The sequence below is a fragment of the Pseudoroseomonas cervicalis genome, assembly GCF_030818485.1.
Taxonomy (GTDB): domain Bacteria; phylum Pseudomonadota; class Alphaproteobacteria; order Acetobacterales; family Acetobacteraceae; genus Pseudoroseomonas; species Pseudoroseomonas cervicalis_A.
Map to the genome: position 1 here is coordinate 953223 of NZ_JAUTAJ010000004.1, position 895595 is coordinate 1848817.

Annotated in this window: 811 protein-coding genes, 13 tRNA genes, 2 other RNA genes and 9 pseudogenes (1 of these 835 only partly in view); 410 read left to right on the plus strand and 425 right to left on the minus strand. The window is 72.2% G+C overall.

Annotation, left to right across the window (positions count from 1 at the left end; all coding sequences use genetic code 11):
* From QE401_RS08330 to QE401_RS08370, 9 genes are all read left to right on the plus strand, one after another.
* Nucleotides 1-68, plus strand: the 3' end of a protein-coding gene (locus QE401_RS08330; protein ID WP_307137761.1) for a Bug family tripartite tricarboxylate transporter substrate binding protein. Its footprint begins 895 nt before the window's first position; 68 of the gene's 963 nt are visible here — the last part of the coding sequence; its start codon lies beyond the left edge, outside the window; it ends in the stop codon at nucleotides 66-68.
* 273 nt (nucleotides 69-341) lie between these two features.
* On the plus strand, nucleotides 342-2852 hold the full coding sequence (ptsP, locus tag QE401_RS08335) for a phosphoenolpyruvate--protein phosphotransferase (protein WP_307137762.1): 2511 nt from the start codon (nucleotides 342-344) through the stop codon (nucleotides 2850-2852).
* On the plus strand, nucleotides 2842-3786 hold the full coding sequence (gene pfkB, locus QE401_RS08340) for a 1-phosphofructokinase (RefSeq protein ID WP_307137763.1): 945 nt from the start codon (nucleotides 2842-2844) through the stop codon (nucleotides 3784-3786). Before ptsP ends, pfkB begins: the two co-directional genes overlap by 11 nt.
* A 42-nt stretch (nucleotides 3787-3828) precedes the next feature.
* Nucleotides 3829-5604 carry a fructose-specific PTS transporter subunit EIIC gene (locus QE401_RS08345; protein ID WP_307137764.1) on the plus strand — a complete coding sequence of 592 codons (1776 nt, stop codon included), beginning with the start codon at nucleotides 3829-3831 and terminating at the stop codon, nucleotides 5602-5604.
* A gap of 269 nt (nucleotides 5605-5873) precedes the next feature.
* Entirely contained in the window at nucleotides 5874-8606 is a 2733-nt protein-coding gene (gene gyrA / locus QE401_RS08350; protein ID WP_373461471.1) for a DNA gyrase subunit A, read from the plus strand.
* The gene (gene coaD, locus QE401_RS08355; RefSeq protein ID WP_307137766.1) at nucleotides 8599-9150 is read left to right on the plus strand and encodes a pantetheine-phosphate adenylyltransferase; all 552 of its coding nucleotides are present in this window, start codon (nucleotides 8599-8601) and stop codon (nucleotides 9148-9150) included. Before gyrA ends, coaD begins: the two co-directional genes overlap by 8 nt.
* Before the next feature lie 59 nt (nucleotides 9151-9209).
* Entirely contained in the window at nucleotides 9210-9731 is a 522-nt protein-coding gene (locus tag QE401_RS08360; protein ID WP_271138017.1) for a peptidylprolyl isomerase, read from the plus strand.
* Nucleotides 9732-9850: 119 nt separating this feature from the next.
* Nucleotides 9851-9926 (plus strand) — tRNA-Lys (locus QE401_RS08365).
* Between the two features lie 136 nt (nucleotides 9927-10062).
* A complete protein-coding gene (locus QE401_RS08370; protein ID WP_307137767.1) occupies nucleotides 10063-10488 on the plus strand; it encodes a DUF6525 family protein in 426 nt (141 codons plus the stop codon).
* A gap of 38 nt (nucleotides 10489-10526) precedes the next feature.
* On the opposite strand, the gene QE401_RS08375 is transcribed toward QE401_RS08370, so the two are convergent.
* The 5 genes from QE401_RS08375 to QE401_RS08395 all read right to left on the minus strand — a co-directional run bounded on the left by QE401_RS08375 (nucleotide 10527) and on the right by QE401_RS08395 (nucleotide 15247).
* On the minus strand, nucleotides 10527-11198 hold the full coding sequence (locus QE401_RS08375; protein WP_307137768.1) for a GntR family transcriptional regulator: 672 nt from the start codon (nucleotides 11196-11198) through the stop codon (nucleotides 10527-10529).
* A gap of 101 nt (nucleotides 11199-11299) precedes the next feature.
* Complete coding sequence (gene hydA, locus QE401_RS08380) at nucleotides 11300-12781, minus strand: dihydropyrimidinase (RefSeq protein WP_307137769.1); 1482 nt, start codon at nucleotides 12779-12781, stop codon at nucleotides 11300-11302.
* Between the two features lie 12 nt (nucleotides 12782-12793).
* Entirely contained in the window at nucleotides 12794-13483 is a 690-nt protein-coding gene (locus tag QE401_RS08385; protein WP_307137770.1) for an amino acid ABC transporter permease, read from the minus strand.
* 9 nt (nucleotides 13484-13492) lie between these two features.
* Nucleotides 13493-14317, minus strand: coding sequence for an ABC transporter substrate-binding protein (locus tag QE401_RS08390; protein WP_307137771.1), 825 nt, complete (start codon nucleotides 14315-14317; stop codon nucleotides 13493-13495).
* A 39-nt stretch (nucleotides 14318-14356) separates the two neighbouring features.
* Nucleotides 14357-15247: a dihydrodipicolinate synthase family protein gene (locus QE401_RS08395; protein WP_307137772.1), complete on the minus strand. Its 891-nt coding sequence runs from the start codon at nucleotides 15245-15247 to the stop codon at nucleotides 14357-14359.
* A gap of 86 nt (nucleotides 15248-15333) precedes the next feature.
* On the opposite strand from QE401_RS08395, the gene QE401_RS08400 reads away from it, so the two are divergent.
* The 4 genes from QE401_RS08400 (at nucleotide 15334) to msrP (ending at nucleotide 21801) form a co-directional block, all read left to right on the plus strand.
* Entirely contained in the window at nucleotides 15334-18183 is a 2850-nt protein-coding gene (locus tag QE401_RS08400; RefSeq protein WP_307137773.1) for an FAD-dependent oxidoreductase, read from the plus strand.
* A 71-nt stretch (nucleotides 18184-18254) separates the two neighbouring features.
* Nucleotides 18255-19343, plus strand: a complete 1089-nt coding sequence (locus tag QE401_RS08405; protein ID WP_307137774.1) for a glycosyltransferase family 2 protein — start codon at nucleotides 18255-18257, stop codon at nucleotides 19341-19343.
* Nucleotides 19343-20785: a glycosyltransferase family 39 protein gene (locus QE401_RS08410; RefSeq protein WP_307137775.1), complete on the plus strand. Its 1443-nt coding sequence runs from the start codon at nucleotides 19343-19345 to the stop codon at nucleotides 20783-20785. Before QE401_RS08405 ends, QE401_RS08410 begins: the two co-directional genes overlap by 1 nt.
* A 77-nt stretch (nucleotides 20786-20862) precedes the next feature.
* On the plus strand, nucleotides 20863-21801 hold the full coding sequence (gene msrP, locus QE401_RS08415) for a protein-methionine-sulfoxide reductase catalytic subunit MsrP (protein ID WP_307137776.1): 939 nt from the start codon (nucleotides 20863-20865) through the stop codon (nucleotides 21799-21801).
* A gap of 75 nt (nucleotides 21802-21876) precedes the next feature.
* Here msrP and QE401_RS08420 read toward each other — a convergent pair whose 3' ends face one another.
* From QE401_RS08420 to recG, 6 genes are all read right to left on the minus strand, one after another.
* Nucleotides 21877-22323 carry an NUDIX hydrolase gene (locus tag QE401_RS08420; RefSeq protein WP_307137777.1) on the minus strand — a complete coding sequence of 149 codons (447 nt, stop codon included), beginning with the start codon at nucleotides 22321-22323 and terminating at the stop codon, nucleotides 21877-21879.
* A complete protein-coding gene (locus QE401_RS08425; RefSeq protein ID WP_307137778.1) occupies nucleotides 22320-23348 on the minus strand; it encodes a DUF4340 domain-containing protein in 1029 nt (342 codons plus the stop codon). Before QE401_RS08425 ends, QE401_RS08420 begins: the two co-directional genes overlap by 4 nt.
* A 12-nt stretch (nucleotides 23349-23360) precedes the next feature.
* Complete coding sequence (locus QE401_RS08430; RefSeq protein ID WP_307137779.1) at nucleotides 23361-25352, minus strand: GldG family protein; 1992 nt, start codon at nucleotides 25350-25352, stop codon at nucleotides 23361-23363.
* Nucleotides 25353-25355: 3 nt separating this feature from the next.
* Nucleotides 25356-26087 (minus strand): ABC transporter permease, encoded by a 732-nt coding sequence (locus QE401_RS08435; protein WP_307137780.1) that lies wholly within the window; start codon nucleotides 26085-26087, stop codon nucleotides 25356-25358.
* Nucleotides 26087-26815: an ABC transporter ATP-binding protein gene (locus QE401_RS08440; protein ID WP_307137781.1), complete on the minus strand. Its 729-nt coding sequence runs from the start codon at nucleotides 26813-26815 to the stop codon at nucleotides 26087-26089. Before QE401_RS08440 ends, QE401_RS08435 begins: the two co-directional genes overlap by 1 nt.
* Before the next feature lie 118 nt (nucleotides 26816-26933).
* Nucleotides 26934-29015: an ATP-dependent DNA helicase RecG gene (recG, locus tag QE401_RS08445; RefSeq protein ID WP_307137782.1), complete on the minus strand. Its 2082-nt coding sequence runs from the start codon at nucleotides 29013-29015 to the stop codon at nucleotides 26934-26936.
* A 34-nt stretch (nucleotides 29016-29049) separates the two neighbouring features.
* Between recG and QE401_RS08450 the strand changes: the two genes are divergently transcribed.
* Together QE401_RS08450 and mfd are read left to right on the plus strand one after the other, a co-directional pair.
* Complete coding sequence (locus QE401_RS08450; protein ID WP_307137783.1) at nucleotides 29050-29388, plus strand: succinate dehydrogenase assembly factor 2; 339 nt, start codon at nucleotides 29050-29052, stop codon at nucleotides 29386-29388.
* Nucleotides 29385-32852: a transcription-repair coupling factor gene (gene mfd, locus QE401_RS08455; protein ID WP_307137784.1), complete on the plus strand. Its 3468-nt coding sequence runs from the start codon at nucleotides 29385-29387 to the stop codon at nucleotides 32850-32852. Before QE401_RS08450 ends, mfd begins: the two co-directional genes overlap by 4 nt.
* A gap of 31 nt (nucleotides 32853-32883) precedes the next feature.
* Here the strand turns inward: mfd and QE401_RS08460 are convergent, their stop codons facing one another.
* Nucleotides 32884-33570 carry a DsbA family oxidoreductase gene (locus tag QE401_RS08460; protein ID WP_307137785.1) on the minus strand — a complete coding sequence of 229 codons (687 nt, stop codon included), beginning with the start codon at nucleotides 33568-33570 and terminating at the stop codon, nucleotides 32884-32886.
* A 160-nt stretch (nucleotides 33571-33730) separates the two neighbouring features.
* On the opposite strand from QE401_RS08460, the gene QE401_RS08465 reads away from it, so the two are divergent.
* The 12 genes from QE401_RS08465 to mazG all read left to right on the plus strand — a co-directional run bounded on the left by QE401_RS08465 (nucleotide 33731) and on the right by mazG (nucleotide 44674).
* On the plus strand, nucleotides 33731-34390 hold the full coding sequence (locus tag QE401_RS08465) for a metal-dependent hydrolase (RefSeq protein WP_307137786.1): 660 nt from the start codon (nucleotides 33731-33733) through the stop codon (nucleotides 34388-34390).
* A 61-nt stretch (nucleotides 34391-34451) separates the two neighbouring features.
* Nucleotides 34452-34541 (plus strand) — tRNA-Ser (locus QE401_RS08470).
* Between the two features lie 113 nt (nucleotides 34542-34654).
* A complete protein-coding gene (locus QE401_RS08475) occupies nucleotides 34655-35704 on the plus strand; it encodes a lipid A deacylase LpxR family protein (protein WP_307137787.1) in 1050 nt (349 codons plus the stop codon).
* A gap of 50 nt (nucleotides 35705-35754) precedes the next feature.
* Nucleotides 35755-36726 carry a lytic murein transglycosylase gene (locus QE401_RS08480; protein WP_307137788.1) on the plus strand — a complete coding sequence of 324 codons (972 nt, stop codon included), beginning with the start codon at nucleotides 35755-35757 and terminating at the stop codon, nucleotides 36724-36726.
* Between the two features lie 6 nt (nucleotides 36727-36732).
* Nucleotides 36733-37644, plus strand: a complete 912-nt coding sequence (locus tag QE401_RS08485; protein ID WP_307137789.1) for a septal ring lytic transglycosylase RlpA family protein — start codon at nucleotides 36733-36735, stop codon at nucleotides 37642-37644.
* A 38-nt stretch (nucleotides 37645-37682) separates the two neighbouring features.
* A complete protein-coding gene (locus tag QE401_RS08490) occupies nucleotides 37683-38888 on the plus strand; it encodes a D-alanyl-D-alanine carboxypeptidase family protein (protein ID WP_307137790.1) in 1206 nt (401 codons plus the stop codon).
* 1 nt (nucleotide 38889) lies between these two features.
* Nucleotides 38890-39537, plus strand: a complete 648-nt coding sequence (gene tmk, locus QE401_RS08495; protein ID WP_307137791.1) for a dTMP kinase — start codon at nucleotides 38890-38892, stop codon at nucleotides 39535-39537.
* A complete protein-coding gene (locus QE401_RS08500) occupies nucleotides 39534-40550 on the plus strand; it encodes a DNA polymerase III subunit delta' (RefSeq protein WP_307137792.1) in 1017 nt (338 codons plus the stop codon). The genes tmk and QE401_RS08500 overlap by 4 nt, the downstream gene beginning before the upstream one ends.
* A gap of 11 nt (nucleotides 40551-40561) precedes the next feature.
* Nucleotides 40562-42130, plus strand: a complete 1569-nt coding sequence (gene metG / locus QE401_RS08505; RefSeq protein ID WP_307137793.1) for a methionine--tRNA ligase — start codon at nucleotides 40562-40564, stop codon at nucleotides 42128-42130.
* Nucleotides 42130-42903 (plus strand): TatD family hydrolase, encoded by a 774-nt coding sequence (locus QE401_RS08510; RefSeq protein ID WP_307137794.1) that lies wholly within the window; start codon nucleotides 42130-42132, stop codon nucleotides 42901-42903. Before metG ends, QE401_RS08510 begins: the two co-directional genes overlap by 1 nt.
* Before the next feature lie 10 nt (nucleotides 42904-42913).
* Nucleotides 42914-43705, plus strand: coding sequence for an MBL fold metallo-hydrolase (locus QE401_RS08515; protein ID WP_307137795.1), 792 nt, complete (start codon nucleotides 42914-42916; stop codon nucleotides 43703-43705).
* 165 nt (nucleotides 43706-43870) lie between these two features.
* Nucleotides 43871-44674 (plus strand): nucleoside triphosphate pyrophosphohydrolase, encoded by an 804-nt coding sequence (gene mazG / locus QE401_RS08520; protein ID WP_307137796.1) that lies wholly within the window; start codon nucleotides 43871-43873, stop codon nucleotides 44672-44674.
* A 76-nt stretch (nucleotides 44675-44750) separates the two neighbouring features.
* Here mazG and QE401_RS08525 read toward each other — a convergent pair whose 3' ends face one another.
* The 10 genes and pseudogenes from QE401_RS08525 to dusB all read right to left on the minus strand — a co-directional run bounded on the left by QE401_RS08525 (nucleotide 44751) and on the right by dusB (nucleotide 56583).
* Nucleotides 44751-45575, minus strand: coding sequence for an inositol monophosphatase family protein (locus QE401_RS08525; protein ID WP_271135071.1), 825 nt, complete (start codon nucleotides 45573-45575; stop codon nucleotides 44751-44753).
* Between the two features lie 7 nt (nucleotides 45576-45582).
* Complete coding sequence (gene hflX, locus QE401_RS08530) at nucleotides 45583-46938, minus strand: GTPase HflX (RefSeq protein WP_373461472.1); 1356 nt, start codon at nucleotides 46936-46938, stop codon at nucleotides 45583-45585.
* The gene (hfq, locus tag QE401_RS08535; protein ID WP_307137798.1) at nucleotides 46919-47263 is read right to left on the minus strand and encodes an RNA chaperone Hfq; all 345 of its coding nucleotides are present in this window, start codon (nucleotides 47261-47263) and stop codon (nucleotides 46919-46921) included. The genes hflX and hfq overlap by 20 nt, the downstream gene beginning before the upstream one ends.
* A gap of 117 nt (nucleotides 47264-47380) precedes the next feature.
* Entirely contained in the window at nucleotides 47381-48055 is a 675-nt protein-coding gene (locus tag QE401_RS08540) for an HAD family hydrolase (protein WP_307137799.1), read from the minus strand.
* A complete protein-coding gene (locus tag QE401_RS08545; protein ID WP_271135068.1) occupies nucleotides 48052-48924 on the minus strand; it encodes a D-amino-acid transaminase in 873 nt (290 codons plus the stop codon). Before QE401_RS08545 ends, QE401_RS08540 begins: the two co-directional genes overlap by 4 nt.
* Nucleotides 48925-49156: 232 nt before the next feature.
* Nucleotides 49157-50557, minus strand: a complete 1401-nt coding sequence (gene ntrX / locus QE401_RS08550; RefSeq protein WP_307137800.1) for a nitrogen assimilation response regulator NtrX — start codon at nucleotides 50555-50557, stop codon at nucleotides 49157-49159.
* On the minus strand, nucleotides 50547-52790 hold the full coding sequence (locus tag QE401_RS08555) for a sensor histidine kinase NtrY-like (RefSeq protein ID WP_307140205.1): 2244 nt from the start codon (nucleotides 52788-52790) through the stop codon (nucleotides 50547-50549). Before QE401_RS08555 ends, ntrX begins: the two co-directional genes overlap by 11 nt.
* 77 nt (nucleotides 52791-52867) lie before the next feature.
* Nucleotides 52868-54308 (minus strand): annotated as a pseudogene (ntrC, locus tag QE401_RS08560) (nitrogen regulation protein NR(I)).
* On the minus strand, nucleotides 54305-55453 hold the full coding sequence (locus QE401_RS08565) for a two-component system sensor histidine kinase NtrB (protein ID WP_307137801.1): 1149 nt from the start codon (nucleotides 55451-55453) through the stop codon (nucleotides 54305-54307). Before QE401_RS08565 ends, ntrC begins: the two are co-directional and overlap by 4 nt.
* Entirely contained in the window at nucleotides 55450-56583 is a 1134-nt protein-coding gene (gene dusB / locus QE401_RS08570) for a tRNA dihydrouridine synthase DusB (RefSeq protein ID WP_307137802.1), read from the minus strand. Before dusB ends, QE401_RS08565 begins: the two co-directional genes overlap by 4 nt.
* A gap of 269 nt (nucleotides 56584-56852) precedes the next feature.
* On the opposite strand from dusB, the gene QE401_RS08575 reads away from it, so the two are divergent.
* A complete protein-coding gene (locus QE401_RS08575) occupies nucleotides 56853-58127 on the plus strand; it encodes a DUF1835 domain-containing protein (RefSeq protein WP_307137803.1) in 1275 nt (424 codons plus the stop codon).
* Nucleotides 58128-58188: 61 nt separating this feature from the next.
* Nucleotides 58189-59334, plus strand: a complete 1146-nt coding sequence (locus QE401_RS08580; protein WP_307137804.1) for a bifunctional 2-C-methyl-D-erythritol 4-phosphate cytidylyltransferase/2-C-methyl-D-erythritol 2,4-cyclodiphosphate synthase — start codon at nucleotides 58189-58191, stop codon at nucleotides 59332-59334.
* Nucleotides 59335-59411: 77 nt separating this feature from the next.
* On the opposite strand, the gene QE401_RS08585 is transcribed toward QE401_RS08580, so the two are convergent.
* On the minus strand, nucleotides 59412-61148 hold the full coding sequence (locus QE401_RS08585) for a putative bifunctional diguanylate cyclase/phosphodiesterase (protein WP_307137805.1): 1737 nt from the start codon (nucleotides 61146-61148) through the stop codon (nucleotides 59412-59414).
* 230 nt (nucleotides 61149-61378) lie between these two features.
* Complete coding sequence (trpS, locus tag QE401_RS08590) at nucleotides 61379-62380, minus strand: tryptophan--tRNA ligase (RefSeq protein ID WP_307137806.1); 1002 nt, start codon at nucleotides 62378-62380, stop codon at nucleotides 61379-61381.
* 148 nt (nucleotides 62381-62528) lie between these two features.
* On the opposite strand from trpS, the gene panC reads away from it, so the two are divergent.
* The 6 genes from panC (at nucleotide 62529) to QE401_RS08620 (ending at nucleotide 70749) form a co-directional block, all read left to right on the plus strand.
* Nucleotides 62529-63383, plus strand: coding sequence for a pantoate--beta-alanine ligase (gene panC / locus QE401_RS08595; protein ID WP_307137807.1), 855 nt, complete (start codon nucleotides 62529-62531; stop codon nucleotides 63381-63383).
* 142 nt (nucleotides 63384-63525) lie between these two features.
* Complete coding sequence (locus QE401_RS08600; RefSeq protein WP_307137808.1) at nucleotides 63526-65664, plus strand: VTT domain-containing protein; 2139 nt, start codon at nucleotides 63526-63528, stop codon at nucleotides 65662-65664.
* A gap of 11 nt (nucleotides 65665-65675) precedes the next feature.
* A complete protein-coding gene (locus QE401_RS08605; RefSeq protein ID WP_307137809.1) occupies nucleotides 65676-66470 on the plus strand; it encodes an endonuclease/exonuclease/phosphatase family protein in 795 nt (264 codons plus the stop codon).
* A 137-nt stretch (nucleotides 66471-66607) separates the two neighbouring features.
* Nucleotides 66608-69238 carry a tetratricopeptide repeat protein gene (locus tag QE401_RS08610; RefSeq protein ID WP_307137810.1) on the plus strand — a complete coding sequence of 877 codons (2631 nt, stop codon included), beginning with the start codon at nucleotides 66608-66610 and terminating at the stop codon, nucleotides 69236-69238.
* Between the two features lie 27 nt (nucleotides 69239-69265).
* Nucleotides 69266-69952, plus strand: a complete 687-nt coding sequence (locus QE401_RS08615; protein WP_307137811.1) for an ABC transporter permease — start codon at nucleotides 69266-69268, stop codon at nucleotides 69950-69952.
* The gene (locus QE401_RS08620) at nucleotides 69949-70749 is read left to right on the plus strand and encodes a GDSL-type esterase/lipase family protein (RefSeq protein ID WP_307137812.1); all 801 of its coding nucleotides are present in this window, start codon (nucleotides 69949-69951) and stop codon (nucleotides 70747-70749) included. The genes QE401_RS08615 and QE401_RS08620 overlap by 4 nt, the downstream gene beginning before the upstream one ends.
* A 55-nt stretch (nucleotides 70750-70804) precedes the next feature.
* Here the strand turns inward: QE401_RS08620 and QE401_RS08625 are convergent.
* The 15 genes and pseudogenes from QE401_RS08625 to QE401_RS08695 all read right to left on the minus strand — a co-directional run bounded on the left by QE401_RS08625 (nucleotide 70805) and on the right by QE401_RS08695 (nucleotide 82197).
* A tRNA-Arg gene (locus QE401_RS08625) sits at nucleotides 70805-70881 on the minus strand.
* Nucleotides 70882-70896: 15 nt separating this feature from the next.
* Nucleotides 70897-71220 carry an ETC complex I subunit gene (locus QE401_RS08630; protein WP_307137813.1) on the minus strand — a complete coding sequence of 108 codons (324 nt, stop codon included), beginning with the start codon at nucleotides 71218-71220 and terminating at the stop codon, nucleotides 70897-70899.
* A 66-nt stretch (nucleotides 71221-71286) separates the two neighbouring features.
* A tRNA-Pro gene (locus QE401_RS08635) sits at nucleotides 71287-71360 on the minus strand.
* 45 nt (nucleotides 71361-71405) lie between these two features.
* Entirely contained in the window at nucleotides 71406-72686 is a 1281-nt protein-coding gene (gene serS / locus QE401_RS08640) for a serine--tRNA ligase (RefSeq protein WP_307137814.1), read from the minus strand.
* A gap of 8 nt (nucleotides 72687-72694) precedes the next feature.
* Complete coding sequence (gene tatC, locus QE401_RS08645) at nucleotides 72695-73486, minus strand: twin-arginine translocase subunit TatC (protein WP_307137815.1); 792 nt, start codon at nucleotides 73484-73486, stop codon at nucleotides 72695-72697.
* 8 nt (nucleotides 73487-73494) lie between these two features.
* Nucleotides 73495-74028: a Sec-independent protein translocase protein TatB gene (tatB, locus tag QE401_RS08650; protein WP_307137816.1), complete on the minus strand. Its 534-nt coding sequence runs from the start codon at nucleotides 74026-74028 to the stop codon at nucleotides 73495-73497.
* A 97-nt stretch (nucleotides 74029-74125) separates the two neighbouring features.
* Entirely contained in the window at nucleotides 74126-75169 is a 1044-nt protein-coding gene (locus QE401_RS08655) for an ABC transporter ATP-binding protein (protein ID WP_307137817.1), read from the minus strand.
* Nucleotides 75166-75864: an SMC-Scp complex subunit ScpB gene (gene scpB / locus QE401_RS08660; RefSeq protein WP_307137818.1), complete on the minus strand. Its 699-nt coding sequence runs from the start codon at nucleotides 75862-75864 to the stop codon at nucleotides 75166-75168. Before scpB ends, QE401_RS08655 begins: the two co-directional genes overlap by 4 nt.
* Nucleotides 75848-76681 (minus strand): segregation and condensation protein A, encoded by an 834-nt coding sequence (locus QE401_RS08665; protein WP_307137819.1) that lies wholly within the window; start codon nucleotides 76679-76681, stop codon nucleotides 75848-75850. Before QE401_RS08665 ends, scpB begins: the two co-directional genes overlap by 17 nt.
* Nucleotides 76678-77379 carry a site-2 protease family protein gene (locus QE401_RS08670; protein WP_307137820.1) on the minus strand — a complete coding sequence of 234 codons (702 nt, stop codon included), beginning with the start codon at nucleotides 77377-77379 and terminating at the stop codon, nucleotides 76678-76680. The genes QE401_RS08665 and QE401_RS08670 overlap by 4 nt, the downstream gene beginning before the upstream one ends.
* Complete coding sequence (locus tag QE401_RS08675; RefSeq protein WP_307137821.1) at nucleotides 77376-77876, minus strand: glycoside hydrolase family 3 N-terminal domain-containing protein; 501 nt, start codon at nucleotides 77874-77876, stop codon at nucleotides 77376-77378. The genes QE401_RS08670 and QE401_RS08675 overlap by 4 nt, the downstream gene beginning before the upstream one ends.
* A pseudogene (locus QE401_RS08680) lies at nucleotides 77833-78381 on the minus strand (glycoside hydrolase family 3 N-terminal domain-containing protein); the annotation flags it as partial. The pseudogene QE401_RS08680 and the gene QE401_RS08675, both read right to left, overlap by 44 nt.
* Before the next feature lie 10 nt (nucleotides 78382-78391).
* Complete coding sequence (locus tag QE401_RS08685) at nucleotides 78392-79255, minus strand: SPOR domain-containing protein (RefSeq protein WP_307137822.1); 864 nt, start codon at nucleotides 79253-79255, stop codon at nucleotides 78392-78394.
* A complete protein-coding gene (gene argS, locus QE401_RS08690; RefSeq protein ID WP_307137823.1) occupies nucleotides 79252-81036 on the minus strand; it encodes an arginine--tRNA ligase in 1785 nt (594 codons plus the stop codon). The genes QE401_RS08685 and argS overlap by 4 nt, the downstream gene beginning before the upstream one ends.
* Nucleotides 81037-81045: 9 nt before the next feature.
* Nucleotides 81046-82197: a deoxyguanosinetriphosphate triphosphohydrolase gene (locus tag QE401_RS08695; protein WP_307137824.1), complete on the minus strand. Its 1152-nt coding sequence runs from the start codon at nucleotides 82195-82197 to the stop codon at nucleotides 81046-81048.
* A gap of 177 nt (nucleotides 82198-82374) precedes the next feature.
* On the opposite strand from QE401_RS08695, the gene QE401_RS08700 reads away from it, so the two are divergent.
* Together QE401_RS08700 and xth are read left to right on the plus strand one after the other, a co-directional pair.
* Nucleotides 82375-82737, plus strand: coding sequence for a HesB/IscA family protein (locus QE401_RS08700; protein WP_307137825.1), 363 nt, complete (start codon nucleotides 82375-82377; stop codon nucleotides 82735-82737).
* Nucleotides 82738-82752: 15 nt separating this feature from the next.
* Nucleotides 82753-83520, plus strand: a complete 768-nt coding sequence (gene xth, locus QE401_RS08705; RefSeq protein WP_307137826.1) for an exodeoxyribonuclease III — start codon at nucleotides 82753-82755, stop codon at nucleotides 83518-83520.
* Between the two features lie 3 nt (nucleotides 83521-83523).
* Here xth and QE401_RS08710 read toward each other — a convergent pair whose 3' ends face one another.
* The 9 genes from QE401_RS08710 to QE401_RS08750 all read right to left on the minus strand — a co-directional run bounded on the left by QE401_RS08710 (nucleotide 83524) and on the right by QE401_RS08750 (nucleotide 93599).
* A complete protein-coding gene (locus QE401_RS08710; protein WP_307137827.1) occupies nucleotides 83524-83697 on the minus strand; it encodes a hypothetical protein in 174 nt (57 codons plus the stop codon).
* 63 nt (nucleotides 83698-83760) lie between these two features.
* A complete protein-coding gene (locus QE401_RS08715; protein ID WP_307137828.1) occupies nucleotides 83761-83928 on the minus strand; it encodes a hypothetical protein in 168 nt (55 codons plus the stop codon).
* A 4-nt stretch (nucleotides 83929-83932) separates the two neighbouring features.
* Nucleotides 83933-84283, minus strand: a complete 351-nt coding sequence (locus tag QE401_RS08720) for a hypothetical protein (RefSeq protein WP_307137829.1) — start codon at nucleotides 84281-84283, stop codon at nucleotides 83933-83935.
* Nucleotides 84284-84496: 213 nt separating this feature from the next.
* On the minus strand, nucleotides 84497-86221 hold the full coding sequence (gene ilvD / locus QE401_RS08725) for a dihydroxy-acid dehydratase (RefSeq protein ID WP_307137830.1): 1725 nt from the start codon (nucleotides 86219-86221) through the stop codon (nucleotides 84497-84499).
* A 167-nt stretch (nucleotides 86222-86388) separates the two neighbouring features.
* Nucleotides 86389-87744, minus strand: coding sequence for an MFS family transporter (locus QE401_RS08730; RefSeq protein ID WP_307137831.1), 1356 nt, complete (start codon nucleotides 87742-87744; stop codon nucleotides 86389-86391).
* Between the two features lie 237 nt (nucleotides 87745-87981).
* Entirely contained in the window at nucleotides 87982-90678 is a 2697-nt protein-coding gene (locus tag QE401_RS08735; protein ID WP_307137832.1) for a valine--tRNA ligase, read from the minus strand.
* A gap of 115 nt (nucleotides 90679-90793) precedes the next feature.
* Nucleotides 90794-91291, minus strand: coding sequence for a DUF2497 domain-containing protein (locus QE401_RS08740; protein WP_307137833.1), 498 nt, complete (start codon nucleotides 91289-91291; stop codon nucleotides 90794-90796).
* A gap of 48 nt (nucleotides 91292-91339) precedes the next feature.
* The gene (locus QE401_RS08745; RefSeq protein ID WP_307137834.1) at nucleotides 91340-92773 is read right to left on the minus strand and encodes a TolC family outer membrane protein; all 1434 of its coding nucleotides are present in this window, start codon (nucleotides 92771-92773) and stop codon (nucleotides 91340-91342) included.
* 166 nt (nucleotides 92774-92939) lie between these two features.
* Entirely contained in the window at nucleotides 92940-93599 is a 660-nt protein-coding gene (locus tag QE401_RS08750; RefSeq protein ID WP_307137835.1) for a protein-L-isoaspartate O-methyltransferase family protein, read from the minus strand.
* A gap of 175 nt (nucleotides 93600-93774) precedes the next feature.
* On the opposite strand from QE401_RS08750, the gene QE401_RS08755 reads away from it, so the two are divergent.
* Nucleotides 93775-93848 (plus strand) — tRNA-Cys (locus QE401_RS08755).
* 193 nt (nucleotides 93849-94041) lie between these two features.
* Nucleotides 94042-94117, plus strand: a tRNA-Asn gene (locus tag QE401_RS08760).
* A gap of 84 nt (nucleotides 94118-94201) precedes the next feature.
* On the opposite strand, the gene QE401_RS08765 is transcribed toward QE401_RS08760, so the two are convergent.
* Nucleotides 94202-95344 carry an alpha-D-ribose 1-methylphosphonate 5-triphosphate diphosphatase gene (locus QE401_RS08765; protein ID WP_307137836.1) on the minus strand — a complete coding sequence of 381 codons (1143 nt, stop codon included), beginning with the start codon at nucleotides 95342-95344 and terminating at the stop codon, nucleotides 94202-94204.
* The gene (phnF, locus tag QE401_RS08770) at nucleotides 95341-96117 is read right to left on the minus strand and encodes a phosphonate metabolism transcriptional regulator PhnF (RefSeq protein ID WP_307137837.1); all 777 of its coding nucleotides are present in this window, start codon (nucleotides 96115-96117) and stop codon (nucleotides 95341-95343) included. The genes QE401_RS08765 and phnF overlap by 4 nt, the downstream gene beginning before the upstream one ends.
* A gap of 103 nt (nucleotides 96118-96220) precedes the next feature.
* Here phnF and phnG point away from each other — a divergent pair, with 103 nt between their 5' ends.
* The 9 genes from phnG to QE401_RS08815 are packed head-to-tail and all read left to right on the plus strand — an operon-like array spanning nucleotide 96221 to nucleotide 102515.
* A complete protein-coding gene (gene phnG / locus QE401_RS08775; protein WP_307137838.1) occupies nucleotides 96221-96682 on the plus strand; it encodes a phosphonate C-P lyase system protein PhnG in 462 nt (153 codons plus the stop codon).
* The gene (gene phnH, locus QE401_RS08780; RefSeq protein ID WP_307137839.1) at nucleotides 96679-97248 is read left to right on the plus strand and encodes a phosphonate C-P lyase system protein PhnH; all 570 of its coding nucleotides are present in this window, start codon (nucleotides 96679-96681) and stop codon (nucleotides 97246-97248) included. The genes phnG and phnH overlap by 4 nt, the downstream gene beginning before the upstream one ends.
* A gap of 3 nt (nucleotides 97249-97251) precedes the next feature.
* Complete coding sequence (locus tag QE401_RS08785) at nucleotides 97252-98370, plus strand: carbon-phosphorus lyase complex subunit (RefSeq protein WP_307137840.1); 1119 nt, start codon at nucleotides 97252-97254, stop codon at nucleotides 98368-98370.
* Nucleotides 98367-99239 (plus strand): alpha-D-ribose 1-methylphosphonate 5-phosphate C-P-lyase PhnJ, encoded by an 873-nt coding sequence (locus tag QE401_RS08790; RefSeq protein ID WP_307137841.1) that lies wholly within the window; start codon nucleotides 98367-98369, stop codon nucleotides 99237-99239. The genes QE401_RS08785 and QE401_RS08790 overlap by 4 nt, the downstream gene beginning before the upstream one ends.
* Nucleotides 99236-100009 (plus strand): phosphonate C-P lyase system protein PhnK, encoded by a 774-nt coding sequence (gene phnK / locus QE401_RS08795; RefSeq protein WP_307137842.1) that lies wholly within the window; start codon nucleotides 99236-99238, stop codon nucleotides 100007-100009. The genes QE401_RS08790 and phnK overlap by 4 nt, the downstream gene beginning before the upstream one ends.
* Complete coding sequence (gene phnL, locus QE401_RS08800; protein WP_307137843.1) at nucleotides 100006-100704, plus strand: phosphonate C-P lyase system protein PhnL; 699 nt, start codon at nucleotides 100006-100008, stop codon at nucleotides 100702-100704. The genes phnK and phnL overlap by 4 nt, the downstream gene beginning before the upstream one ends.
* On the plus strand, nucleotides 100701-101399 hold the full coding sequence (locus QE401_RS08805; RefSeq protein WP_307137844.1) for an amidohydrolase family protein: 699 nt from the start codon (nucleotides 100701-100703) through the stop codon (nucleotides 101397-101399). Before phnL ends, QE401_RS08805 begins: the two co-directional genes overlap by 4 nt.
* A gap of 19 nt (nucleotides 101400-101418) precedes the next feature.
* Complete coding sequence (locus tag QE401_RS08810; RefSeq protein WP_373461473.1) at nucleotides 101419-101841, plus strand: amidohydrolase family protein; 423 nt, start codon at nucleotides 101419-101421, stop codon at nucleotides 101839-101841.
* On the plus strand, nucleotides 101838-102515 hold the full coding sequence (locus QE401_RS08815; protein ID WP_307137846.1) for a DUF1045 domain-containing protein: 678 nt from the start codon (nucleotides 101838-101840) through the stop codon (nucleotides 102513-102515). Before QE401_RS08810 ends, QE401_RS08815 begins: the two co-directional genes overlap by 4 nt.
* Before the next feature lie 133 nt (nucleotides 102516-102648).
* Here the strand turns inward: QE401_RS08815 and phnN are convergent, their stop codons facing one another.
* Nucleotides 102649-103200: a phosphonate metabolism protein/1,5-bisphosphokinase (PRPP-forming) PhnN gene (phnN, locus tag QE401_RS08820; protein WP_307137847.1), complete on the minus strand. Its 552-nt coding sequence runs from the start codon at nucleotides 103198-103200 to the stop codon at nucleotides 102649-102651.
* Nucleotides 103201-103284: 84 nt separating this feature from the next.
* Between phnN and QE401_RS08825 the strand changes: the two genes are divergently transcribed.
* Nucleotides 103285-105069, plus strand: coding sequence for a gamma-glutamyltransferase family protein (locus QE401_RS08825; RefSeq protein WP_307137848.1), 1785 nt, complete (start codon nucleotides 103285-103287; stop codon nucleotides 105067-105069).
* 67 nt (nucleotides 105070-105136) lie between these two features.
* Here QE401_RS08825 and QE401_RS08830 read toward each other — a convergent pair whose 3' ends face one another.
* Entirely contained in the window at nucleotides 105137-106210 is a 1074-nt protein-coding gene (locus tag QE401_RS08830) for an AI-2E family transporter (protein ID WP_307137849.1), read from the minus strand.
* 196 nt (nucleotides 106211-106406) lie between these two features.
* On the opposite strand from QE401_RS08830, the gene otnI reads away from it, so the two are divergent.
* The 3 genes from otnI to QE401_RS08845 all read left to right on the plus strand — a co-directional run bounded on the left by otnI (nucleotide 106407) and on the right by QE401_RS08845 (nucleotide 109194).
* Nucleotides 106407-107204: a 2-oxo-tetronate isomerase gene (gene otnI, locus QE401_RS08835; protein ID WP_307137850.1), complete on the plus strand. Its 798-nt coding sequence runs from the start codon at nucleotides 106407-106409 to the stop codon at nucleotides 107202-107204.
* Between the two features lie 36 nt (nucleotides 107205-107240).
* Nucleotides 107241-108122, plus strand: a complete 882-nt coding sequence (locus QE401_RS08840; protein ID WP_307137851.1) for a 2-hydroxy-3-oxopropionate reductase — start codon at nucleotides 107241-107243, stop codon at nucleotides 108120-108122.
* A gap of 196 nt (nucleotides 108123-108318) precedes the next feature.
* Nucleotides 108319-109194 carry a helix-turn-helix domain-containing protein gene (locus QE401_RS08845; RefSeq protein ID WP_307137852.1) on the plus strand — a complete coding sequence of 292 codons (876 nt, stop codon included), beginning with the start codon at nucleotides 108319-108321 and terminating at the stop codon, nucleotides 109192-109194.
* A 113-nt stretch (nucleotides 109195-109307) separates the two neighbouring features.
* Here QE401_RS08845 and QE401_RS08850 read toward each other — a convergent pair whose 3' ends face one another.
* Nucleotides 109308-111971, minus strand: a complete 2664-nt coding sequence (locus QE401_RS08850; RefSeq protein WP_307137853.1) for a bifunctional acetate--CoA ligase family protein/GNAT family N-acetyltransferase — start codon at nucleotides 111969-111971, stop codon at nucleotides 109308-109310.
* Between the two features lie 372 nt (nucleotides 111972-112343).
* On the opposite strand from QE401_RS08850, the gene tkt reads away from it, so the two are divergent.
* From tkt to QE401_RS08870, 4 genes are all read left to right on the plus strand, one after another.
* Entirely contained in the window at nucleotides 112344-114308 is a 1965-nt protein-coding gene (gene tkt / locus QE401_RS08855) for a transketolase (protein WP_307137854.1), read from the plus strand.
* 51 nt (nucleotides 114309-114359) lie between these two features.
* The gene (gap, locus tag QE401_RS08860) at nucleotides 114360-115376 is read left to right on the plus strand and encodes a type I glyceraldehyde-3-phosphate dehydrogenase (protein WP_307137855.1); all 1017 of its coding nucleotides are present in this window, start codon (nucleotides 114360-114362) and stop codon (nucleotides 115374-115376) included.
* Nucleotides 115377-115389: 13 nt separating this feature from the next.
* Nucleotides 115390-116586: a phosphoglycerate kinase gene (locus QE401_RS08865; RefSeq protein ID WP_307137856.1), complete on the plus strand. Its 1197-nt coding sequence runs from the start codon at nucleotides 115390-115392 to the stop codon at nucleotides 116584-116586.
* A gap of 202 nt (nucleotides 116587-116788) precedes the next feature.
* Complete coding sequence (locus tag QE401_RS08870; RefSeq protein WP_307137857.1) at nucleotides 116789-118222, plus strand: NAD-dependent succinate-semialdehyde dehydrogenase; 1434 nt, start codon at nucleotides 116789-116791, stop codon at nucleotides 118220-118222.
* A 158-nt stretch (nucleotides 118223-118380) separates the two neighbouring features.
* Here the strand turns inward: QE401_RS08870 and QE401_RS08875 are convergent, their stop codons facing one another.
* A complete protein-coding gene (locus QE401_RS08875) occupies nucleotides 118381-119685 on the minus strand; it encodes a hemolysin family protein (RefSeq protein WP_307137858.1) in 1305 nt (434 codons plus the stop codon).
* 219 nt (nucleotides 119686-119904) lie between these two features.
* Between QE401_RS08875 and QE401_RS08880 the strand changes: the two genes are divergently transcribed.
* Nucleotides 119905-121563 (plus strand): glycosyltransferase family protein, encoded by a 1659-nt coding sequence (locus tag QE401_RS08880; RefSeq protein WP_307137859.1) that lies wholly within the window; start codon nucleotides 119905-119907, stop codon nucleotides 121561-121563.
* Between the two features lie 15 nt (nucleotides 121564-121578).
* Here QE401_RS08880 and QE401_RS08885 read toward each other — a convergent pair whose 3' ends face one another.
* Nucleotides 121579-122868, minus strand: coding sequence for an Hsp70 family protein (locus tag QE401_RS08885; protein ID WP_307137860.1), 1290 nt, complete (start codon nucleotides 122866-122868; stop codon nucleotides 121579-121581).
* A gap of 178 nt (nucleotides 122869-123046) precedes the next feature.
* On the opposite strand from QE401_RS08885, the gene QE401_RS08890 reads away from it, so the two are divergent.
* The 3 genes from QE401_RS08890 (at nucleotide 123047) to QE401_RS08900 (ending at nucleotide 124986) form a co-directional block, all read left to right on the plus strand.
* A complete protein-coding gene (locus QE401_RS08890; protein WP_307137861.1) occupies nucleotides 123047-123325 on the plus strand; it encodes a hypothetical protein in 279 nt (92 codons plus the stop codon).
* A gap of 102 nt (nucleotides 123326-123427) precedes the next feature.
* A complete protein-coding gene (locus QE401_RS08895) occupies nucleotides 123428-124060 on the plus strand; it encodes a bifunctional 4-hydroxy-2-oxoglutarate aldolase/2-dehydro-3-deoxy-phosphogluconate aldolase (RefSeq protein WP_307137862.1) in 633 nt (210 codons plus the stop codon).
* A complete protein-coding gene (locus QE401_RS08900) occupies nucleotides 124057-124986 on the plus strand; it encodes a sugar kinase (protein ID WP_307137863.1) in 930 nt (309 codons plus the stop codon). The genes QE401_RS08895 and QE401_RS08900 overlap by 4 nt, the downstream gene beginning before the upstream one ends.
* A gap of 43 nt (nucleotides 124987-125029) precedes the next feature.
* Here QE401_RS08900 and QE401_RS08905 read toward each other — a convergent pair whose 3' ends face one another.
* The 7 genes from QE401_RS08905 to QE401_RS08935 are packed head-to-tail and all read right to left on the minus strand — an operon-like array spanning nucleotide 125030 to nucleotide 134051.
* Nucleotides 125030-126514, minus strand: a complete 1485-nt coding sequence (locus tag QE401_RS08905) for a M81 family metallopeptidase (RefSeq protein ID WP_307137864.1) — start codon at nucleotides 126512-126514, stop codon at nucleotides 125030-125032.
* A 3-nt stretch (nucleotides 126515-126517) separates the two neighbouring features.
* The gene (locus tag QE401_RS08910; protein WP_307137865.1) at nucleotides 126518-127774 is read right to left on the minus strand and encodes a Zn-dependent hydrolase; all 1257 of its coding nucleotides are present in this window, start codon (nucleotides 127772-127774) and stop codon (nucleotides 126518-126520) included.
* Nucleotides 127771-129060 (minus strand): ArgE/DapE family deacylase, encoded by a 1290-nt coding sequence (locus tag QE401_RS08915; RefSeq protein ID WP_307137866.1) that lies wholly within the window; start codon nucleotides 129058-129060, stop codon nucleotides 127771-127773. The genes QE401_RS08910 and QE401_RS08915 overlap by 4 nt, the downstream gene beginning before the upstream one ends.
* 10 nt (nucleotides 129061-129070) lie before the next feature.
* The gene (locus QE401_RS08920) at nucleotides 129071-130684 is read right to left on the minus strand and encodes an ABC transporter ATP-binding protein (RefSeq protein ID WP_307137867.1); all 1614 of its coding nucleotides are present in this window, start codon (nucleotides 130682-130684) and stop codon (nucleotides 129071-129073) included.
* Nucleotides 130681-131526 (minus strand): ABC transporter permease, encoded by an 846-nt coding sequence (locus QE401_RS08925; protein ID WP_307137868.1) that lies wholly within the window; start codon nucleotides 131524-131526, stop codon nucleotides 130681-130683. Before QE401_RS08925 ends, QE401_RS08920 begins: the two co-directional genes overlap by 4 nt.
* Nucleotides 131523-132509, minus strand: coding sequence for an ABC transporter permease (locus tag QE401_RS08930; RefSeq protein WP_307137869.1), 987 nt, complete (start codon nucleotides 132507-132509; stop codon nucleotides 131523-131525). The genes QE401_RS08925 and QE401_RS08930 overlap by 4 nt, the downstream gene beginning before the upstream one ends.
* Before the next feature lie 9 nt (nucleotides 132510-132518).
* Complete coding sequence (locus QE401_RS08935) at nucleotides 132519-134051, minus strand: ABC transporter substrate-binding protein (RefSeq protein WP_307137870.1); 1533 nt, start codon at nucleotides 134049-134051, stop codon at nucleotides 132519-132521.
* Between the two features lie 144 nt (nucleotides 134052-134195).
* Here QE401_RS08935 and QE401_RS08940 point away from each other — a divergent pair, with 144 nt between their 5' ends.
* Together QE401_RS08940 and QE401_RS08945 are read left to right on the plus strand one after the other, a co-directional pair.
* Entirely contained in the window at nucleotides 134196-135227 is a 1032-nt protein-coding gene (locus tag QE401_RS08940; protein ID WP_307137871.1) for a histone deacetylase family protein, read from the plus strand.
* A 53-nt stretch (nucleotides 135228-135280) separates the two neighbouring features.
* A complete protein-coding gene (locus tag QE401_RS08945) occupies nucleotides 135281-136810 on the plus strand; it encodes a YifB family Mg chelatase-like AAA ATPase (RefSeq protein WP_307137872.1) in 1530 nt (509 codons plus the stop codon).
* Here QE401_RS08945 and QE401_RS08950 read toward each other — a convergent pair.
* Both QE401_RS08950 and QE401_RS08955 read right to left on the minus strand, forming a co-directional pair.
* A complete protein-coding gene (locus tag QE401_RS08950) occupies nucleotides 136797-137198 on the minus strand; it encodes a hypothetical protein (RefSeq protein WP_307137873.1) in 402 nt (133 codons plus the stop codon). The two genes, QE401_RS08945 and QE401_RS08950, sit on opposite strands and share 14 nt — an antisense overlap.
* A complete protein-coding gene (locus QE401_RS08955; RefSeq protein ID WP_307137874.1) occupies nucleotides 137138-137437 on the minus strand; it encodes a hypothetical protein in 300 nt (99 codons plus the stop codon). The genes QE401_RS08950 and QE401_RS08955 overlap by 61 nt, the downstream gene beginning before the upstream one ends.
* A 140-nt stretch (nucleotides 137438-137577) precedes the next feature.
* Between QE401_RS08955 and QE401_RS08960 the strand changes: the two genes are divergently transcribed.
* Nucleotides 137578-137886 carry a hypothetical protein gene (locus tag QE401_RS08960; protein WP_307137875.1) on the plus strand — a complete coding sequence of 103 codons (309 nt, stop codon included), beginning with the start codon at nucleotides 137578-137580 and terminating at the stop codon, nucleotides 137884-137886.
* A 129-nt stretch (nucleotides 137887-138015) separates the two neighbouring features.
* Here QE401_RS08960 and QE401_RS08965 read toward each other — a convergent pair whose 3' ends face one another.
* Nucleotides 138016-138333: a hypothetical protein gene (locus QE401_RS08965; RefSeq protein ID WP_307137876.1), complete on the minus strand. Its 318-nt coding sequence runs from the start codon at nucleotides 138331-138333 to the stop codon at nucleotides 138016-138018.
* Between the two features lie 8 nt (nucleotides 138334-138341).
* On the minus strand, nucleotides 138342-140435 hold the full coding sequence (fusA, locus tag QE401_RS08970) for an elongation factor G (protein WP_373461429.1): 2094 nt from the start codon (nucleotides 140433-140435) through the stop codon (nucleotides 138342-138344).
* Nucleotides 140436-140859: 424 nt separating this feature from the next.
* Here fusA and QE401_RS08975 point away from each other — a divergent pair, with 424 nt between their 5' ends.
* Together QE401_RS08975 and QE401_RS08980 are read left to right on the plus strand one after the other, a co-directional pair.
* Nucleotides 140860-142182 carry a DUF1800 domain-containing protein gene (locus QE401_RS08975; RefSeq protein WP_307137878.1) on the plus strand — a complete coding sequence of 441 codons (1323 nt, stop codon included), beginning with the start codon at nucleotides 140860-140862 and terminating at the stop codon, nucleotides 142180-142182.
* A complete protein-coding gene (locus tag QE401_RS08980; protein WP_307137879.1) occupies nucleotides 142179-143390 on the plus strand; it encodes a DUF1501 domain-containing protein in 1212 nt (403 codons plus the stop codon). Before QE401_RS08975 ends, QE401_RS08980 begins: the two co-directional genes overlap by 4 nt.
* Before the next feature lie 93 nt (nucleotides 143391-143483).
* Here the strand turns inward: QE401_RS08980 and dksA are convergent, their stop codons facing one another.
* The 6 genes from dksA to QE401_RS09010 form a co-directional block, all read right to left on the minus strand.
* Nucleotides 143484-143897: an RNA polymerase-binding protein DksA gene (dksA, locus tag QE401_RS08985; protein WP_307140206.1), complete on the minus strand. Its 414-nt coding sequence runs from the start codon at nucleotides 143895-143897 to the stop codon at nucleotides 143484-143486.
* A gap of 205 nt (nucleotides 143898-144102) precedes the next feature.
* Complete coding sequence (locus QE401_RS08990) at nucleotides 144103-144390, minus strand: hypothetical protein (protein WP_307137880.1); 288 nt, start codon at nucleotides 144388-144390, stop codon at nucleotides 144103-144105.
* 111 nt (nucleotides 144391-144501) lie between these two features.
* The gene (locus QE401_RS08995; protein WP_307137881.1) at nucleotides 144502-145452 is read right to left on the minus strand and encodes a beta-ketoacyl-ACP synthase III; all 951 of its coding nucleotides are present in this window, start codon (nucleotides 145450-145452) and stop codon (nucleotides 144502-144504) included.
* A gap of 35 nt (nucleotides 145453-145487) precedes the next feature.
* Nucleotides 145488-146573, minus strand: coding sequence for a phosphate acyltransferase PlsX (gene plsX / locus QE401_RS09000; protein WP_307140207.1), 1086 nt, complete (start codon nucleotides 146571-146573; stop codon nucleotides 145488-145490).
* Nucleotides 146574-146620: 47 nt separating this feature from the next.
* Complete coding sequence (gene rpmF, locus QE401_RS09005) at nucleotides 146621-146824, minus strand: 50S ribosomal protein L32 (protein ID WP_307137882.1); 204 nt, start codon at nucleotides 146822-146824, stop codon at nucleotides 146621-146623.
* Between the two features lie 175 nt (nucleotides 146825-146999).
* Nucleotides 147000-147740, minus strand: a complete 741-nt coding sequence (locus tag QE401_RS09010) for a GntR family transcriptional regulator (RefSeq protein WP_307137883.1) — start codon at nucleotides 147738-147740, stop codon at nucleotides 147000-147002.
* A gap of 397 nt (nucleotides 147741-148137) precedes the next feature.
* On the opposite strand from QE401_RS09010, the gene chrA reads away from it, so the two are divergent.
* The gene (chrA, locus tag QE401_RS09015; RefSeq protein ID WP_307137884.1) at nucleotides 148138-149496 is read left to right on the plus strand and encodes a chromate efflux transporter; all 1359 of its coding nucleotides are present in this window, start codon (nucleotides 148138-148140) and stop codon (nucleotides 149494-149496) included.
* Nucleotides 149497-149699: 203 nt separating this feature from the next.
* A complete protein-coding gene (locus tag QE401_RS09020) occupies nucleotides 149700-151181 on the plus strand; it encodes a SulP family inorganic anion transporter (RefSeq protein WP_307137885.1) in 1482 nt (493 codons plus the stop codon).
* Nucleotides 151182-151226: 45 nt separating this feature from the next.
* On the opposite strand, the gene msrA is transcribed toward QE401_RS09020, so the two are convergent.
* The gene (gene msrA, locus QE401_RS09025; protein ID WP_307137886.1) at nucleotides 151227-151784 is read right to left on the minus strand and encodes a peptide-methionine (S)-S-oxide reductase MsrA; all 558 of its coding nucleotides are present in this window, start codon (nucleotides 151782-151784) and stop codon (nucleotides 151227-151229) included.
* Between the two features lie 86 nt (nucleotides 151785-151870).
* Between msrA and QE401_RS09030 the strand changes: the two genes are divergently transcribed.
* Both QE401_RS09030 and QE401_RS09035 read left to right on the plus strand, forming a co-directional pair.
* A complete protein-coding gene (locus QE401_RS09030; protein ID WP_307137887.1) occupies nucleotides 151871-152953 on the plus strand; it encodes a serine hydrolase domain-containing protein in 1083 nt (360 codons plus the stop codon).
* A 104-nt stretch (nucleotides 152954-153057) separates the two neighbouring features.
* A complete protein-coding gene (locus QE401_RS09035) occupies nucleotides 153058-154083 on the plus strand; it encodes a dipeptidase (protein ID WP_307137888.1) in 1026 nt (341 codons plus the stop codon).
* 80 nt (nucleotides 154084-154163) lie between these two features.
* Here QE401_RS09035 and QE401_RS09040 read toward each other — a convergent pair whose 3' ends face one another.
* Entirely contained in the window at nucleotides 154164-154985 is an 822-nt protein-coding gene (locus tag QE401_RS09040) for a GNAT family N-acetyltransferase (protein ID WP_307137889.1), read from the minus strand.
* Complete coding sequence (locus QE401_RS09045) at nucleotides 154982-156361, minus strand: formimidoylglutamate deiminase (protein ID WP_307137890.1); 1380 nt, start codon at nucleotides 156359-156361, stop codon at nucleotides 154982-154984. Before QE401_RS09045 ends, QE401_RS09040 begins: the two co-directional genes overlap by 4 nt.
* 78 nt (nucleotides 156362-156439) lie before the next feature.
* Here QE401_RS09045 and hutC point away from each other — a divergent pair, with 78 nt between their 5' ends.
* The 13 genes from hutC to QE401_RS09110 all read left to right on the plus strand — a co-directional run bounded on the left by hutC (nucleotide 156440) and on the right by QE401_RS09110 (nucleotide 170761).
* Nucleotides 156440-157180 (plus strand): histidine utilization repressor, encoded by a 741-nt coding sequence (gene hutC / locus QE401_RS09050; RefSeq protein ID WP_307137891.1) that lies wholly within the window; start codon nucleotides 156440-156442, stop codon nucleotides 157178-157180.
* Between the two features lie 20 nt (nucleotides 157181-157200).
* Nucleotides 157201-158877 (plus strand): urocanate hydratase, encoded by a 1677-nt coding sequence (hutU, locus tag QE401_RS09055; protein ID WP_307137892.1) that lies wholly within the window; start codon nucleotides 157201-157203, stop codon nucleotides 158875-158877.
* Between the two features lie 2 nt (nucleotides 158878-158879).
* The gene (gene hutH / locus QE401_RS09060; RefSeq protein ID WP_475638079.1) at nucleotides 158880-160418 is read left to right on the plus strand and encodes a histidine ammonia-lyase; all 1539 of its coding nucleotides are present in this window, start codon (nucleotides 158880-158882) and stop codon (nucleotides 160416-160418) included.
* The gene (gene hutI / locus QE401_RS09065) at nucleotides 160415-161617 is read left to right on the plus strand and encodes an imidazolonepropionase (RefSeq protein ID WP_307137893.1); all 1203 of its coding nucleotides are present in this window, start codon (nucleotides 160415-160417) and stop codon (nucleotides 161615-161617) included. The genes hutH and hutI overlap by 4 nt, the downstream gene beginning before the upstream one ends.
* 353 nt (nucleotides 161618-161970) lie before the next feature.
* Nucleotides 161971-163008, plus strand: coding sequence for a pyruvate dehydrogenase (acetyl-transferring) E1 component subunit alpha (gene pdhA / locus QE401_RS09070; protein WP_373461430.1), 1038 nt, complete (start codon nucleotides 161971-161973; stop codon nucleotides 163006-163008).
* 3 nt (nucleotides 163009-163011) lie between these two features.
* Nucleotides 163012-164424 (plus strand): pyruvate dehydrogenase complex E1 component subunit beta, encoded by a 1413-nt coding sequence (locus tag QE401_RS09075; protein WP_307137894.1) that lies wholly within the window; start codon nucleotides 163012-163014, stop codon nucleotides 164422-164424.
* A 14-nt stretch (nucleotides 164425-164438) separates the two neighbouring features.
* Entirely contained in the window at nucleotides 164439-165758 is a 1320-nt protein-coding gene (locus QE401_RS09080) for a pyruvate dehydrogenase complex dihydrolipoamide acetyltransferase (RefSeq protein WP_307137895.1), read from the plus strand.
* Nucleotides 165758-166237: a GNAT family N-acetyltransferase gene (locus QE401_RS09085; RefSeq protein WP_307137896.1), complete on the plus strand. Its 480-nt coding sequence runs from the start codon at nucleotides 165758-165760 to the stop codon at nucleotides 166235-166237. The genes QE401_RS09080 and QE401_RS09085 overlap by 1 nt, the downstream gene beginning before the upstream one ends.
* A 73-nt stretch (nucleotides 166238-166310) precedes the next feature.
* Nucleotides 166311-167708, plus strand: coding sequence for a dihydrolipoyl dehydrogenase (gene lpdA, locus QE401_RS09090; protein ID WP_307137897.1), 1398 nt, complete (start codon nucleotides 166311-166313; stop codon nucleotides 167706-167708).
* A gap of 133 nt (nucleotides 167709-167841) precedes the next feature.
* Nucleotides 167842-168906 (plus strand): lipoyl synthase, encoded by a 1065-nt coding sequence (lipA, locus tag QE401_RS09095; protein ID WP_307137898.1) that lies wholly within the window; start codon nucleotides 167842-167844, stop codon nucleotides 168904-168906.
* A complete protein-coding gene (locus tag QE401_RS09100; RefSeq protein WP_307137899.1) occupies nucleotides 168906-169391 on the plus strand; it encodes a type II toxin-antitoxin system RatA family toxin in 486 nt (161 codons plus the stop codon). The genes lipA and QE401_RS09100 overlap by 1 nt, the downstream gene beginning before the upstream one ends.
* Before the next feature lie 81 nt (nucleotides 169392-169472).
* Nucleotides 169473-169658 carry a hypothetical protein gene (locus QE401_RS09105; RefSeq protein ID WP_307137900.1) on the plus strand — a complete coding sequence of 62 codons (186 nt, stop codon included), beginning with the start codon at nucleotides 169473-169475 and terminating at the stop codon, nucleotides 169656-169658.
* Between the two features lie 38 nt (nucleotides 169659-169696).
* Nucleotides 169697-170761 carry a threonine aldolase family protein gene (locus tag QE401_RS09110; RefSeq protein ID WP_307137901.1) on the plus strand — a complete coding sequence of 355 codons (1065 nt, stop codon included), beginning with the start codon at nucleotides 169697-169699 and terminating at the stop codon, nucleotides 170759-170761.
* Nucleotides 170762-170841: 80 nt separating this feature from the next.
* Here QE401_RS09110 and QE401_RS09115 read toward each other — a convergent pair whose 3' ends face one another.
* Together QE401_RS09115 and tpiA are read right to left on the minus strand one after the other, a co-directional pair.
* Complete coding sequence (locus QE401_RS09115) at nucleotides 170842-172245, minus strand: dipeptidase (protein WP_307137902.1); 1404 nt, start codon at nucleotides 172243-172245, stop codon at nucleotides 170842-170844.
* A 242-nt stretch (nucleotides 172246-172487) separates the two neighbouring features.
* The gene (gene tpiA / locus QE401_RS09120; RefSeq protein WP_307140210.1) at nucleotides 172488-173222 is read right to left on the minus strand and encodes a triose-phosphate isomerase; all 735 of its coding nucleotides are present in this window, start codon (nucleotides 173220-173222) and stop codon (nucleotides 172488-172490) included.
* A gap of 129 nt (nucleotides 173223-173351) precedes the next feature.
* Between tpiA and QE401_RS09125 the strand changes: the two genes are divergently transcribed.
* From QE401_RS09125 to lexA, 6 genes are all read left to right on the plus strand, one after another.
* On the plus strand, nucleotides 173352-175247 hold the full coding sequence (locus QE401_RS09125) for a peptidylprolyl isomerase (RefSeq protein WP_307137903.1): 1896 nt from the start codon (nucleotides 173352-173354) through the stop codon (nucleotides 175245-175247).
* Nucleotides 175248-175595: 348 nt separating this feature from the next.
* Nucleotides 175596-176636: an anthranilate phosphoribosyltransferase gene (gene trpD / locus QE401_RS09130; protein WP_307137904.1), complete on the plus strand. Its 1041-nt coding sequence runs from the start codon at nucleotides 175596-175598 to the stop codon at nucleotides 176634-176636.
* Nucleotides 176637-176699: 63 nt separating this feature from the next.
* Nucleotides 176700-177509, plus strand: coding sequence for an indole-3-glycerol phosphate synthase TrpC (gene trpC, locus QE401_RS09135; RefSeq protein WP_307137905.1), 810 nt, complete (start codon nucleotides 176700-176702; stop codon nucleotides 177507-177509).
* Nucleotides 177510-177592: 83 nt separating this feature from the next.
* The gene (gene moaC / locus QE401_RS09140; protein WP_373461474.1) at nucleotides 177593-178024 is read left to right on the plus strand and encodes a cyclic pyranopterin monophosphate synthase MoaC; all 432 of its coding nucleotides are present in this window, start codon (nucleotides 177593-177595) and stop codon (nucleotides 178022-178024) included.
* The gene (locus QE401_RS09145) at nucleotides 178024-179229 is read left to right on the plus strand and encodes a molybdopterin molybdotransferase MoeA (RefSeq protein ID WP_307137907.1); all 1206 of its coding nucleotides are present in this window, start codon (nucleotides 178024-178026) and stop codon (nucleotides 179227-179229) included. Before moaC ends, QE401_RS09145 begins: the two co-directional genes overlap by 1 nt.
* 136 nt (nucleotides 179230-179365) lie before the next feature.
* Nucleotides 179366-180133 carry a transcriptional repressor LexA gene (gene lexA, locus QE401_RS09150; protein ID WP_307137908.1) on the plus strand — a complete coding sequence of 256 codons (768 nt, stop codon included), beginning with the start codon at nucleotides 179366-179368 and terminating at the stop codon, nucleotides 180131-180133.
* On the opposite strand, the gene QE401_RS09155 is transcribed toward lexA, so the two are convergent.
* Nucleotides 180090-182405: a ComEC/Rec2 family competence protein gene (locus tag QE401_RS09155; protein ID WP_307137909.1), complete on the minus strand. Its 2316-nt coding sequence runs from the start codon at nucleotides 182403-182405 to the stop codon at nucleotides 180090-180092. The genes lexA and QE401_RS09155 overlap by 44 nt on opposite strands.
* A 79-nt stretch (nucleotides 182406-182484) precedes the next feature.
* Here QE401_RS09155 and gltX (QE401_RS09160) point away from each other — a divergent pair, with 79 nt between their 5' ends.
* The 4 genes from gltX (QE401_RS09160) to QE401_RS09175 all read left to right on the plus strand — a co-directional run bounded on the left by gltX (QE401_RS09160) (nucleotide 182485) and on the right by QE401_RS09175 (nucleotide 186815).
* Nucleotides 182485-183882 carry a glutamate--tRNA ligase gene (gene gltX / locus QE401_RS09160; protein WP_307137910.1) on the plus strand — a complete coding sequence of 466 codons (1398 nt, stop codon included), beginning with the start codon at nucleotides 182485-182487 and terminating at the stop codon, nucleotides 183880-183882.
* Between the two features lie 348 nt (nucleotides 183883-184230).
* Nucleotides 184231-185421, plus strand: coding sequence for a M20 aminoacylase family protein (locus QE401_RS09165; RefSeq protein ID WP_307137911.1), 1191 nt, complete (start codon nucleotides 184231-184233; stop codon nucleotides 185419-185421).
* A 123-nt stretch (nucleotides 185422-185544) separates the two neighbouring features.
* The gene (locus QE401_RS09170) at nucleotides 185545-185988 is read left to right on the plus strand and encodes a hypothetical protein (protein ID WP_307137912.1); all 444 of its coding nucleotides are present in this window, start codon (nucleotides 185545-185547) and stop codon (nucleotides 185986-185988) included.
* Nucleotides 185989-186062: 74 nt separating this feature from the next.
* A complete protein-coding gene (locus QE401_RS09175; protein WP_307137913.1) occupies nucleotides 186063-186815 on the plus strand; it encodes a DUF6065 family protein in 753 nt (250 codons plus the stop codon).
* Between the two features lie 27 nt (nucleotides 186816-186842).
* Here the strand turns inward: QE401_RS09175 and QE401_RS09180 are convergent, their stop codons facing one another.
* Both QE401_RS09180 and QE401_RS09185 read right to left on the minus strand, forming a co-directional pair.
* Nucleotides 186843-188189, minus strand: a complete 1347-nt coding sequence (locus tag QE401_RS09180) for an ATP-binding protein (protein ID WP_307137914.1) — start codon at nucleotides 188187-188189, stop codon at nucleotides 186843-186845.
* Nucleotides 188186-188968 (minus strand): response regulator, encoded by a 783-nt coding sequence (locus QE401_RS09185; RefSeq protein WP_307137915.1) that lies wholly within the window; start codon nucleotides 188966-188968, stop codon nucleotides 188186-188188. The genes QE401_RS09180 and QE401_RS09185 overlap by 4 nt, the downstream gene beginning before the upstream one ends.
* Nucleotides 188969-189151: 183 nt before the next feature.
* Here QE401_RS09185 and QE401_RS09190 point away from each other — a divergent pair, with 183 nt between their 5' ends.
* From QE401_RS09190 to QE401_RS09230, 9 genes are all read left to right on the plus strand, one after another.
* Nucleotides 189152-189709: a hypothetical protein gene (locus tag QE401_RS09190; RefSeq protein WP_307137916.1), complete on the plus strand. Its 558-nt coding sequence runs from the start codon at nucleotides 189152-189154 to the stop codon at nucleotides 189707-189709.
* Between the two features lie 8 nt (nucleotides 189710-189717).
* Nucleotides 189718-190362 (plus strand): DNA-3-methyladenine glycosylase family protein, encoded by a 645-nt coding sequence (locus QE401_RS09195; RefSeq protein ID WP_307137917.1) that lies wholly within the window; start codon nucleotides 189718-189720, stop codon nucleotides 190360-190362.
* Between the two features lie 80 nt (nucleotides 190363-190442).
* Nucleotides 190443-191126, plus strand: coding sequence for a hypothetical protein (locus QE401_RS09200; RefSeq protein WP_307137918.1), 684 nt, complete (start codon nucleotides 190443-190445; stop codon nucleotides 191124-191126).
* A 58-nt stretch (nucleotides 191127-191184) separates the two neighbouring features.
* Complete coding sequence (locus QE401_RS09205) at nucleotides 191185-192366, plus strand: aminotransferase (protein ID WP_307137919.1); 1182 nt, start codon at nucleotides 191185-191187, stop codon at nucleotides 192364-192366.
* 187 nt (nucleotides 192367-192553) lie between these two features.
* Nucleotides 192554-193789 carry an ABC transporter substrate-binding protein gene (locus QE401_RS09210; protein ID WP_307137920.1) on the plus strand — a complete coding sequence of 412 codons (1236 nt, stop codon included), beginning with the start codon at nucleotides 192554-192556 and terminating at the stop codon, nucleotides 193787-193789.
* A gap of 37 nt (nucleotides 193790-193826) precedes the next feature.
* Nucleotides 193827-195707 carry an ABC transporter permease gene (locus QE401_RS09215; RefSeq protein WP_307137921.1) on the plus strand — a complete coding sequence of 627 codons (1881 nt, stop codon included), beginning with the start codon at nucleotides 193827-193829 and terminating at the stop codon, nucleotides 195705-195707.
* Entirely contained in the window at nucleotides 195704-196450 is a 747-nt protein-coding gene (locus tag QE401_RS09220) for an ABC transporter ATP-binding protein (protein WP_307137922.1), read from the plus strand. Before QE401_RS09215 ends, QE401_RS09220 begins: the two co-directional genes overlap by 4 nt.
* Nucleotides 196450-197151 carry an ABC transporter ATP-binding protein gene (locus QE401_RS09225; protein ID WP_307137923.1) on the plus strand — a complete coding sequence of 234 codons (702 nt, stop codon included), beginning with the start codon at nucleotides 196450-196452 and terminating at the stop codon, nucleotides 197149-197151. Before QE401_RS09220 ends, QE401_RS09225 begins: the two co-directional genes overlap by 1 nt.
* A gap of 90 nt (nucleotides 197152-197241) precedes the next feature.
* Nucleotides 197242-197655 carry a helix-turn-helix domain-containing protein gene (locus QE401_RS09230; RefSeq protein WP_307137924.1) on the plus strand — a complete coding sequence of 138 codons (414 nt, stop codon included), beginning with the start codon at nucleotides 197242-197244 and terminating at the stop codon, nucleotides 197653-197655.
* A gap of 117 nt (nucleotides 197656-197772) precedes the next feature.
* On the opposite strand, the gene QE401_RS09235 is transcribed toward QE401_RS09230, so the two are convergent.
* From QE401_RS09235 to QE401_RS09290, 12 genes are all read right to left on the minus strand, one after another.
* Nucleotides 197773-198051 (minus strand): hypothetical protein, encoded by a 279-nt coding sequence (locus QE401_RS09235; RefSeq protein ID WP_307137925.1) that lies wholly within the window; start codon nucleotides 198049-198051, stop codon nucleotides 197773-197775.
* 364 nt (nucleotides 198052-198415) lie between these two features.
* Nucleotides 198416-199738 (minus strand): aspartate aminotransferase family protein, encoded by a 1323-nt coding sequence (locus QE401_RS09240; RefSeq protein ID WP_307137926.1) that lies wholly within the window; start codon nucleotides 199736-199738, stop codon nucleotides 198416-198418.
* Nucleotides 199735-200781 (minus strand): phosphotransferase, encoded by a 1047-nt coding sequence (locus QE401_RS09245; protein ID WP_307140211.1) that lies wholly within the window; start codon nucleotides 200779-200781, stop codon nucleotides 199735-199737. The genes QE401_RS09240 and QE401_RS09245 overlap by 4 nt, the downstream gene beginning before the upstream one ends.
* A 118-nt stretch (nucleotides 200782-200899) precedes the next feature.
* Entirely contained in the window at nucleotides 200900-202492 is a 1593-nt protein-coding gene (locus QE401_RS09250; RefSeq protein ID WP_307137927.1) for a PhoX family protein, read from the minus strand.
* On the minus strand, nucleotides 202492-204792 hold the full coding sequence (locus QE401_RS09255) for a molybdopterin-dependent oxidoreductase (RefSeq protein WP_307137928.1): 2301 nt from the start codon (nucleotides 204790-204792) through the stop codon (nucleotides 202492-202494). Before QE401_RS09255 ends, QE401_RS09250 begins: the two co-directional genes overlap by 1 nt.
* A 237-nt stretch (nucleotides 204793-205029) precedes the next feature.
* The gene (locus tag QE401_RS09260; RefSeq protein ID WP_307137929.1) at nucleotides 205030-205704 is read right to left on the minus strand and encodes a CHAP domain-containing protein; all 675 of its coding nucleotides are present in this window, start codon (nucleotides 205702-205704) and stop codon (nucleotides 205030-205032) included.
* 388 nt (nucleotides 205705-206092) lie between these two features.
* Entirely contained in the window at nucleotides 206093-206443 is a 351-nt protein-coding gene (locus QE401_RS09265) for a RidA family protein (RefSeq protein WP_271134938.1), read from the minus strand.
* Between the two features lie 157 nt (nucleotides 206444-206600).
* Nucleotides 206601-207581: a Gfo/Idh/MocA family protein gene (locus tag QE401_RS09270; RefSeq protein WP_307137930.1), complete on the minus strand. Its 981-nt coding sequence runs from the start codon at nucleotides 207579-207581 to the stop codon at nucleotides 206601-206603.
* On the minus strand, nucleotides 207578-208909 hold the full coding sequence (locus QE401_RS09275; protein WP_307140212.1) for an MFS transporter: 1332 nt from the start codon (nucleotides 208907-208909) through the stop codon (nucleotides 207578-207580). Before QE401_RS09275 ends, QE401_RS09270 begins: the two co-directional genes overlap by 4 nt.
* Nucleotides 208848-209198, minus strand: coding sequence for a hypothetical protein (locus QE401_RS09280; RefSeq protein ID WP_307137931.1), 351 nt, complete (start codon nucleotides 209196-209198; stop codon nucleotides 208848-208850). Before QE401_RS09280 ends, QE401_RS09275 begins: the two co-directional genes overlap by 62 nt.
* Nucleotides 209199-209264: 66 nt before the next feature.
* Entirely contained in the window at nucleotides 209265-209801 is a 537-nt protein-coding gene (locus tag QE401_RS09285) for a hypothetical protein (RefSeq protein WP_307137932.1), read from the minus strand.
* A 65-nt stretch (nucleotides 209802-209866) separates the two neighbouring features.
* The gene (locus QE401_RS09290) at nucleotides 209867-210715 is read right to left on the minus strand and encodes a LysR family transcriptional regulator (RefSeq protein ID WP_307137933.1); all 849 of its coding nucleotides are present in this window, start codon (nucleotides 210713-210715) and stop codon (nucleotides 209867-209869) included.
* 106 nt (nucleotides 210716-210821) lie between these two features.
* On the opposite strand from QE401_RS09290, the gene QE401_RS09295 reads away from it, so the two are divergent.
* A complete protein-coding gene (locus QE401_RS09295; protein ID WP_307137934.1) occupies nucleotides 210822-211859 on the plus strand; it encodes a bile acid:sodium symporter family protein in 1038 nt (345 codons plus the stop codon).
* Nucleotides 211856-213115, plus strand: coding sequence for an amidase (locus tag QE401_RS09300; RefSeq protein WP_307137935.1), 1260 nt, complete (start codon nucleotides 211856-211858; stop codon nucleotides 213113-213115). Before QE401_RS09295 ends, QE401_RS09300 begins: the two co-directional genes overlap by 4 nt.
* A 24-nt stretch (nucleotides 213116-213139) precedes the next feature.
* Here the strand turns inward: QE401_RS09300 and QE401_RS09305 are convergent, their stop codons facing one another.
* The 8 genes from QE401_RS09305 to QE401_RS09340 form a co-directional block, all read right to left on the minus strand.
* Nucleotides 213140-214009, minus strand: coding sequence for a lysophospholipid acyltransferase family protein (locus QE401_RS09305; protein WP_307137936.1), 870 nt, complete (start codon nucleotides 214007-214009; stop codon nucleotides 213140-213142).
* Nucleotides 214002-215537: a cytochrome P450 gene (locus QE401_RS09310; protein WP_307137937.1), complete on the minus strand. Its 1536-nt coding sequence runs from the start codon at nucleotides 215535-215537 to the stop codon at nucleotides 214002-214004. The genes QE401_RS09305 and QE401_RS09310 overlap by 8 nt, the downstream gene beginning before the upstream one ends.
* A 73-nt stretch (nucleotides 215538-215610) precedes the next feature.
* Nucleotides 215611-216669 carry an alcohol dehydrogenase gene (locus tag QE401_RS09315; RefSeq protein ID WP_307137938.1) on the minus strand — a complete coding sequence of 353 codons (1059 nt, stop codon included), beginning with the start codon at nucleotides 216667-216669 and terminating at the stop codon, nucleotides 215611-215613.
* Between the two features lie 194 nt (nucleotides 216670-216863).
* On the minus strand, nucleotides 216864-217967 hold the full coding sequence (locus QE401_RS09320) for a toxic anion resistance protein (RefSeq protein ID WP_307137939.1): 1104 nt from the start codon (nucleotides 217965-217967) through the stop codon (nucleotides 216864-216866).
* Entirely contained in the window at nucleotides 217964-218695 is a 732-nt protein-coding gene (locus QE401_RS09325; protein ID WP_307137940.1) for a hypothetical protein, read from the minus strand. Before QE401_RS09325 ends, QE401_RS09320 begins: the two co-directional genes overlap by 4 nt.
* Nucleotides 218695-218853: a hypothetical protein gene (locus QE401_RS09330; protein WP_307137941.1), complete on the minus strand. Its 159-nt coding sequence runs from the start codon at nucleotides 218851-218853 to the stop codon at nucleotides 218695-218697. The genes QE401_RS09325 and QE401_RS09330 overlap by 1 nt, the downstream gene beginning before the upstream one ends.
* Before the next feature lie 119 nt (nucleotides 218854-218972).
* Entirely contained in the window at nucleotides 218973-220994 is a 2022-nt protein-coding gene (locus QE401_RS09335) for a PhoX family protein (protein WP_307137942.1), read from the minus strand.
* 125 nt (nucleotides 220995-221119) lie between these two features.
* Complete coding sequence (locus tag QE401_RS09340; protein WP_307137943.1) at nucleotides 221120-221806, minus strand: GntR family transcriptional regulator; 687 nt, start codon at nucleotides 221804-221806, stop codon at nucleotides 221120-221122.
* A 75-nt stretch (nucleotides 221807-221881) separates the two neighbouring features.
* Between QE401_RS09340 and QE401_RS09345 the strand changes: the two genes are divergently transcribed.
* Entirely contained in the window at nucleotides 221882-223063 is a 1182-nt protein-coding gene (locus QE401_RS09345) for a benzoate/H(+) symporter BenE family transporter (protein ID WP_307137944.1), read from the plus strand.
* A 60-nt stretch (nucleotides 223064-223123) separates the two neighbouring features.
* Here QE401_RS09345 and QE401_RS09350 read toward each other — a convergent pair whose 3' ends face one another.
* The 5 genes from QE401_RS09350 to QE401_RS09370 form a co-directional block, all read right to left on the minus strand.
* Nucleotides 223124-223888: an SDR family oxidoreductase gene (locus QE401_RS09350; RefSeq protein ID WP_307137945.1), complete on the minus strand. Its 765-nt coding sequence runs from the start codon at nucleotides 223886-223888 to the stop codon at nucleotides 223124-223126.
* Nucleotides 223889-223922: 34 nt separating this feature from the next.
* Nucleotides 223923-223998, minus strand: a tRNA-His gene (locus tag QE401_RS09355).
* 105 nt (nucleotides 223999-224103) lie between these two features.
* The gene (locus QE401_RS09360; RefSeq protein ID WP_271134922.1) at nucleotides 224104-224277 is read right to left on the minus strand and encodes a DUF1328 domain-containing protein; all 174 of its coding nucleotides are present in this window, start codon (nucleotides 224275-224277) and stop codon (nucleotides 224104-224106) included.
* 89 nt (nucleotides 224278-224366) lie between these two features.
* Nucleotides 224367-225992, minus strand: a complete 1626-nt coding sequence (locus tag QE401_RS09365; RefSeq protein WP_307137946.1) for a cisplatin damage response ATP-dependent DNA ligase — start codon at nucleotides 225990-225992, stop codon at nucleotides 224367-224369.
* Nucleotides 225989-227068, minus strand: a complete 1080-nt coding sequence (locus tag QE401_RS09370) for a ligase-associated DNA damage response exonuclease (RefSeq protein WP_307137947.1) — start codon at nucleotides 227066-227068, stop codon at nucleotides 225989-225991. The genes QE401_RS09365 and QE401_RS09370 overlap by 4 nt, the downstream gene beginning before the upstream one ends.
* 102 nt (nucleotides 227069-227170) lie before the next feature.
* Here QE401_RS09370 and QE401_RS09375 point away from each other — a divergent pair, with 102 nt between their 5' ends.
* Entirely contained in the window at nucleotides 227171-227788 is a 618-nt protein-coding gene (locus tag QE401_RS09375) for a hypothetical protein (protein ID WP_307137948.1), read from the plus strand.
* 37 nt (nucleotides 227789-227825) lie between these two features.
* Here the strand turns inward: QE401_RS09375 and QE401_RS09380 are convergent, their stop codons facing one another.
* From QE401_RS09380 to QE401_RS09390, 3 genes are read right to left on the minus strand one after another with little or no spacing between them, the layout of a single operon-like run.
* Nucleotides 227826-228557 carry a proteasome-type protease gene (locus QE401_RS09380; RefSeq protein WP_307137949.1) on the minus strand — a complete coding sequence of 244 codons (732 nt, stop codon included), beginning with the start codon at nucleotides 228555-228557 and terminating at the stop codon, nucleotides 227826-227828.
* Nucleotides 228554-229504, minus strand: a complete 951-nt coding sequence (locus tag QE401_RS09385; RefSeq protein ID WP_307137950.1) for an alpha-E domain-containing protein — start codon at nucleotides 229502-229504, stop codon at nucleotides 228554-228556. The genes QE401_RS09380 and QE401_RS09385 overlap by 4 nt, the downstream gene beginning before the upstream one ends.
* 4 nt (nucleotides 229505-229508) lie before the next feature.
* On the minus strand, nucleotides 229509-231089 hold the full coding sequence (locus QE401_RS09390; RefSeq protein WP_475638080.1) for a circularly permuted type 2 ATP-grasp protein: 1581 nt from the start codon (nucleotides 231087-231089) through the stop codon (nucleotides 229509-229511).
* 315 nt (nucleotides 231090-231404) lie between these two features.
* Between QE401_RS09390 and QE401_RS09395 the strand changes: the two genes are divergently transcribed.
* Together QE401_RS09395 and QE401_RS09400 are read left to right on the plus strand one after the other, a co-directional pair.
* Nucleotides 231405-232115 carry a DUF1194 domain-containing protein gene (locus QE401_RS09395; RefSeq protein ID WP_307137951.1) on the plus strand — a complete coding sequence of 237 codons (711 nt, stop codon included), beginning with the start codon at nucleotides 231405-231407 and terminating at the stop codon, nucleotides 232113-232115.
* 270 nt (nucleotides 232116-232385) lie between these two features.
* Nucleotides 232386-232955, plus strand: coding sequence for a transglycosylase SLT domain-containing protein (locus tag QE401_RS09400; RefSeq protein WP_307137952.1), 570 nt, complete (start codon nucleotides 232386-232388; stop codon nucleotides 232953-232955).
* Between the two features lie 92 nt (nucleotides 232956-233047).
* Here QE401_RS09400 and QE401_RS09405 read toward each other — a convergent pair whose 3' ends face one another.
* On the minus strand, nucleotides 233048-234337 hold the full coding sequence (locus QE401_RS09405; protein ID WP_307137953.1) for an NCS2 family permease: 1290 nt from the start codon (nucleotides 234335-234337) through the stop codon (nucleotides 233048-233050).
* A 222-nt stretch (nucleotides 234338-234559) separates the two neighbouring features.
* Between QE401_RS09405 and QE401_RS09410 the strand changes: the two genes are divergently transcribed.
* The 4 genes from QE401_RS09410 to QE401_RS09425 all read left to right on the plus strand — a co-directional run bounded on the left by QE401_RS09410 (nucleotide 234560) and on the right by QE401_RS09425 (nucleotide 238048).
* On the plus strand, nucleotides 234560-235399 hold the full coding sequence (locus QE401_RS09410; RefSeq protein ID WP_307137954.1) for a transporter substrate-binding domain-containing protein: 840 nt from the start codon (nucleotides 234560-234562) through the stop codon (nucleotides 235397-235399).
* A gap of 67 nt (nucleotides 235400-235466) precedes the next feature.
* Entirely contained in the window at nucleotides 235467-236129 is a 663-nt protein-coding gene (locus tag QE401_RS09415; protein WP_307137955.1) for an amino acid ABC transporter permease, read from the plus strand.
* Nucleotides 236130-236142: 13 nt separating this feature from the next.
* Entirely contained in the window at nucleotides 236143-236913 is a 771-nt protein-coding gene (locus QE401_RS09420) for an amino acid ABC transporter ATP-binding protein (protein WP_307137956.1), read from the plus strand.
* A 4-nt stretch (nucleotides 236914-236917) separates the two neighbouring features.
* Nucleotides 236918-238048, plus strand: a complete 1131-nt coding sequence (locus QE401_RS09425) for an enolase C-terminal domain-like protein (protein WP_307137957.1) — start codon at nucleotides 236918-236920, stop codon at nucleotides 238046-238048.
* Between the two features lie 130 nt (nucleotides 238049-238178).
* Here the strand turns inward: QE401_RS09425 and QE401_RS09430 are convergent, their stop codons facing one another.
* From QE401_RS09430 to QE401_RS09440, 3 genes are all read right to left on the minus strand, one after another.
* On the minus strand, nucleotides 238179-239090 hold the full coding sequence (locus QE401_RS09430) for a hypothetical protein (protein ID WP_307137958.1): 912 nt from the start codon (nucleotides 239088-239090) through the stop codon (nucleotides 238179-238181).
* A gap of 78 nt (nucleotides 239091-239168) precedes the next feature.
* Complete coding sequence (glnA, locus tag QE401_RS09435; RefSeq protein ID WP_307137959.1) at nucleotides 239169-240605, minus strand: type I glutamate--ammonia ligase; 1437 nt, start codon at nucleotides 240603-240605, stop codon at nucleotides 239169-239171.
* Nucleotides 240606-240761: 156 nt separating this feature from the next.
* Nucleotides 240762-241100 (minus strand): P-II family nitrogen regulator, encoded by a 339-nt coding sequence (locus QE401_RS09440; RefSeq protein WP_007002535.1) that lies wholly within the window; start codon nucleotides 241098-241100, stop codon nucleotides 240762-240764.
* A 366-nt stretch (nucleotides 241101-241466) separates the two neighbouring features.
* Between QE401_RS09440 and QE401_RS09445 the strand changes: the two genes are divergently transcribed.
* Both QE401_RS09445 and QE401_RS09450 read left to right on the plus strand, forming a co-directional pair.
* Entirely contained in the window at nucleotides 241467-242654 is a 1188-nt protein-coding gene (locus QE401_RS09445; protein WP_307137960.1) for an aminotransferase, read from the plus strand.
* A gap of 320 nt (nucleotides 242655-242974) precedes the next feature.
* Entirely contained in the window at nucleotides 242975-243244 is a 270-nt protein-coding gene (locus QE401_RS09450; RefSeq protein WP_307137961.1) for an HU family DNA-binding protein, read from the plus strand.
* Nucleotides 243245-243295: 51 nt separating this feature from the next.
* Here the strand turns inward: QE401_RS09450 and QE401_RS09455 are convergent, their stop codons facing one another.
* From QE401_RS09455 to QE401_RS09465, 3 genes are all read right to left on the minus strand, one after another.
* The gene (locus tag QE401_RS09455) at nucleotides 243296-244270 is read right to left on the minus strand and encodes a Bug family tripartite tricarboxylate transporter substrate binding protein (RefSeq protein ID WP_307137962.1); all 975 of its coding nucleotides are present in this window, start codon (nucleotides 244268-244270) and stop codon (nucleotides 243296-243298) included.
* Between the two features lie 157 nt (nucleotides 244271-244427).
* The gene (locus QE401_RS09460; RefSeq protein WP_307137963.1) at nucleotides 244428-245144 is read right to left on the minus strand and encodes a ribonuclease activity regulator RraA; all 717 of its coding nucleotides are present in this window, start codon (nucleotides 245142-245144) and stop codon (nucleotides 244428-244430) included.
* 11 nt (nucleotides 245145-245155) lie between these two features.
* Complete coding sequence (locus QE401_RS09465; RefSeq protein ID WP_307137964.1) at nucleotides 245156-245941, minus strand: SDR family oxidoreductase; 786 nt, start codon at nucleotides 245939-245941, stop codon at nucleotides 245156-245158.
* 115 nt (nucleotides 245942-246056) lie between these two features.
* Between QE401_RS09465 and QE401_RS09470 the strand changes: the two genes are divergently transcribed.
* On the plus strand, nucleotides 246057-246926 hold the full coding sequence (locus QE401_RS09470; RefSeq protein WP_307137965.1) for a LysR family transcriptional regulator: 870 nt from the start codon (nucleotides 246057-246059) through the stop codon (nucleotides 246924-246926).
* On the opposite strand, the gene QE401_RS09475 is transcribed toward QE401_RS09470, so the two are convergent.
* From QE401_RS09475 to QE401_RS09485, 3 genes are all read right to left on the minus strand, one after another.
* On the minus strand, nucleotides 246913-247215 hold the full coding sequence (locus QE401_RS09475) for an alkylphosphonate utilization protein (RefSeq protein ID WP_307137966.1): 303 nt from the start codon (nucleotides 247213-247215) through the stop codon (nucleotides 246913-246915). The genes QE401_RS09470 and QE401_RS09475 overlap by 14 nt on opposite strands.
* A 105-nt stretch (nucleotides 247216-247320) precedes the next feature.
* The gene (gene ydiJ / locus QE401_RS09480; RefSeq protein WP_307137967.1) at nucleotides 247321-250368 is read right to left on the minus strand and encodes a D-2-hydroxyglutarate dehydrogenase YdiJ; all 3048 of its coding nucleotides are present in this window, start codon (nucleotides 250366-250368) and stop codon (nucleotides 247321-247323) included.
* A 13-nt stretch (nucleotides 250369-250381) separates the two neighbouring features.
* Complete coding sequence (locus QE401_RS09485) at nucleotides 250382-251170, minus strand: enoyl-CoA hydratase/isomerase family protein (protein ID WP_307137968.1); 789 nt, start codon at nucleotides 251168-251170, stop codon at nucleotides 250382-250384.
* A gap of 302 nt (nucleotides 251171-251472) precedes the next feature.
* On the opposite strand from QE401_RS09485, the gene QE401_RS09490 reads away from it, so the two are divergent.
* From QE401_RS09490 to QE401_RS09500, 3 genes are all read left to right on the plus strand, one after another.
* Nucleotides 251473-252507 (plus strand): extracellular solute-binding protein, encoded by a 1035-nt coding sequence (locus tag QE401_RS09490; RefSeq protein WP_307137969.1) that lies wholly within the window; start codon nucleotides 251473-251475, stop codon nucleotides 252505-252507.
* Between the two features lie 7 nt (nucleotides 252508-252514).
* A complete protein-coding gene (locus tag QE401_RS09495; protein ID WP_307137970.1) occupies nucleotides 252515-254203 on the plus strand; it encodes an ABC transporter permease in 1689 nt (562 codons plus the stop codon).
* Nucleotides 254204-254313: 110 nt separating this feature from the next.
* Entirely contained in the window at nucleotides 254314-254700 is a 387-nt protein-coding gene (locus QE401_RS09500) for a DoxX family protein (RefSeq protein ID WP_307137971.1), read from the plus strand.
* Nucleotides 254701-254764: 64 nt separating this feature from the next.
* Here the strand turns inward: QE401_RS09500 and QE401_RS09505 are convergent, their stop codons facing one another.
* From QE401_RS09505 to QE401_RS09535, 7 genes are all read right to left on the minus strand, one after another.
* Nucleotides 254765-257437 carry an ATP-binding protein gene (locus QE401_RS09505; protein ID WP_307137972.1) on the minus strand — a complete coding sequence of 891 codons (2673 nt, stop codon included), beginning with the start codon at nucleotides 257435-257437 and terminating at the stop codon, nucleotides 254765-254767.
* A 4-nt stretch (nucleotides 257438-257441) separates the two neighbouring features.
* Nucleotides 257442-258221, minus strand: a complete 780-nt coding sequence (locus tag QE401_RS09510; protein WP_307137973.1) for a response regulator — start codon at nucleotides 258219-258221, stop codon at nucleotides 257442-257444.
* A gap of 24 nt (nucleotides 258222-258245) precedes the next feature.
* Nucleotides 258246-259352 (minus strand): chemotaxis protein CheB, encoded by a 1107-nt coding sequence (locus QE401_RS09515; protein ID WP_307137974.1) that lies wholly within the window; start codon nucleotides 259350-259352, stop codon nucleotides 258246-258248.
* A complete protein-coding gene (locus tag QE401_RS09520; RefSeq protein ID WP_307137975.1) occupies nucleotides 259349-260584 on the minus strand; it encodes a chemotaxis protein CheW in 1236 nt (411 codons plus the stop codon). Before QE401_RS09520 ends, QE401_RS09515 begins: the two co-directional genes overlap by 4 nt.
* The gene (locus tag QE401_RS09525; RefSeq protein WP_307137976.1) at nucleotides 260581-261474 is read right to left on the minus strand and encodes a CheR family methyltransferase; all 894 of its coding nucleotides are present in this window, start codon (nucleotides 261472-261474) and stop codon (nucleotides 260581-260583) included. The genes QE401_RS09520 and QE401_RS09525 overlap by 4 nt, the downstream gene beginning before the upstream one ends.
* Before the next feature lie 38 nt (nucleotides 261475-261512).
* Nucleotides 261513-261836, minus strand: coding sequence for an STAS domain-containing protein (locus QE401_RS09530; protein WP_307137977.1), 324 nt, complete (start codon nucleotides 261834-261836; stop codon nucleotides 261513-261515).
* A gap of 92 nt (nucleotides 261837-261928) precedes the next feature.
* Entirely contained in the window at nucleotides 261929-262342 is a 414-nt protein-coding gene (locus QE401_RS09535; protein ID WP_307137978.1) for an ATP-binding protein, read from the minus strand.
* Nucleotides 262343-262606: 264 nt separating this feature from the next.
* Between QE401_RS09535 and QE401_RS09540 the strand changes: the two genes are divergently transcribed.
* The 3 genes from QE401_RS09540 (at nucleotide 262607) to QE401_RS09550 (ending at nucleotide 266798) form a co-directional block, all read left to right on the plus strand.
* Nucleotides 262607-263269, plus strand: a complete 663-nt coding sequence (locus tag QE401_RS09540) for a hypothetical protein (RefSeq protein ID WP_307137979.1) — start codon at nucleotides 262607-262609, stop codon at nucleotides 263267-263269.
* 19 nt (nucleotides 263270-263288) lie between these two features.
* The gene (locus QE401_RS09545) at nucleotides 263289-264905 is read left to right on the plus strand and encodes a Na/Pi symporter (protein WP_307137980.1); all 1617 of its coding nucleotides are present in this window, start codon (nucleotides 263289-263291) and stop codon (nucleotides 264903-264905) included.
* A gap of 120 nt (nucleotides 264906-265025) precedes the next feature.
* On the plus strand, nucleotides 265026-266798 hold the full coding sequence (locus QE401_RS09550; RefSeq protein WP_307137981.1) for a solute carrier family 23 protein: 1773 nt from the start codon (nucleotides 265026-265028) through the stop codon (nucleotides 266796-266798).
* 36 nt (nucleotides 266799-266834) lie between these two features.
* On the opposite strand, the gene phoB is transcribed toward QE401_RS09550, so the two are convergent.
* The 6 genes from phoB to pstS form a co-directional block, all read right to left on the minus strand.
* Nucleotides 266835-267551, minus strand: a complete 717-nt coding sequence (phoB, locus tag QE401_RS09555; protein WP_307137982.1) for a phosphate regulon transcriptional regulator PhoB — start codon at nucleotides 267549-267551, stop codon at nucleotides 266835-266837.
* Nucleotides 267552-267573: 22 nt separating this feature from the next.
* Nucleotides 267574-268308, minus strand: a complete 735-nt coding sequence (gene phoU, locus QE401_RS09560) for a phosphate signaling complex protein PhoU (protein ID WP_307137983.1) — start codon at nucleotides 268306-268308, stop codon at nucleotides 267574-267576.
* Between the two features lie 13 nt (nucleotides 268309-268321).
* Nucleotides 268322-269137: a phosphate ABC transporter ATP-binding protein PstB gene (pstB, locus tag QE401_RS09565; protein ID WP_307137984.1), complete on the minus strand. Its 816-nt coding sequence runs from the start codon at nucleotides 269135-269137 to the stop codon at nucleotides 268322-268324.
* A gap of 20 nt (nucleotides 269138-269157) precedes the next feature.
* Nucleotides 269158-270063, minus strand: a complete 906-nt coding sequence (gene pstA / locus QE401_RS09570; protein WP_307137985.1) for a phosphate ABC transporter permease PstA — start codon at nucleotides 270061-270063, stop codon at nucleotides 269158-269160.
* A 4-nt stretch (nucleotides 270064-270067) separates the two neighbouring features.
* Nucleotides 270068-271024: a phosphate ABC transporter permease subunit PstC gene (pstC, locus tag QE401_RS09575; RefSeq protein WP_307140214.1), complete on the minus strand. Its 957-nt coding sequence runs from the start codon at nucleotides 271022-271024 to the stop codon at nucleotides 270068-270070.
* A gap of 189 nt (nucleotides 271025-271213) precedes the next feature.
* On the minus strand, nucleotides 271214-272263 hold the full coding sequence (gene pstS / locus QE401_RS09580) for a phosphate ABC transporter substrate-binding protein PstS (RefSeq protein ID WP_307137986.1): 1050 nt from the start codon (nucleotides 272261-272263) through the stop codon (nucleotides 271214-271216).
* Nucleotides 272264-272647: 384 nt separating this feature from the next.
* On the opposite strand from pstS, the gene QE401_RS09585 reads away from it, so the two are divergent.
* On the plus strand, nucleotides 272648-274042 hold the full coding sequence (locus QE401_RS09585; RefSeq protein WP_307137987.1) for a sensor histidine kinase: 1395 nt from the start codon (nucleotides 272648-272650) through the stop codon (nucleotides 274040-274042).
* 36 nt (nucleotides 274043-274078) lie between these two features.
* Here QE401_RS09585 and QE401_RS09590 read toward each other — a convergent pair whose 3' ends face one another.
* Both QE401_RS09590 and QE401_RS09595 read right to left on the minus strand, forming a co-directional pair.
* The gene (locus QE401_RS09590; RefSeq protein ID WP_307137988.1) at nucleotides 274079-274240 is read right to left on the minus strand and encodes a hypothetical protein; all 162 of its coding nucleotides are present in this window, start codon (nucleotides 274238-274240) and stop codon (nucleotides 274079-274081) included.
* Between the two features lie 112 nt (nucleotides 274241-274352).
* Complete coding sequence (locus tag QE401_RS09595) at nucleotides 274353-275216, minus strand: sigma factor-like helix-turn-helix DNA-binding protein (RefSeq protein ID WP_307137989.1); 864 nt, start codon at nucleotides 275214-275216, stop codon at nucleotides 274353-274355.
* Nucleotides 275217-275346: 130 nt separating this feature from the next.
* On the opposite strand from QE401_RS09595, the gene QE401_RS09600 reads away from it, so the two are divergent.
* The 3 genes and pseudogenes from QE401_RS09600 (at nucleotide 275347) to QE401_RS09610 (ending at nucleotide 276518) form a co-directional block, all read left to right on the plus strand.
* Complete coding sequence (locus QE401_RS09600) at nucleotides 275347-275655, plus strand: NepR family anti-sigma factor (protein ID WP_307137990.1); 309 nt, start codon at nucleotides 275347-275349, stop codon at nucleotides 275653-275655.
* A gap of 355 nt (nucleotides 275656-276010) precedes the next feature.
* Nucleotides 276011-276193: pseudogene (locus QE401_RS09605) on the plus strand (rRNA adenine N-6-methyltransferase family protein); the annotation flags it as partial.
* A gap of 124 nt (nucleotides 276194-276317) precedes the next feature.
* The gene (locus tag QE401_RS09610; protein ID WP_307140290.1) at nucleotides 276318-276518 is read left to right on the plus strand and encodes a hypothetical protein; all 201 of its coding nucleotides are present in this window, start codon (nucleotides 276318-276320) and stop codon (nucleotides 276516-276518) included.
* A gap of 82 nt (nucleotides 276519-276600) precedes the next feature.
* On the opposite strand, the gene QE401_RS09615 is transcribed toward QE401_RS09610, so the two are convergent.
* The 4 genes from QE401_RS09615 to QE401_RS09625 all read right to left on the minus strand — a co-directional run bounded on the left by QE401_RS09615 (nucleotide 276601) and on the right by QE401_RS09625 (nucleotide 279274).
* Complete coding sequence (locus QE401_RS09615; protein ID WP_307140215.1) at nucleotides 276601-277605, minus strand: glycosyltransferase family 4 protein; 1005 nt, start codon at nucleotides 277603-277605, stop codon at nucleotides 276601-276603.
* 46 nt (nucleotides 277606-277651) lie between these two features.
* Nucleotides 277652-278290, minus strand: coding sequence for a metallophosphoesterase (locus QE401_RS09620; RefSeq protein ID WP_475638081.1), 639 nt, complete (start codon nucleotides 278288-278290; stop codon nucleotides 277652-277654).
* Nucleotides 278277-278471 (minus strand): hypothetical protein, encoded by a 195-nt coding sequence (locus QE401_RS23080; RefSeq protein WP_475638082.1) that lies wholly within the window; start codon nucleotides 278469-278471, stop codon nucleotides 278277-278279. The genes QE401_RS09620 and QE401_RS23080 overlap by 14 nt, the downstream gene beginning before the upstream one ends.
* A 251-nt stretch (nucleotides 278472-278722) precedes the next feature.
* A complete protein-coding gene (locus QE401_RS09625) occupies nucleotides 278723-279274 on the minus strand; it encodes a DUF2585 domain-containing protein (RefSeq protein ID WP_307137991.1) in 552 nt (183 codons plus the stop codon).
* A gap of 177 nt (nucleotides 279275-279451) precedes the next feature.
* On the opposite strand from QE401_RS09625, the gene QE401_RS09630 reads away from it, so the two are divergent.
* The 4 genes from QE401_RS09630 to QE401_RS09645 all read left to right on the plus strand — a co-directional run bounded on the left by QE401_RS09630 (nucleotide 279452) and on the right by QE401_RS09645 (nucleotide 284991).
* On the plus strand, nucleotides 279452-280747 hold the full coding sequence (locus tag QE401_RS09630) for an O-antigen ligase family protein (protein WP_307137992.1): 1296 nt from the start codon (nucleotides 279452-279454) through the stop codon (nucleotides 280745-280747).
* Between the two features lie 191 nt (nucleotides 280748-280938).
* Nucleotides 280939-281952, plus strand: a complete 1014-nt coding sequence (locus QE401_RS09635) for a family 8 glycosyl hydrolase (RefSeq protein WP_307137993.1) — start codon at nucleotides 280939-280941, stop codon at nucleotides 281950-281952.
* A gap of 60 nt (nucleotides 281953-282012) precedes the next feature.
* Nucleotides 282013-284175, plus strand: coding sequence for a response regulator (locus QE401_RS09640; RefSeq protein WP_307137994.1), 2163 nt, complete (start codon nucleotides 282013-282015; stop codon nucleotides 284173-284175).
* Between the two features lie 39 nt (nucleotides 284176-284214).
* Nucleotides 284215-284991 carry an HD-GYP domain-containing protein gene (locus QE401_RS09645; RefSeq protein ID WP_307137995.1) on the plus strand — a complete coding sequence of 259 codons (777 nt, stop codon included), beginning with the start codon at nucleotides 284215-284217 and terminating at the stop codon, nucleotides 284989-284991.
* 84 nt (nucleotides 284992-285075) lie between these two features.
* Here the strand turns inward: QE401_RS09645 and QE401_RS09650 are convergent, their stop codons facing one another.
* Nucleotides 285076-285762: a hypothetical protein gene (locus tag QE401_RS09650; RefSeq protein WP_307137996.1), complete on the minus strand. Its 687-nt coding sequence runs from the start codon at nucleotides 285760-285762 to the stop codon at nucleotides 285076-285078.
* Between the two features lie 135 nt (nucleotides 285763-285897).
* On the opposite strand from QE401_RS09650, the gene QE401_RS09655 reads away from it, so the two are divergent.
* Nucleotides 285898-286647 (plus strand): SDR family oxidoreductase, encoded by a 750-nt coding sequence (locus QE401_RS09655; protein WP_307137997.1) that lies wholly within the window; start codon nucleotides 285898-285900, stop codon nucleotides 286645-286647.
* Between the two features lie 51 nt (nucleotides 286648-286698).
* On the opposite strand, the gene QE401_RS09660 is transcribed toward QE401_RS09655, so the two are convergent.
* From QE401_RS09660 to QE401_RS09720, 13 genes are all read right to left on the minus strand, one after another.
* Nucleotides 286699-287712: a Bug family tripartite tricarboxylate transporter substrate binding protein gene (locus tag QE401_RS09660; RefSeq protein WP_307137998.1), complete on the minus strand. Its 1014-nt coding sequence runs from the start codon at nucleotides 287710-287712 to the stop codon at nucleotides 286699-286701.
* An 84-nt stretch (nucleotides 287713-287796) separates the two neighbouring features.
* On the minus strand, nucleotides 287797-288552 hold the full coding sequence (locus tag QE401_RS09665) for a hypothetical protein (RefSeq protein ID WP_307137999.1): 756 nt from the start codon (nucleotides 288550-288552) through the stop codon (nucleotides 287797-287799).
* Between the two features lie 236 nt (nucleotides 288553-288788).
* Nucleotides 288789-289580: a cold-shock protein gene (locus QE401_RS09670; protein ID WP_256021441.1), complete on the minus strand. Its 792-nt coding sequence runs from the start codon at nucleotides 289578-289580 to the stop codon at nucleotides 288789-288791.
* Between the two features lie 268 nt (nucleotides 289581-289848).
* The gene (locus QE401_RS09675) at nucleotides 289849-290640 is read right to left on the minus strand and encodes an FAD binding domain-containing protein (RefSeq protein ID WP_307138000.1); all 792 of its coding nucleotides are present in this window, start codon (nucleotides 290638-290640) and stop codon (nucleotides 289849-289851) included.
* A gap of 11 nt (nucleotides 290641-290651) precedes the next feature.
* A complete protein-coding gene (locus tag QE401_RS09680; protein ID WP_307138001.1) occupies nucleotides 290652-293057 on the minus strand; it encodes a xanthine dehydrogenase family protein molybdopterin-binding subunit in 2406 nt (801 codons plus the stop codon).
* Nucleotides 293058-293133: 76 nt separating this feature from the next.
* On the minus strand, nucleotides 293134-293637 hold the full coding sequence (locus tag QE401_RS09685; RefSeq protein ID WP_007002410.1) for a (2Fe-2S)-binding protein: 504 nt from the start codon (nucleotides 293635-293637) through the stop codon (nucleotides 293134-293136).
* A 323-nt stretch (nucleotides 293638-293960) separates the two neighbouring features.
* A complete protein-coding gene (locus QE401_RS09690) occupies nucleotides 293961-295028 on the minus strand; it encodes an ABC transporter ATP-binding protein (protein ID WP_307138002.1) in 1068 nt (355 codons plus the stop codon).
* Nucleotides 295025-296017: an ABC transporter ATP-binding protein gene (locus tag QE401_RS09695; protein WP_307138003.1), complete on the minus strand. Its 993-nt coding sequence runs from the start codon at nucleotides 296015-296017 to the stop codon at nucleotides 295025-295027. Before QE401_RS09695 ends, QE401_RS09690 begins: the two co-directional genes overlap by 4 nt.
* A 4-nt stretch (nucleotides 296018-296021) precedes the next feature.
* On the minus strand, nucleotides 296022-296948 hold the full coding sequence (locus QE401_RS09700) for an ABC transporter permease (RefSeq protein ID WP_307138004.1): 927 nt from the start codon (nucleotides 296946-296948) through the stop codon (nucleotides 296022-296024).
* Nucleotides 296945-297886: an ABC transporter permease gene (locus QE401_RS09705; RefSeq protein ID WP_307138005.1), complete on the minus strand. Its 942-nt coding sequence runs from the start codon at nucleotides 297884-297886 to the stop codon at nucleotides 296945-296947. Before QE401_RS09705 ends, QE401_RS09700 begins: the two co-directional genes overlap by 4 nt.
* A gap of 9 nt (nucleotides 297887-297895) precedes the next feature.
* Complete coding sequence (locus QE401_RS09710) at nucleotides 297896-299518, minus strand: ABC transporter substrate-binding protein (RefSeq protein ID WP_307138006.1); 1623 nt, start codon at nucleotides 299516-299518, stop codon at nucleotides 297896-297898.
* 447 nt (nucleotides 299519-299965) lie between these two features.
* Nucleotides 299966-301573 carry an ABC transporter substrate-binding protein gene (locus tag QE401_RS09715; protein ID WP_307138007.1) on the minus strand — a complete coding sequence of 536 codons (1608 nt, stop codon included), beginning with the start codon at nucleotides 301571-301573 and terminating at the stop codon, nucleotides 299966-299968.
* A 170-nt stretch (nucleotides 301574-301743) separates the two neighbouring features.
* Nucleotides 301744-303336, minus strand: coding sequence for an ABC transporter substrate-binding protein (locus QE401_RS09720; protein WP_307138008.1), 1593 nt, complete (start codon nucleotides 303334-303336; stop codon nucleotides 301744-301746).
* Nucleotides 303337-303459: 123 nt separating this feature from the next.
* Here QE401_RS09720 and QE401_RS09725 point away from each other — a divergent pair, with 123 nt between their 5' ends.
* The 5 genes from QE401_RS09725 to mepA all read left to right on the plus strand — a co-directional run bounded on the left by QE401_RS09725 (nucleotide 303460) and on the right by mepA (nucleotide 308661).
* Nucleotides 303460-303936 carry a GtrA family protein gene (locus QE401_RS09725; protein WP_307138009.1) on the plus strand — a complete coding sequence of 159 codons (477 nt, stop codon included), beginning with the start codon at nucleotides 303460-303462 and terminating at the stop codon, nucleotides 303934-303936.
* A gap of 264 nt (nucleotides 303937-304200) precedes the next feature.
* The gene (locus tag QE401_RS09730) at nucleotides 304201-306033 is read left to right on the plus strand and encodes a type I secretion system permease/ATPase (RefSeq protein WP_307138010.1); all 1833 of its coding nucleotides are present in this window, start codon (nucleotides 304201-304203) and stop codon (nucleotides 306031-306033) included.
* The gene (locus tag QE401_RS09735) at nucleotides 306030-307412 is read left to right on the plus strand and encodes an HlyD family type I secretion periplasmic adaptor subunit (RefSeq protein ID WP_307138011.1); all 1383 of its coding nucleotides are present in this window, start codon (nucleotides 306030-306032) and stop codon (nucleotides 307410-307412) included. The genes QE401_RS09730 and QE401_RS09735 overlap by 4 nt, the downstream gene beginning before the upstream one ends.
* Nucleotides 307413-307465: 53 nt before the next feature.
* The gene (locus QE401_RS09740; RefSeq protein WP_307138012.1) at nucleotides 307466-307756 is read left to right on the plus strand and encodes a hypothetical protein; all 291 of its coding nucleotides are present in this window, start codon (nucleotides 307466-307468) and stop codon (nucleotides 307754-307756) included.
* A gap of 2 nt (nucleotides 307757-307758) precedes the next feature.
* Complete coding sequence (gene mepA / locus QE401_RS09745) at nucleotides 307759-308661, plus strand: penicillin-insensitive murein endopeptidase (RefSeq protein WP_307138013.1); 903 nt, start codon at nucleotides 307759-307761, stop codon at nucleotides 308659-308661.
* Between the two features lie 90 nt (nucleotides 308662-308751).
* On the opposite strand, the gene QE401_RS09750 is transcribed toward mepA, so the two are convergent.
* Both QE401_RS09750 and QE401_RS09755 read right to left on the minus strand, forming a co-directional pair.
* Entirely contained in the window at nucleotides 308752-309411 is a 660-nt protein-coding gene (locus tag QE401_RS09750) for a histidine phosphatase family protein (RefSeq protein WP_307138014.1), read from the minus strand.
* 5 nt (nucleotides 309412-309416) lie between these two features.
* Nucleotides 309417-310157, minus strand: coding sequence for a glycerophosphodiester phosphodiesterase (locus QE401_RS09755; RefSeq protein WP_307138015.1), 741 nt, complete (start codon nucleotides 310155-310157; stop codon nucleotides 309417-309419).
* A gap of 86 nt (nucleotides 310158-310243) precedes the next feature.
* Between QE401_RS09755 and QE401_RS09760 the strand changes: the two genes are divergently transcribed.
* From QE401_RS09760 to QE401_RS09775, 4 genes are all read left to right on the plus strand, one after another.
* Nucleotides 310244-310516 carry a hypothetical protein gene (locus QE401_RS09760; RefSeq protein ID WP_307138016.1) on the plus strand — a complete coding sequence of 91 codons (273 nt, stop codon included), beginning with the start codon at nucleotides 310244-310246 and terminating at the stop codon, nucleotides 310514-310516.
* Between the two features lie 35 nt (nucleotides 310517-310551).
* Complete coding sequence (locus tag QE401_RS09765) at nucleotides 310552-311772, plus strand: TRAP transporter substrate-binding protein (RefSeq protein WP_307138017.1); 1221 nt, start codon at nucleotides 310552-310554, stop codon at nucleotides 311770-311772.
* Entirely contained in the window at nucleotides 311772-314699 is a 2928-nt protein-coding gene (locus QE401_RS09770; protein ID WP_307138018.1) for a response regulator, read from the plus strand. The genes QE401_RS09765 and QE401_RS09770 overlap by 1 nt, the downstream gene beginning before the upstream one ends.
* A 136-nt stretch (nucleotides 314700-314835) precedes the next feature.
* Nucleotides 314836-315081 carry a hypothetical protein gene (locus QE401_RS09775; RefSeq protein WP_307138019.1) on the plus strand — a complete coding sequence of 82 codons (246 nt, stop codon included), beginning with the start codon at nucleotides 314836-314838 and terminating at the stop codon, nucleotides 315079-315081.
* On the opposite strand, the gene QE401_RS09780 is transcribed toward QE401_RS09775, so the two are convergent.
* Nucleotides 315078-315614, minus strand: coding sequence for an AAA family ATPase (locus QE401_RS09780; RefSeq protein ID WP_307138020.1), 537 nt, complete (start codon nucleotides 315612-315614; stop codon nucleotides 315078-315080). The two genes, QE401_RS09775 and QE401_RS09780, sit on opposite strands and share 4 nt — an antisense overlap.
* Nucleotides 315615-315621: 7 nt before the next feature.
* Nucleotides 315622-316569: a nucleoside hydrolase gene (locus tag QE401_RS09785; protein WP_307138021.1), complete on the minus strand. Its 948-nt coding sequence runs from the start codon at nucleotides 316567-316569 to the stop codon at nucleotides 315622-315624.
* 162 nt (nucleotides 316570-316731) lie between these two features.
* Here QE401_RS09785 and QE401_RS09790 point away from each other — a divergent pair, with 162 nt between their 5' ends.
* Together QE401_RS09790 and QE401_RS09795 are read left to right on the plus strand one after the other, a co-directional pair.
* Entirely contained in the window at nucleotides 316732-318342 is a 1611-nt protein-coding gene (locus QE401_RS09790; RefSeq protein WP_307138022.1) for an ABC transporter substrate-binding protein, read from the plus strand.
* Nucleotides 318343-318473: 131 nt separating this feature from the next.
* A complete protein-coding gene (locus QE401_RS09795) occupies nucleotides 318474-319244 on the plus strand; it encodes a FadR/GntR family transcriptional regulator (RefSeq protein ID WP_307138023.1) in 771 nt (256 codons plus the stop codon).
* A gap of 114 nt (nucleotides 319245-319358) precedes the next feature.
* On the opposite strand, the gene QE401_RS09800 is transcribed toward QE401_RS09795, so the two are convergent.
* Together QE401_RS09800 and QE401_RS09805 are read right to left on the minus strand one after the other, a co-directional pair.
* On the minus strand, nucleotides 319359-320573 hold the full coding sequence (locus QE401_RS09800; protein ID WP_307138024.1) for a zinc-binding metallopeptidase family protein: 1215 nt from the start codon (nucleotides 320571-320573) through the stop codon (nucleotides 319359-319361).
* A 387-nt stretch (nucleotides 320574-320960) separates the two neighbouring features.
* Complete coding sequence (locus QE401_RS09805) at nucleotides 320961-322658, minus strand: DEAD/DEAH box helicase (RefSeq protein ID WP_307138025.1); 1698 nt, start codon at nucleotides 322656-322658, stop codon at nucleotides 320961-320963.
* A gap of 526 nt (nucleotides 322659-323184) precedes the next feature.
* Between QE401_RS09805 and QE401_RS09810 the strand changes: the two genes are divergently transcribed.
* From QE401_RS09810 to QE401_RS09825, 4 genes are read left to right on the plus strand one after another with little or no spacing between them, the layout of a single operon-like run.
* Nucleotides 323185-324297, plus strand: a complete 1113-nt coding sequence (locus tag QE401_RS09810; RefSeq protein WP_307138026.1) for a methionine ABC transporter ATP-binding protein — start codon at nucleotides 323185-323187, stop codon at nucleotides 324295-324297.
* A 1-nt stretch (nucleotide 324298) separates the two neighbouring features.
* Nucleotides 324299-324964 carry a methionine ABC transporter permease gene (locus QE401_RS09815; RefSeq protein WP_307138027.1) on the plus strand — a complete coding sequence of 222 codons (666 nt, stop codon included), beginning with the start codon at nucleotides 324299-324301 and terminating at the stop codon, nucleotides 324962-324964.
* Nucleotides 324965-325002: 38 nt separating this feature from the next.
* Nucleotides 325003-325821, plus strand: a complete 819-nt coding sequence (locus tag QE401_RS09820; RefSeq protein ID WP_307138028.1) for a MetQ/NlpA family ABC transporter substrate-binding protein — start codon at nucleotides 325003-325005, stop codon at nucleotides 325819-325821.
* A gap of 18 nt (nucleotides 325822-325839) precedes the next feature.
* Complete coding sequence (locus QE401_RS09825; protein WP_307138029.1) at nucleotides 325840-326664, plus strand: MetQ/NlpA family ABC transporter substrate-binding protein; 825 nt, start codon at nucleotides 325840-325842, stop codon at nucleotides 326662-326664.
* 79 nt (nucleotides 326665-326743) lie between these two features.
* Here the strand turns inward: QE401_RS09825 and QE401_RS09830 are convergent, their stop codons facing one another.
* Entirely contained in the window at nucleotides 326744-327805 is a 1062-nt protein-coding gene (locus tag QE401_RS09830; protein WP_307138030.1) for a glycosyltransferase family 4 protein, read from the minus strand.
* Between the two features lie 135 nt (nucleotides 327806-327940).
* Between QE401_RS09830 and QE401_RS09835 the strand changes: the two genes are divergently transcribed.
* The 6 genes from QE401_RS09835 (at nucleotide 327941) to parE (ending at nucleotide 336316) form a co-directional block, all read left to right on the plus strand.
* Nucleotides 327941-329740, plus strand: a complete 1800-nt coding sequence (locus QE401_RS09835) for an ABC transporter ATP-binding protein (RefSeq protein ID WP_307138031.1) — start codon at nucleotides 327941-327943, stop codon at nucleotides 329738-329740.
* 13 nt (nucleotides 329741-329753) lie between these two features.
* Complete coding sequence (otsA, locus tag QE401_RS09840; protein ID WP_307138032.1) at nucleotides 329754-331178, plus strand: alpha,alpha-trehalose-phosphate synthase (UDP-forming); 1425 nt, start codon at nucleotides 329754-329756, stop codon at nucleotides 331176-331178.
* Between the two features lie 58 nt (nucleotides 331179-331236).
* Nucleotides 331237-331809 (plus strand): nucleoside 2-deoxyribosyltransferase, encoded by a 573-nt coding sequence (locus QE401_RS09845; RefSeq protein WP_307138033.1) that lies wholly within the window; start codon nucleotides 331237-331239, stop codon nucleotides 331807-331809.
* Nucleotides 331810-331957: 148 nt separating this feature from the next.
* Nucleotides 331958-333562, plus strand: a complete 1605-nt coding sequence (locus QE401_RS09850) for an MFS transporter (protein ID WP_307138034.1) — start codon at nucleotides 331958-331960, stop codon at nucleotides 333560-333562.
* 88 nt (nucleotides 333563-333650) lie between these two features.
* Nucleotides 333651-334133 (plus strand): DNA starvation/stationary phase protection protein Dps, encoded by a 483-nt coding sequence (dps, locus tag QE401_RS09855; protein ID WP_007002436.1) that lies wholly within the window; start codon nucleotides 333651-333653, stop codon nucleotides 334131-334133.
* Between the two features lie 209 nt (nucleotides 334134-334342).
* Complete coding sequence (gene parE, locus QE401_RS09860; RefSeq protein WP_307138035.1) at nucleotides 334343-336316, plus strand: DNA topoisomerase IV subunit B; 1974 nt, start codon at nucleotides 334343-334345, stop codon at nucleotides 336314-336316.
* Between the two features lie 273 nt (nucleotides 336317-336589).
* On the opposite strand, the gene QE401_RS09865 is transcribed toward parE, so the two are convergent.
* Nucleotides 336590-337378 carry an AraC family transcriptional regulator gene (locus tag QE401_RS09865; protein WP_307138036.1) on the minus strand — a complete coding sequence of 263 codons (789 nt, stop codon included), beginning with the start codon at nucleotides 337376-337378 and terminating at the stop codon, nucleotides 336590-336592.
* 95 nt (nucleotides 337379-337473) lie between these two features.
* Between QE401_RS09865 and QE401_RS09870 the strand changes: the two genes are divergently transcribed.
* Both QE401_RS09870 and QE401_RS09875 read left to right on the plus strand, forming a co-directional pair.
* Nucleotides 337474-338667, plus strand: a complete 1194-nt coding sequence (locus QE401_RS09870; protein ID WP_307138037.1) for an MFS transporter — start codon at nucleotides 337474-337476, stop codon at nucleotides 338665-338667.
* Between the two features lie 19 nt (nucleotides 338668-338686).
* Nucleotides 338687-339388 carry an SDR family oxidoreductase gene (locus tag QE401_RS09875; RefSeq protein WP_307138038.1) on the plus strand — a complete coding sequence of 234 codons (702 nt, stop codon included), beginning with the start codon at nucleotides 338687-338689 and terminating at the stop codon, nucleotides 339386-339388.
* A 104-nt stretch (nucleotides 339389-339492) separates the two neighbouring features.
* On the opposite strand, the gene QE401_RS09880 is transcribed toward QE401_RS09875, so the two are convergent.
* Nucleotides 339493-340512, minus strand: a complete 1020-nt coding sequence (locus QE401_RS09880; protein ID WP_307138039.1) for a LysR family transcriptional regulator — start codon at nucleotides 340510-340512, stop codon at nucleotides 339493-339495.
* A gap of 293 nt (nucleotides 340513-340805) precedes the next feature.
* On the opposite strand from QE401_RS09880, the gene QE401_RS09885 reads away from it, so the two are divergent.
* Together QE401_RS09885 and QE401_RS09890 are read left to right on the plus strand one after the other, a co-directional pair.
* A complete protein-coding gene (locus QE401_RS09885) occupies nucleotides 340806-341711 on the plus strand; it encodes an alpha/beta hydrolase (RefSeq protein WP_307138040.1) in 906 nt (301 codons plus the stop codon).
* A 116-nt stretch (nucleotides 341712-341827) separates the two neighbouring features.
* Entirely contained in the window at nucleotides 341828-342181 is a 354-nt protein-coding gene (locus tag QE401_RS09890; protein ID WP_307138041.1) for a cyclophilin-like fold protein, read from the plus strand.
* Nucleotides 342182-342218: 37 nt separating this feature from the next.
* Here the strand turns inward: QE401_RS09890 and QE401_RS09895 are convergent, their stop codons facing one another.
* From QE401_RS09895 to QE401_RS09905, 3 genes are read right to left on the minus strand one after another with little or no spacing between them, the layout of a single operon-like run.
* Complete coding sequence (locus QE401_RS09895; protein WP_307138042.1) at nucleotides 342219-342941, minus strand: IclR family transcriptional regulator; 723 nt, start codon at nucleotides 342939-342941, stop codon at nucleotides 342219-342221.
* Nucleotides 342942-342997: 56 nt separating this feature from the next.
* Nucleotides 342998-343885 carry an SMP-30/gluconolactonase/LRE family protein gene (locus tag QE401_RS09900; RefSeq protein ID WP_307140216.1) on the minus strand — a complete coding sequence of 296 codons (888 nt, stop codon included), beginning with the start codon at nucleotides 343883-343885 and terminating at the stop codon, nucleotides 342998-343000.
* A 47-nt stretch (nucleotides 343886-343932) separates the two neighbouring features.
* The gene (locus tag QE401_RS09905; protein ID WP_307138043.1) at nucleotides 343933-344934 is read right to left on the minus strand and encodes a Bug family tripartite tricarboxylate transporter substrate binding protein; all 1002 of its coding nucleotides are present in this window, start codon (nucleotides 344932-344934) and stop codon (nucleotides 343933-343935) included.
* Nucleotides 344935-345075: 141 nt separating this feature from the next.
* On the opposite strand from QE401_RS09905, the gene QE401_RS09910 reads away from it, so the two are divergent.
* The 4 genes from QE401_RS09910 to QE401_RS09925 all read left to right on the plus strand — a co-directional run bounded on the left by QE401_RS09910 (nucleotide 345076) and on the right by QE401_RS09925 (nucleotide 348369).
* Nucleotides 345076-345756 (plus strand): RraA family protein, encoded by a 681-nt coding sequence (locus QE401_RS09910; protein WP_307138044.1) that lies wholly within the window; start codon nucleotides 345076-345078, stop codon nucleotides 345754-345756.
* A 170-nt stretch (nucleotides 345757-345926) separates the two neighbouring features.
* Nucleotides 345927-346937, plus strand: a complete 1011-nt coding sequence (locus tag QE401_RS09915; protein ID WP_307138045.1) for a hydroxyacid dehydrogenase — start codon at nucleotides 345927-345929, stop codon at nucleotides 346935-346937.
* A 369-nt stretch (nucleotides 346938-347306) separates the two neighbouring features.
* Nucleotides 347307-348035 (plus strand): tripartite tricarboxylate transporter substrate binding protein, encoded by a 729-nt coding sequence (locus QE401_RS09920; RefSeq protein WP_307140217.1) that lies wholly within the window; start codon nucleotides 347307-347309, stop codon nucleotides 348033-348035.
* A 40-nt stretch (nucleotides 348036-348075) separates the two neighbouring features.
* Entirely contained in the window at nucleotides 348076-348369 is a 294-nt protein-coding gene (locus tag QE401_RS09925) for an alpha-hydroxy-acid oxidizing protein (protein WP_373461477.1), read from the plus strand.
* Here QE401_RS09925 and pcaB read toward each other — a convergent pair.
* A complete protein-coding gene (gene pcaB, locus QE401_RS09930) occupies nucleotides 348303-349673 on the minus strand; it encodes a 3-carboxy-cis,cis-muconate cycloisomerase (RefSeq protein WP_307138046.1) in 1371 nt (456 codons plus the stop codon). The two genes, QE401_RS09925 and pcaB, sit on opposite strands and share 67 nt — an antisense overlap.
* Before the next feature lie 53 nt (nucleotides 349674-349726).
* On the minus strand, nucleotides 349727-350716 hold the full coding sequence (locus QE401_RS09935) for a Bug family tripartite tricarboxylate transporter substrate binding protein (RefSeq protein WP_307138047.1): 990 nt from the start codon (nucleotides 350714-350716) through the stop codon (nucleotides 349727-349729).
* A 103-nt stretch (nucleotides 350717-350819) separates the two neighbouring features.
* On the opposite strand from QE401_RS09935, the gene QE401_RS09940 reads away from it, so the two are divergent.
* Entirely contained in the window at nucleotides 350820-351611 is a 792-nt protein-coding gene (locus tag QE401_RS09940; RefSeq protein WP_307138048.1) for a GntR family transcriptional regulator, read from the plus strand.
* 9 nt (nucleotides 351612-351620) lie between these two features.
* Here QE401_RS09940 and QE401_RS09945 read toward each other — a convergent pair whose 3' ends face one another.
* The gene (locus QE401_RS09945; RefSeq protein ID WP_307138049.1) at nucleotides 351621-352796 is read right to left on the minus strand and encodes a M20 aminoacylase family protein; all 1176 of its coding nucleotides are present in this window, start codon (nucleotides 352794-352796) and stop codon (nucleotides 351621-351623) included.
* Nucleotides 352783-353679, minus strand: a complete 897-nt coding sequence (locus QE401_RS09950) for a LysR family transcriptional regulator (RefSeq protein ID WP_307138050.1) — start codon at nucleotides 353677-353679, stop codon at nucleotides 352783-352785. Before QE401_RS09950 ends, QE401_RS09945 begins: the two co-directional genes overlap by 14 nt.
* Nucleotides 353680-353809: 130 nt before the next feature.
* Between QE401_RS09950 and QE401_RS09955 the strand changes: the two genes are divergently transcribed.
* Genes QE401_RS09955 through QE401_RS09975 form a run of 5 tightly spaced genes read left to right on the plus strand, consistent with a single transcriptional unit; the run spans nucleotide 353810 to nucleotide 360017 of the window.
* Complete coding sequence (locus QE401_RS09955; protein WP_307138051.1) at nucleotides 353810-354787, plus strand: Bug family tripartite tricarboxylate transporter substrate binding protein; 978 nt, start codon at nucleotides 353810-353812, stop codon at nucleotides 354785-354787.
* Nucleotides 354787-355758: a D-2-hydroxyacid dehydrogenase family protein gene (locus tag QE401_RS09960; protein ID WP_307138052.1), complete on the plus strand. Its 972-nt coding sequence runs from the start codon at nucleotides 354787-354789 to the stop codon at nucleotides 355756-355758. Before QE401_RS09955 ends, QE401_RS09960 begins: the two co-directional genes overlap by 1 nt.
* 16 nt (nucleotides 355759-355774) lie before the next feature.
* Entirely contained in the window at nucleotides 355775-356608 is an 834-nt protein-coding gene (locus QE401_RS09965; RefSeq protein WP_307138053.1) for an enoyl-CoA hydratase/isomerase family protein, read from the plus strand.
* Entirely contained in the window at nucleotides 356605-358674 is a 2070-nt protein-coding gene (locus tag QE401_RS09970; RefSeq protein WP_307138054.1) for an acetate--CoA ligase family protein, read from the plus strand. Before QE401_RS09965 ends, QE401_RS09970 begins: the two co-directional genes overlap by 4 nt.
* Nucleotides 358671-360017, plus strand: coding sequence for an MmgE/PrpD family protein (locus tag QE401_RS09975; protein WP_307138055.1), 1347 nt, complete (start codon nucleotides 358671-358673; stop codon nucleotides 360015-360017). The genes QE401_RS09970 and QE401_RS09975 overlap by 4 nt, the downstream gene beginning before the upstream one ends.
* A 21-nt stretch (nucleotides 360018-360038) precedes the next feature.
* Here the strand turns inward: QE401_RS09975 and QE401_RS09980 are convergent, their stop codons facing one another.
* Genes QE401_RS09980 through QE401_RS09990 form a run of 3 tightly spaced genes read right to left on the minus strand, consistent with a single transcriptional unit; the run spans nucleotide 360039 to nucleotide 362617 of the window.
* A complete protein-coding gene (locus QE401_RS09980) occupies nucleotides 360039-361022 on the minus strand; it encodes a Bug family tripartite tricarboxylate transporter substrate binding protein (RefSeq protein WP_307138056.1) in 984 nt (327 codons plus the stop codon).
* Nucleotides 361023-361080: 58 nt separating this feature from the next.
* Nucleotides 361081-361986, minus strand: coding sequence for an NAD(P)-dependent oxidoreductase (locus tag QE401_RS09985; protein WP_307138057.1), 906 nt, complete (start codon nucleotides 361984-361986; stop codon nucleotides 361081-361083).
* A gap of 7 nt (nucleotides 361987-361993) precedes the next feature.
* Nucleotides 361994-362617 (minus strand): RraA family protein, encoded by a 624-nt coding sequence (locus tag QE401_RS09990; protein ID WP_307138058.1) that lies wholly within the window; start codon nucleotides 362615-362617, stop codon nucleotides 361994-361996.
* A gap of 125 nt (nucleotides 362618-362742) precedes the next feature.
* On the opposite strand from QE401_RS09990, the gene QE401_RS09995 reads away from it, so the two are divergent.
* The gene (locus tag QE401_RS09995) at nucleotides 362743-363645 is read left to right on the plus strand and encodes a LysR family transcriptional regulator (RefSeq protein ID WP_307138059.1); all 903 of its coding nucleotides are present in this window, start codon (nucleotides 362743-362745) and stop codon (nucleotides 363643-363645) included.
* A gap of 78 nt (nucleotides 363646-363723) precedes the next feature.
* On the opposite strand, the gene QE401_RS10000 is transcribed toward QE401_RS09995, so the two are convergent.
* Both QE401_RS10000 and QE401_RS10005 read right to left on the minus strand, forming a co-directional pair.
* Nucleotides 363724-364446, minus strand: coding sequence for a calcium-binding protein (locus QE401_RS10000; RefSeq protein WP_307138060.1), 723 nt, complete (start codon nucleotides 364444-364446; stop codon nucleotides 363724-363726).
* A 222-nt stretch (nucleotides 364447-364668) separates the two neighbouring features.
* On the minus strand, nucleotides 364669-365832 hold the full coding sequence (locus tag QE401_RS10005; RefSeq protein ID WP_307138061.1) for a mandelate racemase/muconate lactonizing enzyme family protein: 1164 nt from the start codon (nucleotides 365830-365832) through the stop codon (nucleotides 364669-364671).
* 145 nt (nucleotides 365833-365977) lie between these two features.
* Between QE401_RS10005 and QE401_RS10010 the strand changes: the two genes are divergently transcribed.
* The 3 genes from QE401_RS10010 to QE401_RS10020 all read left to right on the plus strand — a co-directional run bounded on the left by QE401_RS10010 (nucleotide 365978) and on the right by QE401_RS10020 (nucleotide 370289).
* Nucleotides 365978-366898, plus strand: coding sequence for a LysR family transcriptional regulator (locus QE401_RS10010; RefSeq protein ID WP_307138062.1), 921 nt, complete (start codon nucleotides 365978-365980; stop codon nucleotides 366896-366898).
* A gap of 123 nt (nucleotides 366899-367021) precedes the next feature.
* The gene (locus QE401_RS10015) at nucleotides 367022-368551 is read left to right on the plus strand and encodes an ATPase domain-containing protein (protein WP_307138063.1); all 1530 of its coding nucleotides are present in this window, start codon (nucleotides 367022-367024) and stop codon (nucleotides 368549-368551) included.
* Nucleotides 368544-370289: an ATP-binding protein gene (locus tag QE401_RS10020; RefSeq protein ID WP_307138064.1), complete on the plus strand. Its 1746-nt coding sequence runs from the start codon at nucleotides 368544-368546 to the stop codon at nucleotides 370287-370289. Before QE401_RS10015 ends, QE401_RS10020 begins: the two co-directional genes overlap by 8 nt.
* Nucleotides 370290-370328: 39 nt before the next feature.
* Here QE401_RS10020 and QE401_RS10025 read toward each other — a convergent pair whose 3' ends face one another.
* From QE401_RS10025 to QE401_RS10040, 4 genes are all read right to left on the minus strand, one after another.
* Nucleotides 370329-371963 (minus strand): calcium-binding protein, encoded by a 1635-nt coding sequence (locus tag QE401_RS10025; protein ID WP_307138065.1) that lies wholly within the window; start codon nucleotides 371961-371963, stop codon nucleotides 370329-370331.
* A 75-nt stretch (nucleotides 371964-372038) separates the two neighbouring features.
* Nucleotides 372039-373895 carry a calcium-binding protein gene (locus tag QE401_RS10030; RefSeq protein ID WP_307138066.1) on the minus strand — a complete coding sequence of 619 codons (1857 nt, stop codon included), beginning with the start codon at nucleotides 373893-373895 and terminating at the stop codon, nucleotides 372039-372041.
* 235 nt (nucleotides 373896-374130) lie between these two features.
* Nucleotides 374131-374568 carry an arsenate reductase (glutaredoxin) gene (arsC, locus tag QE401_RS10035; protein WP_307138067.1) on the minus strand — a complete coding sequence of 146 codons (438 nt, stop codon included), beginning with the start codon at nucleotides 374566-374568 and terminating at the stop codon, nucleotides 374131-374133.
* Nucleotides 374569-374681: 113 nt separating this feature from the next.
* The gene (locus QE401_RS10040; RefSeq protein ID WP_307138068.1) at nucleotides 374682-375197 is read right to left on the minus strand and encodes a DUF4347 domain-containing protein; all 516 of its coding nucleotides are present in this window, start codon (nucleotides 375195-375197) and stop codon (nucleotides 374682-374684) included.
* 155 nt (nucleotides 375198-375352) lie between these two features.
* Between QE401_RS10040 and QE401_RS10045 the strand changes: the two genes are divergently transcribed.
* The 4 genes from QE401_RS10045 (at nucleotide 375353) to QE401_RS10060 (ending at nucleotide 378965) form a co-directional block, all read left to right on the plus strand.
* Entirely contained in the window at nucleotides 375353-376042 is a 690-nt protein-coding gene (locus QE401_RS10045) for an ABC transporter permease (protein ID WP_307138069.1), read from the plus strand.
* 76 nt (nucleotides 376043-376118) lie between these two features.
* Complete coding sequence (locus QE401_RS10050) at nucleotides 376119-377072, plus strand: ABC transporter substrate-binding protein (RefSeq protein WP_307138070.1); 954 nt, start codon at nucleotides 376119-376121, stop codon at nucleotides 377070-377072.
* 304 nt (nucleotides 377073-377376) lie between these two features.
* On the plus strand, nucleotides 377377-378150 hold the full coding sequence (locus tag QE401_RS10055; RefSeq protein WP_307138071.1) for an ABC transporter permease: 774 nt from the start codon (nucleotides 377377-377379) through the stop codon (nucleotides 378148-378150).
* Nucleotides 378150-378965, plus strand: coding sequence for an ABC transporter ATP-binding protein (locus QE401_RS10060; protein ID WP_307138072.1), 816 nt, complete (start codon nucleotides 378150-378152; stop codon nucleotides 378963-378965). Before QE401_RS10055 ends, QE401_RS10060 begins: the two co-directional genes overlap by 1 nt.
* 4 nt (nucleotides 378966-378969) lie before the next feature.
* Here QE401_RS10060 and QE401_RS10065 read toward each other — a convergent pair whose 3' ends face one another.
* On the minus strand, nucleotides 378970-379326 hold the full coding sequence (locus QE401_RS10065) for a hypothetical protein (protein WP_307138073.1): 357 nt from the start codon (nucleotides 379324-379326) through the stop codon (nucleotides 378970-378972).
* 337 nt (nucleotides 379327-379663) lie between these two features.
* Nucleotides 379664-379876, minus strand: a complete 213-nt coding sequence (locus QE401_RS10070) for a DUF1289 domain-containing protein (RefSeq protein WP_307138074.1) — start codon at nucleotides 379874-379876, stop codon at nucleotides 379664-379666.
* Between the two features lie 145 nt (nucleotides 379877-380021).
* Here QE401_RS10070 and QE401_RS10075 point away from each other — a divergent pair, with 145 nt between their 5' ends.
* From QE401_RS10075 to QE401_RS10115, 9 genes are all read left to right on the plus strand, one after another.
* Complete coding sequence (locus tag QE401_RS10075; RefSeq protein ID WP_307138075.1) at nucleotides 380022-380315, plus strand: hypothetical protein; 294 nt, start codon at nucleotides 380022-380024, stop codon at nucleotides 380313-380315.
* A 77-nt stretch (nucleotides 380316-380392) separates the two neighbouring features.
* Nucleotides 380393-381505 (plus strand): family 8 glycosyl hydrolase, encoded by a 1113-nt coding sequence (locus tag QE401_RS10080; protein WP_307138076.1) that lies wholly within the window; start codon nucleotides 380393-380395, stop codon nucleotides 381503-381505.
* A 254-nt stretch (nucleotides 381506-381759) separates the two neighbouring features.
* Nucleotides 381760-382533 carry an SDR family oxidoreductase gene (locus QE401_RS10085; protein WP_307138077.1) on the plus strand — a complete coding sequence of 258 codons (774 nt, stop codon included), beginning with the start codon at nucleotides 381760-381762 and terminating at the stop codon, nucleotides 382531-382533.
* Nucleotides 382530-382937 (plus strand): dihydroneopterin aldolase, encoded by a 408-nt coding sequence (locus QE401_RS10090; RefSeq protein ID WP_307138078.1) that lies wholly within the window; start codon nucleotides 382530-382532, stop codon nucleotides 382935-382937. The genes QE401_RS10085 and QE401_RS10090 overlap by 4 nt, the downstream gene beginning before the upstream one ends.
* Nucleotides 382938-383670: 733 nt before the next feature.
* Nucleotides 383671-385782: an excinuclease ABC subunit UvrC gene (gene uvrC, locus QE401_RS10095; RefSeq protein WP_475638100.1), complete on the plus strand. Its 2112-nt coding sequence runs from the start codon at nucleotides 383671-383673 to the stop codon at nucleotides 385780-385782.
* A 2-nt stretch (nucleotides 385783-385784) separates the two neighbouring features.
* The gene (pgsA, locus tag QE401_RS10100) at nucleotides 385785-386399 is read left to right on the plus strand and encodes a CDP-diacylglycerol--glycerol-3-phosphate 3-phosphatidyltransferase (RefSeq protein WP_307138080.1); all 615 of its coding nucleotides are present in this window, start codon (nucleotides 385785-385787) and stop codon (nucleotides 386397-386399) included.
* 49 nt (nucleotides 386400-386448) lie between these two features.
* Nucleotides 386449-387048: a hypothetical protein gene (locus QE401_RS10105; protein ID WP_307138081.1), complete on the plus strand. Its 600-nt coding sequence runs from the start codon at nucleotides 386449-386451 to the stop codon at nucleotides 387046-387048.
* Nucleotides 387048-387305, plus strand: coding sequence for a molybdopterin converting factor subunit 1 (gene moaD, locus QE401_RS10110; protein WP_307138082.1), 258 nt, complete (start codon nucleotides 387048-387050; stop codon nucleotides 387303-387305). The genes QE401_RS10105 and moaD overlap by 1 nt, the downstream gene beginning before the upstream one ends.
* 1 nt (nucleotide 387306) lies before the next feature.
* A complete protein-coding gene (locus QE401_RS10115) occupies nucleotides 387307-387774 on the plus strand; it encodes a molybdenum cofactor biosynthesis protein MoaE (protein ID WP_307138083.1) in 468 nt (155 codons plus the stop codon).
* Between the two features lie 146 nt (nucleotides 387775-387920).
* On the opposite strand, the gene QE401_RS10120 is transcribed toward QE401_RS10115, so the two are convergent.
* The 5 genes from QE401_RS10120 to QE401_RS10140 are packed head-to-tail and all read right to left on the minus strand — an operon-like array spanning nucleotide 387921 to nucleotide 392671.
* Nucleotides 387921-388781: an SDR family oxidoreductase gene (locus QE401_RS10120; RefSeq protein WP_307138084.1), complete on the minus strand. Its 861-nt coding sequence runs from the start codon at nucleotides 388779-388781 to the stop codon at nucleotides 387921-387923.
* Nucleotides 388781-390115, minus strand: a complete 1335-nt coding sequence (gene gltX, locus QE401_RS10125) for a glutamate--tRNA ligase (RefSeq protein ID WP_307138085.1) — start codon at nucleotides 390113-390115, stop codon at nucleotides 388781-388783. The genes QE401_RS10120 and gltX (QE401_RS10125) overlap by 1 nt, the downstream gene beginning before the upstream one ends.
* The gene (locus QE401_RS10130; protein ID WP_307138086.1) at nucleotides 390112-390504 is read right to left on the minus strand and encodes a hypothetical protein; all 393 of its coding nucleotides are present in this window, start codon (nucleotides 390502-390504) and stop codon (nucleotides 390112-390114) included. The genes gltX (QE401_RS10125) and QE401_RS10130 overlap by 4 nt, the downstream gene beginning before the upstream one ends.
* Nucleotides 390501-391742 carry an NAD(+) synthetase gene (locus QE401_RS10135; protein WP_307138087.1) on the minus strand — a complete coding sequence of 414 codons (1242 nt, stop codon included), beginning with the start codon at nucleotides 391740-391742 and terminating at the stop codon, nucleotides 390501-390503. Before QE401_RS10135 ends, QE401_RS10130 begins: the two co-directional genes overlap by 4 nt.
* Before the next feature lie 2 nt (nucleotides 391743-391744).
* On the minus strand, nucleotides 391745-392671 hold the full coding sequence (locus QE401_RS10140; protein ID WP_307138088.1) for a DMT family transporter: 927 nt from the start codon (nucleotides 392669-392671) through the stop codon (nucleotides 391745-391747).
* Between the two features lie 335 nt (nucleotides 392672-393006).
* Here QE401_RS10140 and QE401_RS10145 point away from each other — a divergent pair, with 335 nt between their 5' ends.
* The 4 genes from QE401_RS10145 (at nucleotide 393007) to QE401_RS10160 (ending at nucleotide 395879) form a co-directional block, all read left to right on the plus strand.
* Nucleotides 393007-393510, plus strand: coding sequence for a type III secretion system chaperone family protein (locus tag QE401_RS10145; RefSeq protein ID WP_307138089.1), 504 nt, complete (start codon nucleotides 393007-393009; stop codon nucleotides 393508-393510).
* 3 nt (nucleotides 393511-393513) lie between these two features.
* Nucleotides 393514-394326, plus strand: coding sequence for a pyrroline-5-carboxylate reductase (gene proC / locus QE401_RS10150; RefSeq protein ID WP_307138090.1), 813 nt, complete (start codon nucleotides 393514-393516; stop codon nucleotides 394324-394326).
* A gap of 336 nt (nucleotides 394327-394662) precedes the next feature.
* Nucleotides 394663-395349: a TetR family transcriptional regulator gene (locus tag QE401_RS10155; protein ID WP_307138091.1), complete on the plus strand. Its 687-nt coding sequence runs from the start codon at nucleotides 394663-394665 to the stop codon at nucleotides 395347-395349.
* Between the two features lie 101 nt (nucleotides 395350-395450).
* Nucleotides 395451-395879, plus strand: a complete 429-nt coding sequence (locus tag QE401_RS10160; protein WP_307138092.1) for a phasin family protein — start codon at nucleotides 395451-395453, stop codon at nucleotides 395877-395879.
* 94 nt (nucleotides 395880-395973) lie between these two features.
* Here the strand turns inward: QE401_RS10160 and QE401_RS10165 are convergent, their stop codons facing one another.
* From QE401_RS10165 to QE401_RS10175, 3 genes are all read right to left on the minus strand, one after another.
* Nucleotides 395974-397359 (minus strand): ATP-binding protein, encoded by a 1386-nt coding sequence (locus QE401_RS10165; protein WP_307138093.1) that lies wholly within the window; start codon nucleotides 397357-397359, stop codon nucleotides 395974-395976.
* A gap of 187 nt (nucleotides 397360-397546) precedes the next feature.
* Nucleotides 397547-398254, minus strand: a complete 708-nt coding sequence (locus QE401_RS10170) for a response regulator (RefSeq protein ID WP_307138094.1) — start codon at nucleotides 398252-398254, stop codon at nucleotides 397547-397549.
* Nucleotides 398251-398823: a MarR family winged helix-turn-helix transcriptional regulator gene (locus QE401_RS10175; RefSeq protein ID WP_307140219.1), complete on the minus strand. Its 573-nt coding sequence runs from the start codon at nucleotides 398821-398823 to the stop codon at nucleotides 398251-398253. The genes QE401_RS10170 and QE401_RS10175 overlap by 4 nt, the downstream gene beginning before the upstream one ends.
* A 115-nt stretch (nucleotides 398824-398938) precedes the next feature.
* On the opposite strand from QE401_RS10175, the gene QE401_RS10180 reads away from it, so the two are divergent.
* Nucleotides 398939-399838 carry a branched-chain amino acid aminotransferase gene (locus QE401_RS10180; protein ID WP_271134893.1) on the plus strand — a complete coding sequence of 300 codons (900 nt, stop codon included), beginning with the start codon at nucleotides 398939-398941 and terminating at the stop codon, nucleotides 399836-399838.
* A 132-nt stretch (nucleotides 399839-399970) separates the two neighbouring features.
* Here QE401_RS10180 and QE401_RS10185 read toward each other — a convergent pair whose 3' ends face one another.
* Nucleotides 399971-400300, minus strand: coding sequence for a hypothetical protein (locus tag QE401_RS10185; RefSeq protein WP_307138095.1), 330 nt, complete (start codon nucleotides 400298-400300; stop codon nucleotides 399971-399973).
* 89 nt (nucleotides 400301-400389) lie between these two features.
* Nucleotides 400390-400719 (minus strand): con-10 family general stress protein, encoded by a 330-nt coding sequence (locus tag QE401_RS10190; RefSeq protein ID WP_307138096.1) that lies wholly within the window; start codon nucleotides 400717-400719, stop codon nucleotides 400390-400392.
* Nucleotides 400720-400915: 196 nt separating this feature from the next.
* On the opposite strand from QE401_RS10190, the gene QE401_RS10195 reads away from it, so the two are divergent.
* The 3 genes from QE401_RS10195 to pyk all read left to right on the plus strand — a co-directional run bounded on the left by QE401_RS10195 (nucleotide 400916) and on the right by pyk (nucleotide 405526).
* Nucleotides 400916-402490: an ABC transporter substrate-binding protein gene (locus tag QE401_RS10195; protein ID WP_307138097.1), complete on the plus strand. Its 1575-nt coding sequence runs from the start codon at nucleotides 400916-400918 to the stop codon at nucleotides 402488-402490.
* Nucleotides 402491-402615: 125 nt separating this feature from the next.
* Entirely contained in the window at nucleotides 402616-403899 is a 1284-nt protein-coding gene (locus QE401_RS10200) for a glycerate kinase type-2 family protein (RefSeq protein ID WP_307138098.1), read from the plus strand.
* A gap of 193 nt (nucleotides 403900-404092) precedes the next feature.
* Nucleotides 404093-405526 (plus strand): pyruvate kinase, encoded by a 1434-nt coding sequence (pyk, locus tag QE401_RS10205; protein ID WP_307138099.1) that lies wholly within the window; start codon nucleotides 404093-404095, stop codon nucleotides 405524-405526.
* A 56-nt stretch (nucleotides 405527-405582) separates the two neighbouring features.
* Here pyk and ada read toward each other — a convergent pair whose 3' ends face one another.
* Both ada and QE401_RS10215 read right to left on the minus strand, forming a co-directional pair.
* On the minus strand, nucleotides 405583-406635 hold the full coding sequence (gene ada / locus QE401_RS10210) for a bifunctional DNA-binding transcriptional regulator/O6-methylguanine-DNA methyltransferase Ada (RefSeq protein WP_307138100.1): 1053 nt from the start codon (nucleotides 406633-406635) through the stop codon (nucleotides 405583-405585).
* 100 nt (nucleotides 406636-406735) lie between these two features.
* A complete protein-coding gene (locus QE401_RS10215) occupies nucleotides 406736-407311 on the minus strand; it encodes a tetratricopeptide repeat protein (protein ID WP_307138101.1) in 576 nt (191 codons plus the stop codon).
* A 179-nt stretch (nucleotides 407312-407490) separates the two neighbouring features.
* Between QE401_RS10215 and QE401_RS10220 the strand changes: the two genes are divergently transcribed.
* From QE401_RS10220 to QE401_RS10245, 6 genes are all read left to right on the plus strand, one after another.
* Nucleotides 407491-408762 (plus strand): NAD(P)/FAD-dependent oxidoreductase, encoded by a 1272-nt coding sequence (locus QE401_RS10220; protein ID WP_307138102.1) that lies wholly within the window; start codon nucleotides 407491-407493, stop codon nucleotides 408760-408762.
* An 11-nt stretch (nucleotides 408763-408773) separates the two neighbouring features.
* Complete coding sequence (gene osmF, locus QE401_RS10225; protein WP_307138103.1) at nucleotides 408774-409727, plus strand: glycine betaine ABC transporter substrate-binding protein OsmF; 954 nt, start codon at nucleotides 408774-408776, stop codon at nucleotides 409725-409727.
* 2 nt (nucleotides 409728-409729) lie between these two features.
* Nucleotides 409730-410926 carry an ABC transporter permease subunit gene (locus QE401_RS10230; RefSeq protein WP_307138104.1) on the plus strand — a complete coding sequence of 399 codons (1197 nt, stop codon included), beginning with the start codon at nucleotides 409730-409732 and terminating at the stop codon, nucleotides 410924-410926.
* A complete protein-coding gene (locus QE401_RS10235; protein ID WP_307138105.1) occupies nucleotides 410923-411864 on the plus strand; it encodes an ABC transporter ATP-binding protein in 942 nt (313 codons plus the stop codon). The genes QE401_RS10230 and QE401_RS10235 overlap by 4 nt, the downstream gene beginning before the upstream one ends.
* A gap of 11 nt (nucleotides 411865-411875) precedes the next feature.
* A complete protein-coding gene (locus tag QE401_RS10240; RefSeq protein WP_307138106.1) occupies nucleotides 411876-412601 on the plus strand; it encodes an ABC transporter permease in 726 nt (241 codons plus the stop codon).
* An 87-nt stretch (nucleotides 412602-412688) separates the two neighbouring features.
* Nucleotides 412689-414182 (plus strand): methyl-accepting chemotaxis protein, encoded by a 1494-nt coding sequence (locus tag QE401_RS10245; RefSeq protein ID WP_307138107.1) that lies wholly within the window; start codon nucleotides 412689-412691, stop codon nucleotides 414180-414182.
* A 73-nt stretch (nucleotides 414183-414255) separates the two neighbouring features.
* Here QE401_RS10245 and QE401_RS10250 read toward each other — a convergent pair whose 3' ends face one another.
* The 6 genes from QE401_RS10250 to QE401_RS10275 form a co-directional block, all read right to left on the minus strand.
* Complete coding sequence (locus tag QE401_RS10250; protein ID WP_307138108.1) at nucleotides 414256-415260, minus strand: branched-chain amino acid ABC transporter permease; 1005 nt, start codon at nucleotides 415258-415260, stop codon at nucleotides 414256-414258.
* 3 nt (nucleotides 415261-415263) lie between these two features.
* Nucleotides 415264-416151 carry a branched-chain amino acid ABC transporter permease gene (locus QE401_RS10255; protein ID WP_307138109.1) on the minus strand — a complete coding sequence of 296 codons (888 nt, stop codon included), beginning with the start codon at nucleotides 416149-416151 and terminating at the stop codon, nucleotides 415264-415266.
* Nucleotides 416152-416270: 119 nt separating this feature from the next.
* Nucleotides 416271-417524 (minus strand): ABC transporter substrate-binding protein, encoded by a 1254-nt coding sequence (locus tag QE401_RS10260; protein ID WP_307138110.1) that lies wholly within the window; start codon nucleotides 417522-417524, stop codon nucleotides 416271-416273.
* A 149-nt stretch (nucleotides 417525-417673) separates the two neighbouring features.
* The gene (locus QE401_RS10265) at nucleotides 417674-418378 is read right to left on the minus strand and encodes an ABC transporter ATP-binding protein (RefSeq protein ID WP_307138111.1); all 705 of its coding nucleotides are present in this window, start codon (nucleotides 418376-418378) and stop codon (nucleotides 417674-417676) included.
* Nucleotides 418371-419147: an ABC transporter ATP-binding protein gene (locus tag QE401_RS10270; protein WP_307138113.1), complete on the minus strand. Its 777-nt coding sequence runs from the start codon at nucleotides 419145-419147 to the stop codon at nucleotides 418371-418373. Before QE401_RS10270 ends, QE401_RS10265 begins: the two co-directional genes overlap by 8 nt.
* A gap of 232 nt (nucleotides 419148-419379) precedes the next feature.
* Nucleotides 419380-419844: an RrF2 family transcriptional regulator gene (locus QE401_RS10275; protein WP_307138114.1), complete on the minus strand. Its 465-nt coding sequence runs from the start codon at nucleotides 419842-419844 to the stop codon at nucleotides 419380-419382.
* A gap of 47 nt (nucleotides 419845-419891) precedes the next feature.
* Between QE401_RS10275 and cysK the strand changes: the two genes are divergently transcribed.
* Nucleotides 419892-420875: a cysteine synthase A gene (cysK, locus tag QE401_RS10280; protein WP_307138115.1), complete on the plus strand. Its 984-nt coding sequence runs from the start codon at nucleotides 419892-419894 to the stop codon at nucleotides 420873-420875.
* Between the two features lie 131 nt (nucleotides 420876-421006).
* Nucleotides 421007-423325, plus strand: a complete 2319-nt coding sequence (locus QE401_RS10285) for a methyl-accepting chemotaxis protein (RefSeq protein ID WP_307138116.1) — start codon at nucleotides 421007-421009, stop codon at nucleotides 423323-423325.
* 716 nt (nucleotides 423326-424041) lie between these two features.
* Here the strand turns inward: QE401_RS10285 and QE401_RS10290 are convergent.
* The 5 genes from QE401_RS10290 to QE401_RS10310 all read right to left on the minus strand — a co-directional run bounded on the left by QE401_RS10290 (nucleotide 424042) and on the right by QE401_RS10310 (nucleotide 428064).
* Entirely contained in the window at nucleotides 424042-424812 is a 771-nt protein-coding gene (locus tag QE401_RS10290) for a DUF1217 domain-containing protein (protein ID WP_307138117.1), read from the minus strand.
* Between the two features lie 13 nt (nucleotides 424813-424825).
* Complete coding sequence (locus QE401_RS10295) at nucleotides 424826-425284, minus strand: flagellar biosynthesis repressor FlbT (protein ID WP_307138118.1); 459 nt, start codon at nucleotides 425282-425284, stop codon at nucleotides 424826-424828.
* Entirely contained in the window at nucleotides 425281-425670 is a 390-nt protein-coding gene (locus QE401_RS10300) for a flagellar biosynthesis regulator FlaF (RefSeq protein WP_307138119.1), read from the minus strand. The genes QE401_RS10295 and QE401_RS10300 overlap by 4 nt, the downstream gene beginning before the upstream one ends.
* Nucleotides 425671-425816: 146 nt before the next feature.
* Nucleotides 425817-426755 (minus strand): flagellin, encoded by a 939-nt coding sequence (locus QE401_RS10305; protein WP_307138120.1) that lies wholly within the window; start codon nucleotides 426753-426755, stop codon nucleotides 425817-425819.
* A 370-nt stretch (nucleotides 426756-427125) separates the two neighbouring features.
* The gene (locus QE401_RS10310) at nucleotides 427126-428064 is read right to left on the minus strand and encodes a flagellin (protein WP_307138121.1); all 939 of its coding nucleotides are present in this window, start codon (nucleotides 428062-428064) and stop codon (nucleotides 427126-427128) included.
* A 346-nt stretch (nucleotides 428065-428410) separates the two neighbouring features.
* On the opposite strand from QE401_RS10310, the gene QE401_RS10315 reads away from it, so the two are divergent.
* The 6 genes from QE401_RS10315 to QE401_RS10340 are packed head-to-tail and all read left to right on the plus strand — an operon-like array spanning nucleotide 428411 to nucleotide 435345.
* Nucleotides 428411-431032, plus strand: coding sequence for a hybrid sensor histidine kinase/response regulator (locus tag QE401_RS10315; protein ID WP_307138122.1), 2622 nt, complete (start codon nucleotides 428411-428413; stop codon nucleotides 431030-431032).
* On the plus strand, nucleotides 431032-431550 hold the full coding sequence (locus QE401_RS10320) for a chemotaxis protein CheW (RefSeq protein ID WP_307138123.1): 519 nt from the start codon (nucleotides 431032-431034) through the stop codon (nucleotides 431548-431550). The genes QE401_RS10315 and QE401_RS10320 overlap by 1 nt, the downstream gene beginning before the upstream one ends.
* Nucleotides 431547-432725: a chemotaxis-specific protein-glutamate methyltransferase CheB gene (cheB, locus tag QE401_RS10325; RefSeq protein WP_307138124.1), complete on the plus strand. Its 1179-nt coding sequence runs from the start codon at nucleotides 431547-431549 to the stop codon at nucleotides 432723-432725. Before QE401_RS10320 ends, cheB begins: the two co-directional genes overlap by 4 nt.
* Before the next feature lie 10 nt (nucleotides 432726-432735).
* Complete coding sequence (locus tag QE401_RS10330) at nucleotides 432736-433578, plus strand: CheR family methyltransferase (RefSeq protein ID WP_307138125.1); 843 nt, start codon at nucleotides 432736-432738, stop codon at nucleotides 433576-433578.
* Entirely contained in the window at nucleotides 433575-434939 is a 1365-nt protein-coding gene (locus QE401_RS10335) for a FliI/YscN family ATPase (RefSeq protein ID WP_373461432.1), read from the plus strand. The genes QE401_RS10330 and QE401_RS10335 overlap by 4 nt, the downstream gene beginning before the upstream one ends.
* 4 nt (nucleotides 434940-434943) lie before the next feature.
* Nucleotides 434944-435345 (plus strand): hypothetical protein, encoded by a 402-nt coding sequence (locus QE401_RS10340; RefSeq protein WP_307138126.1) that lies wholly within the window; start codon nucleotides 434944-434946, stop codon nucleotides 435343-435345.
* Nucleotides 435346-435566: 221 nt separating this feature from the next.
* Here QE401_RS10340 and QE401_RS10345 read toward each other — a convergent pair whose 3' ends face one another.
* From QE401_RS10345 to QE401_RS10405, 13 genes are all read right to left on the minus strand, one after another.
* The gene (locus QE401_RS10345; protein ID WP_307138127.1) at nucleotides 435567-436631 is read right to left on the minus strand and encodes an EscU/YscU/HrcU family type III secretion system export apparatus switch protein; all 1065 of its coding nucleotides are present in this window, start codon (nucleotides 436629-436631) and stop codon (nucleotides 435567-435569) included.
* A 3-nt stretch (nucleotides 436632-436634) separates the two neighbouring features.
* Nucleotides 436635-437411 carry a flagellar biosynthetic protein FliR gene (locus tag QE401_RS10350; RefSeq protein ID WP_307138128.1) on the minus strand — a complete coding sequence of 259 codons (777 nt, stop codon included), beginning with the start codon at nucleotides 437409-437411 and terminating at the stop codon, nucleotides 436635-436637.
* The gene (locus QE401_RS10355; protein ID WP_307138129.1) at nucleotides 437408-437707 is read right to left on the minus strand and encodes a flagellar biosynthetic protein FliQ; all 300 of its coding nucleotides are present in this window, start codon (nucleotides 437705-437707) and stop codon (nucleotides 437408-437410) included. Before QE401_RS10355 ends, QE401_RS10350 begins: the two co-directional genes overlap by 4 nt.
* Nucleotides 437708-437737: 30 nt before the next feature.
* Complete coding sequence (gene fliE / locus QE401_RS10360) at nucleotides 437738-438058, minus strand: flagellar hook-basal body complex protein FliE (RefSeq protein WP_307138130.1); 321 nt, start codon at nucleotides 438056-438058, stop codon at nucleotides 437738-437740.
* On the minus strand, nucleotides 438055-438465 hold the full coding sequence (gene flgC, locus QE401_RS10365) for a flagellar basal body rod protein FlgC (RefSeq protein WP_307138131.1): 411 nt from the start codon (nucleotides 438463-438465) through the stop codon (nucleotides 438055-438057). Before flgC ends, fliE begins: the two co-directional genes overlap by 4 nt.
* 11 nt (nucleotides 438466-438476) lie before the next feature.
* Nucleotides 438477-438866, minus strand: a complete 390-nt coding sequence (locus QE401_RS10370; protein ID WP_307138132.1) for a flagellar basal body rod protein FlgB — start codon at nucleotides 438864-438866, stop codon at nucleotides 438477-438479.
* A gap of 71 nt (nucleotides 438867-438937) precedes the next feature.
* Entirely contained in the window at nucleotides 438938-442420 is a 3483-nt protein-coding gene (locus QE401_RS10375; protein WP_307138133.1) for a hypothetical protein, read from the minus strand.
* 10 nt (nucleotides 442421-442430) lie between these two features.
* The gene (locus tag QE401_RS10380; RefSeq protein ID WP_307138134.1) at nucleotides 442431-443003 is read right to left on the minus strand and encodes a hypothetical protein; all 573 of its coding nucleotides are present in this window, start codon (nucleotides 443001-443003) and stop codon (nucleotides 442431-442433) included.
* Nucleotides 442996-443382 (minus strand): chemotaxis response regulator CheY, encoded by a 387-nt coding sequence (locus tag QE401_RS10385; RefSeq protein ID WP_307138135.1) that lies wholly within the window; start codon nucleotides 443380-443382, stop codon nucleotides 442996-442998. The genes QE401_RS10380 and QE401_RS10385 overlap by 8 nt, the downstream gene beginning before the upstream one ends.
* Nucleotides 443383-443440: 58 nt before the next feature.
* Complete coding sequence (locus QE401_RS10390) at nucleotides 443441-444238, minus strand: MotE family protein (RefSeq protein ID WP_307138136.1); 798 nt, start codon at nucleotides 444236-444238, stop codon at nucleotides 443441-443443.
* Nucleotides 444235-444666 (minus strand): DUF6468 domain-containing protein, encoded by a 432-nt coding sequence (locus QE401_RS10395; protein WP_307138137.1) that lies wholly within the window; start codon nucleotides 444664-444666, stop codon nucleotides 444235-444237. The genes QE401_RS10390 and QE401_RS10395 overlap by 4 nt, the downstream gene beginning before the upstream one ends.
* Nucleotides 444663-446117, minus strand: coding sequence for a flagellar motor switch protein FliM (fliM, locus tag QE401_RS10400; protein WP_475638083.1), 1455 nt, complete (start codon nucleotides 446115-446117; stop codon nucleotides 444663-444665). The genes QE401_RS10395 and fliM overlap by 4 nt, the downstream gene beginning before the upstream one ends.
* Nucleotides 446114-446638 carry a flagellar basal body-associated FliL family protein gene (locus tag QE401_RS10405; RefSeq protein WP_307138138.1) on the minus strand — a complete coding sequence of 175 codons (525 nt, stop codon included), beginning with the start codon at nucleotides 446636-446638 and terminating at the stop codon, nucleotides 446114-446116. The genes fliM and QE401_RS10405 overlap by 4 nt, the downstream gene beginning before the upstream one ends.
* 232 nt (nucleotides 446639-446870) lie before the next feature.
* Between QE401_RS10405 and flgF the strand changes: the two genes are divergently transcribed.
* The 12 genes from flgF to QE401_RS10465 all read left to right on the plus strand — a co-directional run bounded on the left by flgF (nucleotide 446871) and on the right by QE401_RS10465 (nucleotide 458085).
* The gene (flgF, locus tag QE401_RS10410) at nucleotides 446871-447617 is read left to right on the plus strand and encodes a flagellar basal-body rod protein FlgF (RefSeq protein WP_307138139.1); all 747 of its coding nucleotides are present in this window, start codon (nucleotides 446871-446873) and stop codon (nucleotides 447615-447617) included.
* Nucleotides 447618-447657: 40 nt separating this feature from the next.
* Nucleotides 447658-448446, plus strand: coding sequence for a flagellar basal-body rod protein FlgG (gene flgG / locus QE401_RS10415; RefSeq protein ID WP_307138140.1), 789 nt, complete (start codon nucleotides 447658-447660; stop codon nucleotides 448444-448446).
* Nucleotides 448446-449531 (plus strand): flagellar basal body P-ring formation chaperone FlgA, encoded by a 1086-nt coding sequence (gene flgA, locus QE401_RS10420; RefSeq protein ID WP_307138141.1) that lies wholly within the window; start codon nucleotides 448446-448448, stop codon nucleotides 449529-449531. The genes flgG and flgA overlap by 1 nt, the downstream gene beginning before the upstream one ends.
* A gap of 17 nt (nucleotides 449532-449548) precedes the next feature.
* Nucleotides 449549-450289 carry a flagellar basal body L-ring protein FlgH gene (gene flgH / locus QE401_RS10425; protein WP_307138142.1) on the plus strand — a complete coding sequence of 247 codons (741 nt, stop codon included), beginning with the start codon at nucleotides 449549-449551 and terminating at the stop codon, nucleotides 450287-450289.
* A 17-nt stretch (nucleotides 450290-450306) separates the two neighbouring features.
* A complete protein-coding gene (locus QE401_RS10430; RefSeq protein ID WP_307138143.1) occupies nucleotides 450307-451458 on the plus strand; it encodes a flagellar basal body P-ring protein FlgI in 1152 nt (383 codons plus the stop codon).
* Nucleotides 451458-451799, plus strand: a complete 342-nt coding sequence (locus tag QE401_RS10435) for a rod-binding protein (RefSeq protein WP_307138144.1) — start codon at nucleotides 451458-451460, stop codon at nucleotides 451797-451799. Before QE401_RS10430 ends, QE401_RS10435 begins: the two co-directional genes overlap by 1 nt.
* The gene (locus tag QE401_RS10440; RefSeq protein ID WP_307138145.1) at nucleotides 451796-452197 is read left to right on the plus strand and encodes a hypothetical protein; all 402 of its coding nucleotides are present in this window, start codon (nucleotides 451796-451798) and stop codon (nucleotides 452195-452197) included. The genes QE401_RS10435 and QE401_RS10440 overlap by 4 nt, the downstream gene beginning before the upstream one ends.
* 198 nt (nucleotides 452198-452395) lie before the next feature.
* Entirely contained in the window at nucleotides 452396-452695 is a 300-nt protein-coding gene (locus QE401_RS10445) for a flagellar biosynthetic protein FliO (RefSeq protein WP_307138146.1), read from the plus strand.
* A complete protein-coding gene (fliP, locus tag QE401_RS10450; protein ID WP_307138147.1) occupies nucleotides 452692-453495 on the plus strand; it encodes a flagellar type III secretion system pore protein FliP in 804 nt (267 codons plus the stop codon). The genes QE401_RS10445 and fliP overlap by 4 nt, the downstream gene beginning before the upstream one ends.
* Nucleotides 453496-453703: 208 nt before the next feature.
* On the plus strand, nucleotides 453704-455482 hold the full coding sequence (locus QE401_RS10455; protein WP_307138148.1) for an EAL domain-containing protein: 1779 nt from the start codon (nucleotides 453704-453706) through the stop codon (nucleotides 455480-455482).
* A gap of 23 nt (nucleotides 455483-455505) precedes the next feature.
* Entirely contained in the window at nucleotides 455506-457008 is a 1503-nt protein-coding gene (flgK, locus tag QE401_RS10460) for a flagellar hook-associated protein FlgK (RefSeq protein ID WP_307138149.1), read from the plus strand.
* A 12-nt stretch (nucleotides 457009-457020) separates the two neighbouring features.
* On the plus strand, nucleotides 457021-458085 hold the full coding sequence (locus QE401_RS10465; RefSeq protein ID WP_307138150.1) for a flagellin: 1065 nt from the start codon (nucleotides 457021-457023) through the stop codon (nucleotides 458083-458085).
* A gap of 198 nt (nucleotides 458086-458283) precedes the next feature.
* On the opposite strand, the gene QE401_RS10470 is transcribed toward QE401_RS10465, so the two are convergent.
* Nucleotides 458284-459216 (minus strand): lytic transglycosylase domain-containing protein, encoded by a 933-nt coding sequence (locus QE401_RS10470; RefSeq protein WP_307138151.1) that lies wholly within the window; start codon nucleotides 459214-459216, stop codon nucleotides 458284-458286.
* 127 nt (nucleotides 459217-459343) lie between these two features.
* Between QE401_RS10470 and QE401_RS10475 the strand changes: the two genes are divergently transcribed.
* The 4 genes from QE401_RS10475 (at nucleotide 459344) to motA (ending at nucleotide 463030) form a co-directional block, all read left to right on the plus strand.
* Nucleotides 459344-459778, plus strand: a complete 435-nt coding sequence (locus QE401_RS10475; RefSeq protein ID WP_307138152.1) for a flagellar assembly protein FliX — start codon at nucleotides 459344-459346, stop codon at nucleotides 459776-459778.
* Between the two features lie 218 nt (nucleotides 459779-459996).
* Nucleotides 459997-460770 (plus strand): response regulator transcription factor, encoded by a 774-nt coding sequence (locus QE401_RS10480; RefSeq protein WP_307140222.1) that lies wholly within the window; start codon nucleotides 459997-459999, stop codon nucleotides 460768-460770.
* A 56-nt stretch (nucleotides 460771-460826) separates the two neighbouring features.
* Nucleotides 460827-462164, plus strand: a complete 1338-nt coding sequence (locus QE401_RS10485; protein ID WP_307138153.1) for a flagellar motor protein MotB — start codon at nucleotides 460827-460829, stop codon at nucleotides 462162-462164.
* Complete coding sequence (gene motA, locus QE401_RS10490; RefSeq protein WP_307138154.1) at nucleotides 462161-463030, plus strand: flagellar motor stator protein MotA; 870 nt, start codon at nucleotides 462161-462163, stop codon at nucleotides 463028-463030. Before QE401_RS10485 ends, motA begins: the two co-directional genes overlap by 4 nt.
* 666 nt (nucleotides 463031-463696) lie before the next feature.
* Here the strand turns inward: motA and QE401_RS10495 are convergent.
* The gene (locus QE401_RS10495) at nucleotides 463697-464998 is read right to left on the minus strand and encodes a flagellar hook protein FlgE (protein ID WP_307138155.1); all 1302 of its coding nucleotides are present in this window, start codon (nucleotides 464996-464998) and stop codon (nucleotides 463697-463699) included.
* Between the two features lie 1102 nt (nucleotides 464999-466100).
* On the opposite strand from QE401_RS10495, the gene QE401_RS10500 reads away from it, so the two are divergent.
* From QE401_RS10500 to QE401_RS10545, 10 genes are all read left to right on the plus strand, one after another.
* Nucleotides 466101-467324: a flagellar hook-length control protein FliK gene (locus tag QE401_RS10500; RefSeq protein WP_307138156.1), complete on the plus strand. Its 1224-nt coding sequence runs from the start codon at nucleotides 466101-466103 to the stop codon at nucleotides 467322-467324.
* Nucleotides 467325-467345: 21 nt separating this feature from the next.
* Nucleotides 467346-468026 (plus strand): flagellar hook assembly protein FlgD, encoded by a 681-nt coding sequence (locus tag QE401_RS10505; protein WP_307138157.1) that lies wholly within the window; start codon nucleotides 467346-467348, stop codon nucleotides 468024-468026.
* 288 nt (nucleotides 468027-468314) lie between these two features.
* A complete protein-coding gene (gene fliF / locus QE401_RS10510; protein ID WP_307138158.1) occupies nucleotides 468315-470033 on the plus strand; it encodes a flagellar basal-body MS-ring/collar protein FliF in 1719 nt (572 codons plus the stop codon).
* On the plus strand, nucleotides 470030-471061 hold the full coding sequence (gene fliG, locus QE401_RS10515) for a flagellar motor switch protein FliG (RefSeq protein ID WP_307138159.1): 1032 nt from the start codon (nucleotides 470030-470032) through the stop codon (nucleotides 471059-471061). Before fliF ends, fliG begins: the two co-directional genes overlap by 4 nt.
* On the plus strand, nucleotides 471058-471939 hold the full coding sequence (locus QE401_RS10520) for a hypothetical protein (RefSeq protein WP_307138160.1): 882 nt from the start codon (nucleotides 471058-471060) through the stop codon (nucleotides 471937-471939). The genes fliG and QE401_RS10520 overlap by 4 nt, the downstream gene beginning before the upstream one ends.
* 41 nt (nucleotides 471940-471980) lie before the next feature.
* Nucleotides 471981-472286 (plus strand): flagellar motor switch protein FliN, encoded by a 306-nt coding sequence (fliN, locus tag QE401_RS10525; RefSeq protein WP_307140223.1) that lies wholly within the window; start codon nucleotides 471981-471983, stop codon nucleotides 472284-472286.
* Nucleotides 472287-472289: 3 nt separating this feature from the next.
* Complete coding sequence (locus tag QE401_RS10530) at nucleotides 472290-473738, plus strand: sigma-54-dependent transcriptional regulator (RefSeq protein WP_307138161.1); 1449 nt, start codon at nucleotides 472290-472292, stop codon at nucleotides 473736-473738.
* 5 nt (nucleotides 473739-473743) lie between these two features.
* Nucleotides 473744-475837 carry a flagellar biosynthesis protein FlhA gene (gene flhA, locus QE401_RS10535; protein ID WP_307138162.1) on the plus strand — a complete coding sequence of 698 codons (2094 nt, stop codon included), beginning with the start codon at nucleotides 473744-473746 and terminating at the stop codon, nucleotides 475835-475837.
* Between the two features lie 17 nt (nucleotides 475838-475854).
* Complete coding sequence (locus QE401_RS10540) at nucleotides 475855-476826, plus strand: flagellar biosynthesis protein FlhF (protein WP_307138163.1); 972 nt, start codon at nucleotides 475855-475857, stop codon at nucleotides 476824-476826.
* On the plus strand, nucleotides 476823-477632 hold the full coding sequence (locus tag QE401_RS10545) for a nucleotide-binding protein (protein WP_307138164.1): 810 nt from the start codon (nucleotides 476823-476825) through the stop codon (nucleotides 477630-477632). The genes QE401_RS10540 and QE401_RS10545 overlap by 4 nt, the downstream gene beginning before the upstream one ends.
* A gap of 75 nt (nucleotides 477633-477707) precedes the next feature.
* Here QE401_RS10545 and QE401_RS10550 read toward each other — a convergent pair whose 3' ends face one another.
* On the minus strand, nucleotides 477708-479012 hold the full coding sequence (locus QE401_RS10550) for a UDP-glucose dehydrogenase family protein (RefSeq protein ID WP_307138165.1): 1305 nt from the start codon (nucleotides 479010-479012) through the stop codon (nucleotides 477708-477710).
* Nucleotides 479013-480029: 1017 nt separating this feature from the next.
* On the opposite strand from QE401_RS10550, the gene QE401_RS10555 reads away from it, so the two are divergent.
* From QE401_RS10555 to QE401_RS10570, 4 genes are all read left to right on the plus strand, one after another.
* The gene (locus QE401_RS10555; RefSeq protein ID WP_307138166.1) at nucleotides 480030-481463 is read left to right on the plus strand and encodes a mannose-1-phosphate guanylyltransferase/mannose-6-phosphate isomerase; all 1434 of its coding nucleotides are present in this window, start codon (nucleotides 480030-480032) and stop codon (nucleotides 481461-481463) included.
* Nucleotides 481464-481672: 209 nt separating this feature from the next.
* Nucleotides 481673-483367 carry a glycosyltransferase family 2 protein gene (locus QE401_RS10560; RefSeq protein WP_307138167.1) on the plus strand — a complete coding sequence of 565 codons (1695 nt, stop codon included), beginning with the start codon at nucleotides 481673-481675 and terminating at the stop codon, nucleotides 483365-483367.
* Entirely contained in the window at nucleotides 483360-484604 is a 1245-nt protein-coding gene (locus tag QE401_RS10565; protein ID WP_307138168.1) for a glycosyltransferase, read from the plus strand. The genes QE401_RS10560 and QE401_RS10565 overlap by 8 nt, the downstream gene beginning before the upstream one ends.
* 3 nt (nucleotides 484605-484607) lie before the next feature.
* Nucleotides 484608-487691 (plus strand): glycosyltransferase, encoded by a 3084-nt coding sequence (locus tag QE401_RS10570; protein ID WP_307138169.1) that lies wholly within the window; start codon nucleotides 484608-484610, stop codon nucleotides 487689-487691.
* Nucleotides 487692-488014: 323 nt separating this feature from the next.
* Here the strand turns inward: QE401_RS10570 and QE401_RS10575 are convergent, their stop codons facing one another.
* From QE401_RS10575 to QE401_RS10650, 16 genes are all read right to left on the minus strand, one after another.
* On the minus strand, nucleotides 488015-488410 hold the full coding sequence (locus tag QE401_RS10575) for a DUF6165 family protein (RefSeq protein WP_307138170.1): 396 nt from the start codon (nucleotides 488408-488410) through the stop codon (nucleotides 488015-488017).
* A gap of 228 nt (nucleotides 488411-488638) precedes the next feature.
* Nucleotides 488639-489703, minus strand: coding sequence for a tetratricopeptide repeat protein (locus tag QE401_RS10580; protein ID WP_307138171.1), 1065 nt, complete (start codon nucleotides 489701-489703; stop codon nucleotides 488639-488641).
* 14 nt (nucleotides 489704-489717) lie between these two features.
* Nucleotides 489718-492042, minus strand: a complete 2325-nt coding sequence (locus QE401_RS10585; RefSeq protein WP_307138172.1) for a glycosyltransferase family 9 protein — start codon at nucleotides 492040-492042, stop codon at nucleotides 489718-489720.
* 68 nt (nucleotides 492043-492110) lie between these two features.
* Nucleotides 492111-493232 (minus strand): tetratricopeptide repeat protein, encoded by a 1122-nt coding sequence (locus QE401_RS10590; protein ID WP_307140224.1) that lies wholly within the window; start codon nucleotides 493230-493232, stop codon nucleotides 492111-492113.
* A gap of 224 nt (nucleotides 493233-493456) precedes the next feature.
* Nucleotides 493457-494173: a glycosyltransferase family protein gene (locus QE401_RS10595; protein ID WP_307138173.1), complete on the minus strand. Its 717-nt coding sequence runs from the start codon at nucleotides 494171-494173 to the stop codon at nucleotides 493457-493459.
* Between the two features lie 392 nt (nucleotides 494174-494565).
* Nucleotides 494566-497580 carry a glycosyltransferase family 9 protein gene (locus QE401_RS10600; protein ID WP_307138174.1) on the minus strand — a complete coding sequence of 1005 codons (3015 nt, stop codon included), beginning with the start codon at nucleotides 497578-497580 and terminating at the stop codon, nucleotides 494566-494568.
* Nucleotides 497581-497590: 10 nt separating this feature from the next.
* Entirely contained in the window at nucleotides 497591-498472 is an 882-nt protein-coding gene (locus tag QE401_RS10605; RefSeq protein WP_307138175.1) for a glycosyltransferase family 2 protein, read from the minus strand.
* A 10-nt stretch (nucleotides 498473-498482) separates the two neighbouring features.
* The gene (locus QE401_RS10610; protein WP_307138176.1) at nucleotides 498483-501512 is read right to left on the minus strand and encodes a tetratricopeptide repeat protein; all 3030 of its coding nucleotides are present in this window, start codon (nucleotides 501510-501512) and stop codon (nucleotides 498483-498485) included.
* An 822-nt stretch (nucleotides 501513-502334) separates the two neighbouring features.
* Nucleotides 502335-502411 (minus strand) — tRNA-Pro (locus tag QE401_RS10615).
* Between the two features lie 62 nt (nucleotides 502412-502473).
* Complete coding sequence (locus QE401_RS10620) at nucleotides 502474-502902, minus strand: MerR family transcriptional regulator (RefSeq protein WP_307138177.1); 429 nt, start codon at nucleotides 502900-502902, stop codon at nucleotides 502474-502476.
* A gap of 94 nt (nucleotides 502903-502996) precedes the next feature.
* A complete protein-coding gene (locus QE401_RS10625; protein ID WP_271137886.1) occupies nucleotides 502997-503305 on the minus strand; it encodes an integration host factor subunit alpha in 309 nt (102 codons plus the stop codon).
* A gap of 146 nt (nucleotides 503306-503451) precedes the next feature.
* Nucleotides 503452-504033, minus strand: coding sequence for a GNAT family N-acetyltransferase (locus QE401_RS10630; protein WP_307138178.1), 582 nt, complete (start codon nucleotides 504031-504033; stop codon nucleotides 503452-503454).
* Between the two features lie 37 nt (nucleotides 504034-504070).
* Entirely contained in the window at nucleotides 504071-505393 is a 1323-nt protein-coding gene (locus QE401_RS10635; protein ID WP_307138179.1) for an RsmB/NOP family class I SAM-dependent RNA methyltransferase, read from the minus strand.
* Nucleotides 505394-505489: 96 nt separating this feature from the next.
* On the minus strand, nucleotides 505490-507010 hold the full coding sequence (gene guaB / locus QE401_RS10640; RefSeq protein ID WP_307138180.1) for an IMP dehydrogenase: 1521 nt from the start codon (nucleotides 507008-507010) through the stop codon (nucleotides 505490-505492).
* A gap of 273 nt (nucleotides 507011-507283) precedes the next feature.
* On the minus strand, nucleotides 507284-507970 hold the full coding sequence (locus QE401_RS10645) for an RlmE family RNA methyltransferase (protein WP_307138181.1): 687 nt from the start codon (nucleotides 507968-507970) through the stop codon (nucleotides 507284-507286).
* Nucleotides 507971-508011: 41 nt separating this feature from the next.
* A complete protein-coding gene (locus tag QE401_RS10650) occupies nucleotides 508012-509094 on the minus strand; it encodes a Ppx/GppA phosphatase family protein (RefSeq protein WP_307138182.1) in 1083 nt (360 codons plus the stop codon).
* A gap of 170 nt (nucleotides 509095-509264) precedes the next feature.
* Here QE401_RS10650 and QE401_RS10655 point away from each other — a divergent pair.
* The 8 genes from QE401_RS10655 to QE401_RS10690 all read left to right on the plus strand — a co-directional run bounded on the left by QE401_RS10655 (nucleotide 509265) and on the right by QE401_RS10690 (nucleotide 516652).
* Nucleotides 509265-509338, plus strand: a tRNA-Gln gene (locus QE401_RS10655).
* Between the two features lie 304 nt (nucleotides 509339-509642).
* Complete coding sequence (locus tag QE401_RS10660) at nucleotides 509643-510665, plus strand: LLM class flavin-dependent oxidoreductase (protein WP_307138183.1); 1023 nt, start codon at nucleotides 509643-509645, stop codon at nucleotides 510663-510665.
* 341 nt (nucleotides 510666-511006) lie between these two features.
* A complete protein-coding gene (locus tag QE401_RS10665) occupies nucleotides 511007-511180 on the plus strand; it encodes a hypothetical protein (RefSeq protein WP_307138184.1) in 174 nt (57 codons plus the stop codon).
* Nucleotides 511181-511452: 272 nt separating this feature from the next.
* Complete coding sequence (locus tag QE401_RS10670; protein ID WP_307138185.1) at nucleotides 511453-512721, plus strand: ABC transporter substrate-binding protein; 1269 nt, start codon at nucleotides 511453-511455, stop codon at nucleotides 512719-512721.
* Complete coding sequence (locus tag QE401_RS10675) at nucleotides 512718-513653, plus strand: ABC transporter permease subunit (RefSeq protein WP_475638084.1); 936 nt, start codon at nucleotides 512718-512720, stop codon at nucleotides 513651-513653. The genes QE401_RS10670 and QE401_RS10675 overlap by 4 nt, the downstream gene beginning before the upstream one ends.
* Nucleotides 513650-514474 carry a carbohydrate ABC transporter permease gene (locus QE401_RS10680; RefSeq protein WP_307138186.1) on the plus strand — a complete coding sequence of 275 codons (825 nt, stop codon included), beginning with the start codon at nucleotides 513650-513652 and terminating at the stop codon, nucleotides 514472-514474. Before QE401_RS10675 ends, QE401_RS10680 begins: the two co-directional genes overlap by 4 nt.
* Nucleotides 514475-514488: 14 nt before the next feature.
* Nucleotides 514489-515580 carry an ABC transporter ATP-binding protein gene (locus QE401_RS10685; RefSeq protein ID WP_307138187.1) on the plus strand — a complete coding sequence of 364 codons (1092 nt, stop codon included), beginning with the start codon at nucleotides 514489-514491 and terminating at the stop codon, nucleotides 515578-515580.
* Between the two features lie 73 nt (nucleotides 515581-515653).
* Nucleotides 515654-516652: a Bug family tripartite tricarboxylate transporter substrate binding protein gene (locus tag QE401_RS10690; RefSeq protein ID WP_307138188.1), complete on the plus strand. Its 999-nt coding sequence runs from the start codon at nucleotides 515654-515656 to the stop codon at nucleotides 516650-516652.
* A 24-nt stretch (nucleotides 516653-516676) separates the two neighbouring features.
* Here QE401_RS10690 and QE401_RS10695 read toward each other — a convergent pair whose 3' ends face one another.
* The 7 genes from QE401_RS10695 to QE401_RS10725 form a co-directional block, all read right to left on the minus strand.
* Entirely contained in the window at nucleotides 516677-518074 is a 1398-nt protein-coding gene (locus tag QE401_RS10695) for an amidohydrolase family protein (RefSeq protein WP_307138189.1), read from the minus strand.
* Between the two features lie 86 nt (nucleotides 518075-518160).
* A complete protein-coding gene (locus QE401_RS10700) occupies nucleotides 518161-519009 on the minus strand; it encodes a transporter substrate-binding domain-containing protein (protein ID WP_307138190.1) in 849 nt (282 codons plus the stop codon).
* A gap of 47 nt (nucleotides 519010-519056) precedes the next feature.
* Entirely contained in the window at nucleotides 519057-519956 is a 900-nt protein-coding gene (locus QE401_RS10705; protein ID WP_307138191.1) for a polysaccharide deacetylase family protein, read from the minus strand.
* On the minus strand, nucleotides 519943-520767 hold the full coding sequence (locus QE401_RS10710) for an ABC transporter substrate-binding protein (protein ID WP_307138192.1): 825 nt from the start codon (nucleotides 520765-520767) through the stop codon (nucleotides 519943-519945). Before QE401_RS10710 ends, QE401_RS10705 begins: the two co-directional genes overlap by 14 nt.
* A gap of 13 nt (nucleotides 520768-520780) precedes the next feature.
* Complete coding sequence (locus QE401_RS10715; RefSeq protein WP_307138193.1) at nucleotides 520781-521557, minus strand: amino acid ABC transporter ATP-binding protein; 777 nt, start codon at nucleotides 521555-521557, stop codon at nucleotides 520781-520783.
* An 11-nt stretch (nucleotides 521558-521568) separates the two neighbouring features.
* Nucleotides 521569-522432 (minus strand): amino acid ABC transporter permease, encoded by an 864-nt coding sequence (locus QE401_RS10720; RefSeq protein ID WP_307138194.1) that lies wholly within the window; start codon nucleotides 522430-522432, stop codon nucleotides 521569-521571.
* A 22-nt stretch (nucleotides 522433-522454) separates the two neighbouring features.
* Entirely contained in the window at nucleotides 522455-523402 is a 948-nt protein-coding gene (locus QE401_RS10725; protein WP_307138195.1) for an N-carbamoyl-D-amino-acid hydrolase, read from the minus strand.
* A gap of 157 nt (nucleotides 523403-523559) precedes the next feature.
* On the opposite strand from QE401_RS10725, the gene QE401_RS10730 reads away from it, so the two are divergent.
* Both QE401_RS10730 and cysS read left to right on the plus strand, forming a co-directional pair.
* The gene (locus QE401_RS10730; protein WP_271137867.1) at nucleotides 523560-524483 is read left to right on the plus strand and encodes a LysR family transcriptional regulator; all 924 of its coding nucleotides are present in this window, start codon (nucleotides 523560-523562) and stop codon (nucleotides 524481-524483) included.
* Nucleotides 524484-524569: 86 nt separating this feature from the next.
* Nucleotides 524570-526000: a cysteine--tRNA ligase gene (cysS, locus tag QE401_RS10735; protein ID WP_307138196.1), complete on the plus strand. Its 1431-nt coding sequence runs from the start codon at nucleotides 524570-524572 to the stop codon at nucleotides 525998-526000.
* A 127-nt stretch (nucleotides 526001-526127) separates the two neighbouring features.
* Here cysS and QE401_RS10740 read toward each other — a convergent pair whose 3' ends face one another.
* A complete protein-coding gene (locus QE401_RS10740; RefSeq protein WP_307138197.1) occupies nucleotides 526128-526976 on the minus strand; it encodes a protein-methionine-sulfoxide reductase heme-binding subunit MsrQ in 849 nt (282 codons plus the stop codon).
* A gap of 175 nt (nucleotides 526977-527151) precedes the next feature.
* On the opposite strand from QE401_RS10740, the gene copM reads away from it, so the two are divergent.
* Together copM and QE401_RS10750 are read left to right on the plus strand one after the other, a co-directional pair.
* Entirely contained in the window at nucleotides 527152-527517 is a 366-nt protein-coding gene (gene copM / locus QE401_RS10745; RefSeq protein ID WP_307138198.1) for a CopM family metallochaperone, read from the plus strand.
* 115 nt (nucleotides 527518-527632) lie between these two features.
* The gene (locus tag QE401_RS10750; protein ID WP_307138199.1) at nucleotides 527633-528466 is read left to right on the plus strand and encodes an RNA methyltransferase; all 834 of its coding nucleotides are present in this window, start codon (nucleotides 527633-527635) and stop codon (nucleotides 528464-528466) included.
* A 63-nt stretch (nucleotides 528467-528529) separates the two neighbouring features.
* On the opposite strand, the gene QE401_RS10755 is transcribed toward QE401_RS10750, so the two are convergent.
* From QE401_RS10755 to QE401_RS10780, 6 genes and pseudogenes are all read right to left on the minus strand, one after another.
* The gene (locus QE401_RS10755) at nucleotides 528530-530173 is read right to left on the minus strand and encodes a glycosyltransferase family 4 protein (protein WP_307138200.1); all 1644 of its coding nucleotides are present in this window, start codon (nucleotides 530171-530173) and stop codon (nucleotides 528530-528532) included.
* Between the two features lie 25 nt (nucleotides 530174-530198).
* A pseudogene (gorA, locus tag QE401_RS10760) lies at nucleotides 530199-531558 on the minus strand (glutathione-disulfide reductase).
* A 212-nt stretch (nucleotides 531559-531770) separates the two neighbouring features.
* Nucleotides 531771-533249, minus strand: a complete 1479-nt coding sequence (locus tag QE401_RS10765) for an NAD-dependent succinate-semialdehyde dehydrogenase (protein WP_307138201.1) — start codon at nucleotides 533247-533249, stop codon at nucleotides 531771-531773.
* 136 nt (nucleotides 533250-533385) lie between these two features.
* Nucleotides 533386-533814: a hypothetical protein gene (locus tag QE401_RS10770; RefSeq protein ID WP_307138202.1), complete on the minus strand. Its 429-nt coding sequence runs from the start codon at nucleotides 533812-533814 to the stop codon at nucleotides 533386-533388.
* A gap of 129 nt (nucleotides 533815-533943) precedes the next feature.
* Nucleotides 533944-534378: a hypothetical protein gene (locus QE401_RS10775; RefSeq protein WP_307138203.1), complete on the minus strand. Its 435-nt coding sequence runs from the start codon at nucleotides 534376-534378 to the stop codon at nucleotides 533944-533946.
* Between the two features lie 181 nt (nucleotides 534379-534559).
* Nucleotides 534560-535462 carry a LysR family transcriptional regulator gene (locus tag QE401_RS10780; RefSeq protein WP_307138204.1) on the minus strand — a complete coding sequence of 301 codons (903 nt, stop codon included), beginning with the start codon at nucleotides 535460-535462 and terminating at the stop codon, nucleotides 534560-534562.
* A 93-nt stretch (nucleotides 535463-535555) separates the two neighbouring features.
* On the opposite strand from QE401_RS10780, the gene QE401_RS10785 reads away from it, so the two are divergent.
* A complete protein-coding gene (locus QE401_RS10785; RefSeq protein WP_307138205.1) occupies nucleotides 535556-536437 on the plus strand; it encodes an aldo/keto reductase family oxidoreductase in 882 nt (293 codons plus the stop codon).
* A 36-nt stretch (nucleotides 536438-536473) separates the two neighbouring features.
* Here the strand turns inward: QE401_RS10785 and QE401_RS10790 are convergent, their stop codons facing one another.
* Together QE401_RS10790 and QE401_RS10795 are read right to left on the minus strand one after the other, a co-directional pair.
* Complete coding sequence (locus tag QE401_RS10790) at nucleotides 536474-537454, minus strand: tripartite tricarboxylate transporter substrate binding protein (RefSeq protein WP_307138206.1); 981 nt, start codon at nucleotides 537452-537454, stop codon at nucleotides 536474-536476.
* 112 nt (nucleotides 537455-537566) lie between these two features.
* Entirely contained in the window at nucleotides 537567-538457 is an 891-nt protein-coding gene (locus tag QE401_RS10795) for a fumarylacetoacetate hydrolase family protein (protein WP_307138207.1), read from the minus strand.
* Between the two features lie 64 nt (nucleotides 538458-538521).
* Here QE401_RS10795 and QE401_RS10800 point away from each other — a divergent pair, with 64 nt between their 5' ends.
* Nucleotides 538522-539202 (plus strand): FadR/GntR family transcriptional regulator, encoded by a 681-nt coding sequence (locus QE401_RS10800; protein ID WP_307138208.1) that lies wholly within the window; start codon nucleotides 538522-538524, stop codon nucleotides 539200-539202.
* Between the two features lie 78 nt (nucleotides 539203-539280).
* On the opposite strand, the gene glmS is transcribed toward QE401_RS10800, so the two are convergent.
* Together glmS and glmU are read right to left on the minus strand one after the other, a co-directional pair.
* Nucleotides 539281-541104, minus strand: a complete 1824-nt coding sequence (glmS, locus tag QE401_RS10805) for a glutamine--fructose-6-phosphate transaminase (isomerizing) (protein WP_307138209.1) — start codon at nucleotides 541102-541104, stop codon at nucleotides 539281-539283.
* On the minus strand, nucleotides 541104-542426 hold the full coding sequence (gene glmU / locus QE401_RS10810) for a bifunctional UDP-N-acetylglucosamine diphosphorylase/glucosamine-1-phosphate N-acetyltransferase GlmU (RefSeq protein ID WP_307138210.1): 1323 nt from the start codon (nucleotides 542424-542426) through the stop codon (nucleotides 541104-541106). Before glmU ends, glmS begins: the two co-directional genes overlap by 1 nt.
* 90 nt (nucleotides 542427-542516) lie before the next feature.
* Here glmU and gph point away from each other — a divergent pair, with 90 nt between their 5' ends.
* A complete protein-coding gene (gph, locus tag QE401_RS10815) occupies nucleotides 542517-543167 on the plus strand; it encodes a phosphoglycolate phosphatase (protein ID WP_307138211.1) in 651 nt (216 codons plus the stop codon).
* A gap of 123 nt (nucleotides 543168-543290) precedes the next feature.
* Here the strand turns inward: gph and QE401_RS10820 are convergent, their stop codons facing one another.
* Nucleotides 543291-544022, minus strand: coding sequence for a DUF3108 domain-containing protein (locus tag QE401_RS10820; protein WP_475638085.1), 732 nt, complete (start codon nucleotides 544020-544022; stop codon nucleotides 543291-543293).
* A gap of 203 nt (nucleotides 544023-544225) precedes the next feature.
* On the opposite strand from QE401_RS10820, the gene QE401_RS10825 reads away from it, so the two are divergent.
* From QE401_RS10825 to QE401_RS10840, 4 genes are all read left to right on the plus strand, one after another.
* Nucleotides 544226-544300: transfer RNA gene (locus QE401_RS10825), tRNA-Val, on the plus strand.
* A gap of 319 nt (nucleotides 544301-544619) precedes the next feature.
* Nucleotides 544620-545600: a Bug family tripartite tricarboxylate transporter substrate binding protein gene (locus tag QE401_RS10830; protein ID WP_307138212.1), complete on the plus strand. Its 981-nt coding sequence runs from the start codon at nucleotides 544620-544622 to the stop codon at nucleotides 545598-545600.
* Between the two features lie 46 nt (nucleotides 545601-545646).
* Nucleotides 545647-546936 (plus strand): hydroxymethylglutaryl-CoA reductase, degradative, encoded by a 1290-nt coding sequence (locus tag QE401_RS10835; RefSeq protein WP_307138213.1) that lies wholly within the window; start codon nucleotides 545647-545649, stop codon nucleotides 546934-546936.
* Between the two features lie 143 nt (nucleotides 546937-547079).
* Nucleotides 547080-548492 carry an aminotransferase-like domain-containing protein gene (locus QE401_RS10840; RefSeq protein ID WP_307138214.1) on the plus strand — a complete coding sequence of 471 codons (1413 nt, stop codon included), beginning with the start codon at nucleotides 547080-547082 and terminating at the stop codon, nucleotides 548490-548492.
* A gap of 9 nt (nucleotides 548493-548501) precedes the next feature.
* On the opposite strand, the pseudogene QE401_RS22975 reads toward QE401_RS10840, so the two are convergent.
* Nucleotides 548502-549228, minus strand: a pseudogene (locus QE401_RS22975) (SDR family oxidoreductase).
* A 68-nt stretch (nucleotides 549229-549296) separates the two neighbouring features.
* Between QE401_RS22975 and QE401_RS10855 the strand changes: the two are divergent.
* Entirely contained in the window at nucleotides 549297-550238 is a 942-nt protein-coding gene (locus tag QE401_RS10855) for an AraC family transcriptional regulator (protein ID WP_307138215.1), read from the plus strand.
* Between the two features lie 11 nt (nucleotides 550239-550249).
* Here the strand turns inward: QE401_RS10855 and budA are convergent, their stop codons facing one another.
* From budA to QE401_RS10870, 3 genes are all read right to left on the minus strand, one after another.
* Nucleotides 550250-550954, minus strand: coding sequence for an acetolactate decarboxylase (gene budA, locus QE401_RS10860; RefSeq protein ID WP_307138216.1), 705 nt, complete (start codon nucleotides 550952-550954; stop codon nucleotides 550250-550252).
* 122 nt (nucleotides 550955-551076) lie between these two features.
* Complete coding sequence (locus QE401_RS10865) at nucleotides 551077-551694, minus strand: EF-hand domain-containing protein (RefSeq protein WP_307138217.1); 618 nt, start codon at nucleotides 551692-551694, stop codon at nucleotides 551077-551079.
* 150 nt (nucleotides 551695-551844) lie between these two features.
* Entirely contained in the window at nucleotides 551845-553053 is a 1209-nt protein-coding gene (locus tag QE401_RS10870) for a D-alanyl-D-alanine carboxypeptidase family protein (RefSeq protein WP_307138218.1), read from the minus strand.
* 412 nt (nucleotides 553054-553465) lie between these two features.
* Here QE401_RS10870 and QE401_RS10875 point away from each other — a divergent pair, with 412 nt between their 5' ends.
* The 5 genes from QE401_RS10875 (at nucleotide 553466) to QE401_RS10895 (ending at nucleotide 560116) form a co-directional block, all read left to right on the plus strand.
* Nucleotides 553466-554116, plus strand: a complete 651-nt coding sequence (locus tag QE401_RS10875) for a phasin family protein (RefSeq protein WP_307138219.1) — start codon at nucleotides 553466-553468, stop codon at nucleotides 554114-554116.
* 420 nt (nucleotides 554117-554536) lie between these two features.
* Nucleotides 554537-554908 (plus strand): ATP-dependent Clp protease adapter ClpS, encoded by a 372-nt coding sequence (gene clpS, locus QE401_RS10880; protein ID WP_307138220.1) that lies wholly within the window; start codon nucleotides 554537-554539, stop codon nucleotides 554906-554908.
* A 167-nt stretch (nucleotides 554909-555075) separates the two neighbouring features.
* Nucleotides 555076-557448 (plus strand): ATP-dependent Clp protease ATP-binding subunit ClpA, encoded by a 2373-nt coding sequence (gene clpA, locus QE401_RS10885; protein WP_307138221.1) that lies wholly within the window; start codon nucleotides 555076-555078, stop codon nucleotides 557446-557448.
* A gap of 476 nt (nucleotides 557449-557924) precedes the next feature.
* The gene (locus tag QE401_RS10890) at nucleotides 557925-558755 is read left to right on the plus strand and encodes an aspartate dehydrogenase (protein WP_307138222.1); all 831 of its coding nucleotides are present in this window, start codon (nucleotides 557925-557927) and stop codon (nucleotides 558753-558755) included.
* Nucleotides 558756-558841: 86 nt separating this feature from the next.
* On the plus strand, nucleotides 558842-560116 hold the full coding sequence (locus tag QE401_RS10895) for a M20/M25/M40 family metallo-hydrolase (RefSeq protein WP_307138223.1): 1275 nt from the start codon (nucleotides 558842-558844) through the stop codon (nucleotides 560114-560116).
* Nucleotides 560117-560150: 34 nt separating this feature from the next.
* Here QE401_RS10895 and QE401_RS10900 read toward each other — a convergent pair whose 3' ends face one another.
* Nucleotides 560151-561026 (minus strand): DMT family transporter, encoded by an 876-nt coding sequence (locus tag QE401_RS10900; protein ID WP_307138224.1) that lies wholly within the window; start codon nucleotides 561024-561026, stop codon nucleotides 560151-560153.
* Between the two features lie 146 nt (nucleotides 561027-561172).
* Complete coding sequence (gene greB / locus QE401_RS10905; RefSeq protein ID WP_307138225.1) at nucleotides 561173-561697, minus strand: transcription elongation factor GreB; 525 nt, start codon at nucleotides 561695-561697, stop codon at nucleotides 561173-561175.
* Nucleotides 561698-561980: 283 nt separating this feature from the next.
* Here greB and QE401_RS10910 point away from each other — a divergent pair, with 283 nt between their 5' ends.
* Nucleotides 561981-563471, plus strand: coding sequence for a sensor histidine kinase (locus QE401_RS10910; RefSeq protein WP_307138226.1), 1491 nt, complete (start codon nucleotides 561981-561983; stop codon nucleotides 563469-563471).
* A 57-nt stretch (nucleotides 563472-563528) separates the two neighbouring features.
* Here the strand turns inward: QE401_RS10910 and QE401_RS10915 are convergent, their stop codons facing one another.
* Nucleotides 563529-565349, minus strand: coding sequence for an ABC-F family ATP-binding cassette domain-containing protein (locus tag QE401_RS10915; RefSeq protein WP_307138227.1), 1821 nt, complete (start codon nucleotides 565347-565349; stop codon nucleotides 563529-563531).
* A 140-nt stretch (nucleotides 565350-565489) separates the two neighbouring features.
* Here QE401_RS10915 and QE401_RS10920 point away from each other — a divergent pair, with 140 nt between their 5' ends.
* Together QE401_RS10920 and QE401_RS10925 are read left to right on the plus strand one after the other, a co-directional pair.
* Nucleotides 565490-566599, plus strand: a complete 1110-nt coding sequence (locus QE401_RS10920; protein WP_475638101.1) for an FAD-dependent oxidoreductase — start codon at nucleotides 565490-565492, stop codon at nucleotides 566597-566599.
* Between the two features lie 84 nt (nucleotides 566600-566683).
* On the plus strand, nucleotides 566684-568012 hold the full coding sequence (locus QE401_RS10925; protein WP_307138229.1) for a hypothetical protein: 1329 nt from the start codon (nucleotides 566684-566686) through the stop codon (nucleotides 568010-568012).
* A 75-nt stretch (nucleotides 568013-568087) separates the two neighbouring features.
* Here QE401_RS10925 and QE401_RS10930 read toward each other — a convergent pair whose 3' ends face one another.
* The 3 genes from QE401_RS10930 to QE401_RS10940 are packed head-to-tail and all read right to left on the minus strand — an operon-like array spanning nucleotide 568088 to nucleotide 570467.
* Nucleotides 568088-569488 carry a TolC family outer membrane protein gene (locus tag QE401_RS10930; RefSeq protein WP_307138230.1) on the minus strand — a complete coding sequence of 467 codons (1401 nt, stop codon included), beginning with the start codon at nucleotides 569486-569488 and terminating at the stop codon, nucleotides 568088-568090.
* 59 nt (nucleotides 569489-569547) lie between these two features.
* On the minus strand, nucleotides 569548-569778 hold the full coding sequence (locus QE401_RS10935; protein ID WP_307138231.1) for a hypothetical protein: 231 nt from the start codon (nucleotides 569776-569778) through the stop codon (nucleotides 569548-569550).
* A 41-nt stretch (nucleotides 569779-569819) separates the two neighbouring features.
* A complete protein-coding gene (locus QE401_RS10940; RefSeq protein WP_307138232.1) occupies nucleotides 569820-570467 on the minus strand; it encodes a TetR family transcriptional regulator in 648 nt (215 codons plus the stop codon).
* A gap of 101 nt (nucleotides 570468-570568) precedes the next feature.
* Between QE401_RS10940 and QE401_RS10945 the strand changes: the two genes are divergently transcribed.
* The 3 genes from QE401_RS10945 (at nucleotide 570569) to QE401_RS10955 (ending at nucleotide 576474) form a co-directional block, all read left to right on the plus strand.
* Nucleotides 570569-571813 carry an efflux RND transporter periplasmic adaptor subunit gene (locus QE401_RS10945; protein WP_307138233.1) on the plus strand — a complete coding sequence of 415 codons (1245 nt, stop codon included), beginning with the start codon at nucleotides 570569-570571 and terminating at the stop codon, nucleotides 571811-571813.
* Nucleotides 571814-571817: 4 nt separating this feature from the next.
* Nucleotides 571818-575000, plus strand: coding sequence for an efflux RND transporter permease subunit (locus tag QE401_RS10950; protein WP_307138234.1), 3183 nt, complete (start codon nucleotides 571818-571820; stop codon nucleotides 574998-575000).
* A gap of 139 nt (nucleotides 575001-575139) precedes the next feature.
* Nucleotides 575140-576474 carry an NAD(P)/FAD-dependent oxidoreductase gene (locus QE401_RS10955; protein WP_307138235.1) on the plus strand — a complete coding sequence of 445 codons (1335 nt, stop codon included), beginning with the start codon at nucleotides 575140-575142 and terminating at the stop codon, nucleotides 576472-576474.
* Between the two features lie 71 nt (nucleotides 576475-576545).
* Here QE401_RS10955 and QE401_RS10960 read toward each other — a convergent pair whose 3' ends face one another.
* Entirely contained in the window at nucleotides 576546-576947 is a 402-nt protein-coding gene (locus QE401_RS10960) for a rhodanese-like domain-containing protein (RefSeq protein ID WP_307138236.1), read from the minus strand.
* Nucleotides 576948-577031: 84 nt separating this feature from the next.
* Between QE401_RS10960 and ftrA the strand changes: the two genes are divergently transcribed.
* Entirely contained in the window at nucleotides 577032-578042 is a 1011-nt protein-coding gene (gene ftrA / locus QE401_RS10965) for a transcriptional regulator FtrA (RefSeq protein ID WP_373461433.1), read from the plus strand.
* On the opposite strand, the gene purU is transcribed toward ftrA, so the two are convergent.
* On the minus strand, nucleotides 578032-578985 hold the full coding sequence (gene purU / locus QE401_RS10970; protein ID WP_307138237.1) for a formyltetrahydrofolate deformylase: 954 nt from the start codon (nucleotides 578983-578985) through the stop codon (nucleotides 578032-578034). The genes ftrA and purU overlap by 11 nt on opposite strands.
* Before the next feature lie 86 nt (nucleotides 578986-579071).
* Here purU and QE401_RS10975 point away from each other — a divergent pair, with 86 nt between their 5' ends.
* The 3 genes from QE401_RS10975 to QE401_RS10985 are packed head-to-tail and all read left to right on the plus strand — an operon-like array spanning nucleotide 579072 to nucleotide 582310.
* Entirely contained in the window at nucleotides 579072-580328 is a 1257-nt protein-coding gene (locus tag QE401_RS10975; protein WP_307138238.1) for a TIGR03862 family flavoprotein, read from the plus strand.
* Nucleotides 580329-580362: 34 nt separating this feature from the next.
* Entirely contained in the window at nucleotides 580363-580914 is a 552-nt protein-coding gene (locus QE401_RS10980) for a GNAT family N-acetyltransferase (RefSeq protein ID WP_307138239.1), read from the plus strand.
* Between the two features lie 25 nt (nucleotides 580915-580939).
* Nucleotides 580940-582310, plus strand: coding sequence for an ethanolamine ammonia-lyase subunit EutB (locus QE401_RS10985; protein WP_307138240.1), 1371 nt, complete (start codon nucleotides 580940-580942; stop codon nucleotides 582308-582310).
* A 125-nt stretch (nucleotides 582311-582435) separates the two neighbouring features.
* On the opposite strand, the gene QE401_RS10990 is transcribed toward QE401_RS10985, so the two are convergent.
* The 4 genes from QE401_RS10990 to QE401_RS11005 all read right to left on the minus strand — a co-directional run bounded on the left by QE401_RS10990 (nucleotide 582436) and on the right by QE401_RS11005 (nucleotide 586765).
* Nucleotides 582436-583299: a DUF2272 domain-containing protein gene (locus tag QE401_RS10990; protein WP_307138241.1), complete on the minus strand. Its 864-nt coding sequence runs from the start codon at nucleotides 583297-583299 to the stop codon at nucleotides 582436-582438.
* A gap of 95 nt (nucleotides 583300-583394) precedes the next feature.
* The gene (locus tag QE401_RS10995; RefSeq protein WP_307138242.1) at nucleotides 583395-584069 is read right to left on the minus strand and encodes a DedA family protein; all 675 of its coding nucleotides are present in this window, start codon (nucleotides 584067-584069) and stop codon (nucleotides 583395-583397) included.
* Between the two features lie 304 nt (nucleotides 584070-584373).
* The gene (locus tag QE401_RS11000) at nucleotides 584374-586263 is read right to left on the minus strand and encodes a PAS domain S-box protein (RefSeq protein WP_307138243.1); all 1890 of its coding nucleotides are present in this window, start codon (nucleotides 586261-586263) and stop codon (nucleotides 584374-584376) included.
* A gap of 1 nt (nucleotide 586264) precedes the next feature.
* A complete protein-coding gene (locus tag QE401_RS11005) occupies nucleotides 586265-586765 on the minus strand; it encodes a PDC sensor domain-containing protein (RefSeq protein ID WP_307138244.1) in 501 nt (166 codons plus the stop codon).
* Nucleotides 586766-587045: 280 nt separating this feature from the next.
* Here QE401_RS11005 and QE401_RS11010 point away from each other — a divergent pair, with 280 nt between their 5' ends.
* From QE401_RS11010 to QE401_RS11055, 10 genes are all read left to right on the plus strand, one after another.
* Nucleotides 587046-587711 (plus strand): sigma-70 family RNA polymerase sigma factor, encoded by a 666-nt coding sequence (locus QE401_RS11010; RefSeq protein WP_307138245.1) that lies wholly within the window; start codon nucleotides 587046-587048, stop codon nucleotides 587709-587711.
* Entirely contained in the window at nucleotides 587708-588184 is a 477-nt protein-coding gene (locus tag QE401_RS11015; protein WP_307138246.1) for a flagellar biosynthesis protein FlhF, read from the plus strand. The genes QE401_RS11010 and QE401_RS11015 overlap by 4 nt, the downstream gene beginning before the upstream one ends.
* On the plus strand, nucleotides 588181-588654 hold the full coding sequence (locus tag QE401_RS11020; RefSeq protein ID WP_307138247.1) for a periplasmic heavy metal sensor: 474 nt from the start codon (nucleotides 588181-588183) through the stop codon (nucleotides 588652-588654). Before QE401_RS11015 ends, QE401_RS11020 begins: the two co-directional genes overlap by 4 nt.
* Entirely contained in the window at nucleotides 588651-590057 is a 1407-nt protein-coding gene (locus QE401_RS11025; protein ID WP_307138248.1) for an efflux transporter outer membrane subunit, read from the plus strand. Before QE401_RS11020 ends, QE401_RS11025 begins: the two co-directional genes overlap by 4 nt.
* 21 nt (nucleotides 590058-590078) lie before the next feature.
* On the plus strand, nucleotides 590079-591485 hold the full coding sequence (locus QE401_RS11030; RefSeq protein WP_307138249.1) for an efflux RND transporter periplasmic adaptor subunit: 1407 nt from the start codon (nucleotides 590079-590081) through the stop codon (nucleotides 591483-591485).
* A complete protein-coding gene (locus tag QE401_RS11035) occupies nucleotides 591482-594628 on the plus strand; it encodes an efflux RND transporter permease subunit (RefSeq protein ID WP_307138250.1) in 3147 nt (1048 codons plus the stop codon). The genes QE401_RS11030 and QE401_RS11035 overlap by 4 nt, the downstream gene beginning before the upstream one ends.
* A gap of 4 nt (nucleotides 594629-594632) precedes the next feature.
* Nucleotides 594633-597725 carry an efflux RND transporter permease subunit gene (locus tag QE401_RS11040; RefSeq protein WP_307138251.1) on the plus strand — a complete coding sequence of 1031 codons (3093 nt, stop codon included), beginning with the start codon at nucleotides 594633-594635 and terminating at the stop codon, nucleotides 597723-597725.
* A gap of 96 nt (nucleotides 597726-597821) precedes the next feature.
* On the plus strand, nucleotides 597822-598049 hold the full coding sequence (locus QE401_RS11045; RefSeq protein ID WP_307138252.1) for a hypothetical protein: 228 nt from the start codon (nucleotides 597822-597824) through the stop codon (nucleotides 598047-598049).
* A 192-nt stretch (nucleotides 598050-598241) separates the two neighbouring features.
* Nucleotides 598242-599834, plus strand: a complete 1593-nt coding sequence (locus QE401_RS11050) for an ABC transporter substrate-binding protein (RefSeq protein ID WP_408903935.1) — start codon at nucleotides 598242-598244, stop codon at nucleotides 599832-599834.
* Between the two features lie 171 nt (nucleotides 599835-600005).
* Nucleotides 600006-600980 carry a phosphoribosylaminoimidazolesuccinocarboxamide synthase gene (locus QE401_RS11055; protein WP_307138254.1) on the plus strand — a complete coding sequence of 325 codons (975 nt, stop codon included), beginning with the start codon at nucleotides 600006-600008 and terminating at the stop codon, nucleotides 600978-600980.
* Between the two features lie 19 nt (nucleotides 600981-600999).
* Here the strand turns inward: QE401_RS11055 and QE401_RS11060 are convergent, their stop codons facing one another.
* Nucleotides 601000-602133, minus strand: a complete 1134-nt coding sequence (locus QE401_RS11060) for a GGDEF domain-containing protein (RefSeq protein ID WP_307138255.1) — start codon at nucleotides 602131-602133, stop codon at nucleotides 601000-601002.
* A gap of 231 nt (nucleotides 602134-602364) precedes the next feature.
* On the opposite strand from QE401_RS11060, the gene QE401_RS11065 reads away from it, so the two are divergent.
* Both QE401_RS11065 and QE401_RS11070 read left to right on the plus strand, forming a co-directional pair.
* Nucleotides 602365-603903, plus strand: a complete 1539-nt coding sequence (locus tag QE401_RS11065) for a S1C family serine protease (RefSeq protein ID WP_307138256.1) — start codon at nucleotides 602365-602367, stop codon at nucleotides 603901-603903.
* 50 nt (nucleotides 603904-603953) lie between these two features.
* Complete coding sequence (locus tag QE401_RS11070; protein ID WP_307138257.1) at nucleotides 603954-604187, plus strand: hypothetical protein; 234 nt, start codon at nucleotides 603954-603956, stop codon at nucleotides 604185-604187.
* 24 nt (nucleotides 604188-604211) lie between these two features.
* On the opposite strand, the gene QE401_RS11075 is transcribed toward QE401_RS11070, so the two are convergent.
* The 3 genes from QE401_RS11075 to QE401_RS11085 form a co-directional block, all read right to left on the minus strand.
* A complete protein-coding gene (locus QE401_RS11075; protein WP_307138258.1) occupies nucleotides 604212-604619 on the minus strand; it encodes a RidA family protein in 408 nt (135 codons plus the stop codon).
* Nucleotides 604620-604763: 144 nt separating this feature from the next.
* Nucleotides 604764-605414 carry a LysE family translocator gene (locus QE401_RS11080; RefSeq protein WP_307138259.1) on the minus strand — a complete coding sequence of 217 codons (651 nt, stop codon included), beginning with the start codon at nucleotides 605412-605414 and terminating at the stop codon, nucleotides 604764-604766.
* Between the two features lie 70 nt (nucleotides 605415-605484).
* On the minus strand, nucleotides 605485-606108 hold the full coding sequence (locus QE401_RS11085) for an FMN-binding negative transcriptional regulator (protein ID WP_307138260.1): 624 nt from the start codon (nucleotides 606106-606108) through the stop codon (nucleotides 605485-605487).
* Between the two features lie 90 nt (nucleotides 606109-606198).
* On the opposite strand from QE401_RS11085, the gene pdxR reads away from it, so the two are divergent.
* On the plus strand, nucleotides 606199-607659 hold the full coding sequence (gene pdxR / locus QE401_RS11090; protein WP_307138261.1) for a MocR-like pyridoxine biosynthesis transcription factor PdxR: 1461 nt from the start codon (nucleotides 606199-606201) through the stop codon (nucleotides 607657-607659).
* Nucleotides 607660-607668: 9 nt separating this feature from the next.
* Here the strand turns inward: pdxR and QE401_RS11095 are convergent, their stop codons facing one another.
* A complete protein-coding gene (locus QE401_RS11095) occupies nucleotides 607669-608598 on the minus strand; it encodes an alpha/beta fold hydrolase (protein WP_307138262.1) in 930 nt (309 codons plus the stop codon).
* A 79-nt stretch (nucleotides 608599-608677) separates the two neighbouring features.
* On the opposite strand from QE401_RS11095, the gene QE401_RS11100 reads away from it, so the two are divergent.
* Nucleotides 608678-609298 carry a TetR/AcrR family transcriptional regulator gene (locus tag QE401_RS11100; RefSeq protein WP_307138263.1) on the plus strand — a complete coding sequence of 207 codons (621 nt, stop codon included), beginning with the start codon at nucleotides 608678-608680 and terminating at the stop codon, nucleotides 609296-609298.
* Between the two features lie 18 nt (nucleotides 609299-609316).
* On the opposite strand, the gene QE401_RS11105 is transcribed toward QE401_RS11100, so the two are convergent.
* Nucleotides 609317-610489, minus strand: a complete 1173-nt coding sequence (locus QE401_RS11105) for a hypothetical protein (protein WP_307138264.1) — start codon at nucleotides 610487-610489, stop codon at nucleotides 609317-609319.
* A gap of 111 nt (nucleotides 610490-610600) precedes the next feature.
* Here QE401_RS11105 and QE401_RS11110 point away from each other — a divergent pair, with 111 nt between their 5' ends.
* The gene (locus tag QE401_RS11110) at nucleotides 610601-610996 is read left to right on the plus strand and encodes a DUF6525 family protein (protein WP_307138265.1); all 396 of its coding nucleotides are present in this window, start codon (nucleotides 610601-610603) and stop codon (nucleotides 610994-610996) included.
* Between the two features lie 188 nt (nucleotides 610997-611184).
* Here QE401_RS11110 and QE401_RS11115 read toward each other — a convergent pair whose 3' ends face one another.
* A complete protein-coding gene (locus tag QE401_RS11115; RefSeq protein ID WP_307138266.1) occupies nucleotides 611185-612075 on the minus strand; it encodes a LysR family transcriptional regulator in 891 nt (296 codons plus the stop codon).
* Nucleotides 612076-612199: 124 nt separating this feature from the next.
* On the opposite strand from QE401_RS11115, the gene QE401_RS11120 reads away from it, so the two are divergent.
* Nucleotides 612200-613183 carry an MBL fold metallo-hydrolase gene (locus QE401_RS11120; RefSeq protein WP_307138267.1) on the plus strand — a complete coding sequence of 328 codons (984 nt, stop codon included), beginning with the start codon at nucleotides 612200-612202 and terminating at the stop codon, nucleotides 613181-613183.
* 35 nt (nucleotides 613184-613218) lie between these two features.
* Nucleotides 613219-614316, plus strand: coding sequence for an aldo/keto reductase (locus QE401_RS11125; RefSeq protein WP_307138268.1), 1098 nt, complete (start codon nucleotides 613219-613221; stop codon nucleotides 614314-614316).
* 65 nt (nucleotides 614317-614381) lie between these two features.
* On the opposite strand, the gene QE401_RS11130 is transcribed toward QE401_RS11125, so the two are convergent.
* On the minus strand, nucleotides 614382-615197 hold the full coding sequence (locus QE401_RS11130; RefSeq protein ID WP_307138269.1) for an NAD-dependent epimerase/dehydratase family protein: 816 nt from the start codon (nucleotides 615195-615197) through the stop codon (nucleotides 614382-614384).
* The gene (locus QE401_RS11135; protein WP_307138270.1) at nucleotides 615194-615655 is read right to left on the minus strand and encodes a MarR family winged helix-turn-helix transcriptional regulator; all 462 of its coding nucleotides are present in this window, start codon (nucleotides 615653-615655) and stop codon (nucleotides 615194-615196) included. Before QE401_RS11135 ends, QE401_RS11130 begins: the two co-directional genes overlap by 4 nt.
* Before the next feature lie 749 nt (nucleotides 615656-616404).
* On the opposite strand from QE401_RS11135, the gene QE401_RS11140 reads away from it, so the two are divergent.
* Together QE401_RS11140 and QE401_RS11145 are read left to right on the plus strand one after the other, a co-directional pair.
* Nucleotides 616405-616746, plus strand: a complete 342-nt coding sequence (locus QE401_RS11140; RefSeq protein ID WP_307138271.1) for a hypothetical protein — start codon at nucleotides 616405-616407, stop codon at nucleotides 616744-616746.
* Between the two features lie 315 nt (nucleotides 616747-617061).
* Nucleotides 617062-617406, plus strand: coding sequence for a hypothetical protein (locus QE401_RS11145; protein WP_307138272.1), 345 nt, complete (start codon nucleotides 617062-617064; stop codon nucleotides 617404-617406).
* 13 nt (nucleotides 617407-617419) lie between these two features.
* Here the strand turns inward: QE401_RS11145 and QE401_RS11150 are convergent.
* Nucleotides 617420-617773: pseudogene (locus QE401_RS11150) on the minus strand (TIGR02391 family protein); the annotation flags it as partial.
* Between the two features lie 450 nt (nucleotides 617774-618223).
* Nucleotides 618224-619090 (minus strand): hypothetical protein, encoded by an 867-nt coding sequence (locus QE401_RS11155; RefSeq protein WP_307138273.1) that lies wholly within the window; start codon nucleotides 619088-619090, stop codon nucleotides 618224-618226.
* Nucleotides 619091-619408: 318 nt separating this feature from the next.
* Between QE401_RS11155 and QE401_RS11160 the strand changes: the two genes are divergently transcribed.
* Nucleotides 619409-619996, plus strand: a complete 588-nt coding sequence (locus tag QE401_RS11160) for a hypothetical protein (protein ID WP_307138274.1) — start codon at nucleotides 619409-619411, stop codon at nucleotides 619994-619996.
* Between the two features lie 191 nt (nucleotides 619997-620187).
* Here QE401_RS11160 and QE401_RS22980 read toward each other — a convergent pair whose 3' ends face one another.
* Entirely contained in the window at nucleotides 620188-620283 is a 96-nt protein-coding gene (locus tag QE401_RS22980) for a hypothetical protein (protein ID WP_373461480.1), read from the minus strand.
* Between the two features lie 119 nt (nucleotides 620284-620402).
* Here QE401_RS22980 and QE401_RS11165 point away from each other — a divergent pair, with 119 nt between their 5' ends.
* Nucleotides 620403-621275 carry a hypothetical protein gene (locus tag QE401_RS11165; RefSeq protein ID WP_307138275.1) on the plus strand — a complete coding sequence of 291 codons (873 nt, stop codon included), beginning with the start codon at nucleotides 620403-620405 and terminating at the stop codon, nucleotides 621273-621275.
* A gap of 221 nt (nucleotides 621276-621496) precedes the next feature.
* On the opposite strand, the gene QE401_RS11170 is transcribed toward QE401_RS11165, so the two are convergent.
* Entirely contained in the window at nucleotides 621497-621895 is a 399-nt protein-coding gene (locus tag QE401_RS11170; protein WP_307138276.1) for a thermonuclease family protein, read from the minus strand.
* A 34-nt stretch (nucleotides 621896-621929) separates the two neighbouring features.
* Between QE401_RS11170 and QE401_RS11175 the strand changes: the two genes are divergently transcribed.
* Nucleotides 621930-622793, plus strand: a complete 864-nt coding sequence (locus QE401_RS11175) for a hypothetical protein (protein WP_307138277.1) — start codon at nucleotides 621930-621932, stop codon at nucleotides 622791-622793.
* A gap of 214 nt (nucleotides 622794-623007) precedes the next feature.
* On the opposite strand, the gene QE401_RS11180 is transcribed toward QE401_RS11175, so the two are convergent.
* From QE401_RS11180 to QE401_RS11320, 29 genes are all read right to left on the minus strand, one after another.
* Nucleotides 623008-623520: a hypothetical protein gene (locus QE401_RS11180; RefSeq protein WP_307138278.1), complete on the minus strand. Its 513-nt coding sequence runs from the start codon at nucleotides 623518-623520 to the stop codon at nucleotides 623008-623010.
* Nucleotides 623521-623692: 172 nt separating this feature from the next.
* Nucleotides 623693-624061 carry a hypothetical protein gene (locus QE401_RS11185; protein WP_307138279.1) on the minus strand — a complete coding sequence of 123 codons (369 nt, stop codon included), beginning with the start codon at nucleotides 624059-624061 and terminating at the stop codon, nucleotides 623693-623695.
* Between the two features lie 54 nt (nucleotides 624062-624115).
* Complete coding sequence (locus tag QE401_RS11190; RefSeq protein ID WP_307138280.1) at nucleotides 624116-624625, minus strand: hypothetical protein; 510 nt, start codon at nucleotides 624623-624625, stop codon at nucleotides 624116-624118.
* Between the two features lie 42 nt (nucleotides 624626-624667).
* On the minus strand, nucleotides 624668-626791 hold the full coding sequence (locus QE401_RS11195) for a LamG domain-containing protein (protein ID WP_307138281.1): 2124 nt from the start codon (nucleotides 626789-626791) through the stop codon (nucleotides 624668-624670).
* Between the two features lie 381 nt (nucleotides 626792-627172).
* Nucleotides 627173-628879: an FAD-dependent oxidoreductase gene (locus tag QE401_RS11200; protein WP_307138282.1), complete on the minus strand. Its 1707-nt coding sequence runs from the start codon at nucleotides 628877-628879 to the stop codon at nucleotides 627173-627175.
* Complete coding sequence (locus tag QE401_RS11205) at nucleotides 628879-631041, minus strand: cadherin repeat domain-containing protein (RefSeq protein WP_307138283.1); 2163 nt, start codon at nucleotides 631039-631041, stop codon at nucleotides 628879-628881. The genes QE401_RS11200 and QE401_RS11205 overlap by 1 nt, the downstream gene beginning before the upstream one ends.
* A gap of 27 nt (nucleotides 631042-631068) precedes the next feature.
* The gene (locus tag QE401_RS11210; protein ID WP_307138284.1) at nucleotides 631069-633522 is read right to left on the minus strand and encodes a phage tail protein; all 2454 of its coding nucleotides are present in this window, start codon (nucleotides 633520-633522) and stop codon (nucleotides 631069-631071) included.
* A 1-nt stretch (nucleotide 633523) separates the two neighbouring features.
* Nucleotides 633524-633958, minus strand: a complete 435-nt coding sequence (locus QE401_RS11215) for a DUF6950 family protein (protein WP_307138285.1) — start codon at nucleotides 633956-633958, stop codon at nucleotides 633524-633526.
* Nucleotides 633931-634491 carry a hypothetical protein gene (locus tag QE401_RS11220; protein WP_307138286.1) on the minus strand — a complete coding sequence of 187 codons (561 nt, stop codon included), beginning with the start codon at nucleotides 634489-634491 and terminating at the stop codon, nucleotides 633931-633933. The genes QE401_RS11215 and QE401_RS11220 overlap by 28 nt, the downstream gene beginning before the upstream one ends.
* Nucleotides 634492-634916: 425 nt before the next feature.
* Nucleotides 634917-635489 carry a hypothetical protein gene (locus tag QE401_RS11225; RefSeq protein WP_307138287.1) on the minus strand — a complete coding sequence of 191 codons (573 nt, stop codon included), beginning with the start codon at nucleotides 635487-635489 and terminating at the stop codon, nucleotides 634917-634919.
* A 41-nt stretch (nucleotides 635490-635530) separates the two neighbouring features.
* Complete coding sequence (locus QE401_RS11230) at nucleotides 635531-637525, minus strand: hypothetical protein (RefSeq protein ID WP_307138288.1); 1995 nt, start codon at nucleotides 637523-637525, stop codon at nucleotides 635531-635533.
* Nucleotides 637526-637528: 3 nt separating this feature from the next.
* Nucleotides 637529-637675 carry a hypothetical protein gene (locus tag QE401_RS11235; protein WP_307138289.1) on the minus strand — a complete coding sequence of 49 codons (147 nt, stop codon included), beginning with the start codon at nucleotides 637673-637675 and terminating at the stop codon, nucleotides 637529-637531.
* Nucleotides 637676-637752: 77 nt separating this feature from the next.
* Nucleotides 637753-638175, minus strand: a complete 423-nt coding sequence (locus QE401_RS11240; RefSeq protein WP_307138290.1) for a hypothetical protein — start codon at nucleotides 638173-638175, stop codon at nucleotides 637753-637755.
* Nucleotides 638175-639119 (minus strand): phage tail tube protein, encoded by a 945-nt coding sequence (locus QE401_RS11245; protein ID WP_307138291.1) that lies wholly within the window; start codon nucleotides 639117-639119, stop codon nucleotides 638175-638177. Before QE401_RS11245 ends, QE401_RS11240 begins: the two co-directional genes overlap by 1 nt.
* Nucleotides 639120-639123: 4 nt before the next feature.
* Nucleotides 639124-639594 carry a hypothetical protein gene (locus QE401_RS11250; protein WP_307138292.1) on the minus strand — a complete coding sequence of 157 codons (471 nt, stop codon included), beginning with the start codon at nucleotides 639592-639594 and terminating at the stop codon, nucleotides 639124-639126.
* The gene (locus tag QE401_RS11255; protein ID WP_307138293.1) at nucleotides 639591-639950 is read right to left on the minus strand and encodes a head-tail joining protein; all 360 of its coding nucleotides are present in this window, start codon (nucleotides 639948-639950) and stop codon (nucleotides 639591-639593) included. Before QE401_RS11255 ends, QE401_RS11250 begins: the two co-directional genes overlap by 4 nt.
* Nucleotides 639950-640282, minus strand: a complete 333-nt coding sequence (locus QE401_RS11260) for a DUF2190 family protein (protein WP_307138294.1) — start codon at nucleotides 640280-640282, stop codon at nucleotides 639950-639952. Before QE401_RS11260 ends, QE401_RS11255 begins: the two co-directional genes overlap by 1 nt.
* A 55-nt stretch (nucleotides 640283-640337) precedes the next feature.
* Nucleotides 640338-642404, minus strand: coding sequence for a head maturation protease, ClpP-related (locus QE401_RS11265; protein WP_307138295.1), 2067 nt, complete (start codon nucleotides 642402-642404; stop codon nucleotides 640338-640340).
* 27 nt (nucleotides 642405-642431) lie between these two features.
* Nucleotides 642432-643973, minus strand: a complete 1542-nt coding sequence (locus tag QE401_RS11270; RefSeq protein WP_307138296.1) for a phage portal protein — start codon at nucleotides 643971-643973, stop codon at nucleotides 642432-642434.
* A 1-nt stretch (nucleotide 643974) separates the two neighbouring features.
* Nucleotides 643975-644217, minus strand: a complete 243-nt coding sequence (locus tag QE401_RS11275) for a hypothetical protein (protein WP_307138297.1) — start codon at nucleotides 644215-644217, stop codon at nucleotides 643975-643977.
* Nucleotides 644211-646328, minus strand: a complete 2118-nt coding sequence (locus tag QE401_RS11280) for a phage terminase large subunit family protein (RefSeq protein WP_307138298.1) — start codon at nucleotides 646326-646328, stop codon at nucleotides 644211-644213. Before QE401_RS11280 ends, QE401_RS11275 begins: the two co-directional genes overlap by 7 nt.
* Entirely contained in the window at nucleotides 646312-646866 is a 555-nt protein-coding gene (locus tag QE401_RS11285; RefSeq protein WP_307138299.1) for a hypothetical protein, read from the minus strand. Before QE401_RS11285 ends, QE401_RS11280 begins: the two co-directional genes overlap by 17 nt.
* 210 nt (nucleotides 646867-647076) lie before the next feature.
* Nucleotides 647077-647814, minus strand: coding sequence for a hypothetical protein (locus QE401_RS11290; RefSeq protein WP_307138300.1), 738 nt, complete (start codon nucleotides 647812-647814; stop codon nucleotides 647077-647079).
* A 92-nt stretch (nucleotides 647815-647906) separates the two neighbouring features.
* A complete protein-coding gene (locus tag QE401_RS11295) occupies nucleotides 647907-648515 on the minus strand; it encodes a hypothetical protein (protein WP_307138301.1) in 609 nt (202 codons plus the stop codon).
* An 11-nt stretch (nucleotides 648516-648526) separates the two neighbouring features.
* Nucleotides 648527-649402 (minus strand): hypothetical protein, encoded by an 876-nt coding sequence (locus QE401_RS11300; RefSeq protein ID WP_307138302.1) that lies wholly within the window; start codon nucleotides 649400-649402, stop codon nucleotides 648527-648529.
* 3 nt (nucleotides 649403-649405) lie between these two features.
* Nucleotides 649406-650986, minus strand: coding sequence for a replicative DNA helicase (locus tag QE401_RS11305; protein WP_307138303.1), 1581 nt, complete (start codon nucleotides 650984-650986; stop codon nucleotides 649406-649408).
* Nucleotides 650986-651222: a hypothetical protein gene (locus tag QE401_RS11310; protein WP_307138304.1), complete on the minus strand. Its 237-nt coding sequence runs from the start codon at nucleotides 651220-651222 to the stop codon at nucleotides 650986-650988. The genes QE401_RS11305 and QE401_RS11310 overlap by 1 nt, the downstream gene beginning before the upstream one ends.
* Entirely contained in the window at nucleotides 651222-651797 is a 576-nt protein-coding gene (locus QE401_RS11315; protein WP_307138305.1) for a hypothetical protein, read from the minus strand. Before QE401_RS11315 ends, QE401_RS11310 begins: the two co-directional genes overlap by 1 nt.
* 154 nt (nucleotides 651798-651951) lie before the next feature.
* Nucleotides 651952-652329, minus strand: a complete 378-nt coding sequence (locus tag QE401_RS11320; RefSeq protein WP_307138306.1) for a hypothetical protein — start codon at nucleotides 652327-652329, stop codon at nucleotides 651952-651954.
* 251 nt (nucleotides 652330-652580) lie between these two features.
* On the opposite strand from QE401_RS11320, the gene QE401_RS11325 reads away from it, so the two are divergent.
* Nucleotides 652581-653075 (plus strand): WYL domain-containing protein, encoded by a 495-nt coding sequence (locus QE401_RS11325; RefSeq protein WP_307138307.1) that lies wholly within the window; start codon nucleotides 652581-652583, stop codon nucleotides 653073-653075.
* A gap of 14 nt (nucleotides 653076-653089) precedes the next feature.
* Here the strand turns inward: QE401_RS11325 and QE401_RS11330 are convergent, their stop codons facing one another.
* The gene (locus QE401_RS11330) at nucleotides 653090-653275 is read right to left on the minus strand and encodes a hypothetical protein (protein ID WP_307138308.1); all 186 of its coding nucleotides are present in this window, start codon (nucleotides 653273-653275) and stop codon (nucleotides 653090-653092) included.
* A gap of 114 nt (nucleotides 653276-653389) precedes the next feature.
* Between QE401_RS11330 and QE401_RS11335 the strand changes: the two genes are divergently transcribed.
* The 9 genes from QE401_RS11335 to QE401_RS11375 all read left to right on the plus strand — a co-directional run bounded on the left by QE401_RS11335 (nucleotide 653390) and on the right by QE401_RS11375 (nucleotide 658426).
* Nucleotides 653390-653749 carry a helix-turn-helix domain-containing protein gene (locus tag QE401_RS11335; protein ID WP_307138309.1) on the plus strand — a complete coding sequence of 120 codons (360 nt, stop codon included), beginning with the start codon at nucleotides 653390-653392 and terminating at the stop codon, nucleotides 653747-653749.
* Nucleotides 653750-653840: 91 nt separating this feature from the next.
* Complete coding sequence (locus QE401_RS11340) at nucleotides 653841-654257, plus strand: hypothetical protein (RefSeq protein WP_307138310.1); 417 nt, start codon at nucleotides 653841-653843, stop codon at nucleotides 654255-654257.
* A complete protein-coding gene (locus tag QE401_RS11345; protein ID WP_307138311.1) occupies nucleotides 654247-654612 on the plus strand; it encodes a hypothetical protein in 366 nt (121 codons plus the stop codon). The genes QE401_RS11340 and QE401_RS11345 overlap by 11 nt, the downstream gene beginning before the upstream one ends.
* The gene (locus tag QE401_RS11350; protein ID WP_307138312.1) at nucleotides 654609-654896 is read left to right on the plus strand and encodes a hypothetical protein; all 288 of its coding nucleotides are present in this window, start codon (nucleotides 654609-654611) and stop codon (nucleotides 654894-654896) included. The genes QE401_RS11345 and QE401_RS11350 overlap by 4 nt, the downstream gene beginning before the upstream one ends.
* Nucleotides 654897-654928: 32 nt before the next feature.
* The gene (locus tag QE401_RS11355; RefSeq protein WP_307138313.1) at nucleotides 654929-655288 is read left to right on the plus strand and encodes a hypothetical protein; all 360 of its coding nucleotides are present in this window, start codon (nucleotides 654929-654931) and stop codon (nucleotides 655286-655288) included.
* A 139-nt stretch (nucleotides 655289-655427) separates the two neighbouring features.
* Nucleotides 655428-656015 carry a hypothetical protein gene (locus tag QE401_RS11360; RefSeq protein ID WP_307138314.1) on the plus strand — a complete coding sequence of 196 codons (588 nt, stop codon included), beginning with the start codon at nucleotides 655428-655430 and terminating at the stop codon, nucleotides 656013-656015.
* A complete protein-coding gene (locus tag QE401_RS11365) occupies nucleotides 656005-656808 on the plus strand; it encodes a hypothetical protein (RefSeq protein ID WP_307138315.1) in 804 nt (267 codons plus the stop codon). The genes QE401_RS11360 and QE401_RS11365 overlap by 11 nt, the downstream gene beginning before the upstream one ends.
* Nucleotides 656798-657136, plus strand: coding sequence for a DUF4326 domain-containing protein (locus tag QE401_RS11370; protein WP_307138316.1), 339 nt, complete (start codon nucleotides 656798-656800; stop codon nucleotides 657134-657136). Before QE401_RS11365 ends, QE401_RS11370 begins: the two co-directional genes overlap by 11 nt.
* Nucleotides 657137-657388: 252 nt before the next feature.
* A complete protein-coding gene (locus QE401_RS11375; protein WP_307138317.1) occupies nucleotides 657389-658426 on the plus strand; it encodes a tyrosine-type recombinase/integrase in 1038 nt (345 codons plus the stop codon).
* 78 nt (nucleotides 658427-658504) lie between these two features.
* Here the strand turns inward: QE401_RS11375 and QE401_RS11380 are convergent.
* From QE401_RS11380 to QE401_RS11405, 6 genes are all read right to left on the minus strand, one after another.
* Nucleotides 658505-658580: transfer RNA gene (locus QE401_RS11380), tRNA-Glu, on the minus strand.
* A 135-nt stretch (nucleotides 658581-658715) separates the two neighbouring features.
* Complete coding sequence (recJ, locus tag QE401_RS11385; protein WP_307140230.1) at nucleotides 658716-660491, minus strand: single-stranded-DNA-specific exonuclease RecJ; 1776 nt, start codon at nucleotides 660489-660491, stop codon at nucleotides 658716-658718.
* 13 nt (nucleotides 660492-660504) lie between these two features.
* Nucleotides 660505-661488 (minus strand): class II fructose-bisphosphatase, encoded by a 984-nt coding sequence (glpX, locus tag QE401_RS11390; protein WP_307138318.1) that lies wholly within the window; start codon nucleotides 661486-661488, stop codon nucleotides 660505-660507.
* Between the two features lie 74 nt (nucleotides 661489-661562).
* Nucleotides 661563-662855 carry a homoserine dehydrogenase gene (locus QE401_RS11395; protein ID WP_271137714.1) on the minus strand — a complete coding sequence of 431 codons (1293 nt, stop codon included), beginning with the start codon at nucleotides 662853-662855 and terminating at the stop codon, nucleotides 661563-661565.
* Complete coding sequence (locus tag QE401_RS11400; protein WP_271137713.1) at nucleotides 662852-664078, minus strand: LL-diaminopimelate aminotransferase; 1227 nt, start codon at nucleotides 664076-664078, stop codon at nucleotides 662852-662854. Before QE401_RS11400 ends, QE401_RS11395 begins: the two co-directional genes overlap by 4 nt.
* Nucleotides 664079-664185: 107 nt before the next feature.
* Nucleotides 664186-664797: a hypothetical protein gene (locus tag QE401_RS11405; protein ID WP_307138319.1), complete on the minus strand. Its 612-nt coding sequence runs from the start codon at nucleotides 664795-664797 to the stop codon at nucleotides 664186-664188.
* A 121-nt stretch (nucleotides 664798-664918) separates the two neighbouring features.
* Here QE401_RS11405 and QE401_RS11410 point away from each other — a divergent pair, with 121 nt between their 5' ends.
* Entirely contained in the window at nucleotides 664919-666736 is a 1818-nt protein-coding gene (locus QE401_RS11410) for a PHA/PHB synthase family protein (protein ID WP_307138320.1), read from the plus strand.
* Nucleotides 666737-666892: 156 nt separating this feature from the next.
* Here QE401_RS11410 and QE401_RS11415 read toward each other — a convergent pair whose 3' ends face one another.
* Nucleotides 666893-668086 (minus strand): M20 aminoacylase family protein, encoded by a 1194-nt coding sequence (locus QE401_RS11415; RefSeq protein ID WP_307138321.1) that lies wholly within the window; start codon nucleotides 668084-668086, stop codon nucleotides 666893-666895.
* Nucleotides 668087-668244: 158 nt separating this feature from the next.
* Nucleotides 668245-669615, minus strand: a complete 1371-nt coding sequence (locus QE401_RS11420) for a DEAD/DEAH box helicase (protein ID WP_307138322.1) — start codon at nucleotides 669613-669615, stop codon at nucleotides 668245-668247.
* A 299-nt stretch (nucleotides 669616-669914) separates the two neighbouring features.
* Between QE401_RS11420 and QE401_RS11425 the strand changes: the two genes are divergently transcribed.
* Nucleotides 669915-671081, plus strand: coding sequence for a M20 aminoacylase family protein (locus tag QE401_RS11425; RefSeq protein WP_307138323.1), 1167 nt, complete (start codon nucleotides 669915-669917; stop codon nucleotides 671079-671081).
* Between the two features lie 42 nt (nucleotides 671082-671123).
* On the opposite strand, the gene QE401_RS11430 is transcribed toward QE401_RS11425, so the two are convergent.
* From QE401_RS11430 to QE401_RS11480, 11 genes are all read right to left on the minus strand, one after another.
* Nucleotides 671124-672305 (minus strand): MFS transporter, encoded by a 1182-nt coding sequence (locus tag QE401_RS11430; RefSeq protein WP_307138324.1) that lies wholly within the window; start codon nucleotides 672303-672305, stop codon nucleotides 671124-671126.
* A gap of 113 nt (nucleotides 672306-672418) precedes the next feature.
* Nucleotides 672419-673393 carry a tripartite tricarboxylate transporter substrate binding protein gene (locus QE401_RS11435; RefSeq protein WP_307138325.1) on the minus strand — a complete coding sequence of 325 codons (975 nt, stop codon included), beginning with the start codon at nucleotides 673391-673393 and terminating at the stop codon, nucleotides 672419-672421.
* Between the two features lie 88 nt (nucleotides 673394-673481).
* Nucleotides 673482-674813, minus strand: coding sequence for an amidase (locus tag QE401_RS11440; protein ID WP_307138326.1), 1332 nt, complete (start codon nucleotides 674811-674813; stop codon nucleotides 673482-673484).
* An 11-nt stretch (nucleotides 674814-674824) separates the two neighbouring features.
* Nucleotides 674825-675535 carry an ABC transporter ATP-binding protein gene (locus QE401_RS11445; RefSeq protein WP_307138327.1) on the minus strand — a complete coding sequence of 237 codons (711 nt, stop codon included), beginning with the start codon at nucleotides 675533-675535 and terminating at the stop codon, nucleotides 674825-674827.
* On the minus strand, nucleotides 675532-676293 hold the full coding sequence (locus QE401_RS11450; RefSeq protein ID WP_307138328.1) for an ABC transporter ATP-binding protein: 762 nt from the start codon (nucleotides 676291-676293) through the stop codon (nucleotides 675532-675534). The genes QE401_RS11445 and QE401_RS11450 overlap by 4 nt, the downstream gene beginning before the upstream one ends.
* 2 nt (nucleotides 676294-676295) lie before the next feature.
* A complete protein-coding gene (locus QE401_RS11455) occupies nucleotides 676296-677195 on the minus strand; it encodes a branched-chain amino acid ABC transporter permease (RefSeq protein ID WP_307138329.1) in 900 nt (299 codons plus the stop codon).
* Nucleotides 677196-677202: 7 nt separating this feature from the next.
* Nucleotides 677203-678081 carry a branched-chain amino acid ABC transporter permease gene (locus QE401_RS11460; protein WP_307138330.1) on the minus strand — a complete coding sequence of 293 codons (879 nt, stop codon included), beginning with the start codon at nucleotides 678079-678081 and terminating at the stop codon, nucleotides 677203-677205.
* Nucleotides 678082-678093: 12 nt separating this feature from the next.
* Nucleotides 678094-679218 carry an ABC transporter substrate-binding protein gene (locus tag QE401_RS11465; RefSeq protein WP_307138331.1) on the minus strand — a complete coding sequence of 375 codons (1125 nt, stop codon included), beginning with the start codon at nucleotides 679216-679218 and terminating at the stop codon, nucleotides 678094-678096.
* A gap of 218 nt (nucleotides 679219-679436) precedes the next feature.
* Nucleotides 679437-680636, minus strand: a complete 1200-nt coding sequence (locus tag QE401_RS11470) for a CaiB/BaiF CoA transferase family protein (protein ID WP_307138332.1) — start codon at nucleotides 680634-680636, stop codon at nucleotides 679437-679439.
* Nucleotides 680637-680651: 15 nt separating this feature from the next.
* On the minus strand, nucleotides 680652-681425 hold the full coding sequence (locus tag QE401_RS11475; RefSeq protein ID WP_307138333.1) for an enoyl-CoA hydratase/isomerase family protein: 774 nt from the start codon (nucleotides 681423-681425) through the stop codon (nucleotides 680652-680654).
* Nucleotides 681422-682423: an aminopeptidase gene (locus QE401_RS11480; RefSeq protein WP_307138334.1), complete on the minus strand. Its 1002-nt coding sequence runs from the start codon at nucleotides 682421-682423 to the stop codon at nucleotides 681422-681424. Before QE401_RS11480 ends, QE401_RS11475 begins: the two co-directional genes overlap by 4 nt.
* 187 nt (nucleotides 682424-682610) lie before the next feature.
* Here QE401_RS11480 and QE401_RS11485 point away from each other — a divergent pair, with 187 nt between their 5' ends.
* Nucleotides 682611-683297 carry a GntR family transcriptional regulator gene (locus QE401_RS11485; RefSeq protein WP_307138335.1) on the plus strand — a complete coding sequence of 229 codons (687 nt, stop codon included), beginning with the start codon at nucleotides 682611-682613 and terminating at the stop codon, nucleotides 683295-683297.
* Between the two features lie 28 nt (nucleotides 683298-683325).
* On the opposite strand, the gene QE401_RS11490 is transcribed toward QE401_RS11485, so the two are convergent.
* Nucleotides 683326-683649, minus strand: a complete 324-nt coding sequence (locus tag QE401_RS11490) for an NIPSNAP family protein (protein WP_307138336.1) — start codon at nucleotides 683647-683649, stop codon at nucleotides 683326-683328.
* Between the two features lie 74 nt (nucleotides 683650-683723).
* Here QE401_RS11490 and QE401_RS11495 point away from each other — a divergent pair, with 74 nt between their 5' ends.
* From QE401_RS11495 to QE401_RS11520, 6 genes are read left to right on the plus strand one after another with little or no spacing between them, the layout of a single operon-like run.
* The gene (locus tag QE401_RS11495; RefSeq protein ID WP_307138337.1) at nucleotides 683724-684473 is read left to right on the plus strand and encodes a FadR/GntR family transcriptional regulator; all 750 of its coding nucleotides are present in this window, start codon (nucleotides 683724-683726) and stop codon (nucleotides 684471-684473) included.
* A gap of 38 nt (nucleotides 684474-684511) precedes the next feature.
* Nucleotides 684512-685651, plus strand: a complete 1140-nt coding sequence (locus QE401_RS11500; RefSeq protein WP_307138338.1) for a mandelate racemase/muconate lactonizing enzyme family protein — start codon at nucleotides 684512-684514, stop codon at nucleotides 685649-685651.
* Between the two features lie 2 nt (nucleotides 685652-685653).
* Entirely contained in the window at nucleotides 685654-686646 is a 993-nt protein-coding gene (locus QE401_RS11505) for a hydroxyacid dehydrogenase (protein WP_307138339.1), read from the plus strand.
* Complete coding sequence (locus tag QE401_RS11510; RefSeq protein WP_307138340.1) at nucleotides 686643-687818, plus strand: mandelate racemase/muconate lactonizing enzyme family protein; 1176 nt, start codon at nucleotides 686643-686645, stop codon at nucleotides 687816-687818. Before QE401_RS11505 ends, QE401_RS11510 begins: the two co-directional genes overlap by 4 nt.
* Nucleotides 687815-688954 carry a mandelate racemase/muconate lactonizing enzyme family protein gene (locus tag QE401_RS11515; protein WP_307138341.1) on the plus strand — a complete coding sequence of 380 codons (1140 nt, stop codon included), beginning with the start codon at nucleotides 687815-687817 and terminating at the stop codon, nucleotides 688952-688954. Before QE401_RS11510 ends, QE401_RS11515 begins: the two co-directional genes overlap by 4 nt.
* Before the next feature lie 59 nt (nucleotides 688955-689013).
* Nucleotides 689014-690006: a Bug family tripartite tricarboxylate transporter substrate binding protein gene (locus QE401_RS11520; RefSeq protein ID WP_307138342.1), complete on the plus strand. Its 993-nt coding sequence runs from the start codon at nucleotides 689014-689016 to the stop codon at nucleotides 690004-690006.
* A gap of 88 nt (nucleotides 690007-690094) precedes the next feature.
* On the opposite strand, the gene QE401_RS11525 is transcribed toward QE401_RS11520, so the two are convergent.
* Together QE401_RS11525 and rpmE are read right to left on the minus strand one after the other, a co-directional pair.
* A complete protein-coding gene (locus tag QE401_RS11525; RefSeq protein WP_307138343.1) occupies nucleotides 690095-690577 on the minus strand; it encodes an Hsp20 family protein in 483 nt (160 codons plus the stop codon).
* A 209-nt stretch (nucleotides 690578-690786) separates the two neighbouring features.
* Nucleotides 690787-691017 carry a 50S ribosomal protein L31 gene (gene rpmE, locus QE401_RS11530; RefSeq protein WP_307138344.1) on the minus strand — a complete coding sequence of 77 codons (231 nt, stop codon included), beginning with the start codon at nucleotides 691015-691017 and terminating at the stop codon, nucleotides 690787-690789.
* Between the two features lie 246 nt (nucleotides 691018-691263).
* On the opposite strand from rpmE, the gene QE401_RS11535 reads away from it, so the two are divergent.
* Nucleotides 691264-692016: a glucose 1-dehydrogenase gene (locus tag QE401_RS11535; RefSeq protein WP_307138345.1), complete on the plus strand. Its 753-nt coding sequence runs from the start codon at nucleotides 691264-691266 to the stop codon at nucleotides 692014-692016.
* Between the two features lie 114 nt (nucleotides 692017-692130).
* A complete protein-coding gene (gene pdxY / locus QE401_RS11540; protein ID WP_307138346.1) occupies nucleotides 692131-692991 on the plus strand; it encodes a pyridoxal kinase PdxY in 861 nt (286 codons plus the stop codon).
* A 26-nt stretch (nucleotides 692992-693017) separates the two neighbouring features.
* Here the strand turns inward: pdxY and QE401_RS11545 are convergent, their stop codons facing one another.
* The 8 genes from QE401_RS11545 to QE401_RS11580 form a co-directional block, all read right to left on the minus strand.
* Nucleotides 693018-694670, minus strand: coding sequence for an ABC transporter substrate-binding protein (locus tag QE401_RS11545; protein WP_307138347.1), 1653 nt, complete (start codon nucleotides 694668-694670; stop codon nucleotides 693018-693020).
* A 120-nt stretch (nucleotides 694671-694790) separates the two neighbouring features.
* Nucleotides 694791-695381 carry a hypothetical protein gene (locus QE401_RS11550; protein WP_307138348.1) on the minus strand — a complete coding sequence of 197 codons (591 nt, stop codon included), beginning with the start codon at nucleotides 695379-695381 and terminating at the stop codon, nucleotides 694791-694793.
* A gap of 94 nt (nucleotides 695382-695475) precedes the next feature.
* Nucleotides 695476-696123: a hypothetical protein gene (locus QE401_RS11555; protein WP_307138349.1), complete on the minus strand. Its 648-nt coding sequence runs from the start codon at nucleotides 696121-696123 to the stop codon at nucleotides 695476-695478.
* Complete coding sequence (locus QE401_RS11560; protein WP_307138350.1) at nucleotides 696054-696578, minus strand: gamma carbonic anhydrase family protein; 525 nt, start codon at nucleotides 696576-696578, stop codon at nucleotides 696054-696056. The genes QE401_RS11555 and QE401_RS11560 overlap by 70 nt, the downstream gene beginning before the upstream one ends.
* 101 nt (nucleotides 696579-696679) lie before the next feature.
* A complete protein-coding gene (gene argC, locus QE401_RS11565) occupies nucleotides 696680-697630 on the minus strand; it encodes an N-acetyl-gamma-glutamyl-phosphate reductase (RefSeq protein ID WP_307138351.1) in 951 nt (316 codons plus the stop codon).
* A gap of 120 nt (nucleotides 697631-697750) precedes the next feature.
* Entirely contained in the window at nucleotides 697751-698245 is a 495-nt protein-coding gene (gene rpsI, locus QE401_RS11570; protein ID WP_307138352.1) for a 30S ribosomal protein S9, read from the minus strand.
* A 5-nt stretch (nucleotides 698246-698250) separates the two neighbouring features.
* The gene (rplM, locus tag QE401_RS11575) at nucleotides 698251-698721 is read right to left on the minus strand and encodes a 50S ribosomal protein L13 (protein ID WP_307138353.1); all 471 of its coding nucleotides are present in this window, start codon (nucleotides 698719-698721) and stop codon (nucleotides 698251-698253) included.
* A gap of 116 nt (nucleotides 698722-698837) precedes the next feature.
* Nucleotides 698838-699545, minus strand: a complete 708-nt coding sequence (locus tag QE401_RS11580; protein WP_307138354.1) for an extensin family protein — start codon at nucleotides 699543-699545, stop codon at nucleotides 698838-698840.
* 95 nt (nucleotides 699546-699640) lie between these two features.
* Between QE401_RS11580 and QE401_RS11585 the strand changes: the two genes are divergently transcribed.
* Both QE401_RS11585 and QE401_RS11590 read left to right on the plus strand, forming a co-directional pair.
* Nucleotides 699641-700822: a M20 aminoacylase family protein gene (locus QE401_RS11585; RefSeq protein WP_307138355.1), complete on the plus strand. Its 1182-nt coding sequence runs from the start codon at nucleotides 699641-699643 to the stop codon at nucleotides 700820-700822.
* Nucleotides 700823-700988: 166 nt separating this feature from the next.
* Nucleotides 700989-701696, plus strand: coding sequence for an SOS response-associated peptidase (locus QE401_RS11590; RefSeq protein WP_307138356.1), 708 nt, complete (start codon nucleotides 700989-700991; stop codon nucleotides 701694-701696).
* Nucleotides 701697-701704: 8 nt separating this feature from the next.
* On the opposite strand, the gene QE401_RS11595 is transcribed toward QE401_RS11590, so the two are convergent.
* Complete coding sequence (locus tag QE401_RS11595) at nucleotides 701705-702676, minus strand: DMT family transporter (protein WP_307138357.1); 972 nt, start codon at nucleotides 702674-702676, stop codon at nucleotides 701705-701707.
* A 74-nt stretch (nucleotides 702677-702750) separates the two neighbouring features.
* Between QE401_RS11595 and QE401_RS11600 the strand changes: the two genes are divergently transcribed.
* The gene (locus QE401_RS11600; RefSeq protein ID WP_307138358.1) at nucleotides 702751-703671 is read left to right on the plus strand and encodes a LysR family transcriptional regulator; all 921 of its coding nucleotides are present in this window, start codon (nucleotides 702751-702753) and stop codon (nucleotides 703669-703671) included.
* A 15-nt stretch (nucleotides 703672-703686) separates the two neighbouring features.
* Here the strand turns inward: QE401_RS11600 and QE401_RS11605 are convergent, their stop codons facing one another.
* Complete coding sequence (locus tag QE401_RS11605; RefSeq protein ID WP_307138359.1) at nucleotides 703687-704103, minus strand: winged helix-turn-helix transcriptional regulator; 417 nt, start codon at nucleotides 704101-704103, stop codon at nucleotides 703687-703689.
* A gap of 99 nt (nucleotides 704104-704202) precedes the next feature.
* Between QE401_RS11605 and QE401_RS11610 the strand changes: the two genes are divergently transcribed.
* Together QE401_RS11610 and catB are read left to right on the plus strand one after the other, a co-directional pair.
* Nucleotides 704203-705129, plus strand: coding sequence for an NmrA/HSCARG family protein (locus QE401_RS11610; protein WP_307138360.1), 927 nt, complete (start codon nucleotides 704203-704205; stop codon nucleotides 705127-705129).
* 241 nt (nucleotides 705130-705370) lie between these two features.
* Nucleotides 705371-706015: a type B chloramphenicol O-acetyltransferase gene (gene catB / locus QE401_RS11615; RefSeq protein WP_307138361.1), complete on the plus strand. Its 645-nt coding sequence runs from the start codon at nucleotides 705371-705373 to the stop codon at nucleotides 706013-706015.
* Between the two features lie 52 nt (nucleotides 706016-706067).
* Here catB and uraH read toward each other — a convergent pair whose 3' ends face one another.
* The gene (gene uraH / locus QE401_RS11620; protein WP_307138362.1) at nucleotides 706068-706424 is read right to left on the minus strand and encodes a hydroxyisourate hydrolase; all 357 of its coding nucleotides are present in this window, start codon (nucleotides 706422-706424) and stop codon (nucleotides 706068-706070) included.
* Complete coding sequence (locus tag QE401_RS11625) at nucleotides 706421-707848, minus strand: SidA/IucD/PvdA family monooxygenase (RefSeq protein ID WP_307138363.1); 1428 nt, start codon at nucleotides 707846-707848, stop codon at nucleotides 706421-706423. The genes uraH and QE401_RS11625 overlap by 4 nt, the downstream gene beginning before the upstream one ends.
* A gap of 205 nt (nucleotides 707849-708053) precedes the next feature.
* Here QE401_RS11625 and QE401_RS11630 point away from each other — a divergent pair, with 205 nt between their 5' ends.
* Complete coding sequence (locus QE401_RS11630) at nucleotides 708054-709790, plus strand: flagellar biosynthesis protein FlhF (RefSeq protein ID WP_307140231.1); 1737 nt, start codon at nucleotides 708054-708056, stop codon at nucleotides 709788-709790.
* Between the two features lie 164 nt (nucleotides 709791-709954).
* Here the strand turns inward: QE401_RS11630 and QE401_RS11635 are convergent, their stop codons facing one another.
* Nucleotides 709955-711019, minus strand: coding sequence for a Bug family tripartite tricarboxylate transporter substrate binding protein (locus QE401_RS11635; protein ID WP_307138364.1), 1065 nt, complete (start codon nucleotides 711017-711019; stop codon nucleotides 709955-709957).
* Between the two features lie 133 nt (nucleotides 711020-711152).
* Between QE401_RS11635 and QE401_RS11640 the strand changes: the two genes are divergently transcribed.
* From QE401_RS11640 to QE401_RS11655, 4 genes are all read left to right on the plus strand, one after another.
* Nucleotides 711153-711824: a GntR family transcriptional regulator gene (locus QE401_RS11640; RefSeq protein WP_307138365.1), complete on the plus strand. Its 672-nt coding sequence runs from the start codon at nucleotides 711153-711155 to the stop codon at nucleotides 711822-711824.
* Nucleotides 711825-711892: 68 nt separating this feature from the next.
* On the plus strand, nucleotides 711893-713614 hold the full coding sequence (locus tag QE401_RS11645) for a dihydroxy-acid dehydratase (RefSeq protein ID WP_307138366.1): 1722 nt from the start codon (nucleotides 711893-711895) through the stop codon (nucleotides 713612-713614).
* 153 nt (nucleotides 713615-713767) lie between these two features.
* On the plus strand, nucleotides 713768-714082 hold the full coding sequence (gene sugE / locus QE401_RS11650) for a quaternary ammonium compound efflux SMR transporter SugE (protein WP_307138367.1): 315 nt from the start codon (nucleotides 713768-713770) through the stop codon (nucleotides 714080-714082).
* Nucleotides 714083-714178: 96 nt separating this feature from the next.
* Nucleotides 714179-715444 carry a M20 family metallo-hydrolase gene (locus QE401_RS11655; RefSeq protein WP_307138368.1) on the plus strand — a complete coding sequence of 422 codons (1266 nt, stop codon included), beginning with the start codon at nucleotides 714179-714181 and terminating at the stop codon, nucleotides 715442-715444.
* Nucleotides 715445-715574: 130 nt separating this feature from the next.
* Here the strand turns inward: QE401_RS11655 and QE401_RS11660 are convergent, their stop codons facing one another.
* Nucleotides 715575-716111 carry a YcbK family protein gene (locus QE401_RS11660; RefSeq protein WP_307138369.1) on the minus strand — a complete coding sequence of 179 codons (537 nt, stop codon included), beginning with the start codon at nucleotides 716109-716111 and terminating at the stop codon, nucleotides 715575-715577.
* Nucleotides 716112-716164: 53 nt separating this feature from the next.
* A complete protein-coding gene (locus QE401_RS11665) occupies nucleotides 716165-717847 on the minus strand; it encodes a L,D-transpeptidase family protein (protein WP_307138370.1) in 1683 nt (560 codons plus the stop codon).
* Nucleotides 717848-718052: 205 nt separating this feature from the next.
* On the opposite strand from QE401_RS11665, the gene QE401_RS11670 reads away from it, so the two are divergent.
* Nucleotides 718053-719393 (plus strand): aspartate aminotransferase family protein, encoded by a 1341-nt coding sequence (locus QE401_RS11670; RefSeq protein ID WP_307138371.1) that lies wholly within the window; start codon nucleotides 718053-718055, stop codon nucleotides 719391-719393.
* A gap of 19 nt (nucleotides 719394-719412) precedes the next feature.
* Here the strand turns inward: QE401_RS11670 and QE401_RS11675 are convergent, their stop codons facing one another.
* Both QE401_RS11675 and QE401_RS11680 read right to left on the minus strand, forming a co-directional pair.
* Complete coding sequence (locus QE401_RS11675) at nucleotides 719413-719931, minus strand: YceD family protein (protein ID WP_307138372.1); 519 nt, start codon at nucleotides 719929-719931, stop codon at nucleotides 719413-719415.
* Nucleotides 719928-720482 (minus strand): ubiquinol-cytochrome C chaperone family protein, encoded by a 555-nt coding sequence (locus QE401_RS11680; RefSeq protein ID WP_307138373.1) that lies wholly within the window; start codon nucleotides 720480-720482, stop codon nucleotides 719928-719930. The genes QE401_RS11675 and QE401_RS11680 overlap by 4 nt, the downstream gene beginning before the upstream one ends.
* A 144-nt stretch (nucleotides 720483-720626) precedes the next feature.
* Here QE401_RS11680 and QE401_RS11685 point away from each other — a divergent pair, with 144 nt between their 5' ends.
* Nucleotides 720627-721154 carry an outer membrane protein assembly factor BamE gene (locus tag QE401_RS11685; protein ID WP_307138374.1) on the plus strand — a complete coding sequence of 176 codons (528 nt, stop codon included), beginning with the start codon at nucleotides 720627-720629 and terminating at the stop codon, nucleotides 721152-721154.
* Nucleotides 721155-721237: 83 nt separating this feature from the next.
* Here the strand turns inward: QE401_RS11685 and QE401_RS11690 are convergent, their stop codons facing one another.
* The 13 genes and pseudogenes from QE401_RS11690 to QE401_RS11750 all read right to left on the minus strand — a co-directional run bounded on the left by QE401_RS11690 (nucleotide 721238) and on the right by QE401_RS11750 (nucleotide 731318).
* Nucleotides 721238-722443, minus strand: a complete 1206-nt coding sequence (locus QE401_RS11690) for an MFS transporter (RefSeq protein WP_307138375.1) — start codon at nucleotides 722441-722443, stop codon at nucleotides 721238-721240.
* On the minus strand, nucleotides 722443-723408 hold the full coding sequence (thiL, locus tag QE401_RS11695) for a thiamine-phosphate kinase (RefSeq protein WP_307138376.1): 966 nt from the start codon (nucleotides 723406-723408) through the stop codon (nucleotides 722443-722445). Before thiL ends, QE401_RS11690 begins: the two co-directional genes overlap by 1 nt.
* A gap of 155 nt (nucleotides 723409-723563) precedes the next feature.
* Entirely contained in the window at nucleotides 723564-724076 is a 513-nt protein-coding gene (gene nusB, locus QE401_RS11700; protein WP_307138377.1) for a transcription antitermination factor NusB, read from the minus strand.
* Entirely contained in the window at nucleotides 724073-724555 is a 483-nt protein-coding gene (gene ribH / locus QE401_RS11705) for a 6,7-dimethyl-8-ribityllumazine synthase (protein ID WP_307138378.1), read from the minus strand. Before ribH ends, nusB begins: the two co-directional genes overlap by 4 nt.
* Complete coding sequence (gene ribB, locus QE401_RS11710; RefSeq protein ID WP_307138379.1) at nucleotides 724552-725679, minus strand: 3,4-dihydroxy-2-butanone-4-phosphate synthase; 1128 nt, start codon at nucleotides 725677-725679, stop codon at nucleotides 724552-724554. The genes ribH and ribB overlap by 4 nt, the downstream gene beginning before the upstream one ends.
* Nucleotides 725676-726299: a riboflavin synthase gene (locus tag QE401_RS11715; protein WP_307138380.1), complete on the minus strand. Its 624-nt coding sequence runs from the start codon at nucleotides 726297-726299 to the stop codon at nucleotides 725676-725678. The genes ribB and QE401_RS11715 overlap by 4 nt, the downstream gene beginning before the upstream one ends.
* A 1-nt stretch (nucleotide 726300) precedes the next feature.
* Nucleotides 726301-726744, minus strand: a complete 444-nt coding sequence (locus QE401_RS11720; protein WP_307138381.1) for a dihydrofolate reductase family protein — start codon at nucleotides 726742-726744, stop codon at nucleotides 726301-726303.
* 97 nt (nucleotides 726745-726841) lie between these two features.
* A pseudogene (ribD, locus tag QE401_RS11725) lies at nucleotides 726842-727426 on the minus strand (bifunctional diaminohydroxyphosphoribosylaminopyrimidine deaminase/5-amino-6-(5-phosphoribosylamino)uracil reductase RibD); the annotation flags it as partial.
* A gap of 101 nt (nucleotides 727427-727527) precedes the next feature.
* Nucleotides 727528-728121, minus strand: a complete 594-nt coding sequence (locus QE401_RS11730; RefSeq protein WP_307138382.1) for a GNAT family N-acetyltransferase — start codon at nucleotides 728119-728121, stop codon at nucleotides 727528-727530.
* Nucleotides 728122-728128: 7 nt separating this feature from the next.
* Entirely contained in the window at nucleotides 728129-728596 is a 468-nt protein-coding gene (gene nrdR / locus QE401_RS11735) for a transcriptional regulator NrdR (protein WP_307138383.1), read from the minus strand.
* Between the two features lie 21 nt (nucleotides 728597-728617).
* Nucleotides 728618-729919 (minus strand): serine hydroxymethyltransferase, encoded by a 1302-nt coding sequence (gene glyA / locus QE401_RS11740; RefSeq protein ID WP_307138384.1) that lies wholly within the window; start codon nucleotides 729917-729919, stop codon nucleotides 728618-728620.
* Between the two features lie 25 nt (nucleotides 729920-729944).
* The gene (rpiB, locus tag QE401_RS11745) at nucleotides 729945-730424 is read right to left on the minus strand and encodes a ribose 5-phosphate isomerase B (protein ID WP_307138385.1); all 480 of its coding nucleotides are present in this window, start codon (nucleotides 730422-730424) and stop codon (nucleotides 729945-729947) included.
* A 45-nt stretch (nucleotides 730425-730469) separates the two neighbouring features.
* Nucleotides 730470-731318 (minus strand): dienelactone hydrolase family protein, encoded by an 849-nt coding sequence (locus tag QE401_RS11750; protein WP_307138386.1) that lies wholly within the window; start codon nucleotides 731316-731318, stop codon nucleotides 730470-730472.
* A 268-nt stretch (nucleotides 731319-731586) separates the two neighbouring features.
* On the opposite strand from QE401_RS11750, the gene hemB reads away from it, so the two are divergent.
* Entirely contained in the window at nucleotides 731587-732588 is a 1002-nt protein-coding gene (gene hemB / locus QE401_RS11755; RefSeq protein WP_307138387.1) for a porphobilinogen synthase, read from the plus strand.
* Nucleotides 732589-732712: 124 nt separating this feature from the next.
* A complete protein-coding gene (locus tag QE401_RS11760; RefSeq protein WP_307138388.1) occupies nucleotides 732713-733021 on the plus strand; it encodes a hypothetical protein in 309 nt (102 codons plus the stop codon).
* Nucleotides 733022-733257: 236 nt separating this feature from the next.
* Here the strand turns inward: QE401_RS11760 and QE401_RS11765 are convergent, their stop codons facing one another.
* Entirely contained in the window at nucleotides 733258-734376 is a 1119-nt protein-coding gene (locus tag QE401_RS11765) for an alpha/beta hydrolase (RefSeq protein ID WP_307138389.1), read from the minus strand.
* 127 nt (nucleotides 734377-734503) lie between these two features.
* Entirely contained in the window at nucleotides 734504-735382 is an 879-nt protein-coding gene (locus QE401_RS11770; protein ID WP_307138390.1) for an alpha/beta fold hydrolase, read from the minus strand.
* Between the two features lie 158 nt (nucleotides 735383-735540).
* On the opposite strand from QE401_RS11770, the gene QE401_RS11775 reads away from it, so the two are divergent.
* The 5 genes from QE401_RS11775 to QE401_RS11795 all read left to right on the plus strand — a co-directional run bounded on the left by QE401_RS11775 (nucleotide 735541) and on the right by QE401_RS11795 (nucleotide 742371).
* Nucleotides 735541-737058, plus strand: coding sequence for an aldehyde dehydrogenase family protein (locus QE401_RS11775; RefSeq protein ID WP_307138391.1), 1518 nt, complete (start codon nucleotides 735541-735543; stop codon nucleotides 737056-737058).
* Nucleotides 737059-737252: 194 nt separating this feature from the next.
* Nucleotides 737253-739508, plus strand: coding sequence for a sensor histidine kinase (locus QE401_RS11780; RefSeq protein WP_307138392.1), 2256 nt, complete (start codon nucleotides 737253-737255; stop codon nucleotides 739506-739508).
* Nucleotides 739509-739660: 152 nt separating this feature from the next.
* A complete protein-coding gene (locus tag QE401_RS11785) occupies nucleotides 739661-740956 on the plus strand; it encodes an AmpG family muropeptide MFS transporter (protein ID WP_307138393.1) in 1296 nt (431 codons plus the stop codon).
* Between the two features lie 35 nt (nucleotides 740957-740991).
* Complete coding sequence (locus tag QE401_RS11790) at nucleotides 740992-741411, plus strand: hypothetical protein (RefSeq protein ID WP_307138394.1); 420 nt, start codon at nucleotides 740992-740994, stop codon at nucleotides 741409-741411.
* A 54-nt stretch (nucleotides 741412-741465) separates the two neighbouring features.
* Complete coding sequence (locus QE401_RS11795) at nucleotides 741466-742371, plus strand: alpha/beta hydrolase (protein ID WP_307138395.1); 906 nt, start codon at nucleotides 741466-741468, stop codon at nucleotides 742369-742371.
* Nucleotides 742372-742381: 10 nt separating this feature from the next.
* Here QE401_RS11795 and smpB read toward each other — a convergent pair whose 3' ends face one another.
* Both smpB and dapA read right to left on the minus strand, forming a co-directional pair.
* Nucleotides 742382-742867 carry an SsrA-binding protein SmpB gene (gene smpB, locus QE401_RS11800; RefSeq protein ID WP_307138396.1) on the minus strand — a complete coding sequence of 162 codons (486 nt, stop codon included), beginning with the start codon at nucleotides 742865-742867 and terminating at the stop codon, nucleotides 742382-742384.
* A 99-nt stretch (nucleotides 742868-742966) separates the two neighbouring features.
* Nucleotides 742967-743846 (minus strand): annotated as a pseudogene (gene dapA / locus QE401_RS11805) (4-hydroxy-tetrahydrodipicolinate synthase).
* 145 nt (nucleotides 743847-743991) lie between these two features.
* Between dapA and QE401_RS11810 the strand changes: the two are divergent.
* The 9 genes from QE401_RS11810 to QE401_RS11850 all read left to right on the plus strand — a co-directional run bounded on the left by QE401_RS11810 (nucleotide 743992) and on the right by QE401_RS11850 (nucleotide 754738).
* Nucleotides 743992-746076, plus strand: a complete 2085-nt coding sequence (locus QE401_RS11810) for a lytic transglycosylase domain-containing protein (RefSeq protein ID WP_307138397.1) — start codon at nucleotides 743992-743994, stop codon at nucleotides 746074-746076.
* Nucleotides 746076-746657 carry a phosphatidylglycerophosphatase A family protein gene (locus tag QE401_RS11815; RefSeq protein ID WP_307138398.1) on the plus strand — a complete coding sequence of 194 codons (582 nt, stop codon included), beginning with the start codon at nucleotides 746076-746078 and terminating at the stop codon, nucleotides 746655-746657. Before QE401_RS11810 ends, QE401_RS11815 begins: the two co-directional genes overlap by 1 nt.
* The gene (locus QE401_RS11820; RefSeq protein WP_307138399.1) at nucleotides 746654-747151 is read left to right on the plus strand and encodes a CinA family protein; all 498 of its coding nucleotides are present in this window, start codon (nucleotides 746654-746656) and stop codon (nucleotides 747149-747151) included. Before QE401_RS11815 ends, QE401_RS11820 begins: the two co-directional genes overlap by 4 nt.
* A gap of 184 nt (nucleotides 747152-747335) precedes the next feature.
* On the plus strand, nucleotides 747336-748583 hold the full coding sequence (locus tag QE401_RS11825; protein WP_307138400.1) for a sensor histidine kinase: 1248 nt from the start codon (nucleotides 747336-747338) through the stop codon (nucleotides 748581-748583).
* 91 nt (nucleotides 748584-748674) lie between these two features.
* The gene (gene secG / locus QE401_RS11830; RefSeq protein ID WP_307138401.1) at nucleotides 748675-749079 is read left to right on the plus strand and encodes a preprotein translocase subunit SecG; all 405 of its coding nucleotides are present in this window, start codon (nucleotides 748675-748677) and stop codon (nucleotides 749077-749079) included.
* 148 nt (nucleotides 749080-749227) lie between these two features.
* A complete protein-coding gene (locus QE401_RS11835) occupies nucleotides 749228-750856 on the plus strand; it encodes a CTP synthase (protein ID WP_307138402.1) in 1629 nt (542 codons plus the stop codon).
* Between the two features lie 249 nt (nucleotides 750857-751105).
* Nucleotides 751106-752656: a diguanylate cyclase domain-containing protein gene (locus tag QE401_RS11840; RefSeq protein ID WP_307138403.1), complete on the plus strand. Its 1551-nt coding sequence runs from the start codon at nucleotides 751106-751108 to the stop codon at nucleotides 752654-752656.
* Nucleotides 752657-752853: 197 nt separating this feature from the next.
* A complete protein-coding gene (gene eno / locus QE401_RS11845) occupies nucleotides 752854-754131 on the plus strand; it encodes a phosphopyruvate hydratase (protein WP_307138404.1) in 1278 nt (425 codons plus the stop codon).
* Between the two features lie 283 nt (nucleotides 754132-754414).
* Nucleotides 754415-754738, plus strand: coding sequence for an FtsB family cell division protein (locus QE401_RS11850; RefSeq protein ID WP_307138405.1), 324 nt, complete (start codon nucleotides 754415-754417; stop codon nucleotides 754736-754738).
* A 40-nt stretch (nucleotides 754739-754778) separates the two neighbouring features.
* On the opposite strand, the gene QE401_RS11855 is transcribed toward QE401_RS11850, so the two are convergent.
* Nucleotides 754779-755669 (minus strand): LysR family transcriptional regulator, encoded by an 891-nt coding sequence (locus QE401_RS11855; RefSeq protein WP_307138406.1) that lies wholly within the window; start codon nucleotides 755667-755669, stop codon nucleotides 754779-754781.
* A 112-nt stretch (nucleotides 755670-755781) separates the two neighbouring features.
* Here QE401_RS11855 and QE401_RS11860 point away from each other — a divergent pair, with 112 nt between their 5' ends.
* The gene (locus QE401_RS11860; protein ID WP_307138407.1) at nucleotides 755782-756825 is read left to right on the plus strand and encodes a YeiH family protein; all 1044 of its coding nucleotides are present in this window, start codon (nucleotides 755782-755784) and stop codon (nucleotides 756823-756825) included.
* 48 nt (nucleotides 756826-756873) lie between these two features.
* Here the strand turns inward: QE401_RS11860 and QE401_RS11865 are convergent, their stop codons facing one another.
* Entirely contained in the window at nucleotides 756874-757065 is a 192-nt protein-coding gene (locus QE401_RS11865) for a hypothetical protein (protein ID WP_307138408.1), read from the minus strand.
* A gap of 136 nt (nucleotides 757066-757201) precedes the next feature.
* Between QE401_RS11865 and QE401_RS11870 the strand changes: the two genes are divergently transcribed.
* Entirely contained in the window at nucleotides 757202-757534 is a 333-nt protein-coding gene (locus QE401_RS11870; RefSeq protein ID WP_307138409.1) for a DUF1491 family protein, read from the plus strand.
* A complete protein-coding gene (locus QE401_RS11875) occupies nucleotides 757531-758202 on the plus strand; it encodes a glutathione S-transferase family protein (protein WP_307138410.1) in 672 nt (223 codons plus the stop codon). The genes QE401_RS11870 and QE401_RS11875 overlap by 4 nt, the downstream gene beginning before the upstream one ends.
* Before the next feature lie 179 nt (nucleotides 758203-758381).
* Here the strand turns inward: QE401_RS11875 and QE401_RS11880 are convergent, their stop codons facing one another.
* On the minus strand, nucleotides 758382-759818 hold the full coding sequence (locus QE401_RS11880) for a M20 family metallopeptidase (RefSeq protein WP_307138411.1): 1437 nt from the start codon (nucleotides 759816-759818) through the stop codon (nucleotides 758382-758384).
* A gap of 156 nt (nucleotides 759819-759974) precedes the next feature.
* Here QE401_RS11880 and QE401_RS11885 point away from each other — a divergent pair, with 156 nt between their 5' ends.
* Nucleotides 759975-760295 (plus strand): flagellar basal body rod C-terminal domain-containing protein, encoded by a 321-nt coding sequence (locus QE401_RS11885; protein WP_307138412.1) that lies wholly within the window; start codon nucleotides 759975-759977, stop codon nucleotides 760293-760295.
* Between the two features lie 8 nt (nucleotides 760296-760303).
* Here the strand turns inward: QE401_RS11885 and QE401_RS11890 are convergent, their stop codons facing one another.
* The 4 genes from QE401_RS11890 to QE401_RS11905 all read right to left on the minus strand — a co-directional run bounded on the left by QE401_RS11890 (nucleotide 760304) and on the right by QE401_RS11905 (nucleotide 766438).
* The gene (locus QE401_RS11890; RefSeq protein ID WP_307138413.1) at nucleotides 760304-761821 is read right to left on the minus strand and encodes an ATP-binding protein; all 1518 of its coding nucleotides are present in this window, start codon (nucleotides 761819-761821) and stop codon (nucleotides 760304-760306) included.
* 88 nt (nucleotides 761822-761909) lie between these two features.
* Nucleotides 761910-764114 (minus strand): glucans biosynthesis glucosyltransferase MdoH, encoded by a 2205-nt coding sequence (gene mdoH, locus QE401_RS11895; protein ID WP_373461434.1) that lies wholly within the window; start codon nucleotides 764112-764114, stop codon nucleotides 761910-761912.
* 1 nt (nucleotide 764115) lies between these two features.
* Complete coding sequence (locus tag QE401_RS11900) at nucleotides 764116-765627, minus strand: OpgD/OpgG family glucan biosynthesis protein (RefSeq protein WP_373461481.1); 1512 nt, start codon at nucleotides 765625-765627, stop codon at nucleotides 764116-764118.
* Nucleotides 765628-765784: 157 nt separating this feature from the next.
* The gene (locus tag QE401_RS11905) at nucleotides 765785-766438 is read right to left on the minus strand and encodes a carbonic anhydrase (RefSeq protein WP_307138415.1); all 654 of its coding nucleotides are present in this window, start codon (nucleotides 766436-766438) and stop codon (nucleotides 765785-765787) included.
* A gap of 329 nt (nucleotides 766439-766767) precedes the next feature.
* Between QE401_RS11905 and QE401_RS11910 the strand changes: the two genes are divergently transcribed.
* The 3 genes from QE401_RS11910 (at nucleotide 766768) to QE401_RS11920 (ending at nucleotide 767878) form a co-directional block, all read left to right on the plus strand.
* On the plus strand, nucleotides 766768-766971 hold the full coding sequence (locus QE401_RS11910) for a hypothetical protein (protein WP_307138416.1): 204 nt from the start codon (nucleotides 766768-766770) through the stop codon (nucleotides 766969-766971).
* 85 nt (nucleotides 766972-767056) lie between these two features.
* Nucleotides 767057-767506: a DUF2383 domain-containing protein gene (locus QE401_RS11915; protein ID WP_307138417.1), complete on the plus strand. Its 450-nt coding sequence runs from the start codon at nucleotides 767057-767059 to the stop codon at nucleotides 767504-767506.
* A 99-nt stretch (nucleotides 767507-767605) separates the two neighbouring features.
* Nucleotides 767606-767878, plus strand: coding sequence for a hypothetical protein (locus tag QE401_RS11920; protein ID WP_307138418.1), 273 nt, complete (start codon nucleotides 767606-767608; stop codon nucleotides 767876-767878).
* Nucleotides 767879-768010: 132 nt separating this feature from the next.
* Here QE401_RS11920 and QE401_RS11925 read toward each other — a convergent pair.
* From QE401_RS11925 to QE401_RS11950, 6 genes are all read right to left on the minus strand, one after another.
* Nucleotides 768011-768086, minus strand: a tRNA-Lys gene (locus QE401_RS11925).
* A gap of 77 nt (nucleotides 768087-768163) precedes the next feature.
* Nucleotides 768164-769309 carry a rod shape-determining protein RodA gene (gene rodA, locus QE401_RS11930; RefSeq protein ID WP_307140233.1) on the minus strand — a complete coding sequence of 382 codons (1146 nt, stop codon included), beginning with the start codon at nucleotides 769307-769309 and terminating at the stop codon, nucleotides 768164-768166.
* 52 nt (nucleotides 769310-769361) lie between these two features.
* Complete coding sequence (gene mrdA, locus QE401_RS11935) at nucleotides 769362-771320, minus strand: penicillin-binding protein 2 (RefSeq protein WP_307138419.1); 1959 nt, start codon at nucleotides 771318-771320, stop codon at nucleotides 769362-769364.
* Between the two features lie 91 nt (nucleotides 771321-771411).
* Nucleotides 771412-771948 (minus strand): rod shape-determining protein MreD, encoded by a 537-nt coding sequence (gene mreD / locus QE401_RS11940; protein WP_307138420.1) that lies wholly within the window; start codon nucleotides 771946-771948, stop codon nucleotides 771412-771414.
* Between the two features lie 31 nt (nucleotides 771949-771979).
* Entirely contained in the window at nucleotides 771980-772843 is an 864-nt protein-coding gene (mreC, locus tag QE401_RS11945; protein ID WP_307138421.1) for a rod shape-determining protein MreC, read from the minus strand.
* Between the two features lie 39 nt (nucleotides 772844-772882).
* Nucleotides 772883-773926 carry a rod shape-determining protein gene (locus QE401_RS11950; RefSeq protein WP_307138422.1) on the minus strand — a complete coding sequence of 348 codons (1044 nt, stop codon included), beginning with the start codon at nucleotides 773924-773926 and terminating at the stop codon, nucleotides 772883-772885.
* Between the two features lie 205 nt (nucleotides 773927-774131).
* Between QE401_RS11950 and QE401_RS11955 the strand changes: the two genes are divergently transcribed.
* Nucleotides 774132-774371: a YMGG-like glycine zipper-containing protein gene (locus QE401_RS11955; protein ID WP_307138423.1), complete on the plus strand. Its 240-nt coding sequence runs from the start codon at nucleotides 774132-774134 to the stop codon at nucleotides 774369-774371.
* A 299-nt stretch (nucleotides 774372-774670) separates the two neighbouring features.
* Here QE401_RS11955 and QE401_RS11960 read toward each other — a convergent pair whose 3' ends face one another.
* Entirely contained in the window at nucleotides 774671-776257 is a 1587-nt protein-coding gene (locus QE401_RS11960) for an ABC transporter substrate-binding protein (RefSeq protein WP_307138424.1), read from the minus strand.
* A gap of 291 nt (nucleotides 776258-776548) precedes the next feature.
* Between QE401_RS11960 and QE401_RS11965 the strand changes: the two genes are divergently transcribed.
* A complete protein-coding gene (locus tag QE401_RS11965) occupies nucleotides 776549-780031 on the plus strand; it encodes an indolepyruvate ferredoxin oxidoreductase family protein (RefSeq protein ID WP_307138425.1) in 3483 nt (1160 codons plus the stop codon).
* 24 nt (nucleotides 780032-780055) lie between these two features.
* Here the strand turns inward: QE401_RS11965 and QE401_RS11970 are convergent, their stop codons facing one another.
* The 4 genes from QE401_RS11970 to QE401_RS11985 are packed head-to-tail and all read right to left on the minus strand — an operon-like array spanning nucleotide 780056 to nucleotide 785579.
* Nucleotides 780056-781993, minus strand: coding sequence for an ATP-binding protein (locus QE401_RS11970; RefSeq protein ID WP_307138426.1), 1938 nt, complete (start codon nucleotides 781991-781993; stop codon nucleotides 780056-780058).
* Complete coding sequence (locus tag QE401_RS11975) at nucleotides 781990-782784, minus strand: enoyl-CoA hydratase-related protein (protein ID WP_307138427.1); 795 nt, start codon at nucleotides 782782-782784, stop codon at nucleotides 781990-781992. Before QE401_RS11975 ends, QE401_RS11970 begins: the two co-directional genes overlap by 4 nt.
* Nucleotides 782785-782803: 19 nt before the next feature.
* The gene (locus tag QE401_RS11980; protein WP_307138428.1) at nucleotides 782804-784411 is read right to left on the minus strand and encodes a carboxyl transferase domain-containing protein; all 1608 of its coding nucleotides are present in this window, start codon (nucleotides 784409-784411) and stop codon (nucleotides 782804-782806) included.
* Between the two features lie 10 nt (nucleotides 784412-784421).
* On the minus strand, nucleotides 784422-785579 hold the full coding sequence (locus QE401_RS11985) for an isovaleryl-CoA dehydrogenase (RefSeq protein ID WP_307138429.1): 1158 nt from the start codon (nucleotides 785577-785579) through the stop codon (nucleotides 784422-784424).
* A 172-nt stretch (nucleotides 785580-785751) separates the two neighbouring features.
* Here QE401_RS11985 and QE401_RS11990 point away from each other — a divergent pair, with 172 nt between their 5' ends.
* The 4 genes from QE401_RS11990 to rocD all read left to right on the plus strand — a co-directional run bounded on the left by QE401_RS11990 (nucleotide 785752) and on the right by rocD (nucleotide 789116).
* A complete protein-coding gene (locus QE401_RS11990; RefSeq protein ID WP_307138430.1) occupies nucleotides 785752-786345 on the plus strand; it encodes a TetR/AcrR family transcriptional regulator in 594 nt (197 codons plus the stop codon).
* The gene (locus tag QE401_RS11995; protein ID WP_307138431.1) at nucleotides 786342-786773 is read left to right on the plus strand and encodes an Lrp/AsnC family transcriptional regulator; all 432 of its coding nucleotides are present in this window, start codon (nucleotides 786342-786344) and stop codon (nucleotides 786771-786773) included. The genes QE401_RS11990 and QE401_RS11995 overlap by 4 nt, the downstream gene beginning before the upstream one ends.
* Before the next feature lie 136 nt (nucleotides 786774-786909).
* On the plus strand, nucleotides 786910-787836 hold the full coding sequence (locus tag QE401_RS12000) for an arginase (protein WP_307138432.1): 927 nt from the start codon (nucleotides 786910-786912) through the stop codon (nucleotides 787834-787836).
* A gap of 59 nt (nucleotides 787837-787895) precedes the next feature.
* On the plus strand, nucleotides 787896-789116 hold the full coding sequence (rocD, locus tag QE401_RS12005) for an ornithine--oxo-acid transaminase (protein ID WP_307138433.1): 1221 nt from the start codon (nucleotides 787896-787898) through the stop codon (nucleotides 789114-789116).
* A 136-nt stretch (nucleotides 789117-789252) separates the two neighbouring features.
* Here rocD and QE401_RS12010 read toward each other — a convergent pair whose 3' ends face one another.
* Nucleotides 789253-790839 (minus strand): 2-isopropylmalate synthase, encoded by a 1587-nt coding sequence (locus QE401_RS12010; RefSeq protein WP_307138434.1) that lies wholly within the window; start codon nucleotides 790837-790839, stop codon nucleotides 789253-789255.
* 482 nt (nucleotides 790840-791321) lie between these two features.
* Between QE401_RS12010 and QE401_RS12015 the strand changes: the two genes are divergently transcribed.
* The gene (locus QE401_RS12015; RefSeq protein WP_307138435.1) at nucleotides 791322-791822 is read left to right on the plus strand and encodes a GNAT family N-acetyltransferase; all 501 of its coding nucleotides are present in this window, start codon (nucleotides 791322-791324) and stop codon (nucleotides 791820-791822) included.
* A gap of 52 nt (nucleotides 791823-791874) precedes the next feature.
* On the opposite strand, the gene puuE is transcribed toward QE401_RS12015, so the two are convergent.
* From puuE to miaA, 7 genes are all read right to left on the minus strand, one after another.
* Nucleotides 791875-792801, minus strand: a complete 927-nt coding sequence (gene puuE, locus QE401_RS12020; protein WP_307138436.1) for an allantoinase PuuE — start codon at nucleotides 792799-792801, stop codon at nucleotides 791875-791877.
* Nucleotides 792802-792859: 58 nt separating this feature from the next.
* Nucleotides 792860-794029 carry a zinc-binding metallopeptidase family protein gene (locus QE401_RS12025; protein WP_307138437.1) on the minus strand — a complete coding sequence of 390 codons (1170 nt, stop codon included), beginning with the start codon at nucleotides 794027-794029 and terminating at the stop codon, nucleotides 792860-792862.
* Nucleotides 794030-794239: 210 nt separating this feature from the next.
* Nucleotides 794240-795256: a ketol-acid reductoisomerase gene (gene ilvC / locus QE401_RS12030; protein WP_007004063.1), complete on the minus strand. Its 1017-nt coding sequence runs from the start codon at nucleotides 795254-795256 to the stop codon at nucleotides 794240-794242.
* A gap of 16 nt (nucleotides 795257-795272) precedes the next feature.
* On the minus strand, nucleotides 795273-795476 hold the full coding sequence (locus QE401_RS12035; protein WP_307138438.1) for a hypothetical protein: 204 nt from the start codon (nucleotides 795474-795476) through the stop codon (nucleotides 795273-795275).
* Between the two features lie 12 nt (nucleotides 795477-795488).
* Complete coding sequence (ilvN, locus tag QE401_RS12040) at nucleotides 795489-796013, minus strand: acetolactate synthase small subunit (protein WP_307138439.1); 525 nt, start codon at nucleotides 796011-796013, stop codon at nucleotides 795489-795491.
* A 56-nt stretch (nucleotides 796014-796069) separates the two neighbouring features.
* The gene (locus QE401_RS12045; RefSeq protein ID WP_307138440.1) at nucleotides 796070-797866 is read right to left on the minus strand and encodes an acetolactate synthase 3 large subunit; all 1797 of its coding nucleotides are present in this window, start codon (nucleotides 797864-797866) and stop codon (nucleotides 796070-796072) included.
* 68 nt (nucleotides 797867-797934) lie between these two features.
* Nucleotides 797935-798930: a tRNA (adenosine(37)-N6)-dimethylallyltransferase MiaA gene (gene miaA / locus QE401_RS12050; protein WP_307138441.1), complete on the minus strand. Its 996-nt coding sequence runs from the start codon at nucleotides 798928-798930 to the stop codon at nucleotides 797935-797937.
* Between the two features lie 26 nt (nucleotides 798931-798956).
* Here miaA and serB point away from each other — a divergent pair, with 26 nt between their 5' ends.
* Nucleotides 798957-799847: a phosphoserine phosphatase SerB gene (gene serB / locus QE401_RS12055; RefSeq protein ID WP_307138442.1), complete on the plus strand. Its 891-nt coding sequence runs from the start codon at nucleotides 798957-798959 to the stop codon at nucleotides 799845-799847.
* Between the two features lie 244 nt (nucleotides 799848-800091).
* Here the strand turns inward: serB and QE401_RS12060 are convergent, their stop codons facing one another.
* From QE401_RS12060 to hflK, 4 genes are all read right to left on the minus strand, one after another.
* Nucleotides 800092-801651 carry a DegQ family serine endoprotease gene (locus QE401_RS12060; RefSeq protein ID WP_307138443.1) on the minus strand — a complete coding sequence of 520 codons (1560 nt, stop codon included), beginning with the start codon at nucleotides 801649-801651 and terminating at the stop codon, nucleotides 800092-800094.
* Between the two features lie 185 nt (nucleotides 801652-801836).
* The gene (locus QE401_RS12065; RefSeq protein WP_307138444.1) at nucleotides 801837-802028 is read right to left on the minus strand and encodes a DUF2065 family protein; all 192 of its coding nucleotides are present in this window, start codon (nucleotides 802026-802028) and stop codon (nucleotides 801837-801839) included.
* 15 nt (nucleotides 802029-802043) lie between these two features.
* Nucleotides 802044-803027, minus strand: coding sequence for a protease modulator HflC (gene hflC, locus QE401_RS12070; RefSeq protein WP_307138445.1), 984 nt, complete (start codon nucleotides 803025-803027; stop codon nucleotides 802044-802046).
* On the minus strand, nucleotides 803024-804112 hold the full coding sequence (gene hflK / locus QE401_RS12075) for an FtsH protease activity modulator HflK (protein WP_307138446.1): 1089 nt from the start codon (nucleotides 804110-804112) through the stop codon (nucleotides 803024-803026). The genes hflC and hflK overlap by 4 nt, the downstream gene beginning before the upstream one ends.
* A gap of 319 nt (nucleotides 804113-804431) precedes the next feature.
* On the opposite strand from hflK, the gene QE401_RS12080 reads away from it, so the two are divergent.
* Nucleotides 804432-805625 (plus strand): Mrp/NBP35 family ATP-binding protein, encoded by a 1194-nt coding sequence (locus QE401_RS12080; protein ID WP_307138447.1) that lies wholly within the window; start codon nucleotides 804432-804434, stop codon nucleotides 805623-805625.
* 66 nt (nucleotides 805626-805691) lie between these two features.
* Here QE401_RS12080 and QE401_RS12085 read toward each other — a convergent pair whose 3' ends face one another.
* Genes QE401_RS12085 through thyX form a run of 3 tightly spaced genes read right to left on the minus strand, consistent with a single transcriptional unit; the run spans nucleotide 805692 to nucleotide 807241 of the window.
* Nucleotides 805692-805988, minus strand: a complete 297-nt coding sequence (locus QE401_RS12085) for a hypothetical protein (RefSeq protein ID WP_307138448.1) — start codon at nucleotides 805986-805988, stop codon at nucleotides 805692-805694.
* Nucleotides 805972-806292: a hypothetical protein gene (locus tag QE401_RS12090; RefSeq protein WP_307138449.1), complete on the minus strand. Its 321-nt coding sequence runs from the start codon at nucleotides 806290-806292 to the stop codon at nucleotides 805972-805974. Before QE401_RS12090 ends, QE401_RS12085 begins: the two co-directional genes overlap by 17 nt.
* A 7-nt stretch (nucleotides 806293-806299) precedes the next feature.
* On the minus strand, nucleotides 806300-807241 hold the full coding sequence (thyX, locus tag QE401_RS12095) for an FAD-dependent thymidylate synthase (protein ID WP_307138450.1): 942 nt from the start codon (nucleotides 807239-807241) through the stop codon (nucleotides 806300-806302).
* A 277-nt stretch (nucleotides 807242-807518) separates the two neighbouring features.
* Here thyX and QE401_RS12100 point away from each other — a divergent pair, with 277 nt between their 5' ends.
* The 10 genes and pseudogenes from QE401_RS12100 to QE401_RS12140 all read left to right on the plus strand — a co-directional run bounded on the left by QE401_RS12100 (nucleotide 807519) and on the right by QE401_RS12140 (nucleotide 814744).
* The gene (locus QE401_RS12100; RefSeq protein ID WP_307138451.1) at nucleotides 807519-808598 is read left to right on the plus strand and encodes a glycerol dehydrogenase; all 1080 of its coding nucleotides are present in this window, start codon (nucleotides 807519-807521) and stop codon (nucleotides 808596-808598) included.
* 134 nt (nucleotides 808599-808732) lie between these two features.
* Nucleotides 808733-809058: a transfer-messenger RNA gene (gene ssrA, locus QE401_RS12105) on the plus strand.
* 113 nt (nucleotides 809059-809171) lie between these two features.
* Nucleotides 809172-809705 carry an SspB family protein gene (locus QE401_RS12110; protein ID WP_307138452.1) on the plus strand — a complete coding sequence of 178 codons (534 nt, stop codon included), beginning with the start codon at nucleotides 809172-809174 and terminating at the stop codon, nucleotides 809703-809705.
* A 316-nt stretch (nucleotides 809706-810021) separates the two neighbouring features.
* On the plus strand, nucleotides 810022-811665 hold the full coding sequence (locus QE401_RS12115) for a fumarate hydratase (RefSeq protein WP_307140234.1): 1644 nt from the start codon (nucleotides 810022-810024) through the stop codon (nucleotides 811663-811665).
* 6 nt (nucleotides 811666-811671) lie between these two features.
* Complete coding sequence (locus QE401_RS12120) at nucleotides 811672-812091, plus strand: RidA family protein (RefSeq protein WP_307138453.1); 420 nt, start codon at nucleotides 811672-811674, stop codon at nucleotides 812089-812091.
* A gap of 3 nt (nucleotides 812092-812094) precedes the next feature.
* Nucleotides 812095-812499, plus strand: a complete 405-nt coding sequence (locus QE401_RS12125; protein ID WP_307138454.1) for a VOC family protein — start codon at nucleotides 812095-812097, stop codon at nucleotides 812497-812499.
* A 110-nt stretch (nucleotides 812500-812609) separates the two neighbouring features.
* Nucleotides 812610-812969: a hypothetical protein gene (locus QE401_RS12130; protein ID WP_307138455.1), complete on the plus strand. Its 360-nt coding sequence runs from the start codon at nucleotides 812610-812612 to the stop codon at nucleotides 812967-812969.
* A gap of 131 nt (nucleotides 812970-813100) precedes the next feature.
* Nucleotides 813101-814082: pseudogene (locus QE401_RS12135) on the plus strand (lyase family protein); the annotation flags it as partial.
* A 252-nt stretch (nucleotides 814083-814334) separates the two neighbouring features.
* Complete coding sequence (locus QE401_RS23085; RefSeq protein ID WP_475638102.1) at nucleotides 814335-814529, plus strand: hypothetical protein; 195 nt, start codon at nucleotides 814335-814337, stop codon at nucleotides 814527-814529.
* On the plus strand, nucleotides 814526-814744 hold the full coding sequence (locus QE401_RS12140; RefSeq protein ID WP_307138456.1) for a ribbon-helix-helix domain-containing protein: 219 nt from the start codon (nucleotides 814526-814528) through the stop codon (nucleotides 814742-814744). The genes QE401_RS23085 and QE401_RS12140 overlap by 4 nt, the downstream gene beginning before the upstream one ends.
* A gap of 21 nt (nucleotides 814745-814765) precedes the next feature.
* Here QE401_RS12140 and QE401_RS12145 read toward each other — a convergent pair whose 3' ends face one another.
* Together QE401_RS12145 and QE401_RS12150 are read right to left on the minus strand one after the other, a co-directional pair.
* Entirely contained in the window at nucleotides 814766-817837 is a 3072-nt protein-coding gene (locus QE401_RS12145) for an AsmA family protein (RefSeq protein WP_307138457.1), read from the minus strand.
* On the minus strand, nucleotides 817837-821451 hold the full coding sequence (locus QE401_RS12150) for a hydantoinase B/oxoprolinase family protein (RefSeq protein WP_307138458.1): 3615 nt from the start codon (nucleotides 821449-821451) through the stop codon (nucleotides 817837-817839). Before QE401_RS12150 ends, QE401_RS12145 begins: the two co-directional genes overlap by 1 nt.
* Nucleotides 821452-821518: 67 nt before the next feature.
* Here QE401_RS12150 and QE401_RS12155 point away from each other — a divergent pair, with 67 nt between their 5' ends.
* From QE401_RS12155 to recN, 24 genes are all read left to right on the plus strand, one after another.
* Entirely contained in the window at nucleotides 821519-822031 is a 513-nt protein-coding gene (locus QE401_RS12155; RefSeq protein WP_307138459.1) for a winged helix DNA-binding protein, read from the plus strand.
* 135 nt (nucleotides 822032-822166) lie between these two features.
* Nucleotides 822167-822925: a TerB family tellurite resistance protein gene (locus QE401_RS12160; protein WP_307138460.1), complete on the plus strand. Its 759-nt coding sequence runs from the start codon at nucleotides 822167-822169 to the stop codon at nucleotides 822923-822925.
* A 59-nt stretch (nucleotides 822926-822984) separates the two neighbouring features.
* Nucleotides 822985-823710 (plus strand): N-acetylmuramoyl-L-alanine amidase, encoded by a 726-nt coding sequence (locus QE401_RS12165; protein WP_475638103.1) that lies wholly within the window; start codon nucleotides 822985-822987, stop codon nucleotides 823708-823710.
* Between the two features lie 165 nt (nucleotides 823711-823875).
* An RNA gene (gene rnpB / locus QE401_RS12170) (RNase P RNA component class A) lies at nucleotides 823876-824289 on the plus strand.
* A gap of 288 nt (nucleotides 824290-824577) precedes the next feature.
* Nucleotides 824578-825060, plus strand: a complete 483-nt coding sequence (gene mraZ, locus QE401_RS12175; RefSeq protein WP_307138461.1) for a division/cell wall cluster transcriptional repressor MraZ — start codon at nucleotides 824578-824580, stop codon at nucleotides 825058-825060.
* Nucleotides 825057-825992 carry a 16S rRNA (cytosine(1402)-N(4))-methyltransferase RsmH gene (gene rsmH, locus QE401_RS12180; protein ID WP_307138462.1) on the plus strand — a complete coding sequence of 312 codons (936 nt, stop codon included), beginning with the start codon at nucleotides 825057-825059 and terminating at the stop codon, nucleotides 825990-825992. The genes mraZ and rsmH overlap by 4 nt, the downstream gene beginning before the upstream one ends.
* The gene (gene ftsL / locus QE401_RS12185; RefSeq protein ID WP_307138463.1) at nucleotides 825992-826972 is read left to right on the plus strand and encodes a cell division protein FtsL; all 981 of its coding nucleotides are present in this window, start codon (nucleotides 825992-825994) and stop codon (nucleotides 826970-826972) included. Before rsmH ends, ftsL begins: the two co-directional genes overlap by 1 nt.
* A 7-nt stretch (nucleotides 826973-826979) precedes the next feature.
* Nucleotides 826980-829073, plus strand: a complete 2094-nt coding sequence (locus QE401_RS12190) for a peptidoglycan D,D-transpeptidase FtsI family protein (RefSeq protein WP_307138464.1) — start codon at nucleotides 826980-826982, stop codon at nucleotides 829071-829073.
* Nucleotides 829060-830547, plus strand: a complete 1488-nt coding sequence (locus QE401_RS12195) for a UDP-N-acetylmuramoyl-L-alanyl-D-glutamate--2,6-diaminopimelate ligase (RefSeq protein ID WP_307138465.1) — start codon at nucleotides 829060-829062, stop codon at nucleotides 830545-830547. Before QE401_RS12190 ends, QE401_RS12195 begins: the two co-directional genes overlap by 14 nt.
* Nucleotides 830544-831968 carry a UDP-N-acetylmuramoyl-tripeptide--D-alanyl-D-alanine ligase gene (locus QE401_RS12200; protein ID WP_307138466.1) on the plus strand — a complete coding sequence of 475 codons (1425 nt, stop codon included), beginning with the start codon at nucleotides 830544-830546 and terminating at the stop codon, nucleotides 831966-831968. The genes QE401_RS12195 and QE401_RS12200 overlap by 4 nt, the downstream gene beginning before the upstream one ends.
* Entirely contained in the window at nucleotides 831965-833053 is a 1089-nt protein-coding gene (gene mraY / locus QE401_RS12205) for a phospho-N-acetylmuramoyl-pentapeptide-transferase (RefSeq protein WP_307138467.1), read from the plus strand. Before QE401_RS12200 ends, mraY begins: the two co-directional genes overlap by 4 nt.
* 1 nt (nucleotide 833054) lies before the next feature.
* On the plus strand, nucleotides 833055-834443 hold the full coding sequence (gene murD, locus QE401_RS12210; RefSeq protein WP_307138468.1) for a UDP-N-acetylmuramoyl-L-alanine--D-glutamate ligase: 1389 nt from the start codon (nucleotides 833055-833057) through the stop codon (nucleotides 834441-834443).
* Nucleotides 834440-835564, plus strand: a complete 1125-nt coding sequence (locus QE401_RS12215) for an FtsW/RodA/SpoVE family cell cycle protein (RefSeq protein ID WP_475638086.1) — start codon at nucleotides 834440-834442, stop codon at nucleotides 835562-835564. Before murD ends, QE401_RS12215 begins: the two co-directional genes overlap by 4 nt.
* Nucleotides 835561-836676: an undecaprenyldiphospho-muramoylpentapeptide beta-N-acetylglucosaminyltransferase gene (gene murG, locus QE401_RS12220; RefSeq protein ID WP_307138470.1), complete on the plus strand. Its 1116-nt coding sequence runs from the start codon at nucleotides 835561-835563 to the stop codon at nucleotides 836674-836676. Before QE401_RS12215 ends, murG begins: the two co-directional genes overlap by 4 nt.
* The gene (gene murC, locus QE401_RS12225) at nucleotides 836676-838112 is read left to right on the plus strand and encodes a UDP-N-acetylmuramate--L-alanine ligase (RefSeq protein WP_307138471.1); all 1437 of its coding nucleotides are present in this window, start codon (nucleotides 836676-836678) and stop codon (nucleotides 838110-838112) included. Before murG ends, murC begins: the two co-directional genes overlap by 1 nt.
* 8 nt (nucleotides 838113-838120) lie before the next feature.
* Nucleotides 838121-839035: a UDP-N-acetylmuramate dehydrogenase gene (murB, locus tag QE401_RS12230; protein WP_307138472.1), complete on the plus strand. Its 915-nt coding sequence runs from the start codon at nucleotides 838121-838123 to the stop codon at nucleotides 839033-839035.
* The gene (locus QE401_RS12235; RefSeq protein WP_307138473.1) at nucleotides 839032-839943 is read left to right on the plus strand and encodes a D-alanine--D-alanine ligase; all 912 of its coding nucleotides are present in this window, start codon (nucleotides 839032-839034) and stop codon (nucleotides 839941-839943) included. Before murB ends, QE401_RS12235 begins: the two co-directional genes overlap by 4 nt.
* Nucleotides 839933-840844: a cell division protein FtsQ/DivIB gene (locus QE401_RS12240; RefSeq protein ID WP_307138474.1), complete on the plus strand. Its 912-nt coding sequence runs from the start codon at nucleotides 839933-839935 to the stop codon at nucleotides 840842-840844. The genes QE401_RS12235 and QE401_RS12240 overlap by 11 nt, the downstream gene beginning before the upstream one ends.
* On the plus strand, nucleotides 840841-842133 hold the full coding sequence (ftsA, locus tag QE401_RS12245; RefSeq protein WP_307138475.1) for a cell division protein FtsA: 1293 nt from the start codon (nucleotides 840841-840843) through the stop codon (nucleotides 842131-842133). The genes QE401_RS12240 and ftsA overlap by 4 nt, the downstream gene beginning before the upstream one ends.
* Before the next feature lie 61 nt (nucleotides 842134-842194).
* Nucleotides 842195-843808: a cell division protein FtsZ gene (gene ftsZ, locus QE401_RS12250; protein WP_307138476.1), complete on the plus strand. Its 1614-nt coding sequence runs from the start codon at nucleotides 842195-842197 to the stop codon at nucleotides 843806-843808.
* A 266-nt stretch (nucleotides 843809-844074) separates the two neighbouring features.
* Nucleotides 844075-844800 carry a UDP-3-O-acyl-N-acetylglucosamine deacetylase gene (gene lpxC, locus QE401_RS12255; RefSeq protein ID WP_307138477.1) on the plus strand — a complete coding sequence of 242 codons (726 nt, stop codon included), beginning with the start codon at nucleotides 844075-844077 and terminating at the stop codon, nucleotides 844798-844800.
* 4 nt (nucleotides 844801-844804) lie between these two features.
* On the plus strand, nucleotides 844805-845086 hold the full coding sequence (locus QE401_RS12260) for a UDP-3-O-acyl-N-acetylglucosamine deacetylase (protein WP_307138478.1): 282 nt from the start codon (nucleotides 844805-844807) through the stop codon (nucleotides 845084-845086).
* Between the two features lie 145 nt (nucleotides 845087-845231).
* A complete protein-coding gene (locus QE401_RS12265; RefSeq protein WP_307138479.1) occupies nucleotides 845232-846077 on the plus strand; it encodes an outer membrane protein assembly factor BamD in 846 nt (281 codons plus the stop codon).
* Nucleotides 846078-846096: 19 nt separating this feature from the next.
* Entirely contained in the window at nucleotides 846097-847767 is a 1671-nt protein-coding gene (recN, locus tag QE401_RS12270) for a DNA repair protein RecN (protein ID WP_307138480.1), read from the plus strand.
* A gap of 36 nt (nucleotides 847768-847803) precedes the next feature.
* On the opposite strand, the gene QE401_RS12275 is transcribed toward recN, so the two are convergent.
* Nucleotides 847804-848895, minus strand: a complete 1092-nt coding sequence (locus QE401_RS12275) for a TRAP transporter substrate-binding protein (RefSeq protein ID WP_307138481.1) — start codon at nucleotides 848893-848895, stop codon at nucleotides 847804-847806.
* 196 nt (nucleotides 848896-849091) lie between these two features.
* On the opposite strand from QE401_RS12275, the gene ligA reads away from it, so the two are divergent.
* Nucleotides 849092-851317, plus strand: coding sequence for an NAD-dependent DNA ligase LigA (ligA, locus tag QE401_RS12280; RefSeq protein ID WP_307138482.1), 2226 nt, complete (start codon nucleotides 849092-849094; stop codon nucleotides 851315-851317).
* Here ligA and QE401_RS12285 read toward each other — a convergent pair.
* Together QE401_RS12285 and QE401_RS12290 are read right to left on the minus strand one after the other, a co-directional pair.
* Nucleotides 851250-852062 carry a hypothetical protein gene (locus QE401_RS12285; protein ID WP_307138483.1) on the minus strand — a complete coding sequence of 271 codons (813 nt, stop codon included), beginning with the start codon at nucleotides 852060-852062 and terminating at the stop codon, nucleotides 851250-851252. The two genes, ligA and QE401_RS12285, sit on opposite strands and share 68 nt — an antisense overlap.
* A 5-nt stretch (nucleotides 852063-852067) precedes the next feature.
* Nucleotides 852068-853852 (minus strand): aminopeptidase P family protein, encoded by a 1785-nt coding sequence (locus QE401_RS12290; protein WP_307138484.1) that lies wholly within the window; start codon nucleotides 853850-853852, stop codon nucleotides 852068-852070.
* Nucleotides 853853-854043: 191 nt separating this feature from the next.
* On the opposite strand from QE401_RS12290, the gene QE401_RS12295 reads away from it, so the two are divergent.
* Entirely contained in the window at nucleotides 854044-854382 is a 339-nt protein-coding gene (locus tag QE401_RS12295; protein WP_307138485.1) for a DUF1127 domain-containing protein, read from the plus strand.
* A gap of 359 nt (nucleotides 854383-854741) precedes the next feature.
* Here the strand turns inward: QE401_RS12295 and QE401_RS12300 are convergent, their stop codons facing one another.
* Genes QE401_RS12300 through QE401_RS12310 form a run of 3 tightly spaced genes read right to left on the minus strand, consistent with a single transcriptional unit; the run spans nucleotide 854742 to nucleotide 858402 of the window.
* Nucleotides 854742-855656 carry a 50S ribosomal protein L11 methyltransferase gene (locus QE401_RS12300; RefSeq protein WP_007004023.1) on the minus strand — a complete coding sequence of 305 codons (915 nt, stop codon included), beginning with the start codon at nucleotides 855654-855656 and terminating at the stop codon, nucleotides 854742-854744.
* Entirely contained in the window at nucleotides 855656-857881 is a 2226-nt protein-coding gene (locus QE401_RS12305; RefSeq protein WP_307138486.1) for an ATP-dependent helicase, read from the minus strand. Before QE401_RS12305 ends, QE401_RS12300 begins: the two co-directional genes overlap by 1 nt.
* A gap of 8 nt (nucleotides 857882-857889) precedes the next feature.
* Nucleotides 857890-858402: a pentapeptide repeat-containing protein gene (locus QE401_RS12310; RefSeq protein WP_307138487.1), complete on the minus strand. Its 513-nt coding sequence runs from the start codon at nucleotides 858400-858402 to the stop codon at nucleotides 857890-857892.
* A gap of 183 nt (nucleotides 858403-858585) precedes the next feature.
* On the opposite strand from QE401_RS12310, the gene QE401_RS12315 reads away from it, so the two are divergent.
* Nucleotides 858586-859401, plus strand: coding sequence for a hypothetical protein (locus QE401_RS12315; protein WP_307138488.1), 816 nt, complete (start codon nucleotides 858586-858588; stop codon nucleotides 859399-859401).
* 116 nt (nucleotides 859402-859517) lie between these two features.
* Here the strand turns inward: QE401_RS12315 and metF are convergent, their stop codons facing one another.
* A complete protein-coding gene (gene metF / locus QE401_RS12320) occupies nucleotides 859518-860483 on the minus strand; it encodes a methylenetetrahydrofolate reductase (protein ID WP_307138489.1) in 966 nt (321 codons plus the stop codon).
* A gap of 168 nt (nucleotides 860484-860651) precedes the next feature.
* Between metF and QE401_RS12325 the strand changes: the two genes are divergently transcribed.
* Together QE401_RS12325 and QE401_RS12330 are read left to right on the plus strand one after the other, a co-directional pair.
* The gene (locus QE401_RS12325; protein ID WP_271137560.1) at nucleotides 860652-861446 is read left to right on the plus strand and encodes an MlaA family lipoprotein; all 795 of its coding nucleotides are present in this window, start codon (nucleotides 860652-860654) and stop codon (nucleotides 861444-861446) included.
* Nucleotides 861447-861817: 371 nt separating this feature from the next.
* Nucleotides 861818-862165, plus strand: a complete 348-nt coding sequence (locus tag QE401_RS12330; RefSeq protein ID WP_307138490.1) for an MlaC/ttg2D family ABC transporter substrate-binding protein — start codon at nucleotides 861818-861820, stop codon at nucleotides 862163-862165.
* A 105-nt stretch (nucleotides 862166-862270) separates the two neighbouring features.
* Here QE401_RS12330 and QE401_RS12335 read toward each other — a convergent pair whose 3' ends face one another.
* Both QE401_RS12335 and QE401_RS12340 read right to left on the minus strand, forming a co-directional pair.
* Nucleotides 862271-863236, minus strand: a complete 966-nt coding sequence (locus QE401_RS12335; protein WP_307138491.1) for a hypothetical protein — start codon at nucleotides 863234-863236, stop codon at nucleotides 862271-862273.
* Nucleotides 863237-863286: 50 nt separating this feature from the next.
* Complete coding sequence (locus QE401_RS12340) at nucleotides 863287-863454, minus strand: hypothetical protein (protein ID WP_307138492.1); 168 nt, start codon at nucleotides 863452-863454, stop codon at nucleotides 863287-863289.
* A gap of 35 nt (nucleotides 863455-863489) precedes the next feature.
* Between QE401_RS12340 and QE401_RS12345 the strand changes: the two genes are divergently transcribed.
* The 5 genes from QE401_RS12345 to QE401_RS12365 all read left to right on the plus strand — a co-directional run bounded on the left by QE401_RS12345 (nucleotide 863490) and on the right by QE401_RS12365 (nucleotide 867686).
* A complete protein-coding gene (locus QE401_RS12345; protein ID WP_307138493.1) occupies nucleotides 863490-864494 on the plus strand; it encodes an ABC transporter ATP-binding protein in 1005 nt (334 codons plus the stop codon).
* Nucleotides 864495-864539: 45 nt separating this feature from the next.
* Complete coding sequence (locus tag QE401_RS12350) at nucleotides 864540-865814, plus strand: ABC transporter substrate-binding protein (protein ID WP_307138494.1); 1275 nt, start codon at nucleotides 864540-864542, stop codon at nucleotides 865812-865814.
* Nucleotides 865815-866027: 213 nt separating this feature from the next.
* Nucleotides 866028-866372, plus strand: a complete 345-nt coding sequence (locus QE401_RS12355; protein ID WP_307138495.1) for a hypothetical protein — start codon at nucleotides 866028-866030, stop codon at nucleotides 866370-866372.
* Nucleotides 866303-866875, plus strand: a complete 573-nt coding sequence (locus QE401_RS12360) for an ABC transporter permease (protein WP_307138496.1) — start codon at nucleotides 866303-866305, stop codon at nucleotides 866873-866875. Before QE401_RS12355 ends, QE401_RS12360 begins: the two co-directional genes overlap by 70 nt.
* Before the next feature lie 4 nt (nucleotides 866876-866879).
* The gene (locus QE401_RS12365) at nucleotides 866880-867686 is read left to right on the plus strand and encodes an ABC transporter permease (protein ID WP_307138497.1); all 807 of its coding nucleotides are present in this window, start codon (nucleotides 866880-866882) and stop codon (nucleotides 867684-867686) included.
* Nucleotides 867687-867690: 4 nt separating this feature from the next.
* On the opposite strand, the gene QE401_RS12370 is transcribed toward QE401_RS12365, so the two are convergent.
* Nucleotides 867691-868017 carry a DUF1330 domain-containing protein gene (locus QE401_RS12370; protein ID WP_307138498.1) on the minus strand — a complete coding sequence of 109 codons (327 nt, stop codon included), beginning with the start codon at nucleotides 868015-868017 and terminating at the stop codon, nucleotides 867691-867693.
* Nucleotides 868018-868037: 20 nt separating this feature from the next.
* A complete protein-coding gene (locus QE401_RS12375) occupies nucleotides 868038-868433 on the minus strand; it encodes a hypothetical protein (protein WP_307138499.1) in 396 nt (131 codons plus the stop codon).
* A gap of 131 nt (nucleotides 868434-868564) precedes the next feature.
* On the opposite strand from QE401_RS12375, the gene QE401_RS12380 reads away from it, so the two are divergent.
* Complete coding sequence (locus QE401_RS12380) at nucleotides 868565-869371, plus strand: MmyB family transcriptional regulator (RefSeq protein WP_307138500.1); 807 nt, start codon at nucleotides 868565-868567, stop codon at nucleotides 869369-869371.
* 7 nt (nucleotides 869372-869378) lie between these two features.
* On the opposite strand, the gene QE401_RS12385 is transcribed toward QE401_RS12380, so the two are convergent.
* The 6 genes from QE401_RS12385 to QE401_RS12410 form a co-directional block, all read right to left on the minus strand.
* Nucleotides 869379-869786, minus strand: a complete 408-nt coding sequence (locus QE401_RS12385) for a hypothetical protein (RefSeq protein ID WP_307138501.1) — start codon at nucleotides 869784-869786, stop codon at nucleotides 869379-869381.
* Between the two features lie 236 nt (nucleotides 869787-870022).
* Nucleotides 870023-870577 (minus strand): GNAT family N-acetyltransferase, encoded by a 555-nt coding sequence (locus tag QE401_RS12390; RefSeq protein ID WP_373461435.1) that lies wholly within the window; start codon nucleotides 870575-870577, stop codon nucleotides 870023-870025.
* 4 nt (nucleotides 870578-870581) lie between these two features.
* The gene (gene ettA / locus QE401_RS12395) at nucleotides 870582-872261 is read right to left on the minus strand and encodes an energy-dependent translational throttle protein EttA (RefSeq protein ID WP_307138503.1); all 1680 of its coding nucleotides are present in this window, start codon (nucleotides 872259-872261) and stop codon (nucleotides 870582-870584) included.
* Nucleotides 872262-872369: 108 nt separating this feature from the next.
* A complete protein-coding gene (locus tag QE401_RS12400) occupies nucleotides 872370-874016 on the minus strand; it encodes a GGDEF domain-containing protein (protein ID WP_307138504.1) in 1647 nt (548 codons plus the stop codon).
* A 220-nt stretch (nucleotides 874017-874236) separates the two neighbouring features.
* Nucleotides 874237-874309, minus strand: a tRNA-Ile gene (locus QE401_RS12405).
* Between the two features lie 51 nt (nucleotides 874310-874360).
* On the minus strand, nucleotides 874361-875611 hold the full coding sequence (locus tag QE401_RS12410) for an E22 family MetX-like putative esterase (protein WP_307138505.1): 1251 nt from the start codon (nucleotides 875609-875611) through the stop codon (nucleotides 874361-874363).
* Between the two features lie 197 nt (nucleotides 875612-875808).
* On the opposite strand from QE401_RS12410, the gene ppa reads away from it, so the two are divergent.
* Entirely contained in the window at nucleotides 875809-876330 is a 522-nt protein-coding gene (ppa, locus tag QE401_RS12415; protein ID WP_271137546.1) for an inorganic diphosphatase, read from the plus strand.
* 205 nt (nucleotides 876331-876535) lie between these two features.
* Complete coding sequence (locus QE401_RS12420; RefSeq protein ID WP_307138506.1) at nucleotides 876536-877426, plus strand: hypothetical protein; 891 nt, start codon at nucleotides 876536-876538, stop codon at nucleotides 877424-877426.
* A 25-nt stretch (nucleotides 877427-877451) separates the two neighbouring features.
* On the opposite strand, the gene QE401_RS12425 is transcribed toward QE401_RS12420, so the two are convergent.
* The 5 genes from QE401_RS12425 to QE401_RS12445 all read right to left on the minus strand — a co-directional run bounded on the left by QE401_RS12425 (nucleotide 877452) and on the right by QE401_RS12445 (nucleotide 884468).
* Complete coding sequence (locus QE401_RS12425) at nucleotides 877452-879209, minus strand: methyl-accepting chemotaxis protein (RefSeq protein WP_307138507.1); 1758 nt, start codon at nucleotides 879207-879209, stop codon at nucleotides 877452-877454.
* 118 nt (nucleotides 879210-879327) lie between these two features.
* Nucleotides 879328-879900, minus strand: a complete 573-nt coding sequence (locus QE401_RS12430) for a GNAT family N-acetyltransferase (RefSeq protein WP_307138508.1) — start codon at nucleotides 879898-879900, stop codon at nucleotides 879328-879330.
* Nucleotides 879901-879902: 2 nt separating this feature from the next.
* Nucleotides 879903-881822 (minus strand): RNA polymerase sigma factor RpoD, encoded by a 1920-nt coding sequence (rpoD, locus tag QE401_RS12435; RefSeq protein ID WP_307138509.1) that lies wholly within the window; start codon nucleotides 881820-881822, stop codon nucleotides 879903-879905.
* A 200-nt stretch (nucleotides 881823-882022) separates the two neighbouring features.
* Nucleotides 882023-883915 (minus strand): DNA primase, encoded by a 1893-nt coding sequence (gene dnaG / locus QE401_RS12440; RefSeq protein WP_307138510.1) that lies wholly within the window; start codon nucleotides 883913-883915, stop codon nucleotides 882023-882025.
* Nucleotides 883916-884009: 94 nt separating this feature from the next.
* Nucleotides 884010-884468 carry a GatB/YqeY domain-containing protein gene (locus QE401_RS12445; RefSeq protein WP_307138511.1) on the minus strand — a complete coding sequence of 153 codons (459 nt, stop codon included), beginning with the start codon at nucleotides 884466-884468 and terminating at the stop codon, nucleotides 884010-884012.
* A gap of 157 nt (nucleotides 884469-884625) precedes the next feature.
* On the opposite strand from QE401_RS12445, the gene carA reads away from it, so the two are divergent.
* The 6 genes from carA (at nucleotide 884626) to QE401_RS12475 (ending at nucleotide 892667) form a co-directional block, all read left to right on the plus strand.
* Complete coding sequence (gene carA, locus QE401_RS12450) at nucleotides 884626-886014, plus strand: glutamine-hydrolyzing carbamoyl-phosphate synthase small subunit (protein ID WP_307138512.1); 1389 nt, start codon at nucleotides 884626-884628, stop codon at nucleotides 886012-886014.
* 42 nt (nucleotides 886015-886056) lie between these two features.
* The gene (locus QE401_RS12455; protein WP_307138513.1) at nucleotides 886057-886809 is read left to right on the plus strand and encodes an SDR family NAD(P)-dependent oxidoreductase; all 753 of its coding nucleotides are present in this window, start codon (nucleotides 886057-886059) and stop codon (nucleotides 886807-886809) included.
* 8 nt (nucleotides 886810-886817) lie between these two features.
* Complete coding sequence (locus tag QE401_RS12460; RefSeq protein WP_307138514.1) at nucleotides 886818-887471, plus strand: LysE family translocator; 654 nt, start codon at nucleotides 886818-886820, stop codon at nucleotides 887469-887471.
* An 84-nt stretch (nucleotides 887472-887555) separates the two neighbouring features.
* Nucleotides 887556-890801: a carbamoyl-phosphate synthase large subunit gene (carB, locus tag QE401_RS12465; RefSeq protein WP_307138515.1), complete on the plus strand. Its 3246-nt coding sequence runs from the start codon at nucleotides 887556-887558 to the stop codon at nucleotides 890799-890801.
* A 134-nt stretch (nucleotides 890802-890935) separates the two neighbouring features.
* Nucleotides 890936-891409, plus strand: a complete 474-nt coding sequence (gene greA, locus QE401_RS12470; protein WP_307138516.1) for a transcription elongation factor GreA — start codon at nucleotides 890936-890938, stop codon at nucleotides 891407-891409.
* Nucleotide 891410: 1 nt separating this feature from the next.
* Nucleotides 891411-892667: a threonine ammonia-lyase gene (locus QE401_RS12475; RefSeq protein WP_307138517.1), complete on the plus strand. Its 1257-nt coding sequence runs from the start codon at nucleotides 891411-891413 to the stop codon at nucleotides 892665-892667.
* A gap of 79 nt (nucleotides 892668-892746) precedes the next feature.
* On the opposite strand, the gene QE401_RS12480 is transcribed toward QE401_RS12475, so the two are convergent.
* The gene (locus tag QE401_RS12480) at nucleotides 892747-893226 is read right to left on the minus strand and encodes an Lrp/AsnC family transcriptional regulator (RefSeq protein WP_307138518.1); all 480 of its coding nucleotides are present in this window, start codon (nucleotides 893224-893226) and stop codon (nucleotides 892747-892749) included.
* Between the two features lie 139 nt (nucleotides 893227-893365).
* On the opposite strand from QE401_RS12480, the gene trxB reads away from it, so the two are divergent.
* Together trxB and QE401_RS12490 are read left to right on the plus strand one after the other, a co-directional pair.
* Entirely contained in the window at nucleotides 893366-894340 is a 975-nt protein-coding gene (trxB, locus tag QE401_RS12485) for a thioredoxin-disulfide reductase (RefSeq protein WP_307138519.1), read from the plus strand.
* A 4-nt stretch (nucleotides 894341-894344) separates the two neighbouring features.
* Nucleotides 894345-895238 carry a LysR family transcriptional regulator gene (locus QE401_RS12490; protein ID WP_307138520.1) on the plus strand — a complete coding sequence of 298 codons (894 nt, stop codon included), beginning with the start codon at nucleotides 894345-894347 and terminating at the stop codon, nucleotides 895236-895238.
* Nucleotides 895239-895595 lie beyond the last annotated feature (357 nt).

The following is an 895595-nucleotide window of genomic DNA, read 5'->3' on the forward strand; positions in this document are numbered from 1 at the left end:
GGCTGATGGCCTCCGAGACCGAGCGCTGGGCGCGGGTGATCCAGGAGGCAGGCGTCCGGCTGGAGTGAGGCGGGGGACTCGGTCCTGGGTCCGCCGCAGCGGTGACGCCGGGTACCCGCTGACGCGAAGTTGCCGGCCGTGGGGCGGCGGGCGTGAGTGTTCAACTTCGCCGGACACCGCCATATCTGTCCTCCGTATTGATCCTGGCCGTTCCGCTCCCGACCCGACGCCGCCCCGCGGTTGCCGGGATGGCGCGGAACGGCCTAGGTATCGCAGCGCAATCCGGGAACGGCCCGCTCCGGCGGGCCGTCTCGCTACGGACGACAGGACGCCCCGATACCGTGATTCTCTCCGCCGACCGCATCCGTCTCGCCGCAGCCCCCGCCGACAAGGACAGCGCCATCCGCGAGGCGGCGCAGCTCCTGGTCAAGTCCGGCGCCATCGACGCCGCCTATGCCGACAGCATGCTGCGGCGCGAGCAGGAGGCGGACACCTTCCTGGGCAATGGCATCGCCATCCCGCATGGCCAGCGCGGCGATCGCGGGCTGATCCGGCAGACCGGCATCGCCGTGCTGCAGGTGCCGCAGGGGGTGCGCTGGAATGGCGAGGATGTGGCGCATCTGGTGGTCGCCATCGCCGCCCAGGGCGATGAGCATATCGCCGTGCTGCGCCGCCTGACCGATGTGCTGGGCGAGTCCGACCTGGCCGCCCGGCTGGCGCAGACCGGCGACAAGGCCGAGATCCTTCGCGCCCTCGATCCCGATGCGCCGGCCGGCGGCGAGGCGCCGGCGGTGGCGGCCGCCGCCGCCCCGCCCGGTGGCGGGCTGACGGCCGAGGTGCAGGCCCCGGCCGCCGCCGGCATGCATGCGCGCCCGGCGCGGGTGCTGGTGCAGGCGGCGAAGGGCTTCCAGTCCCGCATCACCCTGCATCATGGCGGCCGCAGCGCCGATGCGCGCAGCATGATCGCGCTGCTGCAGCTCGGCGCCGGGCCGGGGGCCGCCATCACGCTGGAGGTCTCCGGCCCCGATGAGGCGGCGGCGCTGGCCGCTCTGCGCCAGGCCTTCGCCGAACAGCTGGGCGACGACGATGCCGCCGCATCCGGCCCCGCCGACACCGCCCCCGCGACGGTGGCGGCCGATGAGCCGTTGGAGCCCGGCGCCATTGCCGGGCTGCCGGCCAGCCCCGGCATCGCCATCGGCGTGCTGCACCGCTTCCGCTCCGAGGCGGCGGGCTATGCGGCCACCGCTTCCGACCCGCTGGGCGAGAAGGCGGCGCTGGAGGCCGCGCTGGAGGCCGCGCGCGCCGAGCTGAAGACCATGGCCAGCGAGATGGCCCAGCGCGTCGGCGACAAGCACGCCGCCATCTTCGCCGCGCATGAGGAGTTCCTCGAGGACCCCGAGCTGCTGGCCGAGGCGCGCGCCGCGATCGACTCCGGCGCCTCCGCCCCCGCCGGCTGGATGCGGGCGGCCGAGGCGCGGGCTGGCGCGCTGGCCGGCATGGGCGACCCGCTGCTGGCGGCCCGCGCCACCGACATGAAGGATGTCGCCCGCCGCGTGCTGCGCCAGCTGGTGGGCGGCGGGGAGGCGGCGACGGCGCCGCTGCCGCAGGATGCCATCATCCTGGCCGAGGATCTGACGCCCTCGGAGACCGCCAATCTCGACCCGGCGCGGGTGGTCGGCCTGGCCACGGCGGCGGGCGGGCCGACGGCGCACACCGCCATCCTGGCGCGCGCCCTGGGCATCCCCGCCATCGTCGCCGCCGGCCCCGGCGTGCTGGCGCTGGCCGATGGCACGCGCGCCGTGCTGGATGGCGAGCGCGGCCGGCTGATCCCCGATCCGGACGAGGCGGTGCTGGAGCGCGCCCGCGCCGCCAAGGAGCAGGGCGCCGCGCGGGCCGAGGCGGCGCGCCAGGCCGCCTTCCGCCCCGCCATCACCCGCGATGGCCACCGGGTCGAGGTCGCGGCCAATGTCCGCCGGCCGGAGGAGGCCATCGAGGCCGTCGCCGCCGGCGCCGAGGGCAGCGGCCTGGTGCGTAGCGAGTTCCTCTTTGACGAACGCGCCGAACCGCCGACCGAGGAGGAGCAGTTCGACCTCTATCGCCGCCTGGCGGAAGGCTTCGGCGGGCTGCCGGTGGTGCTGCGCACCCTGGATGCCGGCGGCGACAAGCCGCTGCGCTTCGTGCGCCACCCGGTGGAGGCCAACCCCTTCCTCGGCCTGCGCGGGCTGCGCCTGTCGCTGGCCGAGCCGGCGCTGTTCCGCGCGCAGATCCGCGCTGCCCTGCGCGCCGCCCGGCATGGCGATCTGCGCATCATGCTGCCGATGGTGGACGGGCTGGCCGATCTCCGCGCCGCGCGCGAGATCATCGAGGCCGAGCGCGCCGCCCTGGCCACGCCGCCGGTGGAGGTCGGCATCATGGTCGAGGTGCCCTCGGCCGCGGTGATGGCGGACCAGCTGGCGCGGGAGGCGGATTTCTTCTCGATCGGCACCAACGACCTGACGCAATACGCGCTCGCGGTGGACCGGCTGCACCCGACGCTCGGCGCGCGCTCCGACGCGCTGGACCCGGCGGTGCTGCGGCTGATCGACATGACGGTGAAGGCGGCGCATGCGCGCGGCCGCTGGGTCGGCGTCTGCGGCAACATGGCGGCCGACCCGATGGCGGCGCCGATCCTGCTGGGCCTTGGTGTCGACGAGCTCTCCGTCTCCATCCCCAATGTGGCGGCGCTGAAGGCGCAGATCCGCGCGCTGTCCATGGCCGAGGCCGAGGCGGCGGCGCGCCTGGCGCTGAACTGCGCCACGGCGGCGGAGGTGCGGGCCCTGCCCAGCCTGCGGAAGCTCGGCCATGCCGGCTGAGCCCGCCATGCCGCGCATTGCCACCGTCACGCTGAACCCGGCGCTGGATTTGACCATCCCGTTGCCGCAGCTGGTGCGGGGCAGCGTCAACCGCGCCGGCGCGGCCGAGCTGCGGCCGGCGGGGAAGGGGGTCAATGTCTCCGTCATGCTCGCCGTCCTTGGCGAGGCCTCGCGCGCCACGGGGCTGCTGGGGGCGGCGGATCTGCCGGTCTTCGAGGCCTTCCTGGCGCCGCTCGGCATCCAGGGCGACTTCCAGCCGGTGCCCGGCCGCTGCCGCATCAATGTGAAGCTGGTGGAGACCGGGGAGGGCGAGGTCACCGATATCAACCCGCCCGGCCCGACCGTCGACGATGCGGCGCTGCAGGCCATGCTGCGGCGGCTGCAGCCGGCGCCGCGCATCGCCGTGCTGTCCGGCAGCCTGCCGCCCGGCCTCGGCCCGGCGGCGCTGGCCAGCGTGCTGGCCCGGCTGAAGGCGGATGGCAGCCTGGTGGTGCTGGACAGCAGCGGCCCCGCCTTCGAGGCTGCCCTGGCCGAGGGGCCGGCCCTGGTGAAGCCCAATCGCGACGAGCTTTCGGCCCTGCTCGGCCGGCCATTGCCCGACCGTGCCGCGCTGCTGCAGGGCGCGCGGGAGCTGCAGGCCCGCGGCATCGGCCATGTCGTCGTCTCGGCCGGCGGGGAGGGCGCGCTCTTCGTGCTGCCCGAAGCCTGCCTCTGGGCCAAGCCGCCGCGCGTGGCACTGACCACCACGGTGGGCGCTGGCGATGCCATGGTGGCGGGGCTCACCGCCGCGCTGGCCCGTGGCCTGGACCCCGAGGCGATGGCGCGGCTGGCCACCGGCTGCGCCGCCGCCGCCGTCTCCCGCCCCTCCGGCGGGCTGCCGGCCCTGGCCGAGATCGAGCGGCTGGCCGGCGCCACCCATGTCGAATTCCTCTGACGTCTTCGCGGCGCTGCCGCCCCATGCCAATGGACGAGTGCCATGACCTCTGATCCCGGCCGAGAAGCGGCCACGCGCCTCCTGGCGGTCATCCGCCACGCGGCCAGCCAGCCCCATGCCAGCATGGCGGCCGAGGCGCTGCGCGACGCGGCCGAGCGCGCCGGCCTGACGCTGACGCTCGACACCGGGGAGGGCGCCACGGCCACGCTGCCCGAGCCCGATGCGGTGCTGCTGGTGGGCGACGCCACGGCCGAGGCCGCCCGCCATGCCGGGCGCCCGCTGATCGCCACCACGGTGGTCGAGGCGATCCGCCGGCCGGAACAGGCGCTGCGCGCCGCTTCCTCCCTGGCCAGCCTGCCGCGCCCGGCCGTGCCGGCGACCGCAGCGGCAAGCCCGGCCGCGCCGGCCGCCGCCGCCGCCGCGGCCGCCCCGGGGGGCAGCCGCAAGCTGGTCGCCATCACCGCCTGCCCGACCGGCATCGCCCATACCTTCATGGCCGCGGCGGCGCTGGAGAAGGCGGCGCAGCAGCTGGGCTATGCCATCAAGGTGGAGACCCAGGGTTCGGTCGGCGCCAAGAACGCACTGACGCCCGAGGAGATCGCCGAGGCCGATGCGGTGGTGATCGCCGCCGATACCGGCGTCGACCGCAGCCGCTTCGGCGGCAAGCGCATGGTGGTCGCCGGCACCGGCGACGCGCTGAAGGATGGCAAGGGGCTGATCAACCGGGCGCTCGCCGCCGAGCCGGAAGGCCAGGCGGCGGCGGCTTCCGGTGCCGCGGCGGCGCCGGGCAAGGCGCAGGCGCCGGGTGTCTACAAGCACCTGATGACCGGCGTGTCCTACATGATCCCGCTGGTGACGGCGGGGGGGCTCTGCGTGGCGCTCTCCTTCGCCTTCGGCATCGAGGCCTTCAAGGAGCCCGGCACCCTGCCGGCGGCGCTGTTCCAGATCGGCGCGCAATCGGCGCTCGCACTGATGGTGCCGGTGCTGGCCGCCTTCATCGCCTTCTCCATCGCCGACCGGCCGGGGCTGGCGCCGGGCTTCGTCGGCGGCGCCCTGGCCGGTTCGGTGCAGGCGGGCTTCCTGGGCGGCATCGTGGCCGGCTTCGTCGCCGGCTACATCGCCCGCTTCCTGCGCGACAGGCTGCCCTTCCCTGAAAGCCTGGAGGGGCTGAAGCCGGTGCTGGTCATCCCGCTGCTGGCCTCGCTGGCGACCGGCCTGCTGATGATCTACGTGCTCGGCGCGCCGATCGCCGCGGCGCTGGCCTGGCTGACCGAGTTCCTGCGCGGCATGGGCTCGACCAATGCGGTCATCCTGGGCGTGCTGCTGGGCGCCATGATGGCGGCCGATATGGGCGGGCCGGTGAACAAGGCGGCCTATGCCTTCGGCGTCGGGCTGCTGGGCTCGGACACCTTCGGGCCGATGGCGGCGATCATGGCAGCCGGCATGACGCCGCCGCTCGGCATCGCGCTGGCCACCTTCCTGGCCCGCTCGCGCTTCAGCCAGGAGGAGCGGGACGCCGGCAAGGCCGCCGCCATCCTGGGCGCCGCCTTCATCACCGAGGGCGCCATCCCCTTCGCCGCCAAGGACCCGCTGCGGGTGATCCCGGCGCTGGTGGCGGGCTCGGCGGTGGCCGGCGGCCTGTCGATGCTGTTCGCCTGCACCCTGCGCGCGCCGCATGGCGGCATCTTCGTGGTGGGCATTCCGGGGGCGGTGGGCAACCCGCTGCTCTACCTGCTGGCGATCATCGCCGGCACGCTGGTGACGGCCTTCGCCGTCGCCGCACTGAAGCGCAGCGCCCCGGCCGGCGTCACCGCCTGAGGCGTCCGGAGGCGGGGGCAGGGAGGCCCGCGGCGGCGCCGGCGGCCGTTTGGCGGAACGCGCCGGAACGGCTATAAGGTTCCGGATATTCCTGGGGGAAGGGCGGGGCGGCGAAAGCCGGCCCGGCCGCTGCCCGGGGGCCCAGCCCCCCGCCGCGCAGACCCCGTTCAGCTGCATGGGATGACCGCGTGAGCGAGAGCGACAACGGCACCGGGCCGGCCGGCCATATTCCGCCCGAGGGCACGCTGCCGATCGCGCTCGAGGAGGAGATGCGCCGCTCCTACCTCGACTATGCGATGAGCGTCATTGTCGCGCGCGCCCTGCCGGATGTGCGCGACGGGCTGAAGCCGGTGCATCGGCGCATCCTGTTCTCCATGCAGGAGAACGGCTTCACCGCCGACAAACCCTACAAGAAATCCGCCCGCGTCGTCGGCGACGTGATGGGTAAGTACCACCCGCATGGCGACAGCGCGATCTACGACGCCATGGTCCGCATGGCGCAGACCTTCTCGCTGCGCGTGCCGCTGATCGACGGCCAGGGCAATTTCGGCTCGATGGACGGCGATCCGCCGGCGGCGATGCGCTACACCGAGGCGCGGCTGGCCAAGTCGGCCGTCGCCCTGCTGGAAGGCATCGACGAGGACACGGTCGATTTCGCGCCGAACTACGATGAGAGCGCGCAGGAGCCGCGCGTCCTGCCGGCCGCCTTCCCGAACCTGCTGGTCAATGGCGCCAACGGCATCGCCGTCGGCATGGCGACGAACATCCCGACCCACAATCCGGGCGAGGTGATCGACGCGACCCTGGCCATGATCGCCGAGCCGGAGACCAGCCTGGAGGATCTGATGAAGATCATGCCGGGCCCGGATTTCCCGACCGGCGCGCTGATCCTGGGCCGCGCCGGCATCCGCTCCGCCTTCGAGACCGGGCGCGGCAGCATCGTGCTGCGGGCGCGGGCCGAGATCGAGGAGATGCGCGGCGGCCGCAGCGCCATCGCCATTTCCGAGATCCCGTATCAGGTGAACAAGGCGGCGCTGATCGAGCGCATCGCCGAGCTGGTGCGCGCCAAGCAGATCGAGGGCATCAGCGACCTGCGCGACGAGAGCGACCGCTCCGGCCTGCGCATCGTCGTCGAGCTGAAGAAGGACGCGACGCCGGAGGTGGTGCTGAACCACCTCTATCGCTACACCAATCTGCAGACCTCCTTCGCGGTGAACTTCCTGGCGCTGCACCAGGGCCGGCCGCAGCAGATGGGGCTGCGCCAGGCGCTGCAGGCCTTCATCGATTTCCGCGAGGAGGTGATCCTCCGCCGCTCGCGCTTCCGCCTGGCCAAGGCGCGCGACCGCGGCCACCTGCTGGTGGGGCTCGCCATCGCGGTGGCCAATATCGACGAGGTGATCCGCCTGATCCGGGAAAGCCCGGATGCGGTGACGGCGCGCACCGCGCTGATGGCGCGCGACTGGCCGGTGGCCGATGTCGGGCCGCTGCTGGCGCTGGTCGATGATGCCGGCAACATCGTCACCGACGAGACGGTGAAGCTGACCGAGGCGCAGGCCCGCGGCATCCTGGAGCTGCGTCTGCAGCGCCTGACCGGGCTCGAGCGCGACAAGATCAATGCCGAGCTGGACGAGGTGGCGGCGCGCATCCGCGAGCTGCTGGAGATCCTCGCCTCGCATCCGCGCCGCATGGAGCTGATGGCCGATGAGCTGCGCGCCGTGCGCGCGCAGATCGCGAGCCCGCGCCTGTCGGAGATCGTCGACGGCCTGGCCGACCAGGATGATGAGAGCCTGGTCGAGCCGGGGCTGATGGTCGTCACCCTGACGCGCGACGGCTATGTGAAGCGCACGCCGCTCGAGACCTTCCGCGCGCAGAACCGTGGCGGGCGCGGGCGCAGCAGCGCCAATATGCGGCAGGACGACGTCGTCATCCGCAGCTTCAACGCGCACACCCATCAATGGGTGCTGTTCTTCACCAGCCGCGGCATGGCCTTCCGCGAGAAGGTCTGGAAGCTGCCGGAGGCGGGGCCGACCGCGCGCGGCCGCTCGCTCCGCCAGCTGCTGCAGCTGCGCGAGGATGAATACGTCACCGCCGTGCTGCCGCTGCCGCAGGATGAGGTGCTGTGGGAGAATCTCCACCTCGTCTTCGCGACCGCCGAGGGCAATGTCCGCCGCAACCGGCTGTCGGACTTCAAGAATGTCCGTGCCTCCGGCCTCATCGCCATGAAGCTGGATGAGGGGGACAGCCTGATCGGCGTCTCCACCTGCCGCGAGGGCGACAATGTGATGCTGGCCACGCGCAGCGGCCGCGCCATCCGCTTCGTCGCCGACCTGGACACGCTGCGCGTCTTCGCCGGGCGCGATTCCACCGGCGTGCGCGGCATCAGGCTGGCGACTGGCGACCAGGTGATCGCGCTCTCGGTGCTGCGCCATGTCGAGGCCAGCGTCGAGGAGCGGGCCGCCTATCTGAAGCAGGCCGCGCAGAAGCGCCGCAATGGCGAGGAGGCGGCCGAGGCCGCCGCCGAATCTGAGGCCGCGCTGGCCGAGGAGAATGCCGAGGCGGCGGGGGCCGAGATCGCCCTTTCGCCCGAGCGTTTCGCCGAGCTGGAGGAGCAGGAGGAAATCCTGCTCACCGTCACCGATGGTGGCTTCGGCAAGCGCAGCTCGGCCTATGAATACCGCGTCACCGGCCGTGGCGGGCAGGGCATCACCAACATCACCCTGTCCTCGCGCACCGGCCGCTCGGTGGTCGCCACCTTCCCGGTGCGGATGGGCGACGACGTCATGCTGGTCACCGACAATGGCCGCCTGATCCGCCTGCCGGCCGACCAGGTCCGCGTCACCGGCCGCCAGGCCATGGGCGTGATGATGCTGCGGCTGAATGAGGCGGAGAAGGTCACCTCCTGCTTCACCGTGGTGGAGCAGCAGGGCGGCGAGGATGGGGCGGCCGAGGATGGCGCGGCCGCCGAGGACCAGCCGGATCTGGAGCCCGGCGCCGATGGCTGAGCCGGGGCAGGCTGCTCCCGGGGCGGGGAGGGCGCCGCGCAGCGGCGTCTATCCCGGCACTTTCGACCCCGTCACCAACGGGCATATCGACATCATCAACCGTGCCGCCCGTATTCTGGACCGGCTGGTGATCGGGGTGGCGATGAATGCCGGGAAGGGGCCGCTCTTCCCGCTCGATGAGCGGGTGGAACTGGTGAAGGCCGAGACCGACGCGATCGCGCGCCGGACCGGCACGATCATCGAGGTGGTGCCCTTCGACAGCCTGCTGGTCGGCTTCGCGCGCGAGGTCGGCGCCCAGGTCATCGTGCGCGGCCTGCGCGCGGTGACCGATTTCGATTATGAGTTCCAGATGGCCGGGCTGAACCGCCGCCTCGATCCGGAGATCGAGCTGCTGTTCCTGATGGCCAGCGAAGGAAACCACTTCATCTCTTCACGTTTCGTGAAGGAGATCGCGCGGCTGGGCGGTGACATCACCAGCTTTGTCCCGCGTCTGACACGCGACCGCACCCTGGAGAGGGTGCGGATGCCAAACCCTGGGGAGTAACCACACGGATGTTCCGCCGGACCCTGCTCGCCAGCACCATCGCCGCTACGGGGATCATGATGACCGAAGCCACCACCAACGAAGCCGCGGCGCAGGATGACCGCGAGAACACGCTCTACTTCGACCTGAAGGACGGGCGCGTCGTCATCAAGCTGCGCCCGGACCTGGCGCCGCAGCATGTCGAGCGGATCAAGACCCTGGTGCGCCAGGGCTTCTATGACGGCACGCCGTTCCACCGCGTGATCGAGGGCTTCATGGCCCAGGGCGGCGACCCGACCGGCACCGGCACGGGCGGCAGCCAGCTGCCCGACCTTCCGGCCGAGTTCAGCGCCCCCTCCAAGGCGCGCTTCCTGCGCGGCGTCTGCGGCATGGCCCGCACCGCCAACCCGAACAGCGCCAACAGCCAGTTCTTCATCATGTTCGCCCCGGCGCCGAGCCTGGACGGCCAGTACACCATCTGGGGCCAGGTGATGTCGGGCATGGAGTTCGTGGACAAGATCAAGCGCGGCGCCGGTGCCAATGGCATGGTGCGCGAGCCGGATCGCCTGGTGAAGGCGCAGATCGCCGCCGACGCCGGCTGAGGCCGACCGGGCCCGGGCGTGGCGACACGCCCGGGCCTTTCCATCGGCGCGGCCGCGTCAGGCCCCGCCTTGCGGCCTTGACTTTGGCCGTCCGAGCGGCTTTTTCCCAGCCGCCCCGTGTGCCCGTAGCTCAGTCGGTAGAGCACGAGACTTTTAATCTTGGGGTCCAGGGTTCGAGTCCCTGCGGGCACACCATTTCCCTCGGCAACACCGCTTCCTGCCCGGCCAGGCCCCTGAGGGGGCCGAGCAAGGCTGCCGCCGCATGGGTGCCGGGCGCCGGACGCTCGGCATGTCGGTTTCGCGCCGGCCCGGCCCTGGCTAGAAGGCGGCCATGGACAACAGCATGGCCGCCAAGCCCTACAGCAGGCTGAAGGGCGATCCCTACCGCGCCTATGAGGAACTGCCCTTCGAGGTGCGCCGGGCCCTGCAGGAGGCCCTGGTGGATTGGTGCCCGCTGCGCGCCCGGGAATGGCACCTGCATCTGCTGCGCCAGCAGCGGCTGCGCCCGGCGCAGGCGGCGGCCTTCATGGTGCAGGCGATCCGCGGGCATGACCAGGCGGAGGTCGCCGCCTTCGCCAGGAGCTGGCCCGCCGGTGCGCAGGCCTATCCGCATCTGGCAGCCGGCGCGACGCTGCAGCGCTATGCCGGGGCGGCAGGCATGCCGGAGAGCAAGCCGCTCCGCCTGGCGCCGCCGGAGAGGAAAGCCGGGAAAAAGCCCCGGCCGGTGCCGAAGCGGCGGAAGGGCCGTCGCCGCTAGTCGCGCAGTCGCTGCGGGCGCCCCGCACGTCGGTGCCGCTAGACCACCATCGACAGGGTGAAGCGCGACAGCGAGCGGATATGCAGCTGCACGGCGCGTCGCGCCGCCTTGGCGTCGCCGGCGATCAGCGCGTCGAGGATGGCGATATGCTCGCTGGAATCCGGCCCGACCCGGTCCGACAGGCGGGCGATCTCGAACAGCCGCGTGGTGGTGCGCAGCCCCTCGATCAGCCTGGCCATCACCTCATTGCCGCAATGCTCGGCATAGATCCGGTGCACCGTGTCGTCCGACACCCAATGCGCATCCGTATGGGTGCTGGCGGCGTGCAGCTCCACCGCCTCGATCCGCGCCGCATGCAGCCGGCCGAGCGGGATGTGCCCGGCCGCCAGCGCTGCCGCCTCGGGCTCCAGGATCTCGCGCACCTTCAGGCTGTGCAGATATTCGGCAAGATCGACATGCCGCACCACGAAGGAGCGGTTGGCCGCCTTCACCACCAGCCCCTCGCCCTCCAGCCGCTGCAGCGCCTCGCGCAGCGGCGTGCGGGAGATGCCGAGCGTCTCGGCCAGGCGCTGCTCCACCACCGTCTCGCCGCCCTTCAGCCGGCGGTCGCGGATCATCTCCGACACGGCGCGATAGGCGAGGCCGGACAGGTTGAGGGAGGCGGGCCGGCTCTCGCGGGCCTCCGCGGGGTCGGTCGGGACATCCGGCATGGTGCCGGGGCTTGTAGCGGCGCGCGGGCGCGAAGGCGAGGCGCCGCCGCGCGCCGCGGGGCGGGGCGCCGCCCCCGGCGGGGGCGGCTTCGCGGCGCGGCTCACGCCAGGGCGGCGTCGAACCCGTCCGGCACGACACCGCGCGGCCGGGCCAACGCATAGGGGCCGCGCGGCAGGAAGCGGCCGGAGCCGGGCTGGGCCAGCACCTCGCCCTCGCGAACAGCGACCTCGCCGCGGCGGATGGTGACGCTGGGCCAGCCCTTCACCGCCAGGCCCTCCCAGGGCGTGTAGTCGATGGCGTGGTGCAGCCCGGCATTGCGGATGACCCGCTCGGCATCCGGGTCCCACAGCACCAGATCGGCATCCGCGCCGGGGGCCAGGCTGCCCTTGCGCCCGGCCAGGCCGAACAGCGCCGCCGCATTGGCCGAGGAGAGGCGGACAAAAGTGGGCAGGTCGATGCGCCCCTTGGAGACACCTTCGGAGAACAGCACCGGCAGCCGCGTCTCGATGCCCGGCACGCCATTGGGGATGGCGTTGAAGGCCGGGGTGCCGTCCGCGCGCTGCACCGCCGCGCCCGTGCCATAGGCGCTGCCGCCGGCGACGCGCTTCTGCGTGGCGAAGGAGAAGCCGCAATGGTCGGAGGTGACGACATCCAGCGTGCCGTCCTGGATGCGGCGCCAGATGCGCGCATTCTCGCCCTTCTCGCGCAGCGCCGGGGAGCAGACCGCCTTGGCGCCGGCGAAATCCGCGCCGGTCAGGTCGTCATGGTCGAGGGTGAAGTATTGCGGGCAGGTCTCGCCCCAGATCTTCAGCCCGCGCGCCTTGGCGCGTGCGATCTCGGCCGCCGCCTCCTCGCAGGAGACATGGAAGACCTGGATCGGCTGGTCGACCAGTTCGGCCAGGGCGATGGCGCGGTGCGTCGCCTCGCGCTCCACCACCGGCGGGCGGGACCAGGCATGCTGCAGCGGGTCGGTCAGCCCGGCCTTCAGCAGCGCCTGGATGCGCCAGCCGATGGCGTCGAAATTCTCGCAATGCACGGTGACGAAGGCGCCGAGCTTCTTCGCGGTGGCCAGCACCTCGAGGAATTGCGCATCGGTCAGGCGCAGCGGGTCATAGGTGAGGAAGACCTTCAGGCTGCGGATGCCGCGCGCGACCAGGGCCGGCACCTCGCGCTCCAGCACCTCGGGCGTCGGGTCGGTGATGATCTGGTGGAAGGAATAGTCGGCGCGCGATTGCGCGGCGCGGGCCTCGTAGCCGGGGGCGGAGGCGGCGAGGCTATGGCCCTTCCATTGCGGCAGGAAGCAGATGAAGGAGGTGGTGCCGCCCGCCAGCGCCGCCGCCGAGCCACTGGCGAAGCTTTCCTCATGCACCGAGCCGTCCTGGCCCATCTCCTCCAGATGGCAGTGGGAATCGAGGCCGCCCGGCGTGACGATCAGGCCCTTGGCGGAGACCTCCTCCCGCCCGCGCGGCAGGTTCAGCCCGAGCGCCGCGATGCGCCCGTCGCGGATGCCGATATCGGCCTCGAACACTTCCGCCGCCGTCGCCAGCGTGCCGCCGCGCACCACAAGATCGAATTCGTTCATCTTCAGTCTCCCCTAGCGCCGATCCGCGGCTTCGCTCGCATGGCCGCGGCCGAAGCGCCGCTCCAGCGCCCGCTGCGCCAGATCCCAGGCCGTGGTCATCAGCAGGTAGTAGAGCGCCGCCACGGCGAACAGCTCCAGCACCAGAAAGCGCTCCTGGATCAGGATCTGCGTGCGCCGCAGCAGCTCGTCCATCGAGATGACACTGGCCACCGAGGTGGTCTTGAGCAAGCCATTCACACTGTTGCCGAGCGGCGGGATGATGATGCGCAGCGCCTGCGGCCAGACCACCAGGCGGAAGGCCTGCACGCCGCGCAGGCCGAGCGCCAGCGCCGCCTCCCGCTGGCCCTTGGGCACCGCCTGGATGCCGGCGCGCACCGTCTCGGACAGATAGGCGGCCTCGTTCAGCGACAGGCCGAGCAGCGCCGCCGCCGGCACCGAGAGCCGCAGCCCGAACAGCGGCAGCGCGGTGTAGATGACCAGCAGCTGCACCAGCAGCGGCGTGCCACGGAACAGCCAGCAATAGGTCGCGGCCCCGCCCGCGAGCCAGCGATTGCCGGAAAGGCGCAGCAGCGCCAGCGCGATGCCGAGGGCCAGGCCGCAGACCAGCGCCCCGGCCGTCAGCCCGATGGAGAGCAGCGCGCCCTCCAGCAGATAGGGGTTCGTCAGATAGTCGAAGAACCCGTCCCAGGACCAGATCCGCATCGCCCGCGCTTACGGGGCGGGGCCGACCACGGCGAAGGGCTCATCCCAGCCGCGCACGCCATACTGCTCCAGCAGCTTCGTGTAGAAGCCGTCGGCGCGCATCTCCTCCATCGCCTTGGCGACCTCGGTGGCCAGCACGCGGGAGCGGAAGCCGAAGGCGATCGGCGTCGCGAACAGCCCGCTGACGGCGCGGGTGAAGTCGCCGCGCGTCTCGTATTCCTTGGCGGTGCTGTCGATCGAGATGCCGGCATCGATCTGCCCGACGCGCAGCGCCTGGAAGGAGACGGCGAAATTGTCGAAGGCGCGCACGGTCGGCGCCCGGCCGCCGGCATTCTGCACCTGCTTCACGATGTCCAGCGCGCGGTTGTATTCGAAGCCGCCCTGCTCGACACCGATCGACAGCCCGGCCAGGTCCTGCACGCCGGCGATGCGGCGCGGATTGCCGCGCGGCACCGAGATCGAGATCGCCTGCTGCTCATAGCGCACCAGCTGCATCAGCTTGGCGCGCTCCTCGGTGAAGAACATGCCGGTGTTGATCATGTCCCAGCGCCGCGCGGCCAGGCCCGGGATCATGGCGGCGAATTCCACCCGCACATGCTCGGCCTTCAGGCAGAGGCGGCGGGCGATCTCCGCGCCCAGCTCCACCCGCATGCCGCGCAGCGCGCCGGTGGAATCGACGAACTGCATCGGCGGCAGGGTGGGGTTGGTGGAGAGGGTGAGGGTGCCCGGCGTCACCAGCTCGGCATCCGGCACGCGCGGTGTGCAGTTCTGCGCCGCGGCGGGCAGGGCGAGGGCAAGCAGCAGGGCGCCGGTCAGGGCGGGAAGGATGCGCATGGGTCCTTGGGCCTCCGGGGGCGGATGCGGATGGTGGGATCAGGCGGCGAGCAGGCCGAGCCCGGCCAGCACATCGCGCAGCGCGGGGATGTCGGCTTCGGGCAGGGGCAGGCGCGGCGGGCGGGGCGTGCCCATCTCCAGCCCGGCGAGCCGCAGCGCCGCCTTGGTGCCGGAGACGTAGCGGGGCCCGCCGACGAAGGGCAGCAGCGGCGCCAGCCGGCGGTAGAGCGGCAGCGCCGTCTCCCGGTCCCCGGCCATGGCGGCGTCGAACATGGCGGAGGAGAGCTTCGGCGCCACGTTGGAGCAGACGGCGACCCAGCCCACCGCGCCGAGGAAGGCGCTCTCATAGCCCAGCACGCCGGCGAAGACCGTCATCCGCTCGCCGCAAAGGGCGATGATGTCGCGCACCCGGGTCGGGTCGAGCGTCGATTCCTTGATGTAGCGGCAATTGTCGATCTGCGAGAGCCGCGCCACGGTCGCGGGCAGCAGGTCCACATTGGCGGTCGCCGGATTGTTGTAGACCATGACGGGAATGCCGATGGCCTCGCCGATGGCGCGGTAATGCGCGAACAGCTCATCCTCGGTCGGCACCGAGTAGAAGGGCGGGATCACCATCACGCCCTGGGCGCCCATCGCCTCCGCCTCGCGCGAGAGCGCCACGGCCTCGCGCGTGTCCTCGGCGCCGGTGCCGACCAGCACCGGCACCCGGCCCGCCGCGGCGCGCAGCACCGTCTCGACGATGGCGCCGCGCTCCTCGCGCGAGACTGAAAGAAATTCGCCGGTGGAGCCGAGCGGGATCAGCCCCCGCACACCATTGTCGATCTGGTACTCGACCAGCCGCGCCAGCGCCGGAAGGTCGACCGCCATGCCATCGGCGGTGAAGGGGGTGACGAGGACGGTGTAGGTGCCGCGAAAGGGTTCAGCAGGCATCGAGTCACGGCTCCGGGGCGTTTTCGTCATACGGACTGTATACGATCTGCGCGCGATGGCCATATCCTGGCCGCGGCTTTTTCCGGATGTCGAACCCCCGCACGATGCGCCTGCACAGCCCTGGCCTCACCCCGCTCGGCCCCGAATTCACCTTCACCTTCGATGGCCGGACCATCCCCGCCCTGCCGGGCGAGACGGTGGCCGCCGCCCTGGCGGCGCAGGGCCTCCTGACCCTGCGCCACACCGCGGAGGGCGCGCCGCGCGGGGTGTTCTGCGGCATGGGGGCGTGCTGGGACTGCCTGGTGACGGTGGATGGCCGCGCCGGCGAGCGCGCCTGCCAGCTGAAGGCCGCGCCGGGGCTCGACATCCGCTCCGCCCCGCCCGACCGGCCGGCGCCGCTGGCCGAGGCCACGCCGGAGGAGGAAGAGCGCGCGCCCGACCTGCTGGTGGTGGGCGCCGGCCCGGCCGGCCTTTCCGCCGCCATCGAGGCGGCGCGGGCCGGGGCGCAGGTGCTGGTGCTGGATGAGCGCGACGCGCCGGGCGGGCAGTATCTGAAGCCGCTGGCCGCGCATCGCGCCGCCCGGCCCGACGCCCAGCACCGCCGCGGCGACGCGCTGCGCGCCGAGGCGGCGGCCGCCGGCGTGGTGGTGGAGCAGGGCGCCCTGGTCTGGGGCGCCTTCGCGCGGGATGAGGTCGCGGCGCTGCTGGGTGGGCGCTCCGTGCTGTTGCGCCCGCGCCAGCTGCTGCTGGCCCCCGGCGCGCATGAGCGCCCCGTGGCGCTGCCGGGCTGGACCCTGCCCGGGGTGATGACCACCGGCGCGCTGCAGACCCTGGCGCGGGCCGGGCGGGTCTCGCCGGCCGGAACCGTGCTGGTCGCCGGCAATGGCCCGCTGAACCTGCAGCTGGCCTGCGAGCTGGTGGCGGGCGGGGTGAAGGTCGCGGCGGTGCTGGAAGCGGCGCCACGCCCGGGCCCCGGCGCCTGGCGCACCGTGCTGCGCATGGGCCTGGCGGCGCCGGACCTGGCCTGGGATGGCACGCGCTATCTGCTGGCGCTGCGCCGCGCCGGGGTGCCCGTCCTCTGGGGCAGCCGCGTGCTGGAATGCGAGGGGGAGGGCACGCTGCAGCGGGTCCGCGCTGCCACGCCGCAGGGCGAGCGGGTCTTCGCCGCCGGGGCGCTGGCGCTGCATCATGGCTTCGTGCCGGAGACCGGGCTGGCCCGGGCCCTGGGCGCGCGGCACCGCATCGGCCCGGCCGGGGTGCTGGAAACGGCAACCGATGCCGAGGGCCGGACCGATATCCCGGGCGTCTTCGCCATCGGTGATGGCGCGGCGGCGGGCGGCGCGCGGGTGGCGCTGGCGCTGGGCCGCATCGCCGGGCGGGCGGCGGCGCGGGCGCTGGGCCTGGTCGCGCCGCCACGGCCCGAGGACGCGGCGGCGCTGCAACGCGCCCGCGCCTTCCAGGCCGCGCTCTGGACCCTGTTCGCCGCGCCACCCCCGGCAGCCCCGGCCGATGACGTGCTGGCCTGCCGCTGCGAAAGCGTCGCGGCGGGCAGCCTGCGCGCCGCCGGGGGCAGCGCCATGGCCGCGCGCCGCGCCACCCGCGCCGGCATGGGGCTGTGCGGCGGGCGGCTCTGCGCCTCCACCCTGCGCGACATCCTGGGCCCCGCCACGGGCGAGGCCGGCTTCGCCGCCCCCCGCGCGCCGCTGCGCCCGGTGCCGGCGGCCGCCATCTGGCGCCCGCGCCCCGATGCGGCGCGGGAGGCCCTCTATGCCGACCCGCCGGCGCCGCGCGCCTGGCTGACCGCCACGCCGGCCCCGGTGCCGCGGGACTGCGCCACGCTGGTCATCGGCGGCGGGGTGGTCGGGCTGTCCACCGCGCTGTTCCTGGCGCGCGAAGGCGAGGATGTGCTGCTGGCCGACCGCAACGAGCCCGGCCTCGGCGCCTCCACCGCCAATGCCGGCAGCCTGCATGTGCAGCTGCTGGCCTATGCCTTCGACGACACCGGCGCGCCCGGCCCGCTGGCCGAGGCCCTGGCGCTGGGGCCGCCGGCGGTCGCGCTGTGGAAGGAACTGGCGGCCGAGACCGGCGAGTCGCTGTCGATCCGCACCGAGGGCGGGCTGATCCTGGCCGATACGCCGGAGCTGCTCGACTGGCTGCGCCGCAAGACGGCGTTCGAGCGCGCGCGCGGCATCGCCGCCGAGGTGATCGGCCCGGCCGAACTGCGCGATCTGGCGCCGACGCTGCGGCCGGGGCTGCTCGGCGCCTCCTGGTGCCCGCAGGAGGGGCAGATGGATCCGCTGCGCGGCACCGCGGCGCTGCTGCGCCTGGCGCGGCGGGCCGGTGTGCGCCTCGCCCCCGGCCTGGCGGTGACCGGGCTGGCGCGGGAGGGCGCGGGCTACCGCGTGCAGCTGCCGGGCGGCAGCTTCCGCGCCGGGCGGGTGGTGAACGCCGCCGGGCCGCATGCCATGCAGGTGGCGGCGCTGCTGGGGGAGGCGCTGCCGATGCGCCTGGTGGTGCAGCAGGTCATCGCCACCAGCGCCGCCGCCCCGACCCTCAGGCCCCTGGTGCAATGGGCGCGGCGGCATCTCTCCCTGAAGCAGAGCGATACCGGGCAGTTCCTGGTGGGCGGCGGCTGGCCGGGGCGGCTGGATGCGGATGGCGCGGCGCGGCTGCTGCGGCCGGCGATCGAGGGCAATCTCTGGGTCGCGGGGCAGGCGCTGCCGATGCTGGCGGGGGTGCGGGTGCTGCGGGCCTGGGCCTCGCCCAACATCCATCTCGATCGCGGCCCGGTGCTGGGGGAGAGCCCGCGCCATCCCGGCCTGTTCCACGCCATCACCTCGAATGGCTGGACGCTGGGGCCGCTGGTCGGGCGCATGCTGGCCGAGGCCTTGCTGGGACGGGGCCGGCCACCCGCGGCTTTCGCCCCGGGCGGCTGAGGCGGCGGAACCGGCCGGCGTTGCGTTCGGTTGCTGGCACGCCAGGGCCAGGGGCGCTAAGCACGCCGGCGATGTCCCCGCCGATTCTGACCGTCGTCATCCCCTGCTACAACGAGGCCCCGAATGTCGCGCCCATGGTGGCGCGGCTGGAGCAGGCGCTTGCCGGCATCGCCTGGGAAGCCATTTTCGTCGACGACAACAGCCCGGATGGCACCACCGGCGTCGCCAGGGAGATCGCGGCGCGGGACGGGCGCATCCGCTGCATCCGCCGGGTCGGGCGGCGCGGCCTGTCCTCCGCCTGTGTCGAGGGCATGCTGGCCTCCTCCGCCCCCTATGTGGCGGTGATCGATGGCGATCTGCAGCATGACGAGACGCTGCTGCCGCGCATGCTGGCGGCGCTGCAGGGCGGCGAGGCGGATGTCGCCATCGGCAGCCGGCATGTCGAGGGCGGCGCCTCCACCGAGGGGTTTTCGGCGGTGCGGCAGCGGATCAGCGATGGCGGCATCGCGCTGGCCCAGCTTTTCCTGCCGGTGCGGGTGGCCGACCCGATGAGCGGCTTCTTCATGCTGCCGCGCGAGCTGGTGGAGCAGGTGGCGCCGCGGCTGACCGGGCGCGGCTTCAAGATCCTGCTCGACATCCTGCTCTCCGCCCGCCGCAAGCTGCGGGTGGTCGAGCTGCCCTACAGCTTCCGCGCCCGGCAGGCGGGGGAATCCAAGCTCGACACCACGGTGCTGCTGGAATTCCTGGCGCTGCTGCTGGACAAGGCGACGGGCGGGCTGCTGCCGCTGCGCTTCCTGTCCTTCGCCGCCATCGGCGGGCTCGGCATCCTGGTGCATATGGCGGTGCTGGCGCTGGCGCTTGGCCCGCTCTCCTTCCATGCGGCGCAATGGCTGGCCAGCTTCGTCGCCATGACGATGAATTTCTGGCTGAACAACCGCGTCACCTACAGCGATGTCCGGCTGCGCGGCCCGCGGCTGTGGCGCGGGCTGGTGCTGTTCTACCTGGTCTGCGGCGTGGGCGTGGCGGCCAATGTCGGCATTGCCGGGCTGCTGCTGCGGGATGAGCTGGTGGATTGGGGCCTGGCCGGCGCCGCCGGCGCGGCGCTGACGGTGGTGTGGAACTACGCCGTCTCGGCCACGCTGGTCTGGCGCGCCCGCTGATGTCCTGGCGCAACCCCTGGCTGCAGGCGCTGCTGGGGCTGACGGCGCTGCGGCTGCTGGCGGCGCTCTGGCTGCCGCCGGCGCCGGACGAGGCCTATTACTGGGTCTGGGGCCGGGCGCTGGCGCCCAGCTATTACGATCACCCACCCATGGTCGCGGCCTGGACGGCGCTGGGCAGCCTGATCGCCGGCGACAATGCCTTCGGGCTGCGGCTGCTGGGCCCGATCGGCGTCGCCATCGCCTCGATCCTGCTGGCGCAGGCGGGGGAGGCGCTGTGGCCCGGCCGGCGGGTGGGCGTCTGGGCCGCGGCGCTGCTGAACGGCACGCTGCTGCTCGGCGCCGGCTCGGTGCTGATGACGCCGGACACGCCGCTGCTGGTGTTCTGGTGCGCCGCCATCTGGGCCCTGGCGCGGCTGCAGGCCAGCCAGGATGGGCGCTGGTGGCTGGGCTTCGGCCTGCTCTCGGGCGGCGCGCTGCTGTCGAAATACACCGCCGTGCTGCTGGGCGCCGCCGTGGTGCTCTGGCTGCTGGCCGAGCCCCGGGCGCGCCACTGGCTGCGCAGCGCCTGGCTGTGGCTGGGCGGCGCGCTGGCGGTGCTGGTGTTCAGCCCCGTCATCTGGTGGAACGCCACGCATCACTGGGCCAGCTTCGCCAAGCAGGGCGGACGGGCGGGGGCGACCGCCACCGGCTCCCCCTGGCGCTATCTCGGCGAATTGCTGGGCGGGCAGATCGGCCTCGTCACCCCGATCATCTTCGTGCTCTGCGTCGCGGGCACGGTGCTGGCCTGCCGGCGCTGGTGGCGCGGCGATGCCGCCGCCGGGCTGCTGGCAGCGCTGACCGTGCCGGCGGCGCTGCTGTTCCTCTGGCAGGCGACCGGCAGCCGGGTGCAGGGCAATTGGCCGGCCATCCTCTATCCCAGCGCCTGCCTGGCCGCCGCCGCCTATCTGGGGCCGGGCTGGGATCGCTGGCGGCGCTGGGGCGTGGCGCTGGGCATCGGGCTGACGCTGCTGGTGCTGGTGCAGGCGGCGCTGGCGCCGCTGCCGCTGCCCCGCCGCAGCGACCCGACCCTGGCCAGGCTGGGCGGCTGGGCCGAATTCGCCGGCGAGGTCGAGGCGGCGCGCCGCCAGGCCGGGGCAAGCTTTGTCGCCGCCGAGGAATATGGGCTGGCCAGCGAGCTGGCGCTGCATCTGCCGCCGGGCGTTGCGGTGGTGGCGCTGGGCGACCGGTGGGACCTGTTCGACCTGCCCCCCCCGGCGGAGGGGCTGCGCGGGCTGCTGGTGCGCAGCGAGCGCCGCTCCGGCCCGCCGCTCTGGCCGGGCGCGGTGGAGCAGGGCGGCATCATCCGCAGCCGCAAGGGGATCGAGGCCGAGCGCTACCGGCTGCATGGGGTGGTGGTGACGGCGGAGACGCCGCCTTTGGCGCTGCTGCCGCCGCGGCGCTGAAGGTATCTTGAAGCCCTGGCGGTGGGCGCCCGCCACCCCACATGCTGGGGCGTTGGCCTGGGCAGGAGGGTGAGACAATGCCGATCCGCATTCCGCGTGGCTGGGAATTGCCGGAGAGCGCCGCGACGCCGGAGCATCTGGTGCTGGGCCGCCGCAAGGCCCTTGGCCTCGGCGCCGGGCTGATCGCCGGCGGGCTGGCCATGCCGTCCCTGGCACAGGAGGCCGGGATGGCGGCGATGCGCAACACGCGCTACGCGGCCGATCGCGCCCTGACCTCGGAGCGCGACGCCACCAGCTACAACAACTATTACGAGTTCGGCAGCGGCAAGAGCGTCGGCGGCCCGGCGCAGCGGCTGCGGCAGAGCCCCTGGACGATCCGGCTGGAGGGCATGGTCGAGAAGCCGCAGGAGATCGGGCTCGAGGATCTGCTGAAGCGGGTCAGCCTGGAGGAGCGGGTGCTGCGGCATCGCTGTGTCGAGGCCTGGGCGATGACGGTGCCCTGGACCGGCTTCGCCATGTCGGAGCTGCTGAAGATCGCCGCGCCGCTGTCGAGCGCCAAATATGTGGTGTTCGAGACGGTGCGCGATCCCTCGGTGATGCCGGGGCTGCGGCAGAGCTGGTATCCCTGGCCCTATACCGAGGGCTGCACCATCGAGGAGGCCGGCAATGAGCTGTGCTTCCTGGCGGTCGGGCTCTATGGCAAGCCGGTGCCGGCGCAGAATGGCGGGCCGATCCGCGTGCTGTTCCCCTGGAAATACGGCTTCAAGAGCGGCAAGTCGCTGGCCGCCATCCGTTTCACCGACACGCGGCCGGTGAGCTTCTGGGAGAAGCTGCAGCCCAGCGAATATGGCTTCTGGGCCAATGTGAACCCGGAGGTGCCGCATCCGCGCTGGAGCCAGGCGAGCGAGCGGCTGCTCGGCAGCAATGAGCGGGTGCCGACCAAGCTGTTCAACGGCTATGGCGCCTTCGTCGCCGACCTCTACCAGGGCCTGCAATCGGAACGGCTGTACCTGTAGCCGGCCGCCAACGGCGGCCGGCCCTGGCAGAAAAAAGAAGGAGGTCTGGGGGAATTCATTCCCCCAGATTCTTTTTCAGTCCGGCAATTCGGCGATGCGCCTGCGCCCTTCGTCGATTGCCCTGAGTGCCTCTGGCCACAGCCCCAGCGTCGCGACCTCATCCGGCGAGAAGAAGCGGGCCTCGCTGACATCGTCCCCCGCCACCGGCTCGCCGGAGAGCCAGCGCCCGGCGAAGTCGATGATGGTGTAGTGGAAGCGGGCGCGGCCTTCCTCGTCATGGCTCAGCGCGTCTACCACGACGGCGAGGGTCAGCGGCCCGACCTCGATGCCCGCTTCCTCGCGCAGCTCGCGGCGGGCGGCGGCCTCCGCGGTCTCGCCCAGCATCTGGGCGCCGCCGGGGATGGACCATTCGCCCTGGCGCGGCGGCCTGGCGCGCCGCACCAGCAGGACATCGTTGCCGCGGAAGGCCACCACGCCGATGCCGACCCAGGGCCGGTCGGGATATTCGCGGCTACCGCTCACGGCGCCGCGGGGCGGGGCGCGGCCTGCTCGGCCTGGCGGAGGTCGTCCAGCCGCGGCAGCAGGCTGCGCTCCTTGTGGGCCGGCACCTGATAGGCCCAGCCGCGCCAGCGGGCGTTGAGCTGCTCGGCCTCCGGGCTGCCCTCGGCCTTCAGCAGCAGCCACAGCGCCTCCTCCTTGCGGCGCAGCACGGCGTCGATCGCCAGGCTGTCGGTGAAGGTGAAGCGGGCGCTGCCCAGCGCCTCGCCGGGCATGTCGGCCTCGCGCTGCACATCGGTCAGCGTCAGGAACTCGAAGGCGCCGGCGATGGAATCCAGGCTGCTCTGCTCCAGCGGCGGCGTCTCGGCCGGGGCGGTGACGGAGAGGCGGCCATCCGGCCCCTCGCCACGGCGCAGTTCCAGCACCGGCGCGCCCTCGCGGCGGATGGTGGCGGCCAGCATCCGCTCGCGCGGGATGTTGGCCATGTCGCGGTCGATCCAGAGCTGGGCGTCGGCATCCAGCGGCAGGCGGCCCTCGGCCAGCCAGGACTGGGTCTCGCCGGGGCGGCGGACATAGACGCTCTCGGGCACATTGCCCTGCACGCGGACGCGGCGGCGGCCCACCACCAGCTCGGCGATGGGCTGGTTGCTGCCATCCAGCACCCGCAGCAGCGCGGCGGTGGAGCCCTCCTGCTCCGGGTCCTGCAGGCCCAGCCGCTCCAGCAGTTCGGGGTTGCTGGTGCGCGGCTCGACCAGGCGCAGCTCGGTCAGGCCGACCAGCAGCTCGCGCACCTTCTCGGGGCGGACGGGGTAGTCGGCGGCCTCGGGCAGCACCCAGACATCACCCTGGCGGCGGGCGATGGCCAGCGACTTGCCCTGCTGCTTCACCTCGATGCGCATGGCACCGGCGAGGCGGGCGGCCAGGTTCTGGAACATCAGCGGTGCGCCGCCAATGTCGCGCGGCTTCGGGCCGCCGGGGCCGAGGGCGACCACGGCGCCGGCGGAGGCGAGGGCGGCGGCGCCCAGGATGAGCAGGGATCGGCGTTCCATCTCGGCCTCTCCTCAGGCGCGGGCCGCAGCGCGGCGGCGGTTGCGCAGCACCGCCAGCACCAGGGCGAACAGGGTGAGCAGCGCCGGGACGAGCGCGATGTTGACGATGCGCAGGGTGCGCTCCAGCCCTTCGATATCCCGCCGCAGCTCCAGCTGCACGGTGCGCAGCTGGCCGCGCGTGGCGGTGATCTCGGCCCGGGCGCGGTCGATCTCGGCGCGCTGCTCAGGCGTGATGACGGTCTGGTTCTGGTTGCGCTCGCCGGGCTGGGCGGTGCCGGCCGCTGTCCCCTGGCGCAGCTGGCGCAGCCGCCGCTCGGTGGCTTCCAGCCGCTGGGTCAGGCTCTGCTCGGTCTGGCGGTACTGCGCCTCGGCGCTGCGGCGCATCTCCTCCACCACGCCGAAGGGGCGCAGCGATTCACCGCGCGAGCGCAGGCCGATCAGCGCATCGCCACCGGCCAGGGTGTCGGTGAGGTTGGCGATCAGCGCGCCATTGTCGCTGAAGGGGGTGGCCACCTGCTGGCCGAAGAAATCCTGCACCTGGACCCAGAAGCGGTCCTCCAGCAGGTCGGTGTCATTGGCGATGACGAGGTTGGCCGGGCCGTCGCTCTGCGCGCGATGGGCGGGGAAGCCGGCCGGGCGCTCCGCACCCTCGGCGGGGGCGGGCGGGCCGCCGGGGAAGGCGCTCTGCAGGATGCCGCGGGCGCGGGCCATCAGCACATAGCGCTGGCCATCCGCCTGGAAGCCGGCCAGCAGCTGGGCCGGGTTGGGGTTGCGGCGGACCTTGTCGGCCTCCACCAGCATGGCGCGGTCGCTGCTGGTGATCAGCGGCGTGAATTCGATGCCGGCGCCCTCGCGGCGGCGCACCTGGCCGGCGGAGGCGAAGGTGACCTGCTGCAGATCGGCCGTCGCCACATCGCCACGGCTCAGCGAATCCTCGGTCGCGTTGAACCAGGCGAGGTAGTCGACCGCCTGCAGCCGGTCGCGCGGATTGGCGCGCACGCGCCAGGCGCCGCGCTGGTCCAGCACCACCTTGTCCGACGGCGTCTCGATGCCCCAGGCGTTCAGCAGGCGGTCGAGATTGGAGGCCGTCTCGGCCGGGGGCTGGCCATTCGGGCCGGGGCGGCTCGCCTGGCTTTCGCTGTGCGGGTCCGTCATGGCGAAGAGCTTGCCGCCGCGCATGACGAACTGGTCGATGGCGTAGAGCGTCGTCTCCGGCAGGTTCTGCGGCTGGGCGACGATCAGCACCTGCATGTCGGCCGGGATGACCGCCGTGTCCGGCCCGACCTCGCGCAGCGTGAAGAACTGGCGCAGCTGGTTGGCGATGACGAAGGGCTGCCCGGCGCCGGGCACCCGCATCATCATCGCCCTGGGGTCGCCATTGACCGGCAGGGCCGAGAGCAGACCGACCACCGGGCGGCGCGGGTTGGACAGCTCATAGACCAGGCGCGTCAGGTCGTATTCCAGGAAGCGCTCGCGGTCCGGCTGGAAGAAGGGCAGCACCCGCTCATCATCCAGCAGGTTGCTGCCGGCCAGGCCGAAATAGACCTGCTCGCCGGACTGGTCGACCGGCACGCCCTGGATGCCGGCGGCCATGGCCCTGTCCTCGGTCTCCGAGAAGGGCTCGGGGTCGAGATATTCCAGGCGGATCTTGCCATCCGACAGGGCGGCGTATTCCTGCAGCATCTCGCGCACCCGGTCGGCATAGGCGCCATAGACCGGGATGCTGCCGCCGAGCCGGCTGGAATAGAACAGCCGCAGGGTGATCGGGTCCTGCAGGCCGCCGAGCACCTGACGGGTGCCGTCCGACAGGGTGTAGAGATGCTGCTGCGTCAGATCGAGCCGTGCCCGGGGCAGCAGCCGGTCGGCCAGCAGATTGGCCGAGACGGCCAGCACCAGAGCGGCGCCGAGGCCGCCGATGGAATAGGCCAGGCGGCGCGAGGCCGGGCGGGGCGCCGGGCGCGGCGTGCCGGAGGCAGGCGAGGGGGCGTGGGTGGCGTCGCTCATGGCTCAATCCGCCTTGCGATGGTCGACGGCCACGGCATTGGCGAACAGCCAGAAGCCGATGAAGCTGGCGAAATAGACGAGGTCCCGCAGCGCCACCACGCCACGGGAGAAGCCGCCGAGCCGGTCGGTGACCGATACGCCGCGCGCGATATCGGCCAGCACCGGCATCCGCACGGAGAGGAATTCCGTCACCACCGGGCTGCCGGCGGCGGCGAAGAGGAAGCAGATGGCGACCGCGAGGACGAAGGCGATGACCTGGTTCTTGGTCAGGGCCGAGATGGCGGCCCCGACCGCAAGATAGGCGCCGGCCACCAGCAGGCAGCCGAGATAGCCGGTCAGGATGACGCCATTGTCCGGATTGCCGAGATAGTTGACCGTCAGCACCAGGGGGAAGGTCAGGGCCAGCGCGATGGCGCAGAAGGCCCAGGCGGCCAGGAACTTGCCCAGCACCGCCTGCCATTGGGTGATCGGCAGGGTCAGCAGCAGCTCGATGGTGCCGAGGCGCCGCTCCTCCGCCCAGAGCCGCATGGTCAGCGCCGGGACCAGGAACAGGAACAGCCAGGGGATGAAGCCGAAGAAGGGCTGCAGGTCGGCGGTGCCGCGGCCGAAGAAATTCCCGAGCGTGAAGGTCAGCGCCCCCGACATCACCAGGAAGATGACGATGAACACATAGGCGACGGGCGTCGCGAAATACCCGGCCAGCTCGCGCCGGGCGACGATCAGGGAGGCGCGCATCAGGCGGCGTCCTTCGGCAGGGTCAGCGCGCGGAACACCGCGTCGAGCGAGGGGCCACGCCGCGCCAGCTCCACCGGCGTGGCATCGGCCAGCAGCTTGCCGCGCGCGATGATGATGGCGCGGGTGCAGATGGCCGAGACCTCCTCCAGGATATGGGTGGAGATGATGATGGCCTTCTGCGGCGCCATCTGCGCGATCAGCCGCCGCACCTCATGCTTCTGGTTGGGGTCGAGGCCGTCGGTCGGCTCGTCGAGCACCAGCACCGGCGGGTCGTGCAGCAGCGACTGGGCCAGGCCCACGCGGCGCTTGAAGCCCTTGGAGAGGGTCTCGATCGGCTGCAGCCGCACCTCCTCCAGCATGGTCAGCTTCATCGCATGGGCGACGCGGTCCGCGACCTCCGAGCCGCGATAGCCGCGGATGCGGGCGGCGAAGCCGAGAAAGGCGGTGACCGTCATCTCGGGATAGGTCGGCGCGCCTTCCGGCAGGTAGCCGAGATGGCGCTTGGCCTGGACGGGGCGGTCCACCACATCCTCGCCGCAGATGCGGGCGGTGCCGGCGGAGGGCGTCACGAAGCCCGCCAGCATCTTCATGGTGGTGGATTTGCCGGCGCCGTTCGGGCCCAGGAAGCCCAGCACCTCGCCCCGGGCCACGGTGAAGGACACGTCGTCGACGGCGGTGAAGCCGCCGAAGCGCTTGGTGAGGCGGTCGATCTCGATCAGCGCGGACAACCGGACATTCCCTGACAGCAGCGGACGGCCACCGGGTTTAATCGGGGCAGGGGGCATTGCAACCCCTCGGCCTGTATCGAAGCGTCGCCCCGGGGGCGGCGAGGGAGGCTCCGGCGGCTCAGCCGGCCGCCAGCGGCGCCAGGGAGAGATCGTGGCCGAACAGCGCCAGCAGCAGCCGCGCGGCGCGCCCACGCGGCGTGGCGGCCAGCTCCGGGTCCTTCTCCAGCAGCAGGGCGGCATCCTGGTGTGCCATGCGGATCAGCCCGCCATGGCGCTGCGGGTCGGCCAGCCGCCGGCCGATCCGCCCGGCCTGCCGCACCCCCAGCGCATCGCCGCCGCCGCGATACTCCAGATCGGCATCCGCGATGACGAAGCCGTCCTGCGTCTCGCGCAGCACGGCCAGCCGCCGCTGCTCCGATTCGTTCAGCTCGGCCGAGGGCAGCAGCAGGCAGAAGCTCTGTGCCTTGCCGCGCCCGACCCGGCCGCGCAGCTGGTGCAGCGCCGCCAGGCCGAAGCGCTCCGCCTGCTCGATGATCATGATGGTGGCCTCGGGCACGTCGACGCCGACCTCGACCACGGTGGTGGCGACCAGCAGCTGGGCGCGGCCGGCGGCGAAATCCTGCAGCGCGGCCTCGCGCACCTCCAGCTTCTGCGCGCCATGGGCCAGGCGCACCTTGTCTCCGAAGAGGGCGGAGAGATCGGCGAAGGTGGTCTCGGCCGCGGCATTGTCGTGCTTCTCGCCCTCCTCGACGGCGCGCACCACCCAATAGGCGCGATGGCCCTCGGCGAAGGCGGCGCGCAGCCGCGCCACCAGCTCCTCCCGCCGCTCGCGGCTGACGATGCGGGTGACGATGGGCTGGCGGCCGGCGGGCAGGCCTTCCAGCCGGCTCACCGCCATCTCGCCCCACTGGGTCAGCAGCAGGGTGCGGGGGATGGGGGTGGCGGTCATCACCAGCACGTCGGTGGTGCCCTTCTCGGTCAGCGCCAGGCGCTGGGCGACGCCGAAGCGGTGCTGCTCATCCACCACCGCGAGGCCGAGGTCGCGGAAGGCCACACCCTCCTCGATCAGCGCATGGGTGCCCACCACCAGGGGGATCGAGCCATCGGCGAGGCCGGCCAGCACGCGCTTGCGCTCCTTGCCCTTCACCGAGCCGGCCAGCAGGGCGCAGGGAACCCCGGCGGCGCCGGCGAGTTTCTCCAGCGTGCGCAGATGCTGGCGGGCGAGCAATTCGGTGGGCGCCATGAGGGCGGCCTGGGCGCCCCCCTCGACCGCGCGGAGCATGGCCATCACCGCGACCAGCGTCTTGCCCGCCCCCACATCCCCCTGCAGCAGCCGCAGCATGCGGCGCGGTGCCGCCAGATCGGCATCGATCTCGGCGATGGCCTTCGCCTGGCCGGCGGTCGGCTGATGGCCGAAGGCATGCAGCGCGGCGGCGCGCAGCCGGCTGTCGCCCGTCAGGGCGCGCCCCGGCCGTTGCAGCACGGTGCGGCGCACCAGCCCGACCGCCAGCTGGCCGGCCAGCAGCTCGTCATAGGCCAGGCGGTCGCGCGGCGTGTCGTCCGGCACCGCCTCCGGCGCCTGGATGGCGTGCAGCGCGGCGCCGAAGCCGGGCCAGCGGCGGCGCGCCAGCAGCGTCGCATCCTGCCATTCCGGCAGTGCCGGCAGCAGCGCCAGGGCATCGGCCATGGCGCGGCCAAGGTCGCGCTGGCCCAGCCCCTTGGCCAGCGGCCAGATCGGCTGCAGCGCCGGGATGACGTCCGGCGGCTCGACGAAATCCGGCGCGTCCATCTGCCAGCGGTCGCGGTAGCGCTTCACCCGGCCGGAGACGCGGCGCGGCGCGCCCTCCGGATAGGTGCGGCCCAGCCAGGCGCCGAGCCAGGAGCGGCGGCCGAAATAGATCAGGTCGATCGGCCCGTCCTCGGAGTCGCAGCGCACCGCCCAGGGCTGCACCGGGCTGCCGGGCGGGGTGACGCCCAGCACCCGCACCGGCAGGGTGGCGATCTCGCCTTCCCGGGGCTGGGTGTTGCGGCGGTCCTGGTAGCGCTCCGGCAGATGGAAGAGCAGGTCCATGACCCGCCCGCCCTCGACCAGCGCGGCCAGGCGCTTCCGCTTCTCCTCGGGCACGGGCAGGCTGTCGAGCGGCGCGAAAAGCGGCGCGGCGCGGTCCAGATCCGTCTCTCGGGCTGACACAATTCCCATCCCCCTCTATATGCCAGCCTCCAGAGGCGCCGACATGTCCCAGACCGATCAAAACAGCCATCCTTCCGCCCCCGATCTGTCCCCGCGCCGCCGGCGCCTGGTGTTCCGCGCCACGCATCGCGGCACCAAGGAGACGGATCTGATGGTGGGCGGCTTCGTCACCCGCAACATCGCCACCTTCTCGGAGGCCGAGCTGGACGAGCTCGAGGGGGTGCTGGAGCTGCTCGATGTCGATCTGGCGGATTGGCTCTCCGGCCGCCGCCCGATCCCGGCCGAGGTGATGACCCCGATGCTGGCCCGCATGGCCGAGGAATGCTCGCGCTCCGGCGCCGGCCTGCCGGATGCGGTGCGGGAGGCCGCGCCGCGCGGATGAGCCAGCTCACCGTCCATGGCGCGCCGGAAGGCTTCGACGCGCTGCTGCTGGCCCGCCGCCGGGCCGAGGCCCCGGGCTTCGTCCTGCATGTCTGCCGCGACGATGCCCGCATGGCGCGCATGCAGGACGGGCTGGCCTTCTTCGCCCCCGCTGTCGAGGTGCTGCGCTTCCCGGCCTGGGACTGCCTGCCCTATGACCGCGTCTCCCCGCATGCCGAGCTGGTGGCCGAACGGGTCGCCACCCTGGCCCGCCTGCTGGAGAAGGAGGCCCGCCCGCGCATCGTGCTGACCACGGTGAACGCGCTGGTGCAGCGCGTGCCGCCGCGCGCGGTGTTCGAGGGCGCCACGCTGCATCTGAAGAAGGGCGGGCGCATCCGCCCCGAGAAGCTGGCCGGCTTCCTGGACGCCAATGGCTACAACCGCGTCGCCACCGTGATGGAGCCGGGCGAGTACGCGGTGCGCGGCGGGCTGTTCGACCTCTACCCGGCCGGCGAGCCGGAGCCGGTGCGCCTCGACCTGTTCGGCGACGAGATCGAGACGCTGCGCCGCTTCGGCACCGAGACCCAGCGCAGCGGCGAGGCGGTGGCCGAGCTGTGGCTGCGCCCGGTGGGCGAGGTGCTGCTGGACGAGGACTCCATCGCCCGCTTCCGCGCCGGCTATCGCGACCTGTTCGGCATGCCGGCGGCGGAGGACCCGCTCTATGTCTCGGTCTCCGCGGGGCGGCGGCATCCGGGCATGGAGCATTACGCGCCGCTCTTCCATGAAAGCATGGCGACGCTGCTGGACTACATGCCCGGCGCCTCGGTCAGCCTGGACCATCAGGTCGAGGATGCGCTGACCACCCGCCTGGAGATGGTCGAGGACCATTACGAGGCGCGCCGCACCCCCCCGCGCGAGGGCGAGGTGCCCTACCGCCCCATCCCGCCGCGCCGCCTCTACCTGAACCGGCGCGACTGGGACGCGATGCTGGCGGGTGGCCCGCTGCTGGGCTTCAGCCCCTTCCCGAAGCCCGAGGGCGCCGAGGGGCTGGACGCGGGCGGCCGCCCGGGGCGGCTCTATGTCGAGGCCCGCGCCGCCGGGCAGAACGCCTTCGCCGTCTATCGCGAGCAGGCCGAGGCGCAGGCCAAGGCGGGGCAGCGCCCGGTGGTCGCCGCCTGGACCCGCGGCTCGCGCGAGCGGCTGGGCAATCTGCTGCGGGAGAACCGCATCCCCGCCCAGGCGGTGGAAGACTGGTCGGCCGCGCGCAAGCTGCCCCCCGGCACGGTCGCGCTGGCGATCTATGGCGTGGAGCGCGGCTTCACCGGCCCCGCCGCGCCGGATACCCGCGACACCGCCGCCATTGCCCTGACCAGCGAGCAGGATCTGCTGGGCGAGCGCATCTCCCGCCCGCCGCGCCGGCGCAAGCGGGCCGACCAGTTCATCGCCGACGCCACCGAGATCGCCGAGGGCGATCTGGTGGTGCATCAGGATCACGGCATCGGCCGCTATGACGGGCTGGAGACGCTCGACGTCTCCGGCGCGCCGCATGACTGCCTGCGGCTGCTCTATGATGGCGGCGACAAGCTGTTCCTGCCGGTCGAGAATATCGAGCTGCTCTCGCGCTTCGGCAGCGACAGCGCCGGCGTCTCGCTCGACAAGCTCGGCGGCACCTCGTGGCAGAACCGCAAGGCCAAGGCCAAGCAGCGCATCGCCGACATGGCGGGCCAGCTGATCCGCATCGCCGCCGAGCGGCGGGTGAAGGACGCGCCGCTGGTCACCCCGCCCGAGGGCGCCTGGGACGAGTTCTGCGCCCGCTTCCCCTTCGCCGAGACCGAGGACCAGCAGCGCGCCATCGCCGATGTGCTGGAGGATCTGGCCGCCGGCCGGCCGATGGACCGGCTGATCTGCGGCGATGTCGGCTTCGGCAAGACCGAGATCGCGCTGCGCGCCGCCTTCGTCGTCGCCATGTCCGGCGCGCAGGTGGCGGTGGTGGTGCCGACGACGCTGCTCTCCCGCCAGCATTTCCGGACGTTTTCGGCGCGCTTCGAGGGGCTGCCGATCAAGGTGGCCCAGCTCTCCCGCATGGTCACCGCCAAGGAGGCGGCGCAGGTCAAGGCGGGGCTCGCCGATGGCTCGATCAACATCGTCGTCGGCACCCATGCGCTGCTGGCCAAGGGGGTGGAGTTCGCCGATCTCGGCCTGGTCATCGTCGATGAGGAGCAGCATTTCGGCGTCGCCCACAAGGAGCGGCTGAAATCGCTGAAGGCCGATGTCCATGTCCTGACGCTGACCGCGACGCCGATCCCGCGCACCCTGCAGCTGGCGCTGACCGGGGTGCGGGAGATGAGCGTGATCGCGACGCCGCCGGTCGACCGGCTGGCGGTGCGCACCTTCATCATGCCCTTCGACGCGGTGGTGATCCGCGAGGCGATCCAGCGCGAGCGCTTCCGCGGCGGGCAGGTCTTCTGCGTGGTGCCGCGGCTCGAGGATCTGCCGAAGATGGTCACGCGCCTGGCCGACATCGTGCCGGAGGCGCGGGTCGTCCAGGCGCATGGCCGCCTGACGCCGACCGAGCTCGAACGCGTGATGACCGAGTTCGGCGACGGCAAGTTCGACATCCTGCTGGCGACGAACATCGTCGAGAGCGGGCTCGACATGCCGGCGGTGAACACGCTGCTGATCTACCGCGCCGACATGTTCGGCCTGGCCCAGCTCTACCAGCTGCGCGGGCGCGTGGGCCGCGGCAAGCAGCGCGGCTATGCCTATCTGACCTGGCCCGCCACGCAGCGCCTGTCGCCGGCGGCCGAGAAGCGGCTCGCCGTGATGCAGACGCTGGACAATCTCGGCGCCGGCTTCACGCTGGCCAGCCACGACCTCGACATCCGCGGCGCCGGCAATCTGCTGGGCGACGAGCAGTCGGGCCATATCCGCGAGGTCGGCATCGAGCTCTACCAGCAGATGCTGGAAGAGGCGGTGGCCGACATCAAGGCCGGGCAGGGAAGGCGGGGCGAGGGCGCCGACCGCGACTGGACGCCGCAGATCAATCTCGGCCTGCCGGTGCTGATCCCGGAGAACTACGTCGCCGATCTGCCGGTGCGCCTCGGCCTCTACCGCCGCATCGGCGCCCTGGCCGGCGATGCCGAGGTGGAGGCGATGGCGGCCGAGCTGGGCGACCGTTTCGGCCCGCTGCCGCCCGAGGTCGAGAATCTGCTGCAGGTGGTCTCCATCAAGCATCTCTGCCGCCAGGCGGGGGTGGAGAAGCTGGATGCGGGGCCGAAGGGCATCGTCGCCGCCTTCCGCCGCAACAATTTCAGCAATCCGGGCGGGCTGGTGAACTGGGTGGCGGCGCAGAAGGGGCTGGTGAAGCTGCGCCCCGACCACAAGCTGGCCATGGTGCGGGAGATGGACCTGAAGACCCGCATGCGTGCGGCCAAGGACATGCTGGCGGCGCTGGCCAAGGTGGCGCGTCAGGCCAAGGCGGCCTGAGTGGGCAGGGCGCGGCCGGGCCGGCCGCGCCTCAGAACTCCGCGGCTTCGGCCAGCGCCACGTCGATCAGCCGCTCCAGCACCTCCGGCTCCTGCGCGCCGGCGATGGCATGGCCGGATTCCTGGCCCGGCCGGCCGCTCATGACGAAGCAGGGCACGCCATTGATGCCGAGGCGGTGGGCACGGAGATTCTCGGCATGCACCGCGTCGCTCTCCAGCCCGCTGGCCAGGAAGCGCAGCGCGGTGCGCCGGTCCAGCCCGTGCTGCGCTGCCAGCAGGGCCAGTGCGTCATGGCTGCCGATATCCACGCCCTCGCAGAAATGCGCCACGAACAGCGCATCCACCATGGCATCCGCCACGCCGTGCTGCGCCGCCAGCCGCACCAGCCGGTGCGCATCCACCGAGGCCGGGATGCGCTGGATGCGGTCGAAGCGGAAGGCGATGCCCTCTGCCACGCCGAGATCCGTCATGGTGGCGTGCAGCCGGCGGGCGCGTTCCTCGCCGCCGAATTTGCGCGCCATGTAGTCCTGCCGCTGCACGCCGGCCGCGCCCAGATCGGGGTTCAGCAGGAAGGGCCGCCAGCGGATCTCGGCCGACAGCTCCGGCCGCCGCGCCAGGGCCCGGCGCAGCCGGCGCGTGCCCAGGAAGCACCAGGGGCAGACCAGGTCGAACACCACCTCGATCTCGAGATGGGGGCGGGGCGGGGAGATCAGGTTCACCCCCCGCTTATAGGCCAGATCGCGCGGCGCTTCATCCCGCCCCGCAACGGCTGTGTGGAGCGATTCGTTTTTGCCAGGATCGTGGTGAATCAGGCTTGTAGGAGAGAGTCCTGACTCCTAGTTTGAATGAACCTCGGATAAGGCATTCAAAGACTTCATGATGGCGGGGTCGCATATCGCGCTGGGGGCCGCCGCTTGGTTCGTCGCGGCCCCGCGGCTGGGGCTTCCCGCCCTCGACCCCGCGCTGCTCGGCCTCGCGGTGTTCGGTGCGCTGCTGCCCGATATCGACCATCCGAAATCCTGGCTGGGCAAGCGGCTGCGCCCGGTCTCCACGGTTTTCGCGACGCTGTTCGGGCATCGCGGCGTCACCCATTCGCTGCTGGCGGTGGTGGGCTGCGCCGTGCTGCTGCTGCGGCAGGAGGTGCCGCTGGCCATCGCCGCGCCCCTTGTGGTGGGCTACCTGTCGCATCTGGCGGCCGATCTGCTGACGCCGGCCGGGCTGCGCCTGGCCTGGCCGCTGCGCGGCACCTATGCGCTGCCGCTCTGCCGCAGCGGCTCCCCCTTCGAGCCGCTGGTGGTGGCGCTGGCGCTCTCCTGGGCCTGGGGCAGCACGCATGAGCAGATCAACTGGCATGCCGGGTTGCGCGCCACCGGCGTGTGCCGGGTGCTGGGGCCGCAGCTGCCGGCGGTGTGCCCGCCCCACGCGCCGCCGGTCGCCGGCGTGGCGCGGCCGGATCTGGAGAGCGCCTGGCAGGGGCTGCGGCAATCGGGGGAGACGCTGCTGGCGCGCAACGGGCTGCGCAGCCCCGCCACCAATTAGCGCCCCTCGACCATGTCGGCGGAAGCGGCTATCCCGCCAGGGCAGGGCGCGGATCGCCCCTGGATGGGTGGCCGAGTGGTTTAAGGCAGCGGTCTTGAAAACCGCCGTAGGTGCAAGCCTACCGTGGGTTCGAATCCCACCCCATCCGCCATGCGGTTCGCGCCCCCGCCAGCGCCATGATCGCGCCATGACATTCCGGCATCCGGGCGCGTAAACCCGGCCGCCATTGCCGCGTTACCGCTTGCGCCGCGAGAAGGAAGAACCATGCGCGCCCTTGCGACGACCCTGTTCCTGTCCTGCGCCGTGCTGGCCAGCCCTGGCTGGACCGGCCCCGCTCTGGCGCAATCCCCCCTGAACCCGCTGCGGCCGGCGCCGGTGCCGGGGGACAGCCCGCCGCCGCCCGATCCGCGCGGGACCTTCACCTTCTCGATCGAGAACGACATGTTCGGCGGCAGCGACCGCTACTACACCAACGGCTTCCAGTTCGCTTGGCGCTCGCCCTCGGCCGACCTGCCGGAGCCGCTGACCTGGCTGAACGACCGGCTGGACTGGATGATGGGCCCGGGCACGCTGCGCTGGGGCGTGGCCTTCGGCCAGAGCCTCTACACCCCGCAGGACACCGAGACGACGCAGCCCAGCCTGCGCGACCGCCCCTATGCCGCCTTCCTCTATGGCGCGCTGACGCTGAACCGCATCACCGAGCGTACCTCCAGCACCTTCGAGCTGCAGCTGGGTGTGGTCGGTCCCTCGGCGCTCGGCGAGTTCGTGCAGAACAACTACCACGACCTGATCAATGTCGATCAGGTCAATGGCTGGCGCACCCAGCTGAAGGACGAGCCCGCGATCAACGCCATCGTCGAGCGCAAGCTGCGCCTGCCGCTGGGCGAGATCGCCGGCATGCAGATGGAGGCCATCCCCGCCGTCACGCTGAGCCTGGGCAATGTCGCGACCTATGCCGGGGCGGGCGGGCTGCTGCGCATCGGCCAGGGGCTGGAGGCGGATTACGGCCCGCCGCGCATCCGCCCGGCGCTGGCCGGCTCGCACTGGATCCAGCCGCGGCAGGATTTCGGCTGGTATGTTTTCGTGGGCGCCGATGGCCGCGCCGTGGCGCGCGACATCTTCCTCGACGGCAACACCTGGCGGGAGAGCCGCAGCGTCGACAAGCGCATCCTGGTGGGCGATTTCCAGGCCGGCGTCGCCGTGCTGTGGCGCGGCATGCGCTTCGCCTACACCCAGGTCTGGCGCTCGGAGGAGTTCTACGGCCAGCAGGGCACGCAGAGCTTCGGCTCGATCAGCGTATCCTTCCGTTTCTGAAGGCCTTAGCCGGTTGCGGGGAGGGTGCCGGCCGTGGCACCTCTCCCTCCATGCCGATGCGCCGCACCCTGCTGACCCTGACCCCGGCGCTGGCCCTCGCGGCCACCGCCCCGGCCCTGGCCGCGCAGGAGAGCTTCGAGGCCTTCCTGGGCGGCGTCTCGCGTGAGGCGGAGGGGCAGGGCGTCGCGCCCGCTCTGCTGCGCCGCGCCTTCGCCGGCCTCGCCCCCAACCAGCGCGTGCTGGAGCTGGACCGGCGCCAGGCCGAGTTCACCCTGAGCTGGGAACGCTATCGCGACGGGCGGCTGGTGCCGCAGCGCATCGGCCAGGGCCGCCGCATGGCGGAACAGCATGCCGAGCTGCTGCAGCGCATCGCCGCGCGCTACGCCGTCTCCCCCCGCATCATCCTGGCGGTCTGGGGACTGGAGACCAATTACGGTGGCTTCACCGGCAATTTCAGCACCATCCAGGCGCTGGCGACACTGGCCTGGGATGGCCGCCGCAGCGCCTTCTTCCGGCGCGAGCTGCTGGCGGCGCTGCAGATCCTGCAGCAGGGCGATGTGACGCCAGAGAAGATGCGCGGCAGCCATGCCGGCGCCATGGGCCATCCGCAATTCATGCCGACCAGCTTCCAGGCGCTCGCCGTGGATTTCGACGGCGACGGGCGGCGCGACATCTGGGACAGCCGGGCCGATGCGCTGGCCTCCATCGCCAACTACCTGGCGCATCATGGCTGGCGCGGCGATGAGCGCTGGGGGCGGGAGGTGACGCTGCCGCCGGGCTTCGACACCGCCCAGGCCGGCCGTGCCACAAGCCGCCCCTTGCGCGACTGGCTGGGCCAGGGCGTCGCCGCCGCCGATGGCAGCGAGCTGCCGCCGCTGGAGATGCAGACCTCGATCCTGCTGCCCGACGGGCCGGGCGGGCAGGCCTTCGCGGTCTATCCGAATTTCCACGTCATCCGTCGCTACAACCCCTCCGATTTCTATGCCCTGGCGATCGGGCTGCTGTCCGACCAGGTGGGCTGAGGCGCCATGGCACGCATCCGGATCCTGCTGCTCTCCCTCGCGCTGCCCCTGGCGCTGGCCGCCGCCTGCACCCGCCAGGCACCGCCGCCGCCGGCCGCGCAGCCGCGCTACATGGTCGGCGAACCCTATGCGATGGGCGGAATCTGGTCCTATCCGCGCGAGGATTTCGCGCTGCAGGAAACCGGGCTGGCGGCGGTGGTCGCCGATGCCCGCGCCGGCCGCCGCACCAGCAATGGCGAGATCTGGGATCCCTCGGCGCTGGTCGCCGCGCATCGCACCCTGCAGCTGCCGGCCATCCTGCAGGTGACCAATCTGGAGAATGGCCGGCAGCTGCGGCTGCGGGTGAATGACCGCGGCCCGGCCCAGCCGGGGCGGGTGCTCGGCCTGTCGCGCCGCGCGGCGGAGCTGCTGGGCGTGCCGGCGGCGGGCGGCACCCAGCTCTCCATCGCGGTGGATGGCGATGCCTCCCGCGCCCTGGCCGGTGGCCTGCCGCAGGCCGAGAGCCGGGCGCTGCCCGTCGCCACCGCGCCGCGCGCCGCGCTGGAGAGCGAATCCCTGGCCCCGCCGCCCGGCGCCCAGGCCGCCGGGCGGGTGCGGGAAGGCCGCGCCGGCCCCGCCATCGCCGCCCTGCCAGAGGCCAGCGCCAGCAGCGTGCCGGAGCGCTTGCCGGAGCAGGTGCTGCAGGGCTATGCGCGGCCCGGGCGGCTCTATGTCCAGGCCAGCAGCTTCACCAACCGCGCCGATGCGCAGCGCCAGGCGGCGCGCATCGGCGGCGCGCGGGTGGAGCCCTTCGGCCCGCCGCGCCGCCCGGAATACCGTGTCCGCCTCGGCCCCTTCACGACGCCTTCGGAAGCCGACAGGGCTCTTGAGATGGTGCACCGCTCGGGCGTATCGGAAGCCCGTATCCTGGTCGACTGAGCAGCGGCCAACTGAGTTTCGAATAGGAGATTTCCGCGATGCCGCTTCGCCGTGACCTGCTGGGCGGTGCCGCCGCGGTGCTTGCCGCCGGCACCCTGCCTCTGAGCGCCCAGGCGCAGCGCCGCCCGGCCGGCCGGGCGGCGGCGCCCGCCGTGCCGACCAGCCCGGCCAGCACACCGCTCGGGCCGCTGGACACGGCGGCGCGCCAGGCGCTGCTGATGGATGCCGATACCGGCGCCGTGCTGCTCGAGAAGAACGCGGATGAGCGGATGCCGCCCTCCTCGATGTCGAAGCTGATGACGATGTATGTCGTCTTCGACCTGCTGAAGCAGGGCCGGCTGCGGCTGGACCAGACCCTGCCGGTGAGCGAGCGGGCCTGGCGCATGGGCGGCTCGAAGATGTTCGTCGAGCTGGGCAGCTCCGTCTCGGTCGAGAATCTGGCGCGCGGCGTCATCATCCAGTCCGGCAATGATGCCTGCATCGTGCTGGCCGAGGGCATCAGCGGCAGCGAGCAGCAATTCGCCGAGCTGCTGAACGAATACGCCCGCAAGCTGGGCATGAATGACAGCACCTTCCGCAACGCCACCGGCTGGCCCGACCCCGAGCACCGCATGACGGCGCGCGACCTGGCGATCCTGGCGCGGCACCTGATCAACGATTTCCCGCAGTATTTCACCTTCTACAGCGAGCGTTCCTTCCAGTGGAACGGCATCAACCAGGAGAACCGCAACCCGCTGCTGGGTCGTGTGCCCGGCGCCGATGGCCTGAAGACCGGCCATACCGAGGATGCGGGCTACGGCCTCACCGGCACGGTGAAGCGCGGCGACCGCCGGCTGATCCTGGTGGTGAACGGCCTGACCTCGATGCGCGCGCGCGGCGAGGAATCCGAGCGGCTGATGGAATGGGGCTTCCGCGAATTCGAGAATGTCGTGCTGTTCCGCGCCGCCGACACGGTGGAGGCGGCGCCGGTCTATCTGGGCGAGCAGCCGACCGTGCCGCTGGTCGGCGGCAAGGACATGGTGCTGACCCTGCCGCGCCAGTGGCGCCGCAACCTGACGGTGAAGCTGCGCTACAACGGCCCGATCCCGGCGCCGATCGCCAAGGGGCAGGAGGTCGGGCAGCTCGACGTCTCCGGCCAGGGCGTGCCGCCCATGGTGCTGCCGCTCTATGCCGGGGCCGATGTGCCGAAGCTCGGGCTGATCCCGCGCATCCCGGCGGTGATCGCCCGCATGGTGTCCGGCTGAGGTGAGCGGCGGGCATACCGGGCGCGGCCGCTTCATCACGCTGGAAGGGGGGGAAGGGGCCGGCAAGACCACGCTGGCCCGCGCCCTGTCGGCGCGCCTGTCGGCCGCCGGCCTGCCGGTGCTGCGCACCCGCGAGCCCGGCGGCGCGCCGGGGGCGGAGGCGCTGCGCGGGTTGCTGCTCTCGGGCGGAGTGGCCTGGGACCCGGTGGCCGAGGCGATGCTGATGTTCGCCGCCCGCCGCGAGCATTGGGTGAAGACCATCCAGCCGGCGCTCGCGGCCGGCATCTGGGTGGTGTGCGACCGCTTCGCCGATTCCACCCTGGCCTATCAATGCCATGGCCATGGGCTGTCGCCCGATGTCTGGCGCCAGCTGAAGCAGGTGGCTTTGGGCGAGGTCGGGCCGGATGCGACACTGGTGCTCGATGTGCCGCCGGAGCGCGGCATGGCGCGGGCCCTGTCGCGCGGCGCGGCGCCGGACCGCATCGAGAGCCTGGGCAGCGCCTTCCACGCCCGGGTGAACGCGGCCTTCCGCGCCATCGCCGAGGCCGAGCCCGCGCGCTGCGCCGTGCTGGATGCCGCCCTGCCGCCCGATGCCGTGCTGGCGCAGGCCGTGGCGGCGCTGAGCCAGCGGCTCGGGGTGGCGCTGTGAGCGCCAGCCTGGCGGTGCCGGAGGCCCGCGCCAATCCGGAGCTGTTCGGCCATGAGCATGCCGCGGCCGCCCTGGCCGAGGCGGCCGGCGCGGGCCGGCTGCACCATGCCTGGCTGCTGGCCGGGCCGCGCGGCGTCGGCAAGGCGACGCTGGCCTACCGCTTCGCCCGCTGGCTGCTGGCCGGGCGGCCGGAATCGCATCCGCCGCTCTATCTGCCGCCGGAGGATCAGGTGTTCCGCCGCGTCGCCGCCGGCGCGCATGCCGATCTGCGCAGCCTGGCGCCGAATGCCGGGGAGCGCGGCGTCAAGCTGATCATCCGCGTCGACGAAGTGCGGCAGGTGCCGCGCTTCCTCGGCCTGACCGCGGCCGAGGGCGGCTGGCGCATCGTCGTGGTCGAGCAGGTCGAGGCGATGAATGCCGAGGCGCAGAACGCCCTGCTGAAGACGCTGGAGGAGCCGCCGGCGCGCGCCCTGCTGCTGCTGACCAGCGCGGCGCCGGACCGGCTGCTGCCCACCATCCGCAGCCGTTGCCGCCGTGTCGACCTCTTCCCGCTGCCGGAGGCGGAGATGGACCGGCTGCTGACCCGCTGGCTGCCGGAGCTGTCGGCCGAGCAGCGCGGCGTGCTCGCCCGCATCGCCGGCGGCGCGCCGGGCCGCGCGCTGCAGCTGGCGGAGGGTGACGGCCTTGCCCTGCAGCAGCAGGTGGAGGCGTTCCTGGCCACCCTGCCGCGCCCCGACCCGCGCGCCCTGCACGCGCTGGGCGACACGCTGGCGGCCAAGCGCGATGGCAGCGCCTTCACCACCTTCATCGAGCTGCTGCGGCAGGAGCTGGGGATCGCCATCCGTGCCGCCGGGCGCGGGCAGCCCGTGCCCGACTACATTCACACCCGCCCGCTTGCCGATTGGGCGGTGCTGTGGGACACCCTGGGCCGCCTGGCCGATGAGACCGAAACCCTGAATCTCGACCGCAAGCAGGCGGTGCTGAGCGGTCTCTCGCAGCTGGCCTCGCGCTGAGGACCAAGAGCATGACGAGCGAGCGGCGCTTCTACCTGACGACGCCCATCTACTACGTGAACGACAAGCCGCATATCGGCCACGCCTACACCTCGCTGGCGGCGGATGTGCTGGCGCGCTGGAAGCGCATGATGGGCCACCAGGTCCATTTCCTGACCGGCACGGACGAGCACGGGCAGAAGGTGGAGAAGGCAGCCGAGGCGCGCGGCATGGCGCCGCAGGATTTCACCGACCAGGTGAGCCAGGCCTTCCGCGACCTCGCGGTTCGCATGAACTACTCGAACGATGATTTCATCCGCACCACCGAGGAGCGCCACAAGCTGGCCTGCGCCGCGCTGTGGAAGCGGCTGGAGGAACGCGGCGAGATCTATCTCGGCCATTACGAGGGCTGGTACGCGGTGCGCGACGAGGCCTTCTACGGCCCGGACGAGATCACCGAGAAGGATGGCCAGAAATTCGCCCCCACCGGCGCGCCAGTGGAGTGGGTGAGGGAGCCTTCCTACTTCTTCCGCCTGTCCAACTGGCAGGAGAAGCTGCTGGCCTTCTACGAGGCCAATCCGGATTTCATCGCGCCGGCCTCCCGCCGCAACGAGGTGATCAGCTTCGTCAAGAGCGGGCTGACCGACCTGTCCATCTCCCGCACCTCCTTCAAATGGGGTGTGAAGGTGCCGGGGGACGAAGCGCATGTGATGTATGTCTGGCTGGATGCGCTGACGAACTACATCACGGCCCTCGGCTATCCCGATGAATCTGCGGCAAACTGGTCCTTCTGGCCGGCCGATGTGCATTTCGTCGGCAAGGATATCCTGCGGTTCCACGCCATCTACTGGCCGGCCTTCCTGATGGCCGCCGGCCTGCCGACGCCGCGGCGCGTCTTCGCGCATGGCTGGTGGACCAATGAGGGGCAGAAGATCTCGAAATCGCTCGGCAATGTCATCGACCCGCTGGCGCTGATCGAGGAGTTCGGGCTGGACCCGGTGCGCTATTTCCTGCTGCGCGAGGTGCCCTTCGGCAGCGATGGCGATTTCCAGCGCAAGGCCCTGGCGGCGCGGCTGAATGGCGAGCTGGCGGATGCGCTGGGCAATCTGGCGAACCGCACCCTCAGCCTGATCCAGCGCAATTGCGAGGGCGTGCTGCCCGAGCCCGCCGGCACCGGGGCCGAGGCCGACCGCGCCTTCCTGGCCGAGACCGGGCTGGAGATCGGCGCCGACGGCACGCTGGCGCTCGCCACCAAGGTCGACGCCCTGCTGAACGAGCAGAAGTTTGACGCGGCGCTGTCGCTGGTCTTCGCCTCGATCCGCGAGGCCAATGGCTACATCACCCGCGAGCAGCCCTGGGCGCTGAAGAAGACCGATCTGGCGCGGATGCGCGTGGTGCTGCGGCGGCTGCATGATGCGCTGCGCGCCTTCGCGACCCTGCTGGAGCCCTTCATGCCGGAGAGCATGGGCAAGCTGCTCGACCAGCTCGGCGTGCCGGCGGAGGCGCGCAGCGTAGCCGCCCTGGCGGCGCCGCTGCCGGGCGGCATCGCCCTGCCGCCGCCGAGCCCGCTGTTCCAGAAGATCCAGGACCTGCCCGCCTGATGCTGGTCGATAGCCACTGCCATCTCGACTATTTCACCGAGGCCGAGATCGAGGACATCCTGGCCCGCGCCGCCGCGGCCGGGGTGGGCCGCATGGTCACCATCGGCGTGCGGATGAGCCAGGCCGCCGCCGTGGTGGCGCTGACCGAGCGTTTCCCGCAGGTCTGGGGCACGGTCGGCGTGCATCCGCAGAATGTCGGCGAGGCGCCCTTGCCGGAGGTGGCCGAGATCGTGGCCGCCACGCAGCATCCGCGCATCATCGGCATCGGCGAGAGCGGGCTGGATTATTTCTATGACAAGGCGCCGCGCGAGGTGCAGCAGGAGGGCTTCCGCCGCCACATCCGCGCCGCGCAGCAGACCCGGCTGCCGCTGGTGATCCATGCGCGCGACGCCGATGCCGATATCGCCGGCATCCTGAAGGAGGAGCGGGCAGGGGGCGGGGACTTCCCCTTCCTGCTGCACTGCTTCAGTTCGGGCCGCAAGCTCGCCGAGGAAGCCCTTGAAATGGGAGGATATGTCTCCTTCTCGGGCATCCTGACCTTCCCGAAATCGCAGGAGATCCGCGACATCGCCCGCGATGTGCCGGCGGATCGGCTGCTGGTGGAGACGGATGCGCCCTATCTGGCGCCGGCGCCCTTGCGCGGCAAGCGCAACGAACCCTCCTATGTGCCGCACACGGCGCGCGTGCTGGCCGAGGTGAAGGGCATGAGCCCGGAGGAGCTGGCCGAAACGACGACGCAGAACTTCCTGCGCCTGTTCAGCAAGGCCGCGTAAGGCTTTGGATTTGAAGGTTACCATCCTGGGCTGCGGTGGCTCGGCCGGGGTGCCGATGCTGGGCGGCGTGGATGCCGCCGGCGATTGGGGTGCCTGCGACCCGGCGGAGCCGCGCAATGCGCGGAGCCGGTCGTCGATCCTGATCGAGGATGGGGATGGCCGGCGGCTGCTGGTCGATGCCGGGCCGGATCTACGGCGCCAGCTGCTGGCCAACCGGATCGGCCGGGTGGACGCCTTGCTGGTCACCCATGGCCATGCCGACCACATCATGGGTCTGGACGAGTTCCGGCCGCTGAACCGCGCGCTCGGCGCCGCCATTCCGGTCTATGCCACGGAAGAGACGCTGACGGAGCTGAAGCGCCGCTTCGACTACATCTTCCGCGAGCCGACGCCGCCGGTCTTCTACCGGCCGGCGCTGACGCCGATCGCGGTGGGGATGCAGGACCGCATCGAGCCCGCCGGGCTGCCGGTGCAGCTGTTCCGCCAGGACCACAAGGTGATGGAGACGCTGGGCCTGCGCATCGGCCGCTTCGCGTATTCGACCGATGTGGTGAAGCTGCCGGAGGAAAGCCTGGCGGCGCTGGAGGGTGTGGAGACCTGGGTGGTGGGCTGCTTCCAGCGCCAGCCGCATTCGGTGCATGCCCATGTGGAGCGCGTGCTGGAATGGCGCGAGAGGCTGCGGCCCAGGCGGGTGGTGCTGACCCATATGGGCCATGACCTCGATTGGGGATGGATGCAGCGGAACCTGCCGCCGGGGGTGGAGGCCGCTTATGACGGCCTGATCCTGCATCAGCCCGTCTAGATATTTTACATAATCTTCCTTATGCGCCTTTTGGATGGGCCCTGACGGCGCCCTCTCCGGTTCCGCCGCCGCGCCGCGGATCAGGCTCCGGTTTTCTGCCGGTCGCCTGGCCCCGGCTTTTCGGCGATACCCCTGCCAGCGACCACGCCTTCGAGGAGTTCGGCCATGGACCAGCCCGCCCAGGATCCCAAGCAGGAGCTGGCCCGCCTGCTTTCCATCATGGCCCGGCTGCGGGCGCCGGATGGCTGCCCCTGGGATCAGGTGCAGGATTTCGCCTCCATCGCGCCCTACACGATCGAGGAAGCCTATGAGGTGGCGGATGCCATCCAGCGGGCCGACATGGCGGCGCTGGAGGATGAGCTGGGCGATCTGCTGTTCCAGGTGGTCTATCACGCGCAGATGGCCAGCGAGGCCGGCGCCTTCGACTTCGCCCGGGTCGCGCGCGGCATCTCGGACAAGATGGTCCGCCGGCATCCGCATGTCTTCGGCGAGGCCGCGGCGCGTGACGCGGCGACACAGACCGAGGCCTGGGAGGTGCAGAAGCAGGCCGAGCGCGCGGCGCGGGCGGAGACCGGCACGCTGGCCGGGCTGCCGACCGCCCTGCCCGCCCTGACCCGCGCCCTGAAGCTGACGCGCCGCGCCGCGCGGGTCGGCTTCGACTGGCCGGATGCCGCGCTGGTGCTGGACAAGCTGGCCGAGGAGACGGAGGAGCTGCGCGCCGAGCTGGCGAGCGGCGACCGCGCGGCGATGGCCGAGGAGCTGGGCGACATGCTGTTCGTCATGGCCAATCTGGCACGCAAGCTGGAGCTGGACCCGGAGGATTGCCTGCGGGCCGCCAATGCCAAGTTCGAGCGCCGCTTCAACGCCGTGGAAGGCCGCCTGGCGGCGGACGGTGTGTCGCTGTCCGACGCCGGCCTGGACCGCATGGAAGCCGAGTGGCAGCAGGTGAAGCAAACCGAAAAGAAATGAGCCGGACGCAGCGCGTCCGGCCCTGACAGAAAAAAGATGGGGGTCCGGGGGAATTCCTTCCCCCGGCCTTTTTTTGTCAGTCGAGCAGCGCCGCCCGGGCGACTTCCCAGCTCTCCCGATCCGGTGCCGCCAGCAGCCCGCCGCCGGTGTGCTCGGGGCGGTATTCGCTGCCGTCGAAGCGGGCGCTGTAGCCGCCGGCCTCGCGGTGCAGCAGCCAGCCCGGCAGGTGGTCCCAGGGCATCAGCTTGTTGTAGATGACGACATGGGCGCCGCCCGAGGCGACCAGGCGGTATTCATGCGCCGCGCAGCGGAACTGCACGCCGCTGGCCAGCCGCGACAGGCGGGCGGTGACGCGGGAGCGCAGCGGCTCCGCCATCCAGGTCCAGGAGACGGCGGCGACCATGCGCTCCAGCGGCGCCGGGGCGGCGACGCGCAGATCGGTGCGGGTGCCGTCCGGAGCTTCGATCCAGGCGCCCTCCCCGCGCAGCGCGATGGCGGTGTCGTCGCCCAGCGGATCATGGATCCAGCCGGCGACCACCTCGCCCTTCACCACCGCGGCCGCCATGCAGCCGAAGAGCGGCACGCCGGCGGCGAAATTGGCGGTGCCGTCCACCGGGTCGACGACGAAGGCCAGATCCGCCCCCGCCAGCCGGCCCAGCAGAGTCTCGTCCGCCGCGCAGGCTTCCTCGCCCACCACCACGCAGCCGGGGAAGCGGGCCTGCAGGGCGGCGGTGATCTGCCGCTCCGCCGCCTCATCGGCATCGGTCACCAGATCCATCGGGTTGGATTTGGCGCGGATGGCGCCGGCCGCCAGGCGGCGGAAGCGCGGCAGGATCTCGGCGCGCGAGGCGTCGCGGAGCAGGCCGGCGATCTCGCCGGCCTGGGTTGCGGAGAAGCGCATCGTGTCGTCAGCCTTGCTCGAAGCGGGCGCGGTCGGCGGGCGAGAGGCGGACGGTGAGGCGCACCATTTCCTCCCCATCCTCGCGGGTGAGAACCTCGCCATGCTGGTACAGCCAGGCGATGCGGGCGCCATCGCTGGGCGGCAGGGCGTAATCCGCGATCTCCATGCCGGCGGCCAGCCGGGCGTCGAGGGCGGAGCGCAGCGCATCCAGCCCCTCCCCGGTCAGCGCCGAGACGGCGACCGAGGCGGCGTCGTCCAGCCCCGGCACCTCGGCGATGCCGCCGAGCAGATCGGCCTTGTTCAGCACCTCGATGGTGCGGGCGGGCCAGTTCTCGTCCAGCGTCGGGTGCTCGCCCCTGGCCATCTCGCTCAGCACGCCGACGACGTCGTTGCGCTGGGCGGTGGTGTCCGGATGCGCGACATCCCGCACATGCAGGATGATGTCGGCCGCCGCCACCTCCTCCAGCGTGGCGCGGAAAGCCTCGATCAGCTGGGTCGGCAGGTCACTGATGAAGCCCACGGTATCCGACAGGATGACCGTGCGGCCGCTGGGCAGCCGGATCGCCCGCATGGTCGGGTCGAGCGTCGCGAAGAGCTGGTCCTGCGCATAGACGCCGGCGCCGGTCAGGGCGTTGAACAGCGTCGACTTGCCGGCATTGGTGTAGCCCACCAGCGCCACCACCGGGAAGGGCACGCGGGTGCGCGCCGCGCGGTGCAGGCCGCGGGTGCGGCGCACCTGCTCCAGCTCGCGCTTCAGCTTGACGATGCGCTCGCCGATCAGCCGGCGGTCGATCTCGATCTGCGATTCACCGGGGCCACCGAGGAAGCCGAAGCCGCCGCGCTGCCGCTCCAGATGGGTCCAGCTGCGGACGAGGCGGGTGCGCTGGTATTCCAGATGCGCCAGCTCGACCTGCAGCGTGCCTTCCTTGGTGCGGGCGCGCTCGCCGAAGATCTCCAGGATCAGCCCGGTGCGGTCGATCACCTTGCAGCGCCACTGGCGCTCCAGATTGCGCTGCTGCACCGGCGTCAGCGCGGCGTCGACGACGACCACGCCGATCTGGTTCTCCTCGATGGCCTCGGCCGCCAGCTCCACCTGGCCCTCGCCCAGCAGGGTCGAGGGGCGGCGGTTGCGCAGCGGGAAGACCGCGCTGTGCACGATGGTCAGGCCGATCGAGGCGGCGAGCCCCACCGCCTCGGCCAGGCGGGCCTCGGCGGCGCGGCCGGCATTGCGGGGGTCGGGAAAAGGCAGAACGCCCTCGCCGCCCACCGGGCGCTGCGCGGAGCGTTCATAGGGCAGGATGACGGCGGCCAGGGTGGGCTTGCCGCCCTGGCCATTGCCGTTGTCAGTCGGAGGAGCCGACAGGATTGACCTCGCGTTGCAGTGTCATGGTGCCCTCGCGCGTCACGGACACGGTGCCGGCCGGGCTGGCGCCCTGGGCAGCGCCGGCCCCGGCGGAGGCGGCATCGAACAGCATGATCGGCGCGCCCGGCATGACGGTGCTGATGGCGTGCTTGTAGACCAGCTGGGTGTGACCATCCCGACGCAGCAGGACGGAAAAATTGTCAAACCAGGTGATGATGCCCTGGAGCTTCACGCCGTTGACGAGGAAGATCGTCACGGGCGTCTTGCTCTTGCGGACATGGTTCAGGAAGACATCCTGAACATTCTGGGACTTCTCGGCGGCCATCGGCTCGGTCCTTCTTGTTTTTGGCGAGCCACCTTATCGATGGCCGCACCTTTCCGGCAGCGGCTCACGCGGGGCTACGCCCCGGCGTGCGGGATGCCCGCCGGTTCGCCCGCAAGATCACGCAGGCAGGGGGGTCTTGGCAAGGCCGTGCAAGCACGCGGCCAGCGCATGGCCATCCGCGAAGACCGCATCGGGCGAGAGCGCGGCGATGCCGCCATCATGCGCCGCATCGCCCAGCAGCACGGCACTGCAGCCGGCGGCACGCGCCGCCTGCATGTCGACGCCGGTGTCGCCCACGAACCAGACCCCTGCCCCCGGCGCCACGCCAAGCCGTTCCAGCGCCAGCAGCACCGGCGCCGCCGCCGGCTTGTCGGCGCTGGCATCGCCCGCGCCCACCAGCGCGCCGAAATGCGGCGCCCAGCCCAGATGCTCCGCCTCCCGCCGCAGGATCGGGCCCTGCTTGTTGGAGACAACGGCCAGCTTCCAGGGCGCCGCCGCCGCCAGCGCCTCCGCGATGCCGGGCAGCGGGGTGATCAGCTCCAGATGCCGGGCGCGCACCTCGGCATAGAACAGATCGCGCGCCCGCTCCCACTCCGCGCCGAACAGCGCGGGGAAGGATTCCCGCAGCGAGAGGCGCGCGCGGGCGCGCACCTCCTCCAGGCTCCATTCCGGCAGGCCGAAGCCGCGCAGCGCGGCGTTCATGCCTGCCTGCACGCCGGCCCAGGCATCGACCAGCGTGTTGTCCCAGTCCCACAGGATGGCGCTGGGCGGCGGCAGGGGGGCGCCGCTCATGCCGCGTTCTTCACCGCGCCCTTCACATGCCGGGCGAAAAGCTCGAAGAGCTGGCGCGTCACCGGGCCGGGCTTGCCGTCGCCCACATCCCGGCCGTCGATCTTCAGGATCGGCTTCACGAAGGACGTCGCCGAGGTGATGAAGGCCTCGCGCGCATTCTTCATCTCGTCCAGCGTGAATTCGCGCTCGTCCAGCGTCAGCCCGGCCTGCTGCATCTCGGCGATCAGCGCGCCGCGGGTGCAGCCGGGCAGGATGGCGTGCGACAGGCCGCGGGTGCGGATGGCGCCCTTCTCATCGACGATCCAGAAGCTGGTGGCCGCGCCCTCGGTGACGATGCCGGTGGCTTCCTCGAACAGGATGGCCTCGATCGCGCCCTGCTCGCGCGCCGCCTGGCGGGCCAGGACATTGGGCAGCAGGTTCACGCTCTTGATGTCGCGCCGCGCCCAGCGCAGATCCGGCAGGGTGATGGCGGTGCCGCCCCAATTGTCGATGCTGGCCGGATAGGGCGCGATGCGCTTGACGGTGATGACCAGCGCCGGCGGCACGGGCTTGGCCGGGAACGGATGGTCGCGCCGCGCCACGCCGCGCGTCACCTGCATGTAGAGCAGCCCCTCGGTCACCCGGTTGCGGCGCGCCACCTCCTGCAGCACATGCGACAGCGCCTGGCGCGTCAGCGGCATGGGCAGGCGGATCTCGCGCAGCGAACGCTCCAGCCGGTCCAGATGCCGGTCCTCGTCGATGAAGCGGCCATTGTAGAGATGCACCACTTCATAGATGCCATCGCCGAACTGATAGCCGCGATCCTCGACATTCACGCTGGCCTCGCGCTGCGGGACGTAGCGGCCATTCACATAGGCGATGCGGGACATGCCCTGGTCTCTTTTGCTGTTGGTCCAATCAGGGCGCGCAGCTTCGCGCCGATGCGGAAGGACAGCAATGGGGGGCGGGATGCGTTTTGTGCAGAGAAGGCATCAAGCTAAGCAAAGCTAATCTTCTTTTTCTGAAGAAAAAGAAGCAAAAAGACTTTGTCAGTTGGCGTCCCGCCTCAGGCCTGAAGCGGGACGCCAAACTGAAAAAAGTTCTTTTTTCAAAAAAGAACGCTTATCCCGAACCTGCCCGGTCTTCCGCCTGCACGCCCAGGAATTTCAGCTTCCGGTGCAGCGCGCTGCGCTCCATACCGACGAAATTCGCCGTGCGGCTGATATTGCCGCCGAAGCGCAGCAGCTGCGCCTCCAGATACTGCCGCTCGAACAGCTCGCGCGCCTCGCGCAGCGGCAGCGTCATGATCTCGCTGGAACGGTCGAGCTTCAGGGCCGCCGGTGCGGCGGAGCCCACCTCGGGCGGCAGCATCTCGGGGCGGATCGGCTCCCCCGCCCCGCCCGGCGCCATGATCAGCAGCCAGTCCACCAGATTGCGCAGCTGGCGCACATTGCCCGGCCAGTCATAGGCCTGCATGGCGGCCAGCACATCCTCGGACAGCTCCCGCGCCGGCACGCCGGACGTGTCGGCCGAGCGCGCCATGAAATGCCGGGCGAGGACGGGGACGTCCTCGCGGCGCTCGCGCAGCGCGGGGACCCGCAGCGGCACGACGGCCAGCCGGTAGAACAGATCCTCGCGGAAACGGCCGGCCGCGATCTCGGCGGCCAGGTCGCGATTGGTGGTGGCGATGACGCGGACATCGACCTTGACGCGGGTGGCGCCGCCGACCCGCTCGAAGCCCTGCTCCTGCAGCGCGCGGACGATCTTGCCCTGGGTCTCCAGCGGCATGTCCGCCACCTCGTCCAGCAGCAGCGTGCCGCCATGGGCGCGCTCCAGCACGCCGGCGCGGCGCGGGGCGGCCTGTGCGTCGGTGCCGGCCTCGACGCCGAACAGCTCCTCCTCGAAGCGGCCCGGGTTCAGCGTGGCGCAGTTCAGCGCGACGAAGGGCTCGCCGGCGCGGCGGGAGCGGGCATGGATCATGCGCGCCGCCACCTCCTTGCCGGCACCGGCCGGGCCCGAGATCAGCACGCGGCTGCCGGTGGGCGCCACGCGCTCGATCGCCGCGCGCAGCTGCGCCACCAGCGAGGAGGTGCCGAGCAGCTCGGTCTCCGCCCCGGCGCGCAGCTTCAGCTCGCTGACCTCGCGCTTGAGGCGGGCGGCCTCCAGCGCGCGCTCGACGATCAGCAGCAGCCGGTCGGATTTGAACGGCTTCTCGATGAAGTCATAGGCGCCCTGCTGGATCGCCTGCACCGCGGTCTCGATCGTGCCATGGCCGGAGATCATCACCACCGGCACGGAAGGATCGTCGCGCTGCATCGCTTCCAGAATGCCGAGCCCGTCGAGCCGGGAATTCTGCAGCCAGATGTCGAGCACCACCAGATTCGGCCGGCGCGCGCGGAAGGCGGCGAGCGCGGTGTCGGAATTCTGCGCGACGCGCGTGTCGTACCCCTCATCCGAGAGGATGCCCTCGATCAGCGCGCGGATGTCCGGCTCGTCGTCGACGATCAGGATATCATGCGCCATGCTGCTGCATCTCCGTATTCTTCGCCGCCAGTTCCGGACCGGCGTCCTCCGCCGTGCCGCGGCGCGGCAGGATCAGTGCCGCGCGCGTGCCCGGCAAGGGGCCGCCTTCCGCCGCCTCCCTTTCGGTCAGCAGCAGCCTGCCACCATGGTCCTCCATGATCTTCTTCACGATGGCAAGACCGAGGCCGGTCCCTTTCGGCTTGTGCGTCACATACGGTTCTGTGAGCCGCTCCCGCTCCTCGCCCTGCGGCAGGCCGATGCCATTGTCCTCGACCGCCACGGTGATCCACTCCTCGCCCGGCTCGACCGAGAGCAGGATGCGGCCCTGCTCCGGCTCGATGCCCTGCTCCGTCTCCGCCTGGATCCGCATGGCCACCGCATCGGCGGCATTGGCCAGCAGGTTGGTCAGCGCCTGGCCGATCAGCCGCCGGTCGCAGCGCAGCCGCGGCAGGCCCTCGGGGATGCGGGTCTCGAAGGCGATGGCGTGGTGCGCGTTCTGCTGCAGCACCAGCGCCTCCCGCACCACCTGGTCGATCGGCTCGGGCCGCATCACCGGCTGCGGCATGCGGGCGAAGGCCGAGAACTCGTCCACCATGCGGCCGATATCGCCGACCTGGCGGACGATGGTGTCGGTGCAGGCGACGAAGGTCTCGGGGTCGTTGGTGATCTGCTTCAGGTAGCGCCGCTTCAGCCGCTCGGCCGAGAGCTGGATCGGCGTCAGCGGATTCTTGATCTCATGCGCGATGCGGCGCGCCACATCGGCCCAGGCCGCCTTGCGCTGGGCCGAGAGCAGTTCGGTGATGTCGTCGAAGGTGACGACGAAGCCGCTGACGCGGCCCTGCTGCGCCTCGGCGCCGATCTGCGCCAGCAGGGTGCGGCGCTCGCTGGCCGGGCCGATGCGGATCTCGCCGGTGCGGGTGCGCTCCGGCTGGGCCAGCGCCTGGGCCAGCAGCGGCGCGAATTCGGGCGCCACCTCGTCCAGCCGCTGCCCCAGCACCTCGTCGAGGTCGAGGCCCAGCAGCTCGCTGGCGCGGCGGTTGGGCAGGTTGATCCGCCCCTCGGAATCGAGGCCGAGCACCCCGGCGGAGACGCCGGACAGCACCGTCTCGGTGAAGCGGCGGCGCTCATCGATCTGGCGATAGGCCTCCATCAGCTCGCTGCGCTGGGCGGCGAGCTGGTTGGTCATGCGGTTGAAGGCGCGGCTGAGCGTGCCGACCTCGTCATCCGACCCGCCCTCGGAGACGCGCACGGTCAGGTCGCCGCTGCGCACCCGCTCGGCCGCCACGATCAGCCGCGACAAGGGCCGCGCGATCTGGTTGGCGATGACCAGGCCGATCAGCACGGCGGCCATCAGCACCAGCAGCGCGGCGATGGCGAAGATCAGCGCGAAGGTGATCTGCAGGCCGGAGCGGTTGCGGTCCAGCTGGTCATATTGCTGGAAGGACAGCTCGGTGCGCCGCATATGCTCCAGCACGCCGGGGTCGAGCGGCCGTCCGATCAGCAGCATCAGCCCCTGGCCGATATCCAGCTCGACCAGGGCGCGCACGCGGCCCTCCTCGCTCTCGCCCGGCAGCACCGCGACCTCGCCATTGCGGGCGAGCTCGGTGGCCCAGGCCGGCAGCGGTTCCAGCACGGTGGTGGTGGTCAGCCCGGCATGGCTGACGACGCGGTTCAGCACCGGCTCGAAGACAATGGATTCGGTCAGGCCGCGCAGCGCCGTGTGCGTCGCCAGGATGCGGGCGAAGGCGTACTGGTTCTCGTCCAGCAGCCGGCCGGCGCGGTTCAGGTCGGCGGCCATGGCCAGCGCATCGGCGCGGATGGTGTTGCGGTGCTCCTCCAGATAGGCGCGGGAGGCGACGAGGCTGGCCTCCAGCGTGTCGCGCACCCGGTCGCTGAACCAGGCCTGGATGCCCAGGTTGAAGAACACCGCGGCGAAGACCGCCACCAGCAGCGCCGGCACCACGGCGACGACGCTGAACAGCATCACCAGCCGCACATGCAGCCGCGATCCGGCCGAGCCGCGCCGCCGCTCCGCCCACATGCGCACCAGCCTCGCCGTGAGCGAGACCAGCAGCAGCAGCAGGAAGGCGGCGTTGACCAGCACGATGGCCACCACCTGCCCCGGCCTGGTGGGGCCGAAGGGGCTGCCGCCGGAGAGCAGGGTGAAGGTGCCGATGCCCATCAGCAGGGCGCCGACCGCCAGCGCCAGGGTGACGAAGCGGCCGAGCAGCATGTCGAGCAGCCGCCGCGCCAGCGAGGGCCGGCCCTCGCCGCCGCCGCCGGACCCGCCGAATCGGGGCACCGGGAGCTTCACGACAGCCCGCGCACCACCGGCAGGTCGAGCTCGCGGATCTTCTTGCGCAGCGTGTTGCGGTTCAGCCCGAGCATGGCGGCGGCCTTGATCTGGTTGCCACGGGTGGCGGCCAGCGCCAGGCGCAGCAGCGGCCGCTCCACCTCGGCCAGCACCCGCTCATACAGGTCGCGCACCGGCAGCCCGTCCTTCTGCGCGGCGACGAAGCTGGACAGATGCCGCTCCACCGCCTGCTCCAGCGTCTCGGAGACGCGGGTCTCCGGGTCGGCCAGCGGCTCGGCCTCGGCCAGCTCATTGGCCACCGCGTCGCCGCCGATCACCTCCTGCGGGTAGAGGGCGGCCAGGCGCCGCATCAGATTCTCGAGCTCGCGCGCATTGCCCGGCCAGGGGTGCTGGCGCAGCCGCTCCACCGCGCTCTGGTCCAGCTGCTTGGCCGGCAGGCCGGCGGCCTTGGCGCGGTCGAGGAAGTGGCGGGCCAGCAGCGCGATATCCTCGGCCCGCTCGCGCAGCGGCGGCAGGCGGATCGGCACCACGTTCAGCCGGTAGAACAGATCCTCGCGGAACATGCCGCCGCGGATCGCCTGGCGCAGGTCGCGATGCGTGGCCGCGACGATGCGCACATTGGCCTTGATCGGGTTGCGGCCGCCCACCGTGGTGAACTCGCCCTCCTGCAGCACGCGCAGCAGGCGGGTCTGCGCCTCGGGCGGCATGTCGCCGATCTCGTCGAGGAACAGCGTGCCACCGGCGGCCTGCTCGAAGCGGCCGACGCCGCGCGCCAGCGCGCCCGTGAAGGCGCCGCGCTCATGCCCGAACAGCTCGCTCTCGATCAGCTCGCGCGGGATGGCGGCCATGTTGATGGCGACGAAGGGGCCGGTGCGGCGGCGGCCGTAATCGTGAAGGGCGCGCGCCACCAGCTCCCTTGCCGGTGCCGCTCTCGCCGGTGATCATCACGGTGAGGTCGGTCGTCGTCAGCCGCGCGACGGTGCGGTAGATCTCCTGCATCGCCGCGCTGCGGCCGACCAGCGGCAGGCGCTCGCCCTCATGCTCGTCCTCCTCCGGCGCGGCGGCGGCGGGCGCGGTCAGGGCGCGGGCGACGACGGCCAGCAGCTCCTTCAGGTCGAAGGGCTTGGGCAGGTATTCGAAGGCGCCACGCTGCGCCGCCTTCACCGCCGTCATGAAGGTGGATTGCGCCGACATCACCACGACGCGCAGCTCCGGGCGCACCCGCTTGATGCGCGGCACCAAATCCAGCCCGTTCTCATCCGGCATCACCACATCGGTGATCACCAGATCGCCCGCGCCCTCCTCGACCCAGCGCCACAGCGTGGCGGCGGAGGAGGTGGCGCGCACCGTGTAGCCGGCCCGCCCCAGGGCCTGGGACAGCACGGTGCGGATGGCCCGATCGTCATCGGCCACGAGGATGGTGCGGGTATCGGTCATTCGGCTCGGGTCTTGCGCGGGACGGGAAGCTCGGCGGGCGGCATCGGCAGGGAGAGGCGGAACACCGTCCGCCCCGGGCGCGTGTCGCATTCGATCAGCGCGCCCATATCGGCGACCAGCTTGGCCACCAGGGCCAGGCCCAGCCCCTGCCCGCCCCGCTTGGTGGTGACGAAGGGCTCCCAGATGGTGGAGGCCACCTCCTCCGGGATGCCGGGGCCGTTGTCGCGCACGCTGACCTGCAGCGGCAGGTGCACCCGCTCCTGCGAGCCTGGAATGGCGATGCGCACCCCGTGGTGATAGGCGGTGGAGAGATGGATCTCCCCGGTCAGCGGGTCCACCGCCTCGGCCGCGTTCTTCACCAGGTTCAGCAGCACCTGCACCAGCAGGTCGCGATTGCCGAAGACCGGCGGCAGCGAGGGGTCGTAATCCTCGATGATGCGCAGATGGCTGGCGAAGCCGCGCCCGGCGATGCGCCGGACATGGTCCAGCACCTCATGGATGTTGACCGCGGCGCGCTCCACCGGGCGCTCGGAGAACATCTCGAAGCGCTCGACCAGGTTGCGGATGCGGTCGGCCTCGTCCTGGATCAGGGTGCAGAGCTCGCGATCGGCCTCGCTGGCCGATTGCTCCAGCAGCTGCGCCGCGCCGCGGATGCCGGAGAGCGGGTTCTTCACCTCATGCGCCAGCATCGCCGCCATGGCCGAGGCGCCGCGCGCCGCGCCGCGGAAATTCAGCTGCCGGTCCAGCTTCTGCGCCTTGCTGCCATCCTGCAGCGACAGCACCACGGCGCCCGGCATCTCCGGCAGCGGCGCGCCATGGGCGGCGACGCCGCTGCGGTGCAGCCGCGGGCTTTCCAGGGTCAGGTCGTGGTCGGAGACCGGGGCGTCCAGCCCGCGCACCTGGGCGACCAGCGCGAAGAGCCTGGTATCGGCCGGGATCAGATCGGCCAGGCCCATCTGCGCCAGGGTGCCGGCGGAAAGCTGGAAGAACTGCTCGGCCGCCGGGTTGGCGAAGCGGAAACGGTTCTCCTCGTCCAGCACCACGACGGGCACCGGCAGCGCGGCCAGCAGGGCCAGGCTGTCCGGCACCGGCACCGTGGCGCTGGCGGCGCGCAAAGCCCGGCGCGAGGCGACGGGGCTGTTCATGCGGCGAGCGGATCCGCCTCGGCGTCACGGCCATCCTCGCGCCCGGCCGCCTCGCGCCCCTCTTCACGATAGACGTCGCGCACCGCCTCCACCCCCTGCTCGATCAGCGGGGCGTAGAATTCGTGCAGCAGGGCCAGCGCCGCCTCCGGCGTCTCGGCGCGGTTCACCGCGACACGGAACTCGGCCGAGCCGGGCAGGCCCTTGGAGTACCAGGCGAGGTGCTTGCGGGCCAGGCGCACGCCGGGATGCGGGCCGTGATGCTCCAGCATGGCGTGGTAGTGCCGGCGCAGGATGTCGTATTGCGTGGCGAGATCCGGCTCCGGCAAATCCTCGCCGGTGGTCAGGTAGGTGGCGATGCGCGCCAGCAGCCAGGGGCGGCCATAGCAGCCGCGGCCGATCATCACGCCATCGGCGCCGGATTGGCGCAGCGCCTCGGCCGCGTGCAGCGGCGTCAGGATGTCGCCATTGACAATCACCGGCAGGCCGACCGCCTGCTTCACCTTGGCCACGAAGGCCCAGTCAGCGGTGCCGGTGTAGAACATCTGCCGGGTGCGGCCATGCACCGTCACCAGCCTGATGCCGCTCTCCTCGGCGATCTTGGCCAGCCGCGGCGCGTTCAGGCTGTTGTGGTCCCAGCCCATGCGCATCTTCAGCGTCACCGGGGTCGGGACCGCGCGGACCACCGCCTCCAGGATGCGGGCGGCGCCGATCTCGTCGCGCATCAGCGCGCTGCCGGCCTGCTGGCCCAGCGCCACCTTCTTCACCGGGCAGCCGAAATTGATGTCGACGATGGCGGCGCCATGGTCCACCGCCAGCTTCGCCGCCTCGGCCATCACCGCCGGGTCACAGCCGGCCAGCTGCACGCTGGTCGGGCCGCCGAAGCCGTCCACCTCGGCCATCTTCAGCGTCTGCCGGTTCTCCCGCACCATGGCCTGGCTGGCGATCATCTCGCTGACCACCATGGGGGCCTGCAGCTCGCGGCAGAGGCGGCGGAAGGGCAGATCGGTGACGCCGGACATCGGCGCCAGGATCACCGGCGCATCGATGCGGATCGGCCCGACCATGATCGGCCGCAGCCGCGGCACGTCAGCCGCCGTGGGGGCCGGGGGGGTGGTGGGGGCGATGCTCATGATTTGGGCAATCTAGTCGCTGTCTGGCCATCCGTCCATGCGCAACCGCCCAGGCTTGCGGCAGACCGCCATGCACAGGCCGCATCCGGCCGCGCCACGGGCGGCTTGACCACCCCCCGCCGCGCTGGATAAGCCTCCTGCATGGGCTCGGTCGGAGCCTCCCTGTCCGCGGGAAGGGCTGCGCCCACGCACCTCTCAGACCTGGTTCGGTTGCCCTTCGCACCCTTTCCGGCCTGACCGGCGGACACAGGCAGGAGGAAGGGGTCCTCATGTCCGATCGCCCGGCGCCCGCCGCCTCGCCGTTCCGCATCCATCTCGACCAGCAGCGCAAGCGCGCCAAGGAATTGCTGCGCGCGCTGCGCGCCAGGGAGGCGGAGGCGCTGGCCCGCTTCCGCCGCCACCATCCGCGCGCCGCGACCCTGCGGCCCGACGCCCTGGCCCGGCTGGCCGAGGCGCAGCTGGTGATCGCCCGCGAGCTCGGCCTGCCCAGCTGGCCGCGCCTGGTCGCGCATGTGGCCGAGAGCGAGCGCAGCGCCGCGCGCATCCGCCAGGGCGGCCCGGCGCCGGATGGCGAGATGCCGACCTGGCATCTGCGCTGCGGCTCGGACATCGCCCCCGCCCTGCGCGAAGCCGGCTTCACGGGCGACTTCCTGGAATATGCCGACCCGCTCTGCCAGGGCCCGGTGCTCGACACGCCGGACTGGCTGGAGCGGCGCGCCGCCTTCCTGGCCGAATCCTATGGCGCGGCGCTGGGCTTCGACGCGGCGGCCGCGCTGCAGCGGCTGCGGCGGGAGGAGGCGGGGCTGCAGGCCGATCGCGGCCCGGGCGCGCGAATCGTGCTGTGGTTCGAGCATGACAGCTACGACCAGCTGATCCTGGCCCGCTGCCTGGCGCATTTCGCCGCGGCGCCGCCCGCCCGGCTGGAGCTGGTCTCGGCCGGCGCCTATCCGGGCGCGGCGCGCTTCATCGGCCTGGGCCAGCTGCCGCCCGAGGCGCTGCGCCTGCTCTGGGAGCAGCGGCTTGCCGTGCCGGCGGACGCGCTGCTTCAGGGCGCCGCCGCCTGGCAGGCGCTGCGCGCCCCGGAGCCGGGCGCCCTTGCCGCCCTGGCGGCGGAGCGGCTTCCCGCCCTGCCCGCTTTGGCCCCGGCGCTGCGCCGCCATCTGCAGGAGCTGCCCTGGCTGCAGGACGGTCTCGGCCTGACCGAGCGGCTGGTGCTGCAGCTGCTGGCGGAGGCGCCGCGCGACGCCGGCGCGCTGTTCCAGGCCCTGATGCGGGAGCGCGAGCCGCTGCCCTGGATGACCGACCTGATGCTGCTGGACCTGCTGCGCCGGCTGCGCCACGCCGCCGAGCCCGCCATCGCCGGCGATGGCGCGGCGCCGGAGCGCTTCCATCTGACCGAGGCCGGGCGGGCCGTGCTGGGCGGGGCGCGGGACGCGCTGTCGCTGCGCCCGGCGCCGCGCTTCGTCGGCGGCGTCGCCATCCCCGGCGGGCCGGACCCCTGCTGGCGCTGGGACGAGGCGGCGGGGCGCCCAGTCCGCGCCTGACCCCGGCCGGCGAAGGCGCGGGCCCTCCCGCTCGGCGGCGTTTGCCCCTAGGTTCCGCGCCATGCGCGTGATTGCCCTCCTGCTGGCCGCCGGCCGCGGCACCCGCTTCGGGGCCGACCGGCCGAAGCAGTATCTCTCCCTGCTCGGCCAGCCGGTGCTGCTGCACGCCGCCCATGCCCTGCTGGCCGATGGCCAGGTCGACGCCCTGCTGCCCGTGGTGCCGGCGGGCGAGGCCGGGCTGGTGGCGGAGATGCTGCGCGGCCTGCCCTGCCTGCCGCCGGTGACCGGCGGCGCCACCCGCCAGGCCAGCGTGCGGGCCGGGCTGGAGGCGCTGGCGGCCGACCCGCCGGAGCTGGTGCTGGTGCATGACGGCGCGCGGCCCCTGGTCGGACGCGGCACCATCGCCGCGCTGCTGGCGGCCCTGGAGGAAAGCCCGGGCGCCATTCCCGCCCAGCCGGTCAGCGACACGCTGAAGGCCGGCGAGGCCGGGCGCATCCTGCGCACCGTGCCGCGCGCCGGGCTGTACCGGGCGCAGACGCCGCAGGCCTTCCGCTACGCCACGCTGCTGGACGCGCACCGCGCCCTGCGCGAAGAGGTCACCGACGATGCCGCGGTGCTGGAGGCGATGGGCCTGCCGGTGGCGCTGCTGCCCGGATCGGAGAGCAATCTGAAAGTGACCTATCCCGAGGATCTGGCCCGCGCCGAGGCCGCCCTGCTGCCGCGCTTCCTGCCCGCCATGGGCACCGGCTTCGACGTGCACCGCCTGGTCGAGGGCCGGCCGCTGATCCTGTGCGGCATCACCATCCCGCACCCGCTGGGGCTGGACGGGCATTCGGATGCCGATGTCGGGCTGCACGCGCTGTGCGACGCCATCTATGGCGCGCTGGCCGAGGGCGATATCGGCCGGCATTTCCCGCCCAGCGAGGCCGAGTGGAAGGATGCCGACAGCGCCCGCTTCCTGCGCCACGCCGCCGGCCGCGTCGCGGCGCGCGGCGGCATCATCACCCATGCCGATGTGACGCTGATCTGCGAGCGGCCGAAGATCGGCCCGCATGCCGATGCCATGCGGGCCAGGCTGGCCGAGCTGATGGAGATTCCGGTGGCCAGGGTCTCGGTGAAGGCGACGACGACCGAGAAGCTCGGCTTCACCGGCCGGGGCGAGGGCATCGCCGCCCAGGCCGCGGCGACCCTGCTGCTGCCCGCCTGATTTCTTTCCGGTGGCGGCCGGCGCTGCCGGCCGGATGGTCGCATGGCGGCCGATGCCAATGGCCGCCTGGGCGCGCCTCAGGCGGCGCTGGCCGGCGCCGCCTCGCGCGCGGCCAGCCAGGCGCGCAGCGCCGCCTCCGGCATCGGCCGGGCGATCAGATAGCCCTGCGCCTCCTCGCAGCCACGCGCCGCCAGGAAATCCAGCGCCGCCTGGTCCTCCACCCCCTCCGCCACCACGCGGTGGCCGAGGTCGTGCGCCAGCTGGATCATCGCCGAGACCAGGCGCTGGTCGCGCGCCTCGGTGGCCAGGCGGCGGATGAAGGACTGGTCCAGCTTGACGATGTTGGCCGGCAGCGTCTGCAGATAGGACAGGCTGCTGTAGCCGGTGCCGAAATCATCGATGGCGACATCCATGCCGAGTTCGCGCAGCGCGCGCAGCTGGGCGAAGGCGGCCTCGCCATTGCGCAGCAGCGCGCTCTCGGTGAATTCCAGCTCCACCGCCTGCGGCGCCAGCCCGTGGCGCGACAGGCTCTCCACCATGCGCTCGGCGAAATCCGGCTCGGCCAGGTTCAGCGCCGAGACATTGACCGAGACGCGCAGCCCGATCCCGTCCCGCCGAAGCGCCGCCAGCTGCGCGGCGGCGCGGTCGATCACCCAGCGCGTCACCGGCCGGGTCAGCGCCGTCTGCTCGACCAGCGGGATGAACTCGCCGGGCGAGACCGCCTGCAGCACCGGGTGGCGCCAGCGCAGCAGCGCCTCGGCCCCCAGGCAGCGCCCATCGGCGATGGCGATGCGCGGCTGGAACACCAGGCCGAGCTGGTCCTCCGCCTCCAGCGCCGGCAGCATGTCGGTCAGCAGCCGCAGCCGGCGATGGCTGCGCGCCTCGCTCTCGGCGCTGTACAGGCCATGGCCCTGGCCGCTGCCGCGCGCCTCCTCCGCCGCGCTGGCGGCGGCGCGCAGCACCCGCTCGGCATCGCGCTCGGCGGCGTCGAAGGTGGCGATGCCAAAGACCGGGGTGGCGGTCACCGGCACCTCGCCGAAGGGCACCGGCGCCTGGAAGGCGCGCTGCAGCGCGTCCAGCGCCGCCGGCCAGTCGGGGCCGCCCGCCTCCAGCAGGGCCAGGAAGGCGCTGCTGCCGGTCTGGTACAGCCCGCCCCGGCCCGGCAGGGCGGCGCGCAGCAGCGCCGCGCCGTGCCGCGCCAGCGCCTCCACATAGGCGGGGCCCAGCGTCGAGACCGCCTGGCCGAGCTGGCTGGAATGCGACAGGTCGACCAGCAGCGCCGCGCCGCCGCGCGCCGGCGCGCGGGCGGTGAACTCGTCGATGAATTGCAGCCGGTTGGGCAGGCCGCTGACCGGATCGATGCGGCCGAAGGCGTGCTCCAGCTCGATCTGCGACATCACCATGGCGGCCAGGTCGCGCAGCGGCTGCACCTCGGCCTCGCTGACCTGGCGCGGCTCCAGGCCCAGCACGCACATGGCGCCCAGGCCATGGCCGTCCCGCGTCACCAGCGGCGCGCCGGCATAGAAGCGCACCCCGGCCAGGGCCAGCGGGCTGCCGATGAAGCGGGGGTCGGCGGCGAGGTCGGGCACCACCAGCATCTGCCGCGTGGCGCTGACCACGGCGCAGGGCGCCTGGTGGCGCGGGATCTCCCGGTGGTCGACGCCGAAGGCCGATTTGAACCATTGCCGGCTGGCATCCGTCAGCGAGACGGCGGCGACCGGCGCATCCAGCAGCCGCCCGGCCAGGCGGGTGATGCGGTCATAGCTTTCGCTGGGCGGGGTGTCGATCAGGTTGAGGGCGAGCAGCGCCTCCATCCGGCGCCGCTCTTCCGCGGGCGGGGGCACAAAGATCGACATCGGGGGCAGGTCCTCGGTGGCAGGTGTTCAGCTGGCTCTCGGCGCCATCCTGGACGCTGCCCGGCCCTTCCGGGGGCGGGGCCGGCCTGACCGGCCCCGTCCGCACTATGCCCGCCGGAAGATGAACAAACCGCTTCCGCGGCCGGTCCCTGCCCTTCCGCCTGCCCCTCCCCCTGCCCGGGGAAGCCTCAGCGGCGGGGCAGGAAGCCCACCAGCTCCTCCGCCCGGTTGACGATCGGCTCGGCGATGGCCGAGGCCTTGTCGGAGCCCTTGCGCAGCTCGGCATCCACCGCCGCCGGATCGTCCAGCAGGCGCTGCATCTCGGCCTGGATCGGGCCCAGATGCGCCACCAGCGCATCGGTCAGCACGGTCTTGAAGCTGCCGAAGCCCTGGCCCTCGTGCTGGCGCAGCACCTCGGCCGGCGTCACGCCGGTGATGGCGGCCAGGATGCCCACCAGGTTGCGCGCCTCCGGCCGGCCTTCCAGCCCCGCCGCCTCGCCCGGCAGCGGCTCGGGGTCGGTCTTGGCGCGGCGGATCTTCAGCGCGATGGCATCCGCGTCATCGGTCAGGTTGATGCGCGACTGGTCGGAGGGGTCCGACTTGCTCATCTTCTTCGTGCCGTCACGCAGCGACATCACCCGGGCGGCGACGCCCTGGATCATCGGCTCGATATTGGGGAAGAAATCCACGCCGTAATCATGGTTGAACTTCTGGGCGATGTCGTTGGCCAGCTCCAGATGCTGCTTCTGGTCCTCGCCCACCGGCACGCGCGTCGCGTGGTAGGCATGGATGTCGGCCGCCATCAGGTTCGGATAGACATAGAGCCCGGCCCCCGCATTCTCGCGGTCCTTGCCGGCCTTGTCCTTGAACTGGGTCATCCGGTTCAGCCAGCCGATGCGCGCCACGCAGTTGAAGATCCAGGCCAGGCGGGTATGGGCGGGGACATGGCTCTGCACGAACAGCGTGCACTTGTCCGGCGTCACCCCGCAGGCGATCAGGGCGGCCGCCATTTCCCGCGTCTGGCGCGCCAGCTCCTTCGGGTCCTGCCAGACCGTGATGGCGTGCTGGTCGACCACGCAATAGATGCACTCATGATCGGCCATCATGGGCACCCAGTTGCGGATGGCGCCCAGGTAGTTGCCGAGGGTCGGAATGCCGGAGGGCTGGATCCCGGAGAAGACACGCTGCATCGAAAACACCTTTCGGGCCTGGCAGCCGCGTGATCCCGCGCGGGGCGCGCCCCGTCAAGCCATGATGCCGCGCCCGCCGCCTCCCCCGGCTTGCGCCGGCGCCGGCCAGGCGGCAGGAGGGGGCTGCGACAGCGAGGGAGAGCGGCGCATGCGGATCGAGCGGGACCTGGCCGGGCTGAGCGGGGCGGTCGGCGACTGGCGCCGGGATGGCCAGCGCATCGCGCTGGTCCCCACCATGGGCGCGCTGCATGACGGGCATCTGGCGCTGGTGGCCGAGGCGCGGCGGCACGCCGACCGGGTCACCGTCTCGATCTTCGTCAACCCGCTGCAATTCGGCCCTGCCGAGGATCTCGACCGCTATCCGCGCGACGAGGCGGGCGACCTCGAGAAGCTGCGCCGCGCCGGCTGCGACCTGGCCTTCCTGCCGACGCCGCCGGTGCTCTACCCGCAAGGCGAGGCCACCCGCATCGAGCCCTCGGGCCCCGCCGAGGGCTGGGAGGGCGCCGCCCGCCCCGGCCATTTCCGCGGCGTGGCGACCGTCTGCACCAAGCTGTTCCTGATGTGCCGCGCCGATGTCGCGGTGTTCGGCGAGAAGGACTGGCAGCAGCTGCAGGTGATCCGCCGGACGGTGGCCGATCTGCACCTGCCGGTGGAGATCATCGGCCTGCCCACGGTGCGCGACGCCGACGGGCTGGCCATGTCCTCCCGCAACCAGCGGCTGAGCACAGCGGAGCGCGCCGCGGCCGCCCTGCTGCCGGCGGTGCTCGGGCGGCTGGCCGGGGCCCTGGCCACCGGCGCGGCCCCTGCCCCGGCGCTGGCCGCGGCGGGGGAGGAACTCCGCCGGGGCGGCTTCGCGCCGGATTATCTGGCGCTGGTCGAGCCGCACAGCCTGCGGCCCTGGCCGGAGGGTGGCCAGGGCGAGGCCCGGCTGGTGGTGGCGGCCCGGCTGGGCGATGTGCGGCTGCTGGACAATTTTCCCGTGAGCCTGCCCCGCCAGGGCTGACACCAACCCCGCCCTGCCGCGTTGCAGCAGGGTGATGCCCCAGACCGTCGACACCCCCACGGCCCTTCCCGCCGGACAGGATGCCCCTCGGCCGCCGACGCCGCACCCCGACCCGGAGACCCCGGCGGGCGGGGCGGCGCCCGTGCTGCAGCCCGGACGCAATGTCTGGCGCCTGGCCCAGGCCCGCCGCGCCGCCGTGCTGGTGGACGCCGCCAACTACTATGGCGCCCTGCGCGAGGCGATGAAGCGGGCGCGGGAGACCATCCTGATCGCCGGCTGGGACATCGACAGCCGCACGCCGCTGGTGGGCCCCGAGGGCGAGCCGCGCGACGGGCTGCCCGCCACGCTCGGCCCCTTCCTGGCCGCGCTGGTGGAGCGCCGGCCGCAGCTGAAGATCAAGCTGCTGCTGTGGGACTACTCCATGCTCTACGCCATGGAGCGGGAGCTGCTGCCGGCCCTGCGCCTGCAATGGAACACGCCGCAGCAGATCGAGCTGTGCCTGGATGACGATGTGGCCTTCGGCGCCTCGCACCACCAGAAGATCGCCGTGGTGGATGACGCGCTGGGCTTCTCCGGCGGGCTGGACCTGACCATCCGCCGCTGGGACACGCCGGAGCACAAGCCGGACAACCCGCATCGCGTCGACCCGCGCGACGAGGGCTACCCGCCCTTCCATGACATCCAGATGATGGTGGATGGCGAGGCCGCGGCTTCCCTGGGCGAGATCTTCCGCGGCCGCTGGGCGCGCGCCGCCTGCGAGGATCTGCCGCCGCTCGGGCCGCGTCCGGAGAACGCGCCGGATCTCTGGCCCCGCCATGTCACCCCCGATTTCCAGCAGGTCGAGATCGGCATCGCCCGCACCGAGGGCAGTTTCGAGGGCCAGCCCGAGATCCGCGAGGTCGAGCGGCTGTTCGAGGACATGATCGGCAGCGCCGAGCGCAGCCTCTATATCGAGAACCAGTTCCTCACCCATCTCGGCCTGGCCCAGCGCCTGGCCGAGCGGCTGCGGGAGAAGCCGGGGCTGGAGGTGGTGATCCTCGGCCCCCGCACCCACCACACCTGGCTGGAGCACCGCACCATGCTGGCGGGGCGCATCCGCTTCATGGAGGTGCTGCGCGAGGCCGGGCTGGAGGAGCGGGTGCGGCTGCTCTACCCGCAATCGGGCAAGGGCCGTGGCCACCAGGCCGATGTCATGGTGCATGCCAAGCTGATGATCGTGGATGACCGGCTGCTGCGGGTCGGCTCGGCCAATCTGTGCAACCGCTCCATGGGCACGGACAGCGAATGCGATCTGGTGGTGGAGGCGCGCGACGCCGCCACCCGCACCGCCATCCGCGCCGTGCAGAACCGCCTGCTGGCCGAGCATCTGGGCGCCACGCCGCAGCGCGTGGAGGAGGTGCGGCGCGGCGGGTCGCTCTTCGCCGCGCTGGACGCGCTGCGCGGCGGCAGCCACCAGCTGCTGCCGATCCAGGATGGCAGGCTGGAGGAGGGCGAGGCGCTGCCGCCGATCGAGGCGGTGGCGGACCCGGCCCGTGCCCTGGGCTCCGCCATCCTGCTGGCCGATTTCACCGCCGAGGATGGCACGCCGCATGGCATGCCGCTCTGGCTGCGCATCCTGCTGGTGGCAGCGCCGATCGCGCTGCTGGGCCTGGCCTGGCACTACACGCCGCTGTCCAATCTGCTGAACCCGGAGACCTTCAGCGCCTCCATGCAGAACGCCAATGGCGCCTGGGGGCCGGTGCTGGCGCTGACCCTGTTCATGGTGCTGGGGCTGATCGCCTTCCCGGTGAACGTCCTGATCATCGCGACGGCCGCCGCCTTCGGCCTCTGGCCCGGGCTGCTTTATGCCGCGGTCGGCGCCATGGTCAGCGCCTTCCTGACCTATCTGGTCGGCCGCAAGGTCGGCACCGGCATGCTGCGCAAGCTGGTGGGGCCGCGCATCAACCGCATCAGCCGGGCCATCTCGCGCAACGGCATCATGGCGGTCACCATGGTGCGGCTGATGCCGGTCGCGCCCTTCACCCTGGTCAATCTGGTGGCGGGGGCCATCCGCATCCCGCTGCTCGACTACATGGTGGGCACGGCTTTGGGGCTGGCGCCGGGGCTGGTGCTGATGACGGCGCTGGGCGACCGGCTGCTGCGCATCATGACCGACCCCTCGGCCACCGACATCCTGGGCTTCGTGGTCATGCTGCTGGCCTGGGGCGGGCTGTCCTGGGGGCTGCAGAGCCTGGTCGCCTGGTTCCGCCGCCGCCAGGCCCAGCCGGAGGCCGCCGCGTGATCCTGCGGGCGATGACTTGGAACATCCATGCCGGGATCGGCGGCGATGGCCGCTATGATTTCGGCCGGGTGCTGGGGCTGATCCGCCGGCACCGCCCCGATCTGCTGGCGGTGCAGGAGATCGATTCCCGCCCCTGCGGCCGCGGCGCCTGCTCCTTCGACACGCTGCGCGAGCAGTTCGGCGGCCACGCCGTGGCGGCCGAGACCCTGCAGGGCGAGGCCGGCGCCTATGGCCATATGCTGCTCAGCCGCTGGCCGCTGATCGAGGCCGGCACGCATGACCTCTCGGTCGAGGGGCGCGAGCCGCGCCAGGCCATCGCCGCCCGGCTGCAGATGCCGGGCGGCGCCACGCTCGGCGTCGTGGCCGCGCATCTCGGCCTGCGCTGGCGCGAGCGCGGGCGGCAGGCGCAGCGCCTGGCCGCGCTGGTGCGCAGCATGCCGGGGCCGGTGGTGGTGATGGGAGATTTCAACGATTGGAGCTGGGGTGGCCCGGTCTGGCGGGCGCTGGCGCCGCTGCTGCCGGCGCGCACCCGGCACCGCACCTTCCCCGCCCGGCTGCCGCTGCTGCGGCTGGACGAGGTGTTCTGCCGCCCGGCCCAGCTGCTGGGGCGGAGCTGGGTGGATCGCGCCGGCGCCGCCGCCTCCGACCACCTGCCGGTGGTGGCGGAGCTGCATGTCGGTGCCGCCCAGGCGAGCCCGCACCGGCCGGCGGCGCCGGCGGCCCAGCCCGAGCCCGCCGGCAGCGCCGCGGCGCCGAGCCCCGCCCCGGCCCTGACGCTGGGGCGCCTGCCGGCCGGCCCCGGCTGATGCGGCGCGGCGATGTCCAGAATTCGGGCATCGTCTTGAAAAAGACGCGGCAAAACTGGTTGGCTGCCCGCAATGGGTGTGGCAGGTTCCGCTTAACCTCCGGTTTTTCATGGCGGAGGTGCGCTGTGGAGAGGCAAGTGCGGCATCGTATCACGACAGGGGCGCCCGTCCGCCCTGCCCTGCCTGCCCTCGGCGCCGGCCTCTGCCTGATGCTCGCCTGGCCGGTGGCGGCGCAGCCTGCGCCCCAGGCCGTGCCCCAGACCATGCCCCAGGCCGCCCCCCAGCCGGCGCAGCCATCCCAGGGCAACGCCGCCCCGGCCAATGGCGCGCCGGCGGGCGGCGCCGCGAGCACCGACAATGCGGTGACCCTGCTGCTCGACCAGGCCAGCTACTGGCAGGCGCAGAACCGCCCCGACGCGGCGCTGCAATCGCTGGAGCGCCTGCTGCGCATCCGCCCGAACGACCCGCGCGCCCTGTCCATGGCGGCCCAGGTGGCCGCCGCCGCCGGCGAGGCCGACCAGGCGCAATCCTATCTGAACCGCCTCGCCGCCATCGCGCCGCAAAGCCAGGATCTGGCCCGGGCGCAGAGCGCGCTGCGCGCCACGGCGGTGGACCAGCAGGGGCTGGCCGAGGCGCGCCAGCTCTCGCAATCCGGCCGCGGGCGGGAGGCGCTGCTGCGCTACCGCGCCGCCTTCGGCGGCAGCGAGGTGCCGGATGCCTTCGCCGTCGAATACTACCTGACCCAGGCCGGGCTTTCGGCCGATGATTTCCGCGAGGCGCGGCGCGGGCTGGAGGCGGCGCTGCAGCGCCAGCCGGACAATGCGCGGATGAAGCTGGCCCTGGCCCAGATGCTGACCTTCCGCGAGACGACGCGCTTCCAGGGCATCGACACGCTGCGCGAGATGGCGCGCCAGCCGGAGACGGCCAGCGCCGCCCGGGCCGCCTGGCGGCAGGCGCTGCTCTGGATGGGGCCGGGCGGCGAGGCGCAGGCGGCCTTCGAGACCTATCGCGCCGAGAACCCGGCCGATCCCGAGATCGAGGCGCGCTACCAGGAGATCCGCACCTTCGGCCAGGATCCGAATTACGAGACGCGCCAGGGTGCCTTCGACGCGCTGACCCAGCAGCGGCTGAACGATGCCGAGACCGGCTTCAACACCGCGCTGCAGGCCAATCCGGACGATGTCGATTCGCTGATGGGCCTGGCCATCCTGCGCCGCCGCCAGAACCGGGAGGCCGATTGGCGCGCCTTGTATGAGCGCGCCATGGCGCTGGCGCCGGAGCGCCAAGCGGAGTTCCAGCGGGCGCTCGGCCTCGGCCCCGATGGCCGGCCGCCCACCCCGCCGCCGCCGCCCCGCACCCCGGCCAACCTGGCCCGCCAGGCGCTGCAGCGCGGCGCCCTGGCCGAGGCCGAGCGGCAGGCGCAGCGCGCCATGGGCCGCGGCTCGGCCACTGAGCAGGCGGAGGCGGCCACCATCCTGGCCCAGGTGGCGCTGCAGCGCGGCGAGCTGGCCGTGGCCGAGGCCGGCTTCCGCGACGCGCTGCGCCGCCGCCCCGGCTCGCGCGAGGCGCAGGCCGGGCTCTACACCACCCTCGACCGCCAGGGCCGCTGGGACGAGGCGGATGCCATGGCGCGCGCCTCCGGCTTCGTGCCGCCGCCCGGCTTCGCCGCCGGCCGCGCCGCCGGGCTGCGCGACGCGGCATCGCGCGAGGCCGATTCGGAACGCGCCCTGGCCATGCTGCGCCAGGGCCTGACCGTCGATCCCGGCAATGCCTGGGTGGCGCATGACATGGTGCGGCTGCTGCGCCGCATGGGCCGCCTGGCCGAGGCCGACGAGGCCGAGCGCAACCTGGCCGCGCAGAGCAGGCCGGAGGCGCTCTACGCCGCCGCCCTGCTGGCCGCCTCGGAGGAGCGCGACCGCGACGTGGTCGACCGCCTCTCCCGCATCCCCGCCAATGCCCGCACCGCCGAGATGCGCCGTCTGCTGGCGGGCGCCGAGCTGCGCGCCGAGGCCTCGCGCTGGGAGGTGCAGCTGGCCAATGCCGCGACCCGCCCCGCCGCGACGCAGGCGCTGCTGGCCATGGCGGCGCGGCGCGACCCGTCGGGGCAGACCGGCGCCGCCGTCATCCGCGCCTTCGGCCGCGCCCGCATGCCGGCCCAGGCCCGCACCGCGCTGCGCCTGGCGACCAATGTGCCGAGCGTCGATGTCGATGCCCGGCTGCAGATCGCCGGCGCGCTGATGGAGGCCAAGCTGCGCGAGGAGGCGGCGGCGCTGCTGGCCGCCCTCGACAGCGCGCCGCTGACCCAGGCCCAGGCCGAGCAGCTGCAGGGCATGCGCACCGGGCTGATCGTCAGCGCCGCGGATGAATACAGCGCCGATGGCAATATCGCCGCCGCCTCCGCCCTGCTGGGCCCGGCGCTGCAGGCCGATCCGGGCAACCCGTCGCTGCTGCTGTCGCTGGCGCGGCTGAACCTGCAGGCCAGCCGGCCTGAGGAGGCGCAGCGCATCGCCGAGGCGGTGCTGCAGAGCCGCCCCGACAGCGTGGAGGCGATGATGACCGCGGGCGAGGCCGCCATGGCGCTGCGGCAATGGCGCCGCGCCGACCAGCTGGTGCTGGCGGCGCAGCGCGCCACTGGCGGGAATGTGCAGCTCTACATGATGGAGGCGCGCCTGGCGCGCGGCCAGAATGACAGCCAGCGGGCCGAGCGGGCGCTGATCATGGCGCGGCGCCTGCGCATGGCCCAGCTGCAGACCAGCGCCCTGCCCTGAGGCAGGCGCCAATCCGGGACGGTGATGATGCGAGCTTCGACTTCCTGGCTGGGTCTCTGCATGGCGGGCGCCCTCGCCTGCTTCCAGCCCGGCGCCGCGACGGCGCAGCCCATGCTGTATGAGCAGCGCCTGCCGGACGGCTTCGCCTTCGTCCGCTTCGCCAACACCCTGGCCGGCCCGGTCTCGGTGAAGCCGGATTTCGACGACGCGCTGAACCTGCGCGACGAGGGCGCCGCCCGCGTCACCGATTACCGCGTGGCCGAGGATGTGGCGAACCGCCCGGTGCGGCTGACCGTGACCGAGGGCGGCCGCAGCACCGAGCTGCGCGTCACCATCGAGGGCGGCGGCTACAACACCATCCTGCTGCAGCGCCAGGGCGATGCGGTGCAGGCGGTCGTGGTCAAGGACCAGACCGACTACAACCAGGTGCGCGCCCGGCTCTCCTTCTACAACGCCGTGCCGGGCTGCGCCGAGGGCAGCCTGGCGCTGGCGCCCTCCGGCCAGTCGGTCTTCTCCAAGGTCGAGCCCTCCAGCATGACGGCGCGCAGCATCAACCCGGTGAGCGCAACGGTCACCGCCGGCTGCGGCGGGCGGCAGGCGGCCGCGCTTGAGCTCGGCCGGCTGGAGGCGGGCGGGCAGTACAGCGTCTGGCTGGTGGCGCCGGCGGGCGAGCTGACCAGCTTCCTGGTGCGCGACCGGATCGCCGCCCGATGAGACGGCGCCGCGCCGGCCGCGCCCTGCTGGCCGCGCTCGGCCTCGGGCTCGGCCTGGCGCTGGGGGGCGGCGTGGCCCCGGCCCGGGCCCAGGCGCCGGGACAGGCCGCGCTGTCCGCCTGCCCCAGCCTGCCGCCGCGCAGCCCGATGCCGCGCGACGCCACGCCCGACTACCTGGCCGAACCCACATGGCGCAGCCGGGTGGCCGAGCTGGACCGGCAGATCGCCGCCAACGACATGTCCCGGGCGCAGATGGTGTTCCTGGGCGATTCGCTGGTGCAGGGCTGGTTCCCCTCGATCTACCAGCAATTCTACGCGCATCGCGCCGCCGCCAATCTCGGCGTCGGCGGCGACTTCACCCAGGGGCTGCTGGCGCGGCTGGCGCAGGGGCACTGGCCGGCCAGCCTGAAGCCGCGCCTGGCGGTGCTGCTGATCGGCACCAACAACATCCAGTATGGCGGCCAGCCGGCCGATGTGGCGCTCGGCATCGCCGAGGTGGTGCGCTTCATCCGCGCCCGCTCGCCGCAGACCCGCATCCTGATCATCGGCCTGCTGCCGCGCGGCGACACTGCGGCCGAGCCGATGCGCCGCAACATCGCCCAGGTGAATGCGCTGATCGCCCGCTGCGCCGACCAGCAGCATGTCTTCTACACCGAGCCCGGCCCGCTGCTGCTGGATGGCCAGGGCCGGCTGTCGCGCGACATCGCCTTCGACAGCCTGCATCTGACCATGGTGGGCTATGCGCTGCTCTCGGCCGGGATCGAGCCGCAGATTCGCCAGATCCTGGCGATGCCCTGAGCGCCCCGCGCGTATGGAAAAGCCCCGGGCCGGACCGGCCTGGGGCTGTCGAAAATGGCGCACCCTGAGGGACTTGAACCCCCAACCAACCGGGTAGAAGCCGGTTGCTCTATCCAGTTGAGCTAAGGGTGCGAAGCCGGATCCCGCTCAGTGGGTCCAGTTCTCGGCGCGGCCGTAGCGGAAATTCTCGGCATAGGATTTCGGCTTCAGCCCGGCCTCGGGGCGCGGCGGCTCGACCTCATAGGGGATGTTGTTGGCGCGGGCATAGGCCTCGGCCGCTTCCTGGCTGGCGAAGCTGATGCGCAGCTGGGCGCGGGTGTCGCCCGAGCCGTACCAGCCGGTCAGCGGATCCTTCCGGCGCGCCTCGGCGGGGGCGAAGGTCAGCATCCACTGGCCGTTGCGCGCCTTGCCGGACTGCATGGCCGAGCGCGGCTGGCGATAGATGCGGGCAATGGCAAGGTCGCGGCTCATGATCTCGCAGCTTCCGCAGGGTCCGGGGCGGCTGGGGCACGCCACGCGGCAATTGGGGAAAAGGTATCGGGGCGAGAGGATTCGAACCTCCGGCCCTCTGCTCCCAAAGCAGATGCGCTACCAGGCTGCGCCACGCCCCGACCTGGCGGCAAACTATGGGCAGAGCCCGGTCGCCGCAAGCGCCTTCAGCCGATGCGCGTGGCCCCGCCCATCCAGGGCGCCAGCACCTGCGGCACGCGGATGCTGCCATCTTCCTGCTGATGCGTCTCCATCACCGCGATCAGCGCGCGGCCGACGGCGATGCCGGAGCCGTTCAGCGTGTGCAGATAGGCGGGCGCCGCCTTGGTGCCCGGCGCGGCCTCGGGCCGGTAGCGGGCATTCATGCGGCGCGCCTGGAAGTCGCGGCAATTGGAGCAGGAAGAAATCTCCCGCCACGCCCCCTGCCCCGGCAGCCAGACCTCGAGGTCATAGGTGCGGGCCGCCGAGAAGCCGGTGTCGCCGGCGCAGAGCAGCACGCGGCGCCAGACCAGGCCGAGCTCGGTCAGCACCCGCTCGGCGCAGCGCGTCATGCGCTCATGCTCGGCGGCCGAATCCTCCGGCCGGGTGATGGAGACCATCTCCACCTTGGTGAACTGGTGCTGGCGCAGCATGCCGCGGGTGTCGCGCCCGGCGCTGCCGGCCTCGGAGCGGAAGCAGGGCGACAGCGCGGTGTAGCGCAGCGGCAGCGCCGCTTCCGCCAGCAGCTCGCCGGCGACGAGGTTGGTCAGCGGCACCTCGGCGGTCGGGATCAGCCAGCGGCCATCCGTGGTGCGGAACAGATCCTCCTCGAATTTCGGCAGCTGGCCGGTGCCATACATGGTCGCGTCATTGACCAGCAGCGGCACCGAGGTCTCGGTATAGCCATGCTCCTCCACATGGAGGGAGATCATGTACTGGCCGAGCGCGCGCTCCAGCCGCGCCAGCTGGCCGCGCAGCACGGTGAAGCGGGCGCCGGCGAGCTTGGCGGCGGCGCCGAAATCCATCAGCCCCAGCGCCTCGCCCAGCTCGAAATGCTGCTTCGGCGCGAAATCCAGCGCGGGCGGCTCGCCCTCCTGGTGCAGCACGACATTGTCGCTCTCGTCGCGGCCCTCGGGGACCTCGGCGTCGAGCAGGTTGGGCAGCGCCTCCAGCAGCGCGGTCTGCGCGGCGTCGGCCTGCTTCGCCTCGGCCTCCAGCGCCTCCATGCGGGCGCGCAGGCTGGCGCCCTCGGCCTCCAGGGCGGCGGTGTCGCCGCCCTGGCGCTTCGCCATGCCGATCTCCTTGGAGATCTGGTTGCGCCGCGCCTGCACCTCCTGCGCCGCGGTCTGGGCGGCGCGGCGGGTGGCGTCCTGGGCCAGGACCGCCTCGGCCACCGGGGCCAGGCCGCGGCGGGCCAGGGCGGCGTCGAAGGCGGCCGGATCGGCGCGGACGATGCGGATATCGTGCATGGAAAGGCTCAGCTCTTGTCTTCGTCGTCGCGCTTCGGCGCCACCCAGCCGGCGGCCAGGATGGAGATCTCGTAGAGGAGGATCAGCGGCACGGCGAGGCCGACCTGGCTGATGATGTCGGGCGGCGTGATCACGGCGGCGACGACGAACATGCCGACGATGGCGTAGCGCCGTCCCTTCTTCAGCCCGGCCACCGAGACGATGCCGACCTTGGCCATCAGCGTCAGCGCGACCGGCAGCTGGAAGGCGATGCCGAAGGCCAGGATCATGTGCATGACCAGCGACAGGTATTCGCTGACCTTGGCCTCCAGCTGCACCGGCAGGGCGCCGGCGCCGGGCGGCGTCTCGAAGGAGATGAAGAACTTCCAGGCCAGCGGGAAGATGAAGTAGTAGGCCAGCGCCGCGCCCAGGATGAACAGCACCGGCGAGGCCAGCAGGAAGGGCAGCAGCGCCTTCTTCTCCGACCGGTACAGGCCGGGGGCGATGAACAGCCAGAGCTGCGTCGCCCACATCGGGAAGCTCAGGAACACCGCGCCGAACAGCGCCACCTTCAGATAGGTGAAGAAGGCTTCATAGAGGGCGGTGAAGATCATCCGCCGCTCGCCGCCCGATTGCTGGTGCAGGATGTCCGCCAGCGGCCGGGCGAGGAAGCCGTAGATCTGCGCCGAGAAGTAGTAGCACAGCGCGAAGCAGAGGATGAAGGCGCCGAGCGACCACAGCAGGCGGGTGCGCAGCTCGAGCAGATGCTCGATCAGCGGCATCGGCTTGTCGTCGATGGAATCGTCCTGGTCAGTGGCCACTTGCACGCTCAGACGCTGGGGGTTGCGGGCGGGGTCGCGGGCGTGGCGGAGGCGCTGGCCTCCGCCGGCCTGACGGCAGGGGCGGCGCCGGCCGAGGCCATGCCGGGCGGCACGAAGGCCGGCGGCCCCTCGGGCCGGGCCGGTGCCGGGCCGGCGGCGGGCGCGGGCGGCCCGGCCTCCGCCGTGGCGGCGTCGGTGCCGGACGGGGTCGCGGCGCCGGTGCCGTTCTCCGGCTTCCAGACATTGTCGCGCAGCGGGTCGTCATTGAAGGTGCGGCGGATCTCGCCACCCTCGTCAAGGTGGCGCTCGATCGTGCCCTTCACGTCGAAATTGCGGATGTCGCGGATCTGGTCCCGCACATCCTCGAGCTTCGCCTCGCGCACCAGCTCGTCGGCGTGGCTCTGGAAGTCGGAGGCCATGCGGCGCAGCTTCTGCACGCCCTTGGCCACCGTGCGGATCGCGTCCGGCAGATCCTTCGGCCCGATGACGACAACGGCCACCACGGCGATCAGCGCAATTTCGGACCAGGCCAAATCAAACATGTGCTTCCCATCTCCCCGAGGCGGGGGCCGCTTCCGTTAGCAGGAACCGGAGGCAGCGCCAATCTGGCGCGGCCATGCGGGACCCGCGGCTGCTTATCTAGGGGCTCTCCCCGGAAAACACGAAGGCACGTTCCGGATCCATGGCCAAACCGACATGCGCGCCGCGCGCCAGCCGGGGCCCGGGCGGCAGCCGGGCATGCAGGTGCAGCGCCGTGCCGTCCGGCAGCGGGGCGGAGAGATGCACCAGGAAATGGGCGCCGAGCAGCCGGCAGGCCTGCACCTCGGCCCCGAGTCCCTCGCCCGGGGGCAGCAGGCGCAGCCCCTCGGGCCGCAGCAGCAGCTCGGCCGGGCCGTCCGGCAGGCCGGCCGGGGCATGGCCCAGCGCGGTCTCGGCCACGCCGCCGGCGATGCGGGCCGGCAGGACATTCACCTCGCCCAGGAAGGTGGCGACGAAGCGGCTGGCCGGGCGCAGATAGAGCGCCTCCGGCGTGTCCAGCTGCTCGACCCGGCCGCCGCGCATCAGCGCGATGCGGTCGGCCATGAACATCGCCTCCTCGGCGTCATGGGTGACGATCAGGGTGGCGATGCCGGCCGATTGCAGGACATGCAGCGTGTCGTCGCGCACCCGCTCGCGCAGCCGGGCGTCCAGGCTGGCGAAGGCCTCGTCCAGCAGCAGCACGGCAGGGCGCGGGGCCAGGGCGCGGGCCAGCGCGACGCGCTGCTGCTGCCCGCCCGAGAGCATGTGCGGATAGGCCCCGGCATGGCCGGACAGGCCGACCCGGCCCAGCGCCTCGGCCACCAGCGCGTCGCGCTCGGCACGGCCCAGCCGGCGCAGGCCGAAGGCGATGTTCTGCGCCACGGTCAGATGCGGGAACAGCGCGTAATCCTGGAAGACGAAACCGGCGCGGCGGCCCTCGGGCGGCACCTCCCGCCCCTTCTCGGCCATCAGCTGGCCGCCGATCAGGATGCGGCCCTGCTGCAGCGCCTCCAGCCCGGCGGCCAGGCGCAGCAGCGTCGTCTTGCCATCGCCCGAGGGGCCGAGGATGCAGAGGATCTCGCCCGGCTCCACCGCCAGATCCACCCCCCGCAGCACGGCGCGGCTGCCATAGGCGTGGTGGACATCCTCCAGCCGCAGGCTCATGCGCCGGGGCCGGCGGCCGGCGGGGCGCCCAGCGGCAGCTCGGGCGCGGCGCCATGCGGGCCGGGCGCGGCCTCGCCGGCCAGCAGCTCCTCGCGCCGCGGCAGGTCGGACAGTTCGCGCAGGCCGAACTGCTCCAGGAAGCGCGGCGTGGTGCCCCACAGCATCGGCCGGCCCGGCACCTCCCGCCGGCCGCGCGGGGCGATCAGCCCATGCTCCAGCAGCGCCTCCAGCGTCGCCTGGGACAGGCTGGTGCCGCGGATCTCCTCGATCTCCGGCCGGGTCACCGGCTGGTGGTAGGCGATGATGGCCAGCGCCTCCATCGCCACGCGCGGCAGGCGGCGCGGCGTCTCCACCACGCGGGTCAGCAGCGGCGCCAGGTCGGGGGCGGTGCGGAAGGCATAGCCGCCGGCCACCTCGGTCAGCTCCACGCCGCGCCCGGCATAGCGGGCGGCGAGCAGCGTCATCACCGCATCGGCGCGCAGCCCCTCGGGCAGCAGCGTCTGCAGCCGGGCCAGCGGCACCGGGCGGTCGGCGGCGAAGACCAGCGCCTCGGCCAGGCGCAGCGCATGCTCCAGGGGCGCGATGCCGGCCGGGTCGCGGCGTTCCGGCTGCGCCGCCTCGCCCGCCCCGGCGGCCTCCTGCGGCGTCAGGGCCTCCTCCGGGGCGGGCGGCTGCGGCTCAGGCTGCGACGTCATGCTTCATCTCCTCCGCCGCCCCGGCCGCCTCGGCCTCCGGCGCGGCGTCCCTGCCCGCCCCGGCGGCGCGGCGCAGCAGGATCGGCCCGAAGGCGGCCTCCTGCCGCAGCTCGATGCCGCCGCCGCGCGCCATTTCCAGACCCGCGATCAGCGTGGCGGCCAGGGCGGCGCGGCGCTCCACCGGGTCCTGCAGTGTCTCGGGCAGGAAACGCTGCAGCTCGCCCCAATCGGGCAGGCTGCCGACCAGGCGCTGCAGCCGGTCCAGCGCCTCCTGCACCGTCCAGAGCCGGCGCGGCTTGGGCCGGTAGGGGCGCTTCGCGTGGGAACGCCGCAGCGCCTCGACATAGGCGCGCAGCAGCCCGGGCAGGTCGGCGGTGAGCCCGCCCTGCTCCTGCCGCACCAGGCTTTCCGGGGCGCCGCGGGCCAGCACCTCCTGCCCCAGCTGCGGCCTGGTGCCGAGCCAGCGGGCGGCCTCGCGCATGCGCTCCAGCTCGGCCAGGCGCTCGGCCAGCTGGCCGGCCAGCTCCTCGGCGTCCTGCTCCTCCTCGGGGTCCTCGGGCAGCAGCAGGCGGGATTTCAGCCAGGCCAGCCAGGCGGCCATCACCAGCCAATCGGCGGCCAGCTCCAGCCGCACGCGGCGGGCGCCCTCGATCACCGCCAGATACTGGTCGACCAGCGCCAGGATGGAGATGCGGGCGATGTCCACCTTCTGCGCCCGGGCCAGCTCCAGCAGCAGGTCGAGCGGGCCCTCATAGACCTCGAGCCGGACATGCAGCGTCTCGGGCGCTTCCGGCTTCGCGGGGGCGGCGGCGCTCATCCGCCATGCCCCGAGAGCAGCAGGATCAGCCGGAAGCCCGGGCCGGTGGCCAGCCCGACCAGCCAGCCGATCGGGTCCAGCGTGTCCGACAGCCGCGGCAGCACGAAGATCAGCAGCATGACGATGACGAGGCCCGCCGGCTCCAGCCGCGCCAGCGGCATGGCCAGGCGGTAGGGCAGCAGCCCGACCATGATGCGCCCGCCATCCAGGGGCGGGATCGGCAGCAGGTTGAACAGGCCGAGCAGCAGATTGGCCAGCATCGACAGGATGATGAAGCGCATCATCCAGCCGGTGACGTCGGGCGGCAGCAGATGCCCCCATTCCTGCACCGGATGCGCCAGCATGGCGGCGCACCAGGCCAGGAAGACATTCATCGCCGGCCCGGCGGCGGCCACCAGCACCATGCCGTAGCGCGGATTGCGCAGCCGGCGCAGATCGACCGGCACCGGCTTGGCCCAGCCGAACATCGCCTCCACCCGGCCGATCGCCAGCAGCTGCACCGCCAGCAGCAGGCCCGGCAGCAGCAGCGTGCCGACCGGGTCGACATGGCGCAGCGGGTTCAGGCTCAGCCGCCCCGCGCGCTGCGCCGTGTCATCGCCCAGCGCCAGCGCCGCATAGCCATGCGCGGCCTCGTGCAGGGTGATGGCGAAGACCGTGGCGAGGATCGCGGCGGCCAGCTCCGGCAGCCAGTCGATCACGCGGCGTCCCGCATCAGCGCATCCCGCCTTGCCGCCAGCGCCAGCGGGTCGGGCAGGCTCAGCGCCGCCAGGCGGCGCATGGCGGCGGAGGCGGCGGCGATGCGCTGCTGCGCCGGCTCCGACAGCGCCGGCACCGCCTCCAGCACCGCGGCGCTGTCACCGAGCACGCCGCTGCAATGCAGCGCGATGTCGCAGCCGGCGGCGAGGCAGGCGGCGGCGCGCTCGGCCGGCGTGCCGGAGAGCGCTTGCATCGCCAGATCGTCGGAGAGCAGCAGCCCGCCAAAGCCGATCTCGCCGCGGATGATGTCCGCGATGATGCGGGGCGACAGGGTGGCGGGGCGGGCGGGGTCCAGCGCCTCGAACAGGATATGCGCCGTCATGCCCCAGGCGCCGCTGCCCGACAGGGGCCCGGAACGGCGCCCAATCGGCCTGCAGCGCCTCGCGCCCGGCGGTGACGCGGGGCAGCTCCAGATGGCTGTCGACCATGGCGCGGCCATGCCCGGGCAGATGCTTGACGACGGGGATGGTGCCGGCGCGTTGCAGCCCGGCGACCCAGGCGGCGCCGAGCCGCGCGACCTCGGCGGGCTCCGCCGAGAAGCCGCGATCGCCCACCACCGAATGCGCCCCCGGCAGCCGCAGGTCGAGCACCGGGGCGCAGACCACATCGAGCCCGACGGAGGCGCATTCCAGGCCGAGCAGCGTGGCATTGGCCTCCGCCGCCTCGCCCGGCAGGCGCTCGAAGCGCGCGGCGGGCTCGAAGCGCGGCCAGTGCGGCGGGCGCAGCCGGGCGACGCGGCCGCCCTCCTGGTCCACCAGCACCGGGGCGTGCTCGCCCAGCGCCTCGCGGATGGCGGCGGTCAGCCGGCGCAGCTGCGCCGGGTTCTGCACATTGCGGCCGAACAGGATGGCGCCGAAGGGCCGGAAGCGGCGCAGCAGCGCCGCCTCCTCGGCCAGCAGCTCGGGGCCGGAGAGGCCGATGATGGCGGCGCGCGGCGTGACCATGCGCGGCCCCTCAGCCCCCCAGCACGGCGCAGGCGCCGCCGCGGGTCTTCACCGCCTCGCACAGCGCGCCGGCGCCGGCGGAATCCTCGACGCCCAGGCGCAGCCGCCACATGGTCGGCCGCCCTTCCCGCTCGAAGCGGGTGATCTGCGGCGAGCGGCCCTGCAGCTCCGGCACGCGGCGGGTCAGCCGCTCCCACTCGGCGCGGGCGCCGGCTTCCGAATCGAGGGCGCCGAGCTGCACCAGCACCGCGCCGCTGCGCACCGGGGCGCTGGGCGCGGGGGCGCCGGCCACCGGCGCCGGGCCGGCGGGGGCGGTGGGCGGCGTCGCCACGGGCGGGGTGGCGCTGCGCGGCGCGGCCTGCGGCGCGGCCGGCGCATGCGGCTGGGCCGGGGCGGCGTGCGGCGCGGCGGGCGACACGGCGGGCGCCTGGGCCGCATGCGGCTGCGCCGTGCCGGGCGCCGGCACCGCGCCATTCGGCACCGAACCATTTGTCGCAGGCTGAGCGACGGGCGCGGGGGCGGCCGGCGGCGGCGCCGTGGCGGCGCGCAGCGCGTCCAGATTCGGCGCCTCGGCGGCCGGGCCGAGCCGGCCGGTGGCCTCGAAATGCCCGGCGGCGTTGCGGCGCTCGAAGATGATCTCGTCCTGGTTGGCGACGCGCAGCCCGCCGCGATCCTCGGGCCGGATCTTCATCGGGCGGGAATCGGCCTCGACAACCGGGATGGCGCCATTGCCGCCGCGGCTGATGGCCCAGCCGACCAGGCCGCCGACCGCCAGCAGCGCCGCGACGCCGCCCGCCATGATGGCGAGGCGGCGGGAGCTGCCGTCATCCTCCGCCTCCCGGACACGATAGGACGGGACCTGAACTTCCCTCACCGCATCTCCTCAACCGGTTGCACGCCCATGACCGCGAGGCCCGAGCGGATGACGATGGCCGTCGCCGCCACCAGGGCAAGGCGCGCCCGGGTGGCCGCCGCGTCGTCGGCCTGGATGAAGCGCAGTGTCGCATCATCCCGGCCGCGGTTCCACAAAATATGAAAGTCGGCGGCCAAGTCACCGAGATAAAAGGCAATTCGATGCGGCTCCCGCGCCGCAGCAGCGGCCTCGATAAGGCGCGGCCAGGCGGCGATGCGGCGGATCAGGGCGAGCTCCGCCGCGTCCTTCAGGCTGGAGAGCGGCGCATCGGTCAGCGCCTCGCGCTGCGGGTCGCCGGCCTGGCGCAGCACCGAGCGGCAACGCGCATGCGCATACTGCACGTAGAACACCGGATTGTCGCGCGACTGCTCGACCACGCGGTCGAGATCGAACTCCATCTGCGCATCCGATTTGCGCGTCAGCATGGTGAAGCGCACCGCGTCGCGGCCGACCTCGTCGATCAGGTCACGCAGCGTGATGTAGGTGCCGGCGCGCTTCGACATGCGCACCGGCTCGCCGCCCTTCATCACCTTGACGATCTGGCAGAGCAGCACGTCGAGCGGCACGGCACCGTCGGACAGCGCCTTGGTCGCCGCCTGCATGCGCTTGACATAGCCGCCATGATCGGCGCCCCAGACCTGCACCAGCTGCTGCATGCCGCGGGCGATCTTGTCGGCATGGTTGCCGATGTCATTGGCGAAATAGGTGTTGCTGCCATCGGATTTGCGCAGCGGGCGGTCGACATCATCGCCGAACTTCGTCGAGGCGAAGAGCGTCTGCGGCCGCGGCTCCCAATCCTCGGGCGTCTTGCCCTTGGGCGGCTCCAGCACGCCCTCATAGACCAGGCCCTTGGCGGAGAGCGCGGCGATGGCGGCATCCGCCACGCCGTCGCGCACCAGCTGCGCCTCGCTGATGAAGACGTCATGCGCGACGCCGAGCGCGGCGAGATCCTCGCGGATCGCGTCCATCATGGCGTGAACGGCGAAGTTGCGCACGGTGTCGAGCCAGAGCGACGCCTCGGCCGGCTTGGCACCCGGCGCCAGGCTGTCGCCGAATTTTTCCTTCAGGGCCTCGCCGACCGGCACCAGATAGTCGCCGCGATATTGCAGCCCGCCGGGGACCGCTTCCGCGTACTCTTCCTCGGTCAGCGTGGTGCCGAGGGCCTGCAGGTAGCGCCAATAGGCGGCATAGCCCAGCGCCTGCACCTGCGCGCCGGCATCGTTGATGTAGTATTCCTTGGTGACGGCGGCGCCCGCCTTGGCCAGCAGATTGGCCAGCGCATCGCCCACCACGGCGCCGCGGCAATGGCCGACATGCATCGGCCCCGTCGGGTTGGCCGAGACATATTCAACATTCACCCGCACCCCGCCGCCGGCCTGGCTGTCGCCATAGGCCTCGCCGGCGCGCAGCACGGTCGCCACCTGGCCCAGCAGGAAGTCTTCCGTCAGGCGCAGATTGACGAAGCCCGGGCCGGCCGGCGCGGCCTCGGCAACACTCGGCAGCGCGGCCAGCGCGGCGGCGAGCTCGGCGGCCAGCTTCGGCGGCGGCAGCCTGGCGATCTTGGCCACCACCATGGCGGCGTTGGTCGACATGTCGCCATGCGACGCATCGCGCGGCGGCTCCACCGTGACGCGCGCCAGCGCCTCCTCCGGCAGATCGGGCAGCAGGCGTCGCAGGCAGGCCAGCACCTCGGCGCGCAGCGCGGCGAACATGTCCTGCGGGGCGGGGGTGGTCTGTTCCATGATGTCCGTTCAGCCGGGAATGTGAGGGTCGGTGAGGCGCCGGTGCTCGTCCAGCGCGAAGCGGTCGGTCATGCCGGCGATGTAGTCGCAGACCACGGCGGCGCAGTCGGCGCTGCCGGCGGGTCCGGCACGGTCGCGCCATTCGGGCGGCAGCATGTCCGGCCCGCCATGCAGCAGGCTGAACAGCACCTGCACCACGCGGCGCGATTTCTGCGTGGTGCGGTTGACGCGCCAATGGCGGTACATGCGGTCGCGCAGGAAGGCGCGCACCGCCTGGTTGGCCTCCTGCATGCCGGCGCTGAACACCACCATGGGCCGGCCGGCGGCGCGCACATCGGCCACGCTTGCGGGCGCCAGCGCGGCCAGGCGGCGGCCGGTCTCGGCCAGCACGTCCTGGATCATGGCGTTGATGACGCGGCGGATCGCCTCGCTGGCCTGGCGGGCGGGCGGCGCCTCCGGGTAGCGGCTGCGCACCTCGCGCACCGCATCGCCCACCAGCGGCAGGGCGGCGGCCTCCTCCAGCGTGAACAGCCCGGCGCGCAGGCCATCGTCGAGGTCGTGATTGTTGTAGGCGATGTCATCGGCGAGCGCGGCCAGCTGCGCCTCCACCGAGGCATGGCTGCCGAGTTCCAGCGGATGCCGCGAATCGTAGTCCGCCATGAAGCGGGAGGGGCTGCGGATCGGGCCATTGTGCTTGGCCAGCCCCTCCAGCGTCTCCCAGGTCAGGTTCAGCCCGTCGAATTCGGCATAGCGCTTCTCCAGCACCGTCACCGCCTTCAGGCTCTGCGCATTGTGGTCGAAGCCGCCATAGGGGCGCATCAGCCCGTTCAGCGCCTCCTCCCCGGCATGACCGAAGGGCGGATGGCCGAGGTCATGGGCCAGCGCCAGCGCCTCGGCCAGATCCTCGTCCACCGCCAGGCGCCGTGCCATGGAGCGGGCGATCTGCGCCACCTCGACGCTGTGGGTCAGCCGGGTGCGGAAAGCGTCGCCCTCATGGTAGATGAAGACCTGGGTCTTGTATTGCAGGCGGCGGAAGGCAGCGCTGTGGATGATCCGGTCCCGGTCCCGCTGGAAGGGCGAGCGGCCCCCATCGGCCGGCTCCGCATGGAGGCGGCCCCGTGACGTCTCGGCGCGCACGGCGAAGGGGGCGAGGTCGGGCATGACCGGCGGGCCTTACCAGCCGCCCCGCCGCGCCGCAACGCCGCAGGCCGGCGGCCGGGCCCGGAAAGCCCGGGCCGGCGCCGCCCTCCCCCCACGCCCGGCACGGCAGGGCCGCGGCAGCGGCGTTGGAAAAACCAACCTTCGCGGCCTATGTTGGGGTCCGAGGAGTTCCGCACCATGCCCGACGGCACCACCCTGCCCGCTTCCGAGCCCGCCTTCCGCGTCACCCCGCGCGCCTTCGCCCAGGTGGCGGAGATCGCCGCGCGCCAGGGCCGCCCGCAGGCCGGGCTGCGCCTGGCGGTGCTGGCCGGCGGCTGCTCCGGCTTCCAGTATTCCTTCGAGCTGGAGGATGCGCCCGCCGGGGATGATCTGGTGATCGAGCAGGAGGGCGTGCGGGTGATGATCGACCCGGTCAGCCTGGAGCTGCTGGCGGGCTCCGAGCTCGACTGGGCGGATGAGCTGATCGGCGCCCATTTCAGCGTGAAGAACCCGCAGGCGGCCTCGGGCTGCGGCTGCGGCGCCTCCTTCTCGGTCGGCTGAGCGAACCGGCCGCCCGTGCGCCTCGCCAGCTTCAACGTCAATTCGGTGCGCAAGCGCGTGCCGCATCTGCGCCGCTTCCTGGAGACCGCCCAGCCCGACCTGCTCTTCCTGCAGGAGCTGAAATGCAAGACCGAGGAATTCCCGGCCGGAGAGTTCACCGATCTCGGCTATAGCAGCCACGCGGTGGGCCAGCATGGCGGGCGCAACGGCGTCGCCGTGCTGGGGCGCATCCCGTATGAGGTCGTGGTCGAGGAATTGCCGGGCGGGGATGACGACACCCATGCCCGCTATATCGAGGTGACGGCGGAGGGCGCGCATTTCGCCGGCATCTACCTGCCGAACGGCAATTCCGGCGGGGCGGAGGGCTATGCCTACAAGCTCGGCTGGATGCGCCGGCTGCGGGCGCTGGCGGCGGCGCGGCTGGATGCCTTCACCCCCTACGCCATCCTCGGTGATTTCAATGTCTGCCCGACCGAGCTCGACCTGGCGCCGGGCGCCCTGCCGCCCACCGACGCGCTGGTGCGGCCCGAGACGCGGGCGGAATTTCGCGCCCTGGCGAATCTCGGCCTGACGGACGCGCTGCGCGCCCTGCATCCGGGCGAGCGGCTCTATACCTACTGGGATTACGGCCCGTCCTTCGAGGGCAACCGGGGCCTGCGCATCGACCATGCCATGCTCTCGCCCGAGCTGGCGGAGCGGCTGACCCGCGCCTGGGTCGACACCGCGCCGCGCAGCCAGGAACAGCCCTCCGACCACACGCCGCTGCTGGTCGAGCTGGGCTGAGGCTCAGCCGGCCTCGGGCAGCGGCAGGGCCCGCAGCGGCGGCAGGGCGGCCGGCGCCAGCAGCGGGCTGCCTGCCAGCCCCTCGCCCGCGAGCGTCGGCGCCTGGCCCGCAGGCGCGCAGCCGGCCAGGCCGATCAGGGCGATGACGACCACGCCCAGCAGCAGAAGATGACGCATCCTGTCCTCGGTGGGTGACACGCTGGGAGGCCGGCCCCGCGATGGGGCCGGCCTGCTTCCTGGCTACCAGCCGCGATACCAGTAGCGCGGCGGCGGGGGCGGCGGAGGGGGCGGCGGCGCGTAGTAATAGCCGCGCGGCGGGCCGTAATAGGCCGGCGCCGGGGCGACCACGCAGCCGGCCAGGCCCAGCGCGGCCGCGCCCAGCAGCAAGGCGGGGGTCAGGCGGCGCATGGCATCACCTCCAGCCCGGCTCGACCCAGACCCAGCCGCCGCGCCGCTCGACCCAGCGCCCCTCGCGCCAGCGGCCACGGCGGCGATCCACCCAGCGGCCCGGCACCCAGACATACTGGCCGCCCCGCCAGCCCCAATGGCCGGGCTGCCAGGCGGCGCCGCCGCGCGGCGGCGGGCCGGGGCGGCGCTCATAGCGGGGCGGCGGCGGCGGCGGCGGGCGCCAGCCCGGGGGCGGGCCAGGGGGGCGACCCGGCGGCGGGCCATAGGGCTGCGCCAGGGCGCCGGCCCCGACCGGCAGGGCCACCAGGCCCAGCCCGGCTGCCAGGCGCCCCAGCAGGGCGCGACGATTCAGCATCGGCGTTCTCCTTTCCGCTCCCGGCGGCGCCCGGAGGGCCTGGGGCCATCCTGGCGCCCGGGGCGGTTCTGCAGGATCAGGAAAGCCGGCGCTGATGGCGATGCTGGGGCAAAAGCATGACGAAGCGGGGCAGGATGTGACGGAATCTTAAAGCGAAAAGGGGCGGCACCCGCGGTGCCGCCCCCGTCCCGTCTGGCTTTTCCGACGCCGGCGTCAGATGTCGGCGTAGCAATGCGTTTCCTCGGCGCCGCCCGGATGCGTCACCGCACCCAGATGCGCCGGGCCCACCAGCTGGGCGTATTTCCACAGCGCGCCGGAATTGTAGTCGGTGCGGCGCGGCTGCCATTCGGCGCGGCGCTTCGCCAGCTCCTCCTCCGACAGCAGCACGTCGATCGTGCCCTTCTCGGCGTCGATGACGATCCTGTCGCCATTCTTCAGCAGGCCGATCGGCCCGCCCACCGCGGCTTCCGGCCCGACATGGCCGACGCAGAAGCCGCGGGTCGCGCCGGAGAAGCGGCCATCGGTGATCAGCGCCACCTTCTCGCCCATGCCCTGGCCATAGATGGCGGCGGTGGTGGAGAGCATCTCGCGCATGCCGGGGCCGCCCTTCGGGCCCTCATAGCGGATGACGATGACATCGCCTTCCTTGTAGGCGCGCTGCTCCACCGCCTTGAAGCCGTCCTCCTCGCAATCGAAGCACAGCGCCGTGCCCTCGAAGCGCAGCTTCTTCATGCCGGCCACCTTCACGATGGCGCCGTCCGGGGCCAGGTTGCCCTTCAGCCCGACCACGCCGCCGGTCGGCGTCAGCGCCTTCGACACGGGGTAGATGACGTCCTGGTCGGTCGGGAACACCACATCGGCATGGTTCTCGGCGAGCGTCTTGCCGGTGACCGTCAGGCAGTCGCCATGCAGCAGCCCGGCATCGAGCAGCGCCTTGATGATGATGGGGATGCCGCCGACCTTGTGCACGTCGAGCGCCACATACTTCCCGCCCGGCTTCAGGTCGGCGATGTAGGGGGTGCGGCGCATGATGGCGGCGACATCGTCGAGCGTGAAGCGGATGCCCGCCTCATGCGCGATGGCCGGCAGGTGCAGGCCCGCATTGGTCGAGCCGCCGGTGGCGCCGACCACGACCGCCGCATTCTCCAGCGCCTTCAGCGTGACGATGTCGCGCGGGCGGATGTTCTTCTTCAGCAGGTTCATCACGGCGCGGCCGGATTCGACGGCCCAGCGGTCGCGATCCTCATAGGGCGCGGGCGCGCCGGCGGAGCCGGGCAGCGCCAGGCCGATCGCCTCGGACACCGTCGCCATGGTGTTGGCGGTGAACTGGCCGCCGCAGGCGCCGGCCGAGGGGCAGGCCACGCATTCCAGGGCGTGCAGATCCTCATCCGACATGTTGCCGGCGGCGTGCTGGCCGACCGCCTCGAACACGTCGACCACCGTCACATCCTTGCCCTTGAACTTGCCGGGCAGGATGGAGCCGCCATACATGAACACGCTCGGCACGTTCAGCCGCAGCATGGCCATCATCATCCCGGGCAGCGACTTGTCGCAGCCCGCCAGGGTGACCATGGCGTCGTAGCTGTGGCCGCGCATGGTGAGTTCCACCGTGTCGGCGATGGCGTCGCGCGAGGCGAGCGACGACTTCATGCCCTGGTGGCCCATGGCGATGCCGTCGGTCACCGTGATGGTGGTGAATTCGCGCGGCGTGCCGAAGGCTTCCTTGACGCCCTGCTTCACGCTCTGCGCCTGGCGGTTCAGCGCGATGTTGCAGGGGGCGGCCTCGTTCCAGCAGGTGGCGACGCCCACCAGCGGCTGGGCGATCTCCTCCTCGGTCATGCCCATCGCGTAGTAGTAGGAGCGGTGCGGCGCGCGCTCCGGGCCGACGCTCACATGGCGGCTCGGCAGGCGCGACTTATCCCATTTGTGCTCAGCCATGCGGGCGTGACCTTCATTCTGTTGCGTCCCGATGGGTGTATCGCGCAACAAGCTTCCGCCGGCAACAGGGTCACGCGGAGCGGCCGGCGCAGGGCTGGGCTACGCGGCGCGCAGCCCAGGCCAGGCTGGGCCGGGCGGGCGCGGCGTTCGGCCGCGCCCTGCCCCGTTCAGTCGTCGTCCGTCGCGCTCAGATAGCCATGCTGGCGCGGCTCCCTCATCGTCAGCGTGGCGACCAGCGAGACGATGGCGAAGATCGCGACATACCAGAAGAAGGCGCTCTCCATCCCCTGGTTCTTCAGGTAGAGGGCGACATACTCCGCCGTGCCGCCGAACAGCGAATTGGCGATGGCGTAGCCGAGGCCGACGCCGAGCGCGCGGATCTCGGCCGGGAACATCTCGGCTTTCACCACGCCGCTGATCGAGGTGTAGAAGCTGATGATGAACAGCGCCGCCAGGATGCCGCAGAAGGCCGCGACCGGCGTCTGCACCCCGGCCAGCCAGGTCATCAGCGGCACGGTGATCACCGCCATGCCGGCGGCGAAGACCAGCAGCGAGTTGCGCCGGCCGATGCGGTCCGACAGCGCGCCCAGCGGCGGCTGCAGCAGCATGTAGCAGAACAGCACCGCCGCCATGGTCTGGCTGGCGGAGGCCGCCGTGAAGCCCGCCGTGTTGACCAGGAATTTCTGCATATAGGTGGTGAAGGCGTAGAAGCTGAGGCTGCCGCCCGCGGTCAGCCCGATCACCTGCAGCAGCGGCCGCGGATGCTTCAGCAGCAGGGCGATGCTGCCCGCCCCGTCCCGCCCGCGCTCGGAGGCCTTGCTGGTCTCGTGCAGGGCGCGGCGCAGGAACAGCGCGATCACCGCCGTGCCGGCGCCGATGAAGAAGGGGATGCGCCAGGCCCAGGCGCGGATCTCGGCGGTGTCGTAGACCGCCTGCAGCACCACGACCACCAGCAGCGCCAGCAGCTGGCCGCCGATCAGCGTCACATACTGGAAGGAGGCGAAGAAGCCGCGATGCCGGGCCAGCGCCACCTCGCTCATATAGGTGGCCGAGGTGCCGTATTCGCCGCCGACCGAGAGGCCCTGCAGCAGCCGCGCCACCAGCAGCAGCACCGGCGCCGCGATGCCGATGCTCTGATAGGTCGGCAGCACCGCGATCATCAGCGAGCCGAAGCACATCAGCAGGACCGAGATGAGCATGGAGGCGCGCCGCCCATGCCGGTCGGCGATGCGGCCGAACAGCCAGCCGCCGATCGGGCGCATCAGGAAGCCGACGGCGAAGATGGCGGCGGTGTTGAGAAGCTGGACGGTCGGGTTGTCGCCGGGGAAGAAGGAGGGCGCGAAATACAGCGCCGTCGCGGCGTAGACGTAGAAATCATACCATTCGACGAGATTGCCGGAGGACCCGCCGAGGATGGCGAGGACACGCCGGCGGGTGTCGTGCGGGTCGCGCGCCGGGCGCTCCGCCGCGGTCCCGGCGGGGGCAGCGGCGGAGGTGGTGCCGCTGGTGCTGCTGCTGCTCATGCTCACTCCTGTCCACCCGCGTCGCGCCAGGGGGCTGGCGGCGGGGCGCGGGCTCAGGGAGCGGATAACGCAGGCGCGAGTTGAAGGATATTATACAAGACCCGCAGCCGTTGCAGTCCTTCCATGAATCCGGCCTCAGCCGTTCAAATCAGCGGACAATAAATCCGTGAATTATTCTTCATGGAAAGGACATGTAACCGGCAGCGGGGCCGGCCGCAGGGCCGGCCCCCTGCCCGTTCAGCCGGCGATGCGCGCCATCGCCGCCTCGAGCCGCGCCGCCTCGGCCTGGTAGCCGGCCAGGCGCTCGCGATTCTCCTCGACCACCTCGGGCTTGGCGCGGGCGACGAAATCGGCATTGGCCAGCTTCTGCTCGACCTTCGCCGCCTCGGCCAGCGCCTTGTCGCGCTCCTTGGCCAGACGCGCCCGCTCGGCGCCGAGGTCGATCACCTCGGCCAGCGGCAGCAGGATGGTGGCCTCGCCCACCACCACCTGCGCGCCCTTCGGCGCCTCGCCCTCGGCCAGCGCGCGGAACTCGGTGGCGCGGCCCAGGCGGCGGATGGCGTCGATCCAGCGGGCGCCGCGCGCCAGCGTCTCAGGCGAGGCGCCCTGCAGCAGCAGCGGCACGGTGATGGAGGGCGGCACGTTCATCTCCGCCCGCACGCCGCGCACCGCCGAGATCAGCGAGACCAGCCAGTCCAGCTCCGCCCGCGCCTCGGCCGCGCCGGGGATTGCGACCGGGGCGGGCCAGCTCTCGCCGATCAGGCTGCATTCCGGGCCATAGCCCAGCCGGTCCCACAGCTCCTCGGTGAGGTACGGCATGACCGGGTGCAGCAGCTTCAGGATGGTGCCCAGCACATGCTGGGCGGCGCCCTTCACCTCGGCCTTTTCCGGCCCATCCTCGCCGGCCAGCGCCGGCTTGGCGAATTCCAGGAACCAGTCGCAGAAGCTGTTCCAGGTGAAGCGGTAGCAGGCGCTCGCATAGTCATCCATGCGATAGGCCTCGAGCGCCGCATTCGCCTCGGCGATGGCGGTATTGGCCGCGTCCAGGATCCAGCGCGCCAGCGGCGTCTCGACCTTGGACGGGTCGAAACCGGCATCCGGCGCGATGCCGTTCATCTCGCAGAAGCGGGCGGCGTTCCAGATCTTGGTGCCGAAGGAACGGAAATCCTCCACCCGCTTGCGGCCGAGCTTCACGTCGCGGCCCGGCGTCGCCAGCGAGGCGATGGCGAAGCGCAGCGCGTCCGCCCCGAAGCTGTCCACCAGCTCCAGCGGGTCGATGACGTTGCCCTTCGACTTCGACATCTTCTGGCCCTTCTCGTCGCGGACCAGGCCATGGATGTAGACGGTCTTGAAGGGCACATCGCCCATGAAGTGGATGCCCATCATCATCATCCGGGCGACCCAGAAGAAGATGATATCCCAGCCCGTCACCAGCACGTCGCCGGGGTAATATTTCTCCAGCTCGGCCGTCTTGTTGGGCCAGCCGAGGGTGCTGAACGGCCACAGGGCGGAGCTGAACCAGGTGTCCAGCACGTCCTCGTCCCGCGTCAGGGTGACGTCCGCGCCCAGCTTCCGGCGCGCCTGGGCCAGCGCTTCCTCTTCCGTGCGCGCGACGAAACAGCTGCCATCCGGCGCATACCAGGCCGGGATCTGGTGACCCCACCAGAGCTGGCGCGAGATGCACCAGGGCTGGATGTCGCGCATCCAACTGAAGAAAATATTCTCGAAGTGCTTGGGGACGAACTCGGTCCTGCCGGTCTCCACCGCCTCGATGGCAGGCTTGGCCAGCGTCGCGGCGTCGCAATACCATTGCAGGGTCAGCCGCGGCTCGATCGGCACGCCGGAGCGGTCGCCATGCGGCACGGCATGGGTATGGGGCTCGATCTGCTCGACCAGCTCCAGCCGCTCCAGCTCGGCCACGATGGCCTTGCGCGCCGCGAAGCGGTCCTGGCCCAGCAGGCCGCGCACGAAGGCGGGGTCGGCGACGCCCTCGATGGCGGTGAGGTCGCCCTCGATCTCGGCCAGCATCACCGCGCCATCGGCGTCCAGCACCGACGGCATGGCGAGGCCGTGGCGCTTGCCGACGGCAAAGTCGTTGAAGTCGTGCGCCGGCGTGATCTTCACCGCGCCCGAGCCCTTCTCCGGGTCGGAATACTCATCCGCCACGATGGGGATGCGGCGGCCGACCAGCGGCAGGATGGCGAATTTCCCGATCAGGTCGCGGAAGCGCGCATCCTCCGGGTGCACGGCGATCGCCGTGTCGCCCAGCATGGTCTCGGGGCGGGTGGTGGCGACCACGATGAAGCGGCCGGCCTCGCCCTCCACCGGGTAGCGCAGATGCCACAGGCTGCCCTTCACCTCGCGGCTCTCCACCTCGAGGTCGGAGATCGCAGTCTGGAATTTCGGGTCCCAGTTCACCAGGCGGCGGTCGCGATAGATCAGCCCCTGCTCATGCAGGGTGACGAAGACCTCGCGCACCGCCTGCGACAGGCCCTCATCCATGGTGAAGCGCTCGCGCGGCCAGTCCAGGCTGGCGCCGAGGCGGCGGAGCTGGCGGGTGATGCTGCCGCCCGACTGCGCCTTCCACTCCCAGACATGCTCGAGGAATTTCTCGCGCCCGATCTCGCGCCGCTGCACGCCCTGGCCGGCCAGCAGCCGCTCCACCACCATCTGCGTCGCGATGCCGGCATGGTCGGTGCCGGGCTGCCACAGCGCGTCCCGGCCCTGCATGCGCCGCCAGCGGATCAGCGTGTCCTGGATCGTGAAGGTCAGCGCGTGGCCGATATGCAGGCTGCCCGTGACATTGGGCGGCGGGATCATGATGGTGAACGGCGCCGCTGTGCTGTCGGGATGGGCGCCGAACCTGCCGGCGGCCTCCCACCCTTCATAGAGGCGCTGTTCGAAACTGGCGGGCGAGAGGGTCTTGTCGAGCATGGCGCACGCTTGTGCGTCCGCCGCCCCGCCGTCAAGAGCCCACAGGCCAGGCCCGCGCCAGCCGCGCGGGCAAAGGCGGGCGGGGCGCCCTGCCCCGCCCCCCGGCGGCCGCGCCTCAGCCGGCGTTGCGGCTCAGCAGCTTCTCGATCTCGGACTTCACCAGCCGCTCCACCAGCGGCGGCAGGTGCTGGTCGAGCCAGGATTTCAGCATCGGGCGCAGCTCCTCGCGCACCAGATCCTCGATGGTGACACCGCTGCCGCGCTGCACGCTGGCCTTGCGGTCATCGGCCACCGCCCGGGCCAGCTGGCCGATCGCGGCGGCCGCGGCGGCGGCGGCCAGCGGGCTGACCAGCCCGCTCTCCTCGGCCGGGGCAGCGGCCGGCGCCTGCGGGTGCGCCTCGGGGCGGGGGGCCTCGGCGCGCGGCGCCTGCGGCGCCGGGCGCGGCTCGGGGGCCGGCGGCGGCGCGGCCTGCGCCTGGCTCTCCGGCATGGCGGCGGGGGTCTTCGGGGTCGGGACCAGCATATCCTCGGTCAACTCCAGCGGCGCGGGCGCGGCATCCAGCTGCTCATCCTCGTTCAGGATGTTGCGGATGGAGGACAGGATGTCGTCCATCGAAGGCTCCATCGGGGGAGCCGGTCGTGCAGGAGGCTGGGCCATGTCTCAACGCGGGTTCTGGGCGGCATTGCCCGTGGAAGGGGAAGTGGAGGTGGAACCGTCATACAGGTCCCCGGTGCCGAACCAGCGGTTCCGCACGGTGCGGTAATAGGCCTCCATGTCGTACTGGGCGACGGGGAGGGCCAGGTCGCGCGCGGTGAGGCGGCCGACCGCGCCGGCCAGATTGTAGCTGGCGGTCACCACGTTGGAGAGCGCCTGCACCAGGCTGACGCGGGCGTTCAGCAGCTCCTGCTCGGCATTCAGCACGTCGAGCGTGGTGCGGCTGCCCACCACCGCCTCGCGCTGCACGCCATCGAGGGCGATCTCGGCGGCGCGGATCTGCGAGCGCACGCTCTCCACCTGGGCGCGCGCCGATTGCAGCGTCTCCCAGGCCTGGGTCGCCTGCTGCATCGATTGCCGCCGCTGGTCGTCGACGATCTGCCGGTAGCGCTGCGCATCCTGCCGCGCCTGGCGCACCGCCGCATGCTCCGACCCGCCCTGGTAGATCGGCACCGACAGGTTCGCGGTGATCTGCTCGCCGGTCGAGCGGACATGCGGCTGCTGGCTGTTGTCGGAGCGGAAGGCCTGCGCCTGCACACTCACCTGCGGCAGCAGCGCCGACATCTGCACATCCACCGCGTCGCGCGCCGCCGCCTCGTCGAACAGCGCCGCCACCACCTGCGGGTTGTTGCGGATGGCCAGCTCCGCCGCCTCGCGCCCATTGGCCACCGCCGCGCTCAGCGGCTGCGGCGCCGAGAGCCGCTCGGGGGCGAGGCCCACCACGCGCTGGAAGGTGGCGCGGCTGGTCTGCAGATTGCCCTCGGCGCTGGCGCGCGAGGCGCGCGCCCCGGCCAGCCGGCTCTCCGCCTGCGCCACATCGGTGCGGGTGATCTCGCCCACCCGGAAGCGCTCATTGGTCGCATCCAGCTGGCGCTGCAGCACCTGCACATTGTTCACGTTCAGCCGCAGCGTCTCCTGGTCGCGGATCACCGCGACATAGGCGGCGACCGTGTCGGAGAGCACCTGCTGCTCCGCCGCCAGCAGCCGGGCGCGCTGCGCCAGCACCTGGTTCTCGGCCCGCTGCGTCGCCGCCACGGTGCGGCCGCCGCTGTAGATCGGCTGGGTCAGCGTCGCCTGGGCGCCGGCGGTGGCGCGGTCGGCATCGCTGTAGATGCCGCGATTGCGCGTCGTGCCCTGCACATAGCCGGCATTGCCGGCCACCGTCACGCTCGGCCGCCAGCCGGCCAGCGCCTGCGGCACATTCTCATCCACCACCCGCAGCTGGGCGCGCGCCGTCTGCAGCGTCGGGTTGTTGGCATAGGCCTGCGACAGCGCCTCCTGCAGCGTCTGCGCCAGGCCCTGGCCGGGGGCAAGCATCGTCGGCGCCAGCATCGTCGCCGCCAGCAGCGTCAGGCGAAGGGAGGAAGGAAGGCGGGGCACCGGCACACTCCTTGGCAGTCCGGGCCCATGCCCCGGCGGCCAGCACCCTAGCGAAGCCGGCCGGGCACGGCCAGCCATGTTGCATCGCGGCGGTCACGCCGCCGCGCGAGGGTGGCACGGGCGCCACGCCTCTCCGCCCGCGGCGCGGCCGCGGGCGGCGGCCGCGTCAGAGGGCGAAGCCCGGCTGCTTCTGGAATTCCGGCAGCGGCGCGGTGCGGCAGTCGAAAGCCTCGGTGACGCTGAGCGTACCGCCCAGGCGGCGGCCCAGCACGGCGCTGCCGGAGCGCCCCTCGGGCTGGCGCACGGCGACCAGCCGGCCGCCCTCGGCCAGCTGCTCGGTCAGCGCGGCGGGGATGGCGGGCACCTGCCCCTCGATGACGATGACATCATAGGGCGCGCCGGCGGGGTGGCCGGCGGCGGCGGAGGCCTCGACCAGCTGCACGCTGCCCGGCGCCAGCGACAGGCCGGCCAGCACCTGGCGCGCCTGGGCGGCGAGCAGCGCGTCGCTCTCCACCGCCGTCACCTTGGCGCCGAGCCGCGCCAGCACCGCCGCGCCATAGCCGCTGCCGGCGCCGAGCAGCAGCACCGCCTCGCCCGAGCGGATCTGCGCCAGCTGCAGCAGGCGGGCCAGCATCATCGGCTGCAGCATCACCCGGTCGCGGCCGAGCGGCACATCGGCATCCGCATGCGCCCGCGCCGCCTGGCCGGGCCCGACGAACAGGTGCCGCGGCAGGTCCAGCATGGCGTTGATGATGCGGGAATCGGTGACCTTGTTCGGGCGCAGCTGCCCGTCCACCATCCATTTGCGCGCGGCCGCGTAATCCATCGCCTGCTGTCCTCGACTGCCGGGGCATGGAGCGGGGGTCCATGCCGTGGCGGCGGTTATAGGCGCCGCCTCCGTCGCGGCCAAGCGCGAGGCACCCCGCATTGCGCTTTCGCCATGCCGGGGCGCGCCGGCGCTCTGGACACCATCCTGTCGCTCGGCTAAAGCGCCCCTCCATGGTCGGTTGGCCGAGTGGTTAGGCTCAGGACTGCAAATCCTGCCACGCCGGTTCGATTCCGGCACCGACCTCCAGATTTCCCCGGCACAATTCCTGAGGCTGCCACAGCAGCCGAGCGCAGCGAAGCCGCCCCGACAGGGCGGCTTTTTTGTTGCCCGCGTCGCAGCGAGCGCGGCTTTTCCAGAAAAAAGCACGCGATGGCGGAATGATGACGAAGCCCTCTTGCAGCCCCCCGCCCGCCCGGCTATTAGCCCGGCCACACGCTGATCCCCGATAGCTCAGCTGGTAGAGCACGCGACTGTTAATCGCTAGGTCGTTGGTTCGAGTCCAACTCGGGGAGCCAATCGGAAAGGGCGCCGGAAACGGCGCCCTTTTTCGTTGTCGGCGCTTGGCGAAAAAGGGCGCCGCCGGGGCGACGCCCCTGCCCTCAGCCGATCCGCGCCGCCGCCCCCGGGGCGATCCAGGCCAGCTGCCCCCCGGCAAACACCGCCAGCGGCGCCGGCCGCGCCGGATCGACCAGCACCACATCGCCGCGCAGCCCCGTCTCCAGCGCGCCGCGATCGGTGAGCCCCGTGGCGCGGGCGGGGTTGGCGCTGATCAGCGCCCAGGCCGCCGGCAGGTCCAGCACACCCCGCCGCGCCAGCACGAAGGCGGCCTCCAGCAGGCAGGGCCAGACATAGTCGGAGGCCAGGATGGTCACCACGCCGCGCTCGGCCAGCGGCGCGGCGCTGGCCCAGCCGAGATGGCTGCCGCCCCGCACCACATTCGGCGCGCCCATCACCACATCCTCCCCCGCCGCACGGGCGGCCAGCGCGACGTCCTCGGCCATCGGGAATTCGCAGATGGCGGCGCCGAGGGCGCGGAACAGCGCCCGCTCCTCGATGGTCGCATCATCATGGCTGGCGATGGCGATGCCGGCGGCGCGGGCGGCCTCGGCCAGGCGCTCGCGCGCCGCCGGCATTTCGGCGCGGCGCGCCATAGCGGCGGCGGCCAGTTCGCGCAGCCGCTCGGCCGGCACGCCGGCGCGCTCGGCATATTTGGCGGCCTGCGCCTCGCCCTGCAGCTTGCGGGCGATGCCGGGGGTGTGGTCGTTGAAGGCCAGCAGGTCGACCTCGCCGGCCGCGATCGCCGCCCGCGCCTCCTCGAGCGCGGCGAAATTGTCCACCTCGAAGCGCAGATGCAGCCGCAGATCGGCGCCGAGCTGCGGCCGCGCCGCCGCCAGCGCCGCGCGCAGCCGCCGCCAGGCCTCGATGGAGCGCAGCCCCGGCTCCCAGGAGAGCGTCACGCCCAGGAAGGCGGTGGTGATGCCGGCGGCCAGGATCTGCGCGGCGGAATCGCGCAGCGCCTGGGCGGCCGGGATGTCGATGCCGGGGCGCGGCTGGAATTGCCGCTCATGCGCATCGCCATGGATGTCGATGATGCCCGGCAGCACCAGCAGCCCCGTCGCGTCGAGGCGCCGCGCGCCCGCCTCCGGCGTCTCCGCCACGCAGCCCCCGGCGAGCGCCAGGGCGCCCGGCACCATCCGGCCGCCGCGCAGCACCTCGCCGCCTTCAATGATCCAGCCCGTCACGCGCCTCTCTCCTGTGCCGCGTCCTCGATGACGATCTGCACGCGCCCGGCGGCGTAGCGCGACAGGGTGTAGTCGATGGGCCGGCCCTCAGGGTCGGCGTTCAGCGCCTCGGCCAGCATCACCGGGCGGGTGCGCGCCTGCTGCAGCAGATCGGCCAGCTCGGCGCTCGGCATGTCGGCGGTCAGCCGGGTCCAGACGCGCCGGTAATCCGGCACGCCGCAGGCGGCCAGCGCCGCGGTGATCGAGGCGGTGTCGCGCACCGCCTGCTCCAGCGCGGCGAAGCGCGGCAGCACGAAATGGTGCAGCCCGGCCACCACCGGCCTGCCATCGGCGAGGCCCAGGCGCTCCACCGCCAGCACCGGGCGGCCGGGGCGCAGCCGCAGCGCCTCGGCCACCGCCGGCTCGGCCGGGATCTGCCGCACCGAGAGGATGCGCCCCTCCGGCTCGCGGTTCTGCGCCCGGATCACCTCGGAGAAGCGGGTGCGGGGCCCGAGCGGGTAGTCCACCACATCCTCGGTGACGAAGGAGCCGCGCCCCTGCTCGATGCGGATCAGCCCGCGCAGCGCCAGGGATTCGAGCGCGCGGCGCACCGTGTGCCGGTTCACCCCGTGCTGGGCGGAGAGCGCCGATTCGGTGGGCAGCCGGCTGCCCGGCGGGTGCTCGCCCCGGGCGATGGCCTGTTCCAGCGCCTGGGCGATCTGGCGCCAGAGCGAGACACCCTCACCCCGCGCCAGCGCGGCGGAGTTCAGGTCGGTTCGGGGCGGCAGCGTCATGGAAACTTCAAACCCGCTCTCCAGGGTCCATGGCAATTTCGCGTTGACGCTAGCCTGACGGATATCTAGTTGTCTAGACGTCTCAACAACGCCGAAGGCTGCCGTGTCCGATCACCCGCACGAAGAACGCCGCCGCTGGATGGGCATCCTCGCCCGCGCCAGCGCCGCGGCGATCCGCGCCCGGCTGGATGCCCATCTGGCCGATGCCCCACCGCTTCCCGCCCATACCCGCCTGCGCGGCCCGGAGACGGGCCTGGTCATGCTGCGCGGCCGCGCCGGCGGCGACGGGGCGCCCTTCAACCTCTCCGAGATGACGGTGACGCGCTGCGCCGTCAGCCTGGGCGACGGCACCATCGGCCATGCCTATGTCGCCGGGCGCGATTCGCAGCAGGCCGAGCTGGCCGCGCTGCTCGACGCCGCCTTGCAGGATACGGCCCGCCGCCCGGCCCTGCTGGCGGAGGTGATCGAGCCCCTGGCGGCGGCGGAGGCCGAGGCCCGCGCCGCCGCCGCCCGCAAGGCGGCCGCCACCCGCGTGCAATTCTTCACCATGGCGACGATGCGATGATGCAGCCCGGCTTCACCGACCCCGTGCTGGACGCGCAGTCCTGCTTCCGCGCCGTGCTGGAGGCGATGAGCCGCCCCGGCCTGGTGCAGCAGGCGGGCGCCGGCCTCACGCCGCCCGCCCCCCTCGCCCCCGCCACCGCCGCCGTGCTGCTGACGCTGGCCGATGCCGAGACGCCCATCTGGCAGGATGCCGGCGAGGCCGCCGCCGAATGGCTGCGCTTCCATGCCGGCTGCCCGCTGGTCGCGGCGCCGGCGCAGGCCGCCTTCCTGCTCGCCACCGGGGCGCCGCCTTCCCTCGATGGCCTGGCCCTCGGCAGCGATGAGGAGCCGCAGGCCAGCGCCACGCTCATCCTGCAGGTGGTGGCGCTGGAGCAGGCGCCGGGGCTGACTCTCACTGGCCCCGGCATCGAACACAAGCATGCGCTGCGGGTCGATGGCCTGCCGCCCGGCTTCTGGGCGGCCCGGGAAAAACTGCGGCCGCTGTTTCCGCGCGGCATCGACCTGATCCTCTGCGCCGGCACGCGGCTCGCCGCCCTGCCCCGCACCACACGCGTCACGGAGGGCTGAGCCATGGCCTATGTCGCCGTCAAAGGGGGCGAGGCCGCGATCGCCAACGCCCATGCCTGGCTGGCCGAGGCGCGCCGGGGTGACGCCACGCTGGCGGAGCTCGAGGTGGCGCAGATCGAGCAGCAGCTGGGCCTGGCCGTCGACCGCGTGATGGCCGAGGGCGCCTGCCATGACCGGGGCCTCGCCGCGCTGGCCATCAAGCAGGCCCAGGGCGATCTGATCGAGGCTGCTTTTCTGTTGCGCGCCTACCGGACCACCCTGCCGCGCTTCGGCCATGCGGCGCCGCTGGACACGGGGGCGATGCGCATCCGCCGCCGCGTCTCGGCCACCTACAAGGATTTACCCGGCGGGCAGGTGCTGGGGCCGACCTATGACTACACCCATCGCCTGCTGGATTTCGCCCTCGCCGCGGAGGGCGGGGCCGTGCCCCCCGCCCCCCAGGCGGCCGAGCCGCAGGAGCCCGCCCCGCGCGTGACCGAGCTGCTGGCCCGCGAAGGGCTGATGGCGCGCGACGCCGATGCGGGCGAGGAGCCGGCCGACCTGACGCGCCAGCCGCTCTCCTTCCCCGCCGCCCGCCCGGCGCGGCTGCAGAATCTGGCGCGGGGTGATGAGGGTTTCCTGCTCGGCCTCGGCTACTCGACCCAGCGGGGCTATGGCAACGCCCATCCCTTCGTCGGCGAGATCCGCCAGGGCCATGTCACGGTGGGCTTCACGCCCCCCGAGCTCGGCTTCGAGATCGAGCTGGGAGAGATCCTGGTCACCGAATGCCAGATGGTGAACCAGTTCCACGGCTCGAAATCCGAGCCGCCGCAATTCACCCGTGGCTACGGGCTGGTGCTGGGCGGCGGCGAGCGCAAGGCGATGGCCATGGCGCTCGTCGACCGCGCGCTGATGGCGGGCGAGCTGGGCGAGGACCGCGTCGCCCCCGCGCAGGATGAGGAATTCGTCCTGATGCATTCCGACAATGTCGAGGCGACCGGCTTCGTCGAGCATCTGAAGCTGCCGCACTACGTCGATTTCCAGAGCGAGCTGGAAGTGGTGCGCCGCATGCGCGCCACCGCCGCCGCCCATGCCGCCGCCGCTGACGAGGCGCGCGCGGCCGAGCAGGAGCTGGCCGAATGAGCCACGATCCCGGCTACAATTTCGCCTATCTGGACGAGAACACGAAGCGGATGATCCGCCGCACCCTGCTGAAGGCGGTGGCCATCCCCGGCCACCAGGTGCCCTTCGGCGCGCGCGAGATGCCGCTGCCCTATGGCTGGGGCACGGGCGGCATCCAGGTGACCGCCGCGCTGCTCGGCCCGCGCGACGTGCTGAAGGTGATCGATCAGGGGGCGGACGACACCACCAACGCCGTCTCCATCCGCCGCTTCTTCCAGCGCGTGGCGGGGGTGCCGACCACCACCCGCACGGCGGAGGCGAGCATCATCCAGACCCGCCACCGCATCCCGGAGCACACGCTCACCGAGCGGCAGATCCTGGTCTACCAGGTGCCGATGCCCGAGCCGCTGTTCCGGCTGGAGCCGCGCCTGGCCGAGACGAAGCGCATGCATGCCCTGGCCGATTACGGGCTGATGCATGTCAGCCTGTATGAGAGCATCGCCCGGCACGGCCATGTCGCCACCGCCTACAGCTATCCGGTGATGGTGGAGGAGCGCTACCTGATGTCGCCCTCCCCGATCCCGGCCTTCGACAATCCGAAGATGCACCGCATGGCGGCCCTGCAGCTCTTCGGCGCCGGGCGCGAGAAGAAGATCTACGCCGTGCCGCCCTACACCGCGGTGCGCAGCCTGGATTTCGAGGACCATCCCTTCCGCCCGCACCGCGCCGATGCCTGCTGCGCGCTTTGCGGCTCCGCCACCTCCTATCTCGACGAGGTGGTGACCGACGACCAGGGTGGCCGCATGTTCGTCTGCTCCGACACCGATTATTGCGAGGAGCGTCAGGCGGCCGCGCCGGCGGATGCCCAGGCCACGGAGGAAGTGGCATGAGCGCGCCGCTGCTCGAGGCATCGGGCCTCCGCCTCGCCTTCGGCGCCGTGCGCGCGCTGGATGATGTGGCGATCGACATCCATCCGGGCGAGGTCGTCGCCATCGTGGGCGAATCGGGCTCCGGCAAATCGACCCTGCTGCGGGTGCTGTCGGGCCAGATGCGCCCCGATGCCGGGCGCGTCGCCTACACCGCCCCCGATGGCACCGCCCATTCGGTGCATGAGATGGGCGAGGCCGCCCTGCGCCGGCTGATGCGCACCGATTGGGGCTTTGTCCACCAGCATGCCCGCGACGGCTTGCGCATGGGCGTCTCCGCCGGCGGCAATGTCGGCGAGCGGCTGATGGCCATCGGCGCCCGCCATTATGGCAATATCCGCGACGAGGCGACCGAATGGCTGCGGCGGGTGGAGATCGACCCGGGCCGCATCGACCATTTGCCGCGCACCTTCTCGGGCGGCATGCAGCAGCGGCTGCAGATCGCCCGCACCTTGGTCACCCGCCCGCGCCTGGTCTTCATGGACGAGCCGACCGGCGGGCTCGACGTCTCGGTGCAGGCGCGGCTGCTGGATCTGATCCGCGCCCTGGTGGCCGATCTCGGCATCGCCGTGCTGCTGGTCACCCATGACATCGCCGCCGCCCGGCTGCTGGCCCACCGCATCCTGGTGATGCGCCACGGAAAGGTGGTCGAGCACGGGCTGACCGACCGGGTGCTGGACGACCCGCAGCACCCCTATACGCAACTCCTCGTCGCCTCGGTGCTGGCCGCATGACCCCCCTTCTCTGGACCGAAGACCTCGGCAAGGACTTCACCCTGCATCTGCAGGGCGGCACCCGCATCCCGGTGCTGCGCCATGTCGACCTCACCGTGCAGCCGGGGGAATGCGTGGCGCTCTCCGGCCCCTCGGGCGCCGGCAAGTCCACCCTGATGCGCTGCCTCTACGGCAATTACGGCGCTGGTTCCGGCCGCGTCATGCTGCGCCATGGCGGGGAGGCCGTGGACCTCACCACCGCCGATGCCAGGCAGGTCCGCGCCATAAGGCGCGACAGCCTGGGCTATGTCTCGCAATTCCTGCGGGTCATCCCGCGCGTGCCCTGCCTCGACATCGTGGCCGAGCCGCTGGTCACCCGCGGCGTGCCGCAGGCCGAGGCGCGCGACCGGGCCCGCGCCCTGCTGCTGCGGCTGAACCTGCCGGAGCGGCTGCATGGCCTGCCGCCCGCCACCTTCTCCGGCGGCGAGCAGCAGCGGGTCAACCTCGCGCGCGGCTTCGCCCCGTTCTACCCTGTCCTCCTGCTCGATGAGCCCACCGCCAGCCTCGACGCCGCCAACCGCGAGGTGGTGATCGGGCTCATCGCCGAGGCCAAGCAGGCCGGCGCCGCGATCATCGGCATCTTCCACGATGTGGAGGTGCGCGACCGCGTCGCCGACCGTCTCTTCGAAGTACTGCCCATCCAGGACGCCGCATGACCGCCGAGACCATCCTGACCAATGCCCAGCTGGTGCTGCCCGATCGCGTGGAGCCCGGCACGCTGCTGCTGCGGGAGGGCCGCATCGCCGAGATCCAGCCCGGCCTCAGCCACGCCCCCGGCGCCATCGACCTGGAGGGCGACTACCTGATCCCCGGCGTCATCGACGTCCATACCGACAATCTGGAACGCCAGGTGCAGCCGCGCGCCCAGGCGCGCTGGCCCTCGCGTTCCGCCTTCATCTCGCATGACGCGCAGACGGCGGCGGCCGGTGTCACCACCGTGCTGGACGCGCTCTGCCTCGGCGATCTCGGCTTCGATGCCGAGCGCAACCAGACCTTCCTGGACGGGGTCGAGGATCTCGACGCGCTGGTGCCGACCGGGCTGCTGAAGAGCGAGCACTACCTGCATCTGCGCTGCGAGCTGCCGGCCGAGGACATGCTGCCGCTGCTGGAGCCGGTGGCGCACCACCCGGCGGTGCGCATGGTCAGCCTGATGGACCACACCCCGGGCGGCGGGCAATACGCCGATATCGAGCGCTACCGGCAGATGCGCATGCGCGGCGGCAAGGCGGTGGAGGGAGGTCGACCGCCGCATCCAGGAGCTGACCGAGCAGCGCGACAGGCTGCGCGCCCCGCAGCGGCGCCGGCTGCTGGACCTGTTCGGCGGCCGCGGCATCGCGCTGGCCAGCCATGACGACTGGGACGAGGCGGAGATCGCCGAGAACGCCGCCGATGGCGTGCTGATCTCGGAATTCCCGGTCTCCATGATGGCGGCCCAGGCGGCGCGGCGGCATGGCATGCGGATCATCGCCGGCGCGCCCAACATCGTCCGCGGCGGCAGCCACTCGGGCAATGTCGCGGCGGCCGATCTGGTGCGGGAAGGCTTGGTCGATGTCTTCGCCAGCGACTACGTGCCGCCCGCCATGATCGAGGCGGTGTGGCGCAGCATCGACGAGAACGGGCTCTCCATCCCGGAGGCCGTCGCCACCATCACCGCCGCACCCGCCGACATGCTGGGCATGGCCGATCGTGGCCGCATCGCCCCCGGGCTGCGCGGCGATCTGGTGCGCATCCGCAGCCTGGGCAGCATCCCGGTCGTCCGCGCCGTCTGGCGCGCCGGCGAGCGCGTGGCGTGAGCGCCCGCCTCGCCCTGTACTGGGCGCCGGAGGTCTCGGACCCGCTGCACCGGGCGGCCTCCGCCTGGCTGGGGCGGGACGCCGAGACCGGCGCCACCCTGCCCCAGGCGCCGCTGCGGGGGGTGGACATCGCCGAGATCACCGCCGATGCGCGCAGTTACGGCTTCCACGCCACGCTGAAGCCCCCCTTCCGCCTCGCCACCTCCTATGCCGAGGCGCGCGCCGCCGCCGCCGCCCTTGCGGCGCGCACCCGGCCCTTCGCCCTGCCGCCGCTGCGGGTCGCCGATCTGGACGGCTTCCTGGCGCTGCGCGAGGCCGAGCCCTGCCCGGCCCTGCACGCCTTCGCCGATGACTGCGTGCGCAGCCTGGACGCCCACCGCGCCCCGCCGACCGAGGCCGAGATCGCCCGCCGCCGCCCTGAGCGCCTGGCGGAGCGCGAGCGCGCCTATCTGGCCGAATGGGGCTACCCGCATGTCTTCGAGGCCTGGCGCTTCCACCTGACCCTGTCGCGCCGCCTCTCGGCGGAGGAGATGGCGGTGGTGCGGCCGGCGGCGGAGGCGGCGCTGGCCGGGATCGCCGGCGTGCCGCGCGCGGTGCGCGAGCTGTGCCTGTTCACCCAGGCGGGGCCGGGGGCGCCGTTCCTGGTGGCGGAGCGGCTGCGGCTTTTAGGTTAAAAAGGAAGACGTTCTTTTTTAGAAAAAAAGAACCAAAAAACTTTTGTCAGCTGGCGTCCCGCTGATGGCCTGAGGCGGGACGCCAGACTGACAGAAAGTCTTTTTGCTTCTTTTTCGTCAGAAAAAGAAGATCTTAAGCTTCCTTCAGCGCCGCCAGCAGCCGCTGCGCGCCCTCCTCCGGCGTGGTGTCGTTCGCCACCTCCACCACATCCAGCCCTTCCGGCAACGGCGCCTCGCGGCTGAGGCGCAGCGCGATCTCGGCCATGCTCTCCCGCCCGCGCGCCGCCAGCCGGGCCGCCAGCACCTCGCGCGGCGCCGTCACCAGCAGCACGCGGAGATTGTAGCGCCGCGCCGCCTCCGCCAGCACGGCGCGGGAGAGGTTGGCGACGACGATGCGCCCGGCATCCAGCTCCGCCTCGATGCTGCGCGGAATGCCGTAATGCAGCCCATGCGCCGGCCAGTGCAGGGCGAAGGCACCCGACTCGCGGGCTTCGGCGAAGGCCGCCTCGCTCATCGGGATATGCTGCTCGATCCCCGGATGCGGGTTGGTCTCGGCCGGGCGGGTGATGACGCGCTGGGCGAAGAGGAAGCGCGCATCGCCGGCCAGCGCCTCGCGCGCGGCGCCCAGCAGCGTGTCCTTGCCCGCGCCCGAGGCGCCCACCACCGTCACCAGCCTGCCCGCCATGCCAGGTTCTCCGCTTGCGGTTGACCATCGCCTTTTCGGCGCGCAGAGACCAGCCGACAAGCCGCCGCGTCCAGGAGCCATGCAATGTTCACAACCCGCCCGGAGATCGCCGCCACCTTCGGCGCCGTCGGCAGCACCCATTGGATCGCCAGCCAGGTGGCGATGGCGGTGCTGGAGCGCGGCGGCAATGCCTTCGACGCCGCCGCCGCCGCCGGCTTCACCCTGCAGGTGGCCGAGCCGCATCTGAACGGCCCGCTCGGCGACTGCCCGATCATCGTGCACGACGCCCGCGCCGGCACGCAGCATGTCATCTGCGGCCAGGGCCCGGCCCCCGCCGGGCTGACGGTCGATCATGTGAAGAACGGGCTGGGCCTCGACCTGATCCCCGGCACCGGATTGCTGCCCGCCATGGTGCCCGGCGCCTTCGACGCCTGGGCCACCATGCTGCGCGACTGGGGCAGCTGGAAGCTGGGCGAGGTGCTGGAATTCGCCATCGGCTATGCCGAGCGCGGCATCCACTACGTGCCGCGCATCGCGGCCACGGTGGAGAGCGTGCGCCCGCTCTTCGAGCAGGAATGGAAGACTTCCGCCGCGCTCTGGCTGCGCGATGGCGGGCCGCGTGCGGGGAAGCTCTGGGCCAACCCGACGCTGGCCGCCACCTATGCCCGCGTGGTGCGGGAGGCCGAGGCGGCCGGCGGGGACCGCGTGGCGCAGATCGATGCCGCCCGCCGCGCCTGGTATGAAGGCTTCGTGGCCGAGGCGATCGACCGCTTCTGCCGCGGCACCGAGGCGCTGGATGCCTCCGGCCGCCGCCACCGCGGCGTGCTGACCGGCGACGACATGGCCCGCTGGCGCGCGCCCGTGGAGGCACCGCTGGCCTATGAGTATCGCGGCACCACCCTGCTGAAATGCGGCCCCTGGAGCCAGGGCCCCGCCATGCTGCAGACCTTCGCGCTGCTCTCGGGCTTCGACATCGGCGCCATGGACACGCTGGGCGCGGAGTTCGTGCACCATGTGGTGGAGGCGATGAAGCTCGCCTTCGCCGACCGGGAGGCCTTCTATGGCGATCCCGACTTCACCGACGTGCCGATGCAGATTCTGCTCTCCGAGGCCTACAACGCGGAGCGCCGCAAGCTGATCGGCGATCGGGCCTCGCTGGCGCTGCGCCCGGGCAGCATCCCCGGCCATGCCGGCTGGGTCGACCATGCGGCGGAATCCCGCGTGGCGATGCTGGGCGCCGCGGCCGGCGCGGGCGAGCCCACCGTCTCCCGCCTCGGCGTCTCCGGCGCCGACACCTGCCATGTCGATGTCATCGACCGCTGGGGCAACATGGTCTCGGCCACACCCTCGGGCGGCTGGCTGCAATCCTCGCCGGCCATTCCGGAACTGGGCTTCTGCCTGGGCACGCGCGGCCAGATGTTCTGGCTGGATGAGAGCCTGCCGAACGGGCTGAAGCCCGGCAAGCGGCCGCGCACCACCCTCTCCCCCGGCATGGCGCTGCGCGACGGCAAGCCCTGGATGGCCTTCGGCACCCCGGGTGGCGAGCAGCAGGACCAGTGGCAGCCCATCATGCTGGCGCGCATGCTGGACCATGGGCTGAACATCCAGCAGGCGATCGACGCGCCCTCCTTCCACACCGAGCACTGGCCCTCCTCCTTCTGGCCGCGCGTGGCGCGCCCGGGCAAGGTGGTGCTGGAGGGCCGCTTCGCGCCCGAGGTGCTGGCGGCGCTGCAGGCGCGCGGCCACCAGGCGGAGATGGGCGGCGACTGGTCGGAGGGCCGCCTCTCCGCCGTGCGGCAGGAGCCGGATGGGCAGATCTTCGCGGGTGCCAATCCGCGCGGCATGCAGGGCTACGCAGTCGGGCGCTGAAACGCGCAAAACAGGAAAGGCGGGGGAGCGACCTCCCCCGCCTTTGCCATTTCCGGATGCCCCTGGGTCAGCGCAGGGTCGAGGGCTCTTCCTCGGCCCAGTCGCGCAGCAGGGTGAAGCCCACCGCCAGCAGCACCGGCCCCAGGAACAGACCGAGGAAGCCGAAGGCGAACACCCCGCCCAGCGCGCCGAGGATGGTCAGCAGCAGCGGCAGATCGGCGCCGCGGCTGATCAGCCAGGGGCGGATCACATTGTCCACGCTGCTGATGCCGCCGGCGCCATAGACCAGCAGGAACAGCCCCCAGCCGGTGGAGCCCTGGCTGAACAGCCACAGCGCGGCAGGCAGCCAGACCAGCGGCGCCCCCACCGGCAGCACCGAGATGATGCCGGCGATGACCGCCAGCAGCGCCGGCTGCGGCACGCCGGAGATCCACAGCCCGAAGCCGGTCATCAGCCCCTGCGCCACCGCCGTGCCGAGCAGGCCATAGACCACGCCGGTGGTGACATTGGCGGTCAGCTGCACCAGCCGCCGCGCCTGGGAGCCGGCGATGCGCACCACCAGCCCTTCCAGCCCCGCCGCCATGCGCGGCCCGTCGCGGTAGAAGAAGAAGGAGAGCAGGATCGCCAGGATCAGCTCGGCCAGCCCCGACAGCACCGCCAGCAGCACGCCCAGCGCCTGCTGCGCGATCGCCCCGGCATAGGGGCGCAGCATGTCGGCCAGCGGCGTGAAGTCGAGCTGCAGCGCGTCCCAGCGCTCGCGCAGGAATTCGCCCACCCAGGGGATGCGCCCCAGCCAGTCGCTGAGCCCGGGCAGGCCGGAGGCCACCAGGGTCTCGACGCTGTTGCGCAGCCCCTCGACATCCTCGGCGCGGATCGGCGTCGCGAAGAGCAGAGGCAGCCCGACCAGCAGCATCTCCAGCGTCACCATCACCAGCGCCGCCAGGCCGGGCGACAGCCGCAGCCGGTCGCGCAGCGTGCGGTAGGCGGGCCAGGTGCAGAAGGCCAGGATGGCCGCCCAGAGCAGCGCCGAGAGGAAGGGGCGCAGCACCAGGAAGCAGCCGATCAGCAGCGCCGCCAGCGCCGCCAGCCCGAGCAGCCGCGCCGGCTGCAGCCCCCGCTCGGGGGAGGAAGAGGATTGCATGGCGTGACATTGCCCGAGCGCCCGCGCTTCCGCCAGCGCCGCCCCCGCCCTGTCACGCGGGCTTGCCCGGCGCGGGCCGGGCCGGCCGCACTTGTCTGACAACCCCTTGCGCTTCCCGCTCAGCCCTCTAGCGTGCCGGGCGCGCCGCCGGGCCAGCCCGGCCAGCCCCGCAGAGGGCCGATCCAGGAGGAAGAGCATGCCGCGCTTCGCCGCGAATCTGTCGATGATGTTCCAGGAGCTGCCCTTCCTGGACCGCTTTGCCGCGGCCCGCGCGGCGGGCTTCGAGGCGGTGGAGTTCCTCTTCCCCTATGACTTCCCCGCCAGCGAGATCGCCGCGCGGCTGGCCGATCACGGGCTGCAGCAGGTGCTGTTCAACGCGCCCCCCGGCGACTGGGCCAATGGCGAGCGCGGCACCGCCGCCCTGCCCGGACGGCGCCAGGAATTCCGCGACAGCATCCGCCGCGCGCTGGACTACGCCACCGCCCTGTCCTGCCCGCGGCTGCATGTGATGCCCGGCATCGCGCCGCAGGGTGTGGCGCATGACACGCTGACCGCGACCTATGGCGCCAATCTGGACTGGGCGGCGGAGGAATGCGCCAAGGCCGGGGTGAAGCCGGTGATCGAGCCGATCAACCAGCGCGACATCCCCGGCCTGTTCCTGAAGAGCCTGGACCAGGCCGCCGCCATCATCGACGCCATCGGGCCGGAGCGGCTCGGCCTGCAATTCGACCTCTACCACTGCCAGGTGAGCGAGGGCGACTTGGTCAAGCGGGTCGAGAAGCACCTGCCGGTCATCGCCCATATGCAGGTGGCCGACGTCCCCGGCCGCAACGAGCCCGGCACCGGCGAGGTGGCCTGGGATTACGTGTTCCGGCGCATCGACGCGCTCGGCTTCCGCGGCTGGATCGGCTGCGAATACCGCCCCCAGGGCGAGACCCTGGCCGGGCTCGGCTGGTTCGCCCCCTATCGCGCCGCCCCCTCCCGCGCGGGCTGAGCCGCGCACCGACACGACACAGGAAGGAACCCGCCAATGAAGATCGGATTCATCGGGCTTGGCATCATGGGCCGGCCGATGGCGCTGCACCTGAAGCAGGCCGGGCATGAACTGTTCATCCCCGAGCGTGCCAGCGTGACCCCCGAGCTGCGCGAGGCCGCCAGCGTGCTGCCGGATGCCGCCGCGGTCGCCGGCGCGGCCGAGGTGGTGATCCTGATGCTGCCCGACACGCCGGATGTCGAGGCGGTGCTGTTCGGCGCGAAGGGCGTGGCCGAGGGGCTGAAGCCCGGCACGCTGGTGATCGACATGAGCTCGATCAGCCCGACCGCCACCAAGGATTTTGCCGAACGCATCCGCGCGCGGGGCGGCGCCTATCTCGACGCGCCGGTCTCCGGCGGCGAGGTCGGCGCGAAGAACGCCTCGCTGACCATCATGGTGGGCGGCCCGCAGGCCGAGTTCGACCGCGCCCTGCCGCTGTTCCAGGCGATGGGCAAGAACATCACCCTGGTGGGCGAGGAGAATGGCGCCGGCCAGACCTGCAAGGTCGCCAACCAGATCGTCGTCGCGCTGACCATCGAGGCGGTGGGCGAGGCGCTGGTCTTCGCCTCCAAGGCCGGCGCCGACCCGGCCAAGGTGCGGCAGGCGCTGATGGGCGGGCTCGCCACCTCGCGCATCCTCGAGCTGCATGGCGAGCGGATGATCAAGCGGACCTTCGACCCCGGCTTCCGCATCGTGCTGCACCAGAAGGACCTGAACCTGGCGCTGCAATCGGCCAAGGAGCTGGGCGTCGCGCTGCCCAACACCGCCTCGACGCAGCAGCTCTTCTCCGCGGTGGTCGCCAATGGCGGCGGCGGGCTGGACCATTCCGGCCTGGTCCAGGCGCTGGAACTGCTGGCGGCGCACAAGGTGGCCGGCTGAGGCGGCGCGCGGGCCTGGCCCCGCCGGGCCGCGCCCGCGCCCGAGCGGCTTTGCGGCGGAGTGCGGCTTTGCCGCGGCTGCGACCGATTCCCGATTGCTATTGCGGCGCAGTGATCGCATTTTGAGAACCAGCCACGCCGCGCGAGACATTGTCGCGCGGCGCTGCCCCATCCGGTCGCGATCGCCAAGAGGTATCATGCGTTTCGCCGATATCGGCCAGCAGCTGCGGGCCTACCGTCTCGAATCCGGGCTGCGCGCCGAAGAGATCGCGGCCCGGCTCGGCGTGTCGCGCGCGGCGCTGTACCGGTACGAGAAGGGCGAGGTGATCAAGCTCGACACCATCCGCCGGCTGGCCGAGCTGCTGAAGATCTCTCCCCTCTCGCTGCTGGGCATCGGCGTCGAGTATTTCTCCCGCCCCATCGCCTTCCAGGAGCGGCTGCGCCAGGTCGAGGAGCAGTCGGACCAGATCCTGCAGGTGGGCGGCGCGGTCTGCTACCAGACCACCACCGAGGCCTTCGATGGCGCGCTCGCCGAAGCCTGGGCCGAGGCCGCCGACGCGGCGCCGGAGCGCATCGCGGCGCGCGCCGCGGCCGACCAGGCGATGGGCCTGCTGACCGCGCGCAAGAAGCTGCACCAGGCGCGGCGCGCCACCATCATCGCCATGCTGTCGGAAGCGGCTCTGCGCCGCTTCCTGATGGATGGCGTCGCCCCCGGCCTGGCGCTGTCCGAGCGCACCCGCACCCGCTCCCGCCTGGCCGCGCGGGCCGAGGCGGAGAGCATCGCCGGGCTGATGGAAAGCGTGCCGATCGGGCTGCAGCTCGGCCTGCTGGCCGGCGAGACGGCGGGCAATTTCCTGGTGCTGCGCGGACGCGAGCGGGCGCATGTCTGCACCTCCCCCTTCGCCCCGGACCTGACCGCCAGCCCCGCCATCGGCGTCGGCACCATCACCGCGGCGGATGAGGCGGTGACGGTGCATCAGCGCGTGGCCGAGGCCGCCTGGCGCCAGGCGCTGAAGGGCGCCGCCGCCGCCGCCCGGGTGCGCGACCTGATCCGCGAGGTCGGGCCGCGCTGAGCGGCCCGGGCCGATGGCCAGCCCGCTGCTGGCCATCCTGTCGGGCCTTGCCCTGCTGCTGCTCTGGATCGGGCTGCTGCTTCTGATCCGGCGCCGGCTGCGCCGCCGGCGGGCTAGAGATCCAGCCGCGCCTCCATGATGTCGTCATCCTCGGTGGAGCGGCTAAGCCGGAAGCCGAGGGCGCGGACGAAGCCCAGCATCGGCTGGTTGTCGGCCAGCACCTGGCCCACCACCCGCTCCAGCCCCTGGGCGCGGCCCCAGTCGAACAGGCGCTGCATCAGGTGGCGCGCCAGCCCCTGGCCCTTCCAGCCGGGCAGCGTCACCACGGCGAACTCGCCCTGGGCGCCGCCGGGCTCGCGGATCAGCCGGGCGACGCCGACGGTGCGCGGCGGCCCCTCCGCCGGCTCCTCCACCGCGACGAAGGCCATCTCGCGGTCGTAGTCGATCTGCGTCATGCGGGCGATCTGCGCCGGCGGCAGCTCCTTCAGCTGGCTGAAGAAGCGCCAGCGCACATCCTCCGGCGCCAGCTGGCGGAAGGCCTCGGCATGGGCGGCGGCATCCTCGGGGCGGATCGGCCGCACCACCAGGCGCCGCCCGTCCCGCGCCTGCCAGGGCTGCGCCAGCTCCGCCGGATAGGGCGGGATGGCCAGCGGCGAGGCTGTTCCCGGCGGCCGCAGCCCGCCCGAGGCGTCGAGCGCCACCACACCCCGCTCATCGGCCAGCAGCGGGTTGATGATCAGCCCCTCGATCTCGGGGAAGTCGACGGCGATCTGCGACAGCCGCACCAGGGAATCGGCGACCAGGGTGAGGTCGACCGGCGCGTGGTCGCGGAAGCCCTCCAGCAGCCGGATGCTGCGGGTGCGGCGCAACATGGCGAAGGCCAGGGTGCGGTTCAGCGGCGGCAGGTCGAAGGCGACATCCGGCTCGAAATCCGAGGCGGTGCCGCCACGGCCATAGCCGATCCAGGGGCCGAACATCGGGTCGGTGCCCAGGCGCAGCCGCAGCTCATGGCTGCGCAGCGCCCCGGCGCTGGCCTGGCGCTGCACCAGGAAGCCCATGATGCGCGCCTCCGGCCGCAGCTTCCGCACCTGGGCCAGCATCGCCTGCGCCGCCATGCGCAGCGAGGCGACATCCTTCAGCCCCAGCGCCACCCCGCCCACCTCGGTCTTGCGCGGCAGGTCCGGGCTCAGGATCTTCAGCACCACCGGGAAGCCGAGCCGCATGGCGGCGGCGATGGCGCCATCCGCATCGGCCACCGCATGGCCGGGGATCACACGCTGGCCATAGGCCTCCAGCACCTCCAGCGCCTCGGCCTCGGTGAAGCCGGTGCGGCCCTCCGCGCGCATGGCGTCGATCAGGCTGCGCACCCGGGCGCGGTCGGGGGCCAGCGCCAGCACCTCGCGCGGCGGCAGCTCGGCGGCGGCGGCGCGGTTGCGGCGGTCCATCGCCAGATGCAGCGCGCCGCGCACCGCGGCCTCGGGCGTGGCGAACACCGCAAGGCCGGCGGCCGCCAGCTCGCGCCGCGCCGGGGCGTCGGCGCGGCCGAGCCAGCCCAGCAGCAGCGGCGCGCCGCGCGTCGCCTTGGCCGCGGCGGCCAGGGCGGTGGCGGCGACGGCGCCATCGCTGCCGGCGGTCGGCGCATGCAGCGCCACCACCGAATCCACCTGCGGCAGGGCGGCCAGCAGGCTGGCGGCCTCGGCCAGGCGGTGGCCCTGCTCGGGCGGCAGCAGCAGCGGATTGGCCGGGCCCTCCGGCCCCTGGCCCGGCGAGGGCGGCAGGGCCAGGCGCAGCGTCTCCGCCGCCGCGCCATCCCATTGCGCCAGCCGCGCCCCGCCCTGCAGCACCGCATCCACCGCCAGCAGCGCCGGGCCCTGGCCATTGGCGACGATGGCGACGCGGTCGCCGGCCAGCGCGTCGCTGCCGGCACGCGAGGCCGGGCGCAGCCGCGCCAGCGTCTCGGCCGCCGCCAGCAGATCCTCGAGCCCGTTGACCCGCAGCACGCCGGCGCGGCGCAGCGCGGCCTCCATCACCGCATCGGCGATGCCGGAGGCGTCGATCTGTCGCCCCCCCGGGCGCAGCGCCACCACGGGGCGGGTGCGCGCCGTGGCGCGGGCGGCGGAGATGAACATGCGCCGGTTCTTGATGCGCCGCAGGTCCAGCAGCACGGCCCCCGCCGCCGGATCGCGCGCCAGCCAGTCCAGCGACAAGGCGAAGCCGAGGCCGTGATTGGTGCCGATGCCGACGATATGGCTGAAGCCCAGCTCCTCCCCGGCCGCCCAGTCGATGATGGCGCGCGCCATGGCGCCGGACTGGCAGAGCAGCGCCAGCCGCCCGGGCCTGGGCGTCAGATGCGACAGGCTGGCATTCAGCCCGAGCGCCGGCAGGCAGAGGCCGAAGCTGTGCGCCCCCAGCGCCCGGATGCCGGTGCGCTCGCACATTCCGGCGAGGTCGGTGGCGGCCACCGGCAGGATGGCGGCGAAGCAGCCGCGCGCCGCCAGCGCGGTCATCGCCGCCTCCTGCTCCGGCGGCGCCAGGCAGAGCACGGCGAGGTCCGGCGCCTCGGGCAGGGCGGCGATGTCGGCCGCCTCGACCAGGCCGGGCGCGGCCATGCCGATGACGAACAGCCCGCCCCGGAAGCCGCCCGCGGCCAGGTTGCGCGCCAGCACCGCCGATTCCGGCAGGGCGGGATCGGCCAGCAGCACCACGGAGCGCGGGCGGAACAGCGCGGTCTCATGGAAGCCGGGGGCGCGGCGTGGCAGGGCTAGGGGAAGCTTCATGGCCGGGCAGCTTTGCCGCGCCGCGCATCGCACCGCAACAAAAGCCTGCGCCATGCCGGGGCCCGCGGCGGCGGCGGAAACCGGCCTGGCCGGGGGCCGCCGCCGCCGGGAGGCTGGCAAGTCCGGCCCAGCCGAGGTAAGGGCTGCGGCGGCCCGACAGGCCGATGCTCCGCGCGGCCCGCCCGCCACCGGCAGGGCCCCGCCGGACGCGACGCCCGGGCTCCGGCCCCGCCGGGTTGCCGCGTCTTCATGTCGCCTTTATAGCCGTCCCGACGCCCGAGAGGTTCTTCGCCTTGGCCAGTATCGCCCCCCCTCCCCGACGCTTCCGCCAACCCCGCCATCGCGGCCCAGGCCGAGATCCTGGCGCGGCCGATGACCGAGAACCGGCGGATGGCCGACGCCATCCGGGCGCTGGCCATCGACGCGGTGGAGAAGGCCAAATCCGGCCATCCCGGCATGCCGATGGGCATGGCCGATGCGGCGACGGTGCTGTTCACCAAATTCCTCAAGCATGACGCGGCCGATCCGCGCTGGGCCGATCGCGACCGCTTCGTGCTCTCGGCCGGCCATGGCTCGATGCTGCTCTATGCCTGGCTGCATCTCTCCGGCCATGCCGGCATGGGCATCGAGGACATCAAGCAGTTCCGCCAGCTGCATTCGGTGGCCGCCGGCCATCCGGAATTCGGCGAGCACCCGGCGATCGAGACCACCACCGGCCCGCTCGGCCAGGGGCTGGCCAACGCCGTCGGCATGGCGCTGGCCGAGCGCCATCTGGCGGCGCGCTTCGGCAAGAGCCTGGTCGACCACCGCACCTGGGTGATCGCCGGCGATGGCTGCCTGATGGAGGGCATCAGCCACGAGGCCGCCTCCATCGCCGGCCACTTCAAGCTGTCGAAGCTGACCGTGCTGTGGGATGACAACGGCATCTGCATCGATGGCGATGTCGGGCTGACCAGCTCGGATGACGTGCTGAAGCGTTTTCTTTCGTATGGCTGGGCGGTGAAGCGGGTCGACGGGCACAACCCGGCCGAGGTGGAGAAGGCGCTGGAGGCGGCGACGCGCTCGAAGAAGCCGACCATCATCGCCTGCCGCACCATCATCGGCTTCTCCGCCCCCAGCAAGGCGGGCACCGCCGGCAGCCATGGCAGCCCGCTGGGCGGGCCGGAGGCCAGCGCCGCCAAGGAGGCGCTGGGCTGGACCGCCGGCCCCTTCGAGGTTCCGGCCGAGATCAAGGCCGCCTGGGAGGCCGCCGGCCGCCGCAGCGCCGGCACCCGCCGCTCCTGGCTGAAGCGCCTGGCCAACCACCCGCAGAAGGCCGAGTTCGAGCGCGCCATGGCCGGCAAGCTGCCGGAGGGCTGGCACGAGGCCGCCGCCGCCTATCGCGCCAAGCTGGCCGAGGACAAGCCGAAGATCGCCAGCCGCGTGGCCAGCCAGCGGGCGCTGGAGGTGCTGGTGCCGGCCATCCCGGAGATGATCGGCGGCTCGGCCGACCTCACCGGCTCGAACAACACCAACGTCAAGGGCATCCCCGTGCTGACGCCGGCCAATTACGCCGGCCGCTATGTGCATTGGGGCATCCGCGAGCATGGCATGGCAGCCGCGATGAACGGCATGGCGCTGCATGGCGGCACCATTCCCTATTCGGGCACCTTCCTGGTCTTCGCAGATTATCTGCGCCCGTCGCTGCGCCTCGCGGCCCTGATGCGCCAGCGCGTCATCCATGTGCTGACGCATGACAGCATCGGCCTCGGCGAGGATGGCCCGACCCACCAGCCGGTGGAGACCCTGGCCAGCCTGCGCGCCATCCCCAACCTCTATGTCTTCCGCCCGGCGGATGCGATGGAGACGGCGGAGTGCTGGGAGATCGCGGTGGCCCGCGCCGATGGCCCGGCCGTGCTGGCGCTGTCGCGGCAGAACCTGCCGGCGCTGCGCGCCGAGGCGGGCGAGAACAAATCGGCCCGCGGCGGCTATGTGCTGGCCGAGGCCTCCGGCCCGCGCCGCGCGACGCTGATCGCCACCGGCTCCGAGGTGCAGCTGGCGATGGCCGCGCGCGAGACGCTGGAGGCCGAGGGCATCCCGACCGCCGTGGTCTCGCTGCCCTGCTGGGAGCTGTTCGCGCTGCAGGATGAGAGCTACCGCGCGGCCGTGCTGGGCGATGCGCCCCGCATCGGCATCGAGGCGGCGCTGCCCTTCGGCTGGGACCGCTGGCTCGGCAGTGATGCAACCTTCATCGGCATGACGGGGTTCGGTGCCTCGGCACCGGCCGAGGATCTCTATCGCCACTTCGGCATCACGGCGGATGCCGCGGTGGCCGCTGTCAAGCGCAAGCTGGGCTGAGCGGGGCGCCTGCCCCCTTCGCCTGTTACGGGAAAGACGAGGAAAGACACCATGGCTGTGAAGGTCGCGATCAACGGGTTCGGGCGTATCGGTCGCCTCGTGCTGCGCGCCGCCTGCGAGAGCGGGCGCGACGATGTCGAGTTCGTTGCCATCAACGACCTGGGCTCCGTCGAGGCGAACGCGCATCTGTTCCGCTATGACAGCGTGCATGGCCGCTTCCCCGGCGAGGTGATCGTCGAGGGCGACAGCATCACCATCAAGGCCCATGGCAAGACCTGGGGCCCGATCAAGGTGACGGCCGAGCGCGACCCGACCAAGCTGAAGTGGGACGGCGTCGACATCGCCGCCGAGTGCACCGGCATCTTCACCGCGCGCGAGAAGGCGCAGGTGCTGCTCGGCACCGGCGCGCGCAAGGTGCTGATCTCGGCCCCCGGCGAGGGCGCCGACAAGACCATCGTCTATGGCGTCAACCACAAGACGCTGACGGCCGAGGACAAGATCGTCTCCAACGCCTCCTGCACCACCAACTGCCTGGCGCCGGTCGCCAAGGTGCTGCACGAGAAGTTCGGCATCGAGCGCGGCTACATGGTCACCATCCACGCCTATACGGGTGACCAGAACACCGTCGACACGCTGCACAAGGACCTCCACCGCGCCCGCGCCGCGGCGGTCTCGGCCATCCCGACCTCGACCGGTGCCGCCAAGGCCGTGGGCCTGGTGCTGCCGGAGCTGAAGGGCAAGCTGGACGGCACCGCCATCCGCATCCCGACGCCGAATGTCTCGCTGGTCTCCCTCGACTTCGTGCCCTCCAAGACCGGGCTGACGAAGGAGGAGATCAACACGGCGATCAAGGCGGCGGCCGAGGGCGAGCTGAAGGGCATCCTGGGCTACAGCACCGAGAAGCTGGTCAGCATCGACTTCAACCACAACCCGGCTTCCTCGACCTTCGACGCCACACAGACCCAGGTGGTCGATGGCGCCCTGGTGCGCGTGATGTCCTGGTACGACAATGAGTGGGGCTTCTCCAACCGCATGTCGGACACCGCCGCCTATCTCGGCAAGCTCTGAGCGGGGCGCGGCCATGGCCCGGTTCCGGACGCTCGACCAGCTCGACCCCGCCGGCAAGCGGGTCCTGCTGCGCGCCGACCTGAACGTGCCGGTGCGCGACGGTCAGATCAGCGACCGCACGCGCATCGAGCGCCTCGCCCCCACCATCCGCGAGCTGGCGGAGAAGGGCGGGCGCGTCATCGTGCTCAGCCATTTCGACCGGCCGAAGGGCAAGCGGGTGCCGGAGATGTCGCTGAAGCCGATGGCCGAGGCGCTCTCCGCCACGCTGGGCCGGCCCGTCGCCTTCGCCGATGACTGCATCGGCGCGGTGGCGGAAGCCGCCGTCGCGGCGCTCAAGGATGGCGACATCCTGGTGCTGGAGAACACGCGCTACCACGCCGGGGAGGAGAAGAACGACCCGGCGCTGGTCGACGCGCTGGCCAAACTGGGAGACGTGTTCGTCAACGACGCCTTCTCCGCCGCGCATCGCGCGCATGCCTCGACCGAGGGCGTGGCGCACAAGCTGCCTTCCTATGCCGGGCGGCTGATGCAGGCGGAGCTGGAGGCGCTGGATGCGGCGCTGGGCAATCCGGCGCGGCCGCTGGTGGCCATCGTCGGCGGCGCCAAGGTCAGCACCAAGCTCGACCTGCTGGGCAACCTGTCGAAGAAGGTGAATGTGCTGGTCATCGGCGGTGCCATGGCCAACACCTTCCTCGCCGCCCAGGGCAAGTTCATGGGCAAGTCGCTGCAGGAAGCGGAGATGCACGGCACGGCGCTGCGCATCCTCGACGAGGCCAAGGCGGCGGGCTGCGAGGTGCTGCTGCCGGAAGACCTGGTGGTGGCCGAGGCGTTTGCCGCCAATGCCCCCAACCGCACCGTCTCGGTCGACAATGTGCCCGAGGGCATGATGGCGCTCGATGTCGGGCCGCAGACCGTGGCCGCCGTCGAGTCGCGGCTGAAGCGGGCCTCCACCCTGGTGTGGAACGGTCCCTTCGGCGCCTTCGAGATACCGCCCTTCGATACCGCGACCGTGCAGGTGGCGCAGACCGCGGCGGGGCTCACCACCTCGGCCGGGCTGAAGACCATCGGCGGCGGCGGCGACACCGTCTCGGCCCTGCGCCATGCGGGCGTTGCCGACCGCATGACCTATGTCTCCTCGGCCGGCGGCGCCTTCCTCGAATGGCTCGAGGGCAAGACGCTGCCGGGTGTGGCGGTGCTGCAGGAAGGCTGAGGCGCGGCGCGCCACTGGCCGGATGATCCGAGGCCGGGGCCCACGCCCCGGCCTTTTTTCATGGGCGCCCTCCGACTCGCGCCCCCTGCCCTCGCCTCATCGGATGACCCGAGGCCCCGCCGGGAAATCCCGGGTCAAGGGGTGGCGCTGCGCCGGACATGGCTCCACATTCCGCCGGACTCTCAAACGAGGAGACGCTGCGATGTATCAGGACGTCCTGCTCCATATCGACGGCCAGTGGCGCGCCGCGACCGGCGGCCGCACCATTCCCGTGCTGAACCCGGCGACCGAGGAGGTGATCGGCACCGTCCCGCATGCCAGCCAGGCCGATATGGACGAGGCGCTGGCCGCGGCCGAGCGCGGCTTCGCCACCTGGCGCAAGGTCTCGGCCTATGAGCGCTCCAAGCTGATGCGCAAGGCGGCCGATCTGCTGCGCTCGCGCGCCGACAGCATCGCGAAGCTGATGACGCTGGAGCAGGGCAAGCCGCTGCCGGAAGCGAAGATGGAGGTGCTGGCCGGCGCCGACATCATCGACTGGTTCGCCGAGGAAGCCCGCCGCGCCTATGGCCGCGTCATCCCGGCCCGTGGCGAGGGCATCTACCAGCTGGTGGTGAAGGAGCCGGTCGGCCCCGTCGCCGCCTTCACCCCCTGGAACTTCCCGATCAACCAGGTGGTGCGCAAGCTCTCCGCGGCGCTGGCCACCGGCTGCTCGATCATCGTCAAGGCGCCGGAGGAGACCCCGGCCTCCCCGGCCGAGCTGATCCGCTGCTTCATCGATGTCGGCCTGCCGCAGGGCGTGGTCGGGCTGCTCTATGGCGTGCCCGCCGAGATCTCCTCCTACCTGATCCCGCACCCGACCATCCGGAAGGTGACCTTCACCGGCTCGACCCCGGTGGGCAAGCATCTGGCGGAGCTGGCCGGCAAGCACATGAAGCGCGCCACGATGGAGCTGGGCGGCCATGCCCCGGCCATCGTGTTCGACGACGCCGATGTCGAGGTGGCGAGCAAGACGCTGGCCACCAGCAAGTTCCGCAATGCCGGCCAGGTCTGCGTCTCCCCCACCCGCTTCCTGGTGCAGGAGAAGGTGTTCGACCAGTTCGTCGAGAAGTTCACCGCCTATGCCAAATCGGTGAAGGTCGGCAACGGCTTGGAAGAGGGCACCCAGATGGGCCCGCTGGCCAATGACCGGCGCATCCCGGCCATGGAGGCGCTGATCGGCGACGCCACCCAGAAGGGCGCCGAGCTGCGCGCCGGCGGCAGTCGCATCGGCAACAAGGGCTATTTCTTCGAGCCCACCGTGCTGACCGGCCTGACCCGTGAGATGCGCGCCATGAACGAGGAGCCCTTCGGCCCGCTCGCCCTGATGGTGCCGTTCCGCGATTTCGACGAGGTGGTGGAGGAGGCGAACCGCCTGCCCTTCGGCCTCGCGGCCTACGCCTTCACCCGCTCGGCCAAGACGGCGAACGCCATCGCCAGCCAGGTCGAGAGCGGCATGATGACGATCAACCATCTGGGCCTGGCCCTGCCGGAAGTGCCCTTTGGCGGCATCAAGGACAGCGGCTATGGCTCGGAAGGCGGTTCGGAGGCGATCGAGGCCTATCTGAACACCAAATTCGTGACCCAGGCCGGGCTGTAAGCCCGGCCCCGGGGAGGCATTGGGGGGAGGCTCCGGCCTCCCCCGCCGTCACGCCGCGGCGGCGCTGCCGCCGCGGGACCGGCCAGGGCGCCCGGCGCGCCCGGCCGCAGGACCGGAGAGGACGAGCGCCAGGCCCGCCGCCACCCCGTTGCCGCCGCCTAGCCGCCCGTCGCCTGCTCGCGGCTGGCCAGCACCTTGTCGACGCGGCGGCCATCCATGTCGATGATCTCGAAGCGCCAGCCGGACCAGACGATGCGGTCGCCCTCGCGCGGCACGCGGTGCAGCAGCGCCAGCATCAGCCCGGCCACGGTGTGGTAGCTGCCCTCGGCCGGCAGCTCCGGCAGGTCCAGCCGCGCCTTCAGCTCGTCGCTGGGCAGCATGCCGTCCAGCAGCAGGCTGCCATCATGGCGCTCCACCACATCGCCGCCCGCGGCCGGCACCGCCACCGGCCCCAGCTCGCCGACGATCGCCTCCAGCAGGTCGGAGGCGGTGACCACCCCCTCGAAGCTGCCATACTCGTCCATCACCAGCGCGATGCCGATCGGGTCGGCGCGCAGCCGCTCCAGCGCGGAGAGCGCCGAGAGGCTGTCCGGCAGGATCATCGGCTGGCGCATGGCGGCGGCCATGTCGAGCGGCCCGCCGGCCAGCAGCTGGTCCAGCAGATCCTTGGCCGCCACCACGCCGACGACATGGTCGATGCGCCGCTCGGCCACCACGAAGCGGGTCACCGGGCTGCTGCGCACGCGGCTGGCCACATCCTCCTGCGCCGCGCCGCGCTCCAGCCACTCCACCTCGGTGCGCGGCGTCATCAGCGCGCGCACCGGCTTGTCGGCCAGGCGCAGCACGCGCTCGATCATGTGCCGCTCCTCGGTCTCCAGCGCGCCGGCCTCGGCGCCCTCGGCGACCGCGGCCTTGACCTCCTCCTCGGTGATGGTCGCCGAGATCGGGCGGGAGGCGCCGAGCAGCCCCAGCACCAGGGCGGAGGAGCGCGACAGCAGCCAGACCATCGGCGCGGCGACGCGCGACAGCAGCGACATGGGCGGCGCCACCAGCACCGCGACCGCCTCCGGATTGCGCAGCGCCAGCTGCTTCGGCACCAGCTCGCCCAGGATCAGCGAGGCATAGGTGATGCCGATGACCACGATGCCGAGCGCGATCTGCCCGGCATAGGCCTCCAGCCCCGGCACCCCGGCCAGCACGCCCCCCAGCCGCTGCGCCAGTCCCTGGCCGGCGAAGGCGCCGGCCAGCACGCCGACCAGGGTGATGCCGACCTGCACGGTGGGCAGGAAGCGCTGCGGGTCCTCGGTCAGCGCCAGCGCCGCGCCGGCGCCGGCCCGCCCGGCCCGCTGCATGCCCAGCAGCCGCACCCGGCGCGAGGAGACGAGGGCCAGTTCGCTCATGGCGAAGACACCGTTGAGCAGCACCAGAAGCAGGATCACGGCGAGCTCGAGCGCGACACCCATCTGTGGAAAATCTCCTTGTGGCGTAGCCCGTTCGGGCGGGGCGGAGCAGCGTTGCCTGGCCGGGTTCTAGGGCAGCTCTGCCACAGGGTCACGCCCCATGGCCCCATTCCTGCCATCAAGCGGTCGATCCCCTGCCGCATCGAGCGGGCAGAACAGCCGCATCCGACAGGCCCGTAACCCGGACTCGGCACGATGAATGCACAGGCTCCCCATCCGGTTGTGACCGAAAGCCCGCTCGCCGCGCCCATGGCGCGGCGGGGTGCGGCGCGTGCCGCCGCGCCGGGGCCCGCCTGGCGGCTGGCCACGCTGCTGCTGCCCGCCCTGGCGCAGCCGCTGCTGTGGTGGCCGGCCGCGCTGGCGGAAGGCTGGCCGGCCCTCTGGCCCTGGGCGCTGGCCGGCGCCTCGCTGGGCGGCCTGCTGACGGCGCTGGCGCTGCGCGACGGCGCGGCGCTGCGCGGCGAGGCGCGGCTGGCGCTCGGCCTGCTGGCGCAGCTGCTGGGCGCCGCCTGGCTGGCCTCGGCGGGGGCGGAGCAGGCGCTGCTCTGGCTGCTGCTGCAGGCCGCCGGCAGCCTAGTGCTGCTCTACCAGGCGCGGCTGCTGGCCGATGCGCGGGGGCTGCGCTGCCACCGCCGGCGCTGGCCGGCCCTCGATGGCTCGCTGGCGCGGCCGCTGCCCAAGGTGTCGCTGCACCTGATCAGTCATGACGCGCCGCCGGCGGTGATGCGCGACACGCTGGACCGGCTGGCCGAGCTCGACTACCCGGCCTTCGAGGTGCTGGTGGTCGACAGCAGCGAGGCCCCGGCGCGCTGGGAGAAGGTGGCGGAGCATGTCGCCCGCCTCGGCCCGCGCTTCCGCTTCTTCCAGATCGGCGCCTGCCCGCAGGCGGCGCGCGGCTTCGCGCTGCGCGAGACGGCGCCGGACGCGCTGGCCATCGGCCTGGTCGAGCCCGGCTGCCGGGTGCGGCCGGACTGGCTGCGCCGCGGCATGCCCTTCCTGCAGGCGCGGCTCGGCCTCGGCTATGTGCAGGCGGCGCAGGCGGTGCCGGGCGCAGAGGCCGGGCTGGCGCAGCGCCTGGCGCATGCCGCCGATGAAGGCGCCTGGACCCTGCCCCGCCAGGCCGCCAATGAGCATTGCGCGGCGCGGCTGCGCCCCTCCCTCGCGCTGATCCGCGCCGAGGCGCTGCGCCTGGCCGGCGGCTGGGACGCGGCGGCGCCGGAGCCGGTGGCCGAGCTCGGCCTGCGGCTGCTGCGCCAGGGCTGGGACAGCGCCGCGCTGGCCGAGCCGATGGGCGAGGCCCCTGCCCAGGCGGTGCCGCCCGCCGGCCTCGGCCATGCGCTGCGGCGCCATGCCGATGTGCTGTTCCGCCCCTGGCATCGCGGCCTGGCGGTGGGCCAGCGCCGGCATCTGCTGGCGCCCGCCCTGCAGGTGGCGGCCGAGGCGCTGTGGGCCGGCGCCGCCCTGGCGGCGCTGGCGGTCACGCTGGGGCTGCTGGCGGCGCGCGATGGCAGCGCCGCGCCGCTGCTGCCCTTCGCCCTGCTGGCGCTGGCCCTGCCGGCGGCGATGGCCGGCCGGGCGCTGCTGCTGGCGCCGCGCGGGCTGCGCGGCCTGGCGGCGGTGGCGGCGCTGGCCGGGCTGGCGCAGCGCGGGCCGGATGCGGCGGCGGCGCTGCTGGGCCTGTCCAGCCCGCGCGGCCGCTGGCGCGGCCTGGGCAGCCAGGCCGGCACCTTCCTGGCGCTCGCCCTGCTGGCCCTGCCCTTCTCGGCCGGCTGGGCCGGGCTGCTGGCGGGCTTCGCCCTGCCGGCGCTGGCCGCGCTGGCGCTGTGGGCCCGGGCGCGCCGCGCCACCGGCCTCGCTTCCTGGCGCCACCGCGCCGGCTGAGCCGGCGGGCGGGCCTCAGGCGGCCAGCGCCCGCTCGGCGCCGATCAGCGCCAGCCCCTCGGCCACCGAGACGAATTCGCCGCCATGCGCCACATTGCCGGCGCCGAAGCGCCGCTCGAACACGCCGCGCACCGCCGGGACCAGGGAGGTGCCGCCGGTGAGGAAGACCTTGTCCACCGCCTCCGGCGCCAGGCCGGCATCGGCCAGCGCCTGGTCGACGGCGGCGCCGATGCGGGTCAGCTCGGGCGTGATCCACTGCTCGAAATCGGCGCGGGCGATCTGCTCCTCCAGCACGAAATCGCCATGGCGGAAGCGCAGCTCGGCGCTGTCGGCGCGCGACAGCGCCGCCTTCACGCCGGAGACGGCCTGGTAGAGCGCATAGCCGGTCTCATCCTCCACCAGCCGCATCAGGTGCTGCAGCTTCTCCGGATGGTCGGCGGCGCGCGCCACCTCGGCGATCTCGCGCATGGTGCGCGGCGCGCGCATCAGCGACAGCCGGTGCCAACGGGCGAAGCTGGTGTAGAAGCTGGGCGGCACCGGCAGGGCCGTGCCCATCACCCGGTAGCTGTCGCCCTTGCCCAGACGCGGCGACACCACATGGTCGATGATGCGGTAGTCGAAGGCATCGCCGGCGATGCCGAGCCCGGCATGGCCCAGCGCCGTGACGCGGCGGCCCGGCGCCGCGCCGGGGTCGAAGCGCATCAGCGAGAAATCGCTGGTGCCGCCGCCGAAATCCCCCACCAGCACGGTGGCCGGCCCGTCCAGCGTGGCGGCGAAGCGGTGGCCGGCGGCCTCGGGCTCCAGCGCCAGGGTGACATCCGACCAGCCGGCGCCGCGGAAGGCGGCGCTCAGGCGCTGGGTCGCCAGCGCGTCATCCGCCTGCTCGCCGACGAAGCGCACCGGGCGGCCGGCCACCACCCGGGCCTGCGCCAGGGCGCTGCCGGTGGGGGCGCTGGCCAGCAGGGCGCGCAGGAAGAGGGAGATCAGCTCCTCCAGCCCGAAGCTGCGGCCGAAGATGCGGGTCTCCTGGAAACTGCGGCTGGCCAGGTAGCTTTTCATCGACATGATCAGCCGGCAGCCCAGCGGATCGTCGAGATAGGCCTCGATGGCCATCGGGCCGGCGGCGTGCTGCAGCCGGCCGCGGCTGGGCCCGGTTTCCTCGGCCCAGAAGCAGAGCAGGGAGCGGAAGGTGTCGATCTCGGCCCCGCCCACCGCGTAGCGGACGGTGCCGACGGCGCCATCCTCCCCATGCAGCGCGATGACGCTGTTGGTGGTGCCGAAATCGAGTCCGATGGTTTCGGCCATGATAGCCTCTCCGCGCTGAGGGGCGCGCGTTAGAGCAGATCGGGCCCGGCAGGAAAACCCGCCCAGGCCATTCCACGGGGCCATCCCGAATTTTTTATGAGTGTCTCGTTTTTTGAGATGGCTTTATGCGTCCGTCGTCTGTTAACAGGGTATCAACAGATCGAGCAGAGGCCCCGCCATGGACCAGTCCGCCTCCATCCTTTGCTTCCCGCAGCAGCCGCAGGATCGGTTGCGCCTGGCGCTGCGGAAGCTGGAAACCGCGCTGGCGGAGCAGGCCGAGGCGGTGGCGCTGTTCCGCAGCAATCTGCAGGAGCTGAAGAGCGCCACCAGCGGCCTGGCGACGCAGGTGCACCGCTATCACGACACGCTGGGCGAGACGGCGGTGAAGGTGCGCCACGCGCACGAGTCCGCCCGCGCGCTGGAGCGCACCGCCGAGAAGATGTCCGCGCTGGGCTGAGGCCCGGATCCGGCAGCAGGCGGCGACCGCCCGCCTGCCCCGCTTCCCGCCAGAAGGCGGGAGGGCTAGCCTTCCCGCAACATCGCCGGGAGGCCCGAGCCCATGACCCCGCATCCGCTGATCGAACAGTTCCGTGCCGCGCGCATCGTGCCCGTGGTGCGCACCAGCAGCGCCGAGCACGCCGCCACCGCCTGCGCCTGGCTGCGCGACGCGGGCATCACCATTTTCGAGATCACCCTCACCATTCCGGACGCGCTGTCGGTGATCCGTGACCTGGCCAGCGACCCGAAGCTGCTGGTCGGCGCCGGCACGGTGCCCTCGGCCGCCGATGCCGAGGCCTGCCTCTCGGCGGGCGCGCGCTTCATCGTCTCGCCCTGGGTGGATGCCGCGCTGGCGGCGCCCTGCCGCGATTCCGGCGCCTGCCTGATGATGGGCGCGCTGACGCCGACCGAGGTGCGCGCGGCGCGCCAGGCCGGGGCGGATGTGGTGAAGATCTTCCCGGCCAGCTCGGTGGGCGGCCCGGCCCATATCAGGTCGCTCCGCGCGGTCTTCCCGACCACCGCCTTCTGTCCCACCGGCGGGGTGGATGCGCGCAATGCCGGCGACTACATCGCCGCCGGCGCGGCCTTTGTCGGCATCGGCGGCAAGCTGGTGGACGAGGCGGCGATCGCCGCCGGCAAGCGCGAGCTGGTGCAGGCGGCGGCGCGCGAGGCGCTGGGGATCGCCCAGGCATGAGCCGGCTGGATGTGCTGTGCCTCGGCGAGCCGATGCTGGAATTCAACCAGCTGCCGCCGGATGAACAAGGCCGCGCTCTGTATCTGGAGGGGCATGGCGGCGACACCTCCAACGCCGCCATCGCCGCGGCGCGGGCCGGGGCGCGGGCGGGCTATGTCTCCGCCATCGGGCGGGACGCGCCGGGGCGCAGCTTCCTGGCGCTGTGGGCGGCCGAGGGGGTGGATGCCAGCACGGTGGCCCAGCGCGAGGATGCGCCAACGGGTATCTATTTCGTGACGCATGGCCCGCAGGGGCATGAATTCACCTTCTACCGCGCCGGCAGTGCCGCCAGCCGCATGGCGCCGGCCGACATGCCGGAGGCGGCGCTGAAGGCGACGCGCATCCTGCACCTGTCCGGCATCAGCCAGGCGATCTCGGCCAGCGCCTGCGATGCCTGTTTCCATGCCATGGAGCTGGCGCGGGCGGGCGGCGCGATGGTCAGCTACGACACCAATCTGCGCCGCGCGCTCTGGCCGCTGCCGCGGGCGCGGGCGGTGATCCATGCCTCGCTGCGCATGGCCGACATCGCCTTCCCCAGCCATGACGACGCCATGGCGCTGACCGGGCTCGAGGATCCCGATGCCATCGCGGATGTCTATCTGGAGATGGTGCCGCAGGTGATCCTGAAGCTCGGCCGCCAGGGGGTGATGGTGGCGACGCGGGAGGGCCGCACCACCCTGCCCGGCCACAGCGTGAAGGCGGTGGACGCCACCGGCGCCGGCGACACCTTCGCCGGCAATTTCCTGGCCCGGCTGTCCCAGGGCGACAGCCTGGAGCAGGCCGCGCGCTACGCCAATGCGGCCGCCGCGCTGGCGACGACGGGCTATGGCGCCGTCGCCCCCATGCCCCGCCCCGAAGCGGTGCGCGCCCTGATGGGCGCCCACTGAAGGCGGGGTCCGGGGGGACCCTGTCCCCCCGGCCTTTTCTTGCTTATGCGGCGCGCGGCCGCGTGCGCAGCCCTGGGCGCAGATGCTGGAAGGGCAGCGAGGAGGGGTCGGCCAGCACCGGCCCTGGCGCCGCGACGACCAGCACCTGCTCCGCGATCGGCTGGAAATCGGCGCGGAAATGCACGCTGCTCTTCAGCGCCAGGATGTTTTCCCGGGCCGGCTCGATGCCGATATGGCGGAACAGCGCCTGGTCATGCGCCTGCATCTTGCGGCTGACGATGATGATTTTGACCGGCCCGATGGCGATGAGCGCCGAGGGCCCGAGATCGGCCGGGTTGCCCGCGCTCATCGGCCCGGTGCAGGTGAAGCGGCCATCGGTCAGGCGCAGCACCTTCACCCGTGCCTCGAAGGGCACGCCATCCGACTTGCCGCCCAGCTTCAGCTCCAGCTCGGCGCCCTCGCCCGCCGCGTGGCAGGCGGCGGCGCTTTCGGCGTCGTTGATCAGGCCGAGGGTGGCGTCGGCCTGCTGGCGGACCAGCTCGGCGAGCAGGCCGGTGGTGTCGCCATGGCCGCCGCCACCGGGATTGTCCTGGGTGTCGGCCAGCACGATAGGTTTCGTGGCGGATGCGGCGATCTGCTTCGCCTTCGCCACGCCCTCCGCCGCCGGCAGGGCGCTGCCGGCGAAGAGCGGCTCCCGCTCCGCCAGCACCGCCAGCAGGGCGTCGGCGGCCTGGTCGGCGGCAGCCTGATCCTGGGCGTAGCAGGCCAGCGCCACGCCGCAATCGGCGAAATCGGCATAGGGGAAGCCGAAGCAGAAGCCGAGCTCGGCGACGCCCGGGCGCCGCGCCAGCTCGGCGCGGGTGGCCATGACGCCCTGCATCGGCTCGACCATGGTGCATTGCGTGGTCAGCGGCATCCAGTACTCGGCCTGGCGGAAGGCGCGGGCGAAGGGGGTGCCGCGGGCGATGCGGTCGGCCAGAAGCTGCATGGCCTGGGCGCCGGCGGCCTTCATGTCGACATGCGGATAGGTGCGGAAGGGCACCAGCGCGTCCGCCATCTCCACCATCCGCAGGGTCAGGTTGCAATGCGGGTCGAGGCTGGCGGTGACGGGGATGTCGGGCCCCACCACCGCGCGCACGCGGCGCAGCAGCTCGCCCTCGGCGTCCGGGAAGCCCTCCGCCACCATGGCGCCGTGCAGGTCGAGATAGACGCCATCCAGCTTGCCCGCATCCAGCGCGTCGGCGAGGTCGGCGATGATGCAGGCGCTGATGCGCTCGAAGGCCTGTTCGGTGACAGGGCCGGCCGGGTTGGCGAAGCTCCAGGCCAGCGGCACCAGGGTGGCGCCGAGCTCGGCGGCGCGCTCGATGGCGCCGGCCGAGGGGACGGAGGTCGGGCGCAGCGTGTCGAGCAGCCCGGCGCCGCGCTGGAAGCCGGGGAAGCCGCCGGGGCTGCGGAATTCCTCCCACCCCGTCGAACGCGGGGCGAAGGAATGGCTCTCATGCAGGAAGCCGCCCAGGGCGATGCGCATCTCTCACTCTCCTCCCGTGGCGCGGCCGGCGGTGGCCAGCACCGCATCGGCCAGCACCACCAGCCCGGCCTCGGCCCATTCGGGCGTGATGGCCTCGGCCTCGTTGTGGCTGATGCCCCCTTCGCAGGGGACGAAGATCATCGCCGTCGGCAGGCGGCGGGCGACATAGACAGCGTCGTGGCCGATGCCGGTCGGCATCTCCTGGAACTCCAGGCCACGGCCGCGCGCGGCCTGGCGCAGCGCCTCGACCAGGGTCGGGTCGAAGGGGGTCAGCGGGAATTCCCAGAAGGGCTCGACGCGGATGGAAAGTCCCCGCTTCGCCGCCAGCGCCGCCGCGCGCTGTTCCAGGGCGCGGCCCATGGCGGCCAGGGCGTCAGGGTCGCCATGGCGGAAATCGACGCTGAACCAGACCCGGCTGGGCACGACGTTGCGACTGTCGGGCGTGACCAGCAGCCGGCCCACCGTGCCGCGGCCATCGCCGCCGGCGGAGAGCGCGATCTCCTCCACCGCCTGCACCAGCATGGCGGCGCCGACCATGGCGTCGCGCCGCGGGCCCATGGCGCCGCCGGCGTGGAAATCCTCGCCCTCGACGGTGACGTCGAGCCAGAGCTGGCCGAGGGCGCGGTCCACCACGCCCACCGGGATGCCGGCCTGCTCCAGCAGCGGCCCCTGCTCGATATGCAGCTCGAAATAGGCGCCGAGGGATTGCAGGGCGGCGGGGTCGGCCTCGCCCTGCCAGCCGATGCGGCGCAGCTCCTCGCCGAAGACGGCGCCGGCGGGGTCGGTCTTGGCCAGCACCTCTTCCTCGGTGAAGAGGCCCATGGCAACGCCGCTGCCCATCATGGGCGGCGAGAAGCGGGCGCCTTCCTCATTGGTCCAGTTGATCAGGACCACCGGCGCCTCGGTCTCGATGCCGGATTCATGCAAAGCGCGCAGCACCTCGAGCCCGGCCAGCACACCCAGCACGCCGTCGAATTTTCCGCCCGTCGGCTGGGTGTCGAGATGGCTGCCCATGGCGATGGCGGGTCTGGAAGGATCCCTGCCCTCGCGCCTGATCACCATGTTGCCGACGCGGTCGGTGGTGACGCGGCAGCCGATCGCCTCGGCCCAGGATTGCAGCAGGGCGCGGCCCTCGCCATCGAGCTCGGTCAGGGTCTGGCGGTTGCAGCCGCCCTTCGCCGTGCCGCCGATGCGCGCCATCCGCATCAGGCTGTCCCACAGCCTGGCGCCGGAGACCGGAAGATTGCTGGGGACGCTCATGCCTTCTCCACCCCGCACCATTCGGCCATGGTCAGCGCGATGGTGCGCGTGGTGGCGTGGAAGCTCTCCAGCCCGACGCTCTCGTCGATGCCATGGATGGAATCGGCGTCCGGGCCGAAGCAGGCGACGCGCGTGCTCTGGTACAGCTCGAAGAAACGCCCATCGGTGAGGCCGGAGGCCGGGTAGTCGCGCAGCTCGCGGCCATTCGCCTCGGCGAAATGGCGCTGCACCATGCGCACAATCTCCGATTCCTTGTCGAAGAGGCAGGGATCGGCCATGAAGCCGGCGAATTCCAGCGCGACCTTGGTGCCGCGCAGCCGCTCATCGGCGGCGGCCTCGGCCACCAGGCGCTCGATATCGGCCTTCACCGCCTTGGCCGTGTTGCCGACCATGATGCCGACGCGCAGCCCGATCTTGGCGCGGGTCGGCACCGAGCTGTTCCACTCGCCGCCCTGCACCGTGCCGAAATTGACATTCACCGGGTGGTTCACGCCGAAGAAGGCGGAGTGGATGTTCTCCGCCCGGTTCATCTCCGCCTCATAGGCCTTGAAGCGCTGGGAGATGACATAGGCCGCCTCGATGGCGTTCACGCCCGCCTGCATGTCGCGCACATGCACCGGCCGGCCGGTCACCGTCACCCAGGCCCAGATCACGCCGACCTCGGCGGTGTAGAGCCCCTCCACGCCCGGGCCGGGCTCGGGGATGATGACGGCGTCGCATTTCGGCAGGGCCAGCATGCAGGCCAGCGCGCCATTGCCGGTGCATTCCTCCTCGATCACCGACTGGAACTGCACCTCGGCCGCCGGCTGCAGCCCGGCCAGCTGCAGCGCGCGGAAGGCCATGACATTGGAGATGTCGCCCGCCTTCATGTCGCCGGCGCCACGGCCATACATGCGGCCATCGCGGATCGAGGGCTCATAGGGCGGCGTCGCCCAGATCTCGGCCGCGCCCTCGGGCACCACATCGACATGGCCCTGCAGCACCAGGCTGCGGCCCTTCCGCTCGCGCGGGCTGTGGACGGCGACGACATTGTCGCGCCCCTCATAGGAGATCAGCGGCGGCGAGAAGCCGGGATGCGAGGCCAGCTGCTCCGGCACCGTCGGCACGCGGCGCGGGGCGAGGCCGAGCGCGGCATAGTTCTGCGCCATCTCCTCCAGCGCCGAGGCCTCGTTGCCGAGCGTCGAGGGGCAGCGCACCAGGCGCTCCAGCGCCGCCACGGACTCGCCCTCCAGCGCCGTCACGGCGTCGAGGATGGCGCGGCGCACACCGGGATCGAGAGCGGGCATGGAGCTTCCTTCAGGCGGATTCGGACAGAGCGGGAGGAGTCCACTCCCGTCCGGGGATGCTGTCCAGCAGGGCCCGGGTGTATTCGTGCTTCGGCGCGCCAAACACCTGCGAAGTCGGGCCCTGCTCGACGATGGCGCCGCGCCGCATAACCGCTATGCGATCACAGATCTGCGCCGCCACCCGCAGATCATGGGTGATGAACAGCATGGTCAGGCCGAGGCGCTGGCGGATCTCGGCCAGCAGTTCCAGAACCTGCGCCTGCACCGAGACGTCGAGCGCCGAGACCGGCTCATCGGCGATCAGCAGCTCCGGCTGCATGGCGAGCGCGCGGGCCAGGCCGATGCGCTGGCGCTGGCCGCCGCTGAATTCATGCGGGTAGCGCTCCATCGCCGAGGGGTCGAGCCGCACCAGGCGCAGCAGTTCGCGCGCCCGCTCGCGCGCCTCGGCCAGCGGCACGCCATGGGTGACCGGGCCTTCGGTGATCGCATCCCCCACCTTGCGGCGCGGGTTCAGCGAGGCGTAGGGGTCCTGGAACACCATCTGGATGCGCCGGCGATAGGGCAGCCAGCCCTGGCGCGAGAGCGGTCGCAGATCCTTGCCGTGGAACAGGATCTCTCCCTGTTCCGGTTCGACGAGACGCACCACGCAGCGGGCGAGCGTGGATTTGCCGGAGCCGCTTTCGCCGACCAGCCCCAGCGTCTCGCCCTTGTTCAGGGTGAAATCGGCGTCGTGCACCGCCTTGACGGTCGCGCGCGCGCCGAACCAGCCGCCGCGCTGATAGGTCTTGGTGACACCCTGCAGCGACAGCACCGGCGCCGGTCGGATCGCCGCGCGTTCGGGCGGCGCGCCATGCGGCACGGCGGCGATCAGCGCCCGGGTATAGGGGTGCTGCGGCCGGTTCAGGATCTCGGCCGCCGGCCCCTGCTCGACGATGCGGCCGCGCTGCATCACGGCCACGCGGTCGGCGATCTCCGCCACCACGCCGAAATCATGGGTGATGAACATCACCCCCATGCCCTTGCGCGACTGGATCTCGCGGATCAGCCGCAGGATCTGCATCTGCGTGGTGACGTCGAGCGCGGTGGTCGGCTCATCGGCGATCAGCAGCGCGGGTTCAAGGGCCAGCGCCATGGCGATCATCACGCGCTGGCGCTGGCCGCCGGAGAGGCGGAAGGGATGCATGCGCGCGATCGCCGCCGGGTCGGGCAGATTCACCGCGGCCAGCAGCTCCGGCACACGCGCCTTCGCCTCGCTGCCCTTGCCATGCACCTGGAGCGCCTCGGCGATCTGGTCGCCCACCTTCATCAGCGGGTTCAGCGCCGTCATCGGCTCCTGGAACACCATGGCCATGCGGCGGCCGCGGCGGGAGCGCAGCGCCTCGGCCGAGAGGCCGAGAATGTCCTCGCCCTCGAAACTGATGCGTCCCTGCTTCACCGGCAGGCCCTTGGGCAGCAGCCCCATCACCGTGTTGGCGGTGATCGACTTGCCGGAGCCGCTTTCGCCGACGACGCACAGAATCTCGCCCGCATCGAGATGCAGCGAGAGATCCTCGACGGCATGCGGCCGGTCGGCGCCCGGCGGCAGCGCCACCGTGAGGGAATCGACGGTCAGCAGACGGGTCATGGCTTGCCCCCGCGGTTGCGCGCCAGGCGCGGGTTCAGCGCATCCGACAGCCCCTCGCCCACCAGGTTCAGCGACAGCACGGTGAGGAAGATGGCGATGCCCGGAAACACGCTCATCCACCAGGCGATGCGGATGACGCTGCGGCCGGAGCCGATCAGGAAGCCCCAGGACATGGTGTTAGGATCGCCAAGGCCGAGGAAGGAGAGCGCGCTTTCCAGCAGGATGGCCGAGGCCACCATCAGCGAGGAGAGCACGACGATCGGCGACAGGGCGTTGGGCAGAATGTCGCCGATGACGATCGACAGCCGCGACTTGCCCAGCACCTCGGAGGCCTGGACGAATTCGCGCGAGCGCAGCGACAGGAACTCCGCCCGCACCACCCGCGCCACCGGCGGCCAGGAGACGATGGCGATGGCGAAGACGATGGAGGCCAGCGTCGGGGTGAAGATGGCCACGATCAGGATCGCCAGCACGAAGCTCGGGATGGTCTGGAAGAATTCGGTGAAGCGCATCACCAGATCATCGGCCAGGCCGCCGAGATAGCCGGCGATGGCGCCGAGGCTGACGCCGATGGCCAGCGCCGCGACCGTCGAGACAGCGCCCACCAGAAGAGAAACCCGCGCGCCATGCGCGATGCCGGCGGCGAGGTCGCGGCCCAGGCTGTCGGTGCCGAGCAGCATGCCCATCTCGCCCGGCGGGGCGAAGGGCATGCCCGCCATGTCCCAAGGATTGCCGGGGAAGAGCAGCGGGGCGGTGGCGGCGAGGGCCAGCACCAGCGCCAGGATGACGAGCCCCAGCACGGCGCCGCGGTTGCGCCGGTAGTTGCGCCAGAATTCCCTCATCGGGCGACCTCCACGCGCGGATCGACGATGGCGTAAAGGAGATCCGTGATCAGGTTGAACAGCACCACCATGACGCTGGTGCAGAAGAACACCCCCATCAGCACCTGGTAGTCGCGCGCCAGCAGCGCCTCGAAGGCCAGCCTGCCGATGCCCGGCCAGGCGAAGACCGTCTCCACCAGGATCGAGCCGCCGATCAGCTGCCCAGCCTGGATGCCGGCGAAGGTGATCACCGGCAGCAGCGCGTTGCGCAGGATGTGGCGGCGCAGGATGCGCCCTTCCGGCACGCCCTTGGCGCGTGCCGTCTTGACGAAATCCTGGTCGGCCACCTCCAGCATGGTGGCGCGCGACAGCCGCGCATAGACCGCGACATAGAACAGGCCGAGCGTCAGCCCCGGCAGCACCAGATGCTTCGCCACATCCAGCACCGCGGCGACGCCATGCAGCTCGACGCCCACGGACGCCATGCCGAAGGAGGGCAGCCATTCCAGCGCCACGCTGAACAGCAGCACCAGCATCAGCCCCACCCAGAACAGCGGCGTGGCGTAGAAGGTGAGCGCCAGGATGGTGATGATGGTGTCGCCCCAGCCGCCGACGCGCCGCGCCGCCAGCGCCCCCATGGCGACGCCGGCGGTGATGGCGAGGAGGAAGGCCGCACCGGTCAGCAGCAGCGTCGCCGGCAGCCGGTCCCAGAGCAGCGTCGCGACCGCGACCTGCTGGCGGTGGCTGAAGCCGAGATCGAGCGTCAGCACGCCTTTCAGATAGAGCCAGAGCTGCACATAAAGCGGCTGGTCCAGCCCGAACTGCGCCCGCAGCTGCTCCAGGAAGCGGGCATCGGCCGCGCCCGACTGCCCGGCGATGATGCTCGCCGGGTCGCCGGGGGCGGCGTGGATCAGGAAGAAGTTGCAGACGACGATCGCCAGGATGACGATCGCCGCCTTCACCAAACGGCCCAGCAGGAAGCCGGGCAGCCGCGACAGCTCCATGCCCCTGGATCAGGCCAGGAACACGTCGTCGAAGCTGGCATGCACCCCGGCGCCGGAGGTGATGACGTTGTGCAGCTTCTTGTCATGGATGGTGGGGAAGGACATCTCCATCAGCCAGACCAGCGGCACCTCCTGCACCAGCAGCTTCTGCACGGCGCTGAACGCCTCCTGCCGCTGCTTCGGGTCGGCGGCGTCGCGCCCCTGGGTGAACAGCTCGTCCACCCGCGGATTGGCGTAGCCGGAGACGTTGGAGAACAGGATCTTCTTGATGTTGGTCGAGACATAGCTGCGCTCGACGCCGAGCGTCGGGTCGCCATACTGGTAGAGATAGTTGATGGTGGTGTCGAATTCCCAGTTGGCGGTGCGCTGCGCCCAGCTGCCGACATCGACGCTTTCCAGCTGCAGGTCGACGCCCACCTGCCGCAGCGACTGCTTCAGGAATTCGCCGAGGCGGGTGAAGACCTCGCCATAGGGCAGGCTGAGATGCTTGATCGAGAAGCGCACGCCCTGCGCGTTCGGCCGCAGCCCGGCCTCGTCCAGCAGCTTCCTGGCGGCGTCCAGATTGTAGGCCGGCATGCGCGCGCTGGCATCGTAGAAGCGCGTGGCGCTGGAGATCGGCCCGGTCGCCGGCTTGCCGATGCCGAACCACAGGCGCTGGGCGATGAAGTCGCGATTGATCGCATGCGCCAGCGCCTGGCGCACGCGCACATCGTCGAGCGGCTTCACCCGGTGGTTGAGCTCCACCCACATCAGCGGGCCGAAATATTCCCAGCCCGTGGTCTGCACCTCGAGATTCGGGCGGGCGCGCATCTGCGGGATGTCGAAGGGCTCGATGTCGTTCGACTGGGTCAGCTGCACCTGGCCCGATTCCAGCGCCAGGCGGCGGCTCTGGCTGTCGGGCACGACGCGGTAGATGATGGCGTCCAGATAGGGCTGGCCCGGCTTCCAGTAATCCTCGAAGCGCTCCAGCCGGATGAAATTGCCGCGCTGCCATTCGACGAATTTGAACGGCCCGGTGCCGACGGGGCGCGAGACCGCCGGCGCCTGCCGGTAATCCTGCCCGTCGAACAGGTGCTTCGGCACGATGGCCGAGACGGTGACGTCGAACATCAGCAGGAAGGGCTCGAAGGGCGCGGAGAGCACGAACTTCGCCGTGTGCGGGTCCACCGCCACGCCCTCCTTGATGCGGGCGAAGACACCGCGCGCGCGGGGCGAGACCTCCATGTGGAACTTCATGATGGAGAAGACGACGTCCTCGGCCGTCATCGGCCGCCCGTCATGGAACTTCACGTTCTCCTGCAGGCGGAAGGTGTATTCCAGCCCGTCGGGGCTGATCTCCCAGCTCTTCGCCAGCTCGGGCATCGGGTTCAGCTTCGCGTCGTAGCGCAGCAGGCCCTGGAAGATCTTGCCGCCGACGATCAGTGTCGGCGCCTGGTTGTTGACGCCGACATGCAGCACCGGCGGCTCGGGATTGACGATGGTGGTCAGCGTGCCGCCGCGCTTCGGCTGGATGCCCTGCGCCAGCGCGTCGTCCACGCGCATGAGCAAGGGGGTAGCGGCCGCTGCAGCCAGCAGGCTGCGACGTGAAACACCCATTTTCGTCTCCGATGAAACTTCCCTGGAACGAACGCTAGACCTGCCCCGGCCGGATCGACAAGAGCGCCCGTCGCGCCTAGCCTTTTTCCCATGCGAGCCTTTGCCCATCCCGACCAGTCGCGGCACGCGCCGCAATTCTTCCTCCAGCGCGGCCAGGTGCGCCCGCATTTCGAGGTGCCGGCGCGCGCCGAGGCGCTGCTCGGCGCGCTGCGGGCGATGCGCCTGAGCGTCGAGGCGCCGGCGACCGTGGCGCCCGAGGCGCTGCACGCCGTGCATGATGCCGGCTATGTCCGCTTCCTGTCCGAGGCGGCGGCCGAATGGGCGAAGCTGCCGGAGAAGGGGCCGGAGGTGGTGGCCAACATGCACCCCTCGCCCGAGATGCTGGCCCAGGGCGCGACGCTGCCCAGCGCCATGGTCGGCCGCACCGGCTGGTACACCGCCGACACCGCCTGCCCGATCGGGCCGGGCAGCTGGGAATCGATCCTGGGCGCGGCGAGCTGCGCGCTGGCGGCGGCGGATGCCGCGGCCGAGGGCGGCTCGGCCTATGCGCTGGCGCGCCCGCCCGGCCACCACGCCTATGCCGCCCGCGCCGGCGGGCATTGCTATGTCAACAACAGCGCCCTGGCCGTCGAGCGGCTGCGCCAGAAGGGCGCGTCGCGAATCGCCGTCATCGACATCGACGCGCATCACGGCAACGGCACCCAGGGCATCTTCTGGGAGCGCGGCGATGTGCTCACCATCTCCGTGCATGGCGACCCGGCGGGCTACTACCCCTGGTATGTCGGCTATGCCGGCGAGACCGGGGCGGGCGCCGGCGAAGGCGCCAATCTGAACCTGCCGCTGCCGCAGGGCACCGCGGATTCCGCCTGGCTGGAGGCGGTGTCGCAGGCCGCCGCCCGCGCCCGGGCCTTCGGCGCCGAGGCGCTGGTGGTGCCGCTCGGCTTCGATGCCTCGGACCAGGAGCCGCTGAGCTTCCTGAAGGTCACCGCCGACGGCTTCGCCCGCGCCGCCGGGCATCTCTCGGCGCTCGGCCTGCCCACGGTGATCGTGCAGGAGGGCGGCTACAACACCGAGGTGATCGGCACGCTGCTGCAGCGCTTCATCGAAGCCTGGGGCCGCTGAGCGTCTCGCCTTCCGGTTGAAGGGAGGGTCGTGGAACGATACGGTTTCGTTCCATGACCATTGCCCGCCTCGCCAGCTTCGCCTTTGCCGGGGTCGATGCCCTGGCGGTCGAGATCCAGGTGCAGATCGCCAGCGGCCTGCCGGCCTTCACCCTGGTCGGCCTGCCCGACAAGGCGGTGGCCGAGAGCCGGGAGCGGGTGCGGGCGGCGCTGAACGGGCTCGGCCTGTCGCTGCCGCCGAAGCGCATTCTGGTCAATCTGGCGCCGGCCGGGCTGCAGAAGGAAGGGCCGCATTTCGACCTGCCCATCGCCCTCGCCCTGCTGGCCGCCATGGACATCGTGCCGCGCGACGAGCTGGCGCAGCTGGCGGCGCTGGGCGAGCTGGCGCTGGACGGCGCCATCGGGCCCGTGGCCGGCATCCTGCCGGCGGCGCTGGCGGCGGCGAATCGCGGCCTCGGCCTGATCTGCCCGGCCGCCCAGGGGGCGGAGGCGCTCTGGGCCGGGCGGCTGGAGGTGGTGGCGGCGGAGAGCCTGCAGCAGCTGATCGCGCATCTGACGGGGCGGCAGATCCTCTCCGCTCCGGCGCCGGCGGCGCCGGAGCGGGCGGCGATGGACAGCCAGGGCCCCTGCCTGTCCGACATCCGCGGCCAGGAAAGCGCCAAGCGGGCGCTGGAGATCGCCGCGGCCGGGCAGCACAATTTGCTGCTGGTGGGGCCGCCGGGCGCCGGCAAGTCGATGCTGGCGCAGCGCCTGCCCTCCCTGCTGCCGGAGCTGACGCCGCAGGAGGCGCTGGAGCTGAGCCTGGTGCGCAGCGTCGCCGGGCTGATCGAGGGCGGGCGCATCTCCGCCCGTCCGCCCTTCCGGGAGCCGCATCATTCGGCCAGCCAGGCGGCGCTGGTGGGTGGCGGCAGCCGCGCCCGGCCGGGCGAGATCAGCCTGGCGCATCACGGCGTGCTGTTCCTGGACGAGCTGCCGGAATTCGCCCGCCCGGCGCTGGAGGCGCTGCGCCAGCCGCTGGAATCCGGGCAATGCGTGGTCAGCCGCGCCGCGGCGCATGTCACCTATCCGGCGCGCATCCAGCTGGTGGCGGCGATGAATCCCTGCCGCTGCGGCCATCTCGGCGACAACAGCCGCGAATGCGGCCAGGCGCCGCGCTGCGGCGAGGCCTATCAGGCGCGGCTTTCCGGCCCGCTGCTGGACCGTATCGACATGACCATCGGCATGGCCCCGGTGCGCCCGGCGGAGCTGGCCCGGGCGCCGCGCGGCGAGGCCTCGGCGGAGGTGGCGGCGCGCATCCGCGCGGTGCGGGATTTCCAGAGCCGCCGCGCCGGCGGGGCAAGGCGGCGCAATGCCGATCTGCCGCTGGAAGCGCTGCTGGCCGACACGGCGCCGGAGGCGCTGTCGCTGGCCGAGCGCGCCGCCGGGCAGCTCGGCCTGTCCAACCGCGCCTTCACCCGTTGCCTGCGCGTGGCGCGCAGCATCGCCGATCTGGCGGCATCGGAGGGGATCGGCCGCCCTCATGTGGCGGAGGCGCTGACCTATCGCCAGCGCGGCCTGCAGGAGCGGGCGGTCAGCCCCGGCTGAAACTGTCCGGCCGGCGGAGATGGACACGGTGGCGCAGGCGCTGGCTGCGCCATTGCAGCCAGGGGGCGACCGCCAGCAGCGGCAGGGTGAGCAGCACGAACAGGCCAAGCCCCGCCCCCACCACCCGCCCGCCAAAGGCGTAGCCGAGGGCGGCGGCCGACATGCTCAGCCCATTGCTGCCGGTGCCCAGCAGCCACCACAGCCGCGCCTGCTGGCGCAGCCGGTCCTGCCGCCCATCCTCCAGGCTTTCCGCCGTGTAGGCACGGCCATCCTCCCCGACCTCGTAGAGCCGCCGGGGGTCGAGGGGGAAGAGAGGCGCTGGCCGCGTCAGCGCCGCATCGTGGTGGCGAAGCCGCGCAGCCCGGTGCCGCTGCGGCGGGCGCGCCACCACAGGCTGCCAAAGGCCACCAGACCGGCCACCAGCGCCACCGGCAGGGCCAGGGCGAAGAAGGCGACCGCAATGCCGGCCACGACGATGCCGGCGGCGACGATGGCCACCAGCGCGGCGACCCCGCCCAGCCGCATCAGCACGCGGTCCAGCCAGCTGGCCTTGCGCGGCGCGGGGTCGCGGAATTCGCCTTCCGGCGTCATGTCCAGAACAGGGCGGTCATAAGATCGCGGGTCCATGCAGGGCAATGTTGTCCCGTTCGCCGCGCGATTCAAGGGTGAACATCCTGTCATCTTTTGCGCCCTCGCTCCGGCCGGCGTGAAGCGGCGCCGCGCGATTCCGCCGCGCGGCGCCGGGCGCGGCATGGTAAAGCCGGCGCATGGCGCGCCCTGCCCTTCCCCTGCTGCTGCTCGGCCTGACGCTGGCCGGGATGGCGGCCCCTGCCCTGGCCGAGCCGCCGCGCCGGCCCAGCGCCGCGCAGCTGGAGGCGATCCGCCGCTGGCTCTGCCCGAATGGCGGCTCGCCGGTGAAGGGCGCGCCGGGCCGCTGCGACCGCGGCATCGACCGCACCCCCTGGGATCGCGACCTGGCGCCGGCGGCGCGCAACGCGACCACCGCCTGCCCCGAGGGCACGCGGCCGGTGCTGGCGCGCGGGCATCGCGACATCATCCGCTGCCTGCCGGTCTGAACCGCGCCGTCTCGGGGCTGGGCTTTTTCCGGGTGCCTGGCGGCCCCTGCGCCGCGCCGGCCCCGGGCCGGCCCCCTTGGGGCTGAATGGCCGCGGCGCCGCACCGAGGCCGGGCCGGCGGAGCCAGCCCTAGCGGGCCAGCAGCGCCGCCTCGGCCCGGCGCACCGCCTGCAGCGGCAGGGCGGCGCGGCCCACCACCTGGTCGCGCACCACCACCAGCCAGCGATTCTCCGCGACACTCGGGCGCAGCTCGACCACCCGCGCCTCCTCGTCCAGCGCGACGGCGTGGCGTAGATGCCAGCGGAACCAGACCGGCCCCCGAACGCGAACGACGCGGGCGATGGGATCGCCCGCGTCGTCACAACCCACCCATTCCAGCGCCCGCTGCGGATCCGCCGCACCGGGGCCGGGGTCTTCGATGCGGCCGCGCTGCCAGCGGAGCCGCATCGTCTGCCTCAGGCGCTCTTCGCCATGATCTCGTCCGCGACGTTGCGCGGCACCGGATCATAGTGGTGGAACTGCATGGAGAAGGACGCACGGCCCTTCGTCATGCCACGCAGGTTGGAGATGTAGCCGAACATCTCCTTCAGCGGCACATGGGCGCGGACGATGACCGAGGTGCCGGCCATGTCCTGGCTCTGGATGATGCCGCGGCGGCGGTTCAGGTCGCCCACGACGTCACCGACATGGTCCTGCGGCGTGGTCACCTCGACATCCATGATCGGCTCGAGGATCACCGGGCCGGCCTTCTTCATGCCCTCGCGGAAGCAGGCCTTGGCGGCGATCTCGAAGGCGAGGGCCGAGGAGTCGACGTCGTGGTACTTGCCGTCCGTCAGGGTGTACTTGAAGTCCACCGTCGGGAAGCCGGCCAGCACGCCGGTGTCGGCCTGGACCTTGATGCCCTTCTCGACCGCCGGGATGTATTCCTTCGGCACCGTGCCGCCGACCACGGCGTTGACGAACTCGATGCCCTCGTTCCGCTCCTTCGGCTCGAAGGTGATCTTCACCTCGGCGAACTGGCCCGAGCCACCCGACTGCTTCTTGTGGGTGTAGGTCTCGGTGTGCGGCTTGGTGATCGTCTCGCGATAGGCCACCTGCGGCGCGCCGATATTGGCGTCGACGCCGTATTCGCGCTTCAGGCGGTCGATGATGATCTCGAGATGCAGCTCGCCCATGCCGGACAGGATGGTCTGGCCGGTCTCCTGGTCGGTCTTCAGGCGCAGCGAGGGATCCTCGCCGGCCAGCTTCTGCAGGCCGAGCGTCATCTTCTCGACGCCGTCCTTGGTCTTCGGCTCGACCGAGATGTCGATGACCGGCACCGGGAAGGCCATGCGCTCCAGCACCACCGGGTCGGCGGGGTCGGCCAGGGTGTCACCCGTCAGGGTGTCCTTCAGGCCCACGATCGCCACGATGTCGCCGGCGTAGACTTCCTTCACTTCCTCACGCTTGTCGGCATGCATCTGGAACATGCGGCCGATGCGTTCCTTGTTGCCCTTGGCGGTGTTCAGGACGGTGTCGCCCTGGCGCACCACGCCGGCGTAGACGCGGATGAAGGTCAGGTTGCCGTACTTGTCGTTGATCATCTTGAAGGCGAGCGCCGAGAAGGGCGCGGTCTCGCTCACCTCGATGATGCGGCGCGGGGTGTCCTCGTCCTGGCCTTCCTCGGGGGCGACCATGATGCCCTCGACCTCGACCGGGCTCGGCAGATAGTCGCACACCGCGTCCAGCAGGGGCTGCACGCCCTTGTTCTTGAAGGAGGAGCCGCAGACCACCGGGCGGAAGGCGCCGGAGATCGTGCCCTTCTTGATGCACTTCTTCAGGGTCTCGACCGAGACGTCGCCCTTGTCGAAATACTCTTCCATCGCCGCGTCATCCACCGACAGCGCGGTGTCGAGCAGCAGCTGGCGGTACTCGGCGGCCTTGTCCTTCAGGTCGTCGGGGATCGGCGCCTCATGGTACTTGGCGCCCAGCTCGTCGCCTTCCCAGATCAGCGACTTCATCTCGACCAGGTCGACGATGCCCTTCAGGCTGTCCTCGATGCCGATCGGCAGCTGCAGGGCGACCCAGGTGATGCCGAGCTTCTCGGTCAGCGTGGCCGCGGCGCGATAGAAATCGGCGCCGGTGCGGTCCAGCTTGTTGATGTAGATGATGCGCGGCACGTTGTAGCGGTCGGCCAGGCGCCAGTTGGTCTCGGACTGCGGCTGCACGCCGGCCACGCCCTCGATCACGAACACCGCGCCGTCGAGCACGCGCAGCGAGCGGTTCACCTCGATGTTGAAATCGATGTGGCCCGGGGTGTCGATGACGTTGATCCGGTGGCCCTTCCACTCGGCGGTCACGGCGGCGGAGGTGATCGTGATGCCACGCTCACGCTCCTGCTCCATGTAGTCCGTCGTGGTGTTGCCCTCGTGGACCTCACCGATCTTGTGGGACTTGCCGGTGTAATACAGGATCCGCTCGGTCGTCGTCGTCTTGCCGGCGTCGATATGCGCCGTGATGCCGATATTGCGGATCTTCTCGAGCGGGGTGCGCGCCACGGGGGCCTCCATACGCGTCGCGGCAGAGGCCGCGCGAACAAATGTTGTGCGGCAGCCGCCGCCCTGACCAATATCACGCGGACGAGCCGCGCGGGAACCAGAACCGGGGGCCAGGCGCGGCTAGGCGTCGGCACCCTCGGCAGAAGCCGGTTCCGTCCCCCGCCCCTTGCTGCGCTCGGGCGGCGGCGTCCAGGGGAAGCCCCTGTTCCGCCGCTGCCGACAGGCCGAACGGTGTCCCGGAACCGACGGGGCGGCCAATGCCCGGAGCAGCCCGCGGGCCCTCAGGGGCGATTCACCGCACCCACCGTCGGGCCGGCAGATGCACCGGATCGGCCGCCATTGCAAGCGGTAAGAACGCAACGAGCCCGCTTCACACCCGCTCAAGGTCACCCTTTGTTGCAGAGCAGCGGGCGCCGCGGTGCTAGATATGGGGGCCATGGACACGCGCAGCATCCACGCCGCGATCCGCTTCGGCCTCGGCGCCCGCCCGGACCAGCCCCTGCCGTCCGACCCGCGCGCCGCCCTGCTGGCGGAGCTGCGGCAGCCCGACACACCGCCGCCGCCCCCGGAAGGCTGGGACCATCCGCCGACCCTGTCGGAGGTCATGGCCGTCTGGGAGGAGGAGGACCGCATGGGCCGCGAGGCGGTGCTGGCGGCCGGCCAGAACGCGCCGCGCGCCAAGCTCTACCGGGCCGAGAACCAGGCGCAGGCCGAGCACGCCCTGACCACCTCCGCCAGCTTCCGCGAGAGGCTGGTGCTCTTCTGGGCCAACCACTTCACGGTCAGCCGCCGCACCGCGGGGGTTTTCGCCCTGACCGGGGAGTATCTGCGCAGCGCCATCCGTCCGCATGTCAATGGCAGGCTCGAGGACATGGTGCTGGCGGCGGAGCGGCACCCGGCCATGCTGCTGTACCTGAACCAGAACAGCTCGATCGGCCCGAACAGCCCGAGCGGCCAGCGCAGCCGGCGCGGCCTGAACGAGAACCTGGCGCGCGAGATCCTGGAGCTGCACACCGTGTCGCCGGCCGCCGGCTACAGCCAGCGCGACGTCACCCAGTTCGCCCTGCTGCTGACCGGCCTCTCCCTGCTGCGGCGGGGCGAGCGGGCCGGCACCGTCTTTGCGGCCAGCCGGCACGAGCCGGGCGAGAAGCGCATCCTCGGCCAGCGCTTTGGCGAGGGCGAGGCGGAAATCGAGCGCGCGCTGCGTTTCCTGGCCGGCCATGAGGCGACACACCGGCATGTGGCCGAGAAGCTGGTGCGGCATTTCGTCGCGGATGATCCGCCGCCCGCCGCGGTGCGTCGTGTCTTCTCCGCGCTGCGGGACAGCCGCGGCGATCTCGGCGTGGCGACCGCCGCCCTCATCGAGGCGCCGGAGGCCTGGGACAGGCCGCTGACCAAGATCCGCTCGCCGCAGGACTTCACCTATGCCGCCCTGCGCGGCCTGGGCGCCGAGGCGCGGCACGCCAACCTCGCCATCTCGGTCTGCGGCGCGCTGGGCCAGCCCTACTGGACCGCGCCGGCGCCGAAGGGCTGGCCGGACCGCGCCGAGGACTGGGTCTCGCCCGAGATGCTGCTGCAGCGCATGGAGCGGGCGCATGACATGGCCGGCCGCTTCAGCCGCCAGGACCCGGCGCAGCTGGCCGAGGTGGCGCTCGGCCCGCTGGCCCGGCCGCAGACGCTGGACGCGGTGCGCCGCGCCGGCTCGCTGCGCGACGGCCTCACCCTTCTCCTGGCCAGCCCGGAGTTCCAGCGCCGATGACCCTGCTCCGCCCCCATCAGCCGAGGATCGGCCGGCGCGGCCTGCTGCTCGGTCTCACCGCCATGGCCGCCCTCGGCCAGGCCCGCCTCGCCATGGCCAGCCCCGCCGGCACGGCCGGGCGCGGCGAGGCGCGGCTCGTCGTCGTGCTGCTGCGCGGCGCGCTCGACGGCCTCGCCGTGGTGCAGCCCTATGGCGATGCCGAGCTGCGCGAGCTGCGCGGCCCGCTGCTGCTGCCGGAACCCGGCCAGGAGGGCGGGCTGCTCGACCTTGGCGGCTTCTTCGGCCTGCACCCCTCGATGGACAAGGTGCATGCCATGTACCGGGCCAATGAGGCGATGGTGCTGCATGCCGTGGCGGGTCCGTACCGCACCCGCAGCCATTTCGACGCGCAGGACATGCTGGAGAGCGGCGCCGAATCCCGCCTCTCCTCCGGCTGGCTGAACCGCGCCCTGCAGGCCATGCCGGCCGATCCGGCCGAGGGCGCGCGGGCCGGGCTGGCGCTGGGCTTCGACCTGCCGCTGCTGATGCGCGGGCCGCGCCCGGTCAGCATCTACACACCGCAGCGCGGCGAATCCCCGCCCGCCGAGCTCTATGCGCGGCTGGCCGACCTGGCGCATGAGGACCCGCTGCTGGGACCGGCGGTGCAGGAGGGGCTGCGCGCCCGCGGCTATGCCAGCGGCGTGCTGGACCAGGATCGCGGCCGCAGCGCCTTCCCTGTGCTGGCCGCCGCGGCCGGCCGCCTGCTGGCGGAGCCCGACGGGCCGCGGGTCGCCGCCCTCGAGCTGGGCGGGTGGGACACGCATTCCTCCCAGCCTGGCCGGCTGAAGAACCAGCTCGGCCAGCTGGATGACGGGCTGGAGGCGCTGCGCAGCGCCTCGGGTCCGGCCTGGCGCCACACCGCGGTGCTGGTGATGACCGAGTTCGGCCGCACGGTGCGGGTCAATGGCAATAGCGGCACCGATCACGGCACGGGCGGCGCGGCGCTGCTGCTGGGCGGCGCCGTCGCCGGCGGGAAGGTGGTGGCCGACTGGCCCGGGCTCGGCCGTGGCAAGCTGTTCGAGGATCGCGACCTGCAGCCCAGCATGGATCTGCGCGAACTGGCCAAGGGGCTGCTGCGCGACCATCTGCGCCTGCCCGAGGCGGCGCTGGCCGCCGCCTTCCCGGACAGCGCCGGCGTGGCGCCGAAGCGCGGCCTGCTGCGCGGCTGAGGGCCGCGCCGGCCACCGGCCACGAAAAAGCCCGGCGCCGCATCCGCGGGCCGGGCTGTTCCAGGGCCGGGCGCGGCGCCGCCGCGTCACCGCTCAATCGTCGCGGTGCACCCGCTCCATGCGCTCATGCCGCTCCTGCGCCTCGATCGACAGGGTGGCGATGGGCCGTGCCTCGAGCCGGCGCAGCCCGATCGGCTCGCCCGTCTCCTCGCAATAGCCATAGGTGCCGTTCTCGATCCGGTCCAGCGCCTGGTCGATCTTGGAGATCAGCTTGCGGGCGCGGTCGCGGGTGCGCAGCTCCAGCGCCCGGTCGGTCTCGACGCTGGCGCGGTCGGTCATGTCCGCCTCGGCGATGCCGCCCTCGCTCAGGCTGGCCAGGGTGTCGCCGGCCTCGCGCAACAGGTCCTGTCGCCAGCGCAGCAATTTCTGGCGGAAATACTCCTGCTGCAGGGGGTTCATGAACTCTTCGGAGTCAGAAGGCCGGTAGTCTGGCGGCACCGTGATCAGCATTGTGGTTCGATCCCCCGACCGAAGGGAGGCCGGTTCCGGTTCCGGTCCCCCAGGGCGGCCGGACCATACAGGCGGCAGGGGTGCCAAGCCAAGAGGCAGCTCGGACGCGCTTCGCATGAAATTTCCATGCCGGTCCGGTTTCTGCCCGGCGGATGCGCAGCCTGCCCGCGCCGCGGGCGCCGGAACGGCCGCGGCGACGGTCTCAGCGCGTCAGCAGCCAGGCGATGACGGCGATGGGCAGCAGGATCAGCAGCGCCGCCTTGGCCAGGCTGGCCCAGTCGGAGCGGTCGCCCTCCCCCTCCTCCGGCTTGAAGGCCGGACGCTGCGGCTTGCGCCACTCCGCCTCGGCCGCCGGGGCGGTGTCCTCGCGCGGGCGGGGCTCACCGGCGGCGCCCGCCTCCGGCGCAATGCCGGCGGCCTGCGGCGCCAGGCCGGGTGCGGGCCCGGTCGCGGCCGGATCGGGGGCGGTGCGGTCGCGCGGTTCGGCCATCATCCTCTCCTGAAGCCAGCCCGGTGCGGGCGCGGCGGCGTCCGGAGAGAAGATGGCATGCGGCGCGCCGCCTGCAAGCAGCGGCAGCGCGGCCGTGTCAGCAGCGGGCGGTCAGAAACGCGCCAGGGCGGCGCCCCAGGTCAGCCCGCCGCCGATGCCCTCCATCAGCACCAGATCGCCGCGGGCGATGCGGCCATCCCGCGTCGCCTCGGCCAGCGCCAGCGGGATCGAGGCGGCGGAGGTGTTGGCATGGCGGTCCACTGCCACCACCACCCGCTCCGGCGGCAGGCCGAGCTTGCGGCCCATGGCGTCGATGATGCGCTGATTGGCCTGGTGCGGCACCAGCCAGGCGACGTCGGATTTGGCCAGGCCATTGGCCGCCAGCGCCTCATCCACCACCGAAGCCAGCTTGGACACGGCGTGGCGGAACACCTCGCGCCCGGCCATGCGCAGCAGCCCGCCCTCGACCTGCAGGATGTCGCCATGCCGGCCATCGGCATGCAGGTGGCAGGACAGCACGCCGCGCCCGGCCTCATCCTCCTGCGCCGCGCGCAGCACCACGGCGCCGGCCCCGTCGCCGAACAGCACGCAGGTGCCGCGATCGGTCCAGTCCAGGATGCTCGAGAACAGCTCGGCGCCGATCACCAGCATGCAGCGCGCCTGGCCGGCGCGGATCATCGCATCGGCGACGGACAGGGCATAGACGAAGCCGGTGCAGGCGGCGGCGAGGTCGAAGGCGAAGCCCTGGCTGATGCCGAGCAGCGCCTGCACCCGCACGGCGGTGGAGGGAAACACCGAATCCGGCGTGGCGGTGGCGACGATGATGCCGTCCACGGCGCTCGCCTCGATGCCCGCCTGCTCCAGCGCGGCGCGCGCGGCGGCGGCGCCCATGTCGCTGGCCTTCTCGCCCGGCGCCGCCAGGTGGCGCTGGCGGATGCCGGTGCGCTCGCGGATCCAGGCATCGGAGGTGTCGAGGCCGTGGCGCGCGGCCAGGCTGTCATTGTCGAGCACCAGCTCGGGCAGGTAGCCGCCGGTGCCGGCGATCAGGGCGCGAGGAATCATGCGGCGTGCTTCCCAATCCCGGGCCGGACCGCCGCTCAGCGGGCGGCGGCGCCCGGTTCGGCCACCACCGTCCGATTGCGCGGCGGCAGGGCGGCCAGTCCTTCACGGATACGCTCGTTGAAGCGGTGGGTGACCATGTCCATGGCGACATCCACCGCATGGGCGAAGCCCAGCGCGTCGGTGCCGCCATGGCTCTTCACCACCACGCCGTTCAGCCCGATCAGCACCGCGCCATTGTAGCGGCGCGGATCCATCCATTCGCGCAGCCGGTCGAGCGCCGGGCGCGCCAGCAGATAGCCGAGCTTGGCCGCCAGCGAGGAGGTGAAGACCTGCTTCAGCAGGCTGCCCACCAGCTTGAAGGCGCCCTCGCCGGTCTTCAGCGCGACATTGCCGGTGAAGCCGTCGGTCACCACCACGTCGACGGTGCCGGCGGTGATGTCGTGCCCCTCGACGAAGCCGTGGAACTGCCCGGCCAGCGGCGATTCGCGCAGCATCTCGGCCGCCTGGCGGACGCGGTCGTCGCCCTTCAGCTCCTCGCTGCCGACATTCAGCAGGCCGATGCTGGGATTGGTCAGGCCCAGCACGGCGCGGGCGAAGGCATCGCCCATCACCGCGAATTCGACCAGGTTGCGCGGGTCGCAGACGATGTTGGCGCCGAGATCGAGCAGCACGACATCGCCGCGGGCCGAGGGGCCGATGGCGGCGAGCGCCGGCCGGTCGATCTCCGGCAGCGACTTCACCACGATCTTGCCCAGCGCCATCAGCGCGCCGGTATTGCCGGCCGAGACCACGCCGGCGGCCTCGCCCCCCGCCACGGCATCGATGGCGATGCGCATGGAGGAGTTGCGGACGCGCAGCGCGGCGGTCGGCTTCATGTCGCCGGGGATCGCCTCGGCGGCATGGCGGATGGTGCAGGCCTTCGCGGCACGCGGCCGCTTGGCCAGCAGCGCGGTCAGCCGCGCCTCATCCCCCACCAGCAGGAAGCGGGCCTTGGGATGCCGCTCCGCGGCGATCTCCAGCCCGTCGAGCACCGAATCCGGCGCATGGTCCCCGCCCATGGCGTCGATGGCCAGGGCGAAGCCTCCCGCAGCCTGGGGCTGTGTCGCCCCGCTCTGCGGCACTGGGACCTGCGACAAGGTGTCGATTTCCTGCAGGCGTTCGGCAGGTATCAGGTGCGGACCGCGGCCTTCAGGGCCTTGCCGGCCTGGACGATCTCACGGCCGTCATAATGGCCGCAGGACGCGCAGACATGGTGCGGGCGCTTCAGCTCACCGCAATTCGGGCACTCATGGTGCGCCTGGGTGGACAGGGCCTCGTGGCTGCGGCGCATCCCGCGGCGGGAGGGCGAAACCTTCTTCTTCGGAACGGCCATGGCGCCGGGCCTCTCTTCTCAAACGTGCTGTGTAGAGTCAGCGGAAATCAAGGAAGGCGGCGCCATTACCACTGCACCCCCCAAGGTGCAAGCACTACGGCCTGGCGCCGGTGCGAAGCGGGGCATGCGATGGGTGCGGGAGACGCCCCTCGCCCGCCCCTGTCCGCCGCCCGGATCAGTCCAGGCGGACGGCGTAGCGGTGGCGTTCGGTGTCGATCATCGACAGCCGGACCTCCACCGCCCGGTCGGCAACATCATAGGCGATACGCTGCACCATCAGAAGCGGCGTGCCCTCGGGCTTGCCCAGCGCGGCCGCCGTCTCGGCATCCGCCGGCGCCGCCGCCAGCTCCTCCTCGGCGCGGGCGATGGTCACGCCATGGGTGCGCTGGAACAGCACATAGAGCTCGGTCGGCAATTCGCCGGGCGGCAGCGAGAATCCGGGGAAGACGGCCGCCGAGAGGGTGCAGCGCTCGAAGATTCGCGGCGAGCCGTCGAGCAGGCGAATCCGCCGCAGCCGGATCACCGGCGCGCCTTCCGGCAGGCCGAGCAGCGCGGCCTCGGCGGATTCGGCGGTGCCGGGGATGCAGGAGACCACCTGGATGCGCGAGACCACGGCGCGGCCGCTGAGGTCGCGCACCCGGAAGAAGGTGTAGCGCGCCGTCTCGCTGGTGTGGCGGGAGACGGTGGTGCCGCGGCCCTGGCGCCGCTCGATCAGGTGGCGCTGCTCCAGCGCCGCCAGTGCCTTGCGCACCGTGCCCTGGGAGACGCCGAGCTCGGCGGCGAGGTCCGGCTCGGAGGGCAGCAGATGGCCGGGCGGCCAGTCGCCGCCGACGATCCGCCCGATGAGAATTTCCTCCACCTGACGGTAGAGCGGGCGGGCGTCCAGTCGCGGCGACGGGGCGGCGGGCATCGGCATGGCGGGCGGGGAACCTCATGGAAAGACAGGCGTGACGCGCGGCGCGCGGTTCGGAAAGGCTGTGTTCACGATCCGCGTGGCCGGATCAAGGCATCGGTAAAAGACAGACTTGTGTCTTATACAAGACCTGCTAAGGTCGGGTCTCTCGGGATTGCGCTGCAGGCCGAGTTTGGGGAGGAAGTCCCGCAAAGGGACCGAGAAAAGCGTGATGACGGCGCCCGGCCATGCCAGGGCGCCGTCCGCGATTCTGGCCCCCTGACCTGGCCTGCCCCTGCTGCCAGGGCGTCACGGCGCGGTCATGTTTCGCGAAAGCTTCGCGCAAGACCCCTGCCCCGCCACCCCGCCGCCGGTTAAGCCTAGCAGGAAGCGCCGCGAGGGCGCGCAGGCGGAGAGGGCGATGCGGCCAGAGGAGCAGCCACAGGGCAGCGGGGCGGCGGCGGTGCCGGGGGATGAGCCCTCGCTGGGCGAGGCGCTGCGCCTGTGGTGGCGCATCGGCTGCCTCTCCTTCGGCGGGCCGGCGGCGCAGATCGCGCTGATGCACCGCGCCGTGGTCGAGGAGAAGCGCTGGGTCGGCGAGGCCCGGTTCCTGCACGCGCTGAATTTCTGCATGCTGCTGCCGGGGCCGGAGGCGCAGCAGCTGGCCACCTATCTCGGCTGGCTGATGCATGGGGTGCGCGGCGGGCTGCTGGCCGGGCTGCTGTTCATCCTGCCCGGCGTCGCGGTGATGCTGGCGCTCTCCCTGCTCTATGCCGGCTTCGGCCAGGTGCCGCTGATCGCCGCGCTGTTCTTCGGCCTGCAATGCGCCGTGCTGGCGCTGGTGGTGGAGGCGCTGGTCAAGGTCGCCCGCCGTGCCTTGCACGGGGCGCTGGCCTGGGCGCTGGCCCTGGCCGCCTTCCTGGCGCTGTTCGCGCTGCAGCTGCCCTTCCCGCTGGTGGTGCTGGCCGCGGCGCTGGCCGGATTCGCCGCCCCCGCCGCGTTGCAGCGCCCGCCCGCCGCCGGCGCGGCGGCCGAGGCGCCGGCGCTGATCGACCGGCTGCTGGCGGCCGAGCCCGGCCGGCCGCAGCGCCTGGCCGCCGGCGCCCGCCGCGCCGGGCTGGCGGCGCTGGCGCTGTGGCTGTGGCCGGTGGCGCTGCTCTCCGGCAGCGGGCTGTTCGGCGACATTGCCTGGTTCTTCGCCCGCATGGCCGTCGTCACCTTCGGCGGCGCCTATGCGGTGCTGGCCTATGTGGCGCAGGAGGCGGTGGAGCATTACGGCTGGCTCTCGGCGCCCGCCATGCTGGCCGGGCTGGGCCTGGCCGAGACCACGCCGGGGCCGCTGATCCTGGTGCTGCAATTCGTGGGCTTCATGGCCGCCTGGCCGCAGGGCGCCTGGGCGGCGGTGGCGGCGGCGCTGCTGACCGTCTGGGTCACCTTCGCCCCCTGCTTCGCCTGGATCTTCCTCGGCGCCCCCTTCATCGAGCGGCTGCAGGCGCAGCCGCGGCTGCGCGGCGCGCTGGCCGGGGTGACGGCGGCGGTGGTCGGCGTCATCGCCAATCTGGCGCTGTGGTTCGCCATCCGCCTGCTGTTCCACGAACGCGCCACCTTGCTGCTCGGGCCGCTGCGGCTGGAATGGCCGGTGCCCTCCAGCCTGGATGGGGCGGCGGCGGCGCTGGCGGTGCTGGCGGCGATCGGGCTGTTCAGCCGGCGCATCGGGCTGGTGCCGCTGCTCGGGCTCAGCGCCCTGGCCGGGCTGGCGCTGCGCGGCATCGGGCTGTGAGGCGGCGGGGCGCTTGCCTCGCGGCGCCGGATCGGCCTAGAGAGGCTTTGTTGCGCTGCAAAAGGCGCCCGAGCGGAAGAGCGACCCTGCCGATGTAGGCCCCTGCCAGCCCCGAACTTCGCCCTGCAAGCCGCGCCCCCGGGCGCGTGTTCCCTGCTGCGCGTGGCTGGCATCTTCTTCCTGTTGTTCCGGAAAATTCGCTCATGTTCTCACCCGCCCGGCTGCGCGCCGAGTGGTTCGGCAATGTCCGTGCCGATCTCCTCTCCGGCCTCGTTGTCGCCCTCGCCTTAATCCCGGAGGCCATCGCCTTCTCGATCATCGCCGGGGTGGACCCGAAGGTCGGCCTCTACGCCTCCTTCTCGATCGCCGTCATCACCGCCATCGCCGGCGGACGGCCGGCCATGATCTCGGCAGCCACCGGCGCCATGGCCGTGGTGATGGTCAGCCTGGTGAAGGAGCACGGGCTGCCATACCTCTTCGCCGCCACCATCCTGACCGGGGTGCTGCAGATGCTGGCGGGCGCCGCGCGGCTGGGGCGCGTCATGCGTTTCGTCTCGCGCTCGGTGCTGACCGGCTTCGTCAACGCGCTGGCCATCCTGATCTTCATGGCGCAGCTGCCGGAGCTGATCGGCGTGCCCTGGCTGACCTACCCGATGGTCGCGGCGGGGCTCGCCATCATCTACCTGCTGCCGCGTCTGACCACCGCTGTGCCCTCCCCGCTGGTCTGCATCCTGGTGCTGACGGCGCTGTCCTGGGCGCTGGGGCTGGAACTGCGCACGGTGGGCGACATGGGCGCGCTGCCGGATTCCCTGCCCGCCTTCCTGCTGCCCGACGTGCCGCTGACGCTGGAGACGCTGCAGATCATCCTGCCCTATTCCGCCACGCTGGCGGCGGTCGGGCTGCTGGAGTCGCTGATGACGGCGGCGGTGGTCGACCAGATGACCGACACCACCAGCCAGCGGAACCGCGAATGCGTGGGCCAGGGGGTGGCGAATTTCGCCACCGGCTTCCTGGGCGGCATGGCCGGCTGCGCCATGATCGGCCAGTCAGTGATCAATGTGCGCTCCGGCGGGCGGACCCGGCTGTCGACGATGGTCGCCGGCGTGGTGCTGCTGTTCCTGATCCTGGTGCTGGGCGATTTGGTGCGGCGCATCCCGATGGCGGCGCTGGTCGCGGTGATGATCATGGTCTCGATCGGCACCTTCGACTGGGCCTCGCTGCGCACGCTGCTGACGCATCCGCGCAGCTCCTCGGTGGTGATGCTGGCCACCGTCGCGGTGGTGCTGGCGACGCATGACCTGGCCAAGGGAGTGCTGGTGGGCGTGCTGCTCTCCGGCATCTTCTTCGCCGGCAAGGTGCGGCGGATGTTCGCGGTGGAGAGCCACCTCTCCGCCGATGGGCGAGAGCGGCGCTACACCGTGCGCGGCCAGGTCTTCTTCGCCTCAGCCGAGGATTTTTGCGCCGCTTTCGACACGCGGGAGGCGGTGGAACGTGTGGTGATCGATGTCAGTCAGGCGCATCTCTGGGACCTGACCGGCATCCATGCGCTGGACCGGGTGGTGCTGGCGCTGCGCGGGCGCGGCGTGGCGGTCGCGGTCACCGGGCTGAACGAGGCCAGTGCCGCGATGGTCGAGCGGCTGGGCCGGCACGACAAGCCGGGCGCGACGCTGGCCGCTGGGCATTGATCACGATGCGGGCCGGGGGGTCGCGCCCCGGCCCGCGCGGCGCGCTCAGGCCGCCTGGCTCTTCAGCCGCGGCGCGAAGCGCTGGCGGAACTTGGCCAGCTTCGGCGCCACGACGACGCGGCAATAGCCGGCCCAGGGGTTGCGGGCGAAATAGTCCTGGTGCTCCGGCTCGGCGACCCAGAAGCGGGCCGGGCCGGTCAGCTCGGTGACCAGCGGCGCCGGCCAGAGCTTTTCCGCCTCCACCTCCGCCATCACCTGCCGCGCCGTCTCAGCCTGCGAGTCGTCGAGCGCGATGATGATGCTGCGGTATTGCGGGCCGATATCGGCGCCCTGGCGGTCCTTGGTGGTCGGGTCGTGCAGGGTGAAGAAGACCCGCAGCAGGTCGGCATAGGACAGCACCGCCGGGTCGAAGCGGATCTGCACCACCTCGGCATGGCCGGTGCGCTTGCCGCAGACGGCTTCGTAGCTGGGGTTCTCGACATGGCCGCCGGCATAGCCGGACTGCACCTCCTCGACGCCCTGCAGCTGGCGATAGGCGGCATCGAGGCACCAGAAGCAGCCACCCCCCAGGATGGCGGTCTCCAGCGTCTTGGTCTGGGACATGATCGGGGGCTCCTTGTCTGTCGGGGCCAGAGATGGGGTGCCGGGGGCCGCTTGCGCAGGGGGCGGGGCAGCGCCACCGTGGCGGGATGAGCGACGATTTCCCGCCCCGCGACCCGGCCGAGGCCGGCTTCGAACCCGCCGCGCTGCGCGACGCCATCGGCTTCGCCGAGGCGCATGACAGCCCCTTCCCGCGCGACATCCAGGCGCATCTGGAGGCCGGCTATTTCGAGCCGCCGCCGGACAACGCGGTGCTGGGCAACACCGCCCCGCGCGGCGCGCCGAACGGGCTGATCCTGCGGCAGGGCCACCGCGTCGCCGCCTGGGGCGATACGCGCCACGTCGACATGACCTTCAGCGTCGCCAAGAGCTATCTGGCGCTGCTGGCGGGCCTCGCCCTGGGCGACGGGCTGATCGACAGCCTGGACAGCCCGGTCTCGGCCAGCGTGTCCGACCCCGCCTTCGCCGGCCCCCACAATGGCGCCATCACCTGGCGGATGCTGCTGCAGCAGACCAGCGAGTGGGAAGGCACGCTGTTCGGCAAGGCCGACCGCATCGACCGCGGCCGCGACCTTAAGCGGGAGGGCGCCGGGCCCAAGGGCATCGACCGCCCGCTGCAGACCCCGGGGAGCTACTGGGAATACAATGACGTCCGGGTGAATGCCCTGTCGCTCGGCCTGCTGCACCGTTTCCGCCGGCCGCTGCCGGAGGTGTTCGCCGAGCGGATCATGGCGCCGATCGGCGGCAGCGGCGAGATGCGCTGGGAGGGCTACCGCACCAGCTTCGTCGAGATCGACGGGCAGCGCATCCAGTCGGTCTCGGGCGGCGGGCATTGGGGTGGCGGCGTCTTCACCCATGCCGAGGACCAGGCGCGCATCGGCCAGCTGATGCTGCAGGACGGGGTATGGGGCGGGAAGCGCGTGCTGCCGGAAGGCTGGGTCGCGGCCTGCACCGCGCCCTGCGCGCTGAACGGGGATTACGGGCTGCTCTGGTGGCTGAACGGAAAGGGCCGCTATCCGGGCGCCAGCCGCGCCAGCTTCCTGGCCCAGGGGGCGGGCGGCAACATCATCTGGATCGACCCCGACCATGCGCTGGTGGCGGTGTTCCGCTGGCTGGACCCGGCGGCCCTGCCGGAGATGCTGGCGCGCGTCACCGCGTCGCTGCGGGGCTGAGGAATGGGCGGGAGGGGCATGGCCCCTCCCCCTTTCGCCCCCGGTTGACGGGGCCGCCGGCCGGGCGGAGTCTGGCGGCCTTACTCCGCTGCCGGACGCGCCCGATGAACGACCAGATCTCCCCCCGCTCCGTCCACGCCGCGACGCTGACGCTGGACACGCATGTCGACATTCCCTGGCCGGAGACGCCCGATCCGCGCGGGGTGACGCAGCGCTGCGTCGACTACCCCAAGATGGCGGCGGGCGGGCTGCGGGCGGTGATCTTCGCCGCCTACCTGCCGCAGGGCCCGCTGACGCCGGAGGGCCACGCGGCCGCCGCGGCGCGCTGCGAGGCGATGCTGCGCGCCATCCGCGCCACCGCCGCCGGCGAGGATCGCCGCATCGTCACCCGCGCGGCCGAGCTGGAGGCCTTGCGCGGCCGCGGCGGCACCGGCGTGCTGCTGGCCGTCGAGAATGGCTATGCGATGGGCGAGGATCTCTCCCGGCTCGCGCTGTGGCGTGGGCTGGGCGCCTGCTACGTCACGCTCACCCATAACGGCCACAACCTGCTGGCGGATTCCGCCATTCCGCGCCCCGATCTGGGCGATGGGCCGGTGCGGCATGGCGGGCTGTCGGCGCTGGGGCGGCAGGCGGTGGCGGAGATGAACGCGCTCGGCCTGCTGGTGGACATCTCGCATGTCGGCAAGGCGGCGATGCTGCAGGCCGTCGAGGTGTCGCGCGCGCCGGTGGTGGCGACGCATACCTGCGTGCGGGCGCTGCGCGACCATGCGCGCAACCTGGATGACGAGCAGATGGATGCGCTGCGCGCCAGTGGCGGGCTGATGCAGATCACCGCCGTGCCGGGTTTCCTGCGCGGGCCGGATGCGGATGGCAAGGTGCGGGCGACCGTGGCCGACATTGCCGACCATGTCGATTACGCGGTGAAGCGCATCGGCATCGGGCATGTCGGGCTGTCCTCGGATTTCGATGGCGGCGGCGGGGTGCAGGGCTGGATGAGCGCCGCCGACAGCGCCAACCTGACCGCCGAGCTGCTCAGCCGCGGCTATGATGCCGAGGCGGTGGATCTGCTGTGGTCCGGCAATTTCCTGCGGCTGATGCGCGCCGCCGAGGCCGTGTCCGCCGCCGGCTGACCGCCGGGCGCCAGCGGCGCCCGGCCCTGACAGAAGAAAGATGGGGGTCCGGGGGAATTCCTTCCCCCGGATTTTTTATTTCAGCCCAGTTCGAAGCTGCAGACCCCGTAGAGCGCCGTGAGGTCGAGCTTCGGGGCTGGTCCGGCATACATGCGCGCCGTCTCGAAGACCGGGGCCATGCCGGCTTCCTCGGCCAGTGCGACGGCCTCCCTGTTGGGCTCGGCGAGGTCGAGGAAGATCGGGCCTTCGGCGTTCGCGATCAGCGCGTTGAAGACCGCGCGGGCGGCGGCGGGGTCGCGGGCGGTGAGCGGGCCGAGCTTGGCGCCCTCGCGGCAGGGGCGCAGCACGCCGAAGGCGCGGCCGGGCAGCATCAGGGCGCGGTGGCCGGGGGCGTGCATCCAGCGATCGAGGAAGGCGCAGCGGTCCTCGGGGAAGACCAGGGCGTCGAGGGAGGCGGCCTCGGCGAGGGTTGCCTGTTGGACCGCGTCGGGCGCGGCGCCGGAGACGGGGCGCGGCGTGGCGGCGGCGTAGCGGATGTTGCGCCAGGCCAGGGCGAAGCCGGAGCGGGCGTAGTTCGCCTGCTGCGCCACCACCCCATCCAGCCCGATGGTCCGGCCCGAGAGGCGATGCATGGCCTCCCGCCACAAAGCGATGCCATGGCCCCGGCCGCGCCGGTCGGGGCGCATGATGTAGAAGCCGATGAAGCCGTGGCCCTCGCCCTGGCGGATGGCGGAGATGCAGCCGATCGGCGCGCCGTCCTCCAGGCCGAGCAGGAAGCCCTCCGGGTCGGCGGCGTGGAAGGTGGCGGCGTCGTGCAGGCCGGGGTTCCAGCCCTCCGCCGCCGCCCAGTCCAGCAGCAGGGGCATTTCTTCGCGCGTGGCGGGGCGGATGGTCAGGGTCATGCGGCCAGTCTTCTCATCGCGGCGCGGAACTCTGCCGCAAGGGCGGGCGCGTGGATATGGCGGCCGTCGCGGACCACGATGCGGCCGCCGGCCACCACCTGGGTCACCGGGTTGCCCTGGCCGCTGAACACCCAGGCATCCAGCAATTCATCCTCCTGTCGGCCGAACAGAGCGGGGTGGTCGGGGTCCAGCACCACGAGGTCGGCGCGCTGGCCGGGGGCGATGCCGGCGATGGGGCGGCCGCTGGCCTGGGCGCCGCCCTGCAGCGCGGCCTCGACCAAATTGCGGCCGGGCCACGGGTGTTCCGGGCTGGTGGCGACGGAGCGTTCCTGCAGGGCGAGGCGCTGGCTGGTCTCGAGCTGGCGCATCTCGTCGCGCGGCGAGGTGCCGACATGGCTGTCGGTGCCGAAGCCGAGGCGCCCGCCGGCGGCGCGATAGGCCGGCAGGCCGAAGATGCCGTCGCCGAGCGAGGCCTCGGTGCTGGGGCAGAGGCCGGCGACGGCGCCGCTGCGGGCCAGGCCCGTCGCCTCGTCCTCGGTCATGTGGGTGCAGTGGATCAGGCACCAGCGGGGGTCGAGGGGGAGGTTGTCGAGCAGCCACTGCACCGGGCGGGCGCCGGTGGCGTCGAGGCATTCGGCCACCTCGCGACGCTGCTCGGCGGCGTGGATGTGGATCGGGCCGGCGAAGGAGGAAAGCTCGCGCAGCATCTCCGGCGTGACGGCGCGCAGCGAATGCGGGGCGAGGCCGAGGCCCGCCTGCGGGTCGCCCGCGATGGCGCCCCGCACGCCGTCCACGATGCGCCAGAAGCCGTCGAGATCGTTGAGGAAGCGGCGCTGCCCCGGCACCGGATCCTTCCCGAAAATGCCGCCATGCCGGTAGAGGCTGGGCAGCAGGGTGATGCCGATGCCGGTGCGGCGCGCCGCCGCCAGATGCCGCAGCGCCATCTCCGCCGGGTCGGCATAGGGCGTGCCATCCGGCTGGTGATGCAGATAGTGGAACTCGGCGATGCTGGTGAATCCCCATTCGAGGCATTCGGCGTAGAGCTGGGCGGCGACGGCCTCGGCATCCTCGGGCGAGAAGCGGCCGACGAAGCGGTACATGGTCTGCCGCCAGGTCCAGAAGGAATCGGCGCCGCCCTCGGCGGTGCGCGCCTCGGGCGGGGAGCGGCGCTCGGCATGGCCGGCCATGGCGCGCTGGAAGGCATGGGAATGCAGGTTGGGCAGGCCGGGGATGGTGACGCCGGGCAGGCGCTCCGCCCCGTCCGCTGACGCCTCCGGGGTGACGCTGGCGATCGACCCCGTGGCGTCGGTGGCGATGCGCACATCCCGCGCCCAGCCCTGCGGCAGCAGCGCGACGGGGGCGAAGTAGTCGGTCATGGCGGGGCCTCCTGCGGGGTCGGTGGTGGCATGGCATCGCGGTTGACGAAACTTGTCAAGACAACCAAACTCAACCTCATGCCCAGCGATGACGCCCCTGCCCTGCTGCCCACGCCGAGTCCGGCGACCCCGCGCTACCAGCAGATCAAGGCCTTCATCCTCAGCCGCGTCTCCAGCGGCGAATGGGGCGCGGAGGACCGGGTCCCCTCCGAGAACGAACTTGTAAAAATGACCGGTGTCTCCCGCGTCACCGTCAACCGGGCGTTGCGGGAGCTGGCGGATGCCGGGCTGCTGGTGCGGGTGCAGGGGGTGGGCACCTTCGTCGCCGGCGCCAAGCCGCAATCCAGCATCCTGGAGCTGCGCGACATCGCCGAGGAAATGGCCGAGCGCGGCAGCCGCCACGCCGCCCAGGTGCTGGCGCAGCATGCGATGCGCGCCGATGCGGCGCTGGCCGCCGGCTTCGGCCTGCCGGAGGGGGCGGAGCTGTTCCGCTGCCGGCTGGTGCATCGCGAGGATGGCGTGCCCGTCCAGTTCGAGGAACGCTACGTCAACCCGGTGATCGCGCCGCGTTTCCTGGAGCAGGATTTCACGCGCATCACCCCCTATCGCTACCTGACCTCCTGCGCGCCGCCGGAGCGGGTGGAGCATGTGGTGGAAGCCACGCGCCCCGAGCCCGACATCGCCGCCGCGCTGGACATCCCGCAAGACGAACCCTGCCTGCTGATCCACCGCCGGACCTGGTCCTGGCGTGTCGTGGCGACGCGGGCCTTTCTCACCCATCCCGGCACGCGCTACCGCCTCGGCGGCGCGCTCGATTGACCATCCAAGGAGTGGCCTGCATGAGCAACACCCGCCTGCGCAATGCCCCCGCCATCCGCGCTCCGCGCGGCGCCACGCTGACCGCCAAGCAGTGGACCACCGAGGCGGCGATGCGGATGCTGATGAACAACCTCGACGATGAGGTGGCCGAGCGCCCCGGCGAGCTGGTGGTCTATGGCGGCATCGGCCGCGCCGCGCGCGACTGGCAGAGCTATGAGCGGATCATCGACGTGCTGAAGCGGCTGGAAGAGAACCAGACGCTGCTGGTGCAGTCGGGCAAGCCGGTCGGCGTGTTCGAGACGCACAAGGACGCGCCGCGCGTGCTGATCGCCAATTCCAACCTGGTTCCCGCCTGGGCGAACTGGGAGCACTTCAACGAGTTGGATCGCGCCGGGCTGATGATGTACGGCCAGATGACGGCCGGCTCCTGGATCTATATCGGCAGCCAGGGCATCGTGCAGGGCACCTACGAGACCTTCGTCGAGGCCGGGCGGCAGCATTTCGGAGGCGACCTCTCCGGGCGCTGGATCCTGACGGCAGGGCTCGGCGGCATGGGCGGCGCGCAGCCCCTGGCCGGCGTGTTCGCCGGCGCCGCGGTGCTGGCGGTGGAATGCCAGCCCAGCCGCATCGAGAAGCGGCTGGAGACGGGTTATCTCGACGCCCGCGCCGACAGCCTGGACGAGGCGCTGGCGATGATCCAGCAGGCCTGCACCGAGAAAAAGGCCATCAGCATCGGCCTGCTGGGCAATGCGGCGGAGATTTTTCCGGAGCTGGTGCGGCGCGGCGTGAAGCCCGACATCGCCACCGACCAAACCAGCGCGCATGACCCGTCGAACGGCTACCTGCCCGCCGGCTGGACGCTGGAGGAATGGGAGGCGAAGCGCCAGAGCGACCCGCGCGGCGTCGCCGCCGCCGCCAAGCGCTCGATGGTGGCGCATGTGCAGGCGATGCTCGACTTCCAGAAGCTGGGCAGCGCCGTGCTCGACTACGGCAACAACATCCGGCAGATGGCCAAGGATGAAGGCCTGGCCAATGCCTTCGACTTCCCGGGCTTCGTGCCGGCCTATATCCGCCCGCTCTTCTGCCGTGGCATCGGGCCCTTCCGCTGGGCGGCGCTGTCCGGTGACCCGGAGGACATCCGCAAGACCGACGCCAAGGTGAAGGAGCTGATCCCCGACGACCAGCACCTGCATCGCTGGCTCGACATGGCGCAGGAAAGAATCCAGTTCCAGGGCCTGCCGGCGCGCATCTGCTGGGTGGGGCTGGGGCAGCGGCACCGGCTCGGCCTCGCCTTCAACGAGATGGTGGCGAAGGGCGAACTCTCGGCGCCCATCGTCATCGGCCGCGACCATCTCGATTCCGGCTCCGTCGCCTCCCCCAATCGCGAGACGGAGGCGATGCAGGACGGCTCGGACGCCGTCTCCGACTGGCCGCTGCTGAACGCGCTGCTCAACACCGCCTCGGGCGCCACCTGGGTGTCGCTGCATCATGGCGGCGGCGTCGGCATGGGCTATTCGCAGCATGCCGGCATGGTGATCGTCGCCGACGGCACGGAGGATGCGGCGCGCCGGCTGAAGCGCGTGCTGTGGAACGACCCCGCGACCGGCGTGATGCGCCATGCCGATGCCGGCTACGACATCGCCATCGACTGCGCCCGCGAACAGGGCCTCGACCTGCCGATGATCGGGAAGCGCTGACCATGCCGAAGCATCTGACCATCGCCCCGGGCCAGGCGGATCTGGCCCAGCTGCGCGCCATCGCCGAGGGCGCTGCGCTCGGACTGCCGGAGGGCTGGCAGGCGCCGCTGGAGCGCGCCGTGGCGGCGCTGGCCGCGCGCATCGACAGCGGCGAGGCGCTGTATGGCGTCAACACCGGCTTCGGCAAGCTGGCCAGCCAGCGCATCGGGCGCGAGGACCTGGCGAAGCTGCAGCGCAACCTGCTGCGCAGCCATGCCGCCGGCATCGGCCCCTTCCTGCCGGCGCCGGTAGTGCGGCTGATCCTGGCGCTGAAGGCGCTGTCCCTGGCGCGCGGCGCCTCCGCCGTGCGGCCCGTGGTGGTGGAAGGGCTGCTGGCGCTGCTCAATGCCGGCGTGCTGCCGGCCATCCCGGCCAAGGGCTCGGTCGGCGCCTCGGGCGACCTGGCGCCGCTGGCGCATCTCTCCCTGGTGCTGATCGGCGAAGGCGAGGCCATCCTCGGCGAGGAGGTGCTGCCCGGCGCCGAAGCGCTGCAGCGCGCCGGCCTCACGCCGCTGGAGCTGGGGCCGAAGGAAGGGCTGGCGCTGCTGAACGGCACGCAGGTCTCCACCGCGCTGGCGCTGACCGGGTTGTTCGCCGCCGCGCGGCTGTGGCGCAGCGGCATCACCGCCGGCGCGCTCAGCACCGATGCGGCGCGCGGCTCCGACACGCCCTTCGACCCGCGCATCCATGCGCTGCGCAACCAGCCGGGGCAGATCGCCGCCGCCGCCGCGCTGCGCGCGCTGCTCGCCGGCAGCGCCATCCGCGACAGCCATCGCGAGGGCGACAGCCGCGTGCAGGACCCCTATTGCCTGCGCTGCCAGCCGCAGGTGATGGGCGCCTGCCTCGACTTGCTGCACAACGCCGCGGCGACGCTGGCGCGGGAGGCCAATGCGGTGACCGACAACCCGCTGGTGACCGAGGAGGGCGAGGTGCTGTCGGGCGGCAATTTCCACGCCGAACCCGTGGCCTTCGCCGCCGACACCATCGCCCTGGCGCTCGCCGAGATCGGCGCCCTGTCGGAGCGCCGCATCGCCCTGCTGACCGACCCGGTGCTCTCCACCCTGCCCGCCTTCCTGGTGCGCGAGGGCGGGCTGAATTCCGGCTTCATGATCGCGCAGGTGACGGCGGCGGCGCTGGCCAGCGAGAACAAGTCGCTGGCCCATCCGCGCAGCGTCGACAGCCTGCCCACCAGCGCCAACCAGGAGGACCATGTCAGCATGGCCACCGGCGCCGCGCTGCGCCTGGCGGAGATGGCCGACAATGTCGCCGCCATCCTGGCGATCGAGCTGCTGGAAGGCGCGCAGGGGGTGGAGTTCCACCGCCCCCTCGCCTCCTCCGCCCCGCTGGAGGAGGCGGTGCGGGCGGTCCGCGCCGTCGCCGCGCCCTGGGAGGAGGATCGCCACATGGCGCCCGACATCGCGGCCGTGAAGCGGCTGGTCGAGCATGGCGCCTTCGCCGGCATCGCGCTGCCCAGCGAGCTGTCGGGGAGCCTGCCGGCATGAGCGGCTTCGACCATGTCTGGGAGGAGGCGAATCTCGCCACCATGCAGGGCGAGGGCCTCGGCCTGGTGGAGGATGGCGCGCTGGCGGTGAAGGATGGCCGCATCGCCTGGGTCGGCCCGCGCGCCAATCTGCCGCGCCACGACGCGCCGGTGACGCGCTGCGGCGGCGCCTGGATCCTGCCCGGGCTGATCGATTGCCACACCCATCTGGTGTTCGGGGCCAACCGCGCCGCCGAGTTCGAGCAGCGCCTGGCGGGTGCGACCTATGAGGAGATCGCCCGCGCGGGGGGCGGCATCTTTTCCAGTGTGCGCGCCACGCGGGCGGCCAGCGAGGCCGAGTTGCTGGAACAGGCCACGCCGCGCCTGCAGGGGCTGATGGCGGAAGGCGTCACCACGGTCGAGATCAAATCCGGCTACGGGCTCGACCTCGATTCCGAGCTGAAGATGCTGCGCGTGGCGCGCCGCCTGGGGGCCGCCCATCCGGTGGAGGTGGTGACCAGCCTGCTCGCCGCCCATGCCGTGCCGCCGGACTTCCCGGGCGGCGCCGAGGCCTATACCGATTTCGTGGTGCGGGACGCCATTCCGCTGGCGGCGCAGACAGGCCTCGCCGATGCGGTGGATGCCTTCTGCGAGCGCATCGCCTTCTCGCCCGAGCAGACGGCGCGGGTGTTCGACGCGGCGAAGGCGGCCGGCCTGCCGGTGAAGCTGCATGCCGACCAGCTTTCCGATCTCGGCGGCGCGGCGCTGGCGGCGCGCTATGGCGCGCTCTCGGCCGACCATCTGGAATATGCCAGCGCCGCGGGGCTGGCGGCGATGGCGGCTGCCGGCACCGTCGCCGTGCTGCTGCCGGGGGCGACCTATTTCATCCGCGAGGCGAAGCACCCCGACATCGCCGCCATGCGCGCGGCCGGGGTGCGGATCGCGCTGTCGACCGACATGAATCCCGGCTCCTCCCCGGCGCGGTCGCTGCTGCTGATGCTCAATCTGGGCTGCACCCTGTTCCGCCTGACGGTGGAGGAGGCGCTGCGCGGCGTCACCCTGCACGCCGCCGCGGCGCTGGGCCTGGCCGATCGCGGCGTGCTGGCGGTGGGCAAGCGGGCCGATTTCGCCCTCTACGGCATCAACCGCCCGGCGGAGCTCTGCTACTGGCTCGGCGGGAATCCCTGCCTCTCCCGCGTGCTGGCGGGCCGCGCCGGCTGAGCCGGACGCATGACAGATCCATGGCGGCGGGCGCCGATCGCCCGCCGCCCGCGCCCGGCGCGGCAGCCCCGCGCCGGGCGCAAGCGATGCGAAACCGGCACGAACATTCCATTCTGTTCGCCAGCCCCGCCCATGACGCAAGCATGCGTCGGGGAGACCGGTTCGCACAGCGTGGCTGTTGCGCCACCCCTTTTGCCACAAGGCATTTAACCGGATTCCGGTTAATCGCTATATTGCGGTGCAGCATCAGAGGCTTAGCCACGCCGCGAAGCTTGCAGTGCGCGCATCGGCCACGTATCTGGGCGAAGCGCCGCCGCCAATTTCGCGCGGGGCGGGCAGAATGGAGCAGCCGGATGGTCCAAGGCGCCGAAGCGGGCACCACCAAGCGTCGCGGCAAGGCAAAGGCCCCGCCCAGCAATTCGGGCGGCCTGTCGCAGGAACAGATGCTGCAGGCCTATCGCGACATGCTGCTGATCCGGCGCTTCGAGGAGAAGGCGGGCCAGCTCTACGGCATGGGTCTGATCGGCGGCTTCTGCCACCTCTATATCGGCCAGGAAGCGGTCGTGGTCGGCATGCAGATGTGCCTGATGCCGGGCGACCAGGTCATCACCTCCTACCGCGACCATGGCCACATGCTGGCCACCGGCATGGAGGCCCGCGGCGTGATGGCGGAGCTGACCGGCCGGTCGGGCGGCTATTCCAAGGGCAAGGGCGGGAGCATGCACATGTTCTCGCGCGAGAAGGGCTTCTTCGGCGGCCATGGCATCGTGGGCGCGCAGGTCAGCCTCGGCGCCGGCCTGGCCTTCGCCAACATGTACAACCAGAACGGCAATGTCTGCCTGACCTATTATGGCGACGGCGCCGCCAATCAGGGCCAGGTGTTCGAGAGCTACAACCTCGCCGCCCTGTTCAAGCTGCCGGTCGTGTTCATCATCGAGAACAACAAATACGGCATGGGCACCAGCGCCGACCGCGCCTCCGCCTCCAAGGACCGCTCCAAGGACGGCACGCCCTGGGGCATCCCGGGCGAGCAGGTGGACGGCATGGATGTCGAGGCGGTGAAGGCCGCCGGCGAGCGCGCCGTCGCCCATTGCCGCGAGGGCAAGGGTCCGTACATCCTCGAGATGAAGACCTACCGCTATCGCGGCCACTCCATGTCCGACCCGGCGAAGTACCGCACGCGGGAGGAGGTGCAGAAGATGCGCGAGCAGCATGACTGCATCGAGACCGCCCGCAAGCGCCTGCTGGAAGGCGGCCTGCCGGAGGATGCGCTGAAGAATGTCGATGACGAGGTGAAGCGCATCGTCGCCGATTCCGCCGAATTCGCCCAGACCTCGCCCGAGCCTGACGAGAGCGAGCTGTGGACCGACGTGCTGCTGGAGGCCCGCTGAACCATGGGTGCCACGATCCTGATGCCCGCCCTCTCCCCCACCATGACCGAGGGGAAGCTGGCGCGCTGGCTGAAGAAGGAAGGCGACGCGGTCAAGGCCGGCGATGTGCTGGCCGAGATCGAGACCGACAAGGCGACCATGGAAGTGGAAGCCGTCGATGAGGGCACGCTGACCAAGATCCTAGTGTCCGAGGGCACCGAGGGCGTCGCGGTCAACTCCGCCATCGCCGAGCTGGATGGCGGCGACGGCGCCGCCGCCTCCGGCCCGCAGCAGCCCGTCTCCAACGCGACGCGCGCCGGCGGCGAGACCGCCGAGGTGGCGAAGGAGGCCGAGGACACGGCCGCCATCGCCGCCAAGGGCACCGAGCAGCGGCCGGAGACGGACGCCCAGCCCAAGGCCCCGGCGCAGGAGGCCGAGAAGGATTGGGGCGAGACCAGGAGCATCACCGTGCGCGAGGCGCTGCGCGATGCCATGGCCGCCGAGATGCGCCGCGACGACAAGGTCTTCCTGATCGGCGAGGAGGTCGCGCAGTACCAGGGCGCCTACAAGGTGTCGCAGGGGCTGCTCGACGAGTTCGGGCCGAAGCGCGTGGTGGACATGCCGATCACCGAGCATGGCTTCACCGGCATGGCGGTGGGCGCGGCCTTCACCGGGCTGAAGCCGATCGTCGAGTTCATGACCTTCAACTTCTCCATGCAGGCGATCGACCAGATCGTGAACAGCGCCGCCAAGACGCTGTACATGTCCGGCGGCCAGCTGGGCTGCCCGATCGTCTTCCGCGGCCCGAACGGCGCCGCGGCGCGCGTCGCGGCGCAGCACAGCCAGTGCTACGCCTCCTGGTACGCGCATGTGCCGGGGCTGAAGGTGGTCGCACCCTGGTCCTCGGCCGACGCCAAGGGCCTGCTGCGCGCCGCCATCCGCGACCCCAACCCGGTGGTCTTCCTGGAAAACGAGATCCTCTACGGGCAGAGCTTCGAATGCCCGACCGATGAGGATTTCATCCTGCCGATCGGCAAGGCCAAGGTCGAGCGCCAGGGCAAGGACGTCACCATCGTCGCCTTCTCGATCGAGGTCGGGCTGGCGCTGAAGGCGGCGGACAAGCTGGCCGAGCAGGGCATCGATGCGGAGGTCATCAACCTCCGCACCATCCGCCCGCTCGACACCGAGACCATCGTCGCCTCGGTGAAGAAGACCAACCGGCTGGTCACCGTCGAGGAAGGCTGGGCCTTCTCCGGCATCGGCGCCGAGGTGGCGATGCAGGTGATCGAGCACGCCTTTGACCATCTGGACGCGCCGCCGGTGCGGGTCGCCGGCCTCGACGTGCCGATGCCCTACGCCGCCAATCTCGAGAAGCTCGCGCTGCCGACCGTCGAGCATGTGGTCGAGGCTGCCAAAACCGTCACCTACAAGAAGTAAGAGGACGCGGGACCATGGCGACCAACATCCTGATGCCCGCCCTCTCGCCCACCATGACCGAGGGCAACCTCGCCCGGTGGCTGAAGAAGGAAGGCGAGGCGGTCAAGGCCGGCGATGTCATCGCCGAGATCGAGACCGACAAGGCGACGATGGAGTTCGAGGCCGTGGATGAGGGCATCCTCGGCAAGATCCTGGTCGCCGAGGGGACCGAGGGGGTGGCGGTGAACACCCCGATCGGCATCCTGGTCGAGGAAGGCGAGGCCGTGCCCGACGCGGCCGAGGCCAAGCCGGCGCCGAAGGCCGAGGCCCCGAAGGCGGAAGCGCCGAAGGCCGAGGCCCCGGAGCCGGAGGCCAAGGCCGAGGCGACGCCGCAGGCCAGGCCGCAGACCAAGGCCGAAGGCGGTCGCGTCTTCGCCTCGCCGCTCGCCCGCCGCATGGCGGAGCAGGCGGGTATCGACCTGTCGGGCATCCAGGGCTCCGGCCCGAATGGCCGCATCGTCAAGGCGGATGTCGAGGCCGCCGCCGGCAAGCCGAAGCAGGCCCCCGCCGCCGCGAAGCAGGACGCCGCCCCGGCCGCCGCTGCCGCCTCCCCCGCCCCTTCCGCCGCGCCGAAGGCCGCGGCGCCCGCCATCACCGCCCCGCACACGGCGGTGCCCAACTCCTCCATGCGCAAGGTCATCGCCAAGCGCCTGTCGGAGAGCAAGGCGACGGTGCCGCATTTCTATGTCTCGATGGATATCGAGCTGGATGCGCTGCTGAAGCTGCGGGCCGATCTGAACGCCCGCGCGCCGAAGGACGGCCCCGGCGCCTTCAAGCTCTCGGTCAACGATTTGATCATCAAGGCCGCCGCGCGGGTGCTGCGCCAGTATCCGAACGTCAACGCCTCCTGGACCGATGACGCGATCATCCAGTACCACGACGTGGACATCTCGGTGGCCGTGTCGATCCCGGACGGGCTGATCACGCCGATCGTCAAGAAGGCCGACCAGAAGGGCCTGGCCGCCATCAGCAACGAGATGAAGGACCTGGCCGCCCGCGCCAAATCCGGCAAGCTCAAGCTGGAGGAGTTCCAGGGCGGCAGCTTCAGCATCTCCAACATGGGGATGTTCGGCGTCACCAGCTTCTCGGCCATCATCAATCCGCCGCAGGGCGGCATCCTGGCGGTCGGCGCCGGGCAGCAGCGCGCGGTGGTGAAGGATGGGGCGCTGGCCGTGGCCACCGTCATGACCTGCACCCTCTCGGTCGATCACCGCGTCGTCGATGGTGCGCTGGCCGCCGAATGGATGGCCGCCTTCAAGAAGGTGGTCGAGGATCCGCTGAGCCTGATGCTCTGATGGCCGCGCCCGGCTTCTTCCTGCGCGAGGCCAGGCCGCGGGACGCCGAAGACGTCCTGCGGCTGGTCCGCGGCCTGGGTGAGTATGAGAAGCTGGGCCATGAGGTCGTGGCCAGCGCGCAGGACTATTACGGCGCGCTGGCGACGAAGCGCATCAGGGGCATCCTGGCGGAGGTCGAGGGCGAGATCGTCGGCCTCGCCCTCTATTACGAGACTTTCTCGACCTTTGCCGGCAAGGCGGGGCTCTGGGTGGAGGATGTCTTCGTCCAGCCCGAGCAGCGCCGCCTCGGCATCGGCCGCGCGCTGTTCCAGGCGCTGGCGCGCAAGGCGCTCGATGAGGGCCATGCCTGGATGGAATGGAACGTGCTCGACTGGAACGAGCCCGCCATCGCCTTCTACCGGCGGATCGGCGCGGTCGGGCGCGAGGAATGGACCGACCAGCGCCTTTCCGGCGACGCGCTGCGCGCGCTGGCCGGCTGAGCCTGCCTCCCCCGCCGGACGGGGAAGACCGAGATCATCTCACCGCGCCAGGCGCGGACAGGAGAGCAAGACGATGGCCGAGCAGTTCGACCTGGTGGTGGTGGGCGGTGGCCCGGGCGGCTATGTCGCCGCCATCCGCGCCTCGCAGCTGAAGATGAAGGTCGCGCTGGTGGAGCGCGAGCATCTGGGCGGCATCTGCCTCAACTGGGGCTGCATCCCGACCAAGGCGCTGCTGCGCGCCTCCGAGATCAACCACCTGCTGCACAGCCTGGACCAGTATGGCTTCGCCGCCGACAATGTCCGCTACGATTTCGCCAAGGTGGTCAAGCGCTCCCGCCAGGTGGCCGGCCAGCTCTCCTCCGGCGTGAAGGGGCTGCTGAAGAAGAACAAGGTCACCGTCTTCGACGGCAGCGGCAAGCTGGCCGGCCCCGGCAAGCTCAGCGTGACGGGCAAGGATGGCAAGCCCGTCGCCGACATTGCCGCCAGGCACATCATCCTGGCCACCGGCGCCCGCGCCCGCGTGATCCCGGGCATCGAGCCGGATGGCAAGCTGATCTGGTCCTATCGCGAGGCCCTGCAGCCCGACATCATGCCGAAGAAGCTGGTGGTGATCGGCTCCGGCGCCATCGGCAGCGAATTCGCCTCCTTCTACCTCAACATGGGCGCCGAGGTGACGCTGATCGAGGTGATGGACCGCATCCTGCCGGTCGAGGATGCCGAGGTCTCGGCCTTCGTGCAGAAATCCTTCACCAAGCAGGGCATGAAGGTGATCACCGGCGCCCGGGTGCAGGGCGTGCGCAAGACCGCCGACGGCATCGTCGCCGTGGTCGAGGCCGGCAACAAGGTGCAGGAGATTGCCGCGGACCGGCTGATCTCGGCCGTCGGCATCGTCGGCAATGTCGAGAATCTCGGCCTCGAAGGCACCAAGGTGAAGGTCGAGCGCACCCATATCGTCACCGACGAATATGGCCGCACCGGCGAGGACGGCGTCTACGCCATCGGCGACCTGACCGGCGCCCCCTGGCTTGCCCACAAGGCCAGCCATGAGGGCATCATCACGGTCGAGGCCATTGCCGGGCTGCACCCGCATGCCATGGATGTCTCCAACATCCCGGGCTGCACCTATTGCCGCCCGCAGGTCGCCTCGGTCGGGCTGACGGAAGCCAAGGCCAAGGAAGCCGGGCACGAGGTCCGCGTCGGCCGCTTCCCCTTCATCGGCAATGGCAAGGCGATCGCGCTGGGCGAGCCGGAGGGCTTCGTCAAGACGGTGTTCGACGCCAAGACCGGCGCGCTGCTGGGCGCCCATATGGTCGGGCCCGAGGTGACCGAGATGATCCAGGGCTACACCATCGCCCGCACCCTGGAGACCACCGAGGCGGAGCTGATGCACACCGTCTTCCCGCACCCGACCGTGTCGGAGGCGATGCATGAAAGCGTGCTCGACGCCTATGGGCGGGTGATCCACATCTGACCGGCCGCGCCGGGGGCGGCGGAGGCCCCCGGCGCCCCCGGCAGCGGCAGCGCGGCCCCGTCCCCCCTCGCCAGGCGGGGGCGCTTCACCATATAGAGGCGATGATGTCGGCGCGTTTGCCGGAGGAGCAGCCATGGCCACCCGTATTCTGATCGACCACCGGGCAGGCGGCGCCGTCTCGAACGCTCCCCCGGCCGAGGGCGCGGCCGGCCTCCCGGCCGAGACGCCGGCGGCCGAGCCGCTGGCCCGCCCGGCGCTGCGCCACCCGGAAAAGGCGCACCGGCCGGACAACCCGATCAAGCGCAAGCCGGACTGGATCCGCGTCAAGGCGCCCACCCACCCGATCTACCACGAGACGCGCAACCTGATGCGCGACAACAAGCTGGTGACGGTGTGCGAGGAGGCGGCCTGCCCCAATATCGGCGAATGCTGGTCGCAGCGCCACGCGACCATGATGATCATGGGCGAGATCTGCACCCGCGCCTGCTCCTTCTGCAACATCACCACCGGCATGCCCAAGGCGCTGGACGCCGATGAGCCGCGCCGGGTGGGCGATGCGGTGGCACAGCTCGGGCTGCGGCATGTGGTGATCACCAGCGTCGACCGCGACGATTTGGCCGATGGGGGTGCGGCGCATTTCGCCGCCACCATCGCCGCCATCCGCGCCGCCGCGCCGGAGACCACGGTCGAGATCCTGACGCCCGATTTCCTGCGCAAGGAGGGCGCGCTGGAGGTGGTGGTGGCCGCCCGCCCCGACGTCTTCAACCACAATCTGGAGACGGTGCCGCGGCTCTACCCCACCATCCGTCCCGGCGCCCGCTACTATCATTCGCTGCGGCTGCTGGACCGGGTGAAGCAGCTCGACCCCTCCATCTTCACCAAGTCCGGCGTCATGGTCGGGCTCGGCGAGACGCGGATGGAGGTGCTGCAGGTGATGGACGACATGCGCAGCGCCGAGATCGATTTCCTGACCATCGGCCAGTATCTGCAGCCCACGGTGAAGCACGCGGCGGTGGACCGCTTCGTCGAGCCGGCGGAGTTCGAGGACTACGCCAAGATGGCCCGCAGCAAGGGTTTCCTGCTGGTCTCCGCGACTCCGCTGACGCGCTCCTCCTACCACGCCGATCGCGACTTCGCGCAGCTGCGCGATGCGCGCAACGCCAGGCTGCAGGCCAGCCAGCAGGTCAACGCCGCCTGATGCCGACGCATGCCGAAAAGCGCATCCTGCGCTACACGCCCGAGCAGCTGTTCAACCTGGTCGCCGATGTGCGGCGCTACCCCGAATTCCTGCCCTGGTGCGTCGGCGCGCGCGTCATCTCGCAGACCGAGACGGAGCTGGTGGCCGACCTGACCATCGGCTTCAAGATGTTCCGCGAGACCTTCCGCTCCCGCGTCCTGCTGGACCGGCCGCATGAGGTCCGCGTCAGCTATGAGAACGGCCCGTTCCGCTACCTGAACAACACCTGGAAATTCATCCCGCACGAGGCCGGCACCGAGGTCGATTTCTTCGTCGATTTCGAGTTCCGCTCGGCCCTGCTGCAGGCGGTGATCGGCATGGTGTTCAACGAGGCGGTGCGCATGATGGTGCGTGCCTTCGAGCGCCGCGCCATGGTGCTGTATGGCCGCGACGGCCGTGCCGCCGCCGCTGCGGCGACCCCGGGCCCGAAGCCGGCCGAGGGCTGAGGCCCGCGTCACAAAGGCGTTGACGCGCCGCGGCCGCCGCCCTGCTGACGCGGGCGGCGCCGCCTGCCATGCTGCGCGGCGATGATCCTGCGATTCCTCCTGCTGCTTCTCCTCGGCGCCGCGCTGGTCGCGCGCCCCTCCGGCCCCGCCTGGCTGCAATCCGTGCCGGCCGCGCTGCTCTGGGGTCTCCTGGTGCTGGTCGCCCTCTGGACGCTGTGGCGGCTCTACCGCAGCCTGCGGGCCGGCATCCGCGACATGAACGAGTGAGTCGCACCCCGCCCGCACAGCCGTGAAAGGCCCGCCGCATGGTGCACGCCCCTGCCCGCCCCCCCGCCGGCGCCCCGCCGGTCCGCATCAACCTCTATTCCGACACCCAGACCCGGCCGACGCCCGCCATGAAGCAGGCGATGATGGTGGCCGAGCTGGGCGATGAGCAGCATGGCGACGACCCGACCGTGCATGCGCTGTGCGATCGCATGGCATCGCTGCTGGGCAAGCAGGCGGCGATGTTCCTGCCCTCGGGCACCATGTGCAACGTCATCGCCATCCTGACGCATTGCCGCCCCGGCGATGAGGTGCTGGCGCATGAAAGCGCCCATATCCTGCACAGCGAGGGCGGCACACATGCGGCGCTGGCGGGGGTGCAGATCAACCCGCTGCGCGGGCCGCGCGGCATGTTCGACGCGGCGACGCTGCGCGCCGCCATCCGCGAGAAGCACCGCTACGCGCCCCCACAGCGCCTGCTGGAGGTCGAGCAGACCGCCAATATCGGCGGCGGCGCGGTCTGGCCGCAGGCGCAGCTCGACGAAGTGGTGGCGATCGCCCGCGAACAGGGCTGGTCCACCCATATGGATGGCGCGCGGCTGATGAACGCCGTGGTCGCCAGCGGCATCCCGGCGGCCGAGATGGTGGCCGGCTTCGACAGCGTCTGGCTGGATTTCACCAAGGGGCTGGGCGCGCCGCTGGGCGCCGTGCTGGCGGGGTCGGAGGCGTTCATCGGCCAGGCCTGGCGCTGGAAGCAGCGCCTTGGCGGCTCGATGCGCCAGGCCGGCATCTGCGCCGCCGCCTGCATCCACGCGCTCGACCACCATGTCGACCGCCTGGCCGAGGACCACGCCAATGCCCGCACCCTGGCGCGCGGGCTGCGCCAGATCGAGGGCGTGGCGGTCGAGGAGCCCGACACCAATCTGGTGTTCTTCGATGTCTCCGGCGCCGGCCGCAGCGCGGCGGAGCTGGTCGATGCGCTGCGCCTGCAGGGCATCCAGCTTTCGATGCTGGGCGGCCGCATCCGCGCCTGCACGCATCTCGACGTCTCGGCGCCGATGATCGAGGAGACGCTCGCGGCCATCCGCGCCACGCTCGGCCGCTGAACAGAAGGCGGGGTCTGGGGAGGATGTTACCTCCCCAGGGCCTCCCCAGCGGGGTCCCGGGGCAGCGCCCCGGGCCTTTTCTACTGTGACTGAGCCAGCCGCCCCAGCAGCCGGGCATGGCTGCGGCTGCCGCTATGCAGGCAGGCCAGTTCGAACTTCTCGTTCGGGCTGTGCACCTGGTCGTCATCCAGGCCGAAGCCCATCAGCAGGCTGTCGAGGCCGAGGATGCTCTTCAGGCTGGACACCACCGGGATCGAGCCGCCGCCGCCCGACAGCACCGCCTTGCGGCCGAACTCTTCTTCCAGCGCGGCGCGCGCCGCCGTCACCGCCGGCGAATCGGTGGGGATGGCGACACCCGGCGCCAGCCCGAACACCTGCAGGCTGAACTGCGCATCCGCCGGCAGGCGGGATTGCACGAAGCTGCGGATGCCCTCGACGATCTTCGCCGGATCCTGCCCCGGCACCAGGCGGCAGGAGAGCTTGGCATGGCCCTCGCACGCGATGACGGTCTTGGACCCCTCGCCCATATAGCCGCCCCAGATGCCGTTGATGTCGGCGGTCGGGCGGGCCCAGAGGCGTTCCGGCGCGCTGCGCCCGGCCTCGCCGCCCGGCACCGACAGCCCCTGCGCGCCGAGGAAGGCGGCCTCGTCGAAGCCGAGCGCATCCCAGGCGGCGCGCTGCTCGGCGCTGGGTTCGGCGACGCCGTCATAGAAGCCGGGGATCTGGATGCGGCCCTGATCGTCCTTCAGCTCGCCCAGGATGCGGGTCAGCAGGTTCAGCACATTGCCGGCCGAGCCGCCGAACAGGCCGGAATGCAGGTCGCGGTCGCCCTGGCGCAGATCGATCTGCACATAGGCCAGGCCGCGCAGGCTGACGGTCAGCCCCGGCACGCCGGGCGCCCACATGTTGGTGTCGCTGATCAGCGCGAAACCGGCCGCCAGCGCTGGCTTCTCCTCCTCCAGCACGGCGTCGAGATGGATGCTGCCGATCTCCTCCTCGCCCTCCACCAGCACGGTGACCGGCAGCGGCGGGCCGCCCGCCACCTTGTGCCAGGCGCGCAAAGCGGCCAGCCAGGTCATCACCTGGCCCTTGTCGTCCACCGCGCCGCGGGCGACCAGCCGCGGGCCGCGCGGACCCTCGGAGACCACCGGCTCGAAGGGCGGGCTGGACCAGAGCTCCAGCGGCTCCGGCGGCTGCACGTCGTAATGGCCGTAGATCAGCACCGGCTTCGCCCCCGGCGCGGCGCCGGTGCCAGGATGGTGGGCGATCACCACCGGATGGCCCGGCGTCTCCCGCAGCCGGCCGCTGAAGCCGATCGCCTCCAGCTCCCGCAGCAGCCATTCGGCGGCACGGCGGCAATCCGGGGCATGGGCGGGCTGGGCGCTGACACTCGGAATGCGCAGCCATTCGATCAGGCTGGCCTCGGTCTCGGCCCGGGCGGAATCGAGCGCGGCGAGAACCCGCGCGGTCTGGTCGGTGCTCATGGCGGGGAGTGTCGCGCTGAGAAAAGAGAAGGAAAAGGTCGGGGGAATGAATTCCCCCGAACCCCCTTCTTTTTTCTGTCAGCGGCCCTGACGGGGCCGGCGCTGAACACGACAACGCAGAGCGGTATCGAGGCGGGACGAAAAGGCGCGCTTCGGCGGAGTGCAGCGTCCCGCCCCGTCACAAGGCGGCGGCAGCCTGAAAAAAGGGGAATTCAGCCCCCTGGCCTGTCCTTCCTCGACGCTCAGTACGCCGTCGCGATCGCCAGGAAATCCGACGACTTCAGGCTCGCCCCGCCGATCAGCCCGCCATCGACATGCGGCAGGGCCAGGATCGCCTTGGCATTGCCCGGCTTCAGCGAGCCGCCATAGAGGATGCGCAGCTTGCTGCCCGCCTCGCCGAAGGCGCGCTGCAGCTCGGCGCGGATGCGGGCATGCATGGCGGCGATGTCGGCTTCGGTCGGCGTGCGGCCGGTGCCGATGGCCCAGACCGGCTCATAGGCCACCACGCCGCCGGCGGCGGCGAAACCGTCCGGCAGGCTGCCGGCCAGCTGGGTGGCGACCACCGCCTCGGCCTCGCCGGCTAGGCGCTGGGCCTCGCTCTCACCGACGCAGACCACCGGCACCAGCTTGGCGGCCAGCGCCGCCTCGGCCTTGGCGCGCACGATGGCGTCGCTCTCGCCATGGTCGGCGCGGCGCTCGGAATGCCCCAGGATGACGTAGCGGGCGCCGAGATCGGCCAGCATCGGCGCGGCCACATCGCCGGTATGGGCGCCGGAGGCGGCGGCGTGGCAATCCTGGGCGCCGAGCGCCACCTCGCTCTTCAGCAGGGTGCCGGCCACGGGGACAAGGTGGGGAAAGGGCGGGCAGACCAGCAGGTCCACACCGGGCGCCTCGCCGGCGGCGACGGCGCGGGCCAGGTCGATGGCCTCGGCCAGGGTCCCGTTCATCTTCCAGTTGCCGGCGATCAGCGGGCGCACACCAGGGGTCATGCTCGGCTCCTCTTGGGTCTCTCGTCCTGGGGCAAACGCGCTACAGGCGGCCGGGATGTTTGGCAACGGGGCGGGTTTTCCCTATGGTCCCGCCCGCCTTCACTGTCGCGGAATACCATGCTCACTGCGCTCCGCCGGCTCGCCGGCACCTGGTTCGCCAAAATCCTCTTCGTGCTGCTGGTGCTCTCCTTCGCCGTCTGGGGCATCGAGGACATCGTCCGCCAGTTCGGCAGCGACAACGCCGTCGCCCGGGTGGGCCGCGACGCCATCGAAGTGCCGGAGGCCCAGGCGGCCGCCCGGCGCGAGACGGCGCGCGTGCAGCGCCAGCTCGGCGGCAGCTTCGACATCACACCCGCGATGAGCGAGGCGCTGACCCGCCAGGCCGTCGAGGGGTTGGTGATGGAGCGCGTTCAGCGGCAGGAGGCGCGGCATCTCGGCCTCGCCGTGCCGGAGAATGCGGTGCGCGAGTATGTCTGGGGCATTCCGGCCTTCCAGGGACCGGATGGGCGGTTCAACCGCATCGCCTTCGATTCCTTCCTGCGCAACAACCAGCTCAGCGAGGGCGAGTTCCTCAACCTGCTGCGCGCCGATCTGGAGCGGCAGCAGATGGTGGGCGCGGTGCGCTCCGGCGCCGCCGGGCCGGATGCGCTGACCCGCCCGCTGCTGGCCTGGGAGCGCGAGCAGCGCGTGGCCGAGCTGGTGCGCCTGCCCTTCTCGGCGGCCCCCGAGCCGGCGGCGCCGGAGGAGGCGCAGCTGCGCCGCTTCCACGAGAACAATGCCGACCGCTTCTCCGCCCCCGAATACCGCCGCATCACCCTGGCGGTGCTGTCGCCGGAGACGGTGATGGGCGACGTGCAGGCCACCGAGGAGGAGCTGCGCGCGGCCTACGAGGCGCATCGCGACCATTATGAGCGGCCCGAGCGCCGCAGCCTGCAGCAGGCCCTGCTGCCGGACCGGGAGAAGGCCGAGGCGCTGGCCCGCCAGTGGCGCGAGGGCGCCGATTTCGCCGCCATCACCCAGGCGGCCGAGGCCGCCGGCGGCCAGGCGACCGAGCTCGGCGAGAGCGACCGCGCCGGCCTGCCGCTGCCGGAGCTGGCCGAGGCCGCCTTCGCCCTGCCGCAGGGCGGGGTGAGCGAGCCGGTGCAGAGCCCCTTCGGCTGGCATGTGGCGCATGTCACCGCCATCGCCGCCGGCGAGGATCGCGGCTTCGAGGCGGTGCGCGCCGAGGTGGAGGCGCAGGTGAAGCGCGAGCGCGCCGCCGACCTGGCCTATGAGCGCGCCAACCAGGTGGAGGATGCGCTGGCCGCCGGCGGCAGCCTGGCCGAGGTGGCGCCGCGCTTCGGCCTCAGCCTGACCCAGGCGGTGGTGGATGCCGCCGGCCGCAGCCAGGAGGGCGGCCAGGCCACGCTGCCGCTCTCCGGCCAGGCGCGCGACATCGCGCTGCGCGCCGTCTTCGCCGCCGAGCAGGGGCAGATGCCGCGCCTGGCCGAGGCCGGGCAGACCGCGCTCTTCGCCTTCGAGCTGCAGGAGGTGATCCCGGCCGCGCTCCGCCCCTTCGAGAGCGTGGAGCCGCAGGTCCGCGCCGCCTATCTGGCCGATGCGCGCCGCCGCGCGCAGGAGGAGCGGGCGGCCGCGCTGCTTGCCGCCGCCCGCGGCGGCAAGAGCCTGGCCGAGGCGGCGCAGGAGGCGGGGCTCTCCGCCCAGCGCGTCGGCCCGCTGGCGCGCGACGCGCAGCTTCCGGGCCTGCCGGGCGAGGTGGTGCAGGCGATCTTCGCCGCCGCCCCGAACGAGGCGACCATGGCCGAGACGCGCGACGCCTTCGTCGTGGCCCAGGTGATGCAGGTGGTGCCCTTCGACCCGGCCTCCGACCCGCTGGCGCTGGGCCGCGTGCGCGGCACGGTGGAGCAGGCGATGCTGGCCGATCTGGAGGCGCAGTATCTGGACGCGCTGCGGCGCGGCGCCGAGGTCCGCTACAATGAGGAGGCCCTGCGCCAGCTTCGCCCGGCGAACTGAGCGCCCGCCCTTCCGGGGCCAGGACCAGGGCCGCGCGGCAGGGCCGCGCGGCCTTTTTCATGCCCGGCCGCCACGCGGCGCGGCCGCGCCGGTGCCGATTTGGTCCTGCGGTCCCGAGCCCGTGCTTGACCGCGCGGACGGCGCGGGCGAAGGATCGCGCCAGCATGATCCCGAGCCTCCCACCCCCTGCCCCGCCCCTGCCCTGCCGCCCCGCCCGCGCGACGAGCTGGCGCTGGTGGCGTGGCGGCTTCCAGGGGCGGGGCGGAGCGGCGCCGCACCCCGCCGGACCTCTGCCTTCCTGCGCCCCCTTTCCTGCGCCGTGTGCGACCCTGCCCGGATGATGCCCTGATGTCCCTGAAACCCGTGCTGGCCCGACTGGCGGCCGGCGAGCGCCTGGCGGAGAGCGAGGCGGAGCACGCCTTCGGCGTGATCATGAGCGGCGAGGCGACACCCGCCCAGATCGCCGGCATGCTGATGGCGATGCGCGTGCGCGGCGAGACGGTGCCGGAGATGACCGGCGCGGTGCGCGCCATGCGCGCCCGCATGACCGCGATCGAGGCGCCGGAGAACGCCATCGACCTGGTCGGCACCGGCGGCGACGGCGCCGGCACGCTGAACATCTCCACCGCCGCGGCCTTCGTGGTCGCCGGCTGCGGCGTGCCGGTGGCCAAGCATGGCAACCGCGCGCTGTCGTCGAAATCCGGCGCCTCGGACGCGCTGACCGCGCTCGGCATCAATATCGAGCTGCCCTTCGCCGAGCTGGAGCGGGTGCTGCGCGAGGCCGGCATGGTGTTCCTGGCCGCCCCCCGCCACCACGCTGCGCTGCGCCACGCCGCCGGGCCGCGCGTCGAGCTCGGCACCCGCACCATCTTCAACCTGCTGGGGCCGCTGACCAGCCCGGCGCGGGTGAAGCGGCAGATGACCGGCGCCTTCGCCCCGCAATGGCTGCGCCCGATGGCCGAGACCCTGGCCCGCACCGGCAGCGAGCATGCCTGGCTGGTGCATGGCGACGGGCTGGACGAGCTGACACTCTCCGGCCCCAGCCAGGTGGTCGAGCTGAAGGGCGGGGTGATCCGCGAATTCACCGTGACGCCGGCCGATGCCGGCCTGGCCGAGGCGCCGCTGGAGGCGCTGCGCGGCGGCGACCCGGCCGAGAATGCGGCGGCGCTGGAGGCGCTGCTGCAGGGCGCGCATGGCGCCTATCGCGACTGCGTGGTGCTGAACGCGGCGGCGGCCCTTGTCGTCGCCGGCGAAACGACCGATCTGCGCGAGGCCGCCGCACGCGCCACACGCTCGATCGACGAGGGCGCGGCCTTCGGCGTGCTGCAGAAGCTCCGCCGTGCCACCGCCCCCGCCACCCCGCCTCCTGCCGGGGCCGCGCCGGGCTGATGGCCCGGCCCGCCTCCCGCCTCGCCCCGCTCCGCCTGCCGCGCCCCCGCGCCGAGAAGACCGATGAACGCTGACACCCTGCCGGACACCCTGCTGCGCATCCTGGCCGAGAAGGAGGTGGAGGTGCGCGAGCGCGCCGCCCTCACTCCGCTGGCCGAGATGGAGAAGCGCGCCCGCGACCTCGACAAGCCGCGCGACTTCACCGGCGCGCTCTGCTCGGCGGTGGCCGAGGGGCGGATCGGGCTGATCGCCGAGATCAAGAAGGCCTCGCCCTCGGGCGGGCTGATCCGCGACCCGTTCGAGCCGGCGGAGCTGGCCCGCGCCTATGAGGCCGCCGGCGCCGCCTGCCTCTCGGTGCTGACGGACGCGCCCTATTTCCAGGGCAGCCCGGCCGATCTGGTGACCGCCCGCAGCGCCTGCGCCCTGCCGGTGCTGCGCAAGGATTTCATGATCGACCCCTTCCAGGTGTTCGAGGCGCGCGCCATGGGCGCCGACTGCATCCTGCTGATCCTGGCGGCGCTGTCCGACGCCCAGGCGCGGGAGCTGGAGGAGATCGCCCGCAGCCTCGACATGTCGGTGCTGGCCGAGGTGCATGACCGGCGCGAGCTGGACCGCGCGCTCGGCCTGCACACGCGGCTGATCGGGGTGAACAACCGCAATCTGCGCAGCCTGAAGACCGACCTGGCGACCGCCGAGGAGCTGGTGCCGCTGATCCCGGCCGACCGCATCCCGGTGGCCGAGAGCGGGCTGCGCAACCCGGCGGATGTGCGCCGCATGGCCGATGCCGGCGCCCGCTGCATCCTGGTGGGCGAGCATCTGCTGCGCCAGCCCGACGTCACCGGCGCCGCCCGTGCCATGGTGCAGGCCGGGTGAGCGGCGACAGCGGCGAGCAGCCCGCCGGGCAGCCCCTGGGCCCCGGCGGGCTGACGCATTTCGATGCCGAGGGCCGTGCCGTGATGGTCGATGTCTCGGCCAAGCCGGCCACCGCCCGGCTCGCCATCGCGCGCGGCCGGGTGGAGATGGCGCCGGCGACGCTGGCCGCGATCCGTACGGGCGGCATCGGCAAGGGCGATGTGCTGGGCGTGGCGCGGCTGGCCGGCATCATGGCCGCCAAGAAAACGTCCGACCTGATCCCGCTCTGCCACCCGCTGGCGCTCTCCTCCGTGCAGCTCGACCTGGTGCCGGAGGGCGAGAATGCCATCGCCATCGAGGCGCGGGTGAAGACCACCGGCCCCACCGGGGTGGAGATGGAGGCGCTGACCGCCGTCTCGGTCGCGGCGCTCACCGTCTATGACATGTGCAAGGCGATCGACCGGGGCATGCGCATCGAGGGGATCGGGCTGGCCCATAAATCGGGTGGCAAATCCGGCGTCTGGGACGCCGCCTGATGCTGCCGGTCGAGGAAGCCAGGGCGCGCATCCTCGCCGCCCTCTCCGCCACCGGCGCCGAGACGGTGTCGCTGCCCGAGGCCTGGAACCGCGTGCTGGCCGCCCCGGTGGCGGCGCGGCTGACCCAGCCCCCCGCCGCCGTCTCCGCCATGGATGGCTATGCGCTGCGCGCCGGCGATGGGGTGGAGGGCGCGACACTCCGGGTGACCGGCAGCGCCCCGGCCGGGCATCCCTTCGCTGGCCGGGTCGGCCCTGGCGAGGCGGTGCGCATCTTCACCGGCGCCGTGCTGCCCGAGGGGGCGGATGCCATCCTGCTGCAGGAGGATGCGACCGCCGGCGAGGGCGTGGTGACGGTGCGGGAAACCGTGCGCGCCGGGCGCTGGATCCGCCCCGAGGGGCTGGATTTCCGCGCCGGCGATATTCTTCTCGCTCCCGGGCGCCGGCTGACGGCGCGCGATATCGGGCTGGCGGCGGCGGCCAACCATCCCTGGCTCGCGGTGCACCGCGCCCCGCGCATCGCCATCCTGGCCACCGGCGACGAGATCGTGCTGCCGGGCGAGCCGCTGCCGCAGGGCGGCATCGTCTCCTCCAACGCGCATGCGCTGGCGGCGCTGGTGCGCGCCTTTGGCGGCCAGCCCGTGGTGCTGCCGATCGCCGAGGACCGCGTGGAGAGCATCGCCGGCGCCGCCCGCGCCGCACGCGGCTGCGACCTGCTGGTCACCACCGGCGGCGCCAGCGTGGGCGAGCATGATCTGGTGCAGAAGGCCCTGGCCCCGCAGGGGCTCGAGGTGGATTTCTGGAAAATCGCCATGCGCCCGGGCAAGCCGCTGATCTGGGGCCGCCTGGGCGAGACCCCGCTGCTCGGCCTGCCGGGCAATCCGGTCTCGGCGCTGACCTGCGCCGTGCTGTTCCTGTGGCCGGCCATCGCCCGGCTGAGCGGGCTGCCGGACACGGCGCCGCCCTTCCGCCGCGCCGTCACCGCCGCCGACCTGCCGCAGAATGACGGGCGAGAGGACTACATGCGCGCCTTCGTCAGCCGCAGCGAAGAAGGCCAGCTGCTGGTCACCGCGGCGCAGCGCCAGGACAGTTCGATGATGCGGGTGCTGGCCGGGGCCGAGGCGCTGCTGCGCCGCGCCCCGCACGCCCCCGCCTTGCCGGCGGGCGAAACGGTCGAGATCATCCTGCTGTCGGAGCTGGGCATCTGAAGCGTCGCAGGCATCAGGGACAAGTCGCGGAAAATACGGCATTCCGCAGTTGACCGGCGCGAAAGAACTTTCGTAGAACATCTCTCTGGTTGCCGCTTTGTTCGCGGCTGCCCCATGCCGCCAGGGAGCGCCCCCCATGCTGACCCGCAAGCAACATGAGTTGCTGACGTTCATCGACCGGCACCTGCGGGACACCGGCTTCTCGCCCTCCTTCGAGGAGATGAAGGACGCGCTGAAGCTGCGCTCGAAATCCGGCATCCACCGGCTGATCACCGCGCTGGAGGAGCGGGGCTTCCTGCGCCGCCGCGCCCATCGCGCCCGCGCGCTGGAGGTGATCCGCCTGCCCGAGAGCCTGGCCCAGTCCGCCGCCCCCACCCCCCTCGCCGAGACGGCCGCCCCCGCCGAGGCGCCGCGCCCCGAGGCCGCGCCGGGCTTCGCGCCGCCCGGCTTCGCCCCGAATGTCATCCGCGGCAATTTCGCGCCGAACCTGCCCGGCGTCGCGCATGCGGCGGCGGAGGCCGGGGCGGTGCAGCTGCCGCTCTATGGCCGCATCGCCGCCGGCCTGCCGATCGAGGCGCTGCGCGACCAGGGCGCCAGTGTCGAGGTGCCGATGGCCCTCCTCGGCCAGGGCGATCATTACGCGCTGGAGGTCGCCGGCGATTCGATGATCGGCATGGGCATCCTGGATGGCGACACCGTCATCATCCGCCGCGACGACACGGCCGAGAACGGCTCGGTCGTGGTGGCCCTGGTGGATGAGAACGAGGTCACGCTGAAGCGGCTGCGCCGCAAGGGCAATTCCATCGCGCTGGAGGCCGCCAACCCGCAATACGAGACGCGCATCTTCGGCCCCGACCGGGTCAGGGTGCAGGGTCGTCTGGTGGGTCTGCTGCGCCGATACTGAGCGCTGGCTCCGCCGCCGCGCTGGCCTGGGCAGCGCGGTTGCGCGGCAGCGGGCGCGGCGGCACCCAGGGCCGCGCGCCGCGCCAGGCGCGGTCGGACAGGATCTCCACCCCGCCCGGGCGCAGCCAGACCGCATGGGCGCCGTCGCGCCAGACGCTGAAGCGGTCCAGCACCAGGCTTTCCGCACAGCGGCCACGGATCGGCTCGGCCGAGAGCAGCAGCGCCGCCCGGCCGCAGACCGGCTCGGCGCGCAGCTCGGGCGGGGCCGCCTCGGGCCCCCTGCCCCGGCCGCGCGACGCCGGGCGCGGCGCGCGCAGCAGCAGCACCGCCGGCCCCGCCGGATCGGGCTGGAAGCGGCAGGCGCTGGCGTCGCAGGACAGGCCCGGCAGGCCGGGCTGGTCGATCGGCAGGCTGCTGCCCGTCTCCTCGCCCCAGCCGCGCAGCCAGGAATCGCGCAGGAAGGCGGTGCCGCCCGGCTGGCGCTGCAGCGCCACCCCGGCCCCGGTGCGGATGGCGATCAGCCGCGCATCGGAGGAGACCAGGATGTCCGGCGGCCGCACCGCCAGGCCGCTGAGCAGGCCGAGCGCGATCAGCGGCACCCCCCAGAGCCGCCAGCGCTGCCGCCACAGGCAGAGCCAGACCAGGCCGAGGCTCAGCAGGCCCAGCCCCCAGCCCGGCATCGGCCGCGCCGGCAGCGCCGCCCCCGGCCAGGCGGCGACGCCGCGCGCCACGGACAGCACCCCCTCCACCCCCCAGCCCATGATCCACAGCGGCCAATCCTCCAGCCCCAGCGGCCAGGCCAGCATGGCGGCGAGCCCGGCCGGCATCACCAGGAAGGAGGTCAGCGGCACCGCCACCATATTGGCCGCCAGCCCATAGAGCTGCAGCCGGCCGAAATGGTGCAGCCCGTAGGGCAGTGTCGCCAGCCCGGCCAGCAGCGAGGTCAGCAGCAGGCCCAGCGGCCAGAGCAGGCAGGGCAGCAGCGCATGGCGCGCCGCCGCGGCGCGGCGCCAGGCGGCCAGGCGCGGCGCCACCGCCTCGGCGCCTGCGATCAGCACCAGCACGGCGGCGAAGCTCATCTGGAAGGAGGGGCCGAGCAGCGCCTGCGGCGCCATCAGCATGACGATGGCCGCCGCCAGGGCCAGCGCCCGCAGCGACAGCGCCCGCCGCCCCAGCAGCACGCCCAGCACCACCAGCGCCGCCATGCCGAAGCTGCGCAGCATCGGCACCTGCAGCCCGGTCAGCAGCACATAGAGCAAGCCCAGCAGCAGCCCGACCGGCGCCGCCACCCGCTTGCTGTCGAGGCGAAGCGCGAGCGCCGGCCACAGCGCCAGCAGGAAGCGCGTCACCGCGAAGCCCAGCCCCATGACGATGGAGACATGCAGGCCGGAGACGGAGAGCAGATGCGCCAGGCCGGAATCGCGCATGGCCTGCATCGCCTCGGCCGGGATGGCGGCCTGGCTGCCGGTGAACATGGCGGCGCTGATCGCCCCGTTGGCCCCCGGGAAACCGGCGGCCGAGAGGCTGTCCATCACCCGCCGCTCCAGCCGCGCGCGCAGCCCCGCCGCCAGCCCGTCGCCGCCCTTCGCCCGGGCCGAGACCCGCTCGGCCGGACCGATGGCGAAGCCGGAGCCGCCCAGGCCCGAGAAATAGGCGTCGCGCTGGAAATCCCAGGCGCCGGGCGCGGCCGGCGCCGGCGGCGGGCGCAGCAGGGCGCGCACCCGCAGCACCTCGCCCGGCCAGGGGCGCAGCGGATCCCCGGCGCGCAGCCGCAGGCGGATCAGCCGCGGCGCCGGCGCCGCGCCCTCCGCCCAGACGGCGCCGCGCAGCGTCACCCGCAGCGCACCGGGCAGCTGCTCCACCGAGGCGACCTCGCCCCGCACCAGCACGGCGCGCGCGGGCAGGTCGAGCGGCGGCGGCTGCAGCGCGGCCTGCCACGCCCCCCAACCGAAGCCCATGGCGGCGCAGCCCAGCAGCCCCAGCCACCACCCCGGCAGCGGCCGGCCGCGCCGGCCGAGCCAGAGGGCGGCGCCCAGCAGCGGCGGCGCCAGCCCCAGCCAGGCGGCGGATGGCTCCACAGGCAGCGCGAAATACAGCAGCAGCCCGAGTCCGAGCGCCACCGGCCACCACAGCGGCAGCCGGGCCCATTCCGCCTCCAGCCGCGCCGCCACACCCGCCGCAACGCCCCGCCCCGCCAGGGCCAGGCCGCGCCGCGGCCGCGCCCGCGGGGCGGCGGTGGCATGCGGCGCGGCGATGGCGTGATCTGAGGGCATGGCTTCTCAACCGACACGCGCACTCTACAGCGAGGGTGTGTGGTGGTAGAAGCACCGGCTCGAAGGAATTGGCCGAGCAATGACCGTACGCACCCGTTTCGCCCCCTCCCCGACCGGGTATCTGCATATCGGGGGGGCGCGCACCGCCCTCTTCAACTTCCTCTTCGCCCGCCACCATGGCGGCCAGTATCTGCTGCGCATCGAGGACACCGACCGCCAGCGCTCGACGCCCGAGGCGGTGCAGCAGATCCTCGACAGCCTGGAATGGCTGGGGCTGACGCCGGACGAGCCGCCGGTGATGCAGACCGCGCAGGAGCCGCGCCACGCCGCCGTGGCGCATGAGCTGCTGGCCGCCGGCAAGGCCTATCGCTGCTACTGCACGCCGGAAGAGCTCGCCGAGATGCGCGAGACGGCGATGAAGGAAGGCCGCCCGCCGCGCTATGACGGCCGCTGGCGCGACCGCGACCCGTCCGAGGCGCCGGAGGGCGTCAAGCCGGTGATCCGCATCAAGGCCCCGCGCGAGGGCGAGACGGTGATCCACGACCTCGTCCAGGGCGAGGTGCGCGTGCAGAACACCGAGCTGGACGACATGATCATCCTGCGCAGCGACGGCACGCCGACCTATCTGCACGCCGTGGTGGTGGATGACCATGACATGGCCATCACCCATGTCATCCGCGGCGATGACCACCTGACCAACACCTTCCGCCAGGTGATGGTCTATGACGCGATGGGCTGGCGGCGGCCGCATTTCGCGCATATCCCGCTGATCCATGGCGCCGACGGCGCCAAGCTGTCGAAGCGCCACGGCGCCGTCGGCGCGCTGGAATTCCGCGACCAGGGTTTTCTTCCCGAAGCCGTCTGCAACTACCTGCTGCGGCTGGGCTGGGGCCATGGCGACGAGGAATTCGTCCCGCGCGAGCGCGCCATCGAGCTCTTCGACCTCAAGGATGTCGGCCGCGCCGCCAGCCGCATGGACTACGCCAAGCTCACCCATCTGAACGCCCAGTATCTGCGCCAGATGGACCCGGATGTGCTGGCCCGCCGCGTGCTGGAGATCATGGCCAAACGCCCCTCCATCAGCTTCGGCACCGAGGAGGCGGAGCGTGTCCGCCTGCTGATGCCCGACATCATGCCGCGCGCCCGCACCCTGAACGAGGCCGCCGACATGGCCGGCTTCGCCGTCGCCACCCTGCCCCTGGCCTTCGAGCCCAAGGCCGCGGCGCAGCTGACGCCCGAGGCCAAGGAACGCCTGAAGGACCTGGCCATCTTCCTGACCGACGCGCCCTGGGAGCGCGCCGATCTTGACAAATGGCTGCGCGACTATGCCGAGGTGAAGGAGATCAAGCTCGGCGCCGTCGCCCAGCCGCTGCGCGCGGCCCTCACCGGCTCGACCCAGTCGCCGCCGATCGACGCCGTGCTCTTCGCCCTCGGCCGCGCCGAGGCCGTCTCCCGCATCCTCGCCGCCTCCGAATAATTCTTTCGGCTGCCGGTCAGGGCCGGGACGGGAGGGACGCCACATTGGCGTTTCGCCTGGGCCCGGCCGAGGCGGGGCGAGTTCGCGCCGCCTCCGAATACTTCTTTCGGCTGCCGGCCAGGGCCGGGACGGGAGGGACGCCACGTTGGCGTTTCGCCTGGGCCCGGCCTGGGCGGGGCGAGGGAGCGCCACGGCGGCGTTCCGCCTGGGCCCGGCCCTTCGTGCAGGCGGGGGCTGGTTTGCGGTGTGGAGGCCTTTCCTTCACCGAGGCCGCGCATCATGGTGCGCGGCGCAAGGCGCGGACGGGTCCCCTGCCCGCCGCGCGCCGGGCAACCGGGAGAATACAGAGTGAACGAGTCTCTACTGACCCAGCTCCGCGGCCTGCAGCCGGAGCTGGCGACGATCCGCCAGGACATCCACGCCCATCCCGAGATCGGCATGGAGGAGGAGCGGACCGCGGCGCTGGTCGCCGCCCAGCTGCGCGGCTGGGGCATCGAGGTGACCGAGGGCGTCGGCCGCCACGGCGTTGTCGGCACGCTGAAGGGCAGCCTGCCCGGCCAGCGCGCCATCGGGCTGCGCGCCGACATGGACGCGCTGATGATCACCGAGGCCACCGGCAAGCCCTATGCCTCGACCCATGCCGGGCTGATGCATGCCTGCGGGCATGATGGCCACACCACCATGCTGCTGGGCGCCGCGAAGTATCTCGCGCAGCACCGCGATTTCGCCGGCACCGTGCAGTTCATCTTCCAGCCGGCCGAGGAAGGCCGCGGCGGCGCCAAGGCGATGCTGGCCGACGGGCTGTTCGAGCGCTTCCCGGTCGACGCCGTCTACGGCCTGCACAACATGCCGGAGCTGCCGCTCGGCCATTTCGCCATCCGCCCCGGCCCCTTCATGGCGGCCCCGGATCGCTGGGTGGTGACCTTCCGCGGCACCGGCGGGCATGGCGGCGCGGCGGCGCATCTCTCCACCGACGTCACCGTGCTGCAGGCGCAGTTCATCCTGGCGCTGCAGACCGTGGTCAGCCGCAACATCGCGGCGATCGACGCCGCCGTGATCAGCGTCGGCGCCATCGAGGGCGGCTCCTTCGGCTCGACCAATGTCATGCCGGCGGAGATTCGGCTCGGCGGCACCGCCCGCTCCTTCACCCCCGCCGTGCGCGACACGATGGAGCGCCGCATGACCGAGCTGGCCGAGGGGCTGGCCGCCAGCTTCGGCTGCACCGCCGAGGTGGCGTATCGCCGCAACGGCACGCCGCTGGTCAACCATGCCGAGCAGACGGTGGTCGCTGCCCGCGCCGCCACCGCGCTGGCCGGCGCGGACCGGGTGAACGACCAGGCCCCCGCCTTCACCGGCGGCGAGGATTTCGCCTACATGCTGGAAGCGCGGCCCGGCGCCTTCATCTTCATGGGCCAGGGCGCCGGCGGCGCCACCTCGGAAGGCCTGCACACGCCGACTTATGATTTCAACGATGATGCCATTCCGCACGGCGTCGGCTACTGGGTCAGCCTGGTGCGGGAGGAGCTGAAGCTCGCCTGAGGCGCGGCCGCGCCGCGCAACCCGCCCGGCCCTGCCCCGTTCGCCCCGAACGCGGGCCGGGCCGGCGTGACCATGAGAGACATGCCCTGGCTTGGGGCGATGCGAAGAGAAGGACGAGGGCCGATGCGGATTGCGGCAGCGATTCTGGGGGCGGGTCTGGTGCTGGGCCTCGGCCTGACGCCGAGCGAGGCGCAAAGCCCCGAGCCGCCCCATGCCTGGGCCTTCGGCAGCTGGACCGGCGGCTATTTCCCCGCCGCCGACGCCCAGGGGCCGCGCTGCACCGGCCAGCCCAGCGTCATCATCACCCGCGACGTGGTGATGCGCTCGAGCCCGCTGGAGGTGCCCTACCGCCAGCGCATGATCGAGACGGCGACCGCCCAGCCCAACGGCCTGGTCATCCGCCTGACGCCGGTGACGCCGCCCGGCGCCCGCAACGTGCCCCCCGGCATCGGCTTCGGCTGCGATGGCGATCCGAACCTGCTGCGCATCGAGCGCCGCGGCGATGGCGAGATCGTCTTCCCCAACTGCGCCGAATTCCCGGCGCCGCTGAAGCGCTGCTCCAACTGAGGCCGGCCCGGCCGCCCTCAAGCGGCTGGAAAGGCTTCCTGCGCTAACGCTGTGCGCTCCCCCGGGAGGAGCGCATGGCGGAGCGGGACGAGACTGAGCGGCTGATCGCCTACCGGCTGGACCAGCCCCTGCCGCCGATCCGCCCCGGCGCGGTGCGGCGGGACTGGATGGAGGCGAGCCCGAACGGCTTCGCCTATCGCTGCCTGCCGCTGACCATGGCCAATGGCCATGGCTGGGAGATCCTGGGCCAGACCGGCTTCGAGGCCAGCTGGAACGGTGGCGCGGCGCCGGAGGATGTCACCATCCGGGTGACGCAGCCCGGCGCCATGGCCCCCTGCGCGCATTTCGGCAGCGGCATCCTGACCTTCCCCATCCCCGCGCTGCTGCGCACCCCGCCGGGCATCGGCCTCTGGGTCAGCGGCCCGCCCAATGCGCCGAAGGACGGCATCGCCGCGCTCTCCGGCCTGGTCGAGACCGATTGGGCGCCGATGACCTTCACCATGAACTGGCGCTTCACCCGCCCCGACCAGGTGGTGCGCTTCCGCCCCAATGAGCCGATCTGCTTCTTCTTTCCGGTGCCGCTCGGCCTGGCCGAGGCGATGCGGCCGGAGAGCCGCGCGCTGGACGACAGGCCGGAGGAAGCGGCGGGCTACCGCGCCTGGCAGCAGGGCCGCGACGCCTTCAACGCCGCGCTGAGGGAGGCCGGGTCGGAGGCGCAGCGCCAGGGCTGGCAGCGCCACTATCATCGCGGCGAGGCGCCGGGCGGCGGCAGCGCGCCCTCCCACCGCACCCGGCTGCGGCTGCGGCCCTTCCCGGCGCCGCCCTGAGCCCGGCCGGGGCAGGCCGCCCGGCCATCAGGCCGGCAGCGTCACCAGCGCCGTCAGCCCGCCACCGGGGCGGTTCTGCAGCACCACATCGCCGCCATGCGCGCGCAGGATGTTGCGGGCGATGGGCAGGCCGAGGCCGGTGCCGCCGGTCTCCCGGTTGCGGCTGGTCTCCAGCCGGCGGAAGGGCTGGAACACGGCCTCCAGCGAATCCTCCGGAATGCCCGGCCCGTCATCCTCGATGCGCAGCCTCACCAGGGAGTCGCGGCCCGTCGGCGCCTCCAGCCGCAGCCGCGCATTGCCGGCATAGTTCAGCGCGTTGCCGACCAGATTGGCCAGCGCCCGCTTCAGCGCGATCGGGCGGGCGCGGATGCGCAGCCGCTCCGGCCCCTGGTAGAACAGCGCCTCGGTTTCCAGATCCGGCCGCGCATCGGCGGCCTCGTCCAGCACGGTGCGGCAGAGGGCGGCGAGGTCGAGCGGCACGGAAGGCTCGGTGGCTGAATCGTCGCGGGCAAAGGCCAGCGTCGCATTCACCATCGCCTCCATCTCGTCGAGATCGGCCAGCATCTTCCGCCGCTGCTCGTCATCATCGAGGAATTCGGCGCGCAGCCGGAGCCGCGTGATCGGCGTGCGCAGGTCGTGGCCGATGGCCGCCAGCATCTGGGTGCGGTCGCCGACGAAGCGGCGGATGCGCTCGGCCATGGTGTTGAAGGCGCGCGCGGCCGTCGCGACCTCGAGCGGCCCGTTCTCCGGCAAGGGCGGCGTGTTGACGTCGCGGCCCAGCCGCTCCGCCGCGCGGGCCAGCGCCGAGACGGGCCGCGTCAGCCGCCGTGTCGCCCACAGGATCAGCGCCCAGGCGGCCCCCGTCATCAGCACGAAGGCGAAGAGGAAGGTCTCGGAATGCCAGGGGCGCGGCGGCGGCACGGAGAGCCGCATGTTCAGCCAGGGCCCGTCCGGCAGCTGCATGGCCACCACCAGGATGCCCGGATGCGGCCCGCCGGCCACCAGCGCCTCCCGCGGGCGGAAGCGCGACAGCCCGCCGCCGATCAGATCCAGCCGGAACAGCCGGACCAGGGCCAGCGGCGCGCGCGGCATGCCCGGCCGCACCGCCGGCAGGTCGGAGAGGTCGACCACCAGCCCCGGCGGCAGGTCGATATCGTAGATCATCGCCTCGCGCCGGTCGGGCGGCGCCAGCAGCACGGTGCGCCAGACGCCGAAGGCGCGGGCGCTGATCTCGCGCGAGATCGCCAGGCGCTGCAGGTCGACGCGGTCCAGCGCGTGGATGGTCAGCCCCGCCGCCTGCACCAGCATCAGCGCCAGCGTCAGGAACAGCGCCGTCCGCCCGGCGAGGCTGCGCGGCAGGAGCCGGCGGATCACCCGGCCGCCTGGCCCGCCTGCGGCGCGGCGCCACCGGCGGGAAGGCTGGCGCCGCGATCGGTGATCTTCTCCACCGTCGCCGCCAGCACATAGCCGCCGCCGCGCACCGTCTTGATCAGGGTCGGGTTGCGCCCGTCATCCTCGAGCTTGCGCCGCAGCCGGCTGACGGCCACGTCGATCGCCCGGTCGAAGGGCCCGGCCTGCCGGCCGCGCAGCAGGTCCATCAGCATGTCGCGGGTCAGCACGCGGTTGGGCCGCTCGACCAGGACCATCAGCAGCTCATACTCGCCGCCGGTCAGCGGCACCTCGACCCCGTCCTGGTTCATCAGGCGGCGGCGCGCCGGCTCCAGCACCCAGCCGGCGAAGCGGATGGATTTCGCCGGCGGCTCCTGGCTGGTGGTGCCCTCGCCATGGGCGCGGCGCAGCACGGCGCGGATGCGGGCCAGCAGCTCGCGCGGGTTGAAGGGCTTGGCGACGTAATCGTCGGCGCCCAGCTCCAGGCCGACGATGCGGTCGGTCTCCTCGCTCATCGCCGTCAGCATGACGATGGGCACATCGGACTGGCCGCGCAGCCAGCGCGCGAAATCCAGCCCCGATTCGCCCGGCAGCATCAGGTCGAGCACCACCAGGTGGTAGCGCCCGAGCGGCCAGAGCCGCCGCGCCTCGCGCGCATCGCGCGCGGCGGTGACGCGGCAGGATTGCCGCTCCAGGAATTTCGACAGCAGGTCGCGGATTTCCCGGTCGTCATCCACGACAAGAATATGCGGAGGCGGTTCCATGAGCTCGACCATAGTCGGGATATGGCGATGATGCCTGCCCGGCATGTTACAGGCTTTTTCCGCCGCGCGCGCCGTTGCGCTTCGTATCATTGCGACGGTGTTTTTTGGCCGCCCCGCCCGCCCCGCGCCCGTTGCGGGCCGCCAACGCTTCCGCCGGCCGGGTGCCAGGGCTAGGATCGGCGCGTGTCGAGCACCGTCAAGCCCCTGCAGACCCGTGCCCAGGCCCGCCCTCCGCGCGACCGCCGGCCGCGGGCGCGCGACTGGGGGCGGCTCGGCCTCGCCCTGCTGGCCTGCCTGGGCGCCACGCTCCTGATCGCCCTGCTCTCCGAGCACGAGCGCGAGCCGCCGCTGCTGGTGGCGCACCGGCAATTCCTGGTGGCGTCCTGGGGCGGCGCGGCCGCCGCCCCTGCAACCGCCCCGGCCGCCGCCCTGCCCGACCTGTCCCGCTTCGGCCTGTCGCTGCGCCGGGCCGAGCCGGTCGCCGGCGGGGTCTATGGCGGCTATGAGGGCGCGGGGGGCTGCCGCCTCGGCCTCTGGGCCGGGCCGGCGGGCGCCGCGCCGCGCCGGGCCCCGTCGGGCTGGTCGATGGCCCTGGTGCCGCGCGGCGCCGAGACCTGGTGGCTGGTCGCCGGAGAGGCGGTGGGGCCGCGCCGGCTCGGCCTGCTCGCCACCGCTCTGGGGCGGGAAGCCTCCGGTCTGCCGCCCGCCGGCGCCCCCGCCGAGCCGGCCTGCGGCGCATGAGCCACCGCATGGCCGACGCGCCGCGCCCCGCCTGGGCGGCGGCGGGGCTGGCCGCGCTGGCCGAATCCGACCCCGATTTCGCCGGCATCGAGGCCGCGGCCGGCCCGCTGCCCTGGCGCAGCCGGCCGCGCGGCTTTGGCGGGCTGGCGCGCACCGTGCTCGGCCAGCAGATCAGCAACCAGGCGGCCGGCGCCATCTGGCTGCGATTCGCTGCCCTGCCCGGGGCGCTGGAGCCCGCCGGCCTGCTGCGGCTGAGCGACGAGGCCCTGCGCGGCGCCGGCCTGTCGCGCCCGAAGGTCGCGCATCTGCGCGGCCTGGCCGAGGCCTGCCTGGAGGGGCGGCTGCGCCTGGAGGAGCTGCCCGCCATGGGCGATGCGGAGGCGGTGGCGCATCTCTCGGCGCAGCGCGGCCTCGGCCCCTGGACGGCGCAGGTGCATCTGCTCTTCGCCGAGGACCGGCCGGACATCTTCCCCGAGGGCGATGTGGCGCTGGCCGCCTCGGCCGCGCATCTGAAGCGCATGGAAGCCCGCCCCTCGCCGCGCGCGCTGACGGCGCTCAGCCTGTCCTGGCGGCCCTGGCGCTCGCTGGCGGCGCGGCTGCTCTGGCACCATTGGCGGCATGTCACCGGCCGCCCGGCGGGCGAGGAACCCTAGGGTCTCGCGATGATGTGCCAGGCGGGGCCGGCGGCGGCGCCTATCCTGGCGCCCGACATGCAGCCCGGAGGCATCCTGCCGTGAAGCCCTTCCTCCGCAGCCTCCTCGCGGCCCTGCTCTGGGCCGCCGCGCCCGCCGCCCAGGCGACGCCGCCCGATACGCTCAGCCTGCGCGACGAGCTGTTCGGCGTCGCGCCCTGCTGCGTGCTGGTGATGCGGGTGACCAGCGACAATCTCGGCCTGTATGACGGCACCCACCGGGATGCCGTGCTGGTGGTGATCGACCGGCGCAGCGGGGAGGAGCGGCAGCACCCGGTCTATCGCATCACGGGCCGCGCCGGGCAGGAGCAGGCGGTGCCGCTGCCCGGCGCGGCCGCCCCCTACGCCCTGCTGGGCGGCATGCGCGGCCTGCCGCTGTCCCAGGCGGATGGGCTGGTCTCGGCATTCCGCGCCGTCACCCGCGAGGCAGACACCCTGGTGGTGACGGGCGAGGATGGCCCGCCGATCCGCGCCGGCATCCCGGCCCTGCTGCGGCGGCTGGAGGCCTCGGTGGCCGGGCTGGCACAGGTGCTGGGCGATTACCCGCGCCCCGCCCCGGTCAGCACCGCCGACCTGCTGGAGGGGCGCGCCGGCCAGGGATCGGCCTGCCGCTTCACCGGCGCCTGGCGCGTCGGCGATCCGGCCAGCGGCCCGCCGGCCGAGCTGGTCCGCGTCGAATGCCAGGCCGAGGGGGAGACCACCTCGGTCCTGCTGCCGCTGCGCTAGGGCCGGCCGGGGGCCCGGCCCTGGCCGGGCCGCGCGCCGCGTGACACTCTGCCGCATCATGCCGAGCCTCCGCCTGTCGCCCCGCGCGCACGCCACCGCCGCCCCGCCCATCCCCGCCGCCCGCGCCTGGGCCGCCCGCTATGATGGCGCGGCCGGGCCGATGCTGGATTTGACCCAGGCGGTGCCCGGCTACCCGCCGCATCCCCTGATGCTGGAGAAACTGGCCGAGGCCGCCGGCAGCCGCGCCGCCGCCGCCTATGGCGCCATCGAGGGCGATGCGGCGCTGCGCGAGGCGCTGGCGGCGGAGATGGCGCGCTTCTATGGCGCTCCCATCCGCCCCGACCAGCTGGCCATCACCGCCGGCTGCAACCTGGCCTTCACCATGGCGATGACGGTGCTGGCCGGCAGCGGCGATGCCGTGCTGCTGCCCACCCCCTGGTATTTCAACCACCGCATGACGCTGGAGCTGCTGGGCATCGATGCCCGGCCGCTCGAGACCCGCGCCGAGGACGGCTTCATCCCCGACCCGGAGCGGCTGGAGGCGGCGATCACGCCCGAGACCCGCGCTTTGGTGCTGGTAACCCCGAACAACCCGACCGGCGCCATCTACCCGGCCGAGATCCTGCACCGCATCGCCGCGATCTGCCGCCGGCGCGGCCTCTGGCTGGTGCTGGACGAGACCTATCGCGACTTCCTGCCCGGGGAAGGCACCCCGCCGCACCGGCTGCTGGATGATCCGGACTGGGAGCAGGGTGTGGTGCAGCTCTATTCCTTCGCCAAATCCTATTGCATCCCGGGCCATCGCATCGGCGCCGTGCTGGGCGGCGGCGCCTTCCGGCAGGAGCTGCTGAAGGTGCTGGATTCCTTCCAGATCTGCCCGGCCCGCCCGGCGCAGCAGGCGCTGGCCTGGGCGATCCCGGCCCTGGCCGAATGGCGCGCCGGCAACCGCGCGGTGATGCAGGGCCGCGCCGAGGCGTTCCGCGCCGCCCTGGCGGAAACGCCGGAATGGCGCATCGACGCGCTCGGCACCTATTTCGCCTATCTGCGCCTGCCGGAGGACATGCCGGACTCGCCGCGGGCGGCCGAGGCGCTGGCGGCGCAGAGCGGGCTGCTCACCCTGCCCGGCAGCTTCTTCGGCCCCGGCCAGGCGCGGCATCTGCGCCTGGCCTTCGCCAATGCCGAGGCCGCCACCCTGGTCGCGCTGCCGCGCCGCCTGCGGCTGAGCCGAATCCCCGCCTGAGACAAGGCACCCCGCAGCGCGGGGCGCCGCCTTGCGCGGATAAAATCATCAAATTGAGCATAACCCCCCGTTTGGCGTCTTCCCGTGGCGGCGCGAGCGACTATTGTCAGGCGCAGCCGCGCCCCGCAGGGCGCATCGGGCCTTGCCGACGGCAGGGCCCCCAGGAACGCCCAGGAAGGACCATGGCATGACCGAGCATCGCCCCCTCCCCGTCCCGCGCCGCCTGCTGCTGGGTGCGGGCGCTGCCGCCCTGCTGGCGCGCCCGGGCCTGCTGCGCGCGCAAGGGACGGCGCCGATCCGCATCGGCGAGATCAATTCCTACACCGCGCAGCCCGCCTTCCTCGGCCCCTACCGCAATGGCTGGCTGCTGGCGCAGGAGCAGGTGAACGCCGCCGGCGGCATCGATGGCCGCAGGCTGGAGACGGTGTTCCGCGACGATGCCGGCAAGCCCGAGGATGCGGTGCGCCTGGCCGGCGAGCTGGTGAATGCCGAGGGCGTGGCGCTGCTGGCCGGCGGCTATCTCTCCAATGTCGGGCTGGCGCTGGCCGATTTCGCGAAGCAGAACCGCCGCCTCTACGCGGCGAGCGAGCCGCTGACCGATGCGCTGGTCTGGTCGAAGGGCAATCGCTACACCTTCCGCCTGCGCCCGAGCACCTACATGCAGGCCGCCATGCTGGTGGAGGAGGCGGCGAAGCTGCCGGCGAAGCGCTGGGCCACCGTCGCGCCCAATTACGAATACGGGCAATCCGCCGTGCGCTGGTTCCGCGAGTTGCTGAAGGCCAGGCGCCCGGATGTCGAGTTCATCGGAGAACAGTTCCCGGCGCTCGGCCGCATCGATGCCGGCGCCACGGCGCAGGCGCTGGAGCGGCTGAAGCCCGAGGGCATCTTCAACGTCACCTTCGCCACCGATCTGCTGAACCTGGTGCGCCAGGGCAATCAGCGCGGGCTGTTCGAGGGCCGCGCCGTGGCCTCCATGCTGAGCGGCGAGCCGGAATATCTGGAGCCGCTGGGCGAGGAATGCCCGGATGGCTGGATCGTCACCGGCTATCCGCGCGACGAGCTGGACAATCCGGGCCATGTCGCGCTGCGCGACGCCTATCGCGCCCGCTTCAACGAGCTGCCGCGCTGCGGCTCGATCGTCGGCTATGACACGGTGCTGGCCATCGCCGCCATGCTGCGCAAGGCCCGCAGCACCGAGACCGAGGCGATGGTCGAGGCCTTCAAGGGCACCCGCTACCAGACCGGCTATGGCACGGGCGAGGTGGAGTTCCGCGCGCTCGACCACCAGGCGACGCTCGGCGCCTTCGTCGGCCGCACGAAGCTGGACGGAAAGCGCGGCCGCATGGTCGATTGGCGCTATGCCGATGGCGCCCACTACCTGCCGCCGGAGGAGCTTGTGCGCCAGTGGCGCCCGCAGGATTGAAGCGGGCCCGCCCCCCGCAAGGCTGAGGAACCACCCCTTGCAAGACCTGGCTGTCCAGGCGCTGAACGGCCTGGCCAGCGCCGCCTCCCTGTTCCTGGTCGCTTCCGGCCTGACGCTGATCTTCGGCGTCAGCCGCATCGTCAATTTCGCCCATGGCAGCCTCTACATGCTGGGCGCCTATCTGGGCTGGACGCTGCTGCGGCTGACGCCGCTGGGCGAGTGGGGGCTGGGCGGCTTCGCCGGCGCGGTGCTGCTGGCGGCGCTGGCCGCGGGCGGCATCGGCGCGCTGCTGGAGATGAGCGTGCTGCGCCGGATCTACCGCGCGCCGGAGCTGTTCCAGCTGCTCGCCACCTTCGCGCTGGTCCTGGTGGTGCAGGATCTGGTGCTGCTGCTCTGGGGCGCAGAGGACAAGTTCGGCCCGCGCGCGCCGCTGCCCTTGCGCGGCGCCGCCGAGTTCCTCGGCCTGCGCTTCCCGCGCTACGAGCTGTTCCTGATCGCGCTCGGCCCGGTCATGCTCGGCCTGCTCTGGCTGCTGCTGAACCGCACCCGCTTCGGCATCCTGCTGCGCGCCGCGACGCAGGATCGCGAGATGGTGGCGGCGCTGGGTGTCGACCAGCGGCTGCTCTTCACCGGCGTGTTCTTCCTGGGCGCGGCCCTGGCCGGGCTCGGCGGCGCGCTGCAGCTGCCGCGCGAGGCGGTGACGCCGCATATGGACATGGCGATCATCGTCGAGGCCTTCGTCGTTGTTGTCCTCGGCGGGCTCGGCAGCATTCCCGGCGCCTTCCTGGCGGCGCTGCTGATCGGCGAGCTGCACGCCTTCGGCATCCTGGTCTTCCCGCGCATCACTTTGGTGCTGGTCTTCCTGGTGATGGCGGTGGTGCTGGTGCTGCGGCCGAACGGTCTGCTCGGCCGGCCGGCCGGCCCGCCCCCCGCCAGCGAGGCCGCGCCCCCCCTGCCCGCCCCGGGCAGCTTTCTCCCGGCTGCCCTGCGCTGGCCGCTGCTGGCCCTGGCCGCCGCCGCCCTGCTGCCGGGGCCGCTGCTGCTGGGCGAATATCCGCTGATCCTGCTGGCCGATTTCGCCGTTTTCGTGCTGTTCGCCGCCAGCCTGCAGCTGATCATGGGCCCGGGCGGCATGGCGAGCTTCGGCCACGCCGCCTTCTTCGGCGCCGGCGCCTATGCCGCGGCGCTGGCGGTGAAATACGGGGCGGCGCCGATGCTGCTCGGCCTGTCGCTGGCGCCCTTCGCCGCCGGGCTGGCCGGGCTCGGCTTCGGCTGGTTCTGCGCCCGGCTCTCCGGCGTCTATGCGGCGATGCTGACGCTCGCCTTCGCGCAGATCCTCTGGTCCATCGCCTTCCAATGGGTCGAGGTGACGGGCGGCGACAATGGCATCCTCGGCATCTGGCCGGCCGATTGGGCGCGCGGCAAGCTGGCCTTCTGGTATCTGGCCCTGGCGCTCTGCGGCGGCGGCGTCTGGCTGCTGCGCCGCGCGGTGCACGCGCCCTTCGGCCTGGCGCTGCGCGGCCAACGCGATTCGGCGCTGCGGGCCGAGGCGATCGGGCTCGACGCCTTCCGCCTGCGCTGGGCCGCCTTCACCCTGGCCGCCTTCTGGGCCGGGCTGGCGGGGGCGGTCTTCGCCTATGGCAAGGGCAGTGTGTTTCCCTCCTTCCTCGGCATCGGGCGCAGCGTGGACGGGCTGCTGATGGTGCTGCTGGGCGGGGTGCACAGCCTGGCCGGGCCGCTGCTCGGCGCCGTCGCCTTCGCCGGGCTGCAGGAGCAGCTGGCGCGGGTCACCGATCTCTGGCGGCTGCTGCTGGGGCTCATCATCCTGGCCCTCGTCATCTTCTTCCCGCGGGGGCTGGGCGGCGCGCTGTCCGCCGGCCTGTCCCGGCTGCGCCGCCCTCCGGAGGGCGCGGCATGAATACCGTGCTGGAGGCGGAAGGGCTGGTGCGCGGCTGGGGCGGGGTGCACGCCGTCGATGGCGTCTCCTTCCGCCTGGAGCGGGGAGAAATGCTGGCGCTGATCGGCCCGAACGGCGCCGGCAAGAGCACCTGCTTCAACCTGCTGAACGGCCAGCTGCGCCCCGATGCCGGACGGGTGCGCTTCCAGGGCCGCGACATCACCGGCTGGGCGCCGCGGCGCATCTGGCGGCTCGGCGTCGGCCGCACCTTCCAGATCACCGCCACCTTCGGCTCCATGTCGCTGCGCGACAATGTGCGGCTGGCGCTGTTGTCGCATCACCGCCGCATCTTCGACCTCTGGCGCCCGGCGCGGCGGCAGATGACGGCGGAGGCCGAGGCGCTGCTGGCGCGCATCGGCCTGGCCGACCAGGCCGACCGGCCGGCGGCCTTCCTCGCCTATGGCGACCTCAAGCGGCTGGAGCTGGCCATGGCGCTGGCGCACAGCCCGCGCCTGCTGCTGATGGACGAGCCCACCGCCGGCATGGCGCCCGAGGCGCGCCAGGCGCTGATGGCCGAGACCGCCGCCATCGCCCGGCGCCAGGGCATCGCCGTGCTGTTCACCGAGCACGACATGGATGTCGTCTTCGGCCATGCCGACCGCGTGCTGGTGCTGGAACGCGGCCGGCTGATCGCCGAGGGGGCGCCGGCGGCGGTGCGCGCCGATGCGCGGGTGCGGCAGGTCTATCTGGGGAGCGCCGGCTGATGCTGGAAGTGGAAGGACTGGTCGCCCAGTATGGCCGCGCGCGCATCCTGCATGGCGTGTCGCTGCATGTCGCGGCCGGCGAGGTGGTCTGCCTGCTCGGCCGCAACGGCGCCGGCAAGAGCACCACGATGAAATCGCTGATCGGGTTGCTGCCGCCCGTGGCGGGACGCATCCGCTTCCTCGGCCAGGAGGTGGCGGGGCTGGCCGCGCACCGCATCGCGCGCCTCGGCCTCGGTTACGTGCCGGAGGAGCGGCGCATCTTCCCCGAGCTGACCGTGCTGGAAAATCTCGAGGTGGGCCGCCGCGCCGCATCCCGCGGACAGCCCGCCTGGGATTTGCCGCGCGTGTTCTCGCTGTTCCCCGCCCTGAAGGACATGCGCCACCGTCCGGGCGGGCGGATGAGCGGCGGCGAGCAGCAGATGCTGACCATCGCGCGCAGCCTGATGGGCCAGCCGCGCCTGCTGCTGCTCGACGAGCCCTCCGAGGGGCTGGCGCCGGTGGTGGTGGAGCGCATGGCGGCGGCGATCCGCGCGCTGAAGGCCGAGGGGATGTCGATCCTGTTGTCGGAGCAGAATCCGTCCTTCGCCGCCGCCATCGCCGACCGCGCCTATCTGCTGGAAACCGGGCAGATCCGGCATGAGGGCCCGATGGCGGCGGTGATGGCGGATGCGGCGCTGCGCGCGCGCTACCTGTCGGTCTGAATGCCGCTCCCCGGATGCCGGCGTTTGCAGCGGCGCCCGTTTGGACGCAGGATCGGTTTCTGATCTCCCCCATCTGCCAGCGAGGCCCGGATGCCGCATCGCCTGACCGCCAAGGCGGACAGCTTCATCAAATCCAACAGCACCACCCATTCGCGGCAATTGGCCGACTCCGACAAGCGCGCGGTGCATGCCGGGGACGTGCTGGAGGCCGAGACGCTGCGGCAGGAGGGGACGCATCTGGCCATGACCGCGGCGCGGCTGAACGGGGAGGCCCTGCCCAGCCATCTGAGCTACATCCATTCCGCCCATTGGGTGGCGGAAGAACCGGCCAGATCCGCCAAGCATCCCGAGGAACCGGCCCCCGCCGCCGCCGGCAAGGCGTCCGAGGAGGAGCTGCGGACGAAGGTGCTGGCGCTGCTGGCCGAGGGCCGCTCGGTCAATTCCATCGCCAAGGAATTCCGCATCGGCCGCGCCCGCATCAAGCGCTGGCGCGACGGCGGCTGAACCGGCCGGCGCCGCCCTGCCGCGGCGCTGGCCTGCCCAGCCAGGGCCGCGCAGACCCGCCGGCACCTGCCCCGCCGACGTGGCGAAACCCGCCCCGGCGGGCGCGATCCGTGCCGGCTAGAGGCCGAGCGCGATGGCCAGACGGGCGGCGGCCCAGCCGCCGCCGATGCCGATCACGCCCCCCAGCATCACCTCCCGCGCCAGGCGGTGCAGCCGCGCCCAGGGCAGCGCCCGCAGCGCGGGGCGGAAAGGCGCGGACAGGATGCGTCGCCCTGCCCGCGCCCCGCCGAGCCGTCTCCGCCCGGCCCGCGCGATCCGCCAGGAGGGGGGTGCCATCGGGGGCGATGGCGGGGTCCAGGGGCTCGGCGCGTAGCGGGGAATGGACAGGTTCGGCATGCCGCTGATGCGAACATAAACAGAACATCAAGGCAAGAGCGTTCCGCCCGGTTGCGCCCCGGAATGGGAACATAAGGGGAAAATTTCCGTGAAGGAAGCGCAATGACCACAGGGATGGCGACGCCGCCCTGAGCGCGATCCTGGCCGGTTTTCAGGGTATGGAAGAGATGCGGCTCTGGACCGGGCCGTTGCCATGGGCGGCAGCCGACCGGCCTGGGGCCAGCGCGCGAGCGCCCTGCGCGGGGATCCATCTGCCGGCACCAGTTCGTCCAGCTCCCGGGCCGGCATCCGCCGGCCCGGAGCACGCCGCCCGGAGCACGCCGCCCGGGGCATGCCGCCCCGGGCGCACCGTCCTGAGGCTCTCTCAGGCCGGCGAGATCTCCTGCAGCACCGCCTCCATCGCCTCCAGGAAGCGCTCGGCATGCTCCTGGCGGAACACCAGGGGCGGGCGGATCTTCAGCACATTGGCATCCGGCCCGGCCGCGCTGATCAGCACGCGCCGGTCGCGCAAGCCATTCACCAGACGGGCGGTCTCGGCACTCGCGGGCGTCTTGCGGGCGCGGTCGGTCACCAGCTCGACACCCACGAACAGCCCGGCGCCGCGCACATCGCCGATCAGTTCGTGGCGCTGCGCCAGCTGGCGCAGCCCGTCGCGCAGGAAGGCGCCGGTGTCGTGGGCGTTCTGGACCAGCCCCTCGCCCTCGATCACCTCCAGCACCGCCTGGCCGACGGCGCAGGAGACGGGGTTGCCCCCGAAGGTGTTGAAGTAGCGCGTCGCCTCGCCGAAGCGCTGCAGGATCTGCGGCTGCGACACCATGGCGGCGATCGGGTGGCCATTGCCCATCGGCTTGCCCATGGTGACGATGTCCGGCACCAGGCCGTGGCGCTGGAAGCCCCACATCGCCTCGCCGGTGCGGCCGAAGCCGGGCTGCACCTCATCGGCGATGAACAGCCCGCCCGCCTCGCGGATGGCGGCGACGGCGGGCGCCAGGAAGCCCGCCGGGTCGGCGAAGACGCCGTCACTGGAAAAGATGGTGTCGACCAGCAGCGCCGCGGGACGGATACCCGAGGCCTCGAGGTCGGCGATGGCCGCGCGCACATCGGCGGCGAAGCGCTCCGCCACCCCCTCCCCGCCGCGATAGAGATCCGGCGCCGGCACGGTGCGGACATTCTTGCCCAGCGTGATGTGCTGGCCGAGCGAGGGCGACATCTCGGAGATCGCGACCGTCACCCCGTGATAGGCCAGCCGGGTGACGATGAAGCCCTCGCCGCCCGTGTAGCTGCGCGCCACGCGGTAGGCGAGGTCATTGGCCTCGCTGCCGGTGCAGGTGAACATCACATGCGACAATTCCTCGGGGAAATGGCCGAGCAGCTTCTCAGCGTAGTCGAGGATCACCGGGTTCAGGTAGCGGGTATGGGTGTTCAGCACCGAGGCCTGGCGGGCCAGCGCCGCCACCACATGCGGGTGGCAATGCCCGACGCTGGCGACATTGTTGTAGACGTCGAGATAGGCGTTGCCGTCCGGGTCGTAGAGCCACACCCCCTCGCCGCGCACCAGATGCACCGGGTTGGCGTAGAACAGCCGGTAGGCGGGGCCGAGCAGCTTCTGCCGCCGGGCGATCATCGCCTGCTCGCGCGCGCCGACGCCATTCGTGGCCTTCGGGTCGAAGGCGTTGATCATGCTCATGCGTTCAGGGCCTTCCGCAGATAGGACTGGGCCTCGGCGCGGCTGAGCGCGCCCAGGCGGCGCAGCCCGGAGAGGCTGCGAGGGTAGTTGCGCAGGATGTAGGGCGCGTTCTCCGGCTGCTTCGCCGCGCGCCAGCCGCTGATCGTCACCGCCACCGCCAGCCGCGTGGCGATCAGATCGGCCAGGATCTCCACCTCCTCCGGCCAGAGCGGGCAGAGGGCGTGGTAGGCACGCGCGAGCTGCGCCGGGCCTTCCAGCGGATGCCCCTCGGCGGCGACCTGATAGGCGGCGGCGGTGGCCAGGTCCTGCACCATCGGCGCCCGCACCATGTCGCCGAAATCGATGATGCCGGTGATGCGCCGGTCATCCTCCGGGTCGGTCAGGATGTTGTGCGGGTTGAAATCATTGTGGATCACCTGCGGCCGCAGCCCGGGCAGCAATGGCAAGGCGTGGCGCTCGAAACGCTCCAGCACACTCTCCGCCAGGGCGCGGTCGTCGGGCCCGGGCAGATGCGCCACCAGCGGGCGCAGCTTCAGCGCGCGCTGGATGTCCCACATCAGCTCATGCCCCTCGGCCGCATGGCGGTAGCCGGCGAAGGCGAGGTCGAGCCGCGCCAGCATCGCGCCCAAAGCGGCGCGCTGCGCCGGGCTCGGCGCCGCCAGGTGCAGCGGGCGGCCGGGCAGGTAGTCCAGCAGCCGCACGCGGCAGGGGGCGCCGCCACCGGCGGGGGTCCACAGCGCCTCCGGTGCGTCGCCGGAGAGCGGGGCGTGCAGCCGCGGCACCGGCAGATCCGGCGCCGCTTCGGCCAGATGCAGCAGGGCGCGGCTCTGGAAATCGGAGACCTCGGCCGGCTCGGCCGGGTTGATCACCCGCAGCGCGTATTCCCGCCCATCCGCCGCGCGCAGATGGATGTTGCGGTCGCGCTCGCCGGCCAGCGGCGTCGCCTCGGCCGCGAGGCCGAAGGCGTCGCGCGCCAGGGCGGCGGCCTCATCCAGGCTGACCACGGGCGCGGGCGTGTCCAGCACCGCGCCCAGTTCCTCCATCGCCTCCACGCATCCTCCTGCGGCACTCCAGCGCGCGCATCATGCGCCGCGCCGCGCCGCAGGGCCAGGAGGGGGCCGGCCGAAAGCCGAAGCTCAGCCGATATGGCGCGGGCGCGGCCTAGCCGCCGACACGCCCGCCCGCCTGCCGGCTGAACACCACCAGCGTGCTGCGCGGCGGCACGCCCGGGTCGAATTGCGGCCAGCGCGTGCCGGGGCGGTCCCAGGAGGCGCCGGGCTCGGCCCCCGGCGTGCGCACCAGGGCGAAGAGCGCGACGCCATCCGGGCTCATCGCCGTGCCGCCGATCGCCGCGCCGCGCGGCGCCCCATAGAGCGGCAGGGCGATGCCGCGCCCGGGCCCGGTGGTGTCGCAGCCGAACAGCGCATCCGGCGCGGCGCCGACGCGGCCATCATGGTCGGTGCCGATCCACAGCCGCCCGGCCGGGTCCAGCTCCAGCACCGCCGGGCTTTCCGGCCAGGCGCGGACGAAACCGGCAAAGCGCGGCCCCGGCGCGCCGCCCAGCAGCAGCAGCGAGGCTTGCGCGCGCTCCGCCGCATGATCACCGCCCTCGGGCAGGATCTCCACCACATGGCCGGCATTGCTGCCGGCGCGCGGGTTCAGCGCGTCAATCTGCTCCGGCCGGCGCGCCGCATTGCCCTTGCAGGCCAGGTAGAGCCGCCCGCCATCCAGCGCCAGGCCGGCGGGCAGGTCGAAGGCGGTGGCGCCGGCGCTGGCGGCGGCGGCGATCGGGTTCAGCGCCGTCTCGGCGCCGCCGGGCAACGCCACCCAAGTGATGTTCCCCTGCCCCTCCAGCCGGGCGACGGAGAGCGTGCCCTCATCCAGCGCATCTGGCCCCGCCGGCCCCGCCGAGACGAACCGGAACAGATAACCGAAGGCGCGGTGGTCGGTCAGGTACACCACCGCCCGCCCGTCGCGGCTGAGGGCGGCGGCCGCATCGCCACGCGGGAAACGGGCGAGCGCGGTGCGCTTGGCCGGCACGGCGGCGGGGTCCAGCGGGTCCAGCTCCGCCACCCAGCCGAAGCGCGTGCCATCGGTGAAGCGGGCATCGAGATTGGCCAGCCGCGTCAGCCAGGGCGCCGGGTCGTTCTCGGCCAGCAGCAGCGTGCCCCAGGGGGTGGCGCAGCCGCCCGAGGGGCCGAGCAGCCCCTGCACTGCGCCGCCCACCTGATCCGCCGCCGGGCCGGTCAGGCGGCACAGCGTCCCGGCGGTCAGCCGGCGCGACTGGTAGCCGCCATCGACGACGATCCAGCGCCCGCCTTGCTGCTCGATATTCAGCAGCGAGGCGCCCTGCATCATGGCGGCCACCGCCGGCCGATCGCGCCCGCCGGGGAAGGCCATGGCGGGGTCGACATTCGGGTGCGCCACGGCCAGCACGCCGCGCGCCACGCCATCGGCGCCGGCCGGTGGCACCACCATGCCGCAGATGCGGCCATCCCAACCGAATTGCGTGGCCGCCGCCTCGGCGCTGGGCTGGCGCGGCTCCCAGGGGCGGGCATCGAAGGTGACACGGTCGCCCCAGCGCACCAGCACGTCGCGCCGGTAGCCGGGGGCGGTGCTGTCATCCGGCTTCACCGGCAGGGCGGCGGGCGGCATGTCCAGCGAGACGATCTGCGCCCGCGCCGGGGTGGCGGCCAGGCCGGCGGCGGGAAGCAAAGCGGCGCCGGCCAGCAGCGCGCGGCGGGTGGTGGGCATCAGGCGGCCTCCTGCCCGGTGGCGGGCGGGGTGTGCACGGTGACGGGGGGCAGCGCCTCCCGCCAGGCCTCGACCTGCACCAGGCAGGATTGCGCGGCGCTGCCCTGGCCGAGCGGCGAGGTGCCCTCGTCATGCGTCAGCGCATTCGGGTTGCCGTGGCGGTCCAGGCCGCTCTCCGGGTCCGGATCCCACCAGGCGCCGGTCGCCATGGCGACGACGCCGGGGCGGATCTCCTCCGTGATGCGCAGCCCGGCGAGGCAGGCGCCCCGGTCGTTGAAGACGCGGACGATGTCGCCATCGCGCAAGCCGCGCGAGGCGGCCTCCTGGGGATGCATCAGCATCGCCTCCCGCCCCGCGATCTTGCTGGCCGCCGCCACCGGGCCGGGGTCGAGCTGGCCATGCAGCCGCGTCGCCGGCTGGTAGGAAAGCAGATGCAGCGGGAAACGCGCCGCCAGCTCGGCACCCAGATATTCGCGCGGCGGCATCCAGCGCGGATGGCCGGCGACACCCGGATAGCCGAAGCCGGCGATGGTCTCGGAGAACAGCTCCACCTTGCCCGAGGGGGTGGCCAGCGGGTTCGCCACCGGGTCGCGATGGAACTCGGAGAACAGGACAAAATCCTCCTCCGGCGGCGGCACCTCGACATGGCCCTCGGCCCAGAAGGCGTCGAAGCCCGGCGCCTCGAAGCCCATGCGGCCGCAGGCGGCGCGCCAGCGCTCATAGAGGTGGCGCAGCCAGGCGCCCTCGTCGCGCTGCTCGGTGAAGCGGTCGCGGAAGCCCAGATGCTCGGCCATGTCGGCCAGCATGTCGTGGTCGTTGCGCGCCTGGCCCTGGGGCGGGATGGCCTGGTGCATGGCGCGGATGAAGCGGTCGCGCGAGGAGGAGGCGATGTCGTTGCGCTCCAGCGTCGTCGTCGCCGGCAGGACGATATCGGCATGGCGGGCGGCCGCCGTCCACCAGGGCTCCTGCACCACGATGGTCTCCGCCCGGCACCAGCCGCGCAGCAGGCGGTTCAGGTCCTGGTGGTGGTGGAAGGGGTTGCCGCCCGCCCACCAGATCATGCGGATATCCGGCAGGGTGATCTGCCGGCCATTGTAGTGCAGCACCTCGCCCGGGCGCTCCAGCAGCTCGGTCACCCGCGCCACGGGGATGGCGGTGCCGCCCGGGTTGCGGGTGGCCGGCAGCGAGACCGAGGGCAGCTCCCGCCGCGGCGTGCCCATGCCGTTCAGCGAGCCATAGCCGAAGGTGACACCCTCGCCCGGCCGGCCGATGCCGCCCAGCGCGGCGGCCAGCGCCACCAGCGCCCACCAGGGCTGCTCGCCATGCTCGGCGCGCTGGATCGACCAGGTGGCGGTCAGCATGGTGGGCAGCCGCGCCGCCTCATAGGCGAGCGCGCGGATGGTCTCGGCCGGCACCTCGGTGATGGGGGCGGCCCATTCGGCGTTCTTGGGCTGGCCGTCGCTCTCGCCGAGGATGTAGGGGCGCAGCCGCTCCCAGCCGGTGCAATGGGTGGCCAGGAAGCCGCGATCCTCCAGCCCCGCCGCCACCAGCGTGTGCAGCATGGCCAGGATCAGCGCCGTGTCGGTGTTGGGGCGGATCGGCACCCATTCGGCGCCGAGGAAGTCCGGCGCATCGCCGCGGAAGGGCGAGATATTGACGAAGCGCACCCCGGCCGCCGCCACCCGCTTCAGCCAGGGCACATATTCATGCGCCCCCGCACCCCCGGCGGTGACCAGCGTATTTTTCAGGGGCAGCCCGCCGAGGCATAGCATCAGCTTCGTGTGCTTCGCGATGCTCGACCAGTCGGTGACCGGCCCCTGGATGACGTCATTGGTGCCGAGGATATGCGGCATCAGCGTCATGCCGGCGCCGTAGGAATAGTTCGTCACCTGGGTGGTGAAGCCGCCGCCCAGGCCGAGGAAGCGCTGCAGCTGGCTGCGCGCATGGTGGAAGCGCCCGGCCGAGGCCCAGCCATAGGAGCCGCCCATGATCGAGCTGTGGCCGTGCTCGGCGCGGATGCGCGCGCTTTCCTCCGCCACCAGGCGGATCGCCCGGTCCCAGGAAACCGGAACAAAGTCGCGGTCGCCGCGCAGGGCGCCGCGCCGCTCGCCGCGCAGCCAGCCGGCGCGGATATAGGGCTGATCGATGCGGCTGGCGGCATGCACCACGGCGGGCACCGATTCGAGCAGCGCGCCGGGCTGCGGGTCGCGCGCGAAGGGAAGCGCGGCGGTGACGCGCCCCTGCTCCACCACGGCGTCGAAATAGCCCCAATGGGCGGCGTGCGGCCTGGTCTCGGCCATGGTCGGGAACTCCTCGGCACCTCGCGCGCCAGGGCTGGGCGCAAGCGGCGGCAGCGTGGCGGCGGCGGAGAATGCGCCGCGGCGCGGGGCGGTGCAAATGCCGCGCGGGGCCCCTGGGGCGATGCGGCGCGGGCACAAAAAAACCCCGCCGGGGCGGGGTTCTCGCAAGGCGGCGGGCGCCGGGGGTCGGCGCCCTTGGTGCGTGCCGCCGGGGCCCGGGGTGGCCCCTGCCCCGCCTCAGCGGGTGGCGTTCAGGTTCAGATCCTGCAGGGCGCCGGCCAGGTGGTCGGCATGGGCGCGGTTCGGCGCCGGCGCCTCGGCCACTTCCTCGAAGCCCGAGCCGGCGGTGCGGATGGCGCCGACCGCGCGGTTGTGGATGAAGCCGTTGGTCGGATAGGCGCGGCCGAAATTGGCGTCGCTATGGCCGACCTGCACGCGGACCAGGGTCCAGTCATTGCGGTCGGACACGTCCATCACGGTGACGCCGCGCATGACCGTGCCCTTGCGGATGCCCGGGCCTTCCCAATTGGCGTGGTCGATCTCGATCTCGCGCGGGCCGACCACGCGGGAGACGACCGCGACATGGCCGGAGCGCATGCCGCCCGAGGCGCGGAAGCTCAGCACCGAGCCGCGCTCGGGGCGCTGGCTGCGGGCATAGACGCCGGCGGCATTGGCCCACCAGAGATGGGCGTTGCCGGAGATCTCCATGCCGGTGACGGAGCGCACATAGGGCACGCAGGAGATGCCGCCGCTGCTGGCGGCGCGGGCCGGGGCGGCCGGGCGGCTCACCACGTTCTGGCGCGCCGCGTTCAGCGGCTTGGCACTACGCGCGGCCGCGCTCTGCTGCTGGGTGGTGACGCGAGGCTGCTTGACGGCTTCCCGTGCCGACCGTGTCGTGGAGGCTTCTGCCACTGGAACAGCGCAGACAGCCCCGAACAGGACGGCAAATGCCACCGCTGTGCTCATACCCCGCATGCGACCCCCAAAACCCAGTTCCCCCGTGCCCCGACTTGCGTCGTGACACCCTGGCGGTAGCAAGCGTTCGTGAGCGGCGGCAACTGTCGCGAGTATTACAGAGCGAAATGCGGCGTGATTCGCAGTTTCACGGCGCATGGCAGCGCCGCTAATGAGAGATTAATCCTACGGCACCGTGAGCCAACATCAGATGCCACAGTGTTGCGGCAGAAATGCCACAGCGAATGGCCAAGCCCCTGAACAGGAACAGAAAAGGCGCCGAAAGGTTCCCCTCCCGGCGCCGAATCCGTGCGATTCCGTCACAGGGACGGTCGCGAAGCCCTGCTCAGCGGCAGGCAGTGATCATGATCTCAACCAGGTGGCGAGGATCGGCCATGTTGGCCTCGACGCAGGCGCGCACCGGGGCGCCGCCCTCCGGCAGCCACTCGGCCCAGAGCTTGTTCATGGCGTCGCGGTCGCGGATGTCCTTCAGCCAGACCTGGGCCTGCAGCAGGCGGGTCTTGTCGGTGCCATGGCCCTCCAGCGCCTCGTCGATCTTGGCCAGGACCTGCTTGGTCTGGCCGACCACGTCCTGGGTCAGGTCGTCGGCGGTCATGCCGGCCAGGAACACGAAGCCATGATACTCGATGGCGCCGGAGAGGATCGGGCCGGAGTTGTGACGGGTGATCTTGCTCATCGGGTGGTCGTGCTCCCTGGATGGTCCGCGGCGCCGGGAGGGTTCCCCCGGCCGCGACATGAGGTCTGCCGCTTCTAGGATGCGCCCGGAATCGAGGCAAGGCGGGGTCCCCCGCCCTGCTGATCCTGCCCTTGGCCCACCCGCCGGGCGGGCGCCGTCAGGCCACCGCCATCGGGCCGCCGGAGGCGGCGGCGGTGATCATGGTCTCGAACACCGACACGCCATGCACCGCCTGCTCCAGCGGCAGCGGATAGGCCGGCCCGCCCGCCACGGCGGCGGCGAAGGCCTCCAGCTCGGCGCGCTCGATATCGACCTTCGGGAAGTCGCGCACCACCGTCTCGCCCTCGCGCGGGCGGTAGACCAGGTGCTCATGGTCGGTCAGCTCCGCCCAGCCCTCGCTGCCATAGAGCGCCACGCGCCAGCAGCGCGGCGCATAGGCCAGGGTGGCGAAGGTGCCGGTGGCGCCGGAGGCGAAGCGGCAGAGCATGGCGGTGGTGTCGTCGAGCCCGTTGGTCAGCACCCGCGCGGTGCTGGCGACCGAGACCTCGGCGATCGGGCCGGCCAGGTTCACCATCATGTCGATCATGTGGATGCCCATGCCGCCCATGCCGCCGAGCGGGCTCTCATGCCGGTCGGCGCGCCACATACCGGGTTTGTAGGCCGCCGCCCCCGGGCCGCTGAAATGCCCCTCGACATGCAGCAGCGTGCCGATGCGGCCATCCCCGAGCATCGTTTTCAGCTCCGCCACCGCCGGCAGGAAGCGGCGGTTATGGCCGAGCGCCAGCACCACCCCGGCTTTGCTGCAGGCGGCGACCGCCGCCTCGGCGCTGGCCTTGGACAGGGTGAAGGGCTTCTCCACGAAGACGTGCTTGCCGGCGCGGGCGGCGGCGATCACCTGCTCCGCATGCTGCTGGTGCGGGGTGGCCAGCACCACCGCCTGCACCGCCGGGTCGGCCAGCACCGCCGCGTAGCTGTCGAGCAGCCGGATGCCCTGGGACGCGGCCCAGTCGCGCGCCTTGTCCGGCGTGCCGGTGCTGCCGGCCACGAAGCGGATCGGCGCGTCATTGGCGCCCTGCACACTCTCCACCAGGGTGCGCCCCCAGCGGCCCATGCCGATGATCGCGGCGTTCAGGCTCATCGTCTCTCTCCATCCTCTGACGGCGCGTGTTCCAGCACCGCCTCGATCCGACCCTGGCGCGAGCGCGCCCAGAGATAAGCCAGCAGCGCCAGCCCCACCGCCACCAGGGTGGGCCAGCGCAGGCCGAAGGCCTCGCCGGCAGCGCCCAGCAGCAGGGCGCCGAGCGCCGGGCAGGCGCGGGTGATCATGCCCCACAGCGCCAGCACCCGGCCGCGCATGGCCGGGTCCGCCGCCGTCTGGGCCAGCTGCTGCACCGAGATGCCGTGCAGCGAGGCAGTGGCGCCGATCAGCGCGGCGCAGAGCAGGCCGAGCGGGAACCAGCCGGTGGCGACGAACCCCGCCGTCGCCGCCGCCTGCAGGGCGGTGGCGCGGATGGCGATGGCGGTCGCCCCCTGCACCCTTCCGCGCGCCGCCAGCCAGAAGCCGGCCACCAGCGCGCCGGCGCCGAAGCAGGCGGTCAGCAGCGCCAGCGATTCGGCGCCGCGGCCGAAATTGCGCTCGACGAAAGGCGGCAGCAGTTCCTGCACGCAGCGCAGCAGCACACCGATGCTGGCGGCGTGCAGCAGCAGCGGCCCCAGCCCCGCATGGCGGGCAATGTAATGAAAACCCTCGCGCACCTCGCCCAGCAGGCTGCCGGTGGCCGGGTGGCCGCGCCGATGCGCCGGGTCCACCTTCAGCATCGGCATGGTGATGACGGCGCTGGCATAGGCCACCGCGTTGCAGGCGATGGCCGGCGCCACGCCGAAGCCGGCGATGACCGGCCCGGCCAGGGCCGGGCCGACGAAGCGCGCCACGTTGAACACCAGCGAATTGCAGGCGACCGCGGCGGGCAGGTCGGATTTCGGCACGATGCCGGACATCAGCGTCTGCCGCGCCGGCTGGGCGAAGCTCGCCGCCGTGCCGCTGAGCAGCTCCAGCGCCACCAGGTATTCCACCGTGATCAGGTCGGTGGCAACCAGGGAGGCGACGGCCGCCGCCTCCATGCCGATGACGAATTGCGAGATGGTGGCGAGCCGCAGCCGGTCCAGCCGGTCGGCGATGGCGCCGGCGATCGGGCTGATCACCGCGGCCGGGGCCAGGTCGCTGAAGGCGACCAGCCCGACCCAGAGGGCGCTGCCCGTCATCTCCCAGGCGAGCCAGGAGACGGCGATGCGGTGCATCCAGAGCCCGGTCCAGGAGGCCAGGCTGGCGCCGAAGAAGATGCGGGCGTTCCGGGTCGCCAGGGCGCGCGTCAGCGCGCCGAAAGGCGACCGGAAGACCGGCAGCTCAGGAGCCCCGCCCGCCCCCCGCCGGCGGCGCCGTCTGCGGCGTGAGCGACGGGCCCTGATTGGCGCTGCGCAGGCAGTCCTGGATCATCTGGTCCATCTCGAAGCGGGCGCCGAGCTGGCTGCGCTCCATCGGATTGCCCATGAAGGCGGCGGAGCCGAGGCGCGACTCGGCCTCGTCCACCCGCATGGTCTGGCCGCGCTCGCGATAGCGCATCTGCCGCTCGGCATCGGCGCGGCAGGCGGCGCGGGCGGCGTCGTTCTGCCGGTCCTCGGCGGTGCGCGGCGCCATCTCGGCACAGGCCGCCAGCAGCGGGGGCAGCAGCAGCAGGGACAGGGCAAGGCGTTTCATGGCGGGCTCCGGCACAGGGCGAGAAGGCGGGAAGACGGCAGGCCCGGCGCCGGAGCGGCACCCGCCTCAGCCGGGCGCGCCGCGCCCCGGTCCGATCCGGCCCCCCTCCGCGCCGGACGTGCCGGCAAGACGATGCGACAATAGACGCTTCATGGCGGTTTCGTCGAACCGGGCCCCGCCATCCAGCGGCTGGCTGGCGGCGGCGCCGAGCAGCGCCGGGTGCAGCTCGATGCCCTCCGCCCCGATGGCGAACAGGCCGCGCATCCAGGGCGCCCGCCCCAGCAGCTCGACCAGCGCCAGCAGCCGCAGGCAGAGCGCCAGCCCTTGCAGGTTCTCCAGGCCCACGGCGCGGTCCACCGCCTCGGCCCAGCAGGCGGCATCGGCATCGGCCAGCGCCAGCACCGGGCCGCCCTCGAACATCAGGGTGCGGTGCGGGCCCCAGGCCTCGGCCGCGGCGGCGGCGCGCGCCGCGTCCCAGGCCAGGCTGAGCGCCTGCGGGGTGACGCCGGGCAGGGCTTCGGGGCGTCCGGGAATGGCGTAGTGCAGCGCCCCATCGGCCGCGACGGCGACCCGGATGGCACCCTGCCGGGAGGAGGAAGACATGCCTCTAGGATGGGGGTTCGGACGTCGCGGCGCCAGAAGCGGCGGTGCCGCAGGGCCGTCACGCCTCAGGGCAGCCCCTCGCCGGAGGAGAGCAGCGCCTCGATCAGCGCGGCGGCGACCGGGTGCCGCGGGCCGGGGCCGATCACCACGAACTCGATCTCCCCCAGCGGCGGCAGGTGGCGCGAGGGCGGCAGCGGCAGCAGCCCCGGCGGCAGCAGCCGCGCCGAATGCGGCGCGACGCCGAGCCCGGCCTGGGCGGCGGCGCGCAGCCCGCTGAGGCTGGCGCTGGTGCAGGCCACCCGCCAGGCCCGGCCCGCCTGGTCCAGCGCCGCCAGCGCCAGGGCGCGGGTGATCGAGGGCGGCGGATAGAGCACCAGCGGCAGCGGCTGCGCCGGGTCCGGCCGCCAGCCGGGACGGCCGACCCAGGCCAGCGCCTCGCGCCAGGCGAGCTGGCCGCGCGGGTCGCCGCGCCGGCGCTTCACCACGATGACGTCGAGCTCCCCGGCATCGAAACGCTCATAGAGCAGGCCGCTCAGCCCGACCGTCAGCTCCAGGTCGACGGCGCTGTGGGTGCGGGTGAAGCCGGCCAGCACCTCGGCCAGGCGGGCGGAGACGTAATCCTCCGAGGCGCCGAGCCGGATCCGGCCGCGCAGCTGCGTGCCCTCCAGGAAGCGCTGCATGCGCGCCTGGGCGTCCAGCACCTGGCGGGCGAAGGGCAGCAGCGCGTCGCCCTCCGGCGTCAGCCCCACCGCATGGGTGTCGCGGGCGAAGAGGCTGCGGCGCAGCTGCTCCTCCAGCTTGCGGATATGCTGGCTGACGGTGGATTGCCGCAGGCCCAGCCGCCCGGCGGCGCGGGTGAAGCTGCCGGTCTCGGCGACGGCGAGGAAGGAGCGCAGCAGCAGCGGCGGGATCATGCCGTGCGTTTATCACGGATCGCACTGACTGATATCGGAATCATTCGCTCGCGGAATACCCGCCCCGCGCCTAGCTTCCGGGCGGACGCCACCGAGGAGCCCCGCCATGCCGACGCTGCTGAAACGCCTGGATCCCTTCCTGCTGCAGCTGGTCGGCGTGGTGGCGCTGGCGGCGCTGTTGCCGGCGCAGGGCCGCGCGGCGGAGCTCGTCGGCCACGCCACCGGGCTCGGCGTCGCGCTGCTGTTCTTCCTGCATGGCGCCAAGCTGGCGCCGCGCGCCGTCCTTGGCGGGCTGCTGCACTGGCGGCTGCAGGGGCTGGTGCTGGCCAGCACCTTCCTGCTGTTCCCGCTCGCCGGGCTGGTGCTGACGCATCTGCTCTCGCCCTGGCTGCCGGCCCCGCTGGCGCTGGGCGTCATGTTCATCTGCATGCTGCCCTCGACGGTGCAATCCTCCATCGCCTTCACCTCGGTCGCCGGCGGCAATGTGCCGGCCGCGCTCTGCGCCGCCACCCTCTCCAATCTCGGCGGCATGCTGCTGACGCCGCTGCTGGTCGCCTGGCTGATGCAGAAGAGCGGCGCCGGCGGCTTCAGCGCCCAGGCCATGGCCGATATCGGCCTGCATCTGCTGCTGCCCTTCCTGCTGGGCCAGGCGGCGCGGCCGCTGATCGGCGGCTTCCTGACGCGCCACAAGAGGGTGGTGTCGCTGGCCGATCGCGGCTCCATCCTGCTCGCCGTCTATGCCGCCTTCAGCGAGGGCATGGTGGCCGGCATCTGGGGGCAGATGAGCCTGGCGACGCTCGGCCTGCTGCTGGCGCTGAGCTCGGCGCTGCTGGCGCTGGTGCTGCTGGCGACCTGGGGCGCCAGCCGGGCGCTGGGCTTCGCCCGCGCCGATGAGGTGGTGGCGGTGTTCTGCGGCTCGAAGAAGAGCCTGGCCAGCGGCATCCCGATGGCCAACATCCTGTTCCCGGCCAGCATCGTGGGGCCGGTGGTGCTGCCGCTGATGCTGTTCCACCAGATCCAGCTCTTCGCCTGCGCCGCCCTGGCCCGCCGCTACGCCGCCCGCGCGGCGGCGGAGGCGGCGCCTCGTTCCGACGCCGCAACCCCCTGGACCCCGGCCGGGGATCGCCTAGCATCGCGGGCATGACCGAGCTCGCCGATCTTCCCGCCTCCGAAGCCGCGCGGCGCATCGCCGCCGGCCGCCTCTCCGCCGCCGAACTGGCCGAGGCCTGCCTGGACCGCATCGCGGCGCGGGAGGGCGAGGTCCATGCCTTCGCCGCCCATGCCCCCGATGCGGTGCGCGCGGCCGCCGCCCGGCCCCTGCCGGGTGCGCTCTCCGGCCTGCCGATCGGTGTGAAGGACGTTCTGGATACGTCTGATTTTATAACAGAATATGGCTCCCCCATCTGGGCCGGGCACCGGCCGCGCGCGGATGCCGCCGCGGTGGCCCTGGCCCGCCGCGCCGGCGCGCTGGTGATGGGCAAGACCGTCACCACCGAATTCGCCACCCGCCATCCGGGCCCGACTCGCAACCCGCATCGCCTCACCCACACCCCTGGCGGCTCCAGCCAGGGTTCGGCGGCCGGCGTCGCCGCCGGCTTCTTCCCGCTGGCCTTCGGCACGCAGACCGCGGGCTCGGTGCTGCGCCCGGCCGCCTATTGCGGCGTCACCGGCTTCAAGCCGAGCTTCGGCCTGATCCACCGCGCCGGCATGAAGGTGATGAGCGAGAGCCTGGACACGATCGGCGTGTTCGGCCGCCGCGCCGGCGATTGCGCGCTCTTCGCCGGGGCGCTGACCGGGCTGGACCTGTCGCGCCCGGCGGAGCGCGCGCCGCGCATCGCCTTCTGCCCCGGCCCGGCCGAGGCGAAGCTCAGCCCCGAGACCACCGCCCTGCTGCAGCGGGTGGCCGATTCCTGCGCCGCCGCCGGCGCGGTGGTGGTCGAATGGAGCCTGCCCGCCGCGCTGCGCGAGGCCGATGCGGTGCATGGGCTGGTGATGAATGGCGAGACGGCGCAGTCGCTCGCCTGGGAGCGCGACGCCGCCCGCGGAAAGATCTCGGCCGTGCTGAACGAGCGGCTGGACTGGGCCGAGACGCATGATGCCGCGGCGCTGGTCGAGGGCCGCGCCACCTTCGCCCGCGCCCGGGCTGCCTTCGCCGCCGCCATGGAAGGTTATGACCTGCTGCTGACCGCCGCCGCGCCGGGCGAGGCGCCGGAAGGCATCGAATCCACCGGCGAGCCCGCCTGCAACGCGCTGTGGACGGCGCTGCACGGCCCCTGCATCAGCCTGCCCGCCGGCACCGGGCCGACCGGCCTGCCGCTCGGCATCCAGCTCGCCGCGCCCTTCGGCCAGGATGCCGCGCTGCTGGGCTGGGCCGGCTGGGTGGAGCGCCGCCTCGGCTGAGGCGGCCGCCGCATGTCTTCCGCTTCAGCGGTCGAAGCGGAAGACGTGCAGCATGAACCACTGCTCCAGATGGGCGTGGATGGTGCGCTCGGCGAAATCCTCCAGCGCCGCGACATCCTGGGCCAGCTCGCCGCTCATGCGCAGCGGGGGCAGGAAATGCGTGGTGAAGCGCGCCCCCTCCCCGCGCAGCGTGTAGGCCGGCACCACCGGCAGCCCGGCCCGCGCCGCCAGCCGCGCCGCCAGCGCCAGATTGCCGCCCGGCCCCGGCGGCCGGCCGAAGCGCGGCGCGTTCACCCGCCCGCCCTTGTACTCGTCGAGAAAGATGCCGACGATCTCGCCCTGCTCCAGCACCCGCATCGCCTGGCGCGGCGCCATCACCGAGGCCAGGATGGCGTCATTGCCGCTCTGCTGCCGCGCCCGCCGGGCGATGCGGTGCTGCACCGGGCTGGAGGGCGGCTGGTAGATGCTGCGGCCGCGCAGGCCCAGGGCGGGGATGACGGCGTTCATCGCCTCCCAATTGCCCAGATGCAGCAGGGCCAGCACGAAATTCCCGCCGGGGATGTTCTCCCGGCCCTGCACGGCGATGCGCCCTTCCCGCCAGAGCCGGCCCATGCAGGCGAATTCCGCCATGGCGCGGCCGACGCCGATGAAGTTGCGCAGCGCCATGGCGCGCCGCTCCGCCTCCGGCAGATCCGGGCGCAGCCGCGCCAGCGCCGCCTCGGCCCGCTCCAGCTTGGCGCGGTGGCGGCCGGCGGCGCCGCGCCGCGCCAGCGCCGCGCCGATATCGGACACCATCGGCGTGGGCAGGTGGCGCATCGCCTCGTGCAGGGCCAGGTCGCGCGCCCCGTCCAGCCAGCGCCGCAGCCGCTGGCCCAGCGGCGCGGCCTCAGCCATGCCGCCTCTCCAGCAGCATGGGCAGCGTCTCGCCCGGCCGCAGCGTCAGCCGGCACACCGGATAGACCACCGCCCCCGGCGCCAGGCGCGGCGTGACGGCGCGCGCCAGCGTCGCCAGGCAAAGCACCGCCTCGGTCAGGCCGAAGGCGGCGCCGGTGCAGACGCGCGGGCCGATGGCGAAGGGGATCCAGGTGTAGCGCGGCTTGCTGGCCGCCTCGCCGCCCGGCAGGAAGCGTTCCGGCCAGAAGGCATCCGGCTCCTGCCAGAGCAGCCTGTGCCGGTGCAGCAGCCAGGGCACCGCCAGCACCAGGGAGCCCTTGCGGACATGGCGGCCGCCGATCTCGCCCTCCGTCACCGCCTCCCGCGCCAGCAGCGGCACGGGCGGGTAGAGGCGCAGCGTCTCCTCCACCACGGCGCGGGTATAGGGCAGCCGCGCCATGTCGGCGAAGCGGGCGGGGCCGTCCAGCGCATCGGCCTCCGCCTGCAGCCGCGCCAGCACCGCCGGCGACTGGCTGAGCAGGTACCAGGCCCAGGCCAGGGTGTTGGCCGTGGTTTCATGCCCGGCCATGAACAGCACCGCCGCCTCGTTGCGGAAGGCAGCCTTGTCCATGCGCCGGCCGGTGCGCGGGTGCACGCCCTCGGCCATGGTGCGGATCAGGCTGGCCTCGCCACCGGCCGCGCCATCCAGGATGTCCCCGATCAGCCGGTCCAGCACGCGCTGGATGCGCCGGCCGGCGCGGCGCGCCCGCAAGGGCTGCCAGCGCGGCACCCAGTCCGGCAGGCCGAGCAGCGAGAGCAGGTCGGTCTGCCCGACCACCCGCTGATACTCGGCGAAGGCGCCGACCACGGTGGCGGCGGCGCTGCCGCCGAGCTGCCGGCCGAAGATGGTGCGGCAGATGATCTCGGCGGTCAGGTGGCCCATCTCGGCCAGCATGTCGATCGGCTGGCCCGCCGGATGGGACAGCCAGGCGCTGGCGCGCTCGGCGGCGGCCTCGGTGATCGGCGGCGTCAGCGCCGCCAGGCGCGAGACATGGGTGACCGGCGCCACCACCCGCCGCCGCTCCTTCCACAGCGCTCCGTCGCTGATGAACAGCCCATCCCCCAGCAGCGGCCGCAGCGCGTGGCGCATCTGCGGCGATTTCCGCTCGAAGGCGGCGGGCTGGTCGACAAAGGCCTGCTGCACCGTCTCCGGGCTGTTGCAGATGTAGATGTCGCGCATCAGCACGCGGCGATGGATGAAGCTGCGCTCGAAGCTGGGCTGCGGCCAGATGTCGAGGAAGGAGCGGCGCAGCGTGCGCAGCAATTGTGGCAACGGCGCCAGGCGGGGCGGGCGCGGTGGATGCGGCGGCACGAAGGCCGGGCCGGCCGGCAGCAGCGCCGGCGGGGGCGGGTTCCGCAGCGCCGCGGCCGCGGCCGCGTCGGCGGCGGCCGCGAGCGCGGCGAGCACCGCCTCGGCACCGTCCTGCGCCGCGCCGGCGCCGGGCGGGTCCGACCGCTGCAGCGCCGGGTCGAGCTTGGCCTCGCGCATGCTGCCCCGCTTCATTGCAAAGGTGATCTATACACCCCTGCAACGTCGCGGTCATCTTCGCGCGAGAGCGCCCTTACGCGGCGGTCAGCACCACCCGGCCATTCACCTTGCCGTCCTTCAGCCGGTTCAGCACGTTGTTCACCTCCGACGCCGGCACGGTGCTGACCGGCAGCGGCGAGAGCTTGCCCTGCTGGGCCAGCGCCACCACCTCGCGCAACTCCTGCGGATTGCCGACATAGGAGCCGCGCACGGTCAGCGCCTTGGTGGCCATCACCGGCAGCGGCACCGTCAGCTCGCCGCCGAACAGCCCGACCTGGATCAGCTTGCCGCCCTTGATCAGCGCGTCGAAGGCGAAGCGCGCCGTGGCGGTGCCGTTCACCAGGTCGATCACCGCCTCGACCGGGCCGCCGCAGGTCTCGACCAGCCGCGCCGTGGTGTCCTCGCCGCCGGCCTGCACCACATCGCTGGCGCCGGCGCGCTTCGCCGCCTCCAGCTTCTCGGCCGAGATGTCGACCACGACGATGCGCCTGTGGCCGAGCGCCTTCAGCACCTCGATCGCGTTCAGGCCGAGGCCGCCCGCGCCCACGACGACCACCGGCGCCTCGGGCGGCAGCGGCATCACCTTGCGGATGGCGGAATAGACGGTGATGCCCGAGCAGGCATAGGTGGCGGCGACCGCCGGGTCGAGCCCGTCAAAAGCCACCAGATGCTTCGGGCTGCGCGCCATCACATGGGTGGCGTAGCCGCCATTCTGGAACACGCCCAGGCTGCGCGCGGCGACCGCGCACATATTGTCCTCGCCCGCCTGGCAGCGCGCGCATTTGCCGCAGCCGAGCCAGGGGAAGACGATGCGGGTGTCGCCCACCGCGACGCCCTTGGCCTCGGGGCCGAGCTTCACCACGCGGCCGACGATCTCATGCCCCATGGCCAGCGGCAGCACCACGCCGCGATCCTTCAGCGACATCTTGCCGCGGCTGCCGAGATCGTAGCTGCCTTCCCAGATATGCAGGTCGGAATGGCAGACGCCGCAATGCGTCACCTCCAGCAGCACCTCCTCGCCGGTCGGCTCGCCCATCGGCAGCTCGATATTCTCCAGCGGCGCGCCGCATTCGACCACAGCCCAACCACGCATCGGGTTTCTCCCCTTTCTTGGACGCGGAAATGGGAGACCCGAAGGGCGGCGGGGTCAAGGGGGATAGGAAGGGAGGGAAAGACGTTCTTTTTTGCAAAAAAGAACCAAAAAACTTCTGTCACTTGGCGTCCCACCTCGGGCCTGAGGCGGGACGCCAGACTGGAAGAAGACTTCTTTTTCTGCAGAAAAAAAACTTAAGTCTTTGCTGACGGCTTGGAGGCCGACAGCGCCCGGCGGATCTCCGCCTCCGCCCTGGCCAGCTCCTCGGTCGCCTGGCGCCGCGTGGCGCGGCCCTCCTCGGCGATGCGCAGACTGTCCTCCAGCGTCGCCACCAGCGCCGCATTGGCCTGCTTCACCGCCGCCAGATCGAACACGCCGCGCTCCAGCTCCACCCGCGCCTCGGCATTGCCCTGGCGCAGCGTCTCGGCATTCGCGGTCAGCAGCTGGTTGGTCAGGTCGGTGGCGGCACGCACGGCGGCGCCGGCCTCGCGCATGTTCTGGATGGCCAGCGCCTGGGCCAGCTGGGTGCGCCACAGCGGCACGGTGTTGGCCAGCACCGAATGGATCTTCGCCGCCAGCGCCTTGTCATTCTCCTGGATCAGCCGCAGCCCGGGCAGCGACTGCATCGCCACCTGCCGCGTCAGCCGCAGATCATGCACCCGCCGGTCCAGCTCGTCCCGCGCCGCGCGCAGATCGCGCAGGCGCTGCGGCGCCAGCGGGTCGGCGGCATCCGCCGCGGCGCGCTCGGCGGCCGGGATCGCCTCGGCATCGGTGCGGGCCAGCACCGCCTCGCCGGCGGCGATGTGCTCGGCCAGCGCATGGAACCAGTCCAGCGTCGCGCCATAGAGCCGCTCCAGCCGCTCCACATCCTCGAGCAGCCGGGTGCGATGGCCGTCCAGCCGGTCGCCGATCGCCTCGATCTGGCCGCGCACCGTCTCGTAGCGCTGCATGATGGCGACCGCCTCGGCCTTGCCGCGCTGGAACAGGCGCCCGAGCCAGGAGGGTTTCTCGCCGAGCTGCGTCACGTCGAAGCCGCGCAGCGTCGAGAGCAGGCCGGAGAGCGCATCCCCCGCCTCCCCCGTCGCCTGGTTGCGCGCGGCGCCGAGCATGGCATCCGCCGCGGCGGCGGCGCGGTTCTGCGCCTCCGCCCCGAAGCGCAGGATGGTGCCGGGGTCGGCCAGGTCGATGGCGGCGGCCAGCGCCTCCACCCGCTCCGGCGCGATCGGGGTGCTGGGCGCGGCAGCCTGCGGGCTGCCCGGAACCGGACGCTGGGTGTCGCGGGTCATCTCGCCGCTCATGCTGCATAGCCCTCCTGGCGCAGCCGCTCGGCCAGCACCTTCACCTGGATCTCCAGCGCCTCGGTCTCCGCGGCGCGAAGGCGGTCGCGCATCTGGTAGCTGCCGCGCGCCATCTCCTCGACCAGATCGGCCAGGCTCGCCGGCGGCTCGGCGCCGGCGCGCAGCCGCCCGTCGATCCGCTCCAGCCCGTCCAGCTGCAGGTTGAGGAAGCGCCGCGCCTCGGCCAGGGCGCCCGGGCGCTGCGACAGCTCGGCCAGCAGCGCGCCGAGCGCGGTGACCGCCGGGCGCAGCCGCAGATCGGCGCCCTGCAGCGCGGACAGCCGGGCGCGCGGGGCCTCCAGCAGGTCGGGCGCCGGCGGCGGCGGGTCGGCGGGCGGGACGATCTCCGGCTCCACCACCGCCGGCTCGGCATCCTCGTAGAGCAGGCGGGTGCCGAACCAGGCCATGGCGCCGAAGACGATGGCGGCGAGCGGCGCGACCCCGGTGGACAGGCCGGCGATCAGCCCGGTGGCGACGCCGACCAGCACGGCAGCGGGGCGCAGCTTGCCGCGCCGCAGCCGGCGCACCCCGAGGCCGAGCAGCAGCAGGCCGAGCAGGATGCCGAGCAGCGCGCGCTGCTCGCCGCCGATCAGGTTGATCAGCAGCGCCGGCAGCAGCGGCAGCGCCACCAGCACCAGCATGGTGCCGCGCAGCCGGCGCAGCTCCCGCAGCAGGGGCTCGACCGGCATCAGTCGAACAGCTCCACCAGGGCGCGGAACAGGGCCAGCAGCGAGACCAGCCAGAGCGAGACGCCCAGCAGCGCGAAGCCGCCGAAGCGCCGCAGCGCGCCCTGCCCCGGAGGCAGCGTCACCAGCGGGCGGCGCGGAGGGGGGAAGCGAGGTTCCATGCCGCAGAGATTGCCCTGAGCGGGGCGAAAAAAAAGCCGCCCCCGCAAAAACCAGGGCGCAAAAAAAGCGCCGGGGGCAAGGCCGCCCCCGGCGCCGGGTCGGTTCCGCCGCGCGCCCGTCAGGAGCCGATGGCGCCGCCGCCGCGCCGCACAATGGCGATGACGCTCGGCCGCGGCGGCATCGCCGCGTCGAAATCCGGCCAGCGGGTGGAGGGGTTGGCGAAATTGCTGCCCTTGTCGTCGCCCGGGTGCTGGATCGCCAGGAAGACGGTCTCGTCATCCGGGGTGAAGCAGGGGCCGCAGACCTCGGCCCCGGTCGGCGCCTGGTAGAACAGCCGCGTCAGCCCGCGCCCGGGGCCCGCAGTGTCGGCGGCATACAGCCCATCCGCCACCTTGGAGGTGCCGGGCGCGCCATCGGTCGAGATCCAGATGCGGCCCTTGCTGTCGAAGGTGCAATTGTCCGGGCAGGACAGCCAGCCCTCGGCGCTGGTGCCCTGGTGGTACTGCGCGCCCGCATCGACGCCGGGCCGGCCGGCCACCAGGAAGATCTCCCAGCGCCCCTCGGTCGCGGCGTGGTCGACGCGGTCGGTGCCGGCGCCGGGCGGGATCATCTCGATGACATGGCCATGCGCATTGGCGGCGCGCGGATTGGCCTTGTCCACCTGCTCCGGCCGGCGGCGGGTGTTGTTGGTCAGCATCACATAGACGCGGCCATTGGCCGGGTTGGGCTGGACATCCTCCGGCCGGTCCATCGGCGTCGCCTTCACCAGATCGGCGGCGCGGCGCGTCTCGATCAGCACATCGGCCTGGCTGGCGAAGCCATTCGCCGCGGTCAGCGGGCCCTGGCCATGCACCAGCGGCAGCCATTCCAGCCGCCCATCCTCGTGGAAGCGCGCGACATAGAGCGTGCCCTCGTCCAGCAGGTCGCGATTGGCGGCGCGGTCCTGCGGGTTCCAGGCGCGGGCGGTGACGAATTTGTAGACATAGTCGAAGCGCTCATCATCGCCCGAATAGAACACCACACGCCCATCGGCCGAGACCGCATGGGTGCAGCCCTCATGCTTGAAGCGGCCGAGGGCGGTGCGCTTCACCGGCGCCGCTTGCGGGTCGTAGGGATCGATCTCGACGATCCAGCCGAAGCGGTTCGGCTCGTTCGGCTCGGCATCGAGGTTGAAGCGCTGGACATGCTTGTTCCAGCCATAGCCGGCCTTCTCGACGATGCCGTAGCGCTTGTAGGCGGCGGATTGCGCGCCGGTGCCGGCCGCGGCGCCGCCGAAATACTGGTTGAAATTCTCCTCCGCCGTCAGGACCGTGCCCCAGGGCGTGCTGCCGCCGGCGCAATTGTTCAGCATGCCCAGCACCTGGCGGCCCGAGGGATCGGCGCTGGTCTGCAGCCGCGCATGGCCGGCGGCGGGGCCGCTGATGCGGATCGGCGTCTCGGCGGTGATGCGGCGGTTCAGCCGGCCGGCGGCGACCGGCGCCCAGCGCCCGTCCTGGCGCCGGATCTCGACCACCGACATTCCATGCGCCGCCATCTCGACCAGCGCCTGCTCCCGCGTCGGGTTCTGCCGCGCCGCCTCGTCATCGGGGAGGCCGGGGAACATCAGATGCGGGTCGGTGTATTCGTGGTTGACCGTCAGCAGCCCATGATCGGCGCTACGGCTGCCCTGCGGCAGCGGGAAGAACTCGATGAAGTCGTTGTTGTAGCCGAACTGCATCGCCTGGGCGCTGGCGCTCTGCCGCTGCGGGTCGAAGGCGGGCGCGTCCGGCAGCACCGCGTCGCCCCAGCGGATCACCGTCTGGATCTCATAACCCTCGGGCACCGCGTCGCGCTCGGTCATCTGGTGCGCGATCTCGCGGAAGGACAGGCTGGAGCCGCCCTGCCCCGCCGCGGCAGCGGCCGACGGCGACACCGCCGCCGCGGCAGGCTGCGCCACGGCGGGGCTGGCCGAGGCCAGCAGCTCGCCGGCGAAGCTCAGCGCCGCGCCGGCGCCCAGCATGCCGCGCAGCGCGGCGCGGCGCGACAGGCGGCGCTCCACCAGCTCGCCGATCGTCTCGCGCGGGGCGGGGTTGCTGCCGATATCCTCGAGCTCGATGCGCTCGCGCGGCGTCTCGGCGCCGTGATGGGTGCGGTCGGTCATGATGTCGTCCCGGTGCAGGCGGCGCCGCGGGGACGGCGCCCGAAGCCCGCAGGAACACCGCGCAGCGGGACAGCACGATGAAGGAACGGTGAAGCTTCGGTGACGCCGTGCGGGTTTCCGCGCCCTCAGCCCCGGCGCGCGAAAAACGCCGCGATGGTCGCCGCCGCCTGGTCCAGATGCCCCTCCAGCACCGCCACCGCCGAGGCCGCGTCGCCCGCGGCGGCCGCCTCCAGCATGGCGCGGTGGTCGTGCTGGGCCATGTGCTCCCGCCCCTGCGCCGCCAGGTGGAAGCGCAGATAGCGGTCGAAGCCGGCCAGCTCCTGCTCGACCATGGCCAGCATCCGCGCATGGCCGGCGGCGCGGTACAGCGCCATATGGAAGCGCCGGTTCAGCTGGCCGAGCAGCGCGGCATCGGCCTCACTGTCCATGGCGGCGATCAGCTGCGCCGCCTCGGCCAGGTCGGCCGCGGTCAGGTGCGGGATGGACAGGCGCAACGCCGCCGGCTCCAGCGCCCGGCGGATCGCATATCCATCCGCCGCGTCGCGCGCCGAGATCTCGGTCACCACCGCGCCGCGATGCGGCAGCACATCGACCAGCGCCTGCGCCTCCAGCTGGCGCAGCGCCTCGCGCACCGGCATGCGGCTGACGCCGAATCGCGCCGCCAGCTCCTCCTGCCGCAGCGCCGTGCCGCCGGGCAGGCGCCCCTCCAGGATCGCCGCCTTCAGCACCGCCTCGACATGCGCGGCCGCGGTGCGCCAGCCCGCCATCGGGGCGGGGCCGAGCGCGTCCAGCGGGTGGGCAGCATCCGTCATCCGAAATCCAGCCGTTGATTGGATCCAAGATTACGATATCGTCGCGCCCATCACCAGCCCCATGAAGGCCCCGCCATGACCGACACCGCCACCGCCCAACCCGGCCTGCTGCAGCCGATCCTGGCCGGGGTGCTGGCGGCCGTGGTCGGCTTCGCCTCCTCCTTCACCATCGTGCTGGCCGGCTTCCACGCCATGGGGGCCAGCCAGTCCCAGGCCGCCTCCGGCCTGCTGGCGCTCTGCGTCATGCAGGGGGTGGTGGCGCCGCTGCTCAGCTGGCGGCTGCGCATGCCCATCATCACCGCCTGGTCCACCCCGGGCGCCGCGCTGCTGGTGGCCACCGGCCTGCCCGAGGGCGGCTTCGCCGTGGCCGTCGGCGCCTTCCTGCTGGCGGCGCTGCTGATCATCCTGGCCGGGCTGTGGAAACCCTTCGGCCGCGCCGTCTCCTCCATCCCGCCCAGCCTGGCCAATGCCATGCTGGCCGGCATCCTGCTGGAGATCTGCCTGGCGCCGATGCGCGCCGTCGGCGCCATGCCGCTGCTGGCCCTGCCGGTCATCCTGAGCTGGGCCCTGGCCTGGCGCTTCGCCCGGCTCTGGGCGGTGCCCGCCGCCGTGCTGGTGGCCGCGGTGCTGATCCTGCTGGCGACGCCGCTGCCGCAGGGCGCGCTGGCCGATATCGCGCCGCGGCTGGAATGGGTGACGCCCGCCTTCACCCTGAGCGCCGCCATCAGCATCGCCCTGCCGCTCTTCCTGGTCACCATGGCCTCGCAGAACGTGCCGGGCCTGGCGGTGCTGCAGGCCAATGGCTATCGCCCCGCGCCGGGGCCGATCTTCACCGCCACCGGCATCGCCAGCCTGCTGATCGCCCCCTTCGGCGCGCATTCGCTGAACCTGGCCGCCATCACCGCCGCCCTCTGCGCCGGGCGCGATTCGCATCCCGATCCGGCGCGCCGCTGGGTCGCGGCCGTCTCGGGCGGCGCCTGCTACGTGCTGCTCGGCCTCTGCGCCAGCTTCGCCGTCGCCTTCATCGCCGCCTCCCCGCCGCTGCTGATCCAGACCGTCGCCGGCCTGGCCCTGCTCGCCAGCCTGGGCGGCGCGCTGACCGCGGCGCTGGCCGATGAGCGGCAGCGCCTGCCGGCCGTCATCACCTTCGCCACCACGGCCTCGGGGCTGGCGCTGTTCGGCATCGGCGCGGCCTTCTGGGGGCTGCTCGGCGGCGGGGCGCTGATGCTGCTGGAGCGGGCGAGAATCAAAATCTGAAAAGACAAAAAAGGCCGGGGAAGGAATTCCCCGGACCCCATCTTTTTTCTGTCAGTGGGATCAGACGACCGGGCTGCGGCCGCCATCGACGTTCAGCGCGGTGCCGGTGATGTAGCCGCCGGCCTCGCTGGCCAGGAACAAGGCCGTCGCCGCGAACTCCTCCGGCCGGCCCAGGCGGCCCAGCGGCACCGGCGCGGCCATCTCCTGCTTCCATTCCTCGAAGCTCAGGCCGCGCGGATCCGCCGCATGCCGGCGCACCCATTGGTCGCTCTCGATGATGCCGACCAGCAGGGCGTTGACCAGGATGCCATGCGGCGCGCCCTCATGCGCCATCACCTTGGTCAGCGCCATGCCGGCGGCGCGGGAGACGGCGGTCGGCGCGCCCTGCGCCGGCGGCGCCTTGGCGCCGATGTTCAGCACATTGATGATGCGGCCCCAGCGCCGCTCCGCCATGCCGGCCCAGGCGCGGCGCGACAGCCTTATGGCGGCGAACAGCTTCAGGTCGAGATCCTGCTGCCACAGCGCATCGCTCACCTCGGGGAAGGCGCCGCGCTGGCTGGTGCCGGCATTGTTGACCAGGATGTCCACCCGGCCCAGCGCCGCCACCGCGCCGTCAAAGGCGGCCTCGCAGCCCTCGGCCGTGGCGATATCGGCCTGCAGCGGATGCGCGCCGGTCTCGGCCGCGGCCTGGGCCAGCGCCGCCTCGCCCCGCGCCACGATGGCGACCTTCGCCCCGGCCTCGCCGAAGGCGCGCGCCATGGCCAGGCCCAGGCCCTTGGACCCGCCGGTGATCAGGGCCGTGCGACCCTCGAGCGACAATTTCATGCTGGAAACACCCGTCCGGGAAAGATGGTGGTGGTGGGGCGACCTACGGGACTCGAACCCGTGACATCCAAGACCACAACCTGGCGCTCTACCAACTGAGCTAAGGCCGCCACAACCATCTTTCCCCTGCGCCGGACGGCGCCGGGGTGGCGCGGGAGATAATCCGGCGGCGCCCTGCCGTCAACAGGGCAGCGCCGCCGGAGCGTCACAAAGCGTCAGAAGATCAGCTCGCCCGCCATCAGCGCCATCACCAGCAGCAGGATGAACAGCAGCAGGAAGACGCCGAAGATGATCTTGGCGATGCGCCCGGTCACCGCCGAGACACCGGTGAAGCCCAGCGCGCCCGCGACGATCGAGATCACCAGGAAGATCAGGGCCCATTTCAGCATCGCGCTCTCCTCTCTCAGAGCCCGCCTTCCGGGCCTGGGGCTGCAACGCGGCAGCAGCGTCGCGGTTCCGGGGCAATCGCGAACGCGGCCTAGCCGGCATCCGCCTCCGCAGCCTCGGGGCGGTTCTCCACCATGGCCATCAGCGTCGCCAGCGCATCGGCCTCCTCCGCCGGCTTGTCGGCGCGCAGACGGGAAATGCGCGGGAAACGCATGGCCACGCCCGATTTGTGGCGGGAGGAAAGCTGCGCGGCGTCGAACACCACCTCCAGCACCAGCGCCTTCTCCACCTCCCGCACCGGGCCGAAACGGGCGGTGGTGTGGTTGCGGATCCAGCGATCGAGCCAGACCAGCTCCTGGTCGGTATAGCCGGAATAGGCTTTCCCGACCGGCACCAGCTCCCGACCCCCGGCCCCGTCCTCGCGCCACAGGCCGAAAGTGTAGTCGGAGTAGGTGCTGCTGCGCTTGCCATGGCCGCGCTGCGCATACATCAGCACCGCATCGACCGAGAGCGGCGCGCGCTTCCATTTCCACCACAGCCCCTTGGGCCGCCCGGCCAGATAGGGCGCGTCGCCGCGCTTCAGCATCAGCCCCTCGATGCCCGCGGCGCGGGCGCCATCGCGCAGCCCCCGCAGCTGGTCGAGCGAGGCGAAGGCCACCTGCGGCGAGAGATCCATCCGCGCCGGCTTCGCGGCCGCGAACCAGGCCTCCAGCCGGTCGCGCCGGGCGTCGAAAGGCAGCGGGCGAAGATCCTCCCCGGCCTCGAACAGCAGATCGTAGAGCCTGAGCCCCACCGGATAGTCGCGCAGCATCTTCGCCCCGACCACCTTGCGGTTCAGCCGCTGCTGCAGATCGGCGAAGGGGGCCACCTCGCCATCGCGGATCACCAGCAGCTCGCCATCCAGCACGGCGTGGAACTCCATCGCCTCCAGGATCTCGGGGAAGGACTGGGAGATGTCCTCGCCGGTGCGCGACCAGAGCCGCCGCCCGCCGGGCCCGGACGAGGCCTGCACCCGGATGCCGTCCCATTTCCATTCGGCGCGGAAGGCGCTGTGGTCGAGGGCCGCGATATCTGGCTCCTCCAGCGGCTGCGCCAGCATGGGCGAGCGGAAGACCGGCGCGTCGCGCGGATCGGGCCGTTCGGCGCGGCCCTCCAGCCAGGCGAAGAGCGGCAGATAGGGCGGCGCGATGCCATGCCAGACTTCCTCCACCTCCTCGACCGGCTGGCCCGACCATTCCGCCAGCGCCTGGCGCGCCAGCCGCCCTGAAGCGCCGACACGCAGGCCCCCGGTCACCAGCTTGATCAGCGCCAGCCGCCCGCCCGGGTCCAGCACATCCAGCCAGCCCTCCAGCAGCGCCGGGATCTCGGATTTCGGCGCCAGCTCCAGCGCCTCCACCACCTCGGACAGATCGGGCGGCGGGCGGTTCGGGCGCTGCGGCGGCTCCGGCCAGATCAGCGCCACCGTCTCGGCGAAATCGCCGACATAGTCATGGCTCCAGGCCAGCAGCACCGGGTCGACCCGCGTCTTCACCAGCTCCCGCACCAGGGAGGGCTTCGCCGCACTGAAGGAGAGCTCACCGGCGATGGCGGCGAGGCCGACGCCGCGATCCGGGTCGGGCTGGGTCGCGAACCAGCGCTTCAGCAGGGCCAGCTTGGCGTTACGCCCGGGGGTGAAGAGCAGCCGCTCCAGCAGCTCGGCAAAGGCGGGCAGGCTCATGCCGCGCCCTCCGTGGCGGCGGCGTCCTCGGCGGCGGGCGCCTCCTCGGACGCATCCTCATCCTCCTCGCGCCCCACCAGGTGCAAGGCGCGGCCGCGCACACCGCGCGCGGCCAGCGCATGGATCAGCGCCTCCTCCCGCCCATGCGTCACCCAGACCTCCGGCGCACCCACCTCCTCGATGCTGGCCAGCAAATCATCCCAGTCGACATGGTCGCTGACGATCAGCGGCAGCTCGACGCCGCGCGCCTTGGCGCGCTGGCGCACCCGCATCCAGCCCGAGGCCAGCGCCGTCACCGGATCGGCCAGCCGCCGCGCCCAGGGATTGGCCTCGGCCGAGGGGGGCGCGAGCACGATCTCGCCCGGCAGCACGCTCTCCCCGCGCTTCGCCGGGCGCGGCACCGGCCGCAATTCTCCGAGCGGCACCCCGAAGCGCTCATACAGCGCGCACATCGAGGCCTGGGCGCCGTGCAGATAGACCGGCCGCTCCCACCCCGCCTGGCGCAGCAGGGCGATCAGCCGCTGGCATTTGCCCAGCGCGTAGCAGCCGACCAGATGCGCCCGCTCCGGGAACAGGGCAACGCTGTCCAGCAGGCGGCGGATCTCCTGCGCCACCGGCGGGTGGCGGAACACCGGCAGGGCGAAGGTCGCCTCGGTGACGAAGACGTCGCAGGGCACCGGCTCGAAGGGCGCGCAGGTCGGGTCCTCCTGCCGCTTGTAGTCGCCGGAGACGACGATGCGGCTGCCCTGCCATTCCAGCACCACCTGCGCCGAGCCCAACACGTGTCCTGCCGGCACCAAAGTGATGCGCACCCCGTTCTGCAGGATCGGCTGGTGGTAGCCGAGCGGCATCTGCTGCCGTCCCGCCCTGCCCTCGCCCAGCCGCGCCTGCATGATGGCCAGGGTCTCGGGCGTCGCCAGCACGGCATCATGGTCGGGCCGGGCATGGTCGGAATGGCCATGGCTGACGATGGCGCGCGCCACCGGCAGAGCCGGGTCGATATGGAAATCCCCGGGCTCGCAATAGAGGCCCTGCGGGGTGGGACGGATCCAGCTCTCGGGGTGCGGCGCGGCCATGGCAGGGTAACAGCTGGGCGGCGGCAAAGGCTGCGCAAGCCCTTGTCATTCGCCTCATCCCGGCGCTGCCCCCAGATCGGAAGCGAACAGAGGGAGCAGGCGATGGTGGTGGATTGGGAGGTGCGGCCGGGCCAGGGCATCGGGCCCCTGCGCTTCGGCATGGATCGCGAGGCGGTGGCCTCGCTCGGGGCGGCGCTGGGCCCGGTCACCGATGAGCGCGAGCTGGGCGAGGGCGCGGAGGATGTCGAGGCGATGCTGCAGCCCTTCGGGCAGTGGGTCACCGCCGAGGATATCGCCCAGCTCAAGGCCGCCATGGCCGAGGTGGCCGGGCAGCAGCAGGGCCTGATGCAGCAATCCCGCCGCAACGGAATGCTGCTGACCTTCCAGGATGGCGCGCTGGCCGAGATCATCGCCCCCTGCGACGGGCCGGAGATCACCATCGCGGGCTTGCGCGTCTTCACCGATGAAAGGCTGGCGGTGGTCGCCGCCCTGTCGCGCGCCGCCGGCGACGCGCCGCTGACCGATGGCGAGAGCATCGCCTATCGCCGCGCCCCGCTCTGGCTGCATCTCTTCGCCCTGGGCGCGCCGGGCTTCGCACCGCATCCCGACCGCCAATCGGCGCGCGAGGTGTCGCTGCAGCTGCGCGCCGGCCCGTTGCGCGGCACGGCCGAGATCGATTGGGCGCGCTTCCGCCCCCTGCCCCTGCCCGGGGCGGCGTGACCGCGGCGGGCGCCCGGGCCGGCCGCGGCCGGCACGGCTACAGCCAGTCGGGTGCCGGCATGCGGCGATAGGCGTCGCGCAGCGCGGTGGACCAATCCTCCCGCAGGGCGCGGAAATAGGGATCCTCCTCGGTGATGCGGCGCTGCAGCCGGATCTGCTGCGTGCCCGCCTCATAGACCAGCAGGTCCAGCGGCAGGCCGACGGTGAGGTTGGAGCGCAGCGTGCTGTCCATGCTGACCAGGGTCAGCTTCACCCCATCCTCCAGGCTGGTCTGGTGGGTCAGCGCGCGGTCGAGGATCGGCTTGCCGTATTTGTGCTCGCCGATCTGCAGGAAGGGCGTGTCGGGCGTCGCCTCGATGAAATTGCCGGCGGCATAGACCAGATAGAGACGCTGCGGCCCGCCGGCGATCTCGCCCCCCAGCATGATGGAGACGTCGAAGCCCACCCCTTGCGCCTTCAGCATCGCGCCATCCATCTCATAGACGGCGCGGATGGCGGCGCCCACCAGCTGGGCGGCGCGGAACATGCTGGGCACGGTCAGCAGCGTGTGCCGCTCGCCATCCAGCATCAGCCCCTCGCCCAGCCGGTTCCACACCGCCTGGGTGATGGCCAGGTTGCCGGCGGCCAGCATGCAGAGCATGCGCTCCCCCGGCGCGATCGCCGTGTACATCTTCGAGAAGACCGAGATGTTGTCGACGCCCGCATTGGTGCGGGTGTCGGAGAGCATGACCAGCCCCTGCTCCAGCCAGAGCCCGACGCAATAGGTCATGTCTGCCGGCCATTCAGGTAGAGCCGGCCGATCTCCTGCCCCAGCAGCACATTCTGGTCGATGATGCCGGTGAGGAAGCCGTGCAGCCCGCCCTCCAGGATGGCGTCGATGCGGCCATAGCGCAGCCGGGCATGCAGCCCGCCGGCCAGGCGGTGGCATTCGCCGCGCGCCCCGTCATTGGCGATGGCGATCTGCTCCAGCGTCTGCTCCACCCGGCGGTAGCAGGCGAGCAGCGAGCGCGGCAGCTCCGGCCGCAGGATCAGCAGCTCCGCCACATGCGCCGGGCTGAGCCGCGCGTGATAGACATGCTGATAGGCGCGCAGCGCCGAGACCGAGCGCAGCACCGCCTGCCATTGCGCGTAATTCGCCGCATCCTCCGTCGCATCGCTGGCGAAGGCGGCGTGGCGCACATCGAGCAGCCGCGCGGTGTTGTCGGCGCGCTCCAGCATGGTGCCGAGATGGCAGAAGCGCCAGGCATCGTCGCGCAGCATGGTGTCGGCGGCGGCGCCGTTGAACAGCAGGGTGCGGCTGCGCACCCAGTCGAGGAAGCCGGGCAGCCGGTCGCCCTTGATGGCGCTGGAATCGAGGCGGCGGAACTCGATCCAGGTGTCGTTGATCGCCTCCCACATATCGACGGTCAGCGCGGTGCGCACGGTGCGGGCATTGCGCCGCGCCGCCTCGACACAGGCGGCGATGCCGGCCGGGTTCTCCGGGTCCAGCGCCAGCCAGGCCACGGCGGCATCCTGCGAATGCACGGGGTGGCGCTGGCGGAAGGTCGGCTCACAGCCGGTCGCGATCATCAGGGCGCGCCATTCCTCATCGGCGGCGCTGAGCGGATTGGCCAGCAGCGCCATGCGCAGCGTGGCGGCCAGGCCGCGCGCGACATTGCCGGCGCGCTCGGAATAGCGGCCGAGCCAGAACAGGCAGTCGGCGGTCCGGGACAGCATTCTCTCAGATCTCCCCGGCGGTGGCGTCGTTGGCGGCCATCGGCGGCGGGACGCTGCCCTGGCTCTGGCCCTGCGCCGGGCCCTCGGCCCGGCCTTCGCCACCACCCTGCGCCTGGCTCTGCGTCTGGCCCTGTGCCTGATCCTGGGGCCGGTTGGCGGGCGCGTCGTCCAGCACCCAGGTGTCCTTGGTGCCGCCGCCCTGGCTGGAATTGACCACCAGCGAGCCCTCGCGCAGCGCGACGCGGGTCAGCCCGCCCGGCACCATGCGCACGCTGCGGCCGAACAGCACGAAGGGGCGCAGGTCGACATGGCGCGGCGCGATGCCACCATCGCCCAGCGTCGGCACAGTGGAAAGTGCGAGCGTCGGCTGCGCGATGTAGTCGCCCGGCCGCGCGGTGATGCGGGCGGCGAAATCGGCGCGCTGCTCCTCCGTCGCATGCGGGCCCACCAGCATGCCATAGCCGCCGGAGCCGCGCGCCAGCTTCACCACCAGCTTGTCGAGATTGGCCAGCACATAGTCGCGGTCGGCCTCACGCTCGCACATGAAGGTGGGCACGTTGGAGAGGATCGGCTCCTCGCCCAGATAGAAGCGCACCATCTCGGGCACGAAGGGGTAGATCGCCTTGTCATCGGCGATGCCGGCGCCCGGCGCATTGGCCAGCGCCACATTGCCGGCCTTGTAGGCCGCCATCAGCCCGGGCACGCCGAGCGCGCTGTCGGGGCGGAAGGCCTCGGGGTCGAGGAAATCATCGTCGATGCGGCGATAGATGACATCGACGCGCTGGGCGCCCGCCGTGGTGCGCATATAGACCACGCGGTCGCGCACGAAGAGGTCGGCGCCCTCCACCAGCTCGACGCCCATCTCATCGGCCAGGAAGGAATGCTCGTAATAGGCGCTGTTGTAGGGGCCCGGGGTCAGCACCACCACCTTGGGCTCCGGCCCGCTGCCGGCGGGGGCGATGCTCTTCAGCGTCTCCAGCAGCTCCTCCGGATAGTGGCTGACCGGCGCGATGCGATGGCGGGTGAACAGCTCGGGGAAGAGGCGCAGCATCGCCTCCCGATTCTCCAGCATGTAGGAGACGCCGGAGGGCGTGCGGCAATTGTCCTCCAGCACGTAGAACTCGTCCGGCCCGGTGCGCACCAGGTCGATGCCGGAGATCACCGTGTAGACCCCACCCGGCGGGGTGAAGCCCTCCATCTGCTTCAGATAGCCCTCATTCTCCAGCACCAGCTCGGCCGGCACGCGCCCGGCCTTGATGATCTCCTTCGGGCCATAGACATCGGCCAGGAAGGCGTTCAGTGCCCGCACCCGCTGCTCCAGCCCGCGCGAGAGCCGCTCCCATTCCTCGCGCGAGAGGATGCGGGGGATGACGTCGAAGGGGATCAGCCGCTCGGGGTCGCCGCCCTCGGTGTAGACGGCGAAGGTGACGCCGATGCGGCGGAACAGCACCTCGGCCTCGCGGCGTTTCTGGTCCAGGGCCTCCAGGCCCGTGGCATCCAGGAAGCGGGCCATTTCGGCATAGGGCGGGCGGATGTCGCCATCGGCGTTCATCTCGTCGAAGGCGGAGGCTGGGCGTTCGGCCACGTTGTTCCGGCGTCCTCAAGAATTGCGCTTCGTGCCGGTCGGCGCGGTGGGTCCTGGTCCCGCAAGCGCCGGGCCGGACCGGCACGGATCGAGTTGAGCAAGCGGAACGGCGCAGGTGCAAGCCGCGTTTCCAGACTTCGTCACGCTTGCGGCGCCTGGCCAGCATGGTTGTGCCCAAGCCGGCGGCAATGCTGCCCGTCCGCCGGGCGATCCGGGCCGCGACCGCGCCGGAGGGACTCGGGCCGGGCCCGATCGCGCTTGACCCAGGCGCGCGCGGCGGCCGAGGCTCGGCCCACCCAGCCAGGGAGCGACCGGATGCGACGCCGCCCTCTCCTCGCCTTGCCCGCCCTGCTGCTGCCAGCCGCCCCGCCGTTGCGCGCACCACCGCTGCCCGCCCGGGCGCAGCCGGCCTCGGCCGGGGCCGCGCCGGTCGATGTGGCGCTGGTGCTGGCCGTCGACGCCTCGGGCAGCATCGGCGAGGCGGAATTCCGCCTGCAGCGCGAGGGCTGCGCCGAGGCGGTGGCCCACCCGGCCGTGCTGGCCGCCATCCGCGGCGGGCCGCTCGGGCGGGTCGCCATCGCCATGGTCGAATGGGGCGCGCCGGGCGGGGCAGAGACGGTGCTGGGCTGGCACGCCGTGTCGGACGCGGCCTCGGCCGCGATCCTGGCGGAGGCGCTGCTGGCGGCGCCGCGCTCACGCCAGAGCTGGAACGCCATCGGCGATGCCATTGACCATGCGGCGGCGCTGCTCGAGGCCTGCCCGCATGAGGCGACGCGGCGGGTCATCGACCTGTCCGGCGACGGGCCGGATCTGCGTGGGCTGCGCCCGGCGGCGGCGGCGCGCGACGCGGCCCTGGCGGCGGGCATCACCATCAACGCCCTGGCCATCCTGACCGGCCGCGCGGGCCTGGTGGAGCATTACCGGGACCAGGTCATCACCGGCCCCGGCGCCTTCGTGCAACCCGCGGAGGGGCGCGAGGATTTCGCCCGGGCGCTGCGCGCGAAGCTGGTGCGGGAGATCGCCTGAGCAAAGGTTTCATCAACTCATCTTTATATGAGTATGAACCAGAAGGTTGTGGCTCGCGGCGAGTTTTGCTTTGCACCCCCGGTTCCCTGTGATAGCGGGATTGTCATGACGTCCGCGATCCGCCGGCTGGTGCCCCCGCACCGGCCCCGCTCCGCGGCGTTCCCGGGCCTTTCCTTGGCCCGGAGCGCCTTCTCGCCTCGGCACAGAGGCATCACGCAGCGCCCCCGCAAGGTGCCACCAAGAGGGTGGAGGGGGTTCATCCTGGGGGCCGTGCTGCTTGCGGTCCCCGTCCTGTCCACCAGCCCGGCCGAGGCCGCCGGGCCACGCAATGCCTGCCTGGAAGCAGTTCGCGCCGCCGAACTGCGTCACGACCTGCCCGATGGGCTGCTGGTGGCGATCGCCCTGGCCGAGTCCGGCCTGCACGCGCACGCCCTCAACATCGGCGGCCGGTCCTACTACCCGGAGAGCCGGGCCGAGGCGCGCCGCCTCCTGGTGAACGCCCCTGCCCGGTCTTCGGTCATGGCCGGCTGTGTTCAAGTGAATGCGCGCGTGCATGCCCGCAACGGCGCCGACTGGCCGCTGGATGCCGATCGCGCGGCCGACTGGGCCGCCCGCTATCTGCGCCAGCACTACAACACCACCGGCAACTGGGCCGCGGCGCTGCGCCGCTGGAATGGCGGCGGCCATGCGCAGCAGCTGGTCTGCCGGGTGGATGCCAAGCTGCAGGTGGTCAATCCGGGCAGCGGCGCGCTGGGCAACCCGTCCTGCGGCCGCGGCCAGATCGCCCGCGTCCGCCGCGACGGCGCGGCGCTGCTGGAGCTGGCCGAAGCCGGCAACTGAGCGTGGGCGGCACCCGGGCGGGTGCCGCCGGCAAGGGACGGACGTCGCCTCCCGGCCGCAGGGCCGGGAGGTTTTTCGTGGTCCTGCCGCCCTCAGGCGGCCAGGTAGAACTTCACCACCGAGGCGGCGGCCAGCACCCAGACGGCGCCGCTGACCGCCCGCGCCTTGCCCGCCATCAGCTGGATCGCCGCATAGCTGATGAAGCCGAGCCCGATGCCGGTCGAGATCGAGAAGGTCAGCGGCATGGCCAGCGCGGTGATGATCGCCGGCAGGTAGTCGGCCGGCTCCTCCCAATGCAGCTCGCGCAGGCTCTGCGCCATCAGGCAGGCCACCAGCACCAGGGCCGGCGCCGTGGCGAAGGCCGGGATCGAGGTCGCCAGCGGCGCCAGGAACAGCGCCAGCAGGAACAGCACCGCGACGGTGATGGCGGTCAGCCCCGTGCGGCCGCCCGCCTGCACCCCGGCGGCGCTCTCGATATAGGAGACGGTGGTCGAGGTGCCGAGCACGGCGCCGATCATCGAGCCGCCCGAATCCGCCATCAGCGCCCGGCCCAGATGCGGCACGGTGCCGTCCTTGCGCATCAGCCCGGCGCGGTGGGTGGTGGCGATCAGCGTGCCGGTGTTGTCCAGCAGGTCGACCAGGAAGAAGGTGAAGACGATCACCAGCAGGCCGAGGCCGAGCGCGCCGGCCAGATCCATCTGCAGGAAGGTCGGCGCCAGCGAGGGCGGCAGCGAGACGATGCCGTGGAACTGCGTCAGGCCGAAGGGCACGCCGAGCGCGGCGGTGGCCAGGATGCCGATGACGATGGCGCCCGTCACGCCGCGCGCCAGCAGCCCCGCCGTCAGCAGGAAGCCGAAGCAGGAGAGCAGCGTCGCCGGATTGCGGAAGGAGCCGAGGGTGACCAGCGTCACCGGATGGTCGACCACCAGCCCCATGCCCTGCAGCCCGATCAGCAGCAGGAAGAAGCCGATGCCGGCGGCGATGCCGAGCTTCAGCGACAGCGGGATGGCGTTGATCAGCCATTCGCGCAGCCCGCTCAGCGACACCACCAGGAAGAGCAGGCCGGAGAGGAACACCGCGCCCAGCGCCACCTGCCAGGACACCCCCATGCCGGCGACGACCACGAAGGCGAAGCGGGCGTTCAGCCCCATGCCCGGGGCGAGGGCCACCGGATAGTTGGCGAGCAGCCCCATCAGGGCCGAGCCGATGGCCGCCGCCAGGCAGGTGGCGACGAAGGCGGCGCCCTGGTCCATGCCGGCCTGCGCCATGATGCCCGGATTGACCACGATGATGTAGGCCATGGTGAGGAAGGTGGTGAGGCCGGCCAGGACCTCCTGCCGCGGCGTGGTGCCGCGCTCGGCCAGCTTGAAGAAACGATCCAAGGCGGCGTGCTCCGCGAATGCTGTGTTGCAGCAGGATACGGGGGCGCCGGGGGGCTTCACAATTCTCTCCCTGCGCAAGGCGTCTCCCCGTGCGGCGCGGACGGGTCTATGAAGACAGCCAAGCCGCGACGTGACGGCACACGCCAGATCCGACAGGGACGCATCACCACCCGGCCTGGCGCCGGCCCCCGGGCCGCGCCGCGCCGCCGCAGGAGACAGTTCATGGTTTCACGCCGCATGATCGGCACCGCCGCCGGGCTCGCCTTGGCGATGGGCGCCAGCCTCTCGACCCCGGCGCTGGCGCAGGGGGCCAACGAGACGACCTTCGACCGCATCCGCCGCACCAAGAAGCTGCGCAGCGCGGCGGTGGTGGGCGGCGCGCCCTACTACCACAAGGATCTCGCCTCCGGTCAGTGGCGCGGCTTCTACATCGACCTGCTGAAGATGCTGGCCGAGGAGCTGGAAGCCGAGCTGGAGCTGACCGAGACCACCTGGGGCAATGCCGTCCTCGACCTGCAGTCGAACAAGATCGACATCTTCTTCGGCCTGAACCCGACGCCGCGCCGCGCCCTGGTGGTGGATTTCTCCGTCCCCTGCTTCAGCAACGCCTTCAGCTTCATCGCCAAGCGCGGCTATTCGCCCAGGAGCTGGGACGAGCTGAACGCGCCCGAGGTGAAGATCGCCGTCGACAGCGGCTCCTCGCAGGACCAGGTGGTGACGCGGCTTTGCCCCAAGGCGCACATCAGCCGCTTCAAGAGCGCCGACGAGGCGACGATGGCGGTGCAGTCCGGCCGCGCCGACGCGCAATGCCTGGTGCTGCTGCTGGCGCTGACGGCGGTGAAGCGCAACGCCAATATCGGCCATGTCGTGGTGCCGGCGCCGGTCTTCGCCACCACCTCCAATGCCGGCTTCCGGCGCGAGCCCGACAAGACCTGGCGCGACTTCGTCAACACCTGGATCGACTTCAACAAGGGCCTCGGCGCCGTGCGCAGCGCCATCCTGCGCAACATGGAGCTGGTCGGCATCTCCGAGTCCGATTTCCCGCCGGGCGTGACGCTCTGACGCCGCCGCCGGGGCACGCCTGTGGCGCGCCCCGGCCCTGGCCCCCGCCCTCCGACGGGAAGATTGCATGTACAATTGGGATTTCGCCGTCGTCTGGAGCTATCGCTGGCTCTTCGTCAACGGCCTCTGGGTGACGCTGGCCTTCACCGCCGCCATCGTGCTGCTCGGCCTCGCCATCGGCCTGTTCTCCGGCCTGCTGCGGCTGTCGCGCCTGGCGCCGCTGCGCTGGGTCTCCCAGGCCTATGTCGAGCTGTTCCGCTGCACGCCGATCCTGGTGCAGCTGGTCTGGTTCTACTACGCCCTGCCGATGCTGACCGGCATCCAGATGAGCGCGACGACCGCCGGCGTGCTGGCGCTCTCCCTCTATGGTGGCGCCTTCTATTCCGAGATCGTGCGCGGCGGCATCGCCTCCATCGAGGGCGGCCAGACCGAGGCGGCGCTGGCGCTCGGCATGACGCCGGCGCAGTCGATGCGCCGCATCGTGCTGCCCCAGGCGCTGAAGCGCATGGTGCCGCCGCTGATGAACCAGTCGATCATCCAGCTGAAGAACACCTCGCTGGTCTCGGTGCTCGCCGTGCCCGACCTGCTCTACCAGGGCCAGGCGGCGGCGCATGACAGCTACCGGCCGCTCGAGATCTACACCGTGGTGGCCATCATCTATTTCGTCGTGCTGTTCCCGCTGACCCTGCTGGTCGGCCGGCTGGAGCGCCGCCTGGCGCGGTCCGACTGAGGAGGCGGAGACGATGGACCAGACCATGATCGAGGTCGCCGCGCTGCAGAAGCGCTTCGGCGCCAACACCGTGCTGCGCGACGTCAACCTGCAGGTGCGCAAGGGCGAGGTGGTGGCCCTCATCGGCCCCTCCGGCTCCGGCAAGTCGACGCTGCTGCGCTGCCTGAACCTGCTGGTGGTGCCGGATGGCGGCCGCGTGCGGGTGGGCGAGCAGAGCTTCGCCTTCGGCGGCGCCGTGTCGCTGCCCGGCACCCAGGCCATGGCGCGCTTCCGCGCCGCCACCGGCATGGTGTTCCAGCAATTCAACCTGTTTCCGCACATGACCGTGCTGGCCAATGTGATGGAAGGCCCGCTGACCGTCCGCCGCATGCCGCGCGCCGAGGCCGAGGCGCTGGCGCGCGGGCTGCTCGGCAAGGTCGGGCTGGCGGAAAAGGCGGAGCAATATCCCTCCCGCCTCTCCGGCGGGCAGAAGCAGCGTGTCGCCATCGCCCGCGCGCTGGCCATGCAGCCCGCGGTGATGCTGTTCGACGAGGCGACCAGCGCCCTCGACCCCGAGCTGGTGGGCGAGGTGCTGGCGGTGATGCAGTCGCTCGCCGCCGAGGGCATGACGATGGTCATCGTCACCCATGAGATCGCCTTCGCCCGCGACGTCGCCGACCGCGTGGTGTTCCTGCGCGACGGCGTCATCGTCGAGGACGGACCGGCCCGCCAGGTCATCGACACCCCGCGGGAGGAGGCGACGCGCGCCTTCCTCTCGCATTTCCACCGCCAGCGGGAAGGCTGAGACCATGAGCATCGGCCCTGTCGTCGAACGCATGCGGGTCTTCCTGGTGGAAAGCCCGATCAGGATGGCCCGCGCCCAGGGCGTGGGCTCGGTGCAGGGCAGCGTGCGCCGCGTGCTGCTGGAGCTGACCGCCAGCGACGGCGCCATCGGCTGGGGCGAGGCCGCGCCCTGGGAGGTCTTCACCGGCACGCCGGAGGGCGCCTTCCTGGCGCTCGACGTCTATCTGCGGCCGCTGGTGATCGGCGCGCCGGTGTTCAGGCTGCGCAGCCTGATGGCGCAGATGGACCGCGCGCTGACCGGACACCCGGAAAGCAAGGTGGCGGTGGAGATGGCACTGCTGGACCTGATGGGCCAGCAGACCGGGCTGCCGATGTCGGAGCTGCTGGGCGGGCGGGTGCGCGACACCATCCCCCTCTCCTTCTCCATCGCCGATCCGGATTTCGCCGCCGACCTGGCGCGCATGCAGGAGATGGTCGGCCAGGGCCACCGCCTGTTCAAGGTGAAGACCGGCGTGAAGCCGCATGCCGAGGACATGGCGCATCTGGAGGCGATGCGCGACGCCTTCGGCGACCGCATCGATCTGCGCCTGGACTACAACCAGGCGCTGGAGCCGTTCCGCGCCATGAATGTGCTGCGCGATGTCGACCGCTTCCGCCCCACCTTCATCGAGCAGCCGGTGCCGCGCCGGCATCTGGACGCCATGGCCGGTTTCTGCGCCGCCCTCGACACGCCGGTGCTGGCGGATGAAAGCTGCTTCGACGCCACCGACCTGCTGGAGATCGTCCGCCGCCAGGCCGCCGACGCCATCAGCGTGAAGCTGATGAAATGCGGCGGGCTGCTGAAGGCGCAGGCGCTGATGGCGATCGCCGACACCGCCGGCATCCCCGGCTATGGCGGCACGCTGTGGGAGGGCGGCATCGCGCTCGCCGCCGGCACGCAACTGATCGCGGCAACGCCCGGCATCTCGCTCGGCTGCGAATTCTACATGCCGCACCATGTGCTGACCGAGGATGTGCTGGAAGAGCGCATCCCGCAGCGCCGCGGCGAAGTGGTGGTGCCGGAAACGCCGGGGCTTGGCATCCGCATCAGCGAGCATTCGCTGAAGCATGGGGCGAGGCTGCTGGCGGAAGCATGACAAAGGCCAGGGGAATGAATTCCCCTGGACCCCTTCTTTTTTCTGTCAGACTGCCGTGGCCGGGTTGAGAGATGGGCCGCTATCACCAGTGCGCTTCATCTCCGGAACGCGAGTCCTGTGAGAGCTCGGCCTACCGCAGGGCGCGGTCTGCCATTCTCTCCCAAACACTCATCAGCCGTCGGAAAGCACGTAGGCTAAGGTAGCGGTCACTGGGCCGCTCTTCAGCATCGGTCACCGCCAGCTTGATCTTAGGAGGAAGGCCGAGCCTCACCTCCTCTCGCAATGCCCACCAAGTTTTTGGCTGCGCGCCCACATAGCGGATTGGCATCACAGAATCATCGACATAGTCGAGGATGGTCTGTGCCAGCAGATAATCTACCCCATGTCCGGAATTGGGCGAGCGAATTGCCAAGAGCTCATCGTAGGAGCGCAGAGCGTAATCCAGGACTTCTACCCAGTAACCGGCCTCAGAAACCTCTCTGTATCCTCCGACGATACAGTCCCATGTTAGGATTTCGAAATCCGTCCGAGTGCCGCAAGGGAAGAGAATCGCCCGCGCTTTGTCCGTCAGAAGAGCGATTTGCAGGATCTCGCAATCGCCCAGAATGCGCTTGAGCGGTTCGACGACACAGTTCTTTTGTCTTTCGATCTGGCCGGTGATCCCGTCCTTAGTGGCATTGCTGAACAGCTTTGCCTCGATCACGAGCAACAGGGGACGAGGACCCTCGATCAGGATTACCAGATCCGGCGTGTCGCCCGAATAATCTGACTTCTCCTCCTCACACAGATGCTGCCAGCCAGCGGATCGATTGCCTCGTATGGCATCGCGCAGATCGTACTCGGTGAAGAACAGTACATTGGACCCGTCGGGCGAGACTTCGATGCCCTGATAACCCGGCCCCAACATGGCTAGGAAACGCTGCAGCCTGTCGGACCAGATGATCCCGGGCAGCACCGTCCCCGTGTAGAAGCGCTCCTTGCGGTTCATGGGCAGTCTCGGCTTTCGCGCGAAGAGCTGCGGTGCCCCCTTCGTCGTTGTCATATCGTTATCCTCCCCGGCCCATAAAAAAACGCTCCGGGGTTTCCCCCGAAGCGCTTCCGTCCGTCGATCCGTGCAGGATCAGACCGAGTAGTACATCTCGAACTCGACCGGGTGCGGGGTGTGCTCGAAGCGGTACACCTCCTGCCACTTCAGCTCGATATAGGACTCGATCTGGTCCTTCGAGAACACGTCGCCGGCCAGCAGATACTCGTGGTCGGCGGCCAGCGACTCCAGCGCCTCGCGCAGCGAGCCGCAGACCGTCGGGATGCCCTTCAGCTCCTCCGGCGGCAGGTCGTACAGATCCTTGTCCATGGCTTCGCCCGGATGGATCTTGTTCTTGATGCCGTCGAGGCCGGCCATCAGCATCGCCGAGAAGGCCAGGTAGGGGTTGGCGGTCGGATCCGGGAAGCGGACCTCGACGCGCTTGGCCTTCGGGTTGGTCGCATACGGGATGCGGCAGGAGGCCGAGCGGTTGCGGGCCGAATAGGCCAGCAGCACGGGGGCCTCGAAGCCCGGGATCAGGCGCTTGTAGGAGTTCGTGCTGGGGTTGGTGAAGGCGTTCAGCGACTTGGCATGCTTGATGATGCCGCCGATGTACCACAGCGCGTAGTCGGACAGGTCGGCATAGCCATTGCCCGCGAAGAGCGGCTTGCCGGCCTTCCAGATCGACTGGTGCACATGCATGCCCGAGCCGTTGTCGCCATAGATCGGCTTCGGCATGAAGGTCGCCGTCTTGCCGTAGCTGTGCGCGACGTTGTGGATCACATACTTGTAGATCTGCATGTGATCGGCCTGCATCACCAGCGGGCCGAACTTGGTGCCCAGCTCGTGCTGCGACTGCGCCACCTCATGGTGGTGCTTCTCGCCGACGACGCCCATCTCGATCATGGTGGACAGCATCTCGGCGCGCAGGTCGACCTCGCTGTCGACCGGGTTCACCGGGAAGTAGCCGCCCTTCACGCCCGGGCGGTGGCCCATATTGCCTTCCGGATAATCCTTCAGGCTGGCGCCGGGGCCCTCGATGCTGTCGAGCTGGTAGATGCCGTAATTGCCGCCCGTGCCGAACTTCACGTTGTCGAAGATGAAGAACTCGGCCTCGGGGCCGAAGAAGGCGGTGTCACCGATGCCGGTGGAGGCGAGATACGCCTCGGCCTTCTTGGCGGTCGAGCGCGGGTCGCGCGAATAGGCCTGGCCGGTGGACGGCTCGATGATGTCGCAGAACAGGATCAGCTGCGGCTTGGCGGCGAACGGATCCATGCAGGCCGACGTCGCGTCCGGCATCAGGATCATGTCGGACTCGTTGATCGCCTTCCAGCCGGCGATGGAGGAGCCGTCGAACATGATGCCGTCCGTGAACATCTCCTCCTCGATGGTGGAGACGTGCTGGGCGGTGTGCTGCCACTTGCCGCGCGGGTCCGTGAACCGGAAGTCCACGTACTCGACGCTGTTCTCCTTGATCATCTCCATGACCTTGGAGACAGCGCTGGGCGTTGCTGCTGCGGGCTTCTTCGCCATCGTGTGTGGTCCTGTTCCCCTAACGACAATCGGTAGTCACGCAGGCGGGGTCCGAACCCTCGCCGCGTGGAGCGGGGCGGCCCCTCGGGGCGCGCCTCCGCCGCATGGCATTGGCGGCGCCGCACGCCCCCGCGCGCGGCAGCCGCAAAGCGTCTGTCAGACCGCGTCCTCGCCCCGTTCGCCGGTGCGGATGCGGATCACTTCCTGCACGTCGGAGACGAAGATCTTGCCGTCGCCGATGCGGCCCGTGCGCGCCGCGGCCTGGATCGCCTCGATGGCGCGCTCGGCCAGGTCGTCGGAGCAGACCACCTCGATCTTCACCTTCGGCAGGAAGTCGACGACATATTCCGCGCCGCGATACAGTTCGGTGTGCCCCTTCTGGCGACCGAACCCCTTCGCCTCCACCACGGTCAGGCCCTGCAGCCCGATCTCGTGCAGCGCGTCCTTCACCTCGTCGAGCTTGAAGGGCTTGATGATCGCCTCGATCTTCTTCATCGGCTCCGTCCACGGCACGGGCCCTGATGCAGGGTTCGTGCCGGCCTTCCTTCCTCCCGGGTTTCCGCGGCCTTCGCCGCCTTCGCGGCAGGCCGGTTCGTGCTGCTGTGTCGCATGCCATGCGGCGGGCGGGCAATGGCGCGCAGCGCGATTTTACACGCCGCCGGACAAGCCTCCGCCTGCTTCCGAGGCAGGCTGCCTGATTCAGTGGCAGGCATGCACAGAGCACGGTTGCATGGCCGGGTCCGGGCTTCCATTATCCTGCCGCGCCCGGGGCCGGGGCGGGGGGCGATCGCCCCCGGAGCAGCGGGCCGCCCCCTCCCCCGCCGCCGTAAGGCGGGGCCGTGCTTTGGACAGACAGCGCCCATGAAGCCGCAGAACGACCTGCTCTCCGCGACCGGCACCACCATCTTCACCGTCATGTCGGCGCTGGCCGTGCAGCATGGCTCGATCAATCTCGGCCAGGGCTTCCCGGATTACGAGGGGCCGGAGGATGTGGTGCGGGCCGCGGCCGATGCGCTGCTCGACAATCGCAACCAGTACCCGCCGCTGACCGGCCTGCCGGAGCTGCGCCAGGCCGTGGCGGCGGCGAATCGCCGCTTCTACGGGCTGGAGATCGACCCGAATGCCGAGGTGGTGGTCACCTCCGGCGCCACCGAGGCGCTGGCCGCCTCGCTGATGGCGGTGATCAATCCGGGCGACGAGGTGGTGCTGCTCGAGCCGCTCTACGACACCTACCTGCCGGTGGTGCGGCTGCTGGGCGCGGTGCCGAAGCTGGTGCGCCTCAGCCCGCCGAAATGGGAGCTGCCGCGCGCCGAGCTCGCCGCGGCCTTCGGTCCGAAGACCAAGGCGATCCTGCTCAACAGCCCGATGAACCCGGCCGGCAAGGTCTTCACCGCCGCCGAGCTGGCCTATATCGCCGAGCTCTGCCAGCGCCACGACACCTACGCGGTCTGCGACGAGGTGTATGAGCACCTGACCTTCGATGGCTGGAAGCACATCCCGCTGATGACGCTGCCGGGCATGCGGGAGCGCTGCATGCGCATCGGCTCGGCCGGCAAGACCTTCAGCCTGACCGGCTGGAAGGTCGGCTACATCACCGCCGATCGCAGCCTGGCCGCCAATGTGGCCAAGGCGCACCAGATGCTGACCTTCACCACCGCGCCCAACCTGCAGCGCGCGGTGGCCGTCGGCCTGGCCAAGGACGATGCCTATTTCGCCAGCCTCTCGGCCGAGCTGCAGGCCAGGCGCGACCTGCTGGCCCAGGGCCTCGCCGAGCTCGGCTTCGGCGTACTGCCGACGCAGGGCAGCTATTTCATCACCTGCGACTTCACGCCGCTCGGCTTCGCCGGCGACGACATCGCCTTCTGCCGCCACATCACCGAGGTGGCGAAGGTGACGGCCATTCCCGTCTCCGCCTTCTATGCGGGGGCGGATGCGCCGAAGAATTTCGTCCGCTTCGCCTTCTGCAAGCGCGAGGCGGTGCTGGAGGAAGCGCTGCAGCGGCTGCGCGCCTGGAAGCAGGCCCAGGGCGATCTGGCCGCCGCCATCTGACACCGAGCCCCGCCGCGCCCCGCAAGGGACGTGGCGGGAAGCCGGCGGGCTGCGTCCCGCCTGGCCATCAAGCGCTTCGGCGCGGCCTTTTCCCGGCTTCGTATCGCACAGCGCCCGCCTCGCCCGGTTGCGGAGATCGCTGTCAGGCACAGCGGCCATGCCGCCGCCGGGTGGGCGCGGCATCGCGGCCACAGCGCGGCACGGATCGCCGCCGCCGGCCGGCCGGTCGCTGGCGAAGCCCTGCGCCGCTTGCTAAGCGAAGCCTGCCGGAATTTCCGACACTCCCAAGAAAATCGTAGAAGCAAGCGAGTCACACAGGCATGTCGAAGGCTTTCATCGCGCAGGTGCTGCAGGATTCCCTGGGCTGCACCGGCGTCGCCGCCAATCGCGCGGCCGGCGAACTGATCGCCGCCATCGTCAAGGACATGAAGAAGCAAGGCGGCTTCACCCTGCCGAGCTTCGGCACCTTCACCGTGCGCAAGACCAAGGCGCGCAAGGGCATGAACCCGCGCACCGGCGAGCCGGTGAAGATCAAGGCCGGCAAGACGGTGCGCTTCAAGGCCTCGCCCAATCTGCGCAAGGCGGTCTGACGCGGGCGGCAGCAGGGGGCTGCGCGCCCCCTGCCCCGCGGCCGCGCGCGGCTACTGATCGCGCCAGGGCTTGCGCGACCACATCTCCTGCAGCCGCGCATCCAGGCCGAGCACGGCGTCGCGATACTCCGCCCCCACCATCGCCTTCACCGGCAGCACCATGCGCTCGGCATCGGCCAGGAATTGCGGGTCGGCCAGGGCGGCGCGAAAGGCGGCCTCCAGCTTCTGCGCGATCTCGGGCGGCAGGTTCGGCGGCGCCACGATGCCGCGCTGCGCGCCGGCCACCACCTTCACCCCCTGCTCGGTCAGCGTCGGCACCTCCGGCAGCGCCGGGTCGCGCTGCGCGCCGGCCTGGGCCAGGCAGCGGAAGCGGCCATCGCGATAGCCGGGCCCGCCCTCGCTGACATTGAAGCAGCCGACATCGAGATGCCCGCCCAGCACCGCCGTCTGCAGCGGCGCCGCGCCGTTGAAGGGCACATGGGTAAAGCGCACGCCCTGCACCGCATCCTCGACCTCCAGCATCACCAGATGGTCGTCGGAGCCGATCCCGGTGGTGCCGAAGCTCAGCGTGCCGGGCTCCTTCTTGGCGCGGTCCAGCAAGTCCTGCAGCGTGCGGATCGGCGAATCCGCCTTCACCCACAGCCCGCCCGGATCGTCCACCACATTGGCGATGTAGGTGAAGTCGCGCACGCGGTAGCGCACCTGCCGCTCATAGGGGATGGTCATCATGGCGGGCGAGGTGACGGCGCCCAGCACATAGCCATCGGCACGGGCGTTGAAGGCGGCCTCCATGCCGATCTGGCTGCCGGCGCCGGGGCGGTTCTCCACCACGAAGGTGGCGCCGGGCAGGTGGCGCTGCACATGCGGCAGCACGACACGCGCCATCTGGTCCACGCCGCCGCCCGGCGGGAAGGGCACATAGACGATGATGGGGCGCTCGGCCGGCCAGGCGGCGGCGCGGGCCAGGCGCGGCGCGAACAGGCTCGCGGCGCCCAGCGCAGCCAGGCTGCGGCGGGTGGTCTGCATGGACATGTTCCTTTTCCCCAGCCGGTCCGCCGCCACGCCCCTCTTGCAACGGGGGCACGTGCCACGTCCGGCTTTTTTTCGGTTTTTGACGCAGCGGGCGGCGCCCCCTGCGTCCATTGCCTGCGCCGCCGGACAGCGTCCGGCGGCGCCGAAAAAACTACTTCTTGCGGGAGGCTTCGTAGCGGGCCTTGTTCTCGGCATTGGGCGGGTAGAGGCCGGGCAGCGAGGCGCCGTTCTCGACCTCGCCCATGATCCAGCTTTCCTGCGCCTCCTGCTCGGCGGCGAGCTCGGTGACCTCGTCGACCAGGGCGGCGGGGATCAGCACGGCGCCGTCATCATCGACCACCACGACATCGTTCGGGAAGACGGCGACGCCGCCGCAGCCCACCGGCTCCTGCCAGTTGATGAAGGTGAGGCCGGCGACGGAGGGCGGCGCGGCATTGCCCTGGCACCACACCGGCAGGCCGGTGCCGATGACGCCGGCGCCATCGCGCACCACGCCATCGGTGATCAGCGCGGCGACCTTCTTCTTCGCCATGCGGGCGCAGAGGATGTCGCCGAAGATGCCGGCATCGGTGCAGCCCATGGCGTCGGCGACGACGATGACGCCTTCCGGCATCGCCTCGATGGCGCTGCGGGTGGAGATCGGGTTGGACCAGCTGGCGGGCGTCGCCAGATCCTCGCGGGCGGGCACGAAGCGCAGGGTGAAGGCGCGGCCGACCAGGCGCGGCTGGCCCGGCTTCAGCGGGCGGGTGCCGCGCATCCACACATTGCGCAGGCCCTTCTTCAGCAGCACCGTGGTCAGCGTCGCGGTGGAGATGCCGGAGAGGGTGTCGATGATCTTCTGGTCGAGCGAGGCGACGTCGACGGACATGGCAGGAGCCCTCAGATGCTGGGGATCAGCCCGCCATCCACGCGGATGACGGAGCCGTTGATGTAGGAGGCGCGCTCGGAGGCCAGGAAGGCGACGGTGTCGCCATATTCCTCCGGCTTGCCATAGCGGCCCGCCGGGATCGAGCCGGTGCTCTCGGCCGAGACCTCGTCCACGCTGCGGTTCTCGCGCTTGGCCTTCTGCTCGTCGAGGAACTTGATGCGGTCGGTGGCGACGCGGCCGGGCAGCACGATATTGGCGGTGATGCCGTCGCGCCCGACCTCACGCGCCAGCGTCTTCGACCAGCCGACCAGCGTCGAGCGCAGCGCGTTGGAGATGCCGAGATTGGGGATCGGCGCCACCACGCCCGAGGAGGTGCTGGTGATGATGCGGCCCCATTTGGCGGCGCGCATGCCGGGCAGCACGCGGTCGGTCAGCGCGATGACCGACAGCACCATGGCGTTGAAATGCTTCGCCCACAGCGCGGGGTCCTGGCCGGAGGCCGGCGTCGGCGGCGGGCCGCCGGTGTTGTTGACCAGCACGGCGACGGGGCCGAGCTCGGCCTCGATGCGCGCGACATTGGTCTCGATTGCGGCGAGGTCGGCCAGGTCCCAGACCAGGCTGATCGCCTGCCCGCCCTTGGCCTTCACCACCGCCTCGGTGCGCGCCAGGCCCTCGGCGCTGACATCGGCCAGCGCCAGCTTGGCACCTTCCGCCGCCAGCGAGGCGGCGATGGCGCCACCCAGGCCCCCGCCGGCGCCCAGCACCAGCGCGACCTTGCCCTGCAAACCCAGATCCATGTTTTTTCCAGTCTCTACCAGAGCGGCCGGAGGCCGCGACCGGGCGAGTGTGGAGGCTGGGTCCCCGTCAGAAAACCCTTTCTTTCCTGCTTTCGGAAGATAGATTTCTTTTCCGATGGACACGCGCTTCCTGGACAGTTTCGTCACCGTGGTGGAGGAGGGCTCGATCGCCGCGGCAGCGCGCCGGCTGAATCTGACGCCGGCGGCGCTGGCCCAGCGCATCCGCGCGCTGGAGGAGGAGCTGGGGGTGCGGCTGCTGCTGCGCGCCGGCCGCGCCGTGGCGCCATCCGAAGCGGGGCTGGCCATACTGGAGCGCGCCCGCGCCCTGCTGCGGGAGCTGCGCGACCTGCACGACACCGCGACGGGGGAGACGCTGGCTGGCGAGCTGCGGCTGGGCGCCATCGCCACCGGGCTGACCGGGCTGCTGCCGCCGCTGCTGGCGCGCATGGCGGCGCGCTACCCGGCGCTGGAGGTGCATATCTCGCCCGGCATCTCGGCCGATCTGTATCGCCGCGTGGTGGTGGGGGAGCTGGATGCGGCGCTGATCGTGCAGCCGGATTTCTCGCCACCCAAGAGCTGCGCCTGGCATCTGCTGCGGGAGGAGCCCCTGGTGCTGCTGGCGCCCGAGGCGCTGGCCGATGCGGAGCCGCATGGGCTGCTCGCGACCCAGCCTTTCATTCGCTACGACCGCGACCAGTGGGGCGGGCGGCTGGCCGACCGTTATCTCCGCGAGGCGCGGATCCGCCCGCGCGAGCGCTATGAGCTGGATGCGCTGGACGCCATCGCGGTGATGGTGGATCGGGGGCTGGGGGTGGCGCTGGTGCCGGATTGGGCGCCGCCCTGGCCGGCGGGGCTGAGGCTGGCGCGCATCGCCCTGCCCCGGCCCTGCCCGCCGCGCCGCATCGGTGTGCTGTGGCTGCGCAACAGCGCCCGCGCCCGGCTGGTGCGCGCCTTCCTGGAGGAGGATGCGCTCAGCGCTTCCTGACGAATTCCGTGCGCAGCACCAGGCCCTTGATGCTGTCATGCCTGCAGTCGATCAGCTCCGGATCGTCGGTCAGGCGGATGGAGCGGATCAGCGTGCCCTGCTTCAGCGTGGTGCTGGTGCCCTTGACCTTCAGGTCCTTGATGAGGGTGACCGCATCGCCATCCGCCAGCGCATGCCCCGAGGCATCGCGCGCGACGGGCTTCGCCGCCTCGGCCGCCGCGGCCACTTCGCTGGCCGGCCGCCATTCGCCGCTGGCCTCGTCATAGACGTAGTCGTCGCTGCCGCTCATCGCTGCGGACCTTTCGTGCAGGATGCGCGCGGCAGCCTGATGGAAGAAGATGATGGAGGGTCCGGGAGGAAGAATTCCTTCTTCCTCCCGGTCCTTTCTTTCGGTTTATGCCGCTTTCGACAAATCCGAAGCCGGCCGCGCCTCCTTCAGCCGCGCCAGCAGCGCCTGCACCGGATGCCGCAGCTGCGCGCCATCGAAGCGCTTCACCTGGCTGCGGCAGGAATAGCCGGTGGCCAGCAGGCGGGCGCCCTGCTTCGCCACATGGCCGCGCCAGGAGAGGTCGTAGAGCGCCTCGGAGGTGGCGCGGTGCTCCGCCTCATGGCCGTAGGTGCCGGCCATGCCGCAGCAGCCCGAGGCAAGGATGGTGAGCGGCGTGCCCAGGCGCATGAACACCGCCTGCCAATCCTGCAGCGAGGCGGTGGCGTTGGTGCGTTCCGTGCAATGCGGCAGCAGGGCGAAGCCTTCGCCGGGCGGGAGTTGCGGCAGCAGCGGCAGGCGGCGGGCGAGGAATTCCTGCGGCAGCAGCACGGGGGGCGGCGCGAATTCCTTGTACTCGCTGCGGTAGGTCAGGGTCATGGAGGGGTCGATGCCGACCAGCGCCACGCCGCTGGCGGCGAGCCCCTGCAGCATCGCCGTGTTGGACGCCGCCTGCCGCCCGAAGGCGCCGAGGAAGCCATGCACATGCAGCGGCTTGCCATTCGGCCGGTAGGGCGCCAGCCAGGGGGTGAAGCCCATGCGCGACAGGGCCTCGGCCAGGTCGAGCACCAGGCCGGTCTCGAAATGGCTGGTGAAGGCGTCCTGCACCAGCACGACATGGCGCTCGCGCTCGGCGGCCGGGATGGCGGCCAGCGCCTCGGGCGAGGCCAGGGTGATGCCGCGCGCGGCGGCCTGGTCGAGCAGATCGATGCCGCTCAGCAGCGGGGAATCGACGAGGCCGATCCAGCGCCCCATGGCGCGGCCGGGCGCGCTGCCGAGCAGCGCATTGGCCAGTTTCGGCATCCGCGCGGCGCTGGGCAGCGCCGCCTCCAGCCCGCCCAGGATGTAGTCGCGCAGCGGGCGCAGATAGCGGGTGTGGTAGAGTTCGAGGAATTTGGCGCGGAAGGTGGGCACGTCCACCTTGATCGGGCATTGGCCGGAGCAGGATTTGCAGGCGAGGCAGCCATCCATGGCCTCCTTCACCTGGTGGGAGAAATCCGCCTCCCCCCGCCGCCGGCCCAGGCTGTTGCCGATGCGCGCCGGCAGCCCGGCGAGGAAGCCCAAGCCGCGCTGGCGGCGCGCCTCCGCCACCGGGTCGACCCCGGCGGCGGAGAGCAGGCGCAGCCATTCGCGGAACAGGCTGGCGCGCCCCTTCGGCGAGTGGCGGCGGTCGCCCGTCACCTTGAAGGAGGGGCACATGGCGTCCTGCGTGTCGTAGTTGAAGCAGGCGCCATTGCCGTTGCAGTGCAGCGCCTCCTCATAGCCAGCGCGCACATCGGCCGGGATGGTGCGGTCGAGCTGGCCGCGCATGGGCACGCGGTCGATGGCCAGCAGCGCCTCGCCATCCGGGGCGGCGATCTTGCCCGGGTTGAGCTGGTTGCGCGGGTCGAAGGCGGCCTTCACCGCCTGCAGCGCCGGGTAGAGCGGCCCGAACACCTCCGGCACGTATTCCGAGCGCACGCCCTTGCCATGCTCGCCCCAGAGCAGGCCGCCATATTTCCGGGTCAGCGCGAAGACCTCGTCGGAGACCTCGCGGATCAGCTGCTCGGCGCCTTCGGCCTTCATGTCGATGGCGGGGCGGACATGCAGCACGCCGGCATCGACATGGCCGAACATGCCGTATTCCAGGCCGCGCCGGTCGAGCGCGGCGCGGAACTCGGCAATGAAATCGGCCAGGTTCTCGGGCGGGACGGCGGTGTCCTCGACGAAGGGGATCGGCCGCTTCTCGCCCTTCATGTTGCCGAGCAGGCCGACGCCGCGCTTGCGCATGCCCTGGATGCGTGTGCCGGCGGCGTCCCAGGCGATGGTGTGGCCGCGGCGGCCGAAGGCGCGGCCCTCGGCGGCCAGGCGCGCCTCGACCGGCGCCAGCTTTTCCCGGACCTCTTCCTCGGTGTCGCCGACGAATTCGATCAGGTTGATGCCGGCGGCCGGGCCTTCCGGGTCGTCCGGAAAGAATTCGGCGATGCCGGACCAGACGATGTCGCCGCGCGCCAGGCCGAGCACCTTGGAATCGACGGTCTCGACCGAGGCAGCACCGAGCGCCATCAGCACCCGCGCATCGCGCAGCGCGGCGTCGAAACTGTCATAGCGCAGATTGATCAGCGCGCTGCGCTTCGGGATCGGCAGCACCTGGATGCGCGCCTCGGCGATCATCGCCAGCGTGCCTTCCGAGCCGCACAGCAAAGAATTCAGGTCGAACCGCCCCTGCTCGTCGCGCAGATGGGCGAGGTCATAGCCGGTCAGGCAGCGGTTCAGCGGCGGGAAGCGCTCGGCGATCAGCTGCGCCTGCTCGCGGGCGATGCCGTCGGCGACGCGGTGGATGGCGCCCACCATGTCCTGCCGGCGGGCCACCGTGGCCAGCTCCTCGTCGGAGAGCTTGCGGCTTTCCCACAGCGTGCCGTCCATCAGCACGACGGAGAGCGACAGCACATGATCCCGCGTCTTGCCATACAGGCAGGAACCCTGGCCGCAGGCATCGGTCGAGATCATGCCGCCGAGCGTGGCGCGGTTGCTGGTCGAGCATTCGGGGGCGAAGAACAGGCCGAGCGGCTTGATCGCCGCGTTCAGCGCGTCCTTCACCAGGCCGGGCTCGACCCGCACCCAGCCTTCCTCGGCATTCACCTCCAGCAGCCGGTTCATGTGGCGGGAGACATCGACGACGATGCCCTCCGTCAGCGACTGGCCATTGGTGCCGGTGCCGCCGCCGCGCGGCCCGATGGCGAGGCTGTGGAAGCGCGGATCCCCCGCCACCTTCGCGATGCGCTGCAGATCCTCCACACCCCGCGGAAAGACGACCGCCTGCGGCTGGCGCTGATAGATGGAATTGTCGGTCGCCATCATCAGCCGGTCGTCATAGCCGGCGCTGATATCGCCCGCGAAGCCGCGCAGCCGCAGCTCGTCGAGGAATTCCAGCGCCGGGGCGGAAGGAGCCGGCAGGGCCGCAAGGCGGGGGATCATCGGTGGCGTGGTCTCACTCGCCCTTCCAGACGGGGGGGCGCTTGTTGAGGAAGGCATCCATGCCTTCGCGGAAATCCTGGCTCATATAGCACATCAGGATCAGGTCCTTGCCCTCCTCCGAGGAGATCGCCGGGCGCAGCCGGCTGATCGCCTCCTTGGTGGCGCGCAGCGTCAGGGGGGCGTTGGCGGCCACCGTGCGCGCCACCTCCAGCGCGCGGGCCTGGAGGTCGGCGCCCTCCGGCAGCACCTCATGCAGCAGGCCGATCGCCTTGCCCTCCTCGGCATCGACCAGCCGCGCGGTGAAGATCATCTCCTTGGCGCGCGACGGGCCGATGAGCGCGACCAGGCGGGAGAAGGCGCCCATGGACAGGATATTGCCCAGCGTCTTGGCGATGGGGAAGCCGAAGCGGGCATTGGCGGCGCCGATGCGGATGTCGCAGGCGGCCGCCAGCGCGCCGCCGCCGCCGGTGCAGGCGCCGGCGATGGCGGCGATGGTCGGCTTCGGGCAGGCCTCCAGCGTGGCGATGACGCGGCCGACCCGCTCCTCATAGGCGATGGCGTCTTCCGGGGTCTGGAAGGCGCGGAACTGGTTGATGTCGGTGCCGGCGGCGAAGGCCTTGTCGCCGGCGCCGGTCAGGATGATGGCGCGGACCGATTTGTCCTCGGCGACCTCCTGGCAGAAGGCGGCGAGGCGCTCATACATGGCGAAGGTGAAGGCGTTGCGCGCCTGCGGCCGGTTGAAGGTGACGCGCTTCAGCCCGCCTTCCAGCGTCTCGAACAGGATGTCGTCATCCGCACTCATGGCCTGGCCCTCCCGGCTGTCCGGCGGCGCGTGGCGGCACCCCGTTCGACGGGGCATCCTGCCGGCGCGCCGCAGCGGCCGGCGGCGCCGGCCTTCGCTTCCTCATTAGGAGGCGCCCCGGAGGCTGTAAACCTGCCCCCGGGACAGCGCCGGCCCGGCTTGTCGGATGGCTTGCCCAATGGCCGGGCGGGCCCAGGTCATGGAAACTTCACAAGACCCCCCTGCCGCCGCGCCGCCGCCGGGGTTAGGTGAGGCGCCGCCCTGCCCCCGAACCGTGGGCCACCCTTCGTGCGAGGACGATCATGACCCGGCTGCCGATCCCGCTGCCCCGCCGTGCCCTGCTGCGCAGCCTGCCGGCCCTGCCGCTCGCCGCCGGCCTGTCGCCGCTGGCGGCGCCGCGCCTGGCGCGGGCGCAGGGCGGTGTCTCGGGCAGGCTGGTGCTCTACACCAGCCAGCTGGAGCCCGACGCGGCGCGCACGGTGGAGATGTTCCGCCAGCGCCACCCGGCGGTGCAGGTGGAGTGGATCCGCGGCGGCACCAACCAGATCCTGCCGCGGCTGCGCGCCGAGCTGGCCGCCGGCGCGCCGCGCGCCGACCTGCTGCTGCTGGCCGACAGCCTGACCTTCGAGGGGCTGAAGAAGGAAGGGCTGCTGCGGCCGAGCCCGGAGATCGACCTCGCCGGCACGCCGGCCGGGCGGCACGATCCGGAGCGCTGCTATTTCGGCACCAAGCTGCTGACCACCGGCATCGTCATGAACAGCCGCGCCCCCTTCACGCCGAAGAGCTGGGCCGATCTGCTGCGCCCCGAGGCGCGCGGGCTGACCGCCATGCCCTCCCCCTCCGTCTCCGGCGCCGCCGCCATCCATGTGCAGGCGGTGGCGCAGACGCCGAGCCTCGGCTGGGGCTACTGGGAGAAGCTGGCGGCGGCCGGGCTGCAGCCGAGGGGCGGCAATGGCGCGGTGATGCAGGCGGTCGCCGGCGGCGAGCGCGGCTATGGCATGATCGTCGACTACATGCCGATCCGCGAGGCGGCGAAGGGCGCGCCGGTGCGCTTCATCGTGCCGGAGGAAGGCGTCAGCGCCATCACCGAGCCGGCGGCGATCCTGAAGAGCAGCCGCAACCCGGAAGCGGCGGCGGCCTTCATCGCCTTCCTGCTGTCGCGCGAGGGGCAGGCGCTGGCGGCCAGCCAGGGCTTCCTGCCGGCCGATCCCGGCGTGCCGCCGCCGGCCGGCTTCCCCGATCCGAAAAGCCTGACCCTGCTGCCCTTCGACGCCGCCCGCGCCGCCGCCGGGGCGGAGGCCGACCTGGCCCGCTTCAACCGCATCATGGGGCTGTAAGCCCCCCGTGCGGGCGCGGCTGAACGGCCTGCCGGCACGGTGGGGCGGCCTGCCGGCAGGGTGGGGCGGCCTGCCGGCTTTGGGCTGGCTGGCGCTGCTATGGCTGGCGCTGGTCGGCCTGGCCCCGGCGCTGCGCCTGCTGGCCGAGGCGGCGGGGCCGGCGCTGGCCGCCCTGCCCGGCGATGCCGGCGTCTGGCGCGCCGCCGGCCGCAGCCTGTTCGTGGCGGGCTGCGCCGCCGCTCTGGCCGGGGTGATCGGCACCGCCCAGGCGGCGCTGCTGCTGCTGCGGCAGACAGCGGGGCGCGGCCTGCTGCTGTTCCTCTGCATCCTGCCGCTGCTGGTGCCGCCGCAGATCCTGGCGCTGGGCTTCAGCCAGATGGGCGGGCCTTCCTCGCCGCTGCTGCTGGCGCTCGGCCTGGCGCCGAGCCTCGGCGCGCCCAACCCGTTCCACGGGCCGGGCGGCATGGTGCTGCTGCTGGGCATCCAGGGGGCGCCGCTGGTGCTGCTGGCCATCGCCGCGCTGCAGCGCCGCCTGCCGGGGGAGCTGCTGCCGGCCGCCCGCGGCCTCGGCGCCGCGCCCGGAGTGGCGCTGCGGCGCGTGGTCTGGCCGCTGCTCTGGCCCGGGGTGCTGGCCGGGCTCGGCCTCGCCTATGTCGCGGCGCTGGGCAATTTCGGCATCGCCGCGCTGCTCGGCATTCCCGGCCGCTACCCGCTGCTGACGGTGCTGATCTGGCAGCGCCTCTCCGCCACCGGGCCGGCGGCGCTGTCGCAGGTGGCGGCGCTCTCGCTGCTGCTGGCGGCGCTCGCCCTGCCGGGGCTGCTGCTGCAGTTCCGCGCCGCGCGCGGCATCGCCTGGCGCGCCGGCCGGCCCTTCGCGCCGCTGCCGGCAAGCCTGGGCAGCCGACTCGCCCTGCTGCCGCTGGCGCTCTACCTGCTGGCGGTGCTGGCCCTGCCGCTGGCCGCCCTGCTGTGCAGCGCGCTGGTGCCGGCGATGGGTGTGCCGCTCTCGGCGCAGAGCGTCACGCTGCGGCATTTCGCCGCCACCCTGGCGCCCGGGGCGCACACCCTGGCGGCGCTGGGCAATTCGCTGCTGCTGGCCGGCGGCGCCGCGCTGCTGCTGGCGCTGGCGGCGCTGCCGGTGGCGCTGTCGCTGCGGCACCGCCCGGTGCGCTGGGCCAGCGCCGGCATCGACCTGCCCTATGCCCTGCCCGGCGCCTGCACGGCGGTGGCCGCCATCCTGCTGGTGCTGACCCTGCCGGGGGGCGGCGCCGTCTATGGCACGATGGGGCTGATCCTGTTCGCCTATCTCTCGCGCTTCCAGGCGCTGGCGCTGCGCCCGGTCGCCGCCGCCGCGGCGCGGCTGGACCCGGCGCTGGAGATGGCGGCGCGCGGCCTCGGCGCCGGGCTGTGGCTGCGGCTGTCGGCCGTGCAGCTGCCGCTGCTGGCCCCGGCGCTGGCGGCCGGCGCCATCCTGGTGGTGCTGCTGGCGGTGAATGAGGTGACGATCAGTTCCCTGCTGCACGGGCCCGGCACCCAGACGCTGGGGCTGCTGGTGTTCAACCTGCAGGATGGCGGCCAGGGGCCGCAGGCGGCGGCGGTGTCCTGCCTGTCGCTGCTGCTGGTGGCCGGGCTGATGGGGCTGGCCACCCTGCTCGGCCGCCGCCTGCCGCCCGGCACCCTGCCCTGGCGGCTGTGAGGTCCGGCCCGCTGTGACCTTGCGTCACACGCAGAACCGTTTGCGAATCCTTCGCAGCACTCTATCTGGAGCCTGAGCGGGGGCGGCCCCGCCCCGATCGGGAGATAACAGTGACCGCTTCCCTCAACCGCTTCGCGCCTTTGGCGCTGGCCGCGCTGCGCATCATGTCGGCGCTGCTGTTCATGGCGCATGGCACGCAGAAGCTGCTGGGCTTCCCGGCCCCGCCGCCCGGCGGCAACCTGCCCGCCGCCTTCACCCTGCCCTGGACCGCCGGCGTGCTGGAGCTGGTCGGCGGCGCGCTGCTGGTGCTCGGGCTGTTCACCCGCCCGGTGGCCTTCGTGCTCTCCGGCCTGATGGCCTTCGCCTATTTCCTCGCCCATGCGCCGCGCAATTTCTACCCGGTGCTGAATGGCGGCGACGCGGCGATCCTGTTCTGCTTCGTCTTCCTCTACCTGGTCTTCGCCGGCCCCGGCGCGCTGGCGCTCGACAAGCGCTGAGGCGCCCCCGGCCGCGCCGGACCCGGCCCGGGCAGCCAGGCTGCCCGGGCCTTTCTTGTCGGTGCTACAGCCCGTCCGGCTCCAGCAGCACCACCGGCTCGCCATTGCCCAGCACGCCGACGCCGCCCACCCCGGGCAGCGCCGCCAGCGCCGGGTGCAGCGGCCGCAGCAGCAGGTCGGAGCGCCGCTGCACCCGGTCCACCGCCAGCCCCAGCAGCCGCCCGGCGCTGCGCAGCATCACCACCCCGCCCTCGCCCGCCGCCGGCGCGGCCGGCAGGTTCAGCAGCTCCGCCAGGCGGCGCAGCTCGGCCCCCGGCGGCAGGGGCGCGCCCGGCTCCAGCACCGCCTCCACCCGCCCGGCCGGCAGGGCATAGGGATGCCCGCCCACCTCCACCAGCAGCACATTCTGCACCGCCGCCGTCAGCGGCAGGCGCAGGGTGAAGCTGGTGCCTTGCCCGGCCTCGCTCGCCACCTCCAGCGTGCCGCCGGCGCGGCGCACCGCCTCCTGCACCACGTCGAGCCCGACGCCACGGCCGGAGGTCTCGGTCACCGTCTCGGCGGTGGAGAAGCCGGGGCGGAACAGCAAAGCGTGGATATCGGCCAGCGGCAGCAGCGCCGCCTCGCCCGGCTCCAGCAACCCGCGCGCCACGGCGCGGTCCAGCACGCGCTGCGTGTCGATGCCGGCGCCGTCATCACTGACGCGGACCCGGATCTGCCCGGTGCGGCGGGCCGCCGAGATGCGCAGCGTGCCGCGCGCGGTCTTGCCGGCGGCCAGCCGCGCCGCCGGCGCCTCCAGCCCATGGTCGACGGCGTTGCGCACCAGATGCAGCAGCGGATCGGCCAGCAGCTCCACCAGGGAGCGGTCGATGGCGACCTCCTGCCCCTCCAGCAGCAGCTCCACCTCCTTGCCGCTGGCCCGCGCCACGGCGCGCGCCACCCGCGGCAGCCGGGCGAAAAGCGTGCCGACGGGGACCACGCGCAGCTCCAGCACCGCCTCGTCCAGCCGGCGCAGCGACAGGGTCAGGCGGCTTTCGGCGGCGTCCAGCGTGTCCTGGTGGCGGCGCAGCCGGTCGAGCGACTGCGCCATCTGCGGCGCGATGCCGCCGGGCAGCCACTGCTCCAGCGCCGCCAGCCGGCTGATCGCGGTGCGGGCGCCGCCCTCCTGCAAGGCCTCCGACAGAGCCAGCGCGGCGGCGCGCAGCTCGGCCTGCAGGTTGATGATGCCGTCGATCGTCTCCTGCCGCACCCGCATGGTGACGGGGCCGGCCTCGGCGGTCTCCGGCGCCGCCTCGGGCGCGGCCAGGGGCGCCACCTCGGGCAGCAGCGACAGCTCGTGCAGCACCTGCCCGGCCGGGTCGCGCGTCGCCGCATGCGCGGCCAGCGCCGGCAGCGCCAGCCCGCTGGCAAACAGCAGCTCGATCGAGGGCGGCGTGCTGTCCGGCAAATTGCGGCTGGCCAGCACCTCGGCCTCCTCATGCAGCCAGGCGCCGACGGCATTCTCCAGCACCGCCTCCTGCCCCAGCGCCAGCCGCGCCACGAAGAGGCGCTGCCCGGCCCCCAGCGCGGCGAGTGCCCGGGCGCGGGCGCCTGGCCCCATATTGGCGCGGAAGGCGGGCGGCAGGCGCGGGTCCAGCGCCTCGGCCGGCTCGGCGAGCGGCAGCGGGCGGGCCGGATGCAGCGCGCCCTCGGCGGCCGCCTGCAGCCGCTCGGCCAGCAGCGGGCCCTGGATCGCCAGCACCGCGGCGGCGTCCGGGTCGCCGGCGCGGTCGGCCAGATCCTCCAGCGTCAGCAGCAGCGCCTCCAGCCCCTCCTGGCCGAGGGCGCAGGCGGCGGCGGCCGTGGCGCGCGCCGCGGCGGCGAGCGCGGCGGCGTCGCCCCCGCCCTCGGTCAGCGCGGTGACGCGCATGGCCAGCCCGGCCAGGCGCGGCGCCAGCTCGCCTTGGGCCGCGGCGGGCAGCGCCTCGGCCCCCGCGCTCTCCCCGGCGCGGGCGCCGAGCAGCTCCAGCTGCCGCCGCAACAGGCCGAGCGCCGGCAGCGCCGCGGTGCTGCCCGCCGCCTCGGCCAGGCCGGCGAAGCCGCGCGCCAGGCGGTGCAGGCCGAGCAGCGATGCGGCGCCGGCCAGATCCTCGGCCTCGCGCAGCGCCTCGGCCTCGCGCGCCGCCGGGATCTCGCCGCCAAGCCGCGCCAGCAGCGGCACCGCCCCGGCGATGCGCGAGGCCAGCACGCCGAGCAGCGGGTCGCCGCCCTCCCCGGTCCCGGCCGGCGGCGCGGCCGGCGGCGCGACCGGCGGCACGGACAGCGGCACAGACAGCGCGGGCCCCGGCGCGGAGAGCGGGGGCGCGGGCGGCGACGCGCCGCCGCCATGGGCGATGCGCTGCAGCTGCGCCAGCAGCGCCGGCTCGGCGGCCAGGTCGCGCTTGGTCGCCAGCACCGCCTCGCGCTGGCGGCGCAGCCCGTCGACGGCGGCCAGCAGCGCCTCGGCCACCCCGGCATCCACCAGCAGCCTGCCGCTGCGCGCCTGGCCGAGGATGTCCTCCGCCGCATGCGCCACATGCTTCATGCCGGAGGCGCCGAGCGCGTCGCTCATGCCCTTCAGGCTGTGGAAGGCGCGGAACAGCGTGTTGACCTGCTCGGCGCCAGGCTCGCTGCCGCTGGCCAGCAGCGCCTCGATGGTGTCGAGATGCTCCTCGCTCTCGGCGGCGAATTCGCCCCAGAGGGCGTCATCCTCCTCCAGCATCGCCTCAGCCCTCCGTGCCGGCCAGCGCCGGCAGGCCGGTGGCGCGGCGGGCGGCGCGCAGGATGGCCTCGCCCTGGCGGTCCCGCAGATCCGGGCTGAAGGCGCCGGAAGGCTTGCCGACCACGGCGCTGGCGCCCAGCCGCCGGGCCAGCGCCGCCAGCTCCGAGCCCGGCCGCGCGGCGGAGGAGACGATGACCACCGCGCCATGCCCGGACAGCGCCCATTCGCGCAGCGTGCCGATGCCGTCCAGCACCGGCATCTCGATATCCAGCATGGTCAGGTCCGGCCGCAGCGCCTCCATCAGGGCGAGCGCGGCGCGGCCATCGCCGGCCTCCCCCACCACGGTGAAGGCGGGGTCGCCGGAGAGGGTCTCCCGGACGAGGCGGCGCATCATGGCGCTGTCATCGACGACCAGGGCGCGCAGCCGGGGGGCCTCCGTGGCGGCGGGTGGCGCCGGCTCCTCCGCCTCGATGGCGGGTTGCTGCCCGGGCGCCGTCTCGGGCGGCGGCAGGTCGGTGCCGGCGCGGCCGATCGCCTCGGCCTGCGCCGCCAGCGCGGCGGCGAGCGCCCCGAGCCCGGCGGGATCACCCTCCTCCAGCAGCGGCCGCCCCGCCTCCAGCATGCCGCCGAGCGAGGCGATGCCGAAGGCGGCGGCCATGGCGGAGAGCCGGTCCATGGCGCGGCCGGCCGCCTCCGGCGCGGCGGCCTCGGCCAGCGTCGCGCAGCCCTCCAGCCATTCCGGCAGGAAGGCCTCCAGCAATTCGGGGTCGAGCGGCTCGGCCATGCGACTCTCCTTCCCTCGGCTCGGCTACAGCCGCAACGCCGCCGGGGCCAGCAGGGTGGCGGCGCGGCGGCCCAGCGCCTCGGGCTCGCCCTCCTCCGCCGTGCCGCCGGCGGCGCGCAGCGCCTCGCCCGCCGCCACCGGCATGCCGGCCACCACGCAGCTGGCGGCCGATTGCAGCAGCAGCACCGCGCCGCGCGCGGCCAGCGCCGCGACACCCGCCGCCCCGTCCCGACCCATGCCGGTCAGCACCACGGCCAGCGCCCGGCGCGCCACCAGGGCGGCGGACTGGAACAGCAGGTCGACCGAAGGATGCACCGGCCCCGGGCCGGCGGCCAGACGCAACAGGAAGCCGCCATCGGCGGCGCGCGCCAGATGGCCATCGGTGCCGCCGGGCAGCACCACCACCTCGCCCGGCACCGGATGCAGGCCGCGCTCGCCGAGGCGCACCACCTGGCCGGTGCGGGCGGCCAGATGCCGCACCAGCTCCGGCCCCAGCTCGGCCGGCATGTGCTGCGCCACCAGGCAGGGCACCGGCAGAGGCCCGGCCGCCTTCAGGAACGCCGCCACCGCATCCGGCCCGCCGGTGGAGGCGCCGAGCAGCACCACATCGCAGCGCCCCTGGCCCGGCCGCGCGGGTGGCGGTGGCGCGGCGGCGGCGGCCGGCTGCAGCAGGGATTGCGGCAGGCGCAGCGGCGCGCCGGCGCGCGTTTCGCCCTCCGGCAGGGCGCGCGCCCGCTGCGCCGCCCAGTGGCGCAGCCGGCCGCGCAGCTCGCGGTCGATGCGGCCGAGATCGAGGCCGGACAGCGCCGAGCCCTTCCACAGGTAATCCACCGCGCCGCGCGCCAGGGCGGCCAGCGCCACCTCCGACCCGTCGCGGGTGTGGTGGCTGACCATCACCACGGCGGGGGGGCTCGGCAGCGCCATCAGCCGCTCGGTCACCGCCAGCCCGTCCAGCTCCGGCATCTCGACATCCAGCGCCACCACATCCGGGCGCAGCCTGGCCGCCAGCTCCAGCGCGGCGATGCCATTGGCGGCCTCGCCCACGACCTTGAGGTCGCCATCCGCCTCGATGATGCGCTTCAGCGCCATGCGCATGAAGCCGCTATCGTCCACCACCAGGACGCGGATCACGCGGGGGCGGCCAGCGACGGGGAGAGCAGCGCCGAACGCGCCAGGGCGGCGGCGCGGCAGAGCGGCAGGGTGCGGCCCTGATAGGGCAGCAGCGCGGCGACCGGGCCATCGCCCGGCAGCTCGGCCAGGCCGGCGCTGGGCAGGTGCCGCAGCCCGGGCACGGCGCTGACGGCGAGGGCCAGCGGCGCGCTGCCGGCCAGGCGCAGCAGCGGCGGCGCCGCATCGGTGGCCAGCACCGCCCCGGCCCCCAGCGCCAGCCCGGCATCCAGCACCGGCAGCACATCGCCGCGATGCGAAACCACTCCGAAGGCGCCCGCCTGCGGCAGCGGCGAGGGGCGCTGCGGCGGCACCACCGCCGCGACCTCCTCGGCCGGCAGGGCGAAGAGCAGCGCGCCGGCGCGGGCCAGCAGCAGCGGCAGGCGCGGCTCGGGCGGCGGCGGCGGCCGCTCGCGCAGCGGCGGCGCCAGGGCGCGCAGCGCCGCGGCGGCCGGGCCGGCCAGCAGCGTCTCCAGCTCCGCGCCCGCCGGTGGCCCGGCCTGCGGCGCGGCGCGGTCGCAGGGCAGCGCGTAGAGCCTTCCCTCCACCGCCAGCACCGCCATCAGCGGCGGCGCCGGCCAGGGGGGCAGGGTCGGGTCGAGCCAGAGCGGGTCCAGCACCAGCACCGGCACCCCGGCCGCGCCCTCGCCGGCACGCCGCTCGGCGCGGCCGCCGGCCAGCCCCTCGGCCAGGCCGAGGCCGAGCGCGCCGCGCGGCCGGCCCGGGGCCGGCACCAGCTCGGGAAAGGCCACGATCCGGCGCAGCGCAGCCAGCGGCACCACCAGCCGGCCCTCGCCCAGGCCCAGCGCCAGGAAGGCGGCGGCGGCGCGGGCCGGATGGCGGGCGCGGCCGGAAAGTGGCGGCAGCGGCCCCGGCGGCAGCGGCGGCGCGCTGGGCGCGGTGCCCGCCGGTGCCTCCAGCGCCAGGGGCAGCGGCAGGGCGCCGTCGGGGGTGGTGTCGAGCAGCGCCTCGCCGGTCACCAGCAGCCGGCCGGAGGGGCCCTGGCAGGCCAGCCAGACCGGGCCGGGCGCGCCGCCCGGCGCCAGCACCGGCACCGCCTGCCCGTCCAGCAGCGCCAGCGCCGGCAGGGTGGCGGGGGCGCCGGGCAGCGGCCGGATCCGCGGCGGCTCCACCGGGGCGGCGCCGGGCGGCAGGCGCCAGGCGCGGCCGCCGGCCAGCAGCGCGGCGCCGCTCATGCCCGCCGCCACAGCGAGGGCTGCGCCGCATCCCACAGCGCGAGGCCGAGCCCGGAGGGCGGCAGGTCGGTGGCGCCGAGCAGCAGCGCCCCGCCCGGGGCGAGCCGGGCGCAGAGGCCGCGCAGCACCGCCTCCCGCGCCGCCTGGGTCAGATAGATCAGCACGTTGCGGCAGAGAATGATGTCCTGCTCCGAAGTCTCGGGCGGTGCGCCGGGGGATGGGTCGACGGGCGCCAGGGCGCAGAGATTGGCCCGCGCGAAGCCGACCGCAACCGCATCGCCGGGCCGGGCGCGGGGCGCGCCATCGGGCCCGGTCGGGAAGTGGCCGCGATAGGCCTCGGGCACCTCGCGCAGCGGGTCGGGCGGGCCGGGCTCGAACCAGCCGCTGGCGGCGCGCGCCAGGGCCGGGCGGCAGAGGTCGAGGCCGAGGATGCGCGCCGGCAGCCCGGCCTCGGCGGCCAGCGCGGCGAGGCTCCAGGCCTCCTCCCCGGTGGCGCAGCCGGCGGAGAGGATGCGCAAGGGGCGGCCCGGCACGGCCAGCGCCGGGAAGGCCAGCGCCGCCAGCGCCAGCAGCTGCGGCGCGGTGCGGAACAGCCGCGTCTCCTGCACCGTCACGGCGTCGATCAGCGCGGCCCAGAAGGGATCGTCGAGGCCGGGGGCGGCCAGGCTGGCGGCGGGCGCGGCGGCGATCAGCGGCGCGGCGCGGCGCAGCCGGCCGCACAGCACCTCGCTCGCCGCCAGGCCGACCAGGGCGGCCAGCCCGTCCCGCGCCGCGTCGAAACGGGCGGGATCCGGGGCGGCGGCCGGCCCCGAGTCGGTGGCGGCCGCGCCGCCGCGGGGCGGATCGCCGCCCCCCGGCCGTGCGGCGAGACCCGCTCCGGCGCAGGGCACCGGCGGCCGGCGACCGCCCGGTCCTGCGCCGGGCGGGGTCAGGCGGCCAGCGCCTCGGCGCGGGTGGCGTAGGCGGGGATGATCTTGTCGAAGCCGGAGATCTCGAACACCTCGCGCACCGCCGGCTGCAGCCCGCAGACGCTGAAGCTCTTGCCGGCGGTCTTGGCCTGCTTGGCGGCCTTCAGCAGCACGCGCAGCCCAGCGGAGGAGACGTAGCGCACCCCCTCCAGATCGGCGACCACGCCGCCTTCCTCCAGCAGCGCGAGCAGCTTGGCCTCCGCCGCCGCGGCGGTGGCGGTGTCGAGCCGCCCTTCGAAGGCAGCGACCGTCACGGCCCCGGACTTGATCTCGGCGATCTGCATACTCGTCACGCTCCTTTGTGCGTCCAGTCCCGCGCCGCGGGTTCCGCCCGGCGGCGCGTCATTCCTCAATCGTGCCTAAGGTGCCGCCGCGATCACGCGGCGTCCAGCACCGCCAGCAGATGGTTGCGGCCATCCGCGCGGCGATAATCGAGCGAGCGCACCATGCGCCGCACGAAATGGATGCCGAGCCCGCCGATCTCGCGCTCCTCGAGGCCGGCCTCGGTGTCCGGCGCGGCTTCGGCCAGCGGGTCGAATTCCGGGCCGTCATCGGTGATGCCCAGATGCAGCGCGCCATCCTGCAGGCGCAGCGCCACCTCGACGAAGCTCGCCCCCGCGCCATGCATGGCGACATTGGCCACCAGCTCCTCCGCCACCAGGGCGACGCGATGGGCGGCGCCGGGCGCCAGCTCGGCCTCCTCGGCGAAGGCCTCCAGCCGGTCGAGCAGCGCGGGAACCGCCTCGGCCTCGGGCCGCAGGCGAAGCGCCAGTTCCGTGCTCTGCGCCATGCGCGGCGGTATCCTTCTTCCGACTCGCCGCAGCCTAACGAAGCGCGGTGCGCTTGTCAGGCGGTCGCCTGAGGCCGGGCCGGGGCTGCCCTGGTACCCGCCCTGGCACCTCCCCTGGCACCTCCCCTGGCGCTTGACGGAAAACCTCCCGCCTGCGATCCATGCGCGCCCCGGAGACGAGCGGTTTTTTGCCGGAAAATCAGGCGCTTCGTGGCAGTTTCGTGACAGTGTTCGAACGGCGCCGCAGCGGCGCGGAGGCGGGCGATGCAACGCAGGCTGCTGCTCGGCGGCGTGGTGATGCTGGTGCTCCTGGCGATGGCCGGGCTCGGCCTGTTCGCGCTGCACCGCAACCAGGCCGAGGCGCGCGACGCCCTGGCGCGGCTGGACACGCTGCATGGCGCGCTGGATCTCGGCCGCCAGGCGGAGACGGCGTTCAAGCTGCAGGTGCAGGAATGGAAGAACATCCTGCTGCGCAGCCATGAGCCAGGGGCCGCGCCGCGGCTGCGCCAGGCCTATGACGCGGCGGCGGCGGAATCCGCCGGGCTGCTCGGCCAGCTGGAGGGCGCGGCGCCGGCGCTGCGCGACACCACCGCCGCGCCGCTGGCCGGCGAGCTGCCGGCGCTGCGCCGCGCGCTGGCCGGGCTGGACGAGCGCTACAAGGCCGCGCTGGCCGCGCATGACCCGGCCACGCCCGAAGGCGCCCGCGCCGCCGATGCGGCGCTGCGCGGCGCCGACCGGGCGCTGCAGCAGCAGCTCGATTCGGTCGGCGACCGGCTGGGCGAGGCCTGGTCGGCCACGGCGCGCGAGCTCGCCGCCCGGTCCGAGGCCCGCTACGAGGAGACGCGGCAGCTGCTCCTCTGGGGCAGCCTGATCGGGCTGGCGCTGGTGCTGGCGCTGCTCTTCGGCCTGGCGCGGCCGCGCGGCTGAGCCCGGAGAGCGCGAGGCGATGGAGATCCTGGCCAGCATCTTCGGCGGGCTCGGCCTGTTCTTCCTCGGCGTGAAGGGCGTCGGCGCGGGGCTGCAGGCGATGGGCGGGCGGCGCATGCGCCGGCTGATGGCCGAGGCCACGCGCGGCCCGCTGCGCAGCGCCGCGATGGGGCTGCTGATGGGGGCGCTGACGCAATCCTCCAACGCCGTCACCTTCATCGCCACCAGCCTCTACACCGCCGGGCTGCTGCCGCTGCGCCGCGCCCTGCCGGCGCTGGCCTGGTGCAATGCCGGCACGGCGGGGCTGGTGCTGCTGGCCACCATCGATCTGCGGCTGGCGGTGCTGTGGCTGTTCGGCGCGGTCGGCTTCGCCACCTATTTCGGGCTGGATGGCGGCGGCCGGCTGAAGCCGCTGCTGGGCGCGCTGGCCGGGCTCGGCCTGCTCTTCCTGGGGCTGGCCACCATCAAGGCCGGCGCGGCACCCTTGCGCGACCTGCCGCTGGTGCGCGAGATCCTGGCCTTCTCCGGCACCGCGCTGACGCCGCCCTTCCTGATCGGCGTGGTGATCACGCTGATCGCGCAATCCTCCTCCACCGTCTCGATCCTGGCCATCACCCTGACCTCGCTCGGCCTGCTCGGCTTCGAGCAGACGGTGATGGTGGTCTATGGCGCCTCGCTCGGCTCGGGCCTGTCGGTGCTGCTGCTCTCGGGCAATCTGTCCGGCTCGGCGCGGCAGCTGGCGCTTTACCAGACGCTGTTCAAGGCGGCCGGCACCGCGCTGTTCCTGCTGCTCTTCTGGCTGGAGCAGCGGGGCGTGCCGCTGGTGCTCGCCGCCACCGCCTGGCTGTCGCACGACCTGCCGGAGCGCGTCGGCTGGCTGTTCCTGCTGTTCCAGCTGATCACCGCCCTGGCGCTGGCGCCGCTGAACGGGGCGTTCATGGCGGTGCTGAAGCGCCTGTCGCCGCCGGGCGCGGCGGAGGCGCTGGGCCGGCCGCGCTACCTCTACGACCAGGCGCTGGAGCATGCGCCGACCGCGCTGGAGCTGGTGGAGCGCGAGCAGGCCGGCCTGACCGCCCGCCTGCCCGGGCTGCTCGGCCCGCTGCTGGAGCCGGGGGAGGAAGCGCCGGGCCAGCCGCCGCGCCCGGCCCGGCTGCAGGCCGCCGCCAGCGTCGAGCAGGCGGTGCGGCATTTCCTGGCCGAGCTGCTGACCCGCGACCCCGCCCCGGCCTCGCTGGAGCGGGTGGTGGCGCTGGAGAGCCGGCAGGAGATGCTGGTGGCGCTGCGCGAGACGGTGGGCGAGTTCGCCGAGGCGCTGGAACAGGCCGGCGCCCGCGGCGAGGCCGACCCCGTCGCCGCGCCGCTGCGCGCGCTGGCCGAGGCGCTGCACCTGCTGCTGCTGCAGCTGGAGGAGGCGGCGAAAGGGCTGGAGGCGGAGGATCTGGCGCTGCTGCGCACCCTCTCCGCCGACCGCTCCGACATGATGGACCAGCTGCGCCGCCGCGTCGCCCGCGCCGAGCCGGGGCTGGCGCCGGGCGGGCATGACCTGCTGTTCCGCGCCACCGCCCTGTTCGAGCGCGCCGTCTGGCTGATCCGTCGCCAGGCGCTGCTGCTGGAGCCCGCCCCCGCCGAGGGCTGAGCGGCGCATCCGCGCTCGTCCCCGCCCCCTTCCCAGCGGCCGCGGCGCAAGGCTAGCCTGACCCCCAAGAAAACGGCTTCCGGGACAGACGAACATCGTGGCTGAGGGAATGGCGCCGCCATGCGCAATGCGCTGAGCGGCTGGCAGGAGCTTTTCGACCGCCGGCGGGACAAGAAGCTGGAACGGCCGCCCGATGTGGTGCACGCGCTGGAGGATCTTCCGCCCGCCGCCGACACCGCCGCCCTGGCGCTGCAGCAGCTGGCCATCCAGTCGATCTATTTCCTGCTGCCCGGGCTGGTGGCGCTGGCCTATGGCGCCGATGCGCGGGAGGCGACGCGCTTCCTCTGCCTCTCCATCCTGGCGCTGGGCCTGGCGGGGCTGCTGCAGGCGGCACGGCGCGGGCCGCTCGGCTCCGGCTACGCCCTGCCCTTCATCCCCTCCCCGGTCTTCGTCGCCGTCTATCTGCTGGCGGCGCAGCAGGCGAGCCTGGCCCAGGCCTCGGCGCTGGTGGCGGTGGCCGGCCTCGCCGGCATGCTGCTGGTGCTGGCCCTGCCACGGCTGAGCCGGCTGGTGCCGACCGAGGTCGCCGGCGTGGTGGTGTTCCTGATCGGCGTCAGCCTGCTGCCGCGCGCCCTCTCCGCCGCCTTCGCCGGCGGCGCGGCCGAGGCGGGGGCCGCCGGCCCGGCGCTGCCCGGCCTGGCGGGGGCGGTGGCGCTCGGCGCGCTGGCGCTGATGATGCTGGTGGCGCTGAGCCGCACCCGGCTGGCGCGGTTCGGCGCGCTGCTGGGCGCGCTGGCCGGGCTGGTGGTGTCACTCGCCCTGGGGCTGGTGCCGCAGGGGGCGGCGGCGACGCTGGCGGCGCTGCCCTGGTTCGCCCTGCCCGCGCCCGGCCTGCCCGATGCGCGGGATTTCGACTGGGCGCTGATGCCGGCCTTCCTGGCCGCCGCCTGCGCCTCCATCGCCTCCTGGCTCGGCGATCTGGTGGCCTTTCAGCGCGCCGCCGATGGCGACTGGAAACGCCCGGACGAGCCGCCGCTGCGGCGCGGCGTGCTGGCCGGCTTCGGCGCCATCACGCTCGCCGGCCTGTTCGGCGGCATGGCGCCTGGCACCTCCTCGGCCTGTGTCGGGCTCGCCATCGCCTCGCGCAGCCTGGCGCGCATCGTGGCGGTGGCGGGGGCGGTCGCGCTGCTGCTGCTGTCCTGCTCGCCGAAGCTGGTCGGTCTGTTCGTGCTGGTGCCGGACCCGGTGAAGGCGGCGCTGCTGCTCTATGTGTGCTGCTTCATGATGGCGGCGGGCTGCCAGCTGGTGACCGCCCGCATGCTGGATGCGCGGCGCACCTTCGTCGCCGGGCTCGGCCTCTGCGCCGGGCTCGGCGTGGTGATCGCGCCGGAATTCGCCGCGCATCTGCCGCGCGCGCTGCAGAGCCCGGTGACCGCCGGCGCGCTGGTCGGCTTCGCGCTGAACCTGCTGACCCTGCCCTTCGTGGTGCGCCAGGCGCGGTTCGAGCTGGCCCTGGATGCGCGGCTGGCGCAGCAGGTGGAGGACCGCGCCGCGGCGCTGGGCGGCGCCTGGGGCGCGCGGCGCAGCACCATGGACCGCATGGCCCACGCGCTGCTGGAACTGGCCGAGCTGCTGGCCGCGCGCGGCGAGACGCGGCTGGCCGTCGAGGCGGTGTTCCGCGAGGACCGTGTCGGCCTGCTGCTGCGGCATGGCGGGAGGGCGCTGCCGCCGCCCAGCCTGCGGCCGGAGGCCGCCGATCTGGACGGGCCGCCGGAGGCGCAGGAGGCTTTCGCGCTCTGGCTGGCGACGAGGCAGGCCAGCGCCTTCCAGCAGCGCAGCCTGCCCGCCGGGCCGGGCCCGCGGCAGGAGCTGCGGCTGGAATTCCAGGACTGAACGGCAGGGGCGCGCCGCGCCCCTGCCCTGCCGCGCTCAGAGCTGCTCGAGATCCAGCGCGTAGCCGGCGCTGCGCACGGTGCGGATGATGTCCACCTCGCCCTCGCCATTCACCGCCTTGCGCAGCCGGCGGATATGCACATCGACGGTGCGCGGCTCGACATGGATGTCGCGGCCCCAGACGGCATCCAGCAGCTGCTCGCGCGAGAAGACGCGCCCCGGATGCTGCAGGAAGAATTCCAGCAGCCGGTACTCCGTCGGGCCCAGATGCAGGGCGCGGCCGGCGCGGCTGACGCGGTGCGCATCCTGGTCCATGGTCACGTCGTGCCAGGCCAGCGTGCCCTTGGTGGCGACGCCGCCGGAGCGGCGCAGCAGCGCCCGGATGCGCGCCATCAGCGCGTCCATCACGAAGGGCTTGGCGATGTAGTCGTCGGCCCCGGTGTCCAGCGCCCGGACCGCATCCTGGTCCTCGGTGCGCGCGGTCACCATGATGATCGGCAGGTCGCGCGTGTCGGGGCGGCGGCGCAGCTGGCGGCAGACCTCGAGCCCCGAGAGCGCCGGCAGCATCCAGTCCAGCAGCACCAGATCGGGCGGCGCCTCGGCCACCCGCATCAGGGCTTCCTGGCCATCGGCGGCCTCGTCCACCCGGAAGCCCTGCTTCTCGAGGTTGTAGCGCAGCAGGGTCAGCAGCGGCGCCTCGTCCTCGACCACCAGGATGGTCGGGCGGGCCATGCCGGAATGCGGCTCGGCCATCGAAGGGTTCCTCTTGCCGCGATCAGGCAGGCGGGCGGACGACGGTGTATGCGGAAGCATCGGATTTCGGCCTGTCCTCGGGGAGCATGTGACCCAGCACGGCGTAGTGCACGGTCTCGGCGATGTTGGTCGCGTGGTCGCCGATGCGCTCGAAATTCTTGGCGATGAACAGCAGATGGGTGGCCGCGGTGATGTTGCGCGGATCCTCCATCATATGCGTCAGCATCTCGCGGAAGATGCCGTTGTAGATGTCGTCGACCGGCGCGTCGGCACCCCAGACGCGCTCGGCGGCGGCGGCATCCTCCTTGACCAGCGCGTCGATCGCGTCCTTCAAATTCTCCTGCACCAGCTTGGCCATCCACTGGAAGCCGTTCAGGCTGCCGAGCTGCGGCTGCTGCGAGACGACGATCGCGCGCTTGGCGGCGTTGCGGGCGTAGTCGCCGATGCGCTCGATATCGGTGGACACCTTCATGGCGGCGACGATCAGCCGCAGATCGGCGGCCATCGGCTGGCGCAGCGCCAGCAGGCGGACGCAGAAATTCTCGATCTCGGTCTCCAGCGCGTCGATCTCGCCATCGCGGCCGACGACGGCGCTGGCCAGCTCGGTGTCGCGGCGGATCAGGGCGGTGGCAGAATCGGCCACCTGGCGCTCGGCCAGGCCGCCCATGCGGGCGACCATCTCGCGCAGGCGCTTCAGCTGTTCTTCATAGGACCGCACGATGTGCTCGCTCTGCTGCTCGGGGGCTTCGGTCTGCATGGGAGGCTCCTGCTCAGCCGAAGCGGCCGGTGATGTATTCCTGGGTCTTCTTCTGCTTGGGCGCGGTGAACATCTCCTCCGCCGGCGCCACCTCGACCAGCTCGCCGAGATAGAAGAAGGCCACCTGGTCGGCGCAGCGCGCCGCCTGCTGCATGTTGTGGGTGACGATCGCGATGGTGAAGTCCTGCTTCAGCTCGTCGATCAGCTCCTCGATCTTCAGGGTCGAGATCGGGTCGAGCGCCGAGGTCGGCTCGTCCAGCAGGATCACCTCCGGCCGCACCGCGATGGTGCGGGCAATGCAGAGGCGCTGCTGCTGGCCGCCCGAGAGGCCCATGGCCGAGCTGTTCAGCCGGTCCTTCACCTCACCCCAGATCGCGGCGCGGGTCAGCGCCCATTCGATGCGCTCATCCATCTGGCTCTTGGAGAGCTTCTCATGCAGGCGGATGCCGAAGGCGATGTTCTCGTAGATCGTCATCGGGAAGGGGGTGGGCTTCTGGAACACCATGCCGATGCGCGCGCGCAGCGCGTTCATGTCGACATCGCCATCCAGGATGTTCTTGCCGTCCAGCAGCACCTGGCCGCTGGCGCGCTGGCCGGGATAGAGGCTGTACATCCGGTTCAGGATGCGCAGCAGCGTCGACTTGCCGCAGCCCGAGGGGCCGATCATGCCGGTCACCTGGCGGTCGGGCAGGTCGAGATTGATCCCCTTCAGCGCCTTGTTGGCGCCGTAGAAGAATTCCAGGTCGCGGATCGAGATCCGCGCCGGGTTCAGCGCGGCGCCGGAGCGGGCCTGGATGCCGCCCAGGGCCTCGGTGTTCGCGGTGGTCATGGAAGCGCTCATCTGTGTCCTCACTTCCGGCGCAGCAGGCTGCGCGCCGCGATGTTGAGCCCGAGCACGCCGAGCGTGATGATCAGGGCGCCGGCCCAGGCCAGGGCGATCCAGTCCTCATAGGGCGAGCCGGCATAGGAGAAGATGGTGACCGGCAGGCTGGACATCGGCGCCGAGAGGCTGAGCGACCAGTTCAGATTGCCGAGCGAGGTGAACAGCAGCGGCGCCGTCTCGCCGGCGACGCGGGCGACGGCCAGCAGCACGCCGGTGACGATGCCCGAGGCGGCGGCGCGCCAGCAGACCAGCGTCACCATCTTCCATTTCGGCGCGCCGAGGCCGATCACCGCCTCGCGCAGCGTGTCGGGCAGCAGGCGCAGCATGTCCTCGGTGGTGCGCACCACGATCGGGATGACGATGACGGCGAGCGCCGCCGCGCCGGCCCAGCCGGAGAAGCCGCCGAAGGGCACCACCAGGATCTGGTAGACGAACAGCCCGATCAGGATGGAGGGCGCCGAGAGCAGGATGTCGGAGACGAAGCGCACCGCATTCGCCAGCGGCGAGGCCTTGGCGTATTCGGCGAGATAGGTGCCGACCAGCAGCCCGATCGGCGTGCCGACGGCGGTGCCGATGGCGGTCTGGATCAGGCTGCCGATGATCGGGTTCAGCAGGCCGCCGCCGGAACCCGGCGGGCGCGTCACCTCGGTGAACACCTTCAGCTCCAGCGCGGCGAAGCCGTTCCAGAACAGCGTGCCGAGGATCGAGAAGAGCAGCGCCAGGCCGATGCCGGTGGCGCCGTAGCAGGCCAGCTTCACCGCCAGCGCCACGGCGCGGCGGCGGCGGCCGAGCGCGGCCGCGACCTTCATGTCCTTGGCCGGGCCGCTCTGCAGCCGGTCCGGGGTGCCTTGCGGCAGGGTGGAGGCGCTCATGGGATCAGGCCTTCAGCCGCTGGCGCAGCAGGAAGCGCGACGCCGCGAGCACGATGAAGGAGATGACGAAGAGGATGAAGCCGAGCCCCAGCAGGGCCGAGAGCTTCAGGCTGCCGAGCTCGCTCTCGCCGAATTCCAGCGCGACCAGCGAGGCGATGGTGTTGCCCGGGCCGAACAGGCTGGTGGAGATGCGGTTGGCATTGCCGATGACGAAGGTGACCGCCATGGTCTCGCCCAGCGCCCGGCCGAGGCCCAGCATGATGCCGCCCACCACCGAGATCCGCGTGTAGGGCAGCACGACGCTGCGCACCACCTCCCACTGCGTGCAGCCGAGGCCGTAGGCGCTCTCCTTGTAGACCGGGGGCACCGTCTCGAACACGTCGCGCATGGTCGCCGCGATGAAGGGCAGCACCATGATCGCCAGGATCAGCGCGGCGGTGAAGATGCCGGTGCCGAAGGGGGGGCCGGCGAAGAGGAAGCCGATGAAGGGCAGCTCGCCCAGCGTGTCGATGACGAAGGGCTGCACCGTCTGCGCCATGAAGGGCACGATCAGGAAGAAGCCCCACATGCCGTAGATGATCGAGGGCACCGCGGCGAGCAGCTCGACCGCCGTGCCGACGGGGCGCTTCAGCCAGGCGGGGGCCAGCTCGGTCAGGTAGAAGGCGACGCCGAAGGCCAGCGGCACGGCCAGCACCAGCGCCAGCACGGCGGTGATGACGGTGCCGTAGATCGACACGCCGGCGCCGAACACCTCCTGCACCGGGTCCCATTCCGTCGAGCTGACGAAGGACAGGCCGAAGGTGCGGAAGGCCTGCAGCCCGCCCAGGAACAGCTCCAGAATGATGGCGCCGAGCAGCAGCAGGACAAACACCCCCGCGCTGCGGCAGGCGGCGGCGAAGATGGCGTCGCCCAGCGCGCCCGAGCTCTTGCCGCGGCTGAGCGCCCGTCCGGGCGGCGCCATCTCGGCGGTGGGGGTTGCGGCCTGCTGCAAGGTCAAGCTCCGGGGGTCCGGTGGGAGGGGTGGGTCGGGGCATAACCGCCCCGGCCGATCCGCGAAAGCGGGCGGAACCTGCCGGCCCCGCCCGTTCTCCGGCTGCGGCGCCAGGCCGCAGCGGGCGGGGCCAAGGCCGGCCCCGCCCGGTGGTTCAGCTTACTGCGCCGGCCAGAGGGCGCGGCCATCGACCCGGATCTCGGCCCAGGCGGCGCGGATGGCGTTCTCGACGCTCTCCGGCAGCGGGATGTAGTCCAGCTCGGTGGCCGTCTGGTCGCCCGAGCGGAAGGCCCAGTCGAAGAAGCGCATCACGTTCTGGGCGCGGGTCGCATCCTGCGGGTTCTTCGGCAGCAGGATGAAGGTCGGCGAGACGATCGGCCAGGACCTCTCGCCCTGGGTGTCGATCAGGCTGGCGGCGAAGTTCGGCGCGGTCCAGTCGGCATTGGCGGCGGCGGCCTGGAAGGCCTCCGGCGTCGGCGTCACATAGTTGCCGGCGCGGTTGCGCAGCTGCGTCGTGGTCAGGTGGTTCTGCTCGGCATAGGCCTGCTCGACATAGCCGATGGCGCCGCGCACGTTGCGGACGGTGCCGGCGACACCCTCATTGCCGCGGGCGCCGGTGCCGGCGGGCCAGCGCACCGAGGTGCCGACGCCGACGCGGCCCTTGAACTCGTTGGAGACGGCCGAGAGGTAGGACACCCACACGAAGGTCGTGCCCGAGCCATCGGCGCGATAGACCGGGGCGATCGCCAGGTTCGGCAGGGTCACGCCCGGGTTCATCTCGACCAGCTTCGGGTCGTTCCACTTGGTGATCTTGCCCAGATAGATGTCGGCCAGGATCTCGCCGGTCAGGCGCATCTGGTTCATCTCGACGCCCGGGATGTTCACGATGGCGACCAGGCTGCCCATCGTGGCCGGGAATTGCAGCAGGTTGTGCTCCTGCAGCTGCTCGGCCGTCATCGGCGCGTCGGAGGCGCCGAAATCCACCGTGCGGTTGCGGATCTGCGCCTGGCCGGCGCCCGAGCCGACCGACTGGTAGTTCAGCTGCACATTGATGGCGGAGCGAGCGGCCTCGCCCCACTTCTGGTACAGCGGGTTCGGGAAGCTCGCACCCGCCCCGGTGATCGTGGCCTGCTGCGCGGCGGCCCCCATCGAGAGGCCGATCGTCGCCACGAGGCCGGCCGCCAGGGCCAGAAGCCGATTGCTCACCATATCTCTCCGTCTTTGGGCCCCTGCCCCCGGGCCTTGTCGCCAGGGGCTCCCGCAGGGCCGGTTCGGTCGAGGCGCCTTCTAGGACACCGCCACGACGCTTCGATTTCACTTTTATGAAGCTTCGATGACACCACCGGCCCTGGGCAGCCATCCGGACAAGCGGGGCCGCCTGTCGGTCCCCGCCCGGCGCGGCGGACGGGTATCCTGCAACCGCCCCCCTCAGGGCGGGTTGTTGGGGGCAAGTGAGACCCTGACGCACCGCAGCAGGCCCTTGCCCGCCATGTTCCGTGACGCCGCGCCCATGCCCCGCCCGGCCGCCCTGACCGCCCCCCGCCCGCAACGCCATGCCGGGCGAGTCGGCGCCCCCGCCCCGGACCCCGCCCCATGCCGCGGCCGGTGAGCGAGGCGCCGCCGGGCGGGATGCTGCTCTCCTGGCTGCCCCCGGCCTCCTCCCGCGCCGCCGCCTGGGCCGCGGCGCCGGTGGGTGCCGGGCTGGCGCTGCTGCTGCTGCATGGCGTGCCGCTGCCCGCCGCGCTGGGCCCCGGCTTCGCCCCGGCCCTGGCGATCCTGCCGCTGGCCGCCGCCGGCCTGGCCGGCGGGGTGTCGGGCGGCGCCGGCGCCGTGCTGCTGATGCTGCTGGGCGAGGCGCTGCTGCTGCTGCTGAGCCCGGGCATGGCGCGGCTGCCGCTGCTGGCCGGGCTGCTGCCGGCCGGCCTGCTGGTGGCCGGGCTGGCCGGGCTGCTGCGCCAGCGGCTGGAGGCCGAGCGGCGGCTGCATGCGCGGCAGCGCCGGCTGGAGGCGCTGGCCGGCGCCGGCAGCTGGCAATCCTTCTCCGGCGGCGGCGCGCTGCGCCTCTCCCCCTCCGCCTGGGCGCTGCTGCAGCGCCCGGCCGAGGCGGCGCCGATCAGCACCGGCCGCTTCCACACCCTGCTCTGCCCGGAGGATGTCGAGCCGCTGCGCGAGGCGCTGCGCCGCGCCCATGGCGGCCGCACCCCGCTGCGGGCGGAGTTCCGCGCCCTGCTGCCCGGCGGCGGCACGCGCTGGCTGGAGCTGGTGGGCGAGCCGCAGCCGGATGGCGGCCAGCGCGGCGTGCTGCTCGACATCGACGCCCGCAAGCAGGCCCGGCAGGATTGCGACACCGCCCTGGCCCGGCAGGAGACGCTGAACCGCGAGCTGGTGCACCGAGTGCGCAACACCTTCCAGCTGATGATCAGCCTGCTGCGCCTGCAGCAGCGCCAGGCCGTCCCGGCGGCGGTGCCGGCGCTGGAGGCGGCGCTGCACCGGGTGCAATCCATGGCCCTGGTGCATGCCGATCTCTACCCCGCCGCGGTCGATGGCGCGGTGCGGCTGGAGGCCTATCTGCCCGGCCTGGCGCAGGCGGTGCTGGCGGGCTCGCCGCGCCGCCCGGCGCCGGCGCTGCGGCTGGAGGTGGCGCCGCTGCTGCTGGCCACCGACCATGCCCTGCTGCTCGGCCTGGCGCTGTGCGAGGGGCTGGACAATGCGCTGCGCCATGCCTGGCCGGAGGGCGAGGCCGGCACCCTGTCGCTGCGCCTGACGCTCGGCGAGTCGGAGGCCGAGCTGCTGCTGGAGGATGACGGGCGCGGCCTGCCCGCCCGCTTCACCTTCGGCGAGGGCGGGCTCGGCCTGCTGCTGCTGCAATCCTCCGCCCAGCAGCTGGCCGGCAGCCTGGCGCTGGAGGCCGGGCCGCCTTCGCGCATCCGCATCCGCTTCCCGCGCGCCGGCAATGAGAAAACCCCGCCCGGATACGGGCGGGGCTGATCCCGGCGGGGTGGCCGGGCCGCGCGGCGGCGCGGCTCAGCGCTTCTTGCTGTCCTCCGCCGGCTCCCAGCCGGTGGCGCTGCCGGGCTTGGCGGTGGAGGGCGGGTCGCTCGCGGGGAAGGTGTCCTTCAGCTCCTTGTCGAGCTGCCGTTCCGTCTCGCTCGCCTGCGGTTTCTGCTTGGAGTCTTGCTCGGCCATGCTGGCTCTCCTTGTCCGGGGGACGGTGTGCCGCCCCTGGGGGAAGCAACCCCGCCGGGGCCACCCGGGTTGCAGGCGCCCCGGCGGCGGGCCTGCGGGACGCGGCGCCGCCTCAGCCGGCCGGGCGCTGCCGCGCCGCCGCCGCCAGCACGTCATACACCGCCATGCTCAGCCGGCTGACGCTGAAGGGCTTGGCCACCACCAGCACCGGCGCGCCGGCCTCGGTGTGGCGCAGCGGCCCCTCGCCGCGCAGCGGCCGCGGCGCCGCCTCGGGCCGCGCCGTGACATAGACGATCGGCACCCGCGGCGGCGGCGTCAGCCAGATGCCGCGCGGCTGCAGGTCGGACAGGATCAGGTCCGGCGGCGGCCCGGCCAGCAGCAGCTCGGCCTCGCGCGGGGTGCTGGCGATGCCGCGCACCTGGTGGCCGAGCTCGCGCATCAGCAAGGCGAGGTCGAGCGCGGTCACCGCCTCATCCTCCAGGATCACCACCTCGGCCCCGGCGGCGACGCGCAGCCCGGTCCAGCTGGCCGAGAGCGCCCGGCCGACCCAGCCGGCGCCGCGCCGCAGCACCCAGCCCACCTCCTCGGTGCCGAAGCCTTCCAGATGGTGCAGCAGCAGGGCCTGCCGCCGCTGCGCCGGCAGGCCCTGCAGCCGGCGGCGCAGCCATTGCCGGGCCAGCGCCTCGGGCAGCGCCTCCTCGGTCAGCGCGGCCTGGGCGCGCTGCGCCAGCGGGCCCAGCGCAGCCTCCAGCGCCGGCGCCGACGCCTCGGCCACGCGCAGCTGGTCGTGGAAGGCGCGGAACAGCAGCAGCCGCGGCGGCGTATCGGCGGGCGGGCCGCGCTCCATCTCGTCCAGCAGCTGGTGCAGCGCCGCCTCCATGGCGCGCTCGGCCAGCATCTGCGTCTCCACCGCCGCGCGGGCATAGCGGCGCAGCCGCAGCAGCAAGGCGCTGGCCTCCTCGAAGGTCAGCCTCATCCCCTCCTCCCCGGCCATGCGGCGCGATTCCGCATGTCCCGCGGGCACGATCCCGCGTGGAACCGGTTTTTCCAGTCGAGCCGGCCGCGAAAAATCGCTAAGCTCCCACAAGAATGCGTGAGGCTTCCTCGTGACCACCAAGAACGGCGCCGCCGCGCCCCCCTCGCAGGACGAGGCCAGCCCGGAGGGCGTGGCCGCTCCGGCGCCGCGCCAGACGCCGCCGCAGGCCGGGCAGCCGGGCGCCGGCGCGCCCGCGGCCCAGGCCGGGGCGCCCCCCGCCGGGCCGCCGGACGCGCCGCCCGAAGGCGCCGAAACGCCGGACGCCGCCCGCAAATGGATCGATGACCGGGTGCGCGAGGCCTATCACCAGGCCGAGCAGGAGCCGCTGCCCGCCCATCTCGTCGCCCTGCTGCGCCGGTTCCGCTCGCCATCCCACTGAGCCTTTCACCGCCGCACCCATGACCCGGGCGCCGCGTCGCGGCCGCCGGGCAGGGTCCATCGCCCGGGCCTGCCTGCCCGCGCTCCTGCCCTGCAACGCATCAGGCGGCGGCGGGATGCCGCCGCCCGCCCGCCCTGGGGGCGGCCCCGTCGCGCCGCCGCCGCCGCAGCTTCGCCGGAGTGTCACCCTTCCGCCACGCGCCTGACGCCATCGTGGGTCCAAAGCCTGCGACGCTTCATCGCGGAGTCACGGAATGCCCGACGCGTTGCCGTCCAACCCCCTGCCGCCCTCTCCCGCCCGCCACACCGCGAATGCGGCGCTGTTCCTGCGCCGCTGGATGGCCAACCCGCTGCAGATGGGCTCGATCGTCCCCTCCTCCCCCAGCCTCTGCCGCCGCATCGCCGAACGGGTGCAGCGCGGGCCGCAGGATTACGTGCTGGAGCTGGGCGCCGGCACCGGCGTGCTGTCCCGCGCCCTGCTGGAACAGGGCGTGCCGCCCGAACGGCTGGTGGTGGTGGAGATCGTGCCCGACATGGCCGCGCATCTGCGCCGCACCCTGCCCGGCGTGCGCGTGGTCTGCGGCGACGCCTTCGCCCTGGCCGATTGCATCCCGGCCGAGGCCCAGGGGGCGCATCGGCACCGCCATCTGCGGCATCCCGCTGGTGCTGCTGCCGCTGGAACGCCAGCGCGCCTTCCTCGACAGCGTCGAGAGCGTGGCACCGGGGCGCGGCTTCCTGCTCTACAGCTACTGCATCACCTCGCCCCTTCCCTGGCGGAAGCTCGGGCTGGCGGCGCGGCGCGAAGCCTGGACACCGCGCAATTTCCCGCCGGCCAGCGTCTGGCGCTACACGCCGGTGGCGTAGACACAAAAAAAGGCAGGGGGAAAAGTGTTCCCCCTGCACCCCCTTCCTTTCTGTCAGGGCCGGCCGCCGCTGGCGGCCGGCATCAGCCCTGCAACGGCACCAGCTGGGCACGGAACTGCGCGGCGCAGGCCTGCCAGGAGAAGCCCTCGGCGCGCGCCCGGCACGCGGCGCGGTCCATCGCCAGGGCGCGCAGACAGGCGGCGCGCAGATCCTCATCCAGCGCGCCCACCGGGGCATCGCCCAGCACGGTCAGCGGGCCGGCCTCCGGATAGGCCGCCACCGGCGTGCCGGCGGCCAGCGCCTCCAGCAGCACCAGCCCGAAGGTGTCGGTGCGCGAGGGGAAGACAAAGGCATCGGCCGAGGCATAGCAGGCGGCCAGCGCCTCGCCATGCCGGAAGCCGGTGAAATGCGCCGCCGGGAAGCGGCGCTGCAGGCTGGCGCGCAGCGGCCCGTCGCCCACCACCACCTTGCTGCCCGGCAGGTCGAGCGAGAGAAACGCCTCGATGTTCTTCTCCGCCGCCAGCCGCCCGGCATGCAGGAAGATCGGGCGCGGCAGGCCGGGGAAGGCCTGCGGCAGGTCGGGGCGGAACAGCGCCGTGTCGACGCCGCGCGACCAGTGGCGCAACCCGCCGAAACCCTGCGCCGACAGTTCCTGCCGCAGCGCCTCGGTCGCGACGAAGGTGCCGGCGCCGGCGGCGTGGAAGCGCCGCAGCACCGGCCAGGACAGGCGTGGCGACAGGCCGAACCGCGCCGCCAGGTAATCCGGGAAGCGGGTGTGGAAGGCGGTGGTGAAGCGCCAGCCCCGCGCCCGGCACAGCCCGCGCATCGCCCAGCCCAGCGGGCCCTCGGTCGCGATATGCACCGCCTCCGGCGCCGCCCGCTCGACCAGCGCGGCCAGCTTCCGGCGCGGGAACAGCGCCAGCCGCAGCCCGGGCTCGCCCGGCACCGGCAAGGCGGGGAAGCGGTCGGGGCCGATCACCTCGACCGTGTCGCCGCCCTCGCGCAGCGTCTCGGCCACCATGCCGAGGGTGCGCACCACGCCATTCACCTGCGGCGTCCAGGCATCGCTGACGATCAGCAGCCGCATCGCCCGCTGCCCCGCCCCCTGCCGCACCGGGATGTAGCCGCTGCCGTCAGGCATTGGCGGCGGCCACCGGCGCCGGCAGGGCGCGCGGCGCGCCATGGCGGCGGCGCTGCTCCGCCGCCCAGTCGATCAGCTCGAAGCGGCCATCATCATGCTCGACCAGGGCGGTGCAGCTCTCCACCCAGTCGCCATCATTCATGTAGAGGATGCCGTTCACCTGCCGCATCTCGGCATGGTGGATATGGCCGCAGATGACGCCATCGACGCCGCGGCGGCGGGCCTCCTCGGCCAGCGCCACCTCGAAGCGGTCGATCGCCTTCACCGCCTCCTTCACCTGGCGCTTCAGCCACTGGCTGAGCGACCAGTAAGGATAGCCCAGCCGCCGCCGCACCGCGTTGAACCAGCGGTTCAGCGCCAGCGCCGCGTCATAGGCCCAGTCGCCCAGATGCGCGAGCAGCGTGGCATAGCGCACCACGCTGTCGAACTCGTCGCCATGGATCAGCAGGAAGCGCCGCCCATCCGCCGCGACATGGATCGCCTCCCGCACCAGCGAGACCCCGGCGATCTCGAATTCCGGCCCGGCCCAGTCGCGGAACACCTCGTCATGATTGCCGGGGATGTAGGTGACGCGGGTGCCGGCGCGCGCCATGGCCAGGATGCGGCGGATCACCTGGTCATGCCCCGGCATCCCAGTACCAGGAGCGGCGCAGCCGCCAGCCATCGATGATGTCACCCACCAGATAGAGCTGGTCGCATTCGACGCGGGACAGGAAGTCGAGCAGCAGGTCGACGCGGCAGCCGCGCTGCCCGAGATGGGTGTCCGAGATGAACAGGGCGCGGTAGCGGCGCGGGGCGGGGCTCGGGGTCATGCCGGCTTCCCTCGGCTGGTCCCCGGCCCCGGCGAGTCCGCCGGGCAGCCGGGGCGTTGCGTGCGGGCAAGCCCATATCCGAGCCATGCGACGATGCCGTGACACCGGCGTGACGTTTTGCCAGCGATCAGGGCGCGAGCGCCGATCGTGGCCGCGCAACCACGGCGTGCAGCCGGCTCAAGCCCCGCCGGCCGAAGCCCCGACTGCCGGAAACCCGACTGGCAGAGACCCGACTGCCAGAGACCCGCCTGCTAGAGGCCCGCCTGCCAGTCGCGGATCGCCGGCACCGGCCAGAGCAGCATCAGCACGTTCAGCGTCAGATTGTCGCGGATGACGATCAGCGCCACCAGCTCCATCGCCAGGCCGAGCAGCAGCGACACCCGCCAGGGCAGCTTCGCCGCCAGCCAGAAGCCGAAGAGCATCCAGCCATAATCGGCCACCGAGTTCAGGATGCTGTCGCCGGTATAGCCCGCCGCCGCGGTGGCGCTGCGGTAGCGCTCGATCACCGCCGGGCTGTTCTCGGCGATCTCCCAGGCGGCCTCGACCAGCGCCGCCAGCACCAGCCGCAGCCCGACGGGGCGGCGCGGCAGCAGCCAGGCCAGCAGCGCGTAGAAGATCAGCCCGTGCAGGATGTGCGACGGCGTGTACCAATCGGCGATGTGCTGCGAGGTGCCGGCATCATTCGCCGCGCCGTGCCAGAGCGAGACATGGCCGCATTCGCAGATCGGGTTGCGGCCCATGGCATAGAGCACCAGTGCCATGACCAGCGCGATGCCCAGCACCGCGAGCAGGGAGCGCCTCATGCGCGGCGATTTGGGGCAGAGGCGCGGCGCGCATAGACTGCGCCCCCGCAGCGCCGCAGCAGGACCATCGACAATGCGCCTCTCCCCTCTCCAGCGGACCGCCGCGCCGGCGGCCATGGCCCAGCATAGCCGGGGCGCGGCGTCCTGCACCTCACCCTGCCGCGCGCGGATCAGCGCGTGAGCGGCCTGCCCTCCCGCTCCGCCTGGCGCGGGCCGGCGGCGCCGCTGCTGCTCGCCGCGCTGCTCGCTCCGCTGGTGGCGGTGCTGCAATCCAAGGCCATGGCGCCGCTCGGCCTGGTGGCGCTGGCCGCCTGCCTGGCGCTGGCGCGCTGGCGGCAGGGGCGCTGGCCGCGGCCCGGCGGCGCCGCCCTGGCGGCCGGGCTGGCGCTGGCCCTCTGGGCGGCGCTCACCGGCCTCTGGGCGCCGGAGCCCGCGCGCTCGGTGCGGGAGGCGGCCTCGCTGGCGGGGATCCTGCTGCTGGCCGCCGCCGTCGGCACGGCGCTGCGGCGGGAACCCGGCGCGGCGACCGCCCTGGCGCGCGCCCTGCTGGCGGGCCTGGCCCTCGGCCTGGCCGCCGCGCTGTTCGACCATCTCAGCGGCTCCGCCCTGCGCGCCGCCGTGCGCGGCCTGAAGGAGATCCCGCCGCAGCTGGCCTTCGGGCTGAAGCCGGCGGTGTCGGTGATGGCGCTGCTGTTGCCGCTGCTGGCCAGCGCCCCCTGGGCGCGGCGCTGGCGCGCCTTGCTGCTGCTGGCCGGCACCCTCCTGCTGCTGGTGCTGCCGGGCGACACCGCCAAACTGGCGGCGCTGGCCGGGCTGGCGGTCGCGCTGCTGGCGCTGGCCTGGCCGCGCGGCGGGCGCGGCCTCGGCCTGGCGCTGGGCGCCGCCATGGCGGCGGTGCTGCTGGCGGTGCCGCTGGCGCTGGGGCCGGCGCTGCAGCGTGTGGCGCCGGTGGTGGAGCGGCTGCCGCCCTCGGCCATCCACCGGCTGGTGATCTGGCAATTCGGGCTGGAGCGCGCGGCGGAGAAGCCGCTGCTGGGCTGGGGCATGGAATCGGCCCGCGCCATCCCGGGCGGCGACGCGGCCCCCGACCCCGCGCATCTGGCGGCGCTCGGCGTGCGCAGCCCGGCGCTGCTGCAATGGTTCGCCGCGCCGCATCTGACGGTGATGCCGCTGCATCCGCACAATGGCCCGCTGCAGATCCGGCTGGAGCTGGGCTGGGTCGGCACCGTGCTGGCGGCCCTGGCCCTGCTGCTGCTGGGCCTGGCCGCGGGGCGGCTGGCCCTGCCGGCCGGGGCGCTGGGCGCGCTGGCCTCGGGCTTCGTCACCTTCCTGGCCAGCTTCGGCGCCTGGCAGCCCTGGTGGCTGTGCAGCCTGGGCCTGGCGCTCGCCATCGGCCTGGCGCTGGCGGGCCGCACCCCGGCACCGGGTGACGCCGCGGCGGCCGGCAACCGAGGGTTGTCGCGACCGTCCTGAAGCCCCGCGCAGCCCCTGTCCGGCCTGCACGCATAAAAGGTGCCTCTCGGACTTGTGCTCGCATAAGGTGCAAAGGTAAACGTTGTTCTATCGAAAGCGCGCGGATTCCCCGCGCGCCCGGACAGGACCGCTCAGGCAGCACCATGTCGCCGCTCGGAAGGCGCAGCCTCTTCGCTCTCTGCACCGCAGTGATGACGGCCGTGCCCCGCCTGCCCGGCCATGCCGAGTTCCGCGGCACGCCGACCCTGGGCGGGCAGGAGGAATGGGCCGAGTTCAAGCGCCGCTATCTCGAGCCCTCCGGCCGCATCATCGACACCGGCAACCGCAATGTCTCGCATTCCGAAGGCCAGGGCTGGGCGCTGGTGCTGGCCACCGCCTATGACGACCAGCCGGCCTTCGACCTGATCTATCGCTGGACCCGGCGCGAGCTGCGCCGCCCCTATGATTCGCTGACCGCCTGGAGCTGGAAGCCCGACCGGCCGCGCGCCGTCGAGGACACCAACAACGCCACCGATGGCGACATCTTCATCGCCTGGGCGCTGAGCCGCGCGGCGCATCGCTGGAAGCGGCCCGAGCTGCGCGAGGAGGCGCGGGCGATCGCGCAGGATCTGCACCGGCTCTGCGTGCGCGATGTCGATGGCCGCGCCGTGCTGCTGCCCGCCGCCTTCGGCTTCCAGCATCCCGGCTATGTGGTGGTGAACCCCTCCTACTACATCTTCCCCGCCTTCCCGGTGCTGGCCCAGCTGCACCCCGAGGGGCGCTGGGACGAGCTGCACCGCAACGGGCTGGAGCTGCTGCGCGATGCCCGCTTCGGCCGCTGGGGCCTGCCGGCGGACTGGGTGCGGCTGGCCGATGGCCAGCGGCCGCGCCCGGCCTGGGGCTGGCCGCCGCGCTTCTCCTACGACGCGATCCGCGTGCCGCTCTATCTGAGCTGGGCCGGGCGGCAGGATGAGCCGGCGGCGCAGGCCGCGCTCTCCTTCTGGACCGCCTTCCCCGGCGGCATGCCGGCCTGGACCGAGTTCACCGCCAACAGCATCGCCCCCTATGCCGCCGACACCGGCATGCGCTCCATCGCGCTGCTGGTGGCCGATCCGGCGGCAAGGGCGCGCGATCTTCCCCCCGTCAACGCGGCGAGCGACTATTATCCGGCCGCGCTGACGCTGCTGTCGCGCCTGGCCGCCTTCGAGCGCCCGCCCATGGCGTGAGCCGCGGGGCCGGCCCGGACCGGCCCCGGTGGCGGCGCTTTCGCGGCGGAATGGATGTCGATGTCCCTGGCCCCTCCCACGGCGAATGATGCGGGCCCGCTCGGCCCCTGGCGGCGGCTCGGCCTGCTGCTGGGCGGCCTGGCGGCGGCGGTGGTGCTGGGCGTGCTCGCCCTGCAGTTGGCCGCCGACCGGCGCGATGTGCTGCAGCGGGCGCAGCTGGCGCTGACCGCCTGGTCCGCCGTGCTGGCCGATCGCAGTGCCAGCCAGCTGCGCGGGCTGGAGCAGGCGCTGGCCAGCCTGGCCGAGCTGCCCTCGGCCGAGATCCCCACCGCCCTGGCGCTGCGCGAGTCGCTGCTGCCCCCCGGCGTCGCGCTGCTGGTGCTGCCGCCGGGCGCCGCGCCGCTGGCCACGCCGCGCGCCGCCGCCTATCTCGCCGGCTTCGAGCGCGGCGCGCTGGAGGCGCTGCGGCGCCAGGCGGCGGGAGCGCCGCCCGGCCTCGGCCAGCCGCTGCGCGCCACCATCGGGCCGCTGCTGCCGCTGTGGCGCGGCCTGCCCCAGGGCGCGCTGGCCATCGCCCTGCTGCCGTTGCGCAGCATCGAGGGCGGCTATGCGGCGCTGGATCTGCCGGAGCGCATCCAGGTGGCGCTGCTGGATGCCGAGGGGCGGCTGCTGGCGGCGCATCCGGCCCGCCCGGCCGGGCTCGGCCAGGCCTGGCCCGGGCTCGACGCCGCCGCCGTGCTGCAGGCCAGCCCGCTCTCCTGGTCCGGCCGCCTGGCCGCCCTGCCCGGCGAGGGCGCGGCCGGCGGCGCGCCGCTGAAGGCGGTGGCGACCGCCCTGCCCGGCCTGCCGGCGCTGCTGCTGACGGCGCGCAGCGAGGCCGCCATCCTGGCCCCCTGGCGGCACCAGGCGCGCTGGAGCCTGGCGCTGGCCGCGCTGGCGCTGCTGACCGCGGCGGTGGCCGGGCTGCTGCTGCTGCGCCAGGCGGAGCGGCAGCTGGCGGCGCGGCGCGACGCGACGCGCCGGCTGGACGCGGTGGCGGCCGGCGCCGCCGGGCTGACCACGCTGGACCTGCAGGCGCTGCTGGGGCGGCTGGCGCCGCTGGCGCGCCAGGCGGCCGATGCGCGCATGGCCATCCTGCTGCTGCGCGGCGCGCCGCCGGCGGTCAGCCTGGCCGAGCGGCATGGCCTTTCCCCCGACCAGCAATCCCGCCTGCTGGCGCTGGCCGCCGAGCCGGCGCTGCAGGGGGCGGAGGCGCCGGTCGCCCTGCCGGCCCTGCCCGGCAGCGCCCTGCCCGATGCGCTCTGCCTGCCGCTGCGCGGCGTCGGCGGCACGCCGCTCGGGCTGATGCTGCTGGTGGCCGGCGCGACCCCCTTCGGGCCGCAGGACCGCGAGGCGCTGGTGCCGCTGGCCCGCATGGCCGAGGGCGCGCTGCACCACCGCGCCCGCTTCGAGGCGATGCTGGCCGCGCTGCGCCGCGAGGAGGCCGGCCATGCCCGCGCCACCACCGCGCTGGACGCGCTGGAGGAGCCGGTGCTGCTGGCCGACCTCACCTGGCAGGTGGTGCTGGCCAACCGCGCCGGCCGTGCCCTGCTGCCTGCCAGCGCCCCCGGCGGCGCGCCGCCCGGCCTGTGGCAGGCCTGCCCCTGCCTGGCGGCGCCGGAGCCCTTCGCCGCGCTGCAGCGCGTCGCCGCCAGCGGCGCGCCGGCGCGGCTCCGCCTGGCCCTGCCGCAGGGCGGCGAGGCGCTGCTGCGCGCCTGGCCGGCCGGCGAGGGCGTGGCGCTGAGCCTGCAGCCTCTGCCGCAGCCGGCCCTGCCCGCCCCTGCCGCCCCGGAGGCGCCGCCGCCCCCCGCGGCGCGGCCGGCGCATCTGCTGCTGGTCGAGGATGAGGATCCGCTGCGCGACCAGCTGGCGGCCACGCTGCGCGGCCTGGGCTATGCGGTGACCGCCGTGCCGGACGCGCCGGCGGCGCTCGGCGCCCTGGCCGAGGGCGCGGCGCCGGACCTGCTGCTGGCCGATGTGGTGCTGCCCGGCGGCATGAGCGGCGTCGGCCTGGCGCGGGCGATGCGCAGCACCCGGCCGCAGCTGCCGGTGCTGCTGATCTCGGGCTTCGCCGCCGGCCTGGCCGAGGCGCCGGACGCGCTGCCGCTGCTGCCCAAGCCCTGCCCGCTGCCGCAGCTGCAGCGCCGGCTGCAGGAGCTGCTGGTCCCGCGCACAACGATATGATGCCCCCCGCCCGGGCCATGGCCGCATGATGCCGATGCCGTGAGCCACAGCATGACCCTCGACGCGGCCGGCGCGGCCGCCCCGCCCCTCGACCCGCCGCCCGGCCCCTCCGCGGGCCAGCCCTCCGCCCCGCCCTGGCAGGATGGGCTGACGCGGCAGAGCCTGCGCCTGCTGGCGGCGCTGCGCCGGCACCACCCGCCGACCGCCGACCATTCGGTGCGGGTCGCGACCGTGCTGCTGGCGATCCGCGCCCGCCGGCCCGAGGCGCTGGGGGAGCCCGCCCGGGTCGCCGCCGCCGGGCTGCTGCATGATCTGGGCAAGCTGTTCCTGCCGGTCGGGCTGCTCGAATCCGACCGCCGCCTGACCGAGGCGCAGATGCGCCGCATGCGCGCGCATCCCGAGACGGGGGCGGAGACGCTGGCGGCGCTGGGCTTCCCGGCCGATGTCGTCGCCGTGGCGCGGCATCACCATGAACGCTGGGACGGCGCCGGCTATCCGCAGGGCCTGGCCGGCACCGCCCTGCCGCCGCTGGTGCGCGCCGCCTGCGTCGCCGATTCGCTGGTGGCGATGATCGAGCCCGGCCGCGCCTATCGCCGGCATCTCGACCTGCCGGCGGCGCTGCGCGAGATCCGCGCCTGCGCCGGGCGGCAATTCGACCCGGCCTATGCGGCGCTGATGACCGATGATCTGGCGCCGGCGCTGGAGGCGGGGCTGGGGCTGGAGGAGGCGCCGCCGCGCTGGCGCGCGGCGATGGCGGGGCAGCTGCCCTCGCCCCTGCTGGAGCACGCGCTGGGCCTGCCGCCCGGGCCGCGCTGAGGCCCGGCTTCGGGGCTCGGCGCCTGCCGCTCAGCGTCCGACGATCAGGGCCCGGCGATCAGGGCCCGGCGAACAGGGGGGCGATCAGCGCCCGCCAAGGCCGGGGATCAGCCCCGGCGGCAGGCCCTGCGGCAGCGACACCGGCTGGTAGCCCGGCGGCACCTGGAAGCGCGCCGGGTCCTGCGGGCCGTAAGTCACCTGCAGCGCCTCCAGGCTGCCGCTCTTGCCGTCATGCGTGCCGCTGGCGCGCAGCGCCACGCCATCCGGCGTCAGGCAGATCTCGCCCTGGCCCTCGCGCGCGGTGACGCGCCAATTGTCGCAGCGCAGCCCGGCCACGGTGGCGCTGCCGGCGCGCTCCATGCGGGCGCCGGGCGGCAGCTGGTCCAGCATCGGGATCGGCCCCTGGCCGGGCATGCGCACCACCATGCGGGTGGCGTCGATCACCATCTGCGCCCGCCCCGCGGGCACATCGGCCAGGATCCAGCCCGGCAGGCCCGGCGGCTCCACCCGCAGCCGCTGCTGCGCGGCCAGCCAGGCGGCCGGCACCTGCTGCGGCCCCTGATTGCCGCCCTGCACCCGGTAGAGCACGGCGACGTCGCGCGCCGGGCGCAGCCGCGCGGGGGCGGTGTCGGCCACCGCCGGCGGCCCGGCGAGCAGCAGGCCAGGCAGCAGCGCGGCGGCGATGACCCCGGCCTGGCGGGAAAAGGCCTGGCAGGAAAAGGCGGGGCGCGAAAAGCCGGGGCGGGAGGAAGCGGGGCGGCGATGCGGCATCGGGGTTCCTCCGGCGGCCATCTCGGCCAGGGATGGGCAACTGGAGCGGGGCCGGTGGCTTGCGCGGCCGCGCCGCCGGCCGCAGGCTGGCCGCCAAGGCTGTTCAAGGCCCATGACATGATGGAAGGACACTCCATGAGCAAGATCGCCGTGGTCACAGGCGCGGGAAGCGGAATCGGGCGCGCCGCCGCGCTGGCGCTGCTGGGCGCCGGCTGGCAGGTGGCGCTGGCCGGCCGCCGGGCGGAGGCGCTGCAGGAGACCATCGACGCCGCCGGCGAGGCCGCCCCGCGCTGCCTGGCGGTGCCCACCGATGTCGGCGACGCGGCCTCGGTGAAGGCGCTGTTCGCCGCCGTCGAGGCGAAATGGGGCCGGCTGGACCTGCTGTTCAACAATGCCGGGCGCGGCAGCCCCTCGGTCGATTTCGACGAGATCAGCGACGAGGATTGGTTCGGCGTGGTGGCGGCGAATCTGCACGGCGCCTTCCTCTGCGCGCGCGAGGCCTATGCGCTGATGAAGCGGCAATCGCCGCGCGGCGGGCGCATCATCAACAATGGCTCGATCAGCGCGCATGCGCCGCGCCCGGGCTCGGCGCCCTACACCGCCACCAAGCACGCCATCACCGGGCTGACCAAGTCGCTCAGCCTGGATGGGCGGAAATGGGACATCGCCTGCGGCCAGATCGATGTCGGCAATGCCGCGACGCCGATGACCGAGCGCATGATTCGCGGCGTGCCGCAGCCCAATGGCAGCATGCTGGCCGAGCCGCGCATGGATGTGGCGCATGTCGGCGAGACGCTGCTGCACATGGCGTCGCTGCCGCTGGATGCGAATATCCAGTTCGTCACCGTCATGGCGACGAAGATGCCCTTCATCGGCCGCGGCTGAGCCGGGGGCTTCGGCGGCAGGGGGCGGGAGGGATCCCGCCCCCTTTTCGCGTCAGTCCACCTGGGCGCCGGAGCGGCGCACCACCTCCGCCCAGCGGGCGATGTCGCGCTCCTGCACGGCGCGGAACTGGGCCGGCGTGGTCAGGGTGGAGGGGGTGATGCCCTGGGTGTCGACCAGCCACTGCCGGAATTCCGGCGCGGTGATGATCTTCTGGATCTCGGCATTCATCCGCGCCTGGATCGGCTCCGGCAGGCCGGGGGGCGCGAAGATGCCGTACCAGGTGCTGCTGTCGAAGCCGGGCAGGCCGCAGGCCTCGGCCACCGTCGGGACGTTGGGCAGGGCCGGCAGGCGCTGCGCCGTGGTCACCGCCAGGCCGCGCACCTGGCCCTGCTGGATATAGCCGATGGCCGGGCCGGACTGGTTGAAGAACAGGTCGACATCGCCGGCCAGCAGCGCGGTCTGCGCCCCCGGCTGGCCGCGGAAGGGCACATGCACCAGGTCGAGCCCGGCCACCTGGGCGAATTGCGCGCCGGCCAGATGGGTGGAGGCGCCATTGCCGGTGGAGGCGTAGTTCAGCGCCCCCGGCCGCGCCCGCGCCGCCTGCACCAGATCCTGGCAGCTGGCGAATTGCGGCCGCTTCTCCGGGCTGACGGTCAGCACATTCGGCACATCGCCCAGATGCGCGATCGGCGTGCTGTCCTTCACCGGGTCGAAGGACAGGTTGCGGTAGAGGCTGGCATTGATGGCGTGGGTGCCGGCCGTGCCGAAGAGGAAGAGATAGCCATCCGGCCGCGCCTTGGCGACCAGGTCGCTGGCGATGTTGCCGCCGGCGCCGGTGCGGTTGTCCACCACCACCGGCACGCCCAGGGCGCGGGTCAGCGGCTCGGCCAGCTTGCGGGCATAGATGTCGACGCCCGAGCCATTCGGGAAGCCGCCCATGATGGTGATGGGGCGGTTCGGCCAGGGGGCCTCCTGCGCCTGGAGCGGCTGCGGGGCGAGAGCAGCCAGGAGCGGGGCCAGCAGCATGCCTGCCAGGCCGCCGAGAAGCGCGCGACGTGTCGTCAAGGGAACCTCCACCGATGCGGGCGAAGGCTAGCCTCGCCCGGCACCGGCGGAAAACCCGCTGCCGCCCCGGAATGTTGCGCCGGGCTACGCGCCGCGCAAATCCTGTAGGCAGCGCGGCACCAGCGCGCCCAAACCAATGGCATGGCCGGCCAGCTGCTGGCGGATCTGCAGCGCCTGCAGCCGCGAGGCCTCCTTGGTCAGATCCGTATCCTCAAGTGCGCCCATCGCCTCATTCTCATGGTCGAGCCGTTCGAGATTCATCGCCAGCTGCGCCTCGACCTGGCGGCGCTCCAGCGTGAAGCTGTCGCGCGCCTCGTCGACCGCCATGCGCACCCGCTCGAAATGCGGCAGGTTCTGCATCGCCTCACGCCGGTCGGTCGGCGCGCGCGGCAGCAGCCCGGCGATGCCGTCCATGCGCTGCAGCGAAAGCGCCAGGCCGCTTTCCGGATCCGGCTGGCCCTGCAGCAGCATGGCGCCGACATTGCGGGAGGCGGCCAGCAGCGCCAGGATCTCATGGAAGGCGTGGCGGTAGCGCAGCACCGCCGGCTCCCAGGAGCTTTCGGGCAGGCTGGTCTCGCAGAGCAGGTTCAGCACCCGCCCGGCCTCATCCGTCAGCAGGGCGACATCGTCCATCACCTGGCCGATGACATCGAGCAGCGCCTTGGCGCTGCTGAGCTGCCGCCCGGTGTTGAGCAGCTGGTCGAGCTCCGCCAGATGACCCGGCGCCGGGCCGATCGGCGCCGGCCCCGCGCTGGCCAGGGCCGCGCCGAGGCCCGCCAGCCCCGCCGGCATCATCCCGGCCGGGCCGCCCGGCCGCGAGGAGGATGTGTCCATTGCCATGGTCGTCTTTCCCTTCAGCCGTTGCCGGCCGGCCCATCCTGGTCGGTTGCTCCGCGGCGCCCCGGCCCGCCCTGCGGCGTGCCCGGCCCCTGCCCGGCCATTGCGCCACTCTGCCGGGAAAAGGCTGAAGGAAGGATGAAGGCCACGCAGCATGCCGCGTGGAGGGGGCCGGAGAACGGAAAACCCCCGGCGCCTCGCGGCGCCGGGGGTTCCCGAAACCCAGCCGGAAGGGCGGATCAGCCCTTCAGGATGACGGCCTGGCGGCCGCGCTGGCCCTGGCGGACCTCCAGGGAGAGCTTCTCGCCCTGCTGGACATCCTGCTTGCCGGCGCGCTGCAGCACGGAGGAGTGCAGGAACACATCGGCCCCGCCATCATCCGGGGTGACGAAGCCGAAGCCGCGCACCTGGTCGAACCACTTGACGGTGCCGGAGACCGACTCGGTCGGGCCACCCTCGTCACGGCCGCCGAAATCGCGGCGCGGCGGACGGTCGCCGAAGCTGCGCGGGGCGCCGAAGCCGCCGCGATCGCCACCGCCGAAGCCGCCACGGTCGCCGAAATCGCGACGCGGCGGACGGTCGCCGAAGCCACCGCCGAAGCCGCCCGGGGCGCCGAAATCACGGCGCGGCGGACGGTCGCCGAAGCCACCGCCGAAGCCGCCGCGGTCGCCGAAGTCACGGCGCGGCGGACGGTCGCCGAAATCGCGGCGCGGCGGACGATCGCCGAAGCCGCCACGGTCGCCGCCGAAGTCGCGGCGCGGGCGGTCACCGGCCGGCGCGCCCGGGCCCAGCTTCCGCTCGAAAATCTTGGTGACCAGCCGGCGGCCCTGGCGGTCCGTGCCGATCTCGCAGACCAGCTTGTCGCCGGTCTCGGGCGGCTCAATTCCCGCCTCGGTCAGGGCCGAGGCGTGGAAGAACACGTCCTGGCCGTCCGGGCCCAGCACGAAGCCGAACCCCTTGCGGCCGTTGTACCACTTGACCTCGGCCTCGATGGCCCCGGCGCTGCCCTGCGAATCGTTATCCGGAAGCACTGCGTCTTATATCCGTAAAAGTGTGCGACCCCGCGGGATGCAGGACCGGCGCACATATCCTCGCACCCCCGGGCTGCGAATGCTAGTCGAATCGATGCGGTTCGGCAGGGAGAGCACGCAATATCTGCGCGCGATCCGCATGAGGGGGCCCCTGCCCCGTCTCAGGGCCGGCCCGGAGCCTCCTCCTACCCCGCCGGGCGGCGCGGAGGCCAACAAAAAGCGCGGCGGGGTCGCCCCCGCCGCGCCGTGTCGGTCGCCGCCGCGGGGCTCAGGCCTCGGCCAGGGCCCGGCGCGCCATGACATTGACCAGATGCGCGCGATACTCGGCGCTGCCATGGATGTCGCTGTTCAGGTCGTCGGGCGATTGCTTCACCCCGGCAATGGCATCGGCCGACCAGTTGGCGGCGAGCGCCGCCTCCATCTCGGTCTGGCGGAAGACGCAGGCGGCGGCGCCATTGACCGCGACGCGCACGCCCTGCGGCCCCTTGGCCACGAAGACGCCGGTCATGGCATAGCGGCTGGCCGGGTTGCGCAGCTTGGCATAGCCCGCCTTCTCCGGAATCGGGAAGGAGACGGCGACCAGCAGCTCGCCCGGCTCCAGCGCCGTGGTGAACATGCCCAGGAAGAAATCATCGGCCGGGATGCTGCGCCGGTCGGTGATGAAGGTCGCACCCAGCGCCAGCGCGGCCGAGGGGTAGTCGGCAGCCGGGTCGTTATTGGCCAGGCTGCCGCCCAGCGTGCCGCGGTTGCGCACCTGGGTGTCGCCGATGCTGGCGGCCATCTTGGCGAGCGCCGGGATCGAGGCCATCACCAGCGGGTTGGTCGCCACCTCGAAATGCTTGGTCATGGCGCCGATCACCAGCGCATTGCCCTCCTGCTTCACGCCGCGCAGCTCGGCGATGGCGGAGAGGTCGATCAGCGCGGTCGGGCGGTTCAGCCGGTGCTTCAGCGCCGGCAGCAGCGTCATGCCGCCGGAGATCGGCTTGGCGTCCGGATCCTCGCTCAGCAGCTTCACCGCATCCGCGATGCTGGACGGCTTGTGGTAGGCGAAATCATACATCGCGCGCTTCCCTACTCGGCGGCCTGGGGCTGGCGCTGGGCCGCCCCCTTGCCATGGATGATGGACCAGATCTTCAGCGGTGTCGCGGGCATCTCGACATGGGTCACGCCATGGTCACGCAGTGCATCCACCACGGCGTTGATCACCGCGGGCGGCGAGCCGATGGCGCCGACCTCGCCGCAGCCCTTCACCCCGAGCGGGTTGTGGGTGCAGAGGGTGGTGGCGGTGGAGACGGCGAAGCCCGGCAGATCGGCCGCGCGCGGCATGGCGTAGTCGTTGAAGCTCGCCGTCAGCAGCTGGCCGTCGGCATCATAGGCGGTGTGCTCGATCAGCGCCTGGCCGATGCCCTGGGCCAGCCCGCCCTGGATCTGCCCCTCGACGATCATCGGGTTGATCACACGCCCGACATCGTCGCAGGCGGTGAAATTGACCACCGCGACCTCCCCCGTATCCGGGTCGATCTCCACCTCGCAGATATGGCAGCCGCCCGGATAGGTGAAGTTCTTCGGGTCGTAGAAGGCGGTCTCCTCCAGCCCGGGCTCGATCTCGTCGATCGGGTAGTTGTGCGGCACATAGGCCGCCATGCTGATATCGGTCAGCGTCTTGGCGCGGTCGGTGCCGGCGACGCGGAAGGTGCCACGGTCGAACTCGATATCCTCGACCGAGGCCTCCAGCAGATGGGCGGCGATCTTCTTCCCCTTGGCGATGATCTTGTCCATCGCCTTGACCATGGCCGCCCCGCCCACCGCCAGCGAGCGCGAGCCATAGGTGCCCATGCCGAAGGGGATCCTGCTGGTGTCGCCATGCACGATCTCGACCTGCGACAGCGGCACGCCGAGCTGCTCGGACACCAGCTGGGCGAAGGTTGTCTCATGCCCCTGGCCATGGCTGTGCGTGCCGGTGAAGACCGAGATGCTGCCCGTGGGATGGACGCGGATATTGGCGACCTCATAGAGCCCCGCCCGGGCGCCGAGCGAGCCCACCAGCTTCGACGGCGCGATGCCGCAGGCCTCCAGATAGGTAGAGATGCCGATGCCGCGCAGCTTGCCGCGCGCGCGGGCCTCGGCGCGCCGCGCCTCGAAGCCGGCATAATCGGCGGCCTCCATGGCGCCCTTCAGCGTCGCCTCGTAATCGCCGCTGTCATATTGCAGCGCGACCGGCGTCTGGTAGGGGAACTGGTCGGGGCGGATGAAATTGCGCCGGCGGATCTCCAGCCGGTCCATCCCCATCTCCCTGGCCGCGACATCGACCAGCCGCTCCAGCAGATAGGTGGTCTCCGGCCGCCCCGCGCCGCGATAGGCATCGACCGGCACGGTGGAGGTGAAGACCGCCTTCACCTGGCCATGGATCGCCGGCGTCCGGTAGACGCCGGCCAGCAGCGTGGCGCTCAGATAGGTCGGCACGGCGGGCGCGAAGGTCGAGAGATAGGCGCCCATATTGGCCAGCGTCGAAACCCGCAGGCCGAGGAAGGTGCCATCCTGGTCCAGCGCCAGCTCGGCGGTGGTGACATGGTCGCGGCCATGCGCGTCGGACAGAAAACTCTCGGTGCGCTCGGCGGTCCATTTCACCGGGCGCTTCAGCTGCGCCGCCGCCCAGGTGACGATCGCCTCCTCGGCATAATGGTAGATCTTGCTGCCGAAGCCGCCGCCGACATCGGGCGCCACCACGCGCAGCTTGTGCTCCGGCACCTTCAGCACGAAGGCGCCCATCAGCAGCCGGATGACATGCGGGTTCTGGCTGGTGGTGATGAGCGTGTGCTCGCCGCTATTGGGGTCGTAATCCCCCAGCGCCGCGCGCGGCTCCATGGCGTTCGGCACCAGCCGGTTGTTGGTGGTCTCGAAGCGCACCACCTTGTGCGCGCGGGCGAAGGCCGCATCGGTCGCCGCCGCGTCGCCGATCTCCCAGTCGAAGCAGATATTGTCCGCGGCGTCGTCATGCAGCGCGGCCGCGCCCGGCGCCAGCGCCGCCGCCATGGTGGAGAGCGCCGGCAGCGTGGTGTAGCGGACCTCGATCGCCTCCGCCGCGTCGCGCGCCTGCGCCTTGCTCTCGGCGATGACGACGGCGACCGGGTCGCCCACATGGCGCACCTTGCCGCTGGCGAGCACCGGGTGCATCGGCTCGGCCATCACCTTGCCGCCCTTGCCGGTCACCTGCCAGCCGCAGGGGATGCCGCCCAGCCCCGCCGCCTCGATGTCGCGCGCCGTGTAGATGGCGGCGACACCCGGCATGGCGGCGGCGGCCGCCGTGTCGATGCCGTCGATCCGCGCATGGGCATGGGGGCTGCGCAGGATCCAGGCATGCAGCTGGCCGGGACGGTTCATGTCGTCCGTGTACTGGCCGCGGCCGGAGAGGAAGCGCAGATCCTCCTTGCGCCTCACACTGGCCCCGATCCCCTCGAAGGGCAGGGTGACATTCATGGACTTCGCCTCCCAAGGCGTGTGTTCGGTGTCACGCCGGCCTTATGGCGGCCGGTCGCAGACGGGTCGCGGCGGCTTACTCGGCGGCGCGCGCCACCTCCGCCGCGCGGCCCTGCATCACCTCGGCGGCCGCGGCGATGGCCTTCACGATGTTATGGTAGCCGGTGCAGCGGCAGATATTGCCTTCGAGCCCCTCGCGGATCTCGGCCTCGGACAGGCCCTGCGGGTGCTTGTTCACCAGGTCGATGGCGCTCATCACCATGCCCGGGGTGCAGAAGCCGCACTGCAGCGCGTGATACTCGCGGAAGGCTTCCTGCATCGGGTGCAGCGTGCCATCGGCCGCCGCCAGCCCCTCGATGGTGGTCACCGACCCGCCATCCGCCTGCACCGCCAGGATGGTGCAGGACTTCACGCTCTCGCCATCCAGATGCACCACGCAGGCGCCGCACTGGCTGGTGTCGCAGCCGACATGCGTGCCGGTCAGGCGCAGCGTCTCGCGCAGTGCCTCGACCAGCAGCGTGCGTGCCTCGACCTCGATGCTGTGGCTCTTGCCGTTCACGGTCAGCGTGACTTGCGGCATGCCGCGTCTCCCCCATGCAGACGGCGCCGCGCGACGCGGCGTCCCTGGCGGGAAGGGTCATCCAAGCGGCAGCGGCCCGTCAAGCGGGGGCATGGTGAAGAACGGGTGCGATTCGATCGCGATTGAGATTTAGTCGCAAATGAAGTGCGACGCAAGCGGGCCGGAGAGGTTCCCCTCCCCGGCCCGCAGGATTCAGAAGCTCATGTTCTTTTTGAAAAAAGAACCAAAAACCTTCTTTCAGTTGGCGTCCCGCTTCGGGCCTGAGGCGGGACGCCAAACTGAAAGAAGTTCTTTTTCTTCAGAAAAAGAAGACTTTCAGCTCTTTAAACCATCTCCGGCAGGCTGCGCGCCAGCGGGTTCTCCGCCGCAGGGCGGTCGTGCAAATGGCAGGCCGCCCACTGCCCCGGCTCCGTCTGTTGCAGCTGCGGCTCGTCGACGCGGCAGCGGTCGAAGGCATAGGGGCAGCGGGTGTGGAAACGGCAGCCCTTGGGCGGGTTGATCGGGCTCGGCACATCGCCCTTCAGCACGATGCGCTGCCGCCCCGCCCCCGGCTCCGGCACCGGCACGGCGGAGAGCAGCGCCTCGGTATAGGGGTGCTTCGGCGCGCCGAAGAGCTGCCGGCGCGGCGCGATCTCGACGATCTTGCCGAGATACATCACCGCGACGCGATGCGTCATGTGCTCCACGATGGCCAGGTCGTGGCTGATGAACAGCAGCGCCAGGCCCAGCTCCTTCTGCAGATCCTGCAGCAGGTTGACGATCTGCGCCTTCACCGAGACGTCGAGGGCGGAGACCGCCTCGTCGCAGATGATCAGCTCCGGCTCGCCGGCCAGCGCGCGGGCGATGCAGATGCGCTGGCGCTGGCCGCCCGAGAATTCATGCGGCCAGCGATTCACCGCATCGCGCGGCAGCCGCACCGTGTCCATCAGCTTGGCCACGCGCTCGTCGAGGTCGGCGCTGTCCTTCGCCAGGCCGAAATTGCGGATCGGCTCGGCCAGCAGATCCTTCACCCGCATGCGAGGGTTCAGGCTGGAGAACGGGTCCTGGAACACCACCCCCATGCGCCGGCGCAGCGGCCGCAGCTTGCCCTGCGAGAGATCGTCGATGCGCTGCCCGTCCAGCACCACCTGGCCGGCGGTGGGCGGGAAGAGCCGCAGCAGCGCCTTGCCGACGGTCGACTTGCCGCAGCCGGATTCGCCCACCAGCGACAGCGTCTCGCCCTTCTCGATATGGAAGGAGACGCCGTCGACGGCATAGACATGGCCGGTGGTGCCGCCGAAGAAGCCCGCCTTGATCGGGAAGTGCTTCTTCAGGTCGTTCACCTCCAGCAGCGGGCGGCTGGAGCGGGAAGGCGCGCGATGCGCCGGATGGGTGCCCATGGTCATGCTCATGCGGCCACGGCCTCCTTCACCGCGTAGTGGCAGGCCGCGATATGGCCCGGCGCCTTCTCCTCGAGCCCCGGCGCGACCTCGCGGCAGAGCTCGGTGACATGCGGGCAGCGTCCGGCGAAGACGCAGCCCTGGATCTTCTGCTTCAGGCTGGGCACCAGGCCGGGGATCTCGGCCAGCCGCTCGGTCTCGCCGGTCAGCGAGGAGCCGAGCTTCGGCACCGCACCCAGCAGGCCCTGGGTGTAAGGGTGCTTCGGCGCGCGGAACAGCTCCGCCACCTTCGCCTCCTCCACCTTGCGGCCGGCATACATGACGATCACCCGCTCCGCGACCTCGGCGACCACGCCGAGATCATGGGTGATCAGCACGATGGCGGCGCCGACGGTGCGCTTCAGGTCGCGCATCAGGTCGAGGATCTGCGCCTGGATCGTCACGTCGAGCGCGGTGGTCGGCTCGTCGGCGATCAGCAGCTTCGGATTGCAGGCGAGCGCGATCGCGATCATCACGCGCTGGCGCATGCCGCCCGAGAGCTGGTGCGGATATTCCTTCACCCGCTTGGCCGGCGCGGGAATGCCGACCAGCGTCAGCATCTCCACCGCCTTGGCCTCGGCCTGGCCGCGGGAGAGGCCCTGATGTAGGCGCAGCGCCTCGCCGATCTGCTGGCCGATGGTCAGCACCGGATTCAGCGAGGTCATCGGCTCCTGGAAGATCATGCTGATCTCATTGCCGCGGATGGCGCGCATCTCGCGGTCCGAGACCTTCAGCAGGTCCTTGCCATTGAAGCGGATGGAGCCGGCGATCTTGCCCGGGGGTTCCGGGATCAGCCGCAGGATCGACATGGAGGTGACGGATTTGCCGCAGCCGGACTCGCCCACGATGGCGACGGTCTCGCCCGCCTCCACCGAGAAGGTGAGCCCGTCGACGGCGCGGTTCACGCCGCCATCGGGGGTGCGGAAATGCGTCTGCAGGTTTTCGACTTCGAGCAGGGCCATGGTCTTACACCCGCTTCGCCGCGCGCGGATCGAGCGAATCCCGCAGGCCGTCGCCCAGCAGGTTCACCGCCAGCACGGTGATGGAAAGGAACACCGCCGGGAAGAAGACGATGTAGGGCTTGACCTGCCAGAGCGCCCGGCCCTCGGCCATGATGTTGCCCCAGGACGGGATGATCGGCGGCGTGCCCGCGCCGATGAAGGACAGGATCGCCTCGGCGATCATGGCGCTGGCGCAGATATAGGTCGCCTGCACCGTCATGGGCGCCAGGGTGTTGGGCAGGATGTGGCGCCAGATGATCACCGGCGTGCGGGTGCCGGAGGCGATGGCGGCATCGACATAGGGCTGCTCACGCAGCGACAGCACCACGCCGCGCACCAGGCGGGAGACGCGCGGGATCTCGGCGATGGTGATGGCCAGGATGACATTGCCGACCGAGCCGCGGGTCAGCGCCATCAGCGCGATGGCCAGCAGGATGGAGGGGATCGACATGATGCCGTCCATCACCCGCATGATGATGCTGTCGGCCCAGCGGACGAAGCCCGAGACCAGGCCGATGGCCAGCCCGATGATGGAGGCGAAGAAGGCGACGCCGAAGCCCACCTGCAGCGAGACGCGGGTGCCGTAGAGCACGCGGCTGTAGACGTCGCGCCCCAGCATGTCGGTGCCGAACCAGAAGCGCGCCGAGGGGTCGCGGGTGCGCATGGCGGGCGCCAGCGCCGTCGGGTCCTTGGTCCACAGGAAGGGCGCGAAGACCGCGACCGCCAGCATCAGCAGCAGCAGGAAGCCGCCGATGGCGATGGTCGGATGGCGCAGCAGATAGCCCAGCACACCCTTGCGGGTCTTCTTCTGCGCCATGATGTCCGGCATGGACGGCGCCACGGCGACGTCCTGCGGCGAGACGCCCCCCGGGGGCAGGATGGAGGTGCTCAATACCGGATCCTCGGGTCGAACAGGGTGTAGCTGAGGTCGATCAGAAGATTGACCAGCACGTAGACGAAGCTGAACAGCAGGATCACGCCCTGGATGACCGGGTAGTCGCGGCGCAGGATGGCATCCACCGTCAGCCGGCCGAGGCCGGGGATGGCGAAGACGCTTTCCGTCACCACCGCGCCGCCGATCAGCAGCGCGACGCCGATGCCGATGACGGTGACGATCGGCACCGCCGCGTTCTTCAGCGCATGCACGAAGAGCAGCGTGGTCTGCCCGGCGCCCTTGGCGCGCGCCGTGCGGATGTAGTCCTGCTGCAGCACCTCGAGCATGGTCGCGCGCGTGATGCGGGCGATCAGCGCGATATAGACGCCGCCCAGCGCGATGGCCGGCAGCACCAGGTTGGACAGCCAGGGCCGCACCCCCTGGGAGAAGGGCGTGTAGCCCTGCACCGGGAACCAGTCGAGCTCGAGCGCGAAGTAATAGGCCAGCAGATAGCCCACCACGAAGACCGGCACCGAGAAGCCGAGCACGGCGAAGGCCATGACGCAGCGGTCTATCCAGGAGCCGGCCTTCCAGGCGGCGACCACGCCCATCGGCACGGCGATGGTGACGGCCAGGATCAGGGTGACGATCATCAGCGACAGCGTGGGCTCGATGCGCTGGGCGATCATCCGCGTCACCGGGAGATTGGTGAAGATGGAGACGCCGAGGTCGCCCTGCAGGATGCGGAAGACCCATTCGCCGAAGCGCACCAGGAAGGGCCGGTCAAGGCCCAGGCTGGCGCGGATCCGCTCCACATCGGCCGGCGTGGCCTGGTCACCCGCGATGACCGCCGCCGGATCGCCGGGGGCGATGTAGAGCAGGCTGAAGACAAACAGGGCGACGATCGCCATCACGGGGATGGTCGCCAGGACACGTCGGACGATGTAGGCGAACATGCTCTTCGATCAGCTCTTGGAGACGCCCCAGAAGAACGGGATCGGCGCCTTGACGACACCGCTCACATTCCTCCGCCAGGCCTGGTAGGAGAGGAAGAAGCCGGTCGGCCCGTACAGGCCGAAATTCATCGCTTCCCGGTTCATCTTGGCGATCGCCGCTTTCTCGGCCTCCATGTTGGGTGCGGCAAACCACTCGTCGCGATAGGCTTCGAGCTGGTCGTTCTTCGGCCAGCCGAACCAGGCGCCATCGCCATTGGCGCGGATCGCGGTGTAGGCGGCGGGGTTGAGGCAATCCGCCCCCGCATGCCAGGTGTGGAAGATGTGCCAGCCGCCCTGGCCGGGCGGGTTCTTCATGGCGCGGCGGCTGCCGACCGTGCCCCAATCGGTGGCCACGAAATCGACATTCATGCCGATGCGCTTCAGCAGATCGGCCGTGACATCGCCGAAGGCCTTGGTGATGGGCTGGTCCTGCGCCACCAGCAGGGTGATCGGCTCGCCCTTGTAGCCGGCCTCGGCCAGCAGCTTCCGGGCCGCGTCATAGTCGCGCGCGCCCTTCATGATCTCGCCGCCCTCCTCGGTGTAGAGCGGCGTGCCATGGGTGAAGAAGGAGGGGTTGGCCTTCCACAGCGCGTTGTCGTCGCCGACCAGCGCGCGCATGTAATCCTCCTGGCTCAGCGCCATCAGCACGGCGCGGCGGGCGCGCGGGTCGTTGAAGGGCGCGTGCAGGTGGTTCATGCGCAGGCTGCCGATATTGCCGAGCGGGTCGGCGATGTCGACATTGACGTTGCGGTTGCGCCGCAGCAGCGGCACCAGGTCGCTGATCGGGTTCTCCCACCAATCGACCTCGCCATTCTGCAGCGCAGAGGAGGCCGTGGCCGGGTCGGGCATGATCACCCATTCGACGCGGTCGACCAGGACCCGCTTGCCGCCGGCCATCCAGTCCGCCGGCTCCTCGCGCGGCACATAGCCATCGAATTTCTGGAACACGGCGCGGGCGCCGGGCACCCATTCCTCGCGCACGAAGCGGAAGGGGCCGGAGCCGACATATTCGCTGATCTGCTGGAACGGGTCGGTCTTGGCGATGCGCTCCGGCATGACGAAGCTGCAGGGCGCGTTGTTCTTGGCCAGCGCCAGCAGCATCTTCGGATAGGGCTGCTTCAGCGACCAGCGGAAGGTGCTGTCATCCACCGCCACCAGCTCGTTCTGGATGGCGCGGATCATCTGGCCCATCGGGTCGCGCACCGCCCAGCGCGCCAGGCTGGCCACCGCATCCTTGGCCAGGACGGGCGTGTTGTCGTGGAACCTCAGGCCGGAGCGCAGCTTGAAGGTCCAGGTCAGCCCATCGGCGGAGACCTCCTCGCTCTCCACCATCTGGCGCTTCGGCTCGAGCTTCGAATCGAGGCCGTAGAGCGTGTCCCAGACCAGCATGGCGGCGTTGCGCACGACATACTGGGTGCCCCAGACGGGGTCGAAATTGGCCAGGTTGGCCTGCGGCACGAAGCGCAGCGTGCGCGCGGCGGCGCCCTGCGCCAGGGCGGGCGCGGACAGCCCACCCACCAGGCCGCCGCCGAAGGCGCCCAGGGCGCCACCGCCTGCGGCCAGCTTCAGCAAGGACCTGCGTTCGATCGTCATACCCTTCTCTCCCGTCCAGCGGCCGTGCCGCCTGCTCCCGTTTGCCGCGGCCCTGTCCCGCGGCGTTCCCTGTATCCCCGGCACATTGCGTGCCACTCGCCGGCCTTTGCGGCCGTGCCTGATTGAGGGAGCCGGTTTCGACGAACCGGTCCCGGCGCGGCCGGGGTGAACCCCGATGGGCCGCGCGGGGGCCCGCCCCCGGTCATTGGCGCCAGCATCGGGCGGATCGCGCTTCTGTTCAAGGAAGCGTGGCGCGGCGCCGCCGCTTTCCCGCCGCCGATCGCCCGGCACGACGCCCTGTCCCTGCCATGTCCCGCCGGCCGGCGCCTCCGGCATCGCTGCGCGATACCGCGCCCCGCGCCGGCTTTGTTGCGTCCACGAACCATGTTGCCGGCAAAGCTTCCAGCCGGGCGCTGCGGAGTTTCGCGCGGCACCCGGCCCGCCCCCTCAGGCGCGCCGCAGATTCCAGAACAGCGCGAAGCCTGGCACACGGTCCACCAGCGCCCGCTTATGCGCGGTGTTGGTGTAGTAGGCACCGATCGGCACGAAGGGCAGCTCCTGCATGGCGACGACCTGCATCTCGGCGGCGATCCGCTTCTGCTCGCCGAGATCGGCGGCCTCGAACCAGGAATCGCGCAGCGTCTCCAGCCGCTCGCTGGTGGGCCAGCCGGGCCAGCCGCCCAGCCCATTGCCGCGCAGCGGGAAATGCCCGGCCGGATCGGCGAATTCGAAGGAGGAGAAGGTGGTCAGCACGGTCGACCAGCCGCCCTTCTCCACCGGCTCGCGCGAGGTGCGCCGCTGCACCGTGCTGCCCCAGTCGGTCAGCACCACATCGAGGTTGAAGCCCAGCCGCCGGTAGAGATCGGCGCAGACCTGGGTGATGGCGGTGGGCGCCAGGATGTCGGTCGGGCCGATCAGCCGCACCGGCTGGTTGGCGTAGCCGGCCTCCTTCAGCGCGGCCTTCGCGCGCTCGAGGCTGCGCGGCCCCTGCAGCGGCTCCAGCCCGGCGGCGGTCGCGAGCGGCGTGCCGGGGGTGAAGACACCGACATTCTCCACCCAGTCGCCGGGCTCGGGGCCGACGATGCTGGTCATGAAATCCGCCTGGCTGATCGCCGGCAGCAAGGCGCGGCGGATCGCCGGGTCGTTGAAGGGCGGGTGCAGATGGTTGAAGCGCAGCACACCGACATTCGGCAGCGGATCGATCTTGTCCACCACCAGGTTGCGGTTGCGCCGCAGCAGCGGCTGCAGCTCCGGCGGCGGCTGCTCCACCCAATCCATCTCGCCGCTCTGCAGCGCCGCGGCGGCGGTGGAGGGGTCGGTGATGATGTGCCATTCGACGCGGTCGAAATGCACCCGCTTCGGCCCCGCCGTCAGGCTCGGCGCCCCGACCGGCGTCGGGCTGTAATCCGGGTTGCGCTCCCAGGCCATGAAGCTGCCGCTGTTGTACTCGTCGGCCTTGAAGCGGAAGGGGCCGGAGCCGATCGCCTCCTTCACCTGCTGGAACGGGTCGGTGCGCGCCAGCCGCTCCGGCATGATCACCGGCGCCGGCGAGGCGGCGGAGCCCAGCGCGTGCAGCAGCCGCGGGAAGCGCCGCTTCAGCCGGAACACCAGGCGGCGGTCATCGGCGGCGGAGAGCTCGTCGACCACCGTCTCCAGCTTCTGGCCGACCGGGCTGCGCTTCATCCAGCGCGCGAGGCTCGCCACCACATCGGCGGCCCGCACCGGCTCGCCATCATGGAAGCGCAGGCCCGGGCGCAGCGTGATGGTGACGCGCCGCCCCTCCTCCTCGAACACCGCGCCCTCGGCCATCTGCGGCTGCGGCTCGAAACCCGCATCGGTGCCGTAGAGGCAGTCATAGACCATGTAGCCATGGTTGCGGGTGACGGTCGCGGTGGTCCAGATCGGGTCCAGGCTGGTGAGGTTGGCCTGGGGCACGAATTTCAGCACCCGGCTCGCGGGGGTCTGGGCGATCGCGAAGCGTGGCAGAGCGCCAAGGCCGGCGCCGGCGAGGCCAAGCCCCGCGCCGGCGCCCGCCAGCAGGCTGCGTCGTTTCATCCTTCGTCTCCCGATGCGGGGCCGGCGGATCTTTGCCTGCACGGACCCGTGAAGTCTCCGGGGGCGATGGAACCGCAGCGCGGGTGGTCCCTGCAAGCAGCTTCACGGCACAAAAAAGCGGCCGGGAGGGGCTCCCGGCCGCGCGCATGCCTTATTGCGGTGCAGAACGCTCAGCTGCGTTGCACGTTCCAGAACATCGGCAGGCCCTTCAGCACGCCGGTCAGGTTGCGGCGATAGGCCCAGGCCTGGAAATACTGGCCGAGCGGCAGGTAGGGCACGTCCTGGAAGGCCTGAAGCTGGATCTGCCTGGCCAGCTCCTGCTGCGCCGGCAAATCGGGCGCCTCGAACCAGGCATTGCGCAGCTCCTCCAGCTTCGGCGCGGTGGGCCAGCCGAACCAGGCGGCCTGGCCATGGCCGCGCAGCGCCTGCTGCACGCCGGGATTGGCCATGTCGAGCCCCGCCCAGAAGGTGAAGAACATGCTCCACCCGCCCTTGTCCGGCGCCTCCTTGCTGGCGCGGCGCTGCACCACGGTGCCCCAGTCGGTGGAGACGAATTCGACATTGACGCCGCATTTCTGCAGCATGTCATTGCCGACCTGCGCCAGCGCGTTCAGCGAGGGGAAGTCGGAAGCCGCGATCAGCACCACCTTCTCGCCCTTGTAGCCGGCGGCGGCCAGCTCGCGCTTGACCTTGTCGTAGTCGCGCTCGCTGGTCAGCACCTCCATGCCGGCATCGCTGGCCAGCGGGGTGTCGGGGGTGAAGATGCCGACCTTGTCGCGCCACAGGCTGGTGTCGGTGCCGATCACCGCCGTCATGAAATCGGCCTGGGTGACGGCGCCGAGCAGCGCGCGGCGGATCGCCGGGTTGTTGAAGGGCGGGTGCAGGTGGTTGAAGCGGGCGATGCCCATCAGCCCCGTCGGGTCCTGGATCTCCAGGTTGACGTTGCGGTTGCGGCGCAGCAGCGCCTGCAGGTCGCCCGGCGGCTGCTCCCACCAATCCGCCTCGCCGCTCTGCAGCGCGTTCGCGGCGGTCGCCGCATCCGGCATCACATGCCATTCGATGCGGTCGAAATTCGCCCGCTTCGGGCCGGAGGTCCAGCTGACCGGCCCGTCCTCGCGCGGGACATAGTCGGCGAAGCGCTCATAGACGATGCGCGCGCCCGGCACCCGCTCATCCTGCTTGAAGCGGAACGGGCCGGAGCCGATCATCTCGCGCACCGCGACCGCGGCGTCGGTGCGGGCGATGCGCTCGGGCATGATGAAGCAGACCGGCGAGGCCGGCTTGCCCAGCGCCTCGAACAGCAGCGGGAAGGGCTTCTTGAAGCGGAAGCGCAGGGTCTTGTCGTCCGGCGCCGAGAGCTCGTCCAGCACCGAGACCATCACCTGGCCGAGCGCGTCGCGCTTGGCCCAGCGCTGGATGGAGGCGACGCAGTCGCGCGCCCGCACCGGCTCCCCGTCATGGAACTTCATGCCGTCGCGCAGCGTCATGGTGACGAGCTTGCCGCCATCCTCGACGACATGGCCCTGCACCATCTGCGGCTGCGGCTTGTAGTCCTGGTCGAAGCCGTAGAGCGTGTCCCACACCAGATAGCCGTGGTTGCGCGACACATAGGCGGTGGTGATGATCGGGTCGGCCACGGCCAGATCGGCCTGCGGGATGAATTTCAGCACGCGCTGCGCATTGCCCTGGGCGATGGCGAAACGCGGCAGCGCGCCGGCGGCGGCCAGCCCGGCCGCGGCGCCCAGCATTTGGCGTCGGAACATGATCTTGGTCTCCCCGGGAGCTTCGCCCTGTCTCAGCCGCAGAGGGAAGCCGAGGCCCCGGTGCCGCGCAAGGGGGGAAAACGGCCGCTTGGCAGGCTGCCGGCCCGCGCCTATGCCGCCGGCATGGACCCGACCGCCCCGCCCCGCCCCGGCCATCGCCGCCTGCCCGCCCGGCGCGCCGCCCTGGCCTGGCTGGCGGGCTCCGGCGTGGCGGGGCAGGCGCTGCGCTTCGGCATCGTCGGCGCCAGCGGCGTGGTGGTGGACACCGCCATGCTCTACCTGGCGCTGGGGCTCGGCGCCGGGCTGTATGGCGGGCGGGTGCTGTCCTATCTGGTGGCGGCCAGCTGGAACTGGGCGCTGAACCGGGCCTGGACCTTCCGCCAGGCGCGCAGCGCCCCGGCCGGTCGGCAATGGGCGCTGTTCCTGCTGGTCAATCTGGGCGGCTTCGCCCTGAACTATGGCTGCTACGCGCTGCTGGTGGGCTTCTGGACGCTGGCCGCGGCGCATCCGGCCATCGCCGTGGCGGCCGGGGCGCTGGCCGGCATGGCCGGAAACTTCCTGGCCAGCCGGCATTTCGTCTTCCGCGCCCCGCGCGGGTAAGCAACTCGTCAGCAAAGCGGAAGAAACTCCACCCTCGGGGCTTGGTTACAAGCCGATGAAGCTGGAGCGGAGCACGGTTGCCGCCCCGTGACCGCTTGGCCCGGTCGCCTTATCCTGGCCAAACTTCCGTAGGAGTTCTTCGCCGGCCATGTCCGCGCCCCTGACCCATCGGCCAACGCCGGCCCGAGCGCCCGCCAGGCGGAACCCCGCCGCGGCGCCGGGCGCCCTGCCCCGCCCTTGCCCTGCCGGGACGGGAGCGCCCTGATGGCCATGGCCCCGCGCGGCGCCCCCGCCAACCTGCTCTCCCAGGCGATCGCCGCCTGCCGGCGCGAATTCGTGGCGGTCGGCCTGTTCAGCGGCGTGGTGAACCTGCTGCAGCTCACCGTCTCGCTCTACATGATGCAGGTCTTCGACCGGGTGCTGGCCACCCGCAGCCTGGACACGCTGAGCTTCCTGACGCTGATCGCCATCGCCGCGCTGCTGCTGCTGGCGGTGCTGGAGGCGGTGCGCAGCCGGCTGATGCAGCGCTGCGCCAGCTGGATCGAGGCCCGCGTCGCGCCGGAGGGCTTCGAGCGCGCCATGGAGGCGCAGCTGCGCGGCCGCCCCTACCGCATGGAGGCGCTGCGCGATCTCGGCTTCTGCCGCTCCTGGCTGGCCTCGCCCGGGGCGCTGGCGGTCTATGACGTGCCCTGGGTGCCGGTCTATCTCGGCGCCATCTTCCTGCTGCATCCGGTGATGGGCTTCATCGCGCTCGGCGGCGCGGTGCTGCTCTTCCTGCTGACGCTGCTGAACGAATTCGCCACCTCCAACCTGCTGAAGCGCGCCTCCAACGCCGCTCTGGTCGGCCAGCGGCGGGCCGATTCGCTGGCCCGCAATGCCGAGGTCATCGACAGCATGGGCATGATGCCGGCGGTGAAGCGCCGCTGGCATGACAGCCTGCAGGAGGGGCTGGCGCCGCAGATGCAGGCGGCCGACCGCGCCGCGCTGCTGCTCTCGGCCACCAAATTCTTCCGCCTCGCCGTGCAGCTCGCCATCCTCGGGGTCGGCGCCTATCTGGTGCTGCGGCAGGAGCTGACCTCCGGCGCCTCGATCGCCGGCTCGATCATCATGGGCCGGGCGCTGGCGCCGGTGGAGCAGCTGATCGGCGGCTGGAAAGGCCTGGTGCAGGCGCGCCAGGCGCTGAAGCGCCTCTCCGGCTTCCTGGCGCAGCCGCGCATCCGCCCGCCCGGGCTGGCGCTGCCCGAGCCCACCGGCAGGCTCGCCGCCGAACGTGTCACCTACGGCCTGCCCGGCCAGGCGGTGGCGATCATCAAGGGCGTCAGCTTTAACCTCGACCCGGGCGAGAGCCTGGCGGTGATCGGCCCCTCGGCCGCCGGCAAGACCACGCTGGTGCGGCTGCTGATCGGCACGCTGGCGCCCAATGCCGGCACGGTGCGGCTGGACGGCGCCGATGTCTTCACCTGGAAGCGCGAGGATTTCGGCCGCCATGTCGGCTACCTGCCGCAGGATGTCGAGCTGTTCGACGGCAGCGTGCTGACCAACATCGCCCGCATGGGCGAGGCCGATCCGGAGCAGGTCTTCGAGGCCGCCAAGCTCGCCGGCTGCCATGAGATGATCCTGCGCCTGCCGGCCGGCTACGACACCGAGATCGGCGAGGGCGGCGCGCATCTCTCCGGCGGCCAGCGGCAGATGATCGGCTTGGCCCGCGCCATGTTCGGCAACCCCAAGCTGGTGGTGCTGGACGAGCCCAATTCCAACCTGGATGGCGATGCCGAGGCGGCGCTGCAGCGCGGCGTCGAGCGGCTGAAGGCGCGCGGCTGCACCGTGGTGCTGGTCTCGCACCGCCCGGCCCTGGTGCAGGCGGTGGACAAGGTGCTGCTGCTGAAGGATGGCGCGGTGGAGATGTTCGGGCCGCGCGCCGAGGTGCTGAAGCGCGTGATGGGCCCGCGCCCGGCCGAGATCGGCAACCAGCCGGTGCCGCGCCTGGCCGCCCAGGGCGGCGGTGGCGCGGCCCCCGGCGGCGGCGCCCCTGGCGGCCCGACCCCGCCCGCCCCGCCGCCCGGACCGCGACCCGCCCAGCCCGGAGGTGCGGCATGAGCGTCACCACCCTTCCCCCCTCCGGCGCGCCGCAGCCTGCCGAGCCGCGCCGCCCCAGCCTGCCGCCCCTGGCGCCGGAGCTGCCGGCCATCCCCGCCCGGCCGCGCACCCGCGGCACGCTGGTCTTCGGCCTGGCGGCGACGCTGCTCTTCGTCGGCGGCTTCGGCGCCTGGTCGGCCTTCGCGCCGCTGGCCGAGGCCGCCATCGCCCCGGGCCAGATCCGCTCCGAGGGCAGCCGCCGCACCATCCAGCATCTGGAGGGCGGCATCGTGCGCGAGATCCTGGCGCGCGACGGCGACCGGGTGCGCGCCGGCCAGGTGCTGATGCGCCTCGACGATGTGCAATCGGCCACCGGGCTCGAGACGCTGCGCGCCCAGTACTGGGCCTTCCTGGCGCAGGAGGCGCGGCTGGATGCCGAGGCGCGCGGCGCCAGCGAGATCGCCTTCCCGGCCGAGCTGCGCGACAGCAACGACCACCGCGCGCTGGAGATCATGACCGGCCAGCGCACCCTGTTCGCGGCGCGGCAGACCTCGCTGCAGAGCCAGCTGCAGGTGCTGGAGGCGCGCATCGCCCAGCATGACGCCACCGCCGCCTCCGCCCAGGGGCAGATCGCCAGCCAGCGCCGCCAGCTGGAGCTGATCCGGCGCGAGGAGGCCAGCGTGGTCGAGCTGGTGCGCCAGGGGCTGGAGCGCATGCCGCGCCTGCTGGCGCTGCAGCGCAATGTCGCCTCGCTGGAAGGCAACATGGTCGATCTGAACGGCCAGGTGGAGCGCGCCCAGGCCTCGGCCGAGGAGGCGCGCAACCAGATGCAGCAGCTGCGCGACCAGCGCCTGGCCGAGGTCACCGGCGAGGCGCGGGAGAACCGCACCCGGCTGCACGAGGCGACCGAGAAGCTGCGCGCGGCGCAGGATGTGGCGATGCGGCGCGAGATCACCGCGCCGGAGGACGGCACCATCCTGGGCAGCCGCTTCTTCAACCTCGGCGCCGTGGTGCGCGCCGGCGAGCCGGTGATGGAGCTAGTGCCCGCCGAGGACCGGCTGGTCGCCGATGTGCAGCTCTCGCCCACCGATATCGACGTGGTCTATCCCGGCCTGCAGGCCGAGGTGCGGCTGCCCGCCTTCAAGCAGCGGCTGGTGCCCTTCCTGCACGGCCATGTCACCTATGTCGCCAGCGACGTCACCACCGATGAGCGGACGCGCGCCAGCCATTACCGGGTGCAGATCGTCATCGACCAGGAGCAGCTGGCGCGGCTGGAGAATGTCTCGCTGCGCGCCGGCATGCCGGTGGAGGCGCAGATCCAGACCGGCAGCCGCAGCTTCTTCCGCTACATGATGCAGCCGGTGCTGGACAGCTTCCACCGCGCCTTCCGCGAGCAGTGAGGGGGCGCCGCCTTCCGCCGCACCGCATCGGACCCTGAGGAGAACCCGACCCGATGACCGACAAGACCACGCTGTTCGCCGACGGCATCCTGGAGGCCAGCGTGCATTACGGCGTCACCCGCATCACCCTCGCCCAGTCGGGGGCGGAGGGAAAACCGGTGCCCTGCGGCCAGCTGATGATCCCGGTGGTGCAGTTGCCGGCCTTCGCCAACAGCCTGCTGGCGCTGCTGAAGCAGATCGACAGCAAGGTGAAGCAGGCGCAGCAGGCGCAAGGGACCGCCCCGGCCGCCACCCCGGCCGAGGCCGGCGACAGCGTGCCCGGCGCCTTCCGCTTCTCCGGCTGAGCATGCGGCCGCGCCAGGTCGCGCTGGCGGCGCTGGGGGCGGGCCTGCTGGCCCTCGCCCCGCCCGCCGCCGCGGCGCCGCCCCCGGCCGAGGCCGCGCCGGTGCCGATGCTCCAGGCGATCCCGGCCGCCAGCCCGGCCCAGGCCTGGGCCACGGTGCCCGGCCCTGCGCCGGGGCCGGCGCGCAGCATCGGCGGCCATGGCCTGGGCTGCATCGCCGGCGCCGAGGCCATGCCGGCCGAGGGGCCGGGCTGGCAGATGGTCCGCCTCTCGCGCAACCGCTTCTGGGGGCATCCGGCGCTGCTGGCCAGCCTGCGCGGCCTGGCGGCGCGGGCGCAGCGCGCCGGGCTGCCGGCGCTGTGGATCGGCGATCTCGGCCAGCCGCGCGGCGGGCCGCTGCCCTGGGGCCATGCCAGCCACCAGCTGGGGCTGGATGCCGATATCTGGTTCGAGCTGAACCCGAAGCCGCCCACCACCCCGGCGCAGCGCGAGCAGATCGAGGTGCCCTCCCTGGTCCGCCCGGATGGCATGGATATCGATCCGCGCCGGTACACGCCCTCGCATGCGCTGCTGCTGCGGCTGGCGGCCGAGGATCCGGCGGTGGACCGCATCTTCGTCAACCCGGCGATCAAGCAGGCGATCTGCCGCGACCATGCGGGCGAGCCCTGGCTGCGCCGGCTGCGCCCCTGGCGCGGGCATGATTCGCATTTCCACATCCGGCTGCGCTGCCTGGCCGGCCAGGCGCAATGCCAGGACCAGGCCCCGGTGCCGGCCGGCGATGGCTGCGATGCCAGCCTGGCCTGGTGGTTCTCGCCCGAGGCGCGGCAGCCGCCCCCGCCCCGCCCGCCGGGCCCGCCGCCGCGCCTGCCGGCGGCCTGCGCGGGGGTGCTGGCGGCGCCGGGCTGAGCCGGCGGCGGCGCCCGCCGCCAAGGCCGGATCCGGTATGGCCGCTGCCCGCCGGCGGGATGCCGGCCCCGGCCCAACCCGGGCCCAACCCTAGCCCTGGGCGTCGATCAGCGTCTCCGCCGCGACCACGCCGAGGAAGCGCCAGGCGGCGCCCTGCGGCTGGAACAGCGCCATGGCGCCTTCCGGGAATTCCGCCTGCGACAGGCCGCGCCCCAGCACCAGCCCCAGCGGCACGATATGCCCGACCAGCACCCGGTTGCCGCCCACCACCGGCCGCGCCAGCAGCGCCGAGACCTCGGCCGCGTCCTGCCGCGGGTCGCGCCGCGTATAGTCGTCGGCCACCAGCGCCGGGTGGAGCTGCGCCGCGCCGAAGGCCAGCTCCGCCGTGTCGCGGGCGCGGAAGACCGGGCTGGTCAGCACCTCGGCCACCGGCACCCGCAGGCGGCGCAGCGCGACGCCCAGGGCGCGCGCCTGCGCCTCGCCGGCCTGGCTGAGATTGCGCTGCGCCGCGCGCTGCTCCAGCACGCCGGTATCGGCCTGGGCGCGGTCGGTGATGCCGTGGCGCAGATACAGGTTCAGCCCGCCGCGCCGCAGCAGCCGCAGCGCCTCAGCCGCGCCGAGCAGCCCGCCCGGCGCCTCGCCCGGGCCGCCGCGCGGCGCGGCGCGGCCATTCGGCGCCGGCTGCGCCACGCCGCCGCGCGGCACCGGCGCGGCCGCCAGCGGCAGCAGCCAGAGATGGCGGCGGCGCATCCGCCTCAGCCGCGCAGCGCCAGGGCCAGCACCGGATCGTCGGTGGCCATCATGTCGACGCCGAGCGACAGCGCGCGGCCGATGCCGGGCGCGTGGTTGGCGCCCCAGACGCCGATGCGCAGCCCGGCCTGGCGCAGCCGCTGCGCCAGCGCCTCGTCCAGCGCGGCGATATGCGTCTCGACCGTGTCGAAGCCATGCGCGCGGGCGACGCCCACCACCCCCTCGGCGCCGATGCTGGCCAGCAGCCCGGGCTCGAACAGCCAGATCACCCCGGCCAGCCCGCCGGCGCGCTGCGCCGCGGCGGCGAGGTCGGCCTCGAAGGAGATGATGCGGCACTGGGCGCGGATGCCGGCCTCGTCCAGCACCGAGAGCGTGCGGCGCAGCAGCGCCGGGTCGGGCGCCTGGCCGGGGGGTGTCTTCAGCTCGACCTGCAGCTGCATCGCCTGGCCGCGGAACAGCGCGGCGAGCTCGGAGAGCAGCGGGATCTTCAAATGCCCGGCGCCGCGCAGCCGCAGCTGCGCCAGCTCCGCCGCGCCGCGCGACGAGACCGGGCCCTGGCCCTCGGTGGTGCGCTGCAGCGTGGTGTCATGGATCACCACCGGCACGCCATCGGCGCTCAGATGGATGTCGCATTCCGCCTGCTCGATCGGCAGGGCGAGGCTGTTGCGGAACGCCTCCAGGCTGTTCTCGGGCCAGAGGAAGGCGCCGCCGCGATGGCTGACGATCTGCGTGGGCGGGGTCTGCATGATGGCAAGCTCTGCCCTGCCGTGGCTTCTGGCGCAACCCGGCCATGCCCGATACACTCGACGTAAATCTCCCGCGAGGTCGTGACATGCCCCTCCTGCTGGTAGCCCACGATCAGCCGGCCGATGGTGCCGCGGCGCTGGAGGATGCGGTCTGGCAGCTGGCCGAATCGCATCTGACGCTGCCCGGTTCGCTGCTGGTGGAGAGCGCCGTCTCGGCGCCCTACCTGGTCGAGCATCTGCGCGGCGCCATGCGGCGGGCCGGCTTCGGCGGCGCGCTGCTGGTCACGCCGCTCAGCCAGCCGAGCTGGGACGGGCTGTCCGCCGAGGCGGAGGAATGGATCCGCAGCCGGCTGGGCTGATCCCCGGCCCCGCCCCGGCGCCCCAGGATGAGATGATGCTGCCAAGGCTTGCCGCCCGACTGCGCTCCCTTCGCCCGGCCCTGCTGCTGGCCGGCGCGGCGCTCGCCGCCCTGCCGGGGCCCGGGCTACCCGGTGCCGCGCGCCCCGCCGCAGCGCAGCCGGCCCAGCCTCCTGCGCCGACACATGCCCCTGCCCCCGCACCCGCGCCCGGCCGCAACGGCCTGCCGCCGGGGCTGGGCGCGCTGCACGCCGCCCCCGCGCGCCCCGCGGCGCCGGGCGAGCCGGTGCAGCTCAAGGTGGTGGGCGGGCTGGCCAATGTCGCCCAGTACACCCGCTATGAGGAGCCCTTCTGGCGCCGCCGCATCGCCGAGCTGACGCATGGCCGGGTGGTGGCGGAGATCGCGCCCTTCGACCGCGCCGGCTTCCGCGCCGAGGAGATGCTGCCGCTGATGCGGCTCGGCGTCGTGCCCTTCGGCACCGCCCTCGTCGCCGTCGTCTCCAGTGAGGAGCCGGAGTTCAACGCCGTCGACCTGCCCGGGCTGAACCCGGACATCGCCACGCTGCGCCAGACGGTGCGGCTGTACCGGCCGCATCTGCAGCAGCTGCTGCGCGAGCGCTACGGCATCGAGCTGCTGGCGGTCTACACCTATCCCGCCCAGGTCACCTGGTGCTCGCGCCCCTTCTCGGGGCTGGCCGATCTCGCCGGGCGGCGCATCCGCACCTCCTCGGTCGGCCAGGCCGAGCTGTTCGAGGCGCTGGGCGCCACCTCCGTCGTCATCCCCTTCGCCGAGGTGGTGTCGGCACTGCGCGCGGGCGTGGTGGAATGCGCCGTCACCGGCACGCTCTCCGGCAACACCGTCGGGCTGCATGAGGTGACCAGCCATATCCACGCCATGGCGCTGACCTGGGGCGTGTCGATCTTCGCCGCCAACCAGGCCGCCTGGGAGGCGCTGCCGGAGGATGTGCGGCGCAGCCTGCGCGCCGGCCTCGCCGATCTCGAGCGCGACATCTGGGACGCGGCCGAGCGCGAGACCGGCGAGGGGCTGGACTGCGCCACCGGCCGGCCCGGCTGCACCAGCGGCCGGCCGGGGCGGATGACGCTGGTGCCGGTGACGCCGGCCGATATCGAGCGCCGCCGCGCGCTGCTGACCAGCACCGTGCTGCCGCGCTGGGTCGATCGCTGCGGCGCCGACTGCACCCGGGCCTGGAACACCTATCTCGGCCCCAGCCTCGGCATCATGGCCCGCGGCGACTGATGCAGCAGTTCCGACGCATCCGTCTGGCGATCCTGCTGGCGGCGGTGGCGCTGCTGGCGGGGCAGTGGTTCGCCACCTCCCTGCTGGTCGGTCGCGCGCGGGAGGCCGCGATCGGCAGCGCCACCGACACGGTCAACCGCATCGCCCGCGCCGTCGAGGCCTCGCTGAACCGCAACCTGGTGCAGGTCGACGCCATGCTGGCCGGGCTGCCGGCGATCCTGGCGCCGCTCTCCAGCGCCGGGCGGCTGGACCAGGGCGCGGTCAGCCGGGTGCTGCGCGAGCTGAACAACCAGAACTTCACCTTCCGCGACGTGCTGCTGATCGGCCCGGACGGCATGCCGGTGGCGACCGGCCTCGCCGTCTCCCGCCGCCGCCCGCTGCCCTTCGCGCTGGAGGGCGCCTTCGTCGAGACCGCGCCGCGCGCCGGCGCCGTGCTGATCGGCGGGCCCTTCCGCAACCCGGCCACCGGCGAATGGTCGCTGTTCATGGCGCGCCGCGTGGTGCTGCCGGAATTCGGCCAGCTGCTGGCGGTGGCCGAGCTGCCGGTGCCGGTGATCGGCTCGCTGCTGGCGGTGGGCGGCGAAGGTGCCGGCCTGCGCATCACGCTGGAGCGCGACGACGGCACGCTGCTGGCCAGCCTGCCGCATGACGAGACGCGCATCGGCACGCGGCTGAGCCCGACGCTCGCCCGCCGCATCGACGAGGTCGGGCCGAACAGCGTGGTCGAGGTGCAGAGCCGCTTCGACAATGACCGCGCCCTCTCGGCGGTGCGGCCGCTGCTCTATCCGGCGCTGTCGCTGTCGGCCAGCATGAAGATGGCGACCGCCCTCGCCGACTGGGAGAAGGAGCGGGTCCGCGCCCTGGCGATCAGCCTGGCCTTCGCCGCGCTGGTGGCGGCGCTGGCGGCGGCGCTGATCCTGGCGCTGCGCCAGCGCGAACGCATCGAGGCCGAGCGCACCCGCTGGCGCGCCATGCTGGAGAATGCGCTGGATTCCATGACGGACGGCTTCGTCATGTGGGACGCCAATGACCGGCTGGTGGCGTGCAATGCGCGCTACAAGGATTTCTACCAGGTCAGCGCGCCCTTCATCGAGCCCGGCGCGCATTTCGACGACATCATGCGGGAGGGCTTCTATCGCGGCCAGTACCCGCAGGCCGGCGAGGATCTGGACGCCTTCCTGGCCGAGATGCGGCGCTGGCACCGCGGCGACAACCCGCCGATGGAGCGGCTGCTGCCGGATGGCCGCTGGGTGCTGATCACCGAGCGGGCGACGCCGGGCGGCGGCACGGTGGGCATCCGCACCGACATCACCGAGCTGAAGCGCGCCATGCAGGAGCTGGCCGGGGCGCGCGACGCCGCCGCCGCCGCCGGCGAGGCGAAGAGCCAGTTCCTGGCGCGGATGAGCCATGAGCTGCGCACCCCGCTGAACGGCATCCTCGGCTTCGCCCAGGTGCTGCTGAACGACCCGCGCCTGGCGCCCGACCAGCGCGAGCAGCTGCGTGTGCTGCACGAGGCCTCGCGCCACCTGCTCGAGCTGGTGAACGGGCTGCTCGACCTGTCCAAGATCGCCGCCGGCAAGCTGGAGCTGCAGCCGCTGCCGACCGCGCTGGCGCCGCTGCTGGAGCGCAGCGCCACGCTGCTGGCGCCCGAGGTGCAGCGCAAATCGCTGCATTTCGTGCTCGACCTGGCGCCGGACCTGCCGCCGGCGGTGCTGGTGGATGCGACGCGGCTGCGCCAGCTGCTGCTGAACCTACTGTCCAATGCGGTGAAGTTCACGCCCGGCGGCGGCCGCGTCACGCTGCGCGCCCGCAGCCTGGGCGATGGCCCGGGCATCCGCCTGGAGGTCGAGGATACCGGCCCCGGCGTGCCGGCCGAGCAGCGCCACCTGCTGTTCCGCGATTTCGTGCAGCTGGCGAGCCCGATCGCCATGCCGCATGAGATCGGCATCGGCACCGGGCTCGGCCTGTCCATCGCGGCGCAGCTGGCCGAGCTGATGGGCGGGCGCATCGGCTATGAGGGTGGGCGGCAGGAGGGCGCGGCGGGCCCGGGCTCGATCTTCTGGGTCGAGCTGCCGCTGCCGCCCGCCGCCCTGCCCGAGGCCGAGCCGGCCGAGCCGCGCGCCGCGCCGGCGCGGCTGCCGCAGCCCGGCGCCCTGCCGCTGCAGGTGCTGGTGGTCGACGACGTGCCGGCCAACCGGCTGGTGGCGCGCGCCATGCTGACCAGTGCCGGCCACCATGTCACCTGCGTCGAGGATGGCGCGGCGGCGCTCGCCGCCGTGCAGCAGGGCAGCTACGACCTGGTGCTGATGGATCTGCAGATGCCGGTGATGGACGGGCTGGAGGCGACGCGCCGCATCCGCGCCCTGCCCGCCCCGCGCGGCAAGGTGCCGGTGCTGGCGGTGACCGCCTCGGCCATGCCGGAGCAGGTGGAGGCCTGCCGCATGGCCGGCATGGATGGCCATCTGGCCAAGCCGATCGACCGCGAGACGCTGCTGCGCATGGTGCGGCAATTCGCCGAGGCGCGCCCCGCCGGCGCCGCCCCGCCGCCGCGCGAGCCCGAGGCCGGCCCCGCCCCGCCGCTGCTGGACGCCGCCGCCGGCCAGGCGCTGATGGCCGATCTCGGCGCCTCCGCCGCCGCGGTGCTGACCGAGTTCGTGGCCGAGCTGGAGCGCGGGCGGGACAGCCTGCAGGCGCTCTCCGCCACGCCGGAGACCGGGCAGCTGCGCGCCACGGTGCACCGGCTGCTGGGGGTCGCGCGCACCATGGGGGCGCGCCGGCTGGCGCGGGCGCTGGAGGAGATCCAGCGCGCCGTGGCGCAGGGCCAGCCCACCGCCGAGCCGCTGCAGCGCGCCCGCCAGGCGCTGGAGGAGACGCTGCCGGCGCTGCGCAACTGGCTGGCGCGGCAGGGCGGCGCCGAGACCGGCTGAGCGCCGGGAAAGCCGAGCCAGGCCGCCAATGATCGAGAGCCAAGTCATCGGGAGCCAAATCATCGAGACGGGCGGCACAGCGCGCCGCGCCGCCGCGTGGCAGAGTGGCGCCTCACCCAATGCGGAGGCGCCTGCCATGTCCAGCGAACTCGACCGCCTGCAACGGGACCTGGCCGCCGATCCGGCGCTGGCCGCCTGGCTGCGCGCCGAATGGGCGGCGGCGCCGAGCCTGGCGGCGTTGTCGGCGCGGCTGCGCGGGCGCGGCTACGACCTGCCGGAGACGCTGCTGGCCGCGCCTGAGGGCCTGTCGCAGGGCGAGCTGGACGGGGTGGCGGGCGGCACGCGCGGGGCCAGCTCGGGCGGGATCCGCCCGCTCTTCTAGGCGGCGCCCAGCGCCCGCAGCAGCGCCTCGGCCCGCGCCGCGACCCCGGTCCTCGGCAGCGCCAGCAGGCGGTAGCCGAGCCGGGCATAGGCCCGCTGCAGCCGCGCATGCTCCTCCATCGCCTCCGCCAGACCGTGCCGGCGCTCGGCATCCTCGGCATAGAGCGCCGGCCAGGGCGGGGTGAGGAAGACGGTGCCGTGGTAGCGATGCGCCCGGCCCAGCCGCTCCAGCGCCGGCTCCCCCGTGGCATGCTCCAGCGCCGCGGCGGCATCGACCAGGCCGCGGTCGAAGAACACCCAGCCCGGCTGGCCCCGCATCGCCGCGCGGTCGGCCAGCGCCAGGTCGATGGCGCGGCGGGCGAAGGCGGCGAGATCGACCCAGGGCAGCGCGGCGCCGCGGCCCTGCAGCTCCGCCTGCACGATGCGCCGGCCCGGCTCCGCCACCACGGCATGGCCGCGCCGCGCCAGCTCCGCCAGCAGGGTGGATTTGCCGCCGCCGGAACAGCCGGACAGCACCACGAAACGCGCGCTCATGCCGGGCTCAGGGCAGCGCCGCCAACCGGTCGCCCAGCAGGGCGAAGAAGCCGTCGGCGTCCAGCCCCTCCAGCAGCCGGGCATTGCGCGGCGCCGTGCCGCGGCCCCAGCGGTCGATGCGGGTGCGGCCGCGGTCGCGCCCGTCCAGCACCACCTCCGCCGCCACCGCGCGATGGGTGAAGAGCTGCGGCGCCACCAGCCAGGCGACGGCGCAGGGATCGTGCAGCGGCGCGCCGCGATGGCCGAAGCGGCGCGAGGGCGGCACCGCCTCCAGGATCGCCAGCGCCGCCGCCAGGCAGCGCCCGCCCCCCTGGCCGCCCCCCTGGCCACGCAGGCGGGCGATGCGCTCCGGCGTCACCAGCGCCTGGGCGGTCAGCTCCAGCGTCGCCAGCGTCACCGGGGGGCCGGCCTGCAGCAGCAGCGCCAGCGCCTCCGGATCCATGGCGGCGTTGAATTCGGCGGCCTCGGTCCAGTTGCCCTCGCCCAGCGCGCCGGTCATCAGCACGATCTCGGCGACGCGGTCGGCCAGCTCCGGCTCGGTCGCCAGGGCCAGCGCCAGGTTGGTGGCGGGCGCGATGCCGAGCAGGGTGAGGCTGCCGGGCGCCGCCTCCCGCAGCGCCGCGCGCAGCGCATCGGCGGCCAGGCCCGGCGCGGCGGGTTTTCCTTCGGGCAGCACCACACCGGCCAGCCCGTCCTGGCCATGCACCCGCGTCTCGGGGCGGAAGCGGCCGATCAGCGGCCGGTCGGCCCCGGCCAGCAGCGGCACGGTGGCGCCGGCCAGGCCGAGCACGGCGCGCGCATTGGGCAGGGTGCGCTCCAGCCCGACATTGCCACCGGCGACGGTGACCAGGCGCAGATCGATCTCGGGCGAGGCCAGGGCCAGCCACAGCGCCAGGGCGTCATCCGTGCCCGGGTCGCAATCCATCAGCACGCGGCGCGGGGCGGTGTCGGTCATGCATCTCTCTTGGATGGAGTGGGAATGGGTGGCGGGGCGGCCCGGCGGGACGGACAGGCGGGACGGACAGGCGGGGGCGCCGCGTTGCGGCGGGGCGGGCAGCATGCCAGTTTGCGCCGCAGCGAACCACCGCCCCTCCCCGGCAGCAAGAGAAGCCCGCCCATGTCCAGCCCGCGTCTCGGCCCGCTCGCCGCCATCCTCCTGGCGGCACCGCTGCTGTTGCTGCAGCCCGGCGCGGCCCTGGCCCAGGCGGTGGCGTCCACGCCGGCACAGGAGACGCTGCGCATCGGCATGGAGGGCGGGCCGACCAGCCTCGACCCGCATTACGCCAGCATCATCACCAACATCGCCTATAGCCGGCATGTCTTCCAGCCGCTGGTGCAGCAGGACCACCGGCAGCAGCTGCGCCCGGCCATCGCCACCGCCTGGCGCGCGGTCAATGAGCTGACCTGGGAATTCCGCCTCGACCCCGCGGCGCGCTTCCACGATGGCAGCCCGGTGACGGCGGAGGATGTCGCCTTCACCCTGCGCCGCGCCGGCGACGTGCCGAACTCGCCCTCCTCCTTCCGCGTCTACACCAGGCCGATCGCGGCGGTGGAGGCGGTGGATCCGACGACGATCCTGATCCGCACCACGGCGCCGACGCCGCTGCTGCCCAACTACCTGTCGCTGGTGATGATCGTCTCCAAGGCGCAGGGCGAGGCGGCGACGACGGCCGATTACAACAGCGGCCGCGCCATGATCGGCACCGGGCCGTACCGGCATGTCTCCTGGCAGCCGGGCAGCCCGCTCGTCTTGCAGCGCAATGAGGAGTTCGCCGGCCCGAAGCCGGATTTCGCCCGCGTCGAGTTCCGCCCCATCGCCAATGCCGGCGCCCGCGTCGCGGCGCTCACCGCCGGCGATGTCGACCTGATCGAGATCGTGCCGCCGGACCAGTTCCGCCGCCTGGGCAGCGATGCCCGCTTCGCCACCGCCGAGAGCCCGTCCAACCGCCTGCTGTTCCTGACGCTGGACAGCGACCGCGTCGACAGCCCGCATGTGCGCGCCCGCGATGGCGGGCCGATCGCCAACCCGCTGCGCGACCCGCGGGTGCGCCGGGCGCTGTCGATTGCCATCAACCGCGACGCGCTGGTGCAGCGCGTGCTGCAGGGCCAGGGCGTGCCGGCCGGCGATCTGGGCCCGGCCGGCTATTTCGGCACCTCCCCCGACCTGACGCCGCCGCCCTACGACCTCGAAGGGGCGAAGCGCCTGCTGGCCGAGGCCGGCTATGCCCAGGGCTTCGCGCTGCAGGTGAACGGGCCGAATGACCGCTTCGTCAATGACGAGCAGGTGGTGCAGGCCATCGCCCAGATGTGGACCCGGCTCGGCCTGGTGGCCAGTGTCGAGACCCGGCCGCGCGGCGTCTGGCTGGCCGAGGCGGCGCAGCTGAAATACTCGGTCAACCTGGCCGGCTTCTCGCCCAACCCCGAGGTGCTGGGCATGCTGGAGACGCAGATCCATAGCTGGAACCCGTCGCTCGGCCTCGGCACCGCCAATCGCGGCCGGTTCAGCAACACCGACCTCGACGGGCTGATCCAGAAGGCGCGCCAGACCATGGACGATGCCGAGCGCGCCGCGCTGACGCAGCAGGCGACCCGCGCCGCGCTGCGCGACCAGACGGCGCTGATCCCGCTCTATTTCCAGGTCAACACCTGGGCGATGCGGCGCGGCCTCGCCTATGAGGCGCGCACCGACGAGATGACGCTGGCGATGAGCGCGCGCCGAGCGCCCTGAGCCGGCCCGCACTGAGCCGGCCCGCCAGGGCCGGGCGGGGCGCGGCGGAGAGCCGCCTCGCCCTCCGTGCTCTCATATGATAACCTGATGAAAGGGGTGGAACGGCGCCCCGACGAGGAGAGGCCACAGCGATGGACGGACGCGACCCGGGTGCGGCGCAGGGGATCGAGCTGGCGCCGCTGTCCCCGCCGGCCAATCTGACGGCGGAGCTGGTGCGCCGGCTGGCGGCCGAGATCCGCGCCGGCAGGCTGAGCCCGGGCGACCGGCTGCCGACCGAGCAGGCGCTGATGCGCCAGGCCGGCGTCTCCCGCACCGTGGTGCGCGAGGCGGTGGCCGCCTTACGCGCCGAGGGGCTGGTGCTGACCCGCCAGGGCGTCGGCGCCTTTGTCGCCGACCCTTCGGCGCGCGGGCAGATCCGCATCGACCCGGCCGAGATGCGCTCGCTGCAGGATGTGCTGCAGGTGATCGAGCTGCGCATCGCCATCGAGAGCGAGGCGGCGGGGCTCGCCGCCGAGCGGCGCGACGCGGCGGCGCTGGAGCGCATCCAGCAGGCGGCGGCCGCCTTCGAGGCGGCGGTGCAGGCGGGCGAGAGCGCCGTGCAGCAGGATCTGGAGTTCCACCGCGCCATCTTCGCGGCGACCGCCAACAGCTTCTTCCCGCGCTTCCTGGAATTCCTTGGGCCGATGCTGATCCCGCGCCAGACGGTGCGGCCGCAGCTGGAGGAGGGCGAGGCGCGCACCGCCTATCTGGAGCGGGTGCAGGAGGAGCATGCGCGCATCGCCGCGGCCATCACCAGCGGCCAGGCGGCGGCGGCGCGCAGCGCCATGCGCCGGCACCTGACCGCCAGCCGCGACCGCTATGCCCGGCTGGCCGGCCGGCTGAGCGCGGCCCAGCCGGCGTGAACCGGCGGGCTGCGCTCCGGCCGGGCTGAGCCGGCGCCGCACAGCCCGGCCGGCCCGCCGCGCGCCGGACGGGCTGGGCCGTGGGCGCCCCGGCGAAGCGCCGGGGCGGGGAGCTCAGGGCGCGGCCTCGGACAGGAAGGCGAGCAGGCTGCGCGACAGCGCCTCCACCTCCTCCACCGTGCTCGATTCATCGGCCGCGCCGGGGCGCTGGCCCGGGCGCAGCAGGCCGCCCTGCATCAGCTCCACCAGCCCGGCGTGGCTGGCATGGCCAAGCGGCGAGGGCTCGGTCCCGGCATAGGCGCGGAAGGGCTGCGGCCCATAGCCATGGCCCCAGCGCAGCGCCTGCTCCCAGCGGGCCAGCTGCGCGCCATCATCCGGCCGGCCGACCGCGGGCTGCAGCGACAGGCGGCGCAGCGCCAGGGCGCAGCCGCCGGGCAGCGCCGGCAGCCCGGCCAGGACCTGGCGCAGCTCGGCCTCCGCCGCCGCCTCGCCCTCCGCCGCGCCGAAGCGGCGCAGCAGGCGCAGCAGGCAGACCGGCGCGCCGCCCTCCGCCTCGGCCGGCACGACCCGCACCGACAGCACCGACAGGCCGGGCACCGGGCTGCGCGGGTCGCCGGCGCGCGCGGCCAGGGCGGCGCGCAGCTCCATCAGCCGCTCCAGCACCGGCAAGGCGGCGGCGCCGGCGGCGGCGGTGCCCTGGGCGGTGATGCGGATCTCGAATTCCAGGCTGCCCGGGGCGCCGGACCAGCGCCGCGGCCCGGCCAGCCCGCCCAGATTCAGCAGCGGCCCCGCCAGCTCCCCCTGCGCCGCCAGGGCGCGCAGGGCGTGGCCGGGGCCGTTGGCGGAATCGGCGGTGAACAGCAGCACCGGGTCGTGGCGCAGCCGCAGCCCGACCGCGTCGGCCACGCACATCGCCGCCCAGCTGGCGGCGATCGCGCCCTTCACCTGGGCGATGCCCAGGCCGTAGAGCCGGTCGCCATGGCGCGTCAGCGCATGCGGCGGGCGGGTCCAGCCCGGGGCGGGGCCGGCGATGCCGAGCGGGAAGAGCAGCGTGCAGGGCGGCCGGCCGGTGCGGCGCGCCGCCACCAGGCTGGGCGGGCCGCCGCCGGCGGCCACCGCGCGCAGGCCGAAGCCGAGCGGGGCGAACATGTCGCGCAGCGCGTCGCGCAGCGCCTCTCCGGCCGGGGCCGGCGCTGCGCCGGCGGCGACCAGCCGGCCGAGCGCGTCGATCCAGCCCGTGGCGCCGAGCAGCGGCGCCGCCAGCGCGAGCCGGTCGAGCCCGTCACCCGCCTCGAGCAGATCGGAGGAGGGCCCCACCTCCCACGGCATCGCGCATGCTCCTGGCCGCCCCGTTTCGGGCCGGCCCTCGCACGGCGCACCATCGCGCCGGCGGGCATGGATTAGCAGTGTGGAGGGCGGCGCTGCAGGGGGCCGGACCGGCTCGCACGCCTTGTTGAAGCGGCTGAGGCGCAACCATTGAGGTTAAGCCTGATCACGACCATATCTGGAACCGGTTCAGGGCGGGCTTCCCGGCGAGCCGGCGCCGCTCCTGATACCGGTCCGCCCGGCGCCGATTCGGGTTGGAAGAGGGGCTATTCCCTCCCCGCCCCCCGTCGCGGGGCAGCGGCGCGGCCCTGGGACCGCGCCGTTCCTGGTCCCGCGCGACACCCGGCCGGCAGCCGGGCGCCGCGCCTCAATGCCGCGCCGCGCCGCGCCTCAATGCCGGGCCGCGCCGCGGCGGGGCCCCGAGCGCTCGCCGCCACGGTCGCGATAGGGCGGGCGCGGGCCGCGCGGCGCCTGGGCCGGCATGCCCTCGGCCATCTGCTCCACCCGGATATGCGGATCGTCCGCATCCGGCCGGCGCGCCGCGGCGGCGAAGCGCGAGGCGGCGGCGGGCGCCACCTCGAACTGCGTCTCGCGGCCCAGGATGCGGATGCGGCCGATCTCGTTGCGCTGCACCCCGCCGCGACGGCAGAGGAAAGGCAGCACCCAGCGCGGATCGGCGCGCCCGTCGCGCCCGACATTCATGCGGAACCAGATGCCTTCCTCGCCCCGCGGCTCGCGCGGCTCCCGCACCGGGCGGCGCAGATACTCATCCGGCGAGGCCAGCTCCTCCGGCGCCGGCAGCGGCGCGCGCAGCACCTTCACCAGCGCGGCGGCCAGCGCCTTCGGGTCGGCGCCGCCGGAGAGCAGCGCCTCCGCCACGGCGACATCCTCGGCCGAGGCCTCCTCGGCCAGCAGCGTGCCGGCCTGGGCGGCCAGCCGCTCGGCATCCTTGGCGCGGATCTCCTCGGCCGCCGGGGCCGGGCCCCATTCGGCCTGGACGCGGGCGGCCATCAGCAGCCGCTCGGCGGTGCGGCGGCGATTCGGCGGCACGATCAGCACCGAGATGCCCTTGCGCCCCGCCCGGCCGGTGCGGCCGGAACGGTGCAGCATGGTCTCCGGCTCCTTCGGCAGCTCGGCATGGATGACCAGGCCGAGATCCGGCAGGTCGATGCCGCGCGCCGCGACGTCGGTGGCGACGCAGACCTGGGCGCGGCCATCGCGCAGCGCCTGCAGCGCGCGCGACCGCTCGGCCTGCGACAGCTCGCCCGACAGCGCCACGGCGGAGAAGCCGCGCTCGGCCAGGTTGGACTGCAGCCGGGTGACGGCGGCGCGGGTCGAGCAGAAGACGATGGCGCGCGGGCTGTCGGACAGGCGCAGCAGGTTGACCACCGCGCGCTCGGTGTCCTGCGGCGCCACCTGCACCGCCTTGTAGGCGATGTCGCGATGCTGCCCGCCCTCGGCCTTGGCCGAGATGCGCAGCGCGTCGCGCTGGAAGCTGCCGGCCAGGCGCTCGATCTCCGGCGGCACGGTGGCGGAGAAGAGCAGCGTGCGCCGCTCCTCCGGCGCCGCGCCGAGGATCATCTCCAGCTCCTCGCGGAAGCCGAGATCGAGCATCTCATCCGCCTCGTCCAGCACCACGGCGCGCAGCGCCTCGGGGCGGAGATTGCCGCGGTCGAGATGGTCGCAGAGCCGGCCCGGCGTGCCGACGACGATATGCGCGCCCTGCGCCAGGGCGCGGCGCTCGGCCAGCGGGTCCATGCCGCCGACGCAGCTGACCACGCGGCCGCCGGCCGCGGCATAGAGCCAGGAAAGCTCGGCGCGCACCTGCAGCGCCAGCTCGCGGGTGGGGGCGACAACGATGGCCAGCGGCGCGCCGGCATGCGGCATGCGCTCGGCCCCGCCCAGCAGCTCGGGCGCGAGGGCCAGGCCGAAGGCGACCGTCTTGCCGGAGCCGGTCTGCGCCGAGACCAGCAGGTCCCGCCCGGCCGTCTCGGCCTCCAGCACCGCCGCCTGGACGGTGGTGGGCTCGGCATAGCCGCGCTCGGTCAGGGCGCGCAGCAGCGCTTCAGGCATCACAGGAAAAGGCATGTGTTCGAAAAATCCGCCGCGTATCGGGTGGGGCGCCCCCTCAGGGGCCGCCGGGGATATGGGCGCGGCACCTCCCCCCTTGCCACCCGTGAGCGGGCGCATCCTCGGGGCCATCGGCCGGCCAGTGCGCGGGTCCTACAAGGTTTCCGCGCGCTTTGCACGCGGCGCGTGGGCCTGGGATAGAGCCATGCAGGACGCGCATGAAGAAATCGCCACGCGCCCGCTTGCACCGCCAGCGTGATTTCCCCATTCTCCGCACCGGAAGGGGACTATACCTTCCCGCGGGGATTTGACGGATGCAGCTTGCGCCGCGACACCAAGTGCTAAAGCGCCAGGAAGCCGGGCTGCGGTATGCGGGGGAGACGCCCCCGCACCGCCGGTCGCTTCGTGGATCATCCGACCGGTTTGTTGGAGAGCCCGAGGTGCCCATGATCTGTCGAATGCCCCGCCGCTAGACCCGGCCACACCGCGCGCCCAGCTGAGCCGGGCCAGGCGCGCCCGCTTCCCCGACGTCACTGGAATTGCCATGTCTTCTGCCGCTGCCGCGACGGGGCCCGCCCCCGCCACGAAGGATGCCGCCATCCGGCTGCATGACCTCAGACGCCGCTTCGCCGGGCGCGGCGGGGCCGAGGTCCGCGCGCTGGACGGCGTCTCCCTGCAGGTGGCGCCGGGCGAGATCTACGGCATCGTCGGCCGCTCGGGTGCCGGCAAATCCACGCTGATCCGCTGCGTGAACCTGCTGGAGCGCCCCGATTCCGGCGAGGTCCGGGTGCTGGGCGAGGATCTGCTGGCGCTCGACGATGGCGCGCTGCGCGACCGCCGCCGGCGCATCGGCATGGTGTTCCAGCATTTCAACCTGCTCGCCTCCCGCACCGTCGCCGACAATGTGGCCTTCCCGCTGGAGGTCGCCGGGGTGCCGCGCGCCGAGCGCGCGTCGCGCGTGGCCGAGGCGCTGGCGCTGGTGGGCCTGGCCGAGAAGGCCGGCGCCTATCCGGCGCAGCTTTCCGGCGGGCAGAAGCAGCGCGTCGGCATCGCCCGCGCTTTGGCCCCGCGCCCGAAGATCCTGCTCTGCGACGAGGCGACCAGCGCGCTCGACCCCGAGACGACGCAGGAGATCCTGGCGCTGATCAAGCGGCTGCGCGACCAGCTCGACCTCACCGTGCTGCTGATCACCCATGAGATGGCGGTGGTGAAGGAGATCTGCGACCGCGTGGCCGTCATGGAGCGCGGCCAGGTGATCGAGGAGGGGCGCGTCTTCGACGTCTTCACGCGTCCTGCCCACCCGACCACGCGGCGCTTCATCGCCGACACCATCGGCCATTCCGTCCCGCCCGGCACGGTGGCCCGCCTGCCCGCCCCGAATGCCGGGGAGGAGCGGCGCCTGCTGCAGGTGCTCTTCGCCGGCCCGCACAGCACGCGCTCGGTCATTTCCGAGGCGTCGCGCCGCTACGGCCTCGACCTCAACATCATCTCCGGCCGCATCGACGAGATCGCCGGCGAACCCTTCGGCCTGATGGCGCTGGCCGCCTATGGCGCGCCGGAGCGCATCGACGCGGCGCTCGCCTGGTTCGCCGAGCTGGGCCTCGCCGTCACCCCCCTCACCGAGGCTGAGATCCACGACCGGGCGGAGGCTGCCTGACATGATCCCCTGGCTTTCCCCGATGATCGAGCAGCTCTTCTACGAGGCTGCGATCGAGACCCTGACCATGGTGGCCGCCGCCGCCGGCATCGCCGTGCTCTTCGGCCTGCCGCTGGCGCTGCTGCTGCACGCCACCGCCCCGGGTGGCCTGGCGCAGAACGGGCTGGTCAACCGCCCGCTCGGCCTGCTGATCAACGCCGTGCGCTCGACCCCCTTCATCATCCTGATGGTGGCGATCGTGCCCTTCACCCGCATCGTCGCCGGGACCTCGATCGGCACGGGCGCGGCCATCGTGCCGCTGGCGCTCGCCGCCACCGCCTTCATCACCCGCCTGTTCGAGACCGCCCTGCGCGAGGTCGATCGCGGCGTGGTCGAGGCCTCGCGCGCCATGGGCGCCACGCGGCTGCAGATCCTCTGGAAGGTGCTGGTGCCCGAGGCGATGCCCGGCCTGGTCGCCGCCATCACCGTCACCCTGGTCAGCCTGGTGGGCTATTCCGCCATGGCCGGCGCGGTGGGCGGCGGGGGCCTGGGCGATCTCGGCATCCGCTTCGGCTATCAGCGCTTCATGCCGGAGGTGATGGCCAGTGTCGTCGCCGTGCTGATCCTTTTCGTCCAGGGGCTGCAATCGCTGGGGGACTGGCTGGTCCGCCGCGTCAGCCACCGCTGAATCATCCGATCACCAACAGCAAGAAACGGGAAATCGCCATGACGCTCCACCGCCGCGCCCTGCTGGGCAGCGCCCTCGCCCTGCCCGCCTTCGCCGCCCTGCCGGCCTTCGCCCAGGCGCCCGAGATCGGCACCGCCGCGCGGCCGCTGCGCATCGGCGCCACCGCCGGCCCGCACAGCCAGGTGCTGGAGAAGGTGCAGGAGATCGCGGCGCGCGACGGCCTCGTGCTGCGCATCGTGCCCTTCACCGACTACATCACGCCCAACGCGGCGCTGGCGGCCAAGGATCTGGACGCCAATTGCTACCAGCACCAGCCCTTCCTCGACCAGGCGGTGCGCGACCGCAACCTGCCGCTGGTCGCGGTCGGCAAGACGCTGGTCTTCCCCATGGGCGTCTATTCCCGCCGCGTGAAGTCGATCGGCGAGCTGGCCAATGGCGCGCGCGTCGCCATCCCGAACGACCCGACCAATGGCGGCCGGGCGCTGGCCCTGCTGGCCGCCAATGGCGCCTTCAAGCTGACGCCGGGCGCCGATTTCCGCGCCACCATCGCCGATGTGCTGGAGAACCCGAAGCGCCTGCGCATCATCGAGCTGGAGGCGGCGCAGATCCCGCGCACCCTGGACGAGGTCGACGCCGCCGCCATCAACACCAATTTCGCCATCCCGGCGGGGCTGAACCCGGTGCGCGACGCCATCGCCATCGAGAGCGCCGACAGCCCCTATGCCAACCTCATCGCCGTGCATCGCGACAACCGCGACGCGCCCTGGGTGAAGCGGCTGGTGGCGGCCTACCAGAATGACGACGTCAAGAAATTCGTCGCCGAGACCTTCCAGGGCTCGGTCGTTCCCGCCTTCTGACCTGAGGACAAGCGAGAGATGCTGAACCGACGCTCCCTGATCCTGGCCGGCGGCGCGCTGCTGCTGCCGGCCCTGCTGCCGCGCCACGCCCGGAGCCAGGGAGCGGCCGAGTTCGGCAGCGCGGCCCGGCCCCTGCGCGTCGGCGTCACCGCCGGCGTGCATGAGCAGGTGCTGGAAGTGGTGCGCGACGTGCTGAAGCGCGACAACTTCGCCATCGACATCCGCACCTTCGCGGATTTCATCCAGCCCAATGTCGCCCTCGCCTCCGGCGACATCGACATCAACACCTATCAGCACCTGCCCTTCCTGGAGGCGCAGAAGCAGCAGCGCGGCTACGACTTCGTCCCCGTCGGCAAGACGGTGCTGACGGTGATGGGCGTGTTCAGCCGCCGCCACCGCGCCATCGCCGACATCCCGAGCGGCGCCCGCGTCGCCATCCCGAACGACCCGACCAATGGCGGCCGCGCCTTGCTGCTGCTGGCCAAGGCCGGGCTCATCGAGCTGCGCTCGGGCGCCGACTACCGCGCGACCATCGCCGACATCACCGGCAACCCGAAGCGCATCCGCATCGTCGAGCTGGAGGCGGCCTCCATCGCCCGCAGCCTGGACGATGTCGACGCCGCCGCCATCACCGGCAACTACGCGGTGCCAGCGGGGCTGAACCCGCTGAAGGAAGGGCTGGCGATCGAGGGGACGGACAGCGTCTACACCGTGCTCGTCGTGGCGCGGCGGGGCGACGAGAACAGGCCCTGGGCGCAGAAGCTGGCCCGCGCCTATGCCGACCCGGCGGTCAAGGAATTCGTTGAGAAGACCTTCGGCGGGGCGGTGATCGTCGGAGCATAAAAAAGGCCGGGGGAAGGAATTCCCCCGGGCCCCCATCTTTTTTCTGCCAGGGCCGGCGGACGCTGTCCGCCGGCTCGTCTCAGTTGCCGGCGACAGCGCGCAGGCGCGGCGACTTCGCCTGCTCGATCAGCTCCTCATACAGCGCCACATAATCCTCGGCCATGCGGCGGGCGGTGAAGCGCTGCTCGAAGCGGGCGCGCACCTTGGCGCGGTCCAGCTCCGGGATGCGGGCGACGGCGGCCACCGCCTCATCCTCATTCTCGACGATGAAGCCGGTCAGCCCATCCTCCATCACCTCAGGCACCGAGCCGCGGCGCATCGCGATCACCGGCGTGCCGCAGGCCATCGCCTCGATCATCACCAGGCCGAACGGCTCCGGCCAGTCGATCGGGAACAGCAGCGCATGCGCGCCGGAGAGGAATTCCGGCTTCTGGTCGTCATTGATCTCGCCGATGTATTCCACATGCTCCTGGCCCATCAGCGGCGCGATCTCGCGCTCGTAATAGGCCCGGTCGGCGGCGTCGATCTTGGCGGCGATCTTCAGCTTCACGCCCGCCCGCTTGGCGATGCGGATGGCGCGGTCCAGCCCCTTCTCCGGCGAGACGCGGCCGAGGAAGGCGAAATACTTCTGCTCCACCGGCTGCGGCGTCAGCCGGTCCTTCGGCATGCCATGCAGGATGGTGCGCGCCCAGTTCAGCTTCGGGATCGGCAGGCGCTGATGGTCGGAGATCGAGACGTAAGGCGTATGGCCATAGGTCTCGTAGATCATCTTGAACTCGGGCAGGTCCAGCCGGCCATGCAGCGTGGTCACGAAGGGCACGCGCTGGCGGTCGAGCAGGCCGAGCGGGAAATAGTCGATATGCGAATGGATCACGTCGAACTCATGCGCCCGCTGGCCGACGATCTCGACCATGCGCATGTAATGCGCGACCCAGTCCTTCACGGTCGGGTCCAGGCGCAGCGCCTCGGGGCGCATCGCGGCCAGCTTCGCATGGGTCACGGAATCGCCGCTGGCGAACAGCGTGACCTCATGGCCCATCGCCACCAGTTCTTCGGTCAGCGAGGAAACCACCCGCTCGGTGCCGCCATACAGCTTGGGCGGCACGGCCTCGAACAGCGGCGAGATTTGCGCGATACGCATGAACGCGATCCCTTTTCTCAGGCAGATCACTATGTCTACTGGAACAGGAGCGCCGCGTGACTTGATCGTTGCCGGGGGCGCCCATATTTCATCGTGAACCTACAAATCCATTATGGCGAAAAGTAGGCTGTCCTGGTGTCTGCCCTGGTGTCTGCCCCGGCTTCTTCCCCACTCCTAACGCCGCCCTCCGGGCTGCGTTTCCTGGCCCGCCACGCGGCCCGCCACGGGCCCGGCCATGCCGTGGTGTTCGGCGCCGTGCTGCTGGCCATGCTCTGCTCGGTCTCGACCCAGTACGGGCTGAAGCAGCTGATCGACCGCATCGCCGCCGGGCCGCAATCCGCCCCCGCCGCCTGGGGCGCCTTCGCCCTGCTCTGCGCGCTGATCGCCGCCGACAATTTGCTCTGGCGCCTGGGCGGCTGGCAGGCGACGCGGGTCTTCACCGCCGTCTCGGGCGATATCCGCAACGGGCTGTTCGCGCATCTGGCCGGGCACAGCCCGGGCTTCTTCGCCGACCGCCTGCCCGGCGCCCTGGCCGCCCGCCTCTCCGCCACCGCCCAGGCCGGATTCGCGGTGGAGAACAGCCTGGCCTGGAGCCTGGTCCCGCCCTGCACCGCGGTGCTGGCCGCCATCTTCTTCGCCGCCACCGTGTCGGTCCCGCTGGCCCTGGCGCTCGCCATGGTGGCGCTGCTGATCGGCCTGCTGATGCACCGGCTGGCGCGGCGCGGCACCGCCCTGCACCGGGCGCATGCCGCCAGCGCCGCCGCGGTGGATGGGGAGCTGGTCGACATCGTCGGCAATATCGGCGTCATGCGCGCCTTCGGCGCCACGCTGCGCGAGAGGCGCCGCATCGCCGAGGCGGTCGGCCACGACGTCGCCCGCCACCGCGCCAGCCTCTGGCATATGGAGAAGCTGCGCACCCTGCACGCGCTGCTGACCATCCTGCTCACCGCCGGCGTGCTGGCCGCTGGCCTCGCCCTGTGGCAGCGCGGCGCCGCGACGGTGGGCGATGTCGCGCTGCTGGCCGGGCTGTCGCTGACCATCCTGCACGGCACCCGCGACATCGCCGTCGCCCTGGTCGATTTCACCCAGCAGATGGCGCGGCTGGAGGAAGCGCTCTCCGCCCTGCTGCTGCCGCATGCGCTGGAGGATGCGCCGGACGCCGCGCCGCTGCGCCCCGGCCCCGGCGCGCTCCGATTCGAGGCGGTCTCCTTCGCCTATCCCGGCCGCGCTCCGGTGCTGGAGGGCTTCACCCTCGACATCCCGGCCGGGCAGAAGGTCGGGCTGGTGGGCGCCTCGGGCGCCGGGAAATCCACCGTGCTGGCGCTGCTGCAGCGCTTCTGGGACCCCGATTCGGGCCGCATCCTGGTCGATGGCCAGGATATCCGCCGGGCGACACAGGACAGCCTGGCCCATGCGCTGGCCGTGGTGCCGCAGGACACCGCGCTCTTCCACCGCTCCGTGCTGGAGAACATCCGCTACGCCCGCCCCGACGCCACCGAGGCCGATGTGATGCAGGCCGCCGAGGCCGCCCAGTGCCGCGGCTTCATTGAGGCCCTGCCGGAGGGCTTCGCCACCCTGGTCGGCAATCGCGGCGTCAAGCTCTCGGGTGGGCAGCGCCAGCGCCTGGCGATTGCCCGCGCGCTGCTCAGCCCCGCGCCCATCCTGCTGCTGGACGAGGCCACCAGTGCGCTGGACAGCGAGAGCGAGCGGGCGATCCAGGCGGCGCTCGCCACGCTGATGCAGGGGCGCACCGTCATCGCCATCGCGCACCGCCTCGCCACCCTCCAAAATTTCGACAGAATTCTTGTCCTGAATCGGGGTCGGATCGTGGAGGATGGCCCGCCCGAGGCGCTGGCCCGCCACCCCGGTCCGTATCGGGATCTGTTGCTGCAGCAGCAGGCCGGCACGCCGCCGGACCTGCCGGATGCGGCCTGAAAGGGCAGCGCGCATGTCGCGTCTCGTCGTGGTTTCCAACCGGGTCGCCCCCATCACCGAGGGCGAGCCCACCGCGGGCGGCCTGGCCGCCGGCGTCATGGACGCGCTGCGCCACAATGGCGGGCTGTGGTTCGGCTGGTCCGGCCAGACCCTGCCCGATGTGGTGCCGCCCGAGAGCCTGCCGCCCGGCCTGCCCCCGGCCGTCGCCCGCAGCGGGCCGGTCACGCTCTACACCACCGACCTGACGCAGCGGGACTACAACGAGTATTACCGCGGCTTCGCCAATGCGACGCTGTGGCCGGTGCTGCACGACCAGACCGCGCTGGCCCGCTTCGACTGGGCGGAATTCGCCGGCTATCGCCGCGTCAACACGCATTTCGCCCGCCATCTGGCCGAGCTGGTGGGGCCCGACGACGTCATCTGGGCGCATGACTACCACCTGCTCTGCCTGGCCGAGCAGCTGCGGGAGGCCGGCCTGCGCAACCGCATCGGCCTGTTCCTGCACACCCCCTGGCCCTCGCCCTCGGTGCTGATGACCGTGCCGGCGCATGCCGAGCTGGTGCGCGCCATGGCGCAATACGACCTGATCGGCTTCCAGACCGAGCGCGACCGCCTGGCCTTCGCCGACTATGTCCGCCGCGAGCTGGGCGGCGAGGAGGCCGCCGGCGGCCTGCTGCACGTCCATGGCAGGCTGATCCGCACCGGCGTCTACCCGATCGGCGTGCAGGTCGACGCGCTGCGGGCCGAGGCCGTGGCGGGTGCCGGCCACGCCCAGATGCAGGCGCTGCACCGGGCGCTGGGCGGGCGCGAGCTGATCATGAGCGTCGAGCGGCTGGACTATTCCAAAGGCCTGCGCCAACGCTTCGCCGCCTATGAGCGCTTCCTGGCCACCCACCCCGCCTGGCACCGCCGCGTCGAATACCTGCAGATCGCGCCCCCCTCGCGCTCCGATGTCGAGGCCTATCAGGCGATCCGGCGCGAGCTGGAGGGCGAGGCCGGCCGCATCAATGGCCGCTTCGCCGAGCTGGACTGGACGCCGCTGCGCTACCTCAACCGCAGCTTCCCGCGCGCCGCGCTGATGCCGCTCTACGCCGCCGCCCGGGTCGGGCTGGTGACGCCGCTGCGCGACGGCATGAACCTGGTCGCCAAGGAATATGTGGCCGCCCAGGATCCGGCCGACCCCGGCGTGCTGGTGCTGTCGCAATTCGCCGGCGCGGCGCGGGAGCTGGACGCCGCCCTGCTGGTCAACCCGCATGACGAGGCCGGGGTCGCCGCCGCCCTCGACCAGGCGCTGTCCATGTCGCTGGCGGAGCGCCAGCAGCGCCACGCCGCCATGCTCTCGGTGATGCGCCGCAACAGCCTGGAGCGCTGGCGCGATCGCTTCGAGGGCGATCTGCGCGCCCTGCCGGCAACCGGCGCGCGCGGCCGCGCCGCCTGAAGCGGAACGAGGCGCCTCGCCCCTGGCGGCGGGGCGCTCGACCCGGCAAATTGGTGCCATGCGCATCTATCTTGCCGGCCCCGATGTCTTCCTGCCTGACGCCGCCACCATCGCGGCGGAGAAGAAGGCGATCTGCGCCCGCCACGGCGCCATCGGCATCTTCCCCACCGACCCCATCGCCGACCCCGCCGCCGAGGCCGCGACCGAGCGCTGGTACGAGATCTATCTGCGCAACGAGGCGCATATCCGCGCCGCCGACGCCATGATCGCCAACCTCACCCCCTTCCGCGGCCCCTCCGCCGACGCCGGCACGGTCTATGAGGTGGGATTCATGCGCGCGCTCGGCCGGCCCGTCGCCGGCTACACCAACAGCGCCGAGGATTTCTCCCGCCGCACCCGCGCCTTCCTGGGGGAGGCGGCGCAGCCCCTGCCCGGGGGCGGCTGGGCGGATGGCGAGGGGCTGCACCTGGAAAGCTTCGGCTGCCACGACAACCTGATGATCGATGGCGGCATCCGCGCCTCCGGCGCCCGCCTGATCGCCCGTGCGGTGCCGGAAGAGCGGCGCTGGCGCGACCTCACCGCCTTCGAGGCATGCCTGGTGTCGCTGCTGCGCGGGAAGATCGCAGCCTAGGAAAACAACCGGAAGAAAGGTTCTTTTTTGGAAAAAAGAACCAAAAAACTTTTGTCAGAAAGAGTGCGCACCGGCTGAGGGCGCGAGCCCTGGCGGACCAGGCGGGATGCGGGCAGTTTGACCCCCTGCCCGCCCTGCAAGGCCGCCAATGTCCCAGACCACCGCATCCGCCTCCGCCTTCACCCCGCTGCGCCACCCCGCCTTCCGCCTGCTCTGGCTCGCCAACCTGGCCAGCAACACCGGCATGTGGGTGCAGAACACCGGCGCCGGCTGGCTGATGACCAGCCTCGACCCCTCCCCCATCATGGTCAGCTTGGTGCAGGCCGCCTCCATGCTGCCGGTCTTCCTCCTGGCCCTGCCGGCCGGCGCCATGGCCGATATCGTCGACCGGCGGCGCTACCTGATCTTCGCCCAGGCCTGGATGTGCGCCATGGGCCTCGCGCTCTGCCTGGTCACCGCCGGCGGCGTCATCGGGCCCTGGAGCCTGCTGGCCTTCACCTTCGCCATCGGCGCCGGCAGCGCCATGAACTTCCCCGCCTGGGCCGCCACCACGCCCGAGCTGGTGCCGCGCACCGACCTGACCCAGGCCATCGTGCTGAACGGCATCGGCTTCAACCTCTCCCGCGCCGTGGGGCCGGCGCTGGGCGGCTTCATCATCGGCCTCGCCGGCACCGAGGCCGCCTTCGCCTTCAACGCGCTGTGCTTCGTCATCCTGATTGTGGCCCTGCTGCTGTGGCGGCGGGAGGCGCCGCGCAGCACCCTGCCCAAGGAGCATTTCCTCTCCGCCATGCGGGCCGGGCTGCGCTTCGTCTCCGCCTCGCCTTCGCTGCGCGTCATCATCCTGCGCGCCGTGGTGTTCTTCTTCTTCGGCGCCGCCATGTGGGGGCTGCTGCCGCTGCTGGTGCGCGGCCGGCTGGGGCTGGGGCCGGAGGCCTTCGGCATGATGCTGGCGGCCATGGGCGTCGGCGCCGTGGGCGCCGGGCTGCTGCTGCCGCGCTTCCGCGCCATTCTCAGCCGCAGCGACCTGGTGGCGGGTGCGGCGCTGCTGGCCGCCGCCGCCCTGCTGCTGCTGGGGCTGGCCACCCATTGGCTGCTGGCCGGCATCGGCATGCTGCTCTACGGCGCCGCCTGGATCGCCGCCGCCTCCACCCTGCAGGCGGCGGCCCAGCTCGCCTCCCCCGCCTGGGTGCGGGCGCGCGCCATCGGCATCTACCAGCTCTCCTTTTTCGGGGCCCTCGCCCTCGGCTCGGCACTCGCCGGCTGGGCGGGCGATGTCTTCGGCGTGCAGGCGGCGCTGCTCGGCTTCGGCGCCGGCGGCGCGGTGGCGGCGCTGGTGATGCGGCGCTGGTCGCTCGACCCGCGCCCCGCGGCCGAGGCCGCCTCCTCCCTCCTGCCGCAGCCGGAGGCGCCGGCGGCCGAGCTGGTGCCGCTGCTGGCGCAAGGCCGCGGCCGGGTGCTGGAGATGGTCCGCTACCGCATCGACCCTGCCGACCGCGTGGCCTTCCTGGCGGTCATGGCAGAGCTGCGCCAGGTGCGGCTGCGCAGCGGCGCCCTCTCCTGGCGGCTCTATGAGGATGTGGCGCATCCCGAGATGTGGGCGGAGTTCTGGGCGATGGAGAGCTGGACCGAGCATCTGCGCGAGCTGGACCGGCTGCAGCCCGCCGACCGCGCGGTGATCGCCCGCGCCGCCGCCCTGCACCGCGGCGGTGAAACCGGACCGGAGGCCGCGCGCTTCATCAGCCAGTCGCCCTGAGGCCGGGGTGGGGCTGCCGGGGCTGACAAACCGCGCCGGAAACCCCACCCTGAGCGAAGCGTTAGCTTAGCCAGACAGGAGGTACCCCATGGCTCTCCGCGCCACGCGCAACGATCTTGGTGAGAATGCCAAGAAGGTCTCCGTCAGCGTCCTGAACGCCACGCTGTCGGACACGATCGACCTGACCAACTGCGTCCGCATGGCCCATTGGACCCTGCGCGGCTCCAACTTCATCGGCCTGCACACCATGCTGGAGGGCTTCTACAACGAGCTCTTCGCCACCGCCGACGACGTGGCCGAGCGCCTGGTGCAGCTGGGCGGCACGCCCGACGGCACCAGCCAGAACGTGGTCGAGAAGTCGCGCCTGCCGGCCTATCCGCAGGGCACCACCGCCTCGCTCGAGCATGTGAAGGAGCTGGCCGACCGCTTCGCCCTGCTGGCCAAGCATGTGCGCGAAGGCATCGACAGCACCGACGAGGCCGGCGATGCCGACACCGCCGACCTGCTGACCGGCCTGTCGCGCGACCTCGACAAGAAGCTGTGGATGCTGGAAGCGCATCTGGAGAAGTGAGAAGAAAGGGTTCTTTTTTAGAAAAAAAAGAACCAAAAAACTTCTTTCTGTTTTGGCGTCCCGCTTCAGGCCTGAGGCGGGACGCCAACTCATAAAAGTCTTTTTGCTTCTTTTTCTTCAGAAAAAGAAGATCCTTCCCCCTCCGCACCCCGGGCTTGCCTCGCACCCCGCCCCTTCGCTACGGTGCCCGGCGAGGGTGTGAACAAGACATGAACGATCTGTTTGGCGGCCGTGGTGCCAAGGCGCAGGCCGGCGCTTCCTATTCGGCCAAGGATATCGAGGTTCTGGAGGGGCTGGAGCCCGTCCGGCGGCGCCCCGGCATGTATATCGGCGGCACCGACGAGAACGCCCTGCACCATCTGGCGGCCGAGGTGCTCGACAACGCCATGGACGAGGCGGTGGCCGGCCATGCCGACCGCATCGAGGTTACGCTGGAAAAGGACAACTGGCTGACCGTCCGCGACAATGGCCGCGGCATCCCGACCGACCCGCACCCGAAATTCCCGAAGCTGTCGGCGCTGGAGGTGATCCTCACCACGCTGCATTCGGGCGGCAAGTTCTCCGGCAAGGCCTATGACACCTCGGGCGGGTTGCACGGCGTCGGCAGCTCGGTGGTGAACGCCCTGGCCGAGCGGCTGGAGGTCGAGGTCGCGCGCGACCGCACCCTGTTCACCCAGGCCTATTCGCGCGGCAAGCCGCTCTCCAAGCTGAAGAATGCGGGTGCCGTGCACAATCGCCGCGGCACTACCATCCGCTTCAAGCCGGACCCGGAGATTTTCGGGGCGCAGCAATTCCTCGCCGCCCGGCTGTTCCGCCTCTGCCGCTCCAAGGCCTATCTGTTCCGCGGCGTCGAGATCCGCTGGTCCTGCGACCCGGCGCTGGTCAAGGACGACACCCCTTCCCAGGCGACGCTGCATTTCCCGGGCGGCCTGTCCGACTTCCTGGCGGCGGCGGTGGAGAACCGCGCCCCCGTCATCCCCGCCCCCTGGGCCGGGGAGAGCACCTTCCCACAGGGTGCCGGCCGCTGCGAATGGGCGGTGACCTGGCTGGAGCAGGGCGAGGGCTTCCTGCACACCTATGCCAACACCATCCCGACACCGCAGGGCGGCACGCATGAGGCCGGGCTGCGCGCCGCGCTGGTCAAGGGCCTGCGCGCCTATGGCGAGCTGAAGAAGGAGAAGCGCGCCGCCGCCATCACCGCCGAGGATGTGTTCGGCGGGCTGGCGGGCATGCTCTCGGTCTTCATCCGCGAGCCGCAATTCCAGGGCCAGACCAAGGACAAGCTGACCAGCCCCGAGGCCGCCAAGCTGGTCGAGCAGGGCCTGCGCGACCATTTCGACCATTGGCTGGCCGGCGACCCGGCCATGGCCGGCAATCTGCTGACCTGGGCGATCGAGCGCGCCGAGGAGCGGCTGCGCCGGCGCGAGCAGAAGGACACGCCGCGCAAATCGGCGACGCGCCGGCTGCGCCTGCCCGGCAAGCTGGCCGATTGCGCGCGCGAGGCGGCCGATGGCACCGAGCTGTTCCTGGTCGAGGGCGATTCCGCCGGCGGCTCCGCCAAGCAGGCGCGCGACCGCGAGACCCAGGCGGTGCTGCCGCTGCGCGGAAAAATCCTGAACGTCGCCTCGGCCAGCGCCGACAAGCTGCGGCAGAACCAGGAGCTGAAGGATCTGATCGAGGCGCTGGGCTGCGGCGCCGGCGACAAGTTCGACCTCTCCCGGCTGCGCTATGGGCGTGTCGTCATCATGACGGATGCCGATGTCGACGGCGCGCATATCGCGGCGCTGCTGATGACCTTCTTCTACAAGGAGCTGCCGGAGCTGGTGCGCCAGGGCCGGGTCTATCTGGCGCAGCCGCCGCTCTACCGCCTGGCGACACCGGGCAAGACGCTCTACGCGATGGATGATGCCGAGCGCGAGCGCCTGCTGAAGAAGGCCTTCAAGCCCGGCCAGAAGGTCGAGGTCAGCCGCTTCAAGGGCCTTGGCGAGATGCCGCCGGCCTCGCTCAAGGAGACGACGATGGATCCGCGCAAGCGGACCCTGCTGCGCGTGGTGCTGCCGCCGGAGGAGCGCGCCCGTACCTCCGAGCTGATCGAGGCGCTGATGGGCCGCAAGCCCGAGCTGCGCTTCCGCTTCATCCAGGAGAATGCCGGCAAGCTGGACCTGGAGGAGGTGGACGCCTGATGGTGTCGGGCGCCTGACAGAGCCGCCGATCGAGACAGAAGCTGCCTTGGCGATGGCCGCCGGCCAGCGCCGCGGCCTGGCCTGTCCCATCTGCTGAAGCGCGTGTCGGGAGCTGCGGATGGACGCGCCCCTGCTGAATGGCCGGCCGGGGTATTTTCGGCCGTCGGCGCCCGGCACCCAGGCCTTCGCCGCGCGATCCTGCTCCGCCCTCCCCTGCCTGAGCCCATGGACGCGCGGCGGCGGCGGCACCAGGGCGCCCGATCCGCCCGGACCCTATCCCTGGCCTGATCGGGCGAAGTAGCGGCTCGGCGTCCGGCCCAGCGCCTTCCGGAACATGGTGATGAAGGCGGTGACGGATTCATAGCCCAGCTCGGCCGCCACCCGCTGCACGGAGGCCCCGGCCGCCAGCTCGCGCATCGCCACGATCAGGTGGAATTGCTGCCGCCAGCGCCCGAAGCTCAGCTTCGTCTCCGCCAGCATCAGCCGTGTCAGGGAACGCTCGCTCATGGCGACGCGGGCGGCCCATTCGCCGAGCGTGCTGCGGTCGCCGGGATTGGCCGCCAGGGCGTCCGCGATCAGGCGGATCTTCGGGTGATCCGACACGGGCAGGTTGAGCTGTTCCTGCGGCATCAGCGCCAGCTCGTCGAGCAGCACGCGCACCAGCCGCCCGGTCTGGTCCTCCGGCGCATAGTCCTGCGGCGCCGCCGCCAGGCGGTGGATCATCTCCCGCACCATGGCCGAGACGGCGATGGTGCAGCACTGCTCCGGCAGGGCGGCCGCATCCGGCTCCACGAACAGATAGGACAGCAGCGCATTGGGCGTGGCGCGGTTGCTGTGCAGTTGCCCCCCCGGGATCCAGACCCCGCAATGGGGCGGGACAACCCACAGCCCATTGGCGGCGGTGCAGGTCACCGCCCCCTGCAGCGCCAGCACCAGCTGCCCCTTGCGGTGCCGGTGCATCGGCACCTCCAGCACGTAGTTCCGGAAATCGATGCGCAGCGCCAGCGCCGGACGGTCGGAGCGGTCCGGATCATGCTCGGCGGTGCAGGAGAGCAGGGTCATGGCGATTGGCCGGATTTAGCGATTATTTGGCAGGCTACCGCAATCCGGGCGAACGGCAAGCCGCTATGAGTCGGACGCCACCAGACAACAGGCCCATGAACCACGCCACCACCAGGCCCGCCCCTGCAGCGGCCCGACCCTTCCTGCTGCTGGCCGGCATCCTGCTGATCGCGGCCAATCTGCGCGCGCCGATCACGGGCGTCGCGCCCCTGCTCGGGATGATCCGCGATGCGACCGGCCTCGGCACGGTGGGCGCCGGCACGCTGACCACCCTGCCGCTGCTGGCCTTTGCCATCGCCTCGCCCTTCTGCGTGCTGCTGGGGCGCGAATACGGGCTGGAGCGCAGCCTGTTCATGGCCCTGCTGCTGATCGCGGGTGGCGTCCTGCTGCGCTCGCTCGGCCCCGCCTGGACGCTGTTCCTCGGCACCGGCGTCATCGGTGTCGGCATCGCCATCGGCAATGTGCTGCTGCCGAGCCTGATCAAGCGCGACTACCCCCGCCAGATCGCCCCGCTGACCAGCGCCTATGCCGTCACGGCCGGCGCGGTCGCGGCCCTGGCCTCGGCCGCCGCGGTGCCCATCGCCACGCTGCCGGGCTCCGGCTGGAACTGGGCGCTGGGCGCCTTCCTGCCGGTGCCCCTGCTGGCGCTGGCCCTGTGGTCGCCCCAGCTCGCCGGCCGCAGCGCGCCCGCCTCGGGCACCGCGACGCCGCCGCATGGCGGGCGCATCTGGCGCTCGGCCCTGGCCTGGCAGGTGACGGCGTTCTTCGGCCTGAACTCCCTGGTCTACTATGTGACGGTCACCTGGCTGCCGGCCATCCTGACCGATGCGGGCTATTCGGCGGCCGCGGCAGGCTCGCTGCACGGCATCTCGCAGCTGGCGACGGCCGTGCCCGGCCTGCTGCTGGGGCCGCTGGTCGGCCGCCTGAAGGACCAGAGAGCCCTGGCCATGGGCACGGCGCTGCTGGCGGGCCTGGCCCTGCTCGGCCTCCTGCTGTTGCCCGGCTGGGCCATGCTCTGGGTCGCGCTGTTCGGCTTCGGCTCGGGGGGGACCTTCATCCTGGCCCTGGCCTTCATCAGCCTGCGCGCCGCCAATGTCCGGCAGGCGGCGGCGCTGTCGGGCATGGCGCAGACCATGGGCTACAGCATCGCGGCCGCCGCGCCGCCGCTCGGCGGTGTGCTGCACGACATGACGGGGGGCTGGTTCCTGCCCCTCATCGCCTGCGTGGCGCTGTGCGGCGCCATGGCCGCCTTCGGCCATCGCGCCGGCCGTGCCCATACCATCCTCTGACCAGGCCAGGAGGCCAACCATGAGCGAGAAGATTGCCATCATCACCGCGGCGGGCAGCGGCATGGGGGCGGCGGCGGCGAGGCGCCTCGCGGCCGACGGGTTCAAGGTCGCGCTGCTGTCCTCCTCCGGCAAGGGCGAGGCGCTGGCGCAGGAGCTCGGCGGCCTCGGCGTGACCGGCTCGAACCAATCCCCTGCGGATCTCCAGCGGCTGGTGGATCAGGCGATGCAGCGCTGGGGCCGGGTCGATGTGCTGGTGAACAGCGCCGGGCATGGCCCGCGCGCGCCCATCCTGGAGATCACCGACGAGCAGTGGCACGCGGGCATGGACGTCTATCTGCTGAACGTGGTGCGGCCGGTGCGGCTGGTGGCGCCCATCATGCAGCGCCAGGGCGGCGGCGCCATCGTCAATATCTCCACCGCCTGGGCGTTCGAGCCGAGCGCGATGTTCCCGACCTCGGCCGTGTTCCGGGCGGGGCTGGCCGCCTACACCAAGATCTTCGCCGATGCCCACGCGGCCGACAATGTGCGGATGAACAACGTGCTGCCCGGCTGGATCGACAGCCTGCCCGCCACGGAGGAACGGCGGCAAAGCGTGCCGATGGGCCGCTATGGCCGCGCCGAGGAGATCGCTGCGACCATCAGCTTCCTGGCTTCGGAGGGGGCCGGCTACATCACCGGCCAGAATCTCCGCGTCGATGGCGGGCTGACCCGGTCGGTCTGACCCGGTCGGTCTGACAGGGTCGGTCTGACACCGCTGGTCTGACGCTGGGCCGCGCTGACGGGGCCGCGCGGCGCGCCGGGGTCGCAGCCAGGATCGACCCGCGCCTAGCGCTGGCCCCTGCGGCGCACTCCGCCAGGGGCGGGCACGCCCTGCCCCGGCGCCTCACCCTGCCGGGTCCCGGGCCCGATCCCGGTCATGCCGGGCCGGATCGGGCCGCGATGGCGCAGCGCCTCGACGATCACCCGGAAGGCCGGCAGGTTCTGGCGCCGGGTGGGGAAGTAGAGATAGTAGCCGTCGAAGGGCGGTGACCATTCGTCGAGCAGGCAGACCAGCGCGCCGGAGGCCAGCTCCCGCTCGACGATGTTCTCCGGCACATAGGCGATGCCATAGCCCGCCACCGCCGCGTCGATCATGGCGTAGGAGGTGTTGAAGGTGAGCTGCCCGCGGACCCGCACGCGCAGCTCCTGCCCGTCCTTCTCGAACTCCCAGGCATAGAGGCCGCCGGCGGTCTCCTGCCGCATGTTGATGCAGACATGCTGGAGCAGATCCTGCGGATGCTCGGGCCGGGGATGCGCCGCCAGATAGGCGGGCGAGGCCACCGCCACCAGGCGCCAATCCGGCCCGATCCGGACGGCGACCATGTCCTTCTCGACGCTTTCGCCCAGCCGGACGCCCGCATCGAAGCCTTCCTCGACGATGTTGCGGAAGGTGCTGTCCAGGCGCAGCTCGACCTGGAGCTCGGGATAGCGCGCCAGAACCGGCCGCAGCTTCGGCCAGACCACGCTGTGCAGGGCATGATCGGACAGGGTCAGCCGGATCGAGCCGGAGGGCGTCTCGCGCAGCGACATCAGCGCCGCGATCTCGTCCTCGATCTCGGCCAGGCGCGGCGTGATCGTCCGCAGCAGGCGCTCGCCCGCCTCGGTCGGGGCGACGCTGCGGGTGGTGCGGGTCAGCAGGCGCAGCCCCATCCGCTCCTCGAGCTGCCGGATCGTGTGGCTCAGCGTCGATTGCGCGATGCCGAGCTTGGCCGCCGCGCGGGTGAAGCTCCGCTCCTCGGCGACGACCTGGAACCAGGTCAGCTGGTTGAAATCGGTGCGCGGCAGGGCGGCCTCCCCTTCCCGCATGGAGATTAATCGAACCGGTCGATGGGTCCATGCCAGTTTGGACGCCTAATCCGGCGGGTCTCTCCTCTCTAGCTTCGCTGCGGAACATGGAACGAGGCGGAGCACCGGCATGGCGACGGACATGAATGACAGGACAAGCCCGGGCCTCGGCCGGCGCAGCCTGATGGCTCGGAGCGGCGCCGGGCTCGCCGCCCTCGGCACCCCCTCTTTCCTCACCGCCACGGATGCGAAGGCACAGACCATGACGAGCGACTGGGACAAGGTGTTTCCCCCGCAGCGGGAAGGTCGACCTCATGAAGGTCACCTTCCGGAACCGCTACGGCATCACCCTGGTGGGCGATCTGTATCTGCCGCGCGGCCGGTCCGGCGGCCGCCTGCCGGCGCTCGCCATCGCCGGGCCGTTCGGCGCGGTGAAGGAGCAATCATCCGGCCTCTACGCACAGACCATGGCCGAGCGCGGCTTCGTCGCCCTCGCCTTCGATCCCTCCTTCACCGGCGAGAGCGGCGGCGAGCCGCGCAATGTCGCCTCGCCGGACATCAACACCGAGGATCTCGGCGCCGCCGTGGATTTTCTCGGCCTGCACGAGGCCGTCGACCGCGAGCGCATCGGCGTGATCGGCATCTGCGGCTGGGGCGGCATCGCGCTCAACGCGGTGGCCGCCGACAAGCGCGTCAAGGCGGTGGTGGCCAGCACGATGTACGACATGAGCCGCGTCATGGCGCGCGGCTACAATGACGCCATGACGCCCGAACAGCGCGCGAAGGCGCTGGAGACGATCAGCCGCCAGCGCTGGGAGGATGCCGCGAAGGGCACACCGGCCTATCAGCCGCCCTACAACAGGCTCAGCGGCGGCGAGGCGCAGTTCCTGGTCGACTACCATGACTACTACATGACCCCGCGCGGCTATCACCGGCGGGCGGTGAATTCGGGCAATGCCTGGACGGTCACCACGCCCCTCTCCTTCATGAACATGCCGCTCCTCACCTATATCGCCGAGATCGCGCCCCGCCCGGTGCTGCTGATCCATGGCGAGAAGGCGCATTCGCGCTACTTCAGCGAGACCGCCTTCGCCGCGGCCGCCGAGCCGAAGGAGCTGCTGATCATCGAGGGCGCCAGCCATGTCGATCTCTATGACCGGATGGATGTGATCCCCTTCGACCGGCTGCAGGCCTTCTTCGAGGCGCATCTCTCCGCCTGACGCCCGGCGGGGCCCGGCCCGGCCGGGCCCCGCCCCCCACCACCGACAGAGGAGGCGATGCCATGCTGCGATCCATGCTGGCCGCCGCGTTCATTCTGGGAAGCACAGGAGCCGCCATGGCAGGAGAGCGCATCCGGATCAGCTCCCCCTGGGGCGAGGTCGCCGCCGAGATCGCCGATACCGATGCCGGGGCGGCGCTGCTGGACATGCTGCCGCTGACGATCGCGATGCGCGACCATCTGCGCCAGGAGAAGACCGGCTTCCTGCCGCGCGACCTTCCCGCCGGCGAACGGCAGCCGGATTTCCGCGCCGGCACGCTCGGCCTGTGGAACCGCAACCACTTCGTCATCTACTACCGGGACGGGCGCGTTCCGCAGCCGGGCATCCGCATCCTCGGGCAGGTGCAGGGCGATGCCTCGGTCTTCGATCGCCCGGGCGGCGTGACGGTCACCCTCACCCGGATCGACTGAGCCGCGGGCGGCCCCGCCCGTCGTCACCGGCCCCGGATCATCCCGCCGGCCCGGGCAGGAACACCCCGCCCAGGGCGCGCGTCAGCTCCGCCGCCACCTGCAGCAGCGTGCCGGCCGCCCGCTCCGCCGCCTCCCGGTTGAAGCGGGTGACCGGGCCGGTGATGCTGAGCGCGCCGGCGAAGCTCTCGCCCGGGCCGAAGACCGGCGTCGCCATGCTGGCGATATGCGGGTCGGTCGCGCCGCTGGTGTAGATCGGCAGGGCGAGGCCGGCCGCGCGGGCCGTGGCCGGGTTCTCGAAGGTGTGCAGCACCTGGGCGGTGGCCGATTCATCCATCGGCCGCATGTCGCCCTGGCGGACATGCAGGCGCAGCGCGTGCGGCGAATCGACGCGGAACAGGCAGAGACGCTGCGTGCCGCTGCGCACATAGAGCGAGGCGCTCTCCCCCGTCGCCGCCACCAGCCGCTCCAGCGCCGGCATGACATGCGCCTCGACCCGGAAGGATTGCTGGTAGACCGAGCCGAGCCGGAACAGCTCCGCCCCCAGCCGGTAGGCGCCGTCGGGCAGGCGGATCAGGTAGCCATGCTCCTCCAGCGTGATGGCCAGGCGCATGATGGTGGGCTTCACCAGGCCGGTCCGCGCCGCCAGCTCGGCCAGCGTCACGGCGTCGTCGCCCTTGCGGAAGGCGGAGAGCAGCGTCAGGGCGCGCCCGACCGAGGCGACGCCCTCCATCGGGGCTTTCGGGCGGATCGGAATCGTCATGGCGGCACCGTTACGGCCGGAACGGACCGGCAGCAAGCCGGCGCCTTGCCGCGGCCTCAACCGGCCGCGGCGTAGAGCGGCTGCCCCGGCACCGGCAGCTCCGCCCGCAGGATCGAGCCGGTCTCGGATTCCGTGATGAACAGGCTGCGCCCATCGGCGCCGCCAAAGGCCAGGTTGGTGGTGGACCAGCCGGCGCAGGAGGCGATGCGCGCCAGCGGCTCGGCGCGCGGCGACAGCCGCCAGACCGTGCCGAAGCCGGCATGCGCCACCAGCAGGCAGCCCTCGGCATCCAGCGCCAGCCCGTCCGGCCCGCTCGGGCCGCCATGCAGGTGGCAGAAGATGCTGGCCTTGGTGACGCTGCCATCGGCGTGCAGCGGCAGGCGCCAGATCTGGTTGGCCCGCGTCACCGCCACCAGCAGGAAGCTGGCATCGGGCGCCACGACGATGCCGTTCGGGCTCGGGATGGTGTCGATCAGGCAGTCCAGCCGCCCATCGGGCGCCAGGCGGTACACCCGCCCGGTCGGATCCTGCAGCCCGGTCTGCCCCTGATCGGTGAAATACAGCTCGCCGCCGGGGCCGAAGACCAGGTCGTTAACGCCCTTGAAGCTTTCCGAGCGCACCGTGTCGAGGAAGGGGGTGACGCTGCCGCTCTCGGGGTCCAGCAGCATGATGCCGCGCTTGTAGTCGGTGATGAAGATCCGCCCGTCGCGATGGATCTTCAGCCCGTTCGGCCAGCCATCATACTCGGCCACCTGCTCCCACGCCCCGTCCGGCGAGACGCGGAAGACCCGGCCGAAGGGGATGTCGGTGACGTAGAGCCGGCCCTGCCGGTCGAAGGAGGGCCCCCTCCAGGAAGCTGTCCACCGGGCGGCCGGCCCGGTTGGCGTCGCTCCAGGCGGAGCGGCACGGCTGCCGGAAGCGGTCCGGCAGCCGGGTGAAGAGATGGGTCTCGAGGCGCGGCGGCGGGGCGAAGAAGCTCATCATGGATGCCTTACTGCTTCTCGATCCCGCCGGCGGCGGCGATGTCGCGCCAGCGGGCGGTCTCCTCCCGGATCAGCCGGGCGAAGGCGTCGGGGGCGATGCCGCCGGGCTCCGAGCCCAGCTCGGCGATGAAGGCGCGCATGTCGGGCGCGGCCAGGGCGCGCACCGCCTCCTCCTGCAGGCGCTGGAGGATGGCGTCCGGCGTGCCGCGCGGCGCCGCCAGGCCGGACCAGTTGACGACGCCATAGCCGGGCAGGCCGGCCTCGGCGAAGGTGGGCAGCTCCGGCAGGGCGGTGACGCGGTGGCCGCCGCTGATCGCCAGCGGCCGCAGCTGGCCGCCGCGGATATTGCCGAGCGTCGAGCCGGGCGAGAGAATCACCAGGTCCACATTGCCGGACAGCACGCCGATCACCGCCTCGCCGGCGCCGCGGAAGGGCACGTGGTAGAGCTTGACGCCGGCGGCGCGCTCGAAGGCCAGGGTGGCGAAATGCGGCGCGCTGCCCATGCCGCCGGTGCCGTAGGTCAGCTTCTCCGGCTCCCGCTTCGCCGCGGCGATCAGCGAGGCGAGGTCGCGATAGGGCGATTTCTCGCCCACCGCCAGCAGGACGGGGGAGAAGGCGGTGACCGTGACCGGGCGGAAGGCGGTCTCGTAGTCGAAGGGCAGCCGGCTGAACAGATAGGGCAGCATGGCGTAGGTGTTGTCCATCGCCAGCAGCGTGTGGCCGTCCGGCGCGGCGCGCGCGGCCTCGGCGGCGCCGATGGTGCCGGTGGCGCCGGATTTGTTCTCCACCACGAAGCTCTGCCCGAGCTGCTCCGACAGCTTCTGCGCCAGGCGGCGCGCCAGCGTGTCCACCGCGCCGCCCGGCGCCCAGGGCACGATCACCCGCACCGGGCGCGAGGGGTAGCCGCCCTGCGCCAGCGCCGGGCGCGCCAGGGGGGCCAGCAGCGGCAGGGCCAGGCCGCCACCGATCAGGGCGCGGCGGGAGAGATGGTGGGGTCGGTTGTTTGGCACTTGCGTTTCCTCGGCTGCACCGGATATTTCGGAACGGCGTTACGTTTTTTCTGCCACCTTGTGGCATCCGGCGCAGCGCCCTGTCAACGAGACCTGTCAACGACACGGGCGCAAAGGCGCCCTTCCGGGAGGAGCACGGCCTTGGCCACTGGATTCCGCATTCTCCAGCGCAGCCGCGCGGTCGCGCCCGAGCTGGTCGAGCGCTTCCGCGCCCTGCCCGTGGCGAATGTCAGCGACGTGATGGCGCGCATGACGGCGGGCGGCGCGCGGCTGCGCCCGATGCACGCCCCGGGCGCGGCGCTGGCCGGCCCGGCGCTGACGGTGAAGACGCGCCCCGGCGACAATCTGATGATCCACAAGGCGATCGCCCTGGCCCAGCCCGGCGATGTCATCATCGTCGATGCCGGCGGCGACCTGACCAATGCGCTGATCGGCGAGCTGATGCTGGCGCAGATGGTGCGGCGCCGCCTGGGCGGCATCGTGCTGAACGGCGCGATCCGCGACAGCGCCGCCATCCGCGCGCAGGATTTCCCGGTCTTCGCCGCGGGGGTGACGCATCGCGGCCCCTACAAGGACGGCCCGGGCGAGATCAACGTGCCCATCGCGATCGACGGCATGGTGATCGCGCCGGGCGATCTGGTGCTGGGCGACGAGGACGGGCTGCTCTGCGTGCCCTTCGACGCGGCCGAGGCGATCCTGGCCGCCGCCGGCGAGAAGCAGGCGGCGGAGCAGCGGCAGGTCGCCCGCATCGAGGCCGGCACGCATGACGCCAGCTGGGTCGACGCCACGCTGCGGCGGCTGGGCTGCGAGGGGCTGGACTGAGGCCGGCCGGCCCGGCGCCCGGCGCCTGCCCGCGGCGCCTGCCCGCGGCGCCGGCCCGGCCCCCGCCCTTCCCGCCCACCCGCACCGCTCGCCGAATGGGCGCCGCGCCGCCCGCCCCGGATGAACCGAAGCCCGGCCCGCCCGGCCGGCCCGCCCCGAAGGATTGCCGCATGCCCGCCACACCCCGCCCCAATGTCCTCGTCTCGGCGGCCCGGCTGGCCCCCGAGGCCGTCGCCATGCTGGAGGAGGCCGGCTACGCCGTGCACTGCACCACCGGCTACCCGGCCGAGGAGGAGCTGCTGGAGGCCATCGGCAGGCTCCGCCCGGTCGCGATCCTGCACCGCCAGGGCTTCATCAATGGCACCGTCATGGACGCCGCGGCGCCGGAGCTGCGGGTGGTGGCACGGCATGGCGCCGGCATCGACGGCATCGACATCGCCGCCGCCCGCGCCCGCGGCCTGGCCGTCACCCGCGCCGCCGGGGCCAATTCCCGCTCGGTGGCGGAGCACGCCATGGCGCTGATGCTGTCCATGCTGAAGGACCTGCCCTCGGTCGCCGCCGGCATGCGCGAGGGGCTGTGGGAGAAGACCTCGCGCATGACGCGCGACATCGACGGCATGACGCTCGGCATCGTGGGCTATGGCGCCATCGGCTCCAAGGTGGCGCGCTATGCCGACGCCTTCGGCATGCGGGTCCTGGCGTATGACCCCTATCTGCCCGGCGACGGCCTGCCCGGCCCCGGCACGCGCGTGGCGTCGCTGGCCGAGCTGCTGCCGCAGGCCGAGGTGCTGTCGCTGCACTGCCCGCTGGAGCCGGAGACGCGCGGCCTGATCGGCGCCGCCGAGCTGGCCCTGCTGCCGCGCGGCGCGATCCTGGTGCACACCGCGCGCGGCGGCATCGTCGACCAGGAGGCGCTGCTGGCGGCACTGGAATCCGGGCAGCTCAGCTGGGCCGGGGTGGATGTCTTCGCCAAGGAACCGCTGGACGCCGACAGCCCGCTCCGCAGCCACCCGCGCGTGGTGCCGACGCCGCATCTGGCGGCCAACACGCCGCGCGGCGCGCTCGGCATGGCCTGCGGCGCGGCGGAGAGCATCATCGCCGTGCTGGCCGGCCGGCTGCCGGCGCTGGAAGGCGCCATGGTGGTGCCCGCCGGCCAGGCCTCGTCGCCGGTCCTGAGCTGAGGCGGCGCGCGGCCGGCGCGGCCGGCCAAAGGCCCGGCGTCGCCGCCCCGCGGGGCGGCGCGCGGGGCTCTCAGGAGGAGGAGAAACCAAGAATGACACATTCGCTGAACCTGCCGCTGAACCTGCCGCGCCGGCGCCTGCTGGCGGCCGGCGCCGGCCTGCTGGCCGCGCCGCTGGCGCGCCCGGCGCTGGCCCAGCCGGCCTGGCCGCAGGGCCGCGCCATCGAGATCGTGGTGGGCTTCGCCCCCGGCGGCGGCACCGATGTGATGCTGCGCGCCCTGGCGCAGGCCATCACGGTCGAGCTGCCCGGCGCCAATTTCGTCATCACCAACCGGCCCGGCGCCGGCGGGCGAGACCTCCTATGTCGCGCTGCAGGGCGCGCGGCCGGATGGCTACACCATCGGCAGCATCAACACGCCGGGCTATCTCTCCGTGCCGATCGAGCGGCGGGTCCGCTACGACCGCAGCCGCATCCGCGCCATCGCCCGCCTGGTCGACGACCCCACCGCCTTCGTGGTGCACCGCGACTCCCCGATCCGGTCGCTGGCCGACCTTGTGGCGGAAGCGAAGCGCCGCCCGGGCCAGCTCAGCCTCGGCACCTCCGGCGTGGGCACCGACGACCATCTGGCGCTGACCCTGTTCGAGGCCGCCACCGGCACCGAATTCATCCACACCCCCTATGCCGGGGCGGGCCAGGTGAAGAACGCCCTGCTGGCGCGGCATATCGACGTGGCCGGGCTCAATCTCGGCGAGATCGGCATGCTCGGCCAGGACAAGCCGGCGCTGCGGCCGCTGGCCGGCATGGGCGCGGCGCGCTGGGAGCTGATGCCGGAGGTGCCGACCTTCCGCGAGCTCGGCTACGACGTGCTGATGACCAGCGAGCGCGGCATCGGCGCGCCGCGCGACATTCCGGAGGAGGTGGCGCAGCGGCTGCAGGACGCCGTCGCCCGCACGGTGGCCAAGCCGGACTGGGCGGAGAAGGCGCGGCAGCTGGAACTGCCCATGGCCTATCTGCCCGGCGCCGAATGGGAGGCGCAGATGCCGGCGCAGGAGGCGCGCTACCGCCAGATCTGGGAGAGGACGCCCTGGCAGCGCTGAGGCCGGCCCGGCGGAGGCGGCGCGCGGCCTGCCGGCGCGGCTGGATGGCGGCATCCGGCGCGGCGGCGAGCTGCTGAAGGCGAGGGCGCTGGGCGCCGCCCGCGTCTTCACCGGCCGCCCCGTCCTCCGCGCCGCCGCGCCGGGCGGCGTGGCCGGGGTGCTGCATGCGGCGCGGCGGCTGGGGGGCGAGGCGCCGCGCGATCCCGGGCTGCCCGGCGTCACCTCCCCGGCCGGGATCGGCGCGGGGCGGCTGCCGCGGCCCGGCCCTCACCCCCCCTGGGCGCGGGAGGCGGCGACGGCGCGGTCCACCATCTGCGGCGCCATGCCGAGGTAATTCGCCGGATCGGTCAGCCGGTCGATGGCGGCGCGGTCCAGATGGCGGGTGACCTCCGGATGGCGCGCCAGGGCCTCGGCCAGCGTGCCGCCCCGCTCGTTCACTTCGCGGCAGACCGCGTAGACGATGTCATGCGCGGCATCGCGGCCGGTATGCGGCGCCAGCCCCATCATCACCGCCTCGGCGACGATCAGCCCCTGGCTGAGGCCGAGATTGCGCCGCATCCGCCCCGCATCGACGATCAGCCCGCCCAGCGCGAATTTCGCCTGGTGCAGCGCCCCGGCGGTCAGCACGAAGCTCTGCGGCACCGCCATCCATTCGGCGTGCCAGGGGCCGGTGGCGCGCTCCAGATCCTGCACCATGGCGTCCAGCATCAGCCCGGCCTGCTGCCGCACCCCCTTGGCCGCGGCCAGCATCAGCTCCGACGAGATCGGGTTGCGCTTCTGCGGCATGGTGGAGGAGGCGCCGCGGCCGGTCACGAAGGGCTCGTACAGCTCGCCGAACTCGGTCGCGGCCAGCAGCATGATGTCATAGGCGATCTTGCCGAGCGAGCCGGTGACGAGGGCGAGGAAGTTCACCACCTCGGCGAAGCCGTCGCGCGCCACATGCCAGGTGGTGGCGGGCTGGCCGAGGCCGAGCTCCGCGCAGAAGGCCTGCTGCACCGCCAGCCCCTGTTCGCCCAGCGAGGCCAGCGTGCCGGCGGCGCCGGCGAACTGGCCGACCAGCACCCGCGGCCGCAGCTCGCGCAGCCGCTCGGCATGGCGGTCGAACATGGCCAGCCAGATCGCCGCCTTGTAGCCGAAGGTGATCGGCAGCGCCTGCTGCAGATGGGTGCGCCCGGCCATCGGCGTGTCGCGATGCGCCACCGCCAGATCGGCCAGGATGCCGCGCAGCGCGGCGATCTCCGCCGCCACCACGTCGAGCCCGGCGCGCAGGCGCAGCACATCGGCGGTGTCCATGATGTCCTGGGTGGTGGCGCCCCAATGCAGGTAGCGCCCGGCCTCGCCGCATTGCGCCACCAGCTGGTGCAGCAGCGGCAGGATGGGGTATCCGACATTGTCGGTCTCCCGCCGCAGCCGGTCGACATCCAGCGCCCCGATGTCGCAGGCGGCGGCGATGCGTTCGGCGGCCTCGGCGGGGATGACCCCGCAGCGCGCCTCGGCCCGGGCCAGGGCGATCTCCACCTCGATATAGCGGGCGACCAGGCTGCGGTCGGAGAAGATCTCGCGCATGCGCGGCGTGCCGAAGGCGTCGCGGAACAGGGCGGAATCGAGCGGGCTGGCGGTGTCGGCGAACTGGGTCACGGGTGGGTCTTCTCCTGCTCTGGCGGTGCGGCGGCTGCGGTCGTCGGGGGCTGCTATTCCGGCCGCACCCCGGCCTCGGACAGCACGCCGCGCCAGCGCTCCATCTCGGCCAGCAGGAAGCCGCGCGCCCCGGCCAGGTCGGTCGGCGCCATGGGCACATTGCCCAGCTCCGCCAGCCGGGCGACGAAGGCGGGGTCGGCCAGCGCCCGGCGGCTTTCCGCATGCAGCCGCGCCACGATGGGCTGCGGCGTGCCGGCGGGCGCCAGCAGCATGTTCCAGGTCGACATGCTGAAATTCGCCAGCTCCGGGATGCCGCTTTCGCGCACCGTCGGCAGCTCCGGCAGGAAGGGCACGCGCGCGACCGAGGTCACCGCCAGCGGCCGCACCATGCCGCCGCGGATGCTGCCCAGCGCGGTGGTCGAGGTGTCGTTCACCAGGGCGATGCTGCCGGCCAGCAGATCGGCCATGGCCGGCGCCACGCCGCGATAGACGACGTGGTTCATGCGCGTCTTCGTCAGCGACAGGATCTGCACCGTGGAGACATGCGCGGCCGAGCCATTGCCGGCCGAGCCGTAATCATAATGGTCGGGCCGCGCCCGCACCGCCGCGATCAGGTCCTGCAGGCTGCGGAACGGGGAATCGGCGCCGACCAGCAGGATCACCGGCCCTTCCATCAGCGTCGCCACCGGCACGAAATCCCCCGCCGTGTCGTAGGGCAGGCGCGGATAGAGGAAGGGGTTGATGGAATGAGAGAGGTTGTTGAACAGCAGCGTGTAGCCATCCTTCGGCGCCTTGGCGACGGCATCGGCGCCGATGGTGGAGCCGGCGCCGGTGCGGTTCTCGACCACCACCCGGCCGCCCAGCTGCCGGCCGAGCTGCTCGGCGAAGACGCGGCCCAGCGTGTCGGTCGGCCCCCCGGCGGCGAAGGGCAGCACCAGGCGGACCGGCCGGTCCGGATAGGCCGCAGCCTGGGCGCCGGCGGCGGCCGGCCGCAGGGCCGGCAGGGCCAGGGCGGAGGCGATCAGCGCGCGGCGGCTCGGCATGGCGGTTTCTCCCCTAAATTGGTTCGGACTTATTGATTGGTACGAACCAATAGGAAGGCGCGATCCGGCTTGTCAACGGGTTTATGGTCCGTACCTTGGCGGCATGCCGCTCCCCGCTCCCGCCCCCTCCCCCCGCTATGCCGCCCTGGCCCAGGAGCTGGCGGAGGAGATCGCCCGCGGCGAGCTGCCGCCCGGCGCCCGGCTGCCGACCGAGATCGAGCTCTCCGCGGCGCGCGGCGTCAGCCGCGCCACGGTGCGCGCGGCGCTGCTGCGGCTGGAGGAGCTGGGGCTGGTGTCGCGCCGCCGCCGCTCCGGCACCCATGTCACCAGCGACCTGCCGCGCCGGCCGGGGCGCTATGCGCAATCCCTCGCCGGCATCGACGACCTGCTGCAATACGCGGTGCAGACGGAGCGGCGCGTGCTCGACATCGCCCCCGTGGTGGCCGATGACAGGCTGGCCGCCCGCCTCTCGGTGCGGCCCGGCAGCCGCTGGATCCGCGTCTCCAGCCTGCGCGTGCCGCCGGGCGGCGACGCGCCGCCGCTGTGCTGGACGGACAGCTATGCCGATGCCGCCGCCGCGCCGCGCGACCTGCGGCAGCGCCTGGCCGAGGGCGCGCATCGCGGGCTGATCGCGACGCTGCTGGCCGATGGCAGCGGCCGGCCGATCGAGGAGGTGACGCAGGAGATCCGCGCCGCCGGCATCCCCGAAGGCCCGGTGGCGCAGGCGCTACTGGCGGCGCCGGGCGGCCACGCGCTGGAGATCACCCGCCGCTACATCGACCCCGAGGGCGCGCCGCTGGCGGTGACCATCAGCCTGCACCCGGCGGAGCGCTTCTCCTACACCACCCGGCTGCAGCGCCTGCCCGCGGGCGCGGAAGCCGCGCCCGGGCGCTGAGCGGCGCGCTCAGGAGCCGCGCGGCGGCAGCCGGTCGCGGGCGATCCGCACCAGGAATTCCGTGCCGCCGCGCAGCGCCGAATCGTCGAAATCATATTCCGGATGGTGCAGCGGCTTCGACGCCTCGCCATTGCCGATGAAGGCGAAGCAGCCCGGCGCGTGCTGCAGGAAGCGCGCGAAATCCTCCGAACCCGTGTTCGGCTCGGCCATCTCGCCGACGCGCTCGCTGCCCAGCACCGCGCGCGCCGCCGCCAGCGCCGCCAGGGTGGCGCCCGGGTCGTTGATCGTCGGGATGAATTCGCGGCTATACGCCACCTGGCACTCCACCCCGTAGCTGGCCGCGGTGCCGGCGGCGATGCGGCGCAGCTCGGCCTCGATGGTGGCGCTGATCTCGGGGCGGAAGCTGCGGGCATCGCCCAGGATGCGGGCGGTGCCGGGCAGCGCGTTGCGGGTGCCGTCGGTGAGCAGCTCGGTGACCGAGAGCACCGCCGCCTCGGTCGGCGCCACGCGGCGGGAGATGACGGTCTGCAGATTGACCACCAGGGCGCAGGCGGCCACCAGCACCTCCCGCCCGCGCTGCGGCTGCGAGGCATGGCCGCCGACGCCCCGCAGCACAATCTCGAAATTGTCCTCGGCCGACATCACCGCCCCGGCGCGGGTGCGGAAGCTGCCCACCGGCAGGCCGGGCCAGTTGTGCAGGCCGTAGATCTCGTCGAAGGGGAAACGCTCCGCCAGCCCGTCCGCCAGCATGGCGAGCGCGCCGCGGCCCCATTCCTCGGCCGGCTGGAAGATGAAGCGCACCGTGCCGTCGAAGCCGCCCTCCGCTGCCAGGATGCGCGCCGCGCCCAGCAGCATGGTGGTGTGGCCGTCATGGCCGCAGGCATGCATCACGCCGGGATGGGTCGAGGCATGGGCCGGCCCGGCCTGCTCGGCGATGCGCAGCGCGTCCATATCGGCGCGCAGCGCGATGCAGCGATCGCCGGTGCCGCGCCGCAGGCTGGCCACCACGCCGGTGCCGCCCACGCCCTCGGCGATGTCGGTGATGCCGAAGCGGCGCAGCCGCTCGGCCACCAGGCGGCCGGTGCGGTGCTCCTCGAAGCCGAATTCCGGATGCGCGTGGAAGTCGCGGCGCCAGTCGCGCAGCTCGGCCCAGAAGGCCGCGTCGCGGGTTTCATCGCCTGTCATCGCTGCTCTCTCCCTGCGGCGCCTCGCCGCGCGCCTCGCGCACCAGCCAATCCGCGAAAATGCCGAGCGCCCCGCCCACCTGCCCGGTCGGCAGGAACAGCCAGTAAAGGTCGCCGGTCGGGATGCTGGTCGGCGACAGCGCCGCCAGCCGGCCCTGCTCCACCTCCTCGCGCACGAAGGCGGGCGAGCAGATGACGATGCCGAGCCCCTCCAGCGCCGCCTGGATGGCCAGCGTCGTGCTCTCGAACAGCAGCGGCGGCTGCGCCGCAGCGCGGCCATCCTGCCGCAGCCAGAGCGCCCAATCCCCCGCCCGCACCTTGCTGCCCAGCAGCCGCGCCGCGGCGGGCCAGCCGCCGCCTTGCGGCAGCAGCGCGGGCGCGGCGAAGGGCGAGATCTCCACCGGCTGCAGGCGCCGCCCGCCGAAGGGCGGCGGCGCGCCGGCCGGCACGGTATGCACGGCGGCATCCACCCCCTCGCGCACCAGATCGACCACGGCGGTGGAGGTGGAGACCTCGACATCGATGCCCGGATGCGCGGCGTGGAAACGCGGCAGGCGCGGGATCAGCCAGCGCAGCGCCCAGGTGGTGTAGGCGCGGATGCGCAGGGGCGCCGGCCGGTCCTGCAGCTGGTCCACCGCCGCCTGGATCTGCGCGAAGCCCGGCTGCAGCGCCGCCGCGAAGCGCGCCCCCGCCGCGGTGAGCGCGATGGCGTTGACGCCGCGCCGCACCAGCGCGCAGCCCAGCCGCGCCTCCAGCTCCCGCAGCCGCTTGCTGACGGCCGGCTGGGTGACGCCGAGCGCCGCCGCCGCGGCGGCCAGGCTGCCGGTCTCCGCGATGACGCGGAAGGCCCAGAGGCTCTCATAGGGCAGCGGGGCGCGGCGCATGCCGCACCCTAACACCAGGTTGGGGTACGGCAAGGAAATCTGGGACTTCGCGGCCGCCGGCGGCGGGATGAGAGTGCCGGAAACAAGGCGCCCGGCGGCATCGCCGCACGGGCCACCGGAGGATCGTCCCATGCACCGTCGCACCGCGCTGATGCTGTTGCCCGCTCTGGCCGGGCTGCGCGCCCCGGCCGTCCTGGCCCAGGGGCGATACCCCGAGCGGCCGATCCGGCTGATCATCCCCTTCGCCGCCGGCGGCAGCAACGACATCGTCGGCCGCGTGGTGGCCGAGGGCATGGGCGCGCGGCTCGGCCAGTCCTTCGTGGTGGAAAACCGCGGCGGCGCCGGCGGCGTGCTGGGCAATGAGGCCGTGGCCCAGTCGGCCAGGGATGGCTACACGCTGCTGCTCGGTGGCAGCGGCAGCTTCCTGATCAGCAGCCTGGTGCAGCCGAAGCTGTCCTACGACATCATCCGCGACTTCGCCCCCGTGGGCTTCATCGGCAATGCGCCGAACGTCATCACCGTGAACCCGCAGGTCGAGGCGCGCGACATGGCCGGGCTGCGCGATCTGGCGCGCCGCGCCCGCCCGCCGCTCTCCTATGCCAGCCCCGGCGTCGGCACCACCGGCCATGTGCTGGGGGCGCTGCTCAGCCTCGAATTCGGCGCCGAGATGGAGCACATCCCCTATCGCGGCACCGGCCCGGCCATCACCGATGTGCTGGCCGGCCGGGTGAACATCCTGACCAATGCGGCGGCGCCGCTGCGGCCGCACATCGCCTCGGGGGGGTTGCGGGCGCTGGCGGTCGCGGCGCCGAAGCGGCTGGACTTCCTGCCCGAGCTGCCGACCACGGTGGAGCAGGGTTTTCCGAGGGTGCTGTCCTCCACCTGGTACGGGCTGCTGGGCCCGGCGGGCATGCCGGCCGAGCGGGTCGCGGCGCTGCACGCCGCGCTGAACGCCACCCTGGCCGATCCCGCCGCGAAGCAGCGCCTGGCCGAGGAGGGGGTCGAGATCGAGACCAGCCCGACGCCCGCCGATTATGGCCGCTTCATCGAGGCCGATCGCCAGCGCTGGCAGGAGATCGTCACCCGCGCCAATATCCGGGCCGAGTGATGCGCTCTCCTCTGCGGCGCATCCTGGTGCTGGATGATTTCGGCGATGCCGCGCGCGGCGCCGCCGATTGGGCCGGCCTGCCCGTCACCTTCCTGACCGACAAGCTGGATGAGGACGGGCTCGCCGCGCGGGTCGCGGCGGAACGGGCCGATGCGCTGGTGCTGATCCGCGAGCGCAGCGCCTTCCCCGCCCCGCTGGTGCGGCGCCTGGCCGGGCTGCGGCTGGTGGTGACCACCGGCATGCGCAACCGGTTGCTGGACCTCGAGACCTGCGACGCCGCCGGCATCGCCGTTTGCGGCACGCCCTCCCTCGCCTCGCCCACCGTGGAACTCACCTGGGGGCTGATCCTGTCGCTGGCCCGCGACCTGCCGCGGCAGGAGCAGCGCCTGCGCCAGGGGCTGTGGCAGCAGGGGGCGGGGCTGGGGCTGGAGGGGGCGACGCTGTCCATCGCGGGGCTCGGGCGCATCGGCAGCGGCGTCGCCGCCATCGGCCGCGCCTTCGGCATGCGGCTGCTGGCCTGGAGCCCGAACATGACGGAGGCCACCGCCGAGGAAGCCGGCGCGACCCTGGTCGACAAGGCCACCCTGTTCCGCGAGGCCGATATCCTGACGCTGCATCTGGGCCTCGGCCCCACGACGCGCGGCATCGTTGCTGAAGCGGATTTGGCCCTGATGCGCCCGGGCGCGCTGCTGGTGAACACCGCGCGTGGCCCGCTGGTGGACCAGCCCGCGCTGATCGCGGCGCTCGCCAGCGGCCGGCTCGGCGGCGCCGCCATCGACACGCATGAGCCGGAGCCGATGCGCGCGGAGGACCCGATCCGCCAGGCGCCGAACACCATCCTGACGCCGCATCTCGGCTACGTCACGCAGCAGAATTTCCGCCGGTATTTCGAGGGCGCGGTGGAATGCCTGCGCGCCTGGAATGACGGCGCCCCCCTGCCCCGGCCGCTGAACGCCGCCGCCCAAGCCTGAAGGATTTTTCTCTGTCATGACCGCGACCTCCACCGGAAGCGACGCCATCCTGCTGCAGGCGGATGGGCCGGTCGCCCTGCTCACCCTGAACCGCCCCGCCGCGCGCAACGCCATCGATGACGAGATGCGCGCCGAGCTGATGGCAGCGCTCGACCATGTGGCGCGCACCGACAGCATCAAGGCGCTGGTGATCACCGGCGCCGGAAAGGGCTTCTGCGCCGGCGGCGATGTGAAGTCGATGCAGGCCAGGCTCGCCGTGCCGCAGGGCGAGGTGGCGCTGAATGGCTGGCGCCGCCAGCAGCGCACGCATCACGCGGTGGCCATGCTGCACGCCCTGCCCAAGCCCACCATCGCCGCCGTCAATGGCGCCGCCACCGGGCTTGGCTGCGACATCGCGCTGTGCTGCGACTTCATCATCGCCTCCGACGCCGCGCGCTTCGCCATGACCTACATCCTGCGCGGGCTGATCCCGGATGGCGGCGGCATGTATTTCCTGCCGCGCCGCGTCGGCCTCTCCCGCGCCAAGGAGCTGATCTTCTCCGGCCGCACGGTGGAGCCGGAGGAGGCGCTGCGCCTCGGCATGATCGACCGCATCACCGCGGCGGAGACGCTGCTCGACGACGCAACGGCCTGGGCCGAGGAGCTCGGCCGCGGCGCCCCCGCCGCGCTGGCGCTGAGCAAGAACATCCTCGACCAGAGCTTCGAGCTTTCGGTCGAGCAGGTCTTCGCCATGGGCAGCCAGGCGCAGGCGATCTGCTACAGCTCGCGCGAGCACCAGGACTCGGTCGCGGCCTTCCTCGACGGCGTGGCGCAGCGCCGCGCCGCCAAGGCGAAGGGCGATGCGGCATGAACGCGCTCGGCGCCCTGCTGCGCCCGCGCAGCGTCGCGGTGATCGGCGCCTCGGCCGATGCCGGCAAGATGACCGGCCGCCCGGTCGGCTATCTGCAGAAATACGGCTTCGCCGGCGAGATCTGGCCGGTGAACCCGCGCGCCGAGAGCATCGCCGGCCTGCCCTGCTATGCCGATATCGCCTCGCTCCCCGCCGCGCCGGATGCCGCCATCGTGCTGCTGGGGCCGGAGCGGGCCGAAGCCGCGGTGCGCGACCTCTCGGCGCGCGGCTGCCAGGCGGCCATCGTGCTGGCCAGCGGCTATGGCGAGGCCAATGAGGACGGCGCGCGCCGCCAGCAGGCGCTGAAGCAGGCCGCCGGGCCGATGCGGCTGCTCGGCCCCAACACCATCGGCCTGGTCAACCTGACCGACCGCATGATGCTGTCCGCCACCGGCGCGCTGGAGGTCGGCAATCTCGCGACGGGGCGCATCTCGGTCGTGTCGCAGAGCGGCGGCATCCTGGGCTCGCTGCTGTCACGCGCCGCCGATCGCGGCATCGGCTTCGCCAAGCTGGTCTCCACCGGCAATGAGGCCGATATCGACAGCAGCGAGATGATCGCGCATCTGGTCGAGGATGACGCCACCGACGTCATCGCCGTCTACATGGAAGGGCTGCGGCGGCCGGATCTGTTCCAGCGGGCGGCGCGGCGCGCGGCGGAGCTCGGCAAGCCGGTCGTGGTCTACAAGGTCGGCCGCTCGGAATCCGGGGCCCGGGCCGCGACCTCGCACACCGGCGCGCTGGCCGGCGCCGACCGCGTCTATGACGCGCTGTTCCGGCAGTATGGCGTGATCCGCGCCGAGAGCTTCACCGATTTGCTCGACATCCCCGCCGCGCTGGCCTGCGGCCGCCGCATGCGGGGCGAGCGTGTCGCCATCCTGACCTCGACGGGGGGCGCCGGCACGCTGCTGGCCGACAATTGCGGCCTGGCCGGCATCGCCGTGCCGGCCCCCGATGCGGCGACGACGCAGCGCTTGGCGACATTGCTGAACGAAGACCCCGCCGCCATCGGCCGCAACCCGGTCGATGTGACGCTGGCCGGGCTGCGGCCGGAGCTGTTCCGCGGCGCCATCGACGCGCTGCTGGACAGCCCCTCCTATGACGCAGCGGTGGTGGTGATCGGCTCCTCGGCGCTGGCGACACCCGACATCGTGGCGGGCGCCATCGTCGAATGCCAGGCGCGCAGCGACAAGCCGGTGCTGGCCTATGTCAGCCCGCACGCGCCGCATCTGCTGCGGCTGCTGAACGGCCAGGGCATTCCCGCCTTCGCCACGCCGGAAAGCTGCGCCAGCGTGCTGCGCGCGCTGCGCCCGGCGGCGCTGCCGCCGCTGCCAGCGAAGATGGCCGAGGACCCTTCCCTGCTGGCCGGCCTGCCCGCCGGCAATCTCAACGAGGCCGAGAGCAAGGCGCTCTTCGCCCGCTTCGGCGTGCCGGTGGCGCGCGAGCAGGTGGCCGCCGATGCGCCGGCCGCCGCCGAAGCGGCGCAAAAGCTCGGCGGCGAGGTGGTGCTGAAGCTGCTCTCCCGCGCCATCGCGCATAAGAGCGACATTGGCGGCGTGCGGGTCGGGCTGTCGGCCGAGCAGGTGCCGGAAGCCTGCGCCACCATGCTGCGGCGCGCGGCCGAGGCCGGGGCGCCCGCCCCGGAAGGCTTCCTGGTGCAGGAGCGGGTGCGCGGCGGGGTCGAGATGATCCTGGGCTTCCACCGCGATCCGCAGCTCGGGCCGGTGATCCTGCTCGGCGCCGGGGGCGTCGCGGCGGAGCTGTTCCAGGACAGCACGCTGCGCCTGCTGCCGATCGCCCGCGCCGATGCCGAGGCCATGGTGGAGGAGCTGAAGGCGGCGCGGCTGCTGCGCGGCTATCGCGGCGCGCCGCCGGCCGACATCCCGGCCCTGGTCGATGCCGTGCTGGCCTTCGCCGCCATGGCCGGCGTGGCCGGGGATCGCCTGCTGGAGGCCGAGATCAACCCGCTTTTCGTGCTGCCGCAGGGCCAGGGGGCGCGGGCGGCGGACGGGCTGGCGGTGCTGCGGTGAGGCTGGCGCCGCTGCCGGTCCTGGCCGCGCATGCGGCCGCCTGGCGCGACGCGCCCTGGCCGGAGGGGCTGGAGCGGCATGCGCGGCGCGCCCTGCTGGACTGGTTCGCCGCCACCCTGCCCGGCACCCGCCAGGCACCGGCGACCCTGCTGGCGCCGGCGCTGGCGGCCGAGCGCGGCCAGGGCGCGGCGCTCTGCTATGTCGATGGCCAGCGCGGCGCGCCGCGCCACGCGGCGCTGCTGAACGGCGTCGCCAGCCACACGGTGGAGTTCGACGACATCCACCGCGATTCCGGCCTGCATCCGGGCAGCCCGACCGTGGCCGCCGCATTGGCCCTGGCGCAGGCCCATGGCGCCGGCATGGATGCGCTGCTGCGCGCCATGGTCGCGGGCTATGAGGTGGGCGGGCGCGTGGCCCTCGCGGTGCAGCCCAGCCACTACCGCATGTGGCACACCACCGCGACCATCGGCACCCTCGCCGCCGCCGCGGCCGGCGCGGTGCTGCTGGGCTGCAATGCTGCGCGCACCGGCCATGCCATCGCGCTGGCCGCCACCATGACGGGCGGGCTGCAGCAGGCCTTCCGCGGCAGCGGCATGAGCAAGCCGATGCATGCCGGCCGCGCCGCCGAGGCCGGGCTGCTGGCGGCGCAGGCCGCCGCCGCCGGCGTCACCGGCGCGCCGGATGTGCTGGAGGGCCCGGCCGGCCTCGCCGCCGCCACCAGCGAGTCCACCGGGCGCTGGGAGCTGGCGCTGGACGGGCTCGGCACGCGCCCCATAATCGCGGCGATGACCTTCAAGAACCATGGCTGCTGCGGCCACATCTTCCCGGCGCTGGACGGGCTGCTGGCGCTGCGGGCGCGGCATCCCTTCCGCCCGGAGGAAGTCGCGCGCCTGCATGTGGCCGGCTACCGCGCCACCGCCGAGATGTGCGACAGGCCGCAGGCCGAGGATGCGCAGCAGGCGCGGTTCAGCCTGCAATACTGCGCCGCCGCGCTGCTGCATCACGGCGCGGTGCGGCTGGACGCCTTCGCGCCGGCGCGGCTGCGCGACCCGGTGCTGCGGGCCTTCATGTCGAAGGTCTCGGTCAGCCTGGCGCCGGAGCTGGCCGAGGCCTATCCGCGCCGCCGCGCGGCAAGGCTGCGCCTGGAGCTGCAGGACGGCACGGTGCTGACGCATGAGCAGCCGACCCGCAAGGGCGACCCGGAGGACCCGCTCACCGATGCCGAGCTGGACGCCAAATTCGACGAGCTGGCCGGGCCGGTGCTGGGTGCCGCCGGCGCGGCGGCGCTGCGGGCGCTGATCCGCAGCGGCACGGCGCTGCCGGGCGCGCTGGCGCCCGGCTGAACCGCCGGGCCTCCGCGCGCCTCACTCCAGCCGGATATTGGCGTCGCGCACCACCCGGCCCAGACGCTCGCGCTCCGAGGCGTAGAACTGCCCCATCGCCGCCGGCGTGCCGCCCAGCACATCGGCGCCGCTCTCGACGATGCGCTTGCGGGTCTCCGGCTCCTCGATCATCCGGTTCACCGCGGCATTCACCTGCTCGACGATCTCCTGCGGCGTGCCGGTGGGTGCCATCAGGCCCCAGACGCTGGCCAGCTCGACCCCCTCGATGCCCGCCTCGCGGAAGGTCGGCACCTCCGGCAGGGTGGCGGAGCGCTGGCCGGAGCTGACGGCGAGCGCGCGCACCCGCCCGCCCTCGATATGCCCGCGCAGCGTCGGGATCGAGCCCATATAGCTGTCGATCTGGCCATTGATCAGGTCGGGCAGCGACTGGGCGATGCCGCGATAGGGGATGTGGTTCAGCTGGATGCCGGCGCTGCGCTGCCACAGCTCCAGGATCAGGTGCGACACGGTGCCGATGCCGGGCGAGCCGAAGGTCAGCTGGCCGCGCTTCTCGCGCGCCGCGGCGGTGAATTCGGCCAGGCTCTTCCAGGGCGCATCGGCCCGCACCACCAGCACCGCGGCGCCGCTGGCGATCAGCCCGACCGGCATCAGGTCGCGATCCGGGTCATAGGGCAGGCGCGAATAGGTCAGCGGGTTCAGCACGACATTGTCGGTCTGCGCCATCACCATGGTGTAGCCATCCGGCCGGCTCTTGGCGACGCCGTCCAGCGCGACATTGCCGCCGGCGCCGGGCTTGTTCTCGACCACCACGGACCAGCCGAGCGCAGCACTCAGCCGCTCGGCCACCAGCCGCGTCAGATTGTCGGTGCCGCCGCCGGGCGGGAAGGGCACGACGATGCGCACCGGGCGGTTGGGGAAAGCCTGGGCGCGCGCCGGGGGGGCGAGCGCCGGGGTGGCGAGCGCGCCGAGGCTGGCGGCCAGCAGGCCGCGTCGGGTCAGATGCATTGTTGTTTCCTCCGGCAGTCCTGGGCCCCGCCGGGCCGGCGGGGGTGGTCGGCAATCTCTAGCGGGCGCGGCCCATCTTCCGTTCCATGGCCGCCAGCACCTCTTCCAGCGTCGCGGGCACGACGCCGTCGAAATGCGCCTTCAGCCCGAGGCTCTCCTTCCAGCGCAGCCGCGCCGCGATGGCCTGGGCCATGATCGGCTCGATGCCGGCATCGCGCACCGCCTCGGCCGACATCTCCAGCTCCTCCGCCCGCCGCTTGGCGTGGATGGCGCCGGAGGGCAGCAGGCTGTGCACCGTGTCGTTCCAGGGCCGCGCCAGCGTCTTGGCGGCCGAGGCCAGGACGCGATCGGCCACGCCGTAATGCCGCGCGGCCAGCAGCATCTCGTCATGCAGCGCCTCGATGCCCTTCAGCAGCACCGAGCGCAGGATCTTGATGCCGGAGGCGGTGCCGAGCTCCTCGCCCACGAAATCGATCTTCATGCCCCAGGGGTTCAGCAATTCGCCGATGCGCGCGCCGGCCGGGCCGCTCGCCAGCATCGGCATGGCGTAGCCCTGCAGCGGCGTGCCCTCGATCGAGCCATCGCCCAGCAGCGCGCCGCTGGCGGCCAGCCGCGCCGCCACCTCGCGCTTGATGCCCGGGGTCGCCGAGGCGAAGTCGACGAAGACATGGCGCGGCGTCAGGAAGGGCGCCGAGGCGGCGGCGCTCTCCACCGAGGCGACGCCGGGCGTCGCGCTGACGATGACATCCGCCGCCGCCGCCAGCGCCTCATTCGAGCGCAGCAGCGTCACGCCTGAGGCCTGGGCGCGCTGCTGGATCAGCCCGGCGAAGGGGCCGTCGAAGGCGTATCTGTCATAGGCGGCGACGGAGGCGAGGCCCGCCGCGCGCAGCCCCGCCGCCACCGTGCTGCCGATCTCGCCGAAGCCCACCAGGCCGAGGCGGAATTGTTCGCGCGTCTCGCTCATGGCGGGCTCAGCGGCCATAGGCGCCGACATAGCGCCCCTCGGCGATGCTGCGCAGCATCTCCGCCTCGCGCGCCTCCTGCGCATGCACGGCCTGCAGCAGCGCGGCGGCGTTGTCGGGCGGGAAGGCCACCACGCCATCCTCGTCGCCGACGACGATGTCGCCCGGCCGCACCAGCATGCCGCCGATGCTGACCGGCACGTTCAGCTCGCCCGGCCCGTTCTTGTAGGGGCCGCGATGGATGGCGGCGCGGGCGAAGCAGGGGAAGTCGGATTGCGCGATGGCGCGGGCGTCGCGGATGGCGCCGTCGATCACCATGCCGGCGGCGCCGCGCGACTTCGCGACGGCGGCCATGATCTCGCCCACCAAAGCGCGGGCGGTGTCGCCGCCGCCATCGACCACCAGCACATCGCCGGGTCGGATCAGGTCGAGCGCCTTGTGGATGGTCAGGTTGTCGCCGGCGGCGGTGCGCACCGTCAGCGCGCGGCCGACCATGGTGCCGCCGCGATGGAAGGGGCGCAGCCCGACGGCGCCCGGCAGGCGCTGCAGATTGTCGCTGATCACGGCCGTGCTGGCCGCGCCGAACCCGGCCAGGAGCTCCGGCGCGAGCGTCGCGCCTGCCTCGTTGGACATCCTCGTTTCCTTTTCGCAGCACCGGCGGGGCCGGTCTTTGCCCCAGACCTAGGCCGGGTGGAGGATCGACTCAAACGATAAAAAATGATCCGATCGCATCGCCTTATGGAATATGACGACACCGCATGACGCTCACCCTGAAACAGCTCGAGGCGCTGCACTGGATCGCCGAGCTCGGCTCCTTCGAGCGCGCCGCGGCGCAGCTCGGCACCACCCAATCGACCATCTCGAAGCGCATCCAGCAGCTGGAGGCGGGGTTCGGCCGGCCGCTCTTCGACCGCTCGCAGCGCGGCGCGCGGCTGACGGAGTGGAGCGAGCAGCTGCTGGCCATGGGGCGGGAGATGCTGGCACTGCAGGACCGCATGGTGGCGCTGAAGGATGGCGGCCCGGCGCCGGCGCGGCGGCTGCGGCTCGGCGTGACGGAGCTCTGCGCCATCACCTGGCTGCCGCAGCTGATCGCGGCGCTGGGCCAGGCCTCTCCCGGCCTGACCGTCGAGCCGGAGGTGGAGCTGAGCCGCAACCTGTATGAGCGCCTGGCCGAGGGCCGCATCGACCTGATCATCGCCCCCGAGGGGCTGGCGGATGCCGAGATGGCGGTGCTGCCGCTGGCGCGGGTGCGCAATGCCTGGATGGCGCGGCCCGGGCTGGTGACCCGGCCCGGGCCGCTGACCATGCATGACCTGGCCGCCCATCCGATCCTGATCCAGGGGCGCGGCTCGGGCTCCGGCCTGTTCTTCGAGAAATGGTTCCGCGCCGAGGGCATCTCGCTGCGGCGCACCCTGGCGACCGACAGCCTGATGGCCATGGTCGGGTTGACCATCGCCGGGCTCGGCGTCTCCTACCTGCCGCGCCACTGCTTCGAGCCGCTGGTGCGCGAGGGCAAGCTGGCCATCATCGAGGCCGAGCCCGCCCTGCCCGAAGTGCCCTATGCCGCCATCTACCGGATGGACCGGCCCAGCGCCTTCATCTCCTCGGTCGCCGAGATCGCGCGCGAGGTCTGCGACTATTCGCGCTATCTGCAGGGCTGAGGCGGCGGCCCGCCGCCCCCGGCGCCGCCGGGCGGCTCACCGCCCCCAGGGCTGTCGGGCGGCCCGCCGCCCGGGGCCTCACCGCCTGGCGAAGATCTGCTCGACATTCTGGAAGCGGAGGATCTCGCCGCCGATCTGCAGCGTGCCGGAGAAGCTCTGCGGCTGGCCCTGCTGGTTGACGAAGGTGATCACGCCATCGGCGAGGCGCAGCTCGCCCTGCGGGCCACCGAACCAGCCATTGCCGCCGCCCTCCACCCGCAGCCCCTGCATCGCCGCGGAGGGGTCGACGCCGCGCAGGATCAGCGTGTCCTGGCCCTGGCCGCCATCGAAGCTGTCATGGCCGCTGCCGGGGGACCAGACATAGGTGTCGTTGCCCGCCTCGCCGAAGGCCTGGTCGCTGAAGCGGTCGCCGGTGTTGCTGATGAAGACGTCGTCGCCGGCGCCGCCATGCATGTAGTCGACGCCATTGCCGTCGCGGAAGAGGTCGTTGCCCGCGGTGCCGCGCAGCGAATCATGCCCGGCGGTGCCGGTGATGGCGGGGCCCGTGGTGTTGTCCGGGATCCCGTCCTGCTTGTCCTGGAGGGCGGTGAGCCGGTCCTTCATCTCCTGCGAGTTGACCGGCTGCGGCTGCGGCTGGTTCGCCGCCTCGGCATTCCGGAGCGCCAGCGCGGCCTCGGCCATGGCCTGCTGCTGCGCCTCGCTCGCCTGGGGCCCGCCCGGCATCTGCGTCTGGTTTCCCCCCAGCACCTGTTCGAGGTCTTCCAGCTCCAGCTTGACGAGCCGCTCGGGGGCAACAGGCATGATGGCGATGTCTCCGCGCCGGCGGGAGCGCCGCGCAAGGCTCCAGCCTATAGCAGCGGGGAATTCGTTGCGGTCCGGAAAACCGCGCCTCGGCGCGGATGGAAGCGGCGCGGCCCGACCACGGGTTGAGCGGGGTGCCGGCGCCGCCCGTCCCCGGCCCGGCCGCCGGGCGGTCTGCGCCCGCCGGTTGCCGGACCGGCGGCGACCGCCCTGCCCCGCCCGCTATTCCGCCAGTTCGCGCATGACCCTGATCAGATCCGACTTGCCCTCGAATCCGATGCCCGGCAGCTCGGGCATGGTGATGCGGCCCTGCTCCACCCGCACCCCGTCGGGGAAGCCGCCATAGGGCTGGAACAGGTCCGGATAGCTTTCATTGCCGCCGAGGCCGAGGCCGGCGGCGATGTTCAGCGACATCTGGTGGCCGCCATGCGGGATGCAGCGCGATGGCGACCAGCCGGCCTGCTGCAGCACCTCCAGCGTGCGCAGATATTCGACCAGGCCGTAGGACAGGGCGCAGTCGAATTGCAGCCAGTCGCGGTCCGGGCGCATGCCGCCATAGCGCAGCAGGTTGCGCGCATCCTGGTGCGAGAACAGGTTCTCCCCCGTCGCCATGGCGCCCGGATAGAACTCGGCCAGCGCCGCCTGCAGCGCGTAGTCCAGCGGGTCGCCCGCCTCCTCGTACCAGAACAGCGGATAGTCCCGCAGCGCCTTGGCATAGGCGATGGCGGTCTCCAGGTCGAAGCGGCCATTGGCGTCGACGGCGAGCTGGGCCTGGCCGCCGATCTCGGCCAGCACCGCCTCGATGCGGGCGCGATCCTCGGTGAGCGAGGCGCCGCCGATCTTCATCTTCACGACGTTATAGCCGCGGTCGAGATAGGAGCGCATCTCGGCGCGCAGCGCGTCATTGCCCTTGCCGGGATAGTAGTAGCCGCCGGCGGCATAGACGAAGACGGAGGGGTCGGCCTGCCGCCCATGCCGCTCGGCCAGCAGGCGGAACAGCGGCCTGCCCTCGATCTTCGCCACCGCGTCCCACACCGCCATGTCCAGCGTGCCGATGGCGACCGAGCGTTCGCCATGCCCGCCCGGCTTCTCATTCGCCATCATCGCCGCCCAGACCCTGGCCGGGTCGAGATTGTCGCGCGCCTCGTCGCGCAGGCTGGCGGGGTCGGCCTGCAGCACGCGGCCGCGGAAGCGCTCGCGGATCAGCCCGCCCTGGCCGTAGCGGCCATTCGAGTTGAAGCCATAGCCCACCACGCGGCGGCCATCGCGCACCACATCGGTCACCACGGCGACCAGGCTCGTGGTCATTTTGGAGAAGTCGATATAGGCGTTGCGGATCGGCGAGGCGATCGGCTGGGTGATCTCGCGGATGTCGATGATGCGCATCGGGCATGGCTCCCTGGGCCAGCGGTGCCGGGCCCCTGCCCGCCCACCCCGCCCTTGGCTCTGCAATGCCAAGCCCTGTAGGCTGGCGGGGGCGCGGCGATCCAATGCCGTTTGGGGAATTCATCATGCAGGATCGGCATCGGGCATGGAGCTGAGCTGGCTCGAGGATTTCCTGGCGCTGGCCGAGCAGCGCAATTTCTCCCGCGCCGCGGCGGCGCGCTCGGTCACCCAGCCGGCCTTCAGCCGCCGCATCCAGGCGCTGGAGGCCTGGATCGGCACGAAGCTGGTGCTGCGCTCGCCCCAGCGCGTGGCGCTGACCGCGGCGGGGGAGCATCTGCGCGAGCCGGCGGCGGCGCTGCTGCGCGAGCTGCAGCAGGCCCGGCGCGGCGCGCGCCGCGCCGCCGGGCTGGAGGGCGCGGCGCTGTCCATCGCCGCCACCCATGCGCTGTCCTTCACCTTCTTCCCCGGCTGGATGCGCGGCCTGCCGCCGCTGCAGCCGGCCGGCCGGCTGAACCTGGTCTCCGACACCATGGCAGCGAGCGAGCGGCTGCTGCTCGCCGGCGATGCCGATCTGCTGCTCTGCCACCATCATGAGGGGGCGCCGAACCGGCTCTCCCCGGCCGGCTTCGCCAGCCGGGCGGTCGGCGCCGATCTGCTGCTGCCGGTGGCGGCGCCGGACAGGGCCTCGGGCGCGGCCGGCCGGCCGCGCTGGACGCTGGCGGGGCCCGCGGCGCGGCCGGTGCCGCTGCTGGCCTATAGCGAGGCCTCGGGGCTCGGCCGCATCCTCGACGCGGCGCGGCCCGGCTTCCCGGCCCTGCCCGCGCTCGAGACCGTCTTCACCTCGCCCCTGGCCGCGGCGCTGCAGACCATGGCGCGGCAGGGCCAGGGCCTGGCCTGGCTGCCGCGCACCATGGCGGCCGAGGATCTGGCGGCGGGCCGGCTGGTGGAGGCCGGCGGCGAGGGCCACCATGTCGCGGTGGAGATCCGCCTGTTCCGGCCGCTGCGCCCGCTCTCCGCCATCGCCGAGTCCTTCTGGGCGGCCTCCCGCCCCGCCGGCCCGGGCTGAGCCGCGCCGCCCGCCGGGCGCAAACCGGCGGTTGCCGCAAAATCACCGGTTGTGCCGGCTGCCGGTGGCATGCGGAAATCAATTGCATTATCCAGGGCGGGACACCCTCACCTGGATCCTTCCATGCCTGCCAGCACAGCCACCCCCGCCGCCCCGCCGGAGCGTGCTGACCGCATCAGCACCGGCATCCAGGGGTTGGACGACGTGCTGTCGGGCGGGCTGGCGCCGAACCGCCTCTACCTGGTCGAGGGCATGCCGGGCTCCGGCAAGACGACGCTGGCGCTGCAATTCCTGCTGGCCGGGCGCGATGCCGGGGAGCGCTGCCTCTACGTCACCCTCTCCGAGACGCAGGAGGAGCTGGACGCGGTGGTGGCCTCGCACGGGCTGTCGCTGGAGCGGGTCGACGTGTTCGAGCTGGGCTCGGCCGACACCCCCTTCAGCGCCGATCGCGAGATGACGCTGCTGCACCCCTGGGAGGTCGAGCTCGGCGAGACCGTCAAGGTCATCACCGACCAGATCGAGCGCATCAACCCGACCCGCGTGGTGTTCGACAGCCTGTCCGAGATGCGGCTGCTGGCGCAGGACCCGCTGCGCTACCGCCGGCAGATCCTGGCGCTGAAGCAGTTCTTCGCCGGGCGCCGCGCCACCGTGCTGCTGCTGGACGACCAGACCGGCGGCGGCGGGCAGCAGGACCTGCAGCTGCACAGCATCTGCCATGGCGTGGTGACGCTGGAGCGGCTGACGCTGGATTTCGGCCCCGCAAGGCGCCGGCTGCAGGTGCAGAAGATGCGCGGCAGCGAGTTCCGCGCCGGCTATCACGACCTGGTCATCAACCGCGGCGGGCTGGAGGTCTTCCCCCGCCTGGTCGCGGCCGAGCACCACGCGCCCTTCGCCGGCGAGCCGGTGCCGAGCGGCCTGGCCGAGCTGGACGCGCTGCTGGGCGGCGGGCCGCTGCGCGGCACCTGCACCCTGGTCACCGGCCCGGCCGGCGCCGGCAAGACCACCATCGCGCTGCAATACATCGCCGCCGCCGGGGCGCGCGGCGAGCGCAGCGTGCTCTACCAGTTCGACGAGCGCATCGGCACGCTGATGACCCGCGCCGCCAAGCAGGGCATCGATTTGCAGGCGCTGATCGATGACGGGCTGCTGCTGCTGCGGCAGATCGACCCGGCCGAGGTCTCGCCCGGCCAGTTCTCCGCCATGCTGCGCCACGAGGTGGAGCGCGGGCAGGTCCGGCTGGTGGTGATCGATTCGCTCAGCGGCTACGAGGCGGCGATGCCGCAGGAGAAGCAGCTGATCCTGCAGATGCACGAGATGCTGTCCTACCTGAACCAGCAGGGCGTGGCCACGCTGCTGATCAGCGCCCAGCAGGGGCTGGTGGGCAGCATGCACTCCACCCTCAGCATCAGCTACATCGCCGACGCCGTGCTGCTGCTGCGCTTCTTCGAGGCCGAGGGCCAGGTGCGCAAGGCGCTGGCGGTGCTGAAGAACCGCGGCGGCGCGCATGAGACGACGATCCGCGAGCTGCGCATCGACGGCAGCGGGCTGCGCATCGGCGGGCCGCTGGCCGCCTTCCAGGGCGTGCTGACCGGCACGCCGAGCTATGTCGGCCATACGGCCCCCCTGCTGGCGGACCGCCCCCAGGGTGAGTGAGGCGGCGATGCCGGGCGGCGCGCTGGCCGGCCCGGCCCCGATCGAGGCGCCCGCCCCGCCGGCGGCCGGGCCGGTGCTGATCCTGACGCCGACCGGGCGGGATGCCGAGGGCGCCGCCCGGCTGCTCGGCAGCGAGGGCATCGACAGCGCCATCCACCCCTCGCTGGACAGCCTGCAGCAGGCGGTGGGCGAGAGCACCGGCCTGGTGCTGCTGGCCGATGAGGCGCTGTTCCGCGCCGATCTCGCGGCGCTGGCCGCGCGGGTGGCGCGGCAGCCGCCCTGGTCCGACCTGCCCTTCATCGTGCTGACCCAGTCGGGCATCGCGGCGCGGCGGCAGATGGCGGAGATGAACCTGCCCGGCCGGCTGGGCAATGTGCTGTTCCTGGAGCGGCCGCTGAACGCGCTGGCCCTGGTCAGCGCGGTGAAATCGGCGCTGCGGGCGCGCCAGCGCCAGCGCCAGCTGCGCGCCCATATCGAGGAGCAGGCGGCGCGCGCCGCCCGCGCCAATGCCGAGCTGGAGGCGCGGGTGCGCGAGCGCACCGCCGCGCTGGAGACGGCCGAGGCCGAGCGGCGGCAGATCGCCAGCGCCCTGGCCCAGGCGCAGAAGATGGAGGCGGTGGGCCAGCTCACCGGCGGCCTGGCGCATGATTTCAACAACATGCTGGCCAGCATCTCGGGCAGCCTGGAGCTGATGCAGATCCGCCTCGAGCAGGGGCGGATCGACCAGCTCGGCCGCTATATCGGCATGGCGCAGCAGGGGGCGGAGCGCGCCGCGGCGCTGACCCACCGGCTGCTGGCCTTCTCCCGCCGGCAGACGCTGGATGCCAAGGCGACGCAGGTCAATGCGCTGGTGGAGGGCATGCTGAACCTGGTGCGCACCACCCTCGGGCCGGAGATCGCGGTCGAGGTGCGGCAGGCGCCGGGGCTGTGGCTGACGCTGTGCGACCCGCACCAGCTGGAGAACGCGCTGCTGAACCTCTGCATCAATGCCCGCGACGCCATGGCGGGCGGCGGGCGGCTGGTGATCGAGACCGCCAATCTGCGGCTGGACGCGCGCGAGGCCGGCGCGCTGGGCGAGGCGCGGCCGGGCGAGTATGTCACCCTCTCGGTCACCGACACCGGCAGCGGCATGTCGCCCGAGGTGCTGTCGCGCGCCTTCGATCCCTTCTTCACCACCAAGCCGCTGGGCCAGGGCACCGGGCTCGGCCTGTCGATGATCTATGGCTTCGTGCAGCAATCCGGCGGCCATGTGCAGATCAGCAGCGAGCCGGGGCGCGGCACCACGGTGCGGCTGGCCCTGCCGCGCCACCAGGGGCCGGAGGAGCTGGAGCCGGAGGCCGAGATGGCGCAGGGCGCCGACCCGGCCGACACGCAGAAGGTGATCCTGGTCGTCGATGACGAGCCCTCGGTGCGGCTGCTGGTGACCGAGCTGCTGCAGGATCTCGGCCATGTCACGCTGGAGGCGGCGAGCGGCCGCGAGGGGCTGCAGCGGCTGCGCGCCGCGCCGCGCATCGACCTGCTGGTGACCGATGTCGGCATGCCGGGCGGCATGAATGGCCGGCAGCTGGCCGATGCGGCGCGCGACCACCTGCCGGAGCTGCGGGTGCTGTTCGTCACCGGCTATGCCGAGGCGGCGCTGGCCAGCAACGGCATCCTGCCCGCCGGCATGCAGGTGCTGGTGAAGCCCTTCGCCATGGGCGAGCTGACGCGCCGCATCCAGGAGCTGCTGGCGCCCTGAGGCGCGGGCGGGCGAAACCCCGCCCGGCCTGTCGACCGCTCAGGCGATGATGATGAAATCCTCGAGCAGCGGCAGGTCGTAGGCGCCGGGCCGCGGCGGGTCCAGGATGGCGATCTGCCGCTCGACCCCCTCGGCCGGGCGGAAGCTCAACCGCAGCAAGCCGAATGGCTGCGTCGTGACCAGGAAGCAGGGGCCGGATTCCGGCGCCGCCTCGGCGCGGGCGACGGTGAAGCCGGCCTCGTCCAGATCCATCCCGGTCTGCAGCCCATTCCCGAAGACGCCGGCCGAGAGCAGGATGTAATCCTCGCCCGGGGCGAAATCGCCGATGCGGTAATCGCCCCTGTACAGCATGAAGCGGTCGACCCCGTCGCCGCCGGTCAGGCTGCCCCCCCAGCCGCGGCCGATCAGGACATCGTCGCCCGCGCCGCCATCCAGACGCTCATTGCCGCTGCCGCCGCCATCCAGCACGTCATTGCCGTCGCCGCCGAACAGCATGTCGTTTTCGTCGCCGCCATTCAGCACATCGTCGCCCGCACCGCCGAACAGCGTGTCGGGGCCGGCGAGCCCGTCCAGCCGGTTGTTGCCGTCATTGCCGGTCAGCACATTGGCCAGGCTGTTGCCGGTGCCGTCGATGTTGCCCAGACCGGTCAGCGTCAGATCATCCAGGAACTGGCCGCGCAGGCTGAAGCTGACGCTGGCCTCCACAAGGTCATGGCTCGGGTGATCGCCTTCGAGGACGCGGTCGCCGGCATGGTCGACGATGTAGACGTCGTTGCCGGCGCCGCCCACCATCAGGTCGGCACCGCTGCCGCCATCCAGCCGGCCACCCCCATCGCCGCCATAGAGCTGGTCATTGCCGCCCAGACCGTCCAGGAAGGACAGCCCCTGGCCCAGATGGCGGATGACATTGGCCAGGGAATTGCCGGTGCCGGGGCCATTGCCGGTCAGCGTCAGATCCTCGATGAACCGCCCGGCCAGGGAGAAGCTGATGCTGGAGATGACATGGTCGCGGCCCTGGCTGCCGCCCTCGATCACCCGGTCGCCAAGGCTGTCGACAAAGTAGGTGTCGTTGCCGGCGCCGCCCTGCATGAGGTCGTTGCCGGTGCCGCCATCCAGCACGTCATTGCCCTCGCCGCCCTGGAGGTTGTCCTGGCCGCTGCCGCCATACAGCGTGTCATTGCCCTCATCCCCCAGCAGCGTGTCATGGCCGGCGCCGCCATCGAGGATGTCGTGGCCGCCGAGGCCAAGGAGCAGATTGTCGCCGCGGTTGCCGACCAGCCGGTTGGCCAGGGAATTGCCGGTGCCCTGGATGCCGGCCTCGCCGGTGAGCGACAGGTTCTCGATGAAGCTGCCGCCGATATCGTAGCTGACGCTGCTCTGCACCGTGTCGATGCCTTCGCCGGCGGCCTCCACCACCCGGTCGCCGGCGCTGTCGACCAGGTAGATGTCGTTGCCGGTGCCGCCGATCAGCGTGTCATTGCCGGCGCCGCCGCTGAGATAATCGTCGCCCGACCCGCCCTCCAGCCGGTCATCGCCACCGCGGCCGTACAGACGGTCATTGCCGCCGCCGCCGCGAATGTCGTCATCCCCCTCGGTGCCGAGGAGCTGTTCGCCCGCCTCGGTGCCCTCGATCAGGGCCAGCAGGCGGGGGGTGAAGCGGGTCGGAACCGGCATGACAGATCCTCGCGGGCGGGGCTTTTCGTTTCGGCTTCATCAAGAAACGTATCAATGCCGGGAGCCGCCCGCCGCTCAGGCGATGATGATGAAATCCTCGAGAAGCGGCAGGCTGTCGATGCCGGTCCATGGCAGGCCCATGGTTGCGATGTGCCGTTCGGTGCCATCGGCCGAGCGGAAGCTCAAGGTCCGACTGCCCGACATCGGGTCGGGCGCGACGATGAAGCAGGGGCCGGAATCCGGCGCCGCATCCGGCGTGACGACGGAGAAGCCTGCCGCGTCCAGATCCATGCCCTCCTGCAGCCCGCCCCCGAAGGCCGCGGCGGAGAGCAGGATGTGATCCTCGCCGAGCGTGAAATCGATCCGATAGTTGCCGCCATACAGCATGAAGCGGTCGATGCCGGCGCCACCCATCAGGACGCCGGAGCCCTCACGGCCGATCAGGGTATCCTCACCCTCGCCGCCAAGCAGCTGGTTCTGACCGCTGCCGCCATCCAGCACGTCATTGCCGTCGCCGCCATCCAGCAGGTCGTTGCCCGCGCCACCTTCCAGGACATCATCCCCTGCGCGGCCCTCCAGGACATCCTGGCCACCAAGCCCCTCCAGGCGGTTGTTGCCTTCGTTGCCGGTGATGGAATTGTCGATGCTGTTGCCGATGCCGTCGATATCGTCGCTGCCGGTCAGATGGAGGACGTCGATGAACTGGCCGCGCAGGTTGAAGCTGATGCTGGTCTGGACCGTGTCGTGCAGGCTGAAATAATCGCCTTCGATGACACGGTCGCCGACATTGTCGACGACATAGAAATCGTCGCCGCGCCCGCCCACCATCAGATCGGCGCCGGCGCCGCCATCCAGCACGCCAATGCCGTCACCGCCGCTATAGAGCTGGTCATTGCCGCCCTCACCGGAGAGGGTATAGCGCCACGCCGTGCCCTGGTAGCGGATGACATTGGCCAGGGAGTTGCCGGTGCCCTGGCTGCCGCCGGTCAGCGTCAGATCCTCGATGAACTGCCCCGCCAGGGAGAAGTCGACGCCGGAAATGACATGGTCCCGGCCCTGGTTGCCGGCCTCGATCAGGCGCTCGCTGAGGCGGCTGACATAGTAGGTGTCGTTGCCGGCACCACCCTGCAGGACGTTATTGCCATAGCCGCCTTGCAGAATGTCGTCGCCGGCACCTCCCTGCAGCGTGTCGTTGCCGTCGCCGCCTTGCAGGACATCATTGCCGTCGCCGCCTTGCAGCGTGTCGTTGCCGTCGCCGCCCTGCAGCGTGTCGTCGCCATCCTCCCCCTGCAGGGTGTCGTCGCCTGTACCGCCTTGCAGGTCGTCATGGCCGGTGCCGCCTTGCAGGATGTCACGGCCGGCGCCGCCCAGGAGGATGTCGTTGCCGGCACCACCATACAGGGCGTCGTCGTCGCTGCCGCCATAGAGCCGGTCATTGCCCTCATCGCCATGCAGCGTGTCGTTGCCGGCGCCACCATCGATGACGTCATGGCCGCCGAGGCCGCGCAGCAGATTGGCGCCGCGATTGCCCAGCAGCTGGTTGGCGAGGGAATTGCCGGTGCCCTGGATGCCCGCATTCCCGGTCAGCGTCAGCTTCTCGATGAAGCTGCCGCCGATGCTGTAGCTGACGCTGCTCTGCACCGTGTCGATGCCTTCGCCGGCGGCCTCGACCACCCGGTCGCCGGCACTGTCGACCAGGTAGATGTCGTTGCCGGTGCCGCCGACCAGCGTGTCGTTGCCGGTGCCGCCGCTGAGGTAGTCATCGCCCGCACCGCCCTCCAGCCGGTCATCGCCGCCGCGGCCGAACAGCTGGTCATGGCCGCCCCTGCCGCGGATGTCGTCATCCCCCTCGGTGCCGATGAGCTGCTCGCCCGCCTCGGTGCCCTCGATCAGGGCCAGCAGGCGGGGGGTGAAGCGGGTCGGGGCCGGCATGGCGTTTCCTCGCGGGTGGGCCTTTTCGTTTCGGACCCGTTCATGTTGCTGTCAAGCAGGCGCCGGCCGGCCGGGCCGCCCTGGCGCGGCGCGGCTTTGCTGCGGCATCAGGCGGATGGCCGGCGCGGCCCCCGGATGCCGACGGCCGGGAGCGCGGCGAGTTGATCAGCCGCCCCGGGTCGGCGGCGCAGCCGCGCCAGGCCCGCGCGACCTCAGGCCGCCGGGCCGCCAGAGGTCACTCGGCGCCGCGCTGCGCCACCGGCCGCCCTTCGGCATCGACCACCGCCTCGCCATCCTCCTTGGCGAAGGCGCCGCGCTGCGGCCGGGGCAGGATGTCCAGCACCGTCTCCGAGGGCCGGCACAGCCGGACGCCGAGCGGCGTCACCACGATCGGCCGGTTGATCAGGATCGGGTGGGTGACCATGGCGTCGATCAGCTGCGAATCGCTCAGCGCCGGGTCGTCGAGGCCGAGCTCGGCATAGGGCGTGCCCTTCTGCCGCAGCACCACGCGCACCGGCACGCCCATCTGCCGGATCAGCTCGGCCAGCTGCGCGCGGGAGGGCGGGGTCTTCAGATACTCGACGATCTCCGGCGCCTCGCCGCTGTTGCGGATCAGCGCCAGGGTGTTGCGGGAGGTCCCGCAGGCCGGGTTGTGGTAGATGGTGATGCTCACGCGGGCGGTCCCTCGGCGGCGATGCGGGCGCGGCCGGCGGGCGCGCGGCGGCATCACAGCATCGCCGCGCCGCCAGGGCCAGCCCCGGCCCCAGCCGCCGCGGCGCCCGCCGGCTAGGCCGGCCGCGCGGCGCCGGGCGATGACCAGCGCGAAGGGGCCTCGCCCTCCAGCACGTCGCGGCCGGTGCGATGCGCCAGCGCCGCCATCAGCCGCGCGCCGCCGGCGCCCTCGGCCGCCGCGCCTTCCAGCCGGATCACCGCGCGCGGGTCCAGGCTGCGGCCAAGCGCCGCCAGCACCCAGCCGCGCGCCTCCAGCCCGGCCTCGGTCAGCTCGGCCTGGCCGAGCAGCAGCCGCCCGGCCTCGCCGCCGCCGCAGAGGCGCAGGCCGCGCAGCGGCGCGCGTTCCGCCGCCAGCTCGGCCAGCTGCAGCAGCCCGTCGCGCTGCGGGTCGAGCACCAGCACCGCCTCCTCCTCGCCGCAGGCGGCCAGGCGCAGCGTCCAGCCCGGGGCGCGCGGGTCCAGCACCAGCAGGGCGGGCGCCGCCGCGCTCTCCCGGCCTTCCGCCTGCCAGAGGGCGGAAAGCGGCGCCGGATCCGGCGCGGCGGGGCGGAGCAAGGCGTGTTGCGACATGGCGAATCCCTTCTGGTTCGCGGCGAGAATGGAACGGTTCAGTAAAGATATCCTTGATCCACCGCCGGGGCGAGACCGGTCTCCCCTGGCAGATTCCGGCAAATGCCGGAGGGCCCAGGCTTGCCCGGCGCGGCGCGGCCCGGCATCTCGGCCCGATGCAGGACATGGCGGCCGCCTTCTCGCTGGCGCTGGGGCTGATCGGCGGCGGCGACCGCGAATTCTGGGGCATCGTGGCGCTGTCGCTGCGGGTCTCGGGCAGCGCGGCGCTGGCCGCCTTCCTGCTCGGCGTGCCGCTGGCGGCGCTGCTGGCCATCGCCCGCTTCCGCGGCCGCGGCGGGCTGCTGCTGCTGGCCAATGCGCTGCTCGGCCTGCCGCCGGTGGTGGTGGGGCTGGCCTGCTACCTGCTGCTGTCGCGCAGCGGGCCGCTCGGCGCGCTGGGCTGGCTGTTCCAGCCGCAGGGCATGGTGCTGGCGCAGGCCCTGCTGGCGCTGCCCATCGTCACCGCGCTCGCCCATCGGGTGCTGGCGCCGCTCTGGGAGGAGGTGCGCGACCCCTTGCGCATCGACGGCGCCGGCCGGCTGCGCTGCGGCTATGAGCTGGCGCGGATGGGCCGGTCGGCGCTGGCCACCGTCTTCCTCGCCGCCTTCGGCCGCGCCATCGCCGAGGTCGGCGCCATCCTGATCGTCGGCGGCAATATCCGCGGCGAGACCCGCACCATGACCACCGCCATCGCGCTGGAGACGCAGAAGGGCGACCTGCCGCTGGCGCTGGCGCTCGGCCTGGTGCTGCTGCTGCTCTGCCTGGCGGTCAGCGCGCTGACGCTGCTGCTCGACCGGCGCGGCTGAATCGCTTTTCGCGGCGCGGGCGGCGGACTAGTCTCACGCGATCGGGAGGCCGCCGGGCCTGAGGAGACGAAAATCCATGCAACGCCGCCTGTTCCTGGGGGCCGCCGCGGGCGCGCTCGCCCTTCCCTATGTCGCGCGGGCGCAGAGCCTGCCGAAGATCACCATCGGCATGTCCGGCTGGACCGGCTTCGCGCCGCTGACGCTCGCCGAGCAGGCCGGGCTGTTCCGCGCCAATGGGCTCGATGTCGAGACCAAATTCGTGCCGCAGCGCGAGCGCAACCTGGCGCTGGCCGCCGGCGCGCTGAACTGCGTCGTCACCACGGTCGACACCATGATCCTGTGGGGCAGCACCATGCCGCTGGTGCAGGTGCTGGTGCTGGACAAGTCGAAGGGCGGCGACGGCATCGCCGTGCGCCCCTCGGTCACCAGCTGGGCCGGGCTGCGCGGCAAGACCGTGGCGGTCGACGGCCCCGGCACCACCCCCTATTTCACCCTGGCCTATATGCTGCGGGAGAACGGGATGTCGGTGAAGGACGTGCAGACCGCGACCCTGGCGCCGCAGCCCGCCGCCCAGGCCTTCGTCGCCGGCCAGTTCGACGCCTGCTCGACCTATGAGCCCTATCTCTCCCAGGTGCGCGCCATGGGCGAGGACAAGGGCCGCATCCTGGCCACCACCAGCCAGTATCCCTGTGTCGTCGACACCCTGGCCTTCAGCCCGGATTTCGTCGCGAAGAACGAGGCGGCGGTGCGGCTGATGGTGAAGAGCTGGTACGACGCCCTGGCGATGATCGAGCGCGAGCCGGAGAAATCCTTCGAGATCATGGGCAAGCGCGTCAACCAGTCGGCCGAGGCCTTCCGCGCCAGCGCCGCCTTCATCGACTGGCAGGACGCCGCCGAGAACCGCGCCTATGCCGCCGATGGCCTGCCGCAATTCATGGCCAAGGCGCTGGAGGTGCAGAAGGAGGCCGGCGTGCTGCGCCAGGCGCCGGATCTGGGCAAGCTGCTCGACACCCGCTTCCTGGCCGGTTGACGCCCGGCCGGGCCGCGCCGGCGCCGCGCGCCCCTGGCTGCATGTCCGGGGCTGCGCGCGCCCGGGGTTTCAGGCACGACGGGGCGGCGCCTGGGCCGCACCCGGCGGGTCGTCCCAGCCCTGGGTCGCCCCGGCGCCGGGGCGATCCGGCGCCGGCGTGGCGGCAGCCGAGCGCTGCGGCCGGGCCGCGTCGCGTGGCCGCGCGCCGCTTCCTCCTCCTTCCGGCGATTGATGCAGGCTTGCTGACCTTTCCGGTGCCCGCCAAGCTGCGCCTCCCGCCCCGCACATCCATGAGCGAGCCCCCTTGGAACCGCTGAAACCCATCCCCGCCGCGGCACGGATCGTCCTCGGCATCCTGTTCTTTGTCCTGTTCATCGGGCTGTGGGCGCTGGTCACGGCGACCGGCTTCGTGCAGCCGCTCTTCCTCGCCTCGCCCTGGCAGGCGCTGGCCTCCGGCTGGTCGCTGTTCACCGAGTACAATTTCGCCGGCGATATCGGCATGACGGTGTGGCGCGTGCTCGGCGGCTTCGTGCTGGCCAGCGCGATCGCCGTGCCGCTGGGCCTCGCCATGGGCGCCTACAAGGGCATCGAGGCCTTCTTCGAGCCCTTCATCTCCTTCGCCCGCTATTTGCCGGCCTCGGCCTTCATCCCGCTGCTGATCCTCTGGGCCGGCGTCGGCGAGGCGCAGAAACTGTCGGTCATCTTCCTCGGCAGCGTGTTCCAGATCGTCATCATGGTGGCCGTCATCGCCGGCGCCACGCGCATCGACCTGGTGGAGGCCGCCTACACGCTGGGCGCGCGCCAGGGCGGCATCCTGAAGCGCGTCATCATCCCGGCCGCGGCGCCGCAGGTGATGGAGGCGCTGCGCTTGGTGCTCGGCTGGGCCTGGACCTATGTGATCGTCGCCGAGCTGATCGGGGCGCAGAGCGGCATCGGCCACATGATCATGGACAGCCAGCGGCTGCTCGACACCGGGCAGATGATCTTCGGCATCGTCATCATCGGGCTGATCGGGCTGGTGACGGATTTCCTCTTCAAGGCGCTGAACCGGCGCCTGTTCCGCTGGGCGTCGCTGTGATGGCTGATCCTGTTTCCGGTGTCCGCGGCCTGTCGGTGCGCGGCCTCACCCGCTCCTTCCCCGGCCAGGGCCGCGCGGCGCCGACGCTCGCGCTGCAGCCCACCGATCTCGACGTCGCGCCGGGCGAGTTCGTCTCCATCCTCGGCCCCTCGGGCTGCGGCAAGTCGACGCTGCTGCGCATCGTGGCCGGGCTCGACCGCCCGACCGCCGGCGCGGTGACGCTGCATGGCCGGCCGGTGACGCGCCCGGGGCCGGACCGCGGCATGGTGTTCCAGTCCTACACCCTGTTCCCCTGGCTGACGGTTCGTCAGAACATTCTGTTCGGTTTGCAGGAGCGGCGGGTGCCGGAGCGCGAGGCGCAGGAGATCGCGGCGCGCTTCATCGCCCGCACCGGGCTGCGCGGCTTCGAGGATCATTGGCCACGCCAGCTCTCGGGCGGCATGCAGCAGCGCACCGCGCTGGCGCGCGCGCTGGCCAACGACCCCGACATCCTGCTGCTGGACGAGCCCTTCGGCGCGCTCGACCACCAGACGCGCGAGCTGATGCAGGAGCTGCTGCTGGAGGTCTGGGGCAGCGACACGCCGGAGACGCGCAAGACGGTGCTGTTCGTCACCCATGACATCGACGAGGCGGTGTTCCTGGCCAACCGCGTGCTGGTGATGTCGGCCCGCCCCGGCCGGGTGAAGGCCGAGGTGCCGGTGCCGCTGCCCTATCCGCGCGACTGGACGGTGAAGACCACACCCATCTTCGCCGAGCTGAAGGCCCGGCTGATGGCCGAGATCCGCGAGGAGGTGCGCAAGGCGGCGCTGGGCTGAAGGCTCAGGTGCCGGCCTGGCGCGGCGATCCGGCGCCGCGCCAGGCCAGCCAGAGATGCAGCGTCGGCAGCAGCAGGCCGAGGCCGCTGACCTGCACCGCCAGCAGCCAGGGCCAGCCCTGCAGGCCCAGCAGCCCCGGCATGCCCAGCGGCAGCGTCAGGGCCAGAGGCGGGATGGCCCAGGGCAGCGCGCGCAGCTGGCGGCGCGACAGCCCGGCCGGGCCGTGCCGCAGATAGCCGGTCGCCGCCTGCAGGAAATGCCAGATGGCATAGGCGCCGCAGAGCGGCAGCGCCGCCGCCAGCCCGCCCAGCAGCAGGGCCGAGCAGCCCATCCGCCAGCCCGACCTCGCCGGAGAAGCCATAGGTCGCGATCATCGCGCCCGTCATGGTCAGGACCGCGCCGAAGATGAACAGGATGTAGAGCGAGGGCAGCGCCAGCAGGAGCAGTTCGAACCCGAACAGCACCCGCAAGGCGAGGTCCCGGCGGCGCGGCATGCGCGGCTCCCCTGATGGCCCGGCGAGCTTCGCGGCGCCGGGGCAGCGCGTCAATTCAGGGCCGCGTCACCCTCCCGCCGGCGTGCCGGGCCGGACCGGGCGGCGCGACGGGCCATCCATGCGGGGCCATGCGCGGCCATCGGACCATTCCGGCCGGGCCATGGCGGCGGCTCCGGGCGAGGGATCGCCAACCCACCCGGCGCGTCACTTCTTGCGCCTGGCCTTGGCCGCCTCGCCGACCCGCAGCCCCTCGCCCGCCATGGCCGCGAGCCGCGCCGGCAGATTGGCCAGGATGGCGTCGCGATAGCCCGGCACCTTCTTCCACGCCTTGCGCTCCGGCTTGCTCATGCCGCAGCCGAGGCACCAGCCGCTCTCCTCGTCGAATTCGCACACCTTGATGCAGGGTCTGTCGCTCATGCCGCTCCCATCCGGCGCGAGGGCGCCTCTGCGCGCATATGGCCCCGCCCCCGCGAAGCGCTCCGCAGGGCAGCCATGCAACCGGCTTGTTCTGTTTTTGTTCTTTAACTAGGCTGGCCCTGCCCCTTCGCCCCGGAGACCCGTCATGACGCTCCCCGCCCCCGCCTGGCCGCTGGACCGCGAGGCCGCCCTGCAGACCCGGCTGCAGGAATGGCGCGGCTGGCAGATCCGCGCCCGCTGCGCCGAGGGCCCCTGCCCCGCCAACCGCGCCGTGCCGGTCGAGGAGATGCTGGAAGCGCGCGGCAACCTGCCGCTGCACGAGATGGCGGCCTTCCTGCGCTGCAGCGCCTGTGGCGCCGCCAGCGGGCAGGTGGCGCTGCTGCGCTGTTCCCGCGCCGGGCAGGTGATCCTGCCGCTGCGCGGCCGCGCCATGCCCTGAGGCCGGCCGATCCTTGGTGATTCCTTGGCAATTTCGGTTCATAAAAGAAATGAACTGGCCCGGACCGGATCGCCGGCATGCTGCTGCTGCCCCCATCCCCCGCGCTGCCGCGCGGCGCCCTGCGGCATGGCGTTGCGCGCCGCGGCGCCCTGCCGCGCCGCGGGCTGCTCACCGCCGGGGCCGGGCTGCTGGCACTGGCCGCCCTGCCCGGCGGCGGGCTGGACCTGGCCGAGGAATGGCAGGGCTTCAGGCGCCGCTTCCTGGCGCCGGAGGGCCGCATCCTCGATGACGGCCAGGGCGGCATCAGCCATTCCGAAGGCCAGGGCTACGGGCTGCTGATCGCCCTCGCCGCCGGCGACCGCGCCGCCTTCGAGCGCATCGCCGGCTGGACCGCCACGGCGCTGCGCCGCCCGCAGGATGCGCTGCATGCCTGGCGCCACGCCCCGGGCCAGCCGCCCGATGCCAACAATGCCAGCGATGGCGATCTGCTGATCGCCTGGGCGCTTCTGCAGGGCGCCGAGCGCTGGCGCCTGCCGGAGCTGCGCCGCCGCGCCGCCTCCATCGCCGCCGACCTGCTGCGCCTCTGCACGCTGGAGGTGGAGGGAAGGCTGCTGCTGCTGCCCGGTGCCCAGGGCTTCACCGATCGCGAGCGGGTGGTGATCAACCCCTCCTACTACGTCTTCCCGGCGCTGCAGGCGCTGGCGGGGCTGGGCCCGGCGGCGCCCTGGCGCCGGCTGGCGCAGGATGGCGCGGCGCTGCTGCGCCAGGCGCAGTTCGGCCGCTGGCACCTGCCGGCCGACTGGTTCGAGATCCCGCGCAGCGGCGGCCGCCCCAGCCTCAGCCGCGCCCATCTGCCGCGCTTCTCCTATGACGCACTGCGGGTGCCGCTGCATCTGGCCTGGGGCGGGCTGCGGCAGGAGCCGGCGCTGCGGGCGGCGGCGGATTTCTGGTACGACCCCGCCAATCCCTACCGCCCGGCCTGGGCCGATCTGCGCACCGACAGCATCGCCCCCTATGCGGCGACGCCGGGCATCCAGGCGGTGGCGCGGCTGGCGGCGCGCAGCGCCAGCGGCCAGGCCTCCACCCTGCGCCCGCCGCGCCCCTCGGAGGCCGAGGGCTATTACGGCGCGGTGCTCTGCTTCCTCTGCCATCTGGCGGAGCAGGAGGCGACGGCGCCGCTGCTCGGCTGAGGCGCCTGTCCGGGACGCGGGGATTGGGGGCGAAGAATTTGCGGCGGGCCCGCGCCGACAGGCCGCCCCGCCCGGCGCCGGGCTCGCCGCATCACCCCGCCGGCCGGAAGACGAGCATGGACAGGAGCGACACCTGCCGGCACCCCCGGCAGCGCCGCCGCCGCGCCGGAAGGCCATCCGCCGGACGACGCGCACGGCCCCTGGGCGCGGCAAGGCGCTGGACGAAGCCGCCGGGGGCGGCCAAAGCTGCCGCCATGCTGATCCCTGACACCATCCCCCGCGTCGCCCTGGTGACCGGCGGCGCCAGGCGGCTGGGCCGCGCCAGCGCGCTCGCCCTGGCCGGCGCCGGCTTCGACATCGCCCTGCATTACGGCCGCAGCCGGGAGGAGGCCGAGGCCACCGCCACGGAGATCCGCGGCCTCGGCCGCCGCGCCGCGCTGCTGCCGGCGGCGCTGGAGCGCGAGGCGGAGGTGGCGCGGCTGCTGCCCGAGGCCACCGCCGCGCTGGGCCCGGTCGGGGTGCTGCTGAACAACGCCTCCACCTTCGAGCGCGACGAATGGCACGACGCCACGCGGGAGAGCTGGGACCATCACATCGAGCCCAATCTGCGCGCGCCCTTCGTGCTGGCCCAGGCCTTCGCCCGCGCCCTGCCGGCGGCGGCCGAGGGGGTGGTGATCAACATGCTCGACCAGCGCGTCTGGTCGCTGACGCCGCATTTCGTCAGCTACAGCGTCTCCAAGGCCGGGCTCTGGGCGCTGACCCAGAGCCTGGCGCTGGCGCTGGCCCCGCGCATCCGGGTCAATGGCATCGGCCCCGGCCCGGCCATCCCGAGCCCGCGCCAGAGCCCCGAGCAATTCGCCGCGCAATGCGCCAGCACGCCGCTCGGCCGCGGCACGGGGCCGGAGGAGGTGGCGCGCGCCGTGCTCGCCATCCTGTCGCTGCCGGCGATGACCGGGCAGATGATCGCGCTCGATGGCGGGCAGCATCTGCAATGGTCGCCTTCGCGCGGCCAGGGGCTGCCGGAATGAGCTACGCCCCGGATGCCGCGCGCGGGCTGCGGCGCATCGTGGTGCGCGGCCTGGCGGTGGAGGCGCGCATCGGCATCTACCCGCATGAGGAGGCGGCGCCGCAGCGCGTGCGCATCGATGTCGAGCTGCTGGCCGAGGACGACGCCGCGCCGCATGGCGTGGGCGAGGACCGGCTGGAGCGGGTGGTGGATTACGAGGCGGTGGCCAACACCGCGCGCCGCATCGCCCTCGATGGCCATGTGCGCCTGGCCGAGACGCTGGCCGAGCGCATCGCCTGCGCCGTGCTGGAGGGCGATGCGCGGATCGTGGCCGCCCGGGTGACGGTGGAGAAGCCCGACATCATCGCGGATGTCGCCGCGGTCGGCGTGACGGTGGAGCGGCTGCGGCGGGCCGGGCCGGGGTGAGAGCGGCGCCTCCCGCCCGCGTGATCGCTGGAAACCGCGCGGGATCAAGGGGATGCACGACATGTCCCCAACCCTGTCCACGCCTCTGTCCACGGAAACGGTGGAAAACTCGGCCTGCCGCCGCTTTCGCCCGCCCTGTGCTGCACTGCACAGAGGATGGGCAGAGCCGGCCGCCACCGGCGGCAGAGGGGCGCCGCCGCAGCGCCCCGGCCGGGCTTGTGGGGCATGGCCAGGGCCGCGCCGGGCGCCACCGCGCGATTCGCGGCGGGGCCGGGCGGCCGCCCCCGTCACGCGGTTGTGAGCAAAATTCTCTTGCCCTGCCGGGATTTGTCCACCGCTCGTTCCGCAGCCGGGCGTCCCGTCCTCGCGTCAATCGCATTGTTGCTCTTGACGCCTTGTCACACTGTGGTTTTTCAGCATTTCGTTTAAAATCAGATACTTAGTGAAATGCCCAAACTCTGGGCATCCTCGTGTGACCCGCAGATGACAGCGATTTAGAAGGGTTAACCCCAGCCTCGTCCACAGACTTATCCACAGCTTCGGTGGACAAGTCTGGCGCCCTCTTGAGCGGCGGCCTCCGGCATGGTTCATCCTGGCCATGCAGGATCGCCCCCCCGAGGAGCCGGCCCCCGAACAGCGCGCCCCCGACGACGCCACCCCCGAAGCCGGGGCCGCCGAGGCGCGGCCGGAGGCCGGGCCGCCGCAGCCGGGCAGCGACCCGGACGCGCCGGTGATGGAGGGCGTCGCCGTGATCGAGGCGGCGCTGGCCACCATGCCCTTCGCCCCGGGCGTCTACCGCATGCTCGATGCCAAGGGCGACGCGCTCTATGTCGGCAAGGCGCGCAGCCTGAAGAAGCGTGTGGTGTCCTACACCCAGCTCTCCCGCCTGCCCGAGCGGCTGCGCCGCATGGTGCACGCCACCCGCCGCATGGAGATCATCACCACCGGCAGCGAGGCCGAGGCCCTGCTGCTGGAAGCCAATCTGATCAAGAAGCTGCGGCCGCGCTTCAACATCGTCCTGCGCGACGACAAATCCTATCCCTGGCTGGTGATCACCGAGGACCATGCCTATCCGCAGATCGCCAAGCATCGCGGCGAGAAGCGCAAGGGCGCCAGCTATTGGGGCCCCTTCGCCAGCGCCTGGGCGGTCGACCAGACGCTGACCGCGCTGCAGAAGGTCTTCCTCCTGCGCTCCTGCCGCGACACGGTGTTCGACAGCCGCGACCGGCCCTGCCTGCTGCACCAGATCAAGCGCTGCGCCGCCCCCTGCGTCGGCCGCATCAGCGAGGCCGACTATGCCGGGCTGGTGCGCGACGCGAAGAAATTCCTGTCAGGCGAGACGCCCTCGATCCAGAAGGCGCTGGCGAAGGAGATGGAGCAGGCGGCCGAATCGCTGGAATTCGAGCGCGCCGCGGCCTTGCGCGACCGCATCCGCGGCCTGACCCATGTGCAGGGGCAGAACGCCATCAACCTCGACGGCGTGGGCGATGCCGATGTCGTGGCGCTGCACCAGATCGCCGGCCAGTCCTGCGTGCAGGTCTTCTTCTTCCGGGGCGGGCGGAACAATGGCAACCGCTCCTTCTTCCCCTCGCATCTGAAGGATGATGCCGAGCCGGAGGAGGTGCTCTCCGCCTTCCTGACCCAGCTCTATGACGATCTGCCGCCGCCGCCGCTGGTGCTGCTCTCGCACGCCCTGCCGGATGCCGGGCTGATCGCCGAGGCGCTGACGCTGAAGGCCGGGCGCAAGGTGGAGCTGCACGCGCCGCAGCGTGGCGAGAAGCGCCAGGCCGTCGAGCACGCCGCCACCAATGCGCGGGAGGCGCTGGAGCGGCGCCTGGCCGAGGGCACCGCCCAGGTGGCGCTGCTGGAGGGGGTGGCCAGGCTGTTCGACCTGCCGGAGCCGCCGCGCCGCATCGAGATCTACGACAACAGCCATATCCAGGGCAGCCATGCCTATGGCGTGATGGTGGTGGCGGGGCCCGAGGGCTTCATGAAGAACGCCTACCGCAAATACGCCATCCAGGGCGGCGGCACGGGGCGCGCGGCCGCCACCCAGGGCCCGGGCCCCAGCGCCGCCCTGCCGCAGGCGGCGGCGGAGGCGCCCCCCCGCGATCCGGGCGATGTCGCCCCGGCCCTGCCCGGCGCCACACCGCCGCGCATCCCCGCCGCCCTGGTGGCCGAGGTGGCGGGCGCCCTGAAGGAAACCCGTCCGGCGGGGGGTGGCGACCGCATCGCCAGCGGCGGCGGCGATGATTTCGCCATGATGCGCGAGGTGTTCGAGCGCCGCTTCGGCCGCGCCCTGAAGGAGGACCCCGAGCGCCAGGGCGAGGGCTGGCCCGACCTGGTGCTGATCGATGGCGGCGCCGGCCAGCTCTCCGCGGCGCGCGAGGTGATGGCGGAGCTCGGCCTCGGCGACCTCAACCTGGTGGCGGTGGCCAAGGGGCCGGATCGCGATGCGGGGCGCGAATGGTTCCACCGCGACGGCCACCCGCCGCTGCAGCTGCCGCCGCGCGACCCGGTGCTGTACTATCTGCAAAGGCTGCGCGACGAGGCGCACCGCTTCGCCATCACCACCCATCGCGCCGGCCGCAGCAAGGCGATCACCCGCAGCGAGCTGGACGAGATCCCCGGCGTCGGCAGCGCCATCAAGCGGCGGCTGCTGAACCATTTCGGCTCGGCGCGCGGGGTGCGGCAGGCGGGGCTCGAGGATCTGCAGAACTGTCCCGGCATCGGCCCGTCTATGGCGGTGCGCATCCATGAGCATTTCCACCCTGGCGCGGCCGGGGCTAATTTGGGAAAGGCAGCATCGGGAAAACGCCCGGGCCGCACAGCGGGAAGAGAGTGACCTTGCCCACCGACCTGCCGAATCTCCTCACCCTCTCGCGCATCGCGGCCGTGCCGGTGCTGGTGCTGCTGGCGGCGCTGCGGCTGCCCTGGGCCGATGTCGCGGCCTGCGCGCTGTTCGCCGCCGCCGCCATCACCGATTATTTCGACGGCAAGATCGCCCGCGAGCGGCAGCTGATCTCGGCCTTCGGCCGCATGCTGGACCCGATCGCCGACAAGCTGCTGGTGGCCGCCGCGCTGATGCTGCTGGCGGGGCTGGAACGGCTGTCGCTGCTCGGCCTGCTGCCGGCCATCGTCATCATGCTGCGGGAGATCCTGGTCTCCGGCCTGCGCGAATATCTGGCCGGGCTCGCCGTCGGCCTGCCGGTGACGAAACTCGCCAAGTGGAAGACCGGGGTGCAGATGACCGCGCTGCCGGTGCTGCTGGCCGGCGATACGGGGGCAAGGGCGCTCGGCCTCGGCTTCCTGCCGCTGGGCTGGATCGGCGAGGCGCTGCTCTGGCTGGCCGCGGCGCTGACGCTGGTGACCGGCTGGGACTATCTGCGCGCCGGGCTGCGCCATGCCGAGCAGCAGGACATGGCGAGAACCGCGCCGCCCAAGGAACTCTCCCGCCCTTGAGGCGTAGAGGGGCCAGACCATCTTCACGGTGACAGGACAGGAGGGGCGCATGGCCCGCGACGTGATCGGCACCATTCCCAGCCAGCGGGACCGCGGCGGCCTCGCCCGGCTCGCCGGGCTGGCCCTGCTGGCCGGGCTCACCGGCTGCGGCGCCTCCTCCTTCACCGGGGCGCGCGACACCGTGCCGACCGACAGCCTGACCGCCCAGCGCATCCTGGGCCAGCCGGTCGAGGTGCCGCCGCTGCTGCCGGTCGCCGGCAATGTCTGGCCGGCGGGCGAGGAAACCCGCCGCGCCACCCTGGCCGACCCCGAGGTGCGCCCGGCCGATCCGCTCGCCGTGCCGCAGCCCCTGCCCCGCCAGCAGCGCGGCAGCTCCACCCCGCCGGACCTGCTGGCGCCGGGCACCAATGTCGGCGCCACCCCGCCCAATTTCGCCACGCCGGCCGAGCCGCCGCCGCCCCCGCCGCCGCGCCGCGACGGGCGCGTCATCCCGACGCCGCAGGGCCCGGCGGTGACCACCGGCGGCGGCGCCGGCTACAGCACCTACACCACCCCGGGCGGCGGCTCCGGCATCGCCATCCCGCAGGGCGGCACCACGACGCTGCTGGGCCAGGACGGCACCGTGCGCCAGGTGCCGACGCCGCGCTGATGGCCGTCGACATCCTCTATTTCGCCTGGGTGCGGCAGAAGGTCGGCAAGGGGGCGGAGCGCGTCGCGCTGCCCCCCGGCACGCATGACATCGCCGGGCTGATCGCGCATCTGGCGGCGCTGAGCCCCGGCCATGCCGAGGCCTTCGCCCATGCGAAGCAGATCCGCGCCGCGGTGAACCAGGATTTCGTGACCCCCGCCCATCCGGTGAAGGATGGTGACGAGGTGGCCTTCTTCCCGCCCGTGACCGGTGGCTGAGATGGCGCGCATCCTGGTGCAGGAGGCCGCCTTCGACATGGCGGCGGAGATGGCGGCGCTGTCCGCCGGCCGGGTCGATGTCGGCGGTGTCGCCAGCTTCGTCGGCATCTGCCGCGCCGATGACGGGCTGCGCGCGCTGGTGCTGGAACACTATCCCGGCATGACGGAAAAGGCGCTCTCCCGCATCGCCGCCGAGGCGGAGCGGCGCTGGCCGCTGACCGGCTGCACGGTGATCCATCGCGTCGGGCGGATCCTGCCCGGGGAGCCGATCGTGCTGGTGCTGGCAGCCTCCGCCCACCGCGCCGCGGCGCTGGAGGCCTCTGCCTTCCTGATCGACTGGCTCAAGACCGGCGCGCCCTTCTGGAAGCGCGAGGAACTGGCCGACGGGTCGGAGCGCTGGGTGGAGGCGAAGGAGAGCGACGACGCGGCGGCGGAGAAGTGGAAGGCAGGGGGCTCCGCCCCCCTCTGACGCAGTGCGTCAGAGCCCGCCAGGTTGACAGGGTCCCCCCGGACCCCGCCATCAGTGTGGCGGCCCGCCTGGCCGGGAGACGGCGGCAGCCTGACAGAAAAAGATGATGGGGGTCTGGGGGAAGAATTCTTTCTTCCCCCGATCTTTCATCTAAAGGTCTGCTTGAGGCCTTCTGTTAACTCCCTCGGCTCCACGCCCAGTTCGCTCCGCATCGGCGCGATGTCGAAATCCTTGTCCTCGGTCAGGCGGCGGATCTCGTCCGGGCCGATCTCGGGCAGGAAGGGCAGCAGGCGGGTGAGCGGCGCCAGGGCGCGCAGCGGCGCCGCCGGCATGGGCAGGATGGGCGGCACGCGCACCCCGGCGGCACGCGCCACGGCGGCCAGGAAGTCGCGATAGGCCACGGGCCGCGGCCCGGCGATGACCATCGCCTGCGGCGCGTCCCAGTCGCGCTGCAGGGCGGCGACCAGGCAGGCGGTGACGTCATCCTGGTGGATCGGCTGCACCAGGGCCCGGCCGCCGCCGGGCAGCGGCGCCACCGGCAGGCGCCGCAGCAGGGCGGCCAGGCGCTGGACGTTGTTCTCGCCCTCGGCGCCATAGATCATGGTCGGGTGCAGCATCACGCCCGGGCGGCCGCTGGCGAGCAGCGCCGCCTCCCCCGCCCGCACGCCGTCGCCATGCGCATCCGGCCAGCGGGAGAAGCGGCGGGTGGAGCCCATCAGCACCACCGGCGCGCCCTCCGGCGCGGCGGCCAGGATGGCGCCGGCCCAGCGCGCATGGGCGCCGCTGGCGACGCGCCCGGCGCCGGAGAGCGCGGCGCGCAGGGCGGCGGCATCCTCCAGCCTGGCCAGGCGCGGCGTGCCGGGCAGGCCGGTGGCCGCCCAGCGCGCCGCGTCGCGCACCACGGGGATGAAGGGCAGGCCGCGCGCCGCCAGCGCCCGGCACAGGGCCGAGCCCGAGCGGCCCGAGGCACCGATGATGGCGACCGGGCCGTCCGGCGCCACCGGCATCAGAGGCCGGCGGCCTGGCGCAGCCGCGCCTCGGCGCGGGCGCGGCCGATGACGGGCAGGAAGAGCCGCAGCTCCGGCCCATGCTCCTCGCCGGTCAGCGCCCGGCGCAGCGGCAGGAACAGCGCCTTGCCCTTGCGGCCGGTGGCGTTGCCCAGCGCCTTCACCCAATTGCCCCAGGTGTCGTCACCCCAGGGCTCGGGCGGCAGGCGGTCGAGCGCCTGGCGCAGGAACTCCGCCTCCTCCGGCTGGTGCGGGACGGAGAGCGGGCCGTGCGCGACCTCCCACCAGTCGCGCGCCTCGGCCAGCAGGTCGAGATTGCCGCGGATGGACAGCCAGAAGGCCTCGTCGGCGCCCTCCGGCAGGCGGTCCTTCACCGTGGCGTAGTCCAGCCCGTGCAGGTAGCGGCGGTTGAGGCCGAGCAGCTGGGCCGGGTCGAAGCGCGCCGTGCTCTTCGAGATGCGCGACAGGTCGAAGCCCGCCACCAGCCCGGCCGCCGGCGCCGCCACCGGATCGGCGGAGGAGCCGAGGGCAGCGAGGTAGCCGACCAGCGCCGCCGGCTCGATGCCGTCGCGGCGCAGCTGGCGCAGCCCCATCGAGCCCAGGCGCTTGGAGAGCGGCCCGCCATCGGCATCGGTCAGCAGCGGCAGATGCGCGAAGCGGATGGCGCAGGGCCGGCCCGAAAGGGCTTCCAGGATGTCGATCTGCACGCCGGTGTTGGTGACGTGGTCCTCGCCGCGGATGATGTGGGTGATGCCCGTCTCGAGATCGTCCACCACCGAGGTGAAGGTGTAGAGGAAGGAGCCATCGGCGCGGATCAGAACGGGATCGGAGATTGGCGGCAGCTTCACCTGGCGGCGGCCGAGCACGCCATCCTGCCATTCGACGCTGCGCATGCCGAGCTTGAAGCGCCAATAGGGCGTCTTGCCATTGGCCAGCGCGCGCTCGAGCTGTTCCGGCGTCATCTTCAGCGCGGCGCGGTCATAGACCGGCGGGCGGCCCTGCTTCTGGCGCTGCTCGCGCTTGAAGCGCAGCTCCTCCTCGGATTCGAAGCAGGGATACAGCAGGCCGCTTTTTTTCAGTTTTTCGGCGGCAGCCTCATAGCGCTCCAGCCGGTCGGACTGGCGGAAACTCTCATCCCAGTCGAGGCCGAGCCAGCGCAGATCCTCCTCGATGCCGGAGGCGTATTCGGGCTTGCTGCGCTCGGTGTCGGTGTCGTCGAAGCGCAGGATGAAGCGGCCGCCCTGCTGGCGGGCGACCAGCCAATTGGCCACCGCGACGCGGGCATTGCCGACATGCAGATAGCCGGTCGGGCTCGGGGCGAAGCGCAGCCTCATGCCTCGTCCTCCGCCTCGTCCTCATCCTGGCGGCGGGGGTCGAGCACGCGCCAGTTGCGCTCCTCCCGGTCCTTCACCGGCCTGGCCGCGAAATCCTGGATCTCGGCGCCGGAGGACCAGCCCTGGCCACCGGGGCCGCCGGTCACCTCGGCATCCTCGCCGAAGGCGAACCAGGCGGCCAGCACCTCGTCCGGGGTCAGGCCGGCGGCGCGGCAGCGCTCGACGCTGTCGCGCACATAGCGGCGGGCGAAGGCATTGGCCTGGGCGAGCGTCTGGAAGCCGCGGATGGTCTCCACCGGCTCCGCGCCATTGCCGCCGGAGAGGTCGCGGATGCGCACGCTGTAGCCGCCCGGCGGCGCGAAGATGGAGGTGTCGAAATCGCCGCTCATGGGAAGGGGCTTGTCATTCCGTCGCTGAAGGGGTCGGGCCCGCAGGGGCGCCGGGAGAGGCAGGGCCCCGGCGGGGCCAGGCGGCGCGTGTAGGACGCCGCCGCCACGCGCTGCCACAGCCGCGCGGCCTCCGCCGGGTCGTAGCCGCCCGAAGCGGCCGCGTCCACCGGTGCGGCATGGCGGGTGAGCAGCGCGGCCAGCGACGCCTCCAGCGCCGGGTCGGGCGGCAGGGGCGGCGGCAGGGCGCGATGGGCGGCGAGGGCGGCGAGTTCGGCGCGGAACAGGTCGCGGAAGGGGGCGTGGTCGCCGGGGGGCGCGGCCTCGCCCAGCGCCAGGGCGGTGCGGTCGAGCGGGGTCAGGCGCAAGGCGGGTCCCTCGCCCGCGTTTGTGCCCGCCGCCGCTGCCAGGGCCGCCAGCAAGGGTTGGTCCGGCGCGGCCTCGGCGCGGGGGCGGCGGCTTTCGCGCAGGGCGGCGCGCAGGGCCAGAATCAGGGCCTGCCAGAGTTCTTCCAGCGGCGCGGCGGGGGGTGGCAGGGGAAGGGGCGGGCTGGTCCAGCCTTCCTCGCCCTCCTCCCACGCCATCAGCAGCGGCGCGGCCGCGAAGCGAGGCAGAAGGGCCAGCAGGCGGCGATCGGCGCGGAGGGCGAAGGCGCCGCCAGCCCAGACCCGTGCCCCCCAGGCGCCCAACGGAGAGACGCCCAGCATCGGCAGGCCGGTCTCCACCACACGCGGCACGGCGGCGTCCACCGCGGCATCCCCGGCCTCGCGCATGAAGGGCGCGCCGGCCAGATGCAGCAGCAGCTCGGCCCCGGTCTCGGCCAGGGTCTCGGCGATGGCGGGGTCGGTCGCCTCCGCCCCGCTCATCACGCCGAGGCGGAGGGAGCGGAACACCATCGGCCCCGGCGCCGGGCCAGGGGTGAAGAGGGCGGCGCCGGGCTCGGCCGGGTGGAACAGATGCCGGGCGCGGCGGGTGAGCACCCTGCCCTCGCCCAGCAGGACAACGCCCTGGCGCGGCACGCCGCCCTCCAGCCAGAAGCTGCCCGTCAGGATGCCGGGGCCAGCGCCACCGGTGTGGCCCGCGAGCGCCGCCAGCCAGGCCTCCTCCGCCGCCAGCCCGGCGGGCCAGGCGGCGCGGGCGAAACCGGGCGGGTGCAGCCCGGCGCGCTCGGCCGGCAGCACCAGCAGGTCGGCCGCGGGCAGGGTGTCGGGCAGGCCGGCGGGGCAGAGGGCGATGCGCATGCTCAGCGCCCCCGCAGCACGCCGAGCGCCATGCCCAGCGAGACCAGCGCCACCCCGGCCAGCCCCAGCGGCCCCAGCGCCTCCCCCAGCAGCGGCCAGGCGGCCAGGGCCGAGAGCGCCGGGGTCAGCGCGGTGATGGTGGTGGTCAGCGCGCCGCCCAGCGCCACCACGGCGCGGGAGAACAGGAAGCCCGCCACCACCACGGCGACGAAGCCCTGATAGAGGAACTGGTAGGCGATGGCGCCCGGCGCGGCCTCGGCCAGCTGGGAGGGCAGGAACAGCGCCCAGAGCGGCAGGTAGAGAAAGGGCGGGTAGAGGGCGAGCACGGTGGTGGCGGTGATGGCCGGCACCCGCCAGCGCCGCAGCAGCACGGTGAACACCGCCCAGGACAGGCTGCCGGCCAGGAACAGCAGATCGCCCCGCCAGGCGCCGGGATAGGCGGCGAAGGTGTCGGAGGCCAGCAGCGCGATGCCCATCCCCACCACGCCGAGCGAGAGCAGGCGCTGGCGCGAGAAGCCCTCGCCCAGCCAGAGGGCGGCCAGCAGCGCGGTGGCGAAGGGCAGCGTGCCGGTCAGCAGCACCCCGGCATGGGCGGCCGGCGCAAAGCTGAAGCCCCAATAGGCGGCGAGCGGGAATCCGAACGCCGCCCCCGCCGTCAGCCCGGCGATCTGGTGGAAGGGCAGGCGCGGCCAGCCGAAGCGCCAGGCCAGCGCCAGCCCGGCCAGCAGCGAGCCGGCATAGCGCAGCGCGCCGACATCCCAGGGGGTGAAGGCCTGGCGGGCGGAGAGCCGGCCGGACAGCGCGAAGCCGGCCCAGACCAGCACCACGGCGAAGGCGCAGGCCAGGCCGATGGCGCGCTCCCGCCCCTGGCCGGACTGGGGGGCGGGATGGGGCGGGGCGGCGGGGAGGGCGGCGGACTCGGCGGGCATGGCAGCGACCCTAGCCCCGGCGGCGCGCGGCGCGAACCGGGGTGCGGCGGCCCCGTCCCCGGCGGACCATCCCCCGGTTGCAAGAAGAAGCCGGCAAAACACCGCCGCGCGGCAGGTTACCCACCGAATACTGCGTGATTCTGTTCTGCCGGGGGCAAGGACAGCGCCGCCGGCCGGGGTGGATGCTGCGGCGCGGTGAAAACACGGGCAGACTCGGGTCTTGCCTCTTGCGGCGGGATTTGCCCGCGCGATATGCCCTCCCTTGTGGTGTGGGCATCCGGCTTCACCCAAGATCTGGGTGGCCCTGTCCCCCTCAGAGGGAAGGAGGTGCCGCGATGTCCGGCCTGCAGACCGTCGACCGCGACCGTTCCGCCAATCCGCTGGATGTCCTGGAGCAGATCGTCGCCGCCAATGAGTGGGTGTTCGAGCGACGCTCGGATGGCGAGATGGCGGCCGAGGCCCCCGGCAAATGGTGCGATTACGGGCTGTTCTTCTCCTGGTCGCAGGAGATCAGCGCCATGCACTTCACCTGCGCCTTCGACCTGAAGGTGCCCGCCAATCGCCGCGCGCCGCTCTATGAATTGCTGGCGCTGGCCAATGAGAAGCTGTGGATCGGTCATTTCGGCCTGGACAGCGAGGATGGCGCGCCGGTCTACCGGCACGCCGTGCTGCTGCGCGGCGCCCCGGGCGCCAGCGCCGAAAGCCTGGAGGACATGGTGGATATCGCCATCACCGAATGCGAGCGCTTCTTTCCCGCCTTCCAGTTCGTGCTCTGGGGCGGCAAGCCGCCCTCCGAGGCGCTGGCGGCCGCCATGCTCGATTGCGTGGGCGAGGCCTGAGCCATGGCCGAGACCCTTCCGCCGATCCTGCTGGTCGGCTGCGGCAAGATGGGCGGCGCCATGCTGGAGGGCTGGCTGGAGCGCGGCGTCGAGCAGGTGGTGGTGGTCGAGCCGCACCCGCCCGCCACCGCCGGCTTCGAGGGCCGCGTGACGCTCTGCACCGATGTGACGCAGATCCCGGAGAAGTTCCGCCCCGCCGCCATCGTGCTGGCGACCAAGCCGCAGCAGGCCGAGGCCGCGCTGCCCGGCTTCGCCCGGCATGCCGCCGCGGGGGCGCTGGTGGTGTCGATCATGGCCGGCAAGACGGTGGCGGGCATGACCGCGCTGCTGGGCGGCCAGGCGCATATCGTGCGCGCCATGCCGAACACCCCGGCGGCGGTGCGCCAGGGCTTCACCTGCGCCTATCCCGGCCCCGGCGTGACGAGCGAGCAGGTGGCGCTGTGCGACGCGCTGCTCTCGGCCATTGGCGAGGTGGCCTGGCTCACGGATGAGGCGCTGATCGACCCGGTCACCGCCGTCTCCGGCGGCGGGCCGGCCTATGTCTTCCTGCTGGCCGAGGTGCTGGAGCAGGCGGCGATCGAGCAGGGCCTGCCGCCGGAGCTCGCCCGCCGCATGGCGCGGCGCACCGTGGCCGGCTCCGGCGCGCTGCTGGCGGCGAGCGAGGAGGATGCGGCGCAGCTGCGCCGCAACGTCACCAGCCCGAAGGGCACCACCGAGCGGGCGCTGGCCGTGCTGATGGCAACCGACGCCTGGCCGAAGCTGATGTCCGAGGCGATCGCCGCCGCCACCGCCCGCTCGCGCGAGCTGGCGCAGTAGCGCGGCCGCCGGGGCCGTGCCGGTGGGCGCGGCCCTGGCCTGGCGGGGCCGGGATGCCCCTTTGCCCGCCCGGCCGCGTCGCCATCCGGCCGTCCCGTGATGCCCCCGCGATGGTGTGGCATTCTGCCGCTGCCTGCCTCCTTCCCGGCTCCTCAGCGGCAGCGCCCCGAAGCGCCCAACGGCCGCCGCATCCCGTGGGTGCCCGCGCGAAGGCGTCGCCTTCCGCCACTGCCCACTCCCCGCTCCCCGGCGCCCCACCTCCCCACCAGACCGGGTCCACCCCGCAGCGTCCCGCCGCGACACCCGACGGCGGCAGCCCGAAAGACAGGAAAAAAGATGGTCGAGCTGGGGGAGGCGCACCATTCTTGGGGCATGAGCGACAGCACCACCACCTCCCCTGCCCTCGACGACAATGCCCTGATGGATGCGCTCTGGTCCCTGGTGGCCGAGCGTGGCTGGAACGGCTTCACCCTGCCCGAGCTGGCGGAGCGGGCCGGTATCACCCTGCCGGCGCTGCGCGCCGTGGCGCCGGTCAAATTCGCCCTGCTCTGCCGCCATGCGCGGCTGGTGGACCAGGCGGTGGCGGCCGATGCCGGGCTGAACCCCGGCGGCAGCCCGCGCGACCGCATCTTCGACGTGCTGATGCGCCGCATCGACGCGCTGCAGCCGCATCGCGACGGGCTGATCCGCTTCGGCCGCGAGATGCGCCGCGACCCGCTGCTGAGCCTGGCGCTGGCGCCGGTGCTGGCGGCCTCGATGAGCTGGATGCTGGAAGCCGCGCGCATCTCCGCCTGCGGCCCGGCCGGGCTGCTGCGGGTGAAGGGGCTGTCGGCGGTGTGGATCGCCACGCTGCGCGCCTGGGAGCAGGATGAGAGCATGGATCTCGGCCCCACCATGGCGGCGCTGGACCGCGCGCTGGACAAGGCCGAGCGCGTGGCGCGCCTGTTCCGCCTGGATGGCGGCGAGCCCGCCCCCGCCGCGCCGCCGCCCGCCGCCGGCCCCGCGCCCGAGATCGTGACCTGAGGCGCAACACCATCCTTCCGCCCCGCGCCCGGAACCGCTTCCGGGCGCCGCCGGGCCGGGGCTAGACTGCGGCCGAATCACCAGGAACGGGAGAGAACGTGATGTCGGACGGGCCCAAGCTGACGCCGGAGATGGACATCATGCGGATGCTCTCGGAATTCCGACTGCCGGTCATGCCGGATATGGAAAGCCTGGCCGCGGCGCAGCGCCGCAATTTCGAGGCGCTCTCGGCCGCCAACAGGATCGCGCTGGAAGGCGCCCAGGCCGTGGCCCGCCGGCACATGGAGATCCTGCAGCAATCCATGTCCGAGATGACCAGCGCCATGCAGGGCGTGACCCAGGGCGACAGCCCGCAGGACAAGGCGGCCAAGCAGGCCGAGCTGCTGAAGGCCACCTATGGCCGGGCGGTGACCAACCTGCAGGAGATCGCCGACATGATCCAGAAATCGAACACCGAGGCGCTGTCCCTGCTCAACAAGCGCTTCGCCGAGGCCATGGACGAAGTCCAAAAACTCATGGCCCAGAAATGATTCTTTCGGGCTGCCGCCGCCCCGTGGAAAAGCGGGACGCGGCGGGCCGGAGGGTTTGAGGGTGGCGAGCGGGTCCTTCGGGGCCCGCTCTTTTTTACGCCGGCAGGCGCAGGCGGGCGCGCAGCCCGCCCAGCGGGCTCGCCTCCAGCGCGATGTCGCCGCCATGCGCGCGGGCGATGTCGCGGGCGATCGCCAGGCCGAGGCCGGTGCCGCCGGCGGAGAAGCTGGTGAAGGGGCGGAAGGCCTCCTCGCGCGAGGCCTCGGGGATGCCCGGCCCGTCGTCATCGACGGTGACGAAGACCCAGCGCCCGGCGGCGCGGCCGCCCTCCTGCCGCGGCGCCTCGGCCAGGCCGAGCGCGATGCGCCGCGCATGCCGCCGCGCATTGTCCAGCAGATTGCCCAGGCAGCGCCGCAGCGCATCCACCCGCAGCGGCAGCACCAGCGCCTCCGGCCCCTCGATGCTGACGGCGGCGCCGTCGCGCCGGGCGCGCTCGGCCAGGTCGCGCAGCAGCTCGGCGAGATCCGCGGGCTGGGTCTGCTCCAGCCCCTCGCCGCGGGCGAAGGCCAGATAGGTGGCAATCATCCGCTCCATCTCCGCCACATCCTCGGTCATGGCGGCGGCATCCTCCTCGGTGCCGGGCGGCAGCATGGCCAGGCCCAGGCGCAGCCGCGTCAGCGGCGTGCGCAGATCGTGGCTGATGCCGGCCAGCATCTCCGTCCGCTGGCTGACGAAGCGGCGGATGCGGTTCTGCATCTGGTTGAAGGCAGCGGCCGCCTGCCGCACCTCCGACGCGCCCTCGGGCTTGATCGGCCCGAGCTCGCGCCCCAGCCCGAACGCCTCCGCCGCGCTGGCCAGGCGGCGGATGGCGCGCACCTGGTTCTTCATGAACAGCGCGGCGACGATGAACAGCAGCAGCGAGGTGCCGACCAGCCACAGCACGAACAGGTAGAGCGTGCCGAAGAACAGGCGCTTCCTCGGCGCCTCCACATGCAGCACGCCATCCGGAAGCTGCACGCGGATGATCACGCTGCGCGGATCCGATTGCCAGTCGGTGTCGAAGGGCAGGCCGACACGCTCGCGCAGCGCCTGGGAGAGGTCATCCTCCAGCGGCAGGATCGGCATCCAGCTGCCACCGCGCTGCCCGGGCAGGCCGAGGCTGGCATTGGGCTCGAAGGCCAGGGACAGGTCCAGCCGCCAGGCCGCCTCGCGGAAGATCCAGTCGCGCTCGCTGACGATGGGGTGGCGCGCCAGCAGCTCCACCACCATGCCGACATCGCCCGCGACACCGCCGGCCAGCCGGCGGGAGATGACGTCGAGATGCCCGCCATAGAACAGCTGCAGGGCGACGCCCTGCAGGATCAGCAGCGGCAGCAGGATGATCAGCAGCGCCCGGCCCAGCAGCCCGCGCGGCAGCAGCCAGCGCAAGGGGGTCGCCAGCAGGCGAAGGGCGGGACGCAGGGGGGGCGGCGTCGGCTTCATGCGCTGGGCATAGAGCGCGGACGCACAGGGCCCAAGGGAAATTCCTGGGGAGGCTCTGCCTCCCCAGCCCCCTCGGCCGGGGGGACAGGGTCCCCCCGGACCCCGCCATCCGTCTGGCGCCACTGAAGGCGGGGTCCGGGGTGGCCCTGCCACCCCGGCGGGGTCCAGGGGCAGAGCCCCTGGCCTTCTAGGTCCCAGGCTTCAGCACATAGCCCCGGTGCCGCACCGTCTGCAGGAAGCGCGGCTCGCGCGGGTCGGGCTCGATCTTGCGGCGCAGGCGGGTCACCTGCACATCCACCGCGCGCTCCCCCGCCTCCGGCGTGCCCAGCGCGGCGGCGATCTCCTCGCGCGTCAGCACCTCCCCGGCGCGGCGGGCCAGCGCCGAGAGCAGCGCCGCCTCGCCCCCGGTCAGCCGGTGCGTGCCGTCCTGGCCGCGCAGCTCGCCACGCTCCGGGTCGAACCAGTGCCGGCCGAGCTGCACCGGCGCCAGCGGCAGGCTGGCCGGCAGCGCCGGCGCGGCGCGCTTCAGGATGGTGCGGATGCGCAAGGCCAGCTCGCGCGGGTCGAAGGGCTTGGCCAGGTAGTCATCGGCACCGCGCTCGAACCCCGCGATGCGGTCATCCGGCGCGCCGGCGGCGGTCAGCATCAGGATCGGCACCTCCTGCCCCTCCCGCCGCAGCCCCTCGGTCAGGTCCAGGCCGGATTCGCCCGGCATCATCACGTCCAGCACCAGCAGGTCGAAGGCCATGGAATGCAGCGCCTGGCGGGCCGCGGCGGCATCCGCCGCGGCGGTCACCCGGAAGCCCTGCTCGGAGAGGAAACGCTGCAGCAGGTTGCGCAGGCGGGCATCGTCATCGACCACCAGCAGATGCGGCTCGGCGCTGCTCCCGCTCATGCCGCGCTCCGCTTGCCGCCCGGGGTGCCGCCCGGTGTTCCGCCGGGCGCCCCGCCGGGCACCCCGCCGGGCGCGCGATCGAGCTGCGCCCGCGCCTCCGGCCCCATCAGCCCGCGCATGACGCGGCGGAAGCCCTCCACCGCCACCGGCCCGGCCTCGCGATAGGCGCGCATCACCCATTCGCGCTGCCGCTCGAACAGCCGGCGCTCCAGCGCCTCGCCCTTCTCGGTCAGCGACAGCAGGCGCTGGCGGCGGTCGTTGCGGCCGGGCGCCTGGGTGACATAGCCCTCCTCCACCAGCGGCGTCAGCACGCGGCCGAGCGACTGCTTGGTGATGCCGAGGATGGCCAGCAGCTCCCCCACGGTGATGCCGGGGCGGCGGCCGACGAAATGCAGCACCCGGTGATGCGCGCGGCCCATGCCGAGCTCGGCCAGCAGCGCATCCGGCCCCGCGGTGAAGTCGCGATAGCCGAAGAACAGCAGGTCCTGGGCGAGCCGCAGCTCCTCCTCACGCAGGAAGAGGAGCTGGCGGCCAGCCCCCACCGGCTTGGCGTCCGCCGCATCCGACATGGCCGGCATGCTTCCGTGTTGGGTCAGCTTCATTGACACATATTCGCTGGAAGTTTTACCGTCACGACATTACGCGCAATGATATTGCGTGAACAGACCTTGGAGGATGGCACACATGGCGCTGGTTCCTTTCGACGACCGCGACGGCTGGATCTGGATGGACGGGCAGATGCTTCCCTGGCGGGATGCGAAGCTGCACGTCCTGACCCACGGGCTGCATTATGCCAGCGGCGTGTTCGAGGGCGAGCGTGCCTATGCGGGAAATATCTTCAAGCTGCGTGAGCATACCGATCGCCTGATCGCCTCCGGCCGCATCCTGGGCTTCGAGATCCCCTACACCGCCGAGGAGATCGACGCCGCCTGCATCGCGGTGATGCAGAAGAACGGGCTGACGGATGCCTATGTGCGCCCGCTGGCCTGGCGCGGCTCGGAGATGCTGGCGGTGTCGGCGCAGCAGACCAGGATCCATCTGGCCATCGCCACCTGGGCCTGGCCGAACTTGTTCGGCGACAACCGCATGAAGGGCGTGCGGCTCGGCATGGCCCCCTGGCGGCGCCCGGCGCCCGACACGGCGCCGACCGCCTCCAAGGCCGCCGGCCTGTACATGATCGGCACCCTGTCCAAGCACGCCGCCGAGGCGCAGGGCTTCGACGACGCGCTGATGCTGGATTTCAAGGGCGACGTGGCCGAGGCGACCGGCGCCAATGCCTTCTTCGTCTTCGATGGCGAGCTGCACACGCCGACGCCGATCTGCTTCCTGGACGGCATCACCCGCCGCACGGTGATGGGCCTGGCCAAGCAGCGCCAGATCAAGGTGGTGGAGCGCACCATCGCCGCCGAGGAGCTGGGCCGCGCCAGCGAGGTCTTCCTGGCCGGCACCGCCGCCGAGGTGACGCCGGTGCGCGCCATCGCCGGCTTCGAATACACGCCGGGCGCGATCACCGAGACGCTGCTGAAGGATTATGAGGCGCTGGTGCGGATGAGCCCGGAAGAAGTCGCCCGCCGCGCGGCCTAAGAAGAGAAAGGGTTCTTTTTTGTAAAAAAGAACCAAAAAACTTCTGTCAGTTGGCGTCCCGCTTCAGGCCTGAGGCGGGACGCCAAACTGGAAAAGTCTTTTTGCTTCTTTTTCTTCAGAAAAAGAAGATGCCTATCCTATCATCAACGCTGCCGCGACCAGCGCGACCATCACCGCGCCCGCCATCAGCAGTCCCAGCCCAACCCGGCTGCGCCCGCTCGGCCCGATGCTGTTCTTCACGCTGGCGCCGCGCGCCAGGCCCATCGCCTCGCCGGAGGTGGTGTTCTCCAGCTGGCGGGCCAGCCGCACCTCCTCGACGCTGGGGGACATGCCGGCGGCCTCATCATCGGCGCCGAGCGGCGCCGCGGCGGGGTCGATGAAGTTCACCTTGTCGCCGGTCGAGCCGCGATTGATGTCCTGCCGCAGCAGATCGCTGTTCCCGGCCTGTCGTGCCTCGGCCATGCGGCCCTCCTGACGCTGCTTCCCGGGGACCGGACAGGGCAAAGGGGGCGCATGGCCCCCTTCCCCGATTCGAACTGCCGTGATGACGGTCAGCTGCGCTGGTTGCCGCCACCGCCATGGCTGGCCTGGCCGCCCTTCTGGCCGGCTTCCGAGGCCCGCTGCCGGTCATTGGCGAAGTTCCCGCCGCTGGCCTGGCCGCCCTTGTGGCCGGCTTCCGAGGCACGCTGCGGGTCATTGGCGAAATTGCCGCCACTCTGCTGGCCGCCCTTGCGCCCCGCCTCGGAGGCGAGCTCGGGATCCTGCGCGAAGCTGCGCTTCTCCGACGGCACGCTCTGCCCGCCCTTGGAGGCGATGTCGTGCTGCTTCTGCGGGTCCATGGAGGCGAAGCCGCGATTGGAGGTGTTGTTCTGATTGGCCATGTGTCGCTCCTTTCCGTTGTGGTCAGTCGCGGGGAAGGAACCGGCCGGGGCCGGGCAAGGTTCCCGGGAAAAATCGATGGCTCCCTGAGACGCGCCGCAGGGTCGCGCCCCAGCTTCCGGCCCGCTTCCTGCCGGGGGGCGGGTTGCCCCCGGGAGGCAGGGCGCTAGGGTGCGCCAAGTTTCTGGAGGAAATGCCATGATCGCCTGGCGCCGCACCGCCAGCCTTGCCCTGTTCGCGCCGATGCTGGCCGCGGCCCCGCTGGCCGCGCAGGAGCTGCGCATCGCCACCGGCGGCTCGGTGATCTCGCTGGATCCGCATTTCTACAATGCGACGCCGAACAACGCCGTCTCGCTGCACATCTTCGACCGGCTCGGCATGCGCGACGCGCAGAGCCGGCTGCAGCCGGCCCTCGCCCTGAGCTGGCAGCCGATCTCGGAGACGGAGTGGGAGTTCAAGCTGCGCCCGGGCGTCACCTGGCATGACGGCAAGCCCTTCACCGCCGATGACGTGGCCTTCACCATCGCCCGCACGCCGACCGTGCCGAACAGCCCGGGCGGCTTCGCCGGCTTCGTGCGCGCCGTCACCAAGGTCGAGGTGGTGGACCCGCTGACGCTGCGGGTGCAGACGCGCGGCCCCTTCCCCAATCTGCCGGCCGATCTGTCGAGCCTGGCGATCATCGCCCGCCACGCGGCGGAAGGTGCTGCGACCGAGGATTTCAACAGCGGCAAGGCGGCGATCGGCACCGGCCCCTACCGCTTCGTCAGCTACCGCGCCAATGACCGCACCGAGCTGGCGCGCAACGAGAACTGGTGGGGCGCGGCGCAGCCCTGGGCCAAGGTCAGCTACCGCTTCATCAGCAATGACGGCGCCCGCACCGCCGCGCTGCTGGCCGGCGATGTCGAGGTCATCGACCAGGTCTCGGCCACCGACCTGCCGCGGCTGCGCCGCGAATCCCGCGTGGCGCTGGCCGAGGCGCAGGGGCTGCGGCTGATCTATCTGAGCTTCGACCGCTCGCGGCGCGAGGGCGTGCCCTTCGTCACCGACCATGCCGGCCAGCCGCTGCCGCGCAACCCCTTCGACGATGCGCGGGTGCGCCGCGCGCTGAGCATCGCCATCCAGCGCGACGCGCTGGCCGAGCGGGTGATGGAAGGCACGGCGACGCCGACCGGCCAGTGGATGCCGCCCGGCACCTTCGGCCACAGCCCGGACATCAAGCCGCCCGCCTATGAGCCGGACCGCGCCCGCGCCCTGCTGGCCGAGGCCGGCTATCCGCAGGGCTTCCGCCTGACGCTGCACAGCCCGAATGACCGCTACCCCAATGACGCCAAGACGGCGCAGGCGGTGGCGCAGATGTGGACGCGCATCGGCGTGCAGACCCAGGTGGACGCGCTGCCCTGGGCCAGCTTCGCGCCGCGTTCCGCCCGGCAGGATTTCGCCGCCCGCCTGGCCGGCTGGGGCAGCAGCACGGCGGATGCCTCCTCGCTGCTGGTCAACATCCTCAGCACCTATGACCGGGCGCGCAGCACCGGCGCCAACAATGTCAGCCGCTACAGCAATCCCGAGCTGGACGCGCTGCGCGACCGCGCGCTGGCGACGCTCGACAATGGCCAGCGCGAGGCGATGCTGCGCCAGGCGGTGGCCATGGCGGAGGAGGACACGGCGATCGTGCCGCTCTACATGCTGACCAATATCTGGGCCACGCGGCGCGGCGTGACCTATGAGGCGCGCATGGACGAGGCGACGCTGGCCATGTCCGCCCGGCCCGAATAAGGCCGCGCACCCCGCCCCGCCGGCGGCCTCCGGAGAGTCCGGTGCGCCACCCGGGCGGGGCGGTTTTGCGCCGGCGCGCGGCTGGCGGCACTATGGCCGAAACCGATCCCGGGAAGGACCGCCGCATGAGCTGGACCGACGACACCGCCCGCGCCGCGCTGCGCCGTATCTTCGACGCGGCGATCCGCGCCGCCGATCCGCGCGCCATGCTGGCCGGGCACCTGCCGGAGCGGCCGAAGGGCCGCGTCGTCGTGGTGGGCGGCGGCAAATCGGCGGCGGTGATGGCGGCGGCAGTGGAGGCCGCCTGGGGCGATCTGCCGCTCTCCGGCCTGGTGGTCTGCCCCTATGGCCATGCGGTGGAGACGCGGCAGGTCGAGGTGGTCGAGGCCTCCCACCCCGTGCCCGACGCCGCCGGCGAGGGCGCCGCGCGCCGCATGCTGCAGGCGGTGCAGGGGCTGTCCGAGGACGACCTCGTGCTGGCGCTGATCTCGGGCGGCGGCTCGGCGCTGATGGCGCTGCCGGCGCCGGGGCTGACGCTGGCGCAGAAGCAGGCGGTGAACCGCGCCCTGCTCGCCTCCGGCGCCACCATCCAGGAGATGAACTGCGTGCGCCGGCATCTCTCCGCCATCAAGGGCGGGCGGCTGGCGGCGGCGGCGCATCCGGCGCGGGTGGTGACGCTGGCGATTTCCGATGTGCCGGGGGATGAGCCGATCGTCATCGCCTCCGGCCCCACCGTGCCGGACCCGTCCAGCTTCGCCGAGGCGCGCGCCATCGTCGCGCATTACGGCATCGACCTGCCGCCCGAGGTGGCGGCGCATCTGCAGGCCGCGGCGGAGGAGACGCCCAAGCCCGGCGATCCGCGCCTGGCCCGCGCCGAGTTCCGCATGATCGCGACGCCGCGCATGGCGCTGCAGGCCGCCGCTGCCGAGGCGCGCAGCCTCGGGCTGACCCCGCTGATCCTGGGCGATGCGCTGGAGGGCGAGGCGGCGGTGCTGGGCACGGCGCTGGCCGGCATCGCCCGCAGCGCCGCGGCGCATGGCGACCCGGTGCGGGCGCCGGCCCTGCTGCTCTCGGGCGGCGAGACCACGGTGACCATCCGCCAGGGCAGCAAACCCGGCCGTGGCGGGCGCAACAGCGAATGCCTGCTGGGCTTCGCCCTGGCCGCCGCCGGGCATTCCTCCCTGTGGGCGCTGATGGGGGACACGGACGGGATCGACGGGTCGGAAGCCATCGCCGGCGCCATCGCCACGCCGGACACGCTGGCCCGCGCGGGCGGCCTCGGCCTCGATCCCCGGGCCATGCTGGCGGGGCATGACAGCCACAGCCTGTTCGAGCGGCTCGGCGATACCGTGATCACCGGCCCGACTTTGACCAATGTGAACGATTTCCGGGCCATATTGATCGCCTGAGCCGATGGCTTAACTGTGGCCTGCATGCGGGCTACAGGCCCGTCCGCAGTCTCGTCGCGGGCCGTCCTGGCCCGCCCCCCCGGCCGCCGGCCGCCCTGCCCCGCCCGCCCCGCACCCGCGCGGGCCCGGCGCGGCGGGGCCGGGCGGCGCCACGAAGCGGGCCGCAAGGCCCGCGCAGCGTAAGGAAAACACCTTGGCCCCGCGCATCCCCCTCCGTCGCCGCCGCCGCACCAAGATCGTCGCGACGCTTGGCCCCGCCAGTTCCACGCCGGAGGTGATCGAGCGGCTGTATCGCGGCGGGGCGGATGTGTTCCGCCTGAATTTCAGCCATGGCAGCCATGAGGACCATGCCGCGCGCATCCGCATGATCCGCGAGCTGGAGAAGAAGGTCGGCCGCCCGATCGGCATCCTGGCCGATGTGCAGGGCCCGAAGCTGCGCGTCGGCCGTTTCCAGGGCGGGCGGGTGCAGCTGCAGGCCGGGCAGCGCTTCCGCCTCGACCTCAGCGCGACGCCGGGCGATGTGCGGCGCGTGCAGCTGCCGCATCCGGAGATCATCGAGGCGGCGCGCATCGGCACCTCGCTGCTGCTCGACGATGGCAAGCTGCGGCTGCGCGTGGTGCACAAGCGCGACGACCATCTGGAGACCGAGATCCTGGTGGGCGGCCCGCTGTCGGACCGCAAGGGCGTCAATGTCCCCGACGTGGCGCTGCCGATCCCGGCGCTGACCGAGAAGGACCGCGCCGATCTCGATTTCGTCCTGCCGCTCGGCATCGAATATATCGGCCTGTCCTTCGTGCAGCGCCCCGAGGATGTGGCCGAGGCCAAGGCCATCGCCGATGGCCGCGCCTGGGTCATGGTGAAGATGGAGAAGCCGCAGGCGGTCGAGAATCTGGAAGGCATCCTCGACCTCACCGATTGCGTCATGGTGGCGCGCGGCGATCTCGGCGTGGAATGCGCGCCGGAGGAAGTGCCGCTGATCCAGAAGCGCATCGTGCGCGAGGCGCGCGCGCGCGGCCTGCCGGTGGTCGTCGCCACCCAGATGCTGGAGAGCATGATCACCGCCCCCGCGCCCACCCGCGCCGAGGCTTCCGACGTCGCGACGGCGGTGTTCGACGGGGCCGATGCGGTGATGCTCTCGGCCGAGAGCGCCGCCGGGCAATACCCGTTCGAGGCGGTGAACATGATGGACCGCATCCTCTACCGGGTGGAGCAGGATGGTGGCTGGCGGCAGATCACCGATGCCGCGCGCCCGGCGCCGGAGAAGAACTCGGCCGGCGCCATCGCCGCCGCCGCCCGCCAGGTGGCCGAGACGATCGAGGCCGAGGCGATCGCGACCTTCACCTCCACCGGCTCCACCACGCTGCGCGTGGCGCGCGAGCGGCCGGCCAGCCCGATCCTGGGCCTGACCAGCAGCGAGGCCACGGCGCGCCGCATGGCGGTGGTCTGGGGCGTGCACTCCCTGGTCTCGGCCGAGCCGCATTCGATGACCGACATGGTCGCCAAGGCGGTGCGCGCGACGCAGGCGGAGGGCTTCGCCCAGGCCGGCGACGAGATCGTCGTCACCGCCGGCGTGCCCTTCGGCACGCCGGGCACCACCAACGCGCTGCGCGTCGCCGCGGTGAAGTGAGGCCGGCCGCCGGGCGGGTCCTGCCCGCCCGGCGGTTTTCTTTCAGTCGTCGCCGCTCAGTCGTCGCCGCCCTGCGCGGCCCGCTCGCGCGCCAGCAGCGCGCGCTTGCGCTCGATGCCCCAGCGATAGCCGGTCAGCGCCCCGTCGCGCGCCACCACACGATGGCAGGGCACCGCCATCGCCACCGGATTGGCGGCGCAGGCCGAGGCCACGGCGCGCACCGCGCGCGGCATGCCAAGCCGCTCGGCCAGGCCGGAATAGGTCGTGGTCTCGCCGGGCGGGATCTGCATCAGCGCCTGCCAGACGCGGTGCTGGAACGCCGTGCCGCGCAGGTCCAGCGGCAGGGCCAGCGCCGCGCGCGGCTCCTCGATGAAGCCGATGAGGGTGGCGAGCGCGTCGCGCATCGCCTCTCCGCCGGGCTCCAGCCGCGCCTGCGGGAAGCGCAGGCGCAGCTCGCCCAGCAGCGTCGCCTCATCCGGGCCGAAGCCGATGCGGCAGATGCCGGCATCGGTCGCCGCCACCTGCAACAGGCCGAGCGGCGTCGCCGCGCAGGCATGGCGGATGGTCTCCCCCGCGCCGCCGCGCCGCGCGGCGCCGGGGCTCATGCCCAGGATCCGGCCCGGCTTCTCATAGACCCGGCTCTCGCTGCCGAAGCCGGCGCCGGCCACCGCCTCGGCCACCCGCTCCCCGGCGGCGAGCGCCGCCTGGAGTCGCCGCGCCTTCACCGCATCGGCATAGGCGCGCGGGGTCAGGCCGGTGATCTCGCGGAACAGCCGCAGGAAATGGTGCTTCGCATAGCCCGCGCGCTCGGCCAGCGCGGCCAGCGGCGGCATGGTCTCGGCCGCGTCGATCATGGCGCAGGCGGCGCGCACCGCCTCGGCCTGCAGGCTGGCGCGCTCGCCGCGCGGGTCGCAGCGGCGGCAGGGGCGGAAGCCGGCGGCCTCGGCCGCGCCGCGATCGGCGAAGAAGCGGACATTCCTGCGCAGCGGCAGGCGCGAGGGGCAGCCAAAGCGGCAATAGACGCCCTGCGTCACCACCGCATAGAGCAGGTCCTCGCGCGTCTCGCGGCGCTGCAGGGCGGTCCAGAGGAGATCATCATCGGGGCTCATGCGGCGATCCTGCCACGGCGGCGGCCGGCGCACCCTCCGCCGCGTGCGGCGGCATGGCGCGGCCGCGGCTCAGGCATGCCCCGGCCCCGCCTTGGCGGGCTCAGGCATCCTCGCCGGTGACCTTGGCGGTCAGCCGGCGCAGCCGCTCGGCGCCGCCCTCCATGCGCGGATGGATGCTCATCGCCTCCTCCATCGAGCGCAGCGCCGCCGCATTGTCGCCGAGCTGCTCCTGATAGGTCGAGAGCAGGGCGAGCGCCTGGAAATGCCGCGGCTCCAGCACCAGCACCTGGCGCAGGTCGCGCAGCGCCGCCTGCACATCGCCGGTGGCGGCCAGGGCCTGGGCGCGCAGCAGCCAGGATTCGGCATGGCCCGGCTGCAGCGTCAGCGCGGCGTCGAAATCCTCCACCGCATCGGCCGGCGCCTCGCTCTGCAGGTTGCGCAGGCCGCGGCGCAGCAACAGCGTCACCGCGGGCGAGGCGCCCTGCGCCCAGAGGCTGCGGATTCGCGCCTCCAGCGCCTGCGCCGCCACCTCATCCGGCGCGGCGGGCAGCGCGTCGAGCAGCCGGTTGGCCTCGGCGCGGCGGGCTTCGGCGGTGGCGGGCGGCCGGCCCTGCGCCAGCGGCGCGGAGAGCGGCAGGAGGGGCAGCAGCAGCAGGGCGAACAGGGCGCGGCGCATGACAGGGAGCTTGGCGCCCCCGGCCTTGCGATCAAGCGAAAACGCCCCCGCCCCGGCAAAATTGCGCGCCGCCCCGCGCCAGGGCGGCGCTGTCAGGAAGGCGTGAGCGGCGGCGCCGCAAGGCCGCGCCGGCAGCGCAACGGCTTGGCAATACCCCCCTCTCCCGGCAGTCTGCCGCCATGCATCTGGTGCTGGCCGGGGCGGGTCTCGCGCATCTGGAGGTCCTGCGGCGCTTCGCTCTGCAGGGGCGCCTGCGCGGCCTTGCCTCCCCCCTTCTGCTGACCCTGGTGACGCCGGAAGCGGCGGTGCTGCCGGCCGGGCTGCTGCCGGCGGTGCTGGCGGGGCGGCTGCCGCGCGCCAGCGCCGAGCTGCCGCTGGCGCCGCTGCTGGAACAGGCCGGGGCGCGCTGGCTGCGCGACCGCGCCACCGGCCTCGATGCCGAGCGCCGCCTGCTGCTGCGCGAAGGCGGGCCGCCGCTGCCCTATGACCTGCTCTCGGTGAACACCGGCGCGCTGCCGGCGCCGGTGCCGCCGGGCGCGCTGCCCTTGCGTCCCGTGGCGCCCTGGCTGCAGCGGCTGGAATCGCGCGGCGCCGGCCGCATCGCGGTGATCGGCGCCGGGCTGGCGGGGGTGGAGCTGGCGCTGGCCCTGGCGCGGCGGCCGGAGCGGCCGGCCCTGCTGCTGCTGGAGGCGGCGCCCTGCCTGCTGCCCGGCCTGCCGCCGGGCTTCCGCGCCCGGGCCGAGGCGGCGCTGTCCCGCGCCGGCATCGCCTGGCGCTGCGGCTTCGTGGCCGAGGCGCTGGAGGGAGGCCGGCTGACCGGCCCCGCCGGGGAGGAGACGGAGATCGCCCTGGCGATCGCCTGCACCGGGGCGCGGCCGGCGCTCGACCTGGCCGGTGGCGGGCTGGCCTGCGACGCGGCGGGCTTCCCGCTGGTCGATGCCAGCCTGCGCAGCATCAGCCATCCGCAGATCTTCGTCAGCGGCGATGCCGCCGGCCATGCGCTGCCGCGCGGCGGCGTCTGGGCCAGCCGCGCCGCGCCCTATCTGGCGGCCAATCTGCGCCGGGCGCTGCGCGGCGCGCCGCTGCGGCAATGGCCGCAGGCCGGGCTGCCGCCGGCCCGCCCGGCGCCGCTGCCGCTGACCCTGCTCGGCACCGGGGATGGCCGGGCCATCGCGCTCTGGCGCGGCCATGTGCTGGAGGGGCGCTGGATCGGCTGGTGGAAATCCTGGCGCGACCGCCGCTTCCTGCGCCGCTACCGGCATGCCCGCGCCTGGCCGCAGGAGGGGGCGCTGCCGCATGCCGAGCCGGCGGCCGCCCCCGCCGCGCCGCCGCCGGACGGGCCGGCGCAAAAAACCGCACCGCCCGCGCCACCCTGGGCGCCCGGCCGCGTTGCAGAACGGAATGGCAAGCGCCCGCCGGGTGCCACCACCCCTTTCCTCCCCCGGCCATGAAGGAGCCGCCCATGCCCCGCCCGATGGACGCCCGACGCGGCCTCCCGCGCCGCGCCCTGCTCGCCCTGGGTGGTGGCGCCCTCGCGCTGCCGCTGGCCCGCGCCGCGCGGGCGCAGGACCGGCCCGTGGTGGTCGGCTCCAAGCTCGACACCGAGGGCGCGCTGCTGGGCGAGATGATGGCGCAGCTGCTGGAGGCCAAGGGCACCGCCGTGCAGCGCCGGCTGCAGCTGGGCCCGACGCGCATCCTGCGGCAGGCGCTGCTGGCCGGCGAGATCGACCTCTACCCCGAATACACCGGCAATGGCGCCTTCTTCTTCCAGATGGAAAGCGACCCGGCCTGGCACGACCCGGCCCAGGCGGCGGCCAAGGTCCGCGCCCTGGATGCCGAGCGCAACAGGCTGGTCTGGCTGGAGCCGGCGGCGGCCAACAACACCTGGGCCATCGCCGTGCGGCAGGATCTGGCGCGGCAGGCCAATCTGCGCACGCTGGAGGATCTGGCGCGGCATCTGCAGGGCGATGGCGCCTTCAAGCTGGCGGCCTCGGCCGAGTTCGTCGAAAGCCCGGCGGCGCTGCCGGCCTTCCAGACGGCCTATGGCTTCACCCTGCCGCCGGCGCGGCTGCTGGTGCTCTCCGGCGGCGACACGGCGGTGACGATGCGCGCCGCGGCGGAGCGGCTGAACGGCGTCAACGCCGCCATGGTCTATGGCACCGACGGCGCCATCCAGGCGCTCGATCTTGTGGTGCTGGAGGATCCGAAGGGCGCCCAGATGGTCTACCAGCCGGCGCCGGTGGTGCGGCAGGCGGTGGCGGAGCGGCTGCCGCAGCTCGGCGAATGGATGCGCCCGCTCTTCGCCTCGCTGTCGCGCGAGACGCTGCAAAAGCTGAACCAGCGCATCGTCGTCGACGGCCAGCCGGCGCGGCAGGTGGCGGAGGCGCATCTGCGCGGCCTCGGCCTCGCCCGCTGAGCATGGTGCCGCGCCACGCGGCGCTGGCCGCCCTGCCCGCCCCGCCGCAGCGCGGCGCCCCCCCGCGCGAGGCCGTGGCGGTGGGCGCGCTGGCGGCGCTGGCCGCCCTCAGCCCTGCCCTGCTCGGCCTGCTGTCGCTGGCGCCAAACCGGCTGCTCAGCCCGCGCCCCCTGGCGCTGCCGCTGACCGCGCCGGTCGGGCTGGCCGGGGGCTTCTTCCTGCTGGCCTGCCTGGCGATGGCGCTGCTGGCGCGGCGGCGCGGCCTGCTGCCCTGGGCCGAGGCGGCGGCGGCGCTGGCCGCCACCGCGCTGCTGGCCATGGCCGGGCTTGGCGCCGGCATGGCGCTGGCGGAAGCCTCGCCCAGCGCGCGCGCCATGCCGGCGGCCGGGCTGTGGGTCGGGCTGCTGCTGCTGCTGCTCGGGGCCGGGGCGGCGGCCGCCGGGCGTGGCGGCACGCCGACACGCTTCCTGGGCCTGGCCCTGGCCGGCGCCGCCGCGCTGCTGGCCGGCGGCTGGCTGGACGGGCTCTCCCTGGTGCGGGAGGCGGCGCAGCGCGAGCCGGAGCTGCGCGCCGCGCTGGCCCAGCATCTGGCGCTGTCCGGCGGCGCGCTGGCCCTGGCGCTGGCGGTCGCGCTGCCGCTCGGCCTCGCCGCGCTGCGCCGGCCACGGCTGGAGGCGGCGCTGCTGGGTGTGGCCAATGGGGTGCAGGTGGTGCCCTCCATCGCCCTGTTCGGGCTGCTGATGCCGCCGCTGGCGGCGCTGGCCGCCGCCTGGCCGGGGCTGCGCAGTTACGGCATCGGCGGCATCGGACCGGCGCCGGCGGTGCTCGGCATCGCCGCCTATCTGCTGCTGCCGCTGGCCAGCCAGCTGCTGGCCGGGCTGCGCGTGGCGCCGCCCGCCCTGGTCGAGGCGGCGCGCGGCCAGGGGCTGAGCGAGCGGCAGATCCTGTGGCGGCTGCGCCTGCCGCTCGGCCTCGGCGTGGTGCTGGGCGGGCTGCGGCTGGCGGCGGTGCAGGCGGTGGGGCTTGCGACACTCGCCGCGCTGATCGGCGGCGGCGGGCTGGGCGCGCTGGTCTTCCAGGGCATCGGCCAGCTGGCCACCGACCTGATCCTGCTCGGCGTGCTGCCGGTGGTGGCGCTGTCGCTGGCGGTGGATGCGGCGCTGGCCGCGCTGCAATCGGCGCTGGAGGCGCGCGCATGATCCGCTTCGAGGGCGCGACGCGCCGCTATGCCGGCCGCACCGTGGTGGACCGGGTGACGCTGGAGGTGCCGGCAGGGCATCTCTGCGTGCTGCTGGGCGAATCCGGCTCGGGCAAGTCCACCCTGCTGCGCATGGTGAACCGGCTGGTCGAGCCCAGCGCCGGCCGCGTGCTGGTGGAGGGGCGCGACGTCGCCCAGGCCGCGCCCGAGGCGCTGCGCCGGCGCATCGGCTATGTCATCCAGTCGGTCGGGCTGTTCCCGCATTGGCGGGTGGCCGACAATATCGCCACCGTGCCGCGCCTGCTGGGCTGGGAGGCGCCGCGCGTCGCGCTGCGGGTCGAGGAATTGCTCTCCCTCGTCGGGCTGGAGCCGGCGCTGTTCCGCGACCGCTACCCGCATGAGCTCTCCGGCGGCCAGGCGCAGCGTGTCGGCCTGGCCCGGGCGCTGGCCGCCGACCCGCCGCTGCTGCTGATGGACGAGCCCTTCTCCGCCCTCGACCCCGGCACCCGCCGCGCCCTGCAGGGCGAGCTGCGCCGCATCCACGAGGCCACCGGCAAGACCATCCTCTTCGTCACCCATGATGTGGAGGAGGCGCTGGCCCTGGCCGACGGGCTGGCGGTGCTGGAGCAGGGGCGGCTGGTGGCGCAGGGGCGCCCGGCCCAGGTGGTGGAACCCGGCGCGCCGCCCCCGGTGCGCGCCCTGTTCGGCGAGGAGGGCCTGGCCTTCCACCGGCTGGCGACACTGCCCGCGGCCGAGTTCACCCGCCCCGGCGCCCTGCCCGGCCTGGCGCTGCTGCCGCATGACGCCAGCCTGAAGCAGGCGCTGCTGCGCATGCTGGCCGAGGGCGCCGAGAGCCTGGCCATCGCCCCCGGCCCCGCCCATCCCGGCGGCACGCTGCGCTGGGAGGATGTCCCGCGCGGCGCCGGGACGGGCCGGTGAAGCCGGGGCCGATGCGGCCTGGCCTGCTGCCGCTGGCGGCGCAGGGCCTGGCCTTCCTGGCGGCGCTCTGGGCGGCACCGCATGCCGGGGCGCTCTGGCGCGCCCTGTTCCCGGAGGTCAGCCGCCCGGCCTGGACCAGCCCCGGCTGGTTCGCGCTGCTGGGCGAGCATCTGCTGCTCTCGCTGGGGGCGGCGGCCATCGCGGGCGCCATCGGGCTCGGCGCCGCCATCCTGGCCACGCGCGGCGCCGGCCGGCGGCTGCGGCCGGTGCTGGATGCGCTCTTCGCCCTGGCCCAGGCGGTGCCGCCGGTGGCGGTGATCGCGCTGTCCCTGCCGCTGCTCGGCTTCGGCGCGGCGCCGACGCTGCTGGCGCTGGTGCTCTATGCCAGCCTGCCGGTGCTGCGCGCCGCCACCGCCGGGCTGGACGCGGTGCCGCCGGCCGTGCTGGACGCGGCGCGCGGCAGCGGCATGGGCGGCTGGCGCATCCTGGCCCAGGTCGAGCTGCCGCTGGCCCTGCCGGTGATCCGCGCGGGCCTGCGCGTGGCGCTGGTGCTGGCCATCGCCACCACGGCGGTGGGCGCGGTGGCGGGGGCCAATTGCCTGGGCACGCCGATCGTCACCGGGCTGGCCAATGGCAACATGGCCTGGGTGCTGCAGGGGGCGGTGTTCACCGCCTGGCTGGCGCTGCTGGCCGATCGCGGCCTGCGCGTGGCGCTGGAGCGCGGCGGGGCGGGCTGAGGGCGCGCCGACGCGCGGCCTCTTCAGCATCTGTTACACTGTCGACCGTTAATCTCCCGGCATCCGTGACCTTGCGAGGCAGACCCGATGCTGAGTGCGCTTTGCGCCGCCCTGCCGCCCAGCGCCGCCGCCCGCCTGGCCGCCGTCGAGGGCAGCCAGGCGGTGATCGAATTCCGACCCGACGGCACCATCGTCGCCGCCAATGCGCTGTTCCTGCGCACCATGGGCTACCGGATCGAGGAAATCCGCGGCCGGCCGCACAGCCTGTTCATGGCGCCCGGCGCGCAATCCGACCCGGCCTATCAGCGCTTCTGGCAGGAGCTGCGGCAGGGCCGCTTCCAGAGCGCCGAGTTCCGCCGGCTCGCCAAGGGCGGGCGCGAGGTCTGGATCCAGGCCTCCTACTGCCCGGTGTTCAACCGCTGCGGCAAGCTGGCGCGGATCATGAAATTCGCCACCGACATCACCGCCAGCAAGAGGCTGGCGGCCGACCATGCGGGGCAGATCGCCGCCATCCACCGCTCCCGCGCCGTGGTTGAATTCGATCTCGAGGCCCGGGTGCTCACCGCCAACGAGAAATTCCTCACCCTCACCGGCTACCGGCTGGAGGAGATCCAGGGCCAGCACCACCGCATCTTCATGGACCCGGCGGAGGCCCGCCTGCCCGCCTATGAGGCCTTCTGGCAGGCGCTGCGCGAGGGCAAGTACCAGGCGGCCGAGTTCCGCCGCATCGCCAAGGACGGGCACGAGATCTGGATCCAGGCCATCTACAACCCGATCCTGGCGCCGGGCGGCGAGCTGATGAAGATCGTGAAATACGCCACCGACGTGACCGCCGCGGTGCAGACCCGGCTGCGCCGCCAGCAGCTGGGGCAGGAGGTGGCCACGGAGCTGTCCGGCATCGCCCGCGCCGCCGAGGCCGCGCTGCACCGCGCCGAGGCGGCGGCGGGCGCCACCGGGGAAACCCTGGGCACGGTGCAGGCAATCGCCAGCTCGGCCGAGGAGATGGCGCAATCCGTCTCCGAGATCAGCCGGCAGGTGCGCGGCGCCTCGGAGGTGTCGGTGGCCGGGCGGGCGGAGGCGGAACGCGCCTCGGCGACGGTGGCGGAGCTGGTGCAGGCGGCCGACCGCATCGGTGAGGTGCTGGGGCTGATCGCCGCCATCGCCGGCCAGACCAACCTGCTGGCGCTGAACGCCACGATCGAGGCGGCCCGCGCCGGCGAGGCCGGCAAGGGCTTCGCCGTCGTCGCCTCGGAGGTGAAGAACCTGGCCAGCCAGACCGCCAGGGCCACCGGCGAGATCAGCAGCCAGGTCGGGCAGATGCGCGGCGCGGTGGAGCAGACGGTGGCGGCGATCCGCTCGGTGGCGGGGCGGATCGAGGCGATTTCCGGCATCGCCACCGCCATCACCGGCGCGGTGGAGCGGCAGAGCGGCACCACCCAGCAACTGGCCGCCAACATGGCGCAGGCGGCCGGCGCGGTGCAGGCCATCAGCCAGAGCCTGCAGGAGATCAATGGCTCGGCCGAGCAGATGCGGGGCAGCATCCGCAACGCGGCCGACCTGTCCACCGCCCTGACCGGCTGAGGCCCGGCCGGGCCGCGCCCCGGGCGGGGCGGAGGGGTCAGGCGGGGACCGGTGGCCCCCGCCCCGGGCGCCGCTACAGCCGGACCTTCAGCAGCCGGCCCAGCTCGCCGATGATGCCGGCGCGGAAGGCGAGGACGCAGGCGACGAAGATGCAGCCCTGGATCACCGTCACCCAGGCGCCGAACTCGGCCAGGTAGTTCTGCATGGTGACGATGACCGCCGCGCCCATCACCGGGCCGAAAACGGTGCCGAGGCCGCCCAGCAGCGTCATCAGCACCACCTCGCCCGACATCGCCCAGTAGACATCGGTCAGCGTCGCGATGCCGAAGACCAGCGATTTGGTGCCGCCGGCGATGCCGGCCAGCGTCGCCGACAGGGTGAAGGCCATCAGCTTGTAATCATCCGAGCGGTAGCCGAGCGAGATGGCGCGCGGCTCGTTCTCGCGGATCGCGGTCAGCACCTGGCCGAAGGGCGAGTGGACGATGCGGTTGATCAGCAGGAAGCCGGCCAGGAAGACACCCGCCACCAGCCAGTACATCGCCATGTCGCGCGACAGGTCGACGATGCCGAGCAGCGCGCCGCGCGGCACGCGCTGGATGCCGTCCTCGCCGCCGGTGAAGGGCGCCTGCAGGCAGACGAAATAGACCATCTGCGCCAGCGCCAGGGTGATCATGGCGAAGTAGATGCCCTGGCGGCGGATGGCGATCCAGCCCGCCACCACGCCGAGCGCCGCGCCCATGGCGCCGCCGGCCAGGATCGCCAGCTCCGGCGTGAAGCCCCAGACCTTGGCGGCATGGGCGGTGATGTAGCCGCCCATGCCGAAGAACATGGCATGGCCGAAGGAGAGCAGCCCGACATAGCCGATCAGCAGGTTGAAGGCGCAGGCGAAGAGGGCGAAGCAGAGCAGCTTCATCAGGAAGACGGGGTAGAGGAAGAACGGCCCCACCACGAGCAGCGCCAGCAGCACCAGGAAGGCGATGCTCTGCGCCCGGTTGAAGCCCAGCACCGACAGGCCGAGCAGCCCGGGGCTGTCATGCAGCACCGGCAGGGTGGAGATCGAGGCGTGACCAGCGGCCATGGCTCAGGCCCTCCCGAACAGGCCGGCCGGCCGCGCCAGCAGCACGATGGCCATGATGACGAAGATCACGGTGGAGGAGGCCTCGGGGTAGAAGACCTTGGTGAGCCCCTCGATCAGGCCGAGGCCGAAGCCGGTCACCACCGAGCCCAGGATCGAGCCCATGCCGCCGATGACGACAACGGCGAAGACCACGATGATCAGGCTCGACCCCATCTGCGGGTTCACCGAATAGATCGGCGCCGCCAGCACGCCGGCGAAGGCGGCCAGCGCCACGCCGGCGGCATAGGTCAGCGTCACCATGCGCGGCACATTGACGCCGAAGGCCTGCACCAGCGCGGCATTCTCGGTGGCGGCGCGCAGATAGGCGCCGAGCCGCGTCTTCTCGATCACCAGCCAGGTGGCGAGGCTGAGGCCGAGCGCTGCGACCACCACCCAGAGCCGGTATTTCGGCAGGAACATGAAGCCGAGATCGACCGGCGGGCCGGACAGCGCCTCGGGCGGCGCATAGGGCAGGCCGGAGGAGCCGAACTGGTTGCGGAACACGCCCTCGATGATCAGCGCCAGGCCGAAGGTCAGCAGCAGCCCGTAGAGATGGTCGAGCTTGTAGAGCTTGCTGATCATCGTCTTCTCGAGCAGCACGCCGAAGGCGCCGACGATCAGCGGCGAGAGGATCAGCGCCGGCCAGTAGCCGATGCCCACCCAGTTCAGCAGCATCCAGGCGACAAAGGCGCCCATCATGAACTGCGCGCCATGGGCGAAGTTGATGACGTTCAGCATGCCGAAGATGACGGCGAGGCCGAGCGAGAGCAGCGCGTAGAAGGCGCCGTTCACCAGGCCAAGCACCACCTGCGGCAGGCCGAGCTCCAATTGGAAAAGCAGGTCTTCGAACACCGGCGAGGCTTCCTGGGCGGTGGGCGGAAGGGCGGAGCGGGGCGAAGCGGCGGCGTCCCGCTCCCGTGCGGCGGCAGCGGGACAGGGCGCGCGCCCTGCCCCGCCGGATCAGGCGCGGATCAGCTGCGCACCAGCGGGCAGCCGCCCTCGGAGAGCGGGCGCCAGGCCTCGTCCGGGCCGGTGGTCTGCAGCAGCTTGTAGTAGTCCCAGGCGCCGCGCGATTCCTCGGGCGTCTTCACCTCGAACAGATAGACCGGGTGCACCTTGCGGCCATCCTCGCGGATGCGGCCCTGGCCGAAGCAATCATCATCGGTCGGCATCGCCTTCATGCGCGTCACCACCTCGGTGCCGCTGGCCTTGGCCGCCGGCGCGCCCATATCGGCCACCGCCTTCAGGTAGTGCAGCACCGAGGCGTAGCAGCCGGCATGCGACATGGCGGGGTAGTTGCCGCCCAGGCTGCCCTTGACGCGGTCGGTGAAGGCGCGGGTGCGGTCGTTCAGGTCCCAGTAGAAGCTCTCGGTGCAGACCAGGCCCTGGGCCGCGCGCAGGCCGAGGCTGTGCACGTCGTTGATGAACATCAGCAGCACGGCGATCTTGGTGCCGCGGCGCGTCACGCCGAACTCGGCCGCCTGCTTGACGCAGTTGATGGTGTCGGTGCCGGCATTGGCCAGGCCGATCACCTTGGCGCGGCTCTGCTGCGCCTGCAGCAGGAAGGCCGAGAAATCGGTCGATTGCAGCGGGTGGCGCACATTGCCCAGCACCCTGCCGCCGGCCGCCTGCACGAAGCCGGTCGTGTTGCGCTCCAGATCATGGCCGAAGGCGTAGTCGGCGGTGATGAAGAACCAGCTATCGGCGCCGGTCTTCACCATGGCGCCGCCGGTGGACTTGGCCAGCATGTAGGTGTCGTAGGTCCAGTGCACCGTGTTCGGGCTGCACTGGCGGCCGGTCAGCTCGGTCGTGCCGCCGGTCGAGTTCAGATAGACCTTGTTCTTCTCGCGCACGATGCCGTTCACCGCCAGCGCCACGGCGGAGTTCGGCACGTCGACGATCAGGTCGACGCCGTCGCGGTCGATCCATTGCCGGGCGATGGTGGCGCCGACATCGGCCTTGTTCTGGTGGTCGGCCTGCACCACCTCGACATTGATGCCGCGCGCGGCGATGCCGCTGTCGAGGATGGCCTGGCGGACGCAGGCGGTCGAGGTGGGGCCGGAGATCTCGCGATAGACGCCCGACTGGTCGTTCAGCACGCCGATCTTCAGCGTGGTGCCCTGGGCGCGGGCGCGGCCCGGCAGGCTCATCAGCCCGGCGCCCAGGCTGGGGGCGAGGGCCGCGGCGGCGGCGGTCTTCAGCAGGCTACGGCGATCTTGTGCCATTTCTCGGTTCTCTCCCACTCGCCCCTGTCGCGACCCGGGGCCGGTCCTGCGCCCCGGCGCCGGCGCCCTGGGCGCGGCGGGCCGGGCGGGGCGCCACGGCGAAGTCGCGCTGTCGCCAGCGCGGGTGACCGGGCGCGATCCGCGACGGATCAGACGCCCAGATATTCGTGCAGCCGGTCCATCGCGCCGGACAGCTCGGCATTCTCCACCGCGTCGACGACGCGGCCATGCTCCATCACGTAGTGGCGGTCGGCGACGGTCTGGGCGAAGCGGAAATTCTGCTCCACCAGCAGCACGGTGAAGCCGCGCGCCTTGATCTCGCGGATGGTGCGGCCGATCTGCTGCACGATGACGGGCGCCAGCCCCTCGGTCGGCTCGTCCAGCATCAGCAGCCTGGCGCCGGTGCGCAGGATGCGGGCGATGGCCAGCATCTGCTGCTCGCCGCCCGAGAGCTTGGTGCCCGGGCTGCGCGCGCGCTCCTTCAGATTCGGAAACAGCGTGTAGATGGCATCGAGATCCATGCCGCCCGGCCGGACCACCGGCGGCAGCAGCAGATTCTCGGTGACGTCGAGGCTGGCGAAGATGCCGCGCTCCTCGGGGCAGAGCGCGATGCCGGCGCGGGCGATGCGGTCGCTGCGCGCGGAAACCAGCTCCTGCCCCTCGAAGCGCACGCTTCCCGAGCGGCGGCCGACGAGCCCCATGATGGAGCGCAGCGTCGTGGTCTTGCCGGCGCCGTTGCGGCCGAGCAGCGTGACCACCTCGCCCTCGCGCACCTCGATATCGACGCCGTGCAGGATATGGCTCTCGCCATACCAGGCCTGCAGATCCTTCACCTTCAGCAGCGGCTCAGCCATGCGCGGCGGCTCCGGCGATGGAGGGATCGGTGCCGAGATAGGCGGCGATCACCTCCGGGTTGCGGGAGACCTCGGCATAGCGCCCCTCGGCCAGCACGCGGCCGCGGGTCAGCACGGTGATGGTGTCGCACAGCCCTTCGACCACCTTCAGATTGTGCTCGACCATCAGCACGGTGCGGCCCTCGGCCACGCGCTTCACCAGCGCCACGATGCGGTCGACATCCTCCGCCGTCATGCCGGCGGTGGGTTCGTCCAGCAGCATCATGACGGGGTCGAGCGCCAGCGTCGTCGCGATCTCCAGCGCGCGCTTGCGGCCATAGGGCAATTGCCCGGCCGGCAGATGCGCATAGGTGGAAAGCCCGACATCCTCCAGCAGCTCCCGCGCCCGCGCATCGTAGCGCTGCAGCACGCGGTCGGAGCGCCAGAAATCGAAGCTGCCGCCCCGCGCGCGCTGCAGCGCCACGCGCACATTCTCCAGCACCGAGAGATGCGGGAACACCGCCGAGATCTGGAAGCTGCGCACCAGGCCGAGCCGCGCCACTTCCGCCGGCTTCATGCGCGTGATGTCGCGGCCGTCGAAGCGGATGGTGCCGCGCGTCGGCGGCAGGAATTTGGTCAGCAGGTTGAAGCAGGTGGTCTTGCCGGCGCCGTTCGGCCCGATCAGGCCATGAATGCTGCCGCGCCTGATCTTCAATGAAACATCGCCGACCGCGACGAAGCCAAGGAACTCCTTGGTCATCCCCTCGGTCTCCAGGATGCTGTCCGCCACCCTGTCGCCCCCTGTCTTGTTACGCTTCCCGCCAGACCGGTTCCGGTCCGTTGCTGCGCACAATGGCGGGAGGTCAGGCGGCGCGCAAGCAAAGCTTTGCGGTCAGCGCAGGAGATTCGGTGGATCCCGCTTCTTTACCCTATTCTGCGCAGAAGACCCTGCTGCATTCTACGCAGAATATCCTGCCGCGCGCGGCGGCGCTGTTCAGACGGCAAAGTTCAGAGGGCGAAGTTCAGATGGCGAAGTTCAGCGCCTCCGGCGTCGGGCGGCGCAGCCCGGCGAGCGCGGCGCGGCGCAGCAGCTCGGCCACGGTCAGCTCGCCCAGCCGCGCCAGCATCGCCTCCTCCAGCTCCTGCCAGAGCGGGCGCAGCACCTTCTCCTGCAGCGGCGAGGGCGTGGCGCTCTCCGCCTCCTCCCCCTCCCTCGGCAGGTCGGGGCCGGCGACGGCGGCGACCAGCTCGGCCAGGGTGATGTCGCGCGCCGCGCGGCCCAACCGGTAGCCGCCCTTGGGGCCGCGCGTGCTGCCCAGGATGCCGGCGCGCGACAGCGCCTGCAGCACCGGCTCGATGCCGCGCCGCGCCTCGCCCAGCCGCTCGGCGATATCGCCCGCCGGCACGGTGGTGCCTCGGCCGGCGTGGAACGCCACATCCAGCACGATGGACACCGCCGTCATCACCCGATCCCGCCGCAGCAGCATTGCATTGACCCCTGATCCACGCGCACAAGACGTGATATAACGCGCGCATGCCCGAAGGAAACACCCCCCCCAACCGTGCCGGCGCCCGAATCCCCGCGGGAATCCACGACAGCATCCTGGCCACCATCGGCAACACCCCGCTGGTCCGCCTGCCGCGTCTGGAGGCGACACGCGGCCTGAAGGCCCGGCTGGCGCTGAAGCTGGAATTCTTCAACCCGCTCGGCTCGGTGAAGGACCGCATCGGCCTGGCCATGGTCGAGGCCGCCGAGCGCGAGGGCCGCATCCGCCCCGGCGAATCGGTGCTGGTCGAGCCGACCTCGGGCAATACCGGCATTGCGCTTGGCTTCGTCGCCGCCGCCAAGGGCTACCGGCTGATCGTCACCATGCCGGACGGGGCCAGCATCGAGCGGCGCAAGATGCTGCGGCTGCTGGGCGCCGAGGTCGAGCTGACCCCGGCGAGCCAGGGCATGTCGGGCGCCATCGCCCGCGCCGAGGCGATCATCGCCTCCACCCCGGGCGCCTGGATGCCGCGGCAATTCGACAACCCGGCCAATCCGGCGATCCATGCCGCCACCACGGCGGAGGAGATCTGGGCCGACACCGCCGGCGAGGTCGATGCGGTGGTGGGCGGCGTCGGCACCGGCGGCACGCTGACCGGCATCGCCCGCGCGCTGAAGCCGCGCCGGGAGGGCCTGCGGGTGATCGGGGTGGAGCCGGCGGAATCCGCCGTGCTCTCCGGCGACGATCCGGGCCCGCATGAGATCCAGGGCATCGGCGCCGGCTTCCGCCCCGCCGTGCTGGAGCTGGCGCTGCTCGACAGCGTCCGCCGCGTCACCGAGCGGGAAAGCTTCGCCGCCGCCCGGCTCTGTGCCCGCACCGAGGGGCTGCCGATCGGCATCTCCTCCGGCGCCGTGCTGCACGCCATGCTGGACCTGGCCGAGCAGAAGGAGATGGAGGGGCGGCTGATCGTGGGCATCGCCGCCTCCTTCGCGGAGCGATACCTGTCGACGGATCTGTTCACGGGATTGTGAGTCCTGGAGGGGCGCCGGCCGGTCCGGCGCCCCTCCCGCGATCCGTTCGCCTGGGCTGCAACCCAGAATTGTCAACAACCGGTTAAAACCCCCTGCCCATCCTGCCGGCCACACTGGCGGGAACCGTGTCGATGCGCTTTTTTCTGAACCTGAAGGTGGGGCTCAAACTCGCCCTCTCCGCATTGCTGACCTTCATCCTGTTGGCGGTGCTGGTGGTGCGCACCAATTCCAGCCTGACCGACGTGCTGGAGCAGGACCAGGTTCTGCGCCAGGCCGCCGAGGCGAACAGCGCGCTGAGCGATGCCGAGACCGAGGGCGTGCGCGCCGCGCTGTTCAACAGCATGGCCGAGGGCGCGCAGACGCTGGAGGCGGTGGAGACCGCCCAGCAGGGCGTGCAGCAGCGCCTGGCGCGGCTGCGCGAGCGCATCCAGACCGGTGCCGCCCAGGCCCAGCCGGCCGAGCGCGAGCGGGCGCTGGCCCTGCTGACGCAGATCGACGAATACGCCGCCGCGCTGAACGAGGTGACGCAGCAGCGCGTCGCGCTGCTGAACCGCCGCGACAAGGTGCTGTTCCCGGCGATGAATGAATACGACCAGCGCTTCGAGGCGGTCGCCGCCAGCATGGAGTTCGAGCTGACCGAGCCCGCCCGGGTCGATGAGATGCGGCAGCGGCTGATGGCCTATCACGGCGCGGTCAATGACCTGCGCGCCGCGGTGCAGCGCTTCATCGGCACCGAGGACCAGGAGCAGGCGCGCCGCCTGCGCCGCGCCGTCGCGCAGCAGCGCGTGCATTTCCGCGGTGTCTCCAGCGGCCCGCTGACGCCGAGCCTGCGCACCGAGGTGGAGCGCATGGGCAATGCCAGCGCCAGCATCGCCACCGCCTCGGAAGAGATGGTGACCGGCATGGCCGCCATCGCCGAGCTGCGCCAGGGCCGCGCCGATCCGGCCCGCGCCCGGCTGGAGGAAGGGCTGAGCGCCGTGTCGCAGGCGATGGAGGCGGATGCCAATCGCCGCCACACCGCCGTCGAGGCCTCGCTGTCGCAGGTGAAGCAGGACACGCTGATCGCCGGCGGCGCCATCGCGCTCGTGCTGATCCTGGCCGGTCTCGCCACCTCCAGCGCCATCAGCGCGCCGCTGCGCCGCCTCTCGGCCGTGCTGTCGCGCATCGCCGAGGGCAATGCCGCCGTCACCGTGCCCGACCGCAACCGCCGCGACGAGATCGGCGCCATCGCCGGCGCCGTCGAGGCGCTGCGCACCACGGTGGGCGAGGCCTTCGCCCAGCGCCAGATGCTGGAGCAGATGCCGACCGGCGTGATGATGTCGGACCCGGCGAAGGATTTCCGCATCACCTACATGAACGCCCGGATGCGCGAGATCCTCTCCGACCACGTCGCCGACGCGCTGCCCTGCGCGCCGGAGGATGTGCCGAACCAGAGCCTCGACATCTTCCATGCCGACCCGGCGGCGCAGCGCGCCCTGCTCTCCGACGCGGCCAATCTGCCGCATCGCGAGCGCATGAAGATGGGCGGCGAGGTGATCGACCTCAGCGTCTCGGCGATCCGCGACAGCCAGGGCGGCTATGTCGGCCCGATGCTGGTCTGGACGCTGGTGACCGAGCAGGCGCGGCTGGCCGACACTTTCGAGGGCCAGGTCAGCGGCACGGTCGAGCATGTGGTGGCGCAGGCGCAGGAGATGCGCGAGGCGGCCCGCCGCCTGACGGCGAGCGCCAAGCAGTCCGGCCAGGAGGCCGGCATGGTGGCCGAGGCCGCCGGCCGCGCCAATGCCGATGTGCAGGCCGTCGCCGCCGCGGCCGAGGAGATGGCCGCCTCCATCGTCGAGATCACCCGCCGCGTCAGCGAGGCGGCGCAGGTCACCGACCGCGCGGTGCAGGAGGCGCGCTCGACCGACGTCACCATGCGCAGCCTGGCCGAGAGTGCCACGCGCATCGGCGATGTGGTGCGGCTGATCGGCGACATCGCCGGCCAGACCAACCTGCTGGCGCTGAACGCCACCATCGAGGCCGCCCGTGCCGGCGAGGCCGGCAAGGGCTTCGCCGTCGTCGCCTCCGAGGTGAAGAACCTGGCCGGGCAGACGGCGCGCGCCACCGAGGAGATCAGCAGCCAGATCGCCGAGATGCAGTCGGTGACCGGCCGCGCGGTGGATGCCATTCGCGGCATCGGCAGCACGGTCGAGCGCACCAACGAGATCTCGACGGCGATCGCCGCCGCGGTCGAGCAGCAGGGCGCCGCGACGCAGGAGATCGCCCGCAGCGCCAGCCAGGTGGCCGAGGCGACCGGCACCGTGACCCAGCGCATCGCCCGCGTGCGCGAGGCGGCGGTGAACGATGCCGAGGCCGCCGGCGGCATGCTGGAGGCGACCGAGGGCCTGGCCGGCCAGGCCAATGAACTGCGCGGCCGCGCCTCGGAATTCCTGGTGGCGATCCGCGCCTGACCTCCGGGCGGGCCGCAGCGGCCCGCCCTGCCCCGCCTTGTGGAGGAGGCCCGGCCGGTTCGGCCGGGCCTTTTTTCGTGCGGGCTCGGGGGGCGGCCAAAGGTGCGGCGTCAGCAGGGCCGATGCTCCGCTGCGTGAGGCTGCGCGATGGCGCTGTCGGACATCAGCGGCAAGAAAGCGGTGCGAGCGCGCCAGGCCTTGGCGCCGGCCATCCGCGCCGTGGTCAGGATCCGCTGCAGGAGGACGGCCCGAATGGCGGAGGAGCAGCGGCCGTGAAGATGCCGCTGGCCACCCTGCCCCGCAGCGTTGGAGTGAACACGACAGAGCGACAGAGCCTGCCCTATCCATGCTCAAGCGCGGGCGCCACGACTTTCTCTCGGCTTATGTCCGTCATGGCGAAGCCGGGCTCGCAGCGAACGCAGGGCTATCAATACCGCCGACCTGTCATGCGGTTCTGCCGGGACCATCCTGCGCGAGACTGGCATCCGCCTCGCTTGCCCGCCTGCCCTGTCTGGTGGAACGGAATGGCGCGGCCCTCCCGCCAGCCAGGCCGAGGGCGTCGCGGGAAGCCGAGCATCGCTTCGAGGGCCTGGCCTCAGCGACCGGATCGCACCAGGCGCCGCGCCCCGCGCCGCCATGCTGCGGTATGCGCGTCGCAGCCCCGGCAGCACACCGCTCCTCGGCAGCGCACAGCCCGCGGATTCAACTTGCGCGGTTCAGACGGTGTAGGAGATCAGGCTGGCCGAGGTGGCCTCGTCGCCCGCCATGACGAGATAGCGCTGGATCAGCTTCTCGCGCCCCTCGGGGGTGGCGAACTGGTCGAGATCCAGCCGCTTCTCCAGCTGCCGCGCCTGGGATTCGATCGATTGGAAAGCGATCTGTTCGGGCAGCCCGGCCAGCGTCAGCGCCACGCGGCGCAGGATCTTGTCGCCGAGGATGTTGTAGACGCCGGGCGTCTTGTCCTCCATCGAGCGCACATGCAGCGCGTCGGCGACGGGCTGGCTCTGCGTCGACACCTCGTCGACGCGCTTGTACTCGATGTAGTTGCTGCGGATCTCGGCAAACACCGTGGGATCGCGCAGCTTGGTCAGGCCGGACTTGAAAAAATCCAGCGTCTCCGCCGCCGCCGCCCAGGCCTTGTTGGTCAGGCGCGAGGGCAGATTGCCGCTCTTGGACAGATCGGCGGTCAGCGCCTTCACCGCCAGGCCGGTGTTGTTCTCCTGCCCGGCGAGGCCGAAGGATTCCAGCAGCACGCGCCGCGCCACCGGGTCCTTCAGCAGCTCCTCCGGCGTCTCGGCCTTGTCGATCGCCTTCTGCAGCCGGTCGAGGTCGCGGGTGATGGCGACATCCTTGCTCAGCCGCTCGGTCGCCTTGTCCTCGTTCTTCAGCGTCTGCTTGTAGAGGCCGATGCGCTCGGACCCGCTCATCACCGTGCTGCCATCCGAGCCATAGCCGAACAGCACACCGATATGCGGGTTGATCGGCACCGGCCGCGCGCCCTCAGCCGGCCTGGGGCGCGGCCACCGGCGCGGTGAGCGCGGCCTCGCCGAGCATCGCGTCGTCATGCGCGAAGAGCACCCGCACGCGGCGCATCGCCTCCCAGCAATCCCCCGCCTCGAGATCGGCGATGGCCTGGGCCAGCACGTTGCGCGCGGTGGGCGAGGTGGTGGCGGTGGCGTATTCATCGGCCAGCATGCGGGCATGGCCGACATACTGGTCGCGCTCCTCCTCCTCGGCGATATAGGCGGCCTGGATGGCGAAGTAGACGCGGCGCGCCGGGGTGCGCGCATCCTCGGGCGACATGATCTGCTTGCCGAACAGGAAGCGGGCGCGGTTCGACAGCATCACGCTGGTGCGCGTCTTGAACTGCAGCGCCGCGCCATTGACCAGCATGCGGTCGCCGGCGCGAAGGTCGAGCACCAGGCGGCCGGAGCCGCGCGGGGACCGGGTCTCGCTCATGCCGCGGCTCCCGTCTGGGCGGCATCCGGGGCGCGCCCCATCAGCCCGCCGGCGAAGCTGTCGCAGAGATCGGCGAGGAAGCCGAGATCGGCCTCGTCCTCCTTGTCCACCTCGCGCATCGCGACGCGGCAGAGCGAGACGATCTGGCCGCGCAGCGGCGCCGGCAGCTCACAGGATTCATGCAGCATGAGGATGCGGACCGTGGAGAACAGGCGCAGCGCATCGGCGCGGGCGCGCACCTTGTCGAGCTCGGAGCCCTCGATCGCCATGCGCAGCCGGCCCGAGACCAGGGCGTAGACTTCGGCTTCCTGCTCGCGGATGGACCTCGCAGCCTTCACGACACCATAGGCGCGCAGCGCCTGGGCCTGAAAATGGTGTGCGGACACGATACCAGCCTCTCGTTTTGACGGCGGCGGGACGCGAGGCCCCGTACGTGGTTCGGGTTCTTTCAGGAATCATGGCCGGACGGCGTTTCCTCCGTCCGGCCCGGCCGGCCCCGCCGTCAGGCGGAGCCTGTCAGCCTTGCCCGGGCTTACCGGAACAGCGAGAGCAGCACTTCCGGCGCCGAATTGGCGGTCGACAGCGCCGTGGTGGCCAGCTGCTGCTGCGTCTGCAGCGCGGTCAGCCGGGCCGATTCCTTGGCCAGGTCCGCATCCACCAGCGAGCCCAGGCCCTCTTCCATCGCGTCGATGCGCGAGGTGTTGTAGGTCATCTGGCTCGACACGTAGTTGGCGTCGTTGCCCAGCGCATTCTGCGTCGTGTTGACCGTGGAGGTCAGCGACACGAAGGTCTTCAGCACGATGCCGCCCGAGGCGGTGGTCACCTCGGTGATGTCGCCGGTGCCGTCGCGGCCCTGCAGCAGCGCCGCCGCCTCTTCCGCCGAAATCTCTTCGATCGCAGAAATGTCGGTGGCGATGTCGGCGGTGAAGCTCAGCGCGTCGGCGCTCGTATCGGCCGCGTTGACGGTGTAGGTCTGGCCCTTTTCGTTGCGGGTCACTTCCATCGAGCCACCCTCGAAGGCGGCGCCGGTCAGCGGATCGATGGCGGCGGAGCCCAGCAGGCGGGTGCCGTTATAGGCGGCGTCCTGCAGCGTCGTGTTCATCTGGCCGATGAGCGACTTGAACTGCTCGGTGTACTGCTTGCGGGTCTCGGTATCGATTCCCGAATTGGACAGCGCCGTCAGCACCTTGCTGACCTCGTTGCCCAGCTTGTTCGACACCGTCTCCACCGCCTTCAGCGTGCTGGAAAGCAGGCCGTCAACGCCGCCGAGCTGGTCATTGGCGGAGTTCAGGCCGGTCACGTCCGCGCGGACCTTCTGGGCCACGGCGTAGGCGGCGCCATCATCCTTGGCGTCGGACACCTTGAAGCCGGTCGACACCTTCTTCTGGGTGGTGTCGAGCTGCTCGTTGATCTTGTTCAGCGACTGCAGCGCAACCTTGGCGCCGGAGTTCGTGATGACCGAGTTGGCCATGGCTTCATTCCTGTTCAGCGACACCGCCTGCTTTTAGGCGGCGCGGCCAGCTGCTCCCTGTCTTTTCTGGGGGCGTCTGGCCGGGAAGGAAGGTCACCGCGCGGATCATCCGCCGTACCATCCGTCTCCACCCGATCCTGGGGCGGCAAGGGGAAGCTCGCCCGGGATTATGAACGGCATGTTTACGATTGCGGCGCGAATGCGCGGGGTGGCGAAAAAACGCCCCACGGGTGGCCAGATCGGCCACGGACCGCCCTGGATCGCGTCCTGGGCGCAAGGCCGCGCCCCGCAGGGCCGGCAACAAGAAGGCCGGGGACGCCATGGCGCCCCCGGCCCGGTCAAAAACCCCGCCCTGGCGGGGCCAGGTTTGTTACCGGAACAGCGACAGCAGCACCTGCGGCGCCGAATTGGCGGTCGACAGCGCCGTGGTGGCCAGCTGCTGCTGCGTCTGCAGCGCGGTCAGGCGGGCCGATTCCTTGGCCAGGTCGGCATCCACCAGCGAGCCCAGGCCCTCCTCCATCGCGTCGATGCGCGAGGAATTGTAGCTCATCTGGCTCGACACGTAGTTGGCGTCGTTGCCCAGCTGGTTCTGCGTCGAGTTGACCGAGGAGGTCAGCGAGACGAAGGTCTTCAGCTCGATGCCGCCCGAGGCGAGGGTCACGGTATCGATGGCGCCGGTGCCGTCGCGGCCCTGCAGCAGCGCCGACGCCTCTTCCGCCGTGATCTCCTCGATCGCCGAGATGTCGGTGGCGATGTCGGTGGTGAAGCTCAGCGCGTCGGCGCTGGAGGCATCGGCGTTGACGGTGTAGGTCTGGCCCTTCTCGTTGCGGGTCACTTCCATCGAACCGCCGATATAGGCGGCACCGGTCAGCGGATCATTGGCCGTGGAGGAGAGGAGGCGGGTGCCGTTATAGCTGGCATCCTGCAGCGTCGTGTTCATCTGGCCGACGAGCGACTTGAACTGCTCGGTGTACTGCTTGCGGGTCTCGGTATCGATGCCCGAATTGGACAGCGCCGTCAGCACCTTGCTGACCTCGTTGCCCAGCTTGTTCGACACGGTCTCGACCGCCTTCAGCGTGCTGGTCAGCAAGCCGTTCACGCCGCCGAGCTGGTCATTGGCGGAGTTCAGGCCGGTCACGTCGGCGCGCACCTTCTGGGCGACGGCGTAGGCGGCGCCGTCATCCTTGGCGTCGGCGACCTTGTAGCCGGTCGACACCTTCTTCTGGGTGGTGTCGAGCTGGCTGTTGATCTTGTTGAGCGACTGCAGCGCGACCTTGGCGCCGGAGTTGGTGATGACCGAATTGGCCATGGGTGCTGTTCCTGATCAGCAACACCGCCTGCTTTTAGGCGGTGCGGCCAGGGCCCTGTCTTTTGAGAGGCCTGGCCGGGAGGAGGGTCACCGCGCGGATCATCCGCCGTACCATCCTTCTCCGCCCGGTCCTGGGGCAGCCCTCCGAAGCTGGCGCGGATTTATGAACGGCATGTTTACGGCGGTCATCCTGTTGTCGCCATTCTGACAAGGCCGCCGCCCCCGCCGCCGCCTGCCTCCTTGCACGATTTTCTGCCGAATCGGCCGGCATGAATGATCGGCAGGTTAACAAGCTGGTCCGAACTCCGCGCCACCTTGCCGCTCCGGCATAACTAGGATTCGCGGCATGGACGACCTCATTGCGGAATTCCTGGCGGAGACCAACGAGGCCCTGGCCGAGCTGGACACCGCCCTGGTGGACCTCGAGCGCGCCTCCGAGGACAGCGAGATCCTGGCGCGCATCTTCCGCATGGTGCACAGCGTCAAGGGCACCTGCGGCTTCCTCGGCCTGTCGCGGCTCGAGGCGGTCGCGCATGCCGCCGAATCCCTCCTTGGCCTGTATCGCGACGGCGACATCCCCGTCACCCAGGATGGCATCACCGCCGTCCTGGCGGCGATCGACACCATCCGCATGATCATGGCCGGCCTGGCCGAGACCGGGGCCGAGCCGGCCGGCGACGACACCGCCCTGGTGGCGCAGCTGACCGCCGCCGCCGAGCCGCAGCCCGCCGCCGCCGCGCCGGCCGCTGCCCCGCCGCCGGCCGCCGCCGCGCCGGAGGAGCCGGAGGAGGCCGAGCCGGAGCCCCTCGCCGCCGCCCTCCCCGAGGCCGCGCCGCTGGCCGCCGCCGCGCCCGCCCTCGCCGCCCGGGCCGAGCCCGCCGCCGACGCCCCGAAGCCGGCCGAGGACAAGGCCGGCGACAAGGCGGCGCATGCCGACCCCTCCCTGCCGGTGCAGGCCATCCGCGTCTCGCTCACCGTGCTGGATGAGCTGATGACGCTCGCCTCCGAGCTGGTGCTGGTGCGCAACCAGCTGCTGCAGGTCGCCCGCAGCCAGGCCGACACGCCCTTCGCCGCGCCGCTGCAGCGCCTGTCGCGCATCACCTCCGACCTGCAGGAAGGGGTGATGAAGACGCGCATGCAGCCGGTCTCCGCCGCCTGGGCCAAGCTGCCCCGGCTGGTGCGCGACCTCGGCGCCGAGCTCGGCAAGCGCATCGACCTGTCGATGAGCGGCGGCGACACCGAGCTGGACCGCCAGGTGCTGGAGCTGATCAAGGATCCGCTCACCCATATGGTGCGCAACAGCGCCGATCACGGGCTGGAAATGCCCGAGGAGCGCCGCGCCGCCGGCAAGCCGCTGGCCGGCCGCATCTCGCTCTCCGCCCGGCAGGAGGGCGGGCGCATCGTCATCGAGCTGGCCGATGACGGGCGCGGGTTGAACATCGCCAAGATCCGTGTCCGTGCCGTCGAGCGCGGCCTGGCCACCGAGGCCGCCGTCGCGGTGATGGACGATGCCGAGGTGGCGCGCTTCATCTTCCGCCCCGGCTTCTCCACCGCCGCCGCCGTCACCGCCGTCTCCGGCCGCGGCGTCGGCATGGATGTGGTGCGCAGCAATATCGAGCGCATCGGCGGCACGGTGGACCTGCAGACGGTCGAGGGCCACGGCACCACGCTGATCATCCGCATCCCGCTGACGCTGGCCATCATCTCCGGCCTGGTGGTGCAGGCCGCCGGCGAGCGCTTCGCCGTGCCGCAGGCGGCGGTGGTGGAGCTGGTGCGGGTCGGCTCCGGCGGCGCCACGGTGGAGTGGCTGGACGATGCGCCGGTGATCCGGCTGCGCGGCCAGCTGCTGCCGCTGGTGCAGCTCGGCGCGCTGCTGGGGCTCGCCGCGCCGCACCCCTCGGGCTCGGCCGCGCAGGGCTTCGTCGCCGTGCTGCAGGGCGATTCGGCGCGCTACGGCCTGTTCGTCGACGGCGTCTTCGACACCGAGGAAATCGTGGTCAAGCCGGTGGCGCCGATCCTGCGCGACCTGCAGGCCTTCTCCGGCAACACCATCCTGGGCGATGGCGGCGTCATCATGATCCTCGACCCGGCGGGTCTGGCCCGCATGGCCGGCCTCGGCACCGCGCGCAAGGAGGCGGCGCAGGCCGTCGCCGCCAGCACGGAGGAGACCGGCTCGCAGCTGCTGCTGTTCCGCGCCGGCGGCCAGGCGACGCCGATCGCCGTGCCGCTCGGCCTGGTGGCGCGGCTCGAGGCGCTGCCCTCCGACAGCATCGAGATCGCCGGCAACCGCCCCTCCGTCCAGTATCGCGGCCAGCTCATGCCGCTGCTGCCGCTCGGTCCCTGGACGCAGCCGCCCGCGGGCGGCACGCAGCACCTGCTGGTGTTCCAGGATGGCACGCGCAGCCTCGGCCTGATGGTGGACGAGATTCTCGACGTCATCGAGGAGCGGCTGGTGCTGCGCCCGTCCAATGACCGCGCCGGCTTCCTGGGCAGCGCCGTCGTCGCCGGCCGCGCCGCCGATGTGCTGGATTGCGCGCATTGGCTGCGGCTTGGCGACCCGAGCTGGTTCGGCAAGACCGAGCAGGCGGCGCCGCGCGTGCTGGTGGTGGAGGACAGTGGCTTCTTCCGCCAGCTGGTGGTGCCCGCCCTGACCTCGGCCGGCTATGACGTCACCGCCTGCGCCGAACCGGCCGAGGCGCTGAAGCTGCGCGCCGGCGGCGCCATGTTCGACGTGGTGCTGAGCGACATCGAGATGCCCAACATGGACGGTTTCGGCTTCGTGGCCGAGATCCGCCGCGAAGGGCCGTGGCAGAAGCTGCCGGTGGTGGCGCTCAGCAGCCGCTCCAGCCCGGCCGACATCGCCCGCGGCCGCGCCGCCGGCTTCACCGACCATGTCGCCAAATTCGACAGCGAGCGTGTCCTCGGCGCCCTGACGCGCGCCCTGGCCCATGCGAAGGAAGCCGCCTGATGAGCGCCGCCCAGTCCCAGAGCCAGACCCTCCCCCGCTCCCAGCCGCGCGGCGAGGCCGCGGATGGCGAGCCGCGCCTGCTGCTGACCCTGCTGGTGGATGGGCGGCTCTGCGGCATCCCGGTGCCGCGGGTGCGCGATGTGCTGCGCGGCGACCAGATCGCCCGCGTGCCGCTGGCGCCCCCCGGCGTCGCCGGCGTGCTGAACCTGCGCGGCCGCATCGTCACCGCCGTCGACCTGCGCAACCGGCTCGGCCTGCCGCCGGCCGAGAGCGGTGCCGGCGGCATGAGCGTGGTGGTCGAGCATGAGGGCGAGCTGTACAGCCTGCTCGCCGATGATGTGCGCGAGGTGCTCTCGCTCTCGGCCGATGTGCGCGAGGACGCGCCGGCGACGCTGTCCGAGGCCTGGCGCGAGCACACCTCCGCCGTGCACCGGCTGGAGGGCGGGCTGCTGATCGAGCTGGACACCGAGCGGCTGCTGGCCTTCGGCGCGCGCGCCGTGGCGGATAGCCGCCGGTGACGCTGGAGCTGCCCGAGGCTCCTGCGACGGCGTCCGGCGGCGCCGCGCCGCTGCGCGTGCTGCTCTGCGACGACAGCGCGGTGATCCGCGCCGCCATGGCGCGCATCCTGCACGCCGATCCGGGCATCCAGGTGGTGGCCCGCGCCCGCCATGGCGAGGAGGCGGTCGCCGCCATCCGCCGCGGCGGCATCGACCTGGCCGTCATCGATATCGAGATGCCGGTGATGGACGGGCTGACCGCCCTGCCGCTGCTGCTGCAGGCCGATCCGGGCTTGCGCGTCATCGTCTGCTCGACGCTGACCACCAAGGGCGCGGCGGCGGCGATGGAGGCGATGCGGCGCGGCGCCGCCGACTGCCTGCCCAAGCCCTCCAGCGCCGAGGAGGCCGCCTTCGCGGCCGAGCTGGTTGCCCTCGTCAAGGGCCATGGCGCGCTGCGCCGGCGCAGCGCGCCGACGCCGGCGCTGAACATGACGGTGGCGCCGCCCACCCCCTCCCCGGCCGTGGCGCCCCGCCCGGCCGCGCCGGCGCCGCCACCCGCCGCCGCGCCGCGCCCCGCCGCCCCGGCGCTGCCGGCCGCGCCCCGCGCGCCGCGCGCGCCGATGCCGCTGGCCATCGCCGCCATCGGCTCCTCCACCGGCGGGCCGGAAGCGCTGGCCGCCGTGTTCCGCGCCTTCCGCCAGCCGCCGCGCATGCCGCTGCTGCTGACCCAGCACATGCCCACCGCCTTCATCCCGATGCTGGCGCAGCACCTCTCGCGCCTCGGCCCGGTGCCGGTGGATGTGGCGCAGGAGGGCGAGAAGCTGCTGCCCGGCCGCGCCTATCTGGCGCCGGGCGGGCGGCACATGCTGGTCGCTTCCGGCAGCCCGCCCAGCATCACCCTCTCCGACGGGCCGGAGGAGCATTTCTGCCGCCCCGCCGTGGACCCGATGCTGCGCAGCCTGGCCCAGGTCTATGGCGGCCGCGCTCTGGTCGCGGTGCTGACCGGCATGGGCCATGATGGCGGCGCCGGCGCCGCGGCGGTGGATGCGGCCGGCGGGCTGGTGCTGGCGCAGGATGCCGCCACCAGCGTCGTCTGGGGCATGCCCGGCGCGGTGGTGGAGCGCAACGCGGCGCGCGAGGTGCTGCCGCTGCCGCAACTCGCCGCCCGCATCGCCGAGCTGACCGGCGGCGCCTGAACCGCCGGCCATGAGCGAGTCCGGCTTCCACGACATCGCCCGCGCCATCCGCGGCGTCTCCGGCCTGGTGCTGGCGCCGGAGCAGGACTACCTGCTGGAGACGCGGCTGGGCCCCGTGCTGCGCCGGCACGGCCTGCCGGACCTGCCGGCGCTGGCCCGCCGGCTGCGCGCCCCCGGCAGCGCGGCGCTGGCGCGCGAGGCGGCGCTGGCCACCGCGACGCATGAGACCAGCTTCTTCCGCGACGAGGCGCCCTTCCTGCATCTGGCGCGCGCCCTGCCGCGCCTGGCCGCCGCCCGCGGCGGCCCGGCGAAGCTGCGCTTCTGGTCGGCCGCCTGCTCCTCCGGCCAGGAGGCCTGCTCGCTGGCCATCCTGGCCGATGAGCTGCGCCATCAGCTGGGCGGGCGCGGCGTCGAGATCATCGGCACCGACCTCTCGCCCGCCATGGTGGAACGCGCCCGCCAGGCGCTGTATTCCGGTTTCGAGGTGCGGCGCGGCCTGTCCGAGGCGCGCCTCGCCCACTGCTTCGCGGCGGAGGCGGAGGGCCACCGGCTGCGCCCGGGCTTACGCGCACTCTGCCGCTTCGAGCAGGCCAATCTGGTGGAGGAACCGGCCATCGCCGGCCCCTTCGAGGTGATCATGCTGCGCAACCTGCTGATCTACCTGGATGCGCCGACCAAGGAGCGTGTGGTGGAGCATTGCGCCCGCCGCCTGGCGCCGGAGGGTGTGCTGTATCTCGGCGCCGCCGAGGTGCTGCTGTCGCTGCGCACCCGCATGGCGCCGCTGCCCGGCTGCCATGGCGCTTACCGGCTCGACACCCCAGCCGCCCGCGCCTTCTGGGAGGCGGCGGCGTGACCCAGCGCCCGGCCCCCCTCGCCGCCCGGGCCCGCCAGGCCGCCGGCCTGCTGCGCGCCCTGCCGCAGGGCCGCATCGCCGGGCGGGTGCTGTCGGCCGGCGCGCTCTCGGTCGAGATCGGCGGGCTGCAGCCCTTCCTGTCCGTCGGCGCCCGGGTCGCGGTGGAGACCGCGCATGGCGAAGTGCCGGCCGAGGTGGTGGCGCTCGCCAACGGCCAGGCCCGCGCCATGGCCTATGGCACCATGGAGGGGGTGCGGCTCGGTGCCCCGGTGCTGTTCCAGGGCGAGGCGCGGCTGCATCCGGACGAATCCTGGCTCGGCCGGGTGGTCGATCCGCTGGGCCGGCCGATGGATGGCAAGGGCCCGCTCGGCCATGCGCCGCAGGGGCGGCGCCTGCGCGGCGGCCCGCCCGAGGCCGGGCTGCGCGCGCGGCTCGGCCCGCGACTCGATCTCGGCGTGCGGGCGCTGGACGCCTTCTGCACCATGCGGCGCGGCCAGCGCCTCGGCCTGTTCGCCGCCTCCGGCGTCGGCAAATCCACCCTGCTGTCGATGCTGGCGCGCGGCGCCGAATGCGATGTCGCCGTGCTCTGCCTGGTGGGCGAGCGCGGCCGCGAGCTGCGCGAATTCATCGAGGATGATCTGGGCGAGGCCGGGCTCGCCCGCAGCGTCGTCATCTGCGCCACCTCCGACACCCCGCCGCTGATGCGGCGTGAGGCCGCCTATGCGGCGATGACCGTCGCCGAGAGCCTGGCGAATGACGGCCGCCATGTGCTGCTGATGATGGACAGCGTGACGCGCTTCGCGCTCGCCTGCCGCGAGATCGGCCTGGCCGCTGGCGAGCCGCCGGCGACGCGCGGCTACACCCCCGGCGTCTTCGCGGAACTCCCGCGCCTGCTGGAGCGCGCCGGCCCCTGCCTGGAGCGCCAGGGCGGCGCCATCACCGGCCTGTTCACCGTCCTCGTCGAGGGCGACGACCATGACGAGCCGATCGCCGATGCGGTGCGCGGCATCCTGGACGGGCATGTGGTGCTGGACCGCAAGATCGGCGAGCGCGGCCGCTGGCCCGCCATCGACATCCTGCGCAGCCTGTCGCGCACCGTGCCCGGTTGCCTGGAGCCCGGGGAGCGCGAGGTGATGCAGCGCGCCCGCGGCATCCTGTCGCTGCAGGCCGACATGGCGGAGCTGGTGCGGCTCGGCGCCTATCGCACCGGCACCGACCCGGCGGTGGACGAGGCGCTGCGCCTGGCACCCCGCATCGAGGCCTTCCTGCGCCAGCGCAAGGACGAACCCCTGATGACCACGGCCGATGCCTTCGCGGCGCTGGCCGAGGCGATGCAGGAGGCCCCCCCTGCCCGCGCCTGACCCGATGGCGGTGCTGCTGCGGCTGCGCGCGCTGGAGGTGGCCCTCGCCCAGCGGGATCTCGCCGAGCGCCGCGCGCAATCCGCCGCCGCCACCGAGCGCGCCGAGGCCGCCGCCGCCGCCATCCCCGCCGAGGGCCGCGCCGCCGATGCGGCGCAGGACGCCGCCGCCGGCGCCGGCTATGCCGCCTGGCTGCCCTATGGCACCGCCATGCGCGACCGCCGCGCCACCGAGGCCCGCCTGGCCGAGGCCGCCGCCGAAGCCGCGCGCGAGGCGCTGGTCGCCGCCCGCACCGCCGAGCGTGTGGTGGAGCTGGCGCGCGAGGCCCGCCAGGAGGAGGCGGCGCGCAAGGCCGCCCGCAAGGCGCAAGCCACCCTCGACGACATGCCCAACCGTTTTTCTGGCTAACTGCCGGTCAGGGCCGCGACGGGGGGTGCTGCATAGGCCGGGTGCGCTTCGGCCCGGGGTTGCGGGGCGTCGCTGCTGGCAAGGGTGGGGCGAAGCCACGACACCTGATGGCCCACCGGCAATGCGCTGGAAAACCCCGCTGCGTTCCACACCCGGCCAGTGCCGTGTCCCGCTTCCCCACCAGACGGCGGCAGCCCGAAAGAAAAGCAGCCTGAAAAGAATCAGAGGGTGGGTTTCAGCTTCCAGACGAGGGCGATCAGCTCGGCCACCGCCTCGAAATGCTCGGCCGGGATCTGCGCGCCTTCCTCGACCCGGTACAGGGCGCGCGCCAAGGGCGGATTCGGCAGGATCGGCACGCCGTGCTTCTCGGCCTCGCGGCGGATGCGCGCGGCCATGCTGTCGACGCCGCGCGCCACCACGCGGGGGGCGGCGTCGATGCCGCGGCGATAGCTCAGCGCCACGGCGTAATGCGTCGGGTTGGTGACGATGACGGTGGCCTTGGGCACCTCGGCCATGGCGCGGCTGCGGCTGCGGCGCAGCGCGATCTGGCGACGGCGGCCGCGGATATGCGGATCGCCCTCGCTCTCCTTCATCTCGTCCTTCATCTCCTGCCGCGACATGCGCATCTTCTTCATGTGGCGCAGCCGCACCCAGGCGAAGTCGATCAGCGCGACGACGGTGAAGGCCAGCAGCGCGCCGCGCAGCAGCCGCTCCAGCAGCAGCGAGGCCAGGCTGCCCAGCTCCTCCAGCGGCATGGAGAGCGTCTGCGGCAGGCGCTCGGTGATGCCGTCGGAGACCCACCACATGGCCAGGCCGCAGGCGACCAGCTTCAGCATGGCGCGGCCGAACTCGACCAGCGCCTGCGGCCCGAACATGCGCTTCAGCCCGCGCAGCGGGCTCAGCTTCATCGGGTTCGGCGCCAGCGGCTTGGCCGAGACCAGCAGCTTGGTCTGCGCCAGCGTCACCGCCACCGCGCCGAAGGCGGCGAGCCCCGCGACACCGAGGGCGAGCGGGGCGGAGCGGATTGCCATCTCCTGCAGCTCGGGCTGCCAGCGCGCCTCATGCGCCAGCGCGAACAGGCTGCGCCCCTGCTCCACCATGTGCCGGCCCAGCGCCGGGCCGAGCCAGGAGAGGGCGAAGGCGCCGCCGCAAAGGCTGGCCAGCTGCACCGCCTCGCGCGCCAGCGGCACCTCGCCGGATTCGCGCGCCTTGCGGAGTTTCGCCTCGGAGGGATCGAGATCCTTGTCCTCGTCCTCGGAGGCGCCGCCGCCCTGCTGCTCGGCCATGGCTCAGTTCAGCCCGGGCAGCATGCTGAAGCCGGCGCGCGTCGCCTCGCCCCAGAAGGCCAGCAGCGCCGGCAGCAGCAGCGCCAGCAGGGCGATGCCGGCCAGGCTCTGCGCCGGCATGGCCAGGATGTAGACCTGGGCCTGCGGCGCGATGCGCGCCAGCAGCCCGCTGCCCATCTGCAGCAGCAGGGTCAGCAGGATCAGCGGCGCGGCCAGGCGCAGCGCCAGGGCGAAGCTGGCGGCGCTGGCCTGGGCCACCGCCTCGGCCGCCTCGCCGGCCGGCAGGGCGGCGCCCACCGGCAGCAGGGTGTAGCTTTCGGCCAGCGCCCGCAGCGGCAGGGCGTAGAGCCCGCTGGCCAGCAGCAGCGACACCGCCGCCAGGCCGAAGAAGCGGCCGAGCGCGGTGCTGCCCTCGCCCATGGTCGGGTCCTGGCTGAGCACGCTGGACAGCCCGATCATCAGCCCGATCGCCTGGCCGGCGACCTGCACGGCATAGACCATCAGCCGCGCCAGCCAGCCGATCCAGAAGCCGATGGCGATCTCGATGGCGATCAGCCGCAGCAGCGTGGCCGCATCCTGCGGCTCGGGCGGCAATTGCGGGCCGATCACCGGCAGCAGCAGCGCCACCACCGACAGCGCCAGGGCCAGGCGGATGGTGACCGGCACCTCCTGCTCGCCGAGGCCCGGCAGCACCATGCCGCAGGCGCCCATGCGGGCCAGCAGCAGCATCGCCTGGAAGGCCAGATGCGGCAGCGCCTCGAGGAATTCGGCGCCGCTCACCGCAGCCCGCCCACCGCCACAACCTGGTCGAACAAGCCCTCGGTCAGGCTGCGCAAGGCGGTCAGCGCGGCGGAGCTGCCGAACAGCAAAGCGAGGCCGAGCGCCAGCAGCTTCGGCACGAAGGCCAGCGCCGCCTCCTGCACCTGGGTCAGCGCCTGCAGCACGGCGATCACCAGGCCGACCGCCAGCAGGATGCCGAGCAGCGGCCCGCCCACCAGCAGCGCCGTCCACAGCGCCTGCTGGCCGGCCAGCGCGATCACGTCACTTTCCACCATCGTCGCCGCCTCCTGCGGCATGACCCGCCGCGTCCTGCGGCGGGGCGGCTGTCAGAGCGACATCCGCATCACTTCCTGGTAGGCGGACACCACCCGGTCGCGCACCGCGACGGTGGTCTGCAGCGCGAGCTCGGCGCGCGAGACGGCCAGCACCACCTCGGTCGCGCCGACCTCGCCGCGCAGGCCCTGCACGCTGGCGACATCGGCGGCGCGGGTGGTCTCCACCACCTTCTCCACCGCGCGCTCCAGCACGGCGCCGAAGCTGCCGGCGGCCGCCGCCGTGTTGCCGGGGGTGGCCGCGTCGCTGGCCAGGCCCGCGGTGTTGCGATAGGCGGCGAGCGCGAGATTCGCGCCCGGAAGCGGCGCGCTCACGAGCGCAGCAGGTCGATGGCGCGCTGGATCATGGCGCGGGTGGTCTCGAGCACGGAGAGGTTGGCGCCGTAGCTGCGCTGGGCCTCGCGCATGTCCATCATCTCCACCATCGAATCGACATTGGGCGTGCGCACATAGCCGCGCGCATCGGCGGCCGGGTGCTGCGGGTCGTAATGCTCGGGGAAGTTCCCGGCGGCGGTGCCGATGCGCGCCACCCGCACCGTCTCGGCACCCAGCGCGCGGTCGAGCCGGTTGGCGAAGGTGACGGTCTTGCGGCGATAGGGCTCGGCGCCCGGCGTCTCGCCGGTGCTGTCGCGGTTGGCGACATTCTCGGCCACCACGCGCAGCCGGGCCGACTGGGCCGACATGCCGGAGGCGGAGACGCTGAGCGCGCGTTCGAGATCCATCTCGGTCCTCCTCAGCCGCCGCGGCCGAGGGCGGCGCGGAACAGCCCGGTCCAGCTGCGGTGCAGATTGACGGCCAGGCCATGCGCCTGGTCGGTCGCCGCCACCTTCAGCGCCTGCTCCTCCAGCGAGACGGCGTTGCCGTCCGGGCTGCGCTCGGCGATCTTGCGGTCGACGCGGCCCTGCATCTCGGTGCGGGCCGGGATGTGGCGGGCATCGGTGCGGGCCAGCGGCGCCGTGGCGCCGGCGCGCTGCACCAGTTCCTCGAAGGGCTGCAGGTCGCGCGGCTGGTAGCCCGGCGAATTGGCATTGGCGATGTTCTGGGCCAGCACCTTCTGGCGCTGCTCCAGCCAGTTCAGCCGCTGTCCGGCCAGGGCCAGGGGATCGGAAGGGCGACCGCTCATGCCCGCTCTCCTCGCATGCAGACGCGACCCATTTGTTAACGGCCTTCAGGCTTCGGAAAGGGTTCGCCGGCTCAGCGCAGCGCGTCGCTGAGCGCCCGGCCCATCGCCAGCTCCTGGCGCAGCCGCTGCAGCTCCGGCGCGCCGGGGCCGGCGGGGGGCGTGGTCAGGGTGGCGAAGGCCTCGGCCAGCGGGCCGCCGCGCATGCGCGCGCCATAGGCGTTGCGCAGCTCGGCCATGCGGGTCTCGTCGCCGGCCAGGGCGCGGAAGGCGGCGAGCCGCAGCAGCATCTGCCGCTGCCCGGCATCCAGCGGCGCCGGCGCCGCCGGCAGGGTGGCGGCGGCATGGGCGGCCAGCGCATCGGCCGCGCCCGGCCAGTCCTGCTGCGCCGCCAGCAGGTCGGCCAGCTTCGCCGCCCCGGCCGGGCCCACGCCGCGCAGCGCCTGGGTCGCCTCGGTCAGATTGCCGGCCAGCGCCAGGGCGCGCGCCTGGGCCAGGGCATGGCGCGGCCGCAGCTCCGGCGGCAGCGCCGCCACCGGCAGGGCGCGCAGCGTGGCCAGAGCCGCCTCGCCCTCGCCATCGGCCACCTGCAGCTCGGCCAGCCGCAGCCGCAGCGGCGCCGGGCGCTCGCTGCGCTCGGCGGCGCGGCCCAGCAGCTCGGCCGCCGGGTCGTAGAGGTCGAGCGCCGCCAGCCCCTCGGCGATGCGCAGCGCGGCGGCGTCCAGCGCGGCGCCGGGCGGCAGCGCGTCCTGGCGGCGGACGAAGGTCTGCGCCGCCTCCATCACCGGCGTCGCCGGGTCGTTCAGCACGCCGAGCAGCGCCCGCCCGGTGCGCGCCCGCACCTGGTCGGCGGCGTCGGGGAAGAGCTGCTCGGTCTCCTCCAGCAGCGCCAGCGCGCTCTCATGCTGGCGCGCCTGCTCATACAGCTCGGCGGCGCGCAGCCGCCGGGCCAGCTCGCGCGCATCGCCGCGCCAGGCGGGGATGGCGGCCTCCAGCATGGCGGCGGCGGCGCCGGGCTCCAGCCGGCCGCTGGCCAGCCCCGCCTCGGCGATGCGGCCGCGGGCGCGGTCGCGGATGTCGCGGTCGCGCCCCTCGGCCAGCTTCTCATAGGCCGGCAGGGCGGTGTCGAGATCGCCGCGCGCCTCGGCCAGCCGGGCGCGGGCGAAGGCATAGGGCGCGCTCTCCACCGGGCCCGCCGCCTGCAGCAGCGCGGCGGCGTCGCGCAGCGAACCGGCCTCGGCCAGGCTGCGGGCGACGGGCGGCAGCAGCCGGTCGCGCAGCGTCGGCGGGTAGCGCAGCAGCAGCGGCGCGTTGCGCGACAGGGCGGCGGCCAGCGCGGCATCGGCCGGCGCCTCGCCCGAAAGCTGCATCCGCGCCAGGGCGCGCCACAGCGCCGCCTCGCCCTCGGGCGGCAGGCGGAGATCCTCGAGCGGCGCCAGCGCCTCCTCGGCGCGGCCGGCCAGCAGGGCGCTGGCGGCCAGCAGCAGCAGGGCGCGCGGCTCGCCGGCCATGCGCGGATCCTCCTCCAGCGCCAGCTGGGTCAGCGCCTGCGCCTCGGCGCCCAGGCCGAGGCCGAGCAGCGTCTCGGCCAGCTGCAGCCGCAGCGGGCCGCGCGCCAGCGGCGGCGCGGCGATCAGCTCGGCGAACAGCTTGCGGCGGCGCTCCAGCAGGGCGGCGGGCAGCTCCTGCGGCAGGTTCAGCAGGCGCGGCACCTCATCGGCGGCGACGGCGACGCGCTGCTGCACCGGGCCGATCGCCAGCGGGCCGCTGCTGGCCAGCGGGATGGCGAAGCCCTCCGGCACGGCGCGCAGCTGCACCGCGGGGTCGCGGGCGGCGACCGCCACGCCCTGGTCGGTCGGCAGCAGGTCGAAGGGGGCGAAGCCGGCGCCGATCGGCAGGCCGCGCGAGGGCGCCGGCAGCAGGCCGAGCAGCAGCAGCCCGCCCGGCGCCTGCGGGTCGGGCACGGCGATGACGCGGCCGGGGGCGCGGGCGCGCAGCAGCAGGCGCGGCGCCTCGCCTTCCTCCTGGTCCAGCCCGATGGCGTCGCCACCGCCGGCGCCGGCCGGGTGCAGCATCCAGATGCCGTCGGCATCGCGGCGCAGCGCCGGCACCGGGGCGCCGGGGGTGAGCGGCAGGCGCAGCACGGTGCTGCCCGGCACCTCCAGCGCCTGCAGCCGGGCCAGCGCCGGCGAGAGGCGGCGCAGCGCGGCGAGGTCGGGGGCCCGCGCATCGTCGAAGGCCAGCAGCAGCGCGCCGCCGCGCTGCAGCGCCGCCGCGGCGGCGGAGCGGCCGAAGGGCAGCGGCACCGGCGCATCCGGCGCCAGGCGCTGCGACGCCGGGCGGGCCGCGACCGGTGGCGGCGCGGCCGGGGCAGGAAGCGCGGGCGCAGCCTGGGGCGGCGGCGCGGCGGGTGGGGCGGCGGGGCGCGGCGTGACCGGATTGGGCACGGCCAGCGGCGGGGTGGGCTCGAGCGGCAGCGGCGCCGCCTGGCCGGGCGGAGGCGCGACAGGCGGGGCGGCGGGCAGCGTGTCGGGCGCGGGGGCAGTGGGGGGCGTCAGCGCCGCCTGCGGGCCCGGGGCCGCCGGCGCCGGGGCGGCGGCGGGCGGCGTGGCGGAGGCGCCGGGCATGGGCGGTGGCGTCGCCAGCCGGTCGGCGATCGCCTCCAGCGCGCGCATCGAGGCCTGCGGCGCCAGCTGCGGCCCGCCCGCCGGCGGATGCGGCGCCGCGGCGTGGGAGGGGGCGGGCGGGGCCGCAGGCGCGGCGGCCGGCGGCGCGGCAGGGCCCGGGGCGGGCGCCGGGGCGGCCAGGCGGGGCGTCGCCGGGGCGGGCGGCGCGGCGGGGGCCACCAGCAGCGGCGCGGCCGGGCCGGGCGGCGCCAGGGCGGTGGCCGCCGGCGGCGCGGCGGCGGCGGGCGGGTTGGCCGGGGCCACGGCGGCGGCCGGCGGCAGGCCACTGGTGCCCGGCCCGGCGGCGGGACCCGGCGTGGCGAGCGACGGCGTGGCGCGGCCGGCCTGGCGCTGCCCCGGCGGGGTGGGCGGCGCCGGCGGGTCCAGCAGGTCGACCACCACGCGGCGGCCGAGCACGAAATGCCGCGCCCGGCTGCCCGGCGCCAGGCGCAGGCGCAGCCCGCCGGAAAGCGGCTCGACCGAGACGATGTTGCGCGGCGGGCGGACCGAGGCGGCCTCGAAGGCCAGCGTGCCGGCGGGGCCGAAGACCAGCTCCACCACATCGCCCTGCTGCACCAGCGTGTAACCGGGCAGTTCGGGCCAGTCGAAGACGACGCGGCTGAAGCCGGGATGCTGGCCGGTGCGCACGGTGACGCGCTGCGGCGCGCGCTGGGCCAGGCTGGGGGGAAGGGTCGTGGCCGGCATGGCGGGCGCGGCGGCCGGCAGCGCCGCCCCCTGCCCCGCCTGCGGCGATGCGGCAGCCCCGCCCGGCGCCGGGTTCGGCGACGGCACAGGCGCCGATTGGCCGAGCGCCGGCCCGGCCGGCTGCGACGCCAGCGGGCCGAGGCCCAGCCAGAGCGCCAGCAGCCAGGCGGGACGGGTCTGCCGCATCAATCCGGCCTCAGTCGAACAGCGCGTCGATGGCCGACTGGCTGATCGCGGCGCCGGGCAGCTGCGGGCCGTTCAGCAGCCCGTCGGGACGCGGCGCCGGGGCGGCCATGGCGGCGGCGGCGCTGGCGGGCAGGGTCGGCGCAGTCAGCGTCGTGACACCCTGCGTCGCCAGATTGGCCTTGGCCTTGCCGATGCGCGCCTCGATGGTCTGCAGCGCGTTCACCACCTTGGCGATGCGCTGCCCGGTGATGTCCTGGAAGGCGCAGGCCTCGTAGATGCGCGTGGTCGCCGTGGTCATGCCATCGGCGATCTCGCCATCCGCCTTCGGCGCCAGGGTCTCCAGCTGCTCGCAGGCATCGAGGATCTCGTGCGTCGCCTGGGCGGTGTGCTGCACGATCGCCGCCAGCTCGTCGGTCGCGGTCGGGATCGTCGCCTCGTCCAGCCCCTCGGCGCGCAGCGCCACCACCTCGGCGCGCGCCGTGGCGATGACGCGGCTGAGCTCCTCCAGCTCCTGCAGCAGCGAGGCCGCGGTCGCCGTCAGATTGCCGCGCAGGCTGGCAATCACATTGTCGGTGTCAGCCATGCGCCATCACCTTCTCGATCTTGTCGCGCAGCGTCTCGGCGTTGAAAGGCTTGACGATGTAGTTCGAGACGCCGGCCTGCTTGGCGGCGACGACGTTCTCGGTCTTGCTCTCGGCGGTGACCATGATGAAGGGCAGGTGCTTCAGCCGGGCATCGGCGCGCACCTCCTTCAGCAGGTCGAGGCCGGTCATCGGCTGCATGTTCCAGTCGCTGATCACCAGGCCGAAATTGCCGCTGCGCAGCTTGGCCAGCGCCTCATGCCCGTCGGCCGCCTCGTCGGCGTCGTGGAAGTCGATCTGCTTCAGCAGGTTGCGGATGATGCGCGTCATCGTCTTGTAGTCGTCGACGACAAGAACCTTGACATTCCGATCCAGGGTCATCGTGGCGGTCTCTCCAGCGGGGCAGCGATCTTGGTTACGCGGTCGAAGGCTTCAGCGGTCAAAGTCCGGGCCGGGCGGCCCGCATGCGGGCCAGCTCGGCGGTCAGCGCCCGGACGCGCTCGGGCTCCATGGCGCCGAAGACCGGGGCGGCCTTCTGCTCGCGCATGCGGTTCACGATCTGCGCCAGCAGCGGCAGATCGAGCTCGTTGAACACCAGCGCCGCCTCGCGCGGGCGCATGGTCTCGTACAGCTTGGCGAGACTCGCCCAGTGCGCGTCGTCGCGCAGCCGGGTCTGGCGCTCATTCTCCTCCAGCCGCGCCTGCAGCCCGGCCAGCTGGTCGAGGCGCGCCTGCAGCCGCTGCTCGGCGGCGGCCACCACCGCCTCGCGCATGGCCAGCAGCCGCTCGCGCTCGTCCAGCGCCTCGCGCCGGCTGCGCAGCGCCTGGGCCAGCCCATCCTCCAGCGGCGAGGGATCGGCCGGCGCGGCCTGGCCCACCGGCGGCGTCACCGGCTGCGGCCGGGCGGGGCTGGCGGCCAGCCAGCGCGGCGCCTCGATGGCGGCGGGCAAGGCCTGCGGCGCGGCGGCGGGCGCCAGCGGCTCGGGCGGCGGCGGCGCGGCGCGGGCCGGGGTCAGCCCGGCGCTCGCCACCCGCAGCAGCCGCGGCGCGGCCTCGGCGCGCGGCGCGGCGACGGGCTCCGGCGCCGGCGGGGCGGCGGGAATGGCGGCGGGCGCGCTGGCGGCGGCGCTGGCCGAGGGCGGCCAGTCCGGCAGCAGGCCGAGCAGCGCCGCGCCCTTCACCCCGCCCAGCAGGGCGGACATCGCCAGCAGGATGCGCAGGCCGAGAATCACGTTCATTGGTCGCGTCCATGGCCCAGGGCGCGGAGCAGATCCTGCTCTGCGCGGGTGCGTGGCGTGGCGGGGGCGGCGGCCGCGGCGCGCGGCGCGCCATCGGCGGCCGGGCGGGCGGCGCGCACCCCGGCATCCAGCCGGTCGGCCAGCCCCTCGGCGCGGTCGGAGAGGTAGCGCAGATCCTCGCGCAGCGCGTTGGCGGCGGCCACCTGCTCGGCGACGCCGCGGCCGGCGCCCTCGGCGGCGGCGCGCAGCCGGGCGATCGCCGCCTCGGCCTCACGCGTCGCGTCGGTGAAGCCCTGCACGGTCGCGGCCAGCGCCGCGCGGTCCTTGCGCAGCGCGGTCAGCGCGCGTTCCAGCCGCAGCGCCATCGGCAGGGCGGCGAACAGCGCCAGCACCAGCGCCGCCTGCAACCCCCATTCCAGCAGGCTCATAGCATCCCTCCCGCCCGCTCGGCGATGTCGCGGCCGGGCCGCGCCGGCTCGCGCAGCCCGTCCGTCTGGCGCGGCATGGCGCGGTCGATGCGCACGGCGAGGCGGCCCTTGCGGCCGCCCACCTGGCCCTCGAACAGCGAGGTGTCGCCGCAGCGCAGCCGCACCGGCGCGCCGGGGCCGACGCCCAGCGTGATCAGGTCGCCCACCTGCAGCCGCACCACGTCGGAGAGCCGCATGGTCTGCTCGTCCAGCACCACGTCGAGGGCGACCTCGGTCTGCCGCAGCTCCTCGGCCAGGTGGGTCTCCCAGATGCTGTCGCGGCCGAACTTCTCGCCCATGAATTGCTGCAGCAGCAGCTCGCGCACCGGCTCCAACGTGGCATAGGGCAGCAGCAGCTGCAGCTGGCCGCCGCGGCTCTCCATGTCGACGCGCAGCCGCGCCAGCACGGCGGCGTTGGAGGGGCGGGAGATGGCGGCGAAGCGCGGATTGACCTCCAGCCGCTCGAAGCGGAACTCGACCTCGGCCAGCGGGCCGAAGGCCTCGGACAGGTCCTTCAGCACCACCTCGGTCAGCCGCTCGATCAGGCCGCGCTCGATGGTGGTGTAGGGCCGGCCCTCGATGCGCATGGCGGTGGTGCCGCGGCGGCCGCCCAGCAGCACGTCGACCACCGAGTAGATCAGCGCCGAATCGACCACCACCAGGCCGTAATTGTCCCATTCCTCCGCCTTGAACACGACCAGCATGGCCGGCAGCGGGATGGTGTTCAGATAGTCGCCGAAGCGCAGGCTGGTGATGCCCTCGATCGACACCTCGACATTGTCCGAGGTGAAGTTGCGCAGGCTGGTCGACATGATGCGCACGAGACGGTCGAAGACGATCTCGAGCATCGGCAGACGCTCATAGGAGACCAGGCCGCGCGCGATCACCTTCTCGATGCCGGTGGCGGATTCGTCATCCTCCTCGCCGCCATCGCCGAAGCCGAGCAGGCTGTCGATCTCGGCCTGGCTGAGCACCCGGGCGGGCTCCGGCGCGGGCGGCGGCGGCGCGGCGGCGGGGCCGACGGCGGCGGCCAGCGCCTCGCCCCAGGCATCGTCGGCGCCCTCGGCGCCGTCCTGCCGCGCCTCGGCGGCGCGGGCCAGGGCCTCGCCCCAGCCATCATCGGCATCGTCGGTGCCAGCGGCCGCCGGGGCGGCGGCGGGGTCGGTGGCCGCCGGGGCGGCGGCGGGGGCGGCGCCCTCGGGGAGGCCATCGCCGGCGGCGGCGGCGGCCAGCGCCTCGCCCCAGCCATCATCATCATCGGCCGGCGCCCCGGGGGCCGCGGCCTCACCGCCCTGCACGCCGCCCTGGACCCCATTGGCGGCGGCCTCGGCCAGGGCGTCGCCCCAGCCCTCCATGTCGTCCTGCGGCGCCGGCGCCTGCTTCGCGCCGTCCTCCGGCTGCGACCCGCTCATTGCACCACCACCTCGACGAACAGCACATCGGTCACCGCGCCGGGGCGGACGGCGATGTTGGCGCGCGCCACCATCTCCTCGCGCAGCCGGTGGGTGCCGGCGCTGCCGCGCAGCTCCTCGGGCCGCGTCTCGCGCAGATAGGTGGTGAACATGTCGAGCAGCCGCGGCATGGCCTGCTCCACCGCCCTGATGTCCTCGGGCAGCGCCACCTCGATGCGGCTGCGCAGCTTGACGAAGGTCTGCCGGCGCGCCGCGGTGTTGAGGTTGGTGACGATCTCCGGCACCTCGACATAGACCGGCGGGCGCTGCGGCGCCACCGCCGGACCCGCCTCGGCCGAGGCCGCGCCGGAGGGCGAAGGCAGCCCCGGAATCGGCAGGACCCCGAAATACCACGCGCCGCCCGCGCCGCCGCCGATCAGCAGCAGCAACGCCACGGCGGCGAGCACCAGCAGCTTGCCGCGCCCGCCCCTGGAAGCTGTTTTTGCCGGGGCAGGCTTGCCGCCCCCTGCGCCGTCGCTCACGCCGGCCACTCCATCCTGGAATGAGCCGGGAGGTAAGGCGGTTCTGTTAACGGGTCCTTGACCGGCAATTTTTGCCTCAATGATCCGGTAATAATTGCCCGGTAGCTCTGCCCACGCGGCAGGGCTGGCCCAGGAGGGGCCGGCCGGTCGCGGCCGAAGGCGATCCGGGCTGTGGCACGCAACTTGCCCTGTCCTGTTCCGTCCGGTCCCAACCCCACGGAGCTGCGCCAAGATGGACATGCCCGGCTATGTCGTGCTCTCCCGCCTCGCCGCCCAGCAGCGCGCGACGGCGGCGCTGGCGATGAACATCGCCAATGCCGACACCCCCGGCTACAAATCCGCGCAGATGGTCTTCGGCGCCCATATCGAGCGCCAGACCGGCGTCGACGCGCCGCGCGGCGGCCGCGAGGTCGCCTTCGCCCAGGACCGCGCCACCTGGCGCGACTTCACTCCCGGCAGCCTGCAGGCCACCGGCAACCCGCTCGACCTGGCGCTGGGCGGCGAGGGCTTCTTCGCCGTGCAGACCCCGAATGGCGAGCGCTACACCCGCGCCGGCCGCTTCGCCCTCTCGCCCGAGGGCGGCATCGTCGACATCGGCGGCAACCCGGTGCTGAACGAGGATGGCGCGCCGCTGGTGCTGCCGCAGAACGCCCAGCGCATCGACATCACCGGCGATGGGCAGGTGCGCACCGAGCAGGGGCCCGTGGGCCGGCTGCGCGTGGTCAATTTCCAGGACCCGCAGAAGCTGATCGCCCAGGGCGACCGCCTGTTCGAGGCCCCGGCCGAGCTGCCGGCCCAGCCGGTCGACGCGCCGCGCGTCGTGCAGGGCTCGGTCGAGGGCAGCAATGTGCAGAGCATCGTCGAGCTGACGCGGCTCACCGCCGAGATGCGCGAATTCCAGTTCGCCAGCCAGTTCATCGAGACCGAGGGCGACCGGGCGAAGACCGCCGTCGAGCGCATCCTCAAGCGCCCCGCCTGATTCCAACGCCCGCCGCCAGCGCCTCCGGAGACACCGCACCATGCGCAGCCTGAACATCGCCGGCACCGGCATGATGGCCCAGCAGACCAATGTCGAGGTCATCTCGAACAACATCGCGAATATGAGCACGACGGCCTACAAGCGCCGCCGCGCCGAGTTCCAGGACCTGCTCTACGAGAATCTCCGCCGCACCGGCTCGCAGAGCTCCGACCAGGGCACCGTGCTGCCCTCCGGCGCGCAGCTCGGCCTCGGCGTGCGCACCGCGGCGATCTACCGCATCGGCGCCCAGGGCGACCTGTCGCAGACCCAGAACAGCTTCGACCTGGCGATCCGCGGCAATGGCTATTTCCCGGTGCAGATGCCGACCGGCGAGACCGCCTATACCCGCGCCGGCAGCTTCGGCCTGTCGGATGCCGGCATGATCGTCACCGCCGACGGCTTCCAGGTCGGCGCCGGCATCACCATCCCGGCCGGCGCGCGCGACGTCACCATCAACGCCACCGGCGAGGTGCTGGTGAAGATCGACGGCCAGGCGGCGCTGCAGAATGTCGGCCAGCTGCAGCTCGGCACCTTCCCGAACGAGGGCGGGCTGGAGGCGGTCGGCGACAACATGTTCCTCGAAACCCCGGCCTCCGGCGGCGTCACCCTCGGCAATCCGGGTGCCGCGGGCTATGGCCAGGTGCTGCAGGGCTATCTCGAGACCTCGAACGTCAATGTCGTGCAGGAGATCACCTCGCTGATCACCGCGCAGCGCGCCTATGAGATGAACTCCAAGGTCATCACGGCGAGCGACGAGATGCTCTCCACCCTGTCGCGGATGCGCGGCTGATGCGCCTGCCCGGCCGCCCTGCCCTGGCCCGTCGCCGCAGCCCGCGCCTGGCGCCGGCGCTGCTGGCGCTCGCCCTCGCGCTACCGGCCGGCTTTTTTTCCGTGGGCACCCAGGCGCAGATGTCCCCGCAGGCGCCGGGTGCCGCGAACACGGCTGCCGCGACCGCTGCGACCCCCGGCCTGGTCGCGCACCGGCCGCTGGCGGTGATCGAGGGCGGCACCGTCACCCTGGGCGACCTGTTCGAGAATGCCGGGGCGCGCGCCGGCGACGTGCTCGGCCCCTCCCCCATGCCCGGCCGCCGCTTCGTGGTGGAGGCGCCGCAGCTGGCCGTCATCGCCCGCGATGCCGGCCTGCCCTGGCAGCCCGCCGCCGGCGATGAGCGGGTGGTGGTGGAGCGCCCGGGCCGCCCGCTCTCCCGCGAGGAGGTCGAGGCGGTGCTGCGCGGCGAGCTGGCCAAGCTCGGCGCCGATCCGGAGCTGGATATCGACCTCGTCGCCTACCAGCCCATGCTGGTGCCGACGGGGGCCGATCCGCGGCTGACGCTGGAGGGCACCGAATACGACGCCGCCAGCCGCCGCTTCCAGGCGACGCTGGTGGTGCTGGCCGATGGCGTGGCGACGCTGCGCCAGCGCCTGGCCGGCCGCAGCGTGGCGATGCGCAATGTCGTCGTCGCCAATCGCGCGCTGCGCATGGGCGAGGTGCTGGGCGCGCAGGATGTGCGCGCCGAGCGCCTGCCGGCCGAGCGGCTGCGCCCCGGCCTCGCCGATTCGCTCGACGCCGTGCTGGGCCGCCGCCTCGGCCGGCCGATCGCGGCGGGCCAGCCGCTGCCGCTGTCGGAGCTTTCCGCGCAGCAGGCGGTGCGCCGCGACAGCGTGGTGCAGCTGGTGCACGAGGCCGCCGGCCTGTCGCTGACCACCAGCGGCCGGGCGCTCGAGGATGGCGCGCTCGGCGCCACCATCACCATCCTGAACCTGTCCAACGGCGCCGTGCTGCTGGGCGAGGTGCTGGCGCCCGGCCGGGTGCGCGCCCTCGGCCCGGCGCCCGAGCCGCAGACCGCCACGGCGCGCGGCCCGGCGCGCCGTTGACGCGGAGAGAGAAGAGCATGAACGCCCGCCCACTGACCGCCCGCGCCGCGCCGCTCGGCCTCCTCCTGCTGGCGCTGGCCGGCTGCGGCAATCTCGAGCGGATCTCCGAGATCGGCCGCGGCCCGCAGCTGGCGCCGATCGAGAACCCGGCCCAGGTGGCGGGGCTGGAGCGCAGCGTCGCCATGCCGATGCCGCCCGCCCAGGCGCCGCTGCCGGAGACCAACAGCCTGTGGCGCCCGGGCAGCCGCACCTTCCTGCGCGACCAGCGCGCGGCGCAGGTGGGCGACCTGGTGACGGTGCTGGTGCAGATCACCGACCGCGCCGAGCTCGAGAACACCACCGCCCGCAGCCGCGCCAACAACGAGGATTTCGGCATCACCCGGCTGCTCGGCATGGCCGCCCGCCTGCCCGGCGGCGCGGGCAACCTGCTGGAGACGGCGAGCAACAGCGGCACCGAGGGCACCGGCAGCATCAACCGCAACGAGACGGTGACGCTGCGGGTCGCCGCGACCGTCGTGCAGATGCTGCCCAATGGCAATCTGGTGGTGGCCGGCCGGCAGCAGGTGCGCGTCAACCACGAGCTGCGCGAGCTGCAGGTCAGCGGCATCATCCGCAGCCAGGATATCGGCAGCGACAACACGGTGCGGCATGACCGCCTGGCCGAGGCGCGCATCGCCTATGGCGGGCGCGGCATCATCTCCGACGTGCAGCAGCCGCGCTACGGCCAGCAATTCCTCGACCTCGTCCTGCCCTTCTGAGCCCCGGAGACATCGCCATGCGCCGCCCGGCTCCCCTCTTCCGCCCCGCCTTGCGCGCCGGCCGCGCTGTGCTGCTCGGCCTGGCGCTGGCGCTCGGCCTCGCGGGGGCGGCGGCGGCGCAGCCGGGCGGCAGCGTGCGGGTCAAGGACATCGCCGATATCGAGGGGGTGCGCGACAACCAGCTGGTGGGCTACGGCCTGGTGGTCGGGCTGAACGGCACCGGCGACCGGCTGCGCAACGCCGTCTTCACCCGGCAATCGCTGATCGGCGTGCTGGAGCGACTCGGCGTCAACACGCGCGACCAGGAGAACCGGCTCGACACCCGCAATGTCGCCGCCGTCATGGTCACCGCCAATCTGCCCGCCTTCGCGCGCAATGGCAGCCGGGTCGACATCACCGTCTCGGCGCTGGGCGATTCGACCAATCTCGGCGGCGGCACGCTGGTGGTGACGCCGCTGCACGGCGCCGATGGCGAGGTCTATGCCGTGGCGCAGGGCTCGGTCGCGACCGGCGCCATCTCGGCGCGCGGCGCCGCGGCCTCCGTCACCCGCGGCGTGCCGACCTCGGGCCGCATCCCGAACGGCGCCATCGTCGAGCGCGAGGTGCCCTTCGCCTTCGGCAACAAGCCGACGCTGCGGCTGGCGCTGCGCAATCCGGACCTGACCACGGCGCGGCGCATCGCGGCGGCCATCAACCGCGTGGCCGGCGCCGGCGCCGCCGCCGCCAACGACCCGCGCACCGTCACCGTCTCGCTGGTCGGGCGCGACCCGGTGGGCTTCGCCACCGAGATCGAGCAGCTGCGCGTCGAGCCCGACCAGGCGGCGCGCGTGGTGATCGAGGAGGCCTCGGGCACCATCGTCATGGGCGCCAATGTGCGCATCAGCACGGTGGCCATCGCCCAGGGCAACCTGACCATCCGCGTCACCGAGGCGCCGCAGGTGGTGCAGCCCAATGCGCTGGCCGGCGGCCAGACCGCGGTGGTGCCGCGCACCGGCATCGAGGTGGACGACCAGTCGGAACGCCGCCTCGGCATCCTGCAATCCGGCGTGTCGCTGCAGGATCTGGTGCGGGGCCTGAACAATCTGGGCGTCGGCCCGCGCGACATGATCTCGATCCTGCAGACCATCAAGGCCGCCGGCGCGCTGCAGGCGCAGCTGGAGGTGCGCTGATGGCTGACATCTCGAAGCCCGTCGGGCTGTCTCCTGCGGGCCTGCCGCAGACCGGCCTGCCGGCCGCCCCCGCGGCGCCGCGCGGCCAGTCCCTGCCCGAGATGCGCAAGGCGGCCGAGCAGTTCGAGGCGCAGGTGCTGGGCGCGCTGCTGCAGCCGGTCTTCGCCACCCTGCCCAGCAGCGGCCCGTTCAGCGGCGGCGCCGCCGAGGCGCAATGGCGGCCGATGCTGGTCGAGGAGTATGGCCGCAGCTTGACGCGGGCCGGCGGTGTCGGCATCGCGGGTCAGGTGCTGCAGGAGATGCTGCGGCTGCAGGCCCGCAGCAGGGGAGAAAGCGAATGAGCCTCGTCGCCGAGCTGGAGCGCGTCACCCTGGCGCTGACCGCGGTGATCACCGCCGAGACCCGCGCCCTGAAGGATCGCGACCTGGTCGGCGCCGCGGCGCTCGGCCCGGCCAAGACCGCGGCGCTCGAGGCCTTCGTCGCGGCGCGGGCGCGCATGACGCCGGCGGAGGCCGCCGCGGGCGGTGGCCATCTGGCGCATCTGGTCGACCGGCTGCGCCAGCAGGTCGAGGCCAATCGCCGGGCGCTGGAGGAAGGCATGGCGCTGCAGGCCCAGGTGGTGGAGACCATCGCCGAGGCGGTGGCGCAGCCCGCCTCCGCCGCGCCGGGCTATGGCCCGCAGAGCAGCGGCCAGGCGCGGCTCGGCGCCGCGCCGCTCGCCGTCTCCGTCAACGCCTGAGCCGGGGCGCGCGGTGACCCCTTCGCGCCGCGCGCCATGCCGGCCCTGCGCCGATGCGCTGGCGGCCCGCGGCATCGCAGCACCGGTTAACAACAGGGAAACGCGGCCCTGCTGCATTGCCCCTGTCGGACTCCCTGCGGCAGAAGGCCGCGCGGACCGGCCATGGCATGCGAGGCGAGGCAGGAGGCCGGGCCGCTGATGAACTGGGAATGGGCGATGACCGCCCTGGCCGCGCTGGCCGCGGTGCTGGGCATGGTGGTGCTGGCGGCGCAGCTGGCGCGCCGGCTGGGTCTGGTGCCCGGCCTGCCGGCCGGCGGTGTGCCGCGGCGCGGCGCCGCGCGGCGGCTGGCCATCATCGAGGCGCTGCCGCTCGACAATCGCCGCCGCCTGCTGCTGCTGCGCTGCGACGGGCAGGAGATGCTGCTGCTGACCGGCGGCCCGCAGGACATGCTGCTGCCGGCGCTCAGCGGGGCCCCGGGCCGCGCCGAGGCGCCATGAGCCGGCGCTGCCCCCGCCCCGCGCCGCGCCGCGCCGCCTTGCGCCGCGCCCTGCCGCACGCCCTGCTCGGCACGCTGCTGCTGGCCGCGCTGCTGCTGCTGCCGCAGCCGGTGCTGGCGCAGAGCGTCAATCTCGATCTCGGCCAGGCCGGCGAGGCCGGGGCGACGACGCGGCTGGTGCAGCTCACCGCGCTGATCGGGCTGCTCTCCCTCGCCCCCTCGCTGCTGGTGATGGTCACCGCCTTCGCCCGCATCAGCATCGTGCTGTCGCTGCTGCGCAGCGCCATCGGCGCGCCCGGCGTGCCGCCCAACCCGGTGCTGATCGGCCTGGCCCTGTTCCTCACCTTCTTCGTCATGCAGCCGGTGCTGGAGGCCTCCTGGACCCAGGGGCTGCAGCCCATGGCGGCGGGACAGGTGGAGGAGATCGCCGGGCTGCAGGCGGCGGCCGAGCCCTTCCGCGGCTTCATGCTGGCCAATGCGCGGGATTCCGACATCGCGCTGTTCCTCGACCTGGCCAATCTGCCGGCGGTGGAGGACCCCTCGCGCACGCCCTGGCGCGTGCTGGTGCCGGCCTTCCTGGTGGGCGAGCTGCGCCGCGCCTTCGAGATCGGCTTCCTGATCTTCCTGCCCTTCCTGGTGATCGACATCGTGGTCGCCAGCGTGCTGATGGGCCTCGGCATGATGATGCTGCCGCCCAACACCGTGTCGCTGCCCTTCAAGCTGATCTTCTTCGTGCTGGTGGATGGCTGGCGGCTGGTGGCGGGCAGCCTGGTGCAGGGTTTCGGCGGAGGTGGCGGATGATTCGATGCGCCCCCGACACACCGCTTGATTCACGGGTCGTTAACAGGGTTAACAAGTTGGCGATGACGCCAGAGGCAGTCTTGCCAATGGCCCCCGCCAGGATTCCCGCCATGCTGTCCCCGCCCGCGACTCGTCTCGCGCCTGCTGGCCGCCCCTCCCGGCGGCGGCGCGCAGCGTGCCGCATGGCGGCGCCGGGCCCGGGGGCGCCATGAACCGCAGCCCCGCCGCGCCCGACCGCTACAAGGCCTTCGCCTTCGCCGCCGCCGACCTGCTGGTCGAGACGGATGGCGGCGGCCGCACCCTGTTCCTGGCCGGTGCGCATCTGCGCCGCCTGGGCGCCGCCGCCGAGGGCGCGCTCGGCGCGCCGCTGCGCGAGATGGTGAAGCTCGAGGACCGGCGGCTGTTCGACGCGGCGCTGGCCAAGCTGCTGGCCGATGGCCGGCTCGGCCCGACCGTGCTGCAGCTGGAGGGCAACCCGGCCTTCACCTGCGCCATGACCGGGCTGCTGCATCGCGAGGGCATGCCCGCCTCCAACGGCCAGGCCGGGGATCCGGCGCTGCGGCTGGCGCTGTGCTTCGCCGCCCTGCCGCCGCGCCGCCAGGGCCGCCGCGCCGGGCGCCGCCCGACCGACGCCGCCTCCCTGGTGCGCCAGGCCGAGGCGCTGCTGCTGGGCCTGGAGGCCGGCGTGCCCGCCGCCAGGCCGGGCCAGGCGCCGGCCATGCTGTCGCTGCTGGAGCTGAACGGCGCCGAGGGCCGCATCACCCCGCGCCCCGGCCTGGCGCGCGACGTCGCCGCGCTGCTGGCCGAGCATGCCGGGCCGGAGGGCAGCGCCGCCGAGCTCGGCCCCGGCTATTTCGGCGTGGTGCACGCCGCCGGCGAGGCGCCGAGCCTCGGCGTGGTGGTCGAGCAGCTGCAGGCGGTGCTGGCCGGCGCCGGGCTGCAGGGCACCGCCATCGCCACCACCGCCCTGGCCCTGGAGGCCGGCCCGCCCGCCACCCCGCCCGGCCTGGCCGAAAGCCAGGCGATGCTGGAGGGCACGCCGCTCAGCGGCGGCATGTCCGGGCCGCAGGCGGTGCGCGCGCTGCGCCTGGCGCTCGGCACCTTCGCCCAGGGCGGCACGGCGGCGCTGGCGCGCACCGGCTTCGACCAGGGGCTGCACGGCTTCGTCGCCTCGGTCGGGCCGCGCGCCGCGGCGCTGGCCCGCGCCATCGCCGAGCGCCGCTTCTCCCTGGCCTTCCAGCCGATCGTCGACCTCTCCACGCCCGAGCACCGCGCATCGCATTACGAGGCGCTGATCCGCCCGCGCCCGACCGAGGGGCTGCCGGAGCTGGGGCCGCAGGCCTTCGTCAACCTGGCCGAGATGGTCGGCCTCTCGGCCGAGCTGGACCTCGCCGTCGCCGAGGAAAGCCTGGTCGCGCTGCGCCGCGCCGGCGGCGAGATCCGCGTCGCCTGCAACGTCTCCGGCCTGTCGCTGCAGGACCCCGCCTTCCGCCGCCGCCTGACCACGCTGCTGGAGCAGTACCCGGCGGAGCTGCAGGCGCGGCTGCTGATCGAGGTGACCGAGACGGTCGAGATCGAGAACGAGGCCGAGGCGGTCGCCTGCCGCGAGGCGCTGCGCCAGCACGGCACCGCCGTCTGCATCGATGATTTCGGCGCCGGCGCCGCCGGCCTGTCCTATCTGCGGCTGCTGCGGCCCGACCTCGTCAAGCTCGATGGCCGCTTCATGGAGGCCTGCGCCGGCGGCCAGCGCGGCGAGAGCTACAATTTTGCCGCCGCCCTGGTGGAACTCGCCCGCGCCACCGGCGCGCTGGTGGTGGCCGAGCGCATCGAGACCGAGGCCGACGCGGCCACCGCCCGCTCCTTCGGCGCGCGCTACGGCCAGGGCTGGCTGTTCGGCCGTCCCGGCGCCCTGCCCGGCAGCCTGACCCCGCGCGCCTTCGGCGCCACCGCACGCCGCGCCGGCCATGGCGCGTTCGCAACCGGTTAACACAGCATGACCAGGGTGGCGCCATGAGCCTTTCCAGCGCGCTCCTGACCGCGACCAGCGGGCTGCGCCTGACCACGCGCCAGCTCGACCAGGCGGCGCAGAACATCGCCAATGCCGACACCGTCGGCTACACGCGCAAGAGCGTGGAGGGCGAAGCCGTCACCACTGGCGGCGTGCGCACCGGCGAGGCGCAGCGCGCCGTCGACACGGCGCTGCGCAACCAGGCGCTGAAGGCGCGCAGCGGCGAGGCCGGCGCGGCCCTGGCCAACGCCACCCTCTCCCCGCTGGCCGGGCTGCAGGGCGACACCACGGATGGCAACAACACCGCCGGCCTGGTCTCGGCGCTGAACGACGCCTTCACCGACCTCGCCGCCAACCCGGCCGACAGCAGCGCCATGAGCGGCGTGCTGCAGGCGGCGCAGAGCCTGGCCGGCCAGCTGAACACGGCCAGCGAGGCGATCGGCGCGGCGCGCCAGGGCGTGCAGGACGGCATGGTGGCCGATGTCGAGGCCGCCAATGGGCTGATCGGGCAGATCGGCGCGCTGGACAAGCAGATCCGCGCCGAGACCGCCGCCGGCCGCAACGCCGCCGCGCTGAAGGACCAGCGCGACGCGGCGATCGGCCAGCTTTCCGACTATCTCGGCGTCAAATCGACCGAGGGCAGCGATGGCGGGGTGACGCTGACCCTGGCCAATGGCTCGGTGCTGCCGCTGGATGCGGAGAGCGGGCCGCTGGCGCTCGACCGCGCCACCGTCACGCCCGGCAGCTATGCCGGCCCGCCCGCCGGCACCCTGCCGGGGCTGACACTGAACGGCCAGGCGGTGAATGGCGCGGCGCTGGGCGGGCGGCTCGGCGCCGGCTTCACCCTGCGCGACGAGACCCTGCCGATCATGCAGGCCGAGCTGGACCAGACCGCGGCGACGCTGGCCGAGCGGCTTGACGAGCAGGGGCTGCGCCTGTTCACCGACAGCGATGGCAGCGCCCCGCCCGACACCGGCACGGCGGCGGGCGCGGCGCAGACGGTGGGCTTCGCGGCGCGCATCAAGGTGAATGACGCGGTGGCCGCGGCGCCGCGCCTGCTGCGCGACGGCACCCATGCGGTGGAGGGCTTCACGCCCAACCCGGCGGGCGGGCCCAGCGGCTTCACCACGCTGCTGAACAACGTCGCCAAATACAGCTTCGGCACCGAGAAGGCGGCCGGCGTGCCGCATGATTCGATCCCGACCAGCGGCCTCGGCCCCGGCGGCACGCTGCGCTCGGCCTTCAACGCCCCGACGCGCATCGGCGACTACGCCGCCTCGGTGGTGGGCAGCCAGGCCAGCATCATCGCCGCCGCCGACAGCGCGGCGGAGGGTGCCACCACCCAGCGCGCCTATCTGGACGGGCTGGTGCAGAAGGGCGAGGGCGTCGACACCGATGCCGAGCTGGCCGGCATGGTGCAGCTGCAGAATGCCTATTCGGCCAATGCGCGGGTGATGTCGGCGGTGCAGAGCATGTGGGACGCCCTGCTGGACGCGGTGCGGTAAGGAGCGGCGGGAATGGCGATCCAGGGCTACCAGGCTTCCATGGTCTCCGCGCTGCGGCTGCAGGACCGCTTCACCGAGCTGACCCGCCAGGTCAGCAGCGGCGGCCAGCGCGCCGAGACCTATGCCGGGCTCGGCCGCGACGCGACGCGCGCCAGCAGCCTGGCCAGCCAGCTGAACCAGCGCCAGGCGCTGCAGAATGTCGCCGAGCGCGGCGAGGGCCGCGCCGCCTACACCCAGACGGTGATGGACCGGCTGGCCGGCATCGCCGGCGAGATGGCCGACAAGGCCGCCTCGCTGAACGGCACCATGAGCAGCCTGACCCAGATCCGCGAGACCGCGCGCGCCGCGCTCGAGGAAGTCGCGACGCTGCTGAACGAGCGCTATGAGGGCGAGGCGATCTTCGGCGGCAGCGACCTGGAGAATGATCCGGTCGCCGCCGCCGGGCGCATGCAGCAGACCGGCATGTTCACCGGCATCGGCGCGCTGCTCGACGAGTATGGCAGCAATGGCGGCGATCTCGACGCGCTGTTCGGGCAGATCGCGGATCTCGCCGGCAGCAACGAGGATGGCGTCTCCCCCTTCTCCAGCTACGCCAATGAGGCGGCGGCCGGCACCGTCGCGGATTCGCGCCGCGCTGTCCCGACCGGCGGCGGCACCGGCATCGAGGTCGGGCTCTACGCCAACCGCAACGCGGCCATCGGCCAGAGCGGCTCGCAGACCGGCTCCTGGTCGCGCGACCTGATCATGGGCCTGACCGTGCTCGCCAACCTTACCGAGGAGCAGGCGGCGCAGGAGAATTTCAGCGCCCTGGTGCAGAAGACGGTGGGCGTGCTGCGCGATGCCGGCAGCGGCGCCAATGACGAGATCGGCGCGCTGGGCGATGCCCAGGCGCGGCTGACCGCGGCGGCGGACCAGCACAAGGCGGTCTATGACCAGATCGAGACCCAGCTGGGCGATTTGACCACGGTCGATGTGGCCGAGGCGCAGGTGCGGCTGCAGCAGGTCAATCTGCAGCTGCAGGGCAGCTACCAGGCGCTGGCCATGCTGGGCCGCATCTCGCTGGTCAATTACCTCTGAACAGGGCCCTCGCCGCGCGGCAGCCGGCCTGAGGCCGGGCGGGCGCTGCGCCCGGCGGCGTGCGACGCGGCGCTGCCATGCTCGCCTCTGACCTTTCCCGCCCGGGCATCCGGCGGTGGCTCCGTGCCGCCGCGGCCCATGGCCGCCCTGCCCCGCCGCATCACCCCGGCCGGGCCTGGGGCGGCGCCCGGCGGCGGCTCAGAACAGCCGGCGCGGCCCCGCCGCCACCGCGCCCGGGGCGGGCGCCGGGGCCGGGCTGGCGGCGGCGATCAGCGGCCGCGCCGTGCCGCCGGCCAGCGGGATCGGCGCGCTGCGATAGCCCTCCAGCCCGCGCCCGATGGTGCCCGGCGCGGCGGCGCGGATCTGCACCCGCTCGGCGCCATTGTTCAGCAGCCCGCCGCCGGGCGCCGGCGCGACCGCCAGCGCGGCGCCGCCCCAGGTGCCGATGCTGCCGGGGGTCGGCGGCGCCGCCTGCAGCCCCTGCAGGCTGGCCATGACCTGGCCCGGGGTCATCGGCGCCTCGCGCTTCTCGATCTCCCAGGCGGCCTGCACGCGGGCCAGATAGGGCCCGGCATATTCCGGCGTCTGCGAATGATAGGCCGCCGCCGCCCGCCCCCAATCCTGGCGCGCCGCGTAGAGCTCGGTCAGGAAGCGCGCCGCGTAGCGGGCATTGGTCAGCGGGTCGAAGGCCTGGTCGAGAGTGGCGAAGGCGTTCGGATGATGGCGCAGATTGATCTGCATGCAGCCCACATCGATCGAGCGCATGCCGCCACCCTGCAGACTCTGCACGGCGGCAATTGCTGCCGGCTTGCTGGGGAACATGCTGCCGCGTCCCTCGGCGTTGATCGTCCAGGGATAGGGGTCGACGCGCCCGGCATCGCGGCGGCCGGATTCGACGCGGCCGATCGCCGCCAGCAGCCCGGCGGGCAGGCTGAATTCCCGCTCCGCCAGGCTGATCGCGGCGCGGCAGAGCAGGCCCGGCGCGCCGGCCGGGCCGCCCGGCGCGGCGATCATCGGGGCGCCGGCGGCGGTGCTGCTGGGGATCGGATTGGCCAGCGCGCCCGCCGCGCCGGACAGCAGCAGAACCAGGCTCAGGGGCAGGCGCGGAAGGGGGCGAAACGGGGCGTCCATGGGATTCTTCGCAGCAACCTTCGTGCCACGAAGGCATTCCACCGATGGTTGCGGCGGGTCCGTTCACACTCCGGCAACGCTTGCGCTCTAGCAGCAGCGCAACCCCCACGGAAAGGTGACACCCCGGATGCGCGCTCCTTCCCTGCCGATCGGCCATGCCATCGGGCAGGCTGCGCCGCGTACGGCCCAGCCAGCGGTTGATAACGCCGCGTCCCAACTTTTCGTTGCACAACTTTCGGCTGCGACTCAAAAAAATCCCGCCCCCGTGGGTCCGGCCGCCGCCGCCGCGCCGCTGCTGGCCGCCGGCGGGCTGGCCGCCGCCCTGCCGCGCCCGCGCCGCGGCGAAGCCCGGGCGATCGCGTCGCGCGGCCTTGAGACCCTTGAAAAGCTTCAGCTTTCCATGCTGGGCGCCGAGTCGCCCGCGCCTGGCGAGTTGCTGAACCTGGCCGGGGAGGCCGAGGCCGCCGCCGAGGAGGAAGGCGGCGAGATGGCGATTCTCTGCCGCCAGCTGGCGCTGCGCCTGCGCCTGGAAGCCGCCAAACAGGACCCCACCGTGGCTTAGTTACGCGGCAGTTTTTCTACCGAAAGTGGAATAAGTGTGGCTTCCGCGCCGCACCATTCGGAATGCGCCGGAAATCCGGGGCAGCGTTGCGCATGGTTACAACTTTACCTTGCACTTCACATGGGCGAGAGGTACCTGGGGCTTCGTTACGAGCCCCGTTGCTCTGATCCCGGCGAAAATCGCAAGGACTTGGCATGCACATTCTCCTCGCCTCCACGATGGGCCAGAACCCAGAGTTGCATCGCAGCCTTAGCCAGGACGGGCATGGCTGTGACCTCGCGGAACCCTTCGTGGAAGCCCCCTCCATCGCGCAGCACAGCGGCCCCTACGACGTGGTGGTGCTCGATGTGGCCGATGCCCGCCTCCAGGCCTTCGCCGCGCTGCGCGAGATCCGCCGCCGCGGCCTGCGCATGCCGGTGGTGATCATCACCAACCCGATCTCGGTCGAGGACGAGCAGACCGCGCTGAACATCGGCGCCGATGACGTCCTGATCCGCCCGGTGCGCGCGCCGGTGCTGATCGCCCGCATGCAGGCGATCCTGCGCCGCGGCCTCGGGCACACCTCGTCGCAGCTGACCTGCGGCAATGTCGTGCTCGACCAGGCGCGCCGCACCGTCAGCGTCGATGGCCGGCATGTCCGCATCACCTGCCGCGAATTCGACGTGCTGGAGATGCTGATGCTGCGCCGTGGCGTGCTGCTCACCAAGGAGCAGTTCATGAGCCGCGCCTATGGCGTGGAGGATGGGCCGGACCAGCGCATCCTCGACGTCTTCGTCTGCAAGCTGCGGCGCAAGCTCGCCGCCGCCGGCTCGGCCGAGATCGTGCGCACCATCTGGGGCCGCGGCTATGTGCTGGAGGAGCCGAGCGCGGCCGAGCTCGCCGCCGCCCGCGCCCGTTTCCAGAACGGCCAGCCGCGCATGCGCCGCGCCCATCTGACGGTCGAGGTGGGCGGCAGCGCCGGCAGCAGCAGCATGGCGGTCGCCGCCCTCTGATCATCCGGACGCGCCGTTCCGCGGCGCGGCGGGGCCTGGCCCCCGAAGGAGAGTAGGTGGCGAAACGCGACAAGAATCAGCGCAGCGTCATCGTCGTCCGCCGTGAGGAGGGCGGCGGCGATGGCGGCCATCATGGCGGCGCCTGGAAGATCGCCTATGCCGATTTCGTCACGGCGATGATGGCGTTCTTCCTGCTGATGTGGCTGATCAACGCGACCACCGACGCGCAGCGCGTGGGCCTCGCCGACTATTTCGCGCCGACCAATGTGCTCAGCCGCGGCCCTTCCGGCGCCGGCGAGCCCTTTGGCGGCCGCACCATCAACAGCACCAGCACCCTCGCCGGCGAGACGCCGCCCGCCATGGGCGAGCGCCCGATGTCCCCCCTGCCCTGGTCGCGCGAGGACCGGCAGGAGGAGGAGCTGGACGACCCCCCGGCCCAGCCGCAGCCGCCGCGCCGCTTCCGCAGCGCCGACGCGCCGGAGAGCCCCGGCGATGCGGCGACGCCGCCGCCCGGGCTGAACGGGCCGGTGGGCAATGCGACCGGCAGCGCCTCGGGCAGCGTCGCCGGCAATGTCACCGGCACGCCGGCGCATCTGAGCGCCGCGCTGGCGCGGCTGGCCGCGCTGGACGCGCCGGGCGCCGCCGCCGCGCCCTCCACCGGCCCCGCCGCCGAGGCCAGCGCGGCGCCGCCGGGCAACCCCGCCTCCGGCGCCTCGCCGATGCCGGGCCAGGCCCAGCCGGCCGCGCCGCTTCCGGTGCTGGCCAGCGCGGCCACGGCGGCGGTGCCGAACCGCACCGGGCTGAACCCCTCGGGCTTCGAGCAGACCACCGCCGCGCGTCCCGGCCACGACCCGGCCGCCGCCGCCGCCGCGGCGCGCGAGGCGCGCGCCCGCGCGCGGGCGGAGCTGGCGGCGGCGGCGGAGGAAATCCGCAACGCCATCCAGTCCGATCCCGGCCTGTCGGAGCTGGCGCGCCAGCTGCTGATCGAGCAGACGCGCGACGGGCTGCGCATCCAGCTGGTGGACGCCGATGGCCAGCCGGTCTTCGCCACCGGCCAGGCGGCGCCGAACCAGCGCGGCCGCGCCCTGCTGCTGCGCGTGGCCACCGTCCTGGCGCGGCTGCCCTATGGGCTCGACATCGCCGGCCACACCGATTCCGCGCCCTTCCGCGGCGGCGCCGACCGCTCCAACTGGGAGCTGTCGTCGGAGCGCGCCGGCGCCGCGCGGCGCGTGCTGATCGAGGCCGGCATCGCCGAGGAGCGGCTGCGCGCCGTCGCCGGCCGCGCCGACCGCGATCTGCTGACCCCCGACCGGCCGCTGGACGCGGCCAATCGCCGCGTCTCCATCCTCGTCCTGATGCCGCCCGGCGCCCCGCAGGAGGCCCCCGCCCCATGATCGTGCTCGCCGGCTTCGGTGTCCTGCTGGCCTGCGTCTTCGGCGGCTATCTCGCCGCCGGCGGCAGCCTGGGCCCGATCCTGCACGCCCTGCCCTTCGAGATGCTGATCATCGGCGGCGCCGCCGTGGGCAGCTTCCTGATGGCCAATTCGATGTCCGCCGTGAAGCACACGATCGGCGCGCTGAAGAAGGTGATGAAGGGCTCGCGCTATGCGCGGCAGGATTACCTCGACCTCTGCGCCGTGCTGTACCGGCTGCTGCGCGTGGCGCAGATGAAGGGCGCCGTCGGCCTCGAGCCGCATATCGAGCGGCCGAATGAGAGCGAGATCTTCACCCTCTTCCCCAAGGTGCTGGCCGACCATCACGCGCTGTCGCTGATCTGCGACTATCTGCGCATGATCGGCATGAATGCCGACGACCCGCACCAGGTCGAGGACGTCATGCTGCGCGAGCTGAAGAAGATCCGCGAGGAGGAGCTGCACGCCGCGCATGCGCTGCAGACCATGGCGGATGCGCTGCCGGCGCTCGGCATCGTCGCCGCGGTGCTCGGCGTCATCAAGACCATGGGCAGCATCGACAAGCCGCCCGCCGTGCTCGGCGCCATGATCGGCGGCGCGCTGGTGGGCACCTTCCTCGGCGTGCTGCTGGCCTATGGGCTGGTGGGCCCGCTGGCCACGCGGCTGCGCGCCATCGTCGATGAGGAGGCCAAGTATCTCGAGGTGGTGCGCGCCGTGCTGGTGGCGCATCTGCACGGCAATGCGCCCTCCGTCGCGGTCGAGATCGGCCGCAAGGCGGTGCCCTCGGACCTGATGCCGACCTTCCAGGTGCTGGAGACGGCGCTGCAGGAGCAGCGCGCCGGCGCCTGAGCGCAGGCTCCGCGCGCGGCCTGCAAGAAGGCGCCTGCCCGTCCGGGGCAGGCGCCTTTTCTCGATCCGGGGCGCTGGTCCGGCCTTCTGCCGGCAGGTCCTGGGTCCGGCCTTCTGCCGGAGCCGCCTGGTCCGGCATCCTGCCGGGAAGCGTGCGACCGGCATCTTGCCGGTCGGCTTGAGCCGACATCCTGTCGGCGGCCGGCATTCTGCCGGCTGGCATGGGGCCGGCCTCCTGCCGGCGGGCGAAGCGCCGACCTTTTGTCGGCGGCCCTGCAAAGCCGGCTTCCTGCCGGCGGGCAGCGAACCGGCGTCCTGCCGGTCGGCATCGGCCGGCATCCTGCCGGCGCTGTTGTGGCCGGCATCCTGCCGGCGCTGTTATGGCCGGCATCCTGCCGGCGGGCGCAAGGGCCGACCTCCTGTCGGCGCGTCGTAGAGGCCGACATCCTGCCGGCGGGTCGTAGAGGCCGACATCTTGTCGGCGGGCCGCAAGAAGCCGGCATCCTGCCGGCGGGGGCAGACACCGACCTCCTGTCGGCCAGGCGTGGGGCCGGCATTCCGCCCCGCGCCCTGTCCGCGACCGCCATGGCGGGCGGGCGGAGTTGCCGCCGCGCGCCGCAGGGCGGGTCCGGCACGGCGGATCTTCCGCCGGCCGGGCGATCCGGATCAGCGCAGCATGTCGACCGTCTCGCTCAGCAGGCCGCTGACGGTGCTGAGCACGCGGCTGTTCGCGCTGTAGGCGCGCTGCGCGATGATCATCTTCGAGAATTCCGAGGTGATGTCGACATTCGACGCCTCGATCGAGCTGGTGGCCAGGCTGCCGGTGCCCTGCTCGCCGGCGGCCAGCACGCGGGACAGGCCGGCCTCCTGCGTCGCGGTGAAGGCCTGGCCATCCTCGCGCTGCAGCCCGTCGGCATTCTGGAAGGTGACGATGGGCACCTGGGCGATGGTGCGGCTCTTGCCGTTGTCGTAGCTGACGACGACCTCGCCATTCTCCTTCACGCTGACGCCGGTATAGGCGCCCGGCGCCGCGCCATTGGCGGTGACGGTGTTCTGCTGGTAGGTCGTGCCGGCATACTGCGTCACGCCCTGGTTGCTGCCATAGGTGCCGAGGCTGAGCGCCAGATTGCCGCTGCCGGCGCCGAACAGATTGGTGACGGTCAGCCCGGCCAGGCTGCCCTGGCCGCTGAAGGCCGAGGCGGAGAGCGAGCCGGTGGTGTTGCTGATGCTGTCGATGGTGCCGCTCGGCATGCCATTGCCGCCGCCCGAGCCGTCGCTGAACGTCACCAGCGCCGTGCCGGCCGAGGCGCCGTCCGGCCCCTGCAGATTGACCTGCCACTGATTGCCTTCCTGGCGGGTCCAGGTCAGCGTCATGCTGCGGGCGATGCCGAGATTGTCGTAGATCGGCACCTGGGTGGAGTAGCTGGTCTCGGTGCCCGAGGCGGGCAGGTTGGCGCTGACGCTGACCGTGTCGGTCATCTGCGGCGGGAAGGGCGATTCATCGACCTGGATCAGCCCGAGCTGGCCGCGATTGACCGCGCCATTGGCCACCGGCCAGCCCTCCAGCGCATAGCCGCTGGTGTTGACCAGATAGCCCTCGGCGTTCTTCGAGAAATCGCCATTGCGCGTGTAGTACTGCGTCGGGCTGTAGACGGTGTTGCCATTGGCATCCGTCCCGGCCGGGCGCGACACGGCGAACAGACCGTTGCCCGAGATCGCCATCGCCAGCGGGTTCTCCACCTGGCTGATGTCGCCGCCACGGCTGACCGTCGCCACGGGGGCGGCGCTGACGGTGCTGGAGCCGTTCAGCCGGGTGGTCGACTGGCTGAGCTGCTCGGCGAAGCTGGTGTCGACGCGCTTGTAGCCGGTGGTCTGGCTGTTCGCGACGTTGTTCGAGACATTGGTGATCGCCGCCGTCTGGGCGCCGAGCCCGGATGTGGCGGCGTAGAGCGAGCCGTTCAGCGACATGCGCGTGGTCCTCGGTGCGGGGGCCCGGCCCGTGGCGCGGCGCGCCGGAACCGGAAGGATGCTTCCCCGCAGCAACCGCCGTGCCAGCCGCAGGAGGGCGGATTCCGCCGGGCCGCGGCGCTCCGGCGCGGCCGCACCCGGCAGATCCTGCCGGGATGCCGGTAGATTCCGCCGGGCGGCGGCGGATCCCGCCGCTTCCGCCGCCCCCGGGATGTGGCCCGGCGCTTGCGTGGCTCCTGGCGGAACCCTCCGGACCGCCATGATCCAGCCCGCCCTGCCCACCCGCCGCCCCGCCGACCCCGCCCAGGCCCCGACCCTGCCGGCGCCGGCGGGCGACGCCTTCCGGCAGGCGCTGGCGAAGGCGGGCCTGCGGGAGGGTGCAGAGGCACCGGCCATGGCCGAGACGGGGACGGCCAGCGTCATCGCCACGCCGGCCGGGACCGTGCCTGTCGCCGCCGCGCCGGGGGATATCGGGCCCCGCAAGGCTGCGGCATCCGATAGGGCCGCCGCGCCTGCCGGTGCCGCCCCCCTTGCCGCCCCCGCCCCCGTTCCTGTCATGCCTGCGGTGGCCATGCCGGTGGACAGCCGGCACAGCGCCGCCGCGACCACGGCTTCCACCTTCGCGAATGCCGCGCCTGTTTCGGCCATGCCGGCCAGCGCCGGAGACGGCGCGGTTGCGGCCGTCGCGCCTGTCTCCGCCCCCGTCGTGCCGGCGGCGGCCACACCGGCCGGCGCGGAAAGCGGCGCTGGCGCGACCGCGGCCTCCGCCGGCCCCATGCCGGCCATGGCCACATCCATGCGCGCCCTGCCTGGCACCGCGGCGCCCTCGGCCGAGGGCCCGCGCAGGGCCGCCCCGGCCGCTGGCGAAGCTGGCCGCTCCCCCCTGGCGCCGATGGCTGACGCCGCATCCGGCACGGCCATGGCCAGCCCTGCAACCCTGTCGCGCCCGGCGGCGCCCGCGGCCGGGCCGGCCAGGGCGACGCCTGAGGCCTCCATGCCGGTGCCGGTCCCTCCGGGCGGGGCCGGGCCAGCGGTCGCCTCGCCCGCCGCCGACAGGGCGGCGAGCGCAAGGGCGAGCCGGCCGCTGCCCGCCGCGGCAGTGGTGTCCGGCCCGGCCGCGGCGACCGGCCAGCCCTCGCAGCCCAGCGCCGCCGCGCCGGCCGGGTTGCCGGGCCCGAATGGCGCGCCGGGCGCCGCGCTGGCCGCGCCAGGATCCGAAGCGGCGGCCCGCCCTGCAGCCAAACCGGCGCCGCCGGCCCCGGCGCGGGAGAGCCTGCCCGACGCCGCACCGCAGGGTCAGCCCGGCCCCGATGCCCTGGCGGAAGCCGCGGCGCCGGTGGCGGAGGCCCCGCGCGACGAGCCGGCACAGGACACCACGCCCTCGCCGGAATTGCTGCCCTGGCCGGCCGCCCTGACCGTGGTCCCGCCGACCCTGGCCCCGCCGACCCTGGCCCCGCCGACCCTGGCCTCGCCGATTCCGGCCCCTGCGGCGCATGATGCCGGGCCCGCCGACCCGATGGCCCCCGCAGCCCCGGCCGGCCTGGCGGCGCCCGCCTCCAGCCCCGCCCCGCCGGCCTCCTCAGGCGAAGCGCCGCCCGCCGGCGCGGCGGAGACGGGGTTCGCCGCGGCGCTGCCGGCCGATGGTGCCGCGCCCACCGCCACGGACATCGCGCCCCCCCGGGCCGAGGACCCCCTCCCCGGCAGCGCCGCCCCCGCCGCCGCGACCCCGCCCTCCGGGACGGGCACCGCCAGCCCGGCGCCGGCCGCGCCGCCCGCCCCGCCCCTGGCCGGCGCCGCCGCGCCGCTGCCGCAGGCCTATCGCCCCGCCGCCCTGCCGGCGGCGCAGCAGCTCGGCCATGCGGTGCTGGGCATCAGCCTGCGCGGCGGCGCCGGGCTCGGCCCCAGCCGCGTCAGCGTGGCGCTGCAGCCGGAGGCGCTGGGCCGGGTCGAGATCAGCATCGAACAGGCCGCCGACGGCCCCGCCGAGGTGCGGCTGCTGGCCGAGCGGCCGGACACGCTGCTGCTGCTGCTGCGCGACAGCGCCGCCATCGAGACGGCGCTGCAGCAGGCGGGGCTCGGCGCCGAGACCGGGCGCAGCCTCAGCTTTGGCCTGGCGCCGCCCAGCCCCGACCCGGCCGGCGGCCAGCCAGCCGCCGCGCAGGCCGGCACCGGCTTCCCGCAGGGCGGCGCGCAGCAGCAGCCGCCCGGCGATGGCCGCCAGGGCCGGCCGGGCCATGCCCTGCCCGCCGGCTTCGCCGCCCCCGATTCCCCGGCCGACGAGGCGGGGGCGCCACCGCGCCGCCGCCTGCTCGACCTCGCCCTCTGATCCCGGCCGCAGGAGACCCGCATGGCCAACACCGCCATCACCACCGCCGCCAGCAACGCCAACGCCACCTCGCAGAGCGCGACCTCGAAGACGCAGCTCAGCTCCGACCTGCAGAGCTTCCTGACGATGCTGACCACCCAGCTGCAGAATCAGGACCCGATGGATCCGACGGATTCGTCGCAATTCGCGACGCAGCTGGCGCAGTTCTCCCAGGTGGAGCAGCAGATCGCCACCAACCAGCACCTGGAATCGCTGCTGTCGCTGCAGCAATCCTCGTCGCTGCTCTCCTCCACCGGGCTGGTCGGCAACACGGTCGAGGTGACCTCGAACCAGATCGTGCTGAAGGAAGGTGCGACGCAGAGCCTGCGCCTGCCGGCGCTGACCGAGGCCGGCGGCGCGCAGGGCGGCATCGTCACCATCACCAACAGCAGCGGCGTGGTGGTCTATACCGAGGCGGTGGCGCTCGGCAGCAGCCCGACCAGCTGGAGCTGGAACGGCAAGGGCGCCAATGGCGGCAGCCAGGCCGATGGCCGCTACACCGTCAGCGTCAGCGGCTTCGACAGCCGCGGCACCAGCACCGGCACGCTGGATTTCGGCGTGGTGGGCAAGGTGAACTCGGTCGACCGCAGCAGCAGCGGCGATCCGCGCATGAATATCGGCGGCCTGACCGTCGGGCTGGAGGCGCTGCGCGGATTGAGCTGATGATGGGGTGAGGCCCGGCAGACCCCGGGCCTTCGGGCCGCCCCGGCGGGTGCCACAGGCGCCCCGGGGCAGGCGGCGCGGCAGGCTGGCATTTTCGCCACACTGCCCGCCGACGCGGCCCGCCCCACCCGCCCCCGAAGCACCGGTTAATACTTGGTCAACGCCCGCCAGCGAGATGTGCTGCGGCGCGGCAGGATGCCGTGCGCGGAGGCGGGCACGGTGGATGCGGCGACTCAGCCCCCCAGGACGGGGAGTGATGCAGGCGATGACAAGGTGCCGGGGCGTGGCATGCCCGGCGGCCTCGGCCGCGCGATGGAGTCGCTGCGCGCCCTCGGCACGGTGCGGCTCGCCGCCCTCGCCTTCACCGGATTGCTGACCCTCGGCCTGATCGGCTTCCTGACGCTGCGCACCGCCTCGACGCCCATGGGGCTGCTCTATGGCGATCTCGACCAGCGCGACGCCTCGCAGATCGTGGCGGCGCTGGACCGCGCCCGCGTGCCCTATCGCCTCGGCCGCAACGGCACCGAGGTGCTGGCGCCCGAGGAGGACATCCCCCGGCTGCGCCTGTCCCTCGCCCGCGACGGGCTGCCCGCCGGCGGCAGCGTCGGTTACGAGATCTTCGACCGCCAGAACGGGCTGACCACCACCCCCTTCCAGCAGGACATCAACCGGCTGCGCGCGCTGGAGGGCGAGATCGCCCGCTCGATCCGCGGGCTGGATGGCGTCGCCTCCGCCCGCGTGCATCTGGTGCTGCCGCGGCGCGAGCCCTTCTCGCGCGATCGCGGCGAGAGCCAGGCGAGCGTCGTGCTGCAGATGCGCGGCATCCACCGGCTCGACCGCGAGGGCGTGCAGGCGGTGCTGCACCTGGTCGCCGCCGCCGTGCCCGGCCTGAAGCCCAGCAACATCGCGGTCGTCGACGGCCGTGGCGAGCTGCTCTCGCGCGGCGGCCAGGCCGGCGCCAACGGCCTGGCGCAGAGCCAGGAGGAAATCCGCCGCAGCCAGGAAATGCGCATGTCGCGCAGCGTCGAGGAGATGCTGGAGCGCATCCTGGGCCCGGGCCGCGTGCGCGCCGAGGCGACGATCGAGATGGACCATGACCGGGTCCAGACCACCGAGGAGCGCTTCGACCCCGAGAACCAGGTGCCGCGCAGCCAGTCCTCGGTGAATGAGAGCAGCCGCAATGGCGAGCAGCAGAACGTCTCGGTGGCCAACCAGCTGCCCGGCGCGCCGCCCGCGCAGCAGAGCAGCGGCCCGCAGAGCCAGGAGGCGCGGCAGGAGGAGACGGTCAATTACGAGATCGGCCGCACCACCCGCAACACGCTGCGCGACCAGCCGGTGGTGCGCCGCCTCTCGGTGGCCGTCCTGGTCGATGGCGTCTGGGAGCCGGGCGAGAATGGCGGCGCGGCGCGCTTCCGCGAGCGCACGCCGCAGGAGATGGAGCGCATCAGCGCGCTGGTGCGCGGCGCCATCGGCTTCAACGAGGCGCGCGGCGACCGGCTGGAAGTGGTGTCGCTGCGCTTCGCCGATCCGAGCTGGGGCTCGGATGGCGAGGGCCAGCGCGGCCCGCTCGGCCTGCCGCCGCTGACGCCGACGCTGACCGCGCGGCTGCTGGAGAGCGCGCTCTACGCCCTGGTGGCGCTGCTGGCGGTGTTCTTCGTCGGCCGCCCGGTGGCCAAGCGGCTGGTCGCCGGCATGGCGCCGCGCCCGGTGGGCGCGCTGGCCGGCGCCGGCGCGGCGGGCCTCGGCGGCGCGCTGCCGGCGCCGGAGGGCGCGCTGCCCGGCATGCCGGGCGTGGCCGGCGCCGCCGCCGGCGCCGCGGCGCTCGCCGGCGAGGCGGGCGAGGCCGGCGCGCCGGCCGACCACGCGATGATCGACCTCGCCATGGTCAGCGGCCAGATCAGCGTCTCCAGCCTGAACTCGCTGACCGACCTGGTCGAGAAATACCCCGAGGAGACGCTGGCGGTGGTGCGCCGCTGGCTCTCGCCTGAAGAGGCCGCCAAGTCATGAGCATGACCACCCTGCGCGGGCGCCGCCTGACCAGCGGCCTGAGCGGCCCGCAGAAGGCGGCGACGCTGATGCTGGCGCTGGGCGAGGAGCGCGCCGGCAAGATCCTCGGCCGCATGCATGATGACGAGGTGCGCGACGTCTCCGCCGCCATGGCGCAGCTGGGCTCGGTGCCGGCCGAGGCGGTCGAGGCGCTGTGCCGCGAATTCGCCGAGGAGATCGGCCAGGCCGGCGCGCTGATCGGCAGCTGGGAGACCACCGAGCGGCTGCTGCTGCGCACCCTGCCGCGCGAGCGCGTCACCCAGATCATGGAGGAGCTGCGCGGCCCGGCCGGGCGCACCATGTGGGAGAAGCTGGGCAATGTGAACGAGGCGGTGCTCGCCAACTACCTCAAGAACGAGTACCCGCAGACCGTCGCCGTGGTGCTGACCAAGGTGAAGCCCGACCATGCGGCGCGCGTGCTGGCGCTGCTGCCCGACAGCTTCGCCATGGAAGTGGTGATGCGCATGCTGCGCATGGAAAGCCCGCAGGCCGAGGCGCTGGAAGGCGTCGAGCGCACGCTGAAGGCCGAGTTCATGTCGAACCTGGCGCGCTCCGCCCGCCGCGACACGCATGAGGTCATGGCCGAGATCATGAACAATCTCGACCGCGGCGCCGAGGCGCGCATCATGGGCGCGCTGGAGGAGCAGGCGGCGGAATCGGCCGCGCGCATCCGCTCGCTGATGTTCACCTTCGAGGATCTCAGGCGGCTCGACCCGCAGGGCATGCAGGTGCTGCTGCGCGCGGTGGAGAAGGACCGGCTGGCGATCGCGCTGAAGGGCGCCTCCGACACGCTGCGCGAGCAGTTCTACAAGAGCATGTCCGAGCGCGCCGCGCGCATGCTGCGCGACGACATCGCATCCCTCGGCCCGACCCGGCTGCGCGATGTCGAGGAGGCGCAGATGGCCATGGTGGCGCTGGCCAAGGAGCTGGCCAGCCAGGGCGAGCTGCAGCTCGCCGAGGGCGGCAAGGCCGAGGAGATGGTGTATTGAGCGCCGCCGCCGACACCGCCCTGCCGCCCGGCCTCGACGAGATGCCGCTGGCACATCACGCCATCCTGTTCCGCCGCCCGCCGGCGGCGGCGGCCAATACGCCGGCGCCGCGCCGCATGACGCCGGGCGGCGGCAGCGTGCCGGTGCATCTGTTCACCGCCCTCGACCTCGAGGCCCCGGCGGCGCAGGCCGCCCCGGCCGCCGCCGCGCCGGAGCCCGCCGCCCCTGCCCTGTCGCCGGAGCTGCTGGCGGCGCTGGCCGCGGCGCGCGCCGAGGGGCATGCGGCCGGCCACGCCGAGGGCATCGAGGCGGGCCGCGCCCAGGGCCTGGCCGAGGGCATCGCCCAGGGCCGGGCCGCGGCCGAGGCCGAGCGCGAGGCGGCGATCGCCGGCGCGCTGCGCCTGGCCGCGGCGGGGCTGGCCGATGCCGGGCGCGAGGCGCGCGCGGTGGCCGAGGCCAGCGCCAGCGCCATCGCCGAGGCGGCGCTGGCCGCGCTGCTGGGCGCGCTGCCGAGCCTGGCCACCCGTCTCGGCGCTGCCGAGGCGGCGCATTTCATCGCCGCCCTGCTGCCGGCGCTGCGGGAGGAACCCGCGCTGTCGGTCCGGGTGGCGCCCGCCCTGGCGGAGGGGGTCGCATCCCGCTTCGCCGGGCTGCCCGTCAGCATCGGCGCCGATCCGGCGCTGGAGCCGGGCGATGCCGTGCTGCGCTGGCAGGGCGGCGAGGCCACGCGCAGCGCCGCCGCCGCGCGCGCGGCGGTGGCAAGGGCGCTGGCCGAATGCGGCCTGCTGCCGGCATCCGACGCCGCCACCGACGCCGCCACCGACGCCGCCACCGACGCCGCCACTGGCCCCACGGCCACCGACAACGCGCAGACCTGACAGGAAGGGAAGGCAAGATGCAGGACCCGATCCGCGGCGCCATGCCACTGAGCGAGCTGCCCGAGGCGCCGGAGGCCGAGCCCCGGCGCGGCGGCGTGGGCGATCTCAACGCCGTCTACGACATCCCCGTGCAGGTCTCGGCCGTGCTCGGCCGCGCCACCATGCAGGTCAGCCAGCTGCTGAAGCTGGGCCGCGGCGCGGTGGTGGAGCTGGACCGCAAGCTGGGCGAGGCGGTGGACATCTACGTCAACAACCGCCTGGTGGCGCGTGGCGAGGTGGTGATGGTGGGCGAGAACCGCCTCGGCGTCACCATGACCGAGATCGTCAAGACCGACCGGGTGGGCTGAGCCATGCCCCGGGTGCTGATCGTCGGCACGCTGGCCGCCGAGCTGGGCCAGGCCGCCCGCATGGCGCAGGCGCGCGGCGCCGCGGTCGCGCAGGTGGAGGGGGTGACCGCCGCCCTCGCCCGGCTGCGCGCCGAGGGCGCCGATGTGGTGCTGTGCGAGCTGCACCACGATATCGGCTGGCTGGTGCGCGCCATGGCCGCCGAGCGCATCGCCTGCCCGCTGGTCGCCTGCGGGCCGGAGACCGATCCGCAAGCGGCGCTGCGCGCCATCCGCGCCGGCGCCCGCGACTTCCTCCCCCTGCCGCCCGATGCCGATCTGATCGCCGCCATGCTGCAGGCCGCCGCCGGCGAGGCGAGCGAGGACACGCCCCCCGCCGCGCGCGACCCGGCCATGGCCACGCTCTTCGCCCGCGCCGACCAGGTGGCGCGCGCCGAGGCCTCGGTGCTGATCACCGGCGAGAGCGGCACCGGCAAGGAGCTGATGGCGCGCCGCATCCACGCCGCCTCGCGCCGCGCTTCGGGCCCCTTCGTCGCGCTGAACTGCGCGGCGCTGCCCGAGAGCCTGCTGGAGAGCGAGCTGTTCGGCCATGAGAAGGGCGCCTTCTCCGGCGCCGTCGCCGCGCGGAAGGGAAAATTCGAGCAGGCCGAGGGCGGCACGCTGCTGCTGGATGAGATCGGCGAGATGGATCTGCGGCTGCAGGCCAAGCTGCTGCGCGCCATCCAGGAGCGCGAGATCGACCGCCTGGGCGGCACCCGCCCGGTGAAGGTCGATGTGCGCATCCTGGCCGCCACCAATCGCGACCTGGCCGCCGAGGCGCGCGCCGGGCGGTTCCGCGAGGATCTGTTCTTCCGGCTCGACGTGGTGCGGCTGCACATCCCGGCGCTGCGCGAGCGGCGCGGCGACATCCTGCCGCTGGCCGATCTCTTCGCCGCCCGCTTCGCCGAGATCAACGGCCTGCCGCGCCGGCCGCTCTCGGCCGAGGCGCGCCAGGCGCTGCTGGCGCATGACTGGCCGGGCAATGTGCGCGAGCTGGAGAACGCCCTGCACCGCGCCGTGCTGATGGCCGCCGGCGAGGAGATCGGCGCCGCGGCGATCGAGCTGCGCCGCGCCGCCCCCGCCGCCGCCCTGCCCGCCGAGGCCGCGCCGCTGCCCGCCCCCGGGCTCGACGCCAACATCCCCGTCCCCGCCGGCCTGGCGGCGCCGGCCCCCGCGGCGTCGCCCGCTGCCGCCGTGCCAGCGGGCGTCGAAGCGCTGGTCGGCCGCCGCATGGAGGAGGTCGAGCGCGACCTGATCCTCGGCACCCTGGCGCATTGCCTGGGCAACCGCACCCGCGCCGCCGAGGTGCTCGGCATCTCGATCCGCGCGCTGCGCAACAAGCTGCAGGATTACCGCGCCCTCGGCCTCGCCGTGCCGGCGCCCGGCGAGGGCCGCGCCCTGGCCGCGACGGGCTGATGGCCATGGCCGGCCGCAGCCTCGCCTTCGCCCTGCCCGGGCCGCTGCGCGGCCTGCGCCTCGGCAGCGATGTCAGCCTGGCGCTGGGCGTCGTCGCGCTGATGATGGTCATGGTGGTGCCGCTGCCCACCGTGCTGCTCGATCTCGGCCTCGCCATCTCGATCACCGCCTCGGTGCTGGTGCTGATGGTGGCGCTGCTGCTGCAGCGGCCGCTCGACTTCACCGCCTTCCCGACCATCCTGCTGCTGACCACGCTGCTGCGCCTGGCGCTGAACGTCGCCACCACCCGCGCCGTGCTCAGCCATGGGCATGAGGGCGTGGGGGCGGCGGGCGGCGTCATCTCCGCCTTCGGCGCCTTCCTGATGGGCGGCGACGTGCTGATCGGGCTGGTGGTCTTCGCCATCCTGCTGCTGGTCAACTTCATGGTGGTCACCAAGGGCTCGGGCCGCATCGCCGAGGTGGCGGCGCGCTTCAGCCTGGACGCCATGCCCGGCAAGCAGATGGCGATCGATGCCGACCTCTCGGCGGGGCTGATCGACGAGACCGAGGCGCGCCGCCGCCGGCGCGAGCTGGAGGAGGAGAGCGGCTTCTTCGGCGCCATGGACGGCGCCGCGAAATTCGTCCGCGGCGACGCCATCGCCGGCCTCATCACCACCGGCATCAACCTCCTGGGCGGGCTCGCCGTCGGCCTCGGCCGGCACGGCATGTCCTTCGGCGACGCGGTGGAGACCTTCGCGACGCTGACCGTGGGCGACGGCCTGGTGACGCAGATCCCCTCGCTGCTGATCTCGGTCGCCGCCGGCATCGTGGTGACCAAGGGCAACACCGAGGGCCGCGCCGACCAGATGCTGGCCGGCCAGCTCGGCGGCGCCTCCAAGCCGCTGGCCATCGCCGCCGGCAGCGCGCTGCTTCTGGCCGCCATGCCGGGCATGCCGGCGCTGCCCTTCCTGGGCCTGGCCGGCGCCGCCGGCGGGCTGGCGGTGGTGCGCCACCGCGCCGAGCGCAACGCCGCGCTGATCGCCGCCCGCCCGAAGCCGCCGCCGCCCAAGGTGGTGAACGAGGACGCGCCGGTGGCCGAGGCGCTGAAGCTCGACCTGCTGCGGCTCGAGATCGGCTATGGCCTGCTCTCGCTCGCCTCCGGCGACCAGCCGCGGCTGACCGAGCAGATCCGCTCGCTGCGCAAGAGCTTCGCGCAGGAGATGGGCTTCGTGCTGCCCTCGGTGCGGGTGCAGGACAACATGCAGCTGGCGCCGCATGGCTATCTGGTGCGGGTGAAGGAGGTCGAGGCGGCGCGCGGCGAGGTGAAGCCGCCGATGCTGCTGGCCATCGACCCCACCGGCAAGCTGCCGCCCTTCCCGGGCGAGAAATGCCAGGAGCCCGCCTTCGGCCTGCCGGCGCTGTGGATCGAGGAGCGGCTGCGCGAGCAGGCGCTGGCGCGCGGCTGCACCGTGGTGGATGCGGCCGGCGTGCTGGTCACCCACCTGACCGAGGTGGTGCGCGAGAACATGGCCGACCTGCTGAGCCATGCCGAGACGCGCCGCCTGCTGGACGGGCTGCCGGACGACAACAAGCGCCTGGTGGCCGACCTGATCCCGGCCCAGGCCAGCATCGGCACGGTGCAGCGCGTGCTGCAGACGCTGCTGGCCGAGCGCGTCTCGATCCGCGACCTGCCGACCATCCTGGAGGGCATCCAGGAGGCGACGGCGGGCGGCGTGCCGCGCGGGCTGACCAGCATCGTCGCCACCGTGCGCGCCCGGCTGGCCCGCCAGCTGACCGAGGCGGCGCGCGGCCCGCAGGGCGATGTGCCGCTGCTGACGCTGGGCGCCGAATGGGAGGCCGCCTTCGCCGAGGCGCTGATCGGCCCGCCGGAGGAGAAGCAGCTGGCCCTCGCCCCCAGCCGGGTCAACGAATTCGCGCAGCGCCTGCGCCAGGCGCTGGACCGCGCCGGCAATGCCGGCGACATGCCGGCGCTGGTCTGCTCGGGCGGCATCCGGCCGCATGTGCGGGCGGTGGTGGAGCGCTTCCGCCCCAGCACCACCGTGCTGGCCCAGGCCGAGATCCATCCGCGGGCGCGCATCCGCGTCCTCGGCAGCGTCTGAGCCAGGCCTAGACCGCCATGCGCATCCGCGTCATCCGCGCCGCCACCATGGCCGAGGCGATGCGTCGCCTGACCGCCGAGCTCGGCCCGGACGCGGTGCTGCTCTCCTCGCGCCGGGTCAATGGCGGCTTCGAGGCGACGGCGGCGCTGGAGACCGACCCGGCGGATGAGCCGCTGCCGGCGGTGGAGCCCGCCCCCGCGCCGGAGCCGCGCGCCGAGGCGGCGGCGCTGACCTTCCACAATCTGCCCGCGACCCTGCGGGAGCGGCTGATGGCGGGCCCGCTGGAGGCGACGCTGTCGGCCGCCTTCCGCTTCGGCGGGCTGCCGCCGCTCGGCCAGCGGCCGCTGCTGCTGGCCGGCCCGCCGGGCGCGGGCAAGACGCTGACGCTGGTCAAGCTTGCCGCCCAGCATGTGCTGGAGGGCGAGCCGCCGCCGCTGCTGCTGAATGCCGACCAGCAGCGCCCGGGGGCAGCCGAGCAGCTGCTGGGTGTCGCCGAGGTGCTGCACGCGCCGCTGGCCCAGGCCACCACCCCGGCCGCCGCCCTGCAGGCCATCGCGCTGCGCCCGCCGGGCGGCGCGGTGCTGATCGACACGCCGGGCGTCGACCCCTTCGAGCCGGCCCAGGCGCGCATGCTGGCGGCGCTGATCGCCGCCACCCGCGCCGCCGTGGTGCTGGTGCTGCCGGCCGGCCTCGACTGTTCCGAGGCGACCGAGCTGGCCCGCGCCTTCCGCGCGCTGGGCGCCACCCATATGCTGCCGACGCGGCTGGATGCGGCGCGGCGGCTGGGCGGCGTGCTGGCCGCGGCCCATGCCGGCGGGCTGGTGCTAACCGTTGCCGGCACCGGGCCGGAAGCCGCCGGCGGGCTGCTGCCGCTCGATGCCGAATGGCTGGCCGCGCGGCTGCGCCGCCGCAGCCACCACCCCAACGCCGCTGACCGGCTGGCCCCCTCCCCCCGAGCCGCCGCCCTGGCGGCTGGAGTATCCGCATGATGTCCGACCTCGCGCCGAGCGCGGAACCCCAGCCGCGTTTCGAGCCCGGCCCGGCCCCGAGCCCCGCCCCGGGCCGGCTGGTCGCCATCGCCTCCGGCAAGGGCGGGGTGGGCAAGACCTGGCTGGCCATCACCCTGGCGCAGACCTTGGCGCAGCGCGGCCGCCGCGTGCTGCTGGCGGATGGCGATCTGGGCCTGGCCAATGTCGACGTGCAGCTCGGCCTGCAGCCGGAGCGCGATCTGCAGGCGGTGCTGAGCGGCAGGATCGCGCTGACCCAGGCGGTGATGCACCATGCCGAGGGCGGCTTCGACGTGCTGGCCGGCCGTTCCGGCAGCGGCGCGCTGGCCAGCCTCCGGCCCGAGGTGGTGGAGCATGTGGCGGCGCTGCTGCGCGCCGCGACGGGGCGGTGGGATGTGGTGCTGCTCGATCTCGGCGCCGGGCTGGCGCCGGCGACGCGGCGCCTGGCGGCGGCGGCCGACACGCTGCTGGTGGTCGCCACCGACGAGCCGACCAGCCTGACCGACGCCTATGCCACGCTGAAGCTGCACGGCACCGACCGGCCGGGCGGCGATTGCCGCATCGTGGTGAACCAGGCGGTGGACATCCCCTCCGGCCGGCGCACCGCGGCGGCGCTGCAGCGCGCCTGCGCCACCTTCCTGCGGCGCGACGTGCCGCTGGCCGGGCTGGTGCGGCGGGATGAGCGGGTGCGCGACACCATCCGGCGGCAGACGCCGCTGCTCAGCCGCCACCCCAATTCGGCGGCGGCGGCGGATGTCGCCCTGCTAGCCCGCGCCGTCGACCCCTGAGACGCAAAAGCCCCGCCGGCCCGACGGCCGGCGGGGCTCCCTGGGCCGGCCCACCGGGCCGGCCAACCGAAAAGATTACGGGCGGCCGATGGAGCTGTAGGTGAAGCCCACCTCGCGCATCGCCGCCGGGTCCCACACATTGCGCAGGTCGCAGATGACGTCGCCGGCCATGGCGGCCTTCAGCTTCTCCGGCGAGAGCGAGCGGAACTCGTTCCATTCGGTGATCAGCACCAGGGCGTCGGCGCCCTGCACCGCCTCCATGGCGTTCGCCGTGAACTCGACGCCGCCGGGCAGCAGCTGCTTCGCATGGGCGGGCTGCGGGTCATAGGCGCGGATGCGCGCACCCGCCGCCGCCAGCGCCGGCAGGATGACCAGCGACGGCGCGTCGCGCATGTCATCCGTCTCCGGCTTGAAGGTGACGCCGAGCACCGCGATGGTCTTGCCCGCCACCGTGCCGCCGCAGGCGGCGACCACGCGCTCGGCCATCTGCGCCTTGCGGGCGTCATTGGCGGCGATGGTCTGCTCGACAATGGTCACCGGCGCGCCCAGCTCCTGCGCCGAGCGGGCCAGGGCCAGCGTGTCCTTGGGGAAGCAGGAACCGCCATAGCCCGGCCCGGCATGCAGGAATTTGCGGCCGATGCGGCCATCGAGCCCCATGCCGCGCGCCACGTCATGCACATTGGCGCCGGCCTTCTCGCAGAGATCGGCCATCTGGTTGATGAAGGTGATCTTCACCGCCAGGAACGCGTTGGAGGCGTATTTGATCAGCTCCGCCGTCTCGATGCTGGTGGCGACCACCGGCGTCTCGATCAGGTAGAGCGGGCGGTAGAGGCGCTTCAGCACGGCCAGCGCGCGCTCGGAATCGACGCCCACGACCACGCGGTCGGGCCGCATGAAATCGCCGATGGCGCTGCCCTCGCGCAGGAATTCCGGGTTCGAGGCGACCTCGATCTCCAGATCCGGGCGGGCGGCGCGGACGATCTCCTTCACGCGGCGGCCGGTGCCCACCGGCACGGTCGATTTGGTGACCAGCACGATCGGCTTCTCGGCGGCCTTGGCCACCTGCTCGGCCGCGGCGAAGACATAGGTCAGGTCGGCATGGCCATCGCCGCGCCGGGTGGGCGTGCCGACCGCCAGGAACACCGCCTCGGCGCCCTGCATCGCCTCGGTCAGCTCGGTGGTGAAGGTCAGGCGGCCGTCGCGCGCATTCTCCTCCACCAGCCGGTCGAGCCCGGGCTCGTAGATCGGGATGCGGCCCTCGCGCAGCGCCTCGATCTTGCTGGCATCCGTGTCGACGATGCAGACATCGACGCCGAACTCGGCGAAGCAGGCGCCGGAGACAAGGCCGACATAGCCGGCCCCGATCACGGTGATTTTCATTTCGACCTCAGATCCTCAGAGTGTCGTGGCGGGGCCTGCATACGGCCATCCGGAGATCCGCCGCGGAGCAGAACGTTACTGGAAAGCAATATTGATGCCCGCCTGTGCCCCCGGAGCCATCGGGCTTCGGGAGGAGCATTCCAGGAACACTCCGCGCTCCCGCAAGAAAGAGATCTCTCCAGACGGCATGGCACAGCCTTGTTGCGCTGCACCTTGATACAGGAGGGGATGGTCAAGGTGAAGCCCCTTGCGCGCAGCGGCGGCGCCCCCTGCCTTCGCTGCGCGACGGGGCGATGTGGCGGCGCCCTGCGCCCGCGCCGCGCATCCGGCGGGTTTTCCCTGCTGCCATCTCTGCATTGTGAAGCTCTCGATTCTTGCGGGAAGGAAGGCTGCGGCGCAACGCAGGCGCGCAGCGCGGGCCGCCGCACCCGTCATGCGTGCAGAGCCCCGCGTCCGGACCGGCACCCTGTGGTCCCCCTTCTGCTGATCGCGCAATTTTGCAGTCACCGGCAGGAAGGTCGCGGCCCTCGGGAAATCGCGTGTCTGCGTCTCGTTTCGTCGGCGCGCTCCGCTTCGCTTTGAGGCACCGGCATGCCGCGCAGCGGGCATATGCGCCTCCTCCCGCCTCGGCGCTCGTCACGCCCCTGCAATCTTGACCTGCGCTTTTCCTCTTTCTGTCGTCTCCGCCGCAAGCTAGCACGGATGGAACGGATGATCCGCACCGCATCCGAACCTTTCGAGACGGATATGAATCGCCCCGGCCCGACATCAGCCACCGCCACATGCCGACATGGCCAGGGACCGGGCAGCGCCATTCCGACGCGAGGCGAATCGTTTCTTGTTAAGAACAAAAATGGCCGACTCGGGCCGCGCGCGCAAGCGCGGCATCGCGCCTCCGTCCCGGTGGCGCGCGATCTCCATCCCCGCTCCCCTGGCACGCCGCTTGCCCGGGGCATGCGCAACCTTGCGTCGGCACACCGGCCCTCGTGACACATGCAGGACATCAAGGACACCAACATGGCAGAGACGCACCCGGGCGCCATCGTGCCCGTCATCCTGTGCGGCGGCACGGGCAGCCGGCTGTGGCCGCTGTCGCGGGAGGGCTTCCCGAAGCAGTTCTGGCCGCTGCTGTCGCGCCGGACGATGCTGCAGGACACCGCGGCGCGGGCCAGCGGCACAGGCTTCGCGGCGCCGCTGGTGATCAGCAACCAGGCGCATCGCTTCCTGATCGCCGAGCAGCTGCGCGAGGCGGCGGTCGGGGAGGCGCGCATCGTGCTGGAGCCGGTGGCGCGCAACAGCGCCCCCGCCATCGCCGCCGCCGCCCTGCTGGCGCATGAGGCGAACCCGCAGGACGTGCTGTGGCTGATGCCGGCCGATGCCGCGATCAGCGACACGCTGGCGCTGCACGCGGCCCTCGCCCGCGCCGCCGAGGCCGCGCGGGCGGGCCATATCGTCACCTTCGGCATGCGGCCCACCGCCGCCGAGACCGGCTATGGCTATATCGAGGCCGGCGCCGCGCTGCCGGGGGTCGAGGGGGTCTCCGCCATCACCCGCTTCGTCGAGAAGCCGGATGCGGCGCGCGCCGCCGAATTCCTGGCCGGCGGCCGGCATCTGTGGAATTCCGGCATGTTCGTCGCCACCGCCGCGACGCTGCTCTCCGAGCTGGAGCGGCTGGCGCCCGATCTGCTGGCCGCGGTGCGCGCCGCGGTCGAGGGCGCGACGCGCGATCTCGACTTCATCCGCCTCGACCCGGCCGCCTTCGCGCTGGCCCCCGACATCTCCATCGACTACGCGGTGATGGAGAAGACCGACCGCGCCGCGGTGGTGCCCGCGGCGCTCGGCTGGTCCGATGTCGGCTCCTGGGCGGCGCTGTGGGAGGTCTCGCCCAAGGATGCCCAGGGCAATGCGGTGCAGGGGCCGGTCGCGCTGTACAACACCCGCAACTCCTATGTCCGCAGCGAGGGCATGCTGACCGGCGTGGTCGGGCTCGAGGATGCCGTCATCGTCGTCACCGACGACGCCGTGCTGGCGATGCATCGCGACCATGCGCAGGACGTCAAGAAGCTGCTCGAGCAGCTGAAGGCGCAGGGCCGCCCCGAGGCCACCGAGCATCGCCGCATGTACCGCCCCTGGGGCCATTACGAGGGGCTGATCAAGGGCGACCGCTTCCAGGTGAAGAAGATCTCGGTCAAGCCCGGGCAGAAGCTGTCGCTGCAGAAGCACTACCACCGCGCCGAGCACTGGGTGGTGGTGGCCGGCACCGCCATCGTCGAGCGCGATGCCGAGCGCATCATGCTGCGCGAGAATGAATCCATCTACCTGCCGCTGGGCTGCGTCCACCGCATGGAGAACCCCGGCATGATCCCGCTCACCCTGATCGAGGTGCAGTCGGGCTCCTATCTCGGCGAGGACGACATCGTCCGCTTCGAGGACACTTACGGGCGCGCCTGAACCGGCCTAGCATGGCACCGTCCCGCAAAGGGAGGGTGCCATGTGGGTCCGCTTCGTCCTGGCCGCCGCCGGTGCGGTGCGGCGGGTGGCGCCGCATTGCGGGCGGTGAGGAGACGCGGCTTGACGCTCGCCGCTTTTCACCCGATCAGGATGGCCACCCGATCCAGGGCGCGGCCCGCCTCGCGCCCGCACCACGGACAGAATGCTGCATGACGACCAGACCGCATGAGCTCGCCTTGCCCCCGGTTCCCGACAAGGTTGTGATCCAGCGCGGCGCGGTGCAGGAAATCCTGTTCCAGGACAACGACCTTCTCTATCTCCGCAGCGTCAACTACCGGCTGCGCGGCCAGATCATCCTGCACATCCAGCCGCGCCGGAACCAGCGGCAGCTCGCGGTCAACCGGCATGACGGGGAGAGCTGGGGCGCCGAGCGGATCCTGGAGCTGCCGGAGGATACCGGCGCCACGCTGCGGCTGCGCGTCGCCTTCACGGCGCAGGGCGCCGAGATCGGCGTGATGCGGGGCGACGACACGCTGGCCGAGCTGCTCTTCGAACCCTGCGCCGGGCTGCGGGGCATCGCCGAGCTGGAGCGCGCCCCCTCCATCCTGCTCCGCCTGCCCGCGGCGGCGCCGGCCGCGCCGGAGCAGCCGGCGCCGCGGCTGGCGCTGAAAGCCAGCCTCGCGGCCGGCGGCACCCTGCTGCTGCAGGGCCGGCTCGACGATCCGGACGGCCAGGCGCTGGCCCTGCGGCCCGAGCAGGAGGGTTGGCTCTGCCCGCCCCTCGCCCTCCTGACGGCCCGCGAGACCGAGGCGCCGGCCCCCGGCCGCCCGCTGCTCGCCGCCGGCGACCTCGTGGGGAGCGCGGCGAAGACGCCGCCCCGCTGGGTGAGCCTGGCGCTGGCGGATGGCACGACGCGGCGGCTGCCGCTGCCCCCGGCGATGCCGGTGGCGCTGGAGACCATCCAGCACTGGCTGGGCCTGGCCTGCCCGGCGCCGGAGGAGATCGGCCCGGTCTTCTCGCGCCTGCTGGCCACACCGCTGCTGGCGCTGCAGGCCGAGCTGGCGGCGCGGCCGCTGGCGCATCGGGAGCGGCGCTTCGGCGAACCCCTTCCGGCGCCGCGGGCCAGCCTCGTCATCCCGCTCTATGGCCGGCTCGACTTCATGGCCTTCCAGGCGGCGCTGTTCAGCCAGGGCGGCCTCGACCAGGACGAGCTGATCTACGTGCTCGACAATCCCGCCCAGGCCGAGGAGGCGGAGCAGCTGGCGCGCTCGGCGCAGGCCCGCTTCGGCCTGCCGCTGCGGCTGCTGCTGCCGGAGCGGCGGCAGGGCTTCGGCGGCGCCAGCAATCTCGGCCTCGCCGCCGCGCGCGGCCGGCATGTCTGCTTCCTCAACTCCGATGCCTTCCCCCTCGACACCGGCTGGCTCGACCGGCTGGTCGCCCGCCTGGACGCCGATGCCGGGATCGGCGTGGTCGGGGCGCGGCTGCTCTTCGCCAATGGCACGCTGCAGCATGACGGCATGTGGTTCGTGCCGCAGCCCGGCCTGGCCGGCTGGCCCTTCCCGCGCCATCTGGGCAAGGGCCTGCACCCGCCGGAGGCGGCGCCCGGCCTGCTCGACGTGCCCGCCGTCACCGGCGCCTGCATGGCGCTGCGGCGCGAGGTGGCGCTCGAACTCGGCGGCTTCGACCCCGCCTATGTCATCGGCGATTTCGAGGACGCCGATCTGTGCCGCCGCGTGCTGGCCCGCGGCCTGCGCTGCTGCGTCGACCGCGCGGTGCGGCTCTGGCATCTCGAGCGCCAGTCCCAGGGCAGCGACGCAGAACCATGGCGCAGGAATTTGAGCCTGCTGAACGCCGCGACCTTCGCCGGCCGCTGGCAGGACCGGATCGAGATGACGCATGAATGACGCGCCTTCCGCGGCCGGCCGCCGCGTCCTGGTGATCGGCGCCGGCCCCGGCCAGGCCGCCACGCGGGCCGCCCTCGATTTGCACGCCGCGCTGCGTGCAGCGGCGATGGACAGCCTGTGCCTGCTGACCGCCCCGGCCGCCGCGGCACCGCTCGGCGTGGACCTGTTCCAGCGGGCGGCGGCGGACGTGTTCTTCCACCGCCAGCCCTGGGTCGATCCCTTCTTCCTGTCCTGCCCGGAGGCGGGGTTGCCCGCGGCCCTCACCCGGGTGCTGCAGGGCTGGCGGCCCGACATCGTCCATCTGCAGCACCCGGCCAGCTTCGGGCTCGAGGGCCTGCTGCTGCTGCGCCGCGCGCTGCCCGGGGCGCGGCTGCTGCTGACGCTGCACGACCATCTGCTGCCCTGCGGGCAGGGCCCGGCGCCGGCCCTCGCCCTGCTGGAGGCGGCGGCGGATCCGGAGGCGGCGCGCCGCTTCTTCCCGGAGCGCTCGGCGGAGGATGTGCATCTGCGCCGCATCGTGGCGCTGCGTTTCCTGGCCGAGCCGGATGCGCTGCTCTGCCCCACCGCCTTCAGCGCCGCCCGCCATGCCGAATGGGGCATCCCGGCGGAGCGGCTGCATGTGCTGCCGGCCCTGGCGCCGGATCCGGCGCCGGATCCGGCCCCGCCACCGCCCGGCATGCTGCGCCTGGCCTGGCTGGGCCCCTTCCCCGCCAGCGACGGCGCGCGGGAGGCCGGCGGCCCCGGCGCCGGGCTGGAGCTGCTGCTCGCCGCCTGCGACCTGCTGCCGGCCGGGCTGCCGCTGCGGATCGAGCTGTGCGGCGCGCCCGACCTGGCCGGCCATGCGGAGACCGCCCGCCGCATCGCCGCCGCCGCGCCCTGGCTGAGCCTGGCCCCGCTGCCGGCGGGCCATCGCCACCGCCTCGCCGCGCTGCAGCCGGCCCAGGCGCTGCTGGTGACCGAGGCGGGGTGGGATGATCCCGGCCAGACCCTGGCCCTGGCCCGGGCCGCCCACCGCCCGGTGATCGGCCCCCGGCTCGGCGCCGTCGCCGAGGCGGTGCGCGACGGGGTGGACGGGCTGCTGTTCCGGCCGGGCAGCGCGCTCGACCTGGCGCAGCTGCTGATCCGCGCCGCGACCGAGGAAGGCTGCCTGCCCGCCCTGCAGGCGGCGCTGCCGCCGCCCCCGGCGCCGCGGGATGGGCTGGACCGCCTGCTGGCGCTCTATGAGGGCGGGGGCTGAGCCATGGCACCGCCTCCCGGCTGCCACGGCGCCCTCGATGCCATGCTGGCCGGCTCCGGCTTCATCATGGTGGATGGCTGGCTGGCCTGCCCGCCCGGCCATGACTGGCCGGATCCGGTCTGGCTGGAGATCGCCGGGCAGCGCTTCGCCATCACCCAGTGGTTCAGCCGGCCCGACCTGCCGGCGGATCCGGCCGGGCCGCTATTCCGCGCCTTCCGGCAGGATTTCCCGCTGCCGCAGGACGCCACGGCCGAGCCGTTGCACCTGACCCTGCCGGGGCTGCCGGCGCCGCTGGTCAGCGCGGCGGCCGATCGCTGGCGGCCCTACCGGCCGAGCGGCCATATCGAGCGCGGCTCCCAGGCCGGGATGTCCGGCTGGGTCTATGATCCCGGCCTGTGGCACAGCGACAGCCAGGCGGAGCTGGAGCTGGAAGGGCTCGGCGCCCGCTTCACCCTCAGCTTCACCCTGGACCGCCCCGACCTGACCGGCGGCGTGCCGCTGCCCGGGCGCAAGCTGGGCTTCGCCCTCTCCGCCGCCGAGATCGCGGCGCAGCTGGACCCGCTGCTGCCCTTCCGCGAGGGCGCCGCCTGCACCCTGGTGCTGCGCAGCTCCGGGCAGGAATTGTCGCGGCGCGAGATGCCGCTCGCCCCGCTGTCGCATGGCCGGCTGGAGGGGCATGCCAGGGGCCTGGTGCGCGGCTGGGCGGCGATGCGCGAGCACCCCTATGCCGTGCCGCTGGTCGAGCTGCGCATCGAGGGCATCCCCTATGCCCAGCTGCTGGCGGAGCGCGGCCGCAAGGACCTGCTGGAGAAGGGCGTGACCACCGGCGCCGGCGGCTTCGCGCTGCCGCTGCAGGTCTCGCCGCACGACGCCGACAGCATCCTGCTGGAGGCCCGGGTGATGGGCGAGGCGGAGCCCCTGCCCGGCACCCCGGTCCGGATCGAGGGGCTGCCGCCGCAGCGCGGGGCCGGCGCCGCGCCCTGGCGCGGCCTGGCCGCCGGGCGGCCGCGGGTCGCCATCGTCATCCCCGTCTACAACGCCGCCGAGGAGCTGGCGCAATGCCTGGAGGCGGTGCTGGCGCATACCGGCCCGGGGGCCGAGCTGATCGTCATCGACGATGCCAGCCCGGACCCGGCGGTGGGCGCGGTGCTGGCCCGCCATGCCGGCCGGCCCGGGCTGCGGATCCTGCGCAACGACAGCAATCTGGGCTTCACCGCCACCTGCAACCGCGGCATCGCGCTCGCCGGCCGCGACGATGTGGTGCTGCTGAACTCCGACACGCTGCCGCCCGAGCGCTGGCTGGAGAATCTGGTGCTGGCCGCCTATTCCGGCCCCGACATCGCCACCGCCTCGCCGCTCTCGGACAATGCCGGCGCCTTCTCCGCCCCGGAGCTGAACCGGCGCAACGACACCCCGCCCGGGCTGACGCCGAGCCAGGTGTCGCGCCTGGTCATGCAGCACTCCCCGGCGGTCTATCCGGAGATGCCGACCGGGCATGGCTTCTGCCTCTACATCCGCCGCGCCGCGCTGGACGCGGTGGGCCCGCTGGACGCCGAGGCCTTCCCGCGCGGCTATGGCGAGGAGAATGAGTTCTGCATGCGGGCCGCGCGGGCGGGCTGGCGGCATGTGATCGACGACCGCACCTACATGCCGCACCGCCAATCCGCCAGCTTCGGCGCCGCCAAGGCGGCGCTGCTGGCGGCCGGGCGCGCCGTGGTCGATGCGCGCTATCCGGAATACTCGGCCCTGGTCCGCGCCCTGCCGGCGCATGAACAGCTGCCCGCCATGCGCTGGCGCGTCCGCCGCGCCTTCCGCGACGCCGCGCGGCCGCCCCGCCCCCGCATCCTCTACGTCATCTCGACCGAGACCGGCGGCACGCCGCAGACCAATCTCGACCTGATGCGGACGCTGGAGGATCGCTACGAGCCCTGGCTGCTGCGCAGCGACGGCCGGGTGCTGAGCCTGCAGCGGCTGGAGCGGCAGGAGCTGCAGCCGGTGGACCAGGCGGTGCTGCCGACGGCGCTGCATCCCGGCACGCATCGCAGCGCGGCCTATGACGAATGCGTCGCCGCCTGGCTGCTGCGCCATGCGATCGAGCTGGTGCATATCCGCCACCTGGCCTGGCACGGGCTCGGCCTGCCGGCGGTGGCGGCGGCGCTCGGCATTCCGGTGGTGCATTCCTTCCACGATTTCTACAGCCTCTGCCCGACCATCAAGCTGCTGGACGGGGCGATGCGGCATTGCGCCGGCGACTGCGCCCGCGGCGAGGGCGAATGCCGCGCCGAATTGTGGCCGGCCGACTGGGTGCCGCCGCTGCGCGGCCAGTTCGTGCCGCGCTGGCGGGCGATGATGCAGCAGGCCCTGGCGCCGGCCGACGCCTTCGTCACCACCGCCGACAGCGCGCATGCGCTGATCGCGCGGCACCTGCCCGGCCTGGCGGCGCATGACTGGCGCGTGCTGCCGCATGGGCGCGACTTCGCCGAATTCCTGCCCCCCGCAGCGACGGCGCCCGGCGCGGGCCCGCTGCGCATCCTGGTGCCGGGCAACATCTCCCCGGCCAAGGGCGGCGATCTGGTCCGCCGCATGGCGGAGCTGGATGGCGGCGCCCGGCTGGAATTCCACATCCTGGGCGATCATGGCTGGCTGCAGCCGATGCCGGGGCTGGTGCTGCATGGCCGCTACCGCCGGGAGGATTTCCTCGACCATGTCCGCCGCATCGGGGCGCAGCTCGGCGCGGTGTTCTCGGTCTGGCCGGAGACCTATTGCCACACGCTGACCGAGATGTGGGCGGCCGGCCTGCCGGTGCTGGCGCTCGACCTCGGCGCGGTGGGCGAGCGCATCCGGCGGCATGGCGGCGGCTGGCTGTTCCCGCCGCAGCCGGCGGAGACGCTGCTGGCGGCGATCCTGGACAGCCTCGCCGGGCCGGAGACGGTCGGCGCCCGGCTGCGGGAGGTCCGCGCCTGGCAGGAGGGCGAGGGGAGCAGCCGCAGCAATGCCGCCATGGCGGCCGATTACGACCGGCTGTACCGCGATGTCTGGGCCAGGCGGCGGTCCTTCGCCGCCGCGGCGCCTGCCGGCCAGGCCTAGGGCGGCGGCGCAGCCGCCTGCGCGCCAGGCGGCATGCTGGCCGGCCGGCACGGGATGATGCCCGGCGGCGGGGCCACGCATCCCGCCGGCCCCTGCCCGATGCGGCGGATCTGGCCGCACCCCCCGCTCCGGCACGCGGCGCCGCCAGGCCGGGCCGGCCCGCGACACCACCTAGAAATCAGGCCCGGGCGGGCGGTACGGGCGGCAGGCGGCGAGCCTCGGCCGGCGGGAAGCCGCCGCCCGTCACCCCCCCCGGGCAGCCGCCCGAAGCAGCGGCGGCCCGGGCGGCCGCAGCGGCCGCGGCGGGGCGCAGTCCAGGCGCCTCAGTAGGCGGCGTAGGATTTCTCTTCGACGAAGCGGGAGCCGAGCATGACATTCAGCTCGCGCTTGACGGCAGCGCGGTCGTCATTGGTGAAGTAGACGGCGCGCGCCAGGCTGATGAAGGTCTCGCCGAAATCCTTCTTGCGCTCGCATTCGCGGATGTCGTCCTCAATGACCCAGAGCTTGCCATTGATCTCCCGCAGACGGTCCACCAGCGCCGGCGCCTCGGCCGGCGCCTTGGCCAGGATCGGCGCGAAGGTGTCCTGCAGCGCCTGCAGCTCGACCCGCACATTGGCGAGCTTCGCCGCATCCTTGATGTGGCGCATCTTCAGTTCCAAGATCGTGATCTTGTCGATCAGCTCGCCGACGGAGGTCGGAACCAGAATATCCTGCGTCATGATCGATCCTTTTCGTGCGCAAATGCAGACAGGCTTCGGACGCTAAGCTGCGCCTTGGGCATGACTCCTAGTTTCTTTCCCGATCCCATGGAAGCGCCCTTCTTTGCCAAAGCCTATGGCAAGATCGTTGCAGAATCCAGGAAGTTGCCGTCGACCTACCCAAGGTTGCAGCGCCCCGGCGCAACCGCGCGGAGCGTCCGCATCACGACGCAGCTCGCCGCGCCGCGCTCAGCGTCCGCTCGGGCCGGCAGCGGAATCGGACTGCCTGCGCAGCCTGTCCAGCAGGGCCTGGAAACGGGGCGCCCGCGGGTCCAGCTCGGCGGCCTGCTGGGCGGCCTCCAGCGCCTCGCCGGGATGCCCCGCCTGTTCCAGCGCGCGCGCCAGATTGTAGTGGCAGACCGGCCGGTCATGCCAAAGCCGCGCGACGGCGCGAAAACTCTCCACCGCGACATCATAGTCGCGCAGATTGGTGGCGAGGTGCCCGCGCGCATGCAGGTAGTCCGGCTTGCGCGGCGCCAGGGCGACGGCGCGCGATATCGCGGCATAGGCCTGCGGCAGCAGGCCGCGCGCCGACAGCGTGCGTGACAGCGAAAACCAGTAGGCCGGGCTGCGCCCCCGCCGCTCGCGCACCGCGGCGCGGAACGCCGCCGGATCCGCGCCCTCCAGCACCAGCGCCCTGACGAGCGGGCTGATCAGCCCTGTCTGCTGCAGGAAATTTCCCGAAGGATGGCCGGAGAAAGGCAGCTTCATCTCGGTGAGCGGCCGGCAGGCGCGCAGCAGCTCGACATGCCGCGCATCGGGGTGCAGCGGATCGTAGATCACCACCAGCCGCGCCTGCGGCGACAGCCCTTCCGCCATCGGGAAATGCCATCGCAGCGCCGCGGCCTCCTGCTCCCAGCGTGTCTCGAAGGGCACGACCTCCCGCAGCAGGGAGAACTGGGGCGAGATGGCGATGACGTCGTCCAGCCGGAGCGCCCGCGAGAAGGCGAGCGCGGCGAAGGCGCCCATGCTCGACCCATAACCGATGCGCCGCGCATAGCGGCCCTGGAGCGCGCCATCCACCGCGCCGACCACCGCCTGCATGTCGGGGTTCTGGTACCACTCGTTCTGCGCGCAGGTGATGTGGATGGCATCCACCCCGATCCGGCGGAGATACTCCTCGCCGAAGGCCTCGCCATCCAGCCGCTGGCGGCTTTGCCAGGGCGCGAAGGTGACCACCACCCGGTCCGAAGCGCTGCCGGTGACGGCGCGGACGCGGAAATGGTCCGAACCGTAGAGCACATGTTCCTGCAAAACCGTATCCTGCGTCACTCGGCGGCCGCCAGATCCCGCGTGGCGAGGGCCGCCTCTTCCGTCTCCTGCAGCAGCTTCGCCAGGGCGCGCTGCACCGTCTCGGGCGCGATGTCGGCGATGCAGCCGCAGAGGCCGCGGAAGAAGGGGCCGCCATGGCCGGCCAGCTCGCAGGGCGCGCAGGGCTTGCGCAGCGCCACCACCCGGCTGAACGGCCCGAGCGGGGCACGGGTCCGCGGCTCCGTCGGGCCGAAGATCGCCAGCAGCGGGATGCCCAGCGCATTGGCGATGTTCATGCCGCCGCTGTCATTCGACACGAAGGCACGACAGGCCGACATGCGCGCGGCCATCTCCTCGACGCTGCCGCCGGTCATGTCCAGGGTGCCGGGAACATGCTCGTCCGGACTGCCGAAGGAGGCGACGCGCCACCCCTCGCCCTGCAGGGCCGCCGCCAGCTCCGCGAAATGCGGCCAGCGCTTGGCGGCCCAGGCGCCGGTCTTGGAGCCGGCGTGGAAACCGATCAGGTCCGTCTCGCAGCGGGTGCGGCGCAGATCGCCCATGAAGGCGGCGGTGACATCGTCCGGCGCATAGGGGATGCCGAGCAAGGCCGTGGCCGCCGCCAGGTTGAACTCCGCCTCGTGATAGCGATGGCCGGCATGGAAGCTGTCCCAGCTGCGGGAACGGATGACGCGGCGGGCGCGGAAGGGCGGCTGCAGGGTGCCGAAGCTGTGCGTCAGGAAGACGGTATCGTAATGGCGCCGCACCACCGCGTCGCCCAGGCTGAAGACCTGGCCGACGAATTCGGAATTCGCCACCACCGCCAGCGCCGCCGCCGAATCCCCCGCCACCACGACATCGATGCGCTGGCCGAGATGCCGGGCGAGGCGGCGGATCAGCGGCGTCGTGTGGATGATGTTGCCGATGCCGGAGCCGACGCCGAGCAGGAAGGGCGCCTCGAGCCCCTGCAGCAGGCGCTGCAGGCGGCCCTGCTGCTGATGGAAGCCATTCGCCTCGGCATGGCGCAGCGCATCGCCGGAGCGCTGCGCCCAATAGGCGCGGTCGTCCCACAGCCGGCGGATCTCCGCGGCCCACAGATCCGGCCGCTCGGGCAGGCTGACGCCGCTCTGCCGCAGCAGGAACGGCACATTGCCCTGGTCGGAGCCGATGACCGGCACGCCGAAACGCTGCGCCTCGACGACGACGCGGCTGAAGGTCTCGACGAACTGGTAGCTCGGCACCAGGACGGCCCGCGCACCGGCATAGAGCTCCGCCATGTCGTCGCAGCGGGGCCGCAGCGTGACGTTCCGCGCGCCGGCGCGGATCCGCGCCGCCTCGGCCACCTCGATGCCGGATTGCGTCGCGGTCACGACGAAGGGGATGTCGGGAAGGTGGCGCGCCACCTCGAGCACGAAGTGATAGCCCTTGTCGAAGCGGCTGTTCGCCAGCAGCACGACGTCCCGGCCCTCCTCGGTGGGGCGGGGCGGCGCGGCGAGGTCGTCCGGCAAGGAGGGGATCACCGGCAGCCGCGCGCCGAAACTCTCCTCCACCACCTGCCGCGTGAACTCGGAATTGGCGTAGAGGGCGTCGCAATCGGCCAGCAGCAGCGCGAAATCGGGCCGCGGCGCATGCGCTTCCGGCCCGCCGGGATAATAGCCCGGATTGGCGGTCGAGGGCAGCAGCAGCTCGCGCCAGAAATGGATGCCGAAGACCAGCCGGGTGTCGAGAAAACGCAGCGCCGCACTGACCTCGTGGCCCAGGCCGGAGACCACATGGGCGATGACGGCGCGTTCCTCGAACGCCAGGCGGAACAGCGCCGCCGGCGTCTGGGCGATGAAGGTGTAGCGCAGCCCCTCGGGCGTCAGCCCGCCCTCGCCCACCCGCTCGGCCCGGGTGCCGACGATGAGCGGGTCATGGCCCAGGGCGCGATAGAGCCGCGCTATCTGCTCGAGGAAATGCTCGGCGCCGCCGAATTTCTGGATGCCGAAGGTCGAGACCAGCAGCACGGTGCCTTTCGGCGGGGCCGCCTCCGGCGCGCTCCAGGGGCCCGCCGGCGCCAGGCTGTGCCGGTGGCGGCGCGGCATATGCGCCGCGGCGGACAGCAGCGCCGGCAGGCCGGCCCCGGAATCGACCAGCCCATATTCGACCAGCTGGCGCAGATAGTCGCGCCGCCAGAAGCGCTGCGGCGCGGCATCCGGGCCTGGCGTGATCTCGACCAGGGCGGCGCGATCCGGCACGGTGTTCAGCCGCGCCATGGCCTCCAGCACCGCCGGGGCCGGGGCCGGGTCAGGCAGCGCCAGCCAGTCGACCTCCGCCTGCAGCCATGGGTGCTTGCCGTCCTGCATCTCGGCTCCCGCTCCGGGCCTCGTCCTTCCGCCGCCACCCGCCGGCGTCACGGGGGCAACCCCTGCTGTCACGGCGCGGCCATGCCCCCGGCCACGGCCGGGAACAGACCGACACGGAACGGGCCCGCCTGCCGCCCCGCCAGCCAGCGCTCCAGCACCCGCACCATGGAGGCCGCGGTGTCATTCGCAGGATCCTCCGCCTGCGCCTGCCGGGCATGGTGGAGCGCCTCCTCGATCCTGTCGAGGCGGACCAGGATACGGGCGCGCTCCACCGCCAGCATGCTCAGCTTGGGCGAACGGCGCTGCGCCTCGTCCAGCGCCTCCAGCGCCTCGGGCAGCAGGTTCTTCTGCAGCAGCAGGCCGCCAAGGTCGCGATGCGGCCGGCCATCCCGCGGCATCAGCGCCGCGGCCCGGCTCATCAGCTCGATCGCCTCGTCCAGCAGATCCGGCCGCTGCGGCACCACGCCATAGCCGCCATTCACCAGGCGGGCGGTGGCGCGCGCCAGTTCGAAGACGTATTTCGCCTCGCGCCCACGCTCGGCGACACAGCCGAGCAGAATCTCGCGCGCGCTGTCGAAGCGCTGCAGCCGAGCCAGGGCGGTGCCCAGATAGAACATCCCCTCGAGCTGCTGCGGCGCCTCGCGCGGCAGCCAGTCGAGTTCGGCCAGGGCCTGCTCGTGCTGGCCCAGGCTGACATGAGCGCGGCCGATCCAGGCCGCGACCTCGGCATCGCGGCCATGCCGCTGCTGATAGGCGGTGCCGAGCGCGATCACCTGGGCCCATTCGGCGCGGCGGACATGCTCCTGCAGGGCCTTGCGATCCTGCGCGGCGCCGGCCGCCGGGGGCGCCGCATCAGCGGGGCGGGCCGTGGCAGCCTCGTCCCCCCTGCCCTCCGCGCGGTCCTTGACCCAGGCGGCGTGCTTGAAGCGGAGCGCAGGATCACGCAGGTCGCCGCAACGCGTGAAGGATTGCGGCGGCAGATCCTCCACCCCGATCTCGACCCCCTCCGCATGACAATGCAGGGTGACGCTGATGCCCCCCTGCCAGGCGGCGTCGGGAAGCGGAATGACCAGCTCCCTCCCCCAGTGCTCGCCGCGCCGGTCATTCGCGACCAGCAGCTTCCTGTCCCGCACGGGCTTGACGTGAAGAAGGATTTCCGTGCCGGCGACGACATCGAGGCTGCATCCCATCTCCACGGCCTTTTCCGTGAAAAGGAAGGCTCGCTGCACGGTCGCGCTCATGTCAAAGCTCCACCAGCTCGATCAAGGCCGCCCCGGCCAGGGAGGGGCCGTGGCCGCCCCGCCGCGGACCCCAGGCTGCGGCAGGGCGCCCGGGGCCTGTCACGGCCCCGGATCCGGAAAGACCGGCCGGCACCGGCGGCGTCCCGCGGGGGACATCGGCCGATGCCGTCGGATCAATGCGCCAGCGTCTCCTCATTCACCAGCTTCATGACGTCGTTCTTGAAGGCGATATTGGCCTCGCGGCACTCGCCGAGCGCCTCGGGATAGGAGCGCGCGAGCTTCATGGCGCGCTGCCAGTCCAGCGGGTGGCAGAGCGGAACCGCATGCCGCAGCCCGTAGAATTTGGAGGAGGTGGGGATGGCCACCACCTTGCGGCCCAGCAGCGTCGCCCAGTAGGCGCCATGGAAGGAACTGGTCACCACCGTCTCGGCCGAGCCCAGGAAGGCGATGATCTTGTCCATGCCGTGGCGCATATTGCCCAGCAGCTTCCCCTGCGGGATGTCCTTCGGCATGAAGCTGGAGTTGTTCTTCATCCCCTTGTTGGCGAAGAACACCACGTCATGCTCGATCTCATAGCTGCGGTCGAACAAGGGCGACATGCAGGTCACGCAAGGAACCCAGCGGGACGAGACGCCGTCATCGCGGGTTCCCGCCAGCGCGTAATCCTCCGGCTTGAAGGTGTAGGTCTTGCGCAGCCCGGCCCAGGATTCGAGCTTGACCGCGTTGTGGCCACAGCCCCAGAGGATGACCTTGCTCTTCTCCCGCGTGATCTTGCTCAGGCTCTCCTCGAATTTGGGCATTTCGAGGAGACCGCCGCCGCCGACGATGACCGTCGTGGCGCGGTCATACACATCGTTCCAGGCGGCGCGATCGCCTGCGTCCTCAGCCATCCATCCCATCAGGTCGAGCACGGGAACATCGGCAAATTCTGGAAAATAGTACTTCGGCGAGCTCATGAGATCGCCGACATTTTCCGTATTGCAACGATGAATACTGACCAGCATCCGGCGCCTCTGCGAGTTGATGTCTCGAGGAATATTACGCGGAATATCAGCAATTTATTGTCAATAAGTCAAGTCAATATCTTGATGCGCGATACGTCGCCGGATGAAAAAACCGGCACCGTCGCGCAATCGACGAGTTTCTTTCCACCCTCTGACAAATTTATTCTTATGGTCCCCGGGCACGCCGGCCAGCCCCCGGGCTGCCACCCCCGGGGAGCGGCGCCCCGCCCTGGCGCCGCCGCCGATCCCGTCCCTGCCGAGACCGCCAGCGGGCAGCCTCAGGCGGCCACGCCAGCGCCCTCGGGCAGGACACCGCCCATGACCTGGCGCAGCAGGGTCACCCACTCCTCCCCCTTCGCCGGATCGGCGGGCGCGAGGATCATCGATGCATAGGCCGGATGCGCCGCCAGCGCGGTGGGGGCCACCACCCGGACACCCGCCTTGGCGACTTCCAGCGCCTCGGCACAAAGCGTGGCGGGAGCTGGCGAATACTGCACGAAGGCGCCCATTCCCTCGGCCATTTCGCCCCAGTCCAGCTTCGTCTTGCGGGGAATGAAGCGAATATTCGGGTCCACGCCACGACTGATGGCATCGGCGATGATCACGAAGCTCATCTGCGGGCAGCGGCGCGGCAGCGCCAGCGCGCGCGCCAGATCCGCCGTATCATTGACCATCAGATAGACCGGCCCGGGCCGCGGCCGCAGCGGGTGCTGCAGGCCGCCGGCATGCGGCAGGACCGCCAGCAGCGTGTCGGGCGTGTGCCAGCCGGCTCCGCGCCGGGGCGCCGGAACGCCCATGCTGATCTCTTCGAGCAGCAGGCTGGCCAGGCCATCGGCGTCGTAGAGCCCGTTCAGGGAGAGGTCGACCACCGGCACCGGGGCGGGGATGGCGAGCGACAGCGCCGCCGCCATGCCTTCCACCGAAAGCACCAGGCGCGGCTTCATGTCCTGCACCAGCCGCTGCCAGATCTGCGGCGACCAGACGCGCGAGCCATGCACATAGGTGACGTTGTCACGGAACTCGAAGCGCGGCCGCTCGGTCACCTGCGAGGTGCTGGCGATGACGGGGCACAGCCCCGCCGCAGCAAGCCGCCGCGCCAGCAGCACGAGGACGGAGGAGGCAGAGCCCGGCCGGGTGACCGTCGGATCGCAGGCCGGGGCGACGATCAGCACGGTCGACCAGGGCGCCAGCACCGCTTCGCCGCCCGGCAGGGCCAGCGGGACCGGCGCACCGGCCGCCGCCAGCCCGCCGAGCAGCGATGGCCGCCCCGACGCCAGCGGCACCTCCCCCTCCGCGGCGCCCAGGAAATCCTGCCAGGCCGCCAGCAGCGCCGCCTCGTCCAGCGCATGCGTCAGGCGCGCGGTCAGGCCCCTGTTGCTGCTGCACAGCGCTTTCAGCTCCTCGGCGCGGCCGCGGATCTCGGCCGGCGCGTGCTGCAGCGCCGCCCTCACCCATTGCTTCAGCCCCCAGGAGGAGAGTGGGCCGCTGCCGCGGAGACGGACCTGCTCGAGCAGCTGCAGGGCACCGGCGGCGTTGCCCTGGCGCAGCTGCGCATGGAAGAGCAGCTCGCTCACGGCACGGAACTGGGCCGGCATCAGCTGCAGCTTGAACATCGTCTCCACGATGGGCTGCGGCGCCAGCGCCGGCTCGGGCGCGTCGGAGGCGTGGCCGAGAATGCTCCGCAGCGATGCCTGCAGCAGCTGCAGCAGCCGGGCGGGCGGGCCATCCAGCGTGTCGCGGAAGGTCGCCGCCAGCGTGGCCGCGCCCTCGAAATCGCCGCAGCGCAGCAGGTCGGCCACGGTGCGGACCGCGAAGGCGGCGTCGCGCGGATAGAGGATGATCCGCTCCGCCGAGAGCTGCGGCAGCAGCTCGGCCTTGGAGGGCCGGCCCGGCGCGCCGAGCTCGTATTCGATCAGCGCCGTGTCGGTCGGCGCCCAGATGGGCTGCGGGCCGAGCCGGGCCGCCCTCTCCTGCAGCGCGGCGAATTCCTGCGCCACCCGCTCGACCGACATGTCCAGCATGCAGACGGGATCGCTGCAGCGCAGCCAGTCGATCTTGAAGTTGCAGGGGCCGCAGGACACCATGGTCGAGACCACGCGGCTCTGCGCGTAGAAAGGCCCGTTCTTGCGGTAGGCGGTCGGGCCGAACAGCCAGAGCGTCGGCACGCCGAGCGTCTCGGCGATGTGGCACATGCCGCCATCATGGCCGATGAAGTAGCTGCAGGCGGCGATGGCCTTCAGCGTGTCGCGGATCGACAGGCCGGTGTAATCCTCGGTGCCGGCGACCAGCTCCTCCGGCAGCCCGAAGCAGCGCAGCGTCCAGCCCTCGGCGCGCAGCCGGTCGGCCAGCTGCTGCACATAGGGCCATTGCCGCTTGGCCCAGGTGCCCTGCTTGATGCCGTTCGCGATGCCGATGATGCGCGGCCCCTCCGGCGCGTGCCGGATGTCGCGCAGGAAGGATTGCGGCAGCGGCGCGTCGAGCAGCGGCGTGGGGCCGAAGATCCGGTCGAGGCCGAGGAAATAGATGTCGGCCTCGCGAATGAAGCGCCCATGCACGTTGAAGTCGTAGAGCTTGTTCTGCTGCAGCCAGGTCGTCGCCGTGCAGAAGGGTTCGGCATGCGAGGCGAGCGCGGTGGAGACCAGCACGTCATAGTGCCGGCCCGCGGTGTACTCGAAGCCCGGAAAGATGAAATCGATCCAGGGCGAATCGTTGAACAGCTGGACGCCCTGGGTCAGGTCGCTGCTGATGATCACCGTCACGCGCCGGCCGGTGCGCTCGGCGATCCAGCGGATCATCGGCGTCGCGTTCATCATGTTGCCGAGGCCGGAGCCCAGCGAAACCGCCACGCGGAAGCCGAGCTGGCGCACCGCCGCCGCGGTGTCGAGGGCGGGGATGCCGACGCTGAGCACATCCTCCACCGCCTCGCGCAGCGCCGCGGGCGCACGCACCACTGCGTCGACACGGGCGAGCGCCTGCGCGAAGGCGGCGCGATACGCCTCCTCCTCGCGCAGCCGCGGCGCCGCCAGGGCGAGGGCCGACAGATCCCAGACGATCGGCGCGCGCAGGCCGCGGATGGCGAGGATATCGGCCGCATCGGCGCCGGCCGCGTAGATCAGCGCCGGCGGGGCGGCAAACACCGCGCGGATCAGCGCATCCGGCGTGCCGTCGAGGAGCGTCACGGCCAGCAGCCCGGCCGCCTGCAGCGCCTGGCGCTGGTCGGACAGCGCCGTGCCATGGGGGGTCCAGATGATGCCTGCCTTGCTGTGCAGCAGGGCGCCGCCTTCCATCGCCATCACCATCGCCTCAGACGACTTCGCGCAGCGCGCGGAGGGTTTCGATCGAGGGCACGGCGAAATTGCCGTGCGGTTCAGGGTAGAGCACCGTGCGGTGGTAGCCGCGCTGGAAGAAGCGCTCCTCCGTCATGTGCAGGCCCTTGCGCCCGATGTAGCGGGCATTGTTGGTGCGGGTGGAGACGCGGAAGATGCCCAGCGCCTCGCAGGCCATGTTCTTGATGCTGTCCTGCGACGACAGATAGCCCCGCCCGCCGCGCCCCATGCTGCGCAGCATCGCGTTGATCTCCGCATGCTTCGCCTTGCGGTCGCGATACTCGACGCCGTGGATGATCTCGAGATACTGCGAGACGATCCGGTTGCGCTTTTCCCAGCAGGCGCGCGTGATGCCGAAGGCCCAGTTGTGCTCGTTCATCAGGCACAGATCCTGCCGCGCGCTGCGCTGCGCCTCCAGCGGCATGTCGTTGCGCATGCCATAGGCCGAGACCACGCCGATATGCGGATTGTCCAGCGCCATGGTCAGCAGCTCGACCAGCACTTCCATGTAGTGCGGCTGCAGGAGCATGTCGTCCTCGAGGAAGACCGCGCAATCGAAGGCGTTGTCGATGAAGAAGAACTTCTCCGCGCGGTCGAAATTATGCGCGACGCCGAGGTTGAAGGGCGCCTCGAACACCTCGCCCTCCGGGAAGTATTCGCGGAACAGCTCGACGCATTCCGCGATCCTGGCCGGATCCGCATAGACCTCGCCGGTGGAGGCGGCGCGGCCGCTGTCCTGGAACAGGAACACTTCCGGCCTGCGGCCGCCGAAGCCGGTCTGCCGGACCAGCGTCTGCATGACGGCCTCAAGATAGTCCGGCCTGTCGAACGACATGATGGCGATGGGCAGGATGTTCATCGTCACGCCCTCAGATCTGGCCGAACACGGTGATGCTGCGCAGGACGCCGGAGAGGTAGGCATCGGCCTCGTCCAGGGACAGGCGCCCGAGATGCTCGATATGGCAGGAGCGCAGCAGCAGGCCCATGAGCGGGCGCGGCTCCGCCTCGCCGCCGGTCAGGGGGCCGAGGATGCGGACCACATCCACCGCCGGGCGCCGCGCCTGCAGCACCTCCTGCAGCACGGCCGGCGCCAGGGCCCGGTCCTCGCGCAGGAAAAGCGTCCAGGTGCCGATGCTGGGCGCTCCGCCCAGGTAGTTGTCCTCCATCCGCGCCACCAGGCTGCAATCCGGCCCGTAGGACAGGAAATCGTCGCGGCAGCGCGGATCCCTCTGCCGCGGCGGCAGGTAGAGCACCGCGAAGCTGCGCTCCGCCGCCGGCAGCTCGCCCCCCTGCAGGGCGATGGCCCGGTTCAGGCGGCCGGTGAATTCGGCATTCGGCTGCGCCGCGAAGGCCTGCAGCGACCAGTGGAACCAGTTCTGCGGGAAGGCGAGCCGCGCCAGCCGCGCATCGATCTTGCCGCCGGCGGAACGCTGCGCCAGGCCGCGCCCGCGGGTTGCGGCGCCGAGGCTGCCGGCATGGTCGCCGCGCGCCTGCAGCAGGATGGCCTGCAGCGCCTCGGCATCCGCATGGCCCGGCTTGGTCTTGAGCGCCGCCCGGACCAGGGTCAGCGCCTCCTCATGGCGGCCTTGCTGCGTCCGCAGCCGCGCCAGCAGCGACAGCAGCAGATGCGATCCCGGCGCCGCGACGAGCGCCCGGTCGAGCACCAGCTCGGCCATGGCGGGACGGTTCAGGCCGAGCAGCAGGCGGGCCAGCTGCGTTGCCGTCTCCGGCTCGCCCTGGTCGCGCTGCCAGACGGTCATGCAGATGTCGAGCAGCACGTCCTTCAGCGCGGTCTCGTGCACGACGCGCCGTTCCGTCGGGTCGATCGCGCGCTGCAAGGCATCGGCGAGCCGCAACAGCAGCTTGTCGACACTGCCGGCGCTGCCGGCCGCATCCTTCCAGAGCTTGTCGTAATGCTGGCGCAGCGGATGGCGGGCGGCCTCCAACGGCCGGCGCACGAACGCCCGGACCAGCAGGGCGAGGGTCTCGACCGGCCCGACCAGCACACGCCGCTCATCCAGGAAGGCCTGCAGCAGATCCAGCCGCCCGGCCTCGGCCATGCGTTCGAGCAGAGCCTGGAGGGCGGCGGGGGTCTGGGCCGCGGCCAGCTCGCGCCGGAAATCCTCGGCGGCGTAGCACAGCTCAAGCTGCCCGATCGGCCGCTCGGCCTCGGGCCCGAGCTCGGCGAAGATCTCGAGCAGATGGGGCTGGCCGTCCAGCAGCCGGGGCGGCAGCTCGAAGCGGAAGCCGTTGCGCGCCTGCAGACCGGCCAGCAGCGGCAGCGCCTCCGGTGCGCGCCCGGCGCTGGCGGCAAGGAACTCCCCATCGACCTTCAGCACGAAGCGCGCCGGCGCTGCCAGCCCCTCCGTCAGCTCATAGCCGCTGACGGCGTGCTGCCGCAGTTCCACCATGCGGGGCGGGGTGGCGCTGACGGTCGCAGCGGCCGCCGACCAGAGGGGCCTGCGCGCCGCATCCAGCAATTGCAGGCGATGCCCTGCCCCATCGGCCGCCGCCGCCGGCAGCAGGAACAGCGCCTGGTCGGCGGGGCCGGGGTGAGGAACAGCCGGCACGGCATCCTGGCCATCCAGCTGCAGCGTCACCGGCAGCGCGGCCGGAGGCAGGTTCTCGGCCAGCAGCAGCAGCCCGTCCTGGCGGACCCGCAGCGCCGGCGGGGCCGCCGGCTGGGGCGCCGCGACAGGAACGGCCTTGCGGGCCGGCACGGCCGCGGCGGCACGGCCGCCCGGATCCCGGGCCGTGAAGCGGAAGGTGCCGGGCGCCACGGAGATGACCTTGCCGTCGCGCAGCACATCGATCCGGGCGAACCAATCCTCGCTGTTCCGGCAGCTCTCCGGCAGGGTCAGCACGAAGTCCGGGCGGCCGCCGCCCGGCGGCGGCAGCGCCGCCAGGAGCTCGAGCTTGCTGCGCGCCTCCATCTGCAGACGGAGCTGCGCGCCCTCGCCTTCCAGGGCATCGACATGGCCGGACACCGTCCAGTCGGCCCGGTCCAGCCGCAGGCCGCGCGCCATCAGCACCGGGCCGGGCTGCGCATAGAGGGCCTGCGCGGCGTCGATCCGCGACAGCAGATAGCGCATCTTCGGCCCGGGGCGATCGGCGTCGAAGACGTGGCGGCGGATCCCATGATCATTCAGCAGGGTGACGAGCATCCCGCGCCAGGAATGGACCGCCGCCAGCGCCGCCTCCGCCACGCCGGAGAGCGGCAGATGGGCGAGCAGCCAGGTCTTCAGGGCCTCGGAGGGTCGCGGCGAGGTCATGTCGAGCGGCAGGCGGCGTCGCTCGATGAGCGTCGCCAGGATGCGCTCGTCGAACTCGCCCGAATGCAGGACGCTGCGCAGCAGGACAAGCGGCGGCTTGCCGACGAAGCTCTGCAGATGCGCATCCTTGGGCTTGCGCCCCAGGGTGAGGTGAATCAGCGCCTCGACCTCAGCCTCCTCCAGCGCAGCGGCGGGGGCGGAAGCCGGGGCGGCAACGGCATCGGCGGGCTCCGGCGGAGCCGCGGCCGGGGCAGGAATTTGTGTCGAAGTCGGAACAATCTTGTCGACGCTTGGCGCGGCTTTCGGGCCGGAATCCTCCACCGCGGCCGAGGTCTCGGCCATGGGCCTGCCGTCCGTGGCCGGCGGCGTGGCGGAGGCGGCAGCGGCCCTGGCGGCCAGCTCGCGCTGGACGGTGTCGACCAGCCATTTCTGGAAGATCTTCTCGGCGACGTCCTCGTTCCGGAACAGCAGGAACAGGAAGTCCGACCAGGATCCCGCCGCACGCAGGACGTCGCGGCCATCCTCATTCAGTTGCAGGACGGAGCAGAACCAGTCCACCAGCGCGGCCGGCGGGCGCGGGCCGCGCCGCTCATGCGGCAACATGTCGCGCTCCAGCAGGGCCTTCACCACCGCCTTCTGGAATTCAGCCGACCCCGCGACGCGCCGGAGCACGTTCAGGGGGGAGAGCTGCATCATGATAACGATGGCGGATGGTGGGCTCGCACGACGCCCCAACAGCAGAGAGAACGAGTTCTCCACATCATCCTGGGCGGAACGCATCGTTGCGACATTCATATCAATCACGGATGCCCTGCGCTCCTCATCCAGAAAAGCCCGACAACACAGAAGCAGTTCAAGGGATACTTTGCATATTTGTGGCCGGAAGATTTTTTTTCGGCAAAACGACCTTAAATCATCCCGCAGCCAGAATCCGGACTTGCAAGCAGCGAGCCGATCGTTCTTTTAGACGCGCCCTTCTGCACCGCAGCATGGATGAGAAAGGCGATCGAGACAAGGTCATTGTCTGCGAGTTACCGCCCGAAAGTTGCGATAATTCGATTTCAAATTTTGTTGATACTGGTCGGATGCTTTGCCCTCGTCAACCAGCCGGCGCTTGTGATCTGCGCGCGACGTCCGCAGGCTCAGTATTCCGTGGCTCTACACGCCCAGGATGTATTTTCAGGACAGAAACAATCAGCGCGCGCAATTAGGGCGCCAGGACCCGCCAGCGGCGCCTCAATCTCATTTCCAACCCGCATCAAATGGGACATGCGCCGCAATCCGGACAGGGCCGGCGGCATCGGCCGCTGCGCCGGCAGGGCCGCGTGGCGGCAGATGCCCGGGCCGGGCCGCACCTTGCCGCGGCACTCCGCGGGATATGTCCCGGCCCCGAAAACAACAAAGCCGCAGCGGCATCGACCGCTACGGCTCACATGGTTTCCGGCGATGTGGTCGGAGCGGCGGGATTCGAACCCACGACCCCCAGTCCCCCAGACTGATGCGCTACCAGGCTGCGCTACGCTCCGATGCGGCGGGACATAGCAGCCACGCCCCGCCCCCTCAACCCCCCGGAAGGCGGGCTTCGCATTTATTCCTGTGGATGCGCCGTCGCGCTCAGCGCGCGCAATTCGGCCGCCAGCGCCTCCAGCTCGGCCAGCGCCTGGCGCAGCGCGCTCTGCCCGGCCTCGGGCAGCGCCGTCTCGGCCTCCTCGGCCTCCGGCGCGGAGTCCACAGGGCCGTCGGACTCGCCGCCATCGCGCAGCAGGCGCTGCACGCCCTTGATGGTGTAGCCCTGGGTGTAGAGCAGGTCGCCGATGCGGCGCAGCAGGGCGATGTCCTCGGGGCGATAGTAGCGCCGCCCGCCGCCGCGCTTCAGCGGCTTCAGCTGCGGGAATTTGGTCTCCCAGAAGCGCAGCACATGCTGCGGGATCTGCAGGTCCTCGGCCACCTCGCTGATGGTGCGGAAGGCGGTGGGCGCCTTGCGCAACCGGCCTGGCGCCTCGGGATCCTCGGACATGCTTGGCACCCCGTCATTCATCGCTCAGACCTCCCGCCGCGATGCGCGGCAGGCCCCGCCCGCCTGGCGGCCGCCGCACGGGGCGCGGCCACCGTCATTCCTCGCCCGGCCCCACCGGCTCGCCATTCAGCCGCGCCTTCAGCACCTGGCTGGGGCGGAAGGACAGGACACGGCGCGGCATGATCGGGACCTCGATGCCGGTCTTCGGGTTGCGGCCGACCCGCATACCCTTCTGCCGGACCGAGAAGGTGCCGAAGGCCGAGATCTTCACCGGCCGCCCCGCCTCCAGCGCCGCGGAGATGCGCTCCAGCACATCCTCGAGCAGCGCGGCGCTTTCGTTTCGCGACAGGCCGACCTGGGCATAGATGGCCTCGGCCAGTTGCGCGCGCGTGATGGTATTCATGACCGGGCGCGGCCCATGGCGGTGAGACTCCCTGCAACCCCTTCTATCTGCAACAAAACCGGGATGCCTCCCCGGCGTCAACCGCGACGGGGACTGTGGCGCAAAAGCTTCAATCGGCTGCGGCTTTTATGCAACAGGGCGCCGGCTCAGGCGCCGTCGACGGGCGCCGTGGCGTCCAGCAGCAGGGCGATGGGATCCCAGACCAGCGCCATCTGGGCGACGGCGCTGCCGCCCACCCGCGTCATCTCCCACCCCACCGGGCGGCCGCCCAGGCGCTGGTAGAACCAGCGCGAGGGATTGTCGCGCAGCACCCAGAGCATGGCGGAACCGCAGCCCACCGCCGCCAGATGCGCGCTGGCGGCGCGCATCAGCCGGCGGCCGATGCCGCGCTCCCGGAAATCGTCCAGAACATAGAGGGTGTCGATCTCGCCCTCGGCCAGGGCGCCGCCGATCAGGCTGCGCCGCGCCCGGCCGCAGCCGGAGAAGCCGACCAGCTGGCCCGGCCCTTCCCCGGAGTCGGGCCGCGCCACGGCGACGAAAACGGCAGCATTGCCGCCGCGATCGGCCAGCAGGCGGCGGTAGAACTGGGCCAGCCGCGGCTCGGACAGGGCGGCCAGATAGGCATCCGGCAGCAGGCCGGGATAGGCGCTGCGCCAGGTCGCGACATGCACGGCGGCGATGGCGGCGGCGTCGGCCTGGCTGGCGCGGCGGATGATCGTGCCCGGCAAGCCCCTGCCCTCCCCCTGCTGCCCCTCCCCGGGCGGATCAGCCCTTGCGTCGCAGCACGGCGGCGAAGAAGCCATCCGTGCCATGGCTGTGCGGCGCCAGCTCCATCCAGGGCCCCGGGCAGGGCGGCGGCGCCTCGGGCAGGGATTGTCCGGCGCGCGCCTCCGCCCAGGCCTCGGCCAGCGGAACCACCTCATACTCGGCATGACGCGACAGGAAGCCCTGCACCTGCATCCCATCCTCCTCGGGCAGCACGGAGCAGGTAGCGTAGACCAGCCTTCCGCCGGGACGCACCAGCTGCGCGACGTGATCGAGGATATCTCGCTGCTTGGTGACCAGCTCCTCCAGGTCGCGCGCCGTGGTGCGCAGCCGCGCATCCGGGTTGCGGCGCCAGGTGCCGGCACCGGTGCAGGGCGCATCCACCAGCACGCGGTCGAACTGCCCGGCGCGGCGCTTCACCCAGCGATCGCCCGGCTCCAGCAGATGCCGCTCGGCATTGTCCACCCCGGCGCGGCGCAGGCGCTTCACCGCGCCCTCCAGCCGGGTCGCCGAGACGTCGCAGGCGGTGATGCGGCCGCGATTGTTCATCATGGCGGCAACCGCCAGCGTCTTGCCGGCGGCGCCGGCGCAGTAATCCACCACCCGCATGCCGGGCTTCGCCCCGGTCAGCAGCGCGATCAGCTGGCTGCCCTCGTCCTGGATCTCGATCAGCCCGTCCGTGAAGGCCTTGCTGGCCAGGATCGGGCGGCGATCGGGAATGCGCAGGCCCCAGGGGGAATAGGCCATGGGCTCGGCGGCGATGCCCTCGGCCGCCAGCGCGGCGATGGCCTGCTCCCGCGTGCCGCGCAGCAGATTGGCGCGCAGATCCAGCGGCGCCGCCTGGTCCATGGCAGCCGCGGCCTGCGGCAACTCATCGCCGAAACGGGCGCGGTAGCCCTCCAGCGCCCAGGCCGGCAGGTTCAGCGCGATGCCCTCCGGCATCTCCGGCGGCGTCAAGGGCGTGCCGGCCCAGGCGGAGATCGCCGCCATCTCGCCCGGATCCGGCGGGCCGGCATTGAAGCGGCCGCCCGGGAAGCCCTGCAGCACGCCATCCCGCGTCCAGCCCTCCACCAGCAGCAGCTGCGCCATCACCAGCAGCCGCGGCGTCGGCGGCAGGCCCAGCCGGGCGATGTGCCAGTCCAGCCGCAGCCGCTGGCGCAGAATGCCCCAGGCACGCTCCGCCACCGCGCGGCGGTCGCCGCTGCCGATATAGCGGCGCTCGCGGAAGAAGGCATTGGCGGTGGCGTCCGCCGGGCGGCGCGGCGCCGACGCCACGGCATCCAGCAGGGCCACCGTGGCGGCGATGCGGGCGGAAGGGGTCATGGAAGCAGTACTTTCAAATAAAAAATTCCAGGGGCTCTGCCCCTGGAACCCCGCCGGGGTGGCAGGGCCACCCCGGACCCCGCCATCAGTGAGGCGTCACTCCTGGCGGTAGTTCGGGGCCTCGCGGGTGATCGCCACGTCATGCACATGGCTCTCGCGCAGACCCGCGCCGGTGATGCGGCGGAAGGTGCAGTTGCTCTGCATGTCCGGGATGGTGGCGTTGCCGGTATAGCCCATGGCCGATTTCAGCCCGCCCACCAGCTGGTGGATGACATTGCCAACCGGGCCCTTGTAGCCGACCCGGCCCTCGATGCCCTCCGGCACCAGCTTCAGCTGGTCCTGCACCTCGGCCTGGAAATAGCGGTCGGCCGAGCCGCGCGCCATGGCGCCCAGGCTGCCCATGCCGCGATAGGCCTTGTAGGAGCGGCCCTGGTAGAGGAACACCTCGCCCGGCGCCTCATCCGTGCCGGCGAACAGGCTGCCCATCATCACGCAATCGGCGCCGGCGGCGATCGCCTTGGCCAGATCGCCCGAGGAGCGCACGCCACCATCGGCAATGGCCGGCACGCCCTTCTCATGCGCCGCCGCGGCGCTCTCCATCACCGCGGTCAGCTGCGGCACGCCGACACCGGCCACGATGCGCGTGGTGCAGATGGAGCCCGGGCCGATGCCGATCTTCACCGCATCGGCGCCCGCCTCGATCAGCGCCAGCGCCGCCTCGGGCGTCGCCACATTGCCGGCGATGACCTGCACGCTGTTGGACATGCGCTTGACGCGCTCCACCGCCTTCAGCACGCCCGCCGAATGGCCATGCGCGGTGTCGACGACCACCACATCGACCTCGGCCTCGACCAGCAGCTCGGCGCGGCGGATGCCGTCCTCGCCCGTGCCGGTGGCGGCGGCGACGCGCAGCCGGCCCATCGCGTCCTTGGCCGCGTTCGGATTGGCCTGGGCCTTGTCCATGTCCTTGACGGTGATCAGCCCGATGCAGCGATAGGCGTCATCGACCACCAGCAGCTTCTCGATGCGGTGCTTGTGCAGCAGCTCGCGCGCCCGGGCGGCGGAGACATCGGCCGTCACCGTCACCAGGTTCTCCCGCGTCATCAGCCCGTAGACGCGGGTGTTGGGGTCGGTGGCGAAGCGCACATCGCGATAGGTGAGGATGCCGACCAGCCGCTTGCTGTCGCGCTCCACCACCGGGATGCCGCTGATGCGGTGCGCGGCCATCAGCGCCTGCGCCTCGGCCAGGGTCTGGTCGGGATGGATGGTGACGGGGTTCACCACCATGCCGCTTTCGAACTTCTTCACCTGGCGGACCTGGGCGGCCTGCTCTTCCGGGGTGAGGTTCTTGTGGATCACGCCGATGCCGCCAGCCTGGGCCATGGCGATGGCCATCGGCCCCTCGGTCACCGTGTCCATCGCCGCCGAGACCAGCGGCATGTTCAGGCTGATCTCACGGGTCAGCCGGGTCCGCACATCGGTCTGGCTGGGCAGCACGGTCGAATAGGCCGGCACCAGCAGCACGTCGTCGAAGGCATAGGCCTCGGCGATCAGGGTACGGCGCGGCGCGGCGCCGCGATCAGCGGGGCCGTTGGTCGGGAGGGTGTCGGGAGCCATGGGCGGGAGCCTTTCGGACAACTCGTGCGGCGCGATCCGCAGCCTTGGCGCGTCCCCCTACCCCAGATTCGCGCCGTGCCGCAAGGCGCATGGTCGTGACGTTTTGGCCGGGCTGGCTTGGCCGCAGCGCAGGGCAGACAGAGAGGCAAGAATCTTCTTTTTCTGAAGAAAAAGAAGCAAAAAGACTTCTTTCAGCTGGCGTCCCGCGTATGACCCGAGGCGGGACGCCAAGCTGACAAAAGTTTTTTGGTTCTTTTTTTCAAAAAAGAACCCTTACCTCTGCTTCCCTTCGCCCCGATAGCCCTGCGCCACCACATACATCTCCGCGCTGTCCTTGCGGCTGGCGGGCGGCTTGGCGTGGCGCACGGTGGCATAGTCGCGCTTCAGCCGGTTCAGCATGTCGCGCTCCGTGCCGCCCTGGAACACCTTGGCGACGAAGGCGCCGCCCGGCACCAGCACCTTGTCGGCGAAATCCAGCGCCAGCTCGACCAGGCCCAGGATGCGCAGATGATCGGTGGCGTTGTGGCCGGTGGTGTTGGGCGCCATGTCGGACATGACGAAATCCGCCGGGCCGTCCAGCGCCTGCAGCACCGCCTGCTCCACCGCCTCGTCCTGGAAATCGCCCTGCAGCAGGGTGGCGCCGGCGATGACGTCCATGGGCAGCAGGTCGAGCCCCACCACCTTGCCGCGCTCGCCCGCGCGCTGCACCGCCACCTGGGTCCAGCCGCCCGGCGCGGCGCCGAGATCGACGATGCGCTGGCCGGGCTTCAGCAGCTTGTACTTCTCATCCAGCTCGATGAGCTTGAAGGCGGCGCGGGAGCGCCAGCCGGCGGCCTTGGCGGCGCGCACATAAGGGTCGTTCAGCTGCCGCTCCAGCCAGCGCTGGCTGGCGGTGCTGCGGCCCTTGGCGGTGCGGAGGCGGGTGGTCAGGCCGCGCCCGGCCTCGGTCGGCGATTTCATGACGGCAATCAGGTCCTGGTAAAGACGGGCGGCAGGCGCCCTCAGGGTGCGGGCTGCGCCGCACCGCGGGAGTAGGCGGCGGACCGGCGCGGCGGCGCGCGATCCTGGCGCATCATGCGCAATAGCATCCCCTCGCGCAGGCCGCGATCCGCGACCGTCACGCAGCTGGAGGGCCAGACGCGGCGGATGGCGGCATAGATGGCGCAGCCGGGCAGCACGAAATCCGCCCGCTCCGGCCCGATGCAGGGATGCGCGCGCAAGCCCTCCCGCCCCATGGCGAAGAGATCCTGCAGCGCCTCATCCGCCTCCTCGCAGGAGAGGACGCGGCCATCGATCAGCGGGCGGGAATAGCGCGGCAGGGAGAGGGCGACGCCGGCCAGGGTGGTGACGGTGCCGCTGGTGCCCATCAGCCGCACGCCGCCGGCGCGCATCTCGCGGCCGATGCTGTGCACGCGGTCGAATTCGGCCAGCTGGTCCTCGACCTCCTCCACCACGCGGCGGAAGCCCTCGGGCGTGTAGCAGCCCTGGCCCATGCGCTCGGCCAGGGTGACAACCCCGAAGGGCAGCGAGACATAGCCGATCAGCTCCGCCCTTCCATCGGCGCAACCCTGGCTGCCGCGGATCCAGGCGATCTCGGTGCTGCCGCCGCCGATGTCGAAGAGCAGCCCGCGCCGGTCCTGCGGCCGCAGCAGGGGGGCGCAGGATTCCATCGCCAGCTCCGCCTCCTCCCGCGCCGAGATGATGCGGATGGGCAGGCCGGTGGCGTTCTGCGCCTGGGCGACGAAGGCCGCGCCATTGTCGGCGCGGCGGCAGGCCTCGGTGGTGACGGCCAGCAGCCGGCGCAGCGGCCGGCGCAGCAGCTTCTGCGCGCAGGCCTGCAGCGCCACCAGGGCCCGCTGCATCGCATCCTCGGAGAGGCGGCCATCGCGCTCCAGCCCCTCGCCCAGGCGGACGACGCGGCTGTAGCTGTCGAGCACGCGGAAGGCGCCGCCCGGCGTCGGCGTGCCGACCAGCAGGCGGCAATTGTTGGTGCCGAGATCGATCGCCGCGAATGCACCGCCAGAGCCCCCTGAACAGGAGGAATTTCGGGAGGCGACGGCAGGGGTGCAAAGGATCTCTGGCATGGTGTTCTGACCCTCTCCCGGTCCACCGGGGCAAGCGGCGGGCGGGGAGGCTGTTCCTATGATCCGGCCTGGGCCGGGTGGGGGCAAGCGATTTTACGCCGCGCTGCGAAACGATGACGACACCCCCTTGCATCGCTTCAGGGGCTTCGCTATATGACCGCCCACGCCGTTGGGGAATAGTTTAACGGTAGAACTCCCGACTCTGACTCGGGCAGTCTTGGTTCGAATCCAGGTTCCCCAGCCAACCCTTTCCGGGTTCTGGCAATTGAGCGACAATATTCCACAATCCTGATCTCCAGATGGCCATTTGGCCGGCGTTCGGTTGTGGCCGCTTCGCAGCGCTTTCCAACAATCTGGTCTTGCTCCTCCCCCGGTTCAACTGGCGCATGGCTGGGCTGCCGGGTCCGGGGCACCATGACGGTCATTGATGGCGGTGATTGGGTCCGACCCGCATCCTGCCCCATCTTGGCGGCATGAAATGGCGGCGTTGCGGCGCCGGGGGCGGCCTGCCCCTGCCCGCCCCCGCCCGGATGGACCGTGTTGATCCCATGAAGAAGATCGGTTTCCTCTCCTTCGGCCATTGGACGCCCTCGCCGCAATCCGGCACCCGCTCGGCGGCCGATGCGCTGCTGCAATCCATCGACCTGGCCCAGGCGGCCGAGGAGCTGGGCGCGGATGGCGCCCATGTCCGCGTGCATCATTTCGCCCGGCAGCTCGCCTCCCCCTTCCCGCTGCTGGCGGCGATGGGGGCGAAGACCAGGCGCATCGAGCTCGGCACCGCGGTGATCGACATGCGCTACGAGAACCCCCTCTACATGGCCGAGGATGCCGGCGCGGCCGACCTGATCAGCGGCGGGCGGCTGCAGCTCGGCCTCAGCCGCGGCTCGCCGGAGCAGGTGATCGATGGCTGGCGGCATTTCGGCTACGCCCCCGTCGAGGGCGAGAGCGATGCCGAGATGGGCCGCCGCCATGCGCTCGTCTTCCTGGAGGCGCTGCGCGGCGAGGGCTTCGCCCGCCCCAATCCGCGGCCGATGTTCCCGAACCCGCCCGGGCTGCTGCGGCTGGAGCCCTATTCGGAAGGGCTGCGCGAGCGCATCTGGTGGGGCTCCGGCTCCAACGCCACGGCGATCTGGGCGGCGCAGCAGGGCATGAACCTGCAGAGCTCCACCCTGAAGGATGACGAGACGGGCGAGCCCTTCCACATCCAGCAGGCGAAGCAGATCCGCGCCTATCGCGAGGCCTGGACGGCAGCGGGGCATGCGCGCGCGCCGCGGGTCTCGGTCAGCCGCAGCATCTTCCCGCTGCTGGACGATCGCGACCGCGCCTATTTCGGGCGTGGCGGCAAGGAGCAGGACCAGATCGGCTTCATCGACGAAAACACCCGCGCCATTTTCGGCCGGGGTTACGCCGCCGAGCCGGAGGCGCTGGTGGAGCAGCTGCGCGGTGACGAGGCGATCGCCGAGGCCGACACGCTGCTGCTGACCATCCCGAACCAGCTGGGCGTCGATTACTGCGCCCATGTGATCGAGGGCATCCTGAAGCAGGTGGCGCCGGCGCTGGGCTGGCGCTGACGCCCTGGCACCGATCCCAAGACAAGGCGGCCAGGCTCCTGCCCGGCCGCCTTTTTCATGCCCGGCGCGGTGGCCATGGCGCCCAATTGTGGCAGCCCCGCCCGCTTCGCCGCATTTGCCACGATCCGCCCGATTCGGCCGCCCGGCGCGCCTTGGAACCCCGATTTCAGCGCAAATCAGTGCTTAAGCTTAAGCTTCCAACATGGCCTGGAAGCCTTGTTCCAGGCGGGTTTACGGCAGAGAGAGACCGAAATGTGGCGAAAATGGGGAGACATGCCGTTTTTGTGTCTGGATTATGGCGCGCCCCTGCCCCAATTATGGCGTCAGCCAAGGAGGTTGCCATGTTCGATCGGAAGCACGTTTCGCAGGACGCCATGGCCGAGCGCCGCAAGGCCGCCCTCGCCGCCGAGCTCGCCCGTGAGGAGCGCGCGGCCGCGGAGCGCGAGACCCTGTCGAGCTGGAACAATTGGGGCGAGCGCAGCACCCTGACCATGGGCAGCTACGGCCGCTGGTAAGCGCCTCCGCGCTCCCCGACCGGAAAAAGAATCCCCGAAAGGCCCGGCCCCCCAGCCGGGCTTTTTTCATGCGCGGCGCCCCTGGACGGCATGGTCACAAGGGCTTGAAGCCGGCGCCAGCGCGGCTTGCCGGGCCGGACCCCGGCGTTTAGCCCTGGGTGCCCCTCGCCGCGGCTCCGGCCGTGGCCGGCGCTGTCCCTGCCCGGGACGGTGCCCACCACGTCAAGCGCATGGCCCCTCGCGGGAGAACCGTGCCGCCCGAGGAGCCGCCCATGCCGCAAGCCCGCCTCCCGCGCCTGGCCGCGCTCGCCTTGCTGGTGGCGCTGCTGGCGCCCGCCGCCCGCGCCGCCGAGATCACCATCTCCTGCGGCGCGCTGGGGCAGGAGCTGGAGCTGTGCCGCGACGGCGCCGAGGAATGGGCGCGGCGGAGCGGCAACAGCGTCCGCATCGTCTCCGTGCCCAATTCGGCCAGCGAGCGGCTGGCGCTGTACCAGATGATGCTGGCCGGCGGCGGCAGCTCGATCGATGTCTACCAGATCGACGTCACCTGGCCCGGCATCCTGGCGCCGCATCTGATCGATCTCCGCCCCTACAGCCAGGGCGCCGAGGCGCGGCATTTCCCCGCCATCATCGAGAACAACACGGTCGATGGCCGGCTGGTCGCCATGCCGATCTACACCGATGCCGGCGTGCTGTTCTATCGCAGCGACCTGCTGGAGAAATACGGCCGCCCGGTGCCGCGAAGCTGGGAGGAGATGGAGGAGACGGCGCGGCTGATCCAGCAGCGCGAGCGCGATGCCGGCAACACCCAGCTTTGGGGCTATGTCTTCCAGGGCCGCGCCTATGAGGGGCTGACGGTCAATGCGCTGGAATGGATCGCCAGCTCCGGCGGCGGCACGCTGGTCGATGCCGAGGGGCGGATCGACGCCGATACCGAGGGCGCGCGGCTGGCACTCGCCCGCGCGGCGCGCTGGATGGGCAGCATCGCCCCGCAGGGCGCGCTGACCTACACCGAGGAGGAGGCGCGCGGGCTGTTCCAGTCCGGCCAGGCGGTGTTCATGCGCAACTGGCCCTATGCCTGGGCGCTGGCCCAGGGGGCGGACAGCCCGGTGCGCGGCCGCACCGGCATCGCCAGCCTGCCGCGCGCCGATGCGGAGGAGCCGAGCGGCGTGCTGGGCGGGTGGAATCTCGGCGTCTCGCGCTATTCGCGCCACCCGGCCGAGGCCGCGTCCCTGGTGATGTGGCTGGCGGGGCCTGAGGAGCAGAAGCGCCGCGCCGTGCAGGCCGCCTACAACCCGACCCTGCCGGCGCTGTATGAGGATGCGGAGATCATCGCCGCCAACCCGTTCTTCCGCACGCTGTATTCCAGTTTCGAGAATGCGGTGGCCCGCCCCTCCCGCCCCACCGGCAGCAAGTACAACCGCGTCTCCAACGCCATCTGGACGCGGGTGCATGCGGTGCTGTCGCAGCGCATGCAGGCCGGCGCGGCGCTGACGGCGCTGGAGCAGGATCTGCGCCGCATCGCGCGGCGCGGCTGGTGAGGGCCAGCACGATGATCAGCGGGCTGGAGCGCCGCCGCATCCGCGCCGCCTGGCTGTTCCTGGCACCCGCCCTGCTGGTGCTGGCGGCGGTCGCCGGCTGGCCCTTGCTGCGGACCATCTGGTTCAGCCTGACCGATGCCGAGCTCGGGCGGCTGGAGGCGCCACGCTTCATCGGCTTCGCCAACTACCTCGAATATTATGAGGGCGAATGGCTCGGCGTGCTGGCCGATCCGGTCTGGTGGGGCGCGGTGCGGCGCACGCTGTGGTTCGCCCTCGTCTCCGTCTCGCTGGAGGCGGTGCTGGGCATGGTGGTGGCGCTGGCGCTGAATGCGCGCTTCCCGCTGCGCGGCCTGGTGCGGGCGCTGGTGCTGATCCCCTGGGCGATCCCCACCATCGTCTCTGCCCGCATCTGGGCCTGGATGCTGAACGACCAGTTCGGCCTGCTGAACCACGCGCTGATGGGGCTCGGGCTGATCGACCAGCCGGTGGCCTGGATGGCGGATGCCGACACCGCGCTCTGGGCCGTCGTCATCGTCGATGTGTGGAAGACCACGCCCTTCGTCGCGCTGCTGATCCTGGCGGCGCTGCAGATGCTGCCGCGCGACTGCTACGAGGCGGCGCGGGTGGATGGCATCCACCCGGTGCGGGTCTTTTTTCGCGTCACCCTGCCGCTGATCCGGCCCGCGCTGATGGTGGCGCTGATCTTCCGGGCGCTGGACGCGCTGCGGGTCTTCGACCTGATCTATGTGCTGACCGCCAATTCCGCCGGCACCATGTCGATGTCGGTCTATGCGCGGCAGCTGCTGGTGGAGTTCCAGGATGTCGGCCAGGGCTCGGCCGCCTCCACCCTGCTGTTCCTGGTGATCGCGCTGCTGACGCTCGCCGTCATGCTGTTCGGACGCATGCGGCCGGAGGGGGAGGCCAGCCGATGAAAGCCCTCTCCCGCCTGGGCTTCGCCCTGCTGCTGCTGGCCATCGCGGGTTTCGCGCTGTTCCCCTTCTACTACGCCCTCATCTCCTCCTTCCGCAGCGGCAGCGCGCTCTTCGTGCCGGCCCTGTGGCCGGAGGCGCTGGACCCGCGCAATTACGAGCTGGTCTTCACCCAGCAGGATTTCGGCCGCACCATCCTGAACTCCGTGCTGGTGGCGGGCGCCGTGGTGGCCCTGTCGATGCTGCTGGCGCTGGGGGCGGCCTATGCGCTGGGGCGGGTGCGCTTCCGCGGCCGGGGCGCGCTGCTGCTGGCGATCCTCTCCGTCTCGATGTTCCCGCAGGTGGCGGTGCTGGCCGGGCTGTTCGAGGTGATCCGGGCGCTGGGCCTCTACGACACCCTGCCCGGGCTGATGCTGGCCAATCTCGTGCTCACTTTGCCCTTCACCATCTGGGTGCTGACCACCTTCATCCGCGAGCTGCCGGTGGAGCTGGAGGAAGCCGCCTATGCCGATGGCGCCAGCCCGCTCACCGTGCTGCTGCGGGTGCTGCTGCCGCTGCTCTGGCCGGCCATGGCGCCCACCGCGCTGCTGGCCTTCATCGTCTCCTGGAACGAATTTCTGTTTGCCCTGACCTTCACGCTTTCGGCCGAGACACGCACCGTGCCGGTGGCCATCGCCCTGCTCAGCGGCGGCAGCCGGCAGGAACTGCCCTGGGGGCTGGTGATGGCCGCCTCGGTCATCGTCACAATCCCCATCCTCGCCCTGGTGCTGGTGTTCCAGCGCAAGATCGTCTCCGGCCTGACCGCCGGGGCGGTGAAGGGCTGACCAGGAGCACCGCCATGGCAAGTGTCGAACTGCAAGGGGTGCGCAAGCGCTTCGACCGGCTGGAGGTGATCCGCGATGTCGATCTCTCGATCGGCGAGGGCGAGTTCTGCGTCTTTGTCGGCCCCTCGGGCTGCGGCAAATCGACGCTGCTGCGGCTGGTGGCGGGGCTGGAGAGTGTCAGCGAGGGCCGCATCCGCATCGGCGGCGCGGATGTGACGCAGGCCACCCCGCGCGAGCGCGGCATCGCCATGGTGTTCCAGTCCTACGCCCTCTACCCGCATATGAGCGTGCGGGAGAACATCGCCTTCGGCCTGTCCCTGCCGCGCGCCCGCCGCGCCGAGGCGGAGGCGCGCATCGCCGAGGTGGCACGCATCCTGGAGCTGACGCCGCTGCTGGATCGCCTGCCGAAGCAGCTCTCGGGCGGGCAGCGGCAGCGTGTCGCCATTGGCCGCGCCATCGTGCGCCAGCCGAAGGTGTTCCTGTTCGACGAGCCGCTCTCCAACCTCGATGCCAGTCTGCGCGGGCAGATGCGGATCGAGATCGCGCGGCTGCACCAGTCGCTGCGCAGCACGATGATCTATGTGACGCATGACCAGGTGGAGGCGATGACGCTGGCCGACCGCATCGTCGTGCTGAATGCGGGGCGGGTCGAACAGGTGGGCGCGCCGCTGGAGCTGTATCGCCACCCGCGCAACCGCTTCGTCGCCGGCTTCATCGGCAGCACCCGCATGAATTTTTTGCCGGTTCAGGCGGAGGGCAGCGAGGGCGGTCTGGTGCGCGTCACGCTCCCCGGCGGTGGCACGCTCGCGGTGCCGGTGGCCGAGGCCGGCGCCACGCCGGGCGAGGCGCTGACGCTCGGCATCCGGCCGGAGCATCTGCGGCCGCAGGGCGAGGGCGCCGCCCTCACCGGTCCCGTCGAGGTGGTGGAGGAGCTGGGCGATGAGCAGCTGGCCTATCTGCGCGCGCCGGATGGCACGCTGCTGACGCTGCGCCTGCCGGAGGGCCAGCGCCTGCGCGAAGGCGAGGCCGCCACGGCCTGGCTGCCACCGGCCGAATGCCACCTGTTCCGCGAGGATGGCAGCGCCCTGCCCCGACGGCGCGACTAGACGCGGCCGCCCTTCCGGGACGATGCTGCCGCTCAGCGCCACGCAGATGGCGCCCGACGGGAGAAGCGACACCATGACCCCACGCCGCAGCCTGCTGCGCGCCGCCCTGGCGCCGGCGGCCCTGCCCCTGCTTGCCCCCCTCCTGCCCCGCCCTGCCTTGGCGCAGGGCGCCTGGCTGCAACGGCCGATCCGGCTGATCGTGCCCTTCCCGCCCGGCGGCTCCACCGATGTGATCAGCCGGCTCTATGCGGAGCGCATGGGCGCCACGCTCGGCCAGCCGGTGGTGGTGGAGAACCGGCCCGGCGCCAGCGGCAATCTCGGCATCGATGCGGTGGCCAAGGCGGCGCCGGATGGGCACACGATCGGCGCCGTCACCGTCAGCATCCTGGCGATCAACCAGTTCCTGTTCCAGAGCATGCCCTTCGACACCGAGAAGGACGTGATCCCGATCGGCATGGCCTGGGAGACGCCCAATGTCGCGGTGGTGGCGCCGGAACGCAACCGCGCCACCACGCTGCGCGAGTTCCTCGACTGGGCGAAGGCGAAGCCGGGCGGCATCAGCTATGGCTCCACCGGCATCGGCCAGACCACGCATCTGTCGAGCAGCATGCTGTTCAGCCGCACCGGCGTTCAGGCCATGCATGTGCCCTATCGCGGCGCGGCGCAGACCGTGCCGGCGCTGCTGGCCGGCGATGTCGATATCGCGCTGGACAACCTCGCCTCGCATATCGGGCTGATCCAGGAGGGGCGGATGCGCGGCCTCGCCGTCACCAGCGCCGAGCGCTGGCCGACCCTACCGAACATCCCCACCATGGCGGAGGCCGGGGTGCCGGATTTCGTCATCACCGTCTGGGGGGCCTTCGTGGCGCCCACCGGCACGCCTGCCCCCGTGGTGGAGCGGCTGAACGCCGCGATGCGCCAGGTGGCGGAGAATGAGGAGATGCAGCGCCGCTTCATCCAGGGTGGCGCCAAGGCGCTATGGAGCAGCGCCGAGGACGCCGCCACCCGCGCCAACCGGGAGCGGCCGATGTGGCGGCAGGTGGTGCAGCAATCCGGCGCGCGCGCCGAGTGACGCGCCGGCCGCGTTGCCCTGGCCTCAGAGATCCAGCCAGGGCAGCTCGGCCTCGGGCCGCGCCAGGTCCGGGTTCTGCGCGATCATGCGGTCCCAGACGCGGCGGGTGACGTTCTGCGCCTCGCGCAGCAGGGCGGGCTCATCGACGGTCAGGACCTTGCGGTCGCGCAGGATGAATTCGCCATCGACCATGACGGAGTGCACCGCGCCGGGATGGCCGTAATGCACGATGTTGGAGACCAGTCGGATCACCGGCCGCAGCGCCGGCGTGTTGAGGTCGAGGAAGGTGAGATCCGCCTTCCAGCCCGGCGCGATGCGGCCGATCTCCGCCGAGGCGCCGACGCTGCCCGCGGCATCCACCGTCACGGCGTCAAGGATCGCCTGCGGCCCCGGCAGCACGCCGCCCTCCACTGCGCGGCCACGGCCGGTGCGGTGCAGGATGGAGCCGATGCTCATGGCCTGGAACATGTCCTCGGTCATGTTGTCGCTGCCGAAGACGACGCGCACACCGGCATCGCGGATCAGGCCGAGCTTCGCCTGGTGCATGCCGCGGCGGCGGGAGATGCTGGCCGGGGTGTGCGCCATGGTGACGCCGCGCGCGGCAAGCCTCTCGATGTCCTCGGCCGAGCAGAAGGTCCAGTGCGCGGCGGTGAGGTCGGGGCCGAGGAAACCCTCGCGGTCCAGATAGGCGGCGGAGCTGGTGCCGCGCGCCGCCTGCACCGCCTTCTCCTCGCCCGGGCTCTGCGACAGATGCACGGTGCGGGTCAGCCCGTGCTTCGCCGCGAGGTCGAGCAGGCTGCGCAGCATGGCGGGGGAGCAATTGTCGGGCGCATGGGCGGCGACCTGGCAGCGCACCCGGTCGCCATGGCTGCCGTGCAGCGCCTCGATCATCGCGGTGGCGCGGTCGAGGAACTGGGCGCCGAAGGCCGGGTCCTCGCGATAGTCGCCATGGCGGATGCGGCGGGTATCGATATCGGCGCAGCTTTCCGACAGCCAGAGCCGCAGCCCGGTCGACGCCATCGCGCGGCCATAGGAGAGCACGTGGCGGAACGGGTCGACCAGGGTGGTGCTGCCGCTGCGGATGGCCTCGACACAGCCGAGCATGGCCATGACCGCGCGTTCCTCGTCGGTCATGGTGTAGGAGATGGGCGACATGTAGCCATAGATCATGTCGCCCTCCCAATCCTCGACCGAGCCGCGGAGCGCGGTCAGCACGGTGTGGGTATGGGCGTTGATGAAGCCCGGCAGCACGGCGAGCCCGCGCGCGTCGAAACGCGCGACATGCGGATGTTCCGCTTCGAGCGTGTTGCTGTCGCCCAGCGCCGCAATGCGGTTGCCCCGGAGGAGGATGGCCTGCCCCGCCAGCACGCGTCGCGCCTCATCGCAGGTGACGACGGCCGCGTTGGTGATGAGCAGGTCCATGGCGTTCTTCCCAAACTGAAGGCGGGGTCCGGGGTGGCCCTGCCACCCCGGCGGGGCCGGGGGCAGAGCCCCCGTCTTTTCTTCTGTTACGGCTGTCCCGCGTCGATCGAGACACGCTGCAGCGCCTGCGCCTCGATCCCGTGGCGGCGCAGGATCTCGGCATAGGTGCCGTTGTCGATCAGCCGCTGCAGCGAGGCGGCGATGGCGTCGCGCAGGACGGTCGCTTCCTTCGGAAAGGCCAGCCCCGAGAGGTTGCTGGTGATCGGCTGCCCCACCGCAGCCCAGTTCTCCGGCTCGGTACGCTGCAGATGCGCCACGAATTCGGCGCCGAGGATGGCGCCCTGGGTGCGTTCCTGGCGCAGGTCGGTGCGGGAGGCGGTGGCGCCGTTGCTGCCCATCACCTGCATGGCGGGGCGGCCGGCGCCCGTGCAAGCGCGCTCGCTCCAGGCCTGGGCGGAGGGGAAGTAGTTGGTGAAGCGCGGCGTGGAGACGGATTTGCCGCAGAAATCGGTCGCCTCGCGGATCGAGGCCGCCAGGGCCCGGGTGGTGAAGAGCTGCCCGCCAGTGGTGATGTAGTCGATGAAGCTCAGCTTCTCCCGCCGCGCCGGCAGGTCGGTCATGGAGGTGCCGCTGAAGTCGATGCGGCCGGTGGTGAGCGAGTTGATGATCTGCTCGAAGGACATCTCCTCCCAGCGGATCTCGATGCCCAGGTCACGGCCGATGGCGGTGACGAGGTCCACATTGACGCCGCGCCGCTCATTGGTGGCGGGGTCCTTGTAGGCCATGGGCGGATAGGTGGCCTCGATGCCGACGCGCAGCACGCCGGCGCTGCGCACGGAATCGGGGAGCGACGCGTTCTGCGCCAGCGCAGGGGCAGCGGTGCCCGCCAGCGCCAGGGCGAGGCCCGCCGCCAGGATACGCTTGAAGGATTTCATGCGAAGTCTCCGGAGTGGGTTGCCGTGGTGCTGGCGGGGAGGCCGGTTCAGCCGGCCTTCTGCTCGCAGGCGATGTAGTGCGCGGCGATCTGCTCGCCCGTGGTGATCCAGACATCGCCATAGGCGCGGGCCTGGGTCAGGAAGTCGCGCAGCAGGCGCAGCCGCATCGGGCGGCCACTGCATTGCGGATGCAGCACGGTGGTGGCCATGCCGCCCCAGTCGCGCAGCTCCGCCAGCTCGTCGAGCCAGAGGGAGAGCACCTGCTCGCGCGTCAGCAAGGTGTGGCGGCTGTAGCGCTGCGACAGGCCGAGCAGCCAGTCATCGTAGCTCGCCGTCACCGGCAGCTCGACCAGGCCCGGCGTGCCATCGGCCAGCAGGTGGCGATAGGGGCGGACATCGTCGCGGAAGGAGGAGGTGTAGACCAGGCCACGCTCCTTCAGCAGGACACGCAGCTCCTCGCAGAACTCGCCCGAGGGCGCACGGTAGCCCTTCGGCACCACGCCCAGGCGGCGCTTCAGCACCTCCAGGCCACGATCCACCTCCTCCACCAGCATCGGGTCGCCGGGCTGCGGCATGACGTGGTGGAAGCCGTGATGGCCGATCTCGTGGCCATCCTTCAGGATGGCCTCGCACATCGCCGGATGCGCCTCGACCGACCAGCCGGTGATGAAGAAGGTTCCTTTCAGTTCCTGCTGGCGCAGCATCTCCAGCAGCTTCGCCGTGCCGACGCGCGCCTCGTAGCCACCGAAGGACATGGTGACCAGCTCGGCGTAGCGGGCCGGGTCCTTGGCGGTCCAGGCGGTCTCGGCATCGACGTCGAAGGACAGGAACATCGCCGCCTGCTGCCCATCCGGCCAGGGGTATTCCGGCGCCAGCGGCGCGCGGTTGGCCGGCAGCAGCGGCAGGGCGTCGAGCCCTGCCTTCAGCGTGTTGTCATTCGCCACCATTGATCTGCACCTCCGGCAGCATGCTCGGGGTCAGCTGCCACTTGGCAGCCAGGCGCGCATAGGTGCCGTCGGCGATCAGGGCGCGCAGCGCGCCGGCCAGCGCCTGCTGCAGCTGCGTCTCCTCCTTGCCGGTGGCGATGCCCATCAGCGTGTAGCGCACCGGCTCGCCGATCGGGGCGTAGGTGTTGGGCTCCAGGCCCATGATGTAGGGCAGCGTCTCGCCGCCCTGCATGGCGGCGTCGATGCGGCCCTGGCGCAGCTGGGTGCGCGCATCGGCCGAGCCCTCGGTCGGCACGTATTCGATCGCCGGGCGCCCCTTGGCCACGCAATTGGCGTCGCTGAAGGCCTTGATGTCGTTCGGCAGGGCGGTGCGACGGCTGGCGCCGACCCGCTTGCCGCACAGCGCCTCGGGGTTGGGGAATTCCGCGGCGCGGCTGGCCTGGGTGAAGAACTGGCTGCCCGAGCGCAGATAGTCGATGAAGGTCGCCGTCTCCTGCCGCGACTTCAGGTCGGACATGCCGGAGAGGATGATGTCGACGCGGCCGGTGCGCACCGAGGCCAGCATCTGGTCGAAGCTGGTCTCCTGCCACTGCATGCGCACGCCAAGCTTCTCGGCGATGGCGTTGCCCAGCTCGACATCGAAGCCGGTGAGCTGGTTGGTCTGCGGGTCGCGCATCTCGAGCGGCGGGTAGTTCGGCACGATGGCGGCGATCAGCGTGCCGCGCGAGGCGATGCGCGAGGGCAGGTCGGCGGCCTGGGCGGCCAGCGGCAGGATCGCGGCCGTGGCGGCCAGCAGCAGGTGCTTCAGCATGGTGCTTTGTCCTTCAGGCGATGACGGCGGAGAGGAAGGCCTTGAGACGGGCCTCTTTCGGGTTGCCCAGCAGCTCGGCGGCGGGGCCCTGCTCGACGATGGCGCCACGGTCCATATAGACGACGCGGTCGGCGACCTCGCGGGCGAAGCCCAGCTCATGGGTGACGACGATCATGGTCATGCCCGAGGCCGCCAGTTCCTTCATCGCCGCCAGCACCTCGCCCACCAGCTCGGGGTCGAGGGCGCTGGTCGGCTCGTCGAACAGCATCAGCTTGGGCTTCATGGCCAGCGCGCGGGCGATGGCGACACGCTGCTGCTGGCCGCCGGAGAGGTTGGCCGGGTAGCTGCCGGCCTTGTCGGCCAGGCCCACCCGGGCCAGCAGCGCCTCGGCCTCGCGCACCGCCTCGGCGCGGTTGCGGCCCTGCACCTGCACCGGCCCCTCGATGATGTTCTCGAGCGCGGTCATGTGCGGGAACAGGTTGAAGCGCTGGAACACCATGCCGGTGGCGAGGCGCTGGCGCGCGATCTCCTTCTCCGGCAGCGGGTGCAGGCGGGTGCCCTCGATGCGCCAGCCGGTTAGCTCGCCGTCGACCCAGATGGCGCCGCTGTCGATGGTGACGAGCTGGTTGACGCAGCGCAGCAGCGTCGTCTTGCCCGAGCCGGAGGCGCCGATGATGCAGAGCACCTCGCCGGCATGGACATCGAGCGAGACGCCGTCGAGGGCGGTGAAATCGCCGAATCTCTTGCGGACATCGACGATGGAGACGAGCGGCATGGCGTGTTCGGTCATCGGAGCCTCGCTCACCGGCTGCCGGCCGTGCCGCGGGCGAAGCGGCGTTCGAGCAGCATCTGCAAGGGCGTCAGGATGGAGACGATGATCAGGTACCAGAGGGCGGCGACGATCAGCAGCTCAATGACGCGGGAATTGGCGTAGTAGATGTTCTGCGCGGCGTGCAGGATCTCGGCGAACTGGATGACGCTGGCCAGCGAGGTCAGCTTCACCATGCCGATGAACTCGTTGCCCAGCGGCGGGATCACCACCTTCATCGCCTGCGGGAAGATGATGCGGCGCAGCGCGCGCAGCCGGGTCATGCCGATGGCCTTGGCGGCCTCGTACTGCCCGGCATCGACCGAGAGCATGCCGGCGCGGATCACCTCGGAGGTGTAGGCGCCCTGGTTGATGCCGAGGCCGAGCAGCGCGGCCAGCGCCGGCGTCATGACATCGACGGTGCGGACGGAGAAATCACCGAAGCCGAGGCGCGGGAAGATCAGCGCCAGGTTGAACCAGAGCAGCAGCTGCAGGATCACCGGCGTGCCGCGGAACAACCAGGTGTAGCCCATGGCGACACCCTGCAGCACCGGGTTGGGCGACATGCGCATCACCGCGGTGACGACACCCAGGATGATGCCCAGCGCCATGGCGGCGAAGGTCATCCACAGCGTGTTGTAGAGGCCCGCCAGGATGGCCGGCGCGGTGAAGAAGGCGCCGACGAAATTCCATTCGATGTCGCCCACCGCGAAGGCGCGGCCCAGCCCCGCCAGCAGCAGGATGATGATGGCGACCGCCGCCCAGCGGCCCCAGTGCCGGTTCGGCACATGGGTGTAATGGGCGATATCGGGCAGCGCGGCCCGCGGCAGGAGGGTGGAGGAAGCGGGCTCGCGCATGCTGTCGATCTCTCCCGGGGTCTCAGCCGCGCGCCGGCTTCTCGGCGCCGGTGCGGCTGGTGATCAGACCATACATCTCCGGGCGGCGGTGCTGGGCGAAGTTGAACATCTTCTCCTTGCCCTGGGCGCAGAGATCGAGGTCGCAATCGGCGACCACCACCTCATCGGCCAGCGTCTTCGTCTCGGCGACGATGCGGCCATTCGGGTCGACGATGCAGGAGCCGCCGATCAGGCCGGAGCCGTCCTCGTCCCCCGCCTTGGCCACGGCGACCGCCCAGGCGGCGTTCATATAGGCATTGGCCTGGGCGGCGAGCTGCGAATGGTAGGTGCGCAGGCCCTGGTCCTCGGTGTCCCCGCCATTCGGGTCATAGGCGGCGGAGTTGTAGCCCACCACCATCAGCTCCATGCCCTGCAGCGCATAGACGCGCCAGGCCTCGGGCCAGCGGCGATCGTTGCAGATCAGCTGGCCCATAACGGGCGCGCCCCATTCATCCGGGCCGTAGAAGGCGGGGAAGCCCATATCGCCATATTCGAAATAGCGCTTCTCCAGCTGCTGGAAGCGCGACCCCTCGCGCGGCTCGACCGAGCCTGGCAGGTGAACCTTGCGGTATTTCTGCAGGATGGTGCCGTCCGGGCCCACGGTGACGGCGCTGTTGAAGCGCTTGCCGTCCGCCGTCTTCTCGGCATAGCCGACATAGAAGCCGACGCCGAGCGCGCGCGCCCGGTCGAACAGGGGCTGGGTCTGGGGCCCCGGCAGCGCGGTCTCGAAATATTCCTCCAGCTCGGCCTCGGTCAGCAGCCAGCGGGGGAAGAAGGTGGTGAAGGCCAGCTCCGGGAAGACGACGAGCTGGGCGCCCTGGGCGGCGGCCTGCTCCAGCAGGGCGATCATGCGGTCGAGTGTCTGGGCGCGGCTGTCGGCGCGCTGGGTCGGGCCCATCTGGGCGGCGGCGATGCGCAGGATGCGGGGCATGGGTAGTCACCTCGGGCAAAGCGGGGGCCTGGCCGGGCAAACCGCCCCGGCATCTCGGCCATGCGCCGCATGCTCGCACAGGAAACAGGCAGTTCAATCGGTTTCTCTATGCTATATGCGGGTTCACCAGTGATGGCGTTTATACCCTGCCCAGCAAATGACCCTTCGCCAGCTTGAGATCCTCCGCGCCGTGCTGCGCCACCAGACCACCATGGCGGCGGGGCGCATCCTCGGCATGTCGCAGCCGGCGGTCAGCCACGCGGTGAAGCAGCTGGAGACCCAGCTCGGCTTCCCGCTCTTCGAGCGGGTCAACAACCGCCTCTACCCCACCGAGGCGGCGCGGCTGATCCATGCGGAGTCAGAACCGCTCTTCGCCCAGCACGCGGCGCTGGAGGCAAGGCTGCAGGAGCTGCGCCAGGACAAGACCGGCCGGCTGCGGCTGCTGGCCACGCCGCCGCTCGGCCATGGCGTCATCCCGGAAGCCTTGCAGCGCATGCTGGCGCGCCAGCCCGGGCTGCGCATCACCTTCGATGTGCGAAGGCTGGACGAGGTGGTGGAAGGGGTGGAAAGCGGCGCCGCCGAGCTCGGCTTCGGCGTCAGCCTGGAGGAACGGCCGGGGCTCACCCTGCGGCCATTGGCGGCGGCCCGCATGGTCTGCGTCGCCGCCCCCGACCATCCGCTGCTGCGCGAGCCGGTGGTGACCCCGGCTTTGCTGCGGCCCTGGCCGCTGATCGCGCTGGAGGCCGGCACCCGCATGGGCGCCGCCTTGCGCGCCGCCTTCCAGGAGGCGCGCGAGCCCTTCCTGCCGGCGGTCGAGGTCCGCTATGGCGACACCGCCCGCGCGCTCGCCGAGGCCGGGGTGGGGGTCGCGGTGATCGACCCCTTCTCCGCCGGCAATCGCCGCCTGCCGCTCTCGGTGCGGCCCTTCGAGCCAGCCATCCCCTCCCGCGCCGTGGCCTTCTTCGCCAGCCGCCTGCCGCTGTCGCGCGGGGCGGAGGCGCTGCTGCGCGAGATCCGGCTGCGGCTGGAGCGCCAGGGGGCGCCAGGGGCCGCCCCGGGCGCCCTGCCCTTTCCGGGCTGAAGCCGCGCAAGATAAGGTTGACGCGGCCCCGCTTTCCGGCACACCTGCCCGCCCCAGCCACAACCAGCCGGACTTAAGGCAGAGTGATGACCGAACTGGCCTTCCACAACAGCGCCACGCGCCAGCGGGAGACCTTCACCCCGCTCGACCCGCAGCATGTGCGCCTTTATGTGTGCGGCCCGACGGTCTACGACCTCGCCCATCTGGGCAATGCGCGCCCTGTGGTGGTGTTCGACGTGCTGGCCCGGCTGCTGCGCCGGCGCTTCCCGCGCGTCACCTATGTCCGCAACATCACGGATGTGGACGACAAGATCAACGCGCGCAGCCAGGAGAGCGGCGAGCCGATCGCCGCCATCACCGCCCGCACCACGGCCGATTTCCACCGCGACATGGCGGCGCTGGGCTGCCTGCCCCCGGATGAGGAGCCGCGCGCGACCGACAACATCGCGCAGATGATCCAGCTGATCGAGCGGCTGATCGCCAATGGCCATGCCTATGCCGCCGAGGGGCATGTGCTGTTCTCGGTGGCGAGCTTCCCCGGCTATGGCGCCCTTTCCGGCCGCTCACCGGACGAGATGCTGGCCGGCGCCCGGGTCGAGATCGCGCCCTACAAGCGCGAGGCCGGGGATTTCGTGCTGTGGAAGCCCTCCTCCGACGACCTCCCCGGCTGGGACAGCCCCTGGGGCCGCGGCCGGCCGGGCTGGCATATCGAATGCTCGGCCATGTCCTGGCGCTATCTCGGCAGTGATTTCGACATCCATGGCGGCGGGCACGATCTGATCTTCCCGCATCATGAGAACGAGATCGCGCAATCGGTCTGCGCCTTCCCCGGCTCCCGCTTCGCCCACACCTGGCTGCACAACGGCATGCTGCTGGTGGATGGGGAGAAGATGTCGAAATCGCTCGGCAATTTCCTCACCGTGCGCGACATCCTGGCGCGCGGCGCCTGGGCCGGCGAGGCCTTCCGCCTGCTGCTGCTGAAGACCCATTACCGCGCCGCCATCGACTACACGGTCGAGCGGTTGGAAGAGGCCAAGGCGGAGCTGGACGATTTCTACGCCCTGCTGGCCCGCGACCTGCCGCAGCCGGAGGCGGACGACGCGCTGGTGGCCGAGATGGCCGAATGGGCGCTGGAGCCGCTGGCGGACGATCTGAACACCCCGCTCGCCATCGCCCGTCTGCGCGATTTGCGCACGCTGGAGAATGTGGCGACGGTCGGCGGCTCGGCCACCAATGTGCTGCACCGCATTGGGCGGGACTGGCAGCCGGACTCCGGCCAGGCGGCGGCGGCGCTGCGCCAGGCGGCGGCGCTGCTCGGCCTGCTGGGCGGCGATGCGCGCGCCTGGCGCCAGGGCGGCGAAGGCGACAGCGCGGCGATCGAGGCCGCCATCCAGGCGCGGCTCGACGCCCGCAAGGCGAAGAACTGGGCCGAGGCCGACCGCATCCGCGCCGATCTGCTGGCCCAGGGGGTCATCCTGGAGGATGGCGCCGGCGGGACGACCTGGCGGCGGGCCTGACACGTCCTGGGGAGGCGCTGCCTCCCCAGACCCCTCCGCCGGGGGGACAGGGTCCCCCCGGACCCCGCCATCAGTGGGCGCCAAACTGAAGGCGGGGTCCGGGGTGGCCCTGCCACCCCGGCGGGGTTCAGGGGCGGAGCCCCTGCCTGATCGCTTTGACGACCACGGCAGCAGCCCCGGCGATCCCCACCCACAGCGCCGGCCGCAGCCCGAATTCCACATCCAGATTGGCCATCAGCACCGGCAGCGGCGGCACGCCGGTGGCCACGCCGTACCAGCCGGCCTCCAGCAGCGCCGTGCCCAGCGCCGCCGCCACCGCCAGCAGCGCCAGCCGCCAGAGCGAGGGCGCGCCCCCCTTCGGCGCCAGCAGCCGGTAGCCCATCAGCCACAGGAACAGCCCGGCCATCAGGATGGCCTCGGTGACGTCGAGCTTGGATTGCAGGGCGAAATGCACCAGCGCCAGCACGCCGATGCCATAGGCCAGCCGGTGCAGCCCCTGCCAGCGCCGCCCGCCCAGCCGCTTCACCCAGCCATCGGTGGAGGTGACGCCCAGCGCCACCAGCCCCAGCAGCGCGACGAAGCCGATGGTCAGGTAGACGCGCAGCACGATCTCGCTGGCGACCTTGGCCAGGTCCCATTTCAGGTCCAGCGCGTAGAGCACCAGATGCAGCAGCGTATAGGCCAGGGCGGCGACGCCGATCATCCGGCGCAGCTGCATGGCTTTCGGCCAGCGCAGCATCTGCCGCAGCGGCGTCACCAGCAGCGACAGCAGCAGGATGCGCACCGCCCAGAGGCCGGTCCAGTGGATCGCCTCCATCACCGGCCGCCCGCCCAGCTCGCCGCGCGCCGCCCACCAGGCCAGCAGCGCCGCCGGCAGGCAGAGCAGCAGCAGCGTGGCAAGCTTGAGCGAGGAGAAGCGCCCCTGCCGGTCCCGCCAGGGGACGGCCAGGGGGGGCAGAGACAGGCTCAGGGACATGCGGGCTCCGCGGGGGGGGGGGACGGATGGCGATTATCTGGCAACGCCCGGCCCGCCCGCCAGGAGCGGAGCCGGCGCGGTTACATTTTGAACCGGGCGAGGCCCTGCCTCCCCCTTGCCTTCCCATGGGGGCAAGCCTGCATCTGCAGGGCGCTTGTCCAACCGGGAGACCGCCATGACCCGCACCCTGCGCCCTGCCCTCGCCGCCCTCGGCCTGCTGCTGGCCGGCCCCGCCCTCGCCCAGCATGCCGGGCATGGCGGCCACGCCGCCCCGCCGGCCGCCGCCGCCAGCCCCTCCACCGCCGAATTCCAGGCGGCCAATGAGAAGATGCATCGCGACATGGCCGTGCCGCTGACCGGCGATGCCGATCGTGACTTCGCGGCCTCCATGATCCCGCACCATCAGGGCGCCATCGACATGGCCCGCATCCAGCTGCGCCATGGCCGCGACCCGGCGATGCGCCGCATGGCCGAGGAGATCATCGCCGCGCAGGAGAAGGAGATCGCCGAGCTGCGCGCCTTCCTGGCCCGCCCGCGCTGAGGCCGCGCCGGGCGCGGGGCTGGGCCAGGGGCTGCCATTCCCTGGTGGCCCTTCCCCGCGCCGCGCCGGGCGGCTATCCGGGGCGGCTGTTGTTCTGCCCGAAGGAAGCCCCGCCATGACCGGCCGTGAAGCTGGCGCCGACCTCAAGCCCATGCCGGGCGAAAGCCCGATCATCGTGCTGGTGCGCCCGCAACTGGCCGAGAATATCGGCTCCACCGCCCGCGCCATGGCCAATGGCGGGCTGTTCCATCTGCGCCTGGTGGCGCCGCGCGATGGCTGGCCGCAGGAACGCGCCTGGTACGTCTCCTCCGGCGCCCAGCGCATCCTCGACGCCGCCACGGTGCATGAGACGGTGGCGGACGCCGTGGCCGATTGCCACCGCGTCTTCGCCACCTGCCCGCGCCCGCGCCATGTCGTCATCCCGGTCTGCACCGCCCGCGGCGCGGCGGAGGAGCTGGTCGATATCTGCCAGGCCCGCAACCTGCGCAGCGCCGTGCTGTTCGGCCCCGAGCGCGCCGGGCTCGAGAATGACGACATGGCCTGCGCCGACACCCTGGTCCGCTACCCGCTGAACCCGGACCACATGTCGCTGAACCTGGCCCAGGCGGTGATGATCCTGGCCTATGAATGGTGGAACGCGGCGGTCGACCGCACGCCCCCCCGCCAGCTGATGACCAACGAGACCCATGTCGCCACCAAGGGCGAGCTGGAGACCTTCCTCAACCGCCTGGTCTCCGAACTCGACGCCAGCGGCTTCCTGGACAATCTGCCGAAGCGGCCGGGCATGGTGCGCAACCTACGCCACTGGTTCCAGCGCGGCGAGGTGACGGAACAGGAACTGCGCACCCTGCACGGCGTGGTCACCGAACTGTCGCGCGGGCGCATGCGGCGCGGGCGGCCCGAGGCGCAGGATCCGGCGCTGCCCTGGGCGGACCAGCAGCAACAGTAAGAAAAATCAGGGGCGCTGCCCCTGAACCCCGCCGGGGGGACAGGGTCCCCCCGGACCCCGCCTTCAGTTGGCGATGCGCACGAAGCCCAGCTTCAGCAGCCAGATCAGGCCGCGCAACACCGCGCGCCGCGCGGCGCCCTCGGGCAGCAGCGCCTCCAGCGGCAGCGGGCCCTCGCGGCGCAGGCGCTGCAGCAGCGCCGTCAGCCCCGGCGCATCCAGCCCGCCAGCGCCCGCATGCAGGCCGGCGGGCAGCGCCGCGATCGGCGCCACCTCGCCCGGCGCCGCCGGATCGGCCTCCAGCACCATGCCGGCCCGCAGCGGCCCGGTCGGGTAGCCGGCGAAGAGCAGCGTCGGGTCGGCCTGCCGCGCCTCCGGCACCGGCGCGGCCGGCGCCCCGGCCCGGCGACGCGCCGCCAGCTCGGCCCACAGCGCCTGGTACTGGCCGATCACCACCGACCAGTCGAACACCGCCCGCGCCCGCGCCTGCCCCGCCGCCCCCATCCGCGCCCGCAGCGCCGCATCGCGGGCCAGCGCCGCCAGCGCATCGGCGGCGGCGCCGATCTCCACCGCCACCAGCTGCGTCGTCGCCGCCAGATAGTGGTCGTAATTCACCGCGCCGCTGGCATGGCGCAGCGCCAGGTCGCCGGCGCTGCCGGGCGGCGCCATGCGCACCGGCACGCGGAATCCGTCCTCCCCCTGCCGCACCGTGTCACGGAACCCGTCCCAGTCGCTGACCACCACCGGCAGCCCGGCCGCCATCGCCTCCACCGGCGCCAGGCCGAAGCTCTCCTGGATGTTGTCGACCAGCAGGGCGAAGATGTCGGCCGCCGCCAGCAGCCCGTCCCGCGCCCCGGGCGGCCGCGCATCGGCGATGTGCAGCGTGACCTCCGGCGCCAGCGCGGCGGCCAGGGCGCGATGCGCCTCCTCCTGCCCCGGATTGGCGAACCAGCCGCCCAGCACCGCATGCAGCGGCGCCGCCCCCGGCCGCCGCGCCGCCCGCCCCAGCGCCGCGAACAGCGCCGCCGGATGCGCCTTGGCGTGCCAGGACAGCCGGCCGAGGCTGAGCACCGCCACCGCCCCCTCCGGAATGCCCAGCCGCGCCCGCCAGGCGCCGCGCAGCTCCGGCCGCGGCGCCAGCGCCTCGCATTCGACGCCGAGCGGGATGACCGGCAATTCCGGCAGCACCATCCGCCGCGCGCCCAGGCGCTGCGCCAGCGCCTCCCCCTCCATCGCCAGCAGCCGCCGCGCCGCCTCCTGCACCGCCCGGGAGGTGCAGACCAGCGCGTCCCAGCGCTGCACCGGCGCCGTCGCCAGCTCGGCGATGGCGGCCATGGCATGGGCCGAGGCGATGGTGTGCGTCACCCCCACCACCGACCAGGCGGCATCGCCGGCGAAGCGGCGCAGCCTTGCGGCCGATGCCAGGTCCGGCCCCGGCAGCATCAGCGTGCCGATCGCCGCCAGCCGGTCCAGCCGGTGCGGCGCGATCGCCTCCAGCGCCATGGTCGCGCCATGCTGCCGCGCCAGCCCGGCGAAGGCCTGGCCATCGCCCGGCGCCAGCAGATAGGCCGAGAGCGTCTCCACCCCCGAATGCCGGATCATGCCGCGCAGGAAGCCCTCGCCCGCGACATGCCGGCCCATCAGCTTCGGGCGGTCGGTGCGGTAGCCATCGGCGGCGAAGCCGATGGCGGCATTGGGCGGCGGGGTCATGGGCGCTCCGGGCGGGGCCGCGCCCTCAGCCGACCGAGCGGGTCAGCGTCCGCAGCGTGACGAATTCCTCCGCCGCCGTCGGATGGATGCCGATGGTGCGGTCGAAATCCTCCTTGGTGGCGCCGGCGACGATGGCCACCGCGATGCCCTGCATGATCTCGCCGGCATCCTCGCCCAGCATATGCGCGCCCAGCACCCGCCGCGTGCGCTTCGACACCACCAGCTTCATCAGCGTCTTGCGCGGCTGCTTGCTGATGGTGTGCCGCATCGGCGTGAAGCGGGCCATGTAGATGTCGACCGGCCCCTGGGCGGCGGCGGCCTCCTCGCTCAGCCCGACCATCGCGGCGGGCGGCGAGGTGAACACCGCCGTCGGCACGTTCTGGAAGCTGGCGGCGCGCGGGCGGCCGCCGAACAGCGTGTCGGCCAGGGCATGGCCGACCGCGGTCGCCACCGGCGTCAGGTTCAGCTGATCGGTGACGTCGCCGATGGCGTAGATATGCGGCTGGGTGGTCGCCTGCTCCAGCGTCACCGGCACGCAGCCGGAGCGGCCGGGGGCGATGCCGGCACGGTCCAGCCCCAGCGCCTCGGTGTTCGGCACGCGGCCGGTGGCGAACATCACCTGGTCCGTCTCCAGCACCGCGCCCGACCTAGTGGTCAGGCGCAGGCCATCGCCGGCCTTCTCCAGCCGCGCCGGCTCCTGGCCGGGATGCAGGCGGATGCCCTGGTTCGCCAGCGCCTCGGCCATCGCCTCGCGCAGATCGCCATCGAAGCCGCGCAGCGGCAGCTCCTGGCGGTAGAGCAGATCCACCTCCGCCCCCAGCCCGCAGAGCAGCGAGGCGAATTCCAGTGCAATATAGCCGCTGCCCACCACCACGATGCGGCGCGGCCGCTCCTTCAGCGTGAACAGATCGTCGGACACCAGGCCGAGCTCGGCGCCCGGGATGTCGGGGCGGATCGGCTTGCCGCCCACGGCGATGACGATGCGCTCGGCGGTGACGCGCTGGCCACCGACATCCAGCGTGTGCGGGTCGATGAAGGTGGCGCGGGCGTTGAAGCTGGTGACCCCCGCATTGCCCAGCAGCCTGGCATAGATGGCGTTCAGCCGCGGCCACCTCGGCATCGCGGGCGGCGACCAGCGTCGGCCAGTCATGGCCCTTGTTCTCGATCTCCCAGCCGAAGGCCCCGGCCTCGCGCGACCACTGCCCGTATTCGGCGGCATGCACCATGATCTTCTTCGGCACGCAGCCGACATTGACGCAGGTGCCGCCCCAGAAGCGCTCCTCCGCCACGCCGACCCGCGCGCCATGCCCGGCCGCGATGCGCCCGCAGCGCACGCCGCCCGAGCCGCCACCGATGACGAACAGGTCGAAATCATAGGCGCTCATGCGCAGGGCCCCTCATGCTGCGGTTGCCGTGGCAAGAAGGGCGTCCCGGCGCCTCGCGTCAAGGCGGAGGCTTGGGCAGGGAGAGGAAAGGGTTCTTTTTTGGAAAAAAGAACCAAAAAACTTTTGTCTGTTGGCGTCCCGCCTCAGGCCTGAGGCGGGACGCCAAGCTGAAAGAAGTCTTTTTGCTTCTTTTTCTTCAGAAAAAGAAGGACTTAGCTGCCAATACCACCCAGGGCGAGATACTTCATCTCGATATACTCCTCGATGCCATGGCTCGAGCCCTCGCGGCCGAGGCCGGACTGCTTGAACCCGCCGAACGGCGCCTCGGCGGTCGAGATGATGCCCTCATTGATGCCGATGATGCCGTATTCCAGCGCCTCGGCCACCCGGAAGATGCGGCCGACATCGCGCGAGTAGAAATAGGCGGCCAGGCCGAACTCGGTGTCGTTGGCGAGCTTGATCGCCTCTTCCTCGGTCTTGAAGCGGAACAGCGGCGCGACCGGGCCGAAGGTCTCCTCGCGGAAGATCACCGCCTCATGCGGCACATTGGCCAGCACGGTGGGCTGGAAGAAATTGCCGCCCTTCTCATGCGGCTTGCCGCCGGTGACGATGCTCGCACCCTTGGACAGCGCGTCCTCGATATGCGCCTGCACCTTCTTCACCGCATCGGCATTGATCAGCGGGCCCTGGGTGACCCCCTCCTCCATGCCATTGCCGACCTTCAGCTTCTCCACCGCCTCCTTCAGCTTGGCGGCGAAGGCGTCATAGACCCCCTCCTGCACCAGCACGCGGTTGGCGCAGACGCAGGTCTGCCCGGTGTTGCGGTACTTGGACGCGATGGCGCCCTTCACCGCCTCATCCAGATCGGCATCGTCGAAGACGATGAAGGGCGCGTTGCCGCCCAGCTCCATCGAGGTCTTCTTGATGGTCTCCGCGCATTGCGCCAGCAGCACGCGGCCGACCTCGGTCGAGCCGGTGAAGGACAGCTTGCGCACCAGCGGGTTGCCGGTCAGCTCCTTGCCGGTGCCGGAGGACGGGCCGGTGATGATGTTGCACACCCCCTTCGGCATGCCGGCGCGCTCGGCCAGCACGGCGATGGCCAGCGCCGAGAAGGGCGTCTGGCTGGCCGGGCGGATCACCCCGGTGCAGCCCGCGGCCCAGCCGGGCCCGGCCTTGCGGGTGATCATGGCGGCCGGGAAATTCCAGGGGGTGATGGCGGCGAAGACGCCGATCGGCTCCTTGGTCACCAGGATGCGGCGGCCCTTGGCGTTCTGCGGGATGGTCTCGCCATAGACGCGGCGGCCTTCCTCGGCGAACCATTCGAAGAAGCTGGCGGCATAGGCCACCTCGCCCTTCGATTCCGCCAGCGGCTTGCCCTGCTCGGCGGTCATGATGGCGGCCAGATCGTCGGTGTTCTCGACCATCAGCTGGGCCAGCTTGCGCAGGATCAGCCCGCGCTCGCGCGCCAGCATGGCGCGCCAGGCTGGCCAGGCGGCATTGGCGGCCTCGATGGCGCGGCGCGTCTCGGCCTCGCCCATCGAGGGCACGGTGCCGACCAGCTCGCCGGTGGCGGGGTTCTTCACCTCCAGCACCTTGCCGCTATCGGCCTGCACCCATTGCCCATCGATGTAATTGGCCTGCCGGAACAGGTCAGGGTCCTTCAGCGGCAGCTTGGCGACGGAGTCGAGCATGACGGTTCTCTCCCGATGCGGCGGTCCGCCCGATGCGGCGTTCCGTCTGGTCGGTGAAAGTTAGGCAGCCCCCGCGCCGCTGTCAGCCCACCGCACGGCCGCTTGCGCGGCCCCGGGGCGGTGGCGTGTCGGATTGTCAGGCGAGCATGCCGCCGCTGCCGCCCCGGCCGCTGCCGGCATAGGCGGAGAGCGCCGCCGCCAGCGCCTCCTGCCGCTGCTGGCGCAGCGCCGCGCTGGCCGAGTCGGGCGCGCCGGCGGCGGGCTCGGCCAGGGCCGCGGTGTCGCTCTCCCCGGCGGCGGGGGGCGGCGCCGCGCGCAGGGCGCTACCCTCCGAGTCGTCCGCCGGCTTGGCCTGGCCGCCCTGCAGCTGCAGCAGGCCGGAGAGGCTGCCCTCCGCCAGGCGCGGCAGGCTGCCCAGCACCGGCGCGGCGGTGGCGGCGCTGGCGCCCTGCCCTTGCCGGCCCTCCTCGGGCTTGTTCGGGCTGGCGCTAGTGATGTTCAGCTGCTGGGCGGAGACGCGTTGCAGAACCCCGACCGCCAGGCCGGACAGGATGGAGAGGGACATGCGGGCCTCCTCGCTGCGGATCGCCGAGGGGCCTGCAAGCGGGGTGCCACGGCCAGGCCCTTGAAAGGAAAGGCGTTGCCGGCCGGGTGCGGCAGGATCTGCCCGGCAGGAATTGCCGGGCGGGGCCGCTCAGGCCGGCTGGCCGCCGGGGGCCGGCAGGCCGTGCACGGCGAGGTCCAGCGCCTCCAGCCAGGCGCCGGCCTGCAAGGCGCGGGCGATGCGGCGGGAGACCACCCAGCGCGGGGTCGTCTTCTCCAGCATGATGGCGCCCCAGACCACGGCGCCGAGCCCCAGCAGCGGCACCGCATGCAGCCAGAGCAGCACGGTGACGATGCCGCCATGCAGCGGCGCCAGCCAGGCGGTGAGGATGACGCTGAGCGCCGCCATCACCAGCACCAGCGCGATGATCAGGTCGAGCCGCGCCAGGCGCTGGCACAGCGCCACCTCCTGCCGCAGCCGCGGCAGGGCGATGTTCAGCGGATCCTCCACCATCGGCGCCCCGCCCCGGCTGGCGAGGTAGCGGCGGGCCATGAATTCGGTGCGGGCGCGGCTGGTCCAGGGCATCGGGGAGAACTCCGCAATCGTCGCGCGGGCGGGGGGCGTATGGTGCAGTGCAATATGCGCCTGCATCGGTCCCTCTGCCAAGCGATCCTGTGCCGCTTCGGTTGCGTCACAGGGCCGCATGCCCGCCAAGGTTACCGTCCACACCCGCAAGGAGGCGTGAAGCGCGGTGCCCAGCGCGGCGTCAGGCGGGCTGGGCGCGGATGAAGTCGATGAAGGCCCGCAGCGGCGCCGGCACCAGCCGCCGCCCCGGATAATACAGGAAAGGGCCGGAAAAGGACTGCCACCAGGGCTCCAGCACCGGCAGCAGCGCGCCGCTGTCGAGATGCGGCTGCAGCCAGGCCTCGAACAGGTAGATCATCCCGGTGCCGGCCAGCGCCGCCTCCACCGCCAGGTCGGTGGCGCCGCCGATGCCCACCAGCAGCGGCCCGCGCGGCTCCACCCGCACCAGCTCCCGGCCGCGCTCGAACTCCCACACCATCATGGCGCCGCTGCTGAAGCGGCCGCGCAGGCAGGGATAGTCCAGCAAGTCGCGCGGATGGCCGGGCATGCCATGCCGCCGCAGCAGCGCCGGCGCGGCGGCCAGCGCGTAGCGCTGCACCCGCGGCCCGATCGGCACGGCGATCATGTCCTGCTCCAGCCGCTCATCATAGCGGATGCCCGCATCGCAGCCGGCGCCGAGCAGGTCGACAAAGCCATCCTCCGCCGTCACCTCCAGCTGGATCTCGGGATAGGCGGCCAGGAAGCTGGGCACGATGCGCGGCAGCACCAGCCGCGCCGCGCTGACCGGCACATTCAGCCGCAGCGTGCCCGCCGGCCGGTCGCGGAACAGATTGACCACGTCGAGCGCCGCCTCGACCTCGCCCAGGGCCGGGCCCAGCCGCTCCAGCAGCCGCGCCCCGGCCTCGGTCGGCCCCACGCTGCGGGTGGTCCGGTGCAGCAGGCGCACGCCAAGCGCGGCCTCCAGCCGCCGCACCGCCTCGCTGACGCCGGAGGGGCTGGCGCCGAGCTGCCGTGCCGCGTCGCGGAAGCCCCCTGCCCGCGCCACGGCCAGGAAGGCGTTCAGGTCGTTGAGATCCGCCGCCATTGTCCGCCATCCCGCACAGCCCGTGCGGATTGTGCCCGATTATCGCGCCCGGCCAAGCGGCCTAGATCGGACCCATCGCAGAGGAGAACCAGCATGACCCGCATCGACCGCGCCGGTACCTATCGCCTGGGCAGCCGCCCGGTGCACCGCCTGGGCTATGGCGCCATGCAGCTGGCCGGCCCCGGCGTCTTCGGCCCGCCGCGCGACCGGGAAGCGGCGCTGGCCGTGCTGCGCGAGGCCGTCGCCGCCGGGGTGGACCATATCGACACCAGCGATTTCTACGGGCCGCACGTCACCAACCGGCTGATCCGCGAGGCGCTTTCTCCCTATCCCGGGAATCTCACCCTGGTGACCAAGGTCGGCGCGGTGCGCGACGACAAGGCCGCCTGGCTGCCGGCCATCGGCGCCGCCGACCTGATCCGGGCGGTGGAGGACAACCTGAAGAATCTCGGCCTGGATGTGCTGGAGGTGGTCAATCTGCGCATCATGTTCGATGTGCACGGCCCGGCCGAGGGCTCGATCGAGGCGCCGCTGACCGCGCTGGCCGAGCTGCAGCGCCAGGGCAAGATCCGCCATATCGGGCTGAGCAACGTCACCGCCGCGCAGCTCGCGCAGGGCCAGGGCATCTGCGAGATCGTCTGCGTGCAGAACCAGTACAACCTGGCGCATCGGGGCGATGATGCGCTGATCGACGATCTGGCGCGGCAGGGCATCGCCTATGTGCCCTTCTTCCCGCTGGGCGGCTTCAGCCCGCTGCAATCCTCGGCGCTGTCCGGGGTGGCGCGGCAGCTCGGCGCCACGCCGATGCAGGTGGCGCTGGCCTGGCTGCTGCGCCGCGCGCCCAATATCCTGCTGATCCCGGGCACCTCTTCGGTCGCGCATCTGCGGGAGAATCTGGCGGCGGCCGAGCTGGTCCTGCCGGAGGCGGTGCTGCCGGTGCTGGAGGGCATCGGCGCCACCGGCACCGGGTCCTGAGGCCGGGCGGGCGGGGCCGGCCCCGCCCGCGCCTGCTCACTCCACCCGGCCGATCCGCTGCACGGCGCGGGTCAGGCGCTGCGTGTCCGCCGCGACGAAGCGGGCGAAATCGGCGCTGTCCTGATAGGCCAGCGGGCTGCCCGCCGCCTCCAGCGCGCGGCGCAGCGCCGCATCCTCGGCGCAGGCGGTGCGCAGCGCCTGGCCCCAGCGCTCCAGCACCGGGGCGGGGGTGGCCACGGGGAGGAAAACGCCCGACCAGATGTAGAACTCGACCTCGGGGAAGCCGCGCTCGATGAAGGTCGGCACCTCCTCGAAGCCGGCGATGCGCTCCCGCCCCCAGCAGGCCAGCGCCCGCAGCCGGCCTTCCTTCACATGCGGCAGCGCCGGGCCGGGGCCGGAGGCCAGCGCCTCGATGGTGCCGGAGAGCAGCGCCGTCAGCGCCGGGCCACCGCCCTGGAAGGGCACATGCAGCAGGTCGATCGACGCCGCGCCGGTCAGCATCGCCATCGCCACATGCAAAGTGGAGTAGTTGCCGGCCGAGCCATAGGTGATGGAGCCCGGCCGCGCCCTGGCGGCGTCGACGAACTCGGCCAGGGTCTTCCAGGGCGCGCTGGCCGGCACCAGCAGCACGGTGGGGTCGGCGGTGATGCGCGCCACCGGCACCAGCTGCTCCATGGTGTAGGCGGGGCTGCGGCCCATGATGCGCTCGCTCTCCGGCAGCACGCCGAGCGAGGAGAGCGCCATCAGCGCCGTGTAGCCATCCGGCGCGGCGCGGGCCACGCTGGCGCTGCCCAGGATGCCGCCGGCGCCGGGGCGGTTCACCACCGGCACCGCCTGGCCGAAGATGCGCTCCAGCGCGGCGGCGACGGGCCTGGCCGCGACATCGGCCTGCCCGCCGGGCGGGAAGGCCACCACCATCTGCACCGGCCGGCTGGGCCAGCTCCCCTGCGCCCGCGCGCCCTGCGGCGCGAGACCGGCCGCGCCCGCGGCCATCAGCAGCCCTCGACGAGACAGCATCTGTTTCCTCCTGGTCCTGTCCGGACCTGACGGGGCGGAGCGCGATCTCTCGCCGCGCTTCCGACCCCCCTTCCCTCATTTGGCTCCCGCCAGGCCCGCGGCCGGGCGCCGTTCAGCCCGTCCGGCGCAGCCGGTTGCGGATGCGGCCGATGCCCTCGATGGCGCATTCGACGACATCGCCCTCGCGCAGGAAGCGCGGCGGCCTGAAGCCGATGCCCACCCCTTCCGGCGTGCCGGTGGCGATGACATCGCCCGGCAGCAGCGCCATGCTGCGCGAGATGGTCTCGATCAGCTCCGGCACGTCGAAGATCAGGTCGGCGGTCGAGGCATCCTGCCGCGCCTCGCCATTCACCTGGCAGGTGATGCGCATCGGCCGCGCGCCGATCTCGTCGGCGGTGACGATCCAGGGGCCCATCGGGCAGAAGCCGTCGATGCCCTTGCCCAGCAGCCACTGCTTGTGCGTGCCCTGCAGGTCGCGCGCGGTGACGTCGTTGACGAGGGTGTAGCCGAAGACGTGCCGCAGCGCGTCCTGGCGGGCGATGTTGCGGCCGCCCTGGCCGATCACCACGGCGAGCTCCGCCTCGTAATCGACGCCCTGGTCCAGGCCGGGCCAGAGCGGGATGTCGTCCCAGGGGCCGGAGATCGAGGTGTAGGGCTTGCTGAAGATGATCGGCGCCTTCGGCACCGCATCCGCGGCACTGGTCGAGGAGGAATCATAGCCGCTGCCGGCGAATTCCTTCGCATGGGCGTGGTAGTTCTTGCCGACGCAGAAGATGTTGCGCGGCGGGTTGGGCAGCGGCGCCAGCAGCTTTTCCTCCGGCAGCGCCTGGCCCGGGCCGGTGGGCTCCGGGATGCGGGCGCCGCCGGCCAGCGCCGCGATCACCCCCGCCATGTCGGATGGCAGGCCCGGCGCCAGCTCGGCCAGGGGCCAGTAGCGCTGCCCCTCCGCATCCACCCGCACGGGCTGCGGCACCCCCTCGATCAGCAGCATGGCCAGGCGCATCGGCGATCATCCCCTATACCAATTTGGCTTTTCATTGAACCAATAGCGCAGTATGGTTCATCCAATGGTTGACCCAGTCAAGACCGAAGACTCCTCGGCCGCCGCCCGGCTGCAGGCGCTGCTGGAGCGCGAGCTGCTCTCCGGCACCTGGGCCGAGGGCGCGCGCCTGCCGACCGAGCGGGCGCTGAGCGAGACCTATGGCGTGGCGCGCAACACGCTGCGCCGGGCGCTGGACGGGCTGGAGCGGGCCGGGCTGGTGGAGCGCCATGTCGGCCGCGGCACCTTCCGCCGCACCGCCCCCCCGCCCGCCGCGCTGGAGGAGGAGGCGCTGAGCCCCGCCGCCGTGATGGAATGCCGCCTGCTGCTGGAGCCGGAGCTGATCGGCCTGGCGGTGCTGCGCGCGACACCGGCGGATCTGGCGCGCATCCAGGCCTGCCTGCGCGGCACGGACGAGGCCGCCTCCCTGGCCGAGTTCGAGCATTGGGACGCGGCGCTGCACGACGCCTTCGCGGTCGCCACCCACAATGCGGCCGTGCTGGGCATGAGCCGCTCGCTGGCGCGGGTGCGGGAGCGCACCGATTGGGGGGCGCTGAAGGCGCGCGGCGACACGCCCGCGCACCGGGCGCGGCTGCAGGCACAGCATCATGAGATGGTCGAGGCGCTGCAGCGGCGCGACCGCGACCGCGCGCGGCTGGTGATGCGGGCGCATCTCCTGCTGATCCAGGCGGTGATGGCCGGGGAGTAGCGGCCGGATCGGCGGCGAAGGGCGCGCGCCCGCCGCGAAGCCGGAAGGCCCGGCGTCGCGGCGGTGGCGGGCCGGCGGCTATTCGACCGTGACGGCCTTGGCCAGGTTGCGCGGCTGGTCCACATCGGTGCCGCGCAGCACCGCCGCGTGATAGGCCAGCAGCTGCACCGGGATGGTGTGCAGGATCGGCGCCACGAAGGGGTCGACGCTGGGCAGCACCACCACCTGCTCGGCGAAGCGGCGCAGCGCCGGCGCGCCGGCCGCATCGGTGAAGGCCATGATCCGCCCGCCGCGCGCCGCCGCCTCCTGCAGATTCGACGCCGTCTTCTCGAAAAGCGGGCCGGAGGGGCAGAGCGCGATCACCGGCACCGCCGGGTCGATCAGCGCGATCGGGCCGTGCTTCATCTCGCCGGCGGCATAGCCCTCGGCATGGATGTAGCTCAGCTCCTTCAGCTTCAGCGCGCCCTCCAGCGCGATCGGGTAGAGGCTGCCACGGCCGAGGAACAGCACGTCCCGCGCCTGCGCCACCTCCCGCGCCATGGCCTGGATCTCCAGCCCATCCTCCAGCAGCGCCGCGGCGTGCGAGGGCACTTCCAGCAGCGCCGCCGTCAGCCTCGCCTCCTCGGCCGCCGAGAGGCTGCCGCGCGCCCGGCCGAAGCCGATCGCCAGGCTGGCCAGCACGGCGAGCTGCGCGGTGAAGGCCTTGGTCGAGGCCACGCCGATCTCGGGCCCGGCCACCGTCAGCAGCGTGCCATGGCTCTCCCGGTCCATGGTGCTCTCCGGCACATTGACCACCGAGAGCACGCGCTGGCCGCGCTGCTTCAGCAGCCGCAGCGCCGCCAGCGTGTCCGCCGTCTCGCCGGACTGGCTGACCAGGATGGCGGCACCGCCCTCGGGCAGCGGCGGGTCGCGGTAGCGCAGCTCGCTGGCGATGTCGGAATCGGCCGGGATGCGCGAGAGCTGCTCGATCCAGTAGCGCCCGACCTGCGCCGCCAGATAGGCCGAGCCGCAGGCGCTGAAGGAAATCCGCGGCACAACCGCCGGGTCGAAGGGCAGCGCGGGCAGCGCCACCGCGCGGCTCGCCGGGTCGATATACTGGCGCAGCGTGTCGCCGAGCACGACGGGGTGCTCGTGCAGCTCCTTCTCCATGAAGTGCCGGTAATTGCCCTTGCCGACCGCGGCGCCGGACAGCGCCGTCAGCTTGATCGGCCGCTCGACGGGCCGGTCCTCGGCGTCGAAGAACTGGGCGGAGTGCTCGTCCAGCACCGCCCAGTCGCCTTCCTCGAGATAGGCGATGCGGCGCGTCATCGGCGACAGCGCCAGCGCGTCGGAGCCCACGAACATCTCGCCCTCGCCGAAGCCGATGGCCAGCGGGCTGCCCTGCCGCGCGGCGATCAGCTTGCGCGGATGGCCGGCGAAGACCATCGCCAGGCCGAAGGCGCCATGGATTTTTTTCAGGGTCGCGGAGACCGCCTGCTCCGGCGTCGCGCCGCCTTCCAGCAGATGGTCGATCAGCTTGGCGACGATCTCGGTGTCGGTCTCCGTCTCGAAGGCGACACCCTCGGCCTCCAGCTCCGTCCGCAACTCGGAAAAGTTCTCGATGATGCCGTTATGGACGACGGCGACGCGGGCCGTCGCATGCGGATGCGCGTTGCGCTCGGTGGGCTTGCCATGCGTCGCCCAGCGCGTATGGCCGATGCCGGTGATGCCGGGCAGCGGCTGGCTCTCCAGCACGCTGGCCAGGTTGCCGAGCTTGCCCTCGGCGCGGCGGCGCTCGATATGGCCATCCACCAGCGTGGCGATGCCGGCGCTGTCATAGCCGCGATATTCCAGGCGCCGCAGCGCCTCCAGCAGGCGGGGGGCGGCGTCCTCGCGCCCGACAACGCCAACAATGCCGCACATTACTTCGTCTCCTTGCGGCGGGCGGCGCGGAAGGCGGCCGATCCCCCTGGCTTCTCCACGGCGCGGGCGCGGGCGAAGGCCAGCGCATCCGCCGCCACATCCTTGGTCAGCACCGATCCGGCCGCCGTCATCGACCCGTCGCCCAGCCGGATCGGCGCCACCAGCGTGCTGTGCGAGCCGACGAACACCCCCGCCCCGATCTCGGTGCGGAACTTGCCGAAGCCGTCGTAATTGCAGGTGATGGTGCCGGCGCCGATATTGCTGCCGGCGCCGATGCTGGCATCGCCCAGATAGCTGAGATGGTTGGCCTTCGCCCCCTCCCCCAGCACGGCGTTCTTCAGCTCGACGAAATTGCCGACATGGGCGCGTGGGCCGACATCGGTCCCCGGGCGCAGCCTTGCGAAGGGGCCGATGATCGCGCCCTGCCGCACCACGCAGCCCTCGAGATGCGAGAAGGCGCGGATCTCGACGCCATCCTCCACCGTGACACCAGGGGCGAAGACCACATTCGGCCCCACCACCACGTCGCGGCCGAGCCACGTGTCATGGCTGAACACCACGCTCTCCGGCTGGATCAGGGTGGCGCCATTCTCCATCGCCTCGCGCCGCAGCCGGGCCTGGATCTCGGCCTCGGCGGCGGCCAGCTCGACACGGCTGTTGATGCCGCGCAGCTCCGCCTCCGGCGCCTCCACCGCGCGCACGCGCTGGCCCTCGGCCACCGCCAGCGGCACGACATCGGGCAGATAGTATTCGCCGGCGCGGTTGTCGTTGCGCACGCCGCGCAGCCAGCGGAACAGATCCGCCGCCGGGGCGCAGAGCACGCCGGCATTGCACAGCCCGATGCCGCGCTCGGCCTCCGACGCATCGGCCCATTCGACGATGCGGGTGACGTCACCCGCCGCATCCTGCAGCACGCGGCCATACTTGGCCGGGTCGCCGGGGCGCATCGCCAGCAGGGCCAGCCCGGCCTCCTCCCGCGCGGCGCGCAGGCGCTTCAGCGTGTCGGGCGTGATCAGCGGATTGTCGGCATAGAGCACGGCGACATCGCCGGGGAAATCGCCGAGCAGCGTGGCGGCCTGCAGCGCGGCATGGCCGGTGCCCAGGCGCTCGGCCTGCACCACGGTCACATGCGGCGCGGCGGCCTTTTCCAGCGCCGGCATGTCGGGGCCGACCACCACCACCAGGCGGTCGAACACCCCCTCGCAGGCGGCGATCAGGTGGTTGAGCATCGGTCGCCCGGCAAGCGGATGCAGCGCCTTGGGCAGGCGGCTCTTCATGCGGGTGCCGAGACCGGCGGCGAGCAGGATGGCAGCAGCGGACATGCGGCTGGATGTGCCGGACCCACCCAATCCGGGCAAGGGCTTACGGCGTCACTTCGCATTGCCGCACGAAACATGGCAAAGCTGGCTTCCATGCAACGCACCGTGATCTTCGACCTGGACGGCACGCTGGTGGACAGCCGGCCGGACATCCACGCCGCCCTGAACCGCCTGATGGCGGCGCGCGGCCAGCCCCCCTTCACCCTGGAGGAGGTCACCCGCTTCATCGGCGACGGGGTGGCGATGCTGCTGCAGCGCGGCTTCGCCGCCCGCGGCCTGGCCCCGGACCCGACCGCCCTGCCCGCCTTCATTGCCGATTACGAGGCCAATGCGGTGGTGGACACAAAGCTCTTCCCCGGCATGGCCGAGACGCTGGACCGGCTGCAGGCCAGGGGCTGGGCCATGGCCATCTGCACCAACAAGCCGGAGCGCGCGGCGCGGCTGCTACTGGAGGCGCTGGGCCTGTCCGGGCGCTTCGCGGCGCTGGGCGGTGGCGACAGCTTCCCGGTGCGCAAGCCCGACCCGGCGCATGTGCTGGCCACCCTTCAGGCGGCCGGTGGCGATGCCGCCCGCGCCGTGATGGTGGGCGACCACCACAACGACATCGCCGCCGGGCGCGGCGCCGGGCTGCCCGTGGTGTATTGCGGCTATGGCTACGGCCTGCCGGAGATGGCGGATGGGGCGCCGGTGGTGCGGGCCGCCGGTGAATTGCCGGAGATGCTGGAGAAGATTCTAGAAAAATAAGCGTTCTTTTTTGAAAAAAAAGAACCAAAAAACTCCTTTCAGCTGGCGTCCCGCTTCAGGCCATAGGCGGGACGCCAACTGACAAAGTCTTTTTGCTTCTTTTTCTTCAGAAAAAGAAGATTCTTATCTGGCTGGCGCGCTCGCCTGCTCCCAGGCCGGCTTGATCTCCACGAGATACCCCGTGAGCCGCCCCAGCCAGCGCCCCGGCATCTCCACCCGCACCGGCAGCACCGGCCCGCCCGGCACGGGCTGCGCCATCCAGGCGGTGCCCTGCTGCGGCTCGCGCGCCTCGGCGCCATCATCATGCCGGAAGCCTGCCAGCTGCCGCGCCTGGAAGCCGCAGCGCACCGCCTCGCCATGCCAGGCCTGGTTCCAGGGGGCCAGCCGGTCGCGGCCCTCGGTCACGGCGCGGAACTCGGCGCGGCGGCGGCCATCGAACACGGCGGCGCTGCCCTCGCAGCGGCCGGTGGCGGCCAGGTTGCGGGTCAGCTGCGCCAGGGCGGTCAGCGAATCCACGGTGTTCTGCTGCAGGGCGGGCGGCACCGGCTCGCGGTCCGGATCGGTCTCCGGCACCATCAGCCGCGCCACCGGCTGGCCCTGCGGATATTCCAGCACCGTCTGCCGTGGCGTGCCACGCCACAGCCCGTCGCCCACATAGCGCACCGGCCGCGCCTGGCCGCCATTCCACACGCCATCCACCCGCGTGGCCTGCCGGCCGCTGGCGAACCAGCCGGCCATGCCGGTGAAGCGGAAACTGCTCTCGATGCGGTAGCGGTCGGGGGCGGAGAGGTCGAACACCACCTCCACCCGCATCACCTGCATGCCGGCGGCCTGCACCACATAGGTGGCGCGCAATGGCTCCGCCCGCGCTTGCCCTGGCAGCGCCATCCCCCCCAGGCCCAGGGCGGAACCCGTCAGGACGGCCAGCAGGGGGCGGACATGGCGCCGATGCATGGGACTCACATGGGGGCGCCATGCCCTTGTTGGAAGAGGGGAATAATGCAGCGCAGCCGCTTGACGGCCCTTTGGCCCTCCCCTAAAAGCCGCCTCACCCCGATGGGTGCGTAGCTCAGCGGTAGAGCATCGCCTTCACACGGCGGGGGTCACAGGTTCAATCCCTGTCGCACCCACCATCGGGGTTCTTGATTGTCCTGGGCTCTGGCCCGGAGGACGGCAGCAGGCCACAGGCCGCGCCGCAGACAGAACCATCCACAATCCAGGCCGGCCCGATACCAGACTGGCACAGCCCGAGCTGACACGGCCCTTGGCCGTGCCTGACGGCGTTCTTCGGCCATCGCCAGGGGCCGCCTCCCTGCCGCATCCGGCTGGCCCCGCCCCTGGCGCCCGGCGCCGCGGCGCTGTCCCAGCAAAAAACAGATAAACTGTCCCTTCTGCCCGCCCGGCGACTGGGACAATTCTCCCTCCAACGACAAAAACCTGGAGGGGCGTTCCATGAACCGTCGCATGCTGCTGACCGGCAGCCTGGGCCTGCCGGCCCTGCTTCACGCACCGCGCCTGGCCCGCGCGCAGGAAGGCCCCTGGCCGTCCCGCGCCGTCACCATCGTCGAGGGCTATCCGCCCGGCGGCGTCACCGACCTCGCCTCCCGCGCCGTCGCCGACCGCATGCTGCGCGAGCTCGGCGTGCCGGTGGTGGTGGAGAACCGCCCCGGCGCCGCCACCTCGCTGGCCGCCACCGCCGTCGCCCGCGCCCGCCCGGATGGCTACACCCTGGTGATGGGCACCACGACGCTGGCCATCAACCAGACGCTGCAGCCCAATCTGACGCCGAAGGATCCGGGGCGTGAGCTGGACCCGATCGGCATGGTGTTCCAGACGCCCTTCATCCTGCATGTCCACCCCTCGCTGCCGGTGAACAGCACCGCCGAGCTGATCGCCTATGCCAAGGCCAATCCCGGCAAGGTCACCTTCGCCTCGCCCGGCACCGGCGCGGTCAGCCATCTCTGCCTGGAGCTGTTCAAGGCGCGCACCGGCATCGACATCGTCCATGTCCCCTATCGCGGCGGCGCGCCGGCGGCGCTCGATCTGCGCGCGGGCCGGGTGCTGGCCATGTTCCAGGCGCCGCAGGAGGCCGCGGCCACGCTGCGTGACGGCGCCACCCGCGGCCTGTCCGTGACCGCGCCGCAGCGCCTGGCCGACTACCCGGACCTGCCGCCGATCAATGAGATCCTGCCCGGCTTCGAGGTGTTCTTCTGGCAGGGCCTCTTCGCCCCCGCCGGCACCCCCGCCCCGGTCATCGCCCGCGCCGCCACCGCGCTGCGCGCCGCCACCGACGACCCGCAGATCCGCGCCCGCCTGGCCGAGCAGGGCGTGCAGCTGGTCTCCGGCGACGCCGCCGAACTGCGCCAGCGGCTCTCCGCCGACACCGAACGCTGGGGCGCCGTGATCCGCGAGGCCAATATCCGCCTCGAATGAGGCGCCGAGGCCCGACCCGCGCCCCGCTCTCCCACAGGATTCCCCGATGTCCCTCAGCAACCTGACCTCGCGCATCTCCGGCTTCCACCGCATGGATCCGGAGGAGCGGCTGGCCGCCGTCGCCGCCTTCGCCGATCTCGACGAGGGCGCCGTCGCGCAGCTGCGCCGCGCCGGCAATATCGACACGCATCTGGCCGACCACATGATCGAGAACACCGTCTCGACCATCGCCATCCCGGTCGGCATCGCCACCAATATGCGCGTCGACGGCCGCGACGTGCTGGTACCGATGGCGACCGAGGAATCCTCCGTCGTCGCCGCCGTCTGCAACTCGGCGCGGCAATGCTATGAGAGCGGCGGCTTCACCACCTCCGTCTCCGGCAATCTGATGATCGCCCAGGTGCAGCTGGTCGGCGTGCCGGACCCGGAGAATGCCCGCATCCGCATCCTGGAGCGGCGGGAGGAGATCGCGGCGATCTGCGATGGCTGCGACCCGATGCTGGTGCGCCTCGGCGGCGGCTTCCGCGATCTCGAGGTGCGGGTCATCGCCTCCCAGGGCGGGCCGATGGTGGTGACGCATCTGATCGTCGACACCCGCGACGCCATGGGCGCCAACACCGTCAACACCATGGCCGAGACCCTGGCCCCCTCGATCGAGGGCTGGACCGGCGGCAAGGTGTTCCTGCGCATCCTGTCCAACCTGGCCGACCGCCGCCTGGCCCGCGCCCGCGCCGTCTGGCCGGTATCGGCCATCGGCGGCGAGACGGTGCGCGACGGCATGATCGCCGCCTACCACTTCGCCGAGGCCGATCCCTACCGCGCCGCCACCCACAACAAGGGCATCATGAACGGCGTCTCCGCCGTGGTGCTGGCCACCGGCAACGACACCCGCGCGGTGGAGGCCGGCGCCCATGCCTATGCCGCCCGCAACGGTCGCTACACCAGCCTGACGCGCTGGGAGGTGACGGCCGAGGGCCACCTGGCCGGCGTGCTGGAAATGCCGCTGCCGGTCGGGCTGGTGGGCGGCGCCACCAAGGTGCACCCGACCGCCCAGGCCTGCCTGAAGGTGCTGGGCGTGCAGACCGCCGCCGAGCTGGCGCGCATCATCGCCGCCGTCGGACTGGCGCAGAATTTCGGCGCGATGAAGGCGCTGGCCACCGTCGGCATCCAGCAGGGCCACATGGCGCTGCACGCCCACAACGTCGCCATCGCCGCCGGCGCGGTGGGGAAGGAGGTGGAGCAGCTCGCCGCCACCCTCGTCGCCCGCCGGCAGGTGCGGGGCGATGTCGCCGCCGAGGAGCTGGCGAAGCTCCGCGCGGGGGCGGAGACCGTCTGAAGACACCGGCCTTGAGGGGGCTCTGCCCCCTCAAACTCCCCCGGCAGGGGACAGGGTCCCCTGCACCCGCCTTCAGTGGGAATCCCTCCCAAGTGGTTCCCGGTCTAGGATGCGGCCGGGATCGGGAGGCAACAGGCTTGGACATGCGGCATCCAGGGCGCCCGGCGACCCGCGTCGAGGAAATCGCCCGGCGCCTGGCCGACGCCATCGAGCGCGGGCTGCTGGCGCCCGGGGAGCGCCTGGCCTCGATCCGCGCCGCCGCCCCGCATCACGGCGTCTCCAAGAACACCATGGCCGAGGCCTATGAGCGCCTGGTCGCCTCCGGCCATCTGGAGGCGCGGCGCGGCGCCGGCTACTTCGCCGCCCAGCTCGCCCGCCCGGCCCGACCGCGCCTGCCGCCCCACCTGGCCGAGGCGATCGACACCGTCTCCCTGCTGCGCGAACAGCTCGAGGCGCGGCACGAGGTGCGGCCAGGCGATGGCCGCCCGCCCCCCTCCTGGATGGAGGGCTCCGAGCTCGCCGCGCAATTCGCCGGCGGCAAATGGCGCCCCGGCGGCAGTGTCGAGCATGGCTATGGCAGCTCCTGGGGCTTCCTGCCGCTGCGCGAGCGCATCGCCCTCTCGCTCGTCGAGCGCGGCATCTCCTGCTCGGCCGAGCAGGTGCTGATGAGCTTCGGCGCCAACCATGCCCTCGACCTCGTCATCCGCCATCTGACCGAGCCCGGCGACACGGTGCTGGTGGACGATCCCGGCTACTACCCGCTCTTCGGCAAACTGCGCCTGGCGCGGGTGCGCGCCCTCGGTGTGCCGCGCCTGGCAGATGGGCCGGACCCGGAGGCGCTGGAGGCGCTGCTGGCCGCGCACCGGCCCAAGGCCTTCTTCACCCAGTCCCTCGCCCACAACCCGAGCGGCGGCAGCCTCTCCCCCGCCATCGCCCACCGCGTGGTGCGGGCCGCCGAGCGGCATGGCGTGACCCTGGTCGAATGCGACCCCTTCGCCGACATCCTGCCGGTGACCCTGCCGCGGCTGGCGGCCCTGGGCGGGCTTGGCCGCGTCATCCATATCGGCACCTTCTCCAAGACCCTCTCCGCCTCGCTGCGGGTCGGCTTCGTGGCGGCGGAGCCCGCGACGGTGCAGGCGCTGAACGACCTGAAGATGCTGATGGTGGTCTCCACCTCCGGCTTCGCCGAGCGTTTTGTCGCGCATCTGATCCAGGGCGGGCACTATCTGCGGCATCTGCGGCGGCTGCGGCAGCGCATCGACACCGCCACCGCCACGGCGCTGGCCAATCTGGACAGCGCCGGCTGGCCGGTGGCGCGGCCCGGCGGCGGCGGCCTCTACCTGTGGGTCCCCCTGCCGGAGGGGCTGGACGAGGCCGCGCTCTGCCACCGCGCGCAGGAGCAGGGCATCTTCCTCGCCCCCGGCGCCATCTTCCGCCCCGGCCCCGCCGAGGAACAGGCCGGGCCGGGCCAGGCGGCCCGCATGCGGGTCAATGTTGCCTATGCCAATGATCCGCGCTTCCTGGCCTTCCTGCGGCAGGCGCTGGAAGCGCGCTGAGGCGCCGGCTCAGTCCTGCGCCGTCGGGCGGATGACGATGCTGCCGACATCGACCTCCGCCGGCTGCTCGATGGCGAACAGCACGCCGCGCGCGATCGCCTCGGGCGGGATGCCGATCTCCGCCGCCCGCGCCCGGGTCGCCGCCCGCGCCGCCGCATCGGTCATGGACTCGGAAAATTCGGTGGCGATCATGCCGGGGGAGATCTCGGTCACCCGCAGATGCGGCCCGGCCTCCTGCCGCAGCGCCTCGGTGATGCTGCGCACGGCGTTCTTGGTGGCGGCGTAGACGGCCCATGCCCGGCACGATGCGCAGCCCGGCGGTCGAGACGATGTTGACGACATGGCCGCTGCCCTGCCGCCGGAAGCCCGGCAGCACCGCGGCGATGCCATGCAGCGCGCCGCGGAGATTGACGTCGATCATCGCGTCCCAATCCGCGACCCTGAGCGCGTCGAAGCGCGAGATCGGGCCGATGCCGGCATTGTTCACCAGCACATCCACCCGGCCGAAACGCGCCACCGCCAGCGCGACCAGCGCCTCCAGCTCGGCCAGGCGGGTGACATCGGTCGCCCGCCAGGCGGCGCGGCCGCCCGCGGCCGCGATCTCTTCCGCCAGCGCCGCCAGCGGCGCCTCGCGCCGCCCGCCCAGCACCAGGGCGCAGCCCTGCGCGGCCAGCAGCAGCGCGCAGGCCCGGCCGATGCCGCTGCCCGCGCCGGTGATGATGACGGTCTTCTCCATGGCGATGCTCCTCCTGCGATGGGGAACAGCTATTCACCGGGTGCTGGATGATCCATGCTCGATCCGCCATGGTTCTGTCGCATCCGTCCGGATCCGCCGGCGATCCGCTCTCCGAGGTGCTGGCGGCGCTCGGCGCCCGCAGCGCCCGCCACACGCGGCTGGAGGCGGCGGGCGACTGGGCGCTGTCCTTCCCCGCCCGGGCGCGGCTGAAATTCGTGGCCCAGCTGCGCGGCGCCTGCTGGATCCGGGTGGAGGGCCAGCCGCCCCTGGCGCTGGCGGAGGGCGACACCTTCCTGCTCGGCGACATCGCCTACAGCGTGGCCAGCCATCCGGAACTCACGCCGGCGGAGGGTGCGCCGCTCTATGCGAACGGCCAGAGCGTGGCCCGGCTGGGCGGGGCGGAGAGTGTGGCCATCGGCGGCGGCATCGCCTTCGCCGCCGGCGCCGCGGGCTTCCTGCTGGAGGCGCTGCCGCGCTTCCTGCACCTGCCCCGCCAGGACCCCGCCGCCGCCTCGGTGACCCACATCCTGCGCCTGCTGGAGGCCGAGGCGGCGCAGGAGGAGGCCCGGCCCGGCGGTGCCCTGGTGCGCGACCGGCTGGCCGAGATCCTGCTGGTGGAGGCGATCCGCGCCCATATCGCAGGCCTCGGCGAGGCCCTGCCCGGCTGGGTCGGCGCGCTGCGCGACCGCCGCATCGCCGCGGCGCTGCGCCTGCTGCATGGCGACCTCGCCCATCCCTGGACGGTGGGCGAGCTGGCGGCGCGGACCGGCATGTCGCGCTCGGCCTTCGCCGCGCTGTTCACCCGCAAGGTCGGCCGGCCGCCGCTGGACTACCTGGCGCAATGGCGCATGCTGCTGGCCCGCCGCCTGCTGGACCAGGGCGGGCTGCCGGTGTCGGAGATCGCGGCGCGGGTCGGCTATGCCTCGCCCAGCGCCTTCGGCCATGCCTTCAGCCGCCGGCTGGGCCATACGCCGCGGCGCGGCGCTCTCCCGGCTGAGGCGGCGCGCTGAGGCGGGGCGCCCTACCCCTCCCGGTCCTTCTCGATCACCCCGAGCTCCGCCGCGCTGTCGCGGCCAAGGCCGGCGGTCAGGAAGTCGAGCGTCATCGGCAGCGCCATGGTCAGGCGCGGCAGATGCATCAGCCCGATCCGCCCCGCGCGGATGCGGCCCGACAGCAGATGCCCGCCGCGCTGCCGCGCGCCGTCGAGGAAATGCAGATGGCAGCCCGGCACCGCCACCGTGTGCAGGAAGGCGGGCGTCCAGAAGCCGCAGAGCGTGCCCTCCGCCTCGGCGAAGTCGAAAGTGGCCTGCTGCTTCGCCACCTCGACCAGCGGCGTATAGGCCTCCTGCCGCGGCACGCTGCGCACCCGCAGGCCTTCGAACACCCCGTCGATGCGGATGGCGTAGAGCATGTTGGGCGACGGGATCAGCCCCTCCACCGCCGCCTCGATGAGGCTGCCCGGCTCCGCCTCGTCGATCGTGTCGGGGCGGTAGGGGGCGACGCAGGCGAAGGGGGTGCGGGCGGTGCCGGGCACCTCGCGCGCCGTGCCGGTGTTGTCCACCTGCCAGGCGCGGCCCTCCAGCACCACCATCTCGCCATCCAGCTCCTCGAAGGTGCCGAGGCCGAGATCGCCCTGCGCCAGGATCTCCGCCACCGTGGCGGTGCCCTCATACAGCCCGTCCAGCAGGGCGTTGACGGGGGCGGACAGGTAGGCGGTGCGGTGCATGGTGGATCCTCCGCCGCCAGGGCAGCCCAGCCGGCGGCCCGGCGCAACCGCGGCGCGGCGGAAAAAGCGAAGGCCCGGCGGATTTCTCCGCCGGGCCTCCTGTCATGGAGCCTGGGCCGGCCTCAGCGCGGGGTGGCCGGGGCCTCGGGCGCCGGGGCCGGCGCCGGGGTCTGGCCGCCGCGCGGGCCGCCCTCGCCGCCCGGGCCGCGGCGATGATGGCGCGGGCCCTGGCCGCGCAGCTCGCTGGCCTCCAGCACCCCGTCATTGTTGCGGTCGGCCGAGCGGAACAGCGCCAGCATCACCACCCGCGCCTCGTCCATCGTCACGCGGCCATCGCGATCGGCATCGGCGGCGCGGAACATGGCGTCGACGCGCTGCTCCATGCGCTGGCGGACACGTTCGGGCACCTCGCGGCGCTCGCTGCCGGCGGGGCGGCGCGCCTCGGCCTGGCTGCGCAGGAAGTCCTTCACCTCCTGCAGGGTCAGGCCGCCATCGCGATTGGCGTCAGCCTCGGCGAAGCGCGCCTGCAGGGCGTTCAGCGCCTCGGTCTCGGTGATGCGGCCGTCGCGATCGGTGTCGACCATCTCGAACAGGCGGGAGGGGCCGTGATGGCGGCCGGGCTGGCCCGGCTGCCCCGGCTGGCCGGCCTGGGGCGGCGGCGGCGCGGGCTGGGCCAGCGCCGGCAGGGTGGCGGTGGCGAGCGCGGCGCCGAGCAGGCCGATGCCAAGGAAACGGTTCATGTGAGGCTCCTCCTCGAAGGGGTACGGCCGGACCGGGCCGCCTGAGGAAGAGATGGGGGGCGCTTGTAACAACGGCGTTGCGCCACCCCGGCGGGAGGGTGAGGAAGTGTGACGCCCGCCGGCGCGGCCGAAACAGGCCGGCCGGGCGGCTCAGCGCTGCGGGCGCTGGTCCGGCCGGGCCGGCTGGCGCGGCGTGGCGCGGGCGGTGGCGCGCGGCGCGGCGGCGCGCACGCGGCTGCCGCCATCGCCCTGCTCCATCACCGTGCGGGTGCCGGCGCGGCGCGGCGCCGTGGCGGCGGCGGCCTGGCGGCGCGCCGGGGTGGCCGGCGCCTGGGCGGCCAGGTTGCGGCTGGCCGGGCGGGTGGCGGCGGCGGTGGCGCGGCGCGGCGGGGTCGCGGCGGCGGCGCGCGCCACCAGCCCCGGGCCGCGCACCCGGCGCACCGTGGCGGCGGCGCCGCCGGCGGCCAGGGCGGTCGCGGCGACGGCACCCGGCGCGGCGCTGGCCATCAGCCCGCGGGAGGGAGAGTCACCCACCCCCATCTGCGAGAAGCCGCGCTCCAGCAGCGCGGCGGCGTGGCGGTCGCGCTCCACCCAGGAGGAGCCGCCGAACACCGCCACCACCAGCCGCACATTGCCGCGCCGCGCGCTGCTGACGATGTTGAAGCCGGAATCGTTGATGTAGCCGGTCTTGATGCCGTCCACCCCCTCATACTCGTCGAGCATGCGGTTGTGGTTGCGCAGCGCGATGCTGCCCATGCGGTGGGTGCGGGTGCCGAAATAATGGTAGCGGTCGGGGAAGTCGTGCAGCAGGCGGCGGCCGAGGGTGGCCATGTCATGCGCCGTGGTGATCTGCTCGACATCCGGCAGGCCGGAGGCGTTGCGGAAGGTGGTGCCGGTCATGCCCATGGCGCGGGCGCGCAGCGTCATCATCTGGGCGAAGCGCGCCTCGCTGCCGCCGCCCAGCGTCTCGCCGAGCAGGGAGGCGACGTCATTGGCCGATTTGGTGACCAGCGCGTAGATCGCGTTCTCCACCGTGATGGTGCGGCCGGGCGGCAGGCCGAGCTTGGAGGGCGGGCGGCTGGCGGCGGTCTCGGTCATCTCCAGCCGCTGGTCGAGTTCCAGCCGGCCGGCGCGCAGCGCGTCGAAGACCATATAGAGGGTCATCATCTTGGTCAGCGAGGCGGGGTGGCGCGGCGCGTCGGCATTGGCGCCGAACAGGATGTTGCCGGTGCCCGGCTCCATCACCACCGAGGCGTAGCGGGCACTGCCGATCTGCGCCTGGGCCAGGCCCGGCAGGTTGAACAGGACCGTCGTGGCGGCCAGGAGACCCAGCCGCCGAAGCGCACGCGCGAATTGCATCCAACCCCCCAGGATACGGTGGCCTCACCCCCCAGCGAGGCCATGCGCATCATAAGGGGAGCCGGAACGGAATGTCATCCGGAACCGAGAGAGAACATCGCCTTTCAACAAGGGCTTAAGCCACAGCCTTCAAACGTGGTGGCATGGCCTGGCGGAGGGGCGGCGCGCAGCCCGGCAGGCGCCGGGCCGAGACCGCAAACACATTCCTGAAAGCGTCATGTTGCACCGCAAAATTTCGCTGGACAGGCGAAGTGTTCATTGCCATATCGTCCCTATGCTGCACCGCACCAAGACGGGCGGAGCCGGGCAGAAGGCCCGCGCCACCCCTGTCGCCGGCGCTGCGGCGGAACTGCCCCGGAGCTGTGCCCCGGCTGAGACCCATCGGGGCGCGCGCGAGACCGAGGAGGAGCTGATGGCGAGTGAGCCGAAAGTGACCAAGCTGACCCCGGCGAAGCCCGTCGTGGAGAAGCCCGCGGCCGAGAAGATCGTGGCCGCGGCCACGGCCTCGATGGAGACCGCGGCGATCGCGGTGGGCGAGGCGGCGGCCAAGCTGGCCGCCCCTGCGGAAACCACCGCGAAGGCGGCGCTGGCCTCCGTGCCCGACGCCGCGCAACTGGCGAACAAGACGATCGACACCAGCGTGGCTGAGACCCGCACGGCGATGGAGAAGAGCATGGACCAGGCGACCCGCACCGCGGAAGGCTTCTACAAGGCCACCGAGGAGGCCGTGGAGTTCGGCCGCGGCAATATCGAGGCCCTGACCAAGGCGACGCAGACCTATGTCAGCGGCCTGCAGGACCTGAGCAAGCAGGCCTTCGCCGTGATGCAGGCGCTGAACGAGCAGGCCGTGGCCAATGCCAAGGCGCTGGCCACCGTGAAGAGCCTGAAGGAAGCCGCCGAGCTGCAGTCCAGCTTCGCCAAGGCGCAGCTGGAGAAGTCGATCAGCGAGGCGACCCGGCTGAACGAGGCCGCCTTCAAGCTGGCCGAGCAGTCCTCCGCCCCGATCGCCGCGCGCATGACGCTGGCGATGGAGAAGCTGGCCCGCCCGACGGCGATGGTCTGAGACCGACCGGCCGGCGGTGCCCGCATGGCGCCGCCGGCCGACCCGCACCGGCCCCGGCCGGCGCGCCTGAGCCGGGCCCCCGCCCGGACCCTTGGCAGGGCCTCTCGCCCGCCACCGCGGAGTCGCCGCCTCCCCTGGCCCGCTCCGCCGGCCCCTCCGGGCCCGGCCCGGCACCCGACCCTCCCCTTCCCCCCGCTCATGCGGCATGGCTGGCGACAAGCCACGCGCACAGCGCATGACCGACCCTCCCCGCCTATTTCCATTGCTTTGGCGTCGCGCCCCTTCACCTTGGCCCCGCCAGTCCGATATCCTGGGCCATCGAAGGAGTGGCGGGATGGGCGGCTGGCGCCTGGCCTGTGCGCTCCAGGAGTGGGAATGCTTTCTGTTGCAGACCAACACCGGCCAGCCGGCGACGCAGCCATGACCGACCAGGACAAGCGCCCCGACCAGGATCCCGGCAATTCCGGCCAGGATGGCAACGGCCAGAATGGCGATGGCGCCGCGACCGGCGTCGTCGTCAAGACGCGCCCGCGCACGCGCAAGCCGGCCATGTACAAGGTGCTGATGCTGAACGACGACTACACGCCGATGGAGTTCGTCGTCCATGTGCTGGAGCGCTTCTTCCAGAAGAACCGGGAGGAGGCGACCCGCATCATGCTGCATGTCCATCGCCGCGGCGTGGGTGTCTGCGGCGTCTATACCTATGAGGTGGCGGAGACCAAGGTGACCCAGGTGATGGACCTCGCCCGGCAGAACCAGCACCCGCTGCAATGTACCATCGAAAAGGAATGATGCGGGGCGCACTCATCTCTGTGTAACCTGCTGAAACTTAGACTGGGTCTCGCCGTCTCAGGGAAGCGGAACCACATAACGGTCATTCCGGGTCGCAAGACCCAGTCTCTTTCGGTGCCGGACCCGCAAACCCCCCGGCACCGTCTCTGGAAGGGGAGCGTTCACTCATGCTGTCCCGCAATCTCGAGCAGACGCTCCACCGCGCGCTGGCCTTGGCCAATGAACGTCGCCATGAGTATGCCACGCTGGAGCACCTCCTCCTCGCCCTGGTCGATGACACCGACGCCGCCACCGTGCTGCGCGCCTGCGGGGTCGACCAGGAGAAGCTGAAGCGCGACCTGGCCGAGTTCCTGGACAAGGACCTGGCCGGGCTGGTCACCGAGCGCTCCGGCGACCCGAAGCCGACCGCGGGGTTCCAGCGCGTCGTCCAGCGCGCCGCCATCCATGTCCAGTCCTCCGGCCGCGACGAGGTCACCGGCGCCAATGTGCTGGTGGCCCTGTTCAGCGAGCGCGAGAGCCATGCCGTCTATTTCCTGCAGCTGCAGGACATGACGCGGCTGGACGCGGTGAACTTCATCAGCCACGGCATCGCCAAGGCGCCCGGCCGCAGCGCCAGCCGCCCCGTGCAGGGCGCGCCGCCGACCTCCGGCCCTGGGGCCGAGGAGCCGGGCGAGAAGGAGGAGAAGCCGCAGGGTGGCCGGCGCGGCCAGGACGCGCTGTCCAACTACTGCGTCAACCTCAACAAGAAGGCGCAGCAGGGCAAGATCGACCCGCTCATCGGCCGCGACAGCGAGATCGAGCGGACCATCCAGATCCTCTGCCGCCGCACCAAGAACAATCCGCTCTATGTGGGCGACCCTGGCGTGGGCAAGACCGCGATCGCCGAAGGGCTGGCCAAGCGCATCATCGAGGGTGATGTGCCGGAGGTGCTGGCCAAGTCGACGATCTACGCGCTCGACATGGGCAGCCTGCTGGCCGGCACCCGCTACCGCGGCGATTTCGAGGAGCGGCTGAAGGCCGTGGTGAACGAGCTGGAGCAGCAGCCCGGCTCGATCCTGTTCATCGACGAGATCCATACGGTGATCGGCGCCGGCGCCACCTCGGGCGGCGCGATGGACGCCTCGAACCTGCTGAAGCCGGCGCTCGCCCAGGGCACGCTGCGCTGCATCGGCTCGACCACCTACAAGGAATACCGCTCCTATTTCGAGAAGGACCGGGCCCTCGTCCGGCGCTTCCAGAAGATCGACGTCAATGAGCCGTCGGTCGAGGATGCGGTGAAGATCCTGACCGGGCTGAAGGCCAATTACGAGAAGCACCACAAGGTCAAGTACACGCCGGAGGCGATCCGCGCCGCCGTCGAGCTCTCGGCCAAGTACATCCATGACCGCAAGCTGCCGGACAAGGCGATCGACGTCATCGACGAGGTCGGCGCGTCGCGCATGCTGCAGCCCGAGGGGAAGCGGAAGAAGACCGTCACCCTGAAGGATGTCGAGGATATCGTCGCCAAGATCGCCCGCATCCCGCCCAAGAGCGTGTCCTCCGACGACAAGGAGACGCTGCGCAATCTGGAGCGCGATCTGAAGGCGATGGTGTTCGGCCAGGACCAGGCGATCGATGCCCTGTCGGCGGCGATCAAGCTGTCCCGCGCCGGGCTGCGCGACCCCGAGAAGCCGATCGGCAACTACCTGTTCAGTGGCCCCACCGGTGTGGGCAAGACTGAGGTCGCCAAGCAGCTCGCCAAGACGCTGGGCATCGAGCTGGTCCGCTTCGACATGTCGGAATACATGGAGCGGCACAGCATCTCCCGGCTGATCGGCGCACCGCCGGGCTATGTCGGCTTCGACCAGGGCGGGCTGCTGACCGACAGCATCGACCAGCATCCGCACGCCGTGCTGCTGCTGGACGAGATCGAGAAGGCCCATCAGGACCTGTACAACATCCTGCTGCAGGTGATGGACCACGGGAAGCTGACCGACCACAACGGCAAGACGGTGGATTTCCGCAACGTCATCCTGATCATGACGACCAATGCGGGCGCCGCCGACATGGCCAAATCCGGCATCGGCTTCGGCCGCGAGGAGCGGAAGGGCGAGGATGAGGAGGCGGTGAAGCGCCTGTTCACCCCGGAATTCCGCAACCGCCTCGACGCCATCGTGCCCTTCGGCAATCTGACGCCGGAGATCGTCGGCAGCGTGGTCGAGAAGTTCGTGATGCAGCTGGAGGCGCAGCTCGCCGACCGCAACGTCACCATCGAGCTGTCCTCGGCCGCCAAGGAGTGGCTGGCCGAGAAGGGCTATGACCGCCTGTATGGCGCGCGGCCGCTGGCCCGCGTCATCCAGGAGTACATCAAGAAGCCGCTGGCCGAGGAACTGCTCTTCGGCAAGCTGGCCAAGGGTGGCGCGGTCAAGGTGGGGATGAAGGACGACGCGCTGACCTTCGAGTATATCGAGGCCGCCATCCCCGCCCTGCCGAAGCCCGAGGATGGCAACGGCCCGGATGGCGATGGCGAAAGCCACCACGCGCCGGAGGCGGCGGGCTGAGGCCCTTCGCCCCGCGCGGGAGACCCGGATCAGCCCGGGGCGGTTCGCCGCCCCGGGCTTTTTCATGCGCGGGCGCCGGCTTGCCGGGCGCCCGGCCCACAAGCAGGATCGGCCAGGGGGGGGGCTGGCCGCATTCTTCCGCCTGCCGGCCGCGCCGCGGCGCCGTCGGGATACGGGCCGGGCCTGATCCCACAAAAACGTGATCCCCTTCTGCGAAACCGTTACGACCTGCCGCAACCAGCGGTCGCTTGGCAAAGCGGCGAGGGACCACTAGCGTGACCTTAACGCTGCCCGCCGATCCCCCCAGATGCGGCAAGGGTGGCGCTTGGCCCGCTGTCCCTGGCGTGGCCCCCCAGTTCCAGGCGGCGGGGATGGTCCCCCCATCCCCCCGCCTGGAGTCCCCTCCCCCTTCCCGCCGCTTCGGCCCTTGCCAGCCCCCGCCCCGCGCGCTCTGTTCCGCGCCGGAGAGGACCCGCATGAACGCCATGACCCAGATCCGCCCGCGCCCGCTGCGGGTGGCCATCGCCGGCTACGGTGCCGTCGGCACCCGTGTCGCCCAGGCGCTGGACGAAGGCCTGCCCGGCTATGAGCTGACCGCCATCGCCGCGCGCGACAAGCCGCGCGCCGCGCGCAGCGTGGCCGGGCTGCGCTACCCGGTGCCGGTGGTCGACATCGCCGAGCTGGAAGGCCTGGCCGATCTGGTGGTGGAGGCGGCACCCGCCGCCCTGCTGGCCGAGATCGCCCGCCCCTTCCTGGCCGCCGGCAAGCGCGCCTTGGTGCTCAGCGCCGGCGCGCTGCTGGAGCAGGAGGCGCTGGTGGAGCTGGCGCGCCAGCATGGCGGGCAGATCATCATCCCCAGCGGCGCGCTGCTCGGCCTCGATGCCGTGTCCGCCGCGGCACAGGGAGAAATCCATTCGGTGCGGCTGGTCACCCGCAAGCCGGTGAAGGGGCTGCTCGGCGCCCCCTATCTGGCGCAGAACGGCATCGACCTCGCCGGCATCGCCGAGGCCACGCGCATCTTCCAGGGCAGCGCGCGCCAGGCGGCGCTCGGCTTCCCGGCCAATGTCAATGTCGCCGCCGCCCTGTCGCTGGCCGGCATCGGGCCGGACCGCACCATGGTGGAGATCTGGGCCGAGCCCGAGCTCACCCGCAACATCCACAGCATCGCGGTGGAGGCGGATTCGGCCCGCTTCAGCATGAGCATCGAGGGCGTGCCGAGCGAGAACCCCAAGACCGGGCGGATCACCGCGCTCTCGGTCATCGCCTGCCTGCGCAAGCTGGCGGCGCCGCTGCGCGTCGGCACCTGAGGGCGGCCCGGCCGGCCCCCGCCCGCTTGACCCGGGGGGCGCGCGGGGGGAACGTCGCGGCCCTTTCGAGACCAGAGGTGCCTGCCATGCCCGACGATGCCCTGCCCCTTCTGCGCGCCACCCTGGCGGCCACCGAGGGCGGCGATGCCACCGAGGAGGCGCGCGCCCTGCTCGCCAGCCCGGCCTTCCAGCGCGCCGCCGCCGCGCTGGATGCCGACCACGAGAATTTCGTGGCCGAGCTGATCGCGCTGACCGAGATCCCCTCCCCCCCCTTCGGCGAGGCGGTGCGCGCCGCGGCCTATGCCGAGAAGCTGCGCGCCCAGGGGCTGCAGGAGGTGGAGATCGATGCCGAGGGCAATGTCACCGCCTACCGCCCCGGCACCGACCCCGAGGCGGGGGTGATCGTGCTCTGCTCGCATCTCGACACCGTCTTCCCGGCCGGCACCGATGTGACGGTGAAGCGCGAGGGCACCATCCTGCGCGCCCCTGGCGTGGGCGATGACACGCGCGGCCTGGCGCTGCTGCTGGCACTGTCCCGCGCGCTGGACGCCGCGAATATCCGCACCCGCGCCGGGCTGCTCTTCCTGGGCTCGGTGGGCGAGGAAGGGGCGGGCGATCTGCGCGGGGTGAAGGCCTTTTTCGGCCGCAACCGCTGGCGCGACCGCGTCGCCGGCTTCGTCGCGCTGGACGGGCTGGAGACGGCGCGGCTGGTGCATGCCGCGGTCGGCAGCAAGCGCTACCGCATCACCTTCCGCGGCCCGGGCGGCCACAGCTTCGGCGCCTTCGGCCTGGTGAACCCGGCCTTCGCCCTGGCGCGCGCCATGGATGATCTGGGCCGCATCCGCGTGCCCGCCAGCCCGAAGACCACCTTCTCCATCGGCCGCATCGGCGGCGGCACCTCGATCAACGCCATCCCGGAAGAAATGTGGATGGAGGCCGATCTGCGCTCCGCCTCGGCCGAGGCGCTGGCGGCGCTGGAGGAGCGTTTCCTGGCGGTGCTGCCGCAGGCGGCGGCCGATGAGAATGCGGCACGCGACACCCGCAATGGCCCGATCCGCGTCGAGGTCAAGCTGATCGGCGACCGCCCGGCCGGCGTCACGCCGGCGGAGTCGCGCATCACCCGCGCGGCGCTCGGCATGATCGCGGCGCAGGGCTTTGCGCCGAAGCTCGCCGCCTCCTCCACCGACAGCAACATCCCGATCAGCCTGGGCATCCCGGCGGTGACGGTGGGCACCGGCGGCAGCGGCGACCGCGCCCACAGCCTGGAGGAATGGGTGGATGTCGAGCAGGGCGCCAGCGTCAAGGGCATGGCGACCGCGCTCGGCGTGGTGCTGATGCTCTCCGGCATGGCCAGCAACTGAGGCCGATCGGGGCCGGGGCGCCTCCGCCCGGCCCCTATTTCCTGCGGGCCTCCTCGCGGGCCATCCAGCTGGCCGAGCCGAAGATCACCACGGCGCCGGCCAGCGTCGCCCAGCCCGGCACATCGCCGAACAGCATGAAGCCGAAGACCGAGGCCCAGGCGAGGTCGAGGAATTTCACGGGCTGGGTGGCGGAGACATCGGCCAGGCGGAAGGCCTCGGTCAGGCACCAATGGCCCAAGGTGCCGAGCAGCCCGGCCAGCACGAACCAGGCCAGCTGCACCGGGCTCGGCCAGACCCAGACCGCCAGGGCGAAAGGCAGGGTGAAGAGGGAGATGGTGATGGATTGCCACATCACGATCACCTCCGGCCGGTCGCGCCGGGTCAGCGCCTTGGTGATCAGGAAGGAGGCGGCAAACAGCGGCGAGGAGGCCAGCATCACCAGCGTCCAGGCGCCGCCGCCGCCGGACAGCTTCGGCCCCAGCACGATGGCGACACCCAGGATGCCGATGCCGGCGGCGATCCAGCGGCGCAGCGGCACCTGCTCCTTCAGGAAGATCACCGCGCCGATCATGATGAAGATCGGGCCGGTGAAGCCCAGCGCCGTGACATCGGCCAGCGGGATATGCGGCAGGGCCAGGAACCACAGCAGCAGCCCGGCCGTGTGAACCACGCCGCGCCAGAGCTGCCCCGACAGCCCGTTCGGCGCATAGGCGCGCGGCCCGGTGCGCAGCAGCAGCGGCACCATCACCAGGAAGCCGAAGCCGTAGCGCAGGAATTGCGACTGGAAGGAGGGCAGCTCCCGCGTCATCACGCTCATGATGGCGTTCAGCACGCTGAAGAACAGGCCGGAGAGCAGCATCCAGACCATGCCGCGCAGCGTCGGCGACAGGCCGCGCCAGCGGGCGCCCATTCGGGCCTGCCACCCTCCCTGGGCAGAGGGCGGGCGAAGAACATGCTGCGACATGCGCAATCCGGGACGTTTCAGTGGCGACAGGATGGGCCGTTCCGCCGCGCCCCGCCAGGGGGGCCGGGGGGCGCGGCGCGCGGTTTCGCCGCTTATTCCGGATAGGTGATCGCCAGCACCTCCACCTCCTCCGGCCCCGCCGGGGTGCGGATGCGCACCAGATCGCCCACACGCGCCTTCAGCAGCGCCCGCGCCACCGGCGAGACCCAGGAGATGCGGCCGCGATCGGCATCCGCCTCGTCGACGCCGACGATGGTCACGCTGACCTCGCTGTCATCCTCCCGCGCATAGGTCACGCTGGCGCCGAAAAAGACCTGGTCGCGCCTCGTCTGCGCCGCCGGGTCCACCACCTGCACCCGCTCCAGCCGCTTGCGCAGGAAGCGCACCCGGCGGTCGATCTCGCGCAGCCGGCGCTTGCCATACTGGTAGTCGGCATTCTCGCTGCGGTCGCCGAGGCTCGCCGCCCAGGAGACGATCTCGACCACCTTCGGCCGCTCCTCGTTCCACAGGCTGCGCAGCTCCTCCTGCAGCGCCGCCTGGCCGGCGGGCGTCATGTAGAAGGGCGTGCCGGGCGGCAGGCCGGGCGGGCCCTCATCCTCGTCGTCATCCTCGGCCATGGCGGGTTCCCGGCGGTTGCGGCACAGCCTGGCGGGTTAGCCGCCGGCGCCCACCACCGCAATATCGCGAGGCCCCCGCTTTTTCTCTCCCATGAAGTGCAAAACTCCGCTTCACTGAACGCATGCAGCGAGCAGCCGAGCCGGACCGCAGAAGCGGCCCGTGTCCCGCGGCGAACAGCCACGGGACAGCCGGGCAGAGGGAGGAAGCGTCGCCACCAGGCCGCAGGGCCCGGCCGGGCGCCTCTCGACCAGATCGCCGAAAGGGGCGCGCGGGGGGATGGCCATGACCACACCGGCCGCCCGCCATGCCCGGCGCCAGCTGCACTGGCTGCAGGGTTTCCTGGCCGTGTCGATCCTGGCTTTCGCGCTGCTGCTGCTGGCCCACCGGATGGTCGGCAGCGATGCGGCGGCCAGCCGCATCCATCGAATGCAGAATGCCCTCGGCGCCACCGCCACGCTGCTCTCCGCCCCCGGCGAGGGCTTCGGCGAGGCCTGGGCCGACAGCCATCTGATGCTGGCCCGGCTGGCGCGGCAGGAGCCGGAGCTGGAACAGCATTACGAGGCGGTGCTGGCGGCGCTGATGCTGGCCGACCCGCCGCTGCGCGAGCCGGTGCGCGCGCTGGAGAGCGGCATCCTGGGCCAGATCGCCACGCTGCACCGGCAGGAACAGGAAAGGCTGCGGGTCAGCGTCGCGGTGGCGCTGGCGGCGGCGCTGGCCGGCGGGCTGCTGCTCGGCCAGGTGCTGCGGGGCGCGCTGCGCGATGCCCGCGCCCAGGCCGCCGCCGCCGCCGATGCCAAGGCCCGCATGCGCGCCGTCTGCGGCGCCGCGCCGATCGGCCTGGCCGTGCTGGACGACCGGCTGCGGGTCGAGACGCTGAACACCCGCTTCGCCCTGCTGACCGGGCGGCCGCCGGAGGAGTGCGAGGGCCTGGCCCTGGCCGAGCTGCTGCCGGAGCTGGCGCCGCGCCTGCAGCCGCTGCTGCGGGAGGCGCTGGCGCAGGGCCAGCCCCTGCCCGGCCAGGACATCACCCTGCCCGGCCCGGGCGGCGAGCCGCGCTGCTACCATGTGGCGATCGAGCCGGTACAGGGCGCGCGGCTGCGGCCCGATCTCTGCCTGGCGCTGATGGATGTGTCCGAACGCCTGGCCCTGGCCGCCTGGCGGGAGGAGATCGTGGGCGAGCTGAACCACCGGGTGAAGAACACCCTGGCCACGGTGCAGTCGCTGGCGGCGCAGACGCTGCGCGGCGCGGCGCTGGACCCGCAGCGCTTCGCCGCCGATTTCAGCGCGCGCCTCGGCGCGCTGTCGCGCTCGCATGAGCTGCTGGCCGCGGTGGGCTGGTCCTGCGCCACCCTGCCGGCGGTGGTGCAGGCCGCGCTCTCCCCCTGGCGGGAGGGCGGGCGGCTCTGCGTCGAGGGCGAGGAGCCCACCCTGCTGCGGCCGCTGCAGGCGCAATCCCTGGTCATCGCGCTGACCGAGCTGGCCGGCAATGCGGCGCGGCATGGCGCGCTCTCCGCCGGCGGGCTGGTCCGGCTGCGCTGGGAACGCGGCGGCGACGGGCTGCTGCACCTGTGCTGGCAGGAGCAGGGCGGCCCGCCGCTCGCCGGGCCGCCGCTGCATCGCGGCTTCGGCCTGCGCTTCCTGGAGCGCGGCCTGGCGCATGATCTCGGCCCCGGCGCGCAGGTGCGGCTGTTCTTCGGGCCGGACGGGCTGCATTGCGAGATGCGCTTCCCCGCCAGCCCCGCCCTGCCCGCCGCACCGCCCCAGGCTGCCTGAAGGGGCCGCCTGAGCGGGCGGCCTGAAGGGACAGGCTGAGGGGATGGCCCGCGGCGCCTAGCCGCCGGCCTCCTCGCGCAGCATCTCCAGCTCCAGCCAGCGCTCCTCAGCCTCGGCCAGGCCGGTCTCGGCCTTCACCAGCAGCTCCGTCGCCTTGTCGAAGCGGGCGCGGTCGCGCGCATACAGCCCCGGATCGGCCAGGATTTCCTTCAGCTTGCCGATCTCGGCCTCCAGCTTGCGCATGCGCGCCGGCAGCGTCTCCAGCTCATGCTGGTCCTTGAACGACATTTTTTTCCGGGCCGCCGCCATCGGTGCGGCGGCGGCGGGCTTCGGGGCCGCGGGTTTCGCGGGGGCGTCCGGCGTGGCGTCGGCGCGGGCCCGCACGCCATGGCCGCGCTGCGCCACCATGTCGGAATAGCCGCCGGCATAATCCTGCCAGCGCCCCTCGCCCTCCCAGGCGATGACATTGGTCGCCACCCGGTCGAGGAAGTCGCGATCATGGCTGACCACGATGACCGTGCCGGCATATTCGGCGATCTGCTCCTGCAGCAGGTCCAGCGTCTCGAGGTCGAGATCGTTGGTCGGCTCGTCCAGCACCAGCAGGTTGGAGGGCATGGCGAAGGCACGCGCCAGCAGCAGCCGCCCCCGCTCGCCGCCCGACAGCGCCGAGACCGGGCTGCGCGCCTGCTCCGGCAGGAACAGGAAATCCTTCATGTAGCCCACCACATGGCGCGGCTGGCCATTCACCCAGACCTGGTCGCCGCGCTTGCCTGTCAGCGTCTCGGCCACCGTCATGGCCGGGTCCAGCGCCTCGCGCCGCTGGTCCAGCGTGATCATCTGCAGATTGGTGCCGAGCTTCACCTGCCCCGCATCGGGGGCCAGCACGCCGGTCAGCATCGACAGCAGCGTGGTCTTGCCGGCGCCATTGGGGCCCACGATGCCGACCCGGTCGCCGCGCAGGATGCGGGTCGAGAAGTCGCGCACGACCGGCCGCTCGCCATAGAGCTTGGAAATGCCCTCGGCGGCGATCACCAGGGAGCCGGAGCCCTCCCCCTCCGCCACCGCCATCTTCACGCCGCCCTGGGCGGCGCGGCGCTCGCGGCGCTGCTGGCGCAGCCCGGCGAGTTCCGCCACGCGGCGGACATTGCGCTTGCGCCGGGCGGTGACGCCGTAGCGCATCCAATCCTCTTCGCGGGCGATCTGCCGGTCGAGCTTGTGCGCCTCCTTCTCCTCCAGCTCCAGCACCTCGTCCCGCCAGGTCTCGAAATGGGCGAAGCCGCGCGAGAGGCGGCGGGTCACGCCGCGGTCGAGCCAGACCATCTCGCGCGTCATGCTCTCCAGGAAGCGGCGGTCATGGCTGATCAGCACCAGGGCGGAGCGCATGGCGCCCACCTCCTGCTCCAGCCATTCGATGGCCGGCAGGTCCAGATGGTTGGTGGGCTCGTCCAGCAGCAGGATGTCCGGGCTGGGCGCCAGCGCCCGCGCCAGCGCCGCGCGCCGCCCCTCGCCGCCCGAGAGGTTCTGCGGCAGCTCCTCCCCGGTCAGGCCGAGCTGCTCCAGCAGGTAATGCGCGCGGTACTCGTCGTCGCCGGGGGCGAGCCCCGCCTGCACATAGGCCAGCACATTGGCATAGGCGGAAAGGTCCGGCTCCTGCTCCAGATAGCGCAGCGTGGCGCCGGGCTGGACGAAGCGGCTGCCGCCATCGGCCTGCACCAGCCCGGCGGCGATCTTCAGCAGGGTCGACTTGCCCGAGCCGTTGCGGCCGATCAGCGCGACGCGTTCCCCCGGCGCGACCGAGAGGGTGGCGCCGGAGAGCAGCGGCGTGGTGCCGAAGCCCAGGCGGATATCCTGAAGGAGCAGAAGCGGAGGTGCGGCCATGACAGGCTGCCTGATGGCCCGGCCGCCTCCCGTCAAGCGGAGAAAGCCGGGGGGCGGCACGGCGCCGGGGGGCTGGCCCCGCCGGCCCCGCCACGCTACCAGAATCGCACAAGCAAGAAGGGGAACGGGCCTTGGACGAGGTGGATTGCATCGTGGTGGGCGCCGGCGTGGTCGGGCTCGCGGTGGCACGCGCCCTGGCGCTGGCCGGGCGCGAGGTGCTGGTGCTGGAAGCCGCCGAGGGCATCGGCACCGAGACCTCCTCGCGCAACAGCGAGGTGATCCATGCCGGCATCTACTACCCCAAGGGCAGCCTGATGGCGCGGCTCTGCGTCGAGGGCAAGCACCGCCTCTACGAATATTGCGCTGGCCAGGGCGTGCCGCATGCCCGCTGCGGCAAGCTGATCGTGGCGACCGATGCGGCGGAGGCCGAGAAGCTGGCCTCCATCCAGGCCCGCGCCGCCGCCAATGGCGTGCCGGACCTGACCCTGCTCTCGGCCGCCGAGGCGCAGGCGCTGGAGCCGGCGCTGTCCTGCACCGCCGCCCTGCTCTCCCCCTCCACCGGCATCATCGACAGCCATGCCTATATGCTGGCGCTGCAGGGCGATGCGGAGAATGCCGGGGCGCTCTTCGCCTTCCACAGCCCGGTGGCGCGCGGCCGGCTGCTGCCCGAGGGCGGCGCCGAGCTGGAGGTGGGCGGGGCCGAGCCGATGGCGCTGCGCTGCCGCCTGCTGGTCAACGCCGCCGGGCTGCACGCGCAGCACCTGGCCGCGTCGCTCGCGGGCATGCCCGCCACCCATGTGCCGCCGACCTACTACGCCAAGGGCAATTACTTCACCCTGGCCGGGCGCTCCCCCTTCTCGCGGCTGATCTATCCGGTGCCGGTGCCGGGCGGCCTGGGGACGCATCTGACCATCGATCTCGGCGGCCAGGCGCGCTTCGGCCCCGATGTGGAATGGGTGGAGCGCATCGAATACGAGGTCGATCCGCGCCGCGGCGAGGGTTTCTACGCCGCCATCCGCCGCTACTGGCCCGGCCTGCCGGAGGGCGCGCTGCAGCCCGGCTATTCCGGCATCCGCCCGAAGATCGTGCCCCCCGGCCAGGCGGCGCAGGATTTCCTGGTGCAGGGGCCGGCGGTGCATGGCCAGGCCGGGCTGATCAACCTGTTCGGCATCGAATCCCCCGGCCTCACCGCCTCGCTGGCCATCGCCGCGCATGTGGCGGAGCTGGCGGGCGCCCCGGCCCCGGCCTGAGCCCGGGGGCACGCGCGGGGGTGAAGCGCGGCGCCGGATCGGCTAGAGCAGGCGGTGCCCCGCCCCGCCTGTCTGGAGGCCCGCTTGCCCGAAGCCCTGTCCGGTCCGCATGCCTTCGGCGCCTATGAGGCCGAGTTCCACACCGCGGCCGAGTCCAGCCATCTGATCATCGCGCTTTCCGGCGCGCAGCCCGCCACGGCCGAGGCGCCGGAATGGCGCGGCCTGCTGCCCCGGCCGGGCGGCGATGTGGTGTGGGTGCGGGACCGGCAGCGCAGCTGGTACAATGCCGCCGAGGGCTGGGACGCGCTGCTGGCGGCGCTGCGCGATGCCGCCACCGCCCGCCCCTATGAGCACGTCGCGCTGATCGGCGCCGGCATGGGCGGCTATGGCGCGCTGCTGCTGGCCGAGGCGCTGCCGCAGGCGCTGGTGGTGGCCCTCTCCCCCTCGATCGGCATCGACACCGCCCGCTTCGGCCGCGGCGTGGCGCGGCCGCTGGACTGGGTCGACGCCGCCGCCCCGGCCCTGCCGCGGCCCGAGGCACGGCTGGAGGGCGACCCGCAGCGCTACCTGCTGCTGTTCGGCGACCAGGATGTGCTCGACATCCAGAATGCCCGGCGCTTCCACGAGGCGGGCTGGCGCAACCTGTTCCTCTGCGCCGACGCGCCGCACGCACTGGCCGAGCATCTGCGCCGCCCCGGCCGGCTGGAGCGGCTGCTGGACCGGCTGGCGCGCGGCGAGCCGGCCACCGCCCAGGCGGCCGCCACCGGCGCCTATCTGGCCTTCAGCCATTGCCCGGCCTTCCTGCTGCTGGAGGCGCGCCGGCTGCTCTATGCCGGGGAGATGGCGCAGGCCGACCTGCTGCTGGGCGACGTCGCGCGCTCCGCCCTGGCCCCGCGCCAGGCGCTGGGCACGCTCCTCCAGCTGCGCGATTCGCTGGAGCGGGTGGATGCGGCGCGGCTGGAGCGCTTCCTGGCCGGGCCGCTGCAGAGCGTGCGCCAGAAGCTGGCCGAGGGGTGGGAGGCGCAATACAGCAGCAGCGAGGCGGTGCTGCTGGGCGGCGCCGCCTCGCTCGGCCCGCTGGTGCTGATGCGGCTGCAGCAACCGGGCCGCCAGGGCGAGGCGCGGCTGGCGCTGGAATTCCGCGCCGACCCGCCACCGGCCGGCAACCAGGGCGGCGCCCGCAAGCTGGCCGCCTACAGCCTCACGCCGGAGGGGCCGCGGCGCCTCCCGGTGGAGGAGCGGCCGGGCGGCGTGCTGGCCCTGTCGGTCACCGCGCAGGAGGGGGTGGCCGAGCTGCTGCTGCAGCGCCGCTGCTTCTTCTCCAGCTTCGATGCGGAGCGCGGCGGGCGGCGGCAGATGTGGGCGATGCGCGTCAGCCCGCCGCTGCTGCGCGTCGAGGACCCCTCGGGCTGAGCCGCGGCGGCGCATGAAAAAGCCGGGCGGGGAGAGCCCTGCCCGGCGCGATCCGGCCCGCGCGGGGCCGGGGCGTCAGCGCGCCGCCTCGGCGCGCTCGTCGCGGTAGAGATCGCCGGTGCCGAACCAGCGGTTCCGCACGGTGCGGTAATAGGCCTCCATGTCGTACTGGGCGACGGGGAGGGCCAGGTCGCGCGCGGTGAGGCGGCCGACCGCGCCGGCCAGGTTGTAGCTGGCGGTGACCACGTTGGAGAGCGCCTGCACCAGGCTGACGCGCGCGTTCAGCAGCTCCTGCTCGGCATTCAGCACGTCGAGCGTGGTGCGGCTGCCCACCACCGCCTCGCGCTGCACGCCATCGAGGGCGATCTCGGCGGCGCGGATCTGCGAGCGCACGCTCTCCACCTGGGCGCGCGCCGATTGCAGCGTCTCCCAGGCCTGGGTCGCCTGCTGCATCGATTGCCGCCGCTGGTCGTCGACGATCTGCCGGTAGCGCTGCGCATCCTGCCGCGCCTGGCGCACCGCCGCATGCTCCGACCCGCCCTGGTAGATCGGCACCGACAAATTCGCGGTGATCTGCTCGCCGGTCGAGCGGACATGCGGCTGCTGGCTGTTGTCGGAGCGGAAGGCCTGCGCCTGCACACTGACCTGCGGCAGCAGCGCCGACATCTGCACATCCACCGCGTCGCGCGCCGCCGCCTCGTCGAACAGCGCCGCCACCACCTGCGGGTTGTTGCGGATGGCCAGCTCCGCCGCCTCGCGCCCATTGGCCACCGCCGCGCTCAGCGGCTGCGGCGCCGAGAGCCGCTCGGGGGCGAGGCCCACCACGCGCTGGAAGGTGGCGCGGCTGGTCTGCAGATTGCCCTCGGCGCTGGCGCGCGAGGCGCGCGCCCCGGCCAGCCGGCTCTCCGCCTGCGCCACATCGGTGCGGGTGATCTCGCCCACCCGGAAGCGCTCATTGGTCGCATCCAGCTGGCGCTGCAGCACCTGCACATTGTTCACGTTCAGCCGCAGCGTCTCCTGGTCGCGGATCACCGCGACATAGGCGGCGACCGTGTCGGAGAGCACCTGCTGCTCCGCCGCCAGCAGCCGGGCGCGCTGCGCCAGCACCTGGTTCTCGGCCCGCTGCGTCGCCGCCACGGTGCGGCCGCCGCTGTAGATCGGCTGGGTCAGCGTCGCCTGGGCGCCGGCGGTGGCGCGGTCGGCATCGCTGTAGATGCCGCGATTGCGCGTCGTGCCCTGCACATAGCCGGCATTGCCGGCCACCGTCACGCTCGGCCGCCAGCCGGCCAGCGCCTGCGGCACATTCTCATCCACCACCCGCAGCTGGGCGCGCGCCGTCTGCAGCGTCGGGTTGTTGGCATAGGCCTGCGACAGCGCCTCCTGCAGCGTCTGCGCCAGGCCCTGGCCGGGGGCAAGCATCGTCGGCGCCAGCGCGGTGGCGGCCAGGAGGGCGAGACGAATCCGCTTCGGAATCATCGACCGTGTCTTTCGAGGAGAAGGGGCGAGGAGGAAGGAAGGCAGGAAGGCGGGCCGCGTCACCGCGGCGGGCGCGCCGCGGCCGCCGCATCCGGGGCCGAGGGGGTCAGCCCATCCGCCCAGATATTGCCGGGTTCGGGGCGCAGCGTGTCGCCGGCATCGGGAATGCCGCGGATGGTCTGCAGGGTGCTGCCGGGCGGCAGGTCGGAGCGTCCGGCATCGGCGCCACCGGCGCAGGCGGCCAGCAGCGGCAGCAGGGCGAAGCCTGCCCAACGGGTCGACAACCGCATCGCGGATCTCTCCATCAAGAGCGAAATCAAGCGCACGCCGATCAGGTGCACACAGGGGATGGGGCCGCCACGGGCGCGACGGCGCAGGCCTGCAGGAAGCCGCGGACCGCGGCGCAGACCTCGTCGGAGAAGCGGAAATCGGCGACGCCGGCAACCCACATATGGATGAAGCCGCTGATCAGCGCCTTGAGGAAGAGCGTCGCGCGCTCCGGCGTCCAGCAGGCGCCGAGCTCGCCGCGCTCGGCGGCCAGGCGGAAGCGCTCCTCGACGCGCAGGCGCATCTTGGCATCGGCCTGCAGGCGGCGCTCCAGCGCCGGCGCCATGTCGGCCACGTATTCGCAGCGTTCCAGCATGATGGTCAGCAGCCGGGCGCGGCGCTCATCCTGCTCCAGCCGGCAGAGCGAGTCGCAGATCGCCTCGGCCATGGCGGGCAGCACCGGCCCCTCGGGCTCGCGGCCGAGGGCACCGCAGAGCTCGTCCTGCAGCAGCAGCAGCCGCTCATCGAGGGCCAGGAACAGCCCAAGCTTGTCACGAAAATGCCAATGCACCGCACCCCTGGTGCAACCCGCGACACGGGCCACTTCATCGAGGGAGGCACGCGCAACGCCACGCTCCAGGAAGACCTGCTCGGCGGCATCGAGCAGCGCCTCGCGGGTTTCGTCGGCTTCCTGTTTTGTGCGGCGCGCCATACTCCGACCTTGCAGTTCCTTCAGCTGCCTTTTATATACATACGCGAAGGTATCTTTACAAGCCACTGCGAGCCCGCGGCTCGGCTCTTCCTGGAGGTTTCATGCAGCTCCTGCCCCGTCGCGGGATGGCCGCACTTGGCCTGTTCCTGCTTGCCGGCCCTGCGCTGGCGCAGATGCCCGGGGGCGGTGGGCCGCCCGCTGTCGGCGTGGCCCCGGTGGCGCGCCGCCCCGTCACGGAAACCAATGAGTTCATCGGCCGGGTCGATGCGGTGCAGCGCGTCGACCTGATGCCGCGCGTGACCGCCTTCCTGGAGAAGCGGGAATTCGAGGAAGGCACCGAGGTGAAGCAGGGCGACCTGCTGTTCCGCCTGGAGCGCGGGCCCTTCGAGGCGCAGCTGCAGATCGCCCGCGCCAGCGTGGCCGAGTCCGAGGCGCAGCTGCAGAACGCCAACATCACCCTCTCCCGCGCCCAGGCGCTGCTGAACACGGTGGCCGGCCAGCGCTCCACCGTGGACACGGCGCTGGCCAACCAGCGCAGCACCCAGGCGCAGCTGCTCTCCGCCCAGGCGCAGCAGCGCCAGGCGCAGATCAATCTCGACTACACCGAGATCCGCGCGCCGATCGCGGGGCGCATCGGCCGCGCCTCGGTGACCGAGGGCAATGTGGTCACCCCCTCCTCCGGCGCCCTGGCGACCATCGTCAGCCAGGACCCGATGTATGTCAGCTTCACCGTGCCGATGCGTACCCTGACCGAGGTGCGCGCCCGCTATGCCGAGCGCGGCGGGCTGAACGCGGTGCAGCTGCGGCTGCGGCTGCCGGGCGGGCGGATGTACAGCCCGGTGGGCCAGGTGAATTTCGTCGACATCGATGTCGGCCGCGACACCGACAGCGTGCTGCTGCGCGGCACCATCCCGAACCCGGTCACCGCCGGCGGCTATCGCGAGCTGACCGCCAACCAGATCGTCAATGTGGTGGTCGAGGCGGTGCAGCCGGTGCAGATGCTGACCGTGCCGCGCGCCGCGGTGATGACCGATGCCCGCGGCGATTTCGTCTATGTCGTCGCCGCCGAGAACAAGGCGGAGCGCCGCACCGTGCGGATGGACGCGCAGTCCACGCCGGAACTGGCGGTGATCCGCGAGGGCCTGCGCGAGGGCGAGAGCGTCATCGTCGACGGCCTGCAGCGCGTCCGGCCCGGCCAGCCGGTCAGCCCGGCGCCGGCCAATGCCCCGGCCAATGGCCAGGGCAGCGGGGGCCAGGGCGGCGGCGGCCAGGGCGGCGGCGGCCAGGGCGGCGGCGGCCAGGGCGGTGGCCAGGGCGGCGGCGCGCCGCAGAACCAGGGAGGCTGAGCCTTTGCTCTCCGCCATTTTCGTCGACCGGCCAAGGCTCGCCATCGTCATCGCCATCGTGATGACGATCGCCGGCGCCTTGTCGCTGACGCGCATCCCGGTCTCCCAGTTCCCCGACATCGTGCCGCCGCAGGTGCAGGTCAGCGCGACCTATCCGGGCGCCTCGGCCCAGGTGGTGGAAGCGGCCGTCGCACAGCCGCTCGAGGCCCAGATCGTGGGCGTCGACCAGTCCATCTACATGAAGAGCAACAGCGGCAATGACGGCAGCTACTCGCTGGTCGTCAGCTTCGAGCTCGGCACCAACCCGGACATCAACACCGTCAACGTCAACAACCGCGTCCAGGCGGCGATGGCGCTGATGCCCTCCGAGGTGCAGGCCCAGGGCATCCGGGTGGAGAAGCGCTCCTCCTCGATCCTGCAGGTGCTGTTCCTCTACGCCGACGACCCGTCGCGCGGCTATGATCCGCTCTACCTGACCAACTACGCCACGCTGAACATCCTGGACGAGCTGTCGCGCACCCGCGGCGTCGGCTCGGCCACGCTGTTCAGCCAGCAGAACTACGCGATGCGGATCTGGTTCGACACGCAGCGCCTGGTCAGCCTCGGCCTCACCCCCTCCGACGTCGCCAACGCCATCCGCGCGCAGAACGTGCAGGCGGCGACCGGGCGGCTCGGCGCCGAGCCGGTGCCGTCCGACCAGCGCACCCAGCTGAACGTGCAGACCCAGGGGCGCCTCTCCACCCCCGAGCAGTTCGGCAACATCGTGCTGCGCGCCAATCCGGACGGTTCGGTGCTGCGCGTGCGCGACGTGGCGCGCGTCGAGATCGGCGCCCGCAACCAGGATTCCCGCACCCGGCTGAACGGCCAGGACGGCGTCGGCATCGGCATCTACCTAGCCCCCGGCGCGAATGCGGTGCAGACCGCGAGCGCCATCGAGGCGACGCTGGCCCGCGTGCGCACCCGCATGCCCGAGGGCATGACGATCCGCCCGGTCTTCGACACCACCATCTTCGTCACCGACACCATCCATGAGGTCATCAAGACCCTCATCGAGGCCTTCGTGCTGGTGGCCGTGGTGGTGTTCCTGTTCCTCGGCAATATCCGCGCCACCTTCATCCCGATCGTGGCGGTGCCGGTCAGCCTGATCGGCACCTTCGCGGTGCTGCTGACGCTGGGCTATTCGGCCAACACCGTCTCGCTGCTGGCCATGGTGCTGGCGATCGGCATCGTCGTCGACGACGCCATCGTGGTGGTGGAGAATGTCGAGCGCGTGATGGAGGAGGAGCCGGAGCTCACCCCCGCCCAGGCCACCAAAAAGGCCATGGCGCAGATCACCGCCCCGATCATCGCCATTACCCTGGTGCTGCTGTCGGTCTTCGTCCCGATCGGCTTCATCCCCGGCCTGTCGGGCGAGCTGTTCCGCCAGTTCGCGGTGACCATCAGCACCGCCATGGTGATCTCGGCGATCAACGCGCTGACCCTCTCCCCCGCCCTCTGCGCCGTGTTCCTGCGGCATAGCGGGCCGAAGAAGGGCATCATGGCCTGGGTGATGCGGCGCATCGACAATGTGCGCGACGGCTATGCCGCCGTGGTGCGCCGCCTGCTGCGGCTGTCGATCGTCTCGATCCTGCTGGTTGGCGTCTTCGGCTTCGGCGCCTTCACCGTGGCCAGCCGCATCCCCTCGGGCTTCCTCCCCTCCGAGGACCAGGGCGCCTTCATCGTCGCCTTCCAGCTGCCGGACGGCGCCTCGGTCTCGCGCACCAGCGAGGTGGTGGCGCAGTTCGAGGAACAGCTGAAGGGGATGCCGCAGGTGCGCGACGCCATCGGCATCATCGGCTTCTCGCTGCTCGATGGCGGCGCCGCCTCCAACGCGGCCACCATGTTCGTGCAGCTGAAGCCGTTCAGCGAGCGCACCGGGCCGGCCGACAATGTCAACGCGCTGATCGGCCGCATCTTCGGCGAGAGCCAGCAGATCCGCGGCGCGCAGATCATCCCGATCAACCTGCCGCCGATCATCGGCCTGTCGACCGGCGGCGGCTTCGAATACCAGCTGGAGAGCCTGGAGGGCGCCGACCCGGCGGCGATGGGCGGCGTGCTGGGCGCGCTGCTCGGCGCCGCCAACCAGAACCCGGCCCTGACCCAGGTCTTCTCGACCTTCAGCGCCCGCGCTCCCTCGGTCTATCTCGATATCGACCGCGACAAGGCGCAGGCGCTCGGCCTGTCGATGACCGATGTCTTCTCGGCGCTGCAGGCGACGCTGGGCTCCAGCTTCATCAACAACTTCAACCTCTATGGCCGCACCTGGCAGGTGCTGATCCAGGGCGAGGCGGCGGATCGCCGCGACACCTCGGCGCTGTGGAAGATCGAGATCCGCAACAGCCGCGGCGCCATGGTGCCGCTGCGCTCCATCGCCTCGGAGCGCACCGTGGTCGGGCCCCAGGTCATCACCCGCTACAACAACTACCGCTCGATCACGATCAGCGGCTCGCCCCGCCCGGGCGTCTCCTCGGGCGCGGCGCTGGACGCCATGGCGCAGCTGTCGCGCGACACCCTGCCCAATGGCTACACCTTCGAATGGACCGGCACCTCCTTCCAGGAGCAGCGGGCCGCCGGCCAGACCGGCGCCATCCTGGCGCTGGCCGTGCTGTTCGCCTTCCTGTTCCTGGTCGCCCTGTATGAGAGCTGGGTGATCCCGATCCCGGTGCTGCTCTCGGTGATCGTCGGCGTGCTCGGCGCCATCGGGGCGCTGTTCATCGCCGGCATGTCGATGGATCTCTACGCGCAGATCGGCCTCATCGTGCTGATCGCGCTCGCCGCCAAGAACGGCATCCTGATCGTGGAATTCGCCAAGGAGCAGCGCGAGGCCGGGCACGACATCGTCGAGGCGGCGGCGCAGGGCGCCAAGCTGCGCTTCCGCGCGGTGATGATGACCTCGATCGCCTTCATCCTCGGCCTGGTGCCGCTGGTCTGGGCGAGCGGCGCCTCGATGCTGGCGCGGCGCGCCGTGTCCACCCCGGTCTTCGCCGGGATGATCGCGGCGTCGACCATCGGCATCTTCATGATCCCGATGCTCTATGTCGTGTTCCAGCGGATGCGCGAGGCGACGCATCGCCGCTTCGGCCGCGGCCAGCACGCGCATGACGGGGCGCCGGCCGCGGCCCCCGGCCAGGGCAAGGGCCATCACTGACGGCCCCCGCCCCGGGGGCGGCGCCGGCAACCCCGGCGCCCTGCCCCGGTTGCTGACCAGAGTGAGCGATGATGTTCGCTGAAGAGACGGAGGGGGCGGCGCCGCGAGGGGCCGCCCCCTTCCCGTTCGGAGGACCGCCATGACCATCCCCACCCCGCATCGTATCGTCATCGTCGGCGGCGGCGCCGGCGGCATCCATCTGGCGACCCGGCTGGGGCCGCGCCTCGGCACCCGGCATGGCCGGCAGAGCCCCGCGGCCGGCAGCCATGAGATCCTGCTGGTGGATCGCGACTTCGCGCATATCTGGAAGCCGCGGCTGCACGAGGTCGCCGCCGGCACGCTGGACACCGGGCAGGAGCAGGTGAGCTTCATCGTCCAGGCCAGCCGGCACGGCTTCCGCTACCTGCCGGGCGAGATGCTGGGGCTGGACCGCGAGAAGCGGCTGCTGCAGCTCGGCCCGCTGCGCGGCCCGGATGGCCGGGAGATCCTGCCACCGCGCGAGATCCTCTACGACACGCTGGTGCTGGCGCTGGGCAGCCGGGCCAATGATTTCGGCATTCCCGGCGTGCGCGAGCATTGCCGCTTCATCGACAGCCGCAGCCAGGCGGAGGAGTTCAACACCGCGCTGCGCAGCGCGGTGATCCGCCAGCTGGCGGGGCCGGAGGATGCGACGCTCGACATCGCCATCGTCGGCGCCGGGGCCACCGGGGTCGAGCTCTCCGCCGAGATCAACACCGCGCTCGACCTCGCCGCCGGCTATGGTTTCGAGGGGCTGCGCAAGCGGCTGCGGCTGACCCTGGTGGAGACCGCGCCGCGCATCCTGGGCGCGCTGCCGGAGCGGGTGGCCGAGGCCTCGCGCCAGGAGCTGGAGCGCCAGGGCGTCACCGTGCTGACCGGCGCGCAGGTGGTCGAGGTGGTCGAGGACGCGCTGCTGCTGAAGGATGGCCGGCGCATCCCGGCCGTGCTGAAGGTCTGGGCCGCCGGGGTGCGGGCGCCGGCGGTGCTGGACAATCTCGCCGGGCTGGAGAGCGCGCGCAGCGGCCAGCTGGTGGTGCGCCCCAATCTGCAGACCACACGCGACGAGCGCATCTTCGTCATCGGCGACGCCGCCTGGCTGGTGCCGGAGGGGGAGGAGCGGCCGCTCGGCGCCACCGCCCAGGTGGCGCAGCAGCAGGCGCGGCATCTGGCGCAGCATCTGCCGGCGCATCTGGCCGGCCAGGCGCCGGTGCCGCCCTTCCACTACCGGCATGGCGGGGCGCTGGTGGCGCTCGGCCATTACAACGCCTTCGGCAGCCTGGGCCGGCACGGGCTGCTGGGCGGCGGCACCTTCATCCAGGGCCGCTTCGCGCAGTGGAGCTATGCCTCGCTGTATCGCCGGCACCAGCTGGCGCTGCACGGGCTGCTGCGCTCGCTGCTGTTCTGGATGGCGGACGCGCTGCGCAAGGCCAGCTCGCCGCGGGTGAAGATGGAGTAGCCTGACGGAAGGCGGGGTCTGGGGTGGCCCTGCCACCCCAGCGGGGCCCGGGGCAGCGCCCCGGAGTTTTTTCAGCTTCTTTCCACTTTCTCCAGCGCGAAGCCTTCATCGACCCAGCCGGTGATGCCGCCCAGCATCAGCTTCACCGGCCGGCCGAGCTGCGCCAGGCGCAGCGCGCCGCGATCGCCGCCATTGCAATGCGGCCCGGCGCAATAGACGACGAACAGCGTGCCCTCCGGCCATTCCGCCATGCGCTCCGCCGTGATGGCCGCGTGCGGCAGGTTCAGCGCGCCGGGCACATGGCCGCGGGCGAAGGCGTTGGGGCCGCGCACATCCAGCAGCACGAAGCCGGGCTCGGGCAGGGCCAAGCCAGCGGCGACATCGGCGCAATCGGTCTCCAGCGTCAGGCGGCGGGCGAAATGCGCGGCGGCCTCGGCGGCGGGGGCGGCGGGGGCGGCGGTGACGGGGTTCATCCTGTGTCTCCTCTGGACATCCCGATCCTGCCCCGGCGCAAACCGGGCTGGTGAGTGGCAGAAAGGACACCTAGGATCAGGATCATGCCAGACATGCTTCCGGCCCCGCCATCCTGCCTGCCCGCGCCCCGCGCACCGGCGAACCCGCTGGTCGTGGTGCTGGCCTATGACGGGCTCTGCACCTTCGAATTCGGCTGCGCGCTGGAGGTCTTCGCCCTGCCGCGGCCGGAATTCGGCGCGGAATGGTATCGCTGCGCGGTCGCCAGCCTGGAGCCCGGCCCGCTGCGCGCCCAGGGCGGCATCCGCATCCTGGCCGAGGGCGGCGCCGCGCTGCTGGCCGAGGCCGGCACCATCATCATCCCCGGCTGGCGCGGGGCGGAGGCGCCGGTGCCCGAGGCGCTGTGCGACGCGCTGCGGAGCGCGCATGCGCGCGGGGCACGGCTGCTCTCGCTCTGCTCCGGCGCCTTCGTGCTGGCCGCAGCCGGGCTGCTGGAGGGCCGCCGCGCCACCACGCATTGGCGCTACTTCCCGGCGCTCGCCGCGCGGCATCCCGGCCTGACTCTGGTGCCCGATGTGCTCTATGTCGATGAGGGCAGCGTGCTGACGGCGGCCGGAAGCGCCGCCGGGCTGGATCTCTGCCTGCATCTGGTGCGGCGCGATTTCGGGGCCGCGCGCGCCAACGCCGTGGCGCGGCGGCTGGTGATCCCGCCGCAGCGCCAGGGCGGCCAGGCGCAGTTCGTCGAGCGGCCGCTGCCGCCGGCGCGCGGCCATGGCAGCAAGCTGGCGCCGCTGCTGGACGCGGTGCGCGGCGCGCTGGCGGAAGACTGGGACATCGCCCGCATGGCGCGGGCCGCGGCGCTCAGCCCGCGCGGGCTGCACCGGCATTTCCGCCAGTCGCTGGGCATGAGCCCGGGCGCCTGGCTGCTGGCCGAGCGCGTGGCGCGCGCCCGCGACCTGCTGGAGACCGGCAGCAGCGTCGCGGAGGCGGCGGAGGCCTGCGGCTTCGGCAGCGCGCTGGGCTTCCGCCAGCATTTCAAGGCGGCGCTCGGGGTGACGCCCGCCGCCTACCGGGCGCGCTTCGGCCTCAGCCGGTGAACACCACCGTCTTGTTGCCGTTCAGGATGATACGGTCCTCGAGATAGAAGGCGATGGCGCGGGCCAGCACCCGGCGCTCGATGTCGCGGCCCTTGCGCACCAGATCCTCGGCGGTGTCGGCATGGCTGATGCGCTCGACATCCTGCTCGATGATCGGGCCCTCATCCAGATCGGCGGTGACGAAATGCGCCGTGGCGCCGATCAGCTTGACGCCGCGCGCATGCGCCTGGTGGTAGGGGCGCGCGCCCTTGAAGCCGGGCAGGAAGGAATGGTGGATGTTGATGCAGCGCCCCGGCAGCTTGGCCGAGAGCCCGTCCGACAGCACCTGCATGTAGCGCGCCAGCACCATCAGGTCCGAGCGGCTCTCCTGGAACAGGCGCCAGATCTCCGCCTCCTGCTCCATCTTGGTCGCCTTGGTCACCGGCAAATGGTGGAAGGGCACGCCGGTGAAGTCGAGATGCGCATAATTCTCCAGCGGATGGTTGGAGACGATGCCGGTCAGCTCCATCGGCAGCTCGCCGATGCGCCAGCGATACAGCAGATCGGCCAGGCAATGGTCGAATTTGCTGACCAGCAGCATGACGCGCCGCTTCGCCGCGCGGTCGCGCAGCGTCCAGTCCATGCCGAAGCGGGTGGCAACCGTCAGCAGCGCCGCCTCCAGCGCCGCGCGCTCCACCGCCGCCGGCACGTCGAAGACGACGCGCATGAAGAAGCGGCCGGTGCCGGTGTCGTCGAATTGCTGCGCCTCGCGGATATTGCCGCCGGCCTCGAACAGCGCGGAGGCGACGGCGGCGACGATGCCGGGGCGGTTGACGCAGTTCAGCGTCAGCACGAAGACCGTGTTGGCGCGCGCCAGGGCCTGGCCCGGACCGCCCGCGCGACCGCCCTCGCCCGGCTGGGCCAGCGGGAGGGAGGCAGGAAGGGCGGGCAGCTTGTCGGTCATCGTCTCGCTCGGGTCCGGGAAAACGGAAGCCAGGGGTTAGGCGCTGCGGCCCGCCCTGCCAATGGGCAAATGCACAGCATCGGCGCATGGCGGCGCCGCCGGTTCCGCGCCATAAGGCGCGGGTGACCCAAAGCCCCCTCCCCCTTGATGCGGTGGCCGTGCTCGGCGCCGGCCCGGCCGGGCTGATGGCGGCCGAGACCCTGGCCCAGGCCGGGCAGCGCGTCGTGGTCTTCGACCGCATGCCCTCGGTCGCCCGCAAATTCCTCATGGCCGGGCGCGGCGGGCTGAATTTGACGCATTCCGAGCCGCTGCCCGGCTTCCTCACCCGCTATGGCGCGGCCGCGCCGGCGCTGGAGGCGGCGATCCGCGCCTTCCCGCCCGCGGCGCTGATGCAATGGGCCGAGGATCTCGGCCAGCCGCTCTTCACCGGCAGCTCCGGCCGCGTCTTCCCGCGCGCCATGAAGGCGTCGCCGCTGCTGAGGGCCTGGCTGGCGCGGCTGGCCGGGCTCGGGGTCGGGATCCGCACCCGGCATGACTGGCTGGGCTTCGGGCCAGGGAATGCGCTGCGCTTCGCAACCCCCGAGGGCGAGGTGGCGATCCGCCCGCGCGCCACGCTGCTGGCGCTGGGCGGTGCCTCCTGGCCGCGGCTCGGCGCCGATGGCGGCTGGGTCCAGGCCCTGCCGGGCCTGCCGGTGGCGCCCTGGCGGCCCTCGAATATGGGCTTCCGCATCGCCTGGTCCGCGCTGCTGCGCGAGCGTTTCGCCGGCACGCCGCTGAAGCGCATCGCCCTGTGCTTCGAGGGCCGCGTGGTGCGCGGCGAGGCGGTGCTGACACGCGACGGCATCGAGGGCGGCGCGGTCTATGCCCTCTCCGCCGCGCTGCGCCAGGCGCTGGAGCAGCGCGGCGAGGCCATCCCCACGCTGGATCTGCGGCCGGACCTGGAGGCGGCGGAGGTGGCGCGCCGGCTGGCGGCGCCGCGCCGGGGGCAGTCGCTTTCCGCCTTCCTGCGCAAATCCCTTGGCCTGCCGCCGGTCTCCATTGCCCTGCTGCAGGAGGCGCTGCATGGCGGCGCCCAGCAATCCGAGCTGCCCCATCTGGTCAAGGCGCTGCCGCTGCGGCTCACCGCGCCGCAGGGGCTGGAGCGCGCCATCTCCTCGGCCGGCGGGCTGTCGCTGGCGGCGCTGGATGCGGGGCTGATGCTGCGCGATCGCCCCGGGCTCTTCGCCGCCGGCGAGATGCTGGACTGGGAGGCGCCGACCGGCGGCTATCTGCTGCAGGCCTGCTTCGCCACCGGGCGCGCCGCGGCGCTCGGCCTGCTGGGCTGGCTGCAGGAAGGGCGCTGACGGCGGCGCGCTTCTTGCTACCCTCCCCGGCGCCATGAGCAGCACCGCACCCAGCCTGACGCTCCGCCCCGCCGCCGAGGCGGACCTCCCCGCCATCGCCGCCATCTACGCCCATCACGTGGCGCATGGCCGCGCCTCCTTCGAGACGGCGCCGCCCGATCTCGACGAGATGCGCCGCCGCCACGCGGCCATCCTGCAGGCCGGCATGCCCTATCTGGTGGCCGAGGTGGCGGGCGAGGTGCTGGGCTATGCCTATGCCGGCGCCTACCGGCCGCGCGCCGCCTATGGCAACACGGTCGAGAACTCGATCTATGTGCGGGCGGATGCGGTCGGGCGCGGCCTCGGCCGCCAGCTTCTGGCCGCGCTGATCAGCGCCTGCGAGGCTCTGGGCTTCCGCCAGATGATCGCTGTCATCGGCGACAGCAACAACATGGCTTCCATCCGGCTGCATGAGGCGGCAGGCTTCACCCCGGTCGGCACGCTGCGCTCGGTCGGGCGCAAGCATGGCGAATGGCTGGATGTGGTGCTGCTGCAGCGTGCCCTGGGCGAGGGCGACAGCACGCCCCCGGCCCGCGAACCCGCCTGAGGCGGAAGCAGCAAGGGAGGTCCGCATGCATCGCAGCCTGGCCGGTGGCGAGCGCCATGTCTTCGCCGATCTGGCGACGCTGCTGGCCCGCGCCTCGCCCCGCCGCTCGGGCGACGAGCTGGCCGGGCTGGCGGCGGAGAGCGATGCGCAGCGCATCGCCGCCCGCATGGCGCTGGCCGAGCTGCCGCTCACCGCCTTCCTCGACGATGCGCTGATCCCCTATGCGCGGGATGAGGTGACGCGGCTGATCCTGGACAGCCATGACCAGGCCGCCTTCGCCCCGCTGCGCGGCAAGAATGTGGGCGATTTCCGCGACTGGCTGCTGGACCACGCGACCGATGCCGCGGCGCTCGCCGCGGTGGCGCCGGGGGTGACGCCGGAAATGGCCGCCGCCGTCTCCAAGCTGATGCGCAACCAGGATCTGGTGGCGGTCTCGGCAAAATGCCGCGTCGTCACCGGCTTCCGCACCACCATCGGCCTGCCCGGGCGGCTGGCCACCCGCCTGCAGCCCAACCACCCGAGCGACGACCCGCAGGGCATCGCCGCCGCCACTTTCGACGGGCTGCTGCTGGGCAGCGGCGATGCGGTGATCGGCATCAACCCCGCCACCGACAATCTGCCCAATTGCATCGCGCTGACCGAGATGCTGGAGGCGCTGCGCCTGCGCCACGCCATCCCGATGCAGAGCTGCGTGCTGACCCATGTCACCAACAGCATCGCCATGATCGAGCGCGGCGCGCCGGTGGACCTGGTGTTCCAGTCCATCGCCGGGACCGAGGCCGCCAATGCCGGCTTCGGCGTGACGCTCTCCCTGTTGCGGGAGGCGCAGGCGGCGGCGCAATCGCTGCAGCGCGGCACGGTGGGCGACAACGTCATGTATTTCGAGACCGGCCAGGGCGCCGCCCTCTCGGCGGACGCCCATCACGGCATCGACCAGCAGACGGTCGAGGCCCGCGCCTATGGCGTGGCCCGCGCCTTCCGCCCGCTGCTGGTGAACACGGTGGTGGGCTTCATCGGCCCCGAATACCTCTACGACGGCAAGCAGATCCTGCGCGCGGGCCTCGAGGACCATTTCTGCGGCAAGCTGCTCGGCCTGCCGATGGGGGTGGATGTCTGCTACACCAACCATGCCGAGGCCGACCAGGACGACATGGACACGCTGATGACGCTGCTCGGCGTCGCCGGGGTGAATTTCCTGATCGCGGTGCCCGGCGCGGATGACGTGATGCTGAACTACCAGAGCCTGTCCTTCCACGACGTGCTGGCGCTGCGCGGCATGCTGGGGCTGGGCCTGGCGCCGGAATTCGAGGCCTGGCTGGATGCGATGGAGCTGCGCGATGCGGCGGGGCGCATCCGGCAGGTGGCGCCGAAAGCGGCGCAGATATTGTTAGGGTAAGAGTTCTTTTTTGAAAAAAAAGAACCAAAAAACTTCTGTCAGTTGGCGTCCCGCATAGGGCCTGAGGCGGGACGCCAAACGGAAAGAAAGTCTTTTTGCTTCTTTTTCTTCAGAAAAAGAAGATCCTAGGATCCCGCCGCCACATCCATCCTGTTCTCCAGGATCAGCACGAAGGGCGGCTTGTCCGGCGGCGGCGGCAGGGCGCGCCCCTGCGCATCGGCGGGGAAGCGCCGCAGCACCGCGGCGTCGCGCACATTGCCGCCGATCGCCTGCACCAGCCCGCCTCCGGCCGCGACTACGATGTCGCAATGCATCGGCCGGAACTGGCCGCTTTCCGACAGCCGCTCCTGCCAGTGCAGCATCGGACGGCTGGCGCGGTCGGCGCAGATCAGATCGCCCGGGCGCGGCGCGTATTCCGCCGGGTCATGCGGCAGGAAGGCGGCGCGGGCCGGGTCGCCCTGCGCCTGCCACAGCAGCGCGTCGATGTAGAAGGCGTGCGAGGCGGAGGGCGGGAAGACATAGGACGGCACCCCGGCCTGCCCCATGACATAGGAGATGAAGGCCGCCGACCAGGCCGGCCAGGCCCAGAGCGAGATCGAGGGCAGCGCCGGCGGCGGCTCCCCCGGCAGGGCGCTCTCGGCCAGCCCGGCCATCAGCGCGTCATGCGTCTGGGTGTGGCGGCGGATCACCGGCTCGCCCTCGCCGGGCACCGAGGCCCAATAGGTCATGATGCGGTCGAACAGCCGGGGGTCGGGCTCCCGCGGCAGGGTCTCGGGCCAGCCATCCAGGGTGATCTGCCCCCAGGCGCGCCATTCGGCCATGGCGGCCTCGGCCAGGCGGGCGCGCCAGGCGGGCAGCGGGCGCAGGCTGTCGGCGGTGGGGGGTGGCGGCGGCGCGCCGGCGCAGCCCGCCACCAGCAGCAATCCCGCCAATGCGCCGGCCAGACCCAGCCGGGCCCGCCCCTTGCCCTTCCCCCCGCGATGCGCCATGCGCCGACCCCTCCGCTGCTGCTGCGGCGGTGCAACGCAGCAGGGCGGCGGGCGTCACCGCGGCCGGCGAAATTTGCCGGCGGCGGTCGCGGCGGTCAGACCGCCAGGCGCTTCAGCGTGGCGCCCTGGGCCGGGCCGGAGGCCGGCGGCGCCTCGGGGCGCGCGGCGGCCGGCGGATCCTCGGGCAGCTTCGGGTCGCGGAGCAGCGCCACCGGCGGCGTGTTGTCCTCGGCCAGCGCGGGCTGGCTGCGGCGGCGCATCCAGTGGCGGACGATCTTGTAGAGCAGTACGGAGACGACCAGCACGCCGATGCCGGCCAGCGCGTGCATGGTGTTCTCCTCGCCCAGCCAGGCGACGGCGAACCAGCCGGCGGCGACGAAGGAGGAGGCCCAGAGCCCGGCCGCGATGAAGTTCAGGAAGGCGAAGCGCGAGCGCTTCATGCCGGCGATGCCGCAGGCGGCCGAGGCCACGTTGCGCACGCCATAGACGAAGCGGAAGGTCAGCACGAACAGCGTGCCGTAGCGCTGCAGGAAGCCCATGGCGGTGGCCAGCCGCTTCTCGGCGCCGGGAATGCGGCGCAGCGCCTTCACCCCGTAGCGCTGCCCCAGCGTGAACCAGAGCTGGTCGCCCAGGAAGGAGCCGATCCAGACCGACACCATCAGCAGCCAGGGATCGATCAGCCCGGTGGCCTGCCCGGCGGCGGCTGCCAGGATGACAAAGGTCTCGCCTTCAAAGAACGCCCAGGCCGCCGCGGCCAGGTAAGCCAGCATACCCCAATCCGACCAGAACTCGGCCACCCTGTTTCCTCCCGGCTGAGCCATGGGACGATGCGGGAAAACCCGCCCGCCTGGAAATCACGTTTTCACAGCTTCGTGACTATTTTCGAGAAAGTTGGGAGACAGGCCGCCAGGACAGCGTTGGCCTTGCCATTGCTTGCCCTGTTCTGCGCCCGGCCCGGCCGGCAAAGCCCAGGCCCGCCCGGAAACCCGCACGCGGCGGCGTGTGATGGCGGTCATGCCGCGGCTGTAGCCGCCCTGGCCGGGGCGGGTCAAACCGCCCCGGACACCAGGCCGCTCAGGCGGCGTCGCGATGCTGCGGGGCGGGCAGCGGCAGCTCCAGCTCGCATTCCAGCCCCTCCGGCCGCCAGTCGCGCCGCACCGCGCCGCCGAGCTGGCGGCCGATCGTCGCCTCCAGCATGCGGGAGCCGAAGCCGGCCCGGCGCGGCGCGCCGGAGAGCGGCGGGCCGCCGCGCTCGGTCCAGCGCAGCCGCAGCCGGGCGGGCTCCTCGCTGACCGACCAGGCGACGCGCACCGTGCCGCCCTCGCGCGACAGGGCGCCATGCTTGGTGGCATTGGTCGCCAGCTCGTGCAGCACCATGGAGACGCCCTGCGCCAGGGCCGGCGGCAGCGTCACCGGCGGCCCCTCCAGCAGCACGCGCGGCGCGCCGGGCTCGGCGCCTTCGGCCGGCGCCAGGAAGGCCGCCAGCTCGCCCTCCAGCAGGTCGCGCAGCTCGGCGCCGGTCCAGTAGCCCTGGGCCAGCAGGGTGTGGGCGCGGGCCAGCGCCATGACGCGCCCCTCCACCGCGGCGGTATAGGCGGCGGCATCCTCCTTCGGGGTCAGCCGCAGCGCCGCCTGCACCAGGGCCAGCACGTTCTTGGCGCGGTGGTCGACCTCGCGCGCCAGCAACAGGCGCTGCTCCTCGGCATGCTTGCGGGCGGTGATGTCCATATGCGCGGCGTAGGACAGGTCGCGGCCGGACAGCCGCACCCCCTGCACCCGCACCATCACATCGCGCAGCGCACCGTCGCGCAGCCGGTGGCGCGCCTCGAATTCCTGCACATCCGGCCCGATGCGGTGGCGCCGGCCACGGGCGCGGATGGCGTCCGCCTGCTCCAGCGCGTCGATATCGCCGATGCGCAAGGACCGGAACTCCTCGGCGCTGTAGCCATAGTCGCGGCAGGCGCGCTCATTGACGTCGAGGATGGCATGCGTCGCCGGGTCGAACAGGAAGACGGCGAAGGGCGCGGCGTCGAACAGGGCGCGGTAGCGCGCCTCGGCCTCGCGCAGCGCCTCGCCGCTCTGCTGCCGCTCGGTGATGTCGGTGGCCACGCCGATCAGCCGCGCCGGCCGCCCGCCCTCCCCGGCCACGCGCTGGCCGGTCAGGAACAGCCAGCGCAGCGCGCCATCGCCGAAGCGGCGCAGCCGCACGCGCAGCACCGGCTGCGGCGGCGGGCGGCGCAGCGCCGCCAGCACCATCATGCGGTCGGCCGGCAGCACGCGGCGCAGCAGCGCGCGCAGCCCGGGCGGCGGCCCGCCGGGGGGCAGGCCCAGCAGGCGGAATTGCTGGTCCGACCAGATGGTGCGGTCGGCCGGCGGCCGCGCCGGCCGGCCATGGGCGCCGAGCGCCAGCTCCCAGACGCCGATGCCCGCCGCCTCCTGCGCCAGGCGCAGCCGCTCCTCGCTGGCGGCCAGCGCCGCGGTGCGCTCGGCGACGCGCCGCTCCAGCCCGGCATTGGCCTCGACCAGCCGGCGCTGGCCGCGCCCGACCAGCAGCGCCAGGCCGAGCAGCGCCAGCATCGCCGGCCCGCCCAGCAGCAGCAGCCGCCCGACCGAGCCGCGCCAGCGCGCCACCACCTGCTCACGCGGGCGGGCGGCGAAGGCATAGGCGTCCCAGCCCGGCACCGGCTGCAGCACGGCCAGCCCCTCGGCATCGCGGAACAGGCGCGGCGGCGGCGCGGCCGGGGTGGCGCGGCGCAGCGCCTCGCGCACCGCCTGGGGCGGCAATTCGGCGGGCAGCGCGCCGCCTTCCACCGCCTCCGCCCCGGTGGCCACCAGCACGCCGCCATCGGCCAGCAGCAGCGCCAGGCTGTCGGCCGGGCTCTTCAGCAGCCGGCGCAGCCGCCCCGCCGTCTCCTGCGTGCGGGCCGAGATGTTGATGACGCCCTGATAGGCGCCGGGCGCCACGTCATTGCCGCCGCCCCTCGCGCCGCAGGGTGATGGCGAAATAGTCGGCGGCGTCGATGCGGCCGCGATAGGGGCCGCTGACCGCGGCGGAGGGCGCGTCGGGCGCGCGCAGCATCCGGTTGAAGGCGCGGTCGGCGAAGCTCTGCCCGGTCGGCACCGAGGGCACGGTGGCGCTGACCATCGGATAGCCGCGCGCGTCGAAGACGAAGATGTTCAGCACCGCCTCGCCGCCCGCCTCGGCCACCAGCGTGCTGAGCTGGGCGCTGAGCAGCGCCTGCTCGGCGCGGATGGTGCCGTCCGACAGGCCGCGCAGCATGTCGTTGGCGCGCTGGGCGCGCAGCTTGTGCCCTTCCAGCAGGCGCAGCGCGTATTCGGCGGCGGCCTCGGCCGAGCGGCTCACCTCGGTCGCCGCCTCGCGCCAGCTCTGCTGCCAGGCCTGCCAGGCCAGCAGGCCGAGGATCGAGGCCGGCAGCAGGATGACGCCGGCGACCAGCAGCCGCACCGGCCGCCCCGCCGGCACCGGGCGCCCCGCGCGCCGCCACGGGGCCTGCCATCGGACCCGCTTCTGCGCCGCCTGGCCTGGCCGCCCCCTCATCGCATGTCACCTCAGGAAGGCCGGCTGCGGCACCACGGCCGCAAAGGACGGGCCTGCCATCGCATCAGCCGGACGCAACGACCAGAGCCTCACGGAAGTTTCATCCCCTGTCCAGCATCGGTGCGACGCAAAAAAACCATGTGGGTTTCGCCGCCCCGCTGCGTATCAGGGGGCACGAGACCGGATGATGACCCTGCCCCGCGCCCTCTCCCCCTTCGCCCTGCTGCGGCCCGGCGCCGCCCTGCGGCCCGAGCGCCCGGCGGGCGCCACGGCGCCGCAGGCCCTGCTGCCGGCCCTGGCGCGTGACCGGGCGGCGGCGAGCGACGAGGCGCTGATCGCCTGGGCCGCCGCCGGCGACCGGCTGGCCTTCGGCGCGCTGGCGGCGCGGCATCTGCCGCGGCTGCACGGGCTGGCGCAGCGCATCACCGGCAGCGCCGCCGAGGCCGAGGATGTGGCGCAGGAGGCGCTGCTGCGCGCCTGGCAGAACGCCGCGCGCTTCGACCCGGAGCGGGCACGCTTCGCCACCTGGCTGCACCGCATCGCCAGCAACCTGGCGATCGACCATTGCCGCCGCCGCGGCGGCGCCGCGCCACTGCCGCTGGCCGAGCACTGGCCCGACCCCGCCGCCGGCCCCGAGGCCGCGCTGGCCGAGCGGCAGCGCCGCGCCTTGCTGGAACAGGCCCTGTCCGAGCTGCCGCCGCGCCAGCGCGCCGCCCTGGCGCTCGCCCATGACCAGGGGCTGTCGGGGGCCGAGGCGGCGGCGGTGCTGGAGACCTCGGAGCGCGCGGTGGAGGGGCTGCTGCACCGCGCCCGCCGCTTCCTGGCCGACCGCCTGCGCGGGGATGGCGCATGAGCGCGCCGCCGATGACCGAGGCCGGATTCGCCGCGCTGCTGGCCCGCCATGGCGCCCTGCCCGCCGCCTGGCCGGCGCCGCAGCGCGCGGCGGCGCTGGCGCTGCTCGACCGCTCCGAGGCGGCGCGCGCCCTGCTGGCCGGGGCGGTGCTGCGCGACACCCAGCCCAGCCCGGATGCCGCCGCGCTGGCCCGCATGCAGGCCCGGCTGGAGGCCAGCATCGCCCGGCGGCCCGCCCCGGCCGCCCGCTCCTTCCGGCCGGCCGGGCTGCGCCGCGCCTGGCCGCGCCCGGCGCTGGCGGCCCGGCTGCGTCCCTGGCTGCCGGCCGGCTGCGGCGCGGCGGCGGCGCTGGTCGCCTGTGCCCTGTGGCTGCCGCTGGCCCTGCCGCTGCTGCAGCCCGCCCCGGCCGCGACGGCGCAGCCCGAGCTGCTGGCGCCCCGCATGGTCCTGGCCCTCGCCTTCGACGCCGAATGACCCCTCCCTCCTCCCAGAGCTGGCTGAAGGCCGGGCTCGGCGCCGCGCTGGCGCTCAACCTGGTGCTGGCGGCGCTGCTGCTGGCGCCGGTGCTCGGCCTGGGCGAGCCACCGCCGCCGCCGCGCCCCGACCTGGCCGGCTTCCAGGCCAGGCTGGCCGCCGCCCTGCCGGAGGCCGAGCGCGCCCCCTTCCTGGCCCGCCTGGAAGCCAGCCGGGGCCAGGCGCTGGCCGCGCTCGACCGGCACCGGGCCTTGCGCGAACGCACCGAGACGCTGCTGGCGGAAGAGCCCTTCGACCCCGCCGCGCTGCGCGCCACCATGCTGGAGGCGCGCGGCCAGTGGCAGGAATTCAGCATCACCCTGGAGGACAGCCTGATCGACGCCGTCACCACCCTCTCGCCCGAGGGTCGCCATCGCCTGGCCGAGGAGATGCGCCGGCGGCGCGAGGAACGCCGCGGCCGCTCCTCATGATCGGCGCTCCGCCTCGACACGCCTCCCCCCGGCCCGCCCTGCCGGCCCTGCTGCTGCTGGCGCCGCTGCTGCTGGCCGCCTGCGCCGGCGGCTCCACCCCGCCCGCCGCCGGCATCCCGCTCGCGGGCAGCTTCCGCCACGCCGCCGCGGCCGAGCCGGTGCGCTGGCCGGAGCCCGATTGGTGGCGCGGCTTCAACGCGCCGGAGCTGGACCGGCTGATGGCGCTGGCCATGGCGGGCAATCTCGACCTGGCCCAGGCCGAGGCGCGCATCCGCCAGGCCGATGCCTCGCTGCGCATCGCCGGCGCCGCGCTGCTGCCCAGCATCGATGCCGATGTCAGCGCCTCCCGCCAGCGCAGCAGCGGCGGCGGCCGCGCCGTCACCCGCAACAGCTATGGCGCCACCCTCTCGGCCAGCTATGAGGTCGATCTCTGGGGCGGCAACGCCGCCAGCCGGCGCTCGGCCGAGCAGAGCCTGCGCGCCGCGCGCTACAATGCCGGGGCGATCGGCATCAGCACCACCGCCTCGCTCGCCAACACCTATTTCGCGCTGCTGGCCGACCGCGAGCGGCTGCGGGTGCAGAGCGAGAATGTCGACGCCGCGCGCCGCGTGCTGGCGGTGATCCGCAGCCAGGTGCAGGCGGGGACGGCGACCGGCCTCGACCTCGCCCAGCAGGAGACGGTGGTGGCGCAGCAGGAGGCGCAGCTGCCCTCGCTGCGCCAGGCGATCGACCAGGGGGTGAACGCCATCGCCCTGCTGATCGGCCAGCCGCCGGAGCAGGTGCTGGTGGCGGGCAGCGGGCTGGAGGGGCTGCGCGTGCCCCCCGCCGCCCCCGGCCAGCCGGCCGAGCTGCTGGCCCGCCGCCCGGACGTGCTGCAGGCCGAGGCGAATCTCGCCGCCGCCCAGGCCAATATCGACGTGGCGCGCGCCGCGCTGCTGCCCAGCCTGACGCTCTCCGCCCAGGGCGGCGTCTCCGGCGCCGTGCTGGGCACGCTGCTGCGGCCGGAGCAGCAGGTCTGGTCGCTGGCCGCAGGCCTGGCGCAGAGCGTCTTCGATGGCGGCGCCAGGCGCGGCCAGGTGGAACTCTCCCAGGCCCAGGCGGAGGAGCTGCTCGGCGCCTATCGCTACGCCATCCTGGACGCGCTGCGCGATGTCGAGGATGCGCTGGTGGCGCTGCGCGAGACCACGGCGCAGGAGGAGGCCTATGCCGAGGCGGCCAGCCGCGCCGCCCGCGCCGCGCAGATCGCCGAGGCGCAGCTGCGGCTCGGCACCATCAACCTGATCACCCTGCTGAACACGCAGCAGACGCTGTTCTCGGCGCGCAACGCGCTGGTGGAGGCGCGGCTGTCCCGGCTGCAGGCCGCCACCGGCCTGTTCCGCGCGCTCGGCGGCGGCTGGCGCTGAGACCGGACCACCGATACCCCCATGGCCCGCACCCGCACGCTCCTCCTCCTCCTCGGCATCGCCGCGATCGGCGCCGGGGGCTATTACTACTGGCACAGCCGGCAGGCGGCGCCGGCCGAGCCGGCCAGCGCGGCGCGCGGCGCCGGCGGGCGCGGCATGGGCGCCGGCATGGCGGTGCCCGTCACCCTGGCCGCCGCCAGCCGCAAGGATCTGGTGCTGACGCTGGACGCGCTGGGCACGGTGCAGGCGCTGAACAGCGTCACCCTGCGCTCCAAGGTGTCCGGCCAGCTGCTCGAGGTGCTGTTCCAGGAAGGCCAGGATGTCGAGCAGGGCCAGGTGCTGGCCCGCATCGACGACCGCACCTATGCCGCCTCGCTGGCCCAGGCCCAGGCCCAGCGCGCCTACAACCAGGCGCAGCTGGCCAATGCGCGGCTGGACCTGCAGCGCTATGAGGGGCTGCTGCGCGCCAATGGCGTGACCCGCCAGCAGGTGGACACGCAGCGCGCCCAGGTCGCCATGTACGAGGCGCAGCTGGCGCAGGACCAGGCGGCGATCGACAATGCCCGCGCCCAGCTGGACGACACGGTGATCCGCGCCCCCTTCGCCGGGCGCGTCGGGCTGCGCCAGGTGGATCCGGGCAATCTCGTCTCCAGCAGCGACACCAATGGCATCGTCAGCCTGGCGCAGTTCACCCCCATCGCGGTGAACTTCACCCTGCCGCAGCAGGAGCTGCCGCGGCTGCTGCGCGCCATGGAGGCCGGCCCGGTGCCGGTCGAGACCCTGCCCTCGGCCCGCGGCGAGAGCGCCGAGCGCGGCACGCTGCTGACCGTCGGCAACACGGTGGACGCGGCGACCGGCACCATCCAGGTCAAGGCCAGCTTCCCCAATGCCCAGCGCCGGCTGTGGCCGGGCGCCTTCGTCAGCCTGCGCCTGCCGGTGGAGACGGTGCCGCAGGCGGTCGTCATCCCGCTGGTGGCGGTGCAGCAGGGGCCGGCCGGGCCCTTCGTCTTCGTCGCCAAGGAGGACCAGACCATCGAGCAGCGCAGCCTGCGCCTCGGCCCCACCACCCGCAACGAGGCGGCGGTGACCGAGGGGCTGCAGCCGGGCGAGCGCGTCGTCACCTCCGGCGCGCAGCGGCTGAACAATGGCAGCCGCATCCAGGAAGTGACGCGCCCCGCCGCCGGCGCCGCCAATGCCGGCGCGCCGGGCGGGCCGGAGGCCGGGGCGGCGCGCAGCCGGGCCGGCGGCGGTGGCGGCAATGCTGCGCCCGGCGGCGCTTCCGGCAGCGGGCCGGATGGCGGCGCGGGCGGCGGCCGTGGCGCCGGCACCCCGCCGGCCAGCACCGCGCCGGGCAGCGGCGCCGGCGGCGGCCCGGCCCAGGGCGGCGGCGCGCCGGCCAGCGGCGGCAGCGGCGGGGCGCGGCCGTGAACCTCTCCGCCCCCTTCATCGCCCGCCCCGTCGCCACCACGCTGCTGGCGGTGGCGGTGCTGCTGTGGGGCGCCTTCGGCTATCTGCGGCTGCCGGTCTCCGCCCTGCCGGAGGTGGATTTCCCGACCATCGAGGTCTCCACCCAGCTGCCCGGTGCCTCGCCGGAGACGGTGGCGCTGCTGGTCACCGCCTCGCTGGAGCGGCAATTCGCGCAGATCTCGGGCCTGGCCAGCATGAGCTCGGTCAGCGGCCCCGGCACCTCCCGCGTCACGCTGCAGTTCAACCTGGACAAGAGCCTGGACGCGGCGGCGCAGGATGTGCAGGCGGCGCTCGACGCGGCGCGCGGCACCCTGCCCTCCACCCTGCCCTACCCGCCGGTCTATTCGAAGGTGAACCCGGCCGACCCGCCGATCATCACCTTCGCCCTCACCTCCGACAACCTGCCGATCACCCGGCTCAGCGATGTCGCCGACACGCTGCTGGCGCAGCGCCTGGCGCAGGCGGGCGGCGTCGGCCGCGTCACCGTGCAGGGCAATATGCGCCCGGCGGTGCGGCTGCGCCTCGATGCCGGGCGGCTCGCCGCCTATGGCATCGGGCTGGAGACGGTGCGCACGGCGATCGCCAACGCCAACCAGAATTCGCCGAAAGGCTCGCTGGACGGGCCGCTGCAGGCCTCCAGCATCGAGGCGAACGACCAGATCACCGCCCCCGCCGCCTTCGCCGACATCGTGCTGGCCTGGCGCAATGGCGCGCCGGTCAGGCTGCGCGATGTGGGCGAGGCGGTGGACGGGCTGGAGAACACCCGCAACGGCGCCTGGTTCAATGGCCGCCCCGCCGTGCTGCTGGATGTGCAGCGTCAGCCCGGCGCCAACATCGTGCAGACGGTGGAGCAGATCCGCGGCCTGCTGCCGCAGCTGGAGGGCGCGCTGCCGCCGGGCGCGCGGCTGACCGTGGTCAGCGACCGCACCGAGACGATCCGCGCCAGCGTGCATGAGGTGCAGTTCACCCTGGTGCTCAGCATCGCGCTGGTGGTCGCGGTGATCTACCTGTTCCTCGGCAGCGGGCGCGCCACGCTGGTGCCGGCGGTGTCGCTGCCGCTCTCCATCATCGGCACTTTCGGCGTGATGTCGGCGATGGGCTATTCGCTCGACAACCTGTCGCTGATGGCGCTGGTGGTGGCGACCGGCTTCGTCGTGGACGACGCCATCGTCATGATCGAGAACATCGTCCGGCTGATGGAGCAGGGCAAGAAGCCGCTCGCCGCCGCCTATGAGGGCGCGCAGCAGATCGCCTTCACCATCGTCTCGCTCAGCCTGTCGCTGATCGCCGTCTTCATCCCGCTGCTGTTCATGGAGGGCGTGGTCGGCCGGCTGTTCCGCGAATTCGCCGAGACGCTGACGGCGGCCGTGCTGGTCTCGCTCGTCGTCTCGCTGACGCTGACGCCGATGATGTGCGCCCTGCTGCTGCGCCCGCATGGCGAGCACCGCCCGAACGCGCTGATCCGCTGGACCGAGGGTGGCTTCGAGCGGATGCGCCAGGGCTATGGCCGCGCCCTGACCGTGGCGCTGCGGCACGAGACCATCACCCTGCTGGTCGCCACCGCCTCGGTGGCGCTGACCGCCTGGCTCTACATCGTCATGCCCAAGGGCTTCCTGCCGGTGCAGGATACCGGGCTGATCCGCATCAGCGCCGAAGGGCCGCAGGACGCCTCCTTCGCCCGGGTCTCGGCGCTGCTGCAGCAGGCGGCGGAGACGATCCGCCAGGATCCGGCGGTGGATTCGGTCAGCACCGTGGCAGGCGCCGGCACGGTGAACGCGACGCAGAATGCCGGGCGGCTGACCGTGACGCTGAAGCCGCGCGAGACGCGAGAGGATGTGCAGGCGGTCATCGCGCGCCTGCAGCCGCGGCTCGACGCCATCGCCGGCCTGGCCACCTGGCCGCAGGCGGTGCAGGACATCCAGATCAGCGCGCGCGTCGCCACGACGCAGTACCAGTACACGCTGTTCGACACCGATGCCGCGACGCTCGCCGGCTTCGCGCCGCGCATGCTGGCCGCGATGCAGCGCATCCCGGGCCTCACCGACATCGCCACCGACCAGCGCGAGGACGGGCTGCAGCTGCAGGTGCAGGTGGATCGCGACAAGGCGGCGCGGCTCGGCGTCACCATGCAGGCGGTGGACAACGCGCTGTACAACGCCTTCGGCCAGCGGCAGATCTCCACCATCTACAGCCAGACCAACCAGTATCGCGTGGTGCTGGAGCTGGACGGGGTCACGGCGCCCGACCCCGCCATGCTGGCCAATCTGCGCGTCACGGCCAGCGGCACCACCACCAGCGGCAATGGCACGGCGGGCGACAGCACGACGACCACCACGACCAATGCCGAGATCCCGCTGGGCGCCATCGCCAGCATCAGCCGCGGCCGCGCGCCGCTGCTGGTGACGCGGGAGAACCAGTTCCCCGCCGTCACCTTCAGCTTCAACCTGGCCCCCGGCATGGCGCTGGGCGATGCGGTGACCGCCATCCGCAACGCCGAGGCGGAGCTCGGCATGCCGGAGACCACGGCCGGCCGCTTCGCCGGCGACGCGGCGGAGTTCAACCGCTCGCTGGAAGGCCAGGTCTGGCTGATCCTGGCCGCGGTGGTGGTGATCTACATCGTGCTCGGCGTGCTCTATGAGAGCCTGTTCCACCCGATCACCATCCTCTCCACCCTGCCCTCGGCCGGCATCGGCGCGCTGCTGGCGCTGGAGCTGTGGGGGCTGGACCTGTCGGTGGTCGGGCTGATCGGCATCATCCTGCTGATGGGCATCGTCAAGAAGAACGCCATCATGATGATCGACTTCGCCCTCGAGGCGCAGCGCGACCGCGGCATGGCGCCCTATGAGGCGATCTTCGAGGCCTCGATGCTGCGCTTCCGCCCGATCATGATGACCACCGCCGCCGCGCTGCTCGGCGCCCTGCCGCTGGTGCTGCAGCAGGGCACGGGGTCGGAGCTGCGCCTGCCGCTCGGCGTCTCCATCGTCGGCGGGCTGCTGCTCAGCCAGCTGGTGACGCTGTTCACCACCCCGGCCATCTACCTGGCGCTGGAGCGGGTGCGGCTGGCCATCCTGCGCCGCTGGCGGCCGGTGGAGGCGGCGGAGTAGGCGGATGAACATCTCCGCCCCCTTCGTCCGGCGGCCAATCGCGACGCTGCTGCTGGCGCTCGGCCTGGCGCTGGCCGGGCTGGTGGCGCTGCGCGACCTGCCGGTCTCGGCCATGCCGCGCGTCGATCTGCCGACCATCTTCGTCAGCGTCAACCAGCCCGGCGCCAATCCGGAGACGCTGGCGGCGACGGTGATCGCGCCGCTGGAGCGGCAGATCGGCGCCATCGCCGGCATCACCGAGATGACGTCGAGCGCCGGCACCGGCAGCGGCAACATCATCATCCAGTTCGACCTCTCCCGCACGCAGGAGAGTGCCGCGCGCGACGTGCAGGCGGCGGTGAACGCGGCGCGGCAGGACCTGCCCTCCGGCCTGCCCAACCCGCCCAGCGTGCGCAAGATCAACCCGGCCGACGCGCCGGTGCTGATCCTGGCGATGACCGCCGACACCCTGCCGCGCGCCTCGCTCTACGATGTCGCCGACAGCATCGTCGCGCAGCGCCTGGCGCAGATCCAGGGTGTGGCGCAGGTGCAGGTGGCGGGCACGGCGAAGCCCGCGGTGCGGGTCTCGGTCGACCCGGCGGCGGCGGCTTCGGCCGGGGTCTCCTTCGACGCCATCCGCACCGCCATCACCGCGGCGAATGTCACCCAGCCGGTCGGGCTGATCGATGGCGAGGAGCAGGCGGCCAGCATCGCGGTGAATGACCGCCTCAGCCGCGCGCCGCATTACGAGACGCTGGTGGTCAAGGCCGAGGATGGCGCGGTGCTGCGCCTCTCCCGCATCGCCCGCATCAGCGAGGGCGCGGCGAGCAGCCGGCAGATGGCCTGGTTCGACCAGCGCGAGGCCACGTTGATGCTGGTCTTCAAGCAGGCCGACGCCAATGTCATCGACGTGGTGAACGGCGTGAAGGAGATGCTGCCGCAGCTGCAGCGCTGGGTGCCCGGCGGCGTGCGCATCGACGTGATGAGCGACCGCTCCGGCACCATCCGCGCCAGTGTCGAGGAGGTGGAATTCACCCTGCTGCTGACCATCGCGCTGGTGGTCGCGGTGGTGGCGGTGTTCCTGCGCCGGCTGGCGCCGGTGGTCGCCGCCAGCGTCACCGTGCCGCTCTCGCTGCTCGGTACGCTGTTCGTCATCTGGATGCTGGGCTATTCGCTCAACAATTTTTCCCTGATGGCGCTGACCATCTCGGTGGGCTTCGTGGTCGACGACGCCATCGTCATGCTGGAGAACATGGCCCGCATGCGGGCGCGCGGCATGGCGGTGATGCAGGCGGCGCTGGAGGGGGCGCGGCAGATCGGCTTCACCATCATCTCCATCACCGTCTCGCTGATCGCGGTCTTCGTGCCCCTGCTGGCGATGGGAGGCATTGTCGGCCGCTTCTTCCGGGAGTTCTCGGCGACGCTCGCCATCGCCGTCACCCTCTCCGCCGTGCTGTCGCTGACGCTGACGCCGATGCTGGCGGCGCGGCTGGAGCGCGAGGGGGAGGAGCGCCCGCCCGGCCGCCTGGCGCGCGGCTTCGAGCGCGGCCTGGACGCCATCCTCAACGCCTATCTGCGCAGCCTGCGCTTCGTGCTGCATTTCCGCCGCACCGCGCTGCTGGCCAGCCTCAGCCTGATCGGCGTCACGGTCTGGCTCTATGTCATCGTGCCCAAGGGCTTCTTCCCGGAGCAGGATACCGGCCTGCTGGCGGGCGCGGCCCGCGCCGCGCCGGACACCTCCTTCGCGCGGATGAGCGAGATCATGGAGCAGGCGACGCGCATCATCCTGCGCGACCCGGCGGTGGACAGCGTCGGCGCGCAGATCGGCGGCGGCTTCGGCGGCGCCGGCACCAATAGCGGCCAGTTCTACATCACGCTGAAGCCGCGCGAGCAGCGCGGGCTGAGCGCCGCGCAGGTGATCGACCGGCTGCGCGCGCCGCTGTCGCGCATCGCCGGCGCCTCGGTCTTCCTGCGCGCGCAGCAGGATCTGTTCGTCGGCGGCCGGCCCGGCGATTCGCAATATTCCTACGTGCTGCTCGGCAGCGATCTGGAGGCGCTGCGCGAGGCCAGCAACCAGATGGTCGAGGCGCTGCGCGTCACGCCCGGCTTCTTCGACGTCTCCAGCGACCAGGAGCGCGGCGGGCTGGTCAACCGCGTGGTGGTGGACCGCGACCAGGCGGCGCGGCTCGGCATCTCGATGCAGGCGCTGGGGGCGGCGCTGAACAACGCCTTCGCCCAGCGCCAGGTCTCCACCATCTACGCCACCCGCAACCAGTACAATGTGGTGCTGGAGATCGACCCGGCGCTGCAGCAGGATGCGACGCAGCTGGCGCGCATCTTCCTGCCCGGGCGCAACAATGCGCAGGTGCCGCTCTCCGCCGTGGCGCGGATCGAGCGCGACATGTCGCCGCTCCGCGTCACCCACCGCAACCAGTTCCCGGCGGCGACGATCAGCTTCAACCTGCCCGTCGGCACCTCGCTCGGCGAGGCGCAGGCGCGGGTGCGCGAGGTGGAGCTGGGGCTCGACCTGCCGGCCGGCATCCGCTCCGAATATGGCGGCAACGCCGCCGCCTTCCAGGCCTTCTCGCGCGACCAGCCGCTGCTGATCCTGGCGGCGATCCTGTCGATCTACATCGTGCTGGGCGTGCTGTATGAAAGCTACATCCACCCGCTGACCATCCTCTCGACCCTGCCGACGGCCGGCATCGGCGCGCTGCTGGCGCTGCTGGTCACCGGCCTGCCCTTCAGCGTCATCGCGCTGATCGGCGTCATCCTGCTGATGGGCATCGTCAAGAAGAACGCCATCATGATGGTCGATTTCGCGCTGGAGCATGCGCGGGAGGAAGGCGCGGATGCCGAGGCCTCGATCCTCGCGGCCTGCCGCGACCGGTTCCGCCCGATCCTGATGACCACGCTGGCGGCGCTGTTCGGCGCCGTGCCGCTGGCCTTCGGCACCGGCACGGGGGCGGAGATGCGCCAGCCGCTCGGCATCACCATCATCGGCGGCATGGTCGTGTCGCAGCTGCTGACGCTCTACACCACGCCGGTGATCTACCTGGCGCTGGAACGGCTGCGCCAGCGCCACGCGAATCGCCGCGCCACCGTGCCCGCGCGGTGACAGGCGGCGGAAAAGCCGCCCCGCCCGCGCCCGCCGCAGATTGCGCGCAGGCCATCCTTTCGCCAGGATGGCCGCGGGACCAATGGAGACAGGTGGATGAGCGGCAGCACTCCTTCCGGCGAGACGTCGGAAGCGCTGATGAGGGAGATGGTCCAGATCCTGGCGGATCTGCGTCACCACAATGCGCGTGCCGTCGACATGCTGGAGCGAATCCACCAGGAACTGGTCCAGCAGCGCGGCCGCGCCGCCGCGGCCCAGCCTGCCACGCAGCAGCCCGCCCCGAACCCGCCCGCCCCGGCCCTGCTGCCCGGCGCCGACGACTGAGGGCGCGCCGGCCGCGCCCGTCCGGGCGGCGGCCCTCCATCCGGCCCGGGGCATGCCCCGCCGGCCCCGGGCGGGCCGCGCCGCCGATCGCGCGGCGCGCGATTGCGCCGGGACGCAGCCTGTGCGGAAATGGCGGCGAATGACCACCGTGTCATCCGTCAACCTCCGACCGGGAACGGATCTCCCCCAATGGTGTCACGCCGAAGCTTTCTGGGCGGCACTGCCGGCCTCGCCGCGCTGCCCCTCGCCCGCCCCGCCCTGGCGCAGGGCAGCGCCGCGACCACGCTGCGCTTCATCCCGCAGGCCGATGTCACGACGCTGGACCCGCTGGCCACCACCTCCTACGCGGTGCGCAACCACGGCCATCTCTGCTGGGACACGCTCTACGGGCTCGATATCGAGTTCCGCCCGCAGCCGCAGCTGGCCGAGGGCCATGTGGTCGAGGATGACGGCAAGCGCTGGATCTTCACCCTGCGCGACGGCCCGACCTTCCATGATGGCGAGAAGATCCGCGCGGTCGACGCCGTGGCCTCGATCCAGCGCTGGATGGGCCGCGACACGCATGGCCAGACGCTGGCGGCGCGGCTCGACGAGATCCGCGTGCTGGATGACCGCCGCTTCGAGATCCGGCTGAAGCGCCCCTTCGGCGCGATGCTGGACGCGCTGGGCAAGTCCTCCTCCTATCCCTGCTTCATCTATCCGGAGCGCTTCGCGAAGATCCCCTTCACCACCCCCTTCCGCGAGGTGGTGGGCAGCGGCCCCTACCGCTTCAAGGCGGATGAGTGGCAGTCGGGCTCGCAGGTGGTCTATCAGCGCTACGACCGCTACTCGCCGACCCCGGTCGGCACGCCGGGCGTCACCGCCGGGCCGAAGCTCGCGCTGTTCGAGCGGCTGGAAAAGAAGATCATCATGGATCCGGCGACCGCCGGCGCCGCCATCCAGGCCGGCGAGATCGACTGGTGGGAGCGCGTGGCGCCCGATCTGCGCCCGCTGCTGCAGCGCCAGCGCAATGTCGTCGTCGACCGGATCGAGGGCAATGGCACGGTCGTCATGCTGCGGCCGAACCACCTGACCGAGCCGTTCAACGACCCGGCGGTGCGGCGCGCCGTCTGGCCGGCGCTGAACCAGGCCGATTTCATGACCTCGATCATGGGCGATGACCGCAGCCGCTGGCAGGATGGCGTCGGCTGCTTCCCCGCCTCCTCCTCCTTCGCCAGCGATGAGGGCATGGCGGCGATCACCAGCCCGCGCAGCCTGGACGCCGCCCGGCGCGCGCTGCAGGCCACCGGCAAGGCCGGGGCGCGGACGGTGATGCTGCACCCGGCCGACCAGGTGAACAACAGCACGCTGACCAGCGTCGCCACCGACATGATGAAGAAGATCGGCTTCGCGGCGGAGGATGCGGTGTCCGACTGGGGCACCATGCTGCAGCGCCGCGCCCGCAAGGAGCCGCTGGAGCAGAATGGCTGGAGCGCCGTGGTCGTGCTGTTCGGCGGCGAGGACCTGGCCAATCCGGGCGGCCACCCGCTGCTGCGCGCCAATGGCCAGGATGCCTGGTTCGGCTGGCCCACCAGCCCGACGCTGGAGACGCTGCGCGACCAGTGGTTCGACGCCCCCTCGCTGGACGAGCAGAAGGCGATCTGCCGCAGGATCCAGGCGCAGTTCTTCCAGGACGTGCCCTATTGGCCGCTCGGCCAGTATTTCGTCGACAGCGCCTATCGCCGCAACATCAAGATCGGCCGCCGCGGCATGTCGCTGGCGCTGAACGCCAGCCGCGAGGGCTGAGACCCGGGCGGGGGCCGGCGCGTCCGGCCCCCGCCCGCCCCTGCCGCGCGGCCGGAGCGGGGCGGTCCCGACGGCGCCGCGGCCTGACAGCGCGGCACGGGGCGGCTAGTCTGCGCCTCCCCCGCGGCCCCCGCGTCGCTTCTCCAGGCGCCGCCAGCAGTGCAGAGAACCATGGACCCCGCCACCCTCGCCGCCCATGCGCAGCAGATCCTGCGCGACGCCACCATCCCCGAGCTGCCCAACCACTATGCCGGCAAGGTGCGGGACAATTACGACCTGCCGGATGGCCGCCGGATCATCATCGCCACCGACCGGCTCTCGGCCTTCGACCGCATCCTCTGCGCCGTGCCCTTCAAGGGCCAGGTGCTGACCCAGACGGCGCGGCACTGGTTCGAGCAGACGCGCGACATCTGCCCCAACCACGTGCTGGAATATCCGGACCCGAATGTGGTGATCGGCCAGCGGTTGGACATCCTGCCGGTGGAGATCGTGGTGCGCGGCTATCTGGCCGGCACCACCGGCACCTCGATCCTGACGCTGTACAAGGCCGGCCAGCGCGAGATGTACGGCACCCGCCTGCCCGATGGCATGCGCGACAATGAGCGCCTGCCCCAGGCGATCATCACGCCGACCAGCAAGGCCTTCGATGGCGGCCATGACGAGCCGCTGACGCCCGCCGAGATCCTGGAGCGCAAGCTGCTGACCCCGGCGCAGTGGGAGCAGCTCAGCCACTACGCGCTCGCCCTCTTCGCGCGCGGCCAGGCGATGGCGGCCGAGCGCGGGCTGATCCTGGCCGACACCAAATACGAGTTCGGCACCGATGCCGAGGGCCGGATCGTGCTGGCCGACGAGATCCACACCCCGGACAGCAGCCGCTACTGGAAGGCGGCGAGCTTCGAGGCGCGCTTCGCCGCCGGCGAGAAGCCGGAGAGCTTCGACAAGGATTTCGTGCGCAGCTGGGTGGCGGCGCGCTGCGACCCCTATCACGACCCGATCCCGGAGATCCCCGAGACGCTGATCCTGGCCACGGCGGCGGTCTATATCGAGGCCTATGAGACCATCACCGGCCAGCGCTTCGCCCTGCCGCCGGCGGCCGGGGATGTGCTGGCGCGCATCCGCGGCAATCTGACGCCGCTCTTCGGCTGAGCCGGGCCGGCGGGCCGGCTCAGCCGGCCAGCCGGTTCCGCCCCTGGCGCTTGGCGCGGTAGAGCTGCGCATCGGCCTCCGCCAGGGCGGAGGCCAGCGCCGCCTGGCCGGGCGGCGCCACCGCCAGCCCCAGGCTGATCGTGTAGGGCGGCAGGCCCGGCCCGCCCTCCGCCACCGCCTGGCACAGGCGCCGCGCCAGCGCGCCCGCCGCCGCCGCATCCTGGCCCGGCAGCAGGGCCAGGAATTCATCGCCGCCCAGCCGCGCCAGCACCCCGCCGCTCTCGGCCAGCAGCCCGGCCAGCCGCGCCGCCATCGAGGCCAGCACGGCATCCCCCGCCGCATGGCCGTGCCGGTCGTTGATCTGCTTGAAATGGTCGATGTCGAGCAGCAGCAGCGCGCCGCCCTGGCGCAGCCAGCCCTGCTGCTGCGCCTCCAGCCCGGCGCGGTTCCAGGCGCCGGTCAGGTGGTCGCGGAAGGCGGCGTCGCGCAGCGTCGCCTGCGCCCGCTCCAGCGGAATGGCCAGCAGGCTGAGATAGAGGATCGGCAACAGCAACTGGTCGGAGAGCAGCGGCAGCAGCGCCGCCCAGTTCTGCTCGCCGAGCGGCAGCAGCCCGCCGGCCAGGGACAGGACATAGCAGGGCACATAGGCCAGCAGGGCGAAGGCGGCGATGCGCCGCCCGCGCCCGCCGGCCGGCCGGCGCAGCATGGCAAGAGCAGTGGAGAGCACCGAGCCGAGCAGGCCGAGGCTGCCGCCGGCGCGGCGCAGCGTCGCCTCCGCCAGGCCTTGTCCGGCCAGCGCGCCCAGCCAGGGCAGCAGCATGGGCAGGGCGAAGCTGGCCAGCACCGGCAGCGCCATCCAGGGCCGCAGCGGTGCCCGCCCCTCCGATTGCCGCAGGCCGGAGAGCAGCAGCGCGTTGCTGGCGGCGATGACGCCGATGCACAGCCCGGCCAGCAGCCCGTCCATGCGGCCGGCATAGGCCTCCAGCACCAGCAGGCTGCCGGCATAGAGCACCGAGCTCGCCGCCCAGTGCAGCAGATAGGCCTCGGCCCGCCGGCCGCGCCACAGGGCCAGGAAGACGGCGGCGAAGGCGATGCTCAGCAGCAGGCTGCACAGGCGGACGGTGCTGACATCCGGCGGGGCGAAAGGGGTCAATCGGGCGATCCGGGGCGGGGCGTGGCGGGCTCAAGATTTCGTTAGCACAGTCCGGCGCCGCCTCGCAGCACCGCTGGCCGCCCTGGCGCCGGGCCGCGCGCGGGCCCCTCCGGGCAGGAGCTTGGCAACCCCTCGCGGGATCGCGGCTTTTCAGCACCGGGCCGGCCCGCATAATGACAGCCTCGCCTGCCCCGATCGCCGTCCCGCCACAGCCCAGCCCGAGAGGAAGAGATGCGGCCCGCCTGCGCAGCCCTGCTTGCCCTGCTGCCCCTGCTGCCCGCCGCGCCGGTGCTGCTGCTGGCGCCCCCAGCCCAGGCGCAGAGCGCCGGCTGGGAATCGACCATGGTCGACCCGCGCGCCATGCCGGTGCGCAGCCGCATCCTGCTGCAGGACGCGCTGGTCTGGTCCGGCCATTACAACGGCCTGCTGGATGGCGGCTGGGGCCAGGCCAGCGAGGAGGCGATGAATCGCTGGCGCGCCAGCCGCGGCCTGCCGCCCGCCGCCGCCTATCCGGCGCGGGAGCTGCTGGCGCTGTTCGTGCAGGGCGCCCGGCTGCGCGAGCAATGGGGCTGGCGCGAGGCGCGCGACCCGGCGACCGGCGCCGTCTATGGCTACCCCTCCGCCTTCCTGACGCCGCGCCCGGCCTCGGACGGGTCGGGACTCGATTTCGACGGCACGCTGTCCGGCTTCGGCATGAGCATCCGGAAATTCGGCGACATGCCGGGCGGCATCGGCGCGGTGTTCGACCGCGTGGCGCGCGAATCCGGCGCCGCGCCCAGCTACCGGCTCGACCGCCCGGACCGCCAGGCGATGATCGTCGAGGGGCCGCGCGGCTCGGCCTATTTCCGCTTCGAGAAGGTAAATGGCGACTGGGTCGGCCTCTCCGTCTCGCTGCGCAACCCGGGCGAGCAGCACCGGCGCATCCAGTCGGTCGTCGCCAGCATCTTCTCCCCCACCGGCCGGCCGCCGGTGCCGGCGGGCGAGGCCACGGTGATCGATGTGGTGGCCTCGGTCGCCAACCGCATGCGCCGGCCCGGCCCGGCCCCGGCGGCGCCGCCGGATTCGCCGCCCCAGGCCGCCGACCCGGCGCCGCAGGCACCCCCCGGGCCCAGCCGCCCGCAGGCCGGCGCGCCCCCGCGCCAGCAGGCGCGCACCAGCTCCGGCACCGGCTTCGTGGTGCGGCGCAACGGCATGCTGGTGACCAATGCGCATGTGGTGAAGGGCTGCACCTCGCTGGCCCTGCCGACCGGCGAGCCGGTGGTGGTGCGCGCCGCCGATGAGCGGCGCGACCTGGCGCTGCTGCAGGTGAACAAGAGCTTCCCGGCCGAGCTGCGCTTCCGCCGCGACCAGACCATCGACCATGGCGAGCGGGTGCGCGCCTTCGGCTATCCCTTCTACGACCTGGTCTCGCGCTCGCTGAACATCACCGAGGGCATCGTCACCGCGCTGGCCGGGCTGCGCGACAACCCGATGCAGTTCCAGGTCAACGCCGCCATCCAGCCGGGCAATAGCGGCGGGCCGGTGGTGGATGACAGCGGGCTGGTGATCGGCGTCGCCGTCTCCACCCTGACCACCACCGCCTTCAGCCAGGTGACGGGGGCGGTGCCGCAATCGCTGAACTACGCCATCCGCGGCCAGGTGGTGGAGAGCTTCCTGCTGGAGAATGGCGTCGAGACCGAGCGCGCCCCGCCCGGCCCGGTGACCGATCTGCGGCAGATCGCGCGCGAGGTCTCGCCCTTGGTCATGCCGGTGATCTGCACCAAATCATGAGGCCGGCGGGCCGCGACGAGGCGGCCGCCCGGCCGGGTCGAGGAGGGTGGATGTCGGCGCGATTGTGGTCGATCGGCGTGCTGCTGGTGGCGCTTGGCATCGCCGCCAGCGTGGTGGGGTGGGATGCGCTGCTCTGGCTGCCGCGCCAGGTGCTGGACTCCCTGGCCTGGGCGCCGCGGGCGCTGTTCGAGGCGCTGCGGGATTCGCCCGCCACCACCGGCATCATCCTGCTGGGCGTCGTGCTGATGGTGGTGGCGCGCATGCTGGGCCGGCGCGGGTCGTGATCCCCCGCGCCGCCCCCGCCCGGCTCAGCCCTGCTGCTGCTGCTGCGGCAGGCGGGCGATCACCTTGATCTCGAAGTCGAAGCCGGCCAGCCAGGTGACGCCGATGGCGGTCCAGCTCGGATAGGGCTTGGCCGGGAAGGCGCGGTCCTTCACCGCCAGCACCGTGTCGAACTGCGCCTTCGGGTCGGTGTGGAAGGTGGTGACGTCGACGATGTCGTCGAAGCTGGCACCGGCCTCCCGCAGCACGGCGGCGAGGTTGTCGAAGGCGCGCTGCACCTGCGTCTCGAAATCCGGCTCGGGCGAGCCATCCTCGCGGCTGCCGACCTGGCCGGAGACGAAGAGCAGGTCGCCGGAGCGGATCGCCGCCGAATAGCGGTGCATCTCATAGAGGGCCTGGCGGCCGGGCGGGAAGATGGCGTCGCGTTGGGCCATGAGGGCATTCCTTCACAGGGGGGGCGTCGCCAGGACCCGGCATGGGTAAAGACATACGCCCCGTATGCGAGCGCATATTGGACATACGCGACGTATGTCAATTGCGGGCGCGCCGGAAATCCGCACCCGCCGCGCCGGCCCGCGTCAGCCGGCGGGCCGCCGCGCCAGGGCCAGGCCGAGGCCGAGCGCGATCATCGCCGCCCCCGAGGCCTCGCGCAGCCGGCGCACCAGCCCCGGCCGCGCCGCCGCGCCCTGGCGCAGCCCCGCCGCGGCGAAGGCCACGCCGATATCGGCCAGGGTGTTCAGCGCCACCGAGATGCAGCCCAGCAGCATGAATTGCAGGGCGACCGCGCCCGCCGCCGGATCGACGAATTGCGGCACGAAGGCCAGGAAGAAGGCCGCTGTCTTGGGGTTCAGCGCCTCCACCAGCACGCCCTCGCGGAAGGCGCGGCGCGGGCCGATGGGGGGTGCCGCCGCCTGCCCGGCCAGCGCCGCCGCCGCATCCCGCCGCGCCGCCCGCAGCGTGCGCAGCCCGATCCAGACCAGGTAGAGCGCGCCCAGCAGCTTCAGCGCGGTGAACAGCTCGGCGCTGGCCAGCACCAGTGCGGAGACGCCGAGCGCCCCGGCCAGCACATGCATCAAGCCCCCCAGCCCGGTGCCGAGGCTGGAGGCCACGCCCTCGGCGCGGCCGCCGGCCAGGCTGCGGGCGGCGACATAGAAGATTCCGGGCCCCGGCGTCACGGCGAGCAGCAGCGCCGCCGCGACATAGAGGGCCAGCTGGGCCGGATCCGGCATGGGCAGCTCCTTCCGGCGCCGCCCCCGGCGGGGGCGGCGCGACGATGGGGGGTGATGGGATGGCCGCGCCTCAGCGCGGGATCAGCCGGGCCATCTCGCGCGCCGCCTCGGTGGGGCCCTCCGCCAGGCCGGCGGCGACGCCGGCGCGGTCCTCGGCGCTGCGGTTCTGGCTGAGCTTGCGCTTGCCCTCCAGCCGCGCGATCGGCAGGCGCAGCCCGACAATGCCGCGCATATGCGCGCGGATGAAGGCCTCCGGCGCGTCGGACACCGCCCAGGGGCGCGGCTGCGAGGCCTCGTGCTTCTCGGTCAGCCGGGTGACGAGGTCGAGCAGGCGCTCCGGCGCCTCGAAGAACTCGACCGGGCCATAGGCATGCACGGCGACATAGTTCCAGGTCGGCACCACCTTGTGGTGCTCCGCCTTGGCGGCATACCAGGAGGGGCTGATGTAAGCGTCCGGCCCCTGGAACAGCACCATCGCCTCGCCCAGCGCCGGGCGCTGCCATTGCGGGTTGGCGCGCGCCAGATGGCCGTAGAGCGTGCCATGCGGCCCCTCCTCCGGCGCCAGCAGCAGCGGCAGCGGGGTGGCGGAAAGCCCCTGCTCGGTGGCCGTCACCAGCGTGGCCAGGCCGGCCGCCTGAATCACGGCCTGCAGCAGGGCGGGATCATCCTCGCGGAAGGCGGGGGGGACATACATGGGCTTGTTCCTTCTCGACCCGCAGCTTGCCCCGCGACTGGACCAGGGAGAAGATCCAGTTTCCGCTGAAACGATAGGACCAGTTGCCGCATGGCCGAGCCGCCGCCGCCTTCCGGGGTCATCCAGCGCCTTTGCCAGACGATCCGCGCGCGCATCGCCGCCGGGCAGCTGGCGCCGGGCGACGCCCTGCCCTCCAGCCGGGCGCTGGCCGCCGAATGGGGCATCGCCCGCGGCACGGTGACCGCCGCCTATGAGCAGCTGGTGGCCGAGGGCTATCTGGAGGCGCGGCAGGGCGCCCGCACCCGGGTGGCGGCGGGGCTCGGCCGGGCGGCGGCGCCGATGGCGGCCCCCGCCCCCGCCGCGCCGCCGGAGCGGCTCTCGGCCTATGCGCGGCGGCTGCAGGGCTTCGAACTGCCGCCGCCCGCCAGCGCCGCCAGCGGGCGCCTGGTGGCGGATTTCCGCTATGGCGACCTGGCCGCCGCCGACTTCCCCCTGGCCGCCTGGCGCCGCGCGCTGGAGGCGGCTTTGCGCCGCACGCCGCCCAGGCTGCGCTATGACGACCCGATGGGCAGCCCCGCGCTGCGCGAGGCGCTGCAGGCCTATCTGTGGCGCGCCCGCGGCCTGCGCTGCGACCCGGCGCAGATCCTGGTGGTGAACGGCTCGCAGCAGGGGCTCGATCTCTGCGCCCGGCTGCTGCTGGATGCCGGCGACGGCGCGGTGATGGAGGAGCCGGGCTACATCCTGGCGCGCGAGGCCTTCCAGGCGGTCGGCGCCCGGCTGCTGCCGGTGCGGGTGGATGCGGAAGGGCTGGACACCGCCCGGCTGCCGCCGGCGCGGCTGGCCTATACCACGCCCTCGCACCAGTTCCCGCTGGGCAGCGTGCTGTCGGCGGCGCGGCGGCGGGCGCTGCTGGGCTGGGCGGAGAGCTGCGGCGCCCATGTCATCGAGGATGACTATGACAGCGAATACCGCTTCGGCGTCGCCCCGGTGCCCACGCTGCAGGCGATGGATGCGGCCGGGCGGGTGATCTATCTCGGCACCCTGTCCAAGACGCTCTCCCCCACGCTGCGGCTGGGCTATCTGGTGCTGCCGGCGGCGCTGGCGCCGCTCTTCGCCCGCGCCAAGAGGCTCGCCGACCGGCACGCGCCGCTGCTGGAGCAGGAGGCGCTGGCGGCGCTGATCCAGAGCGGCGCCTATGAGCGGCATGTGCGCCGCATCCGCCGCCGCAATGGCGAGCGCCGGACGGCGCTGCTGGCCGCGCTGGCCGCCGAGCTCGGCACCGATGCGACCCTGGCCGGGGCCGAGGCCGGGCTGCATCTGCTGGCCTGGCTGCACCGCATCCCGGCGGCGCGGGAGGAGGATTTCATCGCCGCCGCGCGGGCGGCCGGGCTCGGCCTGCACCCGGTCAGCCGGCTCTACGCCGCGCCCCCCGGCGCCGGCCGGCCGGATGCGGCCGGGCTGGTGCTGGGCTATGCCGGGCTGGAGCCGGCCGCCATCCAGGCCGGGGTGGCGCTGCTGCGCGGCGTGCAGCGGCGTTTCCTGGCGCCCTGAACACCCGGCTCAGCCGCGCTGCGCCGCGCGGACGAATTCCGCCAGCTCCCGCCCGAAGCGCTCGGGCTCCTCCAGGAAGGGGCTGTGACCGCTCTCCGCATAGACCGAGAGACGGCTGTCGCGATGCAGCGCCTGGATGCGCTCCGACATGGCCAGCCGCACCAGCCGGTCCCGCGCGCCATGGCTCAGCAGCACCGGGCCGGGATAGTCGCGGAAGACCGGCTCGAGATCGGTGGTCTCGGTCTGCACGAAGCCCTCATTCGCCGCGCGCGCCGTCATGCCGTTGATCACCAGCATGCGCTGCAGCGCGGCCGGGTCGGGCTGGCGGTGGAAGCAGGCGGCGAGGAATTCGGCGGTCGCCGCGCTGCGCTCGGCCAGGTCGTGCGAGGTGGCGCGGCGGGTGAAGTCGAGCGCCAGCGGCGTCAGCAGCTCGGGCGAGAGCTTCGTCACCGCATCCACCAGATTGACGCCCGCGACCCGCGCCGCGCCGAAGCGGCGCAGATAGGCACCCGCCACATAGCCGCCGAGCGACCAGCCCACCAGCACCGGCCGGCGCAGCGCCGCGGCGTCGAGCATGGCGGCGACATCCTCCGCCCAGCGATCGGCCGGCGCATAGGCCGCCGGCGCCTCCGGCTTGCCGGAATCGCCATGGCCGCGCAGGTCGAAGCGCACCAGGCGGAAGCCGGCCAGGGCAGGATCGGCGAATTGCCGGTCCCAGCTCAGCCGGCTCTGGCGCAGCCCGTGGATGAACAGGATCTCCGGCGCCGCCGGGTCGCCCACCGCCTCCCCCACCAGCAGCGTGCCATCGGCGGAGCGGGCGGTGAGGCTCTGGCGCGGGGCCGCGGCACCGGCCGGGCCGGCGGCCGCGGCGGGGTGCGGCGGCCAGGGGGTGGCGAGACCGGCGAGGCCGGCCAGCAGCAGGCGGCGGGAGGGGGGCATCGGGTGATCCCTGCGTTGTTTAGCGATCACTATTCAACGCGGTTGACAGGGGCCGTCAAGCGGTTGTTGAGTGGTCGCTATGCAACCCAGCCCGAAGCCGCGCGGCGGCCGCCCCTGGAGCTTCGACCGCGAGGCCGCGCTGGAGACCGCGATGCGGCTGTTCTGGCGGCATGGTTATGAAGGGGTCTCGATCGGCGAGCTGACGCGGGCCATCGGCGTCGCGCCGCCCAGCCTCTACGCCGCCTTCGGCAGCAAGGCCGGGCTCTACCAGGAGGCGCTGCGCCGCTACGAGGCGGAGCTGGGCGGCTTCGACGGCGAGGCGATCGCCGCCGCGCCCTCGCTGGCCGAGGCGGCGCGGCGCCTGCTGGACGGCGCCGTCACCGCCGTGACGCGCTCGGCGGAGCTGCGCGGCTGCATGATCTCGAGCGGCCTGGTCACCTGCCACCCGGACCATGCCGAACTGGCCGCGCATGCGGCCGGGCGGCGCGAGGCGATGCGGGCGCGCATCGCCGCGGCGCTCGCCCCCTTCGCCGAGGGCGAGGCGCTGCAGCGCCTGTCGCGGCACCTGGCCACGCTGCTGCAGGGCCTGTCCATCCAGGCGCGCGACGGCGTGGCGGAGGCCGAGCTGCGTGGCATCGTCGAGGAGGCGGTGGCCGGGCTGGCGGCGCGCGCCCTGCCCGGCCCCCGATCCGGCGGCTGAGGCGCCGCCGGCCCTGGCTCAGTGCTGCTCGCCGGAGGCGGAGAGCGCCAGCACGTTGAGCGGCGCGCCGCCCAGCGCGATCTCGCGCTGCGGCGCCAGGCTGGCGGCGTCCAGCACCAGCAGCCGGCCGCGCGCCGGGTCGGTCACCGCCAGCACCCCGCCGGCGGCGGAGAGGCGCGGCCGGGCGACCGCCGAGCCGCCCTCCAGCGAATAGCGCGGCAGCAGCTCGGCGCTGGCGGCGATGCGGCCGGCCAGCGTGTCGATGCGGTGCAGACGGCCATCCTCGGTCAGCACGAAAAGCGCGTCGGAGCGCTGCGGGTCCAGGGCGAAGGCCAGGCGCCGCGCCGGCAGCGCCACCACGGCGAAGCGCCCGGCATCCGGGTCCAGGATGGTCATGGCGTCCGGCCCGAAATCCCCGGCGAAGAGATGGTAGTCGGCGCCGCCCGCCAGGGTGCGCACCATGCGCCCGGCCTCGCTGCCGGCGGGATAGGCCAGCTTGCGGAATTGCTGGGTGCGGGTGTCGAGCAGCAGCACGCCATCGGCGCAGCCCAGCCCGATGATCCGGCCCGACATCGCCTCGCCATGCAGGCGCGGGCAGTCATCATTGCGGGCGATCTCCCGCCCGGCCTCGTCCAGCAGCACCACGCCGCCCGGGCGCTCGCCGGCGCCGGCGGTGTGGCTGACCATCAGGCGCGGGCCGGCGGCGCTGCGGAAGGGATAGGCCAGGCCGTGATGCGGCGCATTGGCGCTGAGCCGGCTTGTGCCGCCCTCCGCCGCCACCACCACCGAGCCATCGCCATCGAAGAAGCTGGCCAGACGGCCATCGCCGCCCAGCACATGCGAGGGGCGCGGCCCCTCGGCCACGCGCGCGATCAGGCGCGGGGCGGAGAGGGTGAGGTCGGCATGGTCGCCATGGCTTTCCGCCGCCATGCCGAGATCGACCACATCCACCCGCCCCGCCGCGCCCTGCGCCAGCGAGACCTGGCCCGGCGCCGCGCCGGGGCGCAGCCCGCCGGGCGAGCCGGTCTCGAACCGGGCCAGCACATCGCCGGAGAGCAGGTCGACCACGGCGACGCTGGCGGCGGCGTGGTCGGTCACCGCGGCGCGCACCGCGTGGCGGGGCTGCGCCATGGCGGGGCCGGCCAGCAGCAGGCTGAGGGGAAGGGCGGCGAGGAAGCGGAAACGGGTCATGGCACCGGCGTCATGAAATGGTATAACATTTCTTATCGGCCCTGCCCCGGCCGCACAAGGCGGGGGGGCGGGGCTTGCGATGAACGACACGTTATATCATACCAGAACCCCATGTCAGCCCGGCCGCTCCTCCCCTCCCGCGACAACACCCCCGTCTCCGGCAATGACATCACCCTGCGCGAGGCGCATTGGCAGCGCTGGCCCGGCGATGAATGGGCCTGTTTCGACGCCCTGCCGGCCACGGTGCGCCGCCGCCTGCAGCAGCACGCCTATGACCCCTGGGCGGTGAACGCGCTGAAGCTCTGGCAGATCTTCCGCCGCCAGACCGGCAGCAGCGCGCGCGCCGAGCGCCGCATGCTGCGCCATCTCGACCAGTGCGAGGCGCTGGAGCGCGAGCTCTTCGCCCGCGCCTATGCCGGGCGGCACCGCCAGGCGCTGCCGCATGTCGCCGCCGGCGCCAGCGTGCTGCGCGATACCCCCTCCGCCACCCCGGCGCGGCGGCGCTAGCCGGGCTTTGGCGGCGACGCCTGCCCGGCCCGGGGCAGCGGCGCATCCAGCGCCGGGGGCCTGCGCACCGCCCAGGCCGCCGCCAGGGCGGCGCTGATCGCCTTGCCCGTCCCTGGCCGCGCCGCGGCGATCCCTGGCGCGGAGCATGGCATCGATGGCGGCACCCTCGCCGCCCGGCAGCGCCGCCCTTACCGGGCCGAGCGGCGCACGAATTCCAGGAAGGCGCGCATCGCCGCGCTGCTGTGCCGCCGGTTCGGGTAGTAGAGATGCCAGCTCGGCAGGCGCGGGCTCCAATCGGCCAGCAGCTCGACCAGCCTGCCCTCGGCCAGGGCCGGCCGGGCGTAGTCCTCGAAGACATGGGCGATGCCCTGCCCGGCCAGCGCCGCCTGCAGCTCCTGATGCGCCGAGCTGAGCGTCAGCCGGCCGCTGGGCAGCATCTCCACCGCCTCGCCCGCCTTCTCGAAGCGCCAGCTGGCCAGGGTGCCGCCCGGATAGCGGCGGCGGATGCAATCATGGCCGATCAGCGCCGCCGGGCTGTCCGGCCGCCCGCGCTTCGCCAGATAGTCCGGCGCGGCGACGATGACGTAGCGCAGCGGCGGGCCGAGCGGCACCGCCACCATGTCCTGCTCCAGCTGCTGGCCGAAGCGCACCCCGGCATCGAAGCCCTGCGCGACGATGTCGACGATGGCGGCATCGCTGACGATCTCGACATGCACCTGCGGATGCGCCGCCATGAAGGCGAAGGCGAGCGGGCAGAGGATATGGTCCACCGCCGGCCCCGGCGCGTTGATGCGCAGCGTGCCGGAAGGCTGCTCGCGCAGCTGGTCCAGCTCGGCCAGGGCCAGGCGGATCTCCTCCAGCGCCGGGCGCAGCCGGCCGAGCAGCCGCTGCCCCGCCTCGGTCACCGCCACGCTACGGGTGGTGCGGTTCAGCAGCCGGATGCCCAGCGCCTGCTCCAGCGCCCCCATGGTCTGGCTCATCACCGAGGAGGAGACGCCCCGCTCGGCCGCAGCAGCGCGGAAGCCGCCATGCCGGGCGATCAGCGCGAAGATCTCCAGATGGTCGAGGCGCACCGCCATTGCTCTGGTTTCCCGATCAGCCTGTTCGCGCTTGATGCGCTTATCAGCGCAGTGCCGCAAGGCCAGCTTCGCGGGGAGAGGAGCGGCCGCACCGCTCCAGGCGCTTCCCCCGGCACGAGGCCAGATGATGCTCACCCTTCACCGTCGCAGGATCATGCTCACCGCCCTGGCCGGCAGCGCCGGCGCGCTGCTGGCGGGCCCGGCACCCGCCAGCGCCCAGCCGGCCGCGCCAGCGCTGTCCGGCAATTCCGGGCATTACCGCTTCCGCATCGGCGACATCACCGCCACGGTACTGAGCGACGGCAATATCGGCGGCCCGCCGCGCGTCTATGCCGGCGACGCGCCGGAGGCGGAGCTGGAGGCGGTGCTGCGCCGCGCCTTCCTGCCCACCGACCATCTGGTGCTGAACCTCAACACGCTGCTGCTGGAGATCGGCGGCCAGCGCATCCTGCTGGAGGCCGGGGCCGGCGCCACCATGGGGCCGCGGGGCGGGCGGCTGTTCGACAATCTGCGCGCCATCGGCCTCTCGGCCGAGGATATCGACCTGATCATCGTCTCGCACACCCATCCCGACCATGTCGGCAATCTGCGGACCGCCGAGGGCGGGCCGGCCTTCCGCCGCGCCCGGCTGATGGTGCCGCGCGCCGACTGGGCCTTCTTCGTGCAGGGCGAGCCCGACCTTTCCTACATGCCGGTGCCGGCCGAGTTCCGCCAGCGCTTCGCCGCCAACATCAAGCGCAGCCTGGAGCCCTATGCGCGCGAGGTCACGCTGTATGAGGGCGGCGCCGAGATCGTGCCGGGGCTGCGCAGCATCGCCGCCGCCGGCCACACCCCGGGCATGGTCGCCTTCCTGGTGCAGTCCGGCGCCGAGCAGCTGCTGCTGACGGCCGACCTCGCCTACCACCCGGTGGTCAATATCGACCAGCCCTGGCGCCCCGGCCCGGACCGCGACGCCGAGGCGGCGGCGGCGGTGCGCCGGCGCATCTTCGACCAGGCGGCGGCCGAGCGGATGCTGGTGCTGGGCTTCCACTACCCCTTCCCCGGGCTGGGCCGGATCCTGCGCACCGATACGGGCTACGCCTGGGTGCCGGCCGGCTGGCAGTTCTGACCCCTCCCCCGCCGCCACGCGCGAAGGTTCCCGCCATGACGCATGCCTCCCTGCCCCTCGACCGCCGCGGCCTGCTGGGCGCTGCCGGCGCCGCCGCGGCCCTCGGCCTGGCCGGCCGCCCCGGCAGCGCCCGGGCCCAGAGCGCCGCCCCCGCCGCCACCGCGACCGCGCCCATGGAGCCGGTCATCACCCGCCGCATCGGCCGCACCGGCCGCGAGGTGACGGCGCTCGGCCTCGGCACCTTCCTCACCTTCGACCTGCTGCCCGGCCAGCCGCGCGACCGGCTGCGCGCGGTGATGGCGCGCTATCTCGCCGGCGGCGGCGGGGTGGTCGACACCTCGCCGCTCTACGGCTCGGCCGAGACCAGCGTCGGCGCCTTTCTCTCGGAGATGCCCGAGGGGCGCGGGGTCTTCCTGGCCAACAAGATCTGGTCCACCGGCGAGTATCTGGGCGACACCAGCCATGCCCAGCGCAGCCTGGAGCAGTCGCGGCTGCGGGTCTGGCGCGACACCATCGACCTGATGCAGTGCCACAGCCTGACCAATGCGCCGGTCATCGTGCCGCTGCTGCAGGGCTGGAAGCGCGAGGGGCTGATCGGCCATGTCGGCGTCACCCACCATGAATCCGGCTTCCAGCCGGAGCTGGCGCGCTTCGTCGAAAGCGGCGCGGTGGATGTGGTGCAGACCAACTACTCGATCTACGACCGCGCGGCGGAGGAAAGGCTGCTGCCGGCGGCGGCGGATCGCGGCGTCGGCGTGCTGGTGAACCTGCCGCTGGAGAAGGCGCGGCTGATGCGCGTCGTCGAAGGCCGGGCGCTGCCCGATTTCGCCCGCGAATTCGGCGCCACCAGCTGGGCGCAGTTCTTCCTGAAATGGGTGATCGCCCATCCGGCGGTGAGCTGCGTGCTGTGCGGCACCTCCGACCCCGCGCACATGGCGGACAATCTGCAGGCGCTGCGCGGCCCGCTGCCGGATGCGGCGATGCGCCAGCGCATGCTGCGCCACATGGAGACGATCCCGGGCTTCGGCCGCATCGGCGCCATGCCCTGGTATCCGGGCAAGGAGGCCCAGTACCAGGGCCAGATCCGGCAGGCCCAGGCGCGGGCCCGGGCGCGGGCGCGCCCGGCGGAGTGAGGGTGGGGCCGCACCGGTCGCGGCGGCCGGTGCGGCACGGCGCCGCAGGCCGGGGCCGCCCCGCCCTATAGCAGCCCCTCCTCCGCCGCCTGGTGGACGGTCCGGACCACCGGGCGGAAGCCAAGGCGGCGCGCCAGCGACACATCCATCTGCAGCCGCCAGGGATTCTCCAGCGGCGCGGCGGAGGGCGGCATCGCCTGGCCGACCAGCCCCGCCAGCTCGTAGAGCGAGGTCGGCGCCTCATCGGCGATGTTGACGACGCGCCCATCCATCGCGCCGGACAGGGCCAGCCGCGTGGCGGTCGCGATGTCGCGGTGATGCACCAGGCTCATCCGCAGGGCCGGATGCAGCCCGAAGCGGGTGGCGAGCCCGGGCAGCGCCTGCAGATGCCCATCCGCCTCACCATAGACGAAGCCGAGGCGCAGCACCGACCAGGCCAGCCCGCTGTCGCGCAGCACCGCCTCGGCGGCGAGCTTGCTGGCCGGATAGGCCTGCAGCGGCGTCGCCGCATCCGCCTCGCGCGCGGGATGCGGCGTGTCCGCATCGTAGATGTTGGAGGTGCTGGCCAGGATGAAGCGCGCCCCGGGCGCCCGCGCCCTGGCCGCCGCGACGAGGTTGCGGGTGCCCTCCAGATTGCTGGCCCAGATCAGCCCGGCCTCGGCGCCGCGGAACACCGCGGCGAGGTGGATGATGGCGGAAACCCCCTGCATGGCCGCGGGCAGCGAGGCGGGGTCCAGCAGATCGGCCTCGACCCGCGTCGTGCCGGCCGGCGCCGGCCGCCCGGCGCGCAGCAGCAGGCGGCAGGCCAGGCCGGCGCCGGTCAGGCGCGGCACCAGGCGCGCGCCGACCAGGCCGCTGGCGCCGGTCACCAGGACGGTCATGCGCCGCCGCCCTGGCGCAGCGCCGCTTCCAGCCGTTCGGTCGCGCTGCGCAGCACATGGATGGCGGTGGCGATCTCCGCCTCCTCCAGCCCGTCGAAGGCGATGCTGCGGATGACGGTGAGATCGGGGAGACGCTGCCACAGCTGCGCCCCGGCCTGGGTGAGGCAGAGGCGCTTCTGCCGCTGGTCCTCCCGGTCGGGCTCCTGCGCGACCAGGCCCTTGCGCAGCAGGGCGGCGACGATGCCGCTCAGCGTCGCGCGCTCGACCTGCAGCAGGCGCACCAGCTCGCGCTGCGGCGTCGGGCCGGCCTGCGCCAGATGGTGCAGCACATACCATTGCGCCGAGCCGAGCTCGTAGGGCCGCAGCGTGGCATCCATCAGCGCGCGGCCGGCGAAATAGCATTGCTTGGCCCAGGCGCCGAGCTGGTCGCGGCCGGAGCCGCTCGGGGGGTCGCTCATCAGATCGCCTCGTTTGTTAGGTTCCTGGCAATTAAGTATGGAACCTAACATTCTTCAAGCCCGCCATGCGCATGGCCGGCGAAAGGCCGGAAGCAGTTGCCCGAGGCTGATGGATCTCCGTCGCGCCGCCTATGCCTAGGGGGCGCGGGGCGCGCCCCTCCCGCAGCGGCGCGAGCGGCAATGATGCGGAGCTGGCCGCCGCGCTGGGGGGCGGTTAGGAGCGGACGAAGCGGCTCCAGCGTCGGAGGGGGGCTGACCGGGCGAAGCCCAGGCCAGCGGCGCCGTGAGCGCGGGACCCGCCGCGCAAGGCGGCCAGCCGGCGCTTCGCCGAGGCCGGCTGCAGCACGCCCCGCTGGGCCACCGGAGCCTGTCCGCGGCCGAGCGCCCTGCCCGCGACAAACCAGCAAAAGCTGGCGCGGATCGCCCCCGCGCGCATGCCGCGGCACCAGAGGGACAGGGCGGATGGCTGGCCGAAACACGGGGTCGCCCATTCAGGCCGCCAGATGCCTGATCAGTCGGGAGATTTTGGAAAGATGGCGTCCCCAACGGGCTCAATATTGCCAGGCGAAATCAGCACGTTACTTGGTCAAACCCTCAAAAACCCCCTGCCATAAATCAAGGACTTAGACGGGTTTTGTCAAACTCCCCCGGCTCGTTCGACGCGACGCTCGGGGGCAGGCTGATCATCGCGTTTGTTCTTTTTTTGTTCGCACGCTAGGCGTGGGGCTGACCGCAGAGGAGCCCCCACCATGCGCGCCAATCGTCGCCCTGCATCCCCTTCCCCTGGCGACGCCGCCCTCCGGCGAATGGCCGATTTGGTCGGCAGGCAAGCCACACCCCAGCGGCTCCGTGTGGCCGTGGAAGACCTCGTCTCCGAATGGCGTGCCGAGACATCGCTCGCTGATCGCGCGAGCATCCGGGAGCGCCTCGAGGACATGGCCCAGCAGCTCGCCGAGGGGATCGCGGAGGCGCGGCAGGCATTGGACGAGACGAGCCTCAGCCAAGCCACATTGCGCCGCCACGGGGAGGCATCCCTGGCGGCCTTGAGCGCCGCCCATGACGCGCTCCATGCAGCGCAGGCCACCCTATGACGGCCCTCCCAGAAGAGGGCACCTTTGCCTCGGACGCGGCGTCAGGGATCTACTACGTGGTCCGGTGCCGGTCCTGCCGCAGGCAGTCCCCCGTATCCGCGCTTTCCGTCGTCCGAGCCGGCCACGGAGACAGGCGGGTTGTCGGGAGCCAGTCCCGCTGGCGCTGCAAGGCCTGCGGGAAGCGGGGCGTAGACCTAACTGTCTCGGGCCAGTGGACCGGGCCGTGGGATGGCCGACCGGCTGACTGGGCCGAGACCGTGGAGGAGCGCATGCTGGGCCGCGATAGGCCCCTCTCCCTGGCCTCGGAGGTTGGCGATGGCCCACAACCTCAGTGAGATTCGTCGGCGCGCGAGGCTGATGGAGGAGCCGCTGGAGATGTGGCGGCACTGCCTGGTCTACATGCGGTGTGCGGCAAAGCACCCGGCGTGCCGCATGTGGGTGTCCGACCTGTTGGACCGGCCGGATCCGCTCCGCAAGGTTGGGGATCTACTGACCCGCCTGACCTGCAAGGAGTGCAATCAGCCGCCCCATGCGGTCGGCTTTCGCGCCGGCCCTGACAGCCCCCATTGGCAGGAGGTCATCATGCCTGACGATTGGGGACGCGGCTACCACGAGCCGTCGACTGTCCGCGTGGAGTGGTGGCGAGACATGAAGCTTTAATCGCGCGGCGGGGCTAGACCCGCGGCGGCATCCGCGCCTGGTCCAGGCGCCTATGGATCAACGACGCCATGGAGAGCAGGTCCTCAGCGTCCTCTCGGGTCATCGGCCAGTGGACGCGCGGCGCATGGGCCGTGGGGTTCCGGAACATGCCGACAACGCCGCGGACCAAGTTCGCGAAACCCCGCTGCTCGCTCCTTTCGTCCTCGGTCTGGAGGCTGTTGATGGCCAGCATGGGCGGGGCACCTCCGAGGGCGCGGTCCACTAGTAAGGACCCGTCGTCGGTGAGCCCGGTCCGTGACCGCATCTTGTCGGCGACGGACTTCACCGCCTCCAGGACCGCATGGAAATGGTCGTCGACCAACAGCTCGGCGCGGGCAGAACGCTAGGACGTCGGGATGGACGCCGCGTCGCACCAGATCCTCACGCAGCTCGCGGGCGCGCCGCTCGGCCTCGGGGATTGTTGTGGCGGCCTCGGCTGTCCAAAGTTCTCCTTTGGCGTCCACTTCCAACCCTGCGAACGCCAAGGCCCTGTTGACCTTGACGCGAAGCGGCTCAAAGCGGCCCGGCGCCTTGAGGTAGCGCTCCGGCTTCATGGCTTGCCTTAGGAGCTTCAGGACCGCTCCGCGATCCTGGCGGTTGTTCTGGCTCGCGACGAGACCGTTAAGGATGCGGTGGCGCTTCGTCATGGAAGGGGTCGGGTCGGGAATCGTCGCCACCCGCAGCAGGTGGCCGATCTCCGTGCCGGTGAGGCCGTCCTCGGTGTCACCGAGCGCCGCGGCGATAGCCTCAAGCTGGCTCTGGGTAAAGGTTGCCACGGCTACAGGAACGGATTGGCCGTGCGGCTCATGCGCTCGTGCTCCGCCATCAGATACGTGACGTAGCTGCGGATGAGGTTGCAGTAGAGCTGGGCATCACTTTTTGGCAGTTCGACGACGTGCTTGATGTCGGCGCCGTGACGCACGCCTCCACCGGTAGGGGATGACAAGAAGCCGTAGAGCTTGCTGATCCAGTCTATGACCTGCTCCAGCATCTGGCCTTTGTGGTGCCGCTTCAGTTCCCTTGCGATGGTGATGAAGTACTTCTCCTGCACCGTCTTCCCGGTGCCCGTCTCCATCCCACGGAAGGCCGTGGAGACGGTCTCCAGCAGCCACAGGATCTCCGACACAGCCTGCCGATGGCGCCCCTCCAGCAGCAAGCGCTCCGACTCCCGGAGCGCATTCTGGATGATTTCTTGGGCTTGCTCGTCGAGGGATGGTTGCCGCACCGGCACGGCAACGGGAGTCATCGTGCCGGAGAATACTAGGTCGGGCGGCCGGATCTCGTAGCCGGTCGCATTCTCACCGAGCACACGGTTGATCAGGGCGAGGTTCGGCACGCCCAAGTTGGGGTTTTCCGCCTGCAGGCTCTGGGAGGCGGTCCAGAACGCCACGATGAAAAGGGGTGCGTTCACGGCGGCGCTGCGCATGGCATCGCTGAGGTCGGATTCCGCCCAGCTTGTATTGGAACTGTACGCATAGGGAATTCCCGCTGCGCCAGCAAAGTGGGACTTGAAGTGCTCCAGGATCTCCTGCCGGCTGCCCTGGAAGGCGATCCGGGAGATGAACTCGGAGAAGCTGCTGATAACACCCTGGGGAATCGGCTCTCCGGGAGCCTCAAAACGCCAGCTGGATGGGAAGTTCAGCATACCTGCCCCACACGTACGAGGCCGCCATTCGGCCGTCACAGTTTCCCATGATACAGCATCCGCAACGCGGCACCTATCGGGCCGTGCGGCCTCCGTCACCTGGAATAAAGTAACAGCGTTAGCTCTTCTACTCCTTCGCCAACGTTACCGAGTAACCAAGCGCCACCACGCCTATAGGCACAACAGCCGCACGAAGGTCAGCTGCGTGCCAGCCGCAGAAACAACGGTGGGCTGCCTCTTTGCCCAAATGCTGGGGTGGCTTTGCCAGTCGCCAACACCGCCCTACCATCGCGCGATCTCATCTCACTCGGGGTAAATATGGCAGACAGCATCGCAACGGTTGTGAACTGGTACGGGCCTTACACTGGCTCCAGTGAGGCCGAGGTGCTGGCCACGGCAAAGGGCGCCGCGAAGGAGGGATGGTCGAAAGGGCTTTACGCGGCTATCGGCTCTGGGGAGACCCTTCAGCGCGGCGCAAGGCGCCTGCTCTATATGGGCGTGGGAAACCCGCTGCACTCGCGGCTCATCCCGCAGCACCACCAGCTGAGCAAACTTTCCCTCCGGCAGATCTGGCTCGGCGAGATCGGCGTCCCGGGAATTCCGGGCAAGCGGCCGAAAAAGATCGACACCCATCTCGATATGGTCGAGTGGGCATCTGCCTTTTTCCTCGAGCTACCATTCAACAAAAAGAAGCGCCAGAATCCGCCCGATACCTCTTGCGTGGTCGTCAACCGGTGGTGGGAGACCGATTTCGAGACCTCGTCGGCCAAGCCGCTGAGGTCATGGCCGGACATCATCGAGTATGACTTCGACAAGGAGCTCGGGAACCTGGTTTGGTTCGCTCCCACGCGCCGCATCAAGCCTATCCCTGTGCACAAGGTCCGGCGCCCGAGAGCAACCATGTAGGCAGTCGACGACTACTGACCCCGCATCTCTCTTCGCCACACCCAAGGCGGCACCCGCTCGGCCTCTGGCAGCCGCCACAGCCCTCGTCTTCCCTGCCGGGCCTCGGCCTCCAGCACCAGGAGATCAGGGTCGCGGCCGTAGCGCCGATAGACCCAGGCCATGGCCCTGCCGCGCCAGCTCGACGATGACATCTAGCGAGCCGATCCAGACCCGTCCCGCCTCCTACCGTAGCGATCGATGTCCGCCACATCGACGCGAGCGTCGCGCCTGAAGACCATGGCCGCCAGCGCCTGGCGAGCGTGAGAACCCCAGGGCTGGCACGCACGCCTAGGGAGCGTCGATGTCGGCTACGCGGATGCGTTCCTAAATCTCTTCAGCCGCCGAAAAAACAGGAGTAAGCAGGATCATGGCAATCAATTGCCAGGCTTTGAAGTACGCCATCCCGCTTCTCTATCTTTGTCCTACAGGAGATTATATGCCAGGAGATCCATTTACCGCCGAAGAAGACATAGCTTTTTACACGCTGTTCAGAAAAGAACTTGATAAAATCAATTACACGAGAAGTGCCGCCGCATATAATTGGCACGATAATCCTGACAAAACCATCGAATTCACAAATAAATTGATGGTCCGCTTTTTTATGTATATGGAACTAATAGAAACTATGTCTTCCGACATTTCAAATGTAATCAATGAACTCGCTACCTGCATAAGGCACCTAAAAGCTTGGAATTTAGTCATCCGAAATTTAAACCAAAGAGATCTTCATCATATAGTAGTTGAATTTATTGATCATGAAGCGAAATACGCTTTAACGCTTCCTTATTCGATAAAAGCAAAATTTATATTCGCCACTTCTTTATTATCTCATCAGGCCAACGCCGCAAAAATTCCAGGCTGGGTAGATAAACTGGAACCTGACGAGAAGATCGTACAGGAGGTTATGGACCGCGTAGCGAAACCGTGGAAAGGATATAAGAAATTCAAATTACGCTTAGAACTTATTGGTAATAATGAATATAGGCAGAAGACAAATGACTTCAGAAATTCTTTAGTTCACAGATTTCAACAAGATATATGCATTGGATTCACAACAATATTAGAAAGAGACGAAAAAAGCGATCCTCCCTCTTATTCAATAAAACAACTCCCTCCACTCGAGTTAAGCGATATAGTAATAATTCTGGAAGAAGAGCACGAAAAAACCCACAATGCACTAGAACTTTTCAAGATTTTGGTTAACGAACAAATATCAAATTTCAAGTTACACCAAAAATAATTCACTATTAACCCAATTTATAAAATCTCTGGGGTTTTTTAGCATGCTGCGCGGCCGGCGTTGACCTGCAGAACTTCCAGATGGCCAACTACCGCTAGCAGCCTCTGCCCAAGATTAATACCCGGGTAACTTCTCGAAATCGCATTGGCGGGGAATAGGCCCTTTGGGTCAGCTTCTTAGGATGCCTAAACCCGCATAAGAGGTGTCGGGCCCGACGGACCTTAGCGGTTCTGCCTCCGCCATTCCCATGGCGGCACTCGCTCAATCTCCGGCAGCCGCCACAGCCCCCGCCTTCCCTTCCGCGCCTCGACCTCCAGCGCTAGGAGGGCAGGGTCGCGGCTGTAGCGCCGGTAGACCCAGGCGTGGCCCTGCCGCACCAGCTCGGCGCTGACATCCAGCGGGCCAATCCACACTCGCCCCACCGTCCGGCCGTAGCGATCTAGATCCACCACATCGACGCGGGCGTCGCGCCTGAAGGCCATAGCAGCCAGCGCCTGCCGGGCGCGGGTGCCCCAGGGCTGTCGTGCCTCAGGCGCGTCGATCTCGGCTAGGCGGATGCGCACCCGCTCTTGGGCCGGCGTCAGCAGCGTGAGGGTGTCGCCATCATGGACGCCGACCACTTGGCCACGCAGCTCGGCAGCAGAACCAACGCCAATGACCATGGCAAAAGAAAGAAGATATGTAAGACTTACAGCCAAGGCCATACAGCCAATAGACCGCCCAAATCTAAGAAAAAATTTATGGCCGCAAACATTTCTTGCGCTGCTTCCCCACAGTTGCCTAGATGGATCTCGTTTCAAGACAGGGAGAAGTTTTGTGGCCAAGCGATCCAAGGCAAAGTCCCCCTTAAATGATCTTTCTTTTGAAATTTTAGAATTGCTGAGGAAGGAATTTACATCAAGCGACAGAAATACCTCCGATTTACTCAACGGATATGTTGGCCCAAAATTAGACAACTTGGCTGAAGAATTTATAAAAAATAGATCATTTTCTCGAGTTGACTATGATCTTGCCATAAAAAGTCTAGAAGATCATGACTTTGTAGACACAGGACCCAAAGTTTTCTATGAAAACGATCCGGATTCAAGCGCATTTATATTGGCTATGTATAGTAAAAGAGAGTATATTTATTTAAAGGAAGACGGCTATAGGGTATCCTCTGAGAGGAAGGCGAACGCGTTGCATCAAGAGTCCCATCAAAGTGTTACTATAAATAATAGTAGTTTCTATCAATCGCCTGTAGGGGTTGGTAGAGAAGTAAAACAGCAACTTCATTTCGATATAAAAAATAAATCTGACATTATTAATTATTTGTCTGAAATACTTATTCAAGAAAATATTGTAATTACTGAAGAAGTTCAAAATGACCTGAATGCGATGGTAGAGAAGGCAAAAGCTGGCGACATGGCTGGCGCTAAGCCGCTATATCGGAAGTTATTTGAGAAAATTAGCGGCCCCGGCAAAGAACTCGCCATGGGAGTTCTTACTGAAATAGTTAAGAGCTCGCTAGGCTTTTGATCGCTGCCAGTGTCCCAGCAAAGCAGACGGCCCAGTCGGCCATAGCCCTCTAACTGCGGGGCGGGGCTTAGCGGCCTCGCCGTTCTATTTGCCATATCCCAGCCGGCACCTACAGAGCCCCCGGTAGCCGTCACGGTCTTCCCGTTCCTTGCCAAGCCTCGACCTCCAGCTTCACGCCGCACCAAGCTGGCCTACTGAAGCCGGCGCCAAAGGCTTAAGCGAGCGGATACTCCCGCACCGCCGCTGCCCAGGAGGTGCCCCAGCGCTCCCGGTGCGGCTTGCCCGGGCGCCACAGCCGGTCGGCATAGCAGGCCCGGGCTCCCGCCTCCGTCTCGGGGATGGCCTGGGGATCGGACAGCAGCAGCAGCCGCGCCAGGCCATAGGCCAGCAGGTCGTGGCCCTCGATCGCGCGCCAGATGGCGGCCGCCTCCGGCCGCACGCTGGCCGCCTGGCAGAGCGCCACGCCGCGGCTGCGGATGCCCTGGGAGACGGCCGAGGCGGTCACCACCCGGATCATCCCGCCCGTCTGCTCACCCTGCCACCAGCTCCGCGCCGGTCCGGGCGCGCCGCTGGCCAGCACCTGATAGCGGTGCACCAGGTCGCTCTCCTGGATGGCGATGGCCAGCAGCATGCGGCGCGCCGCGATGCTGCTGCTCAGGCCGGCCACCTGCTCCGCCCAGGCCGCGCCAGGGGTGATGACGCGCTGGACGAATTCCTGGGGGGTCATCCGAGATACTCCGCGAGGGGGGATGGCGCGGCCGGGGTGTCCCCAACCGCGTGCACAGGGATGCCGGGCGGAATCGGGCCCGGCCGCGCGGCCTGCGCCGGCGGCGGTGCGAGCGGCTCCGCGAGGGCCTCCCGCCGCCCGGCCAGCAGGGCCAGGAGATGGACTAGCCAAGTCATCGTTTGGCGCCCTCCCCCGGCCGCAGCGCCTGGGTGACGGCCGCCTTGGCCATGGCCTGCAGCGTCTCCGGCGACGGCTGGAGCTTGGCGAGGGTGTCCGGCAGGTTGGCGCGGGCGTACTCGGCCGCCCGCCGCGCCGCCTCGGCCGCGGTGATGCGGCTACCAGCGAGGTCGGGCAACGAGGCCAGCGCGGAGCGCATCAGCGCGCCCAGCAGCAGCTCCATGTCCCGGGCATGCGTGGCGCTCGCCAGCCACTGGCGCAGCGGCCCGGGCAGCAGGGTGACGAGGTATGCGCCGAACGCGAGCAGCGCCGGCAGTACCAAGTGCTCGAGGAGCACCGGCAACAGCGGGGTGATCCAGTCCACGACTGGCCTCCGATTCGATTGTGGGATGTGCCCGGCAGCCGGCCGGGCGCGGGCTTAATCCAGCGGCAGCCGCAGGACGGGGCGCCAGATCAGGCCGGTGTCGCTGCCAGGCAGCGGCAGCGTGTCGGCGATCGGCGGCGAATCGGATTGGCCGCGCGGCTGGAGGGCCATGCGGGCAATCAGGTCGCGCAGCTGCTGGATGCTCTGGCGCGTCGCCTCGAAGCGCCTATCCGTGTCTTCGCGCTGGCGGTCGCTGTCGCGCTGCAGAACAGCCGTCTGGGTGCGTAGCTCGACGATCAGGCCCCTCATCTCCGCCGCCTGCCCCACAAACTGCTGCGTCATCTGCCGCTGATCCGCCAGCTGGGCGCTGAGCTGGAGCAGCGTCTGAGATTGGCGCTCCTGCAGCTGCACAGCCTGCGCGTTGGCGGCGGCGTTGGCGGAGTAGATCTGCCAGCCGAAGATGATCGTGGGCAGCGCCAGGCTGATGGTCGCGAGGAGCTGGGCCACCGTCATGGCGGGCCGCTGCGCAAACTCCTTCAGGCCGCCACCTTGGGTGTCAGGCATGAGACCTCCCGGACAGAGTCATGAAAAATTGCCGACGGGCGGTCACGGAACGATCACGCCGACCTGCCGTCCCACCCACCGCATGGCGTTGTGCAGGTCGCCGTCCCAGGCGGGGCTGGCGGGGCCGGCGATGGCCAGAACAGCGCCCAGGGGGCCGACATTGTTAGATGCCGGCGCCCCGGTGGTGCTGCCAACTGCGGCGCCGAGGAGAAAATCATTCGGCGCGAAAGGCGAGGTGCTGGCGATGGTACCCGTGGCCAGGGGGGCGGTCAGGTCGTCCTGGTAAATCTCCAGCATGGCGCCGACTTTGCGGATGGCGATGACGTGCCACTGCCCATCCTCTGTGCCGCCCGACACGATGGTATTGGACCCGCCCTGCCCCTGCGTGACCACCTGATTAGACTGGCCAGCGCCGGCGTTGTGGCGGAGAAGGATGCGCGGCGGCGTTCCGGAGACCGTTTGCCACCAGCCCGCGATGTTGCGCGGCCCGCCATTGGAGGCGTTGACCGCGACCACCAGGGCGAGGCTGGTGGCGTTGATGGCGCCGGTCGCGGTGGCCAGAAGCTCCGGCGCGTTGGCCCCCGCCCGGAGGTACGCGGGCTCCCCGAACTGGAGCGCGGGGTCAACGCCGTCCAAGCCACTCGTCTGGAGCGGGAGAGGTCCCTCGGCCGAGGTCTGCGCCACCAGCTTACGGCCGGCGGTGTAATAGTCGCGCCACTCAATCACCCGCCCGGTGGCGCCATCGGTCACCAGCGCCCCGGGCTGTCGGGCCGACAGCGTCAGCACGCGGGCCGCGCCCAAATCGGTTGGACGCCACAGCAGGGGCGCAACGCTCGGCCGCTGCAGCACGGTGCCGGGGGCGGCGTTGGCCATTACGCTGCCGGGGGCGTGGCGGCTGGCCAATTCCTCCCGTCTCCAGCGGGTGCCGGTGCTCGTGCTGTCCACACTGACAAGCATCGAGGAAGCCGGATCGCCTTGTTGGAGAACAGGCCCGTCGAGAACCGTGTCGGTGGAGGCCGAAATGAGGACCAGTGGCTTGTTGCCACCAGCGTGCCGCAGCGTCATGCCCGGGCCGACATATGTGCGGGTGCTGCCCCGGGTGATGCGCAACGCTGAGCGGTCCGGCGTAGCCGCCGTGTAGCCCATGCTGATGGTGCCAGTGCGAAGCCGGATGTCGGAGCAGCCATCCCGCAGCAGTACGCCATTGACGTAATTGTCCCCGGGCCGGCCGGCGAGGGCCAAGCCGAAGAGATCCATATCGTGGCAGTCCGAGAGGATCAGGCCGCCCTGGTTGGTCGGGTGAGTGTTGGGCTCCCCCGCCGGAGTCAGGCCCTGGCGTAGGTCATAGGCTGTCGCGCCATTCAGGGTGCAACCACGCATGTAGGCCAGCGACAGCAAACAGACACTCGACCTGGCCTGCATGTTGCGGATGGCGCATCCCAGCATGCCGGTGAATTTGTACACCGACGAGTACAAGTTGCCTTCGCTCAGGAAGTCTTGGAAGAGGCAGTTCTCGGTGAGGGTATCGAAAAAGCCGGTCGGGCCCTCATTGGTAGGGTCGTCACCCTCCTCCGGCGTCATGCCCTTCGGAAATTTGCCGGCAAAATAGACGTCGTGATTGGGGGCGTTCGACGTCTCGAAGGTCGAGGCGCCGAAGCCCCACCCGACGAAGCGGCCGGCCCGCTGGTTGCCTCCGATCATGCCGAAGTCACAGCGCTCGCCGTAGGGATATATGACCTCGTTGCGCAGCACCTGCTGAGAGGCCCTGTCGAACGAACGGACCCGCATCCCGGTGGGGAGGTCGAAGAAGCCCAAATTCAGGAGGTGGTTGTACCCGGACATGCAGAACACGGCGGCGGCTGAGGTATACGCCTGGTCGCCGAACAGCATGGGGTAGGCCGGATTGCCCTGAATGAAAGGCTTCCGGCCGTTGACCGTCGTCCCCTGGAAGATGATCCCTGACAGCGTATTGCCGCCCGCCACAAGGCGATAGGCTCGCTGCGCATAGGTGCCCAGAAGCAACGTCGACTTGCCTATCACACCAAAAATCTGGGCGGGGCGGTCGTCCAGGATGGCCTCGTCGTAGATCCGCATGGTGGCCGCGACGGGCGGCCAGTTCACCACTTTGCCGCTTCGCGCAGCATCGACATGGGCGGGCCGTGTCATCGCTGGTGCCATCCAATTTGGCCCCGAAGTCCGTTTCCAGGTCGAGATGCTGGCGCATCTTGCGCAGCATCGGCGTCGAGAGGGACGACCCCTCGGATGGCGTGTAGGTCGTGGCGGCGACAGCCTCATTGCGTCCCGCCACAGTGCCAGCCTGCGTACCCGCCGCTGCGCCGGCAGTGGCGCCTGCGCTTGCGCCCGCCCAAGCGCCTGCGTCCCGCCCCACATCGGCGCCCACCTGTCCGCTCACTTCGCGGGCCACTATTGCCGCCTCTTCGCGTGCGACAGGCCGCGCAGCAGCCGCGCCGGCGGCCGCCCCGGCTTGCGCCGGACCGTCCCAGTTGGTTCCGCTCATGGATGTCTCCGGTGGAGCTTGCCGGCGCCCTAGATGTCGTCGAGCGCGGCGCCTTCTGCGCGCAGCTGGGCACGCAGTTCGGCAACATTGATGTCGTGCACAGCGTGCTGTCGGATGCCGTCGAGTGCGAGCACCGCCGCCAATCCGGCGGCGTGGCCCAGCGCCATATGCGTCGGCTCCATGCGCGTCAGGCCGGTCGCGACATGCGTCGCGGAGACCGCCCAGGTGGCCAACATGTTGGTGCAGGCCCTGCGCGGCGGCAGCATGACGTCATAGGGAATGGGGACCATCCGGTTTTCGCCGCCCACAGCGAAAAAGAAGTCGCCCTCATTCATCGCGCGATGGCCGGAAGGCGTGCCTGGCGCAGGCATGGCGTAGCGCCGCACATGATGGCTATCGGCCTCATAGGAGGCGAGGCCGATCACCCGATCCGCATAGGTCGTCTCCTGCCACTCGGGCCGGGTGATGTCCTGCTCCGTCAAGACGAAATCACCGACCATGCGGCGAGCCTCGCGCACGTAGAGCTGCGAGGGCCAGCCGACGGGATCGCCAAATCCCGGCTGGAGGAACTGGTCGTTGGCGAGCCAGTAGGTTCGCCATTCCTCCCGCAGATCCGGCCACACCCGGCTGTCGCCGCTGCTCTGGGCGAACCAGAACAGGCCTTCGACGTGCTGCCGGTGCTGCTGCCAAATGGATTCCCGCAGATCAAAGTCGATGGCGCCGGTGGCCCGGAAACCTGCATCCGGATAAGCCCAGCTCAGGCCGAAAGGATCGGTCGAGAATGGCCCTCGCGCATTGCCGTCCAGCTTGCCGCCGGGCAGGCTCTCCAGCAGCAGGAAATGGGTCGGCACGCTCACGCGCGGGTAGTAGGCGATCCCGAGGCGCGCCATCTCCGCCAGATAGCGACCGAGCAGCTCATAGCGCGCCGGGTCGTAGCCCTCCGGCGGCGAGGTCATCAGCGGCCGCCGGCGGTCGGGATTGGTGCTCAGGCAGAGGCGGAAATTGTAGGCCTGCACTGCTTCATCCGCACTGCCGATCGGCCCTGGTGCAGGACTCATGCCCGGCAGCAGGCCGCTGGCGGCGTTTCCCGCGACACGGAAGGGCGAGAGGTTCATCACCCCTTCCGGGCCCCAGAACTGGTGCCGGCCATTGAAGTTCCGCCGCACTCCGGCAGTCGGTTCGCCATACTCGCCGACGCCCTCGCGGCCGATGCGGTAGGGGATGCCGGCCACGGCAACCTCATCCCCCTCATAGCCCGACGCCAGCAGGATCCGGCAGGCGAAGGTCCGGCCCTCGCGGGTCTTGATCCGGCGGATCGCAGTCCCTTCGCGCACGCAGCTGACGATGCCGCGCGTCCACACCACGGGGATATCGTGCTCGGCCAGCTTCGCCTCGAAAGCGGCTTGCGCCACGCTGGGCTCGAAGCGGTAGGTGTAGGGCCCGCCGCCGGGGAAGTAGTGCGCATTGATCGCGTCGAAGATCTCGCGCCCGATTCCCCCAATCGCCGCCTCATTGCGCAGATCGGTCGCGCCGAGGCCGCCCGACATCATCCCGCCGACGCGATCCTCTCGCCAGCCGCCGACGATGATGACGCTCCGCCCATGCCGCGCCACCTCGATTGCCGCCGCGCAGGCGCCCGGACTGGCGCTATAAACGATGACGTCCGCATAGGCGTCCGCCAGCTGGCCGCCGCCCAGCGTCTGGGAGGCGGCCAGCCCGTGCAGGGCTGGCCACATCAGGGGATTCCGTAATGGCTGGCGAGCGCCAGGCGGTTCTCGGCCAGGAGTTCAGGGCTCGGCCGGGAGCGCCAGGGCACGCAGTCGGCAAGCATGACGCCCGCCGCGTTGGAGGATGAGCCGAGGGTGCCCCATTTGCTGGGCAGATCCTCGGTCCGGCCGGGCCCGCTGGCCCAGAGCTGCGCCTGGACCTCGGACACGGTGTTGACCTGCAGCGTGGTCTCGCCGGCCTGCCAGTCCACGCCGACGTAGACGTAGATCGGCGTGGCCGGGAAGATGCGCACGGACGAGTCGTGCCGCACGCCCGCGTCGGTATCGAGCCGCCGGGTGACCAGGCGCAGCGCCGGCCGGCCCGTCTGGGTGCTCAGCGCCAGGTTGAACCGGGCCTGACGGTCCTGGCTGCGGCTTAGGTTGATGATGTCGCTGGCGCCGCCGACGGACGGGAAGAGCAGCACCATCTCGAGGCCCAGATATTCGGCATCCTGGGTCAGGGAGAGCACGCCGGCATTGCCGTTCAGCCGTGCTTGTTCCGCGAAGAGGATGGCGTCGCGGCTCCCGATGCCGGCGGCACCCTGCAGCAGCGCCGGCCGCGGGTAGATGTCCTGATCGATGTCGGCCGACCAGGCCAGGCCGCGCGGTCCGACGTCGCGCAGCTGCTGCACGCCGCCATCCTGCAGGGTCAGGGTAGAGGCCACCGCCGGCCTCCACCAGGCCTGCGCACCGTCGCTGATCGGGGCGTAGGTCAGCGGCGCTTTGACCACCATCACCTTCACCGGGACGGGGGGCGAGGTGCCCTCATGGTCGGTCGTGGTGATCTCGATCACCCGCTGTGGCGCGGCCTGGTAGTCCGGCGGCACCTCGACCGAGAGGAGGCCAGAGGAATCGATCCCGAAAAGCTCGGCGCCGGCGCCTGGCGCGATCCGGAAGGCGTCGACCGCCTGGCCATCCGTCACCTGCACCACCCCAATCGGGGTGCGGCTCGGCGCGCCATCCAGCACACCGAAGACCTGGCCCGGGCGCGGCGCGACGGGGGGCACATCGATGACAGTGATGAGCGCCGTGGCATAGGCGGTCCCGTTGCCGTTGGTCGCCCCGATGCTCAACGCGTAGGAGGGCAGCACCTCGAAATCGATGGGGCCGGCGGTGACCAGGTCGGCAATGCCCTCCTCCACGGTGACCAGCGCGAAGGCGCCGCCGACATTGCCGCTGGCCAGCTTCAGCTCGATCGGCCCCGCGCCGCGCGCCTCCACCCGGCCCACCACGGTGCCGGTCGGCACGTTCTCTGTGACCGGAAAGGCATAGCTGCTGAGAGCCGGCGGCAGGGTCCACAGCGGCTCGAAGGCGGCGGTGACATCGGCCGAGGCGCCGAACAGGATGTAGCTGTCCGGGCCGGCGGCGAGCAGCGTGGCACCGGCGGAGCGGGTGGCGATGCCGTTGTGGCCGGATTCGGTCGGGATGTAGACGCCGGCCATGGGATTGATGCGGACCGGCGCCACGCCGCCCATCACCAGCATGACCTGGAACCCCACTGGCAGGCCGAGCGGGACATCCACCCAGGTCGGGGCCGAGCTGGTGAAGACAAGGGTTGCCCCCGAATCCTCCACTGCGAGGAGGTAGCGGCGAGCGGTGATCACCTTGGCAGGGCGCTGGCTCACCAATTCCATCACCTTTGCCGCCCCCGCGGCCGCGCCAGCCTCGGCGGCGAGCGTGGCAGCCATCGCACGCGTCTCCTGGCGCGCAGCGCTGGCGCCAGCCGCTGCCGCTGCGGCCTGGAGGCCGCTCCACTGCGTGGCCGTCCAGCCATCGGCACCGTCGGCGATGACATCGAAGCGGCCATCCACCGTCTCGGCACTCGGCCCGCCGATCCCCAGCCACACCGCGTAGGTGCCGAACAGCTCGCCGGGTACATCGAACGCCAGTGTGCCGGGCGAGACCTCGGAGACCTCGGCAGGCTGCCCCGGCGAGGTGATATCCAGATCCGTGGGCAGCCAGTAGATGGCTGCGGCGCCGGTGGCTCCCGGGATTTTGGCCTGGGTCACCCGGTCGAGCACATCGACATAGACCCGGATGGTCGAGCCCACCTTGATCTGCTGCCGGCGATGGGTGGCATAGGGGCCAAGCCGCATGCGCAGCTCGACATCAGGCGGGATCGATCCCGACATGCCGTGGTCTCCGAGTTGTGCTGAGGGTCAGCGCTTGGCGGTCTGGAGGGTCACGAAGACGCGCTCGACGAAAGCGCCATCCTGTTCCGCGACCGTGATCGTGAGCGAATGCGAGCCTGGCGCGACGGCCGAGTTACCCCAAGGGACCACCACGGAGCCACTGGCTGGGATGGTCGCCTCTTCGACGACCAAGCCATCCAGCTCGATCGTGACCTGGACCTTGGGCACCGTGATCGTGGGGTTCTCCCCGCCATCGCTGGTGGGATCGCCAATGGCGGTGACCCGCACGATGGCCACCGCCGTGAGCGGATAGGTCGAATCCCCGAAGGGGATGGTGCGCGTCCCGACTCCCTCCCAATCGCCAAGCAGCAGCCCGGTGACGGCTCCAAGGGCGAGGTCCCCTGTCTCGGTCGCCCGAGAGGTGCCAGCCCCCGCGAACACCAGCGCAGAAGCATTTCCGCTTCGATCGACCGCCCGCAGCCAGTACCAGCGCGACGCGCCCGCGGCGACGCTGCGAACGAAGAAGTCGCTGACGCTCTCGCCCTGCTTGTAGGCATCCGCGAAGCTGGCGGTGGTCGATTCGAAGATCTCGATCTTCGCCAGGTCGCTGTCTGTCGGATTGGTCCAGCGGATGACGAGCTGCTGGATGGCGCTGACCACCGACGGGGCCACCGGTGCGCCCGGGGGCGTCATGTCGCGCTCGCCCAGGCCAGTGACAATCCCCGTCCAGGCACTGCGCACAAGGCCCGCGATCGAGCGCACCCTGACGTCCAGGGCTTGGCCCACGATGACCGGCTGGATGACGTAGCGGCTGGTCGGTGTGGGGACTTGGGCGGCGCTCCAAGGCCCCGCCGGCGCAACCCGCCATTGGACCTCGTAGGCGGTCACGAAGGCATGCAGGGCCGGCGCCCATTCGGCCTGCAGCGCCGGCACCGCGGCGCCGTCGCCATTGAGGGCCGTAGTCGGGGTGAGCGACAGCGCGCTGGGCGCGGGGATGTCGAGCGGGCTCACCAGATCCGTGTCCGGCGAGAACGGCTGATCTGCCGCTTCGTCATAGAGCCAGGCGTAGGAACCCGGGCTGTCCTCTCGCATCGACAGGGTCACCACCCCGGTGACCGGGTCCATCGACCAGGCCCGCACCACGAAGGCTTTGCCGTTCCAGCCCATGTCCGGCATGTGCACCGCCAGGCGCTGCATCACGCTGTAGCGAATGCCGGCATAGCGGACCGGAACGTTGATCGTCAGGCTGTCGCGCTCGGTGCGGAGGAGCTGCTTCGCCAGGCGCTGGCAGCGGGCCGGGTCGATGGTGAAAGGGAATTCCACCTCGCGCCAGATCTGCTCTCCATCCTCGGCGATCAGCTCATTGGAATAGTAGGCGGGGAATTCGGTCGGCTGCCAGTTCGAGCCGGGGTCGATGAAGGTCCCCTTCACGCTGTTGAAGATGTCCTTCCGAGACGGCTTGGTGATGATCTCCATGTCACCAGCCAGGTCGCTCGCCGTCAGAGTGTCCGACGGGGGAACATAGGCGCCGGCATGCAGGACATAGCGGCCCTGCTGGTAGATTAGGCCCGGCGCGCCGCCGGCCGACAGCATCTTGTCGAGGATGTCGATCGGCTGCTCATCCAGCTTGAACGACCCATCGCAGGTATAGCGCGCCTGCCACTGCGTCGCGTCCGCGTCGAGCTGGACCTGCTCATCCGAGATGCTGGCGGCTACGGCAAAGGACGATTCGTCGAGCTCATCCGGCGCACAGGCGAGGCCGAAATCACTGCGCAGATAGTCGAGCACGCAGAGACCCCAGTTGTTGCTGTAGGCGGTCACGCCCGTCCGCGGATCATAGACCTTTCGCCCCAGCACCTCGGCCGAGATGTCGCTGACCCCATTTGGGAACGCATCCTGGCTGTATTCGAAGCGCAGGTAGATGTAGGCCGTGCCGCGCAGGATGTGGCTGGTGGACCAGCCATCCGTGCTTTCCGCCACCAGGAACGGGTCGGCCGCGAGCTGTTCCCCGTTGTACTTTCGCACCCGGCATTTGCCGGCGAACTGGTGCCCGCCAGCCACGACATTGCCGTCACCGTCGAGGTCGCCGTCATTGATGGCTACATCGCCGACCCAGACCGTGCCGATGCGCTCGACGGCATGACCGGCCAAGGGGATCACCAGGTGCAGGTAGCGCTGATCGGCGCCGGAGCTGGAGGCGTAGACCATCGGCCCCGACACGCGCGCCCGGCCATACACCACTTGGCGCGGCTCCACGCTCGACCGGATCAGCTGCTTGCGGTCCGTGGAGGTGACGGTGCGCTTGGCGGCGCTGTTCAGGCCCAGGATGGAGGTGAGGCCATAAGAGACGGCGGTGCCGATGACGGCGGCGGCAATGGCAAATCCGATGCTCTGTGCGGCAATGACACCAGCAGAGACAAGGGCGCCCGCGCCCGCATAGCCCGCAACTGCCGCAACGACGGCAACCGCAGCAGCCGGCATGTCAGTACCTCCAGCAGCGCAGCGCCAGTCGCGCGGGAACAAAGACGAGTCGGGCCTCGCCTGGCAGGACCAGCTGCGGCCCGATGCAGACGCCGCACATCAGATGATTGCCGGGGCGCGCAGTGACGATGTCGCCGCGCCCAGCCATCAGCGCGGGTATCTCGGTCGCTCCCCACTCCTCAAGCCGCGCGCCCACATAGTCGTCGAGTGCCTGCCCGCAGAGGACCGCCTCGGCGCCGGCTTCATCCGCGTAGCTGCCGCGCAGCTGTGCCATCGGGTCGCTGCCGGTCAGCAGCAGCGCGACATCCGAGATGAAGGTGCAGCAGTCATTCCGCCCCCATTCGAAGGTAGCAGCGCGCCGATCCTCGACGAAAGCGGCCAGCCGCTCGGGCCAATCCGGAAAGCGCGTCAGCCGCGGAAGCTCTTGGCCGGCCATGTGACCTCCTTCTCCGTGGTGGTGCTGACGTAGGCAAATCCGAGATCGTCGGGGAAGGTCCGCCGCTGATCCTCGGTCGTGTATCGGCTCAGCCGGGGCCGCTCCCAGTCGCGCAGGCGGTTCTCCAGCGAGAGGCTCACCACGGCTTCGCGGCCAAAGGTGCCGTTCATCTGGTCCATGCGGCCGCGGAAGGTCACGATCGGATCGGCGATGGCCTGCATGGTGCTGGGATTGAGCAGCACCTCCCAGACCGTCGCGCGACGCCCCTGATAGGCCTCGGACAGCGCCGACAGCATGGCGTCGCGCGGAATGCCCGACAGGCGGAGCTGGATGCCGTAGCTCTTCAGCTCCACGCTTTCCTCCACCGCGGTGATGCTCCCCAGCTGCCCCACACCAAGAAATTCCTCGCCCCCGACGAAGATCGAGGTGGAGGAACCACTGAGCCGCACATGCGCGCTGGGGAAATCGAGATCGACCGCAAGAACTCTTGCCACGACCTCAGATGTCGCCGCAGAAATCGCATCGGTCGTCATGCCACGCACAGGAAAACTCCGACATTGTTGATGTTCCGTGCCGTATGGCTACAATCTCGCCGAAAACCGGGAGAACGCATCATGCGGCGCACGCCATTACTTGCACTGATACTTCTCAGTGCCTGCGGACCCACAGGCGGTATGGTCGGAATGCAGGAATTTTCATTCGGTCGGGCCCGGTTTTTTCCGTCCCAAACAGATCCGAACGTGATGAATGCTCATATTTCAGGCGTTGCCGATCTGCACTACGACCTGAATGACCGCGCCCAGCGGCACGCCTTCGTCCTGAATTCGCTCTCTACTCAATGCGGAGCGCCGTCTATTATTTCGGATCGTTTTGCCCATACAGTCGCCGCTGGGGGCCGTACACTGAGAACCTACTTCCTAGAGGTCGCCTGCCCGAACGGGGCGAGCCAGCCCTCTCCCTAGAAGAGAGCTTCCTCGAACTCGACCGCGATGGAGCTGTGCCAAGCGGCATCGGTCGCCAGATCGCCCTGATCGTCGTCCGCCAGGCGGAACACCCCGACCGGGTTATTGGCCTCGATCAGGGCGTTGTCGGCCGGCGGCGACCGCAGCGGCGGCGCAATGCGGATGGGCGCATAACCCGTGCCATCGCTCACCGCGCTGGCCACCGCCATGTGGATCTGCGGCCTTCCGGCCGGGTTCGGGAAGGAGAGGAAGTCGCCGGTCACGATGACCGTCTTCCCCGCCTCCCACCCATCCGTCTGCAGCAGGTCGCCGGTCTGGCCTGCCCCCATGACACGCGGCGTGCCACCGGCGGTCGCGGTGCGTGGCGCCTGGAGCGGCTGGAGCAGGAACCGCCCTGCCCGGCCGTTCATCCTGGCCACAAAGGCCGAGATCACCCTGGCCATGTCGCGGTCCATCTTCGGCCAGGTCATGCTGGCCACCCAGCGCGATCCCGGCATCAGGAGGGTCTGCGTGGTGCCATCCAGCGGGGATTCATGCACCTGGTTGTTCGCACGCAGCCGCCAGGTCATGGAGGCCGGCGGCACCTGATCGAAGGGGAAAGTCAGGAAACTCATCGCCGCCGCCCCATCGTCCTGGAAACCCCGCCGCCTCGGCCTGTCTCATCAAAAATCTCTGCCTTGGCGACATTCGCCGCGGCCCGGACGATTCCGGGCAGCCGCGCCGATAGGCCGGCATCCGCGCCCCTGGCGTCCACACTGATGGAGATGGTGCCCGCACTCACCGCGCTGCCGCCAACCTGCCGCACCGGGATGGACCGGCCATCCGGGAGCGGCACATAGGCCTCCGGCATCCGCCCCTCGCCGAAGAGCGTCAGCTGCGGCCGGTTCGCGACACCGCCGGAGGCATAGTTCTCCAGCGGCAGCCGGCCGCGGCTGGTCATGATCCCGCCGTCCGCGAAGCTGCTGACGGCGTCGATCCCGATCCCCGCATAATCCGGGCCGCTGTTGCCGAAGAAGCTGAAGCCGAAGGCCTTGCCGATGGAGCTCCAGTCGACGCCGTCGTACCAGCTCTTGAAGGCCCTCTCCAAGGGCTGCATCAGCGTCATCCGGACAACGAGGCGAGCCAGATCCTTGTCCAATGACTGGAGCACCTCGGAGAGGTCCTTGCCACTGCTCACGGCGTCCTCGAATGCCGAGGTGGCGCGGCCAAAGGCCGACTGGAAATCCTTCCCCACGGAGTCACCGTTGCGGTTGATGCGCTCCAGATCATCCTTGTACCGCTTCGCGGCGCGGGCGCTGAGATCGGCCGCATCCGCCTGCGCAAGGCCGTACTCGCCGGCGGTCATGGCATAGAGTTTCTGCGCTTCCTCGATCTGGTCCAGCGCGGCCTTGTAGCGCTCCAGCGCGCCGATGGATGGATCGAGCTGGCCGCGCAGCCCCTCCAGCGCCTTGACCTGGTCCTCGAGGTAGAGCTGCGGCCCGCGGCCCATGTCCTCGACGATCCTCGAGATGGCTTCGAGCTCGCCATTGCGCGGCGTCGGGCCGGCCGCCCTGCGCAGGGCGTCGTTCAGCTCCTTCTGCGCCAGGGCCTCCATCCCGGTGACATCGGCGCCCTGTGCGCGCAGCGCGTTGATCTCGCGCATCCGCTCCGCGAAGCGCTGTTGCGCCGCCGCCCCCCGATCCAGCTCCCCACGCAGGCGCTCGGCGCCGAAGGGATCGCGAGTGGTCGGGCCGAACTCTTCGGTCCCGAGGCGGCCGCCATTACGCGGGTCCCGCTCGGTTGGGCCGAACTGCTCCACCCCGACCCGGCCGGCATTCCGCAGCCGCGTCAGCTGCTGGTTGAGCTCGCCGATGCGGTCGCTGGTGCGCGACATGTCCTGTTCCAGGCCCTGGACACGCGCCCGCGCCTGCCACACCGCGCCCCGATCGGTGAAGGCCTCGCCCTCCGGGGACATCTGGCCACTGCGACGCAGGCGCTCCCGCAGGGCCTCCTGGCGCCCGGCATAATCTTCCAGGCGGCGCAAATCCTCGCGCGCCTGGTTGAGCTCCATCTGGTTGCCCTCGTTCCGCTGCACCGAGAGGCTCAGCAGCGATTCCGTGCGGGATTTCAGATCCTCGCGCTGGGCGTTGGCGGCCTGGGCGGCGCGCTCCGCCGCGGTCAGGAAGAGCTCGTTGATTTCCTTCTGGACCTCGGCGAACTGCTTGCCGGCCTCGGTCATGCCCTTGAAGGCATCCTGGGTGGACTGCTGCGCTTCCTTGGCATTGGCGCTGGTGGTCAGGAGCTGCGCAGCCAGGAGCCCGATCGTCAGCACAGCGCCGGCGGCAGCGCCGGTTGGCCCGAAGGCGCCAAGGAACTGGGAACCTTGCTGCGAGAGCGCCACCATCCAGTTGACGCCGCCCTGAACCTGAACGGTGAAGTCCTGGACCTGGTACCCGCCCTGCTGCAGAGCGGAGTTGAACCCCCCCATGGATCGCGTCGCACTCTGCGCACCGGTGCCCACGGCCTGGAAGGAGCGCTGTCCGGTGTCGGCAATACGGCGCAGCTCCGCCTCGACGGCGGACGCCCCGGTGAGCTTGACCGGGACGTCCATGGTCGTGCCGCTCATCCGTCAGCTCCTTTTGGCCATCATCCCGACCACGAATTCACGCAGCAGCGGCACCGCCCGGCGCGGATCGACCCCCAGGTCTTTTGCGATGCCGACTGCGGCCGTCATGTCGAGCTCCAGCCCGTTGAACCCGCTCCGCAGGCTGCCCATGCCGGCCTCCCAGCACCGCCAGCCATCCAGCGTCTCAGGGCTTCGCTCCGGCAGATCGTATTCGCAGGGCCAGCAGGTCACTCCGGACTGGCGACATCCGTCGCAGTATTTTCGCCCGCCTCCGAAGTGCCATTCGGCGCGGGCGCGGATGCGTTTCCCTCGGATTTGACCGCGTCCAGATCGGCCATCACCTGCCTGATGAAGAGTTCGAACATGCCCGGCATGCTCATCAGGATCTCGGCGCCGGCGGGGGAGAACTCGTCTTCCACGCCCTCCCAGCCCGAGATGGCGAGGCGCGCGGCGCCTTTGGCGATCAGCCGGTCCAGCAGCGCGCCGCGCTCCACCTCGCTCATCTCCCCGGTCTTGGCCTCGATTTCGGCCAGGTGCCGGCGCGCCATTATCACGGCCGCGGCCCATTCGGCCTCGCCCGGCGGGGCATAGAGGACCCGAACGCCACGCGCGAGCTCGAGCCAGCGGGGCGAGAAGTCGGCGAGACGCATCACACATACCCCGCGCGCTGGTTCTTCATGGTGACCTGGACCTTCGCACCGGACGGGCCCTTTTCGGTGACGAAGGCGAAGGTGGCCGAAACACCGTTGCGACCCTCCAGGGGCGGCTCCGTCAGCTCGAGCTTCGCGCGCTCCAGCCGCCATTCCACCGACCGCGTCGCGCTCTCGCGGTAGCCGAGGCGCAGATCGAGCGGAGCACCGGAGCGCGACAGATCGAGGATGGTCCGATCGGACGCCCGCACGGTGATCGAGCCCAGGGCATCCGTCAGCGCCGGCGCGGAGGCGTACAGGCCCGGCCCGCCGCTGTTCATCGCCCTGATGCCCTCGAGGTTGTTGCGCAGGGTCAGCGTCGCCTCGGTGATATTGGCGAGCTCGTCCGCGCCATTCAGCGCCCTGCCCTGCCAGCCCACGGACGGGGGCGGCTCCTCCACGGTCGGCGTGGCGTCGATGGATTCATCGTCGCTGATGACCGCCGACCCCATCAGCCCGACCGAGACCGACTGCACGACCTCGCCCGGCCGGAACCGCAGCTCCATCGAGTTGGCGCGCAGGTTCAGGAAGGTGGCGTAATCGGCGATCGGCAACAGACCGCGCTCCAGCGCGGCCAGGGGCAGGTTGCTCTTGCCGGAGGCCCAGACGTGCGTGCGGTCGGTCGTGCCGGTCGTGGTGGGCGCGCCGTACATCAGCGTGGTCCAGTGCCCGAGCGCGTCGCAATCGGCCGGCACGGTGAGCGTCGGCTCGGCCGACAACAGCCCCCGGATCATACGCCCGCCATCGCGCCCCTGGCCGAGCAACTCGACCGCAGAGAAGGGCTGGGTGACGCCGGGCGTGAAGGACAGCACGGGCAGCTGCATATAGCCATCGACCGGCTGCGCGCCCCACGCCGTCTGGTAGGCGAGCAGCAGCCCGGCATCGAAGCCAAAGGCGTAGGCCATGACATCAGCTCCTGTCGCGGATGAAAAAGACGCTGATCACCAGCGCTTCCGCACGCGCCGAGGTGATGTCTTCATCGATAAGGGCGCGGCCCGGTTCGCCACGCGCCGTTTCCAGGCTGATGGCAAGGCCGCCCAGAGTCCGGTCCGACAGGACCGCATCACGGCACTGCTGGACCAGCACCATGGCCGATAGAAGGGATTCGGCAGGCCGCTTGACGGCATCCTCCTCGGCCTCGCCGACATCAGCGATGCACTCGGCCGTGTAGCGGGCCCGCACCATCTGCCGGCCGCCGATGAAATCGGCCTCGACCTCCTCGTTCGCCCAGTAGAGCTGGACGGATGGGACCTCGCTCGCCGTGACCGCGTCGGAACGCTCCAGTTCCACCGGTATCTCGCTGGCCGCAAGCTCGTGCGACAGGCGATCATGAAGAGCCCGGGCGATGCGCACATCGATAGGCGCCAGCGTGTCGCTCATGGCTTCGATGCCCTCTGCAGCAGCCGGGCCGCCCGGCTGGGCTCCGGCACTGCCATGCATTGCAGGACCCAGGTCACCCGGCCCTCATCCAGTTCGGCCCGGTGCACCGAGTAGACGATCTCGCCGACGGCAAACTGGTCGCCGGCCTGGACGGGTTCCGGCAACTGCGAGCGCACCACATGCAGGACCGCCTCGACGCCCTGCACGAGCACCTCGGAGCGGTCAGGCCCGGACAGGATCACCCGGACCTCGCGCCCGCTGCCCTCGGGGTCGCCGCGGCGCCGATATCGCGCGACCGACGAGCCCGGGCCGAGAGACATGATCTCCGCAGCGCGGGCCCAAGGGTCGGACGGCATCAGAAGCTGTCGTTCAGCTTGACCGCGACGGTCGCATCACCGGAGAGCGCCGCCGTCTCGACGATGCCGATCTTGGTATTGCCCGAGGAGGTCGTGGTGACGTTCCCGGCGGTCCCGTCCCAGTAGACGGCGGCCCCCTGCGTCAGCGCGCCGGTCGCCTTCGGCAGGTCCCAGACCTCGCCGAGGCCCAGGACGAAGGTCGCGCCGGCCGCGGCCGTGGTGAGGGCGACGCCGAACATGGCGCCGATGATGTAGAAGCGGCCGCTGACGACGCCGCCGGCCGGCGCCGTGCAGACGATCCGCTTGCCTTCGTGGCGGTGATTGGTGGCCATGGTTTTGTCTCCCTGGGCGCGTCACAGCGCGCCCGCTGAAGGGCGAAGGGCAGCCTCAGGGCGTGGGGGCGACGCCCGGGTTCTTCACCATGCCGCGCCAGCTGCTGGCCTTCGCGGCGAAGTCGAAGATCAGCCGGTACTTCATGCCCAGCGTGTCGAAGTTCTCCATGGAGGAGAGCTGCGGCGCGCGCCGGCCGCGCAGATAGGCGACCTCGATGGTCGGGCGATCCGGCGTGACCAGGTACCAGGGCGAATTCGTCGCCGCGAGGCGCGGCTCGACGACGGGCGTGATCCGGCCACCGTAGACGGCGACGTTCTGCTGGCTGTCCGGCGCGGTGATGACGGTCGCCAGCTTGCGCGCCTGGATGTGCCGCGCCGCGCTCACCAGCAGCAGCAGGCGGGTCGGCGGCGCCAGCACCCGACCCGAGAGATCCGTCTGCTCGAGCAGCAGCTGCTCGGCCAGGCCGAGCGAGGCCTCGGTCAGGTCGGCACCGGCCGCCAGGTTCTTGTGGTCGGCATGGAAGAGCGTCTTGCCGTCCTGCATCACCGGGTTGGTGGTGAGCTGGGCGAAGACGGCATCGGCGAGCGATTCATAGCCGGCCGAGGCGGCGTCATTCAGCATCCGGGTGAAGGCATTGAGGTCATCGTTGATGATGGCCTCACGGGACAGCTCGACACCGCTCGACTTGGTGCTGATGCTGTAGGTGAAGCCGTCCTCGGTCACCGCGCCATAGCGCACCGACGCGCTCTCCGGCTTCGGGCTCAGCTTCGGGAAGCGGCCGATGTCGACGACGTTGATCGACTTGAAGTCGTTGACGTCGAACTCCTCGGTCCAGCCGCGCCAGGTGGCGGGATAGGACTCGAAGCGGGTCATCAGCCGCTTGTTGGCGGCGTCGCGCAGGATCAGCGGGAAGTCGCTGGTCGTATGCTCCTGCCGGAAGCGGTCATACAGCGCCTCGCCCGAGAGACGGTAGGCGCCGCTGACGCCCGACGCGTTCAGGCACTCCTTCAGCAGCCCCTGCAGCCCGAGGCCGTAGAACTCGCGCCCCTCGGCGCTGGGCGCCTGCTGGGCGAGATGGGCGTAAAGGGCGCCGGCGGCGCGCATGCGGAAGGTGTCGCGCTCATCCGTGACCAGCGTGGCGACGGGGCCGCGTTGCGGCTGGGCGTCGGCCATGGCCGAGATGGCGGCATCCCGCGCCTGGTCGAGCGTCGCGCCGGCCGTCGCCTGCGACAGCACCCATTCGGCATTCAGCGCGCCGCGGGACCGGCTGGCCAGCTCCTGCAGTTGGACCAGCGTCGCCGCCTGGGGCTGCGGGGTGGTCGGCGCCGCGGCCGGCGCGGGATTGGCGGGGGCCGGGCTGGTGGGCTGGCCCGGCGTGGTGGGGGTGGCGACCGACATGCGGGCCTCCTGCTGGACGGGCTGCGCCCGCGGGTTGAGCGCGGCCAGGGCGGCCGGCGCGGGAAGAAGGGACCGCAAGGCCTGGGGCGGCCGGCGGTAGGCGGCGAGGATCTCGGCGGAGCGGCCCTGCGGCACGCGGGCCTGCGCCTCGCCCTCGATCTCGGTCGCGAAGCCCTCGGCAAGGGCGTCTTCGGCGCCCAGCCAGGTCTCGGCGTCCATCATAGACTGCATGGCGTCGCGGTCCTGGCCGGTGCGCGCGGCGTAAAGCGCGGCCACCGCGCTGGAGATGCGCTCCAGCAAGGTGGCCGTGCGGGCCATCTCCCGATGATCGCCCATCGCCAGGGTCCAGGCGTTGTGGATCATAAGGAAGGCATTGCGCGGCATCTGGATGCGCGCGCCGGCCATGGCGATGACGCTCGCGGCGCTGGCCGCCACGGCATCCACCAGGATGGTCACCTCGCCCTTGTAGCGGGCAAGCTGGTTGTGGATGGCGAACCCCTCGAAAACCGAGCCCCCATAGGAGTTGACCCGCACCGTCAGCGGCCGGCCGCCGGCCTCGGCCAGGGCGCGCCGCACCCCGTTCGCCGTGATGTCCCAGCCGACCACGCCGTCCAGGTCCATCTGCATCCGGTCGCCGTCGGCGCGGATGGCGAGCGCCGGCGCCGCTTCGGCAAGCGGCACCTCCGCGGCCAGCGCATCCAGCGCCGCCTGCGTCCAGTCCATGTGTTTCTCCTGTGAGGCTGATCGGGCCTAGGCTTCGCTGGTGCGCCCGGCACCAAGCTCCACGGCCGCGTTCTGCGATGGGTCCTGGGCGCTGCCCGCGAGCGCTGTGCGGCGCGGGTCGCTGTCCAGGATGATGCCCTTGTCGTCGAGCTCTTCGAGCCACTCGGCGATTTCGGCGGCGTGCTCCCGCCAGTTGTAGCCGAGCGAGCCGATCAGGTTGGGCATGGTCTCCAGACCGCCGCGGGCGGCCTTGATCAGCGCCGGGATCTCCCGAGGCGGATCGATCAGCTCGTGTCGCGGCGGCTGGCATTCGACCGGGTAGCCTTCCGGGCGGAAGGGCAGCTCGCCCATGATCATGGCCAGGTCCATGACCCGCTCCCACACCCGCTCGCAGGCGGGGATGATGCGCAGCCAGTGATCGGCGTCGATGCCGCGGCGGTGCTCGACACGGCTGGCCTTGAGGGAAGAGAAGGTCGCCGTCGAGAAATCACCGGAGACCTGGTCATCGGTCAGGCCGGTGCCCACCGCTGCCGCCCGCTGGAAGTAGCGGGACAGCGGCTCGAACTGGCCGGCGCCGGTCGGGTTGACGGTCGCGACCTCTTCGCCCGGCTCCAGATAGCCGATCATGCCCGGGCTGAGCTCTTCCTCCCGGTGTTGCCGCTTCCCGTCAGGCCCTACGACGCCTTCCTGGCCGCCGCCCGGCCGCGTGACGAAGGCCGTGAAACAGGCCTCGACCTTGGCCTTGATCACGGACGCCTCGGCCAGTTCGCTGAAGTCGCCAAGCAGCGGAATGATCCGGTGCAGGGCAGGCACGCCCCGGCGCTGCCCAGGCCGCTTCTGGTGGTAGAGGTGGATGACATCGGCCGCGGGCCAACGATCCGTCTCCTCCGTCAGCGCGCTCGGTGTGGCCCAGCTCCCCATCAGCAGGGCGCCCGGGCCATCTTCGCCAGGGTGGCCGCGGCGGAAATGGTAGGCGACGACCAGACCGCGCCGCGTGAGCTCGACGCCCTGCACGATCATGCCACCCCCGCGCGTTGTCGCGGTCAGCGTCTCGGCCAGCAGATCAGGCTCGACCACCTCCAGCTTCAGCGGAATGCGCATCCCCTGCTCGCGCATCTCCGAGGGCGTCAGCTGAATGAATCGGATAATGCCTTCGCCCGCCTCGGCCCAGGACCGCGCCGCCACCTCCAGCTGCGCATCGAAGGAAAGGAGGCCGGCGATATCCGACTTCCTCGACCAGGCCTTGTAGACGGCGTCCGCCTGCTTGTTCAGCGCGGGGTCACCGGTGTTGGCCCTCATCGAGATGCCGTAGCCCACCCGGTTCTGGGTCAGGATATCGATGATGCGGCCGGCATGCGGGTTATCCCGCTCCAGCTGCCGTGATCGGTTCCTGGCCCGAGCCAGATAGGGCCCCACCTGGGCGTTCGGCCCTGTGGATTCGGGGATCCGCCCCCGGCTGCGCCGGTTGATGCGGCCCGCCTCATAGGCCTCGACCTGGGCGCGCGCCTTGGCGCGCGTCCGGGCCCACCCCGGCGCGATGGCCAGGATGCCGCGCTCCAGCAGGTTCATGTCAGTACCGCCTGTAAATGCCGATGGATGCTCGCCCGAAGATCCCCCCCGAGCGCTGACTGCCCTTCACCACCTCGGCCACCAGGCGCCGGGCGTTCACCAGCTCTTCCATCGAGCGGAAGGTCAGTTCGCGGCCGTCGGCGAAGCGGGTCTTGGCCACCCCGTTCACCGCCATCTCGACCATCGCCTGGTCGATGCGATCCAGGTCGGCCTGGGTCAGCCCCTGGGTCGGCAGGTCTACCATGCGTGCTCCTCCCGGCCGCTGCGGCCGAACCATCCTTGCCTCCCGAAGCCCATCCGGCGCCGGGTCGGCCGCTCCTCCTCTTCGGGCTCGGCCTCTGGCTTGGCGGCCGGCGCGGCAGGCGCCGCCTCGGCCGCGTTGCCCGCAGCTGCAGCGGTGCCGGTATCCTCAGCTGCCCGCTCCTCGGCCGGAGCGGTGCGTGCTGCGAGGGTCGGTGTCCACAGCTCCTGCAGATCCTGCTGGGCGTCGACGGGGCGGCGGATCTCCGCCTCCAAGGCCGCCCACCGCGCCTCGGTCATGCCGGCGGTGCCGTGCATGGCGAGGGCTCGGGCATAGACCGCCGTGTCGAGCAGGTCATTGGTGCGGCGCTTAATCCAGCGCCGGCCAGTGACCTGCTTGTTTCGGTCCAGCACATCCTCCAGCGTCTCGGCCGTGAGCTCTGACAGGTGCTCGAGGGTTGTGGCCTCGCTGAAGCGCATCGCGCCAACCGGCCAGACACCGTCAGTGTCAGGCCCCTGCTCCGTCTTTCGGAGGGCGTCGGCGATGTCGATCTTCAGGTTGTAGGTCCCGACCGGCCACAGCAGCACGACGCCGATCTTCTCGCCGTCGATGGTGACGTCGCGCTTGCTGGGCGCGCTGAGCGGCGGCAGCCGGGGGTCGCCCTGCCCGTCCAGCGCGTAGATCTTGGGCTCGCTCCGTGCCGCGTGCCGGCGGCAGTACCGGTAGACGTGATGCGTCGCGTAGCCGGTATCGATGCCCCAGGAGACCGGGCGCATCTCATGCCCCCAGGCGCTCCTCCAGGACCGCGCCATCAGCTCGTCATGCGCCTTCCAGGTCGCCGCCTCGGTCGGCTTCCCGGGGAGGATCTCCACATGGATCTTGTAGGGCGATAGGTCTCGATCGAAGCCCCAGACCGACGATACCAGCCGGTCGCCCTGGCAGTCCGTTGCGCCCACCAGGAACAGAACCTCGGCCGGCACCGGGGCCCGCCAGATCTCTCGCCTGGTGTAGAGCACTGCCTCGCTCGGCATGTCATGCCGAGCCTCATAGGCCTCACCCTTGATCTGCTGGGCAACAACCTTTTCCTTCCGGGGGTCGCCTTTTGCCGCGAGCAGCCGAAGGGCAATGCGCGCCCAGGAGATGAAGGGGCTGTACAAGGCGTTGATGGCGTATCCGGCGTGCTTCAGCAGACGCTCAGGAAATTCGTGGACCCAGCTGCCGCGTGCCACAATGTCGCGCTTGTGGCGGTGCTCGATGGCCTCACCACATGCCTCGCACACGTAGTGCGCCAGCTCGGGCGCCTCTTCCGTGTAGTGCAGCTGCTCGAACTTCAGATCCTGCTCGTATCTGCAGTGCGGGCAGGGCACGACATACCGCCCCTTCGACGATTGCTCGTACAGGGCCGTGACGCGGCAGCGCAGCTTCCCGTCATGCGTCCGGCCGCCCTCCCCTGGGGTGGAGCAATCTACGACCTTGATGCCGCGCTCGGACCAAGCCTGCGTCCGCTCCAGAGCCTGATCCTCAGGCGCGCCGCGACCGTCAGAGTCGTCCGGGAACTCCGATAGCTCCTCGAAGATGACCACCCGCGCCGAGCGCATCTGCAGCGCCTTCGAAGCGTTGGCACCGACCACCTGCAGGAAGCCGCCGGAGAAGCGCTTAAAGGTGGCCGTCGATCCGTCTCCGTCGCGGGACACGACCTCATCGACCCGCTGCCGCAGGATCGCGCTGCTCCGGATCATGGGATCCAGCTTCAGCTTGTTGTAATCGGACGCCATTTGGATAGAGGGCGTCACCACCAGCACGGGAGCCGGCGTCTCCGCCATGATCTGCCCGAGCAAATTCAGCTCGGCATCCGTCGCGCCAACCTGAGCGCTCTTCTTAAAGGTGACGCGCTCCGCCGGATGCGAGAGCGACATCACCTCCATCGGCTCCCGGAGATATGGCACCAGATCGGTGCGGTAGGGCCCAGGCACAGGAGAGCCGCTTTCGGGCGGCACGATGCGGTGCTCTTCAGCCCATTCCCAGCAAGTTCGCACCGGATCTGGCATCAGCCCCCGCGCCGCCGCCCCGAAGACGACAGGGCGCGAAGCAGGCAGATCAAGCGCCGCGCTCATCCTCCTTCCTCTCCTCAGGCTCCGCCGCGTCGGCACCGAGCCGGCGGCTCAGATCGGCCAGCACCGCAACCAGGGCCTTGTTCAGCATGTGGGTGATTGCACGCGGCGCGCTCTCCGCTGCCAAATCCTCGGCAAGGCGCGGCGGCAAGGCGAGCAGTTCGTCCCGCGTGAGGCGGAACGCTTCGAAGGTGTCCCGGTCAACCTCTTTGGCGTGTCGGATCTGCTGCTTCTCGCGAGCCAGGGCGATCTGCTCTTGCTCGCGGAGCGCGGCTTCGCGCAGCGCTCGCTCCGCCTGGTAACTCGGCCCGGACAGGGCACGCGGCGCAACTTCCGAGGCAGCCATTTCGAGTAGCTGCTGCACATCGCCCAGCATCTGGTCGGCGAGGGCGACATTGATGCGCCCATCCGGCAGGACGGCCGGCGCGGCCAGCTTCCCGAGGCGTTTCAGCTTCGAGATGTACGCCGCCGAGACGCCGCGATGGGCAGCATAGTCCTTCGACGAGACCACACCGATGGCGCGCTGAACCTCGCCAGCCATCCTGTACCTCGCTGAACCTGAATGAACCTCTTTGCTGAACCCGCCACTACCGAATGTGCAGGGCTCGAACCACTGTGCACGTTTCCACCCCGGGGAGGACCCAAGGGGGTGGGGGGTGGCTCGGGGCGCCCCCCCCGCGCCGTCGCGGTCGCCCGTCCTACCGGGGCAGGACCGGGGGCTGGGGGCGAGGGAGGAGCCCGGCCTGCGGCGTTAGACCTTGGCGAGCTCGGCCGCCAGAGCGGGCGGCAGGCGCTTGGCGATGGAGGCCTTGGCCGTCTCCCGCCAGGCCAGTCGCGGCCGATACCGCGGCGCGCTTCGCATGAAGACATAGACCGGCAGTGGCCGGCCGCCAGATCCTTTGCGGTAGATGCCTGGTGGCAGCGTGCTGCCATCCCATTTCGTGGTGCGCCCCTCGCCCATCCGGAAGATGGCGAAGTACTCTTCCCCCCGCCGAAGGCCGCGTTGCCGACGCTTGCGCCGCTGATTGTCTCCGGGGTTGAGTGCGCCCAGAACAGACAGGATTTTGATCAGCTGCCCGGTGCGCGGGTTGCCGTTGCGGTCCAGCTCGGCGAAGCGGCCCGGCATCATGAAGACCCTGGTGCCACTGATCAGCGACAGACGAAGCTCAGCGCGCTTCTGGATGCGGGTTCCGCCCTCGGCCTGCAGTTGCAGCGCGCTCACAGGCTTGGTTCTCGAGCCGCCCGTGTAGGCATCCTTGAAGGTCACCACCGCGGTCAGATCTCGTTCAGTGGCCCACTGGATCCGGGTACTGTTAAGCACCCAGGGCGTGGCCTTGAAGAAGGTGGTGCGCACCTTCTCCCGAAGGTCCGACTGGGTCCCCTGCGCAGTGGTGTTCAGCACCCGCCGCTGGGCGGAGCGAAGGCGCCTGGCCTTGGCCTCCATGGCCAGCCGCCATGTGTGTGGATTGACGTCGAGGGTCAGCTGCAAATCGAGCCCTCCAACGCAAAGCGCCCGGGACCTCTCGGCACCGGGCGCAATTCAAGCAATGATGGATTGGTATTCCGAAACCGGGCGAAGCGTCAAGCGGCTTCGATCCATTCCCCGATCAGGCAGTATTGGTGCAGCGCCACCTGCACGGCGCGCAGCACCGAGCGCCGATCCAGTTTGCGCTCCACCGCCAGCTGCTCATGCCCCCAGTTGTCGACGCAGATGGCCATGGTCAGGTCATACAGCGTGACGCAGCTGCGCCGGCTGGCGCGCTGCTGCTGCGCCCACTCGCGCCAGGGCCGGAAGCGATTGGCGAAGGCGGGCGTCAGCCCGGGCGGCAGGTCTCCCGGCCGGAGCGGGCCGCGCGGCGCGCCGTAGGTGTTCGCCGCCAGGCCGGGGCCGCTGCCCACGATGGCCGCATGCACCCGACGGATCTCCAACCCCGCCTCCAGCTGCTTTTCGCGGATCCGCCCCTCCTCCCACAGCCGCTCCAGCATGTCGGTGTGGAGCAGCCGCAGCCGGCTCCGGTCGCCGCTGGGTCGGCTGATGCCTCGCAGCTCGGCGGCCGTGGCCAGCAGTTGGTCGCGGATAGCCTCAGTGGTGACGAAGGCCTCGCCGGGAGTCGCGGCGCCGGCCGGTGCCGTGGTGCGGAATTGCGCCGAGGAGAGCTTGGCGCCGTTGATCGTCAGCGTGAGGGCCATGATCGGAGCTCCTATGCAGCGGCGGCGACGGGGCGCGCGGGCGGGTCGCCCAGGCAGCCGCGCCGATGCCAGGCGGCGAGATCGGCGTGGTAGCGCTCGAGCGCCGGATTGGCGGGCGGCGGAGGCGCCTCGGCCTCGACCTGCTGGGCGATCTGCTGCTCGAGGTAACGGATCGAGCGGATCTCCGGACGCTCCGGCTGCTGCGCAAAGGCGCTGGCCACCTGGCGGATCACCGTCGGCGACCAGCCCTTCCGGAGCCAGCCGCCCACGACCTCCGGCTGCGCGAGGCCCAGGCTGAGCATCGTGGCGAGCTCGCGGGCCAGGGCCTGAGCCTCATGGCCGAAAACCGCTTTCCCGGAAACCGAGGAAGAAGGAGAGGAGGAGGATTGATAGTTATGAGAAAGGGATTCTCTCTCCGCGCGCGCGCGCGTGGGGGTTTCCGGGTTTTCGGTTTCCTGGGTTTCGGCTTGGCGCGCCGCGGCGCCGCCCTCGATCGACAGCGGCAGGTGGCCCTGGCTGCGACGGAGGCGCGCCTGCTCCGCGGTTTCGCCCTTGCGCGGCCGGCCTCCAAGGCGGCCATTCTCGGCCGCAGCCCCAGCGCGGCGTGGCGCCATCGCCTCCAGCAGCGGGATGCGCAGGCCGGTTTCGTCCTGGGTTACCAGGGTTTCCCCAATCAGGATTTCCAAATGGGTTTCGGTTTCGGTTTCCGAGGCGGAAACCAGCAGCGAAACCCGGGAAGCCGAGGTGAAGGGAATGGCGCCGCCATGCCGCAGCGCGGCGCGGGCCAGCAGCAGCCAGAAGGCGCGCACCGCCAGCGGCAGGGTGCGCAGGCGCGCATCCTCCTCCAGCAGCCGCAGCAGGCGCTCCTGCAGGTTCACGCGGGCCATGGCTTATCCCTCCCTCCCCGTCACCGCGGCGCCGCTGCGGCTGCGCCAGGCGGGGCTGTTGTCGATCTCGGATTCGTCGCGGAACCAGACCGCGTGATCGCTGAAGCGCAGATCCGTGTGCCCAGTCGGGCCCTGGCGGTTCTTCGCGATGAAGATGGTGGCCTTGCCCTTGGCGTCGGCCGTCATCGCCTTCCAGCCCTCGAGGCGGGCATCGAAGGCCTCGGGCGTCTCCTTCGGGGTGCGCTTGGGCATGGTCCGGCTGAGGTAGTAGTGCGCCCTGTGAAGGAACATCACCTTGTCGGCGTCCTGCTCCAGCGCGCCGGAATCGCGCAGATCGGAGAGCGTCGGCGTCTTGTCGTCGCGTCCCTCGACAGCGCGGCTCAGCTGCGACAGCGCCAGCACCGGCACGCCCAGCTCGCGCGCCAGCGCCTTCAGGCCGGCGGAGATCTCGCTAATCTCCTGCACTCGCCCCTGGCGCCGCGCCTCCTCCGAGGCCCGCATCAGGCCCACATAGTCGACCACGACCATTGCCAGGCCACCGCGCTTGATGTCGCGGCGGAGCCGTCGCGCACGGTGCCGAAGGCGCGGAACCGAGATGCCGCCGCGGTCATCAATGACCAGCGGCACATCCCAGGTTTCCATCTCGGCCGCCTGCAGGCGCGCCTCCTGCTGGCGGTTCAGCGGCGGCGGCGGCTCGGCGCCGCCCCGGTCCTCCGGCAGAGCCAGCTGGCGATGCGTGAAAACGCTGGCGACCGAGAGGTTGGCATGCGCTGCGGCGACACGGGCGCCCAGCTGGTCCGCCGCCATCTCGCCGGACCAGACCAGCACCCGGCGGTGATCCAGCGGGGCATCGGGCGTGCCTAGGCTGTCGCGCAGCGCGGCAGCGGCACGCACGGCGATGCCCATGGCAAGCGCCGTCTTGCCCATGGAGGGCCGCGCGGCCAGCAGGATCAGCTCCCCGGGCACCAGGCCGCACAGCATGCGGTCGAGCGCCTGGTATCCTGCGCTGATGCCCTGAAATACGCCGCCGCGCGCCAGCGCCTCCCGGCCCTTGGCGATGGCGGTGGTGACGGCCTCGCCCAGCGGCACCGCCGGGGTTTCGTCCTGCAGCTGCTCGGCCAGGCTGAGCAGCCCGGCCTCCAGCGCCTCCACGGCGGCGCGGCCGCTGGGGACGCCAGCATCCTCGGCGGGCGCGCAGGCGGTGTAGGCGGCATCCGTCGCCAGCTCGACCACCCGGCGCGAGACCCAGGCATTCACCACCGTGCCGGCATAGGGCACCGCCAGCGAGCGCATGCAGCCCGCCGTGAGCAGGCTGGCAAGGTAGCCCGCCCCGCCCGCGTCCGGCAGCTGCCCTGCGGCCTCCAGATCCATGCGCACATGCACGCAATCGGCGATCTGGTCGGCGCGGCGACGGCGGTCGATGACCTCCCAGATCAGCCTGTGCTGGGGGTGCGACCAATGCTCCGCCGACAGCATCCCATCAAGGTCATGCCAAACAGCCTGGTTCATCATCAGCGAGCCGAGGACGGCCTGCTCAATATCGTGCGGCCGCGGCTGCTGCAGCTCGGGGACGAGGGAGATCATCAGCAGTTCCTCATGGCCTCGATCCCTGCGCGCGCCTCCTGGCGCAGCAGCAGCTCGGTATCGGTGCGGCGATGCAGGGCGGCGCGAGCCGCTTCCTGCTGCGCCAGTGGCAGGGTGTGGATGGCGTAGGCGCTGGTGCAGGCCAGCGCTGCCAGGGCATCGCCCACAGCACGGCCGGCTAGGGCGTCCAGCAGCGCCTGGCGCAGGCGGATATCGGCCGGCGGCAGGTGGGGCATCAGCGCGCGCCCTTGGGCAGCGGCTTGCGCGTGCGGATGGCGAGGTAGCGCGCGCCGTCGCCGCCGAGGAGCGGCTGCTGCACGAGCAGTACCAGGCCAAGGGCATGCGCCTCCGAAGCGCGATCCGCTTCATCCAAAGCGATGCGCGCCGGAGGCAGGAGGCAGTTGCGCGCGTCCCGCGCCTGAGCCAGCCGCCCCTGGTAGTAGGCATGGCGCGCACCAGGACCAGCCTGCCGCAGCCAGGCGCGGAAGCTGCCATCGGCCACCTGGGGAGCGCCGCTCAGCTCCGGTAGGGCCATGCCCTCAGCCGTGATCCGAACCATGCGCGCCGCACCACCCGGCGGCGCCCAGACCTCCAGCAGCCCCAGGGCCGCGGCGTCGTGCACCGTCTTGCGGGCGGTGGGGATGCTGCCGATGGCAAGCGCCTCGGCAATGATGCCGTTGCTCGGGCATTGCCGCCACTCAGCGCCGCCATTGGCCGCCAGCCAGGCGACCAGGCGCCGGGCCCGGCGCTCGACATGCTCGTGCAGGGCCACGCCTGCGGGGCCGGTGGCCATGCCGCGCGCCGCGCTCACAGCTGCCCATCCTGCGCCGGCGGAATCACGCCGTGCGCCTCGATCAGCTGCGCGGCGCGGCGCAGCTCGTCCCGCGCCACGGTCAGGACCATGTCGCGATGTGCCATGCGGCGCTGCAGGTAGCCCTCGACGCCGCCCTGATAGATTCGGATCGTCAGGAAGCCGCAGCGGATCTCGATTGGGTCGGCGGGGACATAGCCGCAGCGCCAGCGGCCGAGGTGGAAGGTGCAATCGGTCGGCATTGCGGGGTTTGCTCCATCCGCAGGCGCAGCTCATGGACCAGGTCGAGCACTTCGCGCTCGAACTCGTCAGAGGCGGCCATTAGGGCGATGATCTCGGGGGAGCGCGGCGCGGCCTGGGCATAGAGCCAGGCGGAGGCGGCGCGCGGGGTCGCATCGGCCACGCGCGCGATGCGCTTGGCAGCACCGCGGCCACCCCAGGTGGCGCGCAGCGCGGCGCCGATCCTGGCCCGGATGACCGTCAGAAAGTGCGTTTCGATGTAAACTTGCGATGTCGCGTTCATGCCCTGCATGCCCCATCATCCTGGCCATGCAGTGCAGCATTGGTCTCGAAGAGCACCTGAACGGCGCCGGGCTGGAACCCCGGCGCCGTTCGCATTTCGGAGAGGGGGCGGACGGGAGTCTGGGCCGCCTCCTGGTCCACCGCCGGGGGAGGAAGGCGGGCGGCGGAAGCCGTGCTGGCGCGGACCGTCCCGTTGCCGGAACGGCCCGCACCCTCCACCATGGCCGCACCCCTGCGTGCCATGGAGGATCTGGACAGCCGATGATCGAGACAATTCTGATCGGCGGCTTCGTGCTGCTGCTGGTGCTCGCGTTGATCGGGAAGCTCTTCGAAAAACAGCTGCGCCGCCTCGATGAGAGGATGAGCGGCAATCCGGCCACGCCAGCGCCCATACCGGCCCCAGCACCCGCGCCGCCTCCTGCGTTCACCCGACCGCCGCCCGAGGGCGACAGGGTCCGCTTTGGATACCGGGACCGAGAAGGCCGCGACACCATCCGGCTGGTCACCCCGATCCAGCTGACCTTCTTCGACGAGCCCAACGGAGATCACGGCATCAACGGATTCACCGGCTACTGCCATGATGCCCGCGACACCCGCACCTTCCGCGTCGACCGCATGACCAACGCCTACGTTTTCGACACAGGCGAGGTGCTGGCCGACGCTGCGGCGATCCAGAAATGGCTGGCGGAGGAGCTGCCGACGCCTTCCGGCAGACGGCGGCGCAAGCCTCGCTACGCCACGCGTCGCCCCGAATGACGGAGGAACCGCAATCACGCGGCTTGCTCCTGTCGGGCACCAAACTTCTCGGTCAGCACCCGGATGACCACCGGCAGACGCTTCGTAGGGATGCCCGTCTTGCGCCACTGCGACACCGCAGCGGTGCTGATGCGGCACTCCTTAGCGACTGCGGTGACCGCGCCGCGGCGTGTGAAGAGGGTATCTTCCGGCTCGGACATACCCCGCACTTAGCAAAACTAAGTGACCAACGCAATCATCTTCAGCAGGAGACTAAGTGCGCGCAACCTGATGTGGCGTGGCATCAGTGCCTTAGCACTAAGGGCCCGCTTCCCATGACCACAATCAATCCGAAGGCCCTGGCCATCGGACGCCGGATAGCCGCAAAAAGAGAACAAATAGGATACAGCCAAGCGGAACTTGCTGCTAGGATCGGCGTCACGGATGGCGCGATCGGGCAGTACGAGACCGGCCGAGCCGTCCCAAGAATTAATCGCTTGGAGCGGATTGCCGTGGAACTTGAGACCTCTACGGACTGGCTCCTCACCGGGGGCGAGGGAGAGGAACAAGCTAAGGCTCAGACCAAAGCCGAGCTTGAAGCGCTCCTGCTCATCCGCTCGCTGGCGGCCGATCGCCAGGATGCCGCACTGGCGATGCTGCAGGGTCTCGTGGACCGGATACCCCGCAAAAAGTAGCGCTCGCTTAGTTTTACTAAGTTTTCCGTTGCGGCCTATCGCTTAGTTTTGCTAAGTCTCCAGCGCGCCATCCCGGCGCCGGAGGCTCCCTATGCAGATCGAACGCGCGGCGCCATCGTCGCCCGCCTCTCTGCCCTGCGTCGCCATCGTCGACCCCAGCCGCGGCTGGCTGGCGACGATCCACCCCTGCGACCAAATCGACGGCAGCGCCGAGGCCGCCCTCAAGCACCTCTCCCGTCAGAATCCCGGCCCGGCCATGCAGTCCGCCCACACGCTGATGCTGGCCGCGCTGCGGCTGGCGCGGCACCGCGACGGCATGCCGCTGCCCGCCGACGACAAGCCAGCCTACGTCGTGCTGCGCCGCCTGCCGGCAGACACCGAGCTTTTCCCTTCCGAGATGATGGCGTCCAGCGCCGCCGAAGAGCTGGCCGACAGCCGGCCGGGCGAGGCGTTCCGCATCGCTCTGCTGCTGGACACCCACATGCGGAGGCCGCGCCATGCTGGGTGACGCCCTGGTGCGCCTAGCGGCGGAGGCCGAAGCCGCGATCGACCGCGACCCGGCGGAGTTGCCGCTGGGCTGGATCGACGAGGTCCAGCGCCACGCCAATGCCCTGCTGCGCAAGCCGCGCCCCGACCAGGCCGAGCTGCGCCGCCTGGGTGGCCGCATTGGCGGCGTGCTGCTGTCGCTTGTCTCGGCGCCGCGCGGCAGCGAGGCCCTGGCCCGCACGCGCATCGCCGATCTGCGCCGCCACGCCGAGGCCGTCCGCGCCGCCGAGGACCCCGGCGGCCTGCGTATCCCCGAGCCTGCGAACCGCAACGTCCCCGTGGGCCGCCTGCCCTGGCCGCAGGAAATCGGCCTGTGAGCACCCGCCCGCATCCCCGCCCGTCCTGCGAGACCGCCGCCCAGCTGCTGGCCGGGCGCCGCGGCGCGGGCGCCACCCCCAACCACGACGGAGGCCGCCCCATGGGCCCCGATACGATCCGGCACCGCGAGCTGCTGGACCACCTGCGCACCATCACCCCGGCCGAGGCCGCGGCGGAGATGCTGTCGCTGGAGCAGGAGCGCGACCGTCTGCGCAGCGTGATCGACGCGGTGCTGCCGGCCGATTCCATCACGCCCGCCCCCGGCGCCGAGGCGCCTCGCTGATGTCCGTCCTTCACGTCCAGGAGCATCGCCGCATGTCGGACGAGCTGATCGGCGACCCTAGCCTTCTGCGCAACTTCGGCCAGGTCATGGCCGCGCTGGAGGAAGGCCGTTTCAACCGCGACATCACCGACGCTTTCAGGGAGCTGATCGGCACCCTTACCGACAATCCGTCGGGCAAGGCGAAAGGCAAGCTCGCCCTGCAGATCGCGGTTTCGATCGATAATGGAATCGTCGAGATCGCGGGCGACTTCAAGGTGACCGCGCCCAAGCTGGTCCGCGGCTACAGCGTGTTCTGGCCGACGCCCGAGGGCAACCTCATGCGGCGCAACCCCAATGAGCCAGAGCTACCGCTCAGCGACGTGATCGTGCCGTCGCCGCGCGGCCTCGCCTGAGCAGCAGACGCCGAAGAGGGAGAGGCAGAATGAAGGCCCTCGCAGAAATGGGCGTGGTGGCGCTGGTGCTGTTCGCCATCATGAACCTGGTCACCGTGCTTCAACGCGGGGCGGAGCTGCATGCTCTGCTGGGCGACCTGTGAGCGAGGCCCCTCCCCCGCTGCCGCCCGCCGAGCTGCGCCAGCAGGCCATCGCCGCGGAGCTGCGCCGCCAGGACCCGGAGCGCTACCCGAACACCGAGGCCGGCGGGCATCAGGCAATGGAAGACGCGGCCGCGGCCATGGACGCCGAGGTTGCGCAGCCCGAGCAGCCCGAAGGCGTGGCGCCGGAGCAGTGGGCCAGCGTGCTGGCTCAGCGGCCCGCCGCAGTGCGGCCCGATGCGTGGCACCGGATGATGCTGACCAGCCATCGCCTCGCCGCCAGGGAGAGCCGCCTAGCCCAGATCCTTTACGAGCAGATCGAGATGACCGCCGACCATGAGGGCGGCATGGCGCCGACGTGGGAGGAGATGCAGCAGCAGGCCGCAGCCCCAATCCCGCGCGGCAAGCGGCAGCGGGAGGATCGCGCGTGGTGCTCCATGCACCTGATGGAGTTCCGGGCAAAGGCACGCGAGCTGCTGGCCATCCATGACGCGCACGCGCTGGAGGAGATCACCGCGCTGCTGAGCAGTCGAGCCGCCGAGATCCGCGCTGCCCAGCAGCAGGGAGGAGCCGACGATGCCGGGTGATGGTTCCCCCCGGATCGTGTGTTGGTTCTCAGCCGGCGCCGCAAGCGCCGTCGCGACCAAGCTGATGCTGGCTCGCCGTAGCAACGCCGAGGTGGTGGTGGCTCGCTGCATCGTCCCGGAGGAGCACGAGGACAACGACCGCTTCGCCCATGATTGCTCCAGGTGGTTCGGGCGGCCGATCATCGAGGTGCGGAGCCAGGACTATGCCAGCTGTGAAGATCTTTGGGCCGAGCGCCGATACATGGCCGGGCCGCGTGGCGCCATCTGCACCACAGAGATGAAGAAGGCGGTTCGCTGGACCTTCGAGCGGGAGTGGATGCCCGACCAGCAGGTATTCGGCTACACGGCCGAGGAGCGGCGGCGGGTGGGCAACTTTCGCGCTGGCAACCCCGACGTGCGCCTGCTGGTGCCGTTGATCGACGAGGGCCTGTCAAAGGCCGACTGCCTTGCCATGGTGGACCGCGCCGGCATCGAGATCCCGGCCATCTACCGTCTAGGCTTCCGCAACGCGAACTGCCTGGGCTGCGTAAAGGCGACAGCGCCGTCCTACTGGAACCGCATCCGCCGCCACTTCCCCGGGGTGTTCGCTCGCCGCGCCACGCTGTCGCGCGAGATCGGCTGCCGGCTGGTGGAGCTGCATGGCGAGCGGATCTTCCTGGACGAGCTGCCGCAGGATGCTGGGGCCGGCGAGCAAGACCCCGACATGGAATGCAGCCTGATGTGCGCAATCGCCGAGAGCAAGCTGCAGACCGCCGCCGCCCAGCAGCAGGGATGCGCCGACGATGCCAGGTGATCACCCCCAGCGCATCCAGCTCCGCCGCCTGAAGGGCTGGAGGATGCCGGAGAACACCGTGCGGGTGTGCCGGCCGGGGATCTTCGGCAACCCCTGGCGCCACACCGATGCCGCCGTGGCGGTGCGCATGTATCGCGTCTGGCTGACGGGCGGCATGCGCAGCCTCGACATGTTCGACTGCACCAGGGCCGTCTCGGGCAACCTGTCGGACGCCCGCCGCAACGTGCTGGCCGGCCTGCCCACGCTGCGCGGCAAGAACCTGGCGTGCTGGTGCCGGCCCGGCACGCCGTGCCATGCCGATGTCCTGTTGGAGATGGCCAATGCCTGACGGAAGTCTCCCCATCAGCCTGCCGCCCCGCTTCCTCTCACGCGAGCAGGCGGCCGAATACCTCGGCGTCAGCACCGGCACGTTTGATGCGGAGGTCCGGGCCGGCACCTGGCCCCAGCCGCTGCGGCGCGGCCCCAGCGGCCGGCGCTTGACGTGGGACCGGCTTGCGCTGGACGCTGCGGCCGATCTGGCCTGTGGGGTGCGCCGCCCTCAGCCCGGAGCCAGGGCGGCCCGCAACACCTGGGATGACGTGTGACCCTCATCCGCCTCCGCTACGTGCAGCGATTCGTCGATCGCTACGGCAAGGCCCGCTACTATGTGCGCAGGCCTGGCACCAAGCGCGCCGCGCTGCCTGGTCAGCCGGGATCTCCCGAGTTCATGGCGGCCTACCAGGCCGCAATGGCAGCAGCGCCGGACAAGGCGCCCATCGGCGCCACGCTGACGGTGCCGGGCAGCATCGATGCCCTGGCTGTCGACTGGTATGGCTCCGCCCTCTTCCGGCAGCTCGCGTCCTCCACCCAGGCTGTCTATCGCCGCAACCTGGAGCGCATCCGGGCCGCCCATGGCCACCGCCTGGTGGCCGACCTTGACGCGCAGGTTGTCCGGCGGCTGATGGCCAAGCAGATCGAGACGCCGGCCGCGGCCAACCACGTCCTGCGGATGCTGCGCCTGCTGATGCGCCACGCGATCGACCTGGAGTGGAGGCCCGACGACCCCACCAGAGGGGTCCGGCGGTTCCGGGAGCGCCAGGAAGGCGCCCGCACCTGGTCCGAGGAGGACATCGCTCGGTTCGAGGCGCACCACCCCATCGGGAGCCGTGCCCGCTTGGCCATGGCCCTCTTGCTCTACACCGGCCAGCGACGGTCAGATGTGGTCAAGATGGGCCGGCAGCACCTGAGGGGCGGCAGCATTTTCGTTCGCCAGCAAAAGACCGGCGCGGAGCTGCTGATCCCCCTGCACCCCGAGCTTCGGCGGGTCCTGGAGGCGACCCAGGGCGAACACCTGACCTTCTTGACCACCCAGGCCGGCGCGTCGTTTGCCTCACCGACCGGATTCTACAACTGGTTCGTGGAGGTGACCCAGGCAGCCGGATTGCCCAAGGGCCTCAGCCCGCACGGGCTGCGCAAAGCCGCGGCGCGGCGTCTGGCCGAGGCCGGATGCTCGGCGCACCAGATCGCGGCGATCACCGGCCACAAGACGCTGTCGGAGGTGGAGCGCTACACGCGCGCGGTGGACCAGGAGCGCCTGGCCACGGCCGCCATTCTGAAGCTCGGCGGGGCTGGATCGTGAACGCCGATTGTCAAACTCATCCGGAGTTTGACAAATTCAGCATCTAACCCGCTGAGTTTGGCGGTTATTTTCCTGAGATGGCGTCCCCAACGGGATTCGAACCCGTGTTACCAACGTGAAAGGCTGGTGTCCTAGGCCTCTAGACGATGGGGACAAGGCCATATTCGCCGCCGCCCGGCGGGGCCGTGACGGGGCGGGCGCTTAGTAGCCCGGCCCCGCCAGCACGTCCAGAGGGCGGCGCCGGCTTTTCCTGTGGAAATCCGCCTCGTCCGGTGGACCCATCCAGCCCTCAGGCCAGCGCCCCATCCTGCACATGCAGCCCGGCGGAGACGCTGCCATTCCAGTGCTCGGCGCGCAGCGCGCCGGCCAGATGCACCGGCGCGCCGCGGCTGTTCAGCAGCAGTTCGGCCAGCGGGCCCTCCTTGGCGCGGAAGCAGATGGCCTTCAGGCGGCCACCCGCCTCGCCTTCCAGGAAGGCGCGCACCGTGTTGCCCTCCTTGCCGACACGGTCGGCGCGCACGATGCGGACGCGCGGGAAGATGAAGACCGGCTCCTCATTGCCGGCGCCGAAGGGGCCGAGGCGCGCGACCTGCGTCGCCAGCTCGGCCGTCGCCGCCGGCACGCGCAGCGTGCCATCCACCACCAGATCGGCGCTGCCCGGCAGCTCGGAGGCGTGCGCCAGGCGCTCGTTCAGGAAGGCGTGGAATTCCTCCTGCCGCTCCAGCCGGAAGGAGAAACCGGCGGCCATGGCGTGGCCGCCCCCCGTCTCCAGCAGGCCGGATTGCCGCGCCGCGATCACCGCAGCCCCCAGATCGATGCCCGGCACCGAGCGGCCGGAGCCCTTGGCCAGGCCGTCGGACACGCCGGCGACGCAGGTCGGGCGGTTGAACTTCTCCTTCACCCGGCCGGCGACGATGCCGACCACGCCGGGATGCCAGCCCTCGCCGCTGATCAGCAGCACCGGATGGCCGGCCCCGGCCTGGGTCTCGGCCTGGGCGAAGGCGGCGGCCAGCACCTCGCTCTCCACCTCCTGGCGGCGGCGATTCACCGCATCCAGCCGCTCGGCCATGATGCGCGCCTCCAGCGGGTCGTCGCAGGCCAGCAGGCGCAGGCCGAGATCCGGCTCGCCGATGCGGCCCGAGGCATTGATGCGCGGCCCCAGCAGGAAGCCCAGCGTGTAGGCCGAGGGCGCGTCGCGCGCCTGGGCGACCTCCAGCAGCGCGGCGATGCCGGGGCGCTCGCCACGGCCCATCACCTTCAGCCCTTGCGTGACGAAGGCGCGGTTCAGCCCGGTCAGCGGCATCACGTCGCAGACGGTCGCCAGCGCCACCAGGTCCAGCAGGTCGCGCAGATCGGGCGGCTCGCGCCCCTCGAAGAAGCCGCTGCGGCGCAGCGCGCGCAGGGTCGCGACGGCCGCCATGAAGCTGACCGCGGCGGCGCAGAGATGCTTGAGGCCCGAGCCGCAATCCAGCCGGTTCGGGTTGACCGCGGCGGCCACCACCGGCACCGGCCCCTCGGCCTTGTGGTGGTCCAGCACCACCACATCGGCGCGGCCGCGTGCGGCCTCCAGCGCCGCATGGGCGGCGATGCCGCAATCGACGCAGACCAGCAGCGTCGCCCCGCCATCGCAGAGCGCCGCGATGGCGCCGGGATTGGGGCCGTAGCCCTCCTTCAGCCGGTCGGGCACGTAGTGGCGCACCGGGCAGCCGAGATCGCGCAGGAAGCGCAGCATCAGCGCGCCGGCGCAGGCGCCATCGACGTCATAGTCGCCGAACACGGCGACGGGCTCGCGCGCCCGCACCGCCTGCGCCAGGCGCTCCGCCGCGCGGTCCATGTCGACCAGCACGGAAGGGTCGGGCAGCAGCGCGCGCAGCGTGGGCTCGAGGAACAGCGCCGCCTGCTCCGGCGTCACGCCGCGCGCCGCCAGCAGCTGGCCGAGCAGCTCCGGCAGATCGAGGCGCTGCGCGATGGCCATGCCGATGCGCGTATCGGCCTGGCGCCACACCCAGCGCCGCCCCAGCACCGAGCGGGCGACGCCGAGCACGGCCTCGCCCGCCGGCGCCATCACGCCAGCCGGCTCAGGAAGCAAAGTCGCTCGGCTTCAGGCTGAAATTGTGGTGCCCCTCGATGTAGCGCACCGTGCCGGTCTTGCTGCGCATGACGATGGAATGGGTGTAGGCGGCGGTGCCGCTGCGGCGCACGCCATGCAGCATCGGGCCGCCGGTCACGCCGGTGGCCGCGAACATCACATCGCCCTTGGCCATCTGCTCGGCGGTCAGCTTGGCATGCGGATCGGTCAGGCCCATGCCGCGGGCGCGCTCGATCTGCGACTCATCCTCGAACAGCAGGCGGCCCTGCATCTGGCCGCCGATGCAGCGCAGCGCGGCGGCCGCCAGCACCCCCTCCGGCGCGCCGCCGGAGCCGATGTAGAGGTCGACGCCGGTGCTCGGCTGCGACACGGCGATCAGGCCGGCGACATCGCCATCCGGGATCAGCATGATGCGCGCGCCGGCCTCGCGGCAGGCCTTGATGATGTCCTTGTGCCGGTCGCGGCCTAGGATGCAGACCACCAGGTCGTTGATCTCGACCTTCTTGGCGCGGGCCAGCTCGCGCAGATTGGTGGCGACACCGGCATCGAGGTCGACCACCCCCGCCGGCAGGCCCGGGCCCACCGCGATCTTGTCCATGTAGATGTCGGGCGCGTGCAGGAAGCCGCCATGCTCGGCCACCGCCAGCGTCGCGATCGAGTTCGGCCCGCCGGTGGCGCAGATATTGGTGCCCTCCAGCGGGTCGACGGCGATGTCGACCTCGGGGCCGCCGGAGCCCACCTTCTCGCCGATATAGAGCATCGGCGCCTCATCCATCTCGCCCTCGCCGATGACGACGGTGCCGCTGATGGCGATGGTGTCGAAGGCGCGGCGCATCGCGTCCACCGCGGCGCCATCGGCGGCGTTCTTGTCGCCCCGGCCGATCCAGCGGCTGGCGGCCAGCGCCGCGGCCTCGGTGACGCGCACCAGTTCGAGGGCGAGGTTGCGGTCTACGGGGGTGGTATCGCGACGCATGGTGGCTCCTGTTCGTCCCGGTGCGGGGCCTGCGCGGGAAACGGCCCCGCCCAGGCTGCCCGTCTCAACGCTGGTCAGAGGGTTTCGATGCGGATCAGCGCCGGCGGTTCCAGCACCGCCTCCAGCGCGGCGATGCGCGCCAGGGCGGCGCGCATGGCGGATTCGCGGCAGGCATGGGTGGTCAGCACCACCGGCACCGCCTCGCCCGGCGCCCGGCCGCGCTGGATCATGGATTCCAGGCTGACGCCATTGTCGCGCAGCACGCCGGTGACATCGGCGATGACGCCCGGGCGGTCCAGCACCATCAGCCGCAGATAATAGGCGCCGTGATGGCTCTCCATCGGCTGGGCCGGGCTTTCCGACAGCGCGGCACCCGCGGCGCCCCAGACCGGGGTGTGGCGGCCGCGCGCGATGTCGATCAGGTCGGCGGCCACCGCGCTGGCGGTGGGACCGGCGCCGGCGCCGCGGCCTTCCAGCACCACGCGGCCGACCGCGTCGCCCTCCGCCACCACGGCGTTGAACACGCCATCGACGCGGGCGATCGGGTGGCTGGCCGGCACCATGCAGGGATGCACGCGCGTCGCCACCCCCGCCTCGCCCTTCTCGGCGATGCCGAGCAGCTTGATGCGGTAGCCGAGCTCGCCGGCCAGCTTGATGTCGAGCGCGGTGATGCTGCGGATGCCCTCGACATGCAGCGCGCCGAAATCGACCGGGCGGCCGAAGGCCAGCGCCGCCAGGATCGCCAGCTTGTGGGCGGCGTCCACGCCATCGATGTCGAAGGAGGGATCGGCCTCGGCATAGCCGAGCTTCTGCGCCTCGGCCAGCACATCGGCGAATTCGCGGCCCTGCTCGCGCATGCAGGTCAGGATGTAGTTGCAGGTGCCGTTCAGGATGCCGGTGACGCGGCGGATGCGGTTGGCGGCCAGGCCCTCGCGCAGCGCCTTGATGGCGGGAATGCCACCCGCCACCGCCGCCTCATAGGCCAGCGCCACGCCGCGCGCCTCGGCACTTTCGGCCAGCGTGGTGCCGTGCAGCGCCAGCAGCGCCTTGTTGGCGGTGACCACCGGCTTGCCGGCGGCCAGCGCCGCCTCGACCAGGGCACGGGCCGGGCCCTCGCTGCCGCCGATCAGCTCGACCACCACATCGACCTTGGGGTCGGCGGCCAGCGCCACCGGGTCCTCGTACCAGCGCAGGCCTTCGAGCGAGACGCCGCGGTCGCGGTTGCGGTCGCGCGCCGAGACGGCGGTGACCACCACGGGCCGGCCGGCGCGGGCCGCGATCAGCTCCGCATTGTCACGCAGCAGGGCGAGCAGACCGGCGCCGACCGTACCCAGGCCGGCGACCGCGACGGAAAGCGGACGCGTCATTCTTTCACCAGTTCAGCAGGGGCGGCCTCGGTGAGCGGGCCGCCATTGTCGGTGGCCAGGAAGCTGCGGATGCCGCGCAGCGCCTGGCGGATGCGGTGGGTGTTCTCCACCATGGCGATGCGCACATGGCTGTCGCCATGCTCGCCGAAGCCGAGGCCCGGGGCCACCGCCACCTTCGCCTTGGCCAGCAGCAGCTTGCTGAACTCGACCGAGCCGAGGGCGCGGTAGCGCTCCGGGATCTCGGCCCAGACGAACATGCCGGCCTCCGGCACAGGGACGTCCCAGCCGGCCTGCTTCAGCCCCTTCACCAGCACGTCGCGGCGCTCGCGATAGAGCTTGCGCATCTCCTCGATGCAGTCCTGCGGCCCGTTCAGCGCGGCGGTGGAGGCCACCTGGATCGGCGTGAAGGCGCCGTAGTCGAGATAGGATTTCACCCGGGTCAGCGCGGCGATCAGGCGGCGATTGCCGGCGGCGAAGCCCATGCGCCAGCCGGCCATGTTGTAGGTCTTGGACATGGAGGTGAATTCCACCGCCACATCCTTGGCCCCCGGCACCTCGAGGATCGAGGGCGGCACCCGGTCGCCGTAATACAGCTCCGCATAGGCCAGGTCGGACAGCACGAAAATCTCGTGCTTCTTCGCGAAGGCGACGATCTCGCGGTAGAAATCGAGATCGGCCATCAGCCCGGTCGGGTTGGACGGGTAGTTGATGATCAGCGCCGTCGGCTTCGGCACCGAATGGCGCACGGCGCGGTCCAGCGCCTCCAGCATCGTCTCATCCGGCGTGTGCGGCACGCTGCGCACCGAGGCGCCGGCGATGATGAAGCCGAACTGGTGGATCGGGTAGGAGGGGTTCGGCACCAGGATGGTGTCGCCCGGCGAGGAGATGGCGGCGGCGAGATTCGCCAGCCCTTCCTTCGAGCCGAGGGTGGCGACCACCTCGGTCTCCGGGTCCAGCTCCACATTGAAGCGGCGGGCATAATAGCCGGCCAGCGCCCGGCGCAGCCCGGGAATGCCCTTGGAGGCCGAATAGCCATGCGTGTCGGGGTTCTGCACCGCCTCGACCAGCTTCGCCACGATATGCGGCGGCGTCGGGCTGTCCGGATTGCCCATGCCGAGATCGACGATGTCCTCGGCCGCGGCGCGCGCACGGGCCTTGGCCTGGTTCACCTCGGCGAACACATAGGGCGGCAGGCGGCGGATGCGGTGGAATTCCTCGGTCATCGTCCAAGTCCGTGTGAATCGGGGCCGCGACCATAGAGCAGATCGCCGCGCGGCGGAAACCGCCGCGCGGCCCCGGTCAGGGTTGCGCCCGCCGGTGGTGGCGGCGGCTAGAGGCGCGGCGCGGCGGGCACCCCGCCCGGCTCCGGCGGCGGCGCGCCGGGGCTGGGCGCCAGCAGTTCGGCCGGCGGCGGCGCCGGCGCCATGCCGGGATCGGCCGGCAGCTCCGGCACGGCGCCCGGCTGGTCGCCGGCCTGGCCCGGCGGCAGCGGCCGCACCGGCGGCGCGGCGGCCAGGCGCGGCGGCGCCGGCGGCGCGGCGGGCAGCAGCCCCGCCCCTTCCGCCCCCGCCGGCGGCGGCGGCACCGGGCGCCCGGCCTCGATCGGCAGGCGCGACTGGCCGCGCGCCTCGGCCAGCGCCGCGCTCAGCGCCTCCCGCTCGGAGGCCGAGCCGCGCGGCGGCGCCGGCGGCACCGAGGCCAGGTTGGGATAGGCCGCATCGGCGCCGGGCGGCAGCGGGCGGCCCTGCAGCGGCTCGCCGAAGGCGTTGTTCCAGAACTCGACCGGCCCTTCCGAGGGGGAGCCGACGCAGCCCGCCAGGGGCAGGGCCAGAGGCAGGCCGAGCGGCAGGGCCAGCAGCGCGGCGCGCCACCGCGGCCCCGCTTGCTGCCGCCGGGGGCGGGCACTACCGTGCCAGGGGCTCCGACCGCCGTGCTGCTCCATGCTCCGCCCTTTCCGACCGATGGCCCCGGGATAGCCCGAAAGCCTCGCAGGGTGAAGCGCCGGGGCGGCGGCAGGCCGGGCGGGCTTTGACACAGAAAGGCGCGCAGGCGCGGAGGGACGCATGGCTCAGGACGACACCCCCCCGGACCCGGGCGCCTTCCGCATGCCCGACCCCGCCCTGGTCACCCGCACCATGGCCGATGTCGCCGAGCGCGGGCAGCGCATCGTCGCCGACTTCCTGAAGCGCCAGGCGGATGAGGGGCTGGAGGCCAAGCCGGGCGCCGACCCCACCCATATCGGCAGCGCCTTCATGGAGATGACGACGCGGCTGATGGCCAATCCGGCGCGGCTGATGCAGGCGCAGCTGGGCTTCTGGCAGGATTATCTGACGCTGTGGCAGAACACCGCCCGCCGCTTCTGGGGCGAGGAGGTCTCGCCCGTCATCGCCGAGGACCCGAAGGACCGCCGCTTCAAGGACGAGGCCTGGCGCGAGAACGAGGTGTTCGACTTCATCAAGCAGTCCTACCTGCTCTCGGCCCGCTACTTCACCAATGTCGCGCACGCCGCCGACGACCTCGACCCCAAGACGGCGCAGAAGGTCGATTTCTACACGCGGCAATTCGTCGATGCGATGAGCCCGTCCAACTTCCTGATGACCAATCCGGAAGTGCTGCGCCGCACCGCCGAGACGGGCGGCGAGAACCTGCTGCGCGGCCTGCAGAACCTGCTCTCCGACCTGGAGCGCGGCAAGGGCAAGCTGCGCATCCGCATGACGGATGAGACCAAGTTCCAGATCGGCGAGAACATCGCCGTCTCGCCCGGCAAGGTCGTCTACCAGAACGACCTGATGCAGCTGATCCAGTACAGCCCCGCCACCGGGACGGTGCTGAAGCGGCCGCTGCTGATCATCCCGCCCTGGATCAACAAGTTCTACATCCTCGACCTGCGGCCGAAGAACAGCTTCGTCCGCTGGGCGGTGGCGCAGGGCCACACCGTCTTCGTCATCTCCTGGGTCAACCCGGACGAGGCGCTCGCCCAGAAGAGCTTCGAGGACTACATGCTCGAAGGCCCCTATGCCGCGCTGGACGCGATCCAGCAGGCCACCGGCGAGAAGGCGGTGAACGCCATCGGCTACTGCCTGGGCGGCACGCTGCTGGCCTCGACGCTGGCCCATATGGCGACCAGGAAGGACAGCCGGATCAAGTCGGCCACCTTCTTCACCACCATGGTCGACTTCGCCGAGGCCGGCGAGCTCTCCGTCTTCATCGATGAGGAGCAGCTGCAGTCGCTGGAAGACCGGATGCAGAAGCGCGGCTATCTGGAGGGGCGCGAGATGGCGACCACCTTCAACATGCTGCGCGCCAACGATTTGATCTGGTCCTTCGTCGTGCAGAACTACCTGCTGGGGCAGGAGCCCTTCCCCTTCGACCTGCTCTACTGGAACGACGACAGCACCCGTATGCCGGCGGCCATGCACAGCTTCTACCTGCGCCGCATGTACCAGCAGAACGACCTGGTGAAGCCCGGCGCCATCAGCCTCGGCGGCGTCGATCTCGACCTGCGCAAGGTGAAGCTGCCGACCTACATCCTCTCGACGCGGGAGGACCATATCGCGCCCTGGAAGAGCACCTACCGCGCGACGCAGATCTACCAGGGCCCGGTGCGCTTCGTGCTCGCCGCCTCCGGCCATATCGCCGGCGTCGCCAACCCGCCGGAATCCGGCAAGTACAGCCATTGGGTGGCCGACAGCCTGCCCCCCTCGCCCGAGGAATGGTTCGCCAACGCCACCGAGCTCGCCGGCTCCTGGTGGCCGGATTGGCATCGCTGGGTGTCGGGGCTGGACAAGGCGCAGGTGAAGGCGCGCATCCCCGGAGAGGGTGGGCTGCCGGCGCTGGAGGATGCGCCGGGGAGCTATGTGAAGGTGATGGCCACAGACTAAAAAAACCAAAGAAGAACCTGGGGGAATGAATTCCCCCAGACCCCCTTCTTTTTTCTGTCAGACTGCCGCCATCTCCCGGACAGGCGGGTCGCTGCCCTGGGCCGGAGCGACCCGGTAAAGTTCAGCGGCCGCCGTCCCGGCCATGACCGGCAGCTGTCAAAAAACTGGCGCCAGCTCCTGCTCCACCAGCGAGGACCAGAAGGCGATGCCCATCGGCAGGATGGCATCGTTGAAATTGTAGCGCGGATGATGGGTGGAGTAGTTCGGCTTGCCCTCCTCCGCCTGGCCCAGACGGATGAAGCAGCCCGGCACTGCCAGCGCCATGTAGGAGAAATCCTCGCCCCCCATGGTCGGCGGGCTGGCCTTCACCACCCGCTCCTCGCCGGCCAGCTTCGCAGCGGCCAGCTGCGCGCGCTCCACCGGCCCGTCGCTGTTCACCACCGGCGGATAGCCGCGCTCGTAGATGATCTCGACGCTGGCGCCATGCGCGGTGGCGGTCGCCGTCGCCACCTCGGTCAGCAGGCGCTGCATGGCGTCGCGCGTCTCCGGGCGCAGCGTGCGCACCGTGCCCTCGATCACCACCTCCTCGGGGATGACGTTGCAGGCGCTGCCGCCATGGATGCTGCACAGCGACAGCACCGCCGAATCCAGCGGGTCCACCCGGCGGCTGACCACGCTCTGCAGCGCCACGACGATGTGCGAGGCCACCAGCACCGGATCCAGCGCCTGGTGCGGCCGCGCCGCATGGCCGCCCAGGCCCCGCACCTTCAGCGTCACCGTATCGGCCGCCGCATTGGTGGTGCCGCGGGTGATGATGAACTGCCCCTTCGGCACGTTGGAGCCATTGTGGATGCCATAGACGGCATCGCAGGGGAAACGCTGGAACAGCCCCTCCTCCACCATCACCCGGCCGCCGCCGCCCTTCTCCTCGGCCGGCTGGAAGATGAAATGCACGGTGCCCTCGAAATCCCGCGTCTCCGACAGGTAGCGCGCGGCGCCGAGCAGCATGGCGGTGTGCCCGTCATGGCCGCAGGCATGCATCACCCCCGGTTTGGTGGAGGCGTAAGGGACGCCCGTCTCCTCCAGGATCGGCAGCGCGTCCATATCGGCGCGCAGCCCGATGGCGCGGCCGGCATTGCTGCCCTGGCGCTTGCCCTGCAGCGTGCCCACCAGCCCCGTGCCGGCGATGCCGCGCGTCACCGCGATGCCCCAGCTCGCCAGCTTCTCCGCGACATAGTCGCTGGTCTGCGCCTCCTCGAAGGACAGCTCGGGGTTGGCGTGCAGATGGCGGCGCCAGGCGGTGGCCTCCTCGGCGATGGCGGCGATCTGGGGGTCGGTGTCCTGCGGCATGGGGCGCGTCCCTCTCTGTGGGAGGGTGAGCCTCCGCCTCTCCGGCGCCAAGGGCAACAGGGGGAGAGCAACTATTACCCTCCCATGACATCTTCCGGAAACGGCAACGGGCCGGGAGGTCGCCCCCCCGGCCCGTCAAACCCTGCCCGATCGGCGGTTCAGCGCGAGCTGTCGCGGAAATCGCCATCGCGCCAGTTGCGGTCCTTGCGGGCCGCCGAATGCCCGGCGCGGCCCGGGCCGCCACGGCCACGCGGCGCGCCGCCGCCCGGACCACGACCGCCCTCGCCACGGCCGGCGCCGGCCTGCGCCGGCGGACGACCCTGGCCCTGGCCCTGGGGCCGGCCACGGCCGCGCGGCGGCTGCGGCTTCGGCGCCGCGGCGGCGGCCTCGGCGCGGCCGGCATCGCTGCGGCGATCCTCGGCCGGGATCTTCATGGCGATCAGCTTCTCCACCGCCTTCAGCTTCGCCACCTCATCCGGGGCGCAGAAGGCGATCGCCTCGCCCGAGGCGCCGGCGCGCGCGGTGCGGCCGATGCGGTGGACATAGGCCTCCGGCGTGTCCGGCAGGTCGAACTGGAAGACATGCGTCACGCCATCGACATCGATGCCGCGGCTGGCGATGTCGGTCGCCACCAGGATCGGCGCGCGGCCGGTGCGGAACTCGGCCAGCGCCCGCTCCCGCTGGCCCTGGCTGCGGTCGCCATGGATGGCGTGGGCCGCGATGCCATCGGCGTTCAGGTGCTTGGTCACGCGGTCGGCGCCATGCTTGGTGCGGGCGAAGACCAGGGCACGGCCGATGCCCGGCTGGCGCAGCAGCTCGGAGAGCAGCACGCGCTTCTGGCTGGCATCGATATGGATCAGCTTCTGCTCGATCCGCTCGGCGGTGGTCGCCACCGGGGTGACCGAGACCTTGGCCGGATCCTTCAGCATCTCGGACGCGATCTTGGCGATCTCGGCCGGCATGGTGGCGGAGAAGAACAGCGTCTGGCGGTTCTTGCTCATCACCGAGGAGAGGCGCTTCACCGCCGGCCAGAAGCCGCGATCCAGCATCTGGTCGGCCTCGTCCAGCACCAGCACCTCGACGCCCTGCAGCTTGGCGGCGCCGGTCTGCACATGGTCCTGCAGGCGGCCCGGGGTGGCCACCAGCACGTCGACGCCGCGGCGCAGCGCCTCGACCTGCGGGCGGGCGCCGACGCCGCCGAAGATGACGGCCGAGCTCAGGCCGAGGAAACGCCCATAGGCGCGGATATTGTCATGGATCTGCGAGGCCAGCTCGCGCGTCGGCGACAGGATCAGGGCGCGGCAGCCGCCGCGCGGCGCCGGCGCCTTGCGGTCGGCCAAATGGTGCAGCACCGGCAGGGCGAAGGCGGCGGTCTTGCCTGTGCCGGTCTGGGCGATGCCCAGCAGGTCGCGGCCGGCCAGCACATGCGGGATCGCCTGGGCCTGGATCGGGGTGGGGGTGGTGTAGCCCTCCTGCGTCAGAGCGCGGAGCAGGGGCTCGGCCAGGCCGAGGGCAGCGAAGTCGGTCATCAAGAACTCATCCGGATGCGGGCGCGGCACCGGGCGCACAGCCCTGGTCCCACGCCACTGGCGGGTCAGGACGCCCCGCGTGGATGGGTCGTACCGAGGATAACGAAACCGGGGGCGTTAAGCCCGGGGCCCTGGCCAAGGCGCCGCATCGGGGCGGCGGCCGCTCACGCAACCAGGGCGCGCCGGTTTGTGCCGGCGCCGCTCATATGCGCGCGGCCGGGCCATGATGCAAGTGCGAAGGCTTGTGCCTCACCTGCGCCCGGCGCAGGCTTGCCCCCTCGCTTCCGGAGGAGTGCCGCATGAGCCTGCGCGCCGCGATCGACGCCCTGCAGCCCGAGATGACGGCATGGCGCCACGATCTGCACGCCCATCCCGAGATGGGCTTCGAGGAGCACCGCACCAGCGCGCGCGTGGCGGCGCTGCTGGAGGGCTGGGGCATCGAGGTGCATCGCGGCCTGGGCGGCACCGGCGTCGTTGGTGTGGTGCGCGGCCGGCCGGGCAACCGCGCCATCGGGCTTCGCGCCGACATGGACGCGCTGCCGATGCAGGAGGAGACGGAGCTTCCCTACGCCTCCACCGCGCCGGGGGTGATGCATGCCTGCGGCCATGACGGCCACACCACCATGCTGCTGGGCGCCGCGAAGTACCTGGCGCAGACGCGCAATTTCTCCGGCACCGTGCACCTGATCTTCCAGCCGGCCGAGGAAGGGCTGGCCGGCGCCAAGGCCATGCTGGACGATGGCCTGTTCGAGCGCTTTCCCTGCGACGCCGTCTATGGGCTGCACAATGAGCCGGGCCTGCCGCTCGGCCAGGTGGCGGTGCGGGCCGGCACGGTGCTGGCGGCGGTGGATTATTTCTCGGTGACGGTGGTGGGCCGCGCCTCGCACGGGGCGCAGCCGCACAAGGGCATCGACACCATCTCGGTCACCGCCGCCATCATCGGCGCGCTGCAGCAGGTGGTGGCGCGGCAGGTGGACCCGCTGCAGACGGCGGTGATCTCGGTGGGGCGCATCCAGGGCGGCACCTCGGACATCATCATCCCGGAGCGGGTTTCCTTCAGTGGCTCGGTGCGGACCCTGGTGCCGGAGGTGCGGGACCAGGTGGAGGCCGCCTTCCGCCGCGCCGCCGAGGGCACCGCCATGGCGATGGGCGCCCGGGTCGAGATCGACTACCGCCGCGCCTACCCGCCCACCATCAACACCTCCGCCGAGGCGGAGCGCGCCGCCCTGGCCGCCGGCGCCCTGCTGGGCGAGGGCGCGCTGCGCCGCAATGACCCGCCGATCACCGCCGGCGAGGATTTCGCCTTCCTGCTGGAGCGCTGCCCGGGCGCCTATGTGCTGTTCGGCCAGGCGCAGGAGGGGCGTTTCGCCATCTCCCCGCACAACTCCCACTATGAATTCAACGACGCCCTGCTCCCCTTGGGCGCCGCCTATCTGGCGCAGCTCGCCGAGCAGGAGCTGTCGTAACTGCTGGCGGGGTCCGGGGGGACCCTGTCCCCCCGGCGGGGGTCAGGGGGCAGCGCCCCCTGAGCTTTTCCTGGATGGCAGCAGCATCAACGACAGCAGCGCCGCAAGACAGAGGCCGGAGGTGACCCACAACGCCCCCGCCCCCCAATATTCCATCAGCAGCCCGAAGCCGAGCGGCGCGCCCGCCTGCAGCAGCCGCCCCGGCGCCGCCAGGATGCCCTGCCTCTGCCCGTAGCCGACGGGGCCGAAGACGGCGAGCGGCAGGGTGCCCTTGGCGATGGTGTGCAGCCCATTGCCGCCGCCATGCAGCAGGGCGAAGGCGATGGCCACCGGCGCGCCCAGCAGCACCAGCAGGACACCGCCGATGGCCTGGATCAGGCAGGCGAAGCGCGCCATCCAGACCGGGTGCAGGGCCGGCGGCATGCTGAATTGCAGGATGCGCGCCGCCACCTGGGCCGGGCCGGTCAGCGAGGCGGCCAGCAGCGCCAGCTCCGGCGAGGCGCCGGCGGCCGCCAGCAGCGCCGGCTGGTGCGCCCCCACCGCGCCGCTGACCACCGTGGTGGCGGCGAAGAAGAAGGCCAGGATCAGCATGGCGTGGCGCGGCGCCGGCGCGACCGGGCCCTCGGCCGCGGATTTCGGCGCCGGCGGCGGGCTGCGCGGCAGCAGCAGGTTCAGCGGCAGGCCGATCAGCAGATGCGCCAGCGCCCAGCCCAGGCAGGCGCCGCGCCAGCCCCATTCCGCCCCCATCCAGGCGGAGAGCGGCCAGCCGATGGTGGAGGCGAAGCCGGCGAACAGCGTCACCCCGGTGATCGGCCCCTTGGCCAGCGCGCCATACAGCCCGGCCAGGGTGGCGAAGGCCGAATCATACAGCCCCATGGCCATGCCGATGCCCAGCAGCGCCCAGGCGGCGGCGAGGCTCACCGGCCCCTGCGCGAAGGCCAGGCCGACGAGCCCGGCGATGAACACCAGGTTGGAGGCGGCCAGCATGTCGCGCCCGCCGCGCCGGTCGATCACCCGCCCGGTCCAGGGGCCGAGCAGCGCGGTGATCAGCAGGGCGCCGGAGAAGCAGGCATAGACGGCGGAGACCGAGAGGCCGAGCTCCTCGGCCATCGGCCGGGCCAGGATGGCCGGAAGATAATAGGAGGAGGCCCAGGCCAGGGTCTGGGAGAGGCCGAGCGCGGTGACGATGGTGGCCTTGCGAGGGCCGGCGGCAGGGGCGGACATGCGTCAAGCTTCCGCCTGGATGGCAGCCAAGTGAAGGGGGCCAGGCAAGGTTGAGGGGGCTTTGCCCCCTCAAACTCCCCCAGCAGGGGGACAGGGTCCCCCTGCACCCGCCTTCAGTTTTCCAGCCGGACGCCGGCATTGCGGGCCACGGCGCGCCATTTGGCGATCTCGGCGCTGACGAAGGCGCCCGCCTCCTCCAGGCTCTGCGGCGCCGGGGTGCCGCCCAGCTGCACCATGCGCGCGGCGAAACCCGGATCGCGCAGCAGGGCGGTGACGTCCTCATTCACCTTGCGCAGCACCGGCTCCGGCGTGCCGGTAGGGGCGCAGAGGCCGGCCCAGCCGATCGCCTCATAGCCCGGCAGGGTCTCGGCGATGGCCGGCACCTGCGGCAGCTGCATCGCGCGGGCGATGGAGGTGACGCCCAGCGCCTTGATGCGGCCGGCCTGCACATGCGGCAGGGCGCTGGCGACACTGTCGAACATCATCGGGATGTTGCCGCCCAGCAGGTCCGCCACCGCCGGGCCGCTGCCACGATAGGGGATGTGGGTCAGGCGGATGCCGGCCTGGTGCGCGAACATCTCCGCCGCCATGTGCTGCGAGGTGCCGGGCCCGCCGCTGCCATAGTTGATGGTCCCCGGCGCCTGGCGGGCGGCGGCGATCAGCTCCCCGACACTGTTCGGCGCGAAGGAAGGATGCGCCACGATCATCAGCGGCACGGTGAAGACCGTGGTGATGTAGGCGAAATCCTTCTCCGCGTCATAGGGCAGGCTGGCGATGACGCTGGGATTGATGCCATGCGTGCCGCTGGTCGACGCCGCCAGCGTGTAACCATCCGGCGCCGAGCGGGCGGCGGCATCGGTGCCGACCACGCCGGCGCCGCCGGAGCGGTTCTCCACCACCACGCGCTGCGGCCAGCGGCGCGACAGCTCATCGGCGACCAGGCGCAGCATGGTGTCGGTGGCCTGGCCCGGCGGGAAGGGAATCACCAGCCGCACCGGGCGGGCGGGCCAGGCGGGGTCGGCGGCGCGGGCAGCGGTGCCGGCCAGCAGGGCGGGCAGCGCCAGGGCGGCGCGGCGGGACAGGGTCATTTGGCGTTCCTCCGGAATGTCGCGGGCTGCATAGGCAGGCCGCCCCCCCGGGGCAAGCGCATCCCCCCTGCCCTGCCCCCGCCTGGCCTCAGACCTCCCCGGCGCGGTTGCCCAGCACCGCCTCGACCCGGCGGGCGGCCTGCAGGAAACGCGCATCCTCACCGCGGAAACCGACCAGCTGCAGCGCCACCGGCAAATTGTTCGGGCCGCGCTCCACCGGCAGGCTCAGCGAGGGGTTGTGCAGCAGCGACCAGATGCGGATGAAGACGGAGCTGCCGGTGTCGGCGACCGGTGTCGCCTCGCCCAGCGTCGCCGGCATCACCAGCAGGTCCACATCCCGCGCCGCATCGAGGAAGAGCCGCCGGCACTGATCCGCCGCATCCAGCGCCGCGGCGTAGTCGGCGGCCGAATAGGTGTCGCCCAGCGCGAGATAGTCGAGCAGCGCCTGGTCGCATTTCTCCGGGTGGTTCCGGCGGATCGCGTCGTATTCGCGGGCCAGGTCATAGGCCATGATGACGTCCTGCTCGGCGCCGATGCGCTCGAAGCCCGCAGGCATGTCGAGCGGCGCGACGGCGAAGCCGGCATTGGCCAGGCGCCGCAGCTGGCGCTCGAAGAAGTCCTGCATGAAGGGCTCGGCCCCGGCCAGGGCGGCGGGGCGCCAGACGCCGATGCGCAGCCGGCCCGGCATCGCCGCCTCCACATCGAAGCGCGGATCGCCGGTGAAGCCGCGCATGAACAGCATCGCATCCTCGACCGAGCGGGTCAGCGGCCCGATCACGTCGAGCGGCCGGGAATAGGTGCGGATGCCGACATAGGGGATGGCGTCCAGCGTCGGCTTGAAACCCACCGCGCCGCTGAAGGAGGCCGGCCGCAGGATGGAGCCCGCCGTCTGCGTGCCGATCGAGATCGGCGTCATGAAATCCGCCACCGCCGCGCCGGAGCCGGCCGAGGAGGCGGCCGGGCTGCGCGTCGGGTCATGCGGGTTGCGGCAGGGCCCGGGCAGCATGATGGCGTGGCGGGAGACGGTGTTCTTGCCGAGGATGGCGAAGCCCAGCCGCCGCGCCATGGCGACCACCGGCGCGTCCTGCACCGGCTGGCGGCCCGGAAAAATCTCCGGCTCGCCCCATTCGGTCGGCATGTCGGCGGTGTCGATCGTGTCCTTCAGGCCGAGCGGCACGCCGTCGAACAGCGCCTGGGGGCCGTCGCGGTCCACCGCGCGGGCGCGGGCCAGCGCGGCATCGGCGGCGACATGCACCCAGGCGCGCACCGTGTCGTCGCGCGCGGCGATGCGCTCCAGGCAGGCTTCCACCCAGGCCTCGCTGCGCAGGCGGCCGGCCCGCAGGGCGCGGATGCCATCCGCCGCGGTCAGCCGGGTGAGATCGGAAGGCGCCGGGCGCCGGGCGGGAGGGGCGATGTCCATGGTCTCGTCCTCTAGCGGTGGGTGGCGCCGGCGCGGCCGATATAGAGATCGGCCATGCGTTCATTCGCCAGCAGGGCGGCGCCGGTATCGGCCAGCACCACCCGCCCCTGGTCCAGGATGTAGCCGCGATCGCTGAGGGCCAGCGCCTGCCGGGCGCGCTGCTCCACCATCAGCACGGAGACGCCGAGCCCAGGCAGCTTGCGCACCTCGGCGAAGACCTGCTCGGTCAGCGCGGGCGACAGCGCGGCGGAGGGCTCGTCGAGCAGGATCAGGCGCGGCGCCGAGATCAGCGCGCGGGCGAAGGCCAGCTGCTGCCGCTCGCCGCCCGAGAGGCTGCCGGCGGCGGTGCGGCGCCGCGCGGCCAGCGCCGGAAACAGCTCCAGCATCGCCTCCAGCCGCCCCGGCGCGGCGCATTCGACGACCTGGAGATTCTCCAGCACGGTGAGGCCGCCGAAGACATTGCGCACCTGCGGCACATAGGCGATGCCGGCGCGGATCCGCCCCTCCACCGGCATGCGGCGCAGATCCTGCCGCTCGAAGCGGATCTCGCCGGACAGCCGCGGCAGCATGCCCATCACCGCCTTGATCAGGGTGGATTTGCCGGCGCCATTGGTGCCGGCGATGGTGACGATCTCCCCCGCATCGACATGCATGTCGATGCCGGTGACGATGTCGACCTCGCCATAGCCGCCGGCGATGTTCTCCAGGCGGAGCAGGCTCATGCCACACCTCCCATATAGGCCTCGCGCACCCGCGCATCCTCGAGCACGGCATCCGGCGTGCCCTCGGCGATGACGCGGCCGCGATCCATCACGTAGAAGCGCCGCGCCAGCCGGGCGAGCTCGTCCAGATTGTGCTCGATGATCACGACGGTCATGCCGCGCGCGTTCAGCTCGGCGACCTTGCCGGCGATCTCGCCCACCAGCACGGGATTGACGCCGGCGAAGGGCTCGTCGAGCAGGAGGCAGCTGGGCTGCAGCATCAGCAGCCGGCCCAGCTCCAGCAGCTTCTTCTGGCCGCCGGAGAGCCGCCCCGCCATCTCACCCGCCACGCGGGTGAGGTTGAGGAAGGCCAGCAGCTCGCGGGCGCGCTCGGCGATCTCCGCCTCCTCGCGCTTCACCTGGGCGGGGCGCAGCAGCAGATTGGCCAGCCGCTCCCCGGCCTGCGCCGGCGCCGCCGTCATCATGTTGTCGAAGACGGTCATGTGGCCGAATTCGCGCGGCACCTGGAAGGTGCGCGCCAGGCCGCGCCGCACCCGGTGATGCACGGGAAGCGCGCCGATCTCCTCCCCCTGCAGCCGGATGCTGCCGGCATCGGGGCGGATATGGCCGGTGATGGCGCTGAACAGCGTGCTCTTGCCGGCGCCATTGGTGCCGATGATGCCGAGCAGATCGCCCTGCTCGACCGAGACCGAGACATCGTCCAGCGCCCTGAGCCCGCCGAAGCTCAGCGTGACGCCCTGGGTGGAAAGCAGCGCCATGCTCACAGGCTCCTCGGCTTGCCGCGTTGCAGGAGGCCGTTCGGGAAATAGAGGATGGTGCAGACCAACCCGACACCGATCACCCAGATGCGCAGGCTGGCCATCTGCACCTCGCTGACGCCGGGGATGACGCCGCCCATGAAGCGCGAGCCCTCGAGGAAGCCCATCAGCAGCACCGTGCCGGCCACCACGCCGGAGAGCCGCCCGACGCCGCCCATGATGATGGCGATCCAGACATAGAAGGTGATCAGCGGCACATATTGCTCGGGGCCGATGAAGGTGAGGAAATGCGCCTGGAAGGCCCCGGCGAGACCGGCCAGCCCGGCGCCCACCATCAGCGAGCGCGTCTTGAAGGAGGCCGGATCCTTGCCCAGGGCCTGCACCGCCACCTCATTGTCGCGGATGGCGGTGATGGCGCGGCCGAAGGGGCTGGCGATGATGCGGCGGATGCCCCAGAAGGCCAGCGGCACGACGATGGCGAGGCTGGCCAGGATCCACCAATCGGCCTGGCGCCCGCCCCATTCGCCGAACAGGCGCGGGATGCCGGGCAGGCCGTGCACGCCGCGGGTCAGCCATTCCTCCTTCTGCAGCACCATGCGCACGCTCTCCGAGAAGCCGAGCGTGACGATGGCGAGGTAATGCCCGCTGAGCCGCAGCGCCACGGCGCCGAGCGGCCAGGCCGAGAGGGCGGCGAGCGCGGTCGCCGCCAGCATCGACAGCAGGATCGGCACGCCCTGCATCGCCAGCAGCGCCGAGCCATAAGCGCCGATGGCGAAGAAGCCGACATGGCCGAAATTGATCAGCCCGGTGAAGCCGTATTGCAGCGACAGCCCGCCGGCCAGCAGCAGATAGATGCCGATGGTGATGGAGATGGCGAGGGAATAGGCGAGGATCTCTTCCATGGCAGCCTCACCGCACCGCGCTGCGCGCGCCGAGCAGGCCCTGCGGCCGCAGCAGCAGGACGAGCAGGAGAACGAGGAAGGCCAGCACGATCTTGTAGGCCGGCCCGACGAAATGGTTGGCGACCTCCTGCGAGATGCCGAAGATCAGCATGCCGGCCACGGCGCCCAGCGGATTGCCGATGCCGCCCAGGATGACGGAGGCGAACATGGGCAGCAGCAGCTCCCAGCCCAGCTCCGGGATCACCACCGCCTTGATGCCGAGCAGCAGCCCGCCCAGGCCCGAGAAGGCGCCGACCAGCGTCCAGAGCAGGAGCATCACCTGGCGGCGGCTGATGCCGCTGACGCGGGCGAGATCCGGGTCATCGGCCACGGCGCGCATGCGCCGGCCCATCGGCGTCGCGTGCAGCAGCAGGAAGACCAGCGCCAGCGCCGCCAGGGCGGTGGCGACGATCCAGACATCGGTGGGCAGGATGCGGATGCCATTGAAGTTCCAGGCGCGCACCAGCGGCGTCTCGATATGGAACTGGCCCTGGCCCACGAAGAAGGTGATGCTGCTGCGCAGCGCGAAAGCCACGCCCACCGAGGCGATCAGGCATTCGACATGCGAACGCCGGGCCAGCGCGCGGAACACCCAGGCATAGAAGAACAGCGACACGGCGGCGGTGGCCAGCATCGCCACCAGCCCGCTGAGGAGCAGCGATCCGCCCAGCACGAATTGCGACGCGACCGCGGCATAGGCGCCGAAGGTCATGTAGTCGCCGGTGGCGGCATTGGCGAAGCGGCCAATGCCATAGACCATGGTGATGGCCAGCGCCGGCAGGGCCAGCAGCAGCCCCACCACCACGCCGTTGATCACCGCATTGATGAGCGGGATCGCATCCAGCATCAGCCGAATTCCTTACGCGAAGAGGCCGCCCTGGAGGACATCCTTGCGGACCAGACGGCCGCCGCGGATCTCGAAGATGCCGAAATCGGGGATGGTCTCCCGGAAGCGGCCGAAATGCAGCGAGGAGGAGGCACCCTCGAGGTCGATGGTCCTGCCCTCCGCCAGCAGGCGCTTGCCATCGGCGAAGCTGTGCACCTTCTCGCCCGGCGCGTTGGTGATCTCGCGCATCGCGCGGTCGATCGCCGGGCCGTCGGCCTGCGGCCCGAGCTTCTCCACGGCGAGTGCCAGCGAGATGACCATGTCGTAGCATTCGGCCGCGAAGATGTCGGGGTCGTGGTTGCGCACGCGGCGGAAGCGCTCGGCCAGGCTGGCATAGGCGTGGTGGCCATCGGCCACGACGTTGGAGATGGAGAGGATGCCCTCCGTCACGCGTGGGCCGAGGGCGCGGATCAGCTCCTCACTGGCCGACCAGCCGGGCATGATGAAGGCGCAATCCTGGCCGGACTGGTACCATTCGCGCAGGATGATGGTGGCGTCCGGCGTGTAGGAATTCAGCACCACCACATCGGGGTTGGCCGCCAGGATGCGGTTCAGCTCGGTGCGGTAGCTGGTCTGGTTCGGCTCATACACCACCGAGGCGGCGATGCGCCCGCCCTTGGCTTCCCAATCCTGCCGGAAATGGTTGCCGAGGCCCACGAAGGTGGAGTTGTTGAAGGACATCACCGCCGGGCGCCTGAAGCCCCGCCGCCGCGCGATCTCCGAGAAGGCCAGGGCAAAGACCGAATTCGAAGCCTGGTACTTCCAGACCAGGTCGTTCGGATCCTCCGACAGCAGCTCGGGCGAGCCGCAGGTGTTGCAGGAGATGATCCTCGCCGCATTGGTGATCGGCCGCGTCGCCAGCGCGACGGCCGAGGACCAGATGCCGATGACGCAATCGACGCGGTTGATGTCGACCAGCTTCTTGGCGGCCAGCACGGCGGCGTCGGGGCGGGTCTGGTCATCCTCGGCGAAGAGCTCGAAGCGGCGGCCGGCGGCGCCGCCGGCCTCGTTCACCTCGGCGATGCCGAGCTTGATCGCCTCCAGCATGCCGGAGCCATAGGTGCCGCCGGTGCCGGTGATCGAGTTCAGCGAGCCCACGCGGAAGCTGCGTGCCGCCTGCGCCGCAGCCGGCCGGCCCGAGAGCGCGGGCGCGGCGAGCCCCGCCCAGCGCCGAGGCCGCCAGCAAGCCGCGACGGCCGATGCGGATGGTGTTCAGCATGGATGTCTCCCTCTCAGCCCCTCCCCGGGGCGAACGACAGCAGCGACTGGTGTCCCTGTCCGGCCGCCTCGTTCCGGGCGGTTCCGGGATGTCCGTCTCAGGCGATGGCGCCGCGCGCCTTCAGCGCCGCGAGCCGCTCCGGCGGCACGCCGAGGCGGCCGAGCACCGCCTCCGTGTCCTGGCCGAGCAGCGGCGCGGGGCGGCGGATGCTGGCCGGCGTCTCCGAGAAATGCGTCGGGATGCCGAGCATGCGCATGGGCCCGATGGCCGGGTGCTCGACCTCCTGCACCATGCCGCGGGCGAGGTAGTGCGGGTCGCGCATCGCCTGGTCGAAATCATTGATCGGGCCGCAGGGCACGCCGGCTTCCTCGCAGCGCTGCACCCATTCGGCGGCGGAGGCGCCGGCGAAGATATCTTCCAGTAGCGTTTCCAGCGCGTCGACATTGGCCAGGCGGTCGGCATTGCTGGCGAAGCGCCGGTCCTCGATCAGATCGGGCCGGCCGATCACGTCGCGGCACAGCCTTTCCCAGGTGCGCTGGTTGGCGGCGCCGACCATGATGTAGCCCTCCCCGGTGCGGAAGGCCTGGTAGGGGGCGGAGACACGGTGGCGGCTGCCGCTGCCGCGCGCCACGCTGCCATCGGTGAAATAGGCCGCCGCCTCCCAGACGAACCAGGGCAGGCCGCATTCGGCCAGCGCCAGGTCGATATGCTGCCCCCGCCCGGTCTTCAGCTGCGCCACATGCGCGGCCAGGATGGCATAGGCGGCGGTGAGCCCGGTGCCGACATCATAGATGGCGATGCCGGAGCGCAGCGGCCGGCCGCCGGGCTCGCCGGTCATGCTCATGATGCCGGTCATGCCCTGCGCCACCAGGTCGAAGCCGCCCTTGTTGGCATAGGGCCCGGTCTGGCCATAGCCGGAGATCGAGCAGTAGATCAGCCGCGGGTTGATCGCGCGCAGCGTCTCGTAATCGACCTTCAGGTTGCGCGTGACGCCGACGCGGTAATTCTCCACCACCACATCCGCCCAGCGCGCCAGGTCGTAGAGGATCTCGCGCGCCTCCGCATCCTTCAGGTCGAGCACGATGCCCGACTTGTTGCGGTTGATCTGCGCGAAGCAGGTGGATTCGCCGTTCACATACGGCCCCATCTCGCGCGAATCATCGCCGGTGCGCGGCTTCTCGACCTTGATCACCTCGGCGCCGAGATCGGCCAGGATCATGGTGCAGAAGGGCCCGGCCATGATCTGCGACAGATCCAGCACCTTGAGGCCCTCCAGCGGCGGCGCGGCGCGGTTCATGCTCGTCTCCATCTCTCAGCGGCCCACGAAACCCGGCCGTTCCTTGCGCAGGAAGGCGGCGCGGCCGATGCGGTAATCCTCGGTGCCGAAACAGGCATAGGCCTCGTCCCGCTCGGCCTCCGTCAACGGCGCCGGATCGCGCAGGCGACGGATGAATTTCTTGTGCAGGCGGTTCGACAGCGGCGCGGTGCCGGCGATGCGGCGCGCGGCCTCCAGCGCCGCGTCCAGCGCGCCGCCCTCCGGCACGATGCGGGTCAGCAGCCCCTTGGCCAGCGCCTCCTCCGGCCCGAAGATGCGGCCCTCCACCAGGATCTCCAGCGTGGCGCGGTGGCCGATCACCTCGATCAGGTCGACCAGCTCGCGATGATCCACCGTCATGGCGATGCGGTTGATCGGGATGCCGTAGCGGCTGCCGGCGGCGCCCAGGCGCAGATCGCACAGCGCCGCCATCTCCAGCCCGCCGCCGACGCAGACACCCTCGATGGCGGCGATGGTCGGGTGGCGGCAGAATTTCAGCCGGTCGGTCATCGACAGGGTGAAATCGGCATAGTCGCGCGCCTGCGCCACATCGTCGCGGTTGCTGTCGAAATCGCCGATGTCGCTGCCGGCGCAGAAATGCCCGCCGGCGCCCGCCAGCACCACGCAGCGCACCGCATCATCCGCGTCCAGCTCAGAAAAGAAGTCGCCGAGCGCCCGGTACATCTCCAGGGTGAAGGCGTTGCGCTTGGCCGGCCGGTCCATGGTGACGAGGGCGATGCCGCCCTCTTCGCGCTGCAGGCGCAGGCTCATGCGACGGGCTCCAGCAGCAGCTCGGTGCCGCGCAGCACTTCGCGGCCATCCAGCTCCAGCACAGCCTCGGTGACGATGGTGTCGTAATGCGCCGCCGCCTTCACCGTGCCGCCGATATAGGCGCTGGTGCCGAGCGCCAGCTGGATCGAGCCATAGACGCTCTCATCCGACAACATGGTGCCGTCCAGCGTGCAGCAGGGGTTCATGCCGACGCCGAGCTCGCCGAGATTGTAGACGCCGGGATCGTTGAAGCCCGCCAGCAGCTCGCGGAAGCGGCGCGCCTCGGCGCCGCCCTCAATGGCGACGGCCAGGCCGCGCTCATAGACGATGCGCACGGGCTCCTCCTGGATCAGGCCGATGCCGGGGATGCTGGCATTGACCATGATGACGCCCTCCGCCGTGCCCTCGACCGGCGCCAGGCTGGATTCCAGGCAATAGCCGGCGGAGATGTCGGTGGTGTTGGCGAAGCCGTGCAAAGCGCGGCCGCGCCGCCCCGCGATGCTCATGCTGATATCGGTGCCGCCGGCGCTGCGCACCCGCGCCGTGCGCGCGGCGGTGAAGGCATCGGCCAGCCCCTGGATGCGCGGCCGCAGCGCCACGAAATCCGCCTCCCAGCCGGGCGCCAGGAAGAAATCCTCGCCATCCGATTCCGGCAGGCAGATGACGCCGACACCGGCGCGGGTGGCGCGCTGCCGCGCCTCGGTATGCGCCGCGTTGGCGCGGGTCAGGGCGATGACGAGGTCGGAGGCCGCCATGGCGGCGGCGACGATCTCGGAAAACGGCCGGCCATGCGCGGCGGAACCCTGGATCTCCAGCCGGTGCGCCACGGCGCCGGCCGCGTCGATCGCGGCCAGCAGCGGCGGCAGGTTGGCGTGGGTGTGCTGGTCGTGCAGCAGCAGGATGTTCATGCCCGGGCGCGCCGCGCCCAGCAGCGACACCACCTTGCGGGCATTGGCGAGGCGGCGGGCCTCGACCCCGGGCCCCTTCCCTTCACGCATCCGGATCTCCCCTGTGGCGCTCGCCGCCTTCGTGTTCATGAAGGGAGCGTAAGGGAGCTTTCGTCATTGCGTCTACCAGATTCGACAATCTTTTTTACAAGATTGTGTACAATGATGGTGACAAGACTCTGGGCGGCCGCCGGACGATGCGCTAGGCTGGCCGCAACGCCAGCATGAGGAGCTGATCTTGCCGGATAGCGGGACCCCGACCGAGCGGGCCGGCCGCCGCTCCACCGCCTCGACCGAGGCGATCGTCCAGGATATGCGGGAGCGCATCGCCTCCCGCCTGATCCAGCCGGGCGCGCGCATCCAGGAAGAGGCGGTCTCCAGCGACTATGACGTGCCGCGCGCCAAGGCGCGCGAGGCGCTGGCGGTGCTGGAGGATCGCGGGCTGGTCGAGCGCATCCCGAACAAGGGCGCCACCGCCTGCATCATCGACATGGAGACCACCCACGCCTTGTACGAGGTGCGCGAGGCGCTGGACGGGCTGGCGGTGCGGCTGGCCATCCAGAATTCCCGCCCCGAGGACTGGACCGAGCTGGCCGCGCTGATGGGCGAGCCCTTCGAGCGCAGCCTGGCCTCCGGCGATATCGAGACGCATATCGCCATCATCGAGCGGTTCCGCAGCCATCTGACGGCGATGGCGCGCAACCCGGTGCTGGCCGACATGCTGGAGCGGCTCTATGACCGCACCCGCACCACCATGCGCCGCGTGGCGCTGCTGCCCGGCCGGGCGCAGACCGGCATGGGCCAGTACCGCCAGGTGCTGGACGCCATCCTGCGCGGCGACGCCGATGGCGCCGAGCTCGCCTTCCGCCAGCTGAACCGCAGCGCGCGCGACTTCATGGCCCGCTACAAGGACTACGTCATCTGAAGGGATGGGGGCGCTGCGGCGCCCTCCCCTATTCCTGCCAGATCGGCGTCATGAAGGGCGCCGGCAGCAGCAGCTTGTTCTCCTGCGTCAGCACCATCGGGCGCACCTTGGCGGCATAGGCGCGCCAGGCCGGGTCGGCCAGCAGCTTCGCGCGGCGCTCGGTGCGCTCGGCCAGGTCCTCATAGGCCCAGAGATGGATCACCTGGTTCAGCGGGCCGAACTCGGTGGAGTAGTAGCCGATCATCCGCCCCAGGATGGGCTTCTGGATGGCCAGCCCCTCGGCCTCATAGGCGGCGAGATACGCCCCCGCCTGGCCTGGCTGCAGCGTGTAGATGCGCTCCTCGACGATCATGCCCCGTCTCCTTCACTGGGTTTTGCCGGCATCGGCCCCTTGCGGTCCGGCCAGACTGGTCGTACCAATTTGGTATGTCCAGTTCCGCCACGAGTCAAAGCCTGCCCACGCCGCCGCCCGATGAGCGCGCCACCCTGCTCGGCCGCCTGCTGGGCTTCATCGAGTATCACCGGCTGCGCCCGGGCGACCGGCTGCCGGGCGAGCGCGACCTGGCCGAGCGCTTCGGCGTCGGCCGCGGCGCGCTGCGCGAGGCGCTGGTGGTGCTGGAGACGCTGCGCATGGTGGAGCGCCGGCCGAATTCCGGCATCTATCTGCGCGCCGTCGAGAAGCAGGGCTCGATCGAGGCCATCGTGCTGCAGGCCGAGCTCGGCATCCCGCTGACCGGCGCCGAGGTGCGCGAGGTGGTGGAGCTGCGCCGCATCCTGGAGATGCAGGCGATGCGCCTGGCCGCCGAGCGCCGCCATGCCGAGGACATCCAGCGCCTGGATGCCATCCTGACCTCGGGCGAGGCGGCGGTCGCCGCCGGCGATGGCGCGCAGCTGGCCGATTACGACGCGGCCTTCCACCTGGCCATGGTGGAAGCCACGGGCAACCACGTTTTCCTGCGCGTCGTGCACGCCTTCTACCTGATGTCGCGCAACCGCCGCCGCGCCTATTTCGCCGATGGGCAGCGCGCGCCGCTGTCGCACGCCCAGCATGTGGCGATGCGCGACGCCGTGGCGGCCGGCGACCCGGACCGCGCCGAGGCCGCCATGGGCGGGCATCTGCGCGGCGTCGAAAGCTACTGGCTCGAATTGCTGGAGCGCCGCACGCGCGAGGAATGACCGCGCCGCGCGGCGCCACGGGGAGGAAACACACAAGAATGAAGATCACCGACATCACCTGCCATGTGCTGCAGAGCAAGGTGGAACAGCCCTTCACCTCGGCGCGCGGCTGGCTCTACACCACCCGCGCCTCCTGCATCGTCGAGATCACGACGGATGAAGGCATCACCGGCTGGGGCGAATGCTACGGCCCGGCCGCGGTGAACAAGACCATCATCGAGACGCAGTACCGCAACCGCGTGATCGGCCGCGATCCCTTCGATGTCGAGGTGGTCTGGGAGGACCTCTACAACCGCATCAAGGATTACGGCCTGACCGGCATGACCATCGCCGCGCTGTCGGGCATCGACATCGCGCTGTGGGACATCATCGGCCGCGCCGTGGGCAAGCCGATCCATAAGCTGATCGGCGGCGCGCATCGCAGCGAGGTGCAGGCCTATGCCACCGGCCTCTACTTCATCGACATGGACCGGCTGGTCGAGGAAGCGGTGGAGGAGGCGGAGGAATACGCCGCCCAGGGTTTTCGCGCCATCAAGATGAAGATCGGGCTCGGCGACCCGAAGCTCGATCTGCGGCGCGTGGCGGCGGTGCGCAAGGCGATCGGGCCGGACATCAGGCTCGCCGTCGACGCCAATCACTGCTTCACCGTGCCGCAGGCCATCCGCCTCGGCCGCGCCATGGAGGAGCTGGACCTGCTCTGGTTCGAGGAGCCGATCAGCCCCGAGGACCATGATGGCTATGTCGAGGTGACGCGCGCGCTCGACATGGCCGTCGCCGGCGGCGAGAATGATTTCACCCGCTGGGGTTTCCGGGATGTCATCGCGCGCAAGGCGATGGACATCGTGCAGCCCGATGTCTGCGCCGCCGGCGGCATCAGCGAATGCCGCAAGATCGCCGCCATGGCCTCGGCGCATGGCGTGGAATGCGTGCCGCATGCCTGGGGTTCGGCCATCGGCCTGGCCGCCACGGTGCAGTTCCTGGCCGCCCTGCCCGACACCCCGCCCGCCTTCCGCCCGATGCCGCCCATGCTGGAATTCGAGCAGACGCCGAACCCGCTACGCGACCATCTGGCGAAGGAGCCGATCGTGCAGCAGCGCGGCATCGTGCGCGTGCCGGAGGGGCCGGGCCTCGGCATTGAGGTCGATCGCGCCGTGCTCGCGCAATACAAGGTGGCCTGAGCATGCTGGTCGCCCTGACCGACCCGATCGACCCCGTGGGCGAGGCGGTGCTGCGCCAGGCCGGGCATGAGGTCGAACTCGCCGCGCCCGGCGGGCTGGACGCGCTGCTGGCGCGGGCCGAGGCCGTCATCGTGCGCCGGCAGCTACCGGACGATCTCTGCGCCCGCGCGCCGCGCCTGCTGGCCGCGGTGCGCCAGGGGGTGGGGGTCGACATGATCCCGATCCCCGACTGCACGGCGCATGGCGTGCTGGTGGCCAATGTGCCGGGCGCCAATGCGGATTCCGTCGCCGAATTCGCCATCGGCCAGATGCTGGCCATCGCCAGGCGGATCGAGACCATGCACCGCGCCCTGCTGGCGGAGGGCTGGGACATCGCCCGCGCCCACACCGCCCGCGCCTTCGAGCTGCGCGGCCGGACGCTGGGCATCGTCGGTGTCGGCGCGGTGGGGCAGCGCCTGGCGGAGATCGCCGGCACCGGTTTCCGCATGCGGGTGCTGGGCCATCGCCGCGACCGTGACGCGCTGCCGCCGGGCGTGGATTACGCATCGCTGGAGGCGCTGTTTTCCGAAAGCGACTTCATCGTTCTGGCGTGCCCGCTGACCGAGGCGACGCGCGGCCTGGTCTCGGCCGATCTGCTGGCGCGGATGAAACCTGGCGCCTGGCTGCTGAACCTGGCGCGCGGCGCCGTGGTGCAGGAGGCAGCGCTGATCGACGCGCTGCGCGAGGGCCGCATCGGCGGCGCCGCGCCGGATGTCTATCCGGTGCAGCCGCTGGCCGCCGATCACCCGCTGCGCGGCCTGCCCAATGTGCTGCTGACGCCGCATGCCGCCGGCCTCAGCCAGGAGGCGGTGCAGCGCATGAGTCGTGGCGCCGCCGAGGCAGTCGCCGACATCCTGCGCGGCGCGCGGCCGCGCAGCCTCGTCAATCCCGAAGCCTGGGAGGCCTCGCGCACAAGGCGACGGCAGCTCGGCCATGCGGAGCCCGTGCTGTCATGAAGATCTCCCGCGTGCAGGCCACCTGGTGCCGCGTGCCGATCCCCGAGGAGCGGCGCTTCACCAGCGATTTCGGCCTGGTCTCCACCTTCGATTCCGTCATCGTGCGGATCGACACCGAATGCGGCCTGACCGGCTGGGGCGAGGCCAAGGCGGGCGTCGGCAGCGCTGCCGCCTGCGCCGGCCTCGCCGCCATCATCAATCTCGACTACGCGCCGCTGCTGGTCGGGCAGGATCCGCGCGACATCTCCCGCCTGTGGGACGTGATGTACAACACCCCGCGCGAGGGCTACGCCATCGCCGATGGGCATGGGCTGCCGCAGCTCGGCCGGCGCGGGCTTTCCATCTCCGCCATTGCCGGTGTCGACATCGCGCTGTGGGACATTCTCGGCAAATCGCTGAACGTGCCGGTCTGGCGGCTGCTGGGCGGGCGGCGCGCGGAGCGCATGCCGGCCTATGCCTCGGGCGGCTGGGCGGATGCGACGAAGATCGGCGCGCAGCTGCAAGGCTATTGCGACAAGGCCGGCTTCCGCGCGGTGAAGATGCGGGTGGGTGTCATGGACGGCTCGCCCGCCGCCTCGGCCGCCCGGGTGCGCGCGGCGCGCCAGACTTTGGGCCCCGATATCCGCCTGATGGCCGATGCGCATGGCACCTGGACGGTGGCCGAGGCGCGCGCCTTCTGCCGCATGGTGGAGGATCTCGACCTGTTCTGGTTCGAGGAACCCTGCAGCGCCGATGACAAGCCGGGCATGGCCGAGGTGCGGCGCTGCTCCACCGTGCCGATCAGCGCCGGCGAGAGCGAGTTCACCCGGCATGATTTCCGCGAGCTGGCGGAGCTGCGCGCGGTGGATGTGATGCAGCCCGATCTCGCCATCGCCGGCGGCATCACCGAGGGGTTGCGCATCTCCGCCATCGCCTCGGCCTACAATCTCCGTCTGGCGCCGCATCTCTGGTCCGGCGCGCCGGCCTTCGCGGCGGGGCTGCATCTGGCGGCGACGCAGAGCGCGGGCTTCATCCTGGAATACTCGCTCGGCCACAACCCGATGCTGCACGACCTCATCGAGGAGAGCTTTCCCGTGCAGGACGGGCATGTCGACATCCCCGAACGCCCGGGCCTCGGCATCACCGTGCGGGAGTCCTTCCTGCGCGACTACGGACAAGGAGGCGCGGCATGAAGATCGCGAACATCGAAGCGTTCCCGACGTCGTTTCCGGTGCCGGAGGGCGCGGGCGTCTCGCTCGGTGTCGGGCGCGCGGTGAAGCGGGATGCGGTGGTGGTCAAGGTCACCACCGATGACGGCATCATCGGCTGGGGGGAGAGCCATCACGGCCGCGCCCACACCGCCGTCGCCGCCTTGCTGCAGACCACGTTGAAGCGGCTGGTGCTCGGCATGGAGGCCACCGACACGGTGGGCGTCTGGCAGAAGATCTATCGCGGCCAGCTGGCCAGCCACGGCATGGGCGCGGGCTGCGCGCTGGCCATGTCGGGGCTCGACATGGCGCTGTGGGACATCCGCGGCAAGGCGGCGGGGCTGCCGCTCTACCGGCTGATGGGCGGCGCCGCGCGCGCCGTGCCGGCCTATGCCGGCGGCGTGGCGCTGGGCTACCAGCCACCGGAGGAGCTGGTGGAGGAAGCCCGGCCGCATCTGGAGGCCGGCTACCGCGCCGTGAAGCTGCGCATCGGCGACACGGTGGCAAATGACATCTCCCGCATGGAAGCGGTGCGCCAGGCTTTCGGCCCCGACATCGACATCCTGGCCGATGCCAACACCGCCTACACCCTGGCCGATGTGCGGCGGGTGATGCCGGCGATGGATGCGCTGCAGATGGGGTGGCTGGAGGAGCCTTTCCCGCCGCATGACACGCATGATTACCGCGTGGCGCGCAGCTACGGCCGCACGCCGCTCGCCGTCGGCGAGAACCATTTCACCCGATTCGAATTCGCGCCGCTGCTGGACAGCGACGCGATCGGCATCTGGCAGCCGGACCTCTCGAAATGCGGCGGCATCACCGAGGCGCTGCGCATCGCCGCCATGGCCTCGGCGCAGAAGATCGCGGTGCATCCGCACAGCTCGATGACCGGGCTGAACCAGGCGGCCAGCATCCATTTCCTCTGCGCCATCGACAATCCCGGCTACTTCGAGGCCGACGTCTCGCGCGGCAATCTGTTCCGCGACGCGCTGGTCAGCACGCCCTGGCGCATTGGCGCGGATGGCTGCGTCCGCCCGCCCGAGGCGCCCGGCATCGGCGTCGAGGTCGATGAGGATTGGCTGCTTGCCCACCCCGCCATCGAGGGGCCCGGCTACGTGTGAAACCGGCTTGAGCGCGACCGCCCCGGCAGAGGGCGGCGCGCACGCAACAGGAGGCGTCCATGACACAGCATCCCGGGCGGGGCCTGCTCCGCCGCCTCGCCCTCGCCGCGCTCGCGGCCTGCGGCATCCCGCTCGCCGCCGCGCGGGCGGAACCGAGCTTCCCGACACGGGAGATCCGGTTCCTCAATGCCTTCGCCGCCGGCGGCACCTCCGACCTGATCGGCCGCATCCTGGCCGAGCAGCTCGGCAAGCAGCTCGGCCAGAATGTCATCGTGGAGAATCGCACCGGCGCCGGCGGCATCGTCGCCACGCAGGAGCTGGTGCGCAGCAATCCGGACGGCCAGACGCTGCTGCTGGCCTCGATGGGCATCCTCACCATCACGCCGCAGATGCAGAGCGTGCCCTATGACGTGCAGAAGGATCTTCTTCCTGTCGTCAACATCGCCTCGGTCTACAACATCCTCGTCACCGGGCCGCGCTCGGAGATCCGCAGCTGGCAGGATCTGGCGCGGCTGGGCAAGGAACCGAACCGCAACCTCAGCTGCGCAACCGTCGGCGCCGGCTCCAGCCAGCAGCTCTCCTGCGTGCTGTTCGCGGCGCTGACGGGGGCGCGGCTGACCCAGGTGCCCTATCGCGGCGGCGCGCCGGCCATCCTCGACATCACCAGCGGCCGCGTCGATGTGATGTTCGGCAACATGCCGGAATTCATGGGGCAGATCCGCGATGGCGGGCTGCGCGCCCTGGCCTATGGGGCGCAGACCGCCTCGCCCCTGCTGCCGCAGCTGCCGGTGATCTCGCAGGACGGGCTGCCGGGCTTCGTCATCCCGAGCTGGTTCGGCGTCGTGCTGCCCGGCGGCACGCCGCAGCCCATCGTCGATCGCTGGAATGCGGAGTTCAACCGCGCCCTCGACGCGCCCGAGGTGCAGCGCCGCTTCACCGAGAACGGGCTGCAGCGCATCGGCGGCACGCGGGATGATTTCCAGGGGCAGATCGCCATGGCGCGGGAGCGCTGGGGCGAGGTGATCCGCACCCACAATATCCGCCCCGACTGAGCGGATCGCAAAAACGGGGGCGGCATCGCTGCCGCCCCCGCCCGTCTTACCTGAGGCCAGGGGCGCACCAACGCCCCTGGCCGTTTGCTCAGGCCGCCAGCGGCGCCTCGCTATTGCCCTCCAGCACCTTGGGCTGGCTGGCCGGCTGCGCGGCGGCGATGGCGATGCGGCGGGGCTTCAGCGCCTCCGGCACCTCGCGCTTCAGCGCCACATGCAGCAGGCCATTGGCGAGGTCCGCGCCCTGCACCTGGATGTGGTCGGCCAGCACGAAGCGGCGCTCGAAGGCGCGGCCGGCGATGCCACGATGCAGGAAGCGGCGCTGATCCTCATTGCCCTGGGCCGCCTTGCCCGAGACCACCAGCACATTCTCCTGCGCGGTGATGTCGAGATCCTCCGGCGCGAAGCCGGCGACGGCCATGGTCAGGACATAGGAGTCCTCACCCGTCTTCTCGATGTTGTAGGGCGGATAGGCCGGGGCCTCGGCCGCGGCGCGGGCGGTGTCCAGCAGCCGGGTCAGCCGGTCGAAGCCGATGGCGGTGCGGAACAGGGGAGCAGTGTCGAAAGCGTTCATGACCAGGAGCCTCCTTCGCAAAGCAAGGGTCCGAAGTTGCGTGGCGTCCCGAAGCCGCTGCGGTCCCCATAAGGGCAACCTGTGGCCATCCGGTCCGCGCCAGCGGCCCCGAAGCCGGGCACCGCTGACAGGCACTCAGATAAAAAACGCCGCCCCCTCTTTCAAGGGGGCGGCGCTGCAGCCTGGCTCGCGATGCGAAAGGGCCCGGTTCAGGCCTTCTTGCGCGCGCCGATGCCGGCGAACTTCTTGTTGAACTTGGCGATCTGGCCACCCGTGTCGATGATGCGCTGCTGGCCGGTCCAGGCCGGGTGCGACTTCGGGTCGATGTCGAGACGCAGCACCTCACCTTCCTTGCCCATGCAGGACTTGGTCTTGTAGGTGGTGCCGTCCGTCATGATGACGGTGATCTCGTGGTAGTCCGGATGGATATCGGGCTTCATGGCGCACTTTTCTCTGGCTGGAGCAGCCGATGCCGACCGGCCGCACGGAAGCGCCGCTCTTACAGGCAGGGCGCCCCCGGTGCAACCGAAAGCGGGACATGGCCCCCTGGCGCAGGCCGCCCGCCCCCGGCCAGCCCCCGGATTGACCCCTTCCCCGGCCGATCCTAGAGCTTGAGCCCAGGGCTTCCGCGCCGCCGCGCCGGCGCGGGCAGAAGGGCCAGGGCAGCGCCAGGAAGGAAGAACAGCATGCGACTCCAGGGCAAGATCGCGCTCGTCACGGGCGCCGCCTCCGGCTTCGGCGAGGGCATCGTCCGCCGCTTCGCCCAGGAGGGCGCCAAGGTGGCGGTGGCCGATCTGAACCTGGCCGGGGCCGAGCGCGTCGCGGCCGAGCTCGGCGGCGGCGCCATCGCCATCGGCGGCGACGTCTCCAAGGCGGCCGATGTGCAGGCCATGGTGGACCAGACGGTCTCGGCCTTTGGCGGGCTCGACATCGTGGTGAACAATGCCGGCACCACCCACAAGAACGGCCCGATCCTCGAGGTCGACGAGGCGACCTTCGACAAGGTCTACGCCGTCAACGTCAAGTCGATCTTCCACATGACGCGCGCCGCCCTGCCGCTGCTGCGCGAGCAGGGGCGTGGCGGTTCCTTCATCAACATCTCGTCCACCGCCGGCATCCGGCCGCGGCCGGGCCTGGTCTGGTACAACGGCACCAAGGGCGCGGTGAACACCATCACCCAGGCGATGGCGCAGGAGCTGGCGCGCGACAATATCCGCGTCAACGCCATCTGCCCGGTGATGGGCGCGACCGGCCTGATCGCCGATTTCATGGGCATGGAGGACACGCCGGAGAACCGCCAGAAATTCCTGGCGACCATCCCGCTCGGCCGCCTCTCCACCCCGCACGACATCGCCAATGCCTGCGTCTGGCTGGCCGAGGACCAGACGAGCTTCATCACCGGCGTGCTGCTGCCGGTGGATGGCGGCCGCACCGCCTGACCGACACCGCCGCGCGATCGCCCCCCGGCGGCCGCGCCGGCGGGCGGGAATCGCGCGGCCCCCGCCACCAGGGGCCAGCCCGCCACAGGCCAGCCCGCCGGAACACCCCGCGCCATGAACATCCTGTCCATCCAGTCCTGGGTCGCCTATGGCCATGTCGGCAATGCCTCGGCGGTGTTCCCGCTGCAGCGCCTGGGGGCCGAGGTCTGGGCGGTGAACACCGTCCAGTTCTCCAACCACACCGGCTATGGCAGCTGGCGCGGGCAGGTCTTCGGCGCCGATCTGGTGCGCGACCTGGTGCAGGGCATCGAGGATCGCGGCGCCCTGCCGCGCTGCGACGCGGTGCTGTCGGGCTATATGGGCGATGCCGCGATCGGCGAGGCGATCCTGGACGCGGCGGCGCGGGTCAAGGCCGCCAACCCGGCCGCGCTCTATTGCTGCGACCCGGTGATCGGCGATGTCGGGCGCGGCGTCTTCGTCCGCCCCGGCATCCCGGAATTCATGCGCGACCGCGCCCTGCCGGCGGCCGACATCCTGACGCCGAACCAGTTCGAGCTGGAATGGCTGACCGGCCAGCCGGTCACCACGCTCGCCGAGGCCAAGGCGGCGGTCGCCACGCTCCAGGCGGCCATGGCGCCCGGGGGCCCGCGCTGCGTGCTGCTGACCTCGCTGAAGGTGGCGGAGACGCCGGAGGACCAGATCGAGATGCTGGCGGCGGAGGGCGGCGAATTCAGCCGCATCCGCACGCCGATGCTGCCGCTCTCGGTGAATGGCGCGGGCGATGCCATCGCCGCGCTGTTCCTGTTCCACCGGCTGAAATCGGGGCGCGCGGCGGATGCGCTGGGGGCGGCCGCCTCCTCCATCTACGGGCTGCTGCGCCGCACCTCGGAGGCCGCCTCGCGCGAGATCCTCACCGTCGCGGCGCAGGAGGAATTCGTCGCCCCCAGCCGCGTCTTCCTGCCGGAGAGCTGCTGAGGGGCGCTGCCCCCCAGCCTTCCCCCTCAGACCCGGCGGACATTCAGCGGCAGCGCCATGCCCTTGCGGTGGCCCACCACATTGCTGCGCCAGGCGCTGTCGATCAGGTACTGGCCGAGCGGCCAATAGGGCAGGTCCTCGAAGAAGCGGCGCTGGATCGCCTCGCCCAGCAGCTTCTGCTCGGCCTCGCCGGCGGTGTCGAACCATTGCTCGCGCAGCGCCTCCAGCCGCGGCAGCTCGGGCCAGCCGAACCAGGCGCGGGCGCCATTGGCGCGCAGCAGCGGGTGGCCGCCCGGCGTCATCATGTCGAGCCCGGAGAACAGCCCGACCAGCGCGTTCCAGCCGCCCTCGGACGGGGCGGCGCGGCTGGCGCGGCGCTGCAGGAAGCTGCGCCAGTCGCAGGCGGCGCTCTCGGTGGTGAAGCCGATGCGCTGCAGCAGATCGGTCGCCACAGCCGTCAGGTTGCTGTTGTTCACGACATCGGTCGGGTGCAGCACCACCACCCTGGCGCCGGCATGGCCGCTCTCGCGCAGCGCGCGCTGCGCCGCCTCGACATCGCGCGGGCCGGTCAGCGCCTCCATCCCGACCGAGGAGGCCAGCGGGCTGCCCGGCGGGAAGCAGCCGACATCGTCGCGCCACAGATCGCGGCTGTCGCCCATGATGGCGGTCATGAAATCCGCCTGGCGCAGCGCCGGCAGCAGGGCGCGCCGCGCCGCCGGGTCGTCGAAGGGCGGGTGCAGGTGGTTCGGCCGCAGCATGGCGATGGTGCCGCCATAATCCAGCCGGTCCACCACCACATGGCGGGTGTGGCGCAGCAGCGGGCGCAGATCCGGCGCCACCTGCTCCCACCAATCGACCTCGCCATTCTGCAGCGCCTCGGCCGCGGCGGCCGGGTCGGGCAGGTGGCGCCATTCCAGCCGCTCGAAACCGGCGAATTTCGGCCCCGCCGTCAGGCTGACGGCCCCACGCGCCGGGATGTAGCGCTCGAAGCGGCGATACACGGCGAGCTTGCCGGGCGCCCGCTCCGCCGCCTCGTAGCGATAGGGACCGCTGCCCACCACCTCGGTCAGGGGCTGGCTGGCCGGCTGCCGCGCGAAGCGCTCCGGATAGACGAAGCAGGGATAGGAGGAGGCCTTGGCCAGCGCCTGCAGCATGGCGCTGAAGGGCCGCTGCAGCCGGATCTCGAAGCGGCGGTCATCCAGCGCGCGGATCTCGGCCAGCCGCGCCGCCAGCGTCTGGCCATGCGTGTCGCGCGCCATCCAGCGCTGGATCGAGGCCACGGCGTCGATGGCGCGGATCTTCTCGCCATCATGGAAGGTCGGGCCCTCGCGCAGGGTGAAGACCCAGCGCTTGCCATCCTCCTCGACCACATGGCCCTCCGCCAGCTGCGGCTGCGGCCGGAACCCGATATCCAGCCCGTAGAGCTGATCCCAGCAGAGATGGCCGTGATTGCGCACCGCATAGGCGGTGGTGAAGAGCGGGTCGAGCCAGGCCGGGTCGGATTGCGGGATGAAGCGCAGCGTGGTCGCCGCGCTGCCCTTGGCCAGCGCCGGGGCGCCGGGCCGGCCGGCCGCCCCCGCCTCCTGCGCCGCGGCACCGCGCGCCCCGCCCAGGCCGAGCCCTGCGCCAAGCCCGAGCCCAAGCCCGGCCGCACCGGCCAGCACGCCGCGTCGCTGCATTCCATCCCCCATCAGGCAAGCCGACGCATTCTGCACATCACGCGGCCGTTATGAAGCGGCGGCGTCGCCGGCCGGCGGCAAAACTGGCCCGCTTCCGTTAACCGGGCGTGAAGGGGCCGCTCAGCGCGGCAGCACGGTGTCCGGCCGGCCGCCCCAGCCATTGGTCTGGTCCATCTCGGTGATGGCCTCCAGCGTGCGGCCGGTGGCGATGGCGGCCTCCGGCAGCGGGCCGGGCTGGGTCAGGCGCAGCAGGCTGCGCTCCGGCCCGGCCGGGAACAGCGCCTCCGGAAAGGCCGGGGCCGGGTCGCGCCCGGCCTGGATCACCTGCGCCAGCCGCGCCATGGCCGGGATCACCTGCTCCGGCAGGGCGGTGGCGGAAATGCCCAGCGCCTGGCGCACCTCCCGCACCGCGCCGCGCAGCGCCAGCACCAGCCCGGGCGGCAGGGCGGCGAAGCGCGGCTCGCTGCCGAGCGTGTGCGTCAGATATTCCAGCCGGGCGGTGGCGCGGGCGGTCTCGGCCGGATTGCCCTCCAGCCGGGCGCCCTGGTCCTGGAAGGCGGCGGCGGCAAGCCGCGCGGCGCTGCGCACCGGATCCTCCGCCCCCGGCACCAGGGAGAGCGGCAGGTCGACCCGCGGCCGCGGCGTGCGCAGCTCCGCGCAGCCGGGGAGCAGCGGCACCGTCAGGGCGGCGAGGAGGAAGCGGCGGCGCATGCGGGGGCTCTCCATGGGGCGTCGGGGCGGCATACTGCCCCAGCCGGCCCTGGGCTCAAACTCCCCCGCCCCGGCCCGCCCCGGGACGCGCCGCTCAGCGCCGCCGCAGCGCGCTGATCTCGATGGTCTCCTCCGGCCCGAACTCCCAGTAGCGCAGCGCCCGCTGCGTCGCCGCATTGGCCTGCGGCAGCCGCGGCAGGGCCGAGAGGCGCTGCCACAAGGCGGCCCCGCCGCCCTCGGCCAGCTGGGGCGGGAGCTGCGCCGGCGCCGCGGCATCGCCGCCCGGCGCGGTGGCCGCCGCCACCATGGCGTCGATCACCGCCTGGGGCGGCACCGACTCGGCGATTCGGAGATAGCGCCGCACCTCCTGCCGCGCCGCCAGCAGCAGCGGCTGCGCCATGCCGATATCGCCGGCGACCCGGCCCGAAGGCAGCTCCACCACGACATATTCCAGCTGCGCCACGGCGATGGCGGCCAGCGACGGCCGCCCCTGCAGCCGCGCCGGATGCGCGAAGGCCTCGGCCGCGCCGCGCAGCGCCGCCGTCACCGGGTTGGGCGCGCCGCGCGCCGCCACCGCCGGCAGCGTCACCGGCGGCTCGGGCGGCATGCCGCCGGTGGTGCAGCCGGCCAGGCTGCCACCGGCGAGCGCCAGCAGCAGCAGCGCCGCCGCCCTCAGCCCGGCGCCAGCGAACGGGCGTGGCGCTGCCCCAGCTCCGTGTAATGCTCGGCCGTCTTGTCCCATTGCGCCCTCTCCTCCGCGCTCATCACGCGGGCCAGCCGGGCGGGGGCGCCCAGCCACAACTCGTTGGGGCCGATCCGCTTGCCCGGCGGCAGCAGCCCGCCGGCGCCCAGCATGCCGCCCTCCTCGATCACCGCGCCGTCCAGCACCGTGGCGCCCATGCCGACAAAGGCCCCGTCCTTCAGCGTGCAGGCATGGATGATGCAGGCATGGCCGATCGTCACATCCGCGCCGATCAGCGCCGGCAGCGTGCCCCGCGCCACATGAACGATCGTGCCATCCTGCACGTTGCTGCGCGGGCCGACCACGATGCGGTTGGTGTCGCCGCGCAGCACGCAATGATACCAGATGCTGGCGCCCTCCCCGATCTCGACATCGCCGATCACGGCGGCGGTGGGGGCGATGAACACGCCGGGCGCCACCTTGGGCAGCACGCCTTCGAAGGGGTAGAGGGACATTCCACTTCCTTTCAAAAACAAAAAAAGGCCGGGGGAATGAATTCCCCCGGACCCCCTTCTTTCTTCTGTCAGCTGCCGGTCACGGCGGCAACGGGGTCGCTTCAGGCCGCCTTCGCGGCCGCCGCCTGCAGACCCAGCATCAGGGCGATGTTCTGCACCGCCGCACCGGACGCGCCCTTGCCCAGATTGTCCAGCCGCGCCACCAGCACGGCCTGGCCGCGCGCGGCATTGCCGAACACCCGCAGCTCCAGCAGGTTGGTGTCGTTCAGCGCCTCGGGCTCCAGCTTGCCATCCGCCGTGGCGGGCACGACCTTCACCCACTCGGAGCCCTGGTAGTAGGCGGCCAGCCCGGCCTCCAGATCGGCCGGCTTCGGCGCGCCGGGCAGCAGATCCAGATGCAGCGGGATCGAGACCAGCATGCCCTGCCGGTAATTGCCGACGCTGGGGACGAAGATCGGCCGCCGCGTCAGCCCGGAATAGAGCTGCAGCTCCGGCAGGTGCTTGTGCTCCAGCCCCAGCCCGTACAGCTCGAAATCCGGGGCGGTGCCGGCCTCATAGGCCTCGATCATGCCCTTGCCGCCGCCGGAATAGCCAGACACGGCGTTGACCGTGACCGGGTGGTCCGCCGGGATCAGCCCGGCCGCGACCAGCGGCCGCAGCAGGGCGATGCCGCCGGTGGGGTAGCAGCCCGGATTGGCCACCCGCGGCGCGGCGGCGATCTTCGCGGCCTGGTCCGGCGCCAGCTCCGGCACGCCATAGACCCAGTCCGGATCCACCCGGTGCGCGGTGGAGGCATCCAGCAGCTTGGGCGCGTCCGCGCCGAGGCTGGCCGCCATCGCGGCACTCTCCTTCGAGGCGGCATCCGGCAGGCAGAGCACGACCAGGTCGACCTCCGCCATCAGGGCGCGCTTGGCCTCGGGGTCCTTGCGGCGCTCCGGATCGATGGAGCGCAGCACGATGCCCGGCAGCGCCTCGAGGCGCTGGCGGATGCCGAGCCCGGTCGTGCCGGCTTCGCCATCGATGAAGATCGCAGGCAGTGAACCCTTGGCCATGTGGCTCTCCTGAAGGTTCCGTGGAGGATAGCAGAAAAGCAGAAAGGGCGGGCCCTCGCGGACCCGCCCTCTCCGATGGACAGCCCTGGACAGGGCCGGCGTGACGCCGGCCCGCCAGCGTCAGCGCTTGCTGAACTGGAAGGAACGTCGGGCCTTCGCCTTGCCGTACTTCTTGCGCTCGACGACGCGCGGGTCGCGGGTCAGGAAGCCGGCCTTCTTCAGGATGCCCCGCAGCTCCGGCTCGAAATTGGTGAGCGCGCGGCTGATGCCGTGGCGCACGGCGCCGGCCTGGCCCGAAAGGCCACCACCGGTCACGGTGCAGTAGACATCGAACTGCTGGTAGCGGTCGGCCACCAGGAAGGGCTGCGTGATCAGCATGCGCAGCACCGGGCGGGCGAAATACTTCGACGCCGGCTTGCCATTGATCTCGACGGTGCCCTTGCCCGGCTTCACCCACACGCGGGCGACGGCATCCTTGCGGCGGCCGGTGGCGTAGGCGCGGCCGAACTGGTCACGCTTGGCCTCGCGAACGGGGGCGGCCTCGCCGGCGGCAGGCGTGCCGGCGACCAGGTTCTTCAGCTCGGCCAGCGAGGTGGCGGTGGTCTGCTCGCTCATGATGCTCAGCCCAGCTTGTTCTTGCGGTTCAGCGCGGCGACGTCGAGCGTCTCCGGCTGCGCACCGGCATGCGGATGCTCCGGACCGGCATAGACATGCAGATTCTTCATCTGCTGCCGGCCGAGCGGACCGCGGGTGATCATGCGCTCCACGGCCTTCTCGATCACGCGCTCGGGGAAACGACCCTCGAGGCGCTCACGGATGGTGCGGCCCTTGATCCCGCCCGGATAGCCGGTGTGCCAGTAGAAGACCGACTGCTCGGACTTCGCACCGGTCACGCGGACCTTGTCGGCGTTGACGATGACAACATGGTCACCGCAATCGACATGCGGGGTGAATTGCGGCTTGTGCTTGCCGCGGAGGCGATTGGCGACGAGTGCGGCGAGGCGGCCGAGCACGAGCCCGTCCGCATCGATCAGCACCCAGCCCTTCTTGACCTCCGCCGGCTTCAGCGAGCGGGTCTGCGTGGTCAGCATGATCGGCTTCTGCTTAGTCCTGAAAAGAGGGCCGGTTTATCGGTGCAAAGCCCCGCAGGGTCAAGCGGAAAATCTGTGGTATTATAATACCGCAGCGCCGGGAGCCGCCATTTTCCTCAGGAGCAGCGCGACCACATCCCCCGGTCCAGGTGGAAATGGTCGCGGTGCGCGGCGTTGTAATCCGGCCCCAGCACCGCCTTGAACCAGCGGCAGGCGCCGTCCCGCGCGGCGCGCAGGAAATCGGCCCGGGCATTCTCCCCGGCCTCCCCCCAGTCGCGCGGCAGGGCGACGCTGCGCCCATCGGCCAGGGTGAAGCCGGCCACGTCCAGCGCATTGGCGGTGGCGTGCTGGCTGCGCCGCCCCGCCGCCCGGTGATAGACGTTGCGGCAATTGTAGCTGCCTAAGTGCCGCACCGTGGCGACACGGCTGCCGAAATGCGCCTCGGCCGCCGGCTGCAGGCTGTGGCGCTCGAACATCGCCCAGGCGGCGGCCATCGGGCAGGTGACGATCGGGCGGTTGGGGCCGAATTCCACACTCTCCCCCTCCAGCCGCAGGGCGTTCTCGATCGCGCAGCCGGTCTCCGAGGGCCGGTCCGGCACCCGCGCCACGGCGCGGCCGGAGGCGGCGAAGGCCGCGAAGCAGGATTCGGGCTGCCAATCCATGCGCGCCAGCTTCCAGCCGGTCAGCAGATTCGGCGGCGCGCGGAAATCCAGCGGCGCCGCCGGGTCCCAGGCCGGCGGCGGGCGCCAGGCGCCGTTCCAGTAGAGGCCCCCCAGCGCGAGCGGGGCGAGCAGGAGGATCCAGAGCAGGATGCGGCGCAGCATGGCCGTTGATCTGGTCCCGCCCCCGCCCCTTGCCGAGTCCCCCTGGCGGGGTGAAGCTCCCTGCCCTCTTTCACGTCTCTGCCGGAATTACGCCCATGCCCGTGCTGAACCGCATCGCCGCCTTCCAGGAGGACATGACCGCCTGGCGCCGCGACTTCCACCGCCATCCCGAGCTGGCCTTCGAGGAGGTGCGCACCAGTGGCATCGTGGCCGAGAAGCTGCGCGAATTCGGCGTGGACGAGGTGGTGACCGGCATCGCCGGCACCGGCGTGGTGGGGGTCATCCGCGGCAACGCGCCGGGCAAGGCCATCGGGCTGCGCGCCGACATGGATGCGCTGCCGATCCTGGAGGAATCGGGGGTCGAATACGCCTCCACCATCCCCGGCAAGATGCATGCCTGCGGCCATGACGGGCACACCACCATGCTGCTGGGCGCCGCCCGCTACCTGGCCGAGACGCGCAATTTCGCCGGCACCGTCTATGTCATCTTCCAGCCGGCGGAGGAGATGGGCGGCGGCGCCGAGGTGATGGTGAAGGAGGGGCTGTTCGAGCGCTTCCCGATGGAGCGCGTCTTCGCCATCCACAACTGGCCGAACCTGCCGGCGGGCCAGATGCATTGGCGCGCCGGGCCGGTGATGGCGGCGGTCGCCGATATCGAGATCACCATCACCGGCAAGGGCGCGCATGGCGCCATGCCGCATATGGGCAACGACCCGGTGGTGATCGCGGCGCAGATCGTCACCGCGCTGCAATCCGTCGTCGCCCGCAATGTCGAGCCGGTCGAGGCCGGCGTCGTTACCATCGGCAAGATCGAGGGCGGCAATGCCTTCAACGTCATCCCCGAGACGGTGAATCTGCGCGGCACCGCCCGCTGGTTCCGCCCCGAGGTGGGCGACACGCTGGAGAAGAAGGTGGTCGAGATCGCCTCGGGCATCGCCACGGCCTTCGGCGCCAGCGCCGAGGTGCGCTTCAGCCGCATGTACCCCGCCACCATCAACGAGGCTGAGGCCACCGAGCTGGCCGCCCGCGCCGCCGCCACGGTGGTGGGCGAGGCCAACACCCATGAACTGCCGAAGCCGACCATGGGCGGCGAGGATTTCGCCTTCATGCTGAACGCGAAGAGCGGCTCCTACCTGATGCTGGGCGGCGGCCGCGGCGCCAGCGATGCCGGGCTGCACCATCCGAAATACGATTTCAACGACGAGATCCTGCCCGTCGGCGCCAGCTTCTTCGCCACCCTCGCCGAGCAGCTTCTTCCGGCTGCCGGTCATGGCTGAGACGACGGCCGCTGCACTTCACCGGGTCGCTCCGGCCCAGGGCAGCGGCCCGCCTGGCCGGGAGACGGCGGCAGCCTGACAGAAAAAAGATGATGGGGGTCTGGGGGAAGAATTCATTCTTCCCCCATCTTCTTGTCTGTCTTGGTTTTCGATCGGAGTATTCAGCATGTGCGGTCGCTATTTCGTCCAGCGGGAGCCGGAGCGGCTGCAGCGCGAAATGGGCAGTGTCGGCCCGCTGCCGAACCATCCGGCCAATTTCAACGTGGCGCCGACGCAGATGTCCTGGGTGGTGCGGCGCAACCCACAGGACGGCGCGCGGCATCTGGGCCTGCTGCGCTGGGGGCTGGTGCCGCGCTGGGCGAAGGATGCCTCGGGGGCGGCGAAGCTGATGAATGCGCGCAGCGAGGGCATCACCGAGAAGCCTTCCTTCCGCGAGGCGTTCCGCCGACGACGATGCCTGGTGCCGGCGGACGGGTTCTACGAGTGGCGCCAGGAGGGCAAGGCCAAGCAGGCCTATGCCGTGGCGCTGAAAAGCGGCGCGCCGATGGCGCTGGCCGGGCTGTGGGAGGGCTGGCAGCTTCCGGATGGCGAATGGCTGAAGACCTTCACCATCATCACCACCGAGGCCAATGCCAAGCAGGCGCTGGTGCATCAGCGCATGCCGGTGATCCTGCCGCCGGAGGATTGGCCGCTCTGGCTGGGCGAGGCGGAGGGCGACCCGCTGAAGCTGCTGCGCCCCAGCCCGCCGGAGGAGCTGGCCTGCTGGCCGGTCGCCGCGCGGGTCGGCAAGTTTTCCGAGAATGATGCCAGGCTGCTGGCGCGCGACCCCCTGGCCATGCCGCCGCCGGAGCTGGACGACCCGCCGGTCTATTGAGGGCGCTGCTAGAGCGGGCAGGGCCGCTTGCCGGCGCCGGCCAGCGCGGCGGGGCGCGGCGCGGCGGGCGCGGCGCCCAGGCTGTTCAGCAGCAGGGCGGCGATGACCAGGGCGACGCCGGCGATCTCGCCCGCCGCCGGCACCTGGCCCCCCGCCACCGCGATGGCGAAGGCCGTCACCGGCACCAGGTTGATGAACAGCACGCCGCGCGCCGCGCCGATGGCGCGCATGCCGCCATTCCAGCCCAGCACGCCGAGCAGCGAGGCCAGCAGTGTCAGGTAGAGCAGCGAGGGCGTGGCGGCGGCGAGGCTGGCGGCGCTCGGCCAATGCGCCCAGCCCAGGGCCAGGGCCAGGGCTTCCAGCCCCAGGATGCTCAGCGTGCCCAGGGCGCAGCTCAGCGCGGTGAAGCGCAGGCCGGACCAGCCGGGAAAGCGCTGGGCGCCCAGGGTGTAGAGCACCCAGGCGAAGGCGCCGAGGAAGACCAGCCCCTCGCCCCGCCCGACGCCGCCCGAGAGCAGCAGGGCGGGCGCGCCGCCGCTGACCACCAGCGCGACGCCGGCCAGGCCCAGCCCGACCGCGGCCAGGGCGCGCGGTGCCGGCCAGCTTCGGCTGCGGCCGGCGGTGACGGCCACCGCGATCAGCGGCATCAGCGCCGGGATGACGGAGGCGTGCTGCGGCTCGGCCAGGGTCAGCCCCAGAAAGGCCAGCAGGCCGAAGCCGGCGAAGCCCAGCGTGCCGAGCGCCCAGAGGCGCAGCCCGGCGCCCTCCAGCCGCAGCGCGGCGCGCCCCTCCACCGCCCAGAGCAGCAGCAGGAGCAGCGGCGCGGTGACGCCATAGCGCAGCAGGGTCAGGGTGAAGGGGTCGAACCCCGCCATCAGCGGCTTGACCACCGCGAACATGCCGCCCCAGACCAGGGCGGTGCCGGTCAGCATCGCCATGCCGCGGGCGCGCGGCGGGATGCTGGATGCGATGCTGGGCATGGGCTGCCCTCCTTGCTGCGTTGCGGCACAGGATGGGTGTGGACATTCGCCCATGCGACGCGTTTGATTGCGCGGTGCCTGCGCAAAAACACACAGCCCAAGCGGCGCTCGGCGATTGGGACCGGCTGCGCAGCCTGCTGGCGCTGCGGCGCGGCGGCTCGCTCTCGGCCGCGGCGCGGGCGCTCGGGGTGGACCACACCACCATCGCCCGCCGGCTGGAGGCGGCGGAGCGCGAATTCGGCGCACCGCTGTTCGAGCGCGGGAAGGAGGGCTTCGCCCCCACCCCGCTGGGCGAGGCGGTGCTGGAGGCGGCTGAGCACATGGAGGCCGAGATCATCGGCCTGCTGCGGCGGATCGACGGCGCCGCCACGGGCCTGACCGGCCCGGTGCGGGTGACGACCACGCCGCACCTGGCCGCCTGCCTGCTGGCGCCGGCGCTGGGGCCGTTCCTGGCGGCGCATCCCGGGCTGCAGATGGAGCTGGTGGCGGACAGCCGCAGCCTGGACCTGTCGCGGCGCGAGGCCGATCTGGCGCTGCGGCTGGCGCGGCCGGACACGCCGGGTCTGGTGGCGAAGCGGCTGGGCGAGGTCGGCTTCGCCTTCTACGCCGCGCGCGAGGACGGCCGCAGCTTCGCCGAGCAGAGCTTCATCGCCTATCAGGATGCCTCGGGGCATTCGCCGCTGCAGCGGCACATGGCCTCGCTGGTGCCGGAGGGGCGGATCGTGCTGCGCTCCAACGCCATGCAGGCGCTGCACAATGCGGTGCGCAGCGGGCTGGGGGCGGCGCTGCTCTCCTGCTTCTCGGCCGAGCCCGACCCGGCGCTGCGCCGGCTGCCGGCGCCGCGCGGCATGCCGCCGGTCGGGCTGTGGCTGGTCTATCACGAGGATCTGCGGCGCAGCCCGCGGCTGCGCGCGGCGCTCGGCTTCGTGGAGGAGGTGATCCTGCGGGCGCGCGGCAGGCTGCTGCCGGCCGGGTTTCCGTTCGATCCGGTCTAGGCCGCCGGCGGGCGGTCAGGGCGCCGGCGGCCCGGCGGCCTCGTCATAGGCGCGGCGGCACTGCTCGATGCGCGGCCAGTTCTCCCGGATCCAGGCGGTGAAGCCCTCCAGCGCCGGCAGCATGCTGGCGCCCATCGCGGTCAGCTCATACTCGACGCGCGGCGGCACTTCCGGGAAGTAGTGGCGCCGCAGCAGCCCGTCGCGCTCCAGGTTGCGGAGCGTCAGGGTGAGCATGCGCTGGGTGATGCCCTCGATGCCGTGCTTCAGGGCGGAGAAGCGCAGCCGGTGGCCCGGCGCCAGGGCCAGATGCGACATGACCAGGATGGTCCATTTGTCGCCCAGCCGGGCGAGGACGCTGTTGGGGGCGCAGGGGCGGAAGACGGGGCCCTGCGCGGTCGCCTCATAGGGGCGGCCATGGATCTGGTTCGCCAAGCGTATCACCCTTGTGCCCGGGGCAGGAAAATGTGCCGTCTTCCGGCCGGATTCCATGGGTATATATGAGGAACCCTTGTTCAGCGACGGGGGTTCTCCATGTCAGACAGCAAGAGGCCGATCCTGGTCTTCGGCGCCACCGGCCAGCAGGGCGGATCGGTCGCCGCCGCCCTGCTCAAGGCCGGCTGGCCGGTGCGCGCCTTCGTGCGGGATGCGCGTTCACCCAGGGCGGCAGCGCTGCGCCAGGCCGGCGCCGCGCTGGCCGAGGGCGATCTCGCCGATCCCGGCTCGATCCGCGCCGCCCTGCAGGATGTGCATGGCGTGTTCAGCGTGCAGCCGAGCTCGGGCCAGGGCGCGCTCTACGGGGTGAGCGACGCGGAGGAGGTGCGCTACGGCATCAGCATCGCCGATCTCGCCCTGCAGGGCGGCGCCCGCCATCTCGTCTACAGTTCCAGCAACGCGGTCGGCGACACGCCGACGGGGATGGGGCATTTCGACAGCAAGGCGCGCATCGAGGCGCATCTGCGGAGCCTGCCCCTCGTCACCTCCATCATCCGGCCCGCCGCCTTCATGGAGATGCTGATGATGCCCGGCTTCGGCCTGGACCAGGGGCGCTTCCATTTCTTCATGCGGCCGGACCAGGCGATGCAGCTGGTGGCGGTGGCGGATATCGGCCGGATCGTCGCCGCGCTGTTCGCCGACCCGGCGCGCTTCGGCGGCAGCGTCATGGAGGTGGCCAGCGACGCGGTGACGGGCCGGCAACTGCAGGCCCTGTTCACCGAGGCCGCCGGGCGGCCCATCCCCTATGCCCGCTTCCCCGACGAGGTGCTGGCGGCCAATCCCTTCCTGGCGCGGCTGACAGCGCTGGTCGATGCGGGGCGGCTGACCGGCCAGGCGCGGCTCGACGCGCTGCGCCGGCTGAACCCCGAGCTGAGCGGCTTCCGCGCCTGGCTGTTCGGCCCGGGCCGCGCGGCCTTCCAGGCGGCGCTGGGCAGCGCGGGGGCCTGGCGCTACGGCCCGGGCTGAGGCGGCGCCGCCCTTTCGCAACCCCACCCTCCCCCGCCCGGCCCGGCCTTGGCATGGCCGGCCGGCCGGGCCATCATCGCGCCAATGAAGGCCGCCCCGAGTACCACCGGCATCGCGCTTCCGCGTCGCTGACGCGAGAAGCCAGGGCACGCGACCGTCACGGCCGCGTGCCGGCGCTCGCCCGCGCCGAGCCGGGCGGGCCTTCGCCGCGGCAGCGGCCTGCGAACCAGTGGTCTTCATCATGCAGAATGTCTTCGAGAGCCCGTTCAAGGGCATCACCCTCGATCGCCTCGTCACCAACCCCAACATCCGGGTCGGGCGCCACAGCTACTATTCCGGCTATTATCACGGCCATGGCTTCGACGATTGCGCGCGCTTCCTGCTGCCCGAGGCAGGCGCGGGCGTCGACCAGCTCATCATCGGCGCCTTCTGCTCGATCGGCTCGGGCGCGGCCTTCATCATGGCCGGCAATCAGGGGCATCGCAGCGACTGGATCAGCACCTTCCCCTTCTTCTGGATGCCGGAGGTCCCCGCCTTCGAGGGCGCGGCGAACGGGTACCGCCCCGCCGGCGACACGGTGATCGGCAATGATGTCTGGATCGGGACCGAGGCCATCATCATGCCGGGCGTCAGGGTGGGCGATGGCGCGGTGATCGGCACGCGCGCGGTGGTGACCAAGGATGTCGAGCCCTATGCCATCATGGGCGGCAACCCCGCCCGGCTGATCCGCAAGCGCTTCGACGAGGCCGCCATCGCGCTGCTGCTGGAGCTGCGCTGGTGGGATTGGAGCGACGAGGCGCTGCGGGCGGCCATGCCGATCCTGACCAGCGGCGACATCGCGGCGCTGCATCGCCACTGGCAGGAGGAGCTCCGGCCGAAGGCCTAGCCGGGGCCGGCCCACCGGGCCGGGCGGCGGCGGGCGGCGACGCCCGCCCCGCTCACGACCCCCGGTAGGTCGAATAGGACCAGGGCGTGCAGAGCAGCGGCACATGGTAGTGCCCCTGCCCCTCGGCCAGGCCGACGCTGAGCACCACCTCGTCCAGGAAACGCGGCTCGGGGGCCAGGCCCTGGGCGGCAAAGTACTCGCCGATATGGAAGCGCAGCTCGTAGCGGCCGGGGATGAAGGCCTCGGGCGGCAGCAGGGGCGAATCGGTGCGGCCATCCCCATTGGTGGTGGCGTGGCCGAGATAGTGGCGGTCCGGCGCCACGCGCCACAGCTCCACCCGCACGCCGATCGCCGGGCGGCCCGAGGCGGTGTCGAGCACATGGGTGGTCAGGCCAGGGGGCTTGGTCATTCGGCGGCCTCGCTCAGTTCCTGCGGGATGGTGGAGGTCAGCTCGGCCAGGTCGAAGCGGCGCAGGCTGGCGAGCTGCGCCTCGGCATCCTCCAGCCACAGCGCGCGGCAGATCCCGTCCACCAGCCGCGGCACGCCGTATTTCATGCCGCTGATGCTGGCGCCCGACAGGCCCATGGACAGCGTCGCCGCATAGGTCATGCAATGCAGCCGGGCGAGCAGCGGCGCCGCCCCAGGCGTCTTCTCGCGGAAGGAGAAATCCTCGGCGAGATAGGGCGAGGCGCCGCAGAGCGCGCTCTCCTCCCCCGGCGGCGGCGCGAAGGCGTCGCGCCAGAGCAGGATCGCGGGCGCGAAGGCCGCGAGTTCCGGCCGCAGGCCGAGATCGAAGGTGAAGCCGGTGCCGAGGATCACCGCATCGGCGGCGAAGCGGCCGCGCGGCGTGTCCAGCACCACCGCGTCGCCCTCCATGCCGGCGCCCTGCACCGGCGCGCCCATCACCAGGCGGAAGCGCGGATCCTCCGCCACGCGGTCCCAGCTCTCCTGCGGCGGCGGCTGGTTCAGCTCGAAGATGTGCCGGGTGAAGCGCCATTTCAGCAGGTCCGGCAGGGCGTGGTACTGGCCGAGATACCCCGCCTGCTCCATCCAGCGGAACGGGTTCACCCGCGGCATGCGCGGGCGGCGGACCAGCATGGTGGCGCTGGCGGCGCCGGCCTCCAGGGCGGTCGCCAGATTGTCGAAGGCCGAGGCGCCGGCGCCGACCACGATCAGATGTCTGCCGGCCAGGGCGGAGAAATCGATCGCCTGGGCGGTGTGCAGCACGCGGCCCTCCGGCAGCGCGCCGAAGGGAGGCGGGATCTGCCAGGCGCCGGAGCCATCCATGCCGGTGGCCAGCACGGCGCGGCGGGCCAGCCGCACCACCTCCCCCTGCGGCGTGCGGAAGCGCAGCGCCAGCAGGCGCCCACCCTCGGCGCTGTCGATGCCGAGCAGCGCGTGCTCATGCCGCAGCGGCAGGGCGAGGGTCGCGGCATACCAGTCGAGGTAGCGCTGCCAATCCTCGCGGCCGATCTTGCGCAGGGCGTCCCAGGCGGCCTCGCCGTCGCGGGCGGTGAAATAGGCGCGCGGCGTCAGCGCCGGCACGCCCAGATCGGGGCCGGTGACGTGCTTGGGCGTGCGCAGGGTGCGCATGCGGGCGAAGCTGGTCCAGACGCCGCAGCCGCCGGGCGCGGCGCGGTCGAACACCGCCACATTCTCCACCTTCTGCCGGCGCAGGCCGAAGGCGGTGGCGAGCCCGGTCTGGCCCGCGCCGATGATGGCGACGTCCAGCACCCCCTCCGGCGCCGGCGGCAGCCAGGGATGCGCCGGATAGTCCAGATGGTCGAGCTGGCGCCGCACCTCCTGGGCGAGCGCGTCGAGGGCGGCGGACATGGCGAATTCCCGGATCCTGGCGCGGGGCGGCGCGTTGCTGCTATGCGTCACAGCATGCCGCCGGCCCCGCGCCGCCGGCAAGCGCGACACGCGGTGCCCCGGGGACCCTTCCGGCGCCGCCCCGTCCCGGCCGGATCCCCGTCCGGGCTCCGCCGCGCGCGGGCGCCTCCCCCGGGATGCGCCCCGCCGCCAGACCGCCATGGAGATGCCCGTGACCGCCGGCGTGACCAAGCTCCGCGTGAAGGATGAGGATTTCCTCGTCGCCTCGATGATCGAGCGCTGCCCGAAAAGCATGATGGTGCGGGAGCTGCTGCAGAACGCGCTGGAGGCCGCGGCGCAGGCGCCGGCGGGGGCGCGGCGCGTCGAATTCGCGCCGCTGGAGCTGGCCGAGGGGCGCAAGCTGGCGATCTGGAACAGCGGCCCCGGCCTCACCGGGCCGGAGCTTTATGCGATGTGCGACATCGCCGCCTCGATCCGCAAGGAGACCGGGCTCGACCGCAATTTCGGCATGGGCGCCAAGGTGGCGGCGCTGCCCTCCAACCAGCGCGGGCTGCGCTACCGCTCGGCGCGGGACGGCCAGGTGCATGAGGTGGTGATCGGCAAGCGCGACGGGGTCTATGGCCGGCTGCTGCGCCCGGGGCCGGAGGGCCGGCCCACCGAGATCCTGGAGGTGACCGAAGCCGCCCGGGCCGAAGGCCGCGCCGCCGCGCCGGACTGGACCGAGGTGGTGCTGCTGGGCAATGCCGAGGCGCAGGACACGGTGGCGGACCCCTATCTCGGCCAGCCGCGCAGCGGCACGCGCTGGCTGCTGAACGCCATCACCCTGCGCTATTTCCGCTTCCCCGAGGGGGTGGAGGTGGTGCTGCGCCCCGGCACCGCCCCGGCCGCGGAGGCCGGGCGCGTTGCGCCGATGCAGGCGCGGCTGGCAGCGCTGGCCGATTACGAGGCGGTGCGGCTGCCCGACGGCACGGTGCTGCACTATGCCTATGACCCCGCCGCCGGCGCCCCCGGCGCCAGCGACAGCCGCAAGAGCCTGGCCGGCATCGTGCATCGCGACGAGGTCTATGGGCTGCTCTGGGGCGGCGTCTGGCGGCGCGAGGCACCGGGCTTCGGCATCCCCTTCCTGTCGCGCAACATCAGCGTGCTGGTGGAGCTGCCGGAGCACTACCCGGTGCAGCCCGAGGCCTACCGGGAATTCCTGCGCTATCGCGGCGGCAGCCAGGCGCAGGTGAAGGCGCTGGATTTCGCGGCGCTGGTGGCGGCGCATATCCCGGCCTGGCTGCAGCGCCATCTGGCCGCCGCCATGCCCGACGCCGCCTATGCCGAGGAAGCGCAGGAGACGCTGCAGGAGCTGCTGGAGCGGCTGGAGGTGCGCCGCCGCCGTCCGCCCCAGGCCCCCAAGCCGGGGGCGCCGAAGCCGGAGGCCGACGCCGCGCCGCAGCCCGCCGGCGAGGCGAAGCCGCCGCAGGCGGACACGGCCGAGCCCGCCGCCCCGGCCGCGCCGAAGCCGCCGGCGCTGGAGCAGGCGCCGCAGCTGATCCTGCTGCGCGACGCGGCGGAGATCGCCGATCGCGACCTGGCGCAGCGCGCCGCCGCCTACTACCCGCAGACGCATCAGCTGCACGTCAACCTGACCTATCCGGCCATCGCCACCCTGGCCGAGCGGCTGCGCGCCCTGGCGCCGCCGGGGGCGGAGCCGGAGGAGGTGTCGCGCGCCGCGCTGATGGTGGCCGAGCGCGCCATGGTGCTGCGCATCGCCCGCGCGCTCGCCCATGGGCTGGCCAAGCGCGACCAGCCCGGCGCCTGGAAGGAGGCGCAGCTGCGCGCCCTGCTCTCGCCCGAGAGCCTGACGCTGGCGGCGGAGGATATCGACACGGGCTGGCTGGATTCGGAGCAGGCGATGCGCACCGCGCTGCTGATGGTGGGCGCCGCGACCGATTGAGGCGGCGGCGCCGGGCGGTCGGCCGCCCGGCGCATCCAGGGCCAGGGCAGTGCCCCGGCGCCGGAGCGCCCGGTCCCGGCACGTGCCGGACCGCCCCTCCGCCCGTCCTGCCGCGCCCCGCTGGCCCACGCGGCGGCGGCAGCCCGAAAGAAAAGCGGGGAAGACTAGTCTATCTGCAGGCCGGTGCGGGCGACCACGGCCTGGAACCAGGCGAATTCCTCGGTGAGGAAGGCGCGGGTGCTGTCGGGCGTGCTGTCGTCGCGCGGATCGGTGCCGGAGGAGGAGAGGCGTTCGCGCACCGCCGGTTCGCGCAGCGCGGCATTGGCGGCGCGGTTCAGCGCGGCGGCGATATCGGCCGGCATGTCCTTCGGCCCGACCAGGGCGGTCCAGGTGGAGAGCTCGTATTCGGCCACACCGGCCTCGGCGAGCGTCGGCACATCGGGGAAGTTGCGGTCGCGCGCGCGCGTCGTCACCGCCAGCAGGGTCAGCGCGCCATCGCGGATCTGGCCGACGATGGAGGCGATCTGGTCGATGGCGAACAGCACCTCCTGCTTCATCAGCGCCTCGGCCACCGAGCTGCCGCCACGATAGGGGATGTGGTTGGCCGGCGCCTCGGCCAGCTTGCTGAACAGCGCCCCGGCCAGATGCGCGACGCCGCCGACGCCGGAGCTGGCATAGCCGTCGCGCCCACCACCCTCGCGCAGGCGCGCCACCAGCTGCGGCACGCTGCGGATGCCCGACGCCGTGGGCACCACCAGCCCCATGGCGCTGGTGCCGACCACGGCGATGGGGGTGAAATCCTCGGCCGGGTTGTAGCGCGCCACCTTGGGCTGCGCCGCCGGCGCCACCGCCAGGGTGGAGGCCGAGCCGACCAGCAGGGTGTAGCCATCCGGCCGGGCGCGGCGGACGAAATCGGCGCCCAGCGCGGAGCCGGCGCCCGGCTTGTTCTCGACCACGGCGCGGCCGCCCTCGACCAGCAGCGGGCCCATGCGGTCGGCCAGCACGCGGCCGGCCAGGTCGGTGGCGCCGGCCGGGGCGAAGGGCACGATGATGGTGATGGTGCGGTCCGGGAAGGCGGCGAGGGCCGGGCCGGCGGCGAAGGGCAGCGCGGCGCCGGCCAGCGCCAGGCGCCCCAGGGCGCGGCGGGACAGGGCGAGGCGGGACGGGCCGGGGCCGGTCGCCTCGGCCAGGGTGTGCGGGGCCATGGGCGCGCGGGCAGGGCTGCGCATGGACGATCCTCCTTTGTGACTTCTTGCCCGCATGCTCGGTCCCGTCGGCAATGGAGTCAACGATATTGTCGACAATCCCGTCGCCGATTATGGTGCGGAGGCCGGGCCAGCCCCGGCCCGTTCAGGAGCGCCCATGGCCGAGCCCGCCCGCGACGACACCCCCACCCCCCTGCCCGCCGCCATCGCGGCGGCGCTGGAGGAGGACATCGTCTTCGGCCGGCTGCACCCGCGGGAGCGGCTGGTGGAGGAGGAGCTGACCGCGCGCTTCCGCGCCACCCGCCACGCCATCCGCCAGGCGCTGTCGGAGCTGGAGCGGATGGGCCTGGTCGAGCGCATTCCCAACCGGGGCGCGCTGGTGAAGGCCTACAGCCTGGCCGAGGTGGAGCAGCTCTACGCGCTGCGCGCCCTGCTGGAGCGCGAGGCGGCGCGGCAGATGCCGCTGCCCCCGCCGGAGGAAGCGCTGGCCGCGCTGCGCGGCGTGCAGGCCGCGCATGACCGCGCGGTGGCGGAGGGCGATGCCCGCGCCGCCTTCCGCGCCAATCTGGCCTTTCACCGCGCCTTCTTCGGCTGCTGCGGCAATGCCTTCCTGGCCGAGACCATCGAGCATCTGGCGCTGCGCGCGCATGCCATCCGCTTCGCCGCCGTGCCCGACCCGGCGGCCCTGGCCCGCGCGCGGGAGGAACACCACGCCATGCTGGCGGCGCTCGAGGGCGCCGACCGCGACGCGCTGCTGCGCCTGTGCGAGGCGCATCTGGTGCCCTCCCGCCAGGCCTATCTGCGCGCCCAGGCCGCCTTCCTGGCCTGATCTTTTCCGGTTTTTGTTCGCCCCTTTCCCTGCCCGCCCCCTTCCCTGCCTGCCCTGAGGAAACGCCCATGACCGACAAGAACGACGCCCCCGACGCTGTGGGCCTGACCCGCGGCCTGACCAACTATGGCGACCGCGACTTCGCCCGCTATCTGCGCCTGTCCATGGCGCGCTCCATGGGCCTGTCCTCCGATCTGCTGAAGAAGCCGGTGGTCGGCATCGCCGCCACCTATTCCGAGTTCAACAACTGCCACCGCCTGGTGCCGGAGCTGGTGGCGGCGGTGAAGCGCGGCGTGCTGGCCTCGGGCGGCCTGCCGCTGGAATTCCCCACCATCTCGCTGGGTGAGGTGTTCCTGAACCCGACCAGCCTGTTCTTCCGCAACCTGATGTCGATCGACACCGAGGAGATGGTGCGCGGCCAGCCGATGGATGCGGTGGTGCTGGTGGGCGGCTGCGACAAGACGGTGCCGGCGCAGCTGATGGGCGCCGTCTCCGCCAATGTCCCGGCCATCCAGGTGGTGACGGGGCCGATGATGACCGGCCGCTGGCGCGGCGAGCGGCTCGGCGCCTGCACCGATTGCCGCCGCTTCTGGGCCAAGTTCCGCGCCGGCGAGATCGACCAGGACACCATCGAGGAGGTGGAGGGCAACCTGGCCACCACCGCCGGCACCTGCGCGGTGATGGGCACCGCCTCCACCATGGCCTCGCTGGCCGAGGCGCTGGGCATGATGCTGCCCGGCACCGCCGCCATCCCCGCCGTGCATGCCGACCGCATCCGCGCCGCCGAGGCCTCCGGCGCCGCCGCGATGATGCTGGCGGCGAAGCAGATCACCCCGGACCGGATCGTCACCGAGAAATCGGTGGAGAATGCGCTGCGCGTGCTGCTGGCGATCGGCGGCTCGACCAACGCCATCATCCATTTGACCGCCATCGCCGGCCGCGCCGGCGTGACCATCGACCTGAACCGGCTGAACGAGCTGTCCGACACCACCCCCGTGCTGGTCGACCTGAAGCCCACCGGCCCCTTCTACATGGAGGATCTGCACGTGGCCGGCGGCATCGGCGCCGTGCTGCGGGAACTCAAGCCGCTGCTGCATCTCGACGCGCTGACCGTCTCCGGCGAGACGCTGGGCGAGCGGCTGGCGGCCGAGCCGGGCTTCGTCGACCGCGCCGTCGTCCGCACGCGGGAGGAGCCGCTGCAGCCCGAGGGCGGGCTGGTCGCGCTGTTCGGCTCGCTCGCCCCGCGCGGCGCCATCCTCAAGCGCGCCGCCGCCGACCCGAAGCTGTTCGAGAAGGAGGCCCGCGCCGTGGTCTTCACCTCGCTCGAGGATCTGGCCGCGCGCATCGACGACCCGGATCTGGACGTGACGGCGGATGACATGCTGGTGCTGCAGAATGCCGGGCCGCTCTCGCCCTCCGGCATGCCGGAGGCGGGCTACCTGCCGATCCCGTCCAAGCTGGCGCGGGCGGGGGTGAAGGACATGGTGCGCATCTCGGATGCCCGCATGTCCGGCACCGCCTATGGCACCATCGTGCTGCATGTCTCGCCCGATTCCGCCTCCGGCGGGCCGCTCGGCCTGGTGCGCAATGGCGACCGCATCCGCCTCTCGGTGAAGGAGCGGCGCATCGACCTGCTGGTGGCCGAGGACGAGCTCGCCCGCCGCCGCGCCGAGCTGCCGGCCGCGCCGCCGCCGCCCAAGCGCGGCTATGCGCGCCTCTACAAGGAGCAGGTGCTGCAGGCCGATGAGGGCTGCGATTTCGACATGCTGCGCGCCGACCCGTCGCGCTGAGCCACGACACCGGCCGGGCTCCCTCCCGGCCGGGCACACCCCCCCTTGGCTTCGGCGCGGCCGGTCCTATCTTCAGCGCCGGGAGGACGACCTCCCCGCGCACCGATCACGGCAGGGACGGCCCCGCCACCTTTCACAAGGGGGCCGCCCTTCATGGCCTGGATCTATCTCCTCTTCGCCGGATTGCTCGAAATCGGCTGGGCCGTCGGGCTGAAATACGCCCATGGCTTCACCCGGCTGGTGCCCAGCCTGCTGACCATCGCCAGCATGGCCGCCAGCCTGGCGCTGCTCGGCCTGGCGCTGCGCAGCCTGCCGCTCGGCAGCGCCTATGCCATCTGGACCGGCATCGGCACGGTGGGCACCGCCCTCCTCGGCATCGCCCTGTTCGGGGAGCCCGCGACGGCCGCCCGGCTGCTCTGCATCGCCATGATCGCCGGCGGCATCATCGGGCTGAAGCTGGTCTCCTGACCGGCCGGGCCGGGGGAATCCCCTCCCCCGGCCTTGTCTTTCCGCCAGCCCCTGGCAGGAATGCACCTCCTAAGGTTTCCGGACGAGGCAGGCACGATGGCGGTGGCCCCCAATCTGATCGCGGCGGTGGACGAGGCGCGCCAATGGCGCCGGCTGATGGAGATGGCCGAGCTCGGCGCCATCCCCGGCCCAACGCCCGAGGACCGCGGCGTCAACCGCCCCTGCCTCTCGGCCCTGGACCGGGTGGCCCGCCGCAAGCTGATCGGCTGGGCCACGGAGCTGGGCCTGACCGTCGCCACCGATGAGCTCGGCAACCTGTTCCTGCGGCATGAGGGCAGCGACCCGGGCGCCGCCCCGGTGCTGACCGGCAGCCATATGGACAGCCAGCCCAATGGCGGCCGCTTCGACGGCATCTGGGGCGTGCTGGCCGGGCTGGAGGCGGTGCAGGCCATCCGCGAGGCCGGCATCACCACCCGCCACCCGATCGAGGTGGTGGCCTGGACCAATGAGGAAGGCGGCCGCTTCGCCCCCGGCTGCATGGGCAGCATGGCCTGGAGCGGCTTCCAGCCCCCCACCGCCTGGGATGCGGTGACCGACCCGGAGGGCATCACCTTCCGCGCCGCCCTGGACGAACACCTGGCGGCCGAGGCCGACCTGCCGCGCCGCCCGCTCGGCGCCTATCGCCCGCACGCCTATGTCGAGGCGCATATCGAGCAGGGCCCGCGCCTGGAATCCGGCGGGCTGGATATCGGCATCGTCACCGGCATCCAGGGCAGCCGCTGGTTCACCGTCGAGATCCGCGGCAAGACCGACCATGCCGGCACCACCCCGCTCGGCCAGCGCCAGGACGCGGTGCAGGACATGGTCCGCGCCATCACCGCGCTGAACGCGCTGATGCACGACCCGAAGGACGTGCTGCGCTTCACCGTGGGCAAGGTGGAGGTCTTCCCCAACGCCTCCAACACGGTGGCCGACCTGGCGCGCTTCTCGATCGATTTCCGCCACCCGCAGGCCGAGGTGCTGCTCAAGCGCGGCGATGCCATTCCGGGCGTCATCCAGGCGGCGCTGCGCGACTGCACCGCGACGGTGACGGAGCGCTTCCACGCGCTTCCCGTGACCTTCCAGCCCGAGGTGCCGGATGCGGTGGAACGCGCCGCGCGCGCCCAGGGGCTGGGCGCGCTGCGCCTGCCCTCCGGCGCCTTCCACGACGCGCAATTCATGGTGCCGCTCTGCCCGACGGGCATGATCTTCGTGCCCTGCCGCGGCGGCGTCAGCCACCACCCGTCGGAATATTCGACGCCGGAACAGCTGGCCAAGGGCACGCGGGTGCTGGCGGCGGCGCTGGTGGATCTGGCGAAGTAAAGGAAAAAGGGTTCTTTTTTGTAAAAAAGAACCAAAAAACTTTTGTCAGTTGGCGTCCCGCATAGAGCCTGAGGCGGGACGCAAACTGACAAAGTCTTTTTGCTTCTTTTTCTTCAGAAAAAGAAGATTCTTACCAGCGCCGCGGCGGCCCGCAATCGAGATGCACGAAGCCCTCGCGCCGGTACAGCCCGACGCCGCCCACCTGCATCTGCGCCGCCGTCCGCGCCACCCCGAACGCATCCCGCCCCGGCAGGCGGAAATCCGCCGCCATGCCCGACATGTGCAGGCTCACCGTCGAGACGCGGCGGGAACGGCGGGCATTGTTGGCATTGTGCTCCGGCGTGCGGTAGCCGCTGGAGATGACGAAGGCCTCGCTGGCCTCCAGCCGCTCCGCCACCGTGTGCAGCACGTCGAACAGCCGCGGATCCATCGGCGTCACCTCGGACGCCGAAAGATCGCGGAACACCCAGTCCAGCTTGTGCAGCGCCTCGCGGTCATAACGCCCGTCGCGGAAATACACGCCGTCGAAGCTGTCCTCCGTATAGGCGCGCTGCACCTTCAGGCTGCGCACCGGCGCCAGCGGCGCCGCCGCGGCGCGGCGGGACGGCAGGGCGGTGGCGCCGAGCAGGCCGAGGCCCGCGGCGATCACCTCCCGTCGCCCGGCCATGGCCGGGTCGCAGCAGGGGCAGGAAGGGGCAGCGTGACGTTTGAAAAAGGGCATTACTCGATCGTGGTGGCTGGCGGGGAAAGCGGGGCGGCGCCGGGCTCCGCGCGCACCGGGGTGGCGCTGGCCTGGCGGGTCGGCGCCGGCGCGGTGGCGGGCGCGCTGCGCGCCTCGCGCGGCGCCGGGGCGGCGCTGCGGGCGACGGGGGTCTGGGCCGGGGCGGCCGGCGCGGCGGCCGGGCGGCGCTGGTCCAGCAGCCGCAGATAGGCCGCGTCCAGCCCATAGATGTCGGAGAGCAGGCGCGCCTGGCCCTGCTCCACCACCACCGTCTCATAGGCCAGCCGCACCGGCCAGGCGCGCGGCAGGCTGAGGAAGCTGGTCTGCCGGCTGTCCAGCGCGCGCTGGGCGCGCTCCCGGTTCCAGCCGGGCACGCCCTCCAGCACCAGGTCGAGCAGCTCCATCGGCTGGCTCAGCCGGATGCAGCCGGAGGAGAGCGCGCGGTCGGCGCGGCCGAACAGGTGGCGGTCGGGCGTGTCGTGCAGATAGATGTCGTCGCCATTCGGCATGACGAATTTCAGCCGGCCCAGCGCGCTGACATCGCTGGCATCCTGCCGCACGATATAGGGGAAGCGCTGCGGGTTCACCGACGCCCAGTCGACCGTCATCGGGTCGACCTCCACCCGCTCGCCGCCGACCACGGTGAACAGGCGGAAGCCCTTCTCCATCATGGCGCGCGGGTCGCGGCGGAATTTCGGCAGCAGATCCTCGCGCGCATTGCGCTCCGGCACGCCCCAGGGCGGGTTGAACTGCACCGCCGTCATGCGCACGGCTAGCGTCGGCGTGGCCCGCGCCGTCTTGCCGACGACGACATTCATCGCCGTCACCTGCCGCGCCCCATCCATCACCCGCAGGCGGAATTCGGGGATGTTGACCTCGATGCGGCGGCCCGGCGCGGCGGCGCCCCGGCCACGGCGCTGGTCCATGGCGACGCGGATCTGCCCCACCACCGTATCGGCCGGCCGATTCATCAGCCGCTGGGTCATGGGGCCCACGCGGCCATCGACCTCCAGCGAATGGGCGGCCTGCCAGCGGCGCACCGCCTCCTCCAGCGGCGCGTCATACAGCGCGCCGCCATCCGGCGCGGCGGCCAGCACGGCATCCTCGGCCGCCAGCCGGGCGCGGAGCGCGGGGATGCGCACCGCATCCTCCATGCCCGGGTCCAGCGTGCCGCCGATCGGCATGCTCGGCCAGCCGCCGGCCTCGACACGGGCGCGGGCGGCGCGCAGCGCCAGGCGCAGCGCCGGCATCTCGGGGTGCAGCAGGGCGGCGCGCTCGATCACCTCGGCCGGCTCGGCGCTGCCATACAGGGCCGATTGCCACTGGCCGATCGGCTGGGCGGTCAGGTCGCGGCGGATATCCGGGCGCCCGGCCTGCTCCGGCACATGGCCATGCAGCAGGTCCGACATGGCGGCGGCGGCGCTGGCATAGAGGGCGGCGACATAGCCCTGCGGGTCGGAGGCGGCGCGCGCATCCTCGGGGATGTCGTAATGGCGCGGGGTCAGCCCGTCCTGGTCCAGCTGGCGCAGCCGCGCGGCCAGGCGCAGCAGCGCCTCCCAGCCCGGCTGCACGACGGGTGCGCGACCCTGGGCCTGGGCCGGCGCCACGCCCTGGCCCTGGGCGAGGGCAGGCAGCGGCAGCGCGGCGGCGATCAGCAGGGTGGACAAGTCTCTGCGGCGCATGACGCCTCCCATACAAGGGGCGCCCTGCCCCCGCCAGTCTTGATACACCGTTGTTACGCGCCATCCCAGGCGGCTGAGAAGGCTTCACATTGCAGCGCCAGGCGCATTCTCCCCTTGCGGGGACGCCCCGCCACACCCGGCCCGGCCGGGCTTGACCGGCGCCGGGGCCGGTCGCAGCCTGACCCGGTCCGAAAGGGAAACGGTCATGCCCGACGCCGCGCCCGCCCCAGCTCCCGCCCTGCCCGAGGCCGGGCGCCGCAACGCCCCGCTCGGCGCGCTGCTGGAGGAGGCACGGCAGGATTATGCCGCCGCCCGCCCCCGCTCCGCCGCGCTGCATGAGGAGGCGCGCCGCAGCCTGGCCGGCGGCAGCACCCGCAGCGTGCTGTTCTACACCCCCTTCCCCACCAGCATGGCGCGCGGCGAGGGCTGCCGGCTGTGGGACGCGGATGGCCGGGAGTACATTGATTTCTGCGGCGAGTATTCGGCCGGGCTGTTCGGCCATTCCGAGCCGCGCATCCTGGCGGCTTTGCGCGCGGCGCTGTCGCGCGGGCTGAACTTCGCCGCGCCCGGCGGCGATGAGGCGAAGCTCGCCGCGCTGATCCGCGCCCGCTTCCCGGCGATGCAGCGCCTGCGCTTCACCAACAGCGGGACGGAGGCCAACATCATGGCCCTGACCGCCGCGCGCAACGCCAGCCGCCGCCCGGGCCTGCTGGCCTTCCGCGGCGCCTATCATGGCGGCGTGCTGGTCTTCACCCCGGGCGCCGAGGCGGTGAACCTGCCCATCCCGGTGACGCTGGCCGACTACAACGACGCCGCGGGCGCCGCGGCGCTGATCCGCGCGCAGGCGGAGAGCATCGGCACCGTCATCGTCGAGCCGGTGCAGGGCGCCGGCGGCTGCCTCCCCGCCGAGCGCGGCTTCCTGCAGGCGCTGCGCCAGGCCACCGCCGAGACCGGCGCCATCCTGATCTTCGACGAGGTGATGAGCAGCCGCCACGCGGCGGGCGGCGTGCAGCAGCGCCTGGGCCTGACGCCCGACATGGTGACGCTGGGAAAATACATGGCCGGCGGCATGAGCTTCGGCGCTTTTGGCGGGCGCGAGGACATCATGGCGCTGTTCGACGGCCACCGCCCCGGCGCCCTGCCGCATGCCGGCACCTTCAACAACAATGTCCTGTCCATGGCCGGCGGGGTGGTGGCGCTGGGCGAGGTGTTCGGCCCGGCCGAGGCCGAGGCGCTGTTCGCCCGCGGCGAGGCGCTGCGCGATGCCCTGAACCGGGCAGTGGCCGGCAGCCGCATGCAGTTCACCGGCCTGGGCTCAATGCTCTGCCCGCATTTCCGCGCCGGACCGATCCCGCGCGCCTATGCCGCGACGCCGGAGGAGGAGCAGCTGCGCGAGCTGTTCTTCCTCGACATGATGCAGGCCGGCCTCTACCTGGCGCGGCGCGGCATGATGGCACTCAGCCTGCCGGTGGGCGAGGCCGAATGCGCGGCCCTGGTCGAGGCCGTCGCCGGCTTCGCCGCGCGCCGCCGCGCCGTGCTGCAATAGCCCGGCGGCGGCGCTTGCCTCAGGGGCGCTTCAGCACCGCGAAGGGGTTGGGGCGCTGCGGCGCCGCCTCCTCCGGCTCGGCCTGGTCCTCCGGCAGCAGCGCCGCCAGCTCCGCCCCCGGGGCGCGCGGATAGGGGTCCAGCGCCAGGGAGAGCTGCTCGGCCAGCGCCTCGCCCAGCTGCATCACGCCGCGCTCCTCGGTCTCGATCTCGTCCGGCCCGTCCGGGTCGTCGCTGAGATCGGCGCCCGGCGGCAGGAAGCGCAGGTCCACCGGCTCGTCGAGCCTTTGCGTCACCGGCTCCAGCGTCACCACGCAGCTCTGCACCACCTCGGCGCGCAGCCGGCCGCGGGCGCGGATGCCGCCCGATTTCTCCTCGCGCAGCTCCAGCTCGGCCGAGAAGGCATGGATCGCCGGGATGCCGAAGCGCCGGGCCAGCGCCGCGCGCTCCGCCTCATTCGCCTCCAGGCGCTGGCGCCGCCCCTCGGGGCCGACCGCCACCCAGGGCAGGGTGCGGGAGAATTCCAGGGCTTCGCTCATGCCGGCGCCTCCTCGGGGCTGGGGAACGCGGCCTGGCCCCGCGCCAGCGCCTCGATGGGCTGGGCGGCCAGCGCCGCGTCGATGGTGAAGGACAGGGCCGCCAGCTCGCGCGGCGCCGCATCCGAGGGCTCCACCGCGCCGCGCCAGACATTGCGCGCCAGCGCCGTGGCCAGCCCCTCGCGGTCGCCGGCTTCCAGCGGCGCCTCATAGGCCTGGGCGCGGCCGTGGAAGGCCTCCCACATGTTCTTGACCCGGCGGGCGATGGACATGTCGCCCACCCCCATCTCGCGCAGGTTGAAATCCATGTCGGCGAACATGGCGTCGAACACCGCCTGGGCCAGCGCCGCGCCGCGCGGATCGGCGTCGCGGTGCAGCCTTCGGATCAGCAGCGCCACATGCAGCCCGATCAGGTCGAACCGCCCATCCAGCGTGTCGGCGACGCCGAGCCGCGTGAAGAAGGCCGGGTGGCGGGCGGCACGCACGGCGGCGCCGTACAGCTCGAAGCCCTGCCGCTCAAGCGGCTTGCGGCGGAACAGGCCGAACAGGGCCATCGGATCGGGGCTCCCTTGGAAGCGTGAGCAGGCGCCGGTTGACCCCGGTGCGGGGCGGTGGCAATCGGTCCTGCAGATGGACCGCATCCCCGCGCCGGTCAATCCGACGGCGCGCGGCCCTGGCCAAGAGGAATCCGGGCAACCGTGATCAGCAGCGACACCCCCCGCCGCCCCGCCCGCGCGCCGCGCCTTCGCGCCGCGCTGTTGGCGATGGCCCTCGCTTTGCCCGCCGCCGGATGCTCCCTGTTCGACGCACCGCCGGTGCAGCGCGGCAACCGGGTCGACCAGGACCTGCTCTCCCAGCTGACGCCGGGCGTGCAGACCCAGGCCGATGTGCAGTCGCTGCTGGGCCCGCCCAGCGCCACCGGCACCTTCGACCGCAACGAGTGGTACTATATCAGCTCGGTCACCCGCATGCGGCCCGGCACCACCGGCTCGGTGCAGGACCGCCAGGTGGTGGCGATGCATTTCGACGAGCGCGGCACGCTGCGCCAGATCCGCCGTCTGGGCGAGGAGGACATGCGCGACGATGTCGGCATGGTCGGCCGCACCACCCCCGTCCCGGGCACGGAGCGCACCCTGCTGCAGGCGCTGTTCGGCAATATCGGCCGGGTCGGCGCCGGCGGGCTCGGCCTCGACCAGCAGGGCCCGGGCGGCGGCCCCGGCCGCTGAGCCGGGGCGCCCCGGCGCTGGAACACCGAAAGGCCCGGGGGATCCCTCCCCCGGGCCTTTTTTCATGGCCTTGGCGCCGGGCTTCAGGCGGCAGCGCGCGCCCGCCGCCCGCCCAGGCTGACCAGCAGCAGCGCCGTGCCGATCGCCGGCAGCAGCAGCAGGTTCAGCGTCGTCCAGCCGGCCAGCTCATGGATCGCGCCCGAGGCCAGCGCGGTGCAGGCCACCGTGCCGAAGACGATGAAATCATTGGTGGCCTGGGCGCGCACCCGCTCCTCGGGCCGGTGCGTCTCGGCCAGCAGGGTGGTGGCGCCCACGAACATGAAGTTCCAGCCCACCCCGAGCAGCGCCAGCGCCACGCCGAAATTGGCGAAATGCTGCCCGGACAGCCCGACCGCGATGCAGACCATGTTCAGCAGCGCGCCCACGGCGATCACCCGCCGCGCCCCGAACCGGCCGATCAGCCGCCCGGTGACGAAGCCCGGCGCGAACATCGACACCGCATGCATCTGGATGACCGTGGCGCTGGAGGCGATGCCGAAGCCGCAGAGCTGCATCTCCAGCGGTGTCGAGGTCATCACCAGGTTCATCGTGCCATAGGCCATGGCGCCGGTGACGGCGGCGATCAGGAAATCCGGCCGGCGCAGGATGGTCAGGATCGGCGTCGCCACCTTGGGCCGCGGCGGCGGCGGCGGCAGCCGCGTCATCGACAGCAGCGTGACGCACAGGAAAGGCAGCACCGCCAGGAACAGATAGGTGCCGAGGAAGGTGAAGGGCGGGATCAGCTCCCGCGAATGCTTCACCAGCTCCGGCCCGAAGATCGCCGACAGCACGCCGCCCGCCATCACCAGCGACACGGCGCGCGGCCGGTAGGCGGGCGTCGCCACCTCGGCCGCGGCGAAGCGGTAATGCTGCGAGATGCCGAAGCCCAACCCCGCCGGCACCGCGCCCAGGCAATAGAGCAGGAAATTGCCGTGCCACACGCCGAGCGCGAAGGTCAGGCTGCCCAGCCCCGCCCCCACCGCGCCCAGGATGAAGCCCGGCTTGCGCCCCAGCCGCGCGAAGACCAGCCCGGCGGGGATCGAGGCGGTCATCGTCGCCGCCATCTGGATCGCCATGGGCAGGGTGGCCAGCGCCTTGTCGGTGGCCAGGCTGTGGCCGATCAGCGCCGACATCGCCACCTGCCCCACCGTGGAGGCCTGCATCAGCGCCTGGCACAGAAACAGCAGCCACACATTGCGCCGCATGGCCGCCGCGGCTTGCGCCGTCTGCGCGGCCTCATGACCCGTCATCAGAAGTGACTCCATCCTCCCGTGCCGGGGGGGAGCTCCGCCCCGGCTTCGTCCAGCACGGTAACCAGAGCCTCGCCGGCGACGAAATGCCCGATGCGTGACACAGCCACGCCGCAGGCGCCGGCCCGCGCCAGGATGGCGGGCGCCGCTTCGGGCGGGGCGGCGAAGAGCAGCTCGTAATCATCGCCGCCCGAGAGCAGCTTCGGCAGCAGGCCGGCTTCCGCCGCCGCCAGCGCCGCCGCATCGGGCGAGAGCGGCACATCCGCCGCCCGCAGCACCGCCGCGCACCCCCCGGCGCGGCAGAGATGGCCGAGATCCTGCACCAGCCCGTCCGACACATCCATCGCGGCATGCGCCAGGCCCGCCAGCGCCTGGCCCAGCGCCAGCCTTGGCCGCGGCAGCCGGTAGCGGGAGGCGAGGTAGCCATCCCGGTCCGGCACCTCGCCGCGCAGCGCGGCCAGCCCCAGCATGCCGTCGCCGATGCTGCCCGAGACCCAGACCTCGTCCCCCGGCCGCGCCCCGGCCCGCTTCAGCGCCGCCCCCGGCGCCACATGGCCGAGGATGGTCAGCGACAGCGTCACCGGCCCGGGGATCGACACCGTGTCGCCGCCCAGCACATGGAGGCCGAATTCGCGCTGATCCTCGGCCAGCCCGGCGGCGAAGCCGGCCAGCCAGGAATCCGGCGTGCCGCGCGGCAGCGCCACCGTCATCAGATAGCCGAGCGGCGCGGCGCCCATCGCGGCAAGGTCGGAGAGGTTCACCCGCAGCAGCTTGCGGCCCAGCGTCTCCGGCGGGTCGTCGGGCAGGAAATGCACCCCCGCCACCATGGCGTCCGCCGCCAGCACCAGCTCCCGCCCCGGCGGAGGCATCAGCACGGCGGCATCATCCAGGAGGCCCAGCGCGCCGGGGCCGGCCAGGGGGGCGAAATGCCGGGCGATCAGGGAGAATTCGGCGGGGATGGGCATGGCTTCACTCCACAATCCGGCCAGGGGCGCTGCCCCCCAAGCTCCCTTTGGGACCCCGCCGGGGTGGCAAGGGCCACCCCGGACCCCGCCATCAGGGGCGTGATCGCTGGAGGCGGACCCGCCGAACAGCGTGAATCACGCCCCCAAAGGTCAGTTCAGCGTTGGAATTCCGCCGGGCGCAGCGAGCGGGCCAGGGCGTCCAGCACGCCATTGGCGAAGCGCGGCTCCTCGCCGCTGAAGAAGCCATGCGCGATGTCCATATACTCGTTGATCACCACGCGCGCCGGCGGCTCGGTGCCGGAGGACAGCTCATGCGTCGCGGCGCGCAGCAGCGCCCGCAGCACCGGGTCCAGCCGCGCCACCGTCCAGTCGCCGGCCAGATGGCCCTGCAGGATGCCGTCCAGCTCCTCCGACTGGCGCGCCACGCCGCGCACCACCCCGGCAAACAGCGGCACATCGGCCAGCGGCACACGGCCATCCTCGAACCCGCCCGCATCGGGGCCGATGCGGAAGCGGACGAACTGGTCGATCACCGTCTCGGCCGATTCGCCGGACTGCTCGCTCTGGAACAGCGCCTGGATGGCGGCGACGCGCGAGCCGGTGCGCGGGCGCCCCGCCACCGGCGGGCGCGGCTTGCGGCCGGCCGGGTTGCCCGGGGCGCCGCTCACTTCTGCCCCCAGCGGCGGGCCAGCGCGATCTGCTGCAGCACGGCGTGCACCGCCTCCGCCCCCTTGTTGTGCCGGTCATCGGCGCTGCGCGCCTCGGCCTGGTCCAGGCTCTCCACCGTCAGCAGGCCGAAGCCCAGCGGCACGCCGGTCTCGCTGCTGATGTCCATGACGCCCTGGCACACGGCCTCGCAGATGAACTGGTAGTGGTCGGTCTCGCCCTTCACCACGCAGCCGAGCAGCAGGAAACCGTCCCAGCCCTGCCCGGCGCGCAGCGCCATGCGCAGCGCCGCCGGCAGCTCATAGGCGCCGGCGACATCGACCACCTCCAGCGTGGCGCCGAGCTCGGCCAGGATCTTCTCCGCGCCGCGCCGCATGCCGCCGACCACGCCCTCGTAATACGGGGCCTGGATCAGCAGGATGCGCGGCGCGGGGCCGGGGATGGACGGGGTGGCGCGTTCCGGCGCGTCGGCGGTGCTCATGCGGCGCCTGCTTCCTCGATGGGGCGGGTCTCGGCCACGGTCAGCCCGTAGCCCTCCAGCCCGACAATGGCCTTGGGATGGTTGGTCAGCAGCGCCATTTCCTTGACGCCGAGATCGGCCAGGATCTGCGCGCCGATGCCGTAGTCGCGCAGCTCCGGCGGGGCGCTGCGGTCGCGCCCGGCGCGGATGCGCTCGGACAGGGCGGTGGGCTTCACGTCGCGGATCAGCACCACGACACCGCGCCCCGCCTCGGCGATGGCGCGCATGGCGCAATGCAGCTCGCCCGAGCCGCTGGTGCCGACAATGTCGGCGAACAGGTTCACGGCATGCATGCGCACCGGCACCGGGCCGGGCCGGGTCAGGTCGCCCTTCACCAGCGCGACATGCTCGCCATATTCCTGGGTGTTGGCATAGACGACGACGCGCCACTCGCCGCCCGGCAGCTCGGCAAGGCGGCTCTCCTCGACCCGCTTCACCAGCCGCTCGGTGCGGCGGCGATAGCCGATCAGGTCGGCGATGGTGCCGAGCTTCAGCCCGTGATGCTGGGCGAAGGCCACCAGATCCGGCATGCGGGCCATGCTGCCATCGTCGTTCATGATCTCGCAGATCACGCCCGAGGGGTTCAGCCCGGCCAGCCGCGCGAAATCCACCGCCGCCTCGGTATGGCCGGCGCGCACCAGCGTGCCGCCCTCCCGCGCCACCAGCGGGAAGACATGGCCCGGCGTCACGATCTGGTCGCGCCCGGCCTCGGGGTTGATCGCCACCGCCACGGTGCGGGCGCGGTCGGCGGCCGAGATGCCGGTGGTCACCCCGTCCCGCGCCTCGATCGAGACGGTGAAGGCGGTCTGGTGCCGCGTGCCGTTGCTCTGCGCCATCAGCGGCAGGCCGAGCTGCTCGACCCGCGAGCGCGTCATGGCCAGGCAGATCAGCCCGCGCGCATGGCGGGCCATGAAGTTGATGGCGTCGGGCGTCGCGAATTGCGCGGGGATGACGAGGTCGCCCTCATTCTCCCGGTCCTCGTCATCCACCAGGATGAACATGCGGCCGCGCCGGGCCTCCTCCAGCAGCTCCTCGGTGGGGCTGAGGAATTCCGAGAAGGAGGTGCGCTGGGTCAGTGTGGTCATGCCTTGGTCTCCCCCCTCTGCATGTCGAAGTCGCGCAGCCGCGCGACATAGCGCGCCAGCATGTCGATCTCGATATTCACCGGATCGCCCGCCGACAAGCCGCCGAGCGTCGTCACCTGGGCCGTGTGCGGGATCAGGTTGACCCCGAAGATCAGCCCCTGCACCTCGTTCACCGTCAGCGACACGCCCTCCATCGTCACCGAGCCCTTGGGCGCGACGAAGCGCGCCAGCTCGGGAGGCAGCCGCACCTGGATGCGCAGCGAGCCATTCTCGGGCGTGACGGAAACGACCTCGCCCAGCCCGTCGACATGGCCGGAGACGACATGGCCGCCCATCTCGTCGCCCATCTTCAGCGCGCGCTCGAGATTCAGCACCGTGCCGGGGCGCCAGCGCGAGAGGGTGGTCTTGCTCAGCGTCTCGGCCGAGACCTCGACGGCGAAGCGGCTTTCCTCCAGCGCCACCACGGTCAGGCAGCAGCCGGAGCAGGCGATGGAGGCGCCGATCTCCGCCCCCGCCAGCCAGCCCGGCGGCGTCGCCAGCACCAGGCGCATATCCTGCCCGGCGCCGAGCGGCGCCAGCTCGGCGACCTCGCCCTGGGCGGTGATGATGCCGGTGAACATGTCAGGCGGTCCCCATTTCCGATGCCGTCTCGTACTCGCTGAACAGATCCGCCCCCGGCAGCGCCAGGGCGGTGCGGCGATATCTGGGCATGGCGGACAAAAGCTCCAGCGGCAAGGCGTCCAGCGCAGGCCGGCCATCGCCGCCGATGATGGCGGGGGCGTGGAACCAGGCCAGGCGGTCGACCAGGCCCGCGCGCAGCAGGCCGGCGGCCAGCGCCGCGCCGCCCTCGGCCAGGACGCGGGTCAGGCCGCGCGCCGCCAGCGCCCGCAGCAGCGCCGGGGGGTCGAGGCCCATCGGCTGGCCGGCCGGCCCCTCGGCCTCCGGCATCTCCGCGATGGGCACCTCGACGATCTCGGCGCCGGCGGCGCGCAGCGGCGCCAGCAGCGCGTCCGGATGGCCGGGGCGCGTCGCGATCCAGACCGGCCCGCCGCCCTCGCGCAGCATGCGCGCAGCCGGCGAGAGGCGCAGCCGCGCATCCGCCCACCACGCGCACGGTGGGCCGCGGCGCGAAGCCGGGGATGCGGCAGGACAGAGCGGGGTCGTCGGCCAGCGCCGTGCCGCTGCCCACCAGCACCGCGTCATGCGTGCCGCGCAGCGCATGCGCCAGGCGCCGCGCCGGGGCGCCGGTGATCCACTGGCTCTCGCCGCTGCGGGTCGCGATGCGGCCATCCAGCGTGCTGGCCAGCTTCAGCGTCAGCAGCGGCAGGTTGTGGGTCAGCCGCTTGGTGAAGCCGGCATTGATCGCCCGCGCCTCCGCCTCCAGCAGCCCGGTCGAGACGGCGATGCCGGCGGCGCGCAGCTGCTCGATGCCGCCGCCATCGACGCGGGGGTCGGGGTCGCGCATCGCCACCACCACCCGCGCCACGCCGGCGGCGATCAGCGCATCGGTGCAGGGCGGCGTGCGGCCCCAATGGCAGCAGGGTTCCAGCGTGACATAGGCGGTGGCGCCGCGCGCGGCGGCGCCGGCGCGCTTCAGCGCCTCGGTCTCGGCATGCGGGCGGCCGCCCGGGGCGGTCCAGCCGCGCCCGACCACCTGCCCCGCGGGCGAGACCAGCACGCAGCCCACCGACGGGTTGGGCCAGACATTGCCCAGGCCGCGCGCCGCCAGCGCCAGGGCCGCGCGCATCCAGCCCGCATCCGCGTCGCGCCATCCTGCCGCATCCGCGGCGCGCAGCTTCGCCGCATCCGCGGCGCTGGGCGGCGCCGGCGGCACGGGCAGCCCGCTGGTCACGCCGCCTGGCCGAGCCGGTCGGGGCTGAAACCGGCCAGCGGCTTGGCCAGCACGGTGTGCGGCAGGGTGACACGCAGCACCGGCTCGGTGCGCTGGCCGGCCGCCTGCATGGCATAGCCGCGGCGGCGGAACAGGCCGAGGGCGCGCAGATGCCCGCTCGGCACCCGCACCCGCAGGGAGGGCGCGCCAGCCTCGGCCAGCAGCGTCTCCATGGCCGAGAGCAGGGCGGCGCCCAGCCCCTGGCCGGTGGCGTGCGGCGCCACCCACAACCCGGTCAGCCGCGCATCGGCGCCGGCCTGCGGCGGCTCGGCCAGGGCGCAGCCCAGCGGGCCGGCCGGCCCTTCGGCCAGCAGCAGCTTCGCGCCCTGCTCCGCCGCAGCGGCGAAGAGCAGGGAAAAACGCTCGACGGTGGCGCGGCGGCGCAGCTCGGCCGGCAGCAGCGCCGCCGGGCCATTGGCATAGGCGGCGGCCGACAGCACCGCCAGCGCGGCATGGTCGGCGGGCCCTGCCGCGCGCAGCACCGCGCCGAGCGAAAGCCCGGCCGCAGCGGCCCCGCCGGCCAGCGCCGCGGGATGAAACAGTTTGACCATGCCGGGTTCAGCCCTTGTTGCCGTCGCCGAAATCGAGGGAGCCGAGGAAGGCGCGGAAATCGCTCGCCTCGCCGAAATTGCGGTAGACCGAGGCGAAGCGCACATACGCCACCTGGTCCAGCTCCTTCAACGTCTCCATCACCATCTCGCCAATGGCGCGGCTGGTGATCTCGCTCTCGCCCTCGGCTTCCAGGCGGCGCTGGATGCCGTTGACGATGCGTTCGATGCGGTCCTCATCCACCGGGCGCTTGCGCAGCGCGATGCGGATGGAGCGCGCCAGCTTGTCGCGGTCGAAGGGCACGCGGCGCTGGTCGGATTTCACCACCGTCAGCTCGCGCAGCGTCACCCGCTCGAAGGTGGTGAAGCGTGCCCCGCAGGAGGGGCAGGAACGCCGGCGGCGGATCGCCGCCCCGTCATCAGCGGGGCGGCTGTCCTTCACCTGCGTGTCCTCGCTGCCGCAGAACGGACAGCGCATGCGCCCCCTCCCCCCGCCGGATCAGCGGTAGATCGGGAAGCGCTGGCAGAGCGCCTGCACCTCCGCGCCGACCTCCGCCTCGATGGCGGCATTGCCATCCGGGTCGTTGGCGCGCGACAGGCCGAGCAGGACCTTGCCGATCAGCCGGCCGATCTGGCGGAACTCCGCCTCGCCCAGGCCACGCGTGGTGCCGGCGGGGGTGCCGAGGCGGATGCCCGAGGTCACCGCCGGCTTGGCCGGGTCGAAGGGGATGGCGTTCTTGTTGCAGGTCAGATGGGCGCGGCCCAGCGCCGCCTCGGCCGCCTTGCCGGTCAGGTTCAGCGGGCGGAGATCGACCAGCATCAGGTGGTTGTCGGTGCCGCCGGTGACGATGCCGGCACCCTGGGCCACCAGCTCCTCGGCCAGCGCCTTCGCATTGGCGACCACGGCCTTGGCATAGGCGCGGAATTCGGGGCGCAGCGCCTCGCCGAAGGTCACCGCCTTGGCGGCGATCACATGCTCCAGCGGGCCGCCCTGCAGGCCGGGGAAGACGGCGCTGTTGAACTTCTTCGCCAGCGCCTCGTCATTGGTCAGGATCATGCCGCCGCGCGGGCCGCGCAGCGTCTTGTGGGTGGTGGTGGTGACCACATGCGCATGCGGGAACGGGCTGTCATGCGCGCCGCCGGCGACGAGGCCGGCGAAATGCGCCATGTCCACCATGAAGTACGCGCCCACCTCATCGGCAATGGCGCGGAACCGGGCAAAATCCCAGGCGCGGGAATAGGCGGAACCGCCGGCGACGATCACCTTGGGGCGGCTCTCGCGGGCGATGCGGGCCACCTCCTCCATGTCGATGGTGCCGCTCTCGCGGCCCACCGTGTAGGGCGCCACCTTGAACCACTTGCCGGAATAGTTGACGTGGCTGCCATGGGTCAGGTGGCCGCCGGCGGCCAGATCCAGGCCCATGAAGGTGTCGCCCGGCTGCATCAGGGCGAAGAACACCGCCATGTTCGCCTGGGCGCCACTGTGCGGCTGGACGTTGGCGAAGCCGCAGCCGAAGAGCTGCTTGGCGCGCTCGATCGCCAGCGTCTCGATCTCGTCCACATATTCGCAACCGCCATAGTAGCGCTTGCCCGGCAGGCCCTCGGCATATTTGTTGGTCAGGATCGAGCCCTGGGCCTCCAGCACCGCGCGGGAGACGATGTTCTCGGAGGCGATCAGCTCGATGCCGTCCTGCTGGCGGTGCAGCTCGCGGCCGATCAGGCCGGCGATGTCGGCATCGGCCTCGGCCAGCGGGGCGGAGAAGAAGCGGCTGGCGAGATGCGCCGGGGAGAGCTCGTTCATGGTCTCGGACCTCCTGGGGCCAGGCTCAGGCAGAGGGGGCGGCGGGCGAGGGCGCCGCGATCGCCGGGGTCAGCTTGGCGATGCGCCGGTCGTGGCGGCCGCCTTCATAGGAGGTGGTCAGGAAGGCGGAAAGCGCATCCAGCACCACCTCGGCCCCGATCGTGCGGGCGCCGAAACAGGCGATGTTCGCGTCATTGTGCGCGCGCGTCAGCCGCGCCTCGGTGGTGTTGTGCACCACCACGGCGCGGATCGCCGGGTGCCGGTTGGCCGCGATCGCCATGCCGATGCCGCTGCCGCAGACCAGCACGCCGAAGCGCGCCTGGCCGCCGGTCACCGCCTCGGCCACCGGATGGGCGAAATCCGCGTAGTCGCAGCTTTGCGTCCCATGGGTGCCGTAATCGAGCACCGGATGCCCGGCCGCCTCGAGCGCGGCGCGCAGGCTGTCCTTGAGGGCGGCGCCGGCATGGTCGGCGCCGAGGGCGATGGGGGTCTCGGCCGGGTTCATGGCGCCCCCGTTACCACGCCTTGTTGATCGGGAAAACTCGAACCCCTACGGCTTGGGCGCAACCCCGGCATGTGCGGCGAGGAAGGCCAGCGCGCGCGGCACGGCCAGCGCCCGGGACTCGGGATGCGGCCCGGCGGTCACCTGCCGGCCATCCGGCAGGGTGCGGGGGCGCGGCGCGGCCTCGCCCGGCCCGTCGAAGCCATGGCCGGCGCCGGGATAGGTCACCACCTCCACCCGCCCCTCCGGCTGCGCCGCCGCCCAGGCCTGGCAGAAGCGCGCCGGGGTCCAGTTGTCGTCCTGTCCCAGCAGGAGCAGCAGCGGAATGGCGCTGGTGGTGCCGGCGCGCAGCGCAGCGAAGCAGCCGGGGTAGAAGGCAACGCCGGCCCGCAGCAGCCCGGGCGGCGCATGGGCGGCCGCCGCCAGCACCGTGCTGCCGCCATGCGACCAGCCCAGCAGCAGCACGCCCCCCGGCGCCGCCCAGGGCTGCGCCTGCGCCCAGGCGGCCGCCGCGAGCGAATCGTCGCCGCGCACCGCCTCGGCCCCCGCCGGATGGTCGGGGCGGCCGCAGGCAGGGCCGAGGCCGCGGCTGCCAAAACTGTCCGGCAGCAGCACCGGATGGCCCTGCGCCAGCAGGCGGCGTGTCCAGTCGCGCTCCCGCGCGGGGGCGCGCAGCTGCTCCACCGTGCCGAGCCCGGCGCAGCCATGCAGCGCCACCACCGGGACGCCGGGCGGCGTGCCCTCCGGCGGCAGCGCCAGCAGGGCGCGCAGCGTGACGCCGCCGGGGCCCGGGATCGTCACGCTGCGATAATCCTGCGCGGCGGCGGCGCGCGGCAGGGCGCCGGCCAGCAGGGCAAGGGCCAGGACCAGGGCGCGCGGCGCGGCGGGATGGGGCATGCCAGGACTCCGGAAGCGGCGCGCAGCATGCCGCCGGCGCCGCCCCCCTCCCACTGATGTTTTCGCAAGAAAGGCGGCGCCGCCCATGGCCGCCATGAGCCACCGACATGGAAAGCCGGCCGATTCCGTGGCAGGAGGGGGCCGGGCAGGATCCGCCTGCCGCTTTCGGCCGGGGGCCGGGCCCTGCCCCGCCGCGCCACCGGCACCCCGCCACTCGGCGGCATCCCGGCCGCACCCGGCCGGGACCTCGCCGCCGCCGGAGCCTCGCATGATGCCTGCCCTCGGGTCCTTCCCAGCCACCCGCCTGCGCCGCAACCGCCATGATGCGGCGACCCGCCGCCTGGTGGCCGAGCACCGCCTCTCGGTCGACGACCTGATCTGGCCGATCTTCCTGATCGAGGGCGAGGGCCAGGTGACCGAGGTGTCCTCCATGCCCGGCGCCTTCCGCGTCACGCTGGACCGGCTGGCGGCGCATGTGGCGCCGGCGGTGGAGCTCGGCATTCCCGCCATCGCCCTGTTCCCGGCGACGCCGGCCGAGCGCAAGGACGCCGAAGGCACCGAGGCGAAGAACCCCGAGAACCTGATCTGCCGCGCGACACGCCTGCTGAAGCGCGAATTCCCCGACACCGCGCTGGTGGGCGACGTGGCCCTCGACCCCTATACCGACCATGGCCATGACGGGGTGCTGCGCGACGGCTATGTCGCCAATGACGAATCCGTCGCCGTGCTGGTGGCCCAGGCGGTGAACCAGGCCGAGGCGGGGATCGACATCATCGCCCCCTCCGACATGATGGATGGCCGCGTCGGCGCCATCCGCACGGCGCTGGATGGCAAGGGCCTGACCAACACCCGCATCATGTCCTATGCGGCGAAATACGCCTCGGCCTTCTACGGCCCGTTCCGCGATGCGCTGGGCTCGGGCGGCGCGCTGAAGGGCGACAAGAAGACCTACCAGATGGACCCGGCCAATTCGGACGAGGCGCTGCGCGAGGTGGCGCAGGATCTGGCCGAGGGCGCCGACATGGTGATGGTCAAGCCGGGCATGCCCTATCTCGATATCGTCCAGCGGGTGAAACAGCATTTCGCCGTGCCGACCTTCGCCTACCAGGTCAGCGGCGAATACGCGATGATCATGGCCGCGGTGCGCAATGGCTGGCTGGACCATGACAAGGCGATGCTGGAGAGCCTGCTGGCCTTCAAGCGCGCCGGCGCCGATGGCGTGCTGACCTATTTCGCCGTCGAGGCGGCGAAGCGCCTGCGCCAGGGCTGAACGGCCCGCCGCAAGGCGCCCGCCCGGCGCCTTGCGGCGAAGACATCCCGCCTCCACTTGGCCTTGGCCGTGTCACTGCCCAGTCTCCTTCCGTGCGTTACATGCCGCGAGAGGGAGTGCCCCGATGATCCGCCGCACGCTGCTGCAGGGCCTGGCCATTGCCGGGCTGAGCATCGCCACCGCCTGCGCCCAGCCGGCGCCGCCGCCGCCCTATCCGCCGGTGCCCGAGCTGCGCCGCGAGATGCAGCTGCCGCCGCCGCCCCAGCCGGAGCGCTATGTCTGGCAGCCCGGCCACTGGCACTGGAATGGCGGCGCCTATGAATGGATCGGCGGCCGCTGGATCCTGCGCCCGGTGCATGGCGTCGAATGGGTGCATGGCCGCTGGGTCTGGGGCAATGCCGGCTGGACCTGGATCCCCGGCCATTGGCGTTGATCTTTCAGGCTGCCGCCATCCTGTTCTGAGGCGGGACGCGGCGGCCGGACGGCGCGCTGGTGGTGCTGGCGCTGAGCAAGAAACCAAGGGGCGGGCCGTGTGGCCCGCCCCTTTTTCACAACCGTATCAACCAGGAAGGGACGGCCCCGCAGGCCCGCCCCTCCCCTTCAAAACTACCACCGTCGGCAAGGTGCAGCGTCCCGCCTCCCCACCCGACAGCGGCAGCCCGAGAGAAATCAACGGGGGGTGGGGACGACGACGGCGGGGGCCGGCAGGGCGAAGGCGGAGCGCAGCTCGCCCGCCACGAAGCGCTGGGCGGCGCCGGCCTGGGTCAGCACGGTCGGGTCGACGCCGAAGAATTCATGCGTGACGCCGGGGAAGTCCTGCGCCACCACCTGCACGCCGCTCTGCTGCAGGCGCTGGCCCAGCAGCATGCCGTCGCTGCGCAGCGGGTCGATCTCGGCGGTGACGATGATGGCCTTGGGCAGGCCGCGCAGCTCGGCCCGGCCATAGACGTTCAGCCGCGGATCCTGCAGCTCGGCCGGCAGGCTGGTGGCGTGGCGGAAGAACCACTGCATCATCGCCGCGTTCAGCGGCTTCGCCAGGGCGTTCTGCTGGTAGGAGGGCGTCGTCATGTCGGTGCCGGCCAGCGGGTAGATCAGGCCCATCGCCACCGGCAGCGGCGTGCGGCCCTCGCGCGCCGCCATGGCGACATTGATGGCCAGATTGCCGCCGGCGCTCTCGCCCACCACCGCGACGCGGGACAGGTCGGCGCCGAGCTGGGCCGCGTTCTGCAGCGCCCAGACATAGGCGGCATAGGCGTCCTGATGCGCGGCAGGGAATTTGGCCTCCGGCGCCTGGCGGTAATGCACCGACAGCACCACCGCCTGGGATTCCGCGGCCAGGGCGCGCGCCGAGGCATCATAGGCGTCGAGCGAGCCGATGACGAAGCCGCCGCCGTGATAATAGACGATCATCGGCAGCAGCGGGCGCGGCGGGTCGCCGGCGCGCGGCGGCTCGACCGGGCTGTAGACCCGCGCCGCCATCGGCCCGCCCAGGCCCGGGATCTCGATATCGCGCACCACCGGCAGCGGGCGCGGCGCGTCGGGGCGGCCCAGCGCGCGCAGCCGGTGCTTCACCGCATCGGCCAGCGTCGGCTGCAGGCGGGCCTCCTCGGGGCGCAGCGTCTCGATCGGCTGCGGCCGCAGCGCCTGCAGGCTCTCCAGCAGCGCGCGCATTTCCGGGTCGGCACGGCCGGTCGGGTCGGCGGGCGGCAGCGGCTGCGTCTCGGTGGCGCAGGCGGCCAGCAGCCCCAGCGGCAGCATCAGGCTGGCGCGGCGGGAAAGCTGGATCATGACGGCATCTCCTCGGGTGGCCCGCCGGGGATGCGGCGGGCAGCGCCGGGGAAACACGGGCTGTGCCATCCGGGTTGCGCGGCCGGGCAGGCCCCGGCCGGCGCGCTCTCCCCCGGCCGAGCGGCGCTCAGCCGCCGCGCAGGAAGGTCGCGACGCGGTTGATCTGCGCCGGGTCCATCAACGCCGGGGCGTGGCCGACGCCTTCGAACTCCACCAGCTCCACCCCGTGGCGGGCGGCCATGCGGGCGGCGGTGGCGGCTGTCAGCAGCGGGCTCTCGGCGCCGCGCAGCAGCAGCACCGGCAGGTCCAGCCGGTCCCAGAGCGGCCAGAGCGCGACATCGCCGCCCCCCGCCGCCATGGGCTGGGCGATCGCCGGGTCATGGTGCAGGGCCAGCCGCCCATCGGCCCGCATGCGCGCCGAATGCCGCGCCAGATGCCGCCATTCGGCGTCCGAGAGCGGGCCGAACCCGGCATGGATGCGGCGCAGATGCGCCTCCAGCGCGGCCAGATCGTCGAAGACCGGCGCCTCGGCCAGGTATTCGCCGATGGCGGCGAGCGCCGTGCCGGGGATCTCGGCGCCGACATCGTTCAGCACCAGGCGGCGCGGCCCCTCCCCCGGCAGGCTGGCCAGGCCAAGGCCGATCAGCCCGCCCATCGAGGTGCCGACCCAGTCATAGGGCCGGCCCAGCCCCTGCAGCAGCGGCCGCATCAGCGCGACATAGGTCGGCACCACATAGAGCGCGCCATTGGCCAGCCAGGAGGATTGGCCGCGCCCGGGCATGTCGGGGCAGAGCACGCGCCGCCCCTCGGCGGCCAGGGCGCCGGCCAGGCTGTCGAAATCGCGGCCATTGCGGGTCAGCCCGTGCAGGCAGATCACCGGCGCGCCCTCCGGCGGCCCCCATTCGGTCCAGCGCAGATCCACCCCGCCGCCGGGCAGCGCCACACGCAACGCGCCCTGGCGGGGCGGGCCGGCGGGGGATGGGCGGGTCGGGGTCTCGGCCGTCACGGTCACCTCCTGGGCGGTCGCGGCGGGCGGCGTCGCGCCCCGGCATCAAGCCAGAAAGCCCGGCCCGCCGCCAGGGCCGGGCCCGGGGAGGCCCAGGGTTGCCGGGCGGCGGCGCGCATCGCATGGTTCGGCCCAGCGAATTCACGCGGGAGGACATGATGCCCGACACCCACACCCCGGCGGCGACGCCCGAGGCGCCCTGCCTCGATCCCTTCGCGCTGGCCCGCGCGCTTTCGGGCGCGCATCTGATCGGCGGGCGGCTGGTGCCGGCGCGCTCCGGCCGCGTCTTCCCCGTGGTCAACCCGGCGACCGGCGAGAGCGTGGCCGAGGCCGCCGATGGCGATGCCGCCGATGTCGAGGCGGCGGTGAGCGATGCCGCCCGCGCGCAGAAGGAATGGGCGAAGCTGCCCGCCCGCAAGCGCGGCGCGCTGGTGGCCCAGGCGGCGGCGCTGATCCGCACCCATGTCGAGGAGCTGTCGCGGCTGGTGGCACTCGAGACCGGCAAGGCGCTGCGCACCGAAAGCCGTGTCGAGGCCAACAACGTCGCCGACATCTTCGATTTCTTCGCGGGCCTCGGCGGCGAGATCAAGGGCGAGACGGTGCCCTTCGGCCCGGATGTGCTGAACATCACCGTGCGCGAGCCGCTCGGCGTGGTCGGCGCCATCATCCCCTGGAACATCCCGATGATGCTGCTGGCGCTGAAGGTGGCGCCCGCCCTCGTCGCCGGCAACAGCGTGGTGGTGAAATCGGCCGAGGAAGCGCCGCTCGCCGTGCTGCGCATCGCCGAGCTGATGAACCGCGTGCTGCCGGCCGGCGTGTTCAACCTGCTCTCCGGCCAGGGTCCGGAATGCGGCGCGCCGCTGGTCGCGCACAAGCTGGTGAAGAAGGTGACCTTCACCGGCTCGGTCGAGACCGGCAAGATCATCTACAAGGCGGCGGCCGAGAAGCTGATCCCGGTGACGCTGGAGCTTGGCGGCAAGTCGCCGATGATCGTCTTCGCCGATTGCGATTTCGAAAAGACCGTGCAGGGCGCGCTGACCTCGATGCGCTTCACCCGCCAGGGGCAGAGCTGCACGGCCGCCAGCCGCATCTTCGTCGAGCGGCCGATCTTCGACCGCTTCGTCGAGGAAATGGCGAAGCGCGTCGACGCCATGGTGATGGGCGACCCGCTGGACGAGACGACCGATATCGGCACCATCATCTCGCCCGGCCAGTTCGAGAAGGTGAAGACCTTCATCGAGGAAGGCCGCGCCACGGCGGGCGCGACGGGCCGCGCCTGCTCGGCCATGCCGCAGGACGCCGCGCTGAAGAAGGGGCTGTTCATCCAGCCGCATATTTTTACCGGCCTGACCAAGGAGAGCCGGCTGGTGCGCGAGGAGATCTTCGGCCCCGTGACCTGCATCTTTCCCTTCGACGAGGCGGAAGCGGTGCTGGCGGAGGCCAATGACACCGAATTCGGCCTGGCCGCCAGCGTCTGGACCAGCAACCTCAAGATCGCGTTGACCTTCGCGCATCGCATCGAGGCGGGGCTGGTGCAGGTGAACCAGAACCTCGTTGTGCAGCCGAATCTTTCTTACGGCGGGGTGAAGGCGTCCGGCCTCGGCAAGGAAGCGAGTCTTGAATCGATGCTGGAACACTTCACTCACAAGAAGACGATCATGGTCAACATGACCTGAAATACGGCGCACTCGATCGTCACCGCCGCAGCGCGCGGCGCCGGTCTAGACTGCGCCGCATGAGGATTGCGGGATCGGCAGCATCGGCGCAGCGCGGCGCCGCATCGCCCGGGATGGCGGCATCCGGGATGGCGGCGGCGGCGCCCGGCCCTGGGCCGGCCTCCGCGCAGTCGGCCGGGCCCGCGGGCCCGGCCATGGCGCCGCCGCAGGACCGGACGGCCGGCAGCCTGCCGGCCGCCCCGGCGCCCCGCCCCGGCCCGCGCGGCGCCGAGGGGCTGCTGCGGCCCGGCGAGGCGCTGGGCACCGGCTTCACCGCCGGGCTGGCCAGCAGCCTGGCCGGCAGCCCGGCCCTTCCCAACCCGACCATTTCCGGCCCGCCACTTGCCGGCCAGCCGCCCACCGGACAGCCACTTCCCGGCCAGGCGCTGCCCGACCAGGCGCTGCCCGCCCAGGCGCTGCCCAACCCGGCGCTCGCGGGCCAGGAGGGCGCCCCGCCCCTGCGCCTCGCCGGGTTTGGCTTCCGCACCCATCTGCTGCGCCTGGCGCTCGCCCTGGCCCTGCCGCTGGCGGTGCTGGCCGGGGCGCTCGCGCTGTGGACCGCGCGGGAGCAGCGGGCCGAGGTGCTGCGCGGCCTGCAGCACACCGCCCATGCGCTGCAGCTGGCGGTCGACCGGGAGCTGCGCGCCGGCATCGCGGCGCTGGAGGTGCTGGGCGGCATGCCCGGGCTGGACCCGCTGCTCGCCGGCACGATCGGCGCCGAGGAATTCGCGGCGCTGCACGCCCAGGCCAGCGCCCTGCTGCGCCGCCCCGCCACCGGCTTGCGCTCGCTGACCGTGGTCTCGGCCGAGGAGGCCGGCCAGCCGCCGCGCCTGCTGCTGAGCACGGTGAGCCCGCCCGGCGCGCAGCCCAGCCGGCCGCCCGCCCTGCGCTTCGCGCCGCGCGCCGATGGCAGCATCCCCGACCCCATCGCGCCCTGGATCGAGGCGCTGCGCAGCCCGCTGCCGCGCATCACCGACCTGTTCCAGACGCCGCTCGACCCGCATTGGCGCTTCGCCATCACCCTGCCGCTGCAGCGCGAGGGCCGCACCATCGGCCTGCTGGTCGGCACGCTGGGGCCGGAGCGCATCGCCGCCATCCTGCAGGAACACCAGCCGCCCGCCGGCTGGGAGGCGATGGTGGTGGACCGCGTCGGCCATCCCGTCGCCCGCTCCACCGGCAATGCCGCCGGGCTGATCGGCGCCGGCGCGGCGGAGCCGCTGCTGGCCGAGACCCTGCCGGCGGCGGTCGGCGCCTTCCAGGCCGGGCCGCTCTCCAGCGCCCTGCTGACCCTGCCGGACGAGGCCGGCGGCCAGGCCTATGCGGCGCTGCGCCGCCTGGCCGGCGTGCCCTGGAGCGTGCTCTACGCCGCGCCGCAGAGCGAGGTGGACGGGCCGCAATGGCGGGCCCTGGGCCTGGCCGGTGCCGCCGGGGCGGCGGCGCTGGCCCTGGCCGCGCTGCTGGCGCTGCGCATCGGCCGGCTGCTGGGGGCGGAGATCCGCGGCCTCGGCCGCGACGCCGCCAGCGTCGCCCTGTCCGAGGCGCCGCCGCCGCCGCGCCCGCCGGCCCTGGTGCGCGAGGTGGCCGAGGCCCGCGCCAGCCTGGCCCAGGTGGCCGAGACGCTGCGCCAGCGCGCCGCCGCCAAGCGCGACAGCGAGGCGCGCCAGGTGCTGCTGATGCGCGAGGTGGACCACCGCGCCAAGAACGCGCTGGCCGTCGCCCTCTCCCTGGTGCGGCTGGCGCCGCGCGACGTGCCGCCCGAGCATTTCGCCGCCACCGCCGAGGGCAGGCTGGCCGCCATGGCGCGCGCCCATGCGCTGCTGGCCGAGCGCGCCTGGGAAGGCGCGCCGCTGCGCGAGCTGGCGCTGGGCGAATTCGCCGCCGCCGCGCCGGACGCGCTGCCCGGCCGCATCCCGCTGGAGGGGCCGGCCGTGCTGCTGGACGCGGTGGCGGTGCAGCCCCTGGCCATGCTGCTGCATGAGCTCGCCACCAATGCCCGCCGCCATGGCGCGCTGAGCCGGCAGGAAGGCCATGTGCTGCTGCACTGGGAACTGGCCGCCGATGGCGCGCTGCGGCTGCATTGGCGCGAGCAGGGCGGCCCCGCCCTGCAGACCGCCCCGCCGCGCGGCCAGTTCGGCAGCCGGCTGATCCGCCAGCTGGCGGAGCGGCAGCTGGGCGGCCGGCTGCGCGCCGAATGGCGGCCGGAAGGGCTGAGCCTGGCGCTGAGCCTGCCCCGCCGCAGCGTGGTGCCGCCGCGCGCCGCCACCCCCGGCCCGGACGACACGCTGCGCCGCGACGGCTTCGCCCCCGCAAGCCCCGCCCAGGGCCTGGCGACGGGCGTGGCGCAGCCGGGCACGGCGGCGCATCCGGCCGGCGGCTTCGGCGCCTTCCCGCCACCCTCCCCGGCCGGCTGAAGGCCCCCGGCCGACGACCGGGCGGCAGCAAGCCGGCCCTCGGAACCCAGCAGCACCCGGCGGGCCCGCCTGCCGCGCATGACCGGACGGTCAGAAAACCGCGCGCGGCGGCCGGTTCAAAACCGCCCCGCCGCGTGTCAGGGTGGCGCCCCATGCGCCTCCTCCCCGCCCCCGGCTCGCCGATGCGAGACCGGCGATTCCTGATCATGCTGGCCCTCGGCTTCTCCGCCGGGGTGCCGCTGCCGCTCACCGCCTTCGTGCTGCGGCAATGGATGTCGGAATCCGGCATCTCGCTCGCCGCCATCGGCTTCACGGCGCTGATCGGCCTGTCCTATTCGCTGAAATTCCTCTGGTCGCCGCTGATCGACCACGCGCCGCCGCCCTTCTTCCGCTCCTGGGGCAGGCGGCGCGGCTGGCTGGCCAGCATCCAGCCGGTGCTGGCGCTGTCCATCCTCGGCCTCGGCCTGACCAACCCGGCGGTGGCGCCGGAGCTGACCGTGGCGGTGGCCGTGCTGGTCGCCTTCCTCTCGGCCAGCCAGGACATCGTCGTCGATGCCTACCGCATCGAGTTCCTGGAGGAGCGGCAGCAGGGCCTCGGCCTCGCCTATTATGTCTGGGGCTATCGCGGGGCGCTGCTGGCCTCCAATGCCGGGGCGCTGACCGTCGCCGAATTCGCCGGCTGGAGCGTCGCCTTCGCCTATTGCGCGGCGCTGGTCGGCATCGGCTTCCTGGCCGTCTGGCTGGGGCCGGAGCCGGAGGCGGCGCCGCGCCCGGCGCTCGGCTGGTCGGCGCGGCTGCGCGCCGCGGTGGTCGACCCCTTCGCCGATTTCGTGCGGCGCAAGCACTGGGTCGCCATCCTGCTGTTCATCGCGCTGTTCAAGCTGGGCGAGGCGATGGCGGGCGTCATGGTCGCGCCCTTCTACCGCGATCTCGGCTTCAGCCGGACGGAGGTCGCCGCCGTCGGCAGTGTCTTCGGCCTGTTCGCCACGCTGCTCGGCGCGCTGGCCGGGGGCTGGCTGGTGGTGCGCATCGGCACCGCCCGCGCGCTGGTGCTGACCGGGCTCGGCCAGATGCTGTCCAACCTGATGTATGTGGCGCTGGCCCATGCCGGGCACGACATGCCGATGCTCTGGGCCCAGGTCGGCATCGAGAACTTCACCGATGGTCTGGCGGACGCCGCCTTCGTGACCTATCTGTCCAGCCTGACCAGCCGGGCCTTCACGGCAACGCAATATGCGCTGCTCTCCTCGCTGGCGGCGGTGCCGCTGCGCACCATCGGCGGCGGCTCCGGCCTGCTGGCCGAGGCGCTGGGCTGGCCCGATTTCTTCCTGCTGACCACCGCCGCCGCGCTGCCGGCCATGGGGATCATGATCTATCTGCTGATCCGCCTGCCGCCCCCGCCGCGCGCCCAGCCGGAACCCGCCGCCATCGAGCCCGGACCGGGCTAGAGGCGGACCCGGCCAGACTGCAAGAAAGTGACCGCATGACCGCCACCCCCGCCCCGCGCCGCGCCCCCCTGCCCCAGGCGCCGCATCGCCGCCTGGCCGCCGGCCTGGCCGGGCTGCACCGTGCCCTGCTGAACGCCCAGGCCGTCGGCCATCCGGCGGCGCAGAACCCCTACGCCCTGCTGCAGGCGGTGATGCACGACCCGGACTTCGCCTGGCTGCGCGGCTTCAGCGACCTGATGGTGCGGATCGACGAGGCCGGGGCCAAGGGCGCCACCCCCTCGCCCGAGGCGATGCAGGGTTTTCTCCTCTCCGCCACGGCGCTGGCCGAGGGCGGGGCGGAGGCGCCGGAGGCGCATGCGAAGCTGCGCGGCTTCCTGCTGCGCCGCGACGTCGCCGCCGCCCATGCCGAGCTGCGCCGCATCCTGGCCGAGCTGCGCGGCAGCCACGGCCAGTAGGGCCAGACCCAACCCGGCGCCCCCGCCGGGGGTGCCCCCGACCGGAGCCCCCGCATGCGACGCCGCGCCTGGCTGGCCGCCCCCCTGCTGCTGTTGCCGGGCCGCCGCGCCCTGGCCCGTGACCTGCCGGCGCCGCCGGGGGCGCTTCCGCTGCCCGGCCTGCCGCGCAGCGCCAGCTGGATCGCCCGCACGCCGCGCCAGCCCGAGGCGCGCCACCGCATCCTGCTGGCCTGGCCGGAGGGGCCGCCGCCCGCCACCGGCTGGCCGCTGCTCTACCTGCTGGATGGCGAGGCCAGCTTCCCCATGGCGGTCACCGCCATGCGCCGGCCGGGCGCGGCGCTGCGGCCGGCGCTGCTGGTCGGGCTCGGCTATCCGGCGGCGGCGCCGCTCGACCCGGGCGGGCGCGACCGCGACTACACCCCGCCCGCCGCCGGCGCGCCGGAGGGGTTCGGCGGCGCCGAGCCCTTCCTGGAGTTCCTGCGCCAGGAACTGCAGCCGGAGCTGGCCCGCCACCATCCGCTGAACCCGGAGCGGCTGGCGATGTTCGGCCATTCCTATGGCGGGCTCTGCCTGCTGCACGCCTTCTTCACCCGGCCCGACTGGCTGTGGGGCGGCATCGCTGCCAGCCCCTCGATCGGCTGGCAGCAGGGCGCGCTGCTGGAGACGGCGCATGCTTTCCTGGCCGCGCCGCCGCCCGGCACGGCGCGGCGCCGCCTGCTGATCACCGCCGGGTCGGAGGAGGAGCCGGCGCTGGATTCACCGATGGTCTCGCCGGAGCGGCGGGAGCGGGTGCGGCAGAGCCGCATGGTCAGCCGGGCGCGGGCGATGACCGAGGCGCTGGCCGGCCTCGGCGCCGCCGCGCCGCAGGTGGAGTTCCGCCTGTTCGAGGGGGAGAGCCATGGCTCGGTGGTGGGCCCGGCGCTGCGCGCCGGGCTGCGCTACCTCTATGGCAGCGCCTGAAGCGAGGGCCTCAGCCCTTCTCGCGCATCAGCCGGGCCTTGTCGCGCTGCCAGTCGCGCGCGGCGATGGCGTGGCGCTTGTCGGCCTTGTTCTTGCCCTCGCCGAGGCCAAGCACGACCTTGGCGATGCCGCGGTCGTTGAACAGGATCTCGAGCGGCACCAGGGTGATGCCCTCGCGCGCCACGGCGCCGGTCAGGCTCTCGACCTGCTTCTTCTTCAGCAGCAGCTTGCGCGGCCGGCGCGGCTCGAACTTCGCCATGAAGCTGCCGGCCTGCCATTCGGGGATGTAGCTGTTGAACAGCCAGATCTCGCCATCGCGCTCGCCGGCCCAGGCATCGGCCAGGGCGGCGCGGCCGGCGCGCAGCGACTTCACCTCCGGCCCCAGCAGCACCAGCCCGGCCTCGAAGGTCTCGGTGATCTTGTAGTCGAAGCGCGCCTTGCGGTTCTGCGCGGCGGTGCCGTGCGAGATCAGCGGCTTCTTCCGGGGCTCGGCCATCATACCCTCTCAAGGCGGGTCCAGGGGGACCCTGTCCCCCTGGCGGGGAGGCCCAGGCGGGGCGGCGCCCCTCCTGGCCTCGCTCTCAGTTCAGTCGGTTCAGTTCAGCAGGCCGGCGGTCAACATCGCCGCCTTGACCCGGTTGCGCGAGGCCTCGGCGATCGGCGCCATCGGCAGGCGGCAGAAGGCGCTCGACTTGCCAAGCAGGCTGGCCGCGTATTTCACCGGGCCCGGCGAGGTCTCGCAGAACATGGCGTCATGCAGCGGCGTCAGCCGGTCCTGGATGGCCATGGCCTCCTCGATGTTGCCGGCCTCCCAGGCCGCGTGCATCTCGGCGCAGAGGCGCGGCGCGACATTGGCGGTGACGCTGATGCAGCCCACCCCGCCGGCGGCGCGGAAGGCGAGCGCGGTGTGGGTCCTCGCCCGAGAGCTGGCAGAATTCGGTGCCGCAGGCGAGGCGGGTGTGCAGCGGCCGGGTCAGGTTGGCCGTCGCATCCTTCACGCCGACGATGTTCGGGTGCCTGGCCAGCCGCGCCATGGTCTCGACCGACATGTCGATCACGCTGCGGGGCGGGATGTTGTAGATGATGATCGGCAGATCCACGGCATCGGCGATGGCCATGAAGTGCAGATACAGCCCTTCCTGGGTCGGCTTGTTGTAGTAGGGCGTGACCACCAGCGCCGCATCGGCGCCGGCCGCCTTGGCGTGGCGGGTCAGCTCGATGGCTTCCGCCGTGCTGTTCGAGCCGGCGCCGGCGATGACCGGCACGCGGCCGCCGGCGGCCTCGACGCAGAGCTCCACCACCCGGTGGTGCTCGGCATGCGACAGGGTCGGGCTTTCGCCGGTGGTGCCGACCGGGACCAGGCCGTTGGTGCCCTCGGCGATCTGCCAGGCCACGAAATCCTGGAAGGCTTTCGGGTCCAGAGCACCATCCTCGGCCAGCGGCGTGATCAGCGCGACAAGGGAGCCCTTGAACATGGGACGCAACCTTCCTTCGGGAAACGGGCAAGCGGGGATGGAGGGCGGAAGCTAGGCGCCCGGCCCTTCCGGCACAAGGGAGAGGGGGCGCGGAGGCGCGGTTCGGGCAGGACAGGAGGGCGATGATCGGATAGGGTCCGGCGCCATGTGCGCCGCCCCGCTTCCGCCCCGCCATGCCGCCGGCCCCCGCCCCCGGCGCTTCCGCCCTGCCCTGCCCGGCCTCGCCACCGCCCTGGTGCTGACCCTGGCGACCGCCACCCTGCTTGTCCCGCGGCCCGCCGCCGCCCAGCCCTGGGCCAGCGACACGGCGCGCGCCCAGGGCCGCGCCGCCATGGTGGCGCTGCAGGCCGGCCGCTGGAGCGAGGCGGAGCTGATCGCCCGCCAGGGCGCCGATCCGCTGGCCGCCAAGCTGGTGACCTGGGCGAGGCTGCAGGTGCGCGGCCAGGCGACGGCGGAGGAGGTCGCCGCCTTCACCACCGCCAATCCCGACTGGCCGCTGCCGACCACGCTGACGCTGCGTGGCGAGGAGGCGCTGCCGGTGCTGGCCGATGACGCGCTGGTGCTGCGGCTGTTCGCCCGCACCCCGCCGCGCGGCCTGCCGGCCCGCCGCCTGCTGGCCGAGGCGCTGGCCCGCCAGGGCGACACCGCCGGCGCCGCCCGCGCCGCGCGTGAGGGCTGGCGCGAGGCCGGGGCCGACCCGGTGTCCGAACCCACCTATCTGGCCGCCTTCGCCACTGTCCTGACCGCCGAGGACCATCGCGCCCGCTTCGAGCGGCTGGCCTGGACCCGGCAGGGCCCGGCCGCCGCCCGCATGCTGCCGCTGCTGCCGCCCGAGGCGCGGCTGAATGCCGAGCTGCGCCTGGCGCTGGCCGGCGACCAGCCGGGCGCCGAGGCCGGCGCCACGCCGCGCGCCGCGCAGGATCTGGGCCTTGCGATGGAGCTGGCGCGCTTCCTGCGCCGGCAGGAGCGCGACCGCGAGGCGGCGGCGGTGTGGCAGCGCGCCGAGCCGCTGCAGCGCGACCTCTCGCCCGAGGCGGCGCGCGCCATCTGGGCCGAGCGGCAGCTGCTGTCGCGCAAGCTGCTGCGGCTCGGCGACACCGACAATGCCTATCGCACCGCCGCCGCGCATGGCCAGACCGAGGGCGAGGGGCTGCACGAGGCCGAGTTCTGGGCCGGCTTCATCGCGCTGCGGCGGCTGAGCGACGCCCCGCGCGCGGCGCGGCATTTCGCCCGGCTGGGCGAGGGCAGCTCCAGCATCATCACCCAGGCGCGGGCGCATTACTGGCGCGGCCGCGCCGCCGCCGGCCAGGGGCGGGCGGAGGAGGCGCGCGCGCATTTCAGCGCCGCCGCCGGCTTCCCCAACGCCTTCTACGGCCAGCTCGCCGCCCTCGCGCTCGGCGAGAGCGCGCCACAGCTGGCGCAGCGCATCCTGTCGACCCGCCCGCCGCAGCCCAGCGCCGAGGCGGCCTCGGCCTTCCTCGACAAGGAGCTGGCGCGGGCGGTGCTGACGCTGGCCGATCTCGGCGATACCGGCCGGGCGCGCGCCTTCCTGCTGCGGCTGGAGGAGATCTCGGCGACGCCGGCCGAGCAGGTGCTGACGGCGCGGCTGGCGCATGCGATCGGCCGGCCCGACCATGCGGTGTGGGTGGCGCGGCGCGGCGGCATCGACGGGGTGATGATGCTGCCCGAGGGCTACCCGGCCCCCTACACCCTGCCCGAGGGCGCCGAGGTGGAGCCCGCCTTCGCCTATGCGGTGACGCGGCAGGAGAGCAATTTCGACCCCGCCGCCGTGTCGTCGGCCAATGCGCGCGGGCTGATGCAGCTGCTGCCCTCCACCGCCACGCTGGTGGCGCGGCAGCTCGGCATCCCGCACCAGCTCGGGTGGCTGACCAGCCAGCCGGAGCACAATATGCGCCTCGGCGCGCGCTATCTGGGCGACCAGCTGGCGCGCTTCGGCAATCTCGCCATGGCCGCGGCGGCCTACAATGCCGGGCCGCGCCGGGTCGATGAGTGGCTGGTGACCTATGGCGATCCGCGCGTGCCGGGCGAGGCCGGCGGCGCCGACATGATCGACTGGATGGAGCAGATCCCCTTCACCGAGACCCGCAACTATGCCCAGCGCGTGGTGGAGAATGCGGTGGTCTACCGGGCGCTCTCCGGCCAGGGCGGGCTCGACCATCCGCTGAAGCCCTGGCTGCCGGTGGGCACCGTGGGGGGGGCGGTGCGCTGATGCGCGACACCCCCCTGCCCGCCCCGGCCGAGCCCGCCGAGGCGCTGGCCCCCGCCGCGCCGGCGGCCGCCCTGCCGCTGGCGCCGGGCCCGGCCCTCGCCGCCGCCGGCCTGCCGCGGTTGCTGGCCAGCCTGGGCGGTGTCGGTTTCCTGCGTCCCGCCCCCGGCACCTGGGGCAGCGCGCTGGTGCTGCCGGTGGCCCTTCTCGGCCCGATGGCCTGCCTGGCGCTGGCCGGGCTGCTGACGGCCCTGGGCTTCTGGGCACTGGCGCGGCTGCCCGAGGCGCGGCAGGACCCCTCCTGGGTGGTGATCGACGAGGGCGCGGGGCAGAGCCTGGCGCTGGCCGCCCTCGGCCTCGGCATGGCGCCGGAGCTGGCGGCGGCGGCGACGCCGCAGGGCATCGCCGCCGGCATCGCGCTCGCCTTCCTGCTGTTCCGCCTGTTCGACATCACCAAGCCCGGCCCGGTGGGCTGGGCCGATCGCCGCAAGGGCGCCGCCGGGGTGATGCTGGACGATGTCATCGCCGGCGCGCTCGCCGCCGCGGTGATCCTGGCGCTGCGCTTCGCGGGGATGCTGCCATGAGCCTGCTCGACGACACCGTGCTGGACCGCTCCGCCGCGCTGCTGCGGGCGCTGCAGGAGCGCGGCATGACGCTGGCCACCGCCGAGAGCTGCACCGGCGGGCTGGTCAGCGCGGCGCTGACCGCGCATGCCGGCTCCTCGGCGACGCTGCTGGCCGGCTATGTCACCTATTCCAACGAGGCCAAGCTGCGCATGCTGGACGTGCCGCGGGCGCTGCTCGAGCGGCATGGCGCGGTCAGCGCCGAGGTGGCGCGCGCCATGGCCGAGGGCGCGCTGCGCGATTCCGGCGCCGATCTGGCCGTGTCGATCACCGGCATCGCCGGGCCGGGCGGCGCCACGGCCGGGAAGCCGGTGGGCCTGGTGCATCTGGCCGTCGCCGGGGCCGGCCTGCCCGTGCTGCTGCATCACGAGATCTTCCCCGGCGACCGCGCGGCGGTGCGCCGGGCCAGCCTGCTCTGCGCCCTGGCCCTGGTGGCGCGCCAGGCCGGGGCCTGAGCGGCGGCGCCCGGCCGGGTCACCGGGCCCGGCAAACGAGGCCAGTGGAAGGGATCCGTGGAGGGGCCGGCGGAGGGGGCCGGAACCGCTCACGCCGAAACCGTTTGGGTCCAGCCCGGCCTCCGCCCTATGAAGGGGGGCCGGCGCTTTCCCCTTTCCGCCCTGGCCGGCGCTTCCGGTGCGCATGGACACGAACGCCCAACTGACCCTTCGCCTGCGCCAGCAGGCGCTGATCGCCGAACTTGGCCTGGCCGCGCTGCGGCGCGAAGGGCTGCAACCGCTGCTCGACCAGGCCGCCCGCCTCGCCGCCGAGGGGCTGTCCAGCGCGTTCAGCAAGGTGCTGGAATACCGCGCGGAGGAAGGCAGCTTCCTGCTGCGCGCCGGCCTCGGCTGGCGGCAGGGCTGCGTCGGCCATGTGCTGATCGGCGGCGACACCGAAAGCCCGGCCGGCTTCGCCTTCCGCACCGGCCGGCCGGTCATCTCCAACCACCTGGCGGCGGAGGCGCGCTTCCGCACGCCGGCGCTGATGGCCGAGCACGGGGTGCGCCGCGCCATCAACGTCATCATCCGCGGCGAGGCCGAGCCCTTCGGCGTGCTGGAGGTGGACAGCCGCGACGAGGGGGATTTCACCGCCGACGACATCAATTTCCTCCAGGCGCTGGCCAACACGCTGGGCGTCGCGGTGGATCGCGAACTGTCCCAGGCGGCGCTGCGCGAGCTGACCGCGCTGGCCGAGGCCCGGGCGCGCGAGGCGGAGGCGGCGCTGGCCGCCCGCGACGCGCTGCTGCGGGAGAAGGACCTGCTGATGCAGGAGATCGAGCACCGGGTGAAGAACAGCCTGACCATCACCCGCTCGCTGCTCTCGCTGCAGGCGCGCATGACGGCGCCCGAGGCGGGGCGCGCCGCGCTCGAGGATGCGGCGCGGCGGGTGGCCAGCATCGCCCGGGTGCATGACCGGCTGCACCGCAGCCGGCGCATCGGCGTGGTCGATCTCGGCGAGTATCTGAGCGGGCTGTGCGAGGAGCTAGAGCGCAGCTGCGGCCTGGCCGAATCCGGCCGCGGCCTGGCGCTGCTGCTGGAGGGCATCGAATGCCCGGCCGACGAGGCGGTGACGCTCGGCCTGATCGTCACCGAGCTGGTGACCAACGCGGCCAAGCATGGCGGCGGCACCGTCACCGTCGAATGCGTCACCCTGGGCGAGGCGCCCGGCCCCCAGTCGCTGCGGCTGCGCGTCGGCGATGGCGGTCCGGGCCTGCCGCCCGGGCTGGACCCGGCGCAGGGCGGCAGACTCGGGCTGCAGCTGATCCGCAGCCTGGGCGAGCGGCTGGGCGGCCTGCCGCGCTGGGAGGCGGCGCCGGAGGGCGGCCAGCGTTTCGAGCTGGTCTTCCCCTGGCCGGTGAACCCGGATGCGGCCGAAAGGGCGGCGGGCTGAGCCGGCGCCGGGCCGCCGCAACGGCCAGGGTGGCGCTGCCGCCGAAAGAGAACTGGCGCGGGGCGAGGAAGGCGGCTAAGAGCGCTGCGCCATGATGACCGTCCTGCTCGTCCTGCATCTGTTCGTCACCCTCGCGCTGATCGGCGTGGTCCTGCTGCAGCGCAGCGAGGGCGGCGGCCTGGGTATCGGCTCCTCCCAGGGGATGGGGTCCTTCATGACCGGGCGGGGCACGGCCAATCTGCTGACCCGCACCACCGCCATCCTGGCCACCCTGTTCATGGGCCTGGCCCTGGCCATGGCGCTGCTCGGCCGCGGCCAGTCGCATCGCGGCTCGATCCTGGATGTGCCGCCGCCGCCGGCCAGCACGGCGCCGGCCAGCCCGGGCGGCGCGCCCGCCGCGCCGGCGCCCGGCACCACCCCCGGTGGCACGGGCGGCACCGCCCCCGCGCCCTCCCAGCCCGCGGCGCCGCCGCCGGCCTCGGTGCCCACCAACTGACGGTCCCCGAATCGGGCGCCGGGCGGAAGCCCAGGCGCCCGAGCCTTTTATGGGGGGTGGCAAGCCGCGACCCCCGCTTCCGGCAATCAGCAGCCTTGCCGTGCCATGTTCTTTTCGTGGCCGGTGGCGCGCGTTAGAAAGGACGCCCATGACGCGGTTCGTATTCATCACCGGCGGCGTGGTTTCCTCTCTCGGCAAGGGCATCGCGGCGGCAAGCCTCGGCGCGCTCCTGCAGGCGCGGGGCTACAAGGTCCGCATTCGCAAGCTCGACCCCTATCTCAACGTCGATCCGGGCACGATGAGCCCGTATCAGCATGGCGAGGTCTTCGTCACCGACGATGGCGCGGAGGCCGATCTCGATCTCGGCCATTACGAGCGCTTCACCGGCGTGCACGCGACCAAGGGGGACAGCTTCACCTCCGGCCGCATCTATGCCGATGTGATCGCCAAGGAGCGGCGCGGCGACTATCTGGGCGGCACCGTGCAGGTGATCCCGCACATCACCGACGCCATCAAGGACGCCGCCACGGCCGATACCGAGGGGCTGGACTTCGTCCTGGTCGAGGTGGGCGGCACGGTGGGCGACATCGAGTCCCTGCCCTTCCTGGAGGCGCTGCGCCAGCTGCACAACGAGCTGGGCCCGCAGCGCAGCCTGTTCATGCACCTGACCCTGGTGCCCTACATCCCCTCCGCCGGCGAGCTGAAGACCAAGCCGACGCAGCATTCGGTGAAGGAGCTGCTGGGCCTCGGCATCCAGCCGCAGATCCTGCTCTGCCGCTGCGACCGGCCCATCCCGGAGAATGAGCGCCGCAAGATCGCGCTGTTCTGCAATGTGCGCCCCGAGAGCGTGATCCCGGCGCTGGACGCGTCGAGCATCTATGCCGTGCCGCTGCAGTACCACCAGGAAGGCCTGGACCGCGAGGTGCTGCGCCATTTCGGCCTGTCGATCTATGGCGAGCCGGACCTGTCCAACTGGAAGCGCATCGTCGGCCGGCTGGAGAACCCCGAGGGCGAGGTGAAGATCGCCGTCGTCGGCAAGTACATCACCCTGCTCGACGCCTATAAGTCGCTGGCCGAGGCGCTGGCGCATGGCGGCATCCAGCACGGCGTGAAGGTCAGGCTGGACTGGGTGGACAGCCAGGTCTTCGAGACGCCCAACGCGGTGGAGCGGCTGGAGGGGGTGCATGGCATCCTGGTCCCCGGCGGCTTCGGCGAGCGCGGCGCCGAGGGCAAGATCGAGGCGGTGCGCTTCGCCCGCGAGCGCAAGATCCCCTTCCTCGGCATCTGCTTCGGCATGCAGATGGCGGTGATCGAGGCGGCGCGGAACCTGGTCGGCATCGAGGGCGCCTCCTCCACCGAATTCGGCCCCTGCGAGGAGCCGGTGGTCGGCCTGCTGACCGAGTGGCTGCGCGGCAATGAGCGCGAGAAGCGCCATGCCGAGGGCGATCTCGGCGGCACCATGCGGCTCGGCGCCTATCCGGCGGCGCTGGCCGAGGGCTCGCTGGTGCGCAAGGTCTATGGCCAGGCGCAGATCGAGGAGCGCCACCGCCACCGCTACGAGGTGAATATCGGCTATCGCGAGCGGCTGGAGGAGGCCGGGCTGCGCTTCTCCGGCCTCTCCCCGGACGGGCTGCTGCCGGAGATCGTCGAATACCCCGACCATCCCTGGTTCATCGGCGTGCAGTACCATCCGGAGCTGAAGTCGAAGCCCTTCCAGCCGCATCCGCTGTTCGCCGGCTTCGTCGGCGCCGCGGTGAAGCAGGCGCGGCTGGTCTGACCCGGGCCGGGCCGCGGCCCGCCCCTTGTGACCGGGCCCGGACGGCGCTGCCATCCGGGCCTTTTTCATGCCGGCGCCGGCGGCGCGCGGCCCTGCCGCCGCCCCCGGCGCCCGCCGCCCGGCGCCTTGCCGGGGATGGCTGGCGTTTACCATTTCCTAACCTTTGCATCGGATAATGACCCCGGCGCCCGCACCCCGAGGCCAGGGCGCGCCTCCGCCCCGGCCCTGCCCCATGGGATTCCGCGCCGCATGTCTGCCGACTCCCCGGCCCTGTCCCATCGTGTCCGCTGGCTGCGCCGGGCCGCCCATGCCGTGCTGCTGCTGGGCCTCTCCGCCACCCTGCTGCTCTGGCACACCGCCACCCTCGGCGTGCGGCGCCAGCAGCAGCACCATTTCGTCGAATCCACCCAGCATGCCCGCCGCATGGTGGGCGAGCGCATGCTGCGCACCCTGGAGGTGCTGGCCGGCTTCCGCGCCCTGTTCGAGGTGTCGGACCAGGTCAGCCGCGCCGATTTCCACCGCCATGCCCGCGCGCTGCGCCTGGCCGAGCGCTTCCCCGGCGTCATCGCCGTGCAATACGCGCCGCTGGTCCTGCCCGCCGAGCGCGCCGGCTTCGAGGCCGGGGTGCGCGGCGACACCACCCTCGACCCCTCCGGCTATCCCGACTACGCCATCCACCCGCCCGGCGAGCGCGATTTCTACCTGCCCGTGCTCTACAACGAGCCGATGGCCGGCAATGAAAGCGCCTTCGGCCATGACACCGCCGCCGAGCCCTCCCGCCTGCGGGTGATGGAGCGCAGCCGCGACAGCGGCGAGGCCGTGGCCTCCACCCCGCTGGAATTGCTGCAGGGCCAGACCGGCTTCGTGGTGCGCCACGCCCTGTATCGCCGCGGCCTGCCGCTCTGGACCGTCGAGCAGCGCCGCGCCGCCTTCGCCGGCCAGATCAGCGGTGTGTTCCGCGCCACCGACCTGCTCGGCCCGCTGCTGCAGGACCAGCTGGCCGAATACCGCGTGCGGGTGCTGGACACCGGCGCCCTGCCGCAGCCCGATGGCGTGCCGCGCCTGCTCTATGACAGCCGCCCCAGCCTGCCGCCGCCGCCCGAGGAGGCCGGCCGCATGCAGCAGGATCTCGAACTGGCCGGCCGCCTCTGGCGGGTCGAGCTGACCCGGCCGCCCGGCATGCCCTGGCTGCAGCCCTTGCCGCTGGCCGTGCTGCTGGGCGGGCTGGCGCTGAACCTGGCGCTGCTCTGGCTGCTGCACAGCCTGGCCAGCCATTACCGCCATGCCAGCGCGCTGGCCGACCGGCTGCTGCACCAGGCGCGCCACGATTCGCTGACCGGCCTGCCCAACCGGCTGCAGCTGGAGCAGCTGCTGGAGGACGCGCTGCGCCACGCCGCCGCGCGCCGCGGCGGGCTGGCGCTGCTCTTCCTCGACCTCGACCGCTTCAAGGTCATCAACGACTCCCTCGGCCACGCCGCGGGCGATGCCGTGCTGCAGGCGGTGGCCCGCCGGCTGCGCCAGGCGCTGCGCCCGGGCGACACCGTGGCCCGCCTCGGCGGCGACGAATTCATCGTGCTGCTGACCGACCTGCCCGGCCCCGCCGCCTGGAACGGCGTCGCCCAGCGCCTGGTGGAGGCGATCGGCGAGCCGGTGGAATACGGCCCGCACCAGCTGCAGGTGGGCGCCAGCCTGGGCGCCGCCCTCTATCCGCAGGATGGCCAGGACGCGGCGACGCTGATGCGCCAGGCGGATGGCCGCATGTACCGCGCCAAGCGCAGCACCGACGCCGCCCTGTCCTGAGCTGCCCTGTCCTGAGCCGCCCCGATCCCGCAGGCCGGGGCGCGACAGGGCGCCCGGATCGTCCACCCGCGGGCGCCGCTCATCCGCGCCGGCCGCCCCGCTTGCGCTTTCGTCAGCCGCCCCGGCCCGGGCCGGGCTTGCCCTCGGCGGCGGGGCGTCCTATCCGCGAGCTCCCGACACACCCAGGGGAGTCCGGAATGACCGCCATCGCCGACATCATCGCGCGTGAGATCCTCGATTCGCGCGGCAACCCCACCGTCGAGGTCGATGTCGTCCTGGACAGCGGCGCCATCGGCCGCGCCGCCGTCCCCTCCGGCGCCTCGACCGGCGCGCATGAGGCGGTGGAACTCCGCGACGGCGACAAGGCCCGCTTCGGCGGCAAGGGCGTGCAGAAGGCCATCGCCAATGTCGAGGGCGAGATCTTCGACGCCCTCTCCGGCATGGACGCCACCGAGCAGGTCAAGATCGACGAGACGATGATCGCGCTCGACGGCACCCCCAACAAGGGCCGGCTCGGCGCCAACGCCATCCTCGCCGTGTCGCTGGCCACCGCCAAGGCGGCCGCCGAGCATTACGGCCTGCCGCTCTACCGCTATGTCGGCGGCGTCTTCGCCCGCACCCTGCCGGTGCCGATGATGAACATCATCAATGGCGGCCAGCACGCGGACAACCCGATCGACATCCAGGAATTCATGATCATGCCGGTCGCCGCCGGCAGCGCGGCCGACGCCGCCCGCATCGGCGCCGAGATCTTCCAGGCGCTGAAGAAGGGCCTGCACGATGCCGGCCACAGCACCAATGTCGGCGATGAGGGCGGCTTCGCCCCCAATCTGAAGTCCGCCGAGGAAGCCCTCTCCTTCATCGAGAAGGCGTGCGAGAAGGCCGGCCACCGCTTCGGCGAGGACGTCATGGTGGCGCTCGACTGCGCCTCCACCGAGTTCTTCAAGGACGGCGTCTACGACATGGAGGGCGAGGGCAAGAAGCTCGACGCCGCCGGCATGGTCGACTACCTGGCCGACCTCTGCGGCAAGTTCCCGATCATCTCGATCGAGGACGGCATGTCCGAGGATGACTGGGAAGGCTGGAAGGCGCTGACCGACCGCCTGGGCGGCAAGGTGCAGCTGGTGGGCGACGATCTCTTCGTCACCAACCCCGAGCGGCTGCGCCAGGGCATCGAGCGCAAGACCGCCAACTCGATCCTGGTGAAGGTCAACCAGATCGGCTCCCTGACCGAGACGCTGGAGGCCGTCGAGCTGGCCCACCGCGCCGGCTACACCGCGGTGATGTCGCACCGCTCGGGCGAGACCGAGGACAGCACCATCGCCGACCTCGCCGTCGCCACCAATTGCGGGCAGATCAAGACCGGCTCGCTCTCCCGCTCCGACCGGCTGGCCAAGTACAACCAGCTGATCCGCATCGAGCAGGGCCTCGGCCCGGCCGCGCGCTACGCCGGGCGGACCATCCTCAAGCGCTGAGGCGCCCAGCTGGATCCTGGGGGAGGCGCCGCCTCCCCCAGAACTCGGATCTGACTCTGGGGGAGGCTCCGCCTCCCCCAGACCCCCTGCCGCCGGGGTGGCAGGGCCACCCCGGACCCCGCCATCCGCGGGAACCCGGCCAGGCGGGACGCTGGACACCTTATGTTCGTGTCCGCCCTGCAACGCCGCCGGCGAATGCACTGATTTTCCAGCCTTCCCCTTGCGCCTCAGGTTCATCCTGTCGTTAACCGGTCATGGATTGACTCGAGGCGGGACGAATCGGATGCGGGCCATCAAGCGGGCGATTCAGGTGCTGTGGCTGCCGCTGGTCTTCGCCGGCCTGATCTGGCACTTCGCCTGGTACGCCGTGCACGGGCCGCGCGTCGGCTCCCTCGCCCGCGAGGCCAAGGCCTCCGAGATCGCCGCCGCCCGCATCACCCTGGCCGAGGCCGAGGCCGAGCGCGACGCCATCGAACGCAAGGTCGCCGGCCTGCGCGGCGACCGCATCGACCGCGACCAGCTCGACGAACGCGCCCGCGCCCTGCTGAACATGGTCGGCAAGGACGAGCTGGTGGTCCCCTACGGGCAGAACCAGCGCCTGTTCTGACCACCCGGCCCGGCCGCCGCGCCACCCCGGCTGCCGCTGGTCAGCCGGGCGGCAGCCCGGCCGCCAGGGCCAGCAGCGCGCGCGAGGCCCGGCTGGCATAGCGCTCCCGGTGGCGCAGCGCCTTGAAGCTGCGCGGCGGCAGCGTGACCTCCGCCCGCACCAGCAGCCCCGCCGCCAGATGCGGCCCCGCCGCGCGCTCCGACACCACCGTGGCGCCCCCATCTGCCTCCACCGCCGCCAGCACCGCCTCGTTCGAGGGCAGCTCCAGGATCACCCGCAGATCGCGCGGCGGCAGGCCGGCGCGCTCCAGCAGCAGCTCGAAGGCGGCACGGGTGCCGGAGCCGGCCTCGCGCATCACCCAGGGGCTTTCCGCCAGCCGCGCCAGCGGCACTTCGCCGGCCCTGGCCCAGGGATGGCGCGGGCCCACCACCACCACCAGCTGATCGCGCGCCAGCAGCGTCTGCGACAGGGAAGGCTCCTCCACCTCGCCCTCGACGAAACCCAGCTCCGCCACCCCGTCCAGCACCGCCTGGGCGACGCTGGTGGTGTTGCCGGCGCCGACCTCCACCTGCACGCCGGGGCATGCCTGCTGGAAGTGCACCAGGAGCGGCGGCAGCCAGTAGCTGGCCACCGTCTGGCTGGCCTGGACCCGCAGCGTGCCGCGCAGCGTCCCGCCCAGCTCGGACAGCACCAGCTCCGCCGCCTCCGCCCGCGCCAGCACGGCCGCCGCCTCGGCGCGGAAGATGCGGCCCTCCTCGGTCAGCTCGATGCGCCGGCCGACGCGGTGGAACAGGGCGATGCCATGCCGCGCCTCCAGCGCCCGGATCGCCGCGCTGACCGCCGATTGCGTCAGATGCAGCGCGGTCGCGGCGCGGGTGACATGCTCGCGCTCCGCCACCGCCAGGAAGATGCGCAGCTGTTCCAGCGTCATGCCCATGCCCTCGGCCAATTCATCGATTTTGCCGAATGGAACGACAAGAACAAGTCGTTGGATGAATGAATCGCGTCGGCGCATGGTGGCGCCGCAACGTCACGGTTCTGTCATGTCCGCCACCGCCGATCCCGCCCCGCTCCCCCTGCCCCGCCGCCTCTCCGCCTGGCTCATGGGCATGGCGCCGGGCATTGCGCTCTGCGCGGCGGTGGCGCTGGCCGGCACGGCGCTGTTGCGGGCCGAGCAGGCGCTGTTCGGCCGCGCCTGGGTGGATGCGCTGGTGCTCTCCATCCTGATCGGCACCGCCATCCGCAGCCTCTGGACCCCGCCCAAGGCGTTCAGCGCCGGCATCGCCTATTCGGCCAAGACGCTGCTGGAAGTGGCGGTGATGCTGCTGGGCGCCTCGCTCAGCCTGCCGGCGCTGATGGCGGCGGGGCCGGTGCTGATCCTGTCCATCGCGCTGGTCGTCGCGCTGTCGATTGTCGCCAGCTACGGGCTGGGGCGGCTGCTGGGCCTGCCCAGGCGCATGGCGGTGCTGGTGGCCTGCGGCAATTCCATCTGCGGCAATTCCGCCATCGCCGCCGTGGCGCCGGTGATCGGCGCCCAGGCGCGCGACGTGGCCGCCGCCATTGCCTTCACCGCGGTGCTCGGCGTCGGCGTGGTGCTGGCGCTGCCGCTGCTGGTGCCGCTGCTCGGCCTGTCGGAGGTGCAGTATGGCATCCTCGCGGGCCTGACCGTCTATGCCGTGCCGCAGGTGCTGGCGGCGACCGCGCCGGTCGGCGCGCTGGCGGTGCAGGTGGGTACACTGGTCAAGCTGGTGCGGGTGCTGATGCTGGGGCCGGTGGTGCTGGCGCTCACCGTCGCCGCCGGGGCCAAATCGGGGCAGAAGCCGGGCCTGGCGCGGCTGGTGCCCTGGTTCATCCTGGGCTTCCTGGGCCTGGCCGCGCTGCGCGCGCTCGGCGCGGTGCCCGAGGCGCTGCTGCCGCCGCTGGCGGCCGTCACCTCGGCGCTGACGCTGCTGGCCATGGCGGCGCTGGGGCTGGGGGTGGATCTGCGCAGCGTGGCCCAGGCCGGGCCGCGCGTCACCGCCACCGTGGTGCTGTCGCTGCTGGCGCTGGGGGTGGTCAGCCTGGGCGTCATCGCCCTGCACGGCTGAAGGCAGCGCCCGTTGCCGGCCGCCAACGGCGGCCGGCCCTGGCAGAAATTAGCCGAGGGGCTTCTGGGCGCGTTCCAGCAGGCGGGCGAAGAAGCCGGGCTTCTTCGGCGGCTCGGCCGCGCGGGCGGCCTGGGCGGCCAGGGCGTCGCGCTCCTGCGCCTTCATCGACAGCCACTTGTCCAGGCTGACGCCGGCCTTGGCCGCGCGCTTCGCCTCATAGGCCCGCTGGCCCTCGCTCATCCGAACCTGTTCCGCCATGTCTTCCGCCTCTCGGCCCGCCTCGGGCCCCGCCGGGTGGATGCCGCGCCGCGGCGCCCACGGCAAGGGGCATTCGCTGGCCTCTTGCATGCGCCGCGCGCTGCGTCACCTTGGGGCCATGGAAGCGAAAGTGAAGGCGGGGCTCTGGGCCCAGATGGCGCTGCGCCTGGCCGACATCGCCGGCCGGCCCGGCATGGTGCTGCGCAAGGGGGACCCGGATTCGGGCGGCATCCTCTGCGTGCTGCGCGGGCGGGAGGGCTGCCTGGTGCTGAGCCAGGCGCGCGATGGCGAGGGCCGCCCGGTCTGGATGCGCGGCACCGGCGCCGCCCCGGTGCCGGAGCCGGAGGCCGAGGCCTATGTCGCCCGCCAAGTGCAACGCGACCCCGATCTCTGGGTGCTGGAATTCGAGGCCCCCGACCTGCTCCCCCCCTTCGAGGCGAAGATCCTGTGACCGAGCCCTCCCTCACCGTCCACCACCTGAACAATTCCCGCTCGCAGCGCGTGCTGTGGCTGCTGGAGGAGCTGGAGGTGCCCTATGCGCTGAAGCTCTACCAGCGCGACCCCAAGACCATGCGCGCGCCCCCGGAGTTGCGGCAGGTGCATCCGCTGGGCAAGGCGCCGGTGGTGACGGACGGGCCGCACACTTTGGCCGAGACCGGCGCCATCCTGGAATACATCCTGGACCGGCATGACACGCGCGGCCTGCGGCCTGCCCCGGGCAGCCAGGCGCATCTCGACTATCGCTACTGGCTGCATTTCGCCGAGGGCTCGGCCATGCCGCCCTTGGTGATGACGCTGGTGCTGCGCCGTGTGCCCTCCCAGCTGCCCTTCCTGCTGCGCCCCATCGGGCGCGCCATCGGCAAGGGGGTGGAGAAGGGCTTCCTGGGGCCGCAGGTGGCCGGCAATCTGGCGCTGATGGAGTCCGCGCTGGAGCGCGGCTGGTTCGCGGGCGAGGCCTTCAGCGCCGCCGATGTGCAGATGAGCTTCCCGGTGGAGGCCACCGCCGCCCGCTTCGGCCTGCAGCCCTATCCGAAGCTCGCCGACTGGCTGCAGCGCATCCAGGCGCGGCCGGCCTATCGCCGGGCGCTGGAGAAGGGCGGGCCTTACGCCTACGCGTGACGCTGGGGAGGGCTCTGCCCTCCCCAGACAAATACTTAACCCTGGGGAGGGCTCTGCCCTCCCCAGACCCCGCCCGCCGGGGTGGCAGGGCCACCCCGGACCCCGCCGTCAGTTGGCGGGGCCCGGGGGGATCCTATCCCCCCGGCGGGGGTGCAGGGGGCAGCGCCCCCTGCCCTGCCTCAGACCTTCTCGGCCATCTTGATCGGCGGCTTGAGCTCCGCCGGCAGCGGGCAGACATAGGGGTGGGCGTCGGTGCGCGCCTTGTGGTCGGCGCGGGCGGCCTCGACCAGCGAGGGGTCGCGCAGCGCGTCCACCGCGACGCCCGCCATCACCTTGGCCACATGCACCATGCCCTTATGCGCCAGCGGCGACTGGCCCTGCGCCGTCAGCTGCCAGGAATGGCCCGGCGTGCCGATGGCATAGGTGGCGCCGCGCGCCTGCACCGTCGGCACCGCCCAGGAGACGTCGCCGACATCGGTCGAGCCCACCATGGCCGCGCCCTTGGCCTCCAGCGGGATGATCTCATCGGCCAGCGGCACGCCCTTGCGCACCGGCACGCCCATCCGCTTGAAGGCGCTGGCGATGTCCTCATCGGTCAGGGTCTTCTGGATCTCGGCGGCGAAGGCGCGGTCGGCATCGTCGAAGGGCGGCGGGCCCAGGCGCTCCAGATTGGCCTGCATCGCCTTCTCCAGCGGCAAATTGCCCAGCAGGTTGGACACCGCGGACACGACATTGGTGGCGACGCTGGTCTCGGTCATCAGCGCCGCGCCATCGGCGATCTTGCGCACGCGGGTGACGAGGGCCTGCAGCCCGGGCAGGTCGTTGGAGCGGATCAGGTAGCGCACCGTCGCCTTGCCCTGCACGACGTTGGGCGCGATGCCGCCGGCATCCAGATAGGCGTAGTGGATGCGCGCATCGCTCGGCATGTGCTCGCGCATGTAGTTGACGCCGACATTCATCAGCTCGATCGCGTCCAGCGCCGAGCGGCCGAGATGCGGCGCCGCCGCGGCGTGGCTGGAGCGGCCGGTGAAGGTGAAGTCGATGCGGGTATTGGCCAGCGACTTCGCCTCGTTCACCGCGGCGAAGGGCGCCGGGTGCCAGGAGATCGCCAGGTCGACATCGTCGAAGCAGCCCTCGCGCACCATGAAGGCCTTGGCGGCGCCGCCCTCCTCGGCCGGGCAGCCATAGTAGCGCACGCGCCCCTTCACCCCGTTGGCGGCCAGCCAGTCCTTCACCGCGGTGGCCGCCAGCAGCGCACCGGCGCCCAGCAGGTTGTGGCCGCAGCCATGGCCGGCGCCATCGCCCGGCAGCGGGCGGTGCTCGGCGACACCGGCCTCCTGGCTCAGCCCGGGCAGCGCGTCATACTCGCCGAGGATGGCGATGACCGGGCCGTCCTCGCCCGCCTCGCCCATGATGGCGGTCGGGATGCCGGCCAGGTTCTCGGTGATGCGGAAGCCCTTCTGCTCCAGCATCGCCTTGTGCTCGGCGCAGGAGCGGCGCTCGGCATAGGCCAGCTCGGGCATCTCCCAGACGCGGTCGGACAGGCCGATCAGGTCCTCCTGATGCGCCTCGACCATCTGCCAGATCTGTTCGGAATTCTGCCGGGCGCTCGACATCGGGACCTCCTCGGGGCTGCGCGGGGCGGCCAGCCTGCGACCGGCGGCGCCGCTTGTCGAGGCCAGGGGCCGGACCGTTGCGGCAGCGGCGCGCGGGGCGGTTTTTCCGGTCCGGCGTTTTACCTTTTGGCAGCGCTTGTCGCGTAGAACGGGACCATGACGATCTCCTCGGTCTCGGGCGGGCTGGCCTCCGCCGCGTTGCAGGCGCTGGGCGGAGCCCGGCGGGCGGAGCAATCGCTCTCCGCTACCGCCGGGGCGGTGGCGCGCCAGGGCACCGGGCTGGAGGGCGATCCCGGCGCCGGCCTGGCGCCGCCGCCCGACCGCATGCCGGGCCTCGCGGCCCAGGGCGGCGCGGCGGAGGATCCGGCGGCGCAGCAGGTGGCGCTGATCGCGGCGCAGCGCGGCTTCGAGGCCAATCTGGCCGTGCTGCGCAGCGTCGAGCAGATGAGCCAGCGCCTGCTCGACACGATGGGCTGAGGCGCGGCTCAGGGCCGCGGCGCCGCCTCCGGATGCGCGCCGAACACCGCGAGGTCGACGCGCCGGCGCTCGGCCAGGACATAGTCGTAGAGCGGACGGCAGGCGCCGGCGATGCGCTCGCTGGCGGTCTCCGGCACCACATTGTTCAGGTACTGGTAGAGCAGCAGATCGGCATCCGCCTCCCCCGCATGCGGCAGGATGCCGCAAAGGCTGAAGCCCAGCCCCTCGAAGCCCTCGGCCAGCGCCGCCGTCGCCGGGTCGGCCAGCGGCAGTTCCAGCAGCACGGTCGCCGCCCCCTGCAGGCAGAAGCCGCGCAGGAAGCCCGCCACCGCCTCGATGGCGTCGGCGCCATAGGCCTCGACCTCCAGCACCACATGCCCCCATTGCGCGTATTCTTGCGAGACATGCAGCCGGGTGCGGCCCTGCGGCGCGGGCGGCGCGGCCTCGGCGAAGGTCACCGGCTCGGCGAGCGCGGCGTAGAGCCCCTCCAGCAGGGCGCGATGGCGCGGCGGGGCGTGCAGGCGGCGCGGCGCGCCGGGGCGGAAGCCGCGATACAGCGCCACCTCGGATTGCCGGGCGCCGCTGCCGGCCAGGCTCTCATCGATCGCCCAGTCGGTGCTGACCGAGGCCAGATGCACATTGACCGGCACCGCGCCATAGCGCAGCGCGCCGCGCTGCGAGACGGTGTGGGCGCTCACCGCATGCACCAGCCAGCCGCGGCAGCCCATCGCCTCGGCCTCGGCCTGGCCGAAATCCAGCATCTGGGCCAGCAGCACCGGATGGCCGCGCCAATCCGGCGGCACCACCGCGTCGGTGGCCTCCGGCACCTGCCGGTTGCCGGAGAAGTCGAAGCAGATATGGCCGACGATGTGGCCATCCCCGGCCACCGCCACGATGCTGGCCATCTCGCCCTCGGCGTTGCGGCGGACCAGCCCCTCGACATCGTAGAGCCCGTCATCCGGGCGGGTATAGCCATAGGCCAGCCAGGCGCAGCGGGCGATGCCGGGCGCGTCCTGCGGGCGGAAGCGGCGCACGGTGACGGGGGCGCGGTTGCGGCGCGGCGGCGCGGCGGGCTCGGCCAGTTCGGGCGGCGGTGGCAGCGGCGCGGCGGCGGGCAGGCGGAAGCGGAACTCGAAGCGCTTCCCCTCCCGCCCCAGGGGGCGATAGCTGGCCTCGTCCGCCATGCGGAAGGCCAGCAGCAGGCCGAGGCCACCCCCCTCCCCCGCGCCCTCCCTTGCCTCGCCCGGGGCCGGGGTGGCGGGCTGGTAGGGCAGGCCCCAATCCTGCACCCGCAGCACCAGGGCGCCGGCCTCCGCCGCCGCCTCGACCCGCAGCCGGCCCGCTTCATGGCCGGGCGGATAGGCGTGGTGCACGGCGTTCGACACCGCCTCCTCCACCGCCAGCTCCAGCCGGTCGCGCTTGGCCTCGGGCAGGGACAGCGCCTCGGCCAGGCTGCCGGCGGCGGCGCGGGCCACGGCGATGGCGTGGGGCTGGGCGGGAAGGTCGAGCTGGAACAGGTCGCGCATGGGGCTGCCGGTCAGGGAGAAGCCTGCATGGCATGGCCGCGCCCCGGGCGGAAGCCGGCCCGCCCCTGGGCAGGGCGGGCCGGAAGCGTCAGGCGGCGCGGGCCAGCGCCGCCAGCCGGTCGACGCCGCCGGCATCGGCCAGCGCCGCGGCGAGTTCCGGCCGGGTCAGGCCGGACAGCGCCTCCTCCAGGCTCGCCGCCTCGCCGAGCTTGGCCAGCCCCACCAGCAGCGCCGCGTCGAACGGGTCCTGGCGCGGGCGGCGCGGCGGCGGCAGCATGGCGCGATGCTCGCGCAGCAGGGCGTCGTCGCGCAGCAGCTCGGCGATGCCGATGGGCGGCAGCGCCGCCAGCTCGGCCTGCAGGGCGCGGGCGCGGGCGAGCGCCGGCGGCACCGCGCGCTCCTCCGGGATCAGCAGCAGGCCGAGGCGGCGCAGCCCGACGCCGATCGAGCGCCGCGCCGTCAGCGCCGCCAGCGGGATGGAGAGCGCCAGGCCCAGCACCACCGGCGACATCCACAGCGCCAGATACGGCGAGACCAGCCAGGCGGCGCCGCCGAAGACCAGGCCGAAGACGGTGTGCTTCCAGTAGAGCCGCGCCACCTGGCCGAAGGGCACGCTGCCATCGTCGCGCTTCTGCGCGTTCCAGCCGGAATCGCGGCCCATCAGGATGGCGCCGACATCGACCGACTGGGTCAGCATGGTGACCGGCGCCAGCAGCCCGGCCACCAGCGTCTCCACCAGCATGGAGAGGAAGGCGCGGATGGCGCCGCCGCTGCCGCGCCGGTCGCGGGCATGGAACAGCATGGCGAACCAGGCCATCAGCTTCGGCGCCAGCAGCAGCGCCATGGTGCCGATGAACACCCACATGGCGCGCACCGGGTCGACCACCGGCCAGGCCGGGAACAGGGTGGGGCCGGCGGGGAAGTATTCCGGGCGGATGAAGCGCGCCTGGATCGCCATCAGCACGCCGGCGCCGAGGAAGATCAGCCAGATCGGCGCGGTGATGTAGCTGCCGATGCCGGTCAGCAGATGCAGCCGGCTGACCCAGTGCAGGCCGCGCGACGGCAGCACCGCGGCGTGCTGCAGATTGCCCTGGCACCAGCGCCGGTCGCGGATGGCGAGGTCCATCAGCGAGGGCGGGCTTTCCTCATAGCTGCCGCGCAGCCAGGGCACCATGTGCACCGCCCAGCCGGCGCGGCGCAGCAGCGCGGCCTCGACGAAATCATGGCTGAGGATGTGGCCGCCAAAGGGCTTGCGGCCGGAAAGCTCCGGCAGGCCGGCGGCACTCGCAAAGGCCTCGGTGCGGATGATCGCGTTGTGGCCCCAGTAATTGCCTTCCGTGCCGTGCCACCAGGCGATGCCCTCGGCGATCAGCGGGCCGTAGACGCGGCCGGCGAATTGCTGCATCCGCGCGAAGAGCGTGTTGCCGCCGGCGATGATCGGCAGGGTCTGGATCAGCCCGACATCCGGGTGCCGCGCCATGGCGTCCGCCAGGCGCAGGATGATGTCGGATTCCATGACGCTGTCGGCATCCAGCACCAGCATCTGCGGATAGGCCGCCCCCCAGCGCCGCACCCAGTCGGCGATGTTGCCGGCCTTGCGCTCGATATTCTTGGCCCGCCTGCGGTAGAAGATGCGCGGCGCCTGGCCGAGCTGCGCCGTGACACGCTCGCGCAGGGCCAGATAGGCCGCCTCCTCGGCGATCCAGGCCTCGGGCTGGGTGGTGTCGCTGAGGATGAAGATGTCGAAGCGGTCCAGCGCGCCGGCCGCCGCCAGCTCCTCATGCATCGCCTGCAGCGCGGCCATGATGCGCGCCGGGTCCTCATTGTAGCAGGGCATCAGCAGGGCGGTGCGCGCCGAGGGCAAGGGCGCCGGCCCGTCGGGCGCGATGCCCAGCCGCCGGTCCGGCCCCAGCAGCAGGCGGATGAAGCCGCAGACCGCGCTGGTGAAGGACAGCGCGATCCAGGCGAAGAGCACGACGAACAGCACCAGCACGAAGGCCTGCAGCGGCGTCGGCCGGCCGCTGTTCAGCACCAGCCACATCTCGCGCGCGGCGAAGGCGGTGAGCAGGATGGCGCCGCCGATCACCAGCAGCCGGCGCAGCCACAGCCCGCCGGGGCGGGACGGTATGCCGCCCTGCCGCCGCGCGGGGCGGGCCCGCAGCGACTGCACCGGCATGTCCAGCGGCGCCTCGGGCGGCAGATGCGCCTCCGCGGCACCCGCGGGCAGCGGCATGGCCGCCGCGCCGGGCGCCAGGGCGGCGTCCGGCGCGTCAGCCTGAGGCTGTCCGCTCATGTCAGGCGGTCCAGCGATAGAGCATGGTCTCGGCCACGGGCTGGCCATTCACCTTCATCTCGGCGCGCAGCTCGACCTCGCGCGCATCGCCGGGGAACAGGTCGAAGCTGATGCGCCAGCCGCCGCTTTCCGGGTTGCGCTGCGCGACCGCGTTGCGCACCTCGCCGCGGCTGGCGCTGACATTCAGCTCGGGCTTCGCATCGGCCGGCAGGTTCTCGAGCTCCCCGCCCATGGCGTCGATGACGAAGAGCCGCCCGCCCTGGGTCCAGGAGGCGCCGGACGCGCTGGTCATGACGCGGCCGAGCTCGGGATTGCCCGGCGCCTCGTCGCACCAGTGCAGGCGGAAGGTGTAGCGGTACTCGCCGCGCGCCTTCAGCGGATCCTTCGGCCGCCAGAAGGCGACGATGTTGTCATGGATCTCGCCCTGGGTCGGGATCTCGACCAGCTGCACCCCGCCCTCGCCCCAATCGCCGATCGGCTCGACCCAGAGGCTCGGGCGCTTCTCGTAGCGGGCCTCGAGATCCTCATAGGCCGCGAAGTCGCGGCGGCGCTGCATCAGGCCGAAGCCGCGCGGATTGACGTCGCCGAAGACCGAGACCTGCAGGTCGCGCGGATTGTTCAGCGGGCGCCAGATGCGCTCGCCGCGGCCGGTGAACATCAGCAGCCCGTCGCTGTCATGCACCGCCGGGCGCCAATCGTCGCGGCCGGTGCGGTTCAGGGGCGAGAACCAGAACATGCTGGTCAGCGGCGCGATGCCGATGGTGGTCATGTCGGTGCGCGGGAAGACGGTGGATTCGACGTCGAACACCGTGGTGCGGCCGGGGCGGATGCCGAAGCGGAAGGCGGCGGTGCAGGAGGGGCTGTCGAGCAGCGCGTGCACGGTGATGTAGTTCACCCCCTCGCGCGGGCGCTCGATCCAGAAGGCGCGGAAGAGCGGGAACTCTTCGCCCTTCGGATCGGCCGTGCCGATCGCCAGGCCGCGCGCCGAGAGGCCGTAGATCTGCCCGCGCGCCACCGCGCGGAAATAGCTGGCGCCGAGGAAGGCGCAGATCTCGTCATAATAGTCGTTGCGGTTGATCGGGCCGTGCAGGCGGAAGCCGGCGAAGCCCATATCCTCCTGCGCCGGGCGCTCCATGTTCTGGAAGTCGAACATCTCGGTGTTGTAGCGGATCGGCCGGGCGACGCCGCCGGCGACCTCGTACATGTCGATGCGCGGCTTGTAGAGGAAGCCGCGATGGAAGAGCTGCATCTGGAAGGGCAGGCCTTCCGGCCGCCACAGCGCCTGGTTCGGGCGGTAGCGGATGTCGCGATACTGGTCGTAGGTCAGGTCAGCGAGCGCGCGCGGCAGGCTCTCCGGCGGCGGCTTGTAGGCCTGCTGCGCCATGCCGCGCGCCATTTCGCGCACCGTGCCGGAATCAAAGGGGCTTTCCTCCGGCCCGGCGGCGCGGGCCTCGGACATGTGCGCCGTCTCCTCCGCCAGGAAGACGGTGGACAACGACAAGGCTGCGAGCATGGCATCGCGGCGTTTCACGGCAGGCTACTCCCCCTCAGGCGGCGACCAGCGAACGCAGCAGCGGCCCAACGGTTGCCAGGGCCTGCCGCGCTCGTGCTGGCGCTTCAAGAAGGGGGAGGCAAATACGGCAAAAACCGGCCCTGAACAGGGCCGTTCCTCAGCCGACGGCGACGAAGCTGCCATCCTCCGCAAGACGTGACAGCACGCCGCTGCGGATGTCGAAGGAGCCGCCATGCAGCGTCAGCGTGCCATCGGCGACGCGGCTGGCGACCCAGGGGAAGGTCATCAGGTTGCGCAGCGACAGCTTCACCGTCTCCAGCTCGCAGGTGGCCTGCGCCGCCTCGGAATCGACCGCGACGCATTCCAGCGTGCGCCGGCGCGCCTCGGCGGCGATGCCGGTCATCCAGGGCTCGACGAAATCCTGCGCACCGGGCGGGAAGCCGCGCAGCAGCGCCTGCACGCCGCCGCACATGGCGTGGCCGAGCACGATGATGCGCGGCACCTGCAGCACGCAGACGGCGAATTCCAGCGCCGCGCTGGTGCCGTGATAGTCGCCATCCGGCTTGTAAGGCGGCACCAGATTGGCAACGTTGCGCACGATGAACAGCTCGCCCGGGGCGGCGTTGAACACCATGCCCGGATCGACGCGGCTGTCGGAGCAGGAGATCACCAGCGCCTTCGGGCTCTGCCCGTCGCGCGCCAGGGTCTGGAACAGGCGGCGGCGCTCCGGCCAGACCTCCTCGCGGAAGCGGCGATAGCCGGCGAAGAGGTCGTCCAGGGGGGCGGCGCCAGAATCGGTCGGGTCGGTCATCGATGTCTCCCTCGGCGCGCGATGTAGGGGGACGGGACCGGTTTGGACAGGGGCTTGGCCGTGCAGCCTGCCCCGGCCGTTGCGCAAGGCGGCGGGTTGCAGCCTGAGCGTGACAAGGCGCCGCATGGGATGCATGCGCTGGCGGCGGGACGTTCGCGGGGATTTCCATTGCATCGGGGGCCGCTTGCCCGCCAAAGGGGCGGCCGGCATCCGGCCTGCCCGGCGCCCCCTTCGGCCGCGACCCGGCCGGCGGCGCCAGGGCGCAGGCCCGACCTTCTCTCTTTCCGCGGAGGGCCGCCGGGCCCTCCGACCCTGACCAGGACCGTGTCATGATCAGATCCCGGCCCGTCGAAATCGACGGCCGTTTCGTCGGCATCGCCATCGCCCAGGAGGGCGGCTGGCGCTTCCTTGCCACCGACCCCGCCGCGCGCGGGGCGGAGGGCGAGGTGTTTCCGGGTGTGGCGGAGATGCGCCGCCGCGTGCAGGCGGCGCTGATCGAAAGCCGCATCGCGCCGCAGCGCCGCAGCGCCTGAAGGCCGGCGGGAACGCCCGCCCGCCCGCCCGGTTCCTTGCATGTCCGCGCCGCCCGTCGGCGCCGCCACAGTCAAGGAGACGAGCATGGTCACCACCGTCGGCACCGAGAGCAGCTTCCCCAAGCTGGTGCGCAACCTGCTGCTGCTGGAGCATGACGCGATCGCCGCCTATGACCAGACGATCGCGCGGCTGGACAACCCCGCCTACAAGCAGCAGGTCGCCAGCTTCAAGGCGGACCACGACCGGCATGTGATGGAGCTGACCCGGCTGGCCGACAGCCTGGGCACCGAGGCGCCGACCGAGGGCGACGCCAAGCAGCTGCTGACCACCGGCAAGGTGGCGCTGGCCAGTATCATGGGCGACAGCGCCACGCTGCAGGCGATGCGCTCCAATGAGGAGGACACCGTCACCGCCTATGAGCGGGCCTCGCAGCACCAGGAGGTGCCGGCGGAGGCGCGGCGCATCTTCGAGCAGGCGCTGCATGACGAGCGCCGCCACCGCGCCTGGATGGACGAGACCTCGCGCGCCGCCTGAGCGGCCGGCGGAGGCAGGGCCGGCGGCGACGCCGGCCCGTTTTCGTTCTCACGCAGACGCGCCTTGCATCCCGCGGGCGAAAGCTGCTCTGCTGCCGGCGTGACGCAGAAATCCCCCCCGCGCGGCACGCCTCCGGGTCCTACCACCGGGCCCTTCCGCCCGGTCTGGATCCCCAAGCTGCCCGATCTGACGCTCTGCCTGAGCGGATATCCCATCCGCATCCGGCTGCATGTCGGCCGTGCGCATCCCTACACGCTGGAATTCGATGGCCAGGCCGAGCGCGAATACAATTCGCTGGCGCTGGCCAAGCGCGACGCGCTCTGCGCCGCCGCCGCCTGGGACCTGCTGACCGGCGCGGCGCTGATCGACTGACCGCGCCCCGTGGCGCCAGGGCGCCATCCCGTCCCTGCCCTGCCCCGTTCCGGACATGACAAAACGCACCGAAGCACCGGCGTTTCCGCCTGGCTTGATGCGTTGTTCAAGAATTTCTTGAAGAGGGGGAAGTGGTGGGCGCACTAGGGCTCGAACCTAGGACCCGCTGATTAAGAGTCAGCTGCTCTACCAACTGAGCTATGCGCCCCACCGGGAAGAAGCGGTGGTTACCGTCGCTTCCGTGAGGGGGGCTTTTACCGGCTCCGGCGGGGATTGCAACCCCCTTTAATCACGGGTGGCACTAAATTCTGCATTTCTGTGCACCCAGACCGAGAGCAGCAGGCCGAAGCCCAGCATGGTGGTCAGCATGGCCGAGCCACCATGGCTGATCAGCGGCAGCGGCACGCCGCCCACCGGGATGCTGCCGGTGACCATGGCGATGTTGACGAAGACATACAGGAAGAAATTCACCCCGAGGCCGATCGCCACCAGCCGGCCGAACTGGTGCCGGCAGCGCAGCGCCACCAGGAGCGCGAAGCAGACCACCAGCGCCAGCAGCGCCAGCACCACCAGCGCGCCGACCAGGCCGAACTCCTCCGAGATCATGGTGAAGATGAAGTCGGTCTGCTTCTCCGGCAGGAAGTTCAGATGGCCCTGGGTGCCCTGCAGGAAGCCTTTGCCCCACAGCCCGCCCGAGCCGAGGGCGATCTTCGACTGGATGATGTTGTAGCCCGCCCCCAGCGGGTCGCTCTCCGGGTCCAGGAAGGTCTGGATGCGGGCGCGCTGGTAGTCATGCAGCTTCTCATAGGCGATCGGCGCGATGCCGGCGGCGGCGCCGATCAGGATGGCGAATTTCCACCAGCGCACCCCGGCGGCCCAGAACACCGCGCCGCCCACCATCAGGGTGATCAGCCCGGTGCCCAGATTGGGCTGCTTCAGGATCAGCCCGACCGGCACCAGGGTGGCCAGGATGGGCGGGATCAGGAAGAGCGGGTTGCCGACCCGCTCCCAGCTCGCCCGGTGGAACCAGTGGGCGAGCGCCAGCACCAGCATGATCTTCATCAGCTCGGAGGGCTGCAGCTGGATCGGGCCGATCTCGATCCAGCGCTGCGCCCCCTTGCCCACCTGGCCATGCAGCGCCACCAGCACCAGCAGCCCGAGCCCGATCAGCCAGCCCAGCCAGGACAGCTTGGCGATCACCCGCACATCGACCATGGCGATGGAGAGCATCATCACCACGCAGAAGCCGAAGCGCAGCGCGTGGCGGCTGGCATAGGGCTCCGGCGCGCCGCCGCCAGCCGAATACAGGGCGATATAGCCCGCCGCCGCGACGGCGCAGAGCAGCAGCACGAAGCTCCAGGGGATCAGCCACAGCTTCTCCAGCACGCCGGCGCCGCGGTCGCGGGTCAGCAGGCGGCGCTCGAACACCATCATGGGCGGCATTTCCGGGACAGGCGGGGAAGAAGGGGCATGGCGCGCCGGCTCAGCGCCGCGGCGGCGGCTCGGCCGGGCGGGCGGGGGTGGTCGCGTCCCGCGCCTCGGCCAGCTGGGCGGCGCGGCCCGGCGCCTCGGTGGTGCGGGCGGGCGGGGCGGCGGGCGGCGGCGCGGCGGGCGGGCTGGCCTGCGGGCGCAGCCGGTTCATCACCTCGACCATGATGTCGCGCGCCAGGGGTGCTGCGGCGCCGGAGCCGCTGGTGCCGTGCTCCACCACCACCGAGATGGCGTATTGCGGGTTGTCATAGGGGGCGAAGGCCACGAACAGCGCGTGCGGCCGCCATTCGCGCGGCAGGCTCTCCACCCGGAAGCCGCGCTCGCGCTGCTCGCGCGAGACGCGCCGCACCTGGGTGGTGCCGGTCTTGCCGGCCATGGCGCCGAGATTGCCGGGCAGCCGCGCGACCCGCGCCGTGCCCCCCTCCTCATTCACCACCGCCCACATGGATTCGCGGATCAGCCGCAGGTCGCGCTCCGGCAGGCCGAGGCTCGGCCAGTCCTCCGGCTTCACGCCGCGCACCGGGCGGCCGCCCACCGCATGGGTCAGATGCGGCTGCACGGCGCGGCCGGTCGCCAGCCGCGCCGTCATGGTGGCCAGCGACAGCGGCGTTAACTGATAAAAACCCTGGCCGATGCCATGCACCACCGTGTCGCCCAGGTTCCAGGGCTTGCCCTGGCTGGTGCGCCATTCGCGGGTCGGCACGAAGCCGGCCTTGGTGCCCGGCAGCTCGATATCGAGATCGACGCCGAGGCCGAGGCGCTTGGCCATCGCCGCGATGCGGTCGATGCCCATGCGCTTGGCGACCTCGTAGAAATAGACGTCGCAGGAATTCTTCAGCGCGCCGCGCAGGTCCAGATTGCCGTGGCCATAGCGGTTCCAGCAATGGAAGCGGCTGTCGCCCAGATCGTAATGGCCGGGGCAGAAGATGCGGTCGCCGGGGCCCACCACCTTGGCCTCCAGCGCCGCCAGCCCGACCACCATCTTGAAGGTGGAGCCGGGCGCGTAGAGCCCGTTGGTGGTCTTGTTGATCAGCGGGGTGGAGCGGCTGCGGGTCCATTCCCGCCACTGCGCCGCCGAGATGCCGGAGCTGAACAGATTGGGGTCGAAGCTGGGCTGGCTGGCCATGGCCAGCACCTCGCCATTGCGGGCATCCAGCACGACGACGCTGGTGCCCTCCTCGATGCGGCCGCGCACCGCCTTCTGCAGCTCGGCATCGATCGAGATCTGCACATCCTGGCCGCGCACGCCCTCGCGCCGGTCCAGCTCGCGGATGACGCGGCCGACCGCGTTGACCTCCATCTGCACCGTGCCGGCGCGGCCGCGCAGCAGCCGGTCATGGTGCCGCTCGATGCCGGAGCGGCCGACGCGGATGCCGGGCAGCGCCAGCAGCGGGTCGCCATCGATGTCGCTCTCGGCGGGGGGGGCGACATAGCCCACCACATGCGCCAGATGCTCGGTATAGGGGTAGAAGCGGGTGGTGCCGACATCGACGCTGATGCCCGGCAGGTCGGGCGCGTTGACCTCGATCTTCGCCATCTCCTCCCAGGAGAGGAATTCGCGCACCACCACGGGGACGAAGCGGCGGCGGCGGCGCACCTCGCGCTCGATGCGGGCGCGCTCGGCCTCGGAGAGCGGCAGCAGGCGCGACAGGGTCTCCAGCGTGGCGCCGACATCCTGGGTCTGCTCGGCGGTCAGCAGCACGCGCCAGTTGAGGTCGTTGGCGGCGATGACGCGGCTCTCGCGGTCGGTCACCCGGCCGCGCGGCGGCGCGATCAGGCGGGTGGAGACGCGGTTCTCCTCCGCCATGGTGGCGTAGCGCTCGCCCTCCTCCACCGTCAGCTTGCGCAGCCGGTAGCCGAGGAAGCCGAACAGGCCGAGCTGCCCGGCCCCCAGCAGCAGGGCCCGGCGGGTGAACACGCCGCGGCGGCGCTCCTCCTCCCGCTTGCTCATCGAAGCCCCGTCCCCCGTCTGTCCCGATCCCGGCCGGGGATTTTTCCCGGCCACCCCGCCTGCGCCACGCCCCGGCCCGCCGGCCGCCGCTTCAGCCGATCCCCTCCGCCCGCCACATGGCCCGGTGCAGCCGGGTCAGCAGCGCGGCGATGGCCGGGTAGAAACCGGCGCTGAGGGCGAATTGCACCAGCGCCGGCGCCGCCGGCGGCAGCCGCAGATTCAGCACCGCCTGCAGCGCGAAGCCCAGGGCGGCCGTGCCGGCGGCGAAGCCGGTGAAGACCAGCCATACCACCAGGAAGGATTGCCGCGCCAGGAAACGCCGGATGCGCAGCGCCAGGCCATGCACCAGCAGCAGCGTCAGGATACCGATGCCGAGCGGCGCAAAGCCCAGCAGATCCTGCAACAGCCCCATGCCGAAGCAGAGGGGCGGCGACATCGCCGCCGGGCGGAACACCGACCAGAAGAAGACGCAGCCCAGCGCCACCGCCGGCAGCGCCGAGGGCAGGCCCACCGGTGTCGAGGTCAGCACCATCAGCAGCGCCGTGCTGACCGCCGGGAAGGCCGCGCGGGCCAGGCCGTCCAGCCGGCGCAGCAGCCCCGCCGCCGGTTGCGGCCGCCCCCTCGCCATCCCTGCCTCTCCCTTCCCGCGGCCGCGCGGCTCAGCGCCGCGGGCGCGGCTCCGGCCGCGCCACCGCCTCGGGCGGCAGGATGCCGGAGAGGCCGAAATCGAAGATGCGCAGCAGGTCCAGCCGGTCCAACCGGGCGAACAGCTCGACCTCGGGCGTGCCGCCCTCGGTCCAGCGCACCACGCCGACCGGCAGGCCGGCCGGGAACACGCCCGCCTCGGCGCTGGTCACCACCCGCTCGCCATCCTGCGGCGGCGAGCCCTCGGGCCAGTGCTGCAGCCGCGGCCGCTGGCCATTGGTGCCGGCCAGGATGGCGCGCGAGCGGCTGCCCTCCAGCACCACCGGGATGCGGCTGTTCATGTCGGTCACCAGCAGAACGCGGGCGGAGCGGCCGCCCACCTCGGTGACGCGGCCGGCGAGCCCGCGCTCGTCCAGCGCCACCTGGCCCTTGCGCAGGGTGATGCCGGGCTGCACCGAGAGCAGCACGGCGCGCGCATAGGTGCCGCCGGCATCGGCCACCACCTTGGCGGTGTGGAAGCTGGCCGGCGCCTCCGGCATGTAGCCGAGCTGCCGGCGCAGCAGCGCATTCTCCGTCTCCAGCGCCAGGGCGGCGGCCTGCCAGCGATGCAGCCGCTCATTCTCCTCGCGCAGCCGGGCATTCTCCTCGCGCATCGCGGCCAGGAAGCGCAGCTCCTGCACCGCCTCGCGCAGCGCGCCCACCGGCTCGGACAGCACGGCGTAGATCGGCGCCAGCGTGTCCGCCAGCGCCATGCGGCCACGCTCCACCAGCACCGTATCCGCCTTGCCCAGCAGCATAGTGCCGAAGGCCGCGGCGATGAGCACGGGCATCGTCAGACGCGACAGCGCCTGGCGCAACGGGATGCTGAGACGGATCACGCAGCCTCCAGCGGCCCGGACTCGCCCGGGCCCGCCCCATTAATACATGGAGGAAAGAACGTGGCGAAGCCGCTTCATCTCATCAAGGGCCCGGCCCGTGCCCAGGGCCACGCAGGCCAGCGCGTCCTCTGCCACGGAAACGGGCAGGCCTGTCGCTTCGCGCAGCACCTGGTCCAGCCGCTGCAGCAGGGCGCCGCCGCCGGTCAGCACGATTCCCTTGTCGACGATGTCGGCGGCGAGCTCGGGCGGCGTGTTCTCCAGCGCGACCTTGACCGCCTCGACGATCTGGCTCACCGGCTCGGCGATCGCCTCGGCGATCTGGCGCTGGCTCACCACCACCTCGCGCGGCACGCCATTCATCAGGTCGCGGCCCTTGACCTCGGTCATCGGCCCCTCCTCCCCGTAATCCGGGAAGGCGGCGGCGCCGATCTCCATCTTGATCCGCTCGGCCGTGCTCTCGCCGATCAGCAGGTTGAACTGCCGGCGGATGTAGCTGATGATCGCCTCGTCCAGCTTGTCGCCGCCGACGCGGACCGAGCGCGCATAGACGATGCCGCCCAGGCTGATCACCGCCACTTCCGTCGTGCCGCCGCCGATATCGACGATCATGCTGCCCGAGGGCTCGGTCACCGGCAGGCCGGCGCCGATCGCGGCCGCCATCGGCTCCTCGATCAGCAGCACCTTGCGGGCGCCGGCGCTCTCGGCGCTCTCCTGGATGGCGCGGCGCTCCACGGCGGTGGAGCCCGAGGGCACGCAGACGATGATCATCGGCGAGGCGAAGCTGCGCCGGTTGTGCACCTTGCGGATGAAATGCTTGATCATCTCCTCCGCCACCTCGAAATCGGCGATGACGCCGTCGCGCAGCGGCCGGATGGCGGCGATGTTGCCGGGGGTGCGGCCCAGCATCTGCTTGGCCTCGTCACCCACGGCCAGCACCTGCTTGCGGCCCCGGATATCGGCGATGGCGACGACCGAGGGCTCGTTCAGCACGATGCCCCGACCCTTGACATAGACCAGCGTGTTGGCCGTGCCGAGGTCGATGGCCATGTCGGCGGAAAGGAAGCCGAACAGGCGAGAGAACATGCAGCGAACCTTCCAAGGTCAATCAGCCAGGCGCCCCACCGGCGCCCAGGCAAAAAAAGCCGGGTTCGAGCCTGCAACCGAAGGGCGCCGTGGCTTACAATCCCCTGGCCGCTGGCTCAAGCGGCAATCGGCTTACAGCACCGCAACCCGGCCCCTCCTGCCGCGTTTCCGGTGCATACGAGGCCCTGAACCGAGGAACCCACCCATGCGCAAATCCACCCTTGCCCTCCTGGCCCTGGCGAGCATCGGCCTGGGCGCCTGCGGCTACTCGACCGGTGACCGCGCCGCCTCCGGCGGCCTGCTGGGCGCCGGCGCGGGTGCCGCGGTCGGCTCGCTCTCCGGCAATGCCGGCGCCGGCGCCCTGATCGGCGGCGCCGCTGGTGCCCTGGGCGGCGCCGTGACCAGCCCCAACCAGGTCAATCTCGGCCGCCCCGCCTGGCGTTAATCTGTCAGCTGCCGGTCAGGGCCGGGACGGGAGGCGCTTTATCTGAGGCCCTCCTCTCCGGCCCGGCCCGACAAGAGCCGCTGCACCCTGCCAGGGTGCAGCGGTTTTTTTGTCGGCTGCCGGTCAGGGCCGGGACGAGGGGCGCCCCACCCCGCCGGGGCGCTCCGGCCCAGGGGAGCAGCCCGCTCCCTGCCCAGTGGCGCCCCGCCTGCCTGCCGCGTCCCGCTTCACAACCGGACGGCGGCAGCCCGAAAGAAAAGCGTCCCGCTTCTCCGCCAGACGGCGGCAGCCCGAAAAAATCAGGCGGGGCGGATGTTCCAAAAGGTGGCGAAGCCGCCCAGCAGGTCCGTCACATTGGTCCGGTGCGCGGTGGGCTGGATGTAGTTGCCGAGCGGGTAGTAGGGCACCTCTTCCAGGCTGACCTTCTGGATCTCCCGGCAGATGGCCTGCTGGGCGGCCAGGTCGGGGGCGGCGAACCATTGCTGGCGCAGCGCCTCGGTGCGCGGGCTCTGCGACCAGCCGGGATAGGCGGTGCCATTGCCGCGCAGCGCCAGATGCACGGCCGGGTTCAGCCAGTCCGCCCCGGACCAGGAGCTGACGAAGGCGCTCCAGCCACCCTGCTCCGGCGGGTCCTTGCGGTTGCGGCGCGCCAACAATGTACCCCAATCCGTCGCCAGATAATCCACATTCATGCCGGCCTGGCGCATCATGTCGGCGGCGACGTCGCCCTGCGCCTTCAGCCCCACGGAATCCGCCGGCACCAGCAGCACCACCTTCTCCCCCTGGTAGCCGGCGGCGGCCAGCTCGCGCTTCACCTTGCCGTAGTCGCGCTCGCCCTGCAGGAAGCCCAGCCCCTCCTGCGTCGCCATCGGCGTGTCGGGGGTGAAATAGCCCAGCGGCGTGCGGTACATGCTGCTGTCGCTGCCGACGATCGCCTCCATGAAGGCGGACTGGTCCAGCGCGCCGAACAGGGCGCGGCGCACCGCCGGCTTGTCGAAGGGCGGCTGCAGGTGGTTGATCCGCAGCATGGTGACGAAGCCGGTCGGGTCGGGCACCGAGACGCGGATCTGCCGGCTGCGCCGCAGCAGCGGCAGCACGTCGTGATAGGCGTATTCCATCCAGTCCTGCTCGCCGGCCAGCATGGCGCTGGCGGCGGTGCCGGCATCCGGCTGGGTGGTCCAGACCACGCGGTCGAAATGCACCCGCTTCGGGCCGGAGGTCCAGTTGGGCGTCCCATCCGGGCGCGGCTGGTAACGCTCGAACCGCGCATAGGCGTTGCGGGCGCCGGGCACCCGCTCATCGGCGAGATAGCGGAACGGGCCGGAGCCCACCATCTCGGTGACCTGGCGGAACGGGTCGGTCTCCGCCAGCCGGGCCGGCATCATCGCCGGCATGGGCGAGCCAGGCTTGCCCAGCGCCATCGGCAGCAGCGGGAAGGGCTGCTTCAGCCGGAAGCGGATGGTGCGGTCATCGGGGGCGGAGAGCTCCTCGGTCGCGGCCATCAGCGCCTCGCCGAAGGGGTCGCGCTTCGCATAGCGGCGGATCGAGGCGACGCAATCCCGCGCCAGCACCCGCTCCCCATCATGCCAGACCAGGCCGTCGCGCAGCGTCAGGTTCCAGAGCAGCCCGTCCTGCTCCACCACATGCCCGGCCACCATCTGCGGATGGACGTTGAAACCGGTGTCCACGCCATAGAGCGTGTCGAACACCAGATAACCGTGGTTGCGGGTGACATAGGCGGTGGAGAACACCGGGTCGAGATAGGCGAGGTCGAGCTGCGGGATGAAGCGCAGCGTGGTGGCGGATTGGGCGCGCAGCAGCGACGGCGCCATGGTGGTCATGGCGGCACCGGCGCCCAGGCCCTGCAGAACTTGGCGACGCAGCATGTCGATCTCCTCGTGACAGGGACCGGCTCTTCTTCCCGGCGCGCATCCTGGCCCCGGGAGAGGGCTTCTGGCAATCGGCGTTACCACGGAACTTGGCCGTATCGCACAGCGATGTCGGCAAAAGATCCTGCCGGAAAGCGGCACAATGCTGCACTGCTTCGGAAGCCGTTTCCGCCGCTGCCCGCCTAGGCTTTCCGCAACGACACAGGGAGGAGGAGAGCGCCGCCCCCTGCGCGGCCCTCCCATCCTCCCGGCCATGCCGCACGCATGGCAGGCAGGGAAGGTCCAACGATGCTCGACGCCGCGGCCGCTCACCCCCTCTCCCCTTCCGGCCTGCCGGAGGCCGCGCGGCCCGGCGCGCGCCACTACCTGACCGGGCTGCAGGCGCTGGCCCGGCTGCCGCTGCTGCAGCGGGCGCGCGACGCGGCGGCGGGGCTCGACACGGCGGGCTTCGTCTCGGGCTATCGCGGCTCGCCGCTGGGCGGGCTGGACCAGGCCTTGTGGAAGCTGCGCCCGGCACTGGAACAGGAAAGAATCCGGTTCCAGCCTGGGCTGAACGAGGATCTGGCCGCCACCGCAATCTGGGGCACGCAGCAGCTCGGCCTGTTCCCGGGCGCCCGGCACCAGGGCGTCTTCGCGCTGTGGTATGGCAAGGGGCCGGGGGCGGATCGCAGCATCGACGTGTTCAAGCACGCCAATGCCGCCGGCACCGCCCCCTTCGGCGGCGTGCTGGCGGTGGTGGGCGACGACCATGGCGCCAAGTCGTCCACCCTGCCGCATCAGAGCGACCATGTCTTCGCCGCCAGCATGATCCCGGTGCTGAACCCGGCGACGGTGCAGGAGATCGTGGAGTTCGGTCTGCATGGCTGGGCGATGTCGCGCTTCGCGGGTCTGTGGGTGGCGCTGAAGGCGGTGTCGGACACGGTGGAAAGCTCCGCCGCCATCACGCTGGATCCGAACGCCATCGCGCCGCGCTTCCCCGCCGATCTGGATCTGCCGCCGGACGGGCTGAACATCCGCTGGCCGGACACGCCGATGGCGCAGGAATACCGGCTGCAGCGCTACAAGGCCTATGCCGCCATGGCCTATGCGCGGCTGAACGGGCTGAACCGCGTGGTGCTGGACAGCCCGCGCGCGCGCTTCGGCATCGCCAGCACCGGCAAATCCTGGCTGGATGTGCGCCAGGCGCTGGAGATGCTGGGCATCGACGACGCGAAGGCGGCGTCGCTCGGCCTGCGGCTGTTCAAGGTCGGCATGCCCTGGCCGCTGGATGCCGAGGGCACGCGGCATTTCGCCGAGGGGCTGGAAGAAATCCTCGTCGTCGAGGAGAAGCGCCAGCTGATCGAGTACCAGCTGAAGGAACAGCTCTACAATTGGCGCGAGGATGTGCGGCCGCGCGTCATCGGCAAGTATGACGACCAGGGCGAATGGGATCTGCCGGTGCATGACTGGCAGCTGCCGGCGGCGGGGGAGCTGTCGCCCGCGCTGATCGCCCGCGTCATCGCCCGCCGCCTGGCGCGTTTCCACGCCGATGACGCGATCGCCGCCCGCGCCGCGGCGCTGGAAGCGGCCGCGCGCCCCGCCCTGCCGCTGGCGCTGCGCCCGCCGCATTATTGCAGCGGCTGCCCGCACAGCTCGTCCACCAAGGTGCCGGAGGGCAGCCTGGCCCTGGCCGGCATCGGCTGCCACTACATGGCGCTGTGGCTGAACCCGGAGCAGACCCGCACCTTCAGCCAGATGGGCGGCGAGGGCGTGGCCTGGATCGGCATGGCGCCGTTTACCGACATGCCGCATGTCTTCGCCAATCTGGGCGATGGCACCTACACCCATTCGGGCGTGCTGGCGGTGCGGCAGGCGGTCGCCGCCCATGTGCCCATCACCTACAAGATCCTGTTCAACGACGCCGTCGCCATGACCGGCGGGCAGAAGGCGGAAAGCGGCTTCACCATCCCGCAGATCGTGGCGCAGCTGCGGGCCGAGGGCGTGTCGCGCATCGCCATCCTGGCCGAGGACCCGGCACGCCATGCCGGCACGCGTTGGCCCGCAGGCGTGACACTGCACCCCCGCGCCGCGCTGGACAGCGTCCAGCGCGAACTGAAAGAAATCCGCGGGGTGACGGGGCTGATCTATGACCAGGTCTGCGCCACCGAGAAGCGCCGCCGCCGCAAGCGCGGGCTGATGCCGCAGCCGGCGCAGCGTGTCGTCATCAATGAGCGGGTCTGCGAGGGCTGCGGCGATTGCAGCCGCGCCTCCAATTGTCTGTCCGTGGTGCCGGTGGAGACCGAGTTCGGCCGCAAGCGCGCCATCGACCAGTCGAGTTGCAACCGCGACATGACCTGCCGCGACGGCTTCTGCCCCAGCTTCGTCACGCTGCAGGGCGGCACGAAGCGCGCCGCGCCGGCGCTGGCCGGCGGCCTGGCGCTCCCCGGCGACCTGCCGGAGCCGCCGCAGCCCGCGTTGGACACGCCCTATGGCATCCTGGTCGCCGGCATTGGCGGCACGGGGGTGGTGACGATCGGCGCGCTGCTCGGCACCGCGGCGGCGATGGAGGGCAAGGGGGTGACCGCGCTCGACATGGCGGGGTTGGCGCAGAAGGGCGGGCCGGTCTGGTCGCATCTGCGCTTCGCCGCGCGCCAGGCGCAGCTGCACGCCGCGCGCATCGCCGAGGGCGAGGCGGATCTGCTGCTGGGCTGCGATCTTGTGGTTTCCGGCCTGCCGGACACGCTGGCACGGCTCTCCACCCGGCGCAGCCGCGCCGCCATCAATGCCGATCTGGCGCCGACCAGCGAGACGGTGCGCGGCTTCGCCCGCCAGGCGCGGGAGGGTGACGCGACCGCGCCCCCTTCCCTGCCCGGCGCCGCGCTGCATGACCGGCTGGCGCAGGCGGCGCAGAGCGAATTCCTGCCGGCCACGACGCTGGCCACCGCCCTGTTCGGGGATTCGCTGGCCTCCAATTTGTTCCTGCTGGGTTATGCCTGCCAGCGCGGCTGGCTGCCGGTCTCGCCCGCCTCGCTCTCCCGCGCCATAGAGATCAATGACGCGGCGGTCGCCATGAACCAGGCGGCCTTCGCCTGGGGGCGCAAGGCGGCGCTCGATCTCGCTTCCGTCCAGGCCATGGTGGCGCCGAAGCCGGCGCTGGCCAGCAGCCTGGAGGAGATCGTCGCGCTGCGCCGCGCCGAGTTGGTCGCCTATCAGGACACGGCCTATGCCGATCGCTACGCGGCGCTGGTCGAGGCGGCGCGGCGGGCCGAGGCGGCGCGCGCCCCGGGCCGCTCCGGCTTCGCCGAGGCGGTGGCACGGCATCTCTTCACCCTGATGGCGGTGAAGGACGAATACGAGGTGGCGCGGCTGCACAGCGACCCTGGCTTCCTGGCGAAGCTGACCGAGGGCTATGAGGACGCGCCGCGCCTGATCTTCCACCTGGCGCCGCCACTGCTCGGCACGCGCAAGCGCGCATTCGGCCCCTGGATGCTGCCGGTGTTCCGGCTGCTGGCGCGGGCCAAGGGGCTGCGCGGCGGCTGGCTCGACCCCTTCGGCCACACGGCGGAGCGGCGCGAGGATCGCCGCCTGCTGGCGGAGCATGTGGCGCTGATCGAGCGAATCTGCCGCGAGCTGACGCCGGAGCGGCATGCGCTGGCGGTGCAGCTGGCCGGCATTCCCGGGCTGATCCGTGGTTATGGCGCGGTGCGGGCGCGGCATGTGGCGCAGGCCATGGCGCGGCGCGAGGCGCTGCTGCGCGACTGGGAGACGAAGCGCGAGCCAGTGCCGGCCTGAGGCGCCGCCGCCGCCCGGCCGGGTTCAGCCCAGCCGGGCCAGCAGCGTGCCTTCCTCGACCATCGCGCCTTCGGCCACCGGCAGCGCCTGCACCACCCCGTCGCGCGGCGCGGTCAGGGAGAGCTCGGTCTTCATCGCCTCCAGCACCAGCAGAGGCGCGCCGCGCGCGACGCTCTGGCCGGGCTCCGCCAGCAGGCGGATGACACGGCCGGGGATGGGGGCGCGCAGCGTGTCGTCGCCTGCGGCCTCGCCACCCGCCGGCGCCAGCGGGTCGGGCACGCGGAAGCTCGCCACCTCCCCGCCCAGCGCCAGCACCAGCGCATCGCCCTGCCAGCGGCAGGCCCAGCCCAGGCGCTGGCCATCGAGCCGGATGGCGCCCTCGCCCGCCGGCTCGGCACGGATGCCCTCCACCCGCAGCCCGCCGCCGGGCAGGGGCTGGATGGCGAGGCGCCGCTGTTCCTCACCCGCCTGCAGCAGCAGCGGCGCGGCCTCGGCCGGGCCGTTCAGGCGGAAGCCCGGCAAGGCGCGCCACGGGTCTTCCGACACCAGCGGAGCCTGGCGCTGCCACAGGGCCAGCGCCGCCGCCGCCCAGGCCGCGTCCGGGGGCGGCGCGGCAGGCGCCAGCAAATCGGGGTGGCGGGCGATGAAGCCGGTGTCGAGCTCGGCCGCCGCGAAGCCCGGATGCGCCGCGATGCCGCGCAGCAGGCCGAGATTGCTGCGCACCCCGCCGAGGCGCGTCGCCGCCAGCGCGCCGCGCAGCCGGTGCAGCGCCGTGCCGCGATCCGGGCCCCAGGCGATGATCTTCGCCAGCATCGGGTCGTAATGCGGCGTCACCGCATCGCCTTCCGCGACACCCGCATCGACGCGCACCCCCTCGCCCTGCGGCCATTGCAGCAGGGTGACCGGGCCAATGGAGGGCAGGTAGTCGCGCGCCGGATCCTCGGCATAGAGGCGGACCTCGATGGCGTGGCCGGAGAGCGGCACCTGCGCCTGGGTGATCGGCAGCGTCTCACCCTGCGCCACGCGGATCTGCCATTCGACGAGGTCGAGGCCGGTGATCGCCTCGGTCACCGGATGCTCGACCTGCAGGCGGGTGTTCATCTCCATGAAGAAGAAGTCGTCGCCCTCGGCGATGAACTCCACCGTGCCGGCGCCGACATAGCCCACCGCGCGGGCGGCGGCGATGGCGGCCTCGCCCATGGCGGCGCGGCGTTCGGCGCTCAAGCCCGGGGCGGGCGCTTCCTCCACCACCTTCTGGTGGCGGCGCTGCAGCGAGCAGTCACGCTCGTTCAGATGCAGGATGTTGCCGTGGCTGTCAGCGAAGATCTGCATCTCGATATGCCGAGGCCGGGTCAGATAGCGCTCCAGCAGCACGCGGGAATCACCGAAGGCGGCCATCGCCTCGCGCTGCGCGCTGGCCAGCGCCTCGGCGAAGCCGGCGGCATGCTCGGCCAGCTTCATGCCCTTGCCGCCGCCGCCGGCGCTGGCCTTGATCAGCACCGGCCAGCCGATTCGCGCGGCCTCCCGCGCCAGCAGCGCGGCCTCCTGCGCCTCGCCATGATAGCCGGGCACCAGCGGCACGCCGGCCTGCTGCATCAGCGCCTTGGCGCGGGCCTTGTCGCCCATGGCGGCGATCGCCTCGGGCGGCGGGCCCAGGAAGACCAGCCCGGCCTCGGCGCAGGCGCGGGCGAAGCCGGCATTCTCCGACAGGAAACCATAGCCCGGATGCACGGCATCGGCGCCGGCGCGTTGCGCGGCGTCGATGATCGCGGGGATGTTCAGATAGCTCTGCGCCGCCGCGGCGGGGCCGATCGGCAGGGCCTGGTCGGCCTCGCGCACGTGCCGCGCGCCTGCATCGGCCTCCGAATAGATCGCGACGGTCCCGATGCCCATGCGGCGCGCGGTTGCGATGATGCGGCAGGCGATCTCGCCGCGATTGGCGATCAGCAGGCGGCGGATCATGGCCCGTGCTCCGGCACCCAGGCGGGCTTGCGGCGGCTGAGGAAGGCGGCGATGCCCTCCCGCCCCTCGGCCGAGGCGCGGCGGGAGGCGATGCGGCGGCCGGTCTCCTCGGTATAGGCGTCATCCACCGCGCGGGCCTCGGCGAGAAACACCAGCGCCTTGGCGTCGGCCTGCGCGCCGGGGGCGTTGCGCAGCAGGGTCGCCACCATCTCGGCGCCGGCCGCCTGCAGCTCGGCTTCCGGCACCACTTGGTGCAGCAGGCCGATCTCCTGCGCGCGCGTCGCGCCAAACACCTCGGCGGTCAGGAAATAGCGGCGCGCCTGGCGGGCACCGATGGCGGCGATGACAAAGGGGCTGATGGTGGAGGGCGTCAGGCCGAGCTTCACCTCGCTGAGGCAGAAGCGCGCGTTCTCCGCGCCGATGGCGATGTCGCAGCAGGCGGCGAGGCCGACACCGCCGCCATAGGCCGCGCCCTGCACCAGCGCGACGGTCGGGCGCGGCAGCCGGTCCAGCGCATACAGCATGCGCGCCATGGCTGTGGCATCCGCCGCGTTCTCCGCTTCGGATTGCGTGGCGGCGCGGCGCATCCAGTCGAGATCGGCGCCGGCGGAGAAGCTGGCGCCATTGCCATCCAGCACCACCAGCCGCACCTCCGGGTCGCGGCCGATGCGGTGGAAGGCGGCCTCCAGCTCGGCGATCAGCGCGTCGTCAAAGGCGTTGTGGCGCTCGGGGCGGTTCAGCGTCAGGCGGTGCACGCCATGCGGCTCGCGGCGCTCAACTAGGGCGGTCATGCTCGGATCCTCTGGCGGGCTACATGCGGAACAGGCCGAAGCGCGTCGGCGGCAACGGCGGAATGGCGGCGACCGACAGCGCCAGGCCGAGCACGTCGCGCGTCGCCGCCGGGTCGATCACCCCATCATCCCAGAGCCGGGCGCTGGCGTAATAGGGGTGGCCCTGAGTCTCGTATTGCGCCCGGATCGGCGCCTTGAAATTTTCTTCCTGTTCGGCGGTCCAGGTTTCGCCTTTCGCTTCCAGCGCGTCGCGGCGCAGCGTGGCGAGGACCGCGGCCGCCTGCTCGCCGCCCATCACGCCGATGCGCGCATTGGGCCACATCCACAGGAAACGCGGCGAATAGGCGCGGCCGCACATGCCGTAATTGCCGGCGCCGAAGCTGCCGCCGGTGATGATGGTGAACTTCGGCACCTCGGCGGTCGCCACGGCATTGACCATCTTGGCGCCATCCTTGGCGATGCCGCCGGCCTCGTATTTGCGGCCGACCATGAAGCCGGCGATGTTCTGCAGGAACACCAGGGGAATACCGCGCTGCGCGCAGAGCTCGATGAAATGCGCGCCCTTCTGCGCGCTTTCCGAAAACAGGATGCCGTTGTTGGCGACGATGCCGGCCGTGTAGCCCCAGATGCGGCAGAAGCCGGTGACCAGGGTCGGGCCGTAGAGGCGGCGGAATTCGTCGAATTCGCTGCCATCGGCGATGCGGGCGATGATCTCCCGCGCCTCGACCGGCTGGCGCAGGCTCTGCGGGATCAGGGCGTGGAGTTCCTCCGGCGCGTGGCGCGGCGGGACCGGCACACCAGAGGGGCGGAGCGCGGGCTGCACCTCCGGCAGCGTCGCCAGGATGCGGCGGGCGATGCGGATGGCGTCCGCATCATCCTCGGCGATGTGGTCGGTGACGCCGGAGATGCGGCTGTGCAGCTCCGCCCCGCCCAGCTCCTCGGCCGAGACGATCTCGCCGGTGGCGGCCTTCACCAGGGGCGGGCCGGCCAGGAAGATGGTGCCCTGGTTGCGGACGATGATGCTCTCATCGCACATCGCCGGCACATAGGCGCCGCCGGCGGTGCAGGAGCCCATGACGAGGGCGATCTGCGGGATGCCGGCGGCCGACATGCGCGCCTGGTTGTAGAAGATGCGTCCGAAATGCTCGCGATCCGGAAAAACCTCGTCCTGGTTCGGCAGATTGGCGCCGCCGGAATCGACAAGGTAGAGGCAGGGCAGATGGTTCTGCGCGGCGATCTCCTGCGCGCGCAGATGCTTCTTCACCGTGATCGGGTAGTAGGTGCCGCCCTTCACCGTGGCGTCATTGGCGACGATCATGCAGGGGCGGCCACAGACATGGCCAATGCCGGTGATCAGCCCGGCCGAGGGCACCTCCCCGGCATACATGCCCTGCGCCGCCAGCTGGCCGATTTCCAGAAAGGGCGCGCCGGGGTCGAGCAGCGCCGCGACCCGCTCGCGCGGCAACAGCTTGCCGCGTGACTGGTGGCGCTGCCGCGCGGCCTCGCCGCCGCCCTGGCGGATGCGGGCGGCGGTGGCGTGCAGGTCGTCCACCAGGGCGCGCATCGCGGCGGCATTGGCCAGGGCCGCCGGCGCGGCGGGGTCGAGCGTGCTGGGCAGGATGGTCATGCGCCGTGCCTCAGCCCTGACCGGCCATCAGTTCGCGGCCGATCAGCATGCGGCGGATCTCGCTGGTGCCGGCGCCGATCTCGTAGAGCTTGGCATCGCGCAGCAGGCGGCCGGCGGGGTATTCGTTGATGTAGCCATTGCCGCCCAGGCACTGGATGGCCTCCAGCGCCAGGGCGGTCGCGGCTTCGGCGGCGTGCAGGATGGCGCCGGCGGCGTCCTGGCGCGTCACCTGGCCACGGTCGCAGGCGCGGGCCACGGTGTAGACATAGGCGCGGGCGGCGTTCATGCGGGTGTACATGTCGGCCAGCTTGCCCTGCATCAGCTGGAACTCGCCGATCGGGCGGCCGAATTGCCGGCGCTGGCGCAGATAGGGCAGCACCAGATCGAGGCAGGCGCGCATGATGCCGAGCGGCCCGCCCGCCAGCACGGCGCGCTCATAATCCAGCCCGCTCATCAGGATGTTGACGCCCTGGCCTTCCTCGCCCAGGCGGTTCTCCGCCGGCACGCGGCATTCCTCGAAGACCAGCTCGGCGGTGTTGGAGCCGCGCATGCCGAGCTTGTCGAGCTTGCGGCCGGGGCGGAAGCCGGGGAAGCCCTTCTCCACCACAAAGGCGCTGATGCCGCGCGGGCCCGGCGCCGGGTCGGTGCGGGCATAGACCACCAGCACATCGGCATCGGGGCCGTTGGTGATCCACATCTTGCTGCCGTTCAGGCGATAGTGGTCGCCCTGCCGCTCGGCGCGCAGGCGCATGGAGACGACATCCGACCCCGCCTCGGGCTCCGACATGGCCAGCGCGCCGACATGCTCGCCCGAGATCAGCCTCGGCAGATAGCGCGCGCGCTGCGTGGCATTGCCGTGGCGGCGGATCTGGTTGACGCAGAGATTGGAATGGGCGCCGTAGGAGAGGGCGACGGAGGCGGAGGCGCGGCTGATCTCCTCCATCGCGATGACGTGTTCGAGATAGCCGAGGCCCGAGCCGCCCTCGGCCTCCTCGACGGTGATGCCGAGCAGGCCGAGATCGCCGAATTTCCGCCAGAGATCGGCCGGGAATTCGTTCTCTGCGTCGATGGCGGCGGCGCGGGGCGCGATTTCCTTCGCGGCGAAGGCGCGGATCTGTTCGCGCAGCGCGTCGGCGGCCTCGCCCAGGCCGAAATCCAGCTCCTGCATCGGCTCCTCCTGGCGGGCCTGTTCCCGGCCCTGGAAACGAACATACGTTCGTTTCTGCTGCGCCCGCAAGCGCCCTGTGCTAAGGGCGGAGCCGGCCGCCAGCGGCGGCCGGCCCTGGCAGAAAGAAGAAGGGGGTTGCAGGGGGAATTCATTCCCCCTGCGCTGGAGGTCCATGGCACGCATCACCGGCTCTGACGGCAGGCGCACGGCGGCGGCCATCCGTGCGGCGGGTTTGCGGCTGATCCAGGCGCATGGCTATGAGGCGATGAGCCTGCGGCGCCTGGCGGCGGAGGTGGGTCTGCAGCCGGCCTCGCTCTACAATCATTTCCCGACCAAGCAGGCGCTGCTGCACGGGCTGATCCTGGAGCATATGGAGGCGCTGCTCTCCGCCACCGCCGCCGTGCTGGCGGACTGCCCGCCCGACCCGCTGGCGCGGCTGCGCGGCTTTGTCGCGCATCACCTGCTGTATCATCTGGAGAAGAAGCGCGAGGTGTTCATCGCCAATTTCGAGCTGCGCGCGCTGGAGGGGGAGAATCTGCGGCAGATCCTGGGCCTGCGCCGGCGCTACGAGGCGCTGCTGATCCGGATTCTTGAAGACGGGATGGCGGCGGGGGTGCTTCGCCGGGGGGATGCGCGGATCGGCGCCTATGCCATCCTGGCGATGCTGACCGGCGCCTGCACCTGGTACAAGCCGGAGGGCCGGCTGACGCGGGAGGAGATCGTGCGCATCCATACCGACCTCGTGCTGCGGGGCCATGCCGCATGAGCCTGCTGGACGAGACCGACCGCGCCCTGCTGGCGCTGCTGCGCGACGATGCGCGGCAGCCGCTGACCAGCCTGGCGGCGGCGCTGGATCTGTCGCGCGCCACGGTGAAGGCGCGCATCGACCGGCTGGTGGAGCGCGGCATCATCCAGGGCTTCACCGTGGTGCTGCGGCGGGAGGCCGAGCCGGCGCCGGTCCGCGCCATCACCCTGGTGGAGATCGAGGGCAATGCGACGGAGCGGGTGACGCGGCGGCTGCAGGGCCTGCCGCAGGTGGCCGCCATCCACGCCACCAATGGCCGCTGGGATCTGGTGCTGGAGATCGAGGTGGCCAGCCTGGAGGCCTTCGACGCGACGCTGCGCGAGATCCGGCATATCGAGGGGGTGGCGAACAGCGAGAGCAATCTGCTGCTGGCGCGCCGCAAGGGCTGACGATCTGCGCGATTCATCCCGTCACTTTGCACAGTGAATGGCGCTGATCGCGCAATTTCGCGTCTCGTTTTCGCGCATCCCGGCTTGGCATAGTCCCGCTTCCCCCGCCTGAGCCGCGGGCGGAATGGAGGTGCGGATGATGCGTTCGGGCGGTTTCCCGGTGATGTTCGGTGCGGCGATGGATCTGGGGGCGAGCCGCCGTGGCTCCGCCGCCGGCCCCCTGGCGCTGCGGCATGCGGGGCTGCTGCGGGCGCTCGGCGCCGGCGCGCGGGATGCGGGCGACCTGCCCTGCCCCACCCCGCTGGAAGGCTTCGACGCCATCCGTCCGGCGCATCATCTGGGCGAGATCGCCGCCTGGGCGCGCGCCGTGCAGGCGCAGGCGGAAGCCGTGCTGGCAGAGGGCGGGCTGCCCGTGCTGCTGGGCGGCGACCACAGCCTGCCGCTGGGCTCGGTGGCCGCCAGCGCGCGGCATGCCGCGGCGCTGGGCCGGCCGCTCTTCGTGCTGTGGATCGACGCGCATGGAGATTTCAACACGCCCGCCACCTCGCCCAGCGGCAATGTGCACGGCATGACGCTGGCCGCGCTCTGCGGCGAGCCGGGCCTCGGCCCGGTCTGGGGCAACGCCCCGCCGCCGCCGGTCGACCCCACCCGCGTGCATGTGCTGGGCGCGCGCGACCTGGATGCGGAGGAAGCGGCGCTGCTGGCCGCGCGCGGCGTCGGCGTCACCACGGCCGCGGCGCTGCGGCAGGGCGGCGTGGCGGCGGCGCTGCGGCCCTTCCTGGCGCGCCTGGCGGCGGAGGACGGGGTGCTGCATGTCAGCTTCGATGTCGACTCGCTCGACCCCGTGCTGGCGCCCGGCGTCGGCACCCCGGTGCCCGGCGGGCTGAGCGCCGAGGAAGCCGCCGAGGCGCTGGCGATGCTGCGCGACAGCGGGCGCATGGCGGCGCTCGACATCGTCGAGCTGAACCCCTTCCTCGACCGCGAGGAGCGCAGCGCGCGCCTGACCGTGGCGCTGATGGCCGAGCTGTTCGGCGCGCCCAACGACGCGCGGCGCGCGGCCTGAGCCCGACACGGCGCGGCCCGGCACGCGCCGCGTCGCGCACAACCCGACAGGAGGCGAAGATGTCCCTCACCCTGGCCCCCATGGCCGAGTTCATCGCCACCGAGCAGGCGCTGGGCGCGCAGAACTACAAGCCGCTCGACGTGGTGCTGACCCGCGGCGAAGGCGTCTGGGTCTGGGATGTCGAGGGGCGGCGCTATCTCGACTGCCTCTCCGCCTATTCGGCGGTGAACCAGGGGCATTGCCATCCGCGCATCCTGGCCGCGATGGTCGAGCAGGCGGGGCGCCTCACCCTCACCTCCCGCGCCTTCCGCAACGACCAGCTGGCGCGCTTCTATGAGGAGATCGCGGCGCTCACCGGCTCGCACAAGGTGCTGCCGATGAACAGCGGCGCCGAGGCGGTGGAGACCGCGCTGAAATCGGTGCGCAAATGGGGCTATGAGGTGAAGGGCGTGCCGCAGGGCCAGGCCGAGATCCTCGTCGCCGACGAGAATTTCCATGGCCGTACCCTCGGCATTGTCGGCTTCTCCACCGACCCCGAGGCGCGCGGCAATTTCGGCCCCTTCGCGCCCGGCTTTCGTGTGGTGCCCTTTGGCGACGAAGCGGCGCTGGAAGCCGCCATCACCCCGAACACCGTCGCCTTCCTGGTCGAGCCGATCCAGGGCGAGGCCGGGGTGCGCATTCCCCCCGCCGGCTATTTCCGCCGCGTGCGGGAGCTGTGCAGCCGCCACAATGTCGTGCTGATCCTGGACGAGATCCAGACCGGCCTCGGCCGCACCGGCCGCCTGCTGGCCGAGGAGCATGAGGGCATCGAGGCCGATGTCACCCTGGTGGGCAAGGCGCTGTCGGGCGGGTTCTACCCGGTCTCCGCCGTGCTCTCGAATTCCGACGTTCTGGGTGTGCTGAAGCCGGGGCAGCATGGCTCCACCTTCGGCGGTAACCCGCTGGCCTGCGCGGTGGCGCGCATGGCGCTGCGCGTGCTGACCGAGGAAGGCATGATCCAGAACGCCGCTGTCCAGGGCGCGCATTTCCGTGCCGGGCTGGAGGCCATCCGCAGCGACATCATCCGCGAGGTGCGCGGCCGCGGGCTGATGCTGGCGGTGGAACTGCAGCCGGAGGCCGGCGGCGCCCGGCGCTTCTGCGAGAAGCTGCGCGAGCGCGGCATCCTGGCCAAGGACACGCATGACCACACCATCCGCATCGCGCCGCCGCTGGTGATCACGCGCGATCAGGTGGAATGGGCGGTGGAGCAGTTCGACGCGGTGCTGGGCGGCGTGGAGTAGTTTTCTGGGAGGGCTCCGCCCTCCCAGACCCTCCCGCCGGGGGAACAGGGTTCCCCCGGACCCCGCCAACTGTTCGCGGGGTCCGGGGTGGCCGTGCCACCCCGGCGGGGGTCAGGGGGCAGAGCCCCCTGCCTCTTCAGGCCGGGGTGCGCATCATCTCCGGCGGCGCGGTGCGGGCGCGCTTGGCCAGCAGCTTGTTCAGCGCATGCACATAGGCGCGGGCCGAGGCGATGATGGTGTCGGTATCCGCACCCTGGCCATCGACCAGCTTGCCCTCCTCCTCCAGCCGCACGGTGACGCGCGCCTGGGCATCGGTGCCGCCGGTGACCGACTGCACGGCATAGAGCTTCAGATTGGCCTTGTGCGGCACCACCTGCTGCAGCGCGTTGAAGGTGGCGTCCACCGCGCCATCGCCGCCCGCCACGCCATCGCACATCTCGCCATCGACCTCGAGCGAGACGCTGGCGATCGGCCGCGTGCCCATGCCGGTCGCGACCGTCAGCGCCACCAGCTTCACCCGCGTCTGGGCGCGCATCACCTCGTCATCGACCAGGGCGACGATGTCCTCGTCGAACACGGTCTTCTTGCGGTCGGCGATGTCCTTGAAGCGGCGGAAGGCATCGTTCAGCTGGTTGTCGCCCAGCGTGTAGCCCAGGCTGGCCAGCTTGTCGCGGAAGGCGGCTCGGCCGGAATGCTTGCCCAGCACCAGGGAGTTGGTGGCCCAGCCGACGCTCTCCGGCGTCATGATCTCGTAGGTGGTCTTGTCCTTCAGCACGCCATCCTGGTGGATGCCGCTCTCATGCGCGAAGGCGTTGCGGCCGACGATCGCCTTGTTCGGCTGCACGTCGAAACCGGTGATGGTGGCCAGCAGCTTGCTGGTCTTCAGGATGTTCGTGGTGACGATGTTGGTGGAATACGGCATGACGTCGGCGCGGGTGCGCAGCGCCATCGCCACCTCCTCCAGGCTGGCATTGCCGGCGCGCTCGCCGATGCCGTTGATGGTGGCCTCCACCTGGCGGGCGCCGGCCTCCAGCGCCGCCAGGGTGTTGGCCACCGCCAGGCCCAGATCGTCATGGTTGTGGGTGGAGAAGATCACCCCATCCGCGCCCGGCACGCGCTCGCGCAGCATGGCGAAGATGCGCGCCATGTCGGCCGGCACCGCATAGCCCACCGTGTCGGGGATGTTGATGGTGGTGGCGCCGGCCTTGATCGCCGTCTCCACGCAGCGGCAGAGGAAATCCGGATCGGTGCGGCTGCCATCCTCGGCCGACCATTCGACATCGGCGACATGGTTGCGCGCCAGGGAGACGGATTTCTGGATCGCCTCCAGCACCTCCTCGCGGCTCATGCGCAGCTTAACGCGCATATGCAGGTCGGAGGTGGAGAGGAAGGTGTGGATGCGCTGGCGGGCGGCGGGCTTCACCGCCTCCACCGCGCGCAGGATGTCGCCGGGGGCGGAGCGCGACAGGCCGCACACCACCGGGCCGTCCTTGGCGAAGCGCTGGGCGATCGACTGCACGCTGTCGAAATCGCCCTGGCTGGCGATCGGGAAGCCGGCCTCCATGACATCGACGCCGAGATCGGCCAGCGCCTCGGCCATGCGCAGCTTCTCCTCCAGATTCATGGAGAAGCCGGGCGACTGCTCGCCATCGCGCAGGGTGGTGTCGAAGACGATGACGCGTTTCTCGTCGATCGTGCCGAAGCTCGGGTGCTGAATGGCCATGGTGGCGTTCCTTCGTTCTCGCTCGTGCCGGTCCTGGCGCGTCGTGCCGCGCCCACGCTCCCCCGAGGGGGTCCCCCTGAGCGATGCCGGCAGGTCAGCCGGGCGTCACGCCCAGGGGCGGCTAAGTCGAAGGAGAAGGAGGCCGGCAAGCGCGCGCGCAGGCGCCGCGGCGGAAACGCCGTCGGTCAGCCGGATTGCGCGCGGGGCACGGTTCATGCCGGAATGATAGGAGCGGTCGCGCCGCCACGGCAAGCCGGAAAACGGCGGCGCGCCCGCACTTCTCGCCCGGTCCTGTCACCGCCAGCCTGGCCGTGAAGCTTTTCTGACAACGCCGCCGTGTCGTGGCGGCGCCCCCTGGCGGCAGGCTAGGCTGGCGCTGTCCGGCGCGTCACGCGGCCGGGCCGGCAAGGGCCGCCCGGGGGGCGGCTTCCGTCACGGCGACCAGGTGCCTTGTGCGCCCTTCCAGTATCACGCTCCGCCCCATGCGGAGCGAAACCGAGCGGCAGCGCTACCATGCGCTGCGCGAGAACTGCATCTTCGATCTGTATCATCGCGCGGACGGCCCCTATCCCTGCCGCTACGACCCGGGACACCCGGATGAGCGCGATCCCGCCAACCACCCGCTGATCCTGGCCGAGGGCGATGCCGTGCTCGGCACCATCCGCATCGACATGAAGCCGGATGGGCGCGCGGTGCTGCGGCTGATCGCCATCGATCCCGCCCAGCGCGGCGCCGGCCTGGGCGCGCTTCTGCTGGCCGAGGCCGAGGCCTATGCGCGGCGCCTCGGCGCCAGCCGCCTCTGCGTCAATGCGCGCCGCCCGGCCATGGGCTTCTATGCCCGCAGCGGCTTCCAGCCCGGCGCCTGGGAGGGGCAGAGCCGCTGCCCCGAAGCTGTCGCCATGCTAAAGCCGCTGGGCGGGCTGCAATCCCTGTCCCGCAGCGGCGGGGCCACGGCGACGCCGGCCTGGCGCCACGCCGCCTGAGCCACAGATCCGCCCCGGGACGGTTCGCCGCCCCGGGGCACCCTGCCCCGGCTCAGCCGGCGGGCGGATGCGTTTTCAGCCAGTGCCGCGCGATCTGCTCGCGCGTCGTCACCCAGACATCCTTCTGCGCCGCGACATGGTCCAGGAAGCGGGCCAGCGCCGCGGCGCGGCCGGGGCGGCCGACCAGCCGGCAATGCAGCCCGACGCTCATCATCTTCGGCGCCGTCTCGCCTTCCTTGCGCAGGAAGTCGAAGGCGTCCGTCAGATGCTGGGTGAAGCCGTCATTGGCGGTGAAGCCCGGCGGCACCGCGAACTTCATGTCGTTGTTGTCGAGCGTGTAGGGGATGATCAGCTGCGGCCTGCCCGCGACCTTCACGTAATAGGGCAAATCGTCATCATAGGCGTCGCTGTCGTACAGGAAGCCACCCTGCTCGGCGACCAGGCGGCGCGTCTGCTCGCTGATGCGGCCCGTGTACCAGCCGACCGGCGGGCGGCCGGTGATGCGGTCGATCGTGTCGACGCAATCGGCGATGTGCCGGCGCTCCGTCTCCTCATCGACATGCTGGTAGTTGATCCAGCGCCAGCCATGGCTGGCCACCTCATGCCCCGCCTGCACGAAGGCGCGGCCGACCGCCGGGTTCAGCTCCAGCGCCCGGCCCACCGCATAGATGGTGAGCTTCATGTCGCGCTCGGCGAACATGCGCAGGATGCGCCAGACCCCGGCGCGGGCGCCATAGTCGAACTGGCTCTCCTTGCCGATGTCGCGCTGGCCGAGCACCGGGTTCCCGCCCGGGGTCTCGTTCAGATAGATCTCGCTGCCGGCATCGCCGTTCAGCACGCTGTTCTCGCCCCCCTCCTCGTAATTCAGCACGAAGGAGAGGGCGAGCTTCGCACCCCCCGGCCATTGCGGATCCGGCGGGTTCGGGCCGTAGCCCACGAAGTCGCGGGGATAGGGGCTGTCGGGGGCGAGGATCGTCATGCCCCCGAGCTTGGCTTTGGCCGCCGCGCGGCGTCAATCCGCCATGGCGGCCCCGCCCTCAACCCTGGTCGGGCGGCACCTGCCCATGCACCAGCGCCTGGATGAAGCCGAGCTTCGCCACCACCGCCGGCGACAGCACGAAGGGGTAGAGATCCGGCGTGCCCATGCAGCGATTCAGGCTGTTCACCGCGGCCGTCAGCGGCACCCAGGCCTCCATCAGCCGCTCGATGCTGGTAGCGCGGTGCGGGTCGAAATCCACCTCCGCCGTCAGCTCGTCGCGCCGGTCCACCGCCGGGTCGATGCCGATGCCGAAGGCGCGCGCCATCTCCAGCGTGTCGACGATGTGCAGGTAATGCGCCCAGGTCTCGGCGAAATCCTCCCAGGGATGCGCCGTCGCATAGGTGCTGACGAAATTCTCCTGCCAGTTCTCCGGCGGCCCCTGCTCGTAATGCCGCTGCAGAGCGGCGCCGTAATCCTGGCTGTCATCCCCGAACACGGCGCGGCATTGCTGCAGCCGGCCGGCATCGCGCACCAGCCGGTCCCAGAAATAATGCCCGGATTCATGGCGGAAATGGCCGAGCAGCGTGCGATAGGGCTCGCCCATCGCGGTGCGGCGGCGGGTGCGCTCGGCATCATCGGCCTCGACCAGGGCCAGGGTGATCAGCCCGTTGTCATGGCCGGTCATCACCTTCTGGCCGCCATCCGGGGCATCGGCCAGGAAGTCGAAGGCCAGCCCGTTCTCCGGATCCTGGTTGCGGTCGACCAGCGGCAGGCCGAGGCGCAGGAAGCTGTACATGGCGCGGCGCTTGGCCGCCTCGATCTTGCGCCATTGCGCCAGCCGCTCGGGGTCGGACAGGTCGGGGATGGTGCGGTTGTGCCGGCAGGCCAGGCAGAGGCGCTCCTCGCCCTCGGCCGGCACCAGCCAGTTGCAGGCATCGTGCCGGGCATTGTCGCAGAAGCGCTGCAGCGTCTCCGGCGCGGCGCGCGGGCGCCACAGCCAGTCGGCAGCGGGGCTGCTGCCGGCCTGGGCCGCGGGCGCCGCCCCCACCGCCTGGGCCGGCGCCTGTTCCGGCGCGGCGGCGGCGTCGACGCCCTCCGCCCCGGCCGGGTCGAGCGCGGTCAGCCGGTTGCGCTCCGGCAGATAGCCCAGCGTCGCGCCGCAGCGCATGCATTGCGTGTTCTCGAAATACAGGAGCTGGCCGCAGACTTCGCAACCGAACAGGCGCATCGCCGGATTCCCCAGAAGGCGATGCTGGAACGGGGACAGGACAGGGCAGTTGCAGGAAACAGAAAAGGCCAGGGGAATGAATTCCCCTGGACCCCATCTTTTTTCTGCCAGCTGCCGGTCAGGGCCGCGACGGGATCGCGACGCTCCCAGGGAGCACTCTGGCCCAGCGTCGCGTCCCGCCTCTCAATCCGACGGCGGCAGCCCGAAAGACTAATTCTTGGACTTGTCGACCAGGGCGCCCTTGGTGATCCAGGGCATCATGGCGCGCAGCTTGGTGCCGACCTCCTCGATCGGGTGCTCGGCCAGGCGGCGGCGGGTCGCCTTGAACGAGGCCTGGTTGACCTTGTTCTCCAGCATCCAGTCGCGGGTGAACTTGCCCGACTGGATGTCGTTCAGCACGCGCTTCATCTCGGCCTTGGTCTCGGCGGTGATGATGCGCGGGCCGGTGACATACTCGCCATACTCGGCGGTGTTGCTGATCGAGTAGTTCATGTTGGCGATGCCGCCCTCATAGATGAGGTCGACGATCAGCTTCACCTCGTGCAGGCACTCGAAATAGGCCATCTCGGGGGCATAGCCCGCCTCGACCAGCGTCTCGAAGCCGGCCTTGATCAGCTCGACCAGGCCGCCGCACAGCACGACCTGCTCGCCGAACAGGTCGGTCTCGCACTCTTCCTTGAAGGTCGTCTCGATGATGCCCGAACGGCCGCCACCGACGGCGGAGGCGTAGGAGAGCGCGATCTCCAGCGCATTGCCCGACGGGTTCTGGTGCACCGCCACCAGGCAGGGCACGCCGCCGCCCTTCTGGTACTCGCCACGCACCGTGTGGCCGGGGCCCTTCGGCGCGATCATGAAGACGTCGATATCGGCGCGCGGCTCGATCAGGTTGAAATGCACGTTCAGGCCATGCGCGAAGGCCAGCGCGGCGCCTTCCTTCATGTTGGCGTGGAGGTGCTCGCGATACAGGTCGCCCTGGCCCTCATCCGGGGTCAGCACCATCACCAGATCGGCCCATTTCGCGGCCTCGGCCGGGGAGAGCACCTTGAAGCCGGCGGCCTCGGCCTTCTTCGCGGAGGCGCCGGGGCGCAGGCCGATCACGACCTCGGTCACGCCGGAATCGCGCATGTTCATGGCATGGGCGTGGCCCTGGCTGCCGAAGCCGATGACGGCGACCTTCTTGCCCTTGATCAGGCCCACATCGGCATCACGATCGTAGTAGACGCGCATCTCGCGCACTCCCCCGTTAAGAAGCTTCAGTTTGACGAACGCTGCGCTCGGCCTCGGCCAGCGCAAGAACCGCTAATAGACGGCGACCGTCGGTCGGATTTCCTGCGCCTGCAAGCACCAGCATTGCATGCTCGACTTTTCGATCCCATCCCGGCTTCTTCTCCAGGCCGTCTTGGAGAAAAGACAGGATCGTCTGTCGAGCATCTTCAATACCGCTCATGGAAACGACCCTCTAAACCGAAAGGCTCCGCGTCCCGCGGGCGATGGCGACGGCGCCGGTGCGCGACACCTCGGCCAGCCCCAGCGGGCGCATGAGGTTGATGAAGGCGTCGAGCTTCTCGCCGCTGCCCGTCATCTCGAAGACGAAGCTCTCGGTGGTGGCGTCGACGACCCGCGCGCGGAAGGCGTCGGCCAGGCGCAGCGCCTCCTGCCGGGCGGAGCCAGAGCCGACCACCTTGATCAGCGCCAGTTCGCGGTTCAGGTGCGGGCCTTCCAGCGTCAGGTCGGCGACCTTGTGCACCGGCACCAGCCGGTCCAGCTGCGCCTTGATCTGCTCGATCACCATCTCGGTGCCCGAGGTGACGATGGTGATGCGCGACAGCCGCCCTTCGGCGTCGACCGGCGCCACGGTCAGGCTGTCGATGTTGTAGCCGCGGCCGGAGAACAGGCCGATGACGCGGGCGAGAACGCCGGCCTCGTTCTCCACCAGCACCGCGATGGTCGCGGCGCGCTGAATCATGTCGGAGGGGTCAGGCATGGTCGGTCCTGGGAAAATCGTCTGCGGGCGGGACGGAAGGCGGGGCGGGGTGGCGCTCAGACGAGCGCCGTGCCCTCATCCGTCACGCCGGCGCCGCCGCTGATCTGGTTGGAGGCCAGCAGCATCTCATTGTGCGCGGCGCCCGAGGGGATCATCGGGAAGACGTTTTCCTTCTGGTCCACGCAGATATCGGCGATCACCGGGCGGTCGATCGCGATCATCTCGCGGATCACGCGGTCGAGGTCGTCGGTGCTCTCGGCGCGCATGCCGACACCGTGGAAGCTCTCGGCCAGCTTGACGAAATCCGGCAGCGCCTCGGAATAGCTCTCGGAATAGCGGCCGCCATGCAGCAGCTCCTGCCACTGCCGCACCATGCCCATATACTGGTTGTTCAGGATGAACACCTTCACCGGCAGGCGGTACTGGGCGAGCGTCGACATCTCCTGGATGTTCATCAGGATCGAGGCCTCACCGGCGATGTCGATCACCAGCGCGTCCGGATGCGCCACCTGCACGCCCATCGCCGCCGGCAGGCCATAGCCCATGGTGCCGAGCCCGCCCGAGGTCATCCAGCGGTTCGGCTTTTCGAAGCCGAAATACTGGGCGGCCCACATCTGGTGCTGGCCGACCTCGGTGGAGATGAAGGTGTCGCGCCCGCTCTCGCGCGTCAGCTCATAGAGCCGCTTCACCGCGTGCTGCGGCTTGATGATTTTGCTCTCCTGCACATAGTGCAGGCAGTTGCGGCCGCGCCATTCGTCGATCTGGCGCCACCAGCCGGCCAGCGCCTCGCGGTCCTGGCGGGTGGTGTCGGCCTCCCAGGCCGCGATCAGCGCGCGCAGCACCGAGGCGGCGTCGCCCACGATCGGCACCTCGACCTTGACGTTCTTGTTGATCGAGGACGGGTCGATATCGGCGTGGATTTTCTGCGAGTGCGGCGCGAAGGCGTTCAGCCGGCCGGTCACGCGGTCGTCGAAGCGGGCGCCGATGTTGAACATCACGTCGCACCCATGCATGGCGAGATTCGCCTCATAGGTGCCGTGCATGCCCAGCATGCCGAGGAATTGCGGGTCGCTCGCCGGGAAGGCGCCGAGGCCCATCAGCGTGTTGGTGCAGGGGAAGCCGGCCATGCGCACGAACTTCGCCAGCAGCTCCGACGCCTCCGGCCCGGCATTGATGACGCCGCCGCCGGCATAGACCACCGGGCGCTTCGCCGCCTTCATCATGGCGACCGCCTTGGCGATCTGCGCCGCCTCCGGCTCGACCTGCGGGCGGTAGGAGCGGTGCTCGGTGGACGGCGCCGGCTTGTAGCTGCCCTTGCCGATCAGGATGTCCTTCGGCAGGTCGATCACCACCGGGCCCGGGCGGCCGGAGCGCGCCACATAGAAGGCCTCGTGCACCGTCTCGGCCAGCTTGTCGATCTGCTTGACCAGGTAGTTGTGCTTGGTGGCCGGGCGGGTGATGCCGGTGGTGTCCGCCTCCTGGAAGGCGTCATTGCCGATCAGATGCGTCGGCACCTGCCCGGTCAGGCAGACGATGGGGATGCTGTCCAGCAGCGCGTCCACCAGGCCGGTCACCGCATTGGTGGCGCCGGGGCCGGAGGTGACCAGCACGCAGCCCACCTTGCCGGTGGAGCGCGCATAGCCCTCGGCCGCATGCACCGCCGCCTGCTCGTGGCGGACCAGGATGTGGCGGATGGCGTTCTGGTTGAAGATGGCGTCGTAGATGGGAAGGACGGCGCCGCCCGGATAGCCGAAGATGACCTCTACGCCCTGTTCCTTCAGCGCGCGCAGGACGATCTCGGCACCCGTCAGGGACTGGGTGTCGGACGCGGCGGGAAGGGTCGCAGAGGACATGGTGATGCCTGGCTTTCCTGTTGGGTTTGCCGAGCCGCACGCCAAGGCGCACGGTCTGGGCCCCCGATCTACGCGCCCGATGGCCCCGCGTCAACGCGCGAACAAACAAACGCGAAAATTTCCTGCCTTTCGCTTTCTGAAAATTGCTCTACCCCGCTCACCCGCGCATGGATCGTATGCGTCTCGCGCGGCTCGGCCATACGCTGGTGGCGGAACCAGGTCGCCTGCCGCTTGGTGTACTGGCCGATATGGAGGCAGGCGCGCTCCCCCGCCTGCGCCAGGCTCAGCCGCCCTTCCAGCATCGCCGCCAGCTCCGGCACGCCATGCGCGCGCATCGCCGGCAGGGCCGGGTCCAGCCGGCGCTGGAGCAGCGCCCGCACCTCCTCCACCGCGCCGGCCGCGATAATGCCATCCCAGCGGCGGCGGATGGCTTCGCGCAGCGCCTCCCGCGGCGGGTCCAGCAGCAAGGCGGCGAAGCGCCAGGGGGCGGGGCCGTTCACGCCCTCCCCCGCCCCGTCCGACTGCCAGGCCGACAAGCCGCGCCCGGTGCCCAGCCACACCTCATAGGCCCGCGCCAGGCGCTGGCTGTCGGAGGGGCGCAGCCGCGCCGCCGTCGCCGGGTCCACCGCCGCCAGCCTGGCATGCAGCGAGGCCGGCCCCTCCGCCGCCAGCAGGCCCCGCGCCTGCTCCCGCGCATCCTCGGGAATCGGCGGGATCTCGGCGATGCCCTCGATCAGCGACCGGAAATACATCCCCGTCCCGCCGCACAGGATCGGCAGCCGCCCGGCATCGCGCGCCGCCGCCATCTCGGCCAGCGCCTGGCCGCGCCACCAGGCGGCACTGGCCGCCTCGGCCGGGTCGCGCACGCCATAGAGGCGGTGCGGCGCCCGCGCCTGCTCGGCGGCATCCGGCTGCGCCGTCAGCACCGCCAGCCCGGCATAGAGCTGCATGCTGTCGGTGTTGATCACCACCCCACCCAGCCGCTCGGCGATCGCCAGGGCGAGGGCCGACTTGCCGCTGGCGGTCGGCCCGGCCACCAGCAGCGCGAAAGGTTGATCCGTCATGCGCGGACAGGCATGGTCCGCCCCCCATGCAGCATGTGCTCACCCTGATCGCGCCCGCCGGCGAATTGCCGGCGACGCGCCTTCCCCCTGTCCGCGACGCGCTCTCGGCGCTCGGCGCCCGGCTCGGCCAGCCCGACTGGCTGGCCGAGGCCGAGGCGGTGGACCTGCCCTTCGACGGCCTGGCGCCGGAGCAGGCCGACGCCGCCGCCCGCCTGGCGCTGGCCGGCGCCCCGGTCGATTGCGTCGCCCAACCCGCCGAAGGCCGCCGCAAGCGCCTGCTGGTGGCCGATATGGACAGCACCATCGTCACCAGCGAGACGCTGGACGAGCTGGCCGCCTATGCCGGGCTGAAGGAAAAGGTCGCCGAGATCACCCGCCGCTCGATGAATGGCGAGATCGATTTCGCCACCGCCCTTCGCGAGCGCGTCGCCATGCTGAAGGGCCTCTCCATCTCGGCGCTGGAAGCGACCTGGAAGGAGACCCACCCGATGCCCGGCGCCCGCGCGCTGGTGCAGACCATGGTGGCGAATGGCGCCCATTGCGCCCTGGCCTCGGGCGGCTTCACCTGGTTCACCGGCCGCGTGGCCGAGCTGCTCGGCTTCTCCAGCCACCACGCCAACATCCTCGAGAATGACGGAAAGGCGCTGACCGGCACCGTCGCCGAACCCATCTTCGACCGCGACGCCAAGCTGACCACGCTGAAGAAACTGGCCGCCGAGCTGGGCCTGCCGCTCTCCGCCAGCCTGGCCGTCGGCGACGGCGCCAACGACCTGGCGATGATCGGCGCCGCCGGCCTCGGCGTCGCCTACCACGCCAAGCCGGTGGTGGCGGCCGCGGCGCGCGTGCGGGTGGACCATAACGACCTCAAGGCTCTGCTCTACGCCCAGGGCTACCGCGCCAGCGAGTTCGTTTCCTAGGCCCGGGAAGCAAAAAAGCTCGGGGGAATGAATTCCCCCGAACCCCCATCTTTTTTCTGTCAGCTGCCGGTCAGGGCCGGGACGGGGTCGCTGCGCGGACAACATGCGCTCCGGCCCAGGGTCGCGACCCGCCTCCCCACAAGACGGCGGCAGACCGAAAAAAAGACCGCTGCCGGGGCAGCGGTCTCTTTCGGCTCAGTGCAGCGTCTCGCTTCTGAACAGGACAGCGGCAGCCTGACAAAAATCAGCCGGGGTTGCCGCGTTCGGCGGGCAGGCGCAGCGGCACGAAACGCTGGCCCTGGCCGTTCTCGATCAGCATCAGCGCGCTGGGGCGGTTCTGCCGGCGCAGCCGGGAGAGCTGCTCCTGCACCTCCTGCGGGGTGGAGACGCGGGTCTGCTGCACCTCGACGATCAGGTCGCCGGCGCTGATGCCACGCTCGGCGGCGCTGCTGTTCGGCGCCACCTCGGTCACCACCACGCCGCGGGCGTCGTCGCGCAGGCTGAAGCGCTCCTTCGTCTCGGGCGAGATCGGCGCGACCTTCAGGCCGAGGCCGGAAAGCTCCACCGTGGCACCCGGGCGGGCCTGCTGCGGCGCGCTGCCGGCGGCGGCCTGCTGCTGGTCGACCGGCAGCTCCGCCACCGTCACCTCCAGCTGCTGCTCGCGGCCACCGCGCCAGACGGTGACGGGCACCTTGGCGCCCACCTGGGTCTCGGCCACGATGCGCGGCAGGTTGCGCATCTCGCGCACATCCTGGTTGTTGAACTTCAGGATGACGTCGCCGTTCTGGATGCCGCCCTTGGCGGCCGGGCCATCCTCCTGGGCGCGGGCGACCAGGGCGCCGCGGGCGCCGCCCTGCAGGCCGAGGCTCTCGGCGATCTCCTCGGTCACCTGCTGGATGTTCACGCCGAGCCAGCCGCGCCGCACCCGGCCCCCGTCGCGCAGCTGCGCCACGATGTTCTTGGCCAGGTTGGAGGGGATGGCGAAGCCGATGCCGATCGAGCCGCCGGAGGGCGAGACGATGGCGGTGTTGATGCCGATCACCTCGCCGCGGACATTGAACAGCGGGCCGCCGGAATTGCCGCGGTTGATGGCCGCATCCGTCTGGATGAAGTCGTCATAGGGGCCGGCATTGATGTTGCGGCCGCGCGCCGAGACGATGCCCGAGGTGACCGAGCCGCCGAAGCCGAGCGGATTGCCGATGGCCAGCACCCAGTCGCCGACCTCGGCCGAATCGGAATCGCCGAAGGGCACGACCGGCAGCGGCTTGTCGGTGTGCACCCGCAGCACGGCCAGGTCCGTGCGGCTGTCGGTGCCGATCAGCTCCGCCTTCAGCGTCGTGTTGTCCTGCAGCACGACATTGATCTCGTCGGCGCCGTCGATGACGTGGTTGTTCGTCACGATGATGCCGGAGGCGTCGATGATGAAGCCGGAGCCCTGGCTCTGCGCCCGGCGCGGCGGCTGGCCCGGGCGGGCGCCGCCGCCGGGCGGCCGGTTGCGCTCGAAGAAGTCGCGGAACAGCTCCTCGAAGGGGCTGCCCGGCGGGGCCTGCGGCATTTCCGGCGCGTCGGGGCGGTTGCCCCGCGCCTGCAGCGTCTGGCTGGTCTGGATATTGACCACCGAGGGCAGCAGGCGGCGCGCCAGCGGCGCGAAGCTCTCCGGCGTGGCATGCACCGAACCCTGGGCGGCACCCGGGGCGGGCGCGGCCGGAGCGGGCTGCGCCGCCGGCTGGGCCAGGGCGGTGAACGGCATGGAGAGGGGCGCCGCGGCAACCGTGGCACTCAGCAATAGGGTGGCGAGACGCATCGGGCAAACCTCGCTGGAGACGGCGGGAACCATGGGCCGGTCGGCCTGGTGCCCTCGGACATAGGGCGAGCCAGACGGGACCGGAAGAGCAGGAAGCCGCGAGCATAAGCGAAAAGCTGTTACAAAAAGCCTCGCCATCTTGCCGATGGCGAGGATTTCACCGCCTCCGGTATCGCGGGGGCGGTTCAGCCGGCCAGCCAGCTGGCCACCGCCACCCCGGCCACGGCCGCCGCCAGCCCGGTCCAGCGCAGCCGGTCCGGCGGCAGGGTGGCGAGCCGTGTCACCGCCCGTTGCATGGCGCCGGGGAAGGCCGCGTAGAGCAGCCCCTCCAGCGCCATGGCCACCGCCAGCCCGGCCAGCAGCTGGGTCAGCGTCACCCGGGCCGGGCCCCGTTACGGGGCGACCGGCGCCGGCTGGGCCGGCGTCTGCTGGATGGGCGCCTGCGGGGCGGGGGCGGCCGCGCCGCCCGGCGCCGCCGGCACCTCCGGCACGGGCGCCACGCCCGGCACGCGCTGCCCCGGCTGGCTCTGCCGGAAGTAGCGGAAGAACTCGGAATCCGGCGTCAGCACCAGCCGCGTCTCGCCCTCGGAGAAGGTCTCCCGATAGGCCTGCATGGCGCGGTAGAAGCCGTAGAATTCCGGGTCGCGCTGGAAGGCGTCGGCGAACAGGCGGATCGCCTCCTCCTCGCCCCGGCCGCGCAGCGTGTTGGCCTGCGCCTCGCTCTCCGCCAGGATGACGGTGCGCTCGCGCTCGGCGCCGGCGCGGATGCGCGCCGCCACCTCGGCACCCTCGGCGCGCGCCTCGCGCGCCACGCGCTCGCGCTCCGACTGCATGCGCTGCAGGATGGCCTGGGTGTTCTCCTCCGGCAGGTCGGCGCGGCGGATGCGCACATCCTCCACGGCGACGCCGAAGCGCAGCGCCTCCTCATTCACCTGGCGGCGGATCTCGCCCATGATCCGCGCGCGGTCGGCCGAGAGCACGGTCAGCAGCGGCTCATTCGCCAGCACGCGGCGCATCGCCGAGACGACGATGGAGGAAAGCCGCCCGCGGATCCCCGCCTCCAGCGCGCCCGCCGTCTGGAAGAACAGCAGCGGGTCGGTGATGCGGTAGCGCGTGAAGCTGTCGACGATCAGCCGGCGCTGGTCGCCGAGGATGACCTCCTCGCCCGGCGCGTCGAAATCGAGCAGCCGGCGGTCGAAGCCGATCACCGTCTGCACGAAGGGCACCTTGAAGTGCAGCCCGGGCTCGGTGATGACGCGACGCGGCTCGCCGAACTGCGTCACCAGCACCTGCTCGGTCTGGTTGACGATGAAGGGCGAGGAGAAGGCGGCGGCCAGCGCGATCAGCGCGACGCCGCCCAGGATGACGCGCTTCATCGGGCACCTCCCTGCGGGGCGCGGGGCGCGGGTGTGGCCCCGAGCGCGGCCGGCGGCACCGGCGGCGTGGCGCCGCCATTGCCGGGCTGGCGCGGCGCGGCGCCGGAGGCGCTGCCATCGAGCGGCAGATAGGGCACCACGCCCTGCAGCCGGTCGTCGATCACCAGCTTCGGGTTGCGGCGCAGGATCTCCTCCATCGTCTCCATGTAGATCCGGCGCACCGTCACGTCCTTGGCCGTCTGGTAGGCGGTCAGCACGCTGACGAAGCGCGCCGCCTCACCGCGGGCGCGGGCGACGGTGCTTTCGCGGAAGCCCTCGGCCTCCTGGATCATGCGCTGGCCCTCGCCGCGGGCCTGCGGGATGATCTCGTTGCGGAAGGCCTCGGCCTGGTTGCGCATGCGCTCGCGGTCGGCATTGGCGCGCTGCACGTCGCGGAAGGTGTCGATCACCTCGGTCGGCGGGTCGACCTTCAGCAGCTGCACCTGGGTCAGCTCGATGCCCGAGCCATACTGGTCCAGGATGAACTGCACGCCGGTGCGCACCCGCGTCTCGATATCGGCGCGCGCCTCGGTCAGCGCCGGCTGGATCGGCGTCTGGCCGACCACCTCGCGCATCACGCTCTCGGCCGCCGACTTCACCGTCTGGTCCGGGTTGCGGGTGTTGAACAGATACTCGCCGGCATCGCGGATGCGCCAGAACACCGCGAAGTCGATATCGATGATGTTCTCGTCGCCGGTCAGCATCAGGCTCTCCTCCAGCACGTCGCGGGCGGAGACGGGCCGGGTCAGCGGCGTGTCATTCGCCGCGCGGAAGCCGATATCGATGCGGTTGATGCGGGTCACGCGCGGCGTGGTCACGCTCTCCACCGGCCAGGGCAGCCGGTAGTTCAGGCCCGGCTGGGTGGTGCGGTTGAAGGCGCCGAAGCGCATCACCACGCCCTGCTCGTCCGGCTGCACGCGGTAGAAGCCGCTGGCGCCCCAGACCACCAGCAGCGCCGCGGCGCCGATCGCCAGCCATTTGCCGCTGCCGCCACCGCCACCGAAGGGCAGGTAGCGCCGCAGCGCCGCCTGCGCCTGGCGGATCACCTCGTCCAGGTCCGGATTGCCGCCCGGGCCGCGCCCGCCACCGCCGCCCTGGGGCGGCTGCCCCCAAGGTCCGCCGGGGCGCGGGTTGCCCCATGGGCTGCCTCCTGGGCCGGATCCGCCGCTCGTATTCCAGGGCATGTGTGCCTGTCGCTCCCTCTGCTCGCTCGTGCTCCCGGCCGCGGACGCTTGCACACGGGGCGTGCATGGGCGACAGGGCCGGACCATATGTCGCCCTGTCCGGGCCGGGCCGCAATGCATGCGCATCACGTACCGGCGAGGGCGCGGCCGATATTGTCCGGGTTGAGGGGGTTTTCAAGCGATGTCAGACACTCTGGCGGCCGCCGTGCGCACGGCCCTGGCCCAGCTGCGGGACCCGCAGACGGGGCAGGACCTGGTCTCCTCCGGCATGCTGCAGGGGCTGTCGGCGCGGGACGGGCTGGTGCAGTTCGCCCTCTCCGTCCCGCGCGAGCGCGCCCGCAGCCTGGAGCCGCTGCGCGCCGAGGCCGAGCGCGCCGCCGCCGCGGTGCCCGGCGTGCTGTCCGCCACCTGCGTGCTGACGGCGCATCGCGACGTGCCGGGCGGCGCTGGCGGCGGGCCTGCGCCCAGCGGAGATTCGCATGGGCATGACCATGCCCATCACGGCCATGCGCATGGCCCGGCCGCCGGCCCCGCGCCCGGCATGGCGCGCGCCAGCCGCCCCGCCCCCGGCCAGGGCCCGATGCTGCTGCCCGAGGTCGGCGCCATCATCGCGGTGGCCTCCGGCAAAGGCGGCGTCGGCAAATCCACCACGGCGGTGAACCTGGCGGTGGCGCTGGCCGCCGACGGGCTGCAGGTCGGGCTGCTGGATGCCGACATCTACGGCCCCTCCCTGCCGCAGATGCTGGGCACGCGCGACAAGCCGCGCGCCACGGGCGGCCGCATCATCCCGCTCTCCCGCTGGGGGCTGAAGGCGATGTCGATCGGCTTCCTGGTCGAGGAGGAGACGCCGATGATCTGGCGCGGGCCCATGGTGATGGGCGCGCTGGAGCAGATGCTGGGCCAGGTGGAGTGGGGGAAGCTCGACGTGCTGGTGGTCGACATGCCGCCCGGCACCGGCGACGCCCAGCTGACCATGAGCCAGCGCGTGCCGCTGGCGGGTGCCGTCATCGTCTCCACCCCGCAGGATGTGGCGCTGATCGATGCGCGCCGCGGCATCCGCATGTTCGAGAAGGTGAACGTCCCCGTTCTCGGGCTGATCGAGAACATGTCCTTCTACTGCTGCCCGAATTGCGGCCACACCGCGAACATCTTCGGCCATGGCGGCGCCCGCGCCGAGGCCGGGCGCATGGGCGTGGAGTTCCTGGGCGAGCTGCCGCTGAAGCTCGAGATCCGCGAGCTGGCCGATGCCGGCACGCCGATCGTCATGGCCCGCCCCGACAGCCATGAGGCCGGCGCCTATCGCGCCATCGCCGCACGGCTGCGGCAAAAGCTGGCCGACCGCGCCCCGGCCGGGCCGCGCATCACCATCGAATAATCCCGGCGGCCGGGCAGGAAAAACCCGGCCCCGCGCCTGCGGGGCCGGGCGGCCAGGACAGCGGGATCAGTGCGGCAGGCGCGGCGCCGGCGGCGCGGCGCTGTCCTGCGCCTGGCGGTTGCGGCCCATCCGGTAGCCCAGCCACAGCACCGCCACCAGCAGCAGCGCCAGCGCCGCGTCATGCAGCAGGAAGGTGAAGATCGCCCAGACCAGGCCGAGAATGGCCCAGACCAGCCACAGGCCGAGGGACAGCGCCGCCACCATCATCATCAGCGGGAAGCCCAGGATCAGCACCAGGAAGAAGAACAGCATCCAGCCCATCATCACCCCCGAGATCGCGCGCCGCTCAGGCGCGTCCGCCACCGCCGCCACGCCCCTTGCGCGGCGGCTGGGCTGCCGGGCGCGGCGCCGTGGCGCGGCCGAGGGCGAAGCCGCCCACCCCCACCAGCAGCAGCAGCGCGCCCAGATCGCCCACGAAGGCCACGGCCAGCGGGATCCCGATCAGCAGCACCGCCACACAGATGAGGACGGCAAGCCAGCGGCGCCAGGGAAAATCGCGCAATCCCGCGCGCCAGGCATAGCGGCGCCGGGGCGCCGCGCCGCGCGCCGGCTTCACCGCGCGGCGCGGTGCGGCGGGGCCGGGTCCGGGGCGCGGCGGGGCGGCCATGGCGGCCTCAGGCGGGGCGGCCGAGCTGCTCCATCAGCTCGCGCCATTCCCGCTTCGACAGGCCGCTGCCCTCCTGCGTCACCGCCTCGCCGGCCAGCAGCCGCTTCACCACGCCGAGCATCTGCGCCGAGAGGCTGACGGCGCCCAGGCGATAGTCGCGGAAGGCCTCGGCCACCGCCGGCACCCAGGCCTCCAGCACGCCCATCATCGCCTCGGCATAGACGCGGATCTCGTACTGGGCGTGCGGATCGGCGCGCAGCCGCAGGAAATGCAGCAGATTGTGCAGATCGGTCTTCCAGTACCACTGGGTGTAGGCGTTCAGCGTCAGGTTCATCCGCGCCAGCTCGCGCGCCAGCCCCTGCCGGCCCGGGTCGATGGTGTTGCCGGCCTCGTCCAGGTTCATCATCGCCTGGTAGTGGTCGTAATTGCGCGTGGCGTCCTGGCGCAGCAGCTCCAGCACCTCGGCCGCCTCGGCGCCTTCCAGCAGCACCTCGCCGCGGCCCTGCCGGTTGACGGCGGATTGCGCCGCCAGCTGCTGCGGCGCCGGCAGGTAGAATTCCCGGTCCATGATGGAATAGCGCGCGGAATACTCGTTCACATTCGCCGTGCGGTGGCGGATCCACTGGCGCGCCACGAAGATCGGCAGCTTCACATGGAACTTGATCTCGCACATCTCGAAGGGGGTCGAGTGCCAGTGCCGCATCAGGTAGCGGATCAGCCCGCGATCCTCATTCGCCGCGCGCGTGCCGCGGCCATAGGACACCCGCGCCGCCTGCACCACCGCCGCATCATCGCCCATATAGTCGATGACGCGGACGAAGCCGTGGTCGAGCACCGGCAGCGGCTCGAACAGCATCGCCTCCAGCGCCGGCACGGTGGGGCGGCGCGTCTCCGCCCGCGCCGCCTGCGCTTCCGAAAGTTCCTGACGCTGCGCGGCGGTGAGTTCCATGCGTTCAAATCCCAGGCGTGCCCGGCGCCGCGCCGGCCCGGCGGGCGCGGCCCGGTGCGGGCGAGTCGATGCGTCGGCGGGCGCCGCTTCGGCACCCCCGTGGCGCACGGGTCTAGCCCGGCGGCGAGGCCCCGACCAGCGCGTTTGCGGGGGAGCTGAACCCCGGCAGAACTCACTCAAACGTGATTACAAACCGTCCATCTTCTTGCCCTGGATCAGGGCCGGCAGGCCGCCCGGACCCCATCCTCTTCCGCGAATCGGAAGGGAGAATCCCGCCATGGTCACCACCAGCATCTTCCCCGGCCGCTACGTCCAGGGCGCCGGCGCCCTCGATCTGCTGGGCGAGGAAGCCGCCCGCCTTGGCCGCAAGCCCCTCGCCCTGGTCGACCGGTCGGTCGCCGGCCTGGTCACCGGCGCGCTGCACGCCAAGGATGGCGCTCCCTTCGACCGGGAGGAATTCGGCGGCGAATGCTCCGAGCCGGAAATCGCCCGGCTGCAGGCCATCGCGAAGCAGCGCGGCAGCGACCTGGTCATCGGCATCGGCGGCGGCAAGGCGCTCGACACCGCCAAGGCCCTGGCCCACGCCCTGGGCGCGCCGGTCATCATCCTGCCGACCCTGGCCTCGACCGACGCGCCCTGCAGCGCCCTCTCGGTCATCTACACGCCGGAAGGCGCCTTCCACCGCTACCTCTTCCTGCCGCAGAACCCGCAAGTGGTGCTGGTGGACAGCGCGCTGATCGCCCGCGCCCCCGCCCGCTTCCTGGTGGCCGGCATGGGCGACGCGCTCTCCACCTGGTTCGAGGCGGAGGATTGCCGCATCAAGGGCGCCGGCAACATGACCGGACGGCCCGGCGGCGCCGCCGCCCATGCGCTGGCCCGGCTCTGCTACGACACGCTGCTGGACTATGGCGAACAGGCGCTGCGCGCCTGCGAGCGCCAGGTCGTCACCCCGGCGCTGGAGCGCATCATCGAGGCCAACACCCTGCTCTCCGGCCTCGGCTTCGAAAGCGGCGGCCTCTCGGCGGCGCATGCCATCCACAACGGGCTGACCAAGCTGCACGGCACCCACAGCTACTGGCACGGGGAGAAGGTGGCGATCGGCACCCAGGCCCTGGCCATCCTGGGCAACCGGCCGCCCTCGCTGATCGACGAGGTCTATGATTTCTGCAGCCGCGTCGGCCTGCCCACCACCCTGGCCGGGATCGGCCTGGGCGAGGCAGAGGACGCCGAATTGCTGCAGGCCGCCGAGGCCGCCTGCGCGCCCGGCGAGACCATCCACAACGCGCCCTACCCGGTCTCGCCCCAATCCGTGCTGGCGGCGCTGCGGGCGGGGGATGCGATCGGGCAAGGGTTCTGACAACGGGGGACGCTCCGCCTCCCGCCCGACCGGGCCTCTTTCCTGGGGGAGGCTCCGCCTCCCCCAGACCCCCGCCGCCGGGGGGACAGGGTCCCCCCGGACCCCGCCATCAATCCGCAAAATTCCGCCCGCCCACCCTCGATTTCCGCGGCAGGGCGGCCTATATCGGGGATGCCGTCTTCGGACGACTATGGCGATAAACGGTGTGTAGAATAAGCGTTGCGGACCCGGGGGCAGTGCCCGGCGTCTCCACCAATCCTCCCTCCCGGGATCGTCGGGTGGGCTGTGGGGACGACACAGGCTCGACGCGCGCAGTAAAGGCACATCCTTTGCCCGGCATTGTACCGCCGTTATCGGGCTAAATCACAAGTGCCAACGATAACAGCCGCGAGGCTGTGGCGCTCGCTGCCTAATAGGTAAGCGCGGTCCGGGGGGAACCGGGCAACAGAATCCCCCCACTTGCCCCTTTTCCGCATCCGCTGGCCTGCATATTTGTCCCCTGCCCCTTTCCGCCCATGGGGAGCATCCGGTAAGGGGGCTGCACTCTGCTGGGCGTCTGCCGGGGTATGCTGCATGACGGATGAGACCAGGCAGGCCGAAAGCCTGCTTCCCTATGACCGCTGGACCGAGGACGCGATGCGCGAGGTCGCGCTGCGCGCGCTCGAGCATGTGGGCGAGCACGGCCTGCCCGGCGAGCATCATTTCTACCTGACCTTCCGCACCGACCGCCCGGGCGTCGCCATCCCGAGCCACCTCAAGGCCCGCTACCCGGAGGAGATGACCATCGTCCTCCAGCACCAGTTCTGGGACCTGAAGGTGGACCGGCAGAAGGGCCTGGTCAGCGCCGGCCTGTCCTTCGGCGGCGTGCCGGCGACGCTGGTCATCCCGATCGCCGCCATCACCGCCTTCTGGGACCCGCATGTGCGCGTCGGGCTGCGCTTCCCCTCGGCCGAGCAGGCCGCGGATGGCGCCGCCGAACCCGCCGCCCCCGCCGAGCCGCCGCCGATGGCCGAACAGGCCGACGCCGCCCCCGCCCCGGCCGAACCCGAGGGCCCGGCGCAGATCGTCAGCCTCGACGCCTTCCGCCGCCGCCCGGCGCGCGACTGAGAGACAACCGGCGCGCGCGGCCCGGCCGCGTGCCCCCTCCCCGCCCCACCACCCCCGCGCGCTTGCGCCGGCCGCATGGCACCCTGGCCTGCGGCCCCTGGTTGGTTTGGCCGCGCGGCTGCGCTACCACTGCCGCAACAGGACGCCGCCCGGAAGGCGGCGCCCGAATCTGCGCAGCCGGGCCCGCGGATCTGCCGCCCTGGGCCGGCCTGCAATTCTGCCGGAGCGTTCCATGTCCCCTGCCGACTCCGTTCCCGATTCCGCCGCCGGCGCCGCCCCGCTGGCCGATACCCCGATCGCCGACACCGATGCCGGCATGCCCGTCTCGCAGCGGCCGGAGAGCTTCCGCTACAGCCCGATGCTGCCGCTCGGCGCCGACCAGACGCCCTATCGCAAGCTCGACATCGGCGGCGTGAAGGTGATCGAGGTCGAGGGCCGCAAGGTGCTGAAGGTCGCGCCCCACACGCTGGAGCAGCTGGCCTTCACCGCCTGCAAGGAGGTCAGCCACTTCCTCCGCCCCGGCCATCTGCAGCAGCTCTCGAACATCCTGAAGGACCCCGAGGCCAGCGCGAATGACCGCTTCGTGGCGCTCGACCTGCTGAAGAACGCCTCGATCGCCGCCGGCGGCGTGCTGCCCATGTGCCAGGACACCGGCACCGCCATCGTCTTCGGCAAGAAGGGCCAGCGCGTCTGGGTCGAGGGCGATGAGGAGGAGGCGCTCTCCTACGGCGTCCACCGCACCTACACCGAGACCAATCTGCGCTACTCGCAGATGGCGCCGCTCTCGATGTTCGAGGAGGTGAACACCGGCAACAACCTGCCCGTCCAGTTCGACATCTATGCCTCGCCCGGCGAGTACAAGGCCGACGAGTTCCACATGATGTTCGTCCTCAAGGGCGGCGGCTCGGCCAACAAGACCTTCCTGTTCCAGCAGACCCGCGCCGTGCTGAACAAGGACAAGCTGCTGAAGTTCCTGGAAGAGAAGATCAAGACGCTGGGCACCTCGGCCTGCCCGCCCTACCATCTGGCGATCGTCATCGGCGGCACCTCGGCCGAGACGACGCTGAAGACCGTCAAGCTCGCCTCCACCCGCTATCTCGACGAGCTGCCGGCCACCGGCGACAAATCCGGCCACGGCCTGCGCGACCGCGAGCTGGAGGCCGAGGTCCACAAGCTGACGCAGAATCTTGGCATCGGCGCGCAGTTCGGCGGCAAGTATTTCTGCCATGACGTGCGGGTCATCCGCCTGCCGCGGCATGGCGCGTCGCTGCCGATCGGCATCGGCGTCTCCTGCTCGGCCGACCGCCAGATCAAGGCCAAGATCACGCCGGAGGGCGTGTTCCTGGAGGCGCTGGAGCACGACCCGGCCCGCTTCCTGCCCGAGACCACGGATGAGATCCTGGGCGGCGAGGTGGTCAAGCTCGACCTCAACCGCCCGATGGCCGAGATCCGCGCCGAGCTGTCGAAGCACCCGGTGAAGACCCGCGTCTCGCTGACCGGCACCATCGTGGTCGCCCGCGACATCGCCCATGCCAAGCTGCAGGAGCGCCTCGACCGCGGCGAGGGCCTGCCGCAATACCTGAAGGACCACCCGGTCTATTACGCCGGCCCGGCCAAGACGCCGGAGGGCATGCCGACCGGCTCCTTCGGCCCCACCACCGCCGGGCGCATGGACAGCTATGTGGCCGCCTTCCAGGCCGCCGGCGGCTCCCTGGTGATGCTGGCCAAGGGCAACCGCTCCAAGGCGGTGACCAATGCCTGCAAGCAGTATGGCGGCTTCTACCTCGGCTCGGTCGGCGGGCCGGCGGCGCGCCTGGCCCAGGACTGCATCCGCAAGGTCGAGGTGCTGGAATATCCCGAGCTCGGCATGGAGGCGGTCTGGCGCATCGAGGTCGAGGATTTCCCCGCCTTCATCGTCGTCGACGACAAGGGCAACGACTTCTATGACGGGCTGGAGTGAGCCGGCATGGATCGTCGCCTGATTTCCTCGGGCAGCCGCTTCGAGGAGGAGATCGGCTATTCCCGCGCCGTGGTGGCGGGCGACATGGTCTATGTCGCCGGCACCACCGGCTATGACTACGCGACCATGACCATCGCCGAGGGGGTCGCCGAGCAGTGCGAGCAGACCTTCCGCAACATCCAGGCGGCGCTGGAGCAGGCCGGCGCCAGCATGGATGATGTGGTGCGGGCCACCTTCATCGTGCCGCGGCGCGAGGATTGGGAGCCCTGCTGGCCGGTCACCCGGAAGTGGTTCGCCCGCGCCCGCCCGGCCTCCACCCTGATCCATGCCGGGCTGCAGACGGATGCGATGCGCATCGAGATCGAGGTGACGGCGCGGCTGCGCGCCGCGCCGCAGGACCCCGTGCGGGGCGAAGGGGGACAGTAGGATATGCGTTTCGCGGTCGATCGCCTGGACCACCTGGTCATCACCTGCCGGGATGTCGAGATCAGCGCCTCCTGGTACCAGCGCGTCCTCGGCATGGACCGCGAGGCCTTCGGCGAGCAGCGCCGCACCGCGCTGAAATTCGGCGGGCAGAAGATCAACCTCCGCCCGCAGACGGCGACGCAGGAGGAATGGTTCACCGGCCCGGCGGCGGCGCCGGGCGGGCAGGATCTGTGCTTTGTCGTCGCCGTCACGGCGCAGGACGTCATCGCCCATCTGCATGAATGCGGCGTGACGGTGGAGCTGGGGCCGGTGCCGAAGGCCGGGGCGCTCGGCCCCATCACCTCGGTCTATTGCCGCGACCCCGATGAGAACCTGATCGAGATCGCGACCTACGGCCCCCGGGCCTGAAGCGCGGGCCTGGCGGGGGCCATGATCACGAACACGATCTTACCCCGCCTTCGCCATAATCTGGCGCGGATCAGCGCTATATTGGGGTGATCCAAGCCCAGGAGGGCGCCATGACGAAGATGTTCCGTTCGTTGATCCTGGCCGGTGCCGCGGCGTCGGCGCTGGTCGTCGCCACCCCTTCGGCCGAGGCGCATGACTATTACCGCCGCGGCCCCGGCTCGGGCGCGGTGGCCGCCGGCATCATTGGCGGCCTGGCGGTCGGCGCCCTGGCCGGCGCCGCCCTGGCCTCCCCGCCGCCGCCCGCCTATTACGCGCCGCCGCCGCGCGTGGTCTATGCGCCGCCGCCGGCCTATTACGCCCCGCCGCCGCCGCCGCCCGTGGCCTATTACGCCCCGCCGCCGGTCGCCTATTACGCGCCGCCCCCGGCTTATTACCCGCCGCCGCGCCGGCACTACTACTACGGCTGGTAAGCCGGCCTGAACGGCCCCGGATCTCGGACGGACCCGTGCCCCTGGCGCGGGTCCGTCTTTCGTTGGGCGGAACCTGTTACCGGTGATCCGGTCTTCCCAATTGAGAGAAATTCTCAGGCAGGAGCACCGCCATGGCCGCAGCCCCCGACACCGACCACCGCATCGAGACCGACAGCCTCGGCACCATCGAGATCGAGGCGGGACGCTACTGGGGCCCGCAGACCGAGCGCGCCCGCCGCCTGTTCCGCATCGGCACGGAGCGTTTCCCGCGCATCCTGATCCGCGCCGTCGGCCTGCAGAAGCAGGCGGCGGCCGAGGCCAACCAGGCGCTGGGCGAGCTGCCGGCGGAGCTGGCCGAACCCATCGCCCGCGCCGCCGCCGAGGTGGCGGAAGGCCTGCGCGACGCCGATTTCCCGCTGCCCGTCTGGCAGACCGGCAGCGGCACCCAGACCAACATGAACGCCAACGAGGTCATCTCGAACCGCGCCAATGAGCTGCTGGGCCAGCCGCTTGGCACCCGCAAGCCGGTGCATCCGAACGACCACGTCAATCGCGGCCAGTCTTCCAACGACAGCTTCCCCACCATGATGCACATCGCCGCCGCCGAGGCGGTGACGCAGCGGCTGGTCCCGGCGCTCGGCGTGCTGCGCGGCGCGCTGGAGCGGCGGGCGGCGCAATGGGGCGACATCGTCAAGGTCGGCCGCACCCATCTGATGGATGCGGTGCCGGTGACCCTGGGCCAGGAATTCGCCGCCTGGGCGGCGCAGGTGGCGCATGGCCAGGACCGGCTGCGCGGCGCCCTGCCCCGGGCTGCTGCTGCTGCCGCAGGGCGGCACCGCGGTCGGCACCGGCCTCAACCGCCACCGCGATTTCGACACCGCCTTCTGCGAGCGCATCCGGGCGCTGACCGGGCTCGACTTCCAGCCCAACCCGAACAAGTTCGAGGGCATGGGGGCGGAGGATGCCTTTGTCGAGCTGGCCGGCGTGCTGAACACGCTCGCCGTGTCGCTGACCAAGATCGGCAACGACATCCGCCTGCTGGGCAGCGGCCCGCGCAGCGGTTTTTCCGAGCTGTTCATCCCGGCCGACGGGCTGTCCTCCTCGATCATGCCGGGCAAGACCAACCCGACCCAGTCGGAGGCGCTGACCATGGTGGCGGCGCAGGTCATGGGCAACCACACCGCCATCACCGTCGCCGGCGCCCAGGGGCATCTGGAGCTGAACGTGTTCAAGCCGGTGATCATCCACGCCACGCTGCAATCCGTGGCGCTGCTGGCGGACGCCGCCGAGAGCTTCGCCCACAACATGGTGGACAAGCTGGAGCCGAACCTGCCACGCATCGCCGAGAACCTGGCGAAGTCGCTGATGCTGGTGACGGTGCTGAACCCCAGGATCGGCTATGACAAGGCGGTGCAGACGGCGAAGCTGGCCCTGGCCGAGAATCTGACGCTGCGCGACGCCGCCGTGCGGCTGGGCCATGTGACGCCGGAGCAGTTCGATGCCTGGGTGCGGCCGGAGCTGATGGTCACACCGGGCGCCACGCTGGATGGGGCGGGATGACCGGACGACATCTGCTGAAGCGCTCCTTCACCCTGGCCGGGCACCGCACCAGCGTGGCGCTGGAAGCGCCCTTCTGGTCGGTGCTGGAAGGCCTGGCCAGGGCGGAGGGCATCACCCTCTCCGCCCTGGTGCAGCGCATCGACGCGGCGCGGGCCGAGCCCGATCTGCCGCTGGCCAGCGCCCTGCGGGTCGAGGCGCTGCTGAAGCGGCCCTGAGGCGCCGCGCCGGCGGCCCCTTCAGCGCGCCGCGCGCCAGCGCAGCCATTCCGCCAGCTCCGGCACCCGCCGCGGCGCCGGCAGCGGGCCGATCAGCCGCAGGCCGAAGGCCGGTGCCTCGCCCTCCTGCGCGGCCATCAGCAGATCCATGCCGCGCCGCGCCAGATCGACCTCGCCCGATAGCGCGATCAGCGGCGCCTCGGCCACCGCCATGCGGCCATTCTCCAGCACCGCCCGGCCATTCTCCAGCCGCAGCCCCAGCTCCGCCGCCTCGAAGGCGGTGGCACCGTCGGACAGCGCTGCGCGCAATCCGGCCTCGGCCGAGGCCAGGCTGTCGCGGGCCGAGGCCTCCAGCGCGGCGCGCCAATCGGCCCCCGCCAGCACGCCATCGCGCAGCGCCACGCGGCCGGTGCCGCCGAGGGTGGCCAGCAGCGCCGCCGGGCTGAAGCCGGTGGCGCGCAGATCGGCCTCGGCATCCAGCCTGCCGCCGGTCAGGTCGACCGGCAGGCCGGTCAGCGGCGCGGCCAGGGACAGCCCCTCCAGCCGGCCCTGCAGGGCGAGGCCCGGCGGGGTGGCGCCGCCCTCCAGCCGCAGCTGGCCGGCGAAGCGGCCGCCCATCAGCTGCAGTTGCAGCCCCTCCAGCGACAGGCTGCGCTGGCGCAGCCGCAGCGTGGCGGCGACCGGGCCGATGGCGGCGAAGCCCGCCGGCTCCAGGCTCTGCGCCGCCAGCGCCAGCTCCGCCTCCCAGCCCTCCAGCGCGTCCAGCGGCAGCGGCTCGCGCGAGGCGAGGTCGGGCCAGGGCAGCGGCAGCCGCTCCGCCGCCAGCCGGCCGGACAGGCGCGGCACGCCATTGGGGCGCGACAGGGTCAGCTGCCCGCCCAGCCGCAGCCCGGCGGCGACCAGGTCGAAACTCTCCGCCGACAGCTCCTGCGGCCCCAGCGCCAGGCTGGAGACCAGGGAGAGCGAGCCCTCCCCCAGCCAGGGCGGCGGGGCCAGGCCGAAGCCCTCGGCCAGCAGGCGCGGCGCGCCGGGGTGGCGCAGCGTCAGCGTCCCCGCATAGCGCGGCGCGGTGAGGTCGAGGCTGCCCTGCGCCTCGGCCCGCACATCGCCGAAATCGAGCCCGGCGCGCAGCACCAGGGCGTTGACCGGGCCGCTGCCGGCGGCGCGCAGGGCCAGCCCGGCGCCGGCCAGCGGCACCTGATCCGGCCAGGGGCCGGGCAGCAGCGCCAGCAGCGGCGCGGCGCTGGGGCTGCTGACCTCCAGCGCGACATCGGCCAGCCGCGGCAGGGCCGGGTTGCCGGCGGGGGCGCCGGCCTGGCCGCCCGCCTGGCCCCCGCCACCCTGGCCCCCCGCCTGGCTGCCCTGGGCGCCGCCGAAATGCAGCACGCCGGAGAGGCTGACATCGCTCTCGGCGACGCGCCCCGACAGGCGCCGCGCCGTCACCCGGCCATTCTCCAGCGAGGCATCGGCGGAGAGGCCCTGGATCGGGATGCCGTTCCAGCTGGCCCGCTCGGCCGAGAGGCGCAGATTGGCGTCGAGCCCGGCCAGGCGCTGCTGCAGCCCGGCCCAGCCCAGGCCGCGCAGCGTGCCGGGGGCCAGCCAGCCATCCAGCGGCAGGCTCTCCAGCGTCAGGCCGAGGCCGAGCGCCGGGCGGCTGCCGAAGCGCCACACCCCGGCGCCGGAGACCCGGCCGCCATCCAGCGTCGCGGTGAATTCCGGCACCGCCGCCTGGGCCTCGTCCAGCACCAGGCGGAAACGCCCCTCGCCCTGGCGCAGCCGGGCCGGGTCGGCGCCCTCCAGCGGCAGGCCGAGCGCCAGCAGCGTGGCGCGCAGCGTGGCGCCGCGGAACTGCACCGCCGCCTCCAGCCGCCCCGGCGGCGCCGGGTTCTGGTTCTGATTTTGAGTCTGGCCCTGCCCCGGCCCCTGCCCCTGGCCCTGCCCCTGGGGCGCCGCGGCGCGGGCGGTGGTGGTGGTGCCGGAGAGCTCGATCTCGGTCTCGCCCGGCAGCACGGCGCCGACATCGGAGAGCGTCAGCCGGTCGCCTTCCAGGAAGGCGGCGCCGCGCAGCCGGCGCAGCGTCAGGCCGCGGAACCCCGCCGCCTCGGCCGAGAGGTCGAGGCCGAAGGGCAGCGGCAGGGTGCCGGCGCCGCGCAGCGCGGCCAGCCAGGGATCCAGCTCCACCCGCCCGGTGACAAGGGCGAGATCCAGCCGCGGCATCGGCGCCAGGCGCAGCGTGGCGACCCCGCGCGCCGGGCTGCCGCCGAGATCGAGCGCCAGCTCATCCGCCGTCAGCAGATCGGCGCTGGCGGCGAGCCGCCCGCGCAGGCGGAAACTGCCGGCCGGCGCCGGCAGCAGCGCCGAGAGGTCGCTGCCGCCGCCCTGCAGCGTGCCCTCGAAGCCGCCCTCCGGCAGCAGCACCCCGCTGGCCGAGGCCGAGGCGCGGGCGCCGGAGACGGTCAGCGCCAGCGGCGCGATGCCGTCCCAGCCGGCGCGGCCCAGGGTGGTGTCGAATTCCAGATCGGTCTGCCGCCAGCGGAACCGGCCCTGGATGCGCAGCGCCTCGCTGGCCGAGGCGGCGGCGAGGTCGGCCTCCACCCGCTCCAGCACCAGCTGGCCGATGGTGACGCGCGAATCCTGGATGCGGCCCTGCAGCCCGGTCAGCCAGGGCGGCGGGCGGAAGGGCTGGCCGCCGGCCGGCACGGGCGGCCAGGGCAGGCGGATCTCGGCGCCGACCAGCGCCACCTCGCGCGGCTCCAGCCGCAGCCGCAGCAGCGCCGGCAAATCGAGCCGCAGCCGCAGCGCGCGGGCGCGGATCGAGATGTCGTCCTCCGGCCCGCCGATGGTGACGCCGCCGGCCTCCAGCATGGGCTGCGGCAACAGGGTGAGCTGCACCGGCCCGGCCAGAGTGACGCGTTGGCCGAGGCGGCCGGCGGCCAGGATGGCCAGCCGGTCGCGATGCTCGTTCCAGTCGGTCAGGCGCGGGCCGTACCACAGCCCGGCCAGCACCAAAGGCGGCAGCGCCAGCAGCGCGGCCAGCAGCGCGCGCCTGCCGCGCCGCCCCCCGGCCGGCGGTTGCGCGCCCGCCTCCGCCATCAGCCCGCGGCCTGGCCCCAGCCGCCGCCGCCCGGGGTCTCGAGGCCGAGCACCTCGCCCGCCGCCAGCTCGGCCCGGTCGCGCCCGCCCATGGGCTGGGTGCTGCCATCCAGCCGCTCCACCCATTGCCGGCCGGGCGCGCCATCGGCGCCGCCCTGCAGCCCATGCGGCGGCACCTCGCGCCGGGAGGCGACGATGATGGCCTGCATCGGCCGCAGGAAGCGGATGCGCCGCCGTGCCCCGTCGCCACCGCGCCATTGCCCGGCACCGCCGGAGCCGCGGCGGATCGAGAATTCCTCAAGGCGGACGGGGTAGCGCAGCTCCAGGATCTCCGGGTCGGTCATGCGGGTGTTGGTCATGTGCGTCTGCACCGCGGAGGCGCCGCCGAAGCCGGGCCCGGCGCCGACGCCGCCGCAGACCGTCTCGTAATACTGGTACTGGTCGTCGCCGAACAGCAGGTTGTTCATCGTGGCCTGGGCGCCGGCGCAGGCGCCGAGCGCCGCGAGCAGCGCATTGGCGGTGGCCTGCGACACCTCGGTGTTGCCGGCGACCACCGCCGCGCCGGGGCGCGGCGCCAGGAAGGAGCCCTCCGGCACGATGATGTCGAGCGGCACCAGGCAGCCATCATTCAGGGGAATATCCTCCCCCACCAGGCAGCGGAAGCAGTAGAGCACCACGGCGCGGGTGACGGCGGGCGGCGCGTTGAAATTGCCCGTGCGCTGCGGCGCGGTGCCGGTGAAGTCGATGGCCGCGCGGCGGGCGGCGCGGTCGACCCGCACGGCGACGTGGAGCGGCGCGCCATCATCCATGGTGTAGTGGAATGCGCCATCGGCCAGGCGGTCCAGCACCTGGCGCACCGCCTCCTCGGCATTGTCCATGACATGGCCCATATAGGCCCGCACGGTGGCCAGGCCGAACTGGGCGATGGCGCGGCGCAGCTCCTGCACCCCGGTCTCGTTGGCGGCGATCTGCGCCTTGATGTCGGCGACATTCACATCCGGCGAGCGCGCCGGGTATCTGGCGCCCGAGAGCAAAGCGCGGAACTCGGCCTCCCGGAACTCCCCGCCATCCACGAGAAGAAAATCGTCGATGACGACGCCTTCCTCCTCCAGCGTCCTCGATTCGGGGGGCGTCGAGCCCGGCGTCAGCCCGCCGATATCCGCGTGGTGCCCGCGGCTGCCGACAAAGAACAGGATTTCTTCCTGGTTCTCATCGAAGACGGGGGTGATGACGGTGACGTCGGGCAGATGCGTGCCGCCATTATAGGGGTTGTTCAGCGCCACCACATCGCCCGGCTTCAGCGTCGCGCCACGGCTGTCGATGACGGTGCGTACGCTCTGCCCCATGGCGCCGAGATGCACCGGCACATGCGGCGCATTGGCCACCAGCCGGCCTTGCGCATCAAAGATGGCGCAGGAGAAATCCAGCCGTTCCTTGATGTTCACGCTGAGAGAGGTGTTCTGCAGGACGGTGCCGGTCTGCTCGGCGATGCTCATGAACAGGTTGTTGAACAGCTCCAGCAGCACCGGGTCGGGCCGCGCGGCCTGGCCCGGCTCCACCACCGCCTGCGGGCGCGGCGCGGTGCGGCGCAGGATCATGTGGTTCAGCGCCGTCACCTCGGCGGTCCAGCCGGGCTCGACCACCGTGGTCGCATTGCGCTCGCGGATCAGCGCGGGGCCGGCGATGCGGTCGCCGGCGCGCAGCGCGTCGCGGTCCAGCACCGGCGCGTCCTGCGCGGCGCCGCCGGTGAACAGCGCCACCTGGTCCACCGCCTGCGGCGTGCCGCCGGCGTCGCGCGGGGCGAGGCCGGGCTCACGCACCGCCTCGCCGGGGGCGATCACCTCGACCACGCAGGCCTCGACCAGCACCGGGCGCTCCGGCGTCGCGAAGCCGAAGCGGCGGCGATGCGCCTCGGTGAAGGCCGCCAGCACCGCGTCATGCGGGCCGAAGGGCACGGGCAGGAAGCTGTCGGTGCCGGCATAGCGCAGATGCAGGCGCGGCTCGGCGCGCAGGGCGGCGGGGTCGGCGCCCTGGGCCTGCAGCGCGGCGCGGCCCTCGGCCTCCAGCGTGGCGATGCGCTCGGCCAGGCCGTCCATCGCCTCCGGAGAAAACTTCGCCTCGATGGCGGCTTCCTGGATCACGCTCTGGTCGGCCAGCCCCATGCCATAGGCGGAGAGCACGCCGGCGAAGGGGTGGATGAACACCGTCTCCATGCCGAGCTCATCGGCCACCAGGCAGGCATGCTGGCCGCCGGCGCCGCCGAAGCATTGCAGCGCGTGGCTGGCCGGGTCGTGGCCCTTCTGGATCGAGACCTGCTTGATCGCCTGCGCCATGTTGGCGACGGCAATGCGCAGGAAACCCTCGGCCACGGCGCGCGGGTCCTGCGGGGGCTGGCCGGTGGCGGCGGCGATCTCCTGGGCGAGGGCCGCGAATTTCTCCCGCACCACCTCGGCATCCAGCGGTTCGTCGCCATTGGGTCCGAAGATGGGCGGGAAATGCGCGGGCTGGATCTTGCCCACCATCACATTGGCGTCCGTCACGGTCAGGGGCCCGCCGCGGCGGTAGCAGGCCGGGCCGGGCACGGCGCCGGCGCTCTCCGGGCCGACGCGGAAGCGGGCGCCGTCGAAGGACAGGATGGAGCCGCCGCCCGCCGCCACCGTGTTGATCGCCATCATCGGCGCGCGCATGCGCACGCCGGCCACCACCGTCTCGAAGGCGCGTTCGAAGGCGCCGGCATAGAGGGCGACATCGGTGGAGGTGCCGCCCATGTCGAAGCCGATGATCTTTTCCAGATCGGCCATGGCCGCGGTGCGGGCGGCGCCGACGATGCCGCCCGCCGGGCCGGACAGGATGGCGTCCTTGCCCTGGAATTTTTCCGCCAGCGTCAGCCCGCCGGAGGATTGCATGAAATACAGCGGCACGCCGGGCAGCTGCCCGGCCACCTGCTGCACATAGCGGCGCAGGATCGGCGAGAGATAGGCATCCACCACCGTGGTGTCGCCGCGCGGCACGATGCGCGGCAGCGGCGAGGCCTCATGGCTGAGGCTGACCTGGCTGTAGCCGATCTCGCGGGCGATGGCCCCGAGCCGCTGCTCATGCTCCGGCGCCAGCCAGGCATGCATCAGCACGATGGCCACCGCGCGGAAGCCCTCCTCGAAGCCCTTCCGCAATTCGGCGCGGGCGGTGGCCTCGTCGAGCGGCTCGATCTCCGCCCCGTCGGCGGCGATGCGGCCGCCGATCTCGACGGCGCGCTCATGCAGCAGCTCGGGCAGGCGGATATCGAGGTCGAAGAGCCGCGGCCGCGCCTGGTTGCCGATGCGCAGGGCGTCGGCGAAGCCGCGATTGACCAGCAGCAGCACCCGCTCGCCCTTGCGCTCCAGGAGCGCGTTGGTGGCCACCGTGGTGCCCATCTTCACCGCCTCGATCGTGCCTTGGGGGATCGGCGCGCCCTCCTCCAGGCCGAGGCAGGCGCGGATGCCGGCGACGGCAGCGTCGCGGTAGCGGCCCGGATTCTCCGAGAGCAGCTTGTGGGTGGAGAAGCGCCCCTCGGGGTCGCGCGCCACGATGTCGGTGAAGGTGCCGCCACGGTCGATCCAGAACTGCCAGCCCGCCATCTGCCCTGTTCCTTCTGCTGTCGCCGCCGACGTTGACGATTTACCGATAAATCGTCAACGTTCCCGCATGAGCACGCCGCCGCATCCGATCGTCTCCGCCGCGCATCTGGCGCAGGGCGCCGCCCCGGCGCTGTCGGAGGTGGAGTATGGGCTGAACATCCTGGGCGCGGCCTATCACCGCTGGATGGTGCGCTGCGCCACGGCGGCCGGCCAGCCCGGCCTCTCGGCGCTGGAGGTGGTGGTGGTGAACACCATCCGCCACCGCGACCGGCCGAAGCGCCAGGCGGAGATCGCCCTCGCGCTCGCCATCGACGACGCGCATCTGCTGACCTACGCCCTGCGCAAGCTGGAGCGGCTGAGGCTGATCGCCTCCACCCGCCAGGGCAAGGAGAAGGTGGTGCGGGTGACCGAAGCCGGCCAGGATTTCTGCGCCCGCTACACCGCGATCCGCGAGGCGGCGCTGGCCGGGCCGGTGGCCAGCCATGGCCCGGACCCGGCCCGGCTGTCGGAGCTGGCGGCGCTGCTGCGCAGCCTGTCCGGCCATTACGAGCAGGCGGCGCGGGCGGCGGCGACCTTCTGAGCGGCCAGGATCCCCCATCCGCAGGACGGCCAGATACCCCGCCCGGAGAAGGGAAAAGCCGCGTGGCGCGGACATAGGCCGGAAAGCGGCCGCGTGATATCGTGGCCGGGAAGGACCAGCGAGACAGGGCCGCGATTGAGCATCTGGGGCAAGATACTGGGCGGCGTGACCGGCTTCGCCATGGGCGGGCCGTTCGGCGCGGTGGTCGGCGCGGCGCTCGGCCATGCGGCCGATGAGGGCAACACCAAGACCCCCGAGCTCGATGCCCGGCCGGAGGCGCTGTCCCGCATCACCAACCGGGACCAGCTCTTCTCGATCGGCGTCATCGTGCTCTCGGCCAAGCTGGCCAAGAGCGACGGGCCGGTGAAGCGGGAGGAGATCGACGCCTTCAAGCGCGCCTTCCGCATCCCGGCCGAGAACCAGCGCGAGGTCGGGCTGCTGTTCGACAAGGCGCGCGAGGATGCCGGCGGCTACGAGCCCTTCGCCGCCCGCATGGGCGAGGCCTTCGCCGACAACAAGCCGATGCTGGAGGAGGTGCTCTCCGCCCTGCACCACATCGCCCGCGCCGACGGGCCGATGACGCGGGGCGAGGCGATCTTCCTGGCGCGCGTCCGCCAGGGCTTCGGCCTGGACGATGTCAGCGCCGAGCGCGCCAGCAGCGGCCGCACCCCGCTCGGCCAGCCGGAACTCTCCGACCCCTATGAGGTGCTGGGCGTGGCCCGCGGCGCCAGCGACGAGGAGGTGCGCCAGGCCTGGCGCAAGCTGATGCGCGAATACCATCCCGACCTGATGGCGGCGCGCGGCGTGCCGGAGCCGCTGATCCGCCGCGCCTCGGAGAAGGTGGCCGAGATCAACGCCGCCTGGGACCGCATCAAGCGGGAGCGCGGGCTGTGAGCGGCCAGGCCGCCGGCCTGCCCCCGCGCCTTCCCGACCCGCCGGAGGACCGCCTCGGCCTGCGCGAGCGGCCGAGCCCGAACCATGATGCGCGGCCCGAGGGCGTGCCGATCGACACGCTGGTGCTGCACTACACCGGCATGCAGAGCGCCGAGGCGGCGCTGGACCGGCTCTGCGACCCCTCGCCGCCGGCGCCGCTGCCGCCGGTCTCCTGCCATTATCTGGTGGAGGAGGATGGGCGGATCTGGCGGCTGGTGCCGGAGGCGCGGCGCGCCTGGCATGCCGGGCAATCCTTCTGGCGCGGCCACACCTTGCTGAATGCCCGCAGCATCGGCATCGAGATCGTCAATCCCGGCCATGAATGGGGCTACCGCCCCTTCCCCGCTTTGCAGATGGCGGCGGTGGCCGAGCTCTGCCTCGACATCCTGGCGCGCCACCCGATCCCGGCGCGCAATGTGGTGGGCCATAGCGACATCGCCCCCGACCGCAAGCAGGACCCGGGCGAGCTGTTCGACTGGGAAGGGCTGGCGGCGCTCGGCATCGGCCTCTGGCCCGCCGGCGGCGGCGGGCTGGCCGGGGCCGAGCGGCCGGCGGCGCCCGCCGGTGCCGCCGCGCGCGCGGCCGAGCTGCTGGGGCGAATCGGCTATCCGCTGGACCCGGCGCGGCCGGAGCTGGCGATCGCCGCCTTCCAGCGCCATTGGCGGCAGGAGGCGGTCACCGGCCAGCCCGATTCCGGCACGCTGGCCCGCATGGCGGCGGTGGCGGCGCTGGCCGAATCCGGCTGAGGCGCCGCGCCGCCCCTCCGGCATGGGATGGCGCCCCACCGGAGACGGTTCCGCCCCCCTTCATGGGATTTCATGGGCCGATCGCCGCCCCGCCGCCGCGAATCCACAAAAAACCGCCGCCCTGCCATTGACCCGGCCGGGCCGGGGGCGCAGATCGGCGCCGCGTCAGACGGCCGGGCGGCCGCTGGTCCTGGGCTGGTTCCAGGGCTGGAGGAAAGTCCGGGCTCCACGGGAATACGGTGCTGGTCAACGGCCAGCGGGGGCGACCCCAGGGAAAGTGCCACAGAAATCAGACCGCCAGCCCGGTTCGCCGCGCTGGTAAGGGTGAAACGGTGCGGTAAGAGCGCACCGCGCCCCTGGCAACAGGGGCGGCACGGTAAACCCCACCGGGAGCAAGGCCGAATAGGGGTGGCCGGCGGGAGTTCCGCAAGGGACTCGACCGCGGGGACGTTCCCGTCCCGCCATCCGGGTTGGCCGCGAGAGGCATGTCGCGAGGCATGTCCCAGAGGAATGGTCGCCCCATACCGCCGGCATGGCCGGTGGGATGGACAGAACCCGGCTTACAGGCCGCCTGACGCACTTCCTTTTCAAAGCCTGAATGCAAAACAGATGACACAGAGCCGGCACTCTGTGCCCTAAAATCCTGTTTTCTCTGAGTTTGACATAAGGGCGAGCCAGGGTTTTGCCCTTGCCGCCCAACTTCAACCCATGATATCCCACGTCATCCCATGAACGATCTCTTTGCTCGGGGGGGCGAAGGATCCGTGAACGGGATGGTCGGGTGAGCCGGCGGGGTCGGGGGGCCCCGCCGGCCGCTTTCCCGGTCAGCGACTGTGATCACCGCCGCAGGGGGACAGGGCGGCATCGATGACCCGGTTCATGGGCACCCATACCAATCGGCTGGACCGCAAGGGGCGGGTGTCCGTCCCTGCGCCCTTCCGCGCGGAGCTGGCCCGGCTGGGGACCGAGGAGATCGTCCTCCGCCCTTCCCACCGCATGGCCTGCGTCGAGGCCTGGCCGATGAACGCCTTCGAGGCGATGGCTGGCGGCATCGACCAGTTCGACGTCTTCTCCGACGCCCAGGACGACATGGCCGCAGCCCTTTTCGCCGATGCCTGGCCGATGCGCCCCGATGCCGAGGGCCGCATCCTGCTGCCCGAGGAGCTGATCGCCCATGCCGGCCTGGCCGAGACCATCGCCTTTGTGGGCCTCGGCCGCATCTTCCAGCTCTGGGAGCCGGCGGCGGCGAAGCGCCGCACCGAGGAGGCCCGGGCGCGTGCCCGCGAGCGCGCCCTGACCCTGCCCGGCACCGCCGCCGCCCCGCGCCCCGCCATGGGAGGCGAATTGTGAGCGGCCATCTTCCCGTCATGCTGGCCGAGGTGCTGGACAACCTCGCCCCGCGCGCGGGCGGCGCCTATGTCGACGGCACTTTCGGCGGCGGCGGCTATGCCCGCGCCATCCTGGAGCGCGCCGACTGCACCCTCTACGCCTTCGACCGCGACCCGGACGCCATCGCCCGCGGCCAGGCGCTGCTGGCCGAATTCCCGGACCGGCTGACGCTGATCGAGAGCCGCTTCGGCGCGATGCGCGAGGCGCTGGCCGAGCGCGGCGTCGCCACGGTGGATGGGGTGGTGCTGGATCTCGGCGTCTCCTCCTTCCAGCTCGACCAGGCGGAGCGCGGCTTCTCCTTCCGCTTCGACGGTCCGCTGGACATGCGGATGGAGAAGGCCGGGCCCTCGGCCGCCGATCTGGTGAACCAGCTGCCCGAGACGGAGCTGGCCGACATCCTGTGGCGCTTCGGCGAGGAGCGGCATTCCCGCCGCATCGCCCGCACCCTGGTCAATGCGAGGCGCGAGGCGCCGATCGAGACCACCGGGCGGCTGCGCAGCCTGATCCATTCGGTGATGCCGCGCGACCCCTCCGGCATCGACAGCGCGACGCGCTCCTTCCAGGCGCTGCGGCTGAAGGTGAATGACGAGCTGGGCGAGGTGGAGCGCGGGCTGGAGGCGGCGGCGGCGCTGCTGGCGCCGGGCGGCCGGCTGGTGGTGGTGGCCTTCCATTCGCTGGAGGACCGCATCGTCAAGCGCTTCATGCAGCAGGCCGCCGGGCGTGGCCCCGGCGCCTCGCGCCACGACCCGTCCGCCCTGCTCGGCGGCGCCGAGAAGCCGCGCTTCCGGCTGGTCGCCAACAATGCCCTTCGCCCGGGGGAGGCCGAGCTCTCGGCCAATCCCCGCGCCCGCTCCGCCCGCCTGCGGACTCTTGAGAAACTGGAGACGGCCTGATGTTCCGCCCCCTGACCGTGGTCGCCATTGCCGCCTTCAGCCTGGTGGGCTGGCACGTCTACCGGGCGGAGGAAGCGGCGACGCAGCTGGACCGTGAGCTGCGCGACCTGAACCGGCGGATCGAGCAGGCGCGCGAGCGCAGCCAGGTGCTGCGCGCCGAATGGGCCCTGCTGAACGAGCCGGAGCGGCTGCGCCAGGTGGCGCAGACGCATCTGCCGCTCGACACCATGACGCCGGCGCAATTCGTCCGGCTGGCCGATCTGGAGCGGCGCCTGCCGCAGGCGGTGGCCTTTGCCGGGCCGGTCAGCCTGTTCGGCTCCGCCCCCACCGCGCTGGCGGCGGCCAAGCCCGGCGCCGTGCCGGCGCAGCCGCAGGGCCAAGCCCAGACCGCCCAGGCCGGCCAGCCGCAGCCGGGCAATGCCCAGGCCAGCGCCGCCGCCACCGCCGCCCTGGCCGCCGCCGCCGCGACCCGCCTGGCCAGCCGCGCCGAGCCCATCCGCAGCGAGCCGGCCCGCACCGAACCGGCGCGCGCCGAGGTCGCCCGCCCGGCGCCGCGCCCCGCCGAGCCGGCCCGCACCGAGACCGCCCGCGCCGAGCCCCGTCCGGAGGCCCGCCCCGCCGCGCCGGAGCGCCAGGCGGTGGCGCTGGCCGCCAGCCGCGCCGAGGCGCCGCGCCGCGCCCCGGCCACGCCGGTCGCCGCCGCCCCGGCGCCCGCCAGTCCCGCCGCCACCCCGGCCCCGCTGCGCGCCGCCGCGCCGGTGCGCGCCCCGGCGCCCGCCCCCAGCCCGATGCTGGCCGAAACCACGCCGCGCCCGCAGGGCGGGCTGCTGCGCACCGCGGCGCATCTGCCGCTGGGCCGTGCCGTCGCCGCCCCGGTCCCCGGCGGCTCGGCGCTCGGCATGGCCTCCTCCGGCGCGCTGGCGCCGCCGGTGCCGCTGGCCGCCCCGGTGCCGGTGGCGCCCGGCGCCTGGGCGCGGTGAGGCGGCGATGACCCATCTGCCGCCCCCCTCCCCCGATTCGCCGCCGCTGCGCCGCCCGGCCGGCCCGCCGCCGGCCGATTACGGCGCCACCGCCGCCCCCGGCGTGACGGTGCGGGTGACGCAGCCCGACCTCGCCCGCCGCGCCCAGCTGGAGCGCAGCCGCGGCCGGCTGGTGGTCGCCGCGCTGGGCTTCGGCGCGCTGTTCCTGGCCGTCGCCATGAAGGCCACCTGGTCCACGGTGATCGCGCCCGCCGAGCCGAAGCGGCTGAACGCCGCGGTGCGCGCGCTGCAGCCGCCGGCGGCGCATGCCGCCAGCCGCGCGCCGATCACCGACCGCAATGGCGAGATCCTGGCGATCTCCCTGCCGGTCACCGCGCTGGTGGCCAATCCGCGCGTCATCCCGAACCCGGCCGAGGTCGCCGACAAGCTGCGCACGGTGATGCCGCAGCTGGACCGCGAGCGGCTGGTCGAGCGGCTCTCGGGCGATCGCGGCTTCGTCTATGTCGCCCGCGCGCTGACGCCCCGCGAGCAGCAGGGCGTCATCAACCTCGGCATCGCCGGCCTGGATTTCGAGGAGGCGGAGCGCCGCTACTACCCGCAGGGCCGCGCCGCGGTGCATGTGCTGGGCAATGTCGATGTCGACGGCAACGGCATTTCCGGCATCGAGCGCCGCTTCGACGAGCAGCTGCGCACCGATCGCGGCACGCCGCTGCGGCTGTCGATCGATGTGCGGGTGCAGCTGGCCATGCGCGACGCGGTGAACCAGGCGATCAACGACTTCAACGGCATCGGCGGCGCGGGTGTGGTGCTCGACATCAACACCGGCGAGGTCGTCGCCATGGTCAGCCTGCCGGATTACGACGCCGGCGATATCGGCGGCGCGACGCCCGACCAGCGCTTCAACCGCGTCACCGTCGGCGTCTATGAGCCGGGCTCGACCTTCAAGCTGTTCACCGCCGCCGCCGCGCTGGAATACGGCACGGCCAATGTCTACAGCTCGACCTTCGACGCCTCGCGCCCGATCCGCTATGGCCGCTTCACGATCAGCGACTACAAGGGCAAGAATCGCTGGATCACCTTCCCCGAGATGCTGGCCTATTCGTCCAATCTCGGGGCGGCGCACATGGCCGCGACCTTCGGGCCGCAGCGCCAGCGCGAATTCCTCCAGCGCGCCGGCATGCTGTCGCGCCAGCAGATCGAGCTGCCCGAGACCGCCCTGCCGCTGGTGCCGCCGGCCAATGCCTGGCGCGACATCAACATGTACACGATCTCCTTCGGCCACGGCATCAGCGTGACGCCGCTGCATGTGGTGACCGGGGCGGCGGCGATCGCCAATGGCGGCATCCTGCGCCAGCCGACGCTGCTGGCCCTGCCGCCCGGCGCGCAGCGCGAGGGCACCCGCATCATCAGCGAGCGCACCAGCGAGATCATGCGCCGGCTGATGCGCCTGGTCGTCACCGACGGCTCGGCGCGCGGCGCCGAGGTGCCGGGCTATTTCGTCGGCGGCAAGACCGGCACGGCGCAGAAGACCGGGCCGCATGGCGGCTACCTGATGAACAAGCGCATCGCTGCCTTCGTCGGCGCCTTCCCGATCCAGGCGCCGCGCTACGCGCTCTACGTCATGGTCGACGAGCCCTCGCCCAATGCCCGCAGCCATGGCTACGCCACGGCGGGCTGGGTGGCCGCCCCCGCCGCCAACACGGTGATCAGCCGCATCGCGCCGATCCTCGGCCTGGTGCCGGAGGATCCGGCGAATCCGGCGATCATCGCCGCCACCTCGATCCCGCTGCAGCCGGGGCGCGGGCCGCGCCCCTCCGGCGCGCCCGCCACCGCCGCCGCACCGGGCAGCACCGGCGGCGTCGCGCCGGCCGCCAGCCGCCCCGCCGCGCAGCCGCCGCGCACCGCGCCGGCCCGCCCCGCCCAGGGCAATGCCCCGGCCGGCAATGCGCCCGCCAGCGCCCCCGCCCCGCGCGGCGGCGGCGATGCCGCGCCGCCGGTGGTGCCGCGCGGGCTGATGCCGATCCCGGCCAGCCCGGGCGCGCTGCCGCCGCCGGTGCCGCTGCGCCTGACCTCCGCGGAGCCGGTCCATGCGCCTCGATGACCTGCTGCGCCGCGCGCCGGACGCCCATCCGGCCCGCGGCGGCGGCACGCCGGGCGGGCTCGACATCGCCGGCCTGACCGCCGACAGCCGGGCCGTGCAGCCCGGCTTCCTGTTTGCCGCCCTGCCCGGCGCCCGGTTCGACGGGCGCGACTACATCGCCGACGCCGTGGCGCAGGGCGCCAGCGCCATCCTGGCGCCCGAAGGCACCGACTGGCCGCCCGGCGTGCCGCCGCGCCCGCTGCTGACCGACCCCGACCCGCGCCGCGCCCTGGCGCGCATGGCCGCCGCCTTCCATGGCCAGCAGCCGGCCATCGCGGTCGCCGTCACCGGCACCAATGGCAAGACCAGCACGGTCGATTTCCTGCGCCAGATCTGGACCCTGGCGGGGTGCAAGGCGGCCTCGCTCGGCACGCTCGGCCTGCGCGCCCCGGGCTTCCCGGAGACGCCGACCCAGACCACCCCCGACCCGGTGGCGCTGCATGCGACGCTGGCCGGGCTGGCCCGCGCCGGCGTGCAGAAGGTGGCGCTGGAGGCCTCCTCGCACGGGCTGGAGCAGCGCCGGCTGGACGGGCTGCGGCTGACGGCGGCCGGCTTCTCCAACCTGACGCGCGACCATCTTGACTATCATGGCGGCATGGCGGCCTATGCGGCGGCCAAGCTGCGGCTGTTCGACACGCTGCTGGACCAGGGCGACGGCGCCGTCGCCAATGCCGACATGGCGCCCGAGATGCTGGAGGCGCTGCGCGCCGTGGCCCGCCGCCGGCATCTGCGGCTGGCGACGGTGGGCGAGGCCGGCGAGGCGATCCGCCTGCTGCGCCACACGCCGCGCCCGGATGGCCAGGCGCTGGAGCTGACCATCTATGGCCGCCGCGCCGAGCTGCTGCTGGCGCTGCCCGGCCGCTTCCAGGCGGACAATGTGATGCTGGCCGCCGGCCTCGCCGTCTCCGCCGGCATGGCCGCCGACACGGTGGCCGGGCTGCTGCCGCGCCTCGCCGGCGTGCGCGGCCGCATGGAGCTGGCCGCCCGGCTGCCGGGCGGCGCCGCGGTCTATGTCGACTACGCCCACACCCCGGATGCGCTGGAGCGGCTGCTGACCGCGCTGCGCCCGCATGCCGAGGGGAAGCTGCATGTCATCTTCGGCGCCGGCGGCGACCGCGATGGCGGCAAGCGCCCGCTGATGGGCGAGGTGGCGTCGCGCCTGGCCGACCACGCCATCCTGACCGACGACAACCCCCGCAGCGAGGACCCGGCCGCGATCCGCGCCGCGGTGCGCGCCGGCATGACGGGCGGCGCCGCGATCACCGAGATCGGCGACCGCGCGGCGGCGATCGCGGCGGGGCTCGCGGCGCTCGGCCCCGGCGATGTGCTGGCGGTGGCCGGCAAGGGGCATGAGCCGGGCCAGACCATCCAGGGCGTCACCCACCCCTTCGACGATGCCGAGACGGTGCGCCGCCTGGCCGGGGTGGCGGCATGAGCGCGCCGCTCTGGACCTCCGCCGAGCTGAACCAGGCCACCGGCGGCACCTGCCCGGAGGGCCTGGAGATCCGCTCGGTCGGCATCGACAGCCGCGCCACCGGCCCGGGCGAGCTGTTCGTGGCGCTGCGCGACGCCCGCGACGGGCATGATTTCGTGGCCGATGCGCTCTCGCGCGGCGCCGCCGCCGCGCTGGTCGACCGCGACCCGCCGGGCGTCGCCGCGGATGCACCGCTGCTTCGGGTGGCCGAGACGCTGGCCGGGCTGCAGGCCCTCGGCGCCGCGTCGCGCGCCCGCAGCACTGCCCGCATCGCCGCCATCACCGGCTCGGTCGGCAAGACCACCACGAAGGAGATGCTGCGGCACGGGCTGTCGGCCCTGGCGCCGACCCATGCGGCGGTGGCCAGCTACAACAACCAATGGGGCCTGCCGCTGACGCTGGCCCGCATGCCGCGCGACGCCGCCTATGGCGTGCTGGAGATCGGCATGAACCATCGCGGCGAGATCGCGCCGCTGGCGCGCCTCGCCGCGCCGCATGTCGCCGCCATCACCACGGTGGAGGCCGCGCATATCGGCCATCTCGGCTCGCTCGAGGAGATCGCCGAGGAGAAGGCCGACATCATGCAGGGGCTGGCGCCGGGTGCGCCGGTGGTGCTGCCGCGTGATTCTTCCAGTTTCCCGGCCCTGGCGCGCCGGGCCGAGGCGGCCGGGCTGCGCGTGATCACCTTCGGCGCCGACGCCGCGTCCGATTACCGCCTGCTCGGCTACCGGGGCGCCCCCGAATCCGGCATGGCGACGCTCTCGCTGCGCGGCACGGAAGCAACGCTGGCGCTGGCCGCCCCGGGGCGGCATCTGGCGCTGAACGCGCTGGCCGCCATCGCGGTGGCCGAGGCGCTGGGCGCCGACCGGGCCGGCTTCCTGGCCGCATTAACGGAATTTCGTCCGGGCGCCGGGCGCGGCGGGCGGGTGATGCTGGACCTGCCCGGTGGATCGGCCCTGCTGATCGATGACAGCTATAATGGCCAGCCCCCGGCGATGCGCGCCGGGCTCGGCGTGCTGGGCAGCCAGATTCCGGGCCCCGGCGGGCGCCGCATTGCTGTCCTGGGGGACATGCGGGAGCTCGGCGAACATGGCCCCGCGCTGCACGCATCCCTGCTCCCGGATGTGCTGGCGGCGGCGGATATGGTATTTTGCTGCGGTGCACTGATGCGCGGCCTGTTTGACGCCCTGCCGGAGAACCGGCGGGCTGCGCATCGGGACAGCAGCGATGAACTGGCCCCGCTGGTGCGGCAGGCCGTGCGTCCGGGCGATGTCATTCTGGTCAAGGGGTCCCTGGGCAGCCGCATGGCGGTGGTGGTCCGGGCCCTGGCATCGGCGGCGCCGGCTGGGGAAGCCGCGCCGCACGAAGGGGCGCATTCATGATCTTCAACCTCCTGTCCTCGCAGCCGGACGGGTTCATCCTGTTCAACCTGTTCCGCTACGTGACCTTCCGGGCGGGTGCTGCGTGCATGACGGCGCTGTTCATCAGCCTGTTCTTCGGCCCCGCCGTGATCCGCTGGCTGAAAAGCTTCCAGAATGGCGGCCAGCCGATCCGCACCGACGGGCCGGATTCCCACCTGCTGACCAAGAAGGGCACGCCCACCATGGGCGGCGTGCTGATCCTGCTGGGGCTGACGATCTCCACCCTGCTCTGGGCCGATCTGCGCAACGGCTTCGTCTGGGCGGTGCTGCTGGTGACGCTGGGCTATGGCGCGCTGGGCTTCTGGGATGACTGGCTGAAGGTCACCAAGCGCAACACCAAGGGCGTCTCCGGCAAGACCAAGCTGGTGGTGCAGGCGGGCGTGGGCCTTGTCGCCGCCCTCTGGATCACCGCGCTGATGCCGGGCGCGCTGGCCGGCAAGCTGGCCATGCCGGTGTTCAAGGACGCGCTGATCCATTTCGGCATGCTGTTCCCGCTGGTCGCCATGCTGGTGATGATGGGCGCCTCCAACGCGGTGAACCTGACCGACGGGCTGGATGGCCTGGCCACCGTGCCGGTGATGCTGGCGGCCGGCGTGTTCGGGCTGATCTCCTACCTGGTGGGCAACCGCCTCTTCGCCGAATACCTGCAGCTGAACGGCGTGCCCGGCACGGCGGAGCTCGCCGTGTTCTGCTCGGCGCTGATCGGCGCGGGGCTCGGCTTCCTCTGGTTCAACGCGCCGCCGGCCAAGGTCTTCATGGGCGACACCGGCAGCCTGTCGCTGGGCGGCGCGCTGGGCGCGGTCGCCGTCGCCACCAAGCATGAGATCGTGCTGGCCATCGTCGGCGGGCTGTTCGTGGTGGAGACCGTCTCGGTCATCATCCAGGTCTTCTGGTACAAGCGCACCGGCAGGCGCGTCTTCCTGATGGCGCCGCTGCACCACCATTTCGAGAAGAAGGGCTGGGCCGAGCCCACCATCGTGATCCGCTTCTGGATCATCGCCATGATCCTGGCCCTCGTCGGCCTCAGCACGCTGAAGATCCGCTGAGATGAGCGGCGCCGCCCCCACCCCTCCTGGCTTCCGCCCCTTCGCCGGCCAGCGCCTGGCGGTGGTCGGGCTCGGCCGGGCCGGGCTGCCGGCGGCGCGCCGCCTGGCGGAATGGGGCGCCGAGATCCTGTGCTGGGATGATGGCGAGGCCGCGCGCGAGGCCGCCTCGGCCGAGGGGCTGCCGGTCGGCGACCCGGCGGCCCTGGCCGGCTTCCCCTTCGACGCGCTGCTGCTCTCCCCCGGCATCCCGCATCTTCTGCCGCGCGCCCATCCGGCGGCGGCGGCGGCGCGGGCGGCCGGCGTGCCGGTGCTCTGCGATGCCGAGCTGCTCTACCGCGCGGTGCGCGCGGCCGGCAGCGCGGCCCGCTTCGTCGGCATCACCGGCACCAATGGCAAGTCCACCACCACCGCCCTGCTGCACCATCTGCTGGCCCGCGCCGGCCGCAATGTCGCGGTGGGCGGCAATCTGGGCCCGGCGGCCATCGGATTGCCGATTCTCAACCAGGACGGGATTTATGTCCTGGAAATGTCCAGCTACATGCTGGAGCGGCTGGCGGAGCTGCGATTCGACCTTGGCGTCATGCTGAACCTGACCCCGGACCATATCGACCGGCATGGCGACATGGCGGGCTATGCCGCGGCCAAGGCGCATCTCTTCGATCGCCAGGGCGCGGGCGACCTTGCCATCATCGGCATGGACGATGAATGGGGGCCGCGCTTCGCCGAGGGCCGCGCCGCGCGGGTGGTGCCGATCTCCGGCCACGCGCCCCAGCCGGGCGGCGTCTGGGCCGAGGGGCGGCTGCTGCGCGACGCGCAGGGGCCGATCGCCGATCTGGAGCGCGCCGCCGCCCTGCCCGGCCCGCACAATGCGCAGAACGCCGCCGCCGCGGTCGCCGCCGCCCTCGCCCTCGGCCTGGGGCGGGCCGAGATCGCCGCGGGGCTTGCCAGCTTCCCCGGCCTGCCGCACCGGCAGGAGCGGGTCGGCACCCGCGCCGGCATCCTCTTCGTCAATGACAGCAAGGCCACCAATGCCGACAGCACCGCCCCGGCGCTGTCGAGCTATGACCGGGTGGTGTGGATCGCCGGCGGCGTGCCGAAACAGGGCGGGATCGAGGGGCTGGCGCCGCTGTTTCCGCGCATCGCCCGCGCCGTGCTGATCGGCCAGGCGGCGGAGGATTTCGCCGCGACCCTCTCGCGGCACGGCATCCCGGCCGAGATCGCCGGGACGCTGCAGGACGCGGTGCCGGCCGCCTTCGCCGCCGCCCGCGCCGAGGGGGTGGGCACCGTGCTGCTCTCCCCCGCCTGCGCCAGCTTCGACCAGTTCAGCGGCTTCGAGGCGCGCGGCGACGCGTTCCGCGCCCTTGTCGCCGCCTTGCCGGAGGATGCGTGATGGCCCTGTCCCGTGCCGATACCTCGGTGCTCGGCCGCTGGTGGTGGACGGTCGACCGCTGGACCCTGGCGGCGCTGCTCTCCCTGGTGGGCTTCGGCTATGTCATGCTGCTGGCGGCGAGCCCGGGTGTCGCCGAGCGCATCGGCGCCTCCTCGCGCGACCTGTTCATCCTGAAGCAGGTCTTCTTCCTGGCGCTGGCCACCGGCGCCATGGTCGTCATCTCGCTCTTCTCGGTGAAGCAGGTGCGGCGCCTGGCGCTGCTGGGCTTCGCCGTGGCGCTGCTGATGACCATGGCGACGCTGTCGATCGGCGTCGAGATCAAGGGCGCGCGGCGCTGGCTGCACCTGCCGGGCATGACGCTGCAGCCCTCGGAATTCCTCAAGCCCTGCTTCGCCGTCGTCGCCGCCTGGCTGCTGGCCGAGGCGCGCAGCCTGGGCTGGCGCGCGACCCTCGGCGCCTGCGCCCTGTTCCTGGTGGTCGCCGCGGTGCTGGTGAAGCAGCCCGATATGGGCATGCTGGTGGTGGTGGGCTCGGTGTTCTGCGCCCAGCTCTTCGTCGCCGGCATCAACATGGTGCTGGTGGCCGGCTGCGGCATCGCCGGCATCATGGGCGGCATCGGCGCCTATTTCGTGCTGCCGCATTTCCGCAGCCGCATCGACCGCTTCCTCGACCCCGCCTCGGGCGACACCTACCAGGTGCAGGTGGCGATGGAGGCCTTCGGCCATGGCGGGCTGCTGGGTGTCGGCCCCGGCGAGGGCCGGCTGAAGGCGATGCTGCCCGACGCCCATGCCGATTTCGTCTTCGCCGTCGCCGGCGAGGAATTCGGCCTGATCCTCTGCATCCTGATCCTGGCGCTGTTCGGCTTCGTGGTGCTGCGCGGCCTGCTGCGGCTGCTGGGCGAGAAGGACATGTTCACCATCCTGGCCGCCACCGGGCTGCTGACCCAGTTCGGCCTGCAGGCCTTCATCAACATGGGCTCGGCGCTGCACCTGATCCCGACCAAGGGCATGACGCTGCCCTTCATCTCCTATGGCGGTTCCTCGGTGGTGGCCGTCGCGCTCGGCATGGGCATGCTGCTGGCGCTGACAAGGCGGCGCCTGGCGCGGATGGAGGAGGAATGAGCCCCCCCATCGTCATCGCCGCCGGCGGCACCGGCGGGCATTTCTTCCCGGCCGAGGCGCTGGCGGCCGAGCTGCTGCGCCGCGGCCACCGCATCGCGCTGATGACCGATGCCCGCAGCGCCGACTATTCCAGCCCGGCCTTCGCCGATGCCGAGCGTTTCGTGCTGCGCGGCGCGGGGCTGGCCGGGCGCGGGCTGCAGCGCGCCGCCAAGGGCGCCCTGGCGCTGGCCGCCGGCACGCTGCAGGCGCGGCGCATCCTGGCGCGCCTCAGGCCGCAGGCGGTGGTGGGCTTCGGCGGCTATCCTTGCGTGCCGCCGCTGCTGGCCGCGCGCAGCCTGGGCGGGCGGCGCCCGGCCACCATCCTGCACGAGCAGAACGCGGTGCTGGGCCGCGCCAACCGGCTGCTGGCGCGCGGCGCCGACATGCTGGCGCTGTCCTTCACCGACACCAGCCGCATCCCGGCCGGCACCCGCACCGCTTTGGTCGGCAATCCGGTGCGCCCGGCGCTGGCCGCGCTCGCCGGCCAGGGCTTCACCGCGCCGCAGGGGCCGCTGCGGCTCTTCGTCATCGGCGGCAGCCTGGGCGCGCGCATCTTCTCCGATGTGGTGCCGGCGGCCATCGGCCTGCTGGCCGCGCCGCTGCGCACGCGGCTCTCCATCGTGCAGCAATGCCGCATCGAGGATTTGCCGCGCGTGCGCGCCGCCTATGAGGCGCTGGGCGTGCCGGCGGAGCTCGCCCCCTTCTTCGGCGATGTCGCCGGGCTCTATGGCACGGCGCATCTGGTGATCGCCCGCGCCGGCGCCTCGACCGTCGCCGAACTCGCCTGCGCCGGGCGGCCCGGCATCCTGGTGCCGCTGCCCTCTGCCATCGACGACCACCAGAGCGCCAATGCCAGGGCGCTCGCCGCCAGCGGCGCCGCCGTGGTGATGCCGCAGCCCGGCTGCACGCCGGAGGCGCTGGCCGGTCAGCTCGCCGCGCTGCTCGGCGACCCGGCGGCGCTGGCCGCCGCGGCCGAGGCCGCCGCGCGCCTGGCCGCGCCGGATGCCGCGTCGCGGCTGGCCGACCTCGTTCTCTCCCGCGCCGAAGCGCGCCGTCCTCAGGAAGTCTCGTGATGCGCGCCCTGCCGCTCAATATCGGTCCCATCCACTTCGTCGGCATTGGCGGCATCGGCATGTCGGGCATCGCCGAGGTGCTGCACAATCTCGGCTACCAGGTGCAGGGCAGCGACATCGCCGAGGGCTACAATGTCGAGCGGCTGCGCGCCGCCGGCATTCCGGTGACCGTCGGGCACGATGCCGGCAATCTGGGCGCCGCGCAGGTCGTCGTCACCTCGACCGCGGTGAAGCGCGACAACCCCGAGGTGGTGGCCGCCCGCCAGCGGCTGATCCCGGTGGTGCGCCGCGCCGAGATGCTGGCCGAGCTGATGCGCCTGAAATGGGGCATCGCCATCGGCGGCACCCATGGCAAGACCACGACGACCTCGCTGGTGGCCACCGTGCTGGAGGCGGCGAAGCTCGATCCCACCGTCATCAATGGCGGCATCATCAACGCCTATGGCACCAACACCCGCCTCGGCGAGGGCGACTGGATGGTGGTCGAGGCGGATGAGAGCGACGGTTCCTTTCTCCGCCTGCCCGCCGTCGCCGCCGTGGTCACCAACATGGACCCCGAGCATCTCGACCATTGGGGGACCGAGGAGGCGATGAAGCAGGGCTATGCCCAGTTCGTCGGCAATATTCCTTTCTATGGTTTCGCCGTGCTCTGCGCCGACCATCCCAATGTCCAGGCGATGATCCCGCATATCGACCGGCGGCTGATCACCTATGGCTTCTCGCCCCAGGCGGATGTGCGGGCCGAGCGGCTGATCACCGACCGCATGGGCGCCACCTTCGAGGTGACGGTGCAGGACCGCCTCACCGGGCGCAGCCGCAGCCTAAAGCCGATGCGCCTGCCGATGCTCGGCCAGCACAATGTGCAGAACGCGCTGGCCGCCATCGCCGTCGGCATCGAGATGGATATCGACGAGGGCACGATCCGCTCCGCCCTGCTCGGCTTCAAGGGCGTCAAGCGCCGCTTCACCCGGGTGGGCGAGGTGAATGGCGTGCAGATCATCGATGATTACGGCCACCACCCGGTGGAGATCGCCGCCGTGCTGAAGGCCGCCCGCCAGGCCGGGGCGCGCGACGTCATCGCCGTGGTGCAGCCGCACCGCTATTCGCGGCTGAAGCAGCTCTTCGAGGAATTCTGCCAGTGCATGAATGACGCCGGCACGGTGATCGTGGCCGATGTCTATGCCGCCGGCGAGCAGCCCATCCCCGGCGCCGATCGCGATTCCCTGGTGGACGGGCTGCGCGCGCATGGCCATCGCAGCGTCGTCCCCCTGCCGGGGCCGGACAGCCTGCCGGAGATGATCAACGCCATCGCCAAGCCGGGCGACTATGTCGTCTGCCTCGGCGCCGGCAACATCACCGCCTGGGCGCATGCGCTGCCGGAGAAGCTCTCCGCCCTGCAGCCGCGCGGGCCGCGCATCGCCGGAAGCCGGGGATGAGCCGCGCCATGCCGCTGCACGACGCCCATACCGCGCCCCCTGCCCTGCCGCCGCTGCGCGGCCGGGTGCAGCAGGACGCGGCCCTGGCGCCGCTGACCTGGTTCCGCACCGGCGGCCCGGCCGAATGGCTGGTGCGCCCGGCCGATGTGGACGATCTGTTGCTGCTGCTGCGCGACCGGCCGCGCGCGCTGCCGCTGACCATCATCGGCGCCGCTTCCAACCTGCTGGTGCGCGATGGCGGGGTGCGCGGCATCGTGGTCAAGCTGGCGCGCGGCTTCTCCGACATCCTGGTGGAGGATGACGGGCTGGTCGCCGGCGCCGCCGCGCTGGATGCGACCGTCGCCGAACACGCCGCCGCCGCCGGCCTCGCCGGGCTGGAATTCCTCTGCGGCATTCCGGGCGCCATCGGCGGCGCCGTCGCCATGAATGCCGGCGCCTATGGGGCCGAGGTGAAGGACGTGCTGGACTGGGCCGAGGTCGCGACGCCCGACGGGCTGCTGCGGCTGACGGCGGCCGAGCTCGGCTTCACCTATCGCCATTCCGCCCTGCCGGCGGATGGCATCGTGGTGCGCGCCCGCTTCCGCGCCGCGCCGGGCGACAGGGCCGCGATCGCCGCGAAGATGAACGCCATCCGCGCCGCGCGCGAGGAGAGCCAGCCCGTGCGCGCCCGCACCGGCGGCTCCACCTTCAAGAATCCGGACGGCCACAAGGCCTGGGCGCTGATCGACGCCGCCGGCTGCCGCGGGCTGCGCCAGGGCGATGCACAAATTTCGGAAAAGCACTGCAACTTCCTCCTCAACCTCGGCGTTGCGACGGCTTCCGAACTGGAAAGCTTGGGCGAGGCCGTTCGCGCCAGGGTCGCGGCGCAGAGCGGGGTGATGTTGGAATGGGAAATCAGGCGCATCGGGGAGCACGCCGCATGATCCATGTCGCGGTTCTCTTCGGTGGCATCTCGACCGAGCGGGAGGTCTCCCTCTCCACCGGCGGCCAGGTCGTCACGGCGCTGCGCGAGGCCGGCTTCCGCGTCACGCCGGTCGAGGTGACGTCCGACCTGGCGGCGCTGGTCGGCGCGCTGCAGGCGGCGAAGCCGGATGCGGTGTTCAACGCGCTGCATGGCCGCTTCGGCGAGGATGGCTGCGTGCAGGGCGTGCTGGACTGGCTGGGCATTCCCTACACGCATTCCGGCGTGCGCGCCTCCTCGGTCGCCATGGACAAGGCGGCGGCCAAGGCGGTGTTCGCCGCGCATGGCCTGCCGCTGGCCGAGCACCGCGTGGTGACGCCGGCCGAGCTGGAAGCCGCCGACCCGCTGGAGCGCCCCTATGTGGTGAAGCCGGTGAGCGAGGGCTCCTCGGTGGGTGTCGAGATCCTGAAGGAAGGCGACAACCGCCGCGCCGAGATCGCGCGCGGCTGGCGCTTCGGCCCGCAGATCATGGCCGAGGAATACATCGCCGGGCGCGAGCTGACCGTCGCCGTCATGGGCGACCGGCCGCTGGCGGTGACCGAGATCGGCACCGGCCATGTCTTCTACGATTACGACGCGAAATACGCCGCCGGCGGCAGCCAGCACACCATCCCCGCCGAGATCCCGGCGGATGTGGCCGAGGCCGCCAAGACCGCCGCGCTGCGCGCGCATCAGGCGCTGGGCTGCCGCGGCGTCAGCCGCTCCGATTTCCGCTATGACGATGCCACCGGCAAGCTGGCGCTGCTCGAGGTCAACACCCAGCCGGGCCTGACGCCGACCAGCCTGGTGCCCGAGCAGGCGGCGCATTGCGGCATCAGCTTCGCCGAGCTCTGCGCCTGGATGGTGCGGGAGGCGCGCCATGGCCCGTAGCGCCCGCCCCCGCAACGAGGACCGCACGCGCCTCTCCTCCGACGGCGCCCGCCCGCGCAACGCCGCGCCGCAGCGGCCGAGCAGCCTGCGCCTGTGGCTGCGCCGGCAGCGCCCGCTGCTGCGCCCGGCGCTGCTGGGCCTGGCCGGCCTCGGCGTCCTCGGCGCCGGCGTCGTGGTGGTCTCGGCCTTCGATCCGGCCGGCCGCTTCAGCTTCGTCTCCGAGAACATCGCCGAGATCGCCGGCGGCGCCGGGCTCACCGTCAACGAGATCATCGTGCGCGGCCAGCAGAACACGCCGCGCGAGCTGATCCGCGCCGCCATCGGCACGCGCCATGGCGACCCGCTGCTCGCCTTCTCCCCCGCCCAGGCCAAGGCGCGGCTGGAGAGCATCGCCTGGATCGAGAGCGCCGAGGTGCAGCGCAACCTCTCGGGCAACATCACCGTCACCATCACCGAGCGGAAGCCCTTCGCCATCTGGCAGCACAATGGCGAATTCGCCGTGGTGGACCGCGATGGCCGCGTCGTCTCGGCCGACACGCTGGACGCCTTCGGCCCGCTGCCGCTGCTGGTGGGCGATGGCGCGCACCGGCTCGGCGCCGCGCTCTATGACGCGCTGAAGCAGGAGCCCGAGGTGCAGCGCCGCGTGCAGGCGCTGGTGCTGGTGGGCGAGCGGCGCTGGAATCTCCGCCTGCACAACGGCACCGATGTGCTGCTGCCCGAGGCGCATGAGGATGTGGCGGTGAAGCGCCTGGCCGAGCTGCAGCGCAGCTCCGCGCTGATGGACCGGCCGCTGGCCGCGATCGATCTGCGCCTGCCCGACCGGCTGGTGGTGCGCCAGCTGCCGAGCCCCGAGCCCGAGCCGCAGCGCGGCCAGGCCCAGCGCCGGAGCGGCCGCGGGTGAGCCGCGCGCTGCCCTTCCCGCTGCCCGCCGAGGCGCCGCCGGCCTCGCGCCGCCGCCGCGCGCGCAGCGGGCCCTTCGGCGTGCTCGACATCGGCAGCACCAAGATCGTCTGCCTGATCGCCAGGCTGGAGGCGGATGGCCAGCCGCGCGTGCTGGGCTGCGGCTGGCAGAAGGCGCGCGGCATCAAGGGCGGCAACATCATCGACATGCAGGAGGCGGAGCAGTGCATCCGCGCCGCCGTCGCCCAGGCCGAGGATGCGGCGGAGCACAAGCTGACGAGCGCCATCGTCAACCTCTCCTGCGGCCAGCCGGATTCCCGGCTGATGAACATCCAGTGGCCGATCGGCGGCCGCGCGGTGACCGATTCCGACCTGCGCGCGGTGCTGAACGAGAGCCGCCGCCGCGCCGCCGCCGAGGGGCGGGAGACGGTGCATGCCGACACGCTGAGCTTCACCATCGACGCCACGCCCGGGGTCAAGGACCCGCGCGGCATGCTGTGCGAATCGCTCGCGGCGCAGCTGCACCTGGTGGACGCCGCCTCCGCCTCGCTGCGCAATCTGGGGCTGTGCCTGCATCGTTGCGATCTCGACATCGACGAGCCGGTCTCGGCGGTCTATGCCTCGGCCCTCTCGGTGCTGGTCGAGGATGAGCGCGAGCTCGGCGCCACGGTGGTCGATATGGGCGGCGGCACCACCAGCATCGCCGTCTATGGCGAGGGGCATCTGCTGCACACGGCGCAGATCCCGGTGGGCGGCTGGCAGGTCACCAACGATCTGGCGCGCGGCCTGGCGACGCCGATCGCCCATGCGGAACGGATCAAGATCCTCGACGGCAGCGCCCTCGATGGCGGCGACGACGCCAAGGCCATGGTGATGGTGCCGCAGGTGGGCGAGGACGAGGACCATCTCGTCAGCATCCCGCGCAGCACGGTGATCAACATCATCCGGCCGCGCATCGAGGAGACGCTGGAACTGGTGCGCGACCGTCTGGATGCCGCGGCGCTCGGCCGCGACGCCGGATCGCGCGTGGTGCTCACCGGCGGCGCCAGCCAGCTGGTGGGGTTGCGCGAACTGGCCGCGCAGATCCTCGACAGGCCGGTGCGGCTGGGGCGTCCGCTCCCGCTGCGCGGCCTGCCGGACACGGCGCAAGGCCCTGATTTCGCCACGACCCTCGGGCTTGTTGCCTGGGGGGCCGGCGAGGGCCGCCCGCTGCTCGATATCGACCCCGGGCCGGATCGCGGAAACTCGCGATTTACCCGTTTCGTCAACTGGCTTCGCGACCGCGTCTGATGCAATCTGCGCCCGGTTCGCCACGCCCAACGATGCCCGATTCGCGAGGAGAGACGCTGCAATGACGCTGAACCTGACGATCCCGCGCCAGCAGCACACCGATTTCAGTCCGCGCATCACCGTGATCGGTGTTGGCGGTGCCGGCTGCAACGCCGTCAACAACATGATCGCGATGGGCCTGGACGGCGTGGAGTTCCTGGTGGCGAACACCGACGCGCAGGCGCTGGTGCACAGCCGCGCCGAGCGGCGTGTGCAACTGGGCCCGCACCTGACGCAGGGCCTGGGCGCGGGCGCCAAGCCGGAGATCGGCCGCGCCGCCGCCGAGGAGGCGACCGAGGATCTGGCGCGCCACCTCGAGGGCATGCACATGGTCTTCATCACGGCGGGCATGGGCGGTGGTACGGGCACGGGTGCTGCGCCGGTGATCGCGCGCATGGCGCGCGAGCGGGGCATCCTGACGGTGGGCGTGGTGACCCGTCCCTTCGATTTCGAGGGGCCGAAGCGCAAGCGCGCCGCCGAGGCCGGGCTGGACGAGCTGCAATCCTATGTCGACACGCTGATCGTCATCCCGAACCAGAATCTCTTCCGCAAGGCGAATGAGCGGACCACCTTCGCCGAGGCCTTCAAGATGGCCGATGACGTGCTGCATATGGGCGTGCGCGGCGTCACCGACCTGATGGTCAATCCCGGCCTGGTGAACCTGGACTTCGCCGATATCCGCACCGTCATGGCCGAGATGGGCAAGGCGATGATGGGCACCGGCGAGGCCGAGGGCGAGGACCGCGCGGTGAAGGCGGCCGAGGCCGCGATCAGCAACCCGCTGCTCGAGGACACCTCGATGCTCGGCGCCAAGGGCGTGCTGATCAACATCACCGGCGGCTACGACATGACGCTGTTCGAGGTCGACGAGGCCGCGAACCGCATCCGCCGCGAGGTGGATGAGGAAGCCAACATCATCTTCGGCTCCTCGGTCGATGAGGACATGAACGGCCGCCTGCGCGTCTCGGTGGTCGCGACGGGCATCGACGCCATCCAGGAGCATGGGGTGGAGCGGCCGAAGCTGGTCGCGGTCGGCGGCGGCGCCCAGGCGCCGGTGCAGGCGGTGGCCAGCGCCAGCATCCCCGGCGCCGCGGCGCCGCGCAGCGTGCCGGGCGCCCCGGCCGCGCCGCGCCCGGTGATGCCGCAGCCCGCCTCCCCGGTGCGCGTCGGCGGCCCGAATGCCGGCGCGCCGCGCCGCCCGGCCGGCATGGCCCCCGCGGTCGCGCCGATGGCGCCCGTCGCCACCCCGGCGCCGGCCTCGATGAACCCGCCGGTCTCCTTCGAGGCGCCGGCCGCGCATCCGGTCGAGGCGCCCTCGCCCGAGGACATGCCGGCGCCGCTGGCGCATGCCGAGATGCGCGCCCCGGCCGCCGCGCCGCGGCCGATGGCGCCGCCGCCGGTCTCCGCGCCCCCGGCCAGCTCGGGCGGCTTCAACCTGTTCCGCAAGGCGACGGGGCTGATGCGCCGCAACCTGACCACCGAGGGCGACGCGGCCCGCCCGCTGCCGCCGCAGCAGGCCGCCGCGCCGCAGGCCCCGGCCGCGCCGCGCCAGGCCCCCGCCGCCGCCCCCGCCGCCCCGCCGGCGGAGGAGATGGGCCTCGACATCCCGACCTTCCTGCGCCGCCAGAACAACTGACGTCTGACAGCGGACGGAGGCCGGAGGCGGGCCGGGGCGGACACAGCCCCGCGAGCCGCCCCCGGTCACAGGACCCAGCCCCGCGCCCCCGGCGCGGGGCTTTTTGCATCGCAAAATCCCTTACTCGCCAGACACTTATCAAGCGAAGCTCGACGGAAATAATCGGTAATAAGCGTTGACTCGCCCTGGCCCTGCCACGCTGCCATCTAGACGCTGACGGAACGGCCTCTGGTGCGTTTCCCGACTGAAATGATGGCAGGTTGGTAATGGACGGTTTCCTCGCAACGGCTCTGGAACGGCGCAAGACGCTCAAGGCGGCCATTGGCTGCGTGGGTGTCGGCCTGCATTCCGGCCTGCGCGCCAGCCTGACCCTGCGTCCCGCCCCCGCCGGCAGCGGCATCACCTTCCGCCGCATCGATCTCGGCCTCGACATCCCCGCCCGCTTCGACCTGGTCTCCGACACGCGGCTCTGCACCGCCCTGTCGCTGCCGGGCCATCCGCAGGCGCGCATCGGCACCATCGAGCATGTGATGGCGGCGCTGGCCGCCTGCGGCATCGACGACGCGCTGATCGAGGTGGACGGGCCGGAAGTGCCGATCATGGACGGCTCGGCCGCGCCCTTCCTGTTCCTGATCGACTGCGCCGGCACCATCACCAGCGCCCTGCCGCGCCGCACCATCGAGGTGCTGAAGAGCGTGCGGGTCGAGGAAGGCGCCGCCTGGGCCGAGCTGCACCCGACCGCCACGCCGGGCTTCGAGGCGGATCTCGAGATCGACTTCCCCTCGCCCGCCATCGGCCATCAGGCGCTGTCGCTGCGGGTCACCGAGGCCTCCTTCCGCGCCGGCCTGGCCAATGCCCGCACCTTCACCCTGGCCGAGGATGTGGCGCGTGCCCGCGCCGCCGGCCTGGCCAAGGGCGGCAGCCTGGACAATGCCGTGGTGGTGGACGGCCCGCTGGTGCTGAACCCGGCGCGGGCTGCGCCATCCGGATGAATGCGTGCGCCACAAGCTGCTCGACGTGGTGGGCGACCTGGCCCTGGCCGGCGCGCCGCTCTCGGCCCGCTTCTCCGGCAGCCGCTCCGGCCATGCGCTGAACAACCGCCTGCTGCGGGCGCTGTTCGCCGATGCCACCGCCTGGCGCTGGCAGGAGGAGGCGCTGCTCTCCCTCGCCGTCCCGGTGGCCGCCGCCCTGGCGACTCCGGTGCCGGCGACTCCGGCGCCCGCCGCCGCGCAGGCCCCGGCCCCGGCGCAGCGCGCCGCCGAGCCGGTCGCGGCCTGAAGGCCGCGCCGCGGTGGCGTTGCAGCCGCAGGGCGAACCGGCCCTGGCCGCGTCCCTTTCGCCGGCTGGCGGCGACGCGGAGCACGGCAAGATGACCCGGCCCCCTTGCCGTCCCGCCCATGCCGCATGGTATAGAGCGGGCGCCATGCGCACCCGTCTGAACCGGACTCTCCGCCTTTCCCTGATCCTGGCCGCCCCGCTGCTGGCGGGCGCCTGCTCGGCCTGGGATGGCAAAGACAGCTCCCTGCGACCCGGGGCCTCCACGGCCGACCAGTCGCCGGAGGCGCTCTATGCCGCGGGCATCGATGCCCTGCGCCAGGAGCGCTACCAGCAGGCCGTCGAGATGTTCGACGCCGTGGAGAGCAACCACCCCTACTCCACCTGGGCGACCAGCGCGAAGCTGATGTCCGCCTATTCGGAGTACATGCGCAACCGCTACACCGAGGCCATCGGGTCGCTGGACCGCTTCATCCAGCTGCACCCGGCGCATCGCGACATCGCCTATGCCTACTATCTGCGCGCGCTCTGCTACTATGAGCAGATCGTCGATGCCGAGCGCGACCAGCGCGGCACGGAAACCGCGCTGGCCCAGCTGCAGGATGTGGTGAACCGCTTCCCGGACAGCGCCTATGCGCGCGACGCCCGGCTGAAGATGGATCTGGCGCGCGACCACCTGGCGGGGCGCGAGATGATCGTCGGCCGCTTCTACCAGGCGCGCGGCCTCTACACCGCCGCCATCGGCCGCTTCAAGCGGGTGGTCGAGGAGTATCAGACCACCAACCACGTGCCCGAGGCGCTGCACCGCCTGACCGAGGTCTATCTGGCCCTCGGCCTGACGGAGGAGGCGCGCAAGACCGCCAGCGTGCTGGGCCACAACTATCCGGGCAGCCCCTGGTACCAGGATTCCTACGCCCTGCTGGTCGATGGCGCCGCCCCCGCCCCGCAGGACCGCCCCGGCTTCCTCAGCCGCGCCTGGAACTCGGTGTTCTGAGCCGGCGCGGTCCGGTCGCATGCTGACCTCGCTGGCCATCCGCGACGTCGTGCTGATCGAGCGGCTGGACCTCGCCCTCGGTGCCGGCCTCACCGTGCTGACGGGCGAGACCGGCGCCGGCAAATCCATTCTGCTGGACAGCCTCGGCCTCGCCCTCGGCCAGCGGGCGGAGGCCGGCATGGTGCGGGCCGGCCAGGCCCAGGCCTCGGTCACCGCCTGTTTCCACCTGCCCCCCGGCCACCCCGCCAACGACCTGCTGGCCGAGCAGGGCATCGAGGTGGAGGATGAGCTGGTGCTGCGCCGCGTGGTGCAGGCCGATGGCCGCTCCCGCGCCTTCGCCAATGACGAGCCGGTGGGCGTCGCCCTGCTGCGCCGCCTGGGCGCGCTGCTGGTCGAGGTGCAGGGCCAGCACGACCAGGTGGGGCTGGCCGACCCGGCCAGCCATGCCGGGCTGCTGGACGCCTTTGGCGGGCTGGAGGCGCAGCGCAACCGCGTCGCCGACACCTACCGCGCCTGGCGCGCCGCCGAGCGGGCGCTGAAGGACGCGCAGGCCGCCATCGCCCAGGCGCAGCGCGACGAGGAGTGGCTGCGCCACGCCGTCGACGAGCTCTCTTCCCTCTCCCCCGAGGAGGGCGAGGAGGAGGCGCTGGCCGCCGAGCGCCAGGGCATGCAGCAGGGCGAGCGCCGGGCCGAGGCCGTGGCCTCGGCGCTGTCCGAGCTGCAGCCGCGCGACCGGCGCGGCGGCACCGCCCCCTCCGCCGCCCTGCGCAACGCCGCCCGCGCGCTGGAGCGGCTGCCGCCGCCGAATGAGGAGGCCGCGCCGATCCTGGCCGCGCTCGGCCAGGCGCAGGACGCGCTGGCCGAGGCCGAGGGGCTGCTGGAACGCCTGACCGGCGAGCTGGGCCCCGATCCGCGCCGGCTGGAGCAGGTGGAGGAGCGCCTCTTCGCGCTGCGCGCCGCCGCCCGCAAGCATGCCGTCGCCGTGGTCGAGCTGCCCGGGCTGCTGCGCGACCTGTCCGACCGCCTGGCCGCGCTGGATGCCGGGGCGGAGCGCGCCGCCGCGCTGGAGGCCGCCGCCGCCACCGCCCGCCAGGCCTACCAGAAGGAGGCCGAGGGCCTCTCCGCCGCCCGCGCCGGGGCCGCCCGGCGGCTGGAGAAGGCGGTGGCGGCCGAGCTGGTGCCGCTGAAGCTGGACCGCGCCCGGCTGCATATCGAGATCGCCGCGCGCGAGGAGCGCGCCTGGGCCGCCGATGGCCAGGACCGCGTCACCTTCCTGGTCTCCACCAATCCCGGCCAGAAGCCGGGGCAACTGGAAAAAATCGCCTCGGGCGGCGAGCTGTCGCGGCTGATGCTGGCGCTGAAGGTGGTGCTCGCCCGCGGCTCGCCGGTGCCGACCCTGGTCTTTGACGAAGTGGACAGTGGCGTCGGCGGCGCCACCGCCGCCGCGGTCGGCGACCGCCTGGCCCGCGTCGCCGAGCGGCTGCAGGTGCTGGTGGTGACGCATTCGCCGCAGGTGGCCGCGCGCGGCGCGCAGCATTGGCGCGTCTCCAAGGGGGTGCGGGCGGACCGCGCCGAGACCCGCGTGGAGGCGCTCTCGGCCGAGGCGCGGCGCGAGGAGATCGCCCGCATGCTGGCCGGCGAGACCATCACCGAGGCGGCCCGCGCCGCCGCCGATTCCCTGCTGCACTGAGGCGCGGCCGGGTCGCCCCGGCCGCCCCGCAGCGCCTCAGCGGCGCGCCGAGAGCTGCGCCGCGTAGCTGTCGAAGGTCAGCTCGGAAATGCGGTGCCACAGCCGCATCTCGTCGCGGCCCTTGCTCCAGCTGGCGTGGATGGTGGCGAAATCCGGGTTGCGGGCGACGATCTCGCGCTCCAGCCCTTCCCAGGTACGGGCGCAGGCATCCAGCATGTCGCGCGAGAAGGGGCGCAGCTTGGCGCCCTGCGCCACCAGCCGGCGCAGCGCCTCCGGGTGGTGGGTGTCGTAGCGCGCCACCATCCACTTGGTCGCTTCCGAGCAGGCCGAGCGGATCGCCGCCTGGTAGTGCTTCGGCAGGGCGTTGTACTGGTCGAGATTGCAGAAGAACTGGGTGTTGGCCGCGCCCTCCCACCAGGCGGGGTAGTAGTAGAAGGGGGCGACGCGGACGAAGCCCAGCTTCTCGTCATCCACCGGGCCGAGCCACTCCACGGCGTCGATCGTGCCGCGCTCCAGCGCCGGGTAGATGTCGCCGCCGGCCAGCTGCTGCGGCACGCCGCCCAGCCGCTCCAGCACCGTGCCGGCCAGGCCGCCGATGCGCATCTTCAGCCCCTTGAGGTCCGCCGCCATCGGCACCTCCTTGCGGAACCAGCCGCCCATCTGCGCGCCGGTCGAGCCCAGCGGCAGGCCGAAGACGTTGAACTTGGCGAAGAAGGCGTTCAGCAGCTCGACCCCGCCGCCCTGGTACAGCCAGGCCTCCTGCTGCCGCGTGTTCAGCCCGAAGGGCAGGCCGGTGGCGATGGCGAAGGCCTCGTTCTTGCCGGTGTAGAAGAAGCTGGTGGTGTGGGCGCATTCGACATTGCCGCCCTGCACCGCATCCAGCGCCTGCAGCGGCGGCGTGATCTCGCCCGCGCCGAAGACGCGGATCTGGAACTGGTTGTCGGTCAGCTCGGCGACGATGCGGGCGAAGACCTCGCCGGTGCCGTAGATGGTCTCCAGCGACTTCGGATAGGAGGAGGTCATCCGCCAGCGCAGCGCGGGGCTGGACTGGGCGATGGCCGGCATGGCCAGGCCGGCGGTGCCGGCGGCGGCGAGGCCGGTCTGGCGGAACAGGGCGCGACGCAGCATGAGGCTTTCCTGATTTCTGAATCTTGCGTTGGCGCTGCATGGATCACAACGGAACGCGCCTGAACAGGGGCGCAGGCAACACAAGATTGCGGCGCAGCCATGCCGGCGCCCGCCCTGCCCTCCGCCGGCCGCCGCCGGCGGGTTTTCGCCCCCGCGACCGCTTCCCCGGCGCCGCGTCGCGCGTTAGCAGAGGGCCATGACCGCCCCGCTCCGCTCCCTCCCCGTCGATGCCCTGACCGAGGCCCAGGCGGCCGAGGAACTGGCCGAACTGGCCCGCGCCATCGCCGAGGCCGACCTCGCCTATCACCAGCAGGACGCGCCGGTCATCACGGACGCCGAATATGACGCGCTGCGCCGCCGCAACGCGGCGATCGAGGCGCGGTTCCCGGCGCTGAAGCGGGCGGACAGCCCGAGCGACGCCGCCCCCGGCGCGGCGCCGGCGGCCGGCTTCGCCAAGGCGCGGCACGGCACGCCGATGCTCAGCCTGGACAATGCCTTCGCCCCCGGCGACTTCCTGGAATTCACCAGGACCATCCGCCGCTTCCTGCGGCTGGAGGAGGCCGAGGTGCTGCGCTTCGTGGCCGAGCCCAAGATCGACGGGCTCTCGGTCAATTTGACCTATGAGAAGGGGGTGTTCGTGCGCGGCGCGACGCGCGGCGACGGCACCGAGGGCGAGGACATCACCCGCAACCTCGAGACTTTTTCCGAGGAGATCCTGCCGCGCCGGCTGAAGGCCCCCTTCCCCGACCAGATCGAAATCCGCGGCGAGGTCTTCATGACCAAGGCGGATTTCCTGGCCTTCCGCGACGAGCAGGCGCGGCTGGCGGAGGAGCGCGAGCAGCGCCGCGAGCGCGGCGAGAAGGTCGGGCCCGAGATCCGCATCCCCGCCAATCCGCGCAACGCCGCCGCCGGCAGCCTGCGGCAGCTGGACCCGGAGATCACCCGCCACCGCCCGCTGCGGCTCTTCGCCTATGCCCAGGGCGAATCCAGCGCGCCGGTGGCCGAGACGCATTGGGACTATCTGGAACGGCTCAAGACATGGGGCTTCGACGTCAACCCGCTCTCCCGCCTGCTGCCGGACGAGCATGCGGCGGAGGCCTTCCAGGCCGAGATGGGGGCGCAGCGCGCCGGCCTCGCCTATGACATCGACGGCGTCGTCTACAAGCTGGACCGGCTGGACTGGCAGGCGCGGCTGGGCTTTGTCGGCCGCGCGCCGCGCTGGGCCATCGCCTGGAAATTCCCGGCCGAGCAGGCCACCACGCGGCTGCTCGACATCCAGATCCAGGTCGGGCGGACCGGCGCGCTGACGCCGCGCGCGGTGATGCAGCCGGTCAATGTCGGCGGCGTCATGGTGCAGCACGCGACCCTGCACAATGAGGACGAGATCGCCCGCAAGGATGTGCGCATCGGCGACACCGTCATCCTGCAGCGGGCCGGGGACGTCATCCCGCAGATCGTCGGCATCGTGCCGGAGAAGCGGCCCGAGGGAACGGTGCCCTTCACCCTGCCCACCACCTGCCCGGCCTGCGGCAGCCATGCCGTGCGGCCGGAGGGCGAGGTGGTGCGGCGCTGCACCGGCGGGCTGATCTGCCCGGCCCAGACGGTGGAGCGGCTGAAGCATTTCGTCGGCCGCACCGCGATGGATATCGAGGGGCTGGGCGAGGAGAACATTCTTCGGCTGCACGAGGAGGGCCTGGTGAAGAGCCCCGCCGACATCTTCCGCCTGCACCGGCACGCGGAGCGGATGCGCGGCTGGGAGGGCTGGGGCAAGGGCGCGAAGACCTCGAAGAAGGTCGACAACCTGCTGGCGGCGATCGAGGCGCGGCGCAACCCGCCGCTGGAGCGCTTCATCTTCGCCCTCGGCATCCGCCGCATCGGCGCGCAGAACGCCAAGCTGCTGGCGCGTCACTACCATTCCCTGGCCGAGTGGCGCGCCAAGATGCTGGCCGCCACCACCATCGGCTCCGAGGCGCGGGAGGAGCTGGGCTCGATCCAGGGCATCGGCCCCGCCATCGCCACGGAGCTCGCCGAATTCTTCGCCGAGAAGCGCAATCTGGCCGCGCTGGACGACCTGGCCAGCGAGGTGACGCCGCAGGAGGCGGAGCGGCTGGGCGACAGCGGCAGCCCCTTCGCCGGCAAGGTGCTGGTCTTCACCGGCACGCTGCAGCACAGCTCGCGCGACGAGGCGGAGGCGATCGCCGACCGGCTGGGCGCCAAGGTGACCAAGAGCGTATCGAAGAAGACCGATTTCGTCGTGGTCGGCGCCGATGCCGGCTCCAAGGCGAAGAAGGCGGCCGAGCTCGGCGTCACCACCCTGACCGAGGCCGCCTGGCGCGAGATGGCCGGGCTGCCGCCTATGCAGGACGCCGGTCCGGCCGCGGAGGCCGCTCCGGCCGGGCCACCGGAAGAGAATCCGGGCTGAGCAGCTCGGCCAGGGCCCGGTCGAGCACGCCCAACGGGTCGCGGCCGCGCCCGGCCGAGACCAGGCCGCGATGCCCGGCGCACAGCACACGATGCCGCGCCCCGGGCAGCAGGGCCGAGGCGACGGAGACCAGCCCGTCATTCGGGCCCTGGCCCTCGCTTTCCATCCAGCGGGCCAGCGCCAGATAGCGGCGGTCCGGGCCCACCGCCTCCTCGCCGATGGCGGAGGCGATGCTGAGCACCGGCAGCCGCGCCGTCAGCGCCGCGATGGGCGCGGCATGCTCCTGCATCCAGCCATGCCGGGCGGCGGTGGAGAGATCTTCCAGCCCCTCCCCCGCGCCCAGCCCGGCCAGCCGCACCAGCGCCGCCAGGCCGCGATGCAGCCAGGGCCGCGCCAGCACCGCATCCGCCACCGGCGAGCCGTAGAAGGGCGATTGCAGCGTCAGCAGCCCGCGGCAATGGCGCGACACCTCCGGGTCCAGCAGGGCGGCCAGGGCTTCCAGCCCGCCCTTGCTGTGCGCCACCAGCAGCGCCGGCCGCGCCTCCGCCCGCAGCGCGGCGGCCAGGCGCGCGGCATTCTCGGCCACGCGCGCGGTGGTGGGCAGCGCCACCACCCCGGCCTCCGCCCCCTGGTCGCGCAGCCAGCGCAGCTGCCCCGCCATGTAGTCGAGGCCGAGCCGCACCATGCCCTCCCCCAGCAGCCCATAGGCCAGCAGCACGCGCTGCCCGCGCAGGGCTGCCGGCATCCGCCTCAGCCCTCCAGCGGCGCGCAGGCGGCGCGCAGCCAGGAGGCGGTCTCCGGCTCCAGCTCCGGGCCGATCTCGGCCAGGACCCGGGCGTGATAGGCATCGATCCAGCCCCGCTCCGCCGGGGACAGCAGGGAGAGGTCGATCAGCCGCCGCTCATAGGGGGCCAGCGTCAGCGTCTCGAACTCCAGGAATTTCTTCTGCTGGTCGGGCTGGCTCGGCGCCTCCTGCACGAGGAGGAGATTCTCGATGCGGATGCCATAGGCGCCGGGCAGGTAGTAGCCCGGCTCGTCGGACAGGATCATGCCCGGCTGGATGGCGATCGGCTTCGCCGCCCGGCTGATGCTGACCGGCCCCTCATGCACCGAGAGAAAACTGCCGATGCCATGGCCGGTGCCATGGTCATAGTCGAGCCCGGCCTGCCACAGCGGCGCGCGGGCGATGGCGTCGATATGCGCCCCCGCCACGCCGCGCGGGAAGCGCAGCCGGGCCAGGGCGACATGCCCCTGCAGCACGCGGGTGTAGCGCTGCCGCAGCGCCGCGGGCGGCGCGCCGGGGCCGGTCCACAGGGTGCGGGTGACATCGGTTGTGCCGTCCAGGAACTGCCCGCCACTGTCGATCAGATAGCATTCATCGGCGCGGATCGGGCGGTTGGTGGCGTCCGTCGCGCGGTAATGGATGACGGCGCCATTCTCCCCGGCCCCGGAAATGGCCGGGAAGCTCTCCGCCCGGAACAGCGGCAGGTCGCGGCGGAAGCCGAGCAGCCTGGCGGCGGCGCTCATCTCCGTCTCGGCCCCGCGCGGCGCGGCGCCGGCGAACCAGGCCAGGAAGCGGGACAGGGCCAGCGCGTCGCGCCGATGCGCGGCGCGGGCGCCCTGCTGCTCCACCGGGTTCTTGCAGGCGCGCGGCAGGCGGCACGGATCCTCGCCCGGCTTCACGATGGCACCGGCGGCGCCCAGCGTGGCGCCGAACCAGATCGGCGTGATGTCCGGATCCAGCCGCACCGCCTGCCCGGCCAGCCCCTGCAGCACCCCGGCCAGCGCGGCGGGCGGATGGGTGGCGACGCTGTTGCCCAGATGCGCGCGCGTCGCCTCCGACAGCTTGGCCGGGTCCATGAACAGGTCGACCGAGGCATCGTCGCGCAGCAGCGCGAAGCCCAGCGGCAGCGGGGTATGCTCCAGATCGCCGCCGCGCAGGTTGAGCAGCCAGGCCAGCGAATGCGGGTCGGCCAGCACCGCCGCCGCCTCGCCGGCGGCGCGCAGGGTGGCGGCGGCTTCCTCGCGCTTCCCGGCCGAGTCGCGGCCGGCATACTCGGCCGGGTGCGGCACGGCCGGGGCGGCGGGCGGCGCCGGGCGGTCGGTCCACACCGCGTCCAGCGGGTTGGCCGCCAGCGGCACCAGGCTGGTGCCGGCGCCCAGCCGCTCCACCGCCGCCTGCGGGTGCAGCCAGGGGTCGTAGCCGATGCGCAGGCCGGCGGCGTGCTCGGCCAGCCAGTCCTGCGGCGGCTGCTCGACCAGGTGGCGCAGCTCCCACAGCGCCGGGTCGGTCTGCGCCGCGGCCTGGGTGGTGTAGCGGCCATCGGTGAACAGCGCGGCGCGGTCGGCCAGCACGATGGCCATGCCGGCGCTGCCGGTGAAGCCGCTGATCCAGGCCAGGCGCTCGCCGCTCGGCGGCACATATTCGCCCAGATACTCGTCGCCGCGCGGGATCAGGAAACCATCCACCCCGGCCCGGGCCAGTTCGGCGCGCAAAGCCGCCAGGCGCGCGGCCCGGCTGTCGGTTTGTGTCACTTCGATCAGCGTCCCGTTAAGAACATGTTTCCACAGGTTTCAATGCAAGAAGCGCATAGCTCAGCTGTAAGAGCAACGCTCCTGTTCGCACCCGCACAAGATTACACCTCCGTCACCGCACCAGGGGCGGGCGGTCGACGGCAGGAGCCAGTCCCGCGGACCACCCCGGCGCGACAATGGAACGCTAGACAATGGACGCCCGCATCACCAAGCCGGAGTTCGACTCCGCCATCCCCAGCGCTGCCCAGACCCTGGACGCAGCCCGCACCGTCGCCCTGGAAGCGATGCGCGCCCGGGATGAGGCGATCGGCCAGTGGATCCGCAAGGCCGTCACCTCCGCCTTCCGCGCCATCATCGACTACCCGCGCCGCCGCCGGGTCTATGACGAGCTGGCCATGCTGACCGACCGCGAGCTGGCCGATATCGGCCTGTCCCGCACCGACATCCCCCGCGTCTTCGAGGGTGATTTCGAGCAGAAGGCCCGCCAGGCCGCCAACGCCCCCGCCCAGGGCCGTCCCCAGGCGGCCTGAGCACCAGGGCGCGACCGGCCCGGATACGGCCGAGGCTGCGGCAGACAGGCCGCACCTCGGAAAAAAACGCATCCGGCCGGAAACCCCTCGCGCGCGCGCGTGTTTTGACCAGCAGAGAGACTACACCGGACCGGCGCTTCCTCCCCCCCCCCCGGCGCCGATCCGGACTTTGAGAAACCCCGCATCTCCCCCGGATGCGGGGTTTTTCTTTCGGCTGCCGGTCAGGGCCGGGACGGGAGGCGCTGCACGGCCACGGGACGCTTCGGCCCGGGGTTGCGGGCCGCCCGGTGCCGTGCCGGAGAGACAGGCGCAACCCGCACACAGTGCCGGGCCGCGCCAACCCCATGCCGAGGCCCGCTTTACCGGGAGACGGCGGCAGCCCGAAAAAAAGGTTTGCGGAGGACGAGGGCGGACCAGTGGCCCTGGTCGATGCGGCGTTCCAGCACCATGCCGGCGCGGCGATGCGCCGCCAGCACCATGCGCACCTGGGTGCCCAGCAACCCGGCCAGGATGGCGGTGCCGCCCGGCGCCAGATGGTCCGACAGCGCCTTGGACATGGCGCAGAGCGGCCGCGCCAGGATGTTGGCGAAGACCAGGTCATAGGTGCCGGCGCGCACGCTGCGGTGCTTCCAGCCATCCGCCAGCTTCGCCCGGAACTGGTTGCGCAGCCCGTTCATGTTGGCGTTGTCCTGCGCCACGCGCACCGACCAGGGCTCGATATCGGTGGCCAGCACCTTGCGGTGCAGCCGCTTCGCCGCCGCCATGGCCAGGATGCCCGAGCCGGTGCCGAGGTCGAGGATGCGCTTCGGCCGGCGATGCGCCATGCCCTCGAAGCCGATCAGGCAGCCGCGGGTCGAACCATGCTCGCCCGAGCCGAAGGCCAGCCCCGCATCCAGCCGCAGCACGATCTTGCCATAGGTGGTCGGGTTCGGCAGGTGGGTCGGGCGGATCAGCACGCTGGCGCCGATCTCCTGCTCGGGGAAGGCCTGCACGGTGCGGGCCAGCCAGCCATCGGCCTCGACCGGCGCGCGCTTCAGCTCCGGCGGCTCGATGCCCGACAGGGCGGCGGCCAGGATCAGCGCCGGCAGCAGCTCCTCATCCCCGGCGCCGATCTCGCGCACCGCCTCCAGCCCCCAGGTGTCGGTCGGGTCGTCCTTGAAATAGCCGACGGTGGGGCAGACGATCTGCATCGCCGCCTCGAAGGCGGGCACGGCATGCTCGGGCAGGCCATCGATCGTCAGGGTCTCGAGCAACTGGGGATGGCGGCGGTTCATCAGGCCTTTTCCACGAAACTGTCCAGAACGCGCTTCCGCCCCGCCTTTTCGAAATCGACGTCGAGCTTGTTGTCTTCCGCGTCCAGCACGCGGCCATAGCCGAATTTCTGGTGGAACACCCGAGTCCCGACCGGAATCGGCGCGGTTTTCGCGGGGCGTTCCGACACTTCCCACGAGCCGGCCTCGATCACCCGCGGCTTGCGGGCGATCAGCGGGAACTGGCCGGAGAAGGCGGAGGGCATCGCCGCCATGGGCTGGCGGCGCTGGCCGCCCTCCACCGTCACCTGGTCCGGCGGCAGCTCCTCCAGGAAGCGCGACGGGATGGCGCTGGTCCAGTTGGCATAGATGCGCCGGTTGGCGGCGTGGCTGATGGTGCAGTATTTCCGCGCCCGGGTGATGCCGACATAGGCGAGGCGCCGCTCCTCCTCGAGCCCCTTCTCGCCCCCCTCATCCAGCGCGCGCTGGTGCGGGAACAGGCCTTCCTCCCAGCCGGGCAGGAAGACCATGTCGAATTCCAGCCCCTTGGCGGCGTGCAGCGTCATCAGGCTGACCTTGCCGTCATCCGACTGCTCGTCATTCTCCATCACCAGCGCGACATGTTCGAGGAAGCCGGCCAGGCTCTCGAACTCCGCCATGGCGCGCAGCAGCTCCTTCAGGTTGTCGAGCCGGCCCGGCGCCTCGGGCGATTTGTCCTGCTTCCACATCTCGGTGTAGCCGGATTCGTCGAGCAGCGTCGCCGCCACCACCACATGGCCCTCGCGCGACAGCATCTCGCGCCAGCGGGCGAAGCCCTCCAGCAGCTCGTGCAGCGCCTGGCGCGGCTTGGGGCGCATGCCGCCGCTGGCCACCATGCCGCCGGCCGCCGCCACCAGCGGCACGCCCTGCTCCCGCGCCGCCTCGTGCAGCTGGCGGATGGCGGTGTCGCCCAGGCCGCGCTTCGGCGTGTTGACGATGCGCTCGAAGGCGAGGTCGTCGGCCGGCTGGTTGACCACGCGCAGATAGGCCATGGCGTCGCGGATCTCGGCGCGCTCATAGAATTTCTGGCCGCCAACGACACGGTAGGGGATGCCGAGCGTGATCAGCCGCTCCTCGAAGGCGCGGGTCTGGAAGCCGGCGCGCACCAGGATGGCGATCTCGGCCAGGCTCTGCCCGTCGCGCCGCGCCGCCTCGATGCGGGAGCCCACCATGCGGGCCTCCTCCTCCGAATCCCAGAGCGAGACCACCCGCACCTTCTCGCCGGCTGAATCCTTGCGCCCGGGGCGCAGCGTCTTGCCGAGGCGGCCGGAATTCTTGGCGATCAGCCCGGAGGCGGCGGCGAGGATCGGCGCGGTGGAGCGGTAGTTGGATTCCAGCCGGACGATGGTGGCGCCGGGAAAATCCTTCTCGAACCGAAGGATGTTCTCGATCTCGGCGCCGCGCCAGGAATAGATCGACTGGTCATCGTCGCCGACGCAGCAGATATTTCTTTCAGCTGGGTTCGGGCGCTGCGCCAGCAGCCGCAGCCAGAGATACTGGACCGTGTTGGTGTCCTGGTACTCGTCGACCAGGATGTAGCGGAAATTGCGGTGGTACTGCGCCAGCACGTCCGGATGGCCGCGCAGCACCTCCACCACATGCAGCATCAGGTCGCCGAAATCGGTGGCGTTGAGCTGCTTCAGCCGTTCCTGATAGGCGGCGTAGAGGCTGCGGGCGCGGTTGTTGGCGAAATCCGAATCCTCGGCCGCGGTGATGCGGGCCGGCGTCAGCCCGCGATCCTTCCAGCGCTGGATGATGCCCATCAGCGCCTGGGGCGGCCAGCGCTTCATGTCGACGCCCGACGCCTCCATCACCTGCTTCAGCAGGCGCATCTGGTCGTCGGTGTCGAGGATGGAGAAATTGCTGGTCAGGCCCACCAGCTCGGCATGCCGGCGCAGCATGCGGGCGCAGAGCGCGTGGAAGGTGCCGAGCCACAGCCCCTCCGCCGGATGGCCCAGAATGGCCGAGACGCGCTCGCGCATCTCGCGCGCCGCCTTGTTGGTGAAGGTGACGGCCAGCACCTGGTTGGGGAAGGCGCGGCGCGTCATCAGGATATGCGCGAAGCGGGTGGTCAGCACCCGCGTCTTGCCGGTGCCGGCGCCGGCCAGCACCAGCAGCGGGCCGTCCACCGTCTCCACCGCCGCGCGCTGCTCGGGGTTCAGCCGGGCCAGGTAGTCATCGGCCGGGTCGAGGCCGCGCGGCCCGCTCATCTCATAGGTCATTGGCAGGCCCCCACGGAACCGGCGGCGCAGCGCGTCTCCCCATCCACCCAGAGCGCGCCGTCCAGGGTGGCGGTGGACAGATCCGCGCCGTCCAGCCGGGCGCCGGTCAGCTCGGCCCCGGTCAGGTCGGCGCGGAAGAAACGGGCACCGCGCAGATCGGCCCGCACCAGCCGGGCGCCGCGCAGCGTGGCACGGGTGAATTCCGCGCCGCGCAGCACCGCGCCAGTGAAATCGGCCTCGCTGGCCTCGGCCGAGGTGAAGCGCGCCCCCGGCGCCTCCACCCCCGCCAGCCGCGCCCCGGTCAGCCGGCCGCGCGCGAAGCTGGTCTCGCGCAGCACGGCGCCGGACAGATCGGCGCCGGAGAGATCCCGGCCATCCAGCAGGCAGCGCCGCCAATCCACCGCGGGCGCGGGCGGGTCGGCGCAGCCGGCCAGCGCCGAGGCGGCCGGCCAGAGGACGGGACCCAGGGTCAGGGCAAGGAGAACCGGAAGGAGGATTGGCGCGCGCACCCCCTGGATATAGAACGAGGAGCGAACGCGGCCAACCGCTGGCCGCCGGGAGAGGGGGATTCGTCCATCCTGAGCCTGCCGATCCGCCTGCTGGAGGCCAGCGCGCGCCAGGGCGGCCTGCTGCTGGCGCTGGGCATTTTCGCCGGGCTGTTCATCCCGCCCCTGGCCGCCGCCCTGCGCGACGTGGTCACGCCCACGGTCGCCCTGCTGATGACGCTGGTGCTGCTGCGGGTCGACCCCGCCCAGGTGCTCTCCTATCTGCGGCGCCCGGCGCTGGTCGCCGCCCTGCTGGCCTGGCTGCTGCTGGCCTGCCCGCTGCTGGTCTGGGCGGTGGTCGCCGCCACCGGGCTGGACGGGCCGCTCGGCGCCGCCCTGGTCATCATGGCCACCGGCTGCGCCGCCACCTCCTCCCCTGCCTTCGCCCGGCTGGTCGGGCTGGATGGGGAGATCGCGCTGGTCGCCTCCCTCCTCTCCACCCTGCTGGTGCCCTTCACCGCGCCGCCGCTGGCGCTCGGCCTGCTCGGCATCGACCTGTCGCTCTCGGTCACCGCGCTGATGGCGCGGCTGGCGCTGGTGGTGGGGCTGCCGCTGCTGCTCTCCCTCGTCATCCGCCGGCTCGCCGGGCCGGCGCGGCTGCAGCGCTGGGGCCGCGCCGTGGACGGGGCGGTGGTGCTGCTGGTGGTGCTCTACGGATTCGGGGTGATGGACGGGGTGCTGGCGCGGCTGCTGGCCGAGCCGAGCTTCGTGCTCGGCGGCATCGCCCTGGCCTTCGCCGGCAGCTTCGCGCTGAACGCGCTGACGGCGCTGGCGCTGTGGCCGGCGGGCAAGCGCGTGGCGCTCTCGGCCGGGCTGCTTTCGGGCAACCGGAACATGGCGCTCTATCTGGCGGTGCTGCCGGCCAGCACGGATGCGCGAATCCTGCTGTTCTTCGCGCTGTGCCAGTTTCCGCTGTTCCTCAGCCCGTTTCTGCTGAAGAGTTTTTATCAGAAGATAAATTAAGGGTTCTTTTTTGAAAAAAAGAACCAAAAAACTTTTTTCAGTTGGCGTCCCGCCTAGGGCCTGAGGCGGGACGCCAAACTGAAAGAAAACTTCTTTTTCTTCAGAAAAAGAAGATTTTATGCTTTCGGCCGCGCGCCCAGGATATGCGCGATGGCGTAGCTCAGATCGGCCCGGTTCAGCGTGTAGAAATGGAACTCGTCCACGCCATTGGCCTGCAGCAGCCGCACCTGCTCGGCGGCGAGGGCGGCGGCGACCATGCGGCGGGTGTCGGCATCCTCCTCCAGCCCCTCGAACAGCTTGCCCATCCAGGCGGGGACCGAGGCGCCGCACATGGCGGAGAATTTCTTCACCTGGGTGAAATTCGACACCGGCAGGATGCCGGGCACGATCGGCACGGTGATGCCGGCGGCCAGGCAGCGGTCGAGGAATCGCAGATACAGCTCGGTGTCGAAGAAATACTGTGTGATGGCCCGGGTCGCCCCGGCATCGATCTTGCGCTTCAGATTGTCGAGGTCCTGCTCGGCCGAGACGGCGGTCGGGTGCGTCTCCGGATAGGCCGCGACCGAGATCTCGAAATCACCGATGCGCTTCAGCCCGGCCACCAGGTCGGCGGCATAGGCATAGCCCTCTGGATGCGGGGTGTAGCCCGCCTCGCCCGCCGGCGCGTCGCCGCGCAGCGCCACGATATGGCGCACCCCGGCCTCCCAGTAGCGGCGCGCCACCTCATCCACCTCAGCGCGGCTGGCGCCGACGCAGGTCAGGTGGGCCGCCGGCGTCAGGCTGGTCTCGGCCACCAGCCGCGCCACCGTGGCGTGGGTGCGCTCCTGCGTCGTGCCGCCGGCGCCATAGGTGACGGAGACGAAGCGCGGCGCCAGCGGCTCCAGCCGCCGGATGCAGGACCAGAGCTGCTGCTCCAGCGCCTCGGTCCGCGGCGGGAAGAACTCGAAGGACAGGGCCGGGGCGGGCTGTTCGCTCGGCACCGGCAACCCGGCCACGCGCGGGCCCGTCAGCCAGCGATGCAGCGTGCCCAGGCTGTCCGAAGCCCGGGCGGTCGAGGCGGCGTGGTCGGCGAGGTGGTTCATGCGCTACCCTTACTGCACGGCGTTGCAGAAATGAACGGGGCTGCGCATCTGCCCTGCGCACGCAGCGTTGTTCTGCCCAGCTTGACCTTTGGCTGTTCCATACATTCATCCCAGCATGTATGTAAGCCGCTCCGCCTGCCCCCGTCCCCCAACAGGACCTCCGCATCCATGCGCTCCCTCCGCCGTCCGCTTTTCGTGCTGCTCGGCCTGCTTGCCCTGTCCGGTTGCGCCACCCGTCCGCCGGCGAGCGAGCCGGAAGCGCTGGCGGAGTACGAGCAGAACAACGACCCGATCGAGCCCTTCAACCGCACCATGTATGCGGTGCATAACGGCATCGACACGGTGCTGCTGCGCCCGGCGGCGCAGGTCTACCGCTTCGTCATCCCGCAGCCGGTGCGTGGCGGCATCCGCAACGTGCTGGCCAATCTGCGCAGCCCAGTCATCCTGATCAATGACGGGCTGCAGGGCGAGACGCAGCGCTTCGGCACCACGCTGGGCCGTTTCCTGCTGAACACCACGCTGGGCCTGGGCGGCATCTTCGACGTCGCCAAGAATTTCGGCCTGCCCGCGCATAGCGAGGATTTCGGCCAGACCCTGGCGGTCTGGGGCGTGGGCGAAGGCCCCTACCTGTTCATCCCGGTGCTGGGGCCGAGCAACCCGCGCGATCTTACCGGGTTTGGTGTGGACATGGCCGCGAACCCGCTCACCTGGGTGCTGGCCAATGGTGACAACACGCTGGAGAACCTGGGTTATGTCCAGCTGGGGCTGACCGTGCTCGACACCCGCGAGGGGCTGCTGGACGCGATCGACAACGTCAACGCGACCAGCCTCGATCCCTACGCCACGCTGCGCAGCGCCTATCGCCAGCGCCGGCAGAACGAGATCCGCAATGGCGGCGACCGGCCGGCCCCCGCCAATGCCACGGGCACCGGCTTCGGCGTCGGCGCGGGGCTGAGCGACTGATCCCCAGGCTGGCCTCGCCCGCCCCCCGCAGCCAGCCCCGCGGCCCCCTGGGCCGCGCTCCGGCCGCAACGAGATGAGATTGGACAGGATGTACCGCCGTTCCCTGCTGGCCTCCGCGCTGGCCACCCCCTTCGCCCTCGCCCTTGCCGCCCCCGCCCGGGCGGAGATGGACATCAACCGCGCCGCCAGCTTCATCGAGAGCACCGGCCAGGAGCTGGTCGGCGTGATCAACGCCGCCAACCAGCCGGTGGCGCAGCGCCGCCAGCGCGTCGCCGCCGTGCTGCGTCAGGCGGTGGATGTGGAAGGCGTCGGCCGCTTCATCCTGGGCCGCTGGGTGGCGCACCGCCACCCCGGCCGAGCAGCAGGAATACATGCGGCTCTTCGAGGAGACGCTGATCCGCAACCTCTCCGCCCGCTTCGGCGAGTATCAGGGCGTGCGCTTCAGCCTGGGCCGCAGCCAGCAGCGCACCGAGGATGACGCGCTGGTCAACACCATCATCGAGCGCCCGAACAGCGCCGCCTTCAGCCTGGACTGGCGGGTGGGCGAGGTGAATGGCCAGCCCAAGGTGGTGGATGTGATCGCCGAGGGCACCTCGCTGCGGCTGACCCAGCGCAGCGAGTATTCGGCCGTGATCAGCCGCAATGGCGGCCGCGTCGGCGCGCTGCTGGATGCGATGCGCGGCCAGATCGCCGCGCTGGCGGCCCGCGAGGGGCGCTGATTTCACGCCCCGCCGCAGGGCCGGGACAGGGACAGGAAAGGGCCGGGGCGGCGACGCCCCGGCCCTTTCGCGTCTCCGGCGGCCCGGTTCGCCGGCCGATCCGGCCTAGCGCCGCTCCAGCCGCAGATAGAGGCGATGCCCGTCGAGGCTGGGGAAGACCCGCGCCGCGGCCAGCTCCGATGCCGGCGGCACCGCCGCCAGCCGCTCCATCTCCTCCGGCATGCGCCAGCAGGGACGCCAGCCGAGATAGGCCTCGAGCCAGGCGGCCTCGGCCGGCGGCGCGGCGGCGCTGCCCAGCAGCAGCGAGCCGCCGGGCTTCAGCGCGGCGAAGGCCGCGTCCACCAGCTGGACGGCGTTGCGCTCGCAGCCCGGCAGCTCGGCCAGGGTGATCAGGTCGAAGCAGCCGCGCAGATAGGGGCGCCGGATGAAATAGGGCAGGCCGCAGCGCAGAGCACGCAGCGGCAGGCCGGGCGGCGCCTCGCGCCGGGCGCGCGTCAGCGCATCGCCATCGCTGTCCTGCATCACCCAGCGGGTGATGGCGCGGCCCTGCGTCACCAGCTCCGCCTCCCGCAGATGCCCGGCGCCCAGGGTCAGGATCTCGGCCTGCGGCCGGCGCTCCGCCACAGCGTCGACGATGCGGGCCAGGAAGCGGGTCTGCGCCCGCAGCGCGGCGGGGTAGCCGAGCTGGCGCAGCGCCGCCGCCAGGTCGCGCCCGGCGCGGGAGAGCTGGGCCAGCACCGGCTGCACCGAGGCATGTTCCAGCAGCAGGTCCAGCGTCGCCGGGCCCGGGCCGGGGCCGGGCCGCGCCAGCCCCTCCCGCACCAGCGGCTCCTCCAGCATCAGCCTTTGCAGCGGATGGGCGCGCAGCGTGGCCAGGGCCTGCTGCCAGCCCGCCGCGTCATGCGCCGCGCGCAGCTCGTCGCACAGCGCCACCAGGCGGGCCAGGGCCTGCGGCGCCCAGCCCGGTTCCCAGGCCAGCTCCACCAGCGCGTCGAGAGCCCGGTTCAGTGCTCCGACATCGGACAAGCTCAGGTCCGGAAGGGTCGGGCAGAAATTCGTCGCATCGGGCATTCGCGCTCTCCTGGAGCGAATTGCAGCGCGGGGGAAGGGGTCCCGCATCATCAGAATAGGGGATGGATTGCCAGGAACTGGAACTGGTACCACCCCTTGCTTGCTTCGGCGATGGGCAGCACGGCCATTTCCTGCACCGGTCGCAGGCAGGGCCGGTTCCATTCCGCCCCCGCAAGGCCCAGGCCGCCGCCCGGCCCCGGCTGGTGCGCCATTTGCATGGCCTCTCCCGCACCACTGGAACGGGGCGGGTCGATTGCGCGCGGATGTGGAACTGATCGGCGTCACCAAGCGCTACGGCACGGCCGTGGCGGTCGAGGGCATCTCGCTGGAGATCCCGCCCGCCAGCTATTGCTGCCTGCTCGGCCCCTCGGGCTGCGGCAAGACCAGCACGCTGCGCATGATCGCCGGGCATGAAGAGGTCAGCGAGGGCGACATCCTGCTGGCCGGGCGCAATGTCACCACCCTGCCGCCGGCCGCCCGCGGCACGGCGATGATGTTCCAGTCCTACGCCCTGTTCCCGCATCTGACGGCACTGGAGAACATTGCTTTCGGTTTGCGCATGCGCGGTGTCGCCAAGGCCGAGCGGCTGGCGCGGGCGCGGGAGTTCCTGCGGCTGGTGCAGCTGGAGAAGATGGCGGAGCGGCTGCCGGCGCAGCTCTCGGGCGGGCAGCAGCAGCGCGTGGCGCTGGCCCGCGCGCTGATCACCAGCCCCAAGGTGCTGCTGCTGGACGAGCCGCTTTCCGCCCTCGACCCCTTCCTGCGCACCCAGATGCGCGAGGAGCTGAAGCGGCTGCAGCGCGAGCTCGGCATCAGCTTCATCCATGTGACGCATGGGCAGGAGGAGGCGATGGCGCTGTCCGACATCGCCGTGGTCATGGACCAGGGGCGCATCGCCCAGGCCGGCCCGCCGCGCGAGATCTTCGAGCGCCCGGCCAGCGCCTTCGTCGCCCGCTTCATCGGCGGGCACAATGTCATCGCCCTGCCGCAGGGCCGCTTCGCCGTGCGCACCGACCGCACCCGCCTGGCCGCCACCGGCGGGCCGGCGCCGGCGGCGGGCCCCAGCCTGTCCGGCCACGTCAGCGCCGTCGAGTACCAGGGCAGCGCCGTGCGCGTGGTGCTGCGCGCCGCCGATGGCCAGACCGCCGAGGCGCTGCTGCCGGATGCCGTGTTCCACGCCTCGCCCGTCGCGCCGGGCGAGGCCGCCACCCTGGGCTGGGAGGCGCATGAGGCGCACCCCCTGCCCCAGGGCGCCGCCTGAAGCGCCGCAAGAGCACAGAACAAGACTGGACAGGAGAGCGTGCGAATGAGCGAGACCAAGACCACCCTCACCCGGCGCGGCGCGCTGGGGCTGGCCGGCGCGGCGCTGGGCAGCGGGGCCATCACCGGCTTCCCCACCCTCTGGGCGCAGAACATCCGCAACGTGACGCTGCGGCAGATCGGCACCGGCGTCTCCGGCCTGAACCCGATCGCCGAGCAGGTGAAGAAGGATCTGGGCTTCACCCTGCAGCTGACGGTGACCGACACCGACGCCGTGGCGCAGCGCGCCGCCACGCAGTCGCGCAGCTTCGACATCGCCGATATCGAGTATTTCAGCATCAAGAAGGTCTACCCGACCGGGGTGATGCAGCCGATCGACACCAGCCGCATCAAGCTGGCCGACAAGATCGTGCCGATCTTCACCACCGGCAAGCTGATGCCGGATTCGGTGGTGGCGCAGGGCACCAGCCCCTATTCCGTGGGCTTCGTGCAGGACGCCAATGCGCGCGGCTTCGCCAGCCAGCGCACCGGGCTGATGACGCTGCTGCCCACCATCTACAATGCCGACACGCTGGGCATCCGCCCCGACCTGGTCGGCCGGCCGATCCGCAACTGGCGCGACCTGCTGGACCCCGCCTTCAAGGGCAAGGCCAGCATCCTGAACATCCCGGGCATCGGCATCATGGACGCCGCCATGGTGGCGGAAAGCGCCGGCCTGGTGAAATACGCCGACAAGGGCAACATGACCCGGGCGGAGATCGACCAGACCATCGCCTTCCTGATCGAGGCCAAGCGCGCGGGCCAGTTCCGCGCCTTCTGGAAGACCTTCGACGAGAGCGTGAACCTGATGGCCTCGGGCGAGGTGGTGATCCAGTCCATGTGGTCGCCCGCCGTCACCGCGGTGCGCTCGCGCGGCATTCCCTGCGTCTACCAGCCGCTGGAGGAAGGCTATCGCGCCTGGGGCTCGGGCCTCGGGCTGATGCGCCACCTGTCGGGCCTGCAGCTGGATGCCGCCTATGAATACCTGAACTGGTACCTCTCCGGCTGGGCCGGCGCCTTCCTCAACCGCCAGGGCTATTATTCGGCGGTGCTGGAGACGGCGAAGGCGCAGATGACCGAGAATGAGTGGGGCTACTGGATGGAGGGCAAGCCCGCCGCCAGCGACATCATCGCCCCCGACGGCAAGGTGATGGAGAAGGCCGGCGCGGTGCGCGATGGCGGTTCCTTCCAGGAGCGCATGGGCCGGGTGGTGTGCTGGAACTCGGTGATGAACGAGGACCGCTACATGGTCCAGAAATGGAACGAGTTCATCGCGGCCTAAGTATCCTGCCTGTGCGATTCACGCTTCCGGCGTGCCGCCTCAAGCGATCGCAAGGTTTAGTTAGCCTGTGCGATTCACGCTTTCGGCGTGCCGCCTCAAGCGATCGCACAGGCGGCGGGGTCCGGGGGGATCCTGTCCCCCCGGCGGGTGCCCCAAAGGCGCCCTTGGGGGGGCAGCGCCCCCTGGCCTGGGCCCGAGTGACGCGGAGCATTGATGACCCGATGGTTCTCCTGGCTGCAGGCCGCGCCCCTGGCGCTGGTGCTGGCGGCCTTCCTGCTGGTGCCGCTGGCCATGCTCGTCATCGTCAGCTTCTACGATTATGACAGCTTCAGCCTGATCCCGGATTTCGTGCTGACCAACTACCGGGAGGTCTTCGCCTCCCGCGTCACCTGGCAGACCTATCTGAAGACGGTGTATTTCGCCGGCATCACCTGGGCGGTGACGCTCGGCCTCGGTTTCTGGCTGGCGCCTATTTCCTGGCCTTCGTGGTGCAGAACCCGACGCTGCGCATGGTGCTGTTCGTGCTGTGCACGGTGCCCTTCTGGACCTCCAACCTGATCCGCATGATCGCCTGGGTGCCCTTCCTCGGGCGCAACGGCATCCTGAACAGCGCGCTGATCGGCATGGGCGCGATCGACCAGCCGCTGGAATTCCTGCTGTTCTCGGATTTCTCGGTGATCCTCGCCTTCGTGCATCTCTACACGCTGTTCATGGTGGTGCCGATCTTCAACACCATGATGCGCATCGACCGCAGGCTGCTGGAGGCGGCGCGCGATGCCGGGGCCGGCTTCTGGCAGACGCTGTGGTGCGTGATCCTGCCGCTGTGCAAGCCGGGCATCGGCATCGGCAGCATCTTCGTCGTCGTGCTGGTGATGGGCGATTTCGCCACGGTGCGGCTGATGAGCGGCGGGCAGAGCGCCTCGGTCGGGCTGATGATCAGCAACCAGATCGGGCTGATGCAGTATCCGGCGGCGGCGGCCAATGCGGTGGTGCTGCTGGCCATGGTGCTGCTGCTGGTGGGCGCGATGCTGCGCGCCATCGACATCCGCAAGGAGCTGTGAGCCGATGCCCGGACGCGCCGCGCGGCTGCTGCTCGGCAGCCTGTTCGCCCTCTTCCTGCTGTTCCTCTATGGACCCACGCTGACCATCACCATCCTCTCCTTCCAGGGGCCGGATGGCGGGCTGACCTTCCCGATGAACGGCGTGTCGCTGCACTGGTTCGCGCGGCTGTTCCAGCCGCAGGCGGTGGGCGATCTCGGCGCCTCGATGACCCGCACGCTGCTGCTGGCGGCGATGGTGACGGCCAGCACGGTGGTGGTCTCGCTCGCCGCCGGCATGGCCTTCCGCCGCCGCTTCGCCGGCAGCGCGCTGCTGTTCTACCTGACCCTGGCCAGCCTGATCGTGCCCTCGATCCTGGTCAGCCTCGGCATCGGGCTGCTGTTCAACCTGCTGGAATGGGAGCCGGCCTGGTATTCCTCGGCCTTCGGCGCGCAGCTGACCTGGACCCTGCCCTTCGGCCTGCTGATCATGTTCGCCGTGTTCAACCGCTTCGACCGGTCCTGGGAGGAAGCGGCGCGCGACATGGGCGCCACCCCCTGGCAGAGCTTCTGGCATGTGGTGCTGCCGATCATCGCACCGAGCGTGGTCGGCATCGCGCTGTTCGGCTTCACCCTGTCCTTCGACGAATTCGCCCGCACGCTGCTGACGGCGGGCAGCGGCAACACGCTGCCGCTGGAGATCCTGGGCATGACGACGACGGTGACGACGCCGGTGCTCTATGCGCTCGGCACCGTCTCCACCGCCCTCTCCTTCCTGGTGATCGGCGGCGCCATCCTCGGCGTGCGGCTGCTGGCGCGGCGGCGCGGGGCCTGAGGCTTCAGGCGCCGCGCAGCAGATCGGTGGCGCGGTGGCCCTCCGCCACGCCATCGATCAGGAACACCTCGCCGCGCAGATGCTCGCGCCGCAGCGGCAGGATGGCGCGATAGGCCGGCGAATCGTACCAGCCGCGCGCCCGCGCCCGGTCGGGAAAGGCGATGACGACCAGGTCGCGGCCGCATTCGCCCTCCAGCGCCTCGCGCGGGCCGCCATGGATCAGGAAGCGGCCGCCAAAGGGGGCGAGGGTGGCGTCGATCGCCGCCAGATAGGCGGCGATCTCCGGCCTCAGCGCCACCGGATGCAGCAGGCCCACGGCATAGCAGGTCATGATGGCGTCCCCTGCCCGGCTCAGGCCGGCAGGCCGGCGGGGGCGGCGGCCGCCTCCAGCCCCGCCAGCAGCGCGACGAAGCCGGCCTGGCCCAGCAGCAGCACCCAGCCGGGCGCGCTGGGCGAGACCAGGCCGAGCAGCGGCAGCGCCAGGCTGGCCAGCACCCAGAGCGCATTGCCCGCCACCGCCAGCGCCAGCCCGATCCGCGGCACGGCGGCGCCGCGCGCCAGCCAGGCAAGGCCGGCGGCGATGGGCAGCAGCGCCAGCCCGGCGCCGGTCAGCAAGGCGGGCGGCAGCCCGGTCCAGCCGCCCAGGGCGCCCGGCGCGGCCAGCAGCGCGGCGCCCATGGCGGCGCAGCCCAGCGCATCGAGGCGCAGCAGGGTACGGGCGGAGACGCGGATGGAGAGAGGCGACATGGCAGGCTCCTCGGCCGGATCGGCGGCGCGGGATGCGTCGCCTTGGGCCGATGCTCGGCGCATCGCCGGCCGCGCGTCGATGACCTCGGAGGTCATTGTCCGGCGGCGCCGGGGCTGGATAGCCTGCCGCCATGACCAGCCCCGACATCCCCACCGCCGGCGCGCTGCTGCGCCAGTGGCGCCAGCGGCGGCGCCTCAGCCAGATGGCCCTGGCGCTGGACGCCGAGATCTCCCAGCGGCATCTGAGCTGGCTGGAGGCCGGGCGCGCCCGGCCGAGCCGCGCCATGGTGCTGCGCCTGGCCGCGCAGCTCGACCTGCCGCTGCGCGAGCGCAACGCGCTGCTGGTGGCGGCCGGCTTCGCCCCCGCCTATGCGGAGCGGCCGCTGCAGGCGCCGGCCCTGGCGGCGGCGCGGCAGGCGGTGGAGCGTATCCTGCAGGGGCACAGCCCGCACCCGGCCCTGGCGGTGGACCGGCACTGGACGCTGCTCTCGGCCAATGACGCCATCGGCGCGCTGATCGGCGAGGTGGCGCCGGCGCTGATGCGGCCGCCGGTCAATGCGCTGCGCCTCAGCCTGCATCCCGACGGGCTGGCGGCGCGCATCCTGAACCACGCCGAATGGCGGGCGCATCTGCTGGCGCGGCTGGCGCATGAGGTGCGCGCCTCCTCCGACCCGGTGCTGCTCGGGCTGCTGGAGGAGCTGAAAGCCTATCCCGCCCCGCCCCAGGCGCGCGGCACGCCGGCGCCGGCGCTGGAGGAAGGCGGCATCGCCGTGCCGCTGCGGCTGGCCAGCCCGCTCGGGCCGCTCAGCTTCCTCAGTACCACCACGGTGTTCGGCACGGCGGTGGATGTGACGCTGTCGGAGGTGACGATCGAGGCCTTCTTCCCGGCCGACGAGGCGACCGCCCGGGCGATGGCGCGGCTGGTGCGGCCGGGCTGAGCGAGCCTCAGAACACCAGCCGCAGCCGGGCCAGGCCCAGCAGCGGGCGCGGCTCGTCCTGCGGGCGCTCGGCGGCGGTGGCGATCTGCCCATCCAGCGACAGGCGCGCGGCGCCGACCCGGCCGAGCGCGACGCCGCCGCCCAGGACGTAGAGCTGCCGCGTCTCGAAGACCGGGCGGCTGAGGCTGGAGAGCGGCAGGCTGCCGGCGAAGGCGATCTTGCCGGATTTCTCGCCGCCCAGCGTCGCCACCAGATAGGATTCCTTGCGCGCATAGGGCACGGCGCCGCCGATGGCGGCGCGCAGCGTGACGCCCTGGGGCAGCAGGCCGCGTGCCTCCTGCGCCGTGACCGGGGCGGCCGCCAGCGCCGGCAGCAGCGCTAGCGCGAGCATGGTGATGATGCGGAGCGGACCCATCGCGGCCTCCTTCAGCCTGGCCTTGCTCCTCCCTGGCCAGCGCTATCGCACCGGCCCGCCTTGGTTTCAACACAAATGTGGCAAATCTGCCTTATTTCAACCGCAATTCCGCCCATGTCATTGATCGGATAGGGAAACATTGTGGCAGGCAGCGCCCCGCAAGGCCCTGGACACGCATGAAAAAGGCCGGGGAGCTGCCCTCCCCGGCCGGTCCGTCGTCACGCGGATGGCGCCGCTCAGCCGCCCTGCTGGGCCGGCGGCGGCAGCGGGCGCAGGCTTTCATAGACCAGCATGCGGTGCCCGGCGCGCGGGAACTCCGCCACCTGGCGCATGCCGATATCCTCCAGCACCCCGCGCGAGGCCAGATTGTCCTCCCGCGCCACGGCGATGATGCGCGGCAGGCGGGCCGTGCCATGGCCGAATTCCAGCGCCGCGCGCGCCGCCTCCCGCGCATAGCCGCGGCCGCGGGTGTGCGGCCAGAGCGCGAAGCGCAGCGCCACGCCGCGGCCATCCGGCCGCTCGGCCAGGGCGACGATGCCGAGGAAGGTGTCGTCCTCCCCCTGATGCACCGCCCAGGTGCCGTAGCCGCGCACCGCCCAGAAGGCGATGTCGTCCTGCAGCTCCTCCTCGGCCTCGGCCGGGCTGCGGGTGCCATGCAGCATCAGGCCGAAGGCGGCCTCGTCCCCCTTCAGGGCGACGAGGTCCGGCAGATGCCCGGGGCCGACCGGGCGCAGCGCCAGACGCGGCGTGCGCACCGAATGCGGGGATAACACCCGCGCCAGGCCGTCCACGCGGCTACCGGGTGAGCGGCCGGTACTTGATCCGGTGCGGCTGATCGGCCGCCGCGCCAAGGCGTCGACGTCGATCGGCCTCATAGGCCTGATAGTTGCCCTCGAACCATTCGACGTGGCTGTCGCCCTCGAAGGAGAGGATGTGGGTGGCGAGGCGGTCGAGGAACCAGCGATCATGCGAGATGATCACGGCGCAGCCGGCGAAATCCTGCAGCGCCTCCTCAAGCGCGCGCAGCGTGTCGACGTCGAGGTCGTTGGTCGGCTCGTCGAGCAGGATGACGTTGTGCGGCTTGCGCAGCATCTTGGCCAGGTGGACGCGGTTGCGCTCACCGCCCGAGAGCACGCCGACGGGCTTCTGCTGGTCGCCGCCCTTGAAGTTGAAGGCGGCGGCATAGGCGCGGCTCGGCACGGCGCGCTTGCCCATCATGATCATGTCCTCGCCGTCCGAGATCTCCTGCCAGACGGTGCGCTTGTCATCCAGCGTGTCGCGGCTCTGGTCGACATAGCCGAGGCTGACGGTGTCGCCGATCTTCAGCGTGCCGCCATCCGGCTGCTCCTTGCCGGTGATCATCTTGAACAGCGTCGACTTGCCGGCGCCGTTCGGGCCGATGACGCCGACGATGCCGCCCGGCGGCAGCTTGAAGGACAGGCCGTCGATCAGCAGGTTGTTGCCGAAGCCCTTGCGCAGATCCTCGGCCTCGATGACCAGATTGCCCAGGCGCGGCGCGGGCGGGATCTGGATCTCGGTCGGGTCGGGCGCCTTCTCCTGGCTCTTGGCCAGCAGCTCCTCATAGGCCTGGATGCGCGCCTTGCTCTTGGACTGGCGGGCGGCCGGGCTGCGGCCGATCCATTCCTGCTCCTCGGCCAGCTGCCGCTGGCGGGCGCTCTCCTCCTTCTCCTCCTGCGCCAGGCGCTTGCGCTTGGCCTGCAGATAGGCGGAGTAGTTGCCCTCATACGGGATGCCGCGGCCGCGATCGACCTCGAGGATCCAGTTGGTGACATTGTCCAGGAAGTAGCGGTCATGGGTGACCACCAGCACGGCGCCCTGGTAGTCGCGCAGCGTCTTCTCCAGCCAGGACACGCTCTCGGCGTCGAGGTGGTTGGTCGGCTCGTCGAGCAGCAGCAGGTCGGGCTTCTCGAGCAGCAGCTTGCACAGCGCCACGCGCCGGCGCTCGCCGCCCGAGAGGTTGGTCACCGGGCTCTCGGCCGGCGGGCAGCGCAGCGCGTCGAGCGCGATGTCGATGGTGCGGTCGAGCTCCCAGCCATTGTTGGCGTCGATCCGCTCCTGCAGCTCGGCCTGCTCGGCGAGGAGGGTGTTCATCTCCTCCTCGCTCATCTCCTCGGCGAACTTCATCGAGATCTCGTTGAAGCGCTCGAGATCGGCGGCCAGCGTGCCGAAGGCGTCGCGGACATTCTCGCCCACCGTCTTGCTGGGGTCGAGCTGCGGCTCCTGCGACAGGTAGCCGACGCGCACGCCCTCCGCCGCCCAGGCCTCGCCACCGAACTCCCTGTCCTGCCCGGCCATGATGCGCATCAGCGTCGACTTGCCGGCGCCGTTCGGGCCGAGCACGCCGATCTTGGCGGTGGGCAGGAAGGAGAGCGTGATGCCTTTGAAGATCTCACGGCCGCCCGGGTAGGACTTGGTGAGATCCTTCATCACGTAGACGTACTGGTGAGCGGCCATGACCATACTTCCGGGCAGAGGTTCGGCCCCGGTTCTACCGGTCCGGCCCGGCCCCGCCAAGCTCCGCGCTTTTTTTCTGCGGCCCGGCGGGGAGGCCCGGCGGCGGGCTCAGCCGCGGGCGCTGTTGATCCAGCCCTCCGGCAGGGTGGCGGCCGGCGGGCTGAGGGTGATGCGGTCGCGGCCGCCATGCTTGGCGGAATAGAGGGCAAGGTCGGCACGGCGCAGCAGCGGGTCCAGCTGGGTCTCGCCCGGCGCCGCCTCGGCGATGCCGAAGCTGGCGGTCAGCCGCCCCTCGGGCGCCGCGCTGCGCGGCAGGGCGATGCCGGCCATGGCCTGGCGCAGCCGCTCGGCCAGCGCCAGCGCCTCGGCCGCGCCGGCCCCGGGCAGGGCGATGGCGAATTCCTCGCCGCCGATGCGGCCCAGCAGGTCGCCATGGCGCAGCGCGCCGCGGCAGCGCTCGGCCGCCAGGCGCAGCACGGCATCGCCCGCCGCGTGGCCGGCGCTGTCATTGACCGCCTTGAAGTGGTCCAGGTCGAAGGCCAGCAGGGTGAAGGGCCGCCCGGCCGCCGATTCGGCCGCCATCGCCGCCGCCGCGCCGACCAGGAAGCTGCGGCGATTGGCCAGCCCGGTCAGCGCATCGGTCTCGGCCTGTCGTCGCAATTCCTCCGTGCGTTCGGCGATGCGCCATTCGAGCAGGCGGTTGCCCTCGGCCAGCGCCGCCTCGGCCTCCCGCCGCTCGCTGACCAGGGCCAGCAGGGTCAGGATGTTCATGGCGCAGAGCACGATCAGCATGCCGACCGACTGCATCGGATTGGCGACGCCGCCCGACTGGAACGGCCCGTAGCCGGCGACCGTGCCGGCCGAGGCGATGACGCAGAGCAGGGTCAGCAGCGTGTAGGCGGCGCGCAGCGAGATGCGCAGCGCGATCCAGGAGAGCGGCACCGCCAGCAGGAAGACCAGCTGGGCGGAGGGCAGGCCGGGCGGCAGGCGCAGGCTGAACACGGCCGCCGCCAGCAGGGCGGTGCCGATCCAGACGGCGCCATCCAGCAGCGCCAGCCGCGCGGCGCCCCCCGGCGTGCGCTCCAGCCGCATCCACAGGATCAGCGAGGGGGCGAAATAGAAGGTGCCGCCGGCATCGCAGAGCAGCCAGGCGCTCCAATGCCCGGCCAGGCTGTCGGCCGGCACGCCGCCCAGCCACCACAGCGCCAGCGTGCCGATCGAGGCGGTGATGGCGGCATGCAGCAGCACCAGCCCGGCGAGGAAGGCGACCACGCCGCGGAAGCGGGTGAACAGCCCGGTGGGCGGGCGGAAGCGGCGGGTCAGCAGCGCGCCGGCCAGCGGCCCCAGCGCATTGCCGACCGAGATCATCGCCGCCAGCTCCGGCCCCGCGCCATAGACCATGGCGTTGACCAGGAAGGAGCCGAGGAAGATGCCCGGCACGCAGCGCAGCCCGCCCAGCATGGCGGCGGCGGCGGCCAGGCCCGCCGGCAGCCAGATCGGCGCCGGGAACAGGCCGAAGGAGGCGAAGAAGCGCCCGACCGCCCAGCCCAGCGCCAGATAGGCCAGCATCACGGCGAAATTGGTGAGGCACCAGAAGCCCAGGCTGCGGCTCCGCGCCCAGCCGGCATTCCAGGGCCGGCGCAGCAGCGCCAGCGCCAGGCGGGTCGCCGGGGCGCGCCGGGCGGCCAGCGAAGCCGGCCCGGCATCGCCGAAGGCGTCGGCCAGGACATCGGGCAGAGGGGCGGTGACGGACAAGCGGGCCTCCGGGCACGGCGGCGCCGCGCGGACGCCTGATGGCATCTCGCAGGTTTTTGATGGCGGTGACAAGGGGCTCCGCGGCGGTGCGGCATGCCGCTTGCGCGGGGCCAAACACGGCCCAGACCGGGGGCCAGGACTGGCGGGCCAGCACTGGGGGCCAGGGCCGCACCGGCAGCGCGGCCGGCCGCCGCCCTTCCGGGCCGGCCGGCGCCTGCTCTGCGCCCGGCAGGACTTGAACCCGCAACCAAGCCGTTATGAGCGGCCCGCTCTAACCATTGAGCTACAGGCGCCAGGAGGCGGGGGGCGCCTGGCGCCCCCGCGCCCTGCTAGACCGGATCGCGCTAGCGGGCAAGGAAGTCGCGGACCGCCTGGGCGGCCTGGCCCATGCCGATGACCCCCTCCAGATGCCCCTGCGTGCCGCCGAGCGGCGCCAGCTCCACGGGGCGGCCGGCGCGGCGCAGCGCCGCCGTCAGCTCCTCGCTGTACTCGATCGGGAAGACGCGGTCGCCGCGCGACGGCACCACCAGCCAGCGCGCCCGGCTGCGCGCCAGGGCGGCGTCGGTCGATTCGTATTCGTTCAGGAAAAGCTGGTTGGCCCGCACCAGATAGAGGAAGGAATTGGCGTCCGACTGGCGGGCGCGGGCGGTGGCCGCCTGGTCCAGCCACTGGTCGATGGCGAAGCGGTCCTGGATGCGCCGCGCCGGATCCTGCCCCTCGGCCGGGCGGCGGCCGAATTGCTGGCTGGCCCAGCCGCGGTCGCGCGAATGCAGGGTGACGAGCTTCAGCGCCTCGGCCAGGCCGCGCACCGGGACATCCCGCCCCTGGCCGTAATATTCGCCATTGCGCCAGGCCGGATCCATGCGGATGGGCGCCGCCCAGGCCTCCAGCCAGCCCAGCATCCAGGCATCCATCTCGCCGGTGCCGATCACCGGCATCACCCGCTCGACCATCTCGGGATAGGCGGCGGCCCATTCGATGGCCTGCAGCGAGCCCATGCTGGGCCCGGCCACCAGCGCCAGGCGCTTCACCCCCAGGCTGTCCAGCAGGCGCTTCTGCACCTCGACGAAGTCGCGGATCGAGACGGTGGGGAAGTTCATGCCATAGGGCCGGCCGGTCGCCGGGTTCAGCGAGGCCGGGCCGGTGGTGATGGTGTGCCGGTCCGGCGCGTTCAGATTGACCAGGCTGTCGGAGGCGATGACGAAGAAGCGGTCGGTGTCGATCGGCTTGCCCGGGCCGATCAGCCCGTCCCACCAGCCGACCGGCCCGCCGGCGCCGAGCCGCCCGAAGGCATGGCCATTGGCGCTGAAGAAATGCGTGATCAGGATGGCGTTGTCGCCGGCCGGGTTCAGCGTGCCGGCGGTCTGGTAGCCGATGCGCAGATTGGGCAGGGCGGCGCCGCCGCGGGTGGTGTAGTTGGCGAAGCTGAATTCGCGGCGCTCCACCAGCAGCTCGGCAGGCGCGGCGGCGGCGGGCGCGCCTTGCGCATGGGCCGGCGCGATGCCGCCCCAGGGCAGCGAAGGCGGCAGGGCGGCCATCAGGCCACCCCCGAGCAGGGCGAAGGCGGCGGCCAGCAGCGGGCGGCGCGGGGTCATGGTGTCGGTTCCTCCCTCCCCGGGGTGCGGCGCGCCGGTCAGCGCCCCTGCCCCGTCCACGCCATGCTGCGCGGCGGCGGGGCCGATCGGCAAGCCCCCTGCCCCGGCCCGGGCGGCGCTGACGGGCCCGCGAATTGCCGCGCCGCGCGCCCCCTGCTACAGCGCGGGCAATCCCGGCAACGAACGGATCTCTCCCCATGGATGTCAGCAAGCTCTCCACCGGCAAGAACCCGCCCCACGACATCAATGTCGTGATCGAGATCCCGCAGGGCAGCGCGGTGAAGTACGAGGTGGACAAGGAGAGCGGCGCCGTGGTGGTGGACCGCTTCCTGTTCACGCCGATGGCCTATCCGGCCGCCTATGGCTTCGTCCCCGGCACGCTGGCCGATGATGGCGACCCGTCCGACGCGCTGGTGCTGGTGCCCAGCGCCGTGGTGCCGGGCTCCGTCATCCGCGCCCGCCCGATCGGCGTGCTGTTCATGGAGGATGAGAGCGGCCAGGATGAGAAGCTGGTCTGCGTGCCGCATGACAAGATCTCGCTGGCCTTCACCGATGTGAAGGAGCTCGAGGACCTGCCCAAGAGCACGCGCGACCAGATCGAGCATTTCTTCACCCGCTACAAGGATCTGGAGCCGGGCAAGTGGGTCAAGGTGAAGGGCTGGGGCAATGCCGCCCAGGCCGCCGAGATCCTGCAGAAGCAGATCGCCGCGGCCGGCTGAGGCCGGGACCGAGGCCAAGACCTGGGGGGGCGCCGACGACGGCGCCCCTTCCCCGCCCCTCCGCCCGGCCCGCGCGCCCAGAGCGCGGCCCCGGCGGATGGGCGGTGCCGCCCCCTCGCCCCGGGGCGACCCGCCGGCTCATCCCATCGGCCATCCCACCCGGCCCGCGCCGCGCGCGCCGCCCGGTCGCGCAAGGAGCCAGGCGATGCTGAAGCTGAAGCCGGAGGAGGACATCGTCCTCTGCCAATCGGCCGATCCGGTGAATTATTTCGCCATGCTGCGCAGCACGGCCAAGCCGACCCAGGCCTTCTGCGCGCGGCAGGCCATCCGCTATCTCTGCCTGCACGGGGTGCTGCGCGGCTACCACCCCTGGCATGCCTGCTACAACCGCATCATCATCATGCATGAGCTGATGCAGACCGGCTTCACCGGCTGGTACCTGCATCTCGACGCCGATGCCTTCGTGCACGACCCGGATTTCGACATCCGCGGCTATCTGGCCGGCGCCGCCGACAGCTCCTTCGTCTTCACCCATGGCGGCACGCGCGAATTGTGGGACGTCAATGACGGCGTCTACTTCGCCAATTTCGCCCATCCGCACACCCGCCAGGTGGTCGAGCAATGGATGCAGCGGCTGGAGGCGATCCAGCCCGAGCGGCTGCGCAAGGCCGAGAAATGGTACCAGACGCCCTGCGACCAGCAGATGCTGCACACCATCCTGCGCCAGGATCCGGCGCTGCAGTCCAGCATCCGGCATGAGCATCCGCGCTTCATCAACGGCCCGACCTCGACCTTCATCCGCCAGCTGCTGCGCGCCTTCGAGCGCGACCCGGAGCAGCGCCTGACGAAGATCGAGCTGCAGGTCGAGCAGACCATGGCCAAGCGCAAGCTGAAATCCGGCCATGCGGTGTCGCTGATCTGCGGGCTGAACCGGGCGCTGGGCCTGCCGCTGCCGACGAAGCCGGAGGAGGTGAAGGCGGCGCTGGCCGACCGCGCCGCGCTGGTCGCCTATCTGGAAGAGGCGGCGGCCGAGGCGCGCCGCCGCTACAAGCTGCCGAAGCCCGAGGCCGCGCCGGCCAAGCTGGCCGGGGAATAGCGCCCCCGCGGCGCGGCCGGCCGCCTCAGGCGGCGCCGCGCTGCGCCGGATCGGCCGGGGCGCCGCCCTGCCCCGTGCCGCCGGATTGCAGCCGCGCCACCAGCGCCGCCACCGCGCCGCGCAGCGCCGCGCCCTGCTCGGCGACCGCGGCGCCGGAGCGGCGCACCCCGTCCAGCGCGCCCTCATCCTGCTGCATGCAGCGCTCCACCTCACCCATGCGCGCCGCCACCTGGCCGGAGCCGGCGGCGGCATCGGCGACATTGCGGGCGATGGCATGGGTCGCGGCGCCCTGCTGCGCCACCGCGTCGGAAATCGCCTCGGCGATGGCGCCGCTCTGCTCGATGGTGGCGCTCACATTGCGGATCGCCGCCACCATCTGCTCGGTGGCGCGCTGCATGGCGCCGATCTGGGCGCCGATCTCCTCGGTGGCGCGGGCGGTCTGGCTGGCGAGCGTCTTCACCTCGGAGGCCACCACGGCGAAGCCCTTGCCGGCCTCCCCCGCCCGGGCGGCCTCGATGGTGGCGTTCAGCGCCAGCAGATTGGTCTGCCCGGCAATGTCGTTGATCAGCCGCACCACATCGCCGATGCGCAGGCCCATCTCGGCCAGGCTGGCGACGGCGGCATCGGCCTGGCGCGCCTCGGCGGTGGCGCGGCCGGCGGCGGCGGCGCTTTCCGCCACCTTGGCGCCAATGGCGGCGACCGAGCCGGCCAGCGCCTCCGCCGCCTCCGACACGGCACGCACATTGCCGCCGGTCTGCCCGGCCTCGGCCGCGGCGGCGGAGAGCTCCACCCCCACCTGCCGGCGGGTCGCGCCCATGCTGTCGGTGGCGCGGGTCAGATCCTGGGCGGAGCCGGCCAGCGCCTCGGACACGGCGCGCAGCGACTGCTCCACCTCCTGCGCCAGGGCGGCCTGGCCGGCGCGGCGCTCGGCCTCGGCGGCACGGCGGCCGGCCTCGCGCTCCTGGCGCAGCCGCTCGGCCTCCTGCATCGCCTCGCGGAACACGGCCAGGCTGCGCGCCATGGCGCCGATCTCGTCGCCGCGCTGCAGCCCGGGCACCGGCGCGGCCAGCTCCCCCGCCGCCAGGCCGCGCATCCGCCCGGCCAGCGCCGCCAGCGGGCGGGTGATGCCGCGGCCGATCCACAGCGCCAGCAGCAGCAGCACCAGGGCGACGCCCAGCGCCAGCCCGCCCAGGCTCCAGATCGCCTCGCGCTGCGCCGCGCGCAGGTCATCGACATAGATGCCGGTGCCGACCACCCAGCCCCAGGGGGCGAAGCCCTGCACGAAGCTCAGCTTCTCCACCGGCTGCTCGCTGCCCGGGCGCGGCCAGAGATAGGGCACCAGCCCGCTGCCGGAGCGCTGCACCGTCTCGACGAAGGCGCGGAACAGCAGGAAGCCGCTCGGGTCCTTCAGCGGCCCGACATCCTGCCCGTCCAGCGCCGGGCGGATCGGATGCATCACCATGCGGGCCTGCAGATCGGTGATGAAGACGTATTCCTCGCCGCGATAGCGCAGCGCGCGGATGGCGCGCAGCGCATTGGCCTGGGCCTCGGCCCGGCTGGCGCGGCCGGCCTGTTCCTCCGCCGCCTCGCGCGCGGCGATGGAGAGCACGCTCTCCACCACGGCGCGCAGCATGGCGATGCGCCCTTCCTCCAGCGCCTGGGCGTTCTGCCGCGCCGCCACCAGCGACATCGCGCCGAGCGCCAGCAGCGCGACCAGCGCCAGCGCGCCCAGCCGCGCCGAAAGCGGCAGCCGCTTCAGCCAGGAAAGGGAAGCCCCCGTCACGTCTCGCGCCAAAATATCCTCCCGCAATGCCGGCGGCACGCGGGAAGAGTGGGGCGGAAACCCTCAAGGATGGGCTAAGGCAGGGCGCCGGCCGCCGGCGGCTCAGGCCAGCAGCCGCTCAGGCCAGCAGCCGCTCGGGCACCCGCAGGCCGAGCCGCACCGGCACCGGCCAGATCTCGCGCACCGTGCGCAGCCGGGTGAAGCCGGCGGCCAGGTAGTTCGGCAAGGCGCGCGCATGGTCGGCGGTGCAGGTGTTCACCGTCAGCAGGTCGCAGCCGCCGGACCAGGCCTCGTCGATGGCGGCGCGCAGAAAGGCGCGGCCGATGCCGGTGCCGACGGCGCGCGGCAGCAGGCCGAAATAGGCGAGATTGGTGGTGCCGCCCGGCCGCCGCTCCAGCTCGAAGAAGCCGGCCGGCTCGCCGCCCTGGTAGAGCACATGGATCGACACCGCCGGATCGCCCAGCACCCGGCCCAGCTCCTCATCCGCCGCGGCGCGGCGCAGCCACCAGACGTAATCCTGGCCGACCGTGTTGTAGAGGAAGCGGTAGAAGGGCACCGAGCATTGCGCCAGCCGCTCCAGCCGCACCCCCTCGGGCAGGGGCTGCGGCGCATCGGTGGGCGGCGCCGCCATGCGCAGGAAGGTGACGTCCACCGCCACCCGGATCGCCGGCTCCACCAGCGACAGCGCCATGGTCAATTGTCCAGGAAGCTGCGCAGCTTGCGGCTGCGGCTGGGGTGCTTCAGCTTGCGCAGCGCCTTGGCCTCGATCTGGCGGATGCGCTCGCGCGTCACGTTGAACTGCTGGCCGACCTCTTCCAGCGTGTGGTCGGTGTTCATGCCGATGCCGAAGCGCATGCGCAGCACCCGCTCCTCGCGCGGGGTCAGGCTGGCCAGCACGCGGGTGGTGGCCTCGCGCAGGTTCGACTGGATGGCGGCATCCAGCGGGATGATCGCCGCCTTGTCCTCGATGAAGTCGCCGAGATGGCTGTCCTCCTCGTCGCCGATCGGCGTCTCGAGAGAGATCGGCTCCTTGGCGATCTTCAGCACCTTGCGCACCTTCTCGAGCGGCATGCCGAGCTTGTCGGCCAGCTCCTCGGGCTGCGGCTCGCGGCCGATCTCGTGCAGCATCTGGCGGGAGGTCCGCACCAGCTTGTTGATCGTCTCGATCATGTGCACGGGGATGCGGATGGTGCGCGCCTGGTCGGCGATCGAGCGGGTGATCGCCTGGCGGATCCACCAGGTGGCATAGGTCGAGAATTTGTAGCCGCGGCGGTACTCGAACTTATCGACCGCCTTCATCAGGCCGATATTGCCCTCCTGGATCAGGTCCAGGAACTGCAGCCCGCGATTGGTGTATTTCTTGGCGATCGAAATGACGAGGCGGAGGTTGGCCTCGATCATCTCCTTCTTCGCCTGGGTCATGTCGCGCTCGCCGCGCGAGACGGTGGCATAGACCCGCTTGAACTCGTCCACCGGCAGGCCGGTCAGCGCCGCGGTGTTGGAGAGCTGGGTGCGGATCTGCTCCACATCCTCGCGCGAGCGCTCGATGAAGTTCTTCCAGGATTTCTGCGGCAGGGCCGCGATGCGCTCGAACCAGGCCGGGTCGATCTCCGCCCCGCGCCAATACTGCAGAAAATCCTCGCGCTTGACGCGGCTGGCCTCGGCGAGCCGCAGCACCTGGCCCTCCAGCGAGGTGATGCGCCGGTTCAGACCCTTGAGCTGGTCGACCAGCTCCTCGATCCGGTTGTTGTGCAGCTGCACCTTCTCGACGAGGGCGACCAGCTCCAGGCGCTGCTTCTCATAGGTCTTCTCGGTGCGGGAGGCGAATTCCTCGCCGGCCGTATAGGCCTCCATCCGCTTCAGCGAGAGCTTCTGCAGCTTGCCGTAGAGCTCCTCGATGGCCTCGAAGGTGGCCAGCGCCTCCGGCTTCAGTTTTTCTTCGAGCGCGGAGAGGGAGAGGCCCATGCCCTCGCCCTCCTCGCCTTCCTCGAATTCCTCATCCGGGGCGGGCGCGGCCTCGGGATTCTCGGCCGCCGCGGTCGCCTCCAGGTCGATGACGTCGCGCAGCAGCATGCGGCCTTCCTTGACCGCATTGTGCCAGGTGAGGATGGCCTGGAAGGTCAGCGGGCTCTCGCAGAGCCCGCCGATCATCATGTCGCGCCCGGCCTCGATGCGCTTGGCGATGGCGATCTCGCCCTCGCGGGAGAGCAGCTCGACGCTGCCCATCTCCCGGAGATACATGCGGACGGGGTCGTCGGTGCGGCCGAGGCTTTCCTCGTCCACATTGCCGCCACTCTCCTCGTCCTCCTCCTCCTCGGCGCCCTCGGCCTTGGCTGCGGGCTTGGCGGCGCCCTCGGCCTCCTCGGTCTCCTCGGCCTCGACCACATTGATGCCGAGCTCGCTCAGCATCGCCATGGTGTCCTCGATCAGCTCGGAGGAGACCTCTTCGGAGGGAAGTGCCTGGTTGAGCTCGTCATAGGTGACGTAGCCGCGTTCCTTGCCCCGCGCGACCAGCTTCTTGACCGCAGCGGAGAGGGTATCGAGCAGCGCCCCCTCCACCGCCTCATCGCGGTTCTCGACCGTGTCGGTGCCGTTCGCGACCTTGCTCGCCATGCCGATCCGCTCCGTCTGACCTCGACCGGCATTGTACCGGTGATGCCTTGCCCTGGTCCTAGCGGCCCCGTCCCTGACAGGCAAATGCGGGGGGTCCGCAATGAACGCCACCATCGCGCCATAACGCCCCGCCCCCCGCCCGCACAAGAGCGCCCCGCCGAAACGTCACCGGGCCGGGCCGGGGTTGGCGAAAAGGCGGGCTAGAACGCCCCGCCTTCCTCCTCCATCTCGCCGCGCAGCTGGGCGGCCAGCAATTCCTTCAGCCGGATCATGCGGGTCTGTGCCGCCGGGCTGCCCGAGAGGGCGAGGTCCTGCTGGGCTTCCGCCAGCTCGGCGCGCAACGCCGCCTCGCCGCGCAGGCAGCCGAAGAAATACCACCATTGCTCCGCCACCAGCTTCGGCAGCGCGTCGGCCCCGGCCGCGGCCGGCAGCAGCTTCGGCCATTGCCGCAGCCAGGCATGCCCCTCGGGCTCCACCTTCTGCAGGTGGTCCAGCAGGGCGGCGGCTTCAACCCGGCCTTCCTCGCCCAGGCCATGCTGGTGCGGCCAGGACAACAGAATGTGCTGCAGCCGCTGCGGCAGCCCCTCCGGCAGGTCGAGCGCGGCGAAGGCCTCCTCCACCTCCGACAGCAGCCAGGGATGCGCGAAGGCGATGGCCAGCAGGCAGCGCGCCTGTTCCTGCCGCACCTGGCCGGGATCGATCTCCGGCCGCGGCAGGGCCAGCGGCGGCGGGCCGGGGCGGCCGCGCCCGCCGAAGCCGCCCTTGTTGAAACCGCCCTTGCCGAAGCCGCCAACCCCGAAGCCGCGCCCGCCACCGCCCCCCGGCTGCGGCCGGCTGCGGCCGCTCTCGAAAAAACGGTCCAGCAGCTGGCGGCGATATTCGCCGGCCAGGAATTTGTCCGGGATGCTGCCGGCCGCCCCCTCCAGCGCATGGCGCAGCGCCGCGCGCGCCTCCGGCGTGGTGCCGGGATGCTTCTCGGCCAGCATGCCGTACAGCACCTCGGAGAGTGGCCTCGCCGCCTCCAGCACGGCGCGGAAGGCGGCCGGGCCGCCGCGGCCGACCAGCGTGTCCGGATCCTCCCCCGCCGGCAGGGTGGCGAAGGACAGGCTGCGCTCCGGCGAGAGCAGCGGCAGCGCCAGCTCGGCGGCGCGCGACGCCGCCCGGCCGCCGGCCTTGTCGCCATCGAAACACAGCACCGGCTGCGGCGCGATGCGCCACAGCTCGGCCAGCTGCTCCTCGGTCAGCGCGGTGCCGAGCGGCGCCACGGCGCCCCCGAACCCGGCCTGGTGCAGGGCGATGACATCCATATAGCCCTCCACCACCACCACCGGCGCGCCCTTGAAGGCGGCCTCCCGCGCCAGATCCAGCGCGTAGAGGTTGCGGCGCTTGGAGAAGAGCTCGGTCTCCGGCCCGTTGACGTATTTCGGCTGGCCATCGCCCAGCACCCGCCCGCCGAAGGAGACGATGCGGCCGCGCCGGTCGCGGATCGGGAACATCACGCGGTTGAAGAACAGATCCGATGGCGGGCTGTCGCCCTCGCCGGCGCGCATCAGCCCGGCCTCCACCAGCTGCCGCGTCTCGATGCCCTGCGGCTTCAGATCGGCGGCCAGCGCGCCGCGCCCGCCGCCCGACCAGCCCAGGCCGAAACGGCGGATGGTCTCCTCGCTCAGGCCACGGCGGAGCAGGTAATCCAGGCCGCCCCGCCCCTCCGGCAGGCGCAGCCGGCGCTGGAAGGCCTCGCTGGCGGCTTCCATGACGTCATGCAGGTCGCGCTGCCGCGCCTCCCGCTTGGCCTGCTGCGGGCTGGCCTTCGGCACCTCGAGGCCCGCCTCGGCCGCCAGCCGCTCCACCGCCTCGGGGAAGCTCGCCCCTTGCGTCTGCATCACATAGGCGATGGCATCGCCATGCGCGCCGCAGCCGAAGCAATGATAGTGGTCGTCATAGACGTAGAAGGAGGGCGACTTCTCCCCATGGAAGGGGCAGCAGCCGCGCCATTGCCGCCCCGCCCGCGTCAGCTTCACGCTGCGCCCGATCAGCGGCGCCAGCGGCGTGCGGAGGCGAAGCTCATCCAGGAAATTGGGTGGCAGGGACATGGGCGGGGCTTAGCAGAAAATGGGCCAGGGCAGAAAAAAGGCCGGGGGAAGGAATTCCCCCGGACCCCCATCTTTTTTCTGTCCGTCGGGCGGCTCAGCCGCCGAGCGCGGCCTTCACCAGCGGGCCGGCCTTGGACATGTCCATGGTGGCGGCGTGCTTCGCCTTCAGCACCGCCATCACCTTGCCCATCTCCTTGACCGAGGCCGCGCCGCTCTCGGCCACCGCATCGGCCACCGCCTGCCGCATCGCCGCCTCGTCCATCTGCTGCGGCAAGAAGCCCTCGATCACGGCGATCTCGGCGGATTCCTTCTCGGCCAGCTCCTGACGCCCCCCCTGGGCATACATCTCCACACTCTCGCGGCGGGACTTCACCATGCCGCGCAGCATGGCCACGATCTGCTCCTCCGGCACCTGGTCCACACCCGAAGGCCGGGCGGCGATGTCGGTGTCCTTCAGCTTGGCTATGATCATGCGGATGGTGGAGGTGCGGGCCGCATCCTTGGCGAGCATCGCCGCCTTCAGCTCCGCGGTGAAGCGTTCGCGCAGGGTCATCTCACTCTCCTCTCGGGTTGCGCCGTATAAAGCGGCTCCGCCCGCCTTCCGCCAGGGGAAGGCAGAGGGAAGCGCCGGAACAGCCTCCCCCGGAAAATTTTTCCCAGACCGCAGAAAAACCTTGTCCTGGGAAATTTCTTCCCACATGAGTCCTCCCATGCGGTCCGTGGAAGACATCATCGCCCTGATGGGCGGCCCTGAGGCGGTGGCCGAGCGCTGCGGCGTCGGCACCGAGGCGGTGCGCAAATGGCGCCAGGCGCGCGCCATTCCCGCCAAGCACTGGCCGGCGATCATCGCCGCCACCGGCCTGTCCCTGGCCGAACTCAGCCCTTCCGCCCCGCCTTCCGAACCGAGCCCGGAGACGCGCATGTCCGCCCCTGCCCCGCAGACCGACCAGCCGCCCGCCGGCGCCACCGCCGCCCTGGTCCTGGGTGACGGCACCGTCTTCTGGGGCCTGGGCTTCGGCGCCCACACCACCAGCACCGGCGAGATCTGCTTCAACACCGGCATGACGGGCTATCAGGAAACCCTGACCGACCCCTCCTATGCCGGGCAGATCATCACCTTCACCTTCCCGCATATCGGCAATGTCGGCGCAAATGCCGAGGATGTGGAGAGCATCACCCCCGCCGCCCGCGGCCTGGTGGTGAAGCTGGACCTGACCGAGCCCGCCAATTACCGCGCCACGCGGCATCTGGATGCCTGGCTGAAGAGCTACGGCATCCCGGGCATCGCCGGCATCGACACCCGCGCGCTGACCGCCCGCATCCGTGATGGCGGCGCGCCGAACGGCGTGCTGGCCTTTCCCGGCGATGGCCGCTTCGACCTGCCCGCGCTGAAGGCGCAGGCCGCCGGCTGGCCGGGGCTGGAGGGCATGGACCTGGCCAAGGAAGTGACCTGCCGCCAGTCCTACAACTGGAGCGAGGGGCTCTGGGCCTGGGGCCAGGGCTATGCCAAGGCGCCCGCCAAGGCCCACAAGGTCGTCGCCATCGATTACGGCGCCAAGCACAACATCCTGCGCTGCCTGGCCGATGCCGGCTGCGACGTGACCGTGCTGCCCGCCACCGCGACCGCCGAGGAGATCCTGGCCCAGAACCCGGATGGCGTGTTCCTGTCCAATGGCCCCGGCGACCCGGCGGCGACCGGCACCTATGCCGTGCCGGCCATCCAGGGCGTGCTGGCCTCCGGCAAGCCGGTCTTCGGCATCTGCCTCGGGCACCAGCTGCTGGCGCTGGCGCTGGGCGGCAAGACCTTCAAGCTGGATCGCGGCCATCGCGGCGCCAACCAGCCGGTGAAGGACCTGGCCACCGGCCGGGTCGAGATCACCAGCCAGAATCACGGCTTCGCGGTGGATGAGAAATCCCTGCCGGAGAGCGTGAAGGTCACGCACATCTCGCTGTTCGACGGCTCGAATGAGGGCATCGCGGCGACCGACCGCCCGGCCTTCTCCGTGCAGTACCACCCGGAGGCCAGCCCCGGCCCCTCCGACAGCCACTATCTCTTCCGTCGCTTTGTCGAGATGATCGAGAAGCACAAGGCGGCCTGAGCAACCGGCCGCCCTGCCCAGGGAGAGAGACGGATGACAGGGATGTTCGACCTGACCGGGCGCGTCGCGCTCGTCACCGGCGGCAATGGCGGCATCGGCCTCGGCATGGCCCGTGGCCTGGCCGCCTGCGGCGCGCGCATCGCCGTGGTCGGCCGCAATGCCGAGAAGAACGCGGCGGCCGTGGCGGCGCTGGGCGGTGAGGCGTTTGCCATCGCCGCCGACCTGACGCCGGCCGAGGCCCCCGCCGCCGCCCTGGCGCAGGTGCTGGAGCGCACCGGCGGGCAGCTCGACATCCTGGTCAACAATGCCGGCACCAATATCCGCCGCCTGCCGCAGGACGTGACCGACGCCGAATGGGCGACGGTGATGGACACCAACCTGACCAGCGTCATGCGCCTGACCCGCGCCGCCTATCCGGCGCTGAAGGCGAGCGGCCGGGGCCGGGTGATCTGCATCGGCTCGATGATGTCGATCTTCGGCCTGCCGCTCTCCCCCGCCTATGGCGCCAGCAAGGGCGCCATCGTGCAGTATGTGCGCAATCTGGCGGTGGCCTGGGGGCCGGATGGCATCACCGCCAACGCCATCCTGCCCGGCTGGATCGAGACCGACCTGACCGCCGGCGCCAAGCGCGACATCCCGACGCTGAACGACAACGTGCTGGCCCGCACGCCGCAGAAGCGCTGGGGGCAGCCCGCCGATTTCGCCGGCATCGCCGCCTTCCTGGCCAGCGATGCGGCGACCTTCGTCACCGGCACCGCCATCCCGGTGGATGGCGGCATGTCGGTGCACGGCTGAGCCTGCCCATGCTGCCCACCGCCACCCTGCTGACCTTCTCCCTGCTCGCGCTCGGCCTGGCGGTGACGCCGGGGCCGAACATGCTCTATCTGGTCTCGCGCTCCGTGGCGCAGGGGCCGCGCGCGGGGCTGGTGTCGCTGGCCGGGTGCCAGGCGGGCAGCCTGCTGATCATGCTGGGCGCGGCGGCGGGCGTCACCGCCGCCCTGCTCGCCATCCCCTATGCCTATGACGTGCTGCGGCTGGGCGGTGCGGCCTATCTGCTCTGGCTCGCTTGGCAGAGCATCCGCCCCGGTGGCCAGCCGCTCTTCGCCCCGCGGCCGCTGCCGGCGGAGCGCGACGGCAAGCTGTTCGCCGTCGGCATGGCCACCGCCCTGCTGAACCCCAAGGTGGCGATCTTCTACGTCGCCGTCATGCCGCCCTTCATGGACCCGGCCCTGGGCTCGCTGTTCTGGCAGGGCGTGACGCTGGGCCTGGGTGCAGATCACGGTCGCGACGCTGGCGGATGCGCTGCTGGTGCTGGGTGCCGGCAGCGTCGCCCGCTTCTTCTTCCGCCGCCCGCGGTGGGCGGCGCTGCAACGCTGGATCATGGGCGGCGCGCTGGGAGGGCTGGCGGTCAGCCTGGCCCTGCAGAGCCGGCGATGACGCTGCCCCCTCGCCCCTGAGCCTTCCTTCTCCGAACCGATTTCCTTCGCGGCCCGCCGGCCGGCCTCACACCCCGGCCCGCCCAACCGAATGAGCGACCTGACATGCCGAAGCGCACCGACATCAAATCCATCCTGATCATCGGCGCCGGCCCGATCGTCATCGGCCAGGCCTGCGAGTTCGACTATTCCGGCGCCCAGGCCTGCAAGGCGCTGCGCGCCGAGGGCTACCGCGTCATCCTGGTGAACTCCAACCCGGCCACGATCATGACCGATCCGGGTCTGGCGGATGCGACCTATATCGAGCCGATCACGGTCGAGATGGTCGAGAAGATCATCGCCAAGGAGCGCCCGGATGCGCTGCTGCCGACCATGGGCGGGCAGACCGCGCTGAATACTTCTCTCAAACTTGCCGAAGCCGGTGTGCTGCAAAAATATGGCTGCGAGCTGATCGGCGCCAAGGCCGAGGTCATCGACAAGGCCGAGGACCGGCTGAAGTTCCGCGATGCCATGACCAAGATCGGCATCGAGAGCCCGCGCAGCGCCATCGCCCACACCATGGAGGAGGCGCGCGCCGGGCTCGAGCTGGTCAAGCTGCCCTGCGTCATCCGCCCCTCCTTCACCCTCGGCGGCACCGGCGGCGGCATCGCCTACAACCGCGAGGAATTCGAGCAGATCGTCTCCGCCGGCCTCGCCGCCTCCATGACCAGCGAGGTGCTGATCGAGGAGAGCGTGCTCGGCTGGAAGGAGTACGAGATGGAAGTGGTCCGCGACAGCGCGGACAATTGCATCATCGTCTGCTCCATCGAGAATGTGGACCCGATGGGCGTGCATACCGGTGATTCGGTGACCGTCGCCCCGGCGCTGACGCTGACCGACAAGGAATATCAGCGCATGCGCGATGCCTCCATCGCCTGCCTGCGCGAGATCGGCGTCGACACCGGCGGCTCCAACGTGCAGTTCGGCATCAACCCCGCCGATGGCCGCATGGTCGTCATCGAGATGAACCCGCGCGTCTCGCGCTCCTCGGCGCTGGCCTCGAAGGCGACCGGCTTCCCGATCGCCAAGATCGCCGCCAAGCTCGCCGTCGGTTACACGCTGGACGAGCTGAAGAACGACATCACCATGGTCACGCCGGCCGCCTTCGAGCCGACGATCGACTATGTCGTCATCAAGATCCCCCGCTTCACCTTCGAGAAATTCCCCGGCACGCCGGCGACGCTGACCACCTCGATGAAGTCGGTGGGCGAGGCGATGGCGATCGGCCGCTCCTTCAACGAGGCGCTGCAGAAGGGCCTGCGCAGCCTGGAGACGGGGCTGTCCGGCCTGGACGAGATCCCGCAGCCCGGCGACGGCTCGAAGGAGGCGCATATCGCCGCACTCGCCACGCCGAAGCCGGACCGGCTGCTGGTGGTGGCGCAGGCGCTGCGCGCCGGCCTCACCGTGGACGAGATTCACGAGGCCTGCCGCTTCGAGCCCTGGTTCATCCGCGAGGTCGAGAAGATCGTGCGCGCCGAGGCGGCGATCCGCGAGGGCGGCCTGCCGCAGGACGCGACCGGGCTGCGCCGCATCAAGGCGATGGGCTTCTCCGACAAGCGCCTCTCGGTGCTGACCGGGCAGAGCGAGGCGGCGGTGCTGCAGCAGCGCCTGAAGCTCGGCGTGCTGCCGGTCTACAAGCGCATCGACACCTGCGCCGCCGAGTTTTCGTCTGATACGCCCTACATGTATTCCACTTACGAGGGCGGCTTCGGCACCCCCGAATGTGAGTCGCGCCCGACCGACCGGAAGAAGATCGTCATCCTGGGCGGCGGGCCGAACCGCATCGGCCAGGGCATCGAGTTCGACTATTGCTGCGTCCATGCCGCCTATGCGCTGCGCGAGGCCGGCTTCGAGACCATCATGGTCAATTGCAACCCGGAGACGGTCTCGACCGATTACGACACCTCCGACCGGCTGTATTTCGAGCCGCTCTCGGGCGAGGATGTCATCTCGCTGATCCGCAAGGAGCAGGAGAAGGGCGAGGTGCTGGGCTGCATCGTGCAGTATGGCGGGCAGACGCCGCTGAAGCTGTCCCAGGCGCTGCACAAGGCCGGCATCCCGATCCTCGGCACCTCGGCGGAGGCGATCGACATCGCCGAGGATCGCGAGCGCTTCCAGCAATTGCTGAAGGGCCTCGGCCTGCAGCAGCCGCAGAACGGCATCGTGCGCACGCTGGAGGAGGCGGTGGCCGAGGCCGAGCGCATCGGCTACCCGGTGGTGGTGCGCCCCTCCTATGTGCTGGGCGGCCGCGCCATGGAGATCGCCTATAATCGCGAGCAGCTGCTGCGCTTCGGCCAGGAGGCGGTGAAGGTCTCGGGCGAGAACCCGATCCTGATCGACCAGTATCTGCAGGACGCGATCGAGGTCGATGTGGACTGCATCGCCGATGAGGACGGCCAAGTCTATGTCGCCGGCGTCATGGAGCATATCGAGGAGGCCGGCATCCATTCCGGCGACAGCGCCTGCTCCCTGCCGCCCTACTCCCTCGCCCCCTCGGTGATCACCGAGCTGAAGGCGGAGACCGAGGCGATGGCGCGCGCGCTCAAGGTGCGCGGCCTGATGAACGTGCAATACGCCGTGAAGGATGGCGAGATCTTCGTGCTCGAGGTGAACCCGCGCGCCTCGCGCACCGTTCCCTTCGTCGCCAAGGCGACCGGCGTGCCGGTGGCCAAGATCGGCGCCCGGGTCATGGCCGGCGCGAAGCTCTCCGAGTTCAAGCTGGATGACGAGGCGGTCAGCCGCCATGTCGCCGTCAAGGAAGCGGTCTTCCCGTTCAACCGCTTCCCCAATGTCGATGTCATCCTCGGCCCCGAGATGAAGTCGACCGGCGAGGTGATGGGCCTCGACGCCTCCTTCGAGCGCGCCTTCGCCAAGAGCCAGCTCGGCGCCGGGGTGAAGCTGCCGCTGGCCGGCACCGCCTTCATCTCGGTCAAGGACAGCGACAAGAAGGCGACCGTCTTCCTCGCCCGCCGCCTGGCCGAGATCGGCTTCCAGGTGATGGCGACGCGCGGCACGGCGTCCGTGCTGCGCGAGGCGGGGCTCACCGTCTCCGTCGTCAACAAGGTGATGGAGGGGCGGCCGCATTGCGTGGACGCCATCCGCAATGGCGAGATCCAGCTGGTGATCAACACCACCGGCACCGGCCAGGCCGTCGCCGACAGCTTCGACATCCGGCGCGGCGCGCTGACCCAGGGGGTGCCGCACTACACCACCATGGCCGGCGCCCGCGCGGCGGTGCACGCCATCGCCGCCCTGAAGGCCGGAACCCTTGATGTTGCGCCGCTCCAGGCCTACTTTCCCCCTTCGTTCTGAGGGCGGGGCGGGATGGGGACACCCCCCTTCCCGCCCGCTCCTTGTTTCCCCCATCGGCGCCGGATCGCCCGGCGCCGCCATGCCGCCGGACGCTGCGCCCGGCGGCTTTGCCGCGTATGAAGGAAGGGACTGCCGTGCAGAAGTTCCCGATGACCGCCGAAGGTCTCGCCCGGCTTGAGGACGAATTGCGGCAACTGAAGGCGGAGGAGCGCCCGGCCGTGATCCGCGCCATCGCCGAGGCGCGTGCCCATGGCGACCTCTCCGAGAACGCCGAGTACCACGCGGCGCGCGAGCGCCAGTCCTTCATCGAGGGCCGCATCGCCGAGCTCGAGGGCATCATCCCCTCGGTCGAGGTGATCGACACCTCCAAGCTCTCCGGCGACCAGGTGCGCTTCGGCGCCTTCGTCACGATCATCGACGAGGAGAGCGAGGAGGAGAAGACCTACCGCATCGTCGGTGCGCATGAGGCCGACACCAAGCTCGGCTCGATCTCCATCTCCTCGCCGCTGGCCAAGGCGCTGCTCGGCAAGAAGCTCGGCGACTCGGTCGAGGTGCCGGCGCCCGGCGGCGCCCGCGCCTATGAGATCGCCAAGGTGCGTTTCAACTGACATGGCGGCGCCCGGCCTGACCGGCAGCGCCCTGGCAGCCGATCTGCCGGCGCCCGCCACCATCAGCCTCGCCGATGTGCGCGAAGCCGCCGCCCGCATCCAGGGCGCGGTGCTGCGCACGCCGACCGTGCCGGCGCCGGCCATCGGCCGCGTCGCCGGCTGCGAGGTCTGGCTGAAGCTCGACAACCTGCAGGCCACCGGCGCCTTCAAGGAGCGCGGCGCGGCCAATCGCCTCGCCCTGCTCTCGGCGCGGGAGAAGGCGACGGGCGTCATCGCCATGTCGGCCGGCAACCACGCCCAGGCGGTGGCGCGCCATGCCAGCCTGCTCGGCATCCGCGCCACCATCGTCATGCCGCGCTTCACCCCGGCCACCAAGGTGGTGCGCACGGAAAGCTGGGGCGCGCATGTGGTGCTGCATGGCGAGACGCTGGCGGAGGCCGCGGCGCATGCCCATGCGCTGGCGCTGCGCGAGGGCCTGACCTTCATCCACCCCTATGACGATCCCGGGGTGATGGCCGGCCAGGGCACCATGGCGATCGAGATGATCGAGGATGCGCCGGGGCTCGACACTCTGGTCTTCCCGGTGGGCGGCGGCGGCCTGCTCGCCGGCTGCGCCGCCGCGGCGCTGGAGCTGAACCCGGCCCTCAAGGTCTATGGCGTCGAGGTCGAGGGCTATCCGGCCATGGCGCAGCGCCTGGCCGGCCAGCCGGTCGCCGTGGGCGGCCCGACGATTGCCGAGGGCATCGCGGTGCGCGATGTCGGCGAGCGCCCCTATGCGCTGCTGCAACGCCTCGGCATCGAGGTGCTGGTGGTGCCGGAGCGCGCCGTGGAGCAGGGCGTCGCCCTGCTGGCCGAGGGCGCCAAGCTGGTGGCCGAGGGCGCCGGCGCCGCCGGTGTCGCGGCGCTGCTGACGCATCCGGACCGCTTCGCCGGACGGCGCGTCGGCACCCCGGTCTGCGGCGGCAATATCGATGCGCGGGCGCTGTCCAACGTGCTGCTGCGCCAGCTGCTGCGCGATGGCCGCATCCTGCGGCTGCATTTCGACATTCCCGACCGGCCCGGCGTGCTTTCCGACATCTCGAAGCGCATCTCGGATGCCGGCGGCAATGTGATCGAGGTGAAGCACCAGCAGCTCTTCGGCGCACCGACGGTGCAGTCGACCGAGCTGGAGCTGATGATCGAGGTGCGCGACTCCCAGCAGGGCAGCGCCATCATCGCGGCGCTGCAGGCGGCGGACTACATGGTCCGCCGCGTCTGACCTGCGCGGGCGGCGCCGCAGCGCGGCCCGCCCGTCCCTCGCCTCCTGCCCCTGCCCGGCGGCGCCGAGTCCCGGCGCCTCAGCGCGCGCCGAGCGGCACGCCGGGCAGTTCCTTGGCGGTGTGGATGGTCTGCAGCGTGGTGACGCGGCCGACATTCGGCGCCGAGGTCAGCCGGTTGGTCAGCGCATTCTCATGCGCCGTGTCGCGCGCCACCAGCCGCAGCAGGAAATCGCCGCCGCCGCGGATCATGTGGCATTCCCGCACCTCCGGCCAGGAGGTCACATCCTGCTCGAAGGCGGAGAGGATGGCGTGCTTCTGGCTCTCCAGCCCCACCAGCGCGAAGAAGGTGATCTGCCAGCCCAGCGCCACCGGGTCGATATCGGCGTGGTAGCCGCGGATGATGCCCGCCTCCTCCAGCCGGCGGACGCGGCGCAGGCAGGGCGGCGCCGAGAGCTCGACGCGCCGCGCCAGCTCCACATTGGTCATCCGCCCGTCCTCCTGCAGCTCGGCCAGGATCTGGCGGTCCACCGCATCCAGATTGTCGGTCGTATCGGGCATTCTGAGAACCGTTTCGTTGCTCGTGCGGCGTTCTAGGCGCAATATCCTTGCAGGAGCCCCTCTGTTCAAGGCATCGGCTTGCGGGAAACGCCGTTCTTCCCGATATCCTTCCCAGCCCCGCGTTTTCAGGACCTGAGCCTTGCCCGAACTGCACCGCACCCGTCTGTTGATCCTCGGCGCCGGCCCTGCCGGGTATACGGCGGCGATCTATGCCGCGCGTGCCGGCCTGTCACCCCTGATCGTGGCCGGCATGCAGCCGGGCGGGCAGCTGACCATCACCACCGATGTCGAGAACTTCCCCGGCTTCGCCCAGCCGGTGCAGGGCCCCTGGCTGATGGAGCAGATGCGCGAGCAGGCCGAGCATGTCGGCGCCCGCATCCAGTACGACCTGATCACCGCGATCGATCTCGGCCAGCGGCCGTTCCGCGCCACCGGCGATTCCGGCGACACCTATGAGGCCGAGGCGGTGGTGATCGCCACCGGAGCCCAGGCCAAATGGCTCGGCATCCCGGGCGAGAAGGAGCTGTCCGGCTTCGGCGTCTCCGCCTGCGCCACCTGCGACGGCTTCTTCTACCGCGGCAAGCATGTGGCGGTGATCGGCGGCGGCAATTCGGCGGTGGAGGAGGCGCTCTACCTCTCCAACCTGGCCGCCAAGGTGACCCTGATCCACCGGCGCGACTCGCTGAAGGCCGAGCGCATCCTGCAGCAGCGGCTGTTCGCCAAGCCGAATGTCGAGATCCTGTGGAACACCCTGACCGACTCCGTGCTCGCCGACAGCAGCGGCCGCGCCCCCGTGGCGCGCGGCCTGGCGCTGCGCGACCGGATCAGCCACGAGACGCGGGAGCTGGCGGTGGATGGCGTCTTCGTCGCCATCGGCCATGCCCCGGCCACGAGCCTGTTCAAGGGACAGCTGGAGATGGATGGGGAGGGCTATCTGGTGACCGCACCCGATTCGACGCGCACCAGCCGGGAGGGCGTCTTCGCCGCCGGCGACGTGCAGGACCGCATCTACCGCCAGGCGGTGACGGCGGCCGGCACCGGTTGCATGGCGGCGCTGGAGGCGGAGCGCTTCCTCGACGGCCTGACCCTGCCGCAGCACGAACAGGCGGCCTGAGGCGATGCCGCTCGACTGGGACAAGCTGCGTGTCTTCCACGCGGTCGCCGAGGCCGGCAGCTTCACGCATGCCGGCGAATCGCTGAACCTCAGCCAATCCGCCGTCTCGCGCCAGATCCAGGCGCTGGAGGAGGCGCTGGCGGTGCCGCTGTTCCACCGCCATGCGCGCGGCCTGATCCTGACCGAGCAGGGCGAGACGCTGAACCGCACGGTGCGGGAGGTCTTCGCCAAGCTGGCCATGACCGAGGCGCTGCTGACCGAGAGCCGCGAGCGCGCGGCGGGCCGGCTGAAGGTGACCACCACCACCGGCTTCGGCACCGCCTGGCTGGCGCCGCGCCTGCGCAAATTCATGGGGCTGCACAGCGACGTCACGGTGACGCTGCTGCTGGACGATGCCGATCTTGACCTCGCCATGCGCGAGGCGGATGTCGCCATCCGCATGCACCCGCCGAAGCAGCCGGACCTGATCCAGCGCCATGTGGCGACCTTCGGCTGGAAGATCGTGGGCTCGCCCGAATACCTGAAGGGCTCCGGCATCCCGCAGCGGGCCGAGGATCTCGATGCCCACCGGCTGATCGTCTATGGCGACTACCGCCCGCCGGTGGAGAGCATCAACTGGCTGCTGGAGGCCGGCCGCCGCCCCGGCAGCCCGCGCCGCGCGGCGGTCGAGGTGAACTCGCTGCCGGCCATGCTGCATGCGGTGCGTTCCGGCCTCGGCCTGGCGGCGCTGCCGGACTACATGAGCGACGATCTGCGCGACCTGATCCCGGTGCTGACCGACCTGAAATCGCCGCGCATCGACGCCTATTTCGTCTATCCGGAGGAGATGCGGCACTCGAAGCGGGTCGGCGTGTTCCGCGACTTCCTGGTGTCCGAACTGGCGGCGACCAACACCTGAACGGCCACGCCCGAGCCAGAGAGGGGTAACGCGGCAGACCCGGAAACTTAATCATGCGTAATCTGCATGGCGGAGCGGCGTTATTCGCCCTACGCGCATAGCGGCCCGCGCATTAGGTTTCCGGTATCCGGCGACTAGGTCGGAAAGGGTCTCTGACCCTTCGTCTCCCAGACGTGAAGCCTCCCTGTATGACTTGGCCGCTGCCCTCGGGCTGGCGGCCTTTTTTTTGGCCATGCCCCGGGGCTTACCGCCAAGCCGTTGCAAAATCGGTGGTTTTTCCCGGCACGCCCTCGCGCCGCTGTGAGCGGCGCCGTGATGGCCGGCGCTTCCGGCCCCCGCCCCTTGCGGCTAGAGCGT

What these genes read in the sequence shown, in the direction of transcription:
- pfkB (WP_307137763.1), top strand. Translation starts at nt 2,842, where the DNA reads ATGCCGGCTGAGCCCGCCATGCCGCGCATTGCCACCGTCACGCTGAAC.
- QE401_RS08345 (WP_307137764.1), top strand. Translation starts at nt 3,829, where the DNA reads ATGACCTCTGATCCCGGCCGAGAAGCGGCCACGCGCCTCCTGGCGGTC.
- gyrA (WP_373461471.1), top strand. Translation starts at nt 5,874, where the DNA reads ATGCGCCGCTCCTACCTCGACTATGCGATGAGCGTCATTGTCGCGCGC.
- coaD (WP_307137766.1), top strand. Translation starts at nt 8,599, where the DNA reads ATGGCTGAGCCGGGGCAGGCTGCTCCCGGGGCGGGGAGGGCGCCGCGC.
- QE401_RS08360 (WP_271138017.1), top strand. Translation starts at nt 9,210, where the DNA reads ATGACCGAAGCCACCACCAACGAAGCCGCGGCGCAGGATGACCGCGAG.
- QE401_RS08370 (WP_307137767.1), top strand. Translation starts at nt 10,063, where the DNA reads ATGGACAACAGCATGGCCGCCAAGCCCTACAGCAGGCTGAAGGGCGAT.
- QE401_RS08375 (WP_307137768.1), bottom strand. Translation starts at nt 11,198, where the DNA reads ATGCCGGATGTCCCGACCGACCCCGCGGAGGCCCGCGAGAGCCGGCCC.
- hydA (WP_307137769.1), bottom strand. Translation starts at nt 12,781, where the DNA reads ATGAACGAATTCGATCTTGTGGTGCGCGGCGGCACGCTGGCGACGGCG.
- QE401_RS08385 (WP_307137770.1), bottom strand. Translation starts at nt 13,483, where the DNA reads ATGCGGATCTGGTCCTGGGACGGGTTCTTCGACTATCTGACGAACCCC.
- QE401_RS08390 (WP_307137771.1), bottom strand. Translation starts at nt 14,317, where the DNA reads ATGCGCATCCTTCCCGCCCTGACCGGCGCCCTGCTGCTTGCCCTCGCC.
- QE401_RS08395 (WP_307137772.1), bottom strand. Translation starts at nt 15,247, where the DNA reads ATGCCTGCTGAACCCTTTCGCGGCACCTACACCGTCCTCGTCACCCCC.
- QE401_RS08400 (WP_307137773.1), top strand. Translation starts at nt 15,334, where the DNA reads ATGTCGAACCCCCGCACGATGCGCCTGCACAGCCCTGGCCTCACCCCG.
- QE401_RS08405 (WP_307137774.1), top strand. Translation starts at nt 18,255, where the DNA reads ATGTCCCCGCCGATTCTGACCGTCGTCATCCCCTGCTACAACGAGGCC.
- QE401_RS08410 (WP_307137775.1), top strand. Translation starts at nt 19,343, where the DNA reads ATGTCCTGGCGCAACCCCTGGCTGCAGGCGCTGCTGGGGCTGACGGCG.
- msrP (WP_307137776.1), top strand. Translation starts at nt 20,863, where the DNA reads ATGCCGATCCGCATTCCGCGTGGCTGGGAATTGCCGGAGAGCGCCGCG.
- QE401_RS08425 (WP_307137778.1), bottom strand. Translation starts at nt 23,348, where the DNA reads ATGGAACGCCGATCCCTGCTCATCCTGGGCGCCGCCGCCCTCGCCTCC.
- QE401_RS08430 (WP_307137779.1), bottom strand. Translation starts at nt 25,352, where the DNA reads ATGAGCGACGCCACCCACGCCCCCTCGCCTGCCTCCGGCACGCCGCGC.
- QE401_RS08435 (WP_307137780.1), bottom strand. Translation starts at nt 26,087, where the DNA reads ATGCGCGCCTCCCTGATCGTCGCCCGGCGCGAGCTGGCCGGGTATTTC.
- recG (WP_307137782.1), bottom strand. Translation starts at nt 29,015, where the DNA reads ATGGGAATTGTGTCAGCCCGAGAGACGGATCTGGACCGCGCCGCGCCG.
- QE401_RS08450 (WP_307137783.1), top strand. Translation starts at nt 29,050, where the DNA reads ATGTCCCAGACCGATCAAAACAGCCATCCTTCCGCCCCCGATCTGTCC.
- mfd (WP_307137784.1), top strand. Translation starts at nt 29,385, where the DNA reads ATGAGCCAGCTCACCGTCCATGGCGCGCCGGAAGGCTTCGACGCGCTG.
- QE401_RS08465 (WP_307137786.1), top strand. Translation starts at nt 33,731, where the DNA reads ATGGCGGGGTCGCATATCGCGCTGGGGGCCGCCGCTTGGTTCGTCGCG.
- QE401_RS08475 (WP_307137787.1), top strand. Translation starts at nt 34,655, where the DNA reads ATGCGCGCCCTTGCGACGACCCTGTTCCTGTCCTGCGCCGTGCTGGCC.
- QE401_RS08480 (WP_307137788.1), top strand. Translation starts at nt 35,755, where the DNA reads ATGCCGATGCGCCGCACCCTGCTGACCCTGACCCCGGCGCTGGCCCTC.
- QE401_RS08485 (WP_307137789.1), top strand. Translation starts at nt 36,733, where the DNA reads ATGGCACGCATCCGGATCCTGCTGCTCTCCCTCGCGCTGCCCCTGGCG.
- QE401_RS08490 (WP_307137790.1), top strand. Translation starts at nt 37,683, where the DNA reads ATGCCGCTTCGCCGTGACCTGCTGGGCGGTGCCGCCGCGGTGCTTGCC.
- metG (WP_307137793.1), top strand. Translation starts at nt 40,562, where the DNA reads ATGACGAGCGAGCGGCGCTTCTACCTGACGACGCCCATCTACTACGTG.
- QE401_RS08510 (WP_307137794.1), top strand. Translation starts at nt 42,130, where the DNA reads ATGCTGGTCGATAGCCACTGCCATCTCGACTATTTCACCGAGGCCGAG.
- mazG (WP_307137796.1), top strand. Translation starts at nt 43,871, where the DNA reads ATGGACCAGCCCGCCCAGGATCCCAAGCAGGAGCTGGCCCGCCTGCTT.
- QE401_RS08525 (WP_271135071.1), bottom strand. Translation starts at nt 45,575, where the DNA reads ATGCGCTTCTCCGCAACCCAGGCCGGCGAGATCGCCGGCCTGCTCCGC.
- hfq (WP_307137798.1), bottom strand. Translation starts at nt 47,263, where the DNA reads ATGGCCGCCGAGAAGTCCCAGAATGTTCAGGATGTCTTCCTGAACCAT.
- QE401_RS08540 (WP_307137799.1), bottom strand. Translation starts at nt 48,055, where the DNA reads ATGAGCGGCGCCCCCCTGCCGCCGCCCAGCGCCATCCTGTGGGACTGG.
- QE401_RS08545 (WP_271135068.1), bottom strand. Translation starts at nt 48,924, where the DNA reads ATGTCCCGCATCGCCTATGTGAATGGCCGCTACGTCCCGCAGCGCGAG.
- ntrX (WP_307137800.1), bottom strand. Translation starts at nt 50,557, where the DNA reads ATGGCGCATGATATCCTGATCGTCGACGACGAGCCGGACATCCGCGCG.
- QE401_RS08555 (WP_307140205.1), bottom strand. Translation starts at nt 52,790, where the DNA reads ATGCTGCTCGGCCGCTTCGTCACCCTGGCGCTGGCGGTCGGCGCCCTG.
- QE401_RS08565 (WP_307137801.1), bottom strand. Translation starts at nt 55,453, where the DNA reads ATGAACAGCCCCGTCGCCTCGCGCCGGGCTTTGCGCGCCGCCAGCGCC.
- dusB (WP_307137802.1), bottom strand. Translation starts at nt 56,583, where the DNA reads ATGAGCATCGCCCCCACCACCCCCCCGGCCCCCACGGCGGCTGACGTG.
- QE401_RS08575 (WP_307137803.1), top strand. Translation starts at nt 56,853, where the DNA reads ATGTCCGATCGCCCGGCGCCCGCCGCCTCGCCGTTCCGCATCCATCTC.
- QE401_RS08580 (WP_307137804.1), top strand. Translation starts at nt 58,189, where the DNA reads ATGCGCGTGATTGCCCTCCTGCTGGCCGCCGGCCGCGGCACCCGCTTC.
- QE401_RS08585 (WP_307137805.1), bottom strand. Translation starts at nt 61,148, where the DNA reads ATGGAGGCGCTGCTCGCCCTCAACCTGATCGACACCCCGCCCAGCGAA.
- trpS (WP_307137806.1), bottom strand. Translation starts at nt 62,380, where the DNA reads ATGCAGCGTGTCTTCTCCGGGATCCAGCCCTCCGGCATTCCGACCCTC.
- panC (WP_307137807.1), top strand. Translation starts at nt 62,529, where the DNA reads ATGCGGATCGAGCGGGACCTGGCCGGGCTGAGCGGGGCGGTCGGCGAC.
- QE401_RS08605 (WP_307137809.1), top strand. Translation starts at nt 65,676, where the DNA reads ATGACTTGGAACATCCATGCCGGGATCGGCGGCGATGGCCGCTATGAT.
- QE401_RS08615 (WP_307137811.1), top strand. Translation starts at nt 69,266, where the DNA reads ATGCGAGCTTCGACTTCCTGGCTGGGTCTCTGCATGGCGGGCGCCCTC.
- QE401_RS08620 (WP_307137812.1), top strand. Translation starts at nt 69,949, where the DNA reads ATGAGACGGCGCCGCGCCGGCCGCGCCCTGCTGGCCGCGCTCGGCCTC.
- QE401_RS08630 (WP_307137813.1), bottom strand. Translation starts at nt 71,220, where the DNA reads ATGAGCCGCGACCTTGCCATTGCCCGCATCTATCGCCAGCCGCGCTCG.
- serS (WP_307137814.1), bottom strand. Translation starts at nt 72,686, where the DNA reads ATGCACGATATCCGCATCGTCCGCGCCGATCCGGCCGCCTTCGACGCC.
- tatB (WP_307137816.1), bottom strand. Translation starts at nt 74,028, where the DNA reads ATGTTTGATTTGGCCTGGTCCGAAATTGCGCTGATCGCCGTGGTGGCC.
- QE401_RS08655 (WP_307137817.1), bottom strand. Translation starts at nt 75,169, where the DNA reads ATGAGCCTGCGGCTGGAGGATGTCCACCACGCCTATGGCAGCCGCGCC.
- scpB (WP_307137818.1), bottom strand. Translation starts at nt 75,864, where the DNA reads ATGACGTCGCAGCCTGAGCCGCAGCCGCCCGCCCCGGAGGAGGCCCTG.
- QE401_RS08665 (WP_307137819.1), bottom strand. Translation starts at nt 76,681, where the DNA reads ATGAGCGCCGCCGCCCCCGCGAAGCCGGAAGCGCCCGAGACGCTGCAT.
- QE401_RS08675 (WP_307137821.1), bottom strand. Translation starts at nt 77,876, where the DNA reads ATGGCCGCGCCATGGTCGACAGCCATCTGGAGCTGCCCCGCGTCACCG.
- argS (WP_307137823.1), bottom strand. Translation starts at nt 81,036, where the DNA reads ATGGAACAGACCACCCCCGCCCCGCAGGACATGTTCGCCGCGCTGCGC.
- QE401_RS08695 (WP_307137824.1), bottom strand. Translation starts at nt 82,197, where the DNA reads ATGCCCGACCTCGCCCCCTTCGCCGTGCGCGCCGAGACGTCACGGGGC.
- QE401_RS08700 (WP_307137825.1), top strand. Translation starts at nt 82,375, where the DNA reads ATGCCCGACGGCACCACCCTGCCCGCTTCCGAGCCCGCCTTCCGCGTC.
- QE401_RS08710 (WP_307137827.1), bottom strand. Translation starts at nt 83,697, where the DNA reads ATGCGTCATCTTCTGCTGCTGGGCGTGGTCGTCATCGCCCTGATCGGC.
- QE401_RS08715 (WP_307137828.1), bottom strand. Translation starts at nt 83,928, where the DNA reads ATGCGCCGCCTGACCCCCGCCTTGCTGCTGGGCGCGGCCGCGCTGGGC.
- QE401_RS08720 (WP_307137829.1), bottom strand. Translation starts at nt 84,283, where the DNA reads ATGCTGAATCGTCGCGCCCTGCTGGGGCGCCTGGCAGCCGGGCTGGGC.
- ilvD (WP_307137830.1), bottom strand. Translation starts at nt 86,221, where the DNA reads ATGGCTGAGCACAAATGGGATAAGTCGCGCCTGCCGAGCCGCCATGTG.
- QE401_RS08730 (WP_307137831.1), bottom strand. Translation starts at nt 87,744, where the DNA reads ATGAGCAGCAGCAGCACCAGCGGCACCACCTCCGCCGCTGCCCCCGCC.
- QE401_RS08735 (WP_307137832.1), bottom strand. Translation starts at nt 90,678, where the DNA reads ATGCTCGACAAGACCCTCTCGCCCGCCAGTTTCGAACAGCGCCTCTAT.
- QE401_RS08740 (WP_307137833.1), bottom strand. Translation starts at nt 91,291, where the DNA reads ATGGACGACATCCTGTCCTCCATCCGCAACATCCTGAACGAGGATGAG.
- QE401_RS08750 (WP_307137835.1), bottom strand. Translation starts at nt 93,599, where the DNA reads ATGGATTACGCGGCCGCGCGCAAATGGATGGTGGACGGGCAGCTGCGC.
- phnF (WP_307137837.1), bottom strand. Translation starts at nt 96,117, where the DNA reads ATGACGCTGCCGCCCCGAACCGACCTGAACTCCGCCGCGCTGGCGCGG.
- phnH (WP_307137839.1), top strand. Translation starts at nt 96,679, where the DNA reads ATGATGCAGCCCGGCTTCACCGACCCCGTGCTGGACGCGCAGTCCTGC.
- QE401_RS08785 (WP_307137840.1), top strand. Translation starts at nt 97,252, where the DNA reads ATGGCCTATGTCGCCGTCAAAGGGGGCGAGGCCGCGATCGCCAACGCC.
- QE401_RS08790 (WP_307137841.1), top strand. Translation starts at nt 98,367, where the DNA reads ATGAGCCACGATCCCGGCTACAATTTCGCCTATCTGGACGAGAACACG.
- phnK (WP_307137842.1), top strand. Translation starts at nt 99,236, where the DNA reads ATGAGCGCGCCGCTGCTCGAGGCATCGGGCCTCCGCCTCGCCTTCGGC.
- phnL (WP_307137843.1), top strand. Translation starts at nt 100,006, where the DNA reads ATGACCCCCCTTCTCTGGACCGAAGACCTCGGCAAGGACTTCACCCTG.
- QE401_RS08805 (WP_307137844.1), top strand. Translation starts at nt 100,701, where the DNA reads ATGACCGCCGAGACCATCCTGACCAATGCCCAGCTGGTGCTGCCCGAT.
- phnN (WP_307137847.1), bottom strand. Translation starts at nt 103,200, where the DNA reads ATGGCGGGCAGGCTGGTGACGGTGGTGGGCGCCTCGGGCGCGGGCAAG.
- QE401_RS08825 (WP_307137848.1), top strand. Translation starts at nt 103,285, where the DNA reads ATGTTCACAACCCGCCCGGAGATCGCCGCCACCTTCGGCGCCGTCGGC.
- QE401_RS08830 (WP_307137849.1), bottom strand. Translation starts at nt 106,210, where the DNA reads ATGCAATCCTCTTCCTCCCCCGAGCGGGGGCTGCAGCCGGCGCGGCTG.
- otnI (WP_307137850.1), top strand. Translation starts at nt 106,407, where the DNA reads ATGCCGCGCTTCGCCGCGAATCTGTCGATGATGTTCCAGGAGCTGCCC.
- QE401_RS08840 (WP_307137851.1), top strand. Translation starts at nt 107,241, where the DNA reads ATGAAGATCGGATTCATCGGGCTTGGCATCATGGGCCGGCCGATGGCG.
- QE401_RS08845 (WP_307137852.1), top strand. Translation starts at nt 108,319, where the DNA reads ATGCGTTTCGCCGATATCGGCCAGCAGCTGCGGGCCTACCGTCTCGAA.
- QE401_RS08850 (WP_307137853.1), bottom strand. Translation starts at nt 111,971, where the DNA reads ATGAAGCTTCCCCTAGCCCTGCCACGCCGCGCCCCCGGCTTCCATGAG.
- tkt (WP_307137854.1), top strand. Translation starts at nt 112,344, where the DNA reads ATGACCGAGAACCGGCGGATGGCCGACGCCATCCGGGCGCTGGCCATC.
- gap (WP_307137855.1), top strand. Translation starts at nt 114,360, where the DNA reads ATGGCTGTGAAGGTCGCGATCAACGGGTTCGGGCGTATCGGTCGCCTC.
- QE401_RS08865 (WP_307137856.1), top strand. Translation starts at nt 115,390, where the DNA reads ATGGCCCGGTTCCGGACGCTCGACCAGCTCGACCCCGCCGGCAAGCGG.
- QE401_RS08870 (WP_307137857.1), top strand. Translation starts at nt 116,789, where the DNA reads ATGTATCAGGACGTCCTGCTCCATATCGACGGCCAGTGGCGCGCCGCG.
- QE401_RS08875 (WP_307137858.1), bottom strand. Translation starts at nt 119,685, where the DNA reads ATGGGTGTCGCGCTCGAGCTCGCCGTGATCCTGCTTCTGGTGCTGCTC.
- QE401_RS08885 (WP_307137860.1), bottom strand. Translation starts at nt 122,868, where the DNA reads ATGGCCGAAACCATCGGACTCGATTTCGGCACCACCAACAGCGTCATC.
- QE401_RS08890 (WP_307137861.1), top strand. Translation starts at nt 123,047, where the DNA reads ATGGACCAGTCCGCCTCCATCCTTTGCTTCCCGCAGCAGCCGCAGGAT.
- QE401_RS08895 (WP_307137862.1), top strand. Translation starts at nt 123,428, where the DNA reads ATGACCCCGCATCCGCTGATCGAACAGTTCCGTGCCGCGCGCATCGTG.
- QE401_RS08900 (WP_307137863.1), top strand. Translation starts at nt 124,057, where the DNA reads ATGAGCCGGCTGGATGTGCTGTGCCTCGGCGAGCCGATGCTGGAATTC.
- QE401_RS08905 (WP_307137864.1), bottom strand. Translation starts at nt 126,514, where the DNA reads ATGCGCATCGCCCTGGGCGGCTTCCTGCATGAGAGCCATTCCTTCGCC.
- QE401_RS08910 (WP_307137865.1), bottom strand. Translation starts at nt 127,774, where the DNA reads ATGAGCGTCCCCAGCAATCTTCCGGTCTCCGGCGCCAGGCTGTGGGAC.
- QE401_RS08915 (WP_307137866.1), bottom strand. Translation starts at nt 129,060, where the DNA reads ATGCCCGCTCTCGATCCCGGTGTGCGCCGCGCCATCCTCGACGCCGTG.
- QE401_RS08920 (WP_307137867.1), bottom strand. Translation starts at nt 130,684, where the DNA reads ATGACCCGTCTGCTGACCGTCGATTCCCTCACGGTGGCGCTGCCGCCG.
- QE401_RS08925 (WP_307137868.1), bottom strand. Translation starts at nt 131,526, where the DNA reads ATGAGGGAATTCTGGCGCAACTACCGGCGCAACCGCGGCGCCGTGCTG.
- QE401_RS08930 (WP_307137869.1), bottom strand. Translation starts at nt 132,509, where the DNA reads ATGGAGCTGTCGCGGCTGCCCGGCTTCCTGCTGGGCCGTTTGGTGAAG.
- QE401_RS08935 (WP_307137870.1), bottom strand. Translation starts at nt 134,051, where the DNA reads ATGCGCGTGGACGACGCGCTGGCGCAGGGCATCCAGCCGAAGCGCGGC.
- QE401_RS08940 (WP_307137871.1), top strand. Translation starts at nt 134,196, where the DNA reads ATGCGAGCCTTTGCCCATCCCGACCAGTCGCGGCACGCGCCGCAATTC.
- QE401_RS08945 (WP_307137872.1), top strand. Translation starts at nt 135,281, where the DNA reads ATGACCATTGCCCGCCTCGCCAGCTTCGCCTTTGCCGGGGTCGATGCC.
- QE401_RS08955 (WP_307137874.1), bottom strand. Translation starts at nt 137,437, where the DNA reads ATGGACCCGCGATCTTATGACCGCCCTGTTCTGGACATGACGCCGGAA.
- QE401_RS08960 (WP_307137875.1), top strand. Translation starts at nt 137,578, where the DNA reads ATGGCGCGCCCTGCCCTTCCCCTGCTGCTGCTCGGCCTGACGCTGGCC.
- QE401_RS08965 (WP_307137876.1), bottom strand. Translation starts at nt 138,333, where the DNA reads ATGCGGCTCCGCTGGCAGCGCGGCCGCATCGAAGACCCCGGCCCCGGT.
- fusA (WP_373461429.1), bottom strand. Translation starts at nt 140,435, where the DNA reads ATGGAGGCCCCCGTGGCGCGCACCCCGCTCGAGAAGATCCGCAATATC.
- QE401_RS08975 (WP_307137878.1), top strand. Translation starts at nt 140,860, where the DNA reads ATGGACACGCGCAGCATCCACGCCGCGATCCGCTTCGGCCTCGGCGCC.
- QE401_RS08980 (WP_307137879.1), top strand. Translation starts at nt 142,179, where the DNA reads ATGACCCTGCTCCGCCCCCATCAGCCGAGGATCGGCCGGCGCGGCCTG.
- QE401_RS08990 (WP_307137880.1), bottom strand. Translation starts at nt 144,390, where the DNA reads ATGGCCGAACCGCGCGACCGCACCGCCCCCGATCCGGCCGCGACCGGG.
- QE401_RS08995 (WP_307137881.1), bottom strand. Translation starts at nt 145,452, where the DNA reads ATGATTCCTCGCGCCCTGATCGCCGGCACCGGCGGCTACCTGCCCGAG.
- rpmF (WP_307137882.1), bottom strand. Translation starts at nt 146,824, where the DNA reads ATGGCCGTTCCGAAGAAGAAGGTTTCGCCCTCCCGCCGCGGGATGCGC.
- QE401_RS09010 (WP_307137883.1), bottom strand. Translation starts at nt 147,740, where the DNA reads ATGCCGATGCCCGCCGCCCCGTCGCCGCGACTGGACGCCCGCCCGCTC.
- chrA (WP_307137884.1), top strand. Translation starts at nt 148,138, where the DNA reads ATGCGGCCAGAGGAGCAGCCACAGGGCAGCGGGGCGGCGGCGGTGCCG.
- QE401_RS09020 (WP_307137885.1), top strand. Translation starts at nt 149,700, where the DNA reads ATGTTCTCACCCGCCCGGCTGCGCGCCGAGTGGTTCGGCAATGTCCGT.
- msrA (WP_307137886.1), bottom strand. Translation starts at nt 151,784, where the DNA reads ATGTCCCAGACCAAGACGCTGGAGACCGCCATCCTGGGGGGTGGCTGC.
- QE401_RS09030 (WP_307137887.1), top strand. Translation starts at nt 151,871, where the DNA reads ATGAGCGACGATTTCCCGCCCCGCGACCCGGCCGAGGCCGGCTTCGAA.
- QE401_RS09035 (WP_307137888.1), top strand. Translation starts at nt 153,058, where the DNA reads ATGAACGACCAGATCTCCCCCCGCTCCGTCCACGCCGCGACGCTGACG.
- QE401_RS09040 (WP_307137889.1), bottom strand. Translation starts at nt 154,985, where the DNA reads ATGACCCTGACCATCCGCCCCGCCACGCGCGAAGAAATGCCCCTGCTG.
- QE401_RS09045 (WP_307137890.1), bottom strand. Translation starts at nt 156,361, where the DNA reads ATGACCGACTACTTCGCCCCCGTCGCGCTGCTGCCGCAGGGCTGGGCG.
- hutC (WP_307137891.1), top strand. Translation starts at nt 156,440, where the DNA reads ATGCCCAGCGATGACGCCCCTGCCCTGCTGCCCACGCCGAGTCCGGCG.
- hutU (WP_307137892.1), top strand. Translation starts at nt 157,201, where the DNA reads ATGAGCAACACCCGCCTGCGCAATGCCCCCGCCATCCGCGCTCCGCGC.
- hutH (WP_475638079.1), top strand. Translation starts at nt 158,880, where the DNA reads ATGCCGAAGCATCTGACCATCGCCCCGGGCCAGGCGGATCTGGCCCAG.
- hutI (WP_307137893.1), top strand. Translation starts at nt 160,415, where the DNA reads ATGAGCGGCTTCGACCATGTCTGGGAGGAGGCGAATCTCGCCACCATG.
- pdhA (WP_373461430.1), top strand. Translation starts at nt 161,971, where the DNA reads ATGGTCCAAGGCGCCGAAGCGGGCACCACCAAGCGTCGCGGCAAGGCA.
- QE401_RS09075 (WP_307137894.1), top strand. Translation starts at nt 163,012, where the DNA reads ATGGGTGCCACGATCCTGATGCCCGCCCTCTCCCCCACCATGACCGAG.
- QE401_RS09080 (WP_307137895.1), top strand. Translation starts at nt 164,439, where the DNA reads ATGGCGACCAACATCCTGATGCCCGCCCTCTCGCCCACCATGACCGAG.
- QE401_RS09085 (WP_307137896.1), top strand. Translation starts at nt 165,758, where the DNA reads ATGGCCGCGCCCGGCTTCTTCCTGCGCGAGGCCAGGCCGCGGGACGCC.
- lpdA (WP_307137897.1), top strand. Translation starts at nt 166,311, where the DNA reads ATGGCCGAGCAGTTCGACCTGGTGGTGGTGGGCGGTGGCCCGGGCGGC.
- lipA (WP_307137898.1), top strand. Translation starts at nt 167,842, where the DNA reads ATGGCCACCCGTATTCTGATCGACCACCGGGCAGGCGGCGCCGTCTCG.
- QE401_RS09100 (WP_307137899.1), top strand. Translation starts at nt 168,906, where the DNA reads ATGCCGACGCATGCCGAAAAGCGCATCCTGCGCTACACGCCCGAGCAG.
- QE401_RS09105 (WP_307137900.1), top strand. Translation starts at nt 169,473, where the DNA reads ATGATCCTGCGATTCCTCCTGCTGCTTCTCCTCGGCGCCGCGCTGGTC.
- QE401_RS09110 (WP_307137901.1), top strand. Translation starts at nt 169,697, where the DNA reads ATGGTGCACGCCCCTGCCCGCCCCCCCGCCGGCGCCCCGCCGGTCCGC.
- QE401_RS09115 (WP_307137902.1), bottom strand. Translation starts at nt 172,245, where the DNA reads ATGAGCACCGACCAGACCGCGCGGGTTCTCGCCGCGCTCGATTCCGCC.
- QE401_RS09125 (WP_307137903.1), top strand. Translation starts at nt 173,352, where the DNA reads ATGCTCACTGCGCTCCGCCGGCTCGCCGGCACCTGGTTCGCCAAAATC.
- trpD (WP_307137904.1), top strand. Translation starts at nt 175,596, where the DNA reads ATGTCCCTGAAACCCGTGCTGGCCCGACTGGCGGCCGGCGAGCGCCTG.
- trpC (WP_307137905.1), top strand. Translation starts at nt 176,700, where the DNA reads ATGAACGCTGACACCCTGCCGGACACCCTGCTGCGCATCCTGGCCGAG.
- moaC (WP_373461474.1), top strand. Translation starts at nt 177,593, where the DNA reads ATGGTCGATGTCTCGGCCAAGCCGGCCACCGCCCGGCTCGCCATCGCG.
- QE401_RS09145 (WP_307137907.1), top strand. Translation starts at nt 178,024, where the DNA reads ATGCTGCCGGTCGAGGAAGCCAGGGCGCGCATCCTCGCCGCCCTCTCC.
- lexA (WP_307137908.1), top strand. Translation starts at nt 179,366, where the DNA reads ATGCTGACCCGCAAGCAACATGAGTTGCTGACGTTCATCGACCGGCAC.
- QE401_RS09155 (WP_307137909.1), bottom strand. Translation starts at nt 182,405, where the DNA reads ATGCCCTCAGATCACGCCATCGCCGCGCCGCATGCCACCGCCGCCCCG.
- gltX (WP_307137910.1), top strand. Translation starts at nt 182,485, where the DNA reads ATGACCGTACGCACCCGTTTCGCCCCCTCCCCGACCGGGTATCTGCAT.
- QE401_RS09170 (WP_307137912.1), top strand. Translation starts at nt 185,545, where the DNA reads ATGCGGATTGCGGCAGCGATTCTGGGGGCGGGTCTGGTGCTGGGCCTC.
- QE401_RS09175 (WP_307137913.1), top strand. Translation starts at nt 186,063, where the DNA reads ATGGCGGAGCGGGACGAGACTGAGCGGCTGATCGCCTACCGGCTGGAC.
- QE401_RS09185 (WP_307137915.1), bottom strand. Translation starts at nt 188,968, where the DNA reads ATGGAACCGCCTCCGCATATTCTTGTCGTGGATGACGACCGGGAAATC.
- QE401_RS09195 (WP_307137917.1), top strand. Translation starts at nt 189,718, where the DNA reads ATGGCCGACGCGCCGCGCCCCGCCTGGGCGGCGGCGGGGCTGGCCGCG.
- QE401_RS09205 (WP_307137919.1), top strand. Translation starts at nt 191,185, where the DNA reads ATGCCGAGCCTCCGCCTGTCGCCCCGCGCGCACGCCACCGCCGCCCCG.
- QE401_RS09210 (WP_307137920.1), top strand. Translation starts at nt 192,554, where the DNA reads ATGACCGAGCATCGCCCCCTCCCCGTCCCGCGCCGCCTGCTGCTGGGT.
- QE401_RS09220 (WP_307137922.1), top strand. Translation starts at nt 195,704, where the DNA reads ATGAATACCGTGCTGGAGGCGGAAGGGCTGGTGCGCGGCTGGGGCGGG.
- QE401_RS09225 (WP_307137923.1), top strand. Translation starts at nt 196,450, where the DNA reads ATGCTGGAAGTGGAAGGACTGGTCGCCCAGTATGGCCGCGCGCGCATC.
- QE401_RS09230 (WP_307137924.1), top strand. Translation starts at nt 197,242, where the DNA reads ATGCCGCATCGCCTGACCGCCAAGGCGGACAGCTTCATCAAATCCAAC.
- QE401_RS09235 (WP_307137925.1), bottom strand. Translation starts at nt 198,051, where the DNA reads ATGCCGAACCTGTCCATTCCCCGCTACGCGCCGAGCCCCTGGACCCCG.
- QE401_RS09240 (WP_307137926.1), bottom strand. Translation starts at nt 199,738, where the DNA reads ATGAGCATGATCAACGCCTTCGACCCGAAGGCCACGAATGGCGTCGGC.
- QE401_RS09245 (WP_307140211.1), bottom strand. Translation starts at nt 200,781, where the DNA reads ATGGAGGAACTGGGCGCGGTGCTGGACACGCCCGCGCCCGTGGTCAGC.
- QE401_RS09250 (WP_307137927.1), bottom strand. Translation starts at nt 202,492, where the DNA reads ATGCCCACCACCCGCCGCGCGCTGCTGGCCGGCGCCGCTTTGCTTCCC.
- QE401_RS09255 (WP_307137928.1), bottom strand. Translation starts at nt 204,792, where the DNA reads ATGGCCGAGACCAGGCCGCACGCCGCCCATTGGGGCTATTTCGACGCC.
- QE401_RS09265 (WP_271134938.1), bottom strand. Translation starts at nt 206,443, where the DNA reads ATGAGCAAGATCACCCGTCACAACTCCGGCCCGATCCTCTCCGGCGCC.
- QE401_RS09270 (WP_307137930.1), bottom strand. Translation starts at nt 207,581, where the DNA reads ATGAGCCTGAACGCCGCGATCATCGGCATGGGCCGCTGGGGGCGCACC.
- QE401_RS09280 (WP_307137931.1), bottom strand. Translation starts at nt 209,198, where the DNA reads ATGAAACGCCTTGCCCTGTCCCTGCTGCTGCTGCCCCCGCTGCTGGCG.
- QE401_RS09285 (WP_307137932.1), bottom strand. Translation starts at nt 209,801, where the DNA reads ATGTCTTCCTCCTCCCGGCAGGGTGCCATCCGGGTCGCCGTCGCGGCC.
- QE401_RS09290 (WP_307137933.1), bottom strand. Translation starts at nt 210,715, where the DNA reads ATGATCCCGCCGCTGCTGCTGCGCTCCTTCCTCGCCGTCGCCGAGACC.
- QE401_RS09295 (WP_307137934.1), top strand. Translation starts at nt 210,822, where the DNA reads ATGCCGACGCTGCTGAAACGCCTGGATCCCTTCCTGCTGCAGCTGGTC.
- QE401_RS09300 (WP_307137935.1), top strand. Translation starts at nt 211,856, where the DNA reads ATGACCGAGCTCGCCGATCTTCCCGCCTCCGAAGCCGCGCGGCGCATC.
- QE401_RS09305 (WP_307137936.1), bottom strand. Translation starts at nt 214,009, where the DNA reads ATGGCTGAGGCCGCGCCGCTGGGCCAGCGGCTGCGGCGCTGGCTGGAC.
- QE401_RS09310 (WP_307137937.1), bottom strand. Translation starts at nt 215,537, where the DNA reads ATGCGCGAGGCCAAGCTCGACCCGGCGCTGCAGCGGTCGGACCCGCCC.
- QE401_RS09315 (WP_307137938.1), bottom strand. Translation starts at nt 216,669, where the DNA reads ATGCGTGGTTGGGCTGTGGTCGAATGCGGCGCGCCGCTGGAGAATATC.
- QE401_RS09320 (WP_307137939.1), bottom strand. Translation starts at nt 217,967, where the DNA reads ATGAGCGGCGAGATGACCCGCGACACCCAGCGTCCGGTTCCGGGCAGC.
- QE401_RS09325 (WP_307137940.1), bottom strand. Translation starts at nt 218,695, where the DNA reads ATGCCGGTCGAGCCCCTGCTGCGGGAGCTGCGCCGGCTGCGCGGCACC.
- QE401_RS09330 (WP_307137941.1), bottom strand. Translation starts at nt 218,853, where the DNA reads ATGGAACCTCGCTTCCCCCCTCCGCGCCGCCCGCTGGTGACGCTGCCT.
- QE401_RS09335 (WP_307137942.1), bottom strand. Translation starts at nt 220,994, where the DNA reads ATGACCGACCGCACCCATCACGGCGCCGAGACGCCGCGCGAGCGCATC.
- QE401_RS09340 (WP_307137943.1), bottom strand. Translation starts at nt 221,806, where the DNA reads ATGACGGATGCTGCCCACCCGCTGGACGCGCTCGGCCCCGCCCCGATG.
- QE401_RS09345 (WP_307137944.1), top strand. Translation starts at nt 221,882, where the DNA reads ATGACCGACACCGCCACCGCCCAACCCGGCCTGCTGCAGCCGATCCTG.
- QE401_RS09350 (WP_307137945.1), bottom strand. Translation starts at nt 223,888, where the DNA reads ATGAAATTGTCGCTCGAGGGTCGCACGGCCCTGATCACCGGCGGGTCC.
- QE401_RS09360 (WP_271134922.1), bottom strand. Translation starts at nt 224,277, where the DNA reads ATGCTGAAATGGGCCCTGATCTTCCTGGTGATCTCGATCGTCGCGGGC.
- QE401_RS09365 (WP_307137946.1), bottom strand. Translation starts at nt 225,992, where the DNA reads ATGAGCCTGCCCGCCTTTGCCGAGCTGCTGGAGCGGCTGCTCTTCACC.
- QE401_RS09370 (WP_307137947.1), bottom strand. Translation starts at nt 227,068, where the DNA reads ATGGCCGCGCCGCACCCCGAGAGCTGGATCCGTCCCACCCCGCAGGGC.
- QE401_RS09375 (WP_307137948.1), top strand. Translation starts at nt 227,171, where the DNA reads ATGGTGGTGGATTGGGAGGTGCGGCCGGGCCAGGGCATCGGGCCCCTG.
- QE401_RS09380 (WP_307137949.1), bottom strand. Translation starts at nt 228,557, where the DNA reads ATGACCTATTGCGTCGGGCTCTGGCTGGAGCAGGGGCTGGTCATGCTC.
- QE401_RS09385 (WP_307137950.1), bottom strand. Translation starts at nt 229,504, where the DNA reads ATGCTGTCCCGGACCGCCGACTGCCTGTTCTGGCTCGGCCGCTATTCC.
- QE401_RS09395 (WP_307137951.1), top strand. Translation starts at nt 231,405, where the DNA reads ATGCGACGCCGCCCTCTCCTCGCCTTGCCCGCCCTGCTGCTGCCAGCC.
- QE401_RS09410 (WP_307137954.1), top strand. Translation starts at nt 234,560, where the DNA reads ATGGTTTCACGCCGCATGATCGGCACCGCCGCCGGGCTCGCCTTGGCG.
- QE401_RS09415 (WP_307137955.1), top strand. Translation starts at nt 235,467, where the DNA reads ATGTACAATTGGGATTTCGCCGTCGTCTGGAGCTATCGCTGGCTCTTC.
- QE401_RS09420 (WP_307137956.1), top strand. Translation starts at nt 236,143, where the DNA reads ATGGACCAGACCATGATCGAGGTCGCCGCGCTGCAGAAGCGCTTCGGC.
- QE401_RS09425 (WP_307137957.1), top strand. Translation starts at nt 236,918, where the DNA reads ATGAGCATCGGCCCTGTCGTCGAACGCATGCGGGTCTTCCTGGTGGAA.
- QE401_RS09430 (WP_307137958.1), bottom strand. Translation starts at nt 239,090, where the DNA reads ATGACAACGACGAAGGGGGCACCGCAGCTCTTCGCGCGAAAGCCGAGA.
- glnA (WP_307137959.1), bottom strand. Translation starts at nt 240,605, where the DNA reads ATGGCGAAGAAGCCCGCAGCAGCAACGCCCAGCGCTGTCTCCAAGGTC.
- QE401_RS09440 (WP_007002535.1), bottom strand. Translation starts at nt 241,100, where the DNA reads ATGAAGAAGATCGAGGCGATCATCAAGCCCTTCAAGCTCGACGAGGTG.
- QE401_RS09445 (WP_307137960.1), top strand. Translation starts at nt 241,467, where the DNA reads ATGAAGCCGCAGAACGACCTGCTCTCCGCGACCGGCACCACCATCTTC.
- QE401_RS09450 (WP_307137961.1), top strand. Translation starts at nt 242,975, where the DNA reads ATGTCGAAGGCTTTCATCGCGCAGGTGCTGCAGGATTCCCTGGGCTGC.
- QE401_RS09455 (WP_307137962.1), bottom strand. Translation starts at nt 244,270, where the DNA reads ATGCAGACCACCCGCCGCAGCCTGGCTGCGCTGGGCGCCGCGAGCCTG.
- QE401_RS09460 (WP_307137963.1), bottom strand. Translation starts at nt 245,144, where the DNA reads ATGTCCGTCGACGTCGCCTCGCTCGACCAGAAGATCATCGACACCCTC.
- QE401_RS09465 (WP_307137964.1), bottom strand. Translation starts at nt 245,941, where the DNA reads ATGGATCTGGGTTTGCAGGGCAAGGTCGCGCTGGTGCTGGGCGCCGGC.
- QE401_RS09470 (WP_307137965.1), top strand. Translation starts at nt 246,057, where the DNA reads ATGGACACGCGCTTCCTGGACAGTTTCGTCACCGTGGTGGAGGAGGGC.
- QE401_RS09475 (WP_307137966.1), bottom strand. Translation starts at nt 247,215, where the DNA reads ATGAGCGGCAGCGACGACTACGTCTATGACGAGGCCAGCGGCGAATGG.
- ydiJ (WP_307137967.1), bottom strand. Translation starts at nt 250,368, where the DNA reads ATGATCCCCCGCCTTGCGGCCCTGCCGGCTCCTTCCGCCCCGGCGCTG.
- QE401_RS09485 (WP_307137968.1), bottom strand. Translation starts at nt 251,170, where the DNA reads ATGAGTGCGGATGACGACATCCTGTTCGAGACGCTGGAAGGCGGGCTG.
- QE401_RS09490 (WP_307137969.1), top strand. Translation starts at nt 251,473, where the DNA reads ATGACCCGGCTGCCGATCCCGCTGCCCCGCCGTGCCCTGCTGCGCAGC.
- QE401_RS09505 (WP_307137972.1), bottom strand. Translation starts at nt 257,437, where the DNA reads ATGCTGGAGGAGGATGACGCCCTCTGGGGCGAATTCGCCGCCGAGAGC.
- QE401_RS09510 (WP_307137973.1), bottom strand. Translation starts at nt 258,221, where the DNA reads ATGGCCGAGCCGCTCGACCCCGAATTGCTGGAGGCCTTCCTGCCGGAA.
- QE401_RS09520 (WP_307137975.1), bottom strand. Translation starts at nt 260,584, where the DNA reads ATGAGCGGCGCCGCGCTGCTGGCCGGCGGCCGCGCCTGGCGCCTGCCG.
- QE401_RS09530 (WP_307137977.1), bottom strand. Translation starts at nt 261,836, where the DNA reads ATGCAGATCGCCGAGATCAAGTCCGGGGCCGTGACGGTCGCTGCCTTC.
- QE401_RS09535 (WP_307137978.1), bottom strand. Translation starts at nt 262,342, where the DNA reads ATGGCGCAGAGCACGGAACTGGCGCTTCGCCTGCGGCCCGAGGCCGAG.
- QE401_RS09540 (WP_307137979.1), top strand. Translation starts at nt 262,607, where the DNA reads ATGCAACGCAGGCTGCTGCTCGGCGGCGTGGTGATGCTGGTGCTCCTG.
- QE401_RS09545 (WP_307137980.1), top strand. Translation starts at nt 263,289, where the DNA reads ATGGAGATCCTGGCCAGCATCTTCGGCGGGCTCGGCCTGTTCTTCCTC.
- QE401_RS09550 (WP_307137981.1), top strand. Translation starts at nt 265,026, where the DNA reads ATGCGCAATGCGCTGAGCGGCTGGCAGGAGCTTTTCGACCGCCGGCGG.
- phoB (WP_307137982.1), bottom strand. Translation starts at nt 267,551, where the DNA reads ATGGCCGAGCCGCATTCCGGCATGGCCCGCCCGACCATCCTGGTGGTC.
- phoU (WP_307137983.1), bottom strand. Translation starts at nt 268,308, where the DNA reads ATGCAGACCGAAGCCCCCGAGCAGCAGAGCGAGCACATCGTGCGGTCC.
- pstB (WP_307137984.1), bottom strand. Translation starts at nt 269,137, where the DNA reads ATGACCACCGCGAACACCGAGGCCCTGGGCGGCATCCAGGCCCGCTCC.
- pstA (WP_307137985.1), bottom strand. Translation starts at nt 270,063, where the DNA reads ATGAGCGCCTCCACCCTGCCGCAAGGCACCCCGGACCGGCTGCAGAGC.
- pstC (WP_307140214.1), bottom strand. Translation starts at nt 271,024, where the DNA reads ATGGCGCCGCCCGGACGGGCGCTCAGCCGCGGCAAGAGCTCGGGCGCG.
- pstS (WP_307137986.1), bottom strand. Translation starts at nt 272,263, where the DNA reads ATGGTGAGCAATCGGCTTCTGGCCCTGGCGGCCGGCCTCGTGGCGACG.
- QE401_RS09585 (WP_307137987.1), top strand. Translation starts at nt 272,648, where the DNA reads ATGCCGCGGCCGGTGAGCGAGGCGCCGCCGGGCGGGATGCTGCTCTCC.
- QE401_RS09590 (WP_307137988.1), bottom strand. Translation starts at nt 274,240, where the DNA reads ATGGCCGAGCAAGACTCCAAGCAGAAACCGCAGGCGAGCGAGACGGAA.
- QE401_RS09595 (WP_307137989.1), bottom strand. Translation starts at nt 275,216, where the DNA reads ATGAGGCTGACCTTCGAGGAGGCCAGCGCCTTGCTGCTGCGGCTGCGC.
- QE401_RS09615 (WP_307140215.1), bottom strand. Translation starts at nt 277,605, where the DNA reads ATGCGGCTGCTGATCGTCAGCGATGCCTGGACGCCGCAGGTGAATGGC.
- QE401_RS09620 (WP_475638081.1), bottom strand. Translation starts at nt 278,290, where the DNA reads ATGCCGGGGCATGACCAGGTGATCCGCCGCATCCTGGCCATGGCGCGC.
- QE401_RS23080 (WP_475638082.1), bottom strand. Translation starts at nt 278,471, where the DNA reads ATGACCCCGAGCCCCGCCCCGCGCCGCTACCGCGCCCTGTTCATCTCG.
- QE401_RS09625 (WP_307137991.1), bottom strand. Translation starts at nt 279,274, where the DNA reads ATGAGGCGCTCCCTGCTCGCGGTGCTGGGCATCGCGCTGGTCATGGCA.
- QE401_RS09635 (WP_307137993.1), top strand. Translation starts at nt 280,939, where the DNA reads ATGACGGCCGTGCCCCGCCTGCCCGGCCATGCCGAGTTCCGCGGCACG.
- QE401_RS09640 (WP_307137994.1), top strand. Translation starts at nt 282,013, where the DNA reads ATGTCCCTGGCCCCTCCCACGGCGAATGATGCGGGCCCGCTCGGCCCC.
- QE401_RS09650 (WP_307137996.1), bottom strand. Translation starts at nt 285,762, where the DNA reads ATGCCGCATCGCCGCCCCGCTTCCTCCCGCCCCGGCTTTTCGCGCCCC.
- QE401_RS09655 (WP_307137997.1), top strand. Translation starts at nt 285,898, where the DNA reads ATGAGCAAGATCGCCGTGGTCACAGGCGCGGGAAGCGGAATCGGGCGC.
- QE401_RS09665 (WP_307137999.1), bottom strand. Translation starts at nt 288,552, where the DNA reads ATGGCAATGGACACATCCTCCTCGCGGCCGGGCGGCCCGGCCGGGATG.
- QE401_RS09675 (WP_307138000.1), bottom strand. Translation starts at nt 290,640, where the DNA reads ATGTATGATTTCGCCTACCACAAGCCGTCCAGCATCGCGGATGCGGTG.
- QE401_RS09680 (WP_307138001.1), bottom strand. Translation starts at nt 293,057, where the DNA reads ATGAATGTCACCCTGCCCTTCGAGGGGATCGGGGCCAGTGTGAGGCGC.
- QE401_RS09685 (WP_007002410.1), bottom strand. Translation starts at nt 293,637, where the DNA reads ATGCCGCAAGTCACGCTGACCGTGAACGGCAAGAGCCACAGCATCGAG.
- QE401_RS09690 (WP_307138002.1), bottom strand. Translation starts at nt 295,028, where the DNA reads ATGAGCATGACCATGGGCACCCATCCGGCGCATCGCGCGCCTTCCCGC.
- QE401_RS09695 (WP_307138003.1), bottom strand. Translation starts at nt 296,017, where the DNA reads ATGGCCCTGCTCGAAGTCGAAAACCTGCAGACGCATTTCCGCACCCCC.
- QE401_RS09705 (WP_307138005.1), bottom strand. Translation starts at nt 297,886, where the DNA reads ATGTTCGCCTACATCGTCCGACGTGTCCTGGCGACCATCCCCGTGATG.
- QE401_RS09710 (WP_307138006.1), bottom strand. Translation starts at nt 299,518, where the DNA reads ATGACGATCGAACGCAGGTCCTTGCTGAAGCTGGCCGCAGGCGGTGGC.
- QE401_RS09715 (WP_307138007.1), bottom strand. Translation starts at nt 301,573, where the DNA reads ATGAAACGACGCAGCCTGCTGGCGGGCGCCGGCGCGGGGCTTGGCCTC.
- QE401_RS09720 (WP_307138008.1), bottom strand. Translation starts at nt 303,336, where the DNA reads ATGTTCCGACGCCAAATGCTGGGCGCCGCGGCCGGGCTGGCCGCCGCC.
- QE401_RS09725 (WP_307138009.1), top strand. Translation starts at nt 303,460, where the DNA reads ATGGACCCGACCGCCCCGCCCCGCCCCGGCCATCGCCGCCTGCCCGCC.
- QE401_RS09730 (WP_307138010.1), top strand. Translation starts at nt 304,201, where the DNA reads ATGGCCATGGCCCCGCGCGGCGCCCCCGCCAACCTGCTCTCCCAGGCG.
- QE401_RS09735 (WP_307138011.1), top strand. Translation starts at nt 306,030, where the DNA reads ATGAGCGTCACCACCCTTCCCCCCTCCGGCGCGCCGCAGCCTGCCGAG.
- QE401_RS09740 (WP_307138012.1), top strand. Translation starts at nt 307,466, where the DNA reads ATGACCGACAAGACCACGCTGTTCGCCGACGGCATCCTGGAGGCCAGC.
- mepA (WP_307138013.1), top strand. Translation starts at nt 307,759, where the DNA reads ATGCGGCCGCGCCAGGTCGCGCTGGCGGCGCTGGGGGCGGGCCTGCTG.
- QE401_RS09750 (WP_307138014.1), bottom strand. Translation starts at nt 309,411, where the DNA reads ATGCGCCGCCGCCATCTCTGGCTGCTGCCGCTGGCGGCCGCGCCGGTG.
- QE401_RS09755 (WP_307138015.1), bottom strand. Translation starts at nt 310,157, where the DNA reads ATGCAGACCCCGCCCACGCAGATCGTCAGCCATCGCGGCGGCGCCTTC.
- QE401_RS09760 (WP_307138016.1), top strand. Translation starts at nt 310,244, where the DNA reads ATGCCCCTCCTGCTGGTAGCCCACGATCAGCCGGCCGATGGTGCCGCG.
- QE401_RS09765 (WP_307138017.1), top strand. Translation starts at nt 310,552, where the DNA reads ATGCTGCCAAGGCTTGCCGCCCGACTGCGCTCCCTTCGCCCGGCCCTG.
- QE401_RS09770 (WP_307138018.1), top strand. Translation starts at nt 311,772, where the DNA reads ATGCAGCAGTTCCGACGCATCCGTCTGGCGATCCTGCTGGCGGCGGTG.
- QE401_RS09775 (WP_307138019.1), top strand. Translation starts at nt 314,836, where the DNA reads ATGTCCAGCGAACTCGACCGCCTGCAACGGGACCTGGCCGCCGATCCG.
- QE401_RS09780 (WP_307138020.1), bottom strand. Translation starts at nt 315,614, where the DNA reads ATGAGCGCGCGTTTCGTGGTGCTGTCCGGCTGTTCCGGCGGCGGCAAA.
- QE401_RS09785 (WP_307138021.1), bottom strand. Translation starts at nt 316,569, where the DNA reads ATGACCGACACCGCCCCGCGCCGCGTGCTGATGGATTGCGACCCGGGC.
- QE401_RS09790 (WP_307138022.1), top strand. Translation starts at nt 316,732, where the DNA reads ATGTCCAGCCCGCGTCTCGGCCCGCTCGCCGCCATCCTCCTGGCGGCA.
- QE401_RS09795 (WP_307138023.1), top strand. Translation starts at nt 318,474, where the DNA reads ATGGACGGACGCGACCCGGGTGCGGCGCAGGGGATCGAGCTGGCGCCG.
- QE401_RS09800 (WP_307138024.1), bottom strand. Translation starts at nt 320,573, where the DNA reads ATGCCGTGGGAGGTGGGGCCCTCCTCCGATCTGCTCGAGGCGGGTGAC.
- QE401_RS09805 (WP_307138025.1), bottom strand. Translation starts at nt 322,658, where the DNA reads ATGCCTTTTCCTGTGATGCCTGAAGCGCTGCTGCGCGCCCTGACCGAG.
- QE401_RS09810 (WP_307138026.1), top strand. Translation starts at nt 323,185, where the DNA reads ATGTCTTCTGCCGCTGCCGCGACGGGGCCCGCCCCCGCCACGAAGGAT.
- QE401_RS09815 (WP_307138027.1), top strand. Translation starts at nt 324,299, where the DNA reads ATGATCCCCTGGCTTTCCCCGATGATCGAGCAGCTCTTCTACGAGGCT.
- QE401_RS09820 (WP_307138028.1), top strand. Translation starts at nt 325,003, where the DNA reads ATGACGCTCCACCGCCGCGCCCTGCTGGGCAGCGCCCTCGCCCTGCCC.
- QE401_RS09825 (WP_307138029.1), top strand. Translation starts at nt 325,840, where the DNA reads ATGCTGAACCGACGCTCCCTGATCCTGGCCGGCGGCGCGCTGCTGCTG.
- QE401_RS09830 (WP_307138030.1), bottom strand. Translation starts at nt 327,805, where the DNA reads ATGCGTATCGCGCAAATCTCGCCGCTGTTCGAGGCCGTGCCGCCCAAG.
- otsA (WP_307138032.1), top strand. Translation starts at nt 329,754, where the DNA reads ATGTCGCGTCTCGTCGTGGTTTCCAACCGGGTCGCCCCCATCACCGAG.
- QE401_RS09845 (WP_307138033.1), top strand. Translation starts at nt 331,237, where the DNA reads ATGCGCATCTATCTTGCCGGCCCCGATGTCTTCCTGCCTGACGCCGCC.
- QE401_RS09850 (WP_307138034.1), top strand. Translation starts at nt 331,958, where the DNA reads ATGTCCCAGACCACCGCATCCGCCTCCGCCTTCACCCCGCTGCGCCAC.
- dps (WP_007002436.1), top strand. Translation starts at nt 333,651, where the DNA reads ATGGCTCTCCGCGCCACGCGCAACGATCTTGGTGAGAATGCCAAGAAG.
- parE (WP_307138035.1), top strand. Translation starts at nt 334,343, where the DNA reads ATGAACGATCTGTTTGGCGGCCGTGGTGCCAAGGCGCAGGCCGGCGCT.
- QE401_RS09865 (WP_307138036.1), bottom strand. Translation starts at nt 337,378, where the DNA reads ATGACCCTGCTCTCCTGCACCGCCGAGCATGATCCGGACCGCTCCGAC.
- QE401_RS09870 (WP_307138037.1), top strand. Translation starts at nt 337,474, where the DNA reads ATGAACCACGCCACCACCAGGCCCGCCCCTGCAGCGGCCCGACCCTTC.
- QE401_RS09875 (WP_307138038.1), top strand. Translation starts at nt 338,687, where the DNA reads ATGAGCGAGAAGATTGCCATCATCACCGCGGCGGGCAGCGGCATGGGG.
- QE401_RS09880 (WP_307138039.1), bottom strand. Translation starts at nt 340,512, where the DNA reads ATGCGGGAAGGGGAGGCCGCCCTGCCGCGCACCGATTTCAACCAGCTG.
- QE401_RS09885 (WP_307138040.1), top strand. Translation starts at nt 340,806, where the DNA reads ATGAAGGTCACCTTCCGGAACCGCTACGGCATCACCCTGGTGGGCGAT.
- QE401_RS09890 (WP_307138041.1), top strand. Translation starts at nt 341,828, where the DNA reads ATGGCAGGAGAGCGCATCCGGATCAGCTCCCCCTGGGGCGAGGTCGCC.
- QE401_RS09895 (WP_307138042.1), bottom strand. Translation starts at nt 342,941, where the DNA reads ATGACGATTCCGATCCGCCCGAAAGCCCCGATGGAGGGCGTCGCCTCG.
- QE401_RS09915 (WP_307138045.1), top strand. Translation starts at nt 345,927, where the DNA reads ATGCCCGCCACACCCCGCCCCAATGTCCTCGTCTCGGCGGCCCGGCTG.
- QE401_RS09935 (WP_307138047.1), bottom strand. Translation starts at nt 350,716, where the DNA reads ATGCCGAGCCGCCGCGCGCTGATCGCCTCCGCCCTGGCCCTGCCGGCC.
- QE401_RS09940 (WP_307138048.1), top strand. Translation starts at nt 350,820, where the DNA reads ATGCCGCTCCCCGCTCCCGCCCCCTCCCCCCGCTATGCCGCCCTGGCC.
- QE401_RS09945 (WP_307138049.1), bottom strand. Translation starts at nt 352,796, where the DNA reads ATGACAGGCGATGAAACCCGCGACGCGGCCTTCTGGGCCGAGCTGCGC.
- QE401_RS09950 (WP_307138050.1), bottom strand. Translation starts at nt 353,679, where the DNA reads ATGCGCCGCGCCCCGCTGCCCTATGAGAGCCTCTGGGCCTTCCGCGTC.
- QE401_RS09955 (WP_307138051.1), top strand. Translation starts at nt 353,810, where the DNA reads ATGCACCGTCGCACCGCGCTGATGCTGTTGCCCGCTCTGGCCGGGCTG.
- QE401_RS09960 (WP_307138052.1), top strand. Translation starts at nt 354,787, where the DNA reads ATGCGCTCTCCTCTGCGGCGCATCCTGGTGCTGGATGATTTCGGCGAT.
- QE401_RS09965 (WP_307138053.1), top strand. Translation starts at nt 355,775, where the DNA reads ATGACCGCGACCTCCACCGGAAGCGACGCCATCCTGCTGCAGGCGGAT.
- QE401_RS09970 (WP_307138054.1), top strand. Translation starts at nt 356,605, where the DNA reads ATGAACGCGCTCGGCGCCCTGCTGCGCCCGCGCAGCGTCGCGGTGATC.
- QE401_RS09980 (WP_307138056.1), bottom strand. Translation starts at nt 361,022, where the DNA reads ATGCATCTGACCCGACGCGGCCTGCTGGCCGCCAGCCTCGGCGCGCTC.
- QE401_RS09985 (WP_307138057.1), bottom strand. Translation starts at nt 361,986, where the DNA reads ATGAGCGAGACGCGCGAACAATTCCGCCTCGGCCTGGTGGGCTTCGGC.
- QE401_RS09990 (WP_307138058.1), bottom strand. Translation starts at nt 362,617, where the DNA reads ATGTCCAACGAGGCAGGCGCGACGCTCGCGCCGGAGCTCCTGGCCGGG.
- QE401_RS09995 (WP_307138059.1), top strand. Translation starts at nt 362,743, where the DNA reads ATGACGCTCACCCTGAAACAGCTCGAGGCGCTGCACTGGATCGCCGAG.
- QE401_RS10000 (WP_307138060.1), bottom strand. Translation starts at nt 364,446, where the DNA reads ATGCCTGTTGCCCCCGAGCGGCTCGTCAAGCTGGAGCTGGAAGACCTC.
- QE401_RS10005 (WP_307138061.1), bottom strand. Translation starts at nt 365,832, where the DNA reads ATGCGCATCATCGACATCCGCGAGATCACCCAGCCGATCGCCTCGCCG.
- QE401_RS10010 (WP_307138062.1), top strand. Translation starts at nt 365,978, where the DNA reads ATGGAGCTGAGCTGGCTCGAGGATTTCCTGGCGCTGGCCGAGCAGCGC.
- QE401_RS10015 (WP_307138063.1), top strand. Translation starts at nt 367,022, where the DNA reads ATGCCTGCCAGCACAGCCACCCCCGCCGCCCCGCCGGAGCGTGCTGAC.
- QE401_RS10025 (WP_307138065.1), bottom strand. Translation starts at nt 371,963, where the DNA reads ATGCCGGTTCCGACCCGCTTCACCCCCCGCCTGCTGGCCCTGATCGAG.
- QE401_RS10030 (WP_307138066.1), bottom strand. Translation starts at nt 373,895, where the DNA reads ATGCCGGCCCCGACCCGCTTCACCCCCCGCCTGCTGGCCCTGATCGAG.
- QE401_RS10040 (WP_307138068.1), bottom strand. Translation starts at nt 375,197, where the DNA reads ATGTCGCAACACGCCTTGCTCCGCCCCGCCGCGCCGGATCCGGCGCCG.
- QE401_RS10045 (WP_307138069.1), top strand. Translation starts at nt 375,353, where the DNA reads ATGCAGGACATGGCGGCCGCCTTCTCGCTGGCGCTGGGGCTGATCGGC.
- QE401_RS10050 (WP_307138070.1), top strand. Translation starts at nt 376,119, where the DNA reads ATGCAACGCCGCCTGTTCCTGGGGGCCGCCGCGGGCGCGCTCGCCCTT.
- QE401_RS10060 (WP_307138072.1), top strand. Translation starts at nt 378,150, where the DNA reads ATGGCTGATCCTGTTTCCGGTGTCCGCGGCCTGTCGGTGCGCGGCCTC.
- QE401_RS10065 (WP_307138073.1), bottom strand. Translation starts at nt 379,326, where the DNA reads ATGGCTTCTCCGGCGAGGTCGGGCTGGCGGATGGGCTGCTCGGCCCTG.
- QE401_RS10070 (WP_307138074.1), bottom strand. Translation starts at nt 379,876, where the DNA reads ATGAGCGACAGACCCTGCATCAAGGTGTGCGAATTCGACGAGGAGAGC.
- QE401_RS10075 (WP_307138075.1), top strand. Translation starts at nt 380,022, where the DNA reads ATGACGCTCCCCGCCCCCGCCTGGCCGCTGGACCGCGAGGCCGCCCTG.
- QE401_RS10080 (WP_307138076.1), top strand. Translation starts at nt 380,393, where the DNA reads ATGCTGCTGCTGCCCCCATCCCCCGCGCTGCCGCGCGGCGCCCTGCGG.
- QE401_RS10085 (WP_307138077.1), top strand. Translation starts at nt 381,760, where the DNA reads ATGCTGATCCCTGACACCATCCCCCGCGTCGCCCTGGTGACCGGCGGC.
- QE401_RS10090 (WP_307138078.1), top strand. Translation starts at nt 382,530, where the DNA reads ATGAGCTACGCCCCGGATGCCGCGCGCGGGCTGCGGCGCATCGTGGTG.
- uvrC (WP_475638100.1), top strand. Translation starts at nt 383,671, where the DNA reads ATGGAGGGCGTCGCCGTGATCGAGGCGGCGCTGGCCACCATGCCCTTC.
- QE401_RS10105 (WP_307138081.1), top strand. Translation starts at nt 386,449, where the DNA reads ATGGCCCGCGACGTGATCGGCACCATTCCCAGCCAGCGGGACCGCGGC.
- moaD (WP_307138082.1), top strand. Translation starts at nt 387,048, where the DNA reads ATGGCCGTCGACATCCTCTATTTCGCCTGGGTGCGGCAGAAGGTCGGC.
- QE401_RS10115 (WP_307138083.1), top strand. Translation starts at nt 387,307, where the DNA reads ATGGCGCGCATCCTGGTGCAGGAGGCCGCCTTCGACATGGCGGCGGAG.
- QE401_RS10120 (WP_307138084.1), bottom strand. Translation starts at nt 388,781, where the DNA reads ATGCCGGTGGCGCCGGACGGCCCGGTCGCCATCATCGGTGCCTCGGGC.
- gltX (WP_307138085.1), bottom strand. Translation starts at nt 390,115, where the DNA reads ATGAGGCTGCGCTTCGCCCCGAGCCCGACCGGCTATCTGCATGTCGGC.
- QE401_RS10130 (WP_307138086.1), bottom strand. Translation starts at nt 390,504, where the DNA reads ATGAGCGGCGATTTCGACACCTCCATCTTCGCGCCGCCGGGCGGCTAC.
- QE401_RS10135 (WP_307138087.1), bottom strand. Translation starts at nt 391,742, where the DNA reads ATGCGCATCGCCCTCTGCCCCGCCGGCCTGCCCGACACCCTGCCCGCG.
- QE401_RS10140 (WP_307138088.1), bottom strand. Translation starts at nt 392,671, where the DNA reads ATGCCCGCCGAGTCCGCCGCCCTCCCCGCCGCCCCGCCCCATCCCGCC.
- QE401_RS10145 (WP_307138089.1), top strand. Translation starts at nt 393,007, where the DNA reads ATGTCCGGCCTGCAGACCGTCGACCGCGACCGTTCCGCCAATCCGCTG.
- proC (WP_307138090.1), top strand. Translation starts at nt 393,514, where the DNA reads ATGGCCGAGACCCTTCCGCCGATCCTGCTGGTCGGCTGCGGCAAGATG.
- QE401_RS10155 (WP_307138091.1), top strand. Translation starts at nt 394,663, where the DNA reads ATGGTCGAGCTGGGGGAGGCGCACCATTCTTGGGGCATGAGCGACAGC.
- QE401_RS10160 (WP_307138092.1), top strand. Translation starts at nt 395,451, where the DNA reads ATGTCGGACGGGCCCAAGCTGACGCCGGAGATGGACATCATGCGGATG.
- QE401_RS10165 (WP_307138093.1), bottom strand. Translation starts at nt 397,359, where the DNA reads ATGAAGCCGACGCCGCCCCCCCTGCGTCCCGCCCTTCGCCTGCTGGCG.
- QE401_RS10170 (WP_307138094.1), bottom strand. Translation starts at nt 398,254, where the DNA reads ATGAGCGGGAGCAGCGCCGAGCCGCATCTGCTGGTGGTCGATGACGAT.
- QE401_RS10175 (WP_307140219.1), bottom strand. Translation starts at nt 398,823, where the DNA reads ATGTCGGATGCGGCGGACGCCAAGCCGGTGGGGGCTGGCCGCCAGCTC.
- QE401_RS10180 (WP_271134893.1), top strand. Translation starts at nt 398,939, where the DNA reads ATGGCGCTGGTTCCTTTCGACGACCGCGACGGCTGGATCTGGATGGAC.
- QE401_RS10185 (WP_307138095.1), bottom strand. Translation starts at nt 400,300, where the DNA reads ATGGCCGAGGCACGACAGGCCGGGAACAGCGATCTGCTGCGGCAGGAC.
- QE401_RS10190 (WP_307138096.1), bottom strand. Translation starts at nt 400,719, where the DNA reads ATGGCCAATCAGAACAACACCTCCAATCGCGGCTTCGCCTCCATGGAC.
- QE401_RS10195 (WP_307138097.1), top strand. Translation starts at nt 400,916, where the DNA reads ATGATCGCCTGGCGCCGCACCGCCAGCCTTGCCCTGTTCGCGCCGATG.
- QE401_RS10200 (WP_307138098.1), top strand. Translation starts at nt 402,616, where the DNA reads ATGAGCTGGACCGACGACACCGCCCGCGCCGCGCTGCGCCGTATCTTC.
- ada (WP_307138100.1), bottom strand. Translation starts at nt 406,635, where the DNA reads ATGAGCCCCGATGATGATCTCCTCTGGACCGCCCTGCAGCGCCGCGAG.
- QE401_RS10215 (WP_307138101.1), bottom strand. Translation starts at nt 407,311, where the DNA reads ATGCGCCGCGCCCTGTTCGCCCTGCTGCTGCTGCCCCTCCTGCCGCTC.
- QE401_RS10220 (WP_307138102.1), top strand. Translation starts at nt 407,491, where the DNA reads ATGCATCTGGTGCTGGCCGGGGCGGGTCTCGCGCATCTGGAGGTCCTG.
- osmF (WP_307138103.1), top strand. Translation starts at nt 408,774, where the DNA reads ATGCCCCGCCCGATGGACGCCCGACGCGGCCTCCCGCGCCGCGCCCTG.
- QE401_RS10230 (WP_307138104.1), top strand. Translation starts at nt 409,730, where the DNA reads ATGGTGCCGCGCCACGCGGCGCTGGCCGCCCTGCCCGCCCCGCCGCAG.
- QE401_RS10235 (WP_307138105.1), top strand. Translation starts at nt 410,923, where the DNA reads ATGATCCGCTTCGAGGGCGCGACGCGCCGCTATGCCGGCCGCACCGTG.
- QE401_RS10240 (WP_307138106.1), top strand. Translation starts at nt 411,876, where the DNA reads ATGCGGCCTGGCCTGCTGCCGCTGGCGGCGCAGGGCCTGGCCTTCCTG.
- QE401_RS10245 (WP_307138107.1), top strand. Translation starts at nt 412,689, where the DNA reads ATGCTGAGTGCGCTTTGCGCCGCCCTGCCGCCCAGCGCCGCCGCCCGC.
- QE401_RS10250 (WP_307138108.1), bottom strand. Translation starts at nt 415,260, where the DNA reads ATGGCCGCTGGTCACGCCTCGATCTCCACCCTGCCGGTGCTGCATGAC.
- QE401_RS10260 (WP_307138110.1), bottom strand. Translation starts at nt 417,524, where the DNA reads ATGGCACAAGATCGCCGTAGCCTGCTGAAGACCGCCGCCGCCGCGGCC.
- QE401_RS10265 (WP_307138111.1), bottom strand. Translation starts at nt 418,378, where the DNA reads ATGGCTGAGCCGCTGCTGAAGGTGAAGGATCTGCAGGCCTGGTATGGC.
- QE401_RS10275 (WP_307138114.1), bottom strand. Translation starts at nt 419,844, where the DNA reads ATGCTGCTGCGGCGGGATCGGGTGATGACGGCGGTGTCCATCGTGCTG.
- cysK (WP_307138115.1), top strand. Translation starts at nt 419,892, where the DNA reads ATGCCCGAAGGAAACACCCCCCCCAACCGTGCCGGCGCCCGAATCCCC.
- QE401_RS10285 (WP_307138116.1), top strand. Translation starts at nt 421,007, where the DNA reads ATGCGCTTTTTTCTGAACCTGAAGGTGGGGCTCAAACTCGCCCTCTCC.
- QE401_RS10295 (WP_307138118.1), bottom strand. Translation starts at nt 425,284, where the DNA reads ATGAGCGAGACCCGGTCCCCGCGCGGCTCCGGCCGCCTGGTGCTCGAC.
- QE401_RS10305 (WP_307138120.1), bottom strand. Translation starts at nt 426,755, where the DNA reads ATGGCCAACTCGGTCATCACGAACTCCGGCGCCAAGGTTGCGCTGCAG.
- QE401_RS10310 (WP_307138121.1), bottom strand. Translation starts at nt 428,064, where the DNA reads ATGGCCAATTCGGTCATCACCAACTCCGGCGCCAAGGTCGCGCTGCAG.
- QE401_RS10315 (WP_307138122.1), top strand. Translation starts at nt 428,411, where the DNA reads ATGGACGACCTCATTGCGGAATTCCTGGCGGAGACCAACGAGGCCCTG.
- QE401_RS10320 (WP_307138123.1), top strand. Translation starts at nt 431,032, where the DNA reads ATGAGCGCCGCCCAGTCCCAGAGCCAGACCCTCCCCCGCTCCCAGCCG.
- QE401_RS10330 (WP_307138125.1), top strand. Translation starts at nt 432,736, where the DNA reads ATGAGCGAGTCCGGCTTCCACGACATCGCCCGCGCCATCCGCGGCGTC.
- QE401_RS10340 (WP_307138126.1), top strand. Translation starts at nt 434,944, where the DNA reads ATGGCGGTGCTGCTGCGGCTGCGCGCGCTGGAGGTGGCCCTCGCCCAG.
- QE401_RS10345 (WP_307138127.1), bottom strand. Translation starts at nt 436,631, where the DNA reads ATGGCCGAGCAGCAGGGCGGCGGCGCCTCCGAGGACGAGGACAAGGAT.
- QE401_RS10355 (WP_307138129.1), bottom strand. Translation starts at nt 437,707, where the DNA reads ATGCCGCAGGAGGCGGCGACGATGGTGGAAAGTGACGTGATCGCGCTG.
- flgC (WP_307138131.1), bottom strand. Translation starts at nt 438,465, where the DNA reads ATGGATCTCGAACGCGCGCTCAGCGTCTCCGCCTCCGGCATGTCGGCC.
- QE401_RS10370 (WP_307138132.1), bottom strand. Translation starts at nt 438,866, where the DNA reads ATGAGCGGTCGCCCTTCCGATCCCCTGGCCCTGGCCGGACAGCGGCTG.
- QE401_RS10375 (WP_307138133.1), bottom strand. Translation starts at nt 442,420, where the DNA reads ATGCGGCAGACCCGTCCCGCCTGGCTGCTGGCGCTCTGGCTGGGCCTC.
- QE401_RS10380 (WP_307138134.1), bottom strand. Translation starts at nt 443,003, where the DNA reads ATGGCTGACACCGACAATGTGATTGCCAGCCTGCGCGGCAATCTGACG.
- QE401_RS10385 (WP_307138135.1), bottom strand. Translation starts at nt 443,382, where the DNA reads ATGACCCTGGATCGGAATGTCAAGGTTCTTGTCGTCGACGACTACAAG.
- QE401_RS10390 (WP_307138136.1), bottom strand. Translation starts at nt 444,238, where the DNA reads ATGAACGTGATTCTCGGCCTGCGCATCCTGCTGGCGATGTCCGCCCTG.
- QE401_RS10395 (WP_307138137.1), bottom strand. Translation starts at nt 444,666, where the DNA reads ATGAGCCTGCTGGAATGGGGGTTGCAGGCGGCGCTGGTGCTGGCGCTG.
- fliM (WP_475638083.1), bottom strand. Translation starts at nt 446,117, where the DNA reads ATGAGCGGGTCGCAGCCGGAGGACGGCGCGAAGCAGGCGCCGGCGCCG.
- flgF (WP_307138139.1), top strand. Translation starts at nt 446,871, where the DNA reads ATGGACATGCCCGGCTATGTCGTGCTCTCCCGCCTCGCCGCCCAGCAG.
- flgG (WP_307138140.1), top strand. Translation starts at nt 447,658, where the DNA reads ATGCGCAGCCTGAACATCGCCGGCACCGGCATGATGGCCCAGCAGACC.
- flgA (WP_307138141.1), top strand. Translation starts at nt 448,446, where the DNA reads ATGCGCCTGCCCGGCCGCCCTGCCCTGGCCCGTCGCCGCAGCCCGCGC.
- flgH (WP_307138142.1), top strand. Translation starts at nt 449,549, where the DNA reads ATGAACGCCCGCCCACTGACCGCCCGCGCCGCGCCGCTCGGCCTCCTC.
- QE401_RS10430 (WP_307138143.1), top strand. Translation starts at nt 450,307, where the DNA reads ATGCGCCGCCCGGCTCCCCTCTTCCGCCCCGCCTTGCGCGCCGGCCGC.
- QE401_RS10435 (WP_307138144.1), top strand. Translation starts at nt 451,458, where the DNA reads ATGGCTGACATCTCGAAGCCCGTCGGGCTGTCTCCTGCGGGCCTGCCG.
- QE401_RS10440 (WP_307138145.1), top strand. Translation starts at nt 451,796, where the DNA reads ATGAGCCTCGTCGCCGAGCTGGAGCGCGTCACCCTGGCGCTGACCGCG.
- QE401_RS10445 (WP_307138146.1), top strand. Translation starts at nt 452,396, where the DNA reads ATGAACTGGGAATGGGCGATGACCGCCCTGGCCGCGCTGGCCGCGGTG.
- fliP (WP_307138147.1), top strand. Translation starts at nt 452,692, where the DNA reads ATGAGCCGGCGCTGCCCCCGCCCCGCGCCGCGCCGCGCCGCCTTGCGC.
- QE401_RS10455 (WP_307138148.1), top strand. Translation starts at nt 453,704, where the DNA reads ATGAACCGCAGCCCCGCCGCGCCCGACCGCTACAAGGCCTTCGCCTTC.
- flgK (WP_307138149.1), top strand. Translation starts at nt 455,506, where the DNA reads ATGAGCCTTTCCAGCGCGCTCCTGACCGCGACCAGCGGGCTGCGCCTG.
- QE401_RS10465 (WP_307138150.1), top strand. Translation starts at nt 457,021, where the DNA reads ATGGCGATCCAGGGCTACCAGGCTTCCATGGTCTCCGCGCTGCGGCTG.
- QE401_RS10470 (WP_307138151.1), bottom strand. Translation starts at nt 459,216, where the DNA reads ATGGACGCCCCGTTTCGCCCCCTTCCGCGCCTGCCCCTGAGCCTGGTT.
- QE401_RS10475 (WP_307138152.1), top strand. Translation starts at nt 459,344, where the DNA reads ATGCGCGCTCCTTCCCTGCCGATCGGCCATGCCATCGGGCAGGCTGCG.
- QE401_RS10480 (WP_307140222.1), top strand. Translation starts at nt 459,997, where the DNA reads ATGGGCCAGAACCCAGAGTTGCATCGCAGCCTTAGCCAGGACGGGCAT.
- motA (WP_307138154.1), top strand. Translation starts at nt 462,161, where the DNA reads ATGATCGTGCTCGCCGGCTTCGGTGTCCTGCTGGCCTGCGTCTTCGGC.
- QE401_RS10495 (WP_307138155.1), bottom strand. Translation starts at nt 464,998, where the DNA reads ATGTCGCTGAACGGCTCGCTCTACGCCGCCACATCCGGGCTCGGCGCC.
- QE401_RS10505 (WP_307138157.1), top strand. Translation starts at nt 467,346, where the DNA reads ATGGCCAACACCGCCATCACCACCGCCGCCAGCAACGCCAACGCCACC.
- fliF (WP_307138158.1), top strand. Translation starts at nt 468,315, where the DNA reads ATGCCCGGCGGCCTCGGCCGCGCGATGGAGTCGCTGCGCGCCCTCGGC.
- fliG (WP_307138159.1), top strand. Translation starts at nt 470,030, where the DNA reads ATGAGCATGACCACCCTGCGCGGGCGCCGCCTGACCAGCGGCCTGAGC.
- fliN (WP_307140223.1), top strand. Translation starts at nt 471,981, where the DNA reads ATGCCACTGAGCGAGCTGCCCGAGGCGCCGGAGGCCGAGCCCCGGCGC.
- QE401_RS10530 (WP_307138161.1), top strand. Translation starts at nt 472,290, where the DNA reads ATGCCCCGGGTGCTGATCGTCGGCACGCTGGCCGCCGAGCTGGGCCAG.
- flhA (WP_307138162.1), top strand. Translation starts at nt 473,744, where the DNA reads ATGGCCGGCCGCAGCCTCGCCTTCGCCCTGCCCGGGCCGCTGCGCGGC.
- QE401_RS10540 (WP_307138163.1), top strand. Translation starts at nt 475,855, where the DNA reads ATGCGCATCCGCGTCATCCGCGCCGCCACCATGGCCGAGGCGATGCGT.
- QE401_RS10545 (WP_307138164.1), top strand. Translation starts at nt 476,823, where the DNA reads ATGATGTCCGACCTCGCGCCGAGCGCGGAACCCCAGCCGCGTTTCGAG.
- QE401_RS10550 (WP_307138165.1), bottom strand. Translation starts at nt 479,012, where the DNA reads ATGAAAATCACCGTGATCGGGGCCGGCTATGTCGGCCTTGTCTCCGGC.
- QE401_RS10555 (WP_307138166.1), top strand. Translation starts at nt 480,030, where the DNA reads ATGGCAGAGACGCACCCGGGCGCCATCGTGCCCGTCATCCTGTGCGGC.
- QE401_RS10560 (WP_307138167.1), top strand. Translation starts at nt 481,673, where the DNA reads ATGACGACCAGACCGCATGAGCTCGCCTTGCCCCCGGTTCCCGACAAG.
- QE401_RS10565 (WP_307138168.1), top strand. Translation starts at nt 483,360, where the DNA reads ATGAATGACGCGCCTTCCGCGGCCGGCCGCCGCGTCCTGGTGATCGGC.
- QE401_RS10570 (WP_307138169.1), top strand. Translation starts at nt 484,608, where the DNA reads ATGGCACCGCCTCCCGGCTGCCACGGCGCCCTCGATGCCATGCTGGCC.
- QE401_RS10575 (WP_307138170.1), bottom strand. Translation starts at nt 488,410, where the DNA reads ATGACGCAGGATATTCTGGTTCCGACCTCCGTCGGCGAGCTGATCGAC.
- QE401_RS10585 (WP_307138172.1), bottom strand. Translation starts at nt 492,042, where the DNA reads ATGCAGGACGGCAAGCACCCATGGCTGCAGGCGGAGGTCGACTGGCTG.
- QE401_RS10590 (WP_307140224.1), bottom strand. Translation starts at nt 493,232, where the DNA reads ATGGGATGCAGCCTCGATGTCGTCGCCGGCACGGAAATCCTTCTTCAC.
- QE401_RS10595 (WP_307138173.1), bottom strand. Translation starts at nt 494,173, where the DNA reads ATGGCTGAGGACGCAGGCGATCGCGCCGCCTGGAACGATGTGTATGAC.
- QE401_RS10600 (WP_307138174.1), bottom strand. Translation starts at nt 497,580, where the DNA reads ATGGCGATGGAAGGCGGCGCCCTGCTGCACAGCAAGGCAGGCATCATC.
- QE401_RS10605 (WP_307138175.1), bottom strand. Translation starts at nt 498,472, where the DNA reads ATGAACATCCTGCCCATCGCCATCATGTCGTTCGACAGGCCGGACTAT.
- QE401_RS10620 (WP_307138177.1), bottom strand. Translation starts at nt 502,902, where the DNA reads ATGTCCGAGGATCCCGAGGCGCCAGGCCGGTTGCGCAAGGCGCCCACC.
- QE401_RS10625 (WP_271137886.1), bottom strand. Translation starts at nt 503,305, where the DNA reads ATGAATACCATCACGCGCGCGCAACTGGCCGAGGCCATCTATGCCCAG.
- QE401_RS10635 (WP_307138179.1), bottom strand. Translation starts at nt 505,393, where the DNA reads ATGACCCCTTCCGCCCGCATCGCCGCCACGGTGGCCCTGCTGGATGCC.
- guaB (WP_307138180.1), bottom strand. Translation starts at nt 507,010, where the DNA reads ATGGCTCCCGACACCCTCCCGACCAACGGCCCCGCTGATCGCGGCGCC.
- QE401_RS10645 (WP_307138181.1), bottom strand. Translation starts at nt 507,970, where the DNA reads ATGAAATCGCCGACCGAGGCCGGGCGCGGCCTGACCACCCGCCTCCGC.
- QE401_RS10650 (WP_307138182.1), bottom strand. Translation starts at nt 509,094, where the DNA reads ATGCCAGAGATCCTTTGCACCCCTGCCGTCGCCTCCCGAAATTCCTCC.
- QE401_RS10660 (WP_307138183.1), top strand. Translation starts at nt 509,643, where the DNA reads ATGAAGAAGATCGGTTTCCTCTCCTTCGGCCATTGGACGCCCTCGCCG.
- QE401_RS10665 (WP_307138184.1), top strand. Translation starts at nt 511,007, where the DNA reads ATGTTCGATCGGAAGCACGTTTCGCAGGACGCCATGGCCGAGCGCCGC.
- QE401_RS10670 (WP_307138185.1), top strand. Translation starts at nt 511,453, where the DNA reads ATGCCGCAAGCCCGCCTCCCGCGCCTGGCCGCGCTCGCCTTGCTGGTG.
- QE401_RS10680 (WP_307138186.1), top strand. Translation starts at nt 513,650, where the DNA reads ATGAAAGCCCTCTCCCGCCTGGGCTTCGCCCTGCTGCTGCTGGCCATC.
- QE401_RS10685 (WP_307138187.1), top strand. Translation starts at nt 514,489, where the DNA reads ATGGCAAGTGTCGAACTGCAAGGGGTGCGCAAGCGCTTCGACCGGCTG.
- QE401_RS10690 (WP_307138188.1), top strand. Translation starts at nt 515,654, where the DNA reads ATGACCCCACGCCGCAGCCTGCTGCGCGCCGCCCTGGCGCCGGCGGCC.
- QE401_RS10695 (WP_307138189.1), bottom strand. Translation starts at nt 518,074, where the DNA reads ATGGACCTGCTCATCACCAACGCGGCCGTCGTCACCTGCGATGAGGCG.
- QE401_RS10700 (WP_307138190.1), bottom strand. Translation starts at nt 519,009, where the DNA reads ATGAAATCCTTCAAGCGTATCCTGGCGGCGGGCCTCGCCCTGGCGCTG.
- QE401_RS10705 (WP_307138191.1), bottom strand. Translation starts at nt 519,956, where the DNA reads ATGGTGGCGAATGACAACACGCTGAAGGCAGGGCTCGACGCCCTGCCG.
- QE401_RS10710 (WP_307138192.1), bottom strand. Translation starts at nt 520,767, where the DNA reads ATGCTGAAGCACCTGCTGCTGGCCGCCACGGCCGCGATCCTGCCGCTG.
- QE401_RS10715 (WP_307138193.1), bottom strand. Translation starts at nt 521,557, where the DNA reads ATGACCGAACACGCCATGCCGCTCGTCTCCATCGTCGATGTCCGCAAG.
- QE401_RS10720 (WP_307138194.1), bottom strand. Translation starts at nt 522,432, where the DNA reads ATGCGCGAGCCCGCTTCCTCCACCCTCCTGCCGCGGGCCGCGCTGCCC.
- QE401_RS10725 (WP_307138195.1), bottom strand. Translation starts at nt 523,402, where the DNA reads ATGCCCCGCATCCTGCGCATCGCCGCCGCCCAGATGGGCCCGACCCAG.
- QE401_RS10730 (WP_271137867.1), top strand. Translation starts at nt 523,560, where the DNA reads ATGACCCTTCGCCAGCTTGAGATCCTCCGCGCCGTGCTGCGCCACCAG.
- cysS (WP_307138196.1), top strand. Translation starts at nt 524,570, where the DNA reads ATGACCGAACTGGCCTTCCACAACAGCGCCACGCGCCAGCGGGAGACC.
- QE401_RS10740 (WP_307138197.1), bottom strand. Translation starts at nt 526,976, where the DNA reads ATGTCCCTGAGCCTGTCTCTGCCCCCCCTGGCCGTCCCCTGGCGGGAC.
- copM (WP_307138198.1), top strand. Translation starts at nt 527,152, where the DNA reads ATGACCCGCACCCTGCGCCCTGCCCTCGCCGCCCTCGGCCTGCTGCTG.
- QE401_RS10750 (WP_307138199.1), top strand. Translation starts at nt 527,633, where the DNA reads ATGACCGGCCGTGAAGCTGGCGCCGACCTCAAGCCCATGCCGGGCGAA.
- QE401_RS10755 (WP_307138200.1), bottom strand. Translation starts at nt 530,173, where the DNA reads ATGACCCCGCCGCCCAATGCCGCCATCGGCTTCGCCGCCGATGGCTAC.
- QE401_RS10765 (WP_307138201.1), bottom strand. Translation starts at nt 533,249, where the DNA reads ATGCTCGACTCCGTCGCCAAGCTGCCGCTGAAGGACCCTGACCTGTTC.
- QE401_RS10770 (WP_307138202.1), bottom strand. Translation starts at nt 533,814, where the DNA reads ATGTCCCTCTCCATCCTGTCCGGCCTGGCGGTCGGGGTTCTGCAACGC.
- QE401_RS10775 (WP_307138203.1), bottom strand. Translation starts at nt 534,378, where the DNA reads ATGCCCTGGACCAGCCGCGCCCGCACCGAATTCATGGCCCGCCGCTAC.
- QE401_RS10780 (WP_307138204.1), bottom strand. Translation starts at nt 535,462, where the DNA reads ATGGCGGCGGATCTCAACGACCTGAACGCCTTCCTGGCCGTGGCGCGG.
- QE401_RS10785 (WP_307138205.1), top strand. Translation starts at nt 535,556, where the DNA reads ATGACCCGCATCGACCGCGCCGGTACCTATCGCCTGGGCAGCCGCCCG.
- QE401_RS10790 (WP_307138206.1), bottom strand. Translation starts at nt 537,454, where the DNA reads ATGCTGTCTCGTCGAGGGCTGCTGATGGCCGCGGGCGCGGCCGGTCTC.
- QE401_RS10795 (WP_307138207.1), bottom strand. Translation starts at nt 538,457, where the DNA reads ATGCGCCTGGCCATGCTGCTGATCGAGGGGGTGCCGCAGCCCGTGCGG.
- QE401_RS10800 (WP_307138208.1), top strand. Translation starts at nt 538,522, where the DNA reads ATGGTTGACCCAGTCAAGACCGAAGACTCCTCGGCCGCCGCCCGGCTG.
- glmS (WP_307138209.1), bottom strand. Translation starts at nt 541,104, where the DNA reads ATGTGCGGCATTGTTGGCGTTGTCGGGCGCGAGGACGCCGCCCCCCGC.
- glmU (WP_307138210.1), bottom strand. Translation starts at nt 542,426, where the DNA reads ATGTCCGCTGCTGCCATCCTGCTCGCCGCCGGTCTCGGCACCCGCATG.
- gph (WP_307138211.1), top strand. Translation starts at nt 542,517, where the DNA reads ATGCAACGCACCGTGATCTTCGACCTGGACGGCACGCTGGTGGACAGC.
- QE401_RS10830 (WP_307138212.1), top strand. Translation starts at nt 544,620, where the DNA reads ATGAACCGTCGCATGCTGCTGACCGGCAGCCTGGGCCTGCCGGCCCTG.
- QE401_RS10835 (WP_307138213.1), top strand. Translation starts at nt 545,647, where the DNA reads ATGTCCCTCAGCAACCTGACCTCGCGCATCTCCGGCTTCCACCGCATG.
- QE401_RS10840 (WP_307138214.1), top strand. Translation starts at nt 547,080, where the DNA reads ATGCGGCATCCAGGGCGCCCGGCGACCCGCGTCGAGGAAATCGCCCGG.
- QE401_RS10855 (WP_307138215.1), top strand. Translation starts at nt 549,297, where the DNA reads ATGGTTCTGTCGCATCCGTCCGGATCCGCCGGCGATCCGCTCTCCGAG.
- budA (WP_307138216.1), bottom strand. Translation starts at nt 550,954, where the DNA reads ATGCACCGCACCGCCTACCTGTCCGCCCCCGTCAACGCCCTGCTGGAC.
- QE401_RS10865 (WP_307138217.1), bottom strand. Translation starts at nt 551,694, where the DNA reads ATGAACCGTTTCCTTGGCATCGGCCTGCTCGGCGCCGCGCTCGCCACC.
- QE401_RS10870 (WP_307138218.1), bottom strand. Translation starts at nt 553,053, where the DNA reads ATGCAATTCGCGCGTGCGCTTCGGCGGCTGGGTCTCCTGGCCGCCACG.
- QE401_RS10875 (WP_307138219.1), top strand. Translation starts at nt 553,466, where the DNA reads ATGGCGAGTGAGCCGAAAGTGACCAAGCTGACCCCGGCGAAGCCCGTC.
- clpS (WP_307138220.1), top strand. Translation starts at nt 554,537, where the DNA reads ATGACCGACCAGGACAAGCGCCCCGACCAGGATCCCGGCAATTCCGGC.
- clpA (WP_307138221.1), top strand. Translation starts at nt 555,076, where the DNA reads ATGCTGTCCCGCAATCTCGAGCAGACGCTCCACCGCGCGCTGGCCTTG.
- QE401_RS10890 (WP_307138222.1), top strand. Translation starts at nt 557,925, where the DNA reads ATGAACGCCATGACCCAGATCCGCCCGCGCCCGCTGCGGGTGGCCATC.
- QE401_RS10895 (WP_307138223.1), top strand. Translation starts at nt 558,842, where the DNA reads ATGCCCGACGATGCCCTGCCCCTTCTGCGCGCCACCCTGGCGGCCACC.
- QE401_RS10900 (WP_307138224.1), bottom strand. Translation starts at nt 561,026, where the DNA reads ATGGGCGCCCGCTGGCGCGGCCTGTCGCCGACGCTGCGCGGCATGGTC.
- greB (WP_307138225.1), bottom strand. Translation starts at nt 561,697, where the DNA reads ATGGCCGAGGATGACGACGAGGATGAGGGCCCGCCCGGCCTGCCGCCC.
- QE401_RS10910 (WP_307138226.1), top strand. Translation starts at nt 561,981, where the DNA reads ATGACCACACCGGCCGCCCGCCATGCCCGGCGCCAGCTGCACTGGCTG.
- QE401_RS10915 (WP_307138227.1), bottom strand. Translation starts at nt 565,349, where the DNA reads ATGGCCGCACCTCCGCTTCTGCTCCTTCAGGATATCCGCCTGGGCTTC.
- QE401_RS10930 (WP_307138230.1), bottom strand. Translation starts at nt 569,488, where the DNA reads ATGATTCCGAAGCGGATTCGTCTCGCCCTCCTGGCCGCCACCGCGCTG.
- QE401_RS10935 (WP_307138231.1), bottom strand. Translation starts at nt 569,778, where the DNA reads ATGCGGTTGTCGACCCGTTGGGCAGGCTTCGCCCTGCTGCCGCTGCTG.
- QE401_RS10940 (WP_307138232.1), bottom strand. Translation starts at nt 570,467, where the DNA reads ATGGCGCGCCGCACAAAACAGGAAGCCGACGAAACCCGCGAGGCGCTG.
- QE401_RS10945 (WP_307138233.1), top strand. Translation starts at nt 570,569, where the DNA reads ATGCAGCTCCTGCCCCGTCGCGGGATGGCCGCACTTGGCCTGTTCCTG.
- QE401_RS10955 (WP_307138235.1), top strand. Translation starts at nt 575,140, where the DNA reads ATGACCATCCCCACCCCGCATCGTATCGTCATCGTCGGCGGCGGCGCC.
- QE401_RS10960 (WP_307138236.1), bottom strand. Translation starts at nt 576,947, where the DNA reads ATGAACCCCGTCACCGCCGCCCCCGCCGCCCCCGCCGCCGAGGCCGCC.
- ftrA (WP_373461433.1), top strand. Translation starts at nt 577,032, where the DNA reads ATGCCAGACATGCTTCCGGCCCCGCCATCCTGCCTGCCCGCGCCCCGC.
- purU (WP_307138237.1), bottom strand. Translation starts at nt 578,985, where the DNA reads ATGACCGACAAGCTGCCCGCCCTTCCTGCCTCCCTCCCGCTGGCCCAG.
- QE401_RS10975 (WP_307138238.1), top strand. Translation starts at nt 579,072, where the DNA reads ATGGCGGCGCCGCCGGTTCCGCGCCATAAGGCGCGGGTGACCCAAAGC.
- QE401_RS10980 (WP_307138239.1), top strand. Translation starts at nt 580,363, where the DNA reads ATGAGCAGCACCGCACCCAGCCTGACGCTCCGCCCCGCCGCCGAGGCG.
- QE401_RS10985 (WP_307138240.1), top strand. Translation starts at nt 580,940, where the DNA reads ATGCATCGCAGCCTGGCCGGTGGCGAGCGCCATGTCTTCGCCGATCTG.
- QE401_RS10990 (WP_307138241.1), bottom strand. Translation starts at nt 583,299, where the DNA reads ATGGCGCATCGCGGGGGGAAGGGCAAGGGGCGGGCCCGGCTGGGTCTG.
- QE401_RS10995 (WP_307138242.1), bottom strand. Translation starts at nt 584,069, where the DNA reads ATGCTGGCTTACCTGGCCGCGGCGGCCTGGGCGTTCTTTGAAGGCGAG.
- QE401_RS11010 (WP_307138245.1), top strand. Translation starts at nt 587,046, where the DNA reads ATGACCCTGCCCCGCGCCCTCTCCCCCTTCGCCCTGCTGCGGCCCGGC.
- QE401_RS11015 (WP_307138246.1), top strand. Translation starts at nt 587,708, where the DNA reads ATGAGCGCGCCGCCGATGACCGAGGCCGGATTCGCCGCGCTGCTGGCC.
- QE401_RS11020 (WP_307138247.1), top strand. Translation starts at nt 588,181, where the DNA reads ATGACCCCTCCCTCCTCCCAGAGCTGGCTGAAGGCCGGGCTCGGCGCC.
- QE401_RS11025 (WP_307138248.1), top strand. Translation starts at nt 588,651, where the DNA reads ATGATCGGCGCTCCGCCTCGACACGCCTCCCCCCGGCCCGCCCTGCCG.
- QE401_RS11030 (WP_307138249.1), top strand. Translation starts at nt 590,079, where the DNA reads ATGGCCCGCACCCGCACGCTCCTCCTCCTCCTCGGCATCGCCGCGATC.
- QE401_RS11040 (WP_307138251.1), top strand. Translation starts at nt 594,633, where the DNA reads ATGAACATCTCCGCCCCCTTCGTCCGGCGGCCAATCGCGACGCTGCTG.
- QE401_RS11045 (WP_307138252.1), top strand. Translation starts at nt 597,822, where the DNA reads ATGAGCGGCAGCACTCCTTCCGGCGAGACGTCGGAAGCGCTGATGAGG.
- QE401_RS11055 (WP_307138254.1), top strand. Translation starts at nt 600,006, where the DNA reads ATGGACCCCGCCACCCTCGCCGCCCATGCGCAGCAGATCCTGCGCGAC.
- QE401_RS11065 (WP_307138256.1), top strand. Translation starts at nt 602,365, where the DNA reads ATGCGGCCCGCCTGCGCAGCCCTGCTTGCCCTGCTGCCCCTGCTGCCC.
- QE401_RS11070 (WP_307138257.1), top strand. Translation starts at nt 603,954, where the DNA reads ATGTCGGCGCGATTGTGGTCGATCGGCGTGCTGCTGGTGGCGCTTGGC.
- QE401_RS11075 (WP_307138258.1), bottom strand. Translation starts at nt 604,619, where the DNA reads ATGGCCCAACGCGACGCCATCTTCCCGCCCGGCCGCCAGGCCCTCTAT.
- QE401_RS11080 (WP_307138259.1), bottom strand. Translation starts at nt 605,414, where the DNA reads ATGCCGGATCCGGCCCAGCTGGCCCTCTATGTCGCGGCGGCGCTGCTG.
- QE401_RS11085 (WP_307138260.1), bottom strand. Translation starts at nt 606,108, where the DNA reads ATGTATGTCCCCCCCGCCTTCCGCGAGGATGATCCCGCCCTGCTGCAG.
- pdxR (WP_307138261.1), top strand. Translation starts at nt 606,199, where the DNA reads ATGGCCGAGCCGCCGCCGCCTTCCGGGGTCATCCAGCGCCTTTGCCAG.
- QE401_RS11095 (WP_307138262.1), bottom strand. Translation starts at nt 608,598, where the DNA reads ATGCCCCCCTCCCGCCGCCTGCTGCTGGCCGGCCTCGCCGGTCTCGCC.
- QE401_RS11100 (WP_307138263.1), top strand. Translation starts at nt 608,678, where the DNA reads ATGCAACCCAGCCCGAAGCCGCGCGGCGGCCGCCCCTGGAGCTTCGAC.
- QE401_RS11105 (WP_307138264.1), bottom strand. Translation starts at nt 610,489, where the DNA reads ATGACCCGTTTCCGCTTCCTCGCCGCCCTTCCCCTCAGCCTGCTGCTG.
- QE401_RS11110 (WP_307138265.1), top strand. Translation starts at nt 610,601, where the DNA reads ATGTCAGCCCGGCCGCTCCTCCCCTCCCGCGACAACACCCCCGTCTCC.
- QE401_RS11115 (WP_307138266.1), bottom strand. Translation starts at nt 612,075, where the DNA reads ATGGCGGTGCGCCTCGACCATCTGGAGATCTTCGCGCTGATCGCCCGG.
- QE401_RS11120 (WP_307138267.1), top strand. Translation starts at nt 612,200, where the DNA reads ATGATGCTCACCCTTCACCGTCGCAGGATCATGCTCACCGCCCTGGCC.
- QE401_RS11125 (WP_307138268.1), top strand. Translation starts at nt 613,219, where the DNA reads ATGACGCATGCCTCCCTGCCCCTCGACCGCCGCGGCCTGCTGGGCGCT.
- QE401_RS11130 (WP_307138269.1), bottom strand. Translation starts at nt 615,197, where the DNA reads ATGACCGTCCTGGTGACCGGCGCCAGCGGCCTGGTCGGCGCGCGCCTG.
- QE401_RS11135 (WP_307138270.1), bottom strand. Translation starts at nt 615,655, where the DNA reads ATGAGCGACCCCCCGAGCGGCTCCGGCCGCGACCAGCTCGGCGCCTGG.
- QE401_RS11140 (WP_307138271.1), top strand. Translation starts at nt 616,405, where the DNA reads ATGCGCGCCAATCGTCGCCCTGCATCCCCTTCCCCTGGCGACGCCGCC.
- QE401_RS11145 (WP_307138272.1), top strand. Translation starts at nt 617,062, where the DNA reads ATGGCCCACAACCTCAGTGAGATTCGTCGGCGCGCGAGGCTGATGGAG.
- QE401_RS11155 (WP_307138273.1), bottom strand. Translation starts at nt 619,090, where the DNA reads ATGCTGAACTTCCCATCCAGCTGGCGTTTTGAGGCTCCCGGAGAGCCG.
- QE401_RS11160 (WP_307138274.1), top strand. Translation starts at nt 619,409, where the DNA reads ATGGCAGACAGCATCGCAACGGTTGTGAACTGGTACGGGCCTTACACT.
- QE401_RS11165 (WP_307138275.1), top strand. Translation starts at nt 620,403, where the DNA reads ATGGCAATCAATTGCCAGGCTTTGAAGTACGCCATCCCGCTTCTCTAT.
- QE401_RS11175 (WP_307138277.1), top strand. Translation starts at nt 621,930, where the DNA reads ATGACCATGGCAAAAGAAAGAAGATATGTAAGACTTACAGCCAAGGCC.
- QE401_RS11180 (WP_307138278.1), bottom strand. Translation starts at nt 623,520, where the DNA reads ATGACCCCCCAGGAATTCGTCCAGCGCGTCATCACCCCTGGCGCGGCC.
- QE401_RS11190 (WP_307138280.1), bottom strand. Translation starts at nt 624,625, where the DNA reads ATGCCTGACACCCAAGGTGGCGGCCTGAAGGAGTTTGCGCAGCGGCCC.
- QE401_RS11195 (WP_307138281.1), bottom strand. Translation starts at nt 626,791, where the DNA reads ATGACACGGCCCGCCCATGTCGATGCTGCGCGAAGCGGCAAAGTGGTG.
- QE401_RS11200 (WP_307138282.1), bottom strand. Translation starts at nt 628,879, where the DNA reads ATGTGGCCAGCCCTGCACGGGCTGGCCGCCTCCCAGACGCTGGGCGGC.
- QE401_RS11205 (WP_307138283.1), bottom strand. Translation starts at nt 631,041, where the DNA reads ATGTCGGGATCGATCCCGCCTGATGTCGAGCTGCGCATGCGGCTTGGC.
- QE401_RS11210 (WP_307138284.1), bottom strand. Translation starts at nt 633,522, where the DNA reads ATGCCGGCTGCTGCGGTTGCCGTCGTTGCGGCAGTTGCGGGCTATGCG.
- QE401_RS11215 (WP_307138285.1), bottom strand. Translation starts at nt 633,958, where the DNA reads ATGGCCGGCCAAGAGCTTCCGCGGCTGACGCGCTTTCCGGATTGGCCC.
- QE401_RS11220 (WP_307138286.1), bottom strand. Translation starts at nt 634,491, where the DNA reads ATGACGACCGATGCGATTTCTGCGGCGACATCTGAGGTCGTGGCAAGA.
- QE401_RS11225 (WP_307138287.1), bottom strand. Translation starts at nt 635,489, where the DNA reads ATGACCTGGCGGCTGCGTGCGAACAACCAGGTGCATGAATCCCCGCTG.
- QE401_RS11230 (WP_307138288.1), bottom strand. Translation starts at nt 637,525, where the DNA reads ATGAGCGGCACGACCATGGACGTCCCGGTCAAGCTCACCGGGGCGTCC.
- QE401_RS11235 (WP_307138289.1), bottom strand. Translation starts at nt 637,675, where the DNA reads ATGGGCAGCCTGCGGAGCGGGTTCAACGGGCTGGAGCTCGACATGACG.
- QE401_RS11240 (WP_307138290.1), bottom strand. Translation starts at nt 638,175, where the DNA reads ATGCGTCTCGCCGACTTCTCGCCCCGCTGGCTCGAGCTCGCGCGTGGC.
- QE401_RS11245 (WP_307138291.1), bottom strand. Translation starts at nt 639,119, where the DNA reads ATGGCCTACGCCTTTGGCTTCGATGCCGGGCTGCTGCTCGCCTACCAG.
- QE401_RS11250 (WP_307138292.1), bottom strand. Translation starts at nt 639,594, where the DNA reads ATGAGCGACACGCTGGCGCCTATCGATGTGCGCATCGCCCGGGCTCTT.
- QE401_RS11255 (WP_307138293.1), bottom strand. Translation starts at nt 639,950, where the DNA reads ATGCCGTCCGACCCTTGGGCCCGCGCTGCGGAGATCATGTCTCTCGGC.
- QE401_RS11260 (WP_307138294.1), bottom strand. Translation starts at nt 640,282, where the DNA reads ATGGCCACCAATCACCGCCACGAAGGCAAGCGGATCGTCTGCACGGCG.
- QE401_RS11265 (WP_307138295.1), bottom strand. Translation starts at nt 642,404, where the DNA reads ATGGACTGGACGCAGGCGGCGCTGGATGCGCTGGCCGCGGAGGTGCCG.
- QE401_RS11270 (WP_307138296.1), bottom strand. Translation starts at nt 643,973, where the DNA reads ATGAACCTGCTGGAGCGCGGCATCCTGGCCATCGCGCCGGGGTGGGCC.
- QE401_RS11275 (WP_307138297.1), bottom strand. Translation starts at nt 644,217, where the DNA reads ATGGTAGACCTGCCGACCCAGGGGCTGACCCAGGCCGACCTGGATCGC.
- QE401_RS11280 (WP_307138298.1), bottom strand. Translation starts at nt 646,328, where the DNA reads ATGAGCGCGGCGCTTGATCTGCCTGCTTCGCGCCCTGTCGTCTTCGGG.
- QE401_RS11285 (WP_307138299.1), bottom strand. Translation starts at nt 646,866, where the DNA reads ATGGCTGGCGAGGTTCAGCGCGCCATCGGTGTGGTCTCGTCGAAGGAC.
- QE401_RS11295 (WP_307138301.1), bottom strand. Translation starts at nt 648,515, where the DNA reads ATGGCCCTCACGCTGACGATCAACGGCGCCAAGCTCTCCTCGGCGCAA.
- QE401_RS11300 (WP_307138302.1), bottom strand. Translation starts at nt 649,402, where the DNA reads ATGGCCCGCGTGAACCTGCAGGAGCGCCTGCTGCGGCTGCTGGAGGAG.
- QE401_RS11305 (WP_307138303.1), bottom strand. Translation starts at nt 650,986, where the DNA reads ATGATCTCCCTCGTCCCCGAGCTGCAGCAGCCGCGGCCGCACGATATT.
- QE401_RS11310 (WP_307138304.1), bottom strand. Translation starts at nt 651,222, where the DNA reads ATGCCCCACCTGCCGCCGGCCGATATCCGCCTGCGCCAGGCGCTGCTG.
- QE401_RS11320 (WP_307138306.1), bottom strand. Translation starts at nt 652,329, where the DNA reads ATGCAGGGCATGAACGCGACATCGCAAGTTTACATCGAAACGCACTTT.
- QE401_RS11325 (WP_307138307.1), top strand. Translation starts at nt 652,581, where the DNA reads ATGATCGAGACAATTCTGATCGGCGGCTTCGTGCTGCTGCTGGTGCTC.
- QE401_RS11330 (WP_307138308.1), bottom strand. Translation starts at nt 653,275, where the DNA reads ATGTCCGAGCCGGAAGATACCCTCTTCACACGCCGCGGCGCGGTCACC.
- QE401_RS11335 (WP_307138309.1), top strand. Translation starts at nt 653,390, where the DNA reads ATGACCACAATCAATCCGAAGGCCCTGGCCATCGGACGCCGGATAGCC.
- QE401_RS11340 (WP_307138310.1), top strand. Translation starts at nt 653,841, where the DNA reads ATGCAGATCGAACGCGCGGCGCCATCGTCGCCCGCCTCTCTGCCCTGC.
- QE401_RS11345 (WP_307138311.1), top strand. Translation starts at nt 654,247, where the DNA reads ATGCTGGGTGACGCCCTGGTGCGCCTAGCGGCGGAGGCCGAAGCCGCG.
- QE401_RS11355 (WP_307138313.1), top strand. Translation starts at nt 654,929, where the DNA reads ATGTCGGACGAGCTGATCGGCGACCCTAGCCTTCTGCGCAACTTCGGC.
- QE401_RS11365 (WP_307138315.1), top strand. Translation starts at nt 656,005, where the DNA reads ATGCCGGGTGATGGTTCCCCCCGGATCGTGTGTTGGTTCTCAGCCGGC.
- QE401_RS11370 (WP_307138316.1), top strand. Translation starts at nt 656,798, where the DNA reads ATGCCAGGTGATCACCCCCAGCGCATCCAGCTCCGCCGCCTGAAGGGC.
- recJ (WP_307140230.1), bottom strand. Translation starts at nt 660,491, where the DNA reads ATGGCGCCGGCGGGCGAGGCCGTGCTCGGCGTCGCCCGCTCGGTGCTG.
- glpX (WP_307138318.1), bottom strand. Translation starts at nt 661,488, where the DNA reads ATGCGTCGCGATACCACCCCCGTAGACCGCAACCTCGCCCTCGAACTG.
- QE401_RS11395 (WP_271137714.1), bottom strand. Translation starts at nt 662,855, where the DNA reads ATGACGCGTCCGCTTTCCGTCGCGGTCGCCGGCCTGGGTACGGTCGGC.
- QE401_RS11400 (WP_271137713.1), bottom strand. Translation starts at nt 664,078, where the DNA reads ATGACCGAGGAATTCCACCGCATCCGCCGCCTGCCGCCCTATGTGTTC.
- QE401_RS11405 (WP_307138319.1), bottom strand. Translation starts at nt 664,797, where the DNA reads ATGGAGCAGCACGGCGGTCGGAGCCCCTGGCACGGTAGTGCCCGCCCC.
- QE401_RS11410 (WP_307138320.1), top strand. Translation starts at nt 664,919, where the DNA reads ATGGCTCAGGACGACACCCCCCCGGACCCGGGCGCCTTCCGCATGCCC.
- QE401_RS11415 (WP_307138321.1), bottom strand. Translation starts at nt 668,086, where the DNA reads ATGCCGCAGGACACCGACCCCCAGATCGCCGCCATCGCCGAGGAGGCC.
- QE401_RS11420 (WP_307138322.1), bottom strand. Translation starts at nt 669,615, where the DNA reads ATGACCGACTTCGCTGCCCTCGGCCTGGCCGAGCCCCTGCTCCGCGCT.
- QE401_RS11425 (WP_307138323.1), top strand. Translation starts at nt 669,915, where the DNA reads ATGAGCCTGCGCGCCGCGATCGACGCCCTGCAGCCCGAGATGACGGCA.
- QE401_RS11430 (WP_307138324.1), bottom strand. Translation starts at nt 672,305, where the DNA reads ATGTCCGCCCCTGCCGCCGGCCCTCGCAAGGCCACCATCGTCACCGCG.
- QE401_RS11435 (WP_307138325.1), bottom strand. Translation starts at nt 673,393, where the DNA reads ATGACCCTGTCCCGCCGCGCCGCCCTGGCGCTGCCCGCCCTGCTGGCC.
- QE401_RS11440 (WP_307138326.1), bottom strand. Translation starts at nt 674,813, where the DNA reads ATGGACATCGCCCCTCCCGCCCGGCGCCCGGCGCCTTCCGATCTCACC.
- QE401_RS11445 (WP_307138327.1), bottom strand. Translation starts at nt 675,535, where the DNA reads ATGAGCCTGCTCCGCCTGGAGAACATCGCCGGCGGCTATGGCGAGGTC.
- QE401_RS11450 (WP_307138328.1), bottom strand. Translation starts at nt 676,293, where the DNA reads ATGGCGCTGCTTTCCACCCAGGGCGTCACGCTGAGCTTCGGCGGGCTC.
- QE401_RS11455 (WP_307138329.1), bottom strand. Translation starts at nt 677,195, where the DNA reads ATGGAAGAGATCCTCGCCTATTCCCTCGCCATCTCCATCACCATCGGC.
- QE401_RS11460 (WP_307138330.1), bottom strand. Translation starts at nt 678,081, where the DNA reads ATGCTGGATGCGATCCCGCTCATCAATGCGGTGATCAACGGCGTGGTG.
- QE401_RS11470 (WP_307138332.1), bottom strand. Translation starts at nt 680,636, where the DNA reads ATGAACCGCGCCGCGCCGCCGCTGGAGGGCCTCAAGGTGCTGGATCTG.
- QE401_RS11475 (WP_307138333.1), bottom strand. Translation starts at nt 681,425, where the DNA reads ATGAGCCTGCGCCTGCAGCGCGAAGAGGGCGGCATCGCCCTCGTCACC.
- QE401_RS11480 (WP_307138334.1), bottom strand. Translation starts at nt 682,423, where the DNA reads ATGCGTGAAGGGAAGGGGCCCGGGGTCGAGGCCCGCCGCCTCGCCAAT.
- QE401_RS11490 (WP_307138336.1), bottom strand. Translation starts at nt 683,649, where the DNA reads ATGATCGTCGAGGAGCGCATCTACACGCTGCAGCCAGGCCAGGCGGGG.
- QE401_RS11495 (WP_307138337.1), top strand. Translation starts at nt 683,724, where the DNA reads ATGTCCAGTTCCGCCACGAGTCAAAGCCTGCCCACGCCGCCGCCCGAT.
- QE401_RS11500 (WP_307138338.1), top strand. Translation starts at nt 684,512, where the DNA reads ATGAAGATCACCGACATCACCTGCCATGTGCTGCAGAGCAAGGTGGAA.
- QE401_RS11505 (WP_307138339.1), top strand. Translation starts at nt 685,654, where the DNA reads ATGCTGGTCGCCCTGACCGACCCGATCGACCCCGTGGGCGAGGCGGTG.
- QE401_RS11510 (WP_307138340.1), top strand. Translation starts at nt 686,643, where the DNA reads ATGAAGATCTCCCGCGTGCAGGCCACCTGGTGCCGCGTGCCGATCCCC.
- QE401_RS11515 (WP_307138341.1), top strand. Translation starts at nt 687,815, where the DNA reads ATGAAGATCGCGAACATCGAAGCGTTCCCGACGTCGTTTCCGGTGCCG.
- QE401_RS11520 (WP_307138342.1), top strand. Translation starts at nt 689,014, where the DNA reads ATGACACAGCATCCCGGGCGGGGCCTGCTCCGCCGCCTCGCCCTCGCC.
- QE401_RS11525 (WP_307138343.1), bottom strand. Translation starts at nt 690,577, where the DNA reads ATGAACGCTTTCGACACTGCTCCCCTGTTCCGCACCGCCATCGGCTTC.
- rpmE (WP_307138344.1), bottom strand. Translation starts at nt 691,017, where the DNA reads ATGAAGCCCGATATCCATCCGGACTACCACGAGATCACCGTCATCATG.
- QE401_RS11535 (WP_307138345.1), top strand. Translation starts at nt 691,264, where the DNA reads ATGCGACTCCAGGGCAAGATCGCGCTCGTCACGGGCGCCGCCTCCGGC.
- pdxY (WP_307138346.1), top strand. Translation starts at nt 692,131, where the DNA reads ATGAACATCCTGTCCATCCAGTCCTGGGTCGCCTATGGCCATGTCGGC.
- QE401_RS11545 (WP_307138347.1), bottom strand. Translation starts at nt 694,670, where the DNA reads ATGCAGCGACGCGGCGTGCTGGCCGGTGCGGCCGGGCTTGGGCTCGGG.
- QE401_RS11550 (WP_307138348.1), bottom strand. Translation starts at nt 695,381, where the DNA reads ATGCGCCGCCGCTTCCTCCTCGCCGCCCTGACGGTGCCGCTGCTCCCC.
- QE401_RS11555 (WP_307138349.1), bottom strand. Translation starts at nt 696,123, where the DNA reads ATGGGACAAGACGGCCGAGCATTACACGGAGCTGGGGCAGCGCCACGC.
- QE401_RS11560 (WP_307138350.1), bottom strand. Translation starts at nt 696,578, where the DNA reads ATGTCCCTCTACCCCTTCGAAGGCGTGCTGCCCAAGGTGGCGCCCGGC.
- argC (WP_307138351.1), bottom strand. Translation starts at nt 697,630, where the DNA reads ATGGCCAAGGGTTCACTGCCTGCGATCTTCATCGATGGCGAAGCCGGC.
- rpsI (WP_307138352.1), bottom strand. Translation starts at nt 698,245, where the DNA reads ATGAGCGAGCAGACCACCGCCACCTCGCTGGCCGAGCTGAAGAACCTG.
- rplM (WP_307138353.1), bottom strand. Translation starts at nt 698,721, where the DNA reads ATGCTGACCACGCAGACCCGCTCGCTGAAGCCGGCGGAGGTCAAGAAG.
- QE401_RS11580 (WP_307138354.1), bottom strand. Translation starts at nt 699,545, where the DNA reads ATGCTGCGCCGCATCCTGCTCTGGATCCTCCTGCTCGCCCCGCTCGCG.
- QE401_RS11585 (WP_307138355.1), top strand. Translation starts at nt 699,641, where the DNA reads ATGCCCGTGCTGAACCGCATCGCCGCCTTCCAGGAGGACATGACCGCC.
- QE401_RS11590 (WP_307138356.1), top strand. Translation starts at nt 700,989, where the DNA reads ATGTGCGGTCGCTATTTCGTCCAGCGGGAGCCGGAGCGGCTGCAGCGC.
- QE401_RS11595 (WP_307138357.1), bottom strand. Translation starts at nt 702,676, where the DNA reads ATGCCCAGCATCGCATCCAGCATCCCGCCGCGCGCCCGCGGCATGGCG.
- QE401_RS11610 (WP_307138360.1), top strand. Translation starts at nt 704,203, where the DNA reads ATGTCAGACAGCAAGAGGCCGATCCTGGTCTTCGGCGCCACCGGCCAG.
- catB (WP_307138361.1), top strand. Translation starts at nt 705,371, where the DNA reads ATGCAGAATGTCTTCGAGAGCCCGTTCAAGGGCATCACCCTCGATCGC.
- uraH (WP_307138362.1), bottom strand. Translation starts at nt 706,424, where the DNA reads ATGACCAAGCCCCCTGGCCTGACCACCCATGTGCTCGACACCGCCTCG.
- QE401_RS11625 (WP_307138363.1), bottom strand. Translation starts at nt 707,848, where the DNA reads ATGTCCGCCGCCCTCGACGCGCTCGCCCAGGAGGTGCGGCGCCAGCTC.
- QE401_RS11630 (WP_307140231.1), top strand. Translation starts at nt 708,054, where the DNA reads ATGCCCGTGACCGCCGGCGTGACCAAGCTCCGCGTGAAGGATGAGGAT.
- QE401_RS11635 (WP_307138364.1), bottom strand. Translation starts at nt 711,019, where the DNA reads ATGCGCAGCCCTGCCCGCGCGCCCATGGCCCCGCACACCCTGGCCGAG.
- QE401_RS11640 (WP_307138365.1), top strand. Translation starts at nt 711,153, where the DNA reads ATGGCCGAGCCCGCCCGCGACGACACCCCCACCCCCCTGCCCGCCGCC.
- QE401_RS11645 (WP_307138366.1), top strand. Translation starts at nt 711,893, where the DNA reads ATGACCGACAAGAACGACGCCCCCGACGCTGTGGGCCTGACCCGCGGC.
- sugE (WP_307138367.1), top strand. Translation starts at nt 713,768, where the DNA reads ATGGCCTGGATCTATCTCCTCTTCGCCGGATTGCTCGAAATCGGCTGG.
- QE401_RS11655 (WP_307138368.1), top strand. Translation starts at nt 714,179, where the DNA reads ATGGCGGTGGCCCCCAATCTGATCGCGGCGGTGGACGAGGCGCGCCAA.
- QE401_RS11660 (WP_307138369.1), bottom strand. Translation starts at nt 716,111, where the DNA reads ATGGCCGGGCGACGGGAGGTGATCGCCGCGGGCCTCGGCCTGCTCGGC.
- QE401_RS11665 (WP_307138370.1), bottom strand. Translation starts at nt 717,847, where the DNA reads ATGCGCCGCAGAGACTTGTCCACCCTGCTGATCGCCGCCGCGCTGCCG.
- QE401_RS11670 (WP_307138371.1), top strand. Translation starts at nt 718,053, where the DNA reads ATGCCCGACGCCGCGCCCGCCCCAGCTCCCGCCCTGCCCGAGGCCGGG.
- QE401_RS11675 (WP_307138372.1), bottom strand. Translation starts at nt 719,931, where the DNA reads ATGAGCGAAGCCCTGGAATTCTCCCGCACCCTGCCCTGGGTGGCGGTC.
- QE401_RS11680 (WP_307138373.1), bottom strand. Translation starts at nt 720,482, where the DNA reads ATGGCCCTGTTCGGCCTGTTCCGCCGCAAGCCGCTTGAGCGGCAGGGC.
- QE401_RS11690 (WP_307138375.1), bottom strand. Translation starts at nt 722,443, where the DNA reads ATGACGGGTCATGAGGCCGCGCAGACGGCGCAAGCCGCGGCGGCCATG.
- thiL (WP_307138376.1), bottom strand. Translation starts at nt 723,408, where the DNA reads ATGCCCATCCCCGCCGAATTCTCCCTGATCGCCCGGCATTTCGCCCCC.
- ribH (WP_307138378.1), bottom strand. Translation starts at nt 724,555, where the DNA reads ATGAGCACCGCCGACGCGCCGGAACGCGCCACCCCGTCCATCCCCGGC.
- ribB (WP_307138379.1), bottom strand. Translation starts at nt 725,679, where the DNA reads ATGACCACACTGACCCAGCGCACCTCCTTCTCGGAATTCCTCAGCCCC.
- QE401_RS11715 (WP_307138380.1), bottom strand. Translation starts at nt 726,299, where the DNA reads ATGTTCACCGGCATCATCACCGCCCAGGGCGAGGTCGCCGAGCTGGCG.
- QE401_RS11720 (WP_307138381.1), bottom strand. Translation starts at nt 726,744, where the DNA reads ATGCTGCGCGAGGGCGGCGGGCCGGTCTGGATCGCGACGCGCCCCGGC.
- QE401_RS11730 (WP_307138382.1), bottom strand. Translation starts at nt 728,121, where the DNA reads ATGGTCAAACTGTTTCATCCCGCGGCGCTGGCCGGCGGGGCCGCTGCG.
- nrdR (WP_307138383.1), bottom strand. Translation starts at nt 728,596, where the DNA reads ATGCGCTGTCCGTTCTGCGGCAGCGAGGACACGCAGGTGAAGGACAGC.
- glyA (WP_307138384.1), bottom strand. Translation starts at nt 729,919, where the DNA reads ATGAACGAGCTCTCCCCGGCGCATCTCGCCAGCCGCTTCTTCTCCGCC.
- rpiB (WP_307138385.1), bottom strand. Translation starts at nt 730,424, where the DNA reads ATGAACCCGGCCGAGACCCCCATCGCCCTCGGCGCCGACCATGCCGGC.
- QE401_RS11750 (WP_307138386.1), bottom strand. Translation starts at nt 731,318, where the DNA reads ATGCCCCATCCCGCCGCGCCGCGCGCCCTGGTCCTGGCCCTTGCCCTG.
- hemB (WP_307138387.1), top strand. Translation starts at nt 731,587, where the DNA reads ATGATGCCTGCCCTCGGGTCCTTCCCAGCCACCCGCCTGCGCCGCAAC.
- QE401_RS11760 (WP_307138388.1), top strand. Translation starts at nt 732,713, where the DNA reads ATGATCCGCCGCACGCTGCTGCAGGGCCTGGCCATTGCCGGGCTGAGC.
- QE401_RS11765 (WP_307138389.1), bottom strand. Translation starts at nt 734,376, where the DNA reads ATGATCCAGCTTTCCCGCCGCGCCAGCCTGATGCTGCCGCTGGGGCTG.
- QE401_RS11775 (WP_307138391.1), top strand. Translation starts at nt 735,541, where the DNA reads ATGCCCGACACCCACACCCCGGCGGCGACGCCCGAGGCGCCCTGCCTC.
- QE401_RS11780 (WP_307138392.1), top strand. Translation starts at nt 737,253, where the DNA reads ATGGCGCCGCCGCAGGACCGGACGGCCGGCAGCCTGCCGGCCGCCCCG.
- QE401_RS11785 (WP_307138393.1), top strand. Translation starts at nt 739,661, where the DNA reads ATGCGCCTCCTCCCCGCCCCCGGCTCGCCGATGCGAGACCGGCGATTC.
- QE401_RS11790 (WP_307138394.1), top strand. Translation starts at nt 740,992, where the DNA reads ATGACCGCCACCCCCGCCCCGCGCCGCGCCCCCCTGCCCCAGGCGCCG.
- QE401_RS11795 (WP_307138395.1), top strand. Translation starts at nt 741,466, where the DNA reads ATGCGACGCCGCGCCTGGCTGGCCGCCCCCCTGCTGCTGTTGCCGGGC.
- smpB (WP_307138396.1), bottom strand. Translation starts at nt 742,867, where the DNA reads ATGGCCGAGCCCCGGAAGAAGCCGCTGATCTCGCACGGCACCGCCGCG.
- QE401_RS11810 (WP_307138397.1), top strand. Translation starts at nt 743,992, where the DNA reads ATGTGCGCCGCCCCGCTTCCGCCCCGCCATGCCGCCGGCCCCCGCCCC.
- QE401_RS11815 (WP_307138398.1), top strand. Translation starts at nt 746,076, where the DNA reads ATGCGCGACACCCCCCTGCCCGCCCCGGCCGAGCCCGCCGAGGCGCTG.
- QE401_RS11820 (WP_307138399.1), top strand. Translation starts at nt 746,654, where the DNA reads ATGAGCCTGCTCGACGACACCGTGCTGGACCGCTCCGCCGCGCTGCTG.
- QE401_RS11825 (WP_307138400.1), top strand. Translation starts at nt 747,336, where the DNA reads ATGGACACGAACGCCCAACTGACCCTTCGCCTGCGCCAGCAGGCGCTG.
- secG (WP_307138401.1), top strand. Translation starts at nt 748,675, where the DNA reads ATGATGACCGTCCTGCTCGTCCTGCATCTGTTCGTCACCCTCGCGCTG.
- QE401_RS11835 (WP_307138402.1), top strand. Translation starts at nt 749,228, where the DNA reads ATGACGCGGTTCGTATTCATCACCGGCGGCGTGGTTTCCTCTCTCGGC.
- QE401_RS11840 (WP_307138403.1), top strand. Translation starts at nt 751,106, where the DNA reads ATGTCTGCCGACTCCCCGGCCCTGTCCCATCGTGTCCGCTGGCTGCGC.
- eno (WP_307138404.1), top strand. Translation starts at nt 752,854, where the DNA reads ATGACCGCCATCGCCGACATCATCGCGCGTGAGATCCTCGATTCGCGC.
- QE401_RS11850 (WP_307138405.1), top strand. Translation starts at nt 754,415, where the DNA reads ATGCGGGCCATCAAGCGGGCGATTCAGGTGCTGTGGCTGCCGCTGGTC.
- QE401_RS11855 (WP_307138406.1), bottom strand. Translation starts at nt 755,669, where the DNA reads ATGACGCTGGAACAGCTGCGCATCTTCCTGGCGGTGGCGGAGCGCGAG.
- QE401_RS11860 (WP_307138407.1), top strand. Translation starts at nt 755,782, where the DNA reads ATGTCCGCCACCGCCGATCCCGCCCCGCTCCCCCTGCCCCGCCGCCTC.
- QE401_RS11865 (WP_307138408.1), bottom strand. Translation starts at nt 757,065, where the DNA reads ATGAGCGAGGGCCAGCGGGCCTATGAGGCGAAGCGCGCGGCCAAGGCC.
- QE401_RS11870 (WP_307138409.1), top strand. Translation starts at nt 757,202, where the DNA reads ATGGAAGCGAAAGTGAAGGCGGGGCTCTGGGCCCAGATGGCGCTGCGC.
- QE401_RS11880 (WP_307138411.1), bottom strand. Translation starts at nt 759,818, where the DNA reads ATGTCGAGCGCCCGGCAGAATTCCGAACAGATCTGGCAGATGGTCGAG.
- QE401_RS11885 (WP_307138412.1), top strand. Translation starts at nt 759,975, where the DNA reads ATGACGATCTCCTCGGTCTCGGGCGGGCTGGCCTCCGCCGCGTTGCAG.
- QE401_RS11890 (WP_307138413.1), bottom strand. Translation starts at nt 761,821, where the DNA reads ATGCGCGACCTGTTCCAGCTCGACCTTCCCGCCCAGCCCCACGCCATC.
- mdoH (WP_373461434.1), bottom strand. Translation starts at nt 764,114, where the DNA reads ATGAGCGGACAGCCTCAGGCTGACGCGCCGGACGCCGCCCTGGCGCCC.
- QE401_RS11900 (WP_373461481.1), bottom strand. Translation starts at nt 765,627, where the DNA reads ATGCTCGCAGCCTTGTCGTTGTCCACCGTCTTCCTGGCGGAGGAGACG.
- QE401_RS11905 (WP_307138415.1), bottom strand. Translation starts at nt 766,438, where the DNA reads ATGACCGACCCGACCGATTCTGGCGCCGCCCCCCTGGACGACCTCTTC.
- QE401_RS11910 (WP_307138416.1), top strand. Translation starts at nt 766,768, where the DNA reads ATGATCAGATCCCGGCCCGTCGAAATCGACGGCCGTTTCGTCGGCATC.
- QE401_RS11915 (WP_307138417.1), top strand. Translation starts at nt 767,057, where the DNA reads ATGGTCACCACCGTCGGCACCGAGAGCAGCTTCCCCAAGCTGGTGCGC.
- rodA (WP_307140233.1), bottom strand. Translation starts at nt 769,309, where the DNA reads ATGGTGTTCGAGCGCCGCCTGCTGACCCGCGACCGCGGCGCCGGCGTG.
- mrdA (WP_307138419.1), bottom strand. Translation starts at nt 771,320, where the DNA reads ATGAGCAAGCGGGAGGAGGAGCGCCGCCGCGGCGTGTTCACCCGCCGG.
- mreD (WP_307138420.1), bottom strand. Translation starts at nt 771,948, where the DNA reads ATGGCGAGGGGGCGGCCGCAACCGGCGGCGGGGCTGCTGCGCCGGCTG.
- QE401_RS11950 (WP_307138422.1), bottom strand. Translation starts at nt 773,926, where the DNA reads ATGTTCTCTCGCCTGTTCGGCTTCCTTTCCGCCGACATGGCCATCGAC.
- QE401_RS11955 (WP_307138423.1), top strand. Translation starts at nt 774,132, where the DNA reads ATGCGCAAATCCACCCTTGCCCTCCTGGCCCTGGCGAGCATCGGCCTG.
- QE401_RS11960 (WP_307138424.1), bottom strand. Translation starts at nt 776,257, where the DNA reads ATGCTGCGTCGCCAAGTTCTGCAGGGCCTGGGCGCCGGTGCCGCCATG.
- QE401_RS11965 (WP_307138425.1), top strand. Translation starts at nt 776,549, where the DNA reads ATGCTCGACGCCGCGGCCGCTCACCCCCTCTCCCCTTCCGGCCTGCCG.
- QE401_RS11970 (WP_307138426.1), bottom strand. Translation starts at nt 781,993, where the DNA reads ATGATCCGCCGCCTGCTGATCGCCAATCGCGGCGAGATCGCCTGCCGC.
- QE401_RS11975 (WP_307138427.1), bottom strand. Translation starts at nt 782,784, where the DNA reads ATGACCGCCCTAGTTGAGCGCCGCGAGCCGCATGGCGTGCACCGCCTG.
- QE401_RS11980 (WP_307138428.1), bottom strand. Translation starts at nt 784,411, where the DNA reads ATGACCATCCTGCCCAGCACGCTCGACCCCGCCGCGCCGGCGGCCCTG.
- QE401_RS11985 (WP_307138429.1), bottom strand. Translation starts at nt 785,579, where the DNA reads ATGCAGGAGCTGGATTTCGGCCTGGGCGAGGCCGCCGACGCGCTGCGC.
- QE401_RS11990 (WP_307138430.1), top strand. Translation starts at nt 785,752, where the DNA reads ATGGCACGCATCACCGGCTCTGACGGCAGGCGCACGGCGGCGGCCATC.
- QE401_RS11995 (WP_307138431.1), top strand. Translation starts at nt 786,342, where the DNA reads ATGAGCCTGCTGGACGAGACCGACCGCGCCCTGCTGGCGCTGCTGCGC.
- QE401_RS12000 (WP_307138432.1), top strand. Translation starts at nt 786,910, where the DNA reads ATGATGCGTTCGGGCGGTTTCCCGGTGATGTTCGGTGCGGCGATGGAT.
- rocD (WP_307138433.1), top strand. Translation starts at nt 787,896, where the DNA reads ATGTCCCTCACCCTGGCCCCCATGGCCGAGTTCATCGCCACCGAGCAG.
- QE401_RS12010 (WP_307138434.1), bottom strand. Translation starts at nt 790,839, where the DNA reads ATGGCCATTCAGCACCCGAGCTTCGGCACGATCGACGAGAAACGCGTC.
- QE401_RS12015 (WP_307138435.1), top strand. Translation starts at nt 791,322, where the DNA reads ATGCGGAGCGAAACCGAGCGGCAGCGCTACCATGCGCTGCGCGAGAAC.
- puuE (WP_307138436.1), bottom strand. Translation starts at nt 792,801, where the DNA reads ATGACGATCCTCGCCCCCGACAGCCCCTATCCCCGCGACTTCGTGGGC.
- QE401_RS12025 (WP_307138437.1), bottom strand. Translation starts at nt 794,029, where the DNA reads ATGCGCCTGTTCGGTTGCGAAGTCTGCGGCCAGCTCCTGTATTTCGAG.
- ilvC (WP_007004063.1), bottom strand. Translation starts at nt 795,256, where the DNA reads ATGCGCGTCTACTACGATCGTGATGCCGATGTGGGCCTGATCAAGGGC.
- QE401_RS12035 (WP_307138438.1), bottom strand. Translation starts at nt 795,476, where the DNA reads ATGAGCGGTATTGAAGATGCTCGACAGACGATCCTGTCTTTTCTCCAA.
- ilvN (WP_307138439.1), bottom strand. Translation starts at nt 796,013, where the DNA reads ATGCCTGACCCCTCCGACATGATTCAGCGCGCCGCGACCATCGCGGTG.
- QE401_RS12045 (WP_307138440.1), bottom strand. Translation starts at nt 797,866, where the DNA reads ATGTCCTCTGCGACCCTTCCCGCCGCGTCCGACACCCAGTCCCTGACG.
- miaA (WP_307138441.1), bottom strand. Translation starts at nt 798,930, where the DNA reads ATGACGGATCAACCTTTCGCGCTGCTGGTGGCCGGGCCGACCGCCAGC.
- serB (WP_307138442.1), top strand. Translation starts at nt 798,957, where the DNA reads ATGCAGCATGTGCTCACCCTGATCGCGCCCGCCGGCGAATTGCCGGCG.
- QE401_RS12060 (WP_307138443.1), bottom strand. Translation starts at nt 801,651, where the DNA reads ATGCGTCTCGCCACCCTATTGCTGAGTGCCACGGTTGCCGCGGCGCCC.
- hflC (WP_307138445.1), bottom strand. Translation starts at nt 803,027, where the DNA reads ATGAAGCGCGTCATCCTGGGCGGCGTCGCGCTGATCGCGCTGGCCGCC.
- QE401_RS12080 (WP_307138447.1), top strand. Translation starts at nt 804,432, where the DNA reads ATGTCAGACACTCTGGCGGCCGCCGTGCGCACGGCCCTGGCCCAGCTG.
- QE401_RS12090 (WP_307138449.1), bottom strand. Translation starts at nt 806,292, where the DNA reads ATGGCCGCCCCGCCGCGCCCCGGACCCGGCCCCGCCGCACCGCGCCGC.
- thyX (WP_307138450.1), bottom strand. Translation starts at nt 807,241, where the DNA reads ATGGAACTCACCGCCGCGCAGCGTCAGGAACTTTCGGAAGCGCAGGCG.
- QE401_RS12100 (WP_307138451.1), top strand. Translation starts at nt 807,519, where the DNA reads ATGGTCACCACCAGCATCTTCCCCGGCCGCTACGTCCAGGGCGCCGGC.
- QE401_RS12110 (WP_307138452.1), top strand. Translation starts at nt 809,172, where the DNA reads ATGACGGATGAGACCAGGCAGGCCGAAAGCCTGCTTCCCTATGACCGC.
- QE401_RS12115 (WP_307140234.1), top strand. Translation starts at nt 810,022, where the DNA reads ATGCCCGTCTCGCAGCGGCCGGAGAGCTTCCGCTACAGCCCGATGCTG.
- QE401_RS12120 (WP_307138453.1), top strand. Translation starts at nt 811,672, where the DNA reads ATGGATCGTCGCCTGATTTCCTCGGGCAGCCGCTTCGAGGAGGAGATC.
- QE401_RS12125 (WP_307138454.1), top strand. Translation starts at nt 812,095, where the DNA reads ATGCGTTTCGCGGTCGATCGCCTGGACCACCTGGTCATCACCTGCCGG.
- QE401_RS12130 (WP_307138455.1), top strand. Translation starts at nt 812,610, where the DNA reads ATGACGAAGATGTTCCGTTCGTTGATCCTGGCCGGTGCCGCGGCGTCG.
- QE401_RS23085 (WP_475638102.1), top strand. Translation starts at nt 814,335, where the DNA reads ATGCTGGTGACGGTGCTGAACCCCAGGATCGGCTATGACAAGGCGGTG.
- QE401_RS12140 (WP_307138456.1), top strand. Translation starts at nt 814,526, where the DNA reads ATGACCGGACGACATCTGCTGAAGCGCTCCTTCACCCTGGCCGGGCAC.
- QE401_RS12145 (WP_307138457.1), bottom strand. Translation starts at nt 817,837, where the DNA reads ATGGCGGAGGCGGGCGCGCAACCGCCGGCCGGGGGGCGGCGCGGCAGG.
- QE401_RS12150 (WP_307138458.1), bottom strand. Translation starts at nt 821,451, where the DNA reads ATGGCGGGCTGGCAGTTCTGGATCGACCGTGGCGGCACCTTCACCGAC.
- QE401_RS12155 (WP_307138459.1), top strand. Translation starts at nt 821,519, where the DNA reads ATGAGCACGCCGCCGCATCCGATCGTCTCCGCCGCGCATCTGGCGCAG.
- mraZ (WP_307138461.1), top strand. Translation starts at nt 824,578, where the DNA reads ATGACCCGGTTCATGGGCACCCATACCAATCGGCTGGACCGCAAGGGG.
- ftsL (WP_307138463.1), top strand. Translation starts at nt 825,992, where the DNA reads ATGTTCCGCCCCCTGACCGTGGTCGCCATTGCCGCCTTCAGCCTGGTG.
- QE401_RS12190 (WP_307138464.1), top strand. Translation starts at nt 826,980, where the DNA reads ATGACCCATCTGCCGCCCCCCTCCCCCGATTCGCCGCCGCTGCGCCGC.
- QE401_RS12195 (WP_307138465.1), top strand. Translation starts at nt 829,060, where the DNA reads ATGCGCCTCGATGACCTGCTGCGCCGCGCGCCGGACGCCCATCCGGCC.
- QE401_RS12200 (WP_307138466.1), top strand. Translation starts at nt 830,544, where the DNA reads ATGAGCGCGCCGCTCTGGACCTCCGCCGAGCTGAACCAGGCCACCGGC.
- mraY (WP_307138467.1), top strand. Translation starts at nt 831,965, where the DNA reads ATGATCTTCAACCTCCTGTCCTCGCAGCCGGACGGGTTCATCCTGTTC.
- murD (WP_307138468.1), top strand. Translation starts at nt 833,055, where the DNA reads ATGAGCGGCGCCGCCCCCACCCCTCCTGGCTTCCGCCCCTTCGCCGGC.
- murG (WP_307138470.1), top strand. Translation starts at nt 835,561, where the DNA reads ATGAGCCCCCCCATCGTCATCGCCGCCGGCGGCACCGGCGGGCATTTC.
- murC (WP_307138471.1), top strand. Translation starts at nt 836,676, where the DNA reads ATGCGCGCCCTGCCGCTCAATATCGGTCCCATCCACTTCGTCGGCATT.
- murB (WP_307138472.1), top strand. Translation starts at nt 838,121, where the DNA reads ATGCCGCTGCACGACGCCCATACCGCGCCCCCTGCCCTGCCGCCGCTG.
- QE401_RS12235 (WP_307138473.1), top strand. Translation starts at nt 839,032, where the DNA reads ATGATCCATGTCGCGGTTCTCTTCGGTGGCATCTCGACCGAGCGGGAG.
- QE401_RS12240 (WP_307138474.1), top strand. Translation starts at nt 839,933, where the DNA reads ATGGCCCGTAGCGCCCGCCCCCGCAACGAGGACCGCACGCGCCTCTCC.
- ftsZ (WP_307138476.1), top strand. Translation starts at nt 842,195, where the DNA reads ATGACGCTGAACCTGACGATCCCGCGCCAGCAGCACACCGATTTCAGT.
- lpxC (WP_307138477.1), top strand. Translation starts at nt 844,075, where the DNA reads ATGGACGGTTTCCTCGCAACGGCTCTGGAACGGCGCAAGACGCTCAAG.
- QE401_RS12265 (WP_307138479.1), top strand. Translation starts at nt 845,232, where the DNA reads ATGCGCACCCGTCTGAACCGGACTCTCCGCCTTTCCCTGATCCTGGCC.
- recN (WP_307138480.1), top strand. Translation starts at nt 846,097, where the DNA reads ATGCTGACCTCGCTGGCCATCCGCGACGTCGTGCTGATCGAGCGGCTG.
- QE401_RS12275 (WP_307138481.1), bottom strand. Translation starts at nt 848,895, where the DNA reads ATGCTGCGTCGCGCCCTGTTCCGCCAGACCGGCCTCGCCGCCGCCGGC.
- ligA (WP_307138482.1), top strand. Translation starts at nt 849,092, where the DNA reads ATGACCGCCCCGCTCCGCTCCCTCCCCGTCGATGCCCTGACCGAGGCC.
- QE401_RS12285 (WP_307138483.1), bottom strand. Translation starts at nt 852,062, where the DNA reads ATGCCGGCAGCCCTGCGCGGGCAGCGCGTGCTGCTGGCCTATGGGCTG.
- QE401_RS12295 (WP_307138485.1), top strand. Translation starts at nt 854,044, where the DNA reads ATGGACGCCCGCATCACCAAGCCGGAGTTCGACTCCGCCATCCCCAGC.
- QE401_RS12300 (WP_007004023.1), bottom strand. Translation starts at nt 855,656, where the DNA reads ATGAACCGCCGCCATCCCCAGTTGCTCGAGACCCTGACGATCGATGGC.
- QE401_RS12305 (WP_307138486.1), bottom strand. Translation starts at nt 857,881, where the DNA reads ATGAGCGGGCCGCGCGGCCTCGACCCGGCCGATGACTACCTGGCCCGG.
- metF (WP_307138489.1), bottom strand. Translation starts at nt 860,483, where the DNA reads ATGAACCACCTCGCCGACCACGCCGCCTCGACCGCCCGGGCTTCGGAC.
- QE401_RS12325 (WP_271137560.1), top strand. Translation starts at nt 860,652, where the DNA reads ATGCGCTCCCTCCGCCGTCCGCTTTTCGTGCTGCTCGGCCTGCTTGCC.
- QE401_RS12330 (WP_307138490.1), top strand. Translation starts at nt 861,818, where the DNA reads ATGCGGCTCTTCGAGGAGACGCTGATCCGCAACCTCTCCGCCCGCTTC.
- QE401_RS12335 (WP_307138491.1), bottom strand. Translation starts at nt 863,236, where the DNA reads ATGCCCGATGCGACGAATTTCTGCCCGACCCTTCCGGACCTGAGCTTG.
- QE401_RS12340 (WP_307138492.1), bottom strand. Translation starts at nt 863,454, where the DNA reads ATGCAAATGGCGCACCAGCCGGGGCCGGGCGGCGGCCTGGGCCTTGCG.
- QE401_RS12350 (WP_307138494.1), top strand. Translation starts at nt 864,540, where the DNA reads ATGAGCGAGACCAAGACCACCCTCACCCGGCGCGGCGCGCTGGGGCTG.
- QE401_RS12355 (WP_307138495.1), top strand. Translation starts at nt 866,028, where the DNA reads ATGACCCGATGGTTCTCCTGGCTGCAGGCCGCGCCCCTGGCGCTGGTG.
- QE401_RS12365 (WP_307138497.1), top strand. Translation starts at nt 866,880, where the DNA reads ATGCCCGGACGCGCCGCGCGGCTGCTGCTCGGCAGCCTGTTCGCCCTC.
- QE401_RS12370 (WP_307138498.1), bottom strand. Translation starts at nt 868,017, where the DNA reads ATGACCTGCTATGCCGTGGGCCTGCTGCATCCGGTGGCGCTGAGGCCG.
- QE401_RS12375 (WP_307138499.1), bottom strand. Translation starts at nt 868,433, where the DNA reads ATGTCGCCTCTCTCCATCCGCGTCTCCGCCCGTACCCTGCTGCGCCTC.
- QE401_RS12380 (WP_307138500.1), top strand. Translation starts at nt 868,565, where the DNA reads ATGACCAGCCCCGACATCCCCACCGCCGGCGCGCTGCTGCGCCAGTGG.
- QE401_RS12385 (WP_307138501.1), bottom strand. Translation starts at nt 869,786, where the DNA reads ATGGGTCCGCTCCGCATCATCACCATGCTCGCGCTAGCGCTGCTGCCG.
- ettA (WP_307138503.1), bottom strand. Translation starts at nt 872,261, where the DNA reads ATGGCCGCTCACCAGTACGTCTACGTGATGAAGGATCTCACCAAGTCC.
- QE401_RS12410 (WP_307138505.1), bottom strand. Translation starts at nt 875,611, where the DNA reads ATGACCCCGCGCCGCCCGCTGCTGGCCGCCGCCTTCGCCCTGCTCGGG.
- ppa (WP_271137546.1), top strand. Translation starts at nt 875,809, where the DNA reads ATGGATGTCAGCAAGCTCTCCACCGGCAAGAACCCGCCCCACGACATC.
- QE401_RS12420 (WP_307138506.1), top strand. Translation starts at nt 876,536, where the DNA reads ATGCTGAAGCTGAAGCCGGAGGAGGACATCGTCCTCTGCCAATCGGCC.
- QE401_RS12430 (WP_307138508.1), bottom strand. Translation starts at nt 879,900, where the DNA reads ATGGCGCTGTCGCTGGTGGAGCCGGCGATCCGGGTGGCGGTGGACGTC.
- rpoD (WP_307138509.1), bottom strand. Translation starts at nt 881,822, where the DNA reads ATGGCGAGCAAGGTCGCGAACGGCACCGACACGGTCGAGAACCGCGAT.
- dnaG (WP_307138510.1), bottom strand. Translation starts at nt 883,915, where the DNA reads ATGTCCCTGCCACCCAATTTCCTGGATGAGCTTCGCCTCCGCACGCCG.
- QE401_RS12445 (WP_307138511.1), bottom strand. Translation starts at nt 884,468, where the DNA reads ATGACCCTGCGCGAACGCTTCACCGCGGAGCTGAAGGCGGCGATGCTC.
- carA (WP_307138512.1), top strand. Translation starts at nt 884,626, where the DNA reads ATGCGGTCCGTGGAAGACATCATCGCCCTGATGGGCGGCCCTGAGGCG.
- QE401_RS12455 (WP_307138513.1), top strand. Translation starts at nt 886,057, where the DNA reads ATGTTCGACCTGACCGGGCGCGTCGCGCTCGTCACCGGCGGCAATGGC.
- QE401_RS12460 (WP_307138514.1), top strand. Translation starts at nt 886,818, where the DNA reads ATGCTGCCCACCGCCACCCTGCTGACCTTCTCCCTGCTCGCGCTCGGC.
- carB (WP_307138515.1), top strand. Translation starts at nt 887,556, where the DNA reads ATGCCGAAGCGCACCGACATCAAATCCATCCTGATCATCGGCGCCGGC.
- QE401_RS12475 (WP_307138517.1), top strand. Translation starts at nt 891,411, where the DNA reads ATGGCGGCGCCCGGCCTGACCGGCAGCGCCCTGGCAGCCGATCTGCCG.
- QE401_RS12480 (WP_307138518.1), bottom strand. Translation starts at nt 893,226, where the DNA reads ATGCCCGATACGACCGACAATCTGGATGCGGTGGACCGCCAGATCCTG.
- QE401_RS12490 (WP_307138520.1), top strand. Translation starts at nt 894,345, where the DNA reads ATGCCGCTCGACTGGGACAAGCTGCGTGTCTTCCACGCGGTCGCCGAG.